Genomic DNA, 922,746 nt, shown 5'->3' with positions numbered 1-922,746 from the left:
GACATCAACACTTACCTGCGGGAACTGGCTCCAGACAACCTGGTATACGACCGGCACCTCAAGGGCTATGTCCCGTCCGAGCAGTTTCGTCCGGTGGTCACCCACGGCATCGTGAATGAATACGTTGAGCTGCTGGCCCGCCAGCAAAACCTGAGCAATACCTTCGAAACACTGGACATCGGCCTGCCGGAAAGCACCTTTCTGCAGGCCCCGAACCGAGTCATCGAGCCGGAAACCATGCGGGCGGTCGTACATGCTACTCGCCATGGCCGCCAACTGAGAGCCAGCTACGTTTCCCTGACCCGTCCGGAAGCAGTCGAAAGCATCCTCGAACCTCACACCCTGGTGTGCACCGGCACCAACTGGCATCTGCGCGCCTGGTGCCACGCCAACCGCGAATTCCGGGACTTTGCCCTGAACCGCTTCCAGCAGCCACCGCAAGCGCTGCGCCAGAAAGCCAAGCACAGCAGCCTGCAGGACGAAGACTGGAACCGGGAGGTCACCATGGAGCTGGTGCCGGATCAGCGTCTGAGCGCAGCCCAGCAGGAGATCATCGCCCGGGATTACGGCATGACCCACGGCCACCTGAAAATACGCACCCGGGCCGCCCTCTCGCCCTACCTGCTCTCCGGTCTGGGCATCACGCTCGATAGCCAGCACCCTGATCCACTGGTGCAGCAGCTGGAACTGGTCAATCCAGACCAGCTCGGGTTCGGCAGCCGCCGGGAACGGGCACTCAAGGCTGTGGCCGGCCTCAGCTAAACCGTTAACGTGGGAGTCAGGCTCACCACCATACGTACAGCGACCCTTCTAATACTCGGCGGCTGCGCGGCGGGGGCGGCAGCGAACGAATGCGGCGCACCGGCCACTCCGATCGCCGATATTCAGGGGGCAGGTTCCCATTCTCCGCTGGCCGGGAAAACCGTTAGCGTGGAAGGCATTATCACCGCCGATTCACGGGCACCCGGGGGCTGGCGCGGCTTTTACCTCCAACAGGCCGACCACGAAACGGACCGTAACCCTGCAACCTCTGAAGCACTCTTTGTCTATACCCGGCACAAAGCCGGCAAACCCGGCGATCGCGTGCGGATCACCGCCAGGGTCAAAGAACATTATGACCTGACCGAACTGGTGGACGTCGCGCGCCTGACGGTCTGCGGCTCACCGGGCCTGCCCGCACCGATACCGGTAACGCTGCCCTGGCGCCAGCCCCCGGAATCGCTGGAAAACATGCGCATCCGGGTAGACACGCCCCTGACCGTGATCGACACCTACGAACTGGCCCGCTACGGAGCCTTGACGCTGGCCAACAGCGATCCGGTCATTGCGACCGAAGTCCAGACACCCCGTCCTGGACAGAATAAGCCCTCCAGTGTCCAGCACCGCCTTGTTCTGGATGACGGCAGTAGCCGGGAGCATCCCCGACCGATTCCCTGGCCGCCCGGCGGCCTGACGGAATCCAACACCGTGCGGGCCGGAGACCAGATCACCGGCATAGCCGGCACTCTCGATTTTCGCCACGGAGCCTGGCGCCTGCAGCCGGAAACCACCCCCGCCTTTCTGCCCGCCAATCCCAGAAAGCCGCCTCCGCAACGTCCCGATGCCCAACATATCCGGGTTCTGACCCTCAATCTTGGCAACTACTTCAATGGCGATGGTCGGGGCGGCGATTTTCCAACTCCGCGCGGAGCGGAATCACCGGAGGATTTTCGGGAACAACATCGGCGGCTGGTAACCGCCCTGACCGCACCGGACCCGGACATCCTTGCACTGGCCGAGGTAGAGAACGATGGCTACGGCAGCAACAGTGCCGTTGCTGAACTGGCCCGTGCCCTGGGCAAGCCCTGGCGGGTGGTTGCCACCCCGGGACAGGATGGCACCGATCAGATCCGCACGGTGCTGCTTTATCGCGCGGACAGAGTGCGTGCCCCGGGATCACCCGGGCGACTCGCCAGCGGCCCCTTCCAACACCGTGGACGGCCGCCCCTGGGTCAGGTTTTTCAACGTCTTGGTGGTGATGCTGCGGTGGCCGTGGTGGTCGTTCATTTCAAATCCAAAGGCTGTCGCAACGCCCGTGGTGAAGACCGCAATCGAGGGGATGGCCAAGGCTGCTACGCCAGCCGGCGACAAAGGGAGGCCAAGGCTGTGCTGGACTGGCTTGAGCACTGGCCGGCGGAGACGAAAATCGCGGGTACCCTGGTTACCGGCGATCTCAACGCTTATGCCAGGGAAGCTCCGCTGCAGCTGCTCGAACAGACGGGCTTCACGAGCATGGTGCACCACTTCCATCCGTGCTCGGCAACGCACTGTCCGCACTACACCTACCGTTACCGCGGCGCGAAGGGGTCTCTGGACTATGCTCTGGCATCCAAGAACCTCAAGCCCCGGATTCTGGGTGCACAGACCTGGTTGATTAACGCCGATGAGCCACCGGCGTTGAGCTACCAAAGCACTTTGAACCCTGCATCGCCGATTCCCTGGCGCACCTCCGACCACAACCCGGTGATCGTCGATATCCGCTTATAGCTGTTCCGGTTTCCCCAGGCCAATCAGCCGTACAAGAGGCCAATTGGCCCGACTAGCCGGTTTCATCGTCAGCCAAGTCATGGGGCCGGGCCCCGGCACCGGTCATAATTCGAACAGTTTGAGCACCAAGGACGACATTGCCATCACGGATGAGGGAACCATATGCGCGCCTCCAACGCCTCCGATCAAGATCTGGGTATGCCAGCCATTTATCTGCACCTGCTAGCGGAGCTGCTGGGCACCCTGGGTATCGATGAACAGGAATTACTGCACCGGGTCGGGTTAAACCCCAGTCGCCTGAATTCCGTCGACCTGAGAGTCAGCCAGCCGCAGGCCAGCGAATTTGTCACCCGGGCAATCATTGAAAGCGGGGAACCCGGCCTCGGCATCATGCTGGCCCGCGAACTGAAACTGCCCCTGCATGGCACCCTCGGTACCGCGGTGATGAGCAGCCAGACTCTGGCGGAAGCCCTTGACCTGATGACACGCTTTCTCTCCCTGCGTGCGCCCCAGCTTGAGGTCACCCGGCAGGTTCATGGCAGCATGGCCACCTATCGGGTGCGCTGCGCCAGGGATCTAGGCCCGTTACAGGGATTCATTCTGGACGCCATGCTCTATGGTTGCGTGTTCATGGGGACGCAACTGACAGGCACCGCCGTGAAAGGTTGCCGGCTGGAACGGCGTGGCCCGGAACCGGGCTATTTCCACCGCTTTCGTCAGCAGATTCCGGTTCCGGTGATCTACGGCGCCGGTGACGATGCCCTGATCATTCCGATCTCCCAGCTCGATTTACCGGTTCGCTTCAGCGACCACCAACTGGCCGCCTCGTCACGTTCGCAATGCGAACTGGCCCTGAAACAGCTGACCGACGATGCCGGCTTCGCCTGCCGCGTGCGCCGGGTTATCGAAACCAGCCACCCCTTTCCACCCAAGCTGGCGCGGGTGGCTGCCACGCTGTTCGTGTCCGATCGCACACTGAAACGGCGCCTGCAAGAAGAGAGCATGAGCTTTCAGGCCCTGGTGGACCAGGTTCGGCTGAAGCAGGCCTGTGATCTGCTCGAGAAAACCGGACTGAATCTGAGCCAGATCGCCGAGACGCTCGGTTACGCCGATGCCGCAAACTTTACCCGGGCGTTCAAGCGCTGGACCGGTATCAGCCCGAGCCAGCACCGGAACGAGGCCAGAAAGCCCCCGCAGCGGGCTCCCGATCAATTTGTGACCGAATCAGCGTGATCAGTCGATGCCAATAATCTTGTGCATCTGCAGGGTCAGGCGCCACTGAGGATGCGCGAGGCAATACTCGGTTGCCTTCTGGGTATTGCTCTGCTTGACCGGGTCCGGCCCCTGTTCTGGTAGCGCTGGCGAGGCCATGGGCGACAGAAAGTAATGGCTGGCACGGATATGGCCAAACTGGTCAGGCATCGCCAGCGGCTGGGGATACACCAGCTTGAGTTCGTCACAGGCCTCGATCACCACCCTGGCGTCCGCCTTCGGGCTGACGCACAGCCAGTCTATGCCGGCCGGCGCCGGTAACGTGCCATTGGTTTCCACCCCCACTTCGAACCCCGCAGCATGGAAGGCATCAATGAGTGGGGCATCCAACTGCAGCAGCGGTTCGCCTCCGGTGCAGACCACGTAAGGACGCCCCTGAGCATTCGGCCACAGCCGCCGGATATGCTCGGCCAGCGCTTCCGGGGTTTCGAACTGGCCTCCGTTCTGGCCGTCAGTCCCGACGAAATCCGTGTCGCAGAAGTTGCATACGGCATTGGTCCGGTCCTTTTCTCGACCAGTCCAGAGATTGCACTTGCTGAACCGACAGAACACGGCCGCCCGGCCCGCCTGGGCGCCTTCGCCCTGCAACGTGTAAAACGCCTCTTTGACCCGGTACATCAGGCCTCCACCTCATAGTCCAGCGGGTCTCTCACACCATTGTTGGCGAAGGCCTCCAGCCTTTCGACACAGGAGCCACAGCGGCCGCAGGCTTTTTCCCGGCCGTTATAACAGGTCCAGGTCCGACCATAATCCAGCCCCAGCTTCAGCCCCTCGGCCAAAATGTCGCCTTTGTCCATGCTCAGGAAGGGGGCCTCAATGGCCACCGGTTGATAGTTGGCAATCCGACATACCGCATCCATCTTCTCAACGAATTCCGGTCGACAATCGGGGTAGATGGCGTGGTCGCCACCATGGGCTCCGTACCAGACGGCATTCGCAGACACCGTCACGGCATAACCGGTGGCCAGGGAGAGCAGGATCATATTCCGGTTTGGCACGACGGTGGATTTCATGCTCTCTTCCTCATAGTGCCCATCGGGCACATCCCCGTCGTAGGTCAGGGCCGAGCCGGCCATGACCTCACCCATGGCACGGATATCAATCACCTTATGGGGAATCTTGAGCTGCTCGCACACGGCAGCGGCCGCTTCCAGTTCCCGCACATGCCGCTGCCCATAGTTGAACGACAGGGCATATACCCGGTAGCCGCGAGCCCGCGCACGATGGAGCAAAGTGAAGGAGTCCATACCCCCGGAATAAATCACAACCACGGATTCGGTCATTCGGTATCCCCATATGGTAACAATGTAATTTCAGTGGCTTACTGCCGCCCCCCGAAATGTCGGGCTGTCATCAGGCTTTTACAATCCATGCACAGATTGTAACAGCGACGAACCTCTTCGGTTCGCCTCTCCGGCCAGGTACCGGTAAACTCATTCAAAAAATAATGCATCAACTACACTGAGCCAATGATTAACACTACATGCCCGGCATTCATCGATTTTGAGGCGTCCAGCCTCGACCTGATCGCGAGCTACCCCATCGAAGTTGGCATCTGTATGCCAGATGGCACCCTTCATAGCTGGCTCATTGCGCCGCATGTTCTGTGGAAGGACTGGTCCGAGAGTGCTGAGGGTATTCACGGTATTTCCCGGCCCATGCTGGACGCCGAGGGCTCCACCGTCCGCGACGTCGCCCGTCAGCTTAACGAAATGCTTCCTAAGCTGGTGTACTGTGATGCCTGGACGTTCGACAGTTTCTGGCTCCACCGCCTGTTCAAGGCCGCCCGTGTTGAGCCCGCGTTCCAACTCGAATCCATCTCCTCGCTCCTGAATCCAGCCGAGGTCCGTGAATGGTCGACCGTACGCCAGGCAGTGATTTCGGAACTGGGCCTGCCGGTGCACCGCGCTGCCAACGACGCGTTGATTCTGCACAAAACCTGGCAAAGAATCCGCCTTCTGTGCCCTTCATTTGGCACCTCCCAGGGCCAAAGCGACGAAGCCTGACCCCCTGTCCACCGCAGCCTGACGACCGCCACCTTTCAGACACGCAAAAAAAACGCAGCCGGGAGGCTGCGTCGAAAATAAAGGAGAGATCCATTTGGTTCCCGGCGCGGCGAGAACCATGGATTGCACAACGTAAAAACACGTGACGCTGCGCATTATGCTGATGGCGCCGTTCAGCGTCTGTAGGGGTTTGCCGCAGCCGGCGCAGTATTGCAAAGCAGTCATAACCCGATACACTGATTCCAAACCAAACCCAAGAGAACCATGGCCAAATGATTGTCACATTCCGATTCAACGAACGCACAGACTGCGAAGTATTCCAGTCTGTTGAGCTGATGATGAACAATCCATAACGGCTTTCGGTCAGTCCCGGGAGCCTTCTGAGCGACCGGGGCCGCTTCTGCTACGAACCCCCGGTTGCCTGTCGGCGCCGGGGGTTTGTGTTTTTGCAGCCGCAAAACAACAGTAGGGAGGGGTTATGAGAAGACATCCGACAAGACACACAGCGAGAACAGCGCCGAAAGGCGGACAGGGGCCGATCAGGCGCCCGGAAAAACTCCCGCTACTGGATGCCATATGCAGGAAGCTGAATCAGCGCGTCAACCTGGACGATGAGCAGCGGGTTCTGGGCGTTTACGAACGGGGCTGGATCTTCAAGGGAGTGTTGGGCAACCTCGATAATGGCGAGGCGCGCTATGTCCGCGCCCTGGCTACCCGATACAACTCCTGGATTGCGCGCCAGGTAGCCTGACGCCGACGCCAGGGCAGGCCTGACCGGTCAGTGCTGCCGGCTCAGGCCCTGTAACGCTGCGAGGTCATCGCCGTGAACCATCACGTAATTGTTGACGACATCGTACACCTTTTCCTGGGAATACGGCTTGACCACATAACCGTTAGCGCCAGCCCCGATCGCCCGCTGAATACTGTCGATCGAATCATCGGCGGTGACCAGTACCACATACTGCTGTTCACGGGTGCCTTTGAATTCCTGCATCACCTGGTGTCCATCACCATCGGGCAGGCCCAGGTCCAGCAAAACAATCTGGAACCGCTGATCGGAAAAGGCGGCACGAGCGGAGGCTGCGTCAGCGCATTCGACAACCTGGGTTGCGCCCGCCTGGTACAGCAGATCGACCAGGCGTTCACGCATGATCGGCTCATCCTCAACCACCAGTACTCTGAGCTCTCTCATCGACGGTCTCCTGCCAAACTTCGATATGCGGTCATCGTGATACTCCAGTCACAGCGATTCGTTGCCCGTTCGACGGGGTAAGTCCAGGGGCTCGGGACGAGGCCTGGAGGCCGGCTGGTCCTCGCTAATTGGCTCATCCGCGACATCGGACACCTCGGAATCACCCCGGATCAGAATATTACTGATCCCGACGGCGGTGGAATACAGGGCAATGGCGAGAATCAGCAAGATCGGCTGAATAAAGGCGACGAACCCCGGCACTTCCACGCTCCCGATTATACTCAGTATCAGGATCATTGCCGGCCCGAGAACCACAAACAAGGTGAGCGCGATAAAGAAAACAATCCGCTCCTTGAAGGCCCCCAGATCCCGATTGCTGACCAGCCCGAGAACGAACTTGCCGATCGCAAGCCCCGCCAGGATGGCTGCGGCGATGCTCAGATCCGGGCGCAGCAGGGTTTCATAAAGCCGGCCATCCCACAGCCGCTGCATGATGATGACCAGAAATGGAAACAACACGAACAGCACATCGGCGTAGGTGCCGTACATCATGCTCAGGGAGTGACGCTCCCGGTGGTACTGCTTATCAGTCATGACTTTTCTCCAATCATGCCATTGCGGTTCATCCCGCGGTTAATCCCCGAGTGACGGTTCGGCGGCCGCACGAGCCCGATCAATCATATCAACCAGGCTATCCAGTTCTGTCCGAACGCTGTCCCAGTCCGCTGCTTCGGCCACCAACATCGCCTCCAGAACGCCGGCTTGGCGCGTCATCTGGGGGTAACCCATGGCGCCCGCCGTGCCCTTGATCTGGTGAACTTCGACCCGTAAACCCTCGGGATCCCGACTGGTGAAGGCGCGCTCCATGTGGTCGCGGTGCGCCGCCAGCCCGCGCAAGAACTTGTGCACCAGATGCTTGATGCCCGGATCTTCCGACACCTGTTCCGACCTCTGACCGGCCCTTGGCAAGTAGCGTTCAAGCAAGGCCTGCAGGTGCCCCTGGTCGATTGGCTTGTTCAAAACGCCTTCGCAGCCGGCGTCCGTCAGGGCGTCGATTTCCTTCTGGTCTCCGGCGGTGAAGGCGATAATGGGCCGCCGGAAACCGGCCTGACGCAGCAAACGGGCCGCCTCAACGCCATCCATCCCCGGCATGTGTCGATCCATCAATAGCAGTTGCACGGAGTCTGACAGGGCACGGCGCACGGCCTCTTCGCCACTGGCAACGGTGATCACATCCAGGCCCTGACGTTTGAGCATGCGCGCCACCAGTTGGCGGTTCTGGTCGTTGTCTTCGGCTACCAGGACCTGGCCGGTAAAACGGGCCACGGGTGGCTCAACCACCTCCGACTGGACGGTAAGATACCGAGCCAGCAGCTCGTAAAACCGTTGCTTGTCGATCGGCTTGGCCAGATGCTCGTTGCACCCCGCGCGCCGATAATCGGCGATGTCTTCTGCCATCACATTGGCGGTCAGCGCAATGACCGGTGTATTCTTGCCAGCTTCCCGCAGCGCCGCGGTGGCATCCCGCCCGTTCATCACCGGCATCTGGATGTCCATCAGAATCAGGTCAAACTCTTCCCGCAGGGCCAGTTCCAGCGCTTCCGCCCCATTGCCAACATGCACCAGGTCTGCTCCGGTCCGGGAGACCAGCAGCGACACCAGCCGGCGGTTAACTTCGTTGTCTTCCGCACACAGGATACGACCCGAAAGTTTCGGCGCCATCACCATGGGCAGGTTGCGCCGGCGCTGGCTCAGCTCCGAGGCATCGCGCAGGAAATGCACCCCGCCCAGCGAACCCGTGCGAATCGACAGCTCAAATTCGCTGCCCTCGCCGTAGGTGCTGTGGACCCGGATGGTGCCCCCGAGCAATTCCGCCAGGCGGCGGGAGATACTGAGGCCAAGCCCGGTACCCCCGTACTGCCTGGAGATAGAGGCACTGCCCTGGGCAAACGGATCGAACAGGCGTTCAAACTGCTCCGGCTTCATGCCAATGCCGGTATCCACCACGGTGGCGATCAGTGTTTCATTCTGGGCATCACACCGAACCACCAGGGAAATCGATCCTTTATTGGTGAATTTCAGGGCATTTCCGCACAAATTGATGATGATTTGCCGCAGGCGGGTGGGATCGGTCTGAATTTTCTCGGGCAGGGGATACTCGCAGATAATGAAGAAATCCAGACCCTTTTCCTTGGCTTTGGGAGCAAAGAAGGCGCGGATCTCATCCAGCAATTCCGGCAGATTCACCGACACCACGTCCACGCTGAGCTTGTTGGCGTCAATCTTTGAGTGATCCAGAATGTCGTTGACCAGGTCCAGCAGGTGCCTGCCGCTGCGCACTACGGTTTCGGCGCTGGTTTTCTTTTCCTCCTCGCTGAGGCTGGCGTCGAGCAAGGTTTCGCCATAGCCGATGATGGCCGCCAACGGGGTTCGGATTTCGTGGCTCATGTTGGCAAGGAACTGGCTTTTCGCCTGGGCGGAATTCCGGGCCAGTTCTTTCTCCAGCCGCTCCTGCTCACGTTCGCGCTCGATTCGCCGCCGCTGATGGGTTTCCGTCAAATCGATGCAGGTGCCTTCCAGATAAAGGGGCTCGCCGTCGGCGTCATAAACCGTGTGCAGGGAAAGGTTGGCCCAGCGTTCTTCACCGGCTCGGCTCAGGTATCGGGCCTCAATGCCCTTGGCTGCACCCGTGGCCTGCAATTTTTCGATCACCCGCTGCCTTAGCTGGTCGTCAGCAATGCAGGTTTCCAGCACATCCGGATTGCGCCGGAGTAATTCGTCACTGCTGGCATACCCCATCAGTTCGGCCATGGCGGGATTTGCCGTTAACAAACGGCGATCCGGCGACATCTGGAAGACGCCCTCAATGGCGTTATCGAACAGCGACTGGTACCGCTGCAGGTTCGACAGAGCCCGCCGGCTCCAGTCCAGCGCCTCGCCCTGTACCTGTTTGATCTGATCAGCCAGGGCGAAGGAAAACAGGATCACCTGGGCAACCACACCGATCTGCAGGGAATAATTGGTGAGCGGATTCAGCGGCAGGAAACCCATGACCGTCAGCGCGTATACCCCGAAACCGGTGAGCGCCAGCGTCCAGGCAAAGAAGTAGGACTTGGCAGCCGGATTGTAGTAGCGCCAGGACACATAGCTCACCACGATCAGGATCAGACTGACCAGAATCGACCCCAGAACACTCCATTCCATTGCCACCTGGTAAGGCATGAAGAAGTTCAGGCCAAAGGTTACTGTCACGATCCACAGACTGACCTTGATTACCTTGTCGAGATGAGGCGATCGCTCTTTCGTCTCCAGCAGGTGGCGGGCCATCAGGAAGCCCCACAACCAGATCGCGATAATCTGGAAATGCAGGTACTCCTTACTCAACAGGGCCGGGCGGCTATCCAGCAGTTGAATGCCGTGCACCTGCTCGGTGACGATAAAAATAGCCGCTGACACCAGGTACAGCACGTAGTAGATAATGCTGCGCTCACGTACCGACACAGCCACAAACAGGTTGTAGGCCAGAATCGCAAAAATCGCTCCGAGCAAAACGCCACGAAACGCCTCGTCAATGGAGATCTTTTCGATGTAACTGTCAGGATGCCAGAGCGTGACCGGCACTCGGAAGGTGTTGGTGTTGGTAATCCGCAGGAACACCGAAGTAACGCCACCCGGGGCCAGATCAAGACGGAACGTGGGGTTGGGAACGGCAAGGTCACGCTCGGACCAGTTATCCCGGTAACCGGCCTGACTCTGCTGCACCAGTTCGCCGTCGCGCACCAGGTACAGACGGACGTCGTCCACCAGGGGTAGGGCAAGTTCGAGGATCCAGTTGGTATCGGCGGCGGTGCCGACCGGGCGAACATCCACACGGACCCAGTAGGCGGAATCGGTGTAACCGAAATTAAGGGTGCCACCATCATGGCGCCTGAAAGCCCGGAGTCCACGGTCTTTGATGTCGTGGAAAGACAGGCTCTGAGCGGGGTCTTCCAGATACCAGAGGCATCCGCTGAGGTCCTGGACACTGCTTGTCCCACTGCCAAGCACCAGCATTCCGTCTCGGCACGGATTCTGGCCCGCATGGGCGGGCGACAACATGGCCGACAGGACAAGCAGAGCCAGCAGCATACGAATAACTGCTGTGATGGCGGGCGTACACCAGTGCCGCAAAATGTGATCTCCGCGAGGGCAGATGCCTGTTTTATGATTTATTGTCAGCATTCGAACCTGGGAACAACATCCCTCTGAATTCGTACTTTAGCCCCAAAACCCTACTTGCGCACCTCAAGGCCTTTCGAAATGAGACATTCCTGCTTTTTCGTCGCGGTGGCCGCCGGAACACTCAGCCTTGCAGGCTGCGGGCTCGAATCCTCCGGCTCTTCCACCTTCAATCCAGCGACGAACGTGAACCTGGGGTTTTCCTCTTTTACGCTGACGGAACAAATGGACACGACCCTGTTCAACGATCTCTACCAGGCCGTTGAGCCCGATCCCGCCAATCCGAACTACACCGAAGCGCAAGCATCGGCGCAAGGCATTCGCGAGCAACTGTCGGTGTTTCTCGGCCTTGGGGTGTCCGAAGATCAATCGGCCATCCTCTCGGTGAGAAATCCACTGGACCTGATGCGCCGGGTCATCGGCGAGGACGAAGTCCAGAATTTTACCGAGGCTCGTCAGTACATCAGCGCCAGCATTGATTCCGGCGAGGTGGGCATCTACGACACAACCACCAATGGCGTTTCCATCCAGTTCACGGATCAGGCCGCCGCGGAGGCCGGCGCGGCAGTACAGGACTATTACTGGCGCTACCCGACGGTGAAGTGGGTCAATACGCCGGACACAACCGGCAACGTGATCCGAACGCTCATCTGGGTCGCCTCAGGGACCTTCCCAAAGGGCAGCACCCGCCCCAGCGCGGCATTAGGTACAGAGTTCCGGGGCCGGGATTTTTCCGCCGCCGGCTATAACGATGGCGCCCGACTCGGCAGTGAGGGCAGCGTTGTCATTGAAGGCGAGCGCGAGTTCAGTTTTTCCCGAAACTACCGTGGCATACAAACCGATACCATCATCATTGATGGCACCCGGGTTGGAACCAGTGAATTTCCTGATGATCCGGACCAACCTTCAGGAACCCTGCCAGGCCCTGGTTTCAGCTTTGGCGATCCGGCCAGCTCGATATCCTGCCTGAAAATCGAAATGGATTACTCGGTGCCAGAGGTAAAAATTTACACGTCCAGTGCTGAGGCGCCCCGGAACTACGATCCTGAAGATCGAGAGCAAACAATCGCTAATCCAGCGTATTGCACCAACCTCACAGAGCCCAGTTTCCAGTACTCGACCGTGCCGACCGGCGCCCGGTCCTGAGCACCGCGCGGGCCGTTCAGCACAGAGGCCGGTCCGTCATTTCCCAGTTCCGCAGAAAACCTTTCTTGCGGTTGATCATCCGCTCAAAGGCGGAAATCATGATCTCGGCGTGCGGAGCGCGCCTCAGCCGCAGCGTCTCGATACGACGCTCCAGATGCTCGACTTCAGAGCTGACCTTTTGATGAACGTGATCCCGGACGCTGTCGTGATGATCCAGCATCACAGCGCGTTCACAATGGGTAGAGCGGTTCCTGGAAGGTTTGTCCATTTAATGTCTCATCCAATGAGTCGTGGCTGTCCTTTAACCGTGGTTAAATTTTGCACGGCGGCCATGGAAAGAGCAACAAAAATGAATATAGTTTCATTTTTATTAAGATCCCCGTCACAGGTCTTTATTCATCACACGACGTATCCCCTGCTATAGTTCCGTTAAACAGTCACTTATCGCCCGCCAAACGGATTGCCATGACTCCCCAGACGTCTGTTGCTCATACCCTCCGGGAATACCTATCGCTGCTGGAACTGCTGGATGATGCCTACTGGGAGGCGGGCAACATTCGCCACAAAGACATGGTGTACGACGTCATCAGCATCTTCCATCAGGAAGTGGCAGAGATGAACAAGCTCAGTGTTCAGGAACAACACTACCCTTACGAGATGATTACCGAGGGAATCCGACGGGTGGTTCCGAAGCTGGAACAGCTGGATGAAAACCGGGAGGATGTCATTCAGAGGACCCAGACACTGACCGATTTCCGGGATGTGGTGTCGTCAGTGCTGGGTATTCTGGAGGCGCAGCTGCGGTCGGTTTAGGAGCCTGCCAGTGCCAGTGGCCGCTGGTCTTCCGGGATGATCGGGAAGCGGTCACACACGGTGTAGACGAATTTCGCCAGTGACGGCAGGTGGTGGCCGACAATGGAGATGCCGGTATTGATCAGACTGACCGAAATGTCCCGGGCCGGGTCGGCCCAGCAGAGTTTATTGATCAGCCCGACATGACCAAACGCGTGGCGACTTTGGGGCCCCCACAGTCCCACCGGATTGCCCCCCAGCATCAGGCCGGCACTGAATCGCATCGGGATCATCATGGTACGGTCGATTTGCAGCGACCCGTATTGCTGGATGGCCCGGTGTACGGTCCGCTCGCTGCAGATACGCTTGCCGTTCCAGACCCCACCGTTGAGCATCATCTGGAAAAAACGCCCCATCTCCTCGGCAGTGCCGCACAGGTTGCCGGCCGGAATGACCGCCTCCTGAAAGCGCGGATCATTGGATACTCTCTCGACGGTGTGGATGTCCGCCCCCAGGGCGCGGCGGATCACCCAAGACACCGGGAAACGCGGTGTCGGGCCGGTGGCGTAGTTGGAAGCCAGATCGCTCAGGTGCTCTGGAGCGATACCGTAGGTAAACCACGTCATGCCCATGGGTTGCCGCAGGTGCACATCAAGGAAATGCTCAATACTCTCGCCGGTGACCTTTTCCAGGACACGCTGGAGCACAAAACCGCCGGTAATCGCGTGGTAGGACACCTTGGCGCCGTCGACCTCCACCGGCCTCGCCTCGCACAACAGCCGCCAGACCTCATCCCGGTCCCACAACACATCGATCGGCGTGGAGGTCGGCAATGCCGGTATGCCGCCACGATGGGACAACACCTGGTGCAGAGTAATCGTGCGTTTGCCGTTCTGGGCGAACTCTGGGCAGTAATAGGACACCGGGTCCATCAGGTTCACCAGGCCCTGTTCCGCCAACATGTGAATCAGCAGCGCGGTGACGGCCTTCGACGCCGAGAAAAAGCATACCGGGGTCTCGGTGGTCATGGCCGCGGTGGGGCCGGTAGCCGGGTCGTTGGGGCCATTGCCATGGGCGTGGCCGATGGCCCGGTGCAGAACCTGCTCGCCTTTATGACGCACGGACAACTGCATGCCGGGATGCACACCGGTCCGGTACAGGCACTCCACACTGTGCCAGATGGCGTCGATGGTTTCGCTGCTGACGCCGGCGGCTTCCGGGCGTTCACCCGCCGGATCGCGGACAGTGACGGTTGAGAGATCCTTGGGTATCCGGCTGGTGTGCAGGACACGGCGGGCAATTCGATTCATCCGATAAACCTTTTCTCAAGGGTGCGTTTGATCCAGTGTCGCCACGCAACCTCCGGTGGTCATTGGCCGGAGTCGGAGATTGCCGGTGTCAGAGCATCCAACCAACCCGCGGGCGAGTGACGTCATTATGAACAGACAGACCCCGAGGCACCAGACACGCCGCCAAGCGTCTTTTTTCGATGTGGACTGTGTTAAGTTTTGGGGACAATAAGATTCAACAGGGAATTCCCGATGACCCCCGGTATCAACGCCCTCAAGAAAGCCGGCGTGCCATTTTCGGTGCACGAATACGACCATGCTCCGGACGCCCCGAGTTATGGCCTGGAGGCCGCGGAAAAAATGGGCACCGAACCCGGGCGAGTGTTCAAGACACTGGTGGCGGCGGTAGACGGTCAGTCTCTGGTCGTGGGCATCGTGCCGGTGAACAGCCAACTGAGCATGAAGCGGCTGGCCCGTGCTGCCAAAGGCAAGAAGGCCGCCATGGCCGATCCGGAAGCAGTGCAGCGCAGTACCGGATACGTGCTCGGTGGCGTCAGCCCCCTGGGCCAGAAGCGACGGCTGGCGACTTTCATCGATGACTCGGCACAGAGATTCGGAACGGTTTTCGTCAGTGCCGGACGGCGCGGGCTGGAAATCGAACTAGCCCCGGCGGATCTCGCCCGCCTGCTGAACGCCAGCTTTACCCCGTTGCAACAGGAGTAACCCGTGGAGCACACGCTGGACCTGTTGCTGATCGGCGGCATCATGTTGCTTGCCCTGGCCGCCCATACGGTGGGCCAGCGCCTGCATGTGCCCAGGGTCACCCTGCTGCTGCTGGTGGGCGCCCTGGCCGGACCGGAAGTGCTCGATCTGGTGCCGGTATCCATCAGTGAAAACTTCCCGCTGGTTACCGAGCTCACCCTGGCCATGGTGGGCTTTCTGCTCGGCGAGCGGATGTCGATCCGGGATCTGAAGCAGGGGCGGGAGGCGATCATTATCAGCCTCGCGGTTACGCTGGTCACGGCGGGCCTGATCTTCGTGGCAATCTGGGCGGTGACCGGCAATCTGGTGGCGGCGCTGATTCTGGCCGCCATCGCCACCGCCACCGATCCCGCAGCGACCCTGGATGTGGTGCGACAGACCCGGGCAAAGGGCCCGCTGACCCGGCTGGTGACCCAGGTCGTTGCCATTGACGATGCCTGGGGCGCCCTGTTGTTCAGTGTGCTGCTGGTGTTCGCCCAGCTGCTCTCGGGCAACGGCGCGGGCCTCACCGAAACCGCGCTTCACGGCCTGTACGAAGTGGTCGGCGCCATCCTGCTGGGCGCGCTTCTGGGCTTGCCGATGGCGTGGCTGACCGGCCGGCTGAAGCGCGGTGAACCCATGCTGCTGGAATCCGCCGGTTTTGTCTTTCTGGCGGCCGGGCTCGCCGGAGCTCTGGGGGTTTCCTATCTGCTGACCTGCATGGCGCTGGGCGTTACCGTGGCCAACGTGGCCACCCATCATGTCCGGCCTTTCCGCTCGATCGAAGGCATCATCGAACCGTTTCTTGCCATGTTCTTTTTCCTGGCAGGCTTTGGCCTGGACTGGTCCCTGCTGCCAACACTGGGGGGCCTGGGAGCGGCGTACGTGGTGGTCCGGATTCTCGGGCGGGTGGCCGGGGGCATCGCCGGGGGCGTGCTGGCAGGCTCCGATCCGACCGTACGCTACCGTAACGGCGCCTGCCTGCTGCCCCAGGCCGGCGTCGCCATGGGCCTTGCGCTCGTGGCCGCCGATCGCATTCCCGAGATGACCTACCTGATGCCTTTGATGGTTGGCTCGACGGTATTGTTCGAGCTGATCGGGCCGCCGGTGACCATGCAGCAGCTCAAACGGGCCGGCGAAATTCGCGGACGCAAAGTTGCCCGCCACCGGACATAAAAAACCGGAATGCCCCTACGGACATTCCGGTTTTCGGTCCTGATGATCCTGCCAGCGGCAGGATCAGGGATCAGCTCACCGACGCACGGGCATCGGCCAGGATCTTGTTCAGGGTTTCGCTCGGCTGCATGACCTTGCACACCATGTCCTTCGGTGCGTGGTAGTAGCCACCGATATCGGCCTCGTGGCCCTGGATCACGGTCATTTCTTCCAGGATCTTGTCCTTGTTGTCTTCCAGCTGCTTGGACAACTTGCCAAAGAACGCCTTCAGCTCGGGATCATCGTCCTGGTGAGCCATTTCCTCAGCCCAGTAGCGGGCCAGGTGGAAGTGGCTGCCGCGGTTGTCCAGCTCACCGGTGACACGGGACGGCGACTGGTTATTCTCCAGCAGTCGGCCGGTAGCCTTGTCGAGGGTCTGGCCCAGCACACGGGCACGGTCGTTGGACTGCTTCTGGCCAAGCTCGTCCAGGGACACCGCAATGGCCAGGAACTCACCGAGTGAATCCCAGCGCAGGTGGTTTTCCTGAATCAGCTGCTGTACGTGCTTGGGCGCGGAACCGCCGGCACCGGTTTCGTACAGGCCACCGCCATTGAGCAGAGGCACGATGGACAGCATCTTGGCGCTGGTGCCCAGCTCCAGGATCGGGAACAGGTCGGTGAGGTAGTCACGCAATACGTTACCGGTCACGGAGATGGTATCGAGGCCACGGATCAGGCGCTCCATGGTCCAGCGGATGGCGCGAACCGGGCTCTTGATCAGGATTTCCACGCCGTCGGTATCCAGTTCGGCCAGATACGTCTCAACCTTCTGGATCAACTGGGCATCGTGAGGACGCTCGTCGTCGAGCCAGAACAGTACCGGCATACCAGAGGAACGACCACGGTTCACCGCCAGCTTGACCCAGTCACGGATCGGCAGATCCTTGGTCTGGCAGGCACGCCAGATGTCGCCTTCTTCCACCTTGTGCTCGGTCAGCACCCGACCGTCGGCATCGATAATGCGCATGATGCCGTCTTCCTTCATTTCGAAGGTCTTGTCGTGAGAGCCGTACTCTTCCGCCTTCTGAGCCATCAGACCAACGTTCGGCACAGTACCCATCGTGGTGGGATCAAAGGCGCCGTGGGTCTTACAGAAGTTGATCACTTCCTGATAGATGGTGGCGTAGGTGGACTCCGGCATGACCGCCTTGGTGTCCTTGAGCTTGCCATCCCGGGCCCACATCTTGCCGGAGTTCCGGATCATCGCCGGCATGGAGGCGTCGACAATCACGTCGCTCGGTACGTGCAGGTTGGTGATGCCTTTAACGGAATCCACCATGGCGATTTCAGGGCGATGCTCGTAGCACTTATGCAGCTCTTCCTGAATTTCTTCCTGCTTGGACTCCGGCAACTGCTTGATCTTTTCGATCACGCTGGACAGGCCGTTGTTGGGGTTAACACCCAGCTCGTCAAACAGGTCGCCGTATTTGTCGAACAGATCCTTGTAGAAAATCTTCACCGCGTGACCGAACACGATCGGGTGAGAGATTTTCATCATGGTCGCCTTGACGTGCAGCGAGAACATGACACCGGTCTTTTCGCAATCGGCAATCACGTCGTCGAAGAACGCGCACAGGGCTTTCTTGCTCATGAACATGGCATCAAGAACTTCGCCGTCCTGCAGCGGCAGGCTGTCCTTCATGATGGTCTGCTCGCCCTTGGCGTTTTCAAACACGATCTTGGCGTCAGTCGCCTGTTCCAGGGTGAGTGACTGTTCACTTGAGTAGAAGTCGCCGCCGCGCATGTGGGCGACGTGGGTACGCGAAGCCGGGCTCCACTCACCCATGGAATGCGGGTGCTTGCGGGCGAAGGCTTTGACGGCCGCCGGCGCGCGACGGTCAGAGTTACCTTCACGCAGAACCGGGTTGACCGCACTGCCAAGCACCTTGGCGTAACGGGCCTTGATCTGCTCTTCCTCATCCGTTGCAGGATGTTCTTTGTATTCCGGAACCTGGTAGCCCTGCTCATTCAGCTCCTTGATCGCGGCACGCAGCTGCGGGATCGAGGCGGAAATGTTGGGCAATTTGATGATGTTGGCGTCCGGGTCCTTGGTGTATTCGCCCAGCTCGGCCAGGGCATCGGGAACCCGCTGATCCTCTTCCAGATGATCCGGGAACGTCGCCAGAATACGTGCCGCCAGAGAAATGTCGCTGGTCTCGAAATCAATACCAGCCGGCTTGGCGTAGGTTTCCAGGATGGGAAGCAGTGACCGCGTCGCGAGGGCAGGCGCCTCGTCAGTCAGGGTATAGACGATCTTGGCTTTGGATGATGTCATTTTCGTCCTCAGGCTAATGGGTGGGTTCAGGACGGTCATGGCGCAGTCATGCGTCTTGTGAACGCGAGACCCGAGCGATGACTGATCAGAAACTTTTGATAGGCTTATTAAGATAACATTTTTTCGGAAATCAGCGTTACGATCTTAGTATAAAAACGGAGTAACCAAGCTCTAAAAGCGATAAACACGCGCCAACGCACCGCGAATTTACGAAACTTTCATACATTGGGGTATCTGGCGCGGGGTAGGCGGCGCCACAGCGCCGGAAGCAGGACGGAGCCGGCGTCGGCTCCGTCCGGCAGGGTCAGGCCGGCAACAGTTGGGCCTGCTGGAAGCGCTCCCGAATCTGGTCCAGCGCCTCGGGGTTGGCCAACGCATCTCGGTTGTCCGCTTTGGCAGAGCCATTGATCAGGCGGGCGACCGCCAGTTCCACTTTCTTGCCACTGCGGGTGTACGGGATGTCCGGCACCTCGACGATGTGCCTGGGCACATGTCGTGGGCTGGCTCCCTCACGGATGCGGGTTTTCAGGGTTTTCTGCAGCTCTTCGGTCAGGGCCTGGCCAGCGGCTGGCACGACCAGCAGAACCACTTCCACATCGCCATCGATCTGACGCCCTACCACCAGGCTGTCCTTGACCTCATCGACGGTCTCCACCTGACGGTAGATTTCCGCGGTACCAATGCGGACACCGCCCGGATTCAGAGTGGCGTCGGAGCGGCCATAGATAATAGCGCCGCCGTGTTCGGTAAATTCGATGAAATCACCGTGGGCCCAGACGCCCGGGAAGCTATCGAAATACGCGGAACGGTAGCGGGCACCGTCGGCATCATCCCAGAAGCACACCGGCATCGACGGCAGCGGCTGGCGGCAGACCAGTTCGCCACGGCCTGCGCTGACCGGCGCGCCATCGTCGCCGAAAGCCACCGCGTCCACGCCCAGGAACCGGCACTGGATTTCGCCGCGACGTACCGGCAGCAGTGGCGTGGCGCCGACAAAGCAACCACAAATGTCGGTACCACCGGCGATGGAACCCAGCAGCGCGCCCGGCGCGCCGTCTTCGTAGACCCAGTCGTAGTCCTCTGGCAGCAACGGCGAACCGGTGGAGAAGAGCACCCGCAGGGCGCTCAGGTCCAGGTCTTTCGCCGGTTTCAGTTCCGCCTTGCGGCAGCCGGCCAGGAACCGGGCACTGGTGCCGTAGTGGGTGACTTTCTCGTTGGCCACGGTTTCCCACAGGCTGTTCAGGGTCGGATAACCGGGCGAGCCGTCCACGGTGATGACGGCCGCGCCGGTCATCAGTGCGGAAGCCTGCCAGTTCCACATCATCCAGCCACAGGTGGTGAAGTAGAGGAAGCGGTCGTCCGGGCCCACATCGCCATGCAGCATCAGCTCCTTGGCGTGATTCACCAGTAAGCCGGCGTTGCCGTGCACAATACACTTGGGCTTACCGGTGGTGCCGGAGGAATACAGGATGTAGACCGGGTGGTCCGGGTCCTGCGGGGTGAAGGTCGGTACCTGGCCAGCGCCAAAGGCAATGGCGTCCTCCCAGGTGGACACCAGATCACCGGCAATCGGGACCTGATCCGGGAGCTGCTGGACACTGATCACGCATTTCAGCGAGGGCAGACCGGCGACCAGCTCGGCAAATTCCTGCTGACGACCAAACACCTTGCCGCCATAGCCGTAGCCGTTCACGGCAATCAGCGCCGCGGGCTCGATCTGGCCGAACCGGTCCAGAATGGCGCCGGAGCCGAAGTCCGGGGAGGCCGAACTCCAGATCGCACCCAGGCTGGTCGCCGCCAGCATACCGACCATGGCCTCGTAGCCATTGGTGACCACACCGGCAACGCGGTCACCGGCCACAATGCCCTTGCTTCTCAGGAAGGCTTCGAAAGCGCCAACGTCGGCCTTCAGCTCGGCGTAGGTCCGGCGCAATACGGGCCGGGTTTCACAGTAGGCAACTATGGCTTCGCGCTCTGCGTGCTCACCGTCCGCCAGCCGCAAAAGGTTGGCGGCAAAATTCAGTTTCATGCCCGGGAACCACTCGGCACCGGGCATTTCCCGGCGGCCAAGGACTTGCTGTGCCGGGGTGTCGCACACCAGGCCACAGAAATCCCAGACCCTGGCCCAGAACGTCTCCAGTTCATCAATGGACCACTGGTGCAGCGCGTGATAGTCAGCAAATGGTCCGAACCCCTGCTCCTCGAGCCAGGTTTTGAACTGGCCCATACGCGACTGGCGCAGGGTGTCTTCCGACGGAGACCAGACTACCGGTGATTGTGCTGTGTTACTCATCTGATGCTCCTGACAATTACTGCATGTGCCAGCCGTGGCTGACAACAATAGACTGACCGGTCAAGGCGGCCGACGGGAAGGCCGCCAGGTGAACCGCTACTTCGGCCACATCTTCAAGGGTGGTGAACTCGCCGTCGACGGTGTTTTTCAACATGACCTTGCTGATCACGTCCTGCTCGGAGATGCCCAGCTCTTTGGCCTGCTCCGGGATCTGCTTATCCACCAGCGGCGTGCGCACGAAGCCCGGGCAGATGATGTTGCTGCGTACGCCGTGCTCGGCGCCTTCTTTGGCAACGGCGCGGCACAGCCCCAGCATGCCGTGCTTGGCCGCCACGTAAGGCGCCTTCAGCGGCGATGCTTCGAGCGAGTGGACGGAGCCCATGTACAACATGGTGCCGCCGCCGCTTTCATACATCTGCTTGAGCGCGGCCCGGGTCACCAGGAAGGCGCCATCCAGATGCACACTCATCACTTTGCTCCAGTCGGCGAAGGCCAGCTTGTGCACGGCATCAATGTGCTGGATACCCGCGTTGGCCAGGGCAATGTCCAGCCCGCCCCAGCGCTCAACGATGGCGGCAACGCCCTCGTCCACCGCCTGTTCGTTGGTCACGTCCATGGCCAGTGCCATGGCGGTACCGCCGGCTTGTTCAATCGCATCGGCCGCTTCCTGCGCTACTTCCAGGGTCAGGTCGGCCACGGCTACTTTGGCACCTTCCCGGCCGTATTGTTCCGCGATGGCCCGGCCAATGCCTCTTCCCGCACCGGTAATCAGTGCAATCCGGTTTTCAAGACGCATGCTTCAGGTCTCCTCAGTCATAAGCCACGCTGGGCAGCCAGGTCGCGATTTCCGGAACCAGGAACACGATGGCGAGGGCTACCAGCTGAATAATGATGAACGGCACAACGCCGCGATAAATGTCGGTTACCTTGATCTCTGGCGGTGCCACGCCCTTGATGTAGAACAGGGCGAAGCCGACCGGCGGAGTCAGGAAAGAGGTCTGCAGACACATGGCAAACAGGATGGTGAACCACACCAGGTCGAAACCCAGTTGCTGCACCACCGGTGCCACGAGCGGCAGGATGATCAATGTGATTTCCACCCAGTCCAGGAAGAACCCGAGCAGGAACACACCCAGCAGAATGGTCAGAATGATGCCGTACGGGCCAAACGGCAGGCTCAGCAGGGCATCCTCAATTACTGCGTCACCACCCAGGCCCCGGAGCACCACCGAAAACGCCGTTGCCCCCAGGAAAATGGCGAAGATAAACGCCGCGGTGCGCGTGGTCTGCTGCATGGACGAGTTCAGCACTTTCAGATTCAGGCGGCCGGCCATCAGGGCCAGTATCAGCGCGCCGAGGGCACCAACGCCGGAGGCTTCTGTCGGGGTGGCAACACCCGCGAAAATAGACCCCAGCACGCCGAGGATCAGCGCCGCCGTGGGCAACACCGCCTTGGCCACTTCCCAAACCACGCTCCAGCTGACCTTTTCCAGGCCCTCCGGAACCGGTGCGATGTTGGGCTGGAACAGCGGACGCAACATGGCGTAAGCCACATACATGGCACCGAGTAACAGACCGGGCAGGAAGGCACCCATAAACAGATCACCAACCGACGCCTCAGGCACGGCCAGACGATCCGCCATCAACACCAGCATGATGGAGGGCGGAATCAGGATACCGAGGGTGCCGGTGGCGCAGGCAGTGCCGACGGCGAAGCCCTTGTCGTACTTGTTCTCCATCATCACCGGCAGCGACAGCATACCGAGCAACACCACGGACGCACCGATGATGCCGGTGGTGGCGGCCAGCAGCACACCAATCACGATGACCGTGACGGCAAACCCGCCACGCACATTTCCAAACAGCTTGACCATGCTGTTCATCAGGCGCTCAGCCACGCCGGACTGGTCGAGCATGATGCCCATGAAGATAAACATGGGCAGCGCCACAAGCGTCTCGCTTTTGACGATGTCCCATATCCTTTCGGGTACCAGCCCCATCGACGAGGGATAATCAAACCAGAGATTGGCGCCAAAATTGTCCACGGCCACGACCCCAACGAGGGTCCAGATCACGGCCGTTCCAGCGAGTACCCAGGCAACGGGGTACCCGGTCATCAGCAGGCACCCGAACGTCAGGAACATGCCGATTACAAATAGGGTTTCAAGCTCCATCAGCTTGCGTCCTCTTTCTTGTCATTCCCGGAATCAACCCGGATCGGGCGGGGGAAGCCAAACAACAGAGCGGTGACCTTGAGCAGGCGAGATACCGCAGCGACCATAATCAGCACGAAGGCGAAGGCAAGCACGGCCTTGAGCACCCAGCGATGGGACAGGCCGGCCGGCGCCTGACTGGTTTCGCCAAGCTCCCACGAACGGATGGCATAGGGGATCATCTCGTACACCGCAAGACCCAGAAACGGGAGCAGCAAAAGCAACAAACCGAAAAATTCAATCCAGCCCTGGGCGCGCAGGGACAGTCGCTCGTGAATCACGTCAACGCGGACGTGGTCATCGACCACCAGGGTGTAGGCCATACCGAGCAGCCAGCCAGCGCCTGCCAGATGCCACTGGACCTCTTCCAACAGGACCGATCCCTGGCCAAAAACATAGCGGCCAACAACCGCCCAGATAATGACGCCCGTCACCACCAGCCACAGCCAGGACGCGGCCTTGCCGATCGCCGACAGGATCGAGTCCAGCCACTGGCTCAAGCGGGTGGTGGGCAATTCAGTGTGATGATGAATCAGCTCATCTGCACCACTCACGGACACACGCTGGGTGCTCCGGGGGCCCTGATCAGACACCGTCATAGGTGAAAACCTCACTCAGAAGGCAATTACTGAGAAGTGCGGAGGGCCCCAAAGGGGCCATCCGCCGGGGAAACGCACCGGCCTGACGGCCGGTACGATTCAGACTCCAGCCGCTGTTACAGATCGGCCGGCAGGTAGGCGCGCTCATCCCACACTTTGTAGGATTCCATGAACGCTTGCTGGCTCTCGTAAACACGCTTGAAATCCTCATCCTTGGAGGCTTCTTCTTTAAGAACCTCCTCGGTGACCGCTTTCAGCTCCTGAAGAACCTCGCGGGGGATCTGGTCTGCGTTAACGCCCTTGTCCTGGAAGCCAGCCAGAACGGCGCCGTTCTTGTATTCACCCTCGGCCAGACCACGGGTAGTGGCGGCGGTACAGGACGCTTCAACCAGGGCTTTCTGGGCATCGGTAGCACCGTCCCACTCGGCCTTGTTGATCAGCATGTACTGAGCGGTGAACTGCTGGTGCCAGCCCGGGAACAGGTTGTACTTGACCACCTGATCGAAGCCGAGGATCTGGTCGATTGCGGGCATGGAGAATTCGGTGGCATCGATAGTGCCTTTCTCCAGCGCCTGGTAGAGCTCGCCGCCCGGCATCATGGTGACGGAAGCACCCAGCTTCTCCAGCACCTTGCCGCCCAGACCGGCGAAACGGATCTTCATGCCGTCGTAGTCTTTCAGGCTTTCGATTTTGTTGGCATACCAGCCAGCGGTCTCAGGCCCGATGATGCCGCACAGCTGCGCGTGCACCTTGAATCCCTTGTTGGCATAGACTTCCTGCAGCATCTCGTGGCCGCCACCGTAGTAGTACCAACCGGTGTAGGCCCAAGGCTTCATGCCGAAAGGAACCGCGGCAAACAGCGGCACTGCAGGGACTTTACCCTGGTCGTAACCGATCCAGGTATAGCCAGCCGATACTTTGCCGTCAGAGACAGACTGCAGGATATCGAATGGGGGAACCAGCTTACCTGGCTCATAGACACGGACCTGGATGCTGCCGTCAGAAGCCGTCGTCAGGTTATCCGCAACCCATGCGGCTGGGGAACCCAGGCCAGGCAGGTTAGTGGCGAAAGCAACGGGCATTTTCCAACGCAGATCATCTGCAAAGGCGGAGCCCGAAGTCAGGGCAATCGCACCGGCCACACCGGTGAGGGCCTTCAGAAGTTTCATTGGCAAGTCTCCTAACATTGTTATTGTGTCTGGCCCGCCGTACAAATTCGGCGGACAGGGTCTGAGTATAGTCAGGTAACGCAGACAATGAAGACGGACTTATCCAAAGGGTGGGGGTCCAACTGAAGTGCGTCAGTCTTATTGTCTGCGTTGTTCTGACGTCTTGCAGGCGAGCTAAAGCAGGCACTGTGCCAATAAAGCTTTTACTCTAATTTTCAACAGGTTATTGATTTCAAAAAGAATTGGCCCGGAACCAGTTTGTCCTGATAACCGGACAGTCTTAGACATCCGTCTAAGCAGACCGTCCGGATTATCGAACACCTGTCCGGACTTCAGGACATCTTGGCGAGTTTTTCGTAAAGAACGGACCGGGAAATCCCCAGTAATTTGGCCGCCCGGGTACGATTGCCGCGACTGGCCACCAGGGCCTCTTCGATGGCCTGGGCTTCCGCATCCGCCAGCGTGCGGGCCAGCGGCCGGATGGGCTGGGGCGTAAGGGAAGATGCTGTGCGACGACGGCCTTTGGGGAGCACCTTGAACACCGCGTCGGCATCCAGCAGCCCACCCTCCTCGCTCATGGTCAGGGCACGTTCCAGCACATTACGCAGCTCGCGGATATTACCCGGCCAGTCGTAGCTGCCCAGAGCCGCCACCCCGGCATCGGTGATTTCCACCTGCATGCCCAGACTTTCGCAGATGTCCCCCAGAATCGCCTCACACAGCACACCGAGGTCGGCAAGCCGCTCGCGCAGCGGCGGAATGGGAATCTCCAGCACGTTCAAACGATAATAGAGATCGGAACGGAAACTGCCGTCTTCGATCATGGCCTCCAGGTTGCGACTGGTGGCCGCAATAACCCGGACATCCACCTGATCCACCTTGTTCGACCCCAGCGGTTCCACTTCCCCTTCCTGCAGGGCCCGCAGCAGCTTGGCCTGCAGTGGCAGGGGCATATCGCCCACTTCATCCAGGAACAGGGTGCCGCCGTTGGCCAGCTGGAACTTACCGTCCCGGTTACGCCGGTCCGCCCCGGTGTAGGCACCGGGCGCCACACCGAAAAATTCCGCTTCCAGAAGGTTGTCGGGGATGGCCGCCACATTGACGCCAACAAAGGGCTTGTCGGCCCGGGCCGACACGGTATGAATGGCTTGTGCCAGTACTTCCTTACCGGTACCGGTTTCGCCCAGCAGCAGCACCGGCATTTCGCGACCAGCTGCCAGTCGGGCGCGGCGCTTGACCTCGAGTGCCGCCGGGCTGGCCCCGACAAAGTCACCCAGGCTGTAGCGGGTGCCCCGGACTTTCTTGGCCAGCGCCTTGCGTGCCGCCGCCAGATCCTGGTGCAGGCGGCGGTATTTCGACACCAGCGGCGTCAACGGCTGAAGGTCATCATAGAGTACAAACGCCACGGCGCCCTGCACGGAACCGTCCTCATCAAAAAACGGCACCCGGGTAACCACCAGCTGCTGCTGATCGTGCTCCATGATATCCAGCAACAGCGGCTTGCCGCTGCTGACCACTTCCGGCATGCGGCTCTGGGGGATTACCTGACGCACCGGCTTGCCCAGCGCGCCTTCAAGATCCGTCAAGCCCAGCAAACGGCCGTAGCTGTGATTGATCCAGGTAATGCAGCCTTCGCGGTCAACCGCGATAGCCCCGGCACTGGCTTCCTCAAACATGGGAAACAAGGCTTCGATCAGATCCCGGGTCAACCCGCTTTTGTTTTTGTCGTTGAACAACTTTTTCATGTATCCCGAACCAGCAACTGCTTCATTATGCTTCATAGGAACCACCCATCTGTCCGGATATCCGGACAGGCATGACAAAGTATATGAGCCCCGATTGACGGGCGCAAACCAAACGCCCCGGCAAGGCCGGGGCGATGTTAGTGGTAGCTGGAAGATCAGTCCGGGATACGGACCTGGTTGTCCTCAAACACAATGAGGTCTGCCGGCACCGGCTCGGCGGCAATATCCGGCAGGTTGTCGCTGGACAGCGGAGTAGCGACGTCACCACGGGGTGTGGTCCGGACCACCTGGCTGGGCGGCAGTGCCTCGCCTTCGGTCAGGTTGGCCCAGACCAGGTCGAGGGCCTGGAAGTAGTAGTGGTGCAGCGGAACGTAGGTGTCAACCAGTCCCGGTACCAGATCACCACCGATGCCAGGGATGGCAAGAGGGAATCTCAAACCGTTCAAGACATCCAGGTGATGGGCGTTGAGCACCTCGTAGTAACGCAGGTTGCTGTTGTCACCTTCCACCTTCTGGTTCAGACCAAAGTAGGGGCGGGAGGTATGGTTAATGGGCAGAATTGCATCGGCCCGGCCGGTAACGAACACAGTCGGCTTACCCTGCAGATCCCCGGAGGCACGCACAGCCTCGATTCCCTCGGCAATGGCCGCGGCCAGTTCGGCCTGTTCACCTTCCAACGCCGCTCCCGTTTCCGCATCGGTACCCTGGGCAAGACTGCGCAAGCACAGCAGGGCCTCCAGGCCATAATCCTTTCCAGCCGCGCCGGGAGATGTACTGCCTGCAAGATTCGTGGGCTGACCTTCAGCGTCGTCGTAGACAATGTTGACGCCGCCAGTTGGCGGGATGCCGTTGCTGGTTGCGAACAGCGCCGCTTCGCCTTCCGCGGTCAGCTGGGTTAAAGCACCCGGATTGCTGATGGTATCAAGCAGCGGCAGGGTGGCCGCAAAACTCAGGTTACAGACCCGATCTTCGACACCGGCGCGGGCGTAAGCGTTGGCATAGGTCACGGAGATGCTTTGCGGCACGTTGATCAAGAAATGGATCGGCGCCAACGGGTTCTGTTCCGGCTGAATGCCGTACACATCGTTCAAAATGCGCAGAGCATCCGCGGCTTGCTCTTCGAGGGTAGCCCCGGGCTCTACATCCAACAGATTCTTTTCTGCCAGAGCAGCACAAATATTGGCGCCAATTTCGGCGTTATTGAAATTATAGGGCGCCGCGGCATTGACCGATGCCTGGTTGGCACAACCCTGATACACCGCCAGCGCGGTGGTGTAGTCCAGCAGGCTGCGGCTGTGTTCAGAGATCACCGGGCCGTCACCCTGGACAATGGTGAAGCTGCGATCCACCACGGGGTTCACATTCGGCTCGGACACGGCCACGCCGTCGATCAGGCCATCGGTGTCCTGCTCCGCCGCACGCACCGAGGCACCGCCGCCGTTCGAGATGCTGGAGGCGATGACCAGGGTGTTGTCGGGCGTGATGGTCCGCAGGACCGCCTCAGTACCCAGCTCGCGGCCAAATTTCTCATTCAGCACGTAGAAGCCGAACTCGATCGACTGCAGCACGTGGCGGCCCCAGTCCGCTTCGGGATTGGCTTTGGAGTGGGCGTGTTTCCAGGCAAAGCGGTCCGGCGACTGGCTGTTAAAGTCTGCGCGCTGCTCATCCGTCAGGTCAGCCCGGAACTGGACGGCCTCATCGCCGTCGGTCAGGGTGCCGTCAATCCGCTGCGCGGCATTGGTCTCCAGATTGTGGGAACCGGTTCCTGTGCCCTTGTCGGTGTAGACCACGGCACAACCTTTCTTCAGGCCCCACTCGCCGGCGGTACCAATGGCGCCGTAGATACCCCGGGAACCGGAAGACGGTGCGGTCACCATACAGGGTTGCTCGGCGTTAAAGCTGTCCGGCACCTGGGCCATGACGGTCACCGGCACGTCGGTGCCGGGCACGCTCATGTACGCAATGAACTCGTCACCGGCAATCAGGCCTTCACCGTCAGCCCCGACCTGCGGGCCGAAAAAGGTGCCATAGCCGCCAGCAGCCGAGGTATCCACCAGGGCGCGGTAGTTGTTGTAGATCGCCAGCTTCCGCAGTTCGGCCGGGGTAGGATTGAGAGGGTCATCAAAAGCGGGGGCAGCACCGGCCAGGCCGCTGGCGCCCAGGCCCGCGGTCAGCAGGTCGTCGGTGACGCCGTCGTAGCTGGTTTGCTGAATATCGCCCTGAACAAAATCAGGAACGAAGTTGATCGGTTTCTTGCCGTTGTTGTCATTGCAGGCGGTCAGAGCCACCGCACTGGCGCCGATCAGGGCGCAGAGTACTGTTCGTTTCATGGCTGTTCCTTGGTTATTGTTGTAAACAGGTGAGCCAGACCCACAGCCCGGCCCTGGGAACCGCCATGCGCATCCTGTGCCAATAAGCTATACCACTGATTTATAGTGCTTTATTATCAGGTCATAGAAAACTCGCCCAACAAAATCCGGATTTCCGGACAATCGCAACCACCCTCGGCCGGCTGAATCGCCGTCTCACCGTATCCGCAGCGGCATGTCCGGATTGTCAGACACCGTCCGTTATTCCGGACAATCGGTCCAGACCACCGTCGTAGCCCTGCTATGACATCCAGCTCCGGCCCCCTGCCGTATCAATAACCGGACATTTTTCGAAGGCAGGGAACGTGACGTGCGAGAATACCGATTCGGAGGCCGGAGAAACGCTCTGGGCATGGTGGCAAGCGGACTGCTGGCACTGAGTGGCTGCGTGACCCACCACCAGGCACCTGACGACCGGCCTCTGCCGGACGAAACCGGCTTCCGCGTCGTAGAAGATGTGCGCTATTCGCCTGCCGACTGGCCCGAGGCGCTGTACGCCGATCTCTACCTGCCGCAAGCCGGAGCACCGGCCGCCGGGCACCCGGTTGTGCTCATGGTTCATGGCGGCGGATGGCAGCGCCGATCCCGGGACGATATGGCCTGGATTGCCGAAGCGCTGGCCGGTCGTGGCTTTGCCGTCATGAACATCGACTACCGATTCGCGCCTGACTACACCTTCCCGGCCCAGCTGCACGACCTGCAGGTGGCGCGACAACGGCTCAACCAACTCGCCGAGCAATACCCTCTCGATACCACCCGGGTCAGTGGCTTTGGTTTTTCATCCGGCGCTCATCTGATCTCGCTGCTGGCTCTGGTGGCCAGTTACGAGACACCTTTGAATCAACCCTACGGCGGATCGAAGACCCGCCTGGTGGCGGTGGTCGCCGGTGGACTGCCATCCGATCTGACGGCGTTCGGTTCGGGCAGGCTGATCCGGCAGTTTCTGGGAGGCGTTCAGGAAGACATGCCGGACACCTACCAGGCCGCCTCGCCGGTGTCTCACGTGACCGACCAGGCGCCGCCGTTCTTCCTATTCCATGGCGGCATGGACATGCTGGTGCCGTTCAGTCAGGCAGAACGTTTCCGGGATCAGTTGGAAGCACAGGGTGTCTACAACGAACTTTACGAAATGCATCTGCGCGGGCACGTCACCAGCTTCCTGACAGCGGGCAGTGCTATCGATGAAGCCATTGCCTTCCTCGTGCGGCAACAGGACAGCTGACCGGACCTGGCTATCCGATTCGAATGAAGGGCAGCAGGCTGACCCCTGCGATAGCCAGAATGACCACGCAGGCTGCCAGGGTTCGCACTGGCTTGCGCCGGAGCATGAACCACAGGCCGCCGGATTCGCCTCGTGCAATCTGGTCTTCATACGCCTTGCGCTGAGTCTGAAAACGCTGGCGCTGGTATTCGTCCAGCAGCGCCCTGGCTCGCTCCGCCTCCTGGTCGTCGTGCACCCAGAAGCCGCCCATGCTGATGCCCCAGAAGCTCGGCGGGGTTTCGTAATAGTTCACCTGGTGCTGGTCAAACAAGGCGCGGATTTCATCCGCTTCGTCGTCAGGCACGTGGCGAAGGTTCATCAGGTGGTGGGGCATGTTGCTCTCAATCTTTTGTCGTGGCCGGGTCTTATTGGGCAGTCGTAAAGCCGATATTCTACCATCAAAGAGTGATGGACCGATTTCACTGCCGGGATACTGCATGACCGATACGCCTCTGCGCCTGCTACTGGATTTTGATGCCTTCAGCCAAAGGGATCATCACCAGCCGCCCGCGTTCCTGCACCGGCGGGATCGAAAATTTGCCCTGACCTGCGAGCAACAGGGGCGCACCCCCAATGCCCGGCTGTGGCTGGAACACATGGCACGACTGAGCGGCCCGGGTGCAGACCGCTCCGCCGGCGACAAGGCCATCAGGCTCTGGCGCCGGATCAATACCGGTTTTGTCCTGGTGGGAGGCCTGCTCGGCATACTGACCATGCTCGGCCTGCTGTTCTACGACGGAGGACAGCGCATCAACATTACCGCCTTTCTGGCGTTTGTAATGCTTCAGCTGCTGCTGGCGCTGTTCACTACCGTGCAGTCTATTGCCGGCTGGCAGCCCTGGCGCTGGCTCACCAAACGCCTGAACCGGGGCAGTACCAGCGACACGGTGCACCGGCTCCAGCCCGCCCTGATGGCCCGGGCCTCCCACCTGGGCGGCCTCAGCTTCGCTACCACCGGGCTGCTGACACTGCTGGTGATGGTGGTGGTACAGGATCTGGCCTTTGGCTGGAGCACCACCCTCAATACCGCCGCCGACCGCTACCATCAGCTGATCCTGTGGGTGTCTGTGCCGTGGCACTGGGTCTGGCCGGCGGCGGTGCCGGATCTGGCCCTGGTGGAAGCTACCCGGTTCTTCCGGGCCGGCGGCCAGAGCAACGCGGTCAATCCCGAACAATGGGGCCAGTGGTGGCCCTTTGTGGTGGCACTGTGGGGCGTTTGGGTATTGTTACCCCGGCTGGCACTGTCGCTTTTTTCGGCGCTGGTTATCCGCGGCAAAGCCCGGCAACTGCTGAACAATCACCCGGCCATGCACGCGCTCATGTACCGCATGGAAACACCCACCATCGATACCGGCAACGAGCACAACGACGCCGGGGACATGCCGGACACCAGCACCCCCACCGGGTTGTCGCCGCTGCCCGCGAGCAACCTCATTCTGGCCTGGGCCGGGGCGGATAAGCCGGAGCTGCCACAGGGGCTGATGGGACCGGACACCCAGGTGTTCGGGGCCGGCGGCCGGGCCACGCTGGCCGAAGATCACCGCGCCATCGGACACATCGCAGAAGCCCTGGCTGGCCAGCCCGGGGGTGCCGTGCTGGTTGTGACCCGGAGCTGGGAACCCCCCACCGGTGAGCTACAGGATTTCCTGGAAACCGCACTCGAAACCTGGCCCCCGCATGTTGTTGTGCACCTGGTGCCGCTCAGCCCGGACCCAAACCAGCCACCCGATGATCGTCAGCTGCGGCAATGGCTGCGCTTTGCGCACCGGACCGGTGGCGATGGCATCGGGGTGAGCATCCTGCCCGGCACGCCACAGGATCCTTACGTTATACGGGAACAGGTGTTATGACACAGCCTCCTGTCTTTGCTGTCGTCGGTCACCCGAACAAGGGCAAATCCAGCGTGGTGGCCACGCTGTCCCAGAACGACGCCATCGCCATTGCGCTGGAGCCGGGCACCACGCGCCAGCGCCAGTCCTACCCGATGACCGTGGACGGACGCACCCTCTACGTTCTGGTAGACACCCCCGGGTTTCAGCGCCCCCGCCGGGTGCTGGAATGGCTGGAAGCCCACAGCGTGTCCGCCTCCGACCGTGCCGAAACCGTCAAGGCCTTCGTCACCCAGCACCAGGGAGATGGTCGCTTTACCGATGAATGCGAGCTGCTGACGCCGCTGATTGAGGGCGCCGGGATCATCTACGTGGTGGACGGGTCGGTACCCTACAGTGCCGAGCACGAGGCAGAGATGACCATCCTGCGCTGGACCGGCCGCCCCAGTTTGGCGCTGATCAACAGCATCGGCAGCGAGGATTACAGCGAAACCTGGCAATCCGCGCTCGGCCAGTTCTTTCAGGTGGTTCGGAAGTTTGACGCCGTTCGCGCCCCGTTTGAGCAACATCTCAGCCTGTTACGCGCTTTTGGCCAGCTGGAACCGGATTGGGAACAACCGCTGGAAGAGGCCACCGGATTTCTCTCGGAGCACCGGCGCAAAAATCAGAGCCAGGCCGCGACGCTGATTGCCCGGGCCCTGGAAGACATGATGGCCTACCGCGAAAAACGAACACTCACCTCAGCGCAGGCCTCCGGCATCAGCGACGAACAGCTCGCCGAGCAACTGCGGGACAGGTGGTACCGCCATCAACGCCAGCGGGAACAGACCCTGCGCACAGACATCGAACACCTCTATCACCATCAGCGTATCCAGCGTCAGGAAGCGGAACTGTCCTGGCATAACGAGCACGACCTGTTCTCCGAAGACAGCCGGAGCACCTGGGCAGTAAGCCGGCGCTACCTGACCACCGCAGGCTTCGGAGCCGGCGCCGTCAGCGGGGCCAGTATCGATGCGATCACGCTGGGACACTCACTGGGGGCTGGCGCCCTGGTGGGCGGGCTGATCGGTGCGGCCGGCAGTTATTTCTATGGCGACCGGCTGATGCTGCCGGCGCTGAACATCGGCGTACTCAAAGATGGCTTCAAGACAGCCACCTTCGGGCCGGTTCAGGACAGTCAGTTCGGCTATGTGATCCTTGGGCGGGCGGTGGACCACTGGTGGCACATCAGCCACCGCAACCACGCCGGCCGGGACTTCCTGGATCTGGAACCGGCCGATCACCACTGGCTGGAGAGCCTGGACAAACCCGCCCGCCAGGCCATTCAGCTGGCCTTCGACAAGTGCCGGAAAGAACAGTCGATGGACGAACGCCAACGACACAAATTCATCGCCGCCATCGAGCAAAGCATGATCACCTACGACGATTGGCGGTTGAATCGGGCCTGACAGGGATGTTTATACTGTAGGGCTTTTCCAACCATAACCGGGGAACGCTTATGAAAATCGTACGAGTTCAAGACATTATCGGTACCGAGCGCGAAGTGACAGGCCCAGGCTGGACCAGCCGCCGGATGTTGCTGAAAAAGGATGGCATGGGATTCTCCTTCCACGAAACCATCATCCCGGCCGGTGCTGAACTGAACCTCTGGTACAAGCACCACCTGGAAGCGGTGTACTGCGTTGCCGGCAACGGTTCCATCACCGACAAGGCCACCGGTGAGACCCACGAAATCACCGACGGCACCCTGTATGCGCTGGACAAGCACGACCAGCACACGCTGCGGGGCGGCACCGAGGACATGCGTCTGATTTGCGCGTTCAACCCACCGGTCACTGGCCGGGAAGTGCACGATGAAGACGGTGCCTACCTGCCGGATACCGGCGAAGACTGATCTCGTCCCGAGTGGCTGCAGTTACGGCCGCACACACACCGCCATCGCCAGCGCGCCTGCTGCCGGTGGCGGTGCTGCTTTGGCTGGCCGGCCTTTACCTGCGCATACCCATTCTCGTCGCGCCGCCACTGGCGCCTTTTATCAGTGATGACCTGGCGCTGTCCCAGGCGCTGACCGGTGCACTCACCACGCTACCCATCCTGATGCTCGCCGTGGGCGCCATGCCCGGCTCACTGGCCATCACACGAATTGGCCCCCGCACCACGCTGGCCCTGGCCATCACCGTCATGGCTCTGGGTTCTTCCGCCCGGGCGCTGGCGCCGGAGTCCACCAGCCTGATGCTGGCCAGCGCGGTCATGGGACTGGGGGTAGCCATGATGCAGCCCGCCTTACCCGCGCTGTTACCACGCTGGTTGCAAGCCCACCATCTGGCGTTGGGGACGGCCATCTACATGAATGGCATGCTGATGGGTGAGTTCATTGGTGCCGGCCTGACGCTTCCGGTGCTGATGCCGCTGTTCGATCAGAACTGGCGCTGGACACTGCTGGCCTGGTCACTGCCGGCGTTACTGGTGGCCGCCGCGCTGTATCTCCCACGCCGGGACAACACCGGTCCGGTGGCACGGGGCAACTGGCTGCCCGACTGGCGCAACCCGCTGACTGTCCAGATCGGTCTGGTACTGGGAATGTCCGGTTCGGTGTTCTTCGGGCTGAATGCCTACATGAGTAACCTGATGGCCCAGCAGGGCCGGCTTGATCTGCTTTCCGAAGCCCTGTTCTGGTACAACGCCGCCCAGGTGGCTGCCTCCCTCGTGATGCTGAAAATGGCGCGCCTCTGGGTGGGCCGGAAGGGGATCGTGATTGCCTGCGCACTCCTGTGCATTCTGGGCACGGCTGGCAGCCTGCTGCTGCAGGGCTGGGCCTTCATCGTCTGTGCCACACTGGCCAGCTTCATTGCCGGCATCCTGCTGATCCTGCTGGTCGCGCTGCCACCGCTGGTGGTCAGTGCCGGCGAAACCGGCCGGCTATCCGCCGGCACCTTCCTGGTGGGCTACACCGTGGCCTTTGCGGTGCCCATGGCCGGGGGGCTGGTGGCCGATGCAACCGGCGATGCCCGGCACGCGGTGATGGTGATTCTCGGCTACGGCCTGCTGATTTTACCCCTCACCCTAGTCCTGAACCTGCAAACCCGCCGGTAAATGCGCGCTGCTCAGACCGCAGTCGGCAGGAACCTGCCCGGGTCTGTGGGGCCGTCCGGGTCCCGCGGTTCATGCTTCTGGCGGAGGTAGCCGAGGATGGCCTGCTGCAGATCGCGCCCCTGGGCCAGGCCCTGATTACCAAACAACCGGTTAAACTCCAGCACGTACGGATAGCCCGCAACCAGCGCGATATCAAAGCCGGCATGGTCCACCTCCAGCGTGCGCGCCAGACGCAGGGCCAGCGCGGTCATGACCTCAGGCACCGGGCTGTCATCAAGGCGCCCGCCCCGGGACAGGTTGTTATAGAAGCCCTGATCGGACTGAACCCGCCAGTAAGCCGTCAGTACCTGATCGCCGACCACCACGACCCGGGCATCCCGGTCAATGGGCAGATACTCCTGGGCATAGAGCACAGGCGTAACCTCGCAATAGCGCTGCCAGTCCTGGCGGGACTCAATCAGCCACACCCCTTCGCCCATGCTGGCCTTTGGCAGCTTGGCGACGAACGGCAGCGACATGGTTTCCCAGATCATCTCCCGTTCCTGGGGGCCGTTGGCTTCGATCAGAGTGAAGGGCGTGTGCTCTGGCGCAATACACTGGAACGCACGGGTCATCTCGACCTTGTCGTGGCCGATCCGGTAGCTCGCCAGACTCGGAAACACCCGGCATTTGAGGCCATGGACCAGGGCATTGAGCTGCCAGTACTCCGGGAACAGCACCCAGTCAGCATCCTGCAACAGTGGTTTGTGACGAAGGAAGTGCTCTGGCTTGAGCACGGTGGTATCGGGAAAGCCGAGGGTTCGGAAAACGTCAAAGGATACGAGCTGCATGACCACACACATCAGCCAAAAAATTAGCGCGAATTTTATCCAGAACCGGCGATCTGGCAAGCTTTTTCGGCCGCCGCCAGGCGGCCCGGCGAGCCGCCCTCGGCCTGCTAGGCTTCGGGTATCGGGTGACCTCACAAGGAGCGGCCAGTGAACCGACGCAGGCAATACCCAGACACCCTGATCCGCACCATTCGTGACGACCAGGCCTCAGGCGCGGCCCAGCTAGCCATGACCGCACTGCAGGGTGTGCAAAGCTGGCTGGAACAGACTGCCGTGTCTGCCCATGAGCTGGAGACAGCACTGAGCGAGCTGGAGCGGGCACGACCCAGCATGGTGGCGCTGGCCAATGCCATCGCACGCTGCCGCACCCGGTTTGGCCACGGGCCGGATCTCGACAACGTTTCCGCCGAAGCCGTGCCAATTGTGGCGGGGGTCCTGCTGGAGCTGAGCCAGGCCAGCGATCAGGTGGCCCGCCACGCCGCAGATTTGGTGCCGGCCGGGGCCAGGCTACTGACCCACAGTCGGAGCTCGCAGATCCTGGCGCTGTTCCGGCAGTTGCGGGCCCGTCAATGTCCGTTTTCGGTGATCTGCACGCAAAGCGGCCCCGGAAACGAGGGATTTACGCTGGCAAAGGAACTGGATGAGCTGGGTGTCGAGGTAACGCTGATTACCGACGCCCAGCTGGGCCTGTTCGCGCCCGAGGCCAGTGTGGCGGTGGTCGGCTGCGATACCTGGCTGGCCGATCAGCACTTCGTGAACAAGAGCGGCAGCTATCTGCTGGCGCTGGCGGCGCGGGATCAGGACATACCCCTCTGGGTTCTGGCGGACAGTTTCAAGGACAGCAAGGATACCCGCCGGTCGGTCACCCTGGAGGAAATGCCGCCGAAGGCAATCGGCGCGCCCACGGGTGAACACATACGGGTACGAAACATCTGTTTTGAACCCGTGCCCGTTCGGATGATCACCGCCCGGATCAGCGAGCAGGGCGTTTCTTGGTTCCCTGCTGGGCCGGTGCCGTAAGCGGGTCTTCCGGCCAGGGATGCTTGGGATACCGCCCCCGCATGTCTTTGCGCACCTCGGGGTAGGCATTGCGCCAGAAGCTGGCCAGGTCGGAAGTCACCGCCAGGGGCCGCTGGGCGGGCGACAACAGGTGGATCACCACCGGCACCTTGCCACCGGCGACCCGGGGCGTTTCCGTCAGACCGAACATGGCTTGCAGCTTGGCCGCCAGCACCGGGCCGCTATCAGGGGTATAGTCGAGCACGACTTTCTGTCCGGTGGGAATGGCCAGAGTCGTCGGTGCCAGTTCATCAAGCTGATGCTGTTGCGCATAATCCAACAGCGTGGCCAGGGCCAGCGGCAGGTTCAGGTTCGCAACATCGGACCACTTCTTCAGCCCCGCCAGATAAGGGGCGAGCCAGTGCTCAAGGGTATTCAGCAAGGCCGGATCACTGGTATCTGGCCACTGGCCCGGGAAGCACTGCGCCAGAAGTCGCACTCGGGCGACCCACTGCCGGGCCTGCGGGGTCCAGGGCAGGCTGTCCAACCCCTTGCGTCGCACCGCATCCAACAGCCCCTGCTGGACCAGTTCCGGATCGATCCTGGTGAGCGGCTTTTCCGACAGGATCAGCTTGCCGAGCCTGCGCACATAGCGTGCCACCACGGTTCCGCGCTGATCATCCCAGCCGGCCTCCTCGCCTTCCTGCATGTGCCCGGCCAGGACCCGCTCGAGGTCCACCGGCTGGACCGGTGCGGCGAGGTAGATTGTTGCTTCCCGGGCCTTGCCGTCCAAATCCGCAGCCACCAGCCACTCCTCACGAGCCAACGGGTCGTCCTCGGCCAGCAGCGCTCCGCGCCCATTGCTCAGCTGATAGCGTGGTGCGCTGCCGGGGCGCCGGCGGGCAATCCGGTCAGGGTATGCCAGGGCCAGCAGCCGTCCGATGTCGGTATCGGTGCCGTTGCGCTCAGAGCTATCGGGCTGCGCAGAATTTTTCGGGTTCAGGCGTTTGGCGGCGTGCCGTATCGCTTTCAATCGGGCCGGATCGACCCGGGAATGGCCAGGCTCGCCCCGCAGCAAGCGTACCCGCTGGTGGATGTCCGCGCCGCTGCCCGGCCCCATCAGATCCCGCTCCTCCAGCAAGGCAGCCAGTTCAGCGGCCAGAGTGCCCAGTCCTGCGCTGCGGCCATGAACCACCATATGGGCCAGGCGGGGGTGGATGCCCAATTGCCTGGCCGCCTTGCCGTGGTCGGTAATCGCCCCGTTCGCGTCAAGCAAATCCAGCCACTGCAACAGTTCCATCGCCTGTTGCCAGTGTGCCGCGGGCGGCGCATCGATCCACGCCACCTGATCCGGTGAACGGGCGCCCCACTGGGCCATTTCCAGTACCAGCGGCGCCAGATCGGCCTGCTGAATTTCCGGCGGGGTAAAGTCCGCCAGCCCAAAGTGCTCCGACTCGCTCCACAGCCGGTAACACACCCCCGGCTCTGTCCGGCCGGCCCGGCCTTTGCGTTGCTCCGCCGAAGCCTTGGATACCCGCCCGGTCACCAGCCGGGTCATCCCGCTGTTGGGGTCGAACAGCGCCCGCCGCTGCAGCCCGGCGTCGATCACAACCCGCACTCCGTCGATCGTCAGACTGGTTTCGGCAATGGCCGTGGCCAGCACCACTTTTCTGGACCCCGGGCCCGCCGGGGCAATGGCCCGGTCCTGCTCTTCGGCCTTCAGGTTGCCGTACAGCGGCGCCAACACTACATCGGCCGGTAACTGCCCGCGTAACTGCTGCTCAACCCGCCGGATTTCTCCGGCTCCGGGCAGGAACACCAGCAACGAGCCGGCCTGATCGCTAAGGGCTTCGTGAATCACCGCCACAACCTGATCAACAATCCGGGCCTGCCGGGGCAATGGCCGGTAATGAATGTCCACAGGGAAGGCGCGTCCCTCACTGGTCAGCACCGGCACGTCACCGAGTAGTCGGGCAACAGGCCCGGTGTCCAGCGTGGCAGACATCACCAGTACCCGCAGGTCTTCCCGCAGGGCGTGCTGGGATTCCCGCACCAGTGCCAGTCCGAGATCGGCCTGCAACGAGCGCTCGTGGAATTCATCGAATAACACCGCGGCGTAGGGCTCCAGCATGGGATCATTCTGAATCAGTCGGGTCAGGATGCCTTCGGTAACCACTTCGATGCGGGTTTCGGCAGACACCCGGGTATCCAGTCGGGTGCGGTATCCCACGGTCTGACCAGGCTGCTCGCCCAGCAGGCATGCCATGAAACGGGCGGCGGATCGGGCCGCGAGACGCCGGGGCTCGAGCATGAGAATCTTGCCGCCACCCCGCCAGGGAGCATCCAGCAGCGCAAGCGGGACACGGGTGGTTTTGCCGGCGCCCGGCGGGGCCTGCAACAACGCCGTCGTGGTTTGCTCAAGGGTGGCGGTCAGGTCAGGGAGAAGCTGCTCGATGGGAAGCACGGTGGCTGGCACATGGGTCGATGGGTTCAGGGCCGCACAGGGCGGACAGTGGCAGCGAGTCTAACCGGCTCAGCTACTGGCGCCAAGCCGGTTATCCCGTGCCCATTCGTAGATCCGTTCGAAGGCCTCAACCAGTGACTCAGGCTGGTGCGGAGGCTGGATGACGGCGGCCAACTGGCCTTCGGGATTCAACAACGCGAGGTGACCGCTGTGATCAACCAGCAATTCGCCATCGACCTGCCGATGAACGAATACCGCACTCAGACTCTTGGCGAGCGACCGCAGGGTTTCCACGTCGCCGGTCAGGCCGTGGAAGTTGGGGCCGAAAAAGTCGGTGTAGGCCTTGAGTTTTTCCGGGGTGTCGTGTTCCGGATCGGCAGTCACCAGCAGGTAGTCTGGTTGAGGCAGCTCTTTGGATAGCAGCTGGTTGGCACGGCGCAGGTTGGCCATGGCCGCCGGGCAGATATCCGGGCAGTTGGTGTAGCCCACGAACGCAAAGGTCCAACGCCCCTTGAGGCTTTCCCGGGTCACGGTTTCACCCTGTTCATTGAGCAGGGTGAACTCTGCCAGCTCACGGGGCTGGTCGTAGACATAGGTGTTCAGCTCGCTCAGCACCGGCGCAGGTGCCGGCTCCTCGCCTCCGACCAGAAACACCTGCCGGCCAACCGCCAAGCCGAAAACAAGCACAACCAGGAGCAGCAGAACAATCAGTGTCAGGCGAATCGAGCGGTTCATCAGGACCCCGTGTGGATGATCAGAAAAAGACGAAGTGGTCTACCAGCAATACCACAAACAACACCATCAGATAAGTGATGGAGTATTTGAAGGTATTGAAGGCAACCCGGCGATCGTCCCCCTTCAGCAGGCGAACTGCGTAATGCAGGAAGCGCAGACCCAGCAGCAGGGCACCCACCAGATAGATGATACCGGACATGCCCGTGACGAAGGGCAGCAGACTCACGGCCAGCAGGATCAGCGTGTACAGCAGGATGTGCAGCTCGGTAAACCGGTTGCCGTGGGTCACGGGCAGCATGGGGATCCCCGCCTCGGCGTATTCTTCCTTGCGATGGATCGCGAGCGCCCAGAAGTGTGGCGGCGTCCAGGCAAAGATGATCAGCACCAGCAGCAGTGCGTGGCCTTCAATCTGTCCGGTGACGGCGGTCCATCCCAGCAGGGGCGGCATGGCACCGGCAAGGCCACCGATGGTGATGTTCTGCGGTGTCGCGCGCTTCAGGAACAGAGTGTAGACACCGGCATAGCCAACCAGCGAGGCCAGGGTCAGCCAGGCGGTCAGCTCGTTCACCTTCCACATCAGTACCACCATGCCGACACAGGCCAGCAGGGTGGCAAACATCAGGGCATCCAAGGGCGCAATCCGACCGGTGGCAACGGGGCGCTTGCGCGTGCGCGCCATGATGGTATCGATTTTCTGATCCACCACATGATTGACCACCGCAGCCGCACCGGCGAGCAGCGCGATGCCGAGGTTGCCGTACAGCAGTACCTCCCAGCCGGGCAGGCCGGGCACCGCCAGCATCATGCCGATCACGGAGGTCAGAATCATCAGAGCCACCACCCGGGGCTTGGTCAGCTCCAGGTAATCGCGCCAGGTGATGGAAGCGTTGGATTCACTCGCAGCAGTCTGGGCCGGCAGTGCGTTCACGGATTTGCTCATGCCGTAACCTCCTGATTTATGGTTGTTGTGTGTGCCGCCTTGGCAGTATTGGACTCGGTAAGCAGATGATGACGCCAGATCAGGTGCACCACGGAAAGTAGCAGTCCCGCGCCCATGGCGTTATGGGCAACCGCGATCCCCAGGGGAATGTGGAGCAGCACATTGGCGAGCCCGAGGCCAATCTGCGCTGCCAGTGCGATCGCAACCAGGGTAATCGGACCGGTCAGGCCCGAGTCACGCCGGCTTCGCCACATCCACGCCAACAGCAGGGCAAAGTACGCCAGCACCACGACAGCCCCGACACGGTGCGTGACATGAATGGCAACGCGGCCATCGGCGGTGAGCTGGCCGCCCAGATAGTTGGGGCCAACCTGCTGGGTGATATCGAAGCCGTGCTGAAAATCCATGCCTTCAGGCCACCACTGGCCCTGACAGGTCGGCAGATCCGTGCAAGCCACGGCGGCATAGTTGGCAGCGGTCCAGGCGCCCAAAGCAATCTGCAGCACCACCAGGAGCAGGCCGGCATACAGCCAGGGGCCAAATCCACCGGGGACCGATCGGGCCGGGCGGTTACGTGTACCCTGGGCCCTTGCCCGCAACCTCAGGGTCAGTAACACCAGCAGCGTCAGGGTGGTGAAGCCACCCAGCAAGTGCAGGGCGACGACTTGAGGCCACAGCTTCAGCGTCACCGTCCACATGCCGAAGGCGCCCTGCAGAACTATAAATCCGGCGATGAACACGGGCAGTTTGACCGGAACACCGAGCTTCCGGTGACGGACCGCATAGGCGGCCAGACCGAACACAACAAGGCCCAGCATGCCGGCGGCGTAGCGATGAATCATCTCCGGCCAGCCTTTTTCCACATCCACCGGGGTATCCGGGAAACGGGCATTGGCAATGGCGATGCTGGCCTCACTCTGGGGCACGGTCAGGAAGCCGTAACAGCCAGGCCAGTCCGGGCAGCCCAGTCCGGCATGTACAAGCCGGGTCCAGGCACCGAGCATGATCACCACCACCGCCAGAAGCGCGGCCGCCTGGGCCCAGTTCGCCATCCGCCGGGCCTCAGGGCAAGCTGCTGAAAACGACTGATTCAAAGCCCTACCTCCGTGTCTGCGACTAACCAATCTGAGACAGTTTCAATAAGTGTTTCAGATCCTTGAGCATTTCCTTACCGGTGTTGTCGGCCCCGTAACGCATCATGGCGTTCCCGAACGGGTCGATCAGCAATATCGACGGTTCGCTTTCCAGGTCGAGAGCCGCCGGCCAGGCCGGTGAACGGCCTTCCACCGGTGTAAGGCGTTCCATCAACCGGTATTCATCCGACCAGCGGGCCTCAAGGTCAGCCGGCAAGCTGCCAAGCGCCGCGGCCCGCGCCACGCGATTGGCGTTCTTGCCCAGGGCGATATTGACCTGACGGGTGAGGTACAGGAGTTGCTCGCACTTGCTGTCACAGTCGGCGGCAACCACCATCAGCATCCAGCGGGCCTTCGACTGATCCGGGCCGAAGCGCTCAGCCAGCGGTTGGCCCGAGGCGGTTTCAAGGTGGAAATTGGCAACCGGCACCGGGGGCTGGATCAGGGTGCCATTGTTGGTGTGGCCGGCCGGGTTCAACCAGCCGGTGTAGAACATGATGGTGGCGAAAATCATCGGCCCGAAACCCAGGGCGAAAAGCAGCATAGCCGTGCGCCGGCCTCGCCGAACCTGTTCGGGAGTAGGACCGTCCTGGTCAGAGACCTGCTTAGCCATTGTCGTTGTCATTGTTGGCTCCTGTCTTTCGGTAACTCGCTACTAAGGTCAATACCACGAGAGCCAGCGCCAAGGCAAACCATTGTGTGGCATAACCGTAGTGTGTTTGTGGGCCCATCAAATCCGGTTGCCAGTCAGCGCGGAACGCACCTGGTTCAGCAGGCCCCGCCAGCCGCAAGATCACTCCCGGAACCTCCGGCGCGACCCGGGCAACGATTTCCCGGGGCAGGGTCTGTACCCTGCGCGGCCAGTCTTGTTCCGGTTCCGACGCATCCACCAACACCGGCGGCTCGGGATACTCACTCAATCGACCTTTTATCGCCACCGTGCCCTCGGGTACGTCCACCGTCGGCAGCCGATCACGGGTTCTAGGCGCCTGAACCCAACCGCGGTTAACGACTAACGGCGGCCCCTCAAGCGGCTGGAATACGGTCAGCACCTCGTACCCCGGGGCGCCATCACGGGTTCGATTGTCCAGCAGCCAGCTTCGTGAATCATACCGGCCCTCCAATGTGACCGGACGACCTGACTGAAGCTCGGTCTCAACCAACTCCGGCCAGGACAGCTGCAGGACATCCAGTTGCCACTGATCGAGCAGTGCCTGCTTCTGTCCGGCCCGATCCAGTTGCCACAATCCCAAACCAATCAGCAGCGGCAGAAAGACACCGGCAAACACCATGAACCGCCAGTCAAACTGCCATTGACGGGAACGCTCCGGTCGCTCAGACATGCTCTGCTATAGTGTGGTCTGTAAGTGGGAGGGGGGACGCCCCAGCAGCCCGCCAACAAGCCATCCAATTCCGGGAGTTCCCATGCTCAAAGCGGTCATCGTGGTTCTGATGCTTGCGGTCGTTGTCAGTTTGTTCAGCGGTCTGTTTTTTCTGATCAAGGATGAGGGCAAAACCAATCGGGTGGTGAACTCGCTCGCACTTCGGGTGACGCTCAGCATACTGCTCCTGGCGATTATTCTGATCGCGTTATGGCAAGGGAGTCTGACGCTGAATCCGACTCCCTGAAGCCCGTTCTCTTAGATGATGTAAACGAAGACGAACAGTCCCAGCCAGACCACATCCACAAAGTGCCAGTACCAGGCAGCAGCCTCGAATCCGAAGTGGTTGTCGCCGGTAAAGTGGCCCTTGTAGATCCGGATCAGCATGATGGTCAGCATCAGGGCGCCAAGCAACACGTGAGCGCCGTGGAAACCGGTCAGCATAAAGAAGGTGCTGCCGTAAATGCCCGACTGGAGCGTCAGATCCAAATCCCGGTAGGCGTGGATGTATTCGTAACCCTGCACAAACAGGAACACCACCGCCAACGCAATCGTGGCGCCTAGCCAAAGCTTGGTCTTGGCGCGATTGCCGGCCTTGAGCGCATGATGGGCAACGGTCACCGTGAACGAGGAGGTCACCAGCAAAATGGTGTTAATCAGTGGCAGCCCCCAGGGGCCGATGACGCTGTCGGCTGCCGGATAAGCCTCCGGATTCGGGTTGTTGATCAGCGGCCAGGTGGCCTCGAAGCCTTCCCACAACATGGCGGAACTGCCACGGTCACCCTCACCGCCGAGCCAGGGCACAGCGAACACGCGAACGTAGAAGAGTGCACCAAAGAACGCGGCGAAGAACATCACCTCCGAGAAGATGAACCAGCTCATGCCCCATCGGAAAGAACGATCCATTTGCGGACTGTAGAGCCCGGAACGGCTCTCACGGATCACGTTTCCGAACCAGCCGAACAGCATGTAGGCCATGATCACCGCACCGATCATGAACATAAACCAGGAGCCGGTTGTGCTCTCACCCTGTTTGCCATTCACCATGATTGAGGCCACGCCGTAGAGGGTCAGCCCCAGGCCGACCGTCGCGACGATCGGCCACTTGCTCTGTTCCGGAACGTAATAGGTCTGGTTCTGCGCCATGACAGTCTCCGATGGCTTAGCCGTTTTCATTTGTTGTTGTGTTCTTGGACTTGCCCGCCGACACCTTTACCGGTTTGCCCTGGTCATACAGCGTATAGGACAGGGTCAGCTTGGTAATGTGCTCAGGCAGCTCCCGGTCGACAATGAATACCAGGGGCATGTCGGCACGCTCCCCCGGTTCCAGGGGCTGCTGGTTAAAACAGAAACACTCGGTTTTATGGAAATACAGGGTGCCCTCCGAGGGCGACAGGCTGGGCACCGCCTGGCCGACCATGGGCTCGGACGTTGGATTCTCGGCCACAAAGTTAACCGTGACAGACTCCCCCGGATGCACCTTGATGCTGCGTACTGCCGGCTTGAAGATCCAGGGCATGTCCGGCCCGTTCTGGGCCAGGAACTGAACCTCGACCGTCCTTTGCTCATCCACCTCAGTGGTCGCCGGTGCCTCGTAACGCCCCCCGGTTTTGCCGTTGATGCCGGTGATTTCGCAAAATACTTCATACAGCGGAACCAGGGCGAAACCGAAGGCAAACATGCCCACCACGGCAGCCAGACACCAACCCACCACCCGGGTAGTGCTTCGGCGCTCTGGTCCTGCCTGTGATGTTTCGTTGGCCATGTTCGTTCCCCCCCTGACGACCGCTACTTCACTTCCGGTGGCGTGGCGAAGGTGTGATAAGGAGCAGGCGATGGCAACGTCCATTCCAGCCCTTCAGCACCATCCCAAGGCTTGGCGGACGCCTGCTTGCCACCACGCACGCACTTGACCACGATCAGCAGGAACAACAGTTGGGTGGCGCCGAACATAAACGCACCCACGCTGGACACCATGTTGAAATCGGCGAACTGCAGCGCGTAGTCGGGTATCCGCCGCGGCATACCCGCCAGACCGAGGAAGTGCATCGGGAAGAACGCCAGGTTCATGCCGATGAAGGAGAGCCAGAAATGGGTTTTCGCCAGGGTTTCGTCATACATGTGGCCCGTCCACTTGGGCAGCCAGAAGTACACCGAGGCATAGATGCCGAAGATCGCCCCCGGTACCAGAACGTAATGGAAATGAGCAACCACGAAGTAGGTGTCGTGATACTGGAAATCCGCCGGGGCGATGGCCAGCATCAGGCCGGAAAAGCCACCGATGGTAAACAGGATCACGAACGCCACGGCGAACAGCATCGGCGCTTCGAAGCTGAGCGCACCGCGGAACATGGTGGCCACCCAGTTGAACACCTTCACCCCGGTGGGCACCGCGATCAGCATGGTGGCATACATGAAGAACAGTTGGCCGGCGATGGGAATACCGACGGTGAACATATGGTGCGCCCAGACCACAAAGGAGAGCAGGGCAATGGCACCCACCGCGTAGACCATGGATGCGTAGCCAAACAGCGGCTTGCGCGAGAACGCCGGAATGATATGGGACACCGCGCCGAATGCCGGCAGGATCATGATGTACACCTCGGGATGCCCGAAGAACCAGAACACATGCTGGAACAGCACCGGGTCACCGCCGCCGGAGGCATCGAAGAAGCTGGTTCCGAAGTTGATGTCCATCAGCATCATGGTGACCACACCCGCCAGCACCGGCATAACCGCAATCAGCAGGAAAGCGGTGATCAGCCACGTCCACACGAACAGGGGCATCTTCATCAGGGTCATGCCTGGCGCCCGGAGGTTCAGGATGGTGGCGATCACATTGATGGCGCCCATGATCGACGAGACACCCATGATGTGCACGGCAAAGATAAAGAATGTGGTGCTGGGTGGTCCGTAAGTGGTTGAAAGCGGTGCGTAGAAGGTCCAGCCAAAGTTAGGCGCGCCGCCTTCCATGAACAGGGTGGACACCAGAATCAAAAAAGCGCACGGCAGCAACCAGAAACTCCAGTTGTTCATCCGTGGCAGCGCCATATCGGGTGCCCCGATCATGAGCGGCAGCATCCAGTTGGCCAGGCCCACAAACGCCGGCATCACGGCACCGAACACCATGATCAGACCGTGCATGGTGGTCATCTGATTGAAGAATTCCGGATTGACGATCTGCAACCCGGGCTGGAAAAGCTCTGCGCGAATAACCATCGCCATGGTTCCGCCCAGAAGGAACATCGCAAAGCTGAACACCAGGTACATGGTCCCGATGTCTTTGTGGTTAGTAGTCAACAGCCAGCGGCTGATGCCTTTCGCTGGGCCGTGATGATGATCCTGGGCGTGGGTATCTGCAACCGCACTCATGAAAACCCCCGTTTACCGCCGTTGTTCGTGGCTGGTGATGTCTGTTAACTGGCGTTGATTACTGCTCGTTCTTGTAATCAAAAATCTCTTTCGGCGTGACCATGTCGCCGGTGTTGTTACCCCAGGCATTTCGCTCATAGGTAATCACCGCGGCCAGGTCTACCTCGCTCAGCTGGTTGCCGAAGGCCTGCATGGCGGTACCCGACTTGCCGTTCACGACAATGTCGATGTGCCCTGCAATGTCTTCCAGCACCATCTGACTCCCTTTCAGGGCGGGGAACGCCGGGGGCATGCCGCTACCGTCCGCCTGGTGGCAGGCCGCGCAGGCAGTCTGATAGGCGGTTTCGCCACGTTCCATCAGCTCTTCGAGGGTCCATTCTTTCTGGGTCAGCTCACGCTCTTTGGCGGCGGCCTCTTTCTGTTCGGCAACCCACTGGGTGTATTCTTCCTCGGGTACCGCCTTCACAACCACCGGCATGAAGCCGTGGTCCTTGCCGCACAGCTCGGTGCACTGGCCGCGATAGGTGCCAGGCTTGTCCACCCGGGTCCAGGTTTCGTTGATAAAACCAGGGATAGCGTCTTTCTTGACGCCAAAATCCGGCACCCACCAGGAGTGGATCACGTCGTTAGCGGTGAGCAGCAAACGAACTTTCTTGCCTACCGGAATCACCAGAGGGTTGTCGACTTCCAGAAGGTAATGCTCACCTTTTTTCTGCTGGTTGTTGATCTGAGCCCGGGGCGTGGAGAGGTTAGAGAAGTATCCAAAATCCTCATTTATGTATTCGTACTGCCATTTCCACTGATACCCGGTGACCTTGATGTCGACGTCCGATTCCGTGGTGTCGTACATCTCGACCAGCGTGGCTGTGGCAGGAATGGCCATCACGACGAGGATAACGAAGGGGATAACGGTCCAGAGGATTTCCACCGCAGTGTTTTCATGAAAATTCGCAGGTTTGTGCCCCTGCGATTTACGGTGGGCAAAAATAGACCAGAACATGACCCCGAAGACCACGACACCAATGGCGACGCAGATCCAAAGAATGATCATGTGAAGGCTGTAAATGTCATTACTGATGCCGGTAACCCCGGGGGTCATGTTCAATGCCCAGTCCGCAAAGGACCACGCAGGGAACGTCAGACCACCTACCAGGGCACCTGCCCGCAGAGCGTGCACGCGCATACTGTGTCTCCACAGAGTGTTATTATTGTCGGATTTTAATATCCCACCGATTTCACCAGCGTTCGCACACACTGGAAAAACCCGAGTGGAAGCCTACTTATGGATACATCAATTTGAGTATAGACACGGATTTTGAAAACACTAAAAAATCTAATAAACGCAAATTTGCTAAACAAATGCTTTCTTTATTCGATTTAGCTATATGAAACCACAGCTTCCCGTGATGGATCGGCGTCTGTGGGCCCTCGCCTGGCCACTGATGCTGACGAACCTCACCGTGCCTTTGCTGGGACTCGTGGATACCGCCGTGCTTGGCCACCTCGACAGCCCCGAGTATCTGGGTGCGGTGGCGGTAGGCGCCAACCTGTTCAGCATCCTGTACTGGACTTTCGGGTTCATGCGCATGGGCACCACCGGCCTGGCGGCACAGGCCTGGGGCAAGCGGGACGCTTTTGCCCAGGTAGCCCTGCTGTTGCGTTCGCTGCTGCTCGCCGTTGGCATCGGATTGTTGCTGATCCTGCTGCACCGGCCGTTGATCTCGCTCGGGTTAACCTTGATGAATCCCAGCCCCGATGTGGCGGAACTGGCCGCCGAGTACGCCGCCATCCGGATCTGGAGCGCACCGGCGGTACTGTGCCAATACACTCTGGTAGGCTGGCTGATCGGCACCCAGTTCCCGCGGGGCCCGATGCTCATGCTGATCGTCGCCAACGGCGTCAACATCGTGCTCGACATCCTGTTTGTCACCGTGCTGGGCTGGAACAGCCGGGGCGTGGCGCTGGCCACGGTCATAGCGGAATACGGCGCCGCGATTATTGGCATCCTCATCGTGTTGTCGCGCATGCCCGAGGGCCAGCGGCTGACCCGGGCCCTGTTTGGCCAACTATCGGATTACCTGCGCATTCTCCGAGTGAACCGCTACATCATGGTGCGCACCATTGCGCTGCTGCTGGTGCTGGCATTCTTCACCGCTCAGGGCGCTCGTCAGGGTGACACCATTCTGGCCGCCAATGCGGTATTGATAACCTTCCTGTTGGTGATTTCCAACGCTCTGGACGGATTTGCCAATGCCGCTGAAGCCTTGGTCGGCGAAGCCATCGGCAAAGGCAGCCGCCGACGCTTCCGACTGGTGTTTCAGAGCGCCCTGCGCTGGTCCTTCTGGGGCGCTCTGCTGCTGACTCTCGTGTTCGTTCTGGGCGGACGGCCGCTGATTGCACTTCTGACGGACATAGAGGAAGTACGACTGACCGCGTGGCAATACCTGCCCTGGCTCTGGCTGCTACCCATGGCATCGGTGTGGGGGTTCTTTCTGGACGGCGTATTCATTGGCGCTACCCGCACCCGTGACATGCAGAACACCATGCTGTTTTCCGCGCTCGGCGTGTTCCTGCCGGTCTGGTGGCTGACGACGGGATGGGGCAATCACGGACTCTGGTTTTCCCTGATCTGCCTGATGCTGGCCCGGGCGGTCACTATGGGCTGGCTGTGCTGGTCGCACACCAGAAACGGGGTTTGGTTTCAGACGCGCTGACAATGTCACAATTCCGTAACATTTATGGCCTGTTTTTCAACCAAACAGCCCGGCAAGCCCAGAAATGTTGGCTACACTTTCAGAAAAGACAGGGCCGGCGGGCGATTTTGCCGGCACAACAAGGGCCCGATATTGCCGTGCAATTTATCCATAGAAGAGAATGGGAGGCGCCTTGCGACCTCAATTAGCACACACACCGGCATCTCCTGAAATGACACCACAGGTCGTTCTTGAAATTATTGATCAGGCCAGGCGCAAGGAGGCACGTTCCGGCACCTTTCTCAAACAGTTGCGTGAGAAAGCCGCCAACCTGCCGACGTCGATCGTGGTCGATGGCCACCAGCCAGCGACCTGCCTGTTCCAGTTTGCTGTTGAATACATCGAAATGGCGCCCCGCCTGATCGAATGTGTCGATGCCTGTGCCCGCGAGGCAGGCACCACCGCGCTGTTTGAGCCGTTCATTGAAACCGCCACCAAATACTTCACTCAGCCGTCGGTGATGCTGCTGCGCTACGATGGCCTGGATGGGCTGTTGATCCGTGCCTACCTGTGCCATCGGCTGATGGAGGAAATGTACGAGAACAATCGCTCGATCCGATCCTCGGACCTGGTGGACGTCGAGGCCACCCGAGCCAACTTGCTGGCCCACGAACTGATTGGCGAACCCTTCGCCAACGAGCTGGACGATTCCATCGCTCTGACCGTCATGCAGATCGCGGGCACGCCGGATTACTACCACCTGAACCTTGACCCCTTCGTCCAGCAAGCCAACCACGCTGCCTGGAACTGGATGCGCCAGTACTGGGAAAACCTGCTGACCCGGAACCATATCCGCTTCGCCCTGCGCTCCGGCCTGATCTGATCACTCCCTACGCCTTAAACCTTTGATCCTGTTCAGGCAACCGGTATGCTTGCGCTTTTGCGACTCACTGGCTCCGGGAGATTCTGACCTTGCTTGAAAACGCCGATCTGGGAAAACTCTTTATTCGTCTGACTCTTGGCGGACTGATGCTGTTTCATGGCATTGCCAAGCTGCTGAATGGAGTCGGTTTTATCGAAGGCGAACTGGCCAGTCATGGCCTGCCCACGTTCCTGGCGTACGGCGTGTTCATCGGCGAACTGATCGCGCCACTGATGGTCATCCTCGGCTACCACACCCGCATCGGTGCCCTGCTGATCATCTTCAACATGCTGGTCGCCATTGCCCTGGTGCACGGCCATCAACTGCTGTCTCTGGGCCGCGGAGGCGGCTGGGCGCTGGAGTTGCAGGGCTTCTTCCTGTTTACCGCCGTAGCGCTGGTCTTCCTTGGCCCCGGCCGCTACAAACTGAAAAGCTGATACGGATCCAAGTCACTCTGCCGCGGCGGCCTGAACGTTGCCGTGGGACATCACCCGGTTGCGGCCAGCCCGTTTGGCCGCGTATAGGGCCACGTCCGCACGTCGTATGAGCTCATCCGGGCTTTCCTGCGGCAGCGGTATCATGGTGGCCACACCAACGCTGGCAGTCACGGCGATGACCACATCCTGTGACACCGGTTGCACCGTGGACTGTTCAATCGCCTCCCGCAGGCGCTCAGCCACCAGAACCGCACCCTCCTCCGACGTCGTCGGCAGCAGCACACTGAACTCTTCGCCGCCGTAACGGGCGAGCAGATCTCCGGTGCGTTTGATTTCACTGCTGCAGATGGCGGCCACCGTTATCAGGCAATCATCGCCGGCCGGGTGGCCATAGCGGTCGTTGATCGACTTGAAATGATCGACATCGAGCAACAACAGACTCACTGGCTGCTTCTGACGTGACGCCCGGTTCCATTCCGCGTCCAGCTGATCATCGAACTGACGCCGGTTGGCCAGCTGGGTGAGCCCATCCGTCACACTGATGGTCTTCAGACGTTCGTTGGCCTGCTCCAGCTCTTCGGTGCGCTCCCGGACCCGGTCCTCCAGGGTCCGATTGGTCTGCTTCTGGATGGTCAGCGCCCTCTCCTGGGCTTTTAATCGGCGCCGACGTTCCAGGTGAACCCGGTGGGCGAGGGCGAAAGACAACAGAATGACTTCCAGGGCAACGCCAATCTGGGGCCCGGCTTCGGTGAGAAACGACGGGGCGAGATAGCCAAACTGATGGGCGGCCAGAATCAGGTGGCCCACCAGCAGCGGTGTCCAGGCCAGAACGTAGTAGCCCGCGAGCCGGTGGCGCCGGAACCACAGATACATCCCAACCAGCCAGGCCGCCGGCATGCCCAGGGCCGTCACCAGCGCCGCCAGGAAAATACCGGCCTGATAGTAACCCGCCACGCCGATCACGATGCTCAGGCCGGCCCCGACCAGAATCAGCTGCAGAATCCGGTAACACACCACACTGTGCTGGCGTACCGACAGGAAACGAATGGTAAACATGGTGGCTGAAATCAAAGCCACACCAATGATCAGTACCGTGAAATAGCGATTGATGGAGGGTGCGCCGGGCCAGAGCCACTGGAACAGCAAACCGTGCAGATGCAGATGCACCAGGCCAGCGGACAGCAGGGTCAGCACCAGCCAGGGGTAGGTGGGCTGGCGAACAATCTGAAATAACAGCAGGTTGAACAGGGCCAGCGCAGCAATAAAACCAACAAACATCGCCTGCCAGCCATACGACACCTGCTCGGCCGAGATGAATTCTTCCGGCGTCAGTAATTTCAGGGGAATCTGCAGGGTGCCGTCGGTCCGGATCCGGATGTAGGCCGTCAGCGACCCCTCATCAAGGGGGATCGGGAAAGCGAAATTCCGGTGGCGTAACGGCCGGCTGTCGAAGGGACGGGAGTCGCCGGTAAGGTAGCGCAGCGCGACAAGGTCATCGGAGGACCAGTAAAGGTCAACCTCGTCCAGTAACGGATGGCCGACCTCGAGAATCCTTAGCATCGGATCCGGCGGCATCGGCACCTTCACCCACACGGCAGCGTCTCTCAGCCCCAGATTCAGGGTCCGATCGACGGTGGCACTCTGCCAATGGGTCTGATCGAGCGCCATTACCTGTTCGATGCTGAGGATGTCCGCTTGATCGGTTAACCAGAAATACTGCTCATTTCCGAACGTCAGGCGACCCGCAGTAACAAGCAGCAGCCCAACCAGAAGAGACAAAACCCGAGAAGTCGCGGGATGCTTCATATTCCGTTTCCGGTTTTACGGCCCGACGACTTGGACTACACTTCCGAAGGCCTGAACAGAAATTCGACACATCAGATAAACACCCCTAAGTCTAGACGCTTACACGCACCTCGTCCCGTTCGTAACACAACACACCCACCGCCAGAGGGATGATTGATGAACGACCACAAACCCCGGCTGGAGCCGGGACGCTACCGTCACTACAAGGGAAAGGATTACCAGGTAATTGACCTGGCCCGGCACAGCGAAACTGAGGAGTGGATGGTGGTTTACCGCTGTTTGTACGGTGACTTCAGCCTGTGGGTTCGCCCGCTGGCGATGTTTCGCGAAACCGTGGAACTGGCCGGCGAGCAGGTACCCCGGTTTGCCCGGGTCGGAGATGCCTGACCCCCCTGCGGCCACGCATTTTTGATTTTTTCATCCAACTACGGCAGATTAGCGCGCTTTTCCACGCAAGCGCGTCGCTGAACGGCGGCGGCCAATCCTCCTGAGAACACCCGGAGTTCACCATGAATGCCGTTGTTGCATCGGTTGTCATCATGCTCCTTCTGAGCCTGTGTCGAATTCACGTTGTCGTTGCCCTGATCATCGGCGCCATATCCGGCGGCCTGATTGCCGGGCTGTCGCTGGAAGCCACCATAGAAGCCTTTAATAACGGGCTCGGGGGTGGCGCCACGGTAGCACTGTCCTACGCCACACTCGGGGCGTTTGCTGTCGCCATCGGCAAATCCGGTCTGGCCCACGCGCTGGCAGACCGGGCGCTGGCCCTGGTTGGCCGGCAAACCGATGCATCGGCGGTGAATGGCGTACGTTTTCTGATCATCGGCCTGCTGCTGGCGATTGCTATTTCGTCCCAGAACATTCTGCCCATCCACATCGCCTTCATCCCGCTGGTGGTGCCGCCGCTGTTGTATGTGATGGCGAAACTGAACATGGACCGCCGGCTGGTGGCCTGCGTGCTCACGTTCGGCCTGATTACCCCCTACATGTTTCTGCCGGTCGGCTTCGGTGGCATCTACCTGAATGAAATCTTGCTCGCAAATGTGAGTGAAAATGGTGTCGATACCGATGACCTGCGCGTGATGTCCGCCATGGCTCTGCCTGCACTGGGCATGTTGCTGGGACTGCTGATCGCGGTATTTTTCAGCTACCGGGGCAAGCGTGATTACAACCTGGACGCCATCGCCCGCACCGAACGGGTGGATGCCAGCTACAGCCCCCGCACCCTGGTGATGGCGCTGGTCGCCATTGTTGCGGCGTTTGTCGTTCAGCTCTGGCTGGGCTCCATGATTCTGGGTGCTCTGGCAGGCTTTGTACTGTTCAACCTGTCGGGCGTGGTGAAGTGGAAGGAAGCCGACGACCTGTTCACCGAAGGCATGAAGATGCTGGCAATGATCGGCTTCATCATGATTGCCGCCTCGGGCTTTGCCGAAGTGATGCGGGAAACCGGTGACATCGCCACGCTGGTACAAAGCTCGGTGGCCACCATCGGTGACAACAAACCGCTGGCCGCCTTGCTGATGCTGGTGGTCGGGCTGCTGATCACCATGGGCATCGGGTCCTCGTTTTCCACCATCCCCATCATCGCCGCCCTGTACGTGCCCCTGGCGCTGGAAATGGGGTTCAGCCCGCTGGCCATTGTCGCTCTGGTGGGCACGGCGGGTGCTCTGGGGGATGCCGGCTCCCCAGCGTCGGACTCCACGCTCGGACCCACATCCGGCCTGAACGTTGACGGCCAGCACAATCACATCTGGGATACCGTGGTACCCACCTTCCTGCACTACAACCTGCCGCTGCTGGGCTTCGGCTGGTTGGCGGCGATGGTGCTTTGATCCGACGAGTCTGAAGTCATGCTCGCGGCCTGCAACCAACCGCAGGCTTCGAGCATGGATTTTCTACCACTCCAATTGAGCGCCGGTCTGGTATTCGATCACCCGGGTTTCAAAGAAGTTTTTCTCCTTGCGCAAGGTCGCCTGCTCATCCAGCCAGGGTGACACGTTTTTCGCACCGGGAAAGGGCTCATCCAGGCCCACCGCCCGGGCCCGGCGATTGGCCACGAAGCGGAACTGCTCACTGTGGTAGTCCGCGGAGTACCCCAGAATCGGGTCTCGCAGGATGTACTCGGCGTAAGCGATCTCGGCGGCCTCGGATTCATCCCACATAGCACGCACGGCCTTCGGGTCGAAGTTGATGTTCTCCTCCTCCACGATCTGGTTCACCACCTTCAACCCGAAGGAGAAGTGCATCGCCTCGTCCCGCAGGATGTACTGCAACTGCTCGCCGGTGCCCCGCATCAGTCCCCGGCGCTGGAGGGCGAAGATGGGGCTGAAACCGTTGTAGAACCAGGTACCCTCGAACACCGCCGCGAAGAACAGGTAGGACATGATGAATTCCTGCAAATCGTCCCGGTTGCGCAGGTTCATGTCCGGGCGCATGGCCGCATCCAGCCGGCGGTTGGCGATCTGGATCTTGCCATTGATAGCCGGCACCACCCGGTAGCGGTTGTAGATCTCTCGCTGATCCAGGTTCAAGGTTTCGATGCAATGCTGGTAGGCCCAGGTATGCATGGCTTCTTCGTATACCTGCCGGGCCTGGTAAATCTGCAGTTCCGGCGCACTCATCTTTTCCATGACGGCCAGGCCGATGTTGCGCATGGCGAGGATGTCGGAGGTGGTGAGGTAGGCCAGTACATTTTCATACACGTGCTTCTCCGGAGCGGTCAGGCGGTGGTGGTAGTCGTGGACGTCCTGGGCCATGTTCACGTCCAGTGGGGTCCAGTGGTTTTTGTTGGCATTCATGAAGTATTCCCAAGCCCAGGGATACTTGAACGGCGCCAGCTGGTTGATGTCGGTTTCGCCGTTGATGACCCGCTTGTCGTCGACGTTGATGGGGGCGGGGCCGTTGGAGCCGGTGGCTTGTGGTTGGGTTTTTGCTTCGTCGTCCCAGTTGAGCATTTTGTTTACCTCTGAATTACTGATCGTCCAGCCTGACGATTGGGAGGTGGAACCGGTCTGATACCTGCTCGGTTCTTCAGGCTGGCGGAGTTGTCCTAGTTGATACACCGCGTTTGTCAGTGGTTACTGACAGGCCTCGCAATCGGGGTTGTCGATGCTGCACACCTGTGGCTGTGGCGCCGAAACCGGCGTAGTCTTTTCCGCCCCGGTTGCCCCCAGCGAGCGCAGGTAATAGGTGGTTTTCAGTCCCCGCTCCCACGCCAGCTGGTACAGGGCATCGAGTTTCTTGCCGCTGGGTTCGGCCATGTACAGGTTCAGGCTTTGGGCCTGATCCAGCCATTTCTGACGACGGGCGGCGGCTTCCACCAGCCAGCGCGCGTCGATCTCGAAGGCGGTGGCGTAGCGGGCCTTGAGTTCATCCGGGATGCGGTCGATCTGCTGAACGGAGCCATCAAAGTACTTGAGGTCGTTGACCATGACCTTGTCCCATAGCCCTTCGGCCTTCAGGTCCCGCACCAGCGACGGGTTCACCACCGTAAACTCGCCGGACAGGTTCGATTTCACGAACAGGTTCTGATAAGCCGGTTCGATGGACTGGGACACGCCCACGATGTTGGAGATGGTGGCGGTCGGTGCGATGGCCATGACATTGCTGTTGCGCATGCCGTGCCGGGCAATCAGTTCGCGTACCGGCGTCCAGTCCAGGCGAGCACCGGTGTCCACCGTAAGGTCGCCTTCCCGGCGTGCCTGTTTCAGCAGTTGGATGGAGTCGATGGGCAGGATGCCCTGATGCCACAGCGAGCCTTCGTAGCTTTCGTAGGCACCCCGCTCGGCGGCCAGTGATGCCGAGGCGCGGATGGCGAAATAGCTGAGATGTTCCATGGCCACATCCGCAAATTCCACCGCCTCCGGGCTGGTGTAGGGCAGGCCGAGCTGGTAGAGCGCATCCTGGAATCCCATCAGGCCGAGGCCCACCGGTCGGTGCTGCAGGTTGGAATGACGGGCCTGGGGCACGGCGTAGTAATTGATGTCGATGACGTTATCGAGCATGCGCACCGCGGTGGTGACGGTACGTTCCAGCCGTTGCACATCGAGCTCGCCGTTGGCGACATGGGCCGCCAGGTTGACCGAGCCAAGGTTGCACACGGCGATCTCCTCGGCACTGGTGTTCAGGGTGATTTCGGTACACAGGTTGGAACTGTGCACCACGCCCGCATGCTGTTGGGGCGAACGCAGGTTGCAGGGGTCTTTGAAGGTGATCCACGGGTGGCCGGTTTCGAACAGCACGGTCAGCATCTTGCGCCACAACTGTTTGGCGGGGATTTTCTTGCACAACGTGATCTCACCCTGTTCCGCCAACGCTTCGTACTGCTCGTAACGCGCACGGAATTCGTTGCCATAGAGGTCGTGCAGGTCGGGCACATCGCTTGGGGAGAACAGGGTCCAGTCGCGGTCTTCGCGCATGCGCTCAATCAACAGATCCGGCACCCAATTGGCGGTGTTCATGTCGTGAGTACGGCGGCGTTCGTCACCGGTGTTCTTGCGCAGCTCCAGGAATTCCTCAATGTCCAGGTGCCAGCTTTCCAGGTAAGCGCACACCGCGCCCTTGCGCTTGCCGCCCTGATTCACCGCCACGGCGGTGTCGTTCACGACCTTCAGGAACGGCACCACACCCTGGCTCTGGCCGTTGGTGCCCTTGATGTGAGAGCCAAGCGCCCGGACCGGCGTCCAGTCGTTGCCCAGGCCACCGGCCCATTTCGACAGCAGGGCGTTGTCGCGGATGGCGCCGTAGATGTCGGACAAGTCGTCGCCGACGGTAGTGAGGTAGCACGACGACAGCTGGGGGTGCCGGGTGCCGCTGTTGAACAGGGTCGGCGTGGAGGCCATGTAGTCGAACGACGACAACAGATTGTAGAACTCAATGGCGCGGGCATTGGGGTCGTCTTCGCGCAGCGCCAGGCCCATGGCCACGCGCATGAAGAACACCTGGGGCAGCTCCAGCCGGGTCTTGTTCCAATGCAGGAAGTAACGGTCGTAAAGCGTCTGCAAACCGAGGAAGCCGAACTGCAGATCCCGCTCCGGCGTCAGGGCAGCGCCGAGACGCTCCAGGTCAAAATCCGCCAGGGCTGCATCGAGAAGCTCATACCCGATGCCGGCGGCGACGAATGCTTTCAGGGCCTGTGGATACAGCTCGGCCAGCGGCAGGTCGGTGGATAAATTCAGAGCAGCCGCGCTTTCAAGCCGCAGTTGTTCCAACAGCAGGCGAGCGGTGACGGCGCTGTAATCCGGTTCCAGCTCGATACGGCTGCGCGCCGTCATGACCAGGGCGGACAGCACGTCCTGCTCGGCAATGCCGTCGTACAGGTTGGTCAGCGCCTCCTCGACCAGTGCATCGCCGTCGATGCCGTCCAGCCCCGCCGCAGCTTGTTCCACCTGCCGTTTCATCAAGCCCAGGTCCAGAGGCGCGGTTTGCCCGCTGGCTTTTTTCACGGTCAGGTGCGGGTGGGGCTCCACCGGTGCATCGCAGGCACGTTGCCGGGCATGTTCTTCCCGGTACAACACATAGGCGCGGGCCACTCTCTGCTCTTCCGCCCGCATCAGCGCCAGTTCCACCTGGTCCTGAATATCCTCGATATGAACCTTGCCACCGGCCCTCAAGCGACGGCTGATGGCCTGAACCACCTGACCGGTGACGCGCTCGACGGCATCGTGAATACGGGCCGAACCGGCGGCCTGGTCGCCCTCAACGGCGAGAAAGGCCTTGGTGACAGCGACGGTGATTTTGGACGAATCGAAGCCAACGAGGGTGCCGTTGCGCTTGATGACTTGCAGGGTTTCTGGGGCGTTTCGAAACGGCGGCTGGGGGTCAGCCAGGGCAGTGCTGGACATGGTTTCACTCCTGAATACGCGTTAGGTTCCTTCACCATCGCGTACGCAGGGGCACACCACGCCGTCCAAACGGCCGGGGGTAACCGGTCTGCTCACCCTGAGTCGCGAAGGTGCAGTGCTGTATCCCTGGCAGGTCTTCGGACTCAGGGGCGTGAATCGTTCGATTCGGCCTTGCGTGGCGACTTCCCGGCCTATGCCAGTGTCTTGATGCCACGCTTGTTCCCCAATACCGCTGCGCGTCAGTTCCGGATTCTCACCGGATTCCCGACACCGAGTTGGTTATAAAAACAACATATGGTGTATAACCAAGGATTGAATCACTATATACAGTGTTTTTGAGGCTAGCAAGACAGCGGCGTCGAAAAACGCCGCGCCCGCGCGCTCACACTTGGCAGGCGCCTTCCGATGGACCTGCAGCCAGGCCAGCAATAGCCCTGGCTGCGCCGGCTGGCTGCTTCATCACTCAGGCACCCGTGCGGGGAAACCACGGAAAGAACATGTTGGTTTGCTGTTGGTAGCGCGCATAGTCCGGCCGCTTGCGCACGGAATAGTACTCGGCCGGCGTGGCCCCGGTGAGGTACACCAGCGTTGTGTACATCACGGCAGACGCCCCCAGTGCGCCCAGGCCCATAACCGCCCACACCAGGGTGGCTTCCGAGTCGGCCAGCGCCAGCCAAGACGGAACAGCGGCCACCACCAGGCCGGTCCATACCAGCCACTCGGCGAAATAGTTCGGGTGGCGGCTGAAGCGCCACAGCCCCACATTGCAGACACCGCCCTTGTTATTTGCCATGAAACGCAGCTTTTGCAGGTCCGCTGTGGATTCCAGGGCATAGGCAGTCAGCCAGATACACAACCCGGCCACTTCCCACCAGGAGACCGAGTCGCTGGCATTCACCGCCAGCATGAATCCCGGTAGGGCAAGGACAGACGCGTTGGCAAAGCCTTGCGCCATGATTTCCGCCAGCGAATGCGCCTTGATATGGCTGGAGCCGGACTGCTCCAGCATCATGCGGCGATACACATAACGCGGAAACTCGTGCTGGAAAATCACACCGGTTTTCATCCCCATGGTCACCGCGCCCAGCCCCATGCGCAGACCGATCAGCAGATAGACAGCGCCGACCGCAACACGGCGGACCAAGCTGCCGTCGCCCATGACAATGATCAGGACACCGATGAGCGCGACACCGAAGGGCCAGGCTATATCGACATACGACATGCGGCCTGTCTTCAGATAGGGCACAGCCGCGACCAGGATGAACAGCATAATCTGAAGGCCCGCGTTGACCAGCAACATCGACAGAAGGGTGTCGTTGCCGGTAAACACCAGCACCGACCAGATCAGGGTAAAGGTAACGCACAACAGAGTGCCGAAGTTCATTGTTATTATTCCTTTGTTACAGCATGTTCGAGCCCCGGCGTGGAATACACCAGCAAGGGACAGCTCACGACATAAAGTTTCCGGACATCGTCGCCCGGCCCAGTATAGGATCGCGCCATGCAGACTGGAACTCACTCCGCGTAAGCCCGGTCCGTGCGTCCAATGCCGGCGTGGCCCCGTTCAGTGCGAAACTGTCGTTTGGTGGGTATGCTCACCGGGAGGGCAGGCACCAACATAGCCGGTATCACCGCTGGAAACAGTGCCCTCAGCCACATTCTAAGGCCCGGCGAGGTCCTGGTCTTCTGCGAACGGTGTTGTGCCCGAAGGGCGTTTGAACACGCCCCGGTGCCTGCAGGCCTGATCGCCTTGTTTAGAAGCCGGCGTGCTCCTGTTGCAGAAACTCGGTTTCTTCCGGCGTGGAAACGCGCCCTAGAATGCGGTTTCTGTGCGGATAGCGGCCAAACCTGTCGATAATTTTCTTGTGCTGGTACTCGAAATCCAGATTGTTTTCGATGCCCAATGATTCAAAAAGTCGGACCGCTTCAACATGAATCCGCCTGGATTCACTGTGCATGAAAGGCATATAAACAAAACTGCGCTGGACCGGGCTCAGCGCAAGGTCAAAGCCCTTGGAAACAGCCACCTGCGCCAAGCCCAATGCCAGAGGGTCGCAGGCGAACGATGCTGCGTTGTCGCGGTATATATTGCGGGAAAACTGATCCAAAACGAGGATCTCGGCAAGGCTGCCCGGCGCCGTTTCGCGCCATTGAAAAAGTTCACCGGCTTTCGCCTGAGCATGCACAGGGCCGAACCGGCTTCGAATCATGGAATCCAGCGCTTCATCTTTTTGCCACCATTGCTCGGGCTCAAGCTCGGTGAACCAAAAATCGAGGATTTCCTGATACATCTGTGTGCTCCTGTGCACTCGAAACGGCAGTGGCCACAACCGGCAAGACCCCTGGCTGTTCGAAACAGATAAGGGCCGGTCAGTCCTCCTGACCGGCCTTGAAAAACACCACCTGCTGAACCGTGTGGTCGTCGGTGTTTGCCCGTTTGTTTACCCGGGTTTCCAGTTCCGCCACCTCAGGCTTGGGCTGCTCAGACACTGCATCGGTAAATCCACAGGCCACGCACTCACGCACCTGATCGTCGTCATCGGTGGTGTGCATGGTGATCTTGTCCATCTCCGCACAGCGGGGACAAACCGCACCGGCGATAAAGCGCTTTGGACTCGGCATAACTCACTCCGCAAAACATTCACCGGCAGTCGTTACGACTGCCGGTATACAGGGGATCAGGCGGCCTCGTCCGTGATGCCAGTGTGCTTGAGCAGGGCATCCACCGCCGGTTCCCGGCCCCGGAAGGCCTTGAACAACTCCATCGGCTCCCGGGAACCGCCTTTTTCCAGGATGTTCTCGAGGAAGGCCCGGCCGGTATCCGGATCAAAGATGCCGTTTTCCTCAAACAGCGAAAACGCGTCCGCCGCCAGCACTTCGGCCCACTTGTAGCTGTAATAGCCCGCCGCATAGCCGCCGGCGAAGATGTGGGAGAAGGCATTGGGGAAGCGGTTGAACTCCGGCGCTTCCACCACGGCAATCTCTTCCCGGACCCGGCGATGCATATCCAGCGGGTTGGTCGGTGCCTGATCGGTAAACTCCGCGTGCAGGCGGAAATCGAACAGGGAGAACTCCAGCTGGCGCACCATGGCCATGCCGGACTGGAAGTTCTTCGCCGCCAGCAACTTCTGCAGCAAGTCCTCCGGCAGCGGCTCACCGGTTTCATGATGCGAGGCAATCAGCGCCAGCGATTCCGGATTCCAGCACCAGTTCTCCAGGAACTGACTCGGCAGCTCCACCGCATCCCAGGCCACGCCATTGATACCAGACACGTCCAGCACCTCGACCTGAGTCAGCATGTGGTGCAGACCATGGCCGAACTCGTGGAACAGCGTGGTGACCTCATCGTGGGTCAGCAGGGACGGCTTGCCGTTCACCGGCGGCGTGAAATTACAGGACAGGAAGGCCACCGGCAACTGCAAGGTGCCCTTCTGGTTGCGCCAGCGCACCCGGCAGTCAGCCATCCAGGCGCCACCGCGCTTGCCCTGACGGGCAAACAGATCAAAGTAGAACCAGGCCACCGGTTCGCCGTTGCGGCTGATGCAGTAGGCCGTGGCGTCCTCGTGCCAGGTTTCCACGTCCGGGCGCGCTTCGATCTGCACGCCGAACAGCTTTTCCGCCACCCGGAACAGCCCGGGGATCACCTTGTCCACTGGAAACCAGGGGCGCAGGGTTTCCGGCGAGATGTCGTACTGTTTCTGGCGCAGCTTCTCGCTGTAGTAACCCACGTCCCAGGCTTGCAGGTCCTCGACGCCATGCTCGTCACTGGCAAAGGCTTTCAGCTCGGCAAATTCCTTTTCCGCCACGGGTTTGGACTTCACCGCCAGCTGATTCAGGAACTCGGTGACCTCGTCGGTGCTGCGGGCCATCTTGGTGGCCAGAGAACGCTCCGCGTAGTTATCAAAGCCCAGAAGCTGAGCCAGCGCGTGCCGGCGCTTGAGGATTTCCGCCATCACCGGGGTGTTGTCCCAGGTGCCGGCATCCGGCCCCTGATCGGAGGCGCGGGTCACGAAGGCCTCGTAAACTTCACGGCGAAGCTCGCGGTTGTCGCAGTAGGTCATCACCGGATAGAAACTGGGGAAGTCCAGGGTAATCACGTAGCCATCCAGCTCTTTCTGGGCGGCTGCCTGCTTGGCGCCTTCCAGCGCGCTTTCCGGCACGCCCGCCAGTTCGGAGGCATCGGTGATGTGCTTGTACCAGTGCTGGGTGGCGTCCAGCACGTTGTCGCTGAACTTGTTGGACAGCTCTGCCAGCTCCCGGGACAAATCGGCATAACGTTTTTTCTGGTCCTCGGGTAAATCAACGCCGCCCAGATGGAAATCCCGCAGGGTGTTTTCCACCGACTTGCGCTGGGCTTCGCTCAGGTCCCGGAAGTCGTCCCGGGCGGCCAGTTTCTTGTAGGCGTTGCACAGGGCTTCGTTCTGGCTGATTTCGGTGCTGTATTCGGTCAGCTTCTCCAGGCACTTTTTATACACCGCCCGCAGCTCGTCGGTATTCATCACTGCGTTCAGGTGGGAGATCACCGACCAGGCGTTGCTGAGCCGGTCGTCCAACGCCTGCATGGGCTGGGCGAGGGTGTCCCAGGTGGGCTCCTCCTGCTCGGCCAGCTGCTGAATCTTCATGCGGTTCTCGCTGAGAATCTGGTCAATGGCCGGCTCCATGTGCTCGGTACGGACATGGCTGAACTTCGGCAACAGATCGTCAGACAGTAACGGGTTGTTCATAAGCCCCCTTCTCAGCAAAGTTTGTCTAAGGTACTTTCAGGCGACTCCGATGGGTTGGGAGCCGCCCGGTAATTGATTCTTCTAACAGGTATATGTAATGACGAATGTACGTTCTCACAAGGGTTATACGCCAGATTTTGGTGAACGCGCGTGGATTGATCCCAGTGCGGTGGTCATTGGCGATGTCAAAACCGGGGACGATTGCTCGATCTGGCCGATGACCGTGGTCAGGGGCGATATGCACCGGATTCGCATTGGCGACCGCTGCAGCGTGCAGGATGGCTCGGTGCTGCACATTACCCACGCCAGTGACTTCAACCCCGGTGGCCATCCGCTCACCATTGGCGACGACGTCACCATCGGCCACAAGGCCCTGTTGCACGGCTGCACCATCGGCAGTCGGGTACTGGTGGGCATGGGCTGCATCATCATGGATGGCGCGGTGGTGGAGGACGAAGTGATTGTCGCCGCCGGCTGCCTGGTGCCTCCGGGCAAGGTGCTGAAATCGGGGCATCTGTACGTGGGCTCACCCTGCAAGCAGGCCCGGGCACTGACCGAGAAAGAACGCAGCTTCTTCACCTACACCGCCGGCAATTACGTCAAGCTGAAGGACGAATACCTGTCGGAGCACGACAACTGACGCAGATCAACATTTGATCGACCGACTCTTGAAAAGCGATTGGGCGAACCTACATTCCTGAATAGCAGAAGTTCACGGATAACCATCCGGCCCCGGCGCCACCGGAATGGAGCTGTTCCGCGAGCGAAGCTGAGTCAACAACATTCAGATTCGTGTTCGTGAAGAGGAGGGTATCCCATGAGCAACATCACCCGTTGGAATCCGATCAATGAGTTCGAAGACCTGATGAACCGCTACAACCGGGTTTTCGGGTTGTCCCGTAACGGCGGTGAAGGCAAGGACGTGTTCAGCCGCAGCGACTGGGCACCGGCGGTCGATATCAAGGAAACGCCGGAAGCCTTTACCATCGAGGCCGAGTTACCGGGCATGGACAAGAACGACGTCAAAGTCACCGTGCACGACGGTGTGCTCAGCATCGAAGGTGAGCGCAAGCACGAGGAGGAGTCCACCGACAAGAAGCTGCACCGGATTGAACGCTACTACGGCAGCTTTTTGAGACGCTTCACACTGCCCGACAACGTCGATGAAAACAGTGTGAAAGCAGCCTTCAAGGATGGCCTGCTGACGCTGACGGTGCAAAAAGCCGAGCCGAAAGAGCCCAAAGCCATCGAGGTGGACGTGCACTGAGCCCGATCAGGGCAAACTGAAAAGGCTGCCGCCGGTCTCAGTGATCGGCGGCGGCTGTCGCCTTGGCTCCGGCCTTTTCCAGCATCCGGGCGTAGTCCACGCTGCGGCGATGCTGAGACACCAGATCCAGAATGGTTTCGCCGTGTTCGTTCACGGCGTTCAGGTCGCGCCCGGCGTCCTGGAAGAACCCGATGAAACGCTCGAAATCCCCCGCACGCATGGACTGATAGGCCTTCAGCAGCACGTAGAAATCCGGGTTCAGATCCTTGTTGTAGGGATCAATGGCGAGAAAACTTTTGACGCGCTCATCGCTCCAGTCCTCGCCAATGACCTTGGGTTTGTCGGGTCCACTCATAATCGCTCCCTCGTTGCGTTATCGGATAGTCAGGGCGCCACAGTATAAGGCCCTGAAAGATTTAGGGTTATATGAATTCAGCATGAGCGGCTTCAGCACGGCTATAAGGCCCTGCCGTTTTTGGTCGCTTCCATGTCGTTTCGGTTCCACCTGCAGAATCCAAACACGGTCACAGTGATGCTATCAACAACCCACCGAGGAGGGGGAGACAGCCATGGCCGTCAAATTCGAGGAAGCACTGCAGAATTATCCGCAACAGCGAGCCGGCGCCGCAAGGCAACCCGACTCGGTCGACCAGTCCGATCGCAAGGTTCCGATTAATCTGCGCCAGTCCGGACCCACACCGGTGGAAATGCTGATCTCCACCCGGGTTCGCAAATCCCCCTACTGGCACCTGGCCTACGAGGCAGGCTGCTGGCGCGCCACGGTGTATAACCGCATGTATCACCCGCGGGGTTATGTCCGCCCGGAGCAAGGCGGTGCCATGGTGGAGTACGAGTCTCTGGTCAATGACGTCACCCTGTGGAATGTCGCCGTCGAACGCCAGATTCAGGTCAAGGGCCCCGACGCCGAGCGTTTCGTGAATTACGTCATCACCCGGGACGCCACCAAGATCAAGCCCCTGCGCGGTAAGTACGTCATCCTGTGCAACGAGGACGGCGGCATTCTCAACGACCCGGTGCTGTTGCGGGTGGCCGAGGATGAGTTCTGGTTCTCGCTGTCCGACAGCGACCTGGAGCTGTGGCTGCGGGGTGTCAACATCGGGATGGGCTTCAACGTCAGTATCGCCGAAATCGACGTCTCTCCGCTGCAGATTCAGGGCCCGAAATCCGAGGCACTGATGGCCGACATGTTCGGTGACGAGGTTCGCGACATTCCCTTCTACGGCCTGATGGAGGGGCAGGTGGCCGGCCACGATGTGATTGTGTCCCAGACCGGTTTCACCGGTGAGAAAGGCTACGAAATCTACCTGAAGGATTCGACCAAATACGCCGAGGATGTCTGGTACGCCGTGCTGGCAGCCGGTGAAAAACACAACCTCCGAGTGATTGCTCCGGCCCATCACCGCCGCATTGCCGCGGGCATTCTGTCCTGGGGACAGGACCTGGATGCCGAGACCCTGCCGTTCCAGTGCAACCTGGCCTACCAGGTGCCCAGGAACAAAGAGGCGGATTACATCGGCAAACAGCGGCTTGAGAAGGTTCGCGACCAGGTGGAGGCCGGCCAACCGCCGTTCTCCCACATGATGGTGGGGCTGCGGTTTGGCGGTGGCGAGGTCACCGATTATTCCAACGACTTCTGGCTGATCAGCGGTGCGGACGGCGGCGACCCGTTGGGTTACGTCACTTCGCCCTGGTACTCGCCGGAGCTGGAAACCAACATCGCTCTGGCCTACGTGCCCTGCGACATGACCGCCATCGGCACCAGGCTCACCGTGCACCTGCCGGTGGAATACGCCGCCCCGGATGGATCAACCGCGGTCGAGGCCGAAGTGGTGGAAGTACCCTTCCGCCCATCGGTCAATCCCAATGCCCGGGAGCGTGCGCGCGCCAAAGGCATCGACTTCGCGGACTGACCCTCAGGGCAGCACGCAGCACAGCAGACGGTTCACACAGGGTGATGCACTATGACGTTCACCAACCAACCCCAGGCGCTGACGCCAGCGATTGATCGGGCCGACGCGGTACACCGGCACCTGCTGACGCTGTTGCACTCGGCGTCCATTGAAGCCACACCCCGGCAGATCTGCACCACCGAGGATCTGCCACAGCTTCTGCCGGCAGGGACGGCGGTGTACGTGCCCTTCCTGCCGAAGGGGCAGTTCAGCGACACACTGGCCGCCTGCGTGCGGTTGCGGGAACTGGGCATGGAGCCGGTGCCGCACCTGCCCGCCCGGATGGTGCAAAGCCGGCGGCAACTGGAGGACTGGCTCGCCCAGCTGCAGGAAAGCCCGGTGGACCGGTTCCTGCTGATCGCCGGCGACCGCGACCCGGTTGCCGGGCCCTTCCCCGATACCCTGGCCATCCTCGAGTCCGGCGTGCTGTCCAGCTTCCGCTTCAAGGGCATCGGCGTGGCCGGCCATCCCGAGGGGCACCCACGGGCCGACCGGGCCACCCTGACCCGCGCCCTCGACATCAAACAGGAATATGCCCGTACCACGGGCACCCGGCTGTGGGTGGTGACCCAGTTCACCTTCCAGGCCCAGGTGGTAACGGACTGGCTACAGAGCCTCGGCACCCTGCTGGAGCAGGTGCCGGTGTATATCGGGCTGGCCGGGCCCACTCGCATCAAAACCCTGATGGCCTACGCCGCCCAGTGTGGCCTCGGGGCATCCAGCAAACTGCTTCTCAAACGCCCCGGCAGCGCCAGACTGCTGCGTGCCTGGGCGCCCGACGACATGATTCATTCCCTGGCAGAGTATTGCGTCGACAATCCCGATACCTTGCTCAAGGGCATCCATCTGTTTCCGTTCGGAGGTTTGCGCCAGTCGGCGCAATGGATTCAAGAGCACAGTCGGTCCGTTGAGGACCAAAGGAGACAGGCCAATGGGCTTCCGGTATAACGAACAGCAGACTTCCCATCCGCCGGTGCTGGACAATCTCAACCTGACACCGAAACCGGACATCGAGATCGCCCGCTCGGTCCAGCCCCAATCCATCCTGTTGCTGGCCCAGCAACGCTTCGGCCTGCCGGCCGAGAGTCTGGTGCCGTTCGGCCACTACAAGGCCAAGCTGGATATGACCTACGTCGACACCTCCGAGGCGGCGCCGCGAGGCAAGCTGGTGCTGGTCACAGCCATGACACCGACACCCGCCGGGGAGGGCAAGACCACCACCAGCGTGGGCCTGAATGACGGCCTGAACCGGTTGGGCGTCAGCTCGTCCGTGTGTCTGCGGGAACCCTCCCTGGGCCCCTGCTTTGGCATGAAAGGCGGCGCCGCCGGCGGCGGCCGTTCCCAGGTGATCCCGATGGAGGACATCAACCTGCATTTCAATGGCGATTTCCACGCCATTACCACCGCCCACAACCTGCTGGCCTCGCTGATCGACAACCATATCCACTGGGGTAACGAAGCCGGCCTGGACCCACGGCTGATCAGCTGGCGCCGGGTGGTGGACCTGACCGATCGTTCGCTCCGTAACCTGGTCTGCGGGCTCGGTGGCAAGGCCCATGGCGTACCCCGGGAAACCGGCTTCGACATCACCGTGTCGTCCGAAATCATGGCCATTCTCTGCCTGGCCGAAGGACGGCTGGACCTGCGCCGGCGGCTGAGCAACATGCTGGTCGGCCGGCGCGCCGACAACAGCCCCGTCACCGTGGGGGATCTGGGCATGGAAGGCGCGCTTTCGGTGCTGTTGAAGGATGCCCTGCAGCCGAATATGGTGCAGAGCCTGGAGCATAACCCGGTGTTCATCCATGGTGGGCCGTTCGCCAACATTGCCCACGGCTGCAATTCGGTGATGGCAACCCGGGCGTCCCTGGCGCTGAACGACATTACCGTGACCGAAGCGGGTTTCGGCGCCGACCTTGGCGCGGAGAAGTTTATCGACATCAAGTGCCGGCACTCCGGCCTGCAGCCGGATGCGGCGGTGCTGGTGTGTACCCTCAGGGCGCTGAAACTGCATGGCGGCGTACCCCGCAGCCGGATTGCGAATCCCGACGCCGAGGCCTTGCGCGCCGGTGCGGCCAACCTGGAGCGGCACATCCAGAACCTGCAGCAATTCGGCCTGAATCCGGTGGTGTGCATCAATCGCTTCCCCGGGGACACCGAAGAGGAAATGGAACTGGTCCAGGCCATCTGCGAGGACCTGGGCGTGACCGCCGTGCCCGCGGAACACTGGGCCTGCGGCAGTGACGGTGCCCTGGAGCTGGCGCAGGCCGTGCTCGACGAACTGGGCAAAGGCAAACCCGACGTACGCTTCCTGTACGACGACAGCCTGCCGCTGGCGGAGAAGATCGAAACCATTGCCACCCGCATCTACCACGCCAGCCATGTGGAGTTCACAGCCACGGCCAGGCAACAGCTTCGGGAATACGAGGCCCTGGGTTACGGCTACCTGCCGGTGTGCATTGCCAAGACCCAGTACAGCTTTTCCGTTGATTCGTCACTGATGGGCGCGCCCTCGGGGCACACCCTGCCAGTCCGGGAGGTGCGGCTGGCGGCCGGTGCCGGGTTTGTGGTGGCGGTGTGCGGCGAGATCATGACCATGCCGGGGCTGCCACGGCGGCCGGCGGCGCTGGATATCGGTCTGGACGAGAACGGCCTGGTGGTGGGACTAACCTGATTCGCCGCGCTGCCTGATGCTGCCGTAGGTGGGCTCAATGCTGGCGCGCCGGAGCGCTTCCTTGGAAGAAAACGGCGCCAGCCCGAGCTCACCCGGCACCGCCAGGGTCGCGTCCAGCCCGGGAACTTCGAGCCGTTCCTGCCGAGGCGCCCGGCCCATGGCTTTGCGGTAGCAGCGACTGAAATGGGTGGCCGAGACAAAGCCGCACAGCGAGGCGATTTCCACAATCGAACAGGAGGTCTGTTTCAGCAACCGACGGGCCCGATTCAGGCGCACCCGCAGGTAATAGCGTGACGGCGTGCAGCCAAGGTGTTTCAGGAACAGCCGTTCGAGCTGTCGTCGGGAGGTGCCCGCCAGTGCCGCCAGCTCACCCAGTTCAATGGGCTCCTCAATGTTGGCCTCCATCAGTTGCGCCACTTCGGCCAGCCGGGGCTGCAGCTTGGCCAGCTGGGGCAACATGGGGATGGGTTGCGGTTCGGACTCCTCGCGCACTCGATCGCAGACAAACATCTGCGATACCGCGTTACTGAGTTCGGGCCCATGGCGGCGAGCCAGGAAGCTGAGCATCATGTGCATGGGCACGGTGCCGCCAGTGCAGGTCATGCGGGTCTTTTGCAGGGTGAACAGATGATTGTTGGTCTGCACCCGGGGGAAGTCTTCCTGAATGGCCTCCAGACATTCCCAGTGCGCACTGCAGGCATGGCCATCCAGGACGCCGGCGCTGGCGAGGATATAAGCCCCGGTGCACACGGCACCCAGCAATACGTCGCGGCGGGCCTGCTGCCTGAGCCAGCTCACCTCGGCCTGGGAGAAACTGTGCACCACATCGACCCCGCCAACGACGATCACCAGATCAAAGCGCTCACCTTCCTGAATGCCAGCATCGGGCATGACCACCATGCCGTCGCTGGCGCGCACGGAGGTGCCGCCAGCCGTCAGTAAGGACCAGGAATAAAGCTCCTTGCCGGCCAGCTGGTTCGCCACCCGCAATGGTTCAACGGCGGTCGCCAGGGCAATCAGGGTGAAGTTTTCGACCAGCAGGAAACCGACCCGGTAGGGCACTTGGGCAGACTGGGGTGTACGTGAGCCCGGGTCGACGGACATGCTGCAACCTCCTGCGGTTGGAGGGTCATGTCGCGGCCCGTGTTACCACACCCAACCGGCCGCCAGACCCTAACAATAGTTGCAACTTTCTGACCCGGCAATGTCGGCCCGGTTCCTTCAACCAGGCCCGGGGTTCAGGACATGACCCGTTCGTTGTCCGGATCCAGCAGCGCCCGATAACCCACCGCTTCGACCCGTATCGGGTAATGTTCCTGGAAGTATTCCAGCACCAGTTCCTGGCCCTCGTGGGCATAGGCCTCCGGCAGATAGCCCAGCAGAATGTTCTTACCCAGCGACGGCCCCCAGGCCAGACTGGTGTTGTAGGACCGGCGCCCGTGGCTGTCCACCAGTACCTCGCCGGTCGCTGGGTCCAGAATCGGCCACTGGCCCACCGGGTAACGCAGCACACCGGCCGCATCGCGGTGTTCCAGCATGGTCATGGTGCACAGGTAAGCCGCTTGCCGGGGCCGAGCCCGCTGTTGCAGGTAAGCCTCTTTGCCGTGGAAATTCGCCTCTTTCACCCTGGGACGCTCCAGACCGGCCTCGTAGAGGTTGTACTCAACCTCCAGATCGGCATTCTGCAGGCGCAGGCTTTTCTCCAGTCGGCGGCTGTTGGCGTAGGTTTCAATGCCCACCGGCGTCACGCCAGCGTCGTACAGCAGATCCCAGACCCGCAGGCCGTAGCTGAACGGGAAATAGAGTTCCCAGCCCTGTTCACCGACATAGGAAATCCGGAATGCCCAGATCGGCACCCCCTGCACTTCAATTTCCCGGGCCGTGGCAAACGGGAAACTCTCGTGCGACAACTGATCCGGATTGCTGACCAGCCTGGCCAGGGTCTCCCGGGCCTTCGGGCCCCAGAGCCCCAGGGTGGCCAGGGTGTCCGTGCGGTCCTCGATGTGGACATTGTGGTAGCCATGCTGGCGAGCCATGCGGGTGATCCAGCAATAGTCCCGGTGCCCGGTATCGCCCCCACAGACCACCCGGTAGGCGTCATCCGCCATCCGGATGATGGTCAGATCGGAATGGACGCCGCCCCGGGCATCCAGGAAGTGGCTGTACACACCTTTGCCGTGCGGCGTGCTGCCCCCGACCTTGGCCACCGACAGGAATTCCAGCAGACCTTCCGCGTCCGCACCGGAAATGTCGAAGATGGCAAAGTGCGACAGGTTGACCATGCCCACCGACTCGCTCATTTCCAGCTGTTCGGCGTTGGAGACGTCCCAGAAATGCCGGGCGTCCCATTCGTTTTCCCGCACCGGGATACGGTCACGGAACTTGGACAGCAGGGTGGCTTCATTGGCGGCGTAGCCGTGCGCCCGCTCCCAGCCAGCAACCTCCATAAAGTAACCGCCAAGCTCCACTTCCCGCAGGTAAAACGGGCTGGTGCGCATCCGGCGGCCGGTCTCGAAGGGTTCGCGCGGGTGCACCGCCGGGGTGTAAATCTTCTTCGCGGTTTCATAACACCGGCCGTAGACATAGGCCGGCGTTTTCTGCACCGGATAGTGGCGCGCGATATCCACACTGTGCGGGTCCATCTCCGGGGTGCCGTGAGTCATCCAGTCCGCCAGCACCTTGCCGGCCCCCGGACCATCTTTCACCCACACCGCCTCGCAGAACCACAAATTACGGACTTCCGGCGATTCCCCCATCAGTGAGCCACCGTCGGGGGTCACCGACAGCAGACCGTTGAACGAGTGCTTTTCCTCCCAGCCCAGTTCGCCCAGGATCGGGGTGAGTTCGATGGCCTTCTCGTAGGCTTCCATCACCTGATCCAGGGTCAGGTCACGCATGGAGGGCGACATGCGCGCTTCCTCCGGCTCGGCGATGGCGCCCGGATACACCAGCCGGGGGTTGTCGGGCTCGTAGTAGCCCCACTCGATGCGTCCGCCCTCGGTGGTGGTCGGATCGCCGGTATCGCGCACGTAAGCCGAGTTACCCTGATCCCGGAACAGCGGATAAACGATCTGCTTGCCGGTCCCGTTCAGGGCCTCGCAGGGCCCAAAAAACAGCAGCGGGTGCTCCAGCGGCATCAAGGGCAGGGCGGCGTTTGCGGTGTAGGCGAGCAGCGGCCCCCAGATCCCCATGCACAAAACCACATACTCGGTTTCGATGTAGCCCTTGTCAGTTTCGACGCCGCGTACCTGGCCATCCTGTACGTCAATACGAGTGGCGGGGGTGTAGGCAAAGGCCTTGAGCTTGCCGGTGGCCACCGCCTCTTCCACCAGATCGCCGGCGACTTTCTGGGAGCGGGGCACCACCAGACCGGCGTCCGGGTCCCACATCGCGCCCTGGATCTTGCTCTCATCCAGCAAGGGGAACCGTTCCTTGGCCTCGCTCGGGGAAATCATGCTGACGTTGGTGCCAAAGGCCTTACCGGAACCGACCTTGCGGCGCAGTTCGTCCATCCGTTCGTCGTCGTCCAACCGGGCCACTTCCATGCCGCCGCACCTGACGTAATTGCCCCGCTGCTCGTAGAACGCCTGGCTGTATTTGGTGGTGTAGATATTGAATTTGTCGTGGGAGGTGGTGAAACAGAAATCCGACGCGTGCGAGGTGGAGCCGATGTCGGTGGGGATGGCAGATTTCTCCAGGCCGACGATGTCATCCCAGCCCTGCTCAATGAGGTGGTGAGCCACCGAAGATCCAACAATACCGCCCTGGCCAATGATCACGACTTTCGCGCGCTTCGGTAGTTGTGCCATGTCTGTCTCCCGTTGTTCTTGTCGCGCCCTGGGACGCACCCTGCCCGGGCGCGCCACGCTCCCTCTCAATGTGGCCCCGATTCGCCCTAATGGGTGACTTCAATACGACACGCAGCCGACCAAAAACGGCACCGCCCGGCGGCGTCCGGCCGGCCGACACCCGAGCCGCTATCTGGAGCCGATGACCAAAGCGGACTTTACTTGCAGTATGAACCGCAACGACCTGCATCAGATCGTCTATCGCATTGCTGTGGTCACCCTGGTGGCCATCGCCGTGGGCATCGCCAGTTCGCTGGCGGCGATTGCCTTTGTCGAGGCGATTCACTGGCTCAATGACCGGCTGCTGATCTCGCCCTACGCGCGGGTTCAGACAGACAATCAGCCCGGACTGGTGGCCATCGCCACGCTGATGGTGCCGGCCCTCGGCGGCCTGTTGGTTGGCCTGATAACGCGGTTTCTGATCCGGGAGCGACGAGGCCTGGCGCCGCCCGACGCGATTCTGGCGGCCCAGACCGATGGCCCGACACCGGGCTTCCGCAGTGGCCTGGCATCGACCCTGGCGGCGCTGCTGTCGCTGGGCAGCGGCGCCTCCGTGGGTCAGTACGGGCCGCTGGTGTATCTCGGGGCGATGTTTGGCAACCTGTCCGGGTATCTGAAGCTGAACCTCCGGCACCAGCGCTCGATCGCCATCGCCTGCGGCGTGGCGGCGGCCATTTCCACCGCCTTCAACGCCCCGATCGCAGGGCTGGTCTTCGCCCACGAGGTCATCCTGCGGCATTACTCCCTGCGGGCCTTTGCGCCAGTGACAGTGGCAGCGGCCACCGGCTACATCATCGCCAACGTGATTTTCGATCGACCGGCCCTGTTCCTGGTGGAGTTCACCCGGGTGGAGCACAGCTATGAGTTTTTGCTGTTTGCACTGGAAGGCGCGCTGTGTGCCGGCCTGGCGTGGTTATTCATGGTATCGCTGAAACTGAGTTCCAGAGTGAGTCAGCGTTACATTGCACCGGCCTGGGCACGACCGGCTGTCGCCGGGCTACTGCTGGGCATCGTGGCACTCTGGATACCGGAAATCCTCGGCATCGGGCAGGAGACCCTGCGCTTTGCCACCATCGACGACGCGTTCGAGGTGACCGAACTGGCCCTGATCGTCGTTGCCAAGCTGGCGCTGACCGCGATCTGCCTGGGCTTCGGCTTTGTCGGCGGCGTGTTCAGCCCCGCGCTGCTGATCGGCATTCTTTTCGGTGCGCTCTACGGCACGGTGCTGCCGCACCTGATACCAGTGCCCTATTCGGGGCCGGTGGTGTACGCCATCTGCGGCATGGTGGCGCTGGCCAGCTCGGTGATCGGCGCCCCTCTGACCACCATCCTGATCGTGTTCGAGCTGACCCGTAACTACGACCTGACCATCGCCGCCATGGTGGCGGTGGTGTTCTCCAACATCATTTCCTACCGGGCGATGGGCCGATCGCTGTTTGACCTGGAGCTGCGGGACCGGGGATTCGACCTGTCCCTGGGGCGGGACAAGGCGATTCTGGAGTCGCGTCCCATCCGGGATTATCTGTCCGGCGCATACACCATCGCCCGCGTCGACGAGACCGTCGAGACCGTCCGTCAGCGACTGGTACACGGGCAGCGTGCCGAGGCCATGATTGTGGATGACGACGATGTCCTGCTGGGCATCGTGCGCTTGCAAAGCATCATCAACACTCCTGCCGACACCGCTGCTGCGGAAGTGGCAGTCCGGGACTTCACCCGCTTCGACGAGCAGACCTCCGTCTGGCATTCCATGGAAATACTGCGCGGATTCCTCGGCGAAGCGGTGCCACTGGTGTCGATGAGCGGTAAATTACTCGGTGTGGTCCCGGAGGAAGCGGTGATTCGCGCCTACCTTGAAATCGTGCACGAACTGCGGGAGGAAGAGAATGAAGGGGCCTGAGTTAACGGTCACCCTGCTGCTGTGCTGGGCACTGGCGGGCGCCGGCAGGGCGGAAGATCAGCCACCGCCGGAGCCCGCGGCCGCAAACCCGGAAGTGCTGACCGTAGCCACCTGGGGCGGCTCGTACGAGGAGAGCCAGCGCCGGGCCTACTTCGAGCCCTTCACCGAAGCCACCGGAATCGAGATCAAAACGGTGCCCTACAACGGCGGCATCGAGGATCTGGAAAACCACCTCGGCAGCGGGGAGGCCCGGTGGGACGTGATCGACATGATTCAATCCGACGCCAGTGTCGCCTGCGATCAGGGCATGCTGGAATCGATTGATCCGGAGATTCTGGTGCCGGCCCCCGATGGTACGCCGCCGGAGGACGACTTCATGAAGGACGCGATTCAGCCCTGCTTCATCACCCAGATCGTGTTTTCCACGGTGATTGCCTACAACGACCAGGCCTTCCCGGGAGAAAAGCCCGACAGCGTTGAAGACTTCTTCGATCTGGAGACCTTCCCGGGCAAGCGCGCCCTGCGCCGATCCCCGGTCGGCCTGTTCGAATGGGCGCTGCTGTCGCTGTCAGTGCCGCCGGAGCAACTGTACGATCTGCTGAGCACTCCCCGGGGGCTGGAACTGGCCTCCGAGCGTCTGGACAGCATTCGGGAGTCGATTATCTGGTGGCGCAGCGGGGAAGAGCCGGCGGCGCTGCTGGCCAGTGGCCAGGCCACCATGGCAACCGGTTACAACGGACGCTTTTTCCACGCCAGGGTGGTCAATGGCGTTCCGATTTCGGTGATCTGGGATGGTCAGCTGATCGGCTTCAACAGCTGGGCCATTCCCCGCGGCACGCCTCGGCGGGGACAGGCGGAGGCATTCATCGCCTTTGCCACCCGCACCGACCGCATGGCCGCGCAGGCCAACCTGATCAGTTATGGTCCCACCCGGGCATCGGCCCGCAAGCGCATCGGACTGCACACCGACAATCGGGTCTCCATGCTGCCGCACATGCCCACCGCGCCCGGCCATATGGACAGCGCCATCCAACGGGATCACGACTGGTACTCGAAAACCCTGGACCTGCGGCAGAAGTGGTTCAAGGCCTGGCTGGAAAAGTAACGCCGGAGCCGCCAGCGCCTAGCGCACGATCTCCACCGGGGCTTCGCCGTTCGGATCCGGATCGGTGCAGGTGGGCTCACGGATGGCGATCTCGACCCGCCGGTTCAGGGCTCGGTGATCGGGCGAATCGTTGGCCACCAGCGGATTGGTTTCGGCCCGCCCTGCAGCCAACACCCGGTCGGCCGGAATCTGCCGGTTCAGCACCAGTTCATGCACCACCGACACCGCCCGCGCCGCCGACAGATCCCAGTTGGAACGGTAGCGGCTGCTGACAATGGGCCGGTCGTCGGTGTGGCCGGTGACAAACACATCCCCGGAGCACCGGGACAGCACGGCCACCACCCGCTCGATAATCGGGATCATGGCCGGCTTGATGGCTGCCTCGCCCGAGCGAAAGGTGGCCTCTTCGGAAAACCGGATCACCACCTGGCGCGGGTCGTAATTCACCGAGAGAGTGTCCGAGGCCACCTCGGATTCCAGTTCCCGAATCAGTCGACTGGCCAGGTCCAGGATGCCGTCGGACACGCGGGTGACCGCCTCACTGGCCTGGCGCTCCTCAATGAAATCGGGGCCGGCTAGCGGCGCTTTGGCTGCCGGGGCGGCGGTCTCGGGTCCGGTCACGGACGCGGCCGACTGAGGCGGGGCAACGGGGTTTGGCGATCCGCCGGCATCCAACACGACGACCCGATCGGAGCCCAGCGCCTGGGCCATGGAACTGGCCATCGCCCGGTACTTGTCCACATCCATTTCGGCAAAGGACAACAGCAGGATAAAAAAGGTCAGCAACAGCGTCGCCAGATCGGCAAAGGTGACGATCCAGGCCGGGGTTCCACCTTTTCGCCGGGGTTTCCGGCGCTGCCGAACAACCGCCACGGCCCTAGCCCTCCCGCTGGGGCGCCAGGCCGGAGCGCTGGTCCGGGTGGACAAACGACGACAGCAGCTCGGTCATGACCCGGGGGTTCTCACCGCGCATGATGCTCTGCACCGAGGTCATGATCAGCAGCTGGTTCCGGGCCTCGTCCTCGGCCTTCAGCTGCAACTTGTCCGCCAGCGGCAGGGCAATGAGCTGGGCAATGAATGCACCGTAGAGGGTGGTGAGCAGGGCAATGGCCATGGCCGGCCCGATGGACGAGGGATCATCCAGGGTGTTCAGCATCTGCACCAGGCCCACCAATGTCCCCAGCATGCCAATGGCCGGGGCAGATTCGCCAATGCCGCGGAACACCCGTTCGGCCACGTCGTAACGCTCAACGGTTTGCTGGGCTTCCTGGGCCAGCGCGTCTTCAACCAGTTCCGGCGTGTGGCCATCCACACACAGGGCAATCGCCTTTCTCAGGAACGGGTTACCGGTTTGATGATTTTCCAGCCCGAGAACGCCGTCCTTGCGCACCACGTTCGCCAGCGTGCCGACTTCACGGATCAGGCTGGCAGGGCGCTCGACTTTGTCGATAAAGGCGGCCGAAAAGGCCAGTTTGAACGCCTCCATCACACCCGGCAGCCGGAATTTGATCAGTGTCACTGCCAACGTGCCACCCAGCACAATTGCCAGGCCAGGCAAGTTGAGAAAGGTCAGCAGCGAAGCGTTGGCCAGCATCGCCAGGCCAACAATCAGGACGCCGGCGATCAGGCCAACGAGGGTAAGTATGTCCATTCAGACCTCTTCAGACAGCTGAGCCGTAGGCGCCCAGTTGCCGGAGCCGGTCTCAGTCGTTTCGCAATACATCCATCACGGGGGTCGTCTGCGGGGTGACGCCCCGCCAGATTCGGAAAGACTCGGCAGCCTGTTCGACCAGCATCCCCAGTCCGTCGCAGACCCGGTTTGCCCCATGATCCAGAGCCCACTGATTAAAGGTCGTGGTCTGCAAAGAGTACATCATGTCGTAGACAGTGGTCCCGCCTGTGATCACATTTGCTGGCAGCGGTGGCAAATCCCCCTGCAGGCTGGCGCTGGTGCCGTTGATGATCAGGTCAAACGGGCCCTGGGCCTGCTCGAAACCACAGGCGGTGAGGGCGGTGGCCTGAGCCTCGTCCTGAAACAGAACCGCCAGTGCCTCGGCCTTGGCCACCGTTCGGTTGGCGACGGTGAGCGCGGCCGGCGCTTCCGCCAGCAGTGGGCCCAGCACGCCACGCACGGCACCACCGGCACCGAGCACCAGGATGCGCGCGCCACCGAGAGCAAGGCCATGGTTGCCGGTGAGATCCCGCACCAGGCCGCAGCCATCGGTGTTGTCCGCCACCAGTTTGCCATGCTCATCCAGAAACAGCGTGTTGGCGGCTCCGGCCTTTGCCGCCCGGGCCGTGCGCTGATCCGCCAACTGCCAGGCCTGTTCCTTGAACGGAACCGTCACGTTCAGGCCCTTGCCACCACGCTCGAAAAATTGCCGAACCGTGCCGTCAAAGTCGTCCAGGGGGGCCTGGATCGCGGTGTACTCAACCGCCTCGCCGGTCTCCTGGGCGAACAGGCTGTGAATGCGCGGGGACTTGCTGTGGCTGATGGGGTGGCCCACCACCGCGTACAGGTCATTGGTCATCGTTTACCTCCAGCCAGTCCCGGCCGGTCAGGAAGAACTCGGTCAGCTTTGCCTCTTCGGTGTTGGGCTCCGGAATCCGGGCATAATCCCAGCGCACCAGTGGCGGCAACGACATCAGGATAGACTCGGTGCGGCCCCCGGACTGCAGACCGAACAAGGTGCCGCGGTCATACACCAGGTTGAACTCGACATAGCGGCCCCGGCGGTAGAGCTGGAAATCCCGCTCACGCTCACCGTAAGGCAGGGTTTTCCGACGCTGGACAATGGGCTCGTAGGCCTCGATGTAGCTGTCCCCCACCGAGCGCATCAGGGCGAAATCCTGCTCGAAATCTCCGGTGTTGTGGTCGTCGAAGAACAGCCCGCCGACACCTCGGGGCTCGTTCCGGTGCTTGAGATAGAAATAGTCGTCACACCAGCGCTTGAAATACCGGTAGAGCTCGTCACCGAAGGGATCGCAGGCGCCTTTGGCAACCCGGTGCCAGTGCACACAGTCCTCTTCAAAACCGTAGTAGGGCGTCAGGTCATAGCCGCCGCCAAACCAGTACACCGGCTCGGCGTCGGCAGGCCGGGCGATGAAAAAACGGACATTGGCGTGGGAGGTGGGCACGAATGGATTGTGAGGATGAATCACCAGTGACACCCCCATGGCTTCCCAGGGCGCACCCGCCAGGTGGGGGCGATGCGCGGTGGCGGAAGCCGGCATGGTGGTGCCCATCACATGGGAAAAGTTCACCCCGGCTTTTTCAAACACACGGCCGTCGGAGAGGACACGGCTGACGCCACCACCGCCTTCCGGCCGGTCCCAGGCGTCGCGGATAAAGCCGGCACCTTCGTCCACGGATTCCAGCCGGGCACAGATGCGATCCTGCAAGCCCAGCAGGTAGTCTTTTACGGCGCTGCTGTCAGCGTGTTGCGGCATGGTTTCTCCTAACGAAGCTGTTGTCCGGAGACAATATCAATGATGCGGCTGGGCTTTCGGTTACCGCCCAGCTGACCCGGCACGATCCGCTCCAGCTGGTCACCAAAATACCGGTGCACCTGCCAGGGGTACCTGGCCGGCTCACGTCCCGCCGGATTGCAGGAGGTCGACACCAGCGGCATTCCCGCGGCCTCGCACAGCGCCCTGACCACCGGGTGCGCGCTCACCCGAACCGCGATCGCGGAATGCTTGCCGCGAACCCACTCCGGGGTCTGTTGCAACACATCCGGCAACAGGCAGGTAACCGGGCCTGGCCAGTGGCGGGTGGCTTCGCGTTGCAGTTCTTCGGGTAAAGGATCGAGCAGAAAACGGACCTGATCAATCGAACCGGCGACCAGAATCATGCCTTTTTCCATCGGGCGGGCTTTCAGGTCGAGGATGCGTTCGACGGCCTGACGATCCCAGGGGTCACATCCGAGGCCCCAGACTCCTTCGGTGGGGTAGGCAATCACGCCACCTTGCCGGATGGTCTGGCGAGCCAGATGCAGTTGCCATTCACTGAGTGGGGAGGTAGCTGCCATGTCTCTGAAGTTGAATTAAATCCGGAATGTTGTTGTCGCCTGCGCTCAGGCCAGTCGCTGATAACCTCCGGGAACCGGCGTCACCAGACCCTGTAACTCCAACAGCAGCAGGGACTGCATGAGCTGATCGGCCGACAGGCCCGTCGCGACGCTGAGCGCATCGGTGGATTGCGGATCATACCCTAAAGCCCGGAAGACCGCGATTTCCCGCTCCGCCAGCGCGGTCGAGGGCTGCGCCGGGTCTGGCTCTGCAGACGCTGGTGTCGGGCCCTGCCAGCTGGCGCCCAGTTCGAGCAGGATATCCTCCACGGTCTCTACCAGGGAGGCGCCCTGTTTGATCAGATGATGGCATCCCCGGGACACCGGACTCTGAACCGAACCGGGCACGGCAAACACTTCCCGCCCCTGTTCCAGAGCCAGGCGGGCAGTGATCAGCGAGCCGCTTTTCAAGCCGGCCTCGACCACCAGAACCCCTCGCGCGAGCCCGCTGATGATGCGGTTACGCTGCGGGAAGTGAGCTGGCCGGGCCGGTGTGCCCGGCGGGTATTCGGACACCAGCAGGCCATGTCTCAGGATCCGCTGTGCCAGTGGCCGGTGCCGGCTCGGATAAATACCATCGAGCCCGCTACCAATCACTGCCAGGGTCGGTGCCTCGACATCCAGAGCACCGGCATGGGCCGCGCCATCGACGCCCAGGGCCAGGCCGCTGGTAACCAGCAGGTCGTGCTCACTCAGTTCGGCCGCAAAGCGCCGGGCCAGCGCCAGCCCGGTGGGGGTGGCGTCGCGACTGCCGACCACGGCGATCTGTTCACGCGTCAACAGCGATACATCGCCCTGGGTGTACAGCACCAGCGGGGCATCATGAATGTGCCGCAGGGGTTCCGGATACCGCGGATCGGACCAGACCAGGATCTGGATCGCCTGTTGCCGGCATTGCTCGATAATCCACAACACCTTGCTCACAACAGGATGGCCAAGGTCACGCCGCTGCCACGCCACGATTGCAGGCACGACCTTCGAAGGCAGGCCACAGGCAGCAAGACTTGCGGGATTCCTATTGATTAAATCGCTGGGCGTCGGCCAGCGCTGGATCAGTTCCGTGCGGGTTTTTGGGCCTACGCCGGGCAGGCAGGTCAGCAGCAGCCAGCCAGAGATTTCCTGGCTGAAGGGGTCGGCACCGGAATCCCGGCCCGTGGAGCAGTGAAGTTCAGTCACAATATCTCGTCCTTGAACACAAAAAAGCCGGGCCTTCCTGGCCCGGCCTTACGCATCGCTTTAACGCCAGCTGATCAGGGGTTTACCACCTTGTCACCCACCGACAGCGCGCGGGTGGCCTGGAGGATCAGGCCATAGCTCATTTTCTCGTAGGTCTGGAAAACCATCATCAGGCCGGCACGCTCGGACGGCAGTGCGATGGTTTCGCCAGTGACCGGATCACGTACCAGATTGCCGGTTTTCAGCACCGCCATCACGTTGCCCGGCTCCAGGCCATCGCGGACACCACGGTTGATGGCAACCACATCGTACTGACCGATCTGGGTTACCCCCCCATCGACGGCGATCATCAAGCCTTCGACATCCTGACTCGGAGAGCTGGGCGAGAAGCTGGTGGAGATCGGACGGTTGACGTTGGTCAGCAACCGGTCGCCAATGCGGATTTCCTGGTTCGACTTGGTTAGCTCCAGAGTCAGCACTTCGCCATTTTCCGCCACGACGTCGCCGGCACCCACGCTGCGGGCTTCAAGGCCGAGGAATTCCCCGGTTTCCGGATCAACAAATTCCTTAGTGCGGCGGAAGATACCTACCTTGTCCGCCGGCTTGTCACCACGGGCGTAGATGCGGTCACCGGCACCGGTAATGATGCGGGCATCCTCGCCTTCCAGCACGTAAGGCGCACCTTCGAGTTCTTTCGGCGTCACAATGCGGGTGTCGGTCAGGAAACTGCTGATGGCATCAAGCGGGATGGCCGGGATCGGGCTGTTCAGCGGCTCGGAACGCACTTCCGGAGACAGCTTCACGACACCGTTATTGGAGGCCACTTTGGTCACGCGGGGCTGGCCATCGATATAGACCAAAGCGAGGCGATCACCCGGATAGATCAGGTGCGGGTTCTCAACCTGCGGGTTCACATGCCAGATTTCGGGCCAGTACCACGGGTTATTGAGGAAACGGCCGGAAATATCCCAAAGCGTATCGCCTTTAACCACGGTGTAGCGTTCGGGGAGATCAGTTTTGAATTCGGGAGCGGCCTGGGTCCAGGAGGTGAACAGCAGCATCGATGACGCCGCCAGAGAGTACAGCAGTTTCCTCATTGTATAAGTCCTTGATCGCGTGCCTTGAATCTTTGCGTTTTTTTGGTGCGCAGTCTGGTGCCTGCAGCTTATTTGATTATTTCCCGATACTATAGAAGATGTGCCAGGATTTGTGATGTTATCTTTTGTTCTTCCAGTAGATTCTATCCCGCCTGCGAAAGATTTTAACTATCAACTGATCAGTTTGTACTCAATCGCTGAATTGTTGGATAATGGCGTGACACGATTAGCGCACGGCAGCCGTGGATTCCGCTCGATTATGATCCGGAACCATCCATGTTTGCACTGCACACGGTCGCAATTTGGCGATTCAGGTCACGCGCTTGCAGAAATTTACAAAGTTTCCAGGGCTGGCATCTTTGCATGTCAGCCGGTAACAACGGCCAAAAGCTGAAGATACGACATGATTTTAGAGATCCTCGAATACCCGGACCCCCGCCTGCGTACCATCGCCAAGCCTGTGGACGAGGTGACGGACGACATCCGGACACTGATCGACGACATGTTCGAGACCATGTACGATGCGCCCGGCATTGGCCTGGCGGCGACACAGGTGAATGTGCACAAGCAGATCATCGTGATGGACCTGTCCGAAGACAAGAGCGAGCCCCGGGTATTCATCAACCCGGAAGTGGAAGTGCTCGAGGGCGACCCCGAGTCCATGCAGGAGGGCTGCCTGTCCGTGCCTGGCTTCTATGAAGATGTAACCCGCATCGAACACTGCATGATCCGGGCGCGCGACCGTGACGGCAAGCCCTTTGAACTGGAAGCCCGCGGCCTGCTGGCGGTGTGTATCCAGCATGAGATGGATCACCTCAACGGCAAGCTGTTTGTCGATTACCTCAGTTCCCTCAAGCGCAACCGGATTCGCAAGAAACTGGAAAAAGTGCACAAGAAGAGCGCCTGACCGACAGCCCTTCGCCCGGGCTTGCAAGGCAGGATATAGCGGACCGGGTCATACACCCGGTCTTTTCGTTTTCAACTGAACAGAGACGCCAGACCCGTGCGACTTGTTTTTGCCGGCACCCCCGATTTTGCCGCTACCGCCCTGACTGCCCTGCTGGGCACCTCCCACACCATTGTTGGCGTGTATACCCAGCCTGATCGTCCCTCAGGCCGGGGCCGAAAGCTGATACCCAGCCCGGTCAAACAGGTCGCGCTCGACGCCGGTGTGCCTGTGTTTCAGCCTCAATCCCTGAAAAGCCCGGAAGCCCAGCAGGAGCTGGCCGACCTTAAACCGGACGTGATGGTCGTTGCGGCCTATGGCCTGATTCTGCCCAAGGCGGTGCTGGATATACCCGCACAGGGCTGTCTCAACATTCATGCCTCGCTGCTGCCTCGCTGGCGTGGCGCCGCGCCGATTCATCGGGCGATTGCAGCCGGCGACCGGGACACCGGCATCACCATCATGCACATGGATGAGGGCCTTGATACCGGCGCCATGTTGCTCAAGAGCAGCACCCCGATTCGCGCCACCGACACCGGGGGCAGCCTGCACGACCGGCTGGCCGACATGGGTGGCGAAGCGATTGTTGAAGCACTGGCCCAGCTTGAGCAGGGCACCTTGCGCGGCGAAGCGCAGAACGAAACCGAAGCCTGTTACGCCCATAAGCTCACCAAAGACGAAGGTCACATCAACTGGAACCAGGAGGCGCAGACCATCGAACGGCTGGTGCGCGCCTTCAATCCCTGGCCCGGCACCTACAGCGACCTGGGTGAGCAGCGGATTCGCATTCATCAGGCCGAGGCGCTAGCGAGCCGGCAGGATGCCGCGCCAGGTACCATACTTTACCGGGAACGGGACGGTATCGACGTCGCCTGCGGCACCGGCACCCTGAGAATTACCCGTTTGCAGCTTCCGGGCGCCCGCGCCCAGAGTGTTAACGACCTGATCAATGGCGGCAAACAACTGCTGCTACCCGGCCAGGAGCTGAACTGACATGGACACCTACGGTCTGCCGTTGCGCGCCGCCGCCGCCAAGGTTCTGCTCGCGGTTGAAAACGGCCAGTCCCTGAACCAGTGCCTGCCTCCGGCTCTGCAACAACTGCCGCCAGACCAGCGACCGGCCATGCAGGCGCTGTGTTTTGGCACCAGTCGCTGGTTTCATCGTCTGGATGGTGAGTTGCGCAGTCGGCTGAAAAAGTCCCTGCGCCCGACAGACCGTGTGGTCCACCACCTGATGCTGGTGGCGCTGTTCCAGCTCCGTTTCAGCCAGCAGGCCAACTACGCCATCCTGAACGAGTCCGTGGAGGCCTGCCGGGCCCTGAACAAACCGCACCTGACCGGCCTGGTCAACGGTGTATTGCGATCGGCCGAAAGAGAAGGGGCGCCGGAGCCCGCCGATGACGCCAGTCGTTTCAGCCACCCACAATGGATGGTGGAAAAACTGCGCCACAACTGGCCCGACGACTGGCAAAGCATTCTCGACGCCAACAACACCCAGGCACCGATGACACTGCGGGTAAATGCCCGCCGCATGAGCCGGGATGCCTACCTGGACCTGCTCAAAGAGGCCGTCATTGAAGCCGTACCGACCCGCTTTGCGCCCCACGGCATTCAACTCGTGCACCCGGTCCCGGTTGATCATTTGCCTTACTTTCTTGACGGCACGGTGAGTGTCCAGGACGAGGCCGCCCAGCTGTGTACCACCTTGCTGGACCTGAAACCGGGCCAGCGGGTGCTGGACGCCTGTGCCGCGCCCGGCGGGAAAACCTGCGCCATCCTGGAGGCCTGTGATGGCCTGAACGAGGTGGTGGCCCTTGATGAATCGGCCGAGCGTCTGCCCCGGGTGCAGGAAAATCTCGATCGGCTGGATCTGCATGCCACGCTGAATCAGGCCGACGCCGCAGACACCGAACAGTGGTGGGATGGCGAACCGTTCGACCGTATCCTGCTGGATGTACCCTGCAGCGCCAGCGGCGTCATTCGGCGTCATCCGGACATCAAACTGCTGCGCCGGGAGTCCGACATCACGCCCCTCGCGGCGATCCAACTTGGTCTGCTGAACGCCATGTGGGACATCCTCAAACCGGGAGGGCGGCTGGTGTATGCGACCTGTTCGGTATTTCCCCAGGAAAACCACCGTATAATTCAGCGGTTCCAGAAACAAAACCAAGACGTCCAGCCAGTCGAGCCGGACGTCGCGTGGGGGCGGGACATGGGCGCGGGGCGCCAGTTGCTGCCCGACCCCGAGAGCCATGATGGCTTCTTCTACGCAGTGCTGGAGAAACCCGAAGCATGAAGATCCTGATCCTTGGTGCTGGCCAGGTCGGCGGTACCCTGGCCGAGAACCTCGCCAACGAAGCCAACGACATCACGGTGATTGACAGCGACGGCGCCCGCCTGCGCGAGCTTCAGGACCGGCTGGATATCCGCACGGTGCAGGGCAAGGCGTCTTATCCCAGCGTGCTGCGGCAGGCCGGTGCTGCCGATGCCGACATGCTGATTGCCGTCACCAGCAGCGACGAAACCAACATGGTGGCGTGCCAGATTGCCAGCATCATGTTCAAAACCCCCACCAAAATCAGCCGTGTCCGTGCCGGCGCCTACCTCGCCCGCAACGAACTGTTCGGTGAGAACGGCTTTCCGATTGATGTGATGATCAGCCCGGAACACCTGGTGACCCGGCACATCACTCGCCTGATCGAATACCCCGGTGCCCTGCAGGTGCTGGAGTTTTCCAAGGGCCTGGCGCGACTGGTTGCCATCCGGGCGACCGAGGGCGGTCCGCTGGTGGGTCACGAGCTGTCCTATCTGCGCACCCACATGCCCCGCATCGATACCCGCGTCGCGGCCATCTTCCGCAAAGATCGGCCGATCATGCCTCAGGGCGATACCGTCATCGAGGACGGCGACGAGGTGTTCTTCATCGCCGGTACCAACCACATCCGGTCGGTGATGAGTGAGCTCCATCCCCTGGTCAAGAACTACAAGCGCATTTTCATCTGTGGCGGCGGCAACATTGGCCAGCGCCTGGCGCAGACCCTGGAAAACCGCTATCAGGTGAAACTGCTCGAACGGGACCACGAACGCTGTGTAATGCTGTCAGAGAACCTGCGCAAGACCGTGGTGCTGGAGGGCAACGCCGCCAATAAAGACATCCTGCTGGAAGAGAACATCGAAAACACCGATGTGTTCTGCGCCGTCACCAACGACGACGAGGCCAACATCATGGCCTCGTTGCTGGCCAAACGTCTCGGCGCCCGCAAGGTGTTCACCCTGATCAACAACCCCGATTACGTGGACCTGATCCAGGGCGGCGATATTGATGTCGCCATTTCGCCGCAGCAAACCACCATCGGCAGCCTGCTGACCCATGTTCGCCGCGGCGATGTAGTGAACGTTCACTCACTGCGCAGAGGCGCAGCGGAGGCCATCGAGGCCATCGCCCATGGCGATCACCGCTCCTCAAAAGTCGTCGGCCGCCGGCTGGACGAAATCCCCCTGCCCGAGGGCACCACCATCGGGGCAATCGTACGCCACAATGAAGTACTCATTGCCCACGACCACCTTCGTGTGCAGCCGGACGACCACGTAATCCTGTTCCTGGTGGACAAATCCCGGGTGCGGGATGTGGAAAAACTGTTCCAGGTCGGGCTCACCTTCTTCTAGTTGAAAAGCAAAGTGCAGCCCCTATCTTAGAAATCCCTTCCGCGCGAGCGTATAATGCGCCTTTTTTCAGAGTGCCCGGATTCCGTTAAAGAGAACGGGCGCCACACACAGACCGATCAATAGGCAATCGTCGTGACAGACAAGGCAACGAAAACGACTACTCCGGATATCAGGACCTTTCAGGGCCTGATCCTGGCTCTTCAGAATTTCTGGGCGCAGCACGGCTGCGTTGTACTCCAGCCCCTGGACATGGAAGTGGGCGCCGGTACCTTCCACCCGGCCACCTTCCTGCGGGCCATTGGTCCGGAAACCTGGAATGCCGCTTACGTTCAGCCCAGTCGTCGTCCGACCGATGGCCGTTACGGTGAAAACCCCAACCGGCTCCAGCACTACTACCAGTTTCAGGTGGTTCTGAAACCATCTCCGGACAACATTCAGGAGCTGTACCTGGACTCCCTGAAGGCCTTGGGCCTCGACCCGCTGGTGCACGATATCCGCTTTGTTGAGGACAACTGGGAATCGCCCACGCTGGGCGCCTGGGGTCTGGGCTGGGAAATCTGGCTCAATGGTATGGAAGTCACCCAGTTCACCTACTTCCAGCAGGTGGGCGGCCTGGAATGCTATCCGGTCACCGGCGAGCTGACCTACGGCCTGGAGCGCATTGCCATGTACCTGCAGGGCGTCGACAGTGTTTATGACCTGGTCTGGACCGAGGGACCTGAGGGCGTGGTTACCTACGGCGACGTGTTCCACCAGCAGGAAGTGGAAATGTCCACCTACAACTTCGAACACGCCGATACCGAATTCCTGTTCCACAGCTTCGATGTGCACGAGCGCGAAAGTGCCCGCCTGATCGAAGCCGGCCTGGCTCTGCCCGCCTACGAGCAGGTACTCAAGGCGTCCCATACCTTCAACCTGCTGGATGCCCGCCACGCCATCTCGGTGACCGAGCGTCAGCGCTTCATCCTGCGCGTAAGAACCCTGGCACGGGCCGTGGCCCAGGCCTACTTCGATAGCCGGCGTCAGCTTGGCTTCCCGCTTGCACCAGCCAACCTCCGGGAAGAGGTTCTGGCAGTATCCGAGGCCGCCGATAACGCCGCCAAGAAGAAGAAAGGCAAGAAGAAAGCACAGCAGGAACAGGGGAACGCATAATCATGGCAACACAGGATTTTCTGGTCGAACTGGGCACCGAAGAATTGCCGCCCAAAGCACTCAAGCCACTATCGGATGCGTTCACCCAAGGCCTTAGCCAGAGCCTGGAAGAAGCGGGCATTGCATTCGGCAAGGTGGAAGCCTTTGCCGCTCCGCGTCGTTTGGCCGTTCGCATTCGCGATCTGGCGGACGCGCAACCGGACAAGCCGGTGGAAAAGCGAGGCCCTGCGGTCAAGGCTGCCTTTGACGATGCCGGTAACCCGACGCGGGCACTGACCGGTTTTGCCACCTCGCTGGGTGTAACCCCGGACGCCCTCGACACTCTGGAAACCGACAAGGGCGCCTGGGTCGTTTACCGCACGGTGGAACAGGGCCGGGCCACCGAAGACCTGATGCCCGAGCTGGTGGAGAAATCCCTGGCGGCGCTGCCCATCCCCAAGCGTATGCGCTGGGGCGCCCACCGGACCGAGTTCGTCCGTCCGGTGCACTGGGTGGTGATGTTGTATGGCAGCCAGGTGGTGAACGCCGAAATCATGGGCCTGACTACCGGCAACCAGACCCGGGGCCACCGCTTCCATTGCCCGAAAAAACTCATCATCCCCACGCCCAGTGATTACGAAGTCATCCTCAAGCAGGAAGGCTATGTCATTGCCGATTTCGCCCAGCGCCGTGACATGATTCGTGCCGGCGTGTCTGAACTGGCGAAGAATGAAGCCGGTGGCACCGCCGTCATCGACGACGACCTGCTGGATGAAGTGACCGCGCTGAACGAGTGGCCGGTGCCGCTGATGGGCCGTTTCGAGGAACGGTTCCTGGAAGTACCGGCAGAAGCACTGGTTTCTTCGATGGAAGAACACCAGAAGTACTTCCACGTGGTTGATGGCGAAGACCGGATCATGCCGCTGTTCATCACCGTGGCCAACATTGAGAGCAAGGACCCGGCGCAGGTCATCGAAGGCAATGAGAAAGTGATTCGTCCACGCCTGTCCGACGCCGCGTTCTTCTATGAGACGGATCGTAAGACCAGACTGGAAGCGCGTATCGATCAGCTCAAGCCCATCGTGTTCCAGGAAAAGCTGGGCAGCATCTACGACAAATCCGTCCGGGTGGCTGCGCTGGCCAGGAAAATTGCCGAAGCCATTGGTGGTGATCCAGCCCAGGCCGAGCGCGCCGCCATGCTGGCCAAGACCGACCTGGTCACCGAGATGGTGCTGGAGTTCACCGACCTGCAGGGCATCATGGGTCAGTACTACGCCCTCAACGATGGCGAAGCCGAGGATGTGGCCAAGGCATTGAACGAGCAGTACATGCCGCGTCACGCCGGCGACGACCTGCCGACTACCCTGACCGGCTGTGCGGTGGCACTGGCCGATCGCCTGGATTCCCTGGTGGGCCTGTTCGGCATCAACCAGCCGCCCTCCGGAACCCGCGATCCGTTCGCCCTGCGCCGTGCCTCCCTCGGTGTGCTGCGCATCATCATCGAGCGTGAACTGCCGCTGGACCTGCAGACCTGCTGTGAGTGGGCGGAAGAAAACTTCACCGTTCTGACCGAAAGCAACAGCGCCGCCTCGGTGGTGGATTACATGCTCGATCGCTTCCGTGCCCATTATGAAGAACAGGGCATTCGCGCTGAGGTCTATCTGGCGGTGCACGCCCGTCGCCCAACCCGTCCGCTGGACTTCGACCGTCGGATCAAGGCAGTGGAAAGCTTCCGTCAGCTGCCGGAGGCCGATGCCCTGGCGGCGGCTAACAAGCGGGTGTCCAATATCCTGACCAAGCAGGGTGGGGAAGCTGTCGGTGAAACCGTGGATGGCGGTCTGCTGCAGGATGCGACCGAAAAGGCCCTGGCCGAGCAGATCGACCAGCAGGCCGACACCGTGATGCCGCTGTTCGAACAGGGTGACTACGCCAGTGCGCTGCGCTCGCTGGCCAGCCTGCGGGAACCGGTGGATCGCTTCTTCGATGAGGTGATGGTGATGGCAGAGGACGAAGCCCTTCGCAATAACCGGCTGGCGCTGCTGAACCGGCTGCGCAACCTGTTCCTGCGGGTGGCGGATATTTCCCTGCTGCCCACCAACAGCTGACCCGCACAGTCGCAGCCGGAGGCAGTAAGGGCCGATGCTCATCATCCTCGACCGGGACGGGGTCATTAATCAGTACGATGGCAGTTACATCTGCTCGCCTGATGAATGGCACCCGATTCCCGGCAGCATCGACGCGGTGGCCCGGCTTTGCAACGCCGGGCACCGGATTGCCGTCGCCACCAATCAGTCGGGCATTGGCCGGGGCTACTACGATGTCGATACCCTTGACGCCATGCACGACAAGCTCAAAGGCTTGGTGGAAGCGGCCGGTGGCTGTATCGATCTGATTACCTATTGCCCCCACCGTCCCGACGATTACTGTCGGTGCCGGAAACCGCAGATCGGCCTGCTGGAGCAGATTCGGACGCACTTCCAGCTGAATTCCCTTAACGGGGCGATCATGGTCGGGGACAGCCGCAAGGATCTGGAAGCCGGCCTGAGCGCCGGCTGTGATGTGGCCCTGGTCAGAACCGGTAACGGCCTGGAGACCGAATGTCATCTGCAGGAACGGCCGATTCCTCGGGCCCGGATCCCGGTCTATAACACGCTCAGTAGTTTTGCCGATGCCGTTTTGGCCGCCGAGGGCTGGCAAAAGCAGAACGAATCCGTATAATACCGGCCGTTGATCGGCGTGTGGCGCAGCTTGGTAGCGCACTTCGTTCGGGACGAAGGGGTCGCAGGTTCGAATCCTGCCACGCCGACCACTATTCCCGCATTTCTCGACTTCCCCGGTTTACCCGCTGTTATCCAAGCCGCTGATCAAAGCATCGACTCGATCGGCATCCACGAGAAAAACTTCACCATCATTCGTTTGAACACACCGCTCCCTGGATCGTGGTCATGGCGGGTTTCCTGGTCACCATTGCGCTCGATCCACTCGAGATCACTATCCTCGTCGAGTACCACTTGGTAAGCCAGCATCGGCACGCGCTCCTCAAAATACGTGTCGAGCCTCGCCGCCAGTTGTTCGCTTTCGATCAGAAAGCCGAGTTCGGTATTCAGGTTGGTGGATCTGGGGTCGAAGTTGAACGAGCCGACGAACAGGGTTTCACCGTCGACCGCAAAGGTCTTGGCATGGAGACTGGACGAAGAACTGCCGGATAGTCCCTGGGTAAGCCGTCGCTCAACCGATTCCCGATCGCCCTGCGGACGCATTTCGTAGAGCTCGACGCCTGCCTTCAGCAGCGGTTTACGGTACTTGGCATAGCCCGCATGCACCATGGCCACGTCATTCGCCTGCAGGGAGTTGGTCAGAATGCGCACCTGCACCCCGCGCTCTTCAAGATTCCGGAACACCTCCACGCCCCGCTTCCCCGGCACGAAATAGGGCGACACCAGCGTCACCCGCTCCGTCGGTTGACCCAGGGCGACTTTCAGCTGCTCACTGAGCAGATCTTCCTTGTCGGCTTTTTGCAGAGTCTTGGACGGATCGTCACTCACCATGGTCACCGGGGCCCAGGTAAAGTCCTGGTCACCGGTCAGCAGGTTCTGCAAGAAATCCGAGCCTTCCACGGCTTTGACATACTCAACCGCCTCGTCACTCGCTTCCAGCGCCCGGGCATTGGCCATGACTTCCCACAGCTGACCCTCTTCTGGCTCCGGCAGTATCAAGCTGGCCGGGTACGAGGATTCTGACGCCCAGTAAATATCGAAATCCGATGACAGTCGATCCACGATCGGACCCACCGCCAGCACATCCAGATCGGTAAACAGGGCGCCTTCGCCCACACCGAAATATTCATCGGCGATGTTGCGGCCACCAATGATGGCCGCCTGGTTGTCGGCGGTGAATGATTTGTTATGCATGCGATGATTCAGGCGGGGGAACGCAAACAGATAGTTAATCCATTTCGGATTGCGGGTGACAAACGGATTGAACAGGCGGACTTCAATATTGGGGTGCGCATCCATACTTGCCAGCGCGTCGTCCAGATCACCAACACCGTTGTCGTCCAGCAGCAGGCGTACCCGAACCCCGCGCTCGGCCGCCCGATACAGGGAGTACAGCAACATGGTGCCGGTAATATCGTTTTGCCAGATGTAATACTGCACATCCAGCGAGGCGTCAGCACCCTCGGCCAGTAATACCCGCGCCGCAAAGGCATCGTGAGGGTCCGAAAGGGGCAAGATACCACTCAACCCTTCATTCTCCTTCAACGCCGGCTCAATGGCACCGCCCAGGCGCGTATCCGAAGTGTACTGAAACGACAGGGCACTGCTGCCCGGGCGCTCCTTCATCGCAGGGAGCGCGCACCCGGACAGGGCGATAATGGCCATCAACAAGGCCAGAACAGGCATTGAGCGAAACACTGAATAATGGGACACGGCACCTTTCCTCTGCACCGTTGGCGCCGGCTGGCGACAAGGAATGATCTCCTGATTCACCCTTTCAAGTTAGTCCGTGCCAGCAGGTTTGTCATGGCCGGCCGGCTCGATAACCTTTTGCTTCAATACGTTGTCAGACTGTTACAAAACTTTTATGCAATACTTGCGCTTTGAGCAGTCTCGGAAGGCAGAAGTATGGCCACCCACCAGTTAGAAAAACGACGTCAAGCCGCACTCGAAAAACTGGGCATTCTCGATACCCCCCCGGAAGAACGTTTTGAACGTTTAACGCGCATCGCGCGCCATCACTACGGTGTGAAGATCTCGCTGTTTTCGCTGCTGGATAACGACCGACAGTGGTTCAAGTCCCGGCAGGGCACCGAGCTTGAGCAAACGCCCCGGTCCATTGCCTTCTGTGACTACGCCATTCAGCAGGAAGATGCCCTGGTGGTGGAAGACGCAGCCCGGGATGCCCGTTTCTGCGACAATCCGCTGGTCAAAAACCCTAACAATTACCGCTTCTATGCCGGCATGCCGGTTCGGGACCCCACCGGTTTCCGGATTGGCACCCTGTGCATCATCGACGACCAGCCCCGATGCCTGTCAGACATCGATCTGGACGTTCTGCGCAATCTGGCCAGCATCATTGAAGATGAGCTGGAGCGTTCACTGCTTACCAGCAACGAAGGCGAATATGTCCAGGTCTCGCTGCTCAACCGGGCCATTCACCGTGCCCAGAACATGTTCCTGTCCAACACCGACGAGCGGGCAGCGTTCGAACAGGTGCTTCATGACCTGCTGACACTGACCGGCAGCCAGTTCGGTTTCATTGGCGAAGTTCACCAGAGGGCATCGGGACAGCCGTACCTGCAGATCGGCGCCATCTCCAATCTTGCCTGGAGCGAGGAAACCGAGACCTTCTACCAGAAGATCGAGCGTCGGGGCATGGTGTTCGACAACGTCGAAAACCTGCTTGGGCGGCCGATGGTCACCGGCGACATCATTGTGTCCGACAGCGTCAAGGATGATCCCCGTGGCGGCGGCCTGCCCAAGGGCCACCCGCAGCTCGATACCTACATGGGTATTCCAGTGTTCGCCGGCGACCGCCAGATCGGTCTGGTGGGACTGGCCAACCGGCTCGAGGGCTACCGCGCCCAACTGGCGGAAGAACTCGCGCCACTGCTGCACACCATCGGCAACCTGATTGAACGCAAGCGGCTGTACAAGGAAAAGCTGGAACACAAGCAAAGCCTGGAGAAGGCAGCCAATTACGACGCCCTGACCGGCCTGCCCAACCGCCGGCGGCTGACCAAGGTGTTTCAGCAGGAAGTCGCCGAGGCCGACAAGCGCAAGGGCCGGCTGGCGGTCTGCTTTATTGATCTGGACGGCTTCAAGGCAATCAACGACGAACATGGCCACGCTGTCGGCGATGCGGTTCTGAAAACCATTGCCGACCGACTGCAATCCACGATTCGAAGCCACGACACCGTCGGCAGGCTTGGCGGCGACGAATTTGTCGCCATCCTGCGCGATGTGGACAACGACAAGGTCTACAGCCGGCTGCTCGAAGCCATTCGCCAACCCATCAAGCACAATCAGCTGATACTGACCTTATCGGCCAGTATGGGTGTGACGGTCTATCCCGATGACGACGTCGATACCGACCTGTTGCTGCGACACGCCGATCAGGCCATGTATGCCGCCAAGGAGTCGGGCAAGAATGGCTACAAGCTGTTCGACCTGGAAACGCATCAAAGCCGGGAAGAGCGCGCGCGGGTGCTGGAACAGATCGGTATTGCGCTGGAACAAGACCAGCTCGAGCTCTACTACCAGCCAAAACTGAACCTGAAACAACAGACCATCCAGGGCTTCGAAGCGCTGATTCGCTGGAACCACCCGGAAGAAGGCGTACTCAGCCCATACCGTTTTCTGGAGCATATCGAATACACCGAATACGCCCGGGACGTTGGCCTGTTCGTTCTGGACTCCGCGGTTAAGGTGGTCGAGGAGTTTATTGCGCAGGACCTGCCCTACACCCTGAGCATCAACCTGAGCCCATCGCACTTTCTGAGCGAGTCGTTCCCGCGGGATATCGAGTCTGCGCTGGAAGGGCGGAATCCGGAAGTGCGCAACCGGTTGATTCTGGAAATCCTCGAAACCACCGCGTTGGACGATGCCGACCGGGTGATTCGCAACCTTGGTATCTGTCGCGAGCTGGGTGTCGACATCTCGCTGGACGATTTCGGCACCGGCTATTCGTCATTGACGTATTTCCGGCTGCTGCCGGCCCAGGAGATCAAGATTGACCGTTCCTTCGTGCAGGACATGACCCGCGGCGGCGAGAACAACATGATCGTGCGGGCCATCGTCAATCTGTCACAGAGTTTCCAGCGCCGGACGGTGGCAGAGGGCATCGAAACGAAGGACTTGGAAGAGCAGGTCATCGACCTTGGGTGCGAAACCGGACAGGGCTTCCTGTACAGCCGGCCGGTGCCCTATGCCCAGGCCATGGAATGGGCCCGGAATTTCACCTGGGAGCAACGTTACGGGGCGAGCTGATCCGGCTGCCCCGAACGTTAAGCCAGTGTCGGCGGTCAGATACCGGGGTCAGACGGTGCCAGCCGAACTCCGGCGATGCGCCACTCGCCCCGGATCCGCACCATGCGGTAAAAGGCATCCCAGCGCCCACCCTCCGGGCCGCGAATTTTCACCGTTTGAATTTCAAAGGGCCCATGGGGAATGCGCTCAGCGAACTCGATCGTGCTTGCCCGGTGCACCGCCGGGTACTGCTCACGAACCATGTCGACAAACACATCGGAAGAGCCGAACTGGCGTTTGATGCCTTCCGAAGCATAGGTCCAGGCCGTTTCCTCATCATCGTTGGCGAAGGCTTCTATCTGACGCATGATGGCGTCTCGAATCGCCACATCAATTTCATCTTCGGCGTGCAGCAGAGTCGGCAGTAGTGTCCAGGTGCTGACAATCAGAAAGGGCAGTACTGACCAGACTCGGGGTGCCGCTCGTGTGGTTTGCATGACCAAACCCTCCTCTTGGCAGCCTCACTGTCAGTCTACGCCATGCTCACCCGTTCAGATCGATTTTTGATTATTTTTTGACCTATCCGAGAGTCGCGGTCGTAAATCCTCGGGTAGTTAATCTGCAAGTCCGCAAGCGGGAGGCTCGCTATGCACATGAAGTTGAGTTCAATGAAGGCGCTGAAAAACCAGACCATCGACCTGCTCGAGATTGTGTCAATGGAAGGGCGCTACTACATGGCGCGCTTCTACGTTGGCGGCCACGGTTACGTGCTGACCGACGAGCACGATCAGGTAATGATGTTCTCGGGCGCCTGCGCAGCGCGAGACGCGTTTCACGGCATGACGGTGACCAAGAAAGAAGTCATCCCGCCCACGGGCACGGATGAGATGATCGGCATGCCGGTGACCAGTTCGGAATCCATGCGAGTCCCCCTCTGATTCGGGCCAACGCCCACCGGTCGCGTTGATGCGAAGGGGCCTGTCCGCTGACAGGCCCTTTCCCTGTTTCCACTTCGTAGCTCCGCCGTCAGCCGACATCGGCCTGTGCGAAGAAGCCGATAACGGTCTGATTTTTTTCCCGATTGCGATACCCTGTGGGGTGTTTACACGCCGCTTTTCAGCACAGGGAATTTCATGGCCAGCCAATCCGCCATTCCACCGGGCTTTTACGCCATCCACGCCAACCATCTCGAAGACCTCCGCCGCGCGGTGGTGTTCCTGTGCCGCGAGCATCCGTTACCCCCGCTGGAGAGCGAAACCTTTCTGGTTCAGAGCAATGGTATTGCCCAGTGGCTGAAGCTGGCCCTGGCGGAAAAACGCTCGGGCGACGGTGCTGATGGCGGCCTCGGGATTGCCGCCGGTATGGAATTCCTGTTCCCTGCGCGGTTTATCTGGCAGGCCTACCGGGCCGTTCTGCCCGACGGCGAAGTGCCTCAGCAATCGCCATTCGACAAGCCGCGCCTGCTCTGGCGCCTGTACCGGATGCTGCCGGAGCTGGTGAACCAGGACAGCGCCTTCACGCCGCTGGCCCGGTTTATGGACGGCCAGAATACAGCAATGCGGACCTTCCAGCTGGCCGAGAAAGTCGCCGACCTGTTCGACCAGTATCAGGTGTTCCGGGCCGACTGGCTGGCGGCCTGGGAGCAGGGGCGCGACATCACCATCAGCGCCAGGGGCGAGGAGCGGGCGCTGGACCCGGAAACCCTCTGGCAGGCAACGCTGTGGCGGCGACTGGTGGAGGATACCGGCGATGCGGCTCACACCAGCCGGTCCCGTATTCACACCCGGTTTGTGGAGCAGGGCAAGCAGCTTGGCCAGCCCGCCAATCCAGCCCGGTTGCCCCGGCGCATCGTTGTGTTCGGCGTATCGTCGTTACCCCGACAGGCGCTGGAAGCCCTGTCCGTGCTCAGCCGGTTCAGTCAGGTGGTCCTGTGTGTCCACAACCCCTGCCAGTATTACTGGGCCGACATCGTGAGCGACCGGGACCTGCTCAATGCCGAACGCAAGCGGGGCGCCCGGCACCCCGCATTGTCGGTGCTGACCGATCCGGACCTTCTGCACCAGCACGCCAATCCCTTGCTGGCGGCCTGGGGCAAGCAGGGACGGGATTACATCCGCCTGCTGGATGAATTCGATAACCCGGACGCCTATCGCGGGCAACTGGAAACCCCGGACCAGAAGATTGATATTTTTTCGGCCCACGGCGACCTTGAGGCGCCCAGACTGCTGCATCAGTTGCAGAACGATATCTACAACCTGACCCCGCTGCCGGACATCCGCGCCGAACAGCGACTTCTGGACCCGACTCAGGATCGCTCGCTGGCGTTTCACGATGCCCACAGCCCGCAACGGGAAGTCGAAATCCTGCACGACCAGTTACTGGCCGCCTTCAATGCCGACCCCAGCCTGCGGCCCCGGGATATCATGGTGATGGTGCCGGACATCAACCTGTACGCGCCCCATATCCAGGCGGTATTCGGACGCTATCCAGCCGGCAGCAAACGCCACATCCCGTTCACCATCTCCGACCAGGGGCAGCGCCACCATGAACCGGTGCTCATCGCTCTGGAGACCCTGTTGTCGCTTCCGCGCAGCCGGTTTGGCGCCAGCGAAATCCTGAGCCTGCTGGAGGTCCCCTGCATACGTACCCGGTTTGGCATCGAGGAAGCCGAGATTCCCCTGGCCCGGCGCTGGATCGAAGGCGCGAACATTCGCTGGGGCCTGCACGGGCAGCATCGCGCCACTCTGGACCTGCCGGACGCACTGGAACGCAACACCTGGCAAGCCGGATTGCGGGCCATGCTGCTGGGCTACGGTATGGGCGACGATGACGCCTGGGCCGGCATCGAACCCTATGGCGAGGTCGGTGGCTTGCAGGCAGACCTGGCCGGCCGGCTGGCAGAATTTGTCCAGAAGCTGGAAACGCTCTGGCTGGCCCTGCAGGTTGACCGTTCCCCGGCGCAGTGGGAACTCCAGATCTCCGACCTGCTGGCAACCTTTTTCCAGGACGCCGAAGGACACGATCTGCTGCTGCTAAACCGCTTCCGGCGTCAGACCGAACAATGGCTCGACGATACTGCGGCCGCAGGCCTGATCGAGCAGCCACTGGCGCTGGACATTATCCGCGATGTCTTGCTGGCGGGGCTGGATGAAGGTGGGCTGAACCAGCGTTTTCTGGCCGGCAAGGTCAACTTCGCGACCCTCATGCCCATGCGCGCAATACCCTTCCGCCGGGTTTGCTTACTGGGCATGAACGACGGCGATTACCCCCGTTCCCGGCCGCCGGTGGATTTTGATCTGATGGCCAACGACTACCGACCCGGCGACCGCTCCCGCCGGGAGGATGACCGCTACCTGTTCCTCGAAGCGCTGTTGTCCGCCCGTGAGCAGCTCTACATCAGCTGGGTCGGGCGCAGCATTCGCGACGATTCCGAACGCCCGCCGTCGGTCCTGGTGAGTCAGCTCAAGGACCACATCGACGCCCTGTGGCAGGTGGCCGGCCGCCCGGCGCAAACCGTCACCGGCACACTCACCACGCCACATCCGCTCCAGCCATTCAGCCGGGCCTACTTCCCGCTGAGCAACGCCGTTGACGGCCGTGCAGAGGGGGCACCCCGGCCGCTGAACGAGATCCTGCAGGCCGGCAATCTGTTCACCTACGAACGGGAATGGCGCACCGCGCACGGACAACAACCGGACACCAACAACACCGCGGCATTGCCATACCTGGCTCCGGAAGAGCCGGTCACCCTGGGCGAGCTGGCGAACTTTCTGAAGCGGCCGATTGCCACGTTCTACCAGCGCCGCCTGCAAGTGTACTTTGACGAGGTAGCCGAGGCAGACACCGACAACGAAGCGTTCGAACTGACCGGACTGGATCGCTGGCAACTGGACAACGAACTGATTCAGGAAGCGGTTCTGAAGGCGGACTCCCGGGACGAGCTGGATCAGCGCCTGGAACAGTGCCTTGAACGCATGGCCCGCCGGGGCGACCTGGGCATGGGTGTCACGGAACGACGACTGCGCAGTGATCTGAAACCGCGCCTGCCGAACCTGTTCGACCGCCATCAGCGGGAGCTGGCGCACTGGCCAGAAGCATGCACCGAACCCGGGCACTTCAGCTTGCAGTTCCAGAACCCGTTGGGGGCCGTGCAGATCGCCGATCTGATTCCAGACCTTCGACGCGATGGGGCCGGCCAGCTTTGCCGGCTGGTGATTGCCAGTTCGGGCCTGCTGGCAGGGTCCGGCCGCAGTGGAAAAATCCGCTACACCAACCTGCTTCGGGACTGGGTGATCCACCTGGCCGGACAGCTGACCGGGGCGCCCTTCCAAACCCGCATCCTGGGCAAGGAGGAGAACAACAGCTTCCAGTTTGATCCGTTACCGGTAGAGCAGGCGAGCGCTTACTTCGAGGCCATCGTCTCGGCCTGGATGGAGGCCACCACCCGCGCGCTGCCGGTGCATGCGGAAACCGCCTATGCCTGGATTCCCGGGATCCAGAAAGACGACCCGGAGCGCGCGCGAACGGAAGCGCAAGCCGCCTACCAGAGTGCGCTGGAGCGGGATACCGGCTACCTGGGCGCCAGTTTCGAAAGCCCGGAACAGCTCTTCGCCAGCGGTGAATTTGAAACCCTGGTGCGGGCGCTTTATCTGCCACTGTGGGAAAACGCCAAGAAATCCAGGGGGAAGGCATGAGCACCGAATTACCACAATCACGCCCACACCTGGACCCGCTGGCGCTGCCCCTGAACGGCAGCACCCTGATTGAGGCCAGTGCCGGCACCGGCAAGACCTTTACCATTGCCATTCTGTATGTGCGTCTGGTACTGGGGCATGGCCAAGCCACCGACAACCCGCTGGCGAGCGGCGTTTTGCCCCCGAATCTGCTGGTGGTCACCTTTACCGACGCGGCCACCAAGGAGTTACGAGACCGTATCCGGGCCCGGCTGACCCAGGCCGCCGAGGTCTTTTCAGAGCTCGGTGACGAGCAAGCCCCCTCGCCGGAAACCAAACTGCTGTACGAGCTGCGCAACACCAGCTATCCGGACCCGGACACCTGGCCGGAATGCCGCAAGAAACTGCTGCTGGCGGCCGAATGGATGGACGAGGCGGCGGTTTCCACCATCCACGGCTGGTGTAACCGCATGCTCAGTGAACACGCGTTCGACAGCGGCAGCCTGTTCAAGCTGACCCTGGAAACCGACCAGACCGAACTGCTCGATGATGTGGTGCGGGACTACTGGCGCACCTTTATCTACCCGCTGGAGACGGGCCTGATGGACGAGGCGCTGCGGCACTGGAAGACGCCAATGGAGCTGCGCCAGGCAATCCGCGGGCTGCTGGGCGATGCCGGAACGCTGCCCGAACCATCCGGCAATCCAGCCGACACCATCGACAACCTGGTACAGCAGCGCAGGGCGCGCTCGCGGGCGTTAAAGGCCTTGCCCTGGCAGCAATGGCGGGACGACGTGCTGCCACTGCTGGATGAGCTGCAAAAGGACAAACGCCTGCACGGCAATAGCAAGAAAAGTATGGTCGCAGCCTGGGATCTGCTCACCCACTGGGCCGATTCCGATGACCTGCTACCCGACAAACTCGACACCGCCGGCTTCACCAATCAGACCCCGGAGGGTCTGGCCCGGGTGCTCAAGGGCGAGGCCGAAGTACCCGGCCACCCGGCCTTTGATGCCATTGCAGAACTCAAGGCCTTTGCCGCGGATGCCGGCAGTGCCCGCTCGGACATTCTGAAGCACGCCACCGTGTGGGTGGCGAGGCGCCTGGAAGCGGAAAAGCAGAAACGCTCGGAGATGGGCTTCGACGACCTGCTCACCCGGCTCGACGAGGCCCTGCACGGGCCCCGCGGCCAGCAATTGGCGGCCACCATTCGCCGCCAGTTCCCGGTAGCCCTGATTGATGAATTCCAGGACACCGACCCGATCCAGTACCGGATCTTTGATCGCATCTACCGGGTGGCGGACAACACCCCGGACACCTGCGTGCTGATGATTGGCGATCCGAAACAGGCGATTTACGGCTTCCGGGGTGCCGATATCTACACCTACCTGGAGGCGCGTCAGGGTGTACAGGACCGGACCTGGACCCTGGGCCGCAACTTCCGCTCCGCCAAGGCCATGGTTGCGGCGGTCAACCGGGTGTTCGAACACGCCGATCAGCACAGCTCTGAAGGTGCCTTCCTGTTTGGCAAGGGCGATGCCACGCCCCTGCCGTTCCAGGGCGTGGAGGCACAGGGCAGCAAACGTCAGTGGTGTGTTGATGACACGCCTCAGGCAAGCCTGACCTTCTGGACCCTGGACAGCGAGCAACAGGACAAGGACGGCGCCGGCAAACCGCTGGCGAAAGGGCAGGCCACGGAAACCGTGGCCGAAACCTGTGCCAGTGAAATCACCCGGTTACTGACCCTGGGCCAGCAGGGCCGGGCCGGTTTCGCGCTGGCCAGCGATCCCGCTGACCTGGAACCGGTCAGGCCCCAGGACATCGCTATCCTGGTCAACAACCGGACCGAGGCGGCAGCGGTGCGAGACGCCCTCGGCCGCCGCCGGATCAAGAGCGTGTACCTGTCCGACCGGGATTCGGTGTTACGCTCAGGCGAAGCGCAGGAAGTCCTGTGCTGGCTGAAAGCGGTGGCGGAACCCCGACAGCTCGCGCTGACCCGGGCGGCACTCGCCACCCCCACACTGGCGCGCTCCTGGCAGGACCTGAACCGGCTGCTGACCGATGAAATCGCCCTGGAACGTGAAATCGAGCGTTTCCTGGGCTACCACCAGCAGTGGCAGACCCAGGGCGTGCTGCCCATGCTGCGCAGCTTCCTGATGGATTTCGAGGTGCCGGCCCGATTGCTGCAGCGCGCCGATGGCGAGCGTCGCCTGACCGACATCCTGCACATCGCCGAACTGCTGCAACAGGACAGCCTGCAGCTCGACGGCGAGCACGCCCTGGTGCACCACTACACCCAGATCCTGCGAGCGGCCGACGAAGAAGACGAACACCGGACCCTGCGGCTGGAAAGCGATGCCGGCCTGGTGAAAGTCATTACGGTGCACAAGTCCAAGGGGCTCGAATACCCACTGGTATTCTTGCCGTTCGGCACCGCGTTCCGGGCCGAAAGCGGTAGTCGTGCCTATGTCCGTTTTCACGACCAGCAGGGCCAGCTGGTTACCGTGTTCGACCCGTCTCCGGAGGTTCTTGCTCACGCCGACCGGGAACGGCTCGGTGAGGACATCCGCAAACTGTACGTGGCACTGACCCGCGCCCGTCATGCCACCTGGGTGGGCGCGGCCGCCATCAAGGACTGGACCGACAGCGGGCTGGGTTACCTGCTCGGCGGGGACAACGCCAGGCAACAGCCCCTGATCCAGTGCCTGTCCGCACTGACCGAGCAGCAGCCAGCCATACAAGCGATGCCACTGCCCGATCCCGACACCGTTCACTACGCGGAACCGGCGCCGGAGTCGCTTGGCCCGGCGCTGGCGTCGCTGCGCGAAGCACGGGAGGACTGGTGGATTGCCAGTTATTCCACCATCGAATACACCGGATTGTCCGGCAGCGGCGTGGTCTTCGCCGGCGAGGTCGAGGATGCCGAGAGCCAGAACCTGAGAGAAGAGGGCAAGGTAGCCGCCGACGATCTCCCGCCGCCGGTCACCGATTACAGCCAACACCAGTTCCCACGGGGTGCCGGCGCGGGCACCTTCCTGCATGAATTGCTGGAGTGGTGCTGTGAGCAGGGCTTCGGTGCGGTGGTGAACAACCCTGGCGAGTTCCGTGACTATGTCACCCGTCGTTGCACCACCCGAGGTTGGGGCGAATGGGCAGACGCCCTGAGCCAGTGGCTGCTGGCCCTGCTGCAGACGCCTCTGCCGCTGGACCGTCAGGGTCAGGCCAGCGCCGCGCTGGCCGACCTGAAGACCCTGCGCCCGGAGCTGGAGTTCTGGTTCGAGAGCCGCAACGTAGCCATTCGTACCCTGGACCAGAAAGCCACCGAACACACACTCGATGGCGCCGACCGGCCACGGGCCGAGGAACGCCGGTTCAACGGCATGGTGAAAGGCTTTATCGACCTGGTGTTCGAATACCAGGGGCGGTACTACGTGCTGGATTACAAATCCAATCACCTGGGCGAGGACGACAGCGCCTACACCCATCAGGCCATGGGCCAGGCCATTCTGGACAAACGTTATGACCTGCAATACCTGCTGTACCTGCTGGCCTTGCACCGGTTGCTAAAGGACCGGCTTCCGGGCTACGACTATGACCGGCATATGGGCGGTGCGGTCTACCTGTTTCTGCGTGGCTATCGGGGCCCGGCCGCGGGCACCTTCGCCGACAAACCACCCAAACAGCTGATTGAGGACCTGGATGCACTGTTCGACGGTGGGGAAGGGGAGGCTGCCGCATGAGCACCAAGAAACCGTCTGACCTGCAGTACACTCTGGAACTGGAAGCCGGATACCCTGAGAGGGGGGATGCTGAACCTCAGAATGACCTGCTGACGCCACAAGCCGTACTCGGCGACGCTGCGGCCATGATGACGCTGCTGGCGCAGTGGCGCGACAGCGACTGGCTTCGGGCGCTGGATGTCGAATTTGCCCGTTTTCTCGGCCAGTTGTCGCACGAGCAGGCACAACCACTGGAACCGGTGCTGATCCTGCTGTCGGCGCTGGTATCGCATCAGGTGGGTCGTGGCCACGTCTGTCTCGACCTGGACGCACTGCTCAGCGATCCCCGGAACACCCTGGCGCTGCCGCCGGAGGAATCACCCGGGCGATCCGGGGTTGAACCTTCGCTGACGCCGGCGGATCTCACCGATCGGCTGTCTTTGGATCAGCTCCTGAGCCTGACGTCAGAGGCCCACATCGTAAGTGAAGGCTCACTGACCACACCGCTGATTATGGCCGGGAGCCGGCTCTACCTGCGCCGGTTCTGGCGTTATGAACAACAGATCGCCGCGGGCATTCTGGCCCGGCTGAGTGCCGATTCCGAGCTGGCCCACGCCGATACGAAGGCAACCCGCACCCTCAGTGCGGCACTGTCGGTGTTGTTCAGCAACACCCAAGCCGTGGACTATCAGAAACTGGCCTGTGCGCTCGCTGCCCGCAACCGGTTTTCGGTGATTACCGGCGGTCCCGGGACCGGGAAAACCACCACCGTGGTCAAGCTACTGGCTGCGCTCCAGTCGGTGGCCGGTTCCGCGGGTGAGGATGGCAAGCCGAGCCGGAAACTGCGTATCCGGTTGGCCGCACCGACCGGAAAAGCCGCTGCGCGGCTGAATGAATCCATTGGCGGCGCGGTCAGCCGGCTGCCCTTCGAGCAGCTGCCGGGGGAGCTGAGCCAGCACGACATTCCGACTCAGGTCACCACCCTGCACCGGCTGCTGGGCAGTCGGCCGGACTCACGGCGTTTCCGCCACAACCGGGACAATCCGTTACTGCTGGATATCCTGGTGATTGACGAGGCCTCGATGGTGGACGTGGACCTGATGGCCTCGGTGTTCGAAGCACTGCCCGATCACGCCCAGCTGATTCTGCTGGGGGACAAAGACCAGCTTGCCTCGGTGGATGCCGGAGCGGTATTGGGCGAACTGTGCCAGCGCGCCTCCAGAGGCCATTACACCCAACACACCGCCCGGTGGCTGGAACAGGTGACAGGTACGACCCTGCCGGACACCCTGCTGGACCCCCAGGGGCAAACGCTGGACCAGGCCGTGGCCATGCTGCGCAAGAGCTATCGCTTCGGCGCCCACAGCGGCATCGGGACCCTGGCCGAAGCGGTGAACACCAACACACTGGATGAACCCTTGCTCACGGCCTGCCGGGACCAGCAGTTCGACGACGTCAGCTGGGTGCATGGCCGGAGCAATCACAGCGAACCGGAAGCGCTGCTGGAGCTGATCGCCCGCCACGCCCTGTCCGGTTCTCCGGAAACCTTCGCCAAGGGCGGACAGGGCCGACAACTGAACGACCACGACTTGCCCCCGCCGGTGGGCTACCGCCACTACCTGAGCCGTATCAACGAACACCAACTGGACAGCGCTAGCCCGCGCGCCGACTGGGATGGCCTGGCCCTGGATGTGTTGGAGGCGTTTTCCGATTTTCAGGTTCTGTGCGCCCTGCGCCAGGGTCCCTGGGGCGTGGAAGGCCTGAACGACCGGATCGCCCGGGAGCTGCTGGCGCACAACCTGATTCCACGAGCCGAAGGCTGGTATGCCGGGCGGCCGGTTTTGATCACCGGAAACGATTACAACCTGGGACTGATGAACGGCGATATCGGCATCACCCTGGCGGTGCCCTGGGACCAGGACGAGCAGGGTAATGCCAAATTGGCCCTGAGGGTTGCTTTCCCGGCGTCGGATGGCTCCGGCGGGATTCGCTGGATCTCACCCAGCCGGCTACAGCAGCTCGAGACGGTGTACGCCATGACCGTGCACAAGTCGCAGGGCTCGGAATTCACCCACACCTGCCTGGTGTTGCCGGACAGGCTCAGCCCGGTTATGACCCGGGAACTGGTCTATACCGGAATCACCCGGGCGCGCCACTGGTTCAGTCTGGTAACCGGCGATGCCGGTGTGTTCCGGGACAGTGTCCGGCAACGGGTGGTGCGCGCCTCCGGCCTTGCGCAGTTGCTCAGCAAGGGTTAAGCCGAGTCAGCTGGCCTGATGCTGCTGGTGCCACATGCGGGCGTATTCGCCGTTGCGGGCCAGCAGGCTTTGGTGATCGCCGCTTTCGACGATTCGACCGGCCACCAGCACCAGGATGGTATCGGCCTCGCGGATGGTGGACAGCCGGTGCGCGATCACCAGGGTGGTGCGTTGCCGGCTGACTTCCCGCAAAGCCCCCAGAATGGCCTGCTCCGACAGCGAATCCAGCGACGAGGTCGCTTCATCGAGCACCAGTAGCGGTGGGTTCTTCAGGATCACCCGGGCAATGGCAACCCGCTGCTTCTCGCCACCGGACAGTTTCAGCCCCCGCTCCCCGACACGGGTGTCGTAGCCATCTGGCAGGCTGTGGATAAAACCTTCCAGGTTGGCCAGCCGGGCGGCCTCATGCACCTCGGTCTCGGTGGCATCGGGGCGGCCATAGGCCAGATTGCGATAAAGCGTGTCATTGAACAGCACGGTATCTTGAGGTACCACGCCAATGGCGGTGCGCAGGCTGTCCTGAGTCAGCTGCCGGATGTCCTGGCCGTCAACCCGGATACAGCCTCGATCGACGTCGAAAAACCGGAACAGCAACCGGGCGAGGGTGGATTTGCCCGCTCCGCTGGGACCGACCACCGCCACCGTGTGGCCGGCCGGAATGCTGAAGCTCACGTCGGTCAGGATCGGGCGGTCCGGGCGGTAGGCGAAATGCACATGCTCAAAGGTCAGTTCGCCCGGGCCAATCCGCAGCGGCCGGGCTCCGGGCGCATCGACAATGGCCGGCTGGTCACCGAGCAACCCGAACAGCCGCTCGACATTCACCAGCGCCTGGCGGATTTCCCGGTACACAAAGCCCAGCGCATTGAGGGGAATGAACAGCTGGATCAGGTACGCGTTGATCATGGTCAGATCACCCAGGGTAATGTCCCCGGCGGCCACCTGGCGCACGGCCATCGTCATCAATCCGATCAACGCCAGGCCGATAATCAGGGCCTGGCCGGTGTTCAGGAACGCCAGCGACAGGCGGTTTTTCAGTCGTGCGCCCTCCCAGCGCCGGAGGTCCTCATCGTACAGCCTGGCCTCGTGGGTCTCGTTGTTGAAGTACTTGACGGTCTCGTAGTTCAGCAGGCTGTCCACCGCCCGGGTGTTGGACTCGTTGTCCCGGGCGTTGGCTTCCCGGACAAAACGGGTGCGCCATTCGGTGACCTTGACGGAAAACACCACATAGACCACCACCGCCGCGAGGATTGCCACCACATAGCCGGCACTGAACACCACCAGCAGAATGACCGCCACCATGAGTATTTCCAGGATCGTCGGGACGATGTTGAACAGCGTGAATCGCAGCAGGAAGCTGATGCCATTGGTGCCCCGTTCGATGTCCCGCGCCAGACCGCCGGTCTTTCGGTCCAGGTGGTAGGCCAGTTCCCGTTGATGTAAATGCTCGAACACTTTCAGGGAAATGCGTCGCATCGCGCGTTCGGCAACCCGGGCAAAGACCGCGTCGCGTAATTCGGCAAACAGGGTGGCGCCAAACCGGAGCAGACCGTAGGCAATCACCAGGGCGACCGGGATCCAGAGCAACACCGAGCCGGGTTGGGTCTGATCCAGGTAATCGACAATGTATTTCAGCGCAACCGGGGTCGCGACGGTGGCCAGCTTGGCCAGTACCAGCAGGACAAGTGCCAGCATTACCCGGCCCCGGTACTCCAGCAGGTAAGGCCAGAGCCGCGCAATCAGCGACCAGTCGGGTTTATGGTTGGCAGGGTAATCGTGATCGGAAAATGAGCGCACACGGTCGTCCTTGAAAAACAGGTCGGATTTTAAGCTCTGCCAGACGTCAGGCACAGGCGGAAAGACTCAGTTTCCAGTGTACTGCAGATTGCACTCGCCGGATCTTTCCGGGCGGCCGGTTTGTTGTTCGGTGCCGGAATCCCTACACTGATTAATGAATAATTCAATCGCAAAGCCGTGGAGGAGACCGAACAGTGAGCAACAAAGAACTGCAAGCCCTCAAGAAGCACTATGTGGCGGCAGGCGCTGCCAGTGGCAATGATCAGTTTGCCGATCACGCCAGTAACGCAGAAATCTGGGATGCCGATGGCAACCGGTTGATCGATTTTGCCGGCGGGATCGGGGTGCTCAACATCGGACACCGACACCCGAAGGTGGTGGCCGCGGTGAAAGCCCAGCTCGACAAGCTCATGCACACCTGCCAGACCGTGATGCCCTACGAGGGCTACGTGAAGCTGGCAGAGCGGCTTAGCGGGGTGGTGCCGGTGCGTGGCCACGCCAAGGTGATGCTGGCCAATTCCGGTGCCGAGGCGCTGGAAAACGCGGTCAAAATTGCCCGCGCGGCAACCGGGAAGACCAACGTTATCTGTTTCGACGGTGGATACCACGGCCGTACCTTCTACACCATGGCCATGAACGGGAAGGCGGCACCGTATCAGACCGACTTCGGCCCGATGCCGGGCTCGGTATTTCGCGCTCCCTATCCGGTGCCCTACCACGGGGTGTCGGAGGAGGAGGCTCTCAGAGGCCTGAAGATGGCGATGAAGGCCGATTCACCGGCCCACAATACCGCAGCCATCGTGCTCGAACCGGTGCTGGGCGAGGGTGGTTTTTATCCGGCCCCACCGAGCTTCCTGCGGGAAATCCGGAAAATCTGCGACGACAATGACATCCTGATGATTGTCGACGAGGTTCAGAGTGGCTTTGGCCGGACCGGCAAAATGTTCGCGATTGAGCACAGCGGGGTCGAACCCGACATCATGACCATGGCCAAGAGTATGGCCGACGGCATGCCGATCTCGGCGGTTGTCGGCACGGCCGAGCACATGGACGCCTCCGGTCCGAATTCCCTGGGCGGAACCTACACCGGTAGCCCGACGGCGTGCGCAGCGGCGCTGGCGGTATTCGATGTATTCAAGGAAGAGCACATTCTGGATAAAGCCAATCAACTGGGCGATAAACTCCGGGCGCGGTTCAGCCAATGGCAGGAACAGTTCGATCACGTCGACAATGCTCGCAACCTTGGGCCCATGGCGGCCTTTGAGCTTGTCGAGAGCAAATCCAGCCGGACCCCGATGCCGGAACTGGCCGCCAAGATTACCCAATTGGCCAAGGCCAAGGGACTGATCCTGCTGAGCTGCGGCATGTTCGGCAACACCCTGCGCTTCCTGATGCCGGTTACCATTGAGGACCATGTGCTCGAAGAAGGCCTGGGGATTGTGGAAGAGTGCCTCAGGGAAGCGGGCGCCTGATCCGGTTCCGGTCAATGAAATGACAGGCGGTGTGACCGTGGCACGGTCCGCCGCCGCTTTCACCTTCGGTCACCCCGGTAATTATCGTATACTGGCCCAACAGTCCCTGTCCGACGGGGAATCCTCTGCACACGCACACCAACGGGCCTCCTTATGACTACTCCTTCTGCCTCTGGCCGCCCCGACCACAAGCCCCGCCCCTTTATCGACTTGCTGGTCAGCATTGTTATCCCCTCGCTTATTCTGATGAAGCTCAGCGGCGATGAATACCTCGGCAGCGTGAACGCGCTCGTCATCGGGCTGGCTTTCCCGCTGGGTTGGGGCCTGTTTGAACTGATCCGCTATGGCAAAAAGAACTTCATTGCCGTTCTCGGCCTGATCAGTGTCGGGCTTACCGGAGGCATCGGCCTGCTGGAACTGGATGCCGGCTGGCTGGCGATCAAGGAAGCCGCCATTCCTGCGGTTATTGGCCTGGCCGTGCTGGTGTCGTCCTGGACCAAATACCCGCTGGTACGCACGCTGATGTACAACCGCAACGTGCTGGATGTCGACAAAATCCATCAGGCACTGGAGGCAAACGGCAATGTCGCCGAGTTTGAGGGCCGGCTTCTGAAGGCAACCTACTTCTTTGCCGGTACGTTCTTGTTCTCATCGATCATGAATTACCTCATTGCCAAGTGGATCGTGGTCAGCCCGTCCGGGACTCAGGCCTTCAACGAAGAACTCGGGCAGATGACGCTGGTGAGCTATCCAATGATCGCCATCCCGTCGATGATCATGATGATGCTGATCTTCTACTATCTGTGGCGCACCATCCGGCGGTTAACCGGATTCACCCTGGAAGAGGTGATGGCGCCGCAATTGCGAGACGAACAAAAAGCCAAGGACTATTCCGAGTCGCCGTCCAACGACTGATCCTATCGGCACAAAAAAAGGGGCGCAGGTTCAATCCTGCGCCCCTTTTTTATGGTCACCAGATCCCTGGATTTACACGTCCAGGTTGGTCACCTCCAGAGCGTTGGTCTGGATGAAGTCACGGCGCGGCTCCACCTCATCGCCCATCAGGGTGGTGAAGATCTGGTCGGCGGCGAAGGCATCCTCGATCGTCACCTTCATCATCCGGCGGGTTTCGGGGTCCATGGTGGTTTCCCAGAGCTGTTCCGGGTTCATCTCGCCCAGTCCCTTGTAACGCTGGATGTTCAGTCCGCGCTGGGCTTCCTTCATCAGCCAGGCGAGGGCGCCTTCAAACGACAACACGGCCTGCTTGCGCTCGCCCCGTTGGATGTAGGCGCCTTCCTCAATCAGGCCGTCCAAGGTCTCACCCATGCGGGCGATGGCGGCGTAGGAAGCCGACTCGAAGAAATCGTGATTGAACACGTGCTCGTGGGGCATGCCATGCACGTAGATGGTGACCTTGGGCAGAAACAGATCCCGCTCGGAATCCTTGGTAACCGAGAAGGTGTACTTGGTTCCGGTACGGGTATCCAGGTCCAGGCCCTCGCCGAGGCGTGCCACCCAGCGAGCCACCGCTTCCTCTTCTTTAAGGTGCTCCGGCTTCAGCGTGACATTGCTGAGCATCTGTTCCAGAACCTTCGGCGGATACGCCCGCGAGAGCCGATCAATCATCGCCATGACGGCCTGATAGTCCTTCACCATGGTTTCCAGGGCGGAATCCTTGATGGCCGGTGCTTCCGGGTTCACGAACAGCTGAGCGCCTTCCAGGGCGGTCTGAGTGAGGTAGGCTTCCTTGGCCTTCTCATCCTTCAGGTATTCCTCCTGCTTGCCACGCTTCACCTTGTACAGCGGCGGCATGGCGATAAACACGTGGCCGCGCTCGATGATTTCGCGCATCTGACGGAACAGGAAGGTCAGCAGCAGGGTCCGAATGTGCGAACCGTCGACGTCCGCATCGGTCATAATGATGATCGAATGATAACGGAGCTTGTCCGGATTGAACTCTTCGCGGCCGATACCGCAGCCCAAGGCGGTAATCAAAGTACCAACCTCGGCTGACGAGAGCATCTTGTCGAAGCGGGCTTTTTCCACGTTCAGGATCTTACCTTTGAGCGGCAGGATGGCCTGAGTCTTGCGGTCCCGGCCCTGTTTGGCGCTTCCGCCGGCCGAGTCACCCTCCACAATGTAGAGTTCGGACAGGGCAGGGTCTTTCTCCTGGCAATCGGCCAGCTTCCCCGGCAAACCGGCGATATCCAACGCGCCTTTGCGGCGGGTCATGTCGCGGGCTTTCCGCGCCGCCTCACGGGCTCGGGCCGCCTCGATCATCTTGTTTACGATGGTCTTGGCCTCGTTCGGCTGCTCCTGCAGGTAGTCGGAAAACGACTGGTACAACTCCTGCTCAACCGCGGTTTTCACCTCCGAAGACACCAGCTTGTCTTTGGTCTGGGACGAAAACTTCGGGTCCGGCACCTTCACGCTGATAATCGCCGTCAGGCCTTCCCGGGCGTCATCACCAGAGGTGGCCACTTTCGCCTTCTTACCCAGGCCTTCGTGCTCGATGTAGTTATTCAGGGAGCGGGTCAGCGCCGCCCGGAAACCAGCCAGGTGGGTACCACCATCCCGCTGGGGAATATTGTTGGTGAAGCAGAAGATGTTCTCCTGGAACGCATCGTTCCACTGCATCGCGACCTCTACCGCGATGCCGTCTTCACGCTCGGTGGTGAAGTGGAACACCCGGTTCAGGGGGGTCTTGTTGGTGTTCAGGTGCTCGACAAAGGCCCGCAAACCGCCCTCGTATTCGAAGATTTCTTCCTTGCCACTGCGTTCGTCAGTCAGGCGAATACGCACACCACTGTTCAGAAACGCCAGTTCCCGCAGGCGCTTGGCCAGGATGTCATAGTGGAATTGGATGTGGGTAAAGGTTTCGGGGGACGGAATAAAGTGAACCGTGGTGCCGGACGCATCGGTTTCGCCCACCTCGGCCAGCGGTGCGTTCGGTACACCGTGGGTGTAGCTTTGCTCGTAAACCTTGTTGTCCCGACGAATGGTCAGCGTCAGGGTAGAGGAGAGGGCGTTCACCACCGAAACCCCGACACCGTGCAGACCGCCGGACACTTTATAAGAGTTGTCGTCGAATTTACCGCCGGCGTGGAGGACGGTCATGATCACTTCGGCGGCTGACACCCCTTCCTCTTCGTGCAGATCCACCGGAATACCGCGCCCGTTATCTTTCACGGTGATGGATTCATCGGGGTGGATAATAACGCCGATTTCGGAGCAATAACCGGCGAGCGCCTCATCGATGGAGTTATCCACCAACTCAAACACCATATGGTGCAGGCCGGTACCGTCGTCGGTGTCCCCGATGTACATGCCGGGGCGCTTGCGCACCGCATCCAGTCCTTTCAGAACTTTGATGCTGGAGGAATTGTAATTCGATTCGCTCATTTAGAGACTCCTGAAGGGTGTGCCGGTATATCCGAACCGGTGTTCGTGACGCCCAGTTCGGGACCTGCCCGGCTTTATTCTTCTATCAATTTGCCATGTTCCACGTGGAACATTCGATATTCCGGCGCCACGCCGTGGCTCCACAAACGATCCGGATCGGGCCGTTGAATCGAGGTAATGAATACCTGACAGCCCAGCGCTTGTAACCGTTGTGCCAGCATGGCCTGATGATCGTCGTCCAGTTCGGCATTAATGTCGTCGAGCAGGAAGGTGACCTGCTTGCCCAACTCCGCCAGAACCATGCCCTGGGCAATTTTCATCAAAATCACCAGGGTTTTTTGCTGCCCCCGGGAAAACGTTTCCGACACCGGACGGCCCTGGTACTTGATGCGGACGTCCGCCCGGTTGGGCCCATACAACGTGTGCCCCATTTTGACTTCCTGGTCCCGGTGACTGCCCAGAACGTCCGCCAGGGATTGGGTTACATCCCAGCCGGGATACAGGTCCAGCTTCAACCCATTGGTCCATTCGACATTCAATTCGTCGATCAACCGATCAAACGCCTTCCGAAACCGGTCAAAAGTGTCCGTTCTGGCCGCCGTCAGACGCTCGCTGACGGCCGAATACTGGGCATCCCAGACCTTAAGTAAACCGTCGTCCAGTCTACCATTTCTGAGCATTTTATTCCGCTGTGATGTCACTCTTTGACATTGCTGCCACACCGACCCGAAAGAAGGTTCCACGTGGAACACTGCCCAATCCAAAAACTGCCGCCGTTTTCCCGGCGCACCAGCCACCACATCGAACACGCCGGGGTCGATCACCGATACCGGCAAATGCCGCGCCAGCGCGGAAAGGCTGCGGACGTTTTCTCCGTCCACACGCAACATGGTTTCCTTCTGAGTGATGTCACGTGCCAGGCCGACCCGATGAGCCAGATCTTCCGAATCCCGGCCAGACTTCTTCGCCAGTGTTCCGTGATCCAGGCCACCGAACACGGTGAATTTCTGCTGCCCGTGGCTCGCCACGGCTTGATGCCGGTTGACCCGGAAAGACCGTCCCAACCCGAGATAGCCAATCGCCTCCAGGACACTGGTTTTGCCGCTGCCATTGGCGCCGTAAAGCAAATTAAACGACGACGAAAAACTTACCGGTTCCGCGGACAGATTTCGAAAATGTTGGGTTTGGAGTTTTACTAACGCCATAAAAAGGGGAACTCAGACAAGACCGCCCGGAGGGGTGGGGCACAGCCCATAAAAAAGGCAGCGTCCCGAAACCGGTGACGCTGCCCTAGTGTACAAAAGCCAACTGTTGAAGGCGACTGCCTCAGTGCAACATATTCAAGCGCTCGTCCATAAACCCGTCCATTTCCGGCGCAAGGATGTGCACATAGCGGTCAAAATACAGAAACTGCTTCAGCAATAGCGCAAACTCACGCGGGAAATGCAGACCGTGACTTTCGCCAATTTTTACCATATCCATCAGGATATGATTCACGTCATCTTCCGCCTGCTCCATTTCATACGGCACCTGATCAGGAACCATCTTGTCCATTTGTTGGTACAGTCGACGCAAATCTGCCGCGAGCTCATTCACCTGGACGGTTTCGTGCGTGACACCAATCCGGATCATGGCATCGGCCATGCCCTCGAAGTTTCCAACCATCACGGCGGAAATAAAATCACTCACCGCCTGCCAGGTATCCGGCTTGATCCGACCCACGATTCCGAAATCAATAAACCCGACCCGGCCATCCTTCAGCACCATCAGATTCCCGGCATGCACATCGGCGTGGAAAAACTCGCACTGAGTGAGGCTGGCAAACCAGGTGTTCATTGCGGTTATCAGGGTGCGTTCGGGATCGCGGGCATAGCCGCGAATGCTTTCCAGGTCGGTCAGCGGCACACCGTGGAAGCGCTCCATGGTCAGAATACGGCGAGTGCTGCACGCTTCATACACCAACGGCACCGTGGCGTCTTCGTTGTGGGTGTCGTGCAGGAAGTTCCGGAACACTTTCAGGTTGTTCGCTTCCTTGATGAAATCACATTCTTCCATCATCGTACGCTGGATTTCACCAACGATGCCGGACAGCGACGTCCAGGACAGTTTCGGCGCCACTGTTTCCAGAATCTTCGCCGAGGCATAGAGGAAGTTCAGGTCGGTCAGCAGAATGTTTTCCACACCCGGCTTCTGAACCTTGATCACCACATCCTCACCGGTCACCAACCGTGCCGCATGAACTTGCGCGATGGACGCCGAGGCCAGCGCGACCGGATCGATGTGGGCATACACCTGATCCAGCGGGCGGCCGAGTTCATCGCGGATGATTTTTTTGATCACACTGAACGGCAGGTTGGGGGTCTTGTCGAGACAGTACTGAAACTCCTCAACGTATTCCTTGGGAAAGAACGTGGGCGAGCTGGCAATAAACTGCCCGAGCTTGATGTAGGTCGCCCCCAGATTTTCGAACGTTTGCCGAACCAGCCTCGGGGTCGGGGGGCGTTCGCCCCGCACCCAGTTGACACCCGTGCGTCCCAGCACGGACAGGGTCTGACCTATCCGCAGCGCGCCCTTGATTCCATTCGTTACGGTGCCCATCAACTAACGTCCTCCTAGAGCCTCATCGGCATGACAACATACAGACAGCGGTTGTCTGTCTGCGATTCAATCAGTGCGCTGCTGTTCGGATTCGACAGGATGATCTTCACCTGCTCTTCGTCCAGCGCGTTCATTACGTCCACCAGATAACCGACATTGAACCCGATTTGCAGCGATTCGCCCTGGTATTCCACGGCCAGCGCATCTTCCGCCTGTTCCTGATCCGGGTTGTTGGCAAACACCTGCAACTGGTCCGACGACAGGTTCAGCCGGACGCCGCGAATGTTTTCATGCGACAGGATGCCGGCTCGCTGCAGCATGTTCTTCAGCGCCGCCCGGTCCGCCATCACAATCTTGTCCCCACCACGCGGAATCACCCGGTTGTAATCCGGGAACTTGCCTTCAATCAGCTTGGAGGTAAAGGTGTAGGCGCCCACGGTTGCCCGCAGGTGGTTTTCCCCGATGACCAGAGTGACCGGCGTTTCCACATCGTCCAGCAAACGGGCCAGTTCCAGAACCCCCTTACGCGGCACGATGACCTGACGCAGCTCTGGGCAACCCGTCGCCAGTTCCTGATGCGCCATCGCCAGGCGGTGGCCATCGGTCGCCACCGTGCGCACATGGCCCTGATCGACTTCCAACAACAAGCCGTTCAGGTAGTAGCGAACATCCTGCTGCGCCATGGCGAACGCGGTGGCATCCAGCATCCGGCCCAATTCCTTCTGGGGCAGTTCGAGCCGGAAACTCTCCGCTTCGTCTTCCACGTTCGGAAAGTGTTCCGCCGGCAGCGTCGACAGGGTGAAATGGCTGCGACCACACCGAACGTGCAAACGATCCCCTTCCAACGCCAGTTCAATCGGCGTCTCTTCGCTCAACGCACGACAGATATCGGCCAGCTTACGCGCCGGAACGGTAATACGACCCGGCTGATCCACGTGCACCGGCGTTACCCGCCCGATCAGTTCCACCTCCATGTTGGTCCCGGTCAGAGTGAGGGTATTGTCTTCCGCTTCCAGCAGAACGTTGGACAGCACCGGCATGGTCTGTTTCTTTTCCACAACCCCGGCAATGCTCTGCAGGGGCGTCAGGAGGGATTCACGGCTGATCGTCAGTTTCATGGCACTCAGCTTTTTTGTCGGTTTAAAGAAAGAAGGTTGGTTTCGGTCACCCGGCCTTCCGGCATCAGGTGGTCAGCAATCGCATAAAATTCTGGTAGTCCTCACGGATGCCCGGATCGGTTTCCTGCAATTCCACAATCTTCTTGCAGGCGTGCAGCACCGTGGTGTGATCCCGGCCGCCGAACGCATCGCCAATTTCCGGCAGGCTGTGGTTGGTCAATTCTTTCGCCAGCGCCATCGCCACCTGCCGGGGGCGGGTCACGGTCCGGGTCCGGCGTTTGGACAACAAATCAGCCACCTTGATCTTGTAATACTCGGCCACCGTGCGCTGAATGTTGTCAATACTGACCTGCTTTTCATGCAGCGCCAGCAGATCCTTGAGGCTTTCCCGGATAAACGGAGGCGTGATCTCGGAGCCTGTGAAGTGAGCATTCGCTATCACCAAACGCAGCGCGCCTTCTAGCTCCCGAACGTTTGAGCGGATCTTCTGGGCAATGAAGAACGCCGCCTCGCTGGAAAGCTTCACATTGGCCTGCTCGGCCTTTTTCATCAAGATGGCGACCCGCGTTTCCAGCTCCGGCGGCTCGACCATCACCGTCAAGCCCCAGCCAAACCGGGACTTCAAACGCTCTTCCATGTCGACGATTTCCTTCGGGAACCGGTCGCAGGTCACAATCACCTGCTGCCCCCCTTCAAGCAACGCATTGAAGGTGTGGAAAAACTCCTCCTGGGACCGTTCCTTGCGGGCAAAGAACTGGATATCGTCAATCAATAACGCATCGACCGAGCGATAATAGCGCTTGAATTCATTGATGGCGTTGAGCTGAAGCGCCTTGACCATGTCGGCGACGAATCGTTCTGAACGCAGGTAAGCGACTTTGGCCCGCGGATTCTTGCGCACGATCTCGTTGCCAATGGCGTGCATGAGGTGGGTTTTACCCAGCCCCACACCCCCATAAAGGAACAGCGGGTTGTAAGCGCCGCCGGGGTTCTCCGCCACCTGCATGGACGCCGCCCGAGCCAGCTGGTTGGATTTACCCTCGACAAAAGTATCGAAGGTGAAGCCCTCGTTCAGAAAACTCTGGTGCTTGATGTCGCCCTCGACCTGAACCGGACGTCGCTCGGTCTCGACCTTGGCCGCCCGCGGTGTCGCCACCGTCGCTGCCACACCCTTTTCTTCCTCGCTCAGGCGGCCACCACTTTCCTCGGCCACCCTCTTGTTGTCCGGTTCAGGACTTTGCGAACGGGCCACCGGATCGCTTGCCTTTGGCGCCGAGCCCACCTTGAGCGTCACTCTCGGGGCCTGTCCACCGCCGAGATCCTTGAGGACCTCCTCTATACGGCGCAGGTATTTTTCGTTCACCCAGTCCATGACAAACCGGTTGGGTGCAAACAGCATCAACTGCCCGTCGCGCTGATCTGATTGCAGCGGACGCAGCCAGGTATTGAATTGCTGTGCCGGGAATTCATCCCGGAGAACTTCAAGACATTGATGCCACATACTGTTCGGCACGACGGCCAGCTCCCAGATTCAAGATCGGACGCACACCGGAAAGGCGGCTATCCGCAATCCAACAAGCGAGCTGCCGATTTTACCCTGCCACCCCTCTCAGTAAAAGGCTTGCGCCAACTTCATGAACACCCTGTGGAAAGTTTTTTCACTATTTTTCATTTGCTTAAAGACTTACCTACAGCCTTGTGTACAGAAAATTTCTTTTCGGAAAGTTACCCACACCCCTGTGTGTATAGCCTGGGTTCAAGCTTGTGACGGATGCAGGGACAACCAGTGGGATAACTTTACCGGTTTGGCAAAAGGCGGGTTATCCACATTTTGATTGGTCCCTGTCCACAGAGCTTATGGGCCCTTTTCAAAGCCTTTATCATCACTTCAAGCCATTGTTTTTGTTATTTTTAACTGCCTTATCAACAGAAATGTCAGGGCCTAATAACAGTAATAAATATCTTTTAAAAGAATTTCTAAAAGACCTTTTTACTTTAATTAGTTCAGAGCCAACTTCCCGATTCCGGACCTTATGCGCATTTCCACTTAACCTGACAACGCGTACCAAGCATTGAATTCCCCCCGTTATTTGCATAGAATGCCGCTCCTGTTTTGGCTGTACATTTTCCAGCCAGTTTGGAACTCCCAACTGACGAACTGTGAGATCATCACCATGAAAAGAACGTTTCAACCGAGCGTCCTGAAGCGTAAGCGCGTACACGGCTTCCGCGCCCGCATGGCCACTGCCAACGGCCGCAAGGTAATTGCCCGTCGCCGTGCCAAAGGTCGCGCACGCCTGTCTGCGTAACCCAGCGCCTCATGAAGGCTTTGAGTTTCCCGAAATCACACCGTCTTCTGAGACCAGCTGATTACGGCAAAGTCTTCAATGACGTGCAGATCAAGGTTCCGCACCGGAATTTTCTGATCCTGGCGACACCGAACCAACTCGGTCACGCCAGGATCGGCTTGATCTTCTCGAAAAAGAATCTGAAACTCGCTGTCCAGAGAAACCGGATCAAGCGTCAGGTCAGGGAAAGTTTTCGCCACCAGCAGCAGTTACCGGCTCTCGATATCGTGGTCCTCGGCCGACAAGGCTTGAAAGACCTGAATAATCAGGCGGTGAACAAGGCTCTGGCTGAACTCTGGCGTCGACTTACCAAGAAATACGGTCCCATTCAGGCCGCCAGCACATCACCTGCCGAACTCTCAGATAGGGGATCGGGTTAATGCGCAAACTTCTGCTGTTGCCCATTCGCTTCTATCAGTACGCCATCAGCCCCATGATGGCCAGCCATTGCCGCCATTACCCAACCTGTTCACAATACGCCGTTGATGCCATAACCCATCATGGCCCTGTGAAAGGTCTGGTATTGGCTGGAAAACGTTTGCTCAGGTGTCATCCCTGGGCCGCAGGCGGTTACGATCCGGTGCCAGGAACGAATCCAGATTCATCCAGTGAAATACCCGATCCGCATCAGGTAGATCAACTTTCAACCACTACCCGAACCAGACGTTAATTTATGGATATTCAACGCATTGTCTTGTACGCCGGACTGGCCATTGTCAGCTACCTGATGGTTCTGGCCTGGAACGACGATTACCGTCAGCCCGTAGACACGGCCCAGGTAAGCGAATCGGCTCCAGCCAGCGGCTCCGACGGCATGGTGCTGCCTCAGCAGGGTTCAACCGACAGCTCCGGGGAAGAATTTTCTGTTCCTGGAAGTGCCAACGACGCGCCGGTTTCCAACGATGCCACCCTCGACCAGCGCTTTGTGACCGTTGAAACCGATGTGTTGAAACTCTCCATTGACCGCATTGGCGGTAATCTGGTTCAAAGCTCGCTGCTTAACTACGACGAGTCACTGAACAAACCGAAACCCCTCGAGCTTCTCACCAGCACGGAGTTCCGGACCTACGTGCTGGAAAGCGGTCTGATTGGGCGTCAGGGGCCAGACAGCCGTTCCAGCGGCTCAGCTCCGGTCTACCAGGTTTCAGGCAGCAACTTTGCTCTGGAAGAGGGCGATGATGAACTTTCCGTCGATCTCAAGCTGACCACGGAGCAAGGTGTCACCATCACCAAGCGCTACACCTTTGCACGCGACAGCTACCAGGTTGACGTTCGCTACCTGATCAATAACCAGTCCAGCGAGGCCTGGCAGGCCAATTTCACCGGCAAGATTGTGCGTGATCAGGCCGCCGATCCGACCAGTCAGAACACCATGGGTATCCAGGCCTTCCTGGGTCTGGTGGTCAGTACGCCGGAAGATCCCTATGAAAAAATCGCCCTGAGCGATCTTGGCGAAACTCCGGTCAACCAGCAGGTCACCAATGGCTGGATGGCGTTCCTCCAGCATTACTTCCTGACCGCGTGGGTCCCCGATCGCGACCAGCTGGCACAGTTCCAGACCACCCGTCGCGGCCCCTTGCATGTCATGGGCTTTGTCTACCCGGCCACCCAGGTGGCGCCGGGTGAAACCGCGGAAGTCGGTGCCCGGGCCTATGTCGGCCCCAAGATCATTGACCGTCTCGAGGAGATGGCGCCGAACCTGGACCGGACGGTCGACTTCGGCTGGCTGTTTTTCATCTCCCAGCCCTTGTTTATCATCCTGGACTGGTTCCACAGCCTGGTCGGAAACTGGGGCGTGGCGATCATCCTACTGACCGTTCTGGTCAAGGCCGTGTTCTTCCATCTGTCCGCCACCAGCTACCGCTCGATGGCCAAAATGCGCGCCGTTGCACCGCAACTGACACGCCTGAAGGAACTCTATGGCGACGACCGCCAGCGTATGTCTCAGGAAATGATGGCTCTGTACAAGCGGGAAAAAATCAACCCGCTTGGCGGCTGCCTGCCGATCCTGGTGCAGATGCCGGTGTTCATTGCCCTGTACTGGGTACTGTTTGAGAGTGTCCAGCTTCGCCACGCACCGTTCATGCTGTGGATTCAGGATCTGTCCCAGATGGATCCGTACTTCATCCTGCCGATTCTGATGGGCGCCAGCATGTTCCTGCAGATGCATCTGAACCCGACGCCTCCGGACCCCATGCAGGCCAAGATCATGAAGATGATGCCGTTGGTGTTTACCGTGTTCTTCCTGTGGTTCCCGGCCGGTCTGGTACTGTACTGGCTGGTCAATAACATCCTGTCCATTGCCCAGCAGTGGTACATTACCCGTCAGATCGAAGCCCAAACGGCGGCCAAGAACCGGTAACCGGTTCATCCGGCTCCACAGAGAGGCTCCTTCGGGAGCCTCTCTGGTTTTGGCCCACAAGGAATCGCCATGACATCCTCATCAGACACCATTGCTGCCATCGCCACGGCACCGGGTCAGGCCGGTGTGGGTATCGTCCGGGTCTCGGGACCGGGTGCCGGCGACATCGCCCGTCGTATGCTCGGCTTCGAACCCCGGCCGCGCTATGCCCATTACGGGCCGTTTCTCGATGGCCAGGGGCAACTGATCGATGAGGGCATCGGGCTGTTTTTCCCCAACCCGCACTCGTTCACCGGTGAGGATGTGTTTGAACTGCAGGGCCACGGCGGCACGGTGATTCTGGACCTGCTGTTGCGTGAGGTATGCGATCAGGGCGCGCGGCTGGCCCGCCCGGGGGAATTTTCCGAGCGCGCCTTCCTGAACGACAAGCTGGATCTGGCCCAGGCTGAGGCGATCGCCGATCTGATCGAAAGCAGTTCCGAACAGGCCGCCCGCTGTGCGGTGCGCTCGATGCAGGGTGTGTTTTCCCAGCGGGTGAACGATCTGGTGGAGGCGGTCACGCATCTGCGCATCTATGTCGAAGCCGCCATTGATTTCCCCGAGGAAGAAATTGATTTCCTGGCCGATGGCAAAGTCGCGGCCGATCTGCAGGGCCTGCTTGAACGACTCGAAACCATTCTCGCCGAAGCCCAGCAGGGTACGATTCTGCGGGATGGCATGAAGGTGGTGATCGCCGGCCGGCCAAACGCCGGCAAGTCCAGCCTGCTCAATGCCCTGGCCGGCCGGGAGGCGGCCATTGTCACCGCCATTGAAGGCACCACCCGGGATGTTCTGCGCGAACATATCCACATCGATGGCATGCCTTTGCACATCATCGATACCGCCGGCCTGCGGGATAGCCCCGATGAGGTGGAGCGAATTGGTATCGAACGGGCCTGGGATGAAATCCGCCAGGCCGATCGGATCCTGTTGATGGTGGACGCCACCACCACCGCCGAAACCGAACCCCATGAAATCTGGCCGGACTTTATCGATCAGTTACCGGCCAATGCGCCGGTATCGGTGATCCGCAACAAGGTGGATCTGTCCCAGGAATCGGTCGGAATCAGTGCCGAGCCACACCAGGCCGCGCCAGTGATCCGGCTGTGTGCCAAATCCGCGCAAGGCCTGGATGTATTGCGCGACCACCTGAAACAGTGCATGGGCTTTGCCAGCACCACCGAAGGTGGCTTTCTGGCCCGTCGCCGGCATCTGGATGCGCTGGAGCGCGCCCGGGAGCTGCTGGTGCAGGGTCGGAATCAACTGGAAGGCTACGGAGCCGGGGAGCTGCTGGCCGAGGATCTGCGCGCCGCTCAGGACGCGCTGGGAGAAATTACCGGGCATCTGTCCCCGGACGACTTGCTTGGCAAGATCTTCTCCAGCTTCTGCATCGGCAAATAAGGCGGTTAATCAACCCCTGTAATAGTCTCTTTCTTCATGATTTTATTACGAAAAAATATAGATTTTCGGTGACCTGCCGTGGCCTGCTGGGCTAGAATCCCGCCCCACCACTTGTCCAGAGGAGAATGTACGTGCGTTACACGTCCTTGTTGCTGTCCCTCACGGCCTGTCTGATCCTTGCTCCCAAGCTGCAAGCCTCTGACAAGCTCTACCTGTACACCGAGAATTTCCCGCCCTACAACATGAGCGCAACGGGACGTGCCTTCGAGCACACCGGCGCGGACATTGATGGCCTGTGCACCGAAATGGTCAAGGCCATCCTGGAGCAAACCGATCTCGACTACGTGATCAAGCTGCGGAACTGGGACTACGGCTATAACCGGGCGCTGAGCAAGCGCAATCACGGTATCTTCTGCACCACCTACACCGAGGAACGGGCACCCCGCTTCAAATGGGTTGGTCCGCTGACCGTCAATCTGTGGACCATTTTTGCCCCCGCCGGCTCCGATTTCGAGATGGACAGCCTGGACGATGCCGAAGGCATGGTGTTCGGGGGCTATCACAACGACGTGATGACCGAATACCTGCTGGCACGAGGATTCAATGTCTCGGCGATCAACAGCGACGACCTGAACCCCAAGCGCCTGGAGTTAGGCCAGGTGGACCTGTGGATTGCCGATCGTCTGGCCGGCCCTTACTTTGCTTCGCAGCAGAACGTGGAGGGGCTGATTCCGGTCTATTCCTTTAACGATACCGAGTTGTTTCTGGCGCTCAACCCGGAAACCCCGGACGAGATTGTGGATAAGCTGAACGACGGACTGGAGCAAGTTCGCCAGTCCGGCATGTTCGAGGCCATAGAGACCAAATACGGGCTCTGACCGGCAGCGGCGCCGGATAACGTACCCCGAGACGTTTATCCGGTGCTGGCCAGTTCGTCCGGGGTCAGTCTCATCAAGCTGTCCGCCGGCGCCAGCATGCCGCTGGCGTGAGCCTGGGCCCGGGGCAGCAGCCTTTGGTAATAGAATTCTGCCGTGGCCAGTTTGGCCCGGTAGAAGGCTTCACTCTCGTCACCACCGGTGTCCAGTTTGCGTATTGCCACCGAAGCCTGCCGGGCCCAGATATAGGCCATGGTGACGTAACCGCTGTACATCAGGAAATCGTTGGCAGCGGCGCTGACCACGTCCCGATCCTTGCGCGCCGCCAGCAGGATGCGCATGGTCAGCAGGTTCCACTGCCCGCTGAGCTTGAGCAGCTCCAGCGCCATGGGGCGAAGCTGGCTGTTGCCCAGCTGCTTGCGGGCGAAATTGGCGATCTTCAGGGTGAACTCCCGGACCGCGCCGCCTCGGGTCATCAGCAACACCTTCCGGCCCAGCAGGTCCAGGGCCTGAATCCCGGTGGTGCCTTCGTACAGGGTGGCGATGCGGGTGTCCCGCACGATCTGTTCCATGCCATGCTCGCGGATGTAACCGTGGCCGCCGAACACCTGCATGCCCAGGTTCGCGGCTTCGTTACCCAGCTCGGTGAGGAAACCTTTCAGGATCGGGGTCAGGAAGCCCAGTTTGTCGTCGTACTTATCCACAGCCTCTTGGTCGCCCCGTACGTGGCCATCGACCATGTGATCGGCCAACCGGGCGGCGTAATACAGCATCGCCCGCCCGCCCTCGGCGATGGCTTTCTGGGTCATCAGCATACGCCGCACGTCGGCATGGTGAATCAACGCATCGGCCACCTGTTCCGGTTCCTTCTTGCCGGATAACGCCCGCATCGAACGTCGTTCCCGGGCGTAGTCCAGGGCCCATTGATAGGACAATTCCGTCGGACCCACACCCTGAAGGGCGGTGCCGATGCGGGCGGTGTTCATAAAGGTGAACATACACTCCAGACCCTGATTCTCCGGTCCGATCAGGTAACCCCTGGCATTATCGAAGTTCAGCACGCAGGTGGCGGAGGCCTTGATGCCCATTTTCTGTTCCAGTCCACCGCAGCTGACGGCGTTGCGTTCGCCGACTGCACCATCCGGGCCCGGCAGGAATTTCGGCACGATGAACAGGCTGATGCCGCGGGTGCCTTTCGGCGCCTCCGGCAGCCGGGCCAGCACTATGTGGACAATGTTTTCAGTCAGGTCGTGGTCGCCGGAGGAAATGAATATCTTGGTACCGGTGAGCAGGTAGCTGCCGTCGGCTTGCGGCTCGGCTTTGGTGCTCACCTGGCCCAGGTCGGTTCCGCACTGGGGTTCGGTGAGGCACATGGTGCCGCTCCAGCGACCGTCCACCAGCGGTGCCAGAAACGTCTGCTGTTGCTCATCGCTGCCATGCAGAAACAGGGTATTCATGGCACCCAGTGATAGCCCGGGGTACATCGAGAAGGACCAGTTGGCGGTGCCCATCATTTCCTGCTTGAACAGGCCCATGGAGGCGGGCAGGCCCTGGCCACCAAACTCCTCCGGTGCCGACAGCCCCTGCCAGCCGCCACTGGCGTATTGCTGATAGGCGTCCTTGAAGCCTTTCGGGGTTTTCACTTCGCCATCTTGCAGCCGGCAGCCTTCCTCATCCCCGGACTGATAAAGCGGACTGAGCACTTCTTCGCAAAACCGGCCACACTCATTAAGCACTGCCTCAACAATGTCCGGGGTGGCATTGGCGCCAGTGCTCAGGGTTTGGTAATGCCCGGGGTAGTCGAAGACTTCATTGAGCAGGAACTTCATGTCGCGCAGTGGTGCTTTGTAAGTGGGCATACCGGAAACCTCGCTCTACAGAATCTTGGGGAGGCGTCAGATTGGCGGCCTCCATTAGCGCAGGTTGTACGGGATTCCTCCCGGGCTGCCATTGACGAAAATCGCCCGGCCCCTTGTCAAAAGAGCGAATTGGCCGAAATGACGGATGCCGGCATAGCCGTGTTCAGGGTTGATCGACGCCCGCCTTCGGGGCGTATCAGTTGGCAGGTTACTTGCGTTTATCCACAGACCATTACGAGTGTAAAAGTCATGCAAATTCCGATTGATAGCGGCCAGCGAGCTGGCCCGATCCGCGCCCACTGGTTACTGTGTTGGATCTGGATACTGACCGGCTGTGCCGGGCCCTCACTGGAGGATTACCAGGCCCGGGAACCGGCCCTGATCCCGAATGAATTTTTTACCGGCGATTTATCCGCCCGTGGCGTGGTAAAGGATTTCTCCGGTGAGGTGATCCGCACGTTTGATGCCGACATCCGGGCGTCCTGGGCGGAGGATGGCACCGGCACTCTGGATGAGGTGTTCCGGTTTGATGATGGTGAAGTCCAGACCCGGGTCTGGACCCTGACCCCGGTCGAGCAAGGCTACCGGGCCACCGCCGGCGATGTGGTGGAACCCGGACTGATGCGCTGGCAGGGCAATGCCATTCACATGAATTACGTGCTTCAGGTAGCTTACGGCGATGGGTCGCTGGACGTGCGAATGGATGACTGGATGTATCTGGTCACTCCCGACACCCTGATCAACCAGACCACCATGAGCAAGTGGGGGATTGACGTGGGCGAGGTGGTGCTGGTGATCCAGAAGCGCCCATAACAACAGGGAAACCGACATACCTCTTATGTGGAAACAATGGCTGATTGCGCTGATTCTGGTAGTGGTGGCCTCTGGCGCCTTGGTGACCTACCGCATGCTGGCGACCGACCCCACCGCTGAACGCCAGCTGGAACGTCCGGCGCGGGTGGTAAACACCCGGTTGCCGGAATGGGACAGGGTTCGCGATTCGGTCAGGGCGGTGGGCAGCCTCAGAGCCCTGCGCGCGGTCGAGCTGACCGCGGAAGTCAGCGGTCGCCTGGTTGCCCTCAATCTGGTTCCGGGCGCGAAAGTCGCGCGCGGAGACCTGCTGGTGCAGCTGGATGATCGCCAGGCGAGGGCGGATCTCAGGGTGATCGAAGCTGGTCTGGCGGATGCCCGCCGTCAGCTGGACCGGGCCCGCAGCCTGCAGGCCAACAACAGTATTGCTCAATCCCAGGTGGATGCGCTGGGCACCACCGTGCGGGTGGCAGAGGCGGAACGCGAAGCGGCCCTGGTGCGCCTGGAAAACCACCGCATCAAGGCGCCGTTCGCCGGCGTGGTGGGCCTCAGTGATCTGTCCGTGGGTGCCTATGTACCGGCCGGAACGCCGCTGACCACGTTGGACGACATTGACCGGCTGGAGCTCAACTTCTCGATTCCGGAACGTTTTTTGTCCGACCTGCGCCCGGGCCTGCCGGTCAAGGGGCTGTCTCCGGCGTTCCCGGACATGATGTTTGCCGGCGAGCTGGTCAAGCTCGGTACCCGTGTGGACGCGCGCAGCCGGACGCTGCCGGTGCGGGCCCTGATCGATAATCCCGAGGCCCGGTTGCGCCCCGGCCAGTTCATGTCCGCCACCGTGACCTTGAGAGAGCGTCGGGCGCTGGTGATTCCAGAGCAGGCGGTGATGGTTCGCGGCGACCAACAGTACGTGTTTATCGCGGAGGATGGCCTGGCACGCCGGGTTTCGATTCGCACCGGCGCGCGCATGCCGGGCAAGGTCGAAGTCATCGAAGGTCTGGGACCGCAGGATGCGGTGGTGATCACCGGTCAGGACCGGCTCAGCAGCGGTGAACGCATCGAGGTGGTGGACGACACCAACGCCATACCGGACAACCGGTTTGCCGGTTCGCTGGAGTCCTGACTGTGGTGTTGTCGGACCTCTCCATCAAACGCCCGGTGTTTGCCACCGTGGTCAGCCTGCTGATTGTGGTGTTCGGCGTCGCCGCGTTGCTGGGACTGCCGGTGCGGGAATACCCCGACATTGACCCGCCGGTGGTGTCCATCGCCACCAATTACCCGGGGGCTGCGGCCGAGGTGGTGGACACCCAGATTACCCAGGTGATCGAAGGGGCGATCAGCAGTATCGAGGGCATCCGGTCCATCGAATCCTCCACCGAGCAGGGCGAATCCCGCACCAGCGTGGAGTTTTCCACAAGCCGGGATGTCGACATTGCCGCCAATGATGTCCGCGATGCCGTTGCCCGGGTGGCGGACGAGTTGCCCGATGAGGCCGATGCGCCCACCGTCAGCAAGGCCGATTCCGACGCCCGCCCGGTGCTCTGGGTCACCCTGCGCAGTGATGTCTGGGGCAGTGCCGAGCTCACTGATTTTGCCGACCGTGTGCTGGTCGACCGCCTGTCGGTGCTGGAAGGGGTGGCGGATGTCTTTATCGGTGGCGAGCGGCGCTATGCAATTCGGGTCTGGCTGGATCTGGAGCGCATGGCGGCCCGGGATATCACCGTTGCCGAGGTCGAGCAGGCCCTGCGCAGCAATAATGTGGAATTCCCGGCAGGGTCCGTGGATTCCGCCAACCGCAGGTTTACGGTGCGTGCCGATGGCCGGTTATCCACAGTGGCCGAATTCCGCGAGCTGGTACTGCGCCGGGACGAGGCAAGCCTGCTACGACTGGGTGATGTGGCCACTGTCGACATGGGGGTAGAATCTGACATCACCCGGTTACGGGCCGACGGTCAGACCGCTGTTGGCCTGGGCATCATTCGCCAGTCCAAGTCCAACATTGTCGCGGTGTCCGATGCCGTGCAGGCGGAAATCGACAGCATCCGCGACACCCTGCCGCCGGAAGTCACACTCACGCGCAGCTACGACGAATCCATCTTCATCCGGGCCTCAACCCGGGAAGTGCTCACCACGCTGGCCATTGCGGTGTCGCTGGTGGTACTGGTGATCTTCGTGTTCCTGCGCTCCTGGCGTGCCACCCTGATTCCGGCGGTGACCATTCCGGTGGCCGTGATCGGCGCGTTCATCGGGCTCGGATTCCTCGGCTTTTCCATCAACGTACTGACGCTGCTGGCGGTGATTCTGGCCATCGGCCTGGTGGTCGACGATGCCATCGTGATGCTGGAGAACATTCAGCGTCGCATCGATCAGGGCGAGCCGGCGTTGCTGGCGTCCTATCGGGGGGCCCGGCAGGTGGCCTTTGCCGTGGTGGCCACCACGCTCACCCTGGTGGCGGTGTTCGTGCCGATTTCCTTCATGGGTGGCAATGCTGGCCGATTGTTCGCGGAGTTCGGTTTCACCCTGGCCGCTGCGGTGGTGGTGTCGAGCCTGGTGGCGCTGACGCTGGCTCCGATGCTGTGCTCGAAGTGGCTGCGACACAGCCCGGAATCCGAGGAAGGGCATCGCCTGTGGGCCGCCAGTGAGCGCGTGTTCTCGGGCCTGACCCGTGGCTACGAGCGCCTGCTTGGCGCCTCACTGCGCCAGCCGGGACTGCTGATCGGACTGGGTTTGGTGGGTACGCTCGTGTCGGCGGTGGTTTACCCCCAACTGGCCCAGGAGCTGGCGCCGACCGAAGACCGGGGCATCATCATCCTGCCGGCCAGTGCGCCCCGGGGGGCCACCGTGGAATACACCGATCATTATGTGCGCCAGGTGGAACAGATTCTGATGCCCTACCTGGACAACGACGCGGCGGACCGCCTGCTGGCCATTGTCGGTTTTCGTGATGAAGAGGATAACGCCTTCCTGATCCTCGGGCTCAGCCCCTGGGAGCAGAGGCTGCAGAAGCAACAAAGCATCACCACCGAGCTGCGCGCCAGCCTCGCACAGGTGTCCGGCATCCGCACCGTGGCGGTAAACCCCTCTGGCCTTGGCCGGCGGGGCTTCGGCCAACCCCTGGAGTTTGTGGTTGCCGGCCCGGACTATGAATCGGTGCAGGCCTGGAGCAAGGATATCCTGGAGCGAGCCCGGGCCAACCCCAACCTGTTGAACCTGGATCGTGACTTTGAACTCACCAGCCCGGAACTGCGGGTGTCGATTGATCGGGAGCGGGCGGCGGATCTGGGAATCACCGTGCAGGACGTCGGCACCACGCTACAAACCTTGCTGGCGTCACGCAATGTCACCACCTACGTGGACCGGGGCCAGGAATACGAGGTGATCGTGCAGGCGGCCGATAATGATCGCGCCACCCCGGAGGATCTGGGGCAGATCTTCATGCGTACCGGGGACGAGGGCGAGCTGATTCCCCTGCAGGCTCTGGTGACGGTGCAGGAAGAGGGCACCAACCCGGACCTGAAACGCATCGACCGCCTGCCGGCGGTGGTGATCAGCGGCTCACTGGCCGAGGGTTACGATCTGGGATCGGCGGTTGATTACCTCAACACCCTGGCTGTGGATAACCTTCCGCCGGAAGCTCGGACCAGTTATCAGGGCCTGGCGCGAGAGTTCGAGGAGTCCTCGGCCGCCATCTACTTCACCTTCGGACTGGCCTTTGTGGTGGTGTTTCTGGTGCTGGCGGCCCAATTCGAAAGCTGGATTCACCCGCTGATCATCATGCTGTCGGTGCCGCTGGCGGTCACCGGGGCCTTACTGGCACTCTGGTTCTCTGGCATCAGCCTGAATATCTACAGCCAGATTGGCATCATCATGCTGCTTGGGCTGATGGCCAAGAACGGTATCCTGATCGTGGAGTTTGCCAACCAGTTGCGGGACCGGGGTTACGAGATCAAAGACGCCATCCTCAAAGGCGCCAGTCTGCGGTTCCGGCCGGTGCTGATGACCACCGTTTCCACCATCTTTGGTGCCGTCCCCCTGGTGCTGGCCACCGGTGCCGGCGCCGAAAGCCGGGCCTCCATCGGCATGGTGATTCTCGGCGGCCTGCTGTTTGCCACCACCTTGACGCTGTTCCTGATTCCGGTGCTGTACAGCTTGCTGGCCCGCTTCACGCGCCCGACCAACGCCATTGCCCGCGAGCTGGACCGGCAGGCCAGCGGTCCCGCCGGTGGCGCTGGCCGGTCCGCCACGCCGCAGGGCAGGGCGGAGGACTTTTGAGTCGGGTCAGAGGGTGGCGGGAAAGGTCATCTGGCCGGCGAAGAGTTCATCGGGGTGAATGTCCACACACATGACGCGATGGCCCTGCGGGTTGTCGATGGCTGTGGATAACGTCACGGTGCGCTTGGCGTCGGGCAGTGCGACGTAAGGACGGGAGCAGTTGATGCGCTCGGGGAAGGCTTGCGCGTTCTGGAAATATTCCCGGTGTTTCCAGCAGGCGCCGGCGGATTGATACAGCGGGTTGAATTGATGGTAACCAACGTCGTCACGGGCTCGGGCCAGACTGCCCTGTTGCACACCGCGGTGATCCAGCAAAAAGCAGCGCTGAATTCCGTCCAGCGCCAGTAAATTGTCCGAGACGCACGGCAAGCTCTCGCCCTGAACCAACCGGCGGCACGCCTTGCGTATAACCAACTGCAACTGGCGCAGGTAGTTTTCCCGGCTTTGCACATCCTCCAACGAGACTTTCCGGGACCTGTGGATAACGACTTCGAGCTCAGCCTCCGCCTGGCCCGCGAGCAGGTTCGATAAAGCGGATGGGCGGGCAAAGCAATATCCCTGCAGGAGATCGACTTCGGTCTCGATGGCGATCCGGGCCTGGTCATCACTTTCCACACCTTCGAGTAACACCAGACTGCCGCTCTCCCGAATCATTCGGATCAGGCTCTCCAGCAGGAGTCGGGCGCGACAGTTGTGTTCCGCGTTAACCAGCAGGCTCCGGTCCAGTTTGACGATCATCGGGTTGATGCGCCAAAGCCGTTCGAAGTTGGAGTCGCCCACGCCAAAATCGTCAATGGCGATGTTGAAGCCGAGCATTTTCGCGTTGTGGATAAAGGTCATCAGCGCCTGGTGATCGCCCGAGGCGGTTTCAATCAGCTCAAGCACCACCTGTTCCGGTTGGATACCCCGCAGCGTGCACCGCTCGGCCAACCGTTGCAGGGCATCTTCCGGATGTTCACAGGTACCCGGATTGATGTTCAGGAACAACCAGGCCGGATGCGAATGGACGCTGAAGTTATCCAGATGAAGATCCAGCAGGTGACGGTCCAGTTCCGGTGTCTGATTCAGCTGCGCTGCCCGCTCAAACAGGGCGACCGGTGACACCGTTTGATGATCCCGGGACACCCTGACCAGGGCTTCATAGCCCACGAGTTTCTGGTGGGTGGGGCTTAATATGGGCTGGTAAACCGACTTGAACTGGTGGCTGTGGATAAGTCGCTGGCTGTGGCCATGCTGGCAAAAGGCGTGGCGGTGGGTGCCAAGTCGGGCTAGGTTACTCATGGATGACAATCTCTGAACGTGCTCGCGGTTAAGGCTGTCCTTGATAAGTTGATGCAATCGCTGGCGCTTTCCGTAGCAGCCTAATTAATCGCGAAAATCGTGCCATCTCGCACACTTTGATGACGACCCGGTGTTTGCCCGCTTTGACCCGGCCACGGCAACGCGCAAATGTAGTGCGCAGCGGTGCTACATCGCGGGCTCGGTGCACCAAAAAGGATGTTTATGACAGCGCGCAGTCAGTTCCGGTTATTGGCAGAGCGGCGGTTTCTGCCCTTCTACCTGACCCAGTTCTCCGGGGCGTTCAACGACAACCTGTACAAGAACGCCCTGCTGTTGTTGATCACGTTCAGTACCGGTGGGTTGATGGGCCTGTCCGTGGATGTGGTGGTCAACCTGGCGGCGTTTCTGTTCATCCTGCCGTTTTTTCTGTTTTCCGGGATTGCCGGCCAGTTAGCGGACCATTACGAGAAATCCCGCATTATCCGCTGGGTCAAGCTGGTGGAAATCGTGATCATGGCGCTGGCAGCCCTCGGGCTCTGGTGGGGCTGGTATGAGTTGTTGTTGTTGCTGCTGTTTCTGATGGGGACCCAGTCAACGTTCTTCGGGCCGGTGAAATACGCCATTCTTCCACAGGTGCTGTCCGACGATGAGCTGGTTGGGGGCAACGGCCTGGTGAGCATGGGTACCTTTGTCGCCATCCTGCTGGGAACCATCGCCGCCGGGTTGATCATGGGGCTGGCTGCCTCCGATCGCGTCACGGCGATAGCCGTGGTGCTGATGGCGGTACTTGGTTATCTGGCGGCGCGCCGGGTTCCTCCCACCCATGACCGCCATGCGACCGTGGCGGTGCGGCTACGCCCGGTGGTGGAGACCTGGCGTCTGATGATGCTCGCCGCCCAGCGCCGGCCGGTTCTGCTGGCCATCCTCGCCATTTCCTGGTTCTGGTTTCTGGGCGCGGCGTACCTGACGCAGTTCCCGAACTTTTCCCGTGTTCACCTGCGTGGTGACGAGACCGTGGTTACGCTGCTGCTGGCTCTGTTCACCATTGGTATTGCGCTGGGCGCATCCCTGTGTGAGCGTCTGACCGGACATGCCATCTCCCTGAAACCGGTGCCCTGGGGCGCGCTGGGTCTGAGCGTGTTTGGTATCGATCTGTTTTTTGCGGTGCCGGGCGCTCCGCAACCGTCCACCTGGTTGACGATGTTGACTGATCCGGTCTATCTGCGGGTGTTGATGGACCTGGTGGGTGTGGGGGTTTGCGGGGGGCTGTTCATCGTGCCGCTCTATGCGTTTATCCAGCACGAAACGCCGGCCCGTCAGCGCGCCCGGATTATTGCCGCTCTGAATGTGATCAATGCGCTGTTCATGGTAAGCAGCGCCCTGATGGGCATGGTGGCTCTGGGCGGGTTGAAACTGTCGATCCCTGCATTTCTGCTGCTGCTTTCGCTGGCCAACCTGCTGGTTTTCCTGCTTGTGACCTACCTGCGTACTCAAGCGCCCATTACATCTGTGGATAAATAGTTGAACAACCTACGGATAACCTCTGGAGTAATTGTTTTTATTATATTAAAAACAATAATTTGACGATTTTTTACGTAGTTTTTGGAACCTTTTTTTCTGTGGATAACTTATTGAAAAAGTTTCTGAGGAGGCGAATACAAGGCCCTGAAAAAACATGAATTTCGGCATTTCCCTACGGTTAAAGGGCCTGCGAAGACCGTTTTTCCAGCCCGTTTCGGTCTGTACCACTTCCACCACGCAGTCGTGCTGGTTAAAATTTGCGCATTCAAACTGCATTTTCAGGGGCAAGGCGTTATACTCGCCGCCCTGCTTATATCCCCCGATTTCTGAGGTGAACTGTGGATTTTCCGACTCGTTTCGATGTCATTGTCATTGGTGGCGGCCATGCCGGTACCGAAGCTGCTCTGGCGGCAGCCCGCATGGGGTCGCAGACCCTGTTGCTGACACACAACATTGAGACCCTGGGCCAGATGTCCTGTAACCCGGCTATCGGGGGCATCGGCAAGAGCCACCTGGTGAAAGAAATTGACGCGCTCGGCGGCCTCATGGCGAGGGCCACCGATCAGGCGGGTATTCAGTTCCGGGTGCTGAACAGTCGCAAGGGCCCGGCCGTGCGTGCGACCCGCGCCCAGGCCGACCGCGTTCTGTACAAGGCGGCGGTGCGTCACGCGCTGGAAAACCAGCCCAATCTGACCCTGTTCCAGCAGGCGGCGGACGATCTGATTGTGGAAAACGACGTGGTCACCGGTGTCGTGACCCAGACCGGCATCCGGTTCCTGGCCGACAGCGTGGTACTGACCACCGGAACCTTTTTGGGCGGGGTTATCCACATCGGTATGCAGAACCATGCTGGCGGACGTGCCGGGGATGCGCCGGCCAACGCACTGGCGGCCCGCCTGCGGGAACTTCCGTTCAACGTCGGCCGCCTGAAAACCGGCACTCCACCGCGCATCGACGCCCGCTCGGTGGATTTTTCCGTGATGGACGAGCAGTGGGGAGACACCCCGACGCCGGTGATGTCGTTCGTGGGCAGCCGGGCAGAGCACCCTGAACAGATCTGCTGTTACGTCACCCGAACCACCGAGCAGACCCACGACATTATCCGTAGCGGATTCGATCGCTCGCCCATGTTTGCCGGCAGCATCGAAGGCGTGGGGCCCCGCTATTGCCCTTCCATCGAGGACAAGGTGAACCGCTTTGCCGACAAGGATTCGCACCAGATTTTCGTCGAACCCGAAGGCCTGACCACCAACGAGCTATACCCCAATGGTATTTCCACCAGCCTGCCGTTCGATGTTCAGCTGGCGGCGGTGCGCTCCATCCCGGGGTTCGAGAACGCGCACATCACCCGGCCGGGCTACGCCATTGAATACGATTACTTGAATCCTCAGGACCTGCGTCACACCCTGGAAACCAAGTTCATCAGGGGCCTGTACTTCGCCGGCCAGATCAATGGCACCACTGGCTATGAAGAGGCCGGCGCCCAGGGTCTGTTGGCGGGCATCAACGCAGCCCTCAGAGCGCAGGAGAAAGACGAGTGGTACCCGCGCCGTGACGAGGCGTATCTGGGCGTACTGGTGGATGACCTGATTACCATGGGCACCAGCGAGCCGTACCGGATGTTCACCAGCCGCGCGGAATACCGACTGATTCTGCGGGAAGACAACGCCGATCTGCGCCTGACCGATATGGGCCGCAAGCTTGGCCTGGTGGATGACGATCGCTGGCGCAAGTTCAATGACAAGCGCGAGGCCATTGGCCAGGAGCGCAGCCGACTCGAATCCACCCGGATTCATCCGAACACCGAGGCGGGCGAGCGTGCCAACGGCTTCCTGAAGCAGCCGATGAACCGCGACCAGTCACTGGCGGAATTGCTGCGCCGCCCGGAAATTGACTACAGCCACATCGCGGACATCGGGGCCGAACGGGTCAGCGATGCGAACGTGGCTGACCAGGTCGAAATCGAGATCAAGTACGAGGGTTACATTTCCCGCCAGGCCGATGAAATCGAACGCTTGCGCCGGAACGAGAATACCCGTTTGCCGCTCGAGCTGGATTACGACCGGATTGGTGGTCTGTCGAATGAGATCAAGCAGAAGCTGCAGGCCGTGCGCCCGGAAACGGTGGCCCAGGCCTCGCGGATTCAGGGCGTCACCCCGGCTGCCATCAGCCAGATTCTGGTGCATCTCAAGAAGCGTGACTTGCTCAAGAAACAGAGTGCCTGAGCCACGCTTATGATCAATGACCTGTGGCAGCGCCAGCTCGTGGACGGGCTGGCAGCAATGAACCTTTCCCTGTCAGAAGGCCAGCAGAACCAGTTGCTGGCGTTTCTGGGTTTGCTCAATAAATGGAACCGGGCCTACAACCTGACGGCGGTTCGCAATGAGCAGGAAATGGTGTCCCGACAACTGCTCGACAGCCTGAGCATTCTGCCTTGGGTGCAAACCGAGCACCTGTTGGATGTGGGCGCTGGTGGCGGGCTGCCGGGCATTCCGCTGGCCATTGTCCTGCCCGAACGCCGGTTCACCCTGCTCGATAGCAACGGCAAGAAAACCCGCTTCCTCAATCAGTGTGTCCTGGAGCTGGGCCTCACTAACGTTTCAGTGATCCACGGCCGCGCCGAGCATTGCCAGCCTGAACGGCCGTTCAGCCAGATCAGCAGTCGGGCGTTCACGGCCCTTGATAACCTGGTGAACTGGTGTGGCGAGCTGTTGGCAAAGGATGGTGAGTTTCTTGCCATGAAAGGCCAGTTTCCGGATGATGAGGTGGCTGCCCTTCCTGCCCGCTGGCAGGTAAAATCCCGTCATACACTGGCGGTTCCCGGAGCAGATGGCGAACGTCACCTTCTGGTGGTCGGCCGGACTTAGTATTTCCAGACATCCCCAAACAGGAGACCTGACATGGCGCGCGTGATCGCAGTGACCAACCAAAAAGGCGGTGTGGGCAAAACCACCACCTGTGTCAACCTTGCTGCGTCTCTGGCTGCCATCAAGCGTCGGGTTCTGCTGGTGGATATGGATCCACAGGGCAATGCCACCATGGGGAGTGGGGTGGATAAGAACACCCTCAAGCTGTCGGGATACGATGTCCTTACCAAGCGCGCCTCGGCCGCCGAGGTGGTCTTTCTGGCCGAAGCCTCCGGATTCAAATTGCTGCCCGCCAACGGTGACCTGACCGCGGCGGAAGTGGAGCTGATGAACGAAATCGGCCGCGAGCACCGGTTACGCCTGGCCCTGAACAGCGTTCGTGACGACTACGACTACATCCTCATCGATTGCCCGCCGTCGCTCAGTCTGCTGACCGTGAACGCCCTGTCAGCGGCGGATTCGGTGCTCATCCCGATGCAGTGCGAGTATTACGCCCTCGAAGGTCTTGCCGCCCTGATGAATACGGTCGAGCAAATTCAGGAAACGGTCAATCCGGACCTCGAGATCGAGGGCTTGCTGCGCACCATGTACGACCCCCGGAACAGCCTGACCCTGGACGTTTCCGCCCAGCTCAGTGAGTATTTCGGGGACAAGGTCTACCGCGCGGTGATTCCACGTAACGTTCGGCTGGCGGAAGCGCCCAGCTACGGCATGCCTGCCCTGAAATATGACCGTGCCTCGAAAGGCGCGGTCGCATATCTGGCGCTCGCTGGCGAGATGGTTCGTCGGCATGGCGCAAAAAAGACATCTGAGCCGGTTGCGGTGTAACATACAGCCCTGTCATTGAATGACATCGATCGAATTACAACGGGAAGAATGACTGACACCATGGCGGCGAAGAAAAGAGGACTGGGCGAGCGTGGACTCGGAGCCCTGTTGGCGGGGTCCAAGGTCAATCTGGATCAGGAAGTCAGCGAACACGACGGTGAACTTCGTGAGGTGCCGATTGATCTGATCCAGCGCGGACGTTACCAGCCCCGCCGGGATATGGATCCGGCCGCGTTGCAGGAGCTGGCCGACTCCATCCGTCAGCAGGGCGTCATGCAGCCGGTGGTCATTCGCCCCCTCGGTGAAGGCCGATACGAGCTGATCGCCGGTGAACGGCGCTGGCGGGCCACCCAGATGGCGGACCTGGACCGGATTCCTGCCATCATCCGGGATGTGCCGGATGAAGCCGCCATTGCCATGGCGCTGATTGAAAACATCCAGCGCGAAAATCTGAACCCGATTGAAGAAGCCTTTGCGCTCCAGCGCCTTCAGGACGAATTCGGCCTCACCCAGGCCCAGGTGGCGGAGGCTGTGGGTAAGTCCCGAACCACCATCACCAACCTGCTGCGTTTGATTGGTCTGACTGAGGATGTCCGCCTGATGCTGGAACACGGTGACCTCGAAATGGGTCATGGCCGTGCGATGTTGACCCTGCCGCCAGAGCAGCAGATGCAGGTTGCCAAGCAGGTGGTGGCCAAGTCCCTCTCGGTCCGTCAGACCGAAGCCCTGGTGCGGCGAATCCAGCAGGAAACACCGGACAGCAAGAAACGAGAGCCGGCCGCGCTGGACCCTAATATCCGAGCCCTTCAGGACGATTTGGCCGAACGGCTCGGCGCCCGGGTGTCCATTGCCCATGGGCAACGGGGCAAGGGCAAGCTGGTCATCGAGTACAGTTCGCTCGATGAACTCGACGGCATTTTAGGCCACATTCAGTAGGGATCGCCGTCGTTTGATCCCGAATTCTCGATGGTTGTAATCGCATCAAAGTCGTATCTGCATGTATTTGCTGAGGCGGTTCATGGCCAATCGGGAGGAACGCCCAGAGCCTATGGATACTCATGTTTCGGGCTTCGACTTGTGGGTTTTTGTTGAAGAGCTATCGCTTAACCAATATAATTTCGCGCGCTTGTATACACAGCTGATGACATGACAGGTTCCAAAAAGGCCATCACGTACGTACCACTTAAAGAGTGGTTGATCATAGAGATGGTTGTTGCAGTCGTCCTCAGTCTTCTGTGGCTCATGGAAAGCAAAGCGGCCGGGTACTCCGCGTTTATCGGCGGTTTAATCTTTATCGTACCCAACGCGTATTTTGCTCATCGCTCCTATCGGTTCGGGGGCGCCCGCCAAATGCATCTGGCGGTCAATAACATGTTCAGGGCAGTCAGTATAAAGATTGCCCTTACCGCAGTTTTTTTTGCGGCCGTTTTCACTTTGATGGAGTCAGTCCACGGGCCGGCTCTGTTATTCACTTTTGCTGTGATGGTTGTGATAGGTACGGCGTTGCGCTGGCTTATCCGGCCGCGACCACAGCGATGACTGGACGAGAGCAGTATGGCAGCTGATACCCCAGTAGAGTATATAAAACACCACCTAACCAACCTTACCTACGGTAAGCTCCCCGCAGGCTATGAACGGGCGGATGGCTCGGTAATTGAGGAGGCCACCTGGACCTTCGCAAGAACCGGTCAGGAAGCAACCGACATGGGCTTTATGGCGCTGCATGTGGACACCCTGGGCTGGTCCATCGCAATGGGCCTGTTGTTCCTTGGGCTGTTCCGTTTTGTCGCCAATAAAGCAACGGCCGGTGCACCAAGCGGTGTGCAGAACCTGGTCGAAATGACCGTCGAATTTGTTCAGGGCATTGTCCGTGACGTATTCCACGGCAAGAACCCTGTGATTGCCCCGCTGGCACTGACCATTTTCGTCTGGATTCTGCTGATGAACATCCTGAAGCTGATTCCGGTCGATTACATTCCGTCGATCGCACATGCGATGGGGCTTGAGTACTTCAAGATCGTTCCGACAACCGACCCCAATGGTACCTTCGGTATCTCAATCGGTGTTTTCCTGCTGATCCTGTTTTACAGCTTCAAGGTAAAAGGCGTTGGTGGCTTCAGTAAGGAGCTGGCCTTTAACCCGTTCAACCATTGGTCTATGGTTCCGTTCAATCTGTTGCTGGAAATACTGGCTCTGATTATCAAACCGATCAGTCTGGCGCTGCGTCTGTTTGGTAACATGTACGCTGGTGAAGTTGTCTTCATCCTGATTGCGTTGCTGCCCCTGTGGGTTCAGTGGACACTGAACGTTCCCTGGGCGATCTTCCATATTCTGGTGATCCCGCTTCAGGCCTTTATTTTTACTGTGCTTACTGTGGTTTACCTCAGTGCAGCACACGAAGATCACTGATTAACCCTTTAATTAACAAACCCTTAACTATCTGAAAAACTGAGGAGTCTTCAATGGAAATGGTATACATCGCAGCTGCGCTTATCATCGGTCTGGGTGCTCTGGGCGCCGGTATCGGTTTCGGTCTGCTGGGCGGCAAGCTTCTGGATTCCACTGCTCGTCAGCCTGAAATGGCCAACCAGCTGCAAACCAAAGCCTTCATCATGGCTGGTCTGCTCGACGCCGTACCTATGATCGGTGTTGGTATTGCTATGTACCTGATCTTCGTTGTTGCTGGTTAATTAAAACGAGACCTTAGGGCGTTGGTAGATACCGCGCCCTACTTCCCGTTAACCGGGACGCAACGAATAGCAAGAGGTATATCGCCGTGAATATAAACCTTACGTTGATAGGGCAATCGATTGCCTTCGCTATTTTCGTCTGGTTCTGCGTCAAATATGTTTGGCCGCCCATTACGGCCGCCATGGCAGAGCGTCAGAAAAAAATAGCCGATGGCCTTTCTGCTGCAGATCGCGCATCTCTGGATCTTGAGCTGGCGCAACAAAAAGCCACCCGGGAACTCCAGAAAGCGAAAGAAGAATCTGCTGCGCTTATCGATCAGGCAAACAAGCGTGCTGCCCAGATTGTAGAAGCCTCCAAGGAAGATGCTCGCAAAGAAGGCGAAAAAATCCTTGATCAGGCACGGGCGGAAATTCAGCAGGAGCGTGTCCAGGCTCGCGATGCACTGAGAGCGGAAGTGGCAACACTGGCTGTTGCAGGTGCCGAGAAAATTCTGGAAACCTCTGTCGATGCCAAAGCTCACAGCGAGATGCTGGAAAAGCTGGCCGCAGAACTCTAAAAGAGGGTCACCATGGCAGAACTTACTACGTTAGCCCGACCCTATGCGAAGGCCGTTTTTGGCGCAGCGCAAGATCAGAATGCCGTTGATCCCTGGGATCAGGCGCTGGCTTTCGCAGCTCAGGTAGCGGCTGACCAAGAGGTGAAGAACATCCTGGCCACTCCTGGCCTGTCTGAGGCTCGCAAGGCCGAACTCTTCGCAGAATGTTTTGAAGAGCCGTTGCCGGAAGCACTCAGAAATTTCCTGTTGATTCTCGCTGAAAACAAGCGTCTGGCGCTGTTGCCGGAAATTTCATCTCTGTTCCGCCTGTATCGTGCTGATTTCGAGCGCACGGTAAACCTCAAGGTGAGCACAGCTTTCGAAATGACCGAAGAGCAGCAGCAGAAGCTTATTGACGCGCTGTCCAAGAAGCTGGAGCGCAAGGTAGCCCTGGAAAGCACCGTCGATCAGTCCCTGATTGGTGGCGTTGTTGTGGATACGGGCGATCTGGTTATCGACGCTTCAGTCAAGGGCAAGCTGGCCAAGATGGCCAAGGCTCTGGGCTCCTGATTTCAGCACAAGGTTTGAGGACAAAGGCATGCAGCAACTGAATCCATCCGAGATCAGTGACATTATCAAGAAGAGAATTGAAAAACTCGATATCTCTTCCGAAGGAAAAAATGAAGGTACGATCCTGTCCGTTTCTGACGGCATCGTGCTGATCCACGGTCTTGCCGACGTAATGTACGGTGAGATGATTGAATTCGCCAACGGCACTTTTGGCATGGCGCTGAACCTGGAGCGCGATTCCGTTGGTGCGGTTGTGCTGGGTGACTACGAGGATCTGGCCGAAGGTCAGAAAGTGCGTTGCACCGGTCGCATCCTGGAAGTACCGGTTGGTCCGGAACTGCTGGGCCGCGTTGTCGACGGTCTGGGTAACCCGATCGACGGCAAGGGCGATCTGGGCACTGACCTGACCTCTCCGGTTGAGAAGGTCGCGCCGGGCGTTATCGCTCGTCAGTCCGTTGACGAGCCGGTACAGACTGGTCTGAAGGCGATCGACACCATGGTTCCGGTTGGTCGTGGTCAGCGAGAGCTGATTATCGGTGACCGTCAGATCGGTAAAACTGCCGTGGCCATTGACGCGATCATCAACCAGAAGAACACCGGCATCAAGTGTATCTACGTCGCCGTGGGCCAGAAACAGTCTTCCATCGCTGCGGTTGTGCGCAAGCTGGAAGAGCACGGTGCGATGGATCACACCATCGTTGTTGCCGCTGGTGCAGCCGATCCTGCAGCGATGCAGTTCCTGGCTCCGTATTCCGGTACCTCCATGGGTGAATACTTCCGCGATCGTGGTGAAGACGCGCTGATCGTTTATGACGATCTGTCCAAGCAGGCGGTTGCTTATCGTCAGATCTCACTGTTGTTGCGTCGTCCACCGGGCCGTGAAGCTTACCCGGGTGACGTTTTCTACCTGCACTCACGTCTGCTGGAGCGTGCATCGCGCGTTAACGCTGACTACGTAGAGCAGCTCACCAACGGTGAAGTGAAAGGCCAGACCGGTTCTCTGACCGCACTGCCGATCATCGAGACTCAGGCCGGTGACGTTTCCGCGTTCGTACCGACCAACGTTATCTCTATCACCGACGGTCAGATCTTCCTGGAAACCAACCTGTTCAACTCCGGTATCCGCCCGGCGATGAACGCCGGTATCTCTGTATCCCGGGTAGGTGGTGCAGCCCAGACCAAGATCATGAAGAAGCTCGGCGGTAACATCCGTCTGGCTCTGGCCCAATACCGGGAACTGGCGGCATTTGCCCAGTTTGCTTCTGACCTTGATGAAGCAACCCGTAAGCAGCTGGAGCACGGTCAGCGTGTTACCGAACTCATGAAGCAGAACCAGTACAGCCCGCTGTCTGTGGCTGAAATGGGTACGGTTCTGTTTGCAGCCAACGAAGGCTTCCTGGACGACGTTGATGTTGACAAAGTAGTCAGCTTCGAAGCGCAGCTCCTCGACTGGATGCGCTCCGAGCAGAAAGAACTGCTGGACAAGATCAACGTGAAAGGTGATTTCAACGATGAAATCGCTGCCGGCCTGAAAGCTGCACTGGAGAAATTCAAGACCACTCAGAGCTGGTAAGAAAGTGGGCCTGCAACCGAGGTTGCAGGCCAGTTTCGTAGCAACGAGTGTCTAACTTGAGAAGGCAGTGAGTTATGGCCGTCGGAAAGGAAATACGTAACCAAATCGGAAGCATCAAGAGCACGCAAAAGATAACCAGCGCCATGGAAATGGTTGCGGCGAGTAAAATGCGTAAAGCTCAGGAACGCATGCAGGCAACTCGCCCTTATGCGGACAAGATGCGCCAGGTAATCGGGCATATCGCCAAGGCGAACCAGGATTACCGGCATCCGTTCATGCAGGAGCGTGACGTAAAGCGTGTAGGCTACATTGTGGTGTCCTCTGATCGGGGACTCTGTGGTGGCCTGAATGCTAACGTGTTCAAGCTTCTTGTGCGTGAAATGCGTGAATGGAAAGAGCAAGGTGTTGAGACCGACCTCTGTGCGATTGGGCAGAAAGGTGCATCCTTTTTCCGTAATTATGGCGGGAACGTGGTTGCAGCGCTGACCCATCTGGGTGATAACCCAAGTTCAGAAAAGTTGATCGGCAACGTTAAGGTCATGCTGGACTCGTTTGAATCAGGGCAGATCGATCGTTTGTTCCTGGTTAGCAACGAATTCGTCAATACCATGACGCAAAGCCCAAGATCGCTGCAGCTTCTGCCTTTGCCTGAAGGCGAGGACGAAGACGTTGGTCACCAGTGGGATTACATCTATGAGCCTGATTCCCGCCCCATCCTAGACGGGTTGATGCCACGCTACATTGAATCCCAGGTATATCAGGGCGTGGTTGAGAATCTGGCTTGCGAGCAAGCTGCCCGGATGATTGCGATGAAGAGCGCGACCGATAACGCAGGCAGCATTATTGATGAGCTCCAGCTGGTCTACAACAAGGCCCGTCAGGCAGCCATCACGCAAGAGATTTCGGAGATTGTGAGCGGCGCGGCATCGGTCTGATCCCGCCCACGATCCTACTGGTTTTATTGACTATTAAGATAACGAGGAACCGAGCATGAGTAGCGGACAAATCGTTCAGATCATTGGCGCGGTTATCGACGTGGAATTTCCACGTGACGCCGTGCCAAAAGTATATGACGCACTGCTGCTTGAAGGTGGCGATACAACTCTGGAAGTCCAGCAGCAGCTGGGCGACGGTGTTGTACGTACCATCGCGATGGGCAGCACCGAAGGCCTCAAGCGTGGCCTGACCGCAACCAACACCAATGCACCGATCTCCGTCCCGGTGGGTACCCAGACTCTGGGCCGCATCATGGACGTGCTGGGTCGTCCTATTGACGAACAGGGTGACATCGGTGAAGAAGAGCGTTGGGCAATCCACCGCAAAGCGCCGGGTTATGCCGATCAGTCTGCTTCTGCAGACCTGTTGGAAACCGGTATCAAGGTTATCGACCTGATTTGCCCGTTCGCCAAGGGTGGTAAAGTCGGTCTGTTCGGTGGTGCCGGTGTCGGTAAGACCGTAAACATGATGGAACTGATCAACAACATCGCGAAAGAGCACTCCGGTCTCTCGGTATTCGCCGGTGTTGGTGAGCGGACCCGGGAAGGTAACGACTTCTACTACGAAATGAAGGAGTCTAACGTTCTGGATAAAGTGGCCATGGTTTACGGTCAGATGAACGAACCCCCCGGAAACCGTCTGCGTGTGGCCCTGACCGGTCTCACCATGGCTGAGAAGTTCCGTGACGAAGGCCGTGACGTACTGTTGTTCGTTGACAACATCTACCGTTACACCCTGGCCGGTACCGAGGTATCTGCACTGCTGGGCCGTATGCCTTCCGCGGTAGGTTACCAGCCGACTCTGGCCCAGGAGATGGGTGAGCTGCAGGAGCGTATTACCTCCACCAAGACCGGCTCCATCACGTCTATCCAGGCGGTGTACGTACCGGCGGATGACTTGACCGACCCGTCTCCGGCAACCACCTTCTCCCACCTGGACGCGACCGTGGTACTGAGCCGTGACATCGCTTCCAAGGGTATTTACCCGGCGATCGATCCACTGGACTCCACCTCTCGTCAGTTGGATCCGCTGATCATCGGCGAGCAGCACTACAATGTAGCTCGTGGTGTTCAGAACGTTCTGCAGCGTTACAAGGAACTGAAGGACATCATTGCGATCCTGGGTATGGATGAGCTGTCCGAAGACGATAAGCTGACAGTGTCACGGGCCCGTAAGATCGAGCGGTTCCTGTCTCAGCCATTCCACGTAGCCGAAGTATTTACCGGTTCCCCTGGTAAGTATGTCTCCCTGAAAGAGACGATCGCCAGCTTCGAGGGCATCCTCAACGGCGATTACGATGATATGCCGGAGCAGGCCTTCTACATGTGTGGTGGCATCGAAGAAGCTATCGAGAAGGCGAAGGAAATGAAAGCGAAGGAAGGCAAATAAGCCTCCTTCCCTTTCTGACGCAAGAGGCGTAGAAGATGGTTATGACCGTACACTGTGACGTCGTAAGTGCCGAAGAGAAAATCTTTTCCGGACTGGTTGAGGTTCTGACCGCTACCGGAACTGAAGGTGAGATGGGTATCCAGTATGGCCATGCTCCCCTACTGACGGCTCTTAAGCCCGGAGCTGTGCGGATCGTCAAACAGGGTGGTGAAGAAGAGGTTCTGTACGTTTCCGGAGGTTATCTGGAAGTACAGCCGAATATCATTACTCTGATGGCTGATACCGCCGTTCGTGCCAAGGATGTGGACGAGGCTGCGGCATTGGAAGCGCAGAAAGAAGCCGAAAAAGCACTGGCGAACAAAACTGGCGAATTCGAATACTCACGTGCGGCCATGGAGTTGGCAGAAGCTGCTGCCCAGCTTCGCACGCTGCAGAAACTGCGTAAAAACGTTCGATAACGCGTTTCTACCGGTTTTGAGCTTGCCAGCTAAAGACCGCGTCCTGAAAAAATTGGCAGAGTTTGTCGTTCCCTGACAGGCCCTGCCGGTCTTTCGGGTCGCGGTTTTTTATTTTTGAGAATTGAAACTCGTTCGTTGAAAGGGGTACACCATAATGAACCCGTTACACGTTGTAATTCTGGCAGCCGGCCAAGGCTCGCGAATGAAATCGGCACTCCCGAAAGTGCTACATTCCATCGCTGGACGTCCTATGCTTCATCATGTGATCGCCACGGCCAAGCGGCTTGGGGCGGAAAAAATTCATGCCGTCATCGGCCATGGTGCGGAAAAGGTGCGTGAAGCCACCGACGAATCAACGGTTAACTGGGTGATGCAGAGCGAGCAATTGGGCACAGGTCATGCTGTCGCACAGGCGTTGCCAGATCTGCCAGACCACGCGAGGGTTTTGGTGCTCTACGGCGATGTGCCTTTGATTCGGCAGGAAACCCTGGCGCCAATGGTCAACGAACTGGATGAGCAAACGCTGGGGCTGCTTACCGTTACCCTGGACGACCCCTCTGGCTATGGCCGGATTGTACGCAACGAAATGGGCCAGGTGACGGAAATCGTTGAGCAAAAGGACGCCAACGACATTCAGCAGGCGATCCAGGAGGTAAATACCGGGATTCTGGCGGTGTCTGCAAAGCACCTGAAGACCTGGTTACCCGAACTGTCCAACGCCAATGCCCAGGGTGAGTATTATCTGACGGACATCATCGCGATGTCGGTCGCTAATGACCTCAAGGTGTCAGTCTCTCAGCCTGCGAACGAATTCGAGGTTCAGGGCGTGAACAATCGGCTCCAACTGGCAGAACTCGAGCGTTGGTTTCAGCGCAACGAGGCCAATCGCCTGATGACTGAAGGCGCAACGTTGGCCGATCCCTCCAGATTGGACGTCCGTGGTGAGCTGATCATCGGCAACGATATTTTTATTGATATCAACTCAGTGTTTGAAGGCCGGGTTGAGCTGGGAAGCAATGTGGCCATTGGTCCGGGGTGCGTGATTAAAGATGCCCGGATTGGCGCTGGTGCAACCATCAAGGCGCACAGTGTGATCGAAGGCGCCATCGTCGGCGAGAACGCTGAAATTGGCCCCTTTGCCCGCCTGCGTCCGGGGACTGAGCTCGCCTCCGGCACCAAGGTTGGTAACTTTGTCGAAACCAAGAAAGCCGTGGTTGGCGAAGGCAGCAAAATCAACCATCTTAGTTATGTGGGGGACGCCTCACTTGGCCGCAACGTGAATGTGGGTGCAGGCACGATCACCTGCAATTATGATGGCGTAAACAAGCATCGCACGGTCATTGGTGATGGTGTGTTCGTCGGGTCGAATACCGCGCTGGTTGCGCCGGTGGAATTGGCCAGAGACGCGACCATCGGTGCCGGGTCCACGATTACCCGGAATGTGGCTGACGGGGAACTGGCGGTAGCCCGGGGCCGGCAGAAGAATATCTCCGGCTGGGAACGGCCGGCCAAAGATTAAGCAAGACATTTAAAAGACAGGTGACATCAGTATGTGTGGAATTGTAGGTGCAGTTTCGGAAAGGGACGTTCAGGGCATTCTGCTCGAGGGGCTGCGCCGATTGGAATATCGCGGCTACGATTCTGCCGGCATGGCTGTGGTGGATGGCGCCAATGCCATTCAGCGTGCCCGGGAAGTCGGCAAGGTGGCTTCCCTCGCCGAGGCTGTCGAAGCGAACCCGCTTTCCGGCCACATGGGTATCGCCCACACGCGCTGGGCAACGCACGGTGAACCGTCGCAGATCAATGCCCATCCGCACATGTCCGGTGACCGGCTGGCGATTGTACATAACGGGATTATCGAGAATTACCAGGAGCTCCGTGAGGAACTGAGAGCCGACGGCTTCGAGTTCACCTCACAGACCGACACCGAGGTTGTCGTTCACCTTATCGAGAAGAATTACCGCCAGCTTGGCGCGCTTTATGAGTCGGTAAAAGCCGCCATTACCCGCCTTCGTGGCGCCTATGCGCTGGCCGTTGTCCACTCCGATGAGCCCGACCACATGGTGGTGTGCCGGGAAGGCAGCCCTCTGGTTATCGGTGTCGGGATTGGGGAAAACTTCATTGCCTCCGATCAGCTGGCGCTGCTGCCGGTCACCGACCGTTTTGTGTTCATGGAGGAAGGTGACATTGCCGATATCCGCCATGACAGTGTGACCATTCACGACCGTGAAGGCACCCCGGTCGAGCGCAAGATTACCCGCTTCGAACATGGTGCGGATTCCGCCGACAAAGGCGAGTATCGCCACTTCATGCTCAAGGAAATCTACGAGCAGCCCAAGGTGATTAAAGCCACCATGGAAGGTCGAGTTACCGACAGCCGGGTTCTGGAGCAGGCGTTGGGGACGGAAGCGGCCAATCTGCTGCAGGACGTCAACCATGTTCAGATCATCGCCTGCGGCACCAGTTACCATGCCGGGATGGTGGCCCGTTACTGGATTGAGGAACTGGCCGGGGTTGCCTGTTCAGTGGAAGTGGCGTCTGAATTCCGCTATCGCAAGCATGTGATCCAGAAAAACACGCTGTTCCTGTGCATTTCCCAGTCGGGCGAAACTGCGGATACCCTGGCGGCCCTTCGTCAGGCCAAGGAAGCGGGGTTCCGCGCAGCACTGGCCATCTGCAACGTGCCGGGAAGTTCCCTGGTCCGTGAATCCGACCTGGTGATCATGACCCAGGCGGGCCCGGAAATCGGGGTCGCTTCAACCAAGGCCTTTACCACCCAGCTGACAGCCCTGCTGATTTTCACGCTGGCACTTGCCCGCAAGAACGGGCTTTCCGAAGAGCGGGAAGCGGACATTGTCCGCGCCATCCATCAGCTACCGGCACAGGTCGAGCAGGTGCTGGCTCTGGATGGCGAGATTGCCGAGCTGTCCAAGGCTTTCATGGACAAGCATCATAGCCTGTTCCTTGGGCGTGGTTCCCAGTTCCCAGTGGCCCTCGAAGGGGCGCTCAAGCTCAAGGAAATCTCCTACATCCATGCCGAAGCCTATCCCGCTGGTGAGCTGAAGCACGGCCCGCTGGCGCTGGTTGATAATGAAATGCCCGTGGTCACGGTAGCGCCCAACAACGAGCTGCTGGAAAAACTCAAGTCCAACCTGGAAGAAGTTCGGGCGCGGGGTGGGGAGCTCTTTGTGTTCGCTGACAAGGCCGCTGACGTGAAGGAAGAAGACGCCATCCACGTGATGCAGATTCCCCCGGTCCATGAAATCACCGCCCCCATCGTTTACACCGTTCCGCTTCAGTTGCTGTCGTATCATGTTGCTGTGCTCAAAGGCACGGATGTGGATCAGCCCCGGAATCTGGCCAAGAGCGTGACGGTAGAGTGATTGGAGGCCCTGTGGATAACTCCACGGGGCCTCTGCTTATCCTGGCAGGGATTGCCGGGTTCCGCGAACTACAAGACAAGGAGTGTCTATTGTGTTGATTTCAAAACTTTTCCGTCCCTTACTGTTCGTTTCGGGGTTGCTCTGGGGAACCTTTGCGGTTTCCGCCCCGCTGACCAGCAACGACGTCGTGAATGTCATCAATTGCCTTGCGGAAATTCAGGCTATTGGTGACGAATTTGTCGACTTGGATGACGAAAGCGCGCCCCTCGATTCCGATCCCTCCGACATGTTCAGTTCACTGGTAGAGCAGAGCAAGTCGCACCCCGCTTTCCACAAGCTTGAGTCCATCATTGAAGACAACGGCTTCGAGAGCCCTGAAGCGTTTGGTGCCGTTGCGGACCGCGTCATGGCCGCGGCGATGGCTATTCAGGTCAGAAATGATCCGGCGGCTCAACTGGCGTTGAATTCACCGAGGACACCTGGAGATATCGACGCCTACCTTCAAAACCTGCCGAAAGACCTGCCTCAGGAGATGAGGGCAGATATTGAACAAAACCTGAGATCCATGGCGACCTATATGAACAGTGTCTCTGAGACGGTTAAAACCGTTCCGGAAGAGGATATTCAGGCTGTCTACCCCCATCTCGCCGCTCTTTATGAATGGATGGGCGACGATGAGGATGGCTCGAACAGCGATATGAGCACAGACTGGTAAAAGCCGCTTCTCTTATAGTTGTTGTGTGCGACGTTAAGCAGACTTACGCTCTTTTGAGCTCTACTATCTGCTAATTATTTATTCCGAAAAGGTTCTGCGTTGGCTGCAAGACTGGCCAGGTAGTATGTAGATTCAGGAATTGCTTTGTGAACAAGGAAAAGTCCTTCATCTCAGGATTTGGGCCCGCAATAGTCTTAATCGTTTTCCTTTTGACTTTGGGCTCAACTCAGCCGGTGGACATCCCAGACCCGCCTGCCTATGGTCCTTCAGACCACGCCAGTCCAGAGATCCCGAGGTTCCTAGAGAAGAGCCTCGAACTAGGAATCCAAGCATTCCACCATGATTCCGCCGATTACCTAAGTGGCCTCGATCAAACCTTAGGGGGGGGAACCTGCGTACTTGATTACAATAACGATGGTTGGCTCGATCTATTAATTATCGGTGGAAGTGGGCAGGTAAGGCACTACGGAAAGGATGCCTGGTGGTCAGATAATCAGCCTTTATATCTTTACCAAAATAACCATGGTCGTTATTTCTCTGATGTCACTTCTTTTTCCGAGCTAACGACTACCGAAAAAGGTATGGGCTGTGCTGCTGCTGATCTAGATAACGATACCCATACCGATCTGGTAATTACGACTACCGGAAAAAACCACATATTCAGGAATACTGGTGATGGCAGGTTCGAGGACGTTACTGAGCAATCCGGTTTGTCAGAAACTGGTTGGTCCACCAGTGTGACCATTGCGGACTATGATAGGGATGGTCATAAAGATATTTATGTTGCCAATTACATAGATTATGAAAAAGGTGGCAGACGGTTTGAAAGTAACTGGGGCTTTAAATCGTTATCTCCAAGCGATTTCAATCCATCTCTATTTGATCCCTTACCTAACAAGCTATATAGAAATACCGGCGGAATGAAGTTCATGGAGGTAGGCACTGAATCAGGTGTCGAGGATCGATCTGGAAGGTCTCTCTCTGCCCAGTGGGTCGATATCAACCGTGACTTTTGGCCGGATCTATTGGTAGTTAACCATACCGGCTCACCGAACAGGTTGTACCTCAATAAGCGTGATGGCACGTTCGAGGAACACAAGACAGCTATTGGAATATCAGGCATTTCGGCTACACAGTCTTCTGCGGTAGCCGACTTTGATAGTGATGGAGATTTCGACATCTTCCTGACAGCCGCAACGGGACACGCCCCGGGCTTAGCTTTTAATGAACGAAAAGAATATGTATTTAACGACAGAATTTGGTCCAAGGGCATTAGCGATCATCATCTCATTAGTAGCTCAGGGTGGGGAGTTTTAGCAGAGGATCTAAATAATGATGGCGTGATCGATTTTGTACTCAATAACGGGAATTTGACACCCGACGTGGATAGTCCGTCTGTTCCACAGGGTCAGCCTAACTCCATATGGCTAGGAAGAAAAGACGGTCGATACGATATTGAAAAAGCGTTTGGTGCCCTATCCGGTCGTGGTTTAGCTTCGTTTGATTTTGATAATGACGGAGACTCCGATCTTGTATTCGTAAACAACAATGATCGGGTTGAACTGTGGGAAAACCTTGAGGCCAAGAATAATTGGATCGGAATAAGCCTGGACTCTCCTAAGGGCTCTGAGGCAGAAAATGCCACTGTTGAAGTTCGTGCAAACGGGAAGGTCTATAAACAGTCAGCGCGAATCCCATCGACGTTTTTGTCCCAGAGTGATCCACGCCTTAGGTTTGGGCTTGGCAGCATCGAAGAAATAGACCAAATCTTGATTCATTGGGCTGACGGTATCCAAAAAATTGAAGAATTTCAGATTAATAAGTACCTAAAAATTACTAAAGGGAATTCTCGCACAGAGGTTATCCACCCTGAAAAACAATCAGATGTTTCCAGTGATGAGACTCATAATTTGTCGATCAGCACTGTTCTTGAGCAGGTTGAACAAGTTTTTTTTAGTCAAGAAGATATTCAGGGACTCTTGGCGACCTATGACAGATCGGCTGAAACTTCCCGTTTAGATTTCTTAGAGAAAGTCAGCGAACTACCTAATCGGATATCCCTCCCGTTCTTGCAGAGGTCTCTCAGGTCTTCCAGTCAGAAAGAGGTAATAGCGGGTTTACGACTGGCAAAAAGGCTCGAATCTGAGGCGTCCATCACCTGGTTATTGCCCCTTTTTGATAGCGACGTTCCCGAGATTAAATGCGCCGTGAGTAGTGTGTTCGAGCATTTTTTCCGTGAAGAAGAGGCGGTTGTCCGAAGAAAGATGAGGGCGGTTAGTTACCTTGTTCGGCTGCTTGATGAAACGGAACAAGCGGTTGTGCAATGTGCCCTTAGAGCGCTGGCAGAAAGTGAACACTACCGGGCAGTGGCGCCAGCCATAAGGTTGGCGCAATCAGAGAACCCTGATGTTCGGGAGGAAGCTGTCCGGGCCTTAGGGCTGCTACGGGAGAAGAAGGCGCTGCCTGTGTTAGTAAAACTGTATGAAGACCCAGAGCAAAGCCCTTCATTAAAAGCGGCAGTTCTTTCGGCCCTTTCAAGGCTTGGTCGCGATCCGTTTACGATGGGGATGTTGGACGCCGAAAAGTTTATCCATTCATCAGAACAAAAAAGAGAATTTCTTGCAGTCGTCAGAGAGTTGAGAGCTGGTGATTATCTCGCTCTAGGATTTCAGCGCCTGCAAGACAGCCTTTCGAAGTTCCTAGAGATAACAAGTCTGCCTTCAAATGTATACACGATGGAGTTGGCGACTTATGCGATCACCGAATTTCGGAATCAAAAAGCACAAGAGCAGCTACACAAGTTGTTGGATAAATACAGCACGCAGGTCCCATCAATTCTTGCTTCGGCTTTGAGCATCGATGGCTTTTTACCCTCGGAGGCGGTGATTGTTCGCTTATTGGAACAACCGGCGGATATAAGGCGGTCGGTAGCAGAGCAGGCAGATTTGATGGGACTGAAAGTGGACTGGACCCGCATCCCATGGCCAGAAGCCCCGACTGAAGACGAGCTTTATTTTGCTGTGCGGGCCTTGCACTCTAACCATCCCGCCACCTTTAGGTCTGAGGTCCTGAATGAGGCTCTCCAATTTTCGAACAGTGAGTCCGTTCAAAAGGTTGCACTTTCTCAATGTAGCAACTTGCGACCGAGAAAGCTGATTTTTCCAGAATCTCTGCTGATATCGCAGAGTGAAGGCTTTCTTGAATTAGCTTTACGTTGTTTGGATAACATGGCGGCTGATTATGCCGAACCGCATATTCGCAGGTCGATTGGGGCTATTGCGAAGAGTTCCCAAAGTACCTTTTCAGAAGTTGCCTACGCAGCGAGAGTTCTAGTAAATCGGTCTACCAGGGCAGGCCTAAGTCTTGGCGTCGACCTGATTAATGGTGTCGGTACACGCCCGGAATTTCTGAGTGAATTGGTACGGGTTCTGGTTGAGCAGAAACCTCGATTTGCTCCGATCTTGTTGAGAGAAATCGCAAAGGGTGGCTCTCTTGAACTTAAAGCCCTGGTGCTCGAACAGGGTGGAACAATGTTGCCAGAAAAAACCAGGTTGGAGCTTTCCGAGGAACTGGGAAATGTAAGTGAGGGTGCGGTGAAAAGTAAAGAGGTGTCTGGCGTAACCTCTGTGGAAAACTCCCGTTTTGATTTTAAGTCGACTGCTGTATCAGAGGTTAATTAGATGTCGGTGAGTTCGAAAAACTGGCCAGAACTAGAAAGAAAAAGCAGTCCAGGATTTTATGCCCAGTTCACATTTGTGGCAGTCACTGGGCTATTAACCCCTTGGTTAAGCGATGCGAGCTTTTGGATTCAAGCCATCCAGTTTTCTCATAGTATTCTTGGTTTGGTTTTTGGCGTTCTTTCCCTTTCGTACTTGTGGGCCCACTTCAGAAAGAGCTTCGGTCAGCGAAGGCCTTTGGTCATTATCAGCGGGATCGTTGTTTTTGCAGGTTTTTTGGGTCTTGTCTTCAGTGGTTCTTTTGTAGCGGTATTGGGGCAAAGCGAACGCTTTTCGTGGGTTTATTCTTCTCACGAGTGGTTAGCATACGCTGTTGTTGGCATGCTGGTTGTTCATATTGCTTTGCACCGAGTCACAATTAACTCGGCAAGAAAGAAACGCGAACGGGAAATATATCCTAGCTTGCATAAGGGCATAGCACGGCCCCTGATCTCTGTTTTTGTCGCGGGGATAGTGGGTATTTCTGCGATCGTGCTCACAAATGCTGTTACGCACGAACCTTATCGCACGAAACCGGTGGCGGAGCCTTATCAGTATACCTACGGTGAGCACCCCTTTCGCCCAGCCCAAACCGAAACTTACCATGATGGGTTTATTGACGAGCGCCAGATTGGAGGTTCCCAGAATTGCGCCGGATGTCATGAACAAATTGCGAAACAATGGTTTGCCTCGGCGCACAGAAAGGCCGCTTCAGATCCGGCCTATATGACCAACGTAAGCCTGCTTGCGGAAAAAAAAGACATCACTGCAACCCGCTACTGTGAGGGATGTCATGCGCCGGTGGCTCTATTAACCGGGGAGCTGAGTGCCGGGGGGAAGCATGGCGGTATTGCGGGCTCTTCGGGCAATCTGGAAGGCGTAGGCTGTATGGGCTGTCACGGAATATCAAAAGTTGTCCATCTTAAAGGCAATGGGAGCTATGAATATACTCCGGCGCGTGATTACCTGTTTCAAGCCTCTGATAATGCCCTTGGCGAGGCCATAAATCGGTACATAACAAAAATCAGTCCACAACTGCATCGAAACGACCTATCTCGTGATGTGCTTTCATCCGCTGAGATGTGCGCCACATGCCACGCCCAGTTCATGGATAAGGAAATGAATGATTGGGGCTGGGTGAAAATGCAGGATGAATATGCGGCCTGGCTGGACAGTCCGTTTTCCGGGCAACACAACACGGCATTTTCTGAAGGTAATCAGAAGCAGTGTCAGGATTGCCATATGCCTTTGGAAAAAATGGACGATCCTTCTGCCAATGAAGATGGAATGGTGAGAAGCCACGATTTCCCAGCCGCAAATACAATGCTCGCAGTCGTCGATGGGGACCAGAAACATTTGGAAAAAACGATCTCATTTCTGCAAAAAAACAAAATGCAGATTGATATTGATCCGCCAACCCGAACAGACGCTACACAAAACCGAATGGCCTTGTCAGAGGGAATTCGGGCTCGCACTGAAACCCCAGCTTATTTTTACCTGGGTGAAGAAGCACGAATAAACGTCGTTGTTTCAAATGTAGGGGTTGGGCATAACTTCCCAGGTGGGACCATCGATATCAATGAAGCCTGGATAGACTTCTCGGTTTTGGATGCCGAAGGCAGGGAAGTGTTCCGAAGTGGTGGGCTCAATAACGAAAATCAGGACGTTGATCCTCAAGCAAAGTTCTACCGTTCACTTCCCGTTGACCGGAAAGGCAAACACGTTTGGAAGCATGACTTGTTCAATATGGTGGGCCATGCAGAAAAGTCCGTTATTCCTGCGGGCGGATCGGATATCGAAACCTATCGCTTCGGCATTCCTACTTGGGCAAAGACGCCACTGACCATCAGTGCGCGCTTACGGTATCGAAAGCTCAACAATCAATACGCCAGTTGGGCTCTGAAAGATGCCTTTGTTTCCTTACCGATTATCGATATGGCTTATGATGCGATTGTTGTTCCGTTGAGGAAAAAGCCGGAATCTGAGCCGATCTCTCCCGAAAACTTAGAGTACGTCGAGTTCTCGCAAAAGTGAGATCTCTCGCAAAAAAACTAACAACAATCACCTCAAATTGGGTATCTAAACCCGACAGTTGGTTGTCACCGAGGATTGATTGTTTTAAGGTTTTATTACAAATTGAAATATAAAGTTTCAGTTAGTAGCAGAATGAGTATTACAGCTCGGAAGCCGCGCTAGGGTATTGAGATGTACCAAGCGCTTTAGGGATGGCTTTTGGGCACCCAAGGATGGAGGACATGGTTGCCTCCTCACAGTAGTCCCTAGTTGTTCGGGCCGGGTTGGCTCGCAAAGCGGATGTGTTGCAGTGGAGGTTAACAATGAAGTTTCCCCTTTTCCTCAGTCTGGCTCTATTTGCCGGAAACAGTTTTGCCCTGTCGATAACCAATGGAGATTTCAGTCAGGGTCTTGCCGGCTGGGAAAATGTTTCAGTTGGTGGTAGTGCGAGTGTCGGCCCCGATCAGGCTCTATATCTGGACGGTGGCATCGGCGCGGAGCCCTATTCTGCATCCCTTTGGCAGGGTGATGACGGAAGTTTTCTGTTCTCCAACCCTCTCTCTCTGGCCACCGGAGAAAGCTTCCTTTCGTTTGATTTGATGTTAGCTAGCCAAGACTTGGACAGTAGTGAGTCTGGCTCGTCCATCTTTGAAGATTCCCTCTCAATCGAACTTTACGATGCGGACGATTGGTCCTTTGATCTTTATTTTCAATCCGGCTGGGATTTCGATGTAACAGACAGCTGGCAAACTGTATTTCTGGATATCTCTAGTCTACAGGGGCGTGATTTCGCCCTCACGATCAATTTGTTTGACGAAGATGACGGCGTAAATTCCTCATTCGCACTGGATAACTTCTTCTTCACCAATTCAAATCAACCTGATGACCCCGTATCTGTGTCTGAGCCAGCCTCACTGAGCCTGTTCCTGATTGCTTTGACAGGTTTTGCATTGAGAAGGCGCAGTGTTCGTAACGCGGCACTCACCAACTAACGAAATTAACCACTTATTAAGCTCTAACGAGCGAAAATAGACTGCAACAACACCGGGAAAGGAATAACCGATGGGATTTATCCGCGTAGCTTCCAGGGACTGGATGGCTTGGGGAGGCCTTGTGTCTGGCTTCTCTGGTGCTCTGGCTATTGTCTTGCTTCTTTTCATAAGTTTGGGATTGGCAGTTCCTCCAGCGAGTGCTGCGGCCAGCTGGACCAGTGCGAGTGACGACGTAGAGCTTAATGTGTCGAGCCCCATCCGCTCCCGACGCTCTCCCAATGCGACGGTCAATATCCAGGTTATAAACAACTCCCAAACTGCGCTTGAAGCGCCTTATCGACTGCTCTTCGAAGATCTGACGGGCGGTGTGTCGATTCAGGGGGCCACGACCAGTGAAGAGGGAATCCCGGTGCTTGATCTCTCGCCATGGTTGGGAGACGCCCTGGCTCCCGGTGCTACCAGCCCAGTAATCTCTGTGATCGTCGTCAATGGCGGGAGCACAGCGTTCAGTTTTCAGCCTTCAATTCAGGTTCAGCAGCCCGAGCAAGAAGCTCCGCTTGGCGTGGTGATTACCTCTCCGGAATCATTAATCACTATCGGTCATAGCCCACTGACGGTTCGCGGCACGATCAACAAAGAAGACGCAATCCTGACCGTCAACGGAAAAGAAATTGCTCACTCTGGTGGACAATTCGTTGCCGATGTGGCGCTTGAAGAAGGTCACAACACCATCGTTGCCAGTGCCCGAGGCGCTGAGGGCGTGCAGGCAAGCGCCGCAATTTCCGTTTCCCTCGACCTCACACCGCCGTACATCACGGTTGAATCCCACGAAGATGGCCAGGTTGTCCGTCAGGACACCATTACTGTCACAGGCCTTATCAACGATGTGGTTCGCGGAACTGTTGAAGACACTCAGGCCACCGTCACGGTGAATGGAAAAGAAGCCGTTATTTCCAACCGTAGCTACTCGGCGTCGGGAATCACTTTGGTGGAGGGCGAGAACGAAATCTCCGTCAAAGGCGCAGATCAGGTTGGGAATACGTCTGAAACGAAGCTGGTGATCGTTTATGAGCCCAATCTTGGCAACCGACTGATTATTGAGTCCGGTAATGAACAAAGTATGGAATTGGGTGAATTCCTCGAAAACCCTCTAGAAGTCCGCATGGTGGACCCGGATGGCGCCCCGGTTGATAGTCAGCCGGTGGTCTTCAGGGTCGTGCAGGGTGCAGGTGCACTGGAAAACGGTGACGGAGAAGAAGTAAGGGCTCTGGTTGTCGACACGGACACTAATGGTCTGGCATCGGTTCCCTTCCGTGTCGGCTACCGCGTAGGGGTTGCGAACCACAAGGTACGCGCACAGGCCGTGGGCGAGCGTAGCGAGGTTGTCTTTACCGCATCGGCTCAAAGCAAGCCGGGTGACAAGCTCAGCGTGAACTCTGGCAATAACCAGCGTGGCGCGGTAGGCCAGGTACTTCCGGCTCCGTTTGTCGCCGTTGTGACTGACGATGGTGCCAATGTTGTTGAGGGTGCTAGCGTTCAGTTCTCGGTCATTGAGGGGGGCGGTGAGTTCATTGATGGATCAACCACCAAAACCTTACTGACTGACAGCGACGGCCGTGCTTCTGTTCAGTATCGATTGGGTGACAAGCTTGGCCTGGATGCCCAAAGGGTAACCGCGACGATCACTGGTCCCGATGGCTCTCCCATCAATGCGGGTTTTATGGCGTCGGCCTTCCAACCTGGAGATCCAGGCGACACCTCTATTACCGGTGTGGTTCTGGACAACCAGGACAACCCGATCCCTGGCGTAACTATTCGAATTGACGATACAAACCGGCAAGCAGTGACCAATGCAGAAGGCCGGTTTGAGATTACCGAAGTGCCGGTTGGTCCGGTTCACCTTGTAGCGGACGGTTCAACGGCGAGCGTACAGGGAGAGTTTCCGTCGCTGGCTTACAACCTGGTGACGGTTGCCGGGGTAGAGAACCCCATGGCCACGCCCATCTATATGGTCAAAATAAACACCGACAACGCTGTGTATGCTGGCAAGGAAGATGTTGAGCTGACACTCGACAAGTTCCCCGGCTTCAAGCTTGAAATTGCAGCGGGGTCTGTGACTTTCCCGGATGGAAAGAAAGAGGGCTATATATCAGCCACCGCCGTCAACGCGTCAAAAATTCCCATGGCTCCGCCCAATGGTATGCAGCCTCAGTTCATTGTCACCATTCAACCGGCAGGCGCAAAGTTCGATCCTCCAGCGCGACTGAGTTTGCCCAATGTGGATGGGCACAAGCCTGGTGCCCAGGTTGAGATGTATTCCTTTGATCACGACCTGGAAGAGTTCGTCGCCATTGGCTTGGGTACGGTGAGCGAAGATGGTTCTGTAATTCGTTCCAACCCCGGAGTGGGTGTAATCAAGGCTGGCTGGCATTGCGGTTCCCAGCCCGGTGGAAGCGGTTGCTCTTATAACTGTGCGGAATGTGAGAAGTGCGACAACTGCAACTGTGTGCCTGACCCTTCGCAGAACGATAGCCCGATTAGTAATCAGACTGAAGGTGACTGTAAGACAGCTCTGTGTCAGGGATTTAAGGCCGACCCGTCAGATATTCCCGATAATGATGTGAAGGGGGATTGTAAACGGCCTGGCTGTGATGGGGCGAATCCCACCGATATTCCGGATGACAGCGATATTCTGCCAAAAGACACCCAATGTTCTGAGTGTAAGGAAGGTGAGCTTACTTCTCTAGGCGTAACGGAATGTGATGACGGGCTTTACTGTACCTCTGCGACTGGCGACGCTCCCGGGCCTGATGAATGTAAAGATGGTCGATGTTTAGGCGAGGAAATTGGAGATAAGACGATCGGGTTTGGTGCTGAGGTTAACGTTTCGAAATATGTTCAGTATGTCCAAGGCAAGGTCGAAAAATTAAAAAATGTATTGGGAGGACCCGGAAGCTTTCCTTTCGAAATAACAGGAGGTTTCACAGGAGAAAATTTTGATCGGTGTTGTGAAGACTTGAAGAAAGTTGGATCGGGAGTGAAATTCTCTGGTGGTATTAATATGAGTGTGTACGCCAAAGAAATATCTACCCCTTACACATTTAGAATTCCTTTTGGATCTGACAATCCGCTAGTTTTACTTGGATTGGTATTTGACCTTGGGGTTTCGGGAAGCCTCTCTGCCTCGGGTGAAAATAATCCTTGCTCGGATGAACAGTGTGGGCCCAAAGTCTCTGGTTCCGCTTCGCTCAGTTTTGGGCCAAAAGTTGTAGCTCAGGCGGTTAGTTCAGATGTTCTTAGAGTTTCAGGTGGAGGTAGTGCATCAGGAAGCCTTAAAGCAGATATCGACGAGTGTAATGGCGCGGAGTTTGATGGTTGTGCTGGGCCGGTTCAGGTGAGTGGTCAGATGGTTTTGGCTGGATTAATTTCAACCAACTTCACATATGTAGTACCAAACTCAGAAATCTGTTTGAGCGATTTCGATGACTAAATAATAAAGATGCGAACGAGGTAAAATTTATGAAATTTATCAGCCTGTTAATTTTTCTGGTGTTTTTCTCTGGAGTTGTGACTGCGGAAACTAAACAGAGAGTTATTGAGATTGAAATGAAGCCAATTGGTGAGACAACTAACAAGCTGGTCCCCTTAGTCAGAGTTCCTGTTATTGAGGGGTTTTCTGGCTATGTTGAAAATAAAAAAAACATGAATAACCACGAGCAATTTATAAGGCTTATGGTTGAAACCTATTCCTCTGCCGATACAGTGGATGGGATTCAGAAAATATGGGATTCCCGAAGTTTTGAAAGTGTTAAAAAAATGCTTTCGTCAGATCCAGATATTTTCGATCAAAATTCGAAATATTATTCGAGAATTGAAAAAAGCAAAGTTTTAGGCGTCGTGCTTTACGGTAGTTATGAAATAATTTTCGTAAAGCACAAAATTTCGGGGTCGGAAGAGTTTCGTGAAAGATATTATCCGGTTTATTTGCAGGATGGCGAGAGAGTACTATCGAATGAAATAGGTAATGACTACTTTTACCAATTTATTGTATCAAAAATAAAGCCAGACCTGTTGGAAAGGTGGAGTAAGTAATTGATTGTAGACGGTTTTTATAAAGTAGAAAAGATGGTTCCTGGCAATATCATATTTGCTATTGCTAAGCTCCCGTCATTGTACTATTTGTTTGCAATATTATTGGTTTCTATAATTTTTGTTTTTTTAGCGGCAGGCCATCATCGTTGGTATATATTTGTTAATTTTTTCTATGTAGTTATGGTTCTTGTGGTGATTTCATTAATACCGTTTTTTCTAGATAAAAGGATTTTTTTAGAAGAGGGCGGTAATTTATTTGTTCTTCGTGGTAAGCACTGGTTTAAACGTCGTGGTCGAACCTTTTCTTCGGTTGGAAAAATGACTATTGGTCGAATGTCTGGTTCGACAGGTTCGATATCAAAGAACTATATCCTAGAAATAAACACAGTTGACGGGTTGACATTTTTTGTTGGCATAAATTCGTTTGGAAGCTTTCGAAAGAGAGAACTAGAAGAATTAGCAATGCTCCTTGAAGAAAAGACTAGTTCACGTTTGGTTTATACAGCTGATTAATAGTTCGTTAGTTGGACGGATTTCAATATTTTTAGGCTAAGGGATTAGATAATGTTCAATAAGCAGGGTTTGGTTTTATTTATTTTTTCAGGGTTGGCCTTTCCTGTTTTTTCCGAGCCCGTTTCGTTGAATGAAAACTGCGTCGTCAACGTTTTAAATCGAACGATTCAAGTCTCTGAGAGCGGTGGCTGGTCTCTTCCTAATGTTCCTTCCAATATGGGGCGAATTAGAGCTCGTGCCACGTGTACAACGGAAGACGGTCGAACAGTTTCCGGCCAAAGTGACTACTTTACAGTAGTCCGCAATGGCCAAACCCAAGTCGGCGATATTCAATTTGGCTCTCTCGATCCTGTTCCTGTTTCTCTCGATTTCTCTTCTTCTGAAAGTCTTGAACTAAGCGGCGCCGGTAAAACGGAACAGGTCCGTGTAATTGCCACTTATGCCGATGGCTCCGTTGAGAACTTGCCTGCCAATGATCCTGGCATTAACTATTCGACCACGAACCCCGCGATAGCGGTTGTGAGTGCTTCCGGCCAGGTCACCGCGGTGTCGGACGGTGTAGTGTTCGTGAATGCACGCAAGGATGAAGTGCTAGCCAGCCGTCGTGTGGTTGTGACCACCAGTGGTGATTCCGATGGCGACGGCTTGCCGGATGATTACGAGCGAAATAATGGGTTGAACCCGAATGACCCGGTGGATGCCTTTGAAGACGCCGATATGGACGGCCTCTCTAACTTTGAAGAGTTTGAGCTGGGTACCGATCTGAATTCAGCTGATACCGATGGCGATGGTATTGCCGATGGTGTGGAGGTTGAGGGTGGCGACCAAGGGATCGTTACCGATCCATTAGCGGCGGATTCCGATGGTGATGGCATCAACGATGGCCTTGAGATCATGATGGGCTGGGACCCAAATGACAACACATCTGGTGATCTGGCCTCAGCCATTGATTCTATTTCTGTTCAACCTGAGCAGTTATTCCTGACTTACAACTCTATTGACGGTGAGACCAGCGCTCAGTTGAGGGTAATGGCCCAAATGCTCGACGGTTCCGAGCGGGACATGACTGCGCAAAGCAACGGTACTCGCTATGCCTCGTCAGATATTACCGTTGCAAATTTCGGTTTGAATGATGGTGAGATTTTTGCCGGTACTGATGGCAGCGCAGAAATCGAAGTAACCCTGAATGGGCTCTCAGTAACCGTTCCTGTCCAGGTGGAGCAGTTTGATCCCGAAGCGCTTTCCGCGATCGCGATTCCGGGCTATGCGAACAATGTTGATGTTCAGGGAGACTACGCCTTTGTGGCTGCCGGTGAGGCCGGTCTTAAGGTTGTGGATACTTCAGACAAGCGGGCTCCTGAAATTATCGGCTCTATGGATACCGCAGGTGTTGCGGTCGATATAAAGGTGCGGGGCAATTTCGCTTACATTGCGGATGAATCCAATGGCTTGGTCGTCGCTGAAATTTCGGATCCTTCTAATCCTATTCAGTACTTCGTCGCCAGTACTTCCGGCCTAGCGCTGGATTTGGCGCTGCAGGGGGATTACGCCTACGTTGCAAGCTCACTTGGGGGATTGGATATTTTCAATATCTCGGACCCCTTCAATGTCATTTCCGTCGGCACTAACCAGGAGTTGGCGAACGTAAAAGCCGTGGATATATCAGGGCAATGGTTGGTTGCGTTGGATCACACGGCGGTAAGTTTATTCGATGTTACCGATCCGGAAAGCCCTGTTCGGGTTCACACGTTAAATGTTGGTTCAGTAAAAAACTTGGCTCTGGACAACGGGCTGGTCCATGTCGCTGCGTATAGCTCTGGCTGGAGAACGTATCGCATCGATGAAAGCACTTCGCAGTTGGTTCAGGTCGGCGGAGGGGGAGAGATAGCCCCACGGGATGTCGCCATTACGGATGGTTTTGCTTTTTACTCGGAGCAACTCTTTCCCAACGTCACCGCGTTTATGAATATTTCCGATCCTGAAGCGCCATTCTTTCAGGACACGATCAACCTCTCTCCCTTTGGTGATTATGCGGGTACGGGTATCGCCGTCGATAACACGCACGCCTATATCACTGAAGAAAGTTACGTGGTGCGGAAGGATTACGGCCGAACTGGTGATACCAAGCTCTTTATTGCTCAGTTCCGGATGATGACGGATAACAACGGTGTTGATCCGGAAGTTTCTCTAACCTCCCCGGCTGATCGTTCCGTTGTGGTGGAAGGGGAGCGCCTGATACTTGAAGCATCGGCCAGCGATGATATTGCCGTTGGTCGGGTAGAGTTTCTCGTAGATGGTGAATCGGTCGGCGTTGACACGAGCTATCCGTACACCCTGCCTTACACCGTGCCCTTTGGCACTCGCGCCCTGGTGGTATCCGCAGTGGCAATGGATTTGGGCGGGAACGCGTCCGAAGCATCCGTTCACCGCCTGAGCGTCGAGCCGGATTCAGACCGGGATGGTTTGGGTGACAATGAAGAGCAGGTTCGATGGGGTACCAATCCTGGTGTGTCAGATACCGATGGTGACTTCTTGCTTGATGGTGAAGAGGTTGCGCGGGGAACCGACCCCACCAATGCTGACTCCGATGGCGATGGCCTGGTAGATGGCCAGGAAGTGATTGATGGTACCGATCCCAACAACCCCGATCGTACACCCCCCGAGGTAGTAGAGACTGATCCTGCCAATGCCGGAACAGGGTTCCCTGAAAACGCCCCTGTTATTGTTCGCTTCTCTGAAGCTTTGTCCCTTAAGAGTGTTCGGACTGCCAATATCCAGTTGCTGGAGGATGGTGTTCGTCAAACCCCAGGAAGTTTTCAGCTTCTTGCGGGTGGCAGCGAAATTGTGTTCCAGCCTGATGGCTTGCTGAAAGATTTTACGCCTTACACTTTTTCGATAGACACGGTGCGTGATACTGCGGGTAACCCCATTGAAGCGCCTGTTGAATTGAGTTTCGAAACAGGGAACACCGTCGATACCGCACGTCCTGTGGTCCAGGAAATCAGTCCTGCACATCGCGCAACCGGGGTTCCGGTCAATGTTCGTTTGAGCGCGGTGATGAACGAACGGATTAATCCCGCAACGGTAACAAATGATTCGTTTTATGTGGTCGATCTCAGTACGGGGCAGAGAATTCCCGGGGTGGTTGATGTCCTCGATGATGATCAGACCCTGGTTTTCACGCCGAACGCTGCATTCCTCGTCGGTCGTGACCACAGAATTAATTTGCGTAGCGGCATTCAGGACCTGTTTGGAAACAGTCTGAGTAACCGTTATTTCGATTTCACCACAAGTTTTGAGCCAGACGCTCAAGCTCCTCAGATTGTCGCCACGACGGTCTCCAACAATCAGACAAGCGTTCCTCTGAATGGTGTTCTGCGTGTTCGTTTCAATGAGGCCGTGAGTAACCGTTCTGCCCTCGAGGTTCGGTTGACAGCGAATGGCGAGCGAGTGCCTGTTGATCGCTTCAGAAGCAGTGATCAACGAATCATTAGCCTGAAACCAAAAACGGTTTTAGATCCACAGACTCGTTACCAGTTGGAGATTGCTAACGTAGAGGATCTGAGCGGTAACCTATTGCCCGAACCAAGAGCTATCGAATTCACCACGGGTTCGGGTTCGGATACTGCAAGTGGCAGTCTCAAGACCTACAGTCCGGCCAGCAACGCCAGCAACGTGCCGCTGAACGCGGTGGTGGAGTTCTGGCTGAGTGAGCGGATTGATCCGGTGTTGTTCGATACCGGCCGGGTGTACCTGCATAACCAGACCGAGAACCGTCGGGTGGCGGTGGATCTGAGCTTGCTCGACGATGGTCGTCGGGTGCGGATGACGCCGCGAGAGCCGCTGAAGGCGGGCCATCAGTACGATGCGCGACTGAGTTACGGCACTTACCTGTACGATCTGTCGGGCAACCGGGTGGGTTACTACAACCGCTTCACATTCACCACTTCGGCCAGTGCCGACGAGGTAGCACCGGAGGTGGTGAGCCACAATCTGACCGAAGACCTGGGTTCGGTGGCGCTGAATGCACCGGTGGCAGTGACGGTGAATGAACCGCTGAACAGCCTGTGCGTGAAGACGGACACGGTGAGTCTGAGCGATGGCGTCTCCACGATCAGTGGCAGCGTGAGCCTGTCCAGCGATCGTCGAACGGTGGTGTTCACGCCTTCACAGGTTCTGGATGCACAAACGGCGTACACGCTGACGATCAGTGGTGCGTGTGACCTGAGCTTGCAGACGCTGCCGGATTACACCTTGAGCTTCACCACCGGTACCAGCACGGATACCTCGGGACCGCGGGTAAGCAGCATCACTCCGGCGCATCGAAGCACGGACGTGCCGGTGGACACGACCATTACGGTGGTGTTCAACGAACCGATTGATGCCAGGACGATCGGCCGAACGATTGTCAGAACGAGTGCCGGTGCGATCAGCGGAAGCTGGTCGGTATCGGGTGCGACAGCGGTGTTCACGCCGGCCAATGCACTGCCGGGTGGTACGAAAGTGGATGTCCAGGTTCGAAATGTGCTGGATCCGGTGGGTAACAGCGGTGGCTACCAGTATTACGACTTCCGGACCGAGTTGGAGTTTGATACCGAGAAGCCTCGGTTGATTTCGACTGTACCGGAAGACGGCTCTGTCGATGTGGGCCCGAATCAGCCAATTGTGCTGACCTTCTCCGAATCCCTGAACAGCGGTGATATCAACAACAGTAACTTTGTGGTGTATTCCGAAGGATCGGTTATCCGTCCAAGCGTGTATTACTCAGCGAACGCCCAGACAGTAACGCTGCGTGGTAGCTGGCCTTCCGGACAATTGATGTCGGTGGTTGTGACGGACAACGTTCGGGACCTGTCCGGTAACCGGATGGATGATACTGTCAGCCTGTTTACCTCCGCTGTGATTGATATCGATACCGGGCGCCCGAGCGTTGCGCGGCAGTATCCGGCCAATGGTTCAAGTGGTGTCACGGCTGAGCGCGTGGTTCTCTATACCAACGAGCCCATGAACGAGGCCACGTTGCCTGGAGCGTTCTACGTGGCTCAAAATGGTGTACTGAAAGAGGGCAGCCTCAGTGTCAGCGGCGCTGGCCAAGCCCTGGTGTTCACACCCACAGAACCGTTCGCAGAGAACGCCCTAATCCATGTGTATCTGGATAGCACCGCACGGGATGATTCTGGAAATCGGGTCAACAGCTACCAAGGGAGTTTCCGGACAGCGAGCACGACCACGGCTGGTGTGTGGCCGAAACCAACAGGTTATAGCCCTTACGGGAACCAGAACGGTGTGGTGGTTAATCCAAAGATTCAAGTGCGTTATGACCAACCACTGGAGCCGTCGAGCGTGGTGGGTCAGGTGTCGCTGCGTAATAGTGATACTGGCAGTGTGATTCCGTCGACCATCAGTGTTGTGGGAGATGGCTATGTATTGCAGGTAGAGCCCGAGGTGTTGCTGGAATCGGACACCCGTTATTACATCAGCCTTGGTAGTGACATTACCGACACCGATGGTGACCGACAGGTTTATGGCTATAGCTCTTACTTCTACACCGGTGCCGACAACGTAGAAGACGACCAGGCACCTCAGGTCATCGCCCTGAGCCCGCCGGATGGCTCTTTGGATGTCCCACTGAATCCGCTGTATCACGTTCGCTATGACGAACCGGTGAATACGCTGAGCTTCCCGCGTCAGCCTGGCATGGGCGTCCGTTTCGCAGCCGGTAATCGTGAAGTGCTGTACTACTATCACGAGCCCCTGGAGGCTGACAGCACGCATCAGGAGGTGGTACCGGAGGTTGTGGATCTGGCTGGTAACGCGGCGCAGCCGGCGGAGACGGTCTTCCATGTCGGAATGCAGCCGGATGTGCATGCGCCGGGATACAGTTACTTTGTTCCGAGTTCGAACGAAACCGTTCCGGTGAACAGCACGATCCGGATTGTCATGAATGAAGTCGTGGATCCAGTGAGTGTCACAAATGGTCGCGTGTATGTGGAAGATACCGACAATGGCTGGCGACGGGTCCCGGGTCAGGTTGGCCTGGAGCCGGATGGCCGCACCTTGGTGTGGACGCCGGACGAGGCCCTGTTGGTCAGTCGCCGCTATTACCTGAGGGTCAATGACATTGCAGACCTCAGTGACAATAAGAGCAGTTCCACCGGCTTCTACTTCAACACCAGTGCACAAGCGGATGTTGAGGCACCGGAAATCGTTGAGACCACGGTGTTTGAAGGTCAGGCCGGTGTGCCAGTGAATGCCCGAATCCGTGTTCGATTCAACGAACCGGTGGATCGACTGTCACTGGAGCAAATCACTCTGCGTCAGTCGGGACAGGCACTGCCGATTCAGCGCTACATTAGCAACGATCGTCGCATTGTGACGCTGGTGCCCAAGGAGTTGCTGCCTGCCCAAACAGCCTTGCTGTTCACCATTGATGGTGTTCAGGATCTGGCCGGCAATGCCCTGGTTGCACCCCATACGGTGGGCTTTGTCACCGAGAGTGGCGTGGATGTTCGAGAGGGCAGTCTCAAGACCTACAGTCCGGTCAGCAACGCCAGCAACGTGCCGCTGAACGCGGTGGTGGAGTTCTGGCTGAGTGAGCGGATTGATCCGGTGTTGTTCGATACCGGCCGGGTGTACCTGCATAACCAGACCGAGAACCGTCGGGTGGCGGTGGATCTGAGCTTGCTCGACGATGGTCGTCGGGTGCGGATGACGCCGCGAGAGCCGCTGAAGGCGGGCCATCAGTACGATGCGCGACTGAGTTACGGCACTTACCTGTACGATCTGTCGGGCAACCGGGTGGGTTACTACAACCGCTTCACATTCACCACTTCGGCCAGTGCCGACGAGGTAGCACCGGAGGTGGTGAGCCACAATCTGACCGAAGACCTGGGTTCGGTGGCGCTGAATGCACCGGTGGCAGTGACGGTGAATGAACCGCTGAACAGCCTGTGCGTGAAGACGGACACGGTGAGTCTGAGCGATGGCGTCTCCACGATCAGTGGCAGCGTGAGCCTGTCCAGCGATCGTCGAACGGTGGTGTTCACGCCTTCACAGGTTCTGGATGCACAAACGGCGTACACGCTGACGATCAGTGGTGCGTGTGACCTGAGCTTGCAGACGCTGCCGGATTACACCTTGAGCTTCACCACCGGTACCAGCACGGATACCTCGGGACCGCGGGTAAGCAGCATCACTCCGGCGCATCGAAGCACGGACGTGCCGGTGGACACGACCATTACGGTGGTGTTCAACGAACCGATTGATGCCAGGACGATCGGCCGAACGATTGTCAGAACGAGTGCCGGTGCGATCAGCGGAAGCTGGTCGGTATCGGGTGCGACAGCGGTGTTCACGCCGGCCAATGCACTGCCGGGTGGTACGAAAGTGGATGTCCAGGTTCGAAATGTGCTGGATCCGGTGGGTAACAGCGGTGGCTACCAGTATTACGACTTCCGGACCGAGTTGGAGTTTGATACCGAGAAGCCTCGGTTGATTTCGACTGTACCGGAAGACGGCTCTGTCGATGTGGGCCCGAATCAGCCAATTGTGCTGACCTTCTCCGAATCCCTGAACAGCGGTGATATCAACAACAGTAACTTTGTGGTGTATTCCGAAGGATCGGTTATCCGTCCAAGCGTGTATTACTCAGCGAACGCCCAGACAGTAACGCTGCGTGGTAGCTGGCCTTCCGGACAATTGATGTCGGTGGTTGTGACGGACAACGTTCGGGACCTGTCCGGTAACCGGATGGATGATACTGTCAGCCTGTTTACCTCCGCTGTGATTGATATCGATACCGGGCGCCCGAGCGTTGCGCGGCAGTATCCGGCCAATGGTTCAAGTGGTGTCACGGCTGAGCGCGTGGTTCTCTATACCAACGAGCCCATGAACGAGGCCACGTTGCCTGGAGCGTTCTACGTGGCTCAAAATGGTGTACTGAAAGAGGGCAGCCTCAGTGTCAGCGGCGCTGGCCAAGCCCTGGTGTTCACACCCACAGAACCGTTCGCAGAGAACGCCCTAATCCATGTGTATCTGGATAGCACCGCACGGGATGATTCTGGAAATCGGGTCAACAGCTACCAAGGGAGTTTCCGGACAGCGAGCACGACCACGGCTGGTGTGTGGCCGAAACCAACAGGTTATAGCCCTTACGGGAACCAGAACGGTGTGGTGGTTAATCCAAAGATTCAAGTGCGTTATGACCAACCACTGGAGCCGTCGAGCGTGGTGGGTCAGGTGTCGCTGCGTAATAGTGATACTGGCAGTGTGATTCCGTCGACCATCAGTGTTGTGGGAGATGGCTATGTATTGCAGGTAGAGCCCGAGGTGTTGCTGGAATCGGACACCCGTTATTACATCAGCCTTGGTAGTGACATTACCGACACCGATGGTGACCGACAGGTTTATGGCTATAGCTCTTACTTCTACACCGGTGCCGACAACGTAGAAGACGACCAGGCACCTCAGGTCATCGCCCTGAGCCCGCCGGATGGCTCTTTGGATGTCCCACTGAATCCGCTGTATCACGTTCGCTATGACGAACCGGTGAATACGCTGAGCTTCCCGCGTCAGCCTGGCATGGGCGTCCGTTTCGCAGCCGGTAATCGTGAAGTGCTGTACTACTATCACGAGCCCCTGGAGGCTGACAGCACGCATCAGGAGGTGGTACCGGAGGTTGTGGATCTGGCTGGTAACGCGGCGCAGCCGGCGGAGACGGTCTTCCATGTCGGAATGCAGCCGGATGTGCATGCGCCGGGATACAGTTACTTTGTTCCGAGTTCGAACGAAACCGTTCCGGTGAACAGCACGATCCGGATTGTCATGAATGAAGTCGTGGATCCAGTGAGTGTCACAAATGGTCGCGTGTATGTGGAAGATACCGACAATGGCTGGCGACGGGTCCCGGGTCAGGTTGGCCTGGAGCCGGATGGCCGCACCTTGGTGTGGACGCCGGACGAGGCCCTGTTGGTCAGTCGCCGCTATTACCTGAGGGTCAATGACATTGCAGACCTCAGTGACAATAAGAGCAGTTCCACCGGCTTCTACTTCAACACCAGTGCACAAGCGGATGTTGAGGCACCGGAAATCGTTGAGACCACGGTGTTTGAAGGTCAGGCCGGTGTGCCAGTGAATGCCCGAATCCGTGTTCGATTCAACGAACCGGTGGATCGACTGTCACTGGAGCAAATCACTCTGCGTCAGTCGGGACAGGCACTGCCGATTCAGCGCTACATTAGCAACGATCGTCGCATTGTGACGCTGGTGCCCAAGGAGTTGCTGCCTGCCCAAACAGCCTTGCTGTTCACCATTGATGGTGTTCAGGATCTGGCCGGCAATGCCCTGGTTGCACCCCATACGGTGGGCTTTGTCACCGAGAGTGGCGTGGATGTTCGAGAGGGCAGTCTCAAGACCTACAGTCCGGTCAGCAACGCCAGCAACGTGCCGCTGAACGCGGTGGTGGAGTTCTGGCTGAGTGAGCGGATTGATCCGGTGTTGTTCGATACCGGCCGGGTGTACCTGCATAACCAGACCGAGAACCGTCGGGTGGCGGTGGATCTGAGCTTGCTCGACGATGGTCGTCGGGTGCGGATGACGCCGCGAGAGCCGCTGAAGGCGGGCCATCAGTACGATGCGCGACTGAGTTACGGCACTTACCTGTACGATCTGTCGGGCAACCGGGTGGGTTACTACAACCGCTTCACATTCACCACTTCGGCCAGTGCCGACGAGGTAGCACCGGAGGTGGTGAGCCACAATCTGACCGAAGACCTGGGTTCGGTGGCGCTGAATGCACCGGTGGCAGTGACGGTGAATGAACCGCTGAACAGCCTGTGCGTGAAGACGGACACGGTGAGTCTGAGCGATGGCGTCTCCACGATCAGTGGCAGCGTGAGCCTGTCCAGCGATCGTCGAACGGTGGTGTTCACGCCTTCACAGGTTCTGGATGCACAAACGGCGTACACGCTGACGATCAGTGGTGCGTGTGACCTGAGCTTGCAGACGCTGCCGGATTACACCTTGAGCTTCACCACCGGTACCAGCACGGATACCTCGGGACCGCGGGTAAGCAGCATCACTCCGGCGCATCGAAGCACGGACGTGCCGGTGGACACGACCATTACGGTGGTGTTCAACGAACCGATTGATGCCAGGACGATCGGCCGAACGATTGTCAGAACGAGTGCCGGTGCGATCAGCGGAAGCTGGTCGGTATCGGGTGCGACAGCGGTGTTCACGCCGGCCAATGCACTGCCGGGTGGTACGAAAGTGGATGTCCAGGTTCGAAATGTGCTGGATCCGGTGGGTAACAGCGGTGGCTACCAGTATTACGACTTCCGGACAGCGCTTTAACAGGGATGGTGACATTTACCATGATCAAAAGATTAGTAGCATTTTCCGTAATTCCCGCCTTCGTAGTGGTTTCTTATCTCGTCGTTTTTCCAAGCGACGATGGTGCTCAGGAAGTTCAATTGAAAAGCACTGATAAAGCCGAGCCTTTCTATGATAGTGCTTTGGCAATACCTGAGTCAGTCAATGAGATTAATGACAACGCACTGCCGGATTTTCCGCCAATCTTACAAAGCAAACAGGATCTGGTAACTGATCCTGTGATAGAAAAACCTGTAGCTCTGGATGAAACCATTGAGAGCGTAGAAGAAGTGCTCGGGAGTAGGATTGAGGCGCTTAATCAAAATCTGGGTGATGCAGAGGTTCGGGATGCGCTAAAGCGCGATTTGAAAGGGGCAGATATGCAAGCCTATAAGGCTGCAGTGCTCTGGAAAGTCAAAAATAGTGAAGCAACACAGTAACTCAGCTACGGGTAGTAAGATGTTGATCAAAAAGCTTTCTTCCATAGGGCTGTTGGTATTGCTTCTAGGCTTTGGTTCATCCGCTGCTTCAGTTGATCCGTTGCCAGTCCCAGACCATGAAACCTTTCATTCATTTCTGTTGGATAAATGGAATCCTACTCAACCAACAGTCGTTTTGATGCTGGATCCTTTTTGCCCATATTGTATCCGGACACTCAGTCAGAAAGAGCGTCTGAGTCAATACAATGTATTCCTGTTTTGGGCGCCGATACTTGGTGAACGGAGCGAGCGTCGAGTTGCAGAAATTCTAGATTGTAAAGTCATTGCCGGCCCGGAAGTTATTTTCGCAGTTATTGAACGATCATCGCCCAGCTGTGATCAGGCAACGAAGGGAAGTAACGCAGCTTTAAACTGGGAGTTTGTGAATGCTTACGACCCGCAAGCCGTGCCGGCATATTACTTTGGTGGCCAGCGAGTCAGTCTGAGTCAGCTCAATCGATACGTTAGTTCTGTTAAGCAGATTAAGGGAACGGTTAGCTTGGATTGGAAGCGCTACCGAGGTCTCAAAGTCCAGCAGGAATCAAATGGCCTGGGCCAAGTTGCTGCCATTTTGCCTGAAGGCTTTGATGATTGGTCGCAACTATCTGATCTTGTCAAAAAACGAGGCCAATTTGACTGGTATATTTTCCCGGATAAAGGCGATCATCAAATAGAATTTTGCGACTTGACGGCAAGTTGCGACCAATCGGATATCTCTGGTAGACCTCTCGGGAGGGCAGAGTTGATGCTACTGTTCGGACTTTCGGATTTAACATTTCCAAGATTTGTTCTTAACAATCGCCTGCTCAGTGCTGAGGAATCCGAAAGAATATTGGGAGTAAATTATTCTGACTGAAAGCAGCAATGTGTATTTGTCCATGAAGGCTTACCGCAAAGGTGAGTCTTCAGGAGCCTCTGGGTTAGTTAGCTCCTCCTGACCTTTCAAATACCCCCGCCAGCCTCCCGACTGGGTAATCTCTTTCGCCCCCTCCAGCCCAATAGGCTCACAGATAAACCCGCACACCCAGTCGCCATTCTCCAGTTCCACCTGGCCAATGCCCAGCGGGGCCGGAATACCGGCCACGAAGCTGCCGAACTGTTCAGCAGGCATGCGCCAGACTTCCACCGGTAAAGCAATGCCGGTGTCGGTATCACGGATCAACCCGGGGCGGAAAGGCGGCCCGCCGGCGAGCGCATACATCCGGTAAGCCTGCGCGGTATGGGTATCTGCGATCAGCACTGCACCGCGCGAAGTGAGCTGGTGGTTTAAGGGCAGTCCAGACAGGTGGGCGCCGCACACCAGCACATCGATGGTGCCCCGGGTTTCGTCCCAGCTTTTGCCCGACACGGGATCCTGCAGTGCACCGACGGTACTGCTCGTCAGCGTGTGCAGGTGTCCGGCCAGCGCCAGCAGTGCCTCGTCCTGAAAGGCCGGGGCGAACAGCGTGACGCCCCAGGGCAAGCCGTTGTCGAGATGCCCGGCGGGCACGGCGACGGCCGCATAATCGAGCAGGTTCATAAAGTTGGTGTAGGTCCCGAGCTTGCTGTTCAGGGCGACTGGGTCTGTCTGAACCTGATCAATGGTGTAGATGGTTGGGGTGGTGGGGGTCAATATCAGATCGACCTGAAGCCAGTTCCGGTCCGCTTGATGTTTCAGGGTCTTGAGTTGGTACTGAGCCCGGAATGCGTCAGCCGCCGAGCCCTCGCGGCCCTTGGCGATGATCGACCGAGTTACCGGAAGCAAGGCATCTGGCTGCTGGGTAATAAGGGGTTCGGTCGCCAGATAACGTTCCGCCACCCAGGGCCCCTCGTAAAGCAGCCGGGCTGTGTCCAGGAACGGCGCGAAGTCGATCTCAACCACGCTGGCGCCCATCCGCTCGAGGTGCCTGATGGCCTCGCCAAAGAGTCTGGCCGCGGCCTGGTCGCCATCAAAATCCAGTTGCGATTGTCGCGGCACGCCGACGCGGAAACGCGCCGGCAGGGGCCGGGTTCCAGTGGCTGGGGTGCGTTGCCAGGGGTCACTTGCATCGGTGCCATCGCACTGAGCCAGAATGGACGCGGCTTGCTCGGCGTCGCGGGCAAAGATGGACACACAGTCCAGTGACTGACAGGCCGGTACCATCCCGCGCACACTCAGGCGCCCCAGGGTGGGTTTGAGCCCGATCAGGTTATTGAACGCCGCGGGCACCCGGCCGGAGCCCGCGGTATCGGTGCCGAGGGCAAAACTAACCAGTCCCTTTGCCACGGCGACGGCCGAACCCGCGGACGAGCCACCGGAGATGTATTCCGGGTTTACGCTGTTCCGACAGGCACCCCAGGGTGAGCGAGTACCTACCAGCCCGGTCGCGAACTGATCAAGATTGGTTTTTCCGACTGGAACAGCGCCGGCATCGATCAGTTGCGCTACCACGGCAGCGTGCTCGTCCGGCCGATATCGGAACGCATCGCAGCCAGCGGTGGTGGGCATGCCGGCGACGTCAATGTTGTCTTTGACGGCGAAAGGAATGCCGTACAGCGGAAGTTCCTCTGGCGAACTGCTTTGCAGTCGGGCGAGGTACGGTTCCAGCTCGTTCGCTGAGGCCAGATGGATCCAGATATTGTGATCCGAGTGACTCGCCGCCCGTTGCAGCAACTCGCCAATCACCGCGCGAGGGGTCAGCTCACCAAGACGGTAAGCCTGTAACAGGGATTTGATGTCCATAGTGAAGGCAGGTGCAGTCATGGGTTACCTCACGCGGCCTGATGGCGGGCGGTGGAACGGACTTGTTCGGTGATGTCCTGAACGAGCTGGCCATCGGCCTGGCCAATGGGCAGGTCGTACGTGATGGTGGCACCGTAGGCCTGGGGATCGTGGGGGTCTCGACGGACCTTGTCGAACACCAGCAAGCGGGTGCCCAACTGGAAGCCCTCGTGCAGATCGTGGGTGACCATGAAGATGGTAGTGCCGGTCTCGCGCCACAGTTTCAGCAGCAACTGGTGCATATCGTTGCGGATGCCCGGATCCAGTGCGCCAAACGGCTCGTCCAGCAGCAGCACCCGGGGCCGCATCAAAAAGGACTGGGCGATTGCCAGGCGTTGTTGCATGCCGCCCGACAGTTCATGGGGCCACTTGTTCGCGGCACCGTCGAGGCCGACGGCTTCCAGCATGGCATCCACTTGAGCCAGGGCCTCACGCCGGGCCCTGCCAAACAATTTCCCCAGCAGTGGCCGTTGCTCCAGCTCGAGTCCCATGAGGACGTTTTGCCGAACCGACAGGTGAGGGAACACGGAGTAGCGCTGGAAGACGATTCCCCGGTTGCGATCCGGTTCGCCAGGTAGGGGCTGGCCGTTCAGATTGAGCGTGCCGCGTGACGGTTGTTCCTGTCCCAGCAATAACTTGAGAAAGGTTGACTTGCCACAGCCTGACGCGCCAACCAGCGAGCAGAACTCGCCCTGTTGGACCGTCAGGTTGAGATTTTCCAGGATTACCTGATCGCCGTACTCCTTCCAGAGGTGCTTGACGGTAATGAAGCTCATTAGCGGCCTCCTGCGTTGTACCAGGGGAAGAGTCTGCGGTTGGCCAGCCGCAGGCACTGGTCGATGACGATGGCGAGAATGGTGATCCAGATGACGTAAGGCAGGATGACATCCATCGCCAGATAACGGCGTACCAGAAATATCCGGTAGCCCAGGCCTTCCGTGGAGGCGATGGCTTCGGCGGCAATCAGAAACAGCCACGCCGGCCCGAGGCTGAGTCGTACCGAATCGATCAGTCGCGGCAGAACCTGAGGCAATACCATCCGGTTGATGACCTGCCAGGAGTTGGCTCCCAGCGTCTGAATCTTGATGAACTGCTCCTGGGGAAGTTCGCGCACCCGTTGGGCAATGTCGCGCATCATCACGGGCGCCGTGCCAATCACAATCAGCATCACCTTGGAGAGTTCGCCCAGGCCAAAGACGATGAACAGGATCGGAAGAATCGCCAGCGGGGGAACCATCGAGGCGGCGGACACCAGAGGCGCCATGTTCGCGCGGAACAGCGGCAGCGACCCATTGAGTACACCGACCACCAGGGCCAGGCTCGCCGCGATGCCCACACCGAGTCCCAGCCGCTGAAGGCTGGCGAGGGTGTCATTGAGCATCAGGTAGTCGCCGCTGCGCCGGTCTTCCTGGAACGCCATGCGATCGACCGCGGCGGACATCTGTTCGAGGCCGGGAAGAAGCTTGTCGTTGGAATTTTCCGCCAGCCGCTGTTGGGAGGCGACGCCATAGATCAGGACCAGCAGGATAAAAGGAATCAGTCCGAGGATGAATGCGGGCAGCCGGCCCGGATGTCGGTTAATCAAGCGCATGGAACTCACGGAGCGATCTCCTCTGTTGGCACGGCACGGCACTGAAATTGCGATCGATTCAATCTCCCGGGCTTTTGTCCCGCCGTGTAACCTCTCAGAGGTCGGCGACTCTCGGACCAGTCATCCACCATTTCTGTGCATGGTTCACAGCGGTGAATCGGAACCCTAGTCGCCCATTGGTACTGCTTTGGCCGTCGCAGTGTTGCTACGTTCGGTTCAATCGTTGTCAGAACAGCTGCAGTCTGCGTGCCATGTTCCGGCTTTTGTCGATATTTCCAGCGATCGCGGAGGGAATGAGTTGAACTCAGGCGCCGAGTTCGGCAAAAGCGCACCGAAGGAGTGCGTCAGGGATGGGCTTTACGCACCAGATGCTGACTCATCGGGCATCAAGCCGCAGGTACTGCCCCCCGGTTCAACCCCGGCACGCTCTGCTACGACCGCCGAGCCTTGCTGGATAACCTGCCGGTCCCTGGCGGCCCGGCTTTTGTCCACAGGCGGCCGTCAATGGCGGACAGCCCGACGGCAATCAGCGCCAGGCCGCCCAGTTGAAGCGGGGTGACCGTTTCGTCCAGAAACATCACGCCGAGCGCCATCGCGAACACCGGCACCAGCAGGGTCACCAGCGAGACATTGGTGGCGCCGGCCCGCTCCAGCAGCATGAAATACAACACGTACGCCAGTGACGTCGAGAGCAGCGCCAGACAGATCACCGCCGACCAACTGGCCAGACTGGCGGCGATCAGAGCATCGGTGCCCTCCATCACCCAGGCCATGGGTAGCATGATCAGAGCGGAAGCGGTGACCTGGCCGGTGGCGATGACCAGGGCCGGTACCCCCATACCGCTGAACCGGCGCCCGAAGCTTTTGGCAAAAGCATAGGACAGGGTCGCGCCCAGAATGGCCAGTTGCGGCAACAGGGGCGCAGCGCCGGTGGCTGCCGGGACGCCGATCAGGGCAACCACTCCGGCGAATCCCACCAGTACTCCCAGCAGTTTCAGCGGTGTGGCTTTTTCGTCGGGCAGCACCAGTGTCGCCACCACCACGGTAAACAGGGGCGTCGTGGCGTTGAGGATGGAGGCCAGGCCGGAGGCAATCTGGGTTTGGCCCCAGACAATCAGGGAAAAGGGAATGACATTATTGATCAGCCCCATCACAGCAAAAGCCAGCCAGATGGCCGGTGTTCGAGGCAGCGGATAGCGCAACAGCGCGACGACCAACCACAGCCCGAGCGCCGCCAGAGAAACCCGCAAAGTGACAATGGTCAGGGGGGGTAAATCGGTAACGGCCACGCCGACGAAAAAGAATGAACCGCCCCAGAGGACCGACAGCGACAGCAGCAGCGCCCATTCCCGCAGGCCCATGATGAGGTTGATTGGAGTTGCCATGAACACGCCGTGTCAGTGAAAGAACGGCCAAGCCTAGCGGGAACTCAGGTTCATTGCCATCCGATCATGGTCGGCGATCTGTGCGGCGCAAGGTGGCTGGCCACAAAGCCAAAACAAGGGCACGAACACCGTGCCCTCAGTGTGGTTATCTGACCAGATCAAACCGGCCTTACAGTGTCTCGGCCGCGCCCATTTTCATGTACTCGTCGTTAAAGCGCAGCTTTACGTTGCCCTCGTCACCCATGATGGTGCCATCGGGGAACTGGATACCGACGAAATCCGGGCTCATGGCGCCCTGGCCCAGCAGGCCTTTGTCGAACGAGAACTGACGTACGCTGTCCATCGCTTCTGAGGCTTCTTTGCTGTTGATGAAGTCCACCGACATCTGCGGTTCCCAGAACATCTTCATGCCTGCCAGCTGCGCTTCATAGCCGGCCTGATCGGTGCCGGACAGCTTGCCCAGGTAGGCCCGGGCTTCGGCACCGGCTTCGGTGTCAGCCTTCACAATGTTCATGGTTTCGAACCAGGCGCCGACCAGGGCTTTGCCCAGCTTCGGGTTGTCCGCCAGGGTCTCGGTGTTCACCAGAGTCAGGTCCTTGATGTGACCCGGGATCTGGCTGGAGTCAAACAGCTTGGTGGCGCCGGGGAAGCCTTCCACCTCGGTCAGCAGCGGGTTCCAGGTGCCGACATGGCGGACATCGTCGGTCTGGAAGGCTGACACCAGGTCCGCATCGGAAATGTTCACCACGCTCAGGTCGCGTTCTTCGAGACCGACGGACGTCAGCGCCCGTGCCAGCAGATAGTGGGATACCGACAGTTCGACCAGGTGCACGGTTTCACCTTCCAGATCCTCGATGCTCTTGCCATCCTTGGATACCAGGCCGTCGTTGCCGTTGGAGTAATCACCAACAATCAATGCCGTGGTATCAATGCCGGAGGCGGACGGAATGGACAAGCCATCCATGCTGGTGGCCGTCACCCCGTCGAACTGGCCGGCGGTGTACTGGTTGATGGATTCGATGTAGTCGTTGACCTGCACGATATCGATCTCGATGTCGTACTTGTCGGCCCACTTCTTGACGATGCCGTAGTCTTCAGCGTACTGCCAGGGAACCCAGCCCGCGTAGATGGTCCAGGCAATACTGAACGAATCTTTCTCCTCGGCGGCTGCATTCATGGCGGCGCTGGCAGTCAGCAGGCCGATACTCAGTGCGGAACCGAGTCGTTTCAGAACGGTTGGTGATGTCATGGTTATCTCCTAGGTCACTTGCTGTTACGGTTTTTTTGGTTTTGCGTCGTTGTGCTTCCCGAGTCTGCAATGCTCAGGATTCTTCAATCAGCATGATTGGCGTGCCCGGCTGAACCGACTGGCCCGCGTCGCGAAGAATCTCCACCACCCGGCCGCTGACGGGGCTGAGGAGTTCAATTTCCATTTTCATGGACTCGATCACCGCCACCGGTCGCTGGGCGTCGATCCGATCGCCCGGCGTCACCAGACATTCCCACAGGTTGCCCGCCACATGGCTTTCCACCGCGTGTTGACCCTCGGGAATATCCTGCGGCGCATGGTCGGTACCTGTGGCTATGGCTGGCTCTGCGCTGAAGTTGATTTGCCCGGATTCAATCCAGCGCCGCAGCTCTGCATCGAATGCCTGCTGGCGTTTCCCGGTGAAGGCTTCGATATCGGCCTGGTTCTCGGCGAGGAAGGCTTCGTACTGCTTCAGGTTGAAGCGGGTTTCCTCGATCTTGATGGGGTAATCGCCATTGGGGAAATCCCGGCGAATCTGGGCCAGCTCGTCATGGCTGACCTCGTAAAACCGGATCTGGTCGAAGAAGCGCAGCAGCCAGGGGGTACCGGCTTTGAACTCGGCGGTCTCGCGGTAGCGGTTCCACATCTGCAGGGTGCGGCCAACAAACTGATAACCGCCGGGGCCTTCCATGCCGTAGATGCACAGATAGGCACCGCCGATTCCGACCGAGTTTTCCGCGGTCCAGGTCCGCGCCGGGTTGTACTTGGTGGTGACCAGGCGGTGGCGAGGGTCCAGCGGCGTGGCCACCGGTGCGCCGAGATAGACATCGCCAAGCCCCATCACCAGGTAGCGGGCGTCAAACACCGTGCGTTTAACGTCGTCGACGCTGTCCAGCCCGTTGATGCGGCGAATGAACTCCAGATTGCTCGGGCACCAGGGGGCGTCCTTGCGCACCGACTGCATGTACTTGTCGATCGCGGTCTGGCAGGCCTCGTCATCCCACGACAGGGGCAGATGAACAATCCGGGCCGGGACGTCCCAGTCCGGTTGCTGAGCAAGGGCCAGCTCGGCGCTGATCAGGTGCTCGAGCAGGCGGTTCTGATCCAGCCTCAGGCTGTCGTAGTGAATCTGCAGCGAACGAATCCCCGGTGTCAGCTCCAGAACACCGTCCAGTTCGGCGTCCCGCAGCCAGAGCATCAGGGCATGGGCCCGGAAGCGCAGCTGAATATCCAGCTCCATGGGCCCGTATTCCACCAGCAGATAGTTATCGCCCGCTGCCCGGTATACCACACCGGTTGCGTGTTCCTGGGCATCGAGCCGGGCCAGGATGGGGGACACGGGCGTGACGGGTTCGGGCGTCACCGTCATCGCGGTGAGGGTGCGAATGGACTGATCCTGTGCCCGGTGCAGCGCCACTGCCTGATCCTGGCTCACGGGCACAAAGCGCAGTTTGTCACCGGCCTTGAGCTGGCCGAGTTTCCACAGATCGGCGCTGATGACGGTGACCGGGCACACGAAACCACCCAGACTGGGGCCGTCCGGACCCAGGATCACCGGCATATCGCCGGTGAAATCCACCGTGCCAATGGCGTAGGCGTTATCGTGAATGTTGGAGGGATGCATACCGGCTTCGCCGCCGTCACTGCGGGCCCAGCCGGGTTTGGGCCCGATCAGTCGAACCCCGGTACGGCTGGAGTTGTAATGCACCTCCCAGCGGCTGGCGAAGAAGGTATCGATGTCGTCCTGAGTAAAATAATCCGGCGCCCCATGGGGGCCATAGGTCACGTGCAGGGTCCACTCGTCACCGATCGCCGGCAGCAGCTCCTCTGGCAGGCGCTGGACCGGCGCCCACGGGGATTTGCACAGTGGCAGCACGTCGCCAGCGCGCAGGGCCCGTCCGCTGTGGCCGCCGAACTGGCCGAGGGTGAAGGTGCTGCGCGAGCCCAGGTATTCCGGGCAATCGATGCCGCCACGAACCAGCAGATAGGTCCGCGCACCCGCCGCCTGAAGGGTGCCCAGAGCCAGCCGGCCGCCGGCGGGCACGTTGACCACCGTCCAGAACGGTATGGATTCACCGTCCAGCTCCGCGCTCATCGCTGCACCGGTCAGCACGATCTGACTGGCGGCATTGAACACCAGCGTGGGTCCGCGCAGGGTGATTTCCAGGCCCGCCGCCTGTTCCTGGTTACCCAGCAGGCGATTGCCCAGGCGGAACGCGTAACTGTCAAAAGGGCCGGAGGGGGGCACGCCCACTTCCCAGTAACCCGTACGCCCCGGGTAATCCTGAATGGTGGTCAGAGTGCCGCCGGAGATTACATCCAGGGTGTTTGGACGGTAGGTGAAATCGTTCAGGCTGGCGGTGAACAGGCGGCCATCGACGAAGCGCGGATCAGCCAGCACCTGGCTGGCGTAAATCCGGTTGGTCTCGATACCGTAGAGCCGGCAGTCGGCCAGGGTGGCCAGCAGCCGTGCCCGGGCCGCTTCGCGATCATCCGCGTGCACGATGACCTTGGCCAGCATCGGGTCGAACAGCGGCGAAACGTCCAGCCCCGGTTGCAGCCAGTGGTCGATGCGAACACCGTCGCCAGCCGGAAATTGCACCTCGGTCAGCAAGCCTGCGCTGGGCTGGAAGTCCTTGTTCGGGTCTTCCGCGTAAAGCCGGGCCTGAATCGCGTGGCCCCGGGGTGCGAGCGTGGCGGCCCGGTCTGTCAGGTTGGTCAGGCGATTGCCACCCAGCTCCACCATCCATTGCACAATGTCCACGCCGTACACCAGTTCGGTGACGCCGTGCTCCACCTGCAAGCGAGTATTTACCTCGAGAAAATAGAACTGACCGGTGTCGGGGTCATAAATGAATTCCACGGTGCCGGCGCTGCGGTAGCGAATCTGTTCTCCCAGGCGCTGGGCGGTAGTGTGCAGGCGCTGTCGAACCTCGTCACTGAGACCTGGCGCGGGCGCCTCTTCGATGACCTTCTGGTTGCGACGCTGGGCCGAGCAGTCTCGCTCGCCAAGGGTCACCACGGTGCCTTCACCGTCGCCGAAGATCTGTACTTCGATGTGACGGGCGCGCTGCACGAATTTTTCCAGGAACACGCCGCTGTTGCTGAAGTTGTTCTGGCTCAGCCGCTGGACCGAGGCGAAGCACTTTGCCAGCTCCTCCGCGTCAAAACACCGGGACATGCCGATACCCCCGCCGCCGGCGGTGCTCTTGAGCATCACCGGGTAGCCGATGCCGGCCGCCGCGTCGATGGCCTCGTCCACGGACGTCAGCAGGCCGGTGCCGGGTAGCAGGGGCACGCCGGCGGATTCCGCAAGCTGTCGGGCGGTGTGCTTGAGGCCAAAGGCGTCCATCTGTTCGGCAGTAGGTCCAAGAAAAATGACGCCTTCTTGCTGGCATCGGCGGGCAAAATCCGCGTTCTCGCTGAGAAATCCGTAACCCGGATGAACCGCCCCGGCACCGGTGCGGGCCAGGATGTCGAACAGTTTGTCCTGATTCAGGTAAGTGTCGGCGGCGGACCCGCTGCCCAGTGAGATCGCCTCATCGGCCTGACGAACGTGCAAGGAATCGGCATCGGCCTCGTTATAGACCGCCACCGAGGTAATGCCCATGGTTCTGAGTGTCCGGACAATCCGGCAGGCAATGGCGCCGCGATTGGCGATCAGAACCTTGCACGGCCCGGCCGGGGTATTCAGTCCCATAGCAGCACCTCGATCGGGGTCGGGTTGTAGGCGTTGCACGGATTGTTCAGTTGCGGGCAGTTGGAGATCATCACCAGCACGTCCATGGCGGCTTTCAGTTCAACGTATTTGCCGGCATCTGAAATGCCATCGGCGAAGGTCAGACCGCCCTCGGCGGTGACGGGTACGTTCATGAAGAAGTTGATGTTGTGGGTGATGTCGCGTTTGCTCAGGCCCAGCTCATCGTGTTCGGTCACCGCGACCAGCCAGCTGTCGCGACAGGCATGCATGCACTTCTTGTCCAGGGCGTAGCGGGTGGTGTTGCTCTCGGCGGCGCAGGCACCCCCCAGGGTGTCGTGGCGGCCACAGGTGTCGGCGGTGATGTCCAGCATCAGGTTGCCTTCGGAGGAGATCAGCCGGGAGCCGGCCGTCAGGTAGACATTGCCCTGTTCGCGAATGGTATCCACGGCACTGTAGCGTTCGGTGGGGTTGTGGGCGTTGTAGAACAGGGTGTCGGCGGCCTGGTTGCCTTCCAGGTCCAGAATGCGCACGGTCTGTCCGGCTTTCACTACCTTGAGGAAGTATTCGCCGGCCGGCACCGTCGCGCGAAAGCTGGCGGTTTCCGGGTGCAGGTTGCTTTCCAGAATCATGGGTCAGGCCTCCTGCTCGAACAGGTGGTACAGGGCGTTATTGGCGAAGGCGCGGGTGGCCTCGGGCGAACTGGTCTTGCATGGGTCGGCGTCGCTCACCGGGGCGGCCTTGTAAAGCTGGTAACGTAGTGGGAAGCGCGGGTAGTCGCTGGCGGGGTTCAGCGGGTGCGGACAGGTGTGCAGCACCAGCAGGGTGTCCATCTCGAAGCGCAGGTCGACGCTGGCGCCGGCGCGGCTGTGGCCCGGCACAAAACGCAGATCGCCGTCATCGTTGGTGGCAACCTTGCTGAACCAGTTCAGGTTGGCGGTCAGGTCTTTCTTGCCCAAGCCGTATTTGGCCAGTTCGTTGAGGAAACTGTGGGTGCCGTTGCGATGGTAGAGGTTGCGGGCGTCCTGGTAGGTCTTGCGGCCCCAGCGCTGCTCGACCAGTTTGCGGTTACAGGTACCGCTGACGGTGTCGTGCCAGCCCAGGTCGTCGTGGACGATGGAGGCGAACACCCGGCCCATGTCGGAGAGCAGGACATGACCCTGAGTGAGCAGGAAGGTGTGCTGGTTTTTCAGGGTATCCGGCATGTTGTAGCGTTCCAGCGGATTGGCCGGGTTATACATCAGCATGCCGACGTTGGCGCCGCCTTCCTCGTCGATCAGCCGCAGGACATGGCCGCGTCGGATGATGAAAGACCAGTGGGATCCGCCGGGAATAAGATCGTCGTAGAGGGGCAGGGCGGGGTTCGGGGGTGTCGCCGTGTGCAACATAACCTTTTCCTTTAGCCGTTGGTTCAAAGTCACGAGAGGCGTCAGTTACTGAACGTTCCTCCCGGGCTTTTGTCCCGCCGTGTAGCCTTTGGCAGCCAGGCTGCCTGTGGAAAAGGCCGTCAACTCTCGGACCAGGCATCTGCGCGTTGCCCCAGACAGCGGTGGCACCCAACAGATCGGAACCCTAGTTGACCATTTTCAGATTGTGTCGCTTCGATTGTGGTAACAGACACCGACTTCTCGTTGCGTACCCTGATCTATACAGAATCCGTGCCAGCCGAGTTAACGTTCTGAATTGTTTGAATAATGAACAGGGTGAGACGTTTCCGCCCCGGCACGGAGTGCGCGCAGTGCCCCGATATGGTGCCCATGCCTCAGGTTCGAGCGTGAACCTTTGGCAGCGAACTGCGAGGTTCTGTCGTTGTTTTGTAGTGACTTGTACCAACCGCATCTCTACCTACACACACTATCTGCTATGATGCCGGCGCTTTATTAACCTCCTATTTAGTGATCTCGCCATGCCATCCACCGTTCTGCGCGGATTTGCCGCCAACTTTCTGGGCAATGCCCCCGATTGGTATAAACAGCTGATTATCTTTTTCCTCATTATTAACCCGTTGATTGTCTGGACCCTGGGGCCGGGCGTTGCGGGTTGGGTACTGGTTGGCGAGTTTATCTTCACGCTCGCCATGGCCCTGAAATGTTACCCGCTGTTGCCCGGTGGCTTGCTGGCGGTGGAATCGCTGCTGATCGGGATGACCACGCCGGATGCGGTTTATCACGAAGTACTGGCCAACTTCCCGGTGATCCTGCTGCTGATGTTTATGGTGGCGGGCATTTACTTCATGAAAGACCTGTTGCTGGTGACCTTTACCCAGATTCTGGTGGGTGTGCGTTCCAAGTCGGCGCTGTCTTTGCTGTTCTGCGCGGCGGCGGCGCTGCTATCGGCGTTTCTTGATGCGCTGACGGTCACCGCGGTGATCATCAGCGTCGCGGTGGGCTTTTACTCGGTATACCACAAGGTGGCGTCCGGTAAGGGCTACCATCACAACGACCACAACGCGCAGAGCGACGATCACGTGATCGAACTGCACCGCGAAGACCTGGAAGACTTCCGCGCCTTCCTGCGCAGCCTGTTGATGCACGGCGCCATCGGTACGGCCCTGGGGGGTGTCGCTACCATGGTGGGTGAGCCTCAGAACTTGCTGATCGCCAAGGTTGTCGACTGGGACTTCGCCGAGTTCTTCCTGGCCATGGCTCCGGTCAGTCTGCCGGTGCTGGTGGCGGGCCTGTGTACCTGCTGGGCGCTGGAGAAGTTGCGCTGGTTTGGCTACGGCACCCGTTTACCGAAGCCGGTTCGTCAGGTGCTGGAAGAGTTCGCGGAAAATGAGCGTTCCAAGCGCACCAAGGCCGATCAGGCCGCGCTTTGGGTGCAGGCACTGGCGGCGTTGGTGCTGGTGATCGGGCTGGCGTTCCACCTGGCGGAAGTCGGCCTGATTGGCCTGCTGGTGATCATTTTGATTACCTCCTTCACCGGCGTGACCGATGAGCACCAGATTGGCAAGGCGTTCCAGGAGTCCCTGCCGTTTACCTCTCTGCTGGTGGTGTTCTTCGTTATCGTGGCGGTGATTCACGAGCAGCATTTGTTCAAGCCCATCATTGATTTGGTCTTGAGCCTGCCGGAAGACGTACAGCCGGGCTGGTTCTTTATTGCCAACGGTGTGCTGTCGATGATCAGCGACAACGTGTTCGTGGCCACGGTGTATATCAGCGAGGTCAAACAGGCGCTGGATGCCGGCATCATCAGCAGGGAACACTTCCAGAATCTGGCGGTTGCCATCAATACCGGTACCAACCTGCCCAGTGTCGCGACTCCGAATGGTCAGGCCGCGTTCCTGTTCCTGCTGACCTCCGCCATTGCCCCGCTGGTGCGCCTGTCCTACGGGCGTATGGTCGTCATGGCGTTCCCCTACACACTGGTGATGGGCAGTGTCGGCCTGTATGCCGTGGTGAGTCAGATCTGACGCTATGGGTCACAGTTTTCAGCGGTTATTGATGCACAACTTTTAAACTCTGGTAGTCTTGGCTGCATACCAACAAGAATCAGATGTACATGAATAACCGCTGTATCCCGATGCCCGGGAATGCCTTCCGCCTGTTGTTCTGCTCCCTGTGGGCACTGCTCGCCGTTGCCGTTTGCCCGGCTGTCGTCGCGGCGGGTGAGGCACCTGGCAGCGCCGACGTGTTGCGCATAGGCTACAGCGAATTTCCCCCGTTCGAATACCGGGCCGACAACGGCGAGCCCGCCGGTGCGTTTATAGATATCACCCGGGCGCTCGTGGCCGAGGCCGGGTATGAGGCGGAATTTGTCTACCTGCCCACCAGCCGGATCTATCTCTATCTCAAAAAAGGCAAGCTGGATGTCTGGCCGGGCCTCACCAACATACCCAGCCTGCAAGGGCAGATTCTGGAAAGCTGGGCCAGTCCGTTCAGCGATATGCTGAGCGCCTGGCAGCTGAAAACCAGTGCACCCTTAACGCATTTCAACGAGCTGAAAGGCAAAACGGTGATTGTGATTGCCGGGTATACCTACAGCGGCCTGATAGAGTGGTTGAAGTCATCGGATGGGATCCGGGTCACCGAAGCGCCCAATCATCGCGCCGCCATTGAAATGCTGAAATTGAACCGCGGTGATTACCTGCTGGATTACAGTGCGCCGGTGCGCGACATCCTGTCCGACGAGGAACGGGACCTGTTCAGTGAGGTGCCGGTGCGCCGGCGAAGCGCGGCCTGGCTGTTTTCACTGGCCAACCCCCGGGCCGCCACCGTTCGTGAGGTCTTCGACGATGCCTACATGCGGCTGCTGGACAAGGGATTGGTTCCCCCGGTTCAGGACAAAAGCCCCGGTAGGGTGCTGCCCGGTTTTCCGGACGAGTACCTGTAGCGTCTACTCCCCGGTGACCAGCTCCAGATCCCCGTACCAGGCCGTGGCCGACTCACCGGTGTTGTCCGAATCCGACATGATGGCAATGCCCACCAGCCTGGGTGGCGCCTCGCCAAAGGCCCGGCGGTAGTCCGCCACGATATCCCGCTCTACCGTTACCCATTGTCCCACCTGTTCGTTACCGGAGTTCACCGCGATCATCATGGTCTGGTCGGTGTAGGGATTGGCCACGATGTTATCCACCGGTAGCTGGTTGGCCCAGATGTAGTTCAGGGCATTGCCGGGCAGGGTTTCACCGAACAGAACCTCCACCGCGGAGCGCTTGGCGCGTTCAAAGAACCCGGCTTTGTCTTTCTCGAATTCAAACGCAACGTAAATCCTGGCGGGGTAATCGTCGCCGGATTTTGCCCTGGCATTGCCCTGGTCGTAGACGTTCGACACCTTCCAGCGCCAGCGCAGGATCAGCGCATCACCCGGCTCCAGGTCGAGCCGGGTGATCAGTCCCGAGGCGCCGCCACTGGTCTGGGCCCGGACGACCTGGCGGTCGCCGTCGGTCACCAGTTCGTAGCGCGAGTGCTGGTCGATCTTCGGAAACTCGAGCGCTTCCCAGCCGGAACTTTCGCTCAGGTCTTGCAGGCTGGAAAAGCCAGGGATGGGATTGTTATCGGCCCCGGCACTGCCGGCCAGTCCGAACACTACCGCCAGGCTGGCGGTTAGCCAGTTACCTTTCCGGTTCAATCTGCCCACGGTCACCTCCTTTTGATTAAGCATGGTACACAGGAGACCCGTGAGAACTGAAATAGTTACTTTCGATGCCCTACTGGGTGGCCAGCAACCGGATGGCGCTGGCGGCCGCGGCGGTGCGGTTTTCCACACCCAGTTTGCGGAATACCTGCTCCAGATGTTTGTTCACGGTTCGCGGGCTCATATCCAGAATCTGGCCGATTTCCCGGTTGGTCTTGCCGTTGGCAATCCACAGCAGCACGTCCGATTCGCGCAGGGTTAATTCAAACCGCTCCCGCAGCGCGGCCGCCGAGCTGTTCTGGTTTTGCGGGGTTTTCAGCCGCAGCAGGTATTCGCGGCCGTCCACCAGGGTCAGGTATTCCAGCGACCGAGGCGTGTCCAGAATGTTCAATGGCAGCTGGTGCCCGGGCTGAAGGTCGTGCCTGAGCCATGCTTCGAGCTGGGCACGGAAGCTGCTGAACTCGGGCGCATTGGCGTCAGGCAGGCAGCGACTGGCCTGGGGCGTGGTCCACAGCAGGTTGCCCTCGCGGTCGACCGCAAACAGGTTCTGGCCGGCGGTATCCAGGGCACTTCGGGCGCTGCGGGCCATGCGGGCGTTGGTCAGGTGGACCTGCATCCGGGCCAGCAGTTCGGTGGTGTTGATGGGTTTGGTGACATAATCGACCCCGCCGGCATTCAGACCCATCACCACGTGCTCGGTGTCGCTCAGGCCGGTCATGAAGATGATCGGGATGTCGGTAAAGGCCGGGTTTTCCTTGAGTCGCCGGCAGGTCTCGAAGCCATCCATCTGGGGCATAACGGCATCCATCAGCACCACATCCGGGGTGATGTTCTGGCTGATGGTGAGCGCCTGGTTACCCTCCAGGGCCACCAGCACGGTCATGCCGGCTTCCTCGAGGGCATCGTTGATCATCCGGATGGAGTCCACCGCGTCATCCACCACCATCACGACGGTTTTCCGGTCGTCAGGAAGTTTCATGGTCGGTCACCTCAAGTCGTTCAAGAATTGTTTCAAACTGGAAATCGTTGGTCAGTTGTTTCAGTGCGTCGACAAACCGGGCCTCGGCGAGACCCTGGCTGCCCAGGTCATGCAGGGCCTCCAGCAGGCCCTTGCGGTGGCCAATCCGGGCCAGATTGGCCAAGTTCAGGCAGTGTTCCCCGGCCGGTAAGGTCAGCGGCACGTCGCCGGCCACCACCGCCGCCGGCAGTGCCTCCTGGTGCGGCAGGTAGCGCCACTCCAGGCCCAGCACCTGAGCAATGGTATCCAGCAGCAGTGCCTGTCGAACCGGTTTAATGATGTAGTCGTCGTGCAGGCGGGGGCAGTCGGCCGCGTGGTGTCCCTCGTTGGCATCGGCCGACACCATCACTACCGGCATCAGCAGTTTCTCGGCGCGTAACTGCTCCAGCACTTGCCAGCCCGTCAGCCCGGGCATGGACACATCCAGCAGCACCAGGTCGGGCTGGTTGGCCCGAACCGTTTTCAGCACCTCGAGCGAGTTGCCCAGATCCTGAATTTCGAACCCCAGCGGCGCCAGCATGGCACGCATGACCTGGCGATGGGACAGGTCATCATCCACCAGAAGTACCTTCCGCCGCGGCCCGTAATAGCCATAGACCCGTCGGGCGGGCGCGGCCAAGGCGCCCGGAGAGGCGTTGTGAAGGCTGGAGAGCATCAGGCTGACTTTGAAGGTACTGCCTTTGCCGGGCTCGCTTGCAACGCTGATGTCACCACCCATGATTTCCGTGAGCAGGCGGGTGATGGTCAGCCCCAGGCCGGTGCCGGAGCGGCTCTGGCCGGGGGTGCGGATGCGCTCGAAGGGCCGGAAAATACGCTCGATGTTGTCCTCGGCGATGCCTTCACCGGTGTCCTGCACGGTGAATTCGGCCACCTGGCTCCGATAGCGCAGGGTCAGGGTAATACTGCCCCGATCGGTGTACTTGATGGCGTTGGACAGCAGGTTGATGAGCACCTGCCGTAACCGCTTTTCGTCGGTGGACACCATCTCCGGCAAGGGGTAGGGGCAGTGGTAGCTGAAGGTCAGGCCTTTCTCTTCGGCCTGCAGGCGGAACATGGTCACCAGTTGTTCCATCAGCAAGCCGATGCGCACCTGGTCCCGGTGCAGATCCAGTCGACCGGCTTCAATCTTGGAGATGTCCAGCAGCCCTTCGATCAGGTCGGCCAGATACTCGCCGCTGCGACGAATCACGCCCAGCGCTTCCTTGCGGTGGCTGGGTATGCTGTCGTCGCCCTCCAGGAGCTGGGCGTAGCCAAGAATGGCATTCAGCGGAGAGCGAAGTTCGTGACTGATGCCGGTCAGATAGCGACTTTTCGCGCCATTTGCCGCTTCAGCCTGTTCCTTGGCCTGTTGCAGTGCCTGGTCCGTGCGTTCGTGGGCGGTGATTTCATCCAGCAACAGACGGGTTTGCCGGTGGGATTCCTCTTCGGCGACCACCCGGCTCTCGTGCGCCAGCACAAACAGCCAGCAGGTGACGCCGGTGACGATCACCAGAATAAAGAACACTTTCCACAGGGTGGCTGACAGCAGCACGGCTTCCGACGCCGAGGCCACCGGGGTTTTGAAATAGATCAGCGACAACAGAAGGCCGGACAAGCCATTGATCACAAACAGCAGCGACAGGAAGTGCCCGAGCCGGGAGTGCAGGCGTTGCAGCCAGCTGGCGGGCATCAGGTAGCCCAGGAACTGCTGAAGTTGTTCGCGGTAACTGCCGCCGGGCTTGCACACATCCCCGCAGCGGGCATCCAGCGAGCAGCACAGGGAACAAATGGTGCCGGCGTAGGCCGGGCAGTGGGTGACATCCTCGGGCTCGAAGGCGTGTTCACAAATTGTGCACTGCTGCAGGGTGTGGTCACTGGCAATGGTGGCCGACGGCCGTGCGGTGTAGAACCGGCCCCCGGTGTGCCAGGCGATGGCCGGGGCGGCGATCAGGGCAACGCCGAGGGCAATGAAGTGGGACAGGGCCTGGGCGTATGCGCCAAACACACCGGTGTGGCAAATCATGCCTGCGAGCGAGGCAATGACCATGGCCCCCACGCCCACCGGGTTGATGTCGTACAGGTGCGCCCGCTTGAATTCGATGTGTTTGGGGCTGAGCCCCAGCGGCTTGTTGATCACCAGATCCGCCACCAGTGCACCCACCCAGGCAATGGCGACAATGCCATAGAAGCCCAGGGTTTCTTCCAGGGCCCGGTAAACCCCCAGTTCCATCACCAGCAACGCGATGGTGACGTTGAAAAACAGCCAGACCACCCGGCCCGGGTGGCTGCGGGTGAGGCGGGAAAAGAAGTTGGACCAGGCAATGGAGCCGGCGTAGGCGTTGGTGACGTTGATCTTGAGCTGGCACAGGATCACGAAAATGCCGGCCACCGCCAGGGACACCTCCGGCGAGTGGGTGATGTAATTGAACGCCACCACGTACATCTGGGTTGGGTCCGCCGCTTCGCTTGCCGACACGCCCTGATTCAGTGCCAGTACGGCCAGGAAAGAGCCCGCCAGTATTTTCAGCATGCCGATCACGATCCAGCCCGGTCCGCCGGACATCACCGCCAGCCACCAGCGGCGTTTCTCTTCCCGGTTCTGCGGCTTGGGGATAAAGCGCAGAAAATCGACCTGCTCGCCAATCTGGGCAATCAGGGAAAAAACCACCGCAGCGGCGGCGCCGAACATCACCACATTGAGGCCTTCGGCACCGGCATTGTTCAGGCCCTGAAACTGCGTCCAGTCGGAAACCGACGAGGTCTCGGCATACAGGATGAAGGCAAAAGGCACCAGTTGCAGCAGAATCCACACCGGCTGGGTCCACACCTGGAACCGGCTGATGGTGGTGATGCCGTGGGTGACCAGCGGAATGATCACCACCGAACAGATCAGGTAGCCGATCACCAGCGGTACCCCGAACAGCATTTCCAGCGCCATCGCCATGATGGCCGCTTCGATGGCGAAGAAGATGAAGGTGAAGGTGGCGTAGATCAGCGAGGTAATGGTGGAGCCGATGTAGCCGAAGCCCGCGCCCCGGGTGAGCAGGTCAATGTCGACGCCGTACTTGGCGGCGTAGTAACTGATGGGCATGGCGGTGAGGAAGATGACCAGGCTGACCACCAGAATGGCGGCGAACGCATTATCAAACCCGTAGTGCAGGGTAATGGCCCCGCCAATGGCTTCCAGCGCCAGGAACGAGATGGCCCCCAGCGCGGTATTGCTCACCCGGGCCGCGGACCAGCGCCGGGCACTCTTGGCGGTAAAGCGCAGGGCGTAATCTTCCAGGGTCTCATTGGCGACCCACTGGTTGTAGCTTCTGCGAACCCGGAAAATGTTCTGTTGTGCAGCCATAACTGCCGTGCCTGTTCCTTGGTGTGCGAGGGCTGCCCCTCCTTGGTGCGGATTATCCGCTCCAGACGCCCTCCGGAAACTCTGCAACAACTTCTGTGCCATGTTCCTGGCGGGCGGACCCGAGGGTCGCGCTTTTAAACGCGCCCTCGTGTTGTAGCGTGCCGGCCAGGGTGGCCGGTATGCGTCAAATGACGTAGGGCGCTGGGGTGATTGGCGAATGGGCACACTTGCGGGGCCTCGACAGAATGCTTGGTGTGGGCGCTGGGCTTTTGGAACCGAAAAGTGCGGCACCGGCAATCAACCATTGCGAGGACTGACCATGGGAAATATAACGACAACCGCCGGAACGCGGTTTTTTGGCAAGGGTAAGGGGCTCCGCAAGAGCCTGACAACACTGGCCGCATCGGTGATGCTGGCCACCACGGTGCATGCGGCACCGCCCACCGAGGAAGTAAACACCACGGGCCTGGCGGTGACTGACGATACCGTTACCGTCGGCATTCTGCATTCCGTCACCGGCACCATGGCGATCAGTGAGACCGGTTCGGTACAGGCGGAAAAACTCGCTATTGAGCAGATCAACGCGTCGGGTGGTGTACTGGGTCGTCAGATCAAGTACGTGCAGGAAGACGGCGCCAGTGACTGGCCGACCTTCGCCGAGAAATCCCGCAAGCTGCTGCGTCAGGACAAGGTCGCTGCGGTGTTCGGGTGCTGGACTTCTGCCTCCCGTAAGGCGGTACTGCCGGTGTTCGAGCAGTACAACGGCATGCTCTACTACCCGACCTTCTATGAAGGTCTGGAAGAGTCTCCCAACGTGATCTACACCGGCCAGGAAGCCACCCAGCAGATCATCGCCGGTATTGACTGGGCGGTGAACGAGAAGGGCGCCGAGTCTTTCTACCTGCTCGGTTCGGACTACATCTGGCCGCGTACCTCCAACAAGATCGCCCGTAAGCACATCGACAAGCTGGGCCTGAAAGTCTCCGGCGAAGAGTACTACCCGCTGGGCCATACCCAGTTCAACTCGGTGATCAACAAGATCAAGCTGAAGAAGCCGGATGTGATCTTCGCCATCGTAGTGGGTGGTTCCAACGTGGCCTTCTACAAGCAGCTGCAGGCCGCCGGTATCGACCCGACCAAGGAAAAGCCACTGGTACTGACCATCTCCGTCACCGAGGATGAAATCCGCGGCATCGGTGGTGAGAACGTCGAAGGCATCTACGCCTCCATGAAGTACTTCCAGTCTCTCGATAACGAGAACAACAAGGCGTTCGTCAAGGCCTTCAAAGAGAAGTACGGCGACGACATGGTGATCGGTGACGTGACCCAGGCCGCCTACCTTGGCCCCTGGCTGTGGAAGGCTGCGGTTGAGAAGGCCGGTTCCTTCGACATCGACAAGATCCGCGAAGTGTCCCCGGGCATCGAGTTCACCGAAGCACCGGAAGGCTACGTGCGCATCCACGAAAACCATCACCTCTGGTCCAAGGGCCGCATTGGTCTGGCGCAAGCCGATGGCCAGTACAAGCTGGTTCATGAGACCGACGACCTGATGGAGCCGGACCCGTTCCCGGAAGGTTACCAGTAAGTTGCACGGGCCGGGGCGTTCGAGCCCCGGCCTGAGCACCGGATTCAACACGGACGGTTTACCACACGGGAGTAAGGGTCATGTTTGACGGTTACACCACCAGCGAATTGATGTCGATTTTTGCCATGCAGGGCTTTGCCGGCCTGTCCCTGTTTTCAGTCTTCGTACTGATGGCGCTCGGCCTGGCGATCATCTTCGGTCAGATGGGGGTGATCAATATGGCCCACGGGGAATTCATGATCCTGGGCGCGTATACCACCTATATCACCTCCAGCCTGTTCCAGAGTTACTTGCCGGGATGGTTTGGTGGCTACTTCTTCGTCGCCATGATTCTGGCCTTCCTGATTTGCGCGGCCCTCGGGATGCTCATCGAGTGGCTGATGATCCGACACCTCTACCACCGCCCCCTGGATACCCTGCTGGCCACCTGGGGCCTGAGCCTGATCATGCAGCAAGCCTATCGCTCCATCTTCGGCGCCCGTGAAGTGGGTGTGGAATTGCCCGAGTGGATGATGGGCGCGATTCAGGTCACTGACCTGGTTGAACTGCCGATCAACGGCTTGCTGGTGATGATCATTGCGCTGTCCATTGCCGTGGCCTTGTACTTCCTGATGTACCGCTCCGGCTACGGCAAGAAAGTGCGCGCGGTGGTACAGAACCGCCCGATGGCCGAAGCGGTGGGCATCAACAGTTCCGCCATTGACCGCATGACCTTCGCGTTGGGCTGCGGTATCGCCGGCGTCGCCGGTAGCGCCTTCACCATGATTGGCTCCACCGGTCCTTCCTCGGGCCAGGCGTACATCGTCGACACCTTCCTGGTGGTGGTCTTCGGCGGTGCCCAGAGCCTGATTGGCACCATCGTGTCTGCGTTCTCCATCTCACAGGCCCAATCCACCATGGAATTCTTCCTCAGCGGCTCAATGGCCAAGGTGCTCACGCTGCTGGTCGTGGTCGGCATCCTGATGCTGCGCCCGGAAGGACTGATGGCCCTCAAGGTGCGCCGATAGGAGGTTTATGACATGAGTACACCGTCTGCACTGAAATGGTTTGGCTCCCGCGAGGGCATCTACTACCTGATCCTGGCGTTGCTGCTGGTGGTGGTTTTGCCCATGGCGCTGGACCCGTTCCGACTCAACCTGGTGGGTAAGTACCTTACCTACGCCTTTGTCGCCATCGGCCTGGTGATGTGCTGGGGTAAAGCCGGCATTCTCAGCCTGGGGCAGGGCATCTTCTTCGGCCTCGGTGGTTACTGCATGGCCATGTTCCTGAAGCTGGAGGCCTCCACGCCGGAGGCCACCGCCATCCAGTCCACCCCGGGCATTCCGGACTTCATGGACTGGAATCAGCTGACCGAGTTGCCCTGGTTCTGGGTGCCTTTTAATAGCTTCGCCTTTGCCCTGTTTGCGGTCATTGCCGTACCCGTGCTGCTGGCGTTCATTATCGGCTTTGCCATGTTCACCCGGCGGGTCGGGGGTGTGTACTTCGCCATCATCACCCAGGCGGTGGCGGCCATCCTGACCATCCTGATCATTGGTCAGCAGGGCTACACCGGCGGTGTAAACGGCATTACCGACCTGCGCACCCTGCTGGGCTGGGACATCCGCACTGACAACGCCAAGATGATTCTGTACTTCGTGTGCGTTGGCCTGCTGTTCCTGTGCCTGTTCGCCGCCAAAGCGGTGCAGTCCAGCAAGCTGGGCCGGATTCTGGTGGCGATGAACGCCCAGGAAACCCGGGTGCGCTTCTCCGGCTACGACGTGGCCGCCTTCAAGATCTTCGTGTTCTGCCTGGCGGCGGCCTTTGCTGGCATTGGCGGCGCCATGTTCACCCTGATCGTGGGCTTTATGTCGCCCTCCTTCGTGGGCATCGTGGCCTCCATTGAAATGGTCATCTTCTGTGCCCTGGGTGGTCGGTTGTCGATCCTCGGTGCGGTGTACGGTGCCCTGCTGGTCAACGCCGCGAAGAGTGGGTTCTCCGAGTCTTTTCCGGAACTCTGGCTGTTTGCCATGGGCGCCCTGTTCATCGGTGTGGTGATGGCCTTCCCGAACGGTCTGGCAGGTCTCTATAAGGACTATGTCATGCCGCTGGAAGAGCGCCTGTTCCGTCGCACGCCCAAGGCTCAGGCTGCCCCGGCTGTCGCCCCTGACGCACCCGCGCAACCGGCACCGGCGCCCAAGAAGCCAGAGCCTGTTGCCGACAGCGCCAAGGCGGACTACGACCCCATGCTTGATCACTACAGCCCGGAGAAATCCTGATGAACGCAGCCAGAAAAAAGCACGAGGACTTCCTGCTGGCGGTTGAAGGGCTCACCGTGTCCTTCGACGGATTCAAGGCAGTAGATGACCTCTCGTTCTACCTCGACCCAAAAGAAATCCGCGTGATCATCGGCCCCAACGGGGCCGGCAAAACCACGGTGCTGGATCTGATCTGCGGCAAAACCAAGTCCACCTCCGGTTCCATCCGCTTCCAGGGCAAGGAGCTGACCAGGCTGAAGGAACACCAGATCGTCCATCAGGGCGTCGGGCGCAAGTTCCAGACCCCGTCGGTGTTCGAAGACCTGACGGTGTTCGAGAACCTGGAGCTGTCTTACCCCAAGGGCCACAGCGTGGTGGGTGCCCTGGCTTTCAAGCGCGACACCGCGGTGTTGGCGGCGGTGCAGGAGGTGGCCGAAACCATCTTCCTGGATGATGCCCTGGATCAGCCCGCGGCCTCCCTCAGTCACGGCCAGAAGCAGTGGCTGGAGATTGGCATGCTGCTGATCCAGAAGCCGGACCTGCTGATGCTGGATGAACCGGTGGCGGGCATGTCGGTGGCGGAGCGCAAGAAGACCGCCGAACTGCTGAAAAAGATCACCAAGGACCACACGGTGCTGGTGATCGAGCACGACATGCAGTTCGTCGGCGACATTGCCGACCGGGTCACAGTGATGCATCAGGGCAAGGTGTTGTCGGAAGGGTCGATCGAGCACGTGAAGAACGACCCGAAAGTCGTCGAAGTCTACTTGGGGCACTGATTATGCTGAGCGTGAAAAATCATTCGGTGGCCTATGGCCAGAGCACCATCATCGAGGGCCTGAACCTGGATGTGGATAAAAATGAAATCGTCGCCGTGGTGGGGCGCAACGGCATGGGCAAATCCACGCTGATGCGCTCCCTGGTGGGCATGACGGCAAGCAAGGGCGGTGAAGTCAGCCTGGACGGCACGGATCTCTCCAAGCTCAAAAGCTTCGAGCGGGTGCGGGCCGGTATCGGCTTTGTGCCCCAGGGGCGGATGATTTTCCCCACCCTGACGGTGAAGGAAAACATCGAAACCGGGCTGGCGGCTTCCGGCGAAAAAACCATTCCCGAGGACCTGTACGAACTCTTCCCGGTGCTGAAGGAAATGCAGCACCGGCGGGGCGGTAACCTGTCCGGCGGGCAGCAGCAACAACTGGCCATCGCCCGGGCCCTGGCTACCAACCCCAAGGTGCTGCTGCTTGATGAACCTACTGAGGGCATCCAGCCCAACATCATCCAGGAGCTGGGCCGGACCCTGAAACGCATCCGGGACGAGCGCAACCTGTCCATCGTGGTGTCCGAACAGGTGCTCAGCTTCGTGATGGATACCGCCGATCGCATCCTGGTGATCGAAAAAGGCGACATCGTGCATGAAGAGAGCCGGCAAGAGGCGGATCAGGAGAAGATCGCCAGTTATCTGGCGGTTTGACCCGCCAAAATCGTCGGCAGCAGTAAACCGGGCCTATCGGCCCGGTTTTTGTCGTGAAGAAAGCCGGTGCTCACTGCGAATGAGCTACGGTCATATCTAATCACGTCGACAGGGAAGGGGAGCACAACAGATCATGAACATCAAAAGGGACCTGCAACTACTGTTGCAAGAAGCCAGGTATCTGCCGTATCTCGGATTATCCAATCCGGGCGATCTGAATGCCGACCGGCCGCGGGATCTGGGGCGGCGAAACCGCACCCAACTTGCCCGGGCCGTGGATATCGCCAAGCTGGTCAGCCTGGGGGACAGCCTGAGCAGTGGCTTGCAGCTTGAGGATGTCTACTACATCAACCACGACCGCCATGCCAATGCCGGGGAAAAATGGATGTTTATCAACGGTATCATGACAGACCGCCATACCGCTTATAACAACGGTGCGGCACTGAATCAGATGCTGGGCCGCCCCATTTATGTCTTTCACAACCCGACCCACGGCATCAGCCGTGACCTCGCCGAGTGTATTTTTGCCCGCACCTTTGACCATTACTCAGCAATTGCCACCAGCATCTTCAGGCATCTCGCGGCTTACCTGAGCGCCGGTGAAAGGGTCCGCATTGTGGCCCACAGTCAGGGCGGCATTATTGCCAGTACGCTTCTGAAACTGATGGCCGACAGAGGTTGGTGTCTTGATCAGGGCGCTCTGGAAATCTTTACGATCGCCGGTGCGCAGGATGAATGGCCGCACATCCCGAACGTGTACGCCGAGCATTTTGCCAACGAGCGCGATTTCGTCGCCCGCATAGGGGTGATTGCTTTTTCGGAGGAAATGCAGAGCCCTGTTCACACCCGGCCTGATGCGACGGGCCACCTGTTAAATGACCATTATCTGGGCGCCCTGGCCCGAGGTGATTATTGTGGTGGCAAAAGTAAACTCTTCGGTTATCTGAACAGAGAATCCCCGGTTGCTGAGAAAGTCGAAACGTTAGTGGGTGTTCCAGAATGTCGACTGGCCGATGCACCCGAGGGAATCGGATCTGAAGACCACAGCCACTTTTTATGAATTTTATCTACGATACCGATGACTCTATTGGCAGTTTCTATGTTGTGCGGCTCTGACCAAAATTTTGGATAGGCTTTTATGAGTTTATAAGCCTTTATATAGTTATCCATAGCTTCTGAATCCTTTCCTAACACAACCTGAATGTCTGCTTTATAAGTAAGATGTTTAGCCAATATTGCTTCGTTTGTTTCTAGTTTTATCGCCTGAGAGATCGAGTTTAGTGCATCAGCACGTTGGAAGTTTGCCCAAAGCGCAATAGCATCCATATGGGCAGACGCAGCCATCCACGATTTAAATTTCTTTATCATCGGGCCTCAGATAATAACGCCGTCATAAGCGACTGCCGAAAGCAACGCGTAGGCAGTCTGGTGGAGGCCACGCTGTCCGTGGCCGCAACAAATTTAATGGCCTTGTTCAATGTTGCATGCCTACTCGATGCAAGCATCTTTCCGATAACTCCACGCTCCACCCATGTCCAAACACTGGTCGATACTGAACCGCTCAGAGATAGAACTCACAAGGAACCAGGTCACGAATGTAACGAACAGCATGGTGATAAAAACGAGGGTGTCACCGAGAACACTGTCGCGATCAACGTTTCTTTGGATGGACTTCGGCATTGCCATGAAGATAACCCGCCGGGCGACGTTCACCAAAGCTAGGAGTATTTCCATGTGTCGCTACAACTCCGGAGGGTAAGTTCCAGAAATTTAACGCTAAACGCACCGGCGGCCATTCTTATGGCCGTCCGAGTGCCGTGACTTGTGATGCATTCAGCCGCCCCATACGAATAATGCTAGCGAAAAACTAAACAGCGCTGACACATGCCATGGCTTCGCCTTTCGTAGTGCGAAGCAGCCCAAAATCGCCCAAGCGACTGGAAAAGCTAAAAACAATATCTTTGCATACCAATCCAACCGTTCGGGATTATTCAAAATGCTAATGTCGATCCACGCTGAACGATCGATTAATCTAGCTATGCACCAACCCAAAATACCAAATGCCCAGGCGACAAAACCGAGCCTAATTCCCTCGCCGATTTTATCGCCAAGATATTGATCCAAAAGCTTTAGCTTATTCATTTCCAGCTTACGCATAATGCCTGCTATAAGAGGCCGAAAAACCGCCAGGTTTTTGAGGTCCAGCCGCCCGCTCCGCGGGCGGCAATACTTGGTGGTCTTGTTATGTGACTTGTTTACTCCGGAGCTTCCCATACTCTTTCTTGGCTACGAAATGACAATAAAAAGCCGAAAATATAGAAATAAAAAACCCGATTAATGGGGCAGCTAAAATGGTCACGAGATTAATTACACCGCACAAAACAAGCCGTTTCTGAAGCACCCTAGACTTGATGAAAACATGCTTTAGCTTCTCGTTTACGTCGATGACTGCGTATGAAAAATAAAGCCCCAGTGGCAATGTGGCCAAGTACCCAACGTGAATACTTAACAACCAAATGGGAACGAATGGGGCAAGAAAAGCCATTATCTCCGTCTGTTGGCTGCCAAAGTTGTCTACCCACTTTTCATTCTCACTCAATTATCTTGTACCTCGCGATTCACATAACGCCTCAAACACCGGCGCAGCTGCGCTGCGCCCGAGTGCTTTGACTTGTTATACGCTGAATATTAAATAGGCTTACCAGTATCTGCCTCACTCCACCAACTCAATATCATTTAGCTGCCAGCTTTTATCGAAGTAAGGCATGCTCGGCCCATAGAAACGGAAATAGCTAAACCAAGTTTGCCCTTCTTTGGTTTGAATCCAGTTATTCTCAAAACCTTCCGGTGCTGCAGGGCCAATGTAAATGGTGGTGCTGCCGTCGTCATTTACAGTTAGCTCATGCAGAGCTGAGTTGATTTCTGCCTGCTTTTTCTCGTTTCTAATCAGGGTACGCGAATGACTGTTGTAAACCGTCATCGCCCAGAATTGATCAGCTGGTACATCTGCCGGTACTACTAACTTATACGTTTTCGCGCCATCAAAGCCCCCACCTTCAGGTGATTCGTACTGCCCTAAATAAGCACTACCTGGGCCAGGCTCAGTCACCTTCATAGCATAGGTGGAACCTAGTGCTTCATGGAAGTAAGAAGCACGCTCAAACATCTGACCATGCGTTTCATCAACTTGATCTGGTGACATCACTATGATTGTAAACCAGCGTTTGTCGTCATAGTAACGAGAACCTTCAAAACGCTTTTGGAAAGTATTGTTAATAGACATCATATAACCAACACGCTCTGCTTCAATCAGTAGTTCTTGTTGCTCTGGTGAAGGATTGAACGGTTTACCTTTCTCTATGCCAAGGTTTTTCAACATGCCATAAAAGAACTGATCTCTGTCAAGCATCTTCTCGCGCTGAATAATCGTATTCAGGTTTTTCCAAAATTCCATACCATGCGGTTGATATAGATTGAAGGCGTCTTTTGGTTTACTTAACTTCTTGCGCCCCGCAAGTTCTGGTTTATTGAATGGGTAAGAATCAAAGCCTGCGGTGACCTTATCGTGCCCAGGCCCGAAAGGTTCCATATTGCGGGTTCCCAACCAGACCACATTGGTTGGACTGCGAACAACGGTATAACTATCGTCATGTTCGGGTACTTCTTGGTCAGGACCAACAATCAGCAACTTGATACCTTTCCCTCTGTCTTTGCCAGCCACGCCAACATCCAACACCGGACGTTGCCAAAAATCACCGACATAACCGGCGGTTTTTCCCGGTGGAATTTCCCAGACAGCCGGCCCTTGGGTCTCGGTGTTAACAAAGGAGATCAAATAAGTCACAGCGGTGTTTGGGGTCAGAATGCCGCCGGCACCATCGTAGCCGGTATAAAGTGAAATCTGTCCATCGAGCTCAGGGTTGGCGCCCATGTCGATATTTGCGTTTTCCCAGCCCTGTAAGCCAACTGCTGGCAAGGACCACAGGTACACCATAACCCCACTGTAATAATCCATTGTGTCAAAAATGCGCTTGGATGATTCAGGCGTCGGCATACCACTGACAAACTCAATATTACTGACGCCATATTTTTCGGCAGATGGCGCGATGTCTTTTGCCTCAGCTTCCTCCTTACAGCCTGCAAGTCCGAGAAAGGCTATTGCGGCCACAAGGCAAGCGGTTTTAATTTTCATAGTTCATCTCCCTGATTGATGATGAGGCGTATGACGTTTGAAGTGTGGCAAGGCGGTGCTAAAGATCCCAGAGCAAAGCGAACTAGCGACGTTGGTCGCCGTTGCCACCACTGACTTGTTAGCTAGGCTCATCTGCATTGGCTTGCGCTCTACTTGCCCGAGATTCTCACTGGGCGTTCTGCTGTCCAAGCTTTCCCTAATCGTTCGAGATCTGGCCCATAGATTCTGAAACCCACGAAGAAATCATTCTCGGTTGTTGGGATCCAGTTGCTTTCGTGGCCCTCCGGTGCTTCCGGCCCGAAAAACACGTCGACAGACCCGTCTTCATTTTGCTGCAGCTTCTGGTTCAGGGAACTGATTGCGTATTTCTTTTGGGGATTTTCGATCATGGATGCGGTCTCAGCGTCATAGAGAATCACGGACCAAAAGCTCTTGGCGGGTACGTTGGGCGGAAGGTGCAGTTTGTAGCTCTTCCCGGGCTCCAACGGCCTGTCCTCTGTATCGGAGAATGTGATGGCGTAGTAGGTAGAGCTCCCCATGTTCTGAGGCGGCCAGATTGCCAGACCGAAATAAGCGGCCCGCTCATCGACCTGAATGTAGTCGTCCGTCGTGAAATCCGGGTCCCACGTCTCAGCCAGTCCTAGCGCCTTCCAGCCTTCAAGCACACTAGGCGGCCATGACTGTGTCATGTTGTACTTGGCGGTCATCCAACCTATATCTGCAGCTTGCTGTAACAGATCCAGAGTTTTAGGGTCCGTAGGGAAAGGCTGGCCTTTCTCAATTCCCAGCGACCGAAGCATGCCGATCGGATACTTGTCTTTTTCCTGAATGGGTTCTTTGTTGATGTAGTCATGCATCAGCCGGAATGCGCCAATACCCTTATCGACTTCGCCGCCCACTGACTTCTCCAGTAAATCGAAGTAATTCTGCTGCCGCTGGGGATTGGATAGCGGATAAACCTTGACCCGTTTAACCCGAGCAATTGCGTCGTCGATAGAGCCTTCTCCCAGCATCACGGAACGCAACCCCAGGCGCACCTGGAACGAAGGGGAATGAATGGGTAGATAGCCCTCGGGCACCGCCCCCGAATAACCCGGAGGGAGAATCAGGTACTTTCCACCCTTGCCCTGATCCGGCGTAACTTCAGGAATGCCAAGATCCGTCAAGGCAACCTGCCAGACATCAATAATAGATCCGAAAAGGTACCCTTTTTCGTCCATTGCGGGTTGCTCGTAAACAACGGGACCATCGTACAACTCCATGTGAACCGCGGCGTACACCGTTTCGTTATTGAAGGTCGACAGCTTGACATCGTGACCGGAATAGCCGCCGAAATAAGTAACATCCAGCATGTCGCCGCCCGAAGCCTCGAGGAGGGCATCGCGACCTGCATACGACTGATTAATCGGCAGACCCCACAAGTAAAGCTCGACGCCACGACTGAGCAGAAGGTTGCCTGTGAGTGTTTCGACATCCTGCGGGAGAGGATATCCGGGCTTGATGGTGACCCCATTTACCTTATCGGTCTCTTGCGACCACCCTGGTCCAACCACTGAAATGAACAGTAGTATGGATAGAACTGTGTAGATTGGTTTTGTGAGTGCTGTGAGTTTCATGGTTTCACTGTCTCCTGGTATTTGGGCTGGTGTATTCTTGTCAGCTTCACCCACTGGTTTGGCCCTAGCCTCGGGGCACCAAATCGCCTGCGACATAGGTACAAATCAAAACACAGCTTGCTCTTTTAAAACGAAGAAAATCGTCAACGCGATAGCAGTATAGATGCCCCACCGAATTTGAACGTTCATCACTTGTTTTCTTTCTTCATCTCCTTCGGCAGAGAAGTACGGCTTCTTCTTAGTTGGCTTTTTCTCGCCCCCTCCCAACTTAAAGAGCACATAGGCGAGTATAAATATTGCTAGCGCTGCATATATCAGGAAGTCAGCAATGCCCATTTCTTTCCTCTTTCTGGTTCAACGAACCCCATAACGTCTTGAATAAGCTGCCGATTTGGAGCGGCAGCGGAAAATCGGTCGGCTCGATTCACTGGTTAAGTTTTGGTTTCTCACCGGTACAAGGCTCCTGGTGCCCAATACTCTTCCAGAGCCACCATAGCTTGTTCCTGCCATGCAGAGTCGTTCGAAAAAGCTAGCTTATCGAGCACCCAAACAACTGCTTTTTCTTCTTTTTCAGATAATGAGCTGAACCGAGGTGGCTGACGATTTGGGGGTCTTAAGTTGGATAGGAATGCATCTATAGCGCTAGATTCTGGGTTGCTAATGTTTTGAATTGAATAACCTAATAGATAAGGCAGGTAATACCGCCAAGAGACCGCGTCGAGATGTGCAATACCCCAGAAATATTTTTCCAGATAATGTGGTGAGATTTCGTCAACTTCTGGGTCGTAGTCAGGCGCCACGTTGTATTCATCTATAGCATTGGCACCTCGAAGTGACAGTGGGGGCTCTGCCGGGAGGCCCCCTTTAGTATCTGGTAAATGACCGTCCACTAAAGAGGTGCAAGATCAGTCCGCTTGATTCACTTGTTAAAATTCATAGTATCCGGTTGGTAGTACAAGGCTATGACTACCGCCACAGACACAACAAAAAGTTTGGCAGGCAACGAGAACCACCTTGTTGAGCCTGCTGGCGCCCAAGAAGCAATACAAGCCATGGCATAAAAAAGGGCCGAGATCGCTGCGCCCGCGAACTGACTACCAAGCATCAACAAAAAGAAAAACCCAGCGAATAAAAAGCGAACACCCCTTTGCCAAGAGAAGTCAGCTGTAACGCTTCTTGATTTCGCATGGGCAATTTGGCTGTTGAACTGACCGCTTTTAGATATGGCAAAAAACAAAAACTCAGCGACGGCGCCACAGAAGGCAAGTGCTGATAGATAAACCGCCCACTCAGCTTTCAACTGTGCTGCTGCGTGTACGAGCACCAAGCCAAGAATGATGCATGCCAACGAAAGCGCGGCATGAGTCCGCGGAAGCATTGCACCAATATATTTGAGGAATAACTGCTGCATAGGAATGTGAGAAATTTTAACGCCAGTGGTAATGGGCGGCAACGGAGCGCAGCGTAGTTGGCGTCCCGTTGACCACCTTGTTAAATCATTGGGTTGGTACTGGCGCGTAATCCACAAGGGCTTCCGTAAGGCCTGCCAGTTTATCTTTGTACTTTACTGACCAGCGTTCAAACTCAGATTGCAGTCCTTCGGTAGATTGAACCATGCCCAATTGGTTAATAGTAACTTGAGTCCGCGCCAATGATTCAGTTAATAGTGAGTTTAGACGCTTTTCATTGATGCCTTCTTTGAACAATTGCGCCCCCATGTGCCCAATGGCAATGGATGTTCTTATTGGAGGTACAGGATACCAGCCATCAAACTCTGTCTTGTCTCTATCAAACAAGCAAAATATATAGTAGATGACAGAACCAGTAAAAATAGTTAGTTCTTCCAGAAGTTTATTCGAGTCTCCTGAGATCAGCCCGCTCTCTATACCATTTTTATAACGCGAAACGACTTCCCCGACCATCAAACTACCAGCAAAAGCATCCGCATCACATTCAAATAAGTGACGCGTCTCGTCGTACGTTTCATTATCAAGGCTTAATCCAGTCACAGAGAGTTCGTGATGCCTTTTTATACGGTAGTTTTCTCTAAAATAACCTAAATGCCCTCGGTATATATGGCCAAGTTCATGATAAGCAATGAAGCAGAAAGATATAGAGAGCGCCGCCTCTTCGAGAAATTCAACTGGCAATTGATTCAGAGCTTTGAAGCCCTTGGTAATATTCTTAATGGTCTTTGATTGCATAAATTGATTGGCATACTCATTGACCAGGCCCGAGTTAACAGCAACAAAGTACACTCGGCTCTGGCAACCATCAATCTCGGTTGCAAATGCATTAATAGAGTCATCTTCGATGATCTCGAATATGATTTTTATTTTATTGAGCGGCGGGGCGCTTACTATATCTTCAAGGTATTTAACACCCTTGAAAATCAATTCATTTTCGTAATGACCATCACAACCATTATTGACTATCGCTATATCTATAGGGTCGCCAACTTCTTTGTGCAATCTTATATATTCCTGCATGCCATCTGAAAGCACAGGTATTCCATGTTTCCTCTTTATGGAATATTTAACTAACTTTATATTTTTTAATAAATTTAATATCTTCATATTTTCTGTGTCAATTGCGAAAGTAGTAAGCGCAATATTCCTGACTTCCTTATTTTTTTCTGCCAAAAAATCATCGATATCTTGGTGAAATCCATTCGCAGAGAGACCACTTGTCACGTTCTTTTTTTGACGGCTTTATGCAGCCAATCTTGGCAAGATTTTGCAAGGCATGCTTGATATCCCTCTCAGAAAGCGTTTGCCTTTCGTATTTTTGAGCATGAGCGTCAACAGCAGGTTTGATGTGGCTTTCTTTTACGGTTAGTTTTTGACTTTTTACCTGCCACATCACCCAAAGAGTAACCGCCTCCGTCTCTGAAAGTCTTATCTGCATATTTCGCCATATACTGTTCCATAAAAGTATGGCTGCAAAGGGTAGTGCCCATGTTACTTGCGTTGCAGAGACAACAGTGAATACACCACTTGATACAGATTCAAACAAGGCGCGAATATTCAGCTTTATATTTCCTGCTTTGGAGCTACGGCCACCCCCTCGCCCGGATGGCGCCATAGTGACCATGTCCAGAGACACTCTCTCCATTTCAGGAGGTGTCACTCGGATGGCATTTTCTAGGAATTCTCGCGCCGTTGTTTGAATAAGGTTTTCATCTAAACCAGCTTCATGAAGGCAGGCTTCGATGATTCGTCGAATTTCAGCTTCCTTTTTTTCCTTCTTTTGGTAATTCCATTCCATACGGCAATTCTCGATTCGAGTAAATTATAGATTTAACGCTGAAATAAGCTGCGGCCCAACAGGGGCGTGCGGTGGAGGCCGAAGGCCGGAACGTACTTAATTGACTGGTTAAATGCGATCACTAGAACGTAGTTTCAAGACAGCATTTACAGAAAGCGGTGATATCCAGAATTGCTTTCCAGTCTTTGTTCCCCTTCGTTCCGTAGAGATAGACCCATGGATTCAAGTAACCACATTTGCGGCCAATACTTTCAAAGCGACCCACTCGCTCTACGTCGTAGTTCACTCGGGTCGCATGAATGATTTTATTGCAAGCTTCCCTGAGCGTAAGAGAGGTGTCGCCTGCTGATAAGGTGCCATTGAGATCTGGCCATAGTCGACCCACCGACCTGCGGTTATTGCTATGCCAACCTCCATCATCATTCTTAATTCGCAGCGTTGCAGCGATTGAGATCAGTAATTTAGGCACCTTCTCCAGCTCCATCCCCAGCGTCAGGTCGTGCCAGTAACGAATCCCACTGAATGGAGGCTCAGCGTCCACATTGTCCGCGATATCCATCTCGAGAAACTGCCTGCTAGACAAATAGATAGCCATCAACGTGTAAACATCATCGAAAAGACCTGCAGGATCGATGAGGTGGGGCCTACCATTTTCGTCATCTGGCTTTAACTCAGACATTCCTCACCCATTTAACGCTGAACGAAGCGGCGCGTCTCACGCGTCCGCCTTACGTGACTCGTTAGAGCTTTTCTCAAATTCCTCAGCTCGTTCCTCAAGGCTCCGGAGTTGGGCTTTTGCAGCTCTAAATTCTTGCTCTGAAGTTTCCAGCCTCGTACGCCATTTTCCTGTAATACGACTACTTTTATGGGCCAGATAAGCGATTAGCAATATGCAGATTACCAACAAGATGAACATCACAGCCTGCATATCATCAATGGCAATTCCGAAAAATTGATTGAGGAAGAAAATCGCCAAGCCGGATGCAAGGGTTTGAGAGAATAGCCTGATAAATCTCTTTGGATTGAATAACTCTCGTTTCATTAAGCTATACCTCTAACGCCGCAATAACCGGCGCAGCTTTGCTGCGTCCGGCGACGAAGGCGCGAAGTTGATTGCCTTGTTAGAGGTTTTAGTCACAATAACTAGATACATCAGAAACAGCAGATTCAAAGTCACTGTGGTACGATTTAACCCTCCTAAATTCGGAGTAGCAATCATCTGTTAAGTCGTTACCTTCTACACAGCGATAAAGTCTTTTTGCGTAGGTCTCAAGGTCACTTCGATAGCTTTCAGCTTGCTCTTTGGCATCCCTGCATTCATCAGAGCAACCATCACAACTACTACGGCTAAGTGAAGTGTGAATAGCTATCACTTGGCGCTGTTGTTCTGGAGTAAGGGATTCTAGCTTTATCTGTCTTGTAATTACCTGCTGATATAGCTGATAAGCGTTATTTGTGTCTGCATATGAAGTAACTGGCATGAACAAAGCCATAAACAGTGATACTAGTGCTGCCTTCAAAAGGAGCTGGATATCCATGTGTACCTCTAACGCCGAGCACACCGGTGCCCTGACAGGGGCATCCGGTGCTGTGATTTGTTAAGCCACTTTAGCCCCTCTTGCATGGATAAGCCTCTGACAAGGCGAAAACAACTGCAGTTACGGGATCTGAAGTGGGACCATTTTTTCTGAGGTATCTGACTACGTGGCCAATCTTTGTCGCCCGATCAACATCGGGGACGCACATCAGTGGTTTGTTTCCTGTCATGACGGAGAGCACATTCGTGTTCACCACGCTATCAATAACGCCGACGCAATATTGAGGACTATAGTTCTGAGGGCCCGAAGGTGATTTACCTGAAAAAACATCCAAGGTGTTTTGACATGCACCGAGTAAATGATTGCTGGTGAAATATTCTGCCAAAGCTACCGGTGAAGTGGCGGCAAGAGCGACCGCGATTATTGGACTAAATAGCTTGTACATAAAAGACACTCCTTGTCGTATGTTTTTTGGCTTAATGCCGAGAATCAATTCCAGTTTTGCTTAACGCTCGTATTTGCGGCTGGTTTGGAGCGCAGCGGAAAACCAGTCCGACAACATGCGCTTGTTAACCCCGCAGCCTCGGCTGCATCGAGGCAACCCACTTATTCTCTCGACCCGCCAAATGATCGCTGATGCGACTCAATATATGCGACCCCTCCCAAACTGCCGCGCATTCAAGACCTTGCACTTGTTCCAGAGTTGCGGGGGTTTCTTGACCATTTATGTAGATATTCAACTTCCCGGTCAGCGCGTCTTGCTTAAACCTTAGCACCTGCTTGCTAAGCGAATCACTCACTGGCGCTTTACCTAGGCTTTTCCACGTTTTTAATGCAGATTTATGAACCCAAATTCGGAACATCAACGGATACGAAATAGCCTCTTGGACCGACAGTTCAGTTTTCGTTGCCACATCAAAGAATGCAAACTCCGGCGATTCCAGAGCCTGAGCGTAGCAGTAACTACCATCTCCTAGTGGTACAGAGTAAACATTGCCCGGCTTTACGATTATTCTGCTCATTGTCTTGTAGGGTTAACGCCTTGGTTTAGCGGCGCCCATGTAGCGCAGCGAAATGGGCGACCGGTGTAGGGCCGAAGGCCCGAAATGAACTACAACTACTGGTTATGTGCTTAACCACCGCCAATATCACCGTACTCCCCTCCAACAAAAATTGCAGAGCCTTTTCCGTCTTTGTGAATTCCAGGCAGCACTCGTTTAGGTAAAACTAGAATTCCGAGGATTGGAAGCAGCCAAATTAGAGATACGAGGCCTATTTTCAGTCTCACTGGTTCCATTGAACAGCATACGGAGATAGTGGCCCTTGTGTTCGCGTACAACAAAACCAGAATCGCGCAAGCTACGATGAAAAATAGTATTTCCATATTCATTCACACATAACGCCCGGCACATGCGCCGGTTTGGAGCCGCGAAGCGGCGGAAAAGCGGTCGCCGTGATGCCGCTGGTTATGTGGATTAACTACCAATGTACAAGGCTCCTTCGAGCTCCATCTGGCAAAATCGTTGTTGCTCCGCACTGCTCGCATTTGTGGGCAGTTGCCACGTCATTGTTTTTTAGAATTCGCACCTTGTCTTTGGGGCCAGCGCCTTCCGGCTTGAAGAACAGGTGCTTAAAGGAGGCACCGAAAATAGCGATGCCCCAACCGGTATATTTCAGAGCCGCTCCACCTGGAACCATCTCAGTGTTGCAGTTATTGCACTTCATGAAGCGTCCAACCTTTACACATAACGCCCGGCACACGCGCCGGTTTGGAGCCGCAAAGCGGCGGAAAAGCGGTCGCCGTGATGCCGCTGGTTAAATGTGCTAATCACCCTGACCTTCAATAGTTACCCATGGATCAGATGAAACCACTTTACTATCTGTGAAACTCAAAGATGAGTCGGAGCTAAATTTCCTCTTTAACTCTGCTATTGGGAGGTTGCCATTAACAACGATTATCGGCTCAGGAGACCTATAATTTTCTAAATAAATCCCCTCTACCTCTATATCATGTTCATCCTTCAGATGAACCAAAATAGCCTCGATAGAGTTCTTGATATGCTGCCCCCAGAACTCTCTATAGACCTTTCCGAATCGATAGTTGTACGAAATATGCTCGTATTCATTCATGACATTTAACGCCCGGCTCACCGAGCAAATTTTTGATGGCGGCTTTTGTGCGTGTTTTTGCACAAAAGGTGACAGCGGAAATTTGTCCGGTGCAGCCGCTTGTTAAATGCTCATTGGCACTGGATCTATATCTGCTTTTTGATACAGAGGGTGTGCTGGCTCACCTGATTTATTTAGTTTTAAACAGTGCAAGTTCGGTAGAAGCTCTTTTACTTGTTTAGAGCGACCTAGAAATGATCCATCATTTCCCCATGCAGCTACTACCATACCAGCATCATTTGATAACCTTTGTAGCCATTCATTATTTTCGGAACCTACAGGGTCTGCGGCAGCTTTCATATCGCTTGGCTCAGTTGCACGATAAGCAAAAATATTTGCCATGCAAACACCACCAAAACCCCATGATTTAGCATAATTAATACAACGAATTAACGTTGGGTCATCTGTTGTTTCATCCGCTGTAGATGGGTTTAACCCCACAAACATTACATAAGGTTTTGAATCATCCCATGTACGCCATAAAGCAAAACGATATTTTCTACATTCAGACAATTTTGCTGTATTTTTCAATGCTTACGCCTTACTTGATTTGACATTTAACGCTTGGTTTAGCGGCGGCCTGTCAAGGCCGTCCGGTGGAGGCCAAAGGCCGGAACAAACTACAACCACTTGTTAAGTGTTTATGTATCGCAGCCAACGTAGATTTCGCTGCCATGTATTTCGGCGAACCAAAAAGGTTCGTGGTCCTCAGGACCAAAAAACTGGATCAGGATGAAGTTTGGATTCTGGAAAACAACATCCTTTGCCTGAAGTTCTTCTATTTCGGGATGCCTGTTCTCCGGGAACTGAGCTCTGGCTACTGATTTAATTTTGGAAATACTGTTATCAAGGAAGTCCGGTTGTTCGAGGGTTTGGGTGACAAAAAGTGCCAAATCCTCTTTTGGCTCGGAGAGGCCATCGTACGCAACGCTTATTGTTGTTCCGTTGAATGTACCAACCCAGTACTCCGACTCAGCGTCCCACCCCAAAGAACCTGCACCTTCGATGGTAACTGTTGCCTCCGGCTGTTCCTTTTTTCTGAACAGGCTTTTGAGAAATTGCACGATTCTCCCTCAGACACTTAACGCTTTTGTTCAGCGGCGACCTTTTTGAAGCGAAGCGGAGAAAAGGGCGTCCGGTGGAGGGCCTTCAGGCCCGGAACAAACTGGAATAATTTGTTAGGCATCTCAGCCTAGTAGGACCAACTCTTTGAAACGCTCCATTGCTCCGGTCTCGCTTTTAGTAAGCTTAAAATAGTTCGAAATTGCTCGATCAATCATATCCGCAGCTTCAGCATCAACGGTAAAAGTAATGGAACCGTCCTCGTTATAATGCTTCAGTCTATTTTTGTAATAGTTCGCTAGATTAGAAACTTCCTTTCTTGATTTTTTTGCTTCGGGGGTTTCCAGCGTATTCCTTCGAAATCCCAACGCCCTCAGCGCACCCGATAAGACTTCATCAAGCCAATGTTTCTCGCCTCGCTCATTTAGAAGTTTCCCGAGAATTTCCTCGGCTGCTCCAGCTAGTGTGAGAGATGACACAAAATCTTTCTGGTCTAGAAACAATCCGATAGATCTCTCTAACTGCCTTTCCGCAATCTGCAGGTTAGTTAGCGTCTCCTCAATACCATCGACCTTCATTATCTTTGCCTAACGCTTGCAGCATGCGCGCCTACGGAATGAAGCCGAAGGCGCAATGTAGTGGGCGTCGCCGTGCCTGCTCTTGTTACACCCCATCGAAATGACTCTGCACAATGAAGAAGATAGGCATCAGAAGAACGAACGCGACACAGACCGCTGGATACAATGCCCGACCGATTAACGACGAAAAAGTAGGCTTTTTATGCAAAACCACACCGGGAAGTTCATCTGAAACCCAAACTTCCATCTCGGCACCAACCTCCAATTCCTCGTCGGGAGTGTAGGGTGGAGGCGCGATAAAGTGTATAGGGCCCCTGCCCTCAATCCTGACTCCCAACTGAACCAACCGGTCCAGACGAGCGCGATGATTCTGCTCTACCAATGCCAAGGTTTGTCTCGCCCCAAACAATGGTTTCAGCTGCGAAAAACGCACCAGTGAGATCAGCAAAAAGATCGCTGATACCGCTATTAGATAGTAAACGACGAACTCAGTTGTATTCATGCGGTGTAACGCCAAACTTTGCGGCTGACGGTGCGCAGCACCGGCAGTCCGCAACAGTGACTAGTTATGTTTTTATTCGTACTTTGCCATTTCATTGAGCAATTCTTCTTTTAGATCTTTTGGCTCAATACACCAAAACGTCCATTCTCTATTTGGGAAAATGGCCACTTTCACGCTCTCGCTTTCGAACAGTGGGAGCCAATGCTCTAGCAATTCTTCGAGGCTAATCTCGACGGCAGTGTGGCCTGGAAAATTCTCGTCAGTAATGCTTTGAGCGTATTCGGGGTGCGGCCAGAGGGGGAAGTATTCAAAATCCTCGGGAGCAACTGGAACCAACCAGCCCTCTTCACTTTTTACACTCCACATTTGCTCCCAATCAGCGACCTTGCTAATGAAATGATCAAATCTCTCTGAGCTATCCAGTGCCAGAACAGCCTCAAATTGCTTGTCATTCATCTTGTATGGCATTGAAACTCCCAAAGAACATAACGCCTGCATAAACGGCGGCCTGACAAGGCCGTCCGGTGGAGGCCCCAAGGGCCGTAACGAATTTGATGCACTGGTTAGGAATACCTCAAAAACTTGAGCATCGCCAAAACCAACAAAACTGAGAGGAAAACAAGAGCAAGCAACCCTGCGAAGGTCGGGAAGGATAACTGTCCAGATTTGAACAACCCATGCAGAAACAACCAAGACGCGGGAAGTGATACCGCCATTGATACAAAAAATAGGAAGTTTGAAACATCGGCCCCCAGCCAATTCCCTAAGATACCCCATCCACCACCAGCGATAGAAAGAGCAAACAGGCTCCAGCTTCCGATGCCACCGACAATCAATACTGTATTTCTGATCATCCCTACTCCAAACTTCCTAACGCCGTGCGCATGGGCGAGCGGCACAGCCGCGAGTCCAGCCCGCAGGGCGAACATGCCGCACCTTGTTAAGGGTTTTTTTCATAATCTAATTCCATGAGACGCTCTTCGTAACCACCCCAAGCATACTCTATTAAAGAATATGATTTATACATTTTAGAAATTGCGCAACTTACGCAAACGATAGAGAGTTTTTGCTCTTCTGTGGGGTTTTCCGGGTAGTGTGATAGTGCGTGCTGTAATGCAGAAATAGCTGCTGGGCGGTATTTGTTTTTTGCCCAATCTGGGCAAGGAATAAACTCATGCTCTTCTATTGATTGCATTACTGCGTAGATAAAACCAAGATGGTTCCAATCAATAGATGTTTGATTTAGGAATATTTCGTTTGCTTGTATTAACCAAGAAATCGAAGCTGTACCAATATCGCCTTGGTGGTACAGTTCGTTCCAAAGCCATTCGGAGATTTCTGCGTAATTACCGTGCCTATACTTTTCTAAGTATGGCTCTATATCACATGGCTCTCCGTAATAGTTTGTTAATTTCACGGCATCCCCCTAAACCCTTAACGCCGTGGTAATGGGCGCCAACGGAGCACCGCGTAGTTGGCGTCCCATTGACCAGATTGTTATGTTCAAGTTTGTTCGTATACCGTACCAAAGCGCCCCCACAAACCGTTGTTGAGAGCTCTCAAAGGTGGCATTTCATCTTTAATTTCAAAAATCGGGCGACCTCGAATACAACCGCCAATAAAATAAATTGTGCTGCACCCATTACATTGCAAATATTGACAAACAGTGTAATGCCTCTCAGTTAATAGTTCGTCCAGCGTGCCTTGAACTGGGCAGTCGCCCGCCAACTGGACTAGTGATCCGTCCTCGCAGAGCCCGGAAGCTATCTCTAAAGCCCGTGGAAAATCGAAACCTGAGGCTCGCGACTCGGGCAGAAGCCCTGAAAATTCAATACAAGACTGGCAAACCATTTTCTTCCTGCCAATGAACATAACGCCAATATTAAGCGGCCGCTGAAAGCGGTCCGGTGGAGGCCCTCAGGGCCGTAACGAACTTGAATGCCTAGTTAAGCGCGCACCCATTTGAAGACCAAGCGCCAGAAGCAAACCATGAGTTATCACATTAGCGAGCGTATGCCACGAAATGAGCTGCGCCTCGTCGTAGTTGCCGATTGCAATAACCGCTGCAATGAAAACGGTGTTGCCCAATAGCACCCACCATACCTTGAGTTTTAACCTGAAAACTCGGGCAAAGATCACAGCCATCGCAAAGGCGCCACTGACCAAAATTACAGCATTCAGCGGCAAGGACATTAGCCAAATAGACACCACGATCAGAGCAGCACACAGATCCCTGGGGGCCATTCCAATACAGCTGCTGAAGAGCGGCTCAAGTTCGACGTTTATGAACAAAAAGGGGAACAGGACAGGAAAGGCGAAGCTAAACCACACCGCCAGAACGATACCGATTAGAAAAGCACTTACTCTGGCCATAAAACGCTTAACGCCCGGCTCACGCGCCGGTTTGGAGCCGCGAAGCGGCGGAAAATCGGTCGCTGTGCAGCCGATTGTTAGCCATCTCGCTCTACCACTTGGGTTCGCGCGATATGAAGATGATCATTCTCAGACAGGTTATGAAGGCGCCTAAAATAGTCCATTGTTTCAACGAACATTTTTTTAGATCTTGCGAGCCACCTGTCATTTAATTTGAGCACCCACTCAGGCTCCTTGTTCACTTCATGATAATGATCGCCAGCGTCAGCTCTTGTTGGATAGGGGCCCAAGCGAGAAACTGCCGGCTTGCCGTGAGCCAGTTTGTCGCGCAGTTTGAAAACCTCTTTTGCATAACTCAATGGATCAGCCCCCCAGTCAGGGCTTTGCCCCGCAATTGAATGCAAGATATCGACCTTGCTCTGCCAGCTATTGCGTTCGACCGAATCCCAGAAACCTACAACTCTGGCGCCAACACCATTGATGTAGGCTTCAATCGCGAATGCGGAAAATACAGCAATGGGAATACAGTCAGAGTACGTTACCTCGTCGCGCTCACTCACATCTCGGTGCATGCTGAACAAGCACTCGATAACATGACTCTGTGCTGTAAATTCGCGCTCGATAAAGTAACTCACGAAGTCTCCGTCAAATGGCTAACGCCCGGCACACGCGCCGGTTTGGAGCCGCAAAGCGGCGAAAAAACGGTCGCCGTGATGCCGCTTGTTATACGTTTTGATACTTCGACAGAATTCGGCGACAAGCATCTGAAACCTGCGTTCTGTAGGAGCTAATAACCCGCAGCAACTCATCATCGGATTTTGCAAGCATCGCGGCAGAACAAAGCGGGCGCACCTTCTTCGTTGGCAAATGATCGGTATCAGATGCAATCACGCCAAAAACATGGAATTCCGTTCCCCAAACTTCGCCGACAATACGATGCCCCAAGGAATTCAGCTCCAGCACGTTTTCTAAGTACTCTGCGTCAGATTCAAGCAGTGAACTAGCGAGTTCAATCGCTTTTGAGACGCACCGCTTCAACTCAGATTCATCGGTAGAAATTCTGTCCATAAATTACGTATAACGCGAAGCTAAGCGGCGCCCCGACAGGGGCGTCCGGTGGAGGCCGTAGGCCGGAACAAACTTGAGCGCATGGTTATGTGGTCTAAGCACGATGCACGACCCCAAGTACGAGCTTCTGTATTTGAGACAGCTTGGCGCTTTGCTTTGAACTCAAGAAAGAACCGTATTCTTGCTGGATCAAATTGAGTTGATCTAGTAAATACGCCCAACCGTCAGTGAGACCATTTAGACCAGAAACACCGTCTGACACGAGCTTACTAGCTTCCTCGCAACCACTGGAGGCCAGCTCTTGTTGCAGGCTTTCAATAGCCACAAATAGCTCGGTACTAGAGCGATATTTCATAATCTCTATTCACACATAACGCTGAGGTAACCGGCGCCGGAGCGCCAGCGTAGGGAACCAAAAGCGGTACGCTTTTGGCGTCCGGTTGACCGCTTGGTTAGACCTACTTCTCTTTCCGGATCCATCTACGAAGTTTGGCATTAATCTCACGCTCCGCGACGCTCATTCTTTCCCTAGTCCTCGAGGTAGTGAAGGCAATCCCGCCTCCCAGAATCGAACCTAGCAATACGCCGAACAATGAAACCTTAAAAACGACCTCTGCTTCGCCTATCAATACCAGGAAGAGACTGCAGAAAATTACGATCGAGCCAGGCAACGCAATGTGGTGCTTTTGGATTTTTCTGCCGATTAAAACTAAAACCAACAGCGCAACTAATTGAAGAAACGACAAGCCATATATAAAACCGGAAAACCTCCATAAGCCTTCGGCCAAGCCATGCTCGAAGATTAAGGCAGCGAGGAGAACTAGTAAAAGCCATGCCCATGACCAATCGAACCTTTTGTACAACGGCTTCCCCTTTAGTTCACTTCGGTCTAACGCTGAGAACACCGGCTTGGTGAAGTTGGCGGCTTTTTTGCGAGCAAAAAAGGTGACAGCTTTACCAAGTCCGCGTGCTTTGTATTGTTACGTGGTTGAACTGACAAGCTCAGCAATCTCCTGCCGTACTCTGTTGGATTTGAAACGGTATTTGAACTTTGGAAAAAAATAGACCTTTCGACCCAAGACTGTTTTCTGCTTGAAAGTAATGGAGGACAAATTTCTGGTCCAGTTCATCTCGAAGCATTGTATGTCAGCGACGGACAAGCTAATCGACTTCTCGCTCCCCTTAATGTGCACAATTCTGCCATCAAGCCATACAGAAACGAGCTTTTTCCGCATGTAAAGCAAGAAGGTAAAACCCGCCAGTAAGAATAGAGTGAATTCCCATAGGTGATCTCTGTCCTGCATGTACAGAAAGAGCCAAATTCCGCTTAGGGGAATGGTCCAAAACAAGGGAAAAATATCTCGCATAAACTCGGTCGCCTTTGAAGATATTTTCACTTTTTCCATGGGAGAACCTGGTAGTTCACGTAACGCTTTGGGTAAGCTGCTGGTGCGGAGCGCAGCGTAGTACCGGTCAGCTTCACCCACTGGTTATGCTGCAGACCGTTGAACCCTGACCGCCACGAAGAACACCAATGTGGCGAGAACTACGAATATGTCCATTATGATTGCTGGTGCGGCCTGACCTAAAAATTCTTGGCCATAAATCAGGACCAATGACACGAAAATCGCTTTGCTCAACGCACCCATCGCAGCGGAAAAGACCCGGTGCCTTTCGACCAGCGCACCGTAAATCAAGATGATACCGATTAGGCCGACGAGGGCTGACCAACTGCGTACGATGATGGATTGAAGGCCGCCGTCAAATGAAACGCCGAATATCGATTCAAGCGCAGCTTGAGGTGCTACGAGACCATAAAACATGGTGGCCGTCAGAAAGCCCGACACAAGCATGACCCACTGAAAGTTCCTTTTGACGAATTCCATAATTCCCTTACGTGCTTATAGTTGATGGCAACTTGTAACTCTGCCCTGCGGCATAACGCCGTGGTAATGGGCGCCAACGGAGCAACGCGTAGTTGGCGTCCCGTTCACCACCTTGTTATGAGTCGTTCGCAACGAACGGCTCCTTGTAGGTCAGGTATATCAAACTCGCCAAGGATAACGCTGCTGCGCCGAGCAAGCTGTCTGATATGACGTAAATTAAAATGAACAGTAGTAGCCCAACAGCCACATTCTTTAGATTTTTGGCGCGCGGTATGCCCACGTCGGAATTACAATTTTTACAGTAAATAGACCCTACCTGCCCAAAGCACTTTGCAATCGTACTGGTCGCGGGCTGACTACAGTGTGGGCAGTTCGTACTCATGACTTAAGACTCATAACGCCGAAATAAGCGGCGGCCTGTTAAGGCCGTCCGGTGGAGGCCGAAGGCCGGAACAAACTTGATTGACTTGTTAAACATTAGTGCCGCTACTCACCCACTATCCGAATACCGGGAAAGAGACTAATGAGTGCCAAAATAGCGACCAAGGCGACGGAACCAACAGCAAGCAGGATTTGATTCCCTTCAACCCCTTTATAAATAAGACCACCAACCGCAAGCCCAGCCAGCCCGGTAGTCTGCCTCGCCTGAAGGACAGCTCCACACCCTTTGCAAGCAACGTTCTTGACGAACAGCACCTTGGCTGAAACCCCAGAACCACAATTCGGACACTTATAGGCCATAGTGTTTAACGCCTTGCGCAGCGGCCGAGTGAAACGAGGTCCAGCCCACGCGTATTTTTGCGCGGGCGATGCTGGCGCATCTGGTTATGTGGGCTCTTTGTTTACTCTTTCGAAGAGGTAATTTGTTTCTCTAACTCTTTTGGCGAGATAGTAAAATTGATATCAAAGGTACACGTCCCCTCTTGCACATTGAGTTCTCCACCTTTCCTAATGCAATCATCATGAGCCTGCTTCGGACCCAAATAGAAAACGTAAAAAGCACCGCCAATGAGTGCAAGCAATAACATTTTTTTCATGAGACGTCCTTTTCACCATTTGCACATAACAGCAATTAGGCAGAGGTCTCCGATATTGCAGAAATCTGACCGCTTCGTTACTACGGTCTCTGCGCAGTTGACCAACCTGCCGATAGGTTTATAAAACAGCAGCTTATCCCAGGCCCAACTTCCTTTCCATGTAATCGTCTGACGTCTGTGATGTGCTCCACCAATCATACTGTATGAAATATCAGTAGTTGGCCTGGGGGCGCTGAAGCAAGGGTCTAACTCGAATGTCCGATTTGGTTTAATCACTCCCCCCGCCAATACGTCAAATGACGTACCCACCGGGGCCATTTCGCGAATACTCCCATGTCGGCCGATCACCGATAGTGGTCTTGTGAGGGCAGGCTCACCCGCACCCTGCCTCTTTTGCTTTCGAACCAGCACGCCAAGACCGAAGGAGCGACCCTTATGGCCGAAACAATTATTAAGATCGACCTGAGCAAATCCGCCTACGAAAACGAGAACATCCACAACCGCTGGCATCCGGACATCCCGATGGCGGCGACGGTCAAGCCGGGGGATGATTTCATCATCGAGTGCTACGACTGGACCGGCGGACAGATCAAGAATGACGACAGCGCCGATGACGTGCGCGACGTGGACCTGACCCAGGTGCACTTCCTGTCTGGCCCGGTGGGCGTTGAGGGGGCAGAGCCTGGCGACTTGCTGGAAGTGGACATTCTGGACATTGGCGCCTTCGAGGAGAGTCAGTGGGGCTTTAATGGCTTTTTCTCCAAGCAGAACGGCGGCGGCTTCCTGACCGAGCATTTCCCGGAAGCACAGAAATCCATCTGGGATTTCAATGGCATGTTCACCAAATCCCGCCACATTCCGAACGTGGAATTCGCCGGTCTGATCCACCCGGGTCTGATTGGTTGCCTGCCGTCCAAGGACATGCTGGCGGAATGGAACAAGCGGGAGCAGGCGTTGCTGGACACCGATCCGGACCGGGTTCCCACCCTGGCGTGCCCGCCGGATGGCTCCACCGCCCACATGGGGAAAATGAAAGGTTCGGAGGCCGAAGCCGCCGGTGCCGAAGCGGCCCGTACCGTGCCGCCCCGCGAGCATGGCGGTAACTGCGACATCAAGGACCTGTCCCGGGGCTCGAAGATCTATTTCCCGGTATACGTCAAAGGCGGTGGCCTGTCGGTGGGTGACCTGCACTTCAGCCAGGGCGATGGTGAAATCACCTTCTGCGGCGCCATCGAAATGGCCGGCTGGATTCACCTGCGGGTGAATGTGGTGAAGGATGGCATGGCCAAGTACGGCATCAAGAACCCGATCTTCAAGCCCAGCCCGATCAAGCCGCGCTACGACGACTACGTGATCTTCGAAGGCATCTCGGTCGATGAGGACGGCAAGCAGCACTACCTCGACGTGCACGTGGCCTACCGCCAGGCCTGTCTCAACGCCATCGAGTACCTCACCAAGTTCGGCTACTCCAAGGCCCAGGCCTACGCGATTCTTGGCTGTGCGCCGGTGGAAGGCCACATCAGTGGCGTGGTGGATGTACCGAACGCCTGTGCCACCTTGTGGCTGCCCACCGACATCTTCGACTTCGACATCAATCCGAACGCGTCCGGGCCGGAAGTGAAAGTCACCGGCAGTGTGGATATTCCGTTGTCGCCGGATAAGGAGTAAGCCATGCCCCTGTACGACTACAAGTGCCGGGACCACGGCCTGTTCCAGAAGCTGGGCACCATGGCGGAAGCCGCACTTCCCGCCGAGTGCCCCGAGTGTCAGCAGCAATCAGCCCGGGTGATTGTGCTGCCACCGGAAATTCTGGCGATGGCGCCTGAGCAACGGCAGGCGGCGGAACGCAATGAAAAGGCCCGGCATGAGCCGATCATTTCCACCGCTGATCAGCGGGAGCATGATGCGGAACATCGCCAGGCCTGTGGCTGCCAGAAACGCTCAGCCAGCAAGCCGATGATGTTCTACACCGCCGATGGCAAGAAGATGTTCCCGTCCATGCGGCCGTGGATGATCAGCCACTGATCCGGCAATCGAAGTAAGATGTCCTGTCACGTGTTGTTAGCCCCCATCCGGGGGCTTTTTTATGCGGCGGAATAGCTGTGTCTTGCCATGGGCGTGGTGCTGGTGAGTTGGCGCAACAGTGGGTTGTTCGTTGCGTTCAGAAGCGTTACACCGGTTTCAGAACTTTGTGGTCGTTGAAGCTTTGGGACCAGACTTCCCGGCGCCCCTGAATCGGGGTGGCGACCAGCAGTTCCGGCTGGTGGATGTGCCAGCCCTGGGCGTAGTCCACGTTCAGCTCGGTCAGCCGGGCCATGATGCTGGCGTTTTCCACATATTCGGCCACCACCTCCAGGCCCATGGCGTGGGCCACTTCGGTCATGGCGCGCACCATTTCGTAGTCGACCTTGTCGGTGGCCAGTCCGCGAATAAAGCAGCCATCGATTTTCAGGCAGTGAACCGGCAGGGTTTTCAGGTGGCCATAGGAGGCAAAGCCGCTGCCGAAGTCATCCAGTGCGAATTTGCAGCCGATAGCCCGGAGCCGCTCGATCAGGTTCTGGGTCTCTTTAACGCTGGCCACGGCGGCGCTTTCAGTGATCTCGAAGCAGATTTTGTGGGCCGGTATGCCGTAACGGTTGAAGGCGTCGATGATGAACGGGCTCAGATCCGCGCAGCTCACCGACTGGGCGCTCAGGTTGATGTTGGCCTGTGTCAGCTGCTGCAGATGTTGCGGGTGCTCGGACAACCACTTGAAGTAGGTCTGGATCACCCACTGGTCCAGTTCCACGATCATGTTGTAGCGCTCAGCAGCAGGCAGGAAGGCGCCGGGCAGGACAAGTCGCCCTTCTCGCTTCATGCGCACCAGCACTTCGTAGCGGTCGCCTTGCGGGTTGCCCCGGATGGGGGAGACCTTCTGGTGGAACAGAATCAGGTTGTTGTTGCGGATGGCTTCACGGATCACCGTCACCTGTTCCATTTCGGTTTGACGCTGGGCGATGTCACCCCGGTTTTCATCGTGCACCACAACCTGGTTGCGGCCGCCATCTTTTGCCGCGTAGCAGGCGGTGTCCGCCAGGCTGACCAGCTCGGCCAGGGTGCCGGTTTTCTCGTTGATGGTGACAACGCCGATGCTGATGCCGATGCTGAACACCTTGCCCTTCCAGGTAAACCGGTAATCGCCAACATCCCGACGCAAGCGCTGGGCGAGGGTAGCGGCGTTTTCCACCGGAGTTTTTTCCAGCAGCAGGGCGAATTCGTCACCGCCCAGGCGGGCAAGGGAATCCGTTGCGCGGACGTACTTCTGGAACAGCGCCGAGATCTGTTTGAGCAACTGGTCCCCGGCACCATGGCCACAGGTATCGTTAACGATTTTGAATTGGTCCAGATCCATCATCAGCAGGGCATGATTGCGGCCCTGAATCCGGGCACTCTCAATCGCACGCTCCAGCCGCTTCTCAAAACCCAGTCGATTCACGAGGCCGGTCAGGGGGTCGTGATTGGCCAGATAGTTGAGCTGCTGTTCGCTGGCTTTTTTGTCGGTGATGTCCACCAGCGAGCCCTCAAACACCGGGCGCTTGGTGTCCGGGTCCCGCACTACACGCCCGTAAACGGACACCCAGAACAGCTCGCCGCTGAGCCGGCGGGCCTCGCACTCGAAGCCGTGCAGTTTGCCGTGACGGGTCAACAGCTCTATGCCTTCTTCCCACTTCTTGCGCCGCGCCGGAATCAGTTTGAGGTTATTGCTGCCACGACGTAACAGGTCGTCCGGGTTCTCGGCGCCGAAAATGCGCGCCAGGGCCGGATTCGCCGACACAAAGCGGCCCACCCGGTCGACCCGGAAACGGCCTTCCAGCGATTCGTCGTGGATCACCCGGTAACGCTCAAGATGGGCAATGGCCTCTTTCTGGGCTTCTTCGCGGGCCGTTTTCTCCCGGTTAATGCGATCGGCCAGCGCGAAGGAGAGTAGGGCAACCACGGAGATGGCCCCGAAGTGAATGGAATACTCCGTCAGCCAGTTGCGAGGTAAAGCGCCGACTTTTGCAAGGATCAGCACCAGGGTAAAAATGGTGAATAAGGTGAAGGCGGTAACGAAATAGCGGGCGTCTTTCAGGCCTTCGTGAAGCCAGAAATAGACGCTGGCGGCATAGGTCGACAAAGGCACCAGTACCAGCATCGCCATGGTCAGGTGGATGGCGACCTGGTACGGCAGCACAAAGGCCAGGGCCACGGTGAGCAGACACAGGGCCCCGTAAACGTAAAAGAGTCTGCCCAGTGTGGGAGCCCGCTGCTGGAGCTTGAGGAACCGGTGGGTGAACAACGCCAGGGCGGCGAGGGCGCTACCGCCGGAAACCACCAGACTGATCTGGTTCCATTCCGGCGATCGGGGCCAGACATGGCTGAAGCCGATGCCGGTCAGAATGGCTTCCACAAAGCAGTAGCCGATCAGGCACAGTGCGTAAAACAGGTAGGCATTCTCGCGAATCGAGATCCACAGGAACAGGTTGTACAGCGCCATGATGGCAATCATGCCGATCAGCCCGCCGAAAAACAGGGCTTCCCCGTATTTTTTGGCGGCCAGGGCATCCCGCTGCCAGAGCGAGATGGGTACCTGCATGGAGGAGGTGCTCCGGATTTTCATCACCACGACGTATTCCTGTTCCGGCGCCAGGGTGATGGGGAATACAACGTTCGGAAACAGGATCGGGCGCTCTTCGAAGGCCCACTGGTCCCCGGCCTTCAGGGTCTGGACAAATCTTCCTGTTTCCAGGCTGAACAGGGTCAGTTCCACCTCATCCAGCAGGGCATAGTCGATGTCGAGATACAGGTTCTGGGTGGTCGCCGACGCGTTGGTCAGCTGGAACCGGATCCACACGGTGTCTGTGATGAAGCCAAGGTTCAGGTGCTCGCCGGACAGGGATTGCCACCCCCAGTTGATGTCCCGGACCTGCTCTGGCGAAAGGTTGCGCTGCTCGTCGGTCTGATAGACCAGGTGCGGAGCCAGCGACACCCCATCATCCGCAGGCAGATGGCTGGCGAGAACGGAAGCAGAGGCCGGCAGCGTGAAAGCGGCGCCTGAAAGCAGGGTTGTGACGAAGACGAACAAACGGGCAGTCCGATAGGCCCGGAGAAAACATGCACGCAAATACATCAGCGGCGTCTCTTGATTATCGTTATTGATCCCTCGCCAGCGAGTATAAGATTGTATTTGCTATATAAATACGAAGCAGTGCTCATTGGCATCAGGCTGAGTGTCGACGCCGCTGAAATATGCCGAAAAGAAATGTGATGCAATCGTCACAAACGCGCTACAGAGCTGAAAACCTTGCGGGCATACACTGGCCCCCACTTGGATATTTCGGTTTTTACGATCATGAGATGTACTGAAGCTTCGGCTGAGCGTGGTACGCCACGGACTCCTGATGAGGGCGTGGCGGACTTGGCCATGCATGGGTCTCTGGCTGGCGTGGCGCGAGTGGCGGCAGGCGCCTTGCAGCAGCTGCCCGGGGACGGCGTGCTGTTCCAGTTGCTGGAACCCCACCTTGGTGTTGCCGGGCGGCCCGGACACCACCAGTTGCCTGCGGCCTTTCCCGCCGGCATCAGCGAGCTACCGCTGGCTCCGGACTGTTTTGCAGCGCCGCATCACCGGGCCGATCTGCCGCGGCCGCTCAGCATAGCCGGACAGCTCTACTATGAGGACGTCCGGGCGTTTGTCGCACAGCTGATGCCGTATCTTGCCGATCAGGAGCTGCACGATTGGCGACAGTCCATGGCGGAGGCTGTGCCCGGGTTTGCCGACACGGACCTGGCAGAGTCACTGGCCACCCTGATCTGGCAGGTGAGTTTCCTCGCTTCCATGGGGCGCGACACCCTGGCGTCCGCGCGGCCTCAGGAGCGCGAGTCGTTGCAGGGCGCCGAGACCATGGACAACATTCGCTATGGCTTCCGTGCTCCGGCACTTCAGTCGCTGGCGGATGAATTCCGTCAACGGCTGAAGGCTACCGATCAGCGCCTGGCCGCGGATGGCTTGCAGCTGACGCCGCTGAACCGGGTCTGCCAGAGTATCTGCTGGTAGCACTGTAACGGGGCGCAGTGGGGGGGGGCGCACTGGCCTGTCTGGTTCTGGCGGGGTGGGATGCGGCTGACGGAGCGTCAGGCTTCGTCGGCCTCAAGTTCCGCAAAGCCAATGGCTGCTGAGTTGTGTTGCGCCATCCAGCGCCGGACGTCATTCAGCGGCATGGGCTTGCTGAGCCAGTAGCCCTGCAGCCGATCGCAGTTCATATCCCGCAACAGCTGGGCAGCCTCTTCATCTTCCACACCTTCGGCAATCACCTGATAGCCCAGGCCGTGAACCATGTTCACGGCAGTCTCGACGATCACCCGGGAACTCTCACTGTCCAGAATGTCGATGATCAGGGCGCGGTCGAGTTTGATCTCGGAGGCAGGCAGCTGTTTCAGGTACGACAGCGAGGAGTAGCCGGTGCCGAAATCGTCCACCGAAATCCGAAGTCCGGTATCGGCCAGGGCAACCAGCGCCTTGAGCCCGGTTTCCGGGTCTTCCATGGCCGCGGTTTCGGTCAGTTCCAGGGTCAGCTGTTCGGGCCGCAGATTGTGACGCTGCAGGGCCGCCTGTATCCACTCCACCAGTCCCTTGGCGCTCAGGTCGCGGGCCGAGATGTTGATGGACAACTCCAGATCCGGATAGTCGCCCGTGAGGGTGGCGAGGTCGGCCGTGCCGCGCTCCACCGCCCAGCGGGTCAGCTGGGTAATGACGCCGGTCTCTTCCGCCAGTGGAATAAAGTCGGACGGGAACACCCAGCCGCGTTCCGGGTGATGCCAGCGAATCAGGGCTTCGACACCCACGACACGGCCGGTTTTCAGGCACAGTTTGGGCTGGTAGTGCAGTGACGTCTGCTCTTGAATCAGCGCTTCTTTCAGGTCCGACATCAGTGTCAGCCGGCTTTCGCTGTAGATATCCAGCTCGTGTGAGTAGACACCGGTGGCCAAAACGCCCTGAGACGCGTTTTCCATTCCAACGTGGGCATTGCGGATCAGCAGCGCGGCCGAGTCACCGTGCTGGGGATAGTAGGCGGCGCCGAACTTGGGGTGCAGCTCAATGGCCAGGTGGTCGATGGGCAGGGGTTCCGACAACAGTTTAATGGCCTTGTTCATACCCTCGAATTTGTCGTCCACGGCCCGGACATCAATCAACAGGCCCAGGCAATCGCCCGACAGCTGGAAAACGCATTCCGAACGGCCCTGTTCGTCGTCGCGGCAATGCACCATGGGCATTTCTTTGGCCAGTTCGGTCATCTGCTGGGCGAGACTTTTCAGCAGCCGTTCACTGCGGGCCAGCCCGAGGGTGCGGTGAATCTCGTCCATGCGGGTGATGCGGGCGATGCCCACAATGTACTCGCCGTCCGGGTTCTGGCTGAGGACTCTGTTGGTCATGCGCTCGAACCGGTTGCGGTTCGGCAGGCCGGTGACCGGGTCATGGGTCATGGCCTCGGTCAGCCGCTGTTGGGTGCGGTTACGGACTTTTTCCTTGAGCAGGCTGTCGGCCTGGGCCTCAAAACGCTCCTGGCGCTCATGGTACAGGCGGTCCGCCAGTGCAAACGTCAGGATGATGGCCTCCAGGCAGGAGCCGATCTGCATGGCGTATTCGGTCAGGAAGGTCTCGGGCAGAAATCCCAGCGCCCGGCCGGCGGTCGCCAGCACGCCCAGGGTTAGCGGGGTCCAGGCGACGGTGAAGAAAATGCCGGAACGCACGCCCGCGGCCCAGGAAACCGGCCCGGCCACCAGCAGTAACAGGAAAAAGAACAGTGCTGAAAACGACGACAACTGAATGGCAGTGTTGTAATCCAGCACCAATGCGGCGACAAGATTGCACACTTCAAAGCCGATCATCAGCCGCAGTGCCAGATCCAGCCGCGGGCTGTGGGATTTCACCCGCAGGAATTCCCGGCAGAACAGGATGGAGAACAGGGCCAGGATGGGCATGGACGAAAGCAGCACCCGGGCGTGCAGGCCGGGAAACTGGGGATACAGAAGCTGGAAACTGAAACCCTTGATGGAGGCAAAGAACAGCAGATAGCCCGTGATCGCCATGGCGTAGTACAGGTAAAGCGTTTCCCGCAGGGTCAGGAACACCGCCAGGTTGATCAGGATGATGACGAACAGGCAGCCGTAGTAGAAGAAATGCAGCTTTTGCTCGCCCGAGGCCGAGCCGAAAAAGTCGTGCTCATGCCAGATGTCCAGTGGCAGCACCAGCGAGCCTTCGGTTTGTACCCGCACATACAGGGTTTTTGTCTGCTCCGGAGCCAGGGTGAACCGGAAGAGCATGTTCGGGTGGTCGATTTCCCTGGGGTAAAACGGGCGGGTATCACCGGTGCGAACCACGCGGCCCGGTCCCGCGCTGGACACCTCGTGGAAGATCACGTCATCCAGCTGTGAATAACCCAGCTCGGCCACCAGGTTCATTGTCTCGCGGGTCTGGTTGTGGACGGCGAACCTCAGCCAGTAGGCGGATCGGGTAATGCCGAAAGTGTCGCTGCCATTCGGTACCGCCTGCCACTGGTCGTCGGCCAGTGTCATGACCTGGTCCAGGTCCGCGTGACCCGCCGGATCCTGCCAGACCTCGAAGTGAGGCTGGATCGCACTGTCGGACGACACGGGAACGGGGTCAGTGCCGGCCAGCACCGGGTTGCACACCAGCACGCTGAGAATCAGCAACACGAAGCGTAGGATTGAAGGTACTGTCACGGTCATAGCGCCGGTTGCCTCGTCAAAGCATTGCTGGACAGCGAGTTATATACGGACTGGAGCCCGCCAATCTGGCCAGACGAAGTTAACCAATTCCTGTTTTTACTTATTATTGTGGTTAGTGTCTGATCAATGCTAACGCCGGATCGGGATCGGGCTGAATGAGATTTATGTAGAAAAATGTGTCGCGGAGCCCGGCGGCGGCGTCCGTGTGGTAATTTTCTGCGGGTCATCGAAGCGCTCAAGGAGCCGTTGTGGAACAGAACTGGATTAACCATGCGATTGCCGCCATCGAAGCGGATTTCCGGCGTTCCTCGGATACCCATTTGCTGAAGGTGGATCTGCCGGCGTGTGGCGACATCACCCTGTACCTGAAGGATGAATCCACCCATCCCACCGGCAGCCTCAAGCATCGCCTGGCTCGTTCGCTGTTTCTGTACGGCCTGTGCAACGGGCAGATTCACCAGGGTACGCCCATCATTGAAGCGTCCTCCGGCAGCACGGCCATCTCGGAAGCCTACTTCGCGAAACTGCTCGGGCTGCCCTTTATTGCGGTTATTCCCAAAGGCACGTCGCAGGAGAAAATCGACAAGATTGCCTTTTACGGGGGGCGCTGCCACCTGGTGGAGGCCTGCGATATCTACTCCGAGGCGGCGCGCTTGGCGGAGGAAGTCGGCGGCCATTACATGGATCAGTTTACCTTTGCCGAACGGGCGACCGACTGGCGCGGCAACAACAACATCGCCGAGTCGATCTTCCAGCAAATGAGCGCCGAACCCCATCCGGTTCCGGACTGGATTGTGGTGAGCGCCGGCACTGGCGGCACCTCGGCCACCATCGGCCGTTACATTCGCTATCAGGGGCACCCGACCCGCCTGTGCGTGGCAGATCCGGACAATTCGGTGTTCTTCGATTACTTCCAGACCGGCGACGCCAGCCTGACCACGGGCCAGCGCTCGATGATCGAGGGCATCGGGCGCCCGCGGGTGGAGCCATCCTTTGTCGCGTCCGTGATCGATCGCATGAGCAAAGTGCCCGATTCGGCGGCATTTGCCACGATTCATGTGCTTGAGAAAATGCTGGGCCGGCGCTGCGGCGGCTCTACCGGAACCAATGTCTACGCGGCGTTGCAGATCATCTCTGACATGGTTGCCCGCAACGAATCCGGCAGTGTGGTGTCGATGATTTGCGACGGCGGCGAGCGGTACCTGGATAGCTATTACAACGACCAATGGCTGGCCGATAACGGCTTTGATACCGAGTCCTACCGAAAACAGTTGGAACATTTTTTTGAAACTGGCGTTTTCAAGCCAGTGCGTTGAAATTCACCCTTTGATCAGGAACCGACAGACGTGAAATATTGTGTGACTGCGAGCCTTCTTGCCGCTCTGACTCTTTTGGCCGGGTGTTCTCCGGAAGTTGGCAGTAAGGCGTGGTGCGAGGATATGGAAGCGACGCCGAAGGGCGAGTGGACCGCCAACGAGGCCAGAGACTACGCCAAGAACTGCCTGTTCCGCTCGGACGACTGATTCTGCGTCAGTCGTTCTCGTCCTTCTCCTGGGCGTCCAGCTCGGCTTTACGCCGGCGGATCTTTTCCAGCTTCTCGGGCGGGATGCGCATGTTGGCTGAATCCCGCAACAGCAGCAGGCTGCCAATGATCAGGGCAAAGGACAGCAGGACTATAATCCATCCGATAACGGGCATGGTTCGGGCTCCGGGGCAGGGGATACCTGGTCAGTGTGAACCACCCGGGCCCGGAAGCTCAAGCCGGATATGGAGCGGGTGAAATGCGCAACGATTCCATGACCGCCGAACAATGGCAGGCGGTGCTTGAAGCCATCCCCGATGTTCGGGACGGCCTGACCCGCACCGAACGTCTGATCCTCTATCTCATTCACCAGACCCAGCAGGAGCTGAACGGCCGCAACGTGCCGACCGCCATGCTCTACGGCCGGGTACTGGAATACGTCGACATGAGTGAGGCCGACCTGCACCTCTACCTCGACCGCCTGGGCGTCAAAGGCGATGGTCTAACGCCCCGCTGACCACCAACTATACTCCGTTTCAGGACGGCGTTTGATACGCCCCGAATGGAGATCTCCCGTGAATCAGATACTGGTAGGTAAGGGCCAGCAGCCGGTGTGGCTGCTGGGTGGTTATGGCAACCGGCATGGCCTGATTGCAGGCGCCACGGGCACCGGCAAAACCGTCACCATGATGGTGCTGGCGGAGGGTTTTTCACGCATGGGCGTGCCGGTCTTTATGGCCGATGTGAAGGGCGACGTTGCCGGGCTGTCCCAGCCGGGGGCCGGCAGTGAAAAATTGCAGGCCAGGGCGGCTGACCTCGGTGTCGAAGCCTACGCCCCGGAGGCCAATCCAGTGGTGTTCTGGGACCTGTACGGCAAGCAGGGCCACCGGGTGCGCACCACCATCAGCGAAATGGGGCCGGCGTTGCTGGCACGCCTGCTGGAACTCAACGACACCCAGACCGGGGTACTGGAAGTGACCTTCCGGGTGGCCGATGACCAGGGCCTGCTGCTGCTGGACTGGGAAGATCTCCGAGCCATGCTGGGTCTGGTGTCCGAGCTGCGTAAAGAGATTTCGGAGCAGTATGGCCTGGTCAGTGCGCAGTCGATTGCCGCCATCCAGCGGGACCTCTTGAGCCTGGAGCGCGAAGGCGGCGATCTGTTGTTCGGTGAGCCGGCGCTGGACCTGAATGACCTGATGGCCACCGATCTGAGCGGCCGCGGGGTGATCAACATCTTCGCGGCGGACCAGCTGATTCTCAAGCCCCGTGTCTACTCCAGCTTCCTGCTCTGGCTGCTGTCGGAACTGTTCGAGAACCTGCCCGAGGTGGGGGATCTCGACAAGCCACGGATGGTGTTGTTCTTTGACGAAGCGCACCTGTTGTTTGACGACGCGCCCCCTGTGCTGCTCAAGCGAATCGAACAGGTGGTTCGGCTGATCCGCTCCAAAGGCGTGGGCATCTATTTCTGCTCCCAGTTCCCGGACGATCTGCCAGGTGAGGTGCTGGGGCAGCTGGGTAACCGGATTCAGCACGCGCTGCGGGCCTATACGCCACGGGATCAGAAAGCGGTGAAAACGGCTGCGGAAACCTTTCCGGACAATCCGGCACTGGATGTGGCCACAGTGATCTCTGAGCTGGGGGTGGGGGAAGCGCTGGTGTCTACCCTGCAGGACAAGGGCGTGCCCATGCCGGTGGAACGCGCCCGCATTGCCCCACCGCGGTGCCGGATGGGGCCGGTAACCCCCGACGAGCGCATCGCCACGATGCGGTGCAGCCGCGTGGGCGCGAAATACGACCTGCCCGTAAACCGGGAGTCGGCGCACGAAATCCTGACCCAACGGGCGCAAGCGGCGGTAAAGGCGGCGCAAGAGGGCAAAACCCGGGCCGAAAAGAAAGCGTCAGACAGCAACCCGTTGAGTGACGTGTTGTGGGGAACCGGCCGCCGGCAGGGTGTCGTGGAGGCCATGGCCAAATCCGCAGCCCGGTCTGTGGGCAGTCAGCTGGGACGTCAGATCTTGCGAGGTTTGCTCGGAGGCTTGCTGGGGGGTGGGCGCCGCTAGGCGAAACCACCGGGACAGCCAGTGTTGGCACACTGCCCGGTTACGTCAGGCAACTCAGAAGGTGAATGCACCACCGACAGAGAAGTAATCGATGTCGGTGTTGTCCAGATCAAAGCGCTCCCACTCGGCGCGGACCTGGAGTGAAAACAGCGTGAAACGGGCGCCAATGCCGTACAGAGGATCGGTGCCGTCGTCATCGCCCAGACCACCGCTGAATTCGCTGTCCCAGAGCGCGGCACCCACCTTACCGAAAATACCGACCGGCCCCAGTTTGACCCCGGCCAGTCCGGCCGCTGTCCAGGCGGTGACATCCAGGTCAGCATCAGTACTGAAGGGGCCCACGGAGCCTCTAAAGGACCCGAAATCGACGTATGCACCTTCGACCGCCAGATCCACCAGCGGAATCAGGCCGAAGTTGTAACCGCCAAAGATCTTGTAACCGGTGTCGTCGTCGTCAAAATCGATAGAGTCAAAATTCGGATCCTGGTCATTCAGTTCCAATTGCGCCTGACCAACGGACGCACCCACGTAAAAGCCGCTGTCACTTCCGGCAAAAGCAGTGCCGGACACGGCGGCCAGAGATACAGCAAGAGCCAAGGGAAGTGGATTTTTCATGTTCTTAGCCTCCTGTGCTAAGCGTTTGACGGTTAAAAACTAGGCGATGGTTCCAGTTTTGTCGAGTTGTGGAACAAAAATACTGAAGAGGTCTGTTTCCAGGATTTTCAACGGGTTTTGTGGTGTTTTTAAGACATCTTTTGGAGATTGGTCCGCAAGGTTCTTTCCTGTCAGGTTGCGCTTACAGTGACTATCCTGTGTGAAGTGGTGGTTAATTTATGATCAGAGATGTGGGGGGAAAGGCGCTATGTTTGTGGCAGAGACATCCACGGGTCATCTGATAGAGGTGTTGGATGCCCAGAGCCTGTTTGATCCACACAAGACCCAGATTGAGGGCAGCCTTCATTACGGGGAGGAAGCCCAGGATCCTGAAATGTATGAAAAATCCGATCTTAGTTTTCCGTCGGGCGAGGCCTTGCCCCGCTGCTGGACGGATCCTCATTACCGCCGAAAACCCTGACCCGTAGCGCACGCCGTCTTCGGTTATCCCGCATACGTAACACCTCGATCAAGTTCTGAACAGAGTTGAAATCGGATTAACGTCTCGTTATCATTTTTGTTAATTGAACGTTCAATTAAAAAATTTGAAGCGACGACGGCGACGTTGAAATGCCCAAAATTGGAGTCAAAGACACCCGGAAACAGCAGTTGATTGAGGCCACGATGGCGTCCATTGCGGAACTGGGTATGCAGAACACCACGATTGTCAGCATCAGCAAACGCGCTGGCATGTCGTCCGGGATTATCAGTCACTATTTCGGCGGCAAGCAGGGGCTGATCGAAGCCGCCCTGCGTTACATGCTGAATCAGCTCGGCGGGGAATTGCGGGAGCGCATGGCGCATACCGACGGAACGCCGCTGCAGCGTCTGAACTGCATTATCGAGGCGAACTTTTCGGAGTTTCAGCGCTCGTCCCTGGCGGCGAAAACCTGGTTGAGTTTCTGGGCGCGCTCGATGCACGAGCCGGGTCTGAAACGCCTCCAGCAGATCAACAACGCCCGACTCTACAGCAACCTGCGTTACTCCTTTGCGCAGGTGCTGGATGAAGAACAGGCAACCGCTGCGGCCCGGCAGGCCGCGGCGATGATTGACGGCTTCTGGCTCCGTAGTGCCCTCAGCCTGGACCCGGAAGAGAGTTTCGAAGCCGGTGAACAACTGTGCAAGCGCTTTGTCAAAGACGCGCTCGACCAATACACGAACTTGTAATCGCGAGGACACTCGTTATGTCTGGATCACTCCCTCGTTACCAGAATTTTGTACACGGCCGTTTCCTGGCCAACACCAGCGGCGAAACGTTTCCCGTGGTGAACCCGGCCACTGGCGAAGTTATCTATGAAGTGGAAGTGGCGGACGAGTCCGTCCAGCAGGCGGCGATTGAAAGTGCCAAGGCCGGGTTTGCCGAATGGTCTGCCATGCCGGCGATCGAGCGTGGCCGGATTCTGAACAAGGCCGTGGCGCTGCTGCGCGAGCGCAATGACGAGCTGGCCGAGGCGGAAGTGCGGGACACCGGCAAGCCGATGCAGGAAGCCGAGGCGGTGGACGTGGTCACCGGCGCGGATGTGATCGAATACTTTGCGGGCCTGGCCCCCAGCGTTGAGGGCATTCAGCAGGACCTGGGTGGCGATTTCTATTACACCCGTCGGGAGCCGCTGGGCATCTGCGCCGGTATCGGTGCCTGGAACTATCCGATCCAGATTGCCTGCTGGAAGTCCGGTCCGGCACTGGCGGCGGGTAACGCACTGATTTTCAAGCCGTCGGAAGAAACTCCGATGGGCGCCATCAAGCTGGCGGAAATCTACATCGAGGCCGGTGTGCCGGCGGGTGTGTTCAACGTGGTGCAGGGCGCGGCCGAAGTCGGCCAGTGGCTGACCCACCACCCGGACATCGAGAAAGTGTCGTTTACCGGCGAAGTAGCCACTGGCAAGAAGGTCATGGCGGCTGCGGCCTCCACACTGAAGGATGTCACCATGGAGCTGGGCGGCAAGTCGCCGCTGATCATCTTCGACGATGCGGATGTGGAGAACGCCGTCTCCGCGGCGATGGTGGGGAATTTTTATACCCAGGGTGAGATCTGTACCAACGGTACCCGCGTATTCGTTCAGGAAGGCATCTATCAACGTTTCATGGACCGGCTGCTGGAGCGTACGCGCAACAACATCAAGCCGGGGGATCCGATGGATCCGGCCACCAACTACGGCGCCCTCATCTCCGCTAAGCACCGGGACCTGGTGCTCGATTACATCGCCAAAGGAAAGGCCGAGGGGGCAACCCTGGCAGAAGGCGGCCATACCCTGGCTCCGGCATCGGCCGAAGGGGGCTTTTTCGTGGCGCCAACCATCTTCACCGACTGCACCGACGACATGACCATCGTCAAAGAGGAAATCTTTGGCCCGGTGATGTCCGTGCTCAAGTTCTCCGAGGAAGACGAAGTGGTTGCCCGCGCCAACGACACCGAGACGGGCCTGGCTGCGGGTGTTTTCACCAACGATATCCGTCGTGCCCATCGGGTGATTCACCAGATCGAAGCGGGTATCTGCTGGATCAACAGCTACGGTGCATCCCCGGCGGAAATGCCGGTGGGTGGCTACAAGCTCTCTGGTGTGGGCCGGGAAAACGGCCGAGTTACCCTGGACCACTACACCCAGATCAAATCCGTGTATGTCGGCATGGAGGATCTGGACGCGCCGTTCTAAGCGGGCGATCCAACCGGGAGGTCTGGAATGAAAGAAAACCAATACGATTACATCGTGGTAGGGGCGGGATCGGCTGGCTGCGTGCTGGCCAATCGCCTGACCGAGGACGGCAAGAAGTCGGTGCTGCTGCTGGAAACCGGCGGCAGCGACAAGAGCATCTTCATTCAGATGCCGACAGCCCTGTCCATTCCCATGAACACCAAGAAGTACGCCTGGCAGTTCGAAACCGATCCGGAGCCGTATCTGGACAACCGCCGCATGCACTGTCCGCGCGGCAAGGTACTGGGCGGTTCATCGTCCATTAATGGCATGGTCTATGTCCGTGGCCATGCCCGGGACTTTGACGAGTGGCAGCAGGAAGGTGCCGAAGGCTGGGATTACCGCCACGTTCTGCCGTACTTCAAGAAGGCCGAAACCTGGGCCTTCGGCGGCGACGACTACCGGGGCGGACAGGGTCCGTTGGGCGTGAATAACGGCAACAACATGCAGAACCCGCTGTACAAGGCGTTCATCAAAGCGGGTACCGACGCCGGTTATTTCGAAACCGAAGACTACAACGGCGCCCAGCAGGAAGGCTTCGGCCCCATGCACATGACCGTGATGCACGGCCGGCGCTGGTCCACCGCCAATGCCTACCTGCGCCCGGCCATGAAGCGCCCGAACCTGACCGTGGTGACCCACGCGATGGTGCACAAGGTGTTGCTGGACGGCAAAACCGCCACCGGTGTGCGCTATGAGCAGGGTGGCCAGGTGCATGAAGCCCACGCCAGCGACGAGGTGATTCTGTCCGCCGGTTCCATCGGGTCGCCGCACCTGTTGCAGCTGTCCGGTATCGGCAGCCGCGAGGTGCTGGAAAAGGCCGGCATTGAGGTGAAGCACGAACTGCCCGGCGTGGGTGAGAACCTTCAGGACCATCTGGAATTCTACTTCCAGTTCCGCTGCAAGCAGCCGGTATCCCTGAACCGCAAGCTGGACCCGTGGAACAAGCTCAAGATCGGTGTGCGCTGGCTCCTGAAAAAGGACGGCCTGGGCGCGACCAACCATTTCGAGTCCTGTGGCTTTATCCGCTCCAAGGCGGGCGTGGAATGGCCGGATCTGCAGTACCACTTCCTGCCGGCGGCCATGCGCTATGACGGTCGGGAAGCGTTCAAGGGCGACGGTTTCCAGCTGCACATAGGCCACAACAAGCCGAAGAGCCGTGGTTTTGTGCACGTGAAATCGGCGGACCCGAAAGATCATCCCCGTATCCTGTTCAACTATATGCAGCACGAGGACGACCGCGAGGGCTTCCGGGATTGCGTGCGCCTGACCCGGGAAATCATCAACCAGCCGGCGATGGACGAGTACCGTGGTGCGGAGATCCAGCCGGGTGAGGATGTGGTCACCGACGAGCAGATCGACGCGTTTGTCCGGCAGGCTGTGGAAAGCGCCTACCACCCGTCCTGCTCCTGCAAGATGGGTACCGATGACATGGCCGTAGTCGATCCGGAAACCCGGGTCCGCGGCATCCAGAATCTTCGGGTGGTGGACTCGTCCATCTTCCCGACGATACCCAATGGCAACCTGAACTCGCCGACCATTATGGTGGCGGAGCGGGCAGCCGACCTGATCCGCGGCATGGAGCCGCTGAAACCTTCCGATGCGCCCGTCGTCATGGACGACCAGTGGCAGGCACGTCAACGATCGGGCGAGGCCAAGCGCACCCTCAGTTGAGGAGTGCTTGAGGCCTTCCCGAGCCCCGGGGCGTCGTGCCCCGGGGTCGCAAGCCCTCAGGGTTTCCCTATCAGTACGGAGGCACCGGTTGTCTCGGCGCGCTAGATAGGGAAGTTCTGGGTTTGTGTCCGATTCGAAATTCGACCAGTAAAAGTAGAGGAGGAACACTAGAATGTTTTTAACCCGAACGACCGTTTTCCGGAGGCCTTCATCATGACGCTCTGGTTATCCGCAGGCATGCTGTTCACCTTCGCTGCGATTGCAGTGATTCTTGTGAAGTGGGGCAACATGAAGGTGATTGGTGTCACGCCCGTGCACACCCTCACGTTCATCGCCATCCTGTTCACCTCCGGCCTGGATGTGGGGCTGATCATGTTCCCGCTGACCGAGTTTGCCGGTTACGCCAACGTGAGTGAGAACCCGGAGTATGGCTTTGCCAACCCGCTCGCTATCGAGTTTGGTTTCTGGGCCTTCCTGATCTGGGGCTTCTATTTTCTGACCTGTTTCTACTTCGCGATCATCGAACCGCGGGTGAAGTTCTTTGATATCCCGGTGGTGAAGGTGATCAACAACGTGGTCATCATCGGTACCTGTGCCTTTACCGCCTACCTGTTGCTGGCGAACCTGCCCTGGTATCTGCCGCAGCTGGGCGACGGTGAAAGTGTGGTGCCGGCGTTCTACATCATCGTGTTTGTGTCGATCGCGCTGGCGGTTTACTCCAGCTCCAAGCTCAAATACGTTCGGATTCTCAGTGTCGGCTCCAGTGTGCTGTTCATCGCCCTGATCTCGGTGATGTGGGTGCGGGCCTTCGTGGTGGGCGAGGGCTCGCCGGGTGATTTCTTCGGCACGGCCGGGCTGTTGACGGAATATTTCACCAACATCCACGAGTTCATTCTGCCGATCAACGACTACCACGAGTTCTATCTGTTCTGGTGGTTCGCCTGGAGCATCATGATTGGCCAGTTCACCGCCCGTTTCGTGAGCGGCATCCGGACCTGGCAGCTGCTGATTGCCATGCTGGTGATTCCGTCTGTGGCCATCGGTGTCTGGTTCACCGTGCTCTACCAGTACCACAGAGAAGGGCTTGAGGTGCTGGCGCTGACCAACATCGCGATGATCAGCGTAGGGGTACTGATGGTAATCAACTCGCTGGATTCGCTGATCCGGCTGTACACCGACAACCTGAACCTGACCGCAGAGCGCTTTGGTCAGTTTAACTACCTGCTGTTCAACTTTTTGGCGATGGCAGGGCTGACCATGCTGTTCAAGCTGGAATTCCTGCAGATCCAGTGGGTCGGTGCGCTGGTCATTGCGCTGTACTTCACCTGCTTCGCCTACATCCTGGCGACCAAGAGCCGGGATGTGTTCAGCATCAATTCGTCGCCGAAGGAAAACATCCTCGATTTCCACCGGGTTGACGAGGTGGACGAAGCCCACTCCAGCGCCTGATCAAGCGACCTGAAGTGAAAAGGGGTTGGCCCTGGTGGGCCAACCCCTTTTTTGTGCCTGAACCCCGGGAATTCAGTTACAGCTCTCCAGCTGATTGATCCAGTCCTCAATCAACTCGGCTCCCTGGCGATCCACCACATTGACGCTGATCGGCGGCATCCGGTCATCCTGTCCGGCCACCATCCTCAGGTACAGCAGGGAATTTACCGCATCCCCGGCCCGCAGCAGAACCGCGCCGGTCTGGCCCAGGTCGCCATTGCGGGGTTCCACCTCGCAGGCGCCGGTCTGGCCCAGTGGCGTGGTGATGCGCAAGTCCATATTGCTTTGGGTGGTGCCACCGGGGCGATGGCAGTGACTGCAATTGGTGTGCAGGTAGCTGCGGGCCCGGTCTGCAAGGGCGGCTTCCGTGTCGGTGCTTCGGGTCAGTGTGCGCTGCCGCTGGCTGGATGTCGGGGGTTGCCTGAACAGCCCGATCGCCGCGTAGGTATCCAGTTGATTGGCGGTTCGGCCGGTTTGTGGGTAGGTGAAGCTGCGGTTCAGCTGGGCCACTTCCAGACCCAGGCTGTTGCCGGCTGCCGAGGTATGGCACAGGGTACACTCACCGGCCGACGGGTAATGCCACACCTGGCCGCCCAGGTCGACATCCAGCCCGCCGGCAACCAGCGTGGCGTCTGACCCTGCCTCATCCCAGCGGTAGCTGTAGCCGGACCAGCTGCCGTCCGAGTTATGCAGGTACAGCCGGGTCTCGATCCGGCGCTGGTCCAGCGAGAAGTTCTTCACCAGCACGGTGCCCCGGGGAAACTCGAAGTCGCCGGTTTCATCCACCGTGATGGTGGTGTTGTCGGGCAGCGCAAAGTAACGGGTCTTGTCGGCACCATCGGACCAGAACGGCTCGATGACGGTGTAGGGGATCAGTCCGTCGGCGGGCTGCCAGGGTGCGCTGGCCTGCACGCACCCGGTTTCCGACAGCTGCTCCGGCAGTTCGGTATCTTCCAGCACCGGATCAATCCGGAACAGGCCCTGAAACGTCACCAGATACAGTTCGCCGTCCCGGCCTTCGCCAAAAGACGCCACGTTGTAGCCGGTTTCCAGCAGGGTGCGACGTTGATAACTGCCGTCCTGTTGCTGAGCCAGTGCCCAGAGTGTGCCGGAACCAAAGTCAGCAAACAGGTAGCTGCCCTGCAGCGCGGGGATGCTGGTGCCGCGGTAGACATAGCCGCCGGTCACCGATACCCCGTCCCCCCGCCCGTAGGCGCTGACCGGCTCGACGAAGGGGCCGGAATTTTCGCAGCTGTTGCCGGTTTCTTCGAAGCCTTCGAAGCAGCGCCAGCCGTAATTGCCGCCCCGTGTGATGCGGTTGATTTCCTCGAACCGGTTCTCGCCGACATCGCCGGCCCACAGGTCGCCGGTCTGTCTGTCAAAGCTCCAGCGCCAGGGATTGCGCAGGCCGTAGGCGAAAATTTCGGGCACAGCGCCCGATACGTCGTTACCACTGGGGCTGCCGTCGGCATTCAGGGTCAGGATTTTGCCCAGGCGTGTGGACAGATCCTGGGCGCGATTGCCCGGGTCGTTGGCACTGCCGCCGTCACCCAGGCCGATGTACAGGCGCCTGTCAGGGCCGAAGGCAATGTGGCCGCCGTTGTGATTGGCAAACGGTTGGCGCTGACTGAGCAGGTCGGTGCGCAGAAGGTTGCCGGCGCCATCCCGGCGCAGGCGTTGTCCGTTATCGCTGGTTTCAAAGCGCGCCACGACGGAAGTGGGGGTGCGGTCGGAGCCTTCGGTGAAGGACAGGTACAGGAAGCCGTTCTGGGCAAAGTCAGGATCGAAGGCCACGCCCAGCAGCCCGCACTCGTCGCAGCGACTGAGGGTATAGCTGTCGGCCAGATCCACCACTGCACTGCGCTGATTGTTGGCCAGGTTGAGGCGGTAAACGGTTCCGCTCTGCTCCAGCACGTAAAAGATGTCGGCCAGCGAGGGGTGGGGAATCATCTGGGTGGGCGCATTGAAGCTCAGGTCCGGCGCGATGGGGGTCAGCCGAACCTCGGCCAATGGCGAAAAAGCCACGCAATCGGGATTGTCCGGGCGCTGGGAAAGCCCTCCGGAGGCGCCCGATCCTCCGCTTGAACCGCCGCCACAACCGGTTGTCGCGAGCAAGAAAAGTAGCAACAGGCAATGTCTCATGACCCTGTCCTCCCGGCAGAGCATTAAGAATAGCTCACGAAGACGGTCGGGCCTGTTGAAGTGAGGGATTCCGGCACCATTAAGACATTCGGCGGCTGCAGGAACAAAGGGTTACTGCTGTCTATAGCGGTGATTTGTCGTGCCTTCGGATCAAAATAGGCAATCCCTATCTTTGGTTTGGGAATTATCAATTTCATCACGGCGCCTGCGATCCGTAACCTAGGCGTCGTTAATCCACATAGACATCCACACTTTCATAAAGGAGTGTTTTTAATGGGTATCATCAACAGCGAGATCAAGCCGTTCAACGCAACTGCCTTCAAACAGGGCGAGTTCGTTGAGATTTCCGAAGCAGACGTCAAAGGCAAGTGGGCGATCTTCTTCTTCTACCCGGCCGACTTCACTTTCGTGTGCCCGACCGAGCTGGGCGACGTTGCAGACAAGTACGAAGAACTGCAGAAGGTGGGCGTTGAAGTATTCTCCGTGTCTACCGACACTCACTTCACCCACAAGGCGTGGCACGACACTTCCGAAACCATCGGCAAGATCAACTACTACATGGTTGGCGACCAGACCGGCACCATCACCAACAACTTCGGTGTGATGCGTGAAGGCCAGGGCCTGGCAGACCGCGCTACGTTCCTGATCGATCCGGACGGCGTTATCCAGGCGATGGAAATCACCGCGGAAGGTATCGGCCGTGACGCAGACGACCTGCTGCGCAAGGTGAAAGCCGCTCAGTACGTGCGCAACAATCCGGGTGAAGTGTGCCCAGCCAAGTGGAAAGAAGGCGAAGAAACCCTGGCTCCGTCTCTGGACCTGGTTGGCAAGATCTAAGGCAGCCGTAAACCGGACTTCCTTAGGCAAGGGCCCGCAGCGCGGGCCCATCGCCAATGACAAACCCCGGCCTGAGCCGGGGTTTGTTGTTTCTGGGCGTCAGAATACTGAACGCGTATCAAACCATTCAGAGCGCCGCGAGAATTGCCTCGGCGCTGGTGCTTTCCAGTCCTTTCTCGTCGATGTTCAGCAGGCGGACGATGCCATCGTCCACAATCATCGCGTAACGCTGGCTTCGGATGCCCATTTGCGCGGCGGTTCTGTCCTGGGTCAGGTCCAGCGCTTCGGCAAATTCGGCCAGGCCATCGGCCAGCATGATGACGTCCTCGGCATTGTGGGCCTTGCCCCAGGCATCCATGACAAAGGCATCGTTAACGGACGTGCAGATAATGCTGTCCACGCCCTTGGCGCGAATTTTGTCCGCGTTCACCACAAAGCCCGGCAGGTGTGCCGCCGAACAGGTGGGGGTGAAGGCACCGGGAACGGCAAACATCACTACTGTCTTGCCGGCCAGCAGATCGCCGGTACGCACCGCCTCCGGACCGTTGCTGCCCATTACCCGAAGCTCGAAATCGGGAACCTTGTCGCCTACCTGAATCGTCATGGATGAGTTCTCCCTGTCTCGTTTGGTGTCAGTTTGGGGTTGCCTGTGTGCTGGCAGAGGGCGGTCAGACGGCGTCCACGCCCCGCGCCTTGAGCCGGTAAAAGTGGTCGAGCACGTTCGCCATGGCATCGGCGTTGTAAGGGCGCAGGCCGCTGAGTACCAGGCTCTTGGTCACCTGGCCTTTGACCTCGCCGTCGGCTTCCAGGTGGTAGCTCAAAAACACCTGGCCGCGCTTGCCGTGATCCTGCAATTCGGCGCTGTCCAGTTCCAACGCCGGCGAGACGATATCCAGACTGTCCAGCGTCAGGCTCATGCTCTCGTACATCACCATGGGCCGCTCCGGATTGAACATCACGCCGTTGGCTTCCATCAGCGGTTGCAGGGTATGGGGAAAATTTTTGCCCGAGGCGGATACGTAGCAGCGGGTGAAATCCTCGATAACGGCTGGGTCCTGAATCAATTCGCCGCTCCGGTCCACCTCCAGGTACACCTTGCCCGCGCTGTCCGTTACTTCGATGCGGTCGGCACTGGGTGTGCGGAATTGCAGGCCGACGTCTTTGCCCAGCAGCGCTCTGAAACAGAAGCTCATCCGCTGGGACAGCCCGAAGCGGGACAGCACCAGCGCAAACAACAGGTCGCCGGGCACACAGAAGCGGCGGGCATCTGTGTCGTGGATGGGGTTGAAGTCCCCCGCGATTTCCTTGGCAAACCGGCTGGCCTGCGAAGGCGTGATCCAAACGAGGCCATCGTCAATGGAATGAAAGCGGTCTAAAAACATGGAGTGCTTTACCTGATCATCGCAGAGCATGTGCGAAAGGATTTGTCTGCCTTCATCATAGTTGAATGCCCTGCAACGCCATATGCGCTATTGGTCCTAGCGCTGTGGCGGTCGGGGCCGATCCATTAATCCAGTCTATGGCTTTCGCATAGTAAGTACCTATCAATCAATTAAGGGCAATCAATTTGAGCCAACCGAGGCGCACCCTTATCGTTACACCCAAGTTCAAATCAGTTGTTATTAGTATTTTTCGTTAACAACTAAACCATCTAAAGCATCAAGTAGGGGAGCGACGACATGTTGGACGCGAACATCAAGGCACAGCTGAACGCCTACATGGAAAAACTGCAGCAGCCGATCGAGCTGGTGGCTGCCTACGATGATGGCACGAAATCCCGGGAGCTGAAGGAGCTGCTGGAAGAAATCGAGGCCATGTCGGACAAGATCAGCCTGCGGACTGACGACGATACCACGGTTCGCCGCCCGTCGTTCGCCATCAACCGGGTCGGAACCGATATCGGTGTCCGGTTTGCCGGCATCCCCATGGGCCATGAGTTCACCTCGCTGGTTCTGGCCCTGCTGCAGGTGGGCGGGCACCCACCCAAGGTGTCGCAGGAGGTCATTGAGCAGGTGCAGGCACTGGACGGGTCGTTCGAGTTCGAAACCTACTTTTCGCTGTCGTGCCAGAACTGTCCGGACGTGGTTCAGGCCCTCAACCTCATGAGTGTGCTCAACCCGAACATCAAGCACACCTCCATTGATGGCGCCCTGTTCCAGGACGAAGTGGAGCAGCGTGAGGTGATGGCCGTTCCGAGCGTTTACCTGAATGGCGAAGCCTGGGGTTCCGGCCGGATGACGCTGGAAGAAATCATCGCCAGGGTGGACACCAAATCGGATGAGAAAGAAGCCGAGAAGATCAACCAGCGCGACCCATTCGAGGTGTTGGTGATCGGTGGTGGCCCGGCGGGCTCCGCTGCGGCTATTTACGCCTCGCGCAAGGGCATCTCCACCGGTATTGCCGCCGAGCGGTTTGGTGGTCAGGTGGCCGACACCATGGGCATCGAGAACCTGATTTCCGTGCCCTACACGGAAGGCCCCAAGCTGGTGGCAGCGATGGAGCAACACGTCACCGAGTACGACGTGGATATCATGAACTTGCAGCGCGCGGAAAAGCTGATCCCTGCCTCCCAGACCGGCGGCCTGCACGAGGTGCGGCTGGCCAACGGAGCGTCGCTGAAAGCGCGCAGCGTGATTCTGTCCACCGGCGCCCGCTGGCGCCAGATGGGAGTCCCGGGTGAGGAAGAGTATCGCAACAAGGGCGTGGCCTACTGTCCGCACTGTGACGGCCCACTGTTCAAAGGCAAGCGTGTCGCGGTCATCGGTGGTGGTAACTCCGGTGTCGAGGCGGCGATCGATCTGGCCGGCATCGTCGGCCACGTCACGCTGATTGAGTTCGGCGCCGAGATGCGCGCCGACGACGTGCTGCAGAAGAAGCTGCGCAGCCTGAAGAACGTGGAAATCATCACCTCTGGCCAGACCACGGAAATCACCGGGGAAAACGGCAAGGTGAACGGGCTGAACTACACCGACCGCAACACCGGTGAAAGCCACCATGTTGCCCTTGAGGGTGTGTTTGTCCAGATTGGTCTGGTGCCCAACACCGAGTGGCTGAAAGGCGACATCGAGCTGAGCCAGCACGGCGAAATCGTGGTGAACGACCGCAACGAAACGTCGATTCCGGGCGTGTTCGCAGCGGGGGATGCGACTACCGTGCCTTACAAGCAGATTGTGATTTCCATGGGGGAAGGCTCCAAGGCGGCGTTGAGCGCCTTCGATTTCCTGATCCGCAACTCCGCACCGGAAGAAGACCAGGACGAGCAGGCCGCCTGAGCCCGCCAGCCTGTCTCTGACCTTTGGACGGGGCCCGATCCCCGATCGGGCCCCGTCGATTGTTGCCAGCCGCGGATTAAAGTAAGTTAACGATCTTCCTCGCCCATTGATCAGGAGTTCTGGGTGGCTGTGTCGAAGATTGTGAGTCGATGGTTACTTCTGGCGCTGCTGGCGCTTCCACTGCTGGCTTCGGCCAGTGGTGCCCGCCCAAATATCGTGTTTCTTGCCCCGGACGATTCCCGTTTCTGGAACCTGGTGTCTGGCTTCATGTCGGCGGTTGCTTCCGATCTGGAGCTGGACCTTGACGTTCTGGTGGATCAGGAAAAACACCGGTTCAGCTATCTGGAACTGGGTCGGTACGCCCTGAATCGCCGCGAAAAACCGGACTATCTGGTGTTCATGTGCAAGGAAGGCGTCACCGCGCAGATGCTGACCCTTGCCAATGCGGCGGGTGTCAGGGTGTTTACCTTCAATACCGATGTGCCGCACGAAGCGAGCAATCTCGTGGGCGCACCGCGCGGCAGCATGGCCGGCTGGCTGGGCCACCTGAGCGCCGATAACGTGGCCGCCGGAGGAACGCTGGCCCGGCTGCTTGAGCAGCAGGCTCGCCAGCTCGGCATCAGCGAACCGGACGACCCGGTGCTCATGATCGGCCTGGGAGGCACGCTCGACTCGTCGGCCTCGAAAGATCGCAGCCAGGGCCTGTTGGCAATGGCCCGCGGGCCGGAGTTGACGCTTGCCCAGCTGGTGTCTGCGGACTGGAGTGCCCAAGACGCAGCCTACAAAACCCGCATCCTTTTGAAGCGTTATCCCGAGACCCGGTCAGTCTGGAGTGCCAGCGATGGCATGGCGCTGGGCGCCATTGAAGCGGCCAAACAAGCGGGCCGCACCCCCGGAGAGGATATCCTGATTGGCGGGATCGATTGGGAGCCTCAGGCGTTAGCGGCGATTCAGCGGGGGGACATGACGGTCAGCCTGGGGCGTCATTTCATGGCCGGCGGCCTGCTGGCGGTTCTGCTGCACGATTACCATCACGGCAAGGACTTTGCCGAACCTCAGGCGTCGGTGCTGCGGTACCAGCTGCATGCGGTCACCCGAAACAATGTGGCGCAGGTGGAGCGGATCCTGGACCCGGAAAACTGGAAAACCGTCGATTTTCGTCGCTTCAGCCGGGTGCACCAGCCCAACCGGTTCAGTCAGTGGAACAGTGCGGACGACCTGCTGGACGCGTTCACCGAAGCGCTGGCGGGCGAGCCGTTGCAGGCCCCGTGACCACCCTTTCCAAGCCGCAGGCCCGTGGCGCTGACTAGCGCACTTCCGATACCAGGTCGCGGCCGTCAGCCTGCGTGACCTGCTTGCCTTCGAACAGATGCGGATAGGCGGCCTGAACCCCGGCCACGATAAAGTCGTGGGGCACATCTTCGAACACGCCGTGATCTCTGACGTATTCCATGTGCGCCTGACCGGAGGCGGTGTATTCCTGAAACACCGAATCCCGCACACCATCGAATGCCAGCGGTTCCACCCGCATGAGGGCGCACAGTGACCGATTGAACGCCGGCGTCGCCTTTACCCAGCGATCATTGAGATACAGCTCGGTGAAGCCGTGCATGCAGAAAATATCGGATCTCAGCCACTCGATGAGCTTGGGGCTCGACAGGTGGTTACGCACATCCGCCAAACCAAGCCGGCTGGGGATGCCCAGCGAGCGAGCCGCGGTGCCCAGTAACACCGCTTTCGGAATGCAGTAGGTCTCGCCCGAGGTTAACGCGTAGCTGGCACTGAGGGTGGTCGGGTCGGTGCTGAAAACATACGGGTTGTAGGTGATGCCATCCCGAACGGCCAGATACAGGGCCTTGACCTGCTCAACCGGGTCATCGGGCACACCGGCGAGCACCGTTGCCATCCATTCACCAATGGCCGGGTGCTGGTAATCAAAGAATTCGCTGGGCTGAAGATAGCGCTGCATAGAAAAAACACGTGTCGGTATGGAAGTGACATCATCCTCGAGCAGATTGCCGGGAGCAATGACGATATGGCTCAGTCGCGTTGTCCGGATTGCTCAGTGGCCGGCATCGAGTTCCGGCCTGTGAAGGCCGTGTACCGCTGCTGTGGTCTAGTATTGGTGGCACACCCCGGCTAGAGGACGATGGCAATGATTCTGTTCAGGAACTTTTTGTTGGTCGCCGTGGCACTCAGTGTCCCGGTGCTGGCTCAGGCCGCGGATGGCCTGATTGTTATCAAGAGCAGCCACAGTGTGGCCGACACCACCGAGAAGCTGGTTTCCGCGTTGCAGGCAAAGGGCATGATGGTCATGAACCGGATCGATCATGCCGCCGGAGCAGGCTCGGTGGGGGCCGAGCTGCGGCCGACCGAACTGGTGATCTTCGGCAATCCGGAAGTGGGGACGCCGCTGATGCAGTGCTCGCAGAGCGTCGCGGTGGATCTGCCCCAGAAAGCCCTGATCTGGGAGGATGAAAACGGTCAGGTCTGGCTGGGTTACAACGATCCGGAGTATTTGAAGGCGCGTCACGGCATCGAAGGTTGTGATGACCTGCTGGCAAAAATTGAGACCGCGCTGGACAATTTTGCCAGCGCGGCGGCGCGCTGATGTTTGGTTGTCCCAATCGAGTAGGGAGCTTATTACTACAGAAATTAACACCAAACCTGGCGTGACTGTGGCAGGCTGCCCGCCTGTTGTGCCGACCGGTTCGTCTTATTTTCGGATGGCCGGTTTACTCAGTTTAAGGTGATGGTGGTATGGGTTCCCGAAGCAAAAAAACAAAACATCCTCTGTGGCACCCCGCGTATCTGGGGTCCTGGTTCGTGGTCTTTATTCTCTGGCTGTTGTCGTTGCTGCCGATGGCGACCAAACAACGCCTCGGGGGCTGGCTGGGGCGTAAACTGGCCGGCAAGCTGAAATCCCGGGCCAGGGTCGTGGACGCCAACCTGAGGGTCTGCCTGCCTGACCTGGATGACGCCCGCCGGGCGCAGCTGGTGGAAGACACCTTCGTGGCGTCTACCCGCGGCATGCTGGAAAGCACTCACGCCTGGTGGCGGGATGTTCGACCTTACTGCGAGCGCGCGACCGTTCTGGGCCTGGAACATCTGGAAGAGGCCAGGAACAACGGGCAGGGGGTGCTGCTGATCGGTGGCCATTACAGCATCTTTGACTTTGCCCTGCCGCTCATTGCCTGCAAGCTGGATAAGCCCGGCTACATGTACCGCCCCAATAACAATCCGGTGATCGACCGGATGATCGAGCGGGGCCGGCGCCGTCATTTCAACATCCGCCCGTTTACCAAGCGGGAGCTGCGCCCGATGCTGTCGTTCCTCAAGGAAGGCGGTCAGGTGTGGTACGCCTGCGATCAGGATTTCGGTAATAAAACCGAAGTGTTTGCGCCGTTTTTCGGGGTTCAGGCGGGGTGTATCACCACGCCCAGTTACATTGCCCGGGAGTCCGGGGCTGCGGTGATCTGCGTCAGCCACCTGCGGTTGCCGGACGGCAGTTACCGGGTTGTTTTTTCGCCCATCCACAAAGGCTTTGGGGACGATCCGCAACAAGATGCCGAAACCTGGAACCGCTGTATCGAGAACACCATCCGGGAGTTGCCAGACCAGTATCTGTGGCTGCACAAACGCTTCAAGACCCGCCCGCAAGGCGCTGCCGGCGTCTACTGACGCAGCCGGCCGGGTTATTGCCTGAGCGCCGGGGTGACTAAAACACCTATAGCTTAATCCCTGGCGCTCTGTTACTGTGCCCGCATCCTGCCTCTAGGGATTCCGCAGTTTTTGGCGAATAGCCGCCTTGCGAACCTCCATACGACCTGTCAGAGGACGTCACCCCGTTAACCGGCGCGTGACTGTAGTCGTCTTTTTTCCATGAATCATCATGGCATCTGCCCGCATGCACCGGTTTCGGCGTTCGTGGAGGCAGAACAATCAAGAGTAAATCTTATATGAGTTTTTCTTCACTCGGTTTGTCCGAGCAGCTGGTCCGTGCCACTTCCGATCAGGGTTACGATACGCCGTCGCCCATCCAGGCCCAGGCGATTCCTGCGGTATTGTCCGGCAAGGACGTCATGGCTGCGGCCCAGACCGGCACCGGCAAAACCGCCGGCTTTACCCTGCCGTTGCTCCAGCGCCTGGCGGAACAGCCGCGCACCGGCAAGGGCCCCCGCGCCCTGATTCTGGCGCCCACCCGGGAGCTGGCGGCACAGGTGCACGACAGTGTGAACCTGTACAGTAAATACATTCCCACCAAGGCCGCCGTCGTGTTCGGTGGGGTGAAAATCAATCCCCAGATGATGAAGCTGCGCAAAGGTCTGGACGTGCTGGTGGCGACACCGGGACGGCTGATGGACCTGTACCAGCAAAACGCGGTGCGGTTCAACGAAGTGGAAATCCTGGTCCTGGACGAAGCGGACCGGATGCTGGACATGGGCTTTATCCGCGACATCCGCAAGATCCTCGCGCTGCTGCCGGCCAAGCGACAGAATCTGCTGTTCTCGGCGACGTTCTCGAACGAAATCCGCACCCTGGCTCAGGGTTTGCTGGACAACCCGGTGCAGGTGGAAGTGGCAGCCCGCAACACCACCGCAGAACGCGTCAAGCAGTCGGTGTACCCGGTGGATCAGAGCCAGAAAACCGCGCTGCTGAGTAAACTGGTCCGCGATAACAGCTGGGAGCAGGTGCTGGTGTTCACCCGCACCAAACACGGCGCCAACCGTCTGACCCAGAAGCTGGAACGCGACGGCATCACCGCTGCCGCCATCCACGGCAACAAATCCCAGGGCGCGCGTACCCGGGCCCTGAGTGAATTCAAGCAGGGCGATATCCGTGTCCTGGTGGCCACCGACATTGCCGCCCGCGGCCTGGATATCAAGCAGCTGCCGCAGGTGGTGAACTTCGAGCTGCCGAACGTACCGGAAGATTACGTGCACCGGATTGGTCGCACCGGCCGTGCCGGCGAAAGTGGCCACGCCCTGTCGCTGGTCAGTGCCGACGAGGGCAAACTGCTCGCGGGTATCGAAAAGCTGATCAAAAAGCAGCTTCCGCGCACCGTGGTGGACGGTTTCGAACCGGTTAACAATCTGCCGCTCAAACCCAAGGCCAAAGCCGATCCGAGCAAGGCGCGCAAGCGCCCCGGAGGAAGTAACGGCAAACCGCGCAGCACCAGCGCCAAGCCTGGAGGCCGAAGCGGTAACCGGGGTAATGGCAATGGCGGTGGCGGCCAGCGTGGTCGCGGTCAGCGCGCCAGTGCCTGACCCACGCTAAGGCAAGCCGAAAAGGCGGAGCATATGCTCCGCCTTTTTCGTTGATACAGAACAAAAAAGCGGGGCCAGAAAGGCCCCGCCAGGGAACGTAGCGTCCGCTCGCCCGCACCCCCCGGTGGGCTCGCCAGACGGTACGGACTTAAAATCGGTAAGCCAGGCCCACCATGTACACCCAGGGATCAATCTCGACGTCCAGCTTACCGGTGGTGAGTCTGGTGCCGTTGGCGTCATAGACTCCGATATCGGCGTCGGTGTCGATATCAAGCCACCAGACGGTGGCGTTGACGCCCAGGTTGTCGGTAATCAGGTAATCGAAGCCAACCTCACCGGCTAGGCCAAAGCTGTCGTCCAGTTTGATATCGGTCCGATCCACGGTCCCGGGCGGGGTGCCCAGCACTGCCTGGGCGGCGCCATCCAGCGTATCGGTCAGCGTTTGGGTGGTTTTTTCTTCAAAGAAGTTGGTGTAGTTCACGCCGATGCCGGCATAGGGCTGGAATTTGCTGCCTGACGCCAACGGGAAAAACTGCAGGGTAAGGGTCGGCGGCAGGTGCTTGGTTTCGGCCAGCTTGCCGGTGCCACTCAGGGCCGCGCCCGCGCCTTTGATATCGTGCTTGAACGGGGTTGAGGCCAGCAGGCCCAGGCCCAGCTGATCGGTCATCATGTAAGTCAGGGTGAGCCCCAGCTGGGTATCCTTGTCGACACTGACCTGGGCGCCCTCAACGACTTCGAGTCCGGGCAGGGTTGTTCTCAGATTGCCGCTGGACGAGTCCGGGTCCACCGTGGCGGCACCGGCGCGGCCGATGAAATCGCCAGCCTGATAGGCATTGACCATGGGAGCGGCGACCAGAAGGCCGGCGGCTATAACGCTGAGCTTGAATGTGCGGGACATGAGTATCTCCTTAACCTGAAGTCTTAAGATGGCGTCAGGTTAAGGCTAGCTGAGATGGACAACTTGATCTGGCGCAAGATTCGCCGGCGGTCTGGGCTGGTTTGCCCGCCGGTTTGATATGGCTCAAGAAAACTCACGCTGGCGGGCGTTGGCGGCTTGTCAGGCGGGGCGTTTTTTGTTGTCCGCTTGGGCGTCTTCAGCAATGAACACATCGCGCACGGACACTGGCTGGCCCTCGGCATCCTGCACCTGCACCGGGCTGATGGGACGTCCGCTGGCGCGGTCGCGCAAATCGAGTGCTCGCCCGTCCGGTGCCGGGTTCCACTTGTCACCCCACTGGCGCAGGGCAATCACCACCGGGAACAGGTCCCGGCCCTTGTCGGTCAGGCGGTATTCGAAGCGGGAGCCGTGCTCGCCCACGTCCACCTTTTTCAGCACCTCGTTATCCACCAGGCGGGCCAGGCGATCACACAGGATGTTCTTGGCAATGCCCAGTTCCTGCTGGAAATCCACGAACCGGCGGGTGCCGTACATGGCGTGCAGCACAATCAGCAGCGACCACCAGTCGCCGACCTCATTGAGGGCGCGGGCGACGGAGCAATTGGAGTCATCAAAACGTTTTCTGGCCATGCTCCGAAGTGTACCGAATAGGGTTGCATTTTAAAACCAGATTTAATAGGGTTGCGTTAAGAAACCAAATTGATGAGGTAGCTACTTTGTTTTCAGACCCTCATCCATCGACAGTCTGCACACTGCAGAAGGAGTTTTATTTTAATGAGTATGAATCTTGGTCCTATGTTCGAACCGTTTGAGATTCACCACCTGAAGCTCCGCAACCGCGTGGCCATGGCGCCCATGACCCGGAACTTTTCCCCGGGTGGGGTACCCACCGAGGAAGTGGTGGATTACTACCGTCGCCGTGCCGAAGGCGGTGTGGGGCTGCTGATTACCGAAGGCACCACCGTGAATCATGCGGGGGCCAACGGCTATCCCAATGTGCCGGCCTTCCACGGCAACGACGCCCTGGCCGGCTGGAAAAAAGTGGTGGATGCCGTGCACGAAGCCGGCGGCAAGATCTTCCCGCAGCTCTGGCACGTCGGCGCGGTACGCCAGGAAGGCACCGAGCCGGATCCGTCGGTTCCCGGCTACAGCCCGTCGGGTCTGTTCGCGCCCGGCAAACCCAACGGCAAGGCGATGACCAAAGACGACATCGACGATGTCATCAAGGCCTTTGCCGACGCCGCCCAGGATGCCAAAGCCCTTGGCTTTGATGGGGTCGAGATTCACGGTGCCCATGGTTACCTGCTGGATCAGTTCCTCTGGGAAGGCACCAACCAGCGGGACGACGAGTACGGCGGCAGCATGGAGAACCGCCTGCGCTTCGTGGTGGAAATCGTCGAGGCGGTGCGCCATCAGGTGGGGCCGGAGTTCCCGATCATGCTGCGTTTCTCTCAGTGGAAGCAGCAGGACTACGAGGCCCGTCTGGTGCACTCCCCGGATGAGCTGGAAGCCTTCCTGAAGCCGCTGGTGGAAGCCGGTGTGGACATCTTCCACGCTTCGACTCGCCGTTTCTGGGAGCCGGAATTTGACGGCTCTGACCTGAACCTCGCCGGCTGGACCCAGAAGCTGACTGGCAAACCGACCATGTCGGTGGGCAGCGTGGGCCTGACCGAGGACTTCATCAGCGGCACGTTCGCCAGCAAGAAAGATGCGGTGGAGCAGTCCGGTATTGATGAGCTGGTCGAGCGAATGAACAACCGTGAGTTCGAATTGATCGCTGTGGGCCGGGCCCTGCTGCAGGACCCGGAGTGGCTGGTCAAGGTGAAGGAAGGCCGGCTCAATGAAGTCGAGGCCTTTGCCAAGAAGTCACTGGCCAAGCTGTACTGATCTGCGTACCCCTTCAGCCCCGGAAACCCCGGGGCTTTTTTTTTGCCTGCCGGTCTACCCCCGCAGGCCACTGACCAGCTTGTCGATGCTGTCCTTGGCATCCCCGAACAGCATGTGGGCGTTGTCCTTGTAGAACAGCGGGTTTTCCACGCCGGAGTAGCCGGTGGCCATACCCCGTTTCAGGATGACCACAGTGCGTGCTTTCCAGACCTCCAGCACCGGCATGCCGGCAATCGGGCTGCCCGGATCCTCGGCCGCCGCCGGGTTTACCGTATCGTTGGCGCCGATCACCAGCACCACGTCGGTATCCGGGAAATCATCATTGATTTCATCCATTTCCAGCACGATGTCATAGGGCACATGGGCTTCGGCGAGCAGGACGTTCATGTGTCCCGGCAGTCGCCCGGCCACCGGGTGAATGCCGAAGCGCACGTTCACGCCCCTGTCCCGCAGAATTTTGGTCATGTCACTGACGCCGTTCTGGGCCTGGGCCACCGCCATGCCGTAGCCCGGCACGATAATCACCGACTGGGCATTACGGAGTTCCTCACAGACGTCGTCGGCGCTGATCTCCTGCACCGACTGGTCACCATCCAGCGCGGCGCTGCTGCCGCCACTCTGGCCAAAACCACCCAGAATGACGCTGATGAACGAGCGGTTCATCGCCCGGCACATGATGTAACTGAGGATGGCACCGCTGCTGCCCACCAGGGCCCCGGTAACAATCAACAGATCGTTGCCGAGCATGAAGCCGATGGAGGCGGCCGCCCAGCCGGAATAACTGTTGAGCATCGACACCACCACGGGCATATCGGCCCCGCCAATGGCCATGATCAGGTGAATGCCAAGGGCGGAGGCAATGAGCGTCATCACCGTCAGGGCAATCAGGCCCAGGGCGAGGCTTTCGGTGCCGAGGAACCAGGCTCCCAGTGCCACGGAGGCAATGACCGCCGCCAGGTTCATCAGGTGCCGTCCGGGCAGGGTCAGGGGTTTGCTGGCAATCCGGCCATCGAGTTTGCCACAGGCCACCAGCGACCCGGTGAAGGTGATGGCACCGATGAAGACGCCCACAAACACCTCGACCAGCTTGATGGTGTGTTCGGTGCCGGTGGTGGCTTTCAGGGGTTCGATATAGCCGGAGAAACCCACCAGCACCGCTGCCAGACCGACAAAGCTGTGCAGCAGCGCCACCAGTTGTGGCATCTGGGTCATTTCGACCTTGTTGGCGATCAGAATACCGACCACAGCGCCGAGCAGCACCGCGATGGTGATCGCGATCAGTCCGCCACCGGTGACCCCGGCCACGGTTGCCAGCAGGGCAATGATAATGCCGGCAACGCCGTACCAGTTGCCCCGACGGGCGGATTCCTGGTGGCTGAGGCCGCCCAGGCTGAGAATGAACAAAACGCTGGCCACCACATAGGCGACACTGACGAGTCCGGTGCTCATGGTTGTGCCTCCTATTTGCGGAACATTTTCAGCATGCGGTGGGTGACCCGAAAGCCCCCGCCGACATTGATACTGGCAATCAACACGGCGACAAAGGCCATGATCCCGACCGCAATGTTTTCAGCTTGGGCCAGGTGCAGCATGGCGCCGATCACGATGATGCCGCTGATGGCGTTGGTCACGCTCATCAGCGGGGTATGCAGGGACGGCGTGACATTCCAGATCACCTGCCAGCCGATGAAACAGGCCAGCACAAAGACCGTGAAGTGACTCAGGAAGCTTTCGGGCGCGTAGGCGCCCACACCATAGAGCGCCGCCGCCGAGACGACCAGCAGCACCAGCTTGCCGATCACCTTGCCGGTGACGGCCGCTTTGCTGGGGCCGGATTTTTCGGGCACGGCGGGTTCTTCGGTGCCGGGCGCGGGTTTTGGGCTGACCGGGGATTTGGGCTCGGGTGGCGGCCAGGTGATGTCTTTGCCGTTGACCACGGTCAGGCCCCGGATTACCTCATCCTCCATGTCGACCACCGGCACACCGTCTTTCTCTGGTGTCAGTTCGGTGATCAGATGGAACAGGTTGGTGGCGTACAGATCGCTGGAGACCTTGGCCATGCGGCTGGGCAGGTCGGTGTAACCGATCAGGGTAACGTCGTGCTTGTGCGCGACCTGTCCCGGTTCGGTCAGTTCGCAGTTGCCGCCGCGCTCGGATGCCAGGTCGACAATGACACTGCCGGGTTTCATGGACTTCACCATGTCTTCGGTAATCAGCTTGGGCGCCGGCTTGCCGGGAATCAGGGCGGTGGTGATGATGATGTCGACTTCTTCCGCCTGCTCTGCGAACAGCGCCATTTCCGCCTTGATGAACTCATCGCTCATCTGCTTGGCGTAACCGCCGGTGCCACTGCCGTCCTCGTCGCCGAAATCCAGTTCCAGGAACTGGGCGCCCATGCTTTCAATCTGTTCCTTGACCTCCAGCCGGGTATCGAAGGCCCGGACCACGGCGCCCAGGCTGTTGGCAGCACCCACGGCCGCCAGCCCGGCCACCCCGGCACCGATGACCATCACCTTGGCCGGGGGCACTTTGCCCGCAGCGGTCACCTGGCCGGTGAAAAACCGGCCAAAGTGGTTGGCGGCTTCAATCACCGCGCGGTAACCGGCGATGTTGGCCATGGCGCTCAGGGCGTCCATCTTCTGGGCGCGGCTGATACGGGGCAGGCTGTCGATGGCGAAGCTGGTGATGTGTTTGGCGGCCAGCTTTTCAAGCAGTTCGGGGCTCTGCGCCGGCCAGATGTAACTGGCCAGGTAGGCGCCTTCCTTCATCAGGTCCACTTCGTGAACGCCCAGCGCCGGGTTCTCCATGGGCGCCCGGACTTTCAGAATAAAGTCCGCTTCCTGCCACAGGGATTTGGTATCCGCCGCCAGCGTGGCGCCGGCATGCTGGTAGGCGTCGTCCTGGTAGTGCGCGGCTTCGCCGGCACCAGCTTCAACAATGACCTCGTAGCCAAGGTCAATCAGCTTGTGGACCGAGGGCGGGGTTGCGGCGACCCGTTTCTCGTCCGTGAAAATTTCCTTCGGGATGCCCAGCTTCATGGTGCCCGCCTCCTTCGGCCGAATCGATGAACCAGGTGTCATCACTCAAGCCTAGTGCAAGCTGAAAAAACTTCCTGTTTTTAGTGCCATAGAGCCGCCATCTTGTGAAACAGTACGGCCTCGTTCGCCTGCCAGCGTATCGGAATCCGCCCGACGGCAGCGCACCGGTAGTTGCGGTAAACTGCCCGGATGAGTCGGTGATATCGGTTGAATGAGGCAGGGGGAGCAGTATGACCAGAGGTGCAGTTTGGCTGGGCGTCGTTGTCCTGCTGGTGTCCAGTCCGCTTCGGGCGGCTGAACCGGCCTGTGCGCTGGACGTGCGCACCGATCTGGAACAACTCTACTGCGATCTGGTGGCTCGGGGTGAGGCGTCGCGCCTGCCGTCGCCGATGGATTTTCGGCGCAACGATCCTCAGGTCCAGCGGTTGCTGTTGCGTCGGCCGGCGCAACGGCATGGACTCTCGGTGCCGGCGGCCGCAAAACGGCCAGAGCCCGCGGTTTCAGCCCTTGCACCACAACCGGAGGCGCCGCCCGCCCAGCGTCCGGCATCGGAAGTGGCGGACGAACCAGCGTCCCGGCCGGACATAGCGGCGTCGTTATCGCAGTGCCAATTGCTGGGGGAGCGCATTCGCTGCCCGTCCGGGTCTTTCCGGCTGGCGGACAATCAGCCCAACCGTCAGCTCGCGCCGGATGCGCTGGAGGACGATAACCGTCTGGGCCTGAGCGCGTTCGAGGGTAACCGGCAGGATCAGCATGCGGTGCGCCAGTATCTGTCGGAGGCCTACGATCGCTACATCCCTGCCATGCTTGGGATTGGTCTCGGTGCCAGCACCATGAGCTTCACCGCCTTTCATAATGCCTTTCATACCCTGGAGGACGGTGGCGTGGATTTCGCCGCCCGTATGGAAGAAACCTTCCGGTTGCTGAAGCAGGACAAGAAGACCCTGGGGGTGAAGGCCCGTTACCACGAGCAGTTACCGGATGGGTTGGCGCAATGTCAGGTGATCAACCGCAACGTCATCGTGTGTGATGACGTGCGGACCAACTGGGTGTACGTGCAGGAGGGCCGCTAGGCGGGGCCCGGGTAGGTTAACTTCCGTACGGTGAAAAACCCTTTCAACGTGTACAGTTACGCCAGATCTTTGTGGCCGGAATCGACCTAATGTTTGACGCGTTTATCTCGACTTTTTTCAGCAGCACCATCCGTTTTCTGTTTCTCCTGGCGCCGTTCTTTGTGGTGACCATGTTCCTCGCCCTGACGCGCGGACTGCCAGCGGCGGAGAAGTCCTCGATCATCCGCCGTGCCTGTGTTTCGGCGTTTGTCCTGGCGGTAATTCTGTTCTTCGCCGGCCCGGTGTTGTTCAACGCCATCGGTATTACCCTGAATTCGTTCCGGATCGGCGCCGGTAGCCTGCTGTTTCTGACCGCCATCAGCCTGGTCACCAGTGGCACCCGAAACCACGCCACCGGCTTGCCGGAAGAAGACCGGGACGATGTCGCCGTGGTGCCGCTGGCGATTCCGATCATGATCGGCCCGGCCACCATCGGTGCCATTCTGGTGTACGGGGCCGAACTCAAGGCGTTTCCGGATGTCGCCGGCGGTCTGCTCGGTCTGGTGGCGGCGCTGATTGTCCTGGCGGTGTTGCTGCGCCTGTCGGGCTACCTCGAGAAAGCATTGGGCAAGACCGGGCTCAATATTCTGTCCAAGGTCAGTGGTCTGATCCTGTCGGCCATGGCCGCCGAGATTGTGCTGACCGGTATTGCGGGCTTTATCGCGTCCACCTAGAGTAGGGAGCACCGACAAACGTTCGTAACGGAGCTGTATGTCCGCCAACACCATTGAGATCAACCGCGCCCGGCAGAGCTTTGACGGCGTTTCGGCCATCTGGCTGTTTGGCTATGGGTCACTGATCTACAAAGTGGATTTCCCGTTTCTGGAGCAGCGCCCGGCTACCATCAGAGGCTGGCAACGCCGGTTCTGGCAGGGCTCGCACGACCATCGGGGCACCCCGGACGCGCCCGGCAGGGTGGTGACCCTGGTCGAGCAGCCGGACGCGGTGTGCAAGGGCATGGCCTACCGGGTGTCGCCGTCGGTGTTCGAGCACCTCGATGTGCGGGAGAAGAATGGTTACCTGCGCTTCACCACCCGGCTCACCTTCGACGATGGCTGTCATGGCGACGGCGTGGTTTACATTGCCACGGAGGACAACGAAGCCTTTCTTGGCCATGCGCCGGACCAGGACATCGCCCGCCAGATCGCCGGCGCTGCCGGCCCCAGTGGACCCAATTCCGAATATTTACTGCGCCTGGCCGACTCCCTGCGCCAGCTCGGTACCGAGTGCGCACATACCTTTGCCATTGAACGTCATCTGAAAACCGCCTTACTCGACGGCGACTAGTTGCTCCCCGAGCGCCACCGGCGCGTCGGGAAAATTGGCTTTCTCTCCACCTTGCACCCCACTTTGCACCTTGCTCGACGGAAGTCGGCGCCGGCCCGAAATGCCATGGATGAGCTGTGGCTGCGATCCGAACCGGCGACATGCCAGAAAATTTCGTTATACAAAAAAGCTCTTTTATTTCCACTGTTTATTGTGCTGGAATGCGTTGAGTGGCCGCTCCGCATCGGGCCTGAGAGCCCGGTTAACCATGCGGCGCGGGGAGAGGCAAGTGCGGGGTATGCACCCTTTGTCGTTGTATGGGCTGTTAACGAAGAGAGATAGCATGAAGGACCTGGCTGTGTGGCGTCATTTACCGCTGAAAGCGAAAATTCGGATTCCGGTGATTGCCGTGAGCATCATTGTTTTTGTGATCAGTGCGTCTGCCTACCTGAAAGAGGCCGAGCTGCGAGCGAGCTACACCCAAGCCAGTGAGCAAATCATGCCCTCACTGAATGCCCTGCAAATGGCGGAGGTGGCTTTGTATAAGGCACTGGTTTCCGAGCGGGACTACATCGTGCTGGGTGTGATTTCCATGGATGAGCAGGCGCTTATCGATAAGGATGCTGAAAGAAAAGCCGCGATCGAACACGCCCAATCCCTCATTGAGTCTGCCAGGGAAAATACCCGGGGCATTGACCTGCAGCAGCAAGACCTGGGGTTTGATCAAATCCAGAAGGCACTGAAGGGCTGGGTAGCCTTTTCCGACCAGGTCATCTTCGAAGCCTATGAAGGTAACGACCTGTTAGCGCGCAACATCAGTACCAAAAAGGGTTTGGAAGCCTTCAATCAGACCATGCAAAGAATGGATCTGGCCATTGAGGCGATGAAGTCCATCAATACGGCATCCACATCAAAGGCGTTAACCGGTTTTGCGCTGCTGGATACCTTATTGCTCGGTCAATTGGTTTTGATTCTGCTGACCTTTGCCTTTATCGCTTTCGTGTTGCCCCGTTACGTGGTGGGCCCCATCCGTGCCGTGACGAACAGCCTGCAAGGCATGGTGCGCAATAACGAGTCCTCGGAGCCGCTCAGAAAAGACACCAATGATGAGATCGGGGATCTGATTGACGGGGTCAATGCGGTGACTCAGCATTTCGCCCATCAACTGGCTCAAACCACTGAAAATGTGCGCAAGCTGGAGAGCATTTCCAGCACCCTGGTTGCTTCGAGCAATTCGACCAGCGAGCGATCATCCCAGCAGTACAGGGCGATCGAAGATGTTGCCGAATCACTGAGTCAGTTGTTTGAAGCCGCGCGCCATATTGCGGTGAACGCCAATGACGCGGCAAGTTCAGCGAACAGCGCCCGGGAACAGGCGGTGATCGGCGAAGAGCAAGTCAGGAGCACGATCAGGGCGGTCCAGGAAGTGACTGCGGATGTAAAAAATGCCTCCGGACTGGTGCAGAAACTGAATACCAACGCCCAAAGCGCCAGCTCGATTCTGGACGCGATCAGTGCGATTGCGGAACAAACCAACCTGCTTGCCCTGAACGCCGCCATCGAGGCGGCTCGTGCGGGTGAACAGGGCCGGGGCTTTGCCGTCGTGGCCGATGAAGTCCGCACCCTGGCGTCGCGCACTCAGTCCTCGACGCAAGAGATCCACAGTGTGCTGCAGCAACTACAGGAACAAACTGAACAGGCGTCCTCGCTGATCACCGAAAGCGCCCGAAAAGCACAAACCTGTGTCGATCAGTCGGTGGTCGCCGAGCAGTCGCTGCAGCGTATTACCGCGGACGTTTCAGACATCAGTGAGCGCAACGAGATGATTGCGTCTGCGACCGAAGAGCACGAACAAACCTCAACCAAGCTCGAATCCTACATCAAGGATATCAAGACCATGGCGCAAGGAACGACGGACAGTGTCAGCCAGTTCGATCATGTTGCGCGCGACATCAACACCATCACGTCGAACCTGTCCCAGCTAACCGGTCACATCAAACTGGATTAGCGAACAAGGGCTTGTTATTCCTGCCCGGCCAGTTCGCGGCGGGGCGCTGTGGCCACGAAAAAGTCCGTCAGTTGCCGGTGACAAACGTCAATGACTGACCGGTTTCCGTAAAGATTATGCAAAGCCGGGCCGTCGCTGCTGACATTCCCGAACGGTTCGATAACCTGAACTCAAGAGGCGACCGGAGCAAGGCCGGACGCATGTTCCGATGCTTGAAGGACAGGAGAACCGCCATGAACGTGAAGAAACTACTGATCGGAAGCTGCCTGCTTGCCCTGCTGGCCGGCGGCGCATCGGCGTTGGCCGGCGAGCGGGCTCATTCTGGCCGTGATGGGGGCCTGCAGCATGCGCATGACCGGCTTACCATTCTGAAGGCCGAGTACCACCGGGATCGCCGCGATCACGATCGGGGAAGGCACGACCGGCACCGCTCCCACAAGCGGGATCATTACCGCGATCGCGATCGGCATCACAGCCGTCATGGCCACAAGCATCGCCACGATTACGGCTATAGCCGCCACGACCGCCACCGGCATGGCCATGGTCACCACAAAGGTCACCATCATCATCACCACTATGGCAAACGGCACCACCATCATGGGCACCGCTATGGTTACCAACGTGGCGGGCATCAGCATGTTTCCCCCGAATTCCGGGTGGCCAGGATTATCCACAACACCCGTGAGCTGATTCGGGATTCACATCGCTGAGCCGCGCCTGCTGCGGCCATCCTCCCAACGCCGGGGCCTCGTTTGCCCCGGGGTTTACAGCCCCCGGAGCGGAACGGGCGTGGCCTCAAAAAAGCGACCGTGCCTGAGGTAGTGAATGACCTGGGCGATGACCTCATCGTCTTGCATCATGAAGGGGTGGGTGACCGGCATTTCTATGTGCTCATCCATCCCTTCGAGCTTGGTGTTCTCGACCGACACCTTGCCATCGTCCGTGTCCGGAATCAGAGTCGATAGAATCCAGTTAATGCTCTGGGTTCCGGCAATGATGCCCAGATCGAAGTCAGCCTTGCCCAGTGCTTTGGGCACGCTTGATTCACCCGTGCCCAACTGCAGGCCGGCGTCGCCATTGATGAAGTAAAAGCCCGGTACATCCCTCAGCTCATCGACCACCTCACTGCCTTGATTTGGTGGCCCCAGCATAACCACCCGGCCCAGATGCTCGATGGTGTGCTGGTCAAGATACTGCCGCACCAGAATGCCGCCGAGCGAGTGGGTGACAAAATTCACCGTCATGCCGGTGGGGCATTTTTCCAGCGCCGGCGGAATCGCCAGCTCCGCCAGTTCCTCAATCGGATGGTCCCGAGAGGGGTAACTGTCGTTGATGGGCAAGAAACCGGCACGGCGCAAGGCGTGCTCCATGTCTTCCATGGAGCTTGCGGTTCGTGCCAGACCATGCAGAAGGACCACGCACGACGCGTTAACGGGCAGTGAACAGGCCATCAAAGCCGCCACCAACATCCATACTTTCATGCTCAGTCGACGGCCTCCGCGCGCTGATGAGGGGCACAAAACGAACGCCAGTGGTGTTGTTTCACACGCAACGGCAACAGTGCCAGTTTCGCATATCCTGCCCCGGGCCGACCCGGTTCATACCCCGTACTGGTAATCGTGCGCTGGGTTGTGGGCTGGCTGGCGACGCGCCCGGTGCCGCCAGCCAATCATCAGCAATGGCACCACAATCATCAGGCTGCCCGCCACAAACCAGAGGTCGGGTACTTCGCTGAAGCCAATCCAGCCAATGCCTACCGCCCAGATCAGTCCGGTGTACTCGGCACTGGTGACCTGATTGGCATCTACCTGCCGGTATGCCAGCAACACCGTGACGTTGTAGCCCAGAATGAACAGCGCCGAGCCGAGCGCACTGGTGAGCATGCTCAGATCCAGAGGCGCGCCCTCCCAGAGCGCCAGTGCACCGGCCGTCGGCAACAGCAACAGGTAGTTCAGGAACAGTTTGTGAACAGTGGACTGCTGCGCCGGAAGCCGGCGCACCAGAACCGCCCCCAGCGCCAGTGCCAGGGCCGCGCCCAGGGCCGCCATTGCCGCCCAGTTAAAGTCGATCGGGCGCAGAATGACCACAATGCCCAGAAAACCGCTGACCACTGCACTGATGCTCAGCAGCGTCAGGCGCTCCCGGAACAGGGTGGCAGCCAGGACCATCACCAGGATCGGTGCGGCATAGAACACCGCGTTGGCGGTAGCCAGCGGCAAGTTGCCCAAGGCGACCACCATGCACAGGATGCCGGCCAGCTGGATGTGAGCCCGCACGGCGTGGATTTTCACGCCGGTAAACAGGTGCCGACGGCTCAACTGTCTGGCCAGCGGGAGCAGCAGAAGCAGGGTGATCAGTGAGCGCAGGAACGCAAACTGAAACACCGGGGCTTCCGGTTCCAGCAGCTTGACGAACACATCCGAAATCAACGCCAGGGCGTTGCCGATGATCAGCAGGATAATCGCGCCGTGGACAGTTTTGCCTGACATAGCCGTCACCTCCTCGCATTCAAGACCTCAATTCAGCTGGAACACGCACCGATGGCCGCAATCCAGAGGCGAGGAGTGTAGGGCTGATCTATTATCCGATAAAATGATCTTTGTTATTCAGCTATTAGAAATTTAGATAATGAAACTGCCCCCTCTGAAAGCCCTTCCCGTGTTCGAATCGGTGGCCCGGCTGAACAGCTTTTCGCTCGCAGCGGAGGAGCTGGCGGTCAGCCAGAGTGCCGTCAGCCACCAGATCAAACAGCTGGAAACCTACCTGGGTGAACGCCTTTTCTGGCGCAGCGGACGGACCCTGACCCTGACCGAAGAAGGCCGTCAGTACCTGGATGCCATCAGTTCCGCGCTGCTCCAGATCGAGCGTGCCAGCGAGCAGCTGCTGGGTCATGAAGAGTCGCGCCTGCGGCTGTCGGTGTTCAGCTCGTTTGCCGTGCGCTGGCTGGTGCCCCGGTTGCCGGAACTGAAACGCCAGTATCCCCAGGTGGATCTGGCGCTGGAGATGAGCACCGAAAACCCGCAGTTGTCCGACCGGGTGGCGGATTGCTTCATTACCGTGAACAGGCGATCGCCGGCGTACAACTACGAGCTGCTCTATGTCGAGCGCCTGTTCCCGGTATGCAGCCAGGATTACTGGATGAAAATACGCCGCCAGCTGGGCCGCGATAATCCCGGGGATGAGGCTCAGCCTATTTCGGCCAAGGCGATCAGCCAGTTCCCGTTGTTGTCCACCCACAGCATTTTCGACAAGGCCGCGGGAGACTGGCTGGCCTGGTTCCGGGAGGCGGGCGAACGCATGCCGGATAACGCCAACATCCAGCATTTCAGCCACATGCTGCTGGCGCTGGAGGCGGCGCGATTCCATCAGGGTATTGCGCTCACGAACGACTACATGCTGAGCACGCGCAGCGATTCGGAAGATTTCGTTCGTCTCCCGTGCCATACGGTGATGACCGGTGACAGCTTTTACTTTGCCTGGAAAATCAGCCGGCGGGGCGAGCGCGGCCTGCAGTTGCTGCGGCGCTGGCTGGTGGATGAAGCCATTCAGTCGGGTCTGCGGGGCGAAGAATTGCCTGTTACATGAAACCTCAGCGCATGAACGAGCGTTAACTGATGAAAGGCCACTAACGTGGTAATTTCCTTACACACCTGACGTATTGAAGTAGGTATCCGTTATGAAATCCGTTGTTTTGATCGCCCTGATGGGCATGATGGTCGCTGCGGCCCCCGCGCTGGCCAAGTCTTCTTACGATCAGCTGCCCCCGGGCCTGCAGAAAAAAGTGGCGAAGGGTAAAGCTCTTCCGCCGGGTTGGCAGAAGAAGTTATCCGGTTATCACCGTGGTGATCACATGGATCGGGATCATTACCATTACGGCGATATCTATGACATCGGCCATGGCCGTCAGCGGGTGGAAATCGAAGACCGCGTGTACACCATCATCAAGGACACCCGGGAAATCATCGATATTCTCAACCGGCAACAATAGCTGAAAGGCCGGGCCAGAGTACTCACTGGCCCGGCCTCCGGTTACTTCTTCGCTGGCCGCTCTACCACCTTTCTCTTGCCCTTCGCGCAGCGCGACAGCGCCTTCAGGCCGTCACTGTCGAACGCATCCACCCGGATTACGTCGTACAGGGACGTGAGCGCTTCCTCCAGCTTGTCGCATTCGTCCGCCTTCACGATGCCCTGGGCACAGGCCCAGTCCACCAGTTCCTTGCGTTGGTGACCCATCAACAGGGCAATGGCATCCAGCTGGTCTTCATCCCGGTTGCGGATCGCCTGGTGCAGACGATCCCGCATGCCGGCCGTTTCATGGGCCAGCCGGTAGGCGTTCAATACCCGGCCCAGTGGATCGTCGGGGCTGTCGTTGACATAGGCGCCACGGGCAATGCGTTGGCGCAGAGGCGTGTCATCCACGATGGAGCGCGCCACCCGGGTACCCAGGGTGTCGTCGGGACCGTTCAGTCCGGTGGCGCCCAGCGGGAATATCAGCACCCGCAGCGGCCAGCGCAGCAGCGGGGCCGGGAAGTTGATGATGGCGTCGCGCATGGCCGCCTGAAGATCCTTCAGGCAGGTGTGCAGGCACCATTCCACCACCGGTTTCTGGTCGGCGGGGTAGCCCTCTTCATGCCACTGTTTGATCACAGCGGTGGCGTAGTACAGGTGGGTCAGGCAGTCGGCCATGCGGCCGGACAAACGCTGACGGGCCTTGAGTCCGCCGCCCACGGTCAGCAGGGTGACGTCGGTCATCAGTGAGAAGGCCGCCGAAAAACGCGCCAGTTGCCGATAGTGCTTCTGAATGTCGCCTTGCTGCGGCACCGGTTCCATCCAGCCCCGGGTTAATCCCAGCACCAGCGCCCGGAGCGCGTTGCGGGTGGTGTGGGCCAGATGCCGGTAGAAGATGCCATCGAATTTCCGGGCGGCTTTGTCCTCGTCGGTCATGCCGGCCGCTTCGATTTCCTCGACAATGAACGGATGGCAGCGAATGGCGCCCTGGCCGAAAATCATCAGGCTGCGGGTCAGGATGTTTGCCCCTTCCACGGTAATGCCAATCGGCACGGCCTGATAGGCGCGGGCCAGGAAGTTGCGGGGGCCGGTGATGACGGCCCGGCCGGCGGCGACATCCATGGCGTGATTGATGACTTCCCGCATCAGGTCGGTGTTGCGGTATTTCAGCACCGCCGAGGGCACCGAAGGCCGCACACCCCGGTCCAGCATGCCCGAGGTCAGCAGGCGCGCGGCGTCCATCATGTAGGTATAACCGGCCATGGGTTCCAGGGCCTCTTGCACCCCTTCGAACTGGCTGATGGAGCGGCCAAACTGCTCCCGGGTGTAGGCGTAGGAACCGGTGGCCAGACACGCCACCTTGCCGGCACCGGTGCCCAGTGCGGGCAGCGAAATGGAGCGGCCGATGGACAGACACTCCAGCAGCATGGTCCAGCCTTTGCCCAGCATGTCTTGGCCACCAATGACCTGGGACATGGGTATAAACACCTCGGTGCCCCAGGTGGGCCCGTTCATGAATACCGTGTTCATCGGCAGGTGCCGGGCCCCGGCATTGACGCCGTCGGTGTCCCGGGGCACCAGCACACAGGTAACACCGATCTCGTCGTTCTCGCCCAGCAGTTTGTCCGGGTCGTAGACCTTGATGGCCAGGCCGATCAGCGTGGCTACCGGGGCCAGGGTGATGTAGCGCTTGTTCCAGGTCACTTTCAGCCCGAGCACTTCCTCGCCGTTCCACTGGCCCTTGCACACGATGCCCTTGTCGGGAATGGCGCCGGCGTCCGAACCGGCCACCGGTGAGGTCAGGGCAAAGCAGGGAATCTCCTCGCCCTTGGCCAGGCGCGGCAGATAGTGTTGCTTCTGATCGTCGCTGCCGTAGTGCATCAGCAATTCACCCGGCCCCAGCGAGTTGGGGACCATCACGGTGACCGCGGCCGACACACTGCGGGTGGAAATCTTCATGACGATTTCCGAATGCGCGGTGTTGGAAAAGCCCAGCCCGCCCTGGTCTTTCGGGATCACCAGCCCGAAAAAGCCGTTGTCCCGGATGAAGCTCCAGACCTTGTCCGGCAGGTCGTAGTGTTCGTGGGTGATTTTCCAGTCATCGAGCATGGCGCAGAGCTCTTCCACCGGGCCGTCGATGAATGCCTGCTCTTCACTGTTCAGGTGCGCCGGCTGGGCGTCCAGCAGCTTGTTCCAGTCCGGCCGGCCGGAGAACAGTTCGCCGTCCCAGTCCACAGAGCCGGACTTGAGGGCTTCGGATTCGGTATCGGACAGCGTTGGGAGCCGGCTGCGCACCCAGCCCAGCAGGGGCCGGCTCAGTTTGTCGAGCCGCAGATCTCCGGGCAGCACCAGAATCAGTGCCAGGGCCAGCAGAACGCCGCCCAGCAGTATGCTGATCGGGTGCCAGTCGTCCTGAATGACCCCGACGAGGGTGGCGATGGCCATGACAACAGCAGCGGTTTTGCCGCCAATACTGAAATAGATCAGTACCAGGGCACTGATCAGCAGAAACAGAACACTCATCGGGGACCTCCCAGTCGCGGTGATTGCGGTGTGCTATGCGCTTAACATTGATCAAATGGTGATCAGGTGCAACCGATTTGTAGGTCTTTTGGAGAGGTTCGTGTTTCTTGCTAATACTTATTGCTACTTCCCGTTGAAGGCGGTCCAGGCTGTCCCTACCATCTATCTATAAAGACATATCCATAAAGAGTCATGATATCTGGCTGTTTGAAATGATATTGCCTCGCTCTGGATGCCACGATATTTCGTCTTCTTTCGGTGGCCAAGCGCCTCGGCCTCGTTTCTGCCCTGATTTTGCTGTTAATGGTGGTTGCCAGTGTGATTGGTGATCTGCGGGTCAGCTTTATGGATCGTACCCTGACCTTTAATGAAGAAGGGGCTGCAATCAGACAGTATCCAGGATCGGAAGATTGTCATACGGGATGCAGTTCTGGCTCCCAGCCACAGGGAACTTTAGTATCACCGGCAGGACGTTGATCTCCGGACAGATTTCTGCACGGAAAACGCACAGGCGATGGACGAGCTGTTTGCCGAGGACAACCCGACCAATAGCGGGGTCAAACTGCTGAACGCCATCAATGACATTGAGCGCACCACGCTGGCAGACACGGAAGAGTTACCGGAACTTTGGCGGGACGATGATTCCTTGGTTCCCAAGCTTCCCGTTGAAGCAGGTGTCGGCCGGGTACACCGGACGGCTGAAACGCATCAATGCCTCTATCGACTACTAGGAAGACTCCATTGCCACCGACATTAGTAAGGTTCGGGCCGAGGCCCGCGGCTTTTATGGGCTAATTGTTGTTATCACAGGCATCATGGTGCTAGTGGGGGTGGTCATGAGCTGGTTGATCATTCGATGTATTACGCAGAGCCTAGGTGGCGACCCGGAAGAAGTGTCTGATGTGATCCGTTGTCTGTCCGACCGTGGCCTGCAGGCCGGTGGCGGACAGCTGGCTGAGGTGATGGAAAACAGCTGACAGTTGGTGGCGGCTACCATAGGACAGACCCGCAACGCTGAAGAAGCCTTGGGTCTTTTTCGTCAGGAAGTAGTTGGTATCAGCGACATGAAAGAGCAGATTGCGAGCGCTGCCCGAACAGAAGTGTCTCGTTGTTGAGGGAGTGAGCCGCAACATCAGCCGCGCCCACGACGCCACCATCGAAACCTCTACCCGGTCCGAGCTGGTGGCCAGCACCAGTCAAAACCTGGCGGAGCTGTAACAGTGTTTGCGTTCCCGCTTGATTGTATTCCGTGTCAACGGCTGATCTTTAAAGAAAGATTGCCGTATCATGCCAAGGTCACTTGGTAAGAATTCCTCGCCCGAATGTTTTGTTCATCACGAGGGATTTCCAACGGAAGAGGTGTTCTCAGGTCACTGTGGCCATTAAAGGGCTAGCGCTGGTCGGGCGGCGTTACCAAAAAGATGGTTCTCCACCGGCAGTAGCCTCAACACCATTGACCAGTTCGTTTATTCTCTAGATATCCGGGAATAAGATCCGGTCCTGGCAGAATTCCTCTCGGAAGCAGGCTGTATGGCGGCCCAATTATGGAAAGAACCATCTGGGTGGTCTGGATCAGAAACTGCAAACCTTCAAATTTACACACCCATATATTCAAGAACGTCAAAATGCACCTGACTTGGCGGTACGGGTTCATTGAAAACTTTGTGCTGATTCACTCCATCAAAAAACCAATATGACCCGATGGGGTCATGCATCCCAGACTTCATCTCACCCATTCGATAAAAATGATCGTAAAAACTGTAGAACGTTCTGGTATTGCTATGAAAAAATTTGGCATTCTCTTCAACCAGCTTATTACATCGGCACTGAACATAGACCTTTTTGCCTTCCACAAAAGTCAAAAAAAGCTTATTCGTTCCCTCGTGAAAATATCTATCCGAGTCCATTTCGTAACTATCCAGTGAGGCTTTTATTTTTTCAGCCTCCTGAATCGAGTCTGCTGTAAGCTGAAACTGATCAGCCATAACAGCTTCATAGGGAACACTTGAGGGAACTTTAAATAAATTTTTGAAATTATTTGTATCCCGAACATGATAATAAAAACGTTGATTTTTCGTGTACGGTTTTTGACTTAGTCCCGTTACGAAAACAATCGCACAATTTTTCCCCACCAAATTCTTCAGTTTACCCAGAAGCTTATCTGTATTTATATAAGCTCGCTCTATTGCTCGAGATTTTTTTGCGTCAATTCGATGGTCAATTATATTTCTGAAAATATCTGGCTCATAATCGTACCAATAGTGATGCTGGTAGTGTGCAACAGTATTGGAAAAAAAGGTGCAGAACTGGGGTCTCTCGACATTATAGTAATGTTTAAAAACATCAAACTGAACCCAGTCAAGCAGCATGGCTCTCTCCCAAGTTTTACCGAATTTTAGCTTCTCCCTTAATACTTGTATTGCAAGTTTTGCAATGGTTCTTTTCGATACTCCATTTTTCAATATTGCCGAAAGAAATTCAAAGTTTGAGATAGGTTGATTACTACCTGAATGACCCTGCACGTTTTGGCTTACGAATCGGTACAGATTATCCATCTCGCCTAGAGGGAAAGGAGCTATATTTCCTGACCACGGATCTGGTAGGAATCGACCTTTGAAGCTATGACTATAACTTGCATTCATGCTACCGCAAATCCAACTTCGCACATTACCCTTCTTAGCTAACACGTCCCAAGTAAAATTTCCATTGTAGGTTTTTGACTCATTGAGCTTTTTTACTCCATGGTCCTTATAATTTACGCCGGTGTGTAAATCCACCCATTGAACCCATGGATTTAAGTCTTCCCCCTTGGCCTTTGCATCGGTTAGTTTTATGAGAGATTTCGAATATAGTTTTTTGAAGTTTGGGAGCTTGCCTTCATCCATGAATTTTTTAATAAGTTGAGGGCATAATTCATTAAATTCCATAATTATTAAATTTTTCATATTAAGCGTCCTAAGTAAAATTTAGTGTTATTTTTATAATGTGTAGGATCTAACTGTTCGAATCGTTTCTGTGCGCTATATTTTTTTGCATTGATGCCTTAATAAATAGGAATCGTTTTTAAAATATTGCGTAAATTGTTGTTAGGTAAGAACGTGCGAAATCATCTTGGTGCGGATTAAGTTTCTTAAAATAATTGCTTCTGTATTAGCTATTTTATGGGAATTGTGAAGGTAAGTGTGGCAAGAAATAACTATCCATGTAAAGTCCTCAAATTTTCCTATCTTGGGCTTGAATCGTTAAGTATTTACTGATATTGAAGCAGAGATGCGCAAAAAAACAACGAAGGCTTCACATATATTCAGTATGCCCAACGTATCCTAGGTGCTGGAACAGGCGGATTACCCCAATGATGACTTGTGCTGGGAAGACTTATTGCCCCGGAAGCGATCGAGAACTAGGAAACAGAGGATGGCCTGACCCTCAAGCACACCTGCCACAATATCCCAGAGCGGATGAAGACTTTCGACGTAGATATGCTGGTCTTTACCTATCATGCCAGCCCCCGGATAAAAGTGAATACCCACTTAACCTTAGGGAGGTATGGGGCACTGGCTGATCTGCAAACAGAAATGGCCGTTCTATACTAGGCTTAGTTATACGATTTCTTCGCCCGATTAAGTGGTTCGTCAGCGACGGATGGTCAGCGGGTATCGGCAGTACGCAGAGAGTGCCTGCTGAATTCTGAAACAGTAGTGCCAGTTAGTTAGGGAGAACTTTATGCGTAAGAGATTGCTCCGGGCGCTGTTGCGGCGCCCGCTGACGCTTTTGTTGCTTGCTTTTGTCTGGTCCTGCCACGCCGTTGCGGCAGACAAGCCCAATCTGCTCGTCATCATGGTGGACGATGTGGCGCCCAATTCCCTGAGCGCTTACACCTTCGGTATGCAGTATCCCACCCCCAATATCGACCGGATCGCCAACGAGGGTGCGCTGTTCACCGATCACTACGCGCAGCCAAGCTGCACCGCCGGCCGGGCCGCCTTCCTGTTCGGCCAGTTGCCGATCCGCACCGGGCTGACCACCGTGGGCCAGCCGGGCAATCCGCTCGGGATCCGGGAAGAGGACCCGACCCTGGCGGAAATTCTCAAGGAAGAGGGCTACATGACCGCCCAGTATGGCAAGAACCACCTAGGCGATCTGGACCAGCACCTGCCGACGCTGCACGGCTTTGACGAGTTCTACGGCAATCTGTATCACCTGAACGTCTCGGAGGAGCCGGAACAGGCGGATTATCCGAAAGATGAGGAGTTCCGGGAGCAGTTCTACCCCCGGGGTGTGATTGAATCCTTCGCCACCGAAGACGGCCAGACCGTCAAGGATACCGGCCAGCTCACCGTTGAGCGCATGAAGACCTTCGACGAGGAAATCCTCAAGCGCAGCATCGACTTCATGGAGCGGGCCGACGACGAGGGCAAGCCCTTCTTCATCTGGCATGCCACCAGCCGGATGCACGTGTATACCCATCTGAAGGAAGAAAACCGCAATCTCGCCACCCCGATCAGCTCGGCGGAAGACATCTTCGGCAGCGGCCTGATGGAGCACGATGGCCACGTCGGGCAGTTGCTGGACAAGCTCGAGGCTATGGGCATCGCCGACAACACCATCGTGATCTACACCACCGACAATGGACCGGAGCAGAGCAGCTGGCCGGATGCCGGCACCACCATGTTCCGGGGCGAGAAAATGACCACCTGGGAAGGTGGGGTGCGGGTGCCCTTCCTGGTGCGCTGGCCCGACAAGATTCCGGCCGGTCTCAAGTTGAATGGCATCTCCTCCCATGAGGACGTCTTACCGACCATCGCTGCCGCAGTGGGGCGACCGAACATCGCCGAGGAGCTGGCGGAATCCCACAAGGTTAAGATCGACGGCTTCAATAACCTGGATTACTGGATGGGCGAGGCGGACGAATCCGCGCGCAATTTCTTCCTGTACTACTACGAATCCAGCCTGACGGCGGTTCGAGCCGGGCCCTGGAAGATCCACTTTGCCACCAAGCCGGGCGGACGTTACTACGAGGATCTGGTGTTCCACACCATGCCCAAGCTGTTTAACCTGCGCAAAGACCCGTTCGAGCACTACGACGGGGTGACCGGCTTCCACCAGATCATGCGCAAGAGCTGGGTGATTCAGCCGGTGATCGCGGCGCTGACACGGCATCTGGAATCGTTCAAGGAGTTCCCGCCCCGGCAGGAAGCCGCCTCACTCAACATCAATGAGGCGATTGAAAAGGCCAAGTCCGCCGTGACCGGGCACTGACCCGGGGCCTTACGAGCCGACACCCTCAGCGCGCCTGGCATGGGCGCTGAGGGTGTTTTCCGCTACGGCAGTCAGATATAACCTTCGGCAAACACCAGTCCCAGCACGATCGGCATCACCACGAGGCTGCCCAGATTACTGAGCAGAACCAGCGATGCCACCTTGTGGGGTTCCTGCTGGTATTGCTCGGCCACCATGTAGTTGAGCACCGCCGGGGGCAGGGCGGCAAAAACCCACAGGCAGGCCACCTGCAGGCCCGGTAACTCCAGCAGTTCAATCATCGGCCAGGCCAGAATCAGTCCGCTGGCGGGGCAGGCGATGGCGCCGAGCATACCCAGTTTCCAGTCGCTGAAATCAATCTCCAGCATTCGGACACCCAGGGCAAACAGCATCAGCGGAATGCACACTCCGCCCAGCATGTTCAGGGTCTCCAGCAGCCAGTCCGGCAGGGCGACACCGCCGAGATTGACGGTCAGCCCGGCAATACTGGCAAAGACGATGGGCAATCGCAGCCGTTTGAGGATCGACGTGTGCGGATCCAGCATGTGCAACCCGATGGAGAAGTGCAGCAGCATCTCGACAATGAACAGCACGATCGCCGCCGGCAGGGCGGCGTCACCGAAGGCAAACACCAGCAGGGGAATGCCCATGTTGCCGGAGTTGTTGAACATCATCGGTGGCAGAAAGGTCTTCAGGTTGAGCTTCAGGGCCTTCGCCAGCGGATAGAGCACGATGCCAGAGCCCAGCACCACGACCGTTCCCGCCAGTGCGAGGTGGGCGTAGTCCTGCAACGGTGCCTTCTGGTCGGCCAGTACGGAAAACACCAGCATGGGCACGAAGAGCTCCATATTGAGCACATTCAGGCCCTGAATGTCGGGTGTGCGATAACGACCGTAAAGCGCGCCACAACCGGCGATCAGAAACACCGGCAACAGGGTGGACAGGATCTGGGCAATCATCAGAAACTCCGGCGAAAAGCGGGTAAACGACCGCAAAAACCATTAGCTTCGCAAGTATTGAGTTGTCTCGGCAAGCCTTCACGCGCGATCTTCGACCAAAGCCGTAGAGCTGCCACTGCGACCTGGCAGGCTGTCATGGTTGCGGCTGCGCCGGCCGCTGGCCACAATACCGGCAGTTTCAGCCGGAGCATCCACCGTGGGTAGAGGGAGTCAGTCAGTGAGCAGTCCGTTCGATCAGTCCATCAATCGTGATCAGACCTGTGCGGTGAAGTTTGATGCCCGCAAAGCGGTGTTCGGGCGGGAGGATGTGATCCCGGTCTGGGTGGCGGATATGGATTTCGCGGCGCCCGAGGCGGTCACCCGCGCTCTGGTGGAGCGGGCCCAGCACCCGGTGTATGGCTACACCCTGTATCCGGACAGCCTCTATCAGGCGCTGATGGACTGGTTCGAGAGCCGTCATCACTGGGCCATTAAGCAAGAGTGGGTGCTGATGGTGCCCGGGGTTGTGCCGTCGCTGCACGCGGCCTGTCTGGCGTTTGCCGGTGAGGGGGAGGGGGTGATTATCCAGCCGCCGGTGTACCCACCGTTTTTCAGCGCCATCCGGCAAACCGGCCGCACGGTGATCGAGAACCCGCTGCTACAGGAAACCTCCGGCGATGGCGCCGGACATTACCGGATGGATCTGGCGCATCTGGAAGAGTGCGCCGCCAGGCCCGAGGCCAAAGTTCTGATGCTCTGTTCGCCCCATAATCCGGTCGGACGGATCTGGCCACGGGAGGACCTGGAAGCCGTACTGGACATTGCCCGACGCCACGATCTGGTGGTGCTGTCCGATGAAATCCATTGCGATCTGACCTTCGCCGACAGCCCCCGGCATCACGTGCTGGCAACCCTGGCCAGGCCCGGGGACAAGCTGGTCACTGCGGTGGCGCCGAGCAAGAGTTTCAATCTGCCGGGGCTGGGGTTGTCGGCCCTGGTGATTGAGCACGAAGCCTGCCGCAAAGCCATGCTGGCGGAATTCCAGCGATTGCATGTGCTGCATTGCAATCCGTTCAGTGCGGTCGGGTTTGAAACCGGCTATCGGGAAGGCGGGCCCTGGCTCGATGACTTGCGGGATTATCTGCAAGCCAACCGGGATTACGTGGCTCAGCGGGTACGGGAGACTCTGCCGGGGATTCGCTGTACCGCGCCGGAAGCCACCTACCTGATGTGGCTGGACTGTCGTGGGCTGGCGATGTCGGATACCGAGCTCAAACGTTTCTTTGTGCGCGACGCGGGTGTTGGCCTGAACCCCGGCATCACCTTTGGCGAGCAGGGCTCTGGCTTCATGCGGCTGAACCTGGGCTGTCCCCGGTCGGTACTGGTTGAGGTGCTGGATCGCATCGGCGCGGCCCTGACGGCACGGGGTTGATCAGAGACCGTCGTTACTCAGCTTCAGTGCGCAGTGATCTTCCACGGCCTGCCATAGCGGCGGTTCATCCATGCCGGGCATATCACCGGCGGTATTTTCAATGGCTTCCCAGACCATGCCGCCGTGCATCACCTGGTTGCCCGGTTCGTACTGCGCGGCAAACCGCCACTGTTCCGGCCGTTCACAGATACCGGGGGCGGTTTCACCCGGAGCCGGTGCGGCGGGTTGTTGTCCGGGCTCAGTGGCTTCGGCGGATTCCTGTTTGGCTTTCTGTTCGGAGTCGCATTCGGGCACCTCATCCTGCGCTTTCCAGACAAAGCTGATGCCTGGCTCCTTGCCCTCACTGACCTGGCGGGCTACGTACCAGCCATTGTTGTGAAATACCGCTGTGCCGGCCTTGTAATAACGGGCTTCGTCCCAGGCGGATTCATCCGGATCACAGGGTTCGGCCAGCACAGGCGGTGACATTGCCAGGCCAACCACAGCCAGCAGGGCGAAAAGAAGAGACGGTCGAGCGACGATGCCAGACATGATGGCCTCCTTGAATCACTCCGAACGAAGGTAGGCGGGCGCCCGTCGGCCTACGCGAGTCGCCAGCACCAGCCCTGTCAGGATAAGCACTCCGCCCAGCACATGAAACAGGCCCAGCGACTCGTTCAAAAACACACTGGCCAGTACGGTGGCATAGACGGGGGTCAGGTACATAAAGATAGCAGCTCGAGCCGGCCCGATGCGGTGCACGCCATGGTTCCAGAAACCATACGCCAGAATTCCGGGAAAGATCGCAAAATAAATTAAGGGTAATGCGGTCGAGCCGGACACGTCGAAACCGCCGGAGAAGAACACCAGATCCACCAGATAAAACGGCAGAATCACCAGCGTGCCCAGCAGAATCTGGGTGGTCAGGAAGGTGAGCGCGGGCAGCGGCACAGCCTGCCGGCGCAGCAGCACCGAAAACAGCCCCCAGCTGAATACCGCCGCCACCATGATCAGGTCGCCCGGCTGCGCGTCCAGCCCGGTCAGGACGTGGATGTCGCCCCGGGATATCACCACCAGAATGCCCAGCACGGCCAGGGCAATGCCAAGCACCTGAACCGGACGGGTGCGGTCACCCAGCAGCAACCAGGCCAGCAATGCCACGAAAATCGGGATGGTGGCGTTGATCAGGGCAATGTTGGTGGCGGTGGTGCTGACCGCGGCAAAATACAGCAGGGAATTGAAGGCGCCGACGCTGAAGGTGGCCAGTGCCAGCATGGAGCCGATATGCTGCACAATGACCATCCGGTGCCGCCAGAGCCCGGGCAGGCCGAGCGGCAACAGAATGACGAGGGCAATCACCCAGCGCCAGAACGACATCGACAGCGGCGGAATCTGTTCGACGGTGCCACGGGCAACGACCGCGTTTCCGGCCCAGAACAGGGGGGTTAACACCAACCCGACATAGGCCAGCGCGGTTTTGTTGGTCAGCAGTCCGGCGTTTTCCGAAGCCACACGAATCCTCTCAGGTCGGGGATATTACGAAAGACGCACAGGGTACTACTCTGCCGGGATTTCTGCCTCTGTACCAATGTGGTAGGCGGCAAAGCCGGCCATCACCACCTGATCGACGGCCATGCCGATCACCCGACCGTTGCTGTTGGCGCGAATGGGATACTGGGCGTTGGTGATCGGATCGGCGACGTAGCCCAGGATTTCGCCCTCCGATACGTGGGCGCCCAGGTCCACTTCGCTGAACAGGATGCCGCCGTGCTGGGCGCGGATCCAGTCGGAATCGTAATACACCGGCTCCGGATCGCCCCAGACAAACATGCGCGAGGTCATGCCCTGCTTTTCCATCAGGCTGGTCAGGCTGTTAACGCCGGCCTCGATCTGATGCTCCTGAATACGATGGGATTCACCCGCTTCCAGCGTGACCGCCACTATGCCTGCAGCCACTGCCGCCGAGCGCAGCATGCCGGGGGAGCCGGAGCTGTGCACGACCGCCATGCGGTCGAAGCCCTGGGTGAATGTGGCCACGTCCGGGTTGTTCATGTCGGCCCGCAGCTGCGGCAGGTTGGTGCGCTTGAGCGAGCCCGTGTGGATGTCCACCAGCATGTCACAATGGCGAATGACGTTCTCGAACAGCGAGTGCGCAATGCGGTCCGCCAGGCTGCCATCCGGCGAGCCCGGGAAGTGCCGGTTCAGATCCCGGCGGTCGGGCAGGTAGCGGCTGCCCTGCTGGAACCCTGGCAGGTTGACGATGGGAACGCCGATCACCCGACCGGACAATTCTTCCGCGTTGAGGTCGTAGATGGTGCGCCTTACAATTTCGATGCCGTTGAGTTCATCGCCATGCACGGCGCCCGTCAGGCACAGTGTGGGGCCGGCATGAATGCCGTTGACCGCCAGCACCGGCGTGGGCTGGGACAGCCCGGGAATCTGGATGCCCGGCGACCAGGCCAGCCGGGCCGAGGTGCCCGGTAATACCTCGCTGCCGAGCAAAGCCAGTGGTTGCGCAGGCCGGGGCATGGGCAGGGTATCCAGCTGCATGGCAAGCAGCTCGCTCTCGGGAGCGGTCACCACATCGTTCAGGTCGACATTGGCCGCCACTGGGGTGTCTGGGGCTGAGGGCTGTGTCTGGCCACTGGGCAAGATGCCGATATCAGGCTGTGCCGCGGCGTTGGCCGGCGTCGTGCCGGTATTGGGCGCGCCGCGCTGCGTCGAATGTTCGACTTCATCGACGCTTTCGTCTTCTTCCAGTTCATTGATTACCGACGCCCGGCGATCCTGTTCTTCGGTCTCGGGATTCAGGGTGGCCAGTGCCTGGGCGGGCATGCCCAGCAGGAGTGTCAGAGGCAGTGATCGTAGCAAGGTCATTGCTCGGTGACGGGGTAACAGCATAGGTCCTCACGGGTCGACAGAATGCGCTCAAGCATAGAGTGCTCCTGGCGGTCATGAATACTGCTGTGACAAAGCTTTAATGCCACTTTCATGAAAAGCCGGGCAACGAATTCGAACAGGCTGGCCGTGCGGCGGACAGCTGCTATGGTTTAACCAATGGCCCTGTTATAGCCCGGGGAGGCACCGAAGAATATGGACCTTTTGCGTATTTTGATTGCGATTTTGTTACCCCCCCTGGGGGTGTTTCTGCAGGTGGGCATCGGCAAGCATTTCTGGCTCAACATCCTGCTGACCCTGCTGGGTTACATACCCGGCATCGTGCATGCGGTGTATATCATCGCCAAGAAGTAACGCTTGCTCCGGTGTGGCTGTGGCTCAGGTGTGACCGGTGCTGTGCCACTGGTTGCCCTGCTGGTGGGCCCGGCCCTCGGCCTCGAGTTTCAGCAGGTGCGCCAGCGCCGAGCGTGCCGCCAGGCCGTGGAGCGCCGCAGGGACATCGTCGTAGGCCGTTGCCGTCAGGGCTTTCAGGTCCGCCGGCGCGAGGTTTTTCAGCGCCCTGGCCACCTTGTGTTCCCGTGTCAGGCGGTGGGTGATCAGATAATCGATCACGGCCTCGGCCTGGGCCATCAGAAAGCCGTGGCCCGGGGCAATATAGCGAATGGGCTCGGCGAGCAGGCCGTAGAGCGATTCCACGTAGGCTTTCATATCGCCATCCGGCGGATTAATCACCACCGTTGAGCCCTGCATGATGTGGTCACCAGCGAACAGCATCTGCTGCTCGGTGAGCAGAAAGCACAGATGATTCGAGGCATGGCCGGGGGTGTGCAGCACCTTGAGGGGGCCGGCATCGGTGTCCAGAACCTGGCCGTGGCTCGGCTGTTCGTCGGCGCTGAATGCGCTGTCCTGCAGGCCATCATCTGCGGCCGGCATGCCGGCTACGATACACCCGGTCTCCCGGCGCAGGCTGCTGGCGCCCGGCGAATGATCCTGATGCGTGTGAGTCACCAGCACCCGGTCAATACGACCGCCGGTGAGTTCCAGGATGGCCTGAATGTGGGCCGGATCATCGGGGCCGGGATCGATCACCGTGAACCGGTCATGGCCCAGAATGTAGCTGTTGGTGCCGGGCCCGGTCATCATGCCCGCGTTGGGGGCGGTCAGCCTTCGGACCCTGGCGGCAATTTCCACCGCCCGGCCAGGGAGAATCTCGGCGTTCACGGAACCTTCGCCTTCGGGGTCCAGCTTGGCGGCTTCGTCGTAGGCCGGCGCGCCGGGTTCGAGCATCACCGGCTTGCCTTTGCGCAGGGCCGGCCAGGGCGCTTCGGGTTTGGCCTCGGGCGGGTTGGCATGGGCGTAGCGCATGAGGGCGCTGGTGGTGTCGAAATCGCTCAGGATTCTGAGTGTCCGCAGGGTGGGCAGGCCCAGAAGCCGGGTGCCGGCGCGGTGGTCGTCCAGAGCTTGCGACGGACTTATCCACAAGTGATCAATGGTTTCCTGGCCATCGTGGCTGGCGGGTTGATCTTCGGGTGCCACCGTGACAAAGAAACGGGTATCGAAGCGCCGTGGTGGCCCGGGAGGGGTCACCCAGTGGCTCAGGTAGGCCAGACGATCCAGCGGGATCGTCAGTTGATGGCGCCGGCACAGCTCGGCCAGGGGCTGCTCACCCCGGATGACGGCCCGCCGGTCCTGGTGCACCGGATGGTCACCGGCGATGAGTTGTCCGGTGCGGTCTGTCGCGAGCAGAATCCCGGCTTCCTCGAAACACTCCCGAACCGCCGCGAGCATGTAGTCCTGCCCACCCTCGCTCAGGCTCATGATCTGGCTGACATGGGTGTCGCCGGGGCCCGCAGTGTGGCGCCGGGCGTCAGATTCTTCCGGGTCCAGGGCGCCGCCGGGGAACACATAGTAACCGGGCAGGAAAATGGCTTCCCAGGAGCGCTGTAACAGCAACACCTCGATGCCGTTCGATGTGTCTCGGGTCAGAGCCAGTGTTGCGGCCGGGCGAATATCCATGGCAATCCTTCAGGCTAGGCAATCAGTGGTCAATCGCGTCAAGATAACTGAATATACCTCGGGATGAACAGTCGGGCGCAAATGCGTATCATGCTGCCAGCCCCGTTCCCCTCAGCCAGAAAGGACGCCCCCGTGGCCCGAATCAAACTCGATTTCCCCGACGACGTGTTCTGCTTTGAGACCCAGATGCCGGTGCGAATCACCGACATCAATGGCGCCAACCATCTGGGCAACGACGCCCTGATTTCCATGCTGTCGGAGGCGCGGGCGCAGTTTCTGGTGGAGTACGGGATCGAGGAAGCCGGCCATGATGGCATCGGTATCATCGTCACCGACTTGGCGACCATGTATCAGTCCGAATCCTTTTTTCCGGAGATGCTTCGGTTTGAAGTCGGCATCATGGATTTCAACAAGTACGGCGGCGATTTCGTGTTCCGGGTCACCAAGGCCCGGAGCGGGCAGCCGGTGGCGCTGGCGAAATACGGCTTCGTCTTTTTCGACTACCGCAACAAACAGGTCACGCCTGTCCCCGAGGGCTTTCGGTCACGCTTTAGCTGAACCATCCCGGGTCCGCAGCCCGTTCATGCCGGCCCGGTAGAAGCTGTAGGCCATGATGCCGGCAAACAGGTTGCCGATGGTGGCGCCGGTCATCAGCCCAAAGACGCCGCCGAGCTGGCTGCCAAGCCACAAAAGCGGCAGGAAGCACAGGAACAGCCGAAGGGTCGACACCAGCAAGGCGCGCATGGCCAGACCCAATGCATTGCAGACGGACACCATCAGCATACAGACGCCCAGACCAGCGTAGCTGAGCGGCACCCGCACCAGATACCCCGCCAGGATGTCCTGTACCTGCTCATCGCTGGTGAACAGATCCGACACCAAGCCGGACGCCGCAAGCCAGATCAGGCCGATGGCCAGTTGCCAGACCACCACGAAGCGAACCCCGATCCGAACCAGTTTGCGGATCTGTTCGATGTCGCCGGCGCCGAGCATGCGGCCCACCATGGGCGGCATCGACATGGTCAGGGCCAGCACCACCACAATGGAGAAAAACTCCAGACGGGTACCCAGACCCCAGGCCGCGACCGCGGCTGAGCCAAAACCGGCCACCAGGGCGGTGGCCAGCATGGCCGAGAGTGGCGGCATCAGCTGGCTGACCATGGCGGGGGCCATGATGCCATTGAGTTCCTTCAGCGCCCGTCCGAGCGCGAGCTGGCGCAGATCGAAACGCGCCCACCCGCGTTTCAGGATTTTGGGGTAAATCACCAGGCAACCGAGCGCAAACGAGGTTACCGTGGCCCAGGCGGCACCGGGCAACCCCCAGTCGAAGACAAAGATGTACAGCGGATCGAGGGCGATGTTGAGCAGACTGGTGGCCATCATCATGTAGCCGGGCAGCTTGGTGTCGCCGTGGGAGCGGCACACGCTGTAGCCGAAGTACAGCAGGGCGCCGACCCAGGCTGAGATAAGAAAGGGAACCCAGTAGCTGCGGATCATGGGCAGCAGTTCGGCCTCGGCCCCCAGTGCGGTCATGATCCGGGACTGAAACAGCCACAGCCCCAGGCAGAGCAACAATACCAGTGCGCCACCGACGGTAATGACCAGACCACCGAGCCGGTGGGCCCGCAGCTCGTCCCCCGCGCCCAGGGTGCGGGAGATGATCGCCGTGGTGGCGATGCCCAGGCCAACCTGCAGGCCGATGATCAGTTGCTGCATGGGCAGGGTGAAGCCAAGAGCCGCCAGCGGATCACGCCCGAGTTGACCGATAAAGGCGCTGTCGGCCAGCTGGAAGGTCATGAGCGACAGCACGCCAAACAGCATGGGCCAGGTCATCGAATAGAGCTGACGGGACAGGCTGGCGTTTTCGGGGAGGCTGCTCACGATTCGGGATTACGGCTCTGCTGGCAAATGGGGCAGGGATTCTAACAGGTCTGCCGGTGCCTGCCTGCCGGAGTGGGGTCGTGGGTTATCCTGACCCGACCCGCGCCGGGCACCGGAAACTCTCGTGAGTCGTCAGGTTCAGAGCACTTCCAGAGCGGCGTCGTAATCCGGCTCGTCCTTGATCTCCGGCACCAGCTGGCTGTGCAGGACCCGGTTGTTTTCGTCCAGCACCACCACGGCCCGGCTACAGAGACCGGCCAGCGGGCCTTCCTGAATGGCAACACCGTAATCTTCCTGGACGCCGTAATTCCGGAACGTGGACAGGGTGACGACGTTCTTCAGGCCCTCCGCCCCGCAATACCGGGAAGCGGCAAAGGGCAGGTCGGCAGAAACCACCAGCACCACGGTGTTACCGAGGTTGCTCGCCTGTTCATTGAATTTGCGTGTGGAGGTGGCGCACACGCTGGTGTCGATGCTGGGGATGATGTTCAGGATCTTGCGCTTGCCCGCCCAGCTCTCAAGTTTGACTTCTTCCAGCGCACTGTTGGTGAGGGTGAAGGGAGGGGCGTATTCACCCGGGGCCGGGAAGTGGCCGCTCAGTTCTATGGGGTTACCGTCGAGTGTGACCTTGCTCATGCAATGGGGCTCCAGCCTTTGCTCAAAACCAATAACAAGATCTGAACAGCCGTCAGCGATCCTGTCGTCTCCGGGATTATCTGGGCAGAAGTATAGCCAAGCTACGCCATGGCCGCGATCTAGTCGGCCAGTGTCATCGGCGACCGCCCCGTTGAGTGCCGTGGGGAACTGCGGGCTGGGGCTGGTTTGCTCAGCTGGCGGATGCGCCCTGTGGCTCGAAACCCGGGGCGGGATGTCGCTGCACCAGCAGCAGATAGCTGGCCAGAGCCGCGCAGGCGCAGATGGCGATGATGGTGGCCATAACCACGGATGTACCGTCGTGCAGGTAGCCCACCAGCACGCCCGCCACGGCGGCAGTGGCCATCTGGACAAAGCCGAACAGGGCGGAGGCCGAGCCGGCCATGCGCGGGAAATTCGCCAGCGCACCGGCCATGGTCTGGGGCAGCACCATGCCGGTGCCCACCATGAACAACGCCTGGGGCAGGATCACGGCCCACACGTTATAGACGCCTGACAACGCCAGTGCCGCGATCAGGCCGCCACCGGCCACGGCAAAGACCAGGCCGCGCAGCAGAATCTGGTCCGGCATCAGCTTGCGGCCCAGGCGCACGGCGGCCAGGTTACCTACCACATAGCCCACCACCATGCAGGCGAAGTAGAGCCCGAAGTGTTCGGTCGCCACGCCCAGGAACTCGATCAGCACGAACGACGAGCCGGACAGAAAAGCAAACAGGCCGGCGTACACCAGAGCGTTGGTCAGGGTGTAACCCAGGAAGCTGATGTCGGTGCCAATGCGGCGATAGTTGCGCATCAGCGTGCACAGGCGCAGGGGCTGCCGATATTCCGGGCGCATGGGCTCCGGGATGCCAAAAGCCACGATCAGGGCCATCAGCAGGCCGTAACCGCCCAGGACGAGGAAAATGGAGTGCCAGCCGAGGCTGGATACCAATACGCCGCCCAGGGTAGGGGCCACGGCCGGGGCCAGCGCCATGATGCTGGCGACAATGGCCAGAATACGGGCTGCTTCCCTCGGGCGATAGATGTCGCGGATGGTGGCGCGCCCCAGCACCGGGCCGGCCGAACCGCCCAGCGCCTGCAGGAAGCGGCACAGCATCAGCGTGTCGATGGAGGTCGCCATGGCGCAGCCAATGCTGGCCAGGGCAAACAGGATCAGCCCGCCAATCATGATCGGCTTGCGGCCGAAGCGGTCGGCCAGAGGGCCGCACACCAGCTGGGCGAGCGCAAACCCGGCCAGGTAGAGGCTCAGCGTTAACTGAACCTGGTCCGTGCCCGCACCGAAATCGCTGCCGATTTGCGGCAGTGCTGGCAGATACATGTCCGTCGCCAACGGGCCAAGGGCGACCGCCGCAGCGAGCAAAATGGTTGTCCAGACACTGGTAAGTGCGAGCATGGTGTGTTCCGTAATCCTTTAGGTCCACTGGAATGAGTGGTCAGGACACGGAGTCTAGAGGCCCTCTGCACAGAAGATAACAACCGGCGGGCTCATACCATATATGAATGAAATCGATTGATTACGGGTTCAGGCCGTTCATGGTGGCGGCCACGCTGTTGACCTGATTTCTCAGCCAGCGGTGGGCCGGATCGTTCTGGTTGCGCCGGTGCCACAGCATCAGCAGCGTGAAGGGCTTGAATTCGAACGGCAGTGGTGCCCAGGCAAAGTCCCGCAGTAAGTGATTACTCATGCGCTCGGGGGCGGTGGCCAGCAAATCGGAGCCGCGCAGGAACTCCGGCAGGCCGGAGAAGTTGGAGACGGTCACCACGTTCCGGCGGCTCAGCCCCCGGGCGGACATGGCGCCCTCCAGGGCCGGTTTTTCGCCGGAGGCAAACAGCAGGGCGATGTGATCGGCCCGCAGGTATTGCGCCAGATCGTCCGGCGCCGCACGGACGTTCTGGTCATAGAACACCACCATGCGGTCCGCCATCAGGCCGCGCTGCATGATGTCGGTGGCTTCCGGGGCATGGGGCGAAATGATCAGGTCGCAGACATCCTTGCGCAGCATATCGGCGCTGGGGATGCCGGAGGGAATCACCTGCAGCCGGATACCCGGTGCTTCGCGCCGCAGAATCTTCACCAGCGGCGGCAGCAGCAAATCCCGCTGGTAGTCGTTGGCGGCGATGGTAAAGGTGAATTCGGCGGTTTTCGGGGTGAACAAAGGCCCGGACGCCAGCGACTGCAGATCATCCAGAATCTGTCGGATGTGCGGCCCCGCCTGCTGGGCGTAACGGGTTGGGGTGATGCCGCGGCCGGACTTCACAAACAGCGGGTCGCCGAGGGCCTGGCGCAGGCGGTCCAGGGTGTGACTGACCGCCGACTGGCTGACGCCGAGCTTCACGGCGGCTTTGGAGACACTGCCTTCATCCAGTACCGCAATGAAGGTGCCGAGCGCGCGCAGGTCGAGATTCAATGTATCAACAGGGTTCATGAATCGCAGTCTACCCCAGAGCGCAGGCGGCGCAAACGCTCACCGCTGGGTCTGGCGCCGGATGAACGCGGCCATATGGCCGGACAGCACATCAAACCAGGGGTTGTAGGTGAGGCGACTGGTGGGCACCGGGCGCGGGTCATCGTGCCAGGCGCTGAACCAGAGCTGGCCTGCGGGCAGCCGGTGGCATTCGGTCAGCGGCACATTGTTGGGCTCCAGGCAGCGCTGGAGGGGAGCGCCGCGGCCGTACAGTTCGTTATCCGGGGCAATGGCCAGCGCCTGGTGGGAAAATTCGAGTATGTTTTCTTCCGGCAGGTAGCTGTCCAGTGACTGAATGCGGGGGTCGGCCCAGGCCTCTGGCCAGGGTTTTCGCAGGTCCCGGAACACCAGCATGCGGCTGTCCGGGTGCCGGAATCGCTGTCGGAAGGTCTGTGTCAGATAGGCCAGGTCAATCACCGAATCGGCTTCGGTGGCCACCAGAAACAGTGGCGGCAGCGGCGCCTCGGGTTGCTCCAGCAGCTTGCGGGTGTGGTTGAGGACATCGGCTAACTGGCTCCCGGCGTTCAGCGTCACCGATTCGTATTTCACCGGGTTCAGCTCCGGTTCCTCCTCGACGAAATCGGCGAACAAATCGGCAATGCCGGCCAGCCAGAGGTAGTCTTCCAGACCATTGAGTTGCCAGGCCGGGGCGAGGGCGACAAGTCCGTCGACCCGGGGCCGCTGGCCTGAGAGCGCATACTCGGTAGCCAGCGCCCCACCCAGAGAAAAGCCCCCGATAAACAGGTGATCCACCTCTTCGGCCAGCGCGGCGACATGCTGGCGAACCTGTGCCCGCCATACCTCGGCCCGGGCGTGGATCATGTCACCCGGACGGGTGCCGTGGCCCTGCAGCAACAGCGTGCGCACACCGATGCAGCGAACGCTCAGGGCCCGGGCCAGGTCCCTGAACAAAAATGGCGAGTCGCTCAGGCCGTGGATCAGCAGGATGCCGGTGGTGGGCGAGTCGGAGCAGTGAGCGCCTGGTGGCATGGTATAGGGCAGATTCCAGTCCAGCTGCTGGCTGCGGCGGAAACCCTCGACGGGGGTCAGGTTGGATTCCAGGTACGCCCGAACCCGGTGCTGGTAGTCGGTGAAATCGCTGAAGGGCTCGGCGTCCAGGCGGTCGTCGCCGGGTGTGTAGAGCGCCGTGTTCTGGACACAAGCGGTGCAGGCGAAGCTCAGCAGCAGGACCAGGAAAGCGCCGATGCTCTGCGTGCGTGATGAGCACATTGAGGGGCCGTGTGTCTGGGCCATGTAGCAGCACTGTGTGTTAGGGTTTTAAGTGTGTGACATCAGGTTCTTGGATATACGCCCTGCCGGCTACGACTGGATGATGGAGACTGTGTTATGACCTTACGACTGGCTTTCGATGTCTACGGAACCCTCGTCGATCCCTTGAGTATGGCAGATATTCTCAAGCAGGACGCCGGCGACAAGGCTGCGGCCGTGGCTGCGCTGTGGCGGGAAAAGCAGGTCGAGTTTGCGTTTCGCAAGGGGTTGATGCGGGTCTACGAGGATTTTGGTGTCTGTACCCGGCAGGCCTTGCGCTTTGCCATGGCGAGTTACCGGCTCTCGCTGTCCGGTGAACGGGAAGACGAGTTGATGGCCAGTTACCTGTCCCTGCCCGCCTTCGACGATGCCCTGCCAACGCTCAAGGCCCTGAAAGGGATCTACCCGATGTTTGCCTTTTCCAACGGCAGCTATCCGGCGCTGGAAAAGGTGCTCGGGCACAACCAGTTGTTGCCGCTGTTTGATGGTTTGGTGTCGGTGGACGATGTGAAAAGCTTTAAGCCGGATCCGGCGGTGTATGCCTATGCCCGCCGCGCCACCGGGGCCTGGGATGAGCCGCTGTGCCTGGTGTCCAGCAACGCCTGGGATGTTATCGGGGCTCGTGCGGCCGGCTTGTTGGCCGTGTGGGTTCGGCGGGATACCAGCCGGGTGTTCGAGGACTGGGGCATTCAGCCTTCGGCGGTGATTGGCGGGCTGGCCGAATTGCCGGATGCCCTGCAAACGCTTGCGAGCCCGGGTTCCTGAATCAGCGCTGGTCAGCCCGAGCGTTCAGCCAGCCAGTCCGCCAGCGCCAGCCAGCTGGCCCTGGGTGCACGCCTGCCGGCGAGAATGCCCATGTGGCCGCCGGGCACCACCCGGAAGGTCTTGTCTGTCGAGCTGACGTGATCCATGACATTGCCGGCGGCATCCGGTGTCACCAGAGTGTCGTCCTCTCCGGCAATGGCCAGCAGATTGGCGTTGATGTTGTCCAGCCGGGCCATGTCATCGCCAATCCGTATCCGGCCCCGGGATAACTGGTTATCGAGCCACACCCGAACCACCGTGTCCTGAATGATGCCGCCGGGATAGGCCACCATGCGATCCAGGAATGCCGCCGTGCTGGTGTGATCGGATACGAACTCGCGATCACCGAGCCGAACCAGCAGTTCCCAGTAACTTCTGGCCGTGGCCATGGGGTTGGTCAGCTTGAACCCGATGGAGTTGGCCCAGCCCGGGGTGTGCAGCCAGTGCGGCCGGACATCGTGCAGACGAAAACCGGTGCGCTTGTGGATGGCGTCGGCGATGTCGGCCATGCGCTGATTCAGCACGCCCAGGATGCCGGAGGCGTGACTGTCAATCGGCGAACCCACTACGATGGCGTTGCGAACGTGCTGGTCTTCACTCAGGGCCGAGTAGAACAGGGTGAACATGCCGCCCATGCTCCAGCCGTGCAGCGACAGCTCCTGTTCGCCGCTGTGCTCCCGCACCTTGTTCAGGAACGCCGGCAGAAATTCGGCCACGTAGGTGTGCATGTTGTAGTGGCTGTGTTCCCGGGTGGGCACGCCCCAGTCAATCAGGTACACCTCGAAGCCCCGGGCGCGCAGGAAGCGGACCAGACTGCGTTGGGGGAGCAGATCGTAGATCAGCATGTTCACTGCCAGAGGCGGAATAATCACCACGGGTGTCCGATGGATCCGGGGGGACACCGGGATGGTCAGGTCGTCCAGTTCAATGGTCGGCTCATCGAGGGGGGCGTAGTAGCGCAGGCTCACCAGACCGTCACGGTGAATCAGCTGGTACGGCGTCCGTCCGGCCCGGACCAGACGCTCGGGGCGAAACAGCCGATCGAACGCGTTGCCGGCATAGCGCGCGGTGTGCCGGGTGAGTTGCGAGGCTCGATCGGTAACAGACTTAAACGGGTTTGGCATCTCAGTGTCCACTGCAATTCAGCCCCGGAGTATGAAGCAAAAAAACGGGCGACAACAATAAGCCGGCCGGTCTGCAAGCGGCTATGGCACAACTGTCGAGTTTATTAGGCAGGCAAGTCACTTTCGGCCACTGCCCAAGTCATGGTCCGATTGGTATGATTGCTGCCGCTCTGAGACAACAAACACAACAGGAATCTCATGCTCAGTTTTTTGCCAGCCCCCGTAATCGGTGTACTCAACGCTACCCTGCTTGGAATCAACACGCTGTTCTGGTGCCTTCTGCTCTACATTCCCGCGGTGCTGAAACTGATCGTTCCGATCAAAGGCTTTCGGGTCTGGTGTGCCAGGATCATCATCGCCATTGCCGAAGCCTGGGTCGCCTGCAACAGCGGCTGGATGAAGCTGACCCACGCCACCCGGTGGGACGTCACCGGCGACGATCAGCTCAGGCGCGAGGGCTGGTATCTGGTGCTCAGCAACCACCAGAGCTGGGTGGATATTTTGGCCATGCAGCGGGTGTTCAATCGTCGCGCGCCGTTCCTGAAATTCTTCCTGAAGCAGCAACTGATCTGGGTGCCGGTGATCGGCCTGGCCTGGTGGGGGCTAGATTTCCCGTTTATGAAACGCTACAGCCGGGAATACCTGATCAAGCATCCGGAAAAACGGGGCGAGGACCTCAAGGCCACCCGTCGGGCCTGCGAGCATTTTCGCCACACCCCGGTGAGCGTGATGAACTTTGTCGAGGGCACCCGTTTTACCCAGGCCAAGCACGATAAACAGAAGTCTCCGTACCAACATCTGCTGACACCGAAAGCTGGTGGTGTGGCGTTCGTACTCGATGCCATGGGTGACTCCATCCAGACCCTGGTGGATGTAACCATCGCCTATCCGGGTGGTGCACCGACGTTCTGGGATTTCCTGTGTGGGCGGGTGTCATCGATCAAAATGGAAATCAGCACTGTGGCGATTCCGTCGGAACTGAAAGGGCGGGATTACTCGGCCGATGCCGAGCATCGCCGAAACGTGAAGGCATGGCTGGCAGATCAGTGGCGGGCCAAAGACCAACGGCTGGAGCGGATGCTCGGCTGAGCGGCGGGCAACGAGTCAGCGCTCGTTGCCGTCTTCGTCGACTTCATCCGGGTGCTCTTCCTTGAAGCGCTCCCAGTCTTCCCAGTCATGAGGCGTTCCGGCGTGGGGACGGCGCAGATGCTTGGCGTGTTCCATGGCGTTGTGCCGCAAGCTGTGGTCCCGTTCTTCCTCGTCCTTGTCGAAGCCGTACTTTTTCAGGAATTCATCCGGTGTGATGGGCATGGCGCACCTCCATGAGACACATATGTCTTGTCTTATGATTACGATGCGCCTGCCGGGCTGGTTTTTCAACCAGCCGGTTCGGTGCCTGCCGCAGGCTGAATCTCTTCCGCGCTTTCCAGCGAAAAGTTGATCTGACGTTTGTCCTCGTCCACCCCGGCAAAGCGCACGCTGACCACCTGCTCGAGCTGGAAAATCCGGCCGTTCTTGTTGTGCACCAGGCGCAGGGTGACCGGGTCGAACCCGTATTTGCCGTCCAGGCCTTTGCAGCTGACAAAGCCTTCCAGCCCGTTGGCGTCCAGGCGAACGAAGAAGCCGGCCGGCACGGTGCGGCTGATGGTCCCCGGCATCGGCTCCTCGCCCAGTGTCCGGGCGAAATCACTCTTCAACCAGGCCTCCAGGCTGTTGGCGGCCTGACGGGCACGAATCTGGGCCTGCTGCAATTGCTCCAGTTGCTCGGCCGACAGTGCCTTGATCGGGGCATCCCACAGCGCGGCTTTGATCAGACGGTGCACGTAGAAGTCGGAGAATTTGCGCAGTGGCGAGGTAAACGTGGTGTAGGCATCGAGCCCCATGCCCTGATGCGGTGCCGGCTGCGGGCGCAGTTCGGCGCGCGCCAGCTGGCGCGAGACAATGGCCTTCACGGGAACCTCGGCATCGAGCGCCTCGGTGTCTCTCATCAGCTGGCGGAAGCCGGCCGGGCTGGCAATGTCGACCTCGGACAATTTCGGGGCGTGCGCCTGCAACAGCGCGCGGATGTTATCCAGGCGATCGTCCCGCACGCCCGGGTGCTGGATGAACAGGCCTGAGGGCGTCTGGCTCAGAAAATCCGCCGCGCAGCGGTTGGCCGCGACCATGCACTCTTCCACCAGGCGGTGGGCTTCGGTTTGCAGGGCCGGTTCAATCTGGCGGATCCGCTTGTTTTCATCCAGCCGAAGACGGAATTCCGGACGGTCGGCACTCAGCAGGGCGTTTTCATCGCGCCATTTGCGCAGTACCGTGGCCGCCTGGTGCAGCTGATCGAGGCTGTTGGCAACGGCGTCCGGCAGGGCGTTGATGTCGTCGTCCTCGCGGCCATCAATCAGGTTCGCCACCAGCTCGTAACTCAATTTGCGCTGCGACCGGATGATCGCACTGTGGAAACTGTACTCTCCCAGGCTGCCGTCGTTGTTGACCTGCAGGTCGCACACCAGCGCCAGGCGCTTCTCGCCCGGCACTAGCGAGCACAGTCGGGTGCTGAGGCTGTCCGGGAGCATCGGCAGTGGCTCGCCCGGGAAATAAATCGCGGTGGCCCGTTTCAAGGCTTCCTGCTCGGTGGCGCTGCCCGGTTCGATCATTGCGGTCGGGTCGGCGATGGCGATGGACACGGTCCAGCCCGTGGCATTGGGTTCCGCCAGCAGGGCATCGTCCATGTCCTGGGTGCCCGGGCTGTCGATGGTGACGTAGGGGCGGTCGGTCAGATCGGTCCGCCCGGCAAGCCGCTCTTCGATGGCCTGCTCGGTGAGTTGCTCGGCGTGCTGTGCCACGGAATCCGGGAACGTGTCGGCCAGATCAAAGGTGGCCAGGGTCATGGATCGCTCAATGCCCGGTTCACCGGCCTTGCCGATCACCCGCAGAACCTTGGCCTGGGCTTTGCCGTCCTTGATCGGATGGCGGTGGATCTCGCAGTAGATATAGTCGTCTGGCTGGGCGGCTTTGCGTTCCTTGGGCGGAATGAAAATCCAGCGATTGATGCCTGGCGTCTCCGGCACCACAAAGTGGCCCTTGCCCTTGATCTGGTAGCGGCCGACAAACCGGCTCAGGCGGCTGGACACCAGCTCGTCAACGACGCCCTGGGTTTTCCCCTTGTCCACCTCATGCTCGGTGACGTTGATCCGGTCCCCGGGCAGGACTTTCTGCATTTCTTCGGGGGGCAGGAAAAGATCCCGCCCTTCATCCAGTGCGACAAAACCGAAGCGTCCATTGGTGGCCTTGACGGTGCCTGGGAAAACAACCTTGTTGTCCTTGATATCGGATTTTAGCTGGCGCAACTGGCTGAGGGCGTCGGCATTGAGCATGAAAAAACCTGGCTGATAGAAAATGAGTGTTGCGCCGGAGTATACCGGTTCTGACGCCGGGCGTCAGATAGCGGACTTCCTAAATTACACTTCGGCCCAGAAGCGCTGGAGATTGGCCAGGGACTTGGTCAGCAGGTCGAACTCGCTGCTCTTGCCTTCACGTTCGAACAGCGTACGGCGGGCGGTGTCCAGATCGAACAGCACCTCGCGCTGTGCCGGATCCCGGATCGTGCTCTGGATCCAGCCGATGGCCACACGTCGCTGGCCACGGGTCACCGGCGCCACGCGATGCAGGGTCGATGACGGGTAGATCACCGCTGACCCGGCCGGGAGTTTGTAGGTTTGTTCGCCGGCTGAGGTTTCGGTGACCAGCTCGCCGCCGTCGTAGCTGTCCGGATCGTCAAGAAACAGGGTGAAGGAGATGTCGGTGCGAAGGCGGCCAGCGCCTCGGCCCATGACCGGATCATCGACGTGGTTGCCGTAGGTCATGCCATCCCGGTAGCGGCTGAACAGGATGGGGGTCATCTTCGCCGGCCGCACCGCCATTTGAAACACCGGGTGCTCGGTGAGCGCTTTTTCCACACCCGCGCGCAGGGATTTGACGGTGTCATCTGCCACTTGCATCTGTTCGTTGTTCTTGACCAGGCGGGCGTGCCAGCCGGCGGTTTTGCGTCCGTCTTCGAACTGGCCCTGATCCAGGGCGGTCCGGACCTGATTCAGTTGTTGATCGGAAAGGATGTTACCAATACAGAGAATCATAACCGGCTCCATTGTTAATAAGAACGATTTGCATTACGTGGGTATGATGCCTCATCATCTGTCGTCATTAAATAGCCATCAAACATCCCGACGCCAAGTAACGGCTCAGGATCTGCGACAGGAGACGTTGATGAAAAGCCAGAACCAGAAATTGAAAGTATGGACCGGTATTGGTGTGGCAACACTGCTTGTGAGCAGTGGTGTGACAGCCGAGGAAAATGCCAACGCCCAGGATGAGGAAATGATCTCCTCCGGCGCGCAGGGCGGCGAAGGTGGCGAACACCATGGCGGCGAAGGTGGTGAGCACCACGGCGGCGAGGGTGGCAAACACCACGGCGGTGAGGGTGGCGAACATCACGGCGGCGAAGGTGGCGAGCACCACGGCGGTGAGGGTGGCGAACACCATGGCGGCGAAGGTGGCGAGCACCACGGCGGTGAAGGTGGCGAACACCACGGCGGTGAAGGTGGTGAGCACCACGGCGGTGAGGCCGGCGCTGCCTTCAGTTACTTCGCGGCCGGTGGCGAAGGCGGCGAAGGCGGAGAAGGCGGAGAAGGCGGAGAAGGTGGCGAAGGCGGCAGCTCGGTATCCGCAGTAAGCTCCGATGGCGCCTACACCGCGATGATTTCCATGATGCAGGGTCACCTGATGGCGGCGCGTGAGCTGATCAAGGCCGGCGAGGTCGCCGACGGCCGTCCGCATCTGACGCACCCGTGGGTCGAGGTGTATCCGATGGTGCAAGACGGACTTGCCCGCCGTGGCCAGAACGCCATGGGGCCGGCGCTGGAGCGGTTGGCTGAAAACGCCGGTGAGGTCAGCAGCTGGGAGGACGTACAGGCAGACTTTCAGGCCGCCTGGATCGCTACCGAAGAAGCGCTCAATGGCGTGAACGACCAAGGGGAAGTGAGCCCGGCAACGGTGTCCAAGGTCGTTCTGACTCTCACGAAACAGGCGGTTCTGGAGTACGACGAAGCACTCGAGAACGGCAAGTTTGTGGCTGAGCACGAATACCAGGACGGCCGCGGGTTCGTGATCTCGGCCCGGGACTACCTGAACAGCCATCAACGCGCCCTGAAAGGCAAGAACAAGGAAGCCTGGCGCGACGCCAACAAGGTTCTGGATGAACTCCAGAAGGCCTGGCCGATGGCCGTTCCGCCGATCACCCCGGTGGTCGGGACCTCTGAGCTGTATTCAGCCCAGGCCCGTCTGGAACTGGCGCTGGCTCCGTACCTCTACTGAGCCTGGTGCCATGCCGGGGCACCAGTTGCCCCGGCTTTCCTTGCCTTGCAGTAGCTCTTCACTCCACGACAACCGTGTCTTCGTCGTCAGCGCCGCTGATACACACGGTATTCCGGCCTTTCTCCTTGGCCTGGTACAGGGCGCGGTCAGCCTGCCGGAGAATCCTGTCGCAGTTGTCGTCTGGCTGGCACAGGTAACCGCCGACACTGACCGTCACCGCGAGGCCTGTTTTCCGGCTTTCCTGTTCCACCAGCAGCCGGATCCGCGCAGCGATCTGTTCCAGCGTCTGCCCATCACAGGGCGAGAGCACCACCACGAATTCATCACCGCCCCAGCGTCCCGGATGGTCGTAAGGGCGGACTCCCACTTTCAGCCACAGGGAAACGCGGCACAGGATTTCATCCCCAATCTGGTGGCCGTGCTGATCGTTGATGGTTTTGAAGTGGTCAATGTCCAGCCAGAGGATGCCAAATCCGGTGCCCTGACGCTTGGCGCGCTCAATTTCCTCTTCCATCACCTCATCCAGGCCACGTCGGTTTTTCAGCCCGGTCAGCGGGTCGATGCGGGCCAGACGGGTCAGTTCGTCGGTGCGCGCCGCCACCTTGCGTTCGAGCTCTCGATTGGACTGCTCCAGCGCGTGGGTCATTTTTTCGAAATGATCCGCCAGCCGGCCGATTTCGTTATCCGGCTTGTCCAGCCTGGGCAGTTCGAAACTGCCTTCCCGCACCTTTTTCACCGCGCCTTCAAGGGTCACGATGGGTTTCAGGATGCGGGACCGGATGACCAATTGCAGCACCACCAGGCTGAGCAGAAACGACGACAGGAATACCGCGATCAGGGGCCAGAGGTAGCTGCGGGGCAGAAGGGTTTCCAGATCCAGCAGGGTTACTTCGAACCAGCCGATCGCCGGCAGGTACGCGGCGCTGGCCAGTTGGGTGCGGCCATCCACGGTGACCAGGCCGCTTTCCACCTCGCCATCGGCGTCGGTTCTCTGCTTCAGCATCTGCAGCATGCCGAGGATTTGCTGTTTGTCTTCCGGAGCTTCGAACAGCACGTCGACGGTGGCTTCCGGTTCGGATCCCATCAGGCGGGCCACATCCAGGTAGTTGCGTTGGCGGTAAAGCTCGATGGTGCCGTTGTAATTCACAAACAGGGTGGTCAGGCCGCGCTCGCTGACATCACCGATGTCTTCGAGCAGTGTATCCAGTTTCAGCCCGGTTCCCATAACGCCGAGGACGCGGTCATTTTCGTCTTTCATCAGCACGTCGACCCAGAGCCGGGTGATGCCCAGTTCGATATCGTGATTGACGTCCAGGCTCAGTTCGCGGCCCTCGCGGATCAGTTTGTCGAACCAGCCGTGGTCGGGGTTGTCCGGGTTCAGGGCATACTGGATAGGCGCATCCGCGCCGCTGTTCTCCTCGTTGTAGTAGTACTGGCGGTTTTCCCGCAAGGCGACAAAGTAACTTTTGTCGGTGACGTTGGCGCGGAAGTCTTCCAGTTGTCCGAGGGCTTTGGCCTTGAGGAGTGGGTTGCCGGGCTGCTGGGCCCAGCGAATCATGGCCGGGGCGTTGGCCATCTGTCGGGCCAGACTGATCTCGCGTTCCAGCGACTGCACCAGCCGGGCACTGTCGTACCGTACCTGAACCTCGGCCACCTGCTGGCCCAAGCGCTGGACCAGATGTTGTGAAAGCTGTTGATAAGCGAGCCAGGACGCGCCCGACGCGGCAAACAGCAGGCCGGCGATCAGGCCCAGAATGCGGGTTTGCAAGCTCAAGAAAAGGCACCTGTGTGTTTTTCTACCACCAATGTCTAAAGCATAGAACAGCTATTGAGCGGCATGTAGAAAAACTGACAGCAATTCCGCCGACATCATGCCCCGTCTCGGGGCCCTGACGCCGCACCCATCGCTATGACCTGGCTGCCGCGCCCTGCCTGGGCTCGGCGGCAACGGTCATTAATAGTCCGCGAAGACCTTTGTCTGGCCCTGCTCGTTAAACAATAGCACCTGGTACGGGTCCTTGCGGTCGCCCATCTCCATGCCCGGTGAGCCGACGGGCATGCCCGGAACCGTCAGGCCGCGGGCCTGGGGCGCCTGTTTCAGCAGCCTGTGGATATCGTGCGCCGGCACGTGTCCCTCAATCACATAGTCGCCGACAAAGGCGGTATGGCAGCTTGCCAGCGAGCGAGTCAGGCCCGCGTCGATCTTGATCGGGTTCAGGTCGTTGGTATTGGTTACCTGTACCTCGAAACCATTGGCTTCCAGGTGCTTGACCCAGTCGGTGCAGCAGCCGCACGTGGGCGATTTGTACACGTGGATGTTATGGGTGGTCTCCTCGGCCATCAGCGGCGAGCCGAGGCCAAGGGTCAGAGTCAGGGCCAGACGTGCAATCGGTTTTCTCATCGGGGTATCCCATTGGTAAGTCAGTGGTGATCGGGGTGTTGGTCACCGGCATCGGGTGAGGGAGCAAGCCAGAACCACCACACAATGGCGGCCATCAGGCCCAGTCCCGCGGCATTAACCAGCAGTGTTGCGATCATGATCGGTTGTCCTTTATACGCTGTGACGCGCCACCGGTTCGGAACCAGCGCAGCCGGTTGGCGTTGGAAACGACGGTGACAGAGGATAATGACATGGCGGCACCGGCCAGGATCGGGCTCATCAGGATGCCCCAGACCGGGTACAGGATACCGGCGGCCACCGGAATGCCCAGGGTGTTGTACGCGAAGGCGCCAAACAGGTTCTGGTGGATGTTGCGCACGGTGGCCCGGGACACCTCGATGGCATCCGGCACGCCATGCAGCGACCCCCGCATCAGTGTGATGCTCGCGCTTTCGATCGCCACATCGGTACCGGTGCCAATGGCGAAGCCCACATCGGCGGCCGCCAGGGCGGGGGCGTCGTTGATGCCGTCGCCCACCATGGCGACGGTATAGCCCTTGCCCCGCATCGCACTGACCACTTCGGCCTTGTCCTCGGGCAGTACTTCCGCGCGGAATTCGTCGATCCCGGTCTGCTCGGCAATGGCCCGGGCGGTGGCTTCGATATCACCGGTGACCATCATTACCCGGACACCGGCATCGTGCAGGCGGGCAATGGCCGCCCTGGAGTCCTCCTTGATGGCATCGGCTACGCCGATCACGCCCAGCACCTCATCCCCGCGGGCCAGAAACAGGGGCGTGCCGGCATCCCTGGTGATGGATTGGGCGACATCATCCACGCCAGCCAGTTGCAGTCCTTCGGACTCCAGCCAGCGACGATTGCCGAGACGAACCATCTGATTCCGGAACTCACCCTGAACGCCCTGACCGTTCAGGGCCTTGAAGTTCTGGATGGCGTCCGGCTGGACGCCGGCATCCTTCGCCCTGGCGACAACGGCCTCGGCGAGCGGATGCTCCGAGTGCCGCTCCAGCCCTGACGCCAGGCCCAGCAGCGTGGCCTCGTCGCCTGTGATGGCGTGCACCCGGGTGACGGAAGGATGGCCTTCGGTAATGGTTCCGGTCTTGTCCAGAATCACCAGATCGAGCTTGCTGGCGGTCTGCAGGGCATCGCCCTGACGGATCAGCGCGCCGTACTCGGCCGCTTTGCCCACGCCCACCATGATCGACATGGGCGTGGCCAGCCCCAGCGCACAGGGGCAGGCGATGATCAGCACGGTGGTCGCCGCGACCATCATGTGCGCCATGGCCGGCTCCGGACCGACGTTGTACCAGACCAGCGCCGCAACCACCGCAATAAGCATGACGCTGGGCACGAACACCGACGAGATCTTGTCCGCCAGTTTGCCGATAGCCGGTTTCGAACCCTGAGCCTGCTTGACCAGGCGCACAATCTGGGCCAGAGCCGTTTCCGAACCCACCCGGGTGGCCTCGAACACAACGGCGCCGTGGGTGTTCAGGGTGCCGGCTGACACCTGATCACCGATTTGCTTGGTTACGGGCATGGGTTCGCCGGTCAGCATGCTTTCGTCAATCCGGGTGGCACCCTCGGTGATGACGCCATCCACCGGCAATTGCTCGCCGGGACGGACCCGGATGCTGTCTCCGGTACGGACCTCGGCCACCGGAATCTCCTGTTCCTCTCCGTCACGAATGACGCGGGCCGTTTTGGGTCGCAGGTCCAGCAGCTTGCGCACCGCCTCGGAGGTTTTGCCCTTGGCGCGCAGTTCCAGCGCCTGGCCGAGGTTGATCAGGCCGATGATCATCGCCGAGGCCTCGAAATACACATGCCGGGCGGCCTGCGGCACCAGTTCCGGTACGCCGGTCACCACCATGGAGTACAGCCATGCGGTGCCCGTGCCGAGGGCGATCAACGTATCCATGTTGGCGTTGTGGTTGCGGAACGCCTTCCACGCGCCGGTGTAGAAATGGCCGCCGGTAGCCACCATCACCACCAGGGTCAGTGCACCCAGGATTAACCAGGTGCTCTGGTTGGCCTTGGTGATCATCATGGAGTCGATGCCCATGCCCCAGATCATCAGGCCCAGCCCCAGTGACAGGCTGACGGCCATTTTGATCAGTAGAGCGCGGTATTCGGTGCGGTCCTTTTGCTGGCGCTCGGCATCCGCTGCGTCCGGGTCGTCAATGACCGTGGCACCATAGCCGGCCCGCTCAATGGCCTTAACCAGCGCTTCGGGGTCGGCCTGGCCCCGGGCAGAGGCGGTGTTATCGGCCAGATTCATGTGCGCGCTGGTAACCCCCGGTACCGAGTTGAGGGCTTTTTCAATGGTGTTCACACAGGAGGCGCAGGTCGCGCCCGATACCGAGAGCGTAATCTGGTCCTGGCTGCCAGCTGTGGCCGGGTGAGTCTGGTGCCCGGCCTGGTGGTCGTGCGGCCCGGCTTCGGACTCATCCTGCTGGTCTTTATCAGGGTGGCAGGCCGGCGCGTTTGTGTCGGACTCGGTCAGGGGGCTGGCCGGATAGCCGGCGTCGGAAACCAGTTTGGCGGCTTGCTCCAGATCGGTGTCATCGGGCAAGGCGATGGTCTGCGCCTGCAGGTCCACCGCGATCTGTTCGGTATCACCGGTCAGGGGCGCGAGCGCGGCGCGAATCTTTTTGACACAGCCCTGGCATGACGCGCCGGAAACGGACAATGCCGGCTGCAATGGCGTGGCAGTTCTCATGGTGGTTTACTCCCTGCCTTCTTCGGCATCGTCCCAGTGTTCAATCAACCGGCAGATGGTGTGGCCATCCGGGTTGCCATCGGGCATGGCTTGCCAGGCTCGCAGCGCAGTCCGCATGCGGTCGCGCAACTGCTGAAGCTCGTCAATCTGGCGCTCGACCTCGGTCAGGCGTTGCTCAAACACATTGCGCACCATGGGGCAGGGCGAGTGATGGTCGTCGGCTTGCGCCATGATGTCCCGGATTTCCGGCAAGGAGAAACCCAGCTGCCGGGCTTTGCGGGCGAACCGCAGCCGGCGCAGATCCTCGGCATCGAACAGCTGATAGTTGTTGTCCGGATTCCGTTGCGGATTCAGCAGACCCTCACGGGTGTAGAAGCGGACGGTGTCCGCGCTGACCTCGGCGGCGTTTGCAATCTCTCTGACTTTCATGGGAGTCCCTCCCTGTTATCGGCCCTGAAGCGGGGTTCCCGGGGCAGCCGTCAATCACCCCGGGAACATTAACAAGGATAGCCTAAAACCTGTGAGTAACTCACAGGTCAACCGGTTGTGCGCAAGCGGGAGTTATCTGGCGCGGAGGAAGGTGCCGCAGTTTTTACACTGGTCTGGCGCCATCAGTTTGGCTTGCCAGCCAATCTTGTGTCCGCAGGCCGGGCAGGCGAGCCGGAGCTGAAGAATGATGATGGGGGTGATGATCAGACCAATGAGCAGGCCCAGCGGCCCCCAGCTGTCGCCACTGGATAGCCCGAGCTGGCTGCTGAACACCAGCAGGATGATCAGGGCCACGAAGGCGACAATGAAGTAATTCCGGTTCCACCATTCCCAGCGTCGCAGCCGGTGGTCCTGTTCCGGGGTCAGGTATTTGGGCGTCATAGGTGCGATTCCCGATCACGAATCCGAAGTTAAGTGCCCCAATGGTGGCGGCACCGGGGGCGGATTACAATCCGGAATCCACGGTTATCCCGGCAATCTCGGCGCCTGTGGCCATGGCTTGATTCAGTGCCTCGGCCGGGACCGGTTTGCTGATCAGATAGCCCTGAACCAGGTTGCAGCGATAGCTGCGCAGGAAATTCAGCTGTTGCTCCGTTTCCACGCCTTCGGCCACCACCTGCATGCCCAGATTGTGGGCCAGATTGATGACGGCGCGGGTGATCACCGCGTCGTCGTGCCGGGTGGTGACGTTGGAAATAAACGAGCGGTCAATCTTGAGCACATCCACCGGGAAGTCGCGCAGGTAACCGAGTGAGGAATAGCCCACACCAAAATCGTCGATGGCCAGATGCACGCCCAGCTCCCGCAACCGGGTCAGCTGGCTGAGGTTGCACTCGATATTCTGGATGAAAATTTCCTCGGTCAGTTCGATTTCCAGACGTCGTGCGGGCACATCGTTGATCTCAAGGGTGTCCCGGATGTGATCGACCAGGTGAGGGTCGTCCAGTTCGCGCCCGGACAGGTTAACGGCAATGCGCAGGTGTTCCAGCGGGGTGCCTTTCCAGCGCGCCAGCTGGCGGCAGGCGGCCAGCACCACCCAGCGTCCGATGTCGGTGATCCGGCCACTTTCCTCGGCCAGGGGGATAAAGTCGATGGGCATCAGCAGCCCCCGGCGCGGATGCTGCCAGCGGATCAGGGCTTCAACGCCGTTGATCTCGCCGTTATCCAGATCCAGCTGCGGCTGGAAATGCAGGACAAATTCATCCTGGGCCAGGGCGTGTGTCAGGTCCTTGTCCAGCTCCAGCCGGGCTACCTCGCGCTCCTGCATGCCTTCGGTGTAGAACTGATAGCAGTTGCGGCCCCGATCCTTGGCCCGGTACAGGGCGATATCGGCATTGCGCATCAGGGCGTCGGCATTGGTGCCGCTCTGTGGATAAACCGCCACGCCCATGGTGGCCGTAATGCCGAGCGGGTCGCCCTGAATGGTAAAGGGCTCGTCAAAGCATTCCTTGATGTCCCCCAGCAGGTGCAGGACCTCGTCCAGGTCGGTCACCTGTTGCAGGCACACCATGAATTCGTCGCCGCCGGCGTAGGCCACCACCACACGCTCACTGCTGAGGGCATCCAGCCGTTCGGCCACACTGACCAGTAACTCGTCGCCGAAGACGTGGCCCAGAGAATCGTTGAGCATCTGAAAGCGATCGAGGTCCATCATCACCAGCGCCACTTTGCGCTTCTGCCGTTCGGCGACGGTCAGGCCGTGGGCGAGGTCGTCGGTGAAAAAGCGGCGGTTCGCCAGGCCGGTCAGGGGGTCGGTGGACTCCGCCCGGGCGAGGTTCTGCTGTATCACGGTGCGCTGGTCGATCTCCCGGTCCAGCTGGCGTCGGGTCTTGAGGAGATCCTGATTACGCTTCAGTACAATCTGCACCAGTATCATCGACAGGCTCAGGAGCAGGCCCATCAGCGCGAGGGAGACAAAGGTTGTGAACGGCCAGTGACTGCGCTGTGCTGCTACCCAGTCGGTCGTCGGGTGCAGGATGAGCGACCAGTTCAGGCCGGGCAGGTCTACAGCTTCCGCCTGAGCAAACGTTTTGCTGGTTTGCCCGGAGTCGTTCAGCAGGTGGCTCGGTTTGCCATGGCTGAGAATCTCGATGCTGAAGGATTCCTTGACCCGGGAGGTCAGCAGCTGACGTGCCAGCACATCCATCCGGATAACACCGGCGATAAAGCCGTTGTTGTCGGCACCGGCGCCAACCGGGGCATAGATCACCAGCCCTTTGCCGCCCTGGCGAAGGTCAATCACGCCCGAGACGTCAAGCTGACCGCTGGCCGCGGCGTGCTCGAGGGCGAACAGCCGTTGTTCCGAGAACGCGACGTTAAAGCCGAGGACATCTTCGTTACCGGCGATGGGTTCGAGCCAGCGGATGAAAAAGTCGCGGTCGATCCACTCGACGGCCTGGTACACGCTGAAGTGCTGCATGTATTGCCGGGCGTCTTTACGCCACCGGGATTCGTCGGTGTCGGGGGCCGCCTCAAGCCGGGCGGCCATGCGCTGAATCGCCTCGCTGTGAATCCGGAACTCCCGCTCAAGGTGATTGGCCATGGCCTGGGCTTCATTGGCCAGGTTGGCTTCAATCTGGGCCTGGTTTTGCTTGCTCAGCCCGCTGTACAGGCCGGCGGCAATGGCCAGAAACACCAGCAAGGTCAGGAACGCGATAAAGGGGTGCAGGAGTCCGCGCACCCACAGGCTCGGCGCGGACGCGGTGACGGTCGGCTCTGGTGTTGGTGCAGCCCCTCCCTGGGCCTGATTGGTGGGAGGGCTATAGGGCATGGGTAAAGGCGTTCGCCGTCAGTTGTTGTATTCGTCCACGCAGCGAGATGCCGAAGGCACCGTCGGCAAGGGGGTGCGCAATTTCCGTATCCGCGCTGGTATTGCCGGTCTGGGTGCCCAGATCCACCACCCTGGGGGGCGTGGGATTTTTATTGGCATCCAGAAGGATTTCCACCCGTGGCTTGAGCTTGCGCCCCGGATGCGTAGCTACCACCAGGGCCACTTCGCCACTGCTCAGCTCCACCAGACTGCCCGGCGGGTAGACGCCGATCATGCGAATGAAGGCTTCCACCATGCCGGCATCAAACTGTTGGCCGCGGTTTTTGTACAGGATAGACATGGCCTCTGAGGTGGACAGACCGTCGCGGTAGCAGCGGTCACTGGTGATGGCGTCGAAGGCGTCGACAATGGACACCAGGCGGGCAAACCGGCTGATCTGCCAGTCGGCCAGCTGGTGGGGATAGCCCTGGCCATCAATGCGCTCGTGGTGGTGGCTGCTGACATCACTGATGATGGGGTCGAGCTTGCGGTCTTCCCTGAGCAGCTGGTAACCCAGTGTGGTGTGCGCCCGCATGGCCTCGGCTTCTTCTGCGGTCAGCTCGCCGGGCTTGTTGAGAATGCTTTCGGGCACCTTGAGTTTGCCCAGATCGTGTAACAACCCGCACATGCCGACAATTTCCAGGTCGTTATCCGGCACACCGATAAAGCGGGCAAACGCGATGGAAAAGATTGCCACCCTCAGACAGTGCTCCGCCGTGTAGCTGTCCCGGCTCTTGATCCGGCTCATCCAGAACATGGCACTGGCGTTGGCCTGAATGCTCTCGACACATTGCTGGATGAACGGTCTGGCCTGATCGAAATCCAGTTCCTCGCCGGATGCAATATCCCGGGTCACCTTGTCGATGAAGCTCTGACCCTGAGTCCAGGCTTCCCTGGCCCGCGGCAGTTCCTCCGCCAGGGAACAGGTCTCCGGCAGGGGGGTGGAGGCCAGCTCTTTGAGGTCGACCATGCGGTCCATGATGGGATTCAGGCGTTCTTCCTCGTCCTCAACCAGCACCCAGTCACAGTACTGGCGGAGAATCTCGGCCTGGGCGTCGTCGCACAGGATAAAGCCCTGAAACAGCACCGGCACTTCGGTCCAGGGGCGATCCAGTTTGATGATGTTCATACCGCGCTGGAGCAGGTCCACCGGCAACCGGACACGGCGCAGGGTGGGCTCGGATTCCGCGGTGAGCATTGGTTCGCGCACAGGGTGAGGGCGGAGTTTCGGCGCTGTTGACTTGCTGGATTTACGTCTGAACCACATGGCTCTACCAGTCTTGTTTTATATGATTATCGAAAGTATGGCAGAGCCGCGCCCGGTGTCATCGCGAACAGATCGCTGTGTGAACTGGGTCACAAAAAAGAATGGAGTGAGTGGGGATTGACCGTTCCGGGTTGGGCAGACCGACACCGGCGCAAGGTTCTGGCGCGCTATGCTTGCCGGGAAAAGGGGCGTGGCCTGGCGCCACGCCCGGCATGGGCTTAACCCTTCTGGCCGACCAGCTGCAGAAATTCCACCCGCGTGGCCTGGGACTTACGGAACTGCCCCAGCATGACCGAGGTCTTCATGCGGGAGTTCTGCTTTTCAACACCGCGCATCATCATGCACATGTGCTGGGCTTCGATAACCACCGCAACGCCTTTGGCGTTGGTGACGCTTTCCACGGCCTCAGCAATTTGTCGGGTCAGGTTTTCCTGGATCTGCAGGCGTCGGGCATACATATCGACAATGCGGGCAAACTTGGACAGGCCAAGCACCCGGCCCTGAGGCAGGTAAGCAATGTGGCATTTGCCGATGAACGGCAGCATGTGGTGCTCGCACATGCTGTACAGTTCGATGTCCTGCACCACGACCATTTCGTCCATGGCGGACTCGAACACGGCATTGTTGACCAGCTCATCCAGACTTTGCTGATAGCCGTGGGTCAGAAACTGCATGGCCTTGGCGGCGCGCGTGGGCGTGTTTTGCAAACCCTCCCGGTCGGTGTCTTCACCCAGTCCATTAATAATGGCTTTGTAGTGGCCGGCAAGGTCGTCTAGGGGGGTGCTCATAATCATTTCCGGTGCTGTGTCGTTCGGGGGGCAAAGCTTAAGCCAATTTGTTCCGTATCTCCACGTCTGGAGGCCTTTGTGAACGCAAATCACATTCTGGCTATAGCCCGGTGGGCCCGGTTCGGCAAGGCTGTGGCAGGCGACAACGGAATGATTTACAGTTTGGAGCTTGGAACGTCGCCGGGGATAGTGCATGGAACAGGTATTCACCGATGACCGAGGCACCGCCCAGTCGGTGCAGGGTTCGGGCACCTTGGAGTGGTGGCAGCAGGGAGGCAGGTGGTTCAGTTACGGGGGTCACGCAATCTTCAGTCGCATGGCAGGACAGGGCGAGCCCCTGATTCTGTTGCACGGCTTCCCCACCTCCAGCTGGGACTGGAGCCGGGTATGGCCCATGCTCAGTCAGCAGTTCAACGTGCTCACGCTGGACATGCTTGGTTTTGGCTTTTCCGACAAGCCCGTCGATTATTCCTACAGTATTGAAGACCAGGCCGACCTCTTCCAGGGCTGGATTGAAGCGCTGGGGCTGACATCGGTGCATCTGTTCGCGCACGATTACGGCTGCAGTGTGGCCCAGGAACTGTTGGCTCGGGAGCAGGAAGGCGTGCTGCCGTTTCGCATCAGCAGCGTCTGCTTCCTTAACGGTGCGCTCTTTCCCGAAGTGCATACGCCGCTGTTGATCCAGAAATTACTGAAGAGTCCGTTTGGCGGGCTGATCAGCCGGGGGCTCACCCGTCGCACGTTTGAACGCAATTTCCGGCGCCTGTTCGGCGGGCAGAATGCGCCGGATCAGAATGATCTGAACGATTTCTGGTACCTGATCACCTACAACAATGGCCGGGGCATTCTGCACCGTCTGATTCAGTTCATGGAGGAACGCCGCTGCCACCGCAACCGCTGGGTGGGTGCCCTGCAGCGGGCTCAGCAGCCCATCAGGCTGATTTCCGGTACCGCAGATCCGGTTTCCGGCGCGGCCATGGCAAGGCGTTTTCGCGAGTTGGTGAAGAACCCGGACGTGGTGGGGTTACGCAACGTCGGGCACTACCCGCACTTCGAATGCCCGTGGGACGTGTTTACCAACTACCGGGATTTCCGGAAGCGGATAGCCGAGCGCAGCTGAACCCGCCCTAGCGGGTCGTTGGTGTTGGCAGGTGGCCCGAGTCCATCGGCGCCATCGACGGGCTCTTGGGGGCAATTTCCACGCGGTTGCGCCCCTTGGTTTTCGCTTCGTACAGCGCCTGATCTGCCCGATTCAGCCACACTGACCAGGTTTCGCCCCGGCAGACCTCCGCCACGCTGAAGCTGGCGGTGACCAGGATGTCGCTGAAGAACGGCTTTGACCGGATGGTCAGTAGCAGCTGATTGGCGAGGTGCTCGGCGTCCTTCAGACGGGTTTCCGGCAGCAGAATCATGAACTCTTCCCCGCCGATACGAAACAGCTGATCGGTTTCCCGGAGTCGCTCGCGGATCCGCGCCACCATTTCTTTCAGAATCTTGTCGCCCGCCAGGTGTCCCCACTGGTCATTGATGGCCTTGAAGAAGTCCAGGTCGATCAGGACCAGGCTGGAGACTCGCTCGTAGCGTTCGCGCAACTGAATCTGGTTGTTCAGCAAATCCGCCAGTTGTGATCGATTCAGGCAGCCCGTGAGCGGGTCGGTGGTTGCCAGCCGGACCAGTTCGCGCTGGATTTTGCCCACCAAGCGGGCGAATACCATGGCAAACAGGCAGGTGAGTATCAGGGAAAAACTGATGCGCCAGGCGTTGGCTTCGGGAAAGGTAATGAAGGCCACCCCGGCCATCAGGAGGAGAAAAATAACGTTACTGGTTAACGCTTCCCGCATCGGAAGTAAAAAGAACAGCACCGTGGTAATCGGGTAGGCCCAGTACACGCCAATATGGCCGTTGATGCTTGTTGAATAGACCGCTGAGATGATGGCCAGCAACGGAAACAGCCGTCCCTTTAGGAAATAGCTGCCACGGAAGTGCAGAAAACTCATGACCGCCACGGCATTCAGGCATAGCAGGGATAAAAAGACGGTCAACAGATGGTGACCCTCAAGCCACTGAAGGACCACCATGGGCATCGCGGCAATTAGGGTCCAGAAATACAGGTGGAAGACAAGGCGTTGCTTGAAACTCAAAATCGCGAGTGCCGGACTCGAGGAGGTCGATTCTGAGGCGGTGTCGAAAATCACAGCATGCTCCGGCTGTAAAATACAGCTTCTGTCCGCTTTCTTGGCAGATCTTGTTAATTTTGCAGTCTAGCATGGGGCCTGCCAAAGGGAAGTGTTTCGATCATTTGATGCACGGGTAGGCCGATGTACGCAGTTGGCCCGGGGCCGCTGGCTTGGGTAAACTCGCGGGTCCGATACGGGAGAGATTTATGACTGCCATCCACACCAGGACACCGTCGCTGACCATCCGGGCCGGCCGTCGGGCCTTGCAGCGACTGAAAGACATACCCCTGACACCGGCCGATGTCCATGTCGTTCCGGGCGCGGCCGGTGGCCCCAAGGCATTGGGAATCAACGGTCTGGACAAGGCGATCTTCGGTGACTGGCTGCCCCGGGTTCCGCAGGAGCGCGCACTCATTGGGTCTTCGATTGGCAGCTGGCGGTTTGCCGCGGTGGCTTCGACCGACGATCCCAAGGCCCAGCTCGACAAGCTGGCGGAGCTCTACACCTCCCAGCGGTTTGCCAAGGGGGTGAGCGCAGCCGAGGTGACCCGCAAGAGCGTTCAGTTTCTGGACGAACTTCTGGATGGCTATCAGGAGCAGATTCTCGATCACCCCTGGTATCGACTCAACGTGGTGGTGGTCAGAAGCCGGGGTATGCTGGAACACGACAGCCGCGGGCGTCTGGCGCTGGGGCTGATGCAGGCGATCAGCGCGAACATGGTGAGCCGGCGCCACCTGGGCCGGTTTATGGAACGGGGCATCATCCACGACGCCCGTCTGCCGCTGCCGGTGGCCAAACTGGTGGATTTTCCCAGCCATCAGGTCGCGTTAACCCGGGAAAACCTGCTGCCGGCGCTCCTGGCGTCGGCTTCGATACCCATGGTGATGTCGGGCGTCCGGAATTTGCCGGGTGCCCCCGAGGGCGTCTACCGCGACGGCGGCCTTCTGGACTACCACCTGGACCTGCCCTACGAACAGCCCGGGGTGATTCTGTATCCCCACTTTACCGATAAGGTGGTGCCCGGCTGGTTCGACAAAAGCCTGCCCTGGCGCCGTGGTGATGCTACCCGCCTGCAGGACGTGTTGCTGGTGGCGCCTTCTCGCGAGTACCTGGAGTCCCTGCCGGATCGCAAGTTGCCCGACCGCAAGGACTTCGAAAAGTACGTTGGCGACGATGCCGGCCGGGAGAAGGCCTGGCGAAAAGCGGTGGCCGAAAGCGAGCGTCTGGGGGATGAGTTCCTGGAGCTGGCCGAGACCGGCAAGCTGGCCGAAGTGATACGCCCGTTGTAGGGCTCAGGCTGTTTCGGGCTGCCGCCCCGGCAGTCCGACGGCGAAGGCGGCGGCCAGCAGAACCATTCCCGAGGATAGCCACAGACAAGCTTCGAGCCCGTACAGCTGATAAATCCAGCCAGACAACACGGTGCCGAGCAGTCGCCCGGCGGCATTGGACATATAGTAAAAGCCGACATCGAGCGAGACGCCATCGGCCCGGGCAAAGTGCACAATCAGGTAGCTGTGCAGCGACGAGTTGACCGCGAACAGCGCGCCAAACAGCAGCAGGCCGCCAACCACCGCCAGTCCCGGGGTGACCTCCAGCCATAACGCCAGCGCAATGCCGGCGGGGACGGCACTGAGCGCGGCCGCCCATCGCGCGGCCGCTCCCGTGTTCATGCCAGTGATCCGGGGCGCGATGGTCTGGATAAAGCCATAGCCAATGATCCAGCAGGCCATAAAGGTTCCGACCTGCCAGAAGTCCCAGTGCAGAATCGTTTTCAGGTACACCGGCAGGGCAATCACGAACCACACATCCCGGGCGCCAAACAGGAACAGCCGGGCGGCAGATAACCGGTTGATGGCCGGGCTTTTGGAAATCAGGTCCCTGAATTTCGGCTTGGCCTTGCTACGGCCCAGATCTTCCCGCAGCAGGAACAGGCTGCCGAGCCAGATCACCAGCAACGCGATCGCCATGCTGGTTACAGCACCCGCGAAACCGATGGTCATCAGCAGGGCCCCGCCAAGGAAAAATCCCACACCCTTGAGGGTGTTTTTCGAGCCAGTCAGCAAGGCCACCCACCGGTACAGTTTGCCCTGTTGGGCGTCGTCCACCAGCAGCTTGATGCCGCTCTTGGCGGACATCTTGTTCAGGTCCTTGGCGATACCCGACAGCCCCTGCGCGGCCATCACCCAGGGAATGGTCAGGACGCTGGCGGGCACGGCCAGCATGGCCAGGGCGACAATCTGCAGCAGCAGGCCCAGGTTCATGGTCCGGTTCAGGCCGATGCGGGCGCCCAGATAGCCTCCGGCCAGATTGGTTACCACCCCGAAAAATTCGTAGAACACGAACAGCAGCGCCAGCTCCAGCGGCGAATAGCCGAGCTGGTGGAAGTGCAGGACCACCAGCATGCGCAGGGCGCCATCGGTCAGGGTGAAGGCCCAGTAGTTGCCGGTGATGATCAGGTACTGGCGGGTAGCCGGGGTCACGTCAGGCCAGTCCCACTTTGCGCACCAGTTCGGCAGTCCGGTTGGCGTAACCCCATTCGTTGTCGTACCAGGCGTACAGTTTCACCTGTGTTTCGTTGACCACCAGCGTGGACAGGGCATCGATGATCGCCGAACGCGGATCGGTCCGGTAATCGATTGACACCAGCGGCCGCTCTTCGTAGCCGAGGATACCCTCGAGTTCACCTTCGGCCGCCTCCTTGAGCAGGGCATTGACGGCGACGGCATCGGTGGGGGTCTCCACTTCGAACACGCAGTCGGTGAGCGAGGCATTGGTCAGCGGTACGCGCACCGCGTGGCCATCCAGCCGGCCCTTGAGTTCGGGAAAGATTTCAATAATAGCGGTGGCCGATCCGGTGGTGGTCGGAATCAGCGAACTGCCGCAAGACCGGGCCCGGCGAAGATCCTTGTGGGGAGCATCGATGATGGTCTGGGTGTTGGTGAGGCTGTGGATGGTGGTCATCGAGCCATGTTTGATACCCAGCCGCTCGTGGATCACTTTCACCACCGGCGCCAGGCAGTTCGTGGTACAGGAGGCGGCAGTCACGATACGGTCGGTGGTGGGATCGAACAAATCGTCGTTGATGCCCATCACCAGGTTTTTCGCCCCGGCTTCTTTGACCGGAGCGGTAACCACCACCCGGTTCACACCCTGACCCAGGTAACCTTGCAGCAGATCCATCTTGCGCATGACGCCGCTGGCCTCGATGACCACGTCACAGCCGGACCAGTCGGTTTCGCCAATGGTTTGGTTGTGGGTCACCCGGATTCTCTGGTCGCCGATCAGCAGGTGGGTGCCATCGGACTCCGCCTGTTGGTTCCAGCGCCCGTGGACACTGTCAAAATTCATCAGGTGTGCGAGGCTTGCGGCGTCGGCCCCGGGGTCATTGATGGCGACAAATTCCACGTCCGGCCAGTCCCAGGCCGCCCGCATGGCTAGCCGCCCGATGCGGCCGAAGCCGTTGATACCAATTTTGATTCGATTCATGGTTCCGGTGCTCAGGTTGTGTGCTGGGGCCACCCGCAGCGGCCGCTTGGAAGCATTAAACCATAAGCGTGTGACTGTGAGCTGACAAGGGCCGCGCGGCTTCTATACTGAGGCAACGAGACATCGACAACCTGAAGGAAGCAGTCATGACTGACGAAAAACCCCGCGTAGCCCGAAAATCGCCGTATTCCGTGTTGGTGGAGCCGGGCAAGAGCTATATGTGGTGTGCCTGCGGGCGTAGTGACAAACAGCCCTTCTGCGACGGCTCCCACAAAGGGACCGGCTTCACCCCGGTCAAGTACACGGCCGAAAAGGAGGAGTGGGTCTGGTTCTGCGGTTGCAAGCAAACCGGTTCAGCGCCTCTGTGCGATGGCACCCACAAGACCCTCGATTAAACCCCGTGCAGAGGCGAGGCGCTGATCCGGAAGCCGGCCAGGCCATGGAGCGGGTCCTGCAACGCCAGAACCCGGAGAGTAACGGGTGCGGTGATCCCCTCGTCCCGGTGCCGTAACGACAGGTCAACCCGTTCCAGCGTGTGATCGCGGCGCGCCGAGGCCAAGGTGCGATGGAAATTGTCCTGATCCTCGGGGTCTATCAGATCTTCGAAGCGTCGGCCCGTGAGGTCGGACGGAGCCTCTCCGATCAGTTCAGCCGATTGCGGGGAGGCGAACCCGATAACGCCGTTCTCATCCAGTTCACACAGGATGGCGCCGGACAGGGCCACCAGGTCGCGGCTACGCCGTTCGCTGTCATCCAGCGCCTGCCGGAGAATGGTTTTCTCGGTTTGCAGGTTGTTGATCTGACGATCAGCCTGCAGGGATTGCTGGCGCACGGCGTGGGCCTGTCTGGTTGCCCGGTAGAGCCGCCGGCACAGCCAGAGCACCAGCAACACCGCCAGTGCGGTAATGAACAGCCCGCTGGCCCAGATTCGTCGGGTGGCGTAGGCCGCCTCCTGCTCAAGCAGTGGTTTGGCAGGCAGCGTGGTGAGCATCCAGTTGGCGTCACCGGAGCGGATTTCGCTGCGCAGGGCACGGCTGGGGTCGACCGGGGTCTCGGTGCGGATGTGCAACAGGGGTTGCTTGGTGTGCCGGGCAAGGGTATCCAGCCGCACCCCCATATGGTCCGGCAATGCCTGGTTAATCACCGGACTGAGCCAGTCGCCGGGCCGGGCATCCGTGTCACTGGCCTGGCTGGCGTTCGCCCACTGCTGGGCGCGGACCAGGTTGACCAGCATCTGGTGCTGGGCCTGATAACGCGTTTCAGCCTGCATGCGGGCACGACTGGCCTCGTAGTGGGCGGTCAGGGCGGTGGTTGCCAGGCCGGCTAGCAGGATCACCAGCGGCACCCAGAGCCCGGGCCAGGTTTTCCCCGGCGGCGGTGGCGGAGTTTCAGTGCGTTCCATGGCCGATTCCTGATGGTGGCAACGCGGGCCAATGCCATTGCAAGAGCCTCTAACTTTAGCCCAGCACGGCCCTCAGCGCACAGAGTCAGGCGCGCGACTGGGCGGTGCTGCTGTACACCAGCAGGAAGCTCAGGAAGGCCATCACCACCGACGAGGGGCCGGCCGGTGTGTCCAGATACCATGACAGGGTAAGCCCGCCGCTGACGGCAATGAACCCGAAGATCATCGCCAGCCCCACCATATGCTCGGGGTTTCGCGCCAGCCGGCGGGCGGTGGCGGCGGGAATGATCAACATGGCCGTAATCAACAGAACGCCGACGATCTTCATGGCGACTGCGATAACCAGGGAAAACATCAGCATCAGCACCAGACGCAGGCGCTCTACCGGCAGACCTTCAACCCGGGCCAGCTCCTCGTGGATGGTACTCATCAGGAGCCCACGCCAGAGCAGTGCCAGAAGGGTCAGGATTACCGCTGCGCCGCCATAAATCCAGGCCAGGTCGGCACGGCTCATGGCCAGCAGGTCGCCAAACAGCAGGCCGGTGAGGTCAATGCGCACATCGGGCATGAAACTCAGGGTGACCAGCCCGATCGCCAGTGCGCTGTGGGCGAGTATGCCCAGCAAGGTATCGGTCGCCAGTGCCCGGGTCCGGGAAAGCAGCACCAGCACCATGGCCAGCAGGATACAGGTGACGATCACGCCGACATGCAGCGGCAGGCTGACCAGGAAACTCAGCGCAATCCCGAGCAGGGCCGAGTGCGCCAGAGTGTCACCGAAGTAGGCCATGCGCCGCCATACCACAAAGCAGCCCAGCGGGCCGGCCACCAGTGCAATACCCAGCCCACCGAGCAGCGCGCGCCAGAAAAAATCATCCAGAATGGCATCAAGGATGGGCATGGCCGGAGCACTCCTTATGGGCCGCTTGGCTTGCGTCACCATCCACCACGTCCCCGTGCAGGTCGTGCGCATGGTTGTGGTTGTGGTGGTAAACGGCCAGGGACCGGGCGACATCGTGACCGAAGGTTTCGATGAAGGCCGGATCCTGGGAGATGTCGGCCGGATGGCCGCTGCAGCAGATATGCTGGTTCAGACAAATCACACGATCGGTGGCCGCCATGACCAGATGCAGGTCGTGGGAAATCATGATCACGCCACAGTTCAGTTCGTCCCGGAGCTGGCGAATCAGCTGGTACAGCGACGCCTGACCGTTGATGTCGACGCCCTGTGCCGGTTCGTCGAGCACCAGCAGATCGGGCCGACGGACCAGTGCCCGGGCCAGCAGCAGGCGCTGCCGTTCGCCGCCGGACAGGTGATGCACGGAGGCATCGAGCAGGTGGCCGACACCGGTTTTTGCCAGCGCGGACTGACACTCGGGCAGCGCGTGTCCGGTCAGCATCATGAAGCGTTTGACGCTCAGGGGCAGGGTGGACTCCAGAATCAGGTGCTGGGGCACGTAGCCGATCACCAGGCCCGGCACCAGGCGGACGTGCCCGGCAGTGGGTTTCTGAATCCCCAGAACCGATTTGATCAGGGTGGTTTTCCCTGCGCCGTTGGGCCCGATAATGGTGATGATGTCGCCCCGGTGAACGTTCAGGTTGACCTGGTCCACCACGGGTCGGTCGTCAAAGGCGACCGTCAGGCCGTCAAGGGTTACGAGCGGATCAGTCATTGGCAGCGTTCGCCTGACATTGAGGACACACGCCGGTCATTTCCAGCGTGAGCTCGTTGAGTTCAAAGGATTCGGATTGGGCGGTGGACTGAATGGCCTGCGCAATCGACGGGTCGGACAGTTCCAGAACGTTGCCACAGTCACCGCAGATCAGAAACATGCCGGTATGGTGTTCGCCCGGGTGGGTGCAGCCGATGAACGCATTGAGCGAAGCTATGCGGTGCACCAGTCCGTTCTGCTGCAGGAAATCCAGCGCGCGGTACACCGTTGGCGGCGCCGCACTCAGCCCTTCCTCTGACAGCCGGGCCAGTACGTCGTAGGCACCCAGTGGCTTGTGGGACTGCCAGACCAGCTCCAGTACCCGTTCGCGGGTACGAGTCAGGCGGGTTCCCCGGTTACGGCAGACCGCGCGGGCATCGGACAGTGCCTGACTGACGCAGACCGCGTGATCATGGGGGCGATAGGGTAGGGATTGGGTGGCCATGGTGGGAATCCAGCGAAATTTGCAACATTATAACATTTTGCATCGCGCCCACCATGGCCGGGGGAATTACTGTCGGGTTTCCAGTACCAGTGCTTCGAGATATTCCAGATTGGGAATCCAGGCACTGTCGCCGTCGACTTCCACCTTCATCAGGTCGGCCGGGCCGTTTTCACCGTCGGTCTCGACAACCTGGTCTTCGGTGAGTCGTGTCTGGCTGGGAATGCCCTGAGTCAGCAGGGCCAGGAACGGCACCCGTTCGTGCTGCTCGCCGATGGTATTGAGCACCACGATCCGCCCCCGGTTATCGCCGGGTACCATGAAGGTGCCGCCGTTGGCGGCATCGTAGGAAATCACCGGCAGACTCAGGCCACGCCAGTCCAGGTAGCCTGCCAGCCAGTCGGGGGAATCCTTGGCCGGATCGGAGCTGGCGAAATCCACCACTTCGGCAATGCTCACGTTGGGGAGCAGCAGTTGTCGCTCGTTCATGGGGATCAGAACGCAGGCGAGGGCCTGACTGTTGTCTTTCATTGCGTGTGTCCTCAGGCGGAGTCCCGTTTCTGTCTGCCCTTGATCAGGCAGGATTCTTCAATGCTTTTCACCAGCTCCCGCGCCAGTTGCTCGGGCGTGCCGCTCAGACTGACGCAGCCGGTAGCGGCCACGGAGTCCGGCATGGAGCTGTTGCCGCAGCTGTCGCTCTCCTGCACCCAGATCTTGCTGCCGTGGGCCTTGAGCATCGGTGCGGCAATGGCGCCGTCGTTGCCCATGCCGGAGAATAAAATGGCGTGACAGCGCGGCCCGTAGTGGTCCGCGACGTTGAGCAGCACCTGGTCAATGGAGGGGCCGTAGGGCCCTGGCCACGCTTTATCGAGTTCGGTCAGCTCGCCGGCGTCATTGAATGCCCATTCGCGCTCTACCGGCATCAGCACCACATCGCCATTGTGTACCCGATAGCCTTGCTCTGCCCGTTTCAGTTTGTAATGGGCATGGCGTCCAAGCACGCGGGTGAGCACACTGGTGAAATTGCCATCGATGTGCTGGGCGTAGATAAAACCCACCGGCAGGCCCGGCGGCAACTGGTCAAGAAAGGTTTTTACCGCGGCTGGGCCACCCAGCGAGGCACCCAGAATCCAGACACTCTCCGCCGGTGCGGCGTTGGAAGCCGGTGGAATCCACCGGGGCAGGGTGGGTGCGATGGATTCGACGGGCGGCTGTTCTTCCAGCTGCTGGATGGTATCTTCCGAATCCAGCTCTTCCAGCGGCCCCAGTTCCTGTTCGAGCTTGGCGAGCAGGCGCCGTTCCCAGCGGAAATAGTCGGTGCCTCCGGTCTTGGGCGCCAGATCCAGCCCGAACAGTACCGGCGCGTCGGAGTTATCGAGCAGGTGCTCGAACAGGCTGGGGTGATCGGCGTCATCTTCCAGCGTCACCAGCCAGAGGCTGGCGTCGGGGAAGTCCGGGTAGCCGAGCAGACGTTCCGGGTCGCCGGAGAAACAGACCTCCAGCCCGACTTTCGAGCTGGCGTTCTGCAGCCGATGCCGCTGCAGAACGATGTCTGAAACAATCCCGACCCTGGGCCGGCCAGTGTGGCCGGCCATCACTGCTTACCGGTCAGCCGTTCGATGGTCTCGAGCAGTTCGCTTTCCTGGAACGGCTTGCCAAGGTACTCGTTCACACCGATGGCCATGGCCCGGTCGCGGTGCTTGTCACCGGTCCGCGAGGTGATCATACAGATCGGCGTGTCCCGCAAGGTGTCATCGTGGCGTACGAAGCTGGCAACCTCAAAACCGTCCATCCGCGGCATCTCGATATCCAGCAGGATGATGTCGGGCTTGTGATCCTGCAGCTGTGCCACCGCATCCAGCCCGTCTTTGGCCAGCACCACGTCCATGCCGTTACGCTCCAGCAGGCGTGAGGTAACCTTACGAACGGTGACCGAGTCGTCCACCACCATGACTTTGGTGATGGTTTCTTCGTAGCGTGCCACCTCGCGGGCTTTTTCGAGATTCGCCAGGCGCTGACGTTCGGACAGGATGTCTGACCGGATCATGGCCGGCAGGTCGAGAATGACGACCACGTTACCGTCACCCAGGATGGTCGCACCGGACACGCCCCGGACGGTACCAAACTGCGGCCCCAGCGACTTAACCACGATTTCCCGGCTGCCCATGATGTTGTCCACCTGCAGCGCCATGGGCTGCTCGGCACCCCGTACCAGGATCACCGGCAGTGGCAGCGGATGACCGTGCAGCTTGGGCTGGTGGTCGCTGTTCAGCAGGCTGCCGAGGTATTGCAGGCGGTAGTCCTGGCCGGCGTATTCGTACAGCGGTGCGTCGGGCTTGTAGTATTCCTCCAGCTCGTAGGAGCTGACCCGGACAATACCTTCGATGGTGTTGAGCGGGATGGCGTAGAAATCGTCACCACTGGAGACCATCAGGGCCCGGTTCACCGATACCGTGAACGGCAGGCGCACGGTAAAGGTGGTACCACGGCCCAATTCCGAGTCGATGTCCAGGCTGCCGCCCAGCTGTTTGATCTCGCTGGCGACCACGTCCATGCCCACGCCACGGCCGGAAATCTGCGTTACCTGCTGAGCCGTGGAGAAGCCCGGCTGCAGAATAAACTGCAGGATCTCGCGTTCGGTCAGGTCTTCCTCTTCGCTCATCAGGCCCTGTCGAATCGCTTTGTCGCGGATGACGCTGGAGGGGATACCCTTACCGTCGTCCATCATGCGCAGGACCACGTCACCGCCTTCGCGGGTGAGCGAGAGAATCACTTCACCGGTTTCCGGCTTGCCGGCTTTCTTGCGGTCTTCCGGCATCTCAACGCCATGGTCGAGGGCGTTCCGGAGCATGTGCTCCAGCGGCGCGATCATCCGTTCCAGGATGTTCCGGTCCATTTCGCCCTCGGCGTTGCGGACATCGAAGTCCACTTTCTTGCCCAGTTCGCCGCTGATCTGGCGAACGATCCGTCGCAGACGGGGAACCGTGGACGAGAACGGAATCATTCGGGTCTTCATCAGACCTTCCTGCAGTTCCGTGTTGATCCGGGACTGTTGCAGCAACAGCGTTTCGGTGTCGCGAATCCGGTCGCCCAGGGTTTCCCGCAGGTCAGCCAAATCCGATGCGGACTCGGACAGGGCCCGTGACAACTGCTGGATGGAGGAATAACGGTCCATTTCCAGCGGGTCGAAGTCCTCGCCGTACTCCGGGCCATGTTCTTTCTCGGCCGTGAACAGGATCTGGGTTTCGGTTTCGATTTCCATCCGGCGCAGCTGCTCTCGCAGACGCTCGATGGTGGCGGCCATTTCTTCCAGAGTCTGGCCGAAGTCGCTGGTCTGGGTTTCCAGGCGGCCCCGGGTAATACTGGTTTCCCCGGCCAGGTTGACCAGATCATCCAGCAGCGGAGCGGAGACCCGGATGGTTTCCTGAGCGGCGCGCTGTTTATCCGCGGCGCGTTTACTCGCCTTGTCTTTCCGTCCGCCGGGCAGTTTCCGGGCGGTGGTGGCCGTCTCGGGCCCGGGCGCTGCCTTGGCGTCGACCTTCGCCGCCGGCTCGACGGCCGGCCTGGTCATCTCGACCCCGACTTCGGGTTTGGCCTGCGGCTTCGCTTCCGGCGCCGGTTCCGCTGTCTCGGCCAGTGCCGCCGCGCCCCGGTCACGGATGTCAGAAACCAGTTTGATGATCTGGTCGTGATCGCCGGTGATGCTTTGCCACTGTTCGTCGGTCGGCGCATTGCCGCCCAGATCAATCAGGCGTGTTTCGAAAGCATGAGCCTTGTCGCCCAGCGTGGTGAGCTGGGACAGCCGAGCGCCACCCTTGAGTGTGTGCAAGGCGCGCTGTGCTTCCTGGTTGAAGCTGTGGTTGGCCGGCTCTTTGCGCCAGTCATCCAGCAGCTGCTCCAGCTGATCCATGATTTCCCCGGCCTCTTCCAGGAAAATCTCCAGAACTTCCGGATCAACTCCCTCGGTCGGAGCCGAATCCTCAGAGCCGGTTGCAGGTGCGTTGTCTTCGGCACTTTCATGGGCGGCCCGGAACGCGGCAATCAGTTCGGACTGCGGCGCGGGGCGGCTGCCATCTTCAATGGTGCTGAGCATGACCTGCAGGGCATCGTGGGCCTTGTCGCTCAGGGTGAACAATTCGCTCTGGTTATCGGCGCCGGCAATCAACGGATCCAGCGCATCGGACCAGGCTTCGGCCAGTTCGGCCACGGTGTCGATATCGGACAGACGTGCACCACCTTTGAGGGTATGCAGATCCTGTTGCAGCTGGGTCACGCCGGTCAGCTCTTCCGGCTCCTCGCGCCACTGCGCGAGGCTTTCACCGATGGTGGCGTGAATTTCGATGGCTTCATCCAGGAAGATGCCAATCAGGTCATCGTCACCGGCAAAGGCTGGTGCTGGTTGGGAAGCCGGCTCATCCGCCGCGTTGACGCTCGTTTCCGGCACCGGCGGTTCACTGACGTCCGCGGCCGGAGCTTCGGCTGGCTGGGCGTCACCGCGCAGAATGGCCTCGACCCGGGCCACCAGCTCATTGGCTGGCGGGCAGGGACTCTGGCCCGCCACCTGATCGACCATCTGGGCCAGTCGGTCGTGACAGGCAAACAACAAGTCGTGCATGGCGTCGCTGGCCTCCAGCTGGCCTTCGGCGACTTTTTCGAACAGGTCTTCGAGAACGTGGGTGAGGTTACCGATGGCTTCGACGCCGGCCATCCGGGCTCCGCCCTTCAGGGTGTGCACGTCGCGCTGAAGCTCGGCGGCAATGGCCCGGTCAGAAGGATCTTCGCTCCAGGTGTGCAGGGCACTGCCGGTAGAGTTGATCAGGTCGTAGGCTTCTTCCAGGAAGATGCCGATCAGTTCCGGATCCAGGTGAGACAGGTCGGCGGCAGCGGGCTCCGGCTCGGTCACATCGGCTTCAGCAACCGGCTCGGCAGCAGCGGGGGCTGCCATCTGGCCGGTTGGCTCGTCGGCCTCCGCGGGGTGATCGGCACCGGGCATGGTATCGAATTCCGCATTTGACTCGGCTTCGGCTGCGGTGTCGTCAGCCTGACCAATATCGGTGACCGGCCGTGAGCCGGTGGCCGTCGTCATGTAGCCCCGGATTTCCTCAATCAGATCCGGCGCGGCTGTCGGTGGTTCCTGGGCTGCCAGGGCGTCGACCATGTTGGCGAGGCGATCGTGACAACGGAACAGCAGGTCGGACAAATGTTCGTTGATCGACAGGCGTTGTTCGGTCAGACCTTCGAAGAGGGTTTCCAGCTCGTGCGACAAATCACCGATGGACGCGATACCGGCCAGGCGCGCGCCACCTTTCAGTGTGTGCAGGTCACGCTGCAGCAGGCGAAGAATGTCCAGGTCCTGGGTGTTCTCACTCCAGTTCTGCAGAGCTTCGGCGGTGCTGTCGATCAGGTCGCGCGCCTCCTCCAGGAAGATTTCCGCCAGCTCCTCATCCCAGTCACTGTCGGTCTCTGTGGTTTCGGGCAGCGGAGGCTGTTCCCCGGCGGCGGGATGATCGGTCGTGGCCGTCAGTTCGATCTCGTCCGCTTCGATGTCCAGATCGATGGCTTCGAGATCACCGGTAAACTCTTGCTCGAAGGGGTCTGGCCCCTGGTCTTGCTCAGCCGCCGGCACGTCAGCGCGCTGCGGCACCAGGGCCTCCAGACGTGCAAGAATGTCATCGCTGGATTCGGTGGCCAGCCCGGCCGCCACCTGATCCATCATGTTGATCAGGTGATCATGAGCGCTGTGCAGTGTCTCGATCAGGGCCTGTTCCGGCGTCTCATCGGTGTTGACCAGCTCGCTGTAGATGTCACGAAGGGCGCCGGAGAGGGCCGAAATGTCCGACAGGCCGGCGTCGGCAGAGACGTCGGTCAGCTGGCCCAGTTCGGCCCGAAGCGGCGTCAGAAGCTCGTGGTTGGCTGGTTCGGAAACCCACTGATCGAGGATGCGGTCCGCATCCAGGACGATGTCGAGACCTTCATTGAGGAACATCTGGACCAGCTGGGACGCCGGCTTCTGATTCGCGTCGTCACCGTCATTGTCGTACTGGGCACGCAAGGTGTCCTCGGCAATGCGGTCCAGCTTTTCCAGGAATTCGTCGGTCCCGGGCAGGGTCGCCTGCGGTGCGCTGCGAAGCTGTTCGAGTCCCTGGGTCAGAAACCGGCAGGCATCGCTGATGCAGCCAATCACGTCGCGGTCTGCGCGCTTGTTCTGGGCCCGGGATTCCTTAACAAACCGCTCCAGCGGGGTAATCACGGCGGCAATCGGATCAATGCCGGCGGTATGGGCGCTGCCCTTGAGCGTGTGCAGCGCGCGGGACAGGTCGTCGGTGTACGACACGGTGGCTTTGTCGCCGGCGGCTTCGAGGTAGTGATAAAGCGTCTGCAGGTGGGTTTCGGCTTCGCTTTCGAAGATATCCAGCAGGACAGGATCAGCACTGCTCTGGGACTGGGCTTGTTCCGGGGCCGTATCGTCGGACCGGTCTTCCTCGTCGGCGTCATCGGCAGCGGGCATGCTGCTGGCAGCCGGAATTTCACCTTTGGCCAGTGCTTCAGCCCGGGCTTCAAGACTGGCTGTGTCGCAGCCGGCGGCGCGGCGCTTCTCAAAATCTTCCACCAGGCCAGGCAGAACGCCGGTAACCTCGTGCAACAGGTCGGCGATGTCCTTGTTCATCAGGATGCTGCCGTCAATGACCCGGTTCAGCATGTTCTCTACCGACCAGGCCAGTTCGCCAACCACCTCAGCACCTACCATCCGGCCGCTGCCTTTCAGGGTGTGATAGGCCCGACGGACCTCGGACAGCGCAGTACGGTCATCAAACTGGTTGAGCAGGGTGGGCAGGTGCTCCTGAACGGTTTCCAGGACTTCGCCGGCTTCCTCGATAAAGATCTCGAGGATTTCGTCGTCGATCAGGTCGTCTTCGTCGGCACCGGGAGTCTCGTCCACCGCCGGCGCCGTCAGTTCGATTTCCTCGTCATCGCCGCTGGCGCTTTCGGTAAGGTCGTGTTCCGCCTCAACGATGGTGTCCGCCGCCGATTCACTGGTCGCCGCGTCGACGCGGCGGGTGGTCGCCATCGCTTCGGCGCGTTCGGTCAGCTCCGACACATCGGCATCGGCCCGGCCGGCGCGGAAGTCACTGATCAGTGCCGGGATACGCGCAACCGTGTCATCCACCAGGGTGAACAGCTCGTCGTTCAGCTTGATGCTCTGGTCGATAACCCGATTCAACAGGTTTTCGACACCCCAGGCCAGCTCGCCCAGGCTGGTTGCGCCAACCAGCCGACCACTGCCCTTGAGGGTATGGAAGGCGCGACGAACTTCGGACAGCGCCTCACGGTCGTCATGATCCTGGCGCAGGCGCGGATAGAATTCGTTGATGGTTTCGAGAACTTCTTCGGCTTCCTCAATGAAGATGCCGAGGATTTCGTCGTCCAGCAGTTCCTGATCGGATTCCTTGGCGGCTTCCGGCTCCGGTGCGGTTGCTTCCAGGGTGGCGGCATCAATGGTCGGGATGTCGCTGCTCTCCGTGTCGGCTGACCAGGTCGGTTCGGCACCGACCGGGAAGCCAAGGGATGCCAGGCTTTCTTCGGCGACCTGAAGAATGATGTCGTTTTCGTCGTTGCCCTCGACCAGACGCTCCAGGTAATACTCGATACTGGTCACGGCGTCGGCCAGGGTATCGAGCTGACGCCAGTCAGGGATCTGCTTGCCGGTAAGCAGGACATCGGTGATGTAGCGCTCGGCGGAGGCGAGCATGTCAGAAACCTGATCCAGTGGGATCAGGCCGAGACCACCGCGGATGCTGTGCAGCAGACCCGGCACGTGTTCGATTTCCCGGGTGTCCCACTGGGAGGCGATAAAGTTAACAATCGACGATTTGACCTGTTCCAGGGTGTTGCGGGATTCACGAAGCAGCGCGCTGCTCGCTTCGCCCAGCTCACGGGAACCAAGGTTCGGCGCATCGGCGGAATCGATCGCGGTCTCGTCGGTCTGGCCATCCTGCTCCAGTGCGGACAGGCTGGCCTCCACATAGAGCAGGGCACCGGCGATGTCCATCATGGTGCCGTCGTCCACCAGTTCGGTCTGGTTGACCAGCTTTTCAACCAGTTCGATTTGCTCGTTGACCACTTTGCGCGGAATACCCAGGCCCAGGACGGCGAGCGTATTGGCCACCTGTTTCAGGCCCGGCAGCAGGTCTTCCAGTTCGTGGTTCTGGCGCAGTTCGGCGCGGACAAACAGATCCAGCTGGTCTTTGAGTTTGGCGAGTTCCTCATTGAGCGCGCCAACCACCGAGTGGATGGCTTCGCGGCCGGGTCCGGAAACCCGGGAGCGAGCGGCATCGACGTCGTCTTCCGACGGCAGGGCCTGGTCCAGACGGTACTCGGCACGCAGCGCACTGACCTGCGGGCTATTAACGTCCCGGGCGCGCGCCACGTAGTACAGCAAGTGCTTGAGCAGGGCTTCTGGCGCCGGCTGCCGAAGAATATCCGCGTGCTGATCGGCCAGCCGGCGAATTTCGGTGTCCAGTTCCCGCAGCAGCGATTTCACCGCGGCGTTCACCGGGTTGGCCTTGTGCTGAAGGGTTTCCACAAAGGCGCCGGCGGCTTTCCAGAGCTCGCCCCGAGGGGTTTTCTGGCACAGGCGATTCAGGCGCAGAATCACCTTCTGCAAGTAGTCGAACTGGGCGTCCAGATCCTCTTCGCGAATCACGCCGGCGAGAGCGAACTGGTACATCTGGCGCAGTTTGCGGATGTGGCCCAGCACTTGGGGGTCCTGCAAGCGCTGGGAAATCTGGTCAGGGACGCTCATTCTGGAGCGGCTCAGATCCGGCTTGAACAGCGAAGTGTCAGACAGCAAGGCCTCGCCGCGGGCTGCACGAAGATCGTTCAGCAGCGGCAGCAATACCATCGGGAAGTCGTCCTCGCTGCTGCCCAGGTGCTCAAGGTATTGAGGCAGCTGCAGGATGGCCTGCATCAGGACTTCGATGGCCTCGTCGATGTTGGTCACCGACTCGTTCAGGATGGCCTGCGTGAGCTTTTCCATTTCCTCGGTCAGCAGGGCTGCACCGTAAAGCTCGACCATCTGCAAGGTGCCGTGCACCTGATGGAGATAATTCAGGCAGAAGCGCAGGCGCGCAGTGTCGTCGCGATTATCGACGTACGCTTCCAGTGCATGCTGACCTTGTGTCAGCGTGTCCTGTATTTCGCCCCGAACCCAGTCGAGGGCGATGCTGTCATGGTGATTGCCCATAACCACTCCGGTTATTCTTCGTCAGTCTGGCGCTTGATCCACGCCAGTACATGTTCCGAGGGTACCCTCTGCAGACCCGGCGGCTGATAGTCAGTCAGCTCACCCTGGCCCAGTACCAGCAGCCCCCCGGGCGCCAGTCGCTCCGCTAGTCGTCTGACTATTTCCCGCCGGCGCCAGCGGCGGAAGTAAATCAGCAGATTCTGGCAGAAGATAATGTTCATGCCGTGCATCGGTGCCTTGTCGAGGTTGAGCACGTTCAGCCCGGCGAAACACACCCGATCCCGGATGCTATCCACAATTTCTACGGTGTTCCGCTCGGCGGGGCGGAAATACCGGGCCTTCAGTGTCTCGTCCATTCCCATCAGTTTGCGCGGATTGAACTGCCCTCGACGGGCCTTCTCAATGGCGGGCTTGCTGATGTCCGAGCCGGTCACGCCAAACAGCGGCGGCAGCTCCAGCTGCGTCATGCATTCATTCAGGACCATAGCCAGGGTGTATGGCTCTTCGCCGGTTGAGCACCCCACACTCCAAACCTCCAGGGGGCGCTTTTTCAGCGCTTCCCTCGGGCGGGTCAGAACGAAGTCTGACACCAGGCGGAAGGCGTCCGGGTCCCGGAAGAACCGGGTTTCCTGGACCGTCAGCCGATCCACCAGAGTCGACCATTCACGAATGCCATTCGGGCCGGATACGATCTGCTCGTAATAGGCCTGGTAGCTGCTGCAGCCGATTTCCCTCATCCGGATCCCGAGATTGGTTTCCAGGAATGAGCGGCGCTCGGCGGACAGGGTCATGCCGGTACGGTGCTCCAGTAATGTCTGCCACTGACTGAACTGCGCCTCGTCCATATCCGGGAGTCGGCGCAGGGACCAGATGCCCTCGTCAGGAGACAGATTTTTATGCATGTACGCCATAAACCGTCAACAGCCCGAGACCGAAAATCAGCCCACCACCGGTACGTCGGCGTCTTCCTCTTCTTCCTGATCGACGGCGTCTTCGTCCGGCAGGGTAAAGCCGGCAACCGAAGACCGTAGTTCGGACGCCATCTCGGCCAGGTGACCGATAGACTTGGCGGTCGCGTTGGTACCAGACGAGGTCTGCGAAGTGATTTCCTGGATGACGTTCATCGTATTGGAAATGTGGGCCGCAGAGGACGACTGCTGACGCGCCGCGTTGGAGATGTTCTGGATCAGTTCCGCCAGGCTCATGGATACGTTCTCGATCTCTTCGAGCGCGATACCCGCGTCCTGTGCCAGGCGTGCACCACGGACCACCTCGGCGGTGGTGTGTTCCATGGAGATTACCGCCTCGTTGGTATCAGACTGGATCGTCTTAACCAGTGCTTCAATCTGCTTGGTTGCGGCAGAAGAACGTTCCGCAAGGCGCTGAACTTCGTCCGCAACCACCGCGAAGCCCCGACCTGCGTCACCGGCCATAGAGGCCTGGATTGCCGCGTTCAGAGACAGGATGTTGGTCTGGTCGGCGATGTCGTTGATCAGAGATACGATGTCACCGATTTCCTGGGACGATTCACCCAGACGCTTGATCCGTTTCGAGGTTTCCTGGATCTGCTCACGGATGTTATCCATGCCGCGGATGGTGTTCTGTACCACTTCCGCGCCTTTCTTCGCGATCGCAACCGACCGCTCCGCTACCGCGGAGGATTCGGCCGCGTTCGAGGATACCTGGTCGATGGACACCGCCATCTCGTTAACCGCTGCAGAAGCGCCGGCAATTTCTTGCGCCTGGTGCTCGGACGCGTCGGCCAGGTGCATCGCTGTGGCCTGGGTTTCCTGGGCCGCAGAGGCAACGCCTACCGCGGTTCCCCGAATCGCGGTTACCAGACCGCGCATCTGGTCGATCGCGTAGTTGATCGAGTCCGCGATGGCGCCGGTGAAGTCTTCGGTTACCGTCGCCTCGGTGGTCAAGTCACCGTCCGCGAGGTCGGCCAGTTCGTCCAGCAGTCGCAGGATCGCGTTCTGGTTCTGTTCGTTCTGCTCTTCGGTGGTGGCCAGACGCTCGCGGGCGTCGCGGTACAGGGCCAGACCGATGAAGATAACGATACCAATCATGCCCGCCAGGATGATGAAGGCCAGGGTCGGGCCAAAGAAGCGTACGCTGGAGTCTTCACGGAAACTGTCGGCCAGGGTGGACAGCTCGGTCAGCAGGAGCTCGGAGTTCTGGAAGATGTCGCTGGCGGCGGTACGTACCTTGAAGAGGTCGGGAGAGGCTTCAAGGATCGCGTCAACGTTCTGGTTAACGAATTCGAACAGCTCGTCAACGGCCTCAAGACCGTAGATGGCGTCTTCGTCGTTTACCTTGGAGATGCCCATGCCCTGGTTGCCGCTCAGCTGGCCTTCCAGTACACGGCCGAACAGGCTGGCGTCACGGCCAAAGCGGTCGGCGGCGATTACGGCTTCTTCGTCACCAGAGAGTACGTTGTTCACCGAGCGAACGATCCGTTCGGCGAGCAGGGACTGGCGCTGGGCCATGGAAATCTGTTCGGCAGGCGCGCCATTGTCCAGCAGGATGCGAACGATGTCGTCGTATTCCACCTGCAGCTGGGGAATGGTTTCGTTCAGGGTCCGGGCTACTTCGTGCAGGCCCAGTACCGCGTCCTGGGTGGACAGGATCTTGTCGGCGTTTTCCCGAACGTTGTTCCAGTTGTCCTGGACGCCACTGTTCTGGGCCAGTTCACTGGCCGGGAGGCCGGTTTCCGGGTTGCCTTTGGTGATGTTGGTCCAGAGCTGCTGGAACTCATCCCGCGAACGGCGGAGCTGGTTGAATGCCTCGGCGGTACCGCCGGCAGCCTCGGTCGCGTTCTTCGCGATGGCCTGCGAGAGCACTCGCAATTCCGCGGTGTGGGCAATGTATTCCTGATCGTGCTGGCTGTTCCTGTTAATCATGAACAGGACCACAACGAGCAGGATGGTAAGTGCGATCAGTGCAGCAATCAGGCCAGCAACAAGCTTGTTGCCCCCCTGATCCAGACTGAAACTTCCGGCTCTGTTTTTCATTTTCTGGCTCCCGGCCTCTTCAACAATAGTTTGGCAAGTTTGTTTTTGCGGGTATCAGGCGGTCAGGGTGATGTTCCTGCCAGTTTCAACACCCTTTACCACTGTGCGACGTCAAGGAAGCGTTCGTCATCGATCAGGTCGACCGCGGAAAACACTTTCCAGACTTCGTCATTGCGCTCAAACCCGCCTGTAACAAACGGTCGAACGCTTTCAGGCACACCCTCTGGTGCGTCCTTGAAACTGTCGGCTGCGAAGTACTGCATGCCCAGTACGCTGTCTACAACCAGCCCACTGAAGATATCGCCTTCTTCAACTACCAGAACCCGACGGTCGCGTGGACTGCGTGAGGAACGGGGGATATCAAAGAACAGGGGGAGATCCAGCAGGGGAAGGAGGCGACCGCGGACATTGGCCGCACCCAGAAGAAATGGACGGACCCCGGGAATGCGGGTAAATCGGGGCACATGGAGGATTTCAGTGACTTCGCCCATGGGTGCCACGTAGCGCTCACCCGCCAGGATGAACCCGATGCCGTTCCAGAGTTCGACGGCTTCTTGTTGCTCTGGCAGGCCGGCCGCAAGGGACCGGCTGCGTCGGGCGATATCCGTCAGAACAGCAAAGGGGGCGGTCTGGGCGGACATGCTTACTCCATGATGTTGGGATCAGGCAATCAGACTGTTGATTGTTTTGATCAGGTCTTCTTCGTTAACCGGCTTAACCAGATAACCCTTGGCGCCCTGACGGGTGCCCCAAACGCGGTCGGTCTCCTGATCCTTGGTGGTAACAATCACCACTGGGATAGAGGCAGTCTCCGGCGCGCGGGTAAGTTGGCGGGTCGCCTGGAAGCCGTTCAGGCCCGGCATGACCACGTCCATCAGCACCAGGTCCGGCGTTTCGGCACGGGCCTTGGCAACACCATCAGCGCCGTTGTCGGCGGTCATGATTTCGTGCTGGTGCTTCTCCAGGATGGTGGAGATCTTTTTTACCTCGGTAGGGGAGTCGTCAACAATGAGAATGCGAGCCATGGTTTCCTCGAAAAATTCTGGGTTTCAGCAGGTTTACTGTGCCGCCTGGGGAATATACTGGCGGATCGTATTCAACAGCTCGTCCTTGCTAAACGGCTTGGTCAGGTACTGGTCAGAGCCAACAATGCGACCCTTCGCTTTGTCGAACAGACCATCCTTGCTGGAGAGCATGATAACCGGCGTCTTTTTGAAAGAGGAATTGTTCTTGATCAGTGCGCAGGTCTGGTAGCCATCCAGTCTCGGCATCATGATATCCACGAAAATGATGTCGGGCTGGGAATCGGCGATTTTGGCGAGAGCGTCAAAGCCGTCAGTTGCGGTGATGACCTCACAGCCGACTTTTTTCAGGAGGGTTTCTGCGGTGCGACGAATGGTTTTGCTGTCGTCGATCACCATGATCTTCAGATTCTCGAAGTTGTCATCCATTATCCAACTGCCTTGCGCTCAGCTACTGTCATTATTTTTCGATGGGGGTTTTAACACACTTGTTAAGGATCTTCTATAAACGTCCTCATTTATAGAGGAATAAAGGGGGGATAAAAAGCATTACTTTGTGACCAAATGTACTGCTGCCTCGGGCTTCACGTAATCGCTGAGGCATGACTTCGGGTGCATTTGCGATCGGGTTACAATACCATTCGTGGTTGCGTTTCGGCGCATTCAATCACCCGGTGTGCGAGGCAGTGGCACATCTAAGCTCAGGAGCTCTGGAAACTCATGACAGTCCGACTCGGGATCGTGATGGATCCGATTGAGGATATCCATTTCAAAAAAGACAGTTCCCTGGCGATGTTGCTGGCGGCGCAGCAGCGCGGTTGGGAAATCGAGTACATGGAATTGCCGGATATGTACCTGGACGGCGGGAAGGCGATGGCGCGAACCCGTGAGCTGACCGTCCACAATGACCCTGAGAGCTGGTTCAGTTACGGCCCTGCGCAAGATCGCGCGTTGGGTGATCTGGATGTCATCCTGATGCGCAAGGACCCGCCGGTGGACCGCGAGTTCATCATGGCCACCTACATCCTCGATGCCGCCGAGCAGCAGGGCGCGCTGGTGGTGAATCCTGCGGCGACGCTCCGGGACTGCAACGAAAAACTGTTTGCGACCCAGTTTGAAGACCTGACTCCGCCACTGCTGGTCAGCCGCTCCGCGTCCCGCTTCCGTGAGTTTTACGCCAGACATGGCGACGTCATCATGAAGCCCGTGGATGGCATGGGTGGGCATTCGATTTTCCGCATCAAGGAAAACGACGCCAATCTGGGGGTCATCATCGAAACCCTCACCAACTATGGTGAGCATCAGGCGATGGCGCAGAAATTCATTCCCGAGATCACTGACGGTGACAAACGTATCCTGCTGATCGAGGGCGAGCCGGTGCCTTACGCGCTTGCGCGGATTCCCTCGCACGGGGAGAATCGCGGCAACCTGGCCGCCGGTGGCCGGGGGGAAGGGCGCGAGCTGACAGAGCGGGACCGTGAAATCTGTGCCCGAGTGGCGCCGGTGATCAAGGAAAAAGGGCTGATGTTTGTTGGCCTGGACGTGATCGGCGACTACCTGACCGAAATTAACGTGACCAGTCCGACCTGCATCCGGGAGCTCGACGCCGCGTTCGGCATCGATATTGCCGGCTTGTTGATGGAGGCGATTGCCAAGCGTCTGGGGCAGCGGAAACCGGCGTAATGCCGACAGGCAGAGTAAGCAGATACACCAGGATCAGTAATGGCAGTTCAGGTAAACGACTTCGATCGGTTTTCTTTCACGCTTTTTGTGGCCTTGGCGGTACACGCCATGATCGTCCTGGGTATCAGTTTTGCGCCGGAGGATCCGAAAGCGTCGGCACAAACGATGGAAATCACTCTGTCACAGTTTGACGATGAAGAGCCCCCTGAGGATGCGGATTTTCTGGCCCAGACCAGTCAGAAGGGCAGCGGTACCGAAGATGAGGTGAAAGAGCTGACGACGCCGAACCCGGCCGAAATCAGCCAGCAGGAGGTGGCCCAGGTACAGCCCGAGCCGCCTTCCCAAACCCGTCCCCAGCCCAATCGTGAGCAACGGGTAGTCCAGACCGAAGCTGCCTCCAGCCAAACCGCGCGCCGGCCGGAGACGCGCACCGAACCGCTGCAAGAGTCGTTGCCGGAACGGCCCAAAAAGAGCCTGATGGAGCGCAGTCTGGAAATTGCCAGTCTGGAAGCCCGCTTCGAGGCCCAGCAGCAGGCCTACGCCCGCAAGCCGCGCGTAATGCGAGTAACCTCGGCCTCTACCCTGAAGTCATCTAACGCCTATTATGTACAGAGCTGGGTCGATAAAGTGACCCGGGTGGGTAACATCAACTACCCTACAGAGGCTCGCCGGGCCGGCATCTACGGTACCGTTCGGGTTCTGGTATCGCTCAAGAAGGATGGCGCCATCAAGAAGGTGGCCGTCCTTGAGTCGTCCGGCAGCACCGTGCTGGACGATGCCGCCATCCGGATTGTGCGGATGGCATCGCCGTTCGCACCTTTCCCGCCGCAAATGCGGGAGGAGGTCGACGAACTGGAAATCATTCGAACCTGGTCTTTCCAGCGACGGGGGCTCTCTTCGGGATGACCGCATCCAAGCACTCTCCCAACAGCTTGCGTCACCATTTTCTGGTGGCGTCGCCCTATCTGGCCGACCCCCGTTTTCACGGCGGTGTGATTTACCTTTGTGAGCACTCCGATGAGGGGGCTTTTGGCCTGATGATCAACCAACCACTCCAGATCCATCTGGGTGAAATCCTCGAACAGCTCGACATGTCTGGTGGCGAACTGGATTTACCCGTATTCAGTGGCGGGCCGGTGGAGCCCGAGCGCGGCTTTGTTTTGCACCCGCCCGGCACCAGCTGGCAAAACACCGCCAAGGTGACCGACGAGGTGCTGATGACCACCTCCCGGGATGTTTTAGCGGCCATTGGGAAAAACACCGGCCCGGAGGAGTTTCTGGTCGCACTGGGCTATTCCGGCTGGAGTGAAGGCCAGCTGGAAGACGAGCTGGGCAGCAACGCCTGGCTGACTTGCCCGGCCAATACCGATCTTCTTTTCCGAACGCCCTGGAGTGACCGTTACCGGGCCGTTCTGGCGCTGATGGGCATTGATCTTAACCAGCTTAGTGAGTCCATCGGGCATGCCTGAGGTGGGCCAGCGCCGCGTGATGGCGTTTGATTTCGGTACCCGCCGCATTGGTGTTGCAGCCGGTCAGGAGATGCTCGGCACCGGCCAGCCGGTTATTATGTTGCCTGCCCGCGATGGCATTCCGGACTGGAATGCCATCACCCGCGTTCTGGAGGAGTGGCGCCCGGATGTCCTGGTGGTGGGATTGCCGCTCAACATGGACGATTCTGAAAACGAGATGTGTGCCCGGGCCCGCAAGTTCGGCAAGCGCCTGCACGGGCGTTATCATCTGCCGGTGGACATGGTCGATGAGCGGCTGACCAGTTTCGAGGCCAAGGGCGATGTGATGGCCCGCGGTGGCAGCCGGGATTTTGGCCGTCATGGCGTCGATGACCGGGCAGCGGTTCTGATTCTGGAAACCTGGTTTGGCCTGCAGGAAACACCGGCTGGCTGAGGCTGGGAATGTCTCTTTCTACAGCGAGGATGTAATGACAGCACAGCTGGATATTGATCAGTTGCTTGATGAGCTGGAAACCGGATTGCGCCAGGTACTCAGCGGGCGAGGCATTGATGCTCCGCTGCTGATCGGGATCCGCACCGGTGGCGTCTGGCTGGCCGATCTGCTGAGCAAGCGCCTGGGGCTAAAGACACCGTACGGAGAGCTGGATATCTCGTTCTACCGGGACGACTTCAGCCGCATTGGCCTGAACCCCCGGGTCAAACCCTCCAGTCTGCCGTTCGATACGGAAGGACAGGACATTGTCCTGATTGACGACGTCATCATGAGCGGCCGGACCATTCGGGCCGCCATGAACGAAATCTTCGATTACGGCCGCCCGGACAGTATCATTCTGGCGACGCTGGTTGACCTCGGTGCCCGCGAACTGCCCATTCAGCCGGATGTGGTGGGCCGGAGCCTGACGCTGGCCGCTGACCAGCGCGTGAAGCTCCGGGGGCCGGATCCCCTGCGCATTGAAGTGCAGGGAGGCAGCGCATAATCACCGTAATTCTTGCTGGCGATACCACACGATGAACTTCAGGCAGGCTACTCATGACTGACCATGGTCACTCCTCGCACCAACTGCAGCTGACCGAAGACGGTCAATTGCGCCATTTTCTGACACTGGATGGCCTCGACAGGCAACTGCTCACTGACATTCTCGACACCGCCGATTCGTTTATTGAAGTGGGCGAGCGCACCATCAAGAAAGTGCCCCTGCTCCGGGGGCGTACGGTGGTTAACCTGTTCTTTGAATCCAGCACCCGCACCCGCAGTACCTTCGAACTGGCGGCCAAACGCTTGTCGGCGGACGTGCTGAACCTGGATATCAGCACCTCGGCGACGTCCAAGGGCGAGTCCCTGTCCGACACGCTGTTGAACCTGGAGGCCATGGCCAGTGACATGTTTGTGGTCCGACATTCCCAGAGCGGTGCACCGCACTTCATCGCCGAACACGTCACCCCGGGCGTTGCCATTATCAATGCTGGGGATGGTCGCCACGCGCATCCGACCCAGGCCATGCTCGATATGCTCACGATTCGCCAGCACAAGGGCGCCTTCGAAGGGCTGAAAGTGGCGATCGTCGGGGATGTCCTGCATTCCCGGGTGGCTCGCTCCCAGATCCGGGCGCTTAACGAACTCGGTGCCGCCGAGGTGCGAGTCATTGCCCCGGGAACCCTGTTACCCCGGGACGTGGAACGCCTTGGCTGCAGCGTGGAATTCGACATGAACCGGGGCATGAAGGATCTCGACGTGGTGATTATGCTCCGGCTCCAGAAAGAGCGAATGGAAGGTGCCTTGCTGCCCAGCGAGCGGGAGTTTTATCGCCTGTACGGCCTGAGCAGTGACAAGCTCGCGCTGGCAAAGCCGGATTGTATTGTCATGCACCCGGGGCCCATCAACCGGGGCGTGGAGATCGAATCCGCCGTTGCCGACGGCCCCCAGTCCGTGATCCTCAACCAGGTGACCAATGGTATCGCCATCCGGATGGCGGTGATGTCCATGGCCATGGGCGGGCAGGTCGCGGACCGTAATCGAAAGCAGAGCGAGGTAGTCCAGCCATGAACCCGAGTGCATTGCCCAATGTGGCTACGCTTAAAATCGTTGGCGGAAGGCTGCTCGATGGTCAGGGCATGGATGCGGAAAACGCCGCTCTGCTGATTCGTGACGGCCGCATTGCAGCCGTTGGCGATGCCGCCCGGCAGGCCAAGGCTGATGGCACCATCAATGCCGAGGGCCATATCATCACTCCGGGTTTCGTTGACCTGCACTGCAACCTTCGGGAACCCGGCAACGGCCAGAAGGGTAGCATTGCCTCGGAAACGCGTGCTGCCGCCCATGGCGGATTCACCACCGTCTGCGCGTCGCCCGAAACCTCACCGGTCAATGACTCGGGCGCGGTGACGCACCTGGTTCGGGATGTCGCCGCGTGTCGTTCACCCATTCGTGTGTTGCCGGTGGGGGCGCTCACCCGTGGCCTGGAAGGTGACCTGCTGAGTGATATGTCGGGTCTTGCCTCCGCCGGTTGTGTCGCGGTCGGCAATGGCGGGCGGGGGATCCGGAACGCCCGAATCCTGCGCCGGTGTATGGCCTACGCGAAAACCTTCGGCCTGACCGTGATCCTGCATCCGGAAAACGCCGCGCTGGCCGCCGATGGATATGCCCACGATGGCCTGGTGGCGTCCAGGCTCGGATTGCTCGGTATTCCCGAGGTTGCCGAGACCACCGCCGTGATGGAAATGATTCTGCTGGCAGAGGAAACCGGCGTTCGATTGCATTTGGGACAGATTTCCAGCGCCCGCAGTGTCGAGATGCTCGCCGATGCCCGGCAGCGGGGCATTGCCGTCAGTGCCGACGTGGCCATGCATCAACTGCTATTTACCGAGGATGCCCTGGCAGGCTTCGACAGCCGATTTCATGTCCGCCCGCCCCTTCGCAGCGAACAGGATCGCCTGGCGCTGATTGCCGGCGTTCGGGAGGGCGTGATCGACGCTATCGTCAGTCAGCATCAGCCTCACGATTCTGCCGCCAAGCAGGCGCCGCTGGCGGCCACCGAGCCAGGGCTGTCTACCGTTGAAAGTGTGCTGTCGATGGGTCTGGAACTGGTGGCTCGGCAGGAGATGGCTCTGGCTGATCTGATCCGTGCCCTTACCGGTGGCCCGGCTGCTGTGATTGGGCGCAGCGCACGCCTTGCGGAGGGTGAACTGGCCGACTTGTGTATGTTTGATCCAGCGGCCCAATGGACGCCCGGTCCGGACAGCATTGTTTCGGCTGGCCAGCACACGCCGGTTGCGGGCAAGCCGATGCCTGGCGTGGTGCGCATGACCTTGGTTGGCGGCTCGGTTGCCTGGGGCAGCCAGCCCGAATAGGGCTCCTTCCTGAAAATGCGGCAGGGGTAATAAGGCCCCTGTCGACTTCATCACAGATTGTCTTTTTTCCCTGAAAAGCGCTTGAAGAGCGGCATCTGTGCCAACGTATGCTATTGGCCGTCGGTCTACTGTTCGACCAAGGAAGAAAGCAGCCGGTACATCTGGACGTGCTGGCCATTGATGACAATAAATCAGGAGTTATCCCGTGAAACCAACAACCTTCCCGCAACGGGTCGTTGTGGCTGCCGCTCTGTGCGCCAGCCTGTTGTTCCCCTCCCTGGCTGCCGCGCAGACTGAGCCGCTCGAACGCAGTTTCTGTGTATTCGATCCAGTGGGTGCTAATGGCCCGCTGTTTGCCATCACCAAGAGTTTCAAGCCGGTGGCCCTGAAAGAGGGCATCAAGCTGAACCTGCGCGCCTATACCGATGAGAAAGTCGCCGCTGAAGACTTCAAGGCCGGGCAGTGTGATGCGGTTCTGTTGACCGGCACCCGTGCGCGTGAGTTCAACAAGTTTACCGGCAGCCTTGAGGCGATGGGCGCAGTTCCGGGTGAGCAGGAGATGCGTCTGCTCTATAACACCCTGAGCCAGGAAAAAGCGCGGCAGTTCCTCGTCGACGGCCCCTATGAAGTAGCCGGCGTGTTCCCGGGTGGTGCCATCTACCTGCATACCCGCGACCGCAGCATCGATTCGGTCGAGAAACTCCAGGGCAAGCGCATTGCGACGCTCGATTATGACGAAGCTTCGGTACGCATGGTTCGCCACGTGGGCGCGTCGGTGGTGGGTTCAAACTCCGCCAACTTTGCCGGCAAATTCAACAACGGTAGCGTGGACCTCGCCTATGCGCCGGCGGTAGCCTATACGCCCCTTGAACTCTACAAGGGCGTGGAGCCCAATGGTGCCGTCGTAAAATACGCCATTGGCTACATGAACTTCCAGGTCATCATTCACCGTGACCGTTTTCCCGACGATGCCGCCCAGATGGTTCGAAACGAGGCCATCAAGCGTATCGATGAGGCCTACGACATCATTGCTCAGGCGGAAGCCGAGATTCCCTCGAATGTCTGGATGAGCCTGCCCAAGGAAGACACCGCCAAATACGACAAGATGCTGCAGAAGGTGCGTCTGTCCCTGTTGGATGATGGGGTTTTCGACGAGCGCGCAATCAAACTGATGAAGGCTATCCGTTGCCGGGTCGATGCCACTCGATCCGAGTGTGCCTCCTGAGCCGGGGCAGGGGTTGAATCGGGGTGGGGCCGCCGTACGCGGCCCCGGATTGCCCTCAGCCGATCTGGTCCTTGAAAGTCTTGCCTGCTTTAAAGCCGACGGTCTTGCTGGCCGGAATCTGGATGGATGCGCCGGTCTGTGGATTTCTGCCGTTACGCGCTTCTCGCGCACGGATATTGAATGTTCCAAAACCGATCAGGGTGACATCCTCGCCCCGGGCAGCTGCTGCTGAAATCTGGTCGGTGAATGCGGTGATGACTTCACTGGCCTTGTCACGGCTCAGGCCGGTCCGGTCTGCAATGGCAGCGGCGAGTTCGGGTTTGCGCATCTGACGCTCCTTATTGTTGTGTTTTTTGATCTTCGGACATAACCCGGCGCCTGATCAGCACCGGTTCGGATCATCTATAAAGGGTCCGATCACAATGTGCAATCCGGTCCGCCAGCCGGACCTTTGGCCATCGGCGGCATTTGCGGCTTTGGTCGCATAAAAACAGGCAGTTATCAGGGATAATTTCATTATGGTTACAGATTGTAACGTGCGTTTGCCGGTACCCAATCGCGGGTGCCCATGGGCATAAAAGGAACAATACCCGAAAGGTGAAGCAGCTATGACAGTCTCTCCTATCCACACGCTGGACATTTCCCGCGCCCTTCATCGGATAAAGGGCGTGCTAACGGCTTTGATAATCGGCGCGGCTCTCAGTGGCTGTGGGGTGGTCAATAACATGATCTATAAGACCACCGGGGATGTGATGCAGGGGTTCTCCCGTGATCACACGGTGCCCTACCTCCTGGAAAGTGACGATCTGGCCATGGGCTGCGCCATGAGTGAGGCCACTGCCCCGCTCCTGATGTCCTTTGGTCGGGTAACTTCCGAGCCGGACCAACTGGCGGTGATGCTGTACCTGTCAGCGGGCGGCTGTGCCGAGGAAAAGGCTCGGGAACATGAGCTCGCAGGCCTTGCCGCCATGTACGGACTAAAAGCGGTCGAAGCTGAAGACGCCATGATCCGCCAGAAGCGGGCATACATGCTTGCCGCCAAGCGTTATCACAAGGCCTGGCAGCACCACAACGCGTTCTATGGCGAGCCCGATAGCGGCGACTGTCCGGGCTTCAGCGACGACATGGACGAATTCATCTATATGGCCGGACTGATGTCGGGGCTGCAGGCGCTCAATGCCCAGGTCCAATCAACCGCCTCTTTGGGGGTTCCGGCCAACATTGGATCAATCGTAGCCCGTGCCACCAGTTGCCTGGATAACGAAAAGTGGTGGGGGGCGCCTATGGCGCTTCGGGCCACGGTATGGGCGATGATCCCCGGTGCGCTGCCGCAGGGTGAAGACGCTTTTGAGCGTCTGCAGCGTGCCGACGAGCAGGGCGAGGCTGCGGGCGTGCGCCTGCCTCACGTGTTTCACGCCATTGCCGCATTGAACCAGGGCGATGATGAAAAAGTGAAGGCCGTCATCCGGGATCATGCCGAAGCGATCAGTGATCGGCCTGCTGACTGGGATTGGCGCTTCGTTGATGCCATGGCGACCGACATGATTGTCGCCATTTCCGACCGTATGTGGGTCGAAAACACCGGACATCGTACCCCGCTGGGCCAGCTTGGCAGTTTCTGGGATGACCAGCAGGAAGAAGTCGAAACCATGGATCTGGATGATCTCTTGTAATAACCAGAAAGCCCAGAGTGTGTCGTTATGTCGGGTACCCGAGAATATGTTGTGATGTCCAAGGGCGGCTTGCGTCGCAGCGGATTGGAGTGGTTTTCGTCACTGCCAGCCTGCCTGTTACTGCTTGCCGTCGTGATCTTTTCCACCAGCAGCGATATCCACAATCAGATGCTGCGTGCTGGCGAGTATTTCTGGAGCGGCTACTACCAACTGCGTATGGATCCGGTTGAGCCGACCTGCAACCCAAATCGGGATATTGACGCGGCTGTGGCGGCCGAGATGGCACAGGCGCCTGCGGCGGATGACCCGATGGCCGCCTTGCTTGGTGTGGAGGAAAAAAATCCAGACGACGTCCGGCTCGCCATCGAGCGTTCGGTAGCGGATTGCCGTGAGACTCATCTCAATTACGATGGCCTGAAGGACAAGCTGACGTTCGGTGTGAAAGCCTACCGGACGGTTGAACTGTTCGTGGCCGACCTGATCGCTTTCGGTCTGACCTCGCAACGTTATATCTTGGTGATTCTCGTGATGCTCTGCGCGGTGACCGCCACGCTGACCCGTCATCACATCGCCATGCGTGCCATGGAAACCCGTCTTGATTACCTGGTATCCCATAGTCTGCAAACCGTCGCCAACCTGATGCTGTTTGGCTCCAGTTTCATCTTCCGCCAATCCACCCTGGCGGCCGAAACCCGGGTCACCCCGGAAGAAATGCTGCTCCACAACTTCTGGATTATCGGCTTTGCCTGTCTGACCCTGGCCAGTCTGTATCGCCTGTTGCGGGTGCCTGATGATCTGGAACAGGGCGGTAGCCTTAACAAGGCTTTTCTCTCGGTGCCGCTGTATACGGTGATGTGCCTGATCTCCGGCACTTACTTTGCGCTGATCGGACATTCCTCCGGCATCGGTATCTATCTCGGAAAGATGATGGAACTGGCGGACATGTTCCTGAACGTCGGCTTGTATGTCTGGGTGGGCATGATGCTCAAGCAGACTCGGTTGGCAACGTTGGTCTTCAATGTCTTCCGTCCCTGGCGGATGCCACCGGAAATGCTCGCCGTGGTCGCTGTGCTCGTCGCTGCGGTGCCGACGGCGTACACCGGTGCGTCGGGTATTTTCGTCATTGCGGCCGGCGCCGTTATCTACAGTGAATTGAGGGCCGCCGGTGCCCGGCGTCAATTGGCGTTGGCCGCCACGGCCATGTCCGGCTCCCTGGGTGTGGTCTTGCGTCCCTGTCTGTTGGTTGTGGTGATTGCTTATCTGAACCGGGAAGTAACCACTGACGAACTGTTCGGCTGGGGTCTTTGGGTCTTTGTGCTCACGGCGACGATGTTCATGATTGTCGCCCTGTCGGTAAACCGACAGAGCAAGATTGACCTGGCTCCGGTGAATCAGGCGTTACCGGCCATGCTTGAGGCGCTCAAGCCGTTGGTTCCCTACGTGCTGGTCATCGTGGCGGTCGTGATGTTCTACCGGCTCGCGCTTAACGTTCAAATGGACGAGTTCTCGGCGCCGCGGCTGTTGCCTGTCATCATGTTGGGGATCCTGGTTTATGAACACTTCCGGTTCAAAGGTGAGTCCCGCCACACCGCTGCGGAATCGGTAGATGGAAAGGGGCTCGAAAAGAGTCTTCGCGGAGCGACCAACGATACCACCGCAGAAATTGGCGCACTCCTGCTGCTGTTGGGCCTGTCCGTCAGTATCGGTGGGGTAATCGAGCGTTCCCATTTGATGGAAACCTTCCCGCAGTCTTTCGACAGTGCCTGGTCGGCCATGCTGCTGATGGTTCTGATCCTGGTCGTGCTCGGCATGATTATGGATGCTTTCGGTGCCGTGATTCTGGTGACGGCCACCGTCGCTACCATCGCCTACAGTAGCGGCATCCATCCGATCCACTTCTGGATGGTGACGCTGGTGGCTTTTGAGCTGGGTTACCTGAGCCCACCGGTAGCGCTGAACCACCTGCTCACGCGGCAGGTCGTGGGTGAGGCTGAAGTGACGCTGGCCTTGCAGGAGAAAGGGACCTTCTATCAGCGCCATGAGCGAATCATCATGCCGTTGATCGCCATGGGCATCTCCCTGCTTATTGTGGCGTTCGTGCCGCTGCTGTTCTACGCCTGATTCCGTCCCGTCAGAGGCCTGCCTGAGCCAGGCCTCTGCTTTTCCCCTTCGCTGTCAACATGTTGCTTCCTGGGTGGGTAACCACTGACGCTCTTCTCAGTCGCCGTCCAAAAGACCGGCGCCGAACGGACAGACAGAAACTGAGCGTCTATGCTTTTGCTATCCCCCTGAATCTGACACAAGGAACCGGATCATGGTCGATTGGAGCTGTTTCACGCGAGGCCTGTGCGCCATTTTCCTCGGGCTGATTCTGAATAGCCCAGCCCACGCTGCAGAAATGGCCGATCGTATCTTCCTCGGTGGACCAGTATTGACCATGGATGACGGTACGCCCCAGGCCGAGGCGGTGGCGATTAAAGATGGCCGCATCCTGTCCGTGGGCACGGAAGCGCAGGTACTGGATCGGAAGGGTGAGGATACGACGATTCACGATCTGCAGGGGCGGGTTCTGCTTCCTGGCTTTGTCGACAGTCATGGGCATGTGGTCATGGGCGGCTTGCAGGCGCTTTCTGCGAACCTTCTGGCGCCGCCAGACGGCGAGGTACGGGATATTCCCGGTGTGGTTGATGCCTTGGGTGTCTGGTTTGAGAACAACGCCGAGGTTGCGCAGCGGGTCAACCTCATCGCCGGCTTCGGTTATGACCAGTCGCAGCTGGAAGAAGGCAGACATCCCACCCGGGAGGATCTCGACCAGGTTTCGACCGACATTCCGGTGGTGGTTATCCACCAGTCCGGACACTTTGGTGTGATGAACAGCAAGGGCCTTGAGGTGGTCGGCATCGATCGTGGTTCTGAAGATCCGAACGGCGGCGTGATTCGCCGGGGCGAGGATGGTGAGCCCAACGGTGTCCTTGAAGAAAACGCCTTTTTCATGGCGTTGGCAAAGCTGGTTGGTGGCATCGGTCCTGATGGTTTCAAAGCATTTGTGAAAGCCGGCGCGGGTCTCTGGGCCAGCTACGGCTATACCACCGCGCAAGAGGGCCGGGCCAGCCCCCAAACCACTGAAATAGTCAAAGCCTTCAGCGCGGAGGAGGCGCTGCCGGTCGACATCGTTATCTATCCCGATGTCCTGCTGGACCGGGATTTTATCGCCGATAATGCAGCGCTCTCTTACGTGAACCGGGTGAGAGTCGGCGGCGCCAAGCTGACCATTGATGGCTCGCCTCAGGGATTCACCGCGTTGCGGGATCGTCCTTACTACGATCCGGTGGGGAATTACCCTCCCGGCTATGCCGGCTATGCGGCGGCAACCATGGAACAGGTGGTTAGTTCGGTCGATTGGGCGTTCGACAATGACATTCAGCTGCTCACCCACGCCAATGGTGAGGGCGCTTCTGACATGTTGCTGGCGGCGATCAAGGCGGCCACCGAGGCGCGCGGTGGTAAAGACCGCCGACCGGTCCTCATTCATGGCCAGTTCCTCCGGGAAGACCAAGTTGACAGCCTGAAGGCACTGGACATTTTTCCCTCGGTGTTCCCGATGCATACTTTCTATTGGGGGGACTGGCACCGGGAACATACCGTCGGGCCGGTAAACGCCGAAAATATCTCGCCCACTGGCTGGATCCGACAGCGGGGTATGAAATTCGGCACCCACCACGATGCGCCGGTAGCCTTTCCGGACAGCATGCGGGTGCTTGACGCCACGGTAACCCGCCGCACCCGATCCGGCGATATCCTCGGGCCCAGTCAGCGGGTCGATGTGATGACGGCGTTAAAGGCCATGACAATCTGGCCCGCCTGGCAACATTTTGAAGAAAAGGAAAAAGGATCGATTGAAGTCGGTAAGTTGGCGGACTTTGTGATTCTGTCGGCTAACCCTCTGACGGTTGATCCAGAGAACCTGGATCAGCTCAGGGTGGTGGAAACCTTCAAGGACGGCGAGCTGGTCTACCGCGCCGATGACACCGGTTACCAGGGGGCATTCCCCGCCGGCACCAGCATGGCTGTGGGCCGGGAGTTCCTTGAGGCCCTGGAAGAGTCCGAGACCGCTGGCAAGTAGTTACCCGCCAAACTCACGCTCGATGAGCCGGTGCGCGCCCAAGGTTCCGACGTGCGCCCACCGGCAGAACTGTCCCGCACGTTCAGATCTTAACGATTGCCCCACAGCTTCGAGACTGCTGCGTCGGAGCCAACAGCGCCAACCACCAGACAAATCCCACCCAGTCCGAGAAAGGCCAGTACCGGAACGAAGGCGCCCAGTTGCCCGGTGTAAACCATGGCGACCAACGAAATCGTGCCCAGAATGAAAAACAGGGTACCCACAGCAATGAGAATGGTGCGGTGGGAGGCTTTGTAGTTGGGGCCGACTTCTCCTGCTTCCAGGGGTTTGAGAAGGGGAGAGAACAGTGCGCGAAGTGCTTTTTTCATGCCGTGATCATGCCCGGGATAAAGTTTGATGAAGCTGTACGAGGCCTACTGTGCCACAAATAGGCCAGGGAAGGGAGTTGTTGGTCCGTCTGCCTGAGCGCACATTAAGACGCTCGTCGCGGCAGTCTCTCACCAATGTTGAGCAGGATTCCGAGGCACAAAAAAAGCGCCGTGCTTAGCAGGGCGCTTTTTTGAAGGTCTCGAGTCAGCTCGCCAACTTCGGACCGGCCTCGACGATCGACTCAGCCACGTCGAACTTCTTGAAGTTCTCAACGAACTGGGCAATCAGCTCCTGTGCCTTGCCGTCGTAATACTCCGGGCTCACCCAGGTATTGCGGGGGTTCAGCAGGTTGGAGTCAACACCCGGAACGTGTTTGGGCACTTCCAGATTCAACGTCGGCAGGTGCTCGGTTTCAGCGTCGTCCAGATCACCATTCTGAATGCCGGCAATGATGGCGCGAGTGGTCGGAATGCTGAAGCGCTGACCTTCGCCGTACGGACCACCGGTCCAGCCTGTATTAACCAGGAACACTTTGCTGCCGAACTCATCCATGCGCTTCATCAGCAGCTCGGCGTAGACGCCAGCCGGGCGCGGGAAGAACGGAGCACCAAAGCAGGTTGAGAAGGTGGACTTCAGCTTGGACGAAGAGCCCATCTCGGTGGAGCCGACCAATGCGGTGTAGCCGCTCAGGAAGTGGTAAGCCGCAGCTTCCTTGGACAGGATCGACACCGGTGGCAGAACCCCGGTCATGTCGCAGGTCAGGAAGACAATATGCGACGGCTCGCCCGCGCGGTTCTCCAGAACACGTTTCTCAACGTGATCCAGCGGGTAGGCGCAGCGTGAGTTTTCGGTCAGGGAGACGTCGGCGTAATCCGGTTCACGGGTTTCCGGGTCGATGGCGACGTTTTCAACGATCGCACCGAAACGAATGGCGTCCCAGATGATCGGCTCGTTCTTCTTGGACAGGTCGATGCACTTGGCGTAGCAACCACCTTCCAGGTTGAACACGGTTCCGGGGCCCCAGCCATGCTCGTCGTCACCGATCAGGAAGCGGTGCGGGTCGGCAGACAGGGTGGTCTTGCCCGTACCGGACAGGCCGAAGAACAGACAGGTCTGGCCGTCTTCGCCCACGTTGGCGGAGCAATGCATGGGCAGCACGTCTTTTTCCGGCAGAAGGAAGTTCTGTACCGAGAACATCGCTTTCTTCATTTCGCCCGCATAGTGCATACCGGCCAGCAGTACTTTGCGCTTGGCGAAGTTGATCATCACGCAGCCATTGCTGTTGGTGCCGTCACGCTCGGGCACGCATTCAAAGTTGGCGGCGTTCAGGATCTGCCATTCCTGCTTGTCAGCGGGGTTGAAGCTGTCTGGGCGGATGAACAGGTTGCGACCGAACAGGTTCTGCCACGCTGTTTCGGTGGTCATTTTGACCGGCAGGTAGTGCTCGGGATCTGAACCTACATGAACGTGTGAGACAAACTGATCTTTCTCAGCGATGTAGGCCTCAACACGATCCCAAAGGGCGTCGAATTGTTCCGCATCAAAAGGACGGTTGATCGCGCCCCAGTGAATATCGTCGGCCGTGCTCGGCTCTTCGACGATAAAGCGATCTTTTGGAGACCGGCCGGTGCGCTCACCGGTCTTCACGACCAGTGATCCATTGGCTGCCAGCTGGCCTTCATTACGTTCCAGTGCCAGCTCGACCAGTCGCGCTGTACTCAGATCAGAATAAGTGTTGCTCACTTCGACCTCGCCCTCGGGGTGTCTTCGTGATTACTCAGCCCACGATTCCATGGTTGGTGGAAAACTGAACAATCGGGTCAATTCAGGCGCGCTATTATGCCAGAGAAGATCGTAAAAAACGACTGGCCTGAAAGTCGCGCCGTGTCTGGCTTTAAGCCGATTCTTTAGTAGTTTTAGTGTAACGTATGACCGGTGAAAAGATGGTCAATGTCGTTTCTATCGAATCGATAGTGTGCGTGACAGAACTGGCAGTCCATTTCGATGGACCCCTGCTCGTCCAGAATGCTGTAGCACTCTTCTTTGCCGATAGCCTCCAGGGCGCCCAGGGTGCGTTCACGGGAACAGCTGCAACGGAACGCCACCGGCTCGGCATCAAACAGGCGAACGGTTTCCTCGTGGAACAGGCGGTGCAAAACGGTTGCGCTGTCCAGTTCGAGCAGCTCTTCCGCGCTCACGGTGCGCGCCAGATGGTTGACCCTGTCCCACAGGTCATCGTCCTCATCTGTGGCACCGGGCATGCGCTGGAGCAACAGGCCGGCGGCACCCTCGTCGCCGGAAAACAGGATCAGGCTGGTGGCCAGTTGTTCGGAGCGCTCGAAGTACTCTTCCAAACAGCCGGCCAGCGAATCCGACTCACGCGGAACCACGCCCTGGTAACGGTTGCCCTTGTTCGGTGTGATGGTGATGGCCATGCGCCCTTCACCCAGCAGCTTATGAAAATCCTCTTCGCCCATCGCCTGCTCATCGAAGCGAGCCAGCCCGCGAATGTAGCGGTCATGGGAGCATTCGGCCATCAGGGTACTGAGTGGGCCCTTGCCCTGGGCCTGAAGAGAAAGCGTGCCCTCGAACTTGAGTGTGCTGCTCATCAGCACACTGGCCACCAGGGCCTCACCCAACAGAGTCCGAACGGAGTCGGGGTAGGGGGCCTGGCTGCCGATTTCGCGAAAGCTTTCGCCAAGCTGCACCCAGGCGCCGCGGACTTGGCTGTCCTCAAAGATAAAGCGCTGGAATTGGTCGCGAGATGCCATGGTTTGTCTCCTGGAAAGGCTGCGTAATGTGGGGGCCGGCGGCCGGCCCGTTGGCCAGCGCACTGTCGGCAGTCAAAGGTTGTTCTGTTCGCGGAATCGCTGGATGTCCCGGCGGTCCTTCTTGGACGGGCGACGGGCCGGCGGGAGCTGGGCGGCCTGCATGGTTTTGCGCTGCCAGGCGAGATCCTCGCGTTTTTTCACGCTGTCTTCGGTCTCGTGGTAGAGCTTTTGTGCTTCCGGGGCGCCACGACGGCGGTCGCTGATGTCATCAATGATCACGACCTTTTCCATCCAGCCCAGGCGCAGGGTAACCCGCGCTCCGGTTTCAACCAGTTTGCCGGGTTTGCTGCGTTGGTTGTTGTAATGGACTTTGCCGCCCTCGATGGCTTCCTTGGCAAGCGAGCGCGTTTTGTAGAATCTCGCCGCCCAAAGCCATTTGTCGAGTCGGACCCGTTGGTCGTCAGCCGTTGCCGCCATGTCTCCTCACCTGATGGGGTAATGCCCGAATTATAACCTGCTCACTGCTTTGATTGCAGAGCCAGCTGTTCTTTCAGTGCAGGCAGTACCTCATCGAAATGATGAATGCCGGGAATGTCGGAGTGACCCTCGTTAGGGGCTTGCTGGCTATCCGGCGCCAGGATTGCCAGGCACTGTCCAATGCCGGCCCTGCGGGCGCTTTCCAGTACCGGGAAGCTGTCATCGACCATCAGTGTTTCGGCCGGATTGTAAGATACGGTTTGCTGGAGATCCTGCCAGAACCCGGAGTTCTCTTTCGCTTTGCCGAAATCATGGCTGGAGACAATGGTCTCGACATGCTGGTCCAGCCCAGTGCGCTCAAGCTTGAGACGCAGAGGATCGGGGTGGCAGTTGGTGACGATCACCGAGCGAAGCCGGGCGTCTCTGAGGGCGTTGAGAAAGTCGACCACGTGCGGTCGGTAGCCAATGCGTTCAGCCACCTCCGCTTTCAGCGCAGTGATGTCCATGTCGAGCCGGTTGCTCCAGTAATCGGTGCAATACCAGTTCAGCGAGCCGCGCTCCGCCATGATCATCGGGATCAGTCGTTCCTTGGCTTGCTGCGGGGCAAGTGCGTAGCGTTCGGCATAGCGCTGGGGCAGGTGTTCAAGCCAGAAATGGGTATCGAAGTGCAGATCCAGCAGCGTCCCGTCCATGTCCAGGAACACCGTGTTCAGAGAAGACCAGTTGACCATAAACAAAAGCAGCCTGAAGGATTTGCTTCAGGCTGCCCAAGATCCCTTGTGGTTACAAGTTGGGATAATACGGACGCGTGCGTGCGGCTTATTAATTGGCGGCGTAGCTTGCCGGCTCCTCTTTGCGCCCGGAGCGCGTACAGCCCAGGCAGCGAACGAAGGTTGCGCGGGCCGGGCCCAGAACCAGGGTTTCACCGGCTTCCGCGGCATTGCCGCCCAGTAAAGAGAAAGGTAGGGAGACCAGATAAACCGCGCCGCCGACCAGGGTGGTGGCAAAAAGAACCGGGCGGGCAAACAGTGCGTCTCCGGTCATCGCCAGGGCCGAGGGTGATTCCTCAACGGAGCGGGCGTGGCCGATGGATGAAAAAGCCAGCAGGCAGGCAGCCAAAGTGGCGATGAGAGTGCGAGATAGTTTTTGTGTCATTTTACTTGGTCTCCTCAACGTTTCGGCCCAACGACCCGGCTGTGCCGGATGGGGCATTCTGGGTGCCTTGGATAGTGCACATTACAGCCCCGATTCCACGCTTAACTATGAAGCATATTTCAGTATTTTCAAAGACTTTTACGTAGCAAACTGTGTCTGTCCGCCGGTGTCTCAGCGTTGGCAGCGAGGACAGTAAACCGTCGATCGATTGTTCATCCGGATCTCCTTCAGCGGGGTGCTGCACTGGGTGCAGGGCGAGCCGGTTCGGCCGTACACCAGCAACACCTGAGCAAAATAGCCCGGCTTGCCATCGCTGTTGACGAAGTCACGCAGGGTGGTGCCGCCCATCAGGATGGCGGCGCTCAGGGTTTCCCGGATAGCCTCGGCCAGCTTGCGATAGCGATCAAGGCTGATGCGGCCGGCGTGCCGTTTCGGGTGAATGCCGGCCTTGAACAGGGCTTCATTGGCGTAGATGTTTCCGACCCCCACCACCACATGATTGTCCATGATAAAGCTCTTGATCGGCGTGCGTTTTCCCCTCGAGCGCTGGAACAGAAGGTCGCCGCTGAACGCCGGGGACAGCGGTTCTGGGCCCAGGTGTGCGATCAGCGGATGGGTTTCGGGTGAATCGGCCCACAGCCAGCAGCCGAAGCGCCGCGGGTCATTGAATCGGACGACGGTGCCGGAATGGAGTACCATGTCTATATGGTCATGGGTAAGTGGCGGCGTGTCCCCGGTAATGATACGGAGGCTGCCTGACATACCCAGGTGGACGATGACCGCACCCTCTTCCAGGTGAATGAGCAAGTACTTGGCGCGGCGATCCACATGCTTGATACGTTTGCCAGTGAGCCGCGCGGCGAGGTCATCCGGAACCGGCCAGCGGAGGTTTGGGTTGCGGACCGTCACATGGCTGATGATCTGGCCTTCGCAGTGCGGCGCAATGCCTTGTCGCGTCGTTTCGACTTCGGGCAACTCGGGCACGGGTGGGTCTCCGGGATGTGATTGGTGACTGGCAGTATGACAACGGTCACAGAGTGAAAGTAATGAGTGTATTCGGTAACAAAACGACGTCCAACTTCGGTTGTTACGGCGAACACCTGTACGCTAGAGTGGCCCGGTTGGTTCGGTGACCGTATGCGCCTGAAGATCAGGTCAGCGTTTTGAGACAGCGGTCGACCGGCCATTGATTGATGATTGAGGAATAGTTATGGGTTTTAACGGACTGCTGGATCTGTCGGTAATGCAGATGATTTTGGTGCTGCTGGGGATGACCCACGTCACCATCATCAGTGTCACGCTCTATCTGCACCGCCATTCGGCTCACAATTCACTGGATCTGCATCCGGTGCTGAAGCATTTTTTCCGGTTCTGGTTGTGGCTGACCACGGCCCAGAACACCAAAGAGTGGACGGCCATCCACCGAAAGCATCACGCCAAGTGCGAAACCGAAGACGATCCCCACAGTCCGGTGGTGCTGGGTATCAAGAAAGTACTGCTGGAAGGCGCGGAACTCTACGCCGACGCCGCGACACCGGAAACTCTGGAGCGGTATGGGCAGCGCACCCCCGAGGACTGGGTCGAGCGCAACGTCTACAGCCGGCACAAGGGCCTTGGTGTTGTGTTGATGGCGGTGATCGACCTGGCTCTGTTCGGAGTCCATGGCATCTGGATGTGGGCGCTGCAGATGATGTGGATGCCGGTGTGGGCGGCTGGCGTTATAAACGGGTTGGGTCACTGGTTTGGCTATCGCAACTTCGAATGTGCCGATAACGCCCGCAATATTTCACCCTGGGGGTTACTGATTGGCGGCGAAGAGCTGCACAACAATCACCACACCTATCCCAACTCGTCGAAACTGTCCCGGCGCTGGTACGAAGTGGATATCGGCTGGGGTTACATCCGGCTGTTTCAGTTGTTCGGTCTGGCCAAACCGAAAGGCTATCGGCCGATTGCCCACCACGTTCCGGGTAAGCAGGACGTGGATGTGGAAACTGTTCAGGCGATCGCCAACAATCGGTTCGACATTATGCGTCAGTATCGCAAGCGTGTGATGGAGCCCGTGTTGCGCCAGCAAAAGGCGTTAATGGATGAGGGCATCCGTCCCCGCTATCGCAAGCTACGTCGGCTGCTGTCGAAAGAAGTGTCGCTGATCCACCCCCGGGAGCAGGAGACCCTTGAGACCGCGCTCGAGAAGCACGATATCCTGCGCCAGATTTACGACAAGAGCCACGAGCTGCAGGCGCTCTGGCGTCAGCGAGGGCTTAAGCCTCAGGAAAAGCTGCAGGCACTGATGCAGTGGTGCAAGGAAGCGGAAGCCAGCGGTATCCGTTATCTGGAAGAGTTTGCCGCACACCTGCGGGCCTACTCGCTGCGGCCCGCGCTCTGAACCTGATACAGGTTGTAACTCACCTGCCCGGCGCTCTTCTGCCGGTGCAGGTGCCAGCCCTCTGGTGTCGACGGCGTGGTGAGTTCGCTTTCATGCTCGACATAGACCCAGCTACCCGGTTTGACCCAGCCCTGCTCGTGTAGCATCGGGAACAGTTTTTCCAGCCAGCCCTGGCGGAACGGCGGGTCCATGAACACGATGTCAAAGGCCCGTTGGGCCGGCTGATTCAGATAGTCATCCACCTTTGCGCACACCACCTCCGCCGACGTTGCCTCCAGAGCGCGCAGATTGCTTCTCAGCGCCTGGGTGAGGGTCGGCGTGTGATCCACGAAGGTTGCGCTTCCCGCGCCGCGGGACAGCGCCTCCAGCCCCAAGGCGCCGGAGCCTGCAAACAGATCCAGGCACCTGCTGCCAGCCAGTTGATAGTTCAGCCAGTTGAACAGGGTTTCCCGAGTCCTGGCCGGGGTTGGTCGAACGCCACCGGCGTCCGGAAAGCGAACCTTCCGGCTACGCCAGTCGCCGCCGATGATTCTCAGTTCGCCCTGGGCGCCGCCGTTTCGGGAGCTCACTTTGCTGTGACCACGACTGGTTCCGCGCTGGGGGCGGGCCGGTTTTCTGGGCGCCATGCTGGGTTCACTCCTGCGGTTGGTTGCATCGTCTTGGCCGGCAAATGGTAGCGGAAAGCCAGCCTCGGGTGATAATGCCTGCCCGCCCACTTGGCCGGAACAGTCTGTTAGAATACGGCCTTTCGTTGTCCCGCCCATTCAGAATGATGGTATGACTTTATGACGGCAGAATGGATTTCAGTCGGCCTCCTGGCCCTTCTTGTCCTTATTTTTGTCCTGGATATTGCTGGCAATCGTCGCCGGGTGCCACGCCCGAAACAGGTAATCCAGCGCGAACCCGAAGTTTCAAAAGGCGTTGAGCCCTCAGAGCCGGCGAAAAAAGCGCCGGTTGAGGAAGCTCCGTCTCCCGCCGAGGCTGCACCCGCAGAACCTGAAGCGCCCGCGGCGGTTGAGCCTGCACCCGCGCCCGTGTCGAAGCCAGAGCCGCAGCCAGAACCTCAGGTCAGCGTTTTGGAACGCATCAAGCAGGGCCTGGGGAAAACCCGGGCAAGTCTGACCGGTGGTCTGGCGGACCTGTTCTCCGTCGGCAAAAAAATCGATGAGGATTTGCTGGAAGACATCGAAACCTCCCTGCTGACGGCAGACGTGGGTGTAACGGCCACCTCTGAAATCATCGAGTCACTCACGGACAAACTGGAGCGCAATCAGCTCAAAGACGGGCAGGCGCTGCGCCAGGCACTGCAGGGTGAACTCCGGGGTTTGTTGGAGGGCGTAACCCAGCCGCTGGCCATTGACAGTAGCAAGAAGCCTTACGTGATCCTGATGGTCGGTGTGAACGGGGTCGGCAAGACGACCACCATCGGCAAGTTGACCAAGAAATTTCAGGATGACGGCAAATCGGTCATGCTGGCGGCCGGCGATACTTTCCGTGCTGCGGCGGTAGAACAACTGCAGGTCTGGGGTGAGCGAAACGATGTGCCCGTCATCGCCCAGCAGACGGGGGCGGACAGCGCCTCGGTGATTTTCGATGCCATTCAGTCAGCCCAGTCGCGGGGCACCGATGTGGTAATCGCAGACACGGCCGGGCGTCTGCAGAATAAAGACAACCTGATGAACGAGCTGGCCAAGGTCGTGCGGGTGATGAAAAAGCTGGATGAATCCGCGCCCCACGAAGTGATGCTGGTGCTGGATGCCGGTACCGGGCAGAACGCCCTGAGTCAGGCTCAGGTGTTCCAGCAGGCCGTCGGCGTCAGCGGGATTACGTTGACGAAACTGGACGGCACCGCAAAAGGCGGTATCGTATTTGCCATTGCCCGTCAGTTGCAGCTTCCGATCCGCTTTATCGGCGTGGGCGAGCAGGTGGATGACCTGCGGAGTTTTGACGCCGAAACCTTTGTGGAAGCGCTGTTTGATTAAACGTCGGCTTTTTTGGAGCAGTAGCCGCCCATGATTGAGTTTCGTCAGGTTACCAAACGCTACGATAGTGACCACACCGCCCTGGCTCAGGTGAATTTCGCGCTGGATCGCGGCGAGCTGGCGTTTCTGACCGGTCATTCCGGTGCCGGCAAAAGTACCCTGCTGAAACTCATCATGGTGATGGAGCGCCCCAGTGCTGGCGAACTCGTCGTGGGTGGGCAGCTTCTGAATCGCCTTCCCAGGCGGCAGATTCCCTACATCCGCCGTCATATTGGCGTGGTGTTCCAGAATCACCAGCTGTTGTTTGACCGCACGGTTTACGACAACGTGGCCATGCCGCTGGAGGTCATGGGTGTGCCCCCGAAAGAAGCCGGTCGCCGGGTTCGTGCGGCGCTCGATAAAGTTGGCCTGCTGAGCAAGGAAAAGATGAATCCCGTGCAGCTCTCTGGCGGTGAACAGCAGCGGGTGGGCATTGCCCGGGCGGTGGTGAACAAACCGCCCGTTTTGTTGGCGGACGAGCCAACCGGTAACCTGGACCCTGAGTTGTCGGCCGACATCATGAATCTGTTCAGTCAGTTCAGCCAGGTGGGCGTAACGGTGTTGATTGCCACCCACGATATCGCCCTGATCAATGAGTTGGGGCACCGGACGCTGACGCTTGATCACGGCCGCTTGGTTTCAGGCGGCTCGCCATTCCAGGGGGGTGCCCGTGGCCTCTGATTCCCCGCGCAAAGCCGAGACAGCCCGCGGTGCCAGGGCATCGAAATCCGCCTGGCGCCAGTTGATGGAAGGTTACGTCAACCACCATCGGACGGTCGCCAAAAACAGTGCGGAACGCATGTGGCGCAGCCCGGTTGCCAGCATGATGACCTGGGCGGTGATTGGCGTGGCCCTGGCCCTGCCCATGGCATTACTTCTTCTATTGAGCAGTCTCGAAGGCGTCAGTGCCGGTTGGGACAGCAGCGCGAGATTGACCGCCTATCTCGAGCTGGATGTGCCGCTGGATGATGCTGAGGCCGTCGTCGAACGGGTGGAAATGGACGGTCGGGTGTACGACATCGAACTGGTGAGTCGTGACCAGGCCTTCAGCGAGTTCCGGGCATCGTCCGGGCTCGAGGATGCGCTGGATTACCTGGGCGAAAACCCGCTGCCGCACACCCTGTTGATTACCCCGGAAGTGGCTGCTCGCTCCGAGGCGGGCATGCAGGGGCTGATCCGGTTTATTGAGGCTATCGAAGGCATTGAACGTGTCCAGGTGGACCTGGGGTGGCTTCAGCGCCTGAATGCGGTGACCGATTTGCTGGTGCGCGCGGTCTGGGTGTTGTCGCTGTTGCTGGCCACGGTCGTGGTGTTGGTGATCGGCAACACCGTTCGCCTCGCCATTGAGAACCGCCGGGACGAAATACTGGTGGCCAAACTGGTTGGGGGTACCGATGCCTTTGTGCGCCGGCCCTTCCTGTACACCGGCGCCTGGTTTGGCCTGGGTGGCGGGATTCTGGCCTGGCTTGTTCTGGAGTTGTCGCTGTGGTGGCTGAGCGGGCCCATCGAGCGTCTGGCAAAGTTGTACCAGACTGATTTCGTGCTTTCGGGGCTTGGTGTTGCCGGTGGCGTCACGTTGATAATTGCCGCGATGCTGCTAGGCTGGCTAGGAGCCTGGCTGGCTGTTAAGCGTCATTTGGACGACATTGAGCCGGGAGAAATTGCCGGCGGATGATCCCGATAACGGAAAAACCGTATTGAATCAGCTCGGGTTCGTCGCGTAGTGTCGAAGGCAGCCAAAACCAAGTCGATCCCCTCAGGTATATGATTTCCTGAATTTTTTACGGGTGGGTCGGGAACTTTTCAGGTTCTTGGCGGTCGAAAAATGAGTTGTTATATTATTCGGCTGTCTGGTTCGGAGGGTAAAGAATGGGTACGAGTTTACAGCTGGTCGACAAACTGGTTCCAGGTGCAAATCTCGAGTCTTACATCCAGGCTGTATCGAGCATTCCGGTGCTGTCAGTGGATGAAGAACGCGAGCTGGCAGAGAAACTGCATTACGAAGGTGATGTGGAAGCTGCCCGTCAGCTCGTCATGTCTCACCTGCGTTTCGTGATTCACATTGCGCGCAGCTACTCAGGCTATGGTCTGGCCCAGTCCGATCTGATTCAGGAAGGCAACGTCGGGCTCATGAAAGCCGTGAAACGCTTTAACCCGGAATACGGGGTGCGTCTGGTGTCGTTTGCGGTGCACTGGATCAAGGCAGAAATCCACGAATTCATTCTACGTAACTGGCGGATCGTCAAAGTGGCGACCACCAAGGCTCAGCGCAAACTGTTCTTCAACCTGCGCAGCCAAAAGAAACGTCTGGCATGGTTGAATCACGACGAGCTCAATGCCGTGGCCGAGGATCTGGGCGTGGAGCCGAAAGTGGTTCGCGAGATGGAGGGGCGTCTGGCGTCGCAGGACACCTCCTTCGATGGGCCTATGGACGATGACGATGATTCCTCATATCAGGCGCCGGCCTATTACCTGGAGGACCGTCGTGCCGATCCGGCGACGCAGCTGGAGAAAGCCGACTGGACCGAGGATTCCAACGGTCGGTTGATGGAGGCGCTTGGCAATCTGGACGAGCGTAGCCAGGATATCCTTCGTGAGCGGTGGCTGACCGAAAGCAAGTCCACGCTGCACGAATTGGCCGACAAGTACGGCGTCTCCGCCGAGCGGATTCGTCAGCTCGAAAAGAACGCCATGAAAAAGATCCGCAAGCAGATTGCCGAAGTGGCCTGATCTTCCGGGTGCCTGCGGCCCTGCGCTGTTCTTGCAAAACGCCACCACCGTTCCGGTTGGTGGCGTTTTTGTTTGTATAATCGGTTTTTTGCTAGCTCCCTAATCGAGTGAGATTTTTGATGACGACCACCGCCATTAACCATGTTGCCTTCCTTGGAATCGGTTTGATGGGTGCCCCCATGACACGCAATTTGCTGGATGCGGGCTTTGCCATGACCCTGTGGAACCGCACGGCCGTCAAGTGCAACCCATTCGCCGATCAGGCCACCATCGCGGGCACAGCGGCCGAGGCCGTTGCCGACGCGGATGTGGTGATCACCATGCTGGAAAACAGCGACGTGGTCGAACAGGTGCTGGTTACACAAGGGGTCATCAAGGCGCTGAAGCCGGGCACGCTGGTGATCGACATGAGCTCGGTGACACCCACGGTGGCTCGGCGTCACGCACAACTGGTGGCCGAGCAGGGTGGTTACTACCTGGATGCGCCGGTTTCCGGCGGCACTGTTGGCGCCGCTGAAGGGCAGCTGAGCATAATGGCGGGTGGTGAGCAGAGTAGTGTTGCCAGGGCAGAGCCGGTCTTCAAGCCGCTAGGGCGCTGCACCCACATTGGTCCAGTGGGCGCGGGGCAGCTTGCCAAACTGGCGAATCAGGCCATTGTCGGCATTACCATTGGCGCCGTGTCCGAGGCGCTCCTGCTGGCGGCCAAAGGCGGTGCCGATCCTGCGGCGGTGCGCGAGGCGCTGATGGGCGGATTTGCGGGTAGCCGGATTCTGGACTTGCACGGCCAGCGCATGATTGACCGGGAGTTCGCGCCGGGTGCTCCTGCCCGGATTCAGCTCAAGGACATGCGCATGATACTGGACGAAGCCCGTTCCGAGGGGTTGACCCTGCCGCTGTCCCAACAGGTTCATAATGAATACTTGTCCCTGGTGGCCAATGGGCACAGCGACGTTGACCACAGCGGTCTTTTGCTGGAACTCGAGCACCTGAACGGCGCCTTGATGGGCTCTGTTGGCCGGGCACCCAAGGAGTAAACCATGCCAAAATTTGCCGCCAATCTGTCCATGCTCTTCACCGAGGTCGAGTTCACCGAGCGCTTCGCGCTTGCCCGATCCGCCGGTTTTCGGGGGGTGGAGTACCTGTTTCCCTATCCTTATGACAAGGCTCGGTTAGCCGGACTCTTGGAGGACAACGGGTTGACGCAGGCTTTGTTCAACCTGCCACCGGGTGATTGGGAGGCAGGGGAGCGAGGCATTGCCTGTCTGCCAGACCGCGTTGAGGAGTTCCGGGCCGGAGTGGAGCTGGCCCTGGAGTATGCACATGCTCTGGGCTGTAAGCAGCTGAATTGCCTGGCGGGTGTGCGCCCGCCGTCGGTGTCGGAGGAAGCGGCTTGGCGCACCCTTGAGACCAATGTCGGCTACGCGGCCGAAAAGCTGGCGGCGGAGGGCATCACGCTGTGCCTGGAAGCGATCAACTCCCGGGTGGATATGCCCGGCTTCGTGCTCGATACTTCCGGCAAGGTGCTGGCGCTGATTGAGGCCATTGATGCCGACAACGTTCGTCTACAATACGACCTCTACCATATGCAGATTATGGAAGGGGACCTGATCCGCTCGATGGAGTGTCTTTTGCCCTGGATTGGCCACATTCAGTTTGCCGATAATCCGGGTCGGCATGAGCCTGGCACCGGTGAGATTAACTTTTCGAATGTTTTTGCCGCCATTGACCGGCTTGGCTACAAGGGTTGGGTGAGTGCGGAATACCGGCCTTCCGGGCACACGGAGGCCAGTCTGACCTGGCTCAGAGGCTGAGGTTGCCCGTCGCTTTAGGCGACACCCTCTTACAAGATCGTAACTGGCCGGATTAGAGAGTTATTCGTAATCTTGTTGGCATTGAACGAAATTCGATATCTGGAGGACGGCCGGTGAAAGCACTGGTAATCGAAGACGACCAGGACGTGGCCAACTATCTGGTGAAGGGGCTCAGAGAGTCTGACTTTGTCGTGGATCATGCCGCCGATGGCAAAGAAGGCATGATGATGGCGGCCAGTGAAGACTACGACATCATGATCGTCGATCGCATGCTCCCGGGAATGGACGGACTGTCGATCATCAAGACCGTGCGCGCCACAGGTAACCAGGTACCGGTGCTGATCCTGAGCGCGCTGGGCGACGTGGACGACCGTGTGGAAGGCCTGCGCGGTGGTGGCGATGATTACCTGACCAAGCCATTCTCCTTCACCGAATTGCTGGCACGCATTGAATCGCTGATTCGTCGGAACCGTCAGGCGGCAGAAACTGAAACCGTGCTGCGCGTGGCGGATCTGGAAATGGACTTGCTGGCCCGGACCGTGAAGCGGGCTGGCCAGAACATTGATGTACAGCCTCGGGAATTCCGCCTGCTGGAATACCTGATGCGCAATGCAGGCCAGGTGGTGACCCGTACCATGCTGCTGGAGAAAGTCTGGGACTATCATTTCGATCCCCAGACCAACGTAATCGACGTTCATATCAGCCGCCTGCGGGCGAAGATCGACAAAGAGTTCGACACCCCCCTGCTGCAAACCGTTCGCGGTGCCGGGTACATGTTACGTGAAACTGCTTAGCCAGCTCCGGACATCTTCTTTTCAGCTTGCTTTGCTGTACATGGTGGTGTTCGCCACCTCGGTATTCCTGCTGCTGGCGTTTATCTACTGGCGCACCGCCGGATTCATGACCGCTCAGACCGATGAAACCATCGAGGCAGAAGTGGCCGGGCTGGCGGAACAGTACCGGGGTCGGGGCGTCAATGGCCTGATCACCATCATCCGGGAGCGTGTGGCCCGGGATCCTAACGCCAAATCCATCTATCTTCTGACCACCGATGATTTCCTGAAGCTGGCTGGCAACATCGAATCCTGGCCCCAGGGAACCCGCTCTGAAAGTGGCTGGATCAACTTTACGTTGAACGACAGTGTCGGCTGGGCCGGTCCTCAGCGCCTGGCCCGGGCACGGATCTTCGAGGTGCAGGGTGGTCTGCGTCTGCTGGTGGGTCGCGATGTGGATGATCTGACCAGCCTGAAGCGGGTCATTGAAACCGCAATTAACTGGGGCATGGGGATCACTCTCGCGCTGGCCCTGCTCGGCGGATTCCTGATGAGTCGGAGCACCACCCGACGCATTGAGGTGATCAACAACACCTCACGGCGGATCATGAACGGCCACCTGTCCCTGCGCATTCCCACCCGGGGCACCAACGACGATTTTGACCAGCTCGCGGATAACCTGAATCAGATGCTCGACCGGATCGTGTATCTGATGGAGGGCATCCGGCACGTCTCTGATAACATCGCCCATGACCTGCGTACCCCGCTGACCCGCCTGCGGAACCAGCTTGAAAGCACGCTGATGTCGGTTGATAACGATGAGGCCCGCGAGCAGGCCGGCCGAGCGGTCGCCGAAGCGGATCAGCTGCTGGCGACCTTTAACGCCCTGTTGCGGATTGCGCGTCTTGAAAGCCGGGGCAACACCGCCGATATGAGGGTGGTGTCGTTGGATGATCTGGTTACCGATGCCTGTGAGCTCTATGAGGCACTGGCGGAAGACAAAGATCAGGTGTTCGAGCAGCAGCTGGATAAAGGCGTGATGATCGAAGGCGATCGGGACCTCTTATTCCAGATGGTCAGTAACCTGATCGACAACGCCATTAAATACACGCCGGAAAAAGGGCGAATTCGGGTAGTCGTCAAAAAAACCGGAGCGGACGCGGTGTTCGAGGTCAGTGACAGCGGAATCGGCGTTCCGGATGAAGAAAAAGATCAGATTTTTCAACGCTTTTACCGGGTTGGAAAAAGCCGGTCACTGCCGGGTAATGGCCTTGGCCTCAGTCTCGTCAGTGCCGTGTCCGAGATTCATCAGGGGCGGATAATCCTGAGTGACACTTACGCCGATCAGACTCCGCCGGGTCTGACCGTGACGGTACACATGCCCGCGTTCACCGGAGTGCGCAAGCGCATCAAGGCTACAGCCGCTGAACTGCCTGCGCCGCCCGGCAGTTCAGCAGCCAAGCGTTCGACTGAGACCAGTAATGGCTGATCTTACGAGCGGGTGCGGAAGCTGCTAATCCGCTCAATCACCGGGCTGATCAGTGAATCGGCCCGCTTTTCCAGCGACTGGGTCAGGTGCTCGATCTCGGAGCGACGACGCCCGAATTTGGCCTGCAGGCTGTCCCATTCTCCTTCAAAGTGCTTCTGCTCCGCCATCAGGAAGGCAGCCAGGTTGTGTCGGTTGACCTTGCCGGTTACGCCCAGCTGGTCGAGGTGATAACCGAGGTTGTCGAGACCTTCGAGGGCGAAATTGACTAATTTCTGGGTGTTCATCTGGACGCTCCGTGAAAGTAAAAACTGGATAGGGCCTTAGCTCTGCAAGCTACTCCCGAGCCCTAGAGTGTGCAACCTAATTTATACCCGGCGAGCGCCGCCAAGCCTGTATAAAAGGTAATCAATGGGCCACCCGCCGGTAACGCTGGCTGTGTCAGTATCGATACTGGACTTACCAAAGCAGCAACCTTGCTGCTTGCTTACCCCTCCAGCACAGCGCTAGCCTTACCCCGTGGTCAACGGGGTTTTTTTTGCCCTCATTTTCGGTATCCAGAACAGGTCATCAGTCATGAGTAATGCGTCCAATTCGGGCAGCAGACCGCGTTATATCACGCCGGAAGGCGAGCGGGCGCTGCGCGAGGAATTGCAGTATCTGTGGAAAACTAAGCGCCCGGAAGTGACCCAGGCGGTGCGAGAGGCGGCCGCTCTGGGAGACCGATCGGAGAATGCTGAATACATTTATGGCAAGAAACAACTGCGTGAGATAGACCGGCGCGTCCGTTTCCTCAGCAAGCGCCTGGAAGAGGTCACGGTGGTCGACCGTTTACCCGATGACCGGGATAAGGTGTTTTTCGGCGCCTGGGTCACCATCGAAGACGAGGAGGGTGAAGAGCAGGTTTACCGGCTGGTGGGGGCTGATGAATTCGATCTGACCAAGCGCTATCTGAGCATCAATTCACCCATGGCCCGGGCCTTGATTGGCAAACGCCTGGACGAAGAAGTCAGTGTACGTACGCCTGAGGGCTGGAAAACCGTGGTCATTGCAGGCATCCAGTATCAGTCACCCGACCATGGCGGGTGAAAAGCGTCACACAATTGCCGGTTTTTTGAGCAATGCGTTTGTTATGTCGATAATATGACCATGAATCCATTTACTAGGCTTCTAAGGAATAGACAGCTGGGGACTGAATCATGGAAAGGGACAGGGAACACCCGCCCGGAATGGGCGAATACCGGGCTTGGCGGTCGGGGCTGGCAGTCGGGCTTGTAAGTTGCTCAATGCTTGCCATGGCCCAGAGTGAGAAGCCGGTGGTTGTGGACGGTGTCTTCGAGTACGAAGAACGTTCAACCATCGATACCATTCCGTTTCGCGCCGTCGAGGAAGAGGCGCTGGCCAATACGGTCATCGAGGGTGGCTTGACGGCGCCGGCTGCCGGTGTGCCCGTGAAGCCAGCGACCGAAGACGATTTCTATCTCGATCCGCTGGCCCTCGAGCCCCGGGACCGCAGAACCGATCTTGGCCGCTCGGAAGTTCCGGTGGAATTCCAGTTTGCCAATCCGAAATCCATTCCGGGCGGAACCCACACCACGGGATTCCAGCTGCGTTTGCCGCAAAACCGAACCATAGAAAGCCAGAACATCAATATGATGGAGCGATAGGCCGCAAGTCGTTGTGGCTGCTTCAGGCAGCCGCGGTGTCCCGCATGGCATCATTGCCCAGCACATCGCCATAGAAAAAATCGAGCGCCTGTTTGGCCTGATTTAGCTTCGCCCGCGACACCTCAACGCGTTCGGTGAGGTAGTTGAGGAACTGCTGTTGCTGTTCTTCACTCAGCGTTTCCGGATTCTGGCAATCGTGAAACGTGATGAACCGGGTAATCCAGTGCCAGTAGTTCTGCTCGGTTCGCTGGTTCAGTTGCTGGTTTTGGATGGCTTTTTTGACGCGCTTGGCCAAGCCCGGCTGGGATTGCTCCAGCGCTTGGGTGTTCTCCATGGTAGATCTCTGTCGTGCGTGTTGTGCGTTGTTATTATCTTGGGAGAATTCTATGACATTCGTGTGATGGGCGCAAAATCGCGAAGGCTGGGGGGATCCCGACGGGGACGGCCGGGATCCGAAGGGATTATTTCAAGGCGTTGAGCTTGTCGATGTACTGCTGCATGGCGTCCTCCTTGGACAGCCCCTTGAGCTTTTCCCAAGCGTCGTACTTGGCTCGACCAACGAAATCCATCATACCCGGGCGCTTGCCGGAGACATCACCTTCCGTGGCCTGCTTGTACAGGGCGTAAAACTCGAGCTTCATTTCGTTCGACGGCTGAAAGTCGCCTTCGGCGTTCTGGATGTAGTTAACTGCTTCATCGAATTGGGTTTTCAAGTCACTCATATCCATCTCCTTATCGGTCAGTGCTGTGTCCCGGGGAAGTCCCGCTGAGTATAACGGCCCACTTTCATCCCGTCATGGCCAAACGTTCCTTTCCCTTGCGGAATGGGGTATCGTCGCGAGCCAACAAACTGTCTTCAGGGAGATTTGTCCATGGCAGCTGCCAATAAGCTGGCTGGTATCGTTGGCAAGATCAATGCCTTGCCGGAGTTTGCCCGATCCCGGGCTTTAACGCTGTTTTTTGGCAGAGTCGTTCCATTCACCGGCACCGCAGGTATGCGTATCGAATCGCTGGATGAAGAGCGGTGCGTGATTAGCATCGCCAACAAGCGCCGTGTGCAAAACCACATTGGCGGCGTGCACGCGGTCGCATCGCTGCTGTTGGCCGAATCGGCGACCGGATTTCTGGTCGGGTTGAATGTGCCGGACGACAAAATTCCTGTCATCAAAACGGTCCACGCCGAGTACACCCGTCGGGCCAAAGGTGATATGACGGTTGAGGCCACGCTGACAGCCGAACAGCGTGAGCGCATTCGAACCGAAGAAAAAGGCGATGTTTCGGTGCCCGTCATTATTCGTGACGGCGAGGGTAAAGAGCCCATCGAGATTGAAATGATTTGGGCCTGGACGCCCAAACGCCGGTAATCCGCCCATCCCTGCGCTCAGGTCACCGCGCGCCTGAGCGCACATGTGCTCCCTCCTCTGTTGCCTCGCGCTTTCCCTGCTGCCTGACCCTAGACTCGCCTTGAGGCCGCCTCCGAAGCCAATCGCTGATCGCTGCGCGGGTGTAAGCTGGCAGAAAGCCCCCTAAGGAGTGATGTCATGCCCTTCGGTTCATTAGCACGTTGGCAGCGCCAGACCAGTGCTATCGCCAGTGGCCTGTTTGGTGATCGACTCGAGTCACGCCGCAACCCGCTGGCGGTTGCCCTGTGTGTGCTCGAGGGCGGTCGTGAACTGGACGTCCAGAATCCGCAACCTGAACAGATGGCCGAAACCCTCTGTGTCTCCATTCACGGTTTGATGGAACTGGAAACCGTCTGGCAAATTCCCGATTCAGGCGGCAGCTCCTACGGCCAGCGTCTGAGTTCACGTTTACCCGGTGGCGCAGCGGACCTGAGCCTGCGTTACAACACGGGGCTTCCGATTTATCGCAACGGTCTGGCCCTGTCGGCGCTCCTGGAGCGTTTGGTGGCGGCCTGGCCCATACCTGTGACGCGCCTGATCCTTCTGGGCCACAGCATGGGCGGGTTGTTGATTCGCAGCGCCTGTCATTACGCCCGCGCTGAAGCGCGTCGCTGGACCGAAGTCCTGAGTGATTGCGTCTACCTTGGCTCGCCTCACGACGGTTCCTGGCTGGCGCGGGGCGCCCATTCCGTGGCCACCCTGTTGGGGGATCTGCCGAGGGACTACTTGCAGGTCGTGGGTGAGGTGGTCGATCTGCGCAGTGAGGGGATTCGCAATCTCTCTCGTGGTGAGGTCCTGGCAGGCGAACCGGATTCCCCACTCCTGCCCTACGTCAATCATTACGTGGTTTGCGGCTTGCTCTCTCGATCCCGGCAACACCCGGTCAATGCGTTGTTTGGCGATGCGCTGGTTCAGGAATCCAGTGCACAGGGCCAGCATCGGGCAGGCTGGCAGCTGGCTGGTGTGGCAACGTTTCCGGGTATCAATCATTTACGGCTGGCGCATCATGCGAAAGTGGCTGAACAGCTGGAGGCATGGCTGGTATGAACAATCCGGACAAGCAGAATCAACTCGACTGGTGGCTGGGGCTGGCGGATATGCTGGCCGAGGGTACTGGTCATGGCGTTCAGAAGCTGGAGCGAGTCCATCTTTCGATAGCCGATGAGTCCTTTCATGTGCTCGAGGCGATTCCGATCACACGGCCCTGGGCCAGGGTGGTGAAGTCCTCTCATCACGGCATCGCCCGGGTCTGTTATGGTGTGGTGAAGCTTGGCGCTCGGAGTGTCAGTGCGGCGACAGCCGCGATGGTGAAAAAAGACCAGACCGGCCAGAGCTGAAGTGCGCAAGCTCACGCTCTTATTGGTTGATCTGACGCCTTGAACGCGCCCTCCAAATCCCTGTTTCCAGTCATCGCCGGTCTTTAACTATTACAAATGCTTAAGGTAGTATCGAGTTGACCCGGCGTTGACCGGCGGGCGCCCCTTAAATCGAAACGGATTGCTGTAAAGGGAATTTCATGAAACGTCTTTTTCTTGTAGTTCTGGTGCTCGCTGTTGCCGGCGTGGCTGTTGCTAACTACCGAATCACTGCCGCCGTCAGTGAGGGCCTCGATCTCGTACGGATGCAGCTTGCGCCAGTTGCCGAGTTTCAGTACCAGGATGTTTCCACAACCCTGGCCGGCGATATCGAAGTCGCTAATCCCAGATTCGTCTCCCGGGCCTCCTCACAGGTTATCTCAGCAGAGAAAATCGCTTTGAAGACTGGCAGTCTCTGGGCACTGCTGAATCTCAAAGACCAGTTCCAGTCAGGCCAGATACCGGGTTACCTCGGGCTGTCTGTCAACGGCCTGAACACCGACCTCGCGTTCATGTCCGCGATTGAGCAAGCAGGTGAAGGGGAAAACCCCTACAGTCGACTGGAAACCGCCGGGTGTGGTGACCGGGGCTTCTTTGGCCGTGCGGACCTGGTGCAAATGGGCTATGACCATCTCGTTCTCGATATGGATCTTGCCTATCGAATTTCGAAGGCGGGCGACCAGTTGACAGTCAGCACCTCGATAACGTCCCGCGATCAAACGGCAATGGCCCTGGACATGGTTGCCGCGCATCCCGATTCGTTCCTGTCTGGCATGCTGTCTGCCCAGGCCGCTCAGTCTGCCCGTCTCGAATCCGCCTCCATCACTGTGACCGATCTGGGGCAGCTGAATCGCATGATCGACTTCTGTGCGGGTGAACAAAACATGGAGGCCGAGGCATTCCGGGCGCATCACCTGCAGGCCTGGATTGAAGAGTGGCGTGCCTTGGGGCTGACGCCGAGCGACAGCTTGGTCGAGGTCTACCAGGACTTCGTGTCTCACCCGGGGAGTACGCTGACGTTTCAGATTAACCCCTTTCCATCGCTGGAACTGGGTGATCATTACCTGAGCCCCGACCCGGTCTACCTCAGTGGACGCCTGAATCCAATGCTCGGAACAGAGCGAACGGGTTTACGAGAAGTGGCAGTCGGACACGCGGACACGTCAGCGCCAGGAAAGGATCGAGCATCTACTCCGGCAGTGGCTCAGCAAGCCGTGAAATCAGCGCCGGAAGCAAAGACTGACGCGGCAAAACCGACAGCTTCCGCTAAAGTGATCGCGCTTTCCGAGCTGTCGGATCACCTCAATCATGATGTGCAGATCAGGCTGGATAATGGGCGTACGGTGAAAGGGCGTATCGAGGCGGTCGGCGGCAGTGACCTGCACCTCAAACGGTTTATGCACGGAGGTATCATCGTCGCGCCGATTGCCCTGAATGAAATTCACAGCGTAACGCGGCTCTGAGGCAGGGGTTCCCTGGCTTTGGTGGTGTGCAGCAGCGGATTGATGATGGCTAAACGCTGCGGCACCCCCACCGCAGCGTTTTTTTGGTACCAGAAAGCAGGGCAATAAGCGCCGTCCGAATTACTGCTTGTTCTCCAGATCGCCAAACCGATCGGCAAACAACGCCGATGACAGGTAACGTTCGGCGGAATCCGGCAGCACCACCACGATGTTCTTGCCCTGGTGCGCAGGCTGCTGGCCAACCCGTACGGCGGCGGCGACTGCCGCGCCACAGGAAATGCCACACAGGATGCCTTCTTCCTGCATCAGGCGATGGGCCATGTCCATGGCTTCTTCATTGGTGACGGTTTCCACCTGATCTACCAGTTCCAGATCCAGGTTTTTGGGTACAAAACCGGCGCCGATACCCTGGATTTTGTGGGGTGAGGGCTTCGGGTCGTCGCCGTTCAGGGTCTGGGTGATGATGGGCGAGTCGGTCGGTTCAACGGCCACCGAGGTAATCTTCTTGCCGCGGACTTCCTTGATGTAGCGGGACACGCCGGTCAGGGTGCCGCCGGTGCCCACGCCGGCCACGAAGATGTCAATCTGGCCATCGGTGTCGTTCCAGATTTCCGGGCCGGTGGTGTCTTCATGAATTCTCGGATTGGCCGGATTCTGAAACTGCTGGGGCAGGAAATGGTTGTCCGGATCACTGGAGAAAATTTCTTCCGCCTTGGCAATGGCGCCGGGCATGCCTTTGGCAGGCTCGGTGAGAATCAGTTCCGCCCCCAGCGCCTTGAGTACTTTGCGGCGTTCCAGGCTCATCGAGGCGGGCATGGTCAGGATCAGCTTGTAACCCCGGGCCGCGGCCACAAAGGCGAGGGCGATGCCGGTGTTGCCGCTGGTGGGCTCGACGATGGTCATGCCGGGTTTCAGGGTGCCGCGCTTCTCGGCATCCCAGATCATGGCGGCGCCGATACGGCATTTGACGGAGTAGGCGGGATTGCGGCCTTCAATCTTGGCCCAGATGGTGGCGCCTTCGTTGACCCGGTTCAGCTGAACCAGTGGTGTATTGCCAATGGACAATGAGTTGTCATCGTAAATGCGTGCCATCGTGCGCTCCTTGTTGTTGTCGGGTGCCGGCATCGGCACCGGTTAATCTTTGACGGTGCGAGTCTCCAGTCGGTTCCGGCCATTCTGTTTCGCCGCGTACAGGGCCTGGTCAGCCAGCCGGAGGAACTCAGCCGGGGTATCGGCCGGCGCGGGAACCCCCGTTGCCAGTCCGATGCTGATGGTCAGATGAATGCTTTTGCCGGAATAGATGGTTGAGCTGTCCGCCACCGCTTCGCGGAAACGATCGAGTCGTTCAATCACTTCCTCCGGGTGGTGGTAGCTGGTGAAGATAACAAATTCTTCGCCGCCAAACCGGGACAGACGATCGGTTTCGCGACGGAAATGCCGCCGCATGACGTCTGCCAGTGCAATCAGACAGTGGTCGCCGGCTTCGTGCCCGAAGGTGTCGTTGATGGTTTTGAAGTGGTCGGCGTCGACCATGGCGACCGCCAGACCGGTTTCGTTACGCTGGCACCACTGGAAGCTCTTGCGGAACTCGCGGTCGAAGAAGCTCCGGTTGCCCAGCTGGGTCAGGTTGTCGGTGACACTCAGTCGTGCCAGCGTGTCGTTGGCGACCGCCAGGTCCCGGTTAAGCCGGTCCAGCTTGCGGTTCCAGTACACCAGCAGCGACGCGCCAAGCAGGGCGATCGCCAGAACCTGCCAAAGCAGGGTGTAATCCACGGACTGTTCGATGCGCACATCACGCCAATAGCTTTCGAGGTTTCTTCGCTCCTGCTCCGACAAGCTCGCGACGACCTTCTGCATGATGCTCAGAAGCAGGTCCTGGTCGCTGCGGGTTGCCACCGACAGCGACCAGTCCGCAGGAATCCGCCCGATCACTTTCAGGTCCGCCAGGCCCTGGCTCTGCATGTGGTAACTGGCGGTTGGCAGTGTCGTGACGTAGCCGGCCAGCTCGTTCTCCTGCACCAGTTTCAGGCCTTCGGTTTCGTTTTCCACTTCAACCAGCTGCAGCCGGGGGTAGCGGTACTTGAGTAATTCGGCGAAGGCATAGCCTTTGACTAAGCCGATTGCTTTTTCCCGAAGATCGCCCAGCCCCTCGATGAAGGGGGCCTCGATCCGCCCGAGCACAATGTTGGGCACCTGCAGGTAAGGATCGGTAAAGTTCAGGTAGCGGGCGCGTTCCGGTGTTTTCATCGCCAGTGGGAGCAGGTCGCACTCTCTGTCCCTGGCGGCGTCGAGGCTCTCCTGCCAGGTTTTCGTGCGGACCAGCCTGAACCGGATGTTGGTTCGCTCGCTGAACAGCCGCAACGCTTCGGCCGATAGCCCGGCGTGGTTGCCGGACGAATCAATGCCCTCTAATGGCATCCAGTCGCTGTCGACGCAGTAGGACAGCGTGTAGTCGCGTTGCTCCAGCCAGTTTTTTTCGGCGGTGGACAGGGTTAACTCGGACGGCTCATTGCTGCCATTGTCCATGGCCGCGCCCAGCCAACGGTTCTCGATGCTGCGCAGTTCGGTCGGGCTGATGGTGGCCAGCGCCTTATTGAGAATCTCGGCCAGGGGTTCCAGTGTCGTCTGCACGCCAAAGCGAAGGTCCTCTCCGGACTGATTTTCGAAGGTGAGTTCGCCTGCAATCCGCACGCCCGGAATGTTCAGTTCCCGAATCCAGTAGTTTCCGCTGGGCAGCGACGACACCACCACATCCACCCGCTCCTGTTCGAGCGCCTGGAACATGGCTTCCTGGGAGGTAAAGACTTTTGCGGCGTTGCCCAGCCGCTGGGTCAGTTCGTCCTGATAAAAGATGTCGGCGGTGATCGCCACATCGTAACCCCTGAGATCATCGATGCTGTTCAGTTCGACGCCCCCGTTACGGGTAAAGGCCACGTTTGGGATGATGTAGTAAGGGTCGGTGAACTGGGTAAACGACAACCGCTCCCGGTCCATCGACATATTGGCCAGTATGTCGATTCGTCCCTCCCGGAACATGCCCAGAAGATCCGCCCACTGGCCGCTGACCGGTATGATCTGGATGCCGGTCATATCGGCCAGGCGATTGATGATATCCACCGACAGCCCCTGCAGCCGGCCGCCGTCCCGGAAACTGAACGGAGCATAGTCCTGCACCACACCGACTCGCATGGGCCCGAGTTCCTGCAGGAAACGTTGTTCACGCTCGTCCAGCTGCAAGGATGGCTGGTCGCCGGTCTGGGCGCCGCCAAACTCCTGCCAGCGACGCAGCAGCTCAACTTTCCTCGATTCCGGAATCTTCTTGAGCGCGGCTTGAATGGCTTCGAACAGCTCGGGCTGGTCCTTCTGTACCCCGATACGCAGATCCTCCAGCGATTGCTGGTCAAAGGGCGCCGAACCGACAATGTTCAGAAAATGAAAGCCGGCGGTGTCGGCGTGGTAATCGAGGCTGAGCCGGGGGCCGATGGCGATGTCCACCCAGCCAAATGCCAGTGCCCGCACCAGCGCAAGAATGGAGTCGTAGGTGACGATATTGATGCCCTGATCCTTCAGGAACGGAACGTAAAACATGTTTTCAACCACGCCCACCTGCAGATCGCGAAGGTCGTCCATCGAGTCGATGGGCCCGACCGGGCGGCTGCTGTCGTGCATCAGATAGGTTTGCCGGATGTGATAGGGCTCGGTGAACAGCACTTTGTCGCTGAGATAGCCCCGGTAGGAGATGGCGTCAATGGCATCGAGCTCGCCAGCAACAAAGGCTTTGTAAAGCTCGGGCCAGCTGCCTGCCCGGAATTCGAATTCCAGCCCGCTGTTGAAGGAAATTTCTCGGAGAATGTCGGCGGAATAGCCCGACAGGGCGCGCCCCTCAAGAAACGAATAGGGGGCGTTGTCGGCGGTAACCCCTACAGAGATTTTGTCGCTCTCCGGCGCAGATTCCGCGATCAGCTGCGTCTGTGGCCATAACAGCATGAAGAGCACCAGGAGGGGGCCCCGGAGGAGGCTTAATGTCGTTGTATCGCCGGGTGAGTCGCGGTCGCGCATTATTATGTAAGTTGTTGGACACAGATACGGATTCAGTGTAGTCCTTGCACTGACCTTTGCCTAACGGGACGGCACTTTCCCTGCCGGGCCTGGCGATCGGTTTTGGACACTGACGAACAACCAACCGGAGGACGCAAACGCCATGGAAACAGTGGACTGGGTAACGACACCGGCGGCCATCTGGCGCCGGCACCGGTCGGGGTTGAGAGCCATTCGCCGGCTTGATCCGGTGCACTGGGACAGCCTGCAAGGCATCGACCGGCAGAAACAGGCGCTGGCGGCCAACACCGAACGCTTCCTGGCGGCCGAACCCTCCAACAATGTGCTGCTCTGGGGTGCCCGGGGAACGGGCAAGTCATCACTGATCAAGGCGCTGCTTAATCGCTATCACCCGAGAGGCCTGCGCATGATTGAGGTGGACAAGGACGACCTGGTGAACCTGCCGGAGATTGTCGATGACCTGTGCGAGCTCAGCTTCCGGTTCGTCATCTTCTGCGACGACCTGTCGTTCGACGTCGGCGAGTCGGGTTACAAGGCGCTGAAAAGCGTGCTGGAAGGCTCGCTGGAGCTGCCACCGGACAATGTCCGGGTGTTCGCAACCTCGAACCGGCGTCATCTGATGCCGGAATTCATGTCCGATAATCTGCGCAGTGAAATGCGCGGCGGCGAGCTTCATCCCGCCGAGGCGATTGAAGAGCAGTTGTCGCTGGCGGACCGGTTCGGGCTGCAGCTGTCTTTTTATCCGTTTTCTCAGGATATTTATCTGCACGCGATTGATGCGCTGTTCCCTGAGTATCCGGACCGGGAGCGGCTGCATCGGGAAGCGATTCGCTTTGCCACGTCGCGGGGCGTGCGCAATGGCCGTACCGCCCAGCAATTTTTCAGGCACTTCGCTGGTTAACGTGAAAACGTCTCTTCAGCGCGCCTCGGCCAGGGGCGGGCAGGTCCCGTTGAGTGTGGATAAAGAGCGGCAGAAACGGCGCATGCCTCAAAACAGTGCCTGTTATCCGGAGAGGGGATCAGAAGAAATTAAAAAATAACAAATAAAATCAGTTAATTAAAAAACCTGAATACTTGGCCAGCTTTTTGCTGCCATTGCTTGAGTAATCCGCGCTGCCGGAAACAGCAAAAAACGATAAATCCTCTAGGAGACGTGTACATGAATCTGAAACCTGGCCTGGCCCTAGTTGCCTCACTTACCCTGTCTGCGGGCGTTATGGCAGAAGACCCGATGAAAGTTGGCTTCGTCTACGTTGGCCCGATCGGCGACCACGGTTGGAGCTACCAGCACGATCAGGGCCGCCTTGCCGTGGAACAGCATTTTGGTGACAAGGTAGAGACGACCTACGTTGAGAATGTGAACGAGGGTGCTGATGCGGAACGTACCATTCGCCGTCTGGCCCAGGCTGGCAACGACGTGATCTTCACCACGTCGTTCGGGTTTATGAACCCGACCGCGCGGGTCGCTGAGCAGTTCCCGGACATCACTTTCCTGCATGCCACCGGCTACAAGCGCGCAGAGAACCTGGGCACCTACCTGTCGGTCACCTATGAAGGGCGTTACGCCACTGGCGTTGCGGCCGGCATGGTCACCGAGACCAACACCCTGGGTTACATCGCCTCCTTCCCGATTCCGGAAGTGATTCGTGACATCAACGCGGTCTACCTGGGCGCGAAGGAAGTCAATCCGGATATCGACCTCAAGGTGGTGTGGGTGAACACCTGGTTCGACCCGGCCAAGGAAGCGGATGCGGCCAGTGCACTGATGGATCAGGGGGTGGATGTCATTGTCCAGCACACCGACAGCCCGGCACCGCTGATGGCGGCCGAAAAGCGGGGCAAGTGGGGTGTGGGTCAGGCATCGGATATGCGCAAGTTTGGTGGTGATGCGCACCTGCTCTCGGTTGTGAATGACTGGGCACCGTACTACGTCAATACGGTTCAGTCGGTCATGGACGGCACCTGGGAATCACAGGATTACTGGGGTGGTATTTCCGATGACGTGATCCAGATTGTTGGCATCAGCGAGCGTTTGAGCGAGGAGCAGCGCGCCAAGGTCGACTCCGTGATCGACGCCATCGACAGCGGTGAGTTCCACCCGTTCACCGGGCCGTTGAAAGACCAGACTGGCACCCTGCGTGTGCCGGAAGGTGTCCGCATGACCAACGACGAGTTGGCCAGCATGAACTGGTACGTCGAGGGCATCACCGCCACTCTGCCTCAGTAAGCGCTTGCTCCGTCAGTCACCCGGCCGGCAGGACGATGTCCCTGCCGGCTTTTTTGTGTTCAGCAACGGGCGAGCAGCCGGGTAGCGCAAGAAATTGTCCATATCTGACCAGCTGGTCAATAGGGTGGTTTGGGTGCATCACTGAGAAGTTCGCACCAATCAGGTGCGGTCTGCGGAACACTCTGCAAACAAGTAGTGCTCCTGGCAAAAAGGCCTCCTGCGGGAGGCCTTTTCCGTTGTCACTGTGCGCCCTGTGGCGGCCTATGGCTTGGCGCGATTATGCTCCAGCCACTGGCCCAGCTGCTGTCGTTCCTGATCGGTCATGCCCGTGGTATTGCCCAGTGGCATGTAACGGGACAGTACGGCCGTTTGCACCACCTTGTCGCCGTGACTTTTCAGCAAGGACAGCTCATCCAGGCGGATACCCGCCGGCGCGGCCTGAAAGGCGGGATGGCTCGGTGCGCTGGCGTGGCACGCCAGACAATGGGTCGCCACGATGCCCGAGACGGTGGCGTCATCCACCACCGCGTCCGGCCTCGCGTTGGAGTTGCCGGTCGATGGCGCAATCACCCAGACCAGCAGCGCGGTCATCACCCCGGCCACCGCCAGAATTGAGGGCCGGTTGATGTTGCGATGCCGAAGATTGAAGTAATGCCGGGCAAAGGCGGTGATGAAGCCGATGGCCGCCAGAATCGCCCAGCCGTGCGGGTGGCCGTAGAGCAGCGGGTAGTGATTGCTGATCATGATGAACAGGACCGGCAGGGTCAGGTAGTTGTTGTGGGTGGAACGCAGCTTGGCCAGCGCTGCCAGCCGGGCGACGCGCTCATCCGGCTCCCGGCCGGCTTCGAGGGCGCTGACCAGCGCGCGCTGGGACGGAACGATGCCGAGAAACACGTTGGCCACCATGATGGTGCCGATCACGGCCCCGACGTGGATGTAGGCTCCGCGCCCCGAGAAAACCTGAAACAATGCCCAGTCGACGAGCAGCAGGATGGCGAACAACAGCAGGCCAAAAACCTTGCCGTTATCGGCGAGGGGGCTTCGAATCATGGCTTCATAGAGGGCCAGCACACCGCCCACGGTGCCAAGGCCGATCAGCACGCCCGTGGTGGCGCTGATGTCGGCCTTGGCCGGATCAATCAGGTAACCGGGGGAACCGAGGTAATACACCACAAACATCAGCGCCATGCCGCTGAGCCAGGTGCTGTAGGCTTCCCATTTGAACCAGTGCAGGTGCGGGGGCATTTGTGGCGGTGCCAGTTGGTATTTGGCGACCTCATAGATGCCGCCACCGTGGATAGCCCAGAGATCCCCCTTGATGCCCTGTTGTTTCTTCCAATCCGGTGGCTGCTGCAGGTTGTTGTCCAGCCAGACAAAGTAGAACGAGGCGCCAATCCAGGCGATGCCGAAGATGACATGCAGCCAGCGGACAATAAGCCCGAGCCACTCGTACAGGTACGCTTCCATCAATCAGGTTCCTTGTTGGCCTGCGGCCGCTGTGTGAGCAGAATCGGTCAGTGATTCGCCGAGGCTGGCAGTAGCGCGTCGATATCGGAGGATGCCGCCGGTCGCGGTTGCTGCGATGGCCCGGTCGTCGCCCAGAATCATCAGATCGAACAGGGTTTCAAGCAGGGTTCGGCTGTAGGGTTCTTTCATGGCCAGCAGGGGCGAGGCCCGGTGGTCCAGCACGATGAAGTCGGCCTGCTGTCCGGGGCGGAAGTTGCCCAATTCCTGTTCGCGGTGCAGGACCCGGGCATTGCCCAGGGTTGCCAGGTAGAACGCTTGCCAGGGCGTCAGGGTCTGGCCGCGAAGCCGGCATACTTTGTAGGCCTCGGCCATGGTGGCGAGCATGGACAGACTGGAGCCGCCGCCCACGTCAGACGCCAGCCCGACCATCACCCCCGCTGAGCGGGCACCGGCGAGGTCAAACAGGCCACTGCCGAGGAAGGTGTTGGAGGTGGGGCAGAAGGCAATGCGGCTGCCGGTCTCGGTCAGTCGCTGGCGGTCGCGCTCGTCGATGTGGATGCCGTGCGCCAGCACGGTGTGTGTGCCGAGCAAGCCGTAGTGGTCGTAAACATCGAGGTAACTGGTGCGGTCCGGGAACAGCTCCCGGGTCCATGCGATTTCACCGGTGTTCTCTGCCCAGTGGGTTTGCACCAGTACGTCCGGATGGGCGCTGGCCAGCTGGCCAGCCAGTGCCAGTTGCTCCGGGCTGGACGTGGGGGCGAAGCGCGGGGTGATGGCGTAGCGCTGCCGCCCACGGTGATGCCACTTGTCCAGCAAGGCCAGGCTGTCCTCGTAACCGGAGCGGGCCGTGTCGGTCAGGGTGTCGGGTGCATGCCGGTCCATCAGTACCTTGCCGGCGGTCATGGCCATACCCTGGCGCTCGGCGGCCTCGAACAGGGCATCCACGGAAGCTCGATGAGAGGTACAGAAAATCAGGCCGGAGGTGGTGCCGTGCGCCAGCAGCAGCTGGGTAAACTGCTCGGCCTGTGTCCGGGCCCAGTCGGCATCCTGGAAGCGGCTTTCGTGGGGAAAGGTGTAGTTTTCCAGCCAGTCGAGCAGTTGGGTGCCGTAGCTGGCCATCACCGGTAGTTGCGGCATGTGCACGTGGGTATCGATAAATCCGGGCATAATCAGGCTGCCGTTCCAGTCGGTCAGCTTGGTTCCGTCCGGCAGCTGGGGCAGTAACTCGGCGGCTTTACCCAGAGCAAGAACTTTTCCGTCGTGCACGCACAGCAGGCCGTCCTCAATGTACTCAACGCTGCCGGTGATGGCCTCCGGGTTATTGCCCGGGTCGTCCAGAAAGTGAAGGACGGCGCCGCGATGAGCTTCAGTGCCCTCAGGCAGGCTGATAGTGGTGGTTGCCATCAGCTCCCCCGGTACGTCGAGTAGCCCCACTGGTTGACCAGCAGCGGGACATGGTAGTGGGCGTTCGGGTCGCTGACCTGGAAATCCAGATTCACCTGCGGGAAAAAGGTGTCGAGCCCCCGGCCCCGATACCAGTCGCCGGTTTCGAAACGCAGGCGATAATGGCCGGCCTCGATCGGGGTCTCAAACCAGCCGGTGATGCGACCGTCCTGATCGGTCTGGCCCGCGGCCACCAGGTATTCATGCCCCTCGATGATGTGATGCAGCGCGACGGTCACGCCGATCGCGGGTTTGCCGCTGCCAAGATCCAGAATGTGGGTCGTGATCGGGCTTTTTGCGGTCATACCAGTTTCTCCAGTCGCAGTTCGGTGATGTTTGCCTGCTCAGCGGCGGCGTTCTGCAGCTCTTCGTGGCGGGAATTCGGTAGTCGGGCTTCGAGCAGCTCGAGCATGTCCGCGGCGGATTTGCCGGTAGCGCACACGATGAAAATGAAACCGAATTTGTCCAGGTAGTGGTCGTTACCGGTTTTCAGCCGGTTCAGCACGTGTTCGGACGCCGACTGGGTTCCGGCCTGCTCACCACTGGCCAGCGCCTTGGTGTTGGCGTACCTGGCCCGCAGGCTGTCGAGGTCGCCGATTTTTGGGTGGGCCTCGAAGGCCTGCAGCCAGTCCGCTTCCGAGAGCGTTGGCCAGAGCGACCGGCTGTGCCTGATCATCTCGCCCCGGTTCGCGTAGGGGCGACCGTCGACCATGCCCTGAATCCAGCCGGGTGCGGCGCAGCAGGATTGAAACAGCTCAACGGCCTGCTCCGGTGTCACGTGATTGAGTTCCTCCAGGGTCATTCCTGCGGCTCTCCGGTATGGTCTTTCTGGATCAGTCCGCGCAGCTCGTTCCACGGCAGTCCGCGGCGTGACGCGGGCTGCCCGGAGGTGGAGGTGAGACTGAGCAGTTCAGCGATGATGGAAACCGCCACTTCCATCGGGCGTTTGCCCGGCACATCGGTGCGGCCAACGGGGCAGCGGATGGTGTTGATCTGCTGGGCTGGAAAGCCGCGGTGGTCCAGTCGCTGGCGAAACCGTTCGGCCTTGGTGTCAGAGCCAATCAACCCGATACCGGCGCAGCCTCCGGCCGAGAGCAGGGTGCGGCAGAGGTCGAAATCCAGCTGGTGGTTGTGGGTCAGGATCAGCACCTGTTTGCCGCTGCACAGGGCCGGCGCGTCAGCCACGGGATCATCGGTATGGTGCACCCGGACATTGTCGGGCACCTGCGCCGGGAATTGCCCGGCACGGGAGTCCACCCAGGTCACCCGCCAGGGCAATTCGGCCAGGATGGCCACCAGCGCGCGGGCAACATGGCCGGCGCCGAAGATCACCAGTTCCTGCTCACAACCGGGGCGGGCTTCCAGCAGCACCGACACACTGCCGCCGCAGCATTGGCCAAGACGGGCACCGAGCGGAAAGTGTGCCAGCTCACTGGTGTAATCCCGGCGCGCCAGGCGCTCGCGGGCCTGCTGGCAGATCTGGTATTCCAGGTGACCGCCTCCGATGGTGTCGTAGCTGTGTTCGCCGGTCACGACCATCTTGCTGGCCGGTTCCCGGGGGACCGAACCGGTGACGCCAAGCACCGTGATCAGAACATAGGGTTCGCCCCGGGCTTCGCAGTCCGCGACGGCCTGGTACCAGGTCAGGCGAGGTTCCATCAGGCGCTCTCCTTTTGCTGTGCCTGCCAGGTCTTGCTGGCAGTGACCGCAGCCAGAACCCGTTCAGGCGTGGCCGGGGCATCCAGCGGCGGGCTGAAGCGATAACCGGTGACGCTGGACACCGCATCCCGCAGCGCGCTCCAGACTGAGATGCCCAGCATGAGGGGCGGTTCGCCCACCGCCTTGGAATGGAAAACCGTTGCTTCCCGGTTCGGGCTGTTCTCCAGCAGGGCGACCCGCAGATCCGGCGGGCAGTCGGAGACTGCAGGAATCTTGTAGGTGGCCGGGCCGGTGGTGAGCAAACGGCCGTCGTCGCTGTAGACCAGTTCCTCGGTGGTCAGCCAGCCCATGCCCTGGACAAAGCCGCCCTCGATCTGGCCAAGGTCAATGTCGGGGTTCAGGGAGCGGCCGGCATCGAACAGGATGTCGGTGCGAACGACCCGGTATTCCCCGGTCAGGGTGTCCACCACCACCTCAGAACAGGCCGCGGCGTGGGAGTAGTACAGGAACGGGCGCCCCTTGCCGGTTTTCGGGTCGTAATGAATCTTCGGGGTGGAATAGAAGCCCGACGACGACAGTGGAATCCGGTTCAGGTAGGCGGTCTGGACAAACTCTGCCCAAGGTACCGACAGATCCCCAACCCGCACGCGATTGTCGGAGAAAATGACCTGTTCGGGCGATACAGACCAATGTTCTGACGCGAACTGCACCAATCCGGCCAGAATTTTCTCACAGGCATCGAGTGCCGCCATGCCATTCAGGTCGGAGCCTGAAGAGGCTGCTGTCGGGGAGGTGTTCGGAACCTTGTCGGTACGGGTGGCAGATACCTTGATGCGATCCAGGTCGACCTGGAAGGCCGAGGCCACCACCTGCGCCACCTTGATGTACAGGCCCTGGCCCATTTCCGTGCCGCCGTGGTTCACGTGAATGCTGCCATCGGTATAGATGTGGACCAGCGCCCCGGCCTGATTCAGGTGCCGGGCGGTGAAGGAGATGCCGAACTTGACCGGTGTCAGTGCCAGGCCGCGTTTGAGCACCGGGCTGGTGCGGTTGAAGGTGTCGATTTCACCGCGTCTTTGCCGGTAGTCGGAACTGGCTTCCAGTTGCTCAAGGAGTTGCGGCAGGACCTGTTGCTCGATGGTCTGGCCGTAATGGGTGATATCGCGGCCGGGACGGTAGAGATTGGTTTTCCGAATATCCAGCGGGTCACGCCCGAGGTGACGGGCGATATCGTCCATGGCCTGTTCAATGATCATCATGCCCTGCGGGCCGCCGAAGCCCCGGAAGGCGGTGTTGGAAACGGTGTGGGTTTTGCAGCGGTGACCGGTTACCCGGGCCTGGTCCAGGAAGTAGGCGTTGTCGGCATGGAACATGGCGCGGTCGACAATGGCGTCAGACAGGTCGGGTGAGTAGCCGCACCGCGCCGCGACCATAATGTCGGCGCCGTGGATCAAGCCGTCGTGATCGAAGCCGATGTCGTAGCTATTCAGAAAGTCGTGGCGTTTACCGGTCTGGATCATGTCATCGGACCGGGACAGCCGGTATTTCACCGGTCGGTTGGTGGCCCGGGCCAGAAGCGCGGCGACACAGGCCAGCGGGGCGGCCTGGGTTTCCTTGCCACCAAAGCCGCCACCCATCCGGCGCACCTCGGCCTGAACCTCGTGAATGGGGAGTCCAAGCACTTCGGCCACCAGTTTCTGCACCTCCGAAATGTGCTGGCTGGAGGTATGCACGAAGACACCCCGGTCTTCGGTGGGCTCGACCAGACACGCCTGCCCCTCAAGGTACAGGTGCTCCTGGCCACCCACCCGTTGCTGGCCCTGCAGTCGGTTCGGCGCCTCAGCCAGTGCTTTGTCCGGATTGCCCCGGCATTGGGTCTGGCTGGGCCGGACGAAAAGCTGTTGCTCCAGCGCCTGATCGACGGTCACCACGGCGTCCAGTGGTTCGTACTCGACCCTGGCCAGACGCGCGGCTTGTCGTGCCGCGTCGTGGGACGTTGCTGCGACCGCAAAAATCGGCTGGCCGATGTGTTCAACGAGGTCAGCGGCCAGCACCGGATCACCGGGGAATACGGGGCCAATATCCAGGTGGCCCGGCACATCGGCGGCGGTGATGACGGCAACCACGCCGGGGAACTGGCGCACCGCGTCCAGATCCATCGAGACGATGCGCGCGTGCGCTTGGTCGCTGTGACCCACCGCGGCGTGCAGCAAGCCCTCAGGAACCGGCAGATCGTCGATGTAGCGGGCCTGACCGCTCACGTGCTTCCAGGCGCTGTCGTGTTTGACGCCCTGGCCCGCCTGTCCCTTGGCGCTGTGTCGCGGCGTGGGCGAGTTGAGGGGGAGTTTACGCATAATCGGTCACCGTCAGCGGATCGCGGTTGAGGGGATCGGACGCCAGCAGGGCTCGCTGGAGCAGGTTCCCTGCGACCTGCAGCCGGTATGAGGCAGAGGCCCGGGCGTCGCTCAGGGGCGTGAAATCGCTGGCCAGTGCCGCCGCTGCCGCCGTTACGCCCGCTTGATCCCAGCGAGCCCCGTGCAGGGCCGCTTCGGCGTGCCGGGCCCGGGCGGGCGTCGCCGCCATGCCTCCGAAGGCCAGCCGGCAGTCGCTGACGATGCCCTCGTGCAGCGTCAGCCGGAACGCGCCGAGCACCGCGCTGATATCGTCGTCGAGTCGTTTTGAGATCTTGTAAATGAACAGCTGTTGGTCCGGCTTTGGCATTGGGACACGGATGGAGTGGATGAATTCCCCGGGCTTGATATCCGTTTGCTTGTAGCCGTGGAAAAACGCCTCCATGGGCAGCCGGCGTTCGCCATCCGGCCCGTCAAGCACCAGGGTGGCGCCCAAGGCAATCAGAGGCGGGGGCATGTCCCCAATCGGGGAGGCGTTGGCGATGTTGCCGCCAAGGGTGCCCCGGTTGCGGATCTGCAGTGAGCCCAGGCGCTCGAGCATGGCATCGAAGGCTGGCCAGAGCTCAGACAACGGCTGGCGGAACGCCTCGTAGGTGGCGGCGGCGCCGATGACCAGTTCGCCGTTGTCCGGGTAGCAGTCTTTGAGCTCCGGCACCCGTTCAACACTGATCAGGTGATCCAGGGTCTTCAGTTGCTGGGTGATTTCCAGCGCCAGATCGGTGCTGCCCGCCACCAGGCGAGCCGCTGGGAAGCGTGAGCGTAATGCGTGCAGTTCACAGAGGCTGACCGGCGCATCGTAGCGCGGGCCACCGGGCTTCGCTGCCAGAGTGACGCTGCCCTGGCTGATGGTGGATAACGCGGCAACCGATCGCTCGCCTTTCAGGCCCGCTGCCGGGTGCGAAGACGCCGGCGTCCATTCCTGAACCATCGCCTGACGCCCCGCATCGACGATGGGGCGGTAGCCGGTGCACCGGCACAGATTGCCCGAGAGCGCCTGCAGAATTTTGTGGTCTTCGGGCGTGGCCGAGGCATGGTTTGCGTGCAGGGCCACCAGCGACATGACAATGCCGGGCGTGCAGAAACCGCACTGGGATCCGTGCTGTTCCATCATGCTGCGCTGCACCGGATGCCCGGGTTCCTGGTGAAAGGCCTCGACCGTCAACAGTTCCTTGCCATGCAGACTTGCCAGCAAGGTGATGCAGCTGTTGATGGCTTCGTAATGAATGTTGCCGTTCTGGTCAGGGGTGCCGGTAATGACGGTGCAGGCGCCACAGTCACCGGAGGCACAGCCCTCTTTGGTGCCGGTAAGCCGCATTTTGGTGCGCAGCCACTCCAGAATGCTCAAGTTTGGGTCGGCCTGGTCAAGTTTTTGTATCCGACCGTTCAGAAGGAATTCAATCACGCCACTCTCCGGTTTTCCGCTGTTTTCGGGGGCGCGCGCTCTGTGTCGGGCGGGCTTTTCCCGGATTTTTTAAGTTTAGCTGCAAAAATCTGACCAATCGGTTCAATCGAATCATTGATGGTCTTTTGCGTTGGTTGGCAGGTTTATTGCTAATTGCCTAAATATTGATTGATTGGTCAGCTTCTTTTCCGGCCAATCAGGGACGCACGAATACGGCGAGGTTATTTATGAGCGCGGCGCAGCGCCTGAGGCTGGCAAACATCGTTAAGGAGTATCCCGGGTGCCGGGCCAACGATGGCATCGACCTTGTTGTCGAGGCGGGAGAAATCCATGCCTTGCTGGGCGAGAACGGTGCTGGCAAGAGCACCCTGATGAAGGTCATTTACGGACTGGTTCAACCGGACGAAGGGCAAGTGTTCTGGAACGGGAAACCGGTTCAGGTTGCCAATCCGGCGGAGGCCAGGGCCATGGGGATCGGGATGGTGTTCCAACACTTTTCCCTGTTCGAAACCCTGACGGTGGCGGAAAACATCGCCCTTGGTCTACCGGCATCCGAAGCCCGGGACCGGGCCGAGCTGGAAGCGCGCATTCGTGAGGTTTCCGAGCACTATGGCATGGCACTGGATCCGAGGCGCTACGTCAGCACACTTTCGGTCGGGGAGCGACAGCGGGTCGAGATAGTGCGCTGCCTCATCCAGGAAAGCACGCTGTTGATCCTCGATGAGCCGACGTCGGTGTTGACGCCACAAGAGGTGACCACGTTGTTTGCCACCCTGCGGAAGTTGTCCGCTGAGGGGTGCAGCATCCTGTTTATCAGCCACAAGCTGGAAGAGGTTCGGGCGCTCTGTGACAACGCGACCGTGCTGCGGCACGGACGGGTCAGTGGCGACTGCCGGCCGGCGGAAATCTCGGCAACCCAGATAGCCCGGTTAATGGTGGGCGAGGATACCCCGATTTCGACCCGGGTATCGCAGGCGCAGCCCGGCGAGCTGTTGCTGGAGGCAAAGGGCTTGAGTTGGCGTTGCGATGACCCCTTCGGCACCAGCCTGCAGGGTGTGAGTTTTAACCTGCACCGGGGGGAGATCGTCGGCATTGCCGGTGTGGCAGGTAACGGGCAGGACGAATTGCTGAAAGCTCTGTCTGGGGAGGTCCGGATTGATACCGGCCGCCTGACGTTTGAGGGGCAGCGTATTGAAGCGCTGAAGCCGGACCAGCGCCGGGCGACCGGTATTGCCATTGTTCCGGAGGAACGACTGGGGCGGGGCGCCGTCCCGGGCATGACACTGGCGGATAACGCGCTGCTGACAGCCGCCGGACAGGGGCTGGTGCGTCACGGGATGATCCGGTTCGGCCGTGTGCGGGAATTCTGCCGGCAGGTCATCGAGCGTTTCGGCGTGCGTTGCAACGGCGAGCACAGCACCGCCGGCAGCCTCTCCGGCGGCAACCTCCAGAAATACATCATTGGCCGCGAGGCGCTTCAGAATCCCAGGCTGCTGGTGGCGTCCCATCCCACCTGGGGCGTGGATGTCGGCTCTGCCGTGGCCATCCACGAGGCGCTTATCCGTCTGCGTGACGAAGGCGCGGCCATTCTGCTGATCTCCGAGGATCTGGATGAACTCTATCAATTGTGCAATCGCATGGGCGCCCTCTGTGGCGGTCGCCTGTCGCCACTGGCCGATGCCTCGGATCTGAGTATCGAGCAGCTGGGCCAGTGGATGGCGGGTGAGTTTGAGTCCGGGGAGGCCAGCCATGCTGCAGCTTGAACGTCGTCCCGTTGATTCTTCCCTGATGCGCTGGGCCTCGCCGGTGCTGGCGCTGGTGCTCACCGTCATCACCGGTTTCATATTGTTTCTTGCCATGGGCAAGGATCCGGTGGAGGGCCTGCGCTTCTTCTTCATTACCCCGATCAGCGACCTGATCGGACTGGCTGAGCTCGGTCTCAAGATGGCGCCACTGTTGTTGTGCGCTGCCGGCTTGACCGTGTGTTACCGGGCGCGGATATGGAACATCGGCGCTGAAGGGCATTTCCTGATGGGTGCTTTGGGGGCCAGTGCGGTCGCTGTTCAGTTTGTCGATGCCGATGCGTTCTGGGTTCTGCCCCTGGTTCTGTTGACCGGGGTGCTGGCGGGGGTGCTCTGGGCCGCCATCGCCGCAGGCCTGAAAACGCACCTGCACTGCAACGAAATTCTGACCACCATTATGCTCAATTACATCGCCCTGAACTTCCTGCTCTACGCGGTGCACGGGCCCCTGAAAGACCCCTACGGTTTTGGCTTCCCGCAGTCCGTCATGTTCGGCGATTCAGCGCTCCTGCCGGCCCTGATACCCGGTACCCGGCTGCATATCGGCCTGGCCTTTGGCCTGCTGGCCGCCGTGGCGGTGTGGGTGATGTTTGCGCGCAGCTTCATCGGTTTCCAGCTCAATGTGATCGGCCAGGATCACCGCGCCGCCGACTTTGCCGGATTCAGTGCCCGTCGGCTGACCTGGTTCGCTTTCCTCGTGGGCGGCGCCACCGCCGGGTTGGCGGGTGCCTCGGAGGTGACCGGGCCGATTGGTCAGTTGGTTCCGCAGGTCTCGCCGGGCTATGGCTACACCGCCATCATCGTGGTGTTCCTGGGCCGGATGCATGCTCTGGGCATCATTGCGGCCAGTGCCTTGCTGGCATTGACCTTCCTCGGCGGTGAAATGCTGCAGATCGCGATGAACATGCCCAAGGCGGTGACCGGATTGTTCCAGGGGCTTCTGCTGTTCTACCTGCTGACCTGCGACGCGCTGATCCATTACCGGGTTCGTTTCAAGCGCCGGGCACGCGAGGCCAACGTTATGACACCGACTACCGCAGCCCGGGAGGCCTGAGATGGAAATGCTGACAAACATTCTGGCGGCCACTGTCGTTGCGGGGACGCCCCTGTTGCTGGTGGCGCTCGGTGAGCTGATCTGCGAGCGCTCGGGCATCCTCAATCTCGGGCAGGAAGGCATGATGCTGATGGGCGCCGTGGCTGGCTTTGTTGCCGCTTTGAGCTCTGGCAGTTTGCTGGTTGGTCTGGTTGCGGCCATGGCCGCCGGTGTGGCCATGTCCATGTTCTTTGGCTTCATGGCGATCACGCTGGCGGCTAACCAGTATGCCGCGGGCCTGGCCCTGACCATCTTCGGGACCGGCTTGAGTGCCTTCGTGGGGGCTGGCTTCGTGGGTGAGTCCATCGATGGCTTTACCCGCGTTGCGATCCCTGTGCTCAGCGATATTCCGGTGCTTGGACGGGTTCTGTTTGATCAGGACCCGCTGGTGTATGTCTCCTTTGTTGCCTGTGCCGGTGTGGCGTTTTTTATCCGCCGCACCCGGGGCGGGCTGGTTCTGCGGGCGGTCGGTGAAGATCCGGACGCGGCCAATGCCAATGGCCTCAAGGTTCAGGCGGTGCGCTACATGGCGGTCGCCTTCGGTGGTGGTATGGCGGGTCTTGCCGGTGCCTACCTGTCGCTGGCCTACACCCCCATGTGGACCGAAAACATGACCGCTGGCCGGGGCTGGATTGCCCTCGCTCTGGTTGTGTTTGCCACCTGGCGGCCCGGGCGCCTGCTGCTGGGCGCCTATCTGTTCGGCGCCGCCAGCATCCTGCATCTGGTGCTGCAGGGGCTGGGCTGGAACAGCCCCACCGAGTTGCTGGCGATGCTGCCCTATGTGGTCACCATTCTGATGCTGGTGCTGCTGTCCTGGGACCCGGCGCGAACCCGCCTGAATACCCCTCTTTCACTTGGCCAACCGTATCGGCCAAGTCACTGACAATAAGAAAGTGCGAGCTCCAACAACGACTTAAAAAAGTAATCACAGAGGAATATCCATGACTGCATTGCGTAAGACACTCCTGGCCGGCTGCGTCGCTGCCGCCTGCGCTCCCTCCGCCCATGCCGAGAAGTTCTTCGGTGGGTCAAGCATTTCACTGTTGCACAGTGATCAGTATCAGGGTGTCGAGTTCGATCCTGCTGGCAACGGTGGCAAAGAAGTCGAGGCGACGGTTTTCACCTTCGAAAATGCCACCGCCCATAACTGGGGCGGCACGTTCTTCTTCGTTGACCGCACCCAGGGTCAGGGCGATATCGAGGATGAAGATGAAACCTACGGTGAATTTGCGCCCACGCTCAGCGGCAGCTGGCTGACCGGTGCCGACCTCAGTGCCGGGCCGGTCAAGGACGTGTTCCTGGGCGCCCAGTACGAATTCGGCGGCAGTACCGAGGTCGATAATTACCTCTACGGCGCTGGCCTGGCCTGGGATGTGCCCGGCTTCCTGTTCTTCACCACCGGGTTTTATTACGTTGATAACGAGCAGATCAGTGATGACTTGCAGCTGACCGTTGCCTGGGCAGCGCCGTTTGCAATCGGGCCGGCCCGATTCCTGGTGGACGGCTACATCGACTGGTCCACCGCGGAAGATGATCACAAGTCCGAGTTCCAGTTCGTGCCTCAGATCAAGCTGGATGTGAGTAACTTCTGGGGTGCGCCGGGTGTACTGTATGCGGGTATCGAGTATCAGTACTGGAACAACAAGTATGGCCTGGGTGACGAGCTGATCGACACCCAGAGCTCGATCAGTGCGCTGGCTCAGTTTCACTTCTGATCCGGCACGGGAATCCGGCAGATACCGTCTGTCGGATTCCCGGAGACAGGGACGATGAGTGAGGATGTCATGACCGACCATTCAGTTGCCGATGATGGCCTTGAAGCCCGCGACGATCCCGGGGCCAACGGGCGCAAGTACCGACCGGGCAGAATTCGCGAGCGGAACCGGGAAAAGATTCTGCTGGCTGCTGAGGAGGAATTTGCCCTGAACGGGTACAAGGGCGCGACCATCCAGAGCATCGCGGAACGGGCCGAGTTACCCAAATCCAATGTGCTTTACTACTTCAGTAACAAGACCCGGATGTACAGCGCGATGTTTGATGACATCCTGGGGCGCTGGAACCAGGTCTTTTCGGACATTCGTCCGGAAGACGACCCGGCCGAGGCGCTGGCCAGTTTTATCCGTGCCAAGGTGGAAATGTCCCGGCGCTACCCGTTGGCGTCGCGTTTGTTTGCCACCGAAATCATTCAGGGCGCGCCGTTTCTGATGGACCACCTGCGGACCAACATGCGGGAATGGGTGCGCGGGCGGGCAGCCGTTATCCAGCAGTGGATCGACGAGGGGCGGATGGCGCCGGTGGACCCGGTACAGCTGATCTTCCTGATCTGGTCATCCACCCAACACTACGCCGACTTTCAGGTGCAGATCCTGATGGTGGAAAACAAGGCTGAGTATGAGAAACGGGATTTTGATCATGCCGCCGAGTTCCTCACCGACGTCATTCTACGCGGCTGTGGCCTTGAGAAACCAGCATGAATGAACTCTATCCATATCCACGGGATATGCACGGTTATGGCGCCACGCCCCCCCATGCCCAATGGCCGGGCAAGGCGCGAATTGCGGTCCAATTTGTGCTGAATTACGAAGAGGGCGGCGAGAACTGCGTGCTGCACGGTGACGAGCACTCCGAAACCTTCCTGTCCGAGATAATTGGTGCCGAGGCGTACCGGGACCGGCACATGAGCATGGAGTCGATGTACGAATACGGTTCCCGGGCCGGTGTCTGGCGGATTTTGCGGGAGTTTCGCCGGCGCAACCTGCCGCTGACGGTGTTCGGGGTCACCATGGCCATGGCCCGAAACCCCGAGGTGGTGAAGGCATTCGTCGAGGACGGGCATGAAATCGCCTGCCACGGACTGCGCTGGATTCACTACCAGAACCTGAGCGAATCCGAAGAACGCGGGTACATGCAGCTGGCTATCGCGCAGCATGAACGCCTGACCGGTCATCCACCGCTGGGCTGGTACACCGGCCGTGACAGTCCCAACACCCGGCGGCTGGTGGTGGAGCAGGGCGGCTTCGAATACGACAGCGACTACTACGGCGACGACCTGCCTTTCTGGACCACGGTGGCAACCTCGGACGGCGTGCAGAAACCGCATCTTGTCGTACCCTACACCCTGGATGCCAACGACATGCGCTTTGCCTCGGCGCAGGGGTTTAACTCAGGGGAGCAGTTCTTCCAGTACCTTCGGGACAGCTTTGACGTGTTGTATGAAGAAGGGGCCGAGTGCCCGAAAATGATGTCCGTTGGACTGCACTGCCGGCTGGTGGGTCGTCCCGGCCGGTTCCGGGCGTTGCAGCGTTTTCTCGATTACATCCAGTCCCACGAGCAGGTCTGGGTGTGTCGCCGTATCGATATCGCCCGCCACTGGAAGCGGGTGCACCCTTACCAACCGACTGCTAGCGGAGCAACAGAATGAGTGATTTCGTGGTGGCTCCTGCCGTTGAAGGCCCCGACTTTACCCGCCAGGGCCTGAACCTGGCCGATGCCAGCCTGGGCGCCGAGGTGCTCTGGGTGACCGACGAGTTCTTTGCCCCCAGAGAGCGGATGCTGAACCCGGCGGCACCGGTATTCTATCCCGATCGTTACGATGACCACGGCAAGTGGATGGATGGCTGGGAAACCCGGCGCCGGCGCACCACGGGGCATGACTGGTGTGTGATTCGCCTGGCGCTGCCCGGCGTCCTGATGGGCGTGGATTTCGATACCAGTTTCTTCACCGGTAACTTCCCCCCGGCGGCTGCGCTGGAAGGCTGCTTCAGCCCGGACGGCGATCCGGACGAACACACGGAATGGCAGACACTGGTGCCGGCGACCGAGTTGAACGGTAACGATCACCGTTTCTGTGAGATCAGTTCCGATCAGCCCTACTCCCATCTGCGCCTGCACCTCTATCCCGATGGCGGGATGGCGCGCCTGCGGATTTACGGTAAACCTTACTGTGACTGGTCTGAACTGGCGGCCAGCGAGTCCCTGAATCTGCTGGCGCTGGAGCATGGCGCCGATCAGGTGGCCTGGAGCGATGCCCATTATGGCGAGCCCCGCAAACTTCTGCGCCCCGGGCGTGGGGTCAATATGGGCGATGGCTGGGAAACCCGCCGGCGGCGGGAGCCGGGCAATGACTGGTGCATTCTGGCCCTGGGTCACAAGGGCATTGCCGAGCGCATTGAAGTCGACACGGCCCATTTTAAAGGCAACTTCCCGGCCGCCTGCAGCATTCAGGCCGCCTGCGTGGAAGCGGGTACCCCGCAATCGATCAAAACCCAGAGCATGTTCTGGCACACCCTGATGGAAGAACGACCGCTGACGGCGGACAGTGTCCACGAATTCCTGGCGTTGGCCGATCTGGGGCCCATTACCCACATTCGCTTGAACATCATCCCGGATGGCGGAGTCAGCCGGGTTCGCTTATTCGGGAAACCCGTGTCATGAGCCAGCCCAGGGCGTTGCGGGTTCAGCCACTGACACCGGATGCCTTTGCAGCCTTTGGTCAGATCATTGAGAGGGACGCATCCCGGGCGTTTCCCATCAACCAGGGCCGAACCGAGCGCTTCCATGCGTTGGCACAGGTTGAAGCACTGGGGGAGGGGGCTCAGGGCATTCTGTCCATTTTCCGTGGCCAGCCGCTCGAGCCACTGGTGATCACCATGATGGAGCGACACCCCCAGGGAAGTCAGGCGTTCGTGCCAATGAACGGTCAGGCGTTCCTCGCGGTCGTTGCACCGCCGGGGGAGTTGGATGAGTCCCGAGTTGAGGGGTTCCTGGTTCAGGGCCATCAGGGCGTGAATTACCGCGCGGGCACCTGGCACGCGCCCCTGCTGCCGCTGGAACCCGATTCGGATTACCTGGTGGTGGATCGCCAGGGGCCGGGCAACAACTGCGATGAGCAAACGTTATCGCAGCCCATTATTCCGGTCTTGCCTGGCAAGGCATAAACCTTGTTCAGATCAGGAGAAAGTATGTCGAGCTTCGCCATTCGCCACGCGGCCGTCTTCACGGTAGACCCGAACAACCGGGTTATTCCGGATGGCACGGTAGTGGTGGAAAACGGTGTCATTACCCAGGTTGGCGATGATCGGGAAGTCACCATTCCTGAGGGGTGTGAGATCATTGATGGCCATGGTCATGCCCTGATGCCGGGACTGGTTGACTGCCACTCCCACTCCAGCCTGATGCGTGGTGTGACTGAAAACATGCAATTGATGGACTGGCTGCCGTGGTACCAGCTGGAACACCGGGCTATGACCGAGGAGTTTGCCTACCACTCGGCACGACTGTGCTATCTGGAAGCCCTGCAGTCGGGCACCACCTGTGTGATGGATATGTTCCGTTACATGGATCGCTGTGCCGATGCGGCCAGCGAACTGGGGCTGCGGGTTCATCTGGCCCCCTATGTGGCCGACCGCCCCGGCAAGGATTTCTTCTCCACCCGGGAGGAAAACCGCCAGCTGATCCGAAGCCACCACGACAGCCAGAGTGGGCGCGTCAAGGTCTGGATGGGGCTGGAGCACCTGTTCTACTGCACCGAGGACGCCTATCGCGAGGCCGTGCAGCTCAGCAAGGAATACGGCGTGGGCATCCACACCCACGCCAGTGAACAGAAGGAAGAAGAGCTGGCGGTGACCGCGGAATTTGGTCACCGGTCGCTGGCGGTACTCGATCGCTACGGCATCCTCGGCGAGCGGACGTTGCTGGCGCACTGCGTCTGGCTCAACTCGGAAGAGATTGCCCGGGTGGCCGATACCGGAACCAGCATTGCCCACTGCCCGGTCAGCAATGCCAAGCTGGCCAGCGGCGTCGCGCCGGTGCCCGAAATGCTGGCGGCGGGCATCAACGTGGGGCTGGGCACCGATGGCCCGGTGTGTAACAACAGCCTGACCCTGTTCGAAGAGATGAAGTTCGCCTCGCTGATCCAGAAGGCCAGTCGCCTGGACGCCACGGCGCTGCCGGCGGACCAGATTTTGCGCATGGCGACCATCAATGGCGCCAGGGCACTGGGGATAGACCGTGAAGTCGGGTCCCTGGAAGTCGGCAAAAAGGCCGATCTGCTGCTGCTGAAACTGGATCGCCCCAACCTGACTCCCTACAGCGTGAACGAGCAGGGTGGCAATGTGTTGTGGAACCTGGTGTTTGCCGCCGACCGGAGCAATGTGGTCGGCGTCTGGGTCGATGGTCGTCGCCTGATCCAGGACCGTGAGAGCGTGCTGGTAAACCAGCAGTCTGTGATCACCGAGGCCCAGACCCAGGGGCTAGCGCTGCACCAGGCCTGCCGGGATCTGTCCCACACCCGAATTGCAATGAATTGATTAACCGAAACATCTGGAGAATCTGAATGGCTTCATTACCCATCATCTCGCTGACTGGCCTGATGAGTGACGACCTGGAGCAGCGCAAGAAAACCGCGGCTGAGCTGGGCCGGGCCTGCCGGGAGGTTGGTTTTTTCTACGTCAAGGATCACGGTATCCCGGCTGCGGTCTGCGAGGGGGCATTTGATCTGGCGAGGCAGCTGTTCGCCTTGCCGCAGGATCAGAAGCAGGCCATGTCCATTAAAAATTCTCCCCATAACCGGGGTTATGTCGCCATGGCGGACGAGAAGCTGAATCCGGAATCCGGTGCCGACATGAAGGAAGGCTTCAACATCGGCACCGACTTCCCGGCCGATCACCCGGATGTGCTGGCCGACAAGCCATTCCGAGGCGTTAACTTCTGGCCCGAGATCGCCGGCTGGCGCGAGCGAGCGCTGGACTATTTCGAACACTGCCTGGCGCTGGGCCGGGTCATTCACCGGGGCTTCAGCCTGGATCTTGGTCGCCCGGAGGACTTTTTCGAGCCTTACCTGAAACAGCCGATCGCGACCCTGCGTATGCTGCGCTATCCGCCCAGCGCGGGCCAGGTTGATCGGGACGACGGCGCCGCCGGCACCCATACCGATTACGGCAACATCACCATCCTGGCGACAGACGCCGTGGCGGGCCTGGAAGTATCCAACCGCCATGGCGAATGGATCAAGGCACCTCACGTACCGGGTGCGTTTGTCTGCAACATTGGTGATTGTCTGATGCGCTGGACCAACGATGTTTACGTCTCGACACCCCACCGGGTGCGGCCACCCCAGAGTGAGCGTTACTCCATTCCCTTCTTTCTGGAAGTTGATCCGGATGCCGTGGTTGACCCCCGGGACATCGCCCCGGAACAGGCCCCCAAGTATGAGCCGGTCACCTGCGCGGCCTACCTGGCCTCACGTCTGAACGCCACCTACGACCACCGGGCTGACTGACGTTTTGATCCCGTGCGGGGCCGGCTCCGCCCCGCCGTCACAACACCGCAGCCTGCTACCCGAATTCACGGTGTAAGTCTTGCGCAACAGTTTTTGAAACGGTGTTAATTGCGGAGAGAGGGGAGTGTCGGTTTTATTGACATAGTAATCAGGGCGAAACCGGCTTTCAGTACAAATAACTATCTAACTGGGTGATTGCTACAGAGATTGTTCGATCTGGGTTTTTTCTTGCTTCCCGTTAGCTTGTGTGCCCCAAAAGGCACTCAACCTACATAAGAAAGCTACGTATCAGAGGAAAAACAGATGAAAAGAATGGACTCGATCCTTGCTGGATCCCTGGCTCTCGCTCTTATTTTGCCGACTTCGGCAGCGGCTATCAGTGTCGATAGCGTGGTTGGTACCTGGGCTCCGGTAAGCGGGGGTGCCGGCACATTGACTGGGCTGGGCACCAATGAAATTCGCTGGGGCAACACCAGCAGCGGCCAAGACAGTGGCTACCGGTTCGATGGTGCTGCACCGCCTGCTTTTGATGTTGGCATTGATGAAGCCTTCATTTTGGGTGATTTCACCCATTTCAACTTCCCCATTCCATCTGGAACGTCGATCACCCAAGCCCAGTTGAATGTGGACATGAATTACACGATTGATGGCGTATCAAGCAATAATCTGTTCGAATTCTTGTTTATCCACGATGAAACCCCGAACGCGTGTTCGCCTCTTCCGGACTGTTCCAACGACAGCGTGAGCATTTCTGGCCTGTCGACCTCCGATGTATTTGATATCGGTGGTATTTTGTACACCCTGGAGCTGTTTGGCTTTGTTCAGGATGGTGCCTTTACCGATATGTTCAGTACCATTGAGGATCAGGCCAACACCGCGCAGTTGGTTGGCCGTTTCAGTGCAGTAACGGTTCCCGAACCCGGAACCCTGGCACTTGCTGGTCTTGGCCTGCTGGGCCTTGGTGTTCGTCGCCGGATGGCGAAGTCGTAAGACGTCAGGCGCGAGCGATCGCACTGATTTGCGGGGATTGCGCAGTACCCCGCTTCGGTGAGTCAGGCCTGCGCCGGCAAATGCATTCTGAACAGCACCCCGCCTTCCCGGTTTTCAGCTTCCACTGAGCCTCGATGATGTTCGGCGATCAGCCGGACGATCAGCAGTCCCTGCCCGAGATGGCCTTCCTGTGAGCCGCTTCTGACCGACACGAAGGGGCTGAAAATATCGTCAGCGAACTGCTCTGGCAGCGACGAGCCCTCGTTGAACACGCACAGTTCATAGTCTTTTCTGTTCTCGGCTGTTTTCAGCCGGACTTCAATCCGCCCCTGCTCCGGCGTGAAGTCGCGCGCGTTATCCACCAGTTTGTCCAGCATCTGGACGAGCAACTCCGGGGAGCCCCGCATGGGGCAGCCAGTGAATGGCCCCTGGTAATTGATGCGATGGCTCGTATCCAGCGACTGATAGGCCTGTACGGTTTCTGAAACCACCTGTGCCAGATCAAAGGCCTCGTGTTCGGCACGGTCAAGGCTCTGCTCCAGGCGTGACGCTTCGCTCATGGACTGCAGGATATGGCTCAGCCGGCCGGTGGCCTGGCTGATCCGGCTCAGATACGCACGCTGATCTTCGGTAGGCTCGGTGTGTTCGAGATTGTCCACCGAGGTGCGGACAATCGCCACCGGGGTTTTCAGCTCGTGGGACAGCCGGCGGGAAAAGCTTTCCAGGTAGTCGGTGTAGCCCTGCAGGCGTTCCACCATCTGACCAAACTGTTGCTGCAGCTGACCGAGCTCGTCCGTTGCGGTGGCTGGGGGCAGGGTTCCGGTAATGCGGCCATCCGGGTCGACACAGGCGCTGACCGCTTTCTGTAAGCGACTGATGCGCCAGGACAACCAACTGGCGTAGCCCAGCAGCACCAGTGTCAGGCCGGTAATAATCAGCAGGCTGCGGGCGAGTACGGAACCCAGGGCAGACCCGGACAGGGTCAGCAAATGGTCCAGTGACTGTTCCAGCACCAGGGTTCGCCCGCCGAAAACGTTGGCAGAGGCTTGCAGCCACAAGCGCCCATCGCGGGATTGGGTCAAGCCATCGGGGGGCAGGTGGCTCGGCGCTATGCGATGGGGCGCGTCCATCGTTTGTGCCGGCTCCGGCTGAAAACGCCGGATCAGTGCCCGAAGAGCGTTCAGACTGATCTGCTCGAGGATCTGCAACGGGCTGAGCTGCTCGAATTCCGGTGGTGACTGTTCTGCGGGGCGTTGTTGCCGGGCGCTGATCCAGCCCCCGGGTTCCAGCACCCGGACCCGCTGCCCCGGGTTCAGGTAACCCGCGATGGCCCGTTCGAGGGTGGAATTGTGAGCGATCAGTGTTGGCAGGGGGGTCAGTGATGTGGACAGCCCGGGGATGGGGGTGTCACGGCTATCGACCACCGCAAATCCCAGCTCGCTGCCGGCAGCGGGTCGGGGCAGCTGGATTTCCAGCTGCCAGCCATTCGGCACGGGTTGCCAGCTGCCGGAGACGAAATAGTCCGTTGTGTCGTCCTTTCGGCCGGTCAGCGCCCGGAATTTCCCGGGCGCGCTGAAGCGGATCAGCCAGCTGCGGCGCCCGGTCGCTGCGTCAAGTGTGTTTGCCGGCTCCTGAAGCCACAGCCTCAGGCGGTCATGGGGCGCGTTCGGGGTGCCCGGATCGAACAATTGGGGTTGTCGGTGGCTGATGCGAATCAGCAGATAAAGAGCACGGCCATCGCTGGCGGCTTGCCAGCGAACACCCGGGGTGGAAGGTTCGGTCGCGCCGGGTGTGGCCTGCCAGGGAGGGTCGGGCTCGTCGTCTTCGTATCCGGGCCAGTCGTCGGCGTAGCCATCGGGATTGAGCGGGCGTTCAACGCGGGCGACGTAGATAGCCGGCTGATCGGCCGTGACCGGTGCCTGCCCGATCAGTGTGTCTCCGGCCAGGTTTGCCAGTCGCCCGGCCTGCAGCTGCAACTGATCCCGAGCCTGGTCTCGCAGTGCCTGGTCCAGTTCCAGCACAAACTGCAGCCCGGCCCAGGGGATCAGCAGCATCAGCAGGCTGGTCACCAGCAGCTGGCGTTTGAGGCTCAAGATTCAGGCCTCATGGGCATTCCACCGGTACCCCATGCCATACGCGGTCTGAATACCGTCGAACTTGGGGTCGGCCTGGATGAATTTCTTGCGGATGCGCTTGATGTGGGAGGTGACGGTGTTGTCGTCCAGCACGGTATTGGCGGCGTCCATCAGCTGTTCGCGGCTGCGCACATGGCCGGGGTGCTGAACCAGTGAATGCAGCATCCAGAATTCGGTCACGGTCAGATCGATGGGCTGGCTGTCCCAGTCCACGGTCATCCGGTCGACGTTGAGGGCTAATCGCCCGCGCTGGAGCCGTTCGTCGCTTTTCTGGAGCGCCTCGGCCCAGGCGTCGGCGCGTCGGAGCAGGGCCGTTACCCGGGCCAGCAGGTGCTCCATGCTCATGTCCTTGGTGACGTAGTCATCGGCACCCAGGCGCAGGCCATGCACCGAATCAATGTCGCTGTCACGGGCGGTCAGGAAAATGATCGGCAGGGTCTGCGACAGGCCGCGTAACTCCTGGCACAGGCTGAAGCCGCCTTCCGGTTCGTCGCCAAGACCGACATCGATAATGGCCAGGTCCGGCAATTCCTGGCGCAGCACCTGCCAGCCCGATGGCCGGTCGCCATAGGAGGACACCCGGTAACCGCGGCGTTCCAGCGCTACCCGGTAGTTATCCCGGATGGCGGGTTCGTCTTCCACCAGAACAATGTGTTTTTTCATGGCCTTAAAACTCCCAAACCGCCTCAGTGCCTATTAAAACATGGCGGCCGCTGAGCACAAGGAATCGGGTTGGTATTGCCACAATTGATCACGATTGGCCGCCGGAAAGCCCGCTTTTGTCATGGTCGTGACCTTTGCGCCTGATGAGATGGCAGGACATCCACTCATCAGTGCAGAAAAAAGGAAACGGTCATGATTGTCCTGAAACGGCCTCAACCTGCTTCATCGCCAGCGCCATGCTCCCGGGGTCTGCTGCGGCGCCTCGCGGAGGGACTCGGCGTCTGGCTGGCATTCTCATTCATGCTGCTGGTGCATCCGCTCTATGCGGACGCAAACCAGATCCGCACGCAGGGTTCCGGCACCCTGTACTTTGTCGATCAGCAGGGCCAGTGGAAACAACCGGCGCTGATTCTGGACAGCGACTTCGATATTCAGGTCAGCGGGCTGATTGCCGCCACCCGGCTGAGCCGTCGTTTTCTCAACCAGAGCGATCACTGGCAAGAAGGCGTGTTTGTGTTTCCCCTGCCGGACAACGCCAGTGTCCACGGTCTGACCATGACCGTGGGTGAGCGCACCATCGAGGGTGATATTCAGCCCAGGGCCGAGGCCCGCAAGCGTTACCAGGCCGCCAGGGCGGCCGGTCAGCAGGCGGCGAATCTGGAACAGCAACGGCCCAACCTGTTCACGGCCCGGGTTGCCAACATACCCCCGGGGGAGGCCGTTGCAGTGGAGTTGCGCTACCAGCAGCCGGTGGATTACCGCGCCGGCGTATTCGAAATACGGGTGCCGACCACGCTGACGCCCCGCTACATGCCGGGGCAGCCCATGACCGCAGCCTTGCCCACCGGTGGCTGGGCGGCAGCGACCACCGAAGTACCGGATGCTGCCCAGATCAGCCCATTTACCGTGCGCGCCAGTGACCTGCCTCAGGACAGCCACCGGGCAACGCTTGCCCTGAGCATTGATGCCGGGATCGCACTGGCTTCGGTCGATAGCCCGACACACCGGGTAAATACCCGGGTGGATGGCCAGCGCGTTGAGGTTCGGCCGCAACAGGGGCGCATTGTGATGGACCGGGATCTGGTGGTGCGCTGGCAGGCCCTGGTGGGCAGCGAGCCTGAGGTGGCCCTCTTTCATCAGACCTGGCTGGACGAGAATTATCTGATGGCCATGGTGATGCCGGGGTCTTCCCAGTCGCCTCGGCTGCCCCGGGAACTGGTGTTTGTCATGGATACCTCGGGTTCCATGGCCGGCCATCCCATTCGTCAGGCCAAGGCGGCCATGCAGTGGGGCTTGTCGACTCTGACGCCGGACGATCGCTTCAATGTCATTCACTTTAACAATCAGGCCCATGCCCTGTTCATGCAGCCTCAAATGGCGACTGGCCAGAACCTCGCCCGGGCCCGGCGCTATGTGGACGGCCTATACGCCGACGGCGGCACGGAAATGACCCATGCCCTGCAGCTGGCGCTGCAGGGCGCGGTCGGGGAACGCGGCGAGCGGGTTCGCCAGGTGGTTTTTGTCACCGACGGTGCGGTGGGTAACGAAGCGGCCCTGTTTGCCCAGATTCGCCGGCAACTGGGTGATCAGCGCCTGTTCACCGTGGGCATCGGCTCGGCGCCGAACATGCATTTCATGCGCGAAGCGGCACGCTGGGGGCGGGGGCAGTACACGGCCATCGCAGATCCGGCGGATGTCAGTGCACCGCTGCAGCAGCTGTTTTCAGCAATGCAAGCGCCGGTGCTGAGCGATCTTCAGGTGCAGTGGCCAGGCCAGGGACAGTCCATCGAAAGCTTCCCCGCCCGGCCGGGAGACCTGTACCTCGGGGAACCGCTGGTTCAGGTGGTGAGGGGGCAGGAGCCGGCCGGCGAGCTGACGGTGTCCGGCCGCGTATCCGGGGGCCGTCGCTGGGAAAAGCGGGTTGATTTGCAGCAGGCCAGCGATGCCGAGGGCCTCCAGCGCCTGTGGGCAAGGCAGAAAATCGGTCACTTGCTCGACAGCGCCCATCTGGCTGGTGTCGACCCGGATAAAGACCGCATTACCCGGGTATCCCTCGACCATGGCGTGCTGTCTCCCTATACGGCCTTTGTCGCGGTGGATCGACAGCCTGTTCGTTCTGCCGGCACGCCGGTGGCTACTGAACACCTGCCAACGCTGTTACCCGCGGGTGCGCAGTCGGGAATGTTGCGCTACCCGCAGACGGCCACCGGCGCCCCGCTGCTGATTGTGTTGGGCCTGGCCGGCGCGCTGCTGGCGCTTATGCTGGGCTGGCTGCCGGGGAGAGCACGGTCATGAAGCGCATCTGGCTGATGGTGTTTGTGGTGTCGTCCGGCGTGTTGATGGCCGGGCTCTGGATACCGCTCAAGGCGCTGGTCGCGCAGGAGCTGCTGGCCATGGCCTGGGCCGAGAGTCAGGCGCGGCAGACCGAGGTTCGTCCCTGGCCCTGGGCCGACACCTGGCCGGTGGCGCGTCTGAGCCTGCCTGAGCAGGCGCAGTCGATGATTGTGCTGTCCGGCAGTCACGGGGAAAGTCTGGCGTTTGGGCCAGGTTGGTTCTACGGTTATCAGAACGGCTCCGGGCCGGTAGTGCTTGCCGGCCACCGGGATACGCACTTCAAACCCCTTCAGCGGCTGCAGCCCGGGCATCTGGTGCAGTTGCAGAGCCGTGACGGGCGCTGGCGCGATTTCCGCGTGGTGTCGAGTCGGGTGATCGACGCCCGGCGCCATCAGCTGAATCCCGGCCAGCTGGCACCCGACAGCCTGATACTGGTGACCTGTTACCCGTTTGACGGGATGACGAGCGGGGGCCCGCTGCGATACGTGGTTGAGGCCCGGGCAACCCGTCCTGAACAGAGAAACGGTGCGGCCGTGTCCGCACGCAAGCTGTTACCAATTGATACTGTTGCCGGGCTTTAACGATCGCGTACACTTGTGCGCCAAAATTGTTGTAAGAGCGGTATGCATGGGCATTATTCGAAAATTACTGGCTTGGTTGAGTGTTCCTGTTATTTGTTTTTTTGCACTGATTCCTTACCTGGCCCGACCGTTTAATCCGGATAATAACCGCTTGCTGGCGGTGACGGTGGCGCGATTTGGCCGCTGGATCCTGGGTATGAAGCGCCCGCTGCAGGGCATGGAGAACATGCCAACGGATCGCCCGACGGTGGTTATTGCCAACCACCAGCACAACGACGACCTGTTCGTGCTGGCGGATCTGCTGCCCAAGCGCGGGGTGGTTGCCGGCAAGTCGTCGCTGGTGTGGATTCCGTTTTTCGGCCAGGTCTTCTGGCTCGGTGGCAACGTTATTCTGAACCGTTCCCGTTCCCACAAGGCGGTGGCGCAGATGAAAACCACCAGCGAGGCCATCGCCCGTGATCGCAAGAGTTTCTGGGTGTTTCCGGAGGGCACGCGCAGCAAGGGCCGCGGTCTGCTGCCGTTCAAAAAGGGCGCCTTTCACGCCGCCATCGCCTCGGGTGCGCCTATCACCATGATTTGTGCCGCCCACTACGCCGACAAAACCGTGGGGTGGACCGGGCGCCGGGAAACCGTTCCGGTGCGCATTCTGCCGCCGATTGAGACCGAAGGGCTGAACACCAGTGATCTGTCGGACCTGATGAACCGGTGTCATCGCCTGATGTCGGAAACCATCGCCGACCTCGACAAGAACGTAAAGCCCTGAAAAACCGCTTGAAGCACCCTTTTAAACCGGGCAGTCTTTGGCTGTCTGAACGCCTCGTTCAATGACTTTCAGGGAGAGACCCAAGATGAATCTGATTCTGTTTCTGATTATCGGTGGTGTGGCCGGCTGGCTGGCCGGTTTGATCATGAAAGGCCGGGGATTTGGGGTACTGGCCAATGTTGGTATCGGCATTGTTGGTTCGTTTATTGGCGGCTTCGTATTTCGGCTGCTGGGGCTGGCGGCCCAGGGCGCGGTGGGCGAGCTGGTAACCGCAACGGTGGGGGCCATTATCCTGCTGGCCATCGTCAATAAAATCAAAAAGGCCTGACAATGATCGTACCCATAACGGGTGTCTTCGCAGCGGTGACCGGCATTCTGTTGCTGGTGTTGTCCATGCTGGTGGTCCGGTGCCGGTTCAAGTACAAGAAGGGCCTGGGCTGGACCGATGACCGGGAGTTTCTGGTGGCGGTCAGGGCTCAGGCCAATCTGGTTGAGTATGCGCCTCTGGCGCTCCTGATGCTGGGTATCGCCGAGCTCAATGGTGTGCCCAGTGGGCTGATTTACTGGATCGGTATGGCGTTTGTCACCAGCCGGATTCTGCACGCCTACGGCATGTTCCAGGGGCAGGGGAAAACCCACTGGGCGCGTTTCATCGGAATCATTGTGACCTGGCTGGCCATTCTGGCGACCGCCATTTTGCTGTTGTGGAATGTCTGGAAGGTGTACGGCTGAGCCGTCAGTTTGCAGGGTAAAAACAACGGGGCCTTCGGCCCCGTTTTTGTTGCTGTCAGCCGGGCAGCGCCTGGGTGGCGCTGTGGGTCAGGTACTCCAGCTCTACCCGGCGATTGGCGGCATGGTCCTCGGGGGTTGCCAGGGGACGGGATGAGCCCCAGCCGGCCTGCAGAATCTGAGCCTCCCCGACACCGGCCTGAAGCAGCAAACGGGCAACGGTGTGGGCGCGCAGTCGGGACAGAAACTGGTTGTAGTCTTCCGCACCGAAATTGTCCGAGTGGCCGTGAATCCGGACGACAACGCCCGGATTCTGTCGCAGGTACAACGCATGCTGGCCGATCATGGCCAGGTCCGCGTCACTGAGGCCGTGCTTGTTAAAGCCGTAGTGAAATTTCATCCGGTGCGGGCGAGGTGCACCGGCGTTTGGGGTGGGATTCAGGTGTGCGGCCAGGCTGGCGGCCTGGGCGAACAGCTCCGGGTTGTCCAGAACAAGTACGGTCATCGGGCATATCCTCAAAGTGCAACGGCCTGTTTTTGTTGTTATTCACGCCCACTATTCGGGTTCGTGTGAATAACGGCAATTGGCGAAAGGTCGAGCAGCCAACGGCCAGAAATGTGACACCGTCGGTGCTCTTCGCTTGAGGATTATTTCAGCGCGAAAAGATGACGTTACTGTGGTACAAAACGGATCTTCAGGGACAGAAAATGATGAATTGTGAACGCCTATGCTGTTAATCCCCGCTGAAAACCAACTGAACTGGAAACGCCCGCCCTGGGTCACGCTGGGCCTGATGCTGACCTGCATGCTGGTGTTCGTGTTTTATCAGTCGGGCGACGCCGAAATCGAGCATGAGCTGATCGAACAGTACCTGGCATCGGACCTTCCGGCGCTGGAAGCACCGGCCTATGAGGATTATCTGGAGCGCCAGATTCAGTTTGAAGCGGCCGAAGACCGGGTGTACCAGCTGCAGGAATTCCAGCAGCTGCGCAGCGAGAACGAACAGGAATGGATCGCCTACCTGCTGCTGTTCGATCGAGAGTTTTTCCAGTACCTGCAGCAAAGCCACGACATCATCTGGGCGCCGCAGGAGCGCCAGCTCTGGCACCAACAGCGGATGGCCCTGGAGCGGGATTACATCAGCGAGATCAGTGCTTTTGAATCCGGCCTGATTCCGGCTGAGATGTCCCTGCACAGCCTGATCACTCACCAGTTCCTGCACGGCGGTTGGGGCCACTTGCTGGGCAACCTGCTGTTTCTGTTCCTGCTCGGTTTCACGGTCGAGAAGGCCCTCGGTGCGGGGCGTTACCTGCTGGCTTACCTGTTTTGCGGCGTTCTGGCCGGGCTGGCGTTCGCCGCTTTCGACTGGAACAGCGCGGTGCCGCTGGTCGGGGCATCCGGCGCCATCTCCGGCTTGATGGGCATGTACGTGGCCATCTACGGGCTGCGGAAAATCCGCTTTTTTTACTTTCTGCTGGTGTACTTCAACTACTTCCGCGCCCCGGCCATTGCCATGTTGCCGGTGTGGGTGGGCAAGGAAATGTACGACTACTGGTTTGCCGGCGCCACCGGGATTGCTTATATGGCCCACGCGGGTGGGCTGGTGGCCGGAGCCGTGCTGGTGTGGCTGTTTGGCCGCAGTTGGATGCAGATTCGGGAGGAGTTCTTTGAACCCGAGGACGAAGAAAAGGACGCCCGGTTTACCAGCGGCTACGCCCAGGCCATGGGTAGCCTGAGCCGCATGGAGTTCGACACTGCCCGGCGGCAGTTCGCGGCGCTCAAGACCCGGTACCCGGATCGCCCCATCCTGCTGGAGCATCTGTACCAGCTTGCCAAGTTGCGGCCAGATCTGCCGGACTACCGCAACCGTGCACGGGAGCTGATGGACGACGCCATCGCCCGGCATCAGCCGGAGCGGATGGTATCGATATGGCAGGAATATCTCAGCAAGGGCGAGCCGCATCAGCCCCTGAGCGCCAAGGACCATAACCGGGTGTTGTTTATCAGCCTGAAACACGACGATCTGAAAGCCGCCGAGAAAGCGTTTGAACGGCTGCGCCATGCCGGGGACCAGATCCTGGCGTCGGAGGCATGCCGATTGCTGGCGACCGAGTTCGAAAAACGACAGATGGTTCCGAAGGCCCGCCACTATCAGCAACTGATGCAGGCCTATTAGGTCAGATCGTCGCTCTCAGGGGGTCGCGAAGCTGGCTCGTGGCTCCTTGATGGGTTCCTTCCTTTCGGCCTGCTTCAGGTTTTCCGCAATCTGGCCGTGCAGCGGATGATCCGCGCAGCGCTTGTGAATAAACATCAGGTACGCTTTTGCCTTTTCCCACTGATCCAGACCGTTTGCCAGCGCCTGGGCCGCCAGCTGATAAGCCGGGGCGAGGTGTTCGCTGTTGGGGAAGCGTTTGTGAAAATCCTGCAACAGCTTCAGCGATTGCCTGAACTGGCTGCGGTGGTACAGGGTGCGGGCACAGCGCAGGGTCAGTTCCGGGTCGTCAAGCTGAAACTGAGGATCGGCCTGTTGCAGGGTCCGCAGCAGCGCCGCCATACCATCGGCGTCGTTGCGCTCGGCCAGCCAGGCCAGAATGCGGGGATGATAGCGGTTCAGTTCAGCCCGATCGTTGCGGGCCGTCAGTAGCTGGTACAGCTGGCCAAGGCGCAACGCGTTGCCGGGCTCACGGCGCAGGGCATCCTTGAGCATGGACTGGGCCCGGTCGTAATTGCCGTCTTTCAGGTTGATATCCAGATCGGCGTCGAAGCGGGTGTTTCTGTCCCGGTCCTGCGCGGCGTCCGCTTCGCTGCCATCCTGCAGGTCAGACGCAAAGCCGAGTTCTTCCTGATACTGGAACAGCAGATACCCCAGCATATGAAACAGAATGAGCGTGAACGCGCTGTTCAGGAAACCCGCCACCGACTGGGACAGCCAGGACGGAAAGTGGGTATAGGCAAAATCCTGAGCCGTACCCGAGGCCATGGTGAGCAGGATCAGGTAGCCATAGAGCAGGAAGTAGGGCGTACCGATGCGGGCAATCAGGGCGGTCAGGTGGAACGGATTGACCGCCGCTTTGACGCTTCGCTCGGTGGCCAGCAGCATGATGCTGGCGGGCAGCACCAGTACAACAAACGCCAGCGCAATCAGGCCGAGAATGGGCCCGCCCAGCATGCCGGCGCTGCTCACCAGGGCCCCCATCAGGAAAAACACCAGGAACTGCAGGAAGACAATTTCAAAACCGCTGCCGGTAAAGGCTACCGACACGGGGGGCGGTTTCAGATGCCCCTCAGCGGTATGATTGATGACTTCGTAGGTATACTTGAGCAGGGCAATGGCCAGCACCACCCAGACCAGCCAGCCGACAAAACTGGCCGGTGCCAGGGCCGGCACCAGGGTACAGATGGCAATGACGATCAGCGGGTCGCTGTAAAACGGATACCGGAAAAACGCACCGATACGCTTCCAGAACGGCACCACCTGGGTTGCCGCACCGAGATAACGCATGAGCTGATTGCAGTTCGGACACTGGCCCCGACGTTGCCGTGGGTTGGCGTCGGGCATGCAGCGGCTGCAGTAATGTTTCTGGCACGCGCTGCAGTGCCACTTGGCGGGGTCCCCGGGGTGATAATCGCAATCGTGTTTCACAGCTGGCCTTTGCCCTGATCCGTCAGAAAAACGAGTCGCTCATAATGACAGAACTTGAGAGCCTGCGCAGCACCCGCTATCCGGGTAGACTGATGCGGTGGCCTGCACGTATGGGTCACATGGCAGTGCGTCAGGAGGTCCCTTGAAACAACCGAATTCTGCCCTACCGCAAGCCGATTCCGATCACGCCGGCCATCGTTACCGCTGGCGGGATCTGTTTGAGCTTGCGCTTCGTCACAAGCCCCGGCTGGTGCGGGCTAATCTGCTGGCGATCATGGCAACGGTGCTGAGTGTGCCGGTGCCTTTGTTGCTGCCGGTGCTGGTGGATGAGGTGCTGTTGCAGGAAAGCGGGCCGGTGTTGCCGGTGATGGATCAGCTGTTGCCTCAGGCCTGGCACAAGCCGGTGGTATACATCGGTTTGATGGTGTTGGCGGCCTTTGCTTTGCGGCTTGGTGCGTTGGCTTTCAACGTGCTGCAGTCCCGGGAGTTCTCCAAAGTATCCAAGGACGTGGTGTTCCGGCTCCGGTCGCGGATGCTGGGCCGCCTCCAGCGCCTGGCGATGTCGGAATACGAGGCCCGCGGTTCCGGCGCCATCAGCAGCCACTTCATCACCGACCTGGACACCATCGACCGGTTCCTCGGCACCACCATCAGCCGGTTCCTGGTGGCCAGCCTGACCGTGTTGGGCACGGCCATCGTGCTGCTGTGGGTGCACTGGCAACTGGCACTGCTGATTCTGCTGTTCAACCCGCTGGTCATATTCGCCACCATCCAGATCGGCAAGCGGGTGAAAGAACTCAAACGCCGGGAGAACGCCGCCTACGAAGACTTCCAGGGCGAACTGACGGAAACCCTGGACGCCATTCATCAGTTACGTGCCGCCAACCGGGAAAAGCACTACCTGCGGCAACTGATGGATCGGGCTCGCAAGGTTCGGGACCACGCCATTCAGTACGAATGGCGCAGTGATGCTGCGGCCCGGGGCAGTTTTGCTCTGTTCCAGTTCGGCGTCGATGTATTCCGGGGTGCGGCGATGATCACGGTGCTACTCAGTGATCTGAGCATCGGCATGATGTTCGCGATTTTTGGCTACCTGTGGTTCATGCTCACGCCGGTGCAGGAAATGCTGAACATGCAGTACGCCTACTTCGCCGCCAACGCCGCACTGGGGCGCATCAATCTATTGCTGGATCTGAAGGAAGAACCCCGATACCCGGCGCTGGAGAACCCGTTTCGCGACCGCCATACCGTCGGCCTGACGTTGCGGGATATCCACTTCAGCTATGGCGACGAGCCCGTTCTGCGCGGAATCAACCTGGATCTGAAGCCCGGTGAGAAAGTCGCGGTGGTGGGAGCCAGTGGCGGAGGTAAATCCACACTGGTGCAGATCATTCTGGGCATGTACACGCCGGAACACGGGCAGGTGCTGATTGACGGGGTGCCGGTGCAGCGGATTGGCCTGCCGTGCCTGCGGGAGCATATTGCCACGGTGCTTCAGCATCCCGCGCTGTTCAATACCACGGTGCGCCAGAACCTCACTCTGGGCCGGGACAAACCGGAAGCCGAGCTCTGGCACGCCCTGCGGATCGCCCAGCTGGACCGGACCGTGGCGGCGATGCCAAAACAGCTGGATACCATCGTCGGCCGGCAGGGCGTGCGCCTGTCCGGGGGGCAGCGCCAGCGGCTGGCGATTGCCCGGATGGTGCTCACCGATCCGGCCCTGGTGATTCTGGACGAAGCCACCTCGGCACTGGATGCGGAAACGGAATTTCAGCTGCACCGGGATCTGGAAGACTTCCTGCACCAGCGCACCACCCTGATCATTGCCCATCGGCTGAGTGCGGTGAAGCAGGCGGATCGTGCCTGTGTGTTTGAGGATGGCCGCATTATCGAAGAGGGCCAGCACGATGAGCTGATTCGCCGGGATGGGCTCTATGCCCAGCTGTATGGCGAGCGCCAGTCCTGATGCCGGTTCAGGTCAGTGCGTAACCGTTGGCCTGATTCTGCACCGACGCCTCCTGCCAGCGCTCACGGACCGACAAGATGTCAGGCAGACAGCGGAAGAACGCCTCCACCAGGGCGGGGTCAAAGTGTTTGCCGCTCTGCTCGCGGATCAGCGCCGTCGCTTTCTCAATCGGCCAGGCCTGCTTATACGGGCGCTCACTGGTCAATGCATCGAACACATCCGCCAGCGCCACGATGCGGGCCGCCAGGGGAATGTCCTCTCCGCTTAATCCCTGCGGGTAGCCACTGCCATCCCACTTTTCGTGGTGGCACAACGCCACCTCCCTGGCCATCTTGAGAAACGGTGAGTCGTCCTCGCCTATAATCTCAGCGCCTATCTCCGCATGACGCTGCATGACGGCCCACTCGTCGGCATCAAGTTTGCCGGGTTTTTGCAGGATGGCATCCGGTATGCCGATCTTGCCAACATCGTGCATGGGCGCGGCATTCAGAAGGTTGTCAGCCCAGATCTCGCCCATTCCGGCTTCCAGGGCAATGATTTGCGAGAAGTGGCTCATCCGGATGACGTGCAGCCCGGTTTCATTGTCCTTGTATTCCGCGGCCCGGCCCAGGCGCTGAACCACCGCCAGCCGGGTGCTGACCAGTTCGTCCATCCGCACCAGCGACAGATGGTTTTTGACCCGGGCCCGGACAATGGCCGGGCTCACCGGTTTGGTGATGAAATCCACGGCGCCCAGTTCAAATCCCCGGGCTTCGTCTTCGGTATCGGCCAGCGCGGTGACGAAGATGACGGGAATGTTGCGGGTCTGCTCGCTCGCCTTGAGCGCGCGGCACACATCGTGGCCGGATTGGCCCGGCATCATGATGTCCAGCAGGATGAGATCCGGTTGTTCATCACGGGCAAGCTCAAGCGCCCGTTCGCCATCGCGCGCGAACAGAAGCCGGTAATGGTCGGCCAGAATGTTGCGCAGTACCTGAAGGTTGGTCGGCTCATCGTCCACTAACAGCAGGGTCTTGGCGCCGGTCAGCATGATCTCTCCTCAAGGGTGTCCCTGAAAGCCGCCAACAGATCGGCGGCGCACTCGGTGTCAAAATTATCCAGCGCTTCACTGACCGCATCGGCACAGTCGGCTGGCAAGCCTGCACGCAGCTGCGCAAACGCCTGGTCGGGCAGCTCGCCGCGTCGCAACTGGTCAATCATCGCCGAGAGCCGTTGGTCATCCACCGCCTGAACACCGACGCTGGCCGGGCCGCTCTCGTTGGCCTCATGGGCATGATCTGCGAGCCACTGGGTGATCTGGTCTAACTGAGCCTGAAGTTGGTGGACCCGGTGTGGCGTAACGGGTCGCTCCTGGCGAATCTCGTGTTCGAGGTCGTCCAGTGCTGACACCAGCCTGATCAAGCCAAGGTTGCCTGCCATGCCTTTTAACCGGTGAGCTTCTGACAAGGCTTCGCTGGCATCGAGCTCGCTCAGCCGGTCGAGGAAGTGACAGGCCTTGCGCAGACAGTTGCCTACGGCGTGGCGGTGGCTTGCAGCGCTTGGCCAGAGTTGGTGCAGCACCTGGCGATTCACCAGTTCCGCGGGAGCAGGGCATGGTGTCTGGCTGGCCGCCGGCACGGCGGGCAGGTCCAGAAGCCGGGCAATCTCAGCCGAGAGTTTTGGCAGACTCAGGGGTTTGACCGCGAAGGCATCCATGCCCGCCGCCAAAGCGTTGCGCTGGTCCTGCTCCAGTACGCCGGCGGTCAGGGCAATCACCGGGGTCCGGCTGCGTCCGAGGCGGGCTTCCATGGTGCGCAGCGCGCGGGTGGCCTGGTGTCCGTTCAGCTCGGGCATTTGTACGTCCATCAGCACCAGGTCAACGTCGTGCGCTCCGAACCGCTGCAGTGCGTCTTTCCCGTTTGTCGCGGTCACCACCGTGTGGCCGCGCTGGGTCAGCAGGGCGCGGAGCAGCTCCAGGTTCTCTTTGACATCATCGGCCACCAGGATGGTCAGCGGCGGCAGCGGCGTTTCCTGTTCGGGGTCGAGTTCGGAGACGTCGGTACTCCCCGGTTTCAGGGGCAGTGCAATACGGAACCTGGTGCCTTTTTGAGGCACACTGGATACCGAAATTCGACCACCCATCAACTCCGTGAGCTGACGTGCGATGGTGGTGCCCAGGCCGGTGCCACCGAAACGTCGGGTGGTGCTGGCGTCGGCTTGGACAAAAGGATCGAAGATCTTATCCAGCCGGTCTTCGGGTATGCCGATGCCGGTATCCTCAATGTCGATGACCACGGGGTTGTCGCCGGATTGCCGAACCCGCAGTTTGACGTAGCCAGCCTGGGTGAACTTGACGGCATTGCTGAACAGATTCAGCACAACCTGCTGAACCCGGAGCGGGTCTCCCTGGAAATAATCATCGGCCTGGTAGTCCAGCTGAAGCGTCAGCCCTTTGTGCTGCGCGTTCAGCGATTGCGTGGCAAGCAGTTGTTCGCACACGGAACGCAGGCTGAAGTCGCGGGTTTCCAGCGAGGTGTGGCCGCCGTCCAGCTTGGCGGTGTCCAGGATATCGTTCAGCAGCGCGAGCAGGGATTTGGCCGAAGTCCTCACGGTGCCCAGGTGTTTGGCCTGGTCGTCCGTCAACTGGCTACCCAGAACCAGATCGGTGAAACCGATAATGGCGTTCATCGGGGTGCGGATTTCATGGCTCATGTTGGCCAGAAAGGCGCTTTTGGCCTCGGCGGCCTGTTCCGCCTGTTCTTTGGAACGGCGCAGATCGGTCTCCATCCGGTGGCGTTCGGAAATATCGGTGACAAAACCAACAAACGTGCTCTGCCCCCCCAGCCGGGACTCGCCGATCGCCAGTCGCACGGGAATCTTGTGGCCATCCCGATGCACTGCCCAGACTTCCCGGCCCGAACCAATGATATGGCGTTCGCCGGTTTGCAGATAATGGTTCAGGTAACGGTCGTGTTCATCCCGGTGGGGGCTGGGCATGAGCATGCTGACGTTCTGGCCGATGGCTTCGTCGGCCCGGTAGCCAAAAATCCGCTCGGCGGATTCGTTGAACGAGAGAATGACGCCCCGGTCGGAGATCTTGATGATGCCGTCCACGGCGGCGTCGATGATTGCTCTCAGTTCGCTTGCGGTGGCCTGACTGCGATACATCAGGCCCCGGTAGCGCGCGACGGCGTTCACGCCCGCGGCGAAGAGGCTGAGACCCACGGTAATGGCTGCGATGACAAGGGCAAGATTGGTATGCCGTCCGCTGCCGGCCACGAAGTCGGCGGCCGGTTCGCCAATAAAGCGCGCCGCCTCCATGGCGGTGTAGTGCATGCCGGCAATCGCCAATCCCATGACCGTGCCGGCCAGTAAACGCCGTTTGCTTCCCCGCCATCGGGCCTGCCGGCGAAGGCCGAAACTGATCCACAGCGCCAGCGTACCCAGCAGCACAGCAACCACGATAGACAGCGTGAAAAGCAGCGGGTCATAGCGGAGCGTCGGGCTCAGATCCATCGCCGCCATGCCCAGGTAATGCATCGCGCCGATACCGGCGCCGACCGCCATGCCGCCGGCAAGCAGCCGGCTTCGGGTCAGTTCCCGGCGCGCCAGGAGGCTGAGTGTCAGCCAGGAGGCCACCAGGCTGGGCAGCGCGGATAACGCGGTGACAAGGGGGTGATAATGCACATGGCTGGGCAGTTCGAACGCCAGCATGCCGATGAAGTGCATGGACCAGATGCCAAAGCCCAGCGACGCCGATCCGGTGATCAGATGCAGTCTTTCCATCAGTGCCGAGGTGCTGCGTCTGGCCGCCGCGGCAAGCGCCAGTGCCATGTAGGACGCGCCGATGGCGATCGCCAGCGAGAGAGTGACCAGCAGAGGGTCGTAACTGCCGGTCAGAACCGGCAATCCGTCCGGGGCGTTAATCAGGAAATACTGGTCCAGAAGTGACAACGGGCATCGACTCGCGTGAGGGGGTTTTATCTGAGCCTGAGTCTAAGGCCGAGTGCGACCAGTGCCACATCTTTTGCGTAACATATTGAAACACAGTGGTAACGCAGTGGTTGTGTCGGGTTTTTAGTCAGTATCGAGCGCCGGTTTGACGCTGGTCGGGCGGCACACCGGTCGGCGGTGCAGAAAAACGTCAGACTTTACGTTTGTTGACAAACCTCGGTGATCGCTCGGGGCACGGGGTCGTATTTCTGGTTGGTGTCCGGGAAAGAACAAGTACAACCGGAGGCCGAGACAAAAACCGCTCTTTTGTCAGGTTGCAGTGAGGTCGTCTGCCCGTGTCCGAGTCCCTTACCCTTGCGCAGCAGGAACGTCTGCGTGCGGATCGCTATCTTGTGTTTATCCTGCTGGCCCATGTGCCGGTTGTTTCCCTGTTGATCCCGCTGGAATTCGACACCGGGGCTTTTGCGGCGTTGGCGTCGATGGCGGTGGCGGCGATTGCCGGCATCGGCTACGCCAGCCTGCGGGGGACCCGGACGTGCTCCGTGCTGTTTGCCGGCCTGTTGATGGCTTTTTCCGCAATCATGATCCAGGCCCAGATGGGCCGGATCGAGATGCATTTTCACATCTTCGCGGCGCTGGCGTTGACGATTATCTACCGGGATTGGTTGCCGATCATCACGGCCGCCGGGGTGATTGCTGCGCATCATCTGCTGTTTACGTCCCTGCAGAAAGCGGGCGTCACTCTTGGTGATATGCCGATCCTTCTGTTCGCCCATGGCGCCACTTTTGGCATGGCGTTCCTGCATGCCGCCTTTGTGGTATTCGAGTCGGGCATTCTGGTGTTTTTTGCCCTGCGCATGGCCGCTGAACGACGGCAGGCGTTCCAGATCATCGATGTGGTCCGGGGCTTCGGGGACAGCAAGGACCTTGGCGGACGCCTGGACGCCCGGGGCGACGCCCGGACGGCGAATTACTTCAACAGCATGATGGACCAGTTCGGTGACTTGATTGGCAAGGTACGGATGCTGTCCGGAACGCTGAGTCACAGTGCCAATAAACTCAGCCGGGTCAGCGAACACACCAGCAGTATTATCGAACAGCAGCACCTGGAAACGGACCAGGCCGCCAGTGCCACCGAGGAAATGACCGCAACCGTTCAGGAAGTGGCCCGTAACGCCCAGCAGGCGTCGGAAGCGGCGAGCAGGGCGCAGGCGTCCGCGGCCGAGGGTCGTCGCCACGCCGATCACGCGGTGGAGTTGACCGAATCGACCCACGCGGTGCTCAACGATGCGTCCGTGATGGTGAATGAACTGACGGAGAAGGTGAGGGCCATCGGCGGTGTCATCGCCGCCATCAACGACATCTCTGACCAGACCAACCTGCTGGCCCTGAATGCCGCCATTGAAGCCGCCCGGGCCGGCGCCCACGGCCGCGGTTTCGCGGTGGTGGCAGAGGAAGTCCGCAGCCTGTCGGCCCGGACTCAGGATTTCACCCGGCAAATCCGCACCACCATCGATGAGCTGATGTCGCTGTCCGATACGGCGTCCGGGGCCATCGGCGTCAGCCAGGCGCGATCCGGAGCGACCACCGAGGCGGCCCGCCAGACCGGCGATGCCATTCGTCTGGTGGTAACCGCCATCGCGGAAGTCAGTGACATGAATCACCAGATCGCTGCGGCCGCGGAACAACAGGCGGCGGCATCGTCGCAGATCAACAACGGTGTCCAGAGCATCGCCGGGCGGAATCTCGATGTGGTGCGGGAAGCCGAGCAGACTCGAAGCATGGCCCGGGAACTGGAGCGGGTCATTGCCGAGGTCGATGACCTGGTCCGGGACTATCGGGGCGCGTGAACGGGCGCGGGTATTCACAGGAACTATCCCGAACATTCACCCAAGCCGGTTGAAGTCTCTGTAATCGCTGCAATAGTAATAGATAACCCTTTCTGCCGGAGGCCGCGATCGCTTGGCCCCGGTAGCCTCACGGAAGCCGTCCACAGCCGCAGGGATTTGCGGCTCAGCCCGGCCGCGACTGCCGGGTCACACCCGTGGCCTTCCGCACTGTTCGGATTTCGACAACAAGGAGGCGCAATATGAGTACGGATCAACCGGCCAAGAACAGCCTGAATGCCCTGACCAGCCTGAAAGCTGGCAACCAGACCTACCACTACTACAGCCTGCCCGAAGCGGCCAAGACCCTGGGCGACCTCGACCGGTTGCCGTTTTCCCTGAAGGTGCTGCTGGAGAACCTGCTCCGAAACGAGGACGATACCACCGTCGACCGCAGCCACATCGACGCCATGGTGCAGTGGCTGGACGATCGCCGTTCCGACACCGAAATCCAGTTTCGCCCCGCCCGGGTGCTGATGCAGGACTTCACCGGCGTGCCCGGCGTGGTGGACCTGGCGGCCATGCGCGAGGCGGTCAAGAAGGCCGGCAAGGATCCGGCGCTGATTAATCCCCTGTCGCCGGTGGATCTGGTGATCGACCATTCGGTGATGGTGGACCACTTCGGGAATGCGTCCGCGTTCAAGGACAACGTTGCCATCGAGATGGAGCGTAACCACGAGCGCTACGAATTCCTGCGCTGGGGCCAGCAGGCGTTTGACAACTTCCGGGTGGTGCCGCCGGGCACCGGCATTTGCCACCAGGTGAATCTGGAGTATCTGGGTAAAACCGTCTGGTCCCGTGAGCAGGACGGCAAGCAGCTGGCCTATCCGGATACCCTGGTGGGTACCGATTCCCACACCACCATGATCAATGGCCTGGGTATTCTGGGCTGGGGTGTCGGAGGCATTGAAGCGGAGGCCGGCATGCTGGGGCAGCCGGTGTCCATGCTGATCCCTGAGGTGATCGGCTTCAAGATTAGCGGCAAGTTGCGTGAAGGCATCACCGCCACCGATCTGGTGCTGACCGTCACCGAAATGCTGCGCAAGAAAGGTGTGGTCGGAAAATTCGTGGAGTTCTACGGCGATGGCCTGAAAGACATGCCAGTGGCGGACCGCGCCACCATCGCCAACATGGCGCCGGAATACGGGGCGACCTGTGGTTTCTTCCCGGTGGATGAGCAAACGCTCAATTACATGCGCCTGACCGGCCGTGAGGCGCAGCAGATCGAGCTGGTGGAAGCCTACGCCAAGGCCCAGGGCCTCTGGCGCGAGCCGGGGCACGAGCCGATCTATACCGACAAGCTTGAACTGGACATGGGTGAGGTGGAAGCCAGCCTGGCCGGGCCCAAACGTCCGCAGGACCGGGTGGCCCTGAAAGACATGAAAGCGGCCTTCGAGCTGCTGATGGAAACCGCCGAAGGACCCGCCGACGCCGAACCCGACCCCAAGATGACGTCCGAGGGCGGCCAGACTGCCGTGGGCGTGGACAACAGTTATCACCACGCTTCCAGCCAGATGCTGGAACTGGACGGCACCCAGACCCGGCTGGACCCCGGCGCGGTGGTGATTGCCGCCATAACCTCCTGCACCAATACGTCCAACCCCAGCGTGATGATGGCGGCCGGACTGATTGCCCAGAAGGCCGTTGAAAAGGGCCTGAAAACCCGGCCCTGGGTGAAGACCTCGCTGGCTCCCGGCTCCAAGGTGGTGACCGACTACCTGAGGGTGGGCGGTTTCCAGGAGGCCCTGAACGAGCTGGGCTTCAATCTGGTGGGTTATGGCTGCACCACCTGTATCGGCAACTCCGGGCCGCTGCCGGATGCGGTGGAAAAAGCCATCAAGGACGGTGACCTGACGGTGGCCTCGGTGCTGTCCGGTAACCGTAACTTTGAAGGCCGGGTGCATCCGCTGGTCAAGACCAACTGGCTGGCGTCGCCGCCGCTGGTGGTGGCTTACGCGCTGGCGGGCAACGTCCGACTGGATCTGAAAAAAGACCCACTGGGGCAGGACCGGGAGGGCAACCCGGTGTACCTGAAAGACCTGTGGCCGAGCCAGCAGGAAATTGCCGATGCGGTGGAAAAGGTGAAGACCGACATGTTCCGCACTGAATACGCGGAGGTGTTCGACGGCGACGCCAACTGGCAGGCCATCGAGGTGCCTGAGAGCAAGGTGTATGAATGGACCGATGCCTCGACCTACATTCAGCACCCGCCGTTTTTCGAGGGTATGGGGGAAGAACCGGACCCCATTGAAGACATCAAGGACGCCCACATTCTGGCTTTGCTGGGGGATTCGGTGACCACCGACCATATTTCCCCGGCCGGCTCCTTCGCACCGGATACCCCCGCCGGCAAATACCTGCAGGAAAAAGGCGTGGACCCGAAGGATTTCAACTCCTACGGCTCCCGGCGGGGTAACCACGAGGTGATGATGCGGGGCACCTTCGCCAACGTGCGCATCCGTAACGAGATGCTTGACGATGTCGAGGGCGGCTACACCCGCCACGTGCCTTCCGGGGAGCAGATGGCCATCTACGATGCGGCCATGAAGTATCAGGAAGAGGGCACGCCGCTGGTGGTGATTGCCGGCAAGGAGTACGGCACAGGTTCGAGTCGTGACTGGGCCGCCAAGGGCACCCGGTTACTCGGGGTCAGTGCGGTGGTGGCCGAATCCTATGAACGGATTCACCGCTCCAACCTGATCGGCATGGGGGTCATGCCGTTGCAGTTCCCGGAAGGCACGGATCGCAAGAGCCTGAACCTGACCGGCGAGGAAACCATCAGCATCGAGGGGCTATCGGGGGACATCAAGCCCGGCCAGACCCTGACCATGACGGTGACCTATCCGGACGGTGGCACAGAAAGCTGTGACCTGATCTCCCGGATTGATACCGCCAACGAGGCGGTGTACTTCAGGCATGGTGGTATCCTGCATTACGTGGTGCGGGAGATGCTCAAGTCCGCGTAATCCTGACCCCCGGCGCCCCTGTCGCCGGGGGTCAGCCTGCCTCTGCAGGGGCTGGTAGCCACTGTGCGGGCAGTTCCAGCCAGAAGGTGGCGCCGTTGCCCGGCGTCGAGTCATAGTCAACCGAGCCGCGCATGTTGGCCATCAGCTCCCGGGTGATGGCCAGCCCCAGGCCGGTGCCGCCCCGAGCCCTTCGATCCGAGGCGTCGGCCTGGGAAAATTTCTGGAAAATCGCCTCCCGGAAATCCGGGGCCACGCCCTCGCCATAGTCTCTGATACAGAGCCGGACGTTGTGGCCATGCCGTTCGGTGTAGATTTCGACGCGGGCGTTGTCGGGCGAGAATTTGATGGCGTTGGACAACAGGTTGGTCACGGCCTGCTTGAAACGTTGTGGCTCCACCGAAACCCGCACTGGCGCCAGTTCGCCGACACAGAGTTGAATGTGGCGCTGCCGGGCCAGGGGGTCGAGGTTTTCGATGCACTCACTGACCAGCAGCGACAATTCGTGCTCGTCGAGCTGGAACGGCATTTTACCCGCGGCCAGCTTTTCGATATCGAGCAGGTCATTGATCAGCGACGTCAGCTGCTGGCTGTTGCGGTAGGCAATTTCGGTGAGCCGGGCGGCCTGCTCGGGCAGTTCGCCGGCAACCTTGTTGTTCAGCAGCCCCAGCGATCCGGAAATGGACGTCAGTGGTGTGCGCAGTTCATGGCTGACCGTGGATATGAACTCGCTTTTCAGCCGGTCTACTTTCTTCTGTTCCGAAACATCCTCGGTGATCAGCCAGATGATCTGCTCGCTGTCGTGGTCGTTGAGCAGCAGGCCGTGCATGGCCACCGGCAAGAGTGTGTTCTGCGGTGTCGGCAGGCATGCTTCCATGCCACTGAAGCGGAAGTTCTGTGTCAGCTTGTCCTGAATGCCCAGCCCGCCGGGAATGGGGTGGCCATTCTGGTCAAAGGCATGGTCGAAATAGTTCAGTGTCTGGGCGTTGTTGCCGAAGGTTCGTTCGAACGTCCGGTTGGCCTGCAGCAACACCCTCCGATGCGCACTGAACAGGCCGATGCCGACCGGGGCCAGCTCGAACAGCCCGGCAATGCGGCGCTGCAGCTTTCGCTCTTTGAGTAGCAGGCTGGTCAGCCAGAAGGTGCCCACGGTAACCAGCAGCACCAGCGTTGCCAGCAGGCTGCGTGTCAGCCAGCTCGACTCCGGGTGCTTCGGCCAGCCGCCGGCCGGCTCGGCAAACAGCGTCCACTGGGTGCCGCGCATATTCAGTGTGGCCGTCACCGGTTGTTGCCATCCTCCGGCACGGTTGCCCAGGAACATGGCGCTCTGGTCACCGGGATCGCTCGACGTCGACAGGCCAAAATGCATGTCGTCCGCCAATGGCAGCACGCCCGCGGTCTGATACAGGCTCTCCAGATTCAGGATCACGGAAATCAGGCCCCAGAACTCGCCGGTCTGGCTGTCGAAGATGGGGATGCGGCCGGCCAGCCCCTGGCCACCCTGGACCAGATTGATCGGGCCGCTGAACGCGACCTGGCGGGACTGAAACAGCACCTCGATCTGTTCCGGGGGGATGCGCCCATCGCCCAGGTCCAGCCCCAGAGCGGCCTCGTTGCCCTGCAAGGGATAAACGTGGCGAATGATGAAATCGGGGGCGAGCCCGATGTTCCGCAAATCCGGGGCCAGCCGGAAAATCACCGAGGCCAGCTCCCGGAAGCGCTGTTCATCAATGTCGGGCTGGACGGCAATGTTGGCGGCCAGCCCCCATACGGTCTGGATGTTCTGCAGAATCGTGCTTTGCAGGCCGAGGCTCAGATCATCCAGTCGTTCCTGCCACTGGTGTCGTACCTCAGCCTGATAGCGGGCGTTGCTGGCGCTATCCAGTGCCAGCGCAACCGACAGCATCAGCGCCAGAATTCCCAGCCGGGCGGCCCAGATCAGTGGGTGGAAGAGTTTGTCGCGGTTCAGGCCTGGCATGGATTCGCGCTCACGGTCGATAATTTCGCCGGGATTTCCAGCCAGAATGTCGCCCCCTGTCCCTCCGTCGACTCGAAGCCCACGGTGCCGCCCAGTTGCGTCATGATCTCGCGGGTGATGGCCAGGCCCAGTCCGGTGCCGCCCTTGGCGCGCCGATCCGAACCGTCGGCCTGCGAGAACTTCTGGAAGATCTGGCTGCGAAAGCTTTCCGGGATACCCGGGCCGAGGTCGGTCACTTCGATCCGGAACCGGTCACCATGGAATTCGGTGCTGACCACCACCTCGCTCTGTTGCGGCGAAAACTTGATGGCGTTCGATAACAGGTTGGTCAGCCCCTGCTGCATCAGCTTGGGATCGATCATCAGCGCCTGATCCGGGTAGTTGTCCCGGAACCGGACCGAAATCTGGCTGTCGACGGCGTAAGTCTGCAGTCGCTCGATGCAGTCCCGGATCATCGGGCTGACGTGTTCGGTCCGCAGCCGGATAGGCATCTTGCCCGACACCAGTTTCTCCATGTCCAGCAAGTCATCAATCAGATGTTTGAGTTGGTCACCGTTTCGGGCCGCGATGGCGATCAGGCGGTTGACCTGTTCGGGCAACTCGCCAAAGGCTCCGCCATGGATCAGGCCAAGCGACCCGGCGATCGAGGTGAGCGGGGTGCGCAGCTCGTGGCTGATGGTGGCGATGAACTCGTTTTTCATCTGCTCCACTTTCTTGCGCTCGGAAATGTCTTCCACCAGCGACCAGACCAGGGAGCGACCCGACGAATTGATGATCCGGAAGCCGCGGATCAACGCCGGATAGGTGGAGCCGTCCCGGCGCCGGATGAGTTGCTCGAAGGGGCCGTAGCGACCCTGAGCTTTCAGTTCCGAGAGCGCCCGGTCGCGCATGGTCCGTTCGCCCTCGGGCAGCAGCTGGTTGAAGTTCAGCGCCATGAACTCTTCGCGCGAGTAGCCCGAGGGCTCCAGCAGGGCCTGGTTCACGTCCAGAAACCGGTCCCGGTGATAATCGCTCAGGGTAATACCGATCGGGGACAGCTCGAACAGGTGCCGAAGCTCCTCTTCGCTTTCCTGCAGGGCGAGCTGGATGCGTTTTTTTTCATCGATGTCGGTGATGTAGCCGTGCCACATGATGCTTTTGTCGGCCAGCAATTCCGGTGTGGCCCGACCCTCTACCCAGCGCCAGCGCTCGCCATCCGGCTTTACCCGGTACTGATGCTGCCAGACACTCAGGTTCTGGGCCGACACGGTGATGCTTTCCGCCACCGCCTCGAGATCTTCCGGATGAATGCGGTTAAACACCGGTGATGCGTCTTCGGCTACCTGCTGGCTGTCGACGCCATAGATCTCCCGGATGCCGGGGCCGGAGAACGGGAAGGCAGAGGAGCCGTCTGGCCAGAGCCGGTACTGATACAGCATCCCGGGCGTCTGCTCCACCAGCTTGGTCAGCGTTTGCAAACTGGTGCGTCGTTCAATGACCCCGGTCACCCAGCGTGCCAGCAGCCGGACGAAGGTTTCTTCCGTGTCCGAGAAGCCCTGGGGCCTGGGGCGGGGCGAGGAAAAGTTGAGCGTTCCGAACAGACGATCATTGAGGTAGATGGGCGCGGCCAGATAGCTTTCCAGGCCGAACTGCGAGTAACAGTGATGCTCGCGGTATGACGACTGGGCCATGTGGGCGATGGACAGGCTGTCTCGCTTGTTGATCATCAGGGAACAGTAGGTCTCGCCCAGAGAGAACTGTTGCCCCTCGGTCAGCGTCGTGTCCCCGGGTGCCCGGTACCAGAGCACGGTATACACCTCGCCGACAATTTCGCTGACAATCGCCAGCTCCATGTCCAGATAATCGGCGCCCATGTCCAGCGCCTTGCGGATGCGGGCATCGTCATCGGTTGCCGGGTCCAGGGCCAGGGTGTTGAGGATGCTCAGTGCGGTGTTTTGCTGCTGGGTCTTCTCGAGAATGTTGGTTTCGGCGGTGACATCGGCGTGGGTGCCGTACATCTTCAGCGGCTGGCCGTCATCGGCCCATTCGAAAACCCGGCCGCGGGCGTGGACCCAGACCCAATAGCCGTGTTTGTGGCGCATCCGGCAACGACAATCGTATTCCTCGGTTCTGGCGGCAAAGTGGTCATTCAGCAGCCGGTTGGACTCCAGCAGGTCTTCCGGGTGCGCCAGGTCGAGCCAGGTCTGGATGCTGACCGGCGCCAGCTCCGTCAACCGGTAGCCGCAAATCTCCGCCCAGCGTTCGTTGAACACGGTCTCGCCGGTCTGCACATTCCATTCCCAGGTACCGACCCGGGTGCCCTCGATGACGGCCCGCGCCCGCCGTTCACTTTGCCGGATGTTGTCGAACAGCCGGGCGGTGTCGTGCCGGTTAATTTCCTGTTCTACACAGTCCGCCAGTTCCCGCAGCAGTTGTTGGTCTTCGCTATCCAGCGTCCGTGGCTGACGGTCGATCAGGCACAGGGTGCCAAGCCGATAGCCGTCCTGGCTGTGCAGCGGGGCTCCGGCGTAAAAGCGGATGTTGGGCTCCCCGGCCACCAGCGGGTTATCGTTGAAGCGCGGGTCAGCCCGGGTGTCTTCAACGATGAACAGGTCCGATTGCAGGATGGCGTGGCCGCAGAAGGAAATGTCCCGGGGTGTTTCCGGCACCGCCAGACCCTGGCAGGACTTGAACCACTGACGGTTGTTGTCCACCAGGCTGACCAGGGCAATGGGCACACTGAACATCTTGCAGGCCATGCGCGTAAACCGGTCAAAGCGCGCCTCAGAATCGCTATCCAGCAAACCGGTTCGCTCCAGTGCGGCCTGGCGTTGCGGCTCATTCTGTGGCACGTCCGGCGCTTTCATGTTGCTTCCCTCTGGAGCGATTATCGAGTTAGGTGGGTGTTTGTAAGTCCCTGCGTTTAGGGACTTTATGCCATTTTCCGGGGCGTCCGATGGTGTCAAGATGTAAGTTAATTGCAATGAAACGTATCGTTGGCTTTTCTGGCCTTGGCAGTTTGCTAGAGTGCTGGATGAAAAGAGAGAGACGGAACCGCCATGTCGGAAGTAAAAGTTACTGAGGTTGCGCGTAAACTGGCCATACTCAGGCAGCGCTTTAAGGACAAGGCCCAGTCGGACATCCTGCAGTTGCAGCGGTCCGCCGGGCGCTTCCGGGGCGGCGACATTCAAGGTCCCGATCTGGTCTCGGTCTACCAGTCACTGCACCGGCTGGCGGGCTCTGCAGGCACCTTCGGCTATGGCAAGCTGGGCGCCGCTGCGCGCGCGCTGGAGATCGAACTCAAGCCCCTGATTGAAACCCCCGACTCCGGGTGCCGGGTTTTGTCGCAGGAGGTCGTCACGCCAGCCTTCATCGAGCGGGTTGAGGCGTTGCTGGATCTGCTGATGCGGGCCCGCCAGGGCACTGAACCGGTTCATTGTGCCCCCGAGCGTGTGGACGAGCCACGGCTGGAAACGAAACGGGTTCTGATTGTCGACCCCGATCCAGACGCCGCGGAAACCGTCGCCAACGGCGTTCGCTTGCACGGTTTTGAGGTTGCGGTCTGCGGCTCTCTGTCTGAGGCGGTTCATTACGACTGGTCCGGTCTGGCCTCGGTTGTAGTCAAGGAGACCCTGCTCGACGGGCACGCCCCGGAGCTGAACGGCTGCGCCGGTCTCACCCCGATGATTTGTATTGGCACTGAGGACAGCTTCGAACGGCGCTACCAGTTTGCCGCACGGGGCATGGATGGGTTCATCCCCGAGCCACTGAGCATCCCAGCGCTGGTGGATTACATCGAGCGGCTGAGCTCGGAGTGGGCCGACAAGGGCACGGGCCGGGTCATGATTGTGGATGATGACGCCGAACTTCTGGAGCACTATGCGCTGGTTCTGGAGCAGGCCGGTCTGGAGGTTTGCGGGGTCAGCGATCCAACCCGGATTCTGCGGGTGCTGTCCGGCTTCCGGCCGGACCTTGTGCTGATGGACGTGCAGCTGGGCAAATTCAGCGGGGCGCACCTGGCGCGCATGCTCCGGTACGATCCGGAATGGCTGGGCCTGCCGATTGTCTACCTGTCGTCTGAAGAAAACCGCGAGTCCCAGGTTGAAGCCCTGTCCGAGGGCGGCGACGACTTCCTGACCAAGCCGGTTTCAGACGGCTTCCTGATCAATGCCGTCAAGGTGCGGTGCTATCGCGCCCGGCAACTGGACAAGCTGGTGTCCAGGGACAGCCTGACCGGGTTGCTCAAACACGGCGTGGCCAAGCAGGAAATCCTCAAGGAACACGCCCGTTGCCAGCGTATGGGCCAGAGTTCGGTGGTGGCCATGCTCGACCTGGACCATTTCAAGCGAGTCAACGATCGCTTCGGCCACCGGACCGGAGACGTGGTGATCAAGGGCCTGTCCAATTTGCTGCGAAACCGTCTGCGCAAAACCGATGTCATTGGCCGTTACGGGGGTGAAGAGTTTGTCGTGGTGCTGCCGAATTGCGCCGCCGACGATGCCAGAGCGGTGCTGCAGTCGGTGTGCGATCAGCTGGCCCAGATTGTGTTTAAAGGCGATGGCGGCGAGTTTTCGGTGACGCTCAGCATTGGCATGGCGCCACTGCACGCCTTTGCGTCCAGTGAGGATGCCATCGAAGCGGCGGACCAGGCGCTCTACCAGCGTAAACAGGCGGGGCGAAATGGCGTCACGGTGGCGGGCAACGATCACCCGCCAGAGCGTTGCGCCGATGGTTGAGGGCTCGGCGGGAGAGACAATGATGGAACCCTGTCCAACCCTGCAGCGCATCATGCTGGTTGAAGACGAGGAGGACATCCGGGCGGTGGCCGAACTGGCGCTGGAAGCCGTGGGTGGCTTCACCCTGAAAAGCTGCGCTTCGGGCCAGGCCGCGCTCGATAACCTGGACGCCTTCGCGCCCCAGCTGCTGTTGCTGGATGTCATGATGCCGGGTATGGACGGTCCGTCCACGCTGCGGGCGATTCGACAAAATCCGCAGTTTGCCGGCATTCCGGCGATCTTCATTACCGCCAAAGTGCAGCCGGAGGAAATCCAGGGCTACCTGGCTCAGGGGGCCGCGGCGGTCATTCCAAAGCCCTTCGATCCCATGCAGCTGCCCGGCAAGGTTGAAGCGATCTGGCAGGAGCTGAAGCACAGCCCCTGACACCTGAACCGGTGCTGGTTTCCGGCCCGGCATTTCGGTAACCTTGGCGCCCCGATTCACCAGGCAACTCACCAAGCAAAACCGAGGCATGGTCATGGCATCTGACACCCCCCGCGATGAGCTGAAAGCAAAGCTGAACCTTGAAACCTCCCGGATTCACTGGCACGAGCTGCAGACCTATTTCGCCCGCGGCCAGGTCGTCAGGGTGATGCCGGATCTGGACCTGCTGAATGTGGCGGCCGAACTGGCGGCGGATAACAAAGCCCTGTTCGAGCAGTGGATGGCCCAGGGCCAGGTGGGTGAAGTGGCACCAGACGTTGCCCAGGCCTGGTACGACCGCAATGCGGAACTCTGGGCTGTGGTCATTGCCCCCTGGGTACTGGTTCAGGACCGGTCCGACCAGGCCCTGCACTGAGTAAGTCGCGAATTACCTGATCCACGCCGGTCGCACGTTGTCCGGCATTTCTGTCATTTTACTGTCTGTTTGAGGAAGTCATGCTGACCGGCGCGTTGCTGATTCTTGCCCCGTTGTTTCTGGGTTTCGCCCTGCCTTTGCATAACCGCCGGGCGATGACCGTTATCCATTACACGGTGGAGGCGCTGGTGTATTTCATTCTTGCCCTGTTGGGCCTGGGGCTCGGACAGATGGAAGGCCTGGCCAGTCAGCTCGGTGGCATGGCCATTCAGGTGCTGGCGCTGGTGGTGGTGTTGTTCGGGGCCAACATGCTGGGCTTGTGGCTGTTCCATCGCTGGCAGCCGATGACCACTGAACAGGCACCGATGGAAGGCAGCAAAGGCTATGGCCGCCTGTTTATGGCCGGGCTGAAGCCATTGATGGCGGTGCTGGTGGGCTTGCTGGCCGGCTACTACGTGCTGCCAACGCTGCCGCTGGTGGAAGATGTCGCCACCTGGGCGCTGATGTTGCTGCTGTTCCTGATTGGCCTGCAACTGCGAAACGCGGGGCTGTCCCTGCGCAAGTTACTGATGAACCGGCAAGGCGTAGGCATTGCCCTGGCACTGACGCTCAGTTCCTTGCTGGCGGGTGCGATTCTGATTCCCTTCGTGGCCTTGCCCTGGCACGACGTGCTGGCGCTGGCTTCCGGTTTCGGCTGGTACTCGCTGTCGGGCATTGTGATCGGCGATGCGCTGGGCCCGGCCTGGGGTGGGGTGGCGTTCCTGAACGATGTGCTGCGGGAAATCATCGCACTGGCCATTATTCCCGTGTTGATCAGCGCCCGCCCGGCCATGGCCATCGGGTATGGCGGCGCGACCGCCATGGACTTCACCCTGCCGGTCATTCGCAGCAGCGGCGGCCTGGCCTGCGTCCCGGTAGCGATTGCCTCGGGCTTTATGCTGTCGTTCCTTTCGCCGGTGTTTATGGGGGTCTTCCTGTCGCTGGGCTAGGGCCCAGCGACAGGTCTCAGGCGAAAAAGGTTCTCAGGCTGTTCCGGTAGGTCTGCTCAATGACCTGCTCCAGCGGCAGTTCCTTCACTTCGGCAATCTTCTCCGCCACGAACGGCAGGTAAAACGGCGCGTTCTCTCGGCCCCGGTAGGGCACCGGTGTCAGGAACGGGGAGTCGGTTTCCAGCAGAATCTGCTCAATGGGCGCCATGCGCACGATGTCTCGCACGTTCTCCGCCTTGTTGAACGTGGTGATGCCGTTGAAGCCCAGACACCAGCCCTGATCCAGAGCATACTTTGCCAGCCCCGGCCCGGAGGTGAAGCTGTGAATCACTCCTCGGCGTTTCAGGGTGTCTTCGAACTCGGACAGGATGGTGATGGTATCGTCGTCCGCGTCCCGGCTGTGAATCACCACTGGCTGGTCGTGGTCGCAGGCGATCTGTAACTGACGGCGGAACACCTCTTTCTGCACGTCCCGGTCGGCGTTGTCATAGAAGTAGTCCAGACCGATCTCGCCCACTGCGACGATTTTGTCATCACTGGCGTGCCTGCGGATTTCGGCTTCCACATCGTCCGTGTAACTTTCTGCGTCGTGGGGGTGAATGCCCTGAGTGCCATACACCCAGGGCGCAAGCTGGCTGAGTTCGCGTACCCGGGCCAGGTTATCCGGCGACACCGCAATGGTGATGACCTTCTCGATGTTCACCTGCCGGGCCTGTTCCAGAGTTTCCTCCAGCGGGCGATCCTTCAGGTAGTCCAGATGGCAGTGGGTCTCGATGATCGGGTGATCAAAGACGGGAATGTCGCGGCGTTTTTTGCTCATTCCGGAAATTGGCTCCTCTGCAGGCAAACACCGCCTGCTATGCTGAAAATTTGATCGTGCAAGTTTACCAGTTTGTACGAGGCTTGACCTGAGCCCGACCGATAGGGAGTTTCCGGAATGAAAATGTCTTCGTTTGCTCGCCGTTGGCTTTATGATCCTGATAAACCCAAGTTTCGGGACTATCCCAGCAAATTGAACGACGACGAGGATTTGCCGGAACTGGACGACAGTCTCGATGACATCGGCGAATACCAGCGCCGTCTCTGGGCCAACAAGCGTCGTTCACTGTTGCTGGTGATCCATGGGCCGGACACCAGCGGCAAGGACAGCCTGATCCGGACCCTGGCCACCTACGCCGATCCCGCCGGCTTCCACGCCTGGTCCTTCAGTCGCCCCGATGGCCTGGAGGCCAGCCATCATTTCCTGTGGCGGGTTGGCCGCAAGCTACCGGCCCGGGGCGAAATGGTGGCCTTCAACCGCAGCCATCACGAAGCGGTGATTGCCGAGAGGGTCTGGCTGGTGCTGGACCCGGACGACTACAACTGGAACAGTCGCTTTCGTTCGATCCGGGATTTTGAGCAGCATCTGGTGGCCGAGGGTACGCAGATCATCAAGATCTGGCTCAATCTGTCCGAAGAGGAACACAGCCGCCGGCTGCTGAAGCGCCTGGACAAGCCGCGCAAGCGTTGGAAATTCGAGCGCTCGGATATCGATGGCTGGGAGAAGCGCAAACTCTACGAGGAGTATGCCGAAGAAGCCCTGCACGAAACCCACATTGATGAAGCTCCGTGGTTCATTGTGCCGGGGGACGAGAAACCCCAGGCCCGGGCGATTGTTGCTCAGATCGTGGCGGATCAGCTGAAGCGAATGGCGCCAGAGTATCCCAAGGAAGATCCAGAGATACTGGAAGAATACCGTCGGCTGCTCGAAGATAAGGGTGTGAAATAACCAGACGGAGGCGCTCATGCAGGTTGTAGTCGTCGGTGCCGGTGTGGTCGGTGTCACCACGGCGTATGAGTTGCAGCGGCGCGGCCACCGCGTAACCCTGCTCGAAAAGCATGAGCTGGCCGGCAACGAGACCAGCAAGGGTAACGCCGCCCAGCGCTCCTACGGCGTGGTGTATCCCTGGGCCGACCCGGCCATGGTGCGCAAGGCACTGCCGTGGCTGATGAAGGCCGACGGGCCGCTGAAAATACCCCTGCCGGTGTCGTCTGCAACCCTGCGTTTCCTGTTTTCTAGTTTGCGTTATGCCTGGTCGCCGGGCCTGTATGGCCTGAATCGCCGGGCGATGTTGCGGCTGGCCCTGCATAGCCGGACCCGCTTCCTTGAGCTGGAAAACGAGCTCAAGCTGTCGTTCGATGGCGACCATCGTGGCTTACTGCAGCTGGCCAGCACACCCGAGGCGCTGAGTGGTTATCGGGCGATTCACGACTTGCTGGATGAGTTCGGTGTGCCTTCCCGGTTGCTGACGCCAGATCAGGTCCGGGCAACGGAGCCGGGGTTAACGGGCTCGGGCCCGCTTGCCGGCGCGCTCAGCTACGACCTTGACGGAACCGGCGATTGTCACCAGTTTTCCTGTGCGCTGGCCAAAGCCTGTGCGCAGGCGGGGGTGGATATCCGGTACGGGGTGAGTGTTCGCCGGCTGTTGGCGAACGAACGCCGGGTCAAAGCGGTGGTGTTTCAGGACGACCACGGCGATCAGGCAACTCTGGAGGCGGACGCGGTCGTGATCTGTGCCGGTTGCTGGTCCGGCGAACTGGTCCGGCCGCTGGGGCTGACCCTGCCGATCTATCCGGTCAAGGGGTACAGCCTGACCGCCAGGGTTATCAATCCCGATCGGGCACCGGTGTCCACCGTGCACGACGATCACTACAAGGTGGTGTCCACTCGCCTGGGCCACCGCCTGAGGGCGACCGGCTTTGTGGAACTGGCTGATTTCTCCCGGGACATTCCGGAAGCTCGGCTGGCGACCATCCGCAAGTCGGTGGAATCCCGCTTCCCCGGCTGCGCCGACTTGTCGACGGCCGAAGCCTGGGCCGGTTTCCGGCCCATGACGCCGGACGGGCCGGCAATTATCGGTCGCGGCCCCAGGGACAACCTGTTTCTGAACACCGGCCACGGTACCTTCGGCTGGACCCTATCCGCCGGCAGTGCCCACGTCATTGCTCAGGTTCTTGAAGGAGAGGAACCGTCCGTGGGCCTGGATGCCTTCCGGCCCGGGCGCTTCAGCGAGTAGTTGGCCCGGGCAGCAGCGTTACTTGCGCTTGAGCCGTCGCTCAATATTGCCGCACAGGGTGTGCACGAAGCCGATGTCCCGGTCACCCAGCAGCGGCAGGCGTTCCATGGCCCACTGATGCAGCTTGCCCTCGGCTGGCGCGTCCAGCTGCGGCAGCAGGCTTGCCAGACGGTTCCGCAAGGCGCCCAGGCGCGCCTCCGGTGCCGCGGGCTGTTCGGCAGTGTCTGCGCCAGGCGCTGACAAACCAGACATTTCCCAGGCATACAGCATCACCGACTGCGCCAGATTCAGCGACGGATAGGCCACTTTCATGGGGATGCCGGTGAGCAGGTCGCACAGGGCCAGTTCTTCGTTGGCCAGCCCCCGGTCTTCCCGGCCAAACACCAGGGCGGCGGTGGCGACCGACCCGCCCTTGCGCGCGAGCACCTCCCGCAGCTGGCCGGGTGGGTGCCAGTCCTGCCGGTTGTGGCGGGGCTTGGCGGAGGTCGCCATCAGAAGGTCTACGGAGTTTCGCACCGCCGCCAGATCGGGGAAAATGCGCGCATTGTCCAGAATGTGGTCGCTGCCGTGAGCCAGCCAGTGCGCTTCCGGCCTGGTGTGCAGGTCGGAATTGACCAGCCAGAGTTCGCCAAAGCCCATCGTGCACAGAGCACGGGCGGCCGCGCCGACGTTTTCCGGAACCTTGGGTTCAACAAGTACAAAGGCCAGTTGCATGACATTACCTCCGGCCGCGAGTTTACACGACCGCGCCGAATCTGTTGATAGCCGCTGGCAGCAGCTCAATGACTGGCTGCGGCAGCACCGCGAGCTCTGGGCGTCGGCACCGTTTATGGAGCCGGTGCCAGACTGGACGCTCAGCCAGCCAGGGCTTGCCGACTGGGTTTCCGGGCTGAGTGAAGCACAGTGCCGGAGCCTGGACGATGACCCTGCCGGGCTGGCGGCATTGGCCGCAGAGTATCTGCCCTCCCTGGGCCGGTATGATGAGCTGGTGCGCGTTGGCGAGTGGAGCAATCCTCAGCAGGCAGACAAGGCGACCCTGCCGGAAGTCCATGCGGTGGATATGCCGGGCCGCAAGCGACTACAGGCCGGGGCTTTCTCCGCGGCGCTTCAGCCGCTGGCGCACCCGGTGATGGACTGGTGCTGTGGCAAGGGGCATCTGGGCCGGACCCTGGCGGCCCGCGGTCAGCCTGTGACCGGGCTGGAATGGAACGCGGAACTGGTGCAAGACGGCAATCGCCTGGCCGAACGCTTCGGTGACCCGGTGTCCCTGCGTTGCCAGGATGTGATGGCGTCTGACCTGACACTGCCTGCCGAGGCCCACGGGGTGGCGCTGCATGCCTGCGGCGATCTGCACCGCCAACTGATTCGCCGCGGCGGCGCGGCGAGCCTGCCCCGACTGAGCCTGTCGCCCTGCTGTTACCACCTGACCGACCGCGAGGTTTATCAGCCGTTATCCCGTCGTGCCGCAGAGCATCGGGCATGCCTGAAACTGGCCCGAAACGATCTCCGGCTGGCGGTGCAGGAAACGGTTACCGCGCCCGAGCGGGTGCGCGAGCAGACCCGCCGGGTCAGCCAGTGGCGACTGGGCTTCGATGCCCTGCAGCGGCAACTGCGCGGTGAAGACAGTTATCTGCCGGTGCCGTCCCATCCGTCACGGCTGGCCAATGGTACCTTCGAAGATTTCTGCCGTTGGGCAGCACAGAAGAAAGGCCTCTCCCTTACTGCAACGGTCAATTTCGAGCACTGGCAGGCCGAAGGCGAGCGCCGCTGGCTGCAGGTAAAACAGTATGAACTGGTGCGCCACCTGTTCCGCCGACCGCTGGAGTTGTGGCTGGTGCTGGATTACGGGTTGTATCTGGAAGAGCAGGGCTACCGGGTGCGAATCGGGGAATTCTGTGATCGCTCACTGACGCCCCGCAATCTGCTGATTGACGCAGTGCGGGACTGAACGGATAAGGGCGTCCCGAAGGACGCCCTTTTTGTTGTCGGCTGATGCCGGTTTAGCGACGCAGCTGAATCAGCGCTTCCACCCGACGGTTGGCGGCGCGGCCTTCCGGGGTGTCGTTCGGTGCGACCGGTTGCTGAGCACCGTAGCCGGTGGCACTGACCCGGTACTTCTCGACGCCGGAATTTTCAATCAGGCGCTCAGCCACCGCTTCTGCACGACGCTGGGACAGATCCTGGTTGTAGGCAGGGTCACCGCTGTCATCGGTGTGGCCGGCCACCTCAACGAAGGTTTCCGGGTTTTCCTGCAGAATCTCGGCGACCCGCTCCAGGTCGTCCTCGTAGACGCTGTCGATCTCGTCGCTGTCGAAGGCGAACTGAACGTCCACTTCGATGGTTTCAATGGTCTCGGTAATGCCGGAACAACCCAGCTCATCCACCTCGGCACCCGGCAGGGTGCTCGGGCACTGATCCACACCATCGACGACGCCATCGTTGTCGCCGTCGAACTCACAGCCCTGGCTGTCCACTTCGGCGGCCAGGGTGGAATCGGGGCAGGCATCGCGGTCGTCAGGAACGCCGTCCCGATCCCCGTCCGCGACCTCTTCGACCACGTTACGGAAGAAGGCCAGACTGAAGGACAGCGCGACCTGGGTATCGAAGGTGCTGTCGTCGATGCCATGGAATTCCCGCAGATCGGCGCGCAGCGAAATCATGTCGCTCAGGTTGTATCGGAAACCACCACCAATGTTGACCCGGGTTTCGTCGTGATTGCTGCCCAGGCTTTGCGGGCCGGTTGGGTCATCGCCGAAATCCGCGTGGCCACCACCGAAGGACAGGTAGGGGTTGAAGGCTTCTTCCGGGTCGGCGAAGTAGTAGGTGGCGTCGAGGCGGAGTTCGTCGAACTCGGAATCGCCCGGCGCATTTTTGCGGTCAATGTCGCCGCGGGAATACACACCCTCCAGAGCCCAGCGATCGGTGAAGCGGTACTCAATGCCAACGCCGTAGACGTCGCTTTCGCTCAGATCCCGCTTGTCGTCAAAATACTGGTAGGCCGCAAACGGGTTGATGTAGATGGTGTCCCGACGAACATCGGCCAAAGCCGCGGGCACAAGAGCAATTGCGATGGCTGCCACCGCACATGAGCGCATGATGTTCATGCGATACCTCCTGTTCTTTTTCGTAAGGGGACTGCGGGACTGCACCTGCTGGAACGCCGGTATTACGGAAATCTAGGTCAGAGGTTCGGAAAAAACAAAGTTCGCAGCGAAGTTTCCCGCGAGGTGTCCGGTGCCTGTACGGGTTTGCTGTTAACCCGGCGGATTCAGCAGGGTGAAGTAAAGATGTGCGCTCTTTTTGCTGAAGTTCAGGGTTTCGCCGGAGTCGAATCGAACTTCGAACGCGCTTTCGTCTTCACTCAGAACCTCGCCTGGGCCGAGAACGGCATGGTTCAGGCGTTTCTGGTGCCATAAAACGGCGCTTTCAGCGGCGCTGACGGCGGTCACGCCCTCGAGCGCTACCCCTTCCCGCTCGGCGTAGCGCAGACTGACCGGCGTCACTGGTGCGGCCAACTGGAGCGGGGCGTCGGACTGCCCGGCGCCATCGTCCAGCTGGCGCCCCAGTTCGGCCGCCAGGTCAAAGCAGAACTCCTGAACAAACCGGCTGGGGCCCTGGTCACCGTCCAGATGGGGCTGCTGGCTCACCGGTCGGCTGATCAGGTGCAGCTGCTGGCGGCAGCGTGTCATGGCGACGTAGAGCAGCCGGCGTTCGCTTTCCAGGAAGGCACGGGCATCCTCCTGAGCGCGCGGGCTGTAGGGGAGGTACTTTTCCTGCAGGCCGGGGATGATCACCTGCGGCCACTCCAGCCCTTTGGTTCGGTGAATGGTGGACAGCAACACGCCCGCTTCGCGTTTCTCGCCCGCCTGCTGCTTGAGGGCCCTCAGGTGGTCGAGGGCACCATTGACGTCCACGTCCAGGCCTTTGAGGTATTCCCGGAAGCCATGCACGGTATCGATGCGTTCATCGGCGCTTTCGTGGGTCAGCGCCAGGCTCCGGATGCCTTCGTACAGGTCGGTGTGCTCGGCGTACAGGGTAATCAGGCCAGACACCGGGCCCCGGTACTCGGTCAACCGCGCGAGGATCTCACCCAGCTTGCGCAGCTTGCGCCCGGCCATCGGTGTCAGGGCATCGAAGTCCATGGCCAGAAGCCGCTCGTGCCAGCCGCCGGCGAAGCCGGACAGGAATCGCGCCAGTTGTTCCAGTTCCGGCTCCTTGAGGCCGACATGGGGAAACCGCAGTAACTGCCGAGCGGCTTCCATGCGGTCTTCATCGGGCATCCGGGCCAGGCGTCCGGAGGCGACCTGCAGCAGGGCGGTCGTGGCCTGAACCTCCCGGCTGAACAGCGCGCCTTTGCCGGCATCAATGCGGTAGGGAATCTGTCGGGCCAGCAGTTTCAGTTCGATGGGCACGCTCTGGCTCCAGACCCGGAACAGAATGGCGGTGTCCGTCAGGGCAATGCCGTCGGTATTGGCCTGCTGCAGAATCCGGATCACGGTGTCGGCATCGTTGTCCGCCCGGTGCAGTTCGATCCCGGTCGCCGGTGTCGAGGGGTGCGCATGGCACAGCACATCCCTGCGACCGGTGTTATGGCAGATCAGGTGATTAGCCAGCAGGGCCACCCGATGGCCGTAACGGAAGGTGTAACTGAGGGTTTGTTCCAGCGGGCTTTCGAACTCGTCGCTGAAGCGTTTCAGAATGAACTCCGGCTTGGCGCCCCGGAACTCGTAGATGGTCTGGTCCGGATCGCCCACCACCGTGACACGGGCCCGGTCGCCGGCCACAAAGCGCAGTAACAGATGCTGGATCTCGTTGGTGTCCTGGTATTCGTCCACCAGGATCAGATCCATTTTGTTGCTCACCAGCCGTTGCAACGGCGGGTTCTGGTGAATGGCCATGACCGGCTCGTACAGCATGTCGGCGTAGCTGATGCGGGATTCGGATTTGCGCCATTGCTCGAAGCTGTGGAACAGGTCGATGAGGTACCGGTGCTTGTCGGCGTAGCCCAGTTCCTCGAACACCGTTTCTGCCGGCGACAGGGTGGTTTTCACCAGATCGATAAAGCCGGTGGCGGTTTCCACAAAGTCCTTCTTGTTGCGGCGGATCTCATCGGCAAGGTCCTCCGGCGCCAGCCGCCGGGTTAACTGCCACGCCTGATAGCTGATCTCCTGCTCGGTCAGGATTTTGTCTGAAAAACCCGGCAGGTAACCTTCTCGCACGAAACGCTTGTACAGCCGCAGCCCCATGGCGTGGTAGGTGCGGATCTCCGGCAGAGCCAGCCCTTGCCGATCGCACACCTGCTGCAGCTTGCGGCCAAAATCCTCTTTTGCACTGCGGTTGAACATCAAAACCAGCATGCGGTCCGGATCGTGCCCTTGCTCAAGCAGGTAGCGGATCCGCCAGGCCAGGGTGGAGGTCTTGCCGCTGCCGGCCACCGCGGTGATCACCGAATGCTCGTAGCCCGCGGTAATAATGGCGCGCTGTTCGTCGGTGAGAAAGTCGGGGAGCTCAGGCAGGGTGGGGGATCTGGATTCGGTTGGCATGGCCTCTATTGTACTGGCCAACTGGTAGTGCGGATACCTGTCCCGCATAATTGCACCGATTGAGAGTAACCCATGGCAGCGCAGGCCACCGACCATAGCGTTGGCGGTCCCTGGTCAGCAAAAAAAGGATGAGCAAGATGCAGATGTCCGAATCCGTGAACGTACTGGGAGAGCCACTGGAAACTTGCGGCAACGACCCCGTGACCGGTTTTTACCGGGATGGCTGCTGTAACACCGGCCCGGATGATCTCGGCTTTCATACCGTGTGTACCGTGGTAACTGAAGACTTCCTTGAGTTTTCCCAAGGCCGTGGCAATGACCTGAGCACGCCCCGGCCGGAATACGGGTTTCCGGGGTTGAAGCCGGGTGATAGCTGGTGCCTGTGCGCGGCCCGGTGGCAGGAAGCGTTCGAGGCCGGGGTGGCACCCCGGGTAAGGTTGCGGGCCACCCATCAGGCGACGCTGGAAATGTGTGAACTGGCCGACCTGAAACGACACGCGGTGGATCTGAGTTAATGCCGCACGGCGATCAAGAAACACCGGCACTCGAGCGCTGGTCGTCGTTTCAGGATCGCCTGAGCCGGCGGGGCGAGCGGCGCCTGGTGTTGGTCGAGGGCAATCGCGCCGAGGCGCTGGCCTGGCTGGCTGACGCCCTGCCATTGTTGCCCCGGCAGCCCGGTGTGTGGATTGGCCAGGCGCAACACTGCCCGGCCGATTACCTGACCGCACTGGAGCCGGCCCGCGCGCAGGAATGGCTGGGGCGCGAGCTGTCAGTTGTGGCCTGGGACGGCTGGCAGGGCAACCCGCCGGATGCGATCGCCGCGTTGTCCGGTACCTTGCGTGCCGGTGGCCTGTTCTTCTGGTTGATGCCGCCGCTGGCCCAATGGCCCGATTTTAACGATCCGGATTACGCCCGCACCGGCCTGGAATCAGGCTCCGGGCATCCATTCGCGGCGCGCATGGCGCGGATTCTGGCCGATGACCCAGCGGTTTTGCGTGTCGATGCCGGCCGCGCCAGCGAGTTCCGGTTGCCGGAGCTCGCTGAGCCGGAATCACCCTTTGCGGTGCAAACCACCGAGGATCAGCAGGCGCTGGTGAAGCGTTTGATTGAATGTGGTCTGGGGCGCCGGCGCAAGCCTCTGGTGGTGACCGCAGACCGAGGCCGGGGCAAGTCGGCGGCATTGGGCATGGCGGCGGCCCGACTGGTGCTGCAGGGTCGGCAACGTGTGCTTGTCTGCGCGCCGAATCCGGGCAATGTTGCAACCCTGCTGCACCATGCCCGCGAGACCCTGGCGGATGAATTGCTCGAGGCATCAGACCACGGGCTGACCACGCACGCCGGCGCGCAGATCCGGTTCCTGCCGACACGACAATTGCTCGCCGAAAAACCTGAGGCCGAGGTGGTCATGGTGGATGAAGCCGCCGCCATACCGGCCCCTTTGCTGAAACAGGTGCTGCTCGGCTGGCCCAGAGTGGTGTTTTCCTCCACGGTGCATGGCTACGAAGGCTCGGGCCGGGGCTTCGCGATCCGGTTCCGGCAGGTACTGGACCGGGAAACCCCGCGCTGGCAATCCGTTACCTTGAAAGCCCCGGTCAGGTGGTCAGCGCAGGACCCCCTGGAGCCGCTGATTGCCAGGCTGTTTCTGCTGGCGGCCGATACCGGGCCAGCACAGAGCGCGGCTGACAGCGCGTCTGCTGTCGTCATCGAACGCTGGTCGCCCGGTAGCGTCGAGGAAACCGAACTGGCCGTGGCCTTCGGTCTGCTGGTCAACGCCCATTACCGCACCACACCCGCCGACTTGCGTCAGTGGATGGATGCCCCGGACACCGTGAGCTGGCGGGCGAGCCAGGCTGGCAAGACGGTGGGCGTCCTGTGGGCAACCGTTGAAGGTGGCCTGTCCGCTGATCTTGCGGAGCAGGTGACGCTCGGCAAGCGGCGTCCCCGAGGGCACCTGCTGGCGCAGTCGCTGGCCAGTCACAGTGGCTTTCCCGAAGCTGCCAGCCAGAAGTGTCTGCGGGTGGTTCGCATTGCGGTGTCGGAGCAGGTCCGGCGCCAGGGGGTGGGGCAGCGCCTGGTGCAGGCGGCCGCACAGCATGTCGGCGTGGCGGGGCTCGATTCTCTTGGCACCAGTTTCGGTGGCAGTGCCGATTTGCTGACCTTCTGGCAGTCCTGTGGCATGCGGCTGGTGCGCGTGGGGCTGACCCAGGAAGCCAGCAGCGGTGAATACCCGGTGCAGATGCTGCGGGCCAGCTCGGCGGCTGGCCAGTCGCTGCAGGCGCGACTGCGCCAGAGGCTGGCCGAGCACTGGTTAACCCTGGTGCCGCTGGCCTGGCAACAGCTCGAACCGGAACTGCTGGCCGCCCTGACCGGCGATTTGCCGGCAACTCCGCAGTGTTCGGCCGACGATACTCGCGATCTGTCCAGCTTTGCCCACGGCCATCGAGGCTTTGTGCTGACCCTGCCGGTGCTGCGCAAACTCAGTCTGGAGCCCGGCGTGATGGCGTTGCTGGCTGGGCCGCCGGACCTGTCGCTCTGGGTGGCGGCGGTGTTGCGCCAGCGCCCGTGGGCGGAGTTACAACGGGATCGGTTGTGCACCGGCCAGCGCGATGGCGAAAACCGGTTGCGGGCTCTGGTCCGGCTGGTATTGGAGCAGCGCCCGGAGTTGTGACCGGCTCGATTTAATTGTTCCGATGCCCTCCGCAGAATAGATCCAGAATTCCCCATCGAGACTGACTGTTATGGCCAAGGGATCCGGCTTCCCCCTGCACCTGTTGTACGCTTTCGTCCTATCTTCACCCCTGTTCACCGGCTGTGCTTCCAATCAACCGCCAACCAATCTGACCCGGGAAATCGCGGCTGAATCGGCAACGCCGATGATTCGGGCGGCAGCCGATGGGCATTTGGCGCACGTGCAGGCGTTGGCGGAGTCTGGCGCGTCGCTCAATACCCTCACCGAGTCCGGCTCACCACTGATGGCCGCCGTTGAAGCCGGTCAGGATCGGGTCGCGCTGTATCTGTTGTCCGAGGGTGCTGCGCCGGACCTGGCGTCAGCCGATGGTGAAACGCCGCTGATGGTAGCCGCAGAGCAGGGTAGTCGGCGCCTGGTACGGTTATTGTTGTCGGCCGGGGCGGATGTGAATGCCCGGTCGGCCACGGGTGCCACACCGGTGATCCGGGCTGCGGAAGCCGGCAATCTCTCCGTGGTAAAGCTGCTGTTGGCGGCGGGTGCCAATGTCAACGTCAGCCAGGGTGGCGAATCTCTGTTGATGAAGATTGTCGGCAGTGGCGACATGCTGACTGCCGAGATGCTGCTGGCCGCCGGCGCTGACGTCAACTACGAGGCCGAAGGTGGCCACACCGCACTGGATGTGGCCCGGGCCCATAACAACCGTGATCTGGAAATGTTACTGATTCAGGCCGGTGCCGCGCTCTGAGCCGGGGTTTCAGTCCAGCGGCATCGGATCCTGCCCGTTGACCAGCGCCCGCTGGAAGTGGGCGTCGATCACGTCGGCGGGCACCTCGGCCACTGTGCTGTAGGACCACGCCGGCGCGCCCTGACGATCAATCAGCCGGGCGCGAATTCCCTCGGCCAGGTCACCTCGGCGGGCGCACTCGGCGGCCATGCCCAACTCCATTCGCAAGATATCTTTCAGCGACATCTGCTGCGCCTTTTGCAGCTGTGTCCAGACCAGCCAGGCCGACACCGGGCAGCCTTCCCGGAGGCTGCGCATGCAGTCGCTCCACCACGGGCTGTCGATCTCTGCCGACAGCAGCTGATCCACCACGGCGGGCAATTCATCGCCGGCGCTCAGGCGGGCGATGTCTTTCTCGTGCTGCTCCAGGTGACTCCTGGGCAGCGACCGGTAATCCGTCGCGGGCATCTGGTTCAGCATCCGGAACAGGCGGTTGTCGTCCGCGGCCGCTTCACCGGTCCAGCGCTGGTCCTGCAACTGGCCCAGCAGGGGCTCCCGGTCGTCCGGCTGCATGGCGATGTCAATCAGTCCGATGCGAATGGCATCGGTAATATTCAGACGGGCACCGGTCAGGCCCATGAACAGACCGATCCGGCCGGGCAGACGATTCAGAAACCAGCTGGCGCCGACATCCGGGAACAGGCCCACGGATATTTCCGGCATGGCGAGCGTGACATCCGGCATCGCCAGGCGGTAACGGCAGGCCGACAACAGTCCCAGTCCGGCGCCCATGGTGATGCCGTGGGCCATGCCCACGACTGGCTTGGGGAAACGGTGCAGGCTGTAAACCAGTCGGTATTCCAGGGCGAACTGTCGAATGGCCTGATCGCCAGCGGCGTGGGTAAGAGAATCGTGCAGATCCCGCAGGTGGCCCCCGGCGCAGAAGCCCCGGTCGCCCCGGCCCTGCAAAACCACGAGGCAGATACCGTCGTCGTCGGCCCACCGGTCCAGTGTGCCCTGGAATTCCGTGAGTGTGTCCTCGTCGAGCGCATTCAGGGTCTCGGGTGCGTTCAGCGAAATCAGACCAAGACGGCCTTCCATGCATTCGATTTCCTGTACATCTACCGACATCAGGTAAGTCTCCGACGTGTTGAAACAATCTGGCTTTGGCGGCGGTCCGTAACAACACTGTGTCCTGTAAAACAGGACAACGGGGCGGAACCGCATCCAGGACCTTGAGCCGGCACGTTTGGCTCTGAGGGCCACTGTGCTATAAGTGCTAAACAGTTTACAGTTCGGCAAGACGTGCCGGAATGCAAACACCACCAAAGGACGATGAGAGGGTAAAGACAATGACAGTGAAACACTACGCCATGGTTGGACTTTTCACGCTGGGTACGGCCGTTTCCGGAGTGGCGGCTGCCGCTGACGTGGAAGCTGGCAAGGCAAAGGCTGCGGTATGCGCCGCGTGTCATGGGCAGAACGGCATTGCCCAGATCCCGACCTACCCGAATCTGGCTGGCCAGAATGAGCAGTATCTGGTGTCTGCCCTCAAAGCCTACAAGAACAAGCAGCGTAGCGGCGGGCAAGCCGCCATCATGCAGGGCCAGGCCGCTGCCCTGAGCGACACGGACATCGCCAACCTGGCGGCTTACTACGCCAGCCTGCCGGCCGGCGGCAAGTAAGCGTGTTGCCATCGTCTGCGGGCGGCTCAGGCCGGCCCGCCGACGATTCGATAGCAGGGCTGGTAGCCAGTGGTGCCCGGTAACTTCATCCGGTTCTGCGCCACAAACTGTTCCAGCATGGCCTCCAGCGGCTCGATCAGCGTGGGGTCGCCGGCAATCTCAAACGGGCCCTTCTCCTGCACCTGCCGGATGCCATTCTCTTTCACATTCCCCGCCACAATGCCGCTGAACGCCTTGCGCAGATTGGCGGCAATCAGATGTGCCGGCTGATCCCGGTGTAACTCCAGCGCCCGCATACTCGCGTGGGTGGGTTCAAAGGGCAGCTGGAACACCGGATCGATTTCCAGCATCCAGTTAAAGTAGTACGCGTCCTGCATGGCCCGGCGGAAGGTGCCGACATCCTTCATGCCCTGTTTCATGGTCTGGGCGACCCGGGCCGGGTCGTCGATGATGATTTCGTACTTGGCGGCCGCTTCGTCACCCAGGGCATTGCGGATGAACTTGTCGATCATCTCGAAGTATTCGGCATTTTCCTTCTGGCCGGTGAACACCACCGGGAACGGCAGGTCGGCGTTGTTGGGGTGCAACAGAATGCCCAACAGGTAGAGGATTTCCTCGGCCGTGCCCACCCCGCCCGGGAATACAATGACACCGTGTCCGCTGCGGACGAACGCCTCGAGGCGTTTTTCAATGTCGGGCATGATCACCAGTTCGTTCACGATCGGGTTCGGGGCCTCGGCACCAATGATGCCCGGCTCGGTAATGCCGATGTAGCGGCCGTTCTTGATGCGTTGTTTGGCGTGGGCAATGGTGGCGCCTTTCATCGGTCCTTTCATGGCGCCGGGGCCGCAGCCGGTGATGATGCTCAGCCCGCGCAGGCCGAGCTGATGGCCAATCTCCTTGCTGTACTGGTACTCTTCGTGGCCAATGGAGTGACCACCCCAACAGACCACCAGATCGGGCTGCCGGCCGGGTTCCAGCACCCGGGCGTTGCGCAGGATGTGGAACACCACGTTGGTGATATCGTCCGGATTGTCGCGGCGAAAGCCGGATGCCGTGTCCGGCATGGAATGCAGGTAGACGATATCCCGCAGGACGGAAAACAGATGCTCACGGATGGCACGCAGCATTTCGCCATCGACAAAGGCGTGGGCCGGCGCGTTGATCAGTTCGAGTTTCAGGCCCCGGGGCTGAGGCACCAGCCGAACGTCAAAGTCGGCATGGGATTCCATCAGGGCTTTACAGTCATCGGTTTCGACACCGGTGTTCAGCACCGCCAGGGCGCACTGCCGGAACAGTCGGTAAAGGCCCCCTTCGCTGCGGTCCTTGAGGCGGTTAACCTCATGGCTGGAAAGGATTTCAAGGCTTCCCTCGGGGGATACCAGGGCATTGATAGTAGGTTCGCGCATGAACGGAACTGCTCCTGACGATCGTTGTTGTAGCGGGCATGGTTGCCGGATTGGTTAATATTTCGGCAATGCCTGATTTTGATGCATGCATCCCTGAGGATACACTACGGCCTCTTTTCATTATTAACCACTCTACGTTCTGATTATGAAACTTCTTATTCGTCCCGCGTCGGAAGTCGCGATCAAAAGCAAACCCGTTCGTCGACAGCAGATGCGCCAACTGCGTCAGAATATCCGTAAGCTCCTGACCCGGATCAATCCAGACATTGTCGTGGAGGGCAGTTGGGACAGAGTGGATGTCGCGCTCCCCGAACAGCAGGGCCTGCTCGGTACCGTACTGGATACCTTGCTGCGTATTCCCGGCATCTCGACCATCCAGGAAATTGCCGCCTTTCCGTTCGTGGACATGGACGACGTGGGGGCGAAAGCTGTCGAGGCGTTTGCCGACCGGCTCGAAGGCAAGACTTTCGCGGTGCGGGCCCGACGCCACGGCGAGCATGCCTTCCGCTCCATCGATCTGGAGCGCAGTGTCGGTGCGGCCCTGTTCGCGGGGGCCAGTCCGGCCGGTGTGGACCTGAAAAATCCGGAGGAAGAGGTCCGGATTGAAGTGGGGGACGACGAATTTCATATCGCGCTGCGCAAACATCGGGGGCTGGGTGGCTACCCGCTGGGCAGCGTGGAAACCGTCATGACGCTGATCTCCGGAGGCTATGATTCGTCCGTGGCCGCTTACCTGATGATGCGGCGCGGTCTGCGCAACCACTATCTGTTCTTCAACCTGGGCGGCACTGCCCATGAGGTTGGCGTTCGCCAGGTCGCCCATTACCTGTGGGAACGCTACGGCGCCACCCACAGCGTCAAATTCATTTCCGTGCCCTTCGAGGGCGTGGTCGCGGAAATCATGCGCTCGGTGAATCATCGTCACTGGGGCGTGGTGCTCAAGCGTCAAATGCTCAAAGCGGCGGCGCAGATTGCCAAGGAATATAACGTGGCCGGCCTGGTCACCGGCGATGCCGTTGCCCAGGTGTCCAGCCAGACGCTGACCAACCTGAACGTGGTCGACCGCGCCAGTGACGAAGTGGTCTTGCGCCCCCTGGTGGCGATGGATAAGGAAAGCATCATCGACATTGCGCGGGATATCGGTACCGAATCCTTCGCCCGTAACATGCCGGAGTACTGTGGGGTGATCTCCCAGAAGCCGGTTACCCGGGCCAGGTTGTACCGGGTCGAGGCGGACGAGGCGGAGATGGATCCGTCGGTGCTGCAGCAGGCCATCGAGACCCGCGAGGAAACGGCCCTGAGCCGCTTGCTGGATTCGGTCCGCACACCGGAAGAGGTGGAGCTGGTCCAGACTCCCGGGCTGGATGATGTGATCATTGATGTCCGCCACCCGAACGAGGGCGATCAGTCACCCCTGATGCTGACCAACAACCGGGTCATGCAGATTCCGTTCTACGAGCTGAACGAACAGGTGGCGAATCTGCCCGACGACCAGCAGTACCTGCTGTACTGCGATCGCGGCACCATGAGCCGTATGCACGCCGGCCACCTCAAGGCCGACGGCTACGACAACATCAAGGTGTATGCTCCGGCGTCCTGAGGCGTCAGGCGAGCATACCCCGGAAGAACTGCTGGACGTTCTCGTTGAGGGCGTCCAGGTCATACCCGCCTTCCTGAACCACCAGCGTGGGCAGCCCCAGGTGGTCGATCTGCGTGCTCAGGCGCCGGAACCCTTCCGACGACACTGACACCTTGGCCTGTGGGTCGTTCTTGTAGACATCGAAACCCAGCGCCAGAATCAGGGCATCGGGCTGGAACAGCCGGATCGCCGCCAGTGACTCCTCCAGTTTGGCGAAGAAATCGTCTTCGGACGCGCCATGAGGCATGGGCAGGTTGATGTTGTAGCCGAAGCCGTCGCCTTCTCCGCGTTCGTTTTCAAAACCGGTCACCACCGGATAGAAGTTGGTGGGGTCGCCGTGGATGGACACGTACAGCACATCGCTGCGGTCGTAGAAGATTTCCTGAATACCCTGGCCGTGGTGCATGTCGGTATCGAGAATGGCAATGCGCGGGAACCGGCGTTTCAAGTGCTCGGCGGCGATCGCGCAATTGTTCAGGTAGCAAAAACCGCCGGCGGCATCCCGCCGTGCGTGGTGCCCGGGTGGGCGGCAGACGGCGTAGGTGTGACGCTCGCCGGAAATCAGGGCATCGGCCGCGCCCAGGGCAGTTTGGGCAGACCAGTAGGCCGCCTTCCAGGTGTTCTCGCCAATCGGGCAGCTGCCGTCGGCCTGGTAGCGGGCCGCCTCGGCCAGAATGCCGGTCAGGTGGTTGGGAGAGCGCACGAAAATATTGGAAATCACCTCGTCGCCCCAGTCGTCCATCTCCTTCCAGCGCCGATGGGCCGACTCGAGAAATCGCAGGTAACCAAGGTCATGCACCTTGGAAATCGGGCCCGCACCCTGGTCGGACGGATGCAGCACCGGAATCCCCATTTCCCTCAAGCCTTCCAGCATGTGTCCGGTGCGATCCGGTACCTCCTGCGGCTGTCGCATCTGCCCACGGGTGAAGTAGGTCTTGGGAATGTGCTGATCCTGTGCAGGATGAAAAAACGCTTTCATAACTCCGACCTCCTTGGTTTTCCTGACTCCGAGTATAGGCGTGGGTCAACAGGTATCAAAAGCCTCGTCGGCGACTTTACAGCCCCTGCCTCAGCATCCACTATGGAAGACACGAGGAATCAACGCAACTGCGTCCCCGAGGGGATTCAGCCAGTTACCGAAGAGGAGGCGAGATGATCGAGTCACCACTGCTGGAAAAGCTGACCGGCTATATCGGTGGTCAATGGACTGACAGCGCATCGGGGCAGACCTTCGATGTCTACAATCCGGCGACCGGAGAGGTCATTGCTCAGGTAGCCTCGCTGTCGGAAGCCGATGTGAAGGCTGCGGTGGAGTCCGGCAAGTCGGCTCTGCGGCTGACCGAGCCCTACAGCATTGAAACCCGGAAAAAGTGGCTGGAAGACATCCGCGATGCCCTGAAGGCCAACAAAGAAGAGGTGGGCCGGATTCTGTGCCTGGAACATGGCAAGCCCCTGCAAGAAGCCCAGGGCGAAGTGGATTATGCGGCGGGCTTTTTCGATTACTGCGCCAAACACGTCCAGGCGCTGGAGCCCCATGAACTGCCTGAAGAGGCGCGGGGCTGTTCCTGGACCGTACACTACCGGCCGATCGGCGTGGCCGGCCTGATTACGCCGTGGAATTTCCCGATCGGCATGATTGCCAAAAAACTCTCGGCCGCACTGGCCGCGGGTTGTCCGTCGGTGATCAAACCCGCCAGTGAAACCCCGCTCACCATGATCGCGCTGTTCACCCTGCTGGATAAGCATGTGGACCTGCCCGATGGCATGGTCAACCTGGTCATGGGCAAGGCCAGCGTGATTGGCAAGGTGCTGTGCGAGAGCCCGGACGTGCCGATGCTGAGTTTTACCGGCTCCACCGAAGTGGGGCGCAAGCTGATTCTGGATACGGCGGATCAGGTCAAGAAGCTGGCTCTGGAACTGGGGGGCAACGCGCCGTTCATTGTCTTTGACGATGCCGATCTGGATGCCGCCGCGGACAACCTGATGGCGAATAAATTCCGGGGCGGCGGGCAAACCTGTGTGTGCGCCAACCGGATCTTTGTCCACGAATCCGTGGCGGAAGCGTTCGGCGAAAAGCTGGCCGAGCGGGTGGCGAAGATGACCGTGGGCAACGGTATCAACGGGGATGTGGATATCGGCCCGCTGATCAACAAGGCCGGGTTTGATAAGGTCAAGCGCCATCTCGAGGACGCGCTGGAAAACGGCGCCGATCTGGTGGCGGGCAAGTCGCCCCAGGAGCTGGGTGAGGGCCTGTTCTTCCCACCCACGGTGGTCACCGGCGTGACCCGCGACATGTGCTGCTACCGGGAAGAGACGTTCGGCCCACTGGTGCCCATGGCGCTGTTCAAGACCGAAGAAGAGGTTATCGAGGCGGGCAACGATACGGAATTCGGGCTGGCGTCCTACGTGTTCACCAACGATGCAGCCCGCGCCCAGCGCGTCGCTGCCGGCCTGCGGTTTGGTCACTGTGGCTGGAACACCGGGACCGGGCCAACACCGGAAGCGCCGTTCGGTGGCATGAAAGCTTCGGGTATTGGCCGCGAAGGCGGCTTGGAAGGTCTGTTCGAGTTCGTCGAGCCGCAGACCATCCCGCGCGGATTCTGACCCCGTCCGGTGACAGACGCCCGCCCCGTCGGAAGCCCCGGGGCGGGAAGGTCAGGCGGTTCGCGCCGGAATAAAGCTGCCGAAACCGGCCGTCTGGCCCAGTTCCGGAACAAGTTGTTCGTTGTCGACCGCCAGGCGACCGTTCACCAGCACATACTTGACGATGCCGGGGTTGCGGTTTACCAGCCGTTGCAGCCCGAAGTTTTCCATCTCTGCCCAGTGCACGGCCTCGAGGTCCTGATCGAATCCGGCGGGATCAAGCACCACCACATCGGCCCGGTCGCCGACGTGAATCCGGCCGGCATCGACGCCAAACCACGTGGCCTGATCGCCGGTAAGGCGATGCACGGCCTGTTCCATGGTCATGACAGGTCTGCCTTCATCGATGGCTTCCTGAGCGAGCTTGAGCATGCGCAGCGGCAGGTTGTAGAACGCCATGTTACGAATGTGAGCGCCGGCATCGCTGAAGGTGATCAGTGATTTTGGATCTTTCACCAGTTTCTTGAGCACCTCCTTGCGGTGATTGCCAACGGTGGTGTACCAGCGGATGCTTTTGCCGTACAGCACCACCAGATCCAGAAACAAATCCACCACATGTATGCCGCGGGCCCGGGCCACCTCGTCGAAGTTCTTGCCTACCAGGGACTGGTCCGGGCAATCAATGATCATCGCGTCGCCAAAGTCCCGCTGCCAGACCCGGGGGCTGAGTTTCTCGCCATAGAACTTCCGGAACTGCCGGCGGTAGGATTCGTCTTGCAGGAGGTCGTTGCGTTCCACTTCATCTTTTAAATCCAGCGCCATTTCGCCGGCGCCGAATTCCTCGAAGAACACCACATCAATGCCATCGGCATACACCGTGAACGGCGTCGGCAAGACCTGCCAGCGGAAATCGCCGCGCAGAAAGTTGGTGAATTTCGAGGTTAGCCGGGTCAGGAAATTGAGGTAGGCGCTGCCCTTGAGATCCATCTGGCTGATTAATGTCGTTTTCAGCGGCGTGCGCAGCCAGCCCAGGCATTCGCGAATGTACTGGGTAATCTGCAATGGCGTGGCGGCATTGGGGGCGCCCTGATGTACCCGGCCGTAGCGGCGCACCAGTTTGTTCAGGCGTGCGACTTCCTTCCACTGGGCGTAGGTGCTGGGCAGGCTCTTGGACCATTCCCGGTCACCGTCGACCTTGTCCCACTTCAGACACATGGTGGACAGGCCCAGAAAACCTGCCTCCAGCGCCTCTTCCAGCAGAGCCTCCATGTGCTGCATTTCCGGCTCGGTGGGCTGCTGCGCGTGGTCGGTGGCCCGGCTCAGGCCCATGACGCCGACGCGCAGGTCGCTGTGCCCCAGCAGGCTGATCACATTCGGCCCCAGAGGCAGTTGTCGGACGTAGTCGACCCATTCCCGTGGCGTGGACCAGGTTTTGTTGTCGCGCAGAATGGGCAGAACCCGCTCCCGGGGCACGGTTTCGACCCGGGTAAAGATATCCGAGGCGTCCTCGTAGTCCGAGCACACCATACTGAGCGAACAGCTGCCCACCAGCACGGTGGTCACGCCGTGCCGGATGGACTCCGACAGGCTCGGGCTGACCAGCATCTCGGCGTCGTAATGGGTATGGGTGTCGAGGAATCCCGGCGTCACCCAGTGCCCGCTGGCATCGATCACCCGTTCCGCCTGGTCCTCGGGAATGGGGTTGGCACTGACCTTGGCGATCCGTCCGTTACGGATGCCAATATGGCGGATGGACGCGGGCGCGCCGGTGCCGTCGAAGTATCGCCCACCGTTCAGAATGACATCGTAGGAGGTCATAGCTCTGGTCCCTTGCTGATTGTTGTTATTGTAGTTGCCTGTCGGGTGTGTCGGGTGCCATGACAGGTCACCTTCTATCATGGCATGAAATAATCCCGGCCGTGGAGTTTTGGGGGGCAGGCCTGAATGGGCTGGTGCGGCCTGTTATACTTCGCTGTCCGAAGTTCATCAGCCGCAGGTCAAGATTCAGTTATGGATGTCTCCCACATTATCGATCCCCTCAACGATGCCCAGCGCGAAGCGGTCACGGCCCAGAACGATCATTTGCTGGTGCTGGCCGGCGCGGGCAGTGGCAAGACGCGAGTGCTGGTGCATCGCATTGCCTGGTTGATGACGGTGGACCGGGTGCCGCCGACTGCCATCCTGGCGGTGACCTTCACCAACAAGGCCGCCAAGGAAATGCGTTATCGCATTGAGCAGATGATGAACATTCCGGCCCGTGGCCTGTGGTTCGGCACTTTCCATGGCATCGCGCACCGCCTGCTGCGCTCGCACTGGCAGGATGCCGGCCTGCCGGAGAACTTCCAGGTGCTGGACAGCGACGATCAGCTCCGGCTGGTGAAGCGGGTAATGCGCGAGAACCAGATCGATGAGACCCGCTGGCCGCCCAAACAGGCCCAGTGGTTCATCAACAGTCAGAAGGATGAGGGGCTGCGGGCAGCCCACATTCAGGAAAATCCCGGCGACCACTTCACCTCGACCATGGTGAAAATCTATCGCCAGTACGAAAAGCTGTGTCAGCAGGGCGGGCTGGTGGATTTTGGCGAACTGCTGCTGCGTTCGCACGAACTCTGGTTACACCGGCCGGAGTTGCTGGCGCACTACCAGAAACGCTTCCAGCATATTCTGGTGGACGAGTTCCAGGACACCAACACCATTCAATACGCCTGGCTACAGGTGCTGGCGAGCAATCGCGTGCCGCTGACGGTGGTGGGTGACGACGATCAGTCCATCTACGGCTGGCGGGGCGCCAAGATCGAAAACATCCAGCAGTACCAGCGGGACTTCCCCAACGCCCGGCTGGTGCGCCTGGAGCAGAATTACCGCTCCACCCAGACCATCCTCAAGGCCGCCAACGCGGTGATTGCCAATAATCAGGGCCGGTTGGGCAAGCAGTTATGGACCGACGGGCCGGACGGGGAACCGATCAGCCTGTACGCGGCCTTCAATGAACAGGACGAGGCCAACTACATCGCCGACAGCATTTCCGGCTGGGTCATGGACGGCAACCTGCGCAGCGAATCCGCCATTCTGTATCGCTCCAACGCCCAGTCCCGGGTGCTGGAAGAGGCCCTGATGCGTCAGGGCATTCCGTACCGGGTGTACGGTGGGTTGCGGTTCTACGACCGTCAGGAAATCCGGAATGCGCTGGCTTACCTGCGCCTGGTGCAGTACCGCCGGGATGACGCCGCCTTCGAACGGGTGGTGAATGTGCCGCCCCGGGGTATCGGTGCCAAGAGCCTGGCGGAGTTGCGGGAATACGCCACCGGCCAGGGCGTGTCCCTGTGGGAATCGGCGGAGCGCCTGCTGGAAGCGGGTCAGGTCAAGGGCCGCGCCAAGACCGGCCTGCAGTCGTTCATGGCCATCATCGAAGGCTTGTCGGAGATGGCCGACAACGCCTCGCTGCAGGGCCTGATGAAACAGACCATCGAAGACAGCGGCCTGAAGGATTATCACGCCAACGAAAAAGGCGAAAAGGGTCAGGCCCGGGTTGAAAACCTGGAAGAACTGGTCAACGCGCTGTCGGATTTCGAGGTGGAAGACGGTGTCGACCCGCTGGCGGAGTTTATTGCTCAGGCCGCCCTGGACGCCGGTGAGTCTCAGGCCAGTGAGCACGAAGACAGCGTCCAGTTAATGACCTTGCATTCGGCCAAGGGGCTGGAGTTCCCGATGGTCTTTCTGGCCGGCGTGGAAGAGGGGTTGTTCCCCCACAATATGTCGCTGGAGGAACCGGGGCGGATGGAAGAAGAGCGCCGCCTGGCCTACGTGGGCATCACCCGCGCGATGAAAAAGCTGGTGCTCACCTACGCCGAATCCCGCCGGCTGTACGGCCAGGAAAAATTCCATGCCCTGTCCCGCTTCGTGCGGGAGATTCCCGGCGATTGTCTGCAGGAAGTGCGTCTGCGTAACACGGTCACCCGGCCCGCTATGGTCGAGCGGCCGAACGAAGGGCTGTTCAGTCAGGAATCGGCTCAGCAGGCCGGGTTCAGTCTGGGCCAGCGGGTTCGCCATCCCAAGTTTGGTGAGGGTATCGTGCTGAATTGCGAAGGCAGCGGTGCCCATGCCCGGGTGCAGGTGAACTTCGACGACGGCGCGAAGTGGCTGGTTCTGGCCTACGCACCGCTCGAAGCTTGCTGATAGCCGGCGCCGGGTGTTGTCCAGCGCGGGCTGCTGCCGGCTTACATCAGCACCGCGTAGATAACCCCGGCCAGCAGAATCCGGTAGATCACGTAGGGCCACATGCCGACGGTGTTCAACCACTTCAGGAAAAAGTGGATGGCGGTGATGGCCATGAGGAATGAGGTCACGCCGCCGATCAGGAAGCCGCTCCAGTCCACCACCACATCCGAGGTGGCTACTTCCAGCAGTTTCACGGATGACGCCAGCACGATGATCGGGATCGCCAGCAGAAACGAGAAGCGGGAGGCGGTTTCCCGGCTCATGCCCAGAAACAGGCCGGCGGTGATGGTAACGCCGGACCGGGAGGTCCCCGGTACCAGCGCCATGGCCTGAGCGATGCCCACCATCAGGGCGTCTTTCCAGTTCAGGCTGTCGAGCGTGCGCTGGCGCTTGGGCAGTAGGTCGGCAATACCAAGCAGAATCCCGAAGACCAGCGTGGTGGTGAAAATGACCTCCACGGCGCGCAGGCTGCTGTCGATCAAATCCAGCAGTGCCAGGCCGGCCAGACCGGCGGGAATGGTGCCGATCACCAGGTACAGGGCCAGCGCGCCCTGACCGATCACCTTCCGCCGCCCGAGGGAAATAAGCCCGTCCCGGGCAATTCCGAAGACATCCTCACGGAAATACAGCACCACGGCCAGCAGGGTGCCCAGATGCACCGACAGGTCAAAGCCGACACCCTGATCGGTCCAGCCAAAAAACGCCGGGGTCAGGATCAGGTGGGCAGAGCTGGAAATGGGCAGGAACTCGGTCAGCCCCTGCAAGAGACCAAGAAAAAAGGCCTGGAAAAAGTCCATGTTGTTTATCCGTTGTTCAACTGGCGCGGTGGGTCCGGAGGCAGCGATAGTAGCAGGGTGGGGGTGGGCTGAACAGATGATGGACGCGGCGCTGGCCCCGGGTGGCAGGCCGAATCAGGTCTTGCCTCGGCCGGGTTTCAGAAGCGAACGACCAGGCCGGCACCAGCCTCCACCTGCAGGTAGCCACTGCTGACGAACCGTATTTCACACCCGCCGGAGCAGAACACGGAACCGGATGAATTCAGCGTGGTGTACACACCGCGAAGATCCAGCCTCAGGCGCAGTTGTTCGGCCAGCAGAAACTGATAGCCGGCCCCGATAGACAGCGCCGCACGGTGGTCGGTTTCGAACCGTGAGTCGTCCGGTTCCAGTCGGGTCACGCCCAGCACCCCGGAAACGAATCCACCGTGGCTTTGTCCACCCGGAAAATAAAGCCCGCCGAACTGGAGCTGGTAAATCGTCAGGTCAATCGATCCGATGCCCGGGGCGAACAGACCGTCGTCGAGCCGGGCCGACGTACTTTGCCGGCCGAAGTACACTTCCCCCTGTTTGCCGGGCTCATCCAGATCAAAGTTGACCACCAGCCCGTGGCTCACGCTATCCCGGAAGTCGATCTGGTCTCGGTTGCTGGCGCCGGCGGTCTTTACGTCCACCGAACTGCTCATGCGGTAACCGGCAAAGGGTGACAGGCCGAGGTCGGCGGCAACCGGGGCCACTGGCAGGAGCAGGGCGAACAGGATGGCTGTGAAAGTCTGACGATTCATACACGCACCGGGGTCGGCTGGCTGGTTGTTGGCAGGGTTCCGTGCAACCATAGAAAGGTTACACATTTCGCAAGCCTTGCCAATGGCTTACCGGGTGCCAATGTCGCATGGGCGAAGTTGGTCTGCCGGGGCTAGGCTGTATCCATCGCTTGAACAAAAGACCACAAGAATGACCGAATTTCTTCGACGTTTCCCCCTGCCGGTGATTGTACTGGCGCAGCTTTTCGGGACATCCCTGTGGTTCAGCGTCAACGGGGTTTGGCTGTCGTTCTCCCGCGAGCTGGGGCTGGGTGAACCCGAGCTGGGCTGGATGACCCTGGCGGTGCAGGCCGGGTTCATCAGTGGCACCCTCACCCTCGCGGTTACCGGGCTGGCGGACCGCTTTGGTGCCAGTCGGATTTTCGCGCTGGCCAGCGTTCTGGGCGCGGTGATTAATGCCGGGTTTGTTCTGGTTGCGGAGCATCTGCCAGCGGCCCTGTTGCTCCGGTTCGTCACCGGGCTGTGCCTGGCCGGAATTTATCCGTTGGGAATGAAAATGGTCATCGCCTGGACCCCCAGTCACGCGGGGGCGGCGCTGGCCTGGCTGGTGGGCATGCTGACCCTGGGCACGGCGTTGCCGCATTTGATGCGTGGCGCCACGCTGGGCATGCCCTGGCAATGGCCGCTGCTGGGGGCGTCCATGCTGGCGGTTGTCGGTGGGTTGCTGGTGTTGCGGCTGGGGGATGGCCCACACCTGCCGAAGAACGCCGGGCGGCTGGGCCTGAAACAGGGTCTGGCGGCATTGGCCGTGCCTCGATTCCGTGCGGTGGCCGGTGGCTACATTGGCCACATGTGGGAATTGTATGCTTTCTGGATGCTGGTGCCGCTCCTGGTGGCGCGAGAGCTGGAACGCCTCGGCCGGTCTGAACAGCTGGTGCCCTGGCTGTCATTTGCCATTATCGCCGTCGGTTTCGTGGGCTGCGTGCTGGGTGGCCGGCTGAGCCGGCACCTGGGCAGTGACTGGGTGGCAAGGCGCGCGCTGGCGACATCCGGCCTGGTGTGCCTGTGCTATCCGTGGTTGTCTGGCATGCCGCCGGTGGTCCTGCTGGTGTTGCTGTTTATCTGGGGGCTGGCGGTGATTGCCGATTCCCCCCAGTTTTCGGCACTGGCGGCCGCTACTGCGCCGCCCCAACTGGTGGGGTCCTCGCTATCGGTGATGAATGCGGTGGGCTTCGGGGTGACCCTGCCGGCGATCTTGCTGGTCAGCTCACTCTGGGAGGCACAGACGACCTGGGTGGTGCTCTGGTTACTGCCGGGGCCGATCCTGGGCCTGATCGCGTTTCGCGGGCTCAGGCCCCAGCCGTCGCCCTAGGGAGGCGCCGGGGTGATCCCGGGCGGGGCTCAGAAACGCTGCTCGGGGACTTCCCGGATCCGGCCATGTTCGTCGATGGCGACGTAAACGAACAGGCCTTCGGTGACTTTTCTCGGTTGGTGGTCGTAGCGATCCAGGGTCCAGACCTCGACGTGAATCTTCATCGAGCTGCGCCCGATTTCCACCAGGTCACAGTAACAACTCACCTGGGAGCCAACCCGCAGCGGCGACAGGAACTCCATGCGGTCCATGGCGACGGTGGCGTTCCGACCCTGTGAAATGCGGCCCGCGACATTGGCGGCGGCAATGTCCATCTGCTTCACCAGCCAACCGGCAAAGACATCGCCGTTGGGATTGGTGTCGGAGGGAAGCGGGACAATCTGAAGCGTTAATTCGCCTCTCGGGGTGGGTTTGTCATCGTCAAATGCCATCATGGGACTCGCCTTTTACTGCTTTGGAGTTATTTTCCCTCGCATGTTAGCGGTGTTTGCGGCCGCTGCAAGCAGATTTGAGTCGCAAATCCGTTTTTTTCGTTACCTGTAACAAAGCTGTCACAGATCCCCCTTAGTCTGGCCCTATCGAAAAACAGATCCACCCAGAACGATCCATCGGAAGGTAGGGAGATTCAACGTGAGCAAGATGAAAAAGATGTTTGCAACTGTCGCTCTGACCGGCAGCGTAGCAGCCATGTCAGCGCCGGCCATGGCCCGCGATACCATCAGCATTGTCGGCTCTTCCACTGTGTACCCGTTCGCCACCGTCGTTGCCGAGCGTTTCGGCACCAAGACGGATTTCCGCACGCCGAAGCTGGAATCCACCGGTTCGGGCGGCGGCCTCAAACTGTTCTGCCAGGGTATCGGGACTCAGCACCCGGACATCACCAACGCTTCCCGCCGGATGAAGGTGTCCGAGTTCGAACTGTGCCAGAAGAACGGTGTGACCGACATTACCGAATACCGCATCGGCTCTGACGGCATCGTGATTGCCAGTTCCAAGGAAGCCGAGAACATGGACCTGACCCTGGAACAGCTGTTCCTGGCTCTGGGTGCCAAGGTGCCGGTGAATGGCGAGTGGGTGGCTAACCCGAACAAAAACTGGAGCGATGTCGACGCCAGCCTGCCCAACAAGCCAATCCGTGTCATGGGGCCGCCGCCGACGTCCGGTACCCGTGATTCGTTCAACGAACTGGCTCTGGCCGCCGGTTGTGATGCACTGCCTGAAGCCAAGGCTCTGAGTGAAGAGCAGCACAAGGCCATCTGTGAGAGTGTTCGTGAAGACGGTGCTTTTATCGAGGCCGGTGAAAACGATAACCTGATCGTTCAGAAACTGATCGGTGATACCGACATGTACGGCGTGTTCGGTTTCAGTTTCCTGGAGGAGAACGCCGATCGTCTGCAGGCGGCCACCCTGGATGGCATGGTGCCCACCGCAGAAGCGATCGCCTCTGACCAGTACCCGGTTGCCCGTTCACTGTTCTTCTACGTGAAAAAGGCCCACGTCGGCGTGATCCCGGGTATCCAGGAATTCGTCAGTGAATTCACCAGCAACGCCGCAATGGGCAGGAACGGCTACCTGAAAAAGGTTGGTCTGATCGTGCCACCCCGCGACCAGCTGATGACGCTGATGGAAAAGGCAGAAAACCTGCCGGATCTGAACAAAGACGAATTGATGTAACCATCGGCCTGATGCAGGCAAGCAGAGGGTGCGGCCCGAAACGGCCGCACCCTTTTGCGCATCAGGTCCCCGCTGCCTGACCGGGGTATCGGGGGCATCCGAAGGCTAATACAGGAAATACCATGCAACCGGCTAATTTGCTTTTACTGACTGTCGTGCTGGCCCTGATCACGTATGGCTTTGCTTACGCCCGTTCCCGGGCTCTGGCCATGCCACTGGGCGGCATCCGGCATCTGAAATCCCTGCCGTTTTATTACGGTGCCCGTGCCGCCCTGTGGAGCGGCATTCCCGCATTGATTGTGCTGGCACTGTGGGCTGCTTTTGAAGGCAAGGTCATCCAGACTCTGGTGCTGGGCTCTCTGCCGCCCGATTCTGTGCCCCAGGGCGCTGGCCAGGCCAGTCTGCTGCTCAGCAAAATCTCCAACGTGGCCAGTGGCGCGCTGCCGGTCGGTTTTGTCGATCAGTCGATCGCCGACGCTGCCGAACGCCTGAAGGGGTTGCGTGAACAAAGCCGGATGTTGATGACAGCACTGGTGATTTCCGTCGCTGTGCTGGCCGGGTTTCTCGGTTGGTTGCGGGTCCGTCCCAAACTGAATGCCCGCTCCCAGGTGGAGTCCATCCTGAAGTGGCTGTTCTTCGCCTGTGCCGCTCTGGCCATCCTGACCACGGTGGGCATTATTTTCTCGGTCGCTTACGAGACGGTCCGGTTCTTTGGTCAGGTGCCTTTTACGGAATTTTTCTTCGGCTCCCAGTGGAGTCCGCAAACGGCCCTGAGGGCGGATCAGGTGGCGGCCGAGGGTGCCTTTGGCATGATTCCGCTGTTTACCGGCACGCTGCTGATTTCCGCCATTGCCATGATCGTGGCGGTACCGGTCGGGTTGATGTCGGCGATTTACCTGTCCGAATACGCCAGCAAGCGGGTCCGGGGTACGGTGAAGCCGTTGCTGGAAATGCTGGCCGGTATTCCGACCGTGGTATACGGCTTCTTTGCCGCACTGACCGTGGCACCGTTCATCAGTGACCTCGCGTCTTCCCTGGGGATCGATGCCGCCTCCCAGAGCGCGCTCGCCGCCGGGGGGGTCATGGGCATCATGATCATTCCTTTCGTGTCCTCGCTGTCTGATGACGTCATCAATGCGGTGCCGCAGTCGCTGAGGGATGGCTCACTGGCACTGGGTGCGACCCAGTCCGAAACCATGAAGAAGGTCATCTTCCCCGCGGCCCTGCCGGGCATTATGGGGGGCGTCCTGCTGGCGGTGTCCCGTGCCATCGGTGAAACCATGATCGTGGTGATGGCTGCGGGTCTGGCCGCGAACCTGACCGCCAATCCACTGGAAGCCGTTACCACGGTCACCGTGCAGATCGTGACCCTGCTGACCGGGGACCAGGAGTTCGACAGCGCCAAGACGCTGGCCGCCTTTGCCCTGGGCGCCATGCTCTTCCTGGCGACCCTGCTGCTCAACATCATTGCCCTTAGAATCGTTCGTAAATATCGGGAACAGTATGACTGATCATCGTTCGCAGGCGGAGCTCGTCCGCCAGTCACTCAAGGCGCGTTACCGTAAGGAGCGCCGCTTCCGGGCCTACGGCATTCTTGCGATCGCTATTGCACTGGCGGCGCTGGTAACCCTGTTTGCCGACATCATTGGCAAGGGCTACACCGGTTTTGCCAAAACCACCGTCACCCTGGAAGTAGACCTGGATGGCGAGGTCATGTACCTCGATGACCCCACCGACAAACGCCAGTTGAAAATGGCGGACTTTGTCGAACCGCTCATCCTTGCCCTGATGGAGGAAATCCCCGGTGCCACCGAGGACGATCGGGACCTGATCAGTGAGTTGATCAACCCCTATGCCTCGGTCACCCTGAGGGATGCCCTGAAGGACAACCCCGAGTGGTTGGGAACCACTCGTACCATGACATTCCTGACCCATACGGATGTGGACGTGTACGTGAAACACGCGGGCGATGAGGGGTACTCCATCAAGCTCAACGATCAGCAGCAAGCCTGGGTGGATGAGCTGGTCGAGCGAGGTTTGGTGGAAACCTCCTTCAACGATGTGTTCTTCAGTGGCGGCGACTCGCGGGATCCGTCCAAGGCAGGGATTCTGGGCGCGGTGGTCGGCTCGTTGCTGACCATGTTCGTGACCCTGGTGCTGTCGTTCCCGATTGGCGTGGCCGCCGCGATCTACCTGGAGGAGTTCGCACCCCAGAACAAGTTCACTGATTTTATCGAGGTGAACATCAACAACCTGGCCGCGGTTCCGTCAATCATCTTCGGTCTGCTGGGCCTGGCGGTCTTTATCAACCTGTTTGGCATGCCGCGCTCTGTGCCGGTGGTGGGGGGGCTGGTGCTGACCCTGATGACCCTGCCGACCATCATCATTTCCAGCCGGGCGGCCATCAAAAGTGTGCCACCGTCCATTCGCGAAGCGGCCGAGGGCATCGGCGCCTCCAAGATGCAGGTGGTTCTGCACCACGTTTTGCCGCTGGCAATGCCCGGTATGCTTACTGGTTCGATTATTGGTATGGCGCAGGCGCTCGGCGAGACGGCACCTCTGCTGCTGATCGGTATGGTGGCCTTTATTGTCGACGTGCCGGACGGTTTTTTCGATTCCGCAACCGTATTGCCGGTCCAGGTGTTCCTGTGGGCAGGCAGCCCGGAACTGGCTTTCATCGAGCGGGCTTCGGCCGCGATCATGGTGTTGCTGGCCTTTTTGATTAGTATGAATGCATTAGCCATCTGGCTGCGCAAACGTCTCGAGCGCCGGTGGTAAGGAGAGTTAAATGAATACCCTGAATACAACGATTGCCCAGGATACCTCTGTTAAGGCCGACACCGATGCGCCGCGCGCCGAGTCCAAGCCGCTGGCGGGGAAGGTCGAGGAAGGCGTTACCGTTGGAACCCCCTTTGCCGACGATGCCAAGTTCAAGTTGCGCAATGTGGACGTGTTCTACGGTGACAATCGCGCCATCAAGGACATCAGCCTGGACATTGCCCGCAACGAAGTCATTGCGTTTATCGGCCCGTCCGGCTGCGGTAAATCCACCTTCTTGCGCTGCCTGAACCGGATGAACGACAGCATCGACAGCTGCCGGGTAACCGGCTCGCTGCAGCTGGATGACGTGGACATCTATGACCCGAAGCGGGACGTGGTGGAGCTGCGTGCCCGTGTGGGCATGGTGTTCCAGAAGCCGAATCCGTTCCCCAAGTCCATCTACGAGAACGTGGCCTACGGCCCCCGTATTCATGGTCTGGCCAACCGCAAGGCGGAACTGGATGAGATCGTCGAGAACAGCCTTCGCAAGGCGGGTTTGTGGGACGAGGTCAAGGATCGCCTGGATGCCACCGCCACCGGTATGTCCGGTGGTCAGCAGCAGCGCCTGTGTATTGCCCGTGCCATCGCCGTAAGCCCGGAGGTGGTGCTGATGGACGAGCCGTGTTCCGCGCTTGATCCCATCGCCACCGCGAAGGTGGAGGAACTGATTGCCGAGCTGTCGGAAAGTTACACCATCGTGATCGTCACCCACTCGATGCAGCAGGCTGCCAGGGTGTCGCACAGAACCGCGTATTTCCACCTCGGGAATCTGGTGGAAGTGAACGAAACCAGCAAAGTATTTACCTCGCCGGATCACGAGTTGACCGAATCCTACATTACTGGCCGGTTTGGTTGAGGCCGGTAACAGCGTCATTGGAGTGAGTAAGACAATGCCAGTGGAAAAAGACAACGTTTACGGGGATCACATCTCCCACAAGTTCAATTCCGAGCTGATGGAGCTCAAGACCGAGTTTCTCGAGATGGGGGGCATGGTTGAAGCGCAGGTGGAGGGTGCCATTCAGGCTTTGATCGACGGCGATTCAGACCTGGCCGAGCAAATCCGCGGGCGCGATAAGCTGGTCGATAAAATGGAAATCGATATCGACGAGGAAGCCACGCTCATTATTGCCCGCCGCCAGCCCACCGCCCGGGATCTTCGCCTGGTGATCTCGGTGATCAAAATGGTGGCGGATCTCGAGCGCGTCGGTGACGAAGCCAAGAAAATCGCCAAATTGGCCATCAAGTTATCTGAGGAGGGTCAGGCTCCGCGCGGCTATGTTGAGGTGCGCCATATTGGCCAGCATGTGAAAGTCATGCTGCAAGATGCCCTCGACGCATTTGCTCGCCTGGACTCGGAGCAGGCCCTGCGCATCATGAAAGAAGACAAACGGGTGGACGAGGAATATCAGGCCGCGACCCGCGCCCTGCTGACCTTCATGATGGAAGATGCGCGTAACATCTCGCGCTGCATGTCGGTGATGTGGGTGCTGCGGGCACTTGAGCGGGTTGGCGACCACGCCTGTAACATCGCTGAGAATGTCATTTTCATGGTCAAGGGCGAGGACGTTCGCCACACCTCGGTGGAAGAAGCCGAGCGGGTCGTGGGGCGCTGAGCCCCACCACCCGGCAAGGTCAGGCCTGTTTCATCCGGTCGGTGTAGGGCGGCCAGCCGAAAGGCTTGCCGGCCAGCACATGCAGGTGGATATGGAACACCGTCTGACCGGCATTCTCTCCGCAGTTCATCACCGTACGATAGCCGTCTTCGGCAAATCCCATCTCCTTGGCCAGCTTACCGGCAACCCAGTACAAGTGGCCCACCAGTTCCCGATCGTCTTCCTCGACGTCGTTGATGGTGGCAATCGCCTTTTTCGGAATCACCAGAAAGTGCACCGGCGCCTGCGGATTGATGTCCATGAAGGCGAGGCTGAGCTCATCCTCGTAAATAATGTCGGCCGGGATATCCCGGTTCATGATCTTGGTAAAAATCGTGTCTGACATGGTGGCTCCTGAGTCGGTCACGTCGGTGAGTGAGTTTGCTGGTGTGCTAAAGCTGGTTCAGGCCCGGAATCCGGCTGGCCAACTGGCTCAGTACGGCGGGCAACTGGTCGTCGATACCCATGGCGTAGCGCGCTACCCGGTTGCGGGCAAAGGGCAGGGCGCGGGCAGCGCCAAGCCCCAGATTGCGCGCCAGGTGCAGCGGTGGAATCCGGTTGCTGAACAGGTGGTAGAACAGGTCCATGGTTAGCATCATCCGGCGATTGGCCGGGCGACGCTGTCGCTCGTAGCGCGCCAGCCTGTCGGGGTTGGCCAGGTCGTCATTGGCCCGCCGGGCTTCTTTCAGAACGGCCTGCAAACACTGGGCATCCTGAAACCCGAGATTCACACCCTGGCCCGCAAGCGGGTTGATGGTGTGGGCGGAATCCCCGGCCAGCACGACCCGGCCGGAGAAATAGTGATTGGCGTGTTGGCGGGCAATGGGAAAGCTGGCCTTTCGGTCCAGATGGGTCAGCAGTGGCAGGTCGGTTGGAAACGCCTTCTGAACGGCTGCCAGCAGGTCGCTGTCGGACAGCGCTTTCAGCTGGGCGAGCTGTTCCGGGGCGTCGTACCAGACCAGGGAGGCCCAGGTCTCGCCCGGATGATCGGCCCCTGCACTGTGCAGGGGCAGGAAAGCCCGGGGGCCCGAAGGGAAAAACCCCTGCCAGGTGATGTCCTCGACAGGCCCCTGGTAACGAACGGACAACACCATGGCCTGTTGCGCATACTGGTCACGGGTAACGCCGATGCCGGCCAGATCCCGGATCCGGGACTGGCCGCCGTCCGCGCCGATCACCAGGGCGGCTGCCAGGCGGGTGTTGTTGTCCAGGGTCAGGGTGACGTCGTCTTGGTTTTCGGTCAGCGCCGACACCTCATGGCCGGTGAAAAAGGTCACCCCGGTGTTGGCCTCTGCCGCCTGCCACAACGCCCGTTGGGTCACCGAGTTCTCGACAATGTGCCCGAGGTGACTGGTGCCCAGGCTGGTCGCGTCAAACTCCACTTCGGTGAATTTTCGGGGAATGAGATTGCTGAGCGGATGCGGGGTCTGGTCCCAGACGGCCAGGCGCCGATAGGGCGTGGCGCGCATGCGGGTGATCTGCGGCCAGGCACCCAGTTGCTCAAGGTAGCGTTCCGAGCCTTTACTCAGGGCGGAAACGCGGATATCCGGTGCCGCCTCAGGCGTGAACTCGGGCGCCGGCGCGCGGTCAATCAGCGCGACGGTGAAGCCTTCCTGTGCAAGGCCCGTGGCCAACGCAGCGCCGACCATACCGGCGCCGACCACGGCAATGTCATATGCGTGTGTCATATCGGGTTCCTGTCTGATGCCAACAGTTTACGCGATGGCGGCGCTCAGACAAGCAACCCGGCTCGGCAGACGGGCTCAGTAGCCGGCCATGCCGGACAGGCCCGGTTCCAGGTCATCGGGCCGGCGCCGGCCTTTGGCCAGCCAGGCCGGTTTCTTCGCCCCCGGTTTCACAAAGCCCTGGTTCAGGACCATGGGTTGCACGAGATGGAGAAAATCCGAAGTTTTCATGTGCACCGATTCGGTGTGCGTGCCGGCTGCGAACGCCAGTTCCGGCTGTTCGGTCAGTACCTCGGCGCAGTAGACCGACATGCCAAAGAGATGGCCAAAAGGAGGCATGGCGCCCACTTCGCAATTCGGAAAGCGGTCCTTGAACTCCTGTTCGTCCGCCAGATCGACGAAATCGGTATCCAGGATCCGGGACAGCCGGTCCCAGCGAACCCGCCAGGTGGCAGGCATGACTAGCATGGCCATTTTTCCGTCCAGTTCAACTATCACGGTTTTGACCACCCGGTCGCCGGCAATCTGGACGTGTTGCGCGAGTTCCTGAGCGGTAAAGGCAGGGGGGTGAGAAAGGCACACGTACTCGACACCTGCCTTATCAAGGAATGTTTTCAACTGCTGTACCGGCATAGTGACAACCTCCCACCAGCAATGACAGCGTCACGGGGCCGATGATTATTGGTCTGCTGGCCCCGACGGCCTGGCGGGAGCCTCATCTCCCGCCATTCTCCGTCAGCTTAGTTCGCGGTTACGCAGTTTTCGAACCAGGGGATGGAAATTTGCGACCCCAGTCCCGTTCGTTATTCCGTCTTGTACAGGTGCACATCCCGCTGCGGGAAGGGGATGCTGATGCCCTCGGCGTCGAAGGCTTTCTTGACGTTTTCCTGCATCCACCAGTAGAAGGGCCACAGGTCGGACGACTTGGTCCAAACCCGGACGGTCAGGTCGACCGAGCTGTCGCCGAGCCCTCCGACAACGATCATCGGCTCTGGCTCTTCGAGCGCGCGCTCATCCTGTTCAATCAGGCGCTTGATGATGGCTTTGGCGGCATCGATGTCATCGCCGTAGCCGATGCCGAAGGTCAGGTCGCAGCGGCGGGTTTCGTAGGCGCTGTTGTTGGTCAGGCTGGCGTTGGCCAACTGACCGTTCGGCACGATCACCCGGCGGTTATCGAAGGTGTCCAGAATGGTATAGAGAATGCTGATCTCACGGACGGTTCCCAGGTAACCCTGGGCATCAATCACATCGCCGACCTTGAACGGCTTGAAGATCAGGATCAGTACACCACCGGCAAAATTTGCCAGGCTACCCTGCAACGCCAGACCAACCGCCAGGCCGGCGGCACCGACGATGGCGATAAATGAGGTGGTGGCAATGCCCACCATGGAGGCCACCGAAATCAGCAGCAGAACCTTGAGAATGGCGCTGATCAGCCCGCACAGGAACTTGTTCAGAGTCGGGTCTTTGGCACCGAGCTTCTTATCCAGTACGGTAACAAAGCGATTGATAATCCAGAGGCCAATCACCAGCGTGACGATGGCCAGAAGAACTTTCGGCGCGTAAGTCATCACCATGCTCACGGCCTGATCGATCCATTCAGAAGCGCGTCCATCGGCGCTAAAGAGATCATCCATTATTGCGAACTCCTTGTTCTTGTCGAGGGTAAGTTGTCATCCGATGAGGCGGCCTAGACGCGTCCACTGTAACGAACAGAGTGTTGGCAGACAAAGCTATCACGCGGATGATGAAGATGTTTGCAGGGGATGCTTACGCACAGTGGTTACGTCTGGCCCACTCGACTAACTCGTCGGGCTCGCCGCGCACCAGAATCCGGCCCTCTTTCTGGCCTAACTGGTAGTCGTACATGGGGTCGTAGTAGTCCTTCAGCAGGGCCTGAATCCACCGGTCGTGCAGGGTGATGTCACCCCTGGCCTGCTGCAGCAGTGCGTCTCCCATCAAGCTGCGCAGATGCTGGTGTCGCTCACCGCCGAGCCGCTTGCGGATCCGGTCCAGGGCGCTGAGCAGGTAGTCCCGGAAATTGATCCAGCCGGCTTCTTCACCGTCACGCTGGATGTAATCGGCCAGCATACCCTCGACATAATCCTCACGAATGATCTCGACCCTTTCAGCCAGCGGGCGTTCGAGGATCAATAACGGCGATTCGCCCATGCGATTCTTGAGGTTTTCGGGCAGGGCGCAACGCCCGACCAGGCGGCTCTCGTCTTCCAGGTAAATCGGGCCACCGGTGTGGTGCTTGGCCTTGAGCATGGCCACTGCGAGCCGGTTCTCGAAATCGATCTGCGATGGCTGGGGCGTGACTTGCCGGCCAAAGCTGGAGCCGCGGTGATTGGCCAGGCCTTCGAGGTCGACCGGATTGGGTAGCTGTTGCAGCACCCGGGTTTTGCCCGTGCCGGTTTTGCCGCTCAGGATGCGGTATTGGCCGTCGGCAATCTGGGCTTCAAGGCTGTCGATCAGAAACCGGCGCAGCGCCTTATAACCCCCCTTGACCAGCGGATAGTCAATGCCGGCATCCTTGATCCATTGCTGGGTCAGCCGCGAGCGCAACCCGCCGCGGAAACAGAACAGATAACCTTCCGGATGCTGGGCGACGAACCGCTTCCACGCCTCGATGCGCTGGGCCTTGATGTCTCCGGATACCAGTTGGTGCCCCAGATCAATCGCCGCATCCTGGCCTTTTTCTTTGTAACAGATGCCCACCCGATGGCGCTCCTCATCGTTCATGAGCGGCGCGTTTTCCGCGCAGGGGAAACTGCCTTTGGCAAACTCCACGGGCGCCCGGACGTCCATCAGCGGGACGTCGTTCAGGAACAGCGACAGGTAATCGTTGGTGTCGGGTCTGGTGGCCATGGTGATGTCGGATCGGTTGACGAAAACGGAGCGAAAGTATATCGAATCTGCCCGCGTAACGCTCCCCGGGCGCTGATTCTGGCTGCGTTGGCCGGTACAATGGCGCCATGGCCCGGTACCGGCGTGTGAGGAGGTTGGATGTCGCCCGAATGTCTTGATCAGCATTTACAGAAAACCCTGAGTCGCGGGCGGGTGACGGTATCCCGGCCGGCCGGGTGTCAGGTGGTACCTTTATACCTGTTCGATCCAGCAGTGCTGGAGGGACCATTGAGCCACCAGGAAGCTCAGGCGGTGGTGGCAGAACCCGCGTACTGGTCGTTTTGCTGGGCCAGCGGTCAGGTATTGGCGAACTGGATTTTGGCCCACCCCCATTGGGTTGCCGGCAAGCGGGTGCTGGACTTCGGCTCCGGTTCCGGGGTGGTGGCCGTGGCCGCAGCGCGGGCCGGGGCGCACGAGGTGATTGCCTGCGATCTCGACCCAGCTGCGCTAGACGCCGTGGCGGCTAACGCCCGCCTGAACGGCGTGAACGTCGCTTTGTGTGGGAACTGGGACGACCGGCCTGTCGGGATTGATGTGATTACCGCCGCCGATGTGCTGTACGACCCGGATAACCGGCCGCTGCTGGAGGTATTCCGTTCGGCTGCGCCACGGGTGTTGCTGGCGGATTCCCGGATCAGGAACCTGGGTGACCAGGCTTACCGGCTGCAGACAACGGTGCAGGCCCGCACCTGGCCCGACCTGAATGAATTTGAGGAATTTAACCAGGTGCGGATTTACCTCGCCGGAGACTAAGCCGCAAAAGAAAAGGGCAATCCATCTGGATTGCCCTCTTTAAGCGGGTCAACGCTTCCTTGCGTTTGGCAACAACCGTGTTGCCGGTATCCTGAGCCTTTCCCTGGTGCCGGCATCCTAGCCGACTGTCCAAATAATTATCCCTAAGCAACCAATCCTTCTATCCCTGCTTCTCCCTGCAATCCGTGCCGGGGTGCTTCCTAGCGTCTTCCTTATTCCCTGTCATCCCTGACAATTCAAATATAGCAAGGAACTTGTGGCAGATGTGTGACAGAAAAATCTGTAACGGCGGGTAAAGAAAACCGACATGCCGTGTAACCTTTTATTACAGTGGGTTACAAAGCGAGTGTCAGAATATCTTCCGCAGTTCGTACAGCACGAGTAAAGAACTTCTTACACACCTGTAGGAAATATCTCACACCGGCTCGGGCGAAAATCCTAAGGGGTTCTACTGATCTGGGTTCGCAGTGGTGAGGGCAACATACCGAGTGCAACGCCGGCGGCACCGGCCAGCAGGTCCTCGGCAGAAAAAACCCGGTATGGGAGTGCGATCTGGGCCGCCTCGATAGCCAGGCCAAAGGCTAACACCACGGGCGCGTACACCAGCGGGTTGGCGCCAGGCCAGGCCAGCCGGATAAGAATGGTCAGCTCCAGAAAGGCCAGCAAGTGCGTAAGTTTGTCGTGTCCCGGCAGTGGCAGGACAAAGGGTTTGCTGGTGGTGGCCAGCACCGCGATGGCAAGTAAGGAAATCAGTAACGCACCACGCCACAGTGGACGGCAATTCAGAAGGTCAAGAACAAACGCTTTCAATGCCACCATGGGGGAATCCCGTTACTGCTCGCAGGCTGTGTGAATACTGGCAACATGATATGCTCTGCCGCCCGCCACTGTCATCGAAAGGGAGCAAAAGCCGAGCATGCTGAAAGGTAATTTTTTTCGCGGACTGGGGTACCTGGGTGAGGGTTTTCGCCTGATTCGGCAGCCCGGTTTGCGATTGTTCGTCATTATTCCTCTGATTCTCAACGTTCTGCTTTTCGGCTTGCTGTTCTATTTCCTGGCAGAACTGTTCACCGTGATGATTGCCGGCGCCATGGCGTGGCTCCCCGACTGGACGTGGTTGCAGGCGCTGGATTGGCTGTTCTGGCTGCTTTACGGGCTGGTCATCCTGCTTATGCTGGCCTATGGGTTCGTCATCGTGGCCAACCTCATTGGCTCTCCCTTTTATGGCTATCTGTCGGAGTTGACTGAAAAGCACCTGACCGGACAGGAGCTGGATACCGACGACAGCTGGCAGGCGATCATAAAAGACATCCCCCGGGCCCTGGGTCGGGAAGTTAGAAAGATTTTGTATTACCTGCCCCGTGCCATTGGCCTGTTTGTGATCGGTCTTATCCCGGTGGTGAATCTGGTGGCGGCTTTACTCTGGTTTTTGTTCAACAGCTGGATGATGGCGTTGCAGTATGTGGACTATCCTGCAGATAACCACAAAGTCAGTTTCAAGGGGCTGCGCGATCTGCTCGGAGAAACACGTTTGTCGGCCCTTGGATTCGGGTTGCCTGTAGCGCTGGCGGCCATGGTGCCAGTGTTGAACCTTGTTGTTGTGCCCGCCGCAGTCTGCGGCGCCACCGCCTACTGGGTGCGCGAGAACGGCGCCACCCGAAAGTCAGCCTGATTGGAGGTTTCTTGGAGAAGCTGGATTTTGTAATAGGTCAGCGTTGGGTCAGCCACAGCGATACCGGTTTAGGGCTTGGTATCGTGACGGATATTTCTGGCCGCCGTGTCACGCTGGGGTTTCCATCGGCGGATGAAGAACGCACGTACGCCATCGATAACGCACCGCTCTCGCGCATTATTTTCCAGGTGGGGGAGGAAATCGAAATCTTCGATGGCTCGCGCTTGGTGGTGCAGGCGGTGGAGGATCTGGGTGGCGTGCTGATGTACGACGCCTACGATGGTGACCAGCTTCACCAGGTCTCTGAGGTCAAACTGAGCGGGTCGGTGAATTTTTCCGCGCCTCAGCAGCGTTTGTTCGCCGGTCAGTTCGATCGAAACGGCGCATTCCGGTTGCGGGTGGCCACCATGCAGCATCTGGAGAGGCTCCGCGCTTCCTCTGCCCAGGGCTTGATCGGCGCCCGTACCCAGCACCTGCAGCACCAGATCTACATCGCCCACGAGGTGGCCAAGCGCCACGCGCCGAGGGTTTTGCTGGCGGATGAAGTCGGCTTGGGTAAAACCATTGAGGCCGGCTTGATTCTGCATTACCAGATCCACACTGGCCGCGCCAAGCGGGCGTTGATTGTGGTGCCGGACTCGCTGATCCATCAGTGGCTGGTGGAGATGCTGCGCCGCTTCAACCTGCGATTCTCCATCATCGATCAGCAGCGGTATGCCGCGCTCGACGAACAGAAAGACGATGTCGATGCTTTGGTTAACCACATTTTCGGGGACGACGATGAGGATAACCCCTTTGAGTCGGAACAACTGGTGCTGTGCAGTCTGGACTTCCTCACCGACAGTGCCCGGGCCCAGAAGCACGCAAAGGCTGCGGGTTGGGATCTGATGGTGGTGGACGAGGCCCACCACCTGGCCTGGAGCCCGGAAGAGCCGAGTGTCGAGTACCAAGTTGTTGAAGAGCTGGCGACCGAAAGCCGTGGTTTGCTGTTGCTCACGGCAACACCGGAGCAGGTCGGCTTGGCGAGCCATTTTGCCCGCCTTCGTTTGCTGGATCCGGCACGGTTCCACGATCTGGAAGCTTTCCGAGAGCAGGAGCAGCAATACGAAGCCATCAATCGCGTGGTGCGCCGCCTGCAATCTGGCTCGTCCGAGTTGACTGCGGAAGATCGCACGGCGCTGGAAGGCTGGCTCGGCGATGAACTCGGCCAGCTGCTGGCGGGCGAGGAGCCCGAACAGGCGATCATTGATGCGCTGCTGGATCGACATGGCACGGGCCGTGTGTTGTTCCGCAATACCCGGGCCGCGATTCAGGGGTTCCCCGAGCGTGTGCCCAAACCGGCTCCTCTGACATGCCCCGAGATGTATCAACCCCATGCCTGGGGGACAATCGGGCTGGCGCCGGAGCAGGAAGTTACTGAGGACATGTGGCTGGCGGACGATCCCCGTATTCCCTGGCTGCAGCAAACCCTGACGTCCCTGCGCCCGGAAAAAGTCGTGGTGATTTGTGCCCGTGCCGAGACCGCCATGGCGCTGGAGCATTACCTGCAGCTGCGGGCCGGCATTCGCAGTGCCGCGTTCCATGAACATTTGAGCCTGATTGAGCGGGACCGGGCCGCCGCCTATTTCACCGACAGCGAGCAGGGCGCGCAAGTCCTGATCTGTTCGGAAATCGGCAGTGAAGGCCGCAACTTTCAGTTTGCCCATCATCTGGTCCTGTTTGATCTGCCGGCCAATCCCGACCTGCTGGAGCAGCGCATCGGACGGCTTGATCGTATCGGCCAGAGCGAAACCATCAAGATCCACATTCCCTACCTTGAGGGCACCGCGCAGGAGGTTCAGTACCGCTGGTTTGAGGAGGGTCTGAATGCCTTCGCCGAGAGTTGCTCGGTCGGTGTCAGCGTGCAGGAAAAGGTGCAGGGGCAGTGGCAGGCTGCGATCGACGGTCAGACCTCCGCGCTCAATGAGTTGGTGGCGGTGTCGGCCGATGAAACGGCGCGGTTGAAGACCATGCTTCAGAACGGCCGTGACGCGCTGATTGAACTGAATTCCTGCCGCCCGGATGTGGCGCGGACTCTGATTGAGGCGATTGAATCCGAGGAGGAATCCGCGCAGGTCCGCGATTACATGATGGAGGCCTTCGATATCCTGGGTGTGGATGTTGAAGACCACAGTGAGCATTCCGATATCCTGAAGCCCGGAGAACAGTATCAGGCCGGTCATGTGGCGGAGCTGCCGGAGGATGGTGTGACGGTGACCTGGCATCGCCAGGATGCACTGGAGCGGGAGGACTTGGCCTTTATGAGCTGGGAACACCCCATGGTCACCGGGGTTATGGACTCGGTAATCAGTACCGGCCTGGGTAAGGCCGCGCTGGCGAATCTCAGCGTCAAGGCCCTGCCGCCCGGAACGCTGCTGCTCGAAGCCCTGTTCTCGGTGCATTGCCCGGCACCGGAAACCCTTCAGCTGACCCGTTACCTGCCGGTGTCGCCTCTGCGACTGCTGGTGGATGTCACCGGCAAGGACTTGTCCCGGGCATTGCCTCACGACCGGTTGAACGATCTGTGTTCCAACATCCGGCGCCGGACTGCGCAGGCGATTGTGCCCAAGATTCGCAGTCAGGTGGAAACGCTGGTCGGCCACGCGGAAACCCTTTCCCAGCCGCACCTGGAGCCGATGAAGAACAAGGCGCTGGAGCAGGTCGAATCGCATTTCGCCCCGGAAATTCGGCGACTGGAAGCGCTGCAAGCGGTGAATCCGGCCATCCGGGATGAAGAAGTAGACTACTTCCGCAAGCAGCTTGCGGCGGCTCGGGAGGCTATCGGGCATGCCAGTCTGGCGCTGGAAGGCATTCGCGTTATCGTCACCTCCTGATCAGTGTGAAAGGCTTGGCTCTCTGGCGATCAGCGGCTGTTCAGCTTTCATCTGATGCGGTACTGTTGGCGTACCTACTTTAGTCTTAATAAGTTTCCGAAACACGGACGACAGAGAGAACCTATGATGACTTTGATTCTTTTCCTGGTGGCGCTGGCGGGTCTGCTGATCGTTATGCGCCGTGAGGCCGGAGCCACACCGGCCATTGGTGTGATGGTTGGGGTTGGTGTGCTGTCCTGGATCTTTGCATCCGGCTGGCTGGCCCTGATCCTCTTCCTCGGTGCGGCCGTCACCGCTGCGGCTGGATTGCCGGGCTTTCGCCAGAGTTGGCTGACGCCGAAAATCTTCTCGACGTTCAAGAAAGTCGCGCCCAAGGTTTCAGCCACCGAGAAGGTTGCTCTTGAGGCGGGTACCGTCGGCTGGGACGGCGAGCTGTTCACCGGCCAGCCGAACTGGCGCAGCCTGCTGTCTAACCGCCATAACGGCCTGCGGGAAGACGAACAGGCCTTTGTCGATAACCAGTGCACCAAGGCGATCTCCATGTGTAACGCATGGGATCTGGCTGTGGAGCGTGCGGATCTGCCCAAAGAGCTCTGGGACTTCCTGAAAGTAGAGAAGTTCTTTGGCATGATTATTCCCAAGGAGTACGGCGGCCTGGGCTTCTCTGCCAAGGCGCAAACAGCGGTGCTGCAGAAGCTGGCGGCGAACGAAATGCTGATGGTTTCCGTGGGGGTACCGAACTCCCTCGGCCCCGGCGAGCTGCTCGTCAAATACGGTACCGATGATCAGAAGAATCATTACCTGCCGCGTCTGGCCGATGGTCGGGAAATCCCCTGTTTCGGTCTGACAGGCCCTCGTGCGGGTTCGGATGCGACGTCCATCCCGGACACCGGCATCGTGTGCAAGCGCAAGGTCGGCGGCAAGGAAGTGGTCGGCATCAAGCTGAACTTCGAGAAGCGCTGGATCACCCTGGCACCGATTGCCACCGTGGTGGGTCTGGCGTTCCGCATGTTTGACCCGGACGGTCTGCTGGGCGACAAGAAAGACATCGGGATCACGTGTGCCCTGATTCCCCGTGACACCAAGGGCATGGAAATCGGTCGTCGTCACTGCCCGATCGGAACGCCGTTCATGAACGGCCCGATCAAGGGCAAGGATGTGTTCATCCCGCTGGACTACATCATCGGTGGCCAGGAAATGGCTGGCGAGGGCTGGCGCATGCTGGTTGAGTGTCTGTCGGTGGGCCGCTGCATCACCTTGCCGTCTGGCGCAGCGGGCATATCCGCCTATACCGTCGGCACGTCCGGTGGTTTCACTCGTGTTCGTCGTCAGTTCAATACCCCGGTGGCGGATATGGAAGGGGTTCAGGAGCCGCTGGCCCGGATTGCCGGTAAGACCTACATTGCCCAGTCGGCGGTCAACCATACCGCGAATATGATCGACCAGGGCGAAAAGCCGGCGGTGCCGTCGGCGATCCTGAAATACCACCTGACTGAGTTCCAGCGGGACGTGCTGACCGACGCCATGGACGTTCATGGTGGCAAGGCGGTGACCCTCGGCCCGCGCAACTATCTGGGCACCAGCTTCAGCGGTGCGGCAGTGTCCATCACCGTGGAAGGCGCAAACATCATGACTCGCAGCCTGATGATCTTCGGCCAGGGTGCGATCCGCTGTCATCCCTATGTGCTGAAGGAGCTGGCGGCCAAAGACAACGACGACATTCAGGCGTTTGACAAGGCTTTCTTCGGTCACGCCGGTCTGATCTTCGGTAACGCCGCCCGTGCCTTTACTCAGGCCATCGGCGCCGGTCGGGCAGAGGTTCCGTTCGACAATGCCAGCCGTCGTTACGCTCAGGCGCTGTCTCGCTTCAGTGCCGCCTTTGGCCTGTGCGCCGACGCCGCGATGACCACGCTGGGCAGTGAACTGAAGATGCGCGAGCTGATTTCCGCTCGTCTCGGTGACATGCTCGCCAATCTGTATCTGGGCTCCATGGTGCTGAAAAACTGGCACGAAGGTCAGCCCGTGCAGGGTGAGCGTGAGGTTATGGAATACAGCATGACCTTCCTGCTTAGTCGCATCGAGAAAGCGCTGGATGAGTTCCTGCAGAACCTGCCAAGCCGTGCCGTGGCCATAGTCCTGCGCGGTATTACAATGCCGCTTGGCCGTCGCTGGCATGCACCCGGTGACGAGCTGACTCGCAAGATCGCCCGTGCCATCTCCACCGATACGCCGATCCGGCAGAAACTGCTGGCCGGTGTCTGGACCAGTGAAGGCGAGGGCGGTATCGAGAACCCGGTGGCCCAGTACAATGGCTTGCTGAAAGACTATGATCGAGCCGAGAAGCTTTACCGCAAAGTCACCAAGGCTTACGCCAAGGGTGAGCTGCCGATGACCGCGCTGCATCCGGAGGATCGCTTCGAGGCGGCACTGGAAGCTGAAGTGATCAGTAAGGATGAGGCTGAGTTCATGCGCCAATACGAGGCTGTCGTGCTGGAGATGCTCACGGTGGACGACTTTGCCTTTGATGAGTTTGCCAGCAACAAGAAAGCGGTCATCAAGCACAACGCCGCCTGACAGCTAGCGCTTTGATGGTCAAAAAGGGCACCGGAAGGTGCCCTTTTTTTGTCTTAACTTGTTGGTTTCATGAGGGCATACTGACTTTACCCGCCCCGGCGGCGACTTATTCAGAATGAAGGAATATCAGAAACATGTGGCTTTCCGTATTGGCGGTCAGTTCAGGGGCGGTCATCGGCGCCAACCTGAGATGGATGCTGGGGCTCTGGCTGAACAGCACGTATCACCCGATCCCTCTGGGAACCCTGGTGGCCAACTTGGCCGGTGGCTGGTTCGTTGGTCTGCTGATTGGCTATTTCAGCACTGGAAGCAGTCTGGCGCCGGAGTGGCGATTGTTTGCGATTACCGGTTTGTGCGGTGCGCTGACAACCTTCTCGACGTTCTCCCTCGAAATGCTGGCGGCCATTCAGGAAGGCAAGTGGGGGATGGCCCTCGCCGGGGTACTGGCACATGTGGTGGGGTCGCTGGTCATGACCGCGCTGGGGCTCTACAGCTATGGCCTGATCCGGGGCTAGATCGGTCCGGATCCGTTGGTATCAGTACTTACTCAAATGTTTGAAATGGCTCTTGGCATGTCGTTTTTTCGGGGGTAAAGTGGCGGCTGTAAGGAAAGATGAGTAAAGCAATTCATGAATAAGGCGTACCTCCGTAGTCAGTAGTGACCGTCCCTGTTTTTGATTCAGCGATTTCAGTTTTTCCCTACCCTCGGGTCTGAGCCACGAAGGCGTCAGACTATAGATTATGTGATTGATTTCAGGAAAATTAAGTATGTCTACTACTACCGGTACCGTTAAGTTCTTCAACGAATCAAAAGGCTTCGGTTTCATCACTCGTGAAGGCGGCCCGGACGTATTCGTTCACTACAGCGCCATTCAAGGCAGCGGATTCAAGACCCTGGCAGAAGGCCAGCAGGTTGAGTTCACTGTTACCCAGGGCCAGAAAGGTCCGCAGGCGGAGAACGTTGTTGCGCTGTAATTCCTAATGGATTACAGGCAGTAACCGCTTGGAAAAGGCAGCTTCGGCTGCCTTTTTTTGTGCCCGTCTTCCGGCACGCGATCAGTTGTGCCATTCCGCATTTCCTGTGTAAGCTCTGAGCAACCTGGTACTCGTGTAATTTGCTTACGGTGTCGAGACTTGCAGGAACCACCCCATGTTGAAGCTGCTCAAATCGGTCTGGATAATTACCTGGGCCGTCGTGCTAACCCTTGTCCTGTTTATTCCTATTGTCGTGGCGGCCCTGGTGGGCAGGCGCGGCGATGCCGCCTTTCACGGCACCCAGGTCTATGCCTGGTGTATTTTGAAAGTGTGCGGTATCCGGCTGAGGGTTTCCGGCAAGGAGCACCTCGTGCCGCACCAGCAATACGTCATCCTGAGCAATCATGCGTCTTACTTTGATCCTCCAGCGCTGGTGCTGTCGCTCGGGGTGCAGTATCGCTGGGTCATCAAACAGGAACTTCGCAAGGTGCCTTTGTTCGGGCTGGCGTTGGAGACATCCCGGAACCTGTTTATTGACCGCTCGAAGGGCAGTGACGCGCTAGAGAGCATCAGGAAAGGGGTGGAGCAGTTACCCGATGGCACCGGTATTTTGATCTTCCCCGAAGGTACCCGGTCCTGGGATGGGGAGCTTCTGCCGTTCAAGCCCGGAGGATTTGTGATCGCCAGGCAAAGCGGGTTACCCATTCTGCCCGTCACGGTCAGTGGTTCGCACGACCGCTTGCCGAAGGGGCACGCAGCGTTCCAGCCCGGTGTTATCGATATTGTGATCCATCCTCCGGTAGAGGTGGGGAGCGAGCCGGTGGACGCTCTTATGGAAAAGGTGCGGGCAACTATCGGTTCAGCTTTGGTGTGAAGGCTGGCCAGCGCCGGTTTGCCGGCCAACCTTTGGAACCGTTTATTGATCGAAGATTTGGTTGTAAAAGTCCAGCGTGCCCTGCCAGGAGCGCATTGCGGCCTCCTCATCGTAACCAACCGGCAAGCCGAACTGCTCGGCGTATTCATCCGCGCCCGGATTGGTGAACGAGTGCAGAACATCCGGGAAGGTGACCAGTGTCAGGTCCACGCCGGCTTGCTGCATTTCCTCCACAAGCCCGGCGACCTGTTCCGCCGGCACCATTTTATCCGCGCCACCGGTGTACACCTGAATCCGGGCATTGACCTTGCCCTGCTCGGCCTTCATCGGGCTGGAAAGTGAGCCGTGGTAACTGACCACGCCGTCCAGATCGGCGCCGCTGCGGGCCATGTTCAGCACGACCGCACCCCCAAAGCAGTAACCCTGGGCGGCGATCTGGTCGCCGTCGACGGTCTCATGCTCCTCCAGCAGCTCCTTGGCCGCCAGGAAACGGTTTTTGATCTGATCGAAGTTGCTGGTGGCTTCCTGCATGAACTGCTTCGCGGTGTCGGGATGCTCCGCAAGCTTGCCTTTGCCGTACATATCGAGTGCGAAAGCGGTGTAGCCCGCCCGCGCCAGTTTCTTGGCCTGGTCGCGGACAAAGTCGTTATGGCCCCACCATTCGTGCACCAGCAGTATTCCGGGCCGCTTTCCTTGAACGCTGTCATCCCAGGCCATGAACCCGGAAAAGGTCTCGTCTCCGATCTGATAGTCGACAATCTCGGTTTTCATTTCCGCGACAGCCTGATGGCTGGTGAGTGCCAGGGTAATGGCCGCGGCCGAGGCGAACGCTGTGAGTCTCGTCATGATCCTGCTCCTTGTGGTTCATTGGTAATACGAGAATTGGGTACGAGCTAAGGAATACATCCGATGCCTGGAGGTGACTGCGCCCCGCTACAAACTGGCTTCGACGTTGTGCCTTTTGACTACAATTGAGGCTCAGGCAGGTGAATTTGTCGAGTTCCGGAGGTTGTTCATGAAAATCGGCGTACCCAGAGAGATCAAAAACCACGAGTACCGGGTTGGCATGACACCGGCCGCCGTGCACGAACTCGTTGGTCAGGGACACGAGGTGTTTGTGGAAACCCATGCCGGCGCGGCGATTGGCTTCAGCGATGACGACTACCGGCAGGCAGGCGCGCAAATACTTCAGGCCGCCGCCGAGGTCTTCGACGCCGTCGAGCTGATCGTTAAAGTCAAGGAACCCCAGGCCGAGGAACGGGCACGGCTGAGTGAGGGCCAGACTCTGTTCACCTATTTGCATCTGGCGCCGGATAAACCGCAGACGGACGACCTGGTGGCATCCGGGGCGACCTGCATTGCTTATGAAACCGTGACCGACCGGAAGGGCCGCCTGCCGCTGCTGGCGCCCATGTCTGAGGTGGCCGGGCGGATGTCGATTCAGGCCGGGGCCCACTGTCTGGAGCGGTCAGTCGGTGGGCGGGGGGTACTCCTTGGCGGTGTGCCCGGTGTCGCGGCGGCGCGGGTCACGATCGTCGGCGGTGGCGTGGTGGGTCAGAATGCCCTGGCCATGGCCGTCGGTATGGGGGCCCAGGTGACGGTGCTGGATCGCGATATGGATGTACTGCGCAGCCTGGATCATCTTTACGGTAACCGGATTACTACCCTGTTCTCGACCGCGCATACCCTGGATCAGGCTGTCACGGAATCGGATCTGGTGGTGGGCAGTGTGCTGATCCCGGGGGCATCGGCGCCCAAGCTGATCACCCGTGACATGATTCGTCGCATGCCTGAGGGCAGCGTGTTGGTGGACGTGGCGATCGACCAGGGCGGTTGTGCCGAAACCTCGAAACCAACAACTCACGCCGACCCCACGTACATGGTTGATGGTGTGGTACATTACTGCGTGGCAAACATGCCGGGGGCGGTGGCACGCACCTCCACCCTCGCGCTCAACAACGTGACCTTGCCGTTTATTTCCGCCATTGCCAACAAAGGCGCTGACCAGGCGATGACGGACGATCCTCACTTGCTGGCGGGGCTGAATGTATACGACGGCAAGGTGACCTACAAAGAGGTGGCGGAAGCCACGGGTCATCCGTACACAGACCCGGCAACCCTGCTGGGAATCTGAGCAGTAATACCACTGGGAGGCACGATGAAGCTGATTGGATCAACCACTTCACCATACGTTCGGCGTATTCGAATCCTGCTTGGCGAGGAGCCCCACGAGTTCGTCAATCTGGACATTTATGGTGAGGGCCGGGACGAATTGAGAAAGACCAACCCGACCTTGAAGATCCCGGTTCTGGAAGACGGCGGACAGGAAATTTACGATTCCCGGATCATCGCACGATACATCAGTGCACAGCAGGGCAGAGACCCGCTGACCTGGGATCAGCAGAATCAGCTGACGATGATAGACGGCGCCAATGATTCGGCGGTCATTCTGCTTTTGTCCGAGCGTTCAGGCATCGACACCTCCCGGGATGTGATGTTCTATAACCTTCAGCGTGAGCGCATCATGACCACTCTGAGAACGCTGGCAGCCATGGTTGATGAGGGCGAGTTCGACGACTGGCAATACCCGTCTATGTGCCTGTACTGTCTGGTCGACTGGCTCGATTTCCGCGATCTGGTGGATTGGACCGGCGTGGAGAGTCTGTTGTCGTTCCGTGATCGCCATCGGGAGGAACCCTGGGTAGCGCGGACTGATCCCCGCGCCTGAGCCTCGTTCACCTCCACACTCTCCGGTGTGCCGCCCCGGGGTGGCACACTGGTTTTGCCGTTGCGACACAGAACAAAATTTTACCGTTTTCCCCGGCGAGTCCCCCGATTTTGACTATATTTAAAATGAGCAAGGTGGGTTGATCTGAGCAAATTGCCCACCCGTATCTCATAATATTAACAATAGGTCTCTAGAGGGGGTCATCCATGCTCCTGACTCACGCGTTTGGTTTATTTACCCACCCGGACGAAGAGTGGGCTTCCATTCGAAAAGAACACGAAACACCTCGCCGTCTGTACGTTGCCTACGTGGTGGTGCTCGCCGCCATCGCGCCTGTGTGTGCGTACATTTCGACCGCTTACTTTGGCTGGACAGTTGGCAATGACCGGCTGATAAAGCTGACTGAAATCAGTGCGCTGCAGTTAAGTGTGCTGACCTACCTGGCCATGCTTGTGGGTGTCTTTGCCCTCGGCTATGCGATCAACTGGATGGCGAAAACCTACGGCGCCCGGGAAGAGCACGTTCCTTCCTACGGCATCGCATTGGCGGCATACTCCTGCACGCCGCTGTTCCTGGCGGGCTTCGCGCTTCTCTATCCGGTTCCTTGGTTCAACGCCATCGTATTTTTAGCGGCCGCCTGCTACGGCGCTTGGCTGATGTACGACGGTTTGCCCATCGTGATGGGGGTGGAGAAGGACCGTGCGGTGTTCTACGGCGGAGCCATTCTGACCGTGGCACTGGTGATTCTGGTCACCACCCGGGTCGGTTCCGTCATCCTCTGGAACTGGGGGGTGGGACCGGTGTTCGTCAGCGGTTGATCGAACACACGACGTTGGCACGTAAACAGAAAGGGAGCCTTTGAGCTCCCTTTTCTCTTTTTCTGATTGTGTGTTTCCATTTAAGCGCGGGTGATGACTGACGGTGTTCCGCGCCCTTCCACGGCGGCCAGTTCGGCGGCCGACAGCCACTCGCCGGGCGGTTTCTTCATGGTGAGTGCGCAGGCGGCCAGGGTATGGGCCCAGGAGCACCGGTTGGCGAACAGCATGCCGGCTTCGTTCAGGGTGCCGCCCCGATTCAGGTACCCCAGAACGCGAGCGCGCTCGGGCTTGGGGAACAGGGGGCTGAGGTGGCCCCGGAACACTTCCGGGCGCATATGGGTCAGCGCTACGCGCCTTGTGATCTGAGTGGGAAACAGGCGGTCCCGCGCGAAGTCAGGCAGGCAGTAACTGGCCTCCATGCTGTCCCGGGGCGGGCGCAGACGTCCGGGCTCCTGGATATACACCAGGCGAAAGGAGGTTCCGGTGTCGCGCAGTCGTTCGCAGACCCGGATTGCCTCCGCCAGCTGGTAGGCACCATTGGCCATTAACAGTATCGGTTCGCCACCGGAGGTGTCCTCATCCACCACGATGGCGCCCTGTCGCGCCAGCGCCTCGGCTTCATCCCAGGAGAACAGGCACGGTCGCTCCTGTTTGGGGATGACCATGATCGAAATTTGTCCGCGCTGGCTGTACACGCCGGGCAGCAGGGCCAGGGTGCTGTTGTAGTCGGCGGGAAACAGCACACGGGATACGTCGTTCATTTCTGCCAGCAGGCTTTCGCAGAAAGTGGTGTCCTGGTGGGACTGTTCGTTCTTGCCGTTTTCCCAGGTGTGGGATGTCGCGATCACCGGAAATCCGAGCCAGCTCGCCGGGCGTCCCACTTCTTTTTGCCGACGTGCAAAAATCAGTTCCTGACGAATGGCACCCAGCATTTTTACGCAGAAAGCCTCGTAGCTGGCCACCAGGTTCAGTCCCGCCTTGTTGGCCAGGCACGCGGATACCACGGCTTCTTCGTTGAGCGCGGTAATGATATCGCCGTGGACGGACTCCTGATCGTTTTCCGGATCGATAACCCGGTGTTTGAGTGCCGCCAGGACGCCAGTCAGCCGGTTGCTGGCCAGCTCGTCCGGATTGCCCACCCGGGCCCGAAGCGTTGGATTGGCCGCCAACAGGGCCGGGAAAAAATCATCCACCGCACTCATCGGCGAACGACCGTTTTCGCAGGGTGGCAGGCGTGGGATGGCCGGTTCCGGAGGATTCCGGAGCGACAGGGCGTGGTCTCGCTCCCGCTCCCTGCGCTGTTGCTCGTGTTCGGTCAGGTAGGCAACGCTTTGGCGCAGTTCGTCGGGCGCTACCCAGAGCTTGCCGGCGTGTTCGTTGAACAGTTCCCGGGCTCGGGCATCCATTCGCGGGTTGCCAGGCAGCGGCAGGTTGTGCGCTGAATTACTGCCGGCGCCATAGAAGCCAAAGCCCTTGACCGTTTCTGCGATGCCGTAGGGAATGCGGACCGGATAGCACAGGTCGCCCCGGAGCGCTTCCTCGGCACTGGCCTTGAGCGATTGCTCCATTTCAAACAGGGCGCAGACAAAGGCCGCCGGGTCGCGACCATCAAAACGATGCGGATCAAAGCCGCGCTCAGCCAGATGAGCTTCAAAGCGTTCCAGGCCGGCGCGGGTGCCCAGCTCGGTGCGTTGCTCAATGCGCCGTCCGTTGGCAATCATGACCGGCATCATCAGCCCGCAATCTTCTGCTCGCCACCAGCGGGGCACCCAGTCGCTGCCCCGCTGCTCTTCAGCGGCACCATCGGACAAAAATGCCACCAGAGACTCCCCGGGCAGGGGCATGTGGGCGTACTGGAGTTCGGCAAAGCCAAGGTAGCCGCCCTCAATGATGCCGCCTGCGGTGTGGGGCGTGACATGGCTGCCCAGCGGCGCGCTCACCGAGCCGTCCGGGGCCTGCCGGTAGTTGTAAAAATCCGCGGCCAGTCGTGACAGGCCCTCGGGCGCCAGATATCGTTCCGATTGTTCCGGATGCAGGTTGCCGGTCAGCACATTGAGGGCCTCGATGGCCGCGACGCAATGACCCTGGCCCATCAGCCAACTTCGGGTCTGTCCGGTGAGATTATTGAAGGCCAGGTAGGCGGCGTAGGCCGGTACCATGTTCAGCGCGCCGCCGGTATGCCCCTGGGGCTGGGTTTTGAAGTCCTGTGGTTTCAGCGGGCTGCCGCTGACCTCCACCCGGTTGGCGTAAGTCATGTGGGCGACGAGCCAGAGCCCGGCGCTGGTCAAGCGGTCCAGCGCGATGAGTTTCCGGTACACCGTGTTCGCATCGGGTTGCAGGCCGGCCGCGATGAGTCGCTGGGCCAGGCTTTCAACCCGCGCACAGGTGGCCTCGCTGTGCTCGATCACGCCATAGCCCTTCCGCCAAAGGTGACAGGCGGAGCCTGTTGGCCCGGAATCGGGAGTGGGTGCTGGCTGACGGGTTGGGGTATGCATGTTCAGGCCTTGCCTCCATGGCGTTCATTGTGACCAGAATTGTAGATCTGCCCGCCGCAAGTCGACTTGATTCAGGTCAGAAAGCCGGGTTCGTTACAGAAGTCCGGGCTTCGCCGATCAACGCTCCACGTAAGGAGGTGACCGCATTGGCGCTGTGCAATGATTGCCTTACACTGGGCGGCCATAAGGTTGTTTTACCTTGACGCGGGCCCTCGAGCCGCCGTGTGGCGTGTTTCTGACGACATTCGGTTCGACCCGCGCAGTACCCGAAATTGTTAGTGATAAAAGCAGGATTCAGATCTCATGATGATACGTGGTGGCTTTGCCCTCATGCTGACTCTCCTTATTTGTTTTTCTGGGGTCGCGGCTGCCAGTGGCGAAGAGCCGACAGGCCCCAATCTGGCCTCGGTGAATGCCGCCGTGGCGAAAGTCGGTGACGATGCCCTGTTGTTTGGCAAGAATGCCAACCGCTCTGTGCCGATTGCCTCCCTGACCAAGGTGATGACCGGCCTGGTGGTTCTGGAGTCTGACCAGCCACTGGATGAGTGGCTCACGTTTAAGGAGCGACACACGCCGGCCGCGGCCAATGCCTACACCCGGATTCGTGTGGACTCCCAGTTACGCCGGTCCGATGTCCTGCGCATTGCGTTGATGTCGTCCGAAAACTTCGCGGCCTATACCTTGGCGCGCAGCTACCCGGGAGGCTTTGACGCCTTTATCAACGCCATGAACGCGAAGGCAAAGGCACTGGGTATGACGGGTACCCACTTTGTCGACCCCACCGGCCTGTCGGCAGAGAATGTCTCAACGGCGGCCGACCTGGTGAAACTGGTGAAGGCGGCAGGCAAGCACCCGGAAATCCGGGAATACTCGACCACAGGCTATTATCGTGCGCAATTCCGGAAGCCTCGTTACAGCCTGTCGTTTGGCAATACCAATGCCCTGGTCCATCGTGACAGCTGGGGCGTGTCCCTGAGCAAAACCGGCTATCTGGAGGAAGCGGGCCGGTGCCTGGTAATGGTGTCGCAAATGAACGGCGAGCCGGTTGTCACCGTCTTGCTTGATTCGCTGGGCACCCGTTCGCCTCTGGGCGATGCCGGGCGCATCAAGCGCTGGCTGGACACCGGCGCCCGTGGCCAGGTGGCCACGGCTGCCCGCCGTTACGAACAGGAGAAAAACGCAGCTTATGCCGCTGCGGCCAAGAACGTAGTCAGTGCCAACTAACTCAGCGCAGAAGGTCCGTAGTGATGATCCAGATTCTTACCACTGGTGGCACCATCGATAAGGTGTACTTTGACGCCAATTCGGAATTTGCCGTGGGTGATCCGACGGTGCCCGAGATGCTGTCCGAGTCCAACATCCATGGCGGTTACGAACTCAAGGAGTTGCTGCGCAAGGACAGTCTTGAAATGACCGACGAGGATCGTCAGGCTGTTTTTCAGGCCGCCAGTGAGTCCACGTGCGACCGGATTCTGATCACGCACGGCACAGATACCATGCCGGAAACCGCCTCGGCCCTGGCCAAGCTGGAAGGCAAAACCATTGTGTTGTTTGGTGCCATGCAGCCGGCCCGGATGCGCCGCACCGACGCGTTGTTCAATCTCGGGTTTGCGTGGTCGGCGGTGAGCCTTCTGCCACCGGGAGTCTATATAGCCATGAATGGCGAAGTGTTTGAGGCGGGCTCGGTTCGCAAGAATCTTGAAGCAAAGCGTTTTGAGCGACTCTGAGCCTCGCCGGGCTCAGTTTACGCTGTCGATTTCTGCCTGGGTCAGGGGCCGGAACTCACCCGGCTCTAACGCTGGATCGAGGCAGATGTCCCCGATCTGACTCCGGTGTAACGCCTCCACATGATTGCCTACCGCTGCCACCATGCGTTTGACCTGGTGGTAGCGCCCTTCCGAAATAGTCAGCTCGATTACCCGTGGCTCAAGAATCCGGACTTCCGCCGGGCGGATCGGTTTCGCCTCGTTGCGCAGTTCCATCCCGGTCTCGAGGGCGCTCTGTGCCGATTCGGTGATGGGGTCGCTCAGGACGACCCGGTAGGTCTTCCGGCACTCAACCCGTGGTGAGGTGATGCGGTGTGACCATTGCCCGTCGGTGGTCAGTAACAACAGGCCCGTGGTATCGATATCCAGACGGCCGGCAATGTGCAGGTCCCGGGTCAGTTCCGGGGGCAGAAGGTCCAGTGCGGTTGGGTGTTCGTTGTCCCGCGTCGCGCTTACTACGCCGACGGGCTTGTTCAGCATCAGGTATTGCGGCCCCGGGATGATGCAGGCCTGACCGTCGAGGGTGACCTGGGCCGTATCGGGGACTTTGGTGTTCGTCGCCTTGCAGATCTCTCCGTCTACCCGCACCCGGCTGGCATGGATGGCTCGTCTGGCCTCCTTGCGTGAGAGCGGTGTGCTCAGCGAAATAAACTGGTCCAGCCGCGTTGTCGTCATCAGCAGGTTTGCTCAGGGGCGGGAATGGTGAGGCTGGCAAGGCAGAGCATAGGTGCTTCTCCGGTCAGTCGTGACCACAGCGTGCCCAGCATTTCCGGCCTGACTGACGGGCGTGGCGTGCGGGTGCTGGTGACGGGGACCAGCTGGTCGCCCTCGCCCTCGGCCAGAATAAAGGTAAACGGATGGGCACCCGGGAGACCGAGCCGGATATCGGTGGCTGTTATCTGGTGTGCCTGTCGCTGGTAGGACAGAAAGCCGTTGGTGAACCATTCCAGCCGTTCGGTCTCGGGCAGCTCCTCCACGCTTTGCGCCAGGGCCGGGTCACGATGGAAGGTTTCCAGGTGCAGGGGCCGGTTGCCGTCGAGGAATCCGGTCACGATCTCCACCTGTTCGGTGTCTGTGATGGCGGTGGCCCGCCACAGTATGGTGTTGAACGGCATGGGTTGAACCAGCAGCTCTGGCTGCTCAAGACCTGCCGCTGCCAGGGCGGGAGCGACCCGCTCCGTGACGATCTGCTTGGCCGCTACCGTCCAGCCCAGGTACAGCGTGGACAGCATCAAGCCCACCGTTAGCGCGGTGCGTGCCGGTGGCCGGATCAGGAAAAACAGGCAGCCAGCCAGCAGTGGCAGAGTGTAGGCCGGATCAATGATGAAAATGCTGCTCAGGGCGACCGGGGAACCGAACGGCCAGAAGAGCTGGGTGCCGTAGGTGGTGAACGAATCCAGCAGCGGATGGGTCAGCAGGACTAACCCGGTCAGCGCAAGCCAGCGGCCAAGACTCAGCTGGGGCTTCCAGCGCCACAGGACCCAGGCGAGGAGGAGCGCCAGCGGAGCGAGCACAAAGAGGGAGTGGCTGAAGCCCCGGTGCTGGGTGAAATTGGCCACCGCAGAGCCGTAATCGATCACCACATCCAGGTCGGGCAGGGTGCCCAGAACCGCGCCCACCGCAAGGGCGGAGCGGCCCAGCCTCTGGCCGGCAACCGCGCCGGCTATGGAGGCACCCAGTGCAACTTGCGTGATCGAGTCCATGCAGGGTTACCGTTCTGTGCTTATGTCCAGCTTCTGCAACACCGCGGTGCCCGGATAGCCATCGGCCACCAGACCGCTGGAGGCCTGGAAACGACGGATCGCTGAGCGGGTGCCGGAGCCGAGAATGCCGTCCGGTTTGCCGCTGTCGAAACCACGGCTGTTGAGTGCTTCCTGCAGGGCCATGATGGCGCTTCGGGACAGCGCGGGCAGATCCTCCGGTGGTGGATTCTGCAGCGTGCCGGCCCCGGCGACCCGGTCGGCCAGGTGTCCGACCGAGATGGCGTAGAACTCGGAACGGTTCCAGCCCATGATCACCCGGAAATTCTTATAGGCCAGGAAGGCGGGACCTTCGTGACCTGAGGGCACGATCAGTGCCGCCTTGATCGGTGCGTTTGCCAGTGGCTTGCCAAATGCATCGGTGATGCCTTTATCGCGCCATTCGGACAGCGGCAGGCGCCGGCCATCGGCAAGGGCGTAATCGAAGTTGGCTGGCAAAACGACTTCCCGGCCCCAGCGATAGTCCGGGTCCCAGCCCATGGACTGCAAGAACTTGCCGGCTGACATCATGGCATCCGGGATACTGTTCCAGAGATCCCGGCGGCCATCGCCATCGGCATCCACCGCATGTTCGAGGAACACGGTAGGCATAAACTGGACATGGCCCATGGCGCCGGCCCAGGAGCCTTCCATCTGGTTCAGCGGGATAGCGCCCTCGTCGATAATGCGCAGCGCGGCGATCAGCTGTTTGGTGAAAAAGGTGCTGCGCCGCGGGTCACAGGCCAGGGTGGTCAGGGAGCTGGGCACCGACATCTTGCCGAAGTAACTGCCAAAGTTGGTTTCCAGGCCCCAGAAGGCGACCAAGTACGGGGCCGGGACACCGGTCTCGCGGGTGACGCGGGCCAGCAGTTCGCTGTGTTCACGCAACAGTTCCCGGCCCTTGCTGACCCGGTCGTCGTTCACGCGCCGATTCAGGTAGTCGGCGAAGGTGGTGGTGAACTCGGGCTGACGGCGATCCAGCTCAATGACGCGGTCAAGGTACTCAACCTTGGCCATGACCTGGCTGGCGGTCTCCTTGCTGACACCGGATTGGATGGCCTGATCCTGCAACTGCGCCTTGCAGGTGTTGAAGGTTTCCGCTGATGGCGGTTGGGGACTGTCAGCGGCTTGCGCCGGCAGCGCCATAGACGCGAGGGCAGTGATCAAGGGCAAGCCTCGGATGAAACGCTGGCATGGCAAAATCCATGGGGATGGGCTAGGCACGCGAAACCTCTGTTTGGGTAACTGGTTTGTAAGCTTTGGAGCCCATGGTAGCGCGTTTTTTTACGACGGAAATACCGTTGGCGACTTATCGAGGTGACAATTGTTTAACCTCTGGGTTCCACCTTGTCCGGCGTGGCGCCCGGCCGGGCGTTATTGTTCGGCGAAGCGCCCGGATCGCCGTTCTCGAAACTGTTGCCGTTGGGCGTCAGTGCCTCGGGTTTGCGCTGTACCAGTCGGTTGGCCGGAAAATGACAGATAAACTCGCTGCCTTGGCCCATCCGGCTGCGGATGTCCAGTTTGCCGTCATGGTTCAGCAGCACGTGTTTCACGATGGCCAGGCCCAGCCCGGTGCCACCGGTGTCCTGATGTCGACTGGGGTCGGCGCGATAGAAGCGTTCGGTCAGGCGGGGAATGTGGATCGGGTCAATGCCGATGCCGTTGTCTTTCACAGACAGCTGGCCGCCTGCGGAATCGGCACTCCAGGTCACGGTGATCGTGCCACCGGCGGGGGTGTACTTGACGGCGTTGAAAATCAGGTTGGAAAACGCGCTTCGCAACTGGCCTTCGTCACCACGCAGCCAGCGATGGTCGGTAATCTCGAGCTGGATGACATGCTCTTGCTCCCCACTGAGGGCCTGAGCGTCGTGGACAATCTTTTCAAGAATGCCGGTCACGTCATTCAGATGGTCATCGTAGGCCTGCTCGCCAATTTCAATTTTCGACAGCAGGATCAGGTCGGTGATCAGGGCCTCCATGCGTGATGACTGGGTGGACATGGTGTGAACCGCCCGGCGCCACTTGGGGGGCAGGTCGTCGGCGTTGTCTTCCAGGGTTTCCAGATACCCGCTGATCACCGTGAGCGGGGTGCGCATTTCGTGAGACACATTGCTGACGAAGTCCCGGCGCATCTGCTCGAGCTGGTACAGGCGGGTGACATCCTTGGCGACGATCATCCGGTCATTATCGCCGTAGAGGTTGATTTGCAGTTCCAGGCGAATGTGGGGCCGGGCCGGTGAGTTCAGTTCCAGCGGTTCTTCGTAATTCTTCGAGTAAAAGTAGCGCTTGAAATCCGGGGAGCGAATCAGGTTTTGAATGTACTGGCCGAGGTCCGTCTTTTCCCGGAATCCCAGCAGCCGCTCGGCGGCCCCGTTCCACCACTCAATGGTGCCCTCACTGTCGGTCATGATGACACCGTCGCGCATGGCGTTGGTGGATTCCCGGACCCGGTTGATCTGGGTGCGCAGTTTTTCCTCGGTTTTGCGGTTCTTCAGGTGCAGTTTATGCAGGTTGTCAAACAGGTCGCCCCAGAGTCCAACGCTCTGGGGGGGAGTGCGGTCAACGTCCGGGTTGCTCAGCCATTGGTACAGCCGGCGGGACTGCACCATGCTCCAGGTCAGATAACCAATCAGGCCCACGGTCAATGCGGGCAGGGGGTAGCCAATCAAGAATCCGATCAGCAGGCAGCCGGCCAGGGCGCCAAGAAGCTGATGGAGATGGTGTGACCAGTTGTTCTGCATCGAGCACTGCCTTGTTCTGTATGCGACCCACTGTCGGGCAGGTCTCCTGCTTAGGCGGTCTGGGTCGAAAACCGGTACCCGGCTCCCCGGACAGTCTGGATCAGGTGATCGTACTGGTCACCCAGTGCCTTGCGAAGTCGGCGGATGTGTACATCTACGGTGCGCTCTTCGACATAGACGTTTCCACCCCAGACCTGATCCAATAATTGCGATCGGGTGTAGACCCGTTCCGGATGGGTCATGAAAAACTGCAACAACCGGTATTCGGTTGGTCCCATACTCAGCGTGCCGTCCTGTGTGGATACCCGGTGGCCTATGGGGTCCAGGGTCAGGCCCTCGATTTCGATCGGGGAGTCGATCCCCGGCGGCGTGGTTCGGCGCAGCACGGCCTTCAGGCGTGCCACCAGTTCCCGCGGGCTGAACGGCTTGGTGATGTAGTCATCGGCACCCACTTCCAGGCCCTGGATCTTGTTGTCTTCTTCCACCTTGGCGGTGAGCATGACAATGGGAATGTCGGCGGTGGCCTCGTCCTTTTTCAGTCGGCGAACCAGTTCGACGCCGCTGGCGCCTGGGAGCATCCAGTCGAGCAAGATGAGGTCCGGATTCCGATCAACGATCAGCGCGTGGGCCTCGCGGGCATCGGCCGCCTCCAGGTAATTGTAATCGGCCATTTCCAGGGCCACTGCAATCATTTCCCGAATCGCGGCTTCGTCATCGACGATCAGCACGGTTTTTTCAGACATAAACCTAACCTGTATCAGTCCTTGAATGTTGCCAGCCTATTACAACGTTCAAGTGTGACAAGTATATGACAGGTTTAGCTCAGTAGCCGGTCGATCGCTAACCCGGCAAACACGGCCAGTCCGGCCCAGTTATTATTCAGAAACGCCTTGAAGCAGCCTGTCCGGGACCGGTCGCGGGTAATGAACAGCTGATAGCCAAACAGGGCGGCCATACCGGCCACTCCAAGATAGTAGAAGAAGCCGAGTTCTGCGCGCGGGCCAACCATCAGCAGAATGATAACCACCATGGTCTGCAGCGTGGCGATGATGGTCCGATCGGCTTCGCCAAACAGAATCGCCGTGGACTTGATGCCCACCTTCAGATCGTCGTCGCGGTCCACCATGGCGTAGTAGGTGTCATAGGCGACGGTCCACAGCACGTTGGCGGTGAACAACAGCCAGGTCAGCTGGCTGAGTTCATTGGCTTCCGCCGCCCAGGCCATCGGAATGGCCCAGGAGAACGCGGCGCCGAGAAAGAGCTGGGGCAGATGGGTGTAGCGTTTCATGAAGGGGTAGATGAACGCCAGCAGTGCACCGCCAAAGGATAGATACAGGGTCAGGCTGTTGGTGAACAACACCACCATCAGGAACGCAATCAGGCATAGCCCGGCGAACAGGGCGACGGCCTCCCAGGGCTCGATCCGTCCTGCGGTGAGCGGGCGGTCTTTGGTTCGCTGGACGTGCCGGTCCCAGTCCCGGTCGGCGTAATCATTGATGGCGCAGCCCGCCGCGCGCATGAAAAACACACCCAGGGTAAACACGATCAGGTTGCCAACGGCGGGAAATCCATCGGCGGCCAGCCACAGCGCCCAGTAGGTTGGCCAGAGCAGCAGCAGGGTGCCAATAGGCCGGTCGATACGCAGCAGTCTGGCATAGTCTGCGAGACGTTGATGCACATGGGCAGGCAGGGCGTTCTGAAGCATAGGTGGTTGATCCGTTGGAGATTGCGGATGAAACGACGAGTGAGGCCTGATTATACAGTGGCCGGAGGCTGATGAAAGGCTGGGTCAGCGATACAGAACGGGAAGCAGGTACTCGCCGACCAGCAACTTGCGGTCATTGTGCCGGAACACCGAACGCCGGGCGATTTCCGGCTGGCCGGGTGCGATGCGGCTACACAGGCCGGTTTCCAGTGGCCCCCGTTGCCAGTCGGGGCTGCTGAACAGGTAGGCGCCGAGGGGGCGGTTGCCCAGATGCCGCAGCCGGCGTCCGCGGCCCGCAAGGCAACTGAGCGGAATCACGGTGCGTGCCAGTACCCAGGGTGTCCCGTCGCCGCATAGCCGGACTTCCCGAATCCAGGCCCGTTGCCGGCTCGGGATGTTCAGGTGCCGGGCTTCCTCCAGGGTGGGGACGGCAAAGCCTTCATGCTGGACTTCGACATGGAATGACCGGGCGCACTGGCTTTGCAGGGCGCGGGTGAACGAGCCTTCGACCTGCAGCCAGTGGCGGGCCGGACCGTGTACGTCCGGATTGCGCAGCCCGGCGGCGGCGAGGGAGTCGTACCAGTCCGTCGCCGGGATGATCAGGTCTGTTTGAGGGCGATCAGCCGCAGACAGATTTGTGGGGTGGTCAAAGTCCTTTGACGGCATAAATTCCCGGCGCGTTGCGCCAATAGCCCTTGTAGTCCATGCCAAAGCCGAACAGAAAGCGATCCTCGACTTCCAGGCCGGTAAAGTCGGCCTTCAGGTTCGGTCTCGCCTTTCGGTCATGCTGTTTGTCCACCAAAACCGCCGTCAGGACTTCCCGGGCGCCGTGGGCGAGGCAGTAATCGGCAATAGCACACAGGGTGGTGCCCTCATCGAGGATGTCGTCCACGATCAGGATCGTGCGATCGCGCATGTCGGCTTCGGGGCGTAGCTTCCATTCCAGAATGCCGCCGGTGGTTTCCTGCCGGTACCGCGTTGCGTGCAGATACTCGGCCTGCACCGGGAACTTCAGCAGCGGGAGCAGTTGTCCGGTCAGAATAAGTCCGCCGTTCATCACGCAGAACAGGAGCGGGTCGCTGTCTTTCAGTCGGCCGGAGATGTCCTCGGCCATGGATTGGATAGCTGTCTGTACCTGCTGTTCATTCACCAGACAGTCAGCTTCGGCCATTACCTGGTTCATTTCGGCGACGGTATCAGTCATAGCGGTCGGATCCTGTCAGAAAACGGTCGATTATACCGAAGTGGTTCGGGGGAAGGGAGGGCCTTTGCCGTTGAACCGTGTCTGTATTTATGGCTATTGGCAGACGTTCCTGCAAGCGGCCGTCTTTGGTGGCATTGGTCAATGTGCGGGGGATGGGTATGATGACTGCGGCGTGATAGGTTGGCCGGTTCTGTGGTACAGGCCTGAAATCCGGAATGAAACCCTTGCGTGCCATATTGTTCGACAATTACCATGGCGCGCCAAGGTCAGCAGGAGACGATGTATGAAAAAGTGGCAGTGTGTGGTGTGCGGGTTGATTTACGACGAAGCCGAAGGTTGGCCGGAAGACGGCATCGAGCCGGGCACTAAATGGGAAGACGTACCAGAAGACTGGGTTTGCCCCGATTGCGGTGTCGGCAAGGAAGACTTCGAAATGATTGAAATCGGCTAATCGCCATGGAGTACCCGTTATGACTGATCAGGCCCCCATCATTATTGTTGGCACCGGGCTGTCGGGCTATTCGCTGGCTCGGGAATTGCGCAAGGTCGACAAAGAGACGCCCATTGTCATGGTTACGGCCGACGATGGTGTCAGCTATTCCAAGCCCATGCTTTCGACGGGCTTTACCAAAGCCAAAGACGCCGACGGTCTGGCGCAGGCGTCTACCGAGGCCATGTCGGAACAGTTGAATGTGCAGGTGCGAACCTTCGCCACCGTGACCGGTATCGACACCGAGGCCAAAGAACTGGTGCTGGGGGATGAGCGTCTGACCTACTCCCGCCTGGTTCTGGCGTGGGGCGCGGATGTCATTCGGCTGTCGCTGGCCGGTGACGGCCTGGAGCACGTATTTTCCATCAATGACCTGATGGATTACCGGGCGTTCCGCGATGCCCTTGCGGAGGGCAAGCGTGTGGCGGTGATGGGCGCCGGCTTGATTGGTTGCGAGTTCGCCAACGACTTGCGCAACGGCGACTACGAGGTGGACGTCATTGCTCCATCCGAGGCAGTGATGCCTGGCTTGTTGCCGGACGCGGCTGCCACTGCGGTACAGGGCGAGCTTGAAAAGCTCGGCGTGCGCTTCCATCTGGGCACCGAAGTCACCCGGATCGACCGCGACGATGACGGGGTACGGCTGGCTTTGGCCAATGGTGAAACCCTGCAGGCGGATCTGGTGATTTCTGCCGTGGGCCTGCGCCCGCGGGTCGAACTGGCTCAGGCTGCAGGGATTGACGTGGCGCGGGGTATTCGGGTGAATCGGGCACTGGAAACGTCCGCCCCGGATGTCTACGCCCTGGGGGATTGTGCCGAGGTTGATGGTCACGTGTTGCTGTATGTCCTGCCGCTGATGGCGTGCGCCCGGGCCTTGGCCAAAACCCTGACCGGAACGTGGACCGAGGTTCAGTACGGCGTGATGCCGGTTATGGTGAAAACCCCGTGTTGCCCGACGGCGGTGTCGCCGCCACCCATGGGCGCGCGCGGTGAATGGGACGTGGAACAGGACGGCAGCAATGTGAAAGCGCTATTCCGTAGCCCGGAAGGCCAGTTGCTCGGTTTTGCGGTCACCGGCAGTTATGCGGTCGAGAAGCAGGCGCTGGCCAAGGAAATGCCGCCGATTCACGGCTGATTTCCCCGGATTACCTCTGTTCTTAGGGTTGGCAGCCGGCGCACAGGTCGGCTGCCAATTTTGGTTCGGCCGTTGCGAAATTCGGGGGCATGGGTTAGAAAAGTACTTCGTGTGCTAACGAATTGAGCGGGAGCGAACATGCTTGAGGTGACGAAAAAACTGTTGGATCTGCTAGATCTGGCGCCCATCGGAGATGACCATTTCCAGGGCGACAGTGAGGATCTGGGCTTTCCAAACGTGTTTGGTGGGCAGGTCCTGGGGCAGGCATTGATGGCCGCCAGCCGCACCGTCGAAGATCGCCTCTGCCACTCCCTGCATGCCTACTTCCTGCGCCCCGGTAATCACAGCATGCCGATCGATTACGAGGTTCAGCGCGTGCGCGATGGCGGCAGTTTTTCCGTGCGCCGGGTGATTGCCCGCCAGGATGGCAAGGAAATTCTGACCGGGTCCATGTCGTTCCAGGTGGACGAACAGGGTTTCGACCACCAGCTGGATATGCCCGAGGCGCCCGAGCCCGAAACGCTCAAGTCCGAGCAGGAGATGGGGCGCTTGCTGGCGCCAAAACTGCCGGAGCACATGCGTGAGACCGCTACCCGGGATCGCCCGATCGAAATCCGCCCGGTGAACCCGGTGGATCCCTTCAACCCGGAACCGCGCCCGCCGTACAAACAAAGCTGGTTTCGCGCCCAGGGCCCGCTGCCTGATGATCCGGTTCTGCATCGCTGCCTGCTGACCTACGCGTCGGATTTTCAGCTGCTGGGTACGTCGCTTCGTCCCCATGGCAAAACGTTCATGAGCCGCAATATGCAGGTGGCCAGTCTTGATCACGCGATCTGGTTCCATCGCGATTTCCGTATGGATGACTGGCTGTTGTATGACAAGGACAGTCCAAGCGCCTCGGCCGGGCGCGGGCTCAATCGCGGTAACTTCTATAACCGCAGCGGTGTGCTGGTGGCGTCGACTGCCCAGGAAGCACTGATTCGTCAGCGAAAGTGCTGAGTGTTCAGCCCAGTTTGCGCTGCTGCCCGGCGAACCGGTCCAGCCAGGACAAGGTGTCGTCGAGCGACAGCGGCGGGGCAACCAGATAGCCCTGGATCATATCGCACCCCATGCCTTTGAGTAATTTTGCCGTGGCCTGATCTTCCACGCCCTCAGCAACCACCCGGTAGCCGAGGTCGTGGCACATATTGATGGTGGTTTGCACGATCACCCGATCATCCGGTTGGCTGGGCAGATCGGAGATCAGGGATCGGTCAATCTTGATTTCGCTGGCCGGCAGCTGCTTGATGTAGGACAGCGAGGAGTAGCCGCTGCCGAAGTCATCGATGGACACCGGATTGCCGGACTCGTCCAGCAGGCGCAAGGCGGCGAGCGAGCTGGTGGGGTCCCGCATCATGGAGGTTTCGGTGATCTCAAGGGTGAGCTGGCCGCGCTGCTGTTCCTGCTTGCCCATCAGCTGCTCGACAAACTCCGGAAAATCGGGCTCCAGCAGATTGTTGGGGGAAATGTTTACCGAGATTCCCAGAGGCCAGCCCTGTTCATTCAACCGTTTGCACATGTCGAGGGATTGCTCCAGCGCCCAGCGGGTCAGCGGCTTGATCAGCCCGGTTTGCTCGGCCAGCACGATGATTTCATCCGGCCGGATCTGTTCCTGTTTTTCCGGCCAGCGAATCAGCGCTTCCAGCCCCTCCACCTGATTGGTGGTCAGTGACAGTTTGGGTTGCAGGTGCAGCTCAAGCCGGTGTTCCTGAAGCGCCTGGCGCAGCTCGGATACCATGGTCAGGCGATCGGCGCTGAACGAGTCCCGGACCGGTTTGTAATAGGCCATGCCTCGCTCGGCGGCGCGCTCTGAGCCCTCGGCGATGACTGCGCGGCGAATCAGGGTGCTCGGGTCGCGCCCGTGCTCCGGGTAAATGGCAACACCCAGACGGGCATCCAGTGGCACCTGCATGCCCAGAAAATCGACCGGAGCGCGCAGTTCATCCAGCGCCCTGACGACCTCGTCTGGCCTGGCTTCGGCAGCATCGGCGTCGACCAGAAACGCGAAGCTCTTGGGATCGAGCGACGCGAGGAGGTTGGAGCGATGCTCGCCCTGTTCGACGGTGACCACGCCAGGAAGGCGGTTGATAATGTCATTGAACTGACGGGACACCAGCGTGAGGATCTCCTCACTGTTGTTGTGGCCCAGTGTCTTGGTGACCGCGTCCAGATTGTTCAGCTGGACAACGGCGACGCCGTGCCGATGGTTTGGTTGCCGAAGCATCAAGTCGTTCAAGGCCATTTCGAAGCTGGCCAGGTTGGGGAGTCCGGTCAGTGGGTTGTGCAGGGCGTGGTCCATCAGTTTGAGTTCGGCATCGCGGCGGGCGGCCATGGCCCGAAGTTCCGCGTCCCTCGCTTCAATCTTATCCTGGCGTTCCTGCAGCAGTTTGATGGCCATGGCCATGGCCAGCAGGATGGCCTGCAGGGCCGAACCGATCTGCATGGCGTACAGCGTCAGGAAATTGTTCGGCAGGAATCCGAGCTTATTGGCCGCAGTAATCGCGCTGCCCAGAGTGAGCAGGCCCCAGGCCAGGGTGTAGTAAACCCCTTGGCGATTGCCGCGCAACCATTGCTGTGGGCCAACAATCGTCAGCAGTAGACTGCTCGGAATGGACAGAATCACCACCATTTGAATGGCGGTGCTGTAATCCAGAACGAACGTGGCCAGTCCGGCCAGCGCATTGATGGCGATGGCTGCATCCACGGTGCGCTCCAGCGCCCGGCTGGTGGCGCCGATGTGCAGGTAATCGCGGGCAAACCAGAGCGTGAACAGCAAGGCGCCGGGAATGCTCAGCAACATGGCGCGGTTCTGCACCCCGGGCCCTTCCGGCCAGAGTACCTGAAACGTTATGCCATTGAGGGTTCCGATCAGCAGCAGGTAGCCGAGCGTCGACAGGGAGTACAGCAGGTGGACCCGTTCCCGGAGCGCAACAAACACGAACAGGTTAAAGAAGATGACGGTAATCAGGATGCCGTAATAGATGGCGTGCACCTGATCTTCGACAAATGCCTCTTCGAAAAAGGTCTTGTCGTTCCAGAACGTCAGGGGGACCTGGATGGCGCCGCTGCTGCGAATTTGCAGCAGGATTTCGTAATCCGCCTGCTCGGTTCTTTCGAAGGGAAACAGGAAATTCCGGTGCAGGATAGGGCGCTGGGAAAACGGAAAGCGGTCGCCGGCCGTGATGCGGTCAACAACCTTGCCGTTGGCCAGCAAGAAGAAGCGAATCTGGTCCAGATGGGCGTAGTTGATTTCGAGCAGATTCAGCGATCCGGTTTTCGGCACGGGAAACCGCAGCCAGACCGTCTCGTCGATGTAGCCAAAGTTGGGGCTGTTGCCCTTCAGTGGTTGCCACTCGCTGGACGACAGAATGTCGTCCAGCGAGAGCTTGGCGTCTGCCGGAACCAGGAGCTGATGTGCCCGATCAATCGACTTGCCAGTGGCAGCCTGACTCGGCAGGGCCAGCACCGAAAGCAGCAGCAAGGCTGTCAGAATTCGCGGCCAGAAAATAACGGTCACCCATTTCCATGGTTCAGTTGGTTAAATTATCGCCGGTCTGAACGGGCCACTCAAGAGCAGGACATGGGTTAGTGCTCAATTTTAGAGCATCGGTGTCAGATTTTGTCGGCCCAGTCCCTTGCCCAGGGTAGCGCTTCGGCTTCCGGTTCCATGGTTTCCAAAGCGTCGATCTTCAAGGTGTCACCCACCTTGCGCGCGGCGGTTTCATAAAGCGCCTCTTCCATCAGGTCACCGGCGCCGCAGAAGGTGTCACCGTAGGAGCTGTCGCCAAGCACAATCATGCCGAACGGGCGTCCGGGTTGCTGCGGCAGGCGATCCCGCAAGTCCACGTAGAACGGCAGCAGGTTGGCCGGGACTTCCCCTTGTCCGGTGGTGGAGGTGCAGACCAGCAGGGCGTCGTCGTTACTGGTGATGTCCTCCAGTGCGGGGTTTTCCAGCACGGTGACACGGTGGCCGCGGCTTTCGAGGTCTTTCTTGATTTCCCGGGCAGTGAGCAGGGCGCCACCATAGACGCTGCCGACCAGGATACGAATGGCTGTTGGCATCGAGAGTCCTGTTGTTGCGTTGAACAGACGTTATCGGCCAACGATCTTAATGGTGAGGCCTGTGGTGCTCAAGTTTCGATGGGCTCTGGCAGCGGGTGGTCGTAGGTGCGGACGCGCGGCGCTATGCGGTTACGGCCGGTCTCTTTGGCGTTGTACAGATGGGCATCGGCCTGGCGAAGCAGCTCGTCCAGCGTGCCGGACTTGGCAATGGAACACACCCCGGCGCTGATGGTCACCGGCAGAGGCGTATCGCGAAATTCAAAGTTGTGGCTCGATACCTCGGAGCGAAGGCGTTCCGCCAGTGCCAGGGCCTGCAGCAGGGAGGTATCGGGCAGCAGAATGAGGAATTCCTCGCCGCCCCACCTGGCAATGACGTCGCTCTGGCGAATAACCGACTGCGCAAGGTCGGTAAACTGCTTCAGTACCTCGTCGCCGGCATCATGGCCGGCGCTGTCGTTAATGTTCTTGAACAGGTCAAGATCGATCAGGGCGATGGAAAAGTGGTGCCCTGTGCGCTGATATCGCGAAAACTCGGTTTGCAGCCGGCTTTGCATGTCCCGCCGGTTGGAAATCCCTGTGAGTTCATCGGTCCGCGCGGCGCGTTCCAGGCTGTCGGCCTGCTTGACCAGTTCATTCCGGGCCTTGAGTCGGCTGGCTTCCAGCACGTAGCAGAAGATCGATTCGAAAAACAGCGTGGAGAAAAAGCGGATCTTGAAATCCGTGTGGTATTCGGCCGTGACCATTGGCAAGCCGGGAAATGCGAAAACAATTGCCGCGATCGTGGCGCACAGGATGAGAACGGCGGTACCTACGCGCAGCGACGACAGATAGAACAGCAAGGGAGGAAACACGTAAAGCCACAAAGGGCCGGTATTGTTCTCGCCACCGGTTACGATCAGATAGGCAAACAGGGCACTGACGATCACCAGCATGCCCGACTTCTGCGCGCTTCGATTACCGGTTGCGGCAAAGTATGCCATATTGGCGCCGAGGAGCGCGGCAAACGACCAGAGTACCCAGGCATGGGTGAAGTGCGCGCTGAACCACGCCTTGGAACCGATACCGGTCAGGAACAGCATTCCCATCACGGACAGCCAATTCGACACGCGCGCAACCTGCGCTTCCTCCTGTTCAAAGGCGGTTCTGTGGTTGAAAGGCAGCGATTCTGGCATCGATGAGAGTCTTATTTTTCTTTTGACGCATTTTGTGCCGAGTATGGGCCGGATTGTCCAGAATTTATACCCTTAAATGTGACACGTTCTAGAGTAGGTGGAACTACGTTTCTCGTTTCATTCCGGTGTCAAAGGTTTTATAGTGCGCGACTTTAGTTCATTCGCTGAGCACCTTGATCCGATTAAAGAGAGATTATTCACATGGCCCGTTCTTCAGCCGGATTAGTCGATACGTTGCTGACCAGCCCCACCACTGAGCGTTACCGCGCGGGCATCAGTTTTCTCTTCCTTCTCGGGGTATGGCTGGTGGTAGGCGCTATCAGCAAGGATCTGCCCAACAGCATGTTGTTGATGGCCGCCGCGGTGATTGGCGGCTACATGGCGATCAATATCGGCGCCAACGATGTCGCCAATAACGTCGGCCCTGCGGTGGGCTCTGGCGCGCTGTCCCTGGGTGCCGCGGTCATTATTGCCGCGATTTTTGAGGCGTCCGGGGCGTTGATCGCTGGTGGCGATGTGGTCTCCACCATTAAGGGCGGCATTATTGATCCGTCGAGCCTGGGGCAGGGGCAAGCCTTTGTCTGGGTCATGACGGCGGCGTTGCTGGCCGGCGCTCTGTGGCTCAACCTCGCCACCTGGATGGGGGCCCCGGTGTCGACCACGCACTCGATCGTGGGTGGTGTTCTCGGCGCTGGCATCGCCGCAGGCGGATGGACGATTGCGGACTGGGGCGTCATGGGTAAGATTGCGGCCAGCTGGGTAATCTCACCGGTTCTGGGTGGTGCCCTGGCGGCTGTCTTCCTGTTCCTGATCAAGAAAACCGTTCTGTACCGAAAGGATGTCGTGCCTGCAGCGCGGACCTTTGTGCCCTTGCTGGTGTCCGTCATGGCCTGGGCGTTCGGCACCTATTTGATGGTTAAGGGCGTCAAGAAAGTTGTCAAAGTGGACTTTTTTGAGGCCGCGCTGGTTGGTCTCGCTGCGGCTGCCATTGTGTATTTCCTCGTTCGTGGCCTGGTCAACCGCCGGGCAGCAACCATGGAGAACAGCGCCAGCGGCGTGAATACGCTGTTCACCTGGCCGCTGATCTTTGCTGCCGCGCTGCTGAGTTTCGCGCATGGCGCCAACGACGTGGCCAACGCGATTGGTCCGTTGGCGGCGATCAATGATGCGCTTTCCTCCGGCGGGGTGGTGACCGAGGCGTCTATTCCCCTGTGGGTCATGATGGTCGGTGCGCTGGGTATTGCCGTTGGCCTGATGCTGTTTGGCCCGCGCCTGATCAAAACCGTAGGCAGCGAGATTACCGAGCTCGACAAGACCCGGGCCTTCTGTGTCGCATTGTCTGCTGCACTGACCGTGATCCTGGCATCTCAGCTGGGCCTGCCGGTCAGTTCGACGCACATCGCGATTGGTGGTGTTTTCGGCGTGGGCTTCCTGCGGGAGTACCTCAAGTCCAACTACGCGACTCAGCTGCACAAGATCATGGAGCAGCACGACGAGGAAGAGCAGAAACGCCTGAAACCCTTCCTGGATGACTTCCGGAATGCCTCCGTGGAGGAAATGGAAGACTTGTTGAAGCAGGCTCGCAAGCAGAAGAAGCAGGTGCCACTGGCCAAGTCCGAGCGTCGCCGCCTGAAAAAGATCTATCGTGAGGAGTTGGTCAAGCGCTCGCATCTGATGAAGATCGCGGCGGCGTGGATTATCACGGTTCCGGCTTCTGCGCTGATGGCTGCGGTTCTGTTTTTCACCCTTCGTGGGATGATGATCTAGGCCGTCAGGGCTGGTGGTATCCCGCCGGTTTGGGCCATACTGGCTAAAAAGCGGGGGCGGACAATGCCCCCGGCAACATCCGTATCCGTGGAGTGACGTATGAGTACATCTGTTGAGAGCCAGCAGGCCAGGATGATTGATGAATTGAGGGTGTTCATCAAGAAGGTGATGAGCGAGCCGACCATTGCCGTCAAATCAATGGAAATCGCCCGCAAGTACCGGAGTGAGCCCAACGCCAAGGAGCTGATCGCGCGCGAAATCAGTGCCAACACCACGATCCGTATCCCCGAGCAGTGGAGTGACGCGGATCGCATGTTCCTCGATATCATCCACGATGTTCTGGAAGACGAAGAGGCGCTCTACTGAGGGTGCCTCCACTGCCTCTTGGCAGTGGCAGCCGGCCCGTCAAGCCAGACGGGTGTCCGGCTGGTGTTGTTTGATCACGTCCGAAGCGGTTTCCCGAAGCAGATTGATCTCATCCTGAATTCCCGGCTCGTCCGCCAGTTCTTTTTGTTCCGCCAGAATGTCCCGCAAGATGTCGCTGGTGGTCAGCGGGTTGGCCAGCACCACCCGGAAAACAATGCACGGGAAGCGGTAGTAGCGCGCCGGCTCTAGCCGGGTTCGGGATACGAAGGCTTTGCCCCGTTCCCGCTGGGTTTTCTGCAGGAACCTGGTAATCCGGTTCAAGCTGGTGTTCAGCTTTTTCGCTTGCTGCGGGTCGGCCAGTCCCAGCGCCTTCTGGACCTCCTCAGGGCAATAACGGTAGGTCAGGATGTTCAGTTCCGGTTCGGTGACCAGCTCAAAATCGGAATCCGCACGGATCAGTTCGGCGAAGGTTTTGGCTTTTTCGATGCCCTGGTCAATCAGGATTTCATACCCTTCCCGGGCCAGGATCTTCAGGCCTGAGTGAATCAGCATGGACATGCCCGGGCGCGAGCCTTCGAGGGTATTGCTGCCGAGATCGCGCGAACCTTTCCGAATGATGTACTGGGCGTGGTGCTCAACCGCGCTGGCCAGACTCGGGTCGCGGAAGACAACGAGCCCGACGCCCATGGGCACATAGAGTTGCTTGTGGGCGTCAAAGGTGACCGAGTCGGCCTTCTCAATACCCCGCAGCAAGTGTTTGTAGTTGCGCGAGAAAAGCGTGGGGCCGCCCCAGGCTGCGTCGACATGAAAATGGGCGCCGAACTCTCGGGCAATCTCAGCCATGGCATCCAGTGGGTCGACGCTGCCGGTTTCGGTGGTTCCGGCAATGCCACAGATGGCCATGACCTTGATCTTCTGGCGCTGCAGTTCGAGGCACTTGTCCCGGAGCGCATCAATCTCGATACGGTTTTCGTCATCGGTATCGACCGCAATCAGGGCTTCCCGCCCCAGTCCCAACACATCCGCAGCCTTGCTGAGTGAGTAATGCCCGCGGCGGGACACCACAATGGCGGCACCTTCGTAGCCGTAATACTTCAGAGCGCGGAACAGTCCTTCCTGGTGCAAACCCCGGAACGTTCCCTCAGCCGGAAAGGCCCGATTGCGGGCGACCCAGAGTGCGGTCAGGTTGGCGATGGTGCCGCCGGAGCACATCGCACCCAGCGCATACTGGGGGTTGTGCATCCACTTCCGATAGAACGAACCGTCTTGCTCGTAAACCAGCCGATGAATCATCCCCAGCACCTGGCGCTCCATGGGGGTGAAAGCCTTGGAGGTCTCGGTTTTAACCAGGTTCTGGTTCAGGGCGATCATGATCTTGGACAGCGGCAGCATGAAATAGGGCAGCGCCGAGGTCATGTGGCCGATAAATGCCGGCGAGGCGGTATGAACGGAGTTGGCCACCAGTTTGTCGAGCAGGAACTGCGTCTGCTCGGAGACAAATACCGGTTTTTCGGGAATCGTCGGGTCGGAGAAGTCTTTCTCGACGTCCGCCAGATCCCGTTCAATCGCAACGATATGCTCTTGCAGGAAGCCTGCAAGATTCTGCGAAATATCCTGGTCGATCCGACTGAGCGTCGAGTCGGGGGCCTCCGGCACCGTAAAGACACGGTACATGGCCTCTACCGAGGCGTGGGCGGATTTTTTCTTTCCGGTCATAGGTGGCACGCGTGTGTCAGTGTGACTCCGCCGGGGCCGGTTCCAGATGCCCCGTGGAATGGCCGGCATGCGCATCCGGCCTGAATTGCTGGTTGCTCGCAAAGCCGCCGGCAGACTGGCTTCCCTGAAGTTCCGTAGTATACGTTTTGACGTCGGGCTCTGCTACAGCCAGGGCTGGTATGGGGTCTAGAGAATCTCGCGATGGATGTCCAGAATCGCGGCATCCACCCGCTCGGCAATGGCCTTTTCCACCTGGTCCAGGCGTTGGGTTATTTGACGGGATGAGGTGCCCAGTGCGGCGATGGTCCAGGTGGCGCAATCCAGGGAGTCCTGGTCGGCGGTTTCCGATACGGCCAGATCCGGTTCTTTACCCCAGACCGCTCGCAAAGCCGTGAACACCTTGCGCTTGGCTTTGAGGTCGGCACAGCCGTAGAGCTGGAAGTGCAGGGTAAGCACACCCACGTGTGGCGTGATCACCGGTTGAGTCGTGGGTTGGTTCAGAAGTTTTCTCAGGGCTTCAGACATAGTGTTTCACACTTACCGCGTCAAAGGGTCAGCCTACTACAGGTGTGGCCCGTTTGATAATGGCGCCGGCATTGGTGCCAGCGGGCAGGTTGCCCACGCTGAGTCCGCCGTTGGGGGCCAGCCGTGAGGCGCAGAATGCGTCGGCCACCGCAGCGTCGGAATGCTGAATGAGCAACGCTGCCTGCAGAGTCAGGGCCATTCGATCCACCAGGTTTCGTGCGCGGTATTCGGCACTGGAAAGGTCCGCCACGTCATTCCCCAGATGGTTCAGAAAACGGTCGAAACGTGTATCTGCACCCTTGGCCTGCGACACTTCCTGCATGAACGCCTCCAGCGTGTCGGGTGCTTTCTGCATGGCGCGCAGGGTATCCAGGCACTGGATGTTACCGCTGCCCTCCCAGATGGCGTTCACCGGTGATTCCCGGAACAGCCGTGGCATGATGGAGTTTTCCATCACTCCGTTGCCGCCAATGCACTCCATGGCTTCGTAGGCGTGGTTGGGGGTGCGCTTGCAAATCCAGTACTTGCCCACCGGAGTGGCAATCCGGGTCAGCAGTCGTTCGTGCTCCTGATCCTGGTTATCAAGGGCCCGGGCCATGCGCATGGTGAACGCTAGCGCGGCCTCGCTTTCGATGGCGAGATCGGCGAGCACGTTTTGCATCAGTGGCTGATCGCACAGTTTGCGGCCAAAGGCACTGCGGTGCCGGGCATGGTGGCTGGCCTGGGCAACGGCCTGGCGCATACCCGCGGAACTGCCGATCATGCAATCGAAGCGGGTCAGGGCGACCATTTCAATGATGGTGGCAACACCCCGGCCCTCTTGCCCGACCATCCAGGCCAGGGCACCACGCAGCTCCGCCTCCCCGGAGGCATTGGCCACATTGCCCATTTTGTCTTTCAGGCGTTGGATCTCGCAGGGATTTTTGCTGCCATCCGGGCGCCAGCGCGGCATCAGAAAACAGGACAGCCCGCCCCGGGACTGCGCCAGAACCAGAAAAGCGTCGCACATGGGCGCTGACATGAACCACTTGTGGCCGACCAGTTCGTAAGCTTCACCCGGTCCTTCGCTGGCCACAGCAAAGGCCCTGGTGGTGTTGGCCCGAACATCGCTGCCGCCCTGTTTCTCGGTCATCGCCATGCCGATGGTCACCGCGTCTTTCTGGCTGTCCGGTACGTTTCTCGGGTCGTAGTGCTTGGCGAGAATTCGATGTTCCCAGAGCTTGGCGAGCGAAGGTTGCTTCCGGATCGTGGGGATTGCGGCGAAGGTCATGGTCACCGGGCAGCAGTGTGCTGCTTCGATCTGCGAGTGCAGGTAGTACTTGGCTGCGCGTGCCACGTGGGCGCCGTGGCCGGCTCGGGTCCACGGGCTGCTGTGCAGACCGTGTTCAAGGGCTGTGCGCATCAACTCGTGGTATGCGGGATGGAACTCGACCGCATCGGCGCGATGACCAAACCGGTCGTGGGTGTGGAGTACTGGCTTGACGCGATTGGCAGCGAAGCCCCGCGCGATCATATCAGCGGTACCGGTGAGAGCCCCGTAACGGGACAGTTCTTCCCGCGCCCAGCCGGCGCCCTCCCGGCTTGCCGCCTCCTGCAGCGCGGTATCCTGCTCGAACAGGTTGTAGTCCTGCAATGGGCTTGGCTGGTTGGTCACATCGTGGGTGGTGGCCACGTAGCGGTCGGTGTCGGGGGTGCTAACTTGTTCAGAATCAGACCGCTGTGCGTCCATGATGAGCCTCGGATTATTTTCTCGTGCCGGTTAACCCCTGCATGCAAAAGCGAATGATGGAGTCGACCAGAGCGTTCTTGTCTTCTGGCGTTATGCGGACGTTCCCGTCCGCCTGCGCCGGTGATAATGGCCCGACCAGGCTCTCTGCTATGGCCCCGACCAGGCAGGTGCTGCTCTGGCTGGCGTCCTGATCCGGGATGCAGTCGTCCCGGATACCTTCGCGAATCGCGCTTTCAAACAGGTTTGCGTAGGCTTTGCGATAGGTTAATCGCTCCTCCTCAACCTTCGGATCCACCGGCTCGGCGATCAGTGACCAGGCCATGACCGGTCCCCGGATAGCCCGCTCGGCGAACTGCCGGAGGGCATGCTCGAGGCGAACTGTGGCGTCGCCTTCGGTTGCCAGCGCCTCGGCCACCTTGTCCACTTCCCGCTGGGTGGCACGCCGGAACACTTCTGCGAACAGGTCCTCTCTGGACTCGAAGTGGCGGTAAATGGTTCCTGTGGCTACTTCGGACAGCGCCGCAATCCGTGTAATGCGAGCGCTCCGGAACCCACCTTCTGCGACACAAGCGTAGGTGCAATCAATGATTCGTTGCCGCGCCTTCGCTTTGCGCTGACGCATTTTTTCGGTTTCCCGATACGGCATGACGGTCCCTTAAAAGAAGTGAATCAGCATTCATTGTTTCTGTCAATTTTGATCGGTGCATTATTTCAGAGTATGGGCTCAAAAAATCAATAACTTAAGATGTGTTTCGAAATGTTACTAAAAAGTAATTGCCAACCGATAGCGCAGCTCAAAAAACCGGATTATAAAGACGCCAAGACGATGCCAAAGGCAGTTCGTCGAGACTGAGTGTAGCGCTCTCTTCCGGGAGGCGGCACTTGACCGACTGTTTTCGTTGATGGAGAGAAACCAATGAGTGAACTCGACGAAAGCAACCTGGAACATTCCGGGAATTGGAGCAGCGACACTGACGACGGCCATTCGATCGCCAGTCGGGCAAGGGTCCGCGCTCAGTTGCAGGCAGACATTGACGCGTTCCTGAATGGTGGTGGCAAAATTCAGGAGGTGGACACGTCCTTCCGCTCGGATGCCCCTCGCAAGGTGGGTGTCGGGTTTAATAACCGGTCGCTGTAACTCTCGCCCCAGCAGGCCGGGTAGCAGCAAGCGGCACCCGGCCGGTTTATGAAACCGTTCTCAGCACGGTCCGCCGTGCTGGCCTAGGCTCATGTAACTGACCTGTCCTTCGTTGGCTGCAGGTCTTTTGGCACTGAGGCAGGCATGGGATTCCCGATGTAAACATTTTCCCTTTTCCGCCGTCGTTTGCTGATGGCGGTTGCGCTGTTGTCAGTTGCATCTTGGCTGGTCCTGCGACCGGCGACCTGTCAGCGCTCGAGGCCCAGATGGCGCAGTCCTCTTTGCCGGCTAGCGTCGCCCGGCAGCCTGCAACAACGGCTGCGGGGGGTGTATGATGGAACCTGAATTGTTCATTCGCCCCATCCTTCAGGAGGTAATCCGTGCCCCATCCCACGCCCCGAGCATTTCCGGCCACCCGACTTCGCCGTAACCGGGCCAGCGAATTTTCGCGCCGTCTGGTACGAGAAAATCAGTTAACGCCGGATCACCTTATTTACCCGGTCTTCGTGCTTGAGGGCGAGCAGCAGCGTGAGGCGGTGCCGTCTATGCCCGGTGTTGAGCGACTGAGCATTGATCTGCTGGTCGAGCAGGCGGCCGAACTGGTGGAGCTGGGTATTCCCGCGGTGGCCCTGTTCCCGGTGGTGTCCCTGGAACAGAAGGATCTGTCCGGAACGGCGGCCTGGGACCCGGATGGACTTGCCCAGCGGGCGGTCCGTGCCCTCAAGCAGGCGCAGCCGGAACTGGGTGTGATGACCGATGTGGCACTGGATCCCTTCACGACTCACGGTCAGGACGGGATCATCGATCATGACGGTTATGTTCTGAATGATGTAACGGTCGAGGCACTGGTCAAACAGGCTGTGTCCCATGCCGATGCTGGAGCGGATGTGGTGGCACCTTCGGACATGATGGATGGTCGGGTGGCGGCCATTCGCGAGGCGCTGGAGGCGGCTGGCCACGTAAACACCCGCATCCTGGCCTATTCTGCGAAATATGCCTCCAGTTACTATGGCCCCTTCCGGGATGCCGTGGGTTCAGCGGGAAACTTCGGCAAAAGCAACAAATTCAGCTACCAGATGGACCCGGCAAACTCGGATGAAGCCATTCATGAGGTGGCCATGGATCTGGCCGAAGGTGCGGACATGGTGATGATCAAGCCCGGCATGCCGTATCTGGATATCGTGCACCGGGTAAAAACGGAGCTGAAGGCGCCGACGTTTGTGTATCAGGTCAGCGGTGAATACGCCATGCACATGGCTGCGGAACAGAACGGCTGGCTGGATGGTGATGCGGTCATGATGGAGAGCCTGATGGCGATGCGTCGGGCCGGCGCCGATGCCATTCTGACCTACTTTGCGGTTCGGGCCGCCCGTCTGATGCGCGACCAGCGGCGCTGAGACCCTGAAACGCCGCGACCGGGCCAAGACCCGGGTGCAGAGAAAAGGATGCAAGCAACTATGACAACGGAAATCACGCAAAATCCGGATGCGGCAGCGGGCGCAGGGCACGGTTCCCCGGGGCTGGATGCCGCAGGCGTTGAGCCTGAAATGGTGGACCTGGACGCCAGTGATAATTATTTCAATCGGGAAATTGGCCAGCTGCAGTTCAATTACCGGGTATTAAAGCAGGCACTGGATACGACGCACCCGCTCATCAATCGCCTGATCTTCTGCTGCATCTTCAGCAGCAACATGGACGAATTTTTTGAAATCCGGGTCGCGGGCCTGCGTCAGCAGATGAAGTACGGCCGTGAGACCGTCGGTGTCGACGGCCTGATTCCGGAACAGGCATTGGCTGAGATCAGCCGTGTGGCTCATGAGTATATCCAGGAACAGTACAACATCCTCAACGACGTGCTGATTCCGGAAATGGAGCGGGAGGGTATTCATTTCGTCCGGCGTCGGGAATGGACACCGGCCCAGGCCGAGTGGGTACGCAATTATTTTGAGGACGAAATCCTGCCCGTGGTCAGCCCCATCGGGCTGGACCCGTCCCATCCGTTCCCGCGCCTGGTGAACAAGAGCCTGAATTTTATTGTCGAGCTGGAAGGCAAAGACGCCTTTGGGCGAGAAACCGGCCTGGCGATTGTCCCCGCGCCGCGCTCCTTACCCCGGCTGGTTCGCCTGCCGGATGAGGTCTGCGCCGGCGGCGAGAATCTGGTGTTTCTGTCGTCCATGATTCATGCCCACACCGACGAGCTGTTCCCCGGAATGAAGGTGAAGGGCTGTTATCAGTTCCGCCTGACCCGGAATGCCGACCTTGAGCTGGAAGATGATCTGGAGGATCTGGCGTCGGCTCTACGCGGTGAATTGCTCAGTCGCCGCTTCGGCGATGGCGTTCGGCTGGAAGTGGCGGATAACTGCCCGGAGGAGCTGACGCAGTTTTTGCTGACCGAATTTGGTTTGACCGAAAGGGACCTGTATCGGGTGCACGGGCCGGTTAACCTGACTCGCCTGATGGCGGTCGGTGGCCTGGTAGATCGGCCGGATCTGACCTACTCGGCATTCTCGCCCAGTATTCCCAAGCAGATCCGAAGCAGGGATTCGATGTTCGACAGCATCAGCAAGCGTCCGATTCTGCTGTTGCATCCGTTTGAGAATTTCAGCCCGGTTGTGGATCTGCTGCGCCAGGCCGCCAAGGATCCCCATGTCCTGGCGATCCGTCAGACCCTGTACCGCACTGGGGCCGACTCGGAAATTGTCGAAGCGCTGGCGGACGCGGCGCGGCGCGGCAAAGAGGTCACTGCGGTGATCGAGTTGCGGGCGCGCTTCAGCGAAGCGGAAAACCTGGAGCTAGCCTCCCGATTGCAGGAAGCCGGCGTCATCGTGGTGTACGGTGTGGTGGGTTACAAGACCCACGCCAAAATGATTCTTGTGGTGCGACGGGAAGAGGGCAGGCTGCGTCGGTACGTGCATCTGGGCACTGGCAACTACCACGCCGGCAATGCCCGGCTGTATACCGATTACAGCTTTATGACCTGCGACGAGTCCATCGGTGACGACGTGAACAAGCTGTTCCAGCAGCTCACCGGTATGGGCAAGGCGCTGAAAATCAAGAAACTCTTCCATGCACCGTTTACTCTGCATTCGCGCCTTCTGGAGTTGATCGAAGGTGAGGCAGAGCTTGGCAATCAGGGGCGTCTGATCTTCAAGTTCAATTCCCTGACCGAACCACAGCTGATCAAGGCGCTGTACCGCGCCTCCCAGGCTGGGGTCAAAATCGACCTGATCATCCGCGGAATCTGCTGTCTTCGGCCCGGTGTGCCCGGGCTGTCAGAAAACATACGGGTTCGCTCCATCATCGGCCGGTTCCTTGAGCACACCCGGGTCTATTATTTTGGCAGCAGCGGCCGCCCTCAGGTGTATTGTTCCAGCGCCGATGGTATGGAACGCAACCTGCTGAACCGGGTCGAAGTGGCTTTCCCGATTGAAGATCCGGATCTGGTGGCCCGGTTGCGTGAGGATCTGGATACCTACCTGGCGGACAACTGCCAGTCCTGGGAGTTGCAGTCGGACGGAAACTATGTCCAGAACCAGCCCGCCGAGGGGGAAGAGCGTCTGGCTTCCCAGCTGGTGTTGCTGGAACGTCTGGCCGGAAAACCTTGAGACGGAGACCTGTGGTGAAAAAAACATGGATGATTGTCGGCGCCGCCACCCTCGCGGCGGCGGGCGCTTTGCCCTGGGGAGTGGGCTACATCACGGAGTTACAGTGGCAGCAGGCCACCGAGGAAGTGAACCGGGCCCAGCCCTTCGTGCGCATGGAAACGTCCGATTACCGCCGTGGTTTGCTGGCGTCGCAAGTCGATGGCGTCATGGTGTTTTCGAATCCGGAAACCGGGGAATCCCATCGTTGGAACTACCGTGCCGATGTCACCCATGGTGTCACCGGCAGTCTGCTGGCGTTCGAGCCGGAAGGCGGCTGGTCGCCGGAAGGCTCTGACTGGTTTCCGGAGGGGGATCCGAGGCTGACGCTGGAGACCCGTTGGTGGGGCAAGGCGGTTCTGGAACTGGAGGCGCCGTTGATGACCATGAGCAATGTCGCCACCGGCGAATCGCTGGTGACCAGCGGTGGCCTGGCGCGGCTGGAGCTCAGTAACGCGGGCGAAAAATCCAAAGCGCTGATGGTCTGGCCGTCGATCAGCCTGTCCGGGCCAGAGATGGATGTTCAGCTGACCGACATCCATGTGGAGCAGGACATGACGCATCTGGCCGGGGATATCTGGGTGGGCGGTGCCTCCCTTGAGGTGGGGGCGGTTCAACTCGATCAGCCTGCTGTTCCGACCATGCGGTTTCATGGCCTCAATATGAAGACGTCATCGGAGGCCAGCGAGAACAATACGCGCCTGGACTCGACGGTGACGGTTGATCTTCAGGAAATTGAGCATGGCGGGCAGGCGTACGGACCCCATCATGTGGCGTTTGCCGTTGACGATCTCCAGGTAGCGGGGTGGAACACCCTGACTGAGGGCATCGAAACCCTGCAAGCCATGCCGGCCGCCGACGATGTCGGGGATATCGAACTGAACATGGCGGCCATGAATCAGATCAATGCGGCGGTGCGGGACCTGGCTGCAGCTGGCTTTTCGGTGGGGATTCCGGAACTGAGCCTGGCCACGCCGGAAGGTGCCATTACCGGCCATGGTGAGATTCGGCATCCTCAACTGACCGATGCCCAGAAAGCCGGCATGCTCATGGTGATGCAGCAGTTGACCGGCGATTTTAGCCTGAGCCTGCCCCGCACGCTGGTGGAGCACTATCCCGAGATTCGGCTTCAGATGGCACCGCTGATCAAGGAGGGGCTGCTGGTGCCCGAGGGCGATCGCCTGGTAATGAATGCGGTGATGAGAGATCTGGTACTGGATGTGAACGGGACGGAGATTCCTCTGCCGCCCCTGTTCTAGAGCGGTTGCGTCAGGATTACTGACCGGTCAGCTGGTGGTATTTGTCCATCAGCTCATCCTGGGACTCCTTATGATTCGGGTCCAGGGGGATACAATCCACCGGGCACACCAGTTGGCACTGGGGTTCGTCATAGTGACCCACGCACTCGGTGCACTTGTTCGGGTCGATCACGTAAATCTCTTCGCCCGCAGAAATCGCTTCGTTCGGGCATTCGGGCTCACAGACGTCGCAGTTGATGCATTCGTCGGTAATCATCAGGGCCATCTGCTGGATACCTCAGGAGTGGTTGAACTTCTTCTTCATTGCCGCTTCAACAGCCGGGTCGACGAATTCAGATACGTCTCCGCCCAGGGATGCGATTTCACGAATCAGGGTGGACGAGATGTAGGACAAATGGTTTGCCGGCGTCAAAAACACGCTTTCCACTTCCGGAGCCAATCGCCGGTTCATGTCAGCCAGCTGGAATTCGAATTCGAAATCCGAAACCGCCCGTAAGCCTCGCAGGATCACGGTTGCCCCCTGGTCCCGGACAAAATCCGCGAGCAGATTGCTGAATCCGGTCACGCGAACGTTCGGCAGGTGGGCGGTGGCTTGGCGCACCAGCTCGCAGCGCTCGTCCAGATCCAGCAGCGGTTGCTTCTTGGGGTTATCTGCTACAGCGACCACGATTTCATCAAACATGCGCCCGGCACGTTCGATCAAGTCCGTGTGGCCATTGGTAATCGGGTCGAAGGTGCCCGGATAGATGACTTTCGGCATTCATCGCTCCTCTCGTCAGGCTGCATAGGATACCAGTTTGCCCGACATCTCAAAACGGCCCGGTCAATTGCTGAGCTTGCTCGCCAGCCGGCTGCTGTTTCGTGCAGCCAGGGCGTACACCGAAAGCTGCGGATTGGCGCCGATACTGGTGGGGAAGATCGAGGCATCGTGCACACTCAGATTTGCCACCTGATGATGTTGGCCGAAGCTGTTGACCACCGAGTCCTCAGGTTTTTGACCCATACCGCAGCCGCCCATCTGGTGGGCGGTGAAGAGCCGGACCCGATGCGGTGCCATCGGCAGTTCATCCAGCGCGGCCCGGGCCTCTGGCCAGCTGCTGTACCAGGCCGAGTCCATGTGAACAAAGCTGACCTTCCGCGCACCGGCGGCAAACTGGAGTTCTGCCATGGTGTGGAAGGCTTTGCGCAGGCCGGTCCAGAGGTAGTCGGAAACCGGGTAGTCCAGAACCGGGCTGCCGTCGTCCCGCAGGCTAACCGTGCCACCCGGGCTGTCGGCATGGAAACCGTCCCTGACCAGGGCCAGCATGGACTGCGTCCAGGGCAAATTTGCCATGGCATCCGCCTGCTGCTGGCCGTGATGGGGAACCACGCCCGCTGCCATGGCCGGGTGCAGCGGCGGTACTTCGAGTTTGAACCCCGCCGGCCCGTCCACGCCTTCCTTGAAATTGAATTCGTCGGAATAGATGGACTGGGGTGCACCATAAAATGGTTCCACCTTGTCCGCCATGACCGCTGTGGTGGCGTTCACTGGATGGAGGAAGGAACGTTTGCCGACCCGGTTGTAGGGGTCGGGGATGTCCGAGCGCAGCAGCAGCCCGGGAGAGCCAATAGCGCTGGCGGCGACGACAAAGTGGCGTGCTTTCAGGGTCACGGTGACGCCCGAGGGCGTTACGCCATCCTCAGTCATCGCGCTGGCCAGCAGGTGGTCTATCCGGTCCTGCGCCATCACCAGACGATCCGCTCTCAGGCGGTAAAACAGGGTGGCGTTGTTTTCCAAGGCGCCGGGGATGGTTGTTGTCAGCGCGCCTTGTTTGGCGTTGGTCGGGCAACCGAAACCGCAATAGCCCAGATCCCAGCAGCCCTTTACGTTTCGGGGAATGGTCTGCCAGGAATAGCCGAGTTTTTCACAGCCCTGACGAAGGATGTCGTTGTTGGTGTTCGGATCCATGGTCCAGGGCGAGATATTGTGACGTTTCTCCCGACCATCGAACCAGGGGGCCATGGCATCCGGGCTGAGATCTTCCATGCCCAGTTGATTGGCCCAGTAATTCAGTGTTGCCTCAGGAGTGCGGAAGCTGGATGTCCAGTTGACCGTGGTCGAGCCCCCCACGCAACGGCCCTGAAGGATGGCGATAGCACCGTCCCGGGTAACCCGGCTCATGCCGTCCTGGTAGAGACTGGCGTAGGATGCCAGCTCATCCATCTTGAAATCTTTTTGATGGTACAGCCCGCCTTCCTCCACGAGGATGACCGACAAACCGGCCCGGGCGAGTATTTCGGCGCTGGTACCGCCGCCGGCGCCGGTGCCGATGACCACGACATCCGCCTCAACGGTGCGGTTTTCAGTGAGCGAGGCGCCATCAGTGACGCTCCAGCCTGACTCCAGGCCCTGTTCGATAGGATCAATTACAGACATGGCGACTCCGTTACTTCCGAGCGTGAGGTGGGATCAGGCGTTGTTGAACTGCGGCAGGGCCTCCATGGCCCAGCGGGGTGGCCCCGGATAACCGGACAGCGGCCACTGGTCCTGATGGCCATAGAAGGCGACATTGGTGATCTTGACCAGCGCCATATAGCCATTGTTGAACAGGCCAATGCGGCTGCTCTGCCAGCGCCGGAGGAAGGCATCTGCCTCGGCGGTGCTGACATTCGGCCAGCTGGACCAGACCCGGGCAATGGTCACGCGGGTGAAACCAAAACCGAGCAGGTCGAGCAGGCGACGCAATTCGCTCTGGTTAGGTGGCCCGAAGTGGCTGATGCCGCTGTCGATACGCTCAATGGTGCTCGCGACGACCTGCCGCCGGGCCTGCGGCTGTTCGGGGAGTACCGGGGCCAGCATGGCGGGCAGTAGCGCCTCAAAAATCTCGATATCGGTGTCGGTCAGAAACTGGAACCGATAACGCGCGTCCATCCGCGTGCCCACTGCCGTCAATCGCTCCGAAGGCGACGAGGCACAGCCGGACAGGGCCATGCTGGTGCTTACTGTGCTCAGGAAAAGGGTGCCGCCGATGCCGGTTTTCAGGAAGCTGCGACGATCGAGCCGGGTGAAATCGGAGGTGGCGTCAGGGATAGATGCGTGGTGTTTCATGACGTCCTGTCTTGTCGTTATTGTGGCCGGGGCGGCCGTTCGGCCGCCCCGGCATAGGTCAACGTATGAACAGTTTGTATATCATCTTGTGCAGGCTGGTTCCGTGCGGTGGGTACACAAACTGACCGCTGTTGAATTTCTGCTTGGTGAAGATCGCCCGGTGATGGGAGAAGGTCAGAAAACCTTCCTTGCCGTGATAGTGGCCCATGCCGGAATCCCCGATGCCGCCGAAGGGCAGATCATCCTGTGCCACGTGCATCAGCGCATCGTTAATGCACATGCCGCCGGAATGGGTTTGGTGCACCACGTACTGCTGCTGGCCTCTGTCGTAGCCAAAGAAGTACAGCGCCAGCGGCCGCGGCCGCTCGTTGATGTAGTGCACGGCCTCATCCAGGTTGGTGTAGCCGACCACCGGAAGCAGTGGGCCGAAGATCTCGTCCTGCATCACCTTCATGTCCGGCGTGGTATTGAGGATCAGGGTCAGCGGGATTTTCCGGGTGCCATCCCCCAGATTTTCCCGGGCCGGATTGATCTCAATGATTTTTGCACCCTTCGCCCGGGCGTCGTCCAGGTAGCTCTGCAGCCTGGCGTACTGGCGCTCGTTGATGATGGCGGTGTAATCGTCGTTGTCCCGAATGCTGGGATACATCTCCGAGAAGCGGGTGCGAAATTCATCAACGAAAGCCTGAACCCGGTCTGACGGGCACAGCACGTAGTCCGGTGCCACGCAGGTTTGCCCGGCGTTGAATGCTTTACCGAAGGCGATGCGCTGGGCGGCGTCCTCCATGGGAACGTCCGGCGATACGATGGCCGGCGACTTGCCGCCCAGTTCGAGGGTGACCGGGGTCAGGTTTTCGGCCGCTGCTTTCATGACCAGGCGACCCACCGACGTGGAGCCCGTGAAGAGCAGGTGATCGAAAGGCTGTGCGGAAAAATCGGCTGCCACATCTGCTTCGCCGGTGATGACCGAGACCAGGTCGCCCGGGAAGGAGCCTTCGATGATTTCCTTAAACAGGGCAGACGTATGCGGCGTGTACTCCGACATTTTGATCATGCTGCGGTTGCCGGCCGAAAGCGATGCCACCAGAGGGCCGACGGCAAGGTAAAGCGGGTAATTCCAGGGCACGATGATGCCAACCACGCCCTTGGGCTGGTAATGAACCTGGTTGCTGGCTGGCTGGAACAGCATGGAAACATGCCGTTTGGATGGTTTCATCCAGCCGTCGAGGTGTTTGAGGGTGTAGTTGATGCACTGGATCGAGGGCATAACCTCGGCAATCAGCGTCTCGTCTTTCGAGCGGCAGCTGAAATCTCGGTCAATCGCCTCGATCAGCCGCTCCTGATTGGTGAGGATAAGCCGCTTCAGTCGTTTGAGGTTTTCTCTGCGCTCGGAGATCGACGGCATGGGATTGCTGCGGAACGCTTTGGTCTGATCGTCGAACGTCCGGTGCGTGTGCTGGATCTGTTTTTTGCTCTCGGTGAGCTGGACGACGGTGGCTCCCATATTCGACTCTCCAGTGCTGTATGGTTGTCGTTAGGCAGATTGATGCGCGCTGGCGAAAAAGTGTTCAATTTGCCTTTGAACGTATTATTAGAGTATATACTCTAGGAGTCAAGCTGAGCCGATGGCCGGTCAGGCCATCCAGAAATAAGACATGTACTCAATGCCGGCAGGTGTATGAAAACAAGAGACAAGATCGTGCTCGCGAGCCTGGAGCTTTTCAACGAGCGGGGGGAGCGTAACGTCACCACCAATCACATTGCAGCTCATCTGGCGATTTCGCCGGGCAATCTGTATTACCACTTCCGCAACAAGTCCGACATCATTTACGAGATTTTCCTCGAGTACGAGAAACTGGTGGATTACTACCTGGATATACCGGAAGACCGGGTCATGACCCTGGATGATCTGAACTTCTACCTGGAATCCGTATTCGATGGTTTATGGAGTTACCGCTTCTTCCACCGGGACCTGGAATACCTGCTGGATAGCGATCCACGTCTCCGCACCGACTACCGTGATTTCACCAACCGGTGCCTGAAGGCCATCAACCGGATTTTCGAGAAGTTAACGGAAGCGGGCATTCTTGAAGCCCAGGCGCAAAACTTGCGTTCGGCAATGTCGTTGAATGTGTGGCTGGTGGTGACCAATTGGATGGCTTATCTGAAAACCGCTCATGCGGAGGAAACGTACGCGAAGCTGAGCATACATGAGCTGAAGCAGGGGATTTATCAGGTCCTGACCTTGATGATTCCCTACCTGACGTCTGCGTTTAGTGACAGGGTGCTCGCTCTGCGCGAAAACTACCGGCCGACGCTGCTTCCCGATAATGGAATTGAGACGTCCGCCTAGGTAGAAACCGAGATTTCGATCAAAAATTGAACGACTCTGGGAACTTTATGAAGAATGCGTTCTCCAATGAAGTGACGTAGGAAATTCGGACTTTCTGCGTCTCCTGAGTGAGTTCTCAGGTTTTAGCACACGTCGCAAACCCTGACGTTTCTCCGGTCTGTCGCCCGACAGACCGGTTTTTTTTGGCAGTTTACTGGGGTATTTCCTCGTCGGACGCCTCGAGCCAGTCGGTCAAGGCTTCCCGGCATTCCTCGACGCCGCGTTTGGAGGTGGCCGAAAACATGATCAGGTGTTCAACGCAGGAGAATGCTTTGAGCTTCTTGGCGATGCCCAGCATGGCGGTTTTCGCCTGCCCAAACTTCAGTTTGTCAGCCTTGGTGGCAAGAATCATCAGCGGCAGGTTGTTATGCTCACACCAATCCACCATCATTTGGTCGAAATCGGTTAGCGGGTGGCGAATATCCATGACCAGCACCAGCCCGCGCAGGCAGCGGCGGTCATTCAGGTAGTGCCCCAGGTGTTTCTGCCAGTCGTCTTTCATGTCCCTGGAGACTTTCGCGTAGCCGTAGCCCGGCAGGTCAACAAGGCGACTGCCTTCGCGATTGAGGGTGAAGAAGTTGATCAGTCGGGTGCGCCCGGGGGTTTTGCTGGTGCGGGCCAGTTTGCCGTTTGCGGTTATGGCATTCAGGGCGCTTGATTTGCCGGCGTTGGACCGGCCAGCGAAAGCTACTTCGGCACCGATGTCCGGCGGACATTCTTCCAGGCGAGAGGCGCTGATGAGAAAGCGGGCGCTGTTATAGGAAATCGATTTTGGCGTCTGATCGGGGTCCACAGTGGTTGGCTTTCCTTTGGATTTCAGTTATCAGGGATTAATGTATAATGCTACACCAATTCCGGGCGGCGCGCTGTGCGTGGCCGCCGACGGCCGCGGTTTTGAGCCTGACTGATCAGTGCCTGCCGGCTGCACAACGAAGAATACCTTTATAGATGGATGAGAGAAGCGGAGCGAGCATGAAAAAACTGATCGCAGGAGTTGTTCTCGGTGTTGGCCTCACAACGATGGCGCACGGGGCAGGAGATCCTCAAGCGGGCGAGCAGAACGCCGCCGTCTGTGCCGGCTGTCATGGTCAGGGTGGCCAGAAGCCGGTGATGGGCGCGTATCCCAAGCTGTCGGGGTTGGGCGAGAAGTACCTTTACGATCAGCTGGTGGCGATCCAGAGCGGTGAGCGCGCCATTGCTGAGATGACCGGTCTGCTGGACGGCAAATCGGAGCAGGAACTGCAGGATCTGGCGGCTTACTTCAACAGCAACGAGATGGTGGTAAGTCAGGCCGACCCGGAGCTGGTAGAGCAGGGTGCTGCGTTGTATCGCGGTGGCAATCTGGCCTCTGGCGTGCCTGCGTGCGCCGGATGTCATAACCCTCAGGGCAAGGGCAATGAGCCCGGCGGTTATCCGGCGCTCGGTGGGCAGAATGCCGAGTATGTGGCCAAGCAATTGAAGGCCTACCGTGCGGGCGAGCGTAACAATGGTGCTAGTGCGGCCATCATGATGGACGTCGCGGCCAAGCTGACCGATGCCGAAATTGAAGCGGTTGCCAATTACGTGTCCGGGCTCAACTGATTTCCGGATACGTCTGGATTCGAAAAAACCCCGCCTTGTGCGGGGTTTTTTGTTGCTTGCCATTCTGTAACCGGATGAATCGCCCGTTCGGTGGAACTTTTCAGGGTGCCTGGGTCATAATCACCCGCTACCAAGTTACTCAATGATAGTGGAGATGCCCGATGATAAGAAAACTCGGAAACGCAGCTTTTCTGGCCGTTGCCTTTGCGTTCGGTGCCCAGGCCAGCGCTGACACCTGGGAGGAGGGCAAGCACTACGAAACCCTCAATACTCCGGTACGGACTGCCAGCGAGGGTGCGGTCGAAGTTGCCGAGATTTTCTGGTACGGCTGCCCGCACTGCTACAGCTTCAAACCCCTGGTTGAGGCCTGGGAAGAAGAGCTGCCGGAAGATGTGGAGTTCGTCCTGATGCCGGCGGCGCTCGGTCGTTCCTGGGAACCCCATGCCCGGGCCTTCTATGCGCTGGATGCGATGGGTGAGCTGAACAAGGTTCACGATGCCCTGTTTGACCGGCTTGCCGGTGAGCGTCGTCCGCTGAATACGCCGGAAGAGATGGCTGATTTCGTTGCAGGCTACGGTGTCGACGCCGACACTTTCCTTGAGACCTACAAGAGCTTTGGGGTAAATGCCCGGATGCAGCAGGCTCAAGCCAAGATTCGCGGCGCGCGGATTACCGGTGTTCCGGCTATGCTCGTTAATGGCAAGTACAAGGTCAGCGCTTCTATGGCTGGCGGTCATGAAGAGGTTCTTGAAGTCGTCGATTACCTGATTGCCAAAGAGCGTGGTGAGATGGCCGAGTAAGCGAACAGATGGCGGCCGGTGTGATGTTCAGGAGCAGGGTGGAGCAGGCGTTATGTACAAGCGAATCCGCAAGCAGCTGAACGGTTCTGTCAATGTTGCCAGCGAGCCCCGGAGCAATTGGTCCGGGGTGGAAGACGTGCCTGAGTTCGAGCCTCACCGCCACATCCGGCTGCTTACCTTCAATATTCAGGTTGGCATCAATACCTCGTCCTATCGCCATTACCTGACCCGTAGCTGGCAGCACCTGCTGCCGCATCGAAACCGGATACAGAATCTGGACCGAATTGCCCACCTGATCGGTAATTACGACGTGGTGGCCTTGCAGGAGTGCGACGGCGGAAGCCTGCGCAGCGGCTACATCAATCAGGTCCAGTATCTTGCCGAGGCGGCGGGCATACCTTTCTGGTATCAGCAGCTGAACCGGAACCTGGGGCAGATTGCGCAGCACAGCAATGGTTTGTTGAGTCGTTACCGGCCGCTGGATGTAACCGAGCACAAACTGCCGGGGCTGATTCCCGGTCGCGGGGCGATTATCGCCCGTTATGGCGCGGAGGATGATCCCCTGGTCCTGGTGCTGATGCATCTGTCCCTGAGCAAATCTGCGCAGCAGCGGCAGCTGGGTTACATTCGGGAGCAGATTGCGGACTATGAGCACGTCGTACTCATGGGTGACATGAATAATCACGCCGAGGAATTGCTGACCCAGACGCCGCTGAAGGAGACCGACCTGGTGCCTTTGCCCGATTCCGCTCACAGCTTTCCGAGCTGGCGACCGGAGAAGGCCCTGGATCACATTCTGGTGAGCCCGTCGCTGGAGATCCGTCGTTCAGAGGTGGTCAGCTTTCCGGTGTCGGATCACCTTCCCATTGCCATGGATGTGGCGTTGCCGAAGGGGTATGTGAAGACCTTCTAGCCCTTGGTGTTGGCGCTGCGGCCCCTTGGCACCGCTTTGCAGGCAATAAAAAACCCGGCATGGTGCCGGGTTTTTTTATTGGAGGCCTGATCAATTACTTGATCTTCGCTTCCTTGTACGCAACGTGCTTGCGGACAACCGGATCGTACTTTTTGATCTCGATCTTTTCCGGGGTGTTACGCTTGTTCTTCATGGTCGTGTAGAAGTGACCAGTGCCTGCTGATGAGACCAGTTTGATTTTCTCGCGCATGATGCGGCTCCTTATACTTTCTCGCCGCGGGCACGGATATCGGCCAGCACAGCGTCAATGCCTTTCTTGTCGATGATGCGCATGCCTTTGGTAGATACGCGCAGCTTCACGAAACGCTTCTCGGTCTCAACCCAGAAACGGTGGTTCTGCAGATTCGGCAGAAAGCGACGACGGGTATGGTTCATCGCGTGGGATACATTGTTACCGGTGACCGGGCGCTTACCGGTAACCTGACAAACTCTGGACATACTTGCCTCCGACCTGAGCAATGGTCTCAATAATACGAATTCGTTTTAATGCGTCTCTGGTCTCTGAGGAGCCCTCAAGCCCCCGCGCGCGCCGCTAAAACTGAACGCTGCTCGCCAGACGCCGCCAGAAAGGGACGCTTTTATACCAGAACTCATGCCTCAACGCAAAAAATTGTTGGGAATTTGGCCAACTTTTCAGCGCCGCTGTCCCGATGTTCACATCAGTCCCCGTTCGGCCAGCGATACTACCTCACCGTGGCCGACAACCATATGGTCAAGAACCCTGATATCCACGAGTCCAAGAGCCTCTTGCAGTCGTCGTGTCAGCTCGATGTCCGCCTGACTGGGTTCCGCGGCCCCTGAGGGGTGGTTGTGAGCGAAGATGACGGCGGCGGCATTGTCTTCCAGTGCCTGGCGTACCACCTCGCGGGGGTAGACCGCGGCACCGTCGATGGTGCCACGAAACAGTTCCCGGTATTGCAGGACCCGATGCCGGTTGTCCAGAAACAGTCCGGCAAACACTTCGTGGTGGTAGGTGCCCAGCCGGCTGGTCAGGAAGCGGCGGGTATCCTCCGGTGAGCGGAGTGGATCGCCCTGCCGCAGCGGTTCGTCCATCACGCGCCGTGCCATCTCCATGGCCGCTTGTACCTGGGCGTACTTGGCTGAGCCGAGCCCCTTGATGCTGCAAAACTGTTGCCGGGAGGCCGTCATCAGCCCCCTGAGCCCGCCAAAGCGGGAGATAAGCTGCCGCGACATGGTCAGAACCGGAGTGCCTGCGGTGCCGGTGCGCAGAAAAATGGCCAGTAGTTCGGCGTCCGAAAGCGATTGGGCTCCGTGGGTGAGCAGGCGTTCCCGTGGGCGCTCGTCGGTGGGCCAGTCAGAGTGTGCCATGGTTGCCTTCCTTGCAACGTGGTGTGGGGCCGGTTGGTCCATAACCGGCCGTGTATCTGAGGGTTACAAAGGTTACTTGAAATAGTAACAAATGGTAAACGTCTGGTTCGGTGGGCAGGCTGTCTGCCGGGTCCGAGCATGCTATCTTATAAGCCTTATTTTTTATGAGGATAGGGCCCCTATGCCTGCCAAACGCATTCTGCTTGGCATCACCGGCGGTATTGCCGCCTATAAAAGTGCCGAACTGGTCCGCTTGCTGAAGAAGGCCGGCCACAGTGTCCGCGTGGTCATGACGGCGGGTGCCGAGGCCTTTATTACTCCGCTGACCTTTCAGGCGCTTAGCGGTGAACCGGTCCGGACCTCATTACTCGATCCGGAGGCGGAATCCGGCATGGGCCACATTGAGCTGGCCAAGTGGGCGGAGCAGGTCGTGGTGGCACCTGCGTCTGCGGATTTTATTGCCCGTCTGGCGCACGGCATGGCCGATGACCTGCTGGCGACGCTTTGCAGTGCCACCGAGGCGCCCATTGCAGTCGCTCCCGCCATGAACCAGGCCATGTGGGGTAACCATCGCACGCAGAGAAACATCCGGCTGCTGGAAGCGGACCCCCAAATTACCATTTGGGGACCCGATCAGGGCGAGCAGGCGTGTGGTGATGTGGGCGCCGGGCGTATGCTGGAGCCAGCCGTGCTGGCGGGTCTCATTGAGCAAACGGATCAAGCCGGAGTTCTGGCGGGCCGCCGGGTCGTGATTACGGCCGGGCCCACCCGCGAACCCATTGACCCGGTCCGCTACATCAGCAACCACAGTTCCGGAAAAATGGGGTATGCCCTGGCTGCGGCCGCCCGCGACGCCGGAGCTGACGTGGTGCTGGTCAGCGGCCCGGTGAATATTCCCGCGCCTGCGGGGGTCGAGTTGCGCACGGTGGAGACCGCTGAGGACATGCTGCGAGCATCGAGCTCCGCGGTGGATGAGGGGTGCGACGTGTTCGTTGCCAGCGCGGCGGTGGCTGATTACCGCCCGGAAACCTGCGCCGATGACAAGATCAAGAAATCCACCGAGCAGATGACGCTGCCGCTGGTGCGCAATCCCGATACGCTGGCCACCATTGCTGGCCGGGATAATCCGCCGTTCACGGTGGGTTTTGCGGCGGAAACTGTCGATGTCGAGAAATATGCGCTGGATAAGCTGCAGCGCAAGAAACTGCGCATGATCGTGGCGAACGACGTGTCCGTTCCCGGACTGGGATTCAATAGTGAAAACAACGCCGTCACCGTGTTCTGGCCGGAGGGGCGGGAGTCTATCGGGCCGGATTCGAAGCAGCGGATTGCCGAACGCTTGATGCTGTTGATTGGCAAACATCTTGAGGCAGCGGGCTGACGGGCCTGCTGTCACGCTTTGATATTGTGGAAGACCTTATGACCAGAAAGAAACTGCAAGTACGCGTGCTGGATGATCGAATCGGAACGGATATTCCATTTCCTGAATACGCCACCGATGGTTCTGCCGGGCTGGACCTGAGGGCATGTCTGGAGGCGCCGCTGACCCTGGAGCCCGGGCAAACCCAGTTAATCAAGACCGGGTTGTCCATCCACATTGCCGACCCGTCCCTGGCCGCCATGATCCTGCCCCGCAGCGGTTTGGGGCACAAGCACGGTATCGTGCTGGGCAACCTGGTCGGGCTGATCGATTCCGATTATCAGGGCGAACTCATGGTGTCCTGCTGGAATCGGGGCGACACGACCTTTACGGTGGCAGTGGGTGAACGGATTGCCCAGCTGGTGCTGGTGCCGGTGGTTCAGGCCGATTTTGAGGTGGTTTCTGAGTTTGATTCCAGCGAGCGCGGCGAAGGCGGCTTTGGCTCCACCGGAAAGCACTGATTCAGTCACGCGACTCGGGTGAACACACCAAACCGCGACAGAACACATAACTCGGAACAAAAAATACAACGACGGGAACCATTATGAAGTTGGGTAAAGACAAAGCTTCTGAAACTTCCGGGACGAAGGGCAAGAGAGGCAAGGCCGGCGGAGCAGGGCTGAAACTGAAACGACTGGATTCTGTTGCCCTCAAGCAGGCCCTGGCCGTGGTACTGGCTGGCATCATTGCGGTCGCCCTGGTGCAGGTTTTGGTGGTGCAGCCGGCTACCCAGGCGCTTTACGCAACGCAAAAATCGATCGAGGCGGAGGCCGCAGCCGAGCGCATGAATCTGCACCTGGCGCAGATGCAGGCCAGCGTCAACGGCCTGGCAACACGGGCGGATGTGGTTGCTGCGGTCACGTCCGGGGACGGTATCGAGGCGGTTGTTACCAACCTGAAACAGGCCTTGCCAGGTGTTGAAGGCGCCCATCTTTTCGCCGACAAGAAAATTCCCCGCACGGCTCGCAATCAAGGTCTGCTGGGCTTTGCCGGTTTGGAGTTGGCCCGCAAGTCGCAAGAGGGTGAGACGCTGGTGGCCGATGCCTTCCCCCGGGACAATCGCTGGTACGTTCAGGTGGCCGCTCCGGTCCATCGTGCCGGTTCCGACGAGACCCTGGGCAGCCTGTTGGTGATTTTTGATGCCGGGCAGTTGCAGCCCCTGCTTCGGGTGGTCAATGCTGACCTTGGCGGCACGCTGGCGTTGATCCAGTCGGTATCCGGGACGGTCCGAACCGTGGCGGGTAGTGGCGAGGCCTCAGCGGCCTCGGAGACTCGAACCTTGATCAATCCGGACTGGTCCGTGGCCTACACGCCCGCCAAGGGGCCTCAGGCGCCGGTGAATATCATTGTGCTGGCGGCCCTGATCGGGATTCCCGTTCTTGTCGCCGCTGGTTTGGTCTGGGTGCTGCTGACCGGCGCCCAGCGTAGCCTGCGAACCGATGTCTCCAGTCTGATCCAATGGGCTCAGAAAGCCTTTACCGGTGAGCGCGCTGCGCCGCCGATTGCTCGCTGGGAGATGGTGAACTCTGCCGCTGAGGCGATGAAACGCATGTCCCAGATGGTGGAAAAGCGCGTGCTGAAGGCGGCCAACTCCGCCCGGCCGAAAAAAGCAGCTGGCCCCGATTCCACCCTGCCGATGGACAATGAGCCGCTGTTCCAGAGTGAGGATGCCCTCGATATTGACGTGCTTAATGACGATGAGGACGTGCTCGGGCTGGGACGTGATGACGCTGCCCTGTTCGGCGGTGATACCCCAGAGGTAGGCGAAGTTTCCCGGCCGTCGGTGCATCTGTCCCGTGAAATCTTCCGGGCCTATGACATCCGCGGCATTGTCGGTGAGAGCCTGTCGGAGGATGTCGTTCGGGCCATTGGCCAGGCCATCGGGTCCGAGGCCCTTGCCCGGGGCGTTCAGTCCATTTGTGTCGGCTACGATGGCCGGCATTCCAGTCCGGGCCTGGCAGCCGCCCTGGCGGACGGCATCCTGTCGACGGGGTGCGATGTTATCAACGTGGGTGCAGTACCAACGCCGGTGCTTTACTTTGCCACCCACGAACTGGGCACCGGCTCTGGCGTGATGGTCACCGGCAGCCATAACCCGGCCAATTACAACGGGCTGAAAATCATGCTGGCTGGTGAAACCCTGTCGGGCGATGCCATCCAGAAGCTGTACCAGCGTGTCGAAACCGGCGATCTGGCCTCGGGCCAGGGCGCGCAGTCCGCGCAGGATATCCGTCGGGCCTATTTGGATCGGATTCTGCAGGACGTTGGTGTCGCCGTGCCAATGAAAGTGGTTGTAGATGCTGGAAACGGTATCGCCGGTGAACTCGGGCCTCTGCTGATTGAAGAGCTCGGCTGCGAGGTGGTGCCCCTGTATTGCGAGGTGGATGGTGATTTCCCCAACCATCATCCAGACCCCGGCAAGCCGGCCAACCTGGCGGATCTGATTGCCAGGGTGAAAGAGGAAAACGCCGACATCGGGGTGGCGTTCGATGGCGATGGCGACCGGCTGGGCGTGGTTACCAACACCGGCAAGATTATCTGGCCGGACCGCCTTCTCATGTTGTTCGCCCGGGATGTGGTCTCGCGCAATCCGGGTTCTGATGTGCTGTACGACGTGAAGTGCAGTCGTCGTCTGGCCAGCGCCGTGAGTGAGGCCGGCGGCCGCCCAGTGATGTGGAAAACCGGCCACTCGCTGATGAAGGCCAAGATGAAAGAGACCGGAGCCTTGCTGGCGGGGGAAATGAGCGGGCATATTTTCTTTGGCGAGCGCTGGTTCGGTTTTGATGACGGGCTTTATTCGGCGGCACGGCTGCTGGAGATTCTGGGAGCGGAAGACCGGCAGACCAACGAGGTGTTCGAGGACTTCCCGGAAGACGTCAGCACCCCCGAGCTGAACGTCGAGGTGACAGAAGCCAGCAAATTCGCCATTGTCGAACGTCTGGCGCAGAACGGCGAGTTCGGCGATGGTACGATCAGCACCATTGATGGTGTTCGTGTGGATTATGCCGACGGCTGGGGTTTGTGCCGGGCATCCAACACCACACCGGTTCTGGTGTTGCGCTTCGAGGCAGAAACGGAAGCGGCTCTGGAGCGGATCAAAGAGGTTTTCCGGGTGCAGCTGGCCAGGGTGGCGCCCGATGTAACGGTGGATCTGTGAGCATCGGCCGGTTAAACGTTTATCAGCACGTAAGGAAATAAGGCATCAGCATGGCATTGGATCGTGATTCGGCAATTCAGGTAGCGTCGGTGCTGAGTAAGGGGCTGCCCTACATTCAGCGCTTTACCGGCAAGACGGTGGTCATCAAATACGGTGGCAACGCCATGGAGAACGAGGAGCTCAAAAGCAGCTTCGCGCGTGACGTGGTGCTGATGAAGCTGGTGGGCATCAATCCGATTGTGGTGCACGGCGGCGGTCCGCAGATCGGCGATCTTCTGGAACGCCTGAATATCCAGTCCCGTTTCGTCAACGGCATGCGGGTCACCGATGCCGAGACCATGGACGTGGTGGAGATGGTTCTCGGTGGCCAGGTCAACAAGGAAATTGTCTCCCTGATCAATGCCCATGGCGGCACGGCAGTGGGTCTGACCGGCAAAGACGCGAACCTGATTCGAGCCCGCAAGCTGGAGGTGCTCCAGCGCTCTCCGGAACTTGAGCGTCCCGAGATTATTGATATCGGCCATGTGGGTGAGGTGGCCAGCGTGAATGTGGACGTGATCGACATGCTGACCCAAAGTAATGTGATCCCGGTGATTGCGCCCATTGGTGTCGGCCCGGACGGCGCGTCCTACAACATCAACGCCGATCTGGTTGCCGGCAAAGTGGCGGAAGCCATGAAGGCCGAGAAGCTGATCCTGTTGACCAACGTATCGGGTCTTAAAAGCAAGGATAGCAAGGTGCTGACCGGCCTGACCGCCCAGCAGGTCAATGACCTGATCGACGATGGCACCATCCACGGCGGCATGCTGCCCAAGATCCGTTGTGCCCTGAGCGCGGTGGAAAATGGTGTGCGCACGTCGCACATCATTGACGGCCGCGTGGCCCATGCCTGCTTGCTGGAAATTTTCACCGACGAGGGTGTCGGTACCCTGATATCGCGGAATTGATGACGCAAAGTTAGGAGTCTCCGGATGTTGCGGCTAATTAAATGGCTGGTGGTTCTGGGCCTGATCGGATTCGCGGCTTTCAAGGCCGGGGTCTGGTGGCTGGCGGATCAGAGGGCCTCGGATGTGCGCCTGGCGCTGGAGCCGCTCGGGGTGTTTGAGCGGGGCACGATCGGGTCCAGTCTGGAAGGGCAGTTAGTGCTGTCCAACGCCAGTTGGCAGGATTTTCGTCTGACGCGTTCGCTGGAGATTGGCCGCCTTGAGCTGGATGCCGGATCGCCGATCAGCTTGATCGAGGCCCTGTTGGATCCGGCATCGCTGTCCAGCAACTGGACGCTTCAGGCCGAGGGGCTGGAGATGATGCTGCAGAGCCCGATGTTACGCCAATGGGTTACTGATGAAGCCCGGGACCAGCAGGATCTGCCCGGCTTATTTGTGCTGTCCTGTTCGGAAGACCCGCTGCAGCCGCTCTCCAGCCAGGATTTGATGAGTCTGGGGGTGGCCGGATTGACCGGTGGTGAATTTATCATGCGCCAGACTCCGGAGGGACTGCAGGCTGAGCTGAACACGGCCGGCACCGGCAGCATCGAAGGCTACTGGCCCGGTGCCCGATTCCAGCCGCACGACCCGGACGCGGTGCTGGACAGTTCCAGCCAGCTGATCACCGTCACCGTTCGTGACAGCGGCCTGATGCGCCGGATCTCGGCCTATTGCAGCGAGCGGGCAGGGCTGGAGCCGCAAGAATGGGCCCGGCGAACCACTCAGGTGTTGCGCAATGGGTTGAAGGCCCGGGGCCTTCTGGCCAGTGATCAGTTCGGGGCGCTCTATCGGCAATGGTTGCTGGAGGGCGGTGAACTCACCGCCGTGCTCCGCCCGGACGGTGAGTTTGCCGGTGTACCGGTTTACCCCGCTGGGGTTTCCGGTCCGGGCTGGGATGTTGCCTACAACGGTGCCGAGGTGCCGGATGTGTACCTGCAAAAGGCGGCCAGCCAGAGCATTCCGGCCTCTGACGAACCGGTATCACGAACGGCCTCCGTCAAGTCCGCCCCGGGGCAGGGCTGGTATGCTCAGCCAGTGGTTTCCGCCAACCAGTGGGTGGGTCACACGGTCAGGGTGACGCTCTCGAACGATAATGTGGTGGAGGGCCGGCTGGTTAGCGTTGGCGAGCGGGAACTGGAAGTCGCCCGGATGGTGGGTGGCGGTGAGGTTGCCTATCCGATGCTGATTCGCGCGGTAAGCGATTTTGAGGTCTGGCGTCGCGGCCAGGCGCAGTGATCCCTAAGCGGATCCGGAGGGATTATGTCGGAGGTTAAGCAGAGCGTTGCCACCGTTCCAGATGTGAAGACCATGATGGAGCGGTTGATTGCCATTCCATCGATCAGCAGCGCGTCGCCGGAGTGGGATCACAGCAACGAGCCGGTGGTTCAGCTGTTGGCCGAGTGGCTGAAACCTCTCGGCTTCGCCGTGGAGATCCTGCCGGTGCCCGGTGCGCCGGGCAAGTTCAATCTGGTGGCGACACTGGGGTCTGGGCCGGGTGGCCTGGTGCTGTCGGGCCATACCGATACGGTGCCTTTTGACGATAAACGCTGGCAAAGCGATCCTTTCCAGCTGACCGAACGCGATGGTCGTTGGTTTGGCTTGGGTACCTGCGACATGAAAGGCTTTTTCGCCTTTGCCATCGAGGCCGCGCGCGAGTTTGCCGGCCAGCCCCTGAAAGAACCGCTGATTATTCTTGCCACGGCGGACGAAGAAAGCTCCATGAGTGGCGCCCGTGCGCTGGCCGCAGCGGGGAAACCCAAGGCCCGTTACGCGGTGATCGGGGAGCCAACGGGGCTTCGGCCAGTCCGGATGCACAAAGGCATCATGATGGAGCGCCTGAAGTTCGAAGGCAGTTCCGGGCATTCTTCCAATCCGGCACTGGGGCGCAACGCGCTCGAAGGCATGCACGAAGCGCTGACGGAATTGCTGGCCCTGCGCAGCCAGTGGCAGAAGCGCTATCGCAATCCGAATTTCAAGGTCGAGGTGCCAACGCTGAACCTCGGTTGTATCCACGGTGGTGACAATCCGAACCGGATCTGTGCCCAGTGTGAACTGCATTTTGACCTGCGTCCTCTGCCGGGCATGGATATGGACGAGTTGCGTCAGGCCATCCTGCATGAGCTTCAGCCCATCGCCCGCCGGCGGCAACTGACCATGGAGTTTGAGCCGTTGTTCGAGGGGGTGCCCCCCTTCGAAACTGCCGAGGATGCCGCGCTGGTCAAAGCCTGTGAAGCGCTGACCGGCCACCCGGCACAGGCTGTTGCCTTTGCCACCGAAGCACCCTGGTTACAGCAGATTGGCCTGGAAACCCTGGTAATGGGGCCGGGATCCATCGATCAGGCGCACCAGCCGGATGAGTTTCTGGAGTTGGCCCAGCTGGCGCCGGCAGTCCGGATACTAAAAGGATTGATCCGGCAGTTTTGTCTGGATTTGAGTTGATATGGAGACCGGATTGAAATCGAACGACTGGCTGCACGGATTCCGCCACTCCTCCCCCTACATCAATGCCCACCGTGGCCGAACCGTGGTGCTGACGTTGCCGGGCGATGCGATTGGTCATGGCAATTTCATCAATATCATCCACGACATCGCCCTGCTGTGCAGCCTGGGCGTTCGTCTTGTGGTGGCTTTCGGGGCGCGGCCCCAGATTCAGGCGCGTCTGGATGGCGCCGGCATGGCATCCACCTTCTCCCTTGGCCTCAGGGTCACCGAGGAGCAACATCTGCCGTTGGTTCTGGAAGCGGTTGGAGGCTTGCGGGCAGCGCTGGAAAGCCAGTTATCCATGGGGCTGGTGAATTCCCCCATGCACAACGCGCGCATCCGGGTCAGCAGTGGCAATTACGTGGTCGCCCGCCCGGTGGGTGTGCTTGATGGCACGGATTACGGATTTACCGGCAAAGTGCGTCGGGTGGATGTGGCGGGTATCGAGAGCCTTCTCGAACTGGGTCACATCGTGCTGTTGCCGCCACTGGGTTACTCGCCGACCGGCGACGCCTTCAACCTGTCGTACGAGGACGTGGGTAGCCAGGTGGCGGCTGCGTTGAAAGCTGAAAAGCTGATTGCCTTCATTGATGGTCAGGGTGTGCTGGATAACGACGGCGCCCTGATCCGGGAGCTGTCGGCCCGTCAGGCGTCGGATCGGCTGGCCCGGGACACCATGGCCAGCGAGAACGCCACGCTGCTGAGAGCCGCGTGTGATGCCTGCGTTAAGGGCGTCCGTCGGGCGCACATCATCAGCTATCGGGACGATGGCGCCCTGCTGGAAGAGCTGTTCACCCGGGACGGGTCCGGCACCCTGGTCAGCGGTGATTTATACGAGCAGATCCGCCCGGCTCGGGTGGAAGACATTGGCGGCATTGTTGAATTGATCCGGCCGCTGGAAGAACAGGGGGTGCTGATCCGGCGCTCGCGCGAGATGCTCGAAACCGAGGTCGATTGTTTCGTGGTGGCGGAGCGCGATGGCAGCATTGTGGGTTGTGCTGCGCTGTACCAGTATCCGGACGAAGAGGCCGGGGAGCTCTCGTGCTTTGCGGTCGATCCGGCCTACCGCCGCGCCGGCCGCGGCGATGAACTGCTGGCCATGGTGGAGAAGCTTGCGCGCGGACAGGCCTTGCGGAAACTGTTCGCGCTCACCACGCAAACCGAGCATTGGTTCCGTGAGCGCGGATTCGAACCCTCCACCGTGCAGGAGTTGCCGGGCCCCAAACTGGCTGCGTACAACTCCCGTCGCAAATCAAAGGTGTTCGTCAAACCGCTCGACTAGCGCCATCAAGCGTTGTTCGCGCACCGGCTTTGGCAGCGCACCCAGGTCTTCCACGGCCTGGTAGAAGGCGGGAAAATCGTGGTTGTAGTCCCTCAGCAGCTGGCGGAATCCTGGCACGTACTGGTTGTATTGCCTGAACAATGCCAGGTGGGCGTTGTTCAGGCTTTCCGGCCTGGCGCCGAGCGGGCCGGGCTGCTGCCACTGCTCTGACAGTTCAATGTAATCCGCCAGGAGTTGATCCAGCCGTCGCGCTTTCTCGGCCCGGAGCTGATCGTCGGGTTGCTGATCCGCCCGCTGGTACAGTTGGTTCAGGTGCGTGGCGGCCTGTTCCACCAGAGCGAGGGTTTGCTCTCGTTGCTGTAAACGCTCGCCGGCGCGTTCCAGCCATTCGGGCTTGCCGTTCCGCGCTACCCAGAGCGCCAGGCCCTCCAGTTCGACGGCGGTGGCAAAGCTTTCATTGAAGGCCGTGTCGCCGCCGATGTACACAACCCGGTGCGCCAGTTCGTGAAACATCAGTGCGATCATCCGGTCTTCGGGCAGGGCAGTGAATCCCGAGTGCAGCGGGTCGTCAAACCAGCCCAGCGTTGAGTAGGCGGTGACGCCTCCGATCAATGTGTCGTGCCCGGACTGCTGGAACTGCGCCTGCTCTTCCCGGGCACCGTCAAGCTCGAAGTATCCCCGGTATGACTGGCAGCCCACCACGGGATAGCACCACTGGTGTGGGTTTAACGAAAATTCCGGAACGGCCACCAGGTTAACCACCACCCAGGGGCGGCCCAATTCGACGTACTCGTCGAACGCGTTACCGACCGGCAGTGCCAGTGTGTCACGGGCGAAGTGACGAGCCGCCTGCGATAGCCTCAGCCGCTCGCGCAGATCGGGATCGGTGTCTGGACGCGCAATCAGGGCAGCCACCGAATCGCCGGACATCATCAGCGACGTGTGGCCGCCGATGGCCTGACTGTAATACCTCAGGGACGTGCATCCGGCCAAAGAGGTAAAACTTAGCAAAACTATACATAGGGCACTGAGCGATTTCATAGGTCTGAGTGCTATACTCGCGTCGTGGCAGGAAGGAACTTAAACGCTATAGTACAGGGAAGGTATCCACAGTAGCAGGTGGCGGTTGTCACCGTGTTCAGGGATGTGGGCCGGAACCGGGAAAGCTTCAGATTCCGCTGGCCAGTTGTTCATATTATCAGGAAGTTCATGGATCCAAGAGAACGTCGTGGCAGCCCTCGCAAAGCGATCAAGCTGGCTGCTCAACTCGACTTTGGCCGAGGCCAGGCGTGGCCTTGCCAAATTGCTGATTTCTGCGCCGAAGGGCTCTTTGTTCGCTATTCCGGGGATACGTCACGTCATATGGAGCGCGCGCTCACCGAGGCTGAGCAGCCCGAGGTGACGGTGCGCTTTCGCAGCCCGGACGGTCGACGTCATGAGCTGTATGTGGCCATTGTTCGTCGGATCGAAGGTGCCATGGGGGTATGCTTCACCCGTCCCAATCCGGACGCGGTGGATGCCATGTTGAAGCTGACCGGCGGTTCGAAAGATCAAGACAGGCCTTCCCTGAAAGCCCCGACCGATAACGTCCAGTTCATATTGCACCAGGCAGCCAAAGCCGTGGTCCGCTTTATTCAGCCGCTGATGGAAGCCTGCCTGCCGCAAATGGTCGAGGGACTCAGTGGCGCGGCTCAGAAAGCCCTCAACGACCAGCAAGCCAATGAACTGATGGATGCGTCCGCGCAACTGAAAGCACGGCAGCGAGTAATCTGGCACCAGATGTCCCGCAATCTGGAATCGCCGATGAAACCCATTCCCAAGGGCTTCCCCGGTTCTGAATTATCCGTTGTCGATAAAGGCGAGTTTGAAGATTGGCTCACCATTCGTGTGATGGTGACCAAGGCCGACACCCAGTACCGTGGCGATCTTCTGCAGCTGAAGTTACGACTGGACAAGCTTGGGGTGGCCAACGCGACGGGCCATTACAACCCGCTTGGTCCGTCGCTGGTGTGTGAGGCGTTTCATTCCGGGCTCAGCATGCTGAAGTTGTCCCGGGATGTGGAGAAGGTCTGTCTGAAAGTATTTGAGCAGACCGTGCTTCAGAAACTGGAGCCGCTGTACAAGGAACTGAATGACATCCTGATCCGTCAGGGCGTGCTGCCAGACCTCGATCTGAGTAAATACCTGAGCGGCAAGGAAAGTACATCGCAGGCGCCCAAAGCATCCACAGAACCCAAAGAACCCAAAGAACCCAAAGAACCCAAAGAACCCAAAGAACCCAAAGCATCGCTGAAGCCGCCGCCTATCCCGACCAAACCTGCCAAGATAGAGACAGTGAAGCCTTCCCCACCGCCTGCTGGCCAACAAATGGCGGCGACAAGCAACGCCGTTGAGGCACCGGTCAGGCAACGTCCGGAACGGGCGGTGAAACCGACCTTCAGCGGTGAATGGAGTAACCAGACGAAAGTCGCGCAGTCGGCCTTTGCGACCGTTCGAAACCTGCTCAATACCTTGTCGGCCAGTCGCGGTGCGGCTGAAAGCGAGCGTAAACCGGCCTTCGCCCCGGATGCCCGTCCGCTGTCCACCGGCGAATTGTTCCGTGAACTTCAGGGCCTGCAGGTTGAGGCTGTCCAGCCGCAGGAAGCGTCCGTCACCCTGAAGGATCGGGTGGTCGAGCGCGTTCGCGCCGGCGGCGCCGCGAAGCTGGACGACGAGCAGCAGGAAACGCTGGATGTGGTGGACCGGTTTTTCCGGTCGGTGGTTGAAAGCCCCAAGCTCAGTGACGAAGCGCGGGAGCGGGTACGCCAGCTGGAAGTGCCGGTGCTCAAGGTCGTAATGCGCGATCCCGCGTTCTTTGATGATCAGAATAGCCCTGTGCGTGGTGTGATGGACCGGCTGGCCCAGCTCGGTGTGAAGGGTGGGCGGAGTAATCCGGTACTGCAGCGCAAGGTGGATGAGCTGGTGCACCGCATCACCACCGAGTTCGAGCAGGACATCGGGGTGTTCGAGCAAACCGTGCACGAGCTGGACAGCCTGATTGATCGGCAGAATCTGGTTTACCGACGGAATGTCGAGCGGGTGACCGCCGCCGCCGAGGGCGCGCAAAAAGTGTCCGAGTCCAAGGCGGCGGTTGCCGAAATACTGAACGAGCGGCTGGCAGGGCGACGGGTGCCTCGCGCCGTGATGACGCTGATCGAAGGCGGCTGGCGGGATCTGCTCTCGTTGACCTGGATTCGTCAGGGCCCTGACAGCCAGTTGTGGCTGGACTACCTGGCGGTGGTCGATTCATTGCTGGGCTTCGCCGACGATCCGGCCAATGCGCCGAATATGCCGGAACTGCTGCGCGTCATTCAGGATGGCCTGGCGTCGATTTCCAGTAATCAGTTGCCCGCCTCCCAGATCCGGGAAGACCTGAAAAAATTCCTCGTCCGCGGGTCGGGTGAGACCCCCGATATGGTCGATGTGCCCGCCGCCGGGGCGAGTGCGGAGAGCGCCAGCAACGCCACCGCCGGCGATGATCGCGCAGCGCTGCAGCGTTGGGTGCAGCGCGTCCAGCATCTGAAAGTGGGGGATTGGCTACGGGACCAGGAAAAGCCGGAGACACCCCAGTACATTCGTTTGGTGTGGATTGCCCGCGGCGGCAGCCGCTACGTGTTCGTTAACCATCAGGGCATGCGGGTGGTGGATCTGGACCTGGATGCCCTTGCTCGTCGTATGCAGGAAGGTTCCATTGTCGAGGACACCCAGTACGAAAGGCCGCTGGTGGACGAGAGCATCGACCGAATGGTGCGCAAGGTCTACGATCAGCTGTCCTATGCCGCGACCCACGACGAGGTAACCGGGCTGCTCGGGCGTCGCGAATTTGAGCGCGCGGTGAATCAGCACCTGATTAACCGGGAACATCCGAAATCCCTGCTGCGAATCGACCTGCGTCACTTCCGGTTGCTTAACGAGACGGCGGGCCAGCAAGCGGGCGATGCGGTACTGAAAGAGTTTGCCGAAGTGTTCAGCAAACAGGCGGGCACCGATACACCGCTGGCGCGTCTTGCCGGCAACGAGTTTGGCATGCTGGTGCCCTCTGCGCAGGCGGAATCCCTGGCCGGCGAACTGGTGCAGGCGGTGGAAAGTGCGGAATTCGAATTCGACGGGCGTGCCTACCATTTGTCGGCCAATATCGGCGTGGTGCCCGAAGCGCCCTCGATGGTCAGTGCCGAACGCTGGATGCGGGCCTGCGAGCATGCGCTGTCGGAGGCCAAGAAACAGGGTGGTGGCAAGGTCAACGTGATGCCCGTTGATGCCGGCGACGAGGCGCGTAAAGCACAGATTGCCGCGCGTGTTGCCAGCCTCGGGAATCTGGATGAGGAGCGGATGCTGCTGCGGTGCCAGAAAATCATTCCGCTGCATGCCAAGGTCACCATGTCGCCCCAGTACGAAATCCTCATCAGCATGTACGATGACATCGGAAACCTGATTTCCGGCCGGGATTTTGTTCGTATGGCAGAGCGTTATGACCAGATGCAGGCGGTCGACCGGTGGGTGGTTGGCCACATGATGGACTGGGTGCAGGAGACCGCGCCTGACCCCCGTCATCTGGGCGGCATCTGCATCAATCTGTCCGGCTACTCGCTCAATGACAAGTCCTTGCTCGAGTTCATCTATGAAAAACTCAGCCACAAGGACGCACCCATTGAACGGCTGTGGTTCGAGCTGACTGAGGCGTCGGCGATTCGTGATATCGACTCGGTTGCGGAGTTCATGCGTGAGATTAAGGAGCTGGGCTGCCGGTTCTGCCTGGGCAACTTCGGCAGTGGGCCGGTGTCTTTCCAGTTCCTGCGTTCATTGCCGGTGGACATGATCAAGATCGATGGCACCTTTACCAATCAGCTCAATGTCAGCGAGACTGATCGGGCGATGGTGAAATCCATGGTGGATATGGCCCACTACATGGGGCGTGAAGTGATTGCCGCCCAGGTTGAATCCCGGGAGGTGCTTGATATCCTGACCCAGCTGGGCGTTGACTACGCTCAGGGCTTCGCCATCGAAAAGCCAAGGCTACTGGAAAGCCTGACCTGACACTCGGACCAAGGAATCATGTCCAAACGCCACCCTATTATCGCCGTGACCGGCTCATCCGGAGCCGGCACCACGACCACCGGTCAGATATTCAGCCGTATATTTGCCGCCGAAGGTCTGCAGGCGGCCATGGTCACGGGCGACAGTTTTCACCGCTATAACCGGGAACAGATGGCGCGTCTGGCGGCCAAGGGCCAGTTTGGCGAACGCAACCACTTTGCACTGGCCGCCAATCACATCGACAAGCTCGAGGCCCTGTTTTACGACTACGCCCACACCGGCAACGGTCGTTACCGCCAGTACGTGCACGACGAGGACCGGGATCTGGTGGAACAGGGGCACAAGCCCGGCAGCTTCACCTCCTGGGGGCCTTTGCCACCGGACACCGACCTGCTGTTCTACGAGGGCCTGCACGGGGGCGTTGTCACTGACAACTACAACATAGCCCAGTACGTTGACCTGCTGATTGGCGTGGTGCCCATCGTTAACCTGGAATGGATTCAGAAGATCCACAGGGACACCCACAAGCGGGGCTACAGCCAGGACGCGGTGGTGGAAACCATCATCAACCGGATGGACGATTACGTACACGACATCGTGCCCCAGTTCTCCCACAGCCACATTAACTTTCAGCGCATACCCCTGGTGGATACCTCCAACCCCTTTGTGGTTCGTGATGTGCCGACCGAAGATGAGAGTCTGCTGGTGATCCACTTCCGAGATCCTTCGGAAGTGGATTTTCCCTACCTGCTGCAGCTGATTCCGAACAGCTCCCTGTCACGCCACGATACCATTGTCATTCCGGGCACCAAGATGCCGCTGGCGATGGACCTGATGGTCCGGCCCATGGTCCAGCGGCTCATTGCAGGAAAGCCCTTTGCCTAGAGTGGATGTTTCAACGTGGGTTGGAAAATGGCGCTGCCCGGTTTCAGGGCGCTGACCGGGTTGGTGTTGTTGGGGCTGAGCGCGGGGACGCGTGCAGAAACGCCTCTGGTTTTGGGTTTTTATGATTTCCCGCCTTACTCGTTTGCAAGCGGGTACCCGATTGCGGCTGGAAGCATGGCTGACTGTAGCTGGCCGGCACATCAGGGCTTTGGCATTGATGCTGATTTTCTGTCCGAAGTGGTGAAGCATGCAGGGATGCAGCCGAAGCTGGCGTTCTATACATCCGCCCGGCTGCAGCGGGAGCTCCAGAACGGTCGTGTTGATGCCACGGCGGGCCTGTTTCACGCCAGCGACAATGGCCGCCCCAGGTACCGGTATGTTCTTTACGATCTGGGCGGAGAAACCCGCTTTTACATGGCTGCGGACCAGGCCGACCGGCTGACCCGGCTCGATCAGTTGGCTGAGCTTAAATTTGCCATGGTCGCTCGACAACGAGGATTTCGAGAAGCTGGAGTACAGCGCCCGCCGATTGCTAGAGCAGGGAGCATTTGACTGTATTCGGCTTAAATACGGGGTGACCAGCAACGACTGAGTCACCCCTATGCCGGCAGACCCGGTTCAGGCCGTCAGACGGCCGTCGCGGAAATCCTGCAGCGCCTGTTCGATTTCCTCTCGGGTGTTCATCACAAAGGGGCCGTACTGCACGATGGGTTCGCCAATGGGGCGTCCCGCGATCAGCAGCAGCCTGGCGGGCGTTTCGCCAGCCCGAAGCCGAACTTCATCACCATCGCTCAGCACGCTGGCGGCGGACGCCTGCAGTGCCTGGCTGCCGTTGTCCGTTTCAACCGAGGCGTCTCCCTCGTACAGGTAAACCATGACATTGTGGCCGGCGCTGACCGGAATCCGGATATCACCGCCGGCGGCAAACTGGATGTCCGCGTACACTGGCTGCGTGGTGCCGCCGGCCACCGCGCCTTCCAGAGTCTCGTTGCCGAGGGTCAGTGAACCTGCAATCAGTTTCACTGTCGCGCCCTGGTGCGTCACTTTGGGAATGTCCTCCGGCTGGATGTCGCGATAGCCCGCCGGTTGCATTTTTTCCGCCGCCGGCAGGTTTAGCCAGAGCTGGAAGCCCCGCATCAGGCCGGATTCCTGCTGCGGCATTTCCGAGTGCACAATGCCTCGGCCTGCGGTCATCCACTGCACGCCGCCATTGCGCAGGTTGCCCCGGTTGCCCATGTGGTCTTCGTGGAGCATGTGCCCCTCGATCATGTAGGTCACGGTTTCAAAACCCCGATGCGGGTGCGCGGGGAAGCCGGCGATGTAATCCTGGGGCTGGTCCGAGCCAAATTCATCCAGCATCAGGTAGGGGTCCAGTCTTACGCTGGAATGCTGTCCCAGCGACCGCTTGATGCGGACGCCGGCGCCATCGGAGGTTTCCAGGGCAGGGATTACCCGGTCTACGGTACGAAGCGTCATGCGAATTCCTCCACCATCATCGGTTATCAGGCGGTGACCGCCTGAATACGCTCGCGAGCCTGCTCAAGCGCGGTGTGCTTCTGTTCGTCGCCCATGTTCAGCCCCTCAGCATAGACAAAGTGAAGCTCTTTCAGCCCCAGAAAGTTCAGGAACGAGCGCAGATAGGGCGTCTGGCTGTCGTTGGGCGTGTTGGCGTAGATCCCACCGCGTGCTGCGAGTACGTAGACCGGCCGGTCTTCCAGCAGGCCTTCTGGGCCGTTTTCGGTATAGCGGAAGGTGACACCGGCCCGGGCGATGTGGTCAAAGTAGGCTTTCAGAACCGAGGGGATGCCGAAGTTGTACATGGGCACGCCCAGCACGACAATGTTGGCCCGCTTGAGTTCTTCGATCAGTTCGTTTGAGTGAGCCAGCGCATGCTGCTGCTCGCTGCTCAACTCGCCCTCGGGTGCCAGGAAGGACTGAAAGCGCTCGGCATCCAGGTGCGGAACCGGCTCCTGGGCCAGGTCCCGGACCCGGATGACGGCGTCGGGATGACTGGCCTTGAGGCTGTCGAGGGTCTGCGATACCAGTTGCGAGGACTGCCCCTGGCTGCCGAACATGCTGGCTGTAATAACGAGAATCTGCTTGCTCATAAAGGTACTCCCAAATCGAGGATGACAGGGTATGAGCGTATTTAAACGGGTATGAGGAAGGGTATAAAACGGAGAAAACTGGCAGGAAAGTTCAAATTAATTGATGAATAGGGGCGGGCGCGTTGGCCCGCCCCGGGCTTGGTCAGCCCAGATTCCGCGAGTAGAAGATTTCCAGCATTTCTGTGTGCAGGCGCTCCTCAATGGAACGGGCCTCGTCCGGGTCCAGATCGCTGGGTTTGACCCCGAACAGGTAGTTCTCCAGATTGAAGTCTTTCAGCATCATCTTGGTGTGGAAAAGGTTCTCCTGGTACACGTTGACGTCGATCATTTGATACGCGTTGCGGGTATCCTCGGCGAGGTAGTTCTGGATCGAGTTGATGTCGTGGTCGATGTAGTGCTTGGTGCCATCCACATCCCGGGTAAAGCCGCGCACCCGGTAATCCACGGTGACGACATCCGAATCGAAGCTGTGAATCAGGTAGTTGAGCACCTTGAGCGGCGAAATCAGGCCGCAGGTGGATACGTCGATATCGGCGCGGAAGGTACTGACACCATCATGCGGGTGACTTTCCGGGTAGGTGTGCACGGTCACATGGCTTTTATCGAGGTGCGCCACGATGGTGTCCGGCATGGGGCCAGGCGATTCCTCGTTATCATGGTCTTCCGGGTTGGTCAGTTCATGCTCGGCGATCAGCATGGTCACCGAGGCCCCGTGCGGGTCGTAGTCCTGACGGGCGACGTTCAGGATGTTGGCGCCAATGATCTTCACGACATCACTCAGGATCTGGGTAAGACGCTCGGCGTTGTACATCTCGTCAATGTATTCGATGTAGGCCTTGCGCTGTTCCTCGGTCTGGGCGTAGCAGATATCGTAAATGTTAAAGCTCAGGGATTTGGTCAGGTTGTTGAACCCGTGTAACTGAAGCTTGTTTTCCATGTTCAGTCCCCTCCATGCGAAGGTGTGAATGACAACAGCAAGCTCGCCTGAGCTCTGCCGGATCGCCTCCGATCGATGATCGGCTGTCTATCTTTTGTACAGGGTGGCTAAGAGGCTGCGTATTATGCACACAGCCATGGGGCGTGAATAGAGTTCAGGGCCGACATTTTTGATGGATTTTGCCGGAGCGATTGCCGCAGTGACGAAACCTCGGTCGCTCCGCCAGATCCAACGGGCCGGCGCTTTATTCCGCAGCGCGGATTTCGTAGCTGTGGGTGATTTCGACGCCGGCCTTTTCCATCAGGATGGAGGCAGAGCAGTACTTCTCGGCTGACAGGCTAACCGCCCGCTTTACCAGGTTCTCTTTCAGGTTTCGGCCGGTCACCACAAAATGCAGATGAATCTTGGTGAAGATTGCGGGCACGGCATCCACGCGTTCGGCTTCCAGTTCCGTATGGCAGGCTGTGACGTCCTGGCGGCTCTTTTCCAGGATGGTGACCACGTCGTAGGAGGAGCAGCCACCGACGCCCATGAGCAGCATTTCCATTGGCCGGGGCCCCAGATTCTGGCCGCCGTCGTTGGGTGGGCCATCCATCTGAACGCTGTGTCCGGTGCCGCTGGTGGCTTTGAAACTGACGTTACCGGTCCAGTCAACGGTCGCTTTCATCAACAATTCTCCATGCTCGGAATGTGAGGCACCGGCGCAACGCCAGTATTGCCAAGGTTTTGCGGGATGCTAGCATAACCGGCCGGAACGAACAGCCGTCCGGTGTCGCGAGGTCACATTTTGTAGCCGCTTTGCAGTTGCTCAGCTGGGGGCTTCTTGCTATAAGTGGGCCTGTTTTTGAACAAAATGTAATGAACCCGCACGGAAGGCGGGATTAACAATAACCATTGGGAAGCGCCCGTATTTAGGAGGCACCGCTCGTATTATGGCCACTATCATCAAGCCGGTTGAGCAGAAAACCAAACATCTCGACTACTTCCTCTCTCAGTGTCACCGCCGCCGTTACCCGGCCAAGAGCACCATTATCTATGCGGGCGACAAGAGCGATTCGCTGTTTTACATCGTTAAGGGGTCGGTGACCGTCATCATCGAGGATGACGACGGCCGGGAAATGATCATGGCCTACCTCAATGCCGGCGACTTTTTCGGTGAGATGGGACTGTTCGACAACATGGACTCCCGCAGCGCCTGGGTTAAGGCCAAGACCGAGTGTGAGGTGGCTGAGATTTCCTACACCAAGTTCCGGGAAATCGCCCAGCAGGATCCGCGCGTGCTGTACTTTATCGGCGAGCAGATGGCTTCCCGGCTGCGTCAGACCACTCGCAAAGTCGGTGACCTGGCGTTCCTGGACGTGACTGGCCGGGTCGCCCGTACCTTGCTGGACCTGTGCAAGGAGCCGGATGCGATGACCCATCCGGATGGCATGCAGATCAAGATTACCCGTCAGGAAATCGGCCGTATTGTGGGCTGTTCCCGGGAAATGGTCGGCCGGGTTCTGAAAACCCTGGAAGATCAGGGCCTGGTGCGGGTGAAAGGCAAGACCATGGTGGTCTTCGGCACCCGATAACGCTTTATCCTGAATGGCGCATGGCTGGCTTCCTGCCGGGAGCCGGCCGCCATCGCTCCTTTTCCCTTCTCTGTTTGCATCGGTTATCCCAGTCTGCCACTGCTCTCAGTCGACGATCGCAACGGATTTAATCTGTATCCACACCGCTTGGCCGGGCTCCGGCTTTTTTCCCTTGGGACGCATGCTCCGGCCCCGGCTGTTCCGGCTGAATATGGGATTGGCACAGCGATAAGATGTAATCGCGCACTTGGTCGACATTGGTTTCATTCAGCATCTCGTGTCGGCCACCTTCGAACAGCCGGAGCGTCACTCGTTTAACTCCGGCATCGCGTATGGCCCGGAAATGCCGGGTGACGCCTGTGCCCATCTCGGCCACCGGGTCCTCGGTGCCGGCAAACAGGTGAACGGGCAGATCCTTGGGCCATTGTCCGGGGTTGATGCTCAGAATGCCGCGCACGAAATCCTGCCACAGGCCGGTCGTGCACTGGAATCCGCACAGCGGGTCGGCCAGGTAGGCGTCGACCTGGGCCGGATCGCGGCTGAGCCAGTCGCTGTCGGTTCGAGCCGGCTCGAAGGCCTTGTTGAACCGTCCAAAGGACAGATTGGTCAGTGTCGGACTGCGGTGACGGCGGCCGTAGACTTTCAGCAGCCCGCCGATCAACAGTTGGTAGGCCAGCAGCTGCGGTTTGTTGATCCGGTTGGTGGCGCTCAGGATCAGGGCATCGGCGGCCTTCTTGTGTTGCTGGATGCAGCTCTGCGCAATAAACGAACCCATGCTGTGCCCTAACAGGAGCACCGGAACGCCCGGGAACCGGGCCCGGGCATGGCCCAGCACCCGGTACAGGTCGTCCGTTACCTTGTGCCACCCTTGCTGGTCACTGTAATGGCCGAGGTCGTCCTTTGCGGACGCCGGGCCATGGCCGCGGTGGTTGAAGGTTATGGTCGCGATATCGTGTTCGCCGAGCCAGCGTGCGAACCCGGCGTAGCGTCCGTCATGCTCCGCCATGCCATGGGATATGACCAGAACGGCTCGGGGCTGATCCGGCTCGAAGAGCGTGCCGTGAATCAGGTGATCATCGTCACTGGTCAGTGTTAAGGGGTGTTCTTGCATGGGTTGTCCCTAGGTCTGCAGGAGCCGGGCGTTTCCATTCCGGCGGTTTCCATAGGTGTTTGATCCTGAACCATAATCTTCCGGGCTGGGCCATGTCGCGGAACAGGTCCACGTATTCGTGGGTCCACAGAACAAACAGGTTGTTGGACGGCGGAGGGGTGGTGACGCCATAGTGCGGCGGGTTTCGCTCGTCTTCCGGAGTAAAGGTGCCGAACAGACGGTCCCAGACAATCAGCACCCCACCGAAGTTTTGATCAATGTAGCCCCGGTTGCGACCATGATGGACCCGATGGTGGCTCGGGGTATTGAATATCAGCTCGACCCAGTCTGGCAGACGCCTGACCAGCGTGGTGTGAATGAAGAACTGATAGACCAGGGACAGGGCGTAGGCGACCCCGATCCAGACCGGGTTGAAACCCAGCAGTGCCAGAGGCAGGTAGAACAGCCAGTTACCGTTGAAAATATTCGTGGCGTTCTGGCGCATGGCCGTGGAAAAGTTCATGCGCTCGGACGAGTGGTGCACGATGTGGGCAGCCCAGAACCAGCGCACCCGGTGGCTGGTCCGATGCATCCAGTAGAAGCAGAATTCAACGCCAATGAACGTCAGAATGGCGGTCAGTGCATTCAGTTCGAGGTCGAACAGCCGGTAGTGGTAGCACAGGGCATAGACCGGAAACGCAATAATACCGGCGAACAGCAGTTCGGTGGTCTGGTACCCGGCGCCCAGAGCGAAGTTCCGGATGGCTTCGCGGCCATCCATCAGTTTCGGGTCGTGCTTGATCCGCAGGTATTCCCATACCGCCACCGCAATAAACGCCGGCGTGGCGACGACAAAAATTAACTGCCGTGCATCCAGTGCAAGCCACGGGGCAACCATTTCCCACAGGCCTATCAGTCCGCTGTCGTGTAAGACAGCCAGCAGCATGTCGGTGAGGGCCATTGCAGTGCGCCTTTGTTGTTTTGTTATGCGCTTTTATTCTGGCACGTACTCGGGCTGATCGCGCTGTCGTTTCACGACACGATGGTTGCCGGTTTGCGACACCGGCACGTGTTATCCGGCCTTGCGGTGCTGCTCGTAGACGTCCGACAGCACCTGAAGTTGCGGTTGCCACTGTTGCAGCCAGGCCGACACATCCGCTGGTATCTTCTCCGGCTTGGGCCAGTTAAGCGGGTAGGCATCGGGCTGGAACATGGGGGAAAACATGGCTGCCGCGGTCAGGTCGGCCCGGGTAAAGGTGTCGCCGACCAGAAACGGGCTATCCTTGTAGGCAGCGGCCAGGTCGGTCAGTAGTTGTTCCATGACCAGACGCGACTGTTCGGACGTCTTTTCGTTGATTTTCATCCAGTGGCGCATCATTTCCTCTACCCGACTGAAGATCAGACTCAGCAGGTAGCGGTTGTAGAAGGGGGTTCCGGCGGCCAGCAGCGGGATGACCACTTTCGGGCGCTTGAGGAAGTGGTGATAGGCGTAGCAGCGCACCGCGGGCCCCGCCTCGTTGTCCAGGCGTTGCTCCCACGCCAGGGCCTGCTCCCGGAGTGCCGGGTCTTCCGGCGTCAGCGGTCGTTCGGGAAAGGTTTGGTCGAGATAGTCCAGGATCTTCGGCGAGTCCTGCACGATCGTGCCATCGTGCTCCAGAACCGGCACCGACGTTATCTTGGTACCGGTCACCTGGCGCATGGTTTTGATGTGCTGGCCGGGCAGCAGCGTGATGGTTTCGTAGTTCAGGCCTTTGTAATCCAGTGCCCAGCGAATTTTCTCGCAGTAATGGGAAATGGCGAACTGGTAGAGCTTTAAAGCCATGGGTAACCTCCTGATGCTGTGGTCCTAGCATAATCGGCTCGCGTCCGGATAAGAAGGCCCGGATCGCATGCGCGGTTCGAGTCAGAACCGATGGCTGCTATTCGGCACGGGTTTTACACTGTGCGGTATGGTTTCAACATCAAGGAATCGGCTTATGCGCTCACGATACCTCTTGGCTGTTCCGGTCGTGGCCACGCTCGGCCTGCTGTTATCGGCCTGCCAGAGCACACCGGAAACCCAGTTCAAGGCTGAGAATACCTATGCCTGCGGCCAGCTGAACATCAATGTTCTGGCGGCCGAGGACAACCCACTGCTGACGATTGAGTATCTGAACCAGCAGTTGTTGCTGAAACCGGCCGAGAGCGACGGTGGTGAGCTGTATGTGGCTCCGGGTAACGAGAGCACGCGGTTCCTGCGCACCGGTGAGACGGCGCTGCTCACCATTCGGGGCCAGCAGTACCCGGAATGCCTGCCTCCGGGCGCCATAGAAATGCCGTTTCGCGCTGCCGGTAATGAACCCTACTGGCAAGCCCGGGTGATTGGCGATGAATTGATTGTTGATCGACCGCTTGAGGAAAAGACCACCTTGCGCCTGCCGGCCAAGCTCAGTAAGGCGGATCGTCACGGGCGCCAGTTCGTGGCAGCTGGCGACGGCATGAATGTGACCCTGACCGTTGCGCGCCAGCTGTGTCAGGACACCATGTCCGGTGCGCAATATCCCAACCAGGCGTGGCTGGCACTGGACGATATTGTGTACGGTGGCTGTGGCGGTAACCCCGAGCGCTTGTACCTGGGCGCGGAGTGGATTGTGGGTGACCTGGCGAAAACCGAGCCGCTTGATCGCTCGCGCATGACGATCACGTTCCTGAACGGCAACCGGATTGCGGGGATGGCGTCCTGTAATCGGTACTCCGGCACCTATCTGCTGGACGGCGAGGGCGGTGTGGATTTCAGCCAGCTGATCAGTTCGCGGATGGCGTGCTCACCCGAACTGATGTTGCAGGAAGACCGGTTTCTGGAATTGCTGGACCGGGTGTCCTCGATTCGCATCGGGCGTTTCGGCGAGCTGCTGTTGACGACGCGGGAGGGGGAGATGATCAAGGCATTCCCCTCCGATATGGTTGATCCCACGCTGGAGTGATGCTCCGGTCGGACTGACCCAAAAAAGCCCCGGGACCGTCAGGCCGGGGCTTTTTACTGTCGGGACGGCTCAGGCCGAGCGCTTTTCCCGTTCACTGGACGCCTCGGTTGGCACCAGCGCCCGTGTCAGGGCTTTCATGTCCAGTGTGCCTACCGGCTCCCCATTGCGAACGACGCGGAACGCCAGTGTGGTGTCACCCCGGGATCGGGAGAGCACCGTTTCCAGGTTGTCCTGATCGGACACATCGCCGGCGTAATCCAGGTTGGCATCTATCCCTTCGGTCATCACAGAGCGGGTCCGCAGCACACGGGCCCGGTTGATGTCACTGATGAAATCGACGATGTACGGGTCGTTGGGGTTCAGCAGAATCTCCTGAGGGTCACCCTGCTGCACCACTTCGCCGTCTTTCAGGATGACCAGGTGGTCCGCCAGTTTCAGCGCTTCGTCCAGGTCGTGGGTGATGAACACGATGGTTTTTTGCAGCTCTTCCTGAAGCTCCAGCAGCAGGTCCTGCATATCCGAACGGATCAGCGGGTCCAGTGCCGAGAAGGCTTCGTCCATCAGCATCACCGGAGCGTTGGAGACCAGCGCACGGGCAATACCCACCCGCTGCTGCATCCCGCCGGACAGCTGATGCGGATACTGGTTTTCATTGCCTTCCAGGCCGACACGCGCCAGCCACTTGCGGGCCTCGCTTTCGAAGTCCGCGGTTTTGAAGCCGCGAACGTCCATGGCCATACCGGCGTTCTCCAGTACCGTGCGATGGGGTAGCAGCGCGAACTTCTGGAACACCATGGACATGCGTTCACGGCGCAGCTTACGCAGGTCTTCCTCGCCGTAGTTCAGCACGTCTTCGCCGTCGAACCGGATTTCACCGGCGGTTGGTTCAATGAGCCGGTTCAGGTGCCGAATCAGGGTGGACTTGCCGGAGCCGGACAACCCCATGATCACGGTGATCTCGCCCTCGCGCATGTCCACGTTGATGTCCTTCAGGCCAAGCACATGGTTCTGCTTTTCCAGCAGGTCGTTCTTGTCCATGCCGCGTTTGACGTACTCCAGGCCCACATCCGGTGTCGGGCCAAAAATCTTGTACAGGTTCTTGATGGAAATCTTGATGTTTTTTGCCATGTCTCGATCCTCACTGCTTCTGGGCGGCGTTGATGCGCGCAAGCGACGCCTTGGTGACCCGGTCGAGAATCACGGCCAGCGCCACGATGCCCAGACCCGAGACCAGGCCTACGCCCAACTCGAGGTTGCGGATGCCGCGCAACACCAGAACCCCCAGGCCCGGCGCCGAGACCAGCGAGGCAATCACCACCATCGCCAGACTCATCATGATGGTCTGGTTCACGCCCGCCATGATGTTGGGCAGGGCCAGCGGAATCTGCACCTTGAACAGTTTCTGCCGGGGCGTCATACCGAAGGCGTCGGCGGCTTCGATGACATCCTTGTCCACCAGCCGGATGCCGAGGTTGGTCAGCCGGATAACCGGGACGATGGCGTACAGGATGATGGCAATGCCGTACAGCTTGGATTCGGTGACGCTGAACAGGAAAATCAGCGGAATCAGGTACACGAAGGGCGGCAGGGTCTGCAGCATATCGAGAACCGGGATGGTCATCCGCTGCAGCGTGTCGCTGCGGGACATGGCGATGCCGATGGGCACCCCAAGGAGGACACAGATAAAGGCACACACGAAAATGATCGCAAGGGTCTGCATGGCGTATTCGTAGTAATCGATAAACGCCAGCGTCAGGAAACTGATGGCCACGAACGTTACCAGTTTCCAGGATTTACTGACCACGAACACAACGGCCAGCAACAGAGGAATCACAATCCACCAGGGCGCGCTCAGCATGGCGTACAGAGTGCCGTCCAGCGCCCAGCTCAGTGGTTGGGTAATCGGGTCGAGTAGAATGCTGAGGCTGTCCTTGATGTCGAGGAAGCCCTGTTCCAGCCCCTTGGTCAGTTCCCGGGATTGAGGGAATGCGGGGCAGGCCTCGTTCAGTGCATCCATCGAGGGGAAGGGCAGGTCCCAGACCGACGTGTCCTCCTGTTTGCCTCCGTTGGCCTTGGCCAGCAGGTCCGCCATGGACATGGGGCCGTCGCTCTTGCCCGCAGCACACCAGTCATCCAGACCCAGTGATGAAAAAACAAAATCGTAAGTAGCCATGATCTATCCGTTTCCTGCGCGTTAGGGTCGCCAGGTAAGCATCAATGGGATCGCTTGAAAGCAGACAGGGCCTTAGCGGCCCTGTCTTGATGCGGAAGGATTAGTTGCCGAGGATGGCGGCCAGCTTCTGCTGGGCTGAATCGTTCAGCCACTCCTTCCAGGTCTCGGTGTTGTTGCTCAGGAAGTACACCGCGGCTTCCTCGGCAGAGGCGTTGTTCTCGCTCTTCCAGGCCAGGACGGCGCTCATGGTGTCGGTCTTGAAGGTCATCTTGCTCAGCATCTCAACCACTTCCGGCTCACGCTCGCGGAAGTCGCTGGTTACCGACGTCAGCACCGGGGCGGCCGGGAAGTCGGACACCTTCGGGTTTTCGTTGTCCTTGTTCTGGTTGGCAGAGTGCGCCTCGGCGTCATACTCGCCCAGATCGACGCGGGTCATGTCGAACTTGCCCAGAGGAACGGTCGGGCCCCAGTAGTAGCCGAACCAGGCTTCTTCGTCCTGAACCGCCGCTGCCATGGACGATGCGAGGGTTTCGCCAGAGCCATGGTTGAACACTTCAATGCCGGACGCTTCCAGGTCCAGAGCTTCAACCAGGTTGTCGTTGACAATCCGGCAACCCCAGCCGTCGGGACAGTTGTTGAACTGCGCGCCCACCAGCTCCGGGTTGGCCATGATGCCTTCGATTGTTTTCAGCTCCGGGTGTTTTTCCACCAGGTAGGTCGGAACCCACCAGCCTTCAACGCCGCCGGGATCCAGAACCTTGCTGACGCGCTCGATTTTGCCTTCCTGCTCAAGGCGCTGGTAAGCATCACCGGTGGAGTTCAGCCACAGCTCGGTGACGATATCCGGCTCGCCGTTTTCGGCAACGGAGGTAACCGCAGGTACGGTGTCGGAGGGCACCACGGCGACGTCACAGCCGTAACCCTGTTCCATGATGAACTTGGCCACGTTGGTGACCACCGAGGCGGACGCCCAGTTCATTTCGGTAATGGAAACTTCGCCACACTCGTTCGCTTGCGCCAGGGACGGCGCGGCAGCGGCGCACAGCAATACAGCCGATGTAAGTTTACGCATGACTTCTCCTGTCAGTCTTAGATTTATAGGAAGTTACAGTGGAGAGTACGGGATCGTGATCGGAACCGATCAGGGGGAGACGTGTTGTGAGAAACCGGAAACGTTTGCTCAAGTCGTTGATCCCATTTTGAATGTTCATTTTTTAGGATAGAGATCCTGAAAAAAGTTACAACCCTAAAGATTTTTTGAAATGTAAAATGTGTCGGGCCCGCCGGCCGGATTGCCGGTGCTTGACGCGCCGGCCGGTTCCCGGCAGGCTCAAGCGTGATTCGAGCGTCCGTCCTCTAGCAACCCGTCCGGAATGGAGTCAACAACAATGAAAATATTTGAGACCAGTACCGCCCCGAATCCCCGCCGCGTGCGCATGTTCATGGCAGAAAAAGGCCTTCTGGACGAGGCCGAGTTTGTTCAAATTGATATCGAAAAAGGCGAAAACCTGACGCCGGAATTTGTCGCCCGCAATCCGATGAAGAAGGTGCCGGTGATGGAGCTGGATGACGGCACCTGCATCGCAGAAACCATGGCCATTTGCCGCTATTTCGAGGAAGCCTATCCGGACGCGCCCAAGCTGCTGGGCGAAACCCCGCTGGAAAAGGCACAACTGGAACAGTGGCTGCGCTGGATCGAACTGTTCTTTTTCCTGCCCACCGGCATGGGCTTCCAGCACGGCACCGGTTACTTCAAGGACCGGATGAATCCCGTTAAAGAGTGGGGGGCAGAGTGTGTGCAGCAGGTTGAGAAGTTCATGACGTTTCTGGACCAGCACCTGGACGGCAAGGACTACATTTGTTTCAACCGGTTTACCGCCGCAGATATCAATGCCTTCACCACGGTGGCGTTTGCCCGGGTGATCAAGATTCGCATCAAGCCCGAACAGGCCAACCTGCAGGCCTGGTTTGACCGGATCAAGGAACGCCCATCCGCCCGGGTCTGAATGGCGGTTTGTCACCAATCACACAGGAGAGAGCCGTGATTGATTTGTACACGTCGCCCACGCCGAACGGTTACAAGGTGTCTGTGCTGCTCGAGGAGATGGGGGTTGAATACAATCTGATCCCCGTGGACCTATCCAAGGGAGACCAGAAAAAGCCAGCATTTCTGGCCATGAATCCAAACGGGCGAATTCCGGTGATCGTGGATCGGGACAACGACGACTTCGTGGTTTTCGAATCCGGTGCCATCATGGTTTACCTGGCCGAAAAATACGGCCAGTTTTACCCGACCGATCCGAAGCTGCGGTCGCGGGCGTTGCAGTGGCTGATGTTCCAGATGGGCGGCATTGGCCCGATGATGGGGCAGGCGAACGTGTTCTACCGGTATTTCCCGGAGAAAATTCCCGCTGCCATTGATCGTTATCACAATGAGTGTCGCCGGCTGTTCGAGGTGTTGAACACCCGGCTGGCGGAGTCTCCGTATCTGGCAGGTGACGAAATCACCATCGCCGACTTCGCCAACTGGTGCTGGGTGCGCACGTACAACTGGTCAGGCGTGTCCATTGATGGCCTGGAGCACCTGAAGCGCTGGATGGATGAGCTTTATGAACGGCCGGGCTGCCGGGTCGGTATTCACCGGCCGGAACGGCCGAAGAAGCCGGACGAGCTGATCCAGCACGCGCAGACCATGGTGACCCGCTGACACGGGCAGTTCCCGGATAGCCACACGATAGTCAGGAGTAAGGCATGACCACCTCAGCACAATTGACCTGTGCACTGGAAAAGATCGACAGCGCCAATCGTGCGGACCCGAATCAGGAAATGGTTGAGGGTGAGTCGATGCCCCGTGAGCTTGCGTACAGCCAGCATATGACCCGATGGCTGTTCGCGCTGGAGCCGAATCCGTCGGAGCGGATGCAGATTGCCTGCCGGGCCCAGCATATTGAGCGCTGGACCATGCCGCGCGCGGATTTCCCCGAAGGGCGCAAAGCCTACTACCAGTGGCGTCAGGCCTGTGGTCGCATGCACGGTGCGCGGGCGGCGGAGATTATGGTCGAGTGTGGTTATGAGGCCGCCGAGTGTGAGCGGGTGGAAACCATTCTGACCAAACGCGAGCTGCGCAAGGACGCCGACACCCAGTTGCTGGAGGATGTGGCGTGCATGGTGTTCCTGGAGAAATACTTCGCCGATTTCTACGAGGAAAAGGCGGACTACGACCGGGAGAAGTGGTTGCGTATTGTGCGCCGGACCTGGGGCAAGATGTCACCTCGGGGCCATGAGGCGGCGCTGAAGCTGGCGGAAGGTATGCCGGAGCATTTGCTGGCGCTTTTGCAGGAGGCGTTGGCGGAGCCGGAGAGTTGATGGCCTCCTGATGAGATGAATGTCTGGCTTTCGGGGCTGCGCCAGCGGCCCAGACCGGCGAAAATACGCCGTGAATACGTCCTTGTAGGCTCGGATGCGCCATCCTTGGCGCATCACGATTTTCGCAGGCCTGACCCGCTGGCTAGATCTGACTGTGGTCGTTAGCCTGCCGGGAAGAACAGTTCTTTCAGTTTCTCACCGGGCTGGTCTGCCCGCATGAACGATTCACCCACCAGAAACCCGTAGATCCCTCTGTCCGTCATGGCGACGACGTCATCACGGGTCATGATGCCGCTTTCGGTCACCGCCAGGCGCTCTGAACCAATCCGCTCGTGCAATGTGTAGGTGGTGTCCAGTGATACCTCGAAGGTATGCAGGTTGCGATTATTGATGCCTACCAACGGGGTAGTCAGAGTCAGGGCGTCGTCCATTTCTTCGCCGTTGTGGACTTCCACCAGTACGTCCAGACCAATCTCATGAGCAATACCTTCCAGTTCCTGCATCTGGTCTTTGGTCAGGCAGGCGGCGATCAGCAGGATGCAGTCGGCACCGATGGCCCGGCTTTCGTAGACCTGGTAGGGCGCTACCATGAAGTCTTTGCGGATGACCGGTAGTGAGCAGGCGGCGCGGGCGGCCTGCAGGTAGTCTTCGCTGCCCTGGAAGAAGTCCCGGTCAGTCAGAACCGACAGGCAGGTGGCACCGCCTCGCTCGTAGCTTTCGGCAATGGCCGCCGGCTCGAACGGGTCCCGGAGGACGCCTTTGCTGGGGGACGCTTTCTTGATTTCGGCAATCACCGCAGGCTGGCGCTGACCGACGGCGCGGCCCATGGCGTCCGCGAAGCCCCGTGCCGGCGGCTGGTCGGCCGCCCGTGCTTTGAGGTCAGCCAGTGCAACCCTGGGTTTGCGCTCATCAATTTCCTGCCACTTGCGCTCAACAATCTTGCGCAGGATGGTGGGCGTGCGGTCATTATGTCGGTCAGTCATCTCGGGTGTCGCTCAGAAGCACTTGGAAAAATCGGACAGCTCAGACATCTTGCCGGCCGCGAGGCCAGATCCGATGGCGTCCAGGGCCATGTCCACACCGGCTTTCGGGGTGTCGGCCAAACCGGCGACGTAGATCGCCGCGCCGGCATTCAGGGCGATCATGTCACGGGCTTTTTCGGCCATGTCGTCGTGGCCCCGGCCAAAGGCGGCACGGATCAGCTTCAGGGATTCGTCGGCGGAGTCCACCGCCAGGCCCACCAGCGACTGGCTCTGAATGCCCAGGTCCTCTGGTGTGATCTCGTATTCAGTGATGTTGCCGTCTTTCAGTTCGGCCACGTAGGTCGGGCTGGCCAGGCTGATTTCGTCCAGGCCATCGCGGGCACACACCACCATGATGTGCTCGGAGCCCAAGCGTTGAAGCACTTCCGCCATCGGACGGCAGAGTTCGCGGGTGAACACACCCAGCAGCTGGCGCTTGACCCCGGCCGGGTTGGTCATGGGGCCAAGGATATTGAATATGGTTCGGCAGCCCATTTCCTTGCGTGGGCCGATGGCGTGTTTCATGGCTCCGTGATGGGCCGGCGCAAACATGAAGCCCACGCCGATTTCCTCGATGGCGCGGGCCACCTGTTCCGGCGTCATGTTCAGGTTGATGCCGGCTTTCTCAATCAGGTCGGCACTGCCGCTGCTGGAGGACACACCGCGGTTGCCGTGCTTGGCGACATGGCCGCCGGCGGCGGCGACCACAAAGGCTGCGGCTGAGGACACGTTGAACAGGTTGGCGCCGTCACCGCCGGTGCCGACGATATCGATCAGCGGCTCGGCGTTGACCTTAACGCCAGTGGCCAGTTCGCGCATGACTTCGGTGGCGCCGGTGATCTCGTCGATGGTTTCGCTTTTCATGCGCAGGCCCATCAGGAAGGCCCCGATCTGGGCGTCGGTGGCCTCGCCCTGCATGACGATCCGCATCACCTGTTTCATCTCATCCCGGGACAGGTCCAGGTTGGAGGCGATGCGGTTCAGTGCTTGTTTCATGTCCATGTGTTGCGGCCTCTTGATGGTCGGGTTCAGCTGCGCAGGAAGTTGCGCAGCAGCTCGTGGCCCTGCTCGGTCATGATGGATTCGGGGTGAAACTGCACCCCTTCGATGGCCAGGGTCTTGTGACGCACGCCCATGATTTCCTCGATGGAGCCGTCTTCCTGACGGGTCCAGGCAGTGACTTCCAGGCAGTCGGGCAGGGTGTTCTTGTCGATCACCAGACTGTGGTAACGGGTTGCCTGCAGCGGATTGTTCAGGCCGCGGAACACGCCGGTGTCCTGGTGATACACCGGGGATACCTTGCCGTGCATGACCTTGCCGGCCCGAATGATGTCGCCGCCGAACACTTGCCCGATGGACTGGTGCCCCAGGCAGATGCCCAGAATCGGCAGTTTGCCGGCAAAGTGGCGGATGGCGTCCATGGATATGCCGGCCTCGTTGGGCGTACAGGGGCCAGGGGAAATTACCAGGCGCTCTGGTGCCAGCGCTTCGATTTCTTCGATGGTGATTTCGTCGTTCCGGTATACCTGCACATCGGCGCCCAGCTCTGCCAGGTACTGCACCACGTTGTAGGTGAAGGAATCGTAGTTATCGATCATCAGCAACATAATCTTTCCTCCGCCTCAGTGGTCGAAATCGTTGTAGGTCATGGCGACGGCCCGGAAAATGGCCCGACCTTTATTCATGGTTTCCTTCCACTCGAGGCGGGGCACGGAATCCGCCACCACGCCAGCCCCTGCCTGGATGTGCAGGGTGTTGTCCTTGATCACCGCCGTTCGAATGGCAATGGCGGTGTCCATGTTGCCGTTGAACGACAGATAGCCGACCGCGCCGCCGTAGACACCGCGCTTGACCGGTTCCAGTTCGTCAATGATTTCCATGGCACGAATCTTCGGGGCACCACTGAGGGTGCCGGCCGGCAGGGTCGCCCGCAGCACGTCCAGGCAGCTTGTGTCGTCTTGCAGTCGGCCGGTGACATTGGAGACGATGTGCATCACATGGGAGTAACGCTCGACGATCATCTTGTCGGTCAGGCGCACGGTGCCGGTTTCCGACACACGGCCGGCATCGTTACGGCCCAGATCGATCAGCATCAGGTGCTCGGCAATTTCTTTCGGGTCCGCCAACAGCTCAGATTCCAGGGCGTTGTCTTCAGCATCCGTCGCGCCGCGCTTGCGGGTGCCGGCGATGGGGCGCACGGTGACTTCGTCATCTTCCACCCGGGCAAGAATTTCCGGCGACGAGCCGACAATATGGAAATCGTCCAGGTCGAGGAAGTACATGTACGGCGACGGATTCAGCACCCGGAGTGAGCGGTACAGGTTCAGTGGCGGCGCCTCGAAGGGAATGGACATGCGCTGGGAGATGACCGTCTGCATGACGTCACCGTCGAGCACGTATTCCTTGATCTTGCCTACGGCGGCTTCGAATTTTTCCTGGCTGAAACCGGACACAAAATCGCTTTCATCCACGGTTTTGCCACGCAGGTGCTCCGGGGTGCGCGGCGCGTTGGAGGTCTGCCGGTGCAGCCGGTTCTCCAGTTCATCGATACGGGCCTGAGCTTTGTCGAAGGCGCCATCGACGGCAGGATCGGCGTGCACGATCAGATGCAGCTTGCCGCGCAGGTTATCGAACACCACGATTTCGTCCGACACCATCAGCAGGATATCCGGCGTTCCGATCTTGTCTGGCGGGCAGCTCTGGCGCAGACGTTTTTCGATGTAGCGCACGGTGTCGTAGCCAAAGTAACCCACTAGGCCGCCGTTGAAGCGTGGCAGATGGTCCAGATCCGGGGCCTTGAATCGGGCCTGGTATTCCTCGACGAAAGCCAGCGGATCGTCGACCTCGGACTGCTCCACCAGATGCCCGTTGCGGCGAACTTCGATGCGATGATCGAACACCTTCAGGATTTCCTGGCTGGGCAGGCCGATGATCGAGTAACGGCCCCATTTTTCACCGCCCTGAACGGACTCGAACAGATACGAGTATGGGCCGCTGGCCAGTTTCAGATAGGTGCTCAGGGGCGTGTCCAGGTCCGCGAGCACTTCACGGTGGACGGGAATGCGGTTAAAGCCGTCTTGGGCGAGCTTGGTAAATTGCTCGGGGGTCATCATGGGTTTTCCTGAAGTCTGAACTGCTGTCCGGGGCAGTCAACGATTCGGTCCGGTAACTGCCGGGTGTGTGCGAAACCGACAGGCATGCGCCTGAAGGTCGCGGGGCTTTTATCAGCCAGTGCGCCATCGCCACCATCGTGTCGCGCGGGAGGTAAGAATACCTCGCGTCGCAGTTCGCTTCAGTCCCTGCACGGCAGGAATCTCCCCATCGATTGAATCTGTGTAAGTGACTAGCGAGCTTACAAAAGCTCGGCCAGTGAATCAACAACGGCATCGGCGCCCAGGGCGTCTATCGGCTTGCCAAAGTTATACCCGTACCGGACCGCCACGCAGGGAATGCCGGCGGCCTGCGCGGCCGACACGTCGGCGTCCGAATCACCGACCATGACGGTGGTGCCCCGAGTCCCGCCAAGTTCTTCCATGGCGTGGATCAGGGGAGAGGGGTGCGGCTTTTTCTGGGGCAGGGTGTCGCCGCCAATCTGGATGTCGAAGTGATGGTCCAGATGCAGCCGTTTCAGCAGGGGCGCAATAAACTGTTCCGGTTTGTTGGTGACCACAGCCAGCCGGCAACCATGCTCTTTGAGCCGGTAAAGGCAGGACTCTACGCCCTCGTAGACCTTGGCGTGCTGGCCGTTTATCTGTCCGTAGCAGTGGTAAAAAATGTTCAGCGCATCGTTGAACAGGGCGTCGTCTTTGGAGCGGGGCGGCTCCCAGTCGATGTTTCCGGCCAGAGCCCGTCGAACCAGAATGGGAGAACCGTGACCCACCCATTGGCGCACCCGGTCGATGCCGGCGGGCGACCGACCCAGGTGTGCCAGCATCTGATCTACCGCGGCGGTCAGGTCCGGGGCGCTGTCAACGAGGGTGCCATCCAGATCAAACAGGGCGACGCCGGGCCATCTGGCATTAAAAAGGCCAGACAGGCTCATCAGGCCAGGCTCCCGCGGGCCTGCTCCAGCTCTTGGCGCATGGCGTCGATGGTGGCTTTGTAGTCGTCGGTGTTGAAGATGGCGGAACCGGCCACAAAGGTGTCCGCGCCGGCTTCGGCGATTTCACGGATGTTGTCGGTCTTCACGCCGCCGTCTATTTCGAGGCGGATGTTGTAGTTGCTCTCGTCAATGCGCCGCCGGGCTTCCCGCAGCTTGTCCAGGGTGCCCGGAATGAACTTCTGGCCGCCAAAACCCGGGTTGACCGACATCAGCAGCACCATGTCGAGCTTGTCCATGACATGGTCCATGTGGTGCAGCGGCGTGGCCGGGTTGAACACCAGGCCGGCCTTGCAGCCACCGTCACGGATCAGCTGCAAGGAGCGGTCAATGTGGTTGCTGGCTTCCGGATGAAAGGTGATGTAGCTGGCGCCGGCATCGATGAACATGCGAATCAGGTCGTCGACCGGAGACACCATCAGGTGAACGTCGATGGGGGCGGTGACGCCGTGTTTGCGCAAGGCTTCGCACACCATGGGCCCGATGGTGAGGTTGGGCACATAGTGGTTGTCCATGACGTCGAAATGCACGATATCCGCGCCGGCTGCGAGAACGTGATCAACCTCTTCTCCGAGCCGGGCAAAGTCGGCAGACAGGATCGATGGTGCAATGAGATATGGGTTCATGAAGGCTCTCTCGGTAACTGTGTGCGCGAATCCGTTTCGGATCCGTGGCCGGTTTTCCTGCCACGGAAAAGTGCGCTCTAGTTTAACAGCTTGCCGGGCGTTTCTCAGTGCCCTGGGGCAAAACCAGTTCGGCCCTGATGGCCTGAATCGCTACGTTATGTACGTCCACAGTCCGCTTATCGGGCAATCCGGTGTCGCCGCTTGACCAGCTCCCAGGCCTGCTGATAACGAAGCAGGCGCTCTTTGGCTCGCTCGGCTTCTTCCAGGGTCAGCCCTTGCTGCGACAGTTTATCCGGATGACAGCCGGACACCTTGCGTTTGTAGGCGCGCTTGATGATGGGCAGGGAGTCTCGCCGGGTAACCCCGAGAAGCTTGCAGGCCTGGTCATAGCTGGCCGGGGGCGCAAGGTTCTCGGCGTAACGGATCCAGACCTTGCGCGCGTAGCTGTCGAAAATGTCATCGCTGACGGTTACGGGCAGACCAATCTGGTCGATCGCGTCTTCACAGCGGTAGCGTCGCGGGCGGGACGGGCGACCGTTCAGTTGCGAGGCGTGGCACAGACACAGTGCGACAGTCAGCGCCGGTCCCGGCCACAGGCGCCGGGTCAGACGCAGGGCAAAGCCGGTTCTGGGTGGCAGGCTCTCCGCGGACTTACCGTCCTGGAACCAGGTGATCGCCTTCCGGCGTTGCCGGCGGGACAGGCGCAGGGCCTTGATCACGCCCTCAGCGTAGCTGATGTCGGCTTCGGTAACCCGGCCTTCGGACTTGGCAATGTAGCCGAGGTAAACGAACAGCGGCTGGCGGCTCCAGGAAGGTAGCTGCACCCGTTCCAGCAAGGTTGTGGTCTGGTGGCCACAGGCGGACAACTCCCGCAACAGGCTGGTGAACTCCGCCTCCGTGCGACGCGGCAGGACCGGCTGCTGCGGGCTTTCCTCCATCGTATTAAAGCTCCCTGTTCTGGAGTTGTTCGTCCAGTTCCCTGAGTCGTTCCGGTGTGCCCACGTCGACCCATTGGCCGGGGTGGTACAGCCCGTGTACCTGTGTGTTGCGCATCGCCCGTCGCAGAACCGGCCCGAGTTTCCCGGAGTGTTCGTCCAGGCCCTCGAACAGGCGGCGATGCAGCAGGCTGATACCAGTATATGTCAGCTTCGGCGACTTATCTTCATCCAGTAAACCACTGTTGTCTAGATGAAAGTCGCCCTCCGGGTGGTGGGCGGGATTGTCGGTCATGACCAGCAGGGCATCGCCCCGTGACGGCGGGGTTAAACGGGAAAACTCGAAGTCACTCCAGACGTCGCCGTTCACCACCAGGAACCAGTCATCGCCTTCATCCAACAGCATGGGCAGGGCGCGGGCAATGCCGCCGGCGGTTTCCAGAGGTTCGCCCTCGCGCGAATAATGCAGACGCAGCCCAAACTGCTGTCCGTTGCCCAGGGCCTGTTCAATCTTCTCGCCCAGCCAGGCATGGTTGATCACCACGTCCCGGAACCCGGCCCGGTGCAGGTGCTCCAGATGGTGCACGATGAGTGGCTTGCCCCCGGCCCGGAGCAACGGTTTCGGGGTGGTCAGGGTCAGCGGCCGCATCCGTTCGCCTTTGCCGGCCGCCAGCACTATGGCTCTCATGGTTGTTCCGGCACTGGGGCGATGCGCTGTTCAATAGCGGGAATGACAACCTCGGTCAGCCAGTCGTGGAAGTGCCGAAGGGCTGGCTGGCGGGCGCTGGCCGTTTTCAGGTAGCCCACGGTACGCGGGATGTCCGCCAGGTAACCCTGTTTGCCATCGCGAATGCACAGGCGGGCAAAGATGCCGGCCGCCTTGAGGTGGCGCTGCATGCCCATCAGCTCAAACCACTGCCGGAACGTTTCCTGGTCGGCCCGGTGCAGCCCGGCTTCGGCGCTCTGCGTGCGGAAGAACGCCAGCCAGTCGCAAATGTTCTCTTCCGGCCACTGGACATAGCAGTCCTTGAGCAGGGAAACCGCGTCGTAGGTGATCGGGCCGGTTACGGCATCCTGAAAGTCGATCACGCCGGGCCGGTTGGTGCCGGGGCGAACCAGCAGGTTGCGGGAGTGGTAGTCCCTGTGGACAGTAACCTCTGGTTGCGCCAGCGCGCTCTCGCGCAGGAAGGCAAAGGTGGTCTCAAGCAGTGCCCGCTCGCTGTTGCCCAGGCTCAGGCCGAGGTACTGCTCCAGCAGCCAGTCCGGGAACAGGGCCATCTCCCGGTCCAGCAGAGCGCTGTCGTAGGCGGGCAGCGGGTACTGCGCGGGCGCCGTCAGTTGCTGGATGTCCACCAGTTCGGTCAGCGCGCCGCGATACAGGTTGTCTGCTGTGTCGGGTGTCAGCTGGCCCAGCATCAGGTCGTCGCCGAGGTCTTCCAGCAGCAGGAACCCCTGGTCCAAGTCTTCCTGCAAGATATCCGGCACGCCAACGCCATGCTGGTGCCAGTGGTGGGCCAGGGCCACAAAGGGTGCGCAGTCTTCGTGTTCCGGCGGAGCGTCCATGACGATCAACGGCGTGGACTGGCCATTGTCCCCGAGTTTCCGAACCCGGAAATAGCGTCGAAAACTGGCGTCACCGGAGACCGGTTCAGCAACCGCCTGTTCTAGGCCGGGGAACTGTCTGACCCAGTCGGTCAGCAACTGCAGACGGGAATCCATGATAGGGACTGCTATCCTGAAATGTTGGCGAATGAATGTCAGCGAAAGTTAGCAGACCCATCGGACGCTGACTAGTCGCTTCCGGTGGCATGACCGCGCGGGACGGGCCGGGAGCGCGCAGGCCTGTGCCGGCTGTCCTGGGTTGCTGTTTTGTCGATTCGCCGTCACCGGCGGGGTTTCCGTTAACAAGCCCTCAGGGCCCGTGTAAACTAGGCGCCTGAATTTCTTACCCGGCCCACTTCTTTTCTGCAACAGGGACCCGTTACTGTGCCAATCCTACAAAGCCGTCTGCTGACATCAGCGTCCCGGTGGGGCAGTCTTGTGCTGGCTGCGCTGGGCGGCGTATCGACTGTTCAGGCACAGCAGGAACCCTCGCGTAGCGCTGCGGAAATCGATTGGCGGCCACGGGCGGAACTGCCGGAGTCGGTACAGGCCACCTTGCCGGTGTTCTGCGATGGTGGCTATCTGCCTTCGGGCGCGGCGACCGGTGCCGTTCAGGGGGATACTGACAACAGTGAGCAGCCGCTCAAAGCCAGTGGTCTGAATGCCCGTTATGAAATTGACCAGACGCTGTACCTGGAGGGTGATGTCCGGGTGCGCCAGGGCAGTTTCGAGGTGCAGGGTTCGCAGGCGCGCTACAGCCAGACCGAAGGCACGGTCTCGGTGGATGGTGGGCTGATTAGCCGGGGTGACGGCTTCCTGATGACTGGCGACACCGCCCGGTACAACGTGGATTCCGGGCAGTTTGACCTGAATGCCGCGACCTTTCTTTTGCACGAGCAGGAAATGCGGGGCAGCGCCGGCAGCCTTACCCGGCTGAGCAATAATCAGGTCCTGATTACCGACGGCATGCTGACCACCTGTGGCCCGGGCCAGAATGACTGGGCCATTGTTGCCTCGGACATCGAGCTGGATCGTGCCGAGGGCTTCGGAACCGCCAGGCATCTGCGCCTGGAGGTACTGGATGTGCCGGTGTTCTATTGGCCGTGGGCCAGCTTTCCCATTGATGACCGCCGCAAGACGGGCTTCCTTTACCCCCAGTTCGGTTCCTCCAGTGCGGATAGCGGCGGCTTTATTGCACTGCCGTACTACCTCAACCTGGCTCCTCACTATGACGCCACCCTGACGCCCCAGTACATTCATGGCCGCGGGCTGTTTACCGAGGCGGAAGGTCGGTATCTCACCTCGCTGGGCCAGACCAACCTGCAGCTGGGTTACATCGGTAACGATTCCTTCTACAAGCAGGAAAATCCCGGAGCAAGCGGCGAGCGGTGGGCACTGGATGCCTCTACGCTGGCCCGGTTCCGCAGTGGGTGGACGGGTTACGGCGACTATTCCGTGGTCAGTGATGAGGATTACCTGAGCGATCTGAACCGCAGTCTCGACATCAATCAGGCCACCCACCTGGAGCGTCGCGGTGGCTTCCGCTACCGGGATCGGGTGCAGTATTTCGATGCCTACCTCAGTGATTACCAGACCATCAGCGAGCGCATTGCGGACGTCGACAAGCCCTACGCCCAGCTGCCAGACGTGTTGTACGGCACGGTGCGGGATATCGGCTGGCTGGAAGCCGGACTGGAGAGCCAGTACACCTGGTTTGAACGGGACAACGACAACCTGACGGGACTGGACCGGGCCAATGGCCAGCGGGTGCGGGCGGTGCCCGAACTGGCGGTGCCCATGCGCGCCATCTGGGGCTTCGCCCGACCTTCGGTGAGCCTGGATTACACCCGTTACGACCTGGATGATTACACCCTGGGTGACGGCAGCTTTGATCGGACCGTGCCCATCGCCGAGTGGGATAGCGGGCTCTACTTCGACCGCCGCTCCACGCTGTTTGACGTGCCCTACAATCAATCCTTTGAGCCGCGGCTGTATTACGCCTGGTCGGATGCCGATGCCGACCAGAACGACATCCCGGACTTCGATACCGACCTGCAGACCTTTCGCTTCGATCAGTTGTTCCAGCCGGACCGCTTCACCGGAGGCGACCGGGTCGGTGACGCCAATCAGTTAACGGTGGCGGTGACCAGCCGCTTTAACGACCTGATGACCGGTGCGGAACGGGCCCGGTTCAGCGTTGGCCAGGTGCAGTATTTTTCCGATCGCGAAGTGACGCTGTTTGGCCAGGGCGACGCCACCCGGAGCCGATCACCACTGGCGGGCGAGGCTGCGCTGTATCCGGTTGATAATCTGGAAATCCGATCTTCCGGGCTCTGGGACGCCGAAACCGGGGAAACCGAGGAAGGGCGCAGCCAGCTCGTCTACTACTCTGACGACTACCGTTACCTGGCCAGTGTGGGCCATACCTACCGCAAGAGCGATATCGAACAGTCTGATGTGGCGGCAGTTGTGCCGGTCACTGATCGTGTTAGTCTGATCGGCCGCTGGGTGTATGACTCCAAGCTGGACCGCACTGTCGGGTCGCTGGCCGGCCTTGAATACAACAATTGTTGCTGGAGTTTCCAGGTGATTCACCAGAATTACCTGACCGACGATCGCGAGCTGGATACCCGTTTGCTGTTCCAGATTCAGCTCAAGGGACTCGGGGGCACCGGCGGCGCATCCAGCAGAATTGCCGAAGCCCTTTACGGGTTCGATGAACGGGAACGTCGCCGGTTTGGAACTCCCTGATTCCCGTCTTGACTAAACCGGGTATTCCGCCCGTAGTTCACTGTGTACAAGAGGTGTTTATGAAGGCGACTGTTCGCCAGGTTGTTCAAACATTGTTGCTGATTGCGGTGACGGCTCTGAGCGTCTCGGCGCAGGCGGAACGCAAGCTGCTGGATCAGGTCGTTGCGATTGTGGATGACGACGTCATCCTCCAGACCGAGCTGGAAAACCGGGTCGCCACCATTGCTAACCGTCTTCAGGCGCAGGGTACCGGGCTTCCGCCGAGAGATGCGCTGGAAACCCGGGTTCTGGAACAGCTGATAACCGAGTCTATCCAGCTACAGATGGCGGAAAGAATGGGCATGCGGATCAGCGATAACGAGCTGAATGAAACCATGGCCAATATCATGCGCCGCAACGGCATGACCATGGCCCAGTTCGAGCAGCAGCTGGCCGTGGAGGGTGTCAGCTTCCGCCAGGCCCGGGATCAGATCCGTACCGAAATGTTGATCAGCCGGGTGCAGCAGCGCCGGGTTGGCAACCGGGTGAGGGTGACCGAGCGTGAAGTCGAAAACTACCTGAGCGCTTTGGAAAGCCGGGGTGAGAACAGCGCCGAATATCGCCTGGCTTATATTCTCATTGAGGTGGAAGACCAGGGTAGCGAGCAGTCCGTTGCCGCGGCGCGGGAAAAAGCCGAAGGATTACGCCAGCAGATGCTCGAGGGCCGTGATTTCCGCGAGGTGGCAGTGGCGGAATCCGATGCCAGCAATGCCCTTGAGGGCGGCGACATGGGGTGGCGGACGGAAAGTCAGTTGCCGTCTCTGATTGCACCGGTGGTGCCGGAGCTGGCGGTAGGCGTGCCTTCCCGGGTGCTGGAAAACAACACCGGTTTCTATCTGGTGATGGTGATGGATCAGCGCGGCGGCGACAAGCAGCAGCTGGTGCAGCAGCACAAGACCCGTCACATTCTGATTCGCCCGTCCGAGGCGGTTACCGACGCCCAGGCCGAAGCGAAGATTCGGGACCTTTACCGCAGGCTTGAGAACGGCGCCGATTTTGCCGAACTGGCCAAGAAATTTTCCGATGACCCGGTATCGGGGTCCGATGGTGGCAACCTGGGCTGGGTCAGTCAGGGTCAAATGGTGCCCGAGTTTGAGCAGGCCATGCTGGAGGCCGGCATTGGTGAGCTGAAGGGGCCGTTCCGGTCACAGTTTGGCTGGCACATCCTGCAGGTGCAGGAACGTCGTCAGAAAGATATCAGTGGTGAAATGCGTCAATCCGAAGCCCGTCAGGCTATCTACCGTCGTAAGTTCGAGGCGGAGCTGCAGAACTGGCTGCGGGAAATCCAGGACGAGGCCTTTATCGAATTCAAGGGTGAGTACGCAGACACCGACATCGCCGAGGAAGCCAATACCGAATCATGACTGATCCCGTCATTCTGGCCCTGACCGCGGGCGAGCCCGGAGGCATCGGGCCGGAACTCTGTCTGCAACTGGCAGTCCGGCCTCGTGAGGCCGGGCTGGTGGTCGTCGCCAGCAAACAGTTGTTGGAGGCCCGGGCGCGGTTGCTCGGGTTGCCGGTGGCGCTGCATGACTGGGCGCCGGGCCAGGAGCCGACATTCTCGGCCGGTGCTTTGTCGGTGCTCGATGTGCCCGGTTGCGCCTCGGTGGATGCCGGCAGGCTGGACCCGGCCAACAGCGCCTATGTTTTGCGAACGCTGGAAACCGCGGCCAACGGCTGCCTGAACGGGGCGTTTGACGGTATGGTTACTGCACCGGTTCACAAGGGCGTGATCAACGAGGCGGGCATTGAATTCAGCGGTCATACAGAATTCCTGCAGGATCTGTGCGGGGTGGAGCGGGTAGTAATGATGCTGGCGACCGATGACCTGAGAGTGGCGCTGGTGACGACCCATTTGCCCCTGAAGGACGTGTCGGCGGCGATTACCCCTGAACGGCTGAGCCAGGTGGCCCGAATCCTCGATACCGACCTGAAGGCCTTCTTCGCCATCGAGCAGCCACGCATTCTGGTTGCCGGCCTGAACCCGCACGCCGGGGAGGGCGGGCACCTTGGTCGCGAAGAGCTGGACACCATCGAGCCCACCCTGGAGCACTTGCGCACCGAGGGCCTGAACCTGATCGGTCCGCTACCTGCCGACACCCTGTTCACACCACACTGGCTGGATCAGGCTGATGCGGTGCTGGCGATGTATCACGATCAGGGGCTGCCGGTACTGAAATACCAGGGTTTTGGCCGGGCGGTGAACGTCACGTTGGGGCTGCCGATTGTCCGTACCTCGGTCGACCATGGCACCGCTCTGGACCTGGCCGGCACCGGCAACGCCGATGCCGGCAGTCTGCATACTGCAATCCGCGTCGGCGCCCAGATGGCCCGGTGCCGAAAAACCGTGAACCGAGGACCAAACTCGTGAGTAATAAAGGCGGTCACCAGGCCAGAAAACGCTTTGGCCAGAACTTCCTGCACGACCCGGGTGTTATCGAACGCATTGTCCGTTCCATCAACCCCAAGCCGGACGATGCCATTGTGGAAATCGGCCCGGGGCTGGGCGCACTGACCGAAGAGATCCTCGCGGTCAATCCGACCCTGCAGGTGGTGGAACTGGACCGCGATCTGATTCCGGTACTGCGCACCAAGTTCTTCAACTATCCGGAATTTCGTATCCACGAGTCGGACGCCCTGAAATTCGACTTCAGCCAGCTGGTGCAGGACGGCAAGCCGCTGCGCATCGTCGGCAATCTGCCCTACAACATTTCCACGCCGCTGATTTTCCATCTGTTGGAGCAGGCCGGGGTGGTGAAAGACATGCACTTCATGCTGCAGAAAGAAGTGGTGCAGCGGCTGGCGGCCATGCCCGGGGATAACAACTATGGCCGGCTGGGCATTATGGCGCAGTACTTTTGCAAGGTGCAGCCGCTGTTCGAGGTCGGGCCGGGGGCTTTCCGGCCGGCGCCGAAAGTGGATTCCGCCATTGTCCGGCTGGTGCCTCACCAACAATTGCCCCATCCCGCCAAGGAGCTGGGTTTGCTGCAGTCGGTGGTGCGCACAGCGTTCAATGCGCGCCGCAAAACCCTGCGCAAGGCGCTTGGCGGCCTGGTGACGGCCGAGCAGTTGCAGGCTCTGGGCATCAATGACGGGCTGCGCCCGGAAAACCTCACCCTGGCGGATTACGTCACCATTGCCGACTTTCTGGCGGACCAGAAAAGCGCTCACGACGACGTTCAGGACGTAAGTAATGACTGACTACGCCATCGGCGACATTCAGGGCTGTTACGACGAGCTTCGAACGGTACTGGACACGGTATCATTCTCGCCGTCGCGGGACTGTCTCTGGGTCGCCGGGGACCTGATTAACCGCGGGCCGTCGTCGCTGGACACCCTTCGTTTCATTGAGCAGCTGGGCGAGTCCGCGAAGGTGGTTCTGGGTAATCACGATCTGCATTTTCTGGCGGTGGCCATCGGTGGCCATCGGCTGCGCAAGAAAGATACCCTGGCGGATATTCTTGAGGCACCAGATCACCAGCGACTGCTGGCCTGGCTGCGGCAGCAGCATCTGTGCCTTCATGACCAAAAGCGCAATCTGGTGATGAGCCATGCGGGCATTCCCCACATCTGGAGCGTAGCCCAGGCAATGGCGCTGGCCGGCGAAGTGGAGGCTGTGATCCGTGGCAACGACGCCGAGTCCTACTTCACACATATGTACGGCAATGAACCGGATTGCTGGAGCGACGAACTGGAAGGCACCGACCGCTGGCGGGTGATCACCAACTACCTCACCCGCATGCGCTTCGTTTCCGATGCTGGCGCGCTGGAGCTGACCTCCAAGGAGGGGGTCGAAACGGCCCCTGAAGGATACGCGCCGTGGTTTGAGTTTCCCCGCGATGACGATGTGCGGGTCGTGTTCGGGCATTGGGCGGCGCTGGACGGCAATACCGGTCAGGACCGCTTCGTTGGTCTGGACACCGGCTGCGTCTGGGGTGGGGCCCTGACTCTGATGAATCTGGATACCGGGGAGAAACTGCGTTGTGATTGCTGAGCACAGCCACCCTGAAGGGTCCGGGTTGATGATACCTCCCCTGATCCTGGGCGCGTTGCTGGCGATGACCGCTGTCATGGCGGGCGCCCTTGGTGCACACGGGTTGCGCGCGGTTCTGGATGCCCGGGGGCTGGAGGTTTTCGGGACAGCCGTCACCTACCAGTTCTACCATGCCATCGCTCTGATCGTGGTGGCGCTGTTGTCGGGGGCCGGACTCAACCGGCGTTTGCTGGCAGTGGCAGCGGGCTTTTTTGTCGCCGGCACGTTGTTATTCAGTGGCAGTCTCTATCTGTTGGTACTGACCGAGCTTCGCTGGGTCGGGCCGCTGACGCCGGTGGGTGGTGTGTGTTTCCTGGTGGGTTGGGCGCTGATGGTGGTTTCGGCCCTGCGTCGGCCCGGGCTGATGAGCCCAACGGCAAAACGCTGAGGTGAGGTGCATGCAGGTAGAAGTGAACGGCGAGCCGACGCAATTGCCTCCTGAGGCAACGGTCGGAACCCTGATCGAGCAACTGGCGTTGACTGGCCGCCGGCTGGCGGTGGAGGTGAACGAGGCTATCGTGCCTCGCAGCCAGCACCAGACGTTTAATCTCCGCGACGGAGACCGGGTAGAAGTGGTCCAGGCCATCGGCGGCGGGTAATTCACCTGTTGGCCTCAGATGCCCGGTGGTGTCGAACACAACAGACCAGACAGGACGGTTATGAACGATTCGCAGCAAAACACACTGCCTGAAGATAAACCCCTGATTATTGCCGGCCGCCACTACCAGTCACGCTTGCTGGTGGGGACCGGCAAATACCGGGATCTGGACGAAACCGGACAGGCCATCGATGCCAGTGGTGCAGAGATTGTGACCGTTGCGGTGCGGCGCGCCAACCTCGGGCAAAACCCGGATGAGCCCAATCTTCTGGATGTTATTTCTCCCGAGCGCTACACCATCTTGCCTAACACCGCTGGCTGCTACACCGCCAGGGATGCCGTGCGTACCTGTAAGCTGGCGCGGGAGCTGCTGGATGGCCACGACCTGATCAAGCTGGAGGTGCTGGGGGAAGAGAAAACCCTGTACCCGAACATGCCCGAAACCCTGGTTGCGGCGGAGGCGTTGGTCAACGATGGCTTCAAGGTCATGGTCTACTGCTCGGATGACCCTCTGCTGGCCAAGCGCCTGGAGGAAATGGGCTGCATCGCCATTATGCCGCTGGGGGCGCCCATCGGCTCGGGGCTGGGCATCCAGAACCGCTACAATATCCGTCTGATTGTGGAAAATGCTCAGGTGCCGGTGCTGGTGGATGCGGGCGTGGGCACGGCGTCAGACGCCACCATCGCGATGGAACTCGGGTGTGATGGGGTTCTCATGAACACCGCCATCGCGCAGGCAAAACAGCCCGTTCGGATGGCCCGCGCCATGCGCTATGCCATTGATGCTGGAAGAGAAGCCTACCTTGCCGGGCGCATGCCCAAGAAACTTTACGCCAGCGCTTCCTCTCCGATTGATGGCACCTTTTTCTGATCTGGTGCACAATTCCCTTTCTTGAGTCATTCCGGGCTGGCGTAGCAGCCGGCCCAGTTCACGAACATCAGAGCAGTGCAGTCCTGTTATGACCGACCAGAAAACCAGTCGCCGTGAGGCGATTCTCCATGCCTTGGTGGAGTTGTTAGAAAAAGATCCGGGTGCCCGCATCACCACCGCCGGCCTGGCAAAATCCGTAGGTGTTACCGAAGCGGCGCTATACCGGCACTTTCCCAGCAAGCGCAAGATGTTTGAAGCGCTGATCGAATTTGCCGAGGACGCGGTGTTCACCCGCTGTCAGGTCATTCTTCAGGAGCAGGACGACGTCACGGTTCGCCTGCAGCAACTGGTGAACCTTGTGCTGGTGTTCGCCGAGCGCAACCCTGGTTTGTGCTGCGTGTTGACCGGTGATGCCCTGATGGGCGAGAACGAAACGCTGCGCAAGCGCGCGTCCCAGTTTTTCGAGCGTCTGGAAACCCAGGTCCGGCAGATCCTGAAAGAGGGTGACATCCGGCAGGGGGTTCGGCCCCGGACCAGTCCGGCCCGTGGTGCCGAGTTTGTTCTGGTGTTCATGGAAGGCAGAATCCAGCGCTTTATTCGCTCGTCCTTTACCCGCCTGCCGTCTGCTGATCTGGATGAAAGCTGGGGCCTGATGGCCGACAGTGTCTGGGCTCAGCCGGCCTACGCGTAGCCCGAGGCTGAGCGCAGCAAGTCACGCACCGGCTGCCAGATGGCCGGGGCGGAGATCAGGATATCCCGCCCCCACAAATCCGCCGGGTAGCCCTCGGGCACCTCGCTGAAATGGCCGGCTTTAGCGCCGGCCTCGATGGCAATCAGCCGGGCCGCGGCAAAATCCCAGGGGCTCACGTTCTCGTAGTAGATGTCCAGTCGCCCGCACGCTACCCAGCAGATATCCAGAGCAGCGGAACCGATACGGCGCAAATCCCGGCACTGGTGAATCATGGCGTCCAACCGGCTCACCAGCGGTTGCAGGTTGTCCTTGGTGTAGGGGAAGCCGGTGGCAAACAGTGATTGGCGCAGTTCCGTCGCGCCACTGTGCTGAATGCTGTTGCCGTTCAGTGTCGCCCCGTTGCCCCGGCGGGCCAGGAACGTCTCGTTCGAAAAAGGCGCATGCACAACACCCACCTGAACCCGTCCTTTTTCCGCATAGGCAATGGAGACCGCCACCTGCGGGTGCCCGTAGGCATAGTTTACGGTGCCGTCGATGGGATCAACGATCCACAGCGGCGTGTCCAGGTGCTCGGCCTGGCTCAGGTCCGGCATGGTTTCTTCGGATAGAATGCGGTGTCCGGGAAAACGTTTCCGGATGGCGGCGGTGATCAGCTGGTCGGCGAGCACGTCCGCATGGGTGACCAGCTCCGTCTGCTCCTTGTAATCCGTGCGCAGGGTATTCTGTTCCCGTTCGCGGCGGATCAGCTCACCCGCTTCTCGGGCCAGGCTGTCAGCGAAGTCGGTGATCTCGTTGACGGATGTCGGGTTGGTCACGGTGCCCCCAGGTGTGTGGTCTGGAAATGAGGGCACCAGTCTAGCATGGGCGGCTCAGAGGCTGCCCAGCCAGCGCTCCATTTTGTCCATGGCCAGCACAATGCGCGGGCAGGCCTGCTGGACAAACGCGTCATTCAGCTCTGCATCGGCAAATTCGGTGGCCGCCAGGGCAAGCGCCTGTGCACCGTCAAAGTCGACGAACGCCAGGCGGGCACCAAGGTGGTCCGGTACAAAACCGAAGTCGCTGGCAGGCAGGATGGCCACCCCGGTGTTCTCCAGCAGCGCCTGGCAGAACGCCTGGCTGGTCTTGATATCCCGTTTGTCGAGTTGGTCCCGGAATGCAGAGAAGTTCGGGAACAGGTAGAACGCCCCCTCGGGCTTCTGGACCTCGGCGCCCATCTCGGTCAGCCGGCGATGGACGTACTCACCAATCACCTTGAGTACCCGGCGGGATTGCACCAGGTAGTCCTCGATGTCTTCGCCGCCCTCGAAGGCAGGAATGGCCGCATATTGGATAGGTGCGCTGGTGGAGGTGAAGGTTTCGCTGGCGATGATGGCCATGGCATCCAGCAGCGGGCGCAGTTCGGGCGGAAATATGAAGGTACCCAGGCGCCAGCCACCGGCCCCGGCCCACTTGCTCAGACCGGTGCTGATGATGGTGCCCTCCGGGTAATAGCGGGCAATGGATTTGTGCTTACCCTCGAAGTGCACCTCGCCGTAAATTTCATCCGACAACAGGATCAGCCGGTATTTCCGCGCCACATTGGCGATCGCCAACAGCTGGTCTTCGGTGTAGGTGCAGCCGGTGGGATTGGAGGGGTAGTTCAGGATCAGGATGCGCGGCCGGGTAGGGTCATCCCGGCAGATGATATCCAGTTCCTCGGCCGTCAGTTGCCAGTTATTCTCGGCGTGGGTCGGCAACCAGTGCACCGAACGCCCGATGATGCGCGCCTGGGGGGCGTACGACACCCAGCTCGGGCGGGGAATGAGCAGGTCACCGTAATAGGCCAGTTGCAGGATGAACAGAAGCTCCTTGGAGCCCGGGCCGATCAGCACGTCTTCCCAGGTGCAGCGCAGTTTTGCCCCCCGATTGATGTAGCCGGCAATGGCTTCGCGCAGGCCTTTCAGACCTTTTACCGGCAGGTAGTCCTTTTCGTGCGCGTGCGCTTGCAGTGCTTTTACCACCCGGTCAGGTACCGGGAACGGGGACTGCCCCAGGCCCAGCTTGATGATTTCCTTGCCTTCGGCCTTGAGCTGGTTGCTCAGTTCATTGATGCGGAGGGTTGAGGAAGGCTGGATGCCCCGGACGTTCAGGTTGATGGCGTAGCGGTGTTCGGTTTGGATATCCATATGTCCAGTCTGCGGTGAAAAAGTGTCCAGACCAGTATATGGGACCAAACCTGGCTTGTTGGCAAGGCCAGATAAGTGGTTGCCGTATTTTTTACGCGACTTTAGTCGGAAACGCCGGTGGCCAGTTGCTTCAGGGCGGCGTTGAACTCGGCCGCTAACTGATCGGCCTGGGGGTGTTGCCGGGAAAAACCGGCACGGAAGAATCGCTCCTTGCCTATGACGCCTGGTACCGCCTTGAGCATCGCCAGTTCCGGGAAACGCTTCCGGTGCTGGCGGATCAGATGGTCGCAGGCGGACTGTTCGCAGATGAAGACATCGGCGCGGCCCTTGCCGACCATGCGCAGCCCGGCCAGATTGGGGCGTTCCTGCTGCAGCCGAACGGTGTCCGGCTTGGTCCGGGCTATCCAGTCCATAAAGTCTGGGGCGTAGCTGTAGTGTTCGGCAAGGGCGATCTTGCGTCCAGACAGGTCGTCGTAGTCGTTCCAGGACAGGTCATCATCCTTGCGGGCGTAGAATACGTCCCGGGCCGTGCTGATCGGGTCGGTAAATACATAGAACTGGCTCCGTTCCGGCGAAGCCGTCAGGGAAAAGATCAGGTCTGCCGAGCCGTTTCGGGCCATCAGTTCGGCCCGGGCCCAGGGCAAGATCCGAAACCTGGGTTCGTAGCCCATAACCGCCAGTACAGCGCTGACGGTGTCTACATCGGTACCGGCCGCTTGTCCGTTCTCCAGGTATTCATACGGAGGGTAGTTGGTTGTTACCGCCTGAATCAGCGGCTTTTCAGCATGGGCGAAGGGCAGCGCGCACAGCATCGTCGTGATCAAAAGAAAGCTGTATCTGAACATCTACTGCTCCGATTCGCGTCAGTCCACCGTTTACCGGCTCGGTCACGATTGCCCTGGGGCAATGGAGTAATGGTGGTGGCGTGGGGCTGACAGGAGGCGCAGTTTGTCCGATTGCTCAATAATTTGTCAAAAATTGTTAATTGGCGCCGGGTGCCAAATGTCGAGCTGGCCTATATTGGTTGGTCCGCAGTATCTAACAATCACAACATGCGGAGGCACCATGAGACACTCCATGGCCGAGCTCCAATCAAAGGGCACGCCCGGTGCAGGGCCCGCTTTGCCTTTGGGCAGAGTTCTGATTGTTGATGATCACTCACTGTTTTCCCAAGGTCTTGCAGGGCTTTTGCAACAGGCTGGGCTGGCCGACTCGGTTGCTTTGGCCCGATCTGTTGACGAGGCTGCGGGCGTGCTCTGTAGCGACGCCATCGATCTGGTTCTGCTGGATGTATCGCTGAACGGGGAAACGGGCCTGATGTTGCTGCCCAGGGTGCTTGCCCGCGAGTTACCGGTTCCGGTGGTGGTCATTTCCAGTTCAGAGGACGAAACGACCGTCCGCGCCGCCAGGGCCGCCGGAGCCCGCGGGTTTTTGCCGAAGTCGGCCGGCCGAACGGCCTTGATTGCCATGTGTCGCAGCATCAGCCAGGGCGCCGATTATTTTCCGGGGCAGGGGCGGCCGAACGATCAGATTCAGGGCCTGACACCACGGCAGACGCAAGTGCTGTTCCTGTTAGCCCAGGGGTTTCCGAACAAGCGTATCTGCCAGAGCCTGAACCTGACCGAGCACACCGTGAAAACTCATCTGAAAGCGATCTTTACGCACATGGGCGTGCACAACCGTACCGAATGCGTTACTCAGGCACGGCAGATGGGCTGGCTCTGACGGCATCGCCGGATGCCGGGGCCTGTGTGGTCGGGGCCGCCATCAGTGCCAGCCAGAAGACACTGCCATGGCCCGGTTGTGAGCGAACCCCGCAGCGCCCGCCCATCATCTCGGTGAGCTCTTGCACAATCGCCAGACCAAGCCCCAGACCGGTCGCGTGGTCCGGGCCGTGCTCGCCGCGCACATAGGGCTGGAACACGTCCTGCCGGATCTGGTCGTCCAGGCCGGACCCGTTGTCGCTGATCTCAATAGTGACCCGCTCATCCTGCTGGCTGGCGGACACGCCGATGGTATTGCCACCGCTGTGATCGATGGCGTTGAACACCAGGTTCTGGAGCACCCGCAGTAGCAGATCCGGATCTGCTGAGACCCCAAGGCCGGGCGACAGTGGATCCGATGCCACGGTAATGCCATGTATGGCGGCATGGTCCACGGTCAGGTCAACCAGTTGTTCGATCAGCGGCTTCAGCGAGAAGGCTGAGATTTGAGGCTGAATCATGCCTTCGTGAAGTCGTGATACATCCAGCACATTATTCAGAAGCTGGCGGAAATGTACGACCGTGCGTTGAAGCCGCTGGATCAGGGACAGGTGGCTGGCGGACAGACGAGCCTCCGACAGGTTCTCCAGCATCAGCGCGATGACATTCAGCGGCTGCCGGAGATCGTGGCTGGCCGCGGAGATCAGTCGTCCCTTCTGCTCGCTTTCCTCCCGGGCTTCCTGATGCAATAACTCAATCAGGTTCTGGTCCAGAAAATGAGCACGGTGTCGGTACTCGCTCAGCCAGGCGCCCACCATGCCAATGGTATTGGCCGTCAGGATGAAAAACAGGTTAACCAGCAGGTGCGCGGTGGGCAGTCCAGTGGCCAACTCTGCAGCAAGATAGGCGGCGATGATCAACGCCGAGGTAACGGACACCGCGAAAAAGGGCAGGCCCATGGCGAAGTAGCCGAACATCAGCATCAGCAGCAAGCCCTCATAGGGCAGGGGAAAGTCCCTGACCCGTGCCGCGACAATGATGGCAACGACGCTCAGCCCGCCAATCAGATAGGCCAGGGTGTACAGATGTTCGAAGACCCGGTTGCTGGGCTTCTGGCAGAACGACAGCCACCACACCAGCGCGATTGTTGGCAAAGTCAGCCACAGTCGGATTGCGACGGTGACCCCTGCCAGTTCGGCAGGGAGGAGCAACAGGTCAGCGAGGATATAGGAAGAGAACAGCAGCAGGCCGGCGGCAGACACCAGGCGGGCACGGTCGCGAACGACGGCCGCCCGAAACTCCCGATATCGGGGTTCCAGTTCCTGTCTGAAGCGCAGGCGCCGAAAACCGGCTGCCTGCTGTGCTCGAATGAGTTGTGTGTCCACTTTTGTCCGCCTGCCCGTCCGTGGCCTCTCAAGTGTACGTTGGCGACCGGTCATTGGGCGGGAGTGGCTGCACATTCTGATCAATTACTGCTCAATAATTGAAGGCGGGCCCAGGTCTGAAGCTTCTGGTCCGGGAAGTGCCTCTGGATCAGTTCCTCAGCTTGGCTGGCTGCGTCTTGAGGCGCCAGGCCGGACGTTTCCAGTTGCGTCAGTGCGCTTTGTAAGTGCTCGAAACGTTCAGTGAATTCCTTTCTTTCGGTGAGGAAGGCTGTGACTTCCGACGCCGACTCGGGCGACATGCCCCGTTCGATCAGGCGCTGCCCGGCGGCCTCGGCGGAGTCGGCGGTTTCGATGATCTCCAGTCTTTCGCGATGCTCCTGCTGGCTCGCCATCAACTGCTGTTCGGTGTCCCGCAGCGGGGCCGGCAACTGGTTTCGGTGCCAGGTGGCGAGCGCGGCCTTGGCCTCGGTGCCCAGGTCCTCTCGGCTGGCCAGATCAATCGTTGCCAGCGTGTATTCGCCGTAGGCTTCTTCGAGCCCGAAAAAGGCCTGGTGCACCTCCGGGGTGAAAATGGATTGCCGTAATTGTCGGAGTTCGGCAAAGGCCTGATGCAGCATTTCCCGCTGATAGGCGGGATCACCCTGTCGTGCCGGGTCCAGCGGCCGGCGTTGCATGAGCACGGCCTGCTCTTTGAAGTTCAGGTACTGATCCAGTATCTCCATGGCCTGTTTGGCGGCAGTCTCGGGAAGGCTGGCGTAGGCCAGCGCACGCACCTGCTCCAGCGCAACCTCTGGCGGTACTTCGCCAACAGTGCTCATGAAGTAGTCAAAGAAATCCCGGGTTTCGAGATCGACAATGAGTGCACCGTTACGGTCGGCTTTCAGCGCGCCATCGATATCCGTACCCGCCAACGAGCCCGCGAAGGGGCTATCACCGAGTGAATGTGGCGTGCGGGATGCCACCTTGGGAGCCGACAGGCGGGGATCCCCGGGCCAGGTCTGCCCGGTTGTTACACCGGCTTGAGTGCGGGCGGGCTGAACTTGTGTGTCGAGGTCGCTGGCGCGCAAGCTCGAATCCGGCGATGTGGTTGTGGCGGACTCCGGCAGTAAAAACCACATCGCACTGCCAGCCACCAGGGCTGACAGTGCGATGCCGGAGAGCCATCGACGGTTGAACAACGGACGATGTCTCATACCCACCTCGAATTACAGGCCGCGGTTTTTCAGGCGGTTGGCCTGATTGCGGTACAAGGTCACCGGGTTCACCCAGATCGAACGGTTGCCCAGAATATGGTTGATGGCATCCACGTGGTTCATGTCGTAGTGGGTACCGATGACCCGGCCCATCATGGTGGAGCAGACGCCGACCAGGCCGTCGCTGGGCTCCCGCCCGAACGCCTTGGAGGTGATGCCAAGGAATGGGTCTGAGACATCCAGGATGTTGGTCCAGATGCCCCGGCCGGTCCAGGAGAAGAACTTGATCTTGTTGCCGTTGATCCAGACATCCTCGGAGGTGCCGGAACAGGAGGTCTTGTTCACGCCTTTCCAGCCCAGGGCGTCGTTGAGGCTGGTGGTGCCCCGGGTGGTCAGGGTTTCCAGTGCGGCTATGCCGTCCTGCGGGTTGTTGGCATCGGACAATTCGTTAACGATGCCACCCAGGGCATTGGCGATGGCGTCCGCGCCACCTTCCACGTAACTGCCGGGCGGAATGATGCCGCGGATGACATCGGCCACTTTCGAGCCCTTGTTCACCCCATTGATGGAGGTGATCGAGGCGATCTTGTGAGGGATCAGTGAGGCGGTGACCCGGGAGGTGGGCGCGCCCTGACTGTGTGCCATCAGATTGACCTTGGCGTGGCCCAGTCCGTTGACGTAGTTGGCCAGTTGCTGGCCGCGTTGCTCGCTGCTGTTCACGAAAGAAACGCTGGAGGTATATACCGTGGCGCCACTGCGTCTGAGGTTCCAGGGTATGGTGTGGAAGTAGTTGATCAGGCCGCCAATGGTGTCGAATCCGGTAACGCCGTGGACGAGCACGATCGGATAGCGGGTGTTGGTGTAGCTTGCGTGTGAAAGGAATGAGGCTGACAGCAATACGAGCCCCAGCGTAAACGCTGCGGTCATACGGGAACGCATAATTGACTCCTGTTGTTTTTGTAACGGCCGCCCATGCGGCCATTGGTCGTTAATGCGGAATCGATTATTCGCCGATGGCGGAAAGGCGGGTATCGCCCATTTGGGGGAGCGTCAGGAAATCCGGTGCGGGTCCAATTCCATGTGCAGGATTCGCTGGCCGAGCATAATGACCCGGCCGGTGTAGCGTTCTTCACCGGTGGAGGTGAAATCAAACAGGAAGCGTCGCCAGACCCGTATGCGACCGTTGTCGTCGCGTTTGAACCATAACCCGCGCAGGTACACGGCATCGTCCAGCAGCATGACATCCATGCTCTTGCAGTAGCGATGGGCGGTCTGCAGCACGAAATCCTTGATGGCTTTGGCGCGCCACCAGTACCAGACGGCAAAGCCGGCCAGGAAAAGCCAGAACAGGGAACCCAGAGTCACGACGTTGGCTTGCTCTCGAAAATGCGTGGGAGGATGGGGCAACAGCCTAACTGATTGGCCTGGTCGGAGAAAGGCTGTCGGATGTCGGCGCCAGCCATCGGCAACAGGGAGGGCTGCCGGGTTTGGCTGGGCCAGTTAAAAAGAAGCCCGGCCCACTTGTCAGTGGCCGGGCTGATTTCATCGCCAGAATCAGTGCGCCGTCTTGCTGTGATCCCGGGCCAGCAGAATGTAGAACGCCGGCAGTACGAAGATGGTAAACAGGGTGCCAATCCCCAGGCCCGCGCTGATGGTGATGCCGATGGCAAAACGGCTTTCGGCGCCTGGGCCAACGGCAATCAGCAGTGGGATCATGGCGAAGATCAGCGCCAGCGAGGTCATGATGATCGGGCGCAACCGGATGGCCGCTGCTTCCACCACTGCTTTGGTCTTGCTGAAGCCATCTTCAATCTGCAGCTTGTTGGCAAACTCCACGATCAGGATGCCGTTCTTGGACACCACCCCGATCAGCGTGATCAGGCCTACCTGGCTGTAGATGTTCATGCTCGTGAAGCCCAGCACGATAAAGGCCATCGCCCCGGCTACCGACATGGGTACCGACACCAGAATGATGAACGGATCCCGCCAGCTTTCAAACTGGGCGGCCAGCACCAGGTAAATCACCAGCAGTGACAGGAAGAAGGTCACCATCAGTGCGCTGCCCTGATTTGCCAGTTGGCGGCTCTGGCCGGTGTAGTCGTAGGTGAAGCCCTGGGGCAGCACGTCGGCAGCGGTGGTTTCCATGAACTCCATGGCGGTACCCGCTGCCACACCGGGCATGACAACCCCCTCCAGCGTCACCGAGTTCTGCTGGTTGAGCTGGGTCCGGTTGGACGGTTCCACGTCCTGAGTGAAGCTGACCACGCTGCCAAGCGGTACCAGTTCGCCCGAGTCGGCGCGCACGTAGTATTGCTTCAGAGCCTGCTCATCCAGACGGAAGCTCTGCTCCACCTGGGGGATCACCTGATAGGAGCGGCCTTCCATACTGAAGCGGTTGATGTAGCCGCCCCCGAGCATGCTGGACAGCACCTGACCGACATCCTGCATGGACAGACCAAGGTCGGCCACGCGGTCCCGGTCCACGTGAATGCGAGTGACCGGGCGGTCGAAGTTGATCGACTTGCGCAGGAACATGAAGTTGCCGCTGCCCATGGCCTTGCCCAGCATCTCGCTGGCAACCTGGTCCAGCTGGGCATAGTCGTTACCGGTGGTAATGACGAACTGGAACGGCAGGCCACCGCCGGCCCCCGGCAGGGACGGGCGTGGGAACACGGCCGTTTGAAGGCCGGTGACTTTCTTCAGCTCGGCATCCAGCATGGGCTGAACCTCAAACTGGGAGATATCACGCTGGCTCCAGGGGGCCAGTTTGAAGCCACCGAACACGGCGTTGGGGCCGGTGAAGCCGATGATCATGAAGTCTTCGTTGTAGCCCGGCAGCTGGGACATGCGTTCCTGAACTTCGTCGCCGTGCTCCTGCAGGTAATCCAGGGTCGACGTCTGGGGGCCCAGGCCCTGGTAGAACAGAATGCTCTGGTCTTCCGTCGGGGCCAGTTCGTTGCGGCTCATCATATTCATGAAGTAGATGGAGGCCAGAATGACGACAGCGAAGAAGACCACCACCGACTTGGTTTCCATCAGCGCACTGAGCGCTTTCTTGTAGCTATTGGCCAGGCCGTTGAACGACCGCTCGACCAACTGCTCGAACTTGCCCGGATTGCCGTGGGGCTTCAGAACTTTGCCCGACAGCATGGGGGACAGGGTCAGGGCGACCACGCCGGAAATCACCACCGCGCCGGCGAGGGTGAACGCAAACTCGGTGAACAGCGAGCCAACCAGGCCGCCCATGAAGCCAATGGGCGCGTACACCGCCACCAGGGTGGTGGTCATGGCAATAACCGGCACCGCCATTTCCCGGGCACCCTGAATTGCGGCATCAAAGCGCGATGCGCCCTGCTCGATGTGTCGGTGTACGTTTTCCACCATGATGATGGCGTCATCGACCACCAGACCGATGGCCAGCACCAGGGACAACAGCGTCAGCAGGTTCAGCGAGAAACCAAACAGCAGCATGATGAACGCACCGCCAATCAGCGACAGCGGTACCGCCACCGACGGTACGATGGCCGCCCGGATCGAGCCGAGGCACAGGAACACCACCACCAGAACGATCACGAGGGCTTCCAGCAGGGTCTTGATGACTTCCTTGATGGAATCGTCGATAAACTCCGAGGCATCATAGGCCAGGCGGACCTTCAAGCCGGAAGGCAGCTGGCTTTCGATATCGGGCAGGGCATCTTTTACCAGCCCGGCCACGGTCAGCGGGTTCGCACCCGGCGCCAGCTCAATGGCGACGTAGGTGGCAGGCTGCCCCTTGTAGAGTGCGAGCTGATCGTAGGATTCCGAGCCCAGCTCAACGCGGGCAATGTCCTGCAGGCGAATCTGGGTGCCGCCGGACTGCTTCACCACCAGCTGTCGGAACTGATCCGGGTCGGCCACGTCGGTGTCGCTGGTCAGGGCGATTTCCGTGTACTTGCCCTTGGTGTTGCCCACGCCGGCCTGGTAGTTGTTGGCCCGCAGTTTGGCGACAACCTCGGGCGGCGTCATATCCACTGCGGCCAGCCGTTCCGGATCCAGCCAGACCCGCAGCGCATACTTGCGCCCGATCAGGTCAGCCTTGCCGACGCCAGACAGTGCCTGCAGCCGGGGTTGAACCACCCGGGTGAGGTAATCGGTAATCTGCGGAACCGCCAGCTCTTCACTGTAGAACGCGATGTACATCAGGGCAGTGGAATCCCCGGTGGTGGAGGTGATCACCGGGTCCTGGGCATCTGCCGGCAATACGTTGCGCTGACTGGCCACTTTCGACTGGATCTCCGCCAACGCGGCGTTGGCGTCGTAGTTCAGCTCCATCTTGGCTTCGATGGTGGACACACCCTGTGAGCTGGTCGAGGTCAGGTAGTCAATACCACTGGCCTCGGCGATAGCCTGCTGTATCGGGGTGGTAATAAAGCCTTTGACCAGGTCCGAACTGGCGCCCGGATAGGCGGTGGTGACCGTCACCGTGGTGCTTTCCAGTTCCGGGTACTGACGGATTTCCATCTCCATCGCGGCCCGGGCGCCGAGCAACAGGATCAGCAGGCTGACGACGGTCGCCAGTACGGGGCGATTGATGAATATATCGGTGAAGCGCATCAGTCAGACGCCTCCTCGGCGGCTTGCTGGATTGCTACGGACTGGCCGGCGCGCAGCCGCAGCAGGCCCTTGGACACCACGGTTTCGCCTGCGTCCAGGCCGGACAGGACGGCGACACGGCCCTCACGGGTCTCGCCGGTCTCGATGGTGCGGCGATTCACCACCAGGGTGCCTTCTTCGTTTTCTTCCACCACAAATACAAAGTCACCATAGGTGTTGTAGGACACCGCGGTGCGGGGCACGGTGATGACTTCGTTGTCCTTGGGCTGACGGGTCATCACCGTGGCGAACATGCCCGGGCGAAGTTGTTTGCCGTCGTTGCTCAAGGTAGCCCGGATGCGCACGGTGCGGGTTTCCGGATTGACCGAGGTGTTGATGGCGCTGACTTCACCCGCGAACTGCTGGTCTGGCACGGCGGCGACTGTGGCGATCACCGGGTAGCCGGTGGCCACGTCCGGCAGGTTCTTCTCGGACAGGGTGTAATCCACGTAGATCGGGTCCAGCATGTTGACCTCGACAATGGGCGTGCCGGTGGCGATGTATTCGCCCTGATCCACCATGCGGATGCCCAGGGTGCCGTCGAACGGTGCCCGGATCACTTTCTTGCTGAGCTGGGCTTCGGCTTCGTTGACCCGAGCGCGAGCGGCGTCGAAGTTGGCTTTGGCTTCATCGTATTGGGATTGAGACACCGCCCGCTTGGGCAGAAGGTCGGATACGCGCTTGAATTCCTGAGCGGCCAATTCGGCCTCGGCGCGACGGGTACGAAGGGCCGCCTCATCAATGGCGGAATTCAGGCGGATCAGGACGTCACCCTGTTTCACGGTGTCGCCGGACTCGAAGTTGATGGACTCAATCACGCCAGCCACTTCGTTGGCCACCTGAACGCCGTTGACCGCTTCGGTGCTGCCAACTGCCTTGATGGCCGGAGTCCACAGCTCCTGTTGGGCATCAACCGCCGAAATCTCGATCGGTGGCTGGGGTTTGCCCATCGATTCCTGGAACTGGCCAAACTGGTAGAACTTGTAACCGAAGATGCCACCGAGAACGATGGCCAGAAAAATGACAACGATCACGAAGCGGGAAGCTGTGCGCATAATGACGGGTCCTGGGAAAACGGAAAACAATCGGGTTTGAGCACTGGTCCTGGCGGGGAGCTGCCATCCGCTCCAGCAGGATTCATGCAACTCTATGCCTCTAACCTCGGGCTGGTCGCGCCCATAAAGGGTAGCATCCTACAAAAAATGCTCGGGTTTTGTCACTCGATTGCCGTATTTGTACGAACGTGGCGGCGAGGAGAGATCAGCTCTGCAGGCTGCGGTGTGCTGGAATTTATGTGCCCGGAAGTGACACAATAATCATCTGATTGTTCCCAAGGGATTGGCTATGAGTTGGATTCTGGGCATTGCGCTGACCGCGGCCGTCTTTGTCATCCTCAAACAGTGGGGGGCGCTCAGCCCGGAAAAGAAAAAGGACGCCGTCTGGAAAATCGTTCTGGTGGTTGGCGGTGCCTTGCTGCTGTTCATGGTGCTCACCGGACGGGTGCACGTTTTAACCGCCGCGGTTGCGGCGCTTATTCCCTTGCTGAGAAAACTGCCGGGGCTGCTGTCCCTGGTGCCACAGTTCAAAGACCAGTTGGGACGGAACGAACGCGGGGCAGGCGCCGGGCGGCAGGACAGCGCGCCGAACCGGTCGGTGATGTCGGTATCCGAGGCGTGTGACGTGCTGGGCCTGACCCCCGGCTGCACGGCGGCAGAAATCGTTGCCGCTCACCGTCGTCTCATTCAGAAGCTGCACCCGGACCGCGGTGGCAATGACTACCTGGCGGCCAAGATCAACGAGGCCCGGGATGTGTTGCTGCGGTCAGCGCAAGGCTGACATTCAGGGCAGTATATCCACCCTCACTTCGTAACTCATGGCCTGGCTTCGGTTGCCATTCACGCTGTAGGTAATGCCGGATTGCCGGTTGCTTGACTGGGTGGATGTGCTGCCCAGTGCCACCCACTGGCCGGGTTCGACCCGCCGCATGGTCACTACCGCCTCGGTGTCGTAACCCGGCAGGGCGGCGGGGTCTTCCTCAAACGACATGATGCTCAGCTCAATCGCCTGGTCCGAGATCATCTGAGGGCTCACCAGGAACCCGCTGCGGGTCTCTACCTGCTCCAGTATTGCCGCCGGATTGCGTCCACCCTGGATGGCGAAGGGCAGGGTGCGGACCTGGCCGGACGTAATGTGTGCGGACTGGCCATCCTGAACCACCAGGGTCCGTTGCCGTGCGCTGCTCGTGCTGGTGCCCCTGCGCTCAACGCCCACCGTCACCCGATCCGACGATCCAGACACGCCGGCGCCGGAACGCTTGCCGCCAATGTCTTCCCGGCTGCGAACCGTGATGCGCAGCTGAACCGGTGCCACATCCAGCACCGACACCAGTGTGCCGACTTCTTCCAGAAGCTGCGCCTCAGCGCGGACCACCAGTCGCTGGCCTCGCGACGTTACCGTCATCGGAGTGTCCTGGTAGAGATCACGAATCTGATTGGCGATGTCATCGGCGGAACGATTGCGGACATCGTAAATACGCGTATCGGTCTGGGCGTGAACGCCGGTCGCGGTCAGGCAGATTACCACCAGCATGGCTGTGGCGATCGTTGCGAGCAAGGACCTGCGGCGCGAGCACGAGTATGGGTAGTCAGTCATATACAGTCCCGTCTTTGTCGACGAATTCGGATCTTCCGGATTCTGGGGGGTTGCCAAGCTCGAAACCCGGGGTATATATTGATCAGCATGAAGACGATACATGCAGCCTGTCAATTGAACGTTCTGACAGCTTTCGGCGACGCGCTGAAGGCAGCAGGTACTGCTGTGTTTTCTTGGTGGTTTGGTTATGGCTTTTATTTTAGCCAGAGCCCGGGCCGCCCGTAAGATCTTCATCAAACGAACAACGAGGAAGGCAGCCCGGCAGAGCAACCAGGCTGCCACCGGACTCAAAAAGCCCCGACTGGTAGCCCAGCCGGGGCTTTTTTGATTCTGACACAGGGATATGGACCACTGATATGAACATGCCGCCACGCACCGAGCTACTGAACGAGGCCGCCCCAGCAGCCATGAATCAACGTCGTACGGAAGTTGCGCTACCCACACCCGACGCCCTGCGCGAGGCCCTGCCGGTGGAGCCAGGCGTGGCCCGGCGCATTGATCGTCATCGGGCGGCCATCCGCGACGTACTCCAGGGTAAGGATGACCGGACCTTGCTGGTGGTGGGGCCTTGCTCCATCCACGATGAAGTGGCGGCGCTGGAGTATGGCGAAAAGCTCAAACGCCTGGCCGACGACGTCGGTGATCGCTTCCTGATTGTCATGCGTTCGTACCTTGAAAAGCCCCGGACCAGCGTGGGCTGGAAAGGGCTGCTGTACGATCCGGACCGCAACGGGGCGGGTGATATTCACGGCGGGCTGGTCCGGTCCCGGCGCCTGTTGCACAACCTGTCCGTGATGGGCTTGCCGCTGGCAACCGAAGCACTGAGCCCGTTCGCCATGGATTACCTCGGTGATCTGGTGAGTTGGACGGCTATTGGTGCCCGCACGACCGAATCCCAGGTCCACCGTGAAATGGTCAGTGGCCTGCCTATGCCCGTGGGCTTCAAGAACGGCACCGACGGCGGCGTGGGTGTTGCTATCAACGCTATGAAGTCGGCCGCTCACCCGCATCACCATATGGGGGTGTCGGCTACCGGTGCGCCGGTGATGATTACCACCAGCGGCAATCCGGACACCCATCTGGTGCTGCGCGGCGGCCGGGGCATTACCAATTACGACGCGGACAGCATCGCATCGGCCGCTGGCGCGCTGGCCGACCATCAGTTGCTGACATCAGTGATGGTGGACTGCAGCCACGACAATGCCTGCAAGCAGGCTGAGCGTCAGATGGATATTGCCCGTCAGGTCATGGACCAGCAGCGCAAAGGCCTGCATCACATTCGTGGGTTAATGCTGGAGAGCTTCCTGGAACCGGGGCGCCAGAACGATGGTGAGGACCTGATTTACGGTTGCTCCATTACTGACCCGTGTCTGGGGTGGGCGCAGACGGAGTCTCTGATCCGCTCACTGTAGCGAGCAGAAGCTGGCCGGCCAGCAGCAAGAGCACGCCGCCCATGAGGCGGTCGAGCCAGTGGCCGAACCGGCCGAATTGCCGCCGCACGCCCGGCAGGGTGAAGCACACTGCCACCATTGCGAACCAGAGTCCGGTGGCCAGTGCCATGTACACACCATAACCGGCCTGCAGCAGAACCGGGGTGCCGGGACTGATCACCACGGAAAACAGGGACACGAAAAACAGGGTGGCCTTCGGGTTAAGGACATTGGTGAGGAACCCCAGCCGAAACGCCGCCAGGCCGGTTTGGCCGGCGCCCTCTGCACTCTCCAGACGAACGTCGCCGGCCCGGGCTTTCAGGCATTGCAGGGCAATCCAGGTCAGGTACAGTGCCCCGACCACTTTGAGCACATTGAACAGCCATACCGATTGCTGGATCAGCAGCCCGATACCGAGCAGGGAATAGCTTACGTGCACCAGAATGCCCAGGCCGATGCCAGCAGCCGTCAACAGGGCGTTGCTTCGGGTCTGACTCAGGGCCTGGCGCAGCATTACCGCAAAATCCGGCCCAGGACTGGCCACCGCCAGCAGATGCACCACGGCTACCGTTACAAATTCCGCCCAATAGTTCTGCACTTTCCTTTCCCTCGGCCAGAGATATTGAAGGCCGACAGCTTAAGCCAATTCGCCGGTGGTGTCCGCCCCCGAGTACGGCACTGACCGTCCGTTTGCACCGCCTTCTATACTGAAGAGAACGCTCGGGGTTGCCGACAGAAATCCCGTTCTCAAGCCGCAGGCAAGGAGAAAACGGAATGGAAAAACGTGATGTGGATGTCGCCATTATCGGCGCAGGCTCCGCCGGCATGGTGGCCTATCAGCGGGTCAGAAAGGCCACCGATCGGGTGGTGATGATCGAGGCCAGCCAATACGGCACGACCTGTGCTCGGGTTGGCTGTATGCCCAGCAAGTTACTCATCGCCGCCGCCGAGAGCGCTCATCAAATGGCGACCGCGTCGGTTTTTGGTATCAAGGCCGGGGAGGTGACGGTGGATGGCCAGGCGGTGATGGCCAGGATCCGCCAGGAACGGGATCAGTTTGTCGACGGTGTCATCCGCTCCGTCGAAAAGTTACCTGACTCGCACCGGGTTCTGGGGCACGCCCGGTTCGCCGACCCGCACCGGCTGATGATCGACACCGATCATGACGCGGACCTCGAAATCAACGCTGACCGCATCATCATTGCCACCGGGTCACGGCCTGTGGTGCCCAAGATGCTGGAAGAAGCCCGCGACCGGCTAATCGTGAATGACGATGTGTTCGAGTGGCAGACGTTACCCGACTCGGTGGCGGTCTTTGGCCCCGGGGTGATCGGGCTGGAGTTGGGGCAGGCCCTGAGCCGGCTGGGTATCAGGGTCCGGATGTTTGGTGTCGGGGGTTCGGTGGGGCCGATTCAGGACCCCAAGATTCGAGACTACGCTCTGAAGACCTTCAACAACGAGTTTCCGCTGGATCCCGATTCAGACGTAAAACACGTCGCACGCACCGACGACGGCGTGGCCATCACCTACCGCGATTCAGAGCGAGGGCAGGTGACGGAAACTTTTGACTATCTGTTGGCGGCCACCGGGCGGCAGCCCAATGTGGATGGGCTGGACATACAGAACGCCGACATTGATTTGAATGATAACGGGGTGCCCCGCTTCGATGCCTACACCCTGCGCTGTGGCGACAGTCACATCTTTATTGCCGGTGACGCCAATGACGCGAAACCGCTGCTGCATGAGGCTGCCGATGAGGGCCGTATCGCCGGCGACAATGCCGCAGCCTACCCCGATGTGCGCGCCGGCAATCGGCGACCCGCCCTGGCGATTGTGTTCACCGACCCGCAGATCGCGTCAGTCGGCATGACGCTCCAGCAGGTGGACGAGGCGTGTCAGGGCTATTTCGCGATTGGCGAGGTCTCGTTTGAGGATCAGGGGCGTAGCCGGATCATGGCGAAAAACCGGGGATTGCTCCGAGTGTATGCCCGGCAGGGTACCGGGTTATTCCTGGGGGCGGAACTGTTTGGCCCGGCGGCTGAACACATGGCTCATCTGCTGGCCTGGTCGCTTCAGCGCCGACTTACCGTCCCCGAAATGCTGGAAATGCCGTTCTATCACCCGGTGGTTGAGGAAGGTTTGCGAACCGCCTTGAAACAGCTGAACCGCAACCTCAGTATTGGTCATGAGCCTGCAGAGGGCTGCATGGAATGCGGGCCGGGCGTCTAGATACGAATGGCCTCAATGCTATTGGCATGCTTGATTCGATAGTGGTGGGTTATGGCTGGTATTGGTGAAGTTTACTTCACGGCACGGCAGCGCTTCCGTATCCTTGCGGTCAGTCACTCAATCAACGGTTTCGAAAGGAGTTAGCCATGAGCAAGAATTTCATCGGATTGGACACGGAGAAAACGGCCGGTTTGGCAGAGGCACTGAACGATCTGCTGGCGAACTATCAGATTTTCTACATGAATGTTCGCGGCTATCACTGGAACATCAAAGGCGATAATTTCTTCGAATTGCACGTCAAATTCGAGGAGCTCTACACCGATCTGCTGCTCAAGATTGATGAAGTCGCGGAGCGCGTACTGACGCTTGGTCACCGTCCGGCCCATGCCTACAGCGCTTACATCCAGGCGTCTGATATTCCGGAGCGCAAGGACGTATCAGACGGGAAAGAAGCGATGGGCCACATCGTCGACAGTTTCGCGACGCTGATCGAGAAGCAGCGTCATCTGCTCAATCTGGCGGGCGAGGCTTCGGACGAGGGCACCGTCGCCCTGATGAGTGATTACATCTCTCAGCAAGAGAAAACGGTCTGGATGTACCGCAGTTATCTCGGCCAGTAACGCTCCGTAGTGAGGGTCGCTCCTGAAACGAGAGCGATAGAAAAAGGCGGCCAAATGGCCGCCTTTTTCGTGTCTGCCGGATCAGACCGCCCGTTTTAATGGCGGCATTTCCTGATGCAGGAACCACTTCTCGGTGACCACCTTGCGGGTGAACCAATGGGAGCGCATCAGAGCGCTGGCCAGGGGCATCTTGACCCAATCCGGCACCTGCCAGGCGGGCTCCATGTCCGTTGCCCGGTTGCCAAAACGCTCGGCGATCGCATCGCCATACACCTGCAACGAGGCCGCAGAGTAATCTGTGGCGTCGCGGATCACATCGGCGGCCATCATCGCAGACTCGATGGCGGGCCGGATGCCTTCTCCGCTCTGGGTGTAGGCCAGCCCGGCGGCGTCGCCAATCAGCATGATGCCATCGTCCACCAGGGGGCGTTCGGCATGGGCATAGAGCAGGTAGGCGTGGCCCTTGAAGCGTCCCGGCAGGTCACCGGGAATCCGGCCCGAGGCCTTCATTTCCTCAACAAAGCGCTCCAGGTGATCGCTGAGTTTGTGGTTGTCCTCGCGCCCAAGCCCAATGTTCAGGTAATTGCCCTTGCGGAAGACCCAGGCGTAGCCCTTCAGGTCCTTGCAGAACCAGAGCTCCGGCTTGTCGCCCTGAGCCTGGCAGGCTTCAGCCTGTTGGTGGGTCATTTCAAACTCGACTTCCTTGGCCGCCACAATGGTTTCGTGGCTCCCCGGCCCGTCGCCCAGCAGGCGTGCCACGGGGCAGAAATGCCCACCGGCACCAATCAGCAAGGGGGCCTCCCAGGTGTTGTTGATGACCCAGTTGCCGGCCTTGCGCTCGATGGACTTGACCGGCGTGGCGAGGGCCTTGGGGGCTTGCACGCGGTCCAGCAGGTAGGCGTCGAACTCGCAGCGCCGGATGCCGTAGCTGACCACTTTATGGTGATTATTCTCGACCGCAGGCTGACCCATCATGCCGATACGGAAACGCTGTATGGGTTGCAGGGTGCGGCCCTTGCGGTAGTCCTTCTGATCGATCTCCAGCGATTCGAAGACCGCCGGGGTTACCCAGCCGGCGCAGGTCTTGTCCCGCGGGAAGGTCTGCTTGTCGATGATCAGTACCCGTTTGCCACTGTTCTGCAGGCGATGGGCTAGGGTTGAGCCGGCGGGGCCGGCGCCCACGATGATCAGATCGTAGTATTCCATTACACACCCTCCGGCGCCGCGGGCGAAGCGTAGATATCACGCCGGTTCTGCGGAAGCTGGTTGTTGTTACCGTGGCTGAATACCACCTGAAACAGTTGCAGGGAGCCCGCGCGGAAGGCCGCAATGGAACCGGCCAGGTACATCTGCCAGGCCCGGGTAAAGTGGGCGTCGTACATATCGGTGACGCGGTTCTGGTTCTCGGTGAACCGCTCCATCCAGTGCCTGAGGGTCTGGGCGTAATGCAGGCGCAGGTTTTCCACGTCCAGCACCGAGAAATCCGAATGCTCGCAAATGGACATGAACTCCCCGATGCTCGGAGGGTAGGCGCCGGGGAAGATGCGTTTTTCGATCCAGGCGTTCATCAGCATGGGGCGGTTTCGGCCGATACTGTGCAGCAATGCCAGCCCGCCCGGTTTGAGGCACCGTTTGATCAGTTCCGACAGGGCGGGGTAGTTGTCCTTGCCGACATGCTCCAGCATGCCGATGGACACAAACGCGTCGTAGTCACCGGAAATATTCCGGTAATCGTCCTCGACGTAGGTGACCAGGTGGTCCAGGCCCTGACGCTTGGCCTCTTCCCGGGCGTAGGCCAGTTGCGCCCTGGATATGTTGTAGGAATAGACCTTTACGCCGTAGTGGCGGGCCATGTAGCGGGCCAGACCACCCCAGCCGCAGCCGGCTTCAACGACGGTCATGCCGGGTTTCAGGCGCAGTTTCCGGCACACGTGCTCCAGCTTGGCCAGTTGCGCCTGCTCCAGGGTCAGGTCCGGTTGCTCGTAGTAGGCACAGGTGTATTGCATGGCCGCCTGGTCCAGCCAGAGGCTGTAAAACTCGTTGCCCAGATCATAGTGATGGTGGATGTTTTCCTTGGCTTCGCTGATGCCCGTGGAGCGAGGATTGTGGTTGCGCCACAGGGCGTCGAGCCAGCGTGGCCACTGTTGTTTGGCCTGATGGACCGAGCGGTACAGGGCTTCCATCAGCTCGGGCAGGTCGCCTTCGACGTCCAGGCGGCCGGCACTGTAAAGGTCGCCAAAGGCCAGGTTGGGGTTCGCCACCAGCGAATACAGAGCTTTGGGGTCTTTCAGGTGAATGACGAACTGGGCTTCGCAGTTGTCGGGGTCAATGACGTCGCCGTTCCACAGTCGGAACCGGATCGGCGGCGAACCCGCCATGCGCATCAGCTTGGCGACCAGCCAGCGTTCGTAATTATGGGGTTGGCGGTCGGCGTGTGCAGCCTGGGTGGGCAGGGTCAGTACATGGGCCTTGCCCGGCGGCGTCGTCTGCTCGTTTTTCCGAGCGGTGTTCTGCGTCATAAGTCCGTTTCTCCCTTCCTGGTCTCAGCGCCTTACTCGCGGAGGGCGCTGTGTAAGGGCTTGTCCCGACTGCGGGTCTGAGAATCGCCATGTCTAGGCTAAGTATAGAAAAACTTCCAATTTTGTCAGCTTGGGGAGACACGAACGTCAGGAACGGTGCTGGAGGGCAGGGCGAGGGGAAAGAAAAAACCGGGCCCTTGGGCCCGGTTGTGTCTGGCGTCAGTAGGTTGAACTCATCCCGAACCATTCGGGGAAGACGACGATCAGGGCCAGCACCAGTATCTGTATGGCGATAAACGGAATGATCCCGCGATAGATATCCGTCGTGCGTACCTCCGGCGGGGCCACCCCTTTGAGGTAGAACAACGAGAACCCGAAGGGCGGGGTCAGGAAGCTGGTTTGCAGGTTCATGGCAATCAGGATGGCGAACCAGAGCATGTTGATGCCCATGGCTTCGGCCACCGGCGCCAGAATCGGCACGATGATGAAGGAAATCTCCACGAAGTCGATGAAGAAGCCCAGAATCAGGATCACCAGCATCGCCAGAATGATGAAGCCCCACTGCTCACCCGGCAGCGCGGTCAGCCATTCTTCCAGGATGTAGTCGCCACCGGTGTAGCTGAACACCATAGAGAACGCGGTGGCACCGATCAGGATCGCAAACACCATGGCGGTGACTTTCACGGTGTCCTTGGCGCTGTCCCATACCATCTTGAACGAGAACTGTCGGTAAATCAGCGCCAGAACAATCGCACCGACGCCGCCGAGGGCGGAGGATTCGGTGGGGGTTGCGATACCGCTGAAGATGGAACCCAACACCACTACGATCAGCGCCAGCGGCGGAATGATCGCCAGCAGCGCCGACACGATTTCCTGCTTGCGGGAGCGGGTCGGATCCTCCGGCATGGCCGGGGCCGTTTCCGGCTTGAGCCGGGTCATGATCAGGATGTAGATGATGTACAGGCCAATCAGCACCACCCCCGGCCACACCGCAGCCTTGAACAGGTCGCCCACCGGCAGGCCCAGAACGTCGCCCAGAATGATCAGAATGATGGATGGCGGGACAATCTGCCCCAGGGTGCCGGTACTCAGGCGCTTGTCGTATTTATGGGCCAGCATCACAGGCAGCGAAATCAGGCCCATGGCCACCACGCTGGCGCCAACCACGCCGGTGGATGCAGCCAGCAGTGCGCCCACCAGAATGGTGGAAATGGCCAGACCACCGGGCAGACCACCAAACAGGCGGCCCATGGAGGTCAGTAACTGTTCAGCGAGCCTGGTGCGTTGCAGCACCACGCCCATGAAGATAAACAGCGGCACGGCCATCAGCACGGTGTTCTGCATCACGCTCATGATGCGAAATGGCATGAAGGCGAACAGATCCATGCCCTCGGCGAAGACGCCGAAGAACAGCGCCACGCCACCGAAGGTGAAAGCTACCGGGAAACCCAGCATCAGCATGACCAGCGCCACGCCGAACATGATAATACCGATCATGCCAGACCCCCTGCGCTGTGCTCGACTTCGTAGCTTTTCTCACCGGACATGACCCGCAAGGCGAAGGTAATCATACCCAGCCCGGCGGTGGCGATGAAGAACGCGGAAAACGGGATCACGGCCTTGATAATGAACCGGTGTGGCAGGCCGCCGGGGTCACCACTGCTTTCACCCATCTTGTAGGAATCAACCGCAAAGTCGTAGCCGTAGGTGCCAATCAGGTAGGCAAAGGGCAACACGAAAATGACGGCACCGATCAGGTTGATCCAGGCCTTGGCCTTGTCGCCCCATCTGGCGTAGAACACGTCCACACGAACGTGGCCGTCGGCCCGCAGGGCGTAGGGGATACCCATCAGGAACACCACGGAATAGAGGTGCCACTCCATCTCCTGCATACCGATGGAAACCGAGTTGAACAGGTAACGGGCAACCACGTCGTAAAACACGTTGGCCGCCATCAAAATCATGGCCAGGCAAGCGACCCAGCCACAAAACGTAGCCAGCCGGTCGAGGCCCTCGTCGAGTTTAATAATCCACCGCATTGAAAATCCTCCGCCTCGCGGTTTGGCGTTCTCTACAAACAACAAAGCCGGGGTCACTCACAGAGCGGCCCCGGCTCTTCACTGGCGTCTATCTTACTCGACTTCAGCCATGGTGTTGAGATACGCGCGCTCGGAAATGTCCGTGTAAGCGCGCGACTTCTTCAGGTACTCCTCCTGAGAGGCAACAATCCGGGAGGCCAGTTCGTCACCTTCCGCCGCTTCTTTCAGCAGCTTCTGGTTAGCCTTGTACATGGCTTCAAACACCGCTTCCGGGAACTGCTTCACCTGCACATCCGGGTACTCTTCCTTGATGCTGGCCCACGCCTGAGCGTTCTCGTGCTGGGACTGGATCAGCATGTCGTAGGCTGCCGTGCGCATGGAAATACGCAGGATTTCCTGCAGATCAGCGGGCAGTTTTTCCCAGGTCTTCTTGTTCACCAGGAACTGCAGTTCAGTCGCCGGCTCGTGCCAGCCGGTGTAGTAGTAATCGGCGATCTGCTGGAAGCCAAGACGCAGGTCCAGCGCCGGGCCTACCCACTCCACCGCGTCGATGGTGTTGCGCTCAAGGGCGGTGTATAGCTCGCCCGGGGCAATGTTGGTCGGGCTGACGCCAACTTCGGCGAATACCTCGCCGGCAAAGCCCGGGATGCGCATTTTCAGGCCCTGCAGGTCATCGACGGAGTTGATTTCCTTGCGGAACCAGCCACCCATCTGGATGCCGGTGTTACCGCCGGGGAAGGACATCAGGTTGTGGGGCTCATACACTTCCTGCATCAGCTCCATGCCATCGCCATAGTAGAACCAGGCGTACTGTTCCTGCGCCGTCATGCCGAAGGGCATGCTGGTGAAGAACAGCGTGTTGGGCACCTTGCCCTTCCAGTAGTAGGACGCCGAGTGGCCCATGTCGTACTGGCCGGCCTTGACCATGTCAAAGACGCCGAACGGAGCCTTGTGCTTGTTGGAAGAGTCGATGCGGATGCGCAGACGGCCATCGGACATCTTCTCGGCCATTTCGGCCATGTTTTTCGTGGCTTCACCGAAAATCGGGAAGTTGGGACCCCAGGTTTCTGCCAGACGCAGAGTGAATTTTTCCTGTGCGAGGGCCTGTGTGGATGCGAACACGGTGCTCACTGCCAGCACGGCCGCGGAAAGAACAGAACGAATCTTCATTGCTCTTCTTACCTCTTCTCGTTTTATTTTTGAGCCCATTCCGTTGGAAAGAGCTAGCGCTTACCGGTTGGTCAAGTTAGCAATTGTAGTAGGGAAACTAAATAAAAATGAATTCATCTACGACCTTGGTCTTAACGGGCTAGATGTCATCCATGCGGCCAATTTGCCGGGCCAGTCGCATGGCCTCGTGCTGTTCCAGGGCCTTGAGGTCCTCCAGCAGGCTCTTGGCCTCCGGGATCTCTGCCTTGCCGATCAACGCGTCGTACAGATCCATAACCTGGTCGTGAAAATCAAACACTTCCCGCTCAATGGCCTGGAAGTCCAGATCGGCATAGTGGGTATCGCAGGTGCGGTGCGATTCGATGGGCGTGTGATTCACGTAATCGTAAAGCCGGGTGTGAAGAGCCTTGCTGTCGGCCTGTTTCTCGAATTCGGTGACCGCCTGTTCCAGTTTCGCTTCGTGGGAACTGATGTAATCCAGCAGGGCGCTGGCCCGTTCATCGGCTGCTTGTTCGGCTGAGGCGTGCAGGCTTCTGGCCAGATGGGCGTGCAGTTGGCGGGTCCAGTCGATCAGTTCCTCGTAGGTCTTTATTTCCATGGTCGGCTCCTGCAGCGGGGGTTGGCCGGGCAACGGCTGTGACACACAGTCTAGCCAACATTTGGATGGCTTGCGTGTCGGGATCTCAATCCGACAACGTGGAGACCGGGGCCGGTTTTTCAGTCCGGTTGCGCCAGCGCCGGAAGGTTGATAGGGCTGGTTTTTCAACGGTGTAGTGCACCAGTGCCGCCAATGTGATCGCGGTGACCAGCGCCAGCATCACACCCAGCCAGCCGGGCAGGCCGAACTGGTAGCTCAGATTCATCACGCCATAGCCGATGTTCTGGTGCAGCAGGTACAGGCTGTAGGAGAGGCTGCCGAGCCAGAGCATGGGGCGGTTGGCGAGCCAGTTGGCGTGGCCAAACACCGCCAGGGCAAACAGGCCCAGGCACATCAGCACAAAGATACTGTAAGGCGATTTGTAGGCGACCAGTCCGTGGCCGATACTCAAGAGAAGCAGCATTGCATCCCAGGTGGTGCCCGGGCCATGCCGGTAGCGGCGATAGATGAGCATACCGGTGACGAACAGCGGTGCGTATTTGACGAACAACAGGTCTTTGACCAGGAATTCCAGCGGTTCCGGAATTTGTTTCCACCAGATTACGCCGGCGTAGCTGACGGCGACCCAGACAGTCAGGGCGATTCGCAGTTGCTGCCAGCTGCGGAGGCCGAAAAACAGCAGCGCCATCCAGCAATAGAAAGTGACCTCGATCACCAGGCTCCAGTAGGCGCCGTCGACATGTTCCGCGCCGAGGTATTCGTGCATCAGGGTGGTGTTCAGCAATGCCGTTTCCAGGCTTACCGCCCGATCGGCCGGCCCCAACCACTGCACAGACAGATAGGTGAGTGCAATGCCTGCCCACAGGGCCGGTAGCAGGCGAAAGGCCCTCGCCAGGCCAAACCAGCGCGCCTGGCTGGTCTTTTCGAGCGTCATGAAGATGACGAAGCCGCTGAGCACGAAAAACAGGTGGACACCGTAACGGCCGAAACTCAAAATCCATTCGCTAGTGTCTGATAAATCGAAAGAATGTCCGTAAAGCTTGTTGTAATAGGGTAGGTAATGAAACAGCACCACGGCCAGGGCGGCCAGGCCCCGAAGGGCGTCAAGGCTTACAAGTCGGTGAGCGGAAGCAGTCATAAAGGATTCCCGGGGTCTGTGGCTATCATAGTCTGCTTTGGAATCAGACCCTAACGCAGCCTTATTTATCGTCCGGCTCTTATCGTTGTTTGCTGAAGGCCCGGCCAGAATCCATGCAAGGAGTTGCAGCCATGAGTACCACACTGGGCATTATTGAGGGATTTTACGGCCCGCTCTGGAGTTGGGATGAGCGGCGTCATCTGGTGCAAAAACTGGCGCCCCATGGCTATGGCTTCTACCTGTATGCCCCGAAAGCCGATCCGTTCCTGCGCCGGCGATGGCAGGAACCCCACCCACCGGAAATAGTGTCGGAGCTGAAAAACTTTGCCCGAACCTGCCGCGAACAGGGCGTCCGTTTCGGTGTTGGCCTGAGCCCCTACGAGATCTTTAACCGGTTTGATGATGCTGCCCGCGAGGCGCTGACGCAGAAGCTGACCTGGCTCAAACGCATCGGTATTGAAGAGCTCGCCATCCTGTTTGACGACATGCGCGCCGACACCCCGGAGCTGGCCCAGACCCAGGCGGATATTGTGCACTGGGTGCGCGACCAGGTGTCCGTGCCCCGTCTGAGTGTGTGCCCCAGCTATTATTCGGACGACCCGGTACTGGACCGTGTGTTCGGTGATCGCCCCTCGGATTACCTCTACAACCTGGGCCGGTTGCTGGATCATGAAATCGATGTGTTCTGGACCGGCGAAGAAGTCTGCTCCCGGGAAATTACCCCCGGGCACCTTCGACGGGTTGGCGATCTGCTCGGGCGCAAGCCCGTCCTGTGGGACAACTACCCGGTCAACGACGGTGACCGAATGTCCCGTCATCTGCATCTGAGGGGGTTTACCGGGAGGCCGGCGGCTAACGCGGCCTACCTGCACGGCCACGGCATCAATCCCGCCCTGCAGCCGACCCTGAGTCAGATCCCGGCCATTACCCTGGCGGAGTCCTATCGGCAGGGGCCGGACTACCAGTATGTGCACTCGTTCCGTCACGCTGCCCGGGAAGTGCTGGGGCTGGAGCTGGCGGATCAGCTGCATACCGACTTACTGGTGCTGCAGGACGCCGGCCTGGGCCGGATCAGCGACGAGAAAAAACACTCCTTGAAAGCCTGCTACGAAGCGTTCGAGCATCCGGCAGCCCGAGAAGTCGTCCGCTGGCTGAACGGTGACTATCAGGTCACCGACGAGATGGTGCAAACCCAGTAACTGCGCGCCCAGGCCAGCCTTCGGTCGGGTGCTGACAGACAACGAGGGGCAAGGCAATGAGCCGTATCATGACCGAATGCGTGCAGGGCAATATCGCCAATCAGCCCGACATCGATGCCGTCGTCAACGCTGCGAACGCCCAACTGCTGCCCGGAGCCGGAGTGGCCGGTGCGATACATTCGGCTGCCGGGCCTGGCCTTGCCCGGGAGTGCCGGGCACTGGCGCCGATTCGGTGTGGGCAGGCGGTGATCAGCTCTGCCCATGGGCTACCCAATCGTTATGTGATTCACTGCCTGGGGCCGGTGTATGGCGTGGATGAGCCCTCAGACCGGTTGCTGGCGTCGTGCTACCGCGAGGCCCTGGTGCTGGCGGAAGCTCAGGGGCTGTCGTCTGTCGCGTTCCCGGCCATCTCCACCGGTGTGTTTGGCTATCCTCTGGACGAAGCTGCGGAGGTCACGGCGCAAACGATAGCCGACATGATTCCCAAATTGCAGACAGTCCGGCTTATCCGTCTGGTGCTGTACAGTTCGCCCGATTGCGACACGTTCCGACAGGCTTTCACCGAGGCAGGTTTGCTGTCCGGGGATTCAAGCCCAAGCTAGCTGCAATCAGTACCCGCGCTGCGACCGAATCTCGCCTGCATGGCTTTCATCTCCCGCTCGGAATCCCGGAATTCGGGGGGCAGGGGGGCAATGATGTACAGATAGTCGCCCTTGTTCTGTTGTCTTGCTGCCGCCAAAGCGGGTTCGTCGTCCGACCGGAATACCGGCGAGATCACCGCCACGGACAGTGCCGGCGCCCGGGCTTCCAGCAAGCCGACGGTGCCCAGGCGTTCTTCACTGTGGAAGGTTCCGGTCAGGTGCAGTACCTGATGTCCGGGGTGCTGTTCCAAAGCCTGCAGAATCCGCGCGGCCATCGTGTTGTCCCGCAGTAACTGCGCCAGATAGGTATTGTGCATCCGCGCATCCAGCGCTTCGGAGTCGGTCCGGTGGCTCTGGCCAATGGCCTGCAGGAATTTCTCCCGATAGCCCGGGGTATCCTGGAACGGGGCCCGGGGCAATTGCTGGCGGACGTCTGCCGGCAGCGTGTCCAGATGCCCGGCGCCTTTGCGTCCGACACAGCGCACAATATCCGCGGGGGCATTGGCGGCCATCACAGGAATATCATGGCGGCGGGCAAACTCCACCATCGGCCGGTAAGAGGCGCGGTAATTTTCCCACGCGTCGCCATCTTCGATCAGTTCGGTCTCGCCGGTTTCGCCGCTCAGGTAGCGATCCACGTCACCCTGATGATCCAGAGTGAACTGCTCCATGGTGAGCACCTGCGCCGGTCGCCGTTGATAGAGCGCCGCTTGCAGTCGAGCTTGCAGCAGGTGGGCGCCCTGATGACCGTGATACTCCCCGACGACAATCACATCCGTGTCCCGAAGCTGCTCGGCCAGTTGGTCAACAGACATCGGAGCGCCGGTTACTGCGTGGAAAATGGGGGCGTCGTACAGGGTGACAGGGGCAAGGGCGTTGTCCGTTGAGGTCGTCATGTTTGAGCAGCCGGTTGTGCCGAGCAGGCCGGTGGTGAGCACGAGGGCGGGGAGGAGTGTTTTCATATCTGCAGTATACGGCAACTGGTCAAAATGAGACTTTGGTAGGGAAAAGCTTAGTAAAATCATCTGGGTATCAGATAAGCTGAGGCCATAATTTATTTTCGAAAGGGGTGCCTTGATGCAGCCACTGAGACTACTCGATCGGATCAAGTTCGTGCTGGAACGTCAGCTGGTCAAAGGCGCCGGATTTCAGCTGCTGGTTGTTGCCCTGTTCATTGCCCTGATTTCCCTGGTGGGCGGACTGCTGGTGCTGCCGGTGGGCGAAACCTTCGAACACGCCGGTGCCGCCATCTGGTGGGCGTTCCTGCGCCTGACTGATCCGGGCTATCTGGGCGATGATGTTGGCAGCTGGCAGCGCGTTGTCTCGACCTTGCTGACCATCAGCGGCTATGTCGTGTTTATGGGTACCCTGGTGGCCATCCTGACCCGCTGGTTGATTGCCAAGATGGCGGATCTGGAACGGGGCCTGACTCCGGTCACCCTGAAAAACCATCTGGTGGTGCTGGGCCTGAGTCGCCAGAGCCAGCCGCTGGTATCGGAACTGCTGGCGTCGTCGGGGCGGATGAAGCGCTTTCTGGAAAAACACGACACCCAGCGTCTGAACCTGGTGGTGTTGTCGGAAGAGGCCTCGGCGGATCAGTTGATTGAACTGAGGAGCCAGCCAGGCATTGGCCGTCGGGCGCGTCGGGTGATCTTGCGCTCGGGCACGGCCATCCAGCCGGAGGCCCTGCACCGGGTTGCATGCCTGGACGCGTCCGTGGTGATCCTGCCCAGCGCGCCCAACGACTCGGTGCACAGCCTTGTGAGCTCCGATGTTGAAACGGTCAAGGCACTGTTATCAATTGCGTCCCTGGCGAAACAGTCACGCTCCGACCTGCCGTTTGTGGTGGCCGAAATTCAGGACATTCGCAAGCGCGCCGTGATCGAGCGGGCGTATCCGGGGGCCGCCGAAGTGGTAGCGGGTGATGCGTCGATAAGCCGGCTGGTGGCGCAGAACCTCCTGCATCCGGGGCTGTCGGAGGTGTACAACGAAATCCTCACGGCCGGAAGCGGTAATGAAGTCTATGTTCGGGGCGGTGAGTCCATGGCCGGCAGTACCCTGGCGGAGATCGCCGCGGCCCGGCCGGATGCCATCGTGCTGGGCGTTTTGAAACACCGCGATCACGAGTGGGATGTGCGGCTCGTCGCGCCGTCTGACACCCGTGTTGAGGCCGAAGATCGCCTTATCCTGCTGGCGCGGGACTACGCCGATACCGAAGCCAGCCCCGTTGGCCAGCACCTGAAGACCGTGCACCTGCCCGAGCCCCGGATGCGGACACTGGCGGCCAACACCGAATCCCGCCGCATTCTGATTCTGGGCTGGAACCGTCGAGTGCCGAGCCTGGTGGCAGAGCTGGCCAGCTACCAGCACGCCAGCTTCCATGTGACCTTTGTGTCGGTGGTTCCCCAGGAAGAACGGGAACTGACGATCCGCCGTTACACCGGGACCACGCCGGTCATCTGCCGCCATATCGAAGCCGATTACATGCTGGAGGGGGAGCTGCGACAACTGGATCCGTCGGCCTATGACTCGATCATTCTGTTGAGCAGTGATCGATTGCCGTCGGGGGAAGAAGCCGATGCCAGGGCCATGGTGGGTTACCTTCAGCTTGAAGATCTACTCTCCGAGGCATCAAGTCGTCCGCAGGTCATAATGGAACTGAGTGACCCGGGCAACCGCCACTTGCTGGATGGCTATCCCGCGGAAATGCTGGTCAGCCCGGTCATTCTGTCCCACGTGCTGGCCCAGGTGGCGCTGCGCCGGGAACTGCGCGTGGTGCTGGATGAGTTGTTTACCGCCGGCGGTGCAGAGATCCAGTTTCGTTCGCCATCGGATTACCCGTTGCCCGACAGTGCCGATTTCCACCTTCTGGAAAAGACCCTGGCCGAGGCCGGGGAGATCGCTCTGGGCGTATTCCGGGCCGAACCGGATGAGCGTGGCCGTCACCTGATGCTGAACCCGCCGAGGAAGCAATTTCTGGACATTCAGGCGGGGGACCGTCTGGTTGTTTTGTGCTTGACAGAATGAACGAAAAGGCCGGCTGAGCCCGGTCTGCTCAGGTCTTGAACAATCCTGCCGAACGATAGTCTGGCATTCATGAGAAAAATGCCGGAAATAGATCATATAAATTTCAATTATAAAATCGAAAGCTCTAAAGTAGCCCCATCGCCACCGAATACGGGAAAACCGAAGCGGTGGCAGGGAGTAGATTGAGCCTCCCCCATACCGTACTGGTACATCGTCTATAAAGGATCGAAATCATGCCGTTTGCACAAGATGTAGACCACATCGCTTCCCTGGTTCAGCAGAACCCGACCTGGAACGCCATCAACCCGAAGCACGCCGCTCGCATGCGCGCCCAGAACAAGTTCAAGACTGGTCTGGACATCGCCAAGTACACCGCCAAGATCATGCGCGAAGACATGGCGAACTACGACAAGGATTCTTCCCAGTACACTCAGTCCCTGGGTTGCTGGCACGGCTTCATCGGTCAGCAGAAGCTGATCTCCATCAAGAAGCATTTCGGCACCACCAAGCGTCGTTACCTGTACCTGTCTGGCTGGATGGTAGCCGCTCTGCGTTCAGAGTTCGGTCCTCTGCCTGACCAGTCCATGCACGAGAAGACCGCCGTTTCCGGTCTGATCGAAGAGCTGTACACCTTCCTGCGCCAGGCTGACGCCTGGGAACTGAACCACCTGTTCCGCGCTCTGGAAGAGGCCGAGAACGCTGGTGACAGCGCCAAGGCCAAGGAAATCGAAGCTCAGATCGACAACCACGAAACTCACGTTGTGCCGATCATCGCGGACATCGACGCTGGTTTCGGTAACGCCGAAGCGACCTACCTGCTGGCCAAGCAGATGATCGAAGCCGGTGCCTGCTGTATCCAGCTCGAGAACCAGGTTTCTGACGAGAAGCAGTGTGGCCACCAGGACGGTAAGGTAACCGTTCCGCACGCTGACTTCCTGGCCAAGATCAACGCCGTTCGTCTGGCGTTCCTGGAACTGGGTGTTGACGACGGTGTGATCGTTGCACGTACCGACTCCCTGGGTGCTGGCCTGACCAAGCAGATCGCGGTTACCAACGAGCCGGGCGACCTGGGCGACCAGTACAACAGCTTCATCGATGGCGACGTCATCGAGAGCGCTGACGACATCGCTAACGGCGACGTTGTTATCAAGCAGAACGGCAAGCTGGTTAAGCCGAAGCGTCTGGCCTCTGGCCTGTTCCAGTTCAAAGCTGGCTCTGGCGAAGATCGCGTTGTCATGGACTGTATCGCCAGCCTGCAGAACGGTGCTGACCTGCTGTGGATCGAGACTGAGAAGCCTCACGTTGGTCAGATCGCCAGCATGGTTAACCGCATCCGTGAAGTGGTGCCCGATGCCAAGCTGGTTTACAACAACAGCCCGTCCTTCAACTGGACTCTGAACTTCCGTCAGCAGGTATTCGATGCATGGCAGGAAGAAGGCAAGGACGTATCTGCTTACGACCGCGCCAAGCTGATGAGCGAAGAGTACGACAACACCGAGCTGGGCCAGCTTGCCGACGAGTGGTGTCAGAACTTCCAGCGTGACGGATCTCGCGAAGCGGGTATCTTCCACCACCTGATCACTCTGCCGACTTACCACACCGCGGCCCTGTCTACCGACAACCTGGCCAAGGGCTACTTCGGCGACGAAGGCATGCTGGCCTACGTTGCAGGCGTACAGCGTAAGGAAATCCGTCAGGGTATCGCCACCGTTAAGCACCAGGACATGGCTGGTTCCAACATCGGTGACGACCACAAAGAGTTCTTCGCTGGCGAAGCGGCTCTGAAGGCAGGCGGTAAAGACAACACCATGAACCAGTTCGGTTAATCGACGGTTCTGAGTTGTCGCTTCCGGAGTGATCCGGAAGCACCCCGAAAAGCCCCATCGTCTGATGGGGCTTTTTTGTGCGCTCAACACCGCGGGCAGGTTCTGCCCTGGTCAAAGCCAGGGAACCCTGCAGGCTTTGGGGCAGACAATTTTGCGTGAGCCTTTGAGGCACAAAGAATTTGCTGTAAATTCATGTAACTACGCTCGTAACAGCGAAGGCGGCAAGACTTCCTGCGTTGGAATCGAGTATCCGTGCCAATTAAACGCGTCATGGGGAGAAAATAATGAAAACTCGAATGGCCCCTCTTTTACGCATTGCATTGGCGGTCAGCCTTTTGTCGTTCGCTTTGCCCGCCCTTGCACAGGACACCGATCAGGCGCGCAAGGTGCTGTTTAAAAACGTCAATGTCTTCGATGGCAAGGGCGAGGCAATCGCTGAGGGTATGAGCGTGCTCGTCGAAGGCAACACCATCAGCAAAATCGCCCAATCTGTTGCCGTGCCCGAGGACGCCACGGTTATTGATGGCAGCGGTCGGACTCTGATGCCGGGGCTGATCGATGCGCATGCGCATCTGATGCACACCGATGTGCCCTAAAACGTGCTGCTCAGCGCGGACTTGACCTATATCACCCTGGTTCAGGGTCAGGCTGCCAACAAAATGCTGATGCGCGGCTTCACGTCGCTCCGCGATGTGGGTGGGCCGGTTTTCGGTCTCAAGCGAGCCATCGATGAAGGCGTCATTGCGGGCCCTCGCATCTGGCCATCAGGCGCCATTATTTCCCAGACTTCCGGCCACGGTGACTTCCGGTCTCCGGCACATGACCTGCCCGCACTGCCGGGGCGCCACGCGCATTTCACCGAGAGGTGGGGCTGGGCTGCTGTGGTGGATGGCCGTCCCGAGATGCTCCGGGCCGTGCGAGAGCAGCTTATGAAGGGGGCCAGTCAGGTCAAACTCATGGCCGGCGGTGGGGTTTCGTCCTTTTATGATCCGCTTGATGTCGTTCAGTACAGCGAAGATGAGATGCGCGCCGCCGTCGAAGCGGCCGAAGCCTGGAACACCTACGTCGTCGCGCATGCCTATACGCCGGAAGCGATTCAGCAGGCCATTCGGGCGGGCGTCCGATCCATTGAGCACGGCCAGCTGATCGACGATGAAACCATGGAAATGATCGCCGACAATGACGTTTGGGTGGGTATGCAGCCGTTTCTCGACGACGAGGATGCCATTACTTTCCCGGACGGGTCGCCCAGCCGCCTCAAGTTCATCCAAATGACCCAGGGCACTGACAAAGCCTACGAGCTGGCCAAAAAGCATGGCGTCAAGCTCGCCTGGGGTACGGATGTGCAATTTGACGCGTCGCTGGCCGCAAAGCAGGGAAAACAACTCGCCAAGATGACGCGCTGGTTTTCACCCTATGAAACTCTCAAAATGGCAACACACGACAACGCTCAACTGCTCGCTCTGAGTGGCCCACGGAATCCTTACCCCGGAAAACTGGGCGTGGTCGAGGAGGGGGCGCTTGCCGATTTGGTTTTAGTGGATGGCGATCCTCTGAAGAATATCCAACTGGTTGTCGATCCTGACAAGAATTTCGTTGTCATCATGAAGGATGGAAAGATCTACAAGAATAGCCTTGAGTGAGCCAGACTGAATCAGTTAACTGCAAAATGTATCAGTCGTTCAGGTCTGGCGAGAGGCCCTGGTTATGGTCGATCTAGTTCTGGAATCTGTCATCAAGTGTCCAAACTGCGGTCATGAGAAAAAAGAAATCATGCCTACGGACGCCTGCCAGTATTTCTATGAGTGTGAATTCTGCCATCGATTACTGAAACCCAAGCCGGGCGACTGCTGCGTGTTCTGTTCTTTCGGCACGGTTGCCTGCCCGCCTATTCAGCAAGGCTCAGGGTGTTGTGATCCTGGCCAATAAACGGTGCAGGCAGGGCGACGCATCCGCCAAGCTCACTGTGTCGACGACGGCAGAATAGAGGCCAGGTGCACGAGAAAACGCGTTCAGTCAACAGAGCGACATCAAGCAATGCCCATCGCAAATTGCATCGTTAAGCGTGACCTAAAGATTGCCGTCGACAATATTGTCCAGTTATGGGCTCAGGCGTCCGGTGTTGATGCAAAGGAAATGACCATCAACTTCACTCGGGTCGACGAGCAGTTCGGCCGGCAATACAGCGTCATGGCGACACTATACCTTCCGTCAGCCTGGTCCAGGGAACAAGTGGTGTCGCTTGAGAGGGGGTTGGCGTTAGCGCTTTCTGATGGGCTCAGGCAGCCGGTGGATCAGGTTCACGTGGTGACACTCATCGTTGCATCCGGGCATGTTGTGGAGCATGGGGAAGTGCAACGATGGTAATCCGAAGCGCCCATAACCCGCGCCTGAGTTCCAATCCGTTTCGCCAGCGTTGACCGGGTCGGTTCAGCGCTCATATTTCAGAATATGGCCTTTAAATTCTTGCTCGAGAAAATCCGTGTTGAGCGGTTTGAACTGCGAGACGCCAAAGCCAAACTCCCGCAGCTTTGCGCTTAACTTGTTTTTTCTGCCACGACCGGGATCGACAATAATAATTTCACAGATTGGTTTCGAGTGCCGTTCAATAAAATTGGCGAGCAGTTCGATATGGTCATCTTCATACAATAAATCGCTGCCAATGATTAAATCGAAGCGGCCAAGATTGTCTTTGTTATCCGACCAGTCGGTTCTTTCGTAAGAAATTGATTTATCACCATTAAGTAAGGCATTTCTTTCCAGGAAGGACTTTACTTCAGGGTGATAGTCGGTTGCCGTAATATCCGTGTTTTTCTTGTTCAACAGCAGGCTGGATAAGGCCATGCCACAGCCTACTTCCAGTACCCGTTTTGATGCAGTGTCATACTCAGAAATAAAGTGCGCGAGAATCAAGCTGGACGGCCAGATAACGCCAAATATGGGCCAGGATGCGGAACAAATGCCGAGCGCATTGGCCCTTCCGTGCGGATCGTGGAACTCATTGGTGTTGCGCAGAGTGCAGAGATGAATATCCGTTTTGCCAAACTCAACGGTCTGGTAGCGCAAGCGCAGGTCGGTCATTTATAAGCCTCTTGAGTTGAGCGCTGAGCCAGCTATCGAGGATAAATGACAAAACGGAAGGGCTTTGCAGGGTATCGTATTTGGCTGAAAAGGCAACTTGTTTGGCAGGGGCGGCAAGGGTGGCACCACGCAGCGACTTAGCCTGTGCCATTCCCAGTGATCCGGTAAACCGTTCTGTGTCCGCCGTTGATTCGCTGAAGCCTGTGACCCTGAGGGCCGTGATGCAGAGGCTGTTTTTCCGGCAAGAACTCAGCACTACCCTATAGTTGAGTTATGGAATCCGCGGTCTGCGGTGGATTAACCCTCGTGAGTTTGTGCCGTCCATGGGGCTTTGAGCGCGCCCGTCAGTCAGCGGTGGCAATCCGAAAGAGGGGAATAGGGATGAAATTCGGATATCTGAGAGCCGGCACCTGCGCGATTGCGCTGCTCGGGTCCGTGGTCGCGCAACTGGCGCAGTCCCAAACGTCAGTGACGCCCGATGTTGTTGAGACCCGGGTCGGTACGCTGGATTATACGGGTGGCTACCCGACCGCCGATACGGCACAGAAGCTGTACGATACACTGGACTTTCAGCGTGCAGTGCAGGCTTACCTGTGGGCGCTGCCGATGGTCTCCTACGGCGCGATGGCAGACACACACCACGACTTGGGCGCGGGTGACCACGCGGTGATTGTGGCGGACAATTCGGCCGAACCCGGAACGCTGGTTCTGACGGCCAATCAGGACACGATCTATATGTCAGGGGTGCTCGATCTGAGCGAGGGCCCCATGGTGATCGAGGTCCCCGCTGGCCTGCTTGGCACCATGAATAACCTCTGGCAGCAGCCGCTGGTTGATATTGGCGGTCCGTTCTCGCCTGAGCAGAACCGTGGTGGCCGGTTCCTCGTGCTGCCGCCCGATTACAGCGGGCCGCTGCCTGAGATCGCGTTTCATATCGTCCGCTCGGACACCAATATCGCCATCTACTACCTCCGTGCTTTGCCGCGCACAACCGCCGATTATCCAAAGCTCCGGGAGTTGGTCCGGACATTTCGTCAGTACCGGTTGGCGGAGGCGGCAGAGCCACCGGAAATGGAGTTCATCTCAATGTCGGGCCAGGATGCGGACTTTCTGGCCGCTGAAGGCCTGACCTACTTTGAGAACCTGGCGCGTTATATCAACGAAAATCCGCCTCGCTCCCAAGACATGGCAATGCTGGGCATGCTGGAAACGCTTGGCATTGCGCATGGCAGGGAGTTTAAACCCGATGAGCGTATGCGAGGTATTCTGGCCGAAGCGGCCAAGGTCGGACGCGCCATGGCCGAAGTTGTCTCCTGGTATCCGCGTGTGCCGGAGGAGGCATTGCATCCGTATCCCGGCAGCCCATGGAAGCGAATCTTTATTTCTGATGATCCGACGTTCCACACGCCGAATTACCTCGCGATCGACCAACGCACGCGTTACGGGTTTGAGGCCATAGGCACCTCGAAATCGATGGTGGTTGCAGCGCCCGGGCAGGGGTCGCAGTATGTCGGTGTCTATCAGGATTCCCAGGGCCGCTGGCTCACGGGCGACCACACGTTCAAGATTCATCTGCCCAAGGATATCCCGGCAGCGAACTTCTGGTCGCTGTCGGTGTACGACAACCACTCACGCTCCCTGATCCAGAACGACCAGGGGGTTGCCTCACTCGGCTCCATTCGCGGCGCTGTGCCGAACCCGGACGGTTCGGTTGACGCCTATTTTGGTCCGGAGCGCCCCGATGGTGTGCCGGAGGAGAACTGGATACAGACCAAACCCGGTATGGGCTACTTTGTTTACCTCCGGCTCTACGGGCCCCTGGAATCCTGGTTCGAAAAGAGCTGGCGGCCAGGTGACCCGGAACTGTTAGAGTGAGCAGCGGTGGCTGAGAAAAAACGTTCCTGTCTGGAGTTTCGCCGATGCGCGTTTTCGCTAATCCGGTTGGTGCCGGTACGCTGTGGTTTGACAACCTGGCCACGGCCGATGGCATCCCCGTCGCCTACGATCCGCAAGCGCGGGCCTTTGTGCCCTCGCCGCCCTACTGTGCCAACCGGGACAGAATCGGGTGTAACTGGATAGCCCCGGAGGCCGGGGCGTTCTGTCGATCCTGTGCCATGACCCAGCTGGCGCCCGACCCGTCGATCGCCAATGCGATTCCGAACTGGGCCCAGACGGAAGCGGCCAAACGCTGGGTGCTCGACAATCTGGGGCGCTGGCACTGGTTCCGGCCGGAAGATCCCGGCGCCCGACCGGTGTTTCACATGCTGGCTGAAGGTCCGACGCCGGTTTCGATGGGGCACGCCGAGGGCGTCGTCACCATCAGTGTGGCGGAGGTTGACCCGATCCTGCTCACTACCCGGCGTGAAGCGCTTCAGGAGCCCTATCGCACCATGATTGGCCACATGCGTCATGAGATCGCGCACATGCTCTGGTGGCGATTAAGCCTTCGGCAGGATTTTCTCGATGCGTTTCGTAACAAGTTTGGTGACGAACGCATGGATTATCAGTTATCGCTCCGGTCCCACTACGAGAACGGGCCGCCGGCGGACTGGAAACAGTATTACCTGACCAGTTACGCCTCTGCACACCCACATGAGGACTGGGCGGAAACCACGGCGCACCTGCTGCACCTGACCGACATCGCCGACAGTTTCGTGGCAACGGGCCTGTCCTCCAGGCAGATACCGGACTCCGGGTGGGATCCTTATTCGGAACCCGATGCTGAACGGCTGATCCACACGGCGGCGATGCTCACCGTGGGGGTCAATCATGTGAATCGCTCGATGGGATTATCGGATCTCTATCCGTTCGTGCTTTCGAATCACGCGCGTCAGAAACTGGCCTTCGTGCATGGCTGGCTGCGGCGCGGAGCCTTGGGGCTTTAATCGCAGCGCACGTCTGCCGCGCAGTGAACTCATGGCGGATAAACTTTCGCAAAATCGTTGGATTTCGTGCTCTGTTTCCTTCGCTCGTTGCTCGGCCTGCCTCAGAATTGGCGCAGGTAAGCACGCCATCGGGTCGCAATGATGGCCAGGCCCGTTGTTTACCTCGGTGTTCCGACCTGCCCACGTCGGCCACTGTCAATCCGTCTGAATTATCCACTGAAGCAGGAGTTATCATGGAAGAGAAATACCCACTGTCCCAGGAGCGCGCTGTTCCCGCGAGCACCCTTATTCTGCCGCTGCTGGGGACGTTACTGGTCGGCTTTGGCATGTTCGCGTTTTTTATGCCCGTTGAAGACACCCGGCCGGTCTACGGGAGCCTGGCTGAAACCGTCGATCAGTACGCTCTGCACCTGATCCTCGCAGGTAGTGTTTTTTACGTTATTAATGTTGTTATGACTGTTAAGCGCGCAATCAAGGCGAGAAAACAGTACTAATTGTTCCTTTCCGTTGGGTGCCGGGGTCGGTTTTTTCTCCGAACCAGAGGCCACGGCCACAGAACCGATGCCGCACCAATCGCTCGCCCAAGGTGGTAGCCTGACTTTATGAACACTCTCCTGACCAAGCAGACCCCGATAACCCAGCAGGCGCTGGCGGCGATTGCGCACATGCCGACGAAAAGTCTCCCGGTGTTGATGGATGAAGACTTTGCCCGCTCGCTTACGGATGCTGATTTCATGGACATTGCTGTATTGCTGGCGCGAAAGAGTTACGACGAAGGGGGCTGCCCGATTGGCGCGGTGATCGTTGACAACGCCAGCCATCAAATTGTCGGCAAGGGGCACAATACCCTCGTCCAAGAGGGCCACCCCTACAATCACGGGGAAACGTCCGCCATTCGTGATGCCGGGCGGATTGATTTCAGCAACACCACGATTTACAGCAGTCTGAGCCCTTGCGACGTGTGTGCAACCTTAGTTCGCATGCGAGGTTTCGGCCGCGTGGTGGTGGGCGATGTCACCAATGCGTCCGGCACGGAATCATTTCTGCGGGCTAACGGTGTTCGGGTCGATATTCTGGAACACCCGACCGGCATTGAGCTGTACGCGCGCTTTCGGGCTGAAAAGCCGGATCAGGATCTGGAGGATTGGCGCGGTCTGAGCGCTGTGCGTCATCGCTAGTGCCGACTAAAGCCAGACACCGAGCCAGTCACTGGCCCGGTGTCTGGCTGGTTTTGGCACGCACTGGCAGCACCTCCAGCAACCCCGCCACCAGCACGATCACGCCCCCGGCCACCTCCGCTGGGTGCAAGGCCTCCCCGGCCAGAACCGCGGCGGACACGGCGCCAAATAGCACTTCCGACATCAGCAGGATGCACACACGCGCCGGCTCCAGCCGCGCGGTGGCCCACATCAGGCCCACCAGATTGAGCCCCCACCACAGGCCGCCAGTCAGCAAGGCCAGACCAACAACCGGTGGTGTTTCAGCAAGCGCCAGGCTGGGCAGGGGTTCCAGCAGCGGGGCCAGAATCAGTGCGGTAACCGCGGCGCCTACGGCGAAGATAAACGTGGAGGGCATGGCTTCGATGTTGGATTTCACCCGAATGCCGGTGGTTGAGAATGCCCACAGAATCCCGGCAGCCAGGGCCATCCACTCACCAATACCCTGTGGTAACGGCATCCCGCCATCTGCCCCGAGCATGACAAACAGGCCTGCCAGGCCAACTGCAATGGCGACGATGCGCAGGCGTGGCGTTGGCCACCCCATCAGGTAGCGCCCGATCAGCGTGCTCCACACCGGGCTGAGGAACCAGAGCAGGATGATGATGGCCACCCGGCCATACATGAAACCGACGGAGTAGAGCGTGAATGCAGCGCCACCCAGGGCGATGGAAATCAGCGCGACAGGATGAACCCGCCGCAGCTGGCGCCGGTGTTTGACGGCAAAGGGGAGCAGCAAGAGTACCGTTGCCAGGGTAATTGCGACGGTTCCCCAGGCTCCGGTCAGGCCCATGTCGCCCAGCGCGCGAACCGGAAGCCAGTAAATGCCCCAGAGTATTCCGGTTACCAGCACGATGGCGGAGGCGAGCAGGGTGTGTCGATCATGGGTCATGGAAGCGGCCTCGTTGCGGAGTTGCGCCAGAAAATCTTTTCTTACTCTTGAGCGAGTGAGTGGCGCTATTTTCCTTATCCTGAGCGGCTGTGCAATGCATTTGATCTACCCTGAGGGGTTAGATAAAGTTTCTTTTCATGAGCCAGCCACTGCCCTCTCTGAACGCGCTGCGCGCCTTCGAAACCACCTGTCGCCACCTGAGTTTTGTCCAGGCGGCGGAAGAACTCCACGTCACGCCCGCGGCCGTGAAACAGCTTGTGCGCAGGCTGGAGGAGAACCTTGGCGTGGCTCTGGTAGAGCGCAGCGGGCGCGGGCTGAAGGTGACGCCCGCGGGTCAGGCGGGGCTGGATGCACTGGCCGCCGGTTTCCAGCAGATTGAAAGTGCGGTCCATCAGATCCGTGACTACAGGCAACCCCAGCGCCTGATTATTTCCGCCGAACCGTCCTTCGCCACCACCTGGCTGGTGCCCAGGCTGGAGCGGTTTCGGGCCCTTCATCCGGAGGCGGACGTGTTGATCGATTCGTCGTTACGGATTGCCGATCTGGACGCGGGTGCTGCGGATGTGGCGATTCGGTTCGGCGCGGCGCCGGCGCAGGGTGTGGTGGCCCACCGGCTGTTTGATGAAAAACTCTGTGCGTTTTGCAGTCCGTCCCTGACCAGCGGGCCGGGTGCGTTACAGCAACTGGCAGACCTGGCGGGTGCTACCCTGATCCACTGGGATACCTCGGCGCTGACCTGGGCCACGGCGACCCGGGCCTGGATGGGCTGGGAACCCTGGCTGGAACAGCTGGGGGCAGAGCAAATCGATGCTCGGCGCGGCATCAGTTTCAGCGATTACAATCTGGCGGTGCAGGCCGCGATTGCCGGGCAGGGCGTGGTGCTCGGCAGTTTGCCCATCATGCGGGATCTGGTCACCGCCGGGCTTCTGGTGCGGCCCTTCCCGGAGGTTGTTGAAACCAGCATCGGCTATGACATCATCGCGCCCCGGCGAGCGGCCGGGCTGTCCCTTGTCCAGAGTTTCCTCGGTTGGATCAAGGCGGAGGCCGGCCGTCGCGCCTAGGTGATTCCTTCGCCTCAGTTGCCGGCGTTGAAGTGTGATTCAGAGGCCTCCCGGAATCGGGCGATGCGTTCCCGGGAAATGGGGTGGCTTGAGAGCACCAGTTCCAGCAGATAGCCATTGTTTTCCGATTCCCCGTGCTCTTGCGTGCTGATGTCTTCTTCCGTCAGCCGCGCCATGATGGTGGCAAACAACATCGGATTCAGGTTGTGGCTGAGCATGGTTTGCAACGCGTAGTCGTCGGCCTGCTGCTCCATATCCCTGGAGTAGGACATGCTCATCAGGAACGCGGGCAGGGCAATGGTGGGGTCCGAAAAAGCGGACAGGTCTCCGGTCATCATGACCAGCACCCAGAACAGCAGGGACGATTGCACCATGCCCTGCATGCCGTGCCGGTATTCGATGTGGCCAATCTCATGAGCCAGAATGGCCACCAGCTCATCGTCCTGTTCGGCCAGGTTGACCAGATCGTCGGTGAAGACCAGGGTGCCGTCCGGCAGTGCGAGGGCGTTGGCGCCAATCACCGGCGCATCCCTGAATTCAACACGCAGCTGCTGGCCGCCCACCTGGCCCAGGTAAGGCGCAAAATGGTTGAGCAGCGCCTGCTGTCGCCCGTCGGACAGCGTCGAGGGCTCAAACCAGGTGTCGTCCAGGGAGTGTAGGGCGGTTTCCCCGACGGTTTGAGCCACGGTGTCGGGTAAGGTGTAGGCAATCACTCGTGAGGCCCAGGGTACGCCATACGTCAGGGTGAGCCCGGTAACCGCGGCCGTCACCAGCACGGCAATCAGGATCAGCCCGAGGTGCCGCTCCAGGCGGTGCACCAGCCGGGCAAAACCGTTGCCGGAGCACTGGCGGCTTAGCTGATCCACACCGTCATTGTCGGTGGTTTCGAATACGCCGTCGTCCGGCAGGTGCAGGTAGCGCGGGGTGTTGCCGATTCTGGGCGAGATCTTGAGATCCTGCCACGCCAGCGCCCGTTCTTCGGTGGTGGTTTTCAGGAGGATTCCGGCACCGCCAGGGCGCAGTTCTGCGCTCTGGCGGTGAGAGTTCTGGCCCGTGTAGTAATCGCCGTTAATCACCAACTCAGACTGCGGAGAAGGCGACATCGAAGGCGTCTCCGAGTTCCTGTCCTACGGCACTGGTGCGATTGTGTTCGGCGGCCGCGAAGTGATCCAGGTCACCGGCAATCCACAGGGCAGTGCAGTTGGCCCGATAGCGCGCCATCCGCACCTTGGCCCAGGGCGTGAAAAGGCCAAGAGTCAGAACGACCAGAACCACGTTGCTGGCGTAAATCCAGACCATCTGGCCCGGGCTTAACTCGGACTCCAGCTGGTGCTCGGCCAGGATGGTGGAACTCAGGAACAGATTGGTGATACCCGCCATGAAGTAGCCGATCAGAGCGATGTAGCCCACAACGCCAACCACGGTTGCGAGGATTTCCTGGCCAACTTGCACCAGCGCGAATGCCGCGGCCCCGAAGCCAAAGACCATCAGCAGGGCCATGCCGAAGAACCGGTAATAGGCTTTGGTGGTGGCCCTGAGCTCGAAGGCGGTGGTGCCGTAACGGCTGTTGTCCGCAATGAACTGGTGGGTCTTCTTCAGCACCAGTGGTGTCAACAGGAGCAGGCATACCAGGTTCAGAATTGGCCACACGAAACTGACCATGAAGGCCTGGCCATAGCGGCCCTGAAAATCAAAGCGGATGTTGCGGTAGGCGCTGTTGATGGCGTTGAAACGCAGGGAGCGAATCATGATCCAGGGCGTTGCGAACAGGAAGACCACTACAAATGCGAGGGCGGCTTCCGGAACCAGGTTAACGGCCGCTACGTAAGCGATCACCGCCGCCAGCGCAATCAGGCGCCCGATGAGAATGGTGATCGGGCTGGCCAGGTATTGAAAGCTCGCGCCATCCAACTGGGTGTTGCCGTAGAAATACTGCTTGTTGCGGACCGTAGCCCAGGCCGAATAAATGCCGAGGGTGAGGATGGTCAGCAGGATATTAACGATCCAGATACCGAAGTACTCGCCGCCTCTGCCCGTAAACTCCAGCCCTGCACGACGGCGGTCACCATCGTCTGGCTGTGCTGGCTCGACATCGGGGGATGACGGTGGCGGCGTGGTCTCGGCGGCCTCAGGTTCGACGGCAGCCTTGCCCGCGTTCGCTGGCTGGGCCCCGATACGGACATCGGCGCCTGCCCGGGTCAGCTTCTGGTGGTAGATCACCGCTTCCTCGTGGCTCAGATTGGATCGGATGACCGGTGTGGCGGTGGGCAGAAACAGGCGTTCTATCCGTGCTTCGGTGGTTCTGAACAGCTCCTGCAGGCTGGCTTTGACTTCTTGTTCATCAAAGCCATCCAGAATCTGACCGGAAAACAAAATCTGATACTGCTCGGTCGACATGCGAGTTCCTTTTAATGAGTCCTTCATTACTGCGAGGTGGCAGCCCCTTGCGTACGTGCCGGGAGAACGACGGCAGCATGGTTAACATTACCAAGATTTCATCAGGTTTAGGCTGGGTTTTGCGAGATTTTGCAATTGGCGGGTGTCGGTGACCGTCAACGACCCGGGAGACGGGCGACGCAAGCAGGCGAGGGCCGCGCAGCACTCAGGATTCCGGGTACTGGTTCTGGTTGTATTTTTCCATCAGGCGATAAAACGACACCCGGGAAATCTTCAGGATTCGTGCCGCCGCCGAAACGTTGTGGTGCGCCAGTGCCAGGCTGCAAGACAGCGCCTGCCGGTCGGCTCGGGCCCGGAACTCCTCCAGACTGAGATTGGTGGTCGACAGGGGGGCGGCGTCTACGCCTGTCTGGTCTAGCCCGAGGTCTGCCGGGTCAATGGTGGCCCGGTCGCACAGCAATAACGCCTGGCGAAGCCGGTTTTGCAGCTCACGAAAATTACCCGGCCAGTGATGATTCACCAGGCTTTCAATGGCCGCCTGGCTCAGTCGCTTGGGGTTGTGCCCGTGATCGGCCATCTCCAGCAGGGTGCTGGCAATGGTGGGGATGTCTTCCCGGCGATCGCGCAGGGCCGGCATACGGATTTCCAGCCCTCCGAGCCGGTAATAGACGTCGCTGCGAAAATGGCCAGACTCGACCAGTTCCCGCAATGGCCGGGTGGCGGTGGTGATGATCCGGCTGTTGATGGGAATCGGGGTGGTACTGCCGACCCGCTCGATCTGACCCTCCTGCAGGAATCCCAGCAGAGCGGACTGCTGGTCCTCGTTCAGTTCGTCAATGGACGACAGCACCAGGGAGCCCCCGTTGGCCTGCTCGATACGGCCCGGGTGTATGCCGTCTGCGGCACCCTGCGCCGAATAGTCCTCGACACCAAAAAGTTCGCTGCGCGCCAGGGTGTCCGGCAGGGCGGCGCAATTGACGTTCACCAGGGGTCCGGCTGCCCGCGGCGAGAGCTGATGGATAAAACGGGCCGCGGCGTACTTGCCCGAGCCGCTCTCTCCGGTGATCAGTACCGGGTCGGCGGTGACCGAAAAGCGCCGGAGCAAGCCCCGAATCTTGCGAATGGTTTCGGAATCCCCCTCCATCACCAGGCTTTCATAGTCGTCCGCCGGTGGCCCCAGCGAGTGTGTGCGGATCGATGCCATACCCCAGAGATGCCCGAGCACGGTGTTAAGGCGGTCGACATGTACTGGAACGGTATGGAAATCGGTGCAGTAACGGGCAATCAGCTTGGCTGTCAGCGAGCCACTGACAGGCCGGTGGGCCACGATGCCGACCCAGAAGTCGAGGCTGAGCGCTTCGAGCCATTGTTCCGGATTCAGGGCGGACTCTGTCGGGGCGTTGGTCAGATCGAGAATGCCGACTCGGGCATCTTCCGGTGCCGACATCATGATCGGGACCCTATCTTGCAGGCAATACCCGGTAACCTGCCAGCGGGCTTCCAGTGCCCTGCGCAGCTTGCTGTTTCCGGGTGCCGCAGACAGCCATACGAGCGGTCTCTTTTCCGACACGCCAAACCTCCAGAGTTTGAACCATGGGGAAACGGGACTGCCAACTGAACAGAAAACGCCCAATTCACCTGGTGGGGTGATACGCTGGAAGGTAAACCTCCAGGTCCCGGAGCGTGCTTTCGCGACGCTTCCGGGTTTGTGACGCTAATCACATTGTATGCCAGAATCTTAATAGGATTGGGTTTCAAGCGCTTGGAAAACCCGGTTGGGACTGGTCGCGTAGATTCGTAAAGAATGCTGACGTTTGGTGCAGCCTCCGTTGACCATCCCTTGTTGGTGATGACGGGACAACCGAAGGACGAAGTGACGCATGGGTGACATGAACACGGTAGACACGACCAGAGCATCGAAAGGTGCGTTGTTGGCGGATCTGGAACGCTCGAGGCAGCGGACCCGCGCACTGATCACCTCGCTGCCCGAAGACCGGCTGGATGTGCCTTACCATCCGGGGGTAAATCCGCCCCTGTGGGAGATGGGGCACTCGGCGTTCTTCTACGAGGTGTTTGTGTTCGGCCTGCTAGATGGCACACCCAGTTTTGACCCGTCCATGGATGACCTGTGGGATTCGTTTCATATTCAGCACCGTGACCGCTGGAACCGGCAACTGTTTCCCGGGCGGGAGCAGACGCTGGCCTATTTCGACACCATCTACGACCGGGTCGCGGAGCGCATTCATGCCCGGCCGCTGGACGATCAGGCTCTGTACCTGAACCGTTACGCGGTGTTTCATCAGAACATGCATATTGAATCCATGACCTGGTGCCGGCAGACAGTCGGTTACCCTGCCTCCCCGGACAGCACGTTTGAACGCCCGGCGCCCGGCAGCCCGATACCCGGGGATGCCGAGATACCAGCCGGGCGCTGGCTGATCGGCATGCCGGATGGTTCTCCCCGGTACGCCTCGGAAGACTTCGCGTTCGACAATGAAAAGCCGCGGTTTGAGGTGGATCTGGCGGCCTTCGCCATTGCCCGGCAACCGGTGTCCAACGGCGAATTTCTGGCGTTTGTCGAGGATGGTGGCTACCGCCGGCCTGAGTTGTGGTCGTTTGGCGGCCGCAAGTGGCTGGAGACCGAGGTGGACATGGCGTTGGTACACGCCAGTGCCGAGCCCATGCCAAGAACGCCGTCACACCCGTTGTACTGGCGCTGGCACGACCGTGCCTGGCAGGAGCGGGTGTTTGACCGGTGGCAGCCGCTGAACCCGGATGCGCCGGCGGTACATCTGACGTACTGGGAAGCGGAGGCGTACTGTGAATGGGCCGGGCGGCGCCTGCCCACGGAATTCGAATGGGAGGTGGCGGCACTGGCGAATCGTCCCGGTGAACCGTTCCGCCGTTTTCCCTGGGGCAATGAGCCGCCGACCCCCCAGCTGGCGGATCTCGACGCTCGCAGCATGGCGCAGAATCCGGTGTTCGATTATCCCGAATCCGACAGTCCTTTCGGTTGCCGGCAAATGATTGGCGGTGTGTGGGAGTGGACGAGTGACCAGTTCCTGCCCTATGACGGATTCAAGGTCGATATGTACCCGTTCATGTCCACCCTGCAGTTCGGCGATCACAAGGTTACTCGCGGTGGCAGTTGCGCCACTTCTTCGTGCCTGATTCGCGGAACCTACCGGCAGGCCTATTTGCCATTGCGAAACGACGCCTACACCGGTTTTCGAACCTGCGCCCGGTGAGCGCGCTAGTGCTCGTGCGCGTCTGACCGGGAGACGATATGGCTGGCCAGTGCCACGCCGGTCTCGTTCATGGTCAGGTAGGCGTCGTTGGCGCCGGCCTCGCGAATTGCCTTGGCCTCGTCTTCGTACATGGTGTGCGCGACGATATAGCCCCGAAAGCCGAGCTTTCTGAGCATACGGGCGGCCACCAGTTTGCCTTCGATGTCACCCAGGGCAAGGATCACCGAATGCACGGAGGGCATATGCAGACCGCTCCAGAATGAGGCATCTTCGGCATCGGCGAACACCACGTTACGGCCTTCCTTCTGGTGCGCTTGCGCCTTTGCCGGATCGGAGTCGAGCCCCATCAGTTCGGTCTCGTGCCGGGCAATCCAGTCGTACGCGGCGGTGCCGGTTCGGCCCATTCCCATGATCATCACCCGTGTTCCACCCAGTGAAATGGGCTGTTCATCCGGGTGATGCTGCTTGCCCTCGAAGCGCGCCAGGCGATTGCCATAGCGCTCGAAGATCGAATGGGCAAACCGGTTAAGGGGAGCGGAAACAACAAACGACAGCGATACCGAGATCGCCAGCGGGACGAGCCAGTCCGGCAGCGCCACACTGGCCACGATCAGGCCGAACTCGCTGTAGTTGGTCAGGGCCAGTGATGACAGAAAGGCGCTACGCGCCCGCAGCCGGAACGCGAGAAGCAGAAAGAAAAACAGCAGGCCCTTGAGTGGCAGTACCAGACCGGCTATGGCGGCAAAAATCAGGGCATCGGTATCCGGCAGCCCGCCGATCCCGATTTGCAGGAAGAAGCCCACCAGGAACGCCTCTTTTACACTCCAGAGCGACTTCGAGAGTTCCTGGGAACGGGGGTGGTTGGCCAGCATGGCGCCGAACACCAGGGCCCCGAGTTCGGAACTCAGGCCCACCATATCGAAGCCATAGCCCCCGAGTACCAGGGCCAGCAGCAACCCCAGAAGCACCAGCAGTTCGTCGTGGCCACTGGCATCAAGCAGGCGATACAGGAAAGGCCGGAGCAGAGGTAATCCAAACACAATCAGGGCCCACTCGGACGGGGTCTGGCCGGCAGCGAAGCTCATAACGGCCAGGGCGATCAAATCCTGCATGATCAGGATGCCGATGGCGACCCTGCCGTGGAAGGCTCTCAGCTCACGTTTCGATTCCAATACCTTGGCGGCCAGGACCGTGGACGAGAACGACAGAGCGATGGCCAGTAGCAGGGCCGTGGACCAGGACAGATCCATGAGCAGATACAGGCCGGGGGTGAATACCGCGCAGGTGATGCCGAAATGCAGCAGGCTGCCGCCGATCACCTCCGGGCTGATAATGGAGCGGAGCTTGAGCTTGAGGCCAACGGTGAACAACAGGAGCAGAACGCCCACATGGGCAATTTCCTCCAGGGCATGGGTGGACTCAATAGTCAGGTCGGTGACGGAGCCCAGGCCGCTGAGTAAAAAACCAGCGGCCAGGTAGCCTACCAGGGGAGGCAGCCCGATGGTCTTCACCAGCAGGCCGAGAGCAAAGGCAAACGAAATCCAGAGAGCTTCAGGCATTGGCGGATTCTTTCTGTAATCACGGGGTTACGAGTGCAAGGCTATCGCGTTTCGTGGCCCCGTTGTAGTCGATTAACGTGGAATCCGCCGGTATTTGTTTCCTGGTGCCGGTTACTCGGGCGGGTGAGCCAGTTGCCGGAACAAATCTGCGGAACGATCCGGTGCTTCAATCATAGGTGCATGGCCAATCTCGTCCATCACTTCAAGACGGGCATTGGCGATCAGTGACGCGAACACTTCACCGTTGCGGTAGTTGATGATCCGATCTTCTTTGCCCCAGACGACAAGGGTTGGTGCCTCGATATTCTGGACCCGATTGCGGAATTCGGTCAGGAACCCGATGTCCCGAATGGCCTCAAAAATCACCTCGTTGATTTCCCGGTTGGCGATTTTCTTTTCTTCCAGCACCCCGAGCACGGGCCAGGGCATGAAGGGTTTTTCTTCCAGTGCGAAGTCGATTAAGCGCTCAAGATCGCCGGGTTTGCTGGGGATGAGCGGATTGTCGCCCGCCATGACCAGACCCACCAGTTCGGACTCGTAGTCCATGATGCCGGCGGGATTGAACAGCACCACGGATTTGACCCGGTTGGGATACTTGGCGGCGTACAGGGCGGTAATGGCACCGCCCATGGAATTGCCCATCATGTGGTATTCGGTCAGTGCCAGTGCATCCAGAATACGGGCCAGATGGTCAGTCTGCTGGGCCAGACTGTAGCCCAGGTCCATCGGTTTGCTGCTGTCACCGTGCCCCGGAAGATCAATGGCATAGACGTTGAAGTCGTCCGTCAGTTCTCTGGCCAGCCGGGTCCAGTTGTCCTTGGTGGCACCGAAGCCATGCACCATCACGATGGTGTCGCCGTCGGCCTGCTCCTTGTTGGCCAGGTAGGCGATCTGGAGATCATCAACTTGAACGGTGTTGACCTGAAGTCCGGCGCTGGAGCGCTCCAGGCCGATGGCGGTTTCATAAATCCCGTGCCGAGAGCAGGCGCTGAGCCAGAGTGTGGCGAGAATCAGCAAGGCAGCGTTAAGGCCGGTGTGGCGGGGCATGAGAGCAACTCCTGATCAATCATGGTGTCGGCGGGTACCGATTTGATCCCAGACTGTATCCCATAAAAAAGCCCGGTCAATGACCGGGCCCTTGTTTCGTGTGCTGGGTCAGGCTTGCTCGCGGGCGATGGCCCGATATGCTATGTCCTTGCGGAAGAACAGGCCGTCCCAACAGATTTTGCCAGCCAGCTTATAGGCCCGTTGCTGGGCCTCGGTGACTGTATTGCCCAGCGCGGTGGCGCACAGTACTCGTCCGCCGGCGGTGACAACCTGTTCGCCGTCGAGCTTGGTGCCGGCATGGAAGACTTTCTCGCCGTCGGTCTCGGATTCGGGCAGGCCGCTGATGGCGTCACCCTTGTTGTAGCTGCCGGGATAGCCGCCGGCGGCCAGAACAATGCCGACCGAAGCGCGCTCGTCCCACTCGGAGCTGCACTGGTCCAGTTTGCCGTCGGTGGCGGCAATGCACAGTGCTACCAGGTCAGAGCGCATGCGCAGCATGATTGGCTGGGTCTCCGGATCACCAAAGCGACAATTGAACTCGATCACTTTGGGTGCACCGGAGGCGTCAATCATCAGGCCGGCGTACAGGAAGCCTTTGTAGGGGTGCCCTTCGGCAGCCATGCCCCGTACGGTCGGGTAGATGACTTCGTCCATGATCCGCTGATGCACGTCGGCGGTGACTACCGGCGCCGGGGAGTAAGCACCCATACCGCCCGTGTTCGGGCCGGTGTCGCCGTCACCGACACGCTTGTGATCCTGGGAGGTGGCCATGGGAAGGACGTGCTCGCCGTCCACCATGACAATAAAGCTGGCTTCCTCGCCCTCGAGGAATTCCTCAATCACCACGCGGCTACCGGCGTCACCGAAGGTGTTCCCGGACAGCATGTCGCGAATGGCATCTTCGGCCTCTTCCAGGGTCATCGCCACGATCACCCCTTTGCCGGCTGCCAGGCCGTCGGCCTTGACCACAATCGGGGCGCCCTGTTCACGAACGTAGGCCAGCGCCTGATCCACGTCGGTGAAGTTGGCGTAGGCCGCAGTCGGAATCTTGTGCCGTGCCAGGAAGTCCTTGGTAAAGGCCTTGGAGCCTTCCAGCTGGGCTGCGCCGGCGCTGGGGCCGAATACCCGCAGGCCGCGCGCCTCAAATTTGTCGACGATGCCGGCAACCAGCGGAGCTTCCGGGCCCACGATGGTCAGACCCACGTTGTTGGTGCTGGCAAAATTTGCCAGGCCGTCCAGGTCCATTACATCGAGATCCACGTTTTCCAGCCCGGGCTCCCGGGCAGTGCCGGCATTACCCGGCGCAACGAAGACGCGGTCCGCGTCAGGGGACTGGGCGGCTTTCCAGGCCAGGGCGTGTTCACGACCGCCGCTGCCAATAACGAGTACGTTCATGGTCATAATCCTTCAGCGTGTCCGTAATCAGTGGCGGAAGTGGCGCATGCCGGTGAAGACCATGGCGATGCCATGCTCGTTGGCGGCATCGATGACTTCCTGGTCGCGCATGGAGCCGCCTGGCTGGATCACCGCAGTGATACCCGCTTTGGCGGCAGCATCGATGCCGTCACGGAACGGGAAGAAAGCATCCGATGCCATCACGGAACCCTTCACTTCGAGGTTTTCATCGGCGGCTTTGATGCCCGCGATCTTGGCGCTGTAGACGCGGCTCATCTGGCCGGCGCCGATACCGATGGTGCGGCCGGCCTTGGCGTACACAATGGCGTTGGACTTGACGTACTTGGCCACTTCCCAGGCAAACAGAAGATCGTTCAGCTCTTCTTCCGATGGCTGGCGCTCGGTAACCACCTTGACGTCTTCCATGGCCACCATGCCCAGGTCACGGTCCTGGACCAGCAGGCCACCGGTGACGCGCTTGTAGTCCATGCTCTGGATGCGCTCGCCGTTGAAGTCGCCGCAGGCCAGCAGCCGCACGTTTTTCTTGGCCGACACCAGTTCGGCGGCTTCCGGGGTCACGCTCGGGGCAATGATGACTTCCACGAACTGGCGCTCGATGATCGCGCTCGCCGTATCGGCATCCAGTTCCCGGTTGAACGCAATGATGCCGCCAAACGCCGACGTGGGGTCGGTGGCGAAGGCCAGGTCATAGGCCTGGCGAATATCGGCGCCAATGGCGACACCGCAGGGGTTGGCGTGCTTGACGATGACACAGGCGGGATCGGCAAACGGCTTGACGCACTCCAGCGCGGCGTCGGTGTCGGCCACATTGTTGTACGAGAGCTCTTTGCCCTGCAGCTGCTTGGCCGTCGCCACGCTGGCTTCTCTGGGGTTGCGCTCGGCGTAGAATGCGGCCCGCTGGTGTGGGTTTTCACCGTAACGCATGTCCTGAACCTTCACGAACTGGGTATTGAAGGTTCGGGGGAAGTCGGGGGTTTCGTTGTCGGCGACGCGACCACCAGATAGTTGGCAATGGCACCGTCGTAGCCGGCGGTGTGTTCGAAGGCTTTGACCGCCAGATCGAAACGGGTGCGGTAAGTGAGCTCGCCGCCGTTGTCTTTCAGCTCCTTCAGGACGCTGCTGTAGTCGTAAGCATTGACCACGATGGCGACATCGTTGTGGTTCTTGGCCGCAGCGCGAACCATGGTGGGTCCGCCGATATCGATGTTCTCGATAGCGGTTGGCAGGTCGCAGTCCGGGTTGGCAACGGTTTCTTCAAACGGGTACAGGTTGACCACGACCATGTCGATGGCATTGATACCGTGCTGTTGCATCACGTCATCGTCAGTGCCGCGACGCCCCAGAATGCCGCCATGAATCTTCGGATGCAGGGTCTTGACCCGGCCATCCATCATCTCGGGGAATCCTGTGTAGTCGGAAACTTCGGTGACCGGGACGTTGCTCTCTTTCAGGAGGCGGAAAGTGCCCCCGGTGGAGAGCAGTTCTACGCCAAGTTCGGTGAGGGCTCGGCCGAAGTCGACGATGCCGGTTTTGTCACTCACGCTGATCAGTGCGCGACGGATCGGGGTGTTAACCTGATTTGCCATGTGTCACTTTCTTTCTGCTGCGGGATGAACGAATAAGGGCCTCGCGAATGGTGTCCGGGAGGCCCTTATTGAAACGGGTGTCGGGATTATAGCAGACCGTACTGCTTGAGCTTCTTGCGCAGTGTGCCGCGGTTCAATCCCAGCATCACCGACGCCTTGGTCTGGTTGTTGCGGGTGTACTTCATCACCTGCTCCAACAAAGGCGCTTCCACTTCGGACAACACCAGCTGGTAAACCTCTGTCACCGGTGCGCCGTCAAGCTGCGCGAAGTAGTTTTTCAGAGCAACTTCGACGCTGTCACGCAGGGTGACGTGGTTGCCGCTGCCATTCAGCGTTGTCAGCTGATGGATGTCATCGTTAACCTGAGTGTTCAGGTTTTCGGTCGCCAAAGTCTCAGCGGTCATGCTGCGAATACCTCTCGATTTCGTAAGTCTTCAAAATACTGTTGGATGCTGTCTTTTTGCTCCAGCGCGCAATCAATGGCGTTGAAGCGTCTGCGAAACTGTTCGCCCTGCTCGTGGGTCTGCAGGTACCAGCCCACGTGTTTTCTGGCAATCCGCACGCCCATGGTTTCGCCGTAAAAATCGTGTAATGCGCCCAGGTGCCCGGCCAGAATCTGCTCAACTTCGTCCATGGATGGCGGGGGAAGATGTTCCCCGGTTTCCAAGAAATGCAGGATTTCCCGGAAGATCCAGGGCCTGCCCTGAGCCGCCCGGCCAATCAGAAGGCCGTCAGCGCCGGTGTGTTGGAGCACCTGCTGAGCCTTTTCCGGCGAGTCAATGTCGCCGTTGGCAAAGACCGGAATGCGCACCCGGGATTTCACGTCCGCAATGGTGTCGTACTCCGCCTCGCCGTTGTACTTGTCTGCGCGGGTGCGGCCGTGAATCGCCAGTGCCTGAATACCTGCTGCTTCCGCCATCCGGGCAATTTGTGGCGCATTGCGATGCTCGTGATTCCAGCCGGTACGCATTTTCAGCGTGACGGGGATGTCCACCGCGTTAACGACTGCCTCCAGAATGTCTCCAACCAGCTGTTCATCCTTCATCAACGCCGACCCTGCCGCCTTGTTACAGACTTTCTTGGCAGGGCAGCCCATGTTGATATCGATGATCTGGGCGCCAAGTTCGGCGTTCTTTCTGGCTGCGGTAGCGAGCATCTCCGGATCACCACCAGCAATCTGAACCGACCGTGGTTCAGGCTCGCCGGTATGATTCAGGCGAAACTTCGATTTGCGGGTATGCCAGAGCTTGCTGTCCGCTATGACCATTTCCGATACCGCCAGGCCTGCTCCCATCCTTCGGCACAGGAGCCGGAAGGGACGGTCGGTTACACCGGCCATGGGTGCAACAATGAGCGGGTTGGGCAAGGTGTACGGCCCGATTTTTGCCGTCGGCAGCATGATCTGAGTCCGTGTCACAGCGGGTTGAGCAAGTTTCGGAACTTTAATGGTTGTTCAATAAGTGATCGACCAAGTACCGAAGGGCGCTAATGATACCGTTGGGGCGGGCTTGATTGAAGGGGCTTGACGGTGAAAAAGGTGATTATTTTTCGTGCTTTTTGGTTGACTTTTGTTCTTCTGGGCGGTGGTCAGTATTTACTTGCGAGTGAATAGTTGCTAGCCCCTCAGGGTGTATAGGGGCGGAAGTTGATGTTGTAGTTGACGGCGTCTTTGCCCGGGTCCCGGATGTTTATGGCAATACGAACCGGGGTGTTGGTCGGCATGGCTTCGAGCGCCTGGCCTTCGCCGGCAAGGTACTCTCCGGGAGTGAAAATGCTCTGTGCCACCACGTCACCATTGAGGTTCGAGAAGGTGAGGGCAATGGCCGGGAACGGTTGCTCGAAGTTGGCCCGGTTGATGATGACGGCATCCACCAGCAACTGGCTCCGGTTTTCCGGATTGGTCTTGACCACCAGCTTCCGGCTCTGGATTGCGGCCACATTCACCAGTGGCTTGAGTTCGCAGCCCGCCAGTTCACAGCCCTTTTCGTAGAATGGCCGAAGTTCGGGGATGGCCGACAGCCGATCAAACTGGAACCAGGTGACCTGGGCGACCAGAACGCCGATCAGCGCCAGCACCACCAGGCTCCAGAAGAAGGTCCGCAACCGGCCGCCGCCGTTGCGGGGTACGGAAACGGGGTCGCGCCGCAGGTCTCCGAAGGGCACGGAGGCAGACATGGGTTCTCCCACGCGGTCTTCCTGGCCGGTAGCGCGAAAGGCGGGGGTGTCGTCCGCCAGCTCGAAGGAGGTTTCTGTCGGTGGTGTGCCAACCGGTGAAGGCCGCTCCTTTGGTGCCTGCTGTGAGGGTGCCTGCTGCGAGGACGTCTGACTCGATGTACCTGTTGTTCGCGGCTCCGGCGCGCTTTGCCTCGGCGTGGGTTCTGTGGGAGCGCGGGGCTCGGCCTTGGGGGCTGCTGTTGCCGGCTTCGTCGGGGGCGCGGGTTCGGAATCGCCGATCTCATCGAGCATGGCTTCCGCCCAGCTTTCATCAATGTTCTGGTTGGGTTCATCGACGTCAGCGTCTTTGAACGTGCTGCTGGAGGGCTGGTCGATGCTCAGGAAGCTGTCGCTCAACTCGTCTTCGGAAAACGTCTGCGAGCGGCCCGTGTAGTGGCCTTCGGAGGCATCCTCGTCGGGGTTGTCCGCAAAGACAAACTCTTCCTCGGATGAGAACCTGGCGGGATTTTCGGCGCTTTCGGTTTCTGCCGGGGCCTTTGGCGCCGCATGACTCGGCATCACCTGATGCTCGATGGCGTTGAAAATGGACATGCAGTTACCGCAACGAACCTTACCCCTGGCGACACTCAGCTGTTCGTCGGTTACCCGGAAGCGGGTCTCGCATTTGGGGCATTGGGTTTGCAAACTGCTTTGGCTCATTCTTCCATCCTGAAAGGCACTTAGCTACATACTTGGCAGTTTAGTGGTTCTGGCGCCTAGCGTCATCCGTCGAGGCGGCGTCCTGTGAGGCGTATCCATTCTTCGCGTTGTTCGGGTTCGTCCATGATGAACCAGGGCTCGTAAGCGGCCATCACCTCCCGGGCCTGATTGGACAGAATACCCGACAGGACCAGTTGGCCTCCGGGCTTGGTGAGCTTCGCCAGGTGCGGGGCAAGGCCAATCAGCGGCTGGGCCAGGATGTTGGCCAGCATCAGGTCGGCCTGGGTGTCCGGTTCGTTCTCGGGTAAGTAGAGATCGAGCCGGTCATCGGCGACGTTGTTACGGCGTGCATTGTCACGGCTGGCTTCGAGGGCCTGGGGATCGGTATCCACGCCGATCACATGCTCGGCGCCCAGCAGCAGTGCGGCGAGCCCCAGGATGCCGGAGCCGCAACCATAGTCGGTAACCTGCTTGCCGGTGACATCCTGGCCATCCAGCCACTCCAGGCAGAGCGCGGTGGTGGGGTGGGTGCCGGTGCCGAAGGCCAGGCCGGGGTCCAGCATCAGGTTGGCCGCGTCCGGGTCCGGAGCCTGGTGCCAGCTGGGGACGATCCAGAGCCGCTGACCAAATTGCAGCGGGTGGAAATCGTCCATCCAGGCCCGTTCCCAGTCCTGATCCTTGACCAGGCTGACTTCAATGTCAGCGAGTGTTTGCTGCGTCGACTGATGCCAGGCATCACGAATGTCCGCGCAGAGCTGGTCGATATCCTGACCGGCCTGGAACAGGCCGGTGACTACCGTCTGGCTCCACAATGGGGTCGTGCCCGGATCGGGCTCGTACAGCGGCTGGTCGGCGGCATCTTCCATGGAGACGGCATCAGCGCCCATCTCCATGAGCAGATCCTCAAGCTGGTCCGCTTCTTCGGGGCCAGCAGGGATCTTCAGTTGTATCCAGGGCATATACGATCCTTCGGTCGCGGATGCGGGCGATTATTCCCGCATCAGTTTTTCGAGGTGGTGGATCGTAAAGTCTACCCTTTTGAAGCCGCCATCGCGCACTAATCTGCGGTGCAGTGCCTGGTTGGTCTTGATGCCTTCCACCACGAGCTCATCCAGAGCATTTTTCATGCGCCGACGAGCGATCTCCCGGTCATCGCCCCAGGTGATGAGTTTGGCAATCAGGGAGTCGTAATAGGGAGGCACGGTGTAGCCGCTGTACAGGTGCGAGTCCACCCGAACCCCGTAACCACCGGGGGCATGGTAATGCTTGACCTTGCCCGGGCTGGGCACGAAGGTTTTCGGATCTTCCGCGTTGATCCGGCATTCCATTGCGTGCCCTGAGATACGGATGTCGTCCTGGGTGTATTGCAGCGGCAGGCCGCTGGCGATGCGCAGTTGTTCGCGCACGATATCCACGCCAGTCACCATCTCGGACACCGGGTGCTCAACCTGAACCCGGGTGTTCATCTCAATGAAGTAGAACTCACCGTCCTGGTACAGGAATTCGAACGTGCCGGCACCCACGTAACCAATCTCTTTGCAGGCATCGACGCATGCCTGGAGCGTTCTGGCTCGCGATTCCTGGTTGATGTTGGGGGCCGGCGCCTCCTCGATCACCTTCTGGTTGCGGCGCTGCATGGAGCAGTCACGGTCGCCCAGATGGATGCAGTTGCCGTGCATGTCGGCCAGCACCTGAACTTCTACATGGCGTGGCTGCTCCAGGAATTTTTCCAGATAGACGGTGGGGTCGCCGAAAGCGTTGCGCGCCTCGCTCTGGGTGATCTGGATGGACTTGAGCAGGGCCGCCTCGGAATGCACCACCTGCATCCCGCGTCCGCCACCGCCAGAGGCGGCCTTGATCATGACCGGATAGCCGATCTCCCGGGCGATACGAAGGGTGCGTTCGTTGTCGTCGGTGATCGGGCCGTCGGAGCCGGGTACGGTGGGTACGCCGGCCTTGATCATCGCGTTGATGGCCGAGACCTTGTTGCCCATCAGGCGGATGGTTTCGGCCCTCGGGCCGATAAAGCGGAATCCGCTCTTTTCTACCTGTTCGGCGAAGTCGGCGTTTTCGGCCAGGAAGCCGTAGCCGGGGTGGATGCCGACAGAATCGGTCACCTCCGCCGCGCTGATAATGGACGGAATATTCAGGTAGCTTTCCAGCGGGTTGTTGGGCCCGATGCACACGGATTCGTCCGCAAGCCGGACGTGCATCAGATCCCGGTCAACCTGTGAGTGCACGGCGACCGTCTTGATGCCCAGCTCCTTGCAGGCTCGCAGAATACGCAGGGCAATTTCACCCCGGTTGGCGATCAGAACTTTTTCTAGCATAGCCATGGGAAACGTTTACCGAGTTCAGGAAATGACAACCAGTGGTTGGTCGTATTCAACCGGCTGGCCATTCTCGACCAGGATGTCGGTGATGGTGCCGCTCTTGTCGGCTTCAATCTGGTTCATCATCTTCATCGCTTCCACAATGCAGATGACCTCGCCGGCTTTGACCGACTGGCCAACCTCAACAAACGCCTTGGCGGTGGGCGACGGCGCGCGGTAGAAGGTGCCAACCATCGGTGATTTCACACTGTGGCCGCTGGGGGCCTCGGGTGTCGGGTCGTCCTGTCTGGACCCTGGTGCCGCTGCGTCCGGCGCCGGCGCAGACTGGGGCGCCGGTGCAGAGTAATGGCTGACGTACTGAGTGCCCGCGGGCTGTTCGCGGCGCCGGGAGATGCGGACCGAGTCGTCGCCCTCATGAATCTCGAGCTCCTCGACATCGGACTCTTCGAGCAGCTCCATCAGTTTTTTGATCTTGCGAATATCCATGGTTTATTCAGTCCCGTTATTTCTGTTGTATCAGTGAAGTCGTTTCAGGGCTGCCTGCAAGGCCAGGTCGTAACCGTGGCTGCCCAGTCCACAGATAACGCCGGTGGCGATATCTGAAAAATACGAGTGGTGGCGAAAAGCTTCCCGGGCATGAACATTGGAAAGATGTACTTCGATGAACGGGATGCCGGACGCCAGCAAGGCATCGCGCAGGGCGACGCTGGTGTGGGTGAACGCGGCCGGATTGATAATGATGTAATCCACCCCTTCCGTGCGGGCTTCATGAATCCGGTCAATCAATTCGTATTCGGCGTTGGATTGCAGGTGCAGCAGGTGGTGCCCCTGCTCTGAGGCGGTTTGCCGCAGGCGGTTATCGATGTCTTCCAGGGTCTCATGTCCGTAAACCTCCGGCTCGCGGGTGCCGAGCGTGTTCAGATTAGGGCCATGGAGTACAAGAATAGTCGACATGCTGGGAAAAGCCTTAGTGAGTTTTACAGGATCGCCGAAATTCACGACATTTTCCTGTAATGGTGAGCACTTAATCGGCTCAGATCAATACTTTTTAACAATTTGCCGATGGGCAATTGGTCGTAGTCAGGCTGCGACCCAGCTACCGGCTGTGGACGAAGCTGTCGCTACCGGTCGCTATTGTCGGCAAGTGCTGTCCCGGGTGCCATACGACGTTGGTTCGATAACAGAAGGGAAGCCGGGCACTGCAGGGCGCGCCCGGCTGGATAACCGAGGTTCAGGCGTCGGCGAGGGTGACGCAGTTCCGGCCCTGATCCTTGGACGCGTACAGGGCTCTGTCAGCGCGTTCGCACAGGGACTGCGAGCTGTCGTCCTGCCATTGGGCTATGCCGCAGCTGAAGGTGACATTGAATTCCCGATCTCCCGCCGGCTGGTGAAGGTCGGCAAAACGCTCGCGGATTTCGTTGAGGATGTTGCGGGCATCGCTGGGCCGGGTGTCCGGCAGGATGATGGCAAACTCTTCACCGCCGTAACGGCCGATGTGGTCGGTTTTGCGCAGGCGTTGCTTGAGGAACATGGATAGGCTGCGCAGGACCCGGTCACCGATCGGGTGCCCGAAGGTATCGTTGATTTTCTTGAAGTAATCAATGTCGAGCATGGCAAAACACAGGGACTGTCCTTTCTGTCGCGCCCGGGTGATCTCCTGATCCAGCAGCTGCAGGGTATGGGTGTGGTTGTACAGGCCGGTCAGGCTGTCACGGATCATCAGGGCCAGCAATGACCGTGCCCGTCGGCCCCGGTTATGGATTGTCGCGATCAGGTGCTTGGGGTCGATGGGCTTGGTCAGGAAGTCATCCCCGCCCAGACTCATGGCGTGCAGCTGCTTGCTGACGTCGTCTTCGGCCGACAGGTAAATGATCGGCACGCTGTGGAGTCGGTCCTGCTGGCGGATGACCCGGGCGATTTCCATGCCGGTGCAGCCGGGCATATACATATCCAGGATGATGATCTCCGGGGAGAATTCGTCCAGGGCATGGATGATCTGCATGGGGTCGGTAATGACGTGGGGCTTCATGCCGGCCTTGGTCAGGACTGTCTCCATGTATTTGGCCTGGGCCCGGGAGTCGTCCAGCACCAGCACCCGGTAGGGCTCCACCGTGTTGCCGTAGGTGTAGGTTTCGATCTTTTCGATCAGCTGGCCCGGGTCCACCGCCGGATAGAAAAATTCCTCGCCGCCACAGCGGGACGCGCGCAGGCGGGTTTCAATGGTGCCGTCCTCGTCGCTGACAAAGATCACCGGGATCGGGGTTTCGTGGCGTTCCTGAAGGTGCTCGATGGTGCCGATACCGGCGTTGGTTTCGCCGCCAAAGCCCACGTCCATCAGGATGGTCTCCGGCTTGTGCAGCCCGCAGGCCTCAATCAGTTCCTCGGCGTCGGTGAAGGCGGCCGCCCGGAATCCAAAGAATTCCAGTTGGCGAACCAGCCGGTTGGAGAGTTCTTCGTTAGCCAGGGCAATGTAGACGGGGGTACGGCGAAACTGCCTCGGAGGCTGGGTGGTGTTCTGGTCGGTGCGCCTCAGAGTGCTGCGGGACAGATTTTCGATGGCGTCGAGCAGCTGCTGGCTCAGCGTGTCATCCAGGGGGGTGTCTGCGGGCCAGCTCTGGATCAGGTCAAGAATTCGGGTGCCAGCGTCGGCATGGCTGGCCATTTCGAAGCGCTGGGCGTAACGCACCAGTTTGTCCGTGGCTGCGGCGAAGTCGGCCCGATGGGCGTGGGAGGATTTGAGGTCCGAGTGAATCTTTTGCCAGGTATCCAGAACAACCCGTGCCTGGGTTGTCACACGTCGCGCGAAATGCTGCCTGAGTTTCTCTTTCTGGCTCTCGTCGTTCATTGTGTTCCGGCCTATTTCTTTTTTATTAATCCCTGTCCACTCCAGTCCGGACAATTTTCCCCGTCAGTCCTTTTCCAGAGTCTATAGTGTTTACTAATGTCGGCGCAGGTTGTTCTATGTAAATCTTTGTCAATTGCCCGGCGCAAGTCACAAATTGCCTGTCGGTTGGCGCGTGATCAGCCGGAGTATTCATGAATGATCGGGAACCGGGCACGCATTCATCCCACGCAGCGGGGCGCGGCGTCCCTGCGCTCGATTCTGCTGTTGTTCACTGGCACGCTGTTGTTGCTGGTTCTTGCCGCTGGCTTTGTGACCAGTTTTGGCTATTTCCGTACCTATGTGTCAGAACAGCTGGCCGGCCATGCCCAGGACGGTGCCACCGCGGTCGGCCTCTCCCTGTCCAATGCCATTGATGGGCGTGATCCGGTCGCGTCGGCATCGCTGATTGATGCGGTGTTCGACAGCGGCCGGTACCTGTCGGTGCGTTACCTGGATCTGAACGGGGAAGAAATTGCCGGTCGGACCATGCCCACGTCTGAGTTGCCAACACCCGGCTGGTTCCGGTCGCTGGCGGATCTCGATCTGACGGCCGGCGAGGCCGAGGTGGTGCAGGGCTGGAACCGCCTGGGAACCGTCGAGGTAGTCAGCAATCCGAAGCGCGCTTACCAGGATTTATGGCGCATCACCCTTGGCCTGGTCGTCGGCACGCTGGTGATTGGCGGTCTTGGTCTGTTCGTGCTGTTCCTGTTACTGACCCGGACACTCATGCCCCTGCGGGCGCTGGAGCAGCAGGCAAGGGCGCTCGGGCAGCGGGATTTCCGCAAGCGTGTGACCACGCAATCGACCCGGGAACTCAACCAGGTCACTGCCGCCATGAACCAGATGGCGGATGATCTGGGGCGGCTGTTTGATGGCCAGGGCAAGCTGATCGCCCACTTGCGGCGGGTTAACAATGAGGACCCCATCACCGGCCTGGCCAGCCAGCGGGCTTTTGATCAACGCCTCAAGACGGAAGTGGAATCGGAAGAAAGGGCGGCCCCGGGCGTGCTCGTTCTGATCAAGTTTGCGCATTTCGCGGAGTACAATCAGTCGTTTGGCCGCAACGAAGCCAACCGGCTGCTGTCATCCATGGCCAAGTCCATCGGTGCCTTTGTCACGAGCCATGCCGGCACGTTTGCCGGTCGCCGTAACGGTGCCGAGTTCTCCCTGTTCATCCCGGGCGCGCAGCCGGCCGATGCCAAAATCTGGTGTGACGAGCTGCTGCAGCGACTGGACGGGCTGTACGCGGATCTGGCGTCGCCCCTGGCCGTGGCGGTTCATGCCGGGATAGCGCCCACCGGGGCGGGGCGCGGTATCAGGGAGCTGTTCGCCTCGGCGGATGAAGCGCTGCGCTCCGCTCAGGAGCGGGGTGGTACCTGCTGCGTGCTGTCCGAGCCGGATAGCGAAGGCCACCACAATCTGGAGACCTGGCGGGCGATTATTGCCCAGGCCATCCGTGACCAGAGTCTGGCGATCTGGATGCAGCCAATGGTCAGCGAGCATCACCCGGAACCGATATATCACCAGGTGTTCTCGCGTCTGGATGGTCCCGAGGTGGCGTTGAAGGCCAGTGCCTTTGTGCCGCTGGCCGAACGTTTCGGCCTGATTGGTGACATCGACCGACAGGTGATCCGGAAAGTGCTGGCGCGTTTGCGGCGTGAACCGACGCGGGCCCTGGCAATTTCCCTGGGCGGTGCGTCTGTGGCGAGCGAGGCGTTTCGTGACGATATGCTGACCATGCTGGCGGCCTGTGGTGACGAACGCATTAACCTCTGGGTGGGCATTTCAGAACACACCATTCATCATCACAGGAAGGAGGCAGGCATTCTGGTCAAGGCGCTGGTTCGGCTGGGCGTGCCGGTGCTGGTGGATCGATTCGGCGTCGGCGGTGTGCCGTTCAGTTATCTCCGGAATCTGACCGTTCAGGCGTTGCGTATCGACAATACCTTCGTTCACGATATCGATACCCACGATGATAATCGCTTCTATGTGGAGTCGGTTCTGTCCATTGCCCATAGTCGCGGGGTGAAGGTGTTTGCCACCGGTGTGGAAACCGCTGCCGAATACTCGGTACTCTGCGAACTGGGTATCGATGGGGCCATGGGTTACCATCTTGGGCGGCCGTACGCTGCCGACAATCAATAGATAGGGGATTCGTATTCTATGCCAGGCAAAATCAGTCAGTATTTCAGGGACAAGAAAGACGATGTGCAGGATTACGCCGGTGCTGCGCGCGGGGGCGTGTTTGGCAAATTTGTCCTGATTGTCCTGGCCATTTATCTGCTGGTGACCATTGTTCTGGGGATGTTCTGGAGCAGCGAACCGGATACTTTCTCGGTGCGCGAGCACACCCGGACCCTGGCCAGCCAGATGGAGCGTGAACCGATCACCGGTTTTGCCACCACCGCCACCATGATCCGGATTGCCGAAACGCTGCTGGAGAAGCCGGGTGGTTACATTTACAACGATATCTTCCCGCCCGGGCTGTGGCTCGACAACATGCCGAACTGGGAATATGGCGCTCTGGTGCAGTTGCGCGATTTCTCGCGCGCCATGCGCAAGGACATCAGCCGGTCTCAGAGTCAGTCCGCTGAGGATCGCGACCTGAGCATTGCCGAGCCCCAGTTCCACTTTAACGCAGGTAGCTGGGCCATTCCCTCCACCGAAGCCGAGTATCGCCGGGGTATCCGGGCGCTCAAGCGCTACCTGAACCGGCTTTCCGACCCAGAGCAGGCCGATGCCCAGTTCTTCGCCCGGGCCGATAACCTGAGTAACTGGCTGGCGGACCTGGAAACCCGGCTGGGCAGTCTGTCTCGTACTCTGGGTGAGAGTATCGGCAAAGCATCGGTATCGGATGCAGTATCCAATGTCTCCGACGAGAATCCGCTTGATGAGGAAGTGGGCGGTCTGTCAGTGAAAACCCCCTGGACTGAAATTGACGATGTGTTCTACGAAGCGCGAGGCAGCGCCTGGGCGCTACTGCACATCTTCCGTGCCGTCGAGGTGGATTTCCGTAAGGTCCTGCGAGACAAGAATGCCATGGCCAGCGTCAAGCAGGTCATCATCGAGTTGGAAGGCGCGAACAGTTCCATGTGGAGCCCGGTCGTACTGAACGGGAGCGGATTCGGGGTGCTCGCCAACCACTCCCTGACCATGGCCGCGTATCTGTCTCGCGCCAATGCGGCGATCAGCGACATGCGGGATTTGTTGTCCCGGGGCTGATGGGAAGCCGTGACATGGCATAAAAAAAACCGGGCAAATGCCCGGTTTTTTTTATGCCTGCGAGGTTAGCGAATCAGCCGTTGTAGGCGTTAATCGCGTCCTCGATGGCTTTCTTGGCAGCGGCCGCGTTGTCCCAGCCCTGCACCTTGACCCACTTGCCCGGCTCCAGGGTCTTGTAGTTTTCGAAGAAGTGGCGGATCTGGTTACGCAGCAGTTCCGGCAGATCGTCGATCTCCTGAATGTCGTGGTAGGTCGTGGTCAGCTTGTCGTGGGGAACCGCAACCAGCTTGGCGTCACCACCGGCTTCGTCTTCCATATTCAGCACGCCGACCGGACGGCAGCGGATCACGGAGCCGGCCTGTACCGGGTAAGGGGTAACAACGAGCACGTCCAGAGGATCGCCGTCGTCAGCCAGGGTGTGCGGGATGAAGCCGTAGTTGGCCGGGTAGAACATCGGGGTAGCCATGAAACGGTCGACCAGCAGGGCGCCCATGTCCTTGTCCAGCTCGTACTTGACCGGCGAGCTGTTGGCCGGAATTTCAATGGCAACGTAGATATCTTCAGGCGGGTTCTTGCCTGCGGGGATGTTTGCGAATTGCATAGTTGATCCTTCCTGACGTGTGAGTCTTGAATGACACTGCGGTAAAAAGAGGCCGATAATTATACGGCAGTATCAGGAAGTTCGAAACCAAACCGTTCCCGGTTGCCCTACAGCTTCAGTTGTTTGGCGATCAGCTCCTTCATGATTTCGGTGGTGCCACCACCAATCGACAGGATCTTGGCATCGCGGTACAGACGCTCGACCACCGATTCACGCATGAAGCCCATGCCGCCGAAGATCTGAACCGCCTCGCGAGTTACCTGCTCACAAACCCCGACCGCAAAGTTCTTCGCCATGGCGACCTGGGTTATCGGGTTCTTGCCGGCCTGCATCAGGGCCGCGCACCGGTAGGTGTATTCCCGCGCGATATCGATCTGGGTTGCCATGTCCACCAGCTTGTGACGGGTGACCTGGAACCCGCTCAGGCTCCGGCCAAAGGCCTGACGCTGGCGCGCGTAATCTGCGGCGGCTTCGTAGGCCAGTTGTGCCGTCATGTAGGCCATCACAGACAGGCTCAGGCGTTCGGCAAGAAAGTTACTCATAATGGCGATAAACCCGGCATTTTCGGCGCCGATCAGTCGATCCGCCGGCACCCGGCAGTCCTCGAAGAACAGCTCCGCGGTGTCGCTGGCCCACCAGCCCATCTTGCGCAGTTTTTTTCCGGTGGCAAACCCGGGCGTGTCCCGGTCCATGAGCAGCAGGCTGATGCCGGCGTGGCCTTCACCACCCGTGCGAACGGCAACGACGTAATGGTCGGCCCGGTGGCCGCTGGTGATGAACGTTTTGCTGCCGTTGACCACGTAGTGTTCACCGTCTCTGACAGCCCGGGTTTTCAGGTTGGCGACATCCGACCCGCCGCCCGGTTCGGTAATGGCCAGCGCGGCAATTTTTTCACCCGTCAGAACCGCTGGCACGACCTGCTCACGGATGTGAGGTTGAGCCCACTTCACGACTGGGGGCAGGGCAATATCGAGCGATCCCAGGCTGGCCACCAGGCCACCGGAGGTGGACCGCATCAGTTCTTCGGATACTGCGACTCGCAGGAACAGGTCCCCTTCGCCGTTGCCACCGAGTGCCTCAGGGTAGCCGACGCCGAGGAGTCCGGCATCGCCGGCTTGCTGGTACAGAGCCCGCGGGAATTCGCCAGCCTCTTCCCAGTCATCAATGTGGGGCAGAACGTGGGCATTGATGAACTTTCGGGTGCTCAAGCGAGCTTGCGTGTGGAAATCGGTAAAGTACTCGGTCACGGTGACGGTCCCTCGTTCTTGAAGGTATGTCGGCAGTGTTGCGCAAATAAATTCACCGAGCAAGCGCTTGGTTTGGTGTTTTGGGCCAGAAAAACCGGCGCTCAGGCCGGTTCTTCGGTGGCTGGCAGTCAGTCCGCAGCGGTCATCGTTTTGACGCCGTCAGCGGTGCCCAGCAGCAGCACATCCGCTGGACGGCGGGCGAACAAGCCGTTGGTGACAACGCCAACGACGTTGTTGATCTTGTTTTCCATGTCGATGGGACGGGACAAGTCCATGTTGTGCACATCGATGATGATGTTGCCGTTATCGGTTACGACTCCTTCCCGGTAGACCGGATCCCCGCCGAGCTTGACGATTTCACGGCCGACATGGCTCCGGGCCATGGGAATCACTTCCACGGGTAGAGGGAAGTCGCCGAGGATGCCGACCATCTTGGATTCGTCGGCAATGCAGATGAAGGTCTTGGCGACGGCGGCCACAATTTTTTCCCGGGTCAGCGCCGCACCACCACCCTTGATCAGTTCCAGTCGTTCGTTGGCTTCGTCGGCGCCGTCGATGTAGAACTCCAGGGAACTGGCGCTGTTCAGGTCATAAACCGGAATGCCGTGGCTTTTCAGGCGCTCAGCGGTGGCTTCTGAACTGGCAACGGCACCATCAAACTCGGTCTTGTGGTCCGCCAGCAGGTCGATAAAAAAGTTTGCGGTGCTTCCGGTGCCCACGCCGATAATGCTGTCGCTATCCAGCTTGGGGGCGATGTAATCCACGGCGGCTTTGGCCACGGCTTGTTTCAGTTCGTCCTGGGTCATTTTGAACTCCGGAGGCAATTCAGTGTGAGTTTGGCGTCATTATAGCCGTTCGGAGGCGGCAGCTTATAGACGGCTGCGGTGCAAACTTTCTACACTGTCGCTTTTTACAATCACTTACGTTCAACCGGAACCGCTATGCCGCAACGCTATATCAAAAAAATTCTCGATGCGCGGGTTTACGATGTCGCCAACGAGACGCCCCTGACGGAAGCTCGCAGTCTGTCCAAGCGCTTTGCCAACAATATCTTTCTGAAGCGCGAAGACCTCCAGCCGGTGTTTTCCTTCAAGATTCGCGGCGCGTACAACCGGATTGCCCATCTGTCGGAAGAGCAGAAAGCGCGCGGTGTGATCTGTGCCTCGGCCGGTAACCACGCCCAGGGTGTGGCGCTGGCGGCCAAGAAACTGGGCATCAAAGCAGTGATTGTGATGCCGCAGACCACGCCCGAGATCAAAGTGCGCTCGGTGCGGGACCACGGTGCCAAGGTGGTGCTCAAGGGTGACGCTTTCGATGAGGCGGCGGCCCACGCCCAGGAACTTCTGCAAAAGCATGGTTACACCTACATCCCGCCCTACGACGATCCGGATGTCATTGCCGGTCAGGGTACGGTGGCCATGGAGATCATGTGGCAGTTCAGCAAACCGATTCACGCCATCTTTATCTGCGTGGGCGGTGGTGGCTTGATTGCGGGCATGGCCGCCTACATCAAATATCTGCGGCCGGAGGTAAAGGTAATCGGTGTCGAACCGGAGGATTCCAATTGCCTGCAGGCGGCATTGAAAGCCGGGGAGCGGGTGGTGCTCGACGAAGTCGGTATTTTTGCCGACGGCGTGGCGGTAAAGCAGATCGGTAAATACCCCTGGGAAGTGTGCAAGGAGCACGTGGACGAAGTCATCACCGTGTCCACCGACGAAATCTGTGCGGCCATCAAGGACGTGTTTGAAGATACCCGCTCCATTGCCGAACCAGCGGGCGCGCTGGGTGTGGCTGGTATCAAGAAATACATCGAGCGTGAGCAGATTGAGGGCGAGAACCTGATTGCCACGCTCAGCGGCGCCAACATGAACTTCGATCGTTTGCGCTACGTGTCTGAGCGCACCGAAGTGGGTGAAAAGCGTGAAGCCATTCTGGCCGTGACCATCCCGGAAAAGCCGGGGGCGTTCAAGACGTTCATCAACGCTCTGCACAAGCGCAACATTACCGAATTCAACTACCGCTATTCGGACAGTGCCGAGGCCACGATTTTTGTCGGTGTGCAGATTGCTGCCGGCGGCCATGGCCGGGAAGAGCTGGTTCAGGATCTGCGCGAGGCAGGGTACGGCGTGATCGACCTGACGGACAGCGACCTGGCCAAGCAGCACATCCGTCACATGGTGGGTGGCCATGCGCCGAACATCGGGTCCGAACAGGTGTTTCAGTTCGAATTCCCGGAGCGTCCCGGGGCATTGATGAAATTCCTGAGTTCCCTGGGCACCCGCTGGAATATCTCGATGTTCCACTACCGCAATCATGGCGCGGCTTACAGCCGGGTTCTGCTGGGTGCGCAAGTTGCGGCAGACGAGGTCGAGGACTTTGAGGCGATGCTCGACAAGGTGGGATTCCGATACGAGAACATGACCAGCAATGAGGCGTATCGCTTGTTCCTTGGGGCGGGCAACGGCAACGGTTGAACGGTGTCGGGCGGGCCAGGAGGCCGGTGGAAACTTACCGATCTGTAACCCGTCCGAAATTGCCAAGGTTAAGATACGTGTTAATCTTTCATTGGATTCTGAGAAGTTTCTGTAGCTGACTGTTTTTCAGATAAAATCAATCACAACAATCTGAAGGAAGCACCACCATGGGCGGCAAGCCTGACATCATCAAAGCCATCGTGCTGATTTTCGCCGTAGGGCTTGTCATCAGTGGGTTCACGTCCATCGAGTTTTCAGACGACTCCACAACCGCTCAGGCCGGCCTCGGACCGGTCACGCTTCAGAGTGTTGAGTCACCCCTGAACCGGTAACGGTGCCGGTCAGTGACCACGCCGTGCAGGGGGATGTCCCAGGGTTCGATCGGCAGCTGTTCCACCCGCTGAAAGTCATGAGCCAATCCAATCAGCTTTGGCGCCATCGCTGGCCGTAAGCGGCTGAATGCAAAGGTCCGGTCATAGAACCCCCCTCCCATGCCAAGACGCCCGCCTTCGGTGTCGAATCCCACCAGTGGAAACAGAACCGCATCAAGCGTCCAGGCGGGGCGTGTCACCTGTGGCCGAAACGCTGGTTCCGGGATACCAAAACGGTTCGGGAATAATCTTGTTTGCTCGTCAAAGCGGGTGAAACTCAGTTTGCCTTCGTGCACAGGGTGCAGAACCGGGAGGTAAAACTGCACACTCCTCCGCCGAGCCATGTGCATGAAGGTGAGGGGGTCTATCTCACCATCATTCGGCAGATAAATCGCGATGTGTCGCGACCGGATCAGGTCCCGATGGGTCAGCAGGTTGAGTGCCAGATTGTTGGCGGCATCCCGCTGGGCGCTGGCGCTCAGCGCGCGTCGTTGCCGACGCAGGACCTTGCGGAGCTGAGCGCGTTCTGACTTGTCAGGATGGTCTGCAAACGGATGGGGGGTAGCGCGTTGCGTCAAAATAAAGCTTCCCGAGCTGCCGTTGTCGGATGTGGCCCTTGAACCCAAAGTTCAAGGTCGGTGGCCGCTGTGACATATTAGGCTTTCCCCTTGTGGGGACATGCTCACAATGCCCTGAAGTAGCCACCTGGGTAGTGCGCATCGGCTCGAGGACGTATCCGACCCGTCGAACAGCCCAGGAAGTTGACGCCATTATACGGGTAGTGCCCGGGCCGTTTGCAATAGCAGTTTCGGGAAGCCTCAATACAGACAAACTATTGGCGATTACTCAGATGGTTTGCCAAGCGCGTTGTCGAGCTTGCTGTCCATGGACTCCAGTATCGACTTGGTGGCGCCGGACATGCTGTCCTGCTCCAGCAGTTCGTGGGTGATGTTGAGGGCGGCCATCACCGCTATTCGTTCGGTGCCGAATACCTTGCCGCTGGCGCGGATTTCACGCATCTTTTTGTCGAGGTGCTTGGCGGCCCGCGTCAGGGCATCCCGCTCTTCCTCCGGGCAGGCCACAAGGTATTCTTTGTCGAGAATCTTGACCTCAACGGTGGTGGATTCCTGAGACATTAATGGTGCTCCAGCGCCCGCAGGCGGCCAATCATGGCTTCGATCTTGTTTTTGGCAAGATCATTCTTCTGCATCAGTTGAGCCCGCTCCCGATTCCAGTCGTCCTGAAGCTGGCGCAGGCTTGCGTTATCTTGCTCCAGTTTCTGGCAGTGCTCGATCAGCTTGTCCAGCTTTACCGCTAATGCTTTTACTTCGGACTGTTCCATTGTACGTCCAGCATTGTTTGTTGAGGTTGCAACTAACTATAAGTTGGTACGGTAAGTCGGTCAATTTACAGGAAGGTTAGAGACTTGGGGCCGTGACGCCGGTCACTCACCGGGGGTCGGCCCCAATGTGGTTGACCGGCTCCGGAACCACGCACTTAGCCCCGGGATCAGACCAACGAGTCCTGCCGTGACCGGAACGGCTGCCAGCAACAGCCATTCGGGGTGTGTGAGTGCCCGCAAACGGATCTGCAGCCCATAGTGGCTCTGCAGCCAGGGGCCAAGCATGGATACCAGTATGGTGCAGAGAATGACGGCCAGAAGGCTCGCAACCAGGCCCAATGCGACGCATTCAATCACTTGCAGGCCGGCAATGAGGCGGGGGGAGGCCCCGGTAGCCCTGAGAATTGATATTTCGTGGGCGCGCTGGGCCTGAATCGAGAGCAAGACCGCCACCAGGCCAATAAAGCTGGTAATGATCACCAGGCCAGTGATCGCCAGAAGCACTCTTTCGAATTGTCCCATCAGCCGCCACAGCTCGCTCAGCGCAACGCCGGGCAGGATCGCAGAAAGAGGCTCTTGCTGGAACTGATTGATGTCGCGCTGCACCTGGAACGTCAGGAGTCGTTTGTTCAGGCCGGCGTAGGCTGCGGAAATGTTTGAGGGCACGAACTGTCGCTCGACCGCCTGCTCGCGCGTCAGGGTTCGCCCCGGGATGGCGACGCCGGATTCCCAGCCCACATGCATGGCTTCAATGCCCGCCAGGCTCACATAAACCGCTTGGTCTACCGGAGTGCCGGTGCTTTCGAGAATGCCCGACACGGTGAAGGGCGTTTGTTCATGGTTGGAAAAACTCGTTCGTCCGGCGCCGTGGGAGAGCACGACCTGATCGCCCACGGTGTGTTGGAGCTCCCGTGCCACGCTGGCCCCCAGGACAACGTCGAAAAGGCCGTTGAACCATTTGCCCGTCCGGATCTGCAGCGGGTTGCCCTGGGCATACCGGAAGTGTTTCAAAAAGCGGTCATCGGTGCCGACGACCCGGTAGCCCCGATAGCTGTCGCCAAGGGAGATGGGGATCAGCCAGCCAATGCGCGAATCAGCCTCAAGGGTCTGAAACGTTTGCCAGCTCAGGTTGTTGGTCGGTTCACCGATGTGGAACACGGTGTACAGCAGTAGGTTCAGCTGCCCGCTGCGGGCGCCGATAATCAGGTCGGTGCCGTTGATGGTGTTGGTGAATGATTGTCGCACCTCGGTTCGCAGGTACTGAATGCCCAGAAGGAGCGAGATGCTGAGGGTCAGTGTCAGGCAAATCAGGGCCAGAACGCGCCGGCGATGCCACAGGCTGGCCATTGCCAGGGACAGGGGCAGGCGGATCTTCATGCGTGGCCTCCCGACAATTCCATATGGTGGTGAAAGTGCGAGGACAGTCGGTGGTCGTGACTGACGAAAAGAACTGACGTTCCGCGCTCGTTTGCAAGGTTCAGCAGCAGGTCCAGAAAGCGGTCCCGGTTATCGGTATCCAGCGCCGAGGTAGGCTCGTCTGCGAGGATCACCCCGGGGGCGCCAATCAGTGCCCGCGCTGCGGCAATGCGTTGCTGCTGGCCAATACTCAGTCGCGTGACTTTCCGGTTCCAGAGGTCTTCGGGGATCGTCAGTGCTGACAGCAGTCGCCGGGCTTCGTGGTGCGCGTTGGGGGCCGTGGCGCTTTTGCGCAAGCGGGAAAGGCGGCAGGGCAGTGTGACGTTTGCCATCGCGGTCAGGTAGGGCACCAGATTGAATTGCTGGAAGATAACCCCCAGGTGGTCAGCGCGGAACCGGTCACGGCGGCTTGCCGTCAGTCCGGACAGCTCGGTTCCCAGCAGCGCAACGGTGCCCTTTCTGGGTGTCAGCATGCCCGACAGCAGGCTCAGGAAGGTGCTCTTGCCGACTCCGCTCGGGCCATGTAGAAACATGTGTTCACCGGGCTGCAGGCAGATGTCGGGAAAGGTCAGCGGCTTTTGCTGGGGGCGCCACTGGAATTCCAGCGCCCGGGTCTGAATGGCCGGGGCGTCAGTGCCGCCGGCTGGCTGGTTGTCTGGCGGTGTCCGGATGTTCATGTTCGAGCGTGTTTGCCTCGTATATGATAGGGGCGTAAATTGTCGTCGCGTTGTGGAGAATGCCGTGTTTGTGTTGCGGATGCCAAGAGTTCAAACGGTTGCCGTCCTGTCATTATTACTGGTGCTTGGTTTTGGGGTGTCCCCGGCAAGCCGCGCCGAAACTCAGGAAATCGATTGGCTGGAACTCATGCCAGCCGAGGATTTGGCGTTGCTGGAGAACCTGCCAGAGGTTGAGCACAATGGCGATGGGCCGGCTTTGCTCCCCGATGAGATCATGACCGGGCGAGTGGTGCCGGAAATGAATAACACTGAGGGTCGAATTCCTGGCTTCGTGGTGCCGCTGAAAACGACCCAGGACATGGAGATCCTGGAGTTCTTCCTGGTTCCCTACTACGGGGCGTGCATACATGTGCCGCCACCACCGCCCAATCAAATCATCCACGTTCGTTATCCGGAAGGATTCAAGCTGGAAGCCCTTTACGATGCTGTCTGGGTTGAAGGCACCCTGGTGATCGATCGTACCGAGAACGATCTGGGTACCTCCGCCTACTCCATAAACGCCGAGTCCGTTACGCCCTACCAGCAGTAAATCAGGGCGCCAGATTGATGGCCTGCTCCTCATTGGTGAGGGTTGCGCCGCTTTGTCCCGATGGTGTCACCCACATGACATCCAGCTCCTGCAGTCCCGGATACTGCCTGAGCAGCGGGGTTTTCAGCGCTGTGGCGTTGCTCAGGTCGGGGCACTCGAGGCTTTGACTGACATGGATGTCCCGGTGCTCCTCGTCGTCATGGTTGTGCCCGTGATGATCGTGCTCGGTGCGGGAGCCCATGTCCGGTTCAGATGTTCTCAGGGTGCAGCGCTCATCCGGGGTGTCGATGAGCGGCGTCGTGCTCAGCCACGCCTGTACCTCATCAACGATTCTGGTCTCTTCCGGGGTGTGCGCTTGGTGTTCAAATCCCAGCAGGTTGCCCGCCGGCGATGAGAACGCAATATCCACGGTTGAGTTTTCAATGACGAACTGGAGCGTGCCATGGCCGTGCACGTGCGCGCGTTCCGAGGCAGTCGCCAGCGCACCGGAGCACAGGGCAGCGGCGAGAGCAAAGGGGATGCGAAGGCCTGTTAATACTGATCGTTTCATGACGGGTCTCGATGAGTTTTGCAATGTTATAACATTTTGCATGGAGTGGAGATAAAGGCAAGCGATTCGTGTTTTAAAGCCCCGTGAATGCTAGGATAGAGCCATCATTCAACTACACAGGATTGTCTTGGTTCATGTCAGAAACCGATACTTCCGGTGCTGCCCGGGCGGCCGAATTTGAACGCTGGGCAAACGTCTTCACCGCGCATCAGGCCTTCAGTCATCCCTCCGAGTTGCACGGAGTGCTGTGTGGCCGTCTCGCCACCGGTGCCCGCATCCAGGAAGCGGAATGGCTAAGCATGGTTTGCGAACATATGGGGTTGCCGGACAACGCCGTCGAAGACTCCGACGACCTTGCCCCGTTCATGAACAAAGCCTATCAGCAGGCGTTGGCGTTGCTCAGTTCCACCGATATGAACTTTTATCCTCTGCTGCCGGACGACGACTACGCCATTGAGCAGCGGCTGGAGGCACTCATTGCCTGGGTACGCGGGTTCCTTGAGGGCATGGCACTTTCAGCCGGCGCTTCCCTGGGTGAGGCTCCGGACGAAATCCGTGAACTGATTGAGGATATGGTGGCTATCAGTCAGTTGGCCGAAGACGAAGAAGCCGACGAGGAGAGCGAGCAGCAACTGCTCGAGATAACCGAGTATGTCCGGTTGGGGGCGCTGGCGGTGTTCACTGAATTCAACACACCACCAAAGCCGGAATCGGCCTCCCCAACCTTGCACTGACAACCGTTCATCATCACCGGAGACCCTATGTCATCCATTGTTCCCGTCAAGGAGTTCGCCGCGCGCCGTCGCAAGTTGATGGACGTGATGGCATCGGACAGCATTGCCATTCTGCCGGCCGCGCCCGAGCGGGTGCGCAACCGGGATGTCTTGCATCCGTACCGGCAGGACAGCGACTTCTTCTACCTGAGCGGGTTTGACGAGCCGGAAGCGGTGCTGGTGCTGATTCCGGGCCGTGAGCACGGCGAGTCCGTACTGTTTTGCAAGGAAAAGAACCCGGAAAAAGAATTGTGGGATGGTTTTCTTGCTGGCCCTGAAGGCGCCATCGAACGCTTTGGTTTTGACGACGCATTTCCGATTTCCGATATCGACGATATCCTGCCGGGGATGCTGGAAGGCCGTAGCCGGATCTATTATCCGCTGGGCAAGGATCAGCAGTTTGATTCCCGAGTGATGGACTGGGTCAAGAGCCTGCGTGCCAAGGTTCGCACCGGGGCCCATCCGCCGGGCGAATTTGTGTCCCTGGAGCATTTCCTGCACGACCTGCGTCTGTTCAAGAGTGCCAATGAGATCAAGGTGATGGCCAAGGCCGGAGAGATCAGTGCCGAAGCGCATTGCCGGGCCATGAAACGGGCGCGAAAGGGTGGCTTTGAGTACCACCTCGAGGCCGAACTGATTCATACCTTTATGGAGCACGGAGCCCGCTCCACGGCGTATCCTTCCATTGTTGGCAGTGGCCGCAACGCCTGCATCCTGCATTACATCGAAAACGCGGCGCCGCTCAGGGACGGGGATCTGGTGCTGATCGACGCTGGTTGCGAGTACCAGTGCTACGCCTCGGACATTACCCGAACTTTTCCCGTCAGCGGCAGGTTCAGTCCGGAACAACGGGCGCTTTACGAGGTGGTGCTGGCGGCCCAGTATGCGGCCATCGAAGCGGTCCGCCCCGGCAACCACTGGAACCAGTCACACGAGGCTGCGCTGCGGGTGCTGACACAAGGTCTGATTGATCTGGGGCTGCTCAGCGGATCAGTTGAAAAGGCAATTGCCGGAGAGGCCTACAAGCCGTTCTTCATGCACCGTACCGGGCACTGGCTGGGTATGGACGTCCACGATGTGGGCGATTACAAGGTGGGAGATGCCTGGCGTGAGCTGGAGCCGGGTATGGTGCTGACCGTTGAGCCCGGGCTTTACGTCGCCCCGGATAACACCGAGGTGGACGAAAAGTGGCGCGGTATCGGGATTCGGATTGAAGACGATGTGGTGGTAGCGAAGGATGGCTGCCGGGTATTGACCGAGGGCGTCCCCAAAACCATCGCCGAGATTGAAGCGTTGATGGCGGACTGAGCCTGTGAACCGTTTTGATACGGATATAATTATTGCCGGTGGCGGGCTCGCGGGGGCTACCCTGGCCCTTGCCCTGTCGCGGGTGGTGCCGAGCCTCCGGGTGACGGTGGTCGAGGCCTATCCACTGTCCACCGATGCCCTGCCAGAAGACTACCAGCCCAGTTACGACGCCCGTTCCACGGCACTGGCCTGGGGCTCACGCCTGATTTTTGAGGAGCTCGGACTTTGGCAGCGGTTGTCCGAACACGCCACGCCCATTCGCCAGATTCACGTGTCCGACCGTGGCCGTTTCGGTGCCACCCGATTAACGGCCGAGGAGCACGGCCAGGCGGCGCTGGGCTACGTCGCGGATAACCGCTGGATGGGCCTGAGCCTGATGCGCGAGTTGCAGGGCACGCAGGTGCAGTGGCGGGCGCCGGCGGAAGTGCTCGGCATGAGTTCGCAGGCCGGCGGGGTTTCCGTGGCAGTTAAGGCCGGCGAGGATGTGGTCCAGGTGTCGGCACAATGCCTGGTGGTGGCCGATGGGGGGCGCTCTGGTTTGCGGGAGTCTCTGGGCTTTCAGGCCCGGCACGACAACTACGGCCAGAACGCGCTGATCACCAATGTGTCCACCAGCGACAGTCACCGGTTCACCGCGTTCGAACGCTTCACCGATGCCGGCCCAATGGCGTTGTTACCGGGTGGCGCGCCAGGCTGCCCGGGTCACCAGTCGGCGCTGGTCTGGACGCTTTCGGATTCTGCTCTCGAGGCGCTGCTGGGGCTGGATAGTGAGGGGCGCTGCCAGCGGTTGCAGGATCGATTCGGCTGGCGCCTTGGGCGATTCACCCGCATGGGTGAGGTCAGCCATTATCCGCTCAAATTAACCACGGTGGCCGAGCCGGTTCGGCCGGGGGTCGCACTGGTGGGCAACGCAGCCCATACCCTGCACCCGGTAGCCGGGCAGGGATTCAATCTGGCGCTCCGGGGATTGGTAACGCTGGTTGAACAATTCCAAATCGGGGTTGAGCAGGGGCGGCCTCTGGGCGACCTGGGTGTACTGGGTGGTTATCAGCGCGCACATCAGCAGGACTGGCAACAGACCGTCCGATTTTCCGATTCGTTGATTCGTATCTTTGGTCAGGCGTCCGCGCCGCTGGCCGCTGCCCGGGATGCCGGCCTGATGGGGCTGGATCTGCTGCCGGGTGCGAAACGCTGGTTCGCCCGCCGGGCCATGGGCGTGGGCGGCCGGAAGCCGGTGATTCGGGGGCATGGCGTAGGCACTGGCACGGAGCCGGCACACCATGAGTGAGATGCGGTGTTTTGATATTGTCGTGGTCGGCGGGGGCATGATCGGCTCCGCCCTGGCATTGGGGCTGTCTCAGCAGGGCTGGCAGGTGGGAATGGTCGAAACCAGTGTCCGCGATGCCGTGATGGCATCACCCGAGCCTGCCGATGGCGTGTCAGCCTTCGAGCCCCGGGTCAGCGCCATATCGGCGGCCAGCCAGACGCTGCTCGATACCCTTGGTGTCTGGTCGTCGGTGGAGGCAGGTCGCCACTGTCCGTACCGGAAAATGACCGTCTGGGACGGTGATGGTACGGGACGGATCAGCTTCGATGCCGCTGAACTGCACGCCCCCGCGCTGGGTACGATTGTCGAGAATCGACACATTGTGCGCGCGCTGTTCGGGGCGCTGGAAAACAGCGCCGTCGAGGTGATCGATGGCGCGTCAGTGGCGGCGTTCTCGCAGGAAGGGGAGGTGCGTCGGCTGACACTGGCGGACGGGACCCTGCTCGAGTCTGCGCTGGTGATTGCAGCGGACGGCGCGCAGTCCAGGTTGCGCCAGTGGGTCGGGCTGCCGACTCGGGAATGGGATTACGGCCAGGAGGCCATTGTCTGCACCGTCCGAACAGCCCAAAGCCACCGGTTCACTGCCTGGCAGCGGTTTTCCCCCACCGGGCCTCTGGCATTTCTGCCCATGCTGTCCGAATCCGGTGACGATCACTACTGTTCCATCGTCTGGTCACAGGACACCGTCGAGGCTCGTCGCCTGATGGCACTGGATGATGCGCGGTTCTGCGCAGAGCTGGAAACCGCCATCGAGCGGGAACTGGGCTCAGTGGTGGCAATCTCCCGGCGTTTCAGTTTCCCGCTTCGGCAGCGGCACGCGAAGGACTATGTTGCGCCGGGAGTGGTGCTGGTGGGGGATGCGGCCCATACCATCCACCCGCTGGCGGGCCAGGGCGCCAATCTGGGCTACAGTGATGTACGGGTGCTGTTGCAGGAACTGCTGCGCGCCCGCAAAGCTGGCCTTCAGCCGGATGAGGCGCTGGTGCTGGCCCGCTACCAGCGCCGCCGGAAAGCGGATAACCTGGCCATGATGGCGGCCATGGAAGGATTCAAGCAGTTGTTCGCTCGGGACGAATTGCCCCTGCGCTGGCTTCGCAATGCTGGCATGCGCTGGCTAAACGAGCTGGGGCCGGTTAAGCACCGGATAGCGGCCGAGGCGATGGGCCTGAACCACTAGACTAGCGCTATTAATCCCACTGTTGGTTGAAGGACGCTCAACTATGGCTGGAAGCAGTCTGCTCGCACTGATTGATGACATCGCCACGATTCTTGATGATGTCTCCCTGATGACCAAGACCGCCACCAAGAAGACCGCCGGTGTTCTTGGCGACGATCTGGCGCTCAATGCCCAGCAGGTCACGGGGGTCAAGCCGTCACGGGAATTACCCGTGGTGTGGGCGGTCGCCAAAGGCTCGATGCTGAACAAGACGATTCTGGTGCCGGCGGCACTGGCGATCAGTTTCTTCATTCCCTGGCTGGTGACGCCGCTGTTGATGCTCGGTGGTGCGTTCCTGTGCTTTGAGGGCTTTGAAAAGGTGGCCCACAAGTTCCTCCATCGGGAAGAGGATGCGGCTCACAAGAAAGAACTCCATGAGGCGCTGAAAGATCCTTCGGTCGATATGAAGGCGGTGGAGAAGAGCAAAATCAAGGGTGCAATACGCACGGACTTCATCCTCTCAGCGGAGATCATCGCCATTACCCTGGGCACCGTCACCGAACAGAGCATTGGCATGCAGTTCCTGGTGCTGTCCGTGGTCGCGATTCTGATCACCGTTGGGGTGTATGGCCTGGTGGCGGGCATCGTGAAGCTGGATGACGGTGGTCTGTATCTGAGCCGGAGGGACGGTGCCCTGACCCAGAAAATTGGCCGCGGCATTTTGTGGCTGGCGCCTTACATGATGAAGACCTTGTCCATTCTCGGCACGATTGCCATGTTCCTGGTCGGTGGCGGCATCCTGACGCACGGCATACCGCCGGTATACGACGCCATTCATCATTTCGCCGAGGGTTTTGGTGGCGTGCTGGGTGTGTTGATACCCACTCTGGGGGACGGGCTGTTTGGTGTGCTTGCCGGGGCGCTGCTGGTGGCGGTGATTACGCCGCTCCAGAAACTCTGGGCTGCACGCTCGGCCTGATTACCCGCAGGCGTCGAACAGGCGGCTGACCAGCACCGGTACCGCAGTCTCAACCCGCAGAATACGCTGGCCCAGATGAACACCCTGGCAGCCGGCGTCTTCCAGTTTGCCGACTTCGTAAGGTGTAAAGCCGCCTTCCGGCCCAATGCAAAGAGCAGCCGGTTCCGTCAGATGTGTCGGGCAGGGCACGGCGGTGCCCGGGTGCGCGACCAGCGCTTTCTTGCCGGCCAGCAGTGCCGGCAATTCATCTTCCACGAAAGGCTTGAACAGCTTGCGGATCGTCACTTGCGGCATCCGGGTGTCCCTGGCTTGTTCCAGCCCCAGGGTGAGGTTCTCCAGCAGGTTTTGTTCCGACAGCCACGGCGTTTGCCAGAAGCTTTTTTCCACCTTGTAGCTGTTGATCAGCCAGAGATCCTTCACCCCGAGGCTGGCACAGGTTTGCAGCACTCGGCGGAACATCTTGGGCCGTGGCATTGCCAGAATCAGCGTAAGCGGTAACGGCGGGGGCGGGGATTGAGTCAGCGACACCGATAATTCGGCCTCGGTATCGGTCAGCCGGATCACCTCGCCAGTACCCATGGCGCCGTTCACTCTGCCTACGGGTACCAGATCGCCGGTCTTGACCTTGAGCACCGAGTGCAGGTGGGCGAGCCGTCTGCCTCTCAGCACCACACGATCCGCCCCGGTGAAGTCTTCGTCGAACAGAAGTGCCAGATTCATTGACCGCTGGGCTCGTCCGCATTCGGGTCGGTGACTTCGCGCTTGGCCAGGCGGCCGAACAGGATGCCGAATTCGAACAGTATCCACATGGGAACGGCGAGCAGGGTTTGGGAGATAATGTCCGGCGGCGTTAGCAACATCCCGATGATGAAGCAGGCCACGACCACATAGGGCCGTTTGGCGGCGAGGCTGTCGGGGGTGGTGGCGCCGGTAAGGATCAGGAGCACGGTGGCAACCGGAATCTCGAACGCGACACCAAAGGCGAAGAACATCTTCAGCACGAAATTGAGATAGCTGGTGATGTCCGGAAGCTCGACAATTCCGTCCGGGCCGATAGCGGTGAAGAAGCCAAATACCAGCGGGAAGACCACGTAATAGGCAAAAGCCGCGCCGGCGTAGAACAGAATCACCGAGGTAAACAGCAGGGGGAACGCCAACCGCTTTTCGTGGGCATACAGGCCCGGCGCCACAAAACTCCAGATCTGGTAGAGGATGAACGGAATCGCAACAAACACCGACAGCACCAGCGCCAGTTTCAGCGGCGCGAAGAAGGGGGAGGTGACGTCGGTGGCGATCATGGTCTGCCCAACCGGCAGCAGTTCGCGCAGCGGGTCGGATATCCAGAGGTACAGCGGGTTCGCGAATGGGTAAATCACCGCGAAGCAGACTACCACCGCCAGCGTCATTTTCAGCAGGCGGCTGCGCAGTTCCAGCAGGTGCTCAACCAGTGGCATTTCCGATTGTTCAGGGGTGTGTTTGCCGTCTGGCTTGGCTGTCATGAATGCTTATCCGAAGATCCGGGCTCGGAGCCGGGCGAAGCCGTGTTGCCGGGTTCCGGTGATTGGCTGGGTTCAGGGTCCCGTTGCGTCGGGCTGGCCGGCGGCGCCAGAGGCTGATCCGATGCCTGACTTGCCGACCTCCGGGTGGCCGGAGCCGGGCGCGGCGCTTCGGTCTTGCTGTCCGGCAGAATCATGTGTTCGTACTGCTTGGCTTCGTCGAGGGCGTCGCGCACGGTTTTCTGAACATCGTCCAGGCCCACATCGCCGGCTTTGCGAAGCTCTTCGCGCAGCTCGTCGGCCTTTAGCTGGCGGTCCAGTTCGGAGGTGAACTGACCCACCATGCGGCGCGCGGCACCGATCCAGCGGCCCGCGGCCCGGGCCGCAGTGGGCAGACGCTCAGGGCCCAGCACGAGCAGGGCAATGACTGCGCAAATGAGCAGCTCCAGAAAGCCAATATCGAACATTCAGCCTGGTCTCAGCTGTGGGACTGGTCCCGTGGCTTGTCTTCCGCTTTGGCCTGCTGCTGAGGCGGAGCGTTCTCTTCCAGTGAATCTGGATCGGACGGTTTGCTCTCCTCTTCACTCATGGATTTCTTGAAACCACGAATGGCGCCACCAAGGTCACTGCCGATGTTGCGCAGTTTCTTGGTTCCGAATAAAAGGACGACAATGCCGAGTACGATTAGGAGTTGCCAGATACTGATACCCATCACGGGACCCTCGCGTTAAGGTTTCTGCCTTTTATTATGGCACGTTACCAGATTGGCGGGCTGGTAACACGTTTGTAATTACTGACTTTTCCGTGCGGCCTTCTCTTCCAGCCCGGACAGATCGAAGCGCCGCGCCAGTTCTTCGGTAATAGCCCTGGGGCCGAGTCCGAGGCGGGACAGCATCACCAGCGTGTGAAACCACAGGTCGGCGGTTTCATAGACCAGCTCTGAGGTGTCGCCGGACTGTTCGGCGTCTTTGGCGGCCAGAAGGGTTTCTGTGCACTCTTCGCCAACTTTCTCAAGGATCTTGTTCAGGCCCTTGGCGTGCAGGCTGGCCACGTAGGAGGTATCCGGGTCGGCGGTTTTACGCTGCTCCAGAACCTCGGCCAATTGTTCCAGTACGTCACTCAACGTCTGTGCTCCTTATGATTTGCCGTAGATGGCTTCGGGTTCCTTGATGACCGGCTCCGCGCTGACCCACTGACCCTCGTCGAGGGTGCGGTAAAAACAGCTCCTGCGGCCAGTGTGACAGGCAATACCACCTTTCTGTTCCACTTTCAGCAGGATGACATCCTCATCGCAGTCCAGCCGGATGTCTCGGACCAGCTGCTGGTGGCCGGAACTCTCGCCCTTGCGCCACAGTTTGCCCCGCGAACGGGACCAGTAGACTGCCTGGCCTTCTTCTGCGGTCAGGCGCAGGGATTCCCGGTTCATCCAGGCCATCATCAGAATATCGCCGTTGTCGGCGTCCTGGGCGATGGCCGGAACCAGGCCATCGTCGTTCCAGCGAATTGCGTCCAGCCAGTCAGTGGTGTTGACGTTATCGGGAGAATCTTTCATTTCCATGAATCCTGAGCCAGTTCATTAACGGCTACCACGCAGAACGACCAGACCCGCCGCCGCCAGCAAGCCCCAGCTCCAGACCGGAGTCTGTTCCACCCAGGTGCGGGCTTCAGGCAGGGTGCCGAGCACCGCAGCAGCGACCAGCGCGGTGGCAATCAACCCGCGTCGCCAGCGACGTTCGGTGCGTTGTTGCTGCTCCCGGAGCAGTTCAAGTGTAGCCTGATTCTGTTGTTCGGTGGGCCCCGCCTGACGCAGTTGAAGCAGTGCATCGTGCACCAGTTGGGGCATTTCCGGGGATTGCTCCAGCCAGGACGGCAAGTGACTCTGCAGCGACTTGAACAGCCCGGCGGGACCGATGCGCTTGCGCATCCAGTTTTCCAGGAACGGCTGAGCGGTGCTCCACAGATCCAGATCCGGGTAGAGCTGGCGCCCGAGGCCTTCGACATTCAGAAGGGTCTTTTGCAGCAACACCAGCTGGGGCTGCACTTCCATATTAAAGCGGCGGGCGGTCTGGAACAGGCGCAGCAGGAAGTGTCCGAAGGAGATGTCCTTCAGGGGCCGTTCAAAGATCGGCTCGCACACGGTACGGATGGCGGCTTCGAATTCGTTCACCCGGGTATCCGGCGGCACCCAGCCGGACTGAATATGCAGCTCGGCGACCTGGCGGTAATCGCGCCGGAAAAAGGCCAGCAGGTTGCGGGCGAGGTAGCTCTGGTCGTCCGGTGCCAGGGTACCGACGATACCGAAATCGATGGCGATGTATTTGGGGTCGGCGGGGTTACTGGTGTCCACGAAAATGTTGCCCGGATGCATGTCGGCATGGAAAAAGCTGTCCCGGAACACCTGGGTGAAGAAAATCTCGACGCCTTTCTCGGCCAGCACTTTCATATCGACCCCGGCGGCATTGAGCGCGGCCACATCGGCAATGGGAATGCCGTGAATACGCTCCATGACCAGCACCGATTTGCGGGTGTAATCCCAGTCGATGGCCGGGATGTAGATCAGCGATGACGCCTCGAAATTACGCCGTAACTGGCTGGCGTTGGCGGCCTCGCGCTGCAGGTCCAGCTCGTCGTGAATGGTGCTGTCGTAGTCGGCGACCACTTCGACCGGGTGCAGGCGCTTGCCTTCGGACCAGTACTTTTCCAGCAGCCCCGCCATCAGATACATCAGGGCGAGATCCTGACGGATGACTTTCTCGATCCCTGGGCGCAGTACCTTGACGACCACCTTACGGCCCGAGGGCAACGTGGCGCCGTGTACCTGTGCCACCGACGCCGAGGCGATCGGGTCCGAGGTGAACTCGAGAAACAGGTCGGACACCGGTGCGCCGAGGGAGGTTTCGATGATCTTCCGGGCCAGGTCACTGGAAAACGGCGGAACCCGGTCCTGGAGCTGCTTCAGGGACTCCGCCATGTCGTCTGGCAGCAAGTCACGCCGGGTAGAAAGAATTTGCCCGAACTTGACGAAGACCGGACCCAGTTCTTCCAGTGCCAGTCGCAGACGGTCACCCCGGCTGAGCTTGGGCTGGGGAAACAGGTGCCAGGGTGCCAGCAGGAACACGACCTTGAGTGGTGCAGGTAGTTCCGCCAGGGGTAAAAACGTATCCAGCCGGTAGCGGCAGAATACCCAGGCAATTCGGAACAGGCGTTGCAGGCGGGTCACGGGGTCTCCGGTTGGTCAGTATCCGCTTGATGGTCGAGCTGGTTCAGGCGCGCTTCCAGTCGCTCGGTGCGCAGGTGCAGCTGATCAATGTCCTCGAAGGTGGCTTCCAGTTCCCGGCGTCCGGGCAGACTTCGGCTTTCCTCGTGGATGTATTCCTCAATATTGGCGTTCAGCATGGCGAATGCATTCCGGCTCCAGGCGACGGCCTGGCGGATGCGCTTGCCGATCAAATGGGCGGGCACATCGCCCAGGTAGCGGGCCATGGCAGCTTCCCAGTCCGGGTTGAGCTGGTGCAGGGCGCGCTGCACCTGATGCGCCAGGCCCATGTCGCCGCTGACCGTCAGCCGGCCATCACTGAACACCTTGTCATCACCGATGGCGAGGGCAGTAAACGCGATCGGTTTGCCGCTGATGCTGAGTGCAGGCTGTTCAGCGGGCTGACTGCTGACGCTGACCCGCTCCCCTGTGCGCGACAGGCAATAGGTAAGTGGCACGGGAGCGGAGACCTGGATATTCACCGGTCCGGTCAGGGCATCGAGCAGCGCCGCACGCCCCGCCGGGTCCAGTTCGAGTGTCTGGTTCAGCGCACCCTCGACAATGGCCGATACAGCTGACAGCAGCGTGGGGCCGGGAAACATCAGGGCTTGATTCCCACGTGCAGTGCGACGATGCCGCCGGTCATGTTGTAGTACTTGCAGTTCACCAGCCCGGCATTTTCCATCATGCCCTTGAGCGTGTCCTGGTCTGGATGCATGCGGATCGATTCGGCCAGGTACTTGTAGCTTTCGCTGTCTCCGGCAATCACCTGGCCCATCAGCGGCAGGGCATTGAACGAGTAGGCGTCGTAGACTTTGCTCAGCAGCGGGTTGCTGGGCTTGGAAAACTCCAGAACCATCAGCTTGCCGCCGGGCTTCAGCACCCGGGCCATGTCCCGCAGGGCCTGGTCCTTGTCGGTCACGTTGCGCAGGCCAAAGGCGATGGAGACCGCGTTGAAGGTGTTGTCCGGGAATGGCAGGTGTTCGGCATCGGCCTGCACGTATTCGATGTTGCCGGCATAGCCCCGGTCGGTGAGGCGCCCGCGACCCACCTGCAGCATGGAGGCATTGATGTCGGCCAGCACCACCTTGCCGGTCGGGCCGACGAGATCAGAAAACTTCATGGTCAGGTCGCCGGTCCCGCCGGCAATGTCCAGCACCTGATGGCCGGGGCGCACACCCGACAGTTCGATGGTGAACCGCTTCCAGAGCCGGTGAATGCCCATGGACATCAGATCGTTCATGAGGTCGTACTTGCCGGCAACGTTGTGGAAGACCTCCGCGACCCGGCCCGCTTTCTGGCTCTTGGGCACATTGCTGTAGCCGAAATGGGTGAGGTCGGTCGGTTCCCCGGATGTCTGGACCTGATTGCCTTGCGGTTGCTGCTCACTCATGAAAACTATCCTGTCAGATGTCCAAACCCCGTATTCTAACGGCTGAGGGGGTGGCTACAAGTTTAAACCGGCCTTACACTTACATTCCGACTATTTTGCGAGAGAAATTCGACCTATGTCCGTTATCGACGTTCATCGTCCGCACGCTCTGGATCGCGAGCACGCCCGAGAGGTGGCCGAAACCCTGGCGCAGGATTTGTCCCAGCAGTTTGACGTGAATTACCGGTGGGACGGCGACGTGATGGAGTTCAAGCGCAGTGGCGTTAAGGGGCACCTGAACATCAGTCCATCGGATCTGCATGTGCACCTTGAGCTCGGCATGTTGCTTCGGCCGTTCAAGTCCCGGATCGAGCAGGAAATCAACTCACAGCTGGATCAGATTATTCAGGTCTGATCCTGATCGGCGCCCGCCGTTCCTTCTCAGAGGTCGCCCGGCAGTGTGAACGGGTTCGGGTGGCCCTGCAGGATATTCTCCATCACCCGTGCTTCCCGGCGAACCAATCTCAGAATCAGCGTTTCGACGTTATCCATCTGGCGGAACGCGCTGTAGCCCCGATGCAGGAAGTTGTGTAAATCCTCCAGGCCGGCCATCTCGGCGGGTGCCTTGCCGATCGACAACAGCCAGCCCAGGCTGCGGTTGCGCACGTAGCGTTCCAGTTGCAGGCCAACCTGTTCGACCAGTTCGATCTGGCGTTTCCGTTGTCCAAGCTGGCGGCTCTGGCGATAGGCCCCGCAGTAGTCTTCCTCGGCGAGCGGCGCCGACAGCCGGCCGAGGGCTTCGAGTTGTTCGGTCAGTTCCAGATCCAGTTGCTGGGTGACAAGGTTCAGTTCGACGAGCCCGGCAAAGGTGTCCAGCTGGCGCTCCGGCAGCCACTTCACCATCTTTGGAAAGACCCGGTCGACGTTATCGTCCCTCTGAGTCATGGAGGTTGGGGCGTAGAGGTCGGTCAGCAGGAACTCCAGGCCGATGTGGTAGCCCGGGTGTTCGTACAGATCGCGGTGGGTGGCTTTCAGGCGCTGCGCCTGCCAGTCGGTGACCCGGAAGGAGTCGCTCAGCAGCGGATGCTGCTTCTTATGCTGACGGAAGTCGTGGTAGTCCAGCAGCAGGCGCTGGAGCCGGCGAGCGCTGTCGGTAGTAACGGGGGTGGTGACAAGGCGCTCGCGGTACATGGTGTCCTGCTCCGTATAATGCGTCGTTGATAACGGCGGCTAGTGTAACGAAGCAAAACGGTAATGCTAGCCCTGGCTGGCTGCGGGCAGGGTCTCGAACCCGGGAATCCAGTCTTTACTGTCGAGCGTGATGAAATGGCTCGGGGCATCGGTTTCCACGATGCGCATGGTGGTCGGGCTCTTGCGGGCGCTGGCCAGCATGGCGTTGCGATCCAGTATGCGGTCGACCTCGGGAATCAGGAATGTGCCGTGACGCACGTGGTTGTAGACGCTGGTATCGGTGCGGAGCATCCAGTCCATGATGTTCTCGATATTACGAACGATGGTCAGGTGATCCTTGGTGGCCGAAAACAGGCTGCTCAGCAGTTGTTTTTTGCGCGGATTCATCTTGCCGAAAAAGGTCTGGCCATACGCCGAGGACGGCGCGCTGTTGATCAGCCGGACGACCCAGGGCCACATGCCATGGCTGACCGGTTCCAGCAGGGTGGTGACCAGCGCGTGTAGTTTGCCCTCCGGCAGCACCGGCGCTTCCAGCACTATTTCGACATCGTCGTACAGTTCTGGCCACTGTTTGATCGCTTCCAGGATCACCGCCCCACCCCGGGAGTGCCCGTGGATGCGGATGTTGCGGGTGGTGGGCAGATTGGCCAGGGTCTGGTTCAGGATGGCGGCGTCGTATTCGATGGTGCCCTCCAGATGCTTGATGGGCACCGCCCAGCCGGGTTTTTCCGGGGTCACGCCGTTCACCGGGATATGGTAGTTGCTGCAGGTAAGCAGGATCAGTTCGGTGGTCGCACCCTCGTAGGCTTGGGTGAAGTAGCAGTGGTTCTCTAGAAAGCCATGTACGCCAATGACTGTCTGTTCGGCCCGGCCGCTGTGATTGCGGACTGAGACGGCGCCCTCGCCAACGCGGAAGACCCTGCCAGAAAACATTTCTGAGTAGGCGCTGTCGATAGGTTTGATCAGCTTGCGAACATGGCTCGCTTTCATAATCAGTTCTCCTGCCCAGCATGGGAATCGGTCTGTTATTAGAGTTGGAACCTGCTGGTGGCCCTGTTGTACTCCGAACCGATGCCACTGTTATTGGCGCTGGGAACTTTACTTACGCTGCTCCTTAGCCAACCGATGACTCGTTTCGGCAGGGCTTACCTTCTCACTGTAGTCCGTTTTCCGTAAAGAATTTAACGGTTATTTCCCTGTGGTGTTCTGTAAGCTTATGCATCAGTAGCTTATGGAGCCGTTGCAGTATGTCTGGCACAATGCGGTGTCCATGATCCACTCGTCATTTTTTCACTTTTCCGGGGATTTCCAGGTTTGAGCCAGCCGCACTCGCATTTGATGCAGCCTGCCGATTCGGCCTGGTTGGCTCTGGAACGCCCGGAAAACCCGATGACCATCACCGTCATGATGCGGGCCGATGGTTTGACGGCACCCCGCATGCGCGAGTTCCTTCGGGTGTACTGGATGGCCTGGGAGCGGTTCAGGTACCGGCCGGTGCGGCGCACATCCGCCTGGTACTGGGAGGCCGATCCGGTGTTTGATCTCAAACATCACCTCGATGTGGTGCTTGATCGCTTTACCCCGGAACAGCTCCAGGACTGGGTTTCCGCCCGCCTCAACCAGCCTCTGACACTGTATCGCCCGCGCTGGAAGTTCTGGCTCGCGCCGAGGGCGGAGGGTGGCGCCGTGCTGTTGCTCCGAATGCATCACTGCTATGCCGATGGCCTGTCATTGCTGGGGCTGTTCAGTAGCCTTTGCCCTGCGTCACCGCAGCAGCATCCCGCCATATACGGCGCACCCGAGGTGCCGGAACTGGGGCGCTGGGCAGAGGCCGCCCGGGTTTGGCTCGATCGTCTGGTGGCGGGCGAGCAGGCATCGATGTCGGTCGCCGGCACCGGCGAGCCCGGCGCCGGGCAGGGGAGTCAGTATCACCATGCCGTGCGCCTGCTGGAAAAAACCGCGCAGCAGGGGCTCAAGCTGGTAAACGAGGTCAGCGAGTTTCTGGCGGAAGCCGAAGATACCCCGTCGGATCTCAAGCAGGAGCTGCTGGGACGCCGATGCTGCCGTTGGTCATCGCCGCTGCCACTGGAACGCTTCCGGTCGGTGGCGAAAGCAACCAATGTCACCATCAATGATGTGCTGCTCAGTTGTGTCGCCGCCGCGGTTCGCACCCGGCTGGGGCTGACCGAAGCCGAACTGGATGATGCCACCCTGCACGCCGCGGTGCCGGTGGACATACGCACCCGCCTGCCGGAAGAGTTGCAGCCTGAGCCGGGGATGCTGGGCAATTATTTTGGCACGGTGTTTGTGCCCCTGCCGGTGGACGGGGAAAGTGCGCTGGAGCGCCTGTTTCGTATCAAGCACGAAACCCGGCGCCTGAAAAAAAGCTGGCAGCCGGGCATTGCCTGGGGGCTGGCGGCCAGTGCCTCGCTGATTCCGGAGCCCTGGCGGGGGCCTGTGGCCGAGGTGTTTTACCGTAAGGCCAGTGCCGTGGTTTCCAATGTGCCCGGCACGCCCGAGCCCCGCTATATCGCTGGTTGCCGGATTACCGAGCAGATGTTCTGGGTGCCTCAGGCCGGCAGCATCGGGCTGGGGGTGAGCATCATCAGCTACGCTGGGCAGGTTCAGTTCGGCGTGGTGGCCGATGAAGCAGTCCTCAGCGACCCCGAGGCTTTCCTGGAGGATTGTCTGAGCGAGCTTGACGAGTATGCCGCCTTCGCCGGGGATCGCGGAGCGCGCTAACCCAACGTTTACCCTCGAAACTGTAAATTTCTTTACATTTCAAAGGCAGGCTTTGATTTAGACTGTCGGGCAGTACGGTACGGATTTTCCTGCGCCAAGAGCCTGAAACCGGGTGCTCCCAGGCGCGATTCGCCTACATTAACAACTACAAAATCAACAATGACAAAAGTCGGGGTTTTTCTGTGGAATCCAGTCCGCTTATCTCAATCGGCCTGCCTGTCTCCCTGTTCATCATCATGGTCGGTATTGGCCTGACGCTGACCCTGCGCGATTTTGGCCAGGTCACGCGCAATCCAAAAAGTATTCTGGTTGGCACTGTGGCCCAGATTCTGGTGATGCCGCTGGCGGCCTTTGGTATTGCTCAGGTGCTGGGGCTGGCACCGGCTCTGGCGGTCGGGCTGGTCATTATTGCCGCCTGTCCGGGGGGGACCACCTCCAACCTGTTTGCCCTGCTGGCGCGCGGCAATATCGCCCTGTCTATCCTGTTGACCGTCTCGGCCAGCCTGATCACGATTCTTACCTTGCCGCTGTTCACCAACTACGCCCTGAAAATGTACTTCGGCGAGGGCGCCGATATTGCCCTCCCGGCCGGCAAGACCATCGCCATGCTGGTGGTGATTGTGCTGTTGCCTGTGGCGATCGGGATGTTCATTCGTACACGGGCGCCGGAAACCGCCAGAAAAGCCGAGGGTGTGGTGAGCATCTTTGGCGGCGTGGTGCTGTTGCTGCTGATTGTGGCGATTCTCTGGGGGGCCAGGGAGCGGTTGCCGACACTGATTTCTGAAGCAGGGCCTGCGGCCTTCCTGCTGAACCTGGCGGGGCTGATCGTGGGGCTTGGCATCAGCCGCCTGGCGGGGCTGTCCCAGCGGGAGTCTCTGGCGGTGGCCATCGAGCTGGGCATCAAGAACGGCACCATCGCCCTGATGGTGACGCTGACGCTGCTGGAATCCAGCGAGATGTCTGTGCCAGCAGTGATCTACAGCATCATGATGTACGGCTTCGGTGCGGTGCTGATCGGCCTGGGCCGAAAGCTGGTGCCGGCACATCAGTAAGACCCGCAGGGCTCCCGAGCCGGGAGCCCGCAGGCAGCATGTTACTCCGACGGTTTCACCAGTATCTTGATGTCTTTTTCGGGTTTTCCGAGCCGCTCAAAGGCCGATGCAATGTCGTCCAACCCCACCGTATCGGAGATCAGGTTGCTGGCCTCGAGTTCGCCCTCGGCGAGGTGATGCAGGGTCGCGCCAAACTCTTCCGGGGTGTAGAAGCTGGCAAAGCGCAGATCCAGTTCTTTCAGGATCGGGAATGCCGGCACCATGTTATCCGGTTCCATGCACAGGCCCACCACAACCACTCTCGCACCGTAGGGCGCACCGGCACAGACGTTCTGGATCAACCCGGGAATGCCCACGCATTCGAAGATCAGTGATGGCCTCAGGTCCGCGCCGCCGAACAGAGGGGAAAACGGGCCCGCCTGGTCGGCGGCACTGGCCTTGGCCGCTTCCTGCCAGCTTTCATAGGGTGATTGTTGCGCTGGATTAACCACCACATCGGCACCCACCTGCCTGGCCAGATCCCGGCGCGCCGCCGAGAAGTCCGACGCCACGATCGGGCCGATGTTCTTCATCTTCAGCACCGCAATCACCGCCAGGCCGATAGGGCCACAGCCGATCACCAGCGGCACGTGGTTCGGGCTCGGCTCACCACGATTCACCGCGTGCAGGGCGACGGCCATGGGTTCGGTCAGCGAGGCAATATCCGGATCCAGTCCGTTGGGCACTTTCATGGTCAGCCGGCTGTCCAGCAGCAGGCGTTCCGAAAAGCCGCCGGGCAGGCTGGGGGTGCCGGAGCCGATAAAGGCCATGCCGTCTTCACGCATCAGAAATGGCAACGAAACGACCTGGTCGCCGGGTTTGAAGGAGGTTCCGGGGGCATTGCTTTCCAGCACTTCACCCACAAATTCGTGGCCCAGGGAGATGGGCTGGCTGATGTCGACCAGCGGCTGGCCGATGATCTGGCGGGTGGCTTCGGCCATGTCATTGGCGTGGTGGACACAATGCAGGTCGGTCCCGCAGATGCCGCACACCATGGACTTGACCAGCAGTTCGTTCGGTTTCGGGGTGGGCTCCGGTACGTCTGTTACCTTCAGCTTGTTATTTTCAACGACGGCTCCGCGCATGATCGGTCTCCTGTCTCAAAGGGGCCGGTTGCACCGGCCCGGATTGACTCCGCGCCGGCGACGTTCGGGTTTTACGCCAGTTCACCAATGTCCCGAAGCCATGCTTCGGAACGCTTGAGGCCTTCCTCCAGGTTCACCCTGGGCTCAAACCCCAGGTGTTTGCGGGCGTTTGTCATCGTGTAACCGCCCTTGCGGGAGAGCATCAGCATGGTGTCCGGTGTCACTTCATTGTTGCGTTTGAGCTTCTTGTTCAGCCACCAGAGGCTGGTGGTGAGTTTCAGTGCCGCCGCCAGCGGCAGGCTCGGGGGCGCACCCTTGCGCCCGGCCCAGGCCCAGTGGTTGGAGAAAAATTCCCGGCAGGTGATGGGTTCATCGCCCCAGAGGATGAAGATGCGCCCACTGCCGGCCGGCAGGCCCGCTGCCAGAACGGTGCCGTCCACCAGGTCATCGATATAAACCGGGGTATGAATGCCCTTGCCGCCATCAGGCAGAATCAGTTGTCCGGCCTTGGCCATTTTCAGCGGTTCGAGCAGCCACGGACGCGATCCGGGGCCGTAGACATCGCCGGGCCGGATGATGGTGCAGTCGATTTCCCCGGCAGCGTGGGCGGCCAGCACGGCGTGTTCGGAGGCGCCTTTGGCCACGCCGTAACGGTAGTGTTCGCCAATGACCACGGGGGCCCGTTCATCGGCCCCCGGCGGGTAGTCATAACCCATGGCGGCAATGGACGAGAAATGCACGAAGCGCTGGGCGCCGCCGCGGATGGCAACGTCGAGGGCGTTGCGAACGCCGGCCAGGGATACTCGGGTGTAGTCGTCCCAGTCCGCTGCCAGTGACACAACCGCCGCGGTATTGATGAACAGATCGCAGCCGCGGGCGTAGTCTTGCCAGGTGTCGGGTTCGGTCAGGTCACCGGGCACGACATTGCGGGATTCGTCGGAGTGCAGATCCATGCCGGCCACCTCGCAACCCAACCCTTTGTAGCGGTCATAGAGTTTGCGGCCGATAAACCCGTTGGCGCCGGTGATGAAGACTTTGTTCGGAAGTTCGGGCGTTTGCCCGTCTTTACCAGTGGGGGGAGACGTCTTGGCCATGGTGGTGTGTTCTTGTTGTTGGAGAAATGTTGGGGCCGCCGATGACGCGTATCGGGGCCCCGTTGGCTGGTGTCAGGATCAGCGCAGGTTCCGGCGCAGGATCTTGCCCACATTGGACTTGGGGATTTCGTCTAGCACCACCACTTCCCTGGGCACCTTGTAGGCCGCGAGGTTGGCTCGGCAGTGCGCGATAATGGCGTCCTCGTCCAGCTCGCCCTTGCCGGAGGCCGAGACAAAGAGCTTGACCCGCTCCCCGGTCTTGTCGTCCGGTGCGCCAACCACTGCGGCTTCGGCGACACTGTCCAGTTCGCAGACGACCCCCTCGACCTCATTGGGGTAGACGTTAAAGCCGGACACGATGAGCATGTCTTTCTTGCGGTCAACGATCTCGAACTTGCCATCCTCGTGCATTACCGCAATGTCACCGGTACGGAAATAACCGTCCGGTGTGAAAACCTCCGCGGTGGCCTGCTCTCGGTTCCAGTAGCCCTTCATGACCTGAGGCCCCTTGGCGCAGATTTCGCCCGGTTCGCCCGGCGGCAGCGGCTGGTCATCCGCACCGAGCACTTTCACGTCGGTGGATGGGACGGGGTAGCCTACGGTGCCGGTGAATTCGTTATTGCTCATCAGGTTCAGGGTGAGGATCGGAGCCGTTTCTGACAGACCGAAGCCCTCGATGATGTGAGAGCCGGTGATCTCGTGCCAGCGCTCAGAGGTGCTCGCGAAAATCTTGGAACCACCGCCGAAAGCGACCTTGTAGCGGGAGAAATCGACGTTCTTAAATTCCGGATGCATGGTCATGCCGGCAAACAGAGTGTTCACGCCGCCAATTACCGAGAACCCCGCATTCTTGATGGCACCAATGTAGGCATCCATGTCGCGCGGATTCGGAATCAGAATGGCCTTTGCTCCGATGGCCGCGTAAGCCACGTAAATCATCAGTCCGAAGATGTGGTACATCGGCAGCGATAGCACCACGCACTCCTTGCCGGGTTCGTTGGCGTCCGGAACGAAGGCTTTGAACTGCAATGTGTTGGCCACCAGGTTGCGGTGAGTCAGGGTGGCTCCCTTGGAAGGGCCGGTGGTGCCGCCGGTGTATTGCAGGAACAGTACATCGTCCCCGTTCAGTTCCACGACGGCCGGCTTCTCACCTTCATGTCGGGTCAGCAGGTCGGTCAGGCGGATGTGGTCGCCCAGGTTCTCCGCGATGGGTGGTGCCGGAATGTCTGCGCCGGAACCGTCCCCAGGGCCTACCGTGACCACGTTCCGAATCGATGTTTTTTCCCGAATCTCGGCCAGTGCGGGTGTAGAACCGGTGTAGATGATGATGTGTTCTGCACCCGAATCGTTGAGCTGGTGTTCCAGTTCCCTCGGCGTGTACAGGGGGTTCACATTAACCTGAATCGCCCCGGTTTTGAGGATCGCCAGCAAGGAAATGGGATAGGCGAACAGGTTGGGGAGCATCACGGCGACACGGTCACCCTTGGTGATGCCGAACTCTTTCTGCATGGCTGCGGCAAGAGTGTTTGAAACGGTGTCGAGCTGCTGGTAGGTCAGCGTGAGGCCAAAGCATTCCAGCGCCACGTGGTCGGGGAAGTTATCGACGGCCTGTTTAAACAGTGCCTGAACGGAACTGAACTCGTCAGGATTGATGGTGTGAGGAACGTTTTCTGGATAATGCTGGAGCCAGGGTTGTTGTTGCATTGCGCTTGTTTCTCCAATTCAGCAACCAGTGATGTTTGCCCTCGGTACCCGGCCGGTATCAGGCCATGACCTGAGGACCCCGTTGTCGGTGCCATGCAATCAGAATGTGAGTGCCGCTGGCAAGCCGGCCGGGGCGAGTTTCGCCCCAGGCCGCCTGTTGTTAGCGGGAAATTTTGTCGGCGTGATTCGGCGTCGGTGTGGTGATGTACATGGACGGGTCCAGACCGCGCTCCTGGATGCAGGCTTCGATCATGGCCATGATCGAGCTGGCATCCAGAATACTGTGATATTCGCCATTTTCATCGAAGTTCACGTTGGCGCCTTCGATGATCATCACCGTTTCCGTGACTTCTTTGTTGTCCTCGGGGACGTTGAAGGTATGGATGCTGCCGCCGGGTTCAAACAGGTAGCTGCCCGCGGTTTGTGGCTGATCCGGGTGTTCGACATAGTTCCAGCGGCCCGAGAGGGTCCAGAAGTGCACGGTGCCGGTGTGGTAGTGGGTTGGCAGTTTCACGCCCGGGTGGAAGAACACACGCAGGGTCCAGGTGCCCCTGGTCGGGTCCAGAAACAACGGCTGAACATCCAGCCCCGGAACCAGGATGTCTTTATAAACGGGCGCGTCGTTGGAGTTGATGGTCAGAAGAGTGTCATTGTCCTGAACAGTCACCGGAAGCATAGGTTCGCTCCTGTTGTTGGTCGTTGTCTTATTATGGAAGTTCAGTATCCATGTTGGCCCATGGTGACCCAGTAAATTTTAGCTTTTCACGCCATTTTTGCCGGAACCTGTACCGGAGGTGAAAAGTGGCCGCAGCCCCGGCGACGGCACGCCATTGCTCATCGGGCGGCGATCAGAGCCGCACGCATCGCCTTCGGTGACGTGCCGAACCACCGAACGCAGGCGCGGTTGAACGAGCTCTGCTGCCCGTAACCCAGCAGTCCGGCGACCTGGCTCATACTCATGCTCCTCTCCCGCAGGTAGTCTTCGGCCAGTTCCCGGCGAACCTCGTCCACCAGATTTTCGAACACGATGTCTTCCTTTTTGAGCCGGCGTTGCAGGGTGCGTTCACTGACCGCCAGGTGGCGCGCAATCAGGGTAATGGTGCAGCGGCGTTCCAGGGGCAGCAGCGAAATCACCAGAGAACGAACGTTTTCCCGGAGGGTGGTCCGTTGCTGGGCCAGTTTCTGCCGGACGAACTCCTCCATGGCATTGAGCAGCGCCGGGTCGCTTTGCAGGATGGGACGGGTGAGATCGATGTTGGCGATGGTAATGGCATTCACCGGCTCCCCGAAGCTGACCGGGCCGGCGAAAATGGTGCGGTACCGGGCCATCGGACTGATCATTTGATGGCGAAAGCGGATGTGGCGCGGGACAAAAGCCTTGCCGATCAGAACTCGCAGCACCTGGATCGCCAGCACCAGGCTCATCTCGACAGTCTGCGCCCGTTCCTGGCCCTGGGTCAGGTTGATATCAAACTTCAGGGTGCGGGCCTTGCCTTCCTCCAGGGGCTGCAAGCGCAGGAAGACCGCCGGGCTGTGGTAGCCGATGTATTGAATGACATGATTCAGGGCTTCTTCCACGGTGGACGAGTTCTGGGCTATCACCGCAATGGGGCCCAGCACAGTCATGCCCTGTTTCAGGCCTACCCTCAGGCCAAAGTCCAGGCAGCCGAAGTCCTCCGCAGCCTGCTCCATCATCCGGATGAGGCTGAGGTAGGGCATCATCTGCTTGGGGTCGTCGATCATCTCTTCGCGCAGATCGAAACGAGCCAGAAAGGGGGCCGGGTCCGCACCCAACTCCCGGATGACGTCCGGTACCGCTGTCATGGCCCGGGCGCGTATCAGTGGTTCATCGTTCATGGAGCCCTCGACAAGCTTTCGCCAGCAGCGGGTGCAGGCTGACGCTGACGCTCTCGGCCAACGATTCATTGTCTACATTGCCCGGCCTGATTCAATAATCCGTTAGCGCCGGAGTAAACAATAATGTCCGTAAAATCCGGATCTTCCATGCCTGATTGAGGATGCGGGCTTGCCCCCAGCGACTACACTTAGCGAGAGATACGCCAAAACCAGAAAGGGGAGAGCCAGCATGAATGGCCAGGATACCGGACTGACCAACCACGAGGTGACTATCTGCCTGTCAGGCGGGGCTGTTTTGGGGCCGTTCAACGCCACCTGGACCCGTGACGAGGGCGGTGATGTCAGGGAACTTGTGCGCGAGTATGATGCCTATCTTCAAGGGGAGAAACAGCATCGCTTCAAGTTCCACTTGCACGATACCTACACCAACACGGTACACACGCTGATTCTTAATTTCGCCAACGTGACCGGTATCTGCGATCACGTTCGCCTGAAGCCCCACGGCGGGTGACCGCTGCGGGTGTTTTTGCCGTACCGACAGGGACAGCCAGTAAGGAGTACAGGAAGTATGAGCCAGTTCCGAACCGAAACCGACAGCCTGGGTGACGTCCAGGTGCCTGAAGACGCACTGTGGGGTGCCCAGACCCAGCGTGCGGTTGAAAACTTCCCGGTCAGCGGGCTGGCGATGCCCGCGCCCTTCATCACCGCCGTGGCCCAGATCAAGTGGGCGGCGGCCGAGGCCAATGCCAGTCTGGGGCTGCTGGAGAATGACCAGCGCGACGCCATTGTGACTGCCTGCCAGGCCGTGATTGACGGTGAGCATCCGGCCCAGTTCCCTGTCGATCGTTACCAGACCGGCTCTGGCACCAGTACCAACATGAATGTGAACGAGGTGGTGGCGGCCATCTGCCGAAACCGGGGCATCGATATCCACCCTAATGACCACGTCAACATGAGCCAGAGCTCCAACGACGTGATTCCAACCGCCATCCACATCAGCGCCGTCACTGCGGTTCAGGAGCGCCTGATTCCGGCGCTCACGCATTTGTGCGGCACGATCTACGAACGTGAATCCGCGTTCTCTGACCAGGTGAAAACCGGTCGTACCCATTTGATGGATGCCATGCCGGTGACCCTTGGGCAGGAGCTGCGCACCTGGCGTGAACAACTGCTGGCCTGCAGGCATCGGCTGGAAGCGTCGATGGACGACTTGCTGGCGGTGCCTCAGGGCGGCACCGCCGTCGGCTCGGGCGTGAATGCCGGCGCGGAATTTGCCGAGCAGTTTATCCGGTTCCTGAATGCCAACACCGGCTATGCGTTCCGCGAGCTGGAGCACAAGTTTGTCGGCCAGAGTGCGGTGGACGCGCCGGTTGCGTTGTCGGGCCAGCTGCGTGGTCTGGCCATTGTGCTGACCAAGATGGCGAACGACCTGCGCTGGATGAACAGCGGGCCGATCCATGGTCTGGCCGAGATCAGTCTGCCCGCGTTGCAACCGGGCAGCAGCATCATGCCGGGTAAGGTGAACCCGGTCATCCCGGAGTCGGTTGCCATGGCAGCGGCTCAGGTGATGGGGCTGGACAGCACCGTGGCCATTGCCGGGCAGTCCGGAAATTTCCAGCTGAACGTCATGCTGCCGCTGGTGGCAGCCAACTTGCTGGACATGATCAGCCTGCTGAGTAACAGCGCCAATCTGCTGGCGGATAAAGCGATCCGGGGCTTCACGGTGAATACCCAGGCGCTGGACGACGGTGTGGGTCGGAATCCGGTTCTGGTGACGGCACTTAATGTGGAGATCGGCTACAACCTGGCGGCGGATATTGCCAAGGAAGCCTATGCCTCGGGCCGGCCCGTGATTGATGTGGCCGAGGAGCGCAGTGGCCTGAGCCGCGAGCGGCTGGAGCAACTGATGGATCCGCTCAAGCTGACTCACGGAGGACTGACCTGAGGCATTGATGGACCAGGCTGATGGAGAGCTCGCAGTATTGAAAGTGTTGCTGGAATTGTTTGTCATGCTGGTGCTGGCAAACGGTGCGCCGGTGGTTGCCGCACGTCTGTTCCGGCGCAAGTGGGCAGCCCCGATCGACGGTGGTCGGCTCTGGTCCGATGGTCGCCGGATGCTGGGTAAGAGCAAGACCTGGCGCGGTCTTGTGGCGGGGGCGCTAAGCTGTGCGCTGTTTTCGTGGGCGGTGGGCCTGGGCTTCGTGTTCGGCCTGCTGTTTGGCGCTCTGGGCTTGTTGGGGGATCTGCTGAGCAGTTTCTCGAAACGCAGAATGGGGCTCGACTCGAGCGCCCGCGCAGTGGGTCTGGATCAGGTGCCGGAATGCCTGTTGCCCATGGTGCTCGCGGTTTTCTGGGGGCTGGCCAGCTGGGGGGGAACCCTGGCGATCGTCGCCTTGTTCACGGCGGCGAATATCCTGTTTTCGCCGCTGCTGTATCAGCTTGGCATTCGCCGGCATCCGCATTGAACGGGGGGTTATTGCGGGCCCCGGGTCAGGGTGTGAATGGTGACCTCCGGCGGGCAGTTAAGCCGGACGTTGACCACCGAGGTGCCGGAACCCGGCGAGGTATAGCCCTGCATGCCGTTCACGCGCCAGAAACCTCTGCCAAGACGCCGGGGGCAATCGGAATCCAGGGTCACCGGAATGCCTCCGGGCAGGCAGATCTGTCCGCCGTGGGTATGCCCGCACAGAAACACATCGTGGCCGGCATGGGCTGCTTCGCTCCAGATTTCGGGTGTGTGGCTCAGCAGTAAACTGATGCCTTCGGCGGGAATCTTGTCGCCGGCCCGCTGCAGGTTGTGCACCTTGTAGAAATGCGCGTCGTCCACGCCGGCCAGGTAAATACGCTCCTTGCCGCGCTCGATGGGCATCATCTCGTTCATTAGTAACGAGTAACCCATGTCTTCCAGGCCAGGCACCATGCGAACGCTGTCGTGATTGCCAAGCACCGCGTAGGCGTCGCCCCGGATCGCGTCGCGCAGTTTGGCCATTCCTGCCAGCGCGTTGTCCACCGGGCCCCAGGTTTGTTGCCGGTAGTCGCCGGTCAGTACGCACACGTCATAGTCGAGCGGCTCGATCTGGTTGATGACCGCCTGCAGGTTGGCTTCGTCCATATCCACGTGCAGGTCGGTGAGGTGGAGGATGCGAAAGCCCTCGAAGGACGCCGGAAGGGTAGGCAGGCGAAAGTGGTTGTACGCCGTGCGAAGCTGGCGGCTGTTGTTCTGGCCTCGCTCAAAAAGGCCCACCAGTTTCAGGCAAAAACGGATAAAGCCGGGCGCGTTTGTGATGTTTTCCAGGTGGAATGACCAGCGCTCCCGGTCAAAAACGCGAGCCTCGGCCTCTTGTTCTATACCCAGTCGTTGCCGGGCGTGAACAGGGCCAAGCCGTAAACTCAGGCGATACGCCAGGAGTTCGTCGTGATTTTTAGGAGTGTGAGCCCGTGCCGTCATGTGTCTTTCCTTAGATATGCCGAGCGGGACTGCGTTGCAGCAAACCCTTTAAGTCATTATGGTTGCCATCCCTTGGTAATCAACCGACGGACGGCAATGTTCATGTTTGCCGGCCGGGCTGAGCCACACACGAGGTTGCAGCGTACTAGCGACAATCCCCGGGTTTTTTCACCCGGTTCAAATGCATACTGATCTTCGAGGGTAGCAACGTGACATCATGCGACATTCCCGGCCTGACCGTGCCCCGTAGCCGTTTTCCAGACCCGGAGGTGGATCTGCCACACGAAGGCCAGCCGACCCGAGTGGTGCTGGCTGGTGGATGCTTCTGGTGTGTCGAGGCCGTGTTCCTGGCGATCAATGGCGTGACCAGTGTCGAATCTGGCTATGCGGGCGGCAAGCCCGGCACGGCCAACTACGATGCGGTGTGTTCGGGAACGTCCGGCCATGCTGAGGTGGTGGACGTGCACTACGATCCGTCGACGGTGAGCTTTGGCGAGCTGCTGAAAGTGTTTTTCTCGGTGGCCCACGACCCCACCCAGCTCAACCGCCAGGGCAATGACCGCGGCACCCAGTACCGGTCTGCGGTGTTCTACGAGACCAGCGAGCAGAAACAGGTGGCCGAGGCCTATATTCGTCAGCTGGACGCAGCCGGGGTTTACCCGGAGCCCATCGTGACCCGGCTGGAGCCGCTGGATGCGTTCCACCCGGCGGAGGAATACCACCAGAATTTCGTGGCCCGCAATCCTTACCAGCCCTACGTGATGGCTGCAGCGGTGCCAAAGATTGAAAAGCTGGCCGCCAACTTCGCCGACCGGCTCAAACCAGAATATGCCCGACAGGGCAGTGACCAATCCGACGATCACACAGCCTGAGGAGGTAATCATGGCCGTGTCTGCAACAGGTTTTGACCTGACCCCGCTGAGCGCGGAAGACATCGAAGCAAAAGCCGCCGACCTGACGCCGGAGGAGCGCGAGGTACTTCTGGCTCACGGTACCGAGCACCCGTTCTGCGGCACCTTGCTGGACAACAAGAAAGAGGGCGCCTACCACTGCCGGCTGTGCGATCTTCCGTTGTTCAGCTCTGATTCGAAGTTTGATTCCGGCACCGGCTGGCCAAGCTTCTTTCAGCCCTATGACCCCGAGCACATCCGTTACCTGGAGGACACCAGCCTGGGCCGTGTCCGGACCGAAATCCGCTGTGTGCGCTGCGACAGCCATCTGGGCCATGTGTTTCCGGACGGGCCGCCGCCGACAGGTAAACGCTACTGCCTGAACTCCGTTGCCATGGTGTTCAACGAGAAGGCCTGATACCGGCCGGAAGAAAGGAACGGGGCCCAGGCCCCGTTTTTTTATTCGCCGCCGGTCACCGAAGCCACGTAGCGAGCCACCGCTTCGATCTGTTCGCTGGACAGCGAATCGGCAAAGGCCGGCATGACACCGACGCCACTGCGAACCGCGTTTTGCACTTGTTCCACGCTCGGCGCAAGTTCATCAAGGTTGGGGCCGATGGCGCCGGCAGAGCCGGCATCGGAGAGCGTATGGCAAATGGTGCAGGAAGGCTGCGCTTCCTGAGTGAAGACCTTCTTTCCCTGTTCGAGCTGCTCGTCAGCAACTCCGTTCATGGCCACAAGGCTGCCAATCATCAGCCCGACTGCGTGTTTGATCATGAAAAAACGTCCGTGGTTGATGGAACAAAAAGGGCCGGCGGTGCCGGCCCCCGGCGATCAGCTGACGACGAGCGTGACCCCGTGGTCGCTCCAGCCATTGTGGCCATAGCCCCGCTCGTTGTCGGTGCGGCCCTCGGGCTGGCTGTTGCCGTCCGCATCAGTGGCCTTGCTGACAACCCGGTATTCGCCGGGTGAGAGATCGGCCGCCAGTACGAAGGGACGCCAGGCAAAGGGCCCGAGGTCGGGCCCGAGGAAGCGCGCTTGCTGCCAGTTCTCGCCACCGTCGAGGGACACCTCGATCTTGTCCAGCGCCACCGTACCCCCCAGCGCGACACCGTAAATCATGGTGCGCCCTTTGCCGGCGGTTTCCAGCGGTGACGTAACCCAGGACTTCACGTTCATTTCCCACATGGAGGGCTGGTCCGGGGAACCTTTGACGCCCACATCCCGAACCCGATAGCTGGATGCCTGAATCTTTACGTCCGTTTGCGCTTCGGTGAGGGCGACTTTCTGCACGTATTTGACGTTGTTGACGCCATAGTACCCCGGGATGACCATGCGCAGCGGTCCGCCGTGGGTCAGCGGCAGCGGCTCATCGTTCATGCCCCAGGCCAGGAGGGCCTGGTCCATGGCGCGCATGGGCACGGAGCGCTCGACGGTTGCCTGCTTGGGGTCCAGGCCTTCGGGCAGCTCCTCGCCGCCGGTGCTGGTGATGTATTCGGCGCCGTCGGCCGGCCCACCCATGGCCTCCACCACATCTTTCAGGGGCACACCGGTCCAGGCGACGCAGCCGGCTGCGCCGACAGACCACTGGGTGCCGCCCGCGCCGTGGGGAAAGAAGGCCCGGCCGTTACCCGAGCATTGCAGTACCGACGCCACCGTCTCGACCCCGAGTTTTTTCAGCTCACCGATGGTGATGGGGCCGGGGTTTTTCACGCCTTCAATCTGAACCTCCCAGGCATCTCTGTCTTCCACGATGGCTTCGGGTGGGGTGGGCAGATTGTTGCGAATGAACAGCCGGTCACTGGGGGTGATCACCCCCTGACCAATGGCATCGCGCTGCGTTTCCATGGTGTTTGCGCTGTGCACGATCAGGGCATTTCGCTCTTTCCAGGCGGCGTAGTCCGGGAGTGATTTGGGCTCCTCGGCTCGGGCCAGGGGCGTAAAACCCAGCAGAGTCACGGCTGCCATGGCGCTGGCGCTGCCAAGCAGAATCTGGCGCCGGCCGGGGTTTTCGAGCCCGGGCGTCGCGGGGGCTTGCCGGGGCATGATGTCCTTGTGCATGGTCCGTCTCCTTTGGCCTTGTGTTTGTCGGACGGTGGGATTGCACCACGGTCTAGCGTGGTGGGTAATATCCTTATTACCGTTATAGAAGATGGTTAAAAAATGTCCAGCTTCCGGCGGGTTATTCAGGTCCTCAGGGAGTGGGTATAATCCCGCCACCTGTTCGGGCCGGGGCCTGCCCGACGCCATGAATCGACGGTGCTGATGGAATGATTCGACTGAAACTGAACCCTTTGACGGAATCGGCAACCTTGCTCCGCAGAGCCGGGGTGGTGCTTGGGTCGGTTGGCCTGACGGCGCTGTACTCCTTGCTCATCTTGTTGCGAGCGTTGTTTGGCCGGCTAAACCGACCGATTGTCGACAAGTATTGCCGTGAGTGGTCGGCCGCCCTGTTGCGGCTGGTGCGGGCGAGCCTGGCCGTGCGGGGCGAGGTGCCGGATTTCAATGATGGCCGGCGCTACATCATCATGTGCACTCACGCCAGTCACTACGACATCCCCGTTGCTTTCGTGTCCCTGCCAGGCTCGATTCGGATGCTGGCGAAAAAGGAACTGTACGCCATTCCCTTGCTGGGCCAGGCGATGCGGGCGGCGGAATTTCCGTCGGTGGATCGGTCTGACCGAGCCCGCGCGCTGAGGGATCTGGACAGGGCGCGGGCGATGATGGAAAGCGGAATTGTGCTCTGGGCAGCGCCTGAGGGTACCCGGTCGCCAGATGGTCGTTTGCTGCCATTCAAAAAGGGCTGTTTCCATCTGGCCCTGGATACCCAGGCGGTCATCGTACCGGTGGCCATTCGCGGCATTCACCGGGTGTTACCGGCGCGCACCCTGCAAATCAATATTGGCCAGACTGTCGAGGTTCAGGTGGGGGAGCCGATCGATACGGCCGGTAGAGGAAAGGACGACCTGCCGACGCTGATGGCGGACGTCCGGGAGCGGATAGAAACGCTGTTGGGGGACGGCGAGGCCCGGTAAAGGACCTCGCGGTAACGGGTTACGCCGTGGCGGCGGACACCACGGTGGACAGCAGGTAACCGGTGTAGGCGACATACACGGTCACCAGTATCACACCGTTGGGCCGGCTGATGGCTTTCTTGCCGCTGATCAGCCCGTAGCCCATCAGCAGCAGGCCAACGGTCAGGGCCAGCATCAGTGTCCAGTCACGGTAAAGCACTTCCGGATCCACTTGCAGAGGTTTGATGACCGCTGCCAGGCCAACAACCGCCAGGGTGTTGAAAATGCCCGACCCCAGGATGTTGCCGAGAATCAGGTCGTGCTCGTTCTTGCGCACAGCGGCAATGGCCGAGGCGAGTTCCGGTAACGAGGTGCCGATCGCCACGATGGTCAGGCCGATCACCAGGTCACTGACGCCAAGGGTCTGGGCGATAGTGACGGCACCCCAGACCAGCAGTCGGGAACTGACAACCAGCAGTACCAGGCCAATCACCAGCCACATGATGGCGCTGTTCATGGACATGGCGGGTACCTCGGTCTCCTCGGCCGCACCGGTCATCGGATCTGCTTTGTTGCGCAGGCCCTGGAAGATTGACCAGCCCATCACCACCGCAAACACCGCGAGCAGCACCCAGCCATCCAGGCGGGTCAACTCACCGTCGATCAGCTGCGCGCCGGCAATGAGTGTCAGCACCACCAGCAGGGGCAATTCCTTGCGAATCACCTGGGAGTGAACAGCGATGGGAGCGATCACCGCCGTCAGGCCGACGATGAGGGCAATATTGGTGATATTCGAACCGTAGCCGTTACCCAGCGCCAGGCCTGGGTTGCCGTCGGCGGCGGCCATGGCCGAGACCGCCAGTTCCGGAGCTGAGGTACCAAAGCCGATGATCACCATCCCGATCAGCAGCGCTGGCATACCCAGGTGTTTAGCGGTCGCGGCCGCACCGTCGACAAACTTATCGGCACTCCAGACAAGAAGAACCAGTCCGGCAATAATTGCGGCAATCGCCAGTAACATAGAAAGACCTCAGTGAATAAATTGTCCGAGCATGAAGACCCCGGCATAGCCCAGTGTATAGGCGGCTAGCAGGTGGGCAAGATACCGCATGTAGGCCCCGAAGGTCAGCCCCGGGATTTTGCTCATGGCTACAATTCCGGCGGCCGAACCAATGATCAGCAGCGATCCACCCACACCGACGGCGTAGGTCAGTCCCATCCATTCGCCCGGCGTCATGGTGATGCCGGACTTCAGTAACGCGGCCGTCAGCGGCACGTTGTCGATCACCGCAGAGAAAATGCCCATCAGGTAGTTGGCGTAGAGTGGCGGCAGCAGGTCGTAAATGGCGACCAGCGAGTTCAGCGCGTGAATCTCTTTCAGCATACCGACCAGCAGCAGGATGCCCAGGAAGAACAGCAGGGTTTCGAACTCAATGATCCGGATGTATTCCAGAATCGGATCCAGGTCCGAGTCGTCGCTCATGAAGCGGGAGACCAGGAACATCACCGACAGCCCGAACAAAAAGGTCAGTACCGGCGGGATGCCCAGCACCGCATTGCCGGCAATGGTGCCCAGGATGGTGATCAGGAACAGGGCGCTGATGGTGGCATCAACTGGACGAATGTCGGATTTGTTGGTTTTTAAAGTGACGGTACCCTCCAGCCCCCGGGACAGGAATACCGCCAGCAGGAATACGGTTACCGCTGCGGGCATGGCCAGTGTCAGGAGGGTGAGGATCTCGACCTTGTCGGCCAGGAAGATCATCAGAGTGGTGACGTCGCCGGTGATCAGTGAAACGCCACCGGAGTTGACCGCAAACACCACCAGCGTGGCGAACTGCAGCTGTTTTTTGCGCGGCAGGTCGAGCGACAGGATCAGCGAACAGGACACCAGTGTGGCGGTGATGTTGTCCGCCAGGGACGAAAACAGGAAGCAGAACAGGCCGGTCAGGAATAGCAGTTTTCGCTCGCTGACCTGGCCGGGCATGATCAGGTAGACCAGGTTTTCGATCATGCCTTTCTTGTTCAGGTACGCCACGAATGTCATCGCGGCGACGAGGAACAGCCACAGGCCGGCAATTTCTGCAATACTCTCGGACAGCCCGGCGGCAATGGCGTTGGTTTCCGCGTCGCTGCCGCTGGCGGAAAACAGGATGATCCAGCTCAGGGTGCCGAAGAAGAGGGTGATTTTGGCTTTGTTGATGTGAAGCGCTTCTTCGAAGATCACGCCGAGCAGCGCCAGCACGGCCAGAACGATGAGCGTGGTGTCCAGAGCAGACATCGGACTTGGATCCTGTTCAGAGAGTGTGAGTGTCACGCCGCCCCGCCGCGGCGATAAATGCCGGCGAAGTTTAGACCTTTGGCCGGTGCCAGACCAGCGTCGGTATCGGTTGCGGATGGCGCATTGATTGTGGCCGGCTGAGGCACGCCTGGTAAGTGAATCTCATTTTATTCTTGAGTGAAAAATCGGGATAATTGTGCCCGCGAATTCTACCGGGAGTGATCGGCAGCGCTTCTACCTCGCGTAAGACCGACATCCGACACGCTTTCCTGCTGATCGTGGGGAGCAGACAGGCTCAATACAAAGCTAGGGTATAAACCAATGGCCGCTAGACAGGCAGACGTAGTGCTGGTCGGTGGTGGCGTCATGAGCGCCACCCTCGGCATGATGCTCAGGCAGCTCGACCCGTCCCTGGACATCGTCATGGTGGAACGTCTCGACCACGTTGCCCATGAAAGCACCGATGGATGGAACAACGCAGGCACCGGACATGCCGGCTACTGTGAGCTCAATTACACACCGGAAACCGGTGATGGCGATGTGGAGATCGATCGTGCGCTCAAGATCAACGCGCAGTTCGAGGTGTCGCTTCAGTTCTGGTCGTATCTGGTGGAGCAGGGCATGCTGCCGGAGCCGAGCAAGTTCATCAACCGCACCCCGCACCAGAGCTTCGTCTGGGGTGAAGATGGGGTCCGGTTCCTCAAGCGTCGGTTTGAACGTCTGAGCAAGCATCACCTGTTCCGGGACATGAAGTTCACCGACTCCGTCGACGAGCTGGCCGAGTGGATGCCACTGGTGGTGAAGAACCGCAAGGCCGGGGAGCCGATCGCCGCCACCCGCGTGGAATACGGTGCTGATGTGGATTTCGGCTCCCTAACCCGCAGCATGGTGGACTACCTGCAGAGCCAGCCGAATTTCGAGCTGATGCTGAGCAGCCCGGTGCATTACCTGGACCAGCGCGACAACGGGCGCTGGAAGGTTCGTGTTCGCAACCAGAAGACCGGAGCGCTGACCAAGCTGGAAGCCGGCTTTGTGTTCCTGGGCGCCGGTGGCGGTGCCCTGCCGCTGCTGCAGAAGTCGGGTATTCAGGAAGCACGCGGCTATGGTGGTTTCCCGGTCAGTGGCCAGTGGCTGGTGTGCCAGAAGCCGGACATTGTGAAACAGCATGACTCCAAGGTGTACGGTAAGGCACCCATTGGCGCGCCGCCCATGTCGGTACCGCATCTGGACACACGGATCATTAACGGCGAGCCTGCGCTGCTGTTCGGTCCGTTTGCCGGCTTTACCACCCGGTTCCTGAAACAAGGTTCGATGTTTGATCTGTTTGGTTCTGTGCGGGCGGCCAATTTGCGACCCATGTTGTCCGTGAGCAGGAACAACATGGACCTGACCCGGTATCTGATCGGTGAAGTGTTCCAGTCCCACAGCGCGCGCGTGGCGTCGCTGCGTAACTTCTTCCCGGATGCCAGTGAAGACGACTGGGAACTGAAGATGGCTGGCCAGCGCGTACAGATCATCAAGCAGGCCGAAGGCGGTGGTGGAAAGCTGGAATTCGGCACCGAAATCGTTGCGGCCCAGGACGGGACGCTGGCAGCGCTTCTTGGCGCCTCACCCGGGGCATCCACGGCGGCGAATGCAATGATTGATGTTCTGGAGCGTTGCTTCCCCGAGCAAATCAAGTCGGCCCAGTGGCAGGAGCGGATGAAAACCCTGGTTCCATCCTACGGTCAGTCACTGGTTGACGACGAGGCTCTGCTGACCAAAGTACGGGATCGGACGCTCTCGACCCTGAAATTGGTCTGATATTCCTAATCGATCTAAGTGGCGCTTAAGCACCGCGAACTCTGGCCCAGAGGCTGGAAGTTCCGGTGCTTTTTGATTTTTTGTCGTTGCTCCGATTTGCTATTTGCTAACAAGGGCTTAGGGTTTAAATACAGTCTAAGCAAAGGAGGGAGCATATGAGTGATCACGAGTACGACCCAGACAAGGGGTACGTGGCGCTTCTGGGATGGAGTCTCAATGCGGTCGAAGCCGCTGATAAATTTGACCGTCGTTACGTCGTCGTGGCCCCGGATTGGGCCGAAGCCTACTGCAAGGAGCACGACATTCCTTACGTACCGTGGAATTTCGAGCGCCTGAACGACCGGTCGGTGGAAATCGCTCAAACCCTCCAGGAAATGGGTGTGGACGTCGCCATCCCCCTGTTTGAAGAAACCGTCGAGTGGGCCGGTGCCATTAACTCGGTGCTGATGGACAAGCCCCGCCTGTTCGGGCAAGCCATGCTGCTGCGCGACAAGGCGCTGATGAAGCGTCGGGCGCAACTCGGTGGGATCCGTGTCGGTATCTTCGAGGAGGCCCACGACAAGGACGATGTCATTCGCTTCCTGAAGCGGGTGAACCAGACCCTGCTCAAGCTTGACGGCGACCCGAACGATCCGATTCACCTGAAGGCTTTCGACAAGGCCGGCTGTCTTGGCCACCGGGTGATCCGCACACCCGACGAAATCGACAGCATCCCGGATGAGGAGTTTCCGGTGCTGATGGAATCCCACCTGGATGGCTGGGAGTTCGCCGTCGAAGCCTGGATTCACAACGGCAAGATCGCTTTCCTGAATATTTCGGAATACGTCACCCTGGGCTATTCCGTGTTCGTTCCCGCCACGCCGGACCTGGAAAAATACCGCGACCAGATCCGCGGCGAGATCGAAAAGCTGATCAAGACCTTCGATATCGACTTCGGCCTGATTCACCCCGAGTACTTCGTCACCAGTGACGGCACCATGTACTTCGGTGAGGTGGCCTACCGTCCGCCAGGCTTCAAGGTGTTTGAATTGCTCGAGCGGGCCTACGGCTTCAATGCCTACCAGGCCATGATTATGTGCTTCGATCCGAAGACCACGGAGGACGAGGTCAAAGCCTTCTTCCCGAAAGAAGTGGAAGACGCCAAGGGCTATGCCGGCTGCTTCGGTGTTTACCCTCGTCGCAGGGTGGTCAGCCGTCTGGAAATGCCGGAGGAAACCGAAAATCACGACTATTTCGAGAGCCACGAACTGACGCCGCCAATGGAAGAAACGGTAACCAAGCGCACTGCTTTCGGTACCCACTGGGGCCTGGTGTACTTCTTCGGTGAGGATCCCTATGTCATGCGGGATTTGCTGAAGCATCAGGAAGAACTCGATTTCTATGTATAATCAGCGAGCGCGGCAACCGGTTGTGAGGTTGCCGCACGGACTGAGGAATGGGTTTGAGTGACTATCAATCCGCTGGCGATCCGCCGGCGGTCAATCTCGATAAGCTGGTGCAGCGGCTGGACGATGCGATTGAATCGCTGGAGCAGAGCCGGCCGTTCGCCAAGTCCGGCAAGCTTCCGCGTCTGTTTGATATTGCCCGCCGGGTTCTGCTGCAGCCCGAAGGCTGCCGGATCATAGAAGAGCGCTCCGAGCGTCTGGAGCAGGCCGGCCTGTATCTGGGAACGGACTGGGCCAATCCCAACATTCTGTTGCCCTCGCTGACGCCCCAGTCGCTGTCCAGTCCGAATGCCGATACGGTGGTGATCGAGGTGATCAGCGAACTGCGTTTTCTGGCCATTGCCCGGGACCGCTACCTGCATCCTACCGTCACGTCCGAACAGGCCCGCCACCATCTGACTCAGGTGCTGGCGGTCAACCTTGGCCTGCTGTTTGGCCTTGTCGGCGAAGCCGAACGCAAGCAGGGCCGGCTCGCCAACATCAGTCAGGCTGCTGTCCGGTATCTGGCGGAGCACATTGGCTACGAGCATGTGCTGGACAGCCTTATCGAAGAAATCTGGCGGATTCTGCAGCAGCGCCCCATTCAAGTGGGAGACGTTCGCAGGATGATTACCCAGATCGCCCTGTGTCGGGCGGATCCGAATGTAGACCTGGGTGGTGCCGGACGAGGCGCCGACCGGCTGATTTCCAGCCTCTACGGTCCGACCCGTGCCAGCAGTGAAGATCCGGGTACCGTTGTCTACGAACAGCGGCTTGCCACCCTGGATGCCCAGGCCTTGCAGAACGAGGCCACGGGCTTTGCCCGATCCATGCACGACACCGGCCTGGTGTCGCCTTATCATGCAACCTTTTTGCGTTTCGCGCTTGAGCATCAGACTTCGGTACTGCCGGAAGCACTTGGGCTTTCCAGCACCGGCAAGGACTGCCTGATCTGCTATCAGGAACTGGTGCACGCCCTGATCCGGGACGGCATCTTCCCTGAAACCGCCCAGGGCATTTACGGGCTCGCCCTGATGCTGGAGCGGGGCATCCTCTATCAGCCACCGGTGGCACCCGGATTATGGCGTCAGCTCAACCTGACGCTGTGCGAACCTGCCAAGGAGCGTCTGCAACTGGCCTTTGGCTACCAGCCCGCACCCAGTGTCTGGCTGCTTCAGGGCGTATTGAACATGCTGGGGCAGCCTCTGGGTGTGGGGCAGGGGAACAACCCGACCTGCCAGTCTGCCCGGGCGCTGTCCATGTGGGCCTACAATGACCCGGATTACCTGTTGCAGATGGTAGCCTGGGCGGCCCGCGACAACGAGGTCATCATTCATTTCGAAGGTCGCCCGGTTTCCTCGGCTCGCAGCCAGGGCGGGGTGGCCTCGGAAGTGACCCTGGATCTGGATCCCGTTTCATTGATCGTGGTTCCCCATCTGGACCGGATCTATGCCGAAATGGGCAGAATGGTGGCGGATCGGCAGGGCGATCCCCATCAGTGGGTGAATCCCGAATTCCATGGCTGGGCTTCTGGCCGGGGCTTTGCTATCAACGTGGATGTGGCGACCGGAAAGCTGCACGATCTGGAAGGCTTTATCCGGCATTTCTATGCCAGCTATCATCCGTTCTACAACGGCAATCAGCCACTGGTGCATCCGCAGCCGGCTGGTGTTGCGGTGACCGACCGGGCCGCCCGTTTCGTTGGCTGGCACGCGATCACCATACTCCGGGTGGCGCTCGACCCTGAGGGCGAAATGCGGGTGTATTTCTTCAACCCCAATAACGACAGTGGCCAGCACTGGGGTAATGATGTCGAGGTGAGCACGGCCGGCCACGGTGAACACTTCGGTGAGTCGTCGTTGCCCTTCGAGCAGTTCACCTCGCGCCTGTACATTTTCCACTACGACCCCCTCGAGCGTGGAGAGCCTGCCAACGTGACCGATGAAGAACTGCAGCGCGTTGTCGGCCGGGTCTATCGTACCTGGGGAGCTGACCGGTTGCCGTCCGAAGAGTTACAGGCCGGGCCGTCCTGAGCCCGGCTGTCCCCAATGTGCCTGCCCGTACCCAACATTAATAAGTGTCAGGCGACCTGACGATGCCCGGGCGGGCGTTGTATGATCTCACCAGTTTTACTTGCATATTCGGGAGAGGATGTTGTCCGTGTTTAACCGTTTCTTTATGGCTTTAATGGTGCTGGTTCTGGCGGGTTGTTCCAGCCCGGAAACCCCGCAGGAAGTTGCCGGCGCGTTCTGGCAGTCGGTGGCTGAGAACGACGGGGATGCCCTGACAGAGCTGTCCACGTTGAGAGACGCGAATCGCTTCGATGGCTTCGGTCGGGACTGGACCGATGTGACCCCGGTGTTCGGCCGGGTGGTGATCGACGACGCCGCAGCCACCATCGTGACCCGCTTACCGGCGCAGGAAGGCTCGAGTGCCAAGCCGCAGGAACTGGTGACTTATCTGGTGCGCCGGCAAAAGGGCTGGCAGGTGGATTACGAGCGCACCCGGGATGCGGTCATGAATCCATCCCCCTTCGGACAGTTGATGGGCGAACTTGGCAAGCTCAGGGACAAACTTGAGGCCCGCTTTGCGTCTTCGTCGGACGATCTGGAGGCGAGCATGAATGAGTTTGCCATCGAGTTCGAAGCGTACACCCGGGAGCTCGAGCAGGACGCCGAGGACGCCATGGAAGATTTCGGTGAAACCCTTCAGGACGCGATGGAAGACCTGGTCGACTCCATCAACGAGGCGCTGGAAGACGATCGGTCGATGTCGCCAGATGACCAGATCCTGCTGGAGGAAGCGGCCCGCGATCTGGATGGTAACAGTCAGTCCCTCGACGACCCGAGCGTTAACTCCCTGGCCGAGGCGAGTCGCGCCATGGCCCGTACCGGCGAACGTCTGGGGCGTTTGAGTGAAGACACCCTGAATCGCTATCAGGATGAGTGGAATGAAGCGCTGGCGCAGATTCAGGAAGACACCGATGCGTTCTTCGGAGATCTGCGCCAGCGTTCGGAAGCTGGCAGTTAACGGCGTGCCGGGGGCCGGCTCACCCTGTTAGAAGAACAGGGTGAAGCCGGAGGACAGTTCGATGTTGTGTGTCAGTTGCGACTCGCGAATCAGGTCGCTCTTGAACATGTGATCCCGGAAGTCCACGTGCACGGTCAGCCAGTCGAGCAGAACCACCCGGAACCCGGTACCGAGGGTGGTGGTGAAATTGCTCTCGCCACCGAAGTCGGTGTTGCCAACCCCGCCCACCAGATAGAACGCTGAGTTGAAGGTCAGCGTATCGCTGAAGAACACCTCGCCCGGGAAGATGTTGTAGCCCACCAGGAAGTCGTAGTAGCTGTACTTGCGGTCCGAATCCGTCAGCAGGCGCACGTTGGCGCCGCTCAGTTCCTCGAACGAGGTCAGCCCCGCTTCGGTAACGCCGTAGTTGAACTGCAGGAAGAAGTCTTCCGTGGCGTGGAACGCGGCGCTCACGCCCACCAGCGGTTCCGAGCTGAAGTTGTCGATGGTCATCATGCCGGCAAAGGCACCGATTTCGAAAAACTCGGCGTCAATATCCGCTTCCCGAATGCTCCGCGGCTCCACTTCCGGTGCGATAACCTGAACCGGTGCTGGTTTCGTGCTGTCGTCGCTGTCCTGGGCGTTGGCCAGTTGAGGCAGGGTCAGCGCGCCCGCCAGGAGCAGGGCGGAGGTCGCGGATCGGGCCGTCAGACTGGCACTTAGAAAAACGTGTTCAGACCGATTTTCCATTCACTTAAACCTGTGCTTTCTGAATTTGAAGAAACCGAATACACCCGGTATTCGGCACGAATAAGGAAATTGCGGCCAACGTAGTAGCTGAGGCCGCCGCCAACGTTGACCCCGTCGGCATCGCCCAGATCACTGAGCAATACCTTCTGCCGCGCATCAAAGGAAAATCTCGAGATGCCGGTGAGCAGGTAGGGGGTGACGTCCCACTGGTGCATGGGTTCGAAAATCAGGTTGGCGCTGTAGTAATCGCTGGTCACCGAGCGGTTGTAGATCTTGCCGGCTTCCACTTCCGCACCGATCCAGGTCAGTGGCCGGTAACCCACCGTCAGGCTGAAGCTGGTTGATTCCTCGAACAGCCCGGCAGTAAAGCCCACCCGCCAGCTGGATTCCAGGTATTCACCATGACTGACTTCAGGCAGGTCCGCCGGCAGCCCTGTGGGTTGCAGTGTCCGGCCCAGCTGGGTGGCCTTGGTCCAGCCTTCCTGGCCGTCGGAAGAGCGGACCTTGTACCAGTTGGTCTTGCGCTTGATCAGCTCTACCTGTTCGCCCTTCTCGATAACGTGAAACACGGGGTAGCCGCGGCCGGGCGCCGTGTGCAGTTCGATAAACGGGTCCACCACCTGCAGCACGGCGGCGTCGTTTTCGAACGCAGTTTGTGCAGCGGTCGGTGAAAGCGGCGCCGCCAGCATCAGTCCGACAAGAATACGTCGGGATAATCTGCGCATAGGCGTCAGCTTTTTAGGTGTGTCTGTGATTGCGGTCATAAGTTTGAAGCTGGCTTCAGGGATGAAGGTAATCAAATGTTAACAATTGTAAACTTCTGTTTTTTCTCACAAAAGCGAGATCTGGTACGGAACTGTGACGAGCGGGCTTCCGTTGGGCAACAGAAGGAGATGCGTTTCGGGAAGGCAATCACAGAATAATAAATTGACGCAAAAAATGCCTCTCTAATGTCAAAAACGTGTGCTAGCGTATTTAACAGAATTTGACGAATGAAACTATTTCCTGAAAACCGACCGCTCAACCCATGAAACGGGCCTCAAGAGCCCCCGAGCTGGGTCGGCAACTTCAAGCGTTAATCCCTGGATTGTTCATTGTTATTGGTGGGCGCCGCTCGGATGCGGGCTGCCACGGGAGCAGGATGGTGACTGTGCAAGAACTGAGGTCTGCAAACAGGCTGGAAACATTCAAGGCGGGCAAAGTGGTGGCATCCCTGATGCTGGCCCTGAGCGTGCTGTGGAGCGGGGTGGCGGCTGCCACGGAGGCCGCGGCCGGAAACGGCGAGGATTCGGCAAAGCCGGCGGCGCCGCTGGAACAGATTCTGGAGACTCCCATGTCGGTTCGCGAGAGTCGCGAGCGTGCCCAGCGCGCGGTGAACGAGCTGTCGCGCGAAATCCAGAACCTGAAGCAGTCCGTGGTGACCCTGAACAAAGACCTCCGGGTGCTCGAAGAAGACCTGCTGTTCCCGGCCAATACCCGGTTTCATGTCTTCCTGTCGCTGGATGTGGGTGAGTTCTTCCGCCTTGAGGGTGTGGAGCTGCGGCTGAATAACGAGACCGTCGTGTCCTACCTGTACAGCGAAGAGGAACGCGCCGCGCTGGCCAAAGGCGGCATGCATCGCCTGCATCTGGGTAATGTCAGTGCCGGCGAGCACACGCTGTCCGCGTTTTTTATCGGCCAGGGGCCGAACGGTCGCGAATACAAGCGCGGCAGCAGTCTGCGGTTCACCAAGGGGCAGGGGCCGAAGTACGTGGAGTTGAGCATTGCCGACTCCGAGGCCCGTCAGCAGCCTGAATTCGCCATCCGGGAGTGGTAAGTCATGAAGCTTGTGCGCGCCGCCCAACAGTCACTGAGGCAAGCCGTTGCCGGGATCGCTATCGGTGCGATGTGCCTGCCGGCCAGTGTTGCCGCGCCGGTCACCAGTGTTCAGGATCTGAAATACGGCGCCATCCTGTTTGAGTTCTACCAGCAGAATTACTTCGAGGCGCTGGTGGAGTACGCCTGGGCTGAGGACCATGGTGGTATCGTCAATCACGGTACCTATCCGGAGCTGTTGAAGGGCGGGATCAGCCTGTCCTACGGTCTGGACGCTCAGGCCGAAGACATCTTCAACCGCGTTGCCCGCGAAAACCTGAACGAAGAAACCAGCAACCGGGCCTGGTTTTACCTGGGCAAGATGCAGTATCTCCGTGGCGACGTGAGCGATGCGGCCCGCAACCTTGGCCGTATCCAGGGCGATATGCCGGCGGCGGTGGATGATGAATACCGGTATCTGGCGGCACTGGTCAACGTGAAGCTGGGTTACTTCTCGGCGGGCGAGTCGGTGGCCGATACCATTGATGACGACAGCCCCTTTGCACCCTATTTTTACTTCAATCTGGCGATTGCCTACGGTGGCCAGCAGGAATCCGGCCGGGCAATAGGTGCGCTGGAAAAGGTCATTGAACTGAATGACGGCAGTGAAGAGCTGCGGCGTCTGTCGGATCGGGCGCGCATGGCGCTGTCTTACCTGTACGCCGGCCGCGACGATCACGTCAACGCGGGCATGCAGTTGTCCCGCATCAGTACCAGCGGCGCATACTCCAATCGCGGCCTGCTGGGTGCCAGCTGGATGGCCATCAACGATGGTGAGTTCCGCAACGCCCTCGGTCCGCTGGACGCGCTGACTGACCGCTCCATCGCCCTGCCGGAAGTTCAGGAAGCCATTTTGCTGCAGCCCCACGTGTACGAACAGATGGGACTGAACGGGCGCGCGGCCCAGGGCTTTATCGACGCCGACCAGAAATTCCGTGATGCCCTCGAATGGCTGCAGAAAGCGCGGACCTCCCTGAAGGGCGCGGACGTGCTTGAGCTGTTCGTTCGCAATCTGGATCAGGTGCTGGGTGAAAGCGACTGGTTTGGCGCCGCGCCATCGGTCTCCGTTAACCACCTGTCGCCGTTCCTGGTGGACCTGATGTCCGATCACGCGTTCCAGTCCGTGCTCAAGGACCTTCGCGATCTGTACGCCATCCGCAACAACCTGGAGCGTTGGCAGGATCGGCGTGACGACTTCGAGGTGATTCTGTCAGCCCGCGCCGGCAGCCTGGATGGCGAAAGCCATCGTCAGGGCATGAACCGTCTTGCCCGTTATCTGGAAGAGGCGCGCCAGAGCTATCAGAACCTGGCCAGCCGTGTTACGGGGCAGCCCGAGACCGCCCGTGAGAAGCTGCAGTGGCAGATGGAAGAGCTGGCGTTTGACATTGCCCGTGGCGAGCAGATGCTGGACGCACTGCGCAGCGCCCACTCGGTATCCGAGGGCGACCAGTTCAGCCTGGCGGTGAGCCGGATGATGTCGCAGGTGGATGAGCAGATGACTCAGACCGATGGCCTGATTGCCCACCTGGAAGACGTGATGCTGAACCTGGTCGGAACCGAGCTCGATATTCACGAAGAGCGACTGAAGCAGTATCAGGTGGAAGCGCAGCTGGCCAAGGTCCGGATTCTGGATCGCTCCCTGCAATACCTGGATGGCCCGGCGGAAACCGACGAGGTTGACGCCGACCCTGCGGTTTCCGCACAGCCGGAAGAGGGTGACGACCATGCGATCTAAGGTCCTTCTTCTGAGTCTCTTAGTCGGTGGCTGTGCCAGTTTTAACGACAGCACCACCATCGGCAAGTTGCAGAAGGATTACGAGCCCCTGGCGGATATTCCGCTGCCGCGGGTGATGCACGAAGACGTGCGCGAGGAATACCGCGATCTTCTGAAGACCATTGAGGACCAGAAGCTTCGCGAGCTGATCGAGCGTCGTATTGCCAGCGTGTACATGCTCGAAGGCGACTACAACCAGTTGCTGGGCGTGTTGCCGGGCGACAGCGGTTACTTCCCCGACGCCATTGCCGCGTACAACGATCTGCTCAAGCGCTACCCGGATTCCAAGCAGAACGCCGAAGCCATGTATCAGCTGGCCAAGGCCTACGACCTCGATGGCCGGGACCAGGAAGCGAAAACGGTACTGGAGCAGTTCATCGAGGATCACCCGCACTCCGGACGGCTGGCTGAGGTGTACTTCCGTAAGGGGGATATCCACTTCCGCCATGAGGAGTACGAACAGGCCGAGAAAGCCTACAAGGCGGTGGTGGCGCTGGGCCAGGAGTCGACCTTCCTGAACAACTCCTATTACCTGCTCGGCTGGGCGCAGTACAAGCTGTCGGATTACGACAACAGCCTGATGAACTTCTCCAAAGTGCTGGACCGGCTGGTGCCGGAAGACGGCAAAGTGGAGAAGCTGGATAACGTGAACCGTTCGCTGGTGGATGACACCTTGCGCATCATGAGCGTTGGTCTGGCCTACGCCGGCGGTGCGGCGAAAATCGACAGCATGTTCGCCAACCGCCCCACAGCCGCCAAGTACACCTGGATCCTGTATTCCAGCCTGGGTAAGCACTACCTGGAAAAAGAGCGCTATGAAGACTCTGCGTCTTCGTTCCGTGCCTTCGTCATGCAGAACCCGGATTCCGAGCGCGCCCCCGAAATGCATGCCGACATGATCCGTGCCTACGTCGACGGTGAATTCAACCAGCAGGTGCTGCCGGAGAAAGAAAACTACGTTCGCAACTACGGCATCCGCTCGGAGTTCTGGAACACCAAGTCTGCCGAAACCAAGGCCAAGGTGATTCCCAACCTGAGGGTCTACATCGACGAGCTGGCACGGCACTACCACGCCACCGGTCAGCGGCTGAAGCGTGAGCTGGCCGATGGCACCGTGGCCGCCGGCAAGCAGGCCGCCACCACGGCGGAACAGCGCACCAGTTTCCTGAAGGCGTCGGAATTCTACGGCGAGTACGAGCAGACCTTCCCGAACGATCCGCGCATCCCGGAAATGGTCTACATGCGCGCCGAAGCCGCGTTTGACGGTGAGGACTTCCCGACCGCCATCCGGCACTACGAGCGTAGCGCCTACGAGTTCAAGCATCCGAAGTACGGCCCCGATGCGGGTTACGCCGCAATCATCGCGTACCAGAAAGAAGCGGATCGCCTGAAGGCTACCGTAGGCGAGAGCTCCGAGCAGCTTCGCGCTTGGCGCAGCAAGGGTGTGGACAGCCAGCTGCAGTTTGTTCAGACCTACCGCGACGACGAGCGTTCTGGCTCGGTGCTGGCGAAGACCTCGGAAGAGCTGTTTGCCCTCGGCCGGTATGAAAAAGCGCTGGAAGTGGCCACCAGCATTGTCAGCCGCGCCGGTGACGTTGACCGTGAGCTCAACCGCACCGCCTGGGGCGTGATTGCCCACAGCCAGTACGAACTGGGCCGGCTGGCCGAAGCGGAAGAGGGCTACCGCAACCAGCTGCGTTACATCGATGCCACCGACAAGCAGTACGCGGAAGTCACCGAGCGGATGGCGGTCACCATCTACAAGCAGGGTGAGCAGAAAAAGGCGGCGGGCGACCTGGCCGGCGCCGTGGACCAGTTCCTGCGCATCAAGGCCGTGGCCCCGAACACCGAGGTCCGTGTGATCGCCCAGTTCGATGCCGCCACCCACCTGCTGACCCTGGAAAACTGGGACCCGGCGCTGGCCGAAATGAAGGAACTGCGCAAGCTGTTTCCGACCCACAAGCTGGCGGCCGATCTGCCCAACAAGATTGCCTGGGCCTACGAGCAGGACGAGCAGTGGCTGAACGCTGCCCGCGAGTATGAGTGGATCTACCGCAACGACAAGCGCCCTGACGTACGCCGGGATGCCCTGTTCCTGTCCGCCGAGCTGTACGAGAAGTCGGGCGACGACGAGCAGGCACTGACCTACTTCAAGAAGTGGGCGTTCGACTACGAAGAACCCTTCGACACCCGGATGGAAGCGCGTTATCACACCGCCTACCTGTACAAGCGCCTGGGTGACCTGAACCGCCACCTGTACTGGTTGCGCCGGGTTATTGATGGCCACAACAAGGCCCCGGAAGACTGGCAGACCGGCCGCTCGGCCTGGCTGGCGGCCTGGGCCAACAACGAATACGGCGACTACTGGCGCACCGAGTTTGACCGGGTCCGCCTGCGTCACCCGCTGCAGAAGAGCATTCCGCGCAAGAACGAGAAGTTGAAGAACGCTTTGGACCGGTACAACAAGGCGGCCGAGTACTCGGTGCAGGGTCAGACCAGTCGGGCCACCTTCAATATTGCCGATCTGTACGGCCAGTTTGCCCGGGAACTGATGGACGCCCCGCGGCCCAAGGGGCTGAGCGAGCTTGAGGCCATGCAGTACGAGCTGATTCTGGAAGAGCAGGCGATCCCGTTCGAGGATCTGGCGATCGAAGTGCATCAGGCCAATATCGATCGCTCCTGGGCCGGAGATTTCAATCCCTGGATCGAGCGGAGCTTTGGCGCCATGGCCAAGCTGAACCCGGCTCGGTTTGACAAGCACGAAGCACAGGTGGCTTATGGCGATGGCATTCGTTAAGTCGGTGCGCGCAGGCGCACTCATGTCGGCGGTTCTGCTGTCCGGTTGTGCCGGACTGGGCACCATGACCGGCCCTGAGCCGGCGCCGGAAACAGCAGAAAAGCAGGTTGTGGAATCTGCCCCGGTTGTCGTTCCTGACGTCCAGGGCGAGGCCGACAGCCATCGTTATCTGCCCCAGCAGGGGTATGACGCCGCCGGCAACAAAATTGACTACGCGGCGGAACCAAACCCCTATACCCAGGCGTCTGCTCCGGTAGCCCCGGAGGTGGTGGCCCGTTTTCAAGCGGCCAGCAAGTTGATGGCCGAAGAAAAGAACCGCATGGCACGCAAGGCGTTCGAGGCGATTACCCGGGACTATCCGGAACTGTCCGGACCCTGGGTGAAACTCGGTGAGCTGGCAGAGATCGGCGAGCGTCTGGAACGTGCCGAGAAGTCCTATCGTAAGGCGATCGAGGTAAATCCGGACAACGTCAACGCGTACCTGGCGCTGGCGCTCCTGCAGCGGCGCAACGGGGATTTCGAGGCCTCTCGGGATACCTACGTGGCTGCGCTTGAGCTGTGGAAGGATTATCCGGAAGCGCACCTGAACCTGGCGATTCTGTACGACCTGTACATGAACCAGCCGGTCAATGCGCAGCCACATTTCGAGGCTTATCAGTTCCTGGTGCAGGGTGACCATCCCCAGGTGGCTGACTGGCTGATCGAAATTCGCCGGCGCACGGGCATTGAAACCAGCTTTATCGATAACCCGCCTGCCAAGCCGGAGCCAGCCGCGGACGATGCCGCTGCGGAGCCGGTGGCAGCCGATGCGGTATCGAATGAAGAACCTGTGGAAGAGAAAGGGTAGGAGATCAACATGGCAATTGACCGTTTTCGTTTCCTCGCTTTCACTGCCGCACTGGCCGCGGCGCCTGGCGCCTGGGGCCAGGACGGAATTGACCTGGAGAGCACCTTTGTCGGTGACAAAGAACAGCCGTCGGTCAGTTATTTCATTCCATGGAAGCCACCGGAAGGACCCGAGCGGCTCTATCGATCAATCACCTCGGTGTCAGGCCGGGTGTTTGAAGTAGTGGACCGGGACATTCACTCGAGAACCATGAGGTTCTACGACGAACTTTCTCTGGAAGCGCCCGAAGGCTCGACCAAGTAACTCAATAAACAAACTGAATAACTCGTTTTAGCGACGTGTGGAGTAGCAAGATGAATTTGTACACAAGCATTGTTTCTTTCTTCCAGGAAGGTGGCGCGTTCATGTTCCCGATCGCGCTGGTGCTGATGATCGGTCTGGCCATTGCTGTTGAGCGCTGGTTCTTCCTCAAACGTGCCTACATGGCCAACAAGAGCGCGTACGGTGAACTGCTGCCCCTGATGAAGGAGCACAAGTTTGACGAGGCCGAAAAAGTGGCCCAGGACAACAGCTCCGCCATTGGCCGCCTGATCGCCGTCGCGATCGACACCATGCGTTCTTCTCCGCGTCGTGACGACATCCACGCCGCCATGCAGGAAGGCGTGATGGAAAACATCCCGCGCCTGTCCAAGCGCACCAACTACCTGTCGATCCTGGCCAACGTGTCCACCCTGCTGGGTCTGCTGGGTACCATCATCGGTCTGATCGCCGCCTTTACCGCCGTTGCCAACGCGGATCCGGCGGACAAGGCCACCCTGCTGTCCCAGTCCATCTCGGTGGCGATGAACACCACGGCATTCGGTCTGATCGCCGCGATCCCGCTGCTGCTGATCCACTCCCTGCTGCAGAACAAGACTCTGGAAATCGTTGAAAGTATTGAAATGGCCGGTGTGAAGGCCCTGAACACGATCGTCCGTAACAACCGGAATCTCGTTAACACCCGTGAAAGCGACGCCTGATCGCAGCAGGTAATTCGTTATGTTTTCCAAACGAAGAGAAATGGAAGAGGCGGATATCGACATCACGGCGTTCATGAATCTCATGATCGTGCTGGTGCCGGTACTGCTGATGAGTATGGTGTTCAACCATATCTCCATTCTTGAGCTCAACCTGCCGGATCTGACCGGCGCCCAGACCGCCAGCGCGGAAAAAAACCGGCAGCTGGAAGTGGTGGTGCGCGAATCGGGCATTGAGGTGTATTACCCCAGTGGCAACCTGGTGAAAACCATCGCCAAGAAAGAGGCCACCGACGACAAGGCTGCCCACCACGACTTTGCTCAGCTGTCTGACGTCCTGCAGGAAATCAAGCGCCGCCTGGCGGCCAAGAAGATCGACAAGAAGGACGTGTTGCTGTTGTCCGAAGCGGGTGTGACCTACCAGTCCCTGGTGTCCACCATGGATACCGTTCGTTCGGCCAAGACCGTGGTTGTGGCTGAGGCCGTTGAGGTTGAGCTGTTCCCGGACATCTCGCTGGGCGACGCCCCAAAGAAAGGAGGTAAGTCATGAACGATCGACTGACGTCCTTTGGTTTGCGGGGCAACCGTGATCTGTTTCCCAAGCCGGCCAAGCTGAACCTGGTGTCCCTGATGGACATCTTCACCATCCTGGTGTTCTTCCTGCTGCTGAATTCCGGCAGTAACGAGATCCTCAAGGTCAACGACGTTGTGCTGCCGGACTCCACGGCGGAAGAGCGTCCGAAGGAGACCACCGTGGTCACCATTACCGAGGAAGACATCCTGGTCGACGGCCGACCGGTGGCGACCATCGAAGAGGTGATTGCCTCCAACGGTCTGATCGATGGCCTGATGGAAGAGTTGCGTTTTCAGGCGTCCAAGCGCACCGAGCTGACCGAGCGTGAGAAATCGCTCGGCCGGGCGGTGACGATTCTGGGCGACCAGGAAATCCCGTACGAGCTCCTGAAGCGCGTAATGCTGACCTGTGCCAAGGCGGATTACCGGGATCTCTCCATGGCTGTGTCCCGGATTGCCGGTTCCAGCGGCGCCTGACGGAGGGAAAGAATGACAGCAATAACAGCACAACCCTACGACTTCGAGCTCCCCTGGGACGCAACCGGTGAAGAAGACAGCCGCTTCAAACGCATACTCAAGCGCGCTTTGCTGCTGCTTCTCCTGCTTCTGGTCGTGTTTCCCTGGTTGCCTCTGCCGGAGATCGAGCGGGAGGACAAAGAGCGTGTGCCGCCGAGCCTGGCCAAGGTCCTGATCGAGCAGCGCAAGGTGGCTCCGCCACCGCCGCCGCCCGAGCCGGTAAAGCAGGAGGAGGTCAAGCCCGAAGCCACGAAGAAAGAGGCGGCGCCAAAACCCGCCCCGGCCAAAGAAGTGCAAAAGGCCCGGGAGAAGGTGTCCAAGATGGGCGTCGCGGCGTTCTCCAATGAACTGGCGTCTCTGCGCAGCTCGCTGGATGTGGCCAAATTGCAGGCCCAGAACACCAACGTGAAGACCGGGGCAGCAGCCAAGGCCGCACGTTCGGTTCTGGGGGCAACCTCGGCCACCAAAACCAGTGGCGGCGTGAGCAGCTCGGTGATGAACGATACCGGCAGCGGTACCGAGTTGGCGGCCCACAGTTCAACAGCGGTTGATAGCCCGATTGGCGGCGGCACCGGAGCTGGTGGCGGCGGCAAGGGCGGCGGCTCCAAGAGTTCCACCGTGGCCGGTGGCCGCGACATGGAGTCCATCCGTCGTGTGTTCGAGCAACACAAGGGTGCGATCTACGCACTCTATAACCGCGCATTGCGCAGCGATCCAAGCCTGAAAGGCAAGTTTGTGTTCCACATCGTGATCGAACCCAGCGGCAGCATCTCCAGCATCAAGCTGGTGGAAAGTCAGTTGGGCGACAAGAAGCTGGAGCTGAAATTGCTGGCGCGTATCCAGATGATTTCCTTCGGACCGGAGGACGTCGCGGCGACGCCGGTGAATTACAAGTTTGACTTTATGCCTGGTTAATGGAACCGAAAGGCCAGGCCCAGCGTCTGGTCTTTACGTTCCCGGAAGTGCGGGTAGTAGGGGATGAAAATCATGAAGACAATGCAACGAAAGGTCAGCAGCCTGATGCTGACCGGACTGGTATCGGTAGGCCTGAGCGGTTGCTTTGAAGGCGAACTGAGCAGTAATGACCAGGATATCCTTTCGGATCAGCCTTTCGCCTATGTGGTGAGGGACTATCCGGACATGGGAGAAGCGTCTTCAGTCAATGAGCGACCGCCCCTCGACCCGCGCGCACCCTATGCTTTCGAGCCGGGTGCCCAGCTGATGGTCCGTGATCGCATCGCGCTCAGCTCCGAAGAGCGCGATGTGCTCACCCGCTACTTTGGCGGCAGCGGTTATGACGTCAAAGACCTGGACGTGTCGCCAGACGGCCAGCGTATGGTCTTTGCCGCCCATGGGCCTGCGGGCAACGGCGCCCACAGCAGCTGGAACATCTACGAATACACCTTCGCTACCGGTGAGGTGCGTCGTATCCTCAAGGACGACGATCTGGCCAACCTGGGTCAGGACACCAACCCGGCCTACACCAACGAAGGCACCATTATTTTCTCCTCTTCCCGGCAGCATGCCCGGGGGGACTGGCGTCTGCTGGATCTGCGGGAGTACCTGGACGATTTCAATGAGCCGGCGTCCCTGCTGCACTCCATCCAACCCGATGGCAGCGACCTGACCCAGATCACCTTCGGTTCGTACCACGACATCGAACCAAGCACCATGAACGACGGCCAGATCGTGTTCATCCGCTTTGGCCGGATTTACGAGACCCTGGAAGACTGCACCACCGCCGACATCGACGATCCGGACTTTAACCAGCAGACCAACGGTAATGGCTTTGGTCAGGGCAATGGCGGCAAATTCCCCTCGGGTCTGGAAGAGCCCAAAGAGTGGAATGAACAGGACAAGTGCGTGCTGTCTGTTGAAGGCGAGGCCGGCGAGCGGGTCTTTGTCGAAGACATACTCAGCCTGTACCGCATTACCCCCAGTGGCGGTAACGTGCATCGCTACTTCGGCAGCCTGAGCGAAGAGTTCAGCGACGCCTCGTTTATCCATTACATGGATCCGATCCCGACCGAAGACGGTAACCTGCTGACAGTCATGCGCCACATCCACAACCCGATTTACGGTGGCGACGTGGTGACCATCAACAGCCAGAACTTCTTCGCGGTGGGGCAGCCGGTTGCCGACGGTGTGGTTGGCGAAGCCGAAGAGTCCATGACGCCCGGGCTGGTGAACTTCTACCCGAACCAGGTTTCGCCCTCCGGCTGGTACAGCGCGGTGGCACCCTACGACGATGGCTCTGGCCGCCTTCTGGCGAGCTGGTCCCAGTGCCTGACCAAGCAGGATGCCATTACCGGCGTGTGTGAAGGCTCGTCCACCGTGGATAACCTGAGCGCTCCCCAGTACGGCATCTGGATGCTGGATCCGCAGCAGAATACCCGTCTGCCGGTGGTACAGAGCTACAAGCAGGCGCTGTACACCGATGTGGTCATCGCCGATGAAAACGAACTGGCGCGCCCCTACACCGGGGATCAGCACAACCTCAACCTGGAAGAAAACACCGCAGTGTTCAGTATCCGCAGTATTTACGATCTGGATGGCGCGGACATGGCCGAGCAGTTCGATGGCGGTATCGAAACCCGCCGGGATCCGTCACTGACCCGTCCGGACGACCGCTCCGAACGTTTCATCCGGGTTCTGGGCAAGCGGGAGATCCCGGCGGATCTGGAGCAGGCCATCCTGGCCGATGAGACTTACAACCCGAACGACGGCGTGCGCGAGAACATTTACCTCTGGCCCCTCCTGGGCACCGACAATAAGCGCGCACTTTACGACGTGCTGTCCTACGCCATGGTGGAGCCGGATGGTTCGGCGATGGTGAAGGTGCCGGCCGACACCAGTTTCACCTTTGAAGTGGTAAACAAGCACGGCAAGCGGGTCGATCTGATCGCCGAGGACAATTACAACTACAACTACCTGATGCAGCATCCCCAGTCGCTGCTGCTGGAAGACGGCCAGGTACTCAAGTGCTACGGCTGCCACGATCCGGAACTGGATATTCCCCATGCCCGGACCGATGTCGAGCTGGCTTCCGCCAACCCCGGTGCACCGGGTGATGCTTCGCCGTTCCCGAACGCCAACCCGGAAATCCTGGCCGCTAACTGGAAGGACACCATGGCCGAGGCCCTGGTGAACTCCCTGGGTACGCTGGTCTCCACCGGCGCGGACACCCAGCGCTACGAGGACTACTGGAGCAACCCGCCGGATGAATCGCTGGCCTTTGAAAATACCTATGCCGAGCTGAAAACGAAGGCACCGGTCAACGATCCGTCCTGCCTGACCAACTGGACGCCGGACTGCAAGGCCACCATTAACTATCTGGAGCACATCCAGCCGATCTGGGAAGTGTGCCGGACCAATCCGAATGACAACGATGCGATCACTTCTTGCCAGAACTGTCACCGGGCAGCGGAAACCAAGAGCTGTGCCGCCGGTGGCGGTGGCGGTGGCGCCAGCAACGGGTTGCGGCTTGGCCGCAACAACGCCTCCTGGGATCCGCGTTTTGTCGAGTCTTATGTCGAACTGTTCGAGGCGGATTACTACCTGCGGGAAACCGCGTCCGGCGATTGGGTTGAGGTGGATGAAGCCAACCTCGCCGCGGAATGTCCGGACGGTGTCGACGGTGACCTGACCATCCTGCCGGAGCCCGGAGTGTGTTTCACCCGTCGCCTGATGAGCGCCCGCGGCGCCATCGCCAGTGCCCGCTTCTTCAGCCTGTTCGATAACGATCCGGACGACGATGCCTACGAAGTAGAAACCACCGAGACGGCAACCATTCGCGAGTCCCACAAGGGCATGCTGTCCGACGCCGAACTGCGCCTGATCGCCGAGTGGCTGGACTCGGGTGCGCACATGTACAACGACCCCGATAAGTTCGAGTTTCCGACTCCGTAAGAAAGGTACTGGTTCGTGAGCCTTGCAGTTGAACACACCGACAACATCAATCTGGACTCCCTGAACCTCCCCAGCTTTGACCTGCAGCGTCAGGGCTGGGAAATTCCCCCCCGGGAGCAATGGCGGGTGGACGGCAAGTTCCGCCAGACCCTGCTGCGGAAGAAAACCAGCACCCTGTTCCAGCGTTTCAACGGCCATTACCTGGCGATCAACACCCATCGCCGGAAAAAAGAGCTGCCGCAGCAGGTACTGGACCTGACGTTTGTGGATCCGCAGCCGCGAGAGGTAAAGAACTACCGCTACGGGCTCTGGTTTGCCGCGATCTGTCTGCTGACCATCCCGGCTGCGATCCATTCCCTGGTGCCGTCGTCGCCCGCTTGGCTGCTGGCCCCGATACTGACGGGGCTGCTGTTGATGGTCGGCGCCTGGCGCTGGCGCAACCATTACTTTGAGTTTCGGGCGCTGAACAGCAACGTGGTTCTGTTCCGCGTTGACGCCATGACCAATGAAGAGGCGAGGGTGATCGCGTTTGTTGATGCCGTGTGCAAGGGCATCAACCGGGGGCAAAGCCAGCTGCCGGAAGGCAAAGGGCGCATTCCCCTGGCGGTAGCCGAAATGCGCCGGTTGGCGAAGGAAGGCGTTATTTCGGACGACGATTACGAAACCATCAAGCAGAACTGGTTCCGGCTTTAAGCCGGGGACTGTGCTTCACGGCGTCGTTCAGGCAGAATTCAGAGGGATTCTGGGCTCCCGCTGCATGCGGCAAGCCGGCCAACCTCCGCTCTTCGGCCCGAAGCGACACCATGCCTCAGCCTTCACGTGACATTATCCCGGCCGACTGGCCAACCTGGAGCACCCGCGAACCGCAAGTGATCCGATCACTGCCCGGGGGCTTGACCAATCGCAGTTATTTGCTGGCCGCGGGCGGCGAAAGACTGGTCCTGCGGCTCAATGCCCACGACAGCGCCACCCTGGATATCAACCGTTCGGCAGAAGCGCAGGCGCTGACCTGTGCGAGCCACGCGGGGCTATGCGCTCCGCTTGTCCACTGCGATCCGCAGCACCGCTATCTGGTCACCGAGTTTATCGACGGCGACGCCTGTCAGCCGGATCAACCCGAGCACCTGGAATTACTCGCCAGGCTTACCGCCGATATTCATGCACTGCCCGAGATCCGGGGGCGCCTGGATTACCGACACAAAGCCGAAACTTACTGGCGTGCGGTCGATTCCAGCGCCGAGTTTTATAGCGAGTTGGTCGGCGTGAGGGACCGCGTGGATGATCATCTCGCCGCGGCCGCCCGGCTCTGCGATAGCCTGAGGCTTTGTCACAATGACCTGGTTGCGGGGAATCTGTTGCTCAATCAGCGCAAGGCACTCTGTGCGATAGATTGGGAATACGCGGCCATGGGAGACCCGTTTTTCGATATCGCGCTGATTGTCGAGGAACACCGGTTGGATGAGCGCCAGCAGAACCGCTTTCTCGAACGCTATCTGGCGCGGCCGGTGACCGGTCTGGATCGCGAGCGGGTCTGTCACGGCCGGGTGGTGTATCGCTATCTGAGCCTGCTGTGGTATGCCATTCGGTTAGCCCAGCACCCGGGCCTGCATGTGGCTGACGAAGCCGTTCTCAACGACGCGCTCAGTGCCTTGACCCGACTCCTGTAGCGCAACGCCAACGGCAGCCGGGTCGGCTCTGGTCAAGGCGCGGGATCTGACGGATCAGCCTGTCGCGTGGGCACCCCTTAGCATGGCACGCAGCAATTCTTCCGCATCAAACTTGGTGAGCGCTTCATTGGCGCCGACCTGATTGGCGTAACTCAGGCTCATTTCGCTGTTCAGCGAGGTGTGCAGGATAATGTAGGGCTGCTTCAGGCCGCTGTGATTGCGCACGTTGAACGTTAACTCGTAGCCGTCCAGCCCGGGCATCTCGATATCGCTCACCAGGATGTCGACGGGGCACTCGAGTTCATCGTCCCGCACCAGCATGTGCATGGCTTCATCGCCCTTGGCCGTGACCTGATAGCTCACCCCCAGGTTGTCCAGTGCATCGGAGAGTTGCTTGCGGGCCACGTGAGAGTCGTCCACCAGCAGGATGTTCAGGCGCGCCAGTGCAGCTTGTTCACCGTCTTCCAGCGTAACCACGTCCGGTGCCAGCGACTCCGGGTACACCGTCGCCAGCAGAAGCTCCACATCCAGCAGCTGGATAATGTCTCCGTCGACGTCCAGCAGGCCGGTGATGAAGGCGCGCTTGCCCAGGCTCTTCGGCGGCGGCAGGACCTGTTTCCAGTTTGCCTCGATAATCTGTTCCACGCCGCGGACCAGGAAACCGATTTCCTGGCGCTGGACATCGGCAATGATGATGGAGCCTTGCTGGCGCTCTTCCTGACTCAGCGGCTGCTGGCCAACGGCCGCTGCCATGTCGATCACCGGAACTGTGGAACCCCGGAAACTGGCGGTGCCAATCACCGATGGGTGGCTGTGGGGCAGCCGGTTCAGACGCATGAAGGGCAGGATTTCCCGAATTTTGAGCGTGCCGAAGCCAAAGAGGCGAGTGCCGGAGAGGCGGAACAAGAGCAGTTTCTGGGGCTGTTTGATAGTGCTGGACATACCGCTGGATCCTTTCTGGTACTAACGCTCACGGGTACAGGAGCTTTTACGGGTTGATCATTCGCTGCCATCGTTATCGGCCGGCATCATAAACCCATTAGGCCGGAAATGACTATCCACAGGGTCCCGCCGGTGAACAGGATGCCGAGCAGGGCGAACAGCCCGTCGTCCGCCACCAGGGCAATCCCGAAAAGTGTCAGGGCCAGCCCTCCGCCATTGGCGCTGAATGGCACCAGTTCCATGGCCGGTAGGGCGGCCGCAACCAGCATGCAGATCAGTGCCGTGAGATAGCGCCCGGGCCCGCGCACCAGCCAGGTCAGCCGCTGGCTGGTCCAGCGATCGATAAAGCGTGCCGGCCTGTCCATCCAGTCGAGGCCGTTCTCGAGTTTGTCTCGCGCCAGCTGGCGGTTGGACAACTGCGAGGGTATCCAGATGGCGGGGCGCTGGAACAGCAGCTGGCCGAGAGTCAGCAGCACGAGCAGTCCGAGCAGGGTAGGTACCCCGGGAATGTCACCAATCAGCGGGGCGAGGGTCAGCAGGCCGGCGATGAGCACGACCGGGCCGAACGAGCGCTGGCCCACCGCGTCCAGCAGGTCGCCGATGGAAACCTGCTGCTGGCCCCGAGTATTGTCCCGGAGGCGCTTCAGCAGGTCGGTCAGACTGGCAGGTGTTTGACTCTGGGCCATGGGGCGGTGTCCGTTGTTGTCTCGGGCATGCCCTTCAGCTTAGCGGCACTGGCGTGTCAGGTCATACTGTTTGGCCAGGCGCCGTTTTGACCCAGGCGCTGCCCCGCCGTGGTCTCAGGAGAGGCGTTGCCCCAACATGGAGGTGTAGGCGTTGATGCCGAGGAAGGGCGTGTGTTTGAGATCCCGCATTTTAAGGCCGGCTTGTACCATGTAATGCCGGTAGTCGTAGACCGGGTGAATGGCCGCGCCGGTGGTTGCCCAAAAGATCAGGATGGCGGTGTACCAGTAAGCGTTCTTGAACAGCTTGGCCAGCGGGTTGCCCTGGGGGTAGGCGAAATCACTGATGACGATGTAGCCGTCCTTTCGAGCCAGCTTTTTGAGGTGGTCGAGCACTTCGGGAATCATCTCCCGCGGGAACAGGTTAAAGAAGAAATTGCCGGTCACCATGTCGTACTCGCCGAACTCTTCCACCTTGAAGATATCGGCGTGGATGATGCGCACATCGAGGTCTTTGCCGGTCTTGGCTACCGCGTCCCGGAACTTGCTGAGCATCGCTTCGGACAAATCCACCACGGTCACTTTCGCGCCCCGCTCGGCGGCGTAGATGGCTTCTTTCCCGTGACCGACACCGGCGAAAAGCACTCTGTCACCTGGTTTGAGCCAGGGCTCGTTCAGCATGCTGCACTTGCACTGGTAAATGGAATTGCCAGCAAAGACCCAGCTCAACGCATCGTAAACCGGGCCCATCAGCCAGTATTTGTCCTTGGTCATGCCGTTACCACGCTTATTGTTGTTGTACCGAATCCTGTTGCGGGCGCTCAGGCCGGCGTTGTGTCGGCCACGTCTTCGGTGGCGGTGGTTGTTTGGGCGGGGCGTGGCGGCGTCACTTTACGCTCTTCCAGGCCGTATTGGTTGAGCCCGGCTACGTGAATTTTGGTGAAGTACTCGTGCCAGTCGATCAGCGCCGCATCCACCGGGAACAGGCTCTGGTCGGCCTCTCCCATCTTTGCCGCGAGGGCCATCAGGCGGTCACTGCTGAACACGTAGTTAGGGCTGGTGTAGGTGCTGTAGATGCGCGTGAGTTTGAGGGTGGTTTCTACGGCCTCAAGCGCCTTCGACTTGTTGTTGGCTGTGCGCAGACGCAAGCGGTCGGCGACCGTGAACACACCTCGCAGCACCTGAATCAGGGCCACGAACAGATGCTTATTCACCAGCGTCATCTGCTTTTTTGGCCCCTTTCGGGTCAGGTGCGGGTACTTTTGCCAGTTGTCCTTCACTTCGCCACAGATGGTGGGCACATAGTCACGGACGATCAGCGGATTCTGGGTGCCGCTACAGCTCTGGTAGATGCGCGATTGTCCCGGCTCGCGCAGCGCCTCGGCCACGCTCAGGATGACTGCATTGGCAACCAGATCGGCCGGAATGATATCGACAACGCCCGCTTTGCGGCCGGGAAACAGGGACACCTTGCCCCGTGCGTATGCCAGCAGGATGGCATCGGTCACTTTCACCCCCTCAATCCAGCCCGGCCTGGGCCCCTGCAGGCAGCTTTCGATTACCGATGGCCGCACGATGGTGAGGGTTCTGCCTTTCAGCCGATTCAGCAGAATCTGCTCTCCCAGCCATTTGGTGAAGGTGTAGGTGTCGCCCCAGCCATAGCGGTGTGCTTCGCGCTGGCCCAGCTCTGTGAGGGCTTCCGCGAGTGCCTCTGGCTCGGTAATGCGTTCTTTCAGCGCATCGCATTGTTGTCGCAGGGTCACCAGGGTGCTTTCCACGGCGAAGTGACCGTTGGCATCTCGGGGGATCAGACCGGAGGTGGGTGGCGCCACGCTCTCTGCAATGCTGCCGCGGTTGTAGCCGTTAACGTAGCAGGTGGAAATCTGGATGACCGGGATTTGCCCGGCATCCTCGGCAAAATCCGCAAGGTTATGCAGGCACATGGCGTTGATGGAAAGCGCGGTGTCGAGGGCTTCGCGGAAATTGACCGACGCCGCTGAGTTGATGACCACGTCGACGGATTGCGTCAGTGCCTGGTAGTCATCCTGTTCCATGCCAAAGCGTGGCTGGGTGATCTCCCCGCCGACACACTGAATGCGTTGATCCAGAAAGGTGTTCAGGCGTGCCGGTTCGGTTTCGCGCAGGCGATCGAACACGGAGGAGGTTGCCACTTCGGCGTGAAAGCGGGCCTTGGCGCAGGGGTATTTGCGGTTGCCACGAATCAGCAGCACCAGTTCGCCAAGATCCGGCACGTCCCGAATCAGCTTCTCGAGTATGACCTTGCCCAGGAAGCCGGTGGTTCCCGTCAACAGAATACGTTTGCCCGACAGCGTGGTGCGGGTGAGAGATGGCGCTGGCGACGACGGATGCGATGACTGGTTCGGCTGTGGGGTCATGGAGGGTGCCCGGTCCTTTGGCTGAGGTAATCATTCAAAGCCCGAGCGTACCCGTTTGTTCGCCGTGAAAGCTGGCGGAAGCTCTCAAACCTGGCAATGGCTGGGGCGTCTGATGCCCCAGGTGTGACCACGGTCAGGTTTTGCGCTTGTTACATCTGGTTTCGGGCGGGCAGGCCGGTCGCACTCAGACACCAGGGCTGCGCGGTGCCAGGCTGATAGATCTCAACGTCATCGCCTTCCATGCGGGCCAGGTACAGCCACCGGTTATTCACCAGCTGTCTAACAACCTCGTGCTTGGCCATTACCCGTTCAATCGACGCCCTCGGCGCATTGATCACGACCGTCAGCCGCAGCGGCTCGTGCCGGAACTCTTCGCCATCGTGAATGGATTGCCACGCCAGGCCAATGCGCAGGTCGCCGCCGTTGCCTTCAAACACGCCGAGCCGCCCGCCGACCACGTTATGCAGGGTTTTGTTGCCACTGCCGTAGCGTTGGTTGTCCACGGTGGAGGCGTAGTACTGCATGTTGATCCAGTGGGTGACAACCATCGGCGCGGTCATGATCTGCTCCAGCAGTTCGCCTCCGGGATCGGTGTGATGGTCGTAATCGTGCAGAAAGCTTCGGCCATACAGGGGCAGCCCGCGGGTTCGTGCCCGCGGCGCCACCACAAACGCGGCGTTGTTCGCCAGCCCCCATTCCGGCCGGGTCTGGGCCCAGTCATTGGCGCGCCGTTTCACCGCCTTGTGCAGTTTTTCGGGGCTGTCTTCCAGGTGCTTCAGACCCAGTGCCGATGCCCGTTCCCTGCGGGCCGCCTGCCCGGCAGCGGCAAGCTGATCGGTCAGTGTGCCCAGCTTTGCGGTTAATGCTGCCGGCGTCTCACCGGTATCGAACAGCGTGACCTCATCGGTGGTGGTGTTATGCAGCCCGGCGATGAACCAGGTATCCCCCGGCACATTAATGCCGTTGTGTCGCAGCGCCAGGCGCACCTCGGTATCGTTCAGCAGTGCGGCCAGCGCCCTGGCGTTCACCTCACCGGTTTGGCCGCAGCAGGCACCGCAATCCAGACCAGCCCGCTGGGGGTTGTTTTCGGTCTGGCTTCCGTGGCCCACCAGCAGCACCAGAGGCGCGAAGTCCCGGGTCAGATTCATGCCTTTCAGCACCCGGGTTGCCAAGTCTGTCTTGGCTTCCAGGTCATTACCCAGCGCAGTAATCAGGCTCGGCCTGGCCGTGTGATCGGAGCCTGAGGACCACCCGTGTTCCTTTTTCATCCCGCCAGCACCCGGGGCACTGCGCTTGATCAGTTTGGACACGTAGCCAAGCCCGAGGGTTTCCACCAGGGTAAAGGCCGATGCAGGAACCGAGGTGAATGCGCGCCAGTTCAGACGGTTTTTCAACGATTGCTGACGCTGTTGCACCAGCTGGTCGTCAGCCGCCGGATCGCCGGTCGTGTCCGTAATGTCCAGGGCCGGAGCCAGCAAGCCCGGCAGCTGTGGCCGGCGGGCCTCAGTGCCCAGAGGCCGGTAGCTGATCGGCAGGCCGAAAAAGCCGGCGAACCCCGAGGTCTGGATGTGTTTGGATTGGCCCTCCAGATGACGCCGGAACACCTCTGAGCGCACATCGATACAGAATACCGCCTGAACATCGGGTGAGGTCTGCGACACCGGCTCCGACGGGTGCGCGGCCAGAGCTTGGAAGAGAGTCTGCTGGTAACTGATTTCGTGGGCCCGTTGCCAGAGCTGGCGGATCACGCGATCCGCTCGGTCTTCGGCCTGAAAGTGCTCAAGCCACGCGCTGTGCCAGCGATTGAACACCGATCCCGGATGCCGCTTGCCGTCATCAATCAGGCTTTCCCAGCTCAACCTGATCGCCAGCAGATCGATCAGCGTGTGGTCGTCGCCACCTTCCAGGCGAGCCTGCCAGCGGCGGTAAGCACAGCCTGAGGCCCAGCCACTGATTCGAAGAAGAACCGCCTGCAGGTAGGCCGGCCATTGTTCAGGCTCTGGCGCCAGTTGTTCCAGCGCCTGTTGGATCCGGGTTTCCGGGTCTTCGGCCAGTGCCCGGGCCCTGCGGGGGATGTCTGGCGCCTTCATCAGCAGGGCCACGCTGTGGTCCTGGCTGAGGGTGTGGCGCCAGGCGCTGTACAGCTCCGCGCTCTGATTCGGGTGCCAGTCGGCCTGCTCCCGGTCGAAATAGGCGGCGCAGAACTGGGCGATCTGGTGGGTGATGGTGTCACACCACGCCGGCTCGTGAAGCAGGTCCCGCTGTTGGTCCAGGGCATCGCAAAGCAGCGGTGCCGGAGTGGGTTCCGCACCCGGTTCCTCGAGCGCTTCAATCATTGCCTCAACGCTCAGCGCCGACGACTGCTCGGCAAGGCACTGGTTCAGGTGATCGCGCTGAATAACCCCGGCCTGCCAGAGGTTGCGGTAATAGCGCATCGGCATTGCCATCGGGGAGCCCGCCAATCGATCCAGCGTCGCTGCGACCTCGCTGAACGGCTGGTGTACCTGCTGCCAGTAGGGGTTGACGGCAATCATACGGTCCAGGGGCCAGGTCGGCGCGATGCTGTCACAGGCATGCTGGATGGCCTCGCGCACCTCTGGCTGGATGCTGGGATTGCCCATGGCGGTTGCGGTCATTTGGTGGCTCCCAAGTGTGCCGGATGGCGATTGAACGAGGTTTGTGCCTGCACCGGGCTCAGGCGGGCGGGCCAGAGCTTGAACGTCAGTCGGGTGAAGGTTTCATCCAGATAGAACCCGCAGTACGCCCAGGGGTAGAAGCGTTCGGCGAATTTGCCGTTGGGGAAACAGCGCAGCCAGGTCTGGGCAACGTAGAGGGTGCCGATGGTTGCGAGCACCCAGGCTGTCAGCGGCACCGATGGCTCGGCGGACGCCGGAGTCAGCTCTGCAAACACCAGGTGCCAGAGGAAGTAGAGCTGGGTCAGCGCCAGCACCCGGAATGCGCCCAGGAACAGGTGGAACGGGCCGTTGCCGTATTCCAGCCAGAACAGCGGTGCCAGGCCGAAGGTGACGATCAGCAGTGCGGCTGTCGGTATGTGCAGGGACGGCACCACCAGTTGCCAGAGCGTCACCGTGCCGACAACCAGTGCCGCCGTCACCAGTGGCGCGGCCAGCAGCCAGGGCAAGTGCGATGACTGCCCCAGCCCGGTAAACAGGTCTTTCCGACGCGCTTCATTGACGGTATCGCCGGAACTCAGGAAGGCATAAGCCTTGTAGAGGGAGTGGGCAACCAGATGCAACAGCGCCAGTTCGTATAGCCCCAGCCCGACTTCCATCAGCATGAATCCCATCTGGGCACAGGTCGACCACGCCAGCCGAACCTTGATGCTGATGCGCGTTATCACCACCAGCCCGGCAAGCAGGGCGGTCAGGCCACCGACAATCACCAGCATGAACTGCGCAATCGGCGCAACGCTGATCAGGTCGGCCAGCCGGATCAATACCAGTCCGCCGATGTTCACCACGCCGGCGTGCAGCAGAGCAGATACCGGTGTCGGCGCTTCCATCACCTGAATCAGCCAGCCATGCAACGGCAGCTGGGCGGACTTGAGAATGGCCGCGAGGGCAAACAGGGCTGCGGCGATGTGCAGTTCGGCCGGCAGTTCGGCCATGGCGGCCAGCTGCGTGTTCAGGGTGTCCAGGGTCAGGCTGCCGGTGCTTGCGTAAATCAGCGCCAAAGCAATCAGCAGGGACAGGTCCGCCAGGCGGCTGACGATGAACTTCTTGTGAGCGACGATCTGGGCGGCTTTGCGTTCCCGATAGAAGGTCAGCAGGTAATGCAGGCCGACACTGGTGCCGCACCAGGCCAGCGCGATGGCGGCAAGGTGTTGGCTGTTAACCAGTACACTGACACAGGCCAGGGTGAATATGAGCGCGCGCACGAACCGTGGCTGACCGGGCTCGCCCTGCAGGTAACGGTAGGAGAAACGAATAATGACCCAGCCCAGCAGGGCGACCAGAACGGCGACGGAAAGCCCAAGGGCGTCGTGGCGGGCAGAGCCGCTGTCGAACGGCAACAGAGCCCAGGCTCCGCTCAGTACAGCGGCGAACAGCCCCAGCTGCGCGGTTATCCGGGCTATCCGCCAGTGCCCATGCCCGCAGATGAAAGCCAGTAAACAGCCGGCGATATAGACGCCGGGGAAGAGCCATCCAGTTGATAGGTAGTCCATCGGGTCTGCTTCCGTCGGAAAGGTGGTGATTGAACAGTTCTTATTCTGATGGCTATTCTTTGTTTTTTAAAATATATATAAATGCATAGATCGTTCATAAAAAGAGAATTGCCAGATGAGAAACCTGAACTTTCACCACCTGTATTACTTCCGGATGGTGGCCAGAGAAGGGCACCTGACCCGGGCGGCCAAGCAGCTGCATGTCTCTCAGTCCGCGTTGTCGTCACAGATCCGGAAGCTGGAGGAACGTTTGGGGCACGAACTGTTTATCCGGGATGGGCGGGCGCTGCGGCTGACCGAAATGGGGCATCTGGTGCTGGATTACGCAGACAGCATTTTCAACCTGGGCAGCGAAATGCTGGCCACCGTGGACAGCGGCAAACTGCAGCGGGTTCAGCGACTCCGCATCGGTGCCGTGGCTACCTTGTCACGCAACTTTCAGGAAAATTTTCTGCGCCCGGTGGTGGGCGAAGCGCAGGTAAAACTGGTTATTCATTCGGCCAGCCAGGAAGAATTGCTGGAACAGTTGAGGGTGCACAGGCTGGACCTGATTCTGTCGAACCGGCCGGTTACCACGGATTCGGTCACCCCCTGGCGCTGCCAGCGCATTGCCCAGCGTAATGTCTGCCTGGTGGGGCCGGCCGGCCCGGAGGGTGAGGCCTTCCGCTTTCCACAGGACCTGACCCGGGTAAACCTGCTGGTGCCCGGGCCCAGCAGCAACATCCGCAGCCAGTTCGACATGCTGTGCCAGCAGCTGGGCGTGGAGGTGGAGCCCTACGCGGAAGTAGACGATATGGCCATGCTGCGTCTGCTGGCACGGGATTCCGGGGGCGTTGCGGTGGTGCCCGAGGTCGTCGTGCAGGACGAACTGAAAAACGGCACCTTGCAGAAATACGCGATTCTGAATGGCGTTATGGAAAGCTTTTATGCCATTACCGCCAAGCGCCACTTTGACCTTCCTGTGCTGCATACCCTGCTCGATCGCTGGAAAGACAACAGCAGCGCGGGCCGCGCCAACTTGTGATCCCCGCAGGATGATCTAAATTAACCCAAGACATCATTAGCAAGACTGCAGCTTGGCGGCGAGACGGCTTCATTGAGCTGCCGTACCTTCCCCTCGCCCGATTCCTTCCATAGGGCACTGGATTTCCACCAGATTCGCTCTTGTCGTTGGGGAGTTCCTCCGGTTCTGACAGGCCAGATGCTGCACGAGGAGGACTCGTGAGTGAAGGCGTAAAAATCAACACCAGCATCATCGTTGTGGCGTTCCTGCTGTTCGCCTCGTTTTTTGTCTACATGGTCGTCAACCAGCAGGTGCCCGGCAGCCTGAAAGTGACCACCAAGGGTGGCAATGCGTTCGAACTGGACTTCAGTGAGCAGGAATACGAACTGACCACGCTGATCGACAAGGTGATGGAGGACGAAAAACGGGCCGCCATCGTGCGGGCGACGCTGCGGGAAAATTACGACCTCTACAACGTCAAAAGCACCGAATTTGTCGATTACTTGCGCCGGCTTTCGCCGCAGGACGCAGTGTCAGAAGAAATCATTGGCCTGCTGGTGGATGGCGCCGGACCCTTTGACCATCAGTTTCATACCTACCGGAACATCCATACCCTCAGTGCCGCCCTGGAAATCATCAAACTCGACCCCAAATCGCCCGCTGCTGTGCGCTTGCGCGACGCGGCCGTGAACCAGGAAGGGATTTTCAGGCAGATAGGCCTGCCCGTTGAAATAGCAGTAGTGCCCGCAGCACGCCTGTCTGATGACCATGCCTCGGTGTGCTCGCCCGGCAAGCACAAGTACATTGGCCATGACCTGGTACTGGCCAACAAGGAAGTGGCGGAAAGAATGGTCTCTGTGTATGCCCGAAACCCCTTCATCTGCTTCCAGGAGGGGGAAGAGGTAAGCGCACCCCTGATCACCATCAATACCAATACCGCCAAGAAGCTCTACGGCGAGGGTGACGACACGGGGCAGATCAAGTCGGCGCTGATGTTCGTGGTTCCGTTGGGGTATCAGGTCAAAGCAATCGTGAATGACAGCACAACAAGCGTTTCCATGAATTTTCATGGCGTCGGAGGTGACCAATGAAAACACTGATTCTGTTAGCCAGCTTCTTTTTCGCATCGGCGGCAGCTGCCGACTGCATGTACAACGGTGAGTCCTATCCGACCGGCACAGTCATCGGGCCCCTGGTATGCCAGCCGGATGGAACCTGGCAGCGGCGGTAGACTTTACCCCTGGCGGTGAACCTCGCATACAACTGGTCGATATAGAAGCGGATAGCTGGAGCCTTTCCATGTCCTCTTATGCTGACAGGTTTGTGAGAAATTGACTTATGAATGGTAGAGGAAATTCTGAAATTAGCGTGGACTACGCTTGGATTCCCATCCCTAGTTGGTTTTTGTTCTTTTAACTATTTAAAAATAGTGCAAATTTAGCTTTTTTGTTTGTTTGGGCCGAATTCCAGAAAATACTAAACCTGTCGCTTGTCATAGCTGTTGTTGTTTTTATAATGCCCCATCTCAGCAAGGATGGCTGAGCCCCATACATGGAGGTAGCAAATGCTTGTCTTACTCAATCATCTGCCTGGTAACAGGATCGCCAAGGTGCGTTGATCCAATTTTTTCTGATATCACTTGCTGCCAGAGAGTCTGTCTCGACGTGCCCGCTTGCGCTGGGCAGGTAAGGATTGGTTTTGCTTAAAAGAAAATTGAATGGGAAAAGTGTATGACGCGAATCCTGAGTGCCGTTACTTTGGCGTTCCTGCTTGCGACCCCGGTTTATAGCGAGCCTTTTGCGGAGTGGGGGTATTTGAGTTCGGATGGTGTTGAACGGATCAAAGTGACCGATTTAGAGCCCGGCATGCAAATGCCGAGTAAGAAAGCCGTAGGCTTCGCTTTGATGCCTGAGACCGTTGCCCTTGGAGTATTTCCTGCGAGGGGCGACACGTCGGATTGTGCAATCACCTTGAGAACACAGCGTGGTGTCAAGGAAACATGCGAGTTTTACAAAACGGAATTCGAGGTAAAGGGCATCAAATTTGAAGAGGTAAATCACCCAGAGTACTGCAGCTATTTTGCCTCAGGAGAATACGTGCCCGGCGTTGTTGTGTCGTCAATGGACGGACTTGATGGCCTTTACAGTATTAATGGCGTAACTCAGATAGATCTAAATTTTGAGTCGCAGACAGCCTATCGCTGTGACTAGTGAAGGCGACTGCAGGCATTGAAAATTTTGCCTGCTGAATGCAGGTAAATGATCCTCGCTGTTTCCCCGCCATCCTTCGGCCTGGATTCATCGCTACTCGCAGGCGGATCATGAACGCTATCGTCAATTGGTAGGTCCGATGTCGGGGACCTGTTGTGAACTGGACGATGCAAAAACAGACTTCGAGAACGACGAAGGTCGACTGACTCAGATTCTGTATCGGGTCCCCCGGGCTGTCTCTCCTCTGGAGTTATCAACATCCTACCGCCAGAGTCTGGAGAGGGCTGGTTACACGATTCTTTTTGAATGTGCGGATGAGGCCTGCGGTATTACCCGGTTTACCGTGAAATTGATCCGCGCGTTGAGAGCATTTTGGGCCTTCGGTATCTTGCCGCAGCCAGCAGCGATGGCAGATTGCGAGTGAGCATAGCTATTCCTGAAACCTCCAGCCGCTACCAACCTTACTCGCTCCATGTTCTGGAACAGAGGGCTCTGGACAACAAAGTGTCGGTTCTGTCGTCGAAGGAACTGAAACAGCGTCTTGACCTCACCGGGCGAGCGATTGTGGGAGGGATCATTTTCGAACACGACAGTGCCAGTATTCTGGAAAACTCAAAACCAGCCCTCGGCCAAGTGGCGGCATTGCTGTCCTCCACCACGGATTTAAAGCTCTATGTTGTCGGCCACACGGATAACACAGGCGACCTGGAATACAACCGTCGGTTGTCCGAGTCCCGGGCACGGTCGGTTGTTGATCATCTGGTGACGTTCCACGGTATTGCTCGTGACCGTTTACAGGGATTTGGAATTGCATCCTTGTCGCCGGAAGGCAGCAACACTTCCGCAGAAGGGCGAGCTCAGAATCGGAGGGCGGAGCTGGTCGTGCAGTGACCTGGGCTGGAAGACTGGAGAGCGGGGCGTTCACCTGTTGCTCCCCCCGGTGTCATATACTGGAAAGTATCGTTCGAGGGGGAGCTATGCGCTATCGACTCAGCCGCGACGGCAACTTCAACAAACAGCTCAAGCGGCTTATCCAGTCCGTCCACGAAGACATTGCTTTGTCACTCTTGCAAGCCACCCGGGAGCCCGAAACCGGGGTGCATGAGGCGCGTAAACGCACAAAAGAAATCAGGGCTTTGCTGCGACTCATTCGACCCTGGATGGGCGAAGCCGAGTATACCGGTTGGCGCAAACGCTATCGTGCGTTAGCCCAGAAGTTGGGCGATAGCCGCGACGCGGACGTGCGCCTGAAAACCTGGCGGGCGCTGGTTGAGCAATGCCCGGAGCTCCAGGTCAAGCCGTTCAAACGAGTGGCTCGGTTTCTGGACGACGATAAGAAACGAGCACGGAGCGAGGTTGGCGATGAGCGGTTTTTTCTGAGCCTGGCTCAGGAGGTCGAGGCGCAGCGAACGGCCGTGCAGAACTGGACTCTGGTGAGCGCACCGGAAGAGCTCGCGGCTGAATTCCAGCGGATCTACAAAAAAGCCCGCCGTGCCCAGAAAAAGGCGCGTAAGTCTGAGGACATCGAAGATTTTCATCGGTTTCGAAAACGCTCGAAAGACCTGTTTTACTGCTCGCGGGCACTGAGGCCTGTGTATGGCAAGCGGCTGAAACAATGGGTGCGAGAACTCCAGGAAGTCACTGAAATTCAGGGGCAGGCTAACGATCAGGCGGTGTTGCTGGATTATTTGAAAGAGCAGAGATCGGTCATTGGTCTGGACGTCAGACACTGGAACATCGCGAAGGCGTGTGTTTTGAAGAAACGGAAAAAGCTCCAGATCGCGTCCCACAAGCGTGCGAGGAGGCTGTTTGCCGAGTCGGACATTTTTTGGCGCAACGGCAAGCGCATGTAGTCGGTTTCGCATGTATCCACTATCGGGTGAACACGTGTAATCCGTTGGCGGTAAGTTGTGATCCGGTTCACTCTTGCAGCTTGACTTTCGTTCGTCTTAATACGAGCTTATATACAAGGTTAGAGCAACCAGGCATAACAAAAAAACGACGATAAGCGTCTGAAAAAAATAAAAAAGGTTTGCTGCGAATTTATGACTCCGCGAGCGGTTTTTCAGCGATACGAACAAATTCGTCGGCGCCTGCCAAGCTCTCATCGAATTCCTGCCTGTCCCTCAAAACCGCCTGAGCATGTTCCCGATCTGGACGCGCTGTCTGGCCATTTCGATGTGTTTGTGTTCGATGCCTTTGGGGTGCTGAATGTCGGTGAACAGGCGATCCACGGGGCGGTTCAGCGATTTGAGGCGTTGCAGTCGATGGGGAAACGCCTGTACATCCTCACGAACTCGGCCAGCTATGAGAAAGATTCACTGATTGCCAAATTTCGCCGGCTGGGTTTCAACGTTGATGCGGAAAACATCATCAGCAGCCGGGAAGTGATGATTCACAACCTGAGCACCTCCGGCATTTTTTCCGACTCCGCTATCGAATCCTTGGGTGTAATCAACGTTTGCAACCTGGCGGACTTCCCGGCGAATCTTCGTTACGAATCCATTTCCGGCAAAGGCGATTATCGTCAAACGGTTGCCGAAAACGAACGTTTCCAGCAGGCGGATGGCTATATCTTCCTGAGCGCGGCTCACTGGAATGCGGACGCCCAAGCCGAGTTGCTGGTGCATCTGAAGCGCAATCCCAAACCCGTCTATGTGGGCAATCCAGACCTCGTCGCTCCGCGGGAAGGTTGCTTCTCACTGGAGCCAGGCTATTACGCCCATGAGTTATTGGACCAGACGGAATGTCCGGTCGAATTCTTCGGCAAACCGTTTCAGAACACCTTCAGTTATGCCATTGCCAAGATTAAGGAAAAGAACGCACTCCAATCGCTGGACCGAATTCTTATGCTCGGGGATACCCTGCATACGGATATTCTCGGGGCGCTCGCCTCCGGGATTAAGACTGCCCTGGTGACCGATCACGGCAGCTATGCCGGGCAGGATGTGTCAACTTACATTTCTGAATCGGAGATCGTACCGGACTACATACTGCCTTCCATATAACGACAACAAGCAACGGAACGAGAAGGAAAACGCGATGAACACAATAAAAACAATTGCCAAAGCCATAGCGTTTGCAGGGATGGCTGCAACGTTTAGCAGCGCAGCCAGTGCCGCATGCCCGAACCAGGGGGCGTTGGATGCGCGCTACTGCGACGCAGACAACGACCTGATTGCCGATGTGCCAACCGATGCCGGCCAGTGGCTGGACCCGGAGACCCTGATTTTTGCCTACACCCCGGTAGAAGACCCTGCCGTGTACAAAGAAGCCTGGGCCGACTTCCTGACCTATCTGGAAGAGCAAACCGGCAAAAAAGTTGTGTTCTTCCCGGTGCAATCCAATGCTGCCGAAATTGAAGCCATGCGTTCTGGCCGCCTGCACATCGCGGGCTTCAACACGGGGTCTAACCCGCTGGCGGTCAATTGCGCGGGTTATCGCCCGTTCACCATGATGGCCGGTGAGGATGGCAGCTACGGCTATGAGATGGAGATCCTCACCTATCCGGGCTCTGGCATTGAATCCATCAAGGATATCAAAGGCAAGAAAATGGCCTTTACGTCGCCAACCTCAAACTCTGGATTCAAGGCGCCGTCCGCCATCCTGAAGGCCGACTACGACATGTTGCCGGAGCGGGATTTCGAGCCGGTGTACTCGGGTAAGCACGACAACTCCATTCTGGGTGTCGCCAACCAGGACTATCCGGCCGCCGCCGTTGCCAATTCAGTACTGGGTCGGATGCTGTCCCGCGATGTGGTCAGCCAGGACCAGATTGTGTCGATCTACAAATCCCAGACCTTCCCAACGACCAGTTATGGTGTCGCGCACAATCTGAGGCCGGAACTGCAGGAGAAAATCCAGCAGGCATTCCTTAACTTCCCCTGGGAAGGCACGTCGCTGGAAGAGGAATTCTCTCGTAACGGCGAGGCTCAGTTTGTTCCGATTACCTACAAGGAGCACTGGGATGTGATTCGCAAGATCGACGCAGCGAACGACATTTCCTACTCCTGCTCTTAAAGGGCGGCCGAGAAGTCGATGGGCAGCGGGTCTACCGCTGCCCGGTTTTTCCACTTTTTCGCTTGTTTGTTAGGGAATGAACCCGTGCTTGAACTTGAGAAGTTGTCCAAAGCCTACACGTCCGGCGAGTACGCCCTGAAAGACGTGAGTTTCACCATCGAGAAAGGGCAGGTCGTTGCGCTGATCGGCCCCTCCGGTGCCGGCAAGTCCACCCTGATTCGTTGTATCAACCGCTTGGTCGACCCTACCTCCGGCACGGCCAGCTTGAACGGGACGAACATCACCGCGATGCCGACGCGTAAGCTGCGCGAAGTGCGCCGCCAGATGGGCATGATTTTTCAGGATTATGCCTTGGTCGACCGCCTGAGTGTGATGGAAAACATCCTGTCGGGTCGCCTGGGTTATGTCGGATTCTGGCGAAGTCTGTTCCGCAAGTTCGGTCCGGAAGCTGAGAACGATGCCTTCGGCTTGCTGGAGAAAGTGGGCCTTCCCGGTTACGAGGATAAGCGAGCTGACGCCCTTTCTGGCGGGCAGCGCCAGCGGGTCGGTATCGCCCGGGCTCTGATTCAGAACCCCAGCCTGTTGCTGGTCGACGAACCCACCGCGTCTCTCGATCCGAAAACCGCTCGCCAGGTCATGCGCCTGATTCAGGATCTGTGTCACGAGCGTAACCTGGCCGCGATCATCAATATCCACGATGTGGCTCTGGCGCAGCAATTCGTTGAACGCGTGATTGGTCTGAAAGACGGGCAGGTGGCCTACGACGGACCACCCGATGGCCTGACCCCCGAGGTGCTTACCGAAATTTACGGTGAGGAAGACTGGTCCGCCACGGCTCGGAAAGATGACGATGAGGGCGGGCCCGAAAAAGAGACCCCAGCAGCGTTCGCGGTGGAGAAGTAATGACTGATACCGTTCAACTGAAAAGGTGGCGTCGCCCACCGATGATCAAGCGTACGTGGCTTCGGGCGCTGGTCTGGGTCGGCGTGCCGTTATATGTCGCGTTGTCTCTGGGCAGCATGGAAGTGAACTGGGCCCGGGTGATTGATGGTCTTCCCCGAGCCAAGGAATTCATTCTGTCGTTCTCGTCGCCGGATTTTACGAGCCGCTGGAATGACATCTACGAGGGCATCTATGAAAGCCTGGTGATGGCGTTTGCCTCAACGGTCGTGGGTATCCTGATCTCTGTCCCCATTGGCCTTGGAGCGGCGAGAAACCTCGCGCCCACGCCGGTTTATCTGGTCTGCCGCGGCATTATTGCCCTCTCGCGGGCCCTGCAGGAAATCATTGTCGCCATCCTGATGGTGGCCATCTTTGGCTTCGGGCCGTTTGCCGGTTTTCTCACTCTCGCGTTCGCCACCATCGGCTTCTTCGCCAAGTTGCTGGCAGAGCGGATTGAGGATGTCAGCAAGTCCCAGTCGGAAGCCATCCGCGCGACGGGAGCGAGCTGGTCGCAGTGGGTGCTGTACGGAATCCACCCACAGGTGTTTCCCCGGTTCATCGGGCTTTCCATGTACCGGCTGGATATCAACTTCCGGGAATCGGCGGTACTGGGTATTGTCGGCGCCGGTGGTATCGGTGCGACCCTGAACACCGCGTTTGACCGCTATGAGTTCGACACGGCGGCGGCCATCATCCTGATTATCATTGCGCTGGTCCTGATGGCGGAATACACCTCCAGCTGGCTACGAGTTAAGGTGCAGTAAACATGGCGGTAAAGTTTTTAACTGACGACACAAAAAAATGGCAGCGTCATGACCTGAAAACCAGCCTGATGATCTGGTCGGGCTGGCTGGCTGGGTTGGTGTTGTTCGTGCTCTGCTGGCAGATCATTTCCGAGGCCACCACCTGGTTCTTCGTGTTTGATGCACCGCGCATTGCCGAGGATATTTTCACGCGGGCCATGCCGCCCCGTTGGGAATACATCAACGAACTCTGGGAGCCGCTGTGGGATACCTTCAATATCGCCACCATCGGCACCGGTATTGCCATCCTCTTCGGCGTGCCTATGGCCTTCCTGACGGCCAATAACACCACGCCATCGCGTTACATCATTCGCCCGCTGTGCATGGTGTTTATTGTTGCCTCCCGCTCGATCAATTCCCTGATCTGGGCGCTGCTAACCGTGGCCATCCTGGGCCCGGGCGTGCTGGCGGGTGTGGTTGCGATTTCCCTTCGTTCGATCGGTTTCTTCGCGAAGCTTATTTACGAAGCCATTGAAGAAATCGATACCACGCCGGTGGAAGCCATCAAGGCCACGGGCGCCTCGCCCCTGCAAGTGATGGTGTATGCCGTGTGGCCGCAGGTGAAAGCGATCTTCGTTGGGGTGGCCGTGTTCCGGTGGGACGTGAATATTCGTCATTCCACCGTACTGGGGCTGGTGGGTGCGGGCGGTATTGGCCTGCAGTTATCGTCCTCTCTGAATACACTGGCGTGGCCTCAGGTGTCTCTCATCATCCTGGCGATCCTGCTCACCGTGATCTTCTCCGAGGCGATCTCGGCGAGGATTCGGGCGCATATCATGAACAAGTGAGTGGGACGAACCCTGTAAGGTCAGAGTTGTGTTGGCTGTGTAAGCAAATAGAAGGAATAAAAAAGCCCCCGATTTTGGGGGCTTTTTTTGTGTGACTGACGTCGATGTCAGAGCTTGATATCGAAGTCGAAGTATTTGTTCATGATGTCGTCGTAAACGCCGTTGTTCTTCAGCTTGTCGAGAGCCGCGTTGACCTTCTCCGCCAGCTCTTTATCGCGCTTACGCATGGCAACGCCCACGCCCTGGCCAAAGATACGTGCCGGTTCCTTGATGAAGTCGCCGTGCTGAACGACCTTCGGATCGTCTTTGCCCCATTTGATACCGACAGGCGCATCCAGGAACACGGCATCCAGACGCTCGCCGGTCAGATCAAGGTACATGTCGTCCGTGGTGGTGTAGCGAATGACCTTGGCATCCGGGTGCATTTCGGCGACATAGCGTTCCTGGTTGGTGCCGCGCTGAACACCAATGCGGGTGTCGCTGGTGTTGGCCTGGTCAAAGTCCGACTCCGCCCGGGTGAAGAACAACGAAGGGGTGGTGTAGTACGGCTCAGAGAACAGCACCGCGTTGCGACGCTCTTCGGTGATCGACATGGAGGAGACAATCAGGTCGTACTTGCGCGCCAGGAGGCCCGGAATGATCCCGTCCCAGGCCTGCACGACCCAGTCACATTCCTGACCGGTGATTTCCTGACACATGGCGTTGCCAAGGTCGACCTCAAAACCCACCAGCTTGCCGTCTGGCCCGCGCTCGCCGAAAGGAGCGTAGGGCACGTCCATCGCGACCCGCAGGGGTTTGGTGTCCTTCGCCAGTGCCAGAGGAGTAGTCAAAGTAAGGGCAATAAATGCCAGAAGCAGAGTTTTCATGAATAGTATTTCCTGTAACAGCCCACCACTGGCGGCGGGCCTAAAACGAAAGTATTGATTGATGGTGTGAGCAGGTGTGAAACCGGAAGCCGGTCTATTCGTTGTACCACTCGCTGAGGGCGTGGCGAGACAGGCGATAATGACCAACACGAAGCTTTGCACAGGCGTGTGGCGGCTGGCGTCTGCAGCGTTTCGACGCGCTGACGCGGAAACACCGCTCGGGCAAAGTGTTTACGTAACCGGTCATTCGGGGTCTGGTTACCTCATATCGCATCGACAATTGATGACCTTTGGAGAGTAGGGCAAACCGCTCCCTGAAGGCCAGCGCTTTATGCCAGTGCCAAGTTTCACCGCCGCCATTATAACGTGTTGCGGCGTGGCGTGGGAGTCGTCCGGCTTCGGCCTTTGTTCTGGTATGATGCACCGTTTTGGTTCGCCGGCCCGGCAGTTTTCCGGCCAGAAAAATAGAGGGTAAGACAGCTATGTTGACACTTATTCGGGGCGCTCAGGTACTGGCGCCGGAATCTCTTGGTGTTCAGGACGTTCTGGTCGCCGGAGCCACGATTGTTGCGATCGGCCCTGATCTGAGCTTGGCCGGGAATGTCGAAATCGACGAGATTGACGGCACAGGCTGCTATCTGACACCGGGACTGGTGGATACGCTCACCCACATTACCGGTGGTGGCGGCGAAGGTGGGTTCAATACCCGGACGCCCGCGATGGAACTGTCCGACGCGGTGAGAGGTGGTGTCACCACGGTGACCGGCGTGCTGGGCACCGATTCGGTGTCCCGGACCCTGCCGGACCTGCTTGCCAAGGCTGCGGGCCTGGAGGCCGACGGCCTGACGGTGGTCTGTCATACCGGTTCCTACCATGTGCCCATCAAAACCCTGATGGGCAGTATCCAGCAGGATCTGATGCTGGTTGAACGGTTTGTCGGCGTTGGCGAAGTGGCGATTGCCGACCACCGGGGCAGTCAGCCCCACTGGCGTGAACTGGCACGCATCGGCGCAGAAGCTCGCACCGGCGGGCTGCTCAGCGGCAAGGCGGGGATCGTCAGTGTCCACGTGGGTGAGGGCAAGGATGGTCTGGACCTGCTGTTCGCCGTGGCCGAGCACTCGAGTGTGCCCCTGAGCCAGTATTACCCCACCCATATGAACCGCTCCACCGTATTGCTGGATCAGGGCGTGCGCTTCGTCGCTGGCGGAGGCTATATAGACCTGACTGCCAGCCATACGCCTGAAATTCTGGCCGCCGGTGAGGTGAAATGCGCCAGCGCACTGAAGTACCTGCTCGACCAGGGCGCGGACGAAAACCGGATCACCTTCAGCACCGATGGCCATGCCAGTCTGCCGCATTTCAACGAGGCGGGGGTGCTTGAGAGCCTCAAGGTCGGCTCGATGGCATCAATGCATGAGGAGTTCCGGGATGCCGTCATGGAGGATGGGGTGTCCCTCACGGCGGCGCTGAAAGCGGTAACCGCCAATCCGGCATCGGTTCTGAAGCTGGACCGCAAGGGCCGCATCGCCCAAGGGCTGGACGCCGATTTGTTGTTGCTCGATCAGAAAAGTCTGGAGATCCGCCGGGTCATGGCTCGGGGCCAATGGGCGATGATTGATGGGCAGGTGGTGCTGAAAGGGATGTTTGAGGCGCGCTGATAAATCCATTCAGGGCCGTTTGGGTTTTTAAACAGAGCCATCGCTCCTGGGAGTGTTCGCGGAATCAATGGCGCAGTGATGGCCTTTGGCGGCAATCATCCACAGGGAGTGACGATCGAAAGCTAATCGCGTAGCGGGACTGACGCTACCTGCGCCGGCGTCAGCCTCTGGCATGCGCCCTGGGGCAGTTGGGCCGGCAAGGTGATACCACCAATACATTCGCGGTGCAGGCTGGTGACCCGGTTGCCAACGGCATGGAACATTCGCTTTACCTGATGGTAGCGCCCTTCAAAAATGGTCACGCGCGCCTCGCAGGGGGCTAGCTGTTCTATTGCCGCGGGCGAGGTTGTGAGCCCTTCCCAGGCAAACCATATGCCTTCCGCAAACCGTTGTTCTGTTTCCTTGCTGATGGGCTGGAGGGTTTTTACCCGGTAGACCTTGGGTATCTTGACGGCGGGTTCAGTCAGCCGTCGCGACCAGTTGCCGTCGTTGGTCATAATCAGCAGGCCGGTCGAGGCCCGATCCAGGCGCCCCGCAATGTGAAGGTGAGGACGTAGCTCCCCGGGTACCAGTTCCATCACCGTTGGATGTGTGTTGTCCTTGGTGGCACTGAGGTATCCGGCGGGTTTGTTCAGCATCAGATAGTAGGCGGCAACTGCATGCTGTATGACTTGATCACCGACAACCACACTCTCGAAACGTGACACCTCCCTGGCCGCATCGGTGCAGACTTCGCCATCCACGCAGACCTGCCCGGCGGCGATGGTTCGGATGGCCTGCTGTCGACTGACGCCATTCTGGTTGCTGAGGATTCGCGAAAGTTTCAAGAGATTCCGGGGTGCTTCGAGTTGCTGTTAAGCGCAATGTTATCAAACCGCTGTTCGCAATAACGAAAAAAGCCCCCGAAATCGGGGGCTTTTTGGCGTTTGGTGGAGACGGCGGCCAACAAACGTCATCTTCATGTAGTTGAATAATATTGTTTTTTAATTGGTGCTTAAGGGGGTATACCCCCATAAGTACCCCCCGGGTTCCTTTGCGTTGAGTGCTGTTTTGCTTCGCCTTGCCTCTGCACCTTGTGCTCGTGGGGCTGTCACATTAAACGCCTTTGGTAATACTCCCGCAACCGCCGCATGCGTGGGTCAAGAGCAAGCTCCGGTTGGGCTTCTTCGAGCTCATCCAAGCATGTTTTCAGCTCGGGATGAGGCCACTGTTGGTCAGCGATCACTGCATCAAGTAAATACAGTGATTCCTCGGGAAACCTGACACACAAAGCTGTCTTGTGGAGCAAGTGAACAATGTAATTTGGATCTTCAACTGGTTGTAGCCATTCGTGAATATCAGTCAAAGCTGAGGGGAATTCCGATCGCGCTGCGATGCTCAGTCGGGCTAGTGATTCCGAAATTCTGGGCGTTATACGGTCCCGGGATTTAGGCCATATATTGTACCAGAAGGGCTGGACACGACTATTCCAGTATTCCTCGTTTCGGTCTCCCGAACCCTCGAGGGCTTGGTATAGAGCCTGAGCCGAGTCCTCCAGTCCTTCCTGTGGCAGTGATTCAATCGCAACCCTGAATTCATCCATGGTGTAGCCTTCGGTTACACTAAGTGCTGCGTAAGTTATGAATGCTGCAAACTGGTTTCGCTGTTCGCCTAAGTCTGAAAAATGTTCAGCGCTTTCAAGGAAGTGCTGCTTAAGCGCAATCAACAAAGGTTGATATAAGCGGGGGGACCATAGGAAGCCTTGCCACAATGCTTTTGCTTCTGCAGGATTATTCCAATTGAACAGGGGAACTAGGTGTTGGTTGGTCCATTCTTCGTCAACACGAAAGAGTGCAATCACCCTTGATGCCAAAATGACTCTTCCGTGTCGGAAACTCTCAATTTGAGCATTGCAAATTTCTGTGAAAAGCTGCTTTATATCTCCGGGTAGTAGGTCACCGTCACTCGGGCCTTTCTGCAACCAGACGTTTAGCAGGGCTTCCGTGATATGGCCGACTGGGTGATTAATGGCTTCAGTGACCGGCATTTCGATGGGCTGCCCGTTGCGAAATACTGTGGTGGTGGCCTCGAATGGCATTGATAGAATTCGGCGACACAGGTTCAATAATAACGTTTCGCCATGGCCGTTGATTGATCCTGAGACAGCCTTGATCCATGAAGCTACAGATTCGCCTATTTCCTGGAGAACGTCGTCAGGCATTGTCTGCACCACCGGCGCGACATGTTTCCAAGATTGAGATGCCATTTTCCCTTCGCTCCAAACTTGCAGAGCTTGGCGCCACCGATCTTTAGGCCAATCATTTTCTGCACTTAAATCGGACAAAGCGTTCACGCAGACACGGAAATGGGTTCGGCATATCTCTTGCCATGTGTCTTCGATAAAGGGGCGTTGTTTTGTTTCTGGTTTCGACAGCCACCTCACTAGCTCTCCTCTAGTGGTGGGAGCAATATCCACTTCGCAGAAATATTCAAAGCCTGGGTCACCTGTACCACTACTCCAAAAGGTGAATTCTTCTTCTTGATTGGGGGCCAAGGTCAAATGGGGATATCGATTGGTCAGCTCTGCTAAGCGTTCCTGCGCTGGAGTGTTCAGAGAAAGGCCGCTGGAGCTCAATTTTGCTAAGCGAAGCCAGATTGATTGTTCGGCCTGGTTTTTCCGAATTTCTGGGCCCCAATCCTTCGGGAATCCGTCTTGTGGTGGCCCGTTCAAAATTGCGGTTTCCATGCGCTGTTGTGAAGCTGCATCCAAACACCGACCTTGAAGGGTAAGTAATCTGCAAACTTCTCGCTTCGTCTCGCTGAACCACAGCCAATGCCTCCCATCAGATAGCAGCCAGTTTACCCAGTGCTTTGGGCGAACGCAGTCGTCATGGCTTGCCGCGAATAGCGCGAGACGTTTGAACATAGGGTACGGCAGTTGGAACCAGTGATGAGCAATTCTCGTTGCATGGGTCATTTCCTCGTCACGAAAAGCTACCCACGAATCCCGGAGTAATTCGACTAGGCTTGTCCAGTCATGGCGCCTGCGGTTTTGCCAGTGGGGTTCGATGGATGGGAGATCCCAGTCTGACCCGAGCCTAACGCCGTTGGGTTCATCAAGCTCCCGCATGAGGTCCAGCGCATCACGCAGTAGTTGCTGAAAATCATCCAGCAGCTTTGGTAGGGCGGCTTTCCAATACTCGTCGGAATGTTCAAATAGAGCTGCGTATACGTAATCGGATGCAAGCACTAGGTCCCATCCGACCAGTTCTCCCACACGCGTGGGTTCCTCCTGAATTTTTATGTCCGCGCCAAAATGGCTGGGTTGCCTCAAGGCTACTTGCGGGTTTAGCAGTTCGCGTAACCTGAGACGAAGAGTAGTGTTTAGTCCATCACGTCTCAATTGGCGCAGCCAGTCATAAAGATTGTTGCTAGGCCCTGGTCCTTTGACTCGCCCGCCGATTAATAAGCGCCACAATTTACGCATAGGATTATTTGGAATAGCCTTGGGCGCATTTTTCAAAATGTTCTTTAGTTCGGAGCTCTTTCCCTCCTGCTGCAACTTGGCTATGTGCTCCAACTTCTGCTCTATTAAGGAGGTCCATTTTTCATGTACTTGGCCACCACGTTGGGCAGCCCAAAGGATCAGTCTTGGATCATTCAGGTGACGGAGCAGCCAACGGGCAAGCTGAAACATTACAGCGTCCCAGTCACTTCCAGTCGGCGTTCCGGACGCTAGTTGCATCGGTGGCGCTAGGTGGTAGGGGGCAGGCCGCAGAGCCAAGCTAAATCGTAGTTTTGGGTCGACTTTCTCGCGCGGCGGTACGTCGAATCGGTTCAGGTCTCGATGTTGGAATCGCTTATCAGAAAACGCGTAGAGCAACCAATCCAGTGGAGGAACTGGATCAAAGTCCGCAAAACGCCTGGCCGGAGCCCCAGTCTTATCCGACAGTGCCCATAACATGCGACCGACAAAATCGTCTTGCTTTGTACTGGCTGAAGGATGGGCCAACGCGTGGGTGACAACAATGTTTTCTTTTCCTGTTGTCCCATTTTTGTAGGTAGTCGCCCATTCCTGCACGGTTTGATGGAGAGCTGAATGATTGGCGGTGCCAGGCGGTACTTCATAAAGAATGGGGTTAACTCCCTTGGCCTCCCATTCATTGGTGGTCCGACTTTCCTGTCCCGGTGTGCACTCGCCGAATGCCCAAGCCTGTTGCGTGACTTCACCCAGCATTCGATCGGCCGCCAGAGCATCCATCATGTACCGTAAAACAGGATCGTTAATGCTGTAGCCGACAAAGCAGACTACGTAATTGCGGAAAAGTTCACTTACGAAACGCGCTGCCCACCGTTCAGTAAGGTACGCCAAACCGAAGTCGCCACTGGTAATAACTAGTCTGTTCAAATCGGCATTGTTAGGTTTATTTTGCAGCAGTCCATGCAGATAGACTAAGCCATCCCACCTGCTGTTTTTTGGAACTGGAAGCATTGGAGCAGGATATTCAGTGAATCGCTGTTTTATGCGTCTTGCAGCTGTGTGAAACACCCGGTCAAAATTGGTGGTAACCAATCGAAGGGCCCCTTCTCTAGTCTGCGAAAGACGGAGCAGTGCCGCATGCGTATCAGTGGCACCTTTTCGGCGCAACTTCGGTTTGAGGGCCAGGGCCAGAGCACGGCGAACGGCCAAGCGCTGTCCCGGTAAGCGGCGCTCAAGGAGGTCGAGTGCTGCATCGTATTTGAATTGGTCCAGTGCCTCTTTCTCGATGGCCGAGGGAGTGGTGCCGTTCATCTTATAGATTTCTGAGACGAGCCCCCCAAAACCAGGCAAACCCGCAGGAAAGGAAATGCCTGCACCGCAGAAGAAAACAACGCGGCCTTCCTCGTGTGCCTGCAATAATTCATCCGGTACGTCGGGGCCGTTGGCGATGAATTGCATTCCTTTTGCTTCCTATCTCAGAAATATGATTGCTGGCGAAGAGGCTTGGATGATCGAATACACATCCACAATATTAGTGACTAAAAAACTAATTCACTTGTGGGTCCAGTGGTTCGATAATGCCTCGGCCTGTTTCATCACAAGCTCAACGGCTTCAGGAGCCTTGTCTGGCGGATATTTGTATCGCTGCAACGTTCGCCTAACCAGAATCCGTAATTTTGCCCGCACACTCTCCCGCACTTGCCAGTCCACAGTGGTGGATCTGCGCAGTTTGTCGGTGATATCAACGGCGATTTTCTTCAGGATCTCATCCCCGAGTTCGCGTACGGCGCTCTCGTTGCTAGCCAGGGCGTCGTAGAAGGCCACCTCGTCTGGATTCAGGCCGAGTCCTGCATCACGATCCAGTTCAGCCTGGAACTGTTTGGCCATGGCGATCAGCTCTTCAATGACCTGCGCGGTCTCGATGCCTCGGTTGTTGTACTTGCGCAGCGTCTCTTGTAACCGCTCTGCGTACTTCTTTTCCTGCACGACGTTATTGCGCGTTCGGGCTTTGATCTCGTCCTTAAGCAGCTTCTCAAGCAGCTCTACCGCAAAGTTCTTGTAGGGCATTTGCCGAACGTCTTCCAGGAACTCGTCGGAGAGCAATCCGATATTGGGCTTGTCCAAGCCGCAGAGGGCGAAGACATCGGTTACGCCATCCGCAATTACGGCGTTGTCCAGAATCTGCTTGAGTGCGGAGTTCTTTTCCTCTTCGGTCAGTTTTTTGTCCACGCTGGTGAACTTGGTAATAGCTGTCTTCACCTGCGCGAGGAAGGCGACTTCTTTCTGAAGTGGCTGGGCCTCATCCAGGGTGGCACACAGTGAGAATGCCTTGCTCATGGCCAGGACGGTATCCAAGAAGCGCTTCTTGCCGTCCTCCAGGCTGAGGATGTAGTTGGCGGTGGGTACAAGCAGTTTGAAGGGGTCGACCTCAAATCCGCTGTAATCGAAGCCCCTGCCTTTAGGGCCGGGAGCGAACATACCGTGAATGATGTCCAGCTTTTCCAGTAGGATGGCATAGGCTTCTTCGGCACTGTGTGTTGGCTCACCTTTGCCCTTTGCGTCGGTGTAAGTTTTCAGGGCTTGCCTAAGCTCGTTGGCGATCCCGATGTAATCCACAACCAGACCGCCAGGCTTGTCCTTAAAGACTCGGTTCACCCGAGCGATGGCCTGCATCAGGTTGTGGCCCTTCATCGGCTTATCCACGTACATGGTATGGCAGCACGGGGCATCGAAACCGGTGAGCCACATATCCCGGACAATCACCAGTTTGAGCGGGTCGTTGGTGTCCTTAAATCGCTTCTCCAGCCGCTTCTTTGTCTGCTTGTTGTGGATGTGCGGTTGCAGCAGCGCTTTGTCGGATGCTGAGCCCGTCATCACAATCTTGATGGCACCTTTTTCTGGATCGTCGTCATGCCAGTCTGGCCGCAGCTGAACGATCTCGTTGTATAGGTGAACGGCGATCTCCCGGCTCATGGCGACAATCATGGCCTTGCCATCAATCACGCTGGAGCGTGCTTCGAAGTGGGTGACAAGATCTTCTGCGATTTGTTGTAGACGAGGGCCGGACCCGACCAACTTCTCCAGTCGGCTCCATTCGCCTTTGGTTCTTTCTCGCGCGCCAACGTCCTCTTCGTCCTCAACGACCTCATCTACTTGATCGGAAAGTTCATCGATAGCATCACGATTGATGTCTAGCTTGGCGAGACGGGACTCATAGTAAATGGGTACGGTTGCGCCATCCTCCATCGCATCCTGGATGTCGTAAATAGACACGTAGTCGCCGAATACTGCCCGGGTATCTTTGTCCTCACTTTCGATGGGGGTTCCAGTGAAGCCAATGAATGAGGCATTGGGCAGCGCGTCGCGCATGTGGCGGGCATAACCGTACTTAAACTTGCCATCCTTTTTCAGGGTGGCTTTCAGGCCGTATTGGCTGCGGTGAGCTTCGTCTGATATCACCACGATGTTGTGACGGTCGTTCAGTACGGGGTGACTGGATTCATCCTCCAGCAGGGCAAACTTTTGAACCGTGGTGAAAATGATTCCACCTGATTCTCTTTCGGCCAGAAGACGGCGCAGAGCATCGCGGTCGTCGGCCTGCACCGGCTCCTGCTTTAGAAGTTCTCGGGCTGCGCTGAACGTGGCGAAGAGTTGGCCATCGAGATCATTTCGGTCGGTGACCACAATCAGGGTCGGGTTATTCATCTCCGGCTGTTGCAGCAGTTTGCCTGCGTAGCAGCACATGGAAATACTCTTGCCGGAGCCTTGAGTGTGCCAAACCACCCCCGCTTTTTTGCTGCCGGGGAGCACGCCGTCGGCGTTGGTGGTTGTCGTTTCGCCAGAGCTTCCCCCGGTCGAAGGTTGAGCGGCAATGATCGTTGCTTTTACTGCTTCTCGCACCGCATGGAATTGGTGATAACCGGCGATTTTCTTGATGAGTTTGTCTGAGTCTGATTCGAAAATAACGAAGTGGCGGATGTAATCCAGAAACAATTCCCGGCCGAAGAAGCCCCGAACCATGGTTTCCAGCTGCCGCTCCATCAAGGGCTTATCGTCTTCGTCCTTGATGGTGCGCCAGGGCATGTATCGCTCCTGGCTTGCTGTGAGAGAACCCACGCGGGCGGTCCATCCATCACTGATGATCGCGGCTTCGTTGAAGGCGAAGAGGTCGCTGACCTCATCCTTGTAAGTTTGAATCTGGTGGTAGGCATCCCAGAAGTCTGCACTGTCCGAGCTAGGGCTTTTCAGCTCTAAAACTGCTAACGGAATTCCATTGATGAAGCACACAATGTCCGGACGACGTAGTTGCTTCGAACCTTCAATGGTGAACTGATTGATGGCCCGAAAGCGGTTAGCGGTCAGATCGCCGAAATCCAGTAGAAACGCCTGATCATGAATCTCCTTGTCTTCGTTCTTGTAGCTGACCGGCACGCCGTCTAGTAGAAGGCGGTGAAACGATCGGTTGCTGACGACGGTATCCAAGCTTTCCGGTTTTTTGGCGACGGCTACAGCCTGTTCCACGGCACTTTGCGGCAGGTGAGGGTTGATGCGGCGAATTGCTGCCTCAAGGTCCGACAGAAGCAGGACTTGTTTGTAATCGGCGCGTTCTGGCGCCTCGCCATCAGGAGCCAGATCAGGTCCGTGCGCGACTTCCCAGCCACCTTCAGCGAACCATTCCAGGCATTGTTGTTCTAGTTGGTCTTCCGTCATCAGTCCGTTCCTATACCGCTCCAGCTACCTGCGACTCAGGCAAATTTAAGTATCAGTCCTCAGATGCAACTACCGTCCAAACCCGTTTAAGCGGCAGTTGGGCTTTCAGTTCGTCGTCCAGCTTGTCATAAACCGCGAAAAGTTCGTTCAACAAATCGTCCTGTGACCACAACCGTAGGCGGAAGAAGCTGCTGGCCATATCCTTCTGTACGTTTTGCTTGAAGCCTCCCCAGGCGACGAATAGGCCGTGGTCTGCGTTGAACTTGGACATGGCCCCTAAAAGCTTGTCCACGGTTGGGCGATCCACTGTGCCTGTGCCGGACTTCACCTCGACGCAAATGGTTTGGCTGCCGAACCCCATCATGCCGTTGGATGCCAGAATGTCGGCGCCACCGTCGGCCCCTTCTGGGCTTTGCCAGACCGTATAGCCCTGTGCTTTCAAGATCGACGCCACCAGGCGAGTGAGTTCATGGCCCTTAAATTTTTGCTCAATCAGAGCGACGACCTGTTGTTTCGCCAGGTCGGCAAGGTTGAACTCGACGCTGTCGTCGTCGGATATATCGTCTGCTTGCCCGCTTACAGCGTTGCCTGTGTGCTTCACAAGGGATTTAGTGCTTTCAGCTTTCCACCCGTTTTCGTACATGGCCTGCAGGCGCTCCAGCGCGTTGTTGCGGCGGATACGGCAAATGGTCATGAACGCCCCGAAGCTATAGAGCAGATCCTGGCCGAAGTGGGATCGAGGAATCTCCAAACCGAACCAATCGACTGTGCGCCAATGAAAGAATGGGTCCGGGCTTTCGGGGTTGTGGATGTAATCACCAGTGATTCGCCCGACGTAGACGACGGGCTGCTTCTTCGATGGTAGTACGACCCAATCCCCATTTTGCATGGATTTGGTAAATGCCCAGATCTGGCTGCTGTGGTTCTGGAGCCGCTTCAGCTTTTCATCCGGGTAAGCTTCTTCCAGGTGCTCAAGCAGGGACTCCCGACTGTCCAAAGCGGCCAGGTTCGCATTCAATCCATCCCAGGTCAGGTAGATGCGTCTTTCGTCCAGGAACTTTTGCTCGAACTCACCATGTGAGCCAGCACGAGTTAGCCAAAGCTCCATCAATTTTCCTCCCGAGCTGGTGCCAATGCGGGAGGAATACATGTCTTCGCTTCTGGTACGGAGAGTTCGCCGGAAAGGAGCTTGGGTAAAAGTGCCTCGCGTGTTGCCTCAAGCAGCTTTGACTCGGTGTTGTTCGAGTTGGATAAGGTATAGAACGGCTTGATTCGATCGGAGAAGCGCTGCATTAGTTTGATGGGGGGAAGCGTACAGACAAACTGCATGATCGCTTTCTTATCGCCACGGGGCATCTTCGCCCCTTTCGATGTGAGCATCATGTAATCGAAAAACTGGTCTTGATAGAGAAGGTTAAAGAGAAACTCGGTTGTGTGGTCGTGCTTGCACTTGAAGCCAAGGACATCGGGTGAGCGACCACCCTGAATATTTGCAAGCCAGATTTTCTTAAAGTAGGGCCTAATATTTGAAATCAAGATTTGCCCGGGCTCGAAGGCAGGAACTGAGGTCGAGGAGGGCAGTGAAGATGCGGTACTGATTCCCCGCTTATTTTCTAGCATGTTTTCCGTCGACACGTAAGAATCCGGCCCCAGATGTTCCGTTGAAATTCGTTCGTTCGGAAACTTCGCCACGTCATGAAGAGTTCCTGGATTCCAACCCTCGGGGACTTCCCCCAACTCACTATCCTGCATGGCCGACGGGAACAGCTCGGCGGTGGCACGGAGTTCTGTGTATTGCTCGGGCTGGTCGGTCTTCATGCGGGTTAGCTGGGCTTCTTCCTTGCTGGATACGGCCTGCATGGCGGCGAGCAGGGCGTCTTCCTCGCTGCCACCGGCTTCCAGTGCGGCGATCTTGGCTTTGACCGGCTCGAAATCGACAAACCAGCTTTTGAAGATGGCTTGAGCCATCTGTTCGAGGGTGAGGTTGATTTTGTGACTGATTTCAGCCCTTTCTTCCAAAAGTTTTAATGCCCGACCTATGTTTTTCTGAGTTTCTAGAGGTGGCAGACGAAACTCAAAGGACATTATTTTGCTTGGGGATGTGTGCTTAACAGTCGATCCGGTGGCGGAACTTACCACGTGGTGGCGGTATTCGCGAGAACGCATCAAGAAATACAGATAGAGCTTATCAAGCTCCTGACTTTTGATCTCGACAAGCCCGATACGTTGATTATGGAGATAGAGCCGACCCGAATGTTCCGGAACCAGTGCCGAGTACCCGAGGGTATCAGCCTGCTTACTGAGGTCAGTCATGGTTACTATCAAATCATCGGCTTTCAGCTTGTACCCCGCAGGAACCGGGCCGCTGTAGAATTTCAATTTGTCAGCTTTGAAGCCTCCGCCTATGGCGAAGTTCCCAGGTGTTACCAATACAGTATCCGTTGACGTATCGCTGAAAAATTCACCTTTGAAAGCGAACCCGTGTTTAATGGATATTAGGTCAACCAGTTGAACCAAAGGCCAATCAGAGCTCATATCCCAGCCCCTTAAGATTCTGCTTGATCTCAGCCTCCAGTCGCCCACTCTCAGTGAAATGTTCCCGTAACTGCCCGGTCAATCTCGCCATCTTCTCGGCAAAGGGCTCGCCATCGCCTTCCTGCTCCTGAGCACCCACATAGCGTCCCGGCGTCAGCACAAAGTCATGCTTCTTGATCTCGTCCAGGCTGGCGGATTTGCAGAATCCGGCGATATCCTCGTAACCCTCACCGCGCTGCCAGGCATGGTGTGTGTCGGCGATCTTGGCGATGTCTTCATTTGTGAAGTCCCGTAGCACCCGATCCCGCATGAAGCCCAGATTGCGGGCATCGATGAACAAGAATTCTTTTCGCCGGTCTCGCTTTTTCTCGTTGCGCACCATTCCGTTGGTTTTGTCTCGGGTTAGGAACCAAATGCACGCCGGAATCTGGGTATTGGTGAACAGCTGGCCGGGCAGGGCGACCAGGCATTCCACGAGGTCTTCTTCCACTAGCCGCTTGCGGATTTCGCCTTCGTTGTTGGTGTTGGAGCTCATGGAACCGTTGGCCAGCAGCAGGGCCATGCTGCCCGTAGGTGCCAAGTGGTGGATCATGTGTTGCATCCACGCAAAGTTGGCGTTGCCTTTTGGCGGGGTGCCGTATTTCCAGCGGCTGTCTTCGGCCAAGGACTCGCTCCACCAGTCCTTCATGTTGAACGGCGGGTTGGCCATGACGAAGTCCGCGCGCAAGTCAGGATGCTGGTCGTTGAGGAAGGTATCGCCATTCTTTTTGCCGAAGTTAAAGTCGATGCCCCGAATGGCCATGTTCATGGCGGCCAGCTTCCAGGTGGTGGGATTGGACTCTTGACCGTACACGGAGATGTGTTTTTTCTGTTCGCTGGCGTCGTAGAGCTGCTCTTTGGCGTGCTCTTCGATGAACTTGTCGCTGGAAACAAAGAAGCCACCGGAGCCCATAGCGGGGTCATAGACGCGGCCGGAGTAGGGTTCGAGCATTTCCACGATCAGGGTAACGATGCTCTTGGGGGTGTAGTACTGGCCACCCTGCTTGCCTTCAGCCAGCGCGAACTGGCCCAGAAAGTATTCGTATACATGGCCGAGGATGTCTTTGCTGTGCAGGCTAAGCTTCTCGCCGTTGAATACCGGCTTGGTGAAGGAGGTGTCGGAGAAGGTGTTGATCAGGCCCAACAGCTTGTCGTTCTCTAGCTGATACTGGCTGATGCGGTTGAGGATGCCTTTTAACTTGGTGTTGCTCTTCTCGATCTCTTCCAGGGCGTTGTCGATCAGCCAGGAGACTGAGCGCAACTTCACATCATTACCGGCATCGTCCTGCCAGAGTACAGTACCAACGGGCAAGACCGCTTTTTCTTTCAGGGTGCTCCAGCGGGCGGGCTTGGGTACCCAGAACACATTGGCTTCGCGGTAGTAATCCAGTACTTCCAGTTCTTCTATCAGCGCCTGTTGGTACTCTTCGTCGGTGTCATAGTCTTCTGGCGGAAGGTAATAAAGATCCTCGTTTTCGTCCTTGAACCGCGCCAACAGCTCTTCCTGACGTTCTTCGAAGGCATCGGACACGTACTTCAGAAAGATAAGCCCCAGCACTACGTGCTTGTAGTTGGCAGCGTCCAGGTTGGCGCGGAGTTTATCGGCGGCTTTCCAGAGTTTGTCGTCGAGGGCTTTGAGGAATTGTTGTTCCGTGTTGTTCATTGGTAGTTGAGGGCCTTGATTAGGGATTGTCCGCGCAGCGTCGCGAATTGCGGCCGAGAACAAGGGGCGAGTTCTATCCCCTTTGGTGTTGTGGAGGCCGCGTGCAAAAACGCATGAACATGGATTGTTAACTAGTCGTTATGGTGGTGTTTTACTGGAGTTGGCTCACAGAGACAAGCCAACCGACAACATGGTGGTAAATGGTAGTTCGGGGGAGATGGGCTTTACCCCGCAGGATCTGGGTGAGTCTTGCGGGTCAGGCCCGTTCTTCGCCCCGCCGTGTTGATGGCCCATAGCGTTGGCGGTCGTGCTTCAAACTTCTGTTTGCTCGTAGGCCCACCGGTACCCCGAACGCAGGCGTGCGCCTTGGGGGCAGTACCGATCCCGTGGTGCAAGACAGGCTGGGCAGGCCATCAGGTGGTTCAGAAATAGCGCATGGGCAGCTTGCCAGTTGCTTTCCCAGTCCACGTTTTTGTCGGGGTCCTCGGTGTGGCTTGGGGCAGGCCGGAGCAAGGTATCCTTGATCCATTGCGGAGCCTTCAGTGGATTTCCATCCCTCGCCATCTGTTCGAAGTAGGCTATGAGGTAATCGCGGCTGTATGCTCGCTCGGCGATAGCCTGCATGTCATCTTCCGAAACGAGCAAAAGCAGCATAAGGGGATCTGCTTGCAGGTGTTGGGCAATTTCCATCAGCACGACATTCGGGTTCAGGTTGTTTTCACCGACTGGCGCCTGCGGATGTTGCGGACTTGCAGAAAAACTCCGCGTACCCGTTTTTTCCGAGACTCTGTGGGATGCGGGAGCTCGCGGATGGTTGCAAATGGTTGCGGGAGAGTCGATGCTATCGTAACAATCCGGCGTTTTCCGCAAATCGTCCGCAGTGTGTTCAGACCGTGGTGGTGCGCTCTCCGCAGTATCCGCAGTTTCCGCAGCCGGTGAACTCCGGTTGTTTTCGTCCTTGCTTCGAATTGCCCGCATCAAATCAAACATTTTCGTCGCCCTCCACCAGCTGCCAAGCGCGAGGCTTTCGGTTGGGACCGATTGCGGTGACGACGGCATGTCCGCACTCCACTAGCAAGGCCAGGAGTGCCCGGGCGGTTTGTGCTTTTCGGTAAGCGGCGGGAAGTTTGTTGAAGTTGTTGGCGTGCAGTTCGCCCCCGTTGCGTTTGATCCAGTCAGCCAACTCCATGGCGTCGTGTTCTGCTGCACCACTTGAGGCTTCCTGCGACCGCTGAAGCATGGTTTGCAGAAAATACTGGATGATTTCTGCAGCTCGGTTGATGTGTTCCTTATCTGGAGCTGCGCCCGTTTCAACATAGCTAAGAACGGCTGCAATTCGAGCGACGTTATCGGCAGCTTTCGAGGCAAAGCCAGGGATAACGGAGAATTCACCATGGGGGCCTAACTGCTCCTCGATGGTGTCGTGTACGTTCGTCCATTGGTCATAGGCAGCCCCGTTGATCGGAAGGATGACGGGGTCTATCTCTCCGGCTTCGTCGGTTGGCAGGGACTGCCGGATCAGCTCTGATATCCTTTCCCAGAACTGGTTGATTGCCGGGTCGTGGAGTGCGCGCTCATCTCGGGGGCGATTTGCCAGAAAGCGGCTGCCGACCAGCGAGCGATCACTACAAACGAGAAAACGGGCCAAAAAGCCTTGCCCCATCATCAGCCTGTCGGACAGTACCTTGTCAGCGATCACCGGTTGTATCATCAGATGAGCAGCGAGGCGACGGCCGGCCAGAACCCCGGACTCCCCTGCGGCAGCCCTCGTTCGGGTAATCGGCTTGCCATCCCAGAGTTGGGAGAGCAGGGTGATTGTTCTGCCTTTTGCCTCGTCGGACATACCGTGGCCACTGAAGAATCCGCCACCCTCGTCGGAGAAAAGGCCTCCTGATGGCAGGGATTCCAGGAAATGTTTATAGATGCCTTCAGCTGTGGGCTCCTCCATCAAGATATGAGGCCGGCTTGGTGGTGTCGGACGATTCTTCTCTAGTTCTGCCAGATCGGATGCCAGGGCTTGCTGTTCGTCATGGGTCAAGGGTTTGGGCTTTTTGCCGTGTCCTTTGTAGCTTGCCACGATACTTTTATGGCGCATTTCATGAGCCTCCATGTCCGCCCGGTATTTCGCCATAAGGAATTCATACTCTTCCCGCCGCTCCTTCTGGTAGTCGTACACGGGTTTCATGGCGAGGTTGTCGAGCGAGCTCTTGCGCTCGCCGCTGGCCGCGATGGTGAGAAAGTACAGGCTTAAGGGGCTTATACCGATGCCCCCTTTTTGCACGTTGGCATGACCGTGGACGGCCAGTGAGGCAGCTGCGAGTACAGATTGTGCGGCCATCCCGACAGGGGCTTGGACATGATGCGCCAGGGCGGTTGCGGCGCGGCCGAGAAGTTCTCCAAGAGCCTCGACCGGATACTCGGGTGCTGGCGCTTTGCGTGTGAGGGGGATGGGGTTGGCGTCAAAGCCAGGCAATGGTGTTTGTACATTGGTTCGCGGATCAATGATTGCCATCGGGGGCTGTTTGCTCATGCTGCGCCCCCCTGCCAGTTGATCAAGTCATTGAAGTCCGATAGGTGTAGTGGAGCCGCTGGAGGCCAAGTGGGCAGAGCAAGCTTCGCACTAGCAGCCACTGCTGCTGCGTGCGCGCCCTTGGCGCCTGGGTTGCCGGGGGTTTTGCGGTCATCATCACCGCAGATAATCAGTTCTACGCTGGGCCATCGGTTCCTGGCGCCGGTTGCGACCGTCTTGAGGTTGCCGCAATCAAGGGCTGCCAGCACCAGGGCTTCCGGATGGAGTTCGGCCAGGGTGCAGCCCGTTGCGTAGCCCTCGCAAATCAGTATGCGGGCCGGGCATGCCGGGCCAGCGACAACTACGAAGTTGCCGGACTTCCTGCCACCGGCCAAAAGCCGCTTTTCCCCGGCTTCGTTTATGGTTTGCAGGCTCCAGGCTTTGCCGTAGAAGTCAGTGATGAGTAAGACGATGTTTCGCCCTATCTGGCGGGCCCCGTGGGCCTGAATACCTTTGCGTCGAAGGTAGGGATGATTTGGGGCAGCGGGTGAGCTGGCGTGCCAGAGGCGAGCGGCTTTTGCGGCCACTCGCTCCCATTGGCGGATCTGTTTTGCCTTTCTGGTCTCACGGGCTTCGTGGATGCGGTGTTGCAGTCTCTGCTTTTCGGCTGCGGTAAGGCTGCTTGTGGTTCCGGCAATCCACTTGGTTTCGGCCCCGCTACTCCAGTCTCCAGCGATCACCACATGCGGAAGACCGCGATCATGGTAAGCAATCAGCCAGCCGTTTTTGTGGCGTGGTTTTCCAGCAGTAGCGAATCGTATCACTTCGCCGTCGGTGATCTGTATGCGGGCCATCAAGGCATCAACATCGACCGGCGTTATATCCGCTTGCAGCAGCGTTGCATGAATGGATGCTAAGCAATCGGCACAACTGCGTACCGTGCGTGTTTCTGGCTGTGTACTGTTATACTTGTGCCGGGTCAGGCGCTTTGCTGCTTCGGTGGCGGGCGCTTTTTTCATGCCTGGCCCTCCATCATCCGGTCTGCAATCCATTGACGGATTACAGACTCCGGCCACGCCACGGCACGTGCCCCGATTTTTACGGGTTTAGGAAAGGTTCCGTTGGCCATCCCTTCATAGATCGCACTGCGGCTGCGACCGGTGATGGCTTCGACTTCGGGGCGGCGAAGCATGCGTTCGATCTGAGGTTGGATGTTTTCTGCGGCTTGAAAAACTTCGGTCATTGAGGATTACCCCTTGGTTCCCGTTGGATGTGGGGTAATCCTCGCCTTGCCGGAGAGGCCTGCACAGGTGTAGGGGGTGCAGGGGTGGGGGTGGTGACCGGGCTCTTGGGCCTTTAGTTGTCTGAGCTGAAGGGGGTATAGGGGTAAATTTACCACCCCTTATCTATCGCCCAGTCCGGTTTGGCAAATGTTGAGCCTGCGTCTGCAAGTTTTGCACTCAATCCCTGCTCCATAAGCCAAGCCTTTACATCCTCCTTTTTGGGGCAGTCTTGCCTTTCGTTGCGGTTTGCGTTTTTCCAATACTTCAGGTGTGCAAGAATCAGCGCTTCGATCTGAGACGGTAGCTCGGATCTGTCAAAGTTTATATTGGGGTTACTCTTCGCGTTATTTGCCGAACCAATTAAACGATTCAGCTCATCGCGTCGGATTACTAACACTCCATGCTTGGGTAGGTCACAGGTAGCGTGAAACTTGCCTGGAATGGCCTCGTGGAAAAGTCTCACCCATCTATTTTCGCTTGGCGCCTTCAATATTATCCCGTTAAGGCAGTTTTTTAGACGGTAGGGGGTTACCCCCTCAATTTCAGTGTCTGGCCACGGTTCCATAAAGGTCCAAGATTCCATGCCAACCATGGCTAGATCCCAGACCCCCGTGATCGGCTCAAGAGCGTCCAACTTGAGTTCCAGCAAGCCGCTGCGGTCCGGCAGTAGTTCATGGCTAAAAAGTATCGGATCATCGGTAGACTTTGCGGCAGCTTTGTCTGTAAGCCCCGGCGCTGATTCACGCTGGCAATCCCCTGGCAGGGATCCATCCGTGTGGATTTGAGTTAGATCGGGAACATGAATTCGGTTCTGTTCATGGAAGCTTAGATGCGGAGTGATTGGTTTTCGTCCTCCCCTTCGGGCGTTAAGTTCACGATATTCCTGCTTGGAAAGCACCTTACCTGCCGCAGCCAAGTATTCGTGTTCAAGATAGAGTGATCCGATCAGCTTTCCCTGATTGATAAGTGCGATTAGTTCAGCCTCGGAGACGTCCTCTTCAAGGACCGTGGTGCAGTATTCCGCTGCCTCGTCTAACGGAAACCACTCTTTCAGACTTGCTAGCTTTGGTGACATAGGGATTCTTTTGGTGCCTCTTGTTCGGGAATCCGCGTCAGGCGGCCGAAGTGGGTGTCCACTCTGCTCCCGCCGGGATTCTGTAGTTATACTTTTTCCGCCCGGTGAATCGGGGTGACGTTTTTATTGGTAGCCTTTAATCCGTCCAGATAGTCAGCCCATTTCTTCATCATGGTCCGGCGTTCGGGAAGCCAGGTGGTGCGGTTATATGCTCTGCCATGCACGTCCCGTACACGGTGCGCTAGCTGCATTTCGATAATCTCGGTTGGGAAGCCTAAGCGCTCAGCTAGCACGGTTCTGGCCATGGCACGGAAACCGTGTGGGGTCATGATGTCTCGGAGCTCCATGCGTTTCAGGGCAGAGTTGATTCCGTTATCGCTCATAGGTCGTTTCCGGCTATGGCCGTTCGGAAACACCCATTCCGATTTGCCGTTGATCTCGTGAAGCTCATGCAGGATCTCTACGACTTGCCTCGCCAATGGAACGATGAAGGCTTCGCCATTTTTGGTCTTCTCCCGAGCCCAGGTCGCGTCCTCCCAGTCAATTTCATCCCAGCGCATGGTTCGAAGCTCACCCGGACGCAGGAAAACATAAGGTGACATATTCAATGCCAGGCGCACGGTTGGCGTTCCCCAATAGCCGTCTATCAGGTTCAGCAATTTAGCGATTTCATCGGGCGTGACGATGGCGGCATGATGTTTCGGTTTGGACGGGGGAAGAATGCCTCGCAGATCGCCGGTTACGTCCCGTCGCGCGCAGCCTATGCTCACGGCATACCGAAAGATCTGCCCGATGAGGGTTTTTACCCGATGGGCGCTTTCCAGGTGGCCAGCTTTTTCGATGTCCCGAAGGACCGCCAGCACGTCCGTTGGTTCGACCTCAGCGATGGGCTGTCGGCCAAGTTTGGGGTACGCATACATTTCCAGGCGGCGTTCATTTCGTCCTGACGTTGTTTCGCCCACTGATTTTTTGTGCACGTGTTCCAGCCATTCCTCCGCGACCGCTTTAAACGTGTTGGTGGCTGTCTGGATACGCTCGGTCTTGATTGAACTGCGGTGCGTCATGGGGTCGATACTGTCTGCCAGCAGGCGTTTGGCTTCATCCCGTTTGGTTCGGGCTTCCTTGAGCGATATCGAGGGGTAAACACCAAGGGCAAGAAGTTTCTCCTTTCCCCCGAATCGGTACTTCATTCGCCAGTACCGACCCGCTTTTTGGACGTCCAAATACAGACCACCGCCATCGGCCAGCTTGGTTCGTTTGCCGAATTTTTCGAACGAAGCGTGTTTGATGGTGTTTTTTGTTAGCTTATTCATGGTTCTGCTCACGGCCTAGTCTCCATGCTGGGGCGCGCAGTTTGGGGGTATGTGTTCTGGTGATCCCCATATGTACCCCCAAAGATACCCCCGGGTGGGGCAGGATTCCAGTGGAAGAATGCGGATGTGTCGGGAAGATATAAACGAAAAAAGCCCCGAGTTTCGGGGCTTTCTGTGAGGTTTTGAATTCCGGGAGGGTCCCGTCAATTCCTAATTTGGTGGAGACGGCGGGAATTGAACCCGCGTCCGCCAGCACTAGGCCTTGAGATCTACATGCTTAGTGTCCTTCTATTGATTTAACCTCAAGCGACCCGAAGGTCAGGGTGCAAGAGGCGATCCCTTTTAATCTTAGCCGCTAGCCAGTGGGATCTGATTAGCGGAGCATCCTGTTAGCGATGACGTCCCGGGATGTTGCTACTAGGTTACAGGCATCCTAGCCGGGACGACTGGCAGGCCCTTAGGCCGCCAGTGCGTAGTTTTCGTCGTTTGCGACTATTTAATTGCAGCTTTTGATTTACGAGATTGGCTGCCATCTCGACATGCACCCAAGGGTTCGTCACCAGCGTCGAAGCCATGTCGTCCCCTTATGCTCAGTATATGTGTCCGGTTTGTTGTACTTCAAGGCTTCTTTTTGCTCAGGCGGTGTTTTGCGCCTGTAGTTGTACCTATGTCTGAAGGCTGGAGAGGTGGGCCGTCCGTTGGCCCCGTCCTCAGTATTTCCCGTTCAAATTCTAGCTTTGGAAAGCTTGTCCCGGAGGCTCCTGGCCCATCGCCAGGGAGCCGGTGAACAGATGCTGTCGCTTCTCTTGCAGAGGGTGGAAGTGGGACGCCATCACATCTCGCAGCAGGCTCTCGATGCCGAAGTCGCGCAGGTAGCCGGGGCCGCCGCAGGCTTCCACAGCCTTCATGGCGGTTTCCTTGCACGCAGCCGCCGCTATGGTCTTGCGCTTGATCATCTCATTCACGGTGGCCAGGTCAGCTGTGAAGTTGAAGTCGTCGGTGATGGCGACCATGTCTTTCACCATCACGTCGGCGGTGGTGAGTGCGTTTTCCATTTCACCCAGCAAATAGGGCGTGACCGGATCAGTGCTTTGCGTGCAGCGTTCCCGGGCCTTGGCGGCGGCCTTCTTGGCGATGCCCAGATAGACCGACATGATCAGTGGCAGGGCAACGGGCAGAACGACTGACCACATGGCGTGGTACTCGCCGCGGGGCCGGCGGGCGGCGATGGTTTCTTCGGGTATGAACACGTCTTTCATGATGACCGAGTTGGAACCCGATCCGCGCATACCCATGGGGCGCCAGTTATCCAGGATTTTCACCCCTTCCGCTCTGGTGGATACCGGGAAGTGGAACACCATCCAGCCGCCTTCGGGGTCTTCGTAGGGCGCGGAGGTCACAAAGACGTCACCGCCGGGGGACCCGCTGGCAAAGTGCTTGGTGGCGGACATCAGGTAGCCGCCCTCGGTCTTGGTCAGTGTGCCACTGGATGCCAGCCAGTCGCCGGCCCCGGTGGAGATCAGGGCCAGTTCGCTGGCCGCGACTTTTTCCAGCAGTGCCTTACCGGGCCGGCCATGGATGTGGTTGAAGCGATTGGCGGCGACGATGTGCTGATGCATGGACAGTGACAGGGTGGTAGCGGGATGCATTCCCGCCAGGTGCTGAAGCAGTTGGCACATTTGCGGGTAGCTGGCACCACCGCCGCCCAGATCCTCGGGCACGAGTGCTGAGAAGATCTTTTGCTGCTTAAGGAGCTGGTAGTTCTCCACAGAAAAACGGTCGCTGTTATCGGCTTCCTGACCGTTGGCGGCATAGATGTGGGCCATGCTTTCAATGCGATCATAGAGTTGGGTTGACTGTTTCATTGTCGTTCTCCGTCTGAGGTTATTTGTGTTTTTTTATTAGGCGGCCGTTTGTTGGGCCGTGTTCTGGTGATCGGTGAGTCCGGTAAATCGACCTTGTTCAAACACCAGTGGGGCTTGATCAGAGTGTTGGAAGTGCCTGACCTTGCCCACCAGCATGAGGTGGTCGCCTACGGGCATCCGCCGGTAGGTTTCGCAATCCAGAATCGCGATCGCATCGGTAATGGCGGGTGCGAATTGGGCTTCGGGGTGGGAGTAATCGACGTTGCTGAACTTGTCGGCGCCGCGGGTGGCAAACAATGTGGCGATTGCCGCCTGGCTGGCGCTGAGGAAGGAAAGCGTGAATCCTTTGCTGTGGTAGTAGCTGCTATAGTTTGGAGAGCGATCATCAATGCAGATGCTGACCAGCGCCGGGCTCAGTGACAGCGAGCAAAAGCTGTTGATGGTCATTCCGATGTAGTGCCCGTTTTCGTGCTGCATGGTGACAACCGCTACCCCGGTGGGATAGCGACCGAGCACGCGTCGGTACAGTTTGCTGTCTACGGTGTTGATGGGTGAGTGACACATGACAAGAACCTCGGGTTGTTTGATCTGTCAGTGTCACTATAGGGCTGGGGTGTTGGCCGGAATACTTCACGAACAGTAGTAACCCACTACAAAATCAGTAGTAACCCACTACTGTATTTGTACTTGTCTATTTACCGATTCCGGCGCCCCGGCAGGAGGGATTCGGACCCATGAGTAACACCCAATTCTGTCCCCTTACCAAAGCCATGGATATTCTGGGCGAACGCTGGACGTTGTTGCTGGTCCGGGAGTTGGTGCTCGGGTCCACTCGATTCAATCAGTTCCAGAGGGGGCTGCGGATAATGTCTCCGAGCTTACTGACTCGTCGCCTCAATATGCTCGTTGATGAAGGGCTGGTGATTAAGAAGAAAATCCCCGGCCAGAAAGGGTATGAGTATTTCCCGTCCCAGTGCTGCATGGAGTTGATGCCCGTTATCGAACAGTTATCCCAGTGGGGAATGCGCTGGGCGAGAGGGCAGATGGATGAGAATGACTACGACCTTGATCTGCTGATGCTCCACTTGCCGCGGCATATTGATGTGGAGAAGCTAGTGGGGCGCGAGACCATCATCCGCTTTAACTTCGAGGATGTGGACGTGTTCCCAACGTGGTGGTTGGTGGTGGAAGGCTCGGAAGTGGATGTCTGCGTGCACGACCCGGGCAAGGAAGTGGATGTCTACCTGAACACCAGTCTTAAAACCCTGACCGAAATATGGATGGGGGACACCAGCTATCGGGAAGCGATTTCGGATCATAAGCTGAAAGCCGTGGGGGCCTCGGCATTGACCCGAAACCTGGAAAACTGGATGCCGGTTGGCCCCTTTGCCGGTGTCCGTCCTGCCGAGATGTCCCACAGATAGTGCTCTGCTGAGGCTCGGCCTGGTGGTTGGCCATACTCGCCAGTGTTAACCGGCCTTCTGGCTGATCAGGCTTTCCCGTCCCGCCAAGGCCGCATAGCTGAGTGCCTTGAAACTCTCCTGAAAGTGAGCAATGACCTCGTCCGGATCGGCGTGGATGTTCTTGTCCAGAGTAACGCCAAACTGCACTGTTCCCGCATAGCTGAACACGCTCAATCCGATGCCAATGGTGCCGCTTTGCGGTACCCAGAACATGGGCTGGGTGATTTTGCCGCCAGCAAAGTACAGCGGCTCTTTCGGGCCGGGTACGTTGGTCAGGACCGCGGAGGCCTTGTTGCTCAGCAGATCCAGCGCCCGGCGTTCGAGAATGTCCGGGCCGCGGCCAAACAGGTCTAGCAGACTGTAAGTGACCTGTGCCTGGTAGGAATGCTTGAGCCGGTTCATGTTTTCGCGCACCTGATTGAAGCACATGATGGGGTCTTGCACTTCCACTGGCAACGGCACGATGACCAGTCCGAATTTATTGCCCAAGGTCTGGATGGGCTGGTCCAGCGGGCGAAGATTGAACGGCACGGCAACGCGCAGGCCACACTCGGGAATGGGTTCTTTCCGAGCCTTGAAGTGGCGTTGAAGGGCGCAGGTAACGGTGCTCATCAGCACGTCATTGATGGTGCCGCCGAGTGCTTTCGCGCAGGCTTTTACTTCGGCCAGATCCAGCGGTTCGGCCCAGGCGACATGCTTGCGGCCACTCAGCGGTTGACGCAACCCGGTGTCTGGTTCGAACGGCGCGAGGCCGAGCTTGAGCAGGTCCGTGGTAATACTCCCGGCGGCCGAGAGCAGTTTTAACGGGTAGTTGGGTTCTTTGCGAATGGAATCAACGAACAGGGCAGCCTGTTCGGCGGCCATCAGCGTGCTGTCGACCGCACGGTGCAGGGCTTTGTGGAGTCGCGATTCGGCGGGCTGCGCTGGCGCTTTGCTTTGGGCTGTGCGCTTGAGTCGGGGCTCGGGGGTTTGATCCGCCAGGGAGAGCATCACCCGGACCAGGGAAATACCATCGGCGATGCAATGGTGAACCCTGAGCAGCACGGCACTGCCGGATTCGTAATTGTCGATGTAATGCATTTGCCACAGTGGCCGGCGAAAATCGAGTGCGCTGCTGTTGAGGTCACTGACCAGGGACTGCAACTCGGCTTTACCGGCGTTGCCGGGAAGGGCGATCTGGTGCAGGTGATTGTCGATGTGAAAGAGGGGGTCTTCCTGCCAGTAGGCGCGTTCACCCTTGTCGATCACGCGCTGTCGAAAGCGGTCGAAGCACAACAGGCGCTGCTCTATGGTGCGTTTGAGGCGGCTGAGCGATATCGGCCGATCCAGCGCCAGAACGCCGCAGATCATCATGGGGTTCTCGGGCGAATCCATGCGCAACCAGGCGCGATCCACGGACGTCATCGGTGTTCTTGTTGTTGACATACGCACTCCCTTTGCGAGGCATCCGGTGGCCCGAGTATAGAACCCAATGTCGGGCCCGCAAAGAGAATGAGTATGCGACACACTGCACGGTGTCGCCTTTGACGTGAGTCACGTCCTCGGTGAAATGTTCCGGACGTTACGTGGTTGCTTCGCGCATGATGCGCTGCTTCTGGCGGTTCCAGTCGCGCTCTTTTTCGGTCGCGCGCTTGTCGTGCTGTTTCTTACCCTTCACCAGGGCGATTTCGCACTTGACCTTGTTTTTCTTCCAGTACAGCGCCAGAGGGATGCAGGTATGACCGGTCTGGTTGACCTTGCCAATAATTTTGGCAATCTCCTTGGCGTGAAGCAGTAGCTTTCGGGTTCGGGTAGGGTCGGCAACCACATGGGTAGACGCCGTGTTCAGTGGCGTAATGTGGGCACCCAACAGCCAGGCCTCGCCGTCTTTCAGGAGTACATAGGCGTCAACGAGCTGGGCTTTTCCGGCACGCAGGGATTTTACCTCCCAGCCGAGCAGGGCAAGGCCCGCCTCAAAGCGTTCTTCGATGTGGTACTCATGTTTCGCCTTTTTATTAAGGGCGATGGTCGAGCTCGGGGTTCCGGGCTTTTTCTTACTCATGAATCAGGGTATCCGGGTTCGGACAAATGACTAAATAGGCCGGCAAGCTACCGGCAAGGGCCGCATTGTAGCTCAGGAGTGCCAGACCGGTCACGAATTCGCGATATTGTCTTTGGATGGTCGTACGTTGGCGAAGCCATCCGCTACAATTACAAGTCAGATTGGATCAGGGACACGAATGCCTACGCCGTATCAGACACCTATCGGGTCCTTTACCCGCAAATCGACGTTCTTCTGGGCTGCGGTTGGTGCCACCGTTGGGTTGGCCAATCTGTGGCAGTTCCCTTACCTCGCCAGCCTCCACGGCGGCGGTCTGTTTATTCTTCTTTATCTGGGTTGCCTGCTGCTGGTGACCCTGCCGATTATGGTCACCGAAGCCACCATAGGGCGCTATTCCCGGCATGGCATTGTGCTGGCATTGGACGGTTTCGTGCGCAGCGCCAAAGTCTCCCGTGCCTGGGTGCTCGCAGGGCGGTTTTCGGTAATTGCTGCCTTCCTGGTGCTGTCCTTCACCGCGGTGTTTGGTGCGATTGCACTGGCTTACGTGTTCTTCGGTGCCATGGGGCGTTTTACCGACGTGGGCGACGCCGAGGCGGGCCGGATACTGTCCGGTCTGGTGTCTGATCCGAAGGAGTATCGCCTGTTCATGGCCTGGCATGCGCTGTTCCTGATTCTAGTGATCTGGGTCTCGGTGCAGGGGGTTGTCAAAGGCCTGGAGCGAACGCTGAGAGTCGTGGTTCCGGGCATGCTTTTGCTGATGCTGGGGTTGTTCGCATTATCCGCCTGGCAGGGGCAGGTGAACAGCGCGGTAAGCCAGATTCTGGCCATGCATCCGGAGGATTTCACTTTTGAGAGTGTCCGCGTTGCGCTGTTTCATGCTTTTTTTACGCTTGGGCTTGGCATGGGTGTTTGGACTATTTTCGGTGCCTACACCGCCGTCGGGACGAGTCTCAAGCGCTCGTTGCTTGCCGTTGTGCTGATCGACACGCTGGTGGCGATTTTGGCTGGCATGATGATGTTTTCGGTGGCGGCTAGTGGTGGTGGGCTGCTTGATGGTGAAAGGGGGTTCGGCCTGTTGTTCGTTTCGTTGCCGGTTACCCTGGGTCAGCTGCCAGCGAGTCAGTTTGTTATTGCTGCTGTGTTCCTGATGGTGGTGCTGATTGTCTGGACCACCTCCCTTGCCTTGATGGAGCCCATCGTCGGATGGTTCAGGGAATGGACGGGCGCACCCCGGGGGTGGTCGGCGTTGCTGGTGGGCGCGGTGGTTTGGTTTGCCGGATTGGGCACACTGCTGTCCTTTAACGTTTGGGCTGGTGAGCGCCTTGCCGGCGGTACTCTGTTCCGATGGGTTGAGCTGGTAACCGGTGGCTTGCTGATCCCGACCGTAGCCATTCTCGTATCCGTGTTTTTCGGATGGAAACTGACGCGCAGTCTGTCGAGACGAATTCTGGGCGAGGGGCCGGGAATCTTTCTGGTCACCTGGACCTGGGTGATGCGACTGGTAGTGCCCGTGGTGGTGCTGTTTATCGGCGTTCAATATATGGTGTCGTCCCTGGCGCATCTGTGTGACTCGGGTAGCGACGGCCTGTGGTGTGGTCAACCCTCGGTGCTGACTGAAATCGAGGGCCAACGGCTGGACGAGCCGAACGCCTCGGTGCAAGATGCTCCGCCGCCACAATTGCCGGCGGGTGGAGAGTTTGACGTGCCCAAGCACAAATCCCCGCAAGAACCGGCATCCGATCGCCGCGCCCCAAAGAAGGACGAGATCCTTTATCATAGCGTCTGATCCGGTGCGCCGATGGTGCACCTCGACTTTAGCCCACGCGTACTGAAGCAGGATTGTTTGAGTTCATGCCTCACCAGATTGATAAGTCAGCCCTCGTAATGCACTCGGCGGAACGGATGTTTCACCTGGTGAATGATGTCGCCCGGTATCCCGAGTTTTTGCCCTGGTGTGCCAACACTGAGATCCACGAGCAGAGCACTGAGGCCATTACGGCGTCCATGCAAATCGAGAAAGCTGGGGTGCGTCACGTGCTGACAACCCGGAACCAGCTATTGATGCCGGAGCGTATTGAAATGAATCTGGTGGATGGGCCATTCCGCAATCTCAGCGGCCGGTGGCACTTCAAGCCTCTCGCGGATAATGCATGCAAGGTGGTGCTTACCCTGGAATTTGAGTTTTCCGGTTCTTTGTCTCGTATGGCGTTTGGCGGTGTGTTCAGTCAGGCCGCGAACACGATGGTCGACGCATTCTGCAAGCGCGCAGACGAACTGTATCGAGGGGCAAACTAATGATGAACGTGGAGGTGGCGTACGCCCGACCGGATCGTCAGGAGATTGTCCGGGTGGAGGTGCCGGAAGGCACGACGGTTTTGGAAGCCGTGGAGCTCTCCGGTATCGTTGCGATTTTTCCGGAGGTCGATCCTCAGGTAACCGACATGGGGATTTTCGGAAAAGTGATCAAAGATCCTTCATCGCATCAGCTCCGGGATGGGGATCGGGTCGAGCTGTATCGGCCGCTGATCATTGATCCCAAGCAGGCCCGGCTGAACCGGGCCAAGAAAAAAGGCTAGCGCTGGCAGCGGCTCAGTAGGCCGGCGTTTCTGCCAGCAGCTCGGTCTCGTAGCGGGCCAGCTGGTTATCGTTGTCGTAGTAAACCACCACCTGTTGCTTGCGAATATCTCCGCCCCGGCGCTGAAAGGTATACACGAAATACTCTCTGGAAGTATCGATGGGGTTGAGCAGTAAGGGGGTGCCCAGCACGGCATGGACCTGACGTCGTGGCATTCCTTCCGAGAGCTGGCTGATCTCTTCTTCGGTTACAATATTTCCCTGCTGGACGTTGATCTTGTACACGCCGGGAAAGCTGCAGCCCGCAATAATGAACGTGAGAATAAAAGAGATTAGCTTTTGCATCGCCGAAGGAAATCCTCTATTTTTGAATGCGCCTGCCACAAGCGGGCGCAGCGCGCTGAGCCGTAAAAAGCGGCTTCATCATACCGGAAGCCTCGAAGTACACCAAAGAGTGAAATGTAACATGTCATCCGAGAACGCCGAATTACGAAAGGTCGGTCTGAAAGTCACTTTGCCGAGGGTGAAAATTCTCAACATCCTTGAAACGGCCGATGAGCACCACCTCAGTGCTGAAGACGTTTACAAGAAACTTTTAGAGCAAGGGGATGATGTGGGCCTGGCGACGGTGTACCGGGTGCTGACCCAGTTTGAAGCGGCCGGGCTGGTGTTGCGGCACAACTTCGAAGGTGGCCACGCGGTATTTGAGATGGCGGGGGACGATCACCATGACCATATGGTCTGCACCCAAACCGGTGAGGTGATCGAGTTTGTTGACGAGGTAATTGAGGAGCGTCAGCAGAAAATCGCCCGGGAGCATGGCTACGAGATCGTGGATCACAGCCTGATTCTCTACGTCAAGCCGATCAAATCTGAATAACGGCCAATAAAAAAAGGGCGGATTGTGGTCCGCCCTGAGAAACTCTCGAAGTCGAGAGGGGATGTGTTCAGTTCGCCATTCTTTAAGCTGCTCTCTCAGTGATGAGTTGCTTGTCCCTTGGATACCATTTCTTTTGCGTGTGCCAGTGTCTGGTCAGTCATGTCCACGCCGCCCAGCATCCTCGCCACTTCACTGATGCGGCCCTGATCATCAAGGGCTTCAATTTTCGAGAAAGTAGTGTCCTGTTCGGTGAATTTGCTGACAAACAGGTGCTGGTGACATTGAGCCGCTACCTGTGGCAAATGAGTGACACACAGAACCTGCCCGTTTTCCCCCAGGTTGCGCAGCAGCCGGCCCACCACTTCAGCCGTACCGCCGCCAATGCCCACGTCGACCTCGTCAAATACCAGTGTCGGAGTGGTAGAGGTCTGTGCGACGACTACCTGTATGGCCAGGCTGATGCGAGACAACTCCCCTCCAGAGGCGACTTTGGACAGTGAACGCGCCGGCTGACCCGGGTTGGCGCTAACCAGAAACTCAATGTCCTGCTGTCCGCATGGTGTGGGCTCGTCATCGGCGCTCCGGTTCAGGTGCGTGACAAATTGCACGGATGGCATGCTCAGCTGCGCGAGTTCTTCGGCGATACGCTGGTCCAGGTCAACGGCCGCGCGTTCTCGGGCATCGGTCAGTTTTGTCGCCAGTGCATCGTAGGCTTTTCGTTGCTCATCCAGCTCGGCTTCCAGCTGTTCAAGGCTGCCAGCCCCTCCGTCGAGTTCCTCGAGTTCGGCGCTCAATCTCTGGTGCAGTGCCGGCAGCTCTTCCGGGCTGATCCGGTGCTTGCGAGCCATCTGGTAAATGGCACTCAGGCGCTCTTCCACTTCAGCCAGTCGCGCCGGGTCGGCCTCGTAATCTTCGACAAAGCGACGGAGGTTATCGCCGGCCTCGCCGATTTGAATCTGTGCTTCATTCAGCATCTGAATGGTATCAGCCAGCGCCGGCACTTCAGTCGGGAGCTGCTCCAGTTGCTGCAACGCCTGGCGCACCAGGGTGGCGGCGCTGCCGTCCTCTTCGGTGCATAACAGGGCGGCCCGGTGGCTGTGATGGAGTACCGCATCGGCCTGGCTTAGCTGAGCCTGCTCCTGCTCGAGTTCTTGCTGTTCGTTGTCTTGCAGTGCCAGTCGATCGAGTTCTTCCACCTGGTAACGGAGCAGCTGTAATTTGGCTTCGGTTTCATCGGCGTTCTGCTGTCGTTCGGTCAGGCGTAGACGCGATTTATTCCAGTGTTTCCAGGCGCTGTGCACCTCGTCCGCCAGGGTTTCTGCGCCGGCAAATTCGTCCAGCAATTTTCGGTGGGTTTCTTTGCGCAGCAGGGACTGATGCTGGTGCTGGCTGTGGATGTCCATCAGCAGCCCACCCAGCTCTTTCAGGTGTGCCAGGGGACAGGGCTGGCCGTTAATGTAAGCACGGGACCGGCCATCCTTGCTGATGACCCGGCGCAGTATGCAGTCGCTTTCGTCATCCAGTTCATGGCTCTCCAGCCACTGGCTCGCTTCGGGGATGTTGGAGACGTCAAAGCTGGCGGTAATGTCCGCGCGCTTGGCGCCGTGGCGCACCGCGCCAGCGTCTGCGCGACCGCCCATCGCCAGGCCCAGGGCATCGAGCACGATCGACTTGCCGGCACCGGTTTCGCCGGTCAGAGCGGTCATGCCCCGCTTGAATTGCAGTTCCACGCGTTCGGCAATGGCGTAATTCGAAACGGTAAGCTGTACGAGCATGAGGTATCTCCGTGTCCTTGTATGGGTGCGTTGGCCCCGAAAAGACGGTATCTGTACGAACTACTGTATTGGTATACAGTGACTGTGAATATATACAGGGTCTTTTCGGTTTGCAAACCGTGGTTGCGAAAAACTGATCGATTTGGGCGTACGGGGTGGTTGAAACCTGGCATCTGGGCCCCATATCGAATCGCAAATAGCCAGTTCCGGCCGGGGCAGGCTGGAAACCACATTCAAAGGGTCAGTCCAGGCTGGCCGCCGGATATTCAGCAGGAGTAACCATGAGCACTGATGAAAACCGCAATAATCAGGCCGCTGAGGAATTGAGCGAAGCGACAGAGGCCGCGGCAGAAGAGGCGCAGGAGCAGGACCCTGCCGGTACTGAAGGGGAAGGATCGGAGCTGGATACGCTGAAAGCTCAGGTGAAGGACGCTCAGGAGCAGGTGCTGAGGGCTCAGGCCGAGATGCAGAATGTTCGCCGTCGTGCCGAGATCGATGTCGAGAAGGCCCACAAGTTTGCCCTCGAAAAGTTCGTAAAGGAGCTGCTGCCCGTGGCCGACAGCCTTGAAAAGGCTGTGGAAAGCACCGATGGCGGCGAGAACGCCGGCGAACTGGTGGCGTCCATCCGTGAGGGTGTAGAAATGACGCTGAACCTGTTCCTCACCAGTCTGGGCAAGTTCAACGTAGAGCAGCTTAACCCGGTGGGCGAGCCGTTCGATCCCCAGCAGCATGAAGCAATGTCGATGGTGCCGGCGCCAGATGCCGAGCCGAACAGTGTGGTGGCGGTCGTTCAGAAAGGCTATCTGCTGAACGGTCGTGTGGTGCGCCCTGCCATGGTGGTTGTCGCAAAAGCGGATAGTGCACCAAAAATCGACGAGCAGGCTTGAAAAGTCGATTAAAGCGCCAATATAGCCAATTAAAGGTTAGAGCCGGAGTGTTGAGTCTCCGGGAATTTGCAGAATAATTGGAGTGAATCAATGAGCAAAATTATCGGTATCGACCTGGGAACGACCAACTCCTGCGTTGCCATCATGGATGGTGACAAGGTCAAAGTGATTGAGAACGCCGAGGGCGATCGTACCACCCCGTCCATCATCGCTTATACCGATGATGGTGAGACTCTGGTGGGTCAGTCTGCAAAGCGTCAGGCGGTTACCAATCCGGACAACACGCTGTACGCCATCAAGCGCCTGATCGGTCGTCGCTTTGAGGATGACGTGGTTCAGAAAGACATCAAGATGGTGCCTTACAAGATCGCCAAGGCCGACAATGGTGACGCGTGGGTTGAGGTGAAAGGCCAGAAAATGGCGCCGCCGCAGGTGTCTGCGGAAGTGCTGAAGAAGATGAAGAAAACCGCCGAGGACTACCTGGGTGAGAAAGTGACGGAAGCGGTTATCACCGTTCCGGCGTACTTCAACGACAGCCAGCGTCAGGCCACCAAAGACGCCGGCAAGATTGCTGGTCTGGAAGTGAAGCGGATCATCAACGAGCCGACCGCAGCTGCGCTGGCCTATGGCATGGACAAGCAGAGCGGTGACCGCACCGTGGCTGTATACGACCTCGGTGGTGGTACTTTCGACCTGTCCATCATCGAAATCGCAGACGTTGACGGTGAGCACCAGTTCGAGGTTCTGGCGACCAACGGTGACACCTTCCTGGGTGGTGAAGACTTTGACCTCAAGGTTATCGAATACCTGGCCGACCAGTTCAAAAAAGACAGCGGCATCGACCTGCGCGGCGATTCCCTGGCCATGCAGCGGCTGAAGGAAGCGGGCGAGAAGGCCAAGATCGAGCTGTCCAGCAGCCAGCAGACCGACGTCAACCTGCCGTACATCACTGCGGATGCGTCCGGTCCCAAGCACATGAACGTCAAGCTGACCCGTGCCAAGCTTGAGTCATTGGTTGAAGATCTGGTCGACCGTTCTCTCGAGCCGTGTAAAGTTGCTCTGAAGGACGCTGGTATGAGCGCCAGTGAAGTGGATGAAGTGATTCTGGTGGGCGGTCAGACCCGCATGCCGCTGGTTCAGGAGAAGGTGAAGAACTTCTTCGGCAAAGAAGCCCGTAAGGATGTGAACCCGGACGAGGCGGTTGCCATGGGTGCAGCCATTCAGGCGGCGGTACTGTCTGGAGATGTGAAGGATGTTCTGCTGCTGGACGTGACTCCGCTGACTCTGGGCATCGAAACCATGGGTGGCGTTGCTACGCCGCTGATCGAGAAGAACACGACGATCCCGACCAAAAAGTCGCAAACCTTCTCCACAGCGGACGACAACCAGACCGCGGTGACCATTCACGTGGTACAGGGTGAGCGTAAGCAGGCCAGCCAGAACAAATCACTGGGCCGGTTCGATCTGGCGGATATTCCGCCGGCGCCACGCGGTGTGCCGCAGATCGAAGTGACGTTCGACATCGACGCCAACGGCATTCTGAACGTGTCGGCGAAGGACAAGGCTACTGGCAAAGAGCAGTCCATCGTGATCAAGGCGTCTTCGGGTCTGAACGACGACGAGATCGAGAAGATGGTGAGCGATGCCGAGGCCAACGCTGAAGAAGATCGCAAGTTCGAAGAGCTGGTGCAGGCCCGTAACCAGGGTGATGCCATGGTCCACGCGGTGCGTAAAACGCTGACCGAAGCGGGTGACAAGGTCACCGACAGCGAGAAAGAATCCATCGAAACAGCGATCAAGGATCTGGAGCAGGCTCTGGAAGGATCTGATAAGGAAGACATCGAGGCCAAGACGCAGAAGCTCACCGAGGTGTCTTCAGAGTTGGCTCAGAAGATGTATGCCGATCAGGCCGAGCAAGCCGGTGGTCAGGAAGAGGCGCAGGCCCAGCCTGGCGACGACGCTGTCGATGCCGAGTTCGAAGAAGTTAAAGACGACGATAAGCGGTAATCTGATCGATATCAGGTGGTTGGAAAACGCGGGGAATTCCTCGCGTTTTCCGCGTTTACACACAAGGTTTTAAAGCATGGCCAAACGCGATTATTACGAAGTTCTCGGTGTGTCCCGGGATGCGGACGACAAGGAAATCAAGCGAGCCTATCGCAAGCTTGCGATGAAGTACCACCCTGACCGTAATCCGGGTGACGCCGAAGCCGAGAACCAGTTTAAGGAAGCCAGCGAGGCGTACGAAGTGCTCGCCGATGGCTCCAAGCGCGCAGCCTATGATCAGTTCGGGCACGCCGGTGTGGATGGTCAGGCTGGCGGTGGATTCGGCGGTGGCGGAGGCAGTTTCTCCGACATCTTCGGTGATGTGTTCGGCGACATTTTTGGTGGCGGAGGCGGTCGCGGCCGAAACACCCGTGGCAGTGACCTGCGCTACACCCTGGAGCTGGATCTGGAAGAGGCGGTGAAAGGCAAAACCGTCGAGATCACGATTCCCGGTCACAAAGAGTGCGACGTCTGCGACGGCAGTGGCGCCGAGAAAGGCTCCAAGCCGGAAACCTGTGGTACCTGTCAGGGTATGGGGCAGGTTCGCATGCAGCAGGGGTTCTTTACTGTTCAGCAGGCGTGTCCGACCTGTCGCGGCTCCGGCAAGGTGGTGAAGAATCCGTGCAAGGCCTGTCATGGCCAAGGCCGGGTTCGGGAAGAAAAAACCCTGTCGGTCAAGGTGCCGCCCGGTGTGGACACCGGTGATCGCATTCGATTGTCCGGTGAGGGCGAAATGGGTGTTGATGGCGGGCCTTCCGGAGACCTGTATGTACAGGTGGCGGTTCGGGAGCACTCCATCTTTACCCGCGATGGCAGGAACCTGTACTGTGAGGTGCCCATCAGCATCGTCGATGCCGCTTTGGGTGGCGAACTCGAGGTGCCGACACTGGATGGTCGGGTTAAGCTGAAGATTCCGGCGGAGACCCAGACCGGCAAGCTGTTCAGGTTGCGCAATAAGGGTGTGAAGCCGGTCCGTGGCGGCCCGGCCGGTGACCTGTTGTGCCGGGTGATTGTCGAAACGCCGATCAACCTGACCAAGCGCCAGAAAGAGTTGCTGGAAGAGTTTCAGCAGACCCTTGATGGCGGCGATGGAACCCATCATGCCCCCAGAAAGACCTCCTGGTTTGAGGGTGTGAAAAACTTCTTCGACGAGATGAAATTCTGACAGGACAACCGGAGTAGTCCGATTATGAGGGTAGCAATCATCGGCGCCGCCGGGCGCATGGGCAAGGTGCTGATCGAGGCTGTCGACGGGACCGATGGTCTCGAGCTGGGTGCCGCGATCGTGGAACCGGGTAGTACACTGGTTGGTGCGGACGCCGGTGAAGTGGCCGGTATTGGGCGCCTGGGCGTCAAGCTGGCGGGTGGCCTGGACGATGTGCGGGACGATTTTGATGTCCTGGTCGACTTCACCTTTCCGGATCTGACCCTCGCCAATGCTGAGTTTTGCAGGGAAAACGGGAAAAAGCTCGTCATCGGAACCACTGGCATGTCAGAGGCCGAGAAAGAGCAGTTGGCTCTGGCGGCAGAGTCGGTTCCTGTGGTCTTCGCGCCCAACATGAGCGTGGGCGTGAACGTCGCGCTCAATCTGCTTCGAACGGCCGCCCAGGCGCTGGGGGATGACTATGATGTGGAAATCATCGAAGCGCATCACCGGCATAAGAAGGACGCGCCGTCTGGTACGGCCCTCAGGATGGGTGAAGTGGTCGCGGATGCATTGGGGCGTGATCTGAAAACGTGTGCCGTGTACGGTCGCGAGGGCTTCACCGGTGAGCGGAGCCGGAAGGAAATCGGCTTTGAAACCATTCGGGCGGGCGACGTAGTGGGGGACCACACGGTCCTGTTCGCCACTGAAGGCGAGCGCATTGAAATTACCCACAAAGCCAGCAGTCGGATGACCTTCGCCAAGGGCGCCATGCGCGCGGCTCTGTGGCTGAAGGGCAAGCCTGCCGGCTTGTTTGATATGCAGGATGTGCTATCCCTTAAGTGACGTATCAGCCGAGAGTGATCCGTGTTTCTTCATGGACACTTCGGTAAAGATTTTTTACAATAAGGCGATTTAGCTGCACCAAGCGTAGTTAGAAAAAAGCCGGGGCCAACAATCCCGGACAGCAAAAAGCGGGACGGAGTTCTTACTCCCTCTCGCTTTTTTGCAACCTGAACACGCGCTTGCGTTCCTGCTAGTGACGAAATGAACGCCACTCGATGAGGATACAAGCCTTGAGCAATCCCGCAATCCTTGCACTCGAAGATGGAAGTCTGTTCTACGGTACCGCCATCGGTGCCGATGGAGAAACCAGTGGTGAGGTGGTTTTCAACACTGCCATGACTGGTTACCAGGAAATCCTGACGGATCCGTCTTATTCCCGCCAGATTGTCACCCTTACTTACCCCCACATTGGAAACACCGGAATCAATAAAGAAGACGTTGAGTCAGATCGCATCCACGCAGCGGGGCTGATTATCCGTGATCTTCCTCTAGTGGCTAGCAACTGGCGCAGCGAGCAAACGCTGGAAGACTACTTGCGAGCTAGTGGCATTGTCGGTATCGCCGAAATCGACACTCGCCGCCTGACGCGCATCCTGCGGGATAAGGGTTCCCAGAACGGCGCCATTGTCGCCGGAGCCCAGGCGACCGCAGAGCGGGCGCTGGAATTGGCCAAGGCATTCCCCGGTTTGAAGGGGATGGACCTGGCGAAAGAAGTGACTACGGATTCGGTCTCCCGGTGGAGTGAAAGTGAGTGGTCGCTCACCGATGGCTACGGCCAGCGGGATGAGGCCCGCTTCAAGGTCGTGGCCTGGGACTATGGTGTGAAGTACAACATCCTGCGGATGCTGGCGTCCCGCGGCTGTGACGTCACCGTGGTTCCCGCAACCACTCCGGCCTCCGAGGTGCTGGCGATGAATCCCGATGGCGTGTTCCTCTCTAATGGTCCGGGTGACCCCGAGCCGTGCGACTATGCGATCACGGCCATCAAAGAGGTGCTGGAAACCGATATGCCGGTGTTCGGTATTTGCCTGGGCCACCAGTTGCTGGCTCTGGCCAGCGGTGCAAAAACCATGAAGATGGGCCATGGCCATCATGGCGCGAACCATCCCGTCCAGAACCTGGCCGATGGTACGGTGATGATTACCAGCCAGAACCACGGCTTCGCTGTGGACGAGTCCACCTTGCCGGCCAATCTTGAGGCGACCCACAAGTCGTTGTTTGATGGCACCTTGCAGGGTATTCGTCGCACCGACAAACCGGCGTTCAGCTTCCAGGGGCATCCGGAAGCCAGTCCGGGCCCACACGATGTGGCACCGCTGTTCGACCAGTTTATCCGGTTGATGGAAGATCGCTCTGCCTGAGGGCAGTTTCCGGGCTTCGGCCCGGAAGAGACCGGCGCCACGCATTGCGCTGCACGAATGACCAAGTTGCTGACAGGTAAACCAAGACATGCCGAAACGTACTGACATCGAGAGCGTTCTGATTCTGGGCGCGGGCCCCATTGTAATTGGGCAGGCGTGCGAGTTTGACTACTCCGGTGCCCAGGCCTGTAAGGCCCTCCGCGAAGAGGGCTACCGGGTTATCCTGGTGAACTCCAACCCGGCCACCATCATGACCGATCCTGTCATGGCGGACGCCACCTATATCGAGCCCATCACCTGGAAAACCGTCGAAAAGATCATTGAAAAGGAAAAGCCCGACGCGCTGCTGCCGACGATGGGTGGTCAGACCGCGTTGAACTGCGCTCTGGATCTTGAAAAGCACGGTGTGCTGGAAAAACACGGCGTTGAAATGATCGGCGCCAACGCCGACACCATCGACAAAGCCGAGGACCGCGACCGCTTCGACAAGGCGATGAAAAAAATTGGCCTTGAGTGCCCGCGCGCCGAAATAGCTCACTCCATGGAAGAAGCCTGGAAGGTGGCGGAGCATATCGGTTTCCCGTGCATCATCCGGCCGTCGTTCACCATGGGCGGTTCCGGTGGTGGTATCGCCTACAACCGGGATGAATTTGAAGAAATCTGCCAGCGCGGTCTGGACCTCTCGCCGACCAACGAATTGTTGATTGATGAGTCGCTGATCGGCTGGAAAGAGTATGAGATGGAAGTTGTCCGGGACAAAAACGACAACTGCATCATTGTCTGTGCCATCGAAAACTTCGACCCCATGGGCGTGCACACCGGTGACTCCATCACCGTGGCCCCGGCCCAGACCCTGACGGACAAAGAGTATCAGATCATGCGGAACGCCTCGCTGGCGGTTCTGCGTGAGATCGGTGTTGAGACCGGTGGCTCCAATGTCCAGTTCGGTATCAATCCCGATACCGGCCGCATGGTGGTGATCGAGATGAACCCGCGGGTGTCCCGTTCCTCCGCGCTGGCGTCCAAAGCCACCGGCTTCCCGATTGCCAAGGTTGCCGCCAAGCTGGCGATTGGCTACACCCTGGATGAACTGCGCAACGAAATCACCGGTGGTGTGACTCCGGCCTCTTTCGAGCCCAGCATCGATTACGTTGTTACCAAGATTCCGCGTTTCACCTTTGAGAAGTTCCCCCAGGCGGACGCACGTTTGACCACCCAGATGAAGTCGGTGGGTGAGGTGATGGCCATCGGCCGTACCTTCCAGGAATCCATGCAAAAAGCCTTGAGAGGGCTGGAAGTGGGTTCCGAAGGCATGGACGAAAAACTCGACGAACTGGATTCCCAGAACGCCGAGGAAACCCTGATCCGCGAAATGAACGTTCCGGGTGCAGAGCGCATCTGGTACCTGGGCGATGCGTTCCGTGCCGGCATGACCGTGGACGACGTGTTCGCGCATACCAATATCGATCGCTGGTTCCTCATTCAGATCGAAGATCTGATCAAGGAAGAGCAGCGGCTGAGGTCTGCGGGCAAGGCCGACATTGACCATGCCACTTTGTTCCGTCTCAAGCGCAAGGGGTTCTCGGATGCTCGTCTTGCCAAGCTGCTGAGCATTTCCGAGGTCAGCCTGCGCAAGCTTCGCCATGACCTGGGTATTCGCCCGGTCTACAAGCGCGTCGACACCTGTGCGGCGGAGTTTGCCTCCGATACCGCTTACATGTACTCCACCTATGAAGAAGAGTGCGAGGCGGATGTGTCCGACCGCGAGAAAATCGTGGTAATTGGTGGCGGTCCGAACCGGATAGGTCAGGGCATCGAGTTTGACTACTGCTGCGTGCACGCGGCTTTGGCCATGCGCGACGATGGTTACGAGACCATCATGATCAACTGCAACCCGGAAACCGTGTCCACGGACTATGACACCTCCGACCGGTTGTATTTCGAACCTATTACCCTGGAAGATGTGCTGGAGATCGTTCACGTTGAAAAGCCCAAGGGCGTGATCGTTCAGTACGGTGGTCAGACGCCGCTTAAGCTGGCCAGAGGGCTGGAAGCGGCCGGCGTGCCGATCATTGGCACCAGTCCGGATGCCATCGACCGGGCAGAGGACCGGGAGCGGTTCCAGCAAATGATCACCCGTCTGGGGCTGAAGCAGCCGAAAAACGCGACCGTGCGCAGCCACGAAGACGGTCTGCTCGCGGCGCGGGAAATTGGCTATCCGCTGGTGGTTCGCCCGTCTTACGTTCTGGGTGGTCGGGCGATGGAAATCGTCTACACCGAAGAAGAGCTGGTTCGCTACATGCGCGATGCGGTGCTGGTGTCCAACGACAGCCCTGTGTTGCTGGATCACTTCCTGAACGCTGCCATCGAGGTGGATATCGACGCCATCTGCGATGGCAAGGATGTGGTGATCGGCGGCATCATGCAGCACATTGAGCAGGCCGGTGTGCACTCCGGTGACTCTGCTTGTTCCCTGCCGCCTTACACCCTGCCGAAAAACGTTCAGGATGAAATGCGTGAGGCGGTGAAGCGAATGGCCGTGGAACTGGATGTCGTTGGCCTGATGAACGTTCAATTGGCGTGGCAGGACAACGAGATCTACGTGATCGAAGTGAATCCGCGTGCCTCCCGGACGGTTCCGTTTGTGTCCAAGGCCATCGGCGTGTCGCTGGCAAAAGTGGCAGCGCGGGTGATGGCTGGCAAATCGCTGGCCGAGCAGGGTTTCACCGACGAGATCATTCCGGACTATTATGCGGTCAAGGAATCCGTATTCCCGTTCAACAAATTCCCGTCAGTTGACCCGATTCTCGGGCCGGAGATGAAGTCTACCGGGGAAGTGATGGGTATCGGAGACAGCTTCGATGAGGCGTTCGCCAAGGCGGCGCTGGCGGTGGGCGCGGTGCTCCCGGAAAAAGGGACTGCGTTTATCTCCGTGCGTGAAGTCGACAAGCCCGGCGTGGCCGCGGTGGCTCAGGATCTGGTGGATGCAGGCTTCCACCTGATTGCCACGACAGGCACCGCCAAGGCGCTGCGCGAGGCCGGCATTGAGGTTGATCGAGTAAACAAGGTCCGCGAAGGGCGCCCGCACATAGTGGACGCCATCAAGAACGGCGAAGTTCAACTGATTATCAACACCACCGAGGGGCGCAAGGCGATTTCCGATTCGGCGCAGATTCGCCAATCCGCCCTGCAGGCCAAGGTGACCTATACAACCACACTGGCGGGCGGCGAAGCCCTGTGCCGGGCTATCAAGTTTGGCCCGGAGCGTACCGTTCGTCGTCTCCAGGATCTGCACTCAGGAAAGTAAGACTATGGCAGACAGAGTACCCATGACGAAGGCGGGCGAGTCCCGCCTTCGTGAAGAACTTCAGAACCTGAAATCCGTTGAGCGGCCCCGGGTCATTGAGGCGATTGCCGATGCCCGGGAGCACGGCGACCTTAAGGAAAACGCGGAGTACCATGCCGCCCGGGAGCAGCAGAGCTTCATTGAGGGGCGCATCCAGGAAATCGAGGGTAAGCTCTCATCCGCTCAGGTGATTGATGTCACGACCATTGAGAACACCGGAAAAGTGATCTTCGGCACCACGGTGCATCTGCTGAATATGGATACCGACGAGCAGGTGGCTTACCAGATCGTGGGTGAGGATGAGGCTGACATCAAAGCGGGCAAGATTTCCATTTCTTCACCCATCGCGCGTGCGTTGGTGGGCAAGAGTGAAGGGGATGTCGTGGCGATCCGCGTGCCCTCTGGCACCGTTGAGTACGAGATCGAGGAAGTGGAATACATCTGACGTCCAGACGGCGCAGAAAAAAAGCCGGCATCGTTGTGTGCCGGCTTTTTTGTCGCCTGCGTTCCGCTCAGTTCTGGTGGCGAACGAGATTCGACAGCTTGGGGTTCGGCTTCTTGGCTCGACGCAGAATGACGGCGATCTTGCCGATGGTCTGGACCAACTCGGCGCCGGAGGTCTCGCACAGGGCGTTGACTGCCTCGTGCCGTGCTTCCCGGTCGTTGCTGGCGATCTTGATTTTAATCAGTTCGTGATCGTTCAGGGCTCGCTCTAGTTCTTCCTGAAGCCCCTCGGTCAGGCCTTTGTCGCCAACGATGATGACTGGCTTCAGGTGGTGGGCGATGGCCCGGTATGCCCGGCGCTGTTCCGGTGAAAGGCTCATGATGTAATCTCTTTATCGATGTGATTAACGAAAGGTCAGCGGCTTGTTCGCCGGCATCGCACTATAATCCTTTGATTGTAACAAAACACCGGCGGGTAGAAATGGCCGTTAACCCTTACGGTTTTGCCTTAAGTGACGAATTTCCGGAGGTTTTGAATGGGTGCGCTGCGAGTGCGGCGGCCGCTGACTGAAGGAACATTTGGGTGGCGACGGGGTCAAACCGTGCAAGAGTTACTGGCTCTGAGCCAGCTGTAAGCCGGTCGAACTCGGCGCCAAAGGCAAGCTTCTCCGTACAGGGCAACTGGCGTTGGATTTGGCGCCGCTGCGGGCGGGTGGTCTGAGATGGCGGCAGGCAGGCGTTGTAATTTCGGATATGGTGCCCAATATGAGTGGTATGGCTACCGTTGATAATGCCAGGGTCATGGACCTGATGAAATCGGCGCTGGGTATGGCGAAGCACATCGTGACGCCGGGCGTGTTTGTCACCTCGGTCCTTCAGGGTGAAGGTGTCGGGGCCCGGCAGACGGGTCTGTGTGGCAATTTCGAAACGGTGGTGAGTTGCAAACCGGATTCGTCGCGGTCCTGTACCCGCGAAATCCTTTGGGTTTGCAGAGGTTTTAAAGGCTGATCTTATGACCTGCTGGGTCTGGGCCGGGGCGGAAAGGCCGTTTCTGGTGGATGGACGTAGAATTGGTGTAAGGTGGCGAAAAGGGAGCGGAGTGTGACAACCGCTCTTTCATTCACAGGTGACGATCCTTGAGCGATATGGCAAAAAATCTGGTTCTCTGGCTAATCATAGCCGCCGTGCTGATGATGGTGTTTCAGAATTTCTCACCAACCACCAGCGGGCAACAAGTCAACTACTCCCAGTTTGTTGAAATGGTCCAGGAGGGCCGGGTCACATCGGTGACCATCGACGGTCTGGACATTCAGGGTCGCCTTGGAGACGGATCGCAATTCCAGACCATCCGACCCCAAGTGGCCGACAACAAACTGATGGATGATCTCCTGGCCAATAACGTGGAAGTGGTCGGCAAGGAGCCTGAGCGCCAGAGCCTGTGGACGCAGTTGCTGGTGGCGGCATTTCCGATCCTGATCATCATTGCGCTGTTCGCGTTCTTCATGCGGCAGATGCAGGGCGGCGGGGGTGGCAAAGGTCCCATGTCGTTCGGTAAGAGCAAAGCTCGTTTGATGAGTGAAGATCAGATCAAGACCACCTTCACCGACGTTGCTGGCGTGGATGAGGCCAAAGAAGATGTGAAGGAGCTGGTGGATTTCCTGCGCGATCCGAGCAAGTTCCAGCGTCTGGGTGGATCCATTCCGAAGGGCGTGCTGATGGTCGGGCCTCCGGGAACGGGTAAGACGCTGCTTGCCAAGGCAATCGCGGGCGAAGCGAAAGTGCCTTTCTTCTCGATCTCCGGTTCTGATTTCGTTGAGATGTTTGTTGGTGTTGGTGCTTCCCGTGTTCGTGACATGTTCGAGCAGGCGAAGAAGCAAAGTCCCTGTATTATCTTCATCGACGAGATCGACGCTGTTGGTCGCCATCGCGGTGCAGGCATGGGCGGTGGTCACGACGAACGTGAGCAGACCCTGAACCAGTTGCTGGTCGAAATGGATGGCTTTGAGGGCAATGAGGGCGTCATCGTCATCGCTGCAACCAACCGTCCAGACGTTCTGGATCCTGCGCTGCTGCGTCCGGGTCGTTTCGATCGTCAGGTTGTGGTCGGTTTGCCTGACATTATTGGTCGTGAGCAGATTCTGAAGGTGCACATGAAAAAAGTGCCCTTGGCGGAGGGCGTGGAGCCTTCGTTCATTGCTCGCGGTACGCCGGGCTTTTCCGGTGCCGATCTCGCCAACCTGGTTAACGAGGCTGCCTTGTTTGCAGCCCGCCGTAACCAGCGGCTGGTCTCGATGGAAGAGTTCGAGTTAGCCAAAGACAAGATCATGATGGGGGCCGAGCGCCGGTCCATGGTCATGAGTGAAAAAGAGAAACGCAACACCGCTTACCATGAGGCCGGGCACGCCATCGTTGGACGCCTGATGCCTGAGCATGATCCGGTGTACAAGGTCAGTATCATTCCGCGTGGTCGCGCGCTGGGTGTCACTATGTTCCTTCCGGAGGAGGACAAGTACAGCCACAGCAAGCGCTACCTGATCAGCTCCATTTGCAGCTTGTTCGGTGGCCGAATTGCCGAAGAGCTGACGCTGGGCTTTGATGGCGTGACCACCGGTGCGTCCAATGACATCGAACGGGCGACCAGCCTGGCTCGCAACATGGTGACCCGCTGGGGTCTGTCGGAGAAACTTGGGCCGCTCCAGTACGACTCCGACAGCGAGGAACCGTTCCTGGGCCGTACGGCTGGCCAGTCTCATTCGGCGCATTCTCAGGAAACCGCTCGTCGAATTGACGATGAGGTGCGGGATATCATTGATACCTGCTACGAAAAGGCGCGTCAGTTGCTGGTGGACAACCGCGACAAGCTGGACTTGATGGCCGATGCCTTGATGAAGTACGAGACCATCGATCGGTTCCAGATTGACGACATCATGGAAGGTCGGGTGCCTCGTCCCCCGAAAGGCTGGGGCGACAGTGGCCCAACCGGCGGCGTGCAGGCGGAAGAGCCAAAATCTGCCGAGCCGAAGTCTGGCGATGATGGTCGCCAGCCAGATGTGGGCCGTCCGGCCGGAGAGCACTGACAGGCCGGGTGTCCCCGGCCACATTCCTCGAAAAACTTGGACGCCGCCCGGTAACGGGCGGCGTTTGTTTTTACTGCTTCTAAAATCAGATCGGGTGGATGCTGTATGGAAATGAATTTTGCCGGGCGAGTGCTGGATATGTCCCGGTGCCACATCATGGGGGTCTTGAATGTAACCCCGGATTCGTTTTCCGATGGCGGTCGCTTCAATCGCCCGGATGCCGCCTTGCTTCGGGCGCGGCAAATGGTCACAGAGGGTGCGCGTTTTATTGATGTCGGGGGTGAGTCCACTCGCCCCGGTGCGGCCCCGGTGTCGGTCCAGGAAGAAATGGACCGGGTGTGTCCGGTAGTCGAATTGATTGCCAGGGAATTGGACGCTGTGGTTTCCGTCGACAGCAGTTCACCTGAGGTGATGGTCGAGGCGGCGCGCCTTGGCGCAGGGTTGTTAAATGATGTTCGAGCCCTTCAGCGAGAAGGTGCCTTAAAGGTGGCCGCTGAGGCCGATGTGCCGGTCTGCCTGATGCATATTCAGGGCGAGCCGGACACCATGCAGGATCGCCCGGAATACCGAAACGTGCGCCGGGAGGTCAGTGCCTTTTTGACGGAACGGGTGAGAGCGGCTGAACTTGCGGGAGTACGGTCGGAAAATATCATTCTTGATCCGGGTTTCGGTTTTGGAAAAACGTTGGAGCACAATCTTCAGCTATTAGCGGCGCTGGAGCAGTTTCATTTGCTTGGCCATCCGCTGCTTGTCGGTATGTCTCGCAAGTCAATGCTTGGAACCATCACCGGGCGCGAAGTGGATGAGCGCTTGTCCGCGAGCCTGGCGGCCGCGACAATAGCCGCCATTAAAGGAGTCGGCATCGTGCGAGTGCATGATGTAAGAGAGACTGTAGATGCCGTCAAGGTTGTGACGGCCATGAGGGAGGCGCATTAATGTCTGCACGAAAATATTTTGGGACGGATGGTATCCGGGGCCGGGTTGGTGAATCCCCCATAACGCCGGAGTTTATGCTGAAGCTGGGATGGGCTGCCGGCCAAGCCTTCAAGCGCGAGGGTCAGCGCAATAGCGTGCTCATAGGTAAAGACACCCGGCTGTCGGGCTATATGTTTGAGTCCGCGCTTGAGGCCGGGCTGTCCGCCGCGGGTGTTGATGTTAAGTTGCTTGGTCCAATGCCTACCCCGGCAATCGCGTACCTGACGCGAACTTTTCGCGCTTCTGCGGGCATTGTGATCAGCGCCTCTCACAACCCCCATCACGACAACGGTATCAAGTTCTTTTCCGCCCAGGGGACCAAACTGGATGACAAGCTCGAGGCTGAGATCGAGAGCTGGCTCGATAAACCTCTGGTTGTATGCGATTCAAAGGAGTTGGGTAAAGCGAGCCGGATCGATGACGCGCCCGGACGTTACGTCGAGTTCTGCAAGAGCACGGTGCCCAATGAGTTTGTTCTTGATGGTATGCACGTCATGCTGGACTGTGCCCACGGTGCGACCTACCACGTGGCACCGCAAGTGTTTCGCGAGCTGGGAGCCAAGGTCTCGGTGATTGGGGCGTCTCCCGATGGCTTGAATATCAACCTCAATGTCGGCTCCACCAGTCTCGACGCGCTCAAGCATTTTGTTGTCGAGAAGGGGGCGGATCTCGGTATCGCCTTTGACGGCGACGGCGACCGTGTGCTGATGGTGGATCGCGATGGTTCAGAGGTCGATGGTGACGAACTGCTCTACATCATCGCATCACAGCGTTTCGCCGAGGACCGGCTGAAGGGCGGGGTGGTTGGTACGCTGATGACCAACCTTGGCGTTGAGCTTGCCCTAAAAGAGCAGGGGATTGAATTTGAGCGTGCCAAGGTAGGGGATCGCTACGTCATGGAGCGCCTGATCGCTCGCGACTGGGTGCTCGGTGGCGAGGGGTCCGGGCATATGGTGATTCGGGACTGCACCAGTACGGGTGACGGGATTGTTTCGGCGCTTCAGGCGCTGCTGGCCATCCGAAGGTCCGGCAAAACCCTGGCAGACCTTCGGCAGGGAATGAGTAAGTTGCCCCAGATCATGATCAATGTTCGTGTTGGCGAGCGCTTTGATCCACTTTCCCGAGACGATATTGTTGCTGCCGTCCGGGAGGCGGAGGCCCGGCTTGGCAGCGAGGGTCGTATCCTGCTTCGGGCCTCCGGTACCGAGCCGTTGATCCGCGTGATGGCGGAAGGACAGGACGCCGGACAAATCGCGCACATAGCCCGTGAATTGGCTGACGTGGTTGAGCGTTCCACAGGGTAAATTTCTGTTTTTGGTCGGTTGTCTGTAGCTGGGGAGTCCTGTATAGTTCCGCCTCTCTCACGCTTGGGAGCTGTTATGCGTCGGAAGATCGTAGCCGGAAATTGGAAAATGAACGGGTCGAAAGACCTGGCAAAAACTCTGGTTGGTTCCGTCCGTTCAGAGCTCGCGTCCCTTGATAATGGTGTGGAGGTTGTTATCATTCCTCCCGCAATTTATGTGCAGGACGTGGCCGCGCACGCTGATGGTGAATTGGGCTTAGGTGTCCAAAACGTGAGTGAGTGGCACTCCGGTGCGTATACCGGTGAGATTTCAGCTGAGATGGCGAAAGATCAGGGTTGCCAGTTTGCCCTGGTTGGGCATTCTGAGCGTAGACAGCTGTTTGGTGAAACCGATCAGGCTGTAGCTGATAAGGTTGCGCTGTTGCTCGATAATGGTCTCGACGCAATCGTGTGCGTTGGCGAAACGCTGGAGCAGCGGGAAAACGGGCGGGCCGAAGAGGTAGTGGCAACTCAGGTGCGTCAGGGGCTTGGCAAGGTCTCGGGTGAGCAGTGGTCGCAGATCGTCGTGGCTTACGAGCCAGTCTGGGCGATTGGCACCGGGAAAACCGCCACCGCAGAAGATGCTCAGGCGATGCATGCATCGATTCGTGACGTGCTTGCTGATATGGGCGCCCCGGCAGAAAAGGTGACGATGCTTTACGGCGGAAGTGTAAAAGCGGATAATGCTGCCGCTCTTTTCGCCCAACCGGATATTGATGGCGGCCTGATTGGTGGGGCGTCGTTGATAGCAAACGATTTTATAAGTATTTGCCGGGCTGTTCCGGCCGATACAAAAGGTTAAGTTCGCGAGAGTTTTTATGGACTGGATGGAAACGCTAGTAGTCGTCGTGCACGTGGTGATCGCCATAGCGTTGGTCGGCCTGGTGCTGATTCAGCAGGGTAAAGGCGCAGACGCCGGTGCAGCGTTCGGCGGTGGCGCATCCCAGACCGTATTTGGTAGCCAGGGCAGCGGAAGCTTTTTGACCCGTTTGACCACCATGTTGGCTATCGTGTTTTTCGTGACAAGCTTTTCGCTGGCGGTATTTGCCAAGCAGCGCGCGGAAGTGGCTGGTGAGGCTGGTATTCCGGTTGTCGAAGAGTCTGCTGCTGAGGATGCTCCCTCGATTGAGTCCTCGGAAGGTCAGTCGCAAAGTGCTGGCGAGCAGCAAGGTGAGGATTCCGGGCTCCCAGAGCTCGAGTAAAAGAATTGCCCAGGTGGTGAAACTGGTAGACACGCTATCTTGAGGGGGTAGTGGCGAAAGCCGTGCCGGTTCGAGTCCGGCCCTGGGCACCATTTGAAGAGAAAAAGCGGCTTGGAATATCCAGGCCGTTTTTTTTGGTCAGTCCTTGACCAGTCTGTCGGGCGTCTCTATACTCCGGCGGATATTGAAACCGGTGGGCGTTGACGGCCGCGGGTTTCTGACAGGCCAGGTGTCTGTCAGCAGGAGGCGGTTTATCGGGTTTGCCTCCTGTTAGTACTTGCAACAAAAGGCCCCAACCAAGGGGCTTTTTGATTAAAGGGGCCTGGCGCATCGGGCCCTGATGCATGAAAAGGGCTGATTAAACAGCCCTTTTTTTGTTTGTGGGCCACGGAAACTGAATACGGAGAAGGCGCAAGGTGTCAGCCAAGTTGCAACAGCTCGAAGATCTGCTGAGGCCAGTGATCGAAGGTATGGGTTACGAGTACTGGGGGATCGAATACCGCTCCCAGGGCCGGCATTCCATGCTGCGAGTCTTTATTGATGATGCCGAGAACGGCATTTCAGTCGATGACTGTGAAAAGGTCAGCCGGCAAATCAGCGGTGTTATGGACGTGGAAGACCCCATCCAGGTGGAATACACGTTGGAAGTGTCTTCTCCGGGAATGGACCGGCCGTTGTTCCGTCTCGAACAATACGAGGCTTATGCAGGGCATCAGGTCGAGCTTCGGCTGCGCATGGCCTTTGAAGGGCGACGCAAGTTCCAGGGCCTGATCAAGGGCGTTGAAGGCGAGGATGTGGTGGTTGTGGTTGATGACCACGAGTACCTGTTGCCGTTTGAGAGCATCGAACGGGCACACATCGTTCCGGTTTTCGAGTGAATTCGAAAGAAAAGAATTTGTTAGACGTACGGTTTATCTAGAGGGCAGGGCAATCCAATGAGTAAAGAGATCTTGCTGGTTGTTGAATCCGTCTCGAACGAAAAAGGCGTCGAGAAGGATGTGATTTTTGAAGCGATCGAGCTCGCGCTCGCCACTGCCGCCAAGAAGCGGTACGAGGACGAAGACGCGGATATTCGGGTTGCCATTGATCGCCGCACCGGTGAATACGAAACGTTCCGCCGCTGGCTGGTGGTGGATAATGATGCGGTTCCGGCGCTGGGCACCGAGCTCACGTTGCAGGAAGCCGAGGAAATCGATCCGGCGCTCAAGCCGGGTGACATTCACGAAGAAAAGACCGAATCCGTGGCGTTTGGCCGGATTGGTGCCCAGGCGGCGAAGCAGATTATTTTCCAGAAGGTTCGTGAAGCTGAGCGCACCAAGATTGTCGACAGCTACCGTGATCGCATCGGTGAACTCGTTTCCGGCACCGTGAAGAAAGTCACTCGCGACAACGTGATCGTGGATCTGGGCGCTAATGCCGAAGCTTTGTTGCCGCGTGAGCACCTGATTCCCCGTGAAACCTTCCGTATGGGAGACCGGGTTCGAGCGCTGTTGCTGGAAATTCGCACCGATCACCGTGGTCCCCAGCTCATTCTGAGCCGGACAGATTCCCAGATGCTGATCGAGCTGTTCCGCATCGAAGTGCCCGAGATTGCCGAGGAGCTGATCGAAATCCGTGGCGCTGCCCGTGATCCGGGTTCGCGTGCCAAGATTGCGGTCAAGACCAACGATCGCCGTATCGATCCCGTTGGCGCTTGCGTGGGCATGCGTGGTTCACGCGTCCAGGCGGTGTCCAATGAACTGGGCGGCGAGCGTGTTGATATTGTGCTTTGGGACGACAACCCCGCCCAACTGGTTATCAACGCCATGGCTCCGGCGGAAGTGGCGTCCATCGTCATGGATGAAGATCGCAACACCATGGATGTGGCCGTGGCGGAAGATAACCTGGCACAGGCAATTGGTCGTAACGGGCAGAACGTGCGTCTGGCTACCGACCTGACCGGTTGGACCCTGAATGTGATGACCGAGGAAGAAGCCGGCGAACGTCAGGAGCAGGAATACAATCGCCTGGTTGAGCACTTCACCGCCAGTCTGGATGTGGATGAGGAATTTGCCGGGGTATTGATTGAAGAAGGCTTCACCTCCATTGAAGAGGTGGCGTACGTGCCGATGGAAGAAATGCTGGGCATTGAGGGTTTCGATGAGGAAACCGTGACCGAGCTCCGTCGTCGCGCAAAAGATGTGCTGCTGAATCAAGCCCTGGCCAGCGAAGAGGCGCTTGAGGGCGCCGAGCCAGCGGAGGATTTGTTGGCGATGGATGGCATGGACCGTGCCCTGGCGTTCAAGCTGGCGGGCAAAGGTGTGCGAACAATGGAAGATCTCGCAGAGCAATCAGTTGATGACCTGCTCGAGATCGACGGAATGGATGAAGAACGTGCTGGTCAATTGATTATGACGGCACGTGCCCCTTGGTTTGAAGACCAGGCTTAATTCGGGAGGAGGACCAGTATGGCGGAAGTAACGGTAAAACAACTGGCCGATGATATAGGCGCTCCCGTGGATCGTCTGCTGAAGCAGATTGTTGAGGCGGGCTTGAAAGCTCGTGCAGAAACCGATTCTGTTACCAGCGATGAGAAGCAGCAGTTGCTGGCCTATCTGAGAAAAACACACGGTGAGGCAGAGGCCGAGCCGCGTAAAATTACGCTGAAACGCAAAACAACGACTACTCTGAAGGCGGGCAAGACCAAGACCGTCAATGTCGAGGTTCGCAAGCGCCGCACGTATATCAAGCGTGCCGAACTGCAGCCCGAGTCAGAGGCGCCGGAGACCCAGGCCCAGCAGCCTGAGGAGACGGTGATAGAGGAACAACCGGCAGTGGTGGCTGAACAGGCACCGCAAGCCGAGCAGGCATCGCAAACCGAGCAGGCACCGGCCAAGCCGGAAGAAGCCGTTGAGGCGAAAGCGGAGCCTGGAGCAGAGCAGAAACCCGCCCAGTCCGAGGCAGCCGAGCAGGCACCGGAACCATCAGACATTCCGATGCCGCCGCCCGAGGAAGAGGGCAAGGATCGCAAGCACAGCAAAAAGAAGAAAGAAAAAGGCCGTGAACGCGGGGACGACATGGACGAAGGCAAGCCGAAGAAGAAATCGGCAGGCCATCGTGGGCCGCGCAGCCGTCCGGTGGAGGAACCTTTGGTGGTTTCAGAGGACGAAGAAGTCTCCACCCTACGTAAACCGCTGCGGGCGAAAAAGAAACCCAAAGATAAGCGTCACGGCTTTGAAAAGCCGACCAAGCCTATGGTCAGAGAAGTTGAAATTCCGGAAACAATCACCGTTGGTGACCTTGCTCAGCGCATGGCCGTAAAGGCCGCTGATGTCATCAAAACACTCATGGGAATGGGCGTGATGGCCACCATCAACCAGGCACTGGACCAGGAAACTGCGGTTCTGGTGACCGAGGAGTTGGGACACAAGGCCAAGCTCGTCAATGAAGATGCCTTCGAAGAGGAAGTGCTCAGTGAGCTCACCGTTGAAGGTAAGGACAAAACCAAGCGCGCACCGGTGGTCAGCGTCATGGGTCACGTCGACCATGGCAAGACATCGCTGCTCGATTATATCCGTCGTGCCAAGGTCGCCTCTGGCGAATCCGGCGGGATTACCCAGCACATCGGTGCCTATCACGTAGAAACCGATCACGGCATGGTGTCCTTCCTGGATACCCCGGGGCATGCTGCGTTCACGGCTATGCGTGCTCGTGGTGCTCAATGTACCGATATCGTTGTTCTGGTGGTCGCCGCCGATGACGGCGTGATGCCCCAGACCAAAGAAGCGGTCGATCATGCTCGCTCCGCCGGTGTGCCGATCGTGGTTGCCATCAACAAGATGGACAAGGAAGAAGCCGATCCGGACCGCGTCAAGAACGAGCTGGCCGGTATGGAAGTGATTCCTGAGGACTGGGGTGGTGACGTTCAGTTCGTGCCCGTGTCGGCTCACACCGGCGCCGGTATTGACGATCTGCTCGAAGCCCTGATCCTGCAGGCCGAAATGCTTGAGCTTGAAGCTTCAACCGATGCGCCCGCCAAAGGTGTTGTGGTTGAATCCAGCCTGGAGCGTGGTCGCGGTTCGGTTGCTACGGTTCTGGTTCAGAACGGTACCCTTCGTCAGGGCGACATGGTTGTCGCAGGGCCCTACTACGGTAAGGTTCGGGCCATGACCGACGAGTTCGGCAAACAGGTGAAAGGCGCCGGTCCTTCGATTCCGGTCGAGATCCTGGGTCTGAACGGTACGCCGGATGCCGGCGACGAATTCCTTGCCGTCACCGACGAGAAGAAAGCGAAGGAGCTGGCTGAATTCAGGCACTCCCGCGAGCGCGAACAGCGCTTGCAGCGCCAGCAGGCTGCGAAACTCGAGAACCTGTTCGAGAACATGGGTAAAGACGAGGTCAAGACACTTAACGTTGTCCTCAAGACCGATGTTCGTGGATCCCTGGAAGCCATCACAAAGGCGTTGCAGGATCTTGGTAACGAAGAAGTGCAGGTTAAAATCGTCTCCTCTGGCGTCGGTGGTATTGCTGAGACCGACGTATCGCTGGCAATGGCCTCCAGTGCGGTTATTTTCGGTTTTAACGTCCGTGCCGATACCGCAGCCAAGCGTTTGGTTGAACAGGAAGGTCTGGATCTGCGCTACTACAGCATCATCTACAACCTGATCGACGATGTGAAAGCTGCGCTGACCGGCATGCTGGCACCGGAGTTCCGCGAGGACATCGTGGGTATCGCCGACGTGCGCGACGTGTTCCGTTCACCGAAGTTTGGCCAAGTGGCCGGCTGTATGGTGACCGAGGGGACCGTTTACCGTAACAAGCCGATCCGCGTGTTGCGGGACAATGTGGTTATCTTTGAAGGCGAGCTGGAATCCCTGCGTCGCTTCAAGGACGACGTCCCTGAAGTTCGCAACGGCATGGAGTGTGGTATCGGCGTTAAGGGTTACGACGTGAAAGTCGGCGACCAGATTGAGGTCTTCGATCGCGTCCGCGTAGAGCGTCAGCTCGAATCTTCGGGGGCTTAATGGCACGCGAATTCAGTCGTGTAGAACGCATCGGCGATCAGATGCAGCGTGAGCTGGCCACGCTGATCCAGCGGGAAGTAAAAGATCCGCGGGTTGGCATGGTCACGGTGAACGCGGTGAAGGTAAGCCGGGATCTTGGCTATGCCGATGTGTACGTTTCGCTGCTGTCCACCGAGGAGCTGGCTGAGAACTCTCCGGAAGTGAAGGAATCCCTTGCCGTCCTGAACAAGGCGGCAGGGTTCCTGCGCGGGCAGGTCGGACGTGCGATGAAGTTGCGGGTGGTCCCGCAACTGCGTTTCCACTTTGATACCCTGCAGGGCTACAGCCGTCGGTTGGACAGCCTGATCCGCAAAGCCGTCGGTGATGAGCCGGCGGTCAAGCGCGACGACAGCGAACCGAACGATCCGGAGCAGAACGATTGAGCCGAAGACGTAAAGGCCGGGACGTTAACGGGATTCTGGTGGTCGACAAGCCTTTGGGCGTTTCCTCCAATGGCGTGCTTCAGCAGGTCAAGCGTCTGTTTGGTGCGGCCAAGGCCGGCCACACGGGGGCTCTTGATCCGCTGGCGACAGGGGTGCTGCCCCTGTGCTTTGGTGAGGCCACCAAGTTCTCCCAGTTGATGCTCGACAGTGACAAGGCCTACGTAACCACCGCGCGTCTGGGTGTTCGCACCGAAACCGGTGACAGCGAAGGGGCGGTCGTTGAGGAATTGCCCGTGCCCGGTGATCTGACGGCCGATATCCTGGAGCCGGTACTTGAGCGCTTTCGGGGTGATATCCAGCAGGTGCCTTCGATGTACTCGGCCCTCAAGCACAAAGGCCGCCCGCTCTATGAGTACGCCCGCGAGGGCATCGAGATCGAGCGCCCCGCGCGGCCGGTCACCATCTACGAGCTGACCTTGCTGGACATCCGAGACAACGAACTGGATCTCGCGGTGACCTGTACCAAGGGTACGTACATTCGCTCACTGGTTGAGGATATCGGCAAAGCGCTGGGCTGTGGTGCCCACGTTTCGGCCCTTCGGCGTACCATGGCATCTGGTTTTACCCTGGATAATGTTCATCAAATCCAAGAGCTTGAGGCGATGAGGGAGCAGGGCGAAAGTCTTGATGGCTTGCTGCAGGCGCCCGATTCCGCCTTAACGATGTTTCCGGAAGTCCGCTTGGAGGATTCGGCTGTGGAGTCGATCTTGAACGGACAACCCGTTAGAATGACAGGCCAATCTCCTTTGGGGCACGTGCGACTTTACAGTACGGACCGGTTTGTGGGATTGGGCGAAGTATTGCCAGATGGTGAGGCGGTCAAAGTGCTGCCCCGCCGACTGGTCAAGAGCAGCGACAGGTAGTCCTTGTCGCTGGTTTAGCCGGGCTGTAGAGGTGCGTGGTTCGGCCGAATACGATTGCACCGCAAACAATGAGGTGAAATATGGCTCTTTCTGCCAATGAGAAAGCTCAGATCGTTACAGATTTTCAGCAAGGTGAAGGCGATACCGGCTCTCCTGAAGTTCAGGTAGCTCTGCTGAGCGCCAACATCAACAAGCTGCAGGATCACTTCAAGGCCAACAAGCAGGATCACCATTCCCGCCGCGGCCTGATCCGTATGGTAAACCAGCGTCGTAAACTGCTGGACTACCTGAAGCGTAAAAACGCTGACCGCTACCTGGAACTGATCCAGCGTCTTGGTCTGCGTCGCTAATCTGGTCTTTTCGATCGGATGGGGTGTACTTGCTCCGGCTTGGGCGCCCTTACAACCGGCGGAACTCTGACGGGTTCTGCCGGTTGTGTATTTCTCATCAAGAAAACCGCAGTTGAGGTGTCAGTCATTTCAGGAGTCTCTGTCGCAACCGAAAGCCGAAACTGATAGCAGGTTGTTGAAAGCCCGGGCGGCCACGCAGGCATCTCCGGGGTTTTACAACAGCCTGTTAGCTTTCAGACAGCTGATTTTTTGGAATCCTGGCACTGAACTGCAACCGACATGACTGGTGCCATAGGGCATCGGTTGAATGAATTGGAAACACATTGCCAGGAGCGATTTGTGAACCTGAATCTAACCCCTACCAAGAAAACGTTTGAACTGGGTGGCAAGACCGTCACCCTGGAAACTGGTCGTATCGCGCGTCAGGCAACCGGCGCCGTGCTGGTTACCATCGATGACGTGTCGGTTCTGGGTACCGTTGTCGGTGCCAAAGAGCCGAAGCCGGGCCAGGGCTTCTTCCCGCTGACGGTGAACTACACCGAAAAAACCTACGCTGTGGGCAAAATTCCCGGTGGTTTCTTCAAGCGTGAAGGTCGCCCGTCTGAGAAAGAAACCCTGACCTCCCGTCTGATCGACCGTCCGATTCGTCCGCTGTTCCCGAACGGTTACATGAACGAGGTTCAGGTCGTGTTGACGGTTATGTCCGCCAACAAGACTCAGGACCCGGATATCGCGGCGATGCTGGCTGCCTCAGCGGCGCTGGCCATTTCCGGCATCCCGTTCGACGGGCCGATCGGTGCTTCGCGTGTTGCGTTCACCAATGAGCGCGGCTATTTCCTGAATCCGACCTTTGAAGAGCTGGAAACCTCCCTGCTGGACATGGTTGTCGCGGGTACCGACGAAGCCGTACTGATGGTTGAATCCGAAGCCAAGGGCCTGACAGAAGATCAGATGCTGGGCGCGGTTCTGTATGGCCATCAGGAAATGCAGTCTGCCATCACCGCCATCAAAGAGTTTGCCGCTGAAATTGGCAAACCCCGCTGGGAATGGCAGCCAGAGCAGGAAAACACCGAACTGCTGAACGCTATCAAAGGCGAGTTTGCCGGTCAGATCGAAGAAGCCTACACCATCCGTGACAAGATGGAGCGTTATGCTCGTCTGGGTGAGATCAAGGCAGCGGCAGTTGAGAAGCTGGCTGGTGAAGAAGAAGGCCAGCCTTCCGAAGAGGAAGTGAAGAAGTACTTCGGCAAGATTGAGAAGTCGGTTGTTCGCAACCAGGTTATCGACGGCAAGCCGCGGATCGATGGTCGTGACAACAAGACCGTTCGCCCGATCGAAATCGAAGTTGGCGTTCTGCCAAGCACCCATGGTTCGGCGCTGTTCACCCGCGGTGAAACCCAGGCCATCGTGACTGCAACTCTGGGCACTGCCCGTGACATGCAGATCATCGATGCGCTGGAAGGTGAGCGCAAGGACCCGTTCCTGTTCCACTACAACTTCCCTCCGTACTCGGTCGGTGAAGCCGGTCGTATGGGCAGCCCGGGCCGTCGTGAGATTGGTCACGGTCGTCTGGCCAAGCGTGGTGTTGCCGCGGTTATGCCGACCATTGATGAGTTCCCGTACACCATCCGTGCGGTATCCGAGATCACCGAATCCAACGGTTCCAGCTCCATGGCGTCAGTCTGTGGCTCAAGCCTGGCACTGATGGATGCGGGTGTGCCTCTGAAGGCGCCGGTTGCCGGTATCGCCATGGGTCTGGTGAAAGAAGGCGACAAGTTCGCGGTTCTGACCGATATCCTGGGTGACGAGGATCATCTGGGCGACATGGACTTCAAAGTGGCCGGTACCAAAGACGGCGTGACCGCGCTGCAGATGGACATCAAGATCAACGGTATCACCGACGAGATCATGGAAATCGCTCTTGATCAGGCGCACGATGCCCGTCTTCACATCCTGGGTGAAATGAACAAGGTTATTGCCGAATCACGTCCGGAACTGTCCGCACGTGCTCCGAGCATCACCGCGATCAAGATCAACCCGGACAAGATCCGTGACGTGATTGGTAAGGGTGGCGCAACCATCCGCTCCATCTGTGACGAGACTGGCGCGTCCATCGACCTGGACGACGACGGCAACGTGAAGATTTACGCGGAAGATCAGGCGGCTGCACAAGCCGCGGTTAAGCGTGTGATGGAAATCACCGCCGAGATCGAGGTTGGCGCTATCTATAGCGGTCGCGTCGAGCGCATCGTTGATTTCGGTGCCTTCGTGAACATTCTGCCGGGCAAAGACGGTCTGGTGCACATCTCTCAGATCTCTGACCGTCGGATCGAGAACGTCACCGACGAGCTGAGCGAAGGTCAGGAAGTCCTGGTCAAGGTTCTGGATGTGGATAACCGGGGCCGTGTGAAGCTGTCTATGAAAGAAGTGAAGGAAGGCGAGCAGCCGACCGACTTCTCTGCCGAGTAATTCTCGGTAGTTGACAAAAACCCGCCTTCCTCTGGGAAGTGCGGGTTTTTTTATGGCTTTGGAGCGGCCGGCGCCTGGGCATGCTTGGCGCTCGCGTTGGCGAAGAACGCCATGGTCGACTCCCGGTGGGCGGAAATGATAAAGGTCGCCCCATGGGGGGTGTCCGTGGCGATCAGCTCCTTGGGGTAGTCGGCGGCTTCATAGAGCGCTTTGCCATGATGGAAAGGAATGACCTCATCCCTGAGACTGTGGATGACGAGTACCGGCACCGGGCTGATGTCGTCAATTCGGTCGACGCCCTCGTAGTCGTCGGGAATGGTCCAGCTCAGCGGAATTTGCAGGGGCCAGGTCAGCCAGAAGCTGCCGAGCTTTTCCTGGGCGATACCGCGAAACCCCGAGAAGGCCCCGTCAATCACCACACCATCAATCTCTGGTTCCTTGCCCCGCTTGACCCATTCGCTGGCAAGGGTCAGGCCCAGGGCGCCACCAAGGCTCTGCCCAAGAACAAAGAGCCCGCCCGACTGGACCTCGGGGCGGGTTCCCAGCCAGTTCAGACCGGTTTCGACGTCGTTCAGGACGCCTTCGATGTCAGGAGCCCCGGTGGATTGACCGTAGCCCCGGTAATCCAGCGCAAATACGTTGTAGCCCTGCTCTGGCAGCCAGGCAACGTTCAGGATGTGGCTGCTGAGGTTCTGCGCGTTGCCGTGAAGAAAATAGACGGTCCCTAACGGCTCTGTCTCCGAGGTTGCTGCCGGCAGCCACCAGCCGTGCAGCGTTTCGCCATCGCTGGTTTTCAGGAAGACATCCTCGTAGTCCAGGTTCAGGCGACCCGGGGTGACATAGGTAATGTTATCCGGGAAGAAGAACGCGCTGCTGCAACCGGCGAGGAGGCCGGCTGCAGCCAGAACGCAGGCGAGGGCTGCGTGAGAAAGCGCGTGCCAAAGAGTCAGAAGTAAGCGTGAAAGCCTGCCTGCCATGTGCTCTGATACCTGTCGTAATGGTGCTCTCGAATGAACTCGGCATACAGGCTCAGCCCCGGCAGAAAATGCCAGCCTGACCTGACGTAGGCCTGATCTTGCCGGTGTTGAGTGCTGACAATCCACGCCTTGGTTTTCAATCCGCCCAGAAGGCTCAGTCGCGACGCCTGATACAGCAGGCCGACATCGGCGCCTGGTGCGGCGTCGTAGCCCCGGTTCAGGTCGTCATCCACTTCCAGATCCGCCGTGGCGATGGCGAATCCCTGAAGCTGATCCGCCAGGAGCCAGCTACCCCCGGCGCCGCCGTCCAGGTAAGGAGTCAGTACTCGCTTACTGCCGGTGTCGGTTCGGCGGCCCCCGAAACCAACCTGCCAGGACAGCGGATCGAAAAAGGCGTCCCTGGGGCTGAGCGAGCGTATTTCCACACCAATGATTTGCTCCACCTGCCACTCGTTGTTATCAGTGTAGTACCGAGTATCGAGACCGAGGAACTGAAGTTGTGCGCCTTGTCGGTAGCCGGCTGGCGGGTCAAGCAGGTCGTGGTAGGCAGGGCGAAGGCTCATGCGTACGAATTCCCGCCCGTCGATTTGTCCTGCCCCCAGGCTGGCGCGAAAGGTGTCGTGGCCCTGATCATCCCGAACCGCTGGTGGTGGGGGTTGTGGAGTGTCCGGGGCGGCTTCGACGGTGCTGCGTTCTCTCAGCAGGTCGTGTGAAAGTGGAGCAGCGTATTCCCGCGGCCAGCCTTCGGCCTCACTCTGATAGCGCACGTAGTCGTAAGTGGCGTCCAGTATCCGGGCGCGCTGTTCATCGGTCAGGCCGGCCAGCGCAGAGGATTCGGCTTGCAGATTGCCGGTAGCGAGGGCCGCCGCGAGCTCCCGATGATGCTCGGGCAGGTTATCCAGGCTGTAGGCCACTTCGGTGGCCGCCGACGGGCGGTAGTGAATCTCGCTGACGAGGTTTTTTTCCAGCACCCAACGCACCGTGTCGGATGGGATCGCATGCGTCGACACCTCGCCAAGCAACTGTGTGCCCGGTCGCGCCACATCAATCAGCGCCAGCAGCCGGTAGGCACAGTTTTCATCGAAGAAATAGTAGTCAAAATTGCGGTCCTGGATTTCCCAGGCGTGGGCCAGCAGCTGGTCTACCTCGGCCTTCGACAGATTGAGCCGGTATTCCCACAAATCACGATGCTCGATGTCCGAATACAGTCGGATCTTTTCATAGTACGGCGTAACGCTGGTGACACCTGGATAACCGCCGAAAATGCCTTTGTAGGCGAACAGCAGTTCGCTGTCATGGGCCGCGGCATCGGCAGCGTAGGAGATGGTACTCGCCAGCAGCAGATTGGTGGTGGCATCCGTTCGGGGTGGGTCAAGTCGCAAAAACGTATGGCCGAACATGGACGAGGGACTGTTCAGGTAAGAGGCGGCGAACACCAGCGTTACACTGCTGGTGTTCAGTTCGTCAGCCCACTGCTGATACCCGGGACAGGATACCTCGGGCAGCGACAGGCCCATGGCTTCGGACAGCCATGCGGTTCGGGCCGGGAAGCGGCACTGGGCGTGGCCGTTGCCGTCGCCAGCTTGCTGTATGGCCTGCAGCGTAGCTCTCAACTCCGCTTCGGGAGAGTGTTTGCCGTTCTCACTCAGGAAGAAGTCCGGGTCGTCGGCCTGGCTGGTGAAACCACCACCGAGGGTGTTGGGGTGATAATGACCCAGGGTAAGCCAGGCCGGATCTGAATGAAGCGGTTCACCATCGCTGGTGGGGGACTGGGCCAGTGCAAAAGGAAACTGGGCAAGCCAGCACACTACAAGCCCAAAGCGTACCAAGTTGCCCATGGGGTTCAATACATCCGGATGTTAGCGTGTTGTTGCGGAAAGGTCGGCCATCCGTGGCGCACGTGAATCCTTAAGTGATTTCGGGATCAGGCAGCGACATACTTGCTCAGTGTCTTGTCCTGCTCCAGCACGGATACAATGGCATCCACGGCTTCACCGGAGGTGGTGTCTGAGCTTGGGAAGATCGTAGCAAAGTTGTCCTGCAATACCTTGCGGAAGGATTCCCGGTCGGCAGGCTCTACGCCCAGAAGAACCGCCAGAGTATCGAGGTTCTCACCACTGCCCCGGGACATATCGCGGGCGACCTTATCAATGTTGTTGTCCATGAACATGGCCATGGACTGGACCGACTGATCAGTATCACAACCCAGCGTACCGGTCGTCATGCCCAGCGTTTGGTTACCGAAGGTACCGTTGGTGGTCGCCGCAAGGATGTGCGGGGCTGCGCCGGACTGTCCCTTCCAGATCATGGCACCAACGCCACAACCCGGCTGGGCAAAGGCCAGGGAAGAAGCACCCAGAAGAACTGCACCTGCAATCAGTTTTTTCATTATCCACTCCTTTGTGTGGTTGCGCGGTCAACGCATGAAGGCCCGGAAGCGGGCGCTGCATTGCGGAAACGGCCCTGACTGGTTTGTGCGGAGACAGGATTACCGTTCGTCTGAGTATAGTTCAAATCCCGAAAGCGCAAGCAAAACGCGGCGTGAGTAATTGATTTTTCCTGAAAAATATTCCGAAAGAGAAGTTTGTGTCGTGTTTAAAAACACAAAAGCCGGCGTATGATTCCACACGCCGGCTTTTGTCTGCGCTGGTCAATCCATCAGCCGCCCAGGTAGGCGTTCTGAACCTCCGGGTTGGCCAGCAGATTTTTACCAGTATCGTGCAGCCGGATCTTGCCGGTTTCGAGCACGTAGCCGCGGTCCGCCAGGTTCAGGGCCTGGTGGGCGTTCTGCTCAACGAGGAACACGGTGATGCCCTCGTCACGCAGGTGGCCGATGATCTCGAAGATTTGCTTGATCACGATGGGCGCCAGTCCCAGCGATGGCTCGTCCAGGATGATCATGCGCGGCTTGCTCATCAGGGCACGGCCGATGGCGAGCATCTGCTGCTCGCCGCCGGACATGGTGCCGGCACGCTGGTTTTCGCGCTCTTTCAGGCGAGGAAACAGCTCGTACACATGATCCTGGCTCTTGCGAATTTCCGCCTTGGTGTTGAAGAACCCGCCCATGTGCAGGTTTTCCTCGACGGTCAGGCCAGAGAAGATGCGGCGGCCTTCGGGCACGATGGCGATGCCGGAACGCATGATCTGCGCGGTTGGCTCCCGGGTAATATCCCGGCCTTCCAGAATCACCCGGCCGGACGTGGCCTGCGGGGTACCGCAAACGGTCATCAGCAGCGTGGTCTTGCCGGCGCCGTTGGCGCCGATCAGGGACACAATTTCGCCCTTTTTGACCTCGACTGAGACGCCGTGCAGCGCTTCGATCTTGCCGTAGTGAGTATGGACATTCTCTAGTACTAGCATTGGATTTCCTCAGGCCTCACCCAGGTAAGCTTTGATCACGTCGTCGTTCTGGCGGATCTCTTCCGGGGTGCCGCTGGCCAGGGGCCGGCCCTGGTTGATTACGTTGATGCGGTCGGAAATATCCATCACCAGGCTCATGTCGTGCTCGATCAGCAGCACGGACACGCAGTAATCCTCTTTCAGGCTGACAATCAGCTGGTTGAGGTCCTTGGTTTCGGCCGGGTTGAGGCCAGCCGCCGGCTCGTCGAGCATCAGCAGGTTGGGTTCGGTCACCATGCAGCGGGCGATTTCCAGTCGGCGCTGCTGGCCATAAGCCAGGTTGCCGGCTTCGCGGTTGGCCAGGTCCAGCAGGCCCACGCGATCCAGCCAGTAGGCGGCGCGGTCCAGCGCCTTCTGCTCCCGCTCCCGGTAGCCCGGGGTTTTCAGCAATCCGGCAATCAGGTTGGTGTTCAGGTGCCGGTGTTGCGCCACCAGCAAGTTCTCCACCACCGTCATCTGATTGAACAGGCGCACGTGCTGGAAGGTGCGGACCATACCCAGACGGGAAATCTGATAGTCCGGTTTGCCCTGTACTTCCTGGCCCTGAAAACTGATGGTTCCGCCCGTGGGCTTGTAGAAGCCACTGATGCAGTTAAATACCGTGGTTTTACCGGCCCCGTTAGGGCCGATGACGGACACGATTTCCCGTTCCTGAACGTCCAGCGATACTTGATCCACAGCCAGCAGGCCGCCAAAGCGCATGGACAGATTCTGTACTTCTAGCATCGTCCGTTACCCCTGCTTGTTGAGCTCAATGTGAATGCGGCGCATGGGCATCAGACCCTGCGGGCGCCACACCATCATCAGTACCATGGCTGCGCCGAACACCAGCATGCGGTATTCGGAGAATTCACGGGCCAGTTCCGGCAGGATGGTCACGGCGATCGCGGCCAGCACGACACCGATCTGGGAACCCATACCGCCGAGCACGACGATGGCCAGAATGATCGCAGACTCAAGGAATACGAACGATTCCGGGCTGATGAAGCCCTGCTTGGAGGCGAACACGGTACCGGCGAAGCCAGCGAAGAAGGCGCCAATGGTGAACGCCGACAACTTGACGGCGGTGCGGCTCAGGCCGAGGGAGCGGGCGGCGATTTCATCTTCGCGCAGGGCTTCCCAGGCGCGGCCTACCGGCATACGCATAAAGCGACGGATCACCAGTGCGGTAAACACGGCCAGCACCAGCGCAATCAGGTACAGGAAGATCACCTTGTGCTCGCCACTGTAGGCAATGCCAAAGGTTTCGTGGAAGGAGGTGTTGCCTTCTTCCTTGACCCGGCGGCCGAACTCCATGCCGAACAGCGTCGGGTCGGGAATGCCGCCGATACCGTTCGGGCCACCGGTCAGGTTGGTCCAGTTGTTCAGCAGGATACGGATGATCTCACCAAAGCCCAGCGTGACAATGGCCAGATAGTCGCCTCGAAGCCGCAAAACCGGGAAGCCCAGCACCAGCCCGAACAGGGCGGCCAGACAGGCTCCCAGGGGCAGTGAAACCCAGAACGAAATTCCGGTGTACTGAGACAGCAGGGCGAAGGTGTAGGCACCGACCGCGTAGAACGCGACGTAGCCGAGGTCCAGCAGGCCTGCCAGGCCCACAACCACGTTCAGGCCCAGAGCCAGCATGACGTAGATCAGAACCAGTGTGGCCAGGTCCACCGCGCCCCGGGACACGAAGAATGGCCAGAACAGGGCCAGAACCACCACCCCGGTCAGAACCCAGGACTCAATCTTGGCGCGCTTGTTTTCCGCCAAGGGCTCCTTGTGGGTGTCAGAACTCAGGCCAGACACTGCGCCCTGGAGCTTGCCCATAATGGTGTCGCGGAACAGCTGGAACAGGAATACCGCGACCACAGCAATCAAAACGCTGACGACGGTAAAGGTGTCGGCGCCGGTCAGGGTCACGTTAATGCCCTGGGCCTCCAGGTTCAGGCCGAGAATCGGGTAAGCAATGATCAGTGTGATCACCGCGCAAAACAGCGCGTGTTTAAAATTGTGAGCAGGCATCAGATTTTCTCAACCTCCGGTTTGCCGAGCAGGCCGGTGGGTTTGAACAGCAAAATCAGGATCAGCAGGCCGAAGGAGACCACGTCTTTGTACTCGCCACTGAGATAGCCAGAGGTCATGCTTTCGGCAACGCCCAGAATCAGGCCGCCCAGCATGGCGCCGGGAATGCTGCCGATGCCACCAAGCACCGCCGCGGTAAAGGCTTTCAAGCCGGCGATGAAACCGAACAGGGGATCAATGGAGCCGTAGTACATACCCAGAAGCAGGCCGGCAACCGCGGCCAGGGCTGCCCCGATCACGAAAGTGGCGGAAATAATCCGGTTGGTATCAACGCCCAGCAGGTTGGCCATGCCCAGGTCCTGGGATACGGCGCGGCAGGCGCGGCCAATCCGGGAGCGCGAGATGAACAGTGACAGCGCAGTCATACAGATCAGGGTGGTGATGAAAATAGTGATCTGCATGTAGGACAGCGACATTTGGAAGGTGCCTTCGGAGCCGAAGGTGAAGCCGCCCTGAATCAGTGACGGGAACCCAATGTTCCGGGAACCCTGTGCCAGGTGTACATAGTTCTGCAGGAAGATGGACATGCCGATGGCCGAGATCAACGGGATCAATCGGTGTCTGCCACGTACAGGGCGGTAAGCGACCCGTTCAACGGCCCAGCCCATGGAACTGGATACAATCATGGCGCACACCAGCGCGACAATCAGAACCAGCGGCAGCCAGGCAACGCCCAGTGTAGCCAGCCCGGTGATTGCGATGAGCGCGGTATACGCGCCGATCATGTAGATCTCACCGTGGGCAAAGTTAATCATTCCGATGATTCCGTAAACCATCGTGTATCCGATGGCAATGAGGGCGTAAGTGCTTCCGATCGTCAGCCCGTTTATCAATTGTTGAAAGAAATACAAGAGGTCTTGCATGGTTTTTGGAACTCTCTGAATGCCCACTCCCCGTTCATTTTTCGCCCCCGGTCCGGAAAGTCCGGCCGGGGGCGGGAAAATAAAGCTTGGGAGCCAAGAAAAACACCTTCTCCCAGAGTGTGGCGAGAAGGTGCTCTTTGGATTACCGTTCGTTAACGGTTCCGGCTTAGTTTACCGGAGTTTTGCTGCCGTCTGAATGCCATTCGTAAACAACAAACTCAAACGACTTCAGGTCACCGGCTTCGTCGTACTGAACAGAACCGATCGGAGTTTCGTAGCTGGTGCTGCGCAGAGCTTTGGCAACGTCAAACGGATCGGTAGAGTCAGCCTGCTTGATGCCGTCAACGATCAGCTGCACGGCGGCATACGAAGTCAGGACGAACGGGCCGGACGGGTCTTCACCCTTGTCCTCGAATGCTTTCACCAGTGCCTGGTTCTCTTCTTTCTGATCGAAGCTGGGCGGCAGGGTTACCAACAGACCTTCAGCGGCTTCGCCGGCAATGGTGTTGATGTCCTTGTTGCCGACACCCTCAGGGCCCATGAAGCGGGCGTCCAGACCGGCCTGCTTTGCCTGGCGCAGAATCAGGCCGAGCTCCGGGTGGTAACCGCCGTAGTAAACGAAGTCTACATCGGCCTGCTTCATTTTGGTGACCAGGGAAGAGAAGTCCTTGTCGCCGGCGGTGATGCCTTCGAACATGGCGATTTCAACGCCCTTGTCTGCCAGCGTGTCGCGAACGGCCGTGGCGATACCTTCACCGTACTGCTGCTTGTCGTGCACGATAGCAACGCGCTCTGGGTTCAGGCTGGCCAGATAGTTGGCGGCAACCGGGCCCTGCATGCTGTCCAGGCCGATGGTGCGGAATACCAGCTCATAGCCACGCTCGGTAATGTCAGGGCTGGTGGACGCCGGGGTGATCATCAGGATGCCTTCGTCCTCGTAGATGTCCGAGGCGGGCTGGGTAGAGCTGGAACACAGGTGGCCAATGACGAATTGAACACCGTCGTTCACCATGCTGTTCGCTACCGTTACGGCCTGCTTGGGGTCACACACGTCGTCGTATTCCACGGCAACCAGCTGCTCGCCCATCACGCCGCCGTTGGCGTTGATCTGTTCGATCGCCATGCGGGCGCCAGAGAACTGCATGTCACCATACTGGGCAACCGGGCCGGTCATTGGGCCGGCGATGCCGATCTGGATTTCGGCGGCGGCCTGGCCTGCGCCCATCAGGGCGACAGAGGCGCTAACCGCGGTGACGAGTTTCTTTACTGAAGTTTTCATTGGATCCATCCTGTACTTTTTCAGGGTTATTCTTTTGTACTCAGCGACTTAAACAAACACCACAGTTTGGGGCTTGTCAAGGAGCCCGGCAACAGAGGTGGTCAGAGACCTTCTCTGCGCCGGTCTGAGCATAGTCACGCTTATTTTTACGTTGTCTTAATCAGGTGTCCGAGCTTTCTTCCTGGTCCGGGTAGACCAGTTTTTGGAAGTTGTCGTGCTCACGCAGCTGCTCGAAACTCAGGTCGACGGACGCATCGTCTCTGTACGCTTCTGAAATGTCTATTGCTTTTTGTAACGTGGCCACGGCATCTTCCCAGCGGCCGATTTCGGCGTAGGCGCAGGCCAGCTGATACAGGGCGTGGCCGTTGTCCGGTGCCAGCTTCAACGCCCGCTGGCAAAGGCTGATCGCCCACAGCGGTTCCTGCATTTCGAGTACGGCATCTGCCTTGTAGCTGAGGGCCTCCACGTCGTCCGGACGCAGATCCAGAATCTGGTCGTAGGCGGCGATCTTGTTCTGTTGGGAGGTTTCCTGGCTGGCTTTCAGCCACAGGGAGTGAATCTCGTTGGTCCGTTCGATCTCCGCCTGGTTCTGGTTGATGATGTCGGACTTCTGCTGCAGTTGCTCCTCAATGTCCTTCAGGCGCTTTTCGTAAACCACCACCAGTTCATTCACTCGCTTCTCCGCCAGGCTGGTGAGCTGGGCCCGCATGTCGCGAATAGAGTTCCAGCCGATCACGACCAAAATCGAACTCGCGCCGGCAATCAGATAGAAGAAGTAGGTGACCGTGTCGGTGGCGTAGGACATGGTCTTGTCGGCCACCGATAATTCCTTGTCCACGACTTTTTCAATCAGCTCGGCCCGGGTATTTTGCAGTTCCTTGCGCAAGGCCTTGGTCTCCTCCAGCAGATACAGCTCGATGAAGGGCGTATACATGGGCTCTTCAAGATCGGCCAGGGCGGCGGCAATGTCCTCTTCCATCAGGTCCTTCTTGCCCGGTGGCGCAGTATCGGCTCCCTGGGCGAAGGCCTGGCCGGTGATCGTGATCGTCAGCGCAAGTGTGGCCGCGAGCTGAATCAGCAGCCCACCCAAACCGGCTGGCCGGGCAGTAAGTTGAAAAGCAGTGGGAAACCGGAGGGTCTTTCGGCTGATCATGAAGTACGTTCCAAGGTCCAGAGTTGCTGTGTTCTTTCAGAGGGTGCAGACCTTAGCATAGTGAGAAATGGAAAAAAGACTCAGCGCATTGGGGGAGGGCGGTACCGCCGAGCTCCGCAAAAGTCACGACTTGCATTTCGGGGTCTAAAGCCCTCTAATAATTAGTGGTATAAATAAAGGGCGTTTCTGGGACGAAGTGCTGGTTAGACCAATGGAATGAGGCTACGGCAGATGACGAGTAGTAAATCGATGCACTCGAAACCGCTTCAGGCCTCCGGTTCATATCAACAAGGGGGCAGCCCCTTTGATCGGAGCAATACAGTGAACAATTACGAGCAGGTGCTGGTGGCGCTTCGGCGAGTGATCCGGGCGACGGATTTGCACTCCAAACGCCTTAGTAAGCATAACGGGCTGACCGGCCCGCAGCTGCTGATCATGCGCACCATTCGTGATCTGGGCGAGGTGACCATCGGAACCATCGCCGACAAGGTGAGCCTGAGCCAGGCAACCGTGACCACCATTCTGGACCGGCTCGAACACCGGAAGCTGGTGTATCGGGTCCGCAGTACCCAGGACAAGCGCAAGGTACACGCCCACCTGACCGACGAGGGCGCTGATTTGCTGGCCCGGGCGCCGAATCCGCTGCAGGAGGAATTCATCAAGAAATTCCAGAACCTGGACGAGTGGGAGCAGACCATGATCCTGGCCTCGCTGCAGCGGGTGGCCAATATGATGGACGCCGATGAGATCGACGCATCACCCGTGCTGCACGTGGGCCCGGTGCTGCGTGAAGATGGCTGGAAGAGTGACGCCAAATCCTGAGCAGCACCGGCCAGCGTTCACCGGTTAGTGAACGCTGGCGCCTTTGCGCGGCTTGTTGGCGAAGCACGCCTGGAACACATCGTTGTAGTGCTTGGCAAAGCTCACCGATAGCCCCTCTTTCAGATACTCAGGCAATTCCTCGAAATCACCCCGGTTTGCTTCCGGCAGGATCAGATTGCTGATTTTCTGCCGCCGGGCTGCGATCACTTTTTCCCGGATACCGCCCACCGGCAATACCTGCCCGGTCAGTGTCAGTTCGCCAGTCATGGCAATGTTCTGCTGCGGCGGCTCCTTGCGGGCAATGGACAGCAGAGCCGTGGCCATGGTGATGCCGGCGCTGGGGCCATCCTTTGGCGTGGCGCCCTCGGGCACGTGCAGGTGAACAAAGGATTTGTCGAAGAACGTCGGGTCGCCCTTGAACTGCTTCAGGTTTGAGGCGACGTAGCTGTAGGCGATTTCCGCCGACTCCCGCATCACATCTCCAAGCTGGCCGGTCAGCTTGAAGCCGCGCTGGCTGGCGTGAATCCGCGACGCCTCAATGCTCAACGTTGCTCCCCCCATGGCAGTCCAGGCGAGGCCGGTAACCACGCCAACGCCCTTGAGGGCTTTTTCTTTCTTGAACGCGGGCTGACCAAGATAGTCCGGCAGGCTGGATACCCCGACCCGCACCGGCGTGTCCGGGTCTTCCAGCAGCTTCACGATGCCCTTGCGGATGATCTTGTGCAGAAGCTTTTCCAGGGTTCGCACACCGGCCTCCCGGGCATACCCCTCGATCACCTGTTTGATGGCGGCATCGGTGATGTTGATCTGCTTCTTCAGCAGGCCCGCCCGTTTCAGCAGGCGGGGCAGCAGGTAGTGCTTGGCAATGGCCAGTTTTTCTTCGGTGATGTAGCCGGACAGGCGAATAACATCCATCCGATCCAGCAGCGGCCGGGGAATGGTGTCCAGCTGGTTGGCGGTACAGATGAACAGCACCTTGGACAGGTCCATGCGCACGTCCAGATAGTGGTCGAGGAATTCACTGTTCTGTTCCGGGTCGAGGGTTTCCAGCAGGGCAGAGGCCGGGTCGCCCTGGTACGAAGCGCCGACCTTGTCGATTTCATCGAGCATGATGACCGGGTTGGACACGCCACTGTCTTTCAGTGCCTGCACAAACTTGCCCGGCATGGCGCCGATGTAGGTGCGCCGGTGGCCTTTGATTTCGGCTTCATCGCGCATCCCGCCTACGCTGAAACGGTAGAACTTTCGCCCCAGTGCATCAGCTACCGAGTGGCCGATGGAGGTTTTTCCCACCCCCGGCGGGCCCACCAGCAGCAGAATGGAGCCGCTGACTTCACCCTTGAACGAGCCCTCGGCAAGAAACTCGATGATCCGCGTTTTCACATCCTCCAGGCCGTCGTGGTCCCGGTCCAGGATGCGGCGGGCTTCGGGCAGGTCAAAGTGGTCGTCCGAGTGCATGCCCCAGGGCACCTGGGTCAGCCAGTCCAGATAATTACGGGTAACGCCGTATTCTGGCGAGCCCTGTTCCAGCACCTGTAATTTCTGCACTTCTTCGGCGAATCGCTCTTTCACCTGAGCCGGAGGATTCAGTTCCGACATGCGCTCTTCGAAGCGCTCTATGTCCGCGGTCTTGTCGTCCTTGGCCATACCCAGCTCGCGCTGGATAACCTTGAGCTGTTCTTTCAGGAAGAATTCCCGCTGGTGTTTCTGAACCTTGGCGTTCACCTCCTCGCTGATCTCGGATTGCAGGCGGGCGACCTCCTGCTCCTTGCGCATCAGCAGCAGGACTTTTTCCATCCGGTGCACCAGCGGCAGGGTGTCCAGTACATCCTGGAGCTCGTGACCCGGTGCGCTGGTCATGGAAGCGCCGAAATCGGCCAGCGGTGAGCTGTCGTCCGGTCCGAATCGCGACAGATACTGTTTAACCTCTTCGCCGTACAGCGGGTTGCTGCGCAGCAACTCCTTGATGGCACTGATGATGGCGAGGGTATAGGCCTTCAGTTCATCGGCGTCTTCTTCGGGTTCGGTGGGGTAGTCCACTTCCACCAGATAGGGCGGTTTCCGGCGCAGCCACTGAACGATGCGAAACCGCTGCAGGCCCTGGGCAATAAACTGTACCTTGCCGTTTTCCTGCTGGGCGTGATGGATCCGGACCGCGCATCCGGTGGTTTCCAGTTCGTCGCTGGCGGGCACATCGTCTTCGTTTTCCTGCTGTTCGACAAAGCAGATGCCCAGCACGCGATGGTCTGTTTCCCCGACCCGCTTCAGAGTTTCCTGCCAGGGGTTCTGGTTCACCATGATCGGTTGCACCTGAGCGGGGAAGAACGGACGGTTGGACACCGGCAACACGTACATGCGCCTTGGCATCATCTGCTGTGGCAATGCCAGGCCCTTGCTGTGCTCGTCTTTGCCGATGTACTCGGTCACGTCCTCTTCGAATTGCTCGATTTTGTCTTTGCGGTTTTCGTCAGTCATGCTGTGCGATACCCATCCGGAAAGCGTAACGTCGGGGCCGGGGCGGCGCTGTGGCCGCCCGGGATGACACTTATAGCCTATGTAACGCCAGTTGCACTGATTTCAAGGCGCTTGCGGTTGCTTGATTTCTGGCCATTTGCCCCCACGATTGCTGGCAGGTTTACCGGTTTAACGATTCATTAATTGATGACAGGTGCGATGCATGAGCGAGTCCCCGTACATTTTTGACGCCACCATGGAGAACTTTCAGCAGCAGGTAATGGATGCCTCGTCAGAAACACCGATTCTGGTGGATGTCTGGGCCGACTGGTGCGCGCCCTGCAAGCAACTGATGCCGATCCTCGAGAAGCTGGCCAACGAGTATCAGGGCCAGTTTCTGGTGGCGAAAGTAAACGCCGACGAGCAGCAGCAACTGACCGGCAGTCTGGGGGTTCGCAGCCTGCCGACGGTGATCCTGGTGAAAGAAGGTCAGGCGGTGGATGGCTTCAACGGCGCGCTGCCGGAGGGTGAGATTCGCAAGATTCTGGACAAGCACGTCGAGGCACCGGCAGAAGACCCCTACGAAACCGCGCACAAGCGCTGGGAGCAGGGGGATATCGACGGGGCGCTGGCCATCCTCACGGAGATGAACCAGAAAGATCCGGACAACCTCAAGGTGCTGATCGATATTGCCCAGCTGAAAGCCGAGCTGGGGGATGTGGATACCGCCGAGCAGGTATTGAACAGCCTGCCCCCGGAAGAGAAATTGCAGACTCAGGCCAAGCAGCTGGCGGCTCGCATCAAGTTTATCCGGCAGGCCGGTCAGTTGCCGCCCGTGGCCGAGCTTGAGCATGTTCTGGCGAACGACCCGAAGAACCCGGAAGCCCTTCATCAGCTTGCGCTCCAGCATGTCCTCAAAGAGGAGAATGCCGAGGCCATGGCGTTATTGATTCGCCTGATGCAGGCGGACGCCAGTTACAAAGACGGCGTGGCCAAAACCACGCTGATCGAGCTGTTCGATAAACTTGGCAGCAATAATCCGGATGTCCGTGCCTATCGAAGAAAGCTCTATACCCTGATGCACTAAGAGCATCCTCCGGCAGCCTCCGGATGGGAACCATTGGGATCGCGTTACCTTCAAAGTGGAAGGTGCTGAGTGGATGGGGGGTTCATCATGGGGCGAAACTGGAGGCATGCAGTCTGGATGGCACTTCTTGTAGGAGTGCTGTCGGGTTGTGCAAGCCATCGCTATGCCACTGACCCGGCGGTCGCGGTTTCCCAAGACTGCGATCGCCAATTTATCCGCTGGCGCAACTGGGTCGACACCGCTGGCCACTATGATGCTCAGGACTGGTCTCCTCCCGGCTTTCCCTACCTTCGCGTTGACCGTTTTCTGGCCGGCTTCGACCTGAACGGGTTGTCCCCCAGGCAGCGCCACGATTGGCTGGCGCGTGCCCATCAGCAGGCTGTTGTTGCCTGGCAGTTTGAGGCCGAGGGTGGCTTGGATGAGATCTCGCAATGGCTGACTGGTCTGCGGGATTGCGGATCTCGGGCCATTTCGGAGCTGGAGTCGGAGCCGGAATTGTGGCATCGGCTGGTGGCGTCCGTTGAGGTTCCTGACAGTTACAGCACGCCTTCGCAGGTTATCGGCGTGTACCCACTGGTGGAGCCAGTTGTACGTTGGCGCGCTGGCGTTACCATGGGTGAGTTGGCCGCCCAGTTCGGTGATTACGGGCCCCGAGGTGGCTGGCGGACTTACCGACCAGTTCCAGCGGCAACTAATGGGCCTGACCGGCTGCAAGTTTACCCGGTCGATTCGCTTGGTGTGCCGGTGTTAAACGACCCGCTCCGCTCGGAGCTGTTCCTGCGTCATGCGCCCGGGTGGCGAATCGAAACTCAGGATAGCTTCGATCTGCCCGGCGTTCCGGGGCGCCAGCTTGATGGCCGACTCCAGTTTCGCCCCGAGCCAGTGGTGTTTACCCACCTCAGTTTCACCCACTTTAACGGCCGCATTCTCCCGCAGCTGAACTACGTGATCTGGTTTTCAGGGCGGCCCGCGCAGGGCTGGTTGGATATTTATGCCGGAGCACTGGATGGGTTTGTCTGGCGCGTAACCCTGGACTCCCACGGTCGGCCGCTGATCTACGACACGGTTCATCCCTGTGGTTGCTATCACCAGTGGTTACTGGCCGATGGTGGGCTGGTGGCGAACGACAGTATCGAGTATGAAACGGAGCAGCTCTGGTTGCTCGGGTCGATTCCGGCTGAGAGCCATCGTTCGCCATTGCTGGCGCTCTCCGCCGGCGAGCATCAATTGGTGGGTGTGTCCGTCGATCAGTCGCCAGCGCCGGATGGCCGCGTGCAGAACTATCGTCTTGTACCTCTGGATAGCCTTCGGGGGCGTTCGTATGCCGGTGGGCGCCTCTATGACGACGACGGGCTGATCGGCGGAACCGAGCGGCTCGAAAGGTTTTTACTGTGGCCGACAGGCGTTGCATCGGCAGGCGCGATGCGCCAATGGGGCCATCATGCCGTATCGTTTGTTGGGCGTCGGCATTTTGATGATCCCCACCTCCTGGATCGTTACTTCCTTGCGCCCCAATAGAGTGTCAGTCGAATGGAAGTGGGTTGCCCATGCTGAAGTTGCCATCACAACCGGATTGCTGCGAGCTGTGTGAACGCCCGGTCGCCCAGCTTACCCGCCACCACCTGATCCCCAAACACCTGCATCGCAAGAAGCGGTTTCAGAAACTGTTCAGCAAGGAAGAGCTGATCACCCGCACCCTGTGGGTGTGCCGGCCCTGCCATAACGCCATTCACAAGGCCTGTTCCGAATACGACCTGGGCCTGCACTACAACACCCGGGAGAAGCTGCTGGAGCTGGAGGAGCTGAGGGTGTTTGTGGAATGGCTGCGGGATAAGCCAGAGGGGTTTGTGCCGAAGTTTCGGCGTAAGGCATAAAAAAGCCCCGCTCTAGACGGGGCTTTTCATCGGGTGATCTGGCTAATCAGCCGTTACCTTTCTTCATTTCCTCGTACTCGTCCTCGAAGAAGAATTTCTCTTCCCCAAGTGCCGGCTCCAGTTCGTGCAGCCAGGTGGCGGTCTCCGAGTACTTGGCGAAGAACGGGCGCTGTACCCAGTCCGGGTTGCGGCCCTGGAGGAAGCGGAGGACAAACACTTTCTCGCCATTGATTTCGGCAATGCCCTGAACTTCCACCTTGCCCGGGCCGGCGCTCATGGAGGGGCCGCGGGCGGTGCGCGCCAGGCCACTGACTTGCTTCATGGCTTCGCGGTAGATCTGGTAAGCCTCCGCCAGTGGCAGTTCGAAGTAGTTCTTGGCGCCGGTGTCCCGCTCAACGAACATGTAGTAGGGGATGATGCCCAGCTTGACCTGCTTCTTCCACATCTTCGCCCAATCGTCGGCGTTGTCGTTCACGTGCTTGATCAGCGGGCCCTGAGCGCGGATTTCGGCGCCGGTGGCACGGATGCGGCGAATGGCTTCTTCGGCGATATCCGTGGTGATTTCCTGCCAGTGGTTGTAGTGCGCCATGATGGCCACGTGCTTGCCGCCATCAACCAGCCGAGCCAGCAGATCCATCAGTTCCTCGGCATCCTTGTCGGTCACGAAGCGATACGGCCAGAAGGTGAGGGCCTTGGTGCCGATGCGGATGGTCTGGATGTGATCGAACTCCGGCTCCAGCAGCGGTTCCAGGTACTGCACCAGGTTTTTGGTTTTCATCACCATCGGGTCGCCGCCGGTCACCAGCAGGTCAGTGACTTCGGTGTGCTCCTTCAGGTAGCCGTGCAGCTTTTCGGCTTCGGTGCTGGCCATCTTCAGGTCTTTGTCGCCAACAAACTGCGCCCAGCGGAAGCAGAAGGTGCAGTAGGAGTGACACGTCTGGCCCTGGGCCGGGAAGAACAGTACGGTTTCGCGGTACTTGTGCTGTACCCCATCCAGTACTTCGCCGTCGAGGGTCGGCATGTTCATTTCCATCTGGCCGGCCGGGTGCGGGTTCAGCTCGTCCCGGATTTCTTTGGCGACGGATTGAATTTCTTTCTTGTCGGCGCCGCTGCGATGCAGTTCCGCCATGCGCTCGTAATGCTCGGCTTTGAGCATGCCCTTCTGGGGGAAGACCAGCTGGTAGAGCGGGTCGTTCGGTACTTTGTCCCAGTTGATCAGTTCGTTGATCACATACTCGTTCACCCGGAACGGCAGCACACTGGCTACGACCTTCATTTCAAACAGGGTATCTTCCGGGAGGTTCTGAATGGCCTCGATCTTGTCGAGCTGGCGGTCTGTGTAGACCTTGAAGCGCCTTTCTTCGAACTCGGTGGTAGGAATCCGGTTCGGGAAGGTCACAATGGAGTTCATAGATCGCCCTCAGTGTTAAATGCCAATGGGAGGGGCGTGTTTGGGTCAGGCCCCCTGGAAAAGTGGGCAGCGAGTATACAAAAGTTGTAAATTGTTTTCAGGTCTAATTAAAAAAATCTTTGCCAGTAGTGGCTTAGTCGAGTTAGATGGTCAATAAAGTGCCGAAAAAACGGTAAATTCGGCAAAACCTATGAGTTTGCGTTCGTAATTTTTGTTTAGAGTGTGAACTAATTGTGTAACCGGATTTGAACTAAGACATTGGTCTGAGTCTGGTTGCCTGCATGCGCCAAACTAGTCATTCTTGCGTAAGTAATCGAAATTATTGCGGATGGATTGTCCGATTCCACGGTTTTGACGGCGCGTTTCTGATTGGATGTAGTAAAAGTTACTACATTTCGTTTGAGAACCCTCTCTTTGAATGGCAGCGACACACTGGTGCCCGGCGGGGTTATCCCCGTGCTGGGCATGATTGGGCAGGAAAAGTGGCGAAGCTGTTCTATGCTTGAGGGAAGTTTTTACCGCAACGAACCACTGAGAAGGTTCGAGGTAAATCAGCGTCATAACAATACCCTGCAATCCATCGCAGCTTACTCACAGTGCCGTGCGACATTGTCTAGCCGATGATGCGTGCGGCGCATCTTATGTGTTTTAGGGGAGGGTTTGATGTACCAGGACGATGATCCCATCGAAACCAGTGAATGGTTGGATGCGCTTGAATCCCTGATAGAGAACGAAGGCGTTGAGCGGGCCAAGTTCATTCTCGAGCGGTTGTCGGAACGAGCCAGTCGCGATGGCACCGAGTTGCCATATTCGATTAACACCCCTTTCCGAAATACCATTCCGGTCACTCAGGAAGCCCGCATGCCCGGGGACCTGTTCATGGAGCGCCGCATTCGTTCGCTGATTCGCTGGAATGCCATGGCCATGGTGTTGCGGGCCAACCAGCGTCCCGGTGAGCTGGGTGGGCATGTGTCGTCATTCTCCTCCGCCGCGACCCTGTACGACGTTGGCTTCAACTACTTCTTCCGGGCCGGTGACGACAAGCGCGAATCCGATCTGGTGTATTTCCAGGGTCACTCCTCGCCGGGTATCTACGCCCGTTCTTTCCTTGAGGGGCGCTTTGAGGAAGAGCATCTGGACAAGTACCGGGAGGAAGTGGACGGTGATGGCCTGTCGTCTTACCCGCACCCCTGGCTGATGCCGGATTATTGGCAGTTCCCCACGGTATCCATGGGGTTGGGCCCTATTCAGGCCATCTATCAGGCCCATGTGATGAAGTACCTGCACAGCCGCGAACTGATCGACATGGGGGATCGGAAAGTCTGGTGCTTCGTGGGTGACGGTGAGTGTGACGAGCCAGAAACGCTCGGCTCCATTTCCCTCGCCGGTCGGGAGAATCTCGACAATCTGATTTTCGTGGTGAACTGCAACCTGCAGCGGCTGGACGGCCCGGTTCGCGGCAACGGCAAGATTATCCAGGAGCTGGAAGGCATCTTCCGTGGTGCCGGCTGGAACGTGCTCAAGGTGGTTTGGGGCCGGATGTGGGATCCGCTGTTCGAGAAGGACAAAGACGGCCTCATGCAGCGGGTGATGGACGAAGTGGTCGATGGCGATCTGCAAAATTTCAAAAGCAACGGCCCGGCCTACACCCGTAAACACTTCTTCGGCAAATACCCGGAGCTGTCCAAGCTGGTGGAAAGCCTGTCGGACGAGGATATTGGCAAGCTCAATCGCGGCGGCCACGACCCGTACAAAATCTACGCCGCCTACCACAAGGCGGTGAACGATCACGGTAACCGCCCGACGGTGATTCTGGCTCATACCATCAAGGGTTATGGTTTCGGCACCGCCGGTGAGGCGCAGAACACCGCGCACTCGCTGAAGAAGCTCGATATCGAGCAGCTGAAGGCCTTCCGGGACCGCTTTGGCGTGCCCATTAAGGATGAAGACCTGAAGCAGGTCCCGTACTACCGCCCGGCACCGGATAGCCCGGAAATGGTGTACATGAAGAAGCGCCGGCAGGAGTTGGGAGGCTTCTATCCCAAGCGTCGCAAAGATTGCCAGCCGCTGGATGCGCCGCCGCTGGATGCCTTCAAGGCGCTGCTGGAGGGCTCTGGTGACCGCAAGATTTCCACCACCATGGCGTTCGTGCGCCTGTTGACGGCTTTGACCAAAGACAAGCGTATCGGCAAGCGCGTGGTGCCAATCGTGCCCGATGAAGCCCGGACCTTCGGTATGGAAGGCATGTTCCGGCAGCTGGGGATCTACACCTCGGAGGGCCAGAAATACGTGCCCGAAGATCGGGACCAGATCATGTACTACCGCGAAGACAAGGAAGGGCAGATCCTCGAGGAAGGCATCAACGAGGACGGCTCCATGGCGGCCTGGATGGCGGCGGCCACGTCCTACAGTACCAACAACTTCGCGCTGATCCCGTTCTACATCTTCTATTCCATGTTCGGTTTCCAGCGTGTTGGCGACCTGGCCTGGGCCTCGGGTGACATTCAGGCGAGGGGCTTCCTGGTGGGTGGTACTGCCGGGCGCACCACGCTGAACGGCGAGGGCCTGCAGCATCAGGACGGTCACAGCCATGTGCTGGCTCAGACCATTCCCAGCTGTAAATCTTACGATCCGGCCTACGGCTACGAGCTGGCGGTGGTGGTGCAGCATGGCATCAAGGAGATGTTCGAGGAGAACCAGAACGTCTTCTATTACCTGACCATCGAAAACGAGAACTACGAACAGCCGGCCATGCCCGAGGGCAAAAAGGTGGAAGAGGGCATCATCAAGGGGATGTACCTGCTGGACTCCATCGAAACCAAAGGGCGCAAGAAAACGCCGCGGGTTCAGCTGCTGGGCGCCGGCTCCATTCTGAACGAAGTTCGCGCGGCGGCGGAGCTTCTGAAAGAGGACTTCAGCGTGGCCAGCGATGTCTGGAGCGTGACCAGCTTCAACGAGCTGGCTCGGGACGGCCTGCATGTAGAACGCTGGAACCGTCTGCACCCGGACGACAAACCGAAGACCGCGTTTGTCACCCAGTGCCTGGAAGGGCAGCAGGGGCCGGTGGTGTCGTCTACCGATTACATGAAACTGTTGTCTGAGCAGATTCGCGCTTACATCCCGAAAACCTATCTCACCCTGGGTACCGACGGTTACGGTCGCAGTGATACCCGGGAGAAACTGCGCAACCACTTCGAAGTGGATCGCTACCACGTGGCGGTAACTGCACTTGCAGCGCTGGCCAGGGATGGTGACGTCAAAGAGGACGTCGTCCTTGAAGCGATGCGGAAGTACGGAATCGATCGAAATAAACCGAACCCGGTGCTGAGCTAAGGAGTCCGCGATGAGTGAGCAGGAAATCAAGGTTCCCGATCTCGGCGGTGCGGACGAAGTCGAGGTGATTGAAATACTGGTCAGCGAAGGCGATTCGGTGCAAGCCGAAGACCCGATCCTGGCCGTGGAATCCGACAAGGCGTCGGTCGAACTGCCTTCCCCCGGTGCCGGCAAGATCGCCAGCATCTCGGTAAAGGTCGGGGATAAGGTCAAGGAAGGAGACGTGGTTGGCACCCTCGAAGCCTCTGGTGAGGGTGACGACAGCAGCGCTTCCGAGAGCGACGACGCCGGCACTGACGAAGCAAGCAGTGCCCAAGACAGCGACGAGGCCAAGTCAGAAGAGGCCGCGCCGAAACCCGCGGCCAAAGCCTCTGGTGGTTCTCGCAAGGAAACCGTCAAAGTGCCGTCTCTGGATGGCTTTGAGAATGTCCCGGTCATTGAGATTAACGTGTCCGAAGGCGACAGCATTGACGCCGAGGATCCGTTGGTCACCGTGGAATCGGACAAGGCCACCATGGAAATTCCATCGCCCCACAAAGGCAAGGTGGAAAAGATCCTGGTATCGGAAGGCGACAAGCTGTCCGAAGGGGATGATCTGCTTGAGATGACCATCGAGGAAGGTGGTGACGCAGACGCCGGGGAAGAGGCGGAGCAGGAATCCGAGTCCAAACCAGCCGCTGAATCAAAAGCGTCGGCCGAAAAAGAGCAGAAGGCGGAGTCAGCCCAGTCGCAAGGGGCGACCTACGAGCCGCCGTCACCGGGAACCAAGGTTCATGCCGGTCCCGCGGTGCGCAAACTGGCTCGTGAGCTGGGCGCAGATCTGGCCCGGGTTAAGGGGTCCGGGCCGAAGAGCCGGATCCTGAAAGACGACGTTCATGCCTATGTGAAGAGCCAGCTTCAGCAGGTGCAGCAGGGCGGCGGCGTTGGCACCGGGGCTGGCATTCCGGGTGTGAAACTGCCGGACTTCAGCCAGTTTGGTGATATCGAGCGGGAGCCGATGTCCCGCATGATGTCGGCCACTGCGACGAATATGCAGCGAAGCTGGCTGAACGTGCCTCACGTAACTCAGTTTGAGGATGCGGACATCACCGATATGGAGGCCTTCCGCAAGGCACAGAAGGCTGCTGGTGAGAAGCGCGGGGTCAAGATGACGCCGTTGCCCTTCCTGCTGAAAGCTTGCGCTACCGCACTGGCCGAGCTGCCTCAGTTCAACGTGTCGCTCGATATGGACAAGAAAGAGGTGGTCCGTAAAAAGTACATTCACATCGGGATTGCGGTGGATACGCCCCACGGTCTGATGGTTCCGGTCATCCGGGATGTGGACAAAAAGGGCCTGTGGGAGCTTGCGGAAGAAAGCGCGGACCTGGCGCAAAAGGCCCGGGACAAGCAGCTCAAGCCAAAAGAGATGCAGGGCGCCTGCTTCACCATCACCAGTCTGGGTGGCATCGGTGGCACCGCGTTCACGCCGATCGTGAATACTCCGGAGGTTGCGATCCTGGGGGTTTCAAAGGCAGCTATGAAGCCGGTATGGGACGGCAGTGAGTTCCAGCCTCGCCTGATGCTGCCCTTGTCTCTATCCTACGATCACCGGGCGGTGAATGGCGCTGATGCGGCCCGGTTCACCACGGTGCTCGCGCAGCTGCTGGGGGATATCCGGACCTTGCTGCTGTAGCCCTATGAAGCGACGCGTGCATCGTCAGTGATGCGCATGTTGCTTCCCCAGCATAAAAAAGGCCGGGAGTTTTGCTCCCGGCCTTTTTTTGTCCTTGCGCATCAGTTTGCGAAGAACATCCAGTCGAAATAATCGTGCATGGCTTGCAGGGCGTCCTCTTCCCAGGTCTGAGTCAGCTCGAACAGCAGGTCGGAATCTTGGGCTTGTTTCATGGTGTCACCTCTCTGAATCTGTCGCTGAGGGCGAAGTCCTTCCGCTCTCTGGTGGATGTAATGCATTCGTCATGCCAGAGAGGCTCAGCGCAGTAAGGTGTTGAAAGTAATAGAGAGGGTTGTGGTGAGGTGGTCGAAGGTCGGGAAGGCCAGATCGGTTAGTGCACCGATCTGGAGCCAAAAAGCCCCGGCATGGTGCCGGGGCAAATCCTGAGGTAACTATTAAAGGCGTTACTTAGAAGTTGTATTGTGCCGCGAACAGGATGCGGTTTGCATCGCCGTCGCTACCATCTACGTTTTCACGGCTCAGCATCTGGTATTCAACGCCCATCATGACGTTGTTGACCGGAGTCCACTGGTAGTTGGCCATGATCGCGGAGTTGGTCTCGCTCTTGGCTGCAACGGCTGCTGCACCGAGGTCGGCTTCTGCGTCGTCCCAGTCAACGGTTGCCATACCATAGCCGATGTTGATGCTGCGGCCGCCGCCCAGGCTGATGCCAGTGCCGACGGAAGCGCCATAACCAGAGATGGTCTCTACATCACCGTTGGCGGCAACGTAGGCGCTTTCTGCACCAAAGTTTTCGCCAGAGCGGTACAGGTAGCTGTTGGCACCGTCAGAGTACGAAACCGTGCCCTGGATGGTGATCATGTCTGACAGGGCGATCTTGGCCGCGCCGAAGGTCGCGAAACCGAAGGAGGCTTCGTCAGCGGTGCCAGTGTCGTAACCAACCTGATGCGCGAGGACAGCGGCAGAGTAGGAGAATCCGCCTGCTGAGTTTTCCAGGCGTGCTGTCAGTGCCGGCATGCCGTCTTTTTCTGCGCCACCAGCGTCCAGGATGGAGCTGTTAGGCTGCTCAGCTGAGAAGGACAGCGGGCCAGTGGTGTAACGGACCTGGGCAACACGACCCTGCAGACCAGCGAGGCCCGGCAGTGAGTCGAAGTCCAGAGTAGAGGTGTTACCCACGAAGCTGTTGAAGTTGGACCAGGTCTGGCCCATCAGGACGCCTTTGTATTCACCGAAACCGTGACGCAGACGCAGCTGGCCAGGACGGAAATCACCTTCAACGGTGATGTTCACGCCTTCCGGAGTGGTGGTTTTTACGCCCAGACGTGTTTGAACTGCGTCAGCGGCGAAAACGCCGGTCGGCAGGTCAGCATCGGATGTGTTGATGGCGCTGTAAGCACCTGAACGAGTGGAAATGCCCACTTCTTCGTCGATGTCGTAGCTGGCGTTCAGTCGGGCGTAGCCGTAAACAGATACGTCGTATTCGCCAGCGCTGAAGTTGACTGCTCCAGCCTGTCCAGCAACACCCAGTGCTGCTGCAGCGGCTGTTGCACGGATTGCCATTCGAAGCATATTGCTCTGCATTCTTGTTATCTCCACTAGTTTTATTGTTGTTGGACCCCACGCCACGTTATGTATGTGTCCCTTGTAATTCAAATGAAATGAGGGCCTGTTCGACTAATGTCTAATAGGTGATTTCCGGCTGGTTGCGGCCATCCGCTTGCCTGAAAACGGCGTATGATGGGGGCATGGTCAGCCGCAAATCACACCTTCAGGACACCACCTTCGCCTTCCTCGACATCGAAACCACTGGAGGCAGCGCCGCTCGCGACCGCATCACCGAAATCGGCATCCGTTTCTGGCGTGCCGGTGAGCAGGTGGGGGAATGGCAAACGCTGCTCAACCCAGACGTGCGCATCTCTTCTTTTATTGAGCATTTCACCGGCATCACCAATGAGATGGTGGCAGACGCGCCCCGGTTTGAAGACATCGCTGATGAGTTGGAGTCGCAGCTCGAGGGGGCTGTGTTCGTCGCCCACAACGCCCGTTTTGACTATGGCTTCATCAAGCAGGAGTTCCGGCGGCTCGGGCGTCTGTTCACCGCGAAAGTGCTGTGTACGGTCAAGCTGTCACGCCGGCTGTATCCGGAATTCCGGCGTCATAACATGGACGCACTGATCGAACGCCACGGCCTGGCGCAGGTGCAGCGCCACCGGGCGATGGGTGACGTGGAGGCCATGCTGTCGTTCTTCCTGCATGCCAAGACAGAGAAGGGCGATGAGGCCCTTGAGGCGGCGATCGCTGACCTGCTGCAAACCCCCAGCGTGCCGTCCCACCTGCCACCGGACATCCTTCATGAGTTGCCAAGGGGGCCGGGCGTGTACCGTTTTTACGGGGAAAACGACGCCCTGCTGTACGTTGGCAAAAGCACCCACATTGCTCAGCGGGTGGCGTCGCACTTTTCCGGTGATCACAACTCCAGCCGCGGCGTGCGCATGTCCGAAAGCCTGCGCCGGGTGGAGTGGACGGAAACCGCCGGTGAACTGGGGGCCCTGTTACTGGAGCTGAAACAGATCAAAAGCCTGAACCCGCTCTACAACCGCCGCTCTCGGGCCGCCAAGCGGCTGGTGACCATCGAGCTGGTGGAGAATGATCAGGGCTTTCTGCAGGCGCGATTGGTTCGCGAGCTGGAACCGCACCGGCTGGGGGATTACTACGGGCTGTTTCGCAGCAAGCGCGATGCGGAAAAGGCGCTCAGTGGTATCGCGACGAAAAACGAGTTGTGTAACAAGTTGCTGGGTCTGGAGCCGGACCACAGCGGGCCCTGCTTCCAGCGCACGCTGGGTCGGTGCAAGGGCGCGTGCGAGGGTGTGGAGGACGGCGTCCGCTACAACCTGCGCATGCAGATCGCGTTTCATGGCCTGCGGCTGAAAACCTGGCCGTGGGACGGGCCGGTCGGCGTGGTGGAGCGCAATGCCGCCACCGGCGTGACAGACATCCTGATCATCTATAATTGGGTGCACCTGGGTACCGTCCATGACGAGCAGACGCTGCATGACTTTGCCGCTGGCAACGAGTCGGTCACGTTTGATCTGGACTCTTACAAGTTACTGGTGAAAGCGCTGCTCGACCGGGGCGGAAAGGGGCGGAAAATTATCGAGATGCCGGCCCTGAAAACGCCGGATGTGGTTATGCCATGAGTGGCCTATAGTTATTTGAGAATCCGCGAAGATACTTACTTGTGCCTGAGGCCTATATCACTATGGTTAGGCCTCCATCCGTGTATCCCGAGAGAAATAGCATGAACAAAGAAACTCTGACTCGAGAACTTTTTAATGAGGTCATGGTGCCCAACTACGCCCCTGGCTCGATTATTCCGGTGCGTGGCGAAGGGTCGAGAATATGGGATCAGGAAGGACGGGAATTCATTGATCTGCAGGGCGGTATCGCCGTTACCTGTCTGGGACATACCCATCCGGGCCTGATTGGTGCTCTGGAGGAGCAGGCCGGAAAATTGTGGCATTTGTCCAATGTAATGACTAACGAGCCGGCGCTTCGTTTGGCCAAGACTCTGTGCGATCATACCTTCGCAGAGCGTGTGTTTTTCGCCAATTCCGGCGCGGAAGCCAACGAAGCCGCGCTGAAGCTGGCGCGTCGTTATGCGTGGGAGCACCACGGCGAAGAGAAGAACGAAATCATCGCGTTCAAGAGCTCTTTCCACGGGCGTACCCTGTTTACCGTCAGTGTGGGTGGCCAGCCCAAGTACCGCGAAGGCTTCGAGCCGGCGCCGGGCGGTGTGGCTCACGCTGACTTCAACGATCTTGAGTCCGTCAAGAAACTGATTTCCAAGGATAAGACCTGTGCGGTCATCGTCGAGCCGATCCAGGGCGAGGGCGGCGTTATTCCGGCCGACCCGGAGTTCCTGAAAGGCCTGCGCGAGCTGTGTGACGAGAACGACGCGCTGCTGATCTTCGACGAAGTCCAGACTGGCGTTGGCCGTACTGGACACCTGTTCGCCTACCAGATGTACGATGTGGTTCCGGACATCCTGTCCAGCGCCAAGAGCCTCGGCGGCGGTTTCCCGATTGCGGCCATGCTGACCACTGCCAAGGTGGCGGCGAGTCTGGGTGTGGGTACCCACGGCAGCACCTACGGCGGTAACGCACTGGCGTGTGCCGTTGGCCAGAAGGTGATCGATACCGTGATCCAGCCGGACATCCTGAAAGGCGTTGTTGCCCGTTCTGACCGTCTGCGTAAGGGCATGATGGCGATCGGTGAGCGCTACGGCGTATTCAGTGAAGTTCGTGGTGCCGGCATGCTGCTCGGCTGCGTGCTGACTGACGAATGGAAAGGCCGCGCCAAGGACTTCCTGAACGCTGGTCTGGACGAGGGTGTCATGGTGCTGGTGGCCGGCACTAACGTGGTTCGCCTGGCGCCGTCCCTGATTATTCCGGAAGCGGATATTGATGAGGCACTGGAACGCTTCGAGACTGCCGTAAAGAAACTGACTGCGGCGTAAGGAGTCGTTATGTGGCTTGTTCGTCCGGCGCAGCCGGATGACTTGAAGCAGATTTTAGCGATAGCGGGCACCCAGGGTGCCCGCCTGTCGTCTACGCTGCCAAAAGAATCCGACGCACTGAAGCAAAAAATCGAATTGTCTGTGGCGTCCTTCAAAGGCCAGGTGCCGGAGGGGCAGGCGCCCAGATTTCTGTTCGTTCTGGAGAACTCCGAAGACGGGGCCATCGCTGGCGTGGCGGGCATCGATGCCCGCGCTGGCAGCGGTGAGCCGTTTTACAGTTACCGCAAAGACGCGCTGATTCATGCGTCCCACGAGCTGGGCGTGTCGCGCAAGGTGGAAGTTCTCTATCCCTCCCACGCGCTCACCGACCAGACCTTATTGTGTTCCTTTGTGATCCGGCCTGAGTTGCGCGGCACCGAGGCCTTCGATCTGCTGTCCCGCGCACGCATCCTGTTCATTGCCGAGCATCGCGAGTGGTTCACGTCCCGCGTTGTGGTGGAGATCCAGGGCGTGCAGAACGACGATGGCGGCGTACCCTTCTGGGACAGCCTCGGTCGGCATTTCTTCAACATGGATTTCGACGCTGCGGACCGTTATTCGGCATCGTTGAGTAAAACCTTCCTCGCCGAGATGATGCCGCACAACCCCATATACGTGAGCTTGCTGTCCGACGCGGCGCAAGCGGCCCTTGGCAAGCCCCACGATGTGTCGTCGGCAAACTACGAGTTGCTGACACGCGAAGGCTTCCAGGCCGGCTGCTATCTGGACATCTTTGATGGCGGCCCGGTGCTGGAAGCGCGTACCGACAGCCTGCACAGCCTGGTCACCAGCCACAGGAAGGTGCTGCATGGACGGCATGAGGATGATGGCGAAGCCTGCCTGATATCCGCGGGCGAAGGAGAGTCGTTCCGGTGCACGTTAACCTGGGTTGACGAAAGCCTGGAAGACGAACTGAAAGTGCCGGTCAAAACCTGGAACCTGCTCGGCAAGAGTGCCGGCGATGCCGTGAGGATTGCGCCGCTATGACCGATATTTCCCGGAAGGAGACCATGACATGTTGGTGATCCGTCCGCTGCAGGAAGGGGATCTTGAGGATCTGTACGAAATGGCTCAGAAGGCCGGCAAGGGTCTGACAACCCTGCCAGCCGATCGCGAGCTGTTGCAACGCAAAATTGATATGGCCCGTGAAAGCTTCCGGCAGCGGTGTGCGCCGGAAGCGGCGCTTTATCTGTTCGCCATGGAAGACGTGGAGACCGGAAAGGCAGTCGGTATCAGTGGTATCCAGGCCCGTGTTGGTCTGGACGAAGTGTTTTACAACTACCGGCTCAGTGTCACGGTGAATGCGTCGAGTGAACTCGGTGTTCATGTGCGGACGCCGACGCTGCATCTGTCCAATGACATGACCGACGTCAGTGAGATCTGCTCGCTGCTGTTGTCCGGTGACTACCAGGGCGGCGGTAACGGACTGCTCCTGTCCCGTTCCCGGTTTATGTACCTGGACGAATTCCGCAGTCATTTCTCCGACAAAGTGTTTGCGGAGATGCGTGGTGTGTCTGATGAAGAGGGCAACAGCCCGCTGTGGGACGCTCTGGGCAGCAAGTTCTTTGACATGGAGTTCAGCCAGGCCGATATGCTGTCTGGCCTGGGCAACAAGGCGTTCATCGCCGAGCTGATGCCCAAGTACCCCATTTATCTGCCCATGCTGCCCAGTTCCGCCCGCGCGGTGATCGGACGGGTGCACGACAACACCGCACCCGCCCTGAAGATGCTGCAGTCGGAAGGGTTCAACTTCAACGGGCTGGTGGACATCTTTGATGGCGGCCCGGTTGTGGAGGCGTTTATTCCGAGCATCCGGACGATCCGCGATTCGGTGAACCGGCATGTGATGATTTCGCGCAAACCGATTGACCTGAACGTGCCAGCGGCCGAGAAGGTCATGGTGTCGAACCGCTCGTTCCGGGATTTCCGGGTAACCACTGTGCCGGCCAGCTGTGTCGGGCCGGACACACTCAAGTTGCCTGCAGAAGTTGGCGAGGTGCTGCGGGTGGAATCGGGTGATTCCGTTCGAGTGACACCGTTGAAAGACAATGGCTCCCAGGCGCTGAGTGCCAACCGGGGAGCAAGGCAGAGCCGACGAATAGGGTCTTGAATGTGGGCGCCGGTGACGGCGTTTACGGTGGCTGGTGGTCGTGTTCTGATGAGCAAGAATTCTGATTTTGGAGGTGCGTTTTCATGGCAAACCTGACAGGTGAGCTTTATATCGATGGTCTCTGGCTGCAGGGCCACGGGCCCATGTTCGAGTCCATTCAGCCAGTGACTGGCGAAACCGTGTGGGATGGCAACAGTGCGAACCTTGAGGATGTGGATGCCGCAATCCGCGAGGCACGCAAGGCATTCGTAAGCTGGCGTCGCAAGAGCTTCGAAGAGCGCCAGGCCATTGTCGAGGCGTTCCGTGATCAGCTGGAAGCGCACAAGGAAGAGCTGGCCCATCAGATCGGCCTGGAAACCGGTAAGCCGCTGTGGGAGTCCCGCACCGAAGTCGCGGCGATGATTGGCAAGGTGGCGATTTCCGTCAAGGCCTACCACGAGCGCACGGGCGTGACCGAGAACGAAGCCCCGGGTGGCCGTGCCATCCTGCGTCATCGTCCGCACGGTGTCGTTGCGGTATTTGGTCCCTATAACTTCCCGGGCCACTTGCCGAACGGTCATATCGTGCCGGCGTTGCTGGCGGGTAATACCGTGGTCTTCAAGCCCAGTGAGCAAACGCCGGGCGTGGCCGAGATGACCATCAAGCTGTGGGAAAAAGCCGGTATTCCCGAGGGCGTGATCAACCTGGTTCAGGGCGCAATGGAAACCGGTAAGGCGCTGGCCAGTCATCCGATGATTGACGGCCTGTTCTTCACCGGCAGCTCCACCGTGGGCCACATCCTGCACAAGCAGTTCGGCGGCCAGCCCGAGAAGATTCTGGCGCTTGAGATGGGCGGCAACAATCCGCTGATCGTGCAGCACGTATCGGACATCGACGGCGCGGTTCACCACACGCTGCAGTCTGCGTTCCTGTCTGCCGGGCAGCGTTGCACCTGTGCCCGCCGCCTGATGGTGCCCAAGGGTCCCAAGGGGGATGAGTTCCTGGATCGCCTGATCGAACTGGCCAGCCGGATTCGTGTCGGTGAATTCGACGCGGACCCGCAGCCGTACATGGGCTCTGTGGTTTCGCCGGAAGCGGCGCAGACCATCCTTCAGGCCCAGGCCAGCATGCTCGAGAAGGGTGCCAAGTCGCTGCTTGAGGTCAAGCTCCTCAAGGAAGGCACCGGCCTGCTTAGCCCGGGTATTGTCGACGCCACCGGTGTTGATCTGCCGGACCAGGAATACTTTGGCCCGCTGCTGACCGTGTACCGCTACAAGAGTTTTGACGAGGCGCTGGAACTGGCCAACAACACAAGCTATGGCCTGTCTGCCGGCCTGCTCAGCGATGACCGCAAGCTCTACGACCGGATGGTGGAAGAAATCCGCGCCGGTATCGTGAACTGGAATCGTCCAACCAACGGCGCCAGCAGTGCCGCCCCGTTTGGTGGCGTAGGTGCCAGTGGTAACCATCGTCCGAGCGCCTACTATGCCGCTGACTACTGCGCCTGGCCGATGGCGTCAGTGGAAGCGCCCAAGACCGAGTTGCCGGAAGCCCTGTCGCCCGGCCTGAACTTCGACAAGTAAAACGGGGAACCCTCTGCCATGGTTAAGCATGCAGTAGAAGCTAATTTCGACGGCCTGGTCGGCCCCACGCACAACTACGCTGGGCTGTCCTGGGGCAACGTGGCCTCCAAGTCCAACGAGGCGGCGGTGTCGAATCCCAAGGAAGCGGCGCTTCAGGGGCTGGCCAAGATGAAGGCCCTGGCGGATCGTGGTTTCGTGCAGGGGCTGTTGCCCCCGCACGAGCGGCCGCACATTCCGACCCTGCGCAAGCTGGGGTTCGATGGGTCTGAGAAGAAAATACTCGGCGACGCGGCCAAGCAGTGCCCGAGCATTCTGGCCGCGGTGTCGTCGGCGTCCACCATGTGGACCGCGAACGCCGCCACGGTATCGCCCAGCGCGGATACGGCGGATCGTCGTGTTCACTTCACGCCGGCCAATCTGAGCGCCAAGTTCCACCGCTCCATCGAGCATGAGGTGACGGGCCGTGCGCTGAAGTCCATCTTCGCCGATGAGCGCTACTTTGCGCATCATCCGGCCCTGCCGTCGGTCAGTCACTTCGGTGACGAGGGCGCGGCCAACCATACCCGCCTTTGCAGTGGTTATGGCGAGCCGGGTGTCGAGCTGTTCGTCTATGGCCAGATGGCGTTTAACGAACAGGCACCGGCGCCGAAGAAGTTTCCGGCCCGGCAGACTCTGGAAGCGTCCCAGGCGATTGCTCGCCTGCATGGGCTGGCGGATGCGCATGCGGTGTTCGCCCAGCAGAATCCCGAAGCGATTGATGCCGGTGTGTTCCACAACGACGTGATTGCGGTGGGTAACGGCAACACGCTGTTTTATCACGACATGGCGTTCCTGGATGAGCAGAAGGTGCTGGATGACATTCGTGCCCGCCTGACCCGCACCGAGCTGCAGGCGGTGAAGGTCAGCAGTGCCGACGTGCCCATTCAGGATGCGGTAGCGTCTTACCTGTTCAACAGCCAGCTGCTGAATACTCCGGATGGCATGATGTTGGCGGTGCCCGGCGAGTGCCGGGAGGTCAAGTCAGTCAGTAACTACCTGGACCAGCTGGTTCAGTCCGGTGGCCCGATCACTGCGGTTGAGGTGTTCGACGTCAAGCAGTCCATGCGCAACGGCGGCGGTCCGGCTTGTCTGCGTCTGCGTGTGGTGCTCAATGATGAAGAATTGAAGGCCATGCACCAGGGCGTGCTGCTGACCGATGAGCTGTACGAGCGCCTGACGGCGTGGGTGAATGCTCACTACCGGGATCGTCTGACCCGGGACGATCTGGCGGATCCGATGCTGCTGGACGAAGTGCGCAAGGCTCTGGACGAGCTCACCGGCATTCTGGGGCTGGGGTCGATCTACGACTTTCAGCGCTGAGGCGCCTCTCAGTCATCGAGAGCTGCCTGCTTGAGGCCTGAAAAGCGAGTTCGCTTTTCAGGCCCATCCTCTGAGCCATTCGATATTGATCAAAGCAGGCGTTTCAATACCGAACCCAATGGCTCACTTCTGCGATAACTCCCTTCGCGCCACTCAGCGCAGCGTTTCCATCAGGCGGTAGTACCACATACCGATGGCCAGAAACTGGTTGCCCAGCCATTCGCTGCCGGGAATCCGAATGTGGCTGCACGCCGCGAAGGTATCGAACTCCCGCAAGTGCCCGTCAACGGCATTCGCCATCACTTCCGACACGATGTGTGAGGTCGCGATGCCGTGGCCGGAATAACCCTGGGCATAAAACACATGCTCCGACAGTTTGCCGAGCTGCGGAATGCGGTTGATGACAATGCCCATCATGCCGCTCCAGGCGAAATCAATACCGACGCCTTTGAGTCGGGGGAAGGTCCGTTCCAGGGCAGGGCGAAGCTCGGCCTCGATGTTGCGGCTTTCACGACCGCTGTAATTGGCGCCACCACCGAACAGCAGACGCTTGTCTGCGGTCAGGCGGTAGTAGTCGAGCACGAAACGGCAATCGTAGACGGCCAGGTCTTTCGGGTTGATCGCCTGGGCCACTTCATCAGACAGCGGCGCCGTTGCCACGATGCCCCCGGCCGCCGGGAAGATCTTCCCGCTCATCTTGCGCCGTTCCAGGCGATGATAGGCGTTGCCCGCTAACACCACCCGGTTGGCCGTGATGCGGCCGCCCTCGGTCACCACCACCGGCGTGTCGCCGTGTTCAATGTCGATGACCCTGGACTGTTCAAAGATCTGGGCACCCAGCTCGGTGGCCGCGCGCGCTTCGCCAAGCACCAGGTTCAGCGAGTGCACATGCATGTTTTTTCGGTTGTAGAGCGCGCCATGGTAGATGTCGGTTTCGAGGTAATCCGGCATATCCTCACGCTCCAGCAGCGTGACCTCGTCACCCATGCCGCGTCTGACGGCTTCAGCGTAACTGGCCTGAAGTTCCCTCATGTGCGATGGCTTGTAGGCGGCGTGCAGGTGCCCGTGCTTGAGGTCGCAGTCGATATTGTATTTCGAGACCCGGTTGCGAATGATGTCATGCCCGCGCCAGCGAAGCTGCCAGACAAAGTCTTCCGCATCAGTGCCGAGCGTTTTACGCATCTGTTTGCGCATGGCCTCATCGCCGGACAGTGAGCCGGTAATCTGCCCGCCATTGCGCCCGGTGGCGCCCCAGCCGATGCGATTGGCCTCGACCAGGGCCACTTTATAGCCACGCTCGGAGAGCTCAAGAGCGGTATTTACACCGGTAAAGCCGCCACCGACGATGGCGACATCCACCTGAATATCGCCAGTCAGCCGTGGGTAGTTGGAATCTTCTTTGATGGTCGCCGTGTAATAGGCGCCCGTTCTTGGTTCACTCATGCGCGCTTCTTATTCTGACTGTCGGGTGATTGATAGAGGAGGGTAGGCGGCAGCGGCGGATCGGGGCGGGCGTCACGAAACCCTGCCCCGATCCACTATGGTTCAGAGCTTGAACCAGGTGGCCTTGATCTCGCTGTATTTGTCGAAAGCGTGCAGGGACTTGTCGCGGCCGTTACCGGACTGCTTGTAGCCACCGAACGGTGCGGTCATGTCGCCCAGATCGTATTCGTTCACCCATACCGAACCGGCGCGCAGTTTGCGGGCCACCCGATGGGCGCGGGACAGGTTGTTGGTCCACAAGCCCGCTGCCAGGCCATAAATGGAATCGTTGGCGATCTTCAGTGCGTCGTCTTCATCGCTGAACCGGATGACCGACAGCACCGGGCCGAAGATTTCTTCCCGGGCGATGGTCATGTCGTTGTTCACGTTCTCGAACACGGTCGGTTCAACGAACAGGCCGCCTTCCACCGGCATTACCTGCTGGCCGCCGACGGTCATGTTCGCGCCTTCCTTCTGTCCGATCTGGATGAAATCCAGTACCCGCTCCATTTGTGCGTTATCGACAATCGCACCGACATTGGTGTTCGGGTCCAGCGGATGCCCCGGGCGCCATTTCGCGACCAGTGCGCGCACCTTCTCCATGAACTCATCGGCGACGCTGTCTTCCACCAGCAAGCGGGAGCCGGCGGTACAGACTTCTCCGGCATTGAAGCAGATACCAGCGGCCGCACCGGCTGCCGCGGCATCCAGGTCGGCATCGGCGAAAACAATGTTGGCCGACTTGCCGCCCGCTTCGGTCCATACCCGTTTCATGTTGGACTCACCGGCGTAAATCATCAGCTGTTTGGCGATGGCGGTTGAGCCGGTAAAGGCCAGCGTATCGACGTCCATATGCAGGGCCAGTGCCTTGCCAGCGGTGTGTCCGAAACCGGGCAGAACGTTGAACACCCCGTCCGGAATGCCGGCCTCGGTTGCCAGCTGCGCCAGGCGCAGGGCGGTCAGCGGTGATTTTTCCGAGGGCTTCAGTATGAAGGAGTTACCCATGGCCAGCGCCGGGGCGAATTTCCAGGCCGCCATAATCATCGGGAAATTCCACGGCACGATGGCGGCAACCACGCCGACCGGTTCGCGGGTGATCATGCCCAGCTGATCGTGTGGTGTCGGTGCGATTTCGTCGTACAACTTGTCCACCGCTTCAGCGGTCCAGCTCAATGCGCGCACGGTGGCGTTGACGTCTACCGAGCGGGAATCGCCGATCGGCTTACCCATGTCCAGTGTTTCCAGCAACGCCAGTTCATCGGCGTTGGCCTCGATCAGCTCGGCCCACTTGAGCAAGACCGCTTTTCGCTTGGCCGGGGGCAGTTCACTCCAGACGCCACGGTTGAATGAGTCGCGTGCGGCGTCCACCGCAACGTTCACGTCGGCTTCCTGGCAGGAGGCGACCCTGGCCAGCACACGATTGTCGATTGGGGAAACGGTATCAAAGGTGTCTCCGCCCACCGCATCGACATAGCGGCCGTTGATGTAAGCGCGACCCTCGGGCTTGAGGCTTGCCGCGAGGGATTGCCAATGTTCGAAGGTGTGCTGTTGTGCCATGGAAGCCTCGACTGTTGCTGGTTTAAATGGTTGCGTTGTTTAAATCAGGGTAGTTGCCAACATACTGCAACTTTAAGGTTTATTTCAATATATTGAACATAATTCCCGGAGAACACCGAATTTGACCATTGCCTGGCTGTGAAATTCAGTTTTTTTGACATTTAAATCGGGGTCAGGGTTGATGTTTATTTTATTTAACATACACTCGGGAAAAATTGTTCAAAAAAAAGAACACAGAAGGTGCAAGAGATGAGCATGATGTCAGCCCCCTCCATGGACTCGTTCTGGATGCCGTTTACGGCAAATCGCCAATTCAAAGCCAATCCCCGGATGTTTGAGTCCGCCGAAGGCATGTACTACAAAACGCCGGATGGCCGTTCCGTGCTCGACAGCACCGCAGGTCTCTGGTGTGTGAATGCCGGCCATGGCCGGACGCAGATCTCGGAAGCCGTCAGTCGCCAGATCCAGAATCTGGACTTTGCACCGACGTTCCAGCTTTGCCACCCGATGGCCTTCGAGCTGGCCGAGCGGCTGACCAAATTGTCACCGGCCGGTATGGACCATGTCTTCTTTTGTAACTCCGGTTCAGAGTCCGTCGATACCGCGCTGAAAATCGCGCTGGCTTACCATCGGGTGAAAGGTGATGCAGGCCGTACCCGCCTCATTGGCCGGGAAAAGGGTTATCACGGTACCGGCTTCGGCGGTATTTCCGTGGGCGGCCTGGTGAACAACCGCCGCGCATTCGGATCGCTGCTGAACGGTGTCGATCACCTGAAGCATGCCTGGACTCCGGGCACCGAATTTACCAAAGGCCAGCCCGAGGTAGGTGCCAACCTGGCCGATGAGCTGGAAGGTATCATTGCCCTGCACGGCGCTGAAACCATCGCGGCCGTTATTGTTGAACCGATTGCCGGTTCCGGCGGTGTGTGGGTTCCCCCGAAGGGCTACCTGCAGCGCCTGCGGGATATCACCCGCAAGCACGGCATCCTGCTGATCTTTGATGAAGTGATCACCGGTTACGGCCGCATCGGCGGTGCGTTTGCGTCCAATCATTTCGACATCACGCCGGACCTGATTACCTCTGCCAAGGGTCTCACCAACGGTGCGATTCCCATGGGCGCGGTGTTTGTCAGTAACGAGATTCACGATGCGTTCATGACCGGCCCGGAAGAAGCCATTGAACTGTTCCATGGCTACACCTATTCCGCGCATCCGGTCGCTTGCGCAGCGGCGCTGGCCACCCTCGACATTTATGAGAAGGAAAACCTGTTCAACAAAGCCTATGAACTGGGTGAGTACTGGCAGGAACAGCTGCACAGCCTGAAAGAGTTTGATGTTGTCAAAGACATTCGCAATTACGGTCTGGTCGGCGGGATCGAATTCCATTCCGGCGATAAGCCCGGCCAGCGCGGCTACGACGTGTTCGAACACTGCTTCTGGAAAGGCAATGTGATGGTCCGTTACACCATGGATATCCTCGCCATGTCGCCACCGCTGATCGTCGAGAAAGAACACATCGATGAAGCCATTACCGCCCTGCGCAACGGTATCAAAGCGCTGTATTGAGCACCCGTATTGAATTAACCAGTAAAAAAGAGTCAGGAACCGGCGTTGTCCGGCCATCAGGAGAGTTATGAAAACGATCAACCACTTTATTAACGGAGAGCTGACATCCGCCAGTGAACGACATGCGCCGGTGTTCAATCCAGCCCTTGGCGCTCAGGCCGCACAGGTGTCACTGGCGTCAGCCGGTGAAGTTGAGCAGGCCATTGCGGCCGCGAAAGCGGCCTTTCCGGCCTGGTCCAATACCAGCCCGCTGGTGCGCTCGCGGATTCTGTTCCGCTTCAAGATGATGCTCGAAGAGCGCATCGATGACCTGGCCCGGATCGTCACCGCCGAGCATGGCAAAGTCTTTGAAGATGCCAAAGGCGAGATTATCCGCGGGATGGAAGTGGTTGAGTTTGCCTGTGGTGCGCCGTCGATCCTGAAAGGTGAAATTACCGAACAGGTGGGTACCGGCGTTGATGCCTACTCGGTCAATCAGGCGCTGGGTGTTGTGGCGGGTATCACGCCGTTCAACTTCCCGGCCATGGTGCCGATGTGGATGTGGCCGGTCGCCATTGCCTGCGGTAACACCTTTGTCCTGAAACCGTCTGAAAAGAACCCGACCGCGGCGCTGGTTATTGCCGAGTGGCTGAAAGAAGCCGGCTTGCCGGACGGCGTGTTTAACGTGGTGAACGGCGACAAGGAAGCGGTGGACGTTCTGCTGAGCCATGAGGACATCGAAGCTGTGTCCTTTGTCGGCTCCACGCCGATCGCCGAATACATCTACACCACCGCGAGCAGCCACGGCAAGCGCGTGCAGGCTCTGGGTGGTGCCAAGAACCACATGATCGTCATGCCGGATGCTGACATCGACGCGGCCGTCAACGCCCTGACCGGTGCTGCCTATGGTTCGGCCGGCGAGCGCTGCATGGCCATCTCGGTGGCTGTTGCAGTCGGCGACATCGCCGATGAGCTGGTGGACAAGCTGGCCGCCAAAGCCCGCAGCCTCAAGATCGGTAATGGTGAGAACCTCGGCCTGGATATGGGCCCGCTGATCAGCAAAGAGCACTACGACAAAGTCAAAGGCTATGTCGACGCCGGTGTTGAGCAGGGCGCGACACTGGTGGTCGATGGCCGTAATTTGGTGGTTGAAGGCTGTGAGGAAGGTTACTTCCTGGGCGGCTGCCTGTTTGATCACGTCACACCGGACATGACCATCTATCAGGAAGAAATCTTCGGCCCGGTGCTGTGTGTGGTGCGCGTGGATGACTACGCCACCGCGGCCAAGCTGATTAATGATCACGAATACGGCAACGGCACCTCCATCTTTACCCGCAGCGGTTCGGTGGCGCGCAAGTTCAGTCACGACATCCAGGTCGGTATGGTTGGCATTAACGTGCCGATTCCGGTACCCATGGCGTTCCATTCCTTCGGTGGCTGGAAGCGTTCACTCTTCGGTGGGCATCACATGCATGGCCCGGAAGGCGTGAAGTTCTATACCCGCCGGAAAGCCGTGACGGCTCGTTGGCCGGAAGGCGATATCGGCACTGCAGAATTTGTCATGCCGACCATGAAGTAGAGACCGAAAGGTCATCCTCGAATGGATCGTGGATGACCTTTTTGCATTTCCCTATCAGGCCCGTCGTTAACCTTGAGCAACAGGATTGGTTATGAGTCAAATCACTTCCATCTTCGATGTCACAACCACCGGTATCACCGCTGAAAATTACCTGCCGGACGCCGCCAAAATTCTTTCGGGCAAGCCTGAGCAGAATGTCTGGAATGGCTTCTCGTCGCGGGATGAAAAGTTCCATGTGGGAACCTGGGATTCACAAGCCGGCGAGTGGACCATCAGCTACAGCGAAGACGAATTCTGTCTGATTCTGGAAGGTGAGTCGGTCATATCCGATAAAGACGGCAATCAGAAAACCGTCAAGGCGGGAGACCAGTTTGTCATCCCCGCCGGCTTCGAGGGCACCTGGTCAGTGCCGTCTTACTGCAAGAAGATTTACGTCATTTACGAGGCCTGACCGACGATGGCGCAGCGCACGGAACACACAGGCTCTTATTACGCCGCTACCCGTAACGACAAGACCGATCGCGCGGCACTGACTGACGCCATCGAAGCCGATGTCTGTATTGTCGGCGCCGGCTTTACCGGCATTTCATCGGCTTTGCATCTGGCCGAAGCCGGTTTCAAAGTGGTCGTTCTGGAAGCGGCACGTATCGGCTTTGGCGCCAGCGGCCGCAATGGCGGTCAGCTGGTGAACAGCTACAGCCGTGACATCGACGTTATCGAAAACAACTACGGAAGCGAGCTGGGCAAGGCGCTGGGTGATATGGCCTTTGAAGGCGCCAACATCATCCGCGAACGCATTGAGAAATACGATATTCAGTGCGATTACAAACCCGGTGGCATTTTCGCGGCGTTCAACAAGCGCCAGATGCATGAGCTGACCGAACAGCAGCAGCTCTGGGAGCGTTTCGGGCACAGCAACCTGGAACTGTTGGATGCCGACGGTATCCGCAAGCACATCGCCAGTGATGCATACGTCGGCGGCCTGCTCGACCATAACGGTGGGCACATCCACCCGCTGAACCTGCTGCTGGGTGAAGTGGCGGCGTTCGAAAACCTCGGTGGCCAGGTTTTCGAGGATTCCAGGGTGGTTGACCTGATTCGCAGTGAGCGCCCTGTGGTCAAGACGGCCTCGGGGCAGGTGACTGCGGATTACGTTTTGCTGGCCGGCAACGCCTATATGGGCGGGCTTGTGCCGGAACTCGACGCCAAGGCCATGCCCTGTGGCACCCAGATTGTCACCACCGAAGTGCTCGACGAGTCCGTGGCGAAGTCGCTGATCCCGGGCGGACATTGTGTCGAGGACTGTAACTACAAGCTCGACTACTATCGCGTTACCGGTGACAACCGACTGCTGTACGGTGGCGGCGTTACCTATGGCGGTGGCGACCCTGCGTCCATTGAGCGGTTTATCCGGGGGCATCTGGAAAAGACCTTCCCGCAGCTCAAAGGCGTGAAGTTTGATTTTGCCTGGGGCGGTGACTTCCTGCTGACCATGAGCCGTTTGCCGCAGTTTGGCCGTCTGACACCGAAGATTTTCTACGCTCAGGGGTACTCCGGACACGGTGTGACCACCACGCATCTCGCCGGTCGTCTGGTGGCAGAAGCGCTGAAAGGGCAGGCCGAACGGTTCGATGCCTTCGGGCAGCTGAAACACTTTCCGTTCCCAGGCGGGCGTTTGCTCCGGGCCCCATACACCGCGATAGGCGCGCTGTATTACGGGCTGCGCGACAAACTTGGCGTTTAGGTGGGGGAGCCGGTGGTGACTGTCGCAGTGCGCCCGATTCAAGGCTCAGACTGGCCTGCTATTGATGCTATTCAACGGCAGGCCTACCCCGACGACCTGCATGAAGAGATTGCGGTGTTGCAGCAGAAACAGCAGCGTTCCCCGGATACCTGCTGGGTGGTCACCGATGGTGATGACCAGGTGGCGGGGTATCTGCTCGCCCATCGCTGGCCGAGTGCAACGGATGTGCCAGCGCTTGACCAGCCATTGCCAGCCATTGGCGGTAATGTTATGTATATCCATGACATGGCGCTCGCACCGAGCGCCCGGGGAAGGAGGCTTTCAAGGTTGCTTTGGCAGGAACTGATCGAACAGGTTCGACGTGAGAACCTCACAACCCTTGCTCTGGTAGCCGTGAACGACTCGCAGGATTATTGGCAGCACAGGGGGTTTGAAATCACGGCCCCTGTGGCGCCGGAAAAAGGCTACGGAAACCGTGCCGTTCAAATGGTAATGACACTCTAAATCAGGGCTTATGCCCTGATTTTTTTTGCGTGGAACCCGGGCGGTGGCATGGAGGCCATCGTGTATATAAAGAATGAGAAAAGCATGGACGTACTCGCCAACAGCAACGATCTATAAATTATTAGAAAAAGGAACGTAAAAGCATGTTGAAAGAGAAACTCACCGTACTGGCTACCACCTCACTGCTCGGCGTAAGCATGGCTGGCAATGCAATGGCCGCAGGTAACGTTAATTTTTACAACTGGTCAGACTACATCGCCGAGGAAACCCTGCCTGGGTTTACCGAAAGCACCGGCGTTACCGTCAAATACGATGTGTTTGACAGCAACGAAGTGCTGGAAGCGAAGCTGCTGGCCGGATCGTCCGGTTACGATGTGGTGGTGCCTTCGGCATCGTTCATGGGCAAGCAGATTACTGCAGGCGCGTACCAGAAGCTGGATAAGAGCAAGCTCACCAACTGGGATAACCTGAACCCGGTGATCATGAAAGTGATTGAAACCATTGATCCGGGCAACCAGTACTCAGTGCCCTATCTGTGGGGCACCACGGGCATTGGTTATAACCCCCAAAAGGTGGCGGAAGTTTTGGGTGAGGATGCCCCGACGGACTCCTGGGATCTGGTGTTCAAGCCAGAGAACCTCGCCAAGCTCAGCGACTGTGGCGTTGCGTTTCTGGACGCACCGGCCGAGGTGATTCCCGCAGCGCTGCACTACCTGGGGCTGGATCCGAATTCCGAAAACCCGAAAGACTATGAGCAGTCCGAGGCACTGCTGAGCGAACTGGCACAGCACGTGACTTACTTCCACAGCTCCCGCTTTATTGGCGATCTGGCCAATGGTGACATCTGTGTGGCCGTCGGCTGGAGCGGTGACATTCTTCAGGCCGCCACGCGTGCCGAAGAAGCGGGTAACGGCGTGGAAGTGGCGTACACCATTCCGAAAGAAGGTGCGGGCATGTGGTTCGACATGCTGACCATTCCGGCGGATGCCAGCAACGTCGACGAAGCTCATCAGCTGATTAACTACCTGATGGATGCCGAGGTAATTGCCGGCGTATCCAACTACGTTTGGTATGCCAATGGCAACAGCGCATCAACGCCGTTGATCGATGAAGAAGTGACGGGTGATCCAAGCATCTACCCGACTCCTGAGGTCGAGGCCAAGCTGTACACCTTTAAAGTGCTGCCGCGCAAAATCGATCGCATCGTGACGCGCTCCTGGCAGACCATCAAATCTGGTAACTAATCGGGTTTGAGTGCTGACGAAAAAGCCGGTAACACATGTGTTACCGGCTTTTTTTTTGCCTGCTTAAGTGATCAGCCCGCCGGCCAGACGACTCAGGCTGTTCAATGGCTTGTGCAGCCACGGCAGTTTCTTTTCGTGGCACAGCCAGTCTTCCAGGGCGAACAGTTTGCCCAGCATGTGATAACCCAGCCACGGCACAGGTTCGGCTTCCCAGTTTTTCAATTGGCTGGGGCTGCCGCGGATCACCCACGGCTGCTGGGTGTAGATGCTGCCGGATTCAGTGATCAGCTCGGCCAGTGTCTGACCAAACAGGTGCGAGGCACCGACACCCTCGCCGCCGTAGCCGCCCGCATAGGCAATGCAGCTGTCTTTATCGAACCCGGCAAACGGCCGAAAGCCGCGGCTCATGGCCAGTGAGCCTGCCCAGCGGTATTGGATGTCCTGTTCGGTCAGGCTGGGGAACAAGCGCCGGAGAAAGGTGGCTGGTGCCCGGAAAGCCGGGTCGTCCGGGGTGAATTCAAAGCGTGCCCTTGCGCCAAACTGATAGCCGCCGCGGGCGCCGAACACCATGTGGCCGCCCTGACTGCGCTGCCCATAGGTAATGCTCCGGCACAAGTCGCTGAACGCCAGCCCGGGCTTGTTCACGGTCTGTTGCCATTCGTGTTCCGACAGGGCTCGTGTGGCAATCACGTTGGAATAAACCGGCAACCGCTTTCTGGACAGTGGTTGCCAGGTGGCGGGGAAGGCTTCGCTCGCCAACACAATGTGGCCACATTGCACCGGTTGGGCGTTGATGGTGAGTCTGCGGCTGGTGACTTCGTCAACCCGTGCACGTTCAACAATCTGAACGCCCATGCCTTTGAGTGTGTGGGCCAGGCCGAGGCAGAGCTTGATCGGGTTGATGGTTGCGCAGTGGGGTGAGTACAGCCCGCCATAAACATCCGGCAGGTTCAGAAGGCTTTCTGTGTCGGGTTTCGAGAGCCAGTGAAAGGCCGATTCCGGTTGGCCGCTGCTGCGGATCCCGTGCAGCCACGACCGTGCGGCATGGATCTGTTCGGGATACCGTGCTGCGGCGTACAGCACCCCCGCATGACTGAAATCACAATCGATCCGGTGCCGTTCGCAAATGGCCCGAACGCGCTCGACGATGCCATACAGCAATTGCTGACTTTGCTCGCGCTCGCTGGCGGGTAAGCTGCCGAGCCAGTCTTCCTGGCCGGCGATGCCACCGATGAGCCAGCCACCGTTGCGCCCAGAGGCGCCGTAGCCAACATGGTGCTGTTCGAAGATGGCGATGCGCCAGGCCGGGCGCAGTTGCTTGAGAAAATAGGCGGTCCACAGACCAGTGAAGCCGGCACCGACAATGGCGACATCCACTGGCTGCAGTTCGGGGCAGGGGGCGGCAGGTTCAGGTTCCGGCAGCCCCTGCCACCAGAGAACGGCTTGGGTCAGTGCGCTTGAATCAGGCATAACCCAGGAGCAGGTCGTACTCCAGCTGGGTAATCTGTTGTTCAAACAGGTGCAGGTCGTGCCATTTGCAGGCCTGGTAAACCTTCACGAAGGATTCACCGAACCAGTCCGCCACGCGCACGTCTTTTTTCATGTTGCGCAGGGCATCACGAAGATTGTCGGCCACATGCGGATGTTCCTGGTCGTAGGCATTGCCGGTTACCGGGGCGGACGGTTCCATGCGGTGCTGGATGCCTTCGGTGACGCCGGCGATCACCGCCGTTGCCACCAGGTAAGGGTTGGCATCGGCACCGGCCATGCGGTGTTCGATCCGGGTAGCGGCTTTGGAGCCGGAGGGAATGCGCAAGGCGACCGTGCGGTTATCGTAGCCCCAGTTCTTGGCGGTCGGCGCAAAGGCGCCCGGCGCCAGGCGACGGTAACTGTTGATGTTCGGGGCCATAAACGCCTGGGTGCTGTCCGCCATGCTGAGCAGACCGGCAACCATATTGCGCATGATGGGATTATCGACCGGGTTGTCTGCCGCCAGCACGTTCTTGCCATCCTGCATCAGGCTCAGGTGCATGTGCAGGCCATTTCCCGACTCTTCAATATAGGGTTTCGCCATGAAGGTGGCTTCCATTCCGTGCTTTCGGGCAACGTGGCGGATAACCCGCTTCAGCAGAATGGCATGGTCAACCGACCGCACGATGTTGTCCGAATGGTGCAGGTTCACCTCAAACTGGCCGGGTGCGTACTCTGCAATCACCGTGTCTGCGGGTATGTTCTGCGCCCGGGCGGCCTGGAGCACATCCTGAATAAAGGCGTCGTATTCATTCAGGTCGTCAATGGAGTAGACCTGGCAGGAGCCCATACGGCGGCCGGTGGTCGAGGATGCTGGCGGACGCAGCCCGCCTTGGGCATCGCGATCCATATCCACCAGGTAGAATTCCAGCTCGGCGGCGAAGCCCACCTGATAGTTCAGTTTGTTAAAGCGCTCAAGGGCGTTACAGAGAATCTGGCGTGGGTCGCTGAAAAAGGGTTCGTCGTTGTCATCGACCATGGTGCACAGCGCCTGCGCCCGGCTGCCGTCCTCAATCCAGGGCACAATGGCCAACGTCTCCGGAATCAGTCGGCATCTCTGGTCGCGATCACCCACGTCCACGCCCAGTCCCGCCGATTCCACCGTGGTTCCCGTGGCGTCCAGCGACATCACAGAACCCGGCAGATAAAAGCCCTGAGTGACAACCTTTTCCAGTAGATTGCGTTCAATTCGCTTTCCACGCAGAACACCGTTCAAGTCACTGATCAGCAGTTCTATGGTGGTGACCTTCGGATAGCGCTTCAGAAAAGCGGAGACTTCGTTCTCAGTCATAGAGTTCGGCCCGTGTTGTTCTGCAGACTGGCTGCGCATGCGTGCGTTATGGGTGATCTATATATTGAACATAAGTTAACTGTATTTCTGAGTGAGTTCAAACAAAACCCTCGCTAAAAAGGTCAATATAATGCACAAAATGGGGGTGTCGTGCCCAAGAATGGGGCAGTCGAAATCAGTATTTTGAACATGTAAAGCTTTTTGCAAGAAAATGACGAAATTGGTGTTTAAAATAATTTATGGTTGTGTATGCTGAGGGTGTTCAAGATTTGAGTGCAACCTAGAATGATGAATTTAAATCGAAAACCGCTGGTTGGGGTGATAAGCGATACCCAGACGATTGATCCGCATGTGTTTCACACCGCGGGCGACAAATATGTCACTGCTCTGGCGCAGGCGTCAGGTGTGGTACCAATCATCCTGCCGTCCTTGTTGCCCGATGTTCAGGTAACTGATTATCTTAGCCGCCTGGATGGCATCTTCCTGACCGGCGCCTATTCCATGGCCGATCCCGACCTGTATGGCGAGTCCCGAATCGACCTGCCGTATCGGTACGATGCCCGTCGTGACGCGTTAGCGAAAGCGCTGATCGATGCGGTGATCGCATCCGATCTGCCCCTGTTTGGCGTTTGCCGGGGGTTCCAGGACATTAACGTCGCGCTGGGAGGATCGTTGCATCAGGCGGTGCAGGACGTTGCCGGATTCAGCGATCACCGGGAAGACAAAACGGTTGCGCTTGCCGAGCAGTACGCCCCCGCGCATCGGGTCGACCTGGTGTCCGGTGGCCTTCTGGAGGGCATCGTTGACCGCCCGTCCATGAACGTGAACTCGCTCCACTCCCAGGGTATTAACCGCCTGGGGTCTGGTCTGTCCGTTGAAGCGAATGCACCAGACGGACTCATCGAGGCGCTTTCCATCGACGCCCTGTCTTTTGGCCTGGCCGTGCAGTGGCATCCGGAATGGGAAGTCATGGAAAACCGAGAACAAAAACTTATTTTCGAGGCCTTTGGCGATGCGTGTCGTGCGCGACAGTCAAAGTAATAGGTATGGAAGAACTGAAGAAGTGGTTAACCGAACACAAGATCACTGAGATCGAATGTATCACCTCGGATCAGACCGGAATCGCCCGCGGCAAGATCATGCCGACGGACAAGTTCCTGGCTGAGGGTGGCATTCGTCTGCCCGAGAGCATTCTGCTGCAGACCGCGACGGGCGATTATCCCGACGACGAAGTCTTCTACCGGCTGCTCGACCCGCGCGACATTGACATGATCCTGCGCCCGGACGGCGTCCCCTACACCATCCCCTGGGCCGCTGAGCCGTCTGCGCAGATCATCCATGATTGCCACGATTCCATGGGTAACCTGATGGAGTTGTCGCCGCGGGCCGTGCTGAAAAAAGTGCTCGCATTCTATGCAGATCAGGGTTGGCAGCCCATCGTGGCGCCGGAAGTCGAGTTCTACCTGACCAAGCGCAGTACCGATCCGGACATCCCTCTGGAGCCGCCGTACGGCCGCAGTGGTCGCCAGGAAAGCGGTCGCCAGAGTTTCAGCATCGATGCCGCCAACGAGTTTGACCCGATTGTTGAAGACATCTATGCCTGGGCCGAAGAGATGGGCCTGGACATTGATACCCTGATTCACGAAGAGGGTGCCGCGCAGCTGGAGTTCAACTTCCGCCACGGCGATGCACTGAAGCTGGCGGATCAGGTGTTCATTTTCAAGCGTCTGGTGCGCGAAGCCGCGCTGAAACACAAGATGAACGCCACCTTCATGGCCAAGCCGGTGTCCGGTGAGCCGGGCAGCTCCATGCATATCCACCAGTCACTGGTCGATGCCAAAACCGGCAAGAGCCTGTTCTCCAACAAAGACGGCACCGCTTCCACGCTGTTCCACCATTACATCGGTGGTCTCCAGGCGTACATTCCGAACGTGATGCCCATGCTGGCACCGAACGTGAACAGCTATCGCCGTTACCTGCCCGGTGCCGATGGCAACTCACCGGTAAACATCGAGTGGGCCGAAGAAAACCGCACCGTTGGCCTGCGCGTGCCGGATGCACCGCCGGCCGCACGTCGTGTCGAAAACCGCCTGCCGGGCTCCGATGTGAACCCGTATCTTGCGCTGGCTGCCAACCTGCTGTGTGGCTACCTGGGCATGATCAACGAGGTGAAGCCCAGAACACCGGCGACCGGCCGCATGGGCAATGAAGCCGACGACACCATGCCGTGGAACCTTGAAGCGGCGCTGGAGAACATGAGCAATTGCGAAGAAATCCGCGAGATTCTCGGCAATGCCTTCGTCGATGGTTTCGTCGCCACCCGCTGGGCGGAGTACGAAGGGTTCAAGAAAGTGATCAGTTCCTGGGAGCGTCAGTACCTGCTCTCGACTGTCTGATGCGTGCCCGGAAGCGGGCAGGCAGGATTTAGATCGGCTCAAGCTGTTGCGCCGAACTAACGACTGGTAAAAAAACAAGCTCACCAGTATCCGGAAAGTAAAAAATCAATAAAGGTAGAGGCACAATGAAAGCAGTAACGAAGTCCCTTCTCGGGTTAGCTGTCGCAAGCACGGTCGCTTCAGCCAGCATGGCCGACGACCGCGTCGTTCGCGTCTACAACTGGTCCGACTACATCGCTGAAGACACGATTGAAAAATTTGAAGCCAAGACCGGCATCAAAGTCACCTACGACGTCTTCGACTCCAACGAAGTTCTGGAGGCCAAACTTCTGTCTGGTCAGTCTGGCTACGACGTAGTGGTACCGACATCCGATTATCTGGCGCGCCACGTCATGGCCGGTGCCTACCAGAAACTGGATAAGTCCAAGATCCCGAACTGGGACAACCTGGATAATAACCTGCTGGGCAACCTGGAAAACTACGACAAAGGCAACCAATACGGTGTTCCTTACCAGTGGGGTACCACCGGTATTGGCTACAACGTTGCCAAGGTTGAAGAAGCCCTGGGCGAAGACGCGCCCACCGAGAGCTGGGACCTGATCTTCAACCCGGAATACGCATCCAAGCTGGCCGACTGTGGCATCGCGGTGCTCGACTCGCCGGCAGAAGTGCTGCCTCTGGCCCTGTCCTACCTGGGGCTGGATCCCAACTCCAAGGATCGTGCCGACTACGACAAGGCCGCCGAGCTGATGAAGAGCATCAAGCCGAGCATCACTTACTTCCACAGCTCTCGCTACATCTCTGATCTGGCCAACGGCGACATCTGTCTGGCCATTGGTTACAGCGGTGACGTCTTCCAGGCCGCGGCCCGTGCAGAAGAAGCCGAAAACGGCGTCGAAGTGGCTTACTACATCCCGAAAGAAGGCACGGCGATGTGGTCTGACATGATGGCGATTCCAAAAGACTCCAAGAATGTCGACGAGGCCCACGAGTTCATCAACTTCGTTCTGGACGCACAGATCGGCGCCGACATTACCAACTATGTTTGGTACGGATCCCCTAACGTTGCAGCCAATGAGTTCATCGACCCGGAAATCCTGGAGCATCCCGGTATCTACCCGGTCGAGGGTACCAAGTTGTTCACGTTTGAGGTTCTGCCAGAGAAAATCAATCGTTACATGACGCGTACCTGGACCTCGGTCAAGTCTGACTAAGCATCTGTGCCGGGCACGCCTGTGCCCGGCTGTCCCTCTGGTGTTTTTTTGAAAAGATCCTTTTTATGACTGCTGATGAACTTGCGAGAAAAGACAGCCGTAAGCAAGACGAAATTCTGCTGAGCATCCGCAACCTCAACAAATACTACGACAGCGTGCTTGCGGTTGATGACATCAATCTGGACATTCGCCAGGGCGAGATTTTTGCTTTGCTGGGGGCGTCTGGTTCCGGTAAATCCACGCTACTCAGAATGCTGGCCGGTTTTGAACTGCCGTCGTCCGGTTCCATTCAGTTGCACGGCAACGACATTGCGCATCTGCCTCCCAATGAACGTCCGTTCAACATGATGTTCCAGTCCTATGCGCTGTTTCCGCACATGTCCGTGGAAAAGAACATTGCCTACGGCCTGAAGCAGGATGGCTTGGGCAAAGACGAGATTCATGACCGTGTGCAGAGCATGCTGAAGCTGGTGCATATGGAAAAATATGCCCGCCGAAAGCCCCATCAGCTCTCTGGCGGTCAGCGTCAGCGTGTTGCCCTGGTTCGCTCGCTGGCCAAACACCCGAAGTTGCTCCTGCTCGACGAGCCCATGGGCGCACTCGACAAAAAGCTGCGCACAGAAATGCAGCTTGAGGTGGTCGACATCATTGAACGGGTCGGCGTGACCTGTGTGATGGTTACCCACGATCAGGAAGAAGCCATGACCATGGCCGATCGCATTGCCATCATGGATGAAGGGGAGATTCAGCAGGTCGGTTCACCGGTGGATATCTACGAGAGCCCGATGAACCGCATGGTGGCGGAATTCATCGGCACGGTGAACGTGTTCGAATCGGAGATTGTCGACGACCAGGAAAATTACATGGTCCTGCGTTCGCCGGATGTCGAGAACGACATCTTCGTGGGCCGTGGCGTGTCTTCTGGTGTTGACGACAAGAACATGTTGTTCGCACTGCGTCCGGAAAAGACGTTCATCAGCCTGGATCGTCCGGACAAGCAACAGAATGTGACTCGCGGTGTTGTTGACGATATCGCCTACCTGGGTGGTCACACGGTTTATTACGTCAAACTGCCAACTGGAAAAATTGTTCACTGCTTCCTCGCCAATACCGAACGTCGCGCTGAACGTCCGGATTGGGAACAGGAGGTCTGGGTTCACTGGCAGGATGACGCTGGCATGGTTATGCGCTCATGAATACGTATCCGATGCTTAAGAAATTCCTGCCCCAGGGCCGGTATACCCTGATGGCCGCGCCATTCCTGTGGCTCGGCGTCTTCTTTCTGCTGCCCTTTCTGTTCGTTGCCAAGATTTCCGTCGCTGAAGGTGCGCTGGCGATTCCGCCATACACCGCCTTGTTCGAATGGCTTGATGGCGTACTGAACATCCGGGTCAGCCTGTATAACTTCCAGTGGCTGCTGGACGATCCGCTGTACATCCAGGCGTACTGGAATTCCATCAAGATGGCGTTCTGGTCCACGGTGTACTGCCTGCTGATCGGCTATCCGATGGCCTATGCCATCGCCAAGGCGCCCAGGGACAAGCAGACGGTATTGCTGTTGCTGGTGCTGCTGCCGAGCTGGACGTCGTTCCTGATCCGGGTCTACGCCTGGATGGGCTTGCTGAAGAACAACGGCCTCATCAACAGCGCGCTGATGTGGCTGGGCGTGATCAACGAACCGATCCAGATGCTGAACACCAACTTCGCCGTGTACATCGGCGTGGTGTATTCCTACCTGCCGTTTATGGTGCTGCCCCTGTACGCCAACCTGGTGAAGCACGATAACAGCCTGCTGGAAGCAGCCGCCGATCTGGGTGCTGGCCACATCAAACGCTTTTTCACCATCACCTTGCCGTTGTCGATGAACGGTGTGATTGCCGGCTCGATGCTGGTCTTCATCCCGGTGGTTGGTGAGTACGTGATTCCTGAGCTGCTGGGCGGCACCGAAACCATCATGATCGGTAAGGTGTTGTGGCAGGAGTTCTTCAACAATCGTGACTGGCCTGTCGCGTCTGCACTAGCGTTGATCATGGTGTTGATCCTGCTGGTTCCGATCGGGCTGTTCCACCGTATTCAGAACAAAGAGGGAGGCTTGTAATGGCACAGCGCTTCAGTTTTTCCCGCTTGATGTTCTGGGTCGGTATCGCGTTTCTGTATGTGCCGATGCTGATCCTTGTGGTGTATTCCTTCAACGAAAGCCGCCTGGTTACCGTGTGGGCTGGCTTCTCCGGGAAGTGGTACGTCGAACTGTTCCAGGATCAGCAGATCATGACCGCCGTCTGGCGATCACTGCAGATCGCCTTCCTGTCGGCCTCGGCCGCGGTGGTGCTTGCTGTGCTGGGGTCGCTGATCATGGTGCGGCACCGCAATTTCAAGGGCCGGACGCTGTTTTCGGGCATGATCACCGCACCGCTGGTGATGCCCGATGTCATCATCGGTCTGTCCATGTTGCTGCTGTTCGTGGCGATGGGGCAGATGATCGGCTGGCCCGCCAACCGCGGCATGCTGACCGTTTGGATTGCGCACACCACGTTCTGTCTCGCGTACTCCACGGTGGTGATCAGTTCACGCCTGCGTGAAATGGACCGCTCACTGGAAGAAGCGTCTCTTGATCTTGGCGCCGGACAGATCGGCACCTTTTTCTCGGTAACCCTGCCGATCATTTCGCCCGCCATTATTTCAGCCTGGCTGCTGTCGTTCACGCTGTCGCTGGACGATGTGGTGATCGCGAGCTTCGTGACCGGGCCGGGCGCCACCACCTTGCCGATCGAAGTCTTCAGTTCGGTCCGCCTGGGTGTGACACCGAAAATCAATGCGTTGGCCACATTGATTATTGCGGCTGTCTCGATCGTGGCCATCGCAAGTTGGTACTTCACCAAACGGATGAATGATCGGGTCAGTACTCAGTTAGCCGCGTCCTGATTTCAATTGACGGGGCAATCAGTCAGGGTAATGCAATGTCTGACTCTTTTGACCAATACGCAAACGGAGATCTGGCGTTCACGCGCCAGAGCAACTACGGAACCGCAATAGAAGCCATGTACGCCGGCGCAACCAGCTTTATGCGCCGGCTGTACACCCGGGATCTCACCGGCGTCGATGTTGCCGTCGTCGGTGTTCCCTACGACCTTGCCACCTCCAACCGACCCGGCGCACGGTTCGGGCCGCGCGCCGTGCGCACGGCCTCCACGCAGCTGGCCTGGGCACGCCCCTGGCCCTGGCGCAAGGACCCCTTCCGCACGCTCAACGTGGTCGACTACGGTGACTGCGTGTTCGACCCCGGCCGGCCCGAGCGCATCGTTGAGGAAGTCATGGCGTGGTATCAGCCGATTCTGGATGCTGGCGTGATTCCGCTGAGCATCGGTGGCGATCATTTCGTGACCTACCCGATCATCCGGGCGCTGGCTGACAAACACGGGCCGATTTCGCTGATCCACTTCGATGCCCACTGTGATACCTGGGCCGATGAAGAAGGGCGGATCGATCACGGCACCATGTTCTATCACGCTGCGAAGCAAGGCCTGGTGTCACCCGAGGATTCGGTTCAAATCGGCATGCGTACCGTGAATGAACGCAACCCCGGGTTTAACGTGTTTGATGCCATGTGGCTGCATGAAAACGGCATTGATGCAGCGGTGGAGAAAGTCCGGGCGATCGTCGGCGACCGGCCGGCCTACCTGACCTTCGACATCGACTTCCTTGACCCTTCCTGTGCTCCTGGCACCGGCACGCCGGTGTGCGGTGGTTTTGACACGCTCACGGCGATCAAACTGCTGAAGGGGCTGCAAGGGCTGAACCTGATCGGCTGTGATGTGGTGGAGGTTGCACCGCCGTACGATCACGCTGAAGTGACGGCCCTGGCTGGCGCGACAGTGGCCACCAACCTGGTTTGTCTGCTGGCGGCAGGCAAAGATCCGGAGTTCAGCTAGGCCGCCGCAGAAACAGGTAGTGCAGCCTGTGCAAGCAGGTGACTGACCGAAAGCCCCGTGATGCATCGCACATGGGGCTTTTGTCGTTTTTGCTGCGGGTATTTCGGCCTGCGGCCAATGCGCGTGATTCCCATCATAGAGTGGGCCGGGCTCCGGGCCTGTCGTTGGGCAGGGTCACCTCCCGGAGATCAACGACAACTGTCGCAAAACTTCGTTAACTGGACGCTTCAGGGCTTACAAGTCTATGAAAGTTATGGAATAGTGCTGGCAAGGGAGTTCGGGATGAGCGCACCATGAGCGCGCGCGAAAACGACAATCTGCGTATATCCCGCGGCAGCGCGTGCAAGGGCCTGATTCTTTGGGTCTTGCTATTCAATCTGTTGTAGAAATATATAATTTCCTGAAATTTCCATGTGAGTATAACGACCCGCTAAAAATGGTAGAAATTTGGGATGGCAATTGGGCAGATAGCCATGGGATAGATCAAGGCGCTAAGCGCTATGTGGCCATGCCCGTGAAAATACTGTCATCAATGGAAAGTTAATCAACACGGCTGACAAGTAAAGGGAGCGGACGTATAAATGCACCGCTGCTTTATGCGTTATATTTTTTAAGAGAAAGGGACCTTGTTTTGATTATTGACGAATTGGCTGAAAATCCCGCTAATGCAATGTGTGCGGCTATTGCTGCGATAATTTTCGCATACCTAGGCTACAACGCTGTGCCTGATGGGTCTTTCAACTTTTTGCATCTGCTCGGTGGTTTGGTAGGGTTTTTTATCGGTTATATTGTGGGCCTTTTCACCCTAGGGCTTTTGGGTATAGCTATAGGTCTTGGCCTTTTAGTCGGTAGCGGCTATTTCATTTTCTTCATTTGTATACCGTGGCTATTCGATAAATCGTAAATATAAAAAGGCCATGAAGGTGGTTCCGGGCCGACGGCCCTCTATCGGACGCCCTTATCAGGGCGCTGATCTTGCACCTCTTTAGTGGACACTCCTGACCTATGATTGGACTTTCCCCACTCCGCTGGCTCTTACCGCCAGCGCTGTTAATGAAAATCCGCGCATGAACGTAACGATCAGGCCAGAAAACGCGGGAGATGCCGGGAAGATACGGGCGGTAACTGAGGCCGCGTTCGCGGCATCGCCTTACGGGTACAACAACGAGGCGGGCATTGTGAGTGCACTGCGGCAGGCGGATGCCTTGTCACTCTCCCTTGTGGCGGAAAGCGCTGGAATGGTGGTTGGCCACGTCGCCGTTTCACCGGTGCAGATTTCTGATGGCGCTCAAGGCTGGTATGGGCTGGGGCCTATGTCAGTGTTGCCCGAGTGCCAATGTCAGGGCGTCGGCACCTTGCTGATGCGGGAAACACTCGATGAGTTGCAGCAGGCTGGCGTGAGCGGGTGTGTGTTGTTGGGCGATCCAGGCTATTACGGAAAATTCGGCTTCGCCCGGGTTCCAGGTCTTGTATTCCCCGGAGCCCCGGCACAATACTTTCTGGCCTTGAAACTCTGCGGACAATGCCCCGTCGGCACGGTTTCCTACCATGAGGCATTCGCAGCCGGGGCCTAACACAACCTTGCTGCGGGCGTTTCTGGTGTGTCCTCCGCAGGCCCGTAATGGCCACCGGCCCTATCGGATTTTTTGCAGGGCAGCGTCGATGTCGCGGCTTGTTTCCGGGCGCACGACCCGCGCCATTTCTTCACCGTTTTTCAAAAATATCAGAGACGGCCAGTTCTTCACGCCAAACGTGCGCCCCAATCGGCGGCCTTTGCCATCTTCAACCTTCACGTGCGGAATGTCCGGGTGGTTGTCCATTGCCGTCTTGATGGCCGCCTGAGCGCCCCGGCAGATGCCGCACCAGTTGGTGCCGAATTCGATCACCATGGGCCCTGCGCTCTGGTTCAGCTCCTCACGGCTCAGCGTTTCGGGGGTATATTGGCTGGTGTACGACATAGTGTCTCCTCATGGGGCATCGGCCATCTGTCTTGGGGTGTCCGCACTCGGATGCTACCGTGTAATGGATTCAGTTATCCAGATTGTGGGGTGGGGCTATGGCAGGTGGATGGTCACGGGATGGTGCGGTTCAGGAGCAGATTGATGCCAGCGTTGCAGACGAGATTGAGCGCGCTCGCAGCCAGCTGGCCGGAGGCGAGAGCGCCGCGAACTGCGATGAGTGCGACGCCCCGATTCCAGAGGCCCGGCGCAAGGCGATTCCCGGTGTCCGGCTGTGCATTGGCTGTCAGTCGGAACAGGAAAAGCAGGATTCTCGCGCCGGCGGTATCAATCGCAGAGGCAGTAAGGACAGCCAGCTTCGATAACCCGTTGGCCCCGGTAGTTGATTGGTGTCAGACCAGGTCCTTCGCCCGGTGATACAGCATTCCCACAGCCAGCAGCGGTGAGCGGAATCGTCGGCCTCCGGGGAAGCGCATGTGGTGGATGCGTTCAAACGTCAGCATCCGGTCAGACTCACCCTCAATGTGCTCGGCAATCACCCGCGCTGCCATGTGCGTGGCGTTGATGCCGTGGCCGGAATAGGCCTGGGCAAAGTAGACGTTTTCCATCAGGCGGCCGATCTGCGGCATACGGTTGGCCCCGATGCCGATCATGCCCCCCCACTGGTAGTCGACCTTGATGTCTTTCAGGTACGGAAATACCTTGTCCATGTTCGGTTTCAGAGCGCCAACAATGGACGCCGGATCGCGGCCGGAATAGTTGCACAGGCCGCCGAAGATCAGGCGGTTGTCGGCACTGAGGCGGTAATAGTCCAGCGCGACCCGCTGGTCGCAGACGCCCATGTTCTGCGGCAGCAGTTTGCGGGCCAGATCCTCGGGTAATGACTCGGTCGCAATCACGTAGCTGCCGGCGGGCAGAACCTTGCCTTCAAGCTTGGGGTTCAGGCCGGCGACGTGGGCGTTGCCGCAGATAATCAGTTTGTCGCAGCGAACCGAACCATTGGCGGTTTTGACGTGGACGGTGGGGCCGTACTCAATATCGGTGACGGCGGACTGTTCAAATAATTGAGCACCGCAGTCGATCGCCGCCTTCGCTTCGCCGAGCACCAGGTTCAGCGGGTGCAGGTGGCCGCTGCCCATGTCCACCAATCCACCAATGTAGTTATCGGAGCCGACGATGGTGTGCATCTCGTCGGCGGCTACCATGCGCACTTCGTGGTCATAGCCCATGCTCTCGAGCCAGGCCTTGTCCTCTTCCAGGGCTTTTAGCTGACGCGGCTTGTGGGCCACATCGCAATAGCCCATGACCAGATCGCACTCGATGTTGTAGCGTTTGACGCGCTCGCGAACGATGTCGACGGCTTCCAGCCCCATCTTCTTGATGGACTCGACGCCGGACTGTCCGATCTCGTTTTCGAACTTGTCGACGTCTTCGCCGATACCCCGGATCACCTGTCCGCCGTTGCGCCCGGTCGCGCCCCAGCCAATCTGATAGGCTTCCAGCAGGACAACCTTGTGACCGCGCTCGGACAGCTCCAGGGCCGCATTGACACCGCTGAACCCGCCGCCGATCACACAGATTTCTGTCTCAATGTCCCCGGTCAATCCGGACAGGTTGAGGTTCAGGTTTTTCGTGGCGGCGTAGTAGGAGTCAGGGTAGGTAGGGCGATGGGTTTTGGGGTTCAGCATCATTTCTAGACCGTTTATTTACTATAATCAGCGGTTAATATTTTGAACGAGCTTAACAAAGCTATAGGGGATAACAAGGTATAATTGTTAATTATTATTGACGTGTGTTCACGATTTTGGTCAATTGAAATCGCGCCAAAAGATTAACTTTCACTTCAAGAACGGGAAAGGAGCAGGCCCTTGGATGATGTAGGTAGCCAGCTACGCGCAGTGCGCCAAGCTGCCGGGCTTTCGCAGCGAGAGCTGGCCAAACGATCTGGTGTCACCAACTCGATGATCTCCATGATCGAAAAGAACAAGGTCTCACCGAGTGTGGGCTCGCTGAAAAAAATATTGTCGGGCATTCCCATATCGCTGCTCGATTTCTTTATGACCGAGGAAGCCGAGCACCCATCGACGCCGGTGGTGTATCGAAGCGATGAAATGCAGGCAATCGATGCCGAAGCCGGCATTCTCTGGAAGGTGGTGGGAAACAGTTTCCCGAACCGGAAAATGGCATTCATGGAAGAGCGCTATCCGCCGGGTTCCGATACCGGGCGTGAGTTTTTTGAACACGAAGGCGAAGAAGCCGGACTGATCATCCACGGAAAGCTGGAACTGACCATCGACGGCGTGGATTACGTGCTGGAGCCCGGCGATGGTTACTACTTTGACACCACGCGCCCGCATCGTTTCCGCAACCCGTTTGATGAAACCTGCGTGCTGGTGTCCGCACTGACACCACCAAAACTCTGAGCTGCCTTACCCAAGGGCTGGCGACACGTTGTCGGTCGCTCAGGCGGAAATGGACGACGTCAGCATATCCATGGTGTGGCGGATCAGCTGTTCGGCCGGAAAGGCCGGATTGCCTTCACCCACTTCCGACTGGCAAAGCAGGATGACCCCGTGCAGGGCGCCGCGCAGGTAGAGGGCGGTCTGGATGGGGTCGGTGATCCGGTCCCGGTTCACGGTGCCGTCCTCAAGTCCCAGTTCAATTGCCCCCGCCATCAGTGCCATCAGGTCTGACTTGGAGCACAGCATTTCCTCGGTCTGGCGTTCGTCTGCCTCTGCCATAGCGGTCGAGGCCTTGGTCAGCGCCGAGAAGTAATCCGGCTGCTCCTGATAAAAGCGATAGTAGGATTCCCCAATCGCCCGAATCTGCGCCAGGCCGTTATCGGCGGTCTGGCGTGCCTGTTCAAAACGCCGGAACAGGCTGTGTCCGGCCCTGAGCATGATGCCCCTTTGTATTGCTGCCTTGTCCTTGAAGTAAACGTACAGCAGAGCCCGGCTGAGGTTGGCTGTGCGGGCAATGTCGTCCATCGATGCTCGGTCGTACCCCTTATCGGAAAACACCTGCTCGGCTGCGTCCAGGATGGCATCGTGGCGCGCCTGTTTTTCGCGCTCGCGTCGGGTTTGCAGAGAATTGCTCATGGGCGTGTCCGGTTGGCTCGACCTTCAGAATTTTAGTTGAAACGATTAAAACCTGATCATTGACAAAGTGTCAACAAGTGACATTATGTCGAATTAATGTACCGGATGTCTGATGGAGCGGGCATCCGTAACCAGACAGAGCATGGACGAAAGGACCAGCCATGAAGCCGCACGCCAGTTTTCCCGCCACCGCAGTTGTGATTGCTTTTGCCTTGATTGTTGCCGGCTGCAAAGCCGGCGATGTGAGTTCCGATGCCGCCCCTGACCCGGTCAGTGTCCGGGTTGCCGACGTCACCGGTGGGGAGTCCGTCGGGTTGCCGCTCCGGTTTTCCGGCATTGTCCGCGCCACCCAGCGGGCAACGCTGACCTTTCAGGTCAGTGGCCGACTCAGTGAGCGCTCGGTCGAGTTGGGGCAGCTAGTTGCTGCTGGCGATGTACTGGCCCGTGTCTACAACCCGGCGCTGGCACCGGCGCGGGATTCGGCCAGGGCCAGGCTGGCGGAACTGAACACCCAATACGAGCAGGCGCAACGGGAGTGGCTGCGTTCAAACCGCTTGCATGAGCGCGGGGTGGTGTCGGAGCAGAGTCTGGAACAGCTCGCCGCCCGGCGCGATGGCTTGAAAGCCAGCGTGGCAACGGCCCGGGCGGCACTGGCCGAGGCAACCCAGCTGTTGGACGAGAGCACCTTGCGCGCACCGTTTGCGGGCCGGGTCGAGGCGCTGCTGGTGGAACCGGACGAATTTGTCGCTGCCGGCCAGCCGGTCATGCGCCTGTCCTCGCCGGAGGGCCGGGAAGTGGAGGTTCGTGTGCCGGCCTATCTGCTGGGCCATGTAGAGCTTGGCCAGGCGCTGTCGGTCTGGTCGGTTCAGGATCGCAGCCGGCCGGTGCAGACAGGTTCGGTGGTGGAAATCGCCCAGGCCGGGGCGATTCGTGGCGAGCTGCACCCCGTGCTGGTGAGTCTGCCGGTCAACACGCTGGAGCCGGGTGAGCCGGTCGAGGTTGGCATTACCCCGACACGCGCCTCGGCGATGACCGTGCCGCTGGTGTCGGTGATGCGCACGGCTGATGGTATGGGGGTGTTCCGGGTCCGGGACGCTCAGGCCGATCGGGTGCCGGTGACCGTGGACCGGATTATCGGTGAGCGGGCGGTCGTGCGTTCTGACCACCTGCAACCTGGCGATCAGGTGGTGTTCGCCGGGATGACCCGTCTGACCGATGGGGACCGGGTGGAGGTGCGCTGATGATTCGTTATCTGATGGGGTGCCAGCGCCTGCTGGGTATGGTGGTCACCATGCTCTGCCTGCTGGGGATTGCCGCTTACGTCACCATGCCCCGGCAGGAAGACCCGTCCTTTCCCTACCGGGCCGGTATGGTTTACGTCAATTACCCTGGTGCCAGTGCCGATGCGGTTGAACGCCTTGTGCTGGCGCCCCTGGCCGATGAATTGCGTCAGGTGGAAGAGGTGGACTTCGCCTCCGGAACCGCCCGTACCGGGGTGGCTCTGATGCGCATTAATCTGCATGACGACATCTACGACACCGACTCGGCCTGGGACCGGGTGCGCCAGGCGATGGAGCGTGCACGGCAGGACATTCCGGATGACGTCGGTGCCATGCGTCTGGACGACCGCTTGATTGATATTCCCGCCATTGTTCTGGCGGTCAGCGGCGCGTCTTCGGTTACGGCGTTGTCGGACGTGGCCGAGCGCGTGAAGCAGAACCTGCTGGATGTTGAGGGTGTTTCCAGAATCGAACTGGAAGGCGATGCCGACGAACAGATTACCCTGGCGCTGGACGATGCCGCCCTGTATCGGCTGGGGATTGCTCCGTCGCGGGTGATGGAAACCCTGGCGCGCCGGAATCAGACCATTCCCGGCGGCTTCGTGGTGGTGGACGGGCGCCGGCTCTCGGTGCTGCCAAACAGCGAATTTGCCGACATTGATGCGATCCGCGCCACGCCAATTGAGCTGCCGGACGGCTCGCAGGTGCCCCTGGCGGCCGCCGCCGAAGTCTGGCGGGGACCGGCCGAACCCCGACAGCCGGAAACCTGGTACGACGGCGAGCGGGTGGTGCTGGTCAGCATCATCATGGAAGAGGGCAGCACCGATGCCATCCGGTTTGGCAAACGGATTCGGGAGCGGCTTGACCTGATCCGGCCGGAGTTTCAACCCTACGACATTCGCGAAATGTTTTTCCAGCCGGACAAGGTGGAGGATCGCCTGGTGAACCTCGCCTGGAGCCTGCTGTTTTCGGTCCTGATTATCGTGGCGGTGGTTTTCACCGGCATGGGCATTCGCATGGGGTTGCTGGTGGCCTCCATTCTTCCCATGGTGGCGATGATCAGTGTCGGCCTGTATGACCTGGGCGGTGGGGTGTTACACCAGATTGCGGTGATCGGCATGGTCATATCCCTGGGCATTCTGATCGACAACGCCATTGTCATCATCGAAAACATTCAGGGCCACCTGGAAGCCGGCCTGGCTCGCCTTGATGCGATGCGCAGTGCGATTTCGGAGCTGGCGGGCCCGCTCGGGGCGTCTACCGGCACCACCCTGGCGGCGTTTGCGCCGCTGCTGCTGTCCAAGGGCGGAACGGCTGACTTCACCCGGGGCATTCCGGTGATGATCATGCTCACCCTGTCCGTCAGTTACCTGCTGGCGATTTCGGTGGTCCCGCTGCTGGCGGCGCGGTTCCTGAAACCCCGCGGCCATACCCGCCCGGACCGGCTGATCGGGCTTGCCGGCGCCCTGGGTCGCCTGGTGTCCCGCTACCCCGGCCGGCTGATCGCTGGCGGTACCTTGCTGGTGGCCCTCAGCCTTGCCATGACGCCGTTTATGGCGAAGCAGTTTTTCCCCAACGCCGACCGCCCCCGAGTAATTGTTGAAATGTACCTGCCGGAAGGCACGGATCAGGCGCGCACGGCCGAGGTGGCGGCGGATCTGGAACGGGCCGTCCGCACCCGGCCCGATGCGCTGGAGGTGCACCGGTTTGTCGGGTACGCCGGGCCGGCGTTTTACTACAACCTGCAGCGCGCGCCCCAGGCACCGAATCGGGCGCGCCTGGTTATTCGCACCCCGGCGCTGGAAGACACCACCGACATGGTTCGCTGGGTGCGGGCGCATGTGAAAGAGCAGATGCCGGAGCTGGATGTGACCGTGGGCATTCTCGGTCAGGGGCCGCCCAGGGCGGCGCCGGTGGCGGTGCGGGTTTACCATCCGGACGATGCGCTTCGGACTCAGGCGGTGGAACAGGTGTTCTCGATCCTGCGGGACGTGCGCGGCACCGTGGATGTCCGGCACGATCTGGATCTGGGGGTGCCCAGTATCGCCATCAACGTGGATGATGCCTCGGCGGCCCGCTACGGCCTGACCCGGGCGGATGTGGCCCAGAGCCTGTACGGCCAGAGTTTTGGTGTGGTCGCTGAGCGCTACCGGCAAGAGGCCGACCCGATTCCGCTGGTGCTGCGCTCCCGGGAGGGCACGGCGCTGTCACTGTCCCGCTTGCTGTCTGTGAACATCTACAATGACCGCGGCGATGCGGTGCCGCTGTCCGCCATTGCTTCGGTGGAAACCCGGTGGGAGCCCGCCGCCCGGTACCTGCGCAACGGGGTGCGCACCAATACCGTCACGTCCAACCTGCTGACCGGTTACAGCTTCAGTCAGGTTCTGGACGGGTTGTATCGTGAGTTGGAAGCCAACCCGTTGCCGGAGGGTGCCCGAATCGAGATGGGCGGTGATGCCGAAGGGTCGGGGGATGCCAATCTGGCGCTGCTGACTGCGGCGCCGATCGGTGTGCTGTTGCTGCTGTTCTTCCTGCTGCTGCAGTTCAACTCGTTCCGCCGGGTCGGAATCATTCTGCTGACGGTGCCACTGGCCGCCGTGGGTATCATCCCCGGGCTGGTGCTGTCGGGTTCGCCTTTCGGCTTCCAGTCGATGCTGGGGGTGATTGCGCTGGTGGGTATCGTGGTGAACAACGCCATCGTGCTGCTGGATGTCATGGACCGACAGCTGAAAGCCGGTGAGGACATCAGCAACGCGGTGCGTCTGGCGGTTGAGCAGCGTACCCGGCCCATTCTGCTGACCACCGCGACCACGGTAGCGGGGCTCTTGCCGCTGGCGTTTTCCAGCTCCACGCTCTGGCCGCCCATGGCCTGGGCGATTATTTCCGGCCTGTTGGCGTCCACGGTTCTGACCCTGCTGATGGTCCCTGCGATTTGCAGCAAGGTCATTCGCGCCGGCGTTGCCGAGCCGGTGAACGCCCCGGCCTGAGCCGGAGACTGATCAGGCCTCGTCGCGCTGCAGGGGCCTGATCAGCAGACCGACCCGTTGCCCGACCGGCACCTGGCGGTTCGGAAACACAATCGATTCGGGAATGTCGCCCACGGTGTAGCGGGTGTCTTTGTCCTCCCAGATGACCTCTCCGGTGCCATATGCGGTGAAGTTGGCCACGTCGTCGGGGATATGGAACTCAAAGCTGTCGCCGGTATTGAGAATCTCGTAAACCACCTTGAACACCGTGATCCGGTCCGAGGCTTGGGCCGGGGCAGGGTGGCCCCGGAAGCGCCGGCGCAGGGCGTCCCGGATTCCGGTGAACCGGCTCAGATCGTTCTGGCCGAAGGGTCTGACCTTGCCCAGCTCAATGGTAAAGCTTTCCGCGCCCAGCTCCGATGAGGAGAAAGACGAGAACGTCGTGCCTTCCTTGTGCTGCAGCAGCAGGGTTTCGACATCCGCTTCCAGCAGAAAATCACACTGATCGGCAGGCACCTGTCGCCCCTCTACAAACGGGTACAGCGCGAACTTTTCACGCTGGGACGGACGTATCGCTGTGTGCAAATCGTAGTGATTCAGGGCGCCGGTGTAGCGACCGGCGAAGTCGCGGCAGAATTCTTCCAGTTGCTGCGCCCGGACAGCCTCGGGCAGGCCCTGATATTCCGCCTTGCGGTGGGCGCCGTGGAACAGCCGGTTCATGTTGGCGTCCACGAACCGGTCGCCTTTGATCATCGCCGCCGGGTTGCCCAGAATCAGCAGCATCGGGCAGGCCGCGTGCCATTCCCCGTTCAGCAATTCGTTGACCAGCCCGTTCAGCACTTCAATCGGTGCGGTTTCGTTGCCGTGCACGCCTGCGGAAATGATCAGGGTTTCGGCATTGGGATTTGGCCGGTCCGCGGGTGGAGTGACTTCCAGCACGCCCAGGGCCTTGCGGGTAATCCGGGTGCCGTCGGCCAGTTGCGTGTGGGTTTCCGAGACGTCTTTCGCAGCATGCTCGAGGGTATGTTCGAGCCAGTCGGAAGCGGCGTCAAAAAGGGTGTGATCAATCGTCATGTTGCATCCCCGTCATGATCGAAAGGATAGCAGGGTGTTGCTTGCCTGAGGGTTCAATACGAAGTGCGTCGGGAGTCGGGTGCTGGCACCCGTAAAAGGAAGAGTTGTCCCGGGCGGCAACACCCTGCCTGCCCGGGAATACACCCGATTGGGGGCTCCCTCAGGAGCCTCCTACGGGCCGCTGGTGCCGGAGGAGGTGGTTCTCCAGCTTGCGGAAGGCAAAGACCAGCATGAAGGTGAGCACCATGTAAATCAGCGCCACACAGATAAAGGCGTCGAACGGGGCGTAGAAGCGGGAGTAAATGTTCCGCGCCGCACCGGTCAGGTCGACAATGGTCACCACGCTGGCAATCGCACTGGAGTGCAGCATGAAGATGACCTCGTTGGAATAGGCCTGAACAGCCCGCCGGGCTGCGCTTGGCAGAATGATTCGGCGCATGCGCATGAACCAGCTCATGCCGTAGGCCTTGGCGGCTTCGATTTCGCCATTGGGGGTGGCGTTGATGGCACCGCGAATGATCTCAGTGGTGTACGCGGCGGTATTCAGGGTGAAGGCCAGCAAGGCCGGGTAGAACGGCTCCTTGAAGATGTCCCACCAGAAGGTTTCCTGAATGCCCGGGATCTGCGCAATACCGTAGTAGATGATGTACAGCTGGATCAGCAGCGGTGTCCCACGGAAGATGTAGGTATAGAGCCAGACCGGGCCGGAAACCATCGGGTTCTTGCTGGTGCGCATGATGGCCAGCGGGACGGCCATCACCAGACCAATCAGCAGGGACAGGAACACCAACTGTACAGTACTGACCAGACCATTCCAGTATTCCATCATGGTCATGGCCGTGAAAATTTCGTTTTGATTCAGCCACTCGGCAATAAATTCAGGCACGTCTTATCCCCCTTTAACCACGCCGGCATTCGCGCGCTTGTCGAGCCACTTGATGAACAGCTCAGAGCCGGCTGTCAGCAGCAGGTATACGGCCGCCACAGGAATGAAAAAGTGGAACGGCATGCGCTCGGCCTTGGCCGCTTCCTCGGCAACCCGAACCATGTCGGTCAGGCCAATAATCGATACCAGTGCCGTGGTTTTCAGCAGTACCTGCCAGTTGTTGCCCAGGCCGGGGAGGGCGTGGCGCAGCATCTGCGGGAACATGATCCGCCGGAAGGTGTGCCAGCGGCTAAATCCGTACGCCTTGGCCGCTTCAATCTGGCCCTTGTCGACCGCCAGGAAAGCACCGCGGAAGGTCTCGGTCATGTAGGCGCCAAAGATCAGGCCAATGGTGACAACGCCGGAAATAAACGGATTGAACTGGAAAAAGAAATCAATCTCGTAGGCGTCCCAGAGGAAATCCGACAGGTTGTTCACCGCCACCTGACCGCCGTAATAGAACAGCAGCATCATGACGAGGTCGGGAACACCACGGATAAGGGTTGTGTACGCCGTTGCAACGCCTCTCGCGACCGGGTTACCAGAGAGCTTGGAGGACGCACCTATCAAGCCAATGAATAACGCCAGGGCAAGGGAGAGGAAGGCCAGTTCAACGGTAACAATGGCCCCTTCTAATAGAGCCGGGCCATAGCCTTTCAGATCGAGCATGGAATAGTCCGGTAGGTCAGGGGTGGCCTAAGCCACCCCTGGAGGTTTACATCTTGATATCGTAACTGAAGTATTTGTTCATGATGGTGTCGTAGGTGCCATCGTTCTTCAGCTTCTTCAGGGCGGCGTTTACTTTGCCGGCCAGGTCTTTGTCGCGCTGACGCATAGCAACGCCCACGCCTTCACCCAGCTTGACCGGCTCGCCAACTTCCTTGAAACCGTCCTTGCTCAGGATGGTCTGCTCACCAACCGGGTAGTCAACGAAGACCACGTCCAGACGCTCACCTTCGAGGTCCAGAACCATGTCGTCAGCGGTGGTGTAACGCTTGATGGTGACCACGCCACCCATTTCTTCAGTAACGAAGGTGTCCATGGTGGTGCCGCGCTGAACGCCAACGGTCTTACCCTTCATGGCATCCATGTCGGTTACGTCGGTGTCGAAGTCGGTGCGGCCGAACCAGCCACCCGGAGTGTTGTAGTACGGCTCGGAGAACAGAACGCGCTCAGCACGCTCGGGAGTGATGGACATGGAAGACATGATGGCGTCGAACTTACGCGCCAGCAGTCCCGGAATCATGCCGTCCCAAGCCTGGATAACGAATTCGCAGTCGGCTTTCATCTCTTCGCACATGGCTTCCGCCAGTTCGACTTCGAAGCCGGTCAGTTCGCCGTTTTCATCTTTGTATTCGAACGGTGCGTAAGGCACGTCGAATGCGATGCGGACTTCCTTCCAGTCTTTGGCCTGAACCGAACCGGCCGCCATGGCCAGGGCACAGCTCGCTGCAACAAACAGTTTTTTCATGTGTCACTTCTCCTAGTGGTCTGCCTTTTCGGCTTATTTCTTATGAAAACTTCGCACTGAAGCTCGAGATCAAGATAGCACCGTGACTCAGAACTTGGGAGCAAGGAACTGCTTCATTCGTTCGGAATCCGGGTTATCAAACACCTTGTCAGGGGTGCCTTGTTCCTCGATCACGCCTTGATGCAAATATAGGACCTGCGTTGACACATCCCTTGCAAAAGCCATTTCGTGGGTCACCACGATCATGGTCCGGCCTTCCTCGGCCAGGCTCTGCATGACCTTCAGGACTTCACCAACCAGCTCAGGGTCCAGGGCGGATGTCGGCTCGTCGAACAGCATTACTTCGGGCTCCATTGCGAGAGCACGGGCAATGGCTGCACGCTGCTGCTGACCGCCGGACATCTGGGCGGGGTAGTAGTCCTTACGCTCATAGATGCCTACCTTCTGGAGGTAGGCCTCTGCGCGTTCGATCGCCTCTTTCTTGGGAACCTTGAGCACGTTAATCGGTGCTTCAATGATGTTCTCCAGGACTGTCATGTGAGACCAGAGATTGAAGCTCTGGAACACCATGGACAGTTTCGAGCGAATTTGTTCCACCTGCCGGTTGTCCGCGGGGATACGCTCTCCGCGACGGTTCTCGGTGAACCGGATTGGGTCACCGTGCACGATAATGTCGCCGGAGGTGGGTGTTTCAAGTAGGTTGATGCACCGCAGGAAAGTACTTTTTCCGGAACCCGAACTTCCAATCAGGGAGACAACGTCTCCTTTGCGGGTTTCGAGGGAAACGCCCTTCAAAACTTCAAGTTTGTCGAAGGTTTTATAAATATCCCTGCAGATCAAAGGCGCTTGGTCCGCCATGGGTAGCTCCTGAAGCTGTCAGTAAAAGCCGCATGTTTTACGGACTGAGTTAATAGAAATCAAGACCTGTTGTGCAGGGTTTTGTTTCAGAACCCCGCTGCAGGGCCCGTCCCTACAGGCTTCGTCATTCCGGCCAATCCCGCGCCACAATTGGCTCAGAGGCTTGTCAAGTGTTGCTGATCCGGACTGATTTTCGGAATGGGTATTCGGATCACTTCGCGTCCTTCCATTTCCAACTTTTTCATAGCATTGCTCACAAAACGTACATGAGCAACGGCTGCTTTCTGGGCCGCGTTGGCTTTCCCGGCCAGAATCGCATTATAGAGTTGCTTGTGCTGACGGGCGATCTGCCCGCGCATCTCCTGCCGCGGATTAAGGTTGGCGACCGACGCCTGAACCGTCATCAGCATCATGTTCTTCAGGCCGCTGAGCACGTGCACCAGCACCGGGTTGTGGGACGCCTCGACAATGGCCAGGTGAAAGTTGTGGTCTGGCCGGGCGTTGCTCAGAGGGTCGGTCGCTTCAAGCGCCTGAAAGGCCTTGGTGATCCGGTGCTTATCCAGTCGGGTGGCGCGTTGGGCGGCCAGGAAGGCGGCCTGACCCTCCAGTTGTTCCCTCACTTCCAGCAGGTCGTACAGGGTACGGGGGTGGCCTTCATACAGGTGCATCAGCGGGCTCTGGTTATCGAGTTCCTCCGGTTCGGGCACCATGCTGGCCACAAAGGAACCTTTGCCATGCCGGGTTTCAATCACGCCGCGCCCCTGCAGTTCGTGCAGGGCTTCACGAATCACCGAGCGTGACACACCCAATCGCATGGAGAGTTGGCGCTCCGATGGGATTTTTTGCCCCGGGGCGAGTCCGCCATCAAGGATGAGCCGTTCGAGTCGGTAAGAAATTTCCTGGGAAATAGCCATGACAAATCCCGTTGTTGCGTGCTGGTCTGACCAGTAATTCGATCATCGGTCAGCCGGTTTTGTTGTTTTATATCCGGGCCAGAGCGCTGTAACTATGGCTGATTTCAGGGAAATCGTCCATTTTCGGGCGTCGAAAAAGTGGTCTGACCAGTGCCCGGCGGACTGGACGAAAACCCGATTGATGACGAATATCTTTCTAATGTCGGCAGTTGCAATGCATCGCGCCGGCGTTGATCCGACAGAGATAAAAACAACGCTAACGGAGATGTGGCAATGAAACCCAACCAAGTAACGTGGACCACGCGTGACCAGGCGGAGGCACCGCCTCGCCGAAGCTTTTTGAAAACCGCGGCCCTCGGACTGTCCATGGCGGGCGCCATGCTGCTGGGCAGTGGGCAGGCACAGGCGGCGACCACCTGGAAAATTCAGTCCGTCTGGGATGCAGGCACCGTAGGCTATGAGCTGTTTGAGGAATGGTGTCAGAGCATTGAGGAAAAGTCCGGTGGTGAACTGATTTTCAAGCCGTTCCCGGCCAAGGCCGTGGCGGCAGACAACAACGCCTTGTTCGATGCGGTGCGCAATGGTGTGTTGCAGGGTATGAACCCGTTCACCCTGTACTGGTCGGGTAAAATTCCGGCCACGGTCTTCCTGTCTTCTTATCCGGCCGGCCCGGACCAGCCCCACCAGTGGGACACCATGTTCTACTCCATGGGGATGCTGGAAAAAACCCGCGAAATTTACGAAAAGTTCGGGCTCTTCTACGTTGGCCCGATTCAGCACGACGCCAACATTATTCACTCCAAGCAGCCGGTTAGCAGCCTCGCTGACCTCAAGGGCATGAAGATCCGTGTGCCCGGCGGCATGGTGGCCGAGGTGTTCCAGCAATTCGGTGTGTCCACGGTGAGCCTGCCGGGTTCCGACATCTTCCCGGCGCTGGAAAAAGGCACCATTGATGCGGCCGACTACGTCGGACCGGCGGTGAACTGGGAACTCGGTTTTTCCCAGGTGACCGATTACATTCTGTTCGGGCCTCCCGGCGTGATGTCCATTTACCAGCCCGTGGACCTGATGGACCTGACCGTCAACCTGCGGGCGTGGAAAGCACTGGATCCGAAACTCCAGCAGCTGGTGGAAGACGAAGTGCGCAACTACTCCCAGAAGCATTACCTGACCATCCAGAAGCGCAACATTGAGGCGATGGAGAAGTTCAAGGAAGCCGGCGATACCGTCAGCCGCCTGAGCCAGGAAGATCTGGAGGAGTTCCGTCGTGCTGCCATTCCGGTTTGGTATCGCTGGGCAAACAAAGACGATGATGCCCGCGCGATTTTCGACATGCAGCTGGAATACATGATGAACGACACCGTCGGTTATATCGACGAGTCTGATCTAGAGGGTGTGGAGGGTAAATAACCCTTCGGATCAATAACAATAATCGATAGGGAAGGAGCGGCGCTGCTCCGGAAGGACGCAGCCCACCTTCCCTCTTTTGTGGCTGAGGTAGCAACAACATGTCAAATCTTGAAGGCTTCGGATTTGTGTTGCCGCACTGGTTGTATTGGGGCTGGCTGGCGGTGATGCCTCTGATCATGATGGCCTGGGACAAGTGGAGTAGCGGTCATGGCGGCGCGGAAAGCGTGCCGGACAAGACACCAGCGGAAATTCAGGCAGAGGAAGAGGATCCTCTGTTGTCGCTTCACTTCGAAGGTAACTGGTTTACCAGGGCGGTTGACTGGATTTGCGAGAAATCCGGTGTCTTTGTGTCTTTCTGGACCATCAACGCGGTGGTGTTTTACTTCTTCGAAGTGGTCATGCGGTATCTGTTCAACATGCCGACCATCTGGGTGCATGAGGCCAGCTTCCTGTTGCTGGGTATGCAATACCTGCTGGCAGGTGGCTTTGCTCTGTTGCACGGTGCCCATGTTCGGGTGGATGTGCTTTACAACCTGCTGCCGGTGCGCGGCCGGGTCGGCATGGATATCTTTACCTCGCTGTTCTTCTTCATGTTCGCCATGATCCTTCTGATTACTTCCTGGACCTTCTTCCAGAACTCCTACTCCATGAACGAAACCACGGTGGAGACCTGGGGCATACAGTACTGGCCGGTTAAGGGCATGATGGTGCTTGGCTCTCTGCTGCTGTTGCTGGCGGGAATTTCCAAGCTGATCAAGGACATTGTTCTTTTCAACCGACTGGGCCAGGAGCGCAACGCATGAGCAGTGAACTCGCAACCGCGCCGGGCAGCAACCTCTGGGGGAAGCTGGGTACCTGGCTAATGATTCTGGGCACAGCGGCGATGGCGTTTGTGCTCTGTGTGGAACTGATCAACATTCTTTTCTACGACCCGTTCAGTGACGAGAAATTCCTGTTCAAGCTGGCGGGCAGCCTGTCGGGCGTTGAAATCGGTCCGTTGACCTACCTGATGTTCGGCTCGCTGGCGGTGGCCCTGATGATGGGGTTGCCGCTGGCCTTCGTGACCGGTGGTCTCGGGGTCATGTTCATTTATCTGGTGGGCGATTCGCTGATGCTGAACATCGTGCCCAGCCGGATCTTCCCAATGATGACCAACTCCGATCTGGCGGCTATTCCGCTGTTCATCTTCATGGCCGCCATGCTGGAGCGGGCCGGCCTGATCGAGGAAATGTTCAGCGTGGTCTACAAGTGGATGGGTGGCCTGAGCGGTGGCCTTGCCACGGCAACCATTCTGGCGTCGACCATCCTGGCCGCCATGGTAGGGGTTATCGGTGCCGCGGTTGTCACCATGGGGATTATTGCCCTGCCGGCGATGCTCAAGCGCGGGTATGACCACAAGATCGCGCTGGGCTCGATCATGGCCGGGGGCACCCTGGGCATTCTGATTCCGCCGTCCATTCTTGCCATCCTGTACGCGGTCGTTGCCCAGCAATCGGTGGGCGAACTCTACCTGGGCTCGGTGTTGCCAGGCCTGTTGTTGTCTGGTTTGTACATCACCTATGTGTTGGTGCGCAGCTGGCTCAATCCGAAGCTGGGGCCGCCGGTGCCGGTGGAAGAGCGTATTTCCCTGCGGGAGAAACTGATACTGCTGCGCGGGTTGATTGCCCCCCTGATTCTGGTGGGCCTGGTGCTCGGGCTACTGTTCGGCGGCATTGCGACACCGGTGGAGGCTGCGGGTATCGGCTCATTCGGGGCTATCGTGGTGGCGCTGATGCACGGCAAGTTCTCCATCAGTGGTCTGCGTGAGGCCTCGGTGACCACCGCCAAGGCGTCGGCGATGGTGCTGTGGATCATGTTCGGTGCCTCGGTGTTCGTCGGCTTTTACATCCTTCAGGGTGGGCAGCAGTTTGTCACCGACGCCATTCTTGGCACCGGCCTTTCGGCCTACGGCATCCTGTTCCTGCTGATGGTGCTGCTGGTGATTCTGGGCATGTTCCTGGACTGGGTTGGCATTCTGCTGCTGGCCGTCCCTATCTTTATACCGATTGTCGAAGCCCTGGAATTCCCCGGGCTGCTGGGTTTCCCGCCGGTGAGCGGAGAGGATGTGGTGCTCTGGTTCGGTGTGCTCTATTTGGTGAATATGCAGATGTCGTTCCTTAGTCCACCATTTGGTTACGCGCTGTTTTATATCCGTGGTGTGTGTCCGCCGGAAATTTCCATGGGTACAATCTTCAAATCTTCCCTGGTGTTCCTGGCGATCCAGGCCTTCGGGTTGTTTATGTGCATCCTGATTCCGGGCATCGTGACCTGGCTGCCCAATCAGGTTTATGGCTGATTTTTAAGAGGAGTATTTGACTATGTTGACGGTTAAACGGTTGGATCTGGACGACGCCCGGATCCTGATTGAGGGCGCAGCTAACAAGGCCAGGGAAATTGGCGTGCCCATGTGTATTGCGGTGGTCGACGAGTCCGGCAACCTGATCGCTTTCGAGCGGATGGACGGCGGCAAGGTGACCAGCATTACCATCGCCCAGGACAAGGCATTCACCGCCGCTGCGGCCAGAAAAGCGACGCACGACTACAACAAGGTCAATGTGCCGGGCAGTCTTGCGTTCGGGATTCATACCGAAGTGGGCGGCCGCATCAGTTCGGTCGGCGGTGGACTACCGGTGGCCGTTGGTGGCGAAGTGGTTGGCGGCATCGGCATCAGCTCGGGTACGCCCCAGCAGGACATGGACTGTGCCCAGGCCGGCATTGACCACTTTGAAACCAAACGCGCCTGATGCCTGTCATACCGGGGTGCCCGTGGCTGACGCCCGGGCGCCCCGGTGACGTCCCCCGGCATTATTCAACGCAACACAATCCCCGAGAGTGTTATGACTACCAAGCCGACAGTCAGCAAATCCGAGCTGGCGGAGCAGTTCCGGTCGTTTATTGACCCGCGCTACGTCATCACCGATGAAGAAACCAAGAAGCCCTACGAATGTGATGGCATGTCGATGTACTGCGAGATGCCGTTGCTGGTGGTGCTGCCGGAAACGGTGGAGCAGGTGCAGCGGGTGATGCGCATTTGTAACGAACACCAGGTGCCAGTGGTGGCCCGCGGTGCCGGCACTGGTCTCAGCGCCGGAGCCATGCCCCACAAAGAGGGGGTGGTGCTGTCGCTGGCGAAGTTCAACCGCATCATGGAAATCGACCCACTGGCCCGAACCGCACGGCTTCAGCCGGGCGTGCGTAACCTTGCCATCAGTGAAGAAGCCGCCCAGTTCGGGTTGTATTACGGCCCCGATCCTTCGTCCCAGATTGCCTGCACCATTGGTGGCAATGTGGCAGAGAACTCCGGTGGCGTGCACTGCCTGAAATATGGGCTGACCGTGCACAACCTGCTGAGCGTTGAGATGGTGACCGCTGAGGGCGACATCGTCACCCTTGGCAGTGATGGCCTGGATGCCTGTGGGATGGACTTGCTGGCGCTGGTGACCGGCTCCGAAGGCTTGCTGGGCGTGGTCACCGAAGTGAAGGTCAAACTGCTGCCGAAACCGGAGGTGGCCCGGGTGGTGATGGCCGGTTTCGACAGCGTGCAGAACGGCGGCGACGCGGTAGGCGGCGTGATTTCCCACGGCATCATTCCCGGTGGTCTGGAGATGATGGACGGGCATGCCATTGTTGCTGCTGATGATTTTGCCAAGGCCGGGTACCCGCGCGAGGCAAAGGCGCTGTTGCTGTGCGAAGTGGATGGCACCGAAGAAGAGGTGGATGAGCACATCGCCGAGGCCGAAGAGGTGTTTCGCAAGTTCGGTGCAACCTCGGTGCGCACCTCCCAAAGCGAAGAGGAGCGGGCGCTGCTCTGGAAAGGGCGTAAGTCCGCCTTCCCCGCGGTCGGCCGGATATCACCTGACTACTACTGCATGGATGGCACCATACCGCGCCGTGAACTGGCCAATGTGCTGACCAAGATGGAAGAAATGTCCGAGGAGTTCGGGCTCCGGGTTGCCAATGTTTTCCATGCCGGTGACGGCAACCTGCACCCGCTGATTCTGTTCGATGCCAACGTGCCCGGCGAATTCGAACGTACCGAGGCGTTTGGCAGCAGCATCCTGAATCTCTGTGTGGAAGTGGGCGGTTGCATTACCGGTGAACACGGTGTTGGTGTGGAGAAAATCCGCCAGATGGCCGTTCAGTTCAACGACGAGGAACTGCAGCAGTTCCATGACGTAAAAGCTGCCTTCGACCCCGCCGGTATTCTGAACCCGGGTAAGGGCGTGCCTGCCCTCAGGTTCTGCCAGGAATACCGGTCTCTCGAACACAAACAACACAAGCACGAACAAACGGAAGCCGCCCATGGCTGATATTTCCAAACAGTTGCAAGAACAGGTTCTCAAGGCCCGGGACAGCGGGCAAAAGCTCAACATCGTCGGTGGCCATACCAAGGCCTTTATGGGACGCGAGTCCGACCCGGATGCAGGAACGCTCAACGTGGGCGAGCACACCGGCATCGTCGAGTACCATCCCGTGGAGCTGGTACTGACCGTGCGGGCCGGCACCACCCTGCGGGAGATTGAAGCCGCTCTGGCCGAGGAAGGGCAGGCGCTCCATTTCGAGCCTCCCCATCTGGGTGAGGCGTCCACCATCGGCGGCACCTTCGCCACGAACCTTTCGGGTCCGGCGCGACCCTGGGCCGGTTCGGTGCGTGACCAGGTGCTGGGAGTCAGGTTGCTTAACGGCAAAGGCGAGCACCTGCGTTTCGGTGGCCAGGTGATGAAAAACGTGGCCGGTTACGATGTTTCCCGGCTTCAGGCCGGCGCCATGGGCACCCTGGGCGTGATGACTGAAATCAGCCTGAAGGTGATGCCCAAACCTGCCGCCGCCATGACCCTCGTTCAGGACATGGACATCGATGAGGCCGTTGAATACATGAATCGGCGCTCGGCAGAACCCAAACCGATCACCGGTGCTTGCTGGGTGGACGGCAAAGTGTACCTGCGCCTGTCTGGCGCCCGTTCGGCCGTAGAGGCCACCGCTGAAAAGTGGTCTGGCGAGGTTCTGGAGCAGGGCGATGCCCTGTGGCAGCAGATTCAGGATCTGCGGCATGACTTCTTCGCGGGCGATGACCAGCCCCTCTGGCGTTTCTCGGTCGGTTCAACGGCCGCCAATCCGAAACTGGACGGGCCATGGTTGCTGGATTGGGCCGGTGCCCAGCGCTGGTATCGTGGGCAGGCCGAACAGGGAGATCTTGAGCCCCTGGCGCGCGCGGCCGGCGGACAGGTGAGCCTGTTCCGGGGCGGTGACCGTTCCGGTGAGGTGATGCACCACCAGCCGGAGGCCCTGAAGGGCATTCAGCGCCGGGTAAAAAACGCGTTCGATCCGGACAATATCTTCAATCCCGGACGTCTATATAGCTGGCTGTAAGAGCAGGAGTAAGATGCAAACTAATCTCGTTCAACAATTCGCCAATACTCCCGAAGGACAGGAGGCTGAGTCCATCCTGCGCGCCTGTGTGCACTGCGGATTCTGCACCGCGACCTGCCCGACGTATCAGGAGCTGAACGACGAGCGTGATGGCCCCCGGGGTCGAATCTACCTCATGAAGATGTTCCTGGAAGGGCAGGAGGTCACCGAGAAAACCCGGGAGCACCTGGACCGCTGCCTGACCTGTCGAAGCTGTGAAACCACCTGTCCGTCAGGGGTTCAGTATGGCCGGCTGGTGGATATCAGCCGCGGCCTGATGGAAAAGGAGCTGCCGCGTTCGGCCGGGGACAAGTGGATGCGCTGGGCCCTGGGCCGGGTTATTCCGAACCCGAAACTGTTTGGGGTCCTGCTCAGGCTCGGGCAGTTCTTCAGTCCGGTTCTGCCGAGCAAACTGCGCACCAAAGTGCCCCCCAAAAAAGAGGCCAGTCCCTGGCCGGCGGCCAGTCATGACCGCAAGGTGCTGGCGCTGGCTGGCTGCGCCCAACCCGCTGCCACGCCCAACACCAACGCAGCGGCGGCAAGGGTGCTCGACAAGCTTGGTATCACCATGGTGGAGGCGCCGGAGGCCGGTTGTTGCGGGGCGGTGAATTACCATCTGTCCGAGCACGAGCTGGGCCTGGCGCGCATGCGCCAGAACATTGATGCCTGGTGGCCAGCCATCGAAGCCGGGGCCGAGGCCATCATCATGACTGCCTCTGGCTGCGGTGCCATGGTTCAGGATTACGGCCACCTGCTCAAAGATGATCCGGCCTACAAAGACAAGGCCAGGAAAGTCAGTGAGCTGTGCACCGATATCGGCGCGTTCCTGCTGCAGCAGGATCTGGACAAACTCAAGATCCGCCAGAGCCCGGGCAAGGTGGCGTTCCACTGCCCGTGCACCTTGCAGCACGCCATGAAGCAGAACGGTGTGGTAGAGCAGGTGCTGGCCAAGGCCGGCGTTGATCTGGCCCAGACCAAAGACAAACACCTGTGCTGCGGATCGGCCGGAACCTACTCGGTACTTCAGCCCGAAATGAGTCAGCAATTACTGAGCAACAAACTGGAAGCCCTGACCGTGGACAATCCGGATCGCATCGTCACCGCCAACGTTGGCTGCCAGATGCATCTGGAAACCAAGGCCAAGGTGCCGGTTCAGCATTGGATAGAACTGCTGGATCAGTGATGTCGGTCTGAGGTTTATCGGATCAGGCGAGTTTGACAAGGGATTGGTTAACCGAACGCTAACGCAGACTCGCAACTAAAAAGGCCGGAGGTAAACCACCGGCCTTTTTCTTTTCCTGCAGCTTACGGGTTGCTCAGGTCATCGAAGAACTCGTCGTAGCCGAATCCCATCACGATGCCGAAAGCTTCCTTTACCCCTGCTATTCGCTCGTCGTCACTGATGATAATGCTGGTTCCGTCATTAGTCGTTAACCACTCGGCCTTGATTTTCATGGAATCCCGGTGCCAATCCATCACCTTGCCAATATCGTTATTGGTTCGTGCGGAAAGCGCCAGGTAAGCCTCTTTGAATCGGTTGATATTTTCTCGGCCGGGTTCGGACTCATCGGTACCGATGATGCTGTTACGGATACTGGCTACATCCTCTACGGAGGCAGGCCCGCCCTCCAGAATCAGGTGGGTCTGGCCTTCTAAGGCCCAGAATGCAGGGAACTTCGAGACCTGGTTAATGATCAGGTGTGTTGATTCGTGCCGGTAGTTCTCGTCGGAGTAGGACGGCGCAATCTTGAGGCCACTGGTGGAGGATCTCGCGATCCGGTCGCTGGTCGTCGCGCAGATCTGGATCTTATCGTGAATCGGTGTGATCGCCGTCAGGGGCGACGTTTCACTGGAATTGTCTGCAATGAACGTGTCTATTGTGGTGCGAACGTTAGCGGGCGTTTCCTCGTCGACCAGTGCGTTGTAAATAAACGCTTGCTGCTCCGTTTCGGTCCCATCGGGAATGCCCGGGAAATACTGGGCAAGTTCACTGGTGGGCAAGCCAAGCTGACTGGCTTCAATCGCGAACTGGTCAATGTCACTGAAACTGATGATCCGCTTCATGGCGTAGAAATCCGACCAGGTCATGCCAAACCGGGGCAGGATGGCATCCATCGCGTTCTGGGCTTTGGTCGCGGCTGTTCTCAAATCGTCTTTCGAGTACGTCTGGCCTGTGTCGACGTAAACCATGAAATTGTCCGATTCAAGGTAATAATCGCTGCGATCGCAGGCATCCTGGCGGGCATCCGCATCGGGGTTCTGGTAGTTCTTGAAGTTGTCGGTTTCATTCTCGAATCTCAGCTCCCCGTCCACCAGTTCCGGGGTACCTGATCCTCCGCTTCCACCAGTGCCGCCACCACCACTGCCGGAGCCTCCGCCGCCGCCGCCTCCACAGGCTGACAAGGCAACGGAAACCAATAACGCACCACTCACACTCCATATTTTTTCGTTCATCGACTGTCCCTATCTTTCGTTTGACTACTGAAACCTACCGCCACTCGATGTAGCCCGTATGGCCGGGCATTCAACGTCCCGCTGAACAGGCCACGGTGTGATCCTTGGCACAATGCCAATTAACTCTTAAAAGGTAGTCCTAAATATTCAATGGCTCAAATACAACGGGGCATCTCCGCGTTGCTGTCTGGGTCCGTTATACTGCCGTGGCACTGAATGAACCCACAGGGAGTGGATGGTTATGCCAAGGATTCTGGCGCCCCTCGTGCTTGTCGGCGTTTGCTGCGCGCAGGCTCACGGGGAGGTATACACATGGAAAGACAGCGAGGGTGTGGCGCATTTTTCTGACCGGCCGCCCGAACAGGCATCGCATCAACAGGTCAGGATACGTCGGCCCTCGACGGTATCGATGTCTGACAATCTCGGCCAGCAACGGCGCGTCAGCGGCATCCGGGAACAGGTGCGGGAGCTGCTGGCGGCACCGTCAAGGTCGACCCCGGCCGGCAGTCCGGAGTTCGCCGACCACCGCGGCGAGCGTCAGCGCAGGTGCGACGGCTACCGAACGCGCCTGGCCCGAATCCAGTCCCAGCTCCGGGCCGGCTACTCAAGCAAGAAGGGCAACACACTGAGGCGCCAGCGCCGGGAGCTGAGCCAGAACATCAGCCGAGAATGCATGCTGCGCTAGCGACGGAATCCGGCCCACGGCTCTGTTACCATCATGACATTTCGCATTGGAAAGCCTGGCGTAGGCCTCGAGTTCCAACATCTGCAAAAGGGAGCCTGAACCATGACCAAGTTGCCTCAGCTGACCGACGCGCAGCTCACTCTGAACGAGCGCGTGGCGCTGCTGACTCTGGATCGTCACGATGTGCGTAATGCCCTGACCGGGACCCACCTGATCGATGATCTGGTTGACGTTGCCGAATGGGTGAACGGTTGCGAGGATGTTTCGGTGCTGGTGATCACCGGGGCGGGGTCTGCGTTCAGCGCCGGAGGCAACATTCGCGATATGGCGGAACGGGGCGGTGACTTCGCGGGCGATGTAGCGGAGTGTGCCGAGCGCTATCGCAAAGGCATACAACGTATTCCTCTGGCCATGCAAGCCGTAGAGGTGCCGGTTATTGCTGCAGTCAATGGCCCGGCCATCGGGGCAGGTTTTGATCTGGCGAATATGGCCGATATCCGCATCGCTTCTGACAGCGCGGCGTTCGGCGAGACCTTCCTCAACCTCGGCATTATCCCGGGTGATGGCGGCGCCTGGTTCCTTCAGCGTTTGATTGGCTATCAGCGGGCTGCCGAGCTGACCTTCAGCGGCCGTATCGTGCAGGCTGCAGAAGCCAAACAGCTGGGCATCGTCATGGAGGTAGTTCCGGCCGAGGATTTGCTGCCCGAGGCGCTCAGGCTGGCAAGCCAGATCGCCCGGCAGCCACCGAAGGCCACCCGCCTCACCAAGCGTTTGATGACCATGGCGCAGCGCATGGAGCTGAAAGATTTTCTGGACGTGTGTGCCTGTTTCCAGGGGATGAGTCATAACGAGCCCGAGCATCTGGAGGCGGTGGAACGCATGCTTGTGGCGATGGGGCGCAAGTGAAAGCCTCCGCCGGCCACCTGTTGGGCCTGCTGTTGCTGGTTCTGGCCAGTGCCAGCCAGGCCCAGCAATCCTCCGGCAGCAGAACGATTGTGGTTGGGGGCGACCATAATTATCCCCCGTACGAATTCATCAACGACCAGGGCCAGCCGGATGGCTACAACACCGAGCTGACCCGGGCCATCGCTGAAGTCATGGGGATTGAGGTGGAAATACGCCTTGGCCCCTGGGAAGAAATGCGCCGGCGCTTGGAGGCCGGTGACATCGATGTCCTGCAAGGTATCGGGCGCTCGGACACTCGGATGGAGCAGTACGACTTCTCTCCCCCGCACGCGGTGATTACGCAGTCAGTCTTTGCCCGCAAGGGCGATGACCGGATAACGGACCTGTCTGAGCTGGCGGGTAAGTCGGTGATTGTGCAGGCTGGCGGCGTTATGCAGGATTACCTCGCGCAGAATGTGCCGGAGGCCCGGGCTGTGTCGGTCGAAACCCATGCCGACGCCCTGCGTTTGCTCGCCTCAGGTCAGCACGATTATGCTCTGGTAGCCAATCTCCCCGGGCTGTACCTGGAGCGTGAACTCGAACTCTCTAACCTGTATGCGGCGGGCAAACCCTTCGGTGCGCTGGAATACGGTTACGCGGTTCCGAAAGGGGAGCGAGCACTGCTGGCCCAGTTCAGTGAAGGGCTGGCGATTCTTGAAAACACCGGCCGACAGCAGGCGATCTATGATGAGTGGCTGGGGCCGCTTGAACAGCCGGGGCCAGACTGGAAAAGGATTGGCCTTGCCGCTGGTGTGCTGTCGGCCCTGCTCATGCTGGTTCTGGGAGGCAGCATTGTCTGGAACCGGATGTTGAAGAGGGAGGTGGCGCGCCGCGCTGCCGAACTGGAGTTGCAGCAGCAACGGTTGATTCAGGCTGACAAGATGACATCGCTGGGGGTGCTGGTGTCCGGGGTGGCGCACGAGATCAACAATCCCTGCAGTCTCTTGCTGCTGAATCTGCCGGTGTTGAAAGAAACGTTTGATGACGTGGATGAGATTCTGGAACAGCATTACCAGGCTCACGGGGACTTCTCCATAGGCGGGCTGGCGTACAGCCGGATGCGGGAGGAAATCCCCCTGATGCTGGATGATATGTTGGCGGGGACCCAGCGTATTCGAAGAATTGTCGATGACTTGAGGGACTTTGCCCGCCAGGGAACCGCGAGCCTGGACGAATCGGTCGATCTTAACGAGGTGGTTGCCACTGCAGTTCGCCTGCTGGACAACACCATTCGTCGGTCGACGGAGCATTTTCGGGTGGATTACGGGGATGGGTTGCCCGCGGTGCGCGGTAACACACAGCGGATCGAACAGGTGGTGGTAAACCTGATCGTCAATGCCTGCCAGGCGCTGGAGTCACCGGAACAGGAAATTACCGTTATCACCCGCTTCCTGCCCAAGACGCGGGAACTCCGCCTGGAAGTCGTCGATCAGGGGAAAGGGATTGATCCGGACAACCTGTGCGCTATTTTCGACCCCTTCTATACCACCAAACGGGATCAGGGCGGGACCGGATTGGGGCTGTCGATATCGGCGAACATCCTGGAAGACCATGGTGGTCAGTTGGTTTATGAATCGGAACTGGGCAAAGGAACCCGTGTCATTATGTCGCTACCGGTAACCCCATGAGCGCTTCCAGTATGGTGGCCACCCGCAATCCCGGATTCGGCATCCTTATGGTGGATGACGAAGCACCTTTCCTGCGCAGCCTCAGTATGGCCCTGGAGCGGCGTGCGGGTTACAACCATCTGTATCGGTGCGAAGACAGCCGCGAAGCACTGGGCATCATCGCCCGCGAGCCGATCGGATTGGTGTTGCTTGACCTGACCATGCCGCACCTGTCTGGGGAAGAGCTGTTGCAGCAGATCACCGAAGAACACCCTGATGTTGGCGTGATTATCATCAGCGGTCTGAACCAGGTGGAAACCGCCGTGCGGTGTATCCGCCTGGGTGCGTTCGATTACTTTGTGAAGACCACCGAAGAAGACCGCCTGATTGAAGGGGTGCGCCGAGCGGTGGCAATGCAGGAAATGCGCCTGGAAAATCAGGCAATGCGCCGCAAGTTCCTGACCGATACCCTTGAACGGCCCGACGTCTTTGCCCGCATTATTACCCAGGACAAGGGCATGCGTTCGGTCTTCCAGTATCTGGAGTCGGTAGCGCCCAGCGGCCAGCCGGTGCTGGTGTCCGGCGAGAGCGGCGTGGGTAAGGAGCTGATCGCGGGTGCCCTTCATGCCCTCAGTAACCGGCCCGGCAAACTGGTGTGTGTCAACGTGGCCGGGCTGGATGACAATGTGTTTGCAGACACCCTGTTTGGCCATAGCCGCGGTGCGTTTACCGGAGCCGACCAGGCCCGTGAGGGCATGGTGGAGCAGGCCGGCGATGGCACCCTGTTTCTGGATGAGATCGGCGATCTGAGCCTGGCCTCCCAGGTCAAGCTGCTCAGGTTGCTGCAGGAGGGAGAGTATTACCCCTTGGGCAGTGACAAGCCCAAGCGCAGCCGTGCCCGCGTTGTCGTTGCCACCCATCATGACCTGGAACAGAAACAGGTATCCGGCGAGTTCCGCAAAGACCTCTATTACCGCCTGAGAATCCACCAGGTTGAGATCCCGCCGCTGCGTCGGAGACAGGGCGACATCCCGCTGTTACTGGATCACTTCCTCGCCGAAGCCGGTGCGGAGTTGGACAAAAGCAAGCCCACGGTGCCGAAAGAGCTGGCGGTACTGCTGGCCAACTACCGTTTCCCGGGTAATGTCCGGGAACTGCGGGCACTGGCCTATGACGCCATGAGTCAGCACCGGGCCGGCGTACTGTCGATGGACAGTTTTCGGCGCGCCCTCGATCAGAAGTCCCTCGGCGGGGAGCTAACCCGTGAACCCAGCGCGCCCGTGTTCAGTCCTGACCGGCCGCTCCCCACCCTGCAGGAAGCCGCCGATATGCTGGTGGATGAAGCCATGCGGAGATCCCAGGGCAATCAGTCGATTGCCTCCAGCCTGCTCGGTATTTCCCAGCCCGCCCTGAGCAAGAGACTGAAAAAAAAGGCAGGGGACGGCTCGTCGTAACCCTGCCGCGCTCAACCCCGCACAATCACGCTTTCTGCCTGTTCCACTCTTCCACTACCTGCCAGTACCTGCGCCCTGTGCCGTAGCGGGAAACCCCTATAACCAAAGCAGGGTTATAACCAAGTGCATGGTGGTTGCGTAGGAGCATGATTTTACGCTTCTTTTTGTGTTTTTCATGAAGTCTTCCCTGTGTCTCATTCCTTTGGTTATACCCCTGATGATGCCTGTGGTCGCCTTGGCCTTTACTGAATAAATCAGTTAAAACAGATGGTTGGGGTGTTTTTAAGGAGTTGGCATCTCGCTTGCAAATTCATCCGCCACTTCCGGTCTCGACTGCACATCGGGCCGGACCTGAAACCTTGAGGATGAAATACATGGCGACCGTAGCCACATTGCATCAGCAGCTGGACAGCCGGCTCGAGAAAGATCTGTTGGGAGAAGACTGGGTGCCGGCCGATGCCTACTACGGCATTCAGACCCAGCGAGCCTGCAAGAACTTTGATCTCAGTGGGATTCCCCTGAGCCATTTTCCTCAGTTGGTGAATGCGCTGGCTCTGGTCAAGCTCGCCTGCGCGAGGGCGAACAATGAACTGGGTTTTTTGGATAACGCCCGGGCTGCCGCCATTGAAGGTGCTGTGCGCAAACTTTTGGATGGACAGCATCACGACCAATTCGTGGTCGACATGATTCAGGGGGGCGCCGGTACGTCCACCAACATGAATGCCAACGAGGTAATTGCGAACGTTGGCCTTGAGATGCTGGGGCACAGCAAGGGCGCCTACCAGCACCTGCACCCGAACAACGACGTCAACATGTCTCAGTCCACCAACGACGTCTATCCCACCGCCGTCCGGTTGTCGGTGATTCTCAAGCACGCCGATCTGGTCAAGGCCCTGGCTTCACTGCGCGATGCCTTCGCGGCCAAGGGCGTGGAGTTTGCCGACATCATCAAGATGGGCCGGACCCAGTTGCAGGACGCTGTGCCGATGACGCTGGGACAGGAGTTCCAGTCGTTTGCCAGCACTCTGACCGAAGACATCGACCGGATCGCCGGCCTGACCGAACTGCTCAAAGAGGTCAATCTCGGCGGTACCGCCATTGGCACCGGCATCAATACCGACCCGGAATACGCCCGGCTGGCGGTGAACTACCTGTCCGAACTCAGCGGCTTCGAGTTCAAGCGCGCCTCTGACCTGGTGGAAGCCAGCTCGGACATGGGCGCCTTTGTCTTGTTCTCCGGCATGCTCAAACGCCTGGCGGTGAAGCTCTCGAAAATATCCAACGACCTTCGCCTGCTGAGCATGGGGCCCCGTTGCGGCCTGAACGAAATCAATCTGCCGGCGCAGCAGCCGGGCAGCTCGATCATGCCGGGCAAGATTAATCCGGTGATTCCGGAGGCGGTAAACCAGGTGGCTTACCAGGTGATTGGCAACGACCTGGCCGTGACCATGGCCGCCGAGGCAGGCCAGCTTCAGCTCAACGCCATGGAGCCGCTGATCGCTTACAACGTGCTTGAGTCGATCCGAATGCTGACTCAGGCCATGGATATGCTCAAAAACCGATGCGTGCGGGGAATCACCGCGAATGTTGAGCGCTGTCAGGAACTGGTGGATCAGAGCATCGGAATCATCACCGCAGTTAACCCCTACATCGGGTACGAAAACACAACCCGAATCGCCAAGGCGGCGCTGGAAACCGGGCGCGGTGTTATCGAACTGGTGAGAGAGGAAGGGCTGATGAGCGAGGAGGATCTGGCGGAAGTGTTGAGTCCGGCTTACATGATCCGCCCTCAGCGTCGGCGCCGTTAAGACTTTTCAAACCTGAATTTCTGTACCCGGCAACGGGCACTGTTTTTTTCATAAGTAATAAAGGTAATTGTAATGGAACAGACCATGCATACACAGGCAAGCGCTGGCTTCTGGAGCGACATGGCGCTCTGGAAAAAAATCCTGATCGGGATGGTTCTGGGCTGTATTGTCGGCGCCGTCATGGGCCCGGACGCGGAAATTCTGAAGCCCATCGGAACCCTGTTCATCAACGCCATCAAAATGCTGATTGTGCCGCTGGTGTTCTGCTCCCTGATCGTCGGTGTCACCTCCATGAAAGACACCCGCAAGATGGGCCGGATTGGGCTCAAATCCGTCGCCCTGTACCTTGGAACCACAGCGGTAGCCATCAGTATTGGCCTGGGTCTGGGTGCCATCGTGGCGCCGGGTGCCGGGGTTAATATGGCGGTGGATGCTGTCGCGCCTGCCGCCAAAGAGGCACCGTCACTTATCCAGACTCTGCTGAACATGATTCCGAAGAATCCGGTGGACGCACTGGCTGCCGGCAACATTCTGCAGATCATCGTGTTTGCGCTGGGCCTGGGTATTTCCCTGAACCTCGTGGGTGAGAAGGCTGAGCCTGCCATCCAGGTGTTCGAGAGCCTCGCCGAAGGCATGTACAAGCTGACCGAGCTGGTTATGAAGCTGGCACCCTACGGTGTGTTCGGCCTGATGGCCTGGGTGGCCGGCAAGTACGGCATGGACATTCTGATGCCGCTGATCAAAGTGGTTGGCGCGGTTTACCTCGGTGCGCTGGTGCTCGTGGTTTTGGTTTACTCGATGCTGATCAGCACCGTTGGCCGCCTGAACCCGATTCAGTACCTGAAAGGCCTGGTCAATCCGGCAGCGGTCGCGTTTACCACCACCAGCAGCTCCGGCACACTGCCGGCCACCATCAAGGCGGCCCGTGAGGATCTGGGCGTGTCCAAGGGGATTTCGAGCTTCGTTCTGCCGCTGGGTGCGACCATCAACATGGATGGCACGGCGCTGTACCAGGGCGTGTGTGCACTGTTTATCGCCCAGGCGTTCGGGGTTGATCTGGCCTTCTCCGACTACCTGCTGATCATCGCCACATCCACTCTGGCGTCTGTTGGTACTGCCGGTGTTCCGGGCGCGGGCCTGATCATGCTGTCACTGGTTCTGACCACTGTCGGCCTGCCCATGGAAGGCCTGGCCATTGTTGCCGGTATCGACCGTATCCTGGACATGGCGCGGACAACCGTTAACGTGTGTGGCGACATGATGGTGTCGGTACTGGTTGGCAAGAGCGAGAACGAGCTGGACGAAGCGGTGTATAACAAGACCGCGGCGGAATCCACAGAAGTTCTGGCTTAAGTTGAACGCCTGACACAGGCCCTGCCAGACAGGGCCATGCCCACCAATAACCCCCGGCTTTCCGGGGGTTATTGCGTTCAGGCCTTCTGAAGCCTGAAGGGCGAACCCGGTTCTGGCCAGAGAACCGGCGTATACGCATATCAGCAGGGGCTTGACCCGTGGTGTACCGAGGAGAGAAACAAAATTTGAGAGGTTGATCGTCAACGCTGACAGTTTTTCTGACTAACCTGATAGCAAATGAGGCCTGTTAAGCGGGCACTTGAGCGCCAGGGATGGAAGCTATAATGGGTAGATTCGGAAACACGGCAGGGCTGCTGTTGGCAGTGTTGCTCTTTGCGGCAAAGGCCAGCGCCATACAGTTGCCGGATCAGTCCAGTTCCACCTTTATTCACCAGTATGGATGGCTTTCCCCCGAACTCACCGACCTGACCCCGGAGTGGGTATCCTTGCTGCAAGATTGGGGATTTCTTTCCGCTGACATCGAAACGCCATCGGAAGAAGAAATAAACGCAGCGACCAAAAAGGTGTTGGCGCTGAGGGCCGAATTGCGGTCCGAACGAAATGGGCCGTCGCCAGGCGAGATATTGTCCAGGGCGATAAAGCAGCATCGCCTACCCGAACTGGTTAACGAACTCACACCGGAATACGCCGGTTTTTCTCGCCTTCGGAAGGCGATCTCCGCCGAGATGCGCCGTCAGACAGTGCCACTGCCGGAGTTCGGATTGCTGACCGGGTTAAGCCTCGGGCAGTCACACCCAGAGGTGGCGGTCTTTCGAACCTACTTGGCAAATATTCTCGACCATGCCTTGCCACCGGGAATGCAAGAGCGAACGGTCTGGGATCCGTCCCTGGTGCTTCTCTTGAAAGATTACCAGAGACAGCACAATCTCGACGTCAGCGGTCACCTGGATGAGCACACCCTTCGCCACCTGAAATTCAGAGGTAATCCGCTCCCAGCCATGCGTTACAGTCTCAGACAGTGGCTGCAGTTGCCAAAACGTATGCCTGATCGAACTGTGTTGGTGAACATTCCGCATTTCGAGTTGCTATTTATCGAGGCGGGGCGGGTTGAGTTGGTTATGCCCGTCATCGTCGGGAAGCCCGACAGCCCGACACCAAGGCTCAACAGCCGTTTCGGAAGCGTGACTTTCAATCCCAGTTGGACCCCACCGGTCAGCATACTGAAGACAGAGTTGTTGCCCTTACTGCAAAAAGACCCTTTTGCTCTCAAGAAGCGCGGGTTCGAACTGTTTCCGCGGGACGCCAGTAACGTTACTTCGCCTCTGGGCTGGGAAGACTTCTGGCAGCATGAAGATACCCGGATCCTTGGCCGTTACGTGCTCAGACAGATACCCGGTAACAACAACCCCTTGGGAAGGGTTCGTTTCAATCTGCAACAGACTCAGGCCATTTACTTACACGATACGCCGCAGAAGCAACTTTTTGGTGAATCCCGGCGGGCACTCAGCCATGGGTGTGTCAGGGTGGCCGATGCTGGGTCCCTAGTCGATGCGATATTTAAAAAACCTGGGAGATACCGGGGGCTTTCCTTTCAAAAACGCCCTGATTGGCACGAGGCCCTTGAAAGCGATGTTTCCGTCCATTTTGTGTATATGCCAGTTTGGGTAGACACCTCGGGAAGCGTGCTGGTGGCAAACGACATATACGGGAAAGCATCTTAGGTGGATTGTGATCTGTGTCACAATTTGGGTTTGTTTTAGATTGTAACAAAAAGATACATGCCCTAGGTTTAAATTGAGGTTGGCGTTTGGCGTCAGTGGTACTCAGGGATGTGGCTCGAGCCTGAATTCGAGCATTTAGTATCTAGCTTAAATTTTGAGGGACCAAAAAATGAAAGAATTTCTGAAGGCTCTGTGGAAGGACGAGGACGGCTTGAGTGCGGTTGAGTACGCGATCGCTGGTGGTTTGGTTGTCGGTGGCATGGTCGGTGCCTTCCAACTCCTAGGAACCAATGCGACGGCTAGAATCAACACGCTTGCTGACGCTGTAAGCTAAGTCTTTGGCGAAACTCCAGCCCAGGAATTCCGGGGCTGGACGTTTTTAGTTGGGAGGCGGCGTGGATTCAATTTCTTTCAAGGTAGTTTTGGTGATTTTTTTGCTCGCTGTGACGAGCGATATTTTTCGGGAAAAAATTCCGAATGCTCTGTCTGTTGTAGGTCTTTTGATGGGTTTGGTATTCCAGAGTTACTCGTCGGGTATTTCTGGAATGCTAAGCGGTCTGGGGGGCTCACTCTGTGCTTTGTTTATATTTGGCACACTTTTCCGCTTCAGGTGGGTAGGCGGGGGCGATGTTAAGTTGATGATGGCTGTGTGCAGTTTTTACGATCCTGTCCAGGCACTGATGATTTCCGCGCTCGGGATTGCTTTCGGGGCTGTTACCTCGCCTTTGATCGCAACTCTTCGAATGGGGTGGCAGCCCCTGTTGGTCACTCTCAAACGTTACAGGATGATGGTGGCTTTTCGCACCTACATTGCGCCCGAGAGTTCTGAAATCGCAGGCGTGAGGGTGCCCTACGCGCCGGCGCTGGCCCTAGGATGGCTGTTTTATGCATTACAGATCGGGTAAGCAGGCCCGATGCACAAGGGAAGTCAGAAGTTTGCTCCAAATTAATGGTGTGTATTTTTGACTAGGTTTTATTGCTCCAACTGGAAGGAGCTTGCCGTTGAAGTCAATTCAGCTAGAAGAATCGAAGGTTACTGAGCCAGTTGGCGCCCCGCCTGCGGTGTCCCTTCCTACGCCTCATAGTGTTTTCGAAACCGGTCTGCCCGGCCCGTTGCTTCGGGGCCTTTTGCTCAAGCACCTGTTAAAGCGCGAAGTGGCCTCCATCAAATTGCTGGCCGAGTTGATGGGGCTCAGCGGCAACGTAATTGCGGAGCTGGTCGCAGAGGCCAAAGCCAACAGCCTGGTTGAAAATCGTAACAGCGAGCAGGGTCAAATGCGGGTGGCGCTCAGTGCTGCGGGCCGGCAACAGGCGCGTCAGGCCCTTGAGCTGAGCGGATATGTTGGCAAGGCGCCTGTTCCTCTCGAGGAATACCGTCGCATTTGTATCCAGCAATCCAGTCGGCGTCAGGCTGTCGGCCGTCAACGCCTGCTGGAAGTCTTTGATACCACGGTGGTGCAGCCCGATTTAATTGATCAGATCGGTCCTGCCATAAATTCCCGGCGCGCGGTGTTGATCTATGGTGCCGCTGGCACGGGAAAGAGCTTTATCTGTCGCCAGCTGAATCGTCTCTTCGGTGACGAGGTTATGATTCCCCATGCCGTAGAGATGGGTGGGGAAATCGTGCAGATTTTTGATCCTCAGATACACCAGAGAATTGATAGCACTTTTCGAGACGACGATCTTTTTGCGCAAGTCAGTGATCCCCGTTGGTATCGCTGCCATCGCCCCCTGGTGGTCGTGGGTGGGGAGCTTGAGCTCTCTATGCTCGACATCAGTCATGACCCAAAAGCAAGGCTTCACAAGGCGCCCATTGGCCTTCTGGCCAATAACGGCGTGCTTTTGATTGACGATCTTGGCCGACAGAAAATCAGTGCCAAGGAGGTGTTTAATCGGTGGATTGTGCCTTTAGAAGAGGCTCGTGATTTTCTGTCGTTACCCAGTGGGGCGCATTTTGAAGTGCCCTTCGAGCAGAACCTCTTGTTTTCCACCAACCTCAGTCCCCAGGACATCTTTGATCCCGCCTTCCTTCGGCGCCTGGGTTACAAGATTGAATTCAAGGCAATAGATGATGAAGCGTTTGTTGCAATCTGGCAGCAGCAATGCCGTGTTATGGGCCTCAATGACAAACATCATCTTGGCCGGTGGTTGGTTCAGCAGTGTTACCCCACGAATCAGTTAGACATGCTTCCGTCTCATCCTCGGGACCTGCTTTCCATCGTGTCAGATCAAATTCGGTTTAACGGACTATCCAGCATTATCGAACCAGAGCTGCTCGAGCGAGCCTGGAATATCTATTTCGTGGAAGCCAGTCGCTGTCCGTTTCCAGCTGCTGTGGCCACATTCAATGAGGAGGGCGGATCATTATGAATTCTCGATCACTAGGCTTCACCGTATTGTCGGTGCTGTTTGCGGGCATAGCCGTATTCATGGCCAAGAACTGGCTTGATAATAATCGGCCGAAAGACGTCAAAGTGGATGAAGTGCAGGCCATTGCCATGTCTGTGTCTGTGTCGGCGGGAACGGTTCTGGAGCAGAAGCATCTCTCTGTACGCAGCTTTCCCCGGTCTATGGCGCCGAAGAATGTGAGTCAGAGCATGGAGGCGGTTGTGGGTAAAGTGGCCAGGCACCCGATGCTGGAAGGGGATTTCGTTCGCCCCGAAAAGTTGGCGGAAAAGGGGGAAGGAAGTGTTCTGGCCAGTCTGATCGAATCCAACATGCGTGCGGTCACCATCCGGGTTGACGATGTTGTGGGGGTTGCCGGTTTTCTTCTTCCGGGTAATCGGGTCGATGTGTTGATGACTCGGAGCTCCCGTGAGAACGCATCTACGGATGTCGTTCTCAGTAATCTAAAGGTGCTAGCCGTCGATCAGGTGACCGGAACCGATGCCAACAAGCCAATTTTGGTGAGGGCTGTCACTCTGGAAGTTTCCCTGGAACAGGCCGAGGTGCTGATGAACGCCAGAAGTCGGGGCAGTATTCAGCTCGCTCTGCGGAATCCCAACGACAAGAGCGCGGTAGAGTTGGCTGAGGCAAAACCGGAACCTGTGGTTGCGGCTGTGGAGCCTCGCCGGCTGGCGCCCAGTTACGAGAAACGAAAGATTGAAGTGATTCGTGGTGTTTCGATGCAAACCGTCACTGTGGACTGAGGATGTGCACCAAACTTTAGGAAGAAGTAGCTATGGATAAGTCATTGTGGAGAAGTGCAAAGAATCAGCCTGCTCGATTATTTCAGGCGGCTGTGATGGTTATGGTTGCAAACCTGCTCTGCGCCGCCGTCTGGGCCGGGGGTGGGTCAGGCCTGGGAGTATCGGTCAACCTTATTCCCATCTACAAGTCCCGAACCATTCCGATTCAAAGTACACCTGCCCGTGTGTCTGTGGGTAATCCGGATATCGCAGACATTCTGGTGACCGAACGCTCTGAGCTTTACGTTGTGGGAAAGAGATTGGGAAGCACTAACATCCTGGTTTGGGATAAAAACGATCGCCTGGTTGATTCTATCGATATAGAAGTCACCCACGATCTGAATGGACTGAAAGACAAACTTTATCGCTTCCTGCCGGACGAAAACATCAGTGTGCTCAGTTCCCAGGGGCATCTGGTTCTGTCAGGTCAGGTATCCAGCCCGGAGCGAATGGAAGCAGCAAAGCGCCTTGCTGATGGTTATGCACTCGCAGCCGGTGGAGAAGACGCTAACAGCGAAGTTCTCAATATGATGTCTGTAGGCGGTGGCCAGCAGGTGATGCTGGAAGTCACCGTGGCTGAGGTTCAGCGGGAGCTTGCCCACAGGCTCAACAGTGACTTTTCCTTGGTCGGCCAGGACGGCAACTTCCTGGGAGGGCTTATTGGTGGGGATGGCCTGATTAGTGAATTCGGAATCTTCGGCTCATACGTGACCAACAGTTTTCTCTACGATTTTGCTATCGATGCAGCCAAGGAACAGGGGCTTGCTCGCGTTCTGGCCGAGCCCAACATTACAGCCTTGAGTGGTCAACAGGCTGACTTTTTGTCCGGTGGCGAGTTCCCCGTGCCGGTGCCGGATGATGACGGAATAAAGATTTCTTACAAGGAATTCGGTGTTGGTGTGTCATTCGTTCCCACAATTCTTGGGGATGGAAATATTAATCTGAACCTCGATGTGCTGGTCAGTGAGCTGAGTAATGCGAATGCGGTAGGGATCGCGCCCACGGGTACAACTGCAACCATTATTACTCCGTCAATTGTGAAGCGAAGCGCTCGGACTACGGTTGAGCTTGCTGACGGGCAGACTATTGCTATTGCCGGCTTGCTCAGCAATCGCGTTCGTGAGTCTGTTAATCAATTACCTGGATTGGGCGATGTGCCCATTCTTGGACAGTTGTTCCGCAGTGAGGAATACCTGAATGGGGAAACCGAGCTGGTTATTCTTGTTACTCCTCGACTGGCCCAGCCGATTACCCGCGAAGGCTTGCAGTTGCCGACGGATGGCTTTGTGCCGCCCACTGATCTGGAGTTTTATCTGCTCGGCCGAATGTTTAAACGCGAAACTGAGGGAGATTCGGGGCAGCGTAGCACTGGTGGGGCATCATCCTCGGCGGTGCAACCCGGCATGCGAGCGGCTGAAATGGCTGGTACAGGCAATAAATACGGACATGCGCTGTAATCTGCGCTCAGGAGGAACTTAAATGAACAAGCCTATTTTGTTGTCTTGTATCGCTGTCTTTCTAACCGCCTGCAGCAGTAACAATGTTCTGGAGAGAGTTGAACTGGGGGGCACGATTGCTGAGGTGAAGCAGCGCCAAATTCTGGACCCCGGAGCGGAGTACCGGAATGCGGGAAAAGTTCACACGTTGAACGGAAACGTCACCTCCCGAGTCATAACGAACTATGAAAAATCCACGTATCCGCCAGCATCTGCTCGTGGGAAAACGCTGGCGATTGGTGAAGACTAGAAAGCGTCCGATCACGCCGTATTAGGGTCTCTACTCCAGGGAAAGGGAGAAAGGATGATCGTCGAACAATGCCATCGTTATCCTGACACCAAAAGACAGCGTGGTGCCGTTGCTATTCTGGTGACGGTTTCTCTGGCGGCGATTTTAGCTGTAGGTGCGCTGACGCTGGACGGTGGGTATTTATTTCTTAACAAGGCTCGGCTACAGAATGCCGTTGATGCGACGGCGCTCCATGCGGCGAAGGAGCGTGACCTGGGAGCCGATCACGCTGCGGTACGTCGGGAAGTCGTGACGATGTTGACTAACGTACTCGCCTCCGACGACTACGAGGCGTTAAGAGATGAGATTGATCTGGCTGGGGCGACGTTTGATGGGCCCGATGTTACTGATCAACTCACGGTGGAGTTTTCCCTCCAGCCAGACCCTTTCATTTCAACCGGCGACCTGGCGGCTGACTATGTCCGGGTGCGTTTGCGAAATATTGGGCAACCTGCCTTTCTCGCAGGTATTGCGGGTTTTAATGAGCTTCCCGTTCGCGCTTCCGCAGTGGCCGGTCCCAGTACGCCCCTGCTCAGCTGCTCCAATAACCTTTTGCCGATGGTGGTGTGCCAGGGAGGGGACCCCAGTACCCCTTCCGGATATCCCAATAACACCATTATGCAGATGAAGATCAGCAGCAACACAGATAGTGCAATCGGGGATGGGAATTTTCAGCTGGCCAGGCTTCCGGGCTTAACTGGCGGGGCGGATATCCGAAATGCCATGGCGGGCGCGGCAGTAGGGGCGGAAACCTGTTTCGGACCGGGAACGGTCAACGAAGATATTGAAACCGAGCCGGGAAATACTGTGGGCCCCGTTGCAACGGGTATGAATACCCGTCTGGGTCGCTATGCCAATGGCACCGTTAATCCGACGGATCATCCACCGGACAAAGATGTGTGTGTGGGCGCACCGCTTGATGTTGTCGATGGACAAGTGGTCTACGAGGAGAGTGGTGCGCTCGTTGATAACACCAATTCTCCTTCCCTGTACCGCTATGCGGATTACGCAGATGCCTATTCGAGTAGTCTAAGTGGAGAGGGATATTCCTGTCCCCATAATCCGGCGCAATCGTGGAGGGAGGACGGAAATAGTGCTCGGCGGGAATTTACGATACTGGTTGGGCAGTGTGATGGCGAAGCTAACGGACAGAACAACCTTGCGTTCGAAGGTATGGCCTGTTTTTTCCTGATGCAGGAGGTCATCCAGAAAGGAAATGAAGCTTTTGTGATTGGAGAGTTTATTGAGGATTGCAGTGGCACTGGCCCGGCAGTCGTTGATGCGGTTGATCAGAATGGGCCCTATACGATCGTTTTGTATCGTGACCCGGGAAGTAATGACTCATGACGGCGACTATTCAACATTCCATGAGGCGTCAACGTGGTTTGGCCGCGATCGAAGCGACTCTGGTTTTGCCGTTGCTGTTCTTGCTGTTCTTTGCCTTTGCGGAGTTGGGGCGGGCGTTCTATCAGTATCATGAGTTGTACGGTGCCGCACGTAACGCGTCTCGATACCTCATTAATGTGGCGCGACCGGGCAGTCTTGGGGATGTGGTTGTGACCGATGCGGTTCGATCTGCCGCCACTCGATTGATTGTTTATGGTTCGACTGCCCAGCCAGCTGATGGTGCCGAGTCAATTTTACCTGGACTGAATGAGAACGATGTTCAAATTGGCGTGGATCCAGTCTCAGAGCAAGTTACCGTGCAGGTCAATTATGATTGGACGCCTATCTTCGGAAATTCAATACCGGCCTTCTACGGTAACCCGATATCCTTGTCATGGAATATGGATGTCAACATCGCCATGAGGGTGCTATGAAAAAAAACAAGGCCCTCAAAAAGCAGTGCGGAGTGTACGCGGTCGAGTTTGCGATCGTGGCGTCGGTCGTTTTTTTGATGATCTTCGCAGCATTTGAGACGGGGCGCTTAATGTTTACCTATAACACTCTGGAAGAAATTTCCCGGCGAGCGGCGCGTTTGGCGGTGGTCTGTCTGCCTGATCTGGAAGCTGTGCCCGAGGCGCCTGATGGTCTGAAAACACTTGCACTTGATGGCATGGATGAGCTCGTGACTGACCTCACCCTGAACAACCTGAATATACGCTACCTTGCAGAGAATGGGGCAGTTGCGAACACGGCAATGCAGATTGATCTTGTCTCTGCGAGTGTTGAGAACTACCAGCATCAACTGATTATTCCGGGTTTTTTTATCAACCTGAATGCTCCAAGTTTTACCACAACACTGCCAAGAGAGAGCCTCGGTGCGACCCGATTTGGCACAACGGTGTGTGAATGAGCAGTTACAAGGAGAGAACAGTGAATGACCTGATCGTACAGCCTCTGCAAAGTCAGGCAACTAGTGAAATCAAAACCCGGGTTCCTCTGGCACTCCCCGTTTCTGTCCTTGTTATTGCAATACAGCCGGAAGCAGCGCGGGAGAAGGCCGGAGAGCTTGAGTCGATTCCAAACCTCACCGTGACCCATGCTGGATTTAAACACCTGAATCCGGCACAGCTTCAAGATCATCAGACAGTTCTTCTGCATATGCCTGACGATTCGGCTCATGCCTTGCACCTTGTGCAAGAGCTGGCACCACAGGTAAAGAACTGTATTGTGATCGGCAATAATGTCACACCGGAGCTCACCCGAAGCGCGTTGCGAGCGGGCGTAATCGATTTCGTATCAGGCAAGCCGGAAGATCTGGATGACCTGATTCAGGCCATTTACAGCATTGCTGACCATCTCGTGACGGAAGTGAAGCTGGCGCCGCTGAATGTGGTCATTAATGCCAAGGGCGGCTCGGGGGCGAGCTTTTTAAGCATGTCGCTGGCAGACCAGTTATCCCTGATGACCGGTGGTAAGGCGGCGCTGGCAGACGGCGACCACCTGAATGCCAGTCAGTCAGCAATGCTTAAAGGAACTCCCGAGTATCATTTTCAGGATGCCCTACGCGAGGCCTCCTCACTGGATGATTCGGCAATCAAAGGGCTGATGAGCAAGTTTTCCGGTATTACGCTCCTGCCAGCAGCGCCGTTTGGGATGCTGCGGCCGAATCATTTCGACTTCTCTCAGCTTCCAACCTTACTTTTCAAATTGCGTACTTCCTTTGAGTCCGTTGTCTTTGATCTCTCCCGCGGGGCAGAGCACTGGTCACTACCTGTCCTGCAGCAGGCGGATAATATTTTCATCGTCGTGCAGGACAACGTGGTTTGTCTGCGAGACGCTGCCAATCTGATTCGCTACGCAGTGCGTGAGCTGGACATTCCGAAAGAGCGAATGCAGGTCGTCGTGAACCGATACCTCAAGAATCCCAACAGTCTGAAGTTGGAGGAGATCGAGAAGGCGCTCGGGACGGATCAGATCGTAACGGTACGGAATGACTACAAACTGGCCAGTCTGGCTATGGAGCAAGGGAAAACCCTGTCTGTGATTGCCCCCAACAAGCGGATTACCAAGCAAATTAAGGAAATCGCCCAGCAGGCACAGTTCGGGAAAGACCAGCAGCCCCAAAAATCTTTTTGGCGTCGGTGGTTCGGTTGAGCCTTTCCGTTACTTAACGCGCGATCTGAGTTGGAAAACGGGACAGGGAAGTATTTGCAGGAGGGAGTCTGATGGGAACAATGGAAAATGCCGGTAGTGACTATGCAAGACACGTGCTTACCGATCAGGAGCAGGCGGTCAAGCTCGAATTATTCGAAAAACTCATGCCTTTGTTGGATGTTTCCCGATTATCCGATGTGGAAGAGTCCAGTGCCAGGGACCAGATCACCAAGACATGTCACCAGTTACTGGATGCCGATCCCCGTCCGGTTAATCGTGTTGCCCGTGAGAAAATCATCAAGCAAATCAATGACGAGTTGCTTGGGCTTGGCCCTCTGGAGGCTTTGCTGGCGGACGATAGCATTTCAGATATTCTGGTCAACGGCTTCGACAATGTGTACGTCGAGCGATTTGGCCGACTTCAGCGGCTCCCGCTCCGGTTCAATGATAATCAGCATTTACTCGGCATTATCGACAAAATCGTGTCCAGCGTCGGGCGGCGTGTCGATGAATCCAGCCCCATGGTGGATGCCCGCTTGAAGGATGGGTCCCGGGTCAACGCAATTATTGGTCCTCTGGCCTTAGACGGGCCTGCGCTATCCATTCGCCGGTTTACCGTAGACAAACTGAAAGCGGAGCAATTGATTGAAAGAGGCTCCATGTCTGATGCGATGGGCCAGTTACTTCATGCGGCTGTGGTTGGGAAGTTGAATGTTCTGGTTTCCGGTGGCACCGGCAGCGGGAAGACCACGCTTCTTAATATCCTGTCTGGCTACATTCCCTCTGATGAGCGAATAATTACGGTAGAAGACTCTGCCGAATTGCAGCTTCAGCAGCCCCATGTGGTTCGCCTTGAAACCCGTCCACCGAATATTGAAGGTAGAGGGGAAATCAATGCCAGGGATCTGGTAAAAAACTGTTTGCGGATGCGCCCGAACCGGGTGGTTGTTGGGGAAGTTCGGGGTGCGGAAGCGCTCGACATGCTCACCGCCATGAATACCGGTCATGAAGGTTCCCTTACCACGTTGCATGCCAACACCCCCCGCGATGCACTCAGCCGACTTGAGAATATGGTGTGTATGACGGGTATGGATATCCCGGTGAAAAATATTCGTACTCAAATTGCTTCGGCGATTGACCTGGTGGTCCAGCTGCAGCGGCACGAAGACGGTCGAAGGCGCGTTGTCAGCATTTCAGAAATATGTGGCATGGAGGGAGAGGTTATTACGCTTTCGGAAATCTTCGCTTTTAAGAGAAAGGGCAGGGATGAGCAGGGCAATGTGTTGGGGGAGTATGGCGCCACTGGTGTGATTCCGCATTTTCATGAAAAGCTTTCGAGCTGTGGTGTCGAAATCCCCATTGGTATGTTCGAGTCGAAAATGGACTTCGGCTTTTAAGGGAGGCCCACAAAATGTCTGTGGATTTGATGATTCTGCTTAGTGTGTTCGTGGCCGTCATTCTGCTGTCACAGGCACTGATGCTGCCGGTTTATCGTCCCCAGCGTGGTGACACTCGATACATCAAAGAGCGCCTTGAGGCCATTCGCGAGGAGCGTGGCGGAAAAGAGGCAGAAATATCGGTATTTCGAAAGAATAGGCTGGAAAAGGCCAGTACCTGGGGACGTCAGCTGGAAGCGCTCCCCTTTATCGCAAATATCACCCTGCGCCTGGAACAGTCCGGCTCGGACGATTTGGGCTATCGATACATTGCCAAGGCCCTACTGTTGGCAGCTTTCGCGGCTGCGGGTGTTTTTGTCTGGAAGAACTCGATTGGGCTTGCCGCGATTGCGTTCGTTGTAATTCCCGCTGCCTTTTACACCAGCCTTAACAAGCGCTTTGCCAAGCGCATAGACAAAATTGAAGAACAGTTTCCCGAGGCACTCGGAATTATCGGGCGAAGTCTGCAGGCAGGTCATGCCTTTCCAGATGCGATAAAAATGACTTATGAGGAACTTGAGGGGCCTATTGCTGAAGAGTTCTATAAGATTTTCAATGATATAAATTACCGGAAAAGCGTCAAGGCCGCTTTGCTGTTTTTTGTTGAGCGAGTGCCGACAGTATCCGCAATGGCCTTCAGCAGCGCGGTGATCGTTCAAAAGGAGACCGGCGGAAATCTGGCTGAGAATGTTAAAAACCTGTCTAAAATCATTCGCCAGCGGTTTGCCTTCAAGCGGAAAGTCAAAACCCTCTCAGCAGAGGGGCGGATGTCCGCCTGGGTTCTGGTTCTGATGCCCATCGCACTGTTTGCATTTCTTTACTTGACCAGCCCTGACTATGCGCAGGAACTCACCGGCACGGAGCAGGGAAGAGAGCTTTTGCTTTACGGGTTTCTGGGAATGGCGGCCGGTGTGTTCTGGCTGGGTAGATTGATTCGCTTGGATGTATGACCTATGGATTTTCTAGTTGGCTTAATCAATGACTTTACTCAGAACGAAACCTATTCTGCGTTCGGCATTTATCTGATCGCGGGTGTTGCCGGGCTCAGTCTTGCCATTGCGGTTCAATATTTTGTCTCGGGTGTTTATTCTTCGCGAAGTAAGCGGGTTGGCGCTCTGGTGAGTCAGGGTGAGTCATACCAGCAAGAGCTGAAGGGACGGCTTGAGGGCAGCCTCACGTTTAATCACAAGAAAACGTTTCTCGGGTCGTTTTCGATCGGTGGTGATGAGGTCAAGCGTACCCTGATCCAGGCTGGCTTCCATAATGATTCGGCGCTGGCCATCTACAACGGGGTGAGAATCGTTTTAACGTTGTTCAGCCTGATGGCTGTGTACGTCTTTTTGCGGGCGTTTCCTGACCTGTCAAAAGCCGTCACGATGTATGCTGTTGCTGGGTTCCTCGGTATTGCCTTTCTGCTTCCAAGCTTGGTTCTTGATCGAATTGCTTCGAATCGAAAGAGCCTGATGCGCAGAGGGTTTCCTGACGCGCTGGATCTCCTTGTGGTTTGCTGTGAGTCCGGATTGACGCTGATGGGAGCGTTGCAGCGGGTGGCCAGTGAAATAAAGCTGAGTCATTTCGAACTTGCCCATGAGCTTGACCTGGTCTGCAAAAAGGTTCGTGGAGGTATTAGTGTCGAAAGGTCTCTGGCGGAATTTTCCGAACGCACAGGGCTGGAGGACATCCGCGGCTTGAACGGAGCCATTACCCAGAGTATTCGCTTGGGTACGGGAATCGCGGAGACACTAAAAATCTACGCGGAAGAGCTCAGGGATAAGCGCCAGCAGGCGGCAGAGGAGAAGGCTGCAAAACTGGGCGTAAAAATGATTTTCCCCACCATTTTCTGTATCTGGCCATCATTTTTCATTGTTGCGGTCGGGCCCTCAATCCTGAAGGTCGCGCAAGTGTGGGATAAGGCGTTCTAAGCTGCTCTTTATCAAACAAAAAGTCGTAGGAGTTCAGGCCAATGAAGTTCAAGGCGCAAATTTTTCGGAGTGTTGCGGTCGCGGTGATGTCTGCTCAGCTTTTATTGGCGGGCTGCGCGAGCACAGGGAAAACGGTTGGCAATCTCAGTGAGCCAGAAGATACCGAACAACTGCGCTTGCGGGCCGACACGGCTTATGAGACAGGAAATTACAACCTGGCACTGAAACACTACATCAAGGTACTGGCCCAGGCTCCTGAAAGTGCAGAAGTGTTGTATCGGGTTGGCTTTATTCAGGAGCAAAAGGAGTCCTTCCGGGAGGCCGAGCAAGCCTACTCTGATGCTTTGGAGCTTCAGCCCGAATATACCCCTGCACGTATGGGTAAAGCTCTGCTTCGGTTGCGAAAAGGTCAGGTCCACAGAGCATTTTCAGACCTCGAAGCGATTCGTGAACAGGATCAGGAACGTTTGGCTGCCAAGCTGTTTCCGGCAAACGAGAAAAACTCCCCTGAGGGGGGGGGTCAAAAAAAACACCTGCATATCGTTCCAGTTTAAATCGCCTTGAAAAAGGCGGTGCGGGGCTGAGACAGTACAATGCGGCTGAGACCAGTGACGCAGATTCTGCTGAGCCGGCGGTGGTACCACATGCAGACAATCAGAAGGTTAGAATCAGGGGCGCAGAGCAGGATGGTCCGTTCTTAGCTCTGGATGAGCACTCACCACTGGCATGCTACAGCGCACTGGGTATCATTTTTGACCTCTGGGAAAGATATGGCGAGGCGCGTGATCATTATAGTTTGGTCCTTGTTGTCAATCGTGATGATGCCAAAACACTAAACAATATGGGGTATTCGCATTATTTGGAGGGTGACCTGATATTGGCTGAGCATTACTTCCAGCGGTCTGTGCGTGCGAAGCCAGAGTTCAAGCGGGCATGGTCAAATCTGGCGTTACTTTATGCCCGCCTTGGTAAGCATCAGCAGGCCGAGCGGACATTGAGGAGGGTGGCCGACACCCCTGATGCGATGAACGATATAGGTTATTTTGCCTTGCTCCAGGGGCAGACTGATGTCGCAAAGTGGTACCTCCAGCGAGCGATAGATAGCTCTCCCACTTATTTTGGTCTCGCCCAAGATAATCTGCGTTATGCACAACAAGGTTGGGACGACGGCAACTAATCGAAAGTGCTCGCTTTGACTTTGGCAATTTGGTTGAGCGTAACGCAAACATTTTTTGTTTAGCTGTTGTGGTACTAGCGTGCAGATAAACTACTGGATCTACCCAGCATCATTCGGGATTTTGGCGACCAGCGTGGTGGTCCTGGTATTGTTTGGAGGGTTCTTTTCTTCGGACTTTGATTTATATGCCATTCAGCGCTTCCTCTTAGTAGGCATATTAGCCGGTCTCACTCTAGTTCTGCTTCCTCGTCTAATTTGTAATTTCCAGTCGTTAAATGGCTATAGAAATGCCCTGGGGTTTTGCTGCCTTTTGTTGGCCGCAATGAGCATTTCCGGGACGAGTGGCGGAGCGCTTCATGGCTGGGTTGAACCGGTTATGTTTGGCGGTTTTTTTATTCTTCCGATTCTCTTGGCGGCCTGGCTTGGAGGTGCAGGGATGACGAATGTTCAGTCCCTGGCAGAGAGCTTCCTTTACCCCTTGGTTGTTGGGTGTCTGTTGTATGGTTATGTGGCTTTAATCATCTATGCGGGCAAAATGCAGGAAGGTGAATTCAGAGTAATCGATTACCTGCCTTGGGGCTTTAACAATATCCGTTACTGGAGTCATATCGCCTCCTGGGCGCTTCCTGTTCTACCCTTGGCCGTGTTTGTTGGTCCTTTGAAACGCTCGGGGCTATGGCGCCTCTGTGTGCTTATAGCGGGCGGTCTCTGGTGGTGGGTTCTTATATTATCTTCTGCGAGAGGTAGTACGGTAGGTCTTGTTGCCAGTGTGTTTTTTTCAGTGGTGTTAATGGGGCGCCAGACTTTTCCATGGTTGAAAGAGTTGCTTCGTCACTTTTCGCTCGGGATTTTGTTTTGGCTAACTCTCTCTCTCGGGCTTCCTGCGATTTTGGCTGGGGATGCTGGGACTTTGAGCTTGGAAATAGATACTGGTGATTCGGGTAGAATCCCGATGTTTGCAGAGGCCTTTGCCATGAGCATGGTTCATGCGCCCTTTGGAATGGGGGCACAATCATGGCTGACTCATGAGTTACTGACCGATAGTTATCAGAATGCGTCCAAATTTTCCCACCCACATAATATGTATCTTTTCTGGGCAGCTGAATACGGTTGGACCTTTGTCTTTGGGGTACTTGGATTGGTTGCCGTCGCATTTGGGAAGCTTCTAAAGAAGAGAGCGTTTGTCCAAAGTGGAGACAGCCAAGAGTATGCACTTTGCTTAATCGCCTTTACGGCTTCCGTTGTTGCTGCTTTGGTTCATGCGAGTGTTTCTGCGGTGTTTCTTGCCCCTGCATCCATGCTGGTTGGCTTGTTTATAATCACAATATTTTGGATGCTTCTTGGGCATCATGAGACAAGAAATCAAACAGCGAAAGGCTCGACAACTCATGCCACTTCTGCCCTAGCGGTTTTCGTGATAAGTCTTTCATTGTCTGGGCTTTGGTTGTATGAAGTCTGGCAGTACCATCAGGCGATGCTCGAAGATAAAGAATCGTTTGAAGATGATCGGTGGGCACCAAGATTCTGGCTTCATGGGAATTTCCCGCGAGCCCAGTGATTCAATTTTATTGCCTTCTGGTCTGGGTAAGTCGGGCTTTTATGGGCGGTAATAATTGCATCGATGAGAGACAACAAAGCCCGCTAAAAAGCGGGCTAAGTCATTGAATTCGGATGGTGCCCGGAGGCGGAATCGAACCACCGACACGGGGATTTTCAATCCCCTGCTCTACCAACTGAGCTATCCGGGCATGTTGCAGTGCTGTCGTGCAACGGGGCGCTATTAAACCGGTTTCGCTGTTTTGAGTCAAGGCTGACTGGCAAAAAAACTCAATCTTTTTGCGGTTGTTCAGGCCTTGATCAATCGGCCATTATTGCTCCGGCGGCACGTAGCCTTCGGCCTTGTCGAAAGGCTCGTTATCGAGGAAGCGTTCCATCTGTGCCTGCAGGTATTTTCGGGTGTTGGGGTCCATCAGGCTCAGGTGTTTTTCGTTAATCAGCATGGTCTGCTGGGCCTGCCATTCTTCCCATGCTTGTTTGGAAACGGTTTCAAACAGTTCCTGGCCTTTTTTGCCGGGCATGGGCGGGAAGTCCAGGCCGTCGAGCTCTTTCTGGTACTTGCGGCAGAATACGGTGCGGCTCATGGTCGCTCCTGTCAGACGAATGGATTTGCCGGGCATGATAGCAGAAAGGGCCGGGTGGTCACCCCGCCCATCGGTCAGAGCAGAGCCACCTGCTCGGCGTCGGTTAGCAGGGTTCGGATCGGGGCCGGCAAACCCAGGCTCAAGGCTTCGTCACGGTGCAGCCAGCGCTGGTTATCGTTATCCCCAATGGCGCCAGCACCTCGCACGAGAAGGCGGGCGGGCTGGATATGCAGGTGGTAATGGCTGAAAGTGTGCCGGAATCCGCTGATCAGCTCTGGTGTTTCACAGCTGAGCCCCAACTTCTGTTCGCAGGCGTCTTGCAGTTCATCCGCACCGAACGCCGGGTCCAGCTCCGGCAGGCTCCACAAGCCACCCCAGATGCCCGAAGGTGGTCGCCGTTCCAGCAGGATCCTGCCCTGTGCATCTTCCAGGATAACCATCCATGTGACCTTTTCCGGTTTGGCTTTCTTGGGCTTCGAGCCCGGATAGAACGTTGTTTCACCCCGCGTGTAAGCCGCGCAGTCAGCTTTTAGAGGGCAGGTGTCACAGTTGGGGCGGGTGCGGGTGCAGACCATGGCGCCCAGATCCATGATCGCCTGGGTGTAGTCCCGAACCCGCTCGTGCGGTGTGTGTTGCTCCGCGCGCTCCCAGAGTGTTTTCAGCACGCTGGTCTGCCCGGGCCAGCCGGCTACGGCATGATAGCGGGCCAGTACCCGTTTGACGTTGCCATCCAGAATGGCGGCCCGTTTACCAAAGGCCTGGGCAATGATGGCCGCGGCAGTGGATCGGCCGATGCCGGTGAGACTCTCCAGCTGTTGCTGATCCGCCGGGAAGTCGCCGGCATAGTCAGCCACCACGGTTTTCGCCGCTTTTTGCAGATTGCGGGCGCGGGCATAGTAACCCAGGCCCGACCAGTGGCTGAGCACGTCGTCTTCCGGCGCTTCCGCGAGGGCGTGAACGTCCGGAAAGCGCTCCATGAAGGCGTTAAAGTAGGGAATCACGGTGGTTACCTGGGTTTGCTGAAGCATGATTTCAGACACCCAGACCCGATAGGCGTTGCGGTTATGGTGCCACGGCAGGTCATGCCTGCCGTGCTGGTCGTACCATTCGAGCAAACGCTCGGCAAAACGGTCTGGCATTACTTGAACAGGCCTTTGAGTTTGTCGCCCAGCTCTTCTTCGAGCTTTTCCTGGATTTTCTTCTCGGCCTTCTCCGTGGCGCGATCGATCTCTTCTTCGGCTTTTGCCCTGGCGGCATTGGCGGCGATGTCTTTCAGGGTGTCCCGGAAGCGTGAGCCGTCAAAGGAGCACAGCTTGGCGGGTTCTTCCGCAAAATTACCCCGGCACTCCACTGGTATGACGACGTTTTGGACCACATCAGTCACCCGGCAGGCCTCGTCGCGGTGAATCTCACCGACGATGCGCAGGCCTGCTTCGTAATCGAGTGAAGTCTGTTCCAGGTTGACTGTGCCGTCGCCTTCCAGCTTCATGCCGGCGAGGGAGGCGACCAGATCCGTGTTTTCCAGCGTGTTGCCGTCGATCTTCAGGGTGCCGCGCATGTCGTTGAACGGGGTGGTGGTGCCCCAGCCACTGGTGCCGAGGCTTTCCTGGTTGGCCAGCGCGATGCCCTGGCAGGCGAGGCGAGTCAGGTTCATTTTGCGGAACTCGCCTTCGGCCAGGTTGAACCCGATCTGACCACCGGCATTATTTTTCAATGCACTCATGCGGTTGCCTTTGGTCGTCACGTTAACCTTCAGGTTGGCTCCGCCGGCCAGCATGTCCACTTCCGCCAGATCGGTAAGCAGAGGCAGGGTCTGCACGTTGCTGGCATTGGCGTTGATTTTCCAGTCCGGGGCGTCTTTGCGGGCGTCGAGGCTGACATTGGCGCCAAAACTGCCGTCGTACAGCTTCCCGCTGAACTCATCGACTTTCAGCAGACCGCCTTTGGCCGTGGTGCTGGTTTTGATGTCGGTGATGGTCAGGTTGCTGGCAATCAGTTCGCCCAGGCCCAGGTTGATATCCAGCAGCAGGGCGCGTAAGGCCTCCAGAGGCAGCAGATCGGTTTCGTTGGCCGGACCAGCCGCGTTGCTGCCACTCTTTTGCTCAGAGGAGGCCTGTTTCGATTTCGCGCCTTCTGTTTCTTCGGCCTCGGGTGCCAGGTAACGGTCCACATTGAGCTTGTCGCCGGTGAGGTTCAGGGTGGTGGCGCTGTTGCTCAGGTTGTAGCTGCCGGAACCTGCGAAGGTGGTGTCATCCAGCCTGAGCTTGATGTCAGACAGTTCAATGTTGCCTTCTGAGCCACCGATGCTGGTCGAAAATGCCACGGCATCGAGCACATCCGGATCACGGGTCTCAATCGGCGCCTGACCCAGCTTCGCGAGCAGGTCTTTGGGCGAAAACTCGTTGAGGGCAAGGGTGCCCTTGATGCTGGGCTTGTCGCCGAAGCCTTTGACATCGAGGTCCGTGGTGACGGATACGTCTGCCAGGGCAAGGGTGAAATCGCTCAGGTTTGCGGTTTCCTGCGCAAGATTGGCACTGGCGGAGCCCGCCAGTTCGGCGGTCACTGACTTTCCGCCCAGTGGCTCGCCGGCCATGTCGAAGACTGCTTTCAGGCCGGATACGGCAAATTCGTTCAATGCTTCATTGGCTTCAATGCGGGTGCTGATGTTGCCGTCCAGTTCGAACTGCGGCTTTGCCGTTTCGACCCGGAAGCTCACATCCAGCGGGAATTCGGAATCCAGGGCAATGTCGCTGGCGTTCAATGTGAAGTTTTCCAGCGTTACCGCCTGACCGGTGCGCTTGTCGGTGTAGTGCACCTGGGCATTGGCGATTTCGATGTTTTTGACGTTGAATGCCAGTGGCTCGCCATCGCCATCCTGTGCCGGAGCAGGCTCTTCTTCCGCGGGTTGCTCTCTGGTGGGCTGTTCCGTTTCGGCAGTGCTGGTGCCTTCCGGCATGATGCGGGTCCAGTTACCCTCGCCTTTCTCATTCACTTCAAGCCGCGCGTCCAGGCCGCTCAGAGTGAAGGTGCCCACCCGGGGCGACATGGTAATCAGTGACATGAAGTCCACCTGCGCCACCAGTTGTTCCAGTGCCACCAGGCGGCCGCCCTCAAGGTTTGCTTCCACGTTGTTCAGTTCGATGCCGAGCGGGATGAAGGACCAGCTGATGTCGCCGTCCAGAACAAGGTCCAGGTTGGTGTGTTTCTCCACCGCGCTTTCAATCTGTGGCTTGTAATTGTTGGGATCGATCACTGCCATGGCGATGGCAATGGCTACGACTGCAAGGACGATCAGCGCAACTAAGGCGATCAGCAGGTAACGAACAACTTTCATGATCGTGGATTCCTTTTCCCGGGGATGGGTTGCCAAGTGTGCGACGGTAGTCGCCATTTTACGAAAGGATACCGCAGGGTTAACAAATTAACAGCGCGGGTGGATGAAAATGCGGTAGTGTTGGGACACAATATGAGCCTTATTATTTCAATGGGTTTGATGCGAATAAGCACAATAAAGGAGTCACTGTGGCCATTACTGTTACCATCGAGCTGAATCGGGAAATCGAAATACCGGGCGGCTTTGACGAGGTGTTTGATCTGCTGGCGGATGTTCCGCGCTCTGCCAGTCATTTCCCCAAAGTGCATCAGTTGACGGGCTTGGGCGACAACGCGTACCGCTGGGAAATGGAAAAGGTGGGTATCGACAAACACGCCATTCAGTCTGTTTATGCCTGCAAATATCACGCGAACAAAGATGCCGGCACCATCACCTGGGAGCCCATCAAGGGTGAGGGGAATGGTGTTGTTAGGGGTGCCTGGGAACTGAGTCCCAAAGGCGACAACGTGACCTCAGCGCGGTTCCGAACCAATGCCGAATTGACGCTGCCGCTGCCCAGCCTGCTCAAACTGGCGATCAGCCCGGTGGTAAAACACGAGTTCAATGGGCTGGTCGACATTTACATGAATAACCTGAAAAGCGCTTTCTGAGCAGCGTCTGCCATTCAGTAGGTTTAACAGGGAGTGGGACTCCGGTGGGCTAAGACTGTATAATCCGCAAAGCAAAAATTTGCGGCAGTGTGTCGCCCAATCGTGACGGAGTCCCTATGGCCGAACGTAAGGCTCGGGTAGAACGAAATACCCTGGAAACCCAGATTGTTGTTGAGATTGATCTCGACGGTACCGGTACAGCCACTTTCGATACCGGTGTTCCCTTCCTCGAACACATGATGGATCAGATCGCCCGTCACGGGTTGGTCGATCTCAACGTCGTCTGCAAAGGCGATCTGCACATCGACGATCACCACACCGTAGAGGATATCGGAATCACCCTGGGTCAGGCGTTCAAGCAGGCCGTGGGTGACAAGAAAGGTATCCGCCGTTACGGCCATGCCTATGTGCCGCTGGATGAAGCCCTGTCCCGTGTGGTCATTGACCTGTCTGGCCGCCCGGGCCTGCTGATGGATGTTCCTTACACCCGCGCCGTCGTTGGTGGCTTTGACGTGGACTTGTTTGCAGAATTCTTCCAGGGCTTCGTGAACCACTCCATGGTGACTCTCCACATCGATAACCTGAAGGGCAAGAACACTCATCACCAGATCGAGACGGTCTTCAAGGCCTTCGGGCGCGCTCTGCGCATGGCCATCGAGATGGATGAGCGGATGGCGGGCATTACCCCGTCCACCAAAGGTTCCCTGTAATAGGTCACTGACAAGACGGCGAAACGCTTTATGAAAACCGTTGCCATTATCGACTACGGCATGGGGAACCTGCACTCTGCCCGAAAGGCGGTGGAGCATGTGGCGCCCAATGTGAGGGTGCTGGTGACCGACAACGCGGATCAGATCCGTGATGCGGACCACGTCATCCTGCCAGGTGTTGGCGCTATCCGTGACTGTATGCATGAAATCCGCCGCCTTGGCGTTGACGCACTGGTGCGGGAAGTGTCCAGAGACCGCCCATTCCTCGGAATCTGCGTGGGCATGCAGGCGCTGATGTCCCGCAGTGAGGAAAATGGCGGCGTGGAGGGGATCGGCCTGTTCCCGTCCGAGGTCCGCTTTTTCGGTGACAATCTCGTTGAGGGCGGTGAGCGCCTGAAAGTGCCACACATGGGTTGGAACGAGGTCTACCAGGCCGTCGAGCATCCTATGTGGCACAACATCCCGGACGGCGACCGCTTCTACTTCGTGCACAGCTACTACGCCGAGGCCGAAGGCAATGCCGAGATGGCTGGCCGCAGCCATTACGGTGTCGACCTGGCCGCTGCCGTTGCCCGGGACAATATCTTCGCGGTGCAGTTCCATCCGGAAAAGAGCGCCCGTGCCGGGCTGCAACTCCTGAAAAACTTTGTCGACTGGTCCGGTCAGTAAACCGGACCGTCTGAATCCCTTACACGGACCCTGTTTTATGCTGATTATTCCCGCCATTGATCTGAAAGACGGCAAGTGCGTTCGTTTGCGCCAGGGCCGCATGGATGATTCCACGGTATTTGGTGACGACCCGGTTGATATGGCTACCCGCTGGGTAGATGCTGGCGCCCGCAGGTTGCATCTGGTGGACCTGAATGGCGCCTTTGCCGGTGAGCCGGTCAACGGCGAGATCGTGCAGGCCATCGCCCGCAAATACCCTGACCTGCCGATTCAGATCGGCGGTGGTATCCGTTCGGCGGACACCATCGAGGCCTACCTGAAAGCCGGCGTGCAGTGGGTGATTATCGGCACCAAGGCGGTGAAGGAGCCGGCGTTTGTCACCGACATGTGCAAACAGTTCCCGGGTCACATCATTGTCGGGCTGGACGCCAAAGACGGCCGCGTTGCGACCGATGGCTGGGCGGAAGTGTCCGAAGTGATGGCCACAGACCTGGCCAAGCGCTTTGCCGACGATGGCGTGGACTCCATTGTGTACACCGACATCAGCCGTGACGGCATGATGCAGGGCGTTAACGTGGAAGCCACCGCCGCGCTGGCGCGGGAAGGCGGTATTCCGGTCATTGCCTCCGGTGGCGTCACCAATATGGATGACCTGAAGCGTCTGGCCACCGTGGCCGACCAGGGCGTACTGGGTGCCATTACCGGTCGAGCGATTTACGAAGGTACGCTGGACGTGGCCGAGGCCCAGGCGTTCTGCGACAGCCTGAGCGCGTAAGGGGGCAGTCATGGCACTGGCAAAACGGATTATTCCCTGTCTCGATGTGGACAAGGGGCGGGTGGTGAAAGGCGTGAACTTCGTTGATATCCGCGACGCCGGTGATCCGGTGGAAGTCGCCCGCCGCTACAACGAACAGGGTGCCGACGAGATCACCTTTCTGGATATCACGGCCAGCCACGAGAGTCGCGACACCACCTATGAGACTGTCGAGCGTATGGCTGCGGAAGTGTTTATCCCGCTGACGGTTGGTGGTGGGGTGCGTACCGTGGATGACATCCGCAAGCTGCTCAATGCCGGCGCGGATAAGGTCTCCATCAACACCGCGGCAGTATTCAATCCGGAATTCGTTCGCGAGGCGGCTGACCGGTTCGGCAGCCAGTGCATCGTGGTGGCTATCGATGCCAAGCAGGTAAGTGCCGAAGGCGAGACACCGCGCTGGGAAATCTTTACCCATGGCGGGCGCAAGCCGACCGGGCTGGATGCGGTAGAGTGGGCTCGCAAGATGGTGGAGTTGGGCGCCGGTGAGTTGCTGCTGACCAGCATGGATCGCGACGGCACCAAGATCGGATTTGATCTCGGCCTGACGCGAGCCATTAGCGATGCGGTGAGTGTTCCGGTGATTGCCTCAGGGGGTGTTGGGGAGCTTCAGCATTTGGCCGATGGCGTGACCCAAGGTGGGGCTGATGCGGTGCTGGCGGCATCCATTTTTCATTTCGGCCAGCACACCATTCCCGAGGCCAAGGCCTTCATGAAAAGTCAGGGGATTGAAGTCCGGGATTGACCGGACTTCCTAGGGATTTCTGGCCAGGGCAGGCTGTATTGCCTGCTTGTCCTCGTTGGCGAACATTTCCCGGTTATCGTTGCGGATCGCCCACAGTCCGCTGACGGTGGCGATGGCGACGCCCTGAGCATCCAGCATAGGTAAGTGTTTGGCCAGGTAATCCACCGTTACCTTGTGGGGGTGGCCAATGCCGATCGCGGTGCCATTTTCCCTGGCGCGCTGAATCAGTTTCCGGAACTGGCGGTCAACGAATTCTTCAGACTGCTCGTGATCGAGGAAGATGTCCCGGGTCATGCTGGGGATTTGGTAGGCCTGCGCGACATCACCCGCAATCGAGGTGGCGATGGTGCGGCTGTCTACGAAGTACACCGGATATTTCTCCAGCTCCTTCATCACCCAGTCCATCAGTTCCAGCTGTTGAGTCAGCAAACTACCCATATGGTTGTTCACGCCGCGTACGTGCGGTATCGCCTGCAGCGAACGGCGCAGGGTGGTGGCAATGCTGGCTTCGTCCATGTCGGAGGTGAGCCCGCCCGGCCCCAGCGCAAAGTTGCGGGTATTGGCCATCGGGGCATGCAACATGATTTCCTTGTTGCGGCTGTGTGCCAGCTCGGCCAGCGCCACGGTATGGCGACGGAAGGGCAGGAAGGCCAGTGTCAGCGGCTGTTCAAGATTGGCCAGGCGCTCGCCCTGTTCCCGGTTGTAGCCCATGTCATCAATAATGATGGCGATGGTCGGGAGCTGGGCGTCCGGACCCTCACTGGTTGTGGCGTCGCTCTTGGCCATGGCGAACGGTGCAGCCAGCAGGGCCGCGACCAGGGTACAACGGTGGAACAACTTCACTGGCTGGATTCCTGACCCTTCGCGCTTGCGCCTGACTTGTCGAGTATGTGAAGGCCTTTGAGCAGGTTCAGGGCGGAGCGGAGCTGGTAGTCACGCTCCGCAGGCGATGCGCTGCTCTTGTCCTTGCCGGATTTGCTGTCCTTGTTCTCGTTCTGGCCTTCCAGGTGGCCGCTCAGGTCTGCCTCGGTGAAGAACGGTTGGCTGTCCAGCTCAGTCAGTTCAGCCGGTCGGACCTCGATGTCCGGCTTGATGCCCGTAGCCTGAATGGAGCGGCCATCGGGGGTGTAGTAGCGGGCGGTGGTCATCTTGATGGCGTGGGTTTCGTCCAGTGGGATGACGGTTTGAACGCTGCCCTTGCCGAACGATTGGGTGCCCATGATAACGGCGCGCTCGTGATCCTGCAGGGCGCCGGCGAGGATCTCGGACGCAGACGCCGATCCGCCGTTAATCAGCACCACGACCGGGGTGTCGGGCATGAACTCGCCGGAGGTGGCGCTGAAACGCAGGCGTGAACTCTGGATACGGCCTTCGGTGTACACAATCAGGCCTTGATCGAGCAGGGCATCGGCGGTTTCAACCGCAGCCTGCAGCACACCGCCGGGGTTGTTGCGCAGGTCGATGATCAGGCCATCGAGGATGTTGCCGTATTCTTCTTCCAGCGACTCAAGGGCCGTGCGGAACTGGCTGCCGGTTTCCGCCTGGAACTGGGTGATGCGAATGTAGCCGTAGCCGTTTTCGATCATGCGGGATTTCACGCTGGTGACCTTGATGATGTCCCGTTCGACATCAATCTCAATCGGCGCGCTTTCGCCGTCACGCATGATGGTCAGCGTCAGGATGGTGCCGGGCTTGCCCCGCATCAGTGACACCGCCTCTTCCAGTGTCATGCCCTTAACCGGCTTTTCGTCCAGCTTGATGATCAGATCGCCGGCCTGAACGCCGGCTTTTTGAGCGGGGGTATCGTCGATCGGCGCGATGACTTTGACAAAGCCGTTTTCCATGCCGACTTCGATGCCCAGCCCGCCAAACTCGCCAGAGGTGCTTTCCTCAAGCTCTTCATAGTCTTTGGGCGCGAGGTAGGTGGAGTGCGGGTCAAGGTCGGAAAGCATGCCCTTGATGGCACTTTCCAGCAGTTGCTGGTCATCCACCTCTTCCACGTAGGCGTCCTTGATGCGGGCGAAAACCTCAGTGAACTTTCGCAGGTCTTCCAGTGGAAGCTGTTTCTCTGGATCGGGCAGGGTGACCTCAACCGGCTGTCCATTGATGCTGCCTTCGTAGACTTGTTCTCCGCCGCTGTTCTGGTCCTGGGCAAGCGCCAGTCCCGGGATGGTGGCGAACACGGTGCTCAGGGTGATGGCACGCAGAGGAAGAGCATAGGATGGACGTCTGGCCCGCTTCATTCACATATCCTGTTTTTATTCCGATAGTTGGACTGGATTCCCTTATGCCAGACAGTATGGCGTCCGGCGCTCCGTTTGTCAGCCCTGCAGGGACAACTCAGTTCGCCAGCCAGTGTTTGGGATTGACGGGCTTCCCGTTGTGGCGAACTTCGAAATACACCGCAGAGCTGTCCGTCTCGCCGGTGCGTCCTGCAACGGCAATCGGTTCGCCTGCGGCCACCCAGTCTCCCGGACTGGTGAACAGGCTGCTGTTATGACCATAGAGTGTCATGTAGCCATCACCGTGATCAATGATGGTCATCAAGCCGAACCCGCGAAGCCAGTTGGCAAAAACGACCCGGCCGTAGTGGATGGCTTTGACCTCGGAGCCGTCGCTGGTGCCAATCAGCAGGCCGCTACGCTTGAGTTTGCCGTCGGCATAGTGATCCCCGTAGTTGCTGAGGATCTTGCCCTGTGCCGGCCATGGGAGTTTGTTGCGAAGCGAACTGAACGGTTGCGATTCGTTGGGCGCGGGAATGCTGGCAATTGCCTGCTGCACTTCCTTGAGCAATTCTTCGAGCCGTTGCCGATCGGCTTCCAGGTTCTGGCGCTCGCTTTTGCGGGTTCGAATGTCGCTGTTGAGTGTGGCCAGGGTTTGCTCGCGTTCTTTCCGGCTCTGGTCGAGCTGGGATTGCCGGCTGGCAATGTCCGCTTCGGTGCGGGCCAGGTCGGTGCGGGTGGACTGAATGTGGGCACGGGCATCTTTCAGTTCCCGCAGGCTGGCCCGGAAGGCTTCGAGCCGTTCAACCGTATGACGGCTGAGGTATTCGTAGTAGGTCATGGTTCGGGCGACCCGGTCCGGGTCCACCTCGTTGAGCAGGACCTTGATGGCCGGTGCGTCGCCTTCCATCCAGGCCGCCCGGATCTGGCGCTTCAGGCCGTCGCGCTGGCGATTGAGGGTGAGCAGAAGCTGGCGTTCTTCCTGTTCCAGCTCCTTCAGGCGTGCTTGCAGTGTGTCGGTTCGTTGCCGCAAATCCCGTCGTTCACGGGTCAGGCGGCCGATTTTCCGCTCCGTCGCAGCAAGCTGGCGCTCAAGAGCTGAGCGATCCCTCTCGGCATCGCTCAGCCATTCATCGATCGCTTCGATACGCTCTTTCAGTTCCCGGACCTGTGCCGGCGTGACCTCATTCTGGGCCAGCGCCGGCATGGTGACGGCAAGCAGCGTCAGTAGCAGAGCCGGTATATACCGCAACACGACTGTCAGAACGCAGCCATCAATCAGCTTTTACCAGGCTGTGCCCGGTCATTTCGCTGGGCTGTTCCAGTCCCATCAGGGCGAGTAGGGTTGGCGCAACGTCGCTCAGGCTGCCATCGTCCAGCAGCGTTACCTTGCGCGGGCCGGTGTACACCAGAGGTACCGGGTCACTGGTGTGGGCGGTATGAACCTGTCCGGTTGCCGGGTCGGTCATCTGTTCGCAGTTGCCATGGTCGGCTGTGATCAGCGCTTCGCCACCTACTTCGTCCAGCGCCTCCACCACTCTTTTCACGCAGGTATCCAGACATTCCGCCGCTTTGATCGCAGCGTCCAGCTTGCCGGTATGCCCCACCATGTCGCCGTTGGCGTAGTTGCAGACAATCAGGTCGTACTTGCCGCTCTTGATGGCTTCCACCAGTTTGTCGGTGACTTCCGGAGCGCTCATCTCCGGCTTCAGGTCGTAGGTGGCAACCTGAGGAGAGGGCACCAGAATCCGGTCCTCGCCTTCGAATGGCGTTTCCAGCCCGCCGTTAAAGAAGAAGGTCACGTGAGCGTATTTCTCGGTTTCCGAAATGCGCAGCTGGGTTTTGTTCTGGGCGGCCATGTATTCGCCCAGGCCATTGCTGAGTTGTTCGGGCGGGTACGCGCAACTGGTTTTGATGTCCGCTGCGTACTCGGTCAGCATCACGAAATCCGCCAGCTCCGGGTGCTTGATGCGATCAAAACCCTGGAAGTTCTGCTCGACAAAGGCGCGGGTCATTTCCCGGGCCCGGTCGGCGCGGAAGTTCATGAACAGAACGGTGTCGCCATCGTTGATGGTGCCCTCTGGCTGGCCTGCCGAGTGAATGCGGGTCGGTTTAACGAATTCGTCGTTTTCGTCCCGTGCGTAGGCCTGCTCGAGTGCACTGACCGGGTCGGGCGCGGTGAACTCGGCCTTGCCCTGGGTCATCAGGTTGTAGGCACCTTCAACGCGGTCCCAGCGGTTGTCCCGGTCCATGGCGAAGTAGCGACCGACAATCGACGCCACACGGCCAACGCCCAGGCTGTCCAGCTTGGCGGCAGCTTTCTCGAGTGACGGCTTGGCACTGCGCGGTGGCATGTCCCGGCCGTCAAGGAAGGCGTGGATGTAGACTTCTTTCGCGCCACGTGCAGCGGCCATTTCTGCGGCGGCCAGGATGTGGTCTTCATGACTGTGCACACCGCCCGGCGAAAACAGGCCCATCAGATGAACCGCACGGCCTCCGGTGACCGCCTTGTCGATGGCGGCGCACAACACTTCATTGTTCTGGAAGGTGCCATCTTCCAGCGCTTTATCGATGCGGGTCAGACTCTGGTACACCACGCGGCCGGCACCCAGGTTCATGTGGCCCACTTCCGAGTTGCCCATCTGGCCCTGGGGCAGTCCCACAAACATGCCGGACGTGTTGATCAGGGTCTTTGGGTGGGACTGCCACAGTGTGTCCCAGAACGGTGTGTTGGCATTGCTGATGGCGTTGTCTTCAGCCGGGTCACGGTGGCCCCAGCCATCGAGGATAATCAGTGCAGTCGGCTTGCGGGTCGCAGTCATCAGTCCTTCCGATCGAGTGAAAAATGAGAAAACAGAAAGCCCAGATTCTAACCGGTTTGGGACGCACAAGCCATGCTGCCCGCCTTCTGTGACTGCGCCGGTGCGTGTATAATCCAGCCAAAATTTTTTGTCAGGGTATTTTCATGGATCGTCTGATCGAGTTCATTTTTAACCATTACATCCTCGTGTCACTGTTCGTGGCGTTCCTGCTGGCTATTCTGGTTCTGGAATCACGCCGCGGCGGGAGCAAGGTGTCCGCTCAGGAAGTCATTCGTCTGATCAATGGCGACCAGGCGGTGGTTCTGGATATCCGGGATCGCAAGGACTACGGGGAAGGGCGCATTACCGGAGCCATCAACATCCCTCTGAACAGCCTGAAGAGCCGCGTGGCGGAGCTGTCCAAATACAAGGACAAGCAGATCATCGTGGCGGATAAGATGGGGCAGCACTCGGCCATGGCCGTTAAGCAGCTGAACGCCGAGGGCTTCACCAATGTGGCTCGCCTGAATGGCGGTATCACCGACTGGAAAGCCAGTAATCTTCCGCTGGTGAAAAAGTAAGGCTGAAAGGGGCTCTTGATCTGGAGCCCATTCTGCCGCACTGTTTCACATCAGCCGGCGGAGCCAATCAGTAAACTGCTCCGGTAGCACATTTCATTAACCTGGGCGCCAGGCCCACGAGAGAGAACAAAAGGAACGACAATGGCTGAGAACCAGCAAGCCGCCGCAGGCAGTGACAACCAGAACCAACCCCAGTTTGCCCTTCAGCGCATCTATGTGAAGGATTTGTCCTTTGAATCACCGAACTCCCCGCTGGTGTTTCAGGAGCAGTGGAAGCCGCAGGTGAATCTGGATCTCAACACGTCTCATAACAAGCTTAGCGATAACCAGTACGAAGTTGTTCTGTCGCTGACCGTTACCGCCAAGATCGGTGAGAAAACCGCTTACCTCGTGGAAATCCAGCAGGCGGGTGTGTTCCTAGTGCACGGTATCGAAGGGCCTCAGCTGGGCCAGATGCTGGGTGCTTACTGCCCGACCATCCTGTTCCCGTACGCACGTGAGGCCATCGACGGCATCGTTGGCAAGGGTAGCTTCCCGGCCCTGATGCTGGCGCCGGTCAACTTCGATGCGATCTACGCCCAGGCTCTGAAGCGCAAGCAGGAAGAGGGTGGCGATGAGGCCAGCAAGGAAGAGCAGCAGACTCACTGAGTCGGCGATTCCAAAAAAAAACCGGCCTGGAGGCCGGTTTTTTTGTGCTTGCACATCAGCGGTTGTCGGTCAGACGGAGCCCGCGAACCCCATTTGCCGCCAGGCCTCATACACCACCAGCGCTGCCGTGTTGGACAGGTTCAGGCTGCGGCTCTCCGGCCGCATGGGTACCCTAAGGCGGTGTTCGGCGGGGAGTGACTCCCGGACCTGTGCCGGCAGCCCCCGGGTTTCCGGGCCGAACATCAGGTAATCGCCCTGTTCGAAGCTCACTTCATGGTAGTGGTGCTGGCCTTTGGTGGTGAAACCAAACAGGCGCGCGGGCCGTTCGGCTTCGAGAAACTCCCCGTAACTGCCATGCACCTTGACCGAGGCGTACTCGCTGTAGTCCAGCCCGGCCCGCCGCATCTGCTTGTCCTCCAGGGTGAAGCCCAGGGGTTCAATCAGGTGCAGCTGACAGCCGGTGTTGGCGCACAGCCGGATGATATTGCCGGTGTTGGGCGGTATCTCCGGTTCGTACAGCACCACGTTCAGCATCGATGTTAACGCTCGACCGCCAGGGCAACGCCCATGCCGCCGCCGATGCACAGAGTCGCTAGGCCCTTGTGGGCGTCCCGGCGAACCATTTCGTGCAGAAGGGTGACCAGGACGCGGCAGCCGGAAGCGCCGATCGGATGGCCCAGGGCAATGGCGCCGCCGTTCACGTTAACCTTGTCGGTATCCCAGCCAAGGTCACGGTTGACGGAAATAGCCTGTGCGGCGAACGCCTCGTTGGCCTCAATCAGGTCCAGCTCGTCGACGCTCCAGCCGGCCAGTTTCAGGCAGCGCTGGCTCGCCGGAATCGGTCCGGTGCCCATGATGGTGGGGTCCACGCCGGCATTGGCGTGTGCCTTGATGGTCGCCAGTGGCGTCAGTCCCAGTTCGCGGGCTTTATCCGCGCTGCAAACCATAACGGCCGCCGCCCCGTCATTCAGCGATGACGCGTTGCCGGCAGTGACAGATCCGTCCTTTTTGAACGCCGGGCGGAGCTTGGCAAGGCCTTCGCCGGTCACGCCATCGCGCGGACACTCGTCTTTGTCGACGATGATCGGGTCGCCTTTGCGCTGGGGAATCGAGACCGGCACAATCTGGCTGTCAAAATGGCCCGCGCCCTGGGCGGCCACGGCCTTCTGCTGGGAGGCCGCGGCAAACGCATCCTGTTCCTCCCGGCTGATGCCGTATTTATCAACGATGTTTTCGGCGGTGATACCCATGTGGTAGTCATTGAAGGCATCCCACAGGCCATCGGTGATCATGGTGTCCACCATGTTCCAGTTGCCCATGCGCTGGCCGTTGCGGCTGTTTGGTAGCACGTGTGGCGACTGGCTCATGCTTTCCTGGCCGCCGGCAATCAGGAGTTCGGCGTCGCCGCAGCGAATAGCCTGAACCGCCATATGAACCGCCTTCAGGCCAGAACCGCAGACCTTGTTGATGGTCATCGCCGGCACAGAGGCGGGCAGGCCCGCGTTAATGGCAGACTGGCGAGCCGGGTTCTGGCCGCAGCCAGCGGTCAGTACCTGGCCGAGAATGACCTCGTTCACTTGTTCGCCGCTGATGCCTGTCTCTTCCATCAGGGCTTTGATGACGGCAGTGCCCAGCTGGTCCGCCTTCAGGCTGGAAAGGCCACCTCCGAAAGCACCGATGGCGGTACGTTTTGCAGCAACAATGACAACATCACGCATAAGATCTCTCCGGATAACGGGGCGCGGTCTGGTTCTGTTCGCGCAAGTTTAAAAAGTGGCCGGCATTGTAGCCGGAAAGTTGTATCTGGCCCAAGGCAGTCAGACTGAGTGCGGTCAGGGGTTATCGCTGACCAGCGCCCGGCTGATACGTTTGAGTCGCTCCTGCTGAATGGCTTCACCCAGCGCCTTGCCTTTGAATCCCTGCGCCAGTAGGTCTTTCGGCACGACCCCGGAGGCTGCGGTTGCGGCCAGGCGCAATGACCGGACGCTGGCTTGCGCGCTGTCGGGCAGTATGCAGGGCAGAACTTCCAGCACGGCATCAAACCTTTGTGCCCGACGCCAGAGATCGGTCTTGTCGAGCAGTTCAAGTAGTGTATCTGGCGCAAGCGGCTCGTCGCTACCATTGATCAGGACGGGTTGCAGGGAGGCGATCAACCGCGCCATGGTCTGGCAGTCATTGGGGGCTTTCAGGGCTTTGGTCCGCCGGGCGATGTCGGGTTCGGGAATCGGCGAAAGTACGGCCGCAAACCGTTGTGCCACGGTTCCGCCGTTGCGATGGACGCAGCGCAGAGCAGCAACGGCGTGCTCGAATTGATTTGATGCGGTGAGTTCGGGAAGCAGCGCGTCGAGCGCACCGCAGTGGCGCAGCACCTCAAAAAAGGTGCCGGGTTCGTTTTCCTGCAGGGCTCGTTGGATCTCCTGCCAAACCCGTTCGGCCACCAGGTGCTGGACCTCGCCGTCTGCGACCATGGTACGCATCAGTTCCATGGTGTCCTGGCAGACCCGAAAACCCATGGGTTCAAAGCGGGCAGCAAAGCGGGCGATCCGCAAAATGCGCAAAGGGTCTTCGGCAAAGGCCTCCGATACATGGCGCAATTGGCGGTTCCGAATGTCGGTCTGGCCGTCGAAGGGATCGATGATCTGTCCCTGCTCGTCCCGGGCGATGGCGTTGATGGTGAGATCACGCCGTTGCAGGTCTTGCTCCAGGGTAACGTCTGGAGCACTGTAGATCTGAAAGCCGTGATAGCCGCGGCCCTGCTTTCGTTCGGTGCGGGCCAGGGCGTATTCTTCGCGGGTTTTGGGGTGCAGGAAGACCGGAAAGTCCGCGCCTACCTGCTTGAAACCCTTGGCCAGCATTTGGTCCGGCGTTGCGCCGACCACCACCCAGTCGCGGTCTTTGACCTCCAGGCCCAGCAGTTCATCGCGGACAGCTCCGCCCACCAGATAGGTTTGCATCAAGGATCCGGTCCCCAGTGAGAAATGTCCCGGGATTATCCGATTCCCGGCAGACAGAGGCAAACCCGCAGCGCCAACAAAAAAGCCCGCACGGCGAAACCGGGCGGGCATTCGGGGTCAGCCGAATTGGTTAGAACGCGGTGCCGAATTCCAGGGCGGCGCCCACGTCTGCATCACTGTAAAGCGCGCCCAGATCGAAGCGAACGCCCATCAGGTTTACGCCAAGGCCAGCGGTCAGCTGGGTTTCCTCCGCAATGCCGTCGTTGTCGTCGTTGCTGGCCAGATTGTGGCGAACACCAACTCGCAACTGGGCATAGCGGAGGGCGTCGAACTCAGCGCCCACGGCCAGCCACTGGGTGTCATCTTCAAACCCGAAGGCTTCTTTCTTGGTCAGATCCAGCTCCGCAGTGACGACATGGTAGTCCCCGGAGTGGGCGATGCCCGCGGTCACCATGGGATCTACCTTCAGGGTGTACTGGTCGGCGGTGTTTGCCGACTCCAGTTCCATGGGAATCATGTTCCTGACCACCACGCCCGCATTCCACTGGCCGTCGTCCCCGAAGCGGTAGGCGGCGCCGATATCCACGTTAAATCCGTTGTCTTCGGTCATGTTGTCGTCGGCATCTGCATTGTCGTCGTCAAAGCCGGAGACGGTTTCTGTGTACTGATAGGTCCGCAGTTCCATGTACTTCGGTGAGAACCCGAGCTGGAAGGTGCTGCCATCGGACAGCGTGAACTGGCGGGCGAAACTGATGCCGACTTCACCAATGGCTGAGGCAAGGACGCTGCCGCTGGAGTCCAGGGTCAGTTCGCCGTTATCGGTCACCGCATCCAGGGCGGCATCAACGTCCGCTGCCGTTGATGCGTTGGCGACGGCATCCAGCAGGGCCCGATCGTCATTGGCAAGTTCGCCGCGCACGGTAGCCGTCAGACTGGCATCGGCGAAGAAACCGACGGCGATGGTCTTGCTTGGCACTGCCAGAGAAAGTCCCGCACCAAGGTTGGTGCGCACGGTGTCGCGGTCAAAGGCGGTCAACCGGTCCCGCAGGTCTGCGGCCCCATCCCGCACCGGCTGCGGGTCATCGGTGGCTGGATCGAAATTCGCCGTGCTCGCCTCGAACTGAGTGATGGCGTCCTGGAGGTCGTCAATCTGGTCCAGCACTTCTTCTTCATCCGCCGCGCGGGCGTTCGCTGAAGGCAGAATGAGCCCAAAATCGTCCGACCAGTCGTGATGATTGCCCGCCATCAGAGCAGGATTGTCGAGCGGAGCGCTGCCGGGGTGGGCCACTGCCACACCGGTTCCTGCCATTCCGAAGGCGCGCGCGGAATTGAACGGGGCCGGGCTGGCCAGGGCGGACGCGGTCGAGACGGACAGGCCGATGGCGACGGATAGTTTGGTTAACTGATTGTTTTTCATTGTGCGGTGCCTTGGGATTAGCTTTGTATTGGGCAAAAAAACGAATAGTCAAAGGAGGTTAGAGCAGGCCGGGTAGGCCATGCATGAGGTATGTAGTAACGGTTTGTTTACAAATGTGTAATCGGTGGCAGGGTTTTGCCGCTGTTGGTCATGGAGGGGCGCGGAACGCTCTTCGGTCGACTGATATGGCGCGGGATTTCACGGGTTGGCCTGATTTTTTCATGGACAGGGAAAATTGGTCTGTCCGGAGAAATGCAATGCCCCTTCGCAGAATACTTGTGCCTGTTTTTGCCCTGCTGCTATCGGCCTGTGCGCCGGTTGGCGGGTATCAGGACGGCAACCGTTATGACGATGGCACCCGCAAGCTGGAACCCATCACGGTTCGGGTGAGTGGGTTTGGCACCTATGAGGATTCCGTGAAGGACCGGCTCAATACCCGCAAGCGTTTGCTCGCCCGCCGTGCCTCGCAGCTGGACGCCTACCGCAACCTTGCTGAACGGGTGTACGGGACCGTGATTTACGGCAGTTCGACGGTGAATGATTTTGTCCTGCGCAGCGATAACTTCCGGACCTACGTAGACAGCTATATCCGGGGCGCCAAGATGGTGGCCGTGAACGAACACAGCGATGGTGTGGTCGAGACGGTGATGGAGCTGAAACTGGAACCCAGATTCCGGGCCTGCGTCGCTGAAGTGGCGGACGATCAGGTCCGGGACCTTTGCCCGATTCCGGTACCGCGTTACAACGACAGCGCCGGCGATGTCCACAGTCGGGGTGTCGATTCCCTGTACTACCTGGACTGATACCGGATGTTGTCGGGAGATATCATGGCTTGTTCCAGGCTGAGTGTTGCGCCGCTGGCACGGTGTTTTGGGCTGCTTGCCCTGCTTGTGCTGTCTGTGCCGGCTTCGGGCGTCGAGTTGGAAGGCGTCGGGCACGCCACGATTCATCATGGCGATGTCGAGACTGCCAGGGCGCAGGCTCGTCAGTCGGCGCTGCGGGATCTCGCGCTGCAGTATGAGGCGCAGGTCAGTACCCGCGATACCCTGGAAAACGGTGTGCTGACGGAGTCTCGCATGCAGGTGGCTGCCAATGCCCGGGCTCATAATGCCCGGATTGTGGATGAAGTTCGCCGCGGCAATCTGATGCGGGTTGTCGTGCGGGCCGACATGTCCCGTGGCAACTCCTGCGCGGCCGGTGACGCTGCTGGATTGAAAAAACGGGTGGCCGTCACCGGGTTTCCTCTGCTGTTTCCGGAGCAGGCCCGGCTGGGGCAGTTGCAGGATGCCGGCGAAATGTTGCCGCAGCAGCTGCAGGCCAATCTTCGGAACGGCAATCGGGTACAGGTGTTCAATGCCTCAGCCACCAGCATGTTTGGTGATCTTGCCAACGCGCCCACAGAGCCGCGAGGCGACAACCGCCTGAACAACGTACTGGAAGTGGCGCGGGAGCTGGGCGTTCAGTTTGTGGTGACTGGCGTCATTCGCGATATCGGCGTTGCTGACCCGGCGGCCTGGGGCACCTCCGTACTCAATCGTATGCAGCGCACTCTGGGGGCGGCCGATCAGTCACGTCGGTTTGTGGTCGATCTGATGGTGTTTGATGGCTTCAGTGGTTCACCGGTTTACCAGGAACAGTTCCAGGCATCGGCGGACTGGGATGTCGCTGCCGGTGCCGCAGATGGGTTTGCTTCGGCAGGCTTTCAGCAGTCGTCGTTTGGGCAGGCGGTGAGCCAGGTGCTGAGCGATATGACCGGGGCTGTTATCGCGGCGGTGGCCTGTCAGCCGTTCATGACCCGGATTGTCCGGGTCGATGGCAATCGGGTAACGCTGGATTCCGGGGCAACCGCCGGATTGCGTCCGGGTGATGAGCTGCACATCTACCGCAGCACCCGCTACTTTGATGCGCCGGGCAGCACGCCAGAGCTGCGTGATGCCGGGGTATCGGTGACCTTGAACAATGTGCATCCGGATTTCAGTAACGGGCGAATGATGACGCCGGGGGGGCAGGTCAACATTCAGAGGGACGACATCGCGATAGTCTGGTGACCGGTGCCGCGGCTCAGGCTGCCTGAGCTGCGGCAATATCCCGGATTTTTCCGACCATGGCCCGCAGACCGTTACCCCGGGTGGGGGAGATGTGACGGAACAGATCGAGTTCTTCAAACAGCTCGTCGATGTCCGTGGTCAGCAATTCTCTGGGTGATTTGCCGTTCAGGGCCACCAGAATAATTGCCGCCAGGCCGCGCACGATCATGGCGTCGGAATCGATCAGCAGATACAGCCTGCCGCTGTCTTCGTCGTAGTGGTGAATCAGCCATACCTGGCTCTGGCAGCCATGGACGTAGTTTTCTTCCACGCGGGCATCGTCCGGAAACGACGGCAACTGCTTGCCCAGGTCAATGATGTACGCGTACCGCTCTTCCCAGTCGTCCAGGAACTCGAACGCATCGGTCACGTCATCAAGCGTGGTTTCGGTGCCTAGCGGGTTGGTCTTGAAGTCCTGTTCGCTTGCGGTCATCAGAGCATTCCCAGTTCCAGCTTGGCTTCGTCGGTGAGCATGTCGTTGCTCCAGGGCGGATCGAAGGTCAGGTCAACGGTTACCTTGTCTACATTGGGCACCTGCTCGGTCTTGTGTTTCACATCATCGCAGATGACTGGTCCCATACCACAACCGGCTGCGGTCAGGGTCATCTTGATGTACACGTGGTTCCCATCCTCGGTGCCATTCTCGATTTTGCACTCGTAGATGAGGCCCAGGTCCACCACGTTGACCGGGATCTCCGGGTCGTAGCAGTTGCGCAGCGCTTCCCAGACCTGGTTCTCGTTCACCGACCCATCTGCGGGTGTCTCGAAGCTGCTTTCCAGAGGTTTTTTGCCCAGGGCGTCGGCGTTTTGGCCCTCAATGCGGGCCAGATTGCCGTTGACTGCCACGGTAAAACTGCCGCCCAGTGACTGTGTGATGGTCACGAAGGTGTCGGCCGGGATCATGATTTCCGTGCCGGCAGGGACAAGGCGCGCTTCTACTTCGCGCTTGGTCAGGACCACTTCCCGTTCTTGCATGCCCAATTTGGCCTCGCTGCTATCCGTTAGTTACCTGAACTGGCTCAGGCAACAGTAAAACTTTCCCCGCAGCCACATTCGGCGGTGGCGTTGGGATTGCGGTACTGGAACATGGAGTTGACGCCAACGGTGACGAAATCAATCTCGATACCGTTCACCAGCGGCAAGTGTTCCTCTTTAACGATGATATCGACACCATCGACGTGGAACACCCGGTCGTCGGCTTCGACGTTCTCGGCCCACTGGGTCTCGTACTTGAAGCCAGAGCAGCCGCTTTTCTTGATGAACAGCCGGATGCCCTTGGCCTCGGGCTGTTTCTCCAGTTGCTTCCGCACGTGTTTAACCGCGCTGTCGGTCATGGTGACGGCGACGGTCGGGGTGAAGACTTCAGCTGTCATATTTCCACCTCCCTCAGGCAAACAGGCGCTGGATTTTCTGCAAGGCGGCAAACAGTTGGTCCACCTCCTCAAGAGTATTGTAAAACGCAAAAGAGGCCCGTGCTGTACCGGGAACTCCATAGAAGTCCATCAGCGGCATGGCGCAGTGATGGCCGGTGCGGATCGCGATCCCCTGCTGATCCAGCAGGGTGCCGATGTCACTGGGATGCAGGCCGGCGATCTTGAACGACATGACCGGCACTTTCTTTCTGGCGGTGCCAATGACTTCCATGCCGGGCACGGTGGCCACCAACTGGTTCGCGCGCTCCAGCAGGGTGCTCTCTGCGGCTTCCATTTTTGCTCGGTCGAGACCGTTCAGGTAGTCGATGGCGGCGCCAAGGCCAACCGCTTCGGCGATGGCCGGTGTGCCCGCCTCGAATTTGTAGGGCAGGGTGTTCCAGGTGGTTTTTTCAAACGACACCCGCTCGATCATCTCACCGCCGCCCTGGTAAGGGGGCATCTCTTCCAGCAAGCTGGCTTTGCCGTAAAGCACGCCGATGCCGGTGGGGCCGAACAGTTTGTGGGACGAAAATGCGTAAAAATCGCAGTCCAGTGCCTGCACGTCTGGCTTGTAGTGCGGCACGGCCTGGGCGCCATCGACCACGGTCAGAACGTTGCGTGCCTTGGCCTGCTGAATCAGGTTGGCAACCGGGTTCACGGTGCCCAGAACGTTCGAGACGTGGGTGATGGCGAGAATGCGGGTGCGATCACCGAGCAGGCGCTCGAATGCGTCGAGGTCCAGCTCGCCTTCCGGCGTGACGTCCACCGGGACCACCTTCGCGCCGGTGCGCTCGGCCACCATCTGCCAGGGCACGATGTTAGCGTGGTGTTCCATCCGGCTCACCAGAATCTCATCGCCCGGGTTCAGGCGCGGGGCCAGCCCGTTGGCAATCAGATTGATGGCTTCCGTGGTGCCGCGGGTCCAGATGATTTCCCGGGTGCTGTGGGCGTTCAGGAACTGACGCACGGTTTCGCGCGCGCCTTCAAAGGCGGTGGTTGCGCGGTCTCCCAGGGTATGCGCGCCACGATGCACGTTCGAGTGCATTTCCCGGTAATAACGGTCCATGGCGTCCAGCACGGCCAGCGGCTTCTGGGCCGATGCGCCGTTGTCCAGGTACACCAGCGGCTTGCCGTTGACCTGCTGGGACAGAATCGGGAAGTCCCTCCGGATGGTCTGCACGTCAAACACTGGTTGGTTGGCTGAGTTTGCCACGGATAAATCCGTCATACCCGGCTACGCCTCCTGAAAGGTGTGATCGAAGAACTGGTTTAGCTGCAGCTGCACGGTCTCTTTAACGGCGTCCACTGGAATTTCTTCGACCAGTTCGTTAATGAAGGCCATGGTCAGCAGCACGTTGGCCTCGCGGCGGCCAATCCCGCGGGACACCAGGTAGAACAGCGACGTTTTGTCCAGCTGGCCAATGGTGGCGCCGTGGGCGCACTTCACATCGTCGGCGTAGATTTCCAGCTCGGGCTTGGTGTCGATTTCTGCACCGTTGGACAACAACAGGTTCTTGTTGTTCATGTCCGCGTTGGACTTCTGCGCATCCTGATGGATGTGAATACGGCCGTTGAACACCGCGTGGGAGGTGTCTGCCGCGATATTCCGGTAATTTTCTTCGCTGTTGCAGTGCGCGGCCACATGTTCGATGCAGGTGTGATTGTCGTAGTGCTGTTTGTCCTGGGTGACAACCACGCCATTGAGCTTGCACTCGGCGCCTTCACCTTCAAGACGAACCTGCAGGTCGTGGCGGCGCAGGGGGCCCCCGAAGCCAACGGTGTGGCTTTCGAAGCGGGAGCTGCGCTGCTGGCGAACGCCGGTGGCACCAATGTGCTGAACGCTCTCGCCTTCGGTGTTCAGGCGCACGTTGGTGACGCTGGCGCCATCGGCCAGGTCAAACTCGGTTACGGTGTTGACCATGACCGGCGCACTGCCAGTGGACATGTATTCTTCCACCAGAGTGATCTGGCTGTGCCGGCCGGCATCGACGAAAATGCGCGGAAACGCCGAGCCGCTGGCGTTTGCGGTTGCTTCGTGGACGATGAACAGCGGCTGGTCGAGCCGGGCGTCCGGCTTCAGCTGGATCAGCAGGCCATCTTCAAAGCGCGCCGAATTCAGTCTCGCCATTTGCACGGCATCGGTGTCCAGCGTGCTGTCAAGGCGAGCCGCAAGCTCGGTGGCCTCGTCGTCAGACAGGTCACTGAAACTGCGAATACGGATGCCGTCCAGGTCCGGATAGTCGCTGGCTTCCGGCATCATCACGCCGTTCAGGAACACCACCTTGTAGCCTGGCGCGGCAAGGCTTGCGCTTGGTTTGCCGTCGCTGGCCAGCGGTGAGGCCATCTCATCGCTCAGCTTCAGGTACTTGCTGGAGTATTTCCAGTTCTCGGTTTTACGCGTCGGCAGCGGCATGTCGGCCAGGCCGGTGCCGCGCTCGGAGCGCAGCGCCAGCAGCGGCGTTGGCAGGGATTGCCCTGCCGGCTGAAGGAATGCCGGTGAGAGAGTCGGGGCTGGTTTCATTCCATCACCTCCTTACTGACCCGTCTCGTTGGCGGTGTCTTCGTCCCGGATGCCGAGCCAGCCGTAGCCGCGCTCTTCCAGCTCCAGGGCCAGTTCACGGCCACCGGATTTGATGATCTTGCCGCCGGCCAATACATGCACGTGATCTGGCACGATGTGGTTCAGCAGGCGCTGGTAGTGGGTCACCATCAGGATCGCCCGATCCTCGGAACGCAGCGCGTTCACGCCGTCGGAAACGATCTTGAGCGCATCAATGTCCAGACCGGAGTCGGTTTCGTCCAGAATCGCCAGCTTCGGCTGCAGCAACAGGGCCTGCATGATTTCGTTGCGCTTTTTCTCGCCGCCGGAGAAGCCCTCGTTGACGCCGCGCTTGAGGAAGGCCGGGTCCAGGTCTACCTGTTTGGACACTTCCTTCGCCAGCTTCATGAACTCGGCCGCGTTGATTTCCGGCTCACCCTTGTGGGTGCGCATGGCGTTCACGGCCGTGCGCAGGAACTGCAGGTTGCTGACACCGGGAATTTCCACCGGATACTGGAAGGCCAGGAAAATGCCCTCGCGGGCGCGCTCTTCGGTTTCCTGTTCCAGCAGGTCCTTGCCGTTGAGGGTGACTTCACCGCCGGTGACTTCATATGCCTCGTTGCCTGCCAGCACCTGAGACAGGGTGCTTTTGCCGGAACCGTTGGGGCCCATGATGGCGTGAACTTCGCCAGGCTTAACTTCCAGATTGATACCCTTGAGGATCTCTTTGCCCTCAACCGATGCGTGCAGGTTTTTGATGCTCAGCATGTATGCGGTTCTCTCTTTTTAAACTCTTTGAATTCGTTGGTCGGCGTCTGTCCGCGGGATTTAGCCCACGGAGCCTTCGAGACTGACTTCCAGCAATTTGCCCGCTTCTACGGCGAACTCCATCGGGAGTTCCTTGAATACCTCTTTACAGAAGCCGTTGACGATCATGGAAACCGCCTGCTCCGGGTCGATACCACGCTGACGGCACAGGAACATCTGCTCGTCACTGACCTTGGAGGTGGTGGCCTCGTGCTCGACGATGGCGGACTTGTTCTTGCTCTCGATGTACGGGAAGGTGTGCGCCGCCGAGCGATCACCAATCAGCAGTGAGTCGCACTGGGTGAAGTTACGCGCACCCTCGGCGCCGGGGCCAAACTTCACCAGGCCGCGGTAGGCATTAGAGCTTTTGCCTGCCGAAATACCCTTCGAGATGATGGTGCTCCGGGTGTTTTTGCCCAGGTGAATCATCTTGGTGCCGGTGTCGGCCTGCTGGAAGTTGTTCGTCAACGCGACCGAGTAGAACTCGCCCACGCTGTTCTCGCCCCGCAGCACGCAGCTCGGGTACTTCCAGGTCACGGCGGAACCGGTTTCAACCTGAGTCCAGGAGATCTTGCTGTTCTTGCCAATACAGGCGCCGCGCTTGGTGACAAAGTTATAGATACCGCCCTTGCCGTTCTCGTCGCCCGGGTACCAGTTCTGCACGGTGGAGTATTTGATCTGGGCATCATCCAGCGCCACCAGCTCAACCACCGCCGCGTGCAGCTGGTTCTCGTCCCGCATCGGCGCGGTGCAGCCTTCCAGATAGCTGACGTAGCTGCTGTCTTCGGCGATGATCAGGGTGCGCTCGAACTGGCCCGTGTTGGCCGCGTTGATCCGGAAGTAGGTGGACAGCTCCATGGGGCAGCGAACGCCCTTGGGCACGTACACGAACGTTCCGTCGGAAAACACCGCCGAGTTCAGCGCAGCAAAGAAATTGTCGCCTTGGGGCACCACCGAGCCGAGGTATTTCTGGACCAGTTCCGGGTAGTCGCGAATCGCTTCAGAAATGGAGCAGAACACAACGCCAGCCTTGGCCAGCGGCTCTTTGAACGTGGTTGCGACGGACACGGAATCGAACACGGCATCAACGGCAACACCGGCCAGCTTTTCCCGCTCGTGCAGTGGGATGCCCAGCTTCTCATAGGTCTTCAGCAGCTCCGGATCCACTTCGTCCAGGCTCTGGGGCATATCCTCTTTGCGCTTGGGCGCCGAGTAATAGGAGATCTCGTTGTAGTCGATCTTCGGGTAGCCGACATGCGCCCAGTCCGGCTCGTCCATTTCGAGCCAACGACGGTAGGCCTTCAGGCGCCACTCCAGCATCCACTCCGGCTCACCCTTGATCTGGGAAAGCCGTGCAATCACGTCTTCGTTCAGGCCGGGGTCGAAGGTTTCGGCTTCAATTTCAGTGACAAAGCCGTGCTCGTACCCTTTTTTGATCAGCTCGTTCACCTCTTGATCGGTGGTCGCCATGATCGTCGCTCCGTATTCTCTCATCGCGGGCGCTGTCGCCCTTGGTGTGCCGCCGGGCCTAGGTGTCTGACCGACGGGCGGATGTCATCAGTTTGGGTGTCGCAGTGGTCGCTCATCCTGTGAGTACGCCCCGCAATCGGTTTTTGGATGACGGGCCGGTTCAAAGAGGCCGGCTGCAGTGCTGAAACAGCAAAAAAGGCCGGCGCGCCCGTTAGTTCTGGCGAGCGATTATACAATACCAGAGTAAATTAGTCAGGTATTAAATCGTGCGTGGCGGGATTATACCGCATCCGCGGGGGCTGGCACCAAGACAGCAATTACCGAAGAGGGCGCCAGGGCCTTCAGTCAACGGTTTGGTAGAGCTCTTCGAGGTCGGTGGAATAGCTCACACCCACCAGGCGCCATCCGCTGCCGGCCGGCTGGTAAAAGGTGAAGCGCCAGGCGATGGCGGCGGTCTCGAACTTCTGGAGCCAGGTTTCCCGGGTAAAGTCGTCGGCAATGACTTCTGCCTTTACCCGGGAGGCGCCCACCGGGTCGCCCGCGGTATTTCGGACTTTCTGGAAATAAGCCGCCGCTTCCTTCCCGGACTGGTCGTAAGCATCGGCAGAAACGCCTAAGTAGGGGCGCAGGCTCTGGTAGGCGGGCAGAATCCGGCCACTGGCCACCATGTCCATGAACGCGCCGGTCTGTTGGCGAATATCGTCGCGGCCAGGCAGTTCTTGCTCGGCGTTGGCCGGGCCGGCAACAAGCAGGCAGAGCAGGCAGATCAGTGGCAGGTTCGGGCGCATGGATTCATCTTCCTTGATTCAGGTGCGGGTCAGTTAGCGGTCTTCCGGTCCGGGTTAATCGCAGTGTCTTCGGTCGCGGCATTCACACAACATACCCGCTGCCGGGGGGGGATTCCAGAGGCGGTCCTTCGCGGATTTTCATGTCGGCGGTCGCAAGAGCGGTATTGCCCGCGGGGGCAACCGGGGCGCGGGTTTGGTGGGAACTGATCTGGCTCAAGTCGGGTTCAGTTCAGTCCATCAGACACCGCAATTCCGCAATGCTGTACTAGACTTCATACCTGCGAAGGGCTCTCTTTGCAGGCTCACCGGTTTTGCGCTGGGATTAACCTGAACACATGAATGTGGGGTGATACGTCATGCTTTGCCATTCTTCTGGTCTCCTGCGAGCCAACGCTGGCAGCACAACCAAAGGCTTTGTCATCCAGCTGGCACTCTTGACCGGTCTGATGGTGGCGAGTCTGTTGTGGGATCAGACGGGCCAGACGACAACGCCCTCCACCGCCATCACACTTTCCGGGCTCACCTCGTACGACGTCGACAGCGCTCTCACAGACAGTCTCGATAACGGCGAGCAGCGCCTGCATGAAAACGGCGCCAGCACTGATGCGGCCAGTCAGCCCGAGGGCGTGCCAGCAGACAACTGGCTGCCCCTGAATCGCGGCGATTATGGCATTGACAGCGGTTTTCGTTTCTACGTGCCCGGCCTTGAGGAATCCGAGGTTTTCGGGCCTCCGCGGGTCGACGAAACCTAACCGACACAGAGCGCGCAAGCGCAAACAGGACCTGAGCGTGATCATGCCGTTGTCCTCGCCAAGTCCCAAACAATACACGAACTGGGCGCCGCCGAAGGCGAAAAAGTTATAGGACAGAACTGCCGGCCGCCTACGGAGAAGTGTGGTGTTTCGTTCAGCCTGAATTCCGAGTGCGAAACAAGGAACGACACATGAGCGTGACACTCAGAACCTGCCTGATCCCCGCCTTGATGATCCTGTTTGTGCCATGGGCATCGGCGGCAGATTCCTCCGCCGGTTATGGCTCGGGACCCACAGAGAAGGATCATGTCGGCGAGAAAGAGTACTCGGCTTACCTGAACATCGGTTACCCCCAAAGTGTGTTCTGGGGCGACACTTAACTGCACACAGCCCTTTCAACCGATGCCGGCATGATCGGCACGACGCTTGGGCTGGAAGAAGCGTACTGCTTTGCGCTTTGGCGGAATGTTGTCCAATCTGTGGTAAAGGGACTTGGCTGATGGGATGCGAGGGAATGGGAAAGAGTGGTGTGGCCTTGTTTATGGTGTTTGCGTTGACGGCATGTTCCTCTTCTTTTCATGGCTCTTACGCGCCCATCAGTTACGTTGGCGGCGGTGCTATCGAAGGGTCAGAGCCGCTGGGCAAGGTCGAGGGCAGTAGTTGTCAGACCAAGTTCCTCTATGTGTTGCCCATGGGCGACGGCGTCTCGACCAGCGAGGCGGTTCGGGCGGCCAAGAATGCCCGCGAAGGTGCGCGGTACCTCGCCGATATCGCGATCGACGATCGCACAAACTGGCAATTCGGGTATCTGGAACAGTGTATAACCGTCGAGGCCATCGCCTACTGACGACGAGCGTAAATCCCCGTGAACCGCACCCCGTGCCCGTTGGCGGGCATTCAGGAGAGTGGCCATGAGGTGCAGTGACTCCGTCGACTGCCAGAGGTTTTTGCGGTATGCCCTCGTGGTTCTGCTGTCGCAGCTGGTTGTTGCCTGTGCGCAGAAGCCTGTCGGTCAACTGGAGCTCATGCCGCCTCCGGATGTGTATGGTGATGGCTTGTTTAACCCCTTGCCCAAGAGCAATCCCTTCCTGGATATTCCTTACGACGGCATTCTCTACGCCACCGATCGCCAGCCGGCGGGCCCCGATGACGACGAACTCTTTTATCGCAACGAGCGTGGCCAGGTGCTGCGCCTGGGGTACGCGGAAATCCAGATGGGCGAGGGCGATCTGACCTGGGAACAGGCGCGCGAAGTGTCCCTGCTGAAAGCCCGAACGGAAGAGTTTCCGGTAAAGATACGGGATGTCACCGAATGGGGCATTGTCACCGAGACGATTCCTTTCTGGGCCGATGCCGATCTGCCTGAGGAAGCCCCCATGCCTCCCGATGCGGTGGATCAGTTTGCCGCAGCAATCAATGCGCAACTGGCCAATTCGGCCTCGAAAGATATTTATCTGTATACCCACGGCTATCTGGTGACGTTCGTCAACCCGCTGCTGGTCTCGGCAGAGCTCTGGCACTTCCTGGGATATCGGGGCGCCTTTATTGCCTACGCCTGGCCATCGACACCCCACCGGCTGGCCTACATCAAGGATTCCGATACGGCGGTTGGTTACGCCAGAAACCTGCGGCTGCTGATTGAAGGGGTGGCCGAAAAAACGAACGCGGAAGAAATTCACATTATCGGTTACAGCAACGGTACGCGGCTGGTGGTGCAGGCGCTGGAGCAATTGGCGTTGATCAATCAGGGCCGCACCAAGGAGGAAATCCAGCAAGACCTGCGCATTGGTAACGTCATTCTGGTGGGTAGCGACATCGATCGGGCGGCCTTTGGCAACGCACTGGCCGACGGTTTGCTGAATGTGTGTCGGCATCTCTCGATCTACGTATCGTCAGAGGACAAGGCACTCGGTATCTCACGATTCCTGACCAACAAACGCCGCCTGGGCGAGCTGTGGACGGAGGGCGGTGACGAGATTCACCCGCAAGCGCGCCAGGCGCTGGAAAAGCTGCGCGGGCAGATGAGTTTTATCAACGTGACCGAAGCCGAAGGCGCGACATCAGGCAATGGGCATCACTATTTTCGCCAGAGCCCCTGGGCCAGCAGCGATATCCTCATGACCCTGTACTACGGTCTTACGCCTGAGGAGCGGGGGCTGGTTCGGCAGACCGATCTGCCCGTTTATACCTTCCCGCCGGACTATATTTCCCGCCTTTGGGGCAACATCCAACGCCTGAACCTTGATTCTCCAGGGGCGGATTACAACCCGTGAAGACGATCCTGCAAGGCTTTCATTCATTCGGCATCGTGCTTTTGGCAGCGTCCATTTTCTACCTCGGCTATGCCTTGCTGCAAACCGCAGACCGGGTTGAACTGATCGTGGCCAAGACGGAGGGTGTCGCGGAATCGCTCGCTCCAGTGGTCGAGCTGGCGCCGGAATTTCTGGAGGAATCGAAGCAGGCCCGAATTCTGGTCGAAGAAGTGGTTGCCGAGGTGGCGGCGGTGCGCCTGCTGGTTCCAGAGCTATTGGCGGAATCAGCGGCCATTCGGGAAAGCCTGCCTCCGGTGCTTGAGCAAGTGGGCTTGATGAGAAAAGAGTCCGAGATGATTCGGGCAGAGGCCGCGCGGGTTCGTGTGCTGATTCCGGAGGTGCTCGCGGAACTGGAGGCCTATCGGGCTCTGGTGCCGCAGGTGCTGGACGAAAGTCGCCGTATTCGGGAAACCATTCCCCCAACGCTCAGCCGGGTCGAGCGAATTGTGTTGGAAGCCGATGACATCGCCTCGAAGGCCGGAGAAAACGTATTCACGGGGGTGATTTCGGGGATATTCAAAGCCCCGGTAAAACTCTTGGGGAATGTCACCGATTTTCTGTTGCCTTCGAACGCCAAACTGTCCGCCAGCGACGAGGCCAAGCTCAAGGAGCAAATGCAGATTTTTTTGAATATTGCACAAATCGGCGACATTCAGACCTTTGTGACCGAAGATCCGACGATTTCCCTGCAGTTCGAGCTACTTTCTTCTGTGGTGATTGATTCCATGGACTGTCGGCTGGTGGCGCTCAGAAGCCGTAAGTCGAACGAGCTGTTCAAGCAAACCGAGCTGCAAATATGTCTTGATGAAGACGACAACTGGTTTTTGCACAGCTCGGAAGATCGCTAGCCTGATATCCCGGGTAAACCCCGTTGCCGGGTCATCCCACGCGGCAGGGGTTAATCCCGGGGAATGGCGGGTATCCCGCTATCGTTCCAGCCTTCGCGACAGTTCATCCAGTTTGCTTTGCACCGCGTGCAGCTGCTTGACGATTTCATCCCGCTCGTCATGGGCCTTCTGAGCCTGCAGGGCATTCTGTTCTTCGCCCATGACCTCAAGGATTGCGCCAATCATCATGTTCAGGAACACAAAGGCCGTGAGGAAGATGAACGTCAGGTAGTACAGCCAGCTGAGCGGGTATTGCTCCATGGTGGCGTACATGACGTCGGTCCAGTCCTCGAAGGTGGCGACCCGGAACAGCGTCAGCATGGAGATGGCGACATCGCCCCAGAGTTTCTGATCCACTTCCGCAAAGAAGATCGCGCCCATGGCAGCGTAGATGTAGAAGATGATGAACATCAGCAGGGCGATGTAGCCCATGCGGGGGATGGCCTTCAGCAGGGCGTTGATCAGCTGTCGCAACTCCGGCACCACCGACACCAGACGCAGTACCCGGAATACCCTGAGCAGCCGGCCGAGCAACACTGCCTCGGAATTGTTCAGCGGGATCAGGCTGCCAATCACCACGATGGTGTCGAACAGGTTCCAGCCATCCAGCAGAAACTTGCGCTTGTTCGGGCAGGCGGCAAACCGGAACAGGATTTCCACCAGGAAGAACAGCGTGATGGCGTTGTCCGTCAGGATCAGGCTGTGTTCGGCCCAGGCCGGCAGATCGTAGGTTTTTGCGCCGATCGTCAGGGCTGACAGAATGATGATGGCAATGACAACGCCCTGGAAAATCTTGCTGGATTCAATGCGGCGTAATTGGTTGAAACCCTCCGAAGGGTTCATTTCCGGGGACATGCGGGTACTCCAGATGAAGTCGGGACAGGCAATTCTAATGATCCCGGGAGGGGCAATCTATAGTGCAGAGACCAGTATATGGCCCTCCGGGCGCACATCCGTCGTGCGCGTCGAGAGGCCCTTCTTGCATGCACTGAATCAAGTCGGATCAGGTGCCCGGTGCTGCCTCAGCACTATCTCAGCACTTCAATTTCAACGTCAATCAACCCCAGAGACGGGTTGCCGATACGTCTGAATGCCGATTTGGTGAGGTCAATGATACGGCCTTCGACAAAGGGGCCTCGATCATTGATTTCGACCACGACACTTTTGCCATTGGCGGTGTTGGTTACTTCGACCATCGAACCGAAGGGCAGCGTTTTGTGGGCTGCGGTATCCCGCTCCTGTTTGAAGGTTGCGCCGCTGGCGGTTGTTCTGTTCTGAAATTTGTCCGCGTAAAAAGACGCCTGGCCCGTTTCGGTGAAACCCTTCCAGCTGCCTCCGGCACCCGGATGGGCTGTGGAACAGCCTGCGAGGACGCTGAGGAACATAATTGCCAATACGGTTCGTGCAGTGATTGCCATAGTCTGAGTCTTCTGTCGTGTTCCGGCCATGGGCAGCAGCGAGCTTGAGATAGCCTGGCGATCGTGCCGCTCGGTCTCTGCCAAAGATTTCGAGACCAGAGCTTACCCCAGGACTGCCCGGGCTGCATGTGACCATGCTTTAAGGACTTACTCCTGCTGCAGGATAATCTGCCACTCCGCTTCGCTGACGGGCATAACCGATAGCCGGCTTCCCTTGCGAACCAGTGGTAATTGCTCCAGCCCGTCGAGGGATTTGAGCTCGTCCAGAGGAATCAGTCGGGACAGCTTTCGAACGAAGGCAAAGTCGACGGCCTGCCAGCGTGGCTTGTCCGGCGAACTTTTGGGGTCGTGATAGGGCGAGTCTGGATTGAACTGGGCGGGGTCCGGGTAGGCAGCTTTCACGACTCTGATGATGCCGGCGATGCCGATGTGCCGGCAGCTGGAGTGATACAGAAAGACCTCATCATTCGGAGCCATCTGAGCGAGGAAGTTGCGGGCCTGGTAGTTGCGCACGCCATCCCATGGAATAACCGTGTTCGGGGAGTGAGCGAAGTCGTCAATGCCGCACTCATCCGGTTCTGATTTGACCAGCCACTTTGTCATTGTCTGTTCCGTCCGGTGAATCTGGGCGGAGTATAGCGGAATGGGTGTTTGCGCCAATAGTCTGCGTTGGCTGTAAGCCGGTCTGCACGCTAAGGTGCAGACCGGCCCTGCGCTCAGGGCGTTGTGAGCTGGATGAGTTGAGCGCCAGCGTTCTGGTGCACGGCGGTGGTCGGGTGGACGGCATCGAAAAAGATGTAGCCCTCGCAAGCCGGAAACTGGAGGTCGGCCAGACAGCTGTCTTCGGTATTGGTGAAGCCCAGCACATCGGCGTCTTCAATCTGGCTGTTCAGGAGGCCGGCTAGGTCCCACTCGATAATATCGATACCTGTCAGGGTCTCGATCCGTGCCACGGCACTTGCCAGTTCTTGGTTGAACTGGGCCGCCAAGCGGGATGTGTATGTGTAGAATTTCTCGGCCCGTTTGGTTTCCTGTTGGTCGTCAGCAGCCGCTTTCAGGCTATCGACAATAACGTCGGTGCGGGGCGCCAGACTAATATCCGGCGCATTCCCTACCAGCACATGTTGGGCGCCCGCTAATACAAGCTTGAACAGCTGTAACTCGATGGATGCCACTGCATCACTGACTCTTTGTTCTGCAGCCTTGCGGATATCCTGGCGAGCTGGACTCGACTCCTCCGCTACCGAGGTTTGACGGATATCCTGGGCATCGAACAGATCGTTACTGCCAACGACAACGACGTGCAATGCGCTGGGGTCGGCTTGCAGGCTGTTGCCCGCCAAGTAGGCATTCACTTGGCTGGGAAGGTTTGCGTCGAACTGGGTTTCACTCCCCAGGGCCGTCGCGCCACCAACGGCGTAGTTGTTGCCGCCGGCCAGGAAGGGCACGGCCTGTTGATTGTAAAAGCCAGTCAGTACATCCACGGCAACCGGGCCATTGGTGAAGCGTTCCGGCACCTGCCCGCCAGTCAGAATGGCTGCATTGCCTGTGTCGGACAGGCTGTCACCGAATATTCGAAAGCTGTCAAAGGCGTGGGCGAAAGAGACTGAAGCCAGGAGGCCTACAACCAGTGAAGTAAAGCGCAGGGTTAATCCGAACCTGAGATATTTCATTGCTCGTCCCCTTGTTCCAGTTATTTATCGTTGGTCGGCTTGTCCCTTCCGGCAATGTGTCTCAATCCGTGATACGTAACAAAGTGTAACAGGGGGGGTGGTTTTTTCGAGGTGAACGAGAGAATGGGCCAAAAAGAGCTGAGCCGGGCCTGCCTCACACGGCGTGTGGCAGAACCCCGAAATAGATCGCACTGAAGTGGCAGGCACTGCCACCAATAACAAACAGGTGCCATACGGCGTGCATGTAAGGCGTGCGGTCGGCCAGGTAGAAGGCAACGCCCGCGGTGTAGACGATGCCGCCGGCAAACATCAGTGTCAGGGCGGTGTCGCTCAGGTTGGCGACGAGGTCGGAAGAAGCAAAGATGATGAGCCAGCCCATGGCGATGTAGATGCCGACCCGAGCCAGCTTGAAACGATTCTTGAAGATGATCTTCAGCACCACCCCCGTCAGCGCCAGTGACCAGACGATGGCGAACAGCGTCCAGCCGACGGTTCCGCGCATGTTGACCAGCAGGAAGGGCGTGTAGGTCCCGGCGATCAATAAAAAGATGGCGCAATGATCGAGAGTTTTGAATAACTTTCGAAGCTCCGGGTGCCGGGTGCCGTGGTAAAGGGCGGACGCCAGGTACAGCAGGATAAGGGAAGCACCGAAAACACTGAAACTGACCAGTTTCCAGTTGTCATCCAGTTGACTGGCTCCGGCCACCAGAACGATGGTCCCGATCACGCTCAGAACTGCGCCGATACCATGAGTGGCGCTGTTCAGCCATTCCTCAATACGGTGGTGAATCGACGCCGGGGCATTGTCTGGGTGGGGCATTGGGTCGGGATTCTGTGTAGACATAGGCGTACCCTACTTGAGCGTACAGGTGTACGCAAATGTTTGTTTGGTAATCTGAGGGTTGGTCAGTTCCTTTGATCAAAGCGTAAAATATTTCAATAGGTGACAGTGAACCCGATTGTCTGTCAGCCGCGTATATCAGTTTAGTACACGAAGTGCGTTGACCTCTGTGCGTTGTTCGTTGCGTACCCTGGCAGCAGGCAATCCCTGCTGCCTTTTTTGTGCGCGATCGGCAGAGCATGTGCGCGGCGGCGTGGTCGGGCAGTGCCAGACAGTGCAGCCCATCCGGGGATCGGGGTACACTGCGCGTTTTCCTTGTTGCCGTTCCGGAGAACCCATGGCTGCCGCGCTGGCTTTGTTCGTCAAGCTCATTCCCTTGTATGTCACCGTCGTATTGGGCTGGATCGCAGGCCGGTTTCTGGAGGCCAGTGGTAAGCACATCGCCGGGATTATGCTGTACATCGTCACGCCGTCGGTGGTGTTCTCGGGTGTTATGGCTGCGCCGCTGTCCCTGGAAGTGATCTTTCTGCCGTTTCTGGTATTTGGCATTGCCTCACTGCTGGCGATTGTTCACCTGAAACTGGGGCGGTCGGTTCTGTCCGATGGCAGCGAGCGCATGCTTCCCTTGTGCGTGGGATCCGGCAATACCGGTTACTTCGGGATACCGGTGGCGTTGCTGCTGTTCGGGGAAGAAGGGCTGGCGCTGTACATCGTATGCATGCTCGGGTGCACCCTGTTTGAAACCTCCGTGGGCTTTTATCTGGCGGCGCGCGGGCGCTATGACTTCAAGGATGCCTTGCTCCGGGTGGCCCGGCTGCCCTCAGTGTATGCCTTTGCTCTGGCCGTCGCCCTGAACCTGTCCGGTTTCGGCATTCCCGACACCTTCGTGCCGCTGTTCGACAACCTGCGGGGCGCCTACAGCATTCTGGGCATGATGATCATCGGCATGAGCATTTCCAGCTTCCGGGGGCTGGCGGGCAACATCCAGTTCACCGCGCTGGCGTTCTGGGGCAAGTTCGTGAGCTGGCCGCTGGTGGTGATCATTTTCTGGTGGCTGGATGTGCACGTACTGGGGCTGTACGAGCCTGCCGTGCACAAGGCCTTGTTCCTGATTTCCATCACGCCTATTGCGGCGAACACGGTGGTCATCGCAACCTTGCTGGATTCTCATCCCAGGCAGGTGGCCGGCACTGTGTTGCTGTCGACCCTGTTTGCGCTGATTTATATCCCGGTGATGGTGTCGCTGGCGTTCTAGTTGGACTGGGCGGACGACCCGGACGGAGCCACCTCTGTGGCACAGGCTTTCGCTTCGGCGGCATCGGCACGGGCATGGCGAACCACGCTGACGCCGGCGGTGACGGCCAGGGTGCCCATAATTGCGGCTACCACCAGATCGGGCCAGGCGCTGCCCGAGCCGAACACGCCCACGGCGGCGAGCATAACGGCGATGTTGCCGATGGCGTCGTTGCGGCTGCACAGCCACACCGAACGCATGTCGGAATCCCCCTCCCGGAACTGGAACAGCAAGATCGCAACACTGACGTTGGCTACCAGAGCCAGCAGCCCCACGGCGCCCATGGTTAATGGCTCCGGTGTGATGCCGCTGTTGGCCAGCCAGAGGGCCCGTGCCCACACCACCAGGCCAAAGGTGGCCATGGTGAGCCCTTTCACCATCGCAGCCCGGCTGCGCCAGAGCATGCCCATAGACAGCACACTCAGCGACAGAATGTAGTTGGCGCTGTCACCGAAGAAGTCGATGGCGTCCGCCAGCAAAGACACGGAGTTGGACTGGAAGCTGGCGATGCCTTCCACGAAGAACATGGCGAGGTTTACCCAGAGGGCGATCCACAGTGCCCGGCGGAATCCGGGGGCGGGGCCTTGGGGCTCGGGGGCGGAACAAGTACAGGCCATGATTACTCCCAGTTAAAAGTAATTCCCTTGGTAAAGACTCTGTGGTTACTGCAGGGACAACCGGTTGCTCAAGGTTGTCTGGCAATCAGCTGCTCCCTGCACCATAACCCCCAACGATCACAGGAACAACAAACCGGAGCGGTTTGGAATCAGGCCATCGTGGCAGGCATCGATTCAAAATGATACAGATCAACTGAGTGCTATATCCATGCGGGCTTGATGTGACAGTTTCCGGCCCGGGATCTAAGTTGTAAGAGCGTTCAGCGTCACCCGTTAAGGAGATTAACAATGCTTACAATGCAACGAATGCTCGCCATTGGCGTGCTGGCACTGACACCTGCCTGGGCCCTGGGCCACGGCAGCAACGGGCCGGCCTCCGGGCACGGGCCGGGCATGATGATGAGCCCCGAACAGATGGAGCAAATGCATCAGAACTGGTCCCGGATGGATCAGATGATGCAACAGGTTCCCGATGCCAGTTCTCAAGCCGAGCGGCAGCGCCTGATGCAGGAACATCGGAAGGCGATGGAAGAGCAGATGAAACTGATGCACAAGGGCATGATGGGGCCCGGCATGATGGGCGGTACTGGCGAGGGCCACGGCATGATGGGTGGTAATCAGGGTCAGGGCATGATGGATGGCAATCAGGGGCAGGGCAAGAAACAAGGTCAGCCAGGCTCCGGAAAGCAGTCCGGTGGTAATCCACCGAGCGTTGATCAGCGCATGAGCATGATGGAAGAACGGATGAATCAGATGCAGTTGATGATGGAACAGATGTTCCGCCACCAGCAGCAGATGAACCGGAACTGATGGACCAGGCTGCCCAAGGCCCGGTCCAGCGCTCTTCCTATCAAGGTGGCTAGTCGAAGAGCGGAAGTTGGGCGTCGCTGGCGGCCTTTTTCGGCCCGGGGCGGGGTCGGCGCTGGGCCGGCCCCTTGCGGCTGCCGTGGCGCTTGAGCACCCGCTGGGTTTCGTCCCGGGAAACCTGACTTTTATAGAATTCGCCCATGGCCTTGCGAGCCGCCCGTGCGGCCTGTTCGTGGTCGCACACCGGGGCGATGTAGGTGTTGCCGCCATAGCGTTCTTTCTGTGCCGGCGTCATTAGCCAGGGCGTGTGGATAAACTCGGTTGGCACACCCTGAAGCTCCGGTATCCAGCTCCGGATGAACTCGCCTTCGGCGTCCAGCTTCTGGCTCTGCAGCACCGGATTGTAGATGCGCCAGACGTTGATGCCGGTCAGCCCCGACTGCATCTGCGCCTGCGGATAGTGAATACCGGGTTCGAAGTCGGTGAACTGCCGCGCCAGATGAAGCGCCGGTGCGCGCCAGTGGATCCAGAGGTGGTAGCTGGCCACCGCCATCAGCATAGCCCGCATCCGGAAGTTGCTCCAGCCGGTGTGGTGCAAAGCCCTCATGCTGGCGTCCACCAGCGGCCAGCCGGTCTGGCCTTCCTGCCAGCGCTGCAGACGTTCGGAGTGGTCGCCCGCGCGTTTCAGGGGTTCAAGCTCCCGGTGCATGGCCCGAAACTCGAGTTCCGGTTCGTCTTCCAGCTTCTGGATAAAGTGGCAATGCCAGTGCAGGCGGGAGCGGAAACTGGTGAGGCTGCGCTTTTTCCGGGGCAGGGTGTTGGTGTCCTGGCCCGTCGCTTTGGCCGCCTGGTAAACCTCCCTCAAACTGATGGTGCCGTAGGCAAGGTGCGGGCTGAGCCGGGAGCAGGCCCGCACGGCCGTAAGCGGGCTGGAGATGTTGTACTGGTAACCGACACAGCGCCGGTCCAGAAACGATGCCAGCAACTTGTCCGCGTTTTGGCTGCCACCGGCCTGGCGATCCGGGCAGGGGGAGTCGTCTGCCATCTCCGGAGCGGCGACTGGCTGAATCAGCTGCCTGAATTCGGGGCAATGGGGCAGGTGCGCGGGTGCGGGTAACGGCGTTGGTTTCATCAGGGTGTTCCACGCCCTGTCCCACAGATCTCTGTCTTTGAGGCGGCGAACCACGCCGTAGGGTTGCCACTCCCGGAACTCGATGTTGTGCTCCTGGCACCAACCAATCACCGTTTTGTCGCGGTCAAATGTCCATCGCCCGCCGGTTTCCTGGTGACAAAAAACTCGGCTGAACGGTGTGCTCCGGTGCAGGCGTTCGAGAACCTCACGGGCGTTGCCGGTCAGTATCAGCAGATCGCTGCCCATGCTCCGCAGCTGCCGGCGCAGGTCCGTCAGGGCGTCTTCGGTGAATGCCCACTGGCGGGCGGATGTGTCGGGCTGCTGCCAGTAGTCGGGCTCGACGATGTACACGGGCAGCACCGGCTCACCGAGTTCCGCAGCGGCCACGAGGGGGGCATGGTCACGGGTTCTGAGATCGCGTTTGAACCAGACGACAGTGGTCATTTTGCTCGGCTCCGGTTGCGCCTGCACCGTTCACTGCAGTAGCGCACGGTGTCCCAGTCCCCGGCCCATTTTTTTCGCCAGTGGAAGGGGCGATGGCAGACGGGGCAGATTTTTGAGGGCAGGTGGGGTTTGGTGTGCACGGTACTCCGTTGTTTCTCGACGCGGGTTACAGCAAGTACGTTGCCAGACGCTCCGGGGATTACCCGGCGGTCGGATGTGCAAGGAGGCGCAACTGTGTTTATCTTTACCGACAGGTTGTTACGAGTCCGGCCGGTTCCAGACGGAGGCAGTCTATGGCCCGATTTACCGAGTCCCTTCCCGCCCCCTCGGTGCTGATCTTCGATTGGCACGGTACGCTGGTGGATACCCACGACGCCATGTTCAGTGCCATGGAAGAGATGTTGCCTCAGCTGGAAGAGCTGAACCTGGTGGAGCGATTACTGCCCGAGGATCAGTGCCTGACACAGGATGACGCCCGCCTGGTGCGCTACATCCGGATTTTCCGTCGGCTGCACCCACGCATACTCGCCGAACGCCGGGTGTCCAGAACCGATATTTTTAACGCCATTTTCGGCGAGGATCGGGACGCCAAGCTAATTGCTCACAAGGCCTATAACGCGGCTTACCGCCGTTATTTCGGCCAGGTAAAACCCTTCCAGCCCGGCGCCTACGAGTACCTGTCGGCGCTCAAGGCGCTGGGCATCAAGCTGGCGGTATCCACCAACCGCAATCGCGAGTTTCTGGATAAGGAGCTGCGCACCGTCGACGAGGGGCGCTGGCAGCATCTGTTTGACGCCACCGTATGCGCCGACGACGTGACCGAATACAAGCCGGACCCTCAGGTAATCCTGAAGGTTCTGGAGCAGCTGGGGGTGCCGGCGGACGACCGGGCCTGGTACGTGGGCGACAGTTTCGTCGACATGTTGACGGCCCACCGGGCCGGCGTGGCCGGTGTGTTTTACAACGGGGCTGGCTGGGAGCAGGCCCGAATCGACAGCTGGTTTTCGTCCCGCGATGCGCCGGCGGCGATTGTGGAAAGCTTCGAAGAGTTACTGGACTTGCTGGCTCTGCTGGAGCGCCGGGAACCGAGCGCTTTTTTGCAGGCGCCAGCGGAGGTGCGCCCCAGACCGTTTCCACCTCCCGAGCGTCCGGAACCCAGAATAGAAGCCGACTGGCACCCGGCGCTGGTCAAATTGATCCGCCCGTCGGTGGTGCTGTTCGACTGGCACGCCACCCTGGTGGATACCCTGGATGCCATGTACCACGCGGTGGACGACATGCTGCCGGATTTCCACAAGCTGGATTTGATGGATCGCATGGTGGCACCGGAGGACAGTAAGACCCCGGAAGACGCCCGGCTGGTGGCTTACGTGCGGGAGTATGCCAGGCTGCACCCGAAGGTGAAGGCGGACCGGAAAATCTCCCGCACCGATATTTTCGAGGTGCTGTTCGGTGACGATCAGGAAGCCAAGCAGATTGCCCACCGGGCGTTCAATTACCACTACCGCACCCACTACGGCACGGTGAAAGCGTTCGAGCCGAAGGTGCGGGATGTGCTGGAAGGGTTGCATCGCCTGCACATGCAGGTGGGGGTGATCACCAACCGGGACCGGGAGTTTTTTGAGCACGAGCTGGCGGCGGTGGAAGGCACTGGCTGGAGCCACTTGTTTGATGCCGATGTGTGCGGCGATGACACGCCGCTGCGCAAACCCCATCCGGATCAGTTGCTGCTGGCGGTGCAGAAACTGGATTATCCGCCGGATCCGAGCGTCTGGTACGTGGGTGACAGCACCACCGATGTGATTGCCGCCAAGCGGGCGGGCATGACGTCCGTGTTCTTCAACGGCGCCCAGTGGGACCAGCCCTGGCTGAACCGGATTTTCCCCGGCACCCACAAACACCCGGACAAGCCGGATGTGGTGGTGAATGACTTCTCGGAATTCTGGGCGCTGGTGCTGGCCTGCGAGATCGGTCCGCCATGATGGTTTATCGCTCTGCGAAGCGGTTTCTGCCGTTTGGCTTATCGGGCCAAATCAATAGCTACTCCTCAGAATGCGTTCTCTAATCTTATGAATTTTAGAGCTTTTGTCTCAAAGCTATTACCCTCCTTTTTTTACGTCTATCCGTTCTAGACCCCGGCTTGGTCCGTCCTCACTTTCCCGTCTAATTTCGCTTCAGATCGGTTGTTGTTTCTTGCCGGTTGCCAATAACAACAACATGACGGAGAACGAACAGTGAAATTGGTATTCAAAAATCAACTGTTAGTATTTGCATTACTGCTAGGGTGTTCTGGTTCTGCGTTTGCTGAGCTGGGGGATTACGGGTTTTGGCGAACACTCCGAAACCTGATTGTACCGCCGGCGGCAGACAACCCGGTTACCCCCGCCCAGCGCGAGGGACTTTTCCCGTTGCTGGCCAATCCGTCCGGCTTCAATGACGGGTTTTCGCCGGCCAAATACTACACCTGGCAAACCGTGCAACTGTCCGCGGAGACCGGTGCCGTCTGTGGTAATGGCTCCCCGTACAAGTTCTTTGTTAACCGCGTGCCCAGCACCAGCAACACCATTGTGTACCTTGAGGGTGGCGGTGCCTGCTGGGATTACGAGAGCTGTTCCGGACAGTCGGGCATACGGGGCGCACGCAACCCGGATGGTATCCCGGACAACTACATGGACCTCACCAACCCCGGTGCCAGTCTGGTCAGCCCGTTTGTGGTCAGGCTGAACCCGCTGACCTCAGTGAAGACCCAGGGCTGGAACATGGTGTACATCCCCTACTGCACGGGTGATGTGTATTCGGGCGATAAGGTGGCGGTGTACGAGGATCCGGCCGGCCAGGCCGAACCGCTGGTCTGGCATCACAATGGCTTGCGGAACACCCGGGCGGTGGTGTCCTGGCTGAAGGACAACCTGCAGCGGCCCAAGCAGATGCTGACCACCGGGTGCAGCGCCGGCGGCCTGGGCAGCCTGACCAACTACTACCCGCTCCGCCGGGACATGGCGCCCAATCGCGGCTACCTGATCAACGATTCCGGGCCCGCGTTCAGTGCGCCGGTCAATGGTGATCCCAACGTTTATCCTTCCGTGCTGTTGCAGAACTTTATTCGCATCGCCTGGGGGCTGGATGGCGCATCGGGGCCTCTGGCGTATCTGAAATCGGGCCTGCCGCTGCTGAACCTGAACGATCTGGGATCGCTGTATGCAGCGCTGTCCGCACAGTTACCGGATGATCGAATGGGGCATACGCACTTCTGGCAGGATCTGAACTACTCCTCCTACTCCTATGAGCGGTTTTACCCGGAAATCGAGAATGCGCCGGATCAGGCCACTAAAGAAGCCTTGCTCCACGAACGCTGGTATCAAGACACCAACCGCCTGAAAAACACCCTGTCCAACCTGGATAACTTTGGCTACTTCCTGCCCTGGTTCCGTGATGTGAACGAGAGCCACTGCACCACCATCATCGAGTTTGCCAATTCGGATATTCAGGAAGCCAACCTGGAACTCGATGACTTCGTGGACAACGTGCTGGAGGGCAGCGGGGCGGTCATGCAGGCCTCTGAGCAAGACCAGCAGATTGACTACAACAAGCCGTTTAACTTGCTGTATTCCCTGTTAGACGGACTGCTGTAAGCCAGCAGAACCCGGTAGCGGTGCCCGGTGAACCTTACCGGGTGCCGCTGCTGTTCTCGGCGGCGATGCGGGCTTGCTGTAATCGCTGGCGCAGATACTCGCTGCGATCCAGACCACCAGGGATGCTCTGCATCCCCATCACTTCCTCGACGATCTGCTTTTCCTGCCGTTTATAGGCCTCAAACCGGGGCTTGGGCTCGGCCAGCCAGGCTTGATGGCGAGCGTCGGACTCGGCCTGGTAATGCTCAATCAGCGCTTCAGCGGCGGCCTTCTGTTCGGCTTCATCCGGGTATTCCAGCTTGGCGATGGCGATACGCACGAGCAGGGCCTCTGCGGCGGTGACCTGATCGGCTTCCTCGTAGTCTGTCAGTTGTGCTTTCAAGGCGGCGGCCTGGGCCGTTAGTTCTTCCATGGTCAGGCGGTCGGCCTGCTGGAAGAATGCCCGCACGTCACCCTGAAACTCCAGTTGTCGGGCAAAGGTGAGTGTTTCCGGGGCTTGCAGGAGTTGCTGCTGCTCTAGCGTGATCGCCGGGTCGTCCGGGGCCACTGCCTGTGGAATAGCGATGACTCCAGGCTTCGGGGCAGGAGCCTGTTCCGCAAGGTTCGGCGTATCGGTCGTGTAAATCCAGATCGCAGCCGCTGCGGCAATCACAACCGTTCCGCCAATGGCCACAGAAGCCAGCTTGAAGCGAGTCATGGCACTCTCGTGTTGTTGTTCTGATACCTCAACTGTAGTTCAAACCCAACGCCTTAGAAGCCCCGGCTTTGCGGGATTCTTAACTGGCCGACTTCGCTTGTTCGACCGGTAGCGGCTCCTTGAATGTGAGAGTGCGATAGGGGAAAGGTATTTCGATGGCGGCGTTGTCCAGCGCGGCTTTGACCGCTTCGATCACCTCGTCTTTGGATTTGCGGATATCGATCGGGCGTGAGCCGGTCCACCAGGTGATTTCAAAATCAATGGAACTGCTGCCGAAGGCCTGGGCGAAGATCTCTATGCCTCGTAAGCGGTTCTGCAGGGCAAAAGCGGAGGCACCGGTCGCAAAGCGGACACTCAATCACCGACTAAGCAAGCTACGAATTTGTTGCCGAAGCCAGGCTCGTAAGGGGTCTTCATGGGTTCGCAGATGCCAGGTTTGAAGAATTTCGATGCTGGGTAAATCAATGGGTGGCGGGTAGTGGATAAGCTCCGGCTGAAGGCGGCACGCTTGCACTGCGATAGAATTCAGACACGTGATGATTAGGTCACTTCCTGCAATCATCGACGTTGGTGACAAGAAACTGGACAGCCCGGCTACCACCGTGCGCTTTCGCCCCAACGCCTCAAGTTTTCGATCAACCAAGCCATCCAGATCCCCGGTCAACGTCGTGACCAGATGATCGCAGTCCAGGAACGTTTCCAAATTCAGCGTTTCGCCGATCCGGCTGTTCTCCCGGCTGGCAAGGACCGAAAAACGCTCCTCGTGGATTTTTTGCTGGTAGAAGGTATCAGGTAATCCCTCGAAAAAACCGGCAATGGCGATGTCACACGTACCGGTTTCCAATTCGCTCCTCGGAAGCTTTCCCCGGGTGTTATGGAACACCAACTGGGTATTCGGTGCCTGCTCCCTAAGAATCGGCAATAGCCCCGGCGTTATAAGCTGCTCAATGTAATCTGTTGCAAAGATGTGTATTCGATCTTTCCGCAACAGATAGCTCTCCTCATCGCAGTAGTCGTAGAAGGACTCCAGGGATCGAATCAGTTGCTGAATCATTGGGGCCAGCTGATGGGCTCGTGGCGTCGGTGTCAGCCCTCGTGGAGCTCGCGCAAACAGGGTGTCATCGAACTCACCTCTTAATTTAGCCAGCTTGTGGCTGAGTGCTGGTTGGCTCAGATTGATGCGTTCGGCCGCTGCGGAGACACTCCTCTCCTCATACAAGACCTGGAAGAGTTTCAAAAGATTCAGGTCCTTAGTTTTGATATTCACTTTTCGAATTCCAGATATATAACAGTTAGATTTAATTTATAGCAGAACGCTCCCTAGTATGGCGTCCCATAGCCGCAAGCACAGAAATCACACGCGGCAGGTAACCTTGAATAGGAGCTCAACATGGAACCCATCCGAATTGGCATAGTTGGAACCGGAATGATTGCCGGTGTCATTGCAAATGCCATCAAACAAAGTGATCACGGTCACTTAGTCGCCGTTGCCAGTCGCCGACACGAGCGTGCCGCAGAATTTGCACAGGAACACGGTATTGCCGAAGCCTATGGCAGTTGGCAGGAACTGGTTCAGGCAAAGGGCATCGATGCCGTCTATGTCGCGACTCCAACCGCTGGACGTGAGGAGATCTGTCTGGCCGCACTAAATGCTGGGAAACACCTGATCAGTGAAAAGCCGTTTCTGAACGCCGAGTCCGTGAAGCGCATTGCCAGCGCCGCCGAAGCTAGGGGCCTGTCCTTTATGGACGCGACACACTTTACCCATCACCCGAGGACCCAAGCGGTGGTGAAAACGCAGCAAGCGGATCTCGGGCGGGTAAACCGTGTTCGTACCTCGTTTTTCTTCCCTTTCATGGACCGGGAAAACATTCGATTTGATTCCTCGAAGGAGCCAACCGGCGCCGTCGGCGATATGGCCTGGTACAACATGCGTGCCATCGTAGAATTCATGCGACCAACCCAGCCGGTCAAAACCTTGCATGGCACGATTCGCCGGGATGACCAGACCGGCGCCGTGGTTGGCGGTACCGGAATGATTGAATTCGAAGGTGGTCAGGTCTCCAGCTTTGACTTTGGTTATGACGCTGGCGTTTGCCAGATGGATCTGGACATCATCGGCGAGCAAGGACTGATCCAGATGGATGACTATGTCCTTGACTGGAAGGACGGCTTTGCCTTCAACAATCCCGAGCATGTGGCGCAATTCCGGGTGCGCCAGGACATGGCCGCGCCAGAGGACTTCAAACCAGTGTTGGTACCGACACCAAAGCCCCAAGCGGCGAACATGATCGACGGCTTCTGCCGCCTGGTTCGTAAACCGAGCGAGGGCGATCGACTTCTAGCTGTACAACGCGCGCTACAGACCCAGAGTCTGCTGGACCGGTTCTGCCAGATCACCGGGTTAACCCAATAGTCCGCGTCCCATAGATTTTAAACCGTCTGGAATAGCCCGTTTAACAACAGGCTATTCCCACACGCCAAAGAGTAGATTCAATGAAAACGTTAATAAAGCTGTTCGCTGCGTTTCTGATTGCCACCGCGTCCACAGTTACATCGGCGGAAACCCGCGCCCTGATTGTGGTGACCAGCCACGATAAAATGGGTGAGACCAACAAGCGTACAGGCCTCTGGCTGGCAGAAATGACCCACCCTTACTACGAACTGACCGAAGCGGGCATTAAGGTGGAGATTGCCAGCATCAAAGGCGGGGCAGCCCCCATTGATCCCAATAGCCTGGCCGATGACGACGCTATCAACAAAGAGTTCCTGGCAAACCCGGCAACACGAACGCTGCTGGATAATACGCTAACACTCGCGGACGTTGATCCGGCACGTTATCAGGCCATTGTGTTTGCCGGCGGACACGGCACAGTCTGGGACTTCTCAGCCAGCCAGGCGGTGAATGACATTGGTTTCGCGGTTTACCAGCAGGGTGGATTTGTTGCAGCGGTGTGTCACGGTCCGGCCGCCCTTCTGAACATCCGCGATGACAACGGCAGGCTCATCATCGAAGGTAAAAAAGTTGCTGGATTCAGCAACAAAGAGGAACAGGCCGTCGGCCTAACCAACGTCGTCCCTTACCTGCTTCAGGACGAACTGGCCGAAGGCGGTGCCGAGTACCTGGAAGGCGGCATGTTTGAAAGCTTCGTCGTACAGGATGGACGGCTGATCACCGGACAGAATCCGCAATCGGCCCTGGAACTGGGCAAAACGTTGGTAGATTCGCTGATCAACAACAGCTGATCATCGCGCCGAATCACGGACACACAGCATGGGAGTTAACCCCGGGGCAGCGACGGTTAATTCCCTGCTCATCAGCGTTACAGGACCGAGTTCATTCACACAGCAACAGGTTGAACTTTCAAGTTCAAGGCGGACAGGTCGCATAGCGGACATTCGGAATGGGCGATCAACGCCGTGGTAATGGGCGACAACGGAGCAACGCGTAGTTGGCGTCCCGTTGACCACCTTGTTAGCTGACATCACATGTGTTCTCTCCAGGAAATGAACTCTCTTTTATCAGCACTGAACTCGATAGCCATATCGCGCTGAGACTTGATGTCATTAGATCGCGCAATAATCTCGTACCCGGTCTCACTCTTATCCACTGCATATAAGCTGGAAATCTTAGGAACCGACTCGGGAACTTCGATCTGCTTGTCGATCTCACCGTCCGCCCCTACAACATAAAAAGCATCTCTTCCTTCGAGACGACTTCGGGCAACTATGACGAAAATTTGGGGAGCAGCGCCACTCAGTAGTACATCGGCATAAAACAAGTTGCCTGCAAATACCTTCTGAAACGTCTTACCCTCGAAAGACCACTTCAAGCTGCGCCCTGAAAACTCCAAGTTATCGATCATTCTTGATACCAGCTAACGCAAAGCTTTGCGGCTGACGGGGCGCAGCACCGGCAGTCCACAACAGTGACTAGTTAGGACATTTTCCATCATTCACTAGCCATATAAATTTATGATTTCCTGAAGAACTCTGTCGTCTTGCGGAGAGAACTCTCTGCACTCCACCTCCTGAAATGCACGATAGACAAACCGACCCGGAATGCAGTCGAGGTTTGAAGCTATTGAAAACACGACCGAAAACTTATCGACGTCACTGACCACGTATTTTTGTGCAAGGTAGCAAATTGCTCTCAGCGCATAGGCTTCGTCATTCAGCTTCTCAAGTGTAATCATCGCCCGACTCGACCTGTCTATTTCCTAACGCCTGCATAAACGGCGGCCTGGCAAGGCCGTCCGGTGGAGGCCACGCTGTTCGTGGCCGTAACGAATTTGATGCACTGGTTAGCTGGCCTTGATCACACTCAGAAGCTGAATTCTCAGATCCTGAGACATTCGAGGTAGCGACCTAACCACCGGCCAACCTTGATGGCGAAAGTACAAGATGTGCCAAAACGTTCTAGCCCCCTCGATAGCATCCAATTCGTAAACCGACCGCCTACCAATAAGACCCAAGTTAAATATCAAGTGCTGATTACTTACCTCAACTGCCGGGAACGTTAACCTGATCTGCGACCGACGAATTAAGAACAACCCAAAGCCCAATGAAACTGAAAACGCCCACAGGTACAAGTCGACACGGCCTGACTCAATAGCCGTGAAGATCAAAAGAGTTGTCAAAGGAACCCACAAGATCAGACAGGCCAAACAATGTACAAAAATGGAGTTGCTGCCCCACCTACTTCTATCGCGATATTGAAACACTGATACTTTCCGTACAGCTAACAGCTTATTAGTTTGAATTCGCATTAAACCGCAATCGCGACCTCCCGTCCAAACCGAGATCACAGCACCAATTCTCGCTCTAATTCATACAGATAGCAGAGTGCCAGCACGGATTTTTCGGCGCTCTTTCCTGCAAAAAATGTGCATCGGGCAAAACGTGCAGGCTCGTGCAAGTTAAAACCATGCCCTCGGAAATTTTAGTCATTAAAACATAGGGCTACAGAGTAACCCTTGGAAAAAACGTGCACGCGCTGCAAATAAAACCGCACGAAACCGGACGATTTTGAGCGATTTTCATTATACCCCCAGTAAAGCTACAGACGGATTTGTGCGCCGAATTCGCTACTCAAAACCAGCTTCGCAGTTCGAGTTTTTGAAATCGTGAAGGGCCGAATTTCCGTCCGTATCAGGGAAGAAAAGCGGGGAGCCCAGGGTGCAATGTGAATGTCCGCTTTTGTTTAACAGGTGCGAAAACAGATGTGCCGCAGGAGTAGCCAAAGTCTGGTGCCATAACCACGAATGCTGGCTGGAGTATCAGGGCCTTCAAAGGTTCTCGACGTTGTCCAGTAACCACTCCGCCCTCTTCAGCAAGGCTTCCCGGCGGTCGGGGTCCTGTTTGTCCCAGTTCCGGTACATCATGCCCATGCGGGGGTTGCCCTCGAAGTCGTCCCGGTGCCGGTCGATGAAATGCCAGTACAGGGCGTTGAACGGGCAGGCGTCGTCTTCGGTGCTGTTGCTCACCTTGTAGTGGCAGTTGGCGCAGTGGTCTGACATGCGCTGGATGTACTTGCCACTGGCGGCGTAGGGCTTGGACCCCAGATAGCCGCCATCGGCGTGCATCACCATGCCAAGCACGTTGGGCAGTTCCACCCAGTCGTAGGCGTCGGCATACACCGCCAGGTACCAGTCGCAGATTTCTTCCGGCTTGATGCCGGCCAGCAGGGCGAAGTTGCCGGTCACCATCAGGCGCTGGATGTGGTGGGCGTAGGCATTGCGGCGGGTGGCGTCGATGGCCCGGTGCATACAGCGCATTTTGGTCTCGCCGGTCCAGTAGAACCAGGGCAGGGCGCGGCTGTTACCCAGCCGGTTTTCCTCGGCGTAGTCGGGCATCAGCATCCAGTAGATACCGCGCACGAATTCGCGCCAGCCGATGATCTGGCGAATGAAGCCTTCCACCGCATTGATCGGCGCACGGCCGGAATACCAGGCCTGGGCGGCGGCCTCACACACCGACAGCGGATCCAGCAGGCCGCAGTTGATGTAGGGCGAGAGGATGGAGTGGAACAGCCAGTCTTCGGTGTCGGACATGGCATCCTGATAGTCACCGAAGCAGGGCAGGGCGTAGTCGATGAAATGCTCCAGCGCGGCTTCGGCGTCCTCACGGGTGACCGCGAAGTGAAAATCCTCGGTGGTGCCGAAGTGGTCCTCGAAGTGCTCGTCCACCAGTTTGATCACCGCCTGGGTAATCTTGTCCGGTTCCACCCGGAAGGTGGCGGGGGCGGCCGGCTTGCCGGTCCACTTCTTGCGATTATCCGCATCGAAGTTCCATTCGCCGCCTTCGGGGTCGCCGTCGGCGGTCATCAGCAGCCCGGTTTTGCGGCGCATCTCCCGGTAGAAGAATTCCATGCGCAGCTGTTTCCGGCCCTCGGCCCAGTCGGCGAATTCCTGCTTGCTGGCGATGAATCGGGTGTCCGGCCGGATCTCCACCTGCACCCCCAGGCGGGTGTGCCACTGGCTGATCTGATCGTGCAGGCGCCATTCTCCACATTCGGTGGTGATGACGCTTTCCAGGGAATGCTCCTTGAGCTGCGCGGCAACCACATCCTCCAGGCTCTTGTGTTTCGAGCCCGGGTCGAAGGCGTGGTAGTGCACCTGCCAGCCGTCCTGTTCCAGTTGCCCGGCGAAGTGGCGCATGGCGCTGAACAGCAGCACCAGCTTTTTCTTGTGATGGTTGGTGTAGCCGGCTTCGTCGGCCACTTCCGCCATCACGATCCGGTCCTCGTTCGGGTCGGCGTTTTGCAGGGCGCTGATCTCGGGGCTGAGCTGGTCGCCCAGGATCAGAATCAGATTGGCCATGGCGGCAGGCTCCGGGGTCTACACTGTTGAGGTAAGGCTAACCAGTGTACGCCCAGTGCGCGCCGCTGGTTCAGACGAAACTGACGGCGGCTGATGCCGAATGTGCCAGGCAACTGACCCGGGTCAACTGCGACAGCAAGGGACCCGGCGATAATGGCCCCACAGTTTGAACCAATCTTCATGCAATCATACCGAGTTCGCTATGGCCCCCGACTCTGCAGCCGCTGCCGTTGTTTCCAATGAACTTCCGGATTTTCTCTGGGACGATGCCCTGATCCGTCGCTATGACCTGAGCGGCCCCCGTTACACCTCGTACCCGACGGCGGTGGAATTCACCCCCCGATTCGGCATCAAGGATATGGTCAAAGCAGCGGGCCGGAGCCGGGCCAGTGGTGGCCCCCTGTCGCTGTACACCCACCTGCCGTTCTGCGCCCACCTCTGCTATTACTGCGCCTGCAACAAAGTGATCACCAAGAAGCGGGACAAGGCCATGCCTTACGTGGAGCGCCTGCTGAAGGAGGCGGCTCTTCAGGCAAAGATGTTCGGTGCCGACCGGCCGGTGCGCCAGTTGCACTGGGGCGGCGGCACACCCACCTTCCTGCCCACCGACGTGATGCGCGATCTGATGGCCGGTTATGGCGAGTTGTTCAACCTGCAGGCCGACGAGGACCGGGATTACAGTGTCGAGATCGATCCCCGGGAAGTGGACCACGACACCTTGTCCACACTCTGGGATCTGGGTTTCAACCGCATCAGCCTGGGCGTTCAGGATGTGAATCCTGAGGTTCAGAAAGCGGTGAACCGGGTGCAGCCCCGGGACATGACCGAAGCGGTGCTGAACGAAGCCCGCAAGATCGGCTTCCGCTCGATCAATCTGGACCTGATCTACGGACTGCCCCATCAGACCCCGGAGAGTTTCGCGGACACGCTGGAAGCGGTCATCGAGATGTCGCCGGACCGGCTGTCGGTGTTCAGCTATGCCCACCTGCCGGACCGTTTCTACCCGCAGACGCGGATTCAGGCCGAGACTCTGCCCAGTGCCCAGCAGAAGCTGACCATCCTGCACAGCACCATCAACCGGTTGTTGGAGGCGGGCTACGAATACATTGGCATGGACCACTTCGCCAAGCCGGATGACAGCCTCTCGGTCGCCCAGTGCGAGGGTCGTCTGCACCGGAATTTCCAGGGCTACACCACCCATTCAGATTGCGATCTGGTATCCCTGGGGGTCTCAGCGATTGGTCAGACCGACGATGCCTATTTCCAGAACCATCACGACCTGCCGGCCTGGGAAGCGGCCATCGACGCCGGCCAGCTGGCCATTAACCGGGGCGTGGCTTTGAGCCGGGATGATCGCATCCGCCGTTGGGTCATCGGGCAGTTGATCTGTCAGTTCCGGTTGGATCGGAGTCGGTTTGCCGATGAGTGGAATGAAGACTTTGACCGGTACTTCGCCGATGAACTGAGCCGGCTTCGCCCGATGATCAAGGATGGTCTGGTAGCGGACGAGGGCGGGGTGCTGCAGGTGCAGCCGGCGGGGCGATTGCTGATTCGGGCGATTTGCCAGATTTTTGATCTGTACCGGAAAGAAGGCGCCAGCAAACGCTTCTCCCGGATTATCTGAACCGGCGGCTCAGCCGCCGGTCATGTTCATGAACCGAAGGATCTGAACGTCACCGTTGCTGGCAAAGTGGTGGCGTTCGGGCTTCAGGTCCATGGCTTGGATGATGGTTTCCCGCAGTTTGTCGTCCGACTCCGGATGGCCTCGCAGCACCCGCCTGAGATCCACGGAGTGCTCATTGCCGAGGCACAACAACAGTCGTCCTTCCACCGTCACCCGGACTCGGTTGCAGGTAGAACAGAAGTTGTGGGAATGGGGCGAGATAAAACCCACTTTGGTTTTGCTGTCCGGCATGCGGTAGTAGCGCGCGGGGCCGCCAGAATTTTCCGAGGTGGGTATCAGTTCGTGTCGTTCTTGGATGATGTCCCGCACTTCGTCGCTGGTACACAGCGTAAGGCCACGGTCATGCTCGGAAATCTCGCCCAGCGGCATCTCTTCGATGAAGGTAATGTCGATGTTTTTTTGTCGGGCGAAGTCCACCAGATCCGGGATTTCCTCGTGGTTTCGTCCTTTCAGAACCACTGTGTTCAGTTTGATGCCTTCAAAGCCGGCGTCCCGGGCGGCATCGATACCGTCCAGTACCTGTGACAGCTTGCCGGTGCGGGTAATGCGGTGGAATTTGTCGGCGTCCAGCGAATCGAGGCTGATGTTCAGTCGCTTCAGGCCAGCTTTGCGCAGAGGCTCGGCCATGGTGGGCAGCTGACTGCCGTTGGTGGTCATGGCGAAATCATGCAAACCAAAGGTGCCTATTTCCCGAACCAGCTCGAGAATGTCTCTGCGTACCAGTGGTTCACCGCCGGTCAGACGGATCTTCCGGGTACCCAGGTCAACAAAGGTTCGTGCCACTTGAGCAAGCTCTTCAAGCGTAAGAACCTGCTCGCGCGGAACGAAGGTCATGTCTTCTGACATGCAGTAGACACACCGGAAGTCACATCGGTCGGTCACCGACAGGCGCACGTAGTTAACGGTGCGGCCAAAACGATCGGTTAGCGGGGTCCGTGCCATTATGTCGCATTCCTATCCGGGTTAGCGGGCGCTTTACCCTAGCATAGTAGATGACATACAGATTAGCGCGGGCAGGTGGCTGACGGGAAGAACGAATTTCAGCGGATTTCGGGCAAATTTCCCATTAGCTGATATTCTGCTTTTAACGTATTCCTTTTCAGTGGCGGTGCCGCAGTGTCTGGATTTGCTCTGCCAGGGAAGATGAGGCTTTAGAGTCTCACATTCATCTGTCCAGCAAACGGGGAGGCATTGAATGCACATCACCCGATATACCGATTACTCCTTGCGTGTGCTCATTTACCTGGCGGTGCAGAACAAACGGCTGACCACGATTCAGGAAATCGCCGACCAGTATGATATTTCCAGAAACCATCTGATGAAGGTGGTGCATCAACTGAACAAGCGTGGCTACATTGAGACGGTCCGCGGCAAGAAAGGCGGGATGCGTCTGGACCGGGAACCGACGGACATCAATGTCGGTATCCTGGTGCGGGAAACCGAGCAGGACCTGAAAATGGTGGAATGCTTCTCGCCAAAAACCAATTGCAGGATTGCACCGGTCTGTGGCCTGAAATCCATGTTTGGCGAGGCCCTGCAGGCCTTCCTTGCGGTACTCGACAACTACACCCTGGCCGATGTTATTCAGGATCAGCACCGGCCCCAGTTGCTAAGGCTGCTTCACGTCGCCTGAACCGCGCCTTGGCCAGGCAGGCGGGTGCGAATCGCGTCCGGCAGCGAGAAGGCCGCAATGCGCTTCAGAACCGAGCCATACTGCCGGGCGAAGCTGCCGGTGTTGTAAGGTATGTCGTGCTTCTGGCAGACCGCTTGCACCTGGCCGGAGATTTCCGGGTACCGGTGGGCTGGCAAGTCGGGAAACAGGTGGTGCTCTACCTGAAAGCTCAGGTGTCCGCTGAGCAGGTGTACCCACTTGCCGCCGGTGAAGTTGGACGAGCCGGTTAACTGCCGCAAATACCAGTGTCCCTTGCTTTCGCCTTCGCACTCGGCCTCGGTAAACGTTTCGGCCTGCTGGGTGAAATGGCCGCAGAAAATTACCGTTGACGCCCACAGATTGCGGATCAGGTTGGCACCGGTATTACCGGCAAGCACAACCGGCGCAACTGGCAGGGTGACCAGCGGAAAGAAGACGTAGTCCTTGAACGCCTGGCGCCCGCCCTTGCGAGCGAAATCCTTCAGAAACGGAAGCTTGTCACGCAGGCGGATTTCGCCCCGGCGAATGCGTTCGCTCTCCAGTTCGTGCAGGCCGACTCCCCACTGGAAGAAGACACTCAGTAGAACGTAGTTGATGAACTGCAGGCTGTGCCGTGGGCGCCATTGCTCGTCGTCGCTCAAACGCAGCAGTGCGTAGCCGTAGTCCCGGTCCTTGCCGATGATGTTGGTGTAGGTGTGGTGCTCGTAGTTGTGGGTGCGGCGCCAGGAGTCGCCCGGGCAGACCGTGTCCCACTCGTAGTTCTGGGAATGCAGGCTCGGGTCATTCATCCAGTCGTACTGGCCGTGCATGACGTTGTGGCCGATCTCCATGTTTTCGAGAATTTTAGCGATGCCGAGGGTGGCGGTGGCCGCAACGAAAACCGGCGGCACAACCCCCAGCGGCATCATGATGCGTCCGGCGACCTCGAGGGTACGATGCAGGCGCACAATGCGGCGGATGTAGTCGGCGTCCCGTTCGCCAAGATCTGCGACCACCTGCTCCCGGATTGCGTTTAAATCGCGCTCCAGTTCGCTGAGCTGTGCTTCGGTCATCCTGTTCATGCTGGTGCTCCTTGCGGCGCTTCTGTGCGCGGCGGTGTCATTGGGTAATGGATCAAGCATCGATCGAGACCGGGCCCTGAGGCACCGAGATGCACAGCTGGATGTTCTCTTCGCCGTGGCCAGAGCGCTGGCCGGTAAGGCGATTGATCACCGTGCCGGAAGTCTTCCGGCAGCTGCATTGGTGGCAGATCCCCATGCGACAGCCATAACGCAGGTTCAGGCCGGCGGCTTCCGCAATGTCCAGCAGGTTGGCGTCGCCCTCTGAACCCACCTCAAGATGGCTGCGGGCGAACTGAACCTGGCCGCCCAGGGATTGATCGTCAAGATTCGCCCGAGGCGCGGAAAAATAGGTGCAGTGAATGTCGCTAGTGGCAACTCCGCGACTCCGAAGAAGCTGATTGGCCAGATCCATCAGGCCTTTGGGGCCGCACAGAAAAACCTGCCTGGCTTTCAGGCCGGGCACAGTCTCCAGGTCGGCATCTGACAAATAGCGCGGGGAGGTCCCTTCCTCGGTTGCGATGATGATCAGGGACAGCGCTGAATAGCGAGCCGCCAGTGCCTCAAGCCGTTTGCCGGCAATCACGTCCCGCTGGCTGCGCACGTAATAGAGCAGGGTGACCGGCGCCCGATAATCCTGCGAAGCCATGGTTTCAAGTTGGCTCAGGATAGGGGTAATACCGCTGCCGCCGGCAATGAACAGAACCGGCGCGGCGGGGGCCGGGATCAGAAAGTCACCGAAGGCGTCGCCCAGACCCAGAACGTTTCCCGGCTCAAGATGATCGTGCAGCCAGTTGGTCACCAGGCCGCCCGGCAGGCGCTTGATGGTCAGTGTGATCAGCCCCATCTCGCGCCACAGGATCGGAGCACTGGAGAGACTAAAGGTGCGGGTGTGACGCTTGCCGTCAATCTCAGCACAAATGTTCACGTGTTGCCCGGCCTCGAAACCTTGCCAGCGCTGAGCGGGTTTCAGGACCAGGCTTTTGGTGTCTGATGTCTCCTGAATAACCTGTGTTACCTGTGCAGGTGTGTACCCTTGTACCCACAATGGGTTGATGCGTTCCAGCAGCGGGTCAAAAAAGGCAGCCGGATTATCACGGTTAAGCAGCTGCTTGCCGAGCCACTGGAACGCCTTGCCTGGCTTTTCTCTCGCTAACATAGTGTTTCTCCACGGTGCGAATCTGTACTCTTGTGTACAGTTGTTCACTTGTGTGTACGACTGTACACACAGGAAGGTTAAAGCACAATGGGAAACGTGGTTTTCTGGCTTCAAGTGACAAGCCGTAGCTACTTTTCTGGCTTTGGATGTGTACACTTGTCACTCGGTAGTTACAGTAATCGGTATGGGCAGTTCATGGCGGAGAAACAGCGGGAGAAACAGCGCAGGAAGCCGGGCGAAACGCGCGAAAAACTCATGGCGGCGGCGCTCACCCTGGTGGGCAATGGGCGGCATTTTGACAGTTTGGGAATAAGGGAGGTGACCCGGCAGGCCGGCGTCGTGCCCACGTCCTTCTATCGTCACTTCCGGAGTATGGACGATCTGGGGCTACAGCTGGTGGACGAGCTTGGCCTGGTATTGCGTCGGATGATGAGAGAGGCCCGGGCGCATGCTCCCGAGGCGGACAAACTCATTGAAGAGTCCGTCGATGTTTTCATCCGTCATGGCCAGGCCAATCGCAGTTTTTTCCTGTTTATGGCACAGGGGCTGGCGGGTGAGAGCCGGGCGGTTTATGAGGGCGTTCGCAGTGAAATCCGGTTCTTTGCCACTGAGCTGGCGAATGACTTGCGGCGCTTGAGACTGGTGGATCACTTGAGCGATGGAGATCTGGATATGACCTGTGATCTGGTGGTCCGCACCGTGGCATTCAGCCTGACGGACCTGCTCAGGGTAGCGGCAGACGACGAGTACCAGACCGATCAGATCCGGAAGCGGACGATCCGCTTCCTTCAACTGATCTTTGTCGGTGCCGATCACTGGCAGAGCAGCAAACACTAGGCGCTCTTGCGGGTGCGCCTCGGGGTCTTTTTGGGTTTCGGCGGAATCAGCAGGCTTTCCAGTTCGTCCAGCGCCTCACCGGTGTAGACCGCCAGTTTCTGCATGCTGGGCAGGGTATCCCGGCAGCCGGTAAATCCGAAGTTCAGCGAGCCGTGGTAACTGAGGCAGGTGATGTTAAGCGCCCCTCCGTGTGTGATCAGCGACACCGGATACATCGCTTCCAATCTGGCGCCCTCGTAGAAGTGGCTCTCCTGCGGGCCCGGCACGTTCGAGATCGTGACGTTGAACGCCGGACGCATCCGGCCACCAAGCCCGGACATCAGCTGCAGGATGTAGGGAGACATCATCAGCATGGTGTACTGGGTGAGGGCGGCCCGCGGCAGCTTCTGCAGGTGCTCCTTGGCCACGCGGGTGGATTCCTTGATCTGCTGCAGGCGATTGAGCGGGTCTGGTTCGTCGGTTGCCAGCGAGGCAATCATGAAACTGATCTGGGTGCCTGTACCCTGATCGTCGGCCGGGCGAACGTTCACCGGAATGCCCGCCGTCAGTGACGAGTCGGGCAGTTCCCCCTGCTCGAGCAGGAAACGCCGCAGGGCCGTGCCACACAGGTACAGCACGATGTCGTTGAGCGAGCCGCCCGACTCGTGCGCCAGCTCTTTGATGCGTTCAAGTTGGTAATGTTGGGTGGCAAAACGGCGCTGGCCAGTGACCCGGTGATTGATCTTGGACACCGGGCCCATAAACGGGAACGGGAGGCCGTCTTCCGGATGCCGGACCGAGTGCAGAATCCGGCTGCCCGCCTGCACCAGCCGTGGTGCCATATCGGCCTGCAGTTTCAGGGCTTCCATGGCCTGGGAGACGGCAGCGGGAATGCTGGCCTCGGAATCGGTCTTGCTGCCACGCCGGGAAACCGGTTTCACGCACCAGGGAGGTGTCATGTTGGTCTTGGTCGGATCGGTGGTCAGCACGCGCTGCATCAACCGGACACCGCTGATGCCATCAATCAGAGAGTGATGCATCTTGGTGTACAGGGCAAAGCGGTTGTTTTCCAGCCCCTCGATGACGTGACACTCCCACAGCGGCCGGTGGAAATCCAGCGGGTTGGAGTGCAGGCGCGATATCAGAATACCGAGCTCACGCTCACCGCCGGGGCGGGGCAGGGCCGAGTGACGAACGTGGTAGTCGAGATCGATGGCCTTGTCTTCTTTCCAGGCTGGTGCCAGCACCTTGCCAAGGGCTCCGGGCCAGGCGAGTTTGTAACTCCATGGCGGTGCAACATCACCGGCCTCCTTCATGCGGGTCACCATGTCCCGCAGAAAGGTATCGGGAGCGCCTTCGGGCAGTGAAAAAATCAGGAGATTACCCACGTGCATAGGGGTGTCTTCCGATTCAACTGCCAGCCAGGAGGCATCCATTGTTCCCAGGCGTTTCATTCCTTGTCTCACTCCACGAATGTTAAAAGTTAAAAGGTGTGTGACCTCAGTATACTGATAACGAAAGCGCTTCACGATGACACGGTCGATAATCTGAAAGCGTTTTTGCGACATTTGACGGTTTGGCATGGCAGCCGGGAGCCGCTATCCGCCCCATCAATGTACAGCTATGCTTTGATCATAAAGGGCTTTCTCAAGGACAGGGCGTCTGGCTATGGCATTTATCCACGGAATAACCATGTTGCTGGTTTACCAGTTGGTGGGCGAGGTTACGGTGCGCCTGGCCGACGTGCCCATTCCCGGCCCGGTTTTGGGCATGGTCATGTTGTTTGCCACCCTGTGGATTCGGGGCCAGGCTCCGGACTCTCTCGAGCAAGCATCGTCGGCCTTGCTTGCTCATCTGTCGCTGCTGTTCGTGCCGGCGGGCGTGGGCATGATGGCGCACTTCGATCGCATCGCCGAGGAGTGGCTGCCCATCACGCTGGCGTTGCTGTTGAGCACCATCATCACCATGGTGGCCACGGCGCTGATCATGCAGTTCACGACCCGATGGCTGGTGAGGCCTTCCGGACCGGAAAAGTCTCATGATGACTGATCCGAACCTCAGGGATATCTGGGTTTACCTGTCCGCCTCGCCACTGATGGGGCTCACCATAACGATGGTGGCTTATGCGCTGGCGTATCGCCTTTATCAGCGCGCAGACTCCAACCCGTTCACCAATCCGGTGGTCACCTCGGTGGCCATGTTGATCGGGGTGCTGTTGCTGACCGGCACGTCCTATGACGATTACTTCGAGGGTGGACAGTTCGTGCATTTTCTTCTGGGGCCGGCCACGGTGGCACTGGCGGTCCCCCTGTACCAGCAGTTCAGCCGGCTGCGGCAGTTATGGCTGCCGGTGAGTATTTCGCTGGTGTGCGGGGTGGTGATTGCGGCAGGCAGTTCCATTGGCCTGGCCTGGTTGCTGGGCGGCTCGACGGAAATCCAGATGTCGCTGGCACCCAAGTCGGCCACGGCACCCGTTGCCATGGGAATTTCCGAAAAAATTGGCGGCTTGCCCTCACTGACGGCGGTGCTGGTGGTCATCACTGGCATCACCGGCGCGGTGCTCGGCACGAAGCTGTTCGAGTGGTTGCGGATCAAGGACGACACCGCCAAGGGCATCGCCATGGGAGTGGCGGCTCATGGCATTGGCACTGCAAGGGCGTTTCAGGTCAGCTCCCAGATGGGCGCCTTTTCGGGCCTGGCGATGGCGTTGTCGGCTTTCGCCACCGCCTTGATTGTGCCCTGGCTGGTGGATTGGCTGCAGGCTCTGGTCTGATCAGGCATCCCGGCGCCGTTGGAACACGGTGCCGCCGCCACCGGCATTCAGTTGCCGGATGCTGGTTGGGGCACCTTCGTTATCCAGGCGCACATCCCCAATGCCCGAACCATTCCAGAGCCGTTCTCCCGCTTCCCGCCCCCTGGGCAGTCTGGGGGAAATCCACATGCGCCGGCGCTTGGTGAACCAGTTCAGAGGGGACCAGGGAGCGAACAGCCACCGATTGAGACGGTCCAGCCACTCAAGCAGGGTATTGGGAAATTCGTTCTTGATGCCGCTGCTGGTGATCTGCCAGACATGAGGGCCGTTCTCCATATGGCGCAACCGAACATCGTAGGCAAAAGAGTAGTGGACATCCCCGGACAGAATTACGAAGTGTCTGGGGGTTCGCGGGTGCCCGAAAATATTGAGCAACACACTGGCGGCACCGCGATGGGCCATCCAGTTTTCGGCGTCCACCAACAGCGGCTTGCCGAAAAAGGTAAACACCCGCTGGATCATCTCAATCAGTTTCACGCCGAACATGGGGGCGGCTGACACCACCACCACCGCGTCTTCGCCCATGATTTCGTGCTGGAAGTCGGTCAGTGCTTCCCAGTCCATCAGCCCGGACGGGTGACTGCGGCGGAGTTCGCTGCGCCAGCGATGGGTGCGGGTATCCAGCACCACCAGTCGGGGGGAGGTGAGCAGGCTGTAATGCCAGCGTTGAAAGTCAAAGAGTGCGTCGATCAGTTGGTCCTGTATCGCCTTATCCAGTTCGTTCCGTGGGTCGCTGGAGTTGAACAGCTGCTGGCAATGGTCGATCAGTTCGGCGAAATTCTGCGGCTGATTGCCCCAGCCCTGACACAAAAGATAACCCAGCAGAGCGTTGCCGATGATGCGCCGGGAGAAGGGATGTTCGTAGGCGGTGGTCTCCCAGAGGGCTGAGAGGTTCCAGTCGTCGGTAACATCATGGTCGTCAAAAATCATATACACAGGCACGTTGGCCAGGGCGCGCGCGGCGCGCGGAAGGTTCGAGCGGAAGTCGTCGATAATGGCCTGCTCTTTCCGGTAGCGCGCAAGTTCCTCCGGGTCATCGACAGGCTCAGTGCTGGTCACCAACGCCCAGGGTTGCGGTGACCAGACCAGCAGGTACATGGCCATGACTTCGGCAAAGGAAATCAGATGATTGCCAGCGTGCGCGGTAGTGAACACCGGCTTGCGGACGCCACCAAAGAAGCGCTCGATCAGGTCCTCGTTGAATTCGGATTCCGGCAGCAGTTCATCTCGGTGGTAATAGGCGTGGGCGACCGAGACAAGTTCTTTACTGTGGCCGAGTGAGGCGCCTTCCAGCGTTTCCTGGTACAGGCCCAGTTGCTGAATAACGCACTGGATGGCGTGCAGCATGGGGCCAGCCACATCATCGGTATAGATCTGGTCACCGGTCAGCAGGAGCAGCGACGGCGTATCTTCCAGCCGCTCGGCCTTGTGCAATTCCCCGTCCACTCGGACAAGTCCGTCGCCTGTCGGGTGGTGAGGCTTCCGGCAGGAACCATGGAAGATGCGGTCCAGTTTTGATTTCAGGGTGAATCCCGGGCGCTCGCGGCCGTCGGGGCAAAGATGGGGTGCCCAGCTGCGTATCCATTGCGGTGCGTCTGATTCGTCTGTTGTTAGGCCCAGGTCATAGTCCAGACGGGTATCGCGGGGCAGGGCGTGTTCCGGAGTGATGGTCAGCAGGTTCAGCCAGGCCCGGGTGCCAACTCTGAGGCGGATAAGCTCGGCTTCGGCCAGCGGACGATCCAGCAGGCTGTCTGTGCCGTGGAATACCTGAACGGTGACGGCGACCTCTCCGCTGGTTACCAGCCAAAAGACCAGTGAGTCCGGTGCCGCATGACGCAGGACCGGACCGGCCAGAACCGGGCCCGGCGCTGTTGCTTTCATTGCAGAATGTGTGTCGTCAAGGTGAGTCATCCCGCCCAATCTTCACGGGTGCCAGGTTGCCGGTTTGCCGGTCAGCATCGGGTTACCGGCCTAATCCTCAGCGAGCCCTTTGGTCGGACAGTGAAATTCCTCGACCACCATGTCGTCATCAAAACTTTCAAGGTGCACGTCGAAGCCCCACAGCCGGTGAACGTGACGCAGCACTTCCTCGGTGTCGTCCCCAAGTGGCACCCGGTCAACCGGAACATGGCGCAGGGTGAGTGAGCGATCGCCGCGCACATCCACGTTCCAGACCTGGATGTTGGGTTCCCGATAGCTGAGGTTATATTGGCGGGCGAGTTTTTCCCGCAGTGGCCGATAGCCAGGGTCGTCATGGATGGCGGTGACCCGATAGACGTCTTCCTGATCGTCGTTCTGCACGGCAAACAGTTTCAGGTCCCGCATCACCTTGGGTGACAGGAACTGCTGGATAAAGCTCTCGTCCTTGAAGTTCTTCATGGCGAAATGCAGGGTTTCCAGCCAGTTTGAACCGGCGATGTCCGGGAACCATTCCCGGTCCTCTTCGGTCGGGTCTTCGCAGATCCGCCGCAGGTCAGTGAAGATGGAAAAACCCAGCGTGTACGGATTGATACCGGAGTACCACGGGCTGTTGAACGGAGGCTGATACACCACGGCGGTGTGACTTTGCAGGAACTCCATCATGAAGCCGTCGTTGACCAGGCCTTTCTCATACATCCGGTGGGTCAGGGTATAGTGCCAGAAGGTCGCCCAGCCCTCGTTCATGACCTGGGTCTGGCGCTGGGGATAGAAATACTGCCCCAGTTTTCGAACGATGCGAACGATCTCCCGCTGCCAGGTTTCCAGCAGGGGCGCGTTCTTTTCAATGAAATACAGAATGTTCTCGTGGGGCTCTTCCGGGAACCGCTTTTTCTGCTCGATCGTATCGATGTCGTCAGGACGGGGAATGGTGCGCCAGAGGTCATTGATCCTGCGCTGCTGGTATTCTTCCCGCTCTTGCTGGCGGCGCTGTTCTTCCACCGCCGAAATGGGTGCCGGGCGTTTGTAGCGATCGACACCATAGTTCATCAGTGCGTGACAGGAATCGAGGATTTCTTCCACCGCTTCGACACCGTGGCGCTCTTCGCACTCGGCGACAAAGTTCCGGGCGAACACCAGGTAGTCGATGATGGCGCTGGCGTCGGTCCAGGTGCGAAACAGATAGTTGCCTTTGAAGAAGGAGTTGTGGCCGTAGCACGCGTGGGCAATCACCAGCGCCTGCATCGGCAGGGTGTTTTCTTCCATCAGGTAGGCGATGCACGGGTTGGAGTTGATCACGATCTCGTAGGCCAGCCCCATTTGTCCGCGCTGGTAACTCTTCGACGTGCTTAAAAACTGCTTGCCGAAGGACCAGTGATGGTAACCCACGGGCATGCCCACGGAGCTGTAGGCGTCCATCATCTGCTCGGCACTGATGACCTCAATCTGGTTCGGGTAGGTGTCCAGTCCGAATTCCTGTGCACACTTGGCGATTTCCTCGTCGTACTCGCAGATGAGATCGAAAGTCCATTCGGAGCTGGTGGAAATCGGTTCCTCGGCTCTGGGTTGCCCCTGTTCCTCGGGAACGTTGGGGCGATCCATGAAATCGGTCATGCGGCTTTCCTCTCGAACAACTGGCGGAACACCGGGTAAATCTCGCCCGGGTCGGCTATCTGCTGCATGGCAAAGCTCTGGGGGAACTGCTGCATGATCTTTTCGTACTCGTACCAGAGCATCTGATGATCCTGCGGCGTGATCTCGATGTAGGCATAGTACTGCACCAGCGGCAGCAGGCTGTCTGCGAGGATCTTGCTGCACACCGGGGAATCGTCGTTCCAGTTGTCACCGTCCGACGCCTGGGCCGCGTAGATGTTCCATTCAGAGGGCGGATAACGGGCATCGACGATCTTCTTCATCAGCTTCAGCGCGCTTGAGACGATGGTGCCGCCGGTTTCCCGGGAATAGAAGAATTCCTCCTCATCCACTTCCTTGGCGCTGGTGTGATGGCGAATGAAGACGACATCGATCTTCTTGTAGTTCTTCTTGAGAAACAGGTACAGCAGAATGAAGAACCGCTTGGCAATGTCCTTGTGCATCTGGGTCATGGAACCGGACACGTCCATCAGGCAGAACATCACGGCACTGGTGGCCGGCTTGGGCTGCTTCAGGTGCTGGCGGTAGCGCAGGTCGATTTCGTCAATGAAGGGAATGCGCCGGACATTGGCTTTCAGGCGGGCGATTTCCTCTTCCAGTGCCTGAACCTGGTCTTCATGACTGAAGGCCGGATCAAGCTCCGCCGGCGCGGATTTCAGCGCTTCGAGCTGCGCTTGCATCTCGCGGATTTTCTTCTTTCTGGCGCCGCCAAGGCCGAGGCGCCGGGCATGGGCGCCCCGAAGTGAGCGCACTACGTCCAGCTTGGCCGGAACACCCTGGGTGGTGAAGCCCGAACGCACGTACTTGAACGATTCGGTGTCGCGGAGTTTCTTGCGGGCCAGATTGGGCAGTTCCAGATCATCGAACAAGAAATCCAGGAACTCGTCCTGGGTGATCTGGAAGGCGAATTCATCCATGCCCTCGCCGTCCGGGCTTGCGTTGCCCTGTCCCTGGCCCTTGCCCCCGCCGCCGGCGGGTTTCGGAATGGTGTCGCCGGCAACAAATTCCTGATTGCCGGGGTGCACCACTTCGCGGCTGCCGCCCTGGCCGTGGTGGAAGATCGGTTCCTCGATATCCCGGGTGGGAATGCTGACGTGTTCGCCCCGTTCAATGTCGGTGATGGATCGACGCTGCACCGCATCCGACACCGCTTTCTTGATGTGATGCCGATACCTGCGCAGGAACCGTTCCCGGTTCACTGCGCTCTTGTTTTTGCCGTTCAGTCGCCGGTCGACGACGTGGGTCATACCCATAGCGTTACTCCCGTTCAGCGCTCAGTCGCAGGCTCAGTGAGATTTACGCACCCTGAGGTACCATTCTGCGAGCAGGCGTACCTGCTTCTCGGTGTAACCCCGGTCGACCATGCGCTCCACGAATTGCTTGTGCTTCTTCTGATCTTCCTGGCTGGCTTTCGGGTTGAATGAAATCACCGGCAGCAGATCTTCGGTGTTGGAGAACATCTTCTTCTCGATCACCGCACGCAGTTTTTCGTAGCTGAGCCAGGATGGGTTGCGGCCCTGATTGTTGGCCCGTGCCCGAAGCACAAAGTTAACCACTTCGTTGCGGAAGTCCTTCGGATTACTGATGCCGGCCGGCTTCTCGATTTTTTCCAGTTCGTCGTTGATGGACGAGCGATCAAGAATTTCGCCGGTTTCCGGATCCCGGTATTCCTGGTCTTGAATCCAGAAGTCGGCGTAGGTCACGTAGCGGTCAAACAGGTTCTGGCCATACTCGCTGTAGCTTTCCAGGTACGCGGTCTGGATTTCCTTGCCGATGAATTCCACGTAGTGCGGCGCGAGGAATTCCTTGATGAACCGAAGGTAGCGTTCCTGGGTTTCGGTGGGGAACTGCTCCTGCTCGATCTGTTTCTCGAGCACGTACAGCAGGTGTACCGGGTTCGCCGCCACCTCCGTGGTGTCGAAGTTGAACACCTTGGACAGGATCTTGAAGGCGAAGCGGGTAGACAGGCCGTCCATTCCTTCGTTCACGCCCGCCGAATCCCGGTACTCCTGAATCGACTTGGCCTTGGGATCGGTGTCCTTGATGTTCTGGCCGTCGTACACCCGCATCTTGGAGAAGATGCTGGAGTTCTCGGGTTCCTTGATGCGTGAGAGCACGGAAAACTGCGCCAGCATGTCCAGGGTGTCCGGGGCACAGGGTGCGCCAGACAGTGAGCTGTGCTTGAGCAGCTTCTTATATATCTCGATCTCTTCCGTGACGCGCACACAGTAGGGCACTTTGACGATGTATACCCGGTCCAGGAAGGCTTCGTTGTGTTTGTTGTTTCGGAAGGTCTGCCACTCGGATTCGTTGGAGTGGGCGAGGATCACACCATCGAAGGGCACAGAGCCCATGCCTTCGGTGGTGTTGTAGTTGCCTTCCTGGGTGGCGGTCAGCAGTGGGTGCAGGACTTTGATGGGCGCCTTGAACATCTCGACAAATTCCAGCAGCCCCTGGTTGGCCTTGCACAGCCCGCCGCTGAAGCTGTAGGCATCCGGATCGTCCTGGGAGTAATCCTCCAGCATGCGGATGTTGACCTTGCCCACCAGGGCGGAGATGTCCTGGTTGTTGTCATCGCCCGGTTCTGTCTTGGATACGCCGACCTGATCCAGCACCGAGGGATAGCGCTTCACCACCCGGAATTTGCTGATATCGCCGCCGTACTCGTGCAGTCGTTTGACCGCCCAGGGCGACATGATGGAATTCAGATAGCGGGACGGGATGCCGTATTCCTCTTCCAGAATATGCGCATCTTCGGCCGGGTCGAACAGGCCGAGGGGAGATTCGTTCACGGGTGAGTCTTTGATGGCGTAGAAGGGCACCTTCTGCATCAGGACCTTGAGTTTCTCAGCGAGGGACGATTTACCGCCACCAACCGGGCCCAGCAGGTACAGGATCTGCTTCTTCTCTTCCAGACCCTGAGCGGCATGGCGGAAGAAGGACACGATGTTCTCGACCGCGTCTTCCATGCCGTAGAACTCAGAAAACTCCGGGTAGCGCTTGATGACTTTGTTGGAAAAGATGCGCGACAGACGGGAGTCACGGGAGGTGTCGATCAGTTCGGGTTCGCCGATGGCTATCAGCATTCGTTCAGCGGCCGTGGCATAGGCCGTTGGGTCCTTTTTGCAGATTTCCAGGTATTCCTCCAGGGTGAATTCCTCTTCCTGGGTACTGGCATACCGGTCCTTGAAGTGCTGCATGATGGTCATAGATGGCGCCTCGCTT

General features: G+C 59.1%; 815 protein-coding genes, 3 tRNA genes, 2 other RNA genes, 1 pseudogene and 3 riboswitches (1 of these 824 only partly in view). Of the genes and pseudogenes, 419 read left to right on the top strand and 402 right to left on the bottom strand.

Going from position 1 to position 922,746, the window contains the following annotated elements:
* The 3 genes from LPB19_RS04365 to LPB19_RS04355 all read left to right on the top strand — a co-directional run.
* Positions 1–762: the 3' portion of a helix-turn-helix transcriptional regulator gene (locus LPB19_RS04365; protein ID WP_206645683.1), read on the top strand. The gene continues 141 nt to the left of window position 1, outside the view; the window shows 762 of its 903 coding nt (coding positions 142–903); the start codon falls outside the window, past its left edge; its stop codon occupies positions 760–762.
* A gap of 168 nt (positions 763–930) precedes the next feature.
* Positions 931–2,526 (top strand): ExeM/NucH family extracellular endonuclease, encoded by a 1,596-nt coding sequence (locus tag LPB19_RS04360; protein ID WP_228289208.1) that lies wholly within the window; start codon positions 931–933, stop codon positions 2,524–2,526.
* Between the two features lie 162 nt (positions 2,527–2,688).
* Positions 2,689–3,759, top strand: coding sequence for an AraC family transcriptional regulator (locus tag LPB19_RS04355; RefSeq protein ID WP_206644892.1), 1,071 nt, complete (start codon positions 2,689–2,691; stop codon positions 3,757–3,759).
* Here LPB19_RS04355 and queE read toward each other — a convergent pair whose 3' ends face one another.
* Positions 3,760–4,416, bottom strand: a complete 657-nt coding sequence (queE, locus tag LPB19_RS04350) for a 7-carboxy-7-deazaguanine synthase (RefSeq protein WP_206644891.1) — start codon at positions 4,414–4,416, stop codon at positions 3,760–3,762.
* Positions 4,416–5,081 (bottom strand): 7-cyano-7-deazaguanine synthase QueC, encoded by a 666-nt coding sequence (gene queC / locus LPB19_RS04345; protein WP_206644890.1) that lies wholly within the window; start codon positions 5,079–5,081, stop codon positions 4,416–4,418. The genes queE and queC overlap by 1 nt, the downstream gene beginning before the upstream one ends.
* 186 nt (positions 5,082–5,267) lie before the next feature.
* On the opposite strand from queC, the gene LPB19_RS04340 reads away from it, so the two are divergent.
* Entirely contained in the window at positions 5,268–5,804 is a 537-nt protein-coding gene (locus LPB19_RS04340) for a 3'-5' exonuclease (RefSeq protein WP_206644889.1), read from the top strand.
* Between the two features lie 478 nt (positions 5,805–6,282).
* Positions 6,283–6,555, top strand: a complete 273-nt coding sequence (locus tag LPB19_RS04335; protein ID WP_206644888.1) for a hypothetical protein — start codon at positions 6,283–6,285, stop codon at positions 6,553–6,555.
* 27 nt (positions 6,556–6,582) lie between these two features.
* Here the strand turns inward: LPB19_RS04335 and LPB19_RS04330 are convergent, their stop codons facing one another.
* From LPB19_RS04330 to LPB19_RS04320, 3 genes are read right to left on the bottom strand one after another with little or no spacing between them, the layout of a single operon-like run.
* Positions 6,583–6,996 carry a response regulator gene (locus LPB19_RS04330; RefSeq protein ID WP_206644887.1) on the bottom strand — a complete coding sequence of 138 codons (414 nt, stop codon included), beginning with the start codon at positions 6,994–6,996 and terminating at the stop codon, positions 6,583–6,585.
* A gap of 48 nt (positions 6,997–7,044) precedes the next feature.
* Entirely contained in the window at positions 7,045–7,590 is a 546-nt protein-coding gene (locus tag LPB19_RS04325) for a hypothetical protein (RefSeq protein ID WP_206644886.1), read from the bottom strand.
* A gap of 39 nt (positions 7,591–7,629) precedes the next feature.
* The gene (locus LPB19_RS04320; protein ID WP_228289207.1) at positions 7,630–11,124 is read right to left on the bottom strand and encodes a response regulator; all 3,495 of its coding nucleotides are present in this window, start codon (positions 11,122–11,124) and stop codon (positions 7,630–7,632) included.
* A 171-nt stretch (positions 11,125–11,295) separates the two neighbouring features.
* Between LPB19_RS04320 and LPB19_RS04315 the strand changes: the two genes are divergently transcribed.
* Positions 11,296–12,360 carry a hypothetical protein gene (locus tag LPB19_RS04315; RefSeq protein ID WP_206644884.1) on the top strand — a complete coding sequence of 355 codons (1,065 nt, stop codon included), beginning with the start codon at positions 11,296–11,298 and terminating at the stop codon, positions 12,358–12,360.
* 16 nt (positions 12,361–12,376) lie between these two features.
* Here LPB19_RS04315 and LPB19_RS04310 read toward each other — a convergent pair whose 3' ends face one another.
* Positions 12,377–12,628, bottom strand: a complete 252-nt coding sequence (locus LPB19_RS04310) for a hypothetical protein (protein WP_206644883.1) — start codon at positions 12,626–12,628, stop codon at positions 12,377–12,379.
* Between the two features lie 197 nt (positions 12,629–12,825).
* Between LPB19_RS04310 and LPB19_RS04305 the strand changes: the two genes are divergently transcribed.
* Complete coding sequence (locus LPB19_RS04305) at positions 12,826–13,173, top strand: hypothetical protein (protein WP_206644882.1); 348 nt, start codon at positions 12,826–12,828, stop codon at positions 13,171–13,173.
* Here LPB19_RS04305 and LPB19_RS04300 read toward each other — a convergent pair.
* Entirely contained in the window at positions 13,170–14,462 is a 1,293-nt protein-coding gene (locus LPB19_RS04300) for a serine hydrolase domain-containing protein (protein WP_206644881.1), read from the bottom strand. The two genes, LPB19_RS04305 and LPB19_RS04300, sit on opposite strands and share 4 nt — an antisense overlap.
* A 231-nt stretch (positions 14,463–14,693) precedes the next feature.
* Here LPB19_RS04300 and ybaK point away from each other — a divergent pair, with 231 nt between their 5' ends.
* The gene (gene ybaK / locus LPB19_RS04295; RefSeq protein WP_206644880.1) at positions 14,694–15,164 is read left to right on the top strand and encodes a Cys-tRNA(Pro) deacylase; all 471 of its coding nucleotides are present in this window, start codon (positions 14,694–14,696) and stop codon (positions 15,162–15,164) included.
* A gap of 3 nt (positions 15,165–15,167) precedes the next feature.
* Positions 15,168–16,358, top strand: coding sequence for a cation:proton antiporter (locus tag LPB19_RS04290; protein WP_206644879.1), 1,191 nt, complete (start codon positions 15,168–15,170; stop codon positions 16,356–16,358).
* Between the two features lie 70 nt (positions 16,359–16,428).
* Here LPB19_RS04290 and LPB19_RS04285 read toward each other — a convergent pair whose 3' ends face one another.
* The 8 genes from LPB19_RS04285 to LPB19_RS04250 form a co-directional block, all read right to left on the bottom strand.
* Positions 16,429–18,672 (bottom strand): NADP-dependent isocitrate dehydrogenase, encoded by a 2,244-nt coding sequence (locus tag LPB19_RS04285; RefSeq protein WP_206644878.1) that lies wholly within the window; start codon positions 18,670–18,672, stop codon positions 16,429–16,431.
* 304 nt (positions 18,673–18,976) lie between these two features.
* Positions 18,977–20,965: an acetoacetate--CoA ligase gene (locus LPB19_RS04280; RefSeq protein WP_206644877.1), complete on the bottom strand. Its 1,989-nt coding sequence runs from the start codon at positions 20,963–20,965 to the stop codon at positions 18,977–18,979.
* Between the two features lie 16 nt (positions 20,966–20,981).
* Positions 20,982–21,761, bottom strand: coding sequence for a 3-hydroxybutyrate dehydrogenase (locus tag LPB19_RS04275; protein WP_206644876.1), 780 nt, complete (start codon positions 21,759–21,761; stop codon positions 20,982–20,984).
* A gap of 13 nt (positions 21,762–21,774) precedes the next feature.
* Positions 21,775–23,139 (bottom strand): TRAP transporter large permease, encoded by a 1,365-nt coding sequence (locus LPB19_RS04270; protein WP_206644875.1) that lies wholly within the window; start codon positions 23,137–23,139, stop codon positions 21,775–21,777.
* Positions 23,139–23,777 (bottom strand): TRAP transporter small permease subunit, encoded by a 639-nt coding sequence (locus LPB19_RS04265; RefSeq protein WP_206644874.1) that lies wholly within the window; start codon positions 23,775–23,777, stop codon positions 23,139–23,141. The genes LPB19_RS04270 and LPB19_RS04265 overlap by 1 nt, the downstream gene beginning before the upstream one ends.
* A gap of 116 nt (positions 23,778–23,893) precedes the next feature.
* Positions 23,894–24,946, bottom strand: a complete 1,053-nt coding sequence (locus LPB19_RS04260) for a TRAP transporter substrate-binding protein (protein ID WP_206644873.1) — start codon at positions 24,944–24,946, stop codon at positions 23,894–23,896.
* Positions 24,947–25,278: 332 nt separating this feature from the next.
* Entirely contained in the window at positions 25,279–26,691 is a 1,413-nt protein-coding gene (locus tag LPB19_RS04255) for a sigma-54 interaction domain-containing protein (protein ID WP_206644872.1), read from the bottom strand.
* Between the two features lie 155 nt (positions 26,692–26,846).
* Positions 26,847–29,021 carry a 3-hydroxybutyrate oligomer hydrolase family protein gene (locus tag LPB19_RS04250; RefSeq protein ID WP_206644871.1) on the bottom strand — a complete coding sequence of 725 codons (2,175 nt, stop codon included), beginning with the start codon at positions 29,019–29,021 and terminating at the stop codon, positions 26,847–26,849.
* Between the two features lie 349 nt (positions 29,022–29,370).
* Between LPB19_RS04250 and LPB19_RS04245 the strand changes: the two genes are divergently transcribed.
* Positions 29,371–30,282: an alpha/beta hydrolase gene (locus tag LPB19_RS04245; RefSeq protein WP_228289206.1), complete on the top strand. Its 912-nt coding sequence runs from the start codon at positions 29,371–29,373 to the stop codon at positions 30,280–30,282.
* Positions 30,283–30,292: 10 nt separating this feature from the next.
* Here LPB19_RS04245 and LPB19_RS04240 read toward each other — a convergent pair whose 3' ends face one another.
* Positions 30,293–30,655 carry a DUF6164 family protein gene (locus LPB19_RS04240; RefSeq protein WP_206644870.1) on the bottom strand — a complete coding sequence of 121 codons (363 nt, stop codon included), beginning with the start codon at positions 30,653–30,655 and terminating at the stop codon, positions 30,293–30,295.
* 103 nt (positions 30,656–30,758) lie between these two features.
* Between LPB19_RS04240 and LPB19_RS04235 the strand changes: the two genes are divergently transcribed.
* The 4 genes from LPB19_RS04235 to LPB19_RS04220 are packed head-to-tail and all read left to right on the top strand — an operon-like array spanning position 30,759 to position 35,243.
* Positions 30,759–32,171 (top strand): DUF2868 domain-containing protein, encoded by a 1,413-nt coding sequence (locus LPB19_RS04235; RefSeq protein WP_206644869.1) that lies wholly within the window; start codon positions 30,759–30,761, stop codon positions 32,169–32,171.
* Positions 32,168–33,598, top strand: a complete 1,431-nt coding sequence (locus LPB19_RS04230) for a GTPase/DUF3482 domain-containing protein (protein WP_206644868.1) — start codon at positions 32,168–32,170, stop codon at positions 33,596–33,598. Before LPB19_RS04235 ends, LPB19_RS04230 begins: the two co-directional genes overlap by 4 nt.
* A 50-nt stretch (positions 33,599–33,648) precedes the next feature.
* Positions 33,649–34,044, top strand: a complete 396-nt coding sequence (locus LPB19_RS04225) for an ectoine synthase (RefSeq protein WP_206644867.1) — start codon at positions 33,649–33,651, stop codon at positions 34,042–34,044.
* An 11-nt stretch (positions 34,045–34,055) separates the two neighbouring features.
* Positions 34,056–35,243, top strand: a complete 1,188-nt coding sequence (locus LPB19_RS04220) for an MFS transporter (protein WP_206644866.1) — start codon at positions 34,056–34,058, stop codon at positions 35,241–35,243.
* An 11-nt stretch (positions 35,244–35,254) separates the two neighbouring features.
* Here the strand turns inward: LPB19_RS04220 and LPB19_RS04215 are convergent, their stop codons facing one another.
* Positions 35,255–36,073 carry an ATP-grasp domain-containing protein gene (locus LPB19_RS04215; RefSeq protein ID WP_206644865.1) on the bottom strand — a complete coding sequence of 273 codons (819 nt, stop codon included), beginning with the start codon at positions 36,071–36,073 and terminating at the stop codon, positions 35,255–35,257.
* 147 nt (positions 36,074–36,220) lie between these two features.
* On the opposite strand from LPB19_RS04215, the gene LPB19_RS04210 reads away from it, so the two are divergent.
* Entirely contained in the window at positions 36,221–37,093 is an 873-nt protein-coding gene (locus LPB19_RS04210) for a translation initiation factor eIF-2B (RefSeq protein WP_228289205.1), read from the top strand.
* On the opposite strand, the gene hrpB is transcribed toward LPB19_RS04210, so the two are convergent.
* The 6 genes from hrpB to LPB19_RS04180 form a co-directional block, all read right to left on the bottom strand.
* Positions 37,047–39,536 carry an ATP-dependent helicase HrpB gene (gene hrpB, locus LPB19_RS04205; protein WP_206644864.1) on the bottom strand — a complete coding sequence of 830 codons (2,490 nt, stop codon included), beginning with the start codon at positions 39,534–39,536 and terminating at the stop codon, positions 37,047–37,049. The two genes, LPB19_RS04210 and hrpB, sit on opposite strands and share 47 nt — an antisense overlap.
* 69 nt (positions 39,537–39,605) lie before the next feature.
* Positions 39,606–40,271, bottom strand: a complete 666-nt coding sequence (locus tag LPB19_RS04200; RefSeq protein ID WP_206644863.1) for an SCO family protein — start codon at positions 40,269–40,271, stop codon at positions 39,606–39,608.
* A gap of 19 nt (positions 40,272–40,290) precedes the next feature.
* Complete coding sequence (cyoE, locus tag LPB19_RS04195; RefSeq protein WP_206644862.1) at positions 40,291–41,211, bottom strand: heme o synthase; 921 nt, start codon at positions 41,209–41,211, stop codon at positions 40,291–40,293.
* Entirely contained in the window at positions 41,208–42,263 is a 1,056-nt protein-coding gene (locus LPB19_RS04190) for a COX15/CtaA family protein (protein WP_206644861.1), read from the bottom strand. Before LPB19_RS04190 ends, cyoE begins: the two co-directional genes overlap by 4 nt.
* 64 nt (positions 42,264–42,327) lie before the next feature.
* Entirely contained in the window at positions 42,328–42,969 is a 642-nt protein-coding gene (locus LPB19_RS04185) for a hypothetical protein (RefSeq protein ID WP_228289204.1), read from the bottom strand.
* Complete coding sequence (locus tag LPB19_RS04180; protein ID WP_206644860.1) at positions 42,950–43,687, bottom strand: SURF1 family protein; 738 nt, start codon at positions 43,685–43,687, stop codon at positions 42,950–42,952. Before LPB19_RS04180 ends, LPB19_RS04185 begins: the two co-directional genes overlap by 20 nt.
* Before the next feature lie 82 nt (positions 43,688–43,769).
* Between LPB19_RS04180 and LPB19_RS04175 the strand changes: the two genes are divergently transcribed.
* The gene (locus tag LPB19_RS04175; protein WP_206644859.1) at positions 43,770–43,973 is read left to right on the top strand and encodes a twin transmembrane helix small protein; all 204 of its coding nucleotides are present in this window, start codon (positions 43,770–43,772) and stop codon (positions 43,971–43,973) included.
* Between the two features lie 11 nt (positions 43,974–43,984).
* Here the strand turns inward: LPB19_RS04175 and LPB19_RS04170 are convergent, their stop codons facing one another.
* Genes LPB19_RS04170 through coxB form a run of 4 tightly spaced genes read right to left on the bottom strand, consistent with a single transcriptional unit; the run spans position 43,985 to position 48,281 of the window.
* Positions 43,985–44,872: a cytochrome c oxidase subunit 3 gene (locus LPB19_RS04170; protein WP_206644858.1), complete on the bottom strand. Its 888-nt coding sequence runs from the start codon at positions 44,870–44,872 to the stop codon at positions 43,985–43,987.
* A gap of 16 nt (positions 44,873–44,888) precedes the next feature.
* A complete protein-coding gene (locus tag LPB19_RS04165) occupies positions 44,889–45,491 on the bottom strand; it encodes a cytochrome c oxidase assembly protein (RefSeq protein WP_206644857.1) in 603 nt (200 codons plus the stop codon).
* Positions 45,492–45,514: 23 nt separating this feature from the next.
* Positions 45,515–47,098, bottom strand: a complete 1,584-nt coding sequence (gene ctaD, locus LPB19_RS04160) for a cytochrome c oxidase subunit I (RefSeq protein ID WP_206644856.1) — start codon at positions 47,096–47,098, stop codon at positions 45,515–45,517.
* A gap of 58 nt (positions 47,099–47,156) precedes the next feature.
* Positions 47,157–48,281 carry a cytochrome c oxidase subunit II gene (gene coxB / locus LPB19_RS04155; protein WP_206644855.1) on the bottom strand — a complete coding sequence of 375 codons (1,125 nt, stop codon included), beginning with the start codon at positions 48,279–48,281 and terminating at the stop codon, positions 47,157–47,159.
* Between the two features lie 202 nt (positions 48,282–48,483).
* Between coxB and LPB19_RS04150 the strand changes: the two genes are divergently transcribed.
* The 3 genes from LPB19_RS04150 to LPB19_RS04140 all read left to right on the top strand — a co-directional run bounded on the left by LPB19_RS04150 (position 48,484) and on the right by LPB19_RS04140 (position 51,150).
* Complete coding sequence (locus LPB19_RS04150; protein WP_206644854.1) at positions 48,484–49,812, top strand: MATE family efflux transporter; 1,329 nt, start codon at positions 48,484–48,486, stop codon at positions 49,810–49,812.
* A gap of 211 nt (positions 49,813–50,023) precedes the next feature.
* Positions 50,024–50,674: a hypothetical protein gene (locus LPB19_RS04145; protein WP_206644853.1), complete on the top strand. Its 651-nt coding sequence runs from the start codon at positions 50,024–50,026 to the stop codon at positions 50,672–50,674.
* A gap of 89 nt (positions 50,675–50,763) precedes the next feature.
* Positions 50,764–51,150: a DoxX family protein gene (locus LPB19_RS04140; protein ID WP_206644852.1), complete on the top strand. Its 387-nt coding sequence runs from the start codon at positions 50,764–50,766 to the stop codon at positions 51,148–51,150.
* A 12-nt stretch (positions 51,151–51,162) separates the two neighbouring features.
* Here LPB19_RS04140 and LPB19_RS04135 read toward each other — a convergent pair whose 3' ends face one another.
* Complete coding sequence (locus LPB19_RS04135; RefSeq protein WP_206644851.1) at positions 51,163–52,956, bottom strand: sensor domain-containing diguanylate cyclase; 1,794 nt, start codon at positions 52,954–52,956, stop codon at positions 51,163–51,165.
* Between the two features lie 156 nt (positions 52,957–53,112).
* On the opposite strand from LPB19_RS04135, the gene LPB19_RS04130 reads away from it, so the two are divergent.
* Together LPB19_RS04130 and LPB19_RS04125 are read left to right on the top strand one after the other, a co-directional pair.
* Positions 53,113–53,343: a DUF1653 domain-containing protein gene (locus tag LPB19_RS04130; RefSeq protein ID WP_206644850.1), complete on the top strand. Its 231-nt coding sequence runs from the start codon at positions 53,113–53,115 to the stop codon at positions 53,341–53,343.
* Between the two features lie 122 nt (positions 53,344–53,465).
* Positions 53,466–54,788: a Na+/H+ antiporter family protein gene (locus LPB19_RS04125; protein ID WP_206644849.1), complete on the top strand. Its 1,323-nt coding sequence runs from the start codon at positions 53,466–53,468 to the stop codon at positions 54,786–54,788.
* Between the two features lie 63 nt (positions 54,789–54,851).
* Here the strand turns inward: LPB19_RS04125 and LPB19_RS04120 are convergent, their stop codons facing one another.
* The 6 genes from LPB19_RS04120 to prlC form a co-directional block, all read right to left on the bottom strand.
* Positions 54,852–55,910 (bottom strand): ribonucleotide-diphosphate reductase subunit beta, encoded by a 1,059-nt coding sequence (locus LPB19_RS04120; protein ID WP_206644848.1) that lies wholly within the window; start codon positions 55,908–55,910, stop codon positions 54,852–54,854.
* Positions 55,911–56,033: 123 nt separating this feature from the next.
* Positions 56,034–58,799: a ribonucleoside-diphosphate reductase subunit alpha gene (locus tag LPB19_RS04115; protein WP_206644847.1), complete on the bottom strand. Its 2,766-nt coding sequence runs from the start codon at positions 58,797–58,799 to the stop codon at positions 56,034–56,036.
* Between the two features lie 111 nt (positions 58,800–58,910).
* Positions 58,911–59,124: riboswitch (cobalamin riboswitch) on the bottom strand.
* A gap of 138 nt (positions 59,125–59,262) precedes the next feature.
* On the bottom strand, positions 59,263–60,183 hold the full coding sequence (locus LPB19_RS04110; RefSeq protein ID WP_206644846.1) for a DUF1295 domain-containing protein: 921 nt from the start codon (positions 60,181–60,183) through the stop codon (positions 59,263–59,265).
* Between the two features lie 370 nt (positions 60,184–60,553).
* Positions 60,554–61,090 (bottom strand): DUF924 family protein, encoded by a 537-nt coding sequence (locus LPB19_RS04105; protein ID WP_206644845.1) that lies wholly within the window; start codon positions 61,088–61,090, stop codon positions 60,554–60,556.
* A gap of 79 nt (positions 61,091–61,169) precedes the next feature.
* Positions 61,170–61,421, bottom strand: coding sequence for a YheV family putative zinc ribbon protein (locus tag LPB19_RS04100; protein WP_206644844.1), 252 nt, complete (start codon positions 61,419–61,421; stop codon positions 61,170–61,172).
* A 56-nt stretch (positions 61,422–61,477) separates the two neighbouring features.
* A complete protein-coding gene (gene prlC / locus LPB19_RS04095) occupies positions 61,478–63,523 on the bottom strand; it encodes an oligopeptidase A (protein ID WP_206644843.1) in 2,046 nt (681 codons plus the stop codon).
* 97 nt (positions 63,524–63,620) lie between these two features.
* Here prlC and LPB19_RS04090 point away from each other — a divergent pair, with 97 nt between their 5' ends.
* Together LPB19_RS04090 and LPB19_RS04085 are read left to right on the top strand one after the other, a co-directional pair.
* Entirely contained in the window at positions 63,621–64,163 is a 543-nt protein-coding gene (locus LPB19_RS04090; protein WP_206644842.1) for a gamma carbonic anhydrase family protein, read from the top strand.
* 177 nt (positions 64,164–64,340) lie between these two features.
* On the top strand, positions 64,341–64,790 hold the full coding sequence (locus LPB19_RS04085; protein WP_206644841.1) for an Hsp20/alpha crystallin family protein: 450 nt from the start codon (positions 64,341–64,343) through the stop codon (positions 64,788–64,790).
* Positions 64,791–64,827: 37 nt separating this feature from the next.
* Here the strand turns inward: LPB19_RS04085 and LPB19_RS04080 are convergent, their stop codons facing one another.
* Positions 64,828–65,145, bottom strand: coding sequence for a PA4642 family protein (locus LPB19_RS04080; protein ID WP_206644840.1), 318 nt, complete (start codon positions 65,143–65,145; stop codon positions 64,828–64,830).
* Between the two features lie 214 nt (positions 65,146–65,359).
* Here LPB19_RS04080 and LPB19_RS04075 point away from each other — a divergent pair, with 214 nt between their 5' ends.
* Genes LPB19_RS04075 through LPB19_RS04065 form a run of 3 tightly spaced genes read left to right on the top strand, consistent with a single transcriptional unit; the run spans position 65,360 to position 69,431 of the window.
* Positions 65,360–66,721 carry a glycine cleavage T C-terminal barrel domain-containing protein gene (locus LPB19_RS04075; protein WP_206644839.1) on the top strand — a complete coding sequence of 454 codons (1,362 nt, stop codon included), beginning with the start codon at positions 65,360–65,362 and terminating at the stop codon, positions 66,719–66,721.
* A gap of 51 nt (positions 66,722–66,772) precedes the next feature.
* Positions 66,773–67,708, top strand: a complete 936-nt coding sequence (locus tag LPB19_RS04070) for a methylenetetrahydrofolate reductase (protein ID WP_228289203.1) — start codon at positions 66,773–66,775, stop codon at positions 67,706–67,708.
* A complete protein-coding gene (locus tag LPB19_RS04065; RefSeq protein WP_206644838.1) occupies positions 67,692–69,431 on the top strand; it encodes a formate--tetrahydrofolate ligase in 1,740 nt (579 codons plus the stop codon). The genes LPB19_RS04070 and LPB19_RS04065 overlap by 17 nt, the downstream gene beginning before the upstream one ends.
* Here LPB19_RS04065 and gbdR read toward each other — a convergent pair.
* A complete protein-coding gene (gene gbdR, locus LPB19_RS04060; RefSeq protein WP_206644837.1) occupies positions 69,423–70,535 on the bottom strand; it encodes a choline metabolism transcriptional regulator GbdR in 1,113 nt (370 codons plus the stop codon). The two genes, LPB19_RS04065 and gbdR, sit on opposite strands and share 9 nt — an antisense overlap.
* A 134-nt stretch (positions 70,536–70,669) precedes the next feature.
* The gene (locus LPB19_RS04055) at positions 70,670–73,240 is read right to left on the bottom strand and encodes a GcvT family protein (RefSeq protein WP_206644836.1); all 2,571 of its coding nucleotides are present in this window, start codon (positions 73,238–73,240) and stop codon (positions 70,670–70,672) included.
* Between the two features lie 208 nt (positions 73,241–73,448).
* On the opposite strand from LPB19_RS04055, the gene LPB19_RS04050 reads away from it, so the two are divergent.
* Together LPB19_RS04050 and LPB19_RS04045 are read left to right on the top strand one after the other, a co-directional pair.
* On the top strand, positions 73,449–75,179 hold the full coding sequence (locus LPB19_RS04050) for a chloride channel protein (RefSeq protein ID WP_206644835.1): 1,731 nt from the start codon (positions 73,449–73,451) through the stop codon (positions 75,177–75,179).
* On the top strand, positions 75,166–76,284 hold the full coding sequence (locus LPB19_RS04045; protein ID WP_206644834.1) for an ABC transporter substrate-binding protein: 1,119 nt from the start codon (positions 75,166–75,168) through the stop codon (positions 76,282–76,284). The genes LPB19_RS04050 and LPB19_RS04045 overlap by 14 nt, the downstream gene beginning before the upstream one ends.
* Before the next feature lie 18 nt (positions 76,285–76,302).
* On the opposite strand, the gene LPB19_RS04040 is transcribed toward LPB19_RS04045, so the two are convergent.
* From LPB19_RS04040 to LPB19_RS04010, 7 genes are all read right to left on the bottom strand, one after another.
* Positions 76,303–77,157: a flagellar motor protein MotB gene (locus LPB19_RS04040; protein ID WP_206644833.1), complete on the bottom strand. Its 855-nt coding sequence runs from the start codon at positions 77,155–77,157 to the stop codon at positions 76,303–76,305.
* A gap of 4 nt (positions 77,158–77,161) precedes the next feature.
* Positions 77,162–77,935 carry a MotA/TolQ/ExbB proton channel family protein gene (locus tag LPB19_RS04035; RefSeq protein ID WP_206644832.1) on the bottom strand — a complete coding sequence of 258 codons (774 nt, stop codon included), beginning with the start codon at positions 77,933–77,935 and terminating at the stop codon, positions 77,162–77,164.
* A gap of 52 nt (positions 77,936–77,987) precedes the next feature.
* Positions 77,988–78,815, bottom strand: a complete 828-nt coding sequence (gene aroE / locus LPB19_RS04030; RefSeq protein WP_206644831.1) for a shikimate dehydrogenase — start codon at positions 78,813–78,815, stop codon at positions 77,988–77,990.
* Positions 78,805–79,734, bottom strand: a complete 930-nt coding sequence (gene hemF, locus LPB19_RS04025) for an oxygen-dependent coproporphyrinogen oxidase (RefSeq protein WP_206644830.1) — start codon at positions 79,732–79,734, stop codon at positions 78,805–78,807. Before hemF ends, aroE begins: the two co-directional genes overlap by 11 nt.
* A gap of 8 nt (positions 79,735–79,742) precedes the next feature.
* Positions 79,743–80,315 carry an L-threonylcarbamoyladenylate synthase gene (locus LPB19_RS04020; protein WP_206644829.1) on the bottom strand — a complete coding sequence of 191 codons (573 nt, stop codon included), beginning with the start codon at positions 80,313–80,315 and terminating at the stop codon, positions 79,743–79,745.
* A gap of 45 nt (positions 80,316–80,360) precedes the next feature.
* Entirely contained in the window at positions 80,361–81,530 is a 1,170-nt protein-coding gene (dprA, locus tag LPB19_RS04015) for a DNA-processing protein DprA (RefSeq protein WP_407943939.1), read from the bottom strand.
* A gap of 74 nt (positions 81,531–81,604) precedes the next feature.
* Positions 81,605–82,627 carry a LysM peptidoglycan-binding domain-containing protein gene (locus LPB19_RS04010; protein WP_206644828.1) on the bottom strand — a complete coding sequence of 341 codons (1,023 nt, stop codon included), beginning with the start codon at positions 82,625–82,627 and terminating at the stop codon, positions 81,605–81,607.
* Between the two features lie 403 nt (positions 82,628–83,030).
* Between LPB19_RS04010 and def the strand changes: the two genes are divergently transcribed.
* The 8 genes from def (at position 83,031) to LPB19_RS03970 (ending at position 91,179) form a co-directional block, all read left to right on the top strand.
* Positions 83,031–83,534 carry a peptide deformylase gene (gene def / locus LPB19_RS04005; protein ID WP_206644827.1) on the top strand — a complete coding sequence of 168 codons (504 nt, stop codon included), beginning with the start codon at positions 83,031–83,033 and terminating at the stop codon, positions 83,532–83,534.
* Between the two features lie 96 nt (positions 83,535–83,630).
* Positions 83,631–84,566 carry a methionyl-tRNA formyltransferase gene (gene fmt / locus LPB19_RS04000; protein WP_206644826.1) on the top strand — a complete coding sequence of 312 codons (936 nt, stop codon included), beginning with the start codon at positions 83,631–83,633 and terminating at the stop codon, positions 84,564–84,566.
* 1 nt (position 84,567) lies between these two features.
* A complete protein-coding gene (gene rsmB / locus LPB19_RS03995) occupies positions 84,568–85,869 on the top strand; it encodes a 16S rRNA (cytosine(967)-C(5))-methyltransferase RsmB (protein WP_206644825.1) in 1,302 nt (433 codons plus the stop codon).
* The gene (trkA, locus tag LPB19_RS03990; protein ID WP_206644824.1) at positions 85,866–87,239 is read left to right on the top strand and encodes a Trk system potassium transporter TrkA; all 1,374 of its coding nucleotides are present in this window, start codon (positions 85,866–85,868) and stop codon (positions 87,237–87,239) included. The genes rsmB and trkA overlap by 4 nt, the downstream gene beginning before the upstream one ends.
* A 132-nt stretch (positions 87,240–87,371) precedes the next feature.
* Positions 87,372–88,391, top strand: coding sequence for a glycine--tRNA ligase subunit alpha (glyQ, locus tag LPB19_RS03985; RefSeq protein ID WP_206644823.1), 1,020 nt, complete (start codon positions 87,372–87,374; stop codon positions 88,389–88,391).
* Positions 88,392–88,393: 2 nt separating this feature from the next.
* Positions 88,394–90,475, top strand: a complete 2,082-nt coding sequence (gene glyS / locus LPB19_RS03980) for a glycine--tRNA ligase subunit beta (protein WP_206644822.1) — start codon at positions 88,394–88,396, stop codon at positions 90,473–90,475.
* 34 nt (positions 90,476–90,509) lie between these two features.
* Complete coding sequence (gmhB, locus tag LPB19_RS03975; protein ID WP_206644821.1) at positions 90,510–91,088, top strand: D-glycero-beta-D-manno-heptose 1,7-bisphosphate 7-phosphatase; 579 nt, start codon at positions 90,510–90,512, stop codon at positions 91,086–91,088.
* Between the two features lie 14 nt (positions 91,089–91,102).
* Positions 91,103–91,179 (top strand) — tRNA-Pro (locus LPB19_RS03970).
* A gap of 55 nt (positions 91,180–91,234) precedes the next feature.
* Here LPB19_RS03970 and LPB19_RS03965 read toward each other — a convergent pair.
* The gene (locus LPB19_RS03965; RefSeq protein ID WP_206645677.1) at positions 91,235–92,773 is read right to left on the bottom strand and encodes a phospholipase D family protein; all 1,539 of its coding nucleotides are present in this window, start codon (positions 92,771–92,773) and stop codon (positions 91,235–91,237) included.
* A 222-nt stretch (positions 92,774–92,995) separates the two neighbouring features.
* Here LPB19_RS03965 and LPB19_RS03960 point away from each other — a divergent pair, with 222 nt between their 5' ends.
* Positions 92,996–95,359: a sensor domain-containing phosphodiesterase gene (locus LPB19_RS03960; RefSeq protein WP_206644820.1), complete on the top strand. Its 2,364-nt coding sequence runs from the start codon at positions 92,996–92,998 to the stop codon at positions 95,357–95,359.
* A gap of 35 nt (positions 95,360–95,394) precedes the next feature.
* Here LPB19_RS03960 and LPB19_RS03955 read toward each other — a convergent pair whose 3' ends face one another.
* Positions 95,395–95,835: a DUF4864 domain-containing protein gene (locus LPB19_RS03955; protein WP_206644819.1), complete on the bottom strand. Its 441-nt coding sequence runs from the start codon at positions 95,833–95,835 to the stop codon at positions 95,395–95,397.
* A 150-nt stretch (positions 95,836–95,985) separates the two neighbouring features.
* On the opposite strand from LPB19_RS03955, the gene LPB19_RS03950 reads away from it, so the two are divergent.
* The 4 genes from LPB19_RS03950 (at position 95,986) to recD (ending at position 105,988) form a co-directional block, all read left to right on the top strand.
* Entirely contained in the window at positions 95,986–96,276 is a 291-nt protein-coding gene (locus LPB19_RS03950; protein ID WP_206644818.1) for a DUF6482 family protein, read from the top strand.
* Positions 96,277–96,471: 195 nt separating this feature from the next.
* Complete coding sequence (recC, locus tag LPB19_RS03945; RefSeq protein ID WP_206644817.1) at positions 96,472–100,032, top strand: exodeoxyribonuclease V subunit gamma; 3,561 nt, start codon at positions 96,472–96,474, stop codon at positions 100,030–100,032.
* A complete protein-coding gene (gene recB, locus LPB19_RS03940; RefSeq protein ID WP_206644816.1) occupies positions 100,029–103,751 on the top strand; it encodes an exodeoxyribonuclease V subunit beta in 3,723 nt (1,240 codons plus the stop codon). The genes recC and recB overlap by 4 nt, the downstream gene beginning before the upstream one ends.
* Positions 103,748–105,988 carry an exodeoxyribonuclease V subunit alpha gene (gene recD / locus LPB19_RS03935; protein ID WP_206644815.1) on the top strand — a complete coding sequence of 747 codons (2,241 nt, stop codon included), beginning with the start codon at positions 103,748–103,750 and terminating at the stop codon, positions 105,986–105,988. The genes recB and recD overlap by 4 nt, the downstream gene beginning before the upstream one ends.
* Positions 105,989–105,994: 6 nt before the next feature.
* Here recD and LPB19_RS03930 read toward each other — a convergent pair whose 3' ends face one another.
* Positions 105,995–107,782 (bottom strand): ABCB family ABC transporter ATP-binding protein/permease, encoded by a 1,788-nt coding sequence (locus LPB19_RS03930; protein WP_206644814.1) that lies wholly within the window; start codon positions 107,780–107,782, stop codon positions 105,995–105,997.
* A gap of 194 nt (positions 107,783–107,976) precedes the next feature.
* Between LPB19_RS03930 and gabT the strand changes: the two genes are divergently transcribed.
* On the top strand, positions 107,977–109,254 hold the full coding sequence (gene gabT / locus LPB19_RS03925; RefSeq protein ID WP_206644813.1) for a 4-aminobutyrate--2-oxoglutarate transaminase: 1,278 nt from the start codon (positions 107,977–107,979) through the stop codon (positions 109,252–109,254).
* Between the two features lie 153 nt (positions 109,255–109,407).
* A complete protein-coding gene (locus LPB19_RS03920; protein WP_206644812.1) occupies positions 109,408–110,169 on the top strand; it encodes a VC0807 family protein in 762 nt (253 codons plus the stop codon).
* A gap of 72 nt (positions 110,170–110,241) precedes the next feature.
* On the opposite strand, the gene gyrB is transcribed toward LPB19_RS03920, so the two are convergent.
* The 6 genes from gyrB to LPB19_RS03890 all read right to left on the bottom strand — a co-directional run bounded on the left by gyrB (position 110,242) and on the right by LPB19_RS03890 (position 118,564).
* Positions 110,242–112,656: a DNA topoisomerase (ATP-hydrolyzing) subunit B gene (gyrB, locus tag LPB19_RS03915; RefSeq protein ID WP_206644811.1), complete on the bottom strand. Its 2,415-nt coding sequence runs from the start codon at positions 112,654–112,656 to the stop codon at positions 110,242–110,244.
* Between the two features lie 74 nt (positions 112,657–112,730).
* Positions 112,731–113,861 carry a DNA replication/repair protein RecF gene (gene recF, locus LPB19_RS03910; protein ID WP_206644810.1) on the bottom strand — a complete coding sequence of 377 codons (1,131 nt, stop codon included), beginning with the start codon at positions 113,859–113,861 and terminating at the stop codon, positions 112,731–112,733.
* Between the two features lie 121 nt (positions 113,862–113,982).
* Positions 113,983–115,254 carry an ABC1 kinase family protein gene (locus tag LPB19_RS03905; protein ID WP_206644809.1) on the bottom strand — a complete coding sequence of 424 codons (1,272 nt, stop codon included), beginning with the start codon at positions 115,252–115,254 and terminating at the stop codon, positions 113,983–113,985.
* 14 nt (positions 115,255–115,268) lie between these two features.
* Positions 115,269–116,372, bottom strand: coding sequence for a DNA polymerase III subunit beta (gene dnaN / locus LPB19_RS03900; RefSeq protein WP_206644808.1), 1,104 nt, complete (start codon positions 116,370–116,372; stop codon positions 115,269–115,271).
* A gap of 64 nt (positions 116,373–116,436) precedes the next feature.
* On the bottom strand, positions 116,437–117,873 hold the full coding sequence (dnaA, locus tag LPB19_RS03895) for a chromosomal replication initiator protein DnaA (RefSeq protein ID WP_407943950.1): 1,437 nt from the start codon (positions 117,871–117,873) through the stop codon (positions 116,437–116,439).
* A 382-nt stretch (positions 117,874–118,255) separates the two neighbouring features.
* Positions 118,256–118,564, bottom strand: a complete 309-nt coding sequence (locus tag LPB19_RS03890) for a hypothetical protein (protein ID WP_206644806.1) — start codon at positions 118,562–118,564, stop codon at positions 118,256–118,258.
* On the opposite strand from LPB19_RS03890, the gene rpmH reads away from it, so the two are divergent.
* The 6 genes from rpmH (at position 118,547) to LPB19_RS03860 (ending at position 123,400) form a co-directional block, all read left to right on the top strand.
* Positions 118,547–118,681, top strand: a complete 135-nt coding sequence (gene rpmH / locus LPB19_RS03885; RefSeq protein ID WP_004579611.1) for a 50S ribosomal protein L34 — start codon at positions 118,547–118,549, stop codon at positions 118,679–118,681. The genes LPB19_RS03890 and rpmH overlap by 18 nt on opposite strands.
* 11 nt (positions 118,682–118,692) lie before the next feature.
* On the top strand, positions 118,693–119,100 hold the full coding sequence (gene rnpA / locus LPB19_RS03880) for a ribonuclease P protein component (RefSeq protein ID WP_206644805.1): 408 nt from the start codon (positions 118,693–118,695) through the stop codon (positions 119,098–119,100).
* Complete coding sequence (gene yidD / locus LPB19_RS03875) at positions 119,100–119,390, top strand: membrane protein insertion efficiency factor YidD (protein WP_206644804.1); 291 nt, start codon at positions 119,100–119,102, stop codon at positions 119,388–119,390. Before rnpA ends, yidD begins: the two co-directional genes overlap by 1 nt.
* A 3-nt stretch (positions 119,391–119,393) precedes the next feature.
* Positions 119,394–121,082, top strand: coding sequence for a membrane protein insertase YidC (gene yidC, locus LPB19_RS03870; RefSeq protein WP_206644803.1), 1,689 nt, complete (start codon positions 119,394–119,396; stop codon positions 121,080–121,082).
* 69 nt (positions 121,083–121,151) lie between these two features.
* Positions 121,152–122,522: a tRNA uridine-5-carboxymethylaminomethyl(34) synthesis GTPase MnmE gene (gene mnmE / locus LPB19_RS03865; RefSeq protein ID WP_206644802.1), complete on the top strand. Its 1,371-nt coding sequence runs from the start codon at positions 121,152–121,154 to the stop codon at positions 122,520–122,522.
* 131 nt (positions 122,523–122,653) lie between these two features.
* The gene (locus tag LPB19_RS03860; protein WP_228289202.1) at positions 122,654–123,400 is read left to right on the top strand and encodes a substrate-binding periplasmic protein; all 747 of its coding nucleotides are present in this window, start codon (positions 122,654–122,656) and stop codon (positions 123,398–123,400) included.
* Between the two features lie 35 nt (positions 123,401–123,435).
* On the opposite strand, the gene LPB19_RS03855 is transcribed toward LPB19_RS03860, so the two are convergent.
* Entirely contained in the window at positions 123,436–125,256 is a 1,821-nt protein-coding gene (locus LPB19_RS03855; RefSeq protein ID WP_206644800.1) for an acyl-CoA dehydrogenase C-terminal domain-containing protein, read from the bottom strand.
* Positions 125,257–125,577: 321 nt separating this feature from the next.
* On the opposite strand from LPB19_RS03855, the gene LPB19_RS03850 reads away from it, so the two are divergent.
* The 3 genes from LPB19_RS03850 to LPB19_RS03840 are packed head-to-tail and all read left to right on the top strand — an operon-like array spanning position 125,578 to position 130,338.
* A complete protein-coding gene (locus tag LPB19_RS03850; RefSeq protein WP_407943949.1) occupies positions 125,578–126,069 on the top strand; it encodes a DUF3833 domain-containing protein in 492 nt (163 codons plus the stop codon).
* Positions 126,070–126,094: 25 nt separating this feature from the next.
* On the top strand, positions 126,095–127,189 hold the full coding sequence (locus LPB19_RS03845; protein WP_206644798.1) for an efflux RND transporter periplasmic adaptor subunit: 1,095 nt from the start codon (positions 126,095–126,097) through the stop codon (positions 127,187–127,189).
* A gap of 2 nt (positions 127,190–127,191) precedes the next feature.
* Complete coding sequence (locus LPB19_RS03840; RefSeq protein WP_206644797.1) at positions 127,192–130,338, top strand: efflux RND transporter permease subunit; 3,147 nt, start codon at positions 127,192–127,194, stop codon at positions 130,336–130,338.
* Between the two features lie 6 nt (positions 130,339–130,344).
* Here the strand turns inward: LPB19_RS03840 and LPB19_RS03835 are convergent, their stop codons facing one another.
* A complete protein-coding gene (locus LPB19_RS03835; RefSeq protein WP_206644796.1) occupies positions 130,345–131,619 on the bottom strand; it encodes an EAL domain-containing protein in 1,275 nt (424 codons plus the stop codon).
* A 222-nt stretch (positions 131,620–131,841) separates the two neighbouring features.
* Between LPB19_RS03835 and LPB19_RS03830 the strand changes: the two genes are divergently transcribed.
* From LPB19_RS03830 to LPB19_RS03705, 26 genes are all read left to right on the top strand, one after another.
* The gene (locus tag LPB19_RS03830; protein WP_206644795.1) at positions 131,842–133,140 is read left to right on the top strand and encodes an MFS transporter; all 1,299 of its coding nucleotides are present in this window, start codon (positions 131,842–131,844) and stop codon (positions 133,138–133,140) included.
* A 338-nt stretch (positions 133,141–133,478) separates the two neighbouring features.
* Positions 133,479–135,365: a tRNA uridine-5-carboxymethylaminomethyl(34) synthesis enzyme MnmG gene (mnmG, locus tag LPB19_RS03825; RefSeq protein WP_206644794.1), complete on the top strand. Its 1,887-nt coding sequence runs from the start codon at positions 133,479–133,481 to the stop codon at positions 135,363–135,365.
* Between the two features lie 9 nt (positions 135,366–135,374).
* Positions 135,375–136,007 carry a 16S rRNA (guanine(527)-N(7))-methyltransferase RsmG gene (gene rsmG / locus LPB19_RS03820; RefSeq protein ID WP_206644793.1) on the top strand — a complete coding sequence of 211 codons (633 nt, stop codon included), beginning with the start codon at positions 135,375–135,377 and terminating at the stop codon, positions 136,005–136,007.
* A gap of 33 nt (positions 136,008–136,040) precedes the next feature.
* Positions 136,041–136,835: a ParA family protein gene (locus LPB19_RS03815; RefSeq protein WP_206644792.1), complete on the top strand. Its 795-nt coding sequence runs from the start codon at positions 136,041–136,043 to the stop codon at positions 136,833–136,835.
* A 60-nt stretch (positions 136,836–136,895) separates the two neighbouring features.
* The gene (locus LPB19_RS03810; RefSeq protein WP_206644791.1) at positions 136,896–137,771 is read left to right on the top strand and encodes a ParB/RepB/Spo0J family partition protein; all 876 of its coding nucleotides are present in this window, start codon (positions 136,896–136,898) and stop codon (positions 137,769–137,771) included.
* Between the two features lie 210 nt (positions 137,772–137,981).
* Positions 137,982–138,374 (top strand): ATP synthase subunit I, encoded by a 393-nt coding sequence (locus LPB19_RS03805; RefSeq protein ID WP_206644790.1) that lies wholly within the window; start codon positions 137,982–137,984, stop codon positions 138,372–138,374.
* 15 nt (positions 138,375–138,389) lie between these two features.
* Entirely contained in the window at positions 138,390–139,244 is an 855-nt protein-coding gene (atpB, locus tag LPB19_RS03800; RefSeq protein WP_206644789.1) for a F0F1 ATP synthase subunit A, read from the top strand.
* A gap of 53 nt (positions 139,245–139,297) precedes the next feature.
* On the top strand, positions 139,298–139,525 hold the full coding sequence (gene atpE / locus LPB19_RS03795; protein ID WP_088558629.1) for a F0F1 ATP synthase subunit C: 228 nt from the start codon (positions 139,298–139,300) through the stop codon (positions 139,523–139,525).
* Between the two features lie 86 nt (positions 139,526–139,611).
* A complete protein-coding gene (locus tag LPB19_RS03790; RefSeq protein WP_206644788.1) occupies positions 139,612–140,082 on the top strand; it encodes a F0F1 ATP synthase subunit B in 471 nt (156 codons plus the stop codon).
* A 12-nt stretch (positions 140,083–140,094) separates the two neighbouring features.
* A complete protein-coding gene (locus LPB19_RS03785; RefSeq protein WP_206644787.1) occupies positions 140,095–140,631 on the top strand; it encodes a F0F1 ATP synthase subunit delta in 537 nt (178 codons plus the stop codon).
* Positions 140,632–140,659: 28 nt separating this feature from the next.
* The gene (gene atpA / locus LPB19_RS03780; RefSeq protein ID WP_206644786.1) at positions 140,660–142,204 is read left to right on the top strand and encodes a F0F1 ATP synthase subunit alpha; all 1,545 of its coding nucleotides are present in this window, start codon (positions 140,660–140,662) and stop codon (positions 142,202–142,204) included.
* 74 nt (positions 142,205–142,278) lie between these two features.
* Complete coding sequence (gene atpG, locus LPB19_RS03775; protein ID WP_206644785.1) at positions 142,279–143,139, top strand: F0F1 ATP synthase subunit gamma; 861 nt, start codon at positions 142,279–142,281, stop codon at positions 143,137–143,139.
* 55 nt (positions 143,140–143,194) lie between these two features.
* Complete coding sequence (gene atpD / locus LPB19_RS03770; RefSeq protein WP_206644784.1) at positions 143,195–144,589, top strand: F0F1 ATP synthase subunit beta; 1,395 nt, start codon at positions 143,195–143,197, stop codon at positions 144,587–144,589.
* Between the two features lie 35 nt (positions 144,590–144,624).
* Positions 144,625–145,047, top strand: coding sequence for a F0F1 ATP synthase subunit epsilon (locus LPB19_RS03765; RefSeq protein ID WP_206644783.1), 423 nt, complete (start codon positions 144,625–144,627; stop codon positions 145,045–145,047).
* 154 nt (positions 145,048–145,201) lie between these two features.
* Positions 145,202–146,566, top strand: coding sequence for a bifunctional UDP-N-acetylglucosamine diphosphorylase/glucosamine-1-phosphate N-acetyltransferase GlmU (gene glmU / locus LPB19_RS03760; protein ID WP_206644782.1), 1,365 nt, complete (start codon positions 145,202–145,204; stop codon positions 146,564–146,566).
* A gap of 31 nt (positions 146,567–146,597) precedes the next feature.
* The gene (gene glmS, locus LPB19_RS03755; protein WP_206644781.1) at positions 146,598–148,430 is read left to right on the top strand and encodes a glutamine--fructose-6-phosphate transaminase (isomerizing); all 1,833 of its coding nucleotides are present in this window, start codon (positions 146,598–146,600) and stop codon (positions 148,428–148,430) included.
* 91 nt (positions 148,431–148,521) lie between these two features.
* The gene (locus tag LPB19_RS03750) at positions 148,522–149,145 is read left to right on the top strand and encodes a hypothetical protein (RefSeq protein ID WP_206644780.1); all 624 of its coding nucleotides are present in this window, start codon (positions 148,522–148,524) and stop codon (positions 149,143–149,145) included.
* A gap of 146 nt (positions 149,146–149,291) precedes the next feature.
* Positions 149,292–152,825, top strand: a complete 3,534-nt coding sequence (locus LPB19_RS03745; RefSeq protein ID WP_206644779.1) for an FG-GAP-like repeat-containing protein — start codon at positions 149,292–149,294, stop codon at positions 152,823–152,825.
* Positions 152,826–154,895 (top strand): multiheme c-type cytochrome, encoded by a 2,070-nt coding sequence (locus LPB19_RS03740; RefSeq protein WP_206644778.1) that lies wholly within the window; start codon positions 152,826–152,828, stop codon positions 154,893–154,895.
* Positions 154,896–155,197: 302 nt separating this feature from the next.
* Complete coding sequence (locus LPB19_RS03735; RefSeq protein ID WP_206644777.1) at positions 155,198–155,866, top strand: PEP-CTERM sorting domain-containing protein; 669 nt, start codon at positions 155,198–155,200, stop codon at positions 155,864–155,866.
* 70 nt (positions 155,867–155,936) lie between these two features.
* Entirely contained in the window at positions 155,937–159,356 is a 3,420-nt protein-coding gene (locus LPB19_RS03730; RefSeq protein WP_206644776.1) for a carboxypeptidase-like regulatory domain-containing protein, read from the top strand.
* Positions 159,357–159,385: 29 nt separating this feature from the next.
* Positions 159,386–159,958 (top strand): hypothetical protein, encoded by a 573-nt coding sequence (locus tag LPB19_RS03725; protein ID WP_206644775.1) that lies wholly within the window; start codon positions 159,386–159,388, stop codon positions 159,956–159,958.
* The gene (locus tag LPB19_RS03720) at positions 159,959–160,471 is read left to right on the top strand and encodes a hypothetical protein (RefSeq protein ID WP_206644774.1); all 513 of its coding nucleotides are present in this window, start codon (positions 159,959–159,961) and stop codon (positions 160,469–160,471) included.
* A gap of 519 nt (positions 160,472–160,990) precedes the next feature.
* Positions 160,991–170,824, top strand: coding sequence for an Ig-like domain-containing protein (locus LPB19_RS03715; RefSeq protein WP_206644773.1), 9,834 nt, complete (start codon positions 160,991–160,993; stop codon positions 170,822–170,824).
* 20 nt (positions 170,825–170,844) lie between these two features.
* Positions 170,845–171,282 (top strand): hypothetical protein, encoded by a 438-nt coding sequence (locus LPB19_RS03710; RefSeq protein ID WP_206644772.1) that lies wholly within the window; start codon positions 170,845–170,847, stop codon positions 171,280–171,282.
* Between the two features lie 19 nt (positions 171,283–171,301).
* Complete coding sequence (locus LPB19_RS03705) at positions 171,302–172,177, top strand: hypothetical protein (protein ID WP_206644771.1); 876 nt, start codon at positions 171,302–171,304, stop codon at positions 172,175–172,177.
* 30 nt (positions 172,178–172,207) lie between these two features.
* Here the strand turns inward: LPB19_RS03705 and atzF are convergent, their stop codons facing one another.
* The 8 genes from atzF to LPB19_RS03665 all read right to left on the bottom strand — a co-directional run bounded on the left by atzF (position 172,208) and on the right by LPB19_RS03665 (position 183,371).
* Positions 172,208–174,043, bottom strand: coding sequence for an allophanate hydrolase (atzF, locus tag LPB19_RS03700; protein ID WP_228289201.1), 1,836 nt, complete (start codon positions 174,041–174,043; stop codon positions 172,208–172,210).
* 8 nt (positions 174,044–174,051) lie between these two features.
* A complete protein-coding gene (locus LPB19_RS03695) occupies positions 174,052–174,837 on the bottom strand; it encodes an ABC transporter ATP-binding protein (RefSeq protein ID WP_206644770.1) in 786 nt (261 codons plus the stop codon).
* Positions 174,837–175,652, bottom strand: a complete 816-nt coding sequence (locus LPB19_RS03690) for an ABC transporter permease (protein ID WP_206645675.1) — start codon at positions 175,650–175,652, stop codon at positions 174,837–174,839. The genes LPB19_RS03695 and LPB19_RS03690 overlap by 1 nt, the downstream gene beginning before the upstream one ends.
* A 61-nt stretch (positions 175,653–175,713) precedes the next feature.
* Positions 175,714–175,832, bottom strand: a riboswitch (guanidine-I (ykkC/yxkD leader).
* Positions 175,833–176,083: 251 nt separating this feature from the next.
* Positions 176,084–177,037 (bottom strand): DMT family transporter, encoded by a 954-nt coding sequence (locus tag LPB19_RS03685; protein ID WP_206644769.1) that lies wholly within the window; start codon positions 177,035–177,037, stop codon positions 176,084–176,086.
* A gap of 169 nt (positions 177,038–177,206) precedes the next feature.
* Positions 177,207–178,286 (bottom strand): putative urea ABC transporter substrate-binding protein, encoded by a 1,080-nt coding sequence (locus LPB19_RS03680; protein ID WP_206644768.1) that lies wholly within the window; start codon positions 178,284–178,286, stop codon positions 177,207–177,209.
* 73 nt (positions 178,287–178,359) lie between these two features.
* Positions 178,360–181,986, bottom strand: a complete 3,627-nt coding sequence (uca, locus tag LPB19_RS03675; RefSeq protein WP_206644767.1) for an urea carboxylase — start codon at positions 181,984–181,986, stop codon at positions 178,360–178,362.
* Positions 181,977–182,615: an urea amidolyase associated protein UAAP2 gene (locus tag LPB19_RS03670; RefSeq protein ID WP_206644766.1), complete on the bottom strand. Its 639-nt coding sequence runs from the start codon at positions 182,613–182,615 to the stop codon at positions 181,977–181,979. The genes uca and LPB19_RS03670 overlap by 10 nt, the downstream gene beginning before the upstream one ends.
* 3 nt (positions 182,616–182,618) lie before the next feature.
* On the bottom strand, positions 182,619–183,371 hold the full coding sequence (locus LPB19_RS03665; protein WP_206644765.1) for an urea amidolyase associated protein UAAP1: 753 nt from the start codon (positions 183,369–183,371) through the stop codon (positions 182,619–182,621).
* A 56-nt stretch (positions 183,372–183,427) separates the two neighbouring features.
* A riboswitch (guanidine-I (ykkC/yxkD leader) is annotated at positions 183,428–183,570 on the bottom strand.
* A gap of 319 nt (positions 183,571–183,889) precedes the next feature.
* Here LPB19_RS03665 and nhaB point away from each other — a divergent pair.
* On the top strand, positions 183,890–185,395 hold the full coding sequence (nhaB, locus tag LPB19_RS03660; RefSeq protein WP_206644764.1) for a sodium/proton antiporter NhaB: 1,506 nt from the start codon (positions 183,890–183,892) through the stop codon (positions 185,393–185,395).
* A gap of 89 nt (positions 185,396–185,484) precedes the next feature.
* On the top strand, positions 185,485–186,315 hold the full coding sequence (locus tag LPB19_RS03655) for a substrate-binding periplasmic protein (protein ID WP_228289200.1): 831 nt from the start codon (positions 185,485–185,487) through the stop codon (positions 186,313–186,315).
* 3 nt (positions 186,316–186,318) lie between these two features.
* Here the strand turns inward: LPB19_RS03655 and LPB19_RS03650 are convergent, their stop codons facing one another.
* From LPB19_RS03650 to LPB19_RS03640, 3 genes are all read right to left on the bottom strand, one after another.
* On the bottom strand, positions 186,319–186,969 hold the full coding sequence (locus LPB19_RS03650) for a DUF3047 domain-containing protein (protein WP_407943948.1): 651 nt from the start codon (positions 186,967–186,969) through the stop codon (positions 186,319–186,321).
* Positions 186,970–187,132: 163 nt separating this feature from the next.
* On the bottom strand, positions 187,133–188,038 hold the full coding sequence (locus tag LPB19_RS03645) for a response regulator transcription factor (protein ID WP_206644762.1): 906 nt from the start codon (positions 188,036–188,038) through the stop codon (positions 187,133–187,135).
* Positions 188,025–191,408, bottom strand: coding sequence for a hybrid sensor histidine kinase/response regulator (locus LPB19_RS03640; RefSeq protein WP_206644761.1), 3,384 nt, complete (start codon positions 191,406–191,408; stop codon positions 188,025–188,027). The genes LPB19_RS03645 and LPB19_RS03640 overlap by 14 nt, the downstream gene beginning before the upstream one ends.
* A 409-nt stretch (positions 191,409–191,817) precedes the next feature.
* Between LPB19_RS03640 and urtA the strand changes: the two genes are divergently transcribed.
* The 6 genes from urtA to LPB19_RS03610 all read left to right on the top strand — a co-directional run bounded on the left by urtA (position 191,818) and on the right by LPB19_RS03610 (position 197,758).
* Positions 191,818–192,993, top strand: a complete 1,176-nt coding sequence (gene urtA / locus LPB19_RS03635) for an urea ABC transporter substrate-binding protein (RefSeq protein WP_206645673.1) — start codon at positions 191,818–191,820, stop codon at positions 192,991–192,993.
* 80 nt (positions 192,994–193,073) lie between these two features.
* Positions 193,074–194,000, top strand: coding sequence for an urea ABC transporter permease subunit UrtB (gene urtB, locus LPB19_RS03630; protein WP_206644760.1), 927 nt, complete (start codon positions 193,074–193,076; stop codon positions 193,998–194,000).
* Between the two features lie 12 nt (positions 194,001–194,012).
* Positions 194,013–195,248, top strand: coding sequence for an urea ABC transporter permease subunit UrtC (urtC, locus tag LPB19_RS03625; protein ID WP_206644759.1), 1,236 nt, complete (start codon positions 194,013–194,015; stop codon positions 195,246–195,248).
* On the top strand, positions 195,248–196,006 hold the full coding sequence (gene urtD / locus LPB19_RS03620; protein WP_206644758.1) for an urea ABC transporter ATP-binding protein UrtD: 759 nt from the start codon (positions 195,248–195,250) through the stop codon (positions 196,004–196,006). The genes urtC and urtD overlap by 1 nt, the downstream gene beginning before the upstream one ends.
* 2 nt (positions 196,007–196,008) lie before the next feature.
* Entirely contained in the window at positions 196,009–196,698 is a 690-nt protein-coding gene (urtE, locus tag LPB19_RS03615; RefSeq protein WP_206644757.1) for an urea ABC transporter ATP-binding subunit UrtE, read from the top strand.
* A gap of 133 nt (positions 196,699–196,831) precedes the next feature.
* Complete coding sequence (locus tag LPB19_RS03610) at positions 196,832–197,758, top strand: alpha/beta fold hydrolase (RefSeq protein ID WP_206644756.1); 927 nt, start codon at positions 196,832–196,834, stop codon at positions 197,756–197,758.
* Between the two features lie 773 nt (positions 197,759–198,531).
* Here the strand turns inward: LPB19_RS03610 and LPB19_RS03605 are convergent.
* The 26 genes from LPB19_RS03605 to LPB19_RS03480 all read right to left on the bottom strand — a co-directional run bounded on the left by LPB19_RS03605 (position 198,532) and on the right by LPB19_RS03480 (position 217,986).
* Positions 198,532–198,855 (bottom strand): hypothetical protein, encoded by a 324-nt coding sequence (locus LPB19_RS03605; protein ID WP_206644755.1) that lies wholly within the window; start codon positions 198,853–198,855, stop codon positions 198,532–198,534.
* Between the two features lie 556 nt (positions 198,856–199,411).
* On the bottom strand, positions 199,412–200,890 hold the full coding sequence (locus LPB19_RS03600; RefSeq protein WP_206644754.1) for a DUF1214 domain-containing protein: 1,479 nt from the start codon (positions 200,888–200,890) through the stop codon (positions 199,412–199,414).
* A gap of 149 nt (positions 200,891–201,039) precedes the next feature.
* Positions 201,040–202,506, bottom strand: coding sequence for a DUF1214 domain-containing protein (locus tag LPB19_RS03595; protein ID WP_206644753.1), 1,467 nt, complete (start codon positions 202,504–202,506; stop codon positions 201,040–201,042).
* A 105-nt stretch (positions 202,507–202,611) separates the two neighbouring features.
* Entirely contained in the window at positions 202,612–202,842 is a 231-nt protein-coding gene (locus tag LPB19_RS03590) for a hypothetical protein (RefSeq protein ID WP_206644752.1), read from the bottom strand.
* A gap of 110 nt (positions 202,843–202,952) precedes the next feature.
* A complete protein-coding gene (locus LPB19_RS03585; protein ID WP_206644751.1) occupies positions 202,953–203,306 on the bottom strand; it encodes a DUF6714 family protein in 354 nt (117 codons plus the stop codon).
* A gap of 119 nt (positions 203,307–203,425) precedes the next feature.
* Positions 203,426–203,917, bottom strand: coding sequence for a hypothetical protein (locus LPB19_RS03580; protein WP_206644750.1), 492 nt, complete (start codon positions 203,915–203,917; stop codon positions 203,426–203,428).
* 85 nt (positions 203,918–204,002) lie between these two features.
* On the bottom strand, positions 204,003–205,199 hold the full coding sequence (locus tag LPB19_RS03575; protein ID WP_206644749.1) for a hypothetical protein: 1,197 nt from the start codon (positions 205,197–205,199) through the stop codon (positions 204,003–204,005).
* Positions 205,153–205,773, bottom strand: coding sequence for a hypothetical protein (locus tag LPB19_RS03570; RefSeq protein ID WP_206644748.1), 621 nt, complete (start codon positions 205,771–205,773; stop codon positions 205,153–205,155). Before LPB19_RS03570 ends, LPB19_RS03575 begins: the two co-directional genes overlap by 47 nt.
* A 121-nt stretch (positions 205,774–205,894) precedes the next feature.
* Positions 205,895–206,452 (bottom strand): hypothetical protein, encoded by a 558-nt coding sequence (locus tag LPB19_RS03565; protein WP_206644747.1) that lies wholly within the window; start codon positions 206,450–206,452, stop codon positions 205,895–205,897.
* 36 nt (positions 206,453–206,488) lie between these two features.
* Positions 206,489–206,815: a hypothetical protein gene (locus LPB19_RS03560; protein WP_206644746.1), complete on the bottom strand. Its 327-nt coding sequence runs from the start codon at positions 206,813–206,815 to the stop codon at positions 206,489–206,491.
* An 88-nt stretch (positions 206,816–206,903) separates the two neighbouring features.
* Positions 206,904–207,311, bottom strand: a complete 408-nt coding sequence (locus tag LPB19_RS03555; protein ID WP_206644745.1) for a hypothetical protein — start codon at positions 207,309–207,311, stop codon at positions 206,904–206,906.
* Positions 207,312–207,381: 70 nt separating this feature from the next.
* The gene (locus LPB19_RS03550; protein ID WP_206644744.1) at positions 207,382–207,756 is read right to left on the bottom strand and encodes a Rap1a/Tai family immunity protein; all 375 of its coding nucleotides are present in this window, start codon (positions 207,754–207,756) and stop codon (positions 207,382–207,384) included.
* A 124-nt stretch (positions 207,757–207,880) separates the two neighbouring features.
* Positions 207,881–208,333 (bottom strand): Imm26 family immunity protein, encoded by a 453-nt coding sequence (locus tag LPB19_RS17190; RefSeq protein WP_206644743.1) that lies wholly within the window; start codon positions 208,331–208,333, stop codon positions 207,881–207,883.
* Positions 208,334–209,135: 802 nt separating this feature from the next.
* Complete coding sequence (locus LPB19_RS03540) at positions 209,136–209,441, bottom strand: hypothetical protein (protein ID WP_206644742.1); 306 nt, start codon at positions 209,439–209,441, stop codon at positions 209,136–209,138.
* A gap of 102 nt (positions 209,442–209,543) precedes the next feature.
* Positions 209,544–210,011: a DUF1643 domain-containing protein gene (locus LPB19_RS03535; protein WP_206644741.1), complete on the bottom strand. Its 468-nt coding sequence runs from the start codon at positions 210,009–210,011 to the stop codon at positions 209,544–209,546.
* 110 nt (positions 210,012–210,121) lie between these two features.
* Positions 210,122–210,544, bottom strand: coding sequence for a hypothetical protein (locus LPB19_RS03530; RefSeq protein WP_206644740.1), 423 nt, complete (start codon positions 210,542–210,544; stop codon positions 210,122–210,124).
* Positions 210,545–210,667: 123 nt separating this feature from the next.
* Positions 210,668–211,120 (bottom strand): hypothetical protein, encoded by a 453-nt coding sequence (locus LPB19_RS03525; RefSeq protein WP_206644739.1) that lies wholly within the window; start codon positions 211,118–211,120, stop codon positions 210,668–210,670.
* A gap of 85 nt (positions 211,121–211,205) precedes the next feature.
* Positions 211,206–211,622: a hypothetical protein gene (locus tag LPB19_RS03520; protein ID WP_206644738.1), complete on the bottom strand. Its 417-nt coding sequence runs from the start codon at positions 211,620–211,622 to the stop codon at positions 211,206–211,208.
* A gap of 72 nt (positions 211,623–211,694) precedes the next feature.
* Positions 211,695–212,090 (bottom strand): DUF2750 domain-containing protein, encoded by a 396-nt coding sequence (locus LPB19_RS03515; protein WP_206644737.1) that lies wholly within the window; start codon positions 212,088–212,090, stop codon positions 211,695–211,697.
* A gap of 95 nt (positions 212,091–212,185) precedes the next feature.
* Complete coding sequence (locus tag LPB19_RS03510; RefSeq protein WP_206644736.1) at positions 212,186–212,476, bottom strand: hypothetical protein; 291 nt, start codon at positions 212,474–212,476, stop codon at positions 212,186–212,188.
* 86 nt (positions 212,477–212,562) lie between these two features.
* Positions 212,563–213,039: a hypothetical protein gene (locus LPB19_RS03505; RefSeq protein ID WP_206644735.1), complete on the bottom strand. Its 477-nt coding sequence runs from the start codon at positions 213,037–213,039 to the stop codon at positions 212,563–212,565.
* A gap of 500 nt (positions 213,040–213,539) precedes the next feature.
* Positions 213,540–213,995 carry a hypothetical protein gene (locus LPB19_RS03500; protein ID WP_206644734.1) on the bottom strand — a complete coding sequence of 152 codons (456 nt, stop codon included), beginning with the start codon at positions 213,993–213,995 and terminating at the stop codon, positions 213,540–213,542.
* Between the two features lie 77 nt (positions 213,996–214,072).
* A complete protein-coding gene (locus tag LPB19_RS03495) occupies positions 214,073–214,630 on the bottom strand; it encodes a hypothetical protein (RefSeq protein WP_206644733.1) in 558 nt (185 codons plus the stop codon).
* A gap of 88 nt (positions 214,631–214,718) precedes the next feature.
* A complete protein-coding gene (locus tag LPB19_RS03490) occupies positions 214,719–215,063 on the bottom strand; it encodes a hypothetical protein (protein ID WP_206644732.1) in 345 nt (114 codons plus the stop codon).
* 1,490 nt (positions 215,064–216,553) lie between these two features.
* Positions 216,554–216,949, bottom strand: coding sequence for a hypothetical protein (locus tag LPB19_RS03485; protein ID WP_206644731.1), 396 nt, complete (start codon positions 216,947–216,949; stop codon positions 216,554–216,556).
* A gap of 842 nt (positions 216,950–217,791) precedes the next feature.
* A complete protein-coding gene (locus tag LPB19_RS03480; protein ID WP_206644730.1) occupies positions 217,792–217,986 on the bottom strand; it encodes a hypothetical protein in 195 nt (64 codons plus the stop codon).
* Positions 217,987–218,421: 435 nt separating this feature from the next.
* Between LPB19_RS03480 and fmdA the strand changes: the two genes are divergently transcribed.
* Together fmdA and LPB19_RS03470 are read left to right on the top strand one after the other, a co-directional pair.
* Complete coding sequence (gene fmdA, locus LPB19_RS03475) at positions 218,422–219,654, top strand: formamidase (protein ID WP_206644729.1); 1,233 nt, start codon at positions 218,422–218,424, stop codon at positions 219,652–219,654.
* A 3-nt stretch (positions 219,655–219,657) separates the two neighbouring features.
* On the top strand, positions 219,658–220,011 hold the full coding sequence (locus tag LPB19_RS03470) for a zinc ribbon domain-containing protein (RefSeq protein WP_206644728.1): 354 nt from the start codon (positions 219,658–219,660) through the stop codon (positions 220,009–220,011).
* Positions 220,012–220,156: 145 nt separating this feature from the next.
* Here LPB19_RS03470 and LPB19_RS03465 read toward each other — a convergent pair whose 3' ends face one another.
* On the bottom strand, positions 220,157–223,135 hold the full coding sequence (locus tag LPB19_RS03465) for an EAL domain-containing protein (RefSeq protein WP_206644727.1): 2,979 nt from the start codon (positions 223,133–223,135) through the stop codon (positions 220,157–220,159).
* Between the two features lie 222 nt (positions 223,136–223,357).
* Between LPB19_RS03465 and LPB19_RS03460 the strand changes: the two genes are divergently transcribed.
* Positions 223,358–224,059, top strand: coding sequence for a hypothetical protein (locus LPB19_RS03460; protein ID WP_206644726.1), 702 nt, complete (start codon positions 223,358–223,360; stop codon positions 224,057–224,059).
* Positions 224,060–224,136: 77 nt separating this feature from the next.
* Here LPB19_RS03460 and LPB19_RS03455 read toward each other — a convergent pair whose 3' ends face one another.
* On the bottom strand, positions 224,137–226,746 hold the full coding sequence (locus LPB19_RS03455; protein ID WP_206644725.1) for an EAL domain-containing protein: 2,610 nt from the start codon (positions 226,744–226,746) through the stop codon (positions 224,137–224,139).
* A 254-nt stretch (positions 226,747–227,000) separates the two neighbouring features.
* Here LPB19_RS03455 and LPB19_RS03450 point away from each other — a divergent pair, with 254 nt between their 5' ends.
* Together LPB19_RS03450 and LPB19_RS03445 are read left to right on the top strand one after the other, a co-directional pair.
* The gene (locus LPB19_RS03450) at positions 227,001–228,068 is read left to right on the top strand and encodes a PLP-dependent cysteine synthase family protein (protein ID WP_206644724.1); all 1,068 of its coding nucleotides are present in this window, start codon (positions 227,001–227,003) and stop codon (positions 228,066–228,068) included.
* 30 nt (positions 228,069–228,098) lie between these two features.
* Complete coding sequence (locus LPB19_RS03445) at positions 228,099–228,275, top strand: DUF3012 domain-containing protein (protein WP_206644723.1); 177 nt, start codon at positions 228,099–228,101, stop codon at positions 228,273–228,275.
* Between the two features lie 7 nt (positions 228,276–228,282).
* On the opposite strand, the gene LPB19_RS03440 is transcribed toward LPB19_RS03445, so the two are convergent.
* Positions 228,283–228,450 carry a DUF2897 family protein gene (locus tag LPB19_RS03440; protein WP_206644722.1) on the bottom strand — a complete coding sequence of 56 codons (168 nt, stop codon included), beginning with the start codon at positions 228,448–228,450 and terminating at the stop codon, positions 228,283–228,285.
* Between the two features lie 83 nt (positions 228,451–228,533).
* Between LPB19_RS03440 and LPB19_RS03435 the strand changes: the two genes are divergently transcribed.
* Together LPB19_RS03435 and LPB19_RS03430 are read left to right on the top strand one after the other, a co-directional pair.
* The gene (locus tag LPB19_RS03435) at positions 228,534–228,791 is read left to right on the top strand and encodes a hypothetical protein (protein WP_228289199.1); all 258 of its coding nucleotides are present in this window, start codon (positions 228,534–228,536) and stop codon (positions 228,789–228,791) included.
* A 58-nt stretch (positions 228,792–228,849) separates the two neighbouring features.
* On the top strand, positions 228,850–230,334 hold the full coding sequence (locus tag LPB19_RS03430; protein ID WP_206644721.1) for a helicase HerA-like domain-containing protein: 1,485 nt from the start codon (positions 228,850–228,852) through the stop codon (positions 230,332–230,334).
* A gap of 54 nt (positions 230,335–230,388) precedes the next feature.
* Here the strand turns inward: LPB19_RS03430 and LPB19_RS03425 are convergent, their stop codons facing one another.
* A complete protein-coding gene (locus LPB19_RS03425; protein ID WP_206644720.1) occupies positions 230,389–230,949 on the bottom strand; it encodes an outer membrane beta-barrel protein in 561 nt (186 codons plus the stop codon).
* A 247-nt stretch (positions 230,950–231,196) separates the two neighbouring features.
* On the opposite strand from LPB19_RS03425, the gene LPB19_RS03420 reads away from it, so the two are divergent.
* The 5 genes from LPB19_RS03420 to LPB19_RS03400 all read left to right on the top strand — a co-directional run bounded on the left by LPB19_RS03420 (position 231,197) and on the right by LPB19_RS03400 (position 236,804).
* Entirely contained in the window at positions 231,197–231,409 is a 213-nt protein-coding gene (locus LPB19_RS03420; protein ID WP_206644719.1) for an acetyltransferase, read from the top strand.
* 149 nt (positions 231,410–231,558) lie between these two features.
* Positions 231,559–232,155 (top strand): transcriptional regulator BetI, encoded by a 597-nt coding sequence (betI, locus tag LPB19_RS03415; protein WP_206644718.1) that lies wholly within the window; start codon positions 231,559–231,561, stop codon positions 232,153–232,155.
* Between the two features lie 17 nt (positions 232,156–232,172).
* On the top strand, positions 232,173–233,642 hold the full coding sequence (gene betB, locus LPB19_RS03410) for a betaine-aldehyde dehydrogenase (protein WP_206644717.1): 1,470 nt from the start codon (positions 232,173–232,175) through the stop codon (positions 233,640–233,642).
* 27 nt (positions 233,643–233,669) lie between these two features.
* Positions 233,670–235,355: a choline dehydrogenase gene (gene betA, locus LPB19_RS03405; protein WP_206644716.1), complete on the top strand. Its 1,686-nt coding sequence runs from the start codon at positions 233,670–233,672 to the stop codon at positions 235,353–235,355.
* 213 nt (positions 235,356–235,568) lie between these two features.
* Positions 235,569–236,804, top strand: a complete 1,236-nt coding sequence (locus LPB19_RS03400; RefSeq protein ID WP_206644715.1) for a BCCT family transporter — start codon at positions 235,569–235,571, stop codon at positions 236,802–236,804.
* 72 nt (positions 236,805–236,876) lie between these two features.
* Here LPB19_RS03400 and LPB19_RS03395 read toward each other — a convergent pair whose 3' ends face one another.
* The gene (locus LPB19_RS03395; RefSeq protein WP_206644714.1) at positions 236,877–238,985 is read right to left on the bottom strand and encodes a PQQ-dependent sugar dehydrogenase; all 2,109 of its coding nucleotides are present in this window, start codon (positions 238,983–238,985) and stop codon (positions 236,877–236,879) included.
* 273 nt (positions 238,986–239,258) lie between these two features.
* Here LPB19_RS03395 and ahpC point away from each other — a divergent pair, with 273 nt between their 5' ends.
* Positions 239,259–239,822, top strand: a complete 564-nt coding sequence (gene ahpC, locus LPB19_RS03390) for an alkyl hydroperoxide reductase subunit C (protein WP_206644713.1) — start codon at positions 239,259–239,261, stop codon at positions 239,820–239,822.
* 127 nt (positions 239,823–239,949) lie between these two features.
* Here ahpC and LPB19_RS03385 read toward each other — a convergent pair whose 3' ends face one another.
* Positions 239,950–240,426: a peroxiredoxin gene (locus LPB19_RS03385; protein ID WP_206644712.1), complete on the bottom strand. Its 477-nt coding sequence runs from the start codon at positions 240,424–240,426 to the stop codon at positions 239,950–239,952.
* A gap of 64 nt (positions 240,427–240,490) precedes the next feature.
* The gene (locus tag LPB19_RS03380; RefSeq protein WP_206644711.1) at positions 240,491–241,204 is read right to left on the bottom strand and encodes a DUF3581 family protein; all 714 of its coding nucleotides are present in this window, start codon (positions 241,202–241,204) and stop codon (positions 240,491–240,493) included.
* A gap of 297 nt (positions 241,205–241,501) precedes the next feature.
* On the opposite strand from LPB19_RS03380, the gene ahpF reads away from it, so the two are divergent.
* Together ahpF and LPB19_RS03370 are read left to right on the top strand one after the other, a co-directional pair.
* The gene (gene ahpF, locus LPB19_RS03375) at positions 241,502–243,094 is read left to right on the top strand and encodes an alkyl hydroperoxide reductase subunit F (protein ID WP_206644710.1); all 1,593 of its coding nucleotides are present in this window, start codon (positions 241,502–241,504) and stop codon (positions 243,092–243,094) included.
* 129 nt (positions 243,095–243,223) lie between these two features.
* Entirely contained in the window at positions 243,224–244,366 is a 1,143-nt protein-coding gene (locus LPB19_RS03370; RefSeq protein WP_228289198.1) for an ABC transporter substrate-binding protein, read from the top strand.
* A 34-nt stretch (positions 244,367–244,400) separates the two neighbouring features.
* On the opposite strand, the gene LPB19_RS03365 is transcribed toward LPB19_RS03370, so the two are convergent.
* A complete protein-coding gene (locus LPB19_RS03365; protein ID WP_206644709.1) occupies positions 244,401–245,063 on the bottom strand; it encodes a transglutaminase-like domain-containing protein in 663 nt (220 codons plus the stop codon).
* Positions 245,064–245,249: 186 nt separating this feature from the next.
* Here LPB19_RS03365 and LPB19_RS03360 point away from each other — a divergent pair, with 186 nt between their 5' ends.
* From LPB19_RS03360 to LPB19_RS03350, 3 genes are all read left to right on the top strand, one after another.
* Positions 245,250–245,705: a DUF302 domain-containing protein gene (locus LPB19_RS03360; RefSeq protein WP_206644708.1), complete on the top strand. Its 456-nt coding sequence runs from the start codon at positions 245,250–245,252 to the stop codon at positions 245,703–245,705.
* Positions 245,706–245,854: 149 nt separating this feature from the next.
* On the top strand, positions 245,855–246,775 hold the full coding sequence (locus LPB19_RS03355) for a lysophospholipid acyltransferase family protein (protein WP_206644707.1): 921 nt from the start codon (positions 245,855–245,857) through the stop codon (positions 246,773–246,775).
* A gap of 278 nt (positions 246,776–247,053) precedes the next feature.
* A complete protein-coding gene (locus LPB19_RS03350; protein WP_206644706.1) occupies positions 247,054–248,361 on the top strand; it encodes a DEAD/DEAH box helicase in 1,308 nt (435 codons plus the stop codon).
* Positions 248,362–248,509: 148 nt separating this feature from the next.
* Here the strand turns inward: LPB19_RS03350 and LPB19_RS03345 are convergent, their stop codons facing one another.
* Both LPB19_RS03345 and LPB19_RS03340 read right to left on the bottom strand, forming a co-directional pair.
* A complete protein-coding gene (locus LPB19_RS03345) occupies positions 248,510–249,259 on the bottom strand; it encodes an OmpW/AlkL family protein (RefSeq protein ID WP_206644705.1) in 750 nt (249 codons plus the stop codon).
* 159 nt (positions 249,260–249,418) lie between these two features.
* Positions 249,419–249,889, bottom strand: coding sequence for a winged helix-turn-helix transcriptional regulator (locus LPB19_RS03340; RefSeq protein ID WP_206644704.1), 471 nt, complete (start codon positions 249,887–249,889; stop codon positions 249,419–249,421).
* Between the two features lie 144 nt (positions 249,890–250,033).
* Here LPB19_RS03340 and LPB19_RS03335 point away from each other — a divergent pair, with 144 nt between their 5' ends.
* Entirely contained in the window at positions 250,034–251,146 is a 1,113-nt protein-coding gene (locus LPB19_RS03335; RefSeq protein ID WP_206644703.1) for an NADH:flavin oxidoreductase, read from the top strand.
* Positions 251,147–251,200: 54 nt separating this feature from the next.
* On the opposite strand, the gene pntB is transcribed toward LPB19_RS03335, so the two are convergent.
* A complete protein-coding gene (pntB, locus tag LPB19_RS03330) occupies positions 251,201–252,595 on the bottom strand; it encodes a Re/Si-specific NAD(P)(+) transhydrogenase subunit beta (RefSeq protein ID WP_206644702.1) in 1,395 nt (464 codons plus the stop codon).
* 11 nt (positions 252,596–252,606) lie between these two features.
* Positions 252,607–254,184: a Re/Si-specific NAD(P)(+) transhydrogenase subunit alpha gene (locus tag LPB19_RS03325; protein ID WP_206644701.1), complete on the bottom strand. Its 1,578-nt coding sequence runs from the start codon at positions 254,182–254,184 to the stop codon at positions 252,607–252,609.
* A 230-nt stretch (positions 254,185–254,414) separates the two neighbouring features.
* On the opposite strand from LPB19_RS03325, the gene LPB19_RS03320 reads away from it, so the two are divergent.
* From LPB19_RS03320 to LPB19_RS03305, 4 genes are all read left to right on the top strand, one after another.
* Positions 254,415–255,257: a hypothetical protein gene (locus LPB19_RS03320; protein WP_228289197.1), complete on the top strand. Its 843-nt coding sequence runs from the start codon at positions 254,415–254,417 to the stop codon at positions 255,255–255,257.
* 89 nt (positions 255,258–255,346) lie between these two features.
* Positions 255,347–255,970, top strand: a complete 624-nt coding sequence (locus LPB19_RS03315; RefSeq protein ID WP_206644700.1) for a MarC family protein — start codon at positions 255,347–255,349, stop codon at positions 255,968–255,970.
* 37 nt (positions 255,971–256,007) lie between these two features.
* Entirely contained in the window at positions 256,008–256,583 is a 576-nt protein-coding gene (locus tag LPB19_RS03310; protein ID WP_206644699.1) for a gamma-glutamylcyclotransferase, read from the top strand.
* 322 nt (positions 256,584–256,905) lie between these two features.
* On the top strand, positions 256,906–258,570 hold the full coding sequence (locus LPB19_RS03305; RefSeq protein ID WP_206644698.1) for a methyl-accepting chemotaxis protein: 1,665 nt from the start codon (positions 256,906–256,908) through the stop codon (positions 258,568–258,570).
* Positions 258,571–258,818: 248 nt separating this feature from the next.
* On the opposite strand, the gene LPB19_RS03300 is transcribed toward LPB19_RS03305, so the two are convergent.
* From LPB19_RS03300 to LPB19_RS03290, 3 genes are all read right to left on the bottom strand, one after another.
* Positions 258,819–259,202: a hypothetical protein gene (locus tag LPB19_RS03300; protein ID WP_206644697.1), complete on the bottom strand. Its 384-nt coding sequence runs from the start codon at positions 259,200–259,202 to the stop codon at positions 258,819–258,821.
* A 132-nt stretch (positions 259,203–259,334) separates the two neighbouring features.
* A complete protein-coding gene (locus LPB19_RS03295; RefSeq protein ID WP_228289196.1) occupies positions 259,335–260,051 on the bottom strand; it encodes an esterase/lipase family protein in 717 nt (238 codons plus the stop codon).
* A gap of 117 nt (positions 260,052–260,168) precedes the next feature.
* On the bottom strand, positions 260,169–261,059 hold the full coding sequence (locus tag LPB19_RS03290; RefSeq protein ID WP_206644696.1) for a DMT family transporter: 891 nt from the start codon (positions 261,057–261,059) through the stop codon (positions 260,169–260,171).
* Between the two features lie 139 nt (positions 261,060–261,198).
* Here LPB19_RS03290 and LPB19_RS03285 point away from each other — a divergent pair, with 139 nt between their 5' ends.
* Together LPB19_RS03285 and LPB19_RS03280 are read left to right on the top strand one after the other, a co-directional pair.
* A complete protein-coding gene (locus LPB19_RS03285; RefSeq protein WP_206644695.1) occupies positions 261,199–262,155 on the top strand; it encodes a LysR family transcriptional regulator in 957 nt (318 codons plus the stop codon).
* A 91-nt stretch (positions 262,156–262,246) separates the two neighbouring features.
* The gene (locus LPB19_RS03280; protein WP_206644694.1) at positions 262,247–262,558 is read left to right on the top strand and encodes a hypothetical protein; all 312 of its coding nucleotides are present in this window, start codon (positions 262,247–262,249) and stop codon (positions 262,556–262,558) included.
* Positions 262,559–262,599: 41 nt separating this feature from the next.
* Here LPB19_RS03280 and LPB19_RS03275 read toward each other — a convergent pair whose 3' ends face one another.
* Positions 262,600–265,101, bottom strand: a complete 2,502-nt coding sequence (locus tag LPB19_RS03275; protein WP_206644693.1) for an acyl-CoA dehydrogenase — start codon at positions 265,099–265,101, stop codon at positions 262,600–262,602.
* A gap of 514 nt (positions 265,102–265,615) precedes the next feature.
* Here LPB19_RS03275 and LPB19_RS03270 point away from each other — a divergent pair.
* From LPB19_RS03270 to LPB19_RS03260, 3 genes are all read left to right on the top strand, one after another.
* Entirely contained in the window at positions 265,616–265,858 is a 243-nt protein-coding gene (locus LPB19_RS03270; RefSeq protein ID WP_206644692.1) for a hypothetical protein, read from the top strand.
* 79 nt (positions 265,859–265,937) lie between these two features.
* Positions 265,938–266,078 (top strand): hypothetical protein, encoded by a 141-nt coding sequence (locus LPB19_RS03265; RefSeq protein WP_206644691.1) that lies wholly within the window; start codon positions 265,938–265,940, stop codon positions 266,076–266,078.
* Between the two features lie 100 nt (positions 266,079–266,178).
* On the top strand, positions 266,179–266,319 hold the full coding sequence (locus LPB19_RS03260) for a hypothetical protein (protein WP_206644690.1): 141 nt from the start codon (positions 266,179–266,181) through the stop codon (positions 266,317–266,319).
* Between the two features lie 377 nt (positions 266,320–266,696).
* Here the strand turns inward: LPB19_RS03260 and LPB19_RS03255 are convergent, their stop codons facing one another.
* Both LPB19_RS03255 and LPB19_RS03250 read right to left on the bottom strand, forming a co-directional pair.
* On the bottom strand, positions 266,697–268,046 hold the full coding sequence (locus tag LPB19_RS03255) for a hypothetical protein (RefSeq protein WP_206644689.1): 1,350 nt from the start codon (positions 268,044–268,046) through the stop codon (positions 266,697–266,699).
* A 399-nt stretch (positions 268,047–268,445) separates the two neighbouring features.
* Complete coding sequence (locus LPB19_RS03250) at positions 268,446–268,601, bottom strand: hypothetical protein (RefSeq protein ID WP_206644688.1); 156 nt, start codon at positions 268,599–268,601, stop codon at positions 268,446–268,448.
* Between the two features lie 223 nt (positions 268,602–268,824).
* Here LPB19_RS03250 and LPB19_RS03245 point away from each other — a divergent pair, with 223 nt between their 5' ends.
* Positions 268,825–270,360 (top strand): arylsulfatase, encoded by a 1,536-nt coding sequence (locus tag LPB19_RS03245; RefSeq protein WP_228289195.1) that lies wholly within the window; start codon positions 268,825–268,827, stop codon positions 270,358–270,360.
* A 71-nt stretch (positions 270,361–270,431) separates the two neighbouring features.
* Here the strand turns inward: LPB19_RS03245 and LPB19_RS03240 are convergent, their stop codons facing one another.
* Positions 270,432–271,319 (bottom strand): AEC family transporter, encoded by an 888-nt coding sequence (locus LPB19_RS03240; RefSeq protein ID WP_206644687.1) that lies wholly within the window; start codon positions 271,317–271,319, stop codon positions 270,432–270,434.
* Positions 271,320–271,536: 217 nt separating this feature from the next.
* Here LPB19_RS03240 and LPB19_RS03235 point away from each other — a divergent pair, with 217 nt between their 5' ends.
* Entirely contained in the window at positions 271,537–272,730 is a 1,194-nt protein-coding gene (locus LPB19_RS03235; protein ID WP_206644686.1) for a MalY/PatB family protein, read from the top strand.
* Here the strand turns inward: LPB19_RS03235 and LPB19_RS03230 are convergent, their stop codons facing one another.
* The 3 genes from LPB19_RS03230 to LPB19_RS03220 are packed head-to-tail and all read right to left on the bottom strand — an operon-like array spanning position 272,731 to position 275,610.
* Complete coding sequence (locus LPB19_RS03230) at positions 272,731–273,261, bottom strand: carbohydrate-binding protein (protein ID WP_206644685.1); 531 nt, start codon at positions 273,259–273,261, stop codon at positions 272,731–272,733.
* A gap of 15 nt (positions 273,262–273,276) precedes the next feature.
* Positions 273,277–274,221: a DMT family transporter gene (locus tag LPB19_RS03225; protein ID WP_206644684.1), complete on the bottom strand. Its 945-nt coding sequence runs from the start codon at positions 274,219–274,221 to the stop codon at positions 273,277–273,279.
* A 45-nt stretch (positions 274,222–274,266) separates the two neighbouring features.
* Positions 274,267–275,610, bottom strand: coding sequence for a succinylglutamate desuccinylase/aspartoacylase family protein (locus LPB19_RS03220; RefSeq protein WP_228289194.1), 1,344 nt, complete (start codon positions 275,608–275,610; stop codon positions 274,267–274,269).
* Between the two features lie 192 nt (positions 275,611–275,802).
* Between LPB19_RS03220 and LPB19_RS03215 the strand changes: the two genes are divergently transcribed.
* Positions 275,803–275,961 (top strand): YqaE/Pmp3 family membrane protein, encoded by a 159-nt coding sequence (locus LPB19_RS03215; protein WP_206644683.1) that lies wholly within the window; start codon positions 275,803–275,805, stop codon positions 275,959–275,961.
* A 24-nt stretch (positions 275,962–275,985) separates the two neighbouring features.
* On the opposite strand, the gene LPB19_RS03210 is transcribed toward LPB19_RS03215, so the two are convergent.
* Entirely contained in the window at positions 275,986–277,623 is a 1,638-nt protein-coding gene (locus tag LPB19_RS03210; protein ID WP_206644682.1) for an MBL fold metallo-hydrolase, read from the bottom strand.
* 132 nt (positions 277,624–277,755) lie between these two features.
* Here LPB19_RS03210 and LPB19_RS03205 point away from each other — a divergent pair, with 132 nt between their 5' ends.
* Positions 277,756–278,181, top strand: a complete 426-nt coding sequence (locus LPB19_RS03205; protein ID WP_206644681.1) for a thioesterase family protein — start codon at positions 277,756–277,758, stop codon at positions 278,179–278,181.
* Here the strand turns inward: LPB19_RS03205 and LPB19_RS03200 are convergent.
* The 5 genes from LPB19_RS03200 to LPB19_RS03180 form a co-directional block, all read right to left on the bottom strand.
* Positions 278,167–279,456 carry an MATE family efflux transporter gene (locus LPB19_RS03200; protein ID WP_206645666.1) on the bottom strand — a complete coding sequence of 430 codons (1,290 nt, stop codon included), beginning with the start codon at positions 279,454–279,456 and terminating at the stop codon, positions 278,167–278,169. The two genes, LPB19_RS03205 and LPB19_RS03200, sit on opposite strands and share 15 nt — an antisense overlap.
* Positions 279,457–279,642: 186 nt before the next feature.
* A complete protein-coding gene (tpx, locus tag LPB19_RS03195) occupies positions 279,643–280,140 on the bottom strand; it encodes a thiol peroxidase (protein WP_206644680.1) in 498 nt (165 codons plus the stop codon).
* Between the two features lie 190 nt (positions 280,141–280,330).
* Complete coding sequence (locus LPB19_RS03190) at positions 280,331–281,551, bottom strand: Bcr/CflA family multidrug efflux MFS transporter (protein WP_206644679.1); 1,221 nt, start codon at positions 281,549–281,551, stop codon at positions 280,331–280,333.
* A gap of 121 nt (positions 281,552–281,672) precedes the next feature.
* A complete protein-coding gene (locus tag LPB19_RS03185) occupies positions 281,673–282,584 on the bottom strand; it encodes a LysR family transcriptional regulator (protein WP_206644678.1) in 912 nt (303 codons plus the stop codon).
* Between the two features lie 39 nt (positions 282,585–282,623).
* Positions 282,624–283,877, bottom strand: a complete 1,254-nt coding sequence (locus LPB19_RS03180; protein ID WP_228289192.1) for an alpha/beta hydrolase — start codon at positions 283,875–283,877, stop codon at positions 282,624–282,626.
* A 93-nt stretch (positions 283,878–283,970) separates the two neighbouring features.
* On the opposite strand from LPB19_RS03180, the gene LPB19_RS03175 reads away from it, so the two are divergent.
* Positions 283,971–284,657, top strand: coding sequence for a haloacid dehalogenase type II (locus LPB19_RS03175; RefSeq protein ID WP_206644677.1), 687 nt, complete (start codon positions 283,971–283,973; stop codon positions 284,655–284,657).
* Between the two features lie 11 nt (positions 284,658–284,668).
* Here the strand turns inward: LPB19_RS03175 and LPB19_RS03170 are convergent, their stop codons facing one another.
* Positions 284,669–285,820: an alpha/beta fold hydrolase gene (locus LPB19_RS03170; RefSeq protein WP_206644676.1), complete on the bottom strand. Its 1,152-nt coding sequence runs from the start codon at positions 285,818–285,820 to the stop codon at positions 284,669–284,671.
* A 198-nt stretch (positions 285,821–286,018) separates the two neighbouring features.
* On the opposite strand from LPB19_RS03170, the gene LPB19_RS03165 reads away from it, so the two are divergent.
* Positions 286,019–286,909 carry an acyltransferase gene (locus tag LPB19_RS03165; RefSeq protein ID WP_206644675.1) on the top strand — a complete coding sequence of 297 codons (891 nt, stop codon included), beginning with the start codon at positions 286,019–286,021 and terminating at the stop codon, positions 286,907–286,909.
* Positions 286,910–286,924: 15 nt separating this feature from the next.
* On the opposite strand, the gene LPB19_RS03160 is transcribed toward LPB19_RS03165, so the two are convergent.
* From LPB19_RS03160 to LPB19_RS03150, 3 genes are all read right to left on the bottom strand, one after another.
* On the bottom strand, positions 286,925–287,131 hold the full coding sequence (locus tag LPB19_RS03160) for a hypothetical protein (protein ID WP_206644674.1): 207 nt from the start codon (positions 287,129–287,131) through the stop codon (positions 286,925–286,927).
* Between the two features lie 65 nt (positions 287,132–287,196).
* The gene (locus LPB19_RS03155; protein ID WP_206644673.1) at positions 287,197–289,185 is read right to left on the bottom strand and encodes a ribonuclease R family protein; all 1,989 of its coding nucleotides are present in this window, start codon (positions 289,183–289,185) and stop codon (positions 287,197–287,199) included.
* Between the two features lie 84 nt (positions 289,186–289,269).
* Complete coding sequence (locus LPB19_RS03150) at positions 289,270–289,944, bottom strand: Fe2+-dependent dioxygenase (RefSeq protein ID WP_206644672.1); 675 nt, start codon at positions 289,942–289,944, stop codon at positions 289,270–289,272.
* Between the two features lie 130 nt (positions 289,945–290,074).
* Between LPB19_RS03150 and LPB19_RS03145 the strand changes: the two genes are divergently transcribed.
* Positions 290,075–291,181 (top strand): hypothetical protein, encoded by a 1,107-nt coding sequence (locus tag LPB19_RS03145; protein ID WP_206644671.1) that lies wholly within the window; start codon positions 290,075–290,077, stop codon positions 291,179–291,181.
* Between the two features lie 58 nt (positions 291,182–291,239).
* Here LPB19_RS03145 and LPB19_RS03140 read toward each other — a convergent pair whose 3' ends face one another.
* The 8 genes from LPB19_RS03140 to folE form a co-directional block, all read right to left on the bottom strand.
* A complete protein-coding gene (locus LPB19_RS03140; protein ID WP_206644670.1) occupies positions 291,240–292,955 on the bottom strand; it encodes a GGDEF domain-containing protein in 1,716 nt (571 codons plus the stop codon).
* 180 nt (positions 292,956–293,135) lie between these two features.
* The gene (locus LPB19_RS03135; RefSeq protein WP_206644669.1) at positions 293,136–293,582 is read right to left on the bottom strand and encodes a DUF411 domain-containing protein; all 447 of its coding nucleotides are present in this window, start codon (positions 293,580–293,582) and stop codon (positions 293,136–293,138) included.
* Between the two features lie 133 nt (positions 293,583–293,715).
* A complete protein-coding gene (locus LPB19_RS03130; RefSeq protein WP_206644668.1) occupies positions 293,716–296,301 on the bottom strand; it encodes a heavy metal translocating P-type ATPase in 2,586 nt (861 codons plus the stop codon).
* 6 nt (positions 296,302–296,307) lie between these two features.
* Positions 296,308–296,730, bottom strand: coding sequence for a MerR family transcriptional regulator (locus LPB19_RS03125; protein WP_206644667.1), 423 nt, complete (start codon positions 296,728–296,730; stop codon positions 296,308–296,310).
* 132 nt (positions 296,731–296,862) lie between these two features.
* Complete coding sequence (locus LPB19_RS03120; protein ID WP_206644666.1) at positions 296,863–297,171, bottom strand: hypothetical protein; 309 nt, start codon at positions 297,169–297,171, stop codon at positions 296,863–296,865.
* 64 nt (positions 297,172–297,235) lie between these two features.
* The gene (locus LPB19_RS03115) at positions 297,236–299,560 is read right to left on the bottom strand and encodes a putative bifunctional diguanylate cyclase/phosphodiesterase (RefSeq protein WP_206644665.1); all 2,325 of its coding nucleotides are present in this window, start codon (positions 299,558–299,560) and stop codon (positions 297,236–297,238) included.
* Positions 299,550–300,866 (bottom strand): HD-GYP domain-containing protein, encoded by a 1,317-nt coding sequence (locus LPB19_RS03110; RefSeq protein WP_206644664.1) that lies wholly within the window; start codon positions 300,864–300,866, stop codon positions 299,550–299,552. The genes LPB19_RS03115 and LPB19_RS03110 overlap by 11 nt, the downstream gene beginning before the upstream one ends.
* A 218-nt stretch (positions 300,867–301,084) precedes the next feature.
* Entirely contained in the window at positions 301,085–301,654 is a 570-nt protein-coding gene (gene folE / locus LPB19_RS03105; RefSeq protein WP_206644663.1) for a GTP cyclohydrolase I FolE, read from the bottom strand.
* A 193-nt stretch (positions 301,655–301,847) separates the two neighbouring features.
* Here folE and LPB19_RS03100 point away from each other — a divergent pair, with 193 nt between their 5' ends.
* Positions 301,848–302,774 carry an alpha/beta fold hydrolase gene (locus LPB19_RS03100; RefSeq protein WP_206644662.1) on the top strand — a complete coding sequence of 309 codons (927 nt, stop codon included), beginning with the start codon at positions 301,848–301,850 and terminating at the stop codon, positions 302,772–302,774.
* A gap of 7 nt (positions 302,775–302,781) precedes the next feature.
* On the opposite strand, the gene LPB19_RS03095 is transcribed toward LPB19_RS03100, so the two are convergent.
* On the bottom strand, positions 302,782–303,849 hold the full coding sequence (locus LPB19_RS03095; protein ID WP_228289191.1) for a GGDEF domain-containing protein: 1,068 nt from the start codon (positions 303,847–303,849) through the stop codon (positions 302,782–302,784).
* Between the two features lie 188 nt (positions 303,850–304,037).
* Between LPB19_RS03095 and LPB19_RS03090 the strand changes: the two genes are divergently transcribed.
* Complete coding sequence (locus LPB19_RS03090) at positions 304,038–305,120, top strand: patatin-like phospholipase family protein (protein ID WP_206644661.1); 1,083 nt, start codon at positions 304,038–304,040, stop codon at positions 305,118–305,120.
* 3 nt (positions 305,121–305,123) lie between these two features.
* Here the strand turns inward: LPB19_RS03090 and arsJ are convergent, their stop codons facing one another.
* Together arsJ and LPB19_RS03080 are read right to left on the bottom strand one after the other, a co-directional pair.
* The gene (gene arsJ / locus LPB19_RS03085; protein WP_206644660.1) at positions 305,124–306,311 is read right to left on the bottom strand and encodes an organoarsenical effux MFS transporter ArsJ; all 1,188 of its coding nucleotides are present in this window, start codon (positions 306,309–306,311) and stop codon (positions 305,124–305,126) included.
* Position 306,312: 1 nt separating this feature from the next.
* Complete coding sequence (locus LPB19_RS03080; RefSeq protein WP_206644659.1) at positions 306,313–307,317, bottom strand: ArsJ-associated glyceraldehyde-3-phosphate dehydrogenase; 1,005 nt, start codon at positions 307,315–307,317, stop codon at positions 306,313–306,315.
* 146 nt (positions 307,318–307,463) lie between these two features.
* Between LPB19_RS03080 and LPB19_RS03075 the strand changes: the two genes are divergently transcribed.
* Positions 307,464–307,712 (top strand): CDGSH iron-sulfur domain-containing protein, encoded by a 249-nt coding sequence (locus LPB19_RS03075; protein ID WP_206644658.1) that lies wholly within the window; start codon positions 307,464–307,466, stop codon positions 307,710–307,712.
* Here the strand turns inward: LPB19_RS03075 and LPB19_RS03070 are convergent.
* The 12 genes from LPB19_RS03070 to pilG all read right to left on the bottom strand — a co-directional run bounded on the left by LPB19_RS03070 (position 307,709) and on the right by pilG (position 324,579).
* On the bottom strand, positions 307,709–308,719 hold the full coding sequence (locus LPB19_RS03070; protein ID WP_206644657.1) for a PAS domain-containing protein: 1,011 nt from the start codon (positions 308,717–308,719) through the stop codon (positions 307,709–307,711). The genes LPB19_RS03075 and LPB19_RS03070 overlap by 4 nt on opposite strands.
* Before the next feature lie 85 nt (positions 308,720–308,804).
* On the bottom strand, positions 308,805–309,617 hold the full coding sequence (locus LPB19_RS03065; RefSeq protein WP_206644656.1) for an iron chelate uptake ABC transporter family permease subunit: 813 nt from the start codon (positions 309,615–309,617) through the stop codon (positions 308,805–308,807).
* Positions 309,604–310,389 carry a zinc ABC transporter ATP-binding protein ZnuC gene (gene znuC / locus LPB19_RS03060; protein WP_206644655.1) on the bottom strand — a complete coding sequence of 262 codons (786 nt, stop codon included), beginning with the start codon at positions 310,387–310,389 and terminating at the stop codon, positions 309,604–309,606. Before znuC ends, LPB19_RS03065 begins: the two co-directional genes overlap by 14 nt.
* Complete coding sequence (locus LPB19_RS03055; RefSeq protein WP_323127901.1) at positions 310,382–310,873, bottom strand: Fur family transcriptional regulator; 492 nt, start codon at positions 310,871–310,873, stop codon at positions 310,382–310,384. Before LPB19_RS03055 ends, znuC begins: the two co-directional genes overlap by 8 nt.
* 66 nt (positions 310,874–310,939) lie before the next feature.
* Positions 310,940–311,401: a chemotaxis protein CheW gene (locus LPB19_RS03050; protein ID WP_206644654.1), complete on the bottom strand. Its 462-nt coding sequence runs from the start codon at positions 311,399–311,401 to the stop codon at positions 310,940–310,942.
* Between the two features lie 11 nt (positions 311,402–311,412).
* Positions 311,413–312,465 carry a chemotaxis protein CheB gene (locus LPB19_RS03045; protein ID WP_206644653.1) on the bottom strand — a complete coding sequence of 351 codons (1,053 nt, stop codon included), beginning with the start codon at positions 312,463–312,465 and terminating at the stop codon, positions 311,413–311,415.
* A complete protein-coding gene (locus LPB19_RS03040) occupies positions 312,465–320,114 on the bottom strand; it encodes an Hpt domain-containing protein (RefSeq protein ID WP_206644652.1) in 7,650 nt (2,549 codons plus the stop codon). The genes LPB19_RS03045 and LPB19_RS03040 overlap by 1 nt, the downstream gene beginning before the upstream one ends.
* A gap of 11 nt (positions 320,115–320,125) precedes the next feature.
* On the bottom strand, positions 320,126–321,025 hold the full coding sequence (locus LPB19_RS03035; protein WP_206644651.1) for a CheR family methyltransferase: 900 nt from the start codon (positions 321,023–321,025) through the stop codon (positions 320,126–320,128).
* 27 nt (positions 321,026–321,052) lie between these two features.
* The gene (locus LPB19_RS03030; protein ID WP_206644650.1) at positions 321,053–323,128 is read right to left on the bottom strand and encodes a methyl-accepting chemotaxis protein; all 2,076 of its coding nucleotides are present in this window, start codon (positions 323,126–323,128) and stop codon (positions 321,053–321,055) included.
* Between the two features lie 95 nt (positions 323,129–323,223).
* The gene (locus LPB19_RS03025) at positions 323,224–323,769 is read right to left on the bottom strand and encodes a chemotaxis protein CheW (RefSeq protein ID WP_206644649.1); all 546 of its coding nucleotides are present in this window, start codon (positions 323,767–323,769) and stop codon (positions 323,224–323,226) included.
* Between the two features lie 21 nt (positions 323,770–323,790).
* Positions 323,791–324,153 carry a twitching motility response regulator PilH gene (gene pilH, locus LPB19_RS03020; protein WP_206644648.1) on the bottom strand — a complete coding sequence of 121 codons (363 nt, stop codon included), beginning with the start codon at positions 324,151–324,153 and terminating at the stop codon, positions 323,791–323,793.
* A gap of 33 nt (positions 324,154–324,186) precedes the next feature.
* Positions 324,187–324,579, bottom strand: a complete 393-nt coding sequence (pilG, locus tag LPB19_RS03015; protein WP_041342172.1) for a twitching motility response regulator PilG — start codon at positions 324,577–324,579, stop codon at positions 324,187–324,189.
* Positions 324,580–324,870: 291 nt separating this feature from the next.
* On the opposite strand from pilG, the gene gshB reads away from it, so the two are divergent.
* The 8 genes from gshB (at position 324,871) to LPB19_RS02975 (ending at position 331,875) form a co-directional block, all read left to right on the top strand.
* On the top strand, positions 324,871–325,833 hold the full coding sequence (gene gshB, locus LPB19_RS03010; protein ID WP_206644647.1) for a glutathione synthase: 963 nt from the start codon (positions 324,871–324,873) through the stop codon (positions 325,831–325,833).
* A 39-nt stretch (positions 325,834–325,872) separates the two neighbouring features.
* The gene (locus LPB19_RS03005; protein WP_206644646.1) at positions 325,873–326,739 is read left to right on the top strand and encodes an energy transducer TonB; all 867 of its coding nucleotides are present in this window, start codon (positions 325,873–325,875) and stop codon (positions 326,737–326,739) included.
* On the top strand, positions 326,736–327,302 hold the full coding sequence (locus LPB19_RS03000) for a YqgE/AlgH family protein (RefSeq protein ID WP_206644645.1): 567 nt from the start codon (positions 326,736–326,738) through the stop codon (positions 327,300–327,302). The genes LPB19_RS03005 and LPB19_RS03000 overlap by 4 nt, the downstream gene beginning before the upstream one ends.
* Positions 327,295–327,735, top strand: coding sequence for a Holliday junction resolvase RuvX (ruvX, locus tag LPB19_RS02995; RefSeq protein WP_206644644.1), 441 nt, complete (start codon positions 327,295–327,297; stop codon positions 327,733–327,735). Before LPB19_RS03000 ends, ruvX begins: the two co-directional genes overlap by 8 nt.
* A 34-nt stretch (positions 327,736–327,769) precedes the next feature.
* On the top strand, positions 327,770–328,279 hold the full coding sequence (gene pyrR, locus LPB19_RS02990) for a bifunctional pyr operon transcriptional regulator/uracil phosphoribosyltransferase PyrR (RefSeq protein ID WP_206644643.1): 510 nt from the start codon (positions 327,770–327,772) through the stop codon (positions 328,277–328,279).
* Between the two features lie 53 nt (positions 328,280–328,332).
* On the top strand, positions 328,333–329,346 hold the full coding sequence (locus LPB19_RS02985) for an aspartate carbamoyltransferase catalytic subunit (protein ID WP_206644642.1): 1,014 nt from the start codon (positions 328,333–328,335) through the stop codon (positions 329,344–329,346).
* Positions 329,343–330,650 (top strand): dihydroorotase, encoded by a 1,308-nt coding sequence (locus LPB19_RS02980; protein ID WP_206644641.1) that lies wholly within the window; start codon positions 329,343–329,345, stop codon positions 330,648–330,650. Before LPB19_RS02985 ends, LPB19_RS02980 begins: the two co-directional genes overlap by 4 nt.
* A gap of 205 nt (positions 330,651–330,855) precedes the next feature.
* A complete protein-coding gene (locus LPB19_RS02975; RefSeq protein ID WP_206644640.1) occupies positions 330,856–331,875 on the top strand; it encodes a putative solute-binding protein in 1,020 nt (339 codons plus the stop codon).
* 55 nt (positions 331,876–331,930) lie between these two features.
* Here LPB19_RS02975 and LPB19_RS02970 read toward each other — a convergent pair whose 3' ends face one another.
* The gene (locus LPB19_RS02970; RefSeq protein WP_206644639.1) at positions 331,931–332,203 is read right to left on the bottom strand and encodes an HU family DNA-binding protein; all 273 of its coding nucleotides are present in this window, start codon (positions 332,201–332,203) and stop codon (positions 331,931–331,933) included.
* Between the two features lie 280 nt (positions 332,204–332,483).
* On the opposite strand from LPB19_RS02970, the gene LPB19_RS02965 reads away from it, so the two are divergent.
* The 3 genes from LPB19_RS02965 (at position 332,484) to LPB19_RS02955 (ending at position 337,671) form a co-directional block, all read left to right on the top strand.
* Positions 332,484–333,548 carry a hypothetical protein gene (locus LPB19_RS02965; protein ID WP_206644638.1) on the top strand — a complete coding sequence of 355 codons (1,065 nt, stop codon included), beginning with the start codon at positions 332,484–332,486 and terminating at the stop codon, positions 333,546–333,548.
* A 54-nt stretch (positions 333,549–333,602) separates the two neighbouring features.
* Entirely contained in the window at positions 333,603–335,669 is a 2,067-nt protein-coding gene (locus tag LPB19_RS02960) for a TRAP transporter large permease subunit (protein WP_206645662.1), read from the top strand.
* 193 nt (positions 335,670–335,862) lie between these two features.
* Positions 335,863–337,671: an amidohydrolase gene (locus tag LPB19_RS02955; RefSeq protein ID WP_206644637.1), complete on the top strand. Its 1,809-nt coding sequence runs from the start codon at positions 335,863–335,865 to the stop codon at positions 337,669–337,671.
* A gap of 89 nt (positions 337,672–337,760) precedes the next feature.
* Here LPB19_RS02955 and LPB19_RS02950 read toward each other — a convergent pair whose 3' ends face one another.
* The 7 genes from LPB19_RS02950 to mutM form a co-directional block, all read right to left on the bottom strand.
* Positions 337,761–338,039, bottom strand: a complete 279-nt coding sequence (locus LPB19_RS02950; RefSeq protein WP_206644636.1) for a hypothetical protein — start codon at positions 338,037–338,039, stop codon at positions 337,761–337,763.
* Positions 338,040–338,244: 205 nt separating this feature from the next.
* Positions 338,245–339,783, bottom strand: a complete 1,539-nt coding sequence (locus tag LPB19_RS02945) for a phosphoenolpyruvate carboxykinase (RefSeq protein ID WP_206644635.1) — start codon at positions 339,781–339,783, stop codon at positions 338,245–338,247.
* A gap of 173 nt (positions 339,784–339,956) precedes the next feature.
* On the bottom strand, positions 339,957–340,811 hold the full coding sequence (gene hslO, locus LPB19_RS02940) for an Hsp33 family molecular chaperone HslO (RefSeq protein ID WP_206644634.1): 855 nt from the start codon (positions 340,809–340,811) through the stop codon (positions 339,957–339,959).
* Between the two features lie 72 nt (positions 340,812–340,883).
* Positions 340,884–341,288 carry a ribosome-associated heat shock protein Hsp15 gene (gene hslR, locus LPB19_RS02935; protein WP_206644633.1) on the bottom strand — a complete coding sequence of 135 codons (405 nt, stop codon included), beginning with the start codon at positions 341,286–341,288 and terminating at the stop codon, positions 340,884–340,886.
* Between the two features lie 41 nt (positions 341,289–341,329).
* Positions 341,330–342,019, bottom strand: coding sequence for a GMP/IMP nucleotidase (yrfG, locus tag LPB19_RS02930; protein ID WP_206644632.1), 690 nt, complete (start codon positions 342,017–342,019; stop codon positions 341,330–341,332).
* 91 nt (positions 342,020–342,110) lie between these two features.
* The gene (locus LPB19_RS02925; RefSeq protein WP_206644631.1) at positions 342,111–342,443 is read right to left on the bottom strand and encodes a hypothetical protein; all 333 of its coding nucleotides are present in this window, start codon (positions 342,441–342,443) and stop codon (positions 342,111–342,113) included.
* A 171-nt stretch (positions 342,444–342,614) separates the two neighbouring features.
* Positions 342,615–343,427, bottom strand: coding sequence for a bifunctional DNA-formamidopyrimidine glycosylase/DNA-(apurinic or apyrimidinic site) lyase (mutM, locus tag LPB19_RS02920; RefSeq protein WP_206644630.1), 813 nt, complete (start codon positions 343,425–343,427; stop codon positions 342,615–342,617).
* A 226-nt stretch (positions 343,428–343,653) separates the two neighbouring features.
* Here mutM and LPB19_RS02915 point away from each other — a divergent pair, with 226 nt between their 5' ends.
* Positions 343,654–344,832, top strand: a complete 1,179-nt coding sequence (locus LPB19_RS02915) for a DesA family fatty acid desaturase (RefSeq protein WP_206644629.1) — start codon at positions 343,654–343,656, stop codon at positions 344,830–344,832.
* Here LPB19_RS02915 and rsmD read toward each other — a convergent pair.
* Positions 344,808–345,458, bottom strand: coding sequence for a 16S rRNA (guanine(966)-N(2))-methyltransferase RsmD (rsmD, locus tag LPB19_RS02910; RefSeq protein WP_206644628.1), 651 nt, complete (start codon positions 345,456–345,458; stop codon positions 344,808–344,810). The two genes, LPB19_RS02915 and rsmD, sit on opposite strands and share 25 nt — an antisense overlap.
* Before the next feature lie 159 nt (positions 345,459–345,617).
* Here rsmD and ftsY point away from each other — a divergent pair, with 159 nt between their 5' ends.
* The 8 genes from ftsY (at position 345,618) to LPB19_RS02870 (ending at position 353,656) form a co-directional block, all read left to right on the top strand.
* Positions 345,618–346,814, top strand: coding sequence for a signal recognition particle-docking protein FtsY (gene ftsY / locus LPB19_RS02905; RefSeq protein WP_206644627.1), 1,197 nt, complete (start codon positions 345,618–345,620; stop codon positions 346,812–346,814).
* Positions 346,815–346,844: 30 nt separating this feature from the next.
* On the top strand, positions 346,845–347,534 hold the full coding sequence (ftsE, locus tag LPB19_RS02900) for a cell division ATP-binding protein FtsE (protein ID WP_206644626.1): 690 nt from the start codon (positions 346,845–346,847) through the stop codon (positions 347,532–347,534).
* A complete protein-coding gene (ftsX, locus tag LPB19_RS02895; RefSeq protein WP_206644625.1) occupies positions 347,524–348,528 on the top strand; it encodes a permease-like cell division protein FtsX in 1,005 nt (334 codons plus the stop codon). The genes ftsE and ftsX overlap by 11 nt, the downstream gene beginning before the upstream one ends.
* Positions 348,529–348,722: 194 nt before the next feature.
* The gene (gene rpoH, locus LPB19_RS02890) at positions 348,723–349,583 is read left to right on the top strand and encodes an RNA polymerase sigma factor RpoH (protein WP_206644624.1); all 861 of its coding nucleotides are present in this window, start codon (positions 348,723–348,725) and stop codon (positions 349,581–349,583) included.
* Positions 349,584–349,702: 119 nt separating this feature from the next.
* Positions 349,703–350,617, top strand: a complete 915-nt coding sequence (locus tag LPB19_RS02885) for an NAD(P)-dependent oxidoreductase (RefSeq protein ID WP_206644623.1) — start codon at positions 349,703–349,705, stop codon at positions 350,615–350,617.
* 3 nt (positions 350,618–350,620) lie between these two features.
* A complete protein-coding gene (gene hyi, locus LPB19_RS02880; RefSeq protein ID WP_206644622.1) occupies positions 350,621–351,394 on the top strand; it encodes a hydroxypyruvate isomerase in 774 nt (257 codons plus the stop codon).
* A 113-nt stretch (positions 351,395–351,507) separates the two neighbouring features.
* Positions 351,508–352,188 (top strand): winged helix-turn-helix domain-containing protein, encoded by a 681-nt coding sequence (locus LPB19_RS02875; RefSeq protein WP_206644621.1) that lies wholly within the window; start codon positions 351,508–351,510, stop codon positions 352,186–352,188.
* A complete protein-coding gene (locus LPB19_RS02870) occupies positions 352,175–353,656 on the top strand; it encodes a HAMP domain-containing sensor histidine kinase (RefSeq protein ID WP_206644620.1) in 1,482 nt (493 codons plus the stop codon). Before LPB19_RS02875 ends, LPB19_RS02870 begins: the two co-directional genes overlap by 14 nt.
* 2 nt (positions 353,657–353,658) lie before the next feature.
* Here LPB19_RS02870 and LPB19_RS02865 read toward each other — a convergent pair whose 3' ends face one another.
* Positions 353,659–353,940: a hypothetical protein gene (locus LPB19_RS02865; RefSeq protein WP_206644619.1), complete on the bottom strand. Its 282-nt coding sequence runs from the start codon at positions 353,938–353,940 to the stop codon at positions 353,659–353,661.
* Positions 353,941–354,229: 289 nt separating this feature from the next.
* Between LPB19_RS02865 and greB the strand changes: the two genes are divergently transcribed.
* Positions 354,230–354,742, top strand: a complete 513-nt coding sequence (gene greB, locus LPB19_RS02860) for a transcription elongation factor GreB (RefSeq protein ID WP_206644618.1) — start codon at positions 354,230–354,232, stop codon at positions 354,740–354,742.
* Positions 354,743–354,852: 110 nt separating this feature from the next.
* On the top strand, positions 354,853–355,320 hold the full coding sequence (locus LPB19_RS02855) for a hypothetical protein (protein WP_228289189.1): 468 nt from the start codon (positions 354,853–354,855) through the stop codon (positions 355,318–355,320).
* Between the two features lie 22 nt (positions 355,321–355,342).
* Here LPB19_RS02855 and LPB19_RS02850 read toward each other — a convergent pair whose 3' ends face one another.
* Positions 355,343–355,654 (bottom strand): site-specific integrase, encoded by a 312-nt coding sequence (locus tag LPB19_RS02850; RefSeq protein ID WP_206644617.1) that lies wholly within the window; start codon positions 355,652–355,654, stop codon positions 355,343–355,345.
* Between the two features lie 127 nt (positions 355,655–355,781).
* Positions 355,782–356,042 (bottom strand): acyl-CoA-binding protein, encoded by a 261-nt coding sequence (locus tag LPB19_RS02845; protein WP_206644616.1) that lies wholly within the window; start codon positions 356,040–356,042, stop codon positions 355,782–355,784.
* Between the two features lie 150 nt (positions 356,043–356,192).
* On the opposite strand from LPB19_RS02845, the gene LPB19_RS02840 reads away from it, so the two are divergent.
* The 4 genes from LPB19_RS02840 (at position 356,193) to LPB19_RS02825 (ending at position 359,541) form a co-directional block, all read left to right on the top strand.
* Positions 356,193–356,684, top strand: coding sequence for a DUF4442 domain-containing protein (locus LPB19_RS02840; protein ID WP_206644615.1), 492 nt, complete (start codon positions 356,193–356,195; stop codon positions 356,682–356,684).
* A gap of 177 nt (positions 356,685–356,861) precedes the next feature.
* Positions 356,862–357,770, top strand: a complete 909-nt coding sequence (locus LPB19_RS02835; RefSeq protein WP_206644614.1) for an esterase/lipase family protein — start codon at positions 356,862–356,864, stop codon at positions 357,768–357,770.
* The gene (locus LPB19_RS02830; protein ID WP_206644613.1) at positions 357,767–358,060 is read left to right on the top strand and encodes a hypothetical protein; all 294 of its coding nucleotides are present in this window, start codon (positions 357,767–357,769) and stop codon (positions 358,058–358,060) included. The genes LPB19_RS02835 and LPB19_RS02830 overlap by 4 nt, the downstream gene beginning before the upstream one ends.
* A gap of 179 nt (positions 358,061–358,239) precedes the next feature.
* Positions 358,240–359,541 (top strand): hypothetical protein, encoded by a 1,302-nt coding sequence (locus LPB19_RS02825; RefSeq protein WP_206644612.1) that lies wholly within the window; start codon positions 358,240–358,242, stop codon positions 359,539–359,541.
* Positions 359,542–359,661: 120 nt separating this feature from the next.
* Here the strand turns inward: LPB19_RS02825 and cysK are convergent, their stop codons facing one another.
* Together cysK and LPB19_RS02815 are read right to left on the bottom strand one after the other, a co-directional pair.
* A complete protein-coding gene (gene cysK, locus LPB19_RS02820; protein ID WP_206644611.1) occupies positions 359,662–360,633 on the bottom strand; it encodes a cysteine synthase A in 972 nt (323 codons plus the stop codon).
* A 42-nt stretch (positions 360,634–360,675) separates the two neighbouring features.
* Complete coding sequence (locus LPB19_RS02815; RefSeq protein WP_206644610.1) at positions 360,676–363,528, bottom strand: transporter substrate-binding domain-containing diguanylate cyclase; 2,853 nt, start codon at positions 363,526–363,528, stop codon at positions 360,676–360,678.
* A 214-nt stretch (positions 363,529–363,742) separates the two neighbouring features.
* Here LPB19_RS02815 and LPB19_RS02810 point away from each other — a divergent pair, with 214 nt between their 5' ends.
* Positions 363,743–364,501 carry an ATP-binding protein gene (locus tag LPB19_RS02810; protein ID WP_206644609.1) on the top strand — a complete coding sequence of 253 codons (759 nt, stop codon included), beginning with the start codon at positions 363,743–363,745 and terminating at the stop codon, positions 364,499–364,501.
* 258 nt (positions 364,502–364,759) lie between these two features.
* Complete coding sequence (locus tag LPB19_RS02805; protein WP_206644608.1) at positions 364,760–365,827, top strand: BMP family ABC transporter substrate-binding protein; 1,068 nt, start codon at positions 364,760–364,762, stop codon at positions 365,825–365,827.
* 261 nt (positions 365,828–366,088) lie between these two features.
* Here the strand turns inward: LPB19_RS02805 and LPB19_RS02800 are convergent, their stop codons facing one another.
* Genes LPB19_RS02800 through xdhA form a run of 7 tightly spaced genes read right to left on the bottom strand, consistent with a single transcriptional unit; the run spans position 366,089 to position 374,209 of the window.
* On the bottom strand, positions 366,089–367,294 hold the full coding sequence (locus tag LPB19_RS02800; protein WP_206644607.1) for a urate hydroxylase PuuD: 1,206 nt from the start codon (positions 367,292–367,294) through the stop codon (positions 366,089–366,091).
* 3 nt (positions 367,295–367,297) lie between these two features.
* Positions 367,298–368,698: a guanine deaminase gene (guaD, locus tag LPB19_RS02795; protein WP_206644606.1), complete on the bottom strand. Its 1,401-nt coding sequence runs from the start codon at positions 368,696–368,698 to the stop codon at positions 367,298–367,300.
* Positions 368,698–369,042 (bottom strand): hydroxyisourate hydrolase, encoded by a 345-nt coding sequence (gene uraH, locus LPB19_RS02790; RefSeq protein WP_206644605.1) that lies wholly within the window; start codon positions 369,040–369,042, stop codon positions 368,698–368,700. The genes guaD and uraH overlap by 1 nt, the downstream gene beginning before the upstream one ends.
* Entirely contained in the window at positions 369,039–369,539 is a 501-nt protein-coding gene (gene uraD, locus LPB19_RS02785; RefSeq protein ID WP_206644604.1) for a 2-oxo-4-hydroxy-4-carboxy-5-ureidoimidazoline decarboxylase, read from the bottom strand. Before uraD ends, uraH begins: the two co-directional genes overlap by 4 nt.
* Positions 369,536–370,396 carry a xanthine dehydrogenase accessory protein XdhC gene (gene xdhC, locus LPB19_RS02780; protein ID WP_206644603.1) on the bottom strand — a complete coding sequence of 287 codons (861 nt, stop codon included), beginning with the start codon at positions 370,394–370,396 and terminating at the stop codon, positions 369,536–369,538. Before xdhC ends, uraD begins: the two co-directional genes overlap by 4 nt.
* Complete coding sequence (gene xdhB / locus LPB19_RS02775; protein WP_206644602.1) at positions 370,396–372,750, bottom strand: xanthine dehydrogenase molybdopterin binding subunit; 2,355 nt, start codon at positions 372,748–372,750, stop codon at positions 370,396–370,398. The genes xdhC and xdhB overlap by 1 nt, the downstream gene beginning before the upstream one ends.
* Positions 372,743–374,209, bottom strand: coding sequence for a xanthine dehydrogenase small subunit (gene xdhA / locus LPB19_RS02770; protein WP_206644601.1), 1,467 nt, complete (start codon positions 374,207–374,209; stop codon positions 372,743–372,745). The genes xdhB and xdhA overlap by 8 nt, the downstream gene beginning before the upstream one ends.
* Before the next feature lie 227 nt (positions 374,210–374,436).
* Between xdhA and LPB19_RS02765 the strand changes: the two genes are divergently transcribed.
* From LPB19_RS02765 to LPB19_RS02715, 11 genes are all read left to right on the top strand, one after another.
* Positions 374,437–375,972 carry an ABC transporter ATP-binding protein gene (locus tag LPB19_RS02765; protein WP_206644600.1) on the top strand — a complete coding sequence of 512 codons (1,536 nt, stop codon included), beginning with the start codon at positions 374,437–374,439 and terminating at the stop codon, positions 375,970–375,972.
* Positions 375,959–377,065, top strand: a complete 1,107-nt coding sequence (locus tag LPB19_RS02760; RefSeq protein WP_206644599.1) for an ABC transporter permease — start codon at positions 375,959–375,961, stop codon at positions 377,063–377,065. Before LPB19_RS02765 ends, LPB19_RS02760 begins: the two co-directional genes overlap by 14 nt.
* A gap of 1 nt (position 377,066) precedes the next feature.
* Entirely contained in the window at positions 377,067–377,987 is a 921-nt protein-coding gene (locus LPB19_RS02755; RefSeq protein ID WP_206644598.1) for an ABC transporter permease, read from the top strand.
* 58 nt (positions 377,988–378,045) lie between these two features.
* Positions 378,046–378,819 (top strand): outer membrane protein OmpK, encoded by a 774-nt coding sequence (locus LPB19_RS02750; protein WP_206644597.1) that lies wholly within the window; start codon positions 378,046–378,048, stop codon positions 378,817–378,819.
* A 54-nt stretch (positions 378,820–378,873) separates the two neighbouring features.
* A complete protein-coding gene (locus LPB19_RS02745) occupies positions 378,874–379,578 on the top strand; it encodes a TetR/AcrR family transcriptional regulator (RefSeq protein ID WP_228289188.1) in 705 nt (234 codons plus the stop codon).
* Positions 379,575–380,525 (top strand): allantoinase PuuE, encoded by a 951-nt coding sequence (puuE, locus tag LPB19_RS02740; RefSeq protein ID WP_206644596.1) that lies wholly within the window; start codon positions 379,575–379,577, stop codon positions 380,523–380,525. The genes LPB19_RS02745 and puuE overlap by 4 nt, the downstream gene beginning before the upstream one ends.
* A complete protein-coding gene (gene alc, locus LPB19_RS02735) occupies positions 380,522–381,538 on the top strand; it encodes an allantoicase (RefSeq protein ID WP_206644595.1) in 1,017 nt (338 codons plus the stop codon). Before puuE ends, alc begins: the two co-directional genes overlap by 4 nt.
* Positions 381,535–382,041, top strand: coding sequence for an ureidoglycolate lyase (locus tag LPB19_RS02730; protein ID WP_206644594.1), 507 nt, complete (start codon positions 381,535–381,537; stop codon positions 382,039–382,041). Before alc ends, LPB19_RS02730 begins: the two co-directional genes overlap by 4 nt.
* Positions 382,042–382,065: 24 nt before the next feature.
* Complete coding sequence (locus tag LPB19_RS02725) at positions 382,066–383,412, top strand: amidohydrolase family protein (protein WP_206644593.1); 1,347 nt, start codon at positions 382,066–382,068, stop codon at positions 383,410–383,412.
* A gap of 26 nt (positions 383,413–383,438) precedes the next feature.
* Entirely contained in the window at positions 383,439–384,383 is a 945-nt protein-coding gene (locus LPB19_RS02720; protein ID WP_206644592.1) for an isopenicillin N synthase family dioxygenase, read from the top strand.
* 303 nt (positions 384,384–384,686) lie between these two features.
* Positions 384,687–385,373, top strand: coding sequence for a THxN family PEP-CTERM protein (locus tag LPB19_RS02715; protein ID WP_206644591.1), 687 nt, complete (start codon positions 384,687–384,689; stop codon positions 385,371–385,373).
* Positions 385,374–385,435: 62 nt separating this feature from the next.
* Here LPB19_RS02715 and LPB19_RS02710 read toward each other — a convergent pair whose 3' ends face one another.
* Together LPB19_RS02710 and pdsR are read right to left on the bottom strand one after the other, a co-directional pair.
* Entirely contained in the window at positions 385,436–387,466 is a 2,031-nt protein-coding gene (locus tag LPB19_RS02710) for an ATP-binding protein (RefSeq protein WP_206644590.1), read from the bottom strand.
* A 3-nt stretch (positions 387,467–387,469) separates the two neighbouring features.
* Positions 387,470–388,171 carry a proteobacterial dedicated sortase system response regulator gene (gene pdsR / locus LPB19_RS02705; protein WP_206644589.1) on the bottom strand — a complete coding sequence of 234 codons (702 nt, stop codon included), beginning with the start codon at positions 388,169–388,171 and terminating at the stop codon, positions 387,470–387,472.
* 192 nt (positions 388,172–388,363) lie between these two features.
* Between pdsR and LPB19_RS02700 the strand changes: the two genes are divergently transcribed.
* The 5 genes from LPB19_RS02700 (at position 388,364) to LPB19_RS02680 (ending at position 392,581) form a co-directional block, all read left to right on the top strand.
* A complete protein-coding gene (locus LPB19_RS02700; RefSeq protein ID WP_206644588.1) occupies positions 388,364–390,466 on the top strand; it encodes a marine proteobacterial sortase target protein in 2,103 nt (700 codons plus the stop codon).
* Positions 390,463–391,086, top strand: coding sequence for a class GN sortase (locus LPB19_RS02695; RefSeq protein ID WP_206644587.1), 624 nt, complete (start codon positions 390,463–390,465; stop codon positions 391,084–391,086). The genes LPB19_RS02700 and LPB19_RS02695 overlap by 4 nt, the downstream gene beginning before the upstream one ends.
* A 46-nt stretch (positions 391,087–391,132) precedes the next feature.
* On the top strand, positions 391,133–391,849 hold the full coding sequence (locus tag LPB19_RS02690; protein WP_206644586.1) for a lysophospholipid acyltransferase family protein: 717 nt from the start codon (positions 391,133–391,135) through the stop codon (positions 391,847–391,849).
* 85 nt (positions 391,850–391,934) lie between these two features.
* The gene (locus LPB19_RS02685) at positions 391,935–392,177 is read left to right on the top strand and encodes a GlsB/YeaQ/YmgE family stress response membrane protein (RefSeq protein ID WP_206644585.1); all 243 of its coding nucleotides are present in this window, start codon (positions 391,935–391,937) and stop codon (positions 392,175–392,177) included.
* A gap of 2 nt (positions 392,178–392,179) precedes the next feature.
* Positions 392,180–392,581, top strand: coding sequence for an MAPEG family protein (locus tag LPB19_RS02680; protein WP_206644584.1), 402 nt, complete (start codon positions 392,180–392,182; stop codon positions 392,579–392,581).
* A gap of 55 nt (positions 392,582–392,636) precedes the next feature.
* Here LPB19_RS02680 and LPB19_RS02675 read toward each other — a convergent pair whose 3' ends face one another.
* A complete protein-coding gene (locus LPB19_RS02675; RefSeq protein ID WP_206644583.1) occupies positions 392,637–393,083 on the bottom strand; it encodes an OmpA family protein in 447 nt (148 codons plus the stop codon).
* Positions 393,084–393,306: 223 nt separating this feature from the next.
* On the opposite strand from LPB19_RS02675, the gene LPB19_RS02670 reads away from it, so the two are divergent.
* Entirely contained in the window at positions 393,307–394,755 is a 1,449-nt protein-coding gene (locus LPB19_RS02670; protein WP_206644582.1) for a rhomboid family intramembrane serine protease, read from the top strand.
* 15 nt (positions 394,756–394,770) lie between these two features.
* Here LPB19_RS02670 and LPB19_RS02665 read toward each other — a convergent pair whose 3' ends face one another.
* Positions 394,771–396,222 carry a hypothetical protein gene (locus LPB19_RS02665; RefSeq protein WP_206644581.1) on the bottom strand — a complete coding sequence of 484 codons (1,452 nt, stop codon included), beginning with the start codon at positions 396,220–396,222 and terminating at the stop codon, positions 394,771–394,773.
* A 142-nt stretch (positions 396,223–396,364) separates the two neighbouring features.
* On the opposite strand from LPB19_RS02665, the gene LPB19_RS02660 reads away from it, so the two are divergent.
* Complete coding sequence (locus tag LPB19_RS02660; RefSeq protein ID WP_206644580.1) at positions 396,365–398,188, top strand: ABC transporter ATP-binding protein; 1,824 nt, start codon at positions 396,365–396,367, stop codon at positions 398,186–398,188.
* A gap of 7 nt (positions 398,189–398,195) precedes the next feature.
* On the opposite strand, the gene LPB19_RS02655 is transcribed toward LPB19_RS02660, so the two are convergent.
* Together LPB19_RS02655 and LPB19_RS02650 are read right to left on the bottom strand one after the other, a co-directional pair.
* On the bottom strand, positions 398,196–399,218 hold the full coding sequence (locus LPB19_RS02655; RefSeq protein WP_206644579.1) for a response regulator: 1,023 nt from the start codon (positions 399,216–399,218) through the stop codon (positions 398,196–398,198).
* Complete coding sequence (locus LPB19_RS02650; RefSeq protein ID WP_206644578.1) at positions 399,212–402,121, bottom strand: MHYT domain-containing protein; 2,910 nt, start codon at positions 402,119–402,121, stop codon at positions 399,212–399,214. The genes LPB19_RS02655 and LPB19_RS02650 overlap by 7 nt, the downstream gene beginning before the upstream one ends.
* A 335-nt stretch (positions 402,122–402,456) precedes the next feature.
* Here LPB19_RS02650 and LPB19_RS02645 point away from each other — a divergent pair, with 335 nt between their 5' ends.
* Both LPB19_RS02645 and acnA read left to right on the top strand, forming a co-directional pair.
* Positions 402,457–403,971, top strand: coding sequence for a methyl-accepting chemotaxis protein (locus tag LPB19_RS02645; protein ID WP_228289187.1), 1,515 nt, complete (start codon positions 402,457–402,459; stop codon positions 403,969–403,971).
* A gap of 239 nt (positions 403,972–404,210) precedes the next feature.
* Positions 404,211–406,973 carry an aconitate hydratase AcnA gene (gene acnA, locus LPB19_RS02640; RefSeq protein ID WP_206644577.1) on the top strand — a complete coding sequence of 921 codons (2,763 nt, stop codon included), beginning with the start codon at positions 404,211–404,213 and terminating at the stop codon, positions 406,971–406,973.
* Positions 406,974–407,004: 31 nt separating this feature from the next.
* On the opposite strand, the gene LPB19_RS02635 is transcribed toward acnA, so the two are convergent.
* Together LPB19_RS02635 and LPB19_RS02630 are read right to left on the bottom strand one after the other, a co-directional pair.
* Complete coding sequence (locus tag LPB19_RS02635) at positions 407,005–408,948, bottom strand: sensor histidine kinase (protein WP_206644576.1); 1,944 nt, start codon at positions 408,946–408,948, stop codon at positions 407,005–407,007.
* Entirely contained in the window at positions 408,936–411,794 is a 2,859-nt protein-coding gene (locus LPB19_RS02630) for a PAS domain-containing protein (protein ID WP_206644575.1), read from the bottom strand. The genes LPB19_RS02635 and LPB19_RS02630 overlap by 13 nt, the downstream gene beginning before the upstream one ends.
* 192 nt (positions 411,795–411,986) lie before the next feature.
* On the opposite strand from LPB19_RS02630, the gene LPB19_RS02625 reads away from it, so the two are divergent.
* The 4 genes from LPB19_RS02625 to LPB19_RS02610 all read left to right on the top strand — a co-directional run bounded on the left by LPB19_RS02625 (position 411,987) and on the right by LPB19_RS02610 (position 415,491).
* A complete protein-coding gene (locus LPB19_RS02625) occupies positions 411,987–413,663 on the top strand; it encodes a diguanylate cyclase (protein ID WP_206644574.1) in 1,677 nt (558 codons plus the stop codon).
* Between the two features lie 19 nt (positions 413,664–413,682).
* Positions 413,683–414,087, top strand: a complete 405-nt coding sequence (locus LPB19_RS02620) for a response regulator (RefSeq protein WP_228289186.1) — start codon at positions 413,683–413,685, stop codon at positions 414,085–414,087.
* Between the two features lie 94 nt (positions 414,088–414,181).
* Positions 414,182–414,502 carry a DUF2288 domain-containing protein gene (locus tag LPB19_RS02615; protein ID WP_206644573.1) on the top strand — a complete coding sequence of 107 codons (321 nt, stop codon included), beginning with the start codon at positions 414,182–414,184 and terminating at the stop codon, positions 414,500–414,502.
* Positions 414,503–414,582: 80 nt separating this feature from the next.
* Positions 414,583–415,491, top strand: a complete 909-nt coding sequence (locus LPB19_RS02610; protein WP_206644572.1) for a lysine exporter LysO family protein — start codon at positions 414,583–414,585, stop codon at positions 415,489–415,491.
* A 16-nt stretch (positions 415,492–415,507) separates the two neighbouring features.
* Here LPB19_RS02610 and LPB19_RS02605 read toward each other — a convergent pair whose 3' ends face one another.
* Complete coding sequence (locus LPB19_RS02605; RefSeq protein ID WP_206644571.1) at positions 415,508–416,311, bottom strand: TatD family hydrolase; 804 nt, start codon at positions 416,309–416,311, stop codon at positions 415,508–415,510.
* Positions 416,312–416,428: 117 nt separating this feature from the next.
* Here LPB19_RS02605 and LPB19_RS02600 point away from each other — a divergent pair, with 117 nt between their 5' ends.
* Together LPB19_RS02600 and LPB19_RS02595 are read left to right on the top strand one after the other, a co-directional pair.
* The gene (locus tag LPB19_RS02600; protein ID WP_206644570.1) at positions 416,429–417,259 is read left to right on the top strand and encodes a polyphosphate kinase 2 family protein; all 831 of its coding nucleotides are present in this window, start codon (positions 416,429–416,431) and stop codon (positions 417,257–417,259) included.
* A 16-nt stretch (positions 417,260–417,275) separates the two neighbouring features.
* Positions 417,276–418,547: a D-amino acid dehydrogenase gene (locus tag LPB19_RS02595; RefSeq protein ID WP_206644569.1), complete on the top strand. Its 1,272-nt coding sequence runs from the start codon at positions 417,276–417,278 to the stop codon at positions 418,545–418,547.
* Between the two features lie 18 nt (positions 418,548–418,565).
* Here the strand turns inward: LPB19_RS02595 and LPB19_RS02590 are convergent, their stop codons facing one another.
* Positions 418,566–419,261, bottom strand: a complete 696-nt coding sequence (locus LPB19_RS02590; RefSeq protein ID WP_206644568.1) for a tRNA/rRNA methyltransferase — start codon at positions 419,259–419,261, stop codon at positions 418,566–418,568.
* Between LPB19_RS02590 and LPB19_RS02585 the strand changes: the two genes are divergently transcribed.
* Positions 419,260–420,495 (top strand): methyltransferase, encoded by a 1,236-nt coding sequence (locus LPB19_RS02585; protein WP_206644567.1) that lies wholly within the window; start codon positions 419,260–419,262, stop codon positions 420,493–420,495. The genes LPB19_RS02590 and LPB19_RS02585 overlap by 2 nt on opposite strands.
* Before the next feature lie 52 nt (positions 420,496–420,547).
* Here LPB19_RS02585 and LPB19_RS02580 read toward each other — a convergent pair whose 3' ends face one another.
* Together LPB19_RS02580 and LPB19_RS02575 are read right to left on the bottom strand one after the other, a co-directional pair.
* Positions 420,548–421,651 carry an OmpA family protein gene (locus LPB19_RS02580; RefSeq protein ID WP_206644566.1) on the bottom strand — a complete coding sequence of 368 codons (1,104 nt, stop codon included), beginning with the start codon at positions 421,649–421,651 and terminating at the stop codon, positions 420,548–420,550.
* Between the two features lie 150 nt (positions 421,652–421,801).
* Positions 421,802–424,138, bottom strand: a complete 2,337-nt coding sequence (locus LPB19_RS02575; RefSeq protein WP_206644565.1) for an ATP-dependent helicase — start codon at positions 424,136–424,138, stop codon at positions 421,802–421,804.
* Between the two features lie 89 nt (positions 424,139–424,227).
* On the opposite strand from LPB19_RS02575, the gene LPB19_RS02570 reads away from it, so the two are divergent.
* From LPB19_RS02570 to LPB19_RS02560, 3 genes are all read left to right on the top strand, one after another.
* Complete coding sequence (locus LPB19_RS02570; protein WP_206644564.1) at positions 424,228–424,605, top strand: DUF2237 family protein; 378 nt, start codon at positions 424,228–424,230, stop codon at positions 424,603–424,605.
* A complete protein-coding gene (locus LPB19_RS02565) occupies positions 424,605–426,758 on the top strand; it encodes a tRNA(Met) cytidine acetyltransferase TmcA (protein WP_206644563.1) in 2,154 nt (717 codons plus the stop codon). The genes LPB19_RS02570 and LPB19_RS02565 overlap by 1 nt, the downstream gene beginning before the upstream one ends.
* A gap of 70 nt (positions 426,759–426,828) precedes the next feature.
* A complete protein-coding gene (locus LPB19_RS02560) occupies positions 426,829–427,524 on the top strand; it encodes an ankyrin repeat domain-containing protein (protein ID WP_206644562.1) in 696 nt (231 codons plus the stop codon).
* Positions 427,525–427,533: 9 nt separating this feature from the next.
* On the opposite strand, the gene LPB19_RS02555 is transcribed toward LPB19_RS02560, so the two are convergent.
* Positions 427,534–428,634 carry an enoyl-CoA hydratase/isomerase family protein gene (locus tag LPB19_RS02555; protein WP_206644561.1) on the bottom strand — a complete coding sequence of 367 codons (1,101 nt, stop codon included), beginning with the start codon at positions 428,632–428,634 and terminating at the stop codon, positions 427,534–427,536.
* Between the two features lie 221 nt (positions 428,635–428,855).
* Between LPB19_RS02555 and LPB19_RS02550 the strand changes: the two genes are divergently transcribed.
* A complete protein-coding gene (locus LPB19_RS02550; protein ID WP_206644560.1) occupies positions 428,856–429,188 on the top strand; it encodes a c-type cytochrome in 333 nt (110 codons plus the stop codon).
* Positions 429,189–429,214: 26 nt separating this feature from the next.
* Here LPB19_RS02550 and ppnN read toward each other — a convergent pair whose 3' ends face one another.
* Positions 429,215–430,597 carry a nucleotide 5'-monophosphate nucleosidase PpnN gene (gene ppnN, locus LPB19_RS02545; RefSeq protein ID WP_228289185.1) on the bottom strand — a complete coding sequence of 461 codons (1,383 nt, stop codon included), beginning with the start codon at positions 430,595–430,597 and terminating at the stop codon, positions 429,215–429,217.
* Positions 430,598–430,742: 145 nt separating this feature from the next.
* On the opposite strand from ppnN, the gene thiI reads away from it, so the two are divergent.
* Positions 430,743–432,197: a tRNA uracil 4-sulfurtransferase ThiI gene (gene thiI, locus LPB19_RS02540; protein ID WP_206644559.1), complete on the top strand. Its 1,455-nt coding sequence runs from the start codon at positions 430,743–430,745 to the stop codon at positions 432,195–432,197.
* 4 nt (positions 432,198–432,201) lie between these two features.
* On the opposite strand, the gene LPB19_RS02535 is transcribed toward thiI, so the two are convergent.
* Positions 432,202–433,215 carry a histone deacetylase family protein gene (locus tag LPB19_RS02535; protein WP_206644558.1) on the bottom strand — a complete coding sequence of 338 codons (1,014 nt, stop codon included), beginning with the start codon at positions 433,213–433,215 and terminating at the stop codon, positions 432,202–432,204.
* Between the two features lie 173 nt (positions 433,216–433,388).
* Here LPB19_RS02535 and LPB19_RS02530 point away from each other — a divergent pair, with 173 nt between their 5' ends.
* Positions 433,389–434,840, top strand: a complete 1,452-nt coding sequence (locus LPB19_RS02530; RefSeq protein WP_206644557.1) for an NAD-dependent succinate-semialdehyde dehydrogenase — start codon at positions 433,389–433,391, stop codon at positions 434,838–434,840.
* A gap of 51 nt (positions 434,841–434,891) precedes the next feature.
* Here LPB19_RS02530 and LPB19_RS02525 read toward each other — a convergent pair whose 3' ends face one another.
* Positions 434,892–436,637: an N-acyl-D-amino-acid deacylase family protein gene (locus LPB19_RS02525; RefSeq protein ID WP_206644556.1), complete on the bottom strand. Its 1,746-nt coding sequence runs from the start codon at positions 436,635–436,637 to the stop codon at positions 434,892–434,894.
* A gap of 192 nt (positions 436,638–436,829) precedes the next feature.
* Between LPB19_RS02525 and uvrD the strand changes: the two genes are divergently transcribed.
* Positions 436,830–438,995 (top strand): DNA helicase II, encoded by a 2,166-nt coding sequence (gene uvrD / locus LPB19_RS02520; protein WP_206644555.1) that lies wholly within the window; start codon positions 436,830–436,832, stop codon positions 438,993–438,995.
* Between the two features lie 41 nt (positions 438,996–439,036).
* Here the strand turns inward: uvrD and LPB19_RS02515 are convergent, their stop codons facing one another.
* Together LPB19_RS02515 and LPB19_RS02510 are read right to left on the bottom strand one after the other, a co-directional pair.
* Positions 439,037–439,834, bottom strand: a complete 798-nt coding sequence (locus LPB19_RS02515; protein WP_206644554.1) for an undecaprenyl-diphosphate phosphatase — start codon at positions 439,832–439,834, stop codon at positions 439,037–439,039.
* A gap of 137 nt (positions 439,835–439,971) precedes the next feature.
* On the bottom strand, positions 439,972–440,598 hold the full coding sequence (locus LPB19_RS02510; RefSeq protein ID WP_206644553.1) for a hypothetical protein: 627 nt from the start codon (positions 440,596–440,598) through the stop codon (positions 439,972–439,974).
* Positions 440,599–440,767: 169 nt separating this feature from the next.
* Between LPB19_RS02510 and LPB19_RS02505 the strand changes: the two genes are divergently transcribed.
* Positions 440,768–441,949 (top strand): MFS transporter, encoded by a 1,182-nt coding sequence (locus tag LPB19_RS02505; protein ID WP_206644552.1) that lies wholly within the window; start codon positions 440,768–440,770, stop codon positions 441,947–441,949.
* 29 nt (positions 441,950–441,978) lie between these two features.
* Here LPB19_RS02505 and LPB19_RS02500 read toward each other — a convergent pair whose 3' ends face one another.
* Positions 441,979–442,383, bottom strand: a complete 405-nt coding sequence (locus LPB19_RS02500; protein WP_206644551.1) for an acyl-CoA thioesterase — start codon at positions 442,381–442,383, stop codon at positions 441,979–441,981.
* Positions 442,384–442,588: 205 nt separating this feature from the next.
* Between LPB19_RS02500 and LPB19_RS02495 the strand changes: the two genes are divergently transcribed.
* The 5 genes from LPB19_RS02495 (at position 442,589) to phoU (ending at position 448,056) form a co-directional block, all read left to right on the top strand.
* Positions 442,589–443,623, top strand: coding sequence for a substrate-binding domain-containing protein (locus tag LPB19_RS02495; RefSeq protein ID WP_407943947.1), 1,035 nt, complete (start codon positions 442,589–442,591; stop codon positions 443,621–443,623).
* 122 nt (positions 443,624–443,745) lie between these two features.
* Positions 443,746–445,134, top strand: a complete 1,389-nt coding sequence (pstC, locus tag LPB19_RS02490) for a phosphate ABC transporter permease subunit PstC (protein WP_206644549.1) — start codon at positions 443,746–443,748, stop codon at positions 445,132–445,134.
* Entirely contained in the window at positions 445,127–446,401 is a 1,275-nt protein-coding gene (gene pstA, locus LPB19_RS02485; protein ID WP_206644548.1) for a phosphate ABC transporter permease PstA, read from the top strand. The genes pstC and pstA overlap by 8 nt, the downstream gene beginning before the upstream one ends.
* A 10-nt stretch (positions 446,402–446,411) precedes the next feature.
* Positions 446,412–447,299, top strand: a complete 888-nt coding sequence (gene pstB, locus LPB19_RS02480; RefSeq protein ID WP_206644547.1) for a phosphate ABC transporter ATP-binding protein PstB — start codon at positions 446,412–446,414, stop codon at positions 447,297–447,299.
* 34 nt (positions 447,300–447,333) lie between these two features.
* Positions 447,334–448,056 carry a phosphate signaling complex protein PhoU gene (phoU, locus tag LPB19_RS02475; protein WP_206644546.1) on the top strand — a complete coding sequence of 241 codons (723 nt, stop codon included), beginning with the start codon at positions 447,334–447,336 and terminating at the stop codon, positions 448,054–448,056.
* 19 nt (positions 448,057–448,075) lie between these two features.
* Here the strand turns inward: phoU and LPB19_RS02470 are convergent, their stop codons facing one another.
* The 5 genes from LPB19_RS02470 to mnmH form a co-directional block, all read right to left on the bottom strand.
* Positions 448,076–448,441 (bottom strand): histidine triad nucleotide-binding protein, encoded by a 366-nt coding sequence (locus tag LPB19_RS02470; RefSeq protein WP_206644545.1) that lies wholly within the window; start codon positions 448,439–448,441, stop codon positions 448,076–448,078.
* Between the two features lie 46 nt (positions 448,442–448,487).
* Positions 448,488–449,783 (bottom strand): FAD-dependent oxidoreductase, encoded by a 1,296-nt coding sequence (locus LPB19_RS02465; RefSeq protein ID WP_206644544.1) that lies wholly within the window; start codon positions 449,781–449,783, stop codon positions 448,488–448,490.
* A gap of 75 nt (positions 449,784–449,858) precedes the next feature.
* The gene (locus tag LPB19_RS02460; RefSeq protein WP_206644543.1) at positions 449,859–450,413 is read right to left on the bottom strand and encodes an aminoacyl-tRNA deacylase; all 555 of its coding nucleotides are present in this window, start codon (positions 450,411–450,413) and stop codon (positions 449,859–449,861) included.
* Between the two features lie 170 nt (positions 450,414–450,583).
* Entirely contained in the window at positions 450,584–451,417 is an 834-nt protein-coding gene (locus tag LPB19_RS02455; protein WP_206644542.1) for a mechanosensitive ion channel family protein, read from the bottom strand.
* Between the two features lie 133 nt (positions 451,418–451,550).
* Positions 451,551–452,651, bottom strand: a complete 1,101-nt coding sequence (mnmH, locus tag LPB19_RS02450; RefSeq protein ID WP_206644541.1) for a tRNA 2-selenouridine(34) synthase MnmH — start codon at positions 452,649–452,651, stop codon at positions 451,551–451,553.
* Between the two features lie 138 nt (positions 452,652–452,789).
* On the opposite strand from mnmH, the gene LPB19_RS02445 reads away from it, so the two are divergent.
* Entirely contained in the window at positions 452,790–453,443 is a 654-nt protein-coding gene (locus tag LPB19_RS02445) for a 50S ribosomal protein L11 methyltransferase (RefSeq protein WP_206644540.1), read from the top strand.
* Positions 453,444–453,881: 438 nt separating this feature from the next.
* Here the strand turns inward: LPB19_RS02445 and LPB19_RS02440 are convergent, their stop codons facing one another.
* Positions 453,882–454,262, bottom strand: coding sequence for a VanZ family protein (locus LPB19_RS02440; RefSeq protein WP_206644539.1), 381 nt, complete (start codon positions 454,260–454,262; stop codon positions 453,882–453,884).
* A 97-nt stretch (positions 454,263–454,359) separates the two neighbouring features.
* Between LPB19_RS02440 and cysZ the strand changes: the two genes are divergently transcribed.
* The 6 genes from cysZ (at position 454,360) to LPB19_RS02410 (ending at position 462,411) form a co-directional block, all read left to right on the top strand.
* Entirely contained in the window at positions 454,360–455,115 is a 756-nt protein-coding gene (gene cysZ, locus LPB19_RS02435; protein ID WP_206644538.1) for a sulfate transporter CysZ, read from the top strand.
* 11 nt (positions 455,116–455,126) lie between these two features.
* Positions 455,127–457,988 carry an RNA polymerase-associated protein RapA gene (rapA, locus tag LPB19_RS02430; RefSeq protein WP_206644537.1) on the top strand — a complete coding sequence of 954 codons (2,862 nt, stop codon included), beginning with the start codon at positions 455,127–455,129 and terminating at the stop codon, positions 457,986–457,988.
* 123 nt (positions 457,989–458,111) lie between these two features.
* Positions 458,112–460,562, top strand: coding sequence for an acyl-CoA dehydrogenase (locus LPB19_RS02425; protein ID WP_228289184.1), 2,451 nt, complete (start codon positions 458,112–458,114; stop codon positions 460,560–460,562).
* A 134-nt stretch (positions 460,563–460,696) separates the two neighbouring features.
* On the top strand, positions 460,697–461,077 hold the full coding sequence (gene crcB / locus LPB19_RS02420; protein ID WP_206644535.1) for a fluoride efflux transporter CrcB: 381 nt from the start codon (positions 460,697–460,699) through the stop codon (positions 461,075–461,077).
* Positions 461,078–461,330: 253 nt separating this feature from the next.
* On the top strand, positions 461,331–461,537 hold the full coding sequence (locus LPB19_RS02415; protein ID WP_206644533.1) for a cold-shock protein: 207 nt from the start codon (positions 461,331–461,333) through the stop codon (positions 461,535–461,537).
* Positions 461,538–461,712: 175 nt separating this feature from the next.
* Complete coding sequence (locus LPB19_RS02410; protein ID WP_206644532.1) at positions 461,713–462,411, top strand: lysophospholipid acyltransferase family protein; 699 nt, start codon at positions 461,713–461,715, stop codon at positions 462,409–462,411.
* Positions 462,412–462,453: 42 nt separating this feature from the next.
* On the opposite strand, the gene LPB19_RS02405 is transcribed toward LPB19_RS02410, so the two are convergent.
* A complete protein-coding gene (locus LPB19_RS02405) occupies positions 462,454–463,257 on the bottom strand; it encodes a dienelactone hydrolase family protein (RefSeq protein ID WP_206644530.1) in 804 nt (267 codons plus the stop codon).
* Positions 463,258–463,426: 169 nt separating this feature from the next.
* Here LPB19_RS02405 and ald point away from each other — a divergent pair, with 169 nt between their 5' ends.
* The 3 genes from ald to LPB19_RS02390 all read left to right on the top strand — a co-directional run bounded on the left by ald (position 463,427) and on the right by LPB19_RS02390 (position 465,957).
* The gene (gene ald, locus LPB19_RS02400; protein WP_206644529.1) at positions 463,427–464,545 is read left to right on the top strand and encodes an alanine dehydrogenase; all 1,119 of its coding nucleotides are present in this window, start codon (positions 463,427–463,429) and stop codon (positions 464,543–464,545) included.
* Between the two features lie 24 nt (positions 464,546–464,569).
* Positions 464,570–465,139 (top strand): glutathione S-transferase family protein, encoded by a 570-nt coding sequence (locus LPB19_RS02395; RefSeq protein ID WP_206644527.1) that lies wholly within the window; start codon positions 464,570–464,572, stop codon positions 465,137–465,139.
* 206 nt (positions 465,140–465,345) lie between these two features.
* Entirely contained in the window at positions 465,346–465,957 is a 612-nt protein-coding gene (locus LPB19_RS02390; protein WP_206644525.1) for a Yip1 family protein, read from the top strand.
* Positions 465,958–466,037: 80 nt separating this feature from the next.
* Here LPB19_RS02390 and LPB19_RS02385 read toward each other — a convergent pair whose 3' ends face one another.
* A complete protein-coding gene (locus LPB19_RS02385) occupies positions 466,038–468,452 on the bottom strand; it encodes a phosphoketolase family protein (protein WP_206644524.1) in 2,415 nt (804 codons plus the stop codon).
* 303 nt (positions 468,453–468,755) lie between these two features.
* On the opposite strand from LPB19_RS02385, the gene pbpG reads away from it, so the two are divergent.
* A complete protein-coding gene (gene pbpG / locus LPB19_RS02380; RefSeq protein ID WP_228289183.1) occupies positions 468,756–469,676 on the top strand; it encodes a D-alanyl-D-alanine endopeptidase in 921 nt (306 codons plus the stop codon).
* A 23-nt stretch (positions 469,677–469,699) separates the two neighbouring features.
* The gene (locus LPB19_RS02375) at positions 469,700–470,179 is read left to right on the top strand and encodes an asparaginase domain-containing protein (protein WP_206644522.1); all 480 of its coding nucleotides are present in this window, start codon (positions 469,700–469,702) and stop codon (positions 470,177–470,179) included.
* A 12-nt stretch (positions 470,180–470,191) separates the two neighbouring features.
* Here the strand turns inward: LPB19_RS02375 and rsuA are convergent, their stop codons facing one another.
* From rsuA to LPB19_RS02335, 8 genes are all read right to left on the bottom strand, one after another.
* Positions 470,192–470,893 (bottom strand): 16S rRNA pseudouridine(516) synthase RsuA, encoded by a 702-nt coding sequence (gene rsuA, locus LPB19_RS02370; RefSeq protein WP_206644520.1) that lies wholly within the window; start codon positions 470,891–470,893, stop codon positions 470,192–470,194.
* The gene (locus LPB19_RS02365; RefSeq protein WP_206644518.1) at positions 470,893–471,921 is read right to left on the bottom strand and encodes a metal-dependent hydrolase; all 1,029 of its coding nucleotides are present in this window, start codon (positions 471,919–471,921) and stop codon (positions 470,893–470,895) included. Before LPB19_RS02365 ends, rsuA begins: the two co-directional genes overlap by 1 nt.
* 6 nt (positions 471,922–471,927) lie before the next feature.
* Entirely contained in the window at positions 471,928–473,103 is a 1,176-nt protein-coding gene (locus LPB19_RS02360) for a lytic murein transglycosylase (protein ID WP_206645654.1), read from the bottom strand.
* 182 nt (positions 473,104–473,285) lie between these two features.
* Entirely contained in the window at positions 473,286–474,698 is a 1,413-nt protein-coding gene (gene phoR, locus LPB19_RS02355) for a phosphate regulon sensor histidine kinase PhoR (RefSeq protein WP_206644517.1), read from the bottom strand.
* A 50-nt stretch (positions 474,699–474,748) separates the two neighbouring features.
* Positions 474,749–475,441 carry a phosphate regulon transcriptional regulator PhoB gene (phoB, locus tag LPB19_RS02350; RefSeq protein WP_206644515.1) on the bottom strand — a complete coding sequence of 231 codons (693 nt, stop codon included), beginning with the start codon at positions 475,439–475,441 and terminating at the stop codon, positions 474,749–474,751.
* Positions 475,442–475,515: 74 nt separating this feature from the next.
* Positions 475,516–476,403 carry a 4-hydroxybenzoate octaprenyltransferase gene (ubiA, locus tag LPB19_RS02345; RefSeq protein ID WP_206644514.1) on the bottom strand — a complete coding sequence of 296 codons (888 nt, stop codon included), beginning with the start codon at positions 476,401–476,403 and terminating at the stop codon, positions 475,516–475,518.
* A gap of 84 nt (positions 476,404–476,487) precedes the next feature.
* Positions 476,488–477,069 (bottom strand): chorismate--pyruvate lyase family protein, encoded by a 582-nt coding sequence (locus LPB19_RS02340; RefSeq protein ID WP_206644512.1) that lies wholly within the window; start codon positions 477,067–477,069, stop codon positions 476,488–476,490.
* The gene (locus tag LPB19_RS02335; RefSeq protein WP_206644510.1) at positions 477,050–477,607 is read right to left on the bottom strand and encodes a hypoxanthine-guanine phosphoribosyltransferase; all 558 of its coding nucleotides are present in this window, start codon (positions 477,605–477,607) and stop codon (positions 477,050–477,052) included. The genes LPB19_RS02340 and LPB19_RS02335 overlap by 20 nt, the downstream gene beginning before the upstream one ends.
* Before the next feature lie 283 nt (positions 477,608–477,890).
* Between LPB19_RS02335 and LPB19_RS02330 the strand changes: the two genes are divergently transcribed.
* From LPB19_RS02330 to tesB, 3 genes are all read left to right on the top strand, one after another.
* Positions 477,891–478,058 carry a rubredoxin gene (locus LPB19_RS02330; RefSeq protein WP_008173532.1) on the top strand — a complete coding sequence of 56 codons (168 nt, stop codon included), beginning with the start codon at positions 477,891–477,893 and terminating at the stop codon, positions 478,056–478,058.
* 19 nt (positions 478,059–478,077) lie between these two features.
* The gene (locus LPB19_RS02325; protein ID WP_206644509.1) at positions 478,078–479,232 is read left to right on the top strand and encodes an NAD(P)/FAD-dependent oxidoreductase; all 1,155 of its coding nucleotides are present in this window, start codon (positions 478,078–478,080) and stop codon (positions 479,230–479,232) included.
* 138 nt (positions 479,233–479,370) lie between these two features.
* On the top strand, positions 479,371–480,231 hold the full coding sequence (tesB, locus tag LPB19_RS02320; protein WP_206644507.1) for an acyl-CoA thioesterase II: 861 nt from the start codon (positions 479,371–479,373) through the stop codon (positions 480,229–480,231).
* Between the two features lie 4 nt (positions 480,232–480,235).
* Here the strand turns inward: tesB and LPB19_RS02315 are convergent, their stop codons facing one another.
* The 3 genes from LPB19_RS02315 to LPB19_RS02305 form a co-directional block, all read right to left on the bottom strand.
* Positions 480,236–482,788, bottom strand: a complete 2,553-nt coding sequence (locus LPB19_RS02315) for an EAL domain-containing protein (protein ID WP_228289182.1) — start codon at positions 482,786–482,788, stop codon at positions 480,236–480,238.
* A gap of 95 nt (positions 482,789–482,883) precedes the next feature.
* Complete coding sequence (locus tag LPB19_RS02310; protein WP_206644505.1) at positions 482,884–483,333, bottom strand: flavodoxin; 450 nt, start codon at positions 483,331–483,333, stop codon at positions 482,884–482,886.
* Between the two features lie 68 nt (positions 483,334–483,401).
* On the bottom strand, positions 483,402–484,439 hold the full coding sequence (locus LPB19_RS02305) for a GGDEF domain-containing protein (RefSeq protein WP_228289181.1): 1,038 nt from the start codon (positions 484,437–484,439) through the stop codon (positions 483,402–483,404).
* 267 nt (positions 484,440–484,706) lie between these two features.
* On the opposite strand from LPB19_RS02305, the gene LPB19_RS02300 reads away from it, so the two are divergent.
* Together LPB19_RS02300 and LPB19_RS02295 are read left to right on the top strand one after the other, a co-directional pair.
* Positions 484,707–486,272, top strand: coding sequence for an inorganic phosphate transporter (locus LPB19_RS02300; protein WP_206644501.1), 1,566 nt, complete (start codon positions 484,707–484,709; stop codon positions 486,270–486,272).
* A gap of 99 nt (positions 486,273–486,371) precedes the next feature.
* A complete protein-coding gene (locus LPB19_RS02295) occupies positions 486,372–486,638 on the top strand; it encodes a hypothetical protein (RefSeq protein WP_206644499.1) in 267 nt (88 codons plus the stop codon).
* Positions 486,639–486,677: 39 nt separating this feature from the next.
* Here the strand turns inward: LPB19_RS02295 and panP are convergent, their stop codons facing one another.
* From panP to LPB19_RS02275, 4 genes are all read right to left on the bottom strand, one after another.
* On the bottom strand, positions 486,678–488,354 hold the full coding sequence (gene panP / locus LPB19_RS02290; RefSeq protein WP_206644498.1) for a pyridoxal-dependent aspartate 1-decarboxylase PanP: 1,677 nt from the start codon (positions 488,352–488,354) through the stop codon (positions 486,678–486,680).
* Positions 488,355–488,540: 186 nt separating this feature from the next.
* Positions 488,541–488,879, bottom strand: coding sequence for a DUF503 domain-containing protein (locus LPB19_RS02285; RefSeq protein ID WP_206644496.1), 339 nt, complete (start codon positions 488,877–488,879; stop codon positions 488,541–488,543).
* A 28-nt stretch (positions 488,880–488,907) separates the two neighbouring features.
* Complete coding sequence (locus LPB19_RS02280; RefSeq protein WP_206644495.1) at positions 488,908–490,608, bottom strand: isovaleryl-CoA dehydrogenase; 1,701 nt, start codon at positions 490,606–490,608, stop codon at positions 488,908–488,910.
* 13 nt (positions 490,609–490,621) lie between these two features.
* Positions 490,622–491,230: a TetR/AcrR family transcriptional regulator gene (locus LPB19_RS02275; RefSeq protein WP_228289180.1), complete on the bottom strand. Its 609-nt coding sequence runs from the start codon at positions 491,228–491,230 to the stop codon at positions 490,622–490,624.
* A 294-nt stretch (positions 491,231–491,524) separates the two neighbouring features.
* Between LPB19_RS02275 and LPB19_RS02270 the strand changes: the two genes are divergently transcribed.
* From LPB19_RS02270 to LPB19_RS02255, 4 genes are all read left to right on the top strand, one after another.
* On the top strand, positions 491,525–491,746 hold the full coding sequence (locus tag LPB19_RS02270) for a hypothetical protein (protein ID WP_206644492.1): 222 nt from the start codon (positions 491,525–491,527) through the stop codon (positions 491,744–491,746).
* A 380-nt stretch (positions 491,747–492,126) separates the two neighbouring features.
* Positions 492,127–493,143 carry a porphobilinogen synthase gene (gene hemB, locus LPB19_RS02265; RefSeq protein ID WP_206644490.1) on the top strand — a complete coding sequence of 339 codons (1,017 nt, stop codon included), beginning with the start codon at positions 492,127–492,129 and terminating at the stop codon, positions 493,141–493,143.
* Positions 493,144–493,203: 60 nt separating this feature from the next.
* Positions 493,204–495,351 (top strand): polyphosphate kinase 1, encoded by a 2,148-nt coding sequence (gene ppk1 / locus LPB19_RS02260; RefSeq protein WP_407943938.1) that lies wholly within the window; start codon positions 493,204–493,206, stop codon positions 495,349–495,351.
* A gap of 14 nt (positions 495,352–495,365) precedes the next feature.
* The gene (locus LPB19_RS02255; RefSeq protein ID WP_206644488.1) at positions 495,366–496,646 is read left to right on the top strand and encodes a DUF945 family protein; all 1,281 of its coding nucleotides are present in this window, start codon (positions 495,366–495,368) and stop codon (positions 496,644–496,646) included.
* A 16-nt stretch (positions 496,647–496,662) separates the two neighbouring features.
* Here the strand turns inward: LPB19_RS02255 and LPB19_RS02250 are convergent, their stop codons facing one another.
* The 5 genes from LPB19_RS02250 to LPB19_RS02230 all read right to left on the bottom strand — a co-directional run bounded on the left by LPB19_RS02250 (position 496,663) and on the right by LPB19_RS02230 (position 501,238).
* Entirely contained in the window at positions 496,663–496,911 is a 249-nt protein-coding gene (locus LPB19_RS02250; RefSeq protein ID WP_206644485.1) for a YfhL family 4Fe-4S dicluster ferredoxin, read from the bottom strand.
* A gap of 12 nt (positions 496,912–496,923) precedes the next feature.
* Complete coding sequence (gene coaD, locus LPB19_RS02245; RefSeq protein WP_206644483.1) at positions 496,924–497,406, bottom strand: pantetheine-phosphate adenylyltransferase; 483 nt, start codon at positions 497,404–497,406, stop codon at positions 496,924–496,926.
* A 63-nt stretch (positions 497,407–497,469) separates the two neighbouring features.
* On the bottom strand, positions 497,470–499,062 hold the full coding sequence (locus LPB19_RS02240) for a GMC family oxidoreductase (RefSeq protein WP_206644481.1): 1,593 nt from the start codon (positions 499,060–499,062) through the stop codon (positions 497,470–497,472).
* A 33-nt stretch (positions 499,063–499,095) separates the two neighbouring features.
* On the bottom strand, positions 499,096–499,734 hold the full coding sequence (locus LPB19_RS02235; RefSeq protein WP_206644479.1) for a hypothetical protein: 639 nt from the start codon (positions 499,732–499,734) through the stop codon (positions 499,096–499,098).
* A gap of 58 nt (positions 499,735–499,792) precedes the next feature.
* Positions 499,793–501,238 carry a coniferyl aldehyde dehydrogenase gene (locus tag LPB19_RS02230; RefSeq protein WP_206644478.1) on the bottom strand — a complete coding sequence of 482 codons (1,446 nt, stop codon included), beginning with the start codon at positions 501,236–501,238 and terminating at the stop codon, positions 499,793–499,795.
* 174 nt (positions 501,239–501,412) lie between these two features.
* Here LPB19_RS02230 and LPB19_RS02225 point away from each other — a divergent pair, with 174 nt between their 5' ends.
* Positions 501,413–502,087 carry a TetR/AcrR family transcriptional regulator gene (locus tag LPB19_RS02225; protein ID WP_206644476.1) on the top strand — a complete coding sequence of 225 codons (675 nt, stop codon included), beginning with the start codon at positions 501,413–501,415 and terminating at the stop codon, positions 502,085–502,087.
* A 190-nt stretch (positions 502,088–502,277) separates the two neighbouring features.
* Here LPB19_RS02225 and yihA read toward each other — a convergent pair whose 3' ends face one another.
* Positions 502,278–502,919 carry a ribosome biogenesis GTP-binding protein YihA/YsxC gene (gene yihA, locus LPB19_RS02220; RefSeq protein ID WP_206644474.1) on the bottom strand — a complete coding sequence of 214 codons (642 nt, stop codon included), beginning with the start codon at positions 502,917–502,919 and terminating at the stop codon, positions 502,278–502,280.
* A gap of 179 nt (positions 502,920–503,098) precedes the next feature.
* Here yihA and LPB19_RS02215 point away from each other — a divergent pair, with 179 nt between their 5' ends.
* The 3 genes from LPB19_RS02215 to LPB19_RS02205 all read left to right on the top strand — a co-directional run bounded on the left by LPB19_RS02215 (position 503,099) and on the right by LPB19_RS02205 (position 505,420).
* On the top strand, positions 503,099–503,707 hold the full coding sequence (locus tag LPB19_RS02215; protein WP_206644473.1) for a c-type cytochrome: 609 nt from the start codon (positions 503,099–503,101) through the stop codon (positions 503,705–503,707).
* Positions 503,708–503,868: 161 nt separating this feature from the next.
* Positions 503,869–504,507 carry a thiol:disulfide interchange protein DsbA/DsbL gene (locus LPB19_RS02210; RefSeq protein WP_206644471.1) on the top strand — a complete coding sequence of 213 codons (639 nt, stop codon included), beginning with the start codon at positions 503,869–503,871 and terminating at the stop codon, positions 504,505–504,507.
* Between the two features lie 52 nt (positions 504,508–504,559).
* Positions 504,560–505,420 carry an endonuclease/exonuclease/phosphatase family protein gene (locus LPB19_RS02205; protein ID WP_206644469.1) on the top strand — a complete coding sequence of 287 codons (861 nt, stop codon included), beginning with the start codon at positions 504,560–504,562 and terminating at the stop codon, positions 505,418–505,420.
* Positions 505,421–505,514: 94 nt separating this feature from the next.
* Here LPB19_RS02205 and rpmG read toward each other — a convergent pair whose 3' ends face one another.
* The 3 genes from rpmG to radC all read right to left on the bottom strand — a co-directional run bounded on the left by rpmG (position 505,515) and on the right by radC (position 506,809).
* Positions 505,515–505,670: a 50S ribosomal protein L33 gene (gene rpmG, locus LPB19_RS02200; protein ID WP_071263342.1), complete on the bottom strand. Its 156-nt coding sequence runs from the start codon at positions 505,668–505,670 to the stop codon at positions 505,515–505,517.
* Between the two features lie 11 nt (positions 505,671–505,681).
* Positions 505,682–505,918 carry a 50S ribosomal protein L28 gene (gene rpmB / locus LPB19_RS02195; protein WP_206644468.1) on the bottom strand — a complete coding sequence of 79 codons (237 nt, stop codon included), beginning with the start codon at positions 505,916–505,918 and terminating at the stop codon, positions 505,682–505,684.
* A 216-nt stretch (positions 505,919–506,134) separates the two neighbouring features.
* On the bottom strand, positions 506,135–506,809 hold the full coding sequence (gene radC, locus LPB19_RS02190; RefSeq protein ID WP_206644467.1) for a RadC family protein: 675 nt from the start codon (positions 506,807–506,809) through the stop codon (positions 506,135–506,137).
* 181 nt (positions 506,810–506,990) lie between these two features.
* Between radC and coaBC the strand changes: the two genes are divergently transcribed.
* The 7 genes from coaBC to argA all read left to right on the top strand — a co-directional run bounded on the left by coaBC (position 506,991) and on the right by argA (position 516,132).
* Complete coding sequence (gene coaBC / locus LPB19_RS02185; protein WP_206644466.1) at positions 506,991–508,190, top strand: bifunctional phosphopantothenoylcysteine decarboxylase/phosphopantothenate--cysteine ligase CoaBC; 1,200 nt, start codon at positions 506,991–506,993, stop codon at positions 508,188–508,190.
* Positions 508,191–508,228: 38 nt separating this feature from the next.
* Positions 508,229–508,690, top strand: a complete 462-nt coding sequence (gene dut / locus LPB19_RS02180) for a dUTP diphosphatase (RefSeq protein WP_206644465.1) — start codon at positions 508,229–508,231, stop codon at positions 508,688–508,690.
* An 83-nt stretch (positions 508,691–508,773) separates the two neighbouring features.
* Complete coding sequence (locus LPB19_RS17165) at positions 508,774–511,386, top strand: phosphomannomutase/phosphoglucomutase (protein ID WP_206644464.1); 2,613 nt, start codon at positions 508,774–508,776, stop codon at positions 511,384–511,386.
* Between the two features lie 50 nt (positions 511,387–511,436).
* Positions 511,437–512,333: an acetylglutamate kinase gene (gene argB / locus LPB19_RS02170; protein WP_206644463.1), complete on the top strand. Its 897-nt coding sequence runs from the start codon at positions 511,437–511,439 to the stop codon at positions 512,331–512,333.
* 24 nt (positions 512,334–512,357) lie between these two features.
* Positions 512,358–513,605 carry an LSm family protein gene (locus tag LPB19_RS02165; RefSeq protein WP_206644462.1) on the top strand — a complete coding sequence of 416 codons (1,248 nt, stop codon included), beginning with the start codon at positions 512,358–512,360 and terminating at the stop codon, positions 513,603–513,605.
* Positions 513,606–513,629: 24 nt separating this feature from the next.
* Entirely contained in the window at positions 513,630–514,808 is a 1,179-nt protein-coding gene (gene argE / locus LPB19_RS02160) for an acetylornithine deacetylase (protein WP_206644461.1), read from the top strand.
* Positions 514,809–514,821: 13 nt separating this feature from the next.
* Positions 514,822–516,132, top strand: a complete 1,311-nt coding sequence (argA, locus tag LPB19_RS02155; RefSeq protein WP_206644460.1) for an amino-acid N-acetyltransferase — start codon at positions 514,822–514,824, stop codon at positions 516,130–516,132.
* Here argA and LPB19_RS02150 read toward each other — a convergent pair.
* Positions 516,103–517,125 carry an aminopeptidase gene (locus tag LPB19_RS02150; RefSeq protein ID WP_323127900.1) on the bottom strand — a complete coding sequence of 341 codons (1,023 nt, stop codon included), beginning with the start codon at positions 517,123–517,125 and terminating at the stop codon, positions 516,103–516,105. The two genes, argA and LPB19_RS02150, sit on opposite strands and share 30 nt — an antisense overlap.
* A 216-nt stretch (positions 517,126–517,341) precedes the next feature.
* On the opposite strand from LPB19_RS02150, the gene LPB19_RS02145 reads away from it, so the two are divergent.
* From LPB19_RS02145 to LPB19_RS02135, 3 genes are all read left to right on the top strand, one after another.
* Entirely contained in the window at positions 517,342–521,205 is a 3,864-nt protein-coding gene (locus tag LPB19_RS02145; protein ID WP_206644458.1) for a DUF1631 family protein, read from the top strand.
* Between the two features lie 18 nt (positions 521,206–521,223).
* The gene (locus LPB19_RS02140; protein ID WP_206644457.1) at positions 521,224–522,090 is read left to right on the top strand and encodes a phosphoribulokinase; all 867 of its coding nucleotides are present in this window, start codon (positions 521,224–521,226) and stop codon (positions 522,088–522,090) included.
* A 174-nt stretch (positions 522,091–522,264) separates the two neighbouring features.
* Positions 522,265–522,642 carry a hypothetical protein gene (locus LPB19_RS02135; RefSeq protein WP_206644456.1) on the top strand — a complete coding sequence of 126 codons (378 nt, stop codon included), beginning with the start codon at positions 522,265–522,267 and terminating at the stop codon, positions 522,640–522,642.
* Positions 522,643–522,708: 66 nt separating this feature from the next.
* On the opposite strand, the gene LPB19_RS02130 is transcribed toward LPB19_RS02135, so the two are convergent.
* The 4 genes from LPB19_RS02130 to LPB19_RS02115 all read right to left on the bottom strand — a co-directional run bounded on the left by LPB19_RS02130 (position 522,709) and on the right by LPB19_RS02115 (position 525,802).
* On the bottom strand, positions 522,709–523,566 hold the full coding sequence (locus LPB19_RS02130) for a pirin family protein (RefSeq protein ID WP_206644455.1): 858 nt from the start codon (positions 523,564–523,566) through the stop codon (positions 522,709–522,711).
* Positions 523,567–523,592: 26 nt separating this feature from the next.
* Positions 523,593–524,198, bottom strand: a complete 606-nt coding sequence (locus LPB19_RS02125) for an FMN-dependent NADH-azoreductase (RefSeq protein WP_206644454.1) — start codon at positions 524,196–524,198, stop codon at positions 523,593–523,595.
* Between the two features lie 142 nt (positions 524,199–524,340).
* Positions 524,341–525,135, bottom strand: coding sequence for an adenosylmethionine decarboxylase (gene speD, locus LPB19_RS02120; protein WP_206644453.1), 795 nt, complete (start codon positions 525,133–525,135; stop codon positions 524,341–524,343).
* 244 nt (positions 525,136–525,379) lie between these two features.
* Positions 525,380–525,802, bottom strand: a complete 423-nt coding sequence (locus tag LPB19_RS02115) for an OsmC family protein (RefSeq protein WP_206644452.1) — start codon at positions 525,800–525,802, stop codon at positions 525,380–525,382.
* A 265-nt stretch (positions 525,803–526,067) separates the two neighbouring features.
* Here LPB19_RS02115 and crp point away from each other — a divergent pair, with 265 nt between their 5' ends.
* Positions 526,068–526,709: a cAMP-activated global transcriptional regulator CRP gene (crp, locus tag LPB19_RS02110; RefSeq protein ID WP_206644451.1), complete on the top strand. Its 642-nt coding sequence runs from the start codon at positions 526,068–526,070 to the stop codon at positions 526,707–526,709.
* Between the two features lie 127 nt (positions 526,710–526,836).
* Here crp and LPB19_RS02105 read toward each other — a convergent pair whose 3' ends face one another.
* The 3 genes from LPB19_RS02105 to LPB19_RS02095 form a co-directional block, all read right to left on the bottom strand.
* Entirely contained in the window at positions 526,837–527,820 is a 984-nt protein-coding gene (locus tag LPB19_RS02105; RefSeq protein ID WP_206644450.1) for an alpha/beta hydrolase, read from the bottom strand.
* Complete coding sequence (locus tag LPB19_RS02100) at positions 527,789–528,760, bottom strand: sterol desaturase family protein (protein WP_206644449.1); 972 nt, start codon at positions 528,758–528,760, stop codon at positions 527,789–527,791. The genes LPB19_RS02105 and LPB19_RS02100 overlap by 32 nt, the downstream gene beginning before the upstream one ends.
* Positions 528,761–528,871: 111 nt before the next feature.
* Entirely contained in the window at positions 528,872–529,621 is a 750-nt protein-coding gene (locus LPB19_RS02095; protein ID WP_206644448.1) for a glutathione S-transferase family protein, read from the bottom strand.
* Between the two features lie 154 nt (positions 529,622–529,775).
* Between LPB19_RS02095 and LPB19_RS02090 the strand changes: the two genes are divergently transcribed.
* Positions 529,776–530,762: an META domain-containing protein gene (locus LPB19_RS02090; protein WP_206644447.1), complete on the top strand. Its 987-nt coding sequence runs from the start codon at positions 529,776–529,778 to the stop codon at positions 530,760–530,762.
* A gap of 69 nt (positions 530,763–530,831) precedes the next feature.
* On the opposite strand, the gene LPB19_RS02085 is transcribed toward LPB19_RS02090, so the two are convergent.
* The 3 genes from LPB19_RS02085 to LPB19_RS02075 form a co-directional block, all read right to left on the bottom strand.
* Positions 530,832–531,890 carry a betaine/proline/choline family ABC transporter ATP-binding protein gene (locus LPB19_RS02085; RefSeq protein ID WP_206644446.1) on the bottom strand — a complete coding sequence of 353 codons (1,059 nt, stop codon included), beginning with the start codon at positions 531,888–531,890 and terminating at the stop codon, positions 530,832–530,834.
* 10 nt (positions 531,891–531,900) lie between these two features.
* Positions 531,901–532,935, bottom strand: a complete 1,035-nt coding sequence (locus LPB19_RS02080) for an ABC transporter permease (protein WP_206644445.1) — start codon at positions 532,933–532,935, stop codon at positions 531,901–531,903.
* Positions 532,936–533,035: 100 nt separating this feature from the next.
* Complete coding sequence (locus tag LPB19_RS02075; protein ID WP_206644444.1) at positions 533,036–534,007, bottom strand: ABC transporter substrate-binding protein; 972 nt, start codon at positions 534,005–534,007, stop codon at positions 533,036–533,038.
* Positions 534,008–534,323: 316 nt separating this feature from the next.
* Between LPB19_RS02075 and LPB19_RS02070 the strand changes: the two genes are divergently transcribed.
* Genes LPB19_RS02070 through LPB19_RS02060 form a run of 3 tightly spaced genes read left to right on the top strand, consistent with a single transcriptional unit; the run spans position 534,324 to position 536,301 of the window.
* The gene (locus tag LPB19_RS02070; RefSeq protein ID WP_206644443.1) at positions 534,324–534,941 is read left to right on the top strand and encodes a glutathione S-transferase family protein; all 618 of its coding nucleotides are present in this window, start codon (positions 534,324–534,326) and stop codon (positions 534,939–534,941) included.
* Between the two features lie 35 nt (positions 534,942–534,976).
* Entirely contained in the window at positions 534,977–535,642 is a 666-nt protein-coding gene (locus LPB19_RS02065; protein WP_206644442.1) for a glutathione S-transferase family protein, read from the top strand.
* 44 nt (positions 535,643–535,686) lie between these two features.
* Positions 535,687–536,301 (top strand): DUF4202 domain-containing protein, encoded by a 615-nt coding sequence (locus LPB19_RS02060; RefSeq protein ID WP_206644441.1) that lies wholly within the window; start codon positions 535,687–535,689, stop codon positions 536,299–536,301.
* A 161-nt stretch (positions 536,302–536,462) separates the two neighbouring features.
* On the opposite strand, the gene trpC is transcribed toward LPB19_RS02060, so the two are convergent.
* The 9 genes from trpC to LPB19_RS02015 all read right to left on the bottom strand — a co-directional run bounded on the left by trpC (position 536,463) and on the right by LPB19_RS02015 (position 544,702).
* Entirely contained in the window at positions 536,463–537,284 is an 822-nt protein-coding gene (gene trpC, locus LPB19_RS02055) for an indole-3-glycerol phosphate synthase TrpC (RefSeq protein ID WP_206644440.1), read from the bottom strand.
* Between the two features lie 12 nt (positions 537,285–537,296).
* Positions 537,297–538,325, bottom strand: a complete 1,029-nt coding sequence (gene trpD, locus LPB19_RS02050) for an anthranilate phosphoribosyltransferase (RefSeq protein WP_206644439.1) — start codon at positions 538,323–538,325, stop codon at positions 537,297–537,299.
* Between the two features lie 26 nt (positions 538,326–538,351).
* On the bottom strand, positions 538,352–538,930 hold the full coding sequence (locus LPB19_RS02045) for an aminodeoxychorismate/anthranilate synthase component II (RefSeq protein ID WP_206644438.1): 579 nt from the start codon (positions 538,928–538,930) through the stop codon (positions 538,352–538,354).
* A 15-nt stretch (positions 538,931–538,945) separates the two neighbouring features.
* Positions 538,946–540,433: an anthranilate synthase component I gene (gene trpE, locus LPB19_RS02040; protein WP_206645651.1), complete on the bottom strand. Its 1,488-nt coding sequence runs from the start codon at positions 540,431–540,433 to the stop codon at positions 538,946–538,948.
* Between the two features lie 242 nt (positions 540,434–540,675).
* Positions 540,676–541,365, bottom strand: a complete 690-nt coding sequence (locus LPB19_RS02035; protein WP_206644437.1) for a phosphoglycolate phosphatase — start codon at positions 541,363–541,365, stop codon at positions 540,676–540,678.
* Entirely contained in the window at positions 541,365–542,048 is a 684-nt protein-coding gene (gene rpe, locus LPB19_RS02030; protein WP_206644436.1) for a ribulose-phosphate 3-epimerase, read from the bottom strand. Before rpe ends, LPB19_RS02035 begins: the two co-directional genes overlap by 1 nt.
* Positions 542,049–542,224: 176 nt before the next feature.
* Positions 542,225–542,986: a co-chaperone DjlA gene (locus LPB19_RS02025; protein ID WP_206644435.1), complete on the bottom strand. Its 762-nt coding sequence runs from the start codon at positions 542,984–542,986 to the stop codon at positions 542,225–542,227.
* Positions 542,987–542,990: 4 nt separating this feature from the next.
* Positions 542,991–543,671, bottom strand: a complete 681-nt coding sequence (gene murU, locus LPB19_RS02020) for an N-acetylmuramate alpha-1-phosphate uridylyltransferase MurU (protein ID WP_206644434.1) — start codon at positions 543,669–543,671, stop codon at positions 542,991–542,993.
* Positions 543,668–544,702 (bottom strand): aminoglycoside phosphotransferase family protein, encoded by a 1,035-nt coding sequence (locus tag LPB19_RS02015; RefSeq protein WP_206644433.1) that lies wholly within the window; start codon positions 544,700–544,702, stop codon positions 543,668–543,670. The genes murU and LPB19_RS02015 overlap by 4 nt, the downstream gene beginning before the upstream one ends.
* Positions 544,703–544,969: 267 nt before the next feature.
* Here LPB19_RS02015 and LPB19_RS02010 point away from each other — a divergent pair, with 267 nt between their 5' ends.
* From LPB19_RS02010 to slmA, 9 genes are all read left to right on the top strand, one after another.
* On the top strand, positions 544,970–547,336 hold the full coding sequence (locus LPB19_RS02010; protein ID WP_206644432.1) for an LPS-assembly protein LptD: 2,367 nt from the start codon (positions 544,970–544,972) through the stop codon (positions 547,334–547,336).
* Positions 547,337–547,395: 59 nt separating this feature from the next.
* The gene (locus tag LPB19_RS02005) at positions 547,396–548,739 is read left to right on the top strand and encodes a peptidylprolyl isomerase (RefSeq protein WP_206644431.1); all 1,344 of its coding nucleotides are present in this window, start codon (positions 547,396–547,398) and stop codon (positions 548,737–548,739) included.
* Positions 548,736–549,746, top strand: coding sequence for a 4-hydroxythreonine-4-phosphate dehydrogenase PdxA (pdxA, locus tag LPB19_RS02000; protein ID WP_206644430.1), 1,011 nt, complete (start codon positions 548,736–548,738; stop codon positions 549,744–549,746). The genes LPB19_RS02005 and pdxA overlap by 4 nt, the downstream gene beginning before the upstream one ends.
* Positions 549,743–550,576: a 16S rRNA (adenine(1518)-N(6)/adenine(1519)-N(6))-dimethyltransferase RsmA gene (gene rsmA, locus LPB19_RS01995; protein ID WP_206644429.1), complete on the top strand. Its 834-nt coding sequence runs from the start codon at positions 549,743–549,745 to the stop codon at positions 550,574–550,576. The genes pdxA and rsmA overlap by 4 nt, the downstream gene beginning before the upstream one ends.
* On the top strand, positions 550,569–551,369 hold the full coding sequence (locus LPB19_RS01990) for a symmetrical bis(5'-nucleosyl)-tetraphosphatase (protein ID WP_206644428.1): 801 nt from the start codon (positions 550,569–550,571) through the stop codon (positions 551,367–551,369). The genes rsmA and LPB19_RS01990 overlap by 8 nt, the downstream gene beginning before the upstream one ends.
* Before the next feature lie 28 nt (positions 551,370–551,397).
* Positions 551,398–551,796, top strand: coding sequence for a DUF423 domain-containing protein (locus LPB19_RS01985; RefSeq protein WP_206644427.1), 399 nt, complete (start codon positions 551,398–551,400; stop codon positions 551,794–551,796).
* A gap of 10 nt (positions 551,797–551,806) precedes the next feature.
* Complete coding sequence (thiS, locus tag LPB19_RS01980) at positions 551,807–552,007, top strand: sulfur carrier protein ThiS (RefSeq protein ID WP_206644426.1); 201 nt, start codon at positions 551,807–551,809, stop codon at positions 552,005–552,007.
* 60 nt (positions 552,008–552,067) lie between these two features.
* Positions 552,068–552,877: a thiazole synthase gene (locus LPB19_RS01975; protein WP_206644425.1), complete on the top strand. Its 810-nt coding sequence runs from the start codon at positions 552,068–552,070 to the stop codon at positions 552,875–552,877.
* An 88-nt stretch (positions 552,878–552,965) separates the two neighbouring features.
* A complete protein-coding gene (slmA, locus tag LPB19_RS01970) occupies positions 552,966–553,568 on the top strand; it encodes a nucleoid occlusion factor SlmA (protein ID WP_206644424.1) in 603 nt (200 codons plus the stop codon).
* Here the strand turns inward: slmA and LPB19_RS01965 are convergent.
* The 3 genes from LPB19_RS01965 to LPB19_RS01955 all read right to left on the bottom strand — a co-directional run bounded on the left by LPB19_RS01965 (position 553,559) and on the right by LPB19_RS01955 (position 556,578).
* Entirely contained in the window at positions 553,559–554,383 is an 825-nt protein-coding gene (locus LPB19_RS01965; protein ID WP_206644423.1) for an inositol monophosphatase family protein, read from the bottom strand. The two genes, slmA and LPB19_RS01965, sit on opposite strands and share 10 nt — an antisense overlap.
* A 54-nt stretch (positions 554,384–554,437) precedes the next feature.
* Positions 554,438–555,733 (bottom strand): pyridoxal phosphate-dependent aminotransferase, encoded by a 1,296-nt coding sequence (locus LPB19_RS01960; protein ID WP_206644422.1) that lies wholly within the window; start codon positions 555,731–555,733, stop codon positions 554,438–554,440.
* A 101-nt stretch (positions 555,734–555,834) separates the two neighbouring features.
* On the bottom strand, positions 555,835–556,578 hold the full coding sequence (locus LPB19_RS01955) for a substrate-binding periplasmic protein (protein ID WP_206644421.1): 744 nt from the start codon (positions 556,576–556,578) through the stop codon (positions 555,835–555,837).
* 220 nt (positions 556,579–556,798) lie between these two features.
* Between LPB19_RS01955 and LPB19_RS01950 the strand changes: the two genes are divergently transcribed.
* On the top strand, positions 556,799–557,458 hold the full coding sequence (locus LPB19_RS01950) for a response regulator transcription factor (RefSeq protein WP_228289178.1): 660 nt from the start codon (positions 556,799–556,801) through the stop codon (positions 557,456–557,458).
* Here LPB19_RS01950 and LPB19_RS01945 read toward each other — a convergent pair.
* The 6 genes from LPB19_RS01945 to LPB19_RS01920 all read right to left on the bottom strand — a co-directional run bounded on the left by LPB19_RS01945 (position 557,427) and on the right by LPB19_RS01920 (position 565,701).
* Positions 557,427–558,821, bottom strand: coding sequence for a sensor histidine kinase (locus LPB19_RS01945; RefSeq protein ID WP_228289177.1), 1,395 nt, complete (start codon positions 558,819–558,821; stop codon positions 557,427–557,429). The two genes, LPB19_RS01950 and LPB19_RS01945, sit on opposite strands and share 32 nt — an antisense overlap.
* An 80-nt stretch (positions 558,822–558,901) precedes the next feature.
* Positions 558,902–560,014 carry a lipase secretion chaperone gene (locus LPB19_RS01940; RefSeq protein ID WP_206644419.1) on the bottom strand — a complete coding sequence of 371 codons (1,113 nt, stop codon included), beginning with the start codon at positions 560,012–560,014 and terminating at the stop codon, positions 558,902–558,904.
* A gap of 12 nt (positions 560,015–560,026) precedes the next feature.
* Entirely contained in the window at positions 560,027–560,953 is a 927-nt protein-coding gene (locus LPB19_RS01935) for an esterase/lipase family protein (protein WP_206644418.1), read from the bottom strand.
* Positions 560,954–561,064: 111 nt separating this feature from the next.
* Positions 561,065–561,379 carry a DUF3301 domain-containing protein gene (locus tag LPB19_RS01930; protein ID WP_206644417.1) on the bottom strand — a complete coding sequence of 105 codons (315 nt, stop codon included), beginning with the start codon at positions 561,377–561,379 and terminating at the stop codon, positions 561,065–561,067.
* 189 nt (positions 561,380–561,568) lie between these two features.
* The gene (locus LPB19_RS01925; protein ID WP_206644415.1) at positions 561,569–564,607 is read right to left on the bottom strand and encodes an efflux RND transporter permease subunit; all 3,039 of its coding nucleotides are present in this window, start codon (positions 564,605–564,607) and stop codon (positions 561,569–561,571) included.
* Positions 564,607–565,701: an efflux RND transporter periplasmic adaptor subunit gene (locus LPB19_RS01920; protein ID WP_206644414.1), complete on the bottom strand. Its 1,095-nt coding sequence runs from the start codon at positions 565,699–565,701 to the stop codon at positions 564,607–564,609. Before LPB19_RS01920 ends, LPB19_RS01925 begins: the two co-directional genes overlap by 1 nt.
* Positions 565,702–565,990: 289 nt before the next feature.
* Between LPB19_RS01920 and LPB19_RS01915 the strand changes: the two genes are divergently transcribed.
* Positions 565,991–566,482, top strand: a complete 492-nt coding sequence (locus tag LPB19_RS01915) for a DnaJ domain-containing protein (protein ID WP_206644412.1) — start codon at positions 565,991–565,993, stop codon at positions 566,480–566,482.
* A 3-nt stretch (positions 566,483–566,485) separates the two neighbouring features.
* Here LPB19_RS01915 and LPB19_RS01910 read toward each other — a convergent pair whose 3' ends face one another.
* Positions 566,486–567,298, bottom strand: coding sequence for a secretin N-terminal domain-containing protein (locus LPB19_RS01910; RefSeq protein ID WP_206644410.1), 813 nt, complete (start codon positions 567,296–567,298; stop codon positions 566,486–566,488).
* 356 nt (positions 567,299–567,654) lie between these two features.
* Here LPB19_RS01910 and LPB19_RS01905 point away from each other — a divergent pair, with 356 nt between their 5' ends.
* A complete protein-coding gene (locus LPB19_RS01905) occupies positions 567,655–568,710 on the top strand; it encodes a 3-deoxy-7-phosphoheptulonate synthase (RefSeq protein WP_206644409.1) in 1,056 nt (351 codons plus the stop codon).
* Here the strand turns inward: LPB19_RS01905 and LPB19_RS01900 are convergent.
* Positions 568,655–569,326: a LysE family transporter gene (locus tag LPB19_RS01900; protein WP_206644408.1), complete on the bottom strand. Its 672-nt coding sequence runs from the start codon at positions 569,324–569,326 to the stop codon at positions 568,655–568,657. The genes LPB19_RS01905 and LPB19_RS01900 overlap by 56 nt on opposite strands.
* Positions 569,327–569,502: 176 nt before the next feature.
* Between LPB19_RS01900 and LPB19_RS01895 the strand changes: the two genes are divergently transcribed.
* Positions 569,503–570,957 (top strand): dihydrolipoyl dehydrogenase, encoded by a 1,455-nt coding sequence (locus LPB19_RS01895; protein WP_206644407.1) that lies wholly within the window; start codon positions 569,503–569,505, stop codon positions 570,955–570,957.
* A gap of 146 nt (positions 570,958–571,103) precedes the next feature.
* Positions 571,104–571,577 (top strand): Dps family protein, encoded by a 474-nt coding sequence (locus tag LPB19_RS01890; RefSeq protein ID WP_206644406.1) that lies wholly within the window; start codon positions 571,104–571,106, stop codon positions 571,575–571,577.
* Positions 571,578–571,658: 81 nt separating this feature from the next.
* Here LPB19_RS01890 and LPB19_RS01885 read toward each other — a convergent pair whose 3' ends face one another.
* The 7 genes from LPB19_RS01885 to LPB19_RS01855 all read right to left on the bottom strand — a co-directional run bounded on the left by LPB19_RS01885 (position 571,659) and on the right by LPB19_RS01855 (position 579,041).
* Positions 571,659–572,783 (bottom strand): NAD(P)/FAD-dependent oxidoreductase, encoded by a 1,125-nt coding sequence (locus LPB19_RS01885; RefSeq protein ID WP_206644405.1) that lies wholly within the window; start codon positions 572,781–572,783, stop codon positions 571,659–571,661.
* A complete protein-coding gene (locus tag LPB19_RS01880; RefSeq protein ID WP_206644404.1) occupies positions 572,783–574,096 on the bottom strand; it encodes an SAM-dependent methyltransferase in 1,314 nt (437 codons plus the stop codon). Before LPB19_RS01880 ends, LPB19_RS01885 begins: the two co-directional genes overlap by 1 nt.
* A gap of 219 nt (positions 574,097–574,315) precedes the next feature.
* Positions 574,316–575,593 (bottom strand): TRAP transporter large permease, encoded by a 1,278-nt coding sequence (locus tag LPB19_RS01875; RefSeq protein ID WP_206644403.1) that lies wholly within the window; start codon positions 575,591–575,593, stop codon positions 574,316–574,318.
* The gene (locus tag LPB19_RS01870) at positions 575,590–576,135 is read right to left on the bottom strand and encodes a TRAP transporter small permease subunit (RefSeq protein ID WP_206644402.1); all 546 of its coding nucleotides are present in this window, start codon (positions 576,133–576,135) and stop codon (positions 575,590–575,592) included. Before LPB19_RS01870 ends, LPB19_RS01875 begins: the two co-directional genes overlap by 4 nt.
* A gap of 93 nt (positions 576,136–576,228) precedes the next feature.
* On the bottom strand, positions 576,229–577,305 hold the full coding sequence (locus tag LPB19_RS01865; protein ID WP_206644401.1) for a TRAP transporter substrate-binding protein: 1,077 nt from the start codon (positions 577,303–577,305) through the stop codon (positions 576,229–576,231).
* A 139-nt stretch (positions 577,306–577,444) separates the two neighbouring features.
* Positions 577,445–577,903, bottom strand: a complete 459-nt coding sequence (locus LPB19_RS01860) for an ATPase (protein ID WP_206644399.1) — start codon at positions 577,901–577,903, stop codon at positions 577,445–577,447.
* An 85-nt stretch (positions 577,904–577,988) separates the two neighbouring features.
* Entirely contained in the window at positions 577,989–579,041 is a 1,053-nt protein-coding gene (locus LPB19_RS01855) for an acyltransferase family protein (protein WP_206644398.1), read from the bottom strand.
* 131 nt (positions 579,042–579,172) lie between these two features.
* Here LPB19_RS01855 and LPB19_RS01850 point away from each other — a divergent pair, with 131 nt between their 5' ends.
* Together LPB19_RS01850 and LPB19_RS01845 are read left to right on the top strand one after the other, a co-directional pair.
* Positions 579,173–580,240: a beta-N-acetylglucosaminidase domain-containing protein gene (locus LPB19_RS01850; protein WP_206644397.1), complete on the top strand. Its 1,068-nt coding sequence runs from the start codon at positions 579,173–579,175 to the stop codon at positions 580,238–580,240.
* Positions 580,241–580,296: 56 nt separating this feature from the next.
* Positions 580,297–580,842, top strand: coding sequence for a macro domain-containing protein (locus LPB19_RS01845; RefSeq protein WP_206644396.1), 546 nt, complete (start codon positions 580,297–580,299; stop codon positions 580,840–580,842).
* On the opposite strand, the gene LPB19_RS01840 is transcribed toward LPB19_RS01845, so the two are convergent.
* Positions 580,839–581,777 (bottom strand): ChaN family lipoprotein, encoded by a 939-nt coding sequence (locus LPB19_RS01840; protein WP_206644395.1) that lies wholly within the window; start codon positions 581,775–581,777, stop codon positions 580,839–580,841. The genes LPB19_RS01845 and LPB19_RS01840 overlap by 4 nt on opposite strands.
* A gap of 181 nt (positions 581,778–581,958) precedes the next feature.
* Between LPB19_RS01840 and LPB19_RS01835 the strand changes: the two genes are divergently transcribed.
* The 6 genes from LPB19_RS01835 to LPB19_RS01820 all read left to right on the top strand — a co-directional run bounded on the left by LPB19_RS01835 (position 581,959) and on the right by LPB19_RS01820 (position 588,101).
* The gene (locus LPB19_RS01835; protein ID WP_206644394.1) at positions 581,959–583,908 is read left to right on the top strand and encodes a CASTOR/POLLUX-related putative ion channel; all 1,950 of its coding nucleotides are present in this window, start codon (positions 581,959–581,961) and stop codon (positions 583,906–583,908) included.
* 233 nt (positions 583,909–584,141) lie between these two features.
* A complete protein-coding gene (locus LPB19_RS01830; protein ID WP_206644393.1) occupies positions 584,142–585,734 on the top strand; it encodes an isocitrate lyase in 1,593 nt (530 codons plus the stop codon).
* Positions 585,735–586,018: 284 nt separating this feature from the next.
* Positions 586,019–586,330 carry an amidohydrolase family protein gene (locus tag LPB19_RS17055; RefSeq protein WP_228289176.1) on the top strand — a complete coding sequence of 104 codons (312 nt, stop codon included), beginning with the start codon at positions 586,019–586,021 and terminating at the stop codon, positions 586,328–586,330.
* Between the two features lie 3 nt (positions 586,331–586,333).
* Complete coding sequence (locus tag LPB19_RS01825; RefSeq protein ID WP_228289175.1) at positions 586,334–587,377, top strand: metal-dependent hydrolase family protein; 1,044 nt, start codon at positions 586,334–586,336, stop codon at positions 587,375–587,377.
* A gap of 64 nt (positions 587,378–587,441) precedes the next feature.
* Entirely contained in the window at positions 587,442–587,663 is a 222-nt protein-coding gene (locus LPB19_RS17050; RefSeq protein ID WP_228289174.1) for a GDCCVxC domain-containing (seleno)protein, read from the top strand.
* 108 nt (positions 587,664–587,771) lie between these two features.
* Positions 587,772–588,101, top strand: coding sequence for a hypothetical protein (locus LPB19_RS01820; RefSeq protein WP_206644392.1), 330 nt, complete (start codon positions 587,772–587,774; stop codon positions 588,099–588,101).
* Between the two features lie 63 nt (positions 588,102–588,164).
* On the opposite strand, the gene LPB19_RS01815 is transcribed toward LPB19_RS01820, so the two are convergent.
* Positions 588,165–588,815, bottom strand: a complete 651-nt coding sequence (locus tag LPB19_RS01815) for a class I SAM-dependent methyltransferase (RefSeq protein WP_206644391.1) — start codon at positions 588,813–588,815, stop codon at positions 588,165–588,167.
* 381 nt (positions 588,816–589,196) lie between these two features.
* On the opposite strand from LPB19_RS01815, the gene LPB19_RS01810 reads away from it, so the two are divergent.
* The 4 genes from LPB19_RS01810 (at position 589,197) to LPB19_RS01795 (ending at position 592,878) form a co-directional block, all read left to right on the top strand.
* Positions 589,197–590,690, top strand: a complete 1,494-nt coding sequence (locus tag LPB19_RS01810) for a DUF1254 domain-containing protein (protein WP_206644390.1) — start codon at positions 589,197–589,199, stop codon at positions 590,688–590,690.
* 44 nt (positions 590,691–590,734) lie between these two features.
* Positions 590,735–591,700 (top strand): zinc-binding metallopeptidase family protein, encoded by a 966-nt coding sequence (locus LPB19_RS01805; RefSeq protein ID WP_206644389.1) that lies wholly within the window; start codon positions 590,735–590,737, stop codon positions 591,698–591,700.
* A 233-nt stretch (positions 591,701–591,933) separates the two neighbouring features.
* Positions 591,934–592,194, top strand: a complete 261-nt coding sequence (locus tag LPB19_RS01800) for a hypothetical protein (RefSeq protein ID WP_206644388.1) — start codon at positions 591,934–591,936, stop codon at positions 592,192–592,194.
* Between the two features lie 108 nt (positions 592,195–592,302).
* Entirely contained in the window at positions 592,303–592,878 is a 576-nt protein-coding gene (locus LPB19_RS01795; protein ID WP_206644387.1) for a nucleoside deaminase, read from the top strand.
* Between the two features lie 28 nt (positions 592,879–592,906).
* Here the strand turns inward: LPB19_RS01795 and LPB19_RS01790 are convergent, their stop codons facing one another.
* A complete protein-coding gene (locus tag LPB19_RS01790; protein WP_206644386.1) occupies positions 592,907–593,809 on the bottom strand; it encodes a DMT family transporter in 903 nt (300 codons plus the stop codon).
* A gap of 137 nt (positions 593,810–593,946) precedes the next feature.
* Between LPB19_RS01790 and LPB19_RS01785 the strand changes: the two genes are divergently transcribed.
* Positions 593,947–594,870, top strand: a complete 924-nt coding sequence (locus LPB19_RS01785; RefSeq protein WP_206644385.1) for a LysR substrate-binding domain-containing protein — start codon at positions 593,947–593,949, stop codon at positions 594,868–594,870.
* A 14-nt stretch (positions 594,871–594,884) separates the two neighbouring features.
* On the opposite strand, the gene LPB19_RS01780 is transcribed toward LPB19_RS01785, so the two are convergent.
* The 3 genes from LPB19_RS01780 to LPB19_RS01770 all read right to left on the bottom strand — a co-directional run bounded on the left by LPB19_RS01780 (position 594,885) and on the right by LPB19_RS01770 (position 598,837).
* Positions 594,885–595,973 (bottom strand): M48 family metallopeptidase, encoded by a 1,089-nt coding sequence (locus LPB19_RS01780; RefSeq protein ID WP_206644383.1) that lies wholly within the window; start codon positions 595,971–595,973, stop codon positions 594,885–594,887.
* Positions 595,951–597,267 (bottom strand): YjgN family protein, encoded by a 1,317-nt coding sequence (locus tag LPB19_RS01775; protein ID WP_206644382.1) that lies wholly within the window; start codon positions 597,265–597,267, stop codon positions 595,951–595,953. The genes LPB19_RS01780 and LPB19_RS01775 overlap by 23 nt, the downstream gene beginning before the upstream one ends.
* 205 nt (positions 597,268–597,472) lie before the next feature.
* Positions 597,473–598,837 (bottom strand): sigma-54-dependent transcriptional regulator, encoded by a 1,365-nt coding sequence (locus LPB19_RS01770; RefSeq protein WP_206644381.1) that lies wholly within the window; start codon positions 598,835–598,837, stop codon positions 597,473–597,475.
* A gap of 310 nt (positions 598,838–599,147) precedes the next feature.
* Between LPB19_RS01770 and senA the strand changes: the two genes are divergently transcribed.
* Positions 599,148–600,515: a selenoneine synthase SenA gene (gene senA, locus LPB19_RS01765; RefSeq protein WP_228289173.1), complete on the top strand. Its 1,368-nt coding sequence runs from the start codon at positions 599,148–599,150 to the stop codon at positions 600,513–600,515.
* Between the two features lie 5 nt (positions 600,516–600,520).
* Here senA and LPB19_RS01760 read toward each other — a convergent pair whose 3' ends face one another.
* The 12 genes and pseudogenes from LPB19_RS01760 to LPB19_RS01705 form a co-directional block, all read right to left on the bottom strand.
* On the bottom strand, positions 600,521–602,074 hold the full coding sequence (locus LPB19_RS01760; protein ID WP_206644380.1) for a cation:proton antiporter family protein: 1,554 nt from the start codon (positions 602,072–602,074) through the stop codon (positions 600,521–600,523).
* Positions 602,075–602,185: 111 nt separating this feature from the next.
* Positions 602,186–603,121, bottom strand: a complete 936-nt coding sequence (locus tag LPB19_RS01755; protein ID WP_206644379.1) for an alpha/beta fold hydrolase — start codon at positions 603,119–603,121, stop codon at positions 602,186–602,188.
* Positions 603,122–603,229: 108 nt separating this feature from the next.
* Positions 603,230–604,516, bottom strand: a complete 1,287-nt coding sequence (gene purD / locus LPB19_RS01750) for a phosphoribosylamine--glycine ligase (protein ID WP_206644378.1) — start codon at positions 604,514–604,516, stop codon at positions 603,230–603,232.
* 27 nt (positions 604,517–604,543) lie between these two features.
* Positions 604,544–606,123, bottom strand: a pseudogene (gene purH, locus LPB19_RS01745) (bifunctional phosphoribosylaminoimidazolecarboxamide formyltransferase/IMP cyclohydrolase).
* Between the two features lie 86 nt (positions 606,124–606,209).
* Positions 606,210–606,527 carry a DNA-binding transcriptional regulator Fis gene (fis, locus tag LPB19_RS01740; RefSeq protein WP_206644376.1) on the bottom strand — a complete coding sequence of 106 codons (318 nt, stop codon included), beginning with the start codon at positions 606,525–606,527 and terminating at the stop codon, positions 606,210–606,212.
* Positions 606,524–607,519, bottom strand: coding sequence for a tRNA dihydrouridine synthase DusB (gene dusB, locus LPB19_RS01735; RefSeq protein WP_228289248.1), 996 nt, complete (start codon positions 607,517–607,519; stop codon positions 606,524–606,526). The genes fis and dusB overlap by 4 nt, the downstream gene beginning before the upstream one ends.
* A 227-nt stretch (positions 607,520–607,746) precedes the next feature.
* Positions 607,747–608,997, bottom strand: coding sequence for a DUF3426 domain-containing protein (locus tag LPB19_RS01730; protein ID WP_206644374.1), 1,251 nt, complete (start codon positions 608,995–608,997; stop codon positions 607,747–607,749).
* Between the two features lie 62 nt (positions 608,998–609,059).
* On the bottom strand, positions 609,060–609,956 hold the full coding sequence (gene prmA / locus LPB19_RS01725; protein ID WP_206644373.1) for a 50S ribosomal protein L11 methyltransferase: 897 nt from the start codon (positions 609,954–609,956) through the stop codon (positions 609,060–609,062).
* 30 nt (positions 609,957–609,986) lie between these two features.
* Positions 609,987–611,333: an acetyl-CoA carboxylase biotin carboxylase subunit gene (gene accC / locus LPB19_RS01720; RefSeq protein WP_228289172.1), complete on the bottom strand. Its 1,347-nt coding sequence runs from the start codon at positions 611,331–611,333 to the stop codon at positions 609,987–609,989.
* A gap of 18 nt (positions 611,334–611,351) precedes the next feature.
* The gene (gene accB / locus LPB19_RS01715) at positions 611,352–611,816 is read right to left on the bottom strand and encodes an acetyl-CoA carboxylase biotin carboxyl carrier protein (RefSeq protein WP_206644372.1); all 465 of its coding nucleotides are present in this window, start codon (positions 611,814–611,816) and stop codon (positions 611,352–611,354) included.
* A 30-nt stretch (positions 611,817–611,846) separates the two neighbouring features.
* Complete coding sequence (gene aroQ, locus LPB19_RS01710) at positions 611,847–612,284, bottom strand: type II 3-dehydroquinate dehydratase (protein ID WP_206644371.1); 438 nt, start codon at positions 612,282–612,284, stop codon at positions 611,847–611,849.
* Positions 612,285–612,561: 277 nt separating this feature from the next.
* Positions 612,562–614,175, bottom strand: a complete 1,614-nt coding sequence (locus LPB19_RS01705; protein WP_206644370.1) for a diguanylate cyclase — start codon at positions 614,173–614,175, stop codon at positions 612,562–612,564.
* A gap of 195 nt (positions 614,176–614,370) precedes the next feature.
* Between LPB19_RS01705 and LPB19_RS01700 the strand changes: the two genes are divergently transcribed.
* Together LPB19_RS01700 and LPB19_RS01695 are read left to right on the top strand one after the other, a co-directional pair.
* The gene (locus LPB19_RS01700; RefSeq protein WP_206644369.1) at positions 614,371–616,359 is read left to right on the top strand and encodes a bifunctional diguanylate cyclase/phosphodiesterase; all 1,989 of its coding nucleotides are present in this window, start codon (positions 614,371–614,373) and stop codon (positions 616,357–616,359) included.
* Between the two features lie 18 nt (positions 616,360–616,377).
* On the top strand, positions 616,378–617,436 hold the full coding sequence (locus tag LPB19_RS01695; RefSeq protein ID WP_206644368.1) for a DUF2333 family protein: 1,059 nt from the start codon (positions 616,378–616,380) through the stop codon (positions 617,434–617,436).
* A gap of 73 nt (positions 617,437–617,509) precedes the next feature.
* Here LPB19_RS01695 and ppa read toward each other — a convergent pair whose 3' ends face one another.
* The 3 genes from ppa to rpiA all read right to left on the bottom strand — a co-directional run bounded on the left by ppa (position 617,510) and on the right by rpiA (position 620,090).
* Entirely contained in the window at positions 617,510–618,037 is a 528-nt protein-coding gene (ppa, locus tag LPB19_RS01690; protein WP_206644367.1) for an inorganic diphosphatase, read from the bottom strand.
* Between the two features lie 107 nt (positions 618,038–618,144).
* Positions 618,145–619,284 (bottom strand): acyl-CoA dehydrogenase family protein, encoded by a 1,140-nt coding sequence (locus tag LPB19_RS01685; RefSeq protein ID WP_206644366.1) that lies wholly within the window; start codon positions 619,282–619,284, stop codon positions 618,145–618,147.
* Positions 619,285–619,412: 128 nt separating this feature from the next.
* The gene (gene rpiA / locus LPB19_RS01680; protein WP_206644365.1) at positions 619,413–620,090 is read right to left on the bottom strand and encodes a ribose-5-phosphate isomerase RpiA; all 678 of its coding nucleotides are present in this window, start codon (positions 620,088–620,090) and stop codon (positions 619,413–619,415) included.
* A gap of 135 nt (positions 620,091–620,225) precedes the next feature.
* Between rpiA and ilvA the strand changes: the two genes are divergently transcribed.
* Together ilvA and LPB19_RS01670 are read left to right on the top strand one after the other, a co-directional pair.
* Positions 620,226–621,758, top strand: a complete 1,533-nt coding sequence (gene ilvA, locus LPB19_RS01675) for a threonine ammonia-lyase, biosynthetic (RefSeq protein WP_206644364.1) — start codon at positions 620,226–620,228, stop codon at positions 621,756–621,758.
* A 167-nt stretch (positions 621,759–621,925) separates the two neighbouring features.
* Positions 621,926–622,090 carry a hypothetical protein gene (locus LPB19_RS01670; protein ID WP_206644363.1) on the top strand — a complete coding sequence of 55 codons (165 nt, stop codon included), beginning with the start codon at positions 621,926–621,928 and terminating at the stop codon, positions 622,088–622,090.
* Here LPB19_RS01670 and LPB19_RS01665 read toward each other — a convergent pair.
* From LPB19_RS01665 to LPB19_RS01640, 6 genes are all read right to left on the bottom strand, one after another.
* Positions 622,060–622,707, bottom strand: coding sequence for a 5-formyltetrahydrofolate cyclo-ligase (locus LPB19_RS01665; RefSeq protein WP_206644362.1), 648 nt, complete (start codon positions 622,705–622,707; stop codon positions 622,060–622,062). The genes LPB19_RS01670 and LPB19_RS01665 overlap by 31 nt on opposite strands.
* A 4-nt stretch (positions 622,708–622,711) precedes the next feature.
* Positions 622,712–622,892: non-coding RNA, 6S RNA (gene ssrS, locus LPB19_RS01660), on the bottom strand.
* Between the two features lie 79 nt (positions 622,893–622,971).
* On the bottom strand, positions 622,972–623,265 hold the full coding sequence (locus LPB19_RS01655; RefSeq protein WP_206644361.1) for a cell division protein ZapA: 294 nt from the start codon (positions 623,263–623,265) through the stop codon (positions 622,972–622,974).
* A complete protein-coding gene (locus LPB19_RS01650; RefSeq protein WP_206644360.1) occupies positions 623,265–623,471 on the bottom strand; it encodes a TIGR02449 family protein in 207 nt (68 codons plus the stop codon). Before LPB19_RS01650 ends, LPB19_RS01655 begins: the two co-directional genes overlap by 1 nt.
* Before the next feature lie 102 nt (positions 623,472–623,573).
* On the bottom strand, positions 623,574–624,848 hold the full coding sequence (locus LPB19_RS01645; RefSeq protein WP_206644359.1) for an ABC transporter permease: 1,275 nt from the start codon (positions 624,846–624,848) through the stop codon (positions 623,574–623,576).
* Positions 624,845–625,564 (bottom strand): ABC transporter ATP-binding protein, encoded by a 720-nt coding sequence (locus LPB19_RS01640; RefSeq protein ID WP_206644358.1) that lies wholly within the window; start codon positions 625,562–625,564, stop codon positions 624,845–624,847. Before LPB19_RS01640 ends, LPB19_RS01645 begins: the two co-directional genes overlap by 4 nt.
* Positions 625,565–625,643: 79 nt before the next feature.
* Here LPB19_RS01640 and LPB19_RS01635 point away from each other — a divergent pair, with 79 nt between their 5' ends.
* The gene (locus LPB19_RS01635) at positions 625,644–626,153 is read left to right on the top strand and encodes a DUF3299 domain-containing protein (RefSeq protein ID WP_206644357.1); all 510 of its coding nucleotides are present in this window, start codon (positions 625,644–625,646) and stop codon (positions 626,151–626,153) included.
* Position 626,154: 1 nt separating this feature from the next.
* On the opposite strand, the gene LPB19_RS01630 is transcribed toward LPB19_RS01635, so the two are convergent.
* Positions 626,155–626,703: a ZrgA family zinc uptake protein gene (locus tag LPB19_RS01630; RefSeq protein ID WP_206644356.1), complete on the bottom strand. Its 549-nt coding sequence runs from the start codon at positions 626,701–626,703 to the stop codon at positions 626,155–626,157.
* Between the two features lie 134 nt (positions 626,704–626,837).
* On the opposite strand from LPB19_RS01630, the gene LPB19_RS01625 reads away from it, so the two are divergent.
* Genes LPB19_RS01625 through LPB19_RS01605 form a run of 5 tightly spaced genes read left to right on the top strand, consistent with a single transcriptional unit; the run spans position 626,838 to position 632,246 of the window.
* Positions 626,838–627,437, top strand: coding sequence for a UPF0149 family protein (locus tag LPB19_RS01625; RefSeq protein ID WP_206644355.1), 600 nt, complete (start codon positions 626,838–626,840; stop codon positions 627,435–627,437).
* Positions 627,438–627,464: 27 nt separating this feature from the next.
* The gene (pepP, locus tag LPB19_RS01620; RefSeq protein WP_206644354.1) at positions 627,465–628,784 is read left to right on the top strand and encodes a Xaa-Pro aminopeptidase; all 1,320 of its coding nucleotides are present in this window, start codon (positions 627,465–627,467) and stop codon (positions 628,782–628,784) included.
* A gap of 4 nt (positions 628,785–628,788) precedes the next feature.
* Positions 628,789–630,072 (top strand): 2-octaprenyl-6-methoxyphenyl hydroxylase, encoded by a 1,284-nt coding sequence (gene ubiH, locus LPB19_RS01615; protein ID WP_206644353.1) that lies wholly within the window; start codon positions 628,789–628,791, stop codon positions 630,070–630,072.
* Positions 630,065–631,288 carry an FAD-dependent monooxygenase gene (locus LPB19_RS01610; RefSeq protein WP_206644352.1) on the top strand — a complete coding sequence of 408 codons (1,224 nt, stop codon included), beginning with the start codon at positions 630,065–630,067 and terminating at the stop codon, positions 631,286–631,288. The genes ubiH and LPB19_RS01610 overlap by 8 nt, the downstream gene beginning before the upstream one ends.
* A gap of 43 nt (positions 631,289–631,331) precedes the next feature.
* Positions 631,332–632,246 carry a DUF808 domain-containing protein gene (locus tag LPB19_RS01605; protein WP_206644351.1) on the top strand — a complete coding sequence of 305 codons (915 nt, stop codon included), beginning with the start codon at positions 631,332–631,334 and terminating at the stop codon, positions 632,244–632,246.
* Here the strand turns inward: LPB19_RS01605 and LPB19_RS01600 are convergent, their stop codons facing one another.
* The 9 genes from LPB19_RS01600 to ubiE form a co-directional block, all read right to left on the bottom strand.
* Positions 632,247–632,966 carry a 16S rRNA (uracil(1498)-N(3))-methyltransferase gene (locus tag LPB19_RS01600; protein ID WP_206644350.1) on the bottom strand — a complete coding sequence of 240 codons (720 nt, stop codon included), beginning with the start codon at positions 632,964–632,966 and terminating at the stop codon, positions 632,247–632,249. It abuts the gene before it with no gap.
* The gene (gene tatC / locus LPB19_RS01595; RefSeq protein ID WP_206644349.1) at positions 632,963–633,745 is read right to left on the bottom strand and encodes a twin-arginine translocase subunit TatC; all 783 of its coding nucleotides are present in this window, start codon (positions 633,743–633,745) and stop codon (positions 632,963–632,965) included. Before tatC ends, LPB19_RS01600 begins: the two co-directional genes overlap by 4 nt.
* Positions 633,742–634,209 (bottom strand): Sec-independent protein translocase protein TatB, encoded by a 468-nt coding sequence (gene tatB / locus LPB19_RS01590; RefSeq protein WP_206644348.1) that lies wholly within the window; start codon positions 634,207–634,209, stop codon positions 633,742–633,744. Before tatB ends, tatC begins: the two co-directional genes overlap by 4 nt.
* Positions 634,210–634,220: 11 nt before the next feature.
* Complete coding sequence (tatA, locus tag LPB19_RS01585) at positions 634,221–634,454, bottom strand: Sec-independent protein translocase subunit TatA (RefSeq protein WP_206644347.1); 234 nt, start codon at positions 634,452–634,454, stop codon at positions 634,221–634,223.
* 78 nt (positions 634,455–634,532) lie between these two features.
* Complete coding sequence (locus tag LPB19_RS01580; protein ID WP_206644346.1) at positions 634,533–634,865, bottom strand: phosphoribosyl-ATP diphosphatase; 333 nt, start codon at positions 634,863–634,865, stop codon at positions 634,533–634,535.
* Between the two features lie 12 nt (positions 634,866–634,877).
* Entirely contained in the window at positions 634,878–635,294 is a 417-nt protein-coding gene (gene hisI / locus LPB19_RS01575) for a phosphoribosyl-AMP cyclohydrolase (RefSeq protein ID WP_206644345.1), read from the bottom strand.
* Positions 635,295–635,318: 24 nt separating this feature from the next.
* On the bottom strand, positions 635,319–636,962 hold the full coding sequence (ubiB, locus tag LPB19_RS01570) for a ubiquinone biosynthesis regulatory protein kinase UbiB (RefSeq protein WP_206644344.1): 1,644 nt from the start codon (positions 636,960–636,962) through the stop codon (positions 635,319–635,321).
* The gene (locus LPB19_RS01565) at positions 636,959–637,600 is read right to left on the bottom strand and encodes a ubiquinone biosynthesis accessory factor UbiJ (RefSeq protein ID WP_206644343.1); all 642 of its coding nucleotides are present in this window, start codon (positions 637,598–637,600) and stop codon (positions 636,959–636,961) included. The genes ubiB and LPB19_RS01565 overlap by 4 nt, the downstream gene beginning before the upstream one ends.
* Positions 637,600–638,391: a bifunctional demethylmenaquinone methyltransferase/2-methoxy-6-polyprenyl-1,4-benzoquinol methylase UbiE gene (ubiE, locus tag LPB19_RS01560; protein ID WP_206644342.1), complete on the bottom strand. Its 792-nt coding sequence runs from the start codon at positions 638,389–638,391 to the stop codon at positions 637,600–637,602. The genes LPB19_RS01565 and ubiE overlap by 1 nt, the downstream gene beginning before the upstream one ends.
* A 115-nt stretch (positions 638,392–638,506) precedes the next feature.
* On the opposite strand from ubiE, the gene LPB19_RS01555 reads away from it, so the two are divergent.
* Positions 638,507–638,785 (top strand): polyhydroxyalkanoic acid system family protein, encoded by a 279-nt coding sequence (locus LPB19_RS01555; RefSeq protein WP_206644341.1) that lies wholly within the window; start codon positions 638,507–638,509, stop codon positions 638,783–638,785.
* Between the two features lie 26 nt (positions 638,786–638,811).
* On the opposite strand, the gene LPB19_RS01550 is transcribed toward LPB19_RS01555, so the two are convergent.
* Both LPB19_RS01550 and LPB19_RS01545 read right to left on the bottom strand, forming a co-directional pair.
* Entirely contained in the window at positions 638,812–639,561 is a 750-nt protein-coding gene (locus LPB19_RS01550) for an FFLEELY motif protein (RefSeq protein WP_206644340.1), read from the bottom strand.
* A gap of 66 nt (positions 639,562–639,627) precedes the next feature.
* Positions 639,628–640,551 (bottom strand): alpha/beta hydrolase, encoded by a 924-nt coding sequence (locus LPB19_RS01545; RefSeq protein ID WP_206644339.1) that lies wholly within the window; start codon positions 640,549–640,551, stop codon positions 639,628–639,630.
* Positions 640,552–640,875: 324 nt separating this feature from the next.
* Between LPB19_RS01545 and LPB19_RS01540 the strand changes: the two genes are divergently transcribed.
* Together LPB19_RS01540 and LPB19_RS01535 are read left to right on the top strand one after the other, a co-directional pair.
* Positions 640,876–642,303 carry a WS/DGAT domain-containing protein gene (locus LPB19_RS01540; protein WP_228289171.1) on the top strand — a complete coding sequence of 476 codons (1,428 nt, stop codon included), beginning with the start codon at positions 640,876–640,878 and terminating at the stop codon, positions 642,301–642,303.
* 182 nt (positions 642,304–642,485) lie between these two features.
* Positions 642,486–643,355: a bile acid:sodium symporter family protein gene (locus tag LPB19_RS01535; RefSeq protein WP_206644338.1), complete on the top strand. Its 870-nt coding sequence runs from the start codon at positions 642,486–642,488 to the stop codon at positions 643,353–643,355.
* Positions 643,356–643,396: 41 nt separating this feature from the next.
* On the opposite strand, the gene LPB19_RS01530 is transcribed toward LPB19_RS01535, so the two are convergent.
* The 5 genes from LPB19_RS01530 to LPB19_RS01510 form a co-directional block, all read right to left on the bottom strand.
* Positions 643,397–644,479 carry a zinc-binding dehydrogenase gene (locus LPB19_RS01530; protein WP_206644337.1) on the bottom strand — a complete coding sequence of 361 codons (1,083 nt, stop codon included), beginning with the start codon at positions 644,477–644,479 and terminating at the stop codon, positions 643,397–643,399.
* Positions 644,480–644,550: 71 nt separating this feature from the next.
* A complete protein-coding gene (locus LPB19_RS01525; RefSeq protein WP_206644336.1) occupies positions 644,551–645,573 on the bottom strand; it encodes an NAD-dependent epimerase/dehydratase family protein in 1,023 nt (340 codons plus the stop codon).
* Between the two features lie 78 nt (positions 645,574–645,651).
* Positions 645,652–647,277, bottom strand: a complete 1,626-nt coding sequence (locus LPB19_RS01520) for an AMP-binding protein (protein ID WP_206644335.1) — start codon at positions 647,275–647,277, stop codon at positions 645,652–645,654.
* A gap of 160 nt (positions 647,278–647,437) precedes the next feature.
* The gene (locus LPB19_RS01515; protein WP_206644334.1) at positions 647,438–647,953 is read right to left on the bottom strand and encodes a 2,4'-dihydroxyacetophenone dioxygenase family protein; all 516 of its coding nucleotides are present in this window, start codon (positions 647,951–647,953) and stop codon (positions 647,438–647,440) included.
* Positions 647,954–648,111: 158 nt separating this feature from the next.
* A complete protein-coding gene (locus LPB19_RS01510; protein ID WP_206644333.1) occupies positions 648,112–649,134 on the bottom strand; it encodes an AraC family transcriptional regulator in 1,023 nt (340 codons plus the stop codon).
* A 229-nt stretch (positions 649,135–649,363) separates the two neighbouring features.
* Here LPB19_RS01510 and LPB19_RS01505 point away from each other — a divergent pair, with 229 nt between their 5' ends.
* Genes LPB19_RS01505 through LPB19_RS01495 form a run of 3 tightly spaced genes read left to right on the top strand, consistent with a single transcriptional unit; the run spans position 649,364 to position 651,599 of the window.
* Complete coding sequence (locus LPB19_RS01505) at positions 649,364–649,645, top strand: hypothetical protein (RefSeq protein ID WP_206644332.1); 282 nt, start codon at positions 649,364–649,366, stop codon at positions 649,643–649,645.
* 57 nt (positions 649,646–649,702) lie between these two features.
* Positions 649,703–651,079: a class II fumarate hydratase gene (locus LPB19_RS01500; RefSeq protein ID WP_206644331.1), complete on the top strand. Its 1,377-nt coding sequence runs from the start codon at positions 649,703–649,705 to the stop codon at positions 651,077–651,079.
* 7 nt (positions 651,080–651,086) lie between these two features.
* A complete protein-coding gene (locus tag LPB19_RS01495; RefSeq protein WP_228289170.1) occupies positions 651,087–651,599 on the top strand; it encodes a CDP-archaeol synthase in 513 nt (170 codons plus the stop codon).
* Positions 651,600–651,607: 8 nt separating this feature from the next.
* Here LPB19_RS01495 and LPB19_RS01490 read toward each other — a convergent pair whose 3' ends face one another.
* Positions 651,608–652,582 (bottom strand): metallophosphoesterase, encoded by a 975-nt coding sequence (locus LPB19_RS01490; protein WP_206644330.1) that lies wholly within the window; start codon positions 652,580–652,582, stop codon positions 651,608–651,610.
* Between the two features lie 209 nt (positions 652,583–652,791).
* Between LPB19_RS01490 and msrA the strand changes: the two genes are divergently transcribed.
* Together msrA and msrB are read left to right on the top strand one after the other, a co-directional pair.
* Positions 652,792–653,454, top strand: a complete 663-nt coding sequence (gene msrA, locus LPB19_RS01485) for a peptide-methionine (S)-S-oxide reductase MsrA (RefSeq protein WP_228289169.1) — start codon at positions 652,792–652,794, stop codon at positions 653,452–653,454.
* Between the two features lie 10 nt (positions 653,455–653,464).
* Complete coding sequence (gene msrB / locus LPB19_RS01480; RefSeq protein ID WP_206644329.1) at positions 653,465–653,890, top strand: peptide-methionine (R)-S-oxide reductase MsrB; 426 nt, start codon at positions 653,465–653,467, stop codon at positions 653,888–653,890.
* A gap of 41 nt (positions 653,891–653,931) precedes the next feature.
* Here the strand turns inward: msrB and sorU are convergent, their stop codons facing one another.
* Positions 653,932–654,249 (bottom strand): SorU family sulfite dehydrogenase c-type cytochrome subunit, encoded by a 318-nt coding sequence (gene sorU / locus LPB19_RS01475; RefSeq protein ID WP_206644328.1) that lies wholly within the window; start codon positions 654,247–654,249, stop codon positions 653,932–653,934.
* A gap of 57 nt (positions 654,250–654,306) precedes the next feature.
* Positions 654,307–655,533: a SorT family sulfite dehydrogenase catalytic subunit gene (sorT, locus tag LPB19_RS01470; RefSeq protein WP_206644327.1), complete on the bottom strand. Its 1,227-nt coding sequence runs from the start codon at positions 655,531–655,533 to the stop codon at positions 654,307–654,309.
* Positions 655,534–655,742: 209 nt separating this feature from the next.
* Between sorT and LPB19_RS01465 the strand changes: the two genes are divergently transcribed.
* Positions 655,743–656,507 carry a lysophospholipid acyltransferase family protein gene (locus tag LPB19_RS01465; RefSeq protein ID WP_206644326.1) on the top strand — a complete coding sequence of 255 codons (765 nt, stop codon included), beginning with the start codon at positions 655,743–655,745 and terminating at the stop codon, positions 656,505–656,507.
* A 19-nt stretch (positions 656,508–656,526) separates the two neighbouring features.
* Here LPB19_RS01465 and LPB19_RS01460 read toward each other — a convergent pair whose 3' ends face one another.
* A complete protein-coding gene (locus LPB19_RS01460) occupies positions 656,527–657,507 on the bottom strand; it encodes a calcium/sodium antiporter (RefSeq protein WP_206644325.1) in 981 nt (326 codons plus the stop codon).
* Positions 657,508–657,516: 9 nt separating this feature from the next.
* Positions 657,517–658,767 (bottom strand): sodium:proton antiporter NhaD, encoded by a 1,251-nt coding sequence (gene nhaD, locus LPB19_RS01455; RefSeq protein WP_206644324.1) that lies wholly within the window; start codon positions 658,765–658,767, stop codon positions 657,517–657,519.
* 321 nt (positions 658,768–659,088) lie between these two features.
* On the opposite strand from nhaD, the gene mqo reads away from it, so the two are divergent.
* The 4 genes from mqo (at position 659,089) to LPB19_RS01435 (ending at position 665,024) form a co-directional block, all read left to right on the top strand.
* Complete coding sequence (gene mqo / locus LPB19_RS01450; protein WP_206644323.1) at positions 659,089–660,570, top strand: malate dehydrogenase (quinone); 1,482 nt, start codon at positions 659,089–659,091, stop codon at positions 660,568–660,570.
* Positions 660,571–660,725: 155 nt separating this feature from the next.
* A complete protein-coding gene (locus tag LPB19_RS01445) occupies positions 660,726–661,958 on the top strand; it encodes an ATP-grasp domain-containing protein (protein WP_206644322.1) in 1,233 nt (410 codons plus the stop codon).
* Positions 661,959–662,011: 53 nt separating this feature from the next.
* Positions 662,012–664,027, top strand: a complete 2,016-nt coding sequence (locus LPB19_RS01440; RefSeq protein ID WP_407943937.1) for a hypothetical protein — start codon at positions 662,012–662,014, stop codon at positions 664,025–664,027.
* A gap of 118 nt (positions 664,028–664,145) precedes the next feature.
* Positions 664,146–665,024, top strand: coding sequence for a hypothetical protein (locus tag LPB19_RS01435; RefSeq protein WP_206644320.1), 879 nt, complete (start codon positions 664,146–664,148; stop codon positions 665,022–665,024).
* Positions 665,025–665,051: 27 nt separating this feature from the next.
* Here LPB19_RS01435 and LPB19_RS01430 read toward each other — a convergent pair whose 3' ends face one another.
* On the bottom strand, positions 665,052–665,753 hold the full coding sequence (locus LPB19_RS01430; RefSeq protein ID WP_228289168.1) for an outer membrane beta-barrel domain-containing protein: 702 nt from the start codon (positions 665,751–665,753) through the stop codon (positions 665,052–665,054).
* Positions 665,723–666,478: an SH3 domain-containing protein gene (locus LPB19_RS01425; protein WP_206644319.1), complete on the bottom strand. Its 756-nt coding sequence runs from the start codon at positions 666,476–666,478 to the stop codon at positions 665,723–665,725. Before LPB19_RS01425 ends, LPB19_RS01430 begins: the two co-directional genes overlap by 31 nt.
* A gap of 425 nt (positions 666,479–666,903) precedes the next feature.
* Here LPB19_RS01425 and LPB19_RS01420 point away from each other — a divergent pair, with 425 nt between their 5' ends.
* The 12 genes from LPB19_RS01420 (at position 666,904) to LPB19_RS01365 (ending at position 680,706) form a co-directional block, all read left to right on the top strand.
* On the top strand, positions 666,904–667,569 hold the full coding sequence (locus LPB19_RS01420) for a hypothetical protein (protein WP_206644318.1): 666 nt from the start codon (positions 666,904–666,906) through the stop codon (positions 667,567–667,569).
* A gap of 3 nt (positions 667,570–667,572) precedes the next feature.
* The gene (locus tag LPB19_RS01415; RefSeq protein WP_206644317.1) at positions 667,573–669,342 is read left to right on the top strand and encodes a tetratricopeptide repeat protein; all 1,770 of its coding nucleotides are present in this window, start codon (positions 667,573–667,575) and stop codon (positions 669,340–669,342) included.
* Complete coding sequence (locus tag LPB19_RS01410; RefSeq protein WP_206644316.1) at positions 669,332–672,178, top strand: tetratricopeptide repeat protein; 2,847 nt, start codon at positions 669,332–669,334, stop codon at positions 672,176–672,178. The genes LPB19_RS01415 and LPB19_RS01410 overlap by 11 nt, the downstream gene beginning before the upstream one ends.
* Positions 672,165–673,025 carry a tetratricopeptide repeat protein gene (locus LPB19_RS01405; protein ID WP_206644315.1) on the top strand — a complete coding sequence of 287 codons (861 nt, stop codon included), beginning with the start codon at positions 672,165–672,167 and terminating at the stop codon, positions 673,023–673,025. The genes LPB19_RS01410 and LPB19_RS01405 overlap by 14 nt, the downstream gene beginning before the upstream one ends.
* A 9-nt stretch (positions 673,026–673,034) precedes the next feature.
* The gene (locus LPB19_RS01400) at positions 673,035–673,328 is read left to right on the top strand and encodes a hypothetical protein (protein ID WP_206644314.1); all 294 of its coding nucleotides are present in this window, start codon (positions 673,035–673,037) and stop codon (positions 673,326–673,328) included.
* Positions 673,329–673,378: 50 nt separating this feature from the next.
* Positions 673,379–674,044: a MotA/TolQ/ExbB proton channel family protein gene (locus tag LPB19_RS01395; protein ID WP_206644313.1), complete on the top strand. Its 666-nt coding sequence runs from the start codon at positions 673,379–673,381 to the stop codon at positions 674,042–674,044.
* Between the two features lie 19 nt (positions 674,045–674,063).
* On the top strand, positions 674,064–674,591 hold the full coding sequence (locus LPB19_RS01390) for an ExbD/TolR family protein (protein ID WP_206644312.1): 528 nt from the start codon (positions 674,064–674,066) through the stop codon (positions 674,589–674,591).
* Positions 674,588–675,091, top strand: coding sequence for an ExbD/TolR family protein (locus tag LPB19_RS01385; RefSeq protein WP_206644311.1), 504 nt, complete (start codon positions 674,588–674,590; stop codon positions 675,089–675,091). The genes LPB19_RS01390 and LPB19_RS01385 overlap by 4 nt, the downstream gene beginning before the upstream one ends.
* Positions 675,092–675,103: 12 nt before the next feature.
* Entirely contained in the window at positions 675,104–676,045 is a 942-nt protein-coding gene (locus tag LPB19_RS01380; protein ID WP_206644310.1) for an AgmX/PglI C-terminal domain-containing protein, read from the top strand.
* A 72-nt stretch (positions 676,046–676,117) separates the two neighbouring features.
* Positions 676,118–679,039, top strand: coding sequence for a hypothetical protein (locus tag LPB19_RS01375; RefSeq protein WP_206644309.1), 2,922 nt, complete (start codon positions 676,118–676,120; stop codon positions 679,037–679,039).
* A gap of 15 nt (positions 679,040–679,054) precedes the next feature.
* Positions 679,055–679,732: a hypothetical protein gene (locus tag LPB19_RS01370; RefSeq protein WP_206644308.1), complete on the top strand. Its 678-nt coding sequence runs from the start codon at positions 679,055–679,057 to the stop codon at positions 679,730–679,732.
* 110 nt (positions 679,733–679,842) lie between these two features.
* Positions 679,843–680,706 (top strand): choline/ethanolamine kinase family protein, encoded by an 864-nt coding sequence (locus LPB19_RS01365; protein ID WP_206644307.1) that lies wholly within the window; start codon positions 679,843–679,845, stop codon positions 680,704–680,706.
* 54 nt (positions 680,707–680,760) lie between these two features.
* On the opposite strand, the gene LPB19_RS01360 is transcribed toward LPB19_RS01365, so the two are convergent.
* From LPB19_RS01360 to LPB19_RS01335, 6 genes are all read right to left on the bottom strand, one after another.
* Positions 680,761–681,648 carry a chemotaxis protein gene (locus LPB19_RS01360; RefSeq protein ID WP_206644306.1) on the bottom strand — a complete coding sequence of 296 codons (888 nt, stop codon included), beginning with the start codon at positions 681,646–681,648 and terminating at the stop codon, positions 680,761–680,763.
* Between the two features lie 86 nt (positions 681,649–681,734).
* Positions 681,735–682,334 carry an exopolysaccharide biosynthesis protein gene (locus LPB19_RS01355; RefSeq protein WP_206644305.1) on the bottom strand — a complete coding sequence of 200 codons (600 nt, stop codon included), beginning with the start codon at positions 682,332–682,334 and terminating at the stop codon, positions 681,735–681,737.
* 114 nt (positions 682,335–682,448) lie between these two features.
* Positions 682,449–683,105: a class I SAM-dependent methyltransferase gene (locus LPB19_RS01350; RefSeq protein ID WP_206644304.1), complete on the bottom strand. Its 657-nt coding sequence runs from the start codon at positions 683,103–683,105 to the stop codon at positions 682,449–682,451.
* A 47-nt stretch (positions 683,106–683,152) separates the two neighbouring features.
* Positions 683,153–684,727 carry a fatty acyl-CoA reductase gene (locus LPB19_RS01345; RefSeq protein WP_206644303.1) on the bottom strand — a complete coding sequence of 525 codons (1,575 nt, stop codon included), beginning with the start codon at positions 684,725–684,727 and terminating at the stop codon, positions 683,153–683,155.
* Between the two features lie 149 nt (positions 684,728–684,876).
* A complete protein-coding gene (locus LPB19_RS01340; RefSeq protein ID WP_206644302.1) occupies positions 684,877–687,363 on the bottom strand; it encodes a YbcC family protein in 2,487 nt (828 codons plus the stop codon).
* A complete protein-coding gene (locus LPB19_RS01335; protein WP_206644301.1) occupies positions 687,360–688,913 on the bottom strand; it encodes an NADH-quinone oxidoreductase subunit L in 1,554 nt (517 codons plus the stop codon). The genes LPB19_RS01340 and LPB19_RS01335 overlap by 4 nt, the downstream gene beginning before the upstream one ends.
* 115 nt (positions 688,914–689,028) lie before the next feature.
* Between LPB19_RS01335 and LPB19_RS01330 the strand changes: the two genes are divergently transcribed.
* From LPB19_RS01330 to phnE (LPB19_RS01280), 11 genes are all read left to right on the top strand, one after another.
* Entirely contained in the window at positions 689,029–689,937 is a 909-nt protein-coding gene (locus LPB19_RS01330) for a LysR substrate-binding domain-containing protein (protein WP_206644300.1), read from the top strand.
* 197 nt (positions 689,938–690,134) lie between these two features.
* Positions 690,135–691,007 (top strand): hypothetical protein, encoded by an 873-nt coding sequence (locus LPB19_RS01325; RefSeq protein ID WP_206644299.1) that lies wholly within the window; start codon positions 690,135–690,137, stop codon positions 691,005–691,007.
* Positions 691,004–691,147 (top strand): hypothetical protein, encoded by a 144-nt coding sequence (locus tag LPB19_RS01320; RefSeq protein WP_206644298.1) that lies wholly within the window; start codon positions 691,004–691,006, stop codon positions 691,145–691,147. Before LPB19_RS01325 ends, LPB19_RS01320 begins: the two co-directional genes overlap by 4 nt.
* A 499-nt stretch (positions 691,148–691,646) precedes the next feature.
* Positions 691,647–692,126 carry a hypothetical protein gene (locus tag LPB19_RS01315; protein WP_206644297.1) on the top strand — a complete coding sequence of 160 codons (480 nt, stop codon included), beginning with the start codon at positions 691,647–691,649 and terminating at the stop codon, positions 692,124–692,126.
* Positions 692,127–692,546: 420 nt separating this feature from the next.
* Positions 692,547–693,017 (top strand): OmpA family protein, encoded by a 471-nt coding sequence (locus tag LPB19_RS01310; protein ID WP_206644296.1) that lies wholly within the window; start codon positions 692,547–692,549, stop codon positions 693,015–693,017.
* A gap of 86 nt (positions 693,018–693,103) precedes the next feature.
* Positions 693,104–693,979, top strand: coding sequence for a CHAD domain-containing protein (locus LPB19_RS01305; protein ID WP_206644295.1), 876 nt, complete (start codon positions 693,104–693,106; stop codon positions 693,977–693,979).
* A gap of 192 nt (positions 693,980–694,171) precedes the next feature.
* Positions 694,172–695,134, top strand: coding sequence for an HAD-IIA family hydrolase (locus tag LPB19_RS01300; RefSeq protein WP_206644294.1), 963 nt, complete (start codon positions 694,172–694,174; stop codon positions 695,132–695,134).
* Positions 695,135–695,168: 34 nt separating this feature from the next.
* The gene (gene phnD, locus LPB19_RS01295) at positions 695,169–696,146 is read left to right on the top strand and encodes a phosphate/phosphite/phosphonate ABC transporter substrate-binding protein (protein WP_228289167.1); all 978 of its coding nucleotides are present in this window, start codon (positions 695,169–695,171) and stop codon (positions 696,144–696,146) included.
* An 84-nt stretch (positions 696,147–696,230) separates the two neighbouring features.
* Positions 696,231–697,049 (top strand): phosphonate ABC transporter ATP-binding protein, encoded by an 819-nt coding sequence (gene phnC / locus LPB19_RS01290; protein WP_228289166.1) that lies wholly within the window; start codon positions 696,231–696,233, stop codon positions 697,047–697,049.
* Positions 697,049–697,852, top strand: a complete 804-nt coding sequence (gene phnE / locus LPB19_RS01285) for a phosphonate ABC transporter, permease protein PhnE (protein ID WP_206644292.1) — start codon at positions 697,049–697,051, stop codon at positions 697,850–697,852. Before phnC ends, phnE (LPB19_RS01285) begins: the two co-directional genes overlap by 1 nt.
* A 2-nt stretch (positions 697,853–697,854) precedes the next feature.
* Positions 697,855–698,679, top strand: coding sequence for a phosphonate ABC transporter, permease protein PhnE (gene phnE / locus LPB19_RS01280; protein WP_206644291.1), 825 nt, complete (start codon positions 697,855–697,857; stop codon positions 698,677–698,679).
* Positions 698,680–698,786: 107 nt separating this feature from the next.
* Here phnE (LPB19_RS01280) and LPB19_RS01275 read toward each other — a convergent pair whose 3' ends face one another.
* Positions 698,787–699,545 (bottom strand): transporter substrate-binding domain-containing protein, encoded by a 759-nt coding sequence (locus tag LPB19_RS01275; protein ID WP_206644290.1) that lies wholly within the window; start codon positions 699,543–699,545, stop codon positions 698,787–698,789.
* Positions 699,546–700,027: 482 nt separating this feature from the next.
* Between LPB19_RS01275 and iadA the strand changes: the two genes are divergently transcribed.
* The gene (gene iadA, locus LPB19_RS01270) at positions 700,028–701,203 is read left to right on the top strand and encodes a beta-aspartyl-peptidase (protein WP_206644289.1); all 1,176 of its coding nucleotides are present in this window, start codon (positions 700,028–700,030) and stop codon (positions 701,201–701,203) included.
* Positions 701,204–701,325: 122 nt separating this feature from the next.
* Here the strand turns inward: iadA and LPB19_RS01265 are convergent, their stop codons facing one another.
* The 15 genes from LPB19_RS01265 to LPB19_RS01195 all read right to left on the bottom strand — a co-directional run bounded on the left by LPB19_RS01265 (position 701,326) and on the right by LPB19_RS01195 (position 722,219).
* Positions 701,326–702,030, bottom strand: coding sequence for a pseudouridine synthase (locus LPB19_RS01265; protein WP_206644288.1), 705 nt, complete (start codon positions 702,028–702,030; stop codon positions 701,326–701,328).
* A 263-nt stretch (positions 702,031–702,293) separates the two neighbouring features.
* Positions 702,294–706,121, bottom strand: coding sequence for an anti-phage defense-associated sirtuin Dsr1 (dsr1, locus tag LPB19_RS01260; protein WP_206644287.1), 3,828 nt, complete (start codon positions 706,119–706,121; stop codon positions 702,294–702,296).
* 93 nt (positions 706,122–706,214) lie between these two features.
* Positions 706,215–709,373: a type I restriction endonuclease subunit R gene (locus LPB19_RS01255; protein ID WP_206644286.1), complete on the bottom strand. Its 3,159-nt coding sequence runs from the start codon at positions 709,371–709,373 to the stop codon at positions 706,215–706,217.
* A gap of 52 nt (positions 709,374–709,425) precedes the next feature.
* The gene (locus tag LPB19_RS01250) at positions 709,426–710,481 is read right to left on the bottom strand and encodes a restriction endonuclease (RefSeq protein WP_206644285.1); all 1,056 of its coding nucleotides are present in this window, start codon (positions 710,479–710,481) and stop codon (positions 709,426–709,428) included.
* Positions 710,481–711,908, bottom strand: a complete 1,428-nt coding sequence (locus tag LPB19_RS01245) for a restriction endonuclease subunit S (protein ID WP_206644284.1) — start codon at positions 711,906–711,908, stop codon at positions 710,481–710,483. Before LPB19_RS01245 ends, LPB19_RS01250 begins: the two co-directional genes overlap by 1 nt.
* The gene (locus tag LPB19_RS01240; RefSeq protein ID WP_206644283.1) at positions 711,898–713,610 is read right to left on the bottom strand and encodes a class I SAM-dependent DNA methyltransferase; all 1,713 of its coding nucleotides are present in this window, start codon (positions 713,608–713,610) and stop codon (positions 711,898–711,900) included. The genes LPB19_RS01245 and LPB19_RS01240 overlap by 11 nt, the downstream gene beginning before the upstream one ends.
* 312 nt (positions 713,611–713,922) lie before the next feature.
* Positions 713,923–714,264 (bottom strand): hypothetical protein, encoded by a 342-nt coding sequence (locus tag LPB19_RS01235; protein ID WP_206644282.1) that lies wholly within the window; start codon positions 714,262–714,264, stop codon positions 713,923–713,925.
* A gap of 328 nt (positions 714,265–714,592) precedes the next feature.
* Positions 714,593–716,140: a YfjI family protein gene (locus tag LPB19_RS01230; RefSeq protein WP_206644281.1), complete on the bottom strand. Its 1,548-nt coding sequence runs from the start codon at positions 716,138–716,140 to the stop codon at positions 714,593–714,595.
* Complete coding sequence (locus LPB19_RS01225; RefSeq protein WP_206644280.1) at positions 716,137–717,138, bottom strand: toprim domain-containing protein; 1,002 nt, start codon at positions 717,136–717,138, stop codon at positions 716,137–716,139. Before LPB19_RS01225 ends, LPB19_RS01230 begins: the two co-directional genes overlap by 4 nt.
* Complete coding sequence (locus LPB19_RS01220; RefSeq protein ID WP_206644279.1) at positions 717,135–717,362, bottom strand: helix-turn-helix transcriptional regulator; 228 nt, start codon at positions 717,360–717,362, stop codon at positions 717,135–717,137. Before LPB19_RS01220 ends, LPB19_RS01225 begins: the two co-directional genes overlap by 4 nt.
* A gap of 149 nt (positions 717,363–717,511) precedes the next feature.
* A complete protein-coding gene (locus LPB19_RS01215; protein WP_206644278.1) occupies positions 717,512–718,477 on the bottom strand; it encodes a hypothetical protein in 966 nt (321 codons plus the stop codon).
* Between the two features lie 86 nt (positions 718,478–718,563).
* Positions 718,564–719,790 carry a tyrosine-type recombinase/integrase gene (locus tag LPB19_RS01210; protein WP_228289165.1) on the bottom strand — a complete coding sequence of 409 codons (1,227 nt, stop codon included), beginning with the start codon at positions 719,788–719,790 and terminating at the stop codon, positions 718,564–718,566.
* A 216-nt stretch (positions 719,791–720,006) separates the two neighbouring features.
* Positions 720,007–720,374, bottom strand: a transfer-messenger RNA (tmRNA) gene (gene ssrA / locus LPB19_RS01205).
* A gap of 147 nt (positions 720,375–720,521) precedes the next feature.
* Positions 720,522–721,655, bottom strand: a complete 1,134-nt coding sequence (locus tag LPB19_RS01200) for an acyl-CoA dehydrogenase family protein (protein ID WP_206644276.1) — start codon at positions 721,653–721,655, stop codon at positions 720,522–720,524.
* Between the two features lie 36 nt (positions 721,656–721,691).
* On the bottom strand, positions 721,692–722,219 hold the full coding sequence (locus LPB19_RS01195; protein ID WP_206644275.1) for a flavin reductase family protein: 528 nt from the start codon (positions 722,217–722,219) through the stop codon (positions 721,692–721,694).
* A gap of 170 nt (positions 722,220–722,389) precedes the next feature.
* Between LPB19_RS01195 and LPB19_RS01190 the strand changes: the two genes are divergently transcribed.
* Positions 722,390–723,079 carry a winged helix-turn-helix transcriptional regulator gene (locus LPB19_RS01190; protein WP_206644274.1) on the top strand — a complete coding sequence of 230 codons (690 nt, stop codon included), beginning with the start codon at positions 722,390–722,392 and terminating at the stop codon, positions 723,077–723,079.
* 45 nt (positions 723,080–723,124) lie between these two features.
* On the opposite strand, the gene LPB19_RS01185 is transcribed toward LPB19_RS01190, so the two are convergent.
* Both LPB19_RS01185 and smpB read right to left on the bottom strand, forming a co-directional pair.
* Positions 723,125–724,543, bottom strand: a complete 1,419-nt coding sequence (locus tag LPB19_RS01185) for a WS/DGAT/MGAT family O-acyltransferase (protein ID WP_206644273.1) — start codon at positions 724,541–724,543, stop codon at positions 723,125–723,127.
* Positions 724,544–724,679: 136 nt separating this feature from the next.
* A complete protein-coding gene (smpB, locus tag LPB19_RS01180) occupies positions 724,680–725,159 on the bottom strand; it encodes an SsrA-binding protein SmpB (protein WP_206644272.1) in 480 nt (159 codons plus the stop codon).
* 178 nt (positions 725,160–725,337) lie between these two features.
* Here smpB and LPB19_RS01175 point away from each other — a divergent pair, with 178 nt between their 5' ends.
* From LPB19_RS01175 to LPB19_RS01165, 3 genes are all read left to right on the top strand, one after another.
* Complete coding sequence (locus LPB19_RS01175; protein ID WP_206644271.1) at positions 725,338–726,945, top strand: sodium-dependent transporter; 1,608 nt, start codon at positions 725,338–725,340, stop codon at positions 726,943–726,945.
* A 65-nt stretch (positions 726,946–727,010) separates the two neighbouring features.
* The gene (locus tag LPB19_RS01170; protein ID WP_206644270.1) at positions 727,011–727,454 is read left to right on the top strand and encodes a type II toxin-antitoxin system RatA family toxin; all 444 of its coding nucleotides are present in this window, start codon (positions 727,011–727,013) and stop codon (positions 727,452–727,454) included.
* Between the two features lie 2 nt (positions 727,455–727,456).
* Complete coding sequence (locus LPB19_RS01165) at positions 727,457–727,735, top strand: RnfH family protein (protein WP_206645642.1); 279 nt, start codon at positions 727,457–727,459, stop codon at positions 727,733–727,735.
* Positions 727,736–727,748: 13 nt separating this feature from the next.
* Here the strand turns inward: LPB19_RS01165 and LPB19_RS01160 are convergent, their stop codons facing one another.
* Positions 727,749–728,078, bottom strand: coding sequence for an outer membrane protein assembly factor BamE (locus LPB19_RS01160; protein ID WP_206644269.1), 330 nt, complete (start codon positions 728,076–728,078; stop codon positions 727,749–727,751).
* 121 nt (positions 728,079–728,199) lie between these two features.
* Between LPB19_RS01160 and fur the strand changes: the two genes are divergently transcribed.
* Complete coding sequence (gene fur / locus LPB19_RS01155) at positions 728,200–728,613, top strand: ferric iron uptake transcriptional regulator (RefSeq protein WP_206644268.1); 414 nt, start codon at positions 728,200–728,202, stop codon at positions 728,611–728,613.
* A 95-nt stretch (positions 728,614–728,708) separates the two neighbouring features.
* Here fur and recN read toward each other — a convergent pair whose 3' ends face one another.
* Positions 728,709–730,388: a DNA repair protein RecN gene (gene recN, locus LPB19_RS01150; protein ID WP_206644267.1), complete on the bottom strand. Its 1,680-nt coding sequence runs from the start codon at positions 730,386–730,388 to the stop codon at positions 728,709–728,711.
* Between the two features lie 281 nt (positions 730,389–730,669).
* Between recN and grpE the strand changes: the two genes are divergently transcribed.
* The 7 genes from grpE (at position 730,670) to greA (ending at position 740,463) form a co-directional block, all read left to right on the top strand.
* Positions 730,670–731,275 carry a nucleotide exchange factor GrpE gene (gene grpE, locus LPB19_RS01145; RefSeq protein WP_206644266.1) on the top strand — a complete coding sequence of 202 codons (606 nt, stop codon included), beginning with the start codon at positions 730,670–730,672 and terminating at the stop codon, positions 731,273–731,275.
* A 90-nt stretch (positions 731,276–731,365) separates the two neighbouring features.
* Positions 731,366–733,282, top strand: a complete 1,917-nt coding sequence (gene dnaK, locus LPB19_RS01140) for a molecular chaperone DnaK (RefSeq protein WP_206644265.1) — start codon at positions 731,366–731,368, stop codon at positions 733,280–733,282.
* Positions 733,283–733,358: 76 nt separating this feature from the next.
* On the top strand, positions 733,359–734,486 hold the full coding sequence (dnaJ, locus tag LPB19_RS01135; protein ID WP_206644264.1) for a molecular chaperone DnaJ: 1,128 nt from the start codon (positions 733,359–733,361) through the stop codon (positions 734,484–734,486).
* Positions 734,487–734,510: 24 nt separating this feature from the next.
* Positions 734,511–735,311 carry a 4-hydroxy-tetrahydrodipicolinate reductase gene (dapB, locus tag LPB19_RS01130; RefSeq protein WP_206644263.1) on the top strand — a complete coding sequence of 267 codons (801 nt, stop codon included), beginning with the start codon at positions 734,511–734,513 and terminating at the stop codon, positions 735,309–735,311.
* Between the two features lie 230 nt (positions 735,312–735,541).
* Entirely contained in the window at positions 735,542–736,672 is a 1,131-nt protein-coding gene (carA, locus tag LPB19_RS01125) for a glutamine-hydrolyzing carbamoyl-phosphate synthase small subunit (protein ID WP_228289164.1), read from the top strand.
* 88 nt (positions 736,673–736,760) lie between these two features.
* Entirely contained in the window at positions 736,761–739,979 is a 3,219-nt protein-coding gene (gene carB, locus LPB19_RS01120) for a carbamoyl-phosphate synthase large subunit (protein WP_206644261.1), read from the top strand.
* Between the two features lie 22 nt (positions 739,980–740,001).
* Positions 740,002–740,463: a transcription elongation factor GreA gene (gene greA / locus LPB19_RS01115; RefSeq protein ID WP_266097072.1), complete on the top strand. Its 462-nt coding sequence runs from the start codon at positions 740,002–740,004 to the stop codon at positions 740,461–740,463.
* A gap of 67 nt (positions 740,464–740,530) precedes the next feature.
* Here greA and yhbY read toward each other — a convergent pair whose 3' ends face one another.
* On the bottom strand, positions 740,531–740,842 hold the full coding sequence (gene yhbY / locus LPB19_RS01110) for a ribosome assembly RNA-binding protein YhbY (protein WP_206644259.1): 312 nt from the start codon (positions 740,840–740,842) through the stop codon (positions 740,531–740,533).
* A gap of 385 nt (positions 740,843–741,227) precedes the next feature.
* Between yhbY and LPB19_RS01105 the strand changes: the two genes are divergently transcribed.
* From LPB19_RS01105 to pnp, 14 genes are all read left to right on the top strand, one after another.
* Positions 741,228–741,470: an SAM-dependent methyltransferase gene (locus tag LPB19_RS01105; protein ID WP_206644258.1), complete on the top strand. Its 243-nt coding sequence runs from the start codon at positions 741,228–741,230 to the stop codon at positions 741,468–741,470.
* 128 nt (positions 741,471–741,598) lie between these two features.
* Positions 741,599–743,539: an ATP-dependent zinc metalloprotease FtsH gene (gene ftsH, locus LPB19_RS01100; RefSeq protein WP_323127898.1), complete on the top strand. Its 1,941-nt coding sequence runs from the start codon at positions 741,599–741,601 to the stop codon at positions 743,537–743,539.
* Positions 743,540–743,644: 105 nt separating this feature from the next.
* Complete coding sequence (folP, locus tag LPB19_RS01095; protein WP_206644257.1) at positions 743,645–744,475, top strand: dihydropteroate synthase; 831 nt, start codon at positions 743,645–743,647, stop codon at positions 744,473–744,475.
* On the top strand, positions 744,475–745,818 hold the full coding sequence (gene glmM / locus LPB19_RS01090) for a phosphoglucosamine mutase (RefSeq protein ID WP_206644256.1): 1,344 nt from the start codon (positions 744,475–744,477) through the stop codon (positions 745,816–745,818). Before folP ends, glmM begins: the two co-directional genes overlap by 1 nt.
* A gap of 75 nt (positions 745,819–745,893) precedes the next feature.
* Positions 745,894–746,658 carry a triose-phosphate isomerase gene (gene tpiA, locus LPB19_RS01085; protein ID WP_206644255.1) on the top strand — a complete coding sequence of 255 codons (765 nt, stop codon included), beginning with the start codon at positions 745,894–745,896 and terminating at the stop codon, positions 746,656–746,658.
* A gap of 16 nt (positions 746,659–746,674) precedes the next feature.
* Complete coding sequence (secG, locus tag LPB19_RS01080) at positions 746,675–747,058, top strand: preprotein translocase subunit SecG (RefSeq protein ID WP_206644254.1); 384 nt, start codon at positions 746,675–746,677, stop codon at positions 747,056–747,058.
* 7 nt (positions 747,059–747,065) lie between these two features.
* Positions 747,066–747,150 (top strand) — tRNA-Leu (locus LPB19_RS01075).
* Between the two features lie 324 nt (positions 747,151–747,474).
* The gene (gene rimP, locus LPB19_RS01070; RefSeq protein WP_206644253.1) at positions 747,475–747,936 is read left to right on the top strand and encodes a ribosome maturation factor RimP; all 462 of its coding nucleotides are present in this window, start codon (positions 747,475–747,477) and stop codon (positions 747,934–747,936) included.
* Between the two features lie 57 nt (positions 747,937–747,993).
* Positions 747,994–749,487: a transcription termination factor NusA gene (nusA, locus tag LPB19_RS01065; RefSeq protein WP_206644252.1), complete on the top strand. Its 1,494-nt coding sequence runs from the start codon at positions 747,994–747,996 to the stop codon at positions 749,485–749,487.
* A gap of 18 nt (positions 749,488–749,505) precedes the next feature.
* Entirely contained in the window at positions 749,506–752,061 is a 2,556-nt protein-coding gene (gene infB, locus LPB19_RS01060; protein ID WP_206644251.1) for a translation initiation factor IF-2, read from the top strand.
* Positions 752,061–752,483 carry a 30S ribosome-binding factor RbfA gene (gene rbfA, locus LPB19_RS01055; RefSeq protein ID WP_206644250.1) on the top strand — a complete coding sequence of 141 codons (423 nt, stop codon included), beginning with the start codon at positions 752,061–752,063 and terminating at the stop codon, positions 752,481–752,483. The genes infB and rbfA overlap by 1 nt, the downstream gene beginning before the upstream one ends.
* Entirely contained in the window at positions 752,480–753,406 is a 927-nt protein-coding gene (gene truB / locus LPB19_RS01050; RefSeq protein WP_206644249.1) for a tRNA pseudouridine(55) synthase TruB, read from the top strand. Before rbfA ends, truB begins: the two co-directional genes overlap by 4 nt.
* 80 nt (positions 753,407–753,486) lie before the next feature.
* Complete coding sequence (gene rpsO, locus LPB19_RS01045) at positions 753,487–753,756, top strand: 30S ribosomal protein S15 (protein ID WP_206644248.1); 270 nt, start codon at positions 753,487–753,489, stop codon at positions 753,754–753,756.
* Between the two features lie 279 nt (positions 753,757–754,035).
* A complete protein-coding gene (gene pnp / locus LPB19_RS01040; protein ID WP_407943936.1) occupies positions 754,036–756,225 on the top strand; it encodes a polyribonucleotide nucleotidyltransferase in 2,190 nt (729 codons plus the stop codon).
* 50 nt (positions 756,226–756,275) lie between these two features.
* Here pnp and LPB19_RS01035 read toward each other — a convergent pair whose 3' ends face one another.
* The 9 genes from LPB19_RS01035 to LPB19_RS00995 all read right to left on the bottom strand — a co-directional run bounded on the left by LPB19_RS01035 (position 756,276) and on the right by LPB19_RS00995 (position 765,963).
* On the bottom strand, positions 756,276–757,202 hold the full coding sequence (locus LPB19_RS01035) for an alpha/beta hydrolase (RefSeq protein WP_206644247.1): 927 nt from the start codon (positions 757,200–757,202) through the stop codon (positions 756,276–756,278).
* Positions 757,172–759,040: an Lnb N-terminal periplasmic domain-containing protein gene (locus tag LPB19_RS01030; RefSeq protein ID WP_206644246.1), complete on the bottom strand. Its 1,869-nt coding sequence runs from the start codon at positions 759,038–759,040 to the stop codon at positions 757,172–757,174. Before LPB19_RS01030 ends, LPB19_RS01035 begins: the two co-directional genes overlap by 31 nt.
* Positions 759,041–759,126: 86 nt before the next feature.
* A complete protein-coding gene (locus LPB19_RS01025; RefSeq protein ID WP_206644245.1) occupies positions 759,127–759,591 on the bottom strand; it encodes a DUF3015 domain-containing protein in 465 nt (154 codons plus the stop codon).
* A gap of 269 nt (positions 759,592–759,860) precedes the next feature.
* On the bottom strand, positions 759,861–760,562 hold the full coding sequence (locus LPB19_RS01020; protein ID WP_206644244.1) for an ABC transporter ATP-binding protein: 702 nt from the start codon (positions 760,560–760,562) through the stop codon (positions 759,861–759,863).
* A gap of 9 nt (positions 760,563–760,571) precedes the next feature.
* Positions 760,572–761,327 carry a high-affinity branched-chain amino acid ABC transporter ATP-binding protein LivG gene (gene livG / locus LPB19_RS01015; RefSeq protein ID WP_206644243.1) on the bottom strand — a complete coding sequence of 252 codons (756 nt, stop codon included), beginning with the start codon at positions 761,325–761,327 and terminating at the stop codon, positions 760,572–760,574.
* A gap of 6 nt (positions 761,328–761,333) precedes the next feature.
* Entirely contained in the window at positions 761,334–762,608 is a 1,275-nt protein-coding gene (locus LPB19_RS01010) for a high-affinity branched-chain amino acid ABC transporter permease LivM (RefSeq protein ID WP_206644242.1), read from the bottom strand.
* The gene (gene livH / locus LPB19_RS01005) at positions 762,608–763,531 is read right to left on the bottom strand and encodes a high-affinity branched-chain amino acid ABC transporter permease LivH (protein ID WP_206644241.1); all 924 of its coding nucleotides are present in this window, start codon (positions 763,529–763,531) and stop codon (positions 762,608–762,610) included. Before livH ends, LPB19_RS01010 begins: the two co-directional genes overlap by 1 nt.
* Before the next feature lie 166 nt (positions 763,532–763,697).
* Complete coding sequence (locus tag LPB19_RS01000; protein ID WP_206644240.1) at positions 763,698–764,810, bottom strand: branched-chain amino acid ABC transporter substrate-binding protein; 1,113 nt, start codon at positions 764,808–764,810, stop codon at positions 763,698–763,700.
* Positions 764,811–764,970: 160 nt separating this feature from the next.
* Positions 764,971–765,963 carry a TPR end-of-group domain-containing protein gene (locus tag LPB19_RS00995; RefSeq protein ID WP_228289163.1) on the bottom strand — a complete coding sequence of 331 codons (993 nt, stop codon included), beginning with the start codon at positions 765,961–765,963 and terminating at the stop codon, positions 764,971–764,973.
* A gap of 321 nt (positions 765,964–766,284) precedes the next feature.
* Between LPB19_RS00995 and LPB19_RS00990 the strand changes: the two genes are divergently transcribed.
* Positions 766,285–766,785 (top strand): MarR family winged helix-turn-helix transcriptional regulator, encoded by a 501-nt coding sequence (locus tag LPB19_RS00990; protein ID WP_206644239.1) that lies wholly within the window; start codon positions 766,285–766,287, stop codon positions 766,783–766,785.
* Positions 766,786–766,809: 24 nt separating this feature from the next.
* Here the strand turns inward: LPB19_RS00990 and lon are convergent, their stop codons facing one another.
* The gene (gene lon, locus LPB19_RS00985; RefSeq protein ID WP_206644238.1) at positions 766,810–769,260 is read right to left on the bottom strand and encodes an endopeptidase La; all 2,451 of its coding nucleotides are present in this window, start codon (positions 769,258–769,260) and stop codon (positions 766,810–766,812) included.
* Positions 769,261–769,462: 202 nt separating this feature from the next.
* Between lon and trxA the strand changes: the two genes are divergently transcribed.
* From trxA to LPB19_RS00970, 3 genes are all read left to right on the top strand, one after another.
* Positions 769,463–770,326 (top strand): thioredoxin, encoded by an 864-nt coding sequence (gene trxA / locus LPB19_RS00980; RefSeq protein ID WP_206644237.1) that lies wholly within the window; start codon positions 769,463–769,465, stop codon positions 770,324–770,326.
* Positions 770,327–770,443: 117 nt separating this feature from the next.
* Positions 770,444–771,844, top strand: coding sequence for a hypothetical protein (locus tag LPB19_RS00975; protein ID WP_206644236.1), 1,401 nt, complete (start codon positions 770,444–770,446; stop codon positions 771,842–771,844).
* A gap of 29 nt (positions 771,845–771,873) precedes the next feature.
* Positions 771,874–772,200: a hypothetical protein gene (locus LPB19_RS00970; protein WP_206644235.1), complete on the top strand. Its 327-nt coding sequence runs from the start codon at positions 771,874–771,876 to the stop codon at positions 772,198–772,200.
* 46 nt (positions 772,201–772,246) lie between these two features.
* On the opposite strand, the gene LPB19_RS00965 is transcribed toward LPB19_RS00970, so the two are convergent.
* Positions 772,247–773,611 (bottom strand): KamA family radical SAM protein, encoded by a 1,365-nt coding sequence (locus LPB19_RS00965; RefSeq protein ID WP_206644234.1) that lies wholly within the window; start codon positions 773,609–773,611, stop codon positions 772,247–772,249.
* A gap of 663 nt (positions 773,612–774,274) precedes the next feature.
* Between LPB19_RS00965 and aceE the strand changes: the two genes are divergently transcribed.
* Together aceE and aceF are read left to right on the top strand one after the other, a co-directional pair.
* Complete coding sequence (aceE, locus tag LPB19_RS00960) at positions 774,275–776,944, top strand: pyruvate dehydrogenase (acetyl-transferring), homodimeric type (RefSeq protein ID WP_206644233.1); 2,670 nt, start codon at positions 774,275–774,277, stop codon at positions 776,942–776,944.
* Positions 776,945–776,954: 10 nt separating this feature from the next.
* Complete coding sequence (gene aceF, locus LPB19_RS00955) at positions 776,955–778,616, top strand: dihydrolipoyllysine-residue acetyltransferase (protein ID WP_206644232.1); 1,662 nt, start codon at positions 776,955–776,957, stop codon at positions 778,614–778,616.
* Between the two features lie 447 nt (positions 778,617–779,063).
* Here the strand turns inward: aceF and LPB19_RS00950 are convergent, their stop codons facing one another.
* Positions 779,064–780,197 (bottom strand): DcaP family trimeric outer membrane transporter, encoded by a 1,134-nt coding sequence (locus LPB19_RS00950; protein WP_206644231.1) that lies wholly within the window; start codon positions 780,195–780,197, stop codon positions 779,064–779,066.
* Between the two features lie 164 nt (positions 780,198–780,361).
* On the opposite strand from LPB19_RS00950, the gene LPB19_RS00945 reads away from it, so the two are divergent.
* The 6 genes from LPB19_RS00945 to astB all read left to right on the top strand — a co-directional run bounded on the left by LPB19_RS00945 (position 780,362) and on the right by astB (position 788,202).
* The gene (locus LPB19_RS00945) at positions 780,362–781,813 is read left to right on the top strand and encodes an exonuclease domain-containing protein (RefSeq protein WP_206644230.1); all 1,452 of its coding nucleotides are present in this window, start codon (positions 780,362–780,364) and stop codon (positions 781,811–781,813) included.
* 101 nt (positions 781,814–781,914) lie between these two features.
* Positions 781,915–783,132 carry an aspartate aminotransferase family protein gene (locus tag LPB19_RS00940; RefSeq protein ID WP_206644229.1) on the top strand — a complete coding sequence of 406 codons (1,218 nt, stop codon included), beginning with the start codon at positions 781,915–781,917 and terminating at the stop codon, positions 783,130–783,132.
* A 9-nt stretch (positions 783,133–783,141) separates the two neighbouring features.
* The gene (locus tag LPB19_RS00935; protein ID WP_206644228.1) at positions 783,142–784,158 is read left to right on the top strand and encodes an arginine N-succinyltransferase; all 1,017 of its coding nucleotides are present in this window, start codon (positions 783,142–783,144) and stop codon (positions 784,156–784,158) included.
* Positions 784,159–784,186: 28 nt separating this feature from the next.
* On the top strand, positions 784,187–785,281 hold the full coding sequence (gene astA / locus LPB19_RS00930; protein ID WP_206644227.1) for an arginine N-succinyltransferase: 1,095 nt from the start codon (positions 784,187–784,189) through the stop codon (positions 785,279–785,281).
* 83 nt (positions 785,282–785,364) lie between these two features.
* Entirely contained in the window at positions 785,365–786,843 is a 1,479-nt protein-coding gene (gene astD, locus LPB19_RS00925; protein WP_206644226.1) for a succinylglutamate-semialdehyde dehydrogenase, read from the top strand.
* A gap of 18 nt (positions 786,844–786,861) precedes the next feature.
* On the top strand, positions 786,862–788,202 hold the full coding sequence (astB, locus tag LPB19_RS00920; RefSeq protein ID WP_206644225.1) for an N-succinylarginine dihydrolase: 1,341 nt from the start codon (positions 786,862–786,864) through the stop codon (positions 788,200–788,202).
* Between the two features lie 153 nt (positions 788,203–788,355).
* On the opposite strand, the gene LPB19_RS00915 is transcribed toward astB, so the two are convergent.
* Both LPB19_RS00915 and LPB19_RS00910 read right to left on the bottom strand, forming a co-directional pair.
* Positions 788,356–789,645 (bottom strand): NAD(P)/FAD-dependent oxidoreductase, encoded by a 1,290-nt coding sequence (locus tag LPB19_RS00915; protein ID WP_206644224.1) that lies wholly within the window; start codon positions 789,643–789,645, stop codon positions 788,356–788,358.
* A 102-nt stretch (positions 789,646–789,747) separates the two neighbouring features.
* A complete protein-coding gene (locus LPB19_RS00910) occupies positions 789,748–791,241 on the bottom strand; it encodes an aldehyde dehydrogenase (protein WP_206644223.1) in 1,494 nt (497 codons plus the stop codon).
* A gap of 249 nt (positions 791,242–791,490) precedes the next feature.
* Between LPB19_RS00910 and LPB19_RS00905 the strand changes: the two genes are divergently transcribed.
* The 6 genes from LPB19_RS00905 (at position 791,491) to LPB19_RS00880 (ending at position 797,857) form a co-directional block, all read left to right on the top strand.
* Positions 791,491–792,807: an aspartate aminotransferase family protein gene (locus LPB19_RS00905; RefSeq protein ID WP_206644222.1), complete on the top strand. Its 1,317-nt coding sequence runs from the start codon at positions 791,491–791,493 to the stop codon at positions 792,805–792,807.
* Between the two features lie 67 nt (positions 792,808–792,874).
* On the top strand, positions 792,875–794,365 hold the full coding sequence (locus LPB19_RS00900) for a CoA-acylating methylmalonate-semialdehyde dehydrogenase (protein ID WP_206644221.1): 1,491 nt from the start codon (positions 792,875–792,877) through the stop codon (positions 794,363–794,365).
* A 91-nt stretch (positions 794,366–794,456) separates the two neighbouring features.
* Positions 794,457–794,816, top strand: coding sequence for a cupin domain-containing protein (locus tag LPB19_RS00895; RefSeq protein WP_206644220.1), 360 nt, complete (start codon positions 794,457–794,459; stop codon positions 794,814–794,816).
* Between the two features lie 6 nt (positions 794,817–794,822).
* Positions 794,823–796,109, top strand: coding sequence for an NAD(P)/FAD-dependent oxidoreductase (locus tag LPB19_RS00890; protein WP_206644219.1), 1,287 nt, complete (start codon positions 794,823–794,825; stop codon positions 796,107–796,109).
* Positions 796,110–796,124: 15 nt separating this feature from the next.
* Positions 796,125–796,613, top strand: a complete 489-nt coding sequence (locus LPB19_RS00885) for a GNAT family N-acetyltransferase (RefSeq protein ID WP_206644218.1) — start codon at positions 796,125–796,127, stop codon at positions 796,611–796,613.
* Between the two features lie 143 nt (positions 796,614–796,756).
* Positions 796,757–797,857, top strand: coding sequence for a polyamine ABC transporter substrate-binding protein (locus LPB19_RS00880; protein WP_206644217.1), 1,101 nt, complete (start codon positions 796,757–796,759; stop codon positions 797,855–797,857).
* A gap of 63 nt (positions 797,858–797,920) precedes the next feature.
* Here the strand turns inward: LPB19_RS00880 and LPB19_RS00875 are convergent, their stop codons facing one another.
* Both LPB19_RS00875 and LPB19_RS00870 read right to left on the bottom strand, forming a co-directional pair.
* A complete protein-coding gene (locus tag LPB19_RS00875; RefSeq protein WP_206644216.1) occupies positions 797,921–799,327 on the bottom strand; it encodes an NAD(P)/FAD-dependent oxidoreductase in 1,407 nt (468 codons plus the stop codon).
* Complete coding sequence (locus LPB19_RS00870; protein WP_206644215.1) at positions 799,320–800,678, bottom strand: glutamine synthetase family protein; 1,359 nt, start codon at positions 800,676–800,678, stop codon at positions 799,320–799,322. Before LPB19_RS00870 ends, LPB19_RS00875 begins: the two co-directional genes overlap by 8 nt.
* A 285-nt stretch (positions 800,679–800,963) precedes the next feature.
* Between LPB19_RS00870 and LPB19_RS00865 the strand changes: the two genes are divergently transcribed.
* The 9 genes from LPB19_RS00865 (at position 800,964) to LPB19_RS00825 (ending at position 809,791) form a co-directional block, all read left to right on the top strand.
* Positions 800,964–801,719 carry a gamma-glutamyl-gamma-aminobutyrate hydrolase family protein gene (locus tag LPB19_RS00865; RefSeq protein ID WP_206644214.1) on the top strand — a complete coding sequence of 252 codons (756 nt, stop codon included), beginning with the start codon at positions 800,964–800,966 and terminating at the stop codon, positions 801,717–801,719.
* 5 nt (positions 801,720–801,724) lie between these two features.
* Positions 801,725–803,074, top strand: coding sequence for a glutamine synthetase family protein (locus LPB19_RS00860; RefSeq protein WP_206644213.1), 1,350 nt, complete (start codon positions 801,725–801,727; stop codon positions 803,072–803,074).
* Between the two features lie 125 nt (positions 803,075–803,199).
* On the top strand, positions 803,200–804,288 hold the full coding sequence (locus LPB19_RS00855; protein ID WP_206644212.1) for a polyamine ABC transporter substrate-binding protein: 1,089 nt from the start codon (positions 803,200–803,202) through the stop codon (positions 804,286–804,288).
* A gap of 65 nt (positions 804,289–804,353) precedes the next feature.
* The gene (locus tag LPB19_RS00850) at positions 804,354–805,484 is read left to right on the top strand and encodes an ABC transporter ATP-binding protein (protein ID WP_206644211.1); all 1,131 of its coding nucleotides are present in this window, start codon (positions 804,354–804,356) and stop codon (positions 805,482–805,484) included.
* Positions 805,481–806,386 carry an ABC transporter permease subunit gene (locus tag LPB19_RS00845; protein ID WP_228289162.1) on the top strand — a complete coding sequence of 302 codons (906 nt, stop codon included), beginning with the start codon at positions 805,481–805,483 and terminating at the stop codon, positions 806,384–806,386. Before LPB19_RS00850 ends, LPB19_RS00845 begins: the two co-directional genes overlap by 4 nt.
* The gene (locus tag LPB19_RS00840) at positions 806,386–807,210 is read left to right on the top strand and encodes an ABC transporter permease subunit (RefSeq protein ID WP_206644210.1); all 825 of its coding nucleotides are present in this window, start codon (positions 806,386–806,388) and stop codon (positions 807,208–807,210) included. Before LPB19_RS00845 ends, LPB19_RS00840 begins: the two co-directional genes overlap by 1 nt.
* 35 nt (positions 807,211–807,245) lie before the next feature.
* Positions 807,246–808,217, top strand: a complete 972-nt coding sequence (gene speB, locus LPB19_RS00835; protein WP_206644209.1) for an agmatinase — start codon at positions 807,246–807,248, stop codon at positions 808,215–808,217.
* 631 nt (positions 808,218–808,848) lie between these two features.
* Positions 808,849–809,121, top strand: a complete 273-nt coding sequence (locus LPB19_RS00830; protein ID WP_206644208.1) for a hypothetical protein — start codon at positions 808,849–808,851, stop codon at positions 809,119–809,121.
* A 163-nt stretch (positions 809,122–809,284) separates the two neighbouring features.
* Positions 809,285–809,791, top strand: a complete 507-nt coding sequence (locus LPB19_RS00825; protein ID WP_206644207.1) for a GNAT family N-acetyltransferase — start codon at positions 809,285–809,287, stop codon at positions 809,789–809,791.
* 60 nt (positions 809,792–809,851) lie between these two features.
* On the opposite strand, the gene LPB19_RS00820 is transcribed toward LPB19_RS00825, so the two are convergent.
* Positions 809,852–810,175 (bottom strand): thioredoxin family protein, encoded by a 324-nt coding sequence (locus LPB19_RS00820; protein WP_206644206.1) that lies wholly within the window; start codon positions 810,173–810,175, stop codon positions 809,852–809,854.
* Positions 810,176–810,273: 98 nt separating this feature from the next.
* Between LPB19_RS00820 and LPB19_RS00815 the strand changes: the two genes are divergently transcribed.
* On the top strand, positions 810,274–810,540 hold the full coding sequence (locus LPB19_RS00815; protein WP_206644205.1) for a DksA/TraR family C4-type zinc finger protein: 267 nt from the start codon (positions 810,274–810,276) through the stop codon (positions 810,538–810,540).
* A gap of 27 nt (positions 810,541–810,567) precedes the next feature.
* On the opposite strand, the gene LPB19_RS00810 is transcribed toward LPB19_RS00815, so the two are convergent.
* Complete coding sequence (locus tag LPB19_RS00810; protein ID WP_407943967.1) at positions 810,568–811,860, bottom strand: NAD(P)/FAD-dependent oxidoreductase; 1,293 nt, start codon at positions 811,858–811,860, stop codon at positions 810,568–810,570.
* Positions 811,861–812,043: 183 nt separating this feature from the next.
* Here LPB19_RS00810 and LPB19_RS00805 point away from each other — a divergent pair, with 183 nt between their 5' ends.
* Positions 812,044–812,598, top strand: coding sequence for a cupin domain-containing protein (locus LPB19_RS00805; protein ID WP_228289161.1), 555 nt, complete (start codon positions 812,044–812,046; stop codon positions 812,596–812,598).
* A 39-nt stretch (positions 812,599–812,637) separates the two neighbouring features.
* On the opposite strand, the gene LPB19_RS00800 is transcribed toward LPB19_RS00805, so the two are convergent.
* Positions 812,638–813,273: a TetR/AcrR family transcriptional regulator gene (locus LPB19_RS00800; protein WP_206644203.1), complete on the bottom strand. Its 636-nt coding sequence runs from the start codon at positions 813,271–813,273 to the stop codon at positions 812,638–812,640.
* A 161-nt stretch (positions 813,274–813,434) separates the two neighbouring features.
* Here LPB19_RS00800 and LPB19_RS00795 point away from each other — a divergent pair, with 161 nt between their 5' ends.
* Together LPB19_RS00795 and LPB19_RS00790 are read left to right on the top strand one after the other, a co-directional pair.
* Positions 813,435–814,514: an efflux RND transporter periplasmic adaptor subunit gene (locus LPB19_RS00795; protein ID WP_206644202.1), complete on the top strand. Its 1,080-nt coding sequence runs from the start codon at positions 813,435–813,437 to the stop codon at positions 814,512–814,514.
* Complete coding sequence (locus tag LPB19_RS00790) at positions 814,514–817,540, top strand: efflux RND transporter permease subunit (protein WP_206644201.1); 3,027 nt, start codon at positions 814,514–814,516, stop codon at positions 817,538–817,540. The genes LPB19_RS00795 and LPB19_RS00790 overlap by 1 nt, the downstream gene beginning before the upstream one ends.
* Before the next feature lie 12 nt (positions 817,541–817,552).
* On the opposite strand, the gene astE is transcribed toward LPB19_RS00790, so the two are convergent.
* The 6 genes from astE to LPB19_RS00760 form a co-directional block, all read right to left on the bottom strand.
* The gene (gene astE / locus LPB19_RS00785; protein ID WP_206644200.1) at positions 817,553–818,593 is read right to left on the bottom strand and encodes a succinylglutamate desuccinylase; all 1,041 of its coding nucleotides are present in this window, start codon (positions 818,591–818,593) and stop codon (positions 817,553–817,555) included.
* 160 nt (positions 818,594–818,753) lie between these two features.
* On the bottom strand, positions 818,754–819,479 hold the full coding sequence (locus LPB19_RS00780; RefSeq protein WP_206644199.1) for an ABC transporter permease: 726 nt from the start codon (positions 819,477–819,479) through the stop codon (positions 818,754–818,756).
* Positions 819,480–819,482: 3 nt separating this feature from the next.
* A complete protein-coding gene (locus tag LPB19_RS00775) occupies positions 819,483–820,187 on the bottom strand; it encodes an ABC transporter permease (RefSeq protein ID WP_206644198.1) in 705 nt (234 codons plus the stop codon).
* Positions 820,188–820,233: 46 nt separating this feature from the next.
* Positions 820,234–820,989 (bottom strand): transporter substrate-binding domain-containing protein, encoded by a 756-nt coding sequence (locus LPB19_RS00770; RefSeq protein ID WP_206644197.1) that lies wholly within the window; start codon positions 820,987–820,989, stop codon positions 820,234–820,236.
* A gap of 87 nt (positions 820,990–821,076) precedes the next feature.
* Entirely contained in the window at positions 821,077–821,847 is a 771-nt protein-coding gene (locus tag LPB19_RS00765) for an ABC transporter ATP-binding protein (protein WP_206644196.1), read from the bottom strand.
* A 155-nt stretch (positions 821,848–822,002) separates the two neighbouring features.
* Entirely contained in the window at positions 822,003–822,761 is a 759-nt protein-coding gene (locus LPB19_RS00760; protein WP_206644195.1) for an FCD domain-containing protein, read from the bottom strand.
* A 273-nt stretch (positions 822,762–823,034) separates the two neighbouring features.
* Here LPB19_RS00760 and dctP point away from each other — a divergent pair, with 273 nt between their 5' ends.
* From dctP to glcF, 7 genes are all read left to right on the top strand, one after another.
* Positions 823,035–824,171 carry a TRAP transporter substrate-binding protein DctP gene (gene dctP, locus LPB19_RS00755; RefSeq protein ID WP_206644194.1) on the top strand — a complete coding sequence of 379 codons (1,137 nt, stop codon included), beginning with the start codon at positions 823,035–823,037 and terminating at the stop codon, positions 824,169–824,171.
* Between the two features lie 98 nt (positions 824,172–824,269).
* A complete protein-coding gene (locus LPB19_RS00750; protein ID WP_206644193.1) occupies positions 824,270–824,974 on the top strand; it encodes a TRAP transporter small permease subunit in 705 nt (234 codons plus the stop codon).
* Entirely contained in the window at positions 824,971–826,506 is a 1,536-nt protein-coding gene (locus LPB19_RS00745) for a TRAP transporter large permease (RefSeq protein ID WP_206644192.1), read from the top strand. Before LPB19_RS00750 ends, LPB19_RS00745 begins: the two co-directional genes overlap by 4 nt.
* 22 nt (positions 826,507–826,528) lie before the next feature.
* On the top strand, positions 826,529–826,954 hold the full coding sequence (locus LPB19_RS00740) for a GlcG/HbpS family heme-binding protein (protein WP_206644191.1): 426 nt from the start codon (positions 826,529–826,531) through the stop codon (positions 826,952–826,954).
* Between the two features lie 93 nt (positions 826,955–827,047).
* Positions 827,048–828,520 carry an FAD-linked oxidase C-terminal domain-containing protein gene (locus LPB19_RS00735; protein WP_206644190.1) on the top strand — a complete coding sequence of 491 codons (1,473 nt, stop codon included), beginning with the start codon at positions 827,048–827,050 and terminating at the stop codon, positions 828,518–828,520.
* On the top strand, positions 828,513–829,580 hold the full coding sequence (gene glcE / locus LPB19_RS00730; RefSeq protein WP_206644189.1) for a glycolate oxidase subunit GlcE: 1,068 nt from the start codon (positions 828,513–828,515) through the stop codon (positions 829,578–829,580). Before LPB19_RS00735 ends, glcE begins: the two co-directional genes overlap by 8 nt.
* A 13-nt stretch (positions 829,581–829,593) precedes the next feature.
* On the top strand, positions 829,594–830,802 hold the full coding sequence (gene glcF, locus LPB19_RS00725; protein ID WP_206644188.1) for a glycolate oxidase subunit GlcF: 1,209 nt from the start codon (positions 829,594–829,596) through the stop codon (positions 830,800–830,802).
* Positions 830,803–830,924: 122 nt separating this feature from the next.
* On the opposite strand, the gene LPB19_RS00720 is transcribed toward glcF, so the two are convergent.
* On the bottom strand, positions 830,925–832,073 hold the full coding sequence (locus LPB19_RS00720; RefSeq protein WP_206644187.1) for a hypothetical protein: 1,149 nt from the start codon (positions 832,071–832,073) through the stop codon (positions 830,925–830,927).
* 241 nt (positions 832,074–832,314) lie between these two features.
* Here LPB19_RS00720 and LPB19_RS00715 point away from each other — a divergent pair, with 241 nt between their 5' ends.
* The 23 genes from LPB19_RS00715 to LPB19_RS00605 all read left to right on the top strand — a co-directional run bounded on the left by LPB19_RS00715 (position 832,315) and on the right by LPB19_RS00605 (position 856,213).
* Positions 832,315–832,758 carry a DUF4124 domain-containing protein gene (locus LPB19_RS00715; protein WP_206644186.1) on the top strand — a complete coding sequence of 148 codons (444 nt, stop codon included), beginning with the start codon at positions 832,315–832,317 and terminating at the stop codon, positions 832,756–832,758.
* A 102-nt stretch (positions 832,759–832,860) separates the two neighbouring features.
* Complete coding sequence (locus tag LPB19_RS00710; protein ID WP_206644185.1) at positions 832,861–833,664, top strand: enoyl-CoA hydratase-related protein; 804 nt, start codon at positions 832,861–832,863, stop codon at positions 833,662–833,664.
* Complete coding sequence (locus LPB19_RS00705) at positions 833,661–835,331, top strand: transporter substrate-binding domain-containing protein (protein ID WP_206644184.1); 1,671 nt, start codon at positions 833,661–833,663, stop codon at positions 835,329–835,331. Before LPB19_RS00710 ends, LPB19_RS00705 begins: the two co-directional genes overlap by 4 nt.
* Positions 835,328–836,764 carry a sigma-54-dependent transcriptional regulator gene (locus LPB19_RS00700; RefSeq protein ID WP_228289160.1) on the top strand — a complete coding sequence of 479 codons (1,437 nt, stop codon included), beginning with the start codon at positions 835,328–835,330 and terminating at the stop codon, positions 836,762–836,764. Before LPB19_RS00705 ends, LPB19_RS00700 begins: the two co-directional genes overlap by 4 nt.
* A gap of 374 nt (positions 836,765–837,138) precedes the next feature.
* Positions 837,139–838,572, top strand: coding sequence for an aspartate ammonia-lyase (locus LPB19_RS00695; protein ID WP_206644183.1), 1,434 nt, complete (start codon positions 837,139–837,141; stop codon positions 838,570–838,572).
* An 84-nt stretch (positions 838,573–838,656) separates the two neighbouring features.
* Entirely contained in the window at positions 838,657–839,925 is a 1,269-nt protein-coding gene (locus tag LPB19_RS00690; RefSeq protein ID WP_228289159.1) for a dicarboxylate/amino acid:cation symporter, read from the top strand.
* 272 nt (positions 839,926–840,197) lie between these two features.
* Positions 840,198–841,607: a L,D-transpeptidase family protein gene (locus LPB19_RS00685; protein WP_206644181.1), complete on the top strand. Its 1,410-nt coding sequence runs from the start codon at positions 840,198–840,200 to the stop codon at positions 841,605–841,607.
* 169 nt (positions 841,608–841,776) lie between these two features.
* Positions 841,777–841,941, top strand: coding sequence for a Flp family type IVb pilin (locus LPB19_RS00680; RefSeq protein WP_206644180.1), 165 nt, complete (start codon positions 841,777–841,779; stop codon positions 841,939–841,941).
* A gap of 61 nt (positions 841,942–842,002) precedes the next feature.
* Positions 842,003–842,512, top strand: a complete 510-nt coding sequence (locus LPB19_RS00675) for an A24 family peptidase (protein ID WP_206644179.1) — start codon at positions 842,003–842,005, stop codon at positions 842,510–842,512.
* A 97-nt stretch (positions 842,513–842,609) separates the two neighbouring features.
* Positions 842,610–843,977, top strand: a complete 1,368-nt coding sequence (locus tag LPB19_RS00670) for an ATP-binding protein (protein ID WP_206644178.1) — start codon at positions 842,610–842,612, stop codon at positions 843,975–843,977.
* Positions 843,974–844,756 carry a Flp pilus assembly protein CpaB gene (gene cpaB, locus LPB19_RS00665; protein WP_206644177.1) on the top strand — a complete coding sequence of 261 codons (783 nt, stop codon included), beginning with the start codon at positions 843,974–843,976 and terminating at the stop codon, positions 844,754–844,756. Before LPB19_RS00670 ends, cpaB begins: the two co-directional genes overlap by 4 nt.
* 32 nt (positions 844,757–844,788) lie before the next feature.
* Positions 844,789–846,252, top strand: coding sequence for a type II and III secretion system protein family protein (locus LPB19_RS00660; RefSeq protein ID WP_206644176.1), 1,464 nt, complete (start codon positions 844,789–844,791; stop codon positions 846,250–846,252).
* A gap of 22 nt (positions 846,253–846,274) precedes the next feature.
* Positions 846,275–846,541, top strand: coding sequence for a hypothetical protein (locus LPB19_RS00655; RefSeq protein WP_206644175.1), 267 nt, complete (start codon positions 846,275–846,277; stop codon positions 846,539–846,541).
* Positions 846,542–846,595: 54 nt separating this feature from the next.
* Positions 846,596–847,927 (top strand): Tad domain-containing protein, encoded by a 1,332-nt coding sequence (locus LPB19_RS00650; RefSeq protein WP_206644174.1) that lies wholly within the window; start codon positions 846,596–846,598, stop codon positions 847,925–847,927.
* Entirely contained in the window at positions 847,924–848,400 is a 477-nt protein-coding gene (locus tag LPB19_RS00645; RefSeq protein WP_206644173.1) for a TadE/TadG family type IV pilus assembly protein, read from the top strand. Before LPB19_RS00650 ends, LPB19_RS00645 begins: the two co-directional genes overlap by 4 nt.
* Positions 848,397–848,876, top strand: coding sequence for a TadE/TadG family type IV pilus assembly protein (locus tag LPB19_RS00640; RefSeq protein WP_206644172.1), 480 nt, complete (start codon positions 848,397–848,399; stop codon positions 848,874–848,876). The genes LPB19_RS00645 and LPB19_RS00640 overlap by 4 nt, the downstream gene beginning before the upstream one ends.
* Before the next feature lie 20 nt (positions 848,877–848,896).
* Positions 848,897–850,120 (top strand): AAA family ATPase, encoded by a 1,224-nt coding sequence (locus LPB19_RS00635; protein ID WP_206644171.1) that lies wholly within the window; start codon positions 848,897–848,899, stop codon positions 850,118–850,120.
* A 71-nt stretch (positions 850,121–850,191) separates the two neighbouring features.
* On the top strand, positions 850,192–851,517 hold the full coding sequence (locus LPB19_RS00630; RefSeq protein WP_407943935.1) for a CpaF family protein: 1,326 nt from the start codon (positions 850,192–850,194) through the stop codon (positions 851,515–851,517).
* Positions 851,518–851,531: 14 nt separating this feature from the next.
* Positions 851,532–852,506: a type II secretion system F family protein gene (locus tag LPB19_RS00625; protein ID WP_206644170.1), complete on the top strand. Its 975-nt coding sequence runs from the start codon at positions 851,532–851,534 to the stop codon at positions 852,504–852,506.
* A gap of 3 nt (positions 852,507–852,509) precedes the next feature.
* Positions 852,510–853,478, top strand: a complete 969-nt coding sequence (locus LPB19_RS00620; protein WP_206644169.1) for a type II secretion system F family protein — start codon at positions 852,510–852,512, stop codon at positions 853,476–853,478.
* Positions 853,479–853,519: 41 nt separating this feature from the next.
* On the top strand, positions 853,520–854,032 hold the full coding sequence (locus LPB19_RS00615; RefSeq protein ID WP_206644168.1) for a tetratricopeptide repeat protein: 513 nt from the start codon (positions 853,520–853,522) through the stop codon (positions 854,030–854,032).
* Between the two features lie 80 nt (positions 854,033–854,112).
* Positions 854,113–854,655: a tetratricopeptide repeat protein gene (locus LPB19_RS00610; protein ID WP_206644167.1), complete on the top strand. Its 543-nt coding sequence runs from the start codon at positions 854,113–854,115 to the stop codon at positions 854,653–854,655.
* A 79-nt stretch (positions 854,656–854,734) separates the two neighbouring features.
* Positions 854,735–856,213 (top strand): O-antigen ligase family protein, encoded by a 1,479-nt coding sequence (locus LPB19_RS00605; protein WP_206644166.1) that lies wholly within the window; start codon positions 854,735–854,737, stop codon positions 856,211–856,213.
* Between the two features lie 114 nt (positions 856,214–856,327).
* On the opposite strand, the gene LPB19_RS00600 is transcribed toward LPB19_RS00605, so the two are convergent.
* From LPB19_RS00600 to LPB19_RS00585, 4 genes are all read right to left on the bottom strand, one after another.
* A tRNA-Phe gene (locus LPB19_RS00600) sits at positions 856,328–856,403 on the bottom strand.
* A gap of 120 nt (positions 856,404–856,523) precedes the next feature.
* A complete protein-coding gene (locus LPB19_RS00595; RefSeq protein WP_206644165.1) occupies positions 856,524–856,796 on the bottom strand; it encodes an oxidative damage protection protein in 273 nt (90 codons plus the stop codon).
* 74 nt (positions 856,797–856,870) lie between these two features.
* The gene (mutY, locus tag LPB19_RS00590) at positions 856,871–857,935 is read right to left on the bottom strand and encodes an A/G-specific adenine glycosylase (protein ID WP_206644164.1); all 1,065 of its coding nucleotides are present in this window, start codon (positions 857,933–857,935) and stop codon (positions 856,871–856,873) included.
* Entirely contained in the window at positions 857,935–860,130 is a 2,196-nt protein-coding gene (locus tag LPB19_RS00585) for an AsmA family protein (RefSeq protein WP_206644163.1), read from the bottom strand. The genes mutY and LPB19_RS00585 overlap by 1 nt, the downstream gene beginning before the upstream one ends.
* A 188-nt stretch (positions 860,131–860,318) precedes the next feature.
* Between LPB19_RS00585 and LPB19_RS00580 the strand changes: the two genes are divergently transcribed.
* From LPB19_RS00580 to hisF, 5 genes are all read left to right on the top strand, one after another.
* Positions 860,319–860,780 (top strand): SRPBCC family protein, encoded by a 462-nt coding sequence (locus tag LPB19_RS00580; RefSeq protein ID WP_206644162.1) that lies wholly within the window; start codon positions 860,319–860,321, stop codon positions 860,778–860,780.
* A gap of 116 nt (positions 860,781–860,896) precedes the next feature.
* Positions 860,897–861,490, top strand: coding sequence for an imidazoleglycerol-phosphate dehydratase HisB (gene hisB, locus LPB19_RS00575; protein WP_206644161.1), 594 nt, complete (start codon positions 860,897–860,899; stop codon positions 861,488–861,490).
* A 30-nt stretch (positions 861,491–861,520) separates the two neighbouring features.
* A complete protein-coding gene (hisH, locus tag LPB19_RS00570) occupies positions 861,521–862,159 on the top strand; it encodes an imidazole glycerol phosphate synthase subunit HisH (protein ID WP_206644160.1) in 639 nt (212 codons plus the stop codon).
* A gap of 37 nt (positions 862,160–862,196) precedes the next feature.
* Positions 862,197–862,934 (top strand): 1-(5-phosphoribosyl)-5-[(5-phosphoribosylamino)methylideneamino]imidazole-4-carboxamide isomerase, encoded by a 738-nt coding sequence (gene hisA, locus LPB19_RS00565; RefSeq protein ID WP_206644159.1) that lies wholly within the window; start codon positions 862,197–862,199, stop codon positions 862,932–862,934.
* A 10-nt stretch (positions 862,935–862,944) separates the two neighbouring features.
* Entirely contained in the window at positions 862,945–863,718 is a 774-nt protein-coding gene (gene hisF / locus LPB19_RS00560; RefSeq protein ID WP_206644158.1) for an imidazole glycerol phosphate synthase subunit HisF, read from the top strand.
* Positions 863,719–863,727: 9 nt separating this feature from the next.
* Here hisF and LPB19_RS00555 read toward each other — a convergent pair whose 3' ends face one another.
* The 4 genes from LPB19_RS00555 to gpmM form a co-directional block, all read right to left on the bottom strand.
* Positions 863,728–864,504, bottom strand: a complete 777-nt coding sequence (locus tag LPB19_RS00555) for a divergent polysaccharide deacetylase family protein (protein ID WP_206645635.1) — start codon at positions 864,502–864,504, stop codon at positions 863,728–863,730.
* 53 nt (positions 864,505–864,557) lie between these two features.
* Positions 864,558–865,961 carry a S41 family peptidase gene (locus LPB19_RS00550; protein WP_228289158.1) on the bottom strand — a complete coding sequence of 468 codons (1,404 nt, stop codon included), beginning with the start codon at positions 865,959–865,961 and terminating at the stop codon, positions 864,558–864,560.
* Positions 865,962–866,058: 97 nt separating this feature from the next.
* The gene (locus LPB19_RS00545; protein WP_206645633.1) at positions 866,059–867,147 is read right to left on the bottom strand and encodes a murein hydrolase activator EnvC family protein; all 1,089 of its coding nucleotides are present in this window, start codon (positions 867,145–867,147) and stop codon (positions 866,059–866,061) included.
* A 67-nt stretch (positions 867,148–867,214) separates the two neighbouring features.
* Positions 867,215–868,762 carry a 2,3-bisphosphoglycerate-independent phosphoglycerate mutase gene (gene gpmM / locus LPB19_RS00540; RefSeq protein ID WP_206644157.1) on the bottom strand — a complete coding sequence of 516 codons (1,548 nt, stop codon included), beginning with the start codon at positions 868,760–868,762 and terminating at the stop codon, positions 867,215–867,217.
* Positions 868,763–868,905: 143 nt separating this feature from the next.
* On the opposite strand from gpmM, the gene LPB19_RS00535 reads away from it, so the two are divergent.
* Together LPB19_RS00535 and secB are read left to right on the top strand one after the other, a co-directional pair.
* Positions 868,906–869,322 (top strand): rhodanese-like domain-containing protein, encoded by a 417-nt coding sequence (locus LPB19_RS00535; RefSeq protein ID WP_206644156.1) that lies wholly within the window; start codon positions 868,906–868,908, stop codon positions 869,320–869,322.
* A 141-nt stretch (positions 869,323–869,463) separates the two neighbouring features.
* A complete protein-coding gene (gene secB / locus LPB19_RS00530; protein WP_206644155.1) occupies positions 869,464–869,970 on the top strand; it encodes a protein-export chaperone SecB in 507 nt (168 codons plus the stop codon).
* A gap of 69 nt (positions 869,971–870,039) precedes the next feature.
* Here the strand turns inward: secB and trmL are convergent, their stop codons facing one another.
* From trmL to traF, 4 genes are all read right to left on the bottom strand, one after another.
* The gene (gene trmL, locus LPB19_RS00525; RefSeq protein ID WP_206644154.1) at positions 870,040–870,504 is read right to left on the bottom strand and encodes a tRNA (uridine(34)/cytosine(34)/5-carboxymethylaminomethyluridine(34)-2'-O)-methyltransferase TrmL; all 465 of its coding nucleotides are present in this window, start codon (positions 870,502–870,504) and stop codon (positions 870,040–870,042) included.
* A gap of 5 nt (positions 870,505–870,509) precedes the next feature.
* Positions 870,510–871,688, bottom strand: a complete 1,179-nt coding sequence (locus tag LPB19_RS00520) for an acetyl-CoA C-acetyltransferase (protein ID WP_206644153.1) — start codon at positions 871,686–871,688, stop codon at positions 870,510–870,512.
* A 114-nt stretch (positions 871,689–871,802) separates the two neighbouring features.
* Positions 871,803–872,924 carry a multifunctional CCA tRNA nucleotidyl transferase/2'3'-cyclic phosphodiesterase/2'nucleotidase/phosphatase gene (locus tag LPB19_RS00515; protein WP_206644152.1) on the bottom strand — a complete coding sequence of 374 codons (1,122 nt, stop codon included), beginning with the start codon at positions 872,922–872,924 and terminating at the stop codon, positions 871,803–871,805.
* Between the two features lie 130 nt (positions 872,925–873,054).
* The gene (gene traF, locus LPB19_RS00510) at positions 873,055–874,341 is read right to left on the bottom strand and encodes a conjugal transfer protein TraF (RefSeq protein ID WP_206644151.1); all 1,287 of its coding nucleotides are present in this window, start codon (positions 874,339–874,341) and stop codon (positions 873,055–873,057) included.
* A 257-nt stretch (positions 874,342–874,598) separates the two neighbouring features.
* On the opposite strand from traF, the gene LPB19_RS00505 reads away from it, so the two are divergent.
* Positions 874,599–875,144, top strand: a complete 546-nt coding sequence (locus LPB19_RS00505) for an LPP20 family lipoprotein (protein ID WP_206644150.1) — start codon at positions 874,599–874,601, stop codon at positions 875,142–875,144.
* 24 nt (positions 875,145–875,168) lie between these two features.
* Entirely contained in the window at positions 875,169–876,389 is a 1,221-nt protein-coding gene (locus tag LPB19_RS00500; RefSeq protein WP_206644149.1) for a flagellar assembly protein T N-terminal domain-containing protein, read from the top strand.
* Positions 876,390–876,402: 13 nt separating this feature from the next.
* Here the strand turns inward: LPB19_RS00500 and LPB19_RS00495 are convergent, their stop codons facing one another.
* The 8 genes from LPB19_RS00495 to LPB19_RS00460 all read right to left on the bottom strand — a co-directional run bounded on the left by LPB19_RS00495 (position 876,403) and on the right by LPB19_RS00460 (position 883,444).
* Positions 876,403–876,861, bottom strand: coding sequence for a SufE family protein (locus LPB19_RS00495; protein WP_206644148.1), 459 nt, complete (start codon positions 876,859–876,861; stop codon positions 876,403–876,405).
* A complete protein-coding gene (sufT, locus tag LPB19_RS00490; protein ID WP_206644147.1) occupies positions 876,861–877,403 on the bottom strand; it encodes a putative Fe-S cluster assembly protein SufT in 543 nt (180 codons plus the stop codon). The genes LPB19_RS00495 and sufT overlap by 1 nt, the downstream gene beginning before the upstream one ends.
* A gap of 44 nt (positions 877,404–877,447) precedes the next feature.
* Positions 877,448–877,801 carry a HesB/IscA family protein gene (locus LPB19_RS00485; RefSeq protein WP_206644146.1) on the bottom strand — a complete coding sequence of 118 codons (354 nt, stop codon included), beginning with the start codon at positions 877,799–877,801 and terminating at the stop codon, positions 877,448–877,450.
* A 13-nt stretch (positions 877,802–877,814) separates the two neighbouring features.
* Positions 877,815–879,068, bottom strand: coding sequence for an aminotransferase class V-fold PLP-dependent enzyme (locus LPB19_RS00480; protein WP_206644145.1), 1,254 nt, complete (start codon positions 879,066–879,068; stop codon positions 877,815–877,817).
* A gap of 6 nt (positions 879,069–879,074) precedes the next feature.
* Positions 879,075–880,361, bottom strand: a complete 1,287-nt coding sequence (sufD, locus tag LPB19_RS00475; RefSeq protein ID WP_206644144.1) for a Fe-S cluster assembly protein SufD — start codon at positions 880,359–880,361, stop codon at positions 879,075–879,077.
* A 12-nt stretch (positions 880,362–880,373) separates the two neighbouring features.
* The gene (gene sufC / locus LPB19_RS00470; protein WP_206644143.1) at positions 880,374–881,147 is read right to left on the bottom strand and encodes a Fe-S cluster assembly ATPase SufC; all 774 of its coding nucleotides are present in this window, start codon (positions 881,145–881,147) and stop codon (positions 880,374–880,376) included.
* 60 nt (positions 881,148–881,207) lie between these two features.
* Positions 881,208–882,656, bottom strand: coding sequence for a Fe-S cluster assembly protein SufB (gene sufB, locus LPB19_RS00465; RefSeq protein ID WP_206644142.1), 1,449 nt, complete (start codon positions 882,654–882,656; stop codon positions 881,208–881,210).
* 341 nt (positions 882,657–882,997) lie between these two features.
* Complete coding sequence (locus LPB19_RS00460; RefSeq protein WP_206644141.1) at positions 882,998–883,444, bottom strand: hypothetical protein; 447 nt, start codon at positions 883,442–883,444, stop codon at positions 882,998–883,000.
* Between the two features lie 356 nt (positions 883,445–883,800).
* Between LPB19_RS00460 and LPB19_RS00455 the strand changes: the two genes are divergently transcribed.
* The 5 genes from LPB19_RS00455 to LPB19_RS00435 all read left to right on the top strand — a co-directional run bounded on the left by LPB19_RS00455 (position 883,801) and on the right by LPB19_RS00435 (position 887,356).
* Complete coding sequence (locus tag LPB19_RS00455) at positions 883,801–884,196, top strand: hypothetical protein (protein ID WP_206644140.1); 396 nt, start codon at positions 883,801–883,803, stop codon at positions 884,194–884,196.
* A 191-nt stretch (positions 884,197–884,387) separates the two neighbouring features.
* Positions 884,388–884,576, top strand: a complete 189-nt coding sequence (locus LPB19_RS00450; RefSeq protein ID WP_206644139.1) for a hypothetical protein — start codon at positions 884,388–884,390, stop codon at positions 884,574–884,576.
* 134 nt (positions 884,577–884,710) lie between these two features.
* Complete coding sequence (locus LPB19_RS00445) at positions 884,711–885,043, top strand: hypothetical protein (protein WP_206644138.1); 333 nt, start codon at positions 884,711–884,713, stop codon at positions 885,041–885,043.
* Positions 885,044–885,107: 64 nt separating this feature from the next.
* The gene (locus LPB19_RS00440; RefSeq protein ID WP_206644137.1) at positions 885,108–886,469 is read left to right on the top strand and encodes an alpha/beta hydrolase; all 1,362 of its coding nucleotides are present in this window, start codon (positions 885,108–885,110) and stop codon (positions 886,467–886,469) included.
* Positions 886,466–887,356: a hypothetical protein gene (locus LPB19_RS00435; RefSeq protein ID WP_206644136.1), complete on the top strand. Its 891-nt coding sequence runs from the start codon at positions 886,466–886,468 to the stop codon at positions 887,354–887,356. Before LPB19_RS00440 ends, LPB19_RS00435 begins: the two co-directional genes overlap by 4 nt.
* A gap of 78 nt (positions 887,357–887,434) precedes the next feature.
* On the opposite strand, the gene LPB19_RS00430 is transcribed toward LPB19_RS00435, so the two are convergent.
* From LPB19_RS00430 to trhA, 5 genes are all read right to left on the bottom strand, one after another.
* Positions 887,435–888,250 carry an ion transporter gene (locus tag LPB19_RS00430; RefSeq protein ID WP_206644135.1) on the bottom strand — a complete coding sequence of 272 codons (816 nt, stop codon included), beginning with the start codon at positions 888,248–888,250 and terminating at the stop codon, positions 887,435–887,437.
* A gap of 173 nt (positions 888,251–888,423) precedes the next feature.
* The gene (locus LPB19_RS00425; protein ID WP_206644134.1) at positions 888,424–888,813 is read right to left on the bottom strand and encodes a septal ring lytic transglycosylase RlpA family protein; all 390 of its coding nucleotides are present in this window, start codon (positions 888,811–888,813) and stop codon (positions 888,424–888,426) included.
* A 147-nt stretch (positions 888,814–888,960) separates the two neighbouring features.
* Positions 888,961–889,416 (bottom strand): EVE domain-containing protein, encoded by a 456-nt coding sequence (locus LPB19_RS00420; RefSeq protein WP_206644133.1) that lies wholly within the window; start codon positions 889,414–889,416, stop codon positions 888,961–888,963.
* A gap of 113 nt (positions 889,417–889,529) precedes the next feature.
* On the bottom strand, positions 889,530–890,486 hold the full coding sequence (locus LPB19_RS00415) for an SGNH/GDSL hydrolase family protein (protein ID WP_206644132.1): 957 nt from the start codon (positions 890,484–890,486) through the stop codon (positions 889,530–889,532).
* A gap of 154 nt (positions 890,487–890,640) precedes the next feature.
* Positions 890,641–891,330: a PAQR family membrane homeostasis protein TrhA gene (gene trhA / locus LPB19_RS00410; protein ID WP_228289157.1), complete on the bottom strand. Its 690-nt coding sequence runs from the start codon at positions 891,328–891,330 to the stop codon at positions 890,641–890,643.
* A 334-nt stretch (positions 891,331–891,664) separates the two neighbouring features.
* On the opposite strand from trhA, the gene LPB19_RS00405 reads away from it, so the two are divergent.
* Positions 891,665–892,582 (top strand): AEC family transporter, encoded by a 918-nt coding sequence (locus LPB19_RS00405; protein ID WP_206644131.1) that lies wholly within the window; start codon positions 891,665–891,667, stop codon positions 892,580–892,582.
* On the opposite strand, the gene LPB19_RS00400 is transcribed toward LPB19_RS00405, so the two are convergent.
* Complete coding sequence (locus tag LPB19_RS00400) at positions 892,579–893,238, bottom strand: cation transporter (RefSeq protein WP_206644130.1); 660 nt, start codon at positions 893,236–893,238, stop codon at positions 892,579–892,581. The two genes, LPB19_RS00405 and LPB19_RS00400, sit on opposite strands and share 4 nt — an antisense overlap.
* A gap of 288 nt (positions 893,239–893,526) precedes the next feature.
* On the opposite strand from LPB19_RS00400, the gene LPB19_RS00395 reads away from it, so the two are divergent.
* Entirely contained in the window at positions 893,527–894,048 is a 522-nt protein-coding gene (locus tag LPB19_RS00395) for a hypothetical protein (protein WP_206644129.1), read from the top strand.
* 49 nt (positions 894,049–894,097) lie between these two features.
* On the opposite strand, the gene LPB19_RS00390 is transcribed toward LPB19_RS00395, so the two are convergent.
* Positions 894,098–895,621 carry an FAD-binding domain-containing protein gene (locus LPB19_RS00390; protein WP_206644128.1) on the bottom strand — a complete coding sequence of 508 codons (1,524 nt, stop codon included), beginning with the start codon at positions 895,619–895,621 and terminating at the stop codon, positions 894,098–894,100.
* Positions 895,618–895,761, bottom strand: coding sequence for a DUF2256 domain-containing protein (locus LPB19_RS00385; RefSeq protein WP_206644127.1), 144 nt, complete (start codon positions 895,759–895,761; stop codon positions 895,618–895,620). Before LPB19_RS00385 ends, LPB19_RS00390 begins: the two co-directional genes overlap by 4 nt.
* A 153-nt stretch (positions 895,762–895,914) precedes the next feature.
* Between LPB19_RS00385 and LPB19_RS00380 the strand changes: the two genes are divergently transcribed.
* The gene (locus LPB19_RS00380; protein ID WP_206644126.1) at positions 895,915–897,603 is read left to right on the top strand and encodes an HAD family hydrolase; all 1,689 of its coding nucleotides are present in this window, start codon (positions 895,915–895,917) and stop codon (positions 897,601–897,603) included.
* 252 nt (positions 897,604–897,855) lie between these two features.
* The gene (locus LPB19_RS00375; protein ID WP_206644125.1) at positions 897,856–899,253 is read left to right on the top strand and encodes a pectin acetylesterase-family hydrolase; all 1,398 of its coding nucleotides are present in this window, start codon (positions 897,856–897,858) and stop codon (positions 899,251–899,253) included.
* A 34-nt stretch (positions 899,254–899,287) separates the two neighbouring features.
* Here the strand turns inward: LPB19_RS00375 and LPB19_RS00370 are convergent, their stop codons facing one another.
* The 3 genes from LPB19_RS00370 to LPB19_RS00360 form a co-directional block, all read right to left on the bottom strand.
* Entirely contained in the window at positions 899,288–899,950 is a 663-nt protein-coding gene (locus LPB19_RS00370; protein WP_206644124.1) for a hypothetical protein, read from the bottom strand.
* Positions 899,951–900,029: 79 nt separating this feature from the next.
* Positions 900,030–900,308 (bottom strand): mechanosensitive ion channel family protein, encoded by a 279-nt coding sequence (locus LPB19_RS00365; protein WP_206644123.1) that lies wholly within the window; start codon positions 900,306–900,308, stop codon positions 900,030–900,032.
* Positions 900,309–901,217, bottom strand: a complete 909-nt coding sequence (locus LPB19_RS00360; protein WP_206644122.1) for a LysR family transcriptional regulator — start codon at positions 901,215–901,217, stop codon at positions 900,309–900,311.
* 123 nt (positions 901,218–901,340) lie between these two features.
* Here LPB19_RS00360 and LPB19_RS00355 point away from each other — a divergent pair, with 123 nt between their 5' ends.
* Both LPB19_RS00355 and LPB19_RS00350 read left to right on the top strand, forming a co-directional pair.
* Positions 901,341–902,366 (top strand): Gfo/Idh/MocA family protein, encoded by a 1,026-nt coding sequence (locus LPB19_RS00355; RefSeq protein ID WP_206644121.1) that lies wholly within the window; start codon positions 901,341–901,343, stop codon positions 902,364–902,366.
* An 80-nt stretch (positions 902,367–902,446) separates the two neighbouring features.
* On the top strand, positions 902,447–903,196 hold the full coding sequence (locus LPB19_RS00350; protein ID WP_206644120.1) for a type 1 glutamine amidotransferase domain-containing protein: 750 nt from the start codon (positions 902,447–902,449) through the stop codon (positions 903,194–903,196).
* A 239-nt stretch (positions 903,197–903,435) separates the two neighbouring features.
* Here the strand turns inward: LPB19_RS00350 and LPB19_RS00345 are convergent, their stop codons facing one another.
* The gene (locus tag LPB19_RS00345; RefSeq protein WP_206644119.1) at positions 903,436–903,816 is read right to left on the bottom strand and encodes a hypothetical protein; all 381 of its coding nucleotides are present in this window, start codon (positions 903,814–903,816) and stop codon (positions 903,436–903,438) included.
* Between the two features lie 1,422 nt (positions 903,817–905,238).
* Positions 905,239–906,771, bottom strand: a complete 1,533-nt coding sequence (locus LPB19_RS00340) for a cryptochrome/photolyase family protein (RefSeq protein ID WP_206644118.1) — start codon at positions 906,769–906,771, stop codon at positions 905,239–905,241.
* 202 nt (positions 906,772–906,973) lie between these two features.
* On the opposite strand from LPB19_RS00340, the gene hemN reads away from it, so the two are divergent.
* Positions 906,974–908,395 (top strand): oxygen-independent coproporphyrinogen III oxidase, encoded by a 1,422-nt coding sequence (gene hemN, locus LPB19_RS00335; RefSeq protein ID WP_206644117.1) that lies wholly within the window; start codon positions 906,974–906,976, stop codon positions 908,393–908,395.
* A 9-nt stretch (positions 908,396–908,404) separates the two neighbouring features.
* Here hemN and moaA read toward each other — a convergent pair whose 3' ends face one another.
* A complete protein-coding gene (gene moaA, locus LPB19_RS00330) occupies positions 908,405–909,397 on the bottom strand; it encodes a GTP 3',8-cyclase MoaA (protein WP_206644116.1) in 993 nt (330 codons plus the stop codon).
* 253 nt (positions 909,398–909,650) lie between these two features.
* Between moaA and LPB19_RS00325 the strand changes: the two genes are divergently transcribed.
* On the top strand, positions 909,651–910,088 hold the full coding sequence (locus LPB19_RS00325) for an RrF2 family transcriptional regulator (RefSeq protein ID WP_206644115.1): 438 nt from the start codon (positions 909,651–909,653) through the stop codon (positions 910,086–910,088).
* Here the strand turns inward: LPB19_RS00325 and LPB19_RS00320 are convergent.
* On the bottom strand, positions 910,076–911,167 hold the full coding sequence (locus LPB19_RS00320; protein ID WP_206644114.1) for a fatty acid desaturase family protein: 1,092 nt from the start codon (positions 911,165–911,167) through the stop codon (positions 910,076–910,078). The two genes, LPB19_RS00325 and LPB19_RS00320, sit on opposite strands and share 13 nt — an antisense overlap.
* Positions 911,168–911,219: 52 nt before the next feature.
* Positions 911,220–912,323 carry a ferredoxin reductase gene (locus LPB19_RS00315; protein WP_206644113.1) on the bottom strand — a complete coding sequence of 368 codons (1,104 nt, stop codon included), beginning with the start codon at positions 912,321–912,323 and terminating at the stop codon, positions 911,220–911,222.
* Between the two features lie 195 nt (positions 912,324–912,518).
* Here LPB19_RS00315 and LPB19_RS00310 point away from each other — a divergent pair, with 195 nt between their 5' ends.
* Positions 912,519–913,160: a TetR family transcriptional regulator gene (locus tag LPB19_RS00310; protein ID WP_228289156.1), complete on the top strand. Its 642-nt coding sequence runs from the start codon at positions 912,519–912,521 to the stop codon at positions 913,158–913,160.
* Here the strand turns inward: LPB19_RS00310 and LPB19_RS00305 are convergent.
* Positions 913,157–914,593 (bottom strand): WS/DGAT/MGAT family O-acyltransferase, encoded by a 1,437-nt coding sequence (locus LPB19_RS00305; RefSeq protein ID WP_206644112.1) that lies wholly within the window; start codon positions 914,591–914,593, stop codon positions 913,157–913,159. The genes LPB19_RS00310 and LPB19_RS00305 overlap by 4 nt on opposite strands.
* Before the next feature lie 214 nt (positions 914,594–914,807).
* On the opposite strand from LPB19_RS00305, the gene LPB19_RS00300 reads away from it, so the two are divergent.
* On the top strand, positions 914,808–915,188 hold the full coding sequence (locus LPB19_RS00300; RefSeq protein ID WP_206644111.1) for a CidA/LrgA family protein: 381 nt from the start codon (positions 914,808–914,810) through the stop codon (positions 915,186–915,188).
* Entirely contained in the window at positions 915,181–915,912 is a 732-nt protein-coding gene (locus LPB19_RS00295) for an LrgB family protein (RefSeq protein ID WP_206645630.1), read from the top strand. Before LPB19_RS00300 ends, LPB19_RS00295 begins: the two co-directional genes overlap by 8 nt.
* Here LPB19_RS00295 and LPB19_RS00290 read toward each other — a convergent pair whose 3' ends face one another.
* From LPB19_RS00290 to LPB19_RS00275, 4 genes are all read right to left on the bottom strand, one after another.
* Positions 915,913–917,832 (bottom strand): alkaline phosphatase D family protein, encoded by a 1,920-nt coding sequence (locus LPB19_RS00290; RefSeq protein ID WP_206644110.1) that lies wholly within the window; start codon positions 917,830–917,832, stop codon positions 915,913–915,915.
* Between the two features lie 90 nt (positions 917,833–917,922).
* Entirely contained in the window at positions 917,923–919,482 is a 1,560-nt protein-coding gene (locus LPB19_RS00285; protein ID WP_206644109.1) for a SpoVR family protein, read from the bottom strand.
* Positions 919,479–920,774 carry a YeaH/YhbH family protein gene (locus LPB19_RS00280; RefSeq protein WP_228289155.1) on the bottom strand — a complete coding sequence of 432 codons (1,296 nt, stop codon included), beginning with the start codon at positions 920,772–920,774 and terminating at the stop codon, positions 919,479–919,481. The genes LPB19_RS00285 and LPB19_RS00280 overlap by 4 nt, the downstream gene beginning before the upstream one ends.
* 33 nt (positions 920,775–920,807) lie before the next feature.
* Positions 920,808–922,730 (bottom strand): PrkA family serine protein kinase, encoded by a 1,923-nt coding sequence (locus LPB19_RS00275; protein ID WP_206644108.1) that lies wholly within the window; start codon positions 922,728–922,730, stop codon positions 920,808–920,810.
* Between the last annotated feature and the right edge of the window lie 16 nt (positions 922,731–922,746).

Origin of the sequence: Marinobacter salinisoli, assembly GCF_017301335.1 — a bacterium.
GTDB lineage: Bacteria > Pseudomonadota > Gammaproteobacteria > Pseudomonadales > Oleiphilaceae > Marinobacter > Marinobacter salinisoli.
Note: the sequence above shows the minus strand (reverse complement) of the source record. Positions and strands in the feature narration are given on the sequence as shown.

Excerpts from the sequence above, each read along its gene's own strand:
- LPB19_RS01430 (WP_228289168.1), bottom strand. The coding sequence starts at position 665,753 with ATGGAAAATCGGTCTGAACACGTTTTTCTAAGTGCCAGTCTGACGGCC.
- LPB19_RS04280 (WP_206644877.1), bottom strand. The coding sequence starts at position 20,965 with ATGAGTAACACAGCACAATCACCGGTAGTCTGGTCTCCGTCGGAAGAC.
- LPB19_RS02655 (WP_206644579.1), bottom strand. The coding sequence starts at position 399,218 with ATGCTGACCGGCGCCAAGACCCTGCTGTTAGTGGACGATGAGCCGACC.
- hisF (WP_206644158.1), top strand. The coding sequence starts at position 862,945 with ATGGCACTGGCAAAACGGATTATTCCCTGTCTCGATGTGGACAAGGGG.
- greB (WP_206644618.1), top strand. The coding sequence starts at position 354,230 with ATGAGTAATGCGTCCAATTCGGGCAGCAGACCGCGTTATATCACGCCG.
- LPB19_RS01190 (WP_206644274.1), top strand. The coding sequence starts at position 722,390 with ATGAGTAACACCCAATTCTGTCCCCTTACCAAAGCCATGGATATTCTG.
- LPB19_RS03600 (WP_206644754.1), bottom strand. The coding sequence starts at position 200,890 with ATGAAAATTAAAACCGCTTGCCTTGTGGCCGCAATAGCCTTTCTCGGA.
- LPB19_RS00875 (WP_206644216.1), bottom strand. The coding sequence starts at position 799,327 with ATGCCTGATTCAAGCGCACTGACCCAAGCCGTTCTCTGGTGGCAGGGG.
- atpE (WP_088558629.1), top strand. The coding sequence starts at position 139,298 with ATGGAAATGGTATACATCGCAGCTGCGCTTATCATCGGTCTGGGTGCT.
- LPB19_RS03270 (WP_206644692.1), top strand. The coding sequence starts at position 265,616 with ATGGACGAGCTGTTTGCCGAGGACAACCCGACCAATAGCGGGGTCAAA.
- LPB19_RS02360 (WP_206645654.1), bottom strand. The coding sequence starts at position 473,103 with ATGGCGCTGCCGGCGCAAGCCGCTGACAGTCCCCAACCGCCATCAGCG.
- LPB19_RS03855 (WP_206644800.1), bottom strand. The coding sequence starts at position 125,256 with ATGCCCACTTACAAAGCACCACTGCGCGACATGAAGTTCCTGCTCAAT.
- LPB19_RS03515 (WP_206644737.1), bottom strand. The coding sequence starts at position 212,090 with ATGCCATACAAGATGAATGACAAGCAATTTGAGGCTGTTCTGGCACTG.
- LPB19_RS03325 (WP_206644701.1), bottom strand. The coding sequence starts at position 254,184 with ATGAAGCTGGGCATCCCGAAGGAAATTTTCACGGACGAGAAACGGGTC.
- LPB19_RS04255 (WP_206644872.1), bottom strand. The coding sequence starts at position 26,691 with ATGAAAAAGTTGTTCAACGACAAAAACAAAAGCGGGTTGACCCGGGAT.
- LPB19_RS01000 (WP_206644240.1), bottom strand. The coding sequence starts at position 764,810 with ATGAAAACTTCAGTAAAGAAACTCGTCACCGCGGTTAGCGCCTCTGTC.
- rpe (WP_206644436.1), bottom strand. The coding sequence starts at position 542,048 with ATGAACCCATATCTCATTGCACCATCGATCCTGTCTGCCGACTTTGCC.
- LPB19_RS03255 (WP_206644689.1), bottom strand. The coding sequence starts at position 268,046 with ATGAAAAATTTAATAATTATGGAATTTAATGAATTATGCCCTCAACTT.
- LPB19_RS03065 (WP_206644656.1), bottom strand. The coding sequence starts at position 309,617 with ATGCCCATCCTTGATGCCATTCTGGATGATTTTTTCTGGCGCGCGCTG.
- speB (WP_206644209.1), top strand. The coding sequence starts at position 807,246 with ATGTCTGACTCTTTTGACCAATACGCAAACGGAGATCTGGCGTTCACG.
- LPB19_RS00700 (WP_228289160.1), top strand. The coding sequence starts at position 835,328 with ATGAGCGCTTCCAGTATGGTGGCCACCCGCAATCCCGGATTCGGCATC.
- LPB19_RS01275 (WP_206644290.1), bottom strand. The coding sequence starts at position 699,545 with ATGAAAACTCTGCTTCTGGCATTTATTGCCCTTACTTTGACTACTCCT.
- LPB19_RS03580 (WP_206644750.1), bottom strand. The coding sequence starts at position 203,917 with ATGCAGCAGTTATTCCTCAAATATATTGGTGCAATGCTTCCGCGGACT.
- LPB19_RS03815 (WP_206644792.1), top strand. The coding sequence starts at position 136,041 with ATGGCGCGCGTGATCGCAGTGACCAACCAAAAAGGCGGTGTGGGCAAA.
- LPB19_RS00845 (WP_228289162.1), top strand. The coding sequence starts at position 805,481 with ATGAATACGTATCCGATGCTTAAGAAATTCCTGCCCCAGGGCCGGTAT.
- LPB19_RS03310 (WP_206644699.1), top strand. The coding sequence starts at position 256,008 with ATGTCCGCCAACACCATTGAGATCAACCGCGCCCGGCAGAGCTTTGAC.
- LPB19_RS01530 (WP_206644337.1), bottom strand. The coding sequence starts at position 644,479 with ATGCGCGGAGCCGTCGTTGAAAATAACAAGCTGAAGGTAACAGACGTA.
- LPB19_RS01360 (WP_206644306.1), bottom strand. The coding sequence starts at position 681,648 with ATGTCCAGCACTATCAAACAGCCCCAGAAACTGCTCTTGTTCCGCCTC.
- ahpC (WP_206644713.1), top strand. The coding sequence starts at position 239,259 with ATGGGTATCATCAACAGCGAGATCAAGCCGTTCAACGCAACTGCCTTC.
- LPB19_RS02080 (WP_206644445.1), bottom strand. The coding sequence starts at position 532,935 with ATGGCTACTTACGATTTTGTTTTTTCATCACTGGGTCTGGATGACTGG.
- LPB19_RS00865 (WP_206644214.1), top strand. The coding sequence starts at position 800,964 with ATGATGAATTTAAATCGAAAACCGCTGGTTGGGGTGATAAGCGATACC.
- LPB19_RS03360 (WP_206644708.1), top strand. The coding sequence starts at position 245,250 with ATGATTCTGTTCAGGAACTTTTTGTTGGTCGCCGTGGCACTCAGTGTC.
- pntB (WP_206644702.1), bottom strand. The coding sequence starts at position 252,595 with ATGAGCACCGGACTCGTCAGTGTCGCCTATGTGGTGGCCAGCGTTTTG.
- LPB19_RS00715 (WP_206644186.1), top strand. The coding sequence starts at position 832,315 with ATGCCAAGGATTCTGGCGCCCCTCGTGCTTGTCGGCGTTTGCTGCGCG.
- LPB19_RS02340 (WP_206644512.1), bottom strand. The coding sequence starts at position 477,069 with ATGCCGTCAAAGGACTTTGACCACCCCACAAATCTGTCTGCGGCTGAT.
- LPB19_RS01545 (WP_206644339.1), bottom strand. The coding sequence starts at position 640,551 with ATGAAAGCGAGCCATGTTCGCAAGCTGATCAAACCTATCGACAGCGCC.
- LPB19_RS00440 (WP_206644137.1), top strand. The coding sequence starts at position 885,108 with ATGAGGTGCAGTGACTCCGTCGACTGCCAGAGGTTTTTGCGGTATGCC.
- pyrR (WP_206644643.1), top strand. The coding sequence starts at position 327,770 with ATGACAGCACAGCTGGATATTGATCAGTTGCTTGATGAGCTGGAAACC.
- LPB19_RS00615 (WP_206644168.1), top strand. The coding sequence starts at position 853,520 with ATGAAGTTCAAGGCGCAAATTTTTCGGAGTGTTGCGGTCGCGGTGATG.
- LPB19_RS03250 (WP_206644688.1), bottom strand. The coding sequence starts at position 268,601 with ATGATAGGTAAAGACCAGCATATCTACGTCGAAAGTCTTCATCCGCTC.
- LPB19_RS02095 (WP_206644448.1), bottom strand. The coding sequence starts at position 529,621 with ATGGCTTTAAAGCTCTACCAGTTCGCCATTTCCCATTACTGCGAGAAA.
- secG (WP_206644254.1), top strand. The coding sequence starts at position 746,675 with ATGGACTGGATGGAAACGCTAGTAGTCGTCGTGCACGTGGTGATCGCC.
- LPB19_RS01795 (WP_206644387.1), top strand. The coding sequence starts at position 592,303 with ATGAACACTCTCCTGACCAAGCAGACCCCGATAACCCAGCAGGCGCTG.
- LPB19_RS02725 (WP_206644593.1), top strand. The coding sequence starts at position 382,066 with ATGTCGAGCTTCGCCATTCGCCACGCGGCCGTCTTCACGGTAGACCCG.
- LPB19_RS01250 (WP_206644285.1), bottom strand. The coding sequence starts at position 710,481 with ATGGAGCTTTGGCTAACTCGTGCTGGCTCACATGGTGAGTTCGAGCAA.
- LPB19_RS03160 (WP_206644674.1), bottom strand. The coding sequence starts at position 287,131 with ATGCCCATCACACCGGATGAATTCCTGAAAAAGTACGGCTTCGACAAG.
- LPB19_RS01700 (WP_206644369.1), top strand. The coding sequence starts at position 614,371 with ATGATCGGGAACCGGGCACGCATTCATCCCACGCAGCGGGGCGCGGCG.
- ubiE (WP_206644342.1), bottom strand. The coding sequence starts at position 638,391 with ATGAGTGAGCAGCAACCGCAAGGCAATCAGGTCCAGACATCCGGGGAA.
- aceF (WP_206644232.1), top strand. The coding sequence starts at position 776,955 with ATGAGTGAGCAGGAAATCAAGGTTCCCGATCTCGGCGGTGCGGACGAA.
- LPB19_RS03110 (WP_206644664.1), bottom strand. The coding sequence starts at position 300,866 with ATGTGGTTCAGACGTAAATCCAGCAAGTCAACAGCGCCGAAACTCCGC.
- nhaD (WP_206644324.1), bottom strand. The coding sequence starts at position 658,767 with ATGTCTGCTCTGGACACCACGCTCATCGTTCTGGCCGTGCTGGCGCTG.
- LPB19_RS02410 (WP_206644532.1), top strand. The coding sequence starts at position 461,713 with ATGTTGAAGCTGCTCAAATCGGTCTGGATAATTACCTGGGCCGTCGTG.
- LPB19_RS03125 (WP_206644667.1), bottom strand. The coding sequence starts at position 296,730 with ATGAAAGTCAGAGAGATTGCAAACGCCGCCGAGGTCAGCGCGGACACC.
- LPB19_RS00995 (WP_228289163.1), bottom strand. The coding sequence starts at position 765,963 with ATGATCAGCCGAAAGACCCTCCGGTTTCCCACTGCTTTTCAACTTACT.
- LPB19_RS00485 (WP_206644146.1), bottom strand. The coding sequence starts at position 877,801 with ATGACAGCTGAAGTCTTCACCCCGACCGTCGCCGTCACCATGACCGAC.
- LPB19_RS01800 (WP_206644388.1), top strand. The coding sequence starts at position 591,934 with ATGGAAGAGAAATACCCACTGTCCCAGGAGCGCGCTGTTCCCGCGAGC.
- xdhC (WP_206644603.1), bottom strand. The coding sequence starts at position 370,396 with ATGGAACCTCGCCTGACCTGGTACCAGGCCGTCGCGGACTGCGAAGCC.
- LPB19_RS00940 (WP_206644229.1), top strand. The coding sequence starts at position 781,915 with ATGAACAAAGAAACTCTGACTCGAGAACTTTTTAATGAGGTCATGGTG.
- LPB19_RS00620 (WP_206644169.1), top strand. The coding sequence starts at position 852,510 with ATGGATTTTCTAGTTGGCTTAATCAATGACTTTACTCAGAACGAAACC.
- LPB19_RS00625 (WP_206644170.1), top strand. The coding sequence starts at position 851,532 with ATGTCTGTGGATTTGATGATTCTGCTTAGTGTGTTCGTGGCCGTCATT.
- LPB19_RS01775 (WP_206644382.1), bottom strand. The coding sequence starts at position 597,267 with ATGTCGACCGAGCAGTATCAGATTTTGTTTTCCGGTCAGATTCTGGAT.
- LPB19_RS03365 (WP_206644709.1), bottom strand. The coding sequence starts at position 245,063 with ATGCAGCGCTATCTTCAGCCCAGCGAATTCTTTGATTACCAGCACCCG.
- LPB19_RS01030 (WP_206644246.1), bottom strand. The coding sequence starts at position 759,040 with ATGGGCAACTTGGTACGCTTTGGGCTTGTAGTGTGCTGGCTTGCCCAG.
- LPB19_RS00400 (WP_206644130.1), bottom strand. The coding sequence starts at position 893,238 with ATGGCCTGTACTTGTTCCGCCCCCGAGCCCCAAGGCCCCGCCCCCGGA.
- LPB19_RS03920 (WP_206644812.1), top strand. The coding sequence starts at position 109,408 with ATGACTACTCCTTCTGCCTCTGGCCGCCCCGACCACAAGCCCCGCCCC.
- LPB19_RS01865 (WP_206644401.1), bottom strand. The coding sequence starts at position 577,305 with ATGAAGATTCGTTCTGTTCTTTCCGCGGCCGTGCTGGCAGTGAGCACC.
- LPB19_RS02465 (WP_206644544.1), bottom strand. The coding sequence starts at position 449,783 with ATGACACACGCATATGACATTGCCGTGGTCGGCGCCGGTATGGTCGGC.
- LPB19_RS02805 (WP_206644608.1), top strand. The coding sequence starts at position 364,760 with ATGAATCTGAAACCTGGCCTGGCCCTAGTTGCCTCACTTACCCTGTCT.
- LPB19_RS03130 (WP_206644668.1), bottom strand. The coding sequence starts at position 296,301 with ATGAGAACTGCCACGCCATTGCAGCCGGCATTGTCCGTTTCCGGCGCG.
- LPB19_RS04250 (WP_206644871.1), bottom strand. The coding sequence starts at position 29,021 with ATGAAACGAACAGTACTCTGCGCCCTGATCGGCGCCAGTGCGGTGGCT.
- LPB19_RS02550 (WP_206644560.1), top strand. The coding sequence starts at position 428,856 with ATGACAGTGAAACACTACGCCATGGTTGGACTTTTCACGCTGGGTACG.
- LPB19_RS03070 (WP_206644657.1), bottom strand. The coding sequence starts at position 308,719 with ATGGAACGCACTGAAACTCCGCCACCGCCGCCGGGGAAAACCTGGCCC.
- LPB19_RS02700 (WP_206644588.1), top strand. The coding sequence starts at position 388,364 with ATGATTGTCCTGAAACGGCCTCAACCTGCTTCATCGCCAGCGCCATGC.
- LPB19_RS02580 (WP_206644566.1), bottom strand. The coding sequence starts at position 421,651 with ATGAACATCATGCGCTCATGTGCGGTGGCAGCCATCGCAATTGCTCTT.
- LPB19_RS04225 (WP_206644867.1), top strand. The coding sequence starts at position 33,649 with ATGAAAATCGTACGAGTTCAAGACATTATCGGTACCGAGCGCGAAGTG.
- LPB19_RS03185 (WP_206644678.1), bottom strand. The coding sequence starts at position 282,584 with ATGAACCCTGTTGATACATTGAATCTCGACCTGCGCGCGCTCGGCACC.
- LPB19_RS01925 (WP_206644415.1), bottom strand. The coding sequence starts at position 564,607 with ATGCGCTTCACCGATATATTCATCAATCGCCCCGTACTGGCGACCGTC.
- LPB19_RS02270 (WP_206644492.1), top strand. The coding sequence starts at position 491,525 with ATGAGTGAACTCGACGAAAGCAACCTGGAACATTCCGGGAATTGGAGC.
- LPB19_RS01380 (WP_206644310.1), top strand. The coding sequence starts at position 675,104 with ATGACAGCAATAACAGCACAACCCTACGACTTCGAGCTCCCCTGGGAC.
- LPB19_RS03080 (WP_206644659.1), bottom strand. The coding sequence starts at position 307,317 with ATGAATCGAATCAAAATTGGTATCAACGGCTTCGGCCGCATCGGGCGG.
- LPB19_RS03150 (WP_206644672.1), bottom strand. The coding sequence starts at position 289,944 with ATGATTCTCTGTATTGGTAACATCCTTTCCGATCAACAACTGAATCAG.
- LPB19_RS02405 (WP_206644530.1), bottom strand. The coding sequence starts at position 463,257 with ATGACGAGACTCACAGCGTTCGCCTCGGCCGCGGCCATTACCCTGGCA.
- LPB19_RS00720 (WP_206644187.1), bottom strand. The coding sequence starts at position 832,073 with ATGAACGAAAAAATATGGAGTGTGAGTGGTGCGTTATTGGTTTCCGTT.
- dsr1 (WP_206644287.1), bottom strand. The coding sequence starts at position 706,121 with ATGCAATTCATCGCCAACGGCCCCGACGTACCGGATGAATTATTGCAG.
- dnaK (WP_206644265.1), top strand. The coding sequence starts at position 731,366 with ATGAGCAAAATTATCGGTATCGACCTGGGAACGACCAACTCCTGCGTT.
- trkA (WP_206644824.1), top strand. The coding sequence starts at position 85,866 with ATGAAGATCCTGATCCTTGGTGCTGGCCAGGTCGGCGGTACCCTGGCC.
- LPB19_RS01335 (WP_206644301.1), bottom strand. The coding sequence starts at position 688,913 with ATGGACTACCTATCAACTGGATGGCTCTTCCCCGGCGTCTATATCGCC.
- LPB19_RS03345 (WP_206644705.1), bottom strand. The coding sequence starts at position 249,259 with ATGTCCCGCACATTCAAGCTCAGCGTTATAGCCGCCGGCCTTCTGGTC.
- LPB19_RS02025 (WP_206644435.1), bottom strand. The coding sequence starts at position 542,986 with ATGGAGGAAAGCCCGCAGCAGCCGGTCCTGCCGCGTCGCACGGAGGCG.
- atzF (WP_228289201.1), bottom strand. The coding sequence starts at position 174,043 with ATGACTGCACCTGCCTTCACTATGGACATCAAATCCCTGTTACAGGCT.
- LPB19_RS01755 (WP_206644379.1), bottom strand. The coding sequence starts at position 603,121 with ATGCCCCGCCACACCGGCCTTAACGCTGCCTTGCTGATTCTCGCCACA.
- LPB19_RS03610 (WP_206644756.1), top strand. The coding sequence starts at position 196,832 with ATGAACATCAAAAGGGACCTGCAACTACTGTTGCAAGAAGCCAGGTAT.
- LPB19_RS00795 (WP_206644202.1), top strand. The coding sequence starts at position 813,435 with ATGAAGCCGCACGCCAGTTTTCCCGCCACCGCAGTTGTGATTGCTTTT.
- ybaK (WP_206644880.1), top strand. The coding sequence starts at position 14,694 with ATGACCCCCGGTATCAACGCCCTCAAGAAAGCCGGCGTGCCATTTTCG.
- LPB19_RS04145 (WP_206644853.1), top strand. The coding sequence starts at position 50,024 with ATGACACCACAGGTCGTTCTTGAAATTATTGATCAGGCCAGGCGCAAG.
- LPB19_RS04320 (WP_228289207.1), bottom strand. The coding sequence starts at position 11,124 with ATGCTGCTGGCTCTGCTTGTCCTGTCGGCCATGTTGTCGCCCGCCCAT.
- LPB19_RS03810 (WP_206644791.1), top strand. The coding sequence starts at position 136,896 with ATGGCGGCGAAGAAAAGAGGACTGGGCGAGCGTGGACTCGGAGCCCTG.
- LPB19_RS02800 (WP_206644607.1), bottom strand. The coding sequence starts at position 367,294 with ATGGAAGCGTACCTGTACGAGTGGCTCGGGCTTATTGTCCGCTGGCTG.
- LPB19_RS03180 (WP_228289192.1), bottom strand. The coding sequence starts at position 283,877 with ATGGCCCAGACACACGGCCCCTCAATGTGCTCATCACGCACGCAGAGC.
- LPB19_RS00320 (WP_206644114.1), bottom strand. The coding sequence starts at position 911,167 with ATGAACAGGATGACCGAAGCACAGCTCAGCGAACTGGAGCGCGATTTA.
- LPB19_RS00595 (WP_206644165.1), bottom strand. The coding sequence starts at position 856,796 with ATGAGCCGCACCGTATTCTGCCGCAAGTACCAGAAAGAGCTCGACGGC.
- LPB19_RS01105 (WP_206644258.1), top strand. The coding sequence starts at position 741,228 with ATGAGTGGTATGGCTACCGTTGATAATGCCAGGGTCATGGACCTGATG.
- LPB19_RS01300 (WP_206644294.1), top strand. The coding sequence starts at position 694,172 with ATGACTCCGCGAGCGGTTTTTCAGCGATACGAACAAATTCGTCGGCGC.
- LPB19_RS03955 (WP_206644819.1), bottom strand. The coding sequence starts at position 95,835 with ATGCAAACCACACGAGCGGCACCCCGAGTCTGGTCAGTACTGCCCTTT.
- rsmB (WP_206644825.1), top strand. The coding sequence starts at position 84,568 with ATGGACACCTACGGTCTGCCGTTGCGCGCCGCCGCCGCCAAGGTTCTG.
- glyS (WP_206644822.1), top strand. The coding sequence starts at position 88,394 with ATGGCAACACAGGATTTTCTGGTCGAACTGGGCACCGAAGAATTGCCG.
- LPB19_RS02585 (WP_206644567.1), top strand. The coding sequence starts at position 419,260 with ATGACATTACCTCCGGCCGCGAGTTTACACGACCGCGCCGAATCTGTT.
- LPB19_RS03165 (WP_206644675.1), top strand. The coding sequence starts at position 286,019 with ATGCTCAGTTTTTTGCCAGCCCCCGTAATCGGTGTACTCAACGCTACC.
- LPB19_RS01645 (WP_206644359.1), bottom strand. The coding sequence starts at position 624,848 with ATGAAGATCCGCCTGCCCCTGTCCCTGGCAATGGCCAGCCTGTGGCAT.
- LPB19_RS17055 (WP_228289176.1), top strand. The coding sequence starts at position 586,019 with ATGAAAACTCGAATGGCCCCTCTTTTACGCATTGCATTGGCGGTCAGC.
- LPB19_RS01600 (WP_206644350.1), bottom strand. The coding sequence starts at position 632,966 with ATGAATCTGGCACTTCTGTTCGACGAAGACTTCACCGGGGCGGATCGT.
- LPB19_RS02240 (WP_206644481.1), bottom strand. The coding sequence starts at position 499,062 with ATGTCTGTAATTGATCCTATCGAACAGGGCCTGGAGTCAGGCTGGAGC.
- LPB19_RS01320 (WP_206644298.1), top strand. The coding sequence starts at position 691,004 with ATGAAAACACTGATTCTGTTAGCCAGCTTCTTTTTCGCATCGGCGGCA.
- LPB19_RS03275 (WP_206644693.1), bottom strand. The coding sequence starts at position 265,101 with ATGAGTGTTCTGTTTCTGCTGATCAGTGCCCTGGTACTGATCTATTTC.
- LPB19_RS01500 (WP_206644331.1), top strand. The coding sequence starts at position 649,703 with ATGAGCCAGTTCCGAACCGAAACCGACAGCCTGGGTGACGTCCAGGTG.
- LPB19_RS02535 (WP_206644558.1), bottom strand. The coding sequence starts at position 433,215 with ATGAAAGCGTTTTTTCATCCTGCACAGGATCAGCACATTCCCAAGACC.
- infB (WP_206644251.1), top strand. The coding sequence starts at position 749,506 with ATGGCGGAAGTAACGGTAAAACAACTGGCCGATGATATAGGCGCTCCC.
- LPB19_RS00770 (WP_206644197.1), bottom strand. The coding sequence starts at position 820,989 with ATGAAAAAACTGTTTGTTGCAGCGAGCTGTGCCCTGGCCATGGCGGCC.
- LPB19_RS01975 (WP_206644425.1), top strand. The coding sequence starts at position 552,068 with ATGAACGATTCGCAGCAAAACACACTGCCTGAAGATAAACCCCTGATT.
- recD (WP_206644815.1), top strand. The coding sequence starts at position 103,748 with ATGAGCACCAAGAAACCGTCTGACCTGCAGTACACTCTGGAACTGGAA.
- LPB19_RS02970 (WP_206644639.1), bottom strand. The coding sequence starts at position 332,203 with ATGCGCAAACCCGAACTCGCCGCTGCCATTGCAGACCGGACCGGCCTG.
- LPB19_RS02615 (WP_206644573.1), top strand. The coding sequence starts at position 414,182 with ATGGCATCTGACACCCCCCGCGATGAGCTGAAAGCAAAGCTGAACCTT.
- LPB19_RS04215 (WP_206644865.1), bottom strand. The coding sequence starts at position 36,073 with ATGCAGCTCGTATCCTTTGACGTTTTCCGAACCCTCGGCTTTCCCGAT.
- dctP (WP_206644194.1), top strand. The coding sequence starts at position 823,035 with ATGAAACCCAACCAAGTAACGTGGACCACGCGTGACCAGGCGGAGGCA.
- LPB19_RS01730 (WP_206644374.1), bottom strand. The coding sequence starts at position 608,997 with ATGAGCCAAAGCAGTTTGCAAACCCAATGCCCCAAATGCGAGACCCGC.
- LPB19_RS03425 (WP_206644720.1), bottom strand. The coding sequence starts at position 230,949 with ATGAAAAATCCACTTCCCTTGGCTCTTGCTGTATCTCTGGCCGCCGTG.
- LPB19_RS03670 (WP_206644766.1), bottom strand. The coding sequence starts at position 182,615 with ATGATTCTGGAAAGCAACCTGCACCCGGAAACCGCCAGCTTTCGCGCG.
- crp (WP_206644451.1), top strand. The coding sequence starts at position 526,068 with ATGGCCACTATCATCAAGCCGGTTGAGCAGAAAACCAAACATCTCGAC.
- pbpG (WP_228289183.1), top strand. The coding sequence starts at position 468,756 with ATGATGATACGTGGTGGCTTTGCCCTCATGCTGACTCTCCTTATTTGT.
- trpE (WP_206645651.1), bottom strand. The coding sequence starts at position 540,433 with ATGACCCCCGAGCAATTTACCAAGCTCGCCCAAGACGGCTTTAACCGC.
- LPB19_RS01555 (WP_206644341.1), top strand. The coding sequence starts at position 638,507 with ATGTCCGTTATCGACGTTCATCGTCCGCACGCTCTGGATCGCGAGCAC.
- queC (WP_206644890.1), bottom strand. The coding sequence starts at position 5,081 with ATGACCGAATCCGTGGTTGTGATTTATTCCGGGGGTATGGACTCCTTC.
- LPB19_RS01940 (WP_206644419.1), bottom strand. The coding sequence starts at position 560,014 with ATGAGACATCGTCCGTTGTTCAACCGTCGATGGCTCTCCGGCATCGCA.
- LPB19_RS01410 (WP_206644316.1), top strand. The coding sequence starts at position 669,332 with ATGCGATCTAAGGTCCTTCTTCTGAGTCTCTTAGTCGGTGGCTGTGCC.
- LPB19_RS00850 (WP_206644211.1), top strand. The coding sequence starts at position 804,354 with ATGACTGCTGATGAACTTGCGAGAAAAGACAGCCGTAAGCAAGACGAA.
- LPB19_RS02610 (WP_206644572.1), top strand. The coding sequence starts at position 414,583 with ATGCTGACCGGCGCGTTGCTGATTCTTGCCCCGTTGTTTCTGGGTTTC.
- phoU (WP_206644546.1), top strand. The coding sequence starts at position 447,334 with ATGCCAGTGGAAAAAGACAACGTTTACGGGGATCACATCTCCCACAAG.
- LPB19_RS04340 (WP_206644889.1), top strand. The coding sequence starts at position 5,268 with ATGATTAACACTACATGCCCGGCATTCATCGATTTTGAGGCGTCCAGC.
- LPB19_RS03730 (WP_206644776.1), top strand. The coding sequence starts at position 155,937 with ATGGGATTTATCCGCGTAGCTTCCAGGGACTGGATGGCTTGGGGAGGC.
- LPB19_RS02960 (WP_206645662.1), top strand. The coding sequence starts at position 333,603 with ATGTCCAAGGGCGGCTTGCGTCGCAGCGGATTGGAGTGGTTTTCGTCA.
- LPB19_RS00695 (WP_206644183.1), top strand. The coding sequence starts at position 837,139 with ATGGCGACCGTAGCCACATTGCATCAGCAGCTGGACAGCCGGCTCGAG.
- LPB19_RS00310 (WP_228289156.1), top strand. The coding sequence starts at position 912,519 with ATGGCGGAGAAACAGCGGGAGAAACAGCGCAGGAAGCCGGGCGAAACG.
- LPB19_RS03460 (WP_206644726.1), top strand. The coding sequence starts at position 223,358 with ATGAGATGTACTGAAGCTTCGGCTGAGCGTGGTACGCCACGGACTCCT.
- glcE (WP_206644189.1), top strand. The coding sequence starts at position 828,513 with ATGGCTGATATTTCCAAACAGTTGCAAGAACAGGTTCTCAAGGCCCGG.
- LPB19_RS01915 (WP_206644412.1), top strand. The coding sequence starts at position 565,991 with ATGAGTTGGATTCTGGGCATTGCGCTGACCGCGGCCGTCTTTGTCATC.
- betB (WP_206644717.1), top strand. The coding sequence starts at position 232,173 with ATGTCTGGATCACTCCCTCGTTACCAGAATTTTGTACACGGCCGTTTC.
- LPB19_RS04090 (WP_206644842.1), top strand. The coding sequence starts at position 63,621 with ATGACGAATGTACGTTCTCACAAGGGTTATACGCCAGATTTTGGTGAA.
- LPB19_RS04120 (WP_206644848.1), bottom strand. The coding sequence starts at position 55,910 with ATGCTCAACTGGGACGACGAAGCAAAAACCCAACCACAAGCCACCGGC.
- LPB19_RS02605 (WP_206644571.1), bottom strand. The coding sequence starts at position 416,311 with ATGAGCAAAAAACGCCGCGACATTCCCGTCTTTGATCACCCGATCATC.
- glmS (WP_206644781.1), top strand. The coding sequence starts at position 146,598 with ATGTGTGGAATTGTAGGTGCAGTTTCGGAAAGGGACGTTCAGGGCATT.
- urtB (WP_206644760.1), top strand. The coding sequence starts at position 193,074 with ATGTTTGACGGTTACACCACCAGCGAATTGATGTCGATTTTTGCCATG.
- thiS (WP_206644426.1), top strand. The coding sequence starts at position 551,807 with ATGCAGGTAGAAGTGAACGGCGAGCCGACGCAATTGCCTCCTGAGGCA.
- betI (WP_206644718.1), top strand. The coding sequence starts at position 231,559 with ATGCCCAAAATTGGAGTCAAAGACACCCGGAAACAGCAGTTGATTGAG.
- LPB19_RS04305 (WP_206644882.1), top strand. The coding sequence starts at position 12,826 with ATGACTCCCCAGACGTCTGTTGCTCATACCCTCCGGGAATACCTATCG.
- LPB19_RS02685 (WP_206644585.1), top strand. The coding sequence starts at position 391,935 with ATGAATCTGATTCTGTTTCTGATTATCGGTGGTGTGGCCGGCTGGCTG.
- LPB19_RS03595 (WP_206644753.1), bottom strand. The coding sequence starts at position 202,506 with ATGAAACTCACAGCACTCACAAAACCAATCTACACAGTTCTATCCATA.
- LPB19_RS01305 (WP_206644295.1), top strand. The coding sequence starts at position 693,104 with ATGCGCTATCGACTCAGCCGCGACGGCAACTTCAACAAACAGCTCAAG.
- LPB19_RS02835 (WP_206644614.1), top strand. The coding sequence starts at position 356,862 with ATGCCCTTCGGTTCATTAGCACGTTGGCAGCGCCAGACCAGTGCTATC.
- phoB (WP_206644515.1), bottom strand. The coding sequence starts at position 475,441 with ATGTCTGAAAAAACCGTGCTGATCGTCGATGACGAAGCCGCGATTCGG.
- urtA (WP_206645673.1), top strand. The coding sequence starts at position 191,818 with ATGCTGGCCACCACGGTGCATGCGGCACCGCCCACCGAGGAAGTAAAC.
- LPB19_RS01510 (WP_206644333.1), bottom strand. The coding sequence starts at position 649,134 with ATGAACGATGAACCACTGATACGCGCCCGGGCCATGACAGCGGTACCG.
- LPB19_RS02325 (WP_206644509.1), top strand. The coding sequence starts at position 478,078 with ATGACTGATCAGGCCCCCATCATTATTGTTGGCACCGGGCTGTCGGGC.
- coxB (WP_206644855.1), bottom strand. The coding sequence starts at position 48,281 with ATGCGCGTGCACGCTCTGCGGGCAGGTGCCCTGGTAGGTGGTCTGACG.
- LPB19_RS00690 (WP_228289159.1), top strand. The coding sequence starts at position 838,657 with ATGCATACACAGGCAAGCGCTGGCTTCTGGAGCGACATGGCGCTCTGG.
- crcB (WP_206644535.1), top strand. The coding sequence starts at position 460,697 with ATGTGGCTTTCCGTATTGGCGGTCAGTTCAGGGGCGGTCATCGGCGCC.
- LPB19_RS00405 (WP_206644131.1), top strand. The coding sequence starts at position 891,665 with ATGGCTGCCGCGCTGGCTTTGTTCGTCAAGCTCATTCCCTTGTATGTC.
- tpx (WP_206644680.1), bottom strand. The coding sequence starts at position 280,140 with ATGAGCAAGGTCACACTCGACGGTAACCCCATAGAACTGAGCGGCCAC.
- LPB19_RS01760 (WP_206644380.1), bottom strand. The coding sequence starts at position 602,074 with ATGCCTGAAGCTCTCTGGATTTCGTTTGCCTTTGCTCTCGGCCTGCTG.
- rpmG (WP_071263342.1), bottom strand. The coding sequence starts at position 505,670 with ATGCGCGAGAAAATCAAACTGGTCTCATCAGCAGGCACTGGTCACTTC.
- LPB19_RS00545 (WP_206645633.1), bottom strand. The coding sequence starts at position 867,147 with ATGCCGGCGCTGGCCCAGAATGAGGTCACGCCGGCACAGGTCCGGGAA.
- LPB19_RS02115 (WP_206644452.1), bottom strand. The coding sequence starts at position 525,802 with ATGAAAGCGACCGTTGACTGGACCGGTAACGTCAGTTTCAAAGCCACC.
- LPB19_RS00455 (WP_206644140.1), top strand. The coding sequence starts at position 883,801 with ATGCTTTGCCATTCTTCTGGTCTCCTGCGAGCCAACGCTGGCAGCACA.
- LPB19_RS00370 (WP_206644124.1), bottom strand. The coding sequence starts at position 899,950 with ATGACTCGCTTCAAGCTGGCTTCTGTGGCCATTGGCGGAACGGTTGTG.
- LPB19_RS01805 (WP_206644389.1), top strand. The coding sequence starts at position 590,735 with ATGCGCGTTTTCGCTAATCCGGTTGGTGCCGGTACGCTGTGGTTTGAC.
- LPB19_RS01020 (WP_206644244.1), bottom strand. The coding sequence starts at position 760,562 with ATGCTAGTACTAGAGAATGTCCATACTCACTACGGCAAGATCGAAGCG.
- LPB19_RS02840 (WP_206644615.1), top strand. The coding sequence starts at position 356,193 with ATGGCAGCTGCCAATAAGCTGGCTGGTATCGTTGGCAAGATCAATGCC.
- uraD (WP_206644604.1), bottom strand. The coding sequence starts at position 369,539 with ATGACCCTGGAGGAACTCAATCACGTGACACCGGAGCAGGCCGTTGAG.
- fmdA (WP_206644729.1), top strand. The coding sequence starts at position 218,422 with ATGGCCGAAACAATTATTAAGATCGACCTGAGCAAATCCGCCTACGAA.
- LPB19_RS00945 (WP_206644230.1), top strand. The coding sequence starts at position 780,362 with ATGGTCAGCCGCAAATCACACCTTCAGGACACCACCTTCGCCTTCCTC.
- argB (WP_206644463.1), top strand. The coding sequence starts at position 511,437 with ATGGCATTGGATCGTGATTCGGCAATTCAGGTAGCGTCGGTGCTGAGT.
- LPB19_RS01610 (WP_206644352.1), top strand. The coding sequence starts at position 630,065 with ATGAGTGAGATGCGGTGTTTTGATATTGTCGTGGTCGGCGGGGGCATG.
- recB (WP_206644816.1), top strand. The coding sequence starts at position 100,029 with ATGAGCACCGAATTACCACAATCACGCCCACACCTGGACCCGCTGGCG.
- LPB19_RS00660 (WP_206644176.1), top strand. The coding sequence starts at position 844,789 with ATGGATAAGTCATTGTGGAGAAGTGCAAAGAATCAGCCTGCTCGATTA.
- LPB19_RS04170 (WP_206644858.1), bottom strand. The coding sequence starts at position 44,872 with ATGGCGCAGAACCAGACCTATTACGTTCCGGAACAGAGCAAGTGGCCG.
- LPB19_RS04230 (WP_206644868.1), top strand. The coding sequence starts at position 32,168 with ATGACACAGCCTCCTGTCTTTGCTGTCGTCGGTCACCCGAACAAGGGC.
- LPB19_RS02985 (WP_206644642.1), top strand. The coding sequence starts at position 328,333 with ATGACTGACCATGGTCACTCCTCGCACCAACTGCAGCTGACCGAAGAC.
- pstB (WP_206644547.1), top strand. The coding sequence starts at position 446,412 with ATGAATACCCTGAATACAACGATTGCCCAGGATACCTCTGTTAAGGCC.
- pilH (WP_206644648.1), bottom strand. The coding sequence starts at position 324,153 with ATGGCTCGCATTCTCATTGTTGACGACTCCCCTACCGAGGTAAAAAAG.
- LPB19_RS02105 (WP_206644450.1), bottom strand. The coding sequence starts at position 527,820 with ATGCAAGAACACCCCTTAACACTGACCAGTGACGATGATCACCTGATT.
- LPB19_RS00890 (WP_206644219.1), top strand. The coding sequence starts at position 794,823 with ATGGCGCAGCGCACGGAACACACAGGCTCTTATTACGCCGCTACCCGT.
- LPB19_RS00480 (WP_206644145.1), bottom strand. The coding sequence starts at position 879,068 with ATGACGGATTTATCCGTGGCAAACTCAGCCAACCAACCAGTGTTTGAC.
- LPB19_RS04275 (WP_206644876.1), bottom strand. The coding sequence starts at position 21,761 with ATGCGTCTTGAAAACCGGATTGCACTGATTACCGGTGCGGGAAGAGGC.
- LPB19_RS04010 (WP_206644828.1), bottom strand. The coding sequence starts at position 82,627 with ATGAGGAAACTGCTGTACTCTCTGGCGGCGTCATCGATGCTGCTGTTC.
- LPB19_RS03560 (WP_206644746.1), bottom strand. The coding sequence starts at position 206,815 with ATGAAACGAGAGTTATTCAATCCAAAGAGATTTATCAGGCTATTCTCT.
- LPB19_RS03470 (WP_206644728.1), top strand. The coding sequence starts at position 219,658 with ATGCCCCTGTACGACTACAAGTGCCGGGACCACGGCCTGTTCCAGAAG.
- murU (WP_206644434.1), bottom strand. The coding sequence starts at position 543,671 with ATGAGAGCCATAGTGCTGGCGGCCGGCAAAGGCGAACGGATGCGGCCG.
- LPB19_RS02060 (WP_206644441.1), top strand. The coding sequence starts at position 535,687 with ATGACCACCTCAGCACAATTGACCTGTGCACTGGAAAAGATCGACAGC.
- phoR (WP_206644517.1), bottom strand. The coding sequence starts at position 474,698 with ATGCAGAACAACTGGTCACACCATCTCCATCAGCTTCTTGGCGCCCTG.
- LPB19_RS03335 (WP_206644703.1), top strand. The coding sequence starts at position 250,034 with ATGAGTATGAATCTTGGTCCTATGTTCGAACCGTTTGAGATTCACCAC.
- LPB19_RS02955 (WP_206644637.1), top strand. The coding sequence starts at position 335,863 with ATGGTCGATTGGAGCTGTTTCACGCGAGGCCTGTGCGCCATTTTCCTC.
- LPB19_RS01425 (WP_206644319.1), bottom strand. The coding sequence starts at position 666,478 with ATGCGCAGATTATCCCGACGTATTCTTGTCGGACTGATGCTGGCGGCG.
- hisH (WP_206644160.1), top strand. The coding sequence starts at position 861,521 with ATGAAAACCGTTGCCATTATCGACTACGGCATGGGGAACCTGCACTCT.
- guaD (WP_206644606.1), bottom strand. The coding sequence starts at position 368,698 with ATGGCAACCACCACTATCAGCCTGCCTGAGGGCACTGAAGCTCATCGC.
- LPB19_RS02690 (WP_206644586.1), top strand. The coding sequence starts at position 391,133 with ATGGGCATTATTCGAAAATTACTGGCTTGGTTGAGTGTTCCTGTTATT.
- astB (WP_206644225.1), top strand. The coding sequence starts at position 786,862 with ATGGTTAAGCATGCAGTAGAAGCTAATTTCGACGGCCTGGTCGGCCCC.
- LPB19_RS02830 (WP_206644613.1), top strand. The coding sequence starts at position 357,767 with ATGAACAATCCGGACAAGCAGAATCAACTCGACTGGTGGCTGGGGCTG.
- yidD (WP_206644804.1), top strand. The coding sequence starts at position 119,100 with ATGCGCAAACTTCTGCTGTTGCCCATTCGCTTCTATCAGTACGCCATC.
- yidC (WP_206644803.1), top strand. The coding sequence starts at position 119,394 with ATGGATATTCAACGCATTGTCTTGTACGCCGGACTGGCCATTGTCAGC.
- LPB19_RS03350 (WP_206644706.1), top strand. The coding sequence starts at position 247,054 with ATGAGTTTTTCTTCACTCGGTTTGTCCGAGCAGCTGGTCCGTGCCACT.
- trmL (WP_206644154.1), bottom strand. The coding sequence starts at position 870,504 with ATGCTGAACGTGGTGCTGTACGAACCGGAGATACCGCCCAACACCGGC.
- ppnN (WP_228289185.1), bottom strand. The coding sequence starts at position 430,597 with ATGCGCGAACCTACTATCAATGCCCTGGTATCCCCCGAGGGAAGCCTT.
- LPB19_RS01395 (WP_206644313.1), top strand. The coding sequence starts at position 673,379 with ATGAATTTGTACACAAGCATTGTTTCTTTCTTCCAGGAAGGTGGCGCG.
- LPB19_RS02415 (WP_206644533.1), top strand. The coding sequence starts at position 461,331 with ATGTCTACTACTACCGGTACCGTTAAGTTCTTCAACGAATCAAAAGGC.
- dut (WP_206644465.1), top strand. The coding sequence starts at position 508,229 with ATGACCAGAAAGAAACTGCAAGTACGCGTGCTGGATGATCGAATCGGA.
- rsuA (WP_206644520.1), bottom strand. The coding sequence starts at position 470,893 with ATGACGACAACGCGGCTGGACCAGTTTATTTCGCTGAGCACACCGCTC.
- LPB19_RS01815 (WP_206644391.1), bottom strand. The coding sequence starts at position 588,815 with ATGACCGACCTGCGCTTGCGCTACCAGACCGTTGAGTTTGGCAAAACG.
- LPB19_RS01840 (WP_206644395.1), bottom strand. The coding sequence starts at position 581,777 with ATGACGACCTCAACGGACAACGCCCTTGCCCCTGTCACCCTGTACGAC.
- LPB19_RS03280 (WP_206644694.1), top strand. The coding sequence starts at position 262,247 with ATGAAATCCGTTGTTTTGATCGCCCTGATGGGCATGATGGTCGCTGCG.
- LPB19_RS04165 (WP_206644857.1), bottom strand. The coding sequence starts at position 45,491 with ATGGCCAACGAAACATCACAGGCAGGACCAGAGCGCCGAAGCACTACC.
- LPB19_RS00765 (WP_206644196.1), bottom strand. The coding sequence starts at position 821,847 with ATGGCGGACCAAGCGCCTTTGATCTGCAGGGATATTTATAAAACCTTC.
- astA (WP_206644227.1), top strand. The coding sequence starts at position 784,187 with ATGTTGGTGATCCGTCCGCTGCAGGAAGGGGATCTTGAGGATCTGTAC.
- LPB19_RS00650 (WP_206644174.1), top strand. The coding sequence starts at position 846,596 with ATGATCGTCGAACAATGCCATCGTTATCCTGACACCAAAAGACAGCGT.
- LPB19_RS00775 (WP_206644198.1), bottom strand. The coding sequence starts at position 820,187 with ATGCTCGATCTGAAAGGCTATGGCCCGGCTCTATTAGAAGGGGCCATT.
- atpD (WP_206644784.1), top strand. The coding sequence starts at position 143,195 with ATGAGTAGCGGACAAATCGTTCAGATCATTGGCGCGGTTATCGACGTG.
- LPB19_RS02850 (WP_206644617.1), bottom strand. The coding sequence starts at position 355,654 with ATGGAGAACACCCAAGCGCTGGAGCAATCCCAGCCGGGCTTGGCCAAG.
- pdsR (WP_206644589.1), bottom strand. The coding sequence starts at position 388,171 with ATGAAAAAACACATTGTTCTGGTGGAAGACGAACCCGCCATCCGGGAT.
- LPB19_RS00300 (WP_206644111.1), top strand. The coding sequence starts at position 914,808 with ATGGCATTTATCCACGGAATAACCATGTTGCTGGTTTACCAGTTGGTG.
- accC (WP_228289172.1), bottom strand. The coding sequence starts at position 611,333 with ATGGCTATGCTAGAAAAAGTTCTGATCGCCAACCGGGGTGAAATTGCC.
- gpmM (WP_206644157.1), bottom strand. The coding sequence starts at position 868,762 with ATGACTGCGACCCGCAAGCCGACTGCACTGATTATCCTCGATGGCTGG.
- LPB19_RS03500 (WP_206644734.1), bottom strand. The coding sequence starts at position 213,995 with ATGGCCAGAGTAAGTGCTTTTCTAATCGGTATCGTTCTGGCGGTGTGG.
- LPB19_RS04240 (WP_206644870.1), bottom strand. The coding sequence starts at position 30,655 with ATGCCCCACCACCTGATGAACCTTCGCCACGTGCCTGACGACGAAGCG.
- LPB19_RS00870 (WP_206644215.1), bottom strand. The coding sequence starts at position 800,678 with ATGACTGAGAACGAAGTCTCCGCTTTTCTGAAGCGCTATCCGAAGGTC.
- secB (WP_206644155.1), top strand. The coding sequence starts at position 869,464 with ATGGCTGAGAACCAGCAAGCCGCCGCAGGCAGTGACAACCAGAACCAA.
- LPB19_RS03835 (WP_206644796.1), bottom strand. The coding sequence starts at position 131,619 with ATGAGTAACCTAGCCCGACTTGGCACCCACCGCCACGCCTTTTGCCAG.
- LPB19_RS02845 (WP_206644616.1), bottom strand. The coding sequence starts at position 356,042 with ATGAGTGACTTGAAAACCCAATTCGATGAAGCAGTTAACTACATCCAG.
- LPB19_RS00520 (WP_206644153.1), bottom strand. The coding sequence starts at position 871,688 with ATGCGTGATGTTGTCATTGTTGCTGCAAAACGTACCGCCATCGGTGCT.
- ftsE (WP_206644626.1), top strand. The coding sequence starts at position 346,845 with ATGATTGAGTTTCGTCAGGTTACCAAACGCTACGATAGTGACCACACC.
- LPB19_RS01010 (WP_206644242.1), bottom strand. The coding sequence starts at position 762,608 with ATGCCTGCTCACAATTTTAAACACGCGCTGTTTTGCGCGGTGATCACA.
- LPB19_RS01505 (WP_206644332.1), top strand. The coding sequence starts at position 649,364 with ATGAATGGCCAGGATACCGGACTGACCAACCACGAGGTGACTATCTGC.
- LPB19_RS02235 (WP_206644479.1), bottom strand. The coding sequence starts at position 499,734 with ATGAAACACCACGCATCTATCCCTGACGCCACCTCCGATTTCACCCGG.
- LPB19_RS00495 (WP_206644148.1), bottom strand. The coding sequence starts at position 876,861 with ATGACCGCAAGCGAACAGGACTTCAAGACCAACCCGCTAGGCACCGAA.
- yrfG (WP_206644632.1), bottom strand. The coding sequence starts at position 342,019 with ATGGTCAACTGGTCTTCTCTGAACACGGTGTTCCTGGACATGGACGGG.
- LPB19_RS03400 (WP_206644715.1), top strand. The coding sequence starts at position 235,569 with ATGACGCTCTGGTTATCCGCAGGCATGCTGTTCACCTTCGCTGCGATT.
- LPB19_RS02100 (WP_206644449.1), bottom strand. The coding sequence starts at position 528,760 with ATGGCCCTCACCGACATGCTGCTGGCTGTCTTACACGACAGCGGACTG.
- LPB19_RS03285 (WP_206644695.1), top strand. The coding sequence starts at position 261,199 with ATGAAACTGCCCCCTCTGAAAGCCCTTCCCGTGTTCGAATCGGTGGCC.
- LPB19_RS00970 (WP_206644235.1), top strand. The coding sequence starts at position 771,874 with ATGCTGAAGTTGCCATCACAACCGGATTGCTGCGAGCTGTGTGAACGC.
- atpG (WP_206644785.1), top strand. The coding sequence starts at position 142,279 with ATGGCCGTCGGAAAGGAAATACGTAACCAAATCGGAAGCATCAAGAGC.
- lon (WP_206644238.1), bottom strand. The coding sequence starts at position 769,260 with ATGACTGACGAAAACCGCAAAGACAAAATCGAGCAATTCGAAGAGGAC.
- astE (WP_206644200.1), bottom strand. The coding sequence starts at position 818,593 with ATGACGATTGATCACACCCTTTTTGACGCCGCTTCCGACTGGCTCGAA.
- LPB19_RS04235 (WP_206644869.1), top strand. The coding sequence starts at position 30,759 with ATGACCGATACGCCTCTGCGCCTGCTACTGGATTTTGATGCCTTCAGC.
- folP (WP_206644257.1), top strand. The coding sequence starts at position 743,645 with ATGGAAATGAATTTTGCCGGGCGAGTGCTGGATATGTCCCGGTGCCAC.
- LPB19_RS03605 (WP_206644755.1), bottom strand. The coding sequence starts at position 198,855 with ATGCGTAAGCTGGAAATGAATAAGCTAAAGCTTTTGGATCAATATCTT.
- LPB19_RS04020 (WP_206644829.1), bottom strand. The coding sequence starts at position 80,315 with ATGGCAGCTACCTCCCCACTCAGTGAATGGCAACTGCATCTGGCTCGC.
- trxA (WP_206644237.1), top strand. The coding sequence starts at position 769,463 with ATGAGCGAGTCCCCGTACATTTTTGACGCCACCATGGAGAACTTTCAG.
- LPB19_RS02395 (WP_206644527.1), top strand. The coding sequence starts at position 464,570 with ATGAAGCTGATTGGATCAACCACTTCACCATACGTTCGGCGTATTCGA.
- LPB19_RS00585 (WP_206644163.1), bottom strand. The coding sequence starts at position 860,130 with ATGAAAGTTGTTCGTTACCTGCTGATCGCCTTAGTTGCGCTGATCGTC.
- LPB19_RS00550 (WP_228289158.1), bottom strand. The coding sequence starts at position 865,961 with ATGAAGCGGGCCAGACGTCCATCCTATGCTCTTCCTCTGCGTGCCATC.
- LPB19_RS03950 (WP_206644818.1), top strand. The coding sequence starts at position 95,986 with ATGCACATGAAGTTGAGTTCAATGAAGGCGCTGAAAAACCAGACCATC.
- LPB19_RS02680 (WP_206644584.1), top strand. The coding sequence starts at position 392,180 with ATGATCGTACCCATAACGGGTGTCTTCGCAGCGGTGACCGGCATTCTG.
- tatC (WP_206644349.1), bottom strand. The coding sequence starts at position 633,745 with ATGACAGCCAAGCCAGACGGCAAACACACCCCTGAACAATCGGAAATG.
- LPB19_RS03175 (WP_206644677.1), top strand. The coding sequence starts at position 283,971 with ATGACCTTACGACTGGCTTTCGATGTCTACGGAACCCTCGTCGATCCC.
- LPB19_RS03230 (WP_206644685.1), bottom strand. The coding sequence starts at position 273,261 with ATGTCTGGCATCGTCGCTCGACCGTCTCTTCTTTTCGCCCTGCTGGCT.
- LPB19_RS01255 (WP_206644286.1), bottom strand. The coding sequence starts at position 709,373 with ATGACGGAAGACCAACTAGAACAACAATGCCTGGAATGGTTCGCTGAA.
- LPB19_RS02915 (WP_206644629.1), top strand. The coding sequence starts at position 343,654 with ATGGGTTTTAACGGACTGCTGGATCTGTCGGTAATGCAGATGATTTTG.
- LPB19_RS00280 (WP_228289155.1), bottom strand. The coding sequence starts at position 920,774 with ATGGGTATGACCCACGTCGTCGACCGGCGACTGAACGGCAAAAACAAG.
- LPB19_RS04125 (WP_206644849.1), top strand. The coding sequence starts at position 53,466 with ATGAATGCCGTTGTTGCATCGGTTGTCATCATGCTCCTTCTGAGCCTG.
- LPB19_RS01935 (WP_206644418.1), bottom strand. The coding sequence starts at position 560,953 with ATGCGTTCCCGTATGACCGCAGCGTTTACGCTGGGGCTCGTATTGCTG.
- LPB19_RS00505 (WP_206644150.1), top strand. The coding sequence starts at position 874,599 with ATGCCCCTTCGCAGAATACTTGTGCCTGTTTTTGCCCTGCTGCTATCG.
- LPB19_RS02965 (WP_206644638.1), top strand. The coding sequence starts at position 332,484 with ATGACAGTCTCTCCTATCCACACGCTGGACATTTCCCGCGCCCTTCAT.
- smpB (WP_206644272.1), bottom strand. The coding sequence starts at position 725,159 with ATGAGTAAGAAAAAGCCCGGAACCCCGAGCTCGACCATCGCCCTTAAT.
- LPB19_RS03290 (WP_206644696.1), bottom strand. The coding sequence starts at position 261,059 with ATGTCAGGCAAAACTGTCCACGGCGCGATTATCCTGCTGATCATCGGC.
- LPB19_RS04115 (WP_206644847.1), bottom strand. The coding sequence starts at position 58,799 with ATGTCCAGCACTGCCCTGGCTGACCCCCAGCCGCCGTTTCGAAACGCC.
- rpmH (WP_004579611.1), top strand. The coding sequence starts at position 118,547 with ATGAAAAGAACGTTTCAACCGAGCGTCCTGAAGCGTAAGCGCGTACAC.
- rnpA (WP_206644805.1), top strand. The coding sequence starts at position 118,693 with ATGAAGGCTTTGAGTTTCCCGAAATCACACCGTCTTCTGAGACCAGCT.
- LPB19_RS03960 (WP_206644820.1), top strand. The coding sequence starts at position 92,996 with ATGGCCACCCACCAGTTAGAAAAACGACGTCAAGCCGCACTCGAAAAA.
- LPB19_RS02620 (WP_228289186.1), top strand. The coding sequence starts at position 413,683 with ATGATGGAACCCTGTCCAACCCTGCAGCGCATCATGCTGGTTGAAGAC.
- LPB19_RS03040 (WP_206644652.1), bottom strand. The coding sequence starts at position 320,114 with ATGGGCAATCACCATGACAGCATCGCCCTCGACTGGGTTCGGGGCGAA.
- LPB19_RS02865 (WP_206644619.1), bottom strand. The coding sequence starts at position 353,940 with ATGAACACCCAGAAATTAGTCAATTTCGCCCTCGAAGGTCTCGACAAC.
- uraH (WP_206644605.1), bottom strand. The coding sequence starts at position 369,042 with ATGACCGCAAAAAGCCCGATCACGACCCACATTCTGGATCTTGGCAGC.
- LPB19_RS00825 (WP_206644207.1), top strand. The coding sequence starts at position 809,285 with ATGAACGTAACGATCAGGCCAGAAAACGCGGGAGATGCCGGGAAGATA.
- LPB19_RS01435 (WP_206644320.1), top strand. The coding sequence starts at position 664,146 with ATGTTGTCCGTGTTTAACCGTTTCTTTATGGCTTTAATGGTGCTGGTT.
- LPB19_RS03240 (WP_206644687.1), bottom strand. The coding sequence starts at position 271,319 with ATGATTGCCCAGATCCTGTCCACCCTGTTGCCGGTGTTTCTGATCGCC.
- LPB19_RS01880 (WP_206644404.1), bottom strand. The coding sequence starts at position 574,096 with ATGACGCAGAACACCGCTCGGAAAAACGAGCAGACGACGCCGCCGGGC.
- sufB (WP_206644142.1), bottom strand. The coding sequence starts at position 882,656 with ATGGCGACCACCGATCAAGAGGTGAACGAGCTGATCAAAAAAGGGTAC.
- LPB19_RS04150 (WP_206644854.1), top strand. The coding sequence starts at position 48,484 with ATGAAACCACAGCTTCCCGTGATGGATCGGCGTCTGTGGGCCCTCGCC.
- LPB19_RS01160 (WP_206644269.1), bottom strand. The coding sequence starts at position 728,078 with ATGCAAAAGCTAATCTCTTTTATTCTCACGTTCATTATTGCGGGCTGC.
- LPB19_RS03100 (WP_206644662.1), top strand. The coding sequence starts at position 301,848 with ATGGAACAGGTATTCACCGATGACCGAGGCACCGCCCAGTCGGTGCAG.
- LPB19_RS00915 (WP_206644224.1), bottom strand. The coding sequence starts at position 789,645 with ATGAGTGAACCAAGAACGGGCGCCTATTACACGGCGACCATCAAAGAA.
- LPB19_RS01790 (WP_206644386.1), bottom strand. The coding sequence starts at position 593,809 with ATGACCCATGATCGACACACCCTGCTCGCCTCCGCCATCGTGCTGGTA.
- LPB19_RS02385 (WP_206644524.1), bottom strand. The coding sequence starts at position 468,452 with ATGCATACCCCAACCCGTCAGCCAGCACCCACTCCCGATTCCGGGCCA.
- LPB19_RS02715 (WP_206644591.1), top strand. The coding sequence starts at position 384,687 with ATGAAAAGAATGGACTCGATCCTTGCTGGATCCCTGGCTCTCGCTCTT.
- cysZ (WP_206644538.1), top strand. The coding sequence starts at position 454,360 with ATGCTGAAAGGTAATTTTTTTCGCGGACTGGGGTACCTGGGTGAGGGT.
- LPB19_RS00390 (WP_206644128.1), bottom strand. The coding sequence starts at position 895,621 with ATGACCACTGTCGTCTGGTTCAAACGCGATCTCAGAACCCGTGACCAT.
- LPB19_RS03315 (WP_206644700.1), top strand. The coding sequence starts at position 255,347 with ATGTTTGACGCGTTTATCTCGACTTTTTTCAGCAGCACCATCCGTTTT.
- LPB19_RS01025 (WP_206644245.1), bottom strand. The coding sequence starts at position 759,591 with ATGAAAAAACTGATTGCAGGTGCAGTTCTTCTGGGTGCTTCTTCCCTG.
- LPB19_RS01905 (WP_206644409.1), top strand. The coding sequence starts at position 567,655 with ATGAACATGCCGCCACGCACCGAGCTACTGAACGAGGCCGCCCCAGCA.
- pnp (WP_407943936.1), top strand. The coding sequence starts at position 754,036 with ATGACTGGTGCCATAGGGCATCGGTTGAATGAATTGGAAACACATTGC.
- coaD (WP_206644483.1), bottom strand. The coding sequence starts at position 497,406 with ATGCCGAAAGTCATCTATCCGGGCACCTTCGACCCGATTACCAATGGC.
- LPB19_RS03395 (WP_206644714.1), bottom strand. The coding sequence starts at position 238,985 with ATGAGACATTGCCTGTTGCTACTTTTCTTGCTCGCGACAACCGGTTGT.
- LPB19_RS01605 (WP_206644351.1), top strand. The coding sequence starts at position 631,332 with ATGGCTGGAAGCAGTCTGCTCGCACTGATTGATGACATCGCCACGATT.
- LPB19_RS03440 (WP_206644722.1), bottom strand. The coding sequence starts at position 228,450 with ATGCCCGTTATCGGATGGATTATAGTCCTGCTGTCCTTTGCCCTGATC.
- LPB19_RS04310 (WP_206644883.1), bottom strand. The coding sequence starts at position 12,628 with ATGGACAAACCTTCCAGGAACCGCTCTACCCATTGTGAACGCGCTGTG.
- LPB19_RS02755 (WP_206644598.1), top strand. The coding sequence starts at position 377,067 with ATGGAAATGCTGACAAACATTCTGGCGGCCACTGTCGTTGCGGGGACG.
- LPB19_RS04050 (WP_206644835.1), top strand. The coding sequence starts at position 73,449 with ATGAACCGCAACGACCTGCATCAGATCGTCTATCGCATTGCTGTGGTC.
- LPB19_RS03220 (WP_228289194.1), bottom strand. The coding sequence starts at position 275,610 with ATGCTGTTACCCCGTCACCGAGCAATGACCTTGCTACGATCACTGCCT.
- LPB19_RS02085 (WP_206644446.1), bottom strand. The coding sequence starts at position 531,890 with ATGGCAAAAAACATCAAGATTTCCATCAAGAACCTGTACAAGATTTTT.
- LPB19_RS02015 (WP_206644433.1), bottom strand. The coding sequence starts at position 544,702 with ATGGATTCCCGTCTGCAGTTGCTGACCGACTGGGTCAGACAGTTCCCC.
- LPB19_RS01785 (WP_206644385.1), top strand. The coding sequence starts at position 593,947 with ATGAGCCAGCCACTGCCCTCTCTGAACGCGCTGCGCGCCTTCGAAACC.
- LPB19_RS01330 (WP_206644300.1), top strand. The coding sequence starts at position 689,029 with ATGAGAAACCTGAACTTTCACCACCTGTATTACTTCCGGATGGTGGCC.
- LPB19_RS02470 (WP_206644545.1), bottom strand. The coding sequence starts at position 448,441 with ATGTCAGACACGATTTTTACCAAGATCATGAACCGGGATATCCCGGCC.
- LPB19_RS03905 (WP_206644809.1), bottom strand. The coding sequence starts at position 115,254 with ATGGGCACCGTAACGAATGGAATCAAGGGCGCGCTGCGGATAGGTCAG.
- LPB19_RS04300 (WP_206644881.1), bottom strand. The coding sequence starts at position 14,462 with ATGAATCGAATTGCCCGCCGTGTCCTGCACACCAGCCGGATACCCAAG.
- LPB19_RS01235 (WP_206644282.1), bottom strand. The coding sequence starts at position 714,264 with ATGCTGCTTTTGCTCGTTTCGGAAGATGACATGCAGGCTATCGCCGAG.
- cyoE (WP_206644862.1), bottom strand. The coding sequence starts at position 41,211 with ATGAGCAAATCCGTGAACGCACTGCCGGCCCAGACTGCTGCGAGTGAA.
- LPB19_RS02425 (WP_228289184.1), top strand. The coding sequence starts at position 458,112 with ATGATGACTTTGATTCTTTTCCTGGTGGCGCTGGCGGGTCTGCTGATC.
- recC (WP_206644817.1), top strand. The coding sequence starts at position 96,472 with ATGGCCAGCCAATCCGCCATTCCACCGGGCTTTTACGCCATCCACGCC.
- LPB19_RS01835 (WP_206644394.1), top strand. The coding sequence starts at position 581,959 with ATGCAGCCACTGAGACTACTCGATCGGATCAAGTTCGTGCTGGAACGT.
- hisB (WP_206644161.1), top strand. The coding sequence starts at position 860,897 with ATGGCCGAACGTAAGGCTCGGGTAGAACGAAATACCCTGGAAACCCAG.
- LPB19_RS03640 (WP_206644761.1), bottom strand. The coding sequence starts at position 191,408 with ATGGCTGCACAACAGAACATTTTCCGGGTTCGCAGAAGCTACAACCAG.
- LPB19_RS04085 (WP_206644841.1), top strand. The coding sequence starts at position 64,341 with ATGAGCAACATCACCCGTTGGAATCCGATCAATGAGTTCGAAGACCTG.
- LPB19_RS03190 (WP_206644679.1), bottom strand. The coding sequence starts at position 281,551 with ATGCTCGCACTTACCAGTGTCTGGACAACCATTTTGCTCGCTGCGGCG.
- LPB19_RS04335 (WP_206644888.1), top strand. The coding sequence starts at position 6,283 with ATGAGAAGACATCCGACAAGACACACAGCGAGAACAGCGCCGAAAGGC.
- LPB19_RS04070 (WP_228289203.1), top strand. The coding sequence starts at position 66,773 with ATGACGTTCACCAACCAACCCCAGGCGCTGACGCCAGCGATTGATCGG.
- hisA (WP_206644159.1), top strand. The coding sequence starts at position 862,197 with ATGCTGATTATTCCCGCCATTGATCTGAAAGACGGCAAGTGCGTTCGT.
- LPB19_RS04065 (WP_206644838.1), top strand. The coding sequence starts at position 67,692 with ATGGGCTTCCGGTATAACGAACAGCAGACTTCCCATCCGCCGGTGCTG.
- LPB19_RS00430 (WP_206644135.1), bottom strand. The coding sequence starts at position 888,250 with ATGTCCCCGGAAATGAACCCTTCGGAGGGTTTCAACCAATTACGCCGC.
- cysK (WP_206644611.1), bottom strand. The coding sequence starts at position 360,633 with ATGGCACGCATTTACGATGACAACTCATTGTCCATTGGCAATACACCA.
- LPB19_RS01655 (WP_206644361.1), bottom strand. The coding sequence starts at position 623,265 with ATGTCTCAGGAATCCACCACCGTTGAGGTCAAGATTCTCGACAAAGAA.
- LPB19_RS01175 (WP_206644271.1), top strand. The coding sequence starts at position 725,338 with ATGCCTACGCCGTATCAGACACCTATCGGGTCCTTTACCCGCAAATCG.
- gyrB (WP_206644811.1), bottom strand. The coding sequence starts at position 112,656 with ATGAGCGAATCGAATTACAATTCCTCCAGCATCAAAGTTCTGAAAGGA.
- LPB19_RS02165 (WP_206644462.1), top strand. The coding sequence starts at position 512,358 with ATGTTGCGGCTAATTAAATGGCTGGTGGTTCTGGGCCTGATCGGATTC.
- LPB19_RS03525 (WP_206644739.1), bottom strand. The coding sequence starts at position 211,120 with ATGAAGGTCGATGGTATTGAGGAGACGCTAACTAACCTGCAGATTGCG.
- mnmE (WP_206644802.1), top strand. The coding sequence starts at position 121,152 with ATGACATCCTCATCAGACACCATTGCTGCCATCGCCACGGCACCGGGT.
- LPB19_RS00500 (WP_206644149.1), top strand. The coding sequence starts at position 875,169 with ATGGCTTGTTCCAGGCTGAGTGTTGCGCCGCTGGCACGGTGTTTTGGG.
- senA (WP_228289173.1), top strand. The coding sequence starts at position 599,148 with ATGGGTGACATGAACACGGTAGACACGACCAGAGCATCGAAAGGTGCG.
- LPB19_RS03050 (WP_206644654.1), bottom strand. The coding sequence starts at position 311,401 with ATGAAAGACAACAGTCAGGCCCTCGCCTGCGTTCTGATCCCCATGAAC.
- LPB19_RS00460 (WP_206644141.1), bottom strand. The coding sequence starts at position 883,444 with ATGCGCCCGAACCTGCCACTGATCTGCCTGCTCTGCCTGCTTGTTGCC.
- LPB19_RS02855 (WP_228289189.1), top strand. The coding sequence starts at position 354,853 with ATGGAAAGGGACAGGGAACACCCGCCCGGAATGGGCGAATACCGGGCT.
- LPB19_RS03145 (WP_206644671.1), top strand. The coding sequence starts at position 290,075 with ATGAAAAGCCAGAACCAGAAATTGAAAGTATGGACCGGTATTGGTGTG.
- znuC (WP_206644655.1), bottom strand. The coding sequence starts at position 310,389 with ATGACTGATCCGCTCGTAACCCTTGACGGCCTGACGGTCGCCTTTGAC.
- dnaN (WP_206644808.1), bottom strand. The coding sequence starts at position 116,372 with ATGAAACTGACGATCAGCCGTGAATCCCTCCTGACGCCCCTGCAGAGC.
- LPB19_RS02825 (WP_206644612.1), top strand. The coding sequence starts at position 358,240 with ATGAAACGTCTTTTTCTTGTAGTTCTGGTGCTCGCTGTTGCCGGCGTG.
- sufC (WP_206644143.1), bottom strand. The coding sequence starts at position 881,147 with ATGCTGAGCATCAAAAACCTGCACGCATCGGTTGAGGGCAAAGAGATC.
- LPB19_RS02515 (WP_206644554.1), bottom strand. The coding sequence starts at position 439,834 with ATGGACTTTTTCCAGGCCTTTTTTCTTGGTCTCTTGCAGGGGCTGACC.
- LPB19_RS04325 (WP_206644886.1), bottom strand. The coding sequence starts at position 7,590 with ATGACTGATAAGCAGTACCACCGGGAGCGTCACTCCCTGAGCATGATG.
- traF (WP_206644151.1), bottom strand. The coding sequence starts at position 874,341 with ATGAAAAACAATCAGTTAACCAAACTATCCGTCGCCATCGGCCTGTCC.
- dnaJ (WP_206644264.1), top strand. The coding sequence starts at position 733,359 with ATGGCCAAACGCGATTATTACGAAGTTCTCGGTGTGTCCCGGGATGCG.
- LPB19_RS02505 (WP_206644552.1), top strand. The coding sequence starts at position 440,768 with ATGACCGAATTTCTTCGACGTTTCCCCCTGCCGGTGATTGTACTGGCG.
- LPB19_RS01855 (WP_206644398.1), bottom strand. The coding sequence starts at position 579,041 with ATGACTGCTTCCGCTCACCGACTTGTAAGCCTTGACGCCCTTCGGGGC.
- LPB19_RS02135 (WP_206644456.1), top strand. The coding sequence starts at position 522,265 with ATGGCTGACTGTAGCTGGCCGGCACATCAGGGCTTTGGCATTGATGCT.
- xdhB (WP_206644602.1), bottom strand. The coding sequence starts at position 372,750 with ATGCGTAAACTCCCCCTCAACTCGCCCACGCCGCGACACAGCGCCAAG.
- LPB19_RS01345 (WP_206644303.1), bottom strand. The coding sequence starts at position 684,727 with ATGACCCCACAGCCGAACCAGTCATCGCATCCGTCGTCGCCAGCGCCA.
- LPB19_RS01845 (WP_206644396.1), top strand. The coding sequence starts at position 580,297 with ATGAGCCGTATCATGACCGAATGCGTGCAGGGCAATATCGCCAATCAG.
- LPB19_RS03705 (WP_206644771.1), top strand. The coding sequence starts at position 171,302 with ATGTTGATCAAAAAGCTTTCTTCCATAGGGCTGTTGGTATTGCTTCTA.
- LPB19_RS02390 (WP_206644525.1), top strand. The coding sequence starts at position 465,346 with ATGCTCCTGACTCACGCGTTTGGTTTATTTACCCACCCGGACGAAGAG.
- LPB19_RS03210 (WP_206644682.1), bottom strand. The coding sequence starts at position 277,623 with ATGGATATTCGCCCGGCCGCAACACTGGCTCTGACCCGAGACACATCG.
- LPB19_RS03135 (WP_206644669.1), bottom strand. The coding sequence starts at position 293,582 with ATGAGAAAACCGATTGCACGTCTGGCCCTGACTCTGACCCTTGGCCTC.
- LPB19_RS02130 (WP_206644455.1), bottom strand. The coding sequence starts at position 523,566 with ATGACGCTTCGTACCGTAGACCGGGTAATCCCTGCCCTGGAAACCTCC.
- recF (WP_206644810.1), bottom strand. The coding sequence starts at position 113,861 with ATGGCGTTAGTAAAACTCCAAACCCAACATTTTCGAAATCTGTCCGCG.
- LPB19_RS03805 (WP_206644790.1), top strand. The coding sequence starts at position 137,982 with ATGACAGGTTCCAAAAAGGCCATCACGTACGTACCACTTAAAGAGTGG.
- LPB19_RS01860 (WP_206644399.1), bottom strand. The coding sequence starts at position 577,903 with ATGGAAATAAAGACCTACGAGGAACTGATCGACTGGACCCGCCAACTG.
- LPB19_RS00445 (WP_206644138.1), top strand. The coding sequence starts at position 884,711 with ATGGGAAAGAGTGGTGTGGCCTTGTTTATGGTGTTTGCGTTGACGGCA.
- glmM (WP_206644256.1), top strand. The coding sequence starts at position 744,475 with ATGTCTGCACGAAAATATTTTGGGACGGATGGTATCCGGGGCCGGGTT.
- LPB19_RS17190 (WP_206644743.1), bottom strand. The coding sequence starts at position 208,333 with ATGAGCAGAATAATCGTAAAGCCGGGCAATGTTTACTCTGTACCACTA.
- LPB19_RS03965 (WP_206645677.1), bottom strand. The coding sequence starts at position 92,773 with ATGCCTGTTCTGGCCTTGTTGATGGCCATTATCGCCCTGTCCGGGTGC.
- LPB19_RS03485 (WP_206644731.1), bottom strand. The coding sequence starts at position 216,949 with ATGGAATTCGTCAAAAGGAACTTTCAGTGGGTCATGCTTGTGTCGGGC.
- yhbY (WP_206644259.1), bottom strand. The coding sequence starts at position 740,842 with ATGAGCCTTTCACCGGAACAGCGCCGGGCATACCGGGCCATCGCCCAC.
- nhaB (WP_206644764.1), top strand. The coding sequence starts at position 183,890 with ATGCCATCCACCGTTCTGCGCGGATTTGCCGCCAACTTTCTGGGCAAT.
- LPB19_RS01170 (WP_206644270.1), top strand. The coding sequence starts at position 727,011 with ATGCCTCACCAGATTGATAAGTCAGCCCTCGTAATGCACTCGGCGGAA.
- mutY (WP_206644164.1), bottom strand. The coding sequence starts at position 857,935 with ATGCCAGACCGTTTTGCCGAGCGTTTGCTCGAATGGTACGACCAGCAC.
- LPB19_RS04045 (WP_206644834.1), top strand. The coding sequence starts at position 75,166 with ATGAAGGGGCCTGAGTTAACGGTCACCCTGCTGCTGTGCTGGGCACTG.
- trpD (WP_206644439.1), bottom strand. The coding sequence starts at position 538,325 with ATGGACATGAAACAAGCACTGAACCGCATCGCCTCCAACCTGGACCTG.
- LPB19_RS01810 (WP_206644390.1), top strand. The coding sequence starts at position 589,197 with ATGAAATTCGGATATCTGAGAGCCGGCACCTGCGCGATTGCGCTGCTC.
- LPB19_RS00420 (WP_206644133.1), bottom strand. The coding sequence starts at position 889,416 with ATGACAAAGTGGCTGGTCAAATCAGAACCGGATGAGTGCGGCATTGAC.
- LPB19_RS01340 (WP_206644302.1), bottom strand. The coding sequence starts at position 687,363 with ATGACCGCAACCGCCATGGGCAATCCCAGCATCCAGCCAGAGGTGCGC.
- tpiA (WP_206644255.1), top strand. The coding sequence starts at position 745,894 with ATGCGTCGGAAGATCGTAGCCGGAAATTGGAAAATGAACGGGTCGAAA.
- LPB19_RS02565 (WP_206644563.1), top strand. The coding sequence starts at position 424,605 with ATGCCGCACGGCGATCAAGAAACACCGGCACTCGAGCGCTGGTCGTCG.
- LPB19_RS03170 (WP_206644676.1), bottom strand. The coding sequence starts at position 285,820 with ATGCCAAACCCGTTTAAGTCTGTTACCGATCGAGCCTCGCAACTCACC.
- LPB19_RS03090 (WP_206644661.1), top strand. The coding sequence starts at position 304,038 with ATGACTGCCATCCACACCAGGACACCGTCGCTGACCATCCGGGCCGGC.
- gmhB (WP_206644821.1), top strand. The coding sequence starts at position 90,510 with ATGCTCATCATCCTCGACCGGGACGGGGTCATTAATCAGTACGATGGC.
- pstA (WP_206644548.1), top strand. The coding sequence starts at position 445,127 with ATGACTGATCATCGTTCGCAGGCGGAGCTCGTCCGCCAGTCACTCAAG.
- LPB19_RS00685 (WP_206644181.1), top strand. The coding sequence starts at position 840,198 with ATGGAAGCTATAATGGGTAGATTCGGAAACACGGCAGGGCTGCTGTTG.
- trhA (WP_228289157.1), bottom strand. The coding sequence starts at position 891,330 with ATGTCTACACAGAATCCCGACCCAATGCCCCACCCAGACAATGCCCCG.
- msrB (WP_206644329.1), top strand. The coding sequence starts at position 653,465 with ATGGCCGTGTCTGCAACAGGTTTTGACCTGACCCCGCTGAGCGCGGAA.
- LPB19_RS00760 (WP_206644195.1), bottom strand. The coding sequence starts at position 822,761 with ATGGCTATTTCCCAGGAAATTTCTTACCGACTCGAACGGCTCATCCTT.
- LPB19_RS03685 (WP_206644769.1), bottom strand. The coding sequence starts at position 177,037 with ATGGCAACTCCAATCAACCTCATCATGGGCCTGCGGGAATGGGCGCTG.
- nusA (WP_206644252.1), top strand. The coding sequence starts at position 747,994 with ATGAGTAAAGAGATCTTGCTGGTTGTTGAATCCGTCTCGAACGAAAAA.
- LPB19_RS01240 (WP_206644283.1), bottom strand. The coding sequence starts at position 713,610 with ATGAACAACACGGAACAACAATTCCTCAAAGCCCTCGACGACAAACTC.
- dapB (WP_206644263.1), top strand. The coding sequence starts at position 734,511 with ATGAGGGTAGCAATCATCGGCGCCGCCGGGCGCATGGGCAAGGTGCTG.
- LPB19_RS02335 (WP_206644510.1), bottom strand. The coding sequence starts at position 477,607 with ATGACTGATACCGTCGCCGAAATGAACCAGGTAATGGCCGAAGCTGAC.
- atpB (WP_206644789.1), top strand. The coding sequence starts at position 138,390 with ATGGCAGCTGATACCCCAGTAGAGTATATAAAACACCACCTAACCAAC.
- thiI (WP_206644559.1), top strand. The coding sequence starts at position 430,743 with ATGAAACTTCTTATTCGTCCCGCGTCGGAAGTCGCGATCAAAAGCAAA.
- LPB19_RS00710 (WP_206644185.1), top strand. The coding sequence starts at position 832,861 with ATGACCAAGTTGCCTCAGCTGACCGACGCGCAGCTCACTCTGAACGAG.
- LPB19_RS04110 (WP_206644846.1), bottom strand. The coding sequence starts at position 60,183 with ATGAACTTCGGCACTCTGTTGTGCGTTACCTTTACCCTGATCTGGTCG.
- gshB (WP_206644647.1), top strand. The coding sequence starts at position 324,871 with ATGACAGTCCGACTCGGGATCGTGATGGATCCGATTGAGGATATCCAT.
- rbfA (WP_206644250.1), top strand. The coding sequence starts at position 752,061 with ATGGCACGCGAATTCAGTCGTGTAGAACGCATCGGCGATCAGATGCAG.
- LPB19_RS01460 (WP_206644325.1), bottom strand. The coding sequence starts at position 657,507 with ATGTTACTGGCGATTGCCGCAATTATTGCCGGACTGGTTCTTCTTGTC.
- LPB19_RS02205 (WP_206644469.1), top strand. The coding sequence starts at position 504,560 with ATGTACAAGCGAATCCGCAAGCAGCTGAACGGTTCTGTCAATGTTGCC.
- uvrD (WP_206644555.1), top strand. The coding sequence starts at position 436,830 with ATGGATGTCTCCCACATTATCGATCCCCTCAACGATGCCCAGCGCGAA.
- LPB19_RS02125 (WP_206644454.1), bottom strand. The coding sequence starts at position 524,198 with ATGAGCAAGCAGATTCTCGTTATTACAGCCAGCATGTTCGGCAGCCAG.
- LPB19_RS03245 (WP_228289195.1), top strand. The coding sequence starts at position 268,825 with ATGCGTAAGAGATTGCTCCGGGCGCTGTTGCGGCGCCCGCTGACGCTT.
- LPB19_RS04175 (WP_206644859.1), top strand. The coding sequence starts at position 43,770 with ATGCTCAAAGCGGTCATCGTGGTTCTGATGCTTGCGGTCGTTGTCAGT.
- LPB19_RS03000 (WP_206644645.1), top strand. The coding sequence starts at position 326,736 with ATGACCGCATCCAAGCACTCTCCCAACAGCTTGCGTCACCATTTTCTG.
- LPB19_RS04200 (WP_206644863.1), bottom strand. The coding sequence starts at position 40,271 with ATGAACCGCTCGATTCGCCTGACACTGATTGTTCTGCTGCTCCTGGTT.
- LPB19_RS02440 (WP_206644539.1), bottom strand. The coding sequence starts at position 454,262 with ATGGTGGCATTGAAAGCGTTTGTTCTTGACCTTCTGAATTGCCGTCCA.
- phnD (WP_228289167.1), top strand. The coding sequence starts at position 695,169 with ATGAACACAATAAAAACAATTGCCAAAGCCATAGCGTTTGCAGGGATG.
- sorT (WP_206644327.1), bottom strand. The coding sequence starts at position 655,533 with ATGCACAAGGACATCATGCCCCGGCAAGCCCCCGCGACGCCCGGGCTC.
- rpiA (WP_206644365.1), bottom strand. The coding sequence starts at position 620,090 with ATGACCCAGGACGAACTGAAACAAGCCGTGGCCAAAGCCGCCGTGGAT.
- ftsY (WP_206644627.1), top strand. The coding sequence starts at position 345,618 with ATGACGGCAGAATGGATTTCAGTCGGCCTCCTGGCCCTTCTTGTCCTT.
- LPB19_RS02630 (WP_206644575.1), bottom strand. The coding sequence starts at position 411,794 with ATGAAAGCGCCGGACGTGCCACAGAATGAGCCGCAACGCCAGGCCGCA.
- LPB19_RS02950 (WP_206644636.1), bottom strand. The coding sequence starts at position 338,039 with ATGAAAAAAGCACTTCGCGCACTGTTCTCTCCCCTTCTCAAACCCCTG.
- LPB19_RS00800 (WP_206644203.1), bottom strand. The coding sequence starts at position 813,273 with ATGAGCAATTCTCTGCAAACCCGACGCGAGCGCGAAAAACAGGCGCGC.
- iadA (WP_206644289.1), top strand. The coding sequence starts at position 700,028 with ATGTTGACACTTATTCGGGGCGCTCAGGTACTGGCGCCGGAATCTCTT.
- LPB19_RS03645 (WP_206644762.1), bottom strand. The coding sequence starts at position 188,038 with ATGAAACTTCCTGACGACCGGAAAACCGTCGTGATGGTGGTGGATGAC.
- urtE (WP_206644757.1), top strand. The coding sequence starts at position 196,009 with ATGCTGAGCGTGAAAAATCATTCGGTGGCCTATGGCCAGAGCACCATC.
- LPB19_RS00740 (WP_206644191.1), top strand. The coding sequence starts at position 826,529 with ATGTTGACGGTTAAACGGTTGGATCTGGACGACGCCCGGATCCTGATT.
- LPB19_RS04260 (WP_206644873.1), bottom strand. The coding sequence starts at position 24,946 with ATGAAACTTCTGAAGGCCCTCACCGGTGTGGCCGGTGCGATTGCCCTG.
- LPB19_RS03055 (WP_323127901.1), bottom strand. The coding sequence starts at position 310,873 with ATGGCCACCCAATCCCTACCCTATCGCCCCCATGATCACGCGGTCTGC.
- urtD (WP_206644758.1), top strand. The coding sequence starts at position 195,248 with ATGAACGCAGCCAGAAAAAAGCACGAGGACTTCCTGCTGGCGGTTGAA.
- LPB19_RS01400 (WP_206644314.1), top strand. The coding sequence starts at position 673,035 with ATGGCAATTGACCGTTTTCGTTTCCTCGCTTTCACTGCCGCACTGGCC.
- gbdR (WP_206644837.1), bottom strand. The coding sequence starts at position 70,535 with ATGTCCGTCGACCCGGGCTCACGTACACCCCAGTCTGCCCAAGTGCCC.
- LPB19_RS01525 (WP_206644336.1), bottom strand. The coding sequence starts at position 645,573 with ATGGCCAAGACGTCTCCCCCCACTGGTAAAGACGGGCAAACGCCCGAA.
- LPB19_RS00285 (WP_206644109.1), bottom strand. The coding sequence starts at position 919,482 with ATGACCGATTTCATGGATCGCCCCAACGTTCCCGAGGAACAGGGGCAA.
- LPB19_RS00680 (WP_206644180.1), top strand. The coding sequence starts at position 841,777 with ATGAAAGAATTTCTGAAGGCTCTGTGGAAGGACGAGGACGGCTTGAGT.
- LPB19_RS02575 (WP_206644565.1), bottom strand. The coding sequence starts at position 424,138 with ATGCGGGACAGGTATCCGCACTACCAGTTGGCCAGTACAATAGAGGCC.
- LPB19_RS03320 (WP_228289197.1), top strand. The coding sequence starts at position 254,415 with ATGACCAGAGGTGCAGTTTGGCTGGGCGTCGTTGTCCTGCTGGTGTCC.
- dnaA (WP_407943950.1), bottom strand. The coding sequence starts at position 117,873 with ATGTGGCATCAATGTCTTGAAGTTCTCCGGGATGAATTCCCGGCACAG.
- LPB19_RS03025 (WP_206644649.1), bottom strand. The coding sequence starts at position 323,769 with ATGTCCGCCCAGACCGCCCCCTTTGCTGTTCTGACGGATATCGCCCGA.
- glcF (WP_206644188.1), top strand. The coding sequence starts at position 829,594 with ATGCAAACTAATCTCGTTCAACAATTCGCCAATACTCCCGAAGGACAG.
- LPB19_RS00840 (WP_206644210.1), top strand. The coding sequence starts at position 806,386 with ATGGCACAGCGCTTCAGTTTTTCCCGCTTGATGTTCTGGGTCGGTATC.
- LPB19_RS03480 (WP_206644730.1), bottom strand. The coding sequence starts at position 217,986 with ATGAAAAAAATGTTATTGCTTGCACTCATTGGCGGTGCTTTTTACGTT.
- trpC (WP_206644440.1), bottom strand. The coding sequence starts at position 537,284 with ATGACTGACCGACATAATGACCGCACGCCCACCATCCTGCGCAAGATT.
- LPB19_RS02980 (WP_206644641.1), top strand. The coding sequence starts at position 329,343 with ATGAACCCGAGTGCATTGCCCAATGTGGCTACGCTTAAAATCGTTGGC.
- LPB19_RS00950 (WP_206644231.1), bottom strand. The coding sequence starts at position 780,197 with ATGCAGAGCAATATGCTTCGAATGGCAATCCGTGCAACAGCCGCTGCA.
- LPB19_RS01990 (WP_206644428.1), top strand. The coding sequence starts at position 550,569 with ATGACTGACTACGCCATCGGCGACATTCAGGGCTGTTACGACGAGCTT.
- LPB19_RS03710 (WP_206644772.1), top strand. The coding sequence starts at position 170,845 with ATGATCAAAAGATTAGTAGCATTTTCCGTAATTCCCGCCTTCGTAGTG.
- pdxA (WP_206644430.1), top strand. The coding sequence starts at position 548,736 with ATGACTGATCCCGTCATTCTGGCCCTGACCGCGGGCGAGCCCGGAGGC.
- LPB19_RS01390 (WP_206644312.1), top strand. The coding sequence starts at position 674,064 with ATGTTTTCCAAACGAAGAGAAATGGAAGAGGCGGATATCGACATCACG.
- LPB19_RS00515 (WP_206644152.1), bottom strand. The coding sequence starts at position 872,924 with ATGCAAACCTATCTGGTGGGCGGAGCTGTCCGCGATGAACTGCTGGGC.
- carB (WP_206644261.1), top strand. The coding sequence starts at position 736,761 with ATGCCGAAACGTACTGACATCGAGAGCGTTCTGATTCTGGGCGCGGGC.
- LPB19_RS01200 (WP_206644276.1), bottom strand. The coding sequence starts at position 721,655 with ATGAAACAGTCAACCCAACTCTATGATCGCATTGAAAGCATGGCCCAC.
- LPB19_RS01630 (WP_206644356.1), bottom strand. The coding sequence starts at position 626,703 with ATGAAACGATCAGTATTAACAGGCCTTCGCATCCCCTTTGCTCTCGCC.
- LPB19_RS00340 (WP_206644118.1), bottom strand. The coding sequence starts at position 906,771 with ATGGCCAATCTGATTCTGATCCTGGGCGACCAGCTCAGCCCCGAGATC.
- LPB19_RS02600 (WP_206644570.1), top strand. The coding sequence starts at position 416,429 with ATGAAAATGTCTTCGTTTGCTCGCCGTTGGCTTTATGATCCTGATAAA.
- grpE (WP_206644266.1), top strand. The coding sequence starts at position 730,670 with ATGAGCACTGATGAAAACCGCAATAATCAGGCCGCTGAGGAATTGAGC.
- mnmH (WP_206644541.1), bottom strand. The coding sequence starts at position 452,651 with ATGGCCACCAGACCCGACACCAACGATTACCTGTCGCTGTTCCTGAAC.
- LPB19_RS01885 (WP_206644405.1), bottom strand. The coding sequence starts at position 572,783 with ATGGAATACTACGATCTGATCATCGTGGGCGCCGGCCCCGCCGGCTCA.
- panP (WP_206644498.1), bottom strand. The coding sequence starts at position 488,354 with ATGACCGGAAAGAAAAAATCCGCCCACGCCTCGGTAGAGGCCATGTAC.
- LPB19_RS01635 (WP_206644357.1), top strand. The coding sequence starts at position 625,644 with ATGCCAAGAGTTCAAACGGTTGCCGTCCTGTCATTATTACTGGTGCTT.
- LPB19_RS03565 (WP_206644747.1), bottom strand. The coding sequence starts at position 206,452 with ATGTCTGAGTTAAAGCCAGATGACGAAAATGGTAGGCCCCACCTCATC.
- LPB19_RS01245 (WP_206644284.1), bottom strand. The coding sequence starts at position 711,908 with ATGAGCTCTGATTGGCCTTTGGTTCAACTGGTTGACCTAATATCCATT.
- LPB19_RS02625 (WP_206644574.1), top strand. The coding sequence starts at position 411,987 with ATGTCGGAAGTAAAAGTTACTGAGGTTGCGCGTAAACTGGCCATACTC.
- LPB19_RS04355 (WP_206644892.1), top strand. The coding sequence starts at position 2,689 with ATGCGCGCCTCCAACGCCTCCGATCAAGATCTGGGTATGCCAGCCATT.
- greA (WP_266097072.1), top strand. The coding sequence starts at position 740,002 with ATGACGAAGGCGGGCGAGTCCCGCCTTCGTGAAGAACTTCAGAACCTG.
- hslR (WP_206644633.1), bottom strand. The coding sequence starts at position 341,288 with ATGGCGGCAACGGCTGACGACCAACGGGTCCGACTCGACAAATGGCTT.
- LPB19_RS01955 (WP_206644421.1), bottom strand. The coding sequence starts at position 556,578 with ATGTTCAGATACAGCTTTCTTTTGATCACGACGATGCTGTGCGCGCTG.
- LPB19_RS01520 (WP_206644335.1), bottom strand. The coding sequence starts at position 647,277 with ATGCAACAACAACCCTGGCTCCAGCATTATCCAGAAAACGTTCCTCAC.
- aroQ (WP_206644371.1), bottom strand. The coding sequence starts at position 612,284 with ATGTCGACTATTCTTGTACTCCATGGCCCTAATCTGAACACGCTCGGC.
- hemF (WP_206644830.1), bottom strand. The coding sequence starts at position 79,734 with ATGCCGCAACACGCTGACAGCAGCGCCGTAAAAGACTACCTGCTGGGC.
- LPB19_RS03845 (WP_206644798.1), top strand. The coding sequence starts at position 126,095 with ATGTGGAAACAATGGCTGATTGCGCTGATTCTGGTAGTGGTGGCCTCT.
- LPB19_RS00820 (WP_206644206.1), bottom strand. The coding sequence starts at position 810,175 with ATGTCGTACACCAGCCAATATACCCCCGAAACGCTGAGCCGTGAGGAG.
- LPB19_RS01465 (WP_206644326.1), top strand. The coding sequence starts at position 655,743 with ATGATTCGACTGAAACTGAACCCTTTGACGGAATCGGCAACCTTGCTC.
- ahpF (WP_206644710.1), top strand. The coding sequence starts at position 241,502 with ATGTTGGACGCGAACATCAAGGCACAGCTGAACGCCTACATGGAAAAA.
- LPB19_RS03765 (WP_206644783.1), top strand. The coding sequence starts at position 144,625 with ATGGTTATGACCGTACACTGTGACGTCGTAAGTGCCGAAGAGAAAATC.
- LPB19_RS00305 (WP_206644112.1), bottom strand. The coding sequence starts at position 914,593 with ATGAAACGCCTGGGAACAATGGATGCCTCCTGGCTGGCAGTTGAATCG.
- def (WP_206644827.1), top strand. The coding sequence starts at position 83,031 with ATGATTTTAGAGATCCTCGAATACCCGGACCCCCGCCTGCGTACCATC.
- moaA (WP_206644116.1), bottom strand. The coding sequence starts at position 909,397 with ATGGCACGGACCCCGCTAACCGATCGTTTTGGCCGCACCGTTAACTAC.
- LPB19_RS03570 (WP_206644748.1), bottom strand. The coding sequence starts at position 205,773 with ATGGAATGGAATTACCAAAAGAAGGAAAAAAAGGAAGCTGAAATTCGA.
- LPB19_RS00975 (WP_206644236.1), top strand. The coding sequence starts at position 770,444 with ATGGCACTTCTTGTAGGAGTGCTGTCGGGTTGTGCAAGCCATCGCTAT.
- LPB19_RS01850 (WP_206644397.1), top strand. The coding sequence starts at position 579,173 with ATGAGTACCACACTGGGCATTATTGAGGGATTTTACGGCCCGCTCTGG.
- LPB19_RS00645 (WP_206644173.1), top strand. The coding sequence starts at position 847,924 with ATGACGGCGACTATTCAACATTCCATGAGGCGTCAACGTGGTTTGGCC.
- LPB19_RS03385 (WP_206644712.1), bottom strand. The coding sequence starts at position 240,426 with ATGACGATTCAGGTAGGCGACAAGGTTCCCGATTTCGAGCTTCGGGTA.
- pilG (WP_041342172.1), bottom strand. The coding sequence starts at position 324,579 with ATGGATGACAACTTCGAGAATCTGAAGATCATGGTGATCGACGACAGC.
- LPB19_RS03520 (WP_206644738.1), bottom strand. The coding sequence starts at position 211,622 with ATGAATACAACTGAGTTCGTCGTTTACTATCTAATAGCGGTATCAGCG.
- LPB19_RS02455 (WP_206644542.1), bottom strand. The coding sequence starts at position 451,417 with ATGGATGATCTCTTTAGCGCCGATGGACGCGCTTCTGAATGGATCGAT.
- fur (WP_206644268.1), top strand. The coding sequence starts at position 728,200 with ATGTCATCCGAGAACGCCGAATTACGAAAGGTCGGTCTGAAAGTCACT.
- LPB19_RS03785 (WP_206644787.1), top strand. The coding sequence starts at position 140,095 with ATGGCAGAACTTACTACGTTAGCCCGACCCTATGCGAAGGCCGTTTTT.
- pepP (WP_206644354.1), top strand. The coding sequence starts at position 627,465 with ATGTCATCCATTGTTCCCGTCAAGGAGTTCGCCGCGCGCCGTCGCAAG.
- LPB19_RS01165 (WP_206645642.1), top strand. The coding sequence starts at position 727,457 with ATGAACGTGGAGGTGGCGTACGCCCGACCGGATCGTCAGGAGATTGTC.
- LPB19_RS00350 (WP_206644120.1), top strand. The coding sequence starts at position 902,447 with ATGAAAACGTTAATAAAGCTGTTCGCTGCGTTTCTGATTGCCACCGCG.
- LPB19_RS02375 (WP_206644522.1), top strand. The coding sequence starts at position 469,700 with ATGATCCAGATTCTTACCACTGGTGGCACCATCGATAAGGTGTACTTT.
- LPB19_RS00355 (WP_206644121.1), top strand. The coding sequence starts at position 901,341 with ATGGAACCCATCCGAATTGGCATAGTTGGAACCGGAATGATTGCCGGT.
- LPB19_RS02045 (WP_206644438.1), bottom strand. The coding sequence starts at position 538,930 with ATGTTGCTGATGATCGATAACTACGATTCCTTCACCTACAACGTGGTG.
- LPB19_RS02090 (WP_206644447.1), top strand. The coding sequence starts at position 529,776 with ATGCGCTCACGATACCTCTTGGCTGTTCCGGTCGTGGCCACGCTCGGC.
- LPB19_RS04135 (WP_206644851.1), bottom strand. The coding sequence starts at position 52,956 with ATGAAGCATCCCGCGACTTCTCGGGTTTTGTCTCTTCTGGTTGGGCTG.
- LPB19_RS01895 (WP_206644407.1), top strand. The coding sequence starts at position 569,503 with ATGGAAAAACGTGATGTGGATGTCGCCATTATCGGCGCAGGCTCCGCC.
- ald (WP_206644529.1), top strand. The coding sequence starts at position 463,427 with ATGAAAATCGGCGTACCCAGAGAGATCAAAAACCACGAGTACCGGGTT.
- LPB19_RS04330 (WP_206644887.1), bottom strand. The coding sequence starts at position 6,996 with ATGAGAGAGCTCAGAGTACTGGTGGTTGAGGATGAGCCGATCATGCGT.
- prmA (WP_206644373.1), bottom strand. The coding sequence starts at position 609,956 with ATGCCCTGGATACAACTGAAGATCCCTGCTGGCCCCGAAGAAGCGGAC.
- LPB19_RS01210 (WP_228289165.1), bottom strand. The coding sequence starts at position 719,790 with ATGAATAAGCTAACAAAAAACACCATCAAACACGCTTCGTTCGAAAAA.
- ubiA (WP_206644514.1), bottom strand. The coding sequence starts at position 476,403 with ATGCTTCAGAACGCCCTGCCTGCCCATGTGCATCAACGTCTCGCAGAC.
- LPB19_RS01490 (WP_206644330.1), bottom strand. The coding sequence starts at position 652,582 with ATGACGGCACGGGCTCACACTCCTAAAAATCACGACGAACTCCTGGCG.
- LPB19_RS00790 (WP_206644201.1), top strand. The coding sequence starts at position 814,514 with ATGATTCGTTATCTGATGGGGTGCCAGCGCCTGCTGGGTATGGTGGTC.
- LPB19_RS02365 (WP_206644518.1), bottom strand. The coding sequence starts at position 471,921 with ATGGACTCGATCACGCAAGTTGCACTGGGTGCCTCCATAGCCGGCGCG.
- LPB19_RS01355 (WP_206644305.1), bottom strand. The coding sequence starts at position 682,334 with ATGGCCCAGAGTCAAACACCTGCCAGTCTGACCGACCTGCTGAAGCGC.
- LPB19_RS03435 (WP_228289199.1), top strand. The coding sequence starts at position 228,534 with ATGCGCAACGATTCCATGACCGCCGAACAATGGCAGGCGGTGCTTGAA.
- sorU (WP_206644328.1), bottom strand. The coding sequence starts at position 654,249 with ATGATCAAACACGCAGTCGGGCTGATGATTGGCAGCCTTGTGGCCATG.
- hslO (WP_206644634.1), bottom strand. The coding sequence starts at position 340,811 with ATGGCATCTCGCGACCAATTCCAGCGCTTTATCTTTGAGGACAGCCAA.
- LPB19_RS02500 (WP_206644551.1), bottom strand. The coding sequence starts at position 442,383 with ATGATGGCATTTGACGATGACAAACCCACCCCGAGAGGCGAATTAACG.
- LPB19_RS02885 (WP_206644623.1), top strand. The coding sequence starts at position 349,703 with ATGACGACCACCGCCATTAACCATGTTGCCTTCCTTGGAATCGGTTTG.
- LPB19_RS00415 (WP_206644132.1), bottom strand. The coding sequence starts at position 890,486 with ATGAAATATCTCAGGTTCGGATTAACCCTGCGCTTTACTTCACTGGTT.
- LPB19_RS02140 (WP_206644457.1), top strand. The coding sequence starts at position 521,224 with ATGTCCAAACGCCACCCTATTATCGCCGTGACCGGCTCATCCGGAGCC.
- LPB19_RS03465 (WP_206644727.1), bottom strand. The coding sequence starts at position 223,135 with ATGTATTTGCGTGCATGTTTTCTCCGGGCCTATCGGACTGCCCGTTTG.
- LPB19_RS00735 (WP_206644190.1), top strand. The coding sequence starts at position 827,048 with ATGACTACCAAGCCGACAGTCAGCAAATCCGAGCTGGCGGAGCAGTTC.
- acnA (WP_206644577.1), top strand. The coding sequence starts at position 404,211 with ATGAGTACGGATCAACCGGCCAAGAACAGCCTGAATGCCCTGACCAGC.
- LPB19_RS03035 (WP_206644651.1), bottom strand. The coding sequence starts at position 321,025 with ATGGCGTACATGCATAAAAATCTGTCTCCTGACGAGGGCATCTGGTCC.
- LPB19_RS01315 (WP_206644297.1), top strand. The coding sequence starts at position 691,647 with ATGACGCGAATCCTGAGTGCCGTTACTTTGGCGTTCCTGCTTGCGACC.
- rsmG (WP_206644793.1), top strand. The coding sequence starts at position 135,375 with ATGATCAATGACCTGTGGCAGCGCCAGCTCGTGGACGGGCTGGCAGCA.
- LPB19_RS03340 (WP_206644704.1), bottom strand. The coding sequence starts at position 249,889 with ATGGCCAGAAAACGTTTTGATGACTCCAATTGCTCCGTCGCCCGCGCC.
- LPB19_RS03690 (WP_206645675.1), bottom strand. The coding sequence starts at position 175,652 with ATGCGCTTGATTAACCGACATCCGGGCCGGCTGCCCGCATTCATCCTC.
- LPB19_RS00895 (WP_206644220.1), top strand. The coding sequence starts at position 794,457 with ATGAGTCAAATCACTTCCATCTTCGATGTCACAACCACCGGTATCACC.
- LPB19_RS00935 (WP_206644228.1), top strand. The coding sequence starts at position 783,142 with ATGTGGCTTGTTCGTCCGGCGCAGCCGGATGACTTGAAGCAGATTTTA.
- LPB19_RS01640 (WP_206644358.1), bottom strand. The coding sequence starts at position 625,564 with ATGAACATCCGGACACCGCCAGACAACCAGCCAGCCGGCGGCACTGAC.
- LPB19_RS03830 (WP_206644795.1), top strand. The coding sequence starts at position 131,842 with ATGACAGCGCGCAGTCAGTTCCGGTTATTGGCAGAGCGGCGGTTTCTG.
- LPB19_RS03215 (WP_206644683.1), top strand. The coding sequence starts at position 275,803 with ATGGACCTTTTGCGTATTTTGATTGCGATTTTGTTACCCCCCCTGGGG.
- LPB19_RS03355 (WP_206644707.1), top strand. The coding sequence starts at position 245,855 with ATGGGTTCCCGAAGCAAAAAAACAAAACATCCTCTGTGGCACCCCGCG.
- LPB19_RS00965 (WP_206644234.1), bottom strand. The coding sequence starts at position 773,611 with ATGAACTCCATTGTGACCTTCCCGAACCGGATTCCTACCACCGAGTTC.
- LPB19_RS01185 (WP_206644273.1), bottom strand. The coding sequence starts at position 724,543 with ATGTCAACAACAAGAACACCGATGACGTCCGTGGATCGCGCCTGGTTG.
- LPB19_RS01705 (WP_206644370.1), bottom strand. The coding sequence starts at position 614,175 with ATGAACGACGAGAGCCAGAAAGAGAAACTCAGGCAGCATTTCGCGCGA.
- LPB19_RS01195 (WP_206644275.1), bottom strand. The coding sequence starts at position 722,219 with ATGTGTCACTCACCCATCAACACCGTAGACAGCAAACTGTACCGACGC.
- LPB19_RS04100 (WP_206644844.1), bottom strand. The coding sequence starts at position 61,421 with ATGCCGAGTCCAAAGCGCTTTATCGCCGGTGCGGTTTGTCCCCGCTGT.
- ppa (WP_206644367.1), bottom strand. The coding sequence starts at position 618,037 with ATGCAATTCGCAAACATCCCCGCAGGCAAGAACCCGCCTGAAGATATC.
- LPB19_RS02595 (WP_206644569.1), top strand. The coding sequence starts at position 417,276 with ATGCAGGTTGTAGTCGTCGGTGCCGGTGTGGTCGGTGTCACCACGGCG.
- LPB19_RS02300 (WP_206644501.1), top strand. The coding sequence starts at position 484,707 with ATGGCCCGTTCTTCAGCCGGATTAGTCGATACGTTGCTGACCAGCCCC.
- LPB19_RS02495 (WP_407943947.1), top strand. The coding sequence starts at position 442,589 with ATGAAAAAGATGTTTGCAACTGTCGCTCTGACCGGCAGCGTAGCAGCC.
- LPB19_RS01695 (WP_206644368.1), top strand. The coding sequence starts at position 616,378 with ATGCCAGGCAAAATCAGTCAGTATTTCAGGGACAAGAAAGACGATGTG.
- LPB19_RS00900 (WP_206644221.1), top strand. The coding sequence starts at position 792,875 with ATGAAAACGATCAACCACTTTATTAACGGAGAGCTGACATCCGCCAGT.
- LPB19_RS02210 (WP_206644471.1), top strand. The coding sequence starts at position 503,869 with ATGATAAGAAAACTCGGAAACGCAGCTTTTCTGGCCGTTGCCTTTGCG.
- astD (WP_206644226.1), top strand. The coding sequence starts at position 785,365 with ATGGCAAACCTGACAGGTGAGCTTTATATCGATGGTCTCTGGCTGCAG.
- LPB19_RS04075 (WP_206644839.1), top strand. The coding sequence starts at position 65,360 with ATGGCCGTCAAATTCGAGGAAGCACTGCAGAATTATCCGCAACAGCGA.
- LPB19_RS00450 (WP_206644139.1), top strand. The coding sequence starts at position 884,388 with ATGAGCGTGACACTCAGAACCTGCCTGATCCCCGCCTTGATGATCCTG.
- LPB19_RS01875 (WP_206644403.1), bottom strand. The coding sequence starts at position 575,593 with ATGATCGGTATTATCATGTTCGGCGTGGCGCTGGTCATGCTGATGCTG.
- LPB19_RS01890 (WP_206644406.1), top strand. The coding sequence starts at position 571,104 with ATGAGCAAGAATTTCATCGGATTGGACACGGAGAAAACGGCCGGTTTG.
- LPB19_RS00910 (WP_206644223.1), bottom strand. The coding sequence starts at position 791,241 with ATGGCACAACAGCACACCTTCGAACATTGGCAATCCCTCGCGGCAAGC.
- puuE (WP_206644596.1), top strand. The coding sequence starts at position 379,575 with ATGAATGAACTCTATCCATATCCACGGGATATGCACGGTTATGGCGCC.
- LPB19_RS03490 (WP_206644732.1), bottom strand. The coding sequence starts at position 215,063 with ATGGACAGAATTTCTACCGATGAATCTGAGTTGAAGCGGTGCGTCTCA.
- LPB19_RS04055 (WP_206644836.1), bottom strand. The coding sequence starts at position 73,240 with ATGGCACAACTACCGAAGCGCGCGAAAGTCGTGATCATTGGCCAGGGC.
- LPB19_RS02720 (WP_206644592.1), top strand. The coding sequence starts at position 383,439 with ATGGCTTCATTACCCATCATCTCGCTGACTGGCCTGATGAGTGACGAC.
- LPB19_RS01365 (WP_206644307.1), top strand. The coding sequence starts at position 679,843 with ATGCCTCAGCCTTCACGTGACATTATCCCGGCCGACTGGCCAACCTGG.
- LPB19_RS02925 (WP_206644631.1), bottom strand. The coding sequence starts at position 342,443 with ATGACACAAAAACTATCTCGCACTCTCATCGCCACTTTGGCTGCCTGC.
- LPB19_RS01230 (WP_206644281.1), bottom strand. The coding sequence starts at position 716,140 with ATGAGCAAACAGCCCCCGATGGCAATCATTGATCCGCGAACCAATGTA.
- LPB19_RS02510 (WP_206644553.1), bottom strand. The coding sequence starts at position 440,598 with ATGAATCGTCAGACTTTCACAGCCATCCTGTTCGCCCTGCTCCTGCCA.
- LPB19_RS01870 (WP_206644402.1), bottom strand. The coding sequence starts at position 576,135 with ATGCGGTGGATTATTAAACTCGACGAGGGCCTCGACCGGCTGGCTACG.
- LPB19_RS01650 (WP_206644360.1), bottom strand. The coding sequence starts at position 623,471 with ATGGAACAGTCCGAAGTAAAAGCATTAGCGGTAAAGCTGGACAAGCTG.
- LPB19_RS00295 (WP_206645630.1), top strand. The coding sequence starts at position 915,181 with ATGACTGATCCGAACCTCAGGGATATCTGGGTTTACCTGTCCGCCTCG.
- LPB19_RS01670 (WP_206644363.1), top strand. The coding sequence starts at position 621,926 with ATGGGCGGCAAGCCTGACATCATCAAAGCCATCGTGCTGATTTTCGCC.
- ruvX (WP_206644644.1), top strand. The coding sequence starts at position 327,295 with ATGCCTGAGGTGGGCCAGCGCCGCGTGATGGCGTTTGATTTCGGTACC.
- mqo (WP_206644323.1), top strand. The coding sequence starts at position 659,089 with ATGGCCGCTAGACAGGCAGACGTAGTGCTGGTCGGTGGTGGCGTCATG.
- LPB19_RS02745 (WP_228289188.1), top strand. The coding sequence starts at position 378,874 with ATGAGTGAGGATGTCATGACCGACCATTCAGTTGCCGATGATGGCCTT.
- LPB19_RS01625 (WP_206644355.1), top strand. The coding sequence starts at position 626,838 with ATGTCAGAAACCGATACTTCCGGTGCTGCCCGGGCGGCCGAATTTGAA.
- LPB19_RS03305 (WP_206644698.1), top strand. The coding sequence starts at position 256,906 with ATGAAGGACCTGGCTGTGTGGCGTCATTTACCGCTGAAAGCGAAAATT.
- LPB19_RS04185 (WP_228289204.1), bottom strand. The coding sequence starts at position 42,969 with ATGACAACGACAATGGCTAAGCAGGTCTCTGACCAGGACGGTCCTACT.
- LPB19_RS01820 (WP_206644392.1), top strand. The coding sequence starts at position 587,772 with ATGCCCATCGCAAATTGCATCGTTAAGCGTGACCTAAAGATTGCCGTC.
- LPB19_RS03540 (WP_206644742.1), bottom strand. The coding sequence starts at position 209,441 with ATGAATGAATACGAGCATATTTCGTACAACTATCGATTCGGAAAGGTC.
- LPB19_RS02330 (WP_008173532.1), top strand. The coding sequence starts at position 477,891 with ATGAAAAAGTGGCAGTGTGTGGTGTGCGGGTTGATTTACGACGAAGCC.
- LPB19_RS03200 (WP_206645666.1), bottom strand. The coding sequence starts at position 279,456 with ATGACCTGGCCCATGCTGTTTGGCGTGCTGTCGCTCATGACCTTCCAG.
- LPB19_RS01385 (WP_206644311.1), top strand. The coding sequence starts at position 674,588 with ATGAACGATCGACTGACGTCCTTTGGTTTGCGGGGCAACCGTGATCTG.
- pstC (WP_206644549.1), top strand. The coding sequence starts at position 443,746 with ATGCAACCGGCTAATTTGCTTTTACTGACTGTCGTGCTGGCCCTGATC.
- LPB19_RS03510 (WP_206644736.1), bottom strand. The coding sequence starts at position 212,476 with ATGATCAGAAATACAGTATTGATTGTCGGTGGCATCGGAAGCTGGAGC.
- aceE (WP_206644233.1), top strand. The coding sequence starts at position 774,275 with ATGTACCAGGACGATGATCCCATCGAAACCAGTGAATGGTTGGATGCG.
- LPB19_RS01215 (WP_206644278.1), bottom strand. The coding sequence starts at position 718,477 with ATGTCACCAAAGCTAGCAAGTCTGAAAGAGTGGTTTCCGTTAGACGAG.
- LPB19_RS02225 (WP_206644476.1), top strand. The coding sequence starts at position 501,413 with ATGAAAACAAGAGACAAGATCGTGCTCGCGAGCCTGGAGCTTTTCAAC.
- LPB19_RS03295 (WP_228289196.1), bottom strand. The coding sequence starts at position 260,051 with ATGAAAGTATGGATGTTGGTGGCGGCTTTGATGGCCTGTTCACTGCCC.
- LPB19_RS02250 (WP_206644485.1), bottom strand. The coding sequence starts at position 496,911 with ATGGCCCTGATGATTACCGACGAATGCATCAACTGCGACGTCTGTGAG.
- LPB19_RS01495 (WP_228289170.1), top strand. The coding sequence starts at position 651,087 with ATGGACCAGGCTGATGGAGAGCTCGCAGTATTGAAAGTGTTGCTGGAA.
- tatB (WP_206644348.1), bottom strand. The coding sequence starts at position 634,209 with ATGTTCGATATTGGCTTTCTGGAGCTGCTCATTTGCGCAGTCATTGCC.
- LPB19_RS01830 (WP_206644393.1), top strand. The coding sequence starts at position 584,142 with ATGCCGTTTGCACAAGATGTAGACCACATCGCTTCCCTGGTTCAGCAG.
- LPB19_RS02295 (WP_206644499.1), top strand. The coding sequence starts at position 486,372 with ATGAGTACATCTGTTGAGAGCCAGCAGGCCAGGATGATTGATGAATTG.
- LPB19_RS01515 (WP_206644334.1), bottom strand. The coding sequence starts at position 647,953 with ATGCTTCCGGTGACTGTTCAGGACAATGACACTCTTCTGACCATCAAC.
- LPB19_RS03735 (WP_206644777.1), top strand. The coding sequence starts at position 155,198 with ATGAAGTTTCCCCTTTTCCTCAGTCTGGCTCTATTTGCCGGAAACAGT.
- LPB19_RS01225 (WP_206644280.1), bottom strand. The coding sequence starts at position 717,138 with ATGAAAAAAGCGCCCGCCACCGAAGCAGCAAAGCGCCTGACCCGGCAC.
- LPB19_RS01415 (WP_206644317.1), top strand. The coding sequence starts at position 667,573 with ATGAAGCTTGTGCGCGCCGCCCAACAGTCACTGAGGCAAGCCGTTGCC.
- LPB19_RS02285 (WP_206644496.1), bottom strand. The coding sequence starts at position 488,879 with ATGTCTGAAGCCCTGAGAAAACTTCTGAACCAACCCACGACTCAACCG.
- LPB19_RS02215 (WP_206644473.1), top strand. The coding sequence starts at position 503,099 with ATGAAAAAACTGATCGCAGGAGTTGTTCTCGGTGTTGGCCTCACAACG.
- LPB19_RS02560 (WP_206644562.1), top strand. The coding sequence starts at position 426,829 with ATGGCCAAGGGATCCGGCTTCCCCCTGCACCTGTTGTACGCTTTCGTC.
- ctaD (WP_206644856.1), bottom strand. The coding sequence starts at position 47,098 with ATGAGTGCGGTTGCAGATACCCACGCCCAGGATCATCATCACGGCCCA.
- LPB19_RS02445 (WP_206644540.1), top strand. The coding sequence starts at position 452,790 with ATGTCGCCCGAATGTCTTGATCAGCATTTACAGAAAACCCTGAGTCGC.
- LPB19_RS03380 (WP_206644711.1), bottom strand. The coding sequence starts at position 241,204 with ATGTTTTTAGACCGCTTTCATTCCATTGACGATGGCCTCGTTTGGATC.
- LPB19_RS17165 (WP_206644464.1), top strand. The coding sequence starts at position 508,774 with ATGAAGTTGGGTAAAGACAAAGCTTCTGAAACTTCCGGGACGAAGGGC.
- LPB19_RS02635 (WP_206644576.1), bottom strand. The coding sequence starts at position 408,948 with ATGCCAGGCCTGAACCGCGACAAACTCTTCCACCCACTGATCTGGGCC.
- LPB19_RS03120 (WP_206644666.1), bottom strand. The coding sequence starts at position 297,171 with ATGACGCCCAAATACCTGACCCCGGAACAGGACCACCGGCTGCGACGC.
- LPB19_RS00290 (WP_206644110.1), bottom strand. The coding sequence starts at position 917,832 with ATGAAAGCAACAGCGCCGGGCCCGGTTCTGGCCGGTCCGGTCCTGCGT.
- LPB19_RS03695 (WP_206644770.1), bottom strand. The coding sequence starts at position 174,837 with ATGAGCTTCATTACCGTCAAGCACCTCTGGAAGGAGTACGGCGATCAG.
- coaBC (WP_206644466.1), top strand. The coding sequence starts at position 506,991 with ATGCCTGCCAAACGCATTCTGCTTGGCATCACCGGCGGTATTGCCGCC.
- LPB19_RS03155 (WP_206644673.1), bottom strand. The coding sequence starts at position 289,185 with ATGCTCAATGCCGACGCCCTCAGCCAGTTGCGCCAGCTAAAATCCGAT.
- LPB19_RS00395 (WP_206644129.1), top strand. The coding sequence starts at position 893,527 with ATGCTTACAATGCAACGAATGCTCGCCATTGGCGTGCTGGCACTGACA.
- LPB19_RS01375 (WP_206644309.1), top strand. The coding sequence starts at position 676,118 with ATGAAGACAATGCAACGAAAGGTCAGCAGCCTGATGCTGACCGGACTG.
- LPB19_RS00535 (WP_206644156.1), top strand. The coding sequence starts at position 868,906 with ATGGATCGTCTGATCGAGTTCATTTTTAACCATTACATCCTCGTGTCA.
- atpA (WP_206644786.1), top strand. The coding sequence starts at position 140,660 with ATGCAGCAACTGAATCCATCCGAGATCAGTGACATTATCAAGAAGAGA.
- radC (WP_206644467.1), bottom strand. The coding sequence starts at position 506,809 with ATGGCACACTCTGACTGGCCCACCGACGAGCGCCCACGGGAACGCCTG.
- LPB19_RS01950 (WP_228289178.1), top strand. The coding sequence starts at position 556,799 with ATGAGACACTCCATGGCCGAGCTCCAATCAAAGGGCACGCCCGGTGCA.
- LPB19_RS01445 (WP_206644322.1), top strand. The coding sequence starts at position 660,726 with ATGAGTGATCACGAGTACGACCCAGACAAGGGGTACGTGGCGCTTCTG.
- LPB19_RS03680 (WP_206644768.1), bottom strand. The coding sequence starts at position 178,286 with ATGACATCACCAACCGTTCTGAAACGACTCGGTTCCGCACTGAGTATC.
- aroE (WP_206644831.1), bottom strand. The coding sequence starts at position 78,815 with ATGACCAATGACCTGTACGCGGTGGTGGGCCACCCCATCAGCCACAGC.
- LPB19_RS03265 (WP_206644691.1), top strand. The coding sequence starts at position 265,938 with ATGAGCTGGTTGATCATTCGATGTATTACGCAGAGCCTAGGTGGCGAC.
- queE (WP_206644891.1), bottom strand. The coding sequence starts at position 4,416 with ATGTACCGGGTCAAAGAGGCGTTTTACACGTTGCAGGGCGAAGGCGCC.
- LPB19_RS02460 (WP_206644543.1), bottom strand. The coding sequence starts at position 450,413 with ATGCCGGTACAGCAGTTGAAAACATTCCTTGATAAGGCAGGTGTCGAG.
- LPB19_RS03550 (WP_206644744.1), bottom strand. The coding sequence starts at position 207,756 with ATGTACAAGCTATTTAGTCCAATAATCGCGGTCGCTCTTGCCGCCACT.
- LPB19_RS02555 (WP_206644561.1), bottom strand. The coding sequence starts at position 428,634 with ATGTCGGTAGATGTACAGGAAATCGAATGCATGGAAGGCCGTCTTGGT.
- LPB19_RS02730 (WP_206644594.1), top strand. The coding sequence starts at position 381,535 with ATGAGCCAGCCCAGGGCGTTGCGGGTTCAGCCACTGACACCGGATGCC.
- livG (WP_206644243.1), bottom strand. The coding sequence starts at position 761,327 with ATGCTAGAAGTACAGAATCTGTCCATGCGCTTTGGCGGCCTGCTGGCT.
- LPB19_RS02075 (WP_206644444.1), bottom strand. The coding sequence starts at position 534,007 with ATGCGTAAACTTACATCGGCTGTATTGCTGTGCGCCGCTGCCGCGCCG.
- rpsO (WP_206644248.1), top strand. The coding sequence starts at position 753,487 with ATGGCTCTTTCTGCCAATGAGAAAGCTCAGATCGTTACAGATTTTCAG.
- LPB19_RS00750 (WP_206644193.1), top strand. The coding sequence starts at position 824,270 with ATGTCAAATCTTGAAGGCTTCGGATTTGTGTTGCCGCACTGGTTGTAT.
- LPB19_RS01960 (WP_206644422.1), bottom strand. The coding sequence starts at position 555,733 with ATGGATATCCAAACCGAACACCGCTACGCCATCAACCTGAACGTCCGG.
- LPB19_RS01910 (WP_206644410.1), bottom strand. The coding sequence starts at position 567,298 with ATGACTGACTACCCATACTCGTGCTCGCGCCGCAGGTCCTTGCTCGCA.
- LPB19_RS03115 (WP_206644665.1), bottom strand. The coding sequence starts at position 299,560 with ATGCCCTATAGCCCTCCCACCAATCAGGCCCAGGGAGGGGCTGCACCA.
- ilvA (WP_206644364.1), top strand. The coding sequence starts at position 620,226 with ATGCCGCAACGCTATATCAAAAAAATTCTCGATGCGCGGGTTTACGAT.
- LPB19_RS02280 (WP_206644495.1), bottom strand. The coding sequence starts at position 490,608 with ATGGACGCACAGCGGTCTGATTCTGAACAAGTTAGCACCCCCGACACC.
- phnE (WP_206644292.1), top strand. The coding sequence starts at position 697,049 with ATGACTGATACCGTTCAACTGAAAAGGTGGCGTCGCCCACCGATGATC.
- sufT (WP_206644147.1), bottom strand. The coding sequence starts at position 877,403 with ATGCAAGAACGGGAAGTGGTCCTGACCAAGCGCGAAGTAGAAGCGCGC.
- LPB19_RS00655 (WP_206644175.1), top strand. The coding sequence starts at position 846,275 with ATGAACAAGCCTATTTTGTTGTCTTGTATCGCTGTCTTTCTAACCGCC.
- LPB19_RS00325 (WP_206644115.1), top strand. The coding sequence starts at position 909,651 with ATGCACATCACCCGATATACCGATTACTCCTTGCGTGTGCTCATTTAC.
- sufD (WP_206644144.1), bottom strand. The coding sequence starts at position 880,361 with ATGAAACCAGCCCCGACTCTCTCACCGGCATTCCTTCAGCCGGCAGGG.
- LPB19_RS00630 (WP_407943935.1), top strand. The coding sequence starts at position 850,192 with ATGGGAACAATGGAAAATGCCGGTAGTGACTATGCAAGACACGTGCTT.
- LPB19_RS03005 (WP_206644646.1), top strand. The coding sequence starts at position 325,873 with ATGGCAGTTCAGGTAAACGACTTCGATCGGTTTTCTTTCACGCTTTTT.
- LPB19_RS03725 (WP_206644775.1), top strand. The coding sequence starts at position 159,386 with ATGAAATTTATCAGCCTGTTAATTTTTCTGGTGTTTTTCTCTGGAGTT.
- LPB19_RS03555 (WP_206644745.1), bottom strand. The coding sequence starts at position 207,311 with ATGGATATCCAGCTCCTTTTGAAGGCAGCACTAGTATCACTGTTTATG.
- LPB19_RS01920 (WP_206644414.1), bottom strand. The coding sequence starts at position 565,701 with ATGCGCACAGCTTCCCGCTTCGTGATCGTTGTCATTTTTCTGGCCATC.
- LPB19_RS00880 (WP_206644217.1), top strand. The coding sequence starts at position 796,757 with ATGTTGAAAGAGAAACTCACCGTACTGGCTACCACCTCACTGCTCGGC.
- tatA (WP_206644347.1), bottom strand. The coding sequence starts at position 634,454 with ATGGGTATCAGTATCTGGCAACTCCTAATCGTACTCGGCATTGTCGTC.
- LPB19_RS03655 (WP_228289200.1), top strand. The coding sequence starts at position 185,485 with ATGAATAACCGCTGTATCCCGATGCCCGGGAATGCCTTCCGCCTGTTG.
- hemN (WP_206644117.1), top strand. The coding sequence starts at position 906,974 with ATGGCCCCCGACTCTGCAGCCGCTGCCGTTGTTTCCAATGAACTTCCG.
- LPB19_RS02525 (WP_206644556.1), bottom strand. The coding sequence starts at position 436,637 with ATGACCTCCTACGATGTCATTCTGAACGGTGGGCGATACTTCGACGGC.
- recN (WP_206644267.1), bottom strand. The coding sequence starts at position 730,388 with ATGCTCGTACAGCTTACCGTTTCGAATTACGCCATTGCCGAACGCGTG.
- LPB19_RS03590 (WP_206644752.1), bottom strand. The coding sequence starts at position 202,842 with ATGGGCATTGCTGACTTCCTGATATATGCAGCGCTAGCAATATTTATA.
- LPB19_RS02670 (WP_206644582.1), top strand. The coding sequence starts at position 393,307 with ATGCTGTTAATCCCCGCTGAAAACCAACTGAACTGGAAACGCCCGCCC.
- LPB19_RS03045 (WP_206644653.1), bottom strand. The coding sequence starts at position 312,465 with ATGGCCGGCCACACTGGCCGGCCCAGGGTCGGGATTGTTTCAGACATC.
- LPB19_RS00855 (WP_206644212.1), top strand. The coding sequence starts at position 803,200 with ATGAAAGCAGTAACGAAGTCCCTTCTCGGGTTAGCTGTCGCAAGCACG.
- phnE (WP_206644291.1), top strand. The coding sequence starts at position 697,855 with ATGGCGGTAAAGTTTTTAACTGACGACACAAAAAAATGGCAGCGTCAT.
- LPB19_RS00640 (WP_206644172.1), top strand. The coding sequence starts at position 848,397 with ATGAAAAAAAACAAGGCCCTCAAAAAGCAGTGCGGAGTGTACGCGGTC.
- LPB19_RS01550 (WP_206644340.1), bottom strand. The coding sequence starts at position 639,561 with ATGTACCGCGAGCGCCTTGTCACCACCCCCGTTACTACCGACAGCGCT.
- LPB19_RS00380 (WP_206644126.1), top strand. The coding sequence starts at position 895,915 with ATGGCCCGATTTACCGAGTCCCTTCCCGCCCCCTCGGTGCTGATCTTC.
- LPB19_RS02675 (WP_206644583.1), bottom strand. The coding sequence starts at position 393,083 with ATGACCGTACTTGTTCTGGACAACCCGGAGCTGTTCGCCCAGGCCGCC.
- LPB19_RS00345 (WP_206644119.1), bottom strand. The coding sequence starts at position 903,816 with ATGATCGATAACTTGGAGTTTTCAGGGCGCAGCTTGAAGTGGTCTTTC.
- argE (WP_206644461.1), top strand. The coding sequence starts at position 513,630 with ATGTCGGAGGTTAAGCAGAGCGTTGCCACCGTTCCAGATGTGAAGACC.
- LPB19_RS04270 (WP_206644875.1), bottom strand. The coding sequence starts at position 23,139 with ATGGAGCTTGAAACCCTATTTGTAATCGGCATGTTCCTGACGTTCGGG.
- slmA (WP_206644424.1), top strand. The coding sequence starts at position 552,966 with ATGACCGACCAGAAAACCAGTCGCCGTGAGGCGATTCTCCATGCCTTG.
- cpaB (WP_206644177.1), top strand. The coding sequence starts at position 843,974 with ATGAATTCTCGATCACTAGGCTTCACCGTATTGTCGGTGCTGTTTGCG.
- LPB19_RS02815 (WP_206644610.1), bottom strand. The coding sequence starts at position 363,528 with ATGCTGTTATGGCCACAGACGCAGCTGATCGCGGAATCTGCGCCGGAG.
- LPB19_RS02590 (WP_206644568.1), bottom strand. The coding sequence starts at position 419,261 with ATGCAACTGGCCTTTGTACTTGTTGAACCCAAGGTTCCGGAAAACGTC.
- LPB19_RS04180 (WP_206644860.1), bottom strand. The coding sequence starts at position 43,687 with ATGTCTGAGCGACCGGAGCGTTCCCGTCAATGGCAGTTTGACTGGCGG.
- LPB19_RS03300 (WP_206644697.1), bottom strand. The coding sequence starts at position 259,202 with ATGCCCGCCACGTTGGTAACCATAGCGGTGCCCATGATGGTGGTGCCG.
- LPB19_RS02695 (WP_206644587.1), top strand. The coding sequence starts at position 390,463 with ATGAAGCGCATCTGGCTGATGGTGTTTGTGGTGTCGTCCGGCGTGTTG.
- LPB19_RS04105 (WP_206644845.1), bottom strand. The coding sequence starts at position 61,090 with ATGTATCAGGAAATCCTCGATTTTTGGTTCACCGAGCTTGAGCCCGAG.
- alc (WP_206644595.1), top strand. The coding sequence starts at position 380,522 with ATGAGTGATTTCGTGGTGGCTCCTGCCGTTGAAGGCCCCGACTTTACC.
- rpoH (WP_206644624.1), top strand. The coding sequence starts at position 348,723 with ATGGGTACGAGTTTACAGCTGGTCGACAAACTGGTTCCAGGTGCAAAT.
- rsmD (WP_206644628.1), bottom strand. The coding sequence starts at position 345,458 with ATGGCGCCCAGAAAACCGGCCCGCCCCCAGCGCGGAACCAGTCGTGGT.
- urtC (WP_206644759.1), top strand. The coding sequence starts at position 194,013 with ATGAGTACACCGTCTGCACTGAAATGGTTTGGCTCCCGCGAGGGCATC.
- LPB19_RS02570 (WP_206644564.1), top strand. The coding sequence starts at position 424,228 with ATGCAGATGTCCGAATCCGTGAACGTACTGGGAGAGCCACTGGAAACT.
- accB (WP_206644372.1), bottom strand. The coding sequence starts at position 611,816 with ATGGATATTCGCAAGATCAAAAAACTGATGGAGCTGCTCGAAGAGTCC.
- speD (WP_206644453.1), bottom strand. The coding sequence starts at position 525,135 with ATGGAAAACAAGCTTCAGTTACACGGGTTCAACAACCTGACCAAATCC.
- LPB19_RS01350 (WP_206644304.1), bottom strand. The coding sequence starts at position 683,105 with ATGACCAAGGACAAATACTGGCTGATGGGCCCGGTTTACGATGCGTTG.
- LPB19_RS04035 (WP_206644832.1), bottom strand. The coding sequence starts at position 77,935 with ATGGACATACTTACCCTCGTTGGCCTGATCGCCGGCGTCCTGATTGTT.
- LPB19_RS01565 (WP_206644343.1), bottom strand. The coding sequence starts at position 637,600 with ATGTTTCCCGGCCCCACGCTGCTGTCAGCTGTATCGGCCATTGTCGAG.
- LPB19_RS01405 (WP_206644315.1), top strand. The coding sequence starts at position 672,165 with ATGGCATTCGTTAAGTCGGTGCGCGCAGGCGCACTCATGTCGGCGGTT.
- LPB19_RS02275 (WP_228289180.1), bottom strand. The coding sequence starts at position 491,230 with ATGCGTCAGCGCAAAGCGAAGGCGCGGCAACGAATCATTGATTGCACC.
- hyi (WP_206644622.1), top strand. The coding sequence starts at position 350,621 with ATGCCAAAATTTGCCGCCAATCTGTCCATGCTCTTCACCGAGGTCGAG.
- LPB19_RS02810 (WP_206644609.1), top strand. The coding sequence starts at position 363,743 with ATGGAAACAGTGGACTGGGTAACGACACCGGCGGCCATCTGGCGCCGG.
- livH (WP_206644241.1), bottom strand. The coding sequence starts at position 763,531 with ATGCAAGACCTCTTGTATTTCTTTCAACAATTGATAAACGGGCTGACG.
- LPB19_RS02750 (WP_206644597.1), top strand. The coding sequence starts at position 378,046 with ATGACTGCATTGCGTAAGACACTCCTGGCCGGCTGCGTCGCTGCCGCC.
- LPB19_RS02145 (WP_206644458.1), top strand. The coding sequence starts at position 517,342 with ATGGATCCAAGAGAACGTCGTGGCAGCCCTCGCAAAGCGATCAAGCTG.
- LPB19_RS03075 (WP_206644658.1), top strand. The coding sequence starts at position 307,464 with ATGACTGACGAAAAACCCCGCGTAGCCCGAAAATCGCCGTATTCCGTG.
- LPB19_RS03030 (WP_206644650.1), bottom strand. The coding sequence starts at position 323,128 with ATGAAAAACAGAGCCGGAAGTTTCAGTCTGGATCAGGGGGGCAACAAG.
- uca (WP_206644767.1), bottom strand. The coding sequence starts at position 181,986 with ATGGGACTGAATACCCCGGCCGGGCCGTGCAAGGTTCTGATCGCCAAT.
- LPB19_RS02035 (WP_206644437.1), bottom strand. The coding sequence starts at position 541,365 with ATGAGCCTGTCTGGCCTTTTTAATGCCAGATGGCCCGGCGTCGCCCTG.
- hisI (WP_206644345.1), bottom strand. The coding sequence starts at position 635,294 with ATGAAAGATTCTCCCGATAACGTCAACACCACTGACTGGCTGGACGCA.
- LPB19_RS03665 (WP_206644765.1), bottom strand. The coding sequence starts at position 183,371 with ATGTTGCACACGGCGACACCCCCGAACCCCGCCCTGCCCCTCTACGAC.
- LPB19_RS00815 (WP_206644205.1), top strand. The coding sequence starts at position 810,274 with ATGGCAGGTGGATGGTCACGGGATGGTGCGGTTCAGGAGCAGATTGAT.
- LPB19_RS04130 (WP_206644850.1), top strand. The coding sequence starts at position 53,113 with ATGAACGACCACAAACCCCGGCTGGAGCCGGGACGCTACCGTCACTAC.
- LPB19_RS00275 (WP_206644108.1), bottom strand. The coding sequence starts at position 922,730 with ATGACCATCATGCAGCACTTCAAGGACCGGTATGCCAGTACCCAGGAA.
- LPB19_RS04190 (WP_206644861.1), bottom strand. The coding sequence starts at position 42,263 with ATGGCGAACTGGGCCCAGGCGGCCGCGCTTCTGGCGGTGGTGGTGATC.
- LPB19_RS02070 (WP_206644443.1), top strand. The coding sequence starts at position 534,324 with ATGAAAATATTTGAGACCAGTACCGCCCCGAATCCCCGCCGCGTGCGC.
- LPB19_RS00905 (WP_206644222.1), top strand. The coding sequence starts at position 791,491 with ATGAGCATGATGTCAGCCCCCTCCATGGACTCGTTCTGGATGCCGTTT.
- LPB19_RS02530 (WP_206644557.1), top strand. The coding sequence starts at position 433,389 with ATGATCGAGTCACCACTGCTGGAAAAGCTGACCGGCTATATCGGTGGT.
- LPB19_RS04285 (WP_206644878.1), bottom strand. The coding sequence starts at position 18,672 with ATGACATCATCCAAAGCCAAGATCGTCTATACCCTGACTGACGAGGCG.
- LPB19_RS01985 (WP_206644427.1), top strand. The coding sequence starts at position 551,398 with ATGATACCTCCCCTGATCCTGGGCGCGTTGCTGGCGATGACCGCTGTC.
- ppk1 (WP_407943938.1), top strand. The coding sequence starts at position 493,204 with ATGACAACGGAAATCACGCAAAATCCGGATGCGGCAGCGGGCGCAGGG.
- purD (WP_206644378.1), bottom strand. The coding sequence starts at position 604,516 with ATGAACGTACTCGTTATTGGCAGCGGCGGTCGTGAACACGCCCTGGCC.
- LPB19_RS00555 (WP_206645635.1), bottom strand. The coding sequence starts at position 864,504 with ATGGCCAAGAGCGACGCCACAACCAGTGAGGGTCCGGACGCCCAGCTC.
- LPB19_RS00425 (WP_206644134.1), bottom strand. The coding sequence starts at position 888,813 with ATGGCAATCACTGCACGAACCGTATTGGCAATTATGTTCCTCAGCGTC.
- LPB19_RS01035 (WP_206644247.1), bottom strand. The coding sequence starts at position 757,202 with ATGGCAGGCAGGCTTTCACGCTTACTTCTGACTCTTTGGCACGCGCTT.
- LPB19_RS03740 (WP_206644778.1), top strand. The coding sequence starts at position 152,826 with ATGTCGGTGAGTTCGAAAAACTGGCCAGAACTAGAAAGAAAAAGCAGT.
- LPB19_RS02230 (WP_206644478.1), bottom strand. The coding sequence starts at position 501,238 with ATGGGAGCCACCGTCGTCCAGCTCACCGAGAGCAAAAAACAGATCCAG.
- LPB19_RS02765 (WP_206644600.1), top strand. The coding sequence starts at position 374,437 with ATGAGCGCGGCGCAGCGCCTGAGGCTGGCAAACATCGTTAAGGAGTAT.
- fis (WP_206644376.1), bottom strand. The coding sequence starts at position 606,527 with ATGACCGCTGAGACTTTGGCGACCGAAAACCTGAACACTCAGGTTAAC.
- glmU (WP_206644782.1), top strand. The coding sequence starts at position 145,202 with ATGAACCCGTTACACGTTGTAATTCTGGCAGCCGGCCAAGGCTCGCGA.
- tesB (WP_206644507.1), top strand. The coding sequence starts at position 479,371 with ATGCTTGAGGTGACGAAAAAACTGTTGGATCTGCTAGATCTGGCGCCC.
- LPB19_RS00745 (WP_206644192.1), top strand. The coding sequence starts at position 824,971 with ATGAGCAGTGAACTCGCAACCGCGCCGGGCAGCAACCTCTGGGGGAAG.
- LPB19_RS01780 (WP_206644383.1), bottom strand. The coding sequence starts at position 595,973 with ATGTCGCCTTCTCCGCAGTCTGAGTTGGTGATTAACGGCGATTACTAC.
- LPB19_RS02005 (WP_206644431.1), top strand. The coding sequence starts at position 547,396 with ATGAAGGCGACTGTTCGCCAGGTTGTTCAAACATTGTTGCTGATTGCG.
- LPB19_RS01220 (WP_206644279.1), bottom strand. The coding sequence starts at position 717,362 with ATGACCGAAGTTTTTCAAGCCGCAGAAAACATCCAACCTCAGATCGAA.
- LPB19_RS04265 (WP_206644874.1), bottom strand. The coding sequence starts at position 23,777 with ATGACGGTGTCTGATCAGGGCCCCCGGAGCACCCAGCGTGTGTCCGTG.
- LPB19_RS03420 (WP_206644719.1), top strand. The coding sequence starts at position 231,197 with ATGTTTGTGGCAGAGACATCCACGGGTCATCTGATAGAGGTGTTGGAT.
- LPB19_RS00860 (WP_206644213.1), top strand. The coding sequence starts at position 801,725 with ATGGAAGAACTGAAGAAGTGGTTAACCGAACACAAGATCACTGAGATC.
- LPB19_RS00315 (WP_206644113.1), bottom strand. The coding sequence starts at position 912,323 with ATGTTAGCGAGAGAAAAGCCAGGCAAGGCGTTCCAGTGGCTCGGCAAG.
- LPB19_RS04315 (WP_206644884.1), top strand. The coding sequence starts at position 11,296 with ATGAGACATTCCTGCTTTTTCGTCGCGGTGGCCGCCGGAACACTCAGC.
- betA (WP_206644716.1), top strand. The coding sequence starts at position 233,670 with ATGAAAGAAAACCAATACGATTACATCGTGGTAGGGGCGGGATCGGCT.
- LPB19_RS02310 (WP_206644505.1), bottom strand. The coding sequence starts at position 483,333 with ATGCCAACAGCCATTCGTATCCTGGTCGGCAGCGTCTATGGTGGCGCC.
- rpmB (WP_206644468.1), bottom strand. The coding sequence starts at position 505,918 with ATGTCCAGAGTTTGTCAGGTTACCGGTAAGCGCCCGGTCACCGGTAAC.
- prlC (WP_206644843.1), bottom strand. The coding sequence starts at position 63,523 with ATGAACAACCCGTTACTGTCTGACGATCTGTTGCCGAAGTTCAGCCAT.
- LPB19_RS02760 (WP_206644599.1), top strand. The coding sequence starts at position 375,959 with ATGCTGCAGCTTGAACGTCGTCCCGTTGATTCTTCCCTGATGCGCTGG.
- folE (WP_206644663.1), bottom strand. The coding sequence starts at position 301,654 with ATGAGCACCCCCCTAGACGACCTTGCCGGCCACTACAAAGCCATTATT.
- LPB19_RS04080 (WP_206644840.1), bottom strand. The coding sequence starts at position 65,145 with ATGAGTGGACCCGACAAACCCAAGGTCATTGGCGAGGACTGGAGCGAT.
- LPB19_RS17050 (WP_228289174.1), top strand. The coding sequence starts at position 587,442 with ATGGTCGATCTAGTTCTGGAATCTGTCATCAAGTGTCCAAACTGCGGT.